Annotated in this window: 683 protein-coding genes, 7 tRNA genes, 1 other RNA gene, 1 pseudogene and 2 riboswitches (2 of these 694 only partly in view); of the genes and pseudogenes, 400 read left to right on the top strand and 292 right to left on the bottom strand. The window is 46.0% G+C overall.

Going from position 1 to position 922,746, the window contains the following annotated elements:
* Positions 1-376, top strand: the 3' portion of a protein-coding gene (locus tag GWR21_RS24825) for a HupE/UreJ family protein (protein ID WP_238430000.1). 215 nt of this gene lie to the left of the window's left edge; only the last 376 of its 591 coding nucleotides appear in the window; the start codon falls outside the window, past its left edge; its stop codon occupies positions 374-376.
* Between the two features lie 44 nt (positions 377-420).
* Positions 421-2,757, top strand: a complete 2,337-nt coding sequence (locus tag GWR21_RS24830; protein ID WP_162334342.1) for a M1 family metallopeptidase — start codon at positions 421-423, stop codon at positions 2,755-2,757.
* A gap of 116 nt (positions 2,758-2,873) precedes the next feature.
* Here GWR21_RS24830 and GWR21_RS24835 read toward each other — a convergent pair whose 3' ends face one another.
* Positions 2,874-3,065, bottom strand: a complete 192-nt coding sequence (locus GWR21_RS24835; RefSeq protein WP_162334344.1) for a hypothetical protein — start codon at positions 3,063-3,065, stop codon at positions 2,874-2,876.
* A 17-nt stretch (positions 3,066-3,082) separates the two neighbouring features.
* The gene (locus tag GWR21_RS24840) at positions 3,083-3,958 is read right to left on the bottom strand and encodes an SPFH domain-containing protein (protein ID WP_162334346.1); all 876 of its coding nucleotides are present in this window, start codon (positions 3,956-3,958) and stop codon (positions 3,083-3,085) included.
* Positions 3,959-4,257: 299 nt separating this feature from the next.
* Here GWR21_RS24840 and GWR21_RS24845 point away from each other — a divergent pair, with 299 nt between their 5' ends.
* Positions 4,258-5,067, top strand: a complete 810-nt coding sequence (locus tag GWR21_RS24845; protein WP_162334347.1) for an alpha/beta hydrolase — start codon at positions 4,258-4,260, stop codon at positions 5,065-5,067.
* A gap of 387 nt (positions 5,068-5,454) precedes the next feature.
* Here the strand turns inward: GWR21_RS24845 and GWR21_RS24850 are convergent, their stop codons facing one another.
* The 7 genes from GWR21_RS24850 to GWR21_RS24880 all read right to left on the bottom strand — a co-directional run bounded on the left by GWR21_RS24850 (position 5,455) and on the right by GWR21_RS24880 (position 18,413).
* Positions 5,455-7,041, bottom strand: a complete 1,587-nt coding sequence (locus GWR21_RS24850) for a SusD/RagB family nutrient-binding outer membrane lipoprotein (RefSeq protein ID WP_162334349.1) — start codon at positions 7,039-7,041, stop codon at positions 5,455-5,457.
* An 11-nt stretch (positions 7,042-7,052) separates the two neighbouring features.
* Entirely contained in the window at positions 7,053-10,172 is a 3,120-nt protein-coding gene (locus GWR21_RS24855; RefSeq protein WP_162334350.1) for a SusC/RagA family TonB-linked outer membrane protein, read from the bottom strand.
* Positions 10,173-10,502: 330 nt separating this feature from the next.
* Positions 10,503-12,089 (bottom strand): SusD/RagB family nutrient-binding outer membrane lipoprotein, encoded by a 1,587-nt coding sequence (locus GWR21_RS24860; protein WP_162334352.1) that lies wholly within the window; start codon positions 12,087-12,089, stop codon positions 10,503-10,505.
* A gap of 13 nt (positions 12,090-12,102) precedes the next feature.
* Positions 12,103-15,567, bottom strand: coding sequence for a SusC/RagA family TonB-linked outer membrane protein (locus tag GWR21_RS24865; protein WP_162334354.1), 3,465 nt, complete (start codon positions 15,565-15,567; stop codon positions 12,103-12,105).
* A gap of 84 nt (positions 15,568-15,651) precedes the next feature.
* Positions 15,652-16,656: a FecR family protein gene (locus GWR21_RS24870; protein WP_162334355.1), complete on the bottom strand. Its 1,005-nt coding sequence runs from the start codon at positions 16,654-16,656 to the stop codon at positions 15,652-15,654.
* Positions 16,657-16,719: 63 nt separating this feature from the next.
* The gene (locus GWR21_RS24875) at positions 16,720-17,286 is read right to left on the bottom strand and encodes an RNA polymerase sigma factor (RefSeq protein WP_162334357.1); all 567 of its coding nucleotides are present in this window, start codon (positions 17,284-17,286) and stop codon (positions 16,720-16,722) included.
* Between the two features lie 251 nt (positions 17,287-17,537).
* Positions 17,538-18,413, bottom strand: coding sequence for an AraC family transcriptional regulator (locus GWR21_RS24880; RefSeq protein WP_162334358.1), 876 nt, complete (start codon positions 18,411-18,413; stop codon positions 17,538-17,540).
* Positions 18,414-18,703: 290 nt separating this feature from the next.
* Here GWR21_RS24880 and GWR21_RS24885 point away from each other — a divergent pair, with 290 nt between their 5' ends.
* The 8 genes from GWR21_RS24885 (at position 18,704) to GWR21_RS24920 (ending at position 34,702) form a co-directional block, all read left to right on the top strand.
* Entirely contained in the window at positions 18,704-19,741 is a 1,038-nt protein-coding gene (locus GWR21_RS24885; protein WP_162334360.1) for a LacI family DNA-binding transcriptional regulator, read from the top strand.
* A gap of 488 nt (positions 19,742-20,229) precedes the next feature.
* Positions 20,230-23,346 (top strand): SusC/RagA family TonB-linked outer membrane protein, encoded by a 3,117-nt coding sequence (locus tag GWR21_RS24890; protein ID WP_162334362.1) that lies wholly within the window; start codon positions 20,230-20,232, stop codon positions 23,344-23,346.
* Between the two features lie 19 nt (positions 23,347-23,365).
* Positions 23,366-25,258: a SusD/RagB family nutrient-binding outer membrane lipoprotein gene (locus GWR21_RS24895; protein WP_162334364.1), complete on the top strand. Its 1,893-nt coding sequence runs from the start codon at positions 23,366-23,368 to the stop codon at positions 25,256-25,258.
* Positions 25,259-25,467: 209 nt separating this feature from the next.
* Entirely contained in the window at positions 25,468-26,043 is a 576-nt protein-coding gene (locus GWR21_RS24900; protein WP_162334365.1) for a redoxin domain-containing protein, read from the top strand.
* A gap of 22 nt (positions 26,044-26,065) precedes the next feature.
* The gene (locus GWR21_RS24905) at positions 26,066-27,391 is read left to right on the top strand and encodes a c-type cytochrome (RefSeq protein WP_238430002.1); all 1,326 of its coding nucleotides are present in this window, start codon (positions 26,066-26,068) and stop codon (positions 27,389-27,391) included.
* Between the two features lie 470 nt (positions 27,392-27,861).
* Positions 27,862-31,170 (top strand): SusC/RagA family TonB-linked outer membrane protein, encoded by a 3,309-nt coding sequence (locus GWR21_RS24910; protein ID WP_162334366.1) that lies wholly within the window; start codon positions 27,862-27,864, stop codon positions 31,168-31,170.
* Between the two features lie 33 nt (positions 31,171-31,203).
* Positions 31,204-32,811, top strand: a complete 1,608-nt coding sequence (locus GWR21_RS24915) for a SusD/RagB family nutrient-binding outer membrane lipoprotein (protein WP_162334367.1) — start codon at positions 31,204-31,206, stop codon at positions 32,809-32,811.
* A 574-nt stretch (positions 32,812-33,385) separates the two neighbouring features.
* Positions 33,386-34,702: a cytochrome c gene (locus GWR21_RS24920; RefSeq protein WP_162334368.1), complete on the top strand. Its 1,317-nt coding sequence runs from the start codon at positions 33,386-33,388 to the stop codon at positions 34,700-34,702.
* Between the two features lie 139 nt (positions 34,703-34,841).
* Here GWR21_RS24920 and mutS read toward each other — a convergent pair whose 3' ends face one another.
* On the bottom strand, positions 34,842-37,448 hold the full coding sequence (gene mutS / locus GWR21_RS24925) for a DNA mismatch repair protein MutS (RefSeq protein WP_162334369.1): 2,607 nt from the start codon (positions 37,446-37,448) through the stop codon (positions 34,842-34,844).
* Positions 37,449-37,610: 162 nt separating this feature from the next.
* Here mutS and GWR21_RS24930 point away from each other — a divergent pair, with 162 nt between their 5' ends.
* Entirely contained in the window at positions 37,611-38,150 is a 540-nt protein-coding gene (locus GWR21_RS24930) for an RNA methyltransferase (RefSeq protein WP_238430004.1), read from the top strand.
* Between the two features lie 46 nt (positions 38,151-38,196).
* Here the strand turns inward: GWR21_RS24930 and GWR21_RS24935 are convergent, their stop codons facing one another.
* Positions 38,197-38,637, bottom strand: a complete 441-nt coding sequence (locus GWR21_RS24935; protein ID WP_162334370.1) for a HEPN domain-containing protein — start codon at positions 38,635-38,637, stop codon at positions 38,197-38,199.
* A complete protein-coding gene (locus tag GWR21_RS24940) occupies positions 38,597-39,064 on the bottom strand; it encodes a hypothetical protein (protein ID WP_162334371.1) in 468 nt (155 codons plus the stop codon). The genes GWR21_RS24935 and GWR21_RS24940 overlap by 41 nt, the downstream gene beginning before the upstream one ends.
* Before the next feature lie 191 nt (positions 39,065-39,255).
* Here GWR21_RS24940 and GWR21_RS24945 point away from each other — a divergent pair, with 191 nt between their 5' ends.
* The 8 genes from GWR21_RS24945 (at position 39,256) to GWR21_RS24980 (ending at position 45,339) form a co-directional block, all read left to right on the top strand.
* The gene (locus tag GWR21_RS24945; protein WP_238430006.1) at positions 39,256-40,194 is read left to right on the top strand and encodes a UbiA-like polyprenyltransferase; all 939 of its coding nucleotides are present in this window, start codon (positions 39,256-39,258) and stop codon (positions 40,192-40,194) included.
* Between the two features lie 9 nt (positions 40,195-40,203).
* Positions 40,204-40,614 (top strand): Holliday junction resolvase RuvX, encoded by a 411-nt coding sequence (gene ruvX, locus GWR21_RS24950; RefSeq protein WP_162334372.1) that lies wholly within the window; start codon positions 40,204-40,206, stop codon positions 40,612-40,614.
* 44 nt (positions 40,615-40,658) lie between these two features.
* Complete coding sequence (gene def, locus GWR21_RS24955) at positions 40,659-41,237, top strand: peptide deformylase (protein WP_162334373.1); 579 nt, start codon at positions 40,659-40,661, stop codon at positions 41,235-41,237.
* Between the two features lie 67 nt (positions 41,238-41,304).
* On the top strand, positions 41,305-41,853 hold the full coding sequence (locus GWR21_RS24960) for an RNA polymerase sigma factor (protein ID WP_162334375.1): 549 nt from the start codon (positions 41,305-41,307) through the stop codon (positions 41,851-41,853).
* A 4-nt stretch (positions 41,854-41,857) separates the two neighbouring features.
* On the top strand, positions 41,858-42,769 hold the full coding sequence (locus tag GWR21_RS24965; RefSeq protein WP_162334377.1) for an anti-sigma factor: 912 nt from the start codon (positions 41,858-41,860) through the stop codon (positions 42,767-42,769).
* Between the two features lie 225 nt (positions 42,770-42,994).
* Positions 42,995-43,546: an RNA polymerase sigma factor gene (locus tag GWR21_RS24970; protein ID WP_162334379.1), complete on the top strand. Its 552-nt coding sequence runs from the start codon at positions 42,995-42,997 to the stop codon at positions 43,544-43,546.
* A 1-nt stretch (position 43,547) separates the two neighbouring features.
* Positions 43,548-44,381, top strand: coding sequence for an anti-sigma factor (locus tag GWR21_RS24975; RefSeq protein WP_162334380.1), 834 nt, complete (start codon positions 43,548-43,550; stop codon positions 44,379-44,381).
* Between the two features lie 25 nt (positions 44,382-44,406).
* Entirely contained in the window at positions 44,407-45,339 is a 933-nt protein-coding gene (locus tag GWR21_RS24980; protein WP_162334382.1) for a hypothetical protein, read from the top strand.
* A gap of 76 nt (positions 45,340-45,415) precedes the next feature.
* Here the strand turns inward: GWR21_RS24980 and GWR21_RS24985 are convergent, their stop codons facing one another.
* Entirely contained in the window at positions 45,416-47,080 is a 1,665-nt protein-coding gene (locus GWR21_RS24985; protein ID WP_238430008.1) for a T9SS type B sorting domain-containing protein, read from the bottom strand.
* 64 nt (positions 47,081-47,144) lie between these two features.
* Positions 47,145-48,215, bottom strand: a complete 1,071-nt coding sequence (locus GWR21_RS24990; protein ID WP_202928990.1) for an RluA family pseudouridine synthase — start codon at positions 48,213-48,215, stop codon at positions 47,145-47,147.
* A 636-nt stretch (positions 48,216-48,851) separates the two neighbouring features.
* On the opposite strand from GWR21_RS24990, the gene lipB reads away from it, so the two are divergent.
* A complete protein-coding gene (gene lipB, locus GWR21_RS24995; RefSeq protein WP_162334386.1) occupies positions 48,852-49,565 on the top strand; it encodes a lipoyl(octanoyl) transferase LipB in 714 nt (237 codons plus the stop codon).
* A 113-nt stretch (positions 49,566-49,678) separates the two neighbouring features.
* On the opposite strand, the gene GWR21_RS25000 is transcribed toward lipB, so the two are convergent.
* From GWR21_RS25000 to GWR21_RS25020, 5 genes are all read right to left on the bottom strand, one after another.
* Entirely contained in the window at positions 49,679-50,500 is an 822-nt protein-coding gene (locus tag GWR21_RS25000) for an oxidoreductase (protein WP_162334388.1), read from the bottom strand.
* A 183-nt stretch (positions 50,501-50,683) separates the two neighbouring features.
* Complete coding sequence (locus GWR21_RS25005; RefSeq protein WP_162334390.1) at positions 50,684-51,454, bottom strand: hypothetical protein; 771 nt, start codon at positions 51,452-51,454, stop codon at positions 50,684-50,686.
* A 198-nt stretch (positions 51,455-51,652) separates the two neighbouring features.
* The gene (locus tag GWR21_RS25010; RefSeq protein ID WP_162334392.1) at positions 51,653-52,570 is read right to left on the bottom strand and encodes a 1-aminocyclopropane-1-carboxylate deaminase/D-cysteine desulfhydrase; all 918 of its coding nucleotides are present in this window, start codon (positions 52,568-52,570) and stop codon (positions 51,653-51,655) included.
* Between the two features lie 234 nt (positions 52,571-52,804).
* Positions 52,805-55,126 (bottom strand): family 20 glycosylhydrolase, encoded by a 2,322-nt coding sequence (locus GWR21_RS25015; RefSeq protein WP_162334394.1) that lies wholly within the window; start codon positions 55,124-55,126, stop codon positions 52,805-52,807.
* 102 nt (positions 55,127-55,228) lie between these two features.
* A complete protein-coding gene (locus tag GWR21_RS25020; protein WP_162334396.1) occupies positions 55,229-56,569 on the bottom strand; it encodes an alpha-L-fucosidase in 1,341 nt (446 codons plus the stop codon).
* A 200-nt stretch (positions 56,570-56,769) separates the two neighbouring features.
* Here GWR21_RS25020 and GWR21_RS25025 point away from each other — a divergent pair, with 200 nt between their 5' ends.
* The 16 genes from GWR21_RS25025 to GWR21_RS25100 all read left to right on the top strand — a co-directional run bounded on the left by GWR21_RS25025 (position 56,770) and on the right by GWR21_RS25100 (position 75,378).
* On the top strand, positions 56,770-57,672 hold the full coding sequence (locus tag GWR21_RS25025; protein WP_162334397.1) for a sugar phosphate nucleotidyltransferase: 903 nt from the start codon (positions 56,770-56,772) through the stop codon (positions 57,670-57,672).
* 405 nt (positions 57,673-58,077) lie between these two features.
* Positions 58,078-58,983 (top strand): branched-chain amino acid transaminase, encoded by a 906-nt coding sequence (locus GWR21_RS25030; protein WP_162334399.1) that lies wholly within the window; start codon positions 58,078-58,080, stop codon positions 58,981-58,983.
* A gap of 409 nt (positions 58,984-59,392) precedes the next feature.
* Entirely contained in the window at positions 59,393-61,072 is a 1,680-nt protein-coding gene (ilvD, locus tag GWR21_RS25035) for a dihydroxy-acid dehydratase (protein WP_162334400.1), read from the top strand.
* Entirely contained in the window at positions 61,038-62,795 is a 1,758-nt protein-coding gene (ilvB, locus tag GWR21_RS25040) for a biosynthetic-type acetolactate synthase large subunit (RefSeq protein WP_317165753.1), read from the top strand. The genes ilvD and ilvB overlap by 35 nt, the downstream gene beginning before the upstream one ends.
* A gap of 38 nt (positions 62,796-62,833) precedes the next feature.
* Positions 62,834-63,424, top strand: coding sequence for an acetolactate synthase small subunit (gene ilvN, locus GWR21_RS25045; RefSeq protein WP_162334402.1), 591 nt, complete (start codon positions 62,834-62,836; stop codon positions 63,422-63,424).
* Positions 63,425-63,462: 38 nt separating this feature from the next.
* On the top strand, positions 63,463-64,506 hold the full coding sequence (gene ilvC, locus GWR21_RS25050; protein WP_162334404.1) for a ketol-acid reductoisomerase: 1,044 nt from the start codon (positions 63,463-63,465) through the stop codon (positions 64,504-64,506).
* A 124-nt stretch (positions 64,507-64,630) separates the two neighbouring features.
* Positions 64,631-65,887 (top strand): threonine ammonia-lyase, encoded by a 1,257-nt coding sequence (gene ilvA / locus GWR21_RS25055; RefSeq protein WP_162334406.1) that lies wholly within the window; start codon positions 64,631-64,633, stop codon positions 65,885-65,887.
* Between the two features lie 119 nt (positions 65,888-66,006).
* Positions 66,007-66,960, top strand: coding sequence for an NADP-dependent oxidoreductase (locus GWR21_RS25060; protein WP_162334408.1), 954 nt, complete (start codon positions 66,007-66,009; stop codon positions 66,958-66,960).
* Positions 66,961-67,090: 130 nt separating this feature from the next.
* Positions 67,091-68,221 (top strand): NAD(P)/FAD-dependent oxidoreductase, encoded by a 1,131-nt coding sequence (locus GWR21_RS25065; protein WP_162334410.1) that lies wholly within the window; start codon positions 67,091-67,093, stop codon positions 68,219-68,221.
* 120 nt (positions 68,222-68,341) lie between these two features.
* Positions 68,342-70,072 (top strand): sodium/sugar symporter, encoded by a 1,731-nt coding sequence (locus tag GWR21_RS25070; protein ID WP_162334412.1) that lies wholly within the window; start codon positions 68,342-68,344, stop codon positions 70,070-70,072.
* A gap of 50 nt (positions 70,073-70,122) precedes the next feature.
* On the top strand, positions 70,123-71,604 hold the full coding sequence (locus tag GWR21_RS25075; RefSeq protein WP_162334413.1) for a xylulokinase: 1,482 nt from the start codon (positions 70,123-70,125) through the stop codon (positions 71,602-71,604).
* A 63-nt stretch (positions 71,605-71,667) separates the two neighbouring features.
* The gene (gene xylA, locus GWR21_RS25080; RefSeq protein WP_162334415.1) at positions 71,668-72,996 is read left to right on the top strand and encodes a xylose isomerase; all 1,329 of its coding nucleotides are present in this window, start codon (positions 71,668-71,670) and stop codon (positions 72,994-72,996) included.
* Positions 72,997-73,194: 198 nt separating this feature from the next.
* Positions 73,195-74,145, top strand: coding sequence for an aldose 1-epimerase (locus GWR21_RS25085; RefSeq protein WP_162334416.1), 951 nt, complete (start codon positions 73,195-73,197; stop codon positions 74,143-74,145).
* Between the two features lie 68 nt (positions 74,146-74,213).
* The gene (locus GWR21_RS25090; protein ID WP_162334418.1) at positions 74,214-74,399 is read left to right on the top strand and encodes a CsbD family protein; all 186 of its coding nucleotides are present in this window, start codon (positions 74,214-74,216) and stop codon (positions 74,397-74,399) included.
* Position 74,400: 1 nt separating this feature from the next.
* Positions 74,401-74,550, top strand: coding sequence for a lmo0937 family membrane protein (locus GWR21_RS25095; RefSeq protein WP_162334420.1), 150 nt, complete (start codon positions 74,401-74,403; stop codon positions 74,548-74,550).
* 108 nt (positions 74,551-74,658) lie between these two features.
* Entirely contained in the window at positions 74,659-75,378 is a 720-nt protein-coding gene (locus GWR21_RS25100) for a carboxypeptidase-like regulatory domain-containing protein (protein WP_162334421.1), read from the top strand.
* Between the two features lie 91 nt (positions 75,379-75,469).
* Here the strand turns inward: GWR21_RS25100 and GWR21_RS25105 are convergent, their stop codons facing one another.
* Both GWR21_RS25105 and GWR21_RS25110 read right to left on the bottom strand, forming a co-directional pair.
* Entirely contained in the window at positions 75,470-76,561 is a 1,092-nt protein-coding gene (locus GWR21_RS25105; protein ID WP_162334423.1) for a S1 family peptidase, read from the bottom strand.
* A 54-nt stretch (positions 76,562-76,615) separates the two neighbouring features.
* Positions 76,616-77,197, bottom strand: coding sequence for an RNA polymerase sigma factor (locus GWR21_RS25110; RefSeq protein ID WP_162334425.1), 582 nt, complete (start codon positions 77,195-77,197; stop codon positions 76,616-76,618).
* Between the two features lie 268 nt (positions 77,198-77,465).
* Between GWR21_RS25110 and GWR21_RS25115 the strand changes: the two genes are divergently transcribed.
* The 8 genes from GWR21_RS25115 to GWR21_RS25150 all read left to right on the top strand — a co-directional run bounded on the left by GWR21_RS25115 (position 77,466) and on the right by GWR21_RS25150 (position 85,687).
* Positions 77,466-77,681, top strand: coding sequence for a hypothetical protein (locus GWR21_RS25115; RefSeq protein ID WP_162334427.1), 216 nt, complete (start codon positions 77,466-77,468; stop codon positions 77,679-77,681).
* 557 nt (positions 77,682-78,238) lie between these two features.
* Positions 78,239-79,063, top strand: a complete 825-nt coding sequence (locus GWR21_RS25120; RefSeq protein ID WP_162334428.1) for a prephenate dehydratase — start codon at positions 78,239-78,241, stop codon at positions 79,061-79,063.
* Positions 79,064-79,096: 33 nt separating this feature from the next.
* Positions 79,097-80,263, top strand: coding sequence for a pyridoxal phosphate-dependent aminotransferase (locus tag GWR21_RS25125; RefSeq protein WP_162334430.1), 1,167 nt, complete (start codon positions 79,097-79,099; stop codon positions 80,261-80,263).
* A 3-nt stretch (positions 80,264-80,266) separates the two neighbouring features.
* The gene (locus GWR21_RS25130) at positions 80,267-81,112 is read left to right on the top strand and encodes a prephenate dehydrogenase (protein WP_162334432.1); all 846 of its coding nucleotides are present in this window, start codon (positions 80,267-80,269) and stop codon (positions 81,110-81,112) included.
* A gap of 81 nt (positions 81,113-81,193) precedes the next feature.
* Positions 81,194-82,285 (top strand): chorismate mutase, encoded by a 1,092-nt coding sequence (locus GWR21_RS25135; protein WP_162334434.1) that lies wholly within the window; start codon positions 81,194-81,196, stop codon positions 82,283-82,285.
* 14 nt (positions 82,286-82,299) lie between these two features.
* On the top strand, positions 82,300-83,325 hold the full coding sequence (gene aroB, locus GWR21_RS25140; protein ID WP_162334436.1) for a 3-dehydroquinate synthase: 1,026 nt from the start codon (positions 82,300-82,302) through the stop codon (positions 83,323-83,325).
* A gap of 11 nt (positions 83,326-83,336) precedes the next feature.
* Entirely contained in the window at positions 83,337-84,617 is a 1,281-nt protein-coding gene (gene aroA, locus GWR21_RS25145; protein ID WP_162334438.1) for a 3-phosphoshikimate 1-carboxyvinyltransferase, read from the top strand.
* 74 nt (positions 84,618-84,691) lie between these two features.
* The gene (locus GWR21_RS25150) at positions 84,692-85,687 is read left to right on the top strand and encodes a chorismate synthase (protein ID WP_162334440.1); all 996 of its coding nucleotides are present in this window, start codon (positions 84,692-84,694) and stop codon (positions 85,685-85,687) included.
* Positions 85,688-85,885: 198 nt separating this feature from the next.
* Here GWR21_RS25150 and GWR21_RS25155 read toward each other — a convergent pair whose 3' ends face one another.
* The 5 genes from GWR21_RS25155 to gcvP form a co-directional block, all read right to left on the bottom strand.
* Entirely contained in the window at positions 85,886-86,608 is a 723-nt protein-coding gene (locus tag GWR21_RS25155) for an FKBP-type peptidyl-prolyl cis-trans isomerase (protein ID WP_238430011.1), read from the bottom strand.
* A gap of 69 nt (positions 86,609-86,677) precedes the next feature.
* Positions 86,678-88,573: a CocE/NonD family hydrolase gene (locus GWR21_RS25160; protein WP_162334442.1), complete on the bottom strand. Its 1,896-nt coding sequence runs from the start codon at positions 88,571-88,573 to the stop codon at positions 86,678-86,680.
* A gap of 26 nt (positions 88,574-88,599) precedes the next feature.
* Positions 88,600-88,950 (bottom strand): MmcQ/YjbR family DNA-binding protein, encoded by a 351-nt coding sequence (locus GWR21_RS25165; RefSeq protein ID WP_162334444.1) that lies wholly within the window; start codon positions 88,948-88,950, stop codon positions 88,600-88,602.
* Between the two features lie 130 nt (positions 88,951-89,080).
* A complete protein-coding gene (locus GWR21_RS25170; RefSeq protein ID WP_162334446.1) occupies positions 89,081-89,599 on the bottom strand; it encodes a hypothetical protein in 519 nt (172 codons plus the stop codon).
* A 331-nt stretch (positions 89,600-89,930) separates the two neighbouring features.
* Entirely contained in the window at positions 89,931-92,801 is a 2,871-nt protein-coding gene (gene gcvP / locus GWR21_RS25175; protein ID WP_162334448.1) for an aminomethyl-transferring glycine dehydrogenase, read from the bottom strand.
* 549 nt (positions 92,802-93,350) lie between these two features.
* Here gcvP and GWR21_RS25180 point away from each other — a divergent pair.
* The gene (locus GWR21_RS25180) at positions 93,351-93,845 is read left to right on the top strand and encodes a YkgJ family cysteine cluster protein (RefSeq protein ID WP_162334450.1); all 495 of its coding nucleotides are present in this window, start codon (positions 93,351-93,353) and stop codon (positions 93,843-93,845) included.
* 4 nt (positions 93,846-93,849) lie between these two features.
* Here the strand turns inward: GWR21_RS25180 and GWR21_RS25185 are convergent, their stop codons facing one another.
* Positions 93,850-95,106 (bottom strand): MFS transporter, encoded by a 1,257-nt coding sequence (locus GWR21_RS25185; protein ID WP_162334452.1) that lies wholly within the window; start codon positions 95,104-95,106, stop codon positions 93,850-93,852.
* Positions 95,107-95,410: 304 nt separating this feature from the next.
* On the opposite strand from GWR21_RS25185, the gene GWR21_RS25190 reads away from it, so the two are divergent.
* Complete coding sequence (locus tag GWR21_RS25190; protein WP_162334454.1) at positions 95,411-97,546, top strand: carboxy terminal-processing peptidase; 2,136 nt, start codon at positions 95,411-95,413, stop codon at positions 97,544-97,546.
* A 99-nt stretch (positions 97,547-97,645) separates the two neighbouring features.
* On the opposite strand, the gene GWR21_RS25195 is transcribed toward GWR21_RS25190, so the two are convergent.
* Entirely contained in the window at positions 97,646-98,533 is an 888-nt protein-coding gene (locus tag GWR21_RS25195) for a transglutaminase-like domain-containing protein (RefSeq protein ID WP_162334456.1), read from the bottom strand.
* Between the two features lie 23 nt (positions 98,534-98,556).
* Positions 98,557-100,911 (bottom strand): type I DNA topoisomerase, encoded by a 2,355-nt coding sequence (topA, locus tag GWR21_RS25200; RefSeq protein WP_162334458.1) that lies wholly within the window; start codon positions 100,909-100,911, stop codon positions 98,557-98,559.
* 289 nt (positions 100,912-101,200) lie between these two features.
* Here topA and GWR21_RS25205 point away from each other — a divergent pair, with 289 nt between their 5' ends.
* From GWR21_RS25205 to GWR21_RS25220, 4 genes are all read left to right on the top strand, one after another.
* The gene (locus GWR21_RS25205) at positions 101,201-101,980 is read left to right on the top strand and encodes a Rossmann-like and DUF2520 domain-containing protein (protein WP_394367279.1); all 780 of its coding nucleotides are present in this window, start codon (positions 101,201-101,203) and stop codon (positions 101,978-101,980) included.
* 135 nt (positions 101,981-102,115) lie between these two features.
* Positions 102,116-102,637: a KdsC family phosphatase gene (locus tag GWR21_RS25210; protein WP_162334462.1), complete on the top strand. Its 522-nt coding sequence runs from the start codon at positions 102,116-102,118 to the stop codon at positions 102,635-102,637.
* A gap of 55 nt (positions 102,638-102,692) precedes the next feature.
* Positions 102,693-103,634, top strand: a complete 942-nt coding sequence (locus GWR21_RS25215) for a geranylgeranylglycerol-phosphate geranylgeranyltransferase (RefSeq protein ID WP_162334464.1) — start codon at positions 102,693-102,695, stop codon at positions 103,632-103,634.
* Complete coding sequence (locus tag GWR21_RS25220; protein WP_162334466.1) at positions 103,634-104,212, top strand: Maf family protein; 579 nt, start codon at positions 103,634-103,636, stop codon at positions 104,210-104,212. Before GWR21_RS25215 ends, GWR21_RS25220 begins: the two co-directional genes overlap by 1 nt.
* Positions 104,213-104,239: 27 nt before the next feature.
* Here GWR21_RS25220 and GWR21_RS25225 read toward each other — a convergent pair whose 3' ends face one another.
* From GWR21_RS25225 to GWR21_RS25235, 3 genes are read right to left on the bottom strand one after another with little or no spacing between them, the layout of a single operon-like run.
* The gene (locus GWR21_RS25225) at positions 104,240-104,605 is read right to left on the bottom strand and encodes an iron chaperone (protein WP_162334468.1); all 366 of its coding nucleotides are present in this window, start codon (positions 104,603-104,605) and stop codon (positions 104,240-104,242) included.
* A 51-nt stretch (positions 104,606-104,656) separates the two neighbouring features.
* The gene (locus tag GWR21_RS25230; RefSeq protein WP_162334470.1) at positions 104,657-106,126 is read right to left on the bottom strand and encodes a TolC family protein; all 1,470 of its coding nucleotides are present in this window, start codon (positions 106,124-106,126) and stop codon (positions 104,657-104,659) included.
* A 30-nt stretch (positions 106,127-106,156) separates the two neighbouring features.
* A complete protein-coding gene (locus GWR21_RS25235) occupies positions 106,157-106,522 on the bottom strand; it encodes a LytR/AlgR family response regulator transcription factor (protein WP_162334472.1) in 366 nt (121 codons plus the stop codon).
* Positions 106,523-106,938: 416 nt separating this feature from the next.
* Here GWR21_RS25235 and GWR21_RS25240 point away from each other — a divergent pair, with 416 nt between their 5' ends.
* The 6 genes from GWR21_RS25240 (at position 106,939) to GWR21_RS25275 (ending at position 118,297) form a co-directional block, all read left to right on the top strand.
* Complete coding sequence (locus GWR21_RS25240) at positions 106,939-108,012, top strand: DUF1573 domain-containing protein (protein WP_162334474.1); 1,074 nt, start codon at positions 106,939-106,941, stop codon at positions 108,010-108,012.
* A 1,070-nt stretch (positions 108,013-109,082) separates the two neighbouring features.
* A complete protein-coding gene (locus tag GWR21_RS25255; protein ID WP_162334480.1) occupies positions 109,083-110,336 on the top strand; it encodes a 6-bladed beta-propeller in 1,254 nt (417 codons plus the stop codon).
* Between the two features lie 2 nt (positions 110,337-110,338).
* Complete coding sequence (locus tag GWR21_RS25260; RefSeq protein WP_162334482.1) at positions 110,339-110,977, top strand: hypothetical protein; 639 nt, start codon at positions 110,339-110,341, stop codon at positions 110,975-110,977.
* A 15-nt stretch (positions 110,978-110,992) separates the two neighbouring features.
* On the top strand, positions 110,993-112,072 hold the full coding sequence (locus tag GWR21_RS25265; protein ID WP_162334484.1) for an efflux RND transporter periplasmic adaptor subunit: 1,080 nt from the start codon (positions 110,993-110,995) through the stop codon (positions 112,070-112,072).
* A 13-nt stretch (positions 112,073-112,085) separates the two neighbouring features.
* Positions 112,086-115,256 (top strand): efflux RND transporter permease subunit, encoded by a 3,171-nt coding sequence (locus tag GWR21_RS25270; RefSeq protein WP_162334486.1) that lies wholly within the window; start codon positions 112,086-112,088, stop codon positions 115,254-115,256.
* A 5-nt stretch (positions 115,257-115,261) separates the two neighbouring features.
* Positions 115,262-118,297, top strand: coding sequence for an efflux RND transporter permease subunit (locus GWR21_RS25275; RefSeq protein WP_162334488.1), 3,036 nt, complete (start codon positions 115,262-115,264; stop codon positions 118,295-118,297).
* A 59-nt stretch (positions 118,298-118,356) separates the two neighbouring features.
* On the opposite strand, the gene GWR21_RS25280 is transcribed toward GWR21_RS25275, so the two are convergent.
* Entirely contained in the window at positions 118,357-119,553 is a 1,197-nt protein-coding gene (locus GWR21_RS25280) for a homoserine dehydrogenase (RefSeq protein ID WP_162334490.1), read from the bottom strand.
* Between the two features lie 109 nt (positions 119,554-119,662).
* On the bottom strand, positions 119,663-120,841 hold the full coding sequence (locus GWR21_RS25285; protein WP_162334492.1) for a trans-sulfuration enzyme family protein: 1,179 nt from the start codon (positions 120,839-120,841) through the stop codon (positions 119,663-119,665).
* Between the two features lie 156 nt (positions 120,842-120,997).
* A riboswitch (SAM riboswitch) is annotated at positions 120,998-121,117 on the bottom strand.
* A gap of 143 nt (positions 121,118-121,260) precedes the next feature.
* Here GWR21_RS25285 and GWR21_RS25290 point away from each other — a divergent pair.
* The 6 genes from GWR21_RS25290 to GWR21_RS25315 all read left to right on the top strand — a co-directional run bounded on the left by GWR21_RS25290 (position 121,261) and on the right by GWR21_RS25315 (position 130,830).
* Entirely contained in the window at positions 121,261-122,763 is a 1,503-nt protein-coding gene (locus GWR21_RS25290; protein ID WP_162334494.1) for a DUF2851 family protein, read from the top strand.
* A gap of 194 nt (positions 122,764-122,957) precedes the next feature.
* The gene (locus tag GWR21_RS25295) at positions 122,958-123,806 is read left to right on the top strand and encodes a hypothetical protein (RefSeq protein ID WP_162334496.1); all 849 of its coding nucleotides are present in this window, start codon (positions 122,958-122,960) and stop codon (positions 123,804-123,806) included.
* Between the two features lie 41 nt (positions 123,807-123,847).
* Positions 123,848-124,762: a lipoyl synthase gene (gene lipA / locus GWR21_RS25300; RefSeq protein ID WP_202928991.1), complete on the top strand. Its 915-nt coding sequence runs from the start codon at positions 123,848-123,850 to the stop codon at positions 124,760-124,762.
* 330 nt (positions 124,763-125,092) lie between these two features.
* Positions 125,093-126,424: a TolC family protein gene (locus GWR21_RS25305; RefSeq protein WP_162334497.1), complete on the top strand. Its 1,332-nt coding sequence runs from the start codon at positions 125,093-125,095 to the stop codon at positions 126,422-126,424.
* A gap of 56 nt (positions 126,425-126,480) precedes the next feature.
* Entirely contained in the window at positions 126,481-127,620 is a 1,140-nt protein-coding gene (locus GWR21_RS25310) for an efflux RND transporter periplasmic adaptor subunit (protein WP_162334498.1), read from the top strand.
* Positions 127,621-127,656: 36 nt separating this feature from the next.
* Entirely contained in the window at positions 127,657-130,830 is a 3,174-nt protein-coding gene (locus tag GWR21_RS25315; protein WP_162334499.1) for an efflux RND transporter permease subunit, read from the top strand.
* A 76-nt stretch (positions 130,831-130,906) separates the two neighbouring features.
* Here GWR21_RS25315 and GWR21_RS25320 read toward each other — a convergent pair whose 3' ends face one another.
* Together GWR21_RS25320 and GWR21_RS25325 are read right to left on the bottom strand one after the other, a co-directional pair.
* The gene (locus GWR21_RS25320; RefSeq protein ID WP_162334500.1) at positions 130,907-131,317 is read right to left on the bottom strand and encodes a hypothetical protein; all 411 of its coding nucleotides are present in this window, start codon (positions 131,315-131,317) and stop codon (positions 130,907-130,909) included.
* A gap of 195 nt (positions 131,318-131,512) precedes the next feature.
* Positions 131,513-134,191 (bottom strand): AsmA family protein, encoded by a 2,679-nt coding sequence (locus GWR21_RS25325; RefSeq protein ID WP_162334501.1) that lies wholly within the window; start codon positions 134,189-134,191, stop codon positions 131,513-131,515.
* A 107-nt stretch (positions 134,192-134,298) separates the two neighbouring features.
* Between GWR21_RS25325 and GWR21_RS25330 the strand changes: the two genes are divergently transcribed.
* Positions 134,299-134,892 carry a TrmH family RNA methyltransferase gene (locus tag GWR21_RS25330; protein ID WP_162334502.1) on the top strand — a complete coding sequence of 198 codons (594 nt, stop codon included), beginning with the start codon at positions 134,299-134,301 and terminating at the stop codon, positions 134,890-134,892.
* 274 nt (positions 134,893-135,166) lie between these two features.
* Here the strand turns inward: GWR21_RS25330 and GWR21_RS25335 are convergent, their stop codons facing one another.
* From GWR21_RS25335 to GWR21_RS25345, 3 genes are all read right to left on the bottom strand, one after another.
* Positions 135,167-136,075, bottom strand: coding sequence for an NmrA family NAD(P)-binding protein (locus GWR21_RS25335; RefSeq protein ID WP_162334503.1), 909 nt, complete (start codon positions 136,073-136,075; stop codon positions 135,167-135,169).
* Between the two features lie 123 nt (positions 136,076-136,198).
* Complete coding sequence (locus tag GWR21_RS25340; RefSeq protein WP_162334504.1) at positions 136,199-138,607, bottom strand: ribonucleoside-diphosphate reductase subunit alpha; 2,409 nt, start codon at positions 138,605-138,607, stop codon at positions 136,199-136,201.
* A gap of 89 nt (positions 138,608-138,696) precedes the next feature.
* Entirely contained in the window at positions 138,697-139,668 is a 972-nt protein-coding gene (locus tag GWR21_RS25345; RefSeq protein WP_162334505.1) for a ribonucleoside-diphosphate reductase small subunit, read from the bottom strand.
* Positions 139,669-140,158: 490 nt separating this feature from the next.
* Here GWR21_RS25345 and GWR21_RS25350 point away from each other — a divergent pair, with 490 nt between their 5' ends.
* The 5 genes from GWR21_RS25350 (at position 140,159) to GWR21_RS25370 (ending at position 144,984) form a co-directional block, all read left to right on the top strand.
* Positions 140,159-140,791 (top strand): ABC transporter ATP-binding protein, encoded by a 633-nt coding sequence (locus GWR21_RS25350; RefSeq protein ID WP_162334506.1) that lies wholly within the window; start codon positions 140,159-140,161, stop codon positions 140,789-140,791.
* A 9-nt stretch (positions 140,792-140,800) separates the two neighbouring features.
* A complete protein-coding gene (locus tag GWR21_RS25355; protein ID WP_162334507.1) occupies positions 140,801-141,907 on the top strand; it encodes a hypothetical protein in 1,107 nt (368 codons plus the stop codon).
* Between the two features lie 92 nt (positions 141,908-141,999).
* Positions 142,000-142,872 (top strand): YegJ family protein, encoded by an 873-nt coding sequence (locus GWR21_RS25360; protein WP_162334508.1) that lies wholly within the window; start codon positions 142,000-142,002, stop codon positions 142,870-142,872.
* A gap of 30 nt (positions 142,873-142,902) precedes the next feature.
* The gene (locus tag GWR21_RS25365) at positions 142,903-143,985 is read left to right on the top strand and encodes a Gfo/Idh/MocA family protein (protein WP_162334509.1); all 1,083 of its coding nucleotides are present in this window, start codon (positions 142,903-142,905) and stop codon (positions 143,983-143,985) included.
* Between the two features lie 138 nt (positions 143,986-144,123).
* The gene (locus tag GWR21_RS25370; protein ID WP_162334510.1) at positions 144,124-144,984 is read left to right on the top strand and encodes an MATE family efflux transporter; all 861 of its coding nucleotides are present in this window, start codon (positions 144,124-144,126) and stop codon (positions 144,982-144,984) included.
* A gap of 4 nt (positions 144,985-144,988) precedes the next feature.
* Here the strand turns inward: GWR21_RS25370 and GWR21_RS25375 are convergent, their stop codons facing one another.
* Complete coding sequence (locus GWR21_RS25375) at positions 144,989-146,542, bottom strand: hypothetical protein (protein WP_162334511.1); 1,554 nt, start codon at positions 146,540-146,542, stop codon at positions 144,989-144,991.
* Positions 146,543-146,759: 217 nt separating this feature from the next.
* Between GWR21_RS25375 and leuC the strand changes: the two genes are divergently transcribed.
* The 5 genes from leuC (at position 146,760) to GWR21_RS25400 (ending at position 152,311) form a co-directional block, all read left to right on the top strand.
* A complete protein-coding gene (gene leuC / locus GWR21_RS25380; RefSeq protein WP_162334512.1) occupies positions 146,760-148,157 on the top strand; it encodes a 3-isopropylmalate dehydratase large subunit in 1,398 nt (465 codons plus the stop codon).
* Between the two features lie 10 nt (positions 148,158-148,167).
* Positions 148,168-148,929, top strand: coding sequence for a class I SAM-dependent methyltransferase (locus GWR21_RS25385; protein WP_162334513.1), 762 nt, complete (start codon positions 148,168-148,170; stop codon positions 148,927-148,929).
* 39 nt (positions 148,930-148,968) lie between these two features.
* Entirely contained in the window at positions 148,969-149,568 is a 600-nt protein-coding gene (gene leuD / locus GWR21_RS25390; RefSeq protein ID WP_162334514.1) for a 3-isopropylmalate dehydratase small subunit, read from the top strand.
* Positions 149,569-149,663: 95 nt separating this feature from the next.
* Positions 149,664-150,743, top strand: coding sequence for a 3-isopropylmalate dehydrogenase (gene leuB, locus GWR21_RS25395; protein WP_162334515.1), 1,080 nt, complete (start codon positions 149,664-149,666; stop codon positions 150,741-150,743).
* 59 nt (positions 150,744-150,802) lie between these two features.
* Entirely contained in the window at positions 150,803-152,311 is a 1,509-nt protein-coding gene (locus tag GWR21_RS25400; protein ID WP_162334516.1) for a 2-isopropylmalate synthase, read from the top strand.
* A 48-nt stretch (positions 152,312-152,359) separates the two neighbouring features.
* Here the strand turns inward: GWR21_RS25400 and GWR21_RS25405 are convergent, their stop codons facing one another.
* A complete protein-coding gene (locus GWR21_RS25405) occupies positions 152,360-153,052 on the bottom strand; it encodes a M15 family metallopeptidase (protein ID WP_162334517.1) in 693 nt (230 codons plus the stop codon).
* 142 nt (positions 153,053-153,194) lie between these two features.
* On the opposite strand from GWR21_RS25405, the gene GWR21_RS25410 reads away from it, so the two are divergent.
* The 7 genes from GWR21_RS25410 to fucP all read left to right on the top strand — a co-directional run bounded on the left by GWR21_RS25410 (position 153,195) and on the right by fucP (position 159,328).
* Entirely contained in the window at positions 153,195-153,977 is a 783-nt protein-coding gene (locus GWR21_RS25410) for an SDR family NAD(P)-dependent oxidoreductase (protein WP_202928992.1), read from the top strand.
* A gap of 91 nt (positions 153,978-154,068) precedes the next feature.
* The gene (locus tag GWR21_RS25415; protein WP_162334518.1) at positions 154,069-154,821 is read left to right on the top strand and encodes a hypothetical protein; all 753 of its coding nucleotides are present in this window, start codon (positions 154,069-154,071) and stop codon (positions 154,819-154,821) included.
* 116 nt (positions 154,822-154,937) lie between these two features.
* Positions 154,938-155,789 carry a fumarylacetoacetate hydrolase family protein gene (locus GWR21_RS25420; RefSeq protein WP_162334519.1) on the top strand — a complete coding sequence of 284 codons (852 nt, stop codon included), beginning with the start codon at positions 154,938-154,940 and terminating at the stop codon, positions 155,787-155,789.
* A gap of 161 nt (positions 155,790-155,950) precedes the next feature.
* Positions 155,951-156,280, top strand: coding sequence for an L-rhamnose mutarotase (locus tag GWR21_RS25425; protein WP_162334520.1), 330 nt, complete (start codon positions 155,951-155,953; stop codon positions 156,278-156,280).
* A 69-nt stretch (positions 156,281-156,349) separates the two neighbouring features.
* On the top strand, positions 156,350-157,177 hold the full coding sequence (locus GWR21_RS25430) for an amidohydrolase family protein (protein ID WP_162334521.1): 828 nt from the start codon (positions 156,350-156,352) through the stop codon (positions 157,175-157,177).
* 36 nt (positions 157,178-157,213) lie between these two features.
* Positions 157,214-157,996 carry an SDR family oxidoreductase gene (locus tag GWR21_RS25435; RefSeq protein WP_162334522.1) on the top strand — a complete coding sequence of 261 codons (783 nt, stop codon included), beginning with the start codon at positions 157,214-157,216 and terminating at the stop codon, positions 157,994-157,996.
* Positions 157,997-158,032: 36 nt separating this feature from the next.
* Positions 158,033-159,328 carry an L-fucose:H+ symporter permease gene (gene fucP / locus GWR21_RS25440; RefSeq protein WP_162334523.1) on the top strand — a complete coding sequence of 432 codons (1,296 nt, stop codon included), beginning with the start codon at positions 158,033-158,035 and terminating at the stop codon, positions 159,326-159,328.
* 51 nt (positions 159,329-159,379) lie between these two features.
* Here the strand turns inward: fucP and GWR21_RS25445 are convergent, their stop codons facing one another.
* The gene (locus GWR21_RS25445; protein ID WP_162334524.1) at positions 159,380-159,958 is read right to left on the bottom strand and encodes an O-methyltransferase; all 579 of its coding nucleotides are present in this window, start codon (positions 159,956-159,958) and stop codon (positions 159,380-159,382) included.
* 62 nt (positions 159,959-160,020) lie between these two features.
* Here GWR21_RS25445 and GWR21_RS25450 point away from each other — a divergent pair, with 62 nt between their 5' ends.
* Together GWR21_RS25450 and GWR21_RS25455 are read left to right on the top strand one after the other, a co-directional pair.
* The gene (locus tag GWR21_RS25450; protein ID WP_162334525.1) at positions 160,021-160,743 is read left to right on the top strand and encodes an MbnP family protein; all 723 of its coding nucleotides are present in this window, start codon (positions 160,021-160,023) and stop codon (positions 160,741-160,743) included.
* A gap of 9 nt (positions 160,744-160,752) precedes the next feature.
* The gene (locus GWR21_RS25455) at positions 160,753-161,811 is read left to right on the top strand and encodes a cytochrome-c peroxidase (protein ID WP_162334526.1); all 1,059 of its coding nucleotides are present in this window, start codon (positions 160,753-160,755) and stop codon (positions 161,809-161,811) included.
* 3 nt (positions 161,812-161,814) lie between these two features.
* On the opposite strand, the gene GWR21_RS25460 is transcribed toward GWR21_RS25455, so the two are convergent.
* Together GWR21_RS25460 and glmS are read right to left on the bottom strand one after the other, a co-directional pair.
* Entirely contained in the window at positions 161,815-164,031 is a 2,217-nt protein-coding gene (locus GWR21_RS25460; protein WP_162334527.1) for a DUF4954 family protein, read from the bottom strand.
* Between the two features lie 21 nt (positions 164,032-164,052).
* Positions 164,053-165,888, bottom strand: a complete 1,836-nt coding sequence (gene glmS, locus GWR21_RS25465) for a glutamine--fructose-6-phosphate transaminase (isomerizing) (protein ID WP_162334528.1) — start codon at positions 165,886-165,888, stop codon at positions 164,053-164,055.
* A 222-nt stretch (positions 165,889-166,110) separates the two neighbouring features.
* On the opposite strand from glmS, the gene GWR21_RS25470 reads away from it, so the two are divergent.
* Positions 166,111-166,644 (top strand): histidine phosphatase family protein, encoded by a 534-nt coding sequence (locus GWR21_RS25470; protein ID WP_162334529.1) that lies wholly within the window; start codon positions 166,111-166,113, stop codon positions 166,642-166,644.
* Between the two features lie 95 nt (positions 166,645-166,739).
* On the opposite strand, the gene mgtE is transcribed toward GWR21_RS25470, so the two are convergent.
* A complete protein-coding gene (mgtE, locus tag GWR21_RS25475) occupies positions 166,740-168,116 on the bottom strand; it encodes a magnesium transporter (RefSeq protein ID WP_162334530.1) in 1,377 nt (458 codons plus the stop codon).
* A 50-nt stretch (positions 168,117-168,166) separates the two neighbouring features.
* Positions 168,167-169,036, bottom strand: coding sequence for a bestrophin family protein (locus tag GWR21_RS25480; protein WP_162334531.1), 870 nt, complete (start codon positions 169,034-169,036; stop codon positions 168,167-168,169).
* 97 nt (positions 169,037-169,133) lie between these two features.
* Between GWR21_RS25480 and GWR21_RS25485 the strand changes: the two genes are divergently transcribed.
* The 5 genes from GWR21_RS25485 to hutI all read left to right on the top strand — a co-directional run bounded on the left by GWR21_RS25485 (position 169,134) and on the right by hutI (position 174,578).
* Positions 169,134-169,523, top strand: coding sequence for an SET domain-containing protein (locus tag GWR21_RS25485; RefSeq protein ID WP_162334532.1), 390 nt, complete (start codon positions 169,134-169,136; stop codon positions 169,521-169,523).
* A 101-nt stretch (positions 169,524-169,624) separates the two neighbouring features.
* Positions 169,625-170,110 carry a MarR family winged helix-turn-helix transcriptional regulator gene (locus GWR21_RS25490; protein ID WP_162334533.1) on the top strand — a complete coding sequence of 162 codons (486 nt, stop codon included), beginning with the start codon at positions 169,625-169,627 and terminating at the stop codon, positions 170,108-170,110.
* A 22-nt stretch (positions 170,111-170,132) separates the two neighbouring features.
* Positions 170,133-171,701 carry a histidine ammonia-lyase gene (gene hutH / locus GWR21_RS25495; protein ID WP_162334534.1) on the top strand — a complete coding sequence of 523 codons (1,569 nt, stop codon included), beginning with the start codon at positions 170,133-170,135 and terminating at the stop codon, positions 171,699-171,701.
* The gene (gene hutU / locus GWR21_RS25500) at positions 171,679-173,343 is read left to right on the top strand and encodes a urocanate hydratase (RefSeq protein ID WP_162334535.1); all 1,665 of its coding nucleotides are present in this window, start codon (positions 171,679-171,681) and stop codon (positions 173,341-173,343) included. The genes hutH and hutU overlap by 23 nt, the downstream gene beginning before the upstream one ends.
* A gap of 2 nt (positions 173,344-173,345) precedes the next feature.
* Positions 173,346-174,578 (top strand): imidazolonepropionase, encoded by a 1,233-nt coding sequence (gene hutI / locus GWR21_RS25505; RefSeq protein WP_162334536.1) that lies wholly within the window; start codon positions 173,346-173,348, stop codon positions 174,576-174,578.
* Positions 174,579-174,666: 88 nt separating this feature from the next.
* Here hutI and GWR21_RS25510 read toward each other — a convergent pair whose 3' ends face one another.
* Positions 174,667-176,913 carry a cellulase family glycosylhydrolase gene (locus GWR21_RS25510; RefSeq protein WP_162334537.1) on the bottom strand — a complete coding sequence of 749 codons (2,247 nt, stop codon included), beginning with the start codon at positions 176,911-176,913 and terminating at the stop codon, positions 174,667-174,669.
* 203 nt (positions 176,914-177,116) lie between these two features.
* Between GWR21_RS25510 and hutG the strand changes: the two genes are divergently transcribed.
* The 3 genes from hutG (at position 177,117) to GWR21_RS25525 (ending at position 179,369) form a co-directional block, all read left to right on the top strand.
* The gene (gene hutG, locus GWR21_RS25515) at positions 177,117-178,118 is read left to right on the top strand and encodes a formimidoylglutamase (protein WP_162334538.1); all 1,002 of its coding nucleotides are present in this window, start codon (positions 177,117-177,119) and stop codon (positions 178,116-178,118) included.
* 128 nt (positions 178,119-178,246) lie between these two features.
* Entirely contained in the window at positions 178,247-178,843 is a 597-nt protein-coding gene (locus tag GWR21_RS25520) for a hypothetical protein (RefSeq protein ID WP_162334539.1), read from the top strand.
* A gap of 154 nt (positions 178,844-178,997) precedes the next feature.
* A complete protein-coding gene (locus GWR21_RS25525) occupies positions 178,998-179,369 on the top strand; it encodes a nuclear transport factor 2 family protein (RefSeq protein ID WP_162334540.1) in 372 nt (123 codons plus the stop codon).
* Between the two features lie 44 nt (positions 179,370-179,413).
* Here GWR21_RS25525 and purU read toward each other — a convergent pair whose 3' ends face one another.
* Positions 179,414-180,277, bottom strand: a complete 864-nt coding sequence (gene purU / locus GWR21_RS25530; RefSeq protein WP_162334541.1) for a formyltetrahydrofolate deformylase — start codon at positions 180,275-180,277, stop codon at positions 179,414-179,416.
* A gap of 67 nt (positions 180,278-180,344) precedes the next feature.
* On the opposite strand from purU, the gene GWR21_RS25535 reads away from it, so the two are divergent.
* Both GWR21_RS25535 and GWR21_RS25540 read left to right on the top strand, forming a co-directional pair.
* Positions 180,345-180,836 carry a metallophosphoesterase family protein gene (locus GWR21_RS25535; RefSeq protein WP_162334542.1) on the top strand — a complete coding sequence of 164 codons (492 nt, stop codon included), beginning with the start codon at positions 180,345-180,347 and terminating at the stop codon, positions 180,834-180,836.
* A 74-nt stretch (positions 180,837-180,910) separates the two neighbouring features.
* Complete coding sequence (locus GWR21_RS25540) at positions 180,911-181,984, top strand: DUF4421 domain-containing protein (protein ID WP_162334543.1); 1,074 nt, start codon at positions 180,911-180,913, stop codon at positions 181,982-181,984.
* A 5-nt stretch (positions 181,985-181,989) separates the two neighbouring features.
* Here the strand turns inward: GWR21_RS25540 and GWR21_RS25545 are convergent, their stop codons facing one another.
* Together GWR21_RS25545 and GWR21_RS25550 are read right to left on the bottom strand one after the other, a co-directional pair.
* Positions 181,990-182,622, bottom strand: a complete 633-nt coding sequence (locus GWR21_RS25545; RefSeq protein WP_162334544.1) for an HD domain-containing protein — start codon at positions 182,620-182,622, stop codon at positions 181,990-181,992.
* Positions 182,623-182,698: 76 nt separating this feature from the next.
* Positions 182,699-184,969: an aconitate hydratase gene (locus GWR21_RS25550; protein WP_162334545.1), complete on the bottom strand. Its 2,271-nt coding sequence runs from the start codon at positions 184,967-184,969 to the stop codon at positions 182,699-182,701.
* 225 nt (positions 184,970-185,194) lie between these two features.
* On the opposite strand from GWR21_RS25550, the gene GWR21_RS25555 reads away from it, so the two are divergent.
* Together GWR21_RS25555 and GWR21_RS25560 are read left to right on the top strand one after the other, a co-directional pair.
* Complete coding sequence (locus GWR21_RS25555; protein WP_162334546.1) at positions 185,195-185,416, top strand: PspC domain-containing protein; 222 nt, start codon at positions 185,195-185,197, stop codon at positions 185,414-185,416.
* Positions 185,417-186,187: 771 nt separating this feature from the next.
* Positions 186,188-186,985, top strand: coding sequence for a DUF4382 domain-containing protein (locus tag GWR21_RS25560; protein ID WP_162334547.1), 798 nt, complete (start codon positions 186,188-186,190; stop codon positions 186,983-186,985).
* 79 nt (positions 186,986-187,064) lie between these two features.
* On the opposite strand, the gene GWR21_RS25565 is transcribed toward GWR21_RS25560, so the two are convergent.
* Complete coding sequence (locus GWR21_RS25565) at positions 187,065-187,469, bottom strand: hypothetical protein (RefSeq protein WP_162334548.1); 405 nt, start codon at positions 187,467-187,469, stop codon at positions 187,065-187,067.
* A gap of 195 nt (positions 187,470-187,664) precedes the next feature.
* Complete coding sequence (gene kdsA / locus GWR21_RS25570) at positions 187,665-188,489, bottom strand: 3-deoxy-8-phosphooctulonate synthase (protein WP_162334549.1); 825 nt, start codon at positions 188,487-188,489, stop codon at positions 187,665-187,667.
* Positions 188,490-188,743: 254 nt separating this feature from the next.
* On the opposite strand from kdsA, the gene GWR21_RS25575 reads away from it, so the two are divergent.
* A complete protein-coding gene (locus tag GWR21_RS25575; protein ID WP_162334550.1) occupies positions 188,744-189,688 on the top strand; it encodes an NAD-dependent epimerase/dehydratase family protein in 945 nt (314 codons plus the stop codon).
* A gap of 91 nt (positions 189,689-189,779) precedes the next feature.
* Here GWR21_RS25575 and GWR21_RS25580 read toward each other — a convergent pair whose 3' ends face one another.
* From GWR21_RS25580 to GWR21_RS25620, 9 genes are all read right to left on the bottom strand, one after another.
* Positions 189,780-191,027 (bottom strand): sulfate adenylyltransferase subunit 1, encoded by a 1,248-nt coding sequence (locus GWR21_RS25580; protein ID WP_162334551.1) that lies wholly within the window; start codon positions 191,025-191,027, stop codon positions 189,780-189,782.
* 112 nt (positions 191,028-191,139) lie between these two features.
* Complete coding sequence (gene cysD, locus GWR21_RS25585) at positions 191,140-192,048, bottom strand: sulfate adenylyltransferase subunit CysD (protein WP_162334552.1); 909 nt, start codon at positions 192,046-192,048, stop codon at positions 191,140-191,142.
* Positions 192,049-192,124: 76 nt separating this feature from the next.
* Positions 192,125-192,808: a phosphoadenylyl-sulfate reductase gene (locus GWR21_RS25590; RefSeq protein WP_162334553.1), complete on the bottom strand. Its 684-nt coding sequence runs from the start codon at positions 192,806-192,808 to the stop codon at positions 192,125-192,127.
* 301 nt (positions 192,809-193,109) lie between these two features.
* On the bottom strand, positions 193,110-193,538 hold the full coding sequence (locus GWR21_RS25595) for an RrF2 family transcriptional regulator (RefSeq protein ID WP_162334554.1): 429 nt from the start codon (positions 193,536-193,538) through the stop codon (positions 193,110-193,112).
* A gap of 57 nt (positions 193,539-193,595) precedes the next feature.
* Positions 193,596-194,312, bottom strand: a complete 717-nt coding sequence (gene dapB, locus GWR21_RS25600) for a 4-hydroxy-tetrahydrodipicolinate reductase (protein WP_162334555.1) — start codon at positions 194,310-194,312, stop codon at positions 193,596-193,598.
* A 25-nt stretch (positions 194,313-194,337) separates the two neighbouring features.
* Positions 194,338-195,036, bottom strand: coding sequence for a DUF5683 domain-containing protein (locus GWR21_RS25605; RefSeq protein ID WP_162334556.1), 699 nt, complete (start codon positions 195,034-195,036; stop codon positions 194,338-194,340).
* On the bottom strand, positions 195,029-195,961 hold the full coding sequence (locus GWR21_RS25610; protein ID WP_162334557.1) for a ParB/RepB/Spo0J family partition protein: 933 nt from the start codon (positions 195,959-195,961) through the stop codon (positions 195,029-195,031). Before GWR21_RS25610 ends, GWR21_RS25605 begins: the two co-directional genes overlap by 8 nt.
* The gene (locus tag GWR21_RS25615) at positions 195,945-196,766 is read right to left on the bottom strand and encodes a ParA family protein (protein WP_162334558.1); all 822 of its coding nucleotides are present in this window, start codon (positions 196,764-196,766) and stop codon (positions 195,945-195,947) included. The genes GWR21_RS25610 and GWR21_RS25615 overlap by 17 nt, the downstream gene beginning before the upstream one ends.
* A 99-nt stretch (positions 196,767-196,865) precedes the next feature.
* Positions 196,866-197,546, bottom strand: a complete 681-nt coding sequence (locus GWR21_RS25620; RefSeq protein WP_162334559.1) for a metal-dependent hydrolase — start codon at positions 197,544-197,546, stop codon at positions 196,866-196,868.
* Between the two features lie 292 nt (positions 197,547-197,838).
* On the opposite strand from GWR21_RS25620, the gene GWR21_RS25625 reads away from it, so the two are divergent.
* The 5 genes from GWR21_RS25625 to porQ all read left to right on the top strand — a co-directional run bounded on the left by GWR21_RS25625 (position 197,839) and on the right by porQ (position 204,766).
* Entirely contained in the window at positions 197,839-199,107 is a 1,269-nt protein-coding gene (locus tag GWR21_RS25625; RefSeq protein ID WP_162334560.1) for a metallophosphoesterase, read from the top strand.
* Between the two features lie 124 nt (positions 199,108-199,231).
* Complete coding sequence (locus tag GWR21_RS25630; RefSeq protein ID WP_162334561.1) at positions 199,232-200,194, top strand: hypothetical protein; 963 nt, start codon at positions 199,232-199,234, stop codon at positions 200,192-200,194.
* Between the two features lie 190 nt (positions 200,195-200,384).
* The gene (locus tag GWR21_RS25635; RefSeq protein ID WP_162334562.1) at positions 200,385-201,002 is read left to right on the top strand and encodes a porin family protein; all 618 of its coding nucleotides are present in this window, start codon (positions 200,385-200,387) and stop codon (positions 201,000-201,002) included.
* A gap of 174 nt (positions 201,003-201,176) precedes the next feature.
* Positions 201,177-203,579 (top strand): endopeptidase La, encoded by a 2,403-nt coding sequence (gene lon, locus GWR21_RS25640; RefSeq protein ID WP_162334563.1) that lies wholly within the window; start codon positions 201,177-201,179, stop codon positions 203,577-203,579.
* Between the two features lie 134 nt (positions 203,580-203,713).
* Positions 203,714-204,766, top strand: a complete 1,053-nt coding sequence (porQ, locus tag GWR21_RS25645; RefSeq protein ID WP_162334564.1) for a type IX secretion system protein PorQ — start codon at positions 203,714-203,716, stop codon at positions 204,764-204,766.
* Between the two features lie 203 nt (positions 204,767-204,969).
* Here the strand turns inward: porQ and GWR21_RS25650 are convergent, their stop codons facing one another.
* Both GWR21_RS25650 and ahcY read right to left on the bottom strand, forming a co-directional pair.
* Entirely contained in the window at positions 204,970-205,707 is a 738-nt protein-coding gene (locus tag GWR21_RS25650) for a pyridoxine 5'-phosphate synthase (protein WP_162334565.1), read from the bottom strand.
* A gap of 121 nt (positions 205,708-205,828) precedes the next feature.
* The gene (ahcY, locus tag GWR21_RS25655; RefSeq protein WP_162334566.1) at positions 205,829-207,157 is read right to left on the bottom strand and encodes an adenosylhomocysteinase; all 1,329 of its coding nucleotides are present in this window, start codon (positions 207,155-207,157) and stop codon (positions 205,829-205,831) included.
* 487 nt (positions 207,158-207,644) lie between these two features.
* Between ahcY and GWR21_RS25660 the strand changes: the two genes are divergently transcribed.
* Both GWR21_RS25660 and GWR21_RS25665 read left to right on the top strand, forming a co-directional pair.
* Complete coding sequence (locus tag GWR21_RS25660) at positions 207,645-213,713, top strand: gliding motility-associated C-terminal domain-containing protein (protein WP_162334567.1); 6,069 nt, start codon at positions 207,645-207,647, stop codon at positions 213,711-213,713.
* Between the two features lie 2 nt (positions 213,714-213,715).
* Positions 213,716-214,627 carry a PorP/SprF family type IX secretion system membrane protein gene (locus GWR21_RS25665; protein ID WP_162334568.1) on the top strand — a complete coding sequence of 304 codons (912 nt, stop codon included), beginning with the start codon at positions 213,716-213,718 and terminating at the stop codon, positions 214,625-214,627.
* A 297-nt stretch (positions 214,628-214,924) separates the two neighbouring features.
* Here the strand turns inward: GWR21_RS25665 and GWR21_RS25670 are convergent, their stop codons facing one another.
* The 6 genes from GWR21_RS25670 to rplU all read right to left on the bottom strand — a co-directional run bounded on the left by GWR21_RS25670 (position 214,925) and on the right by rplU (position 219,140).
* The gene (locus GWR21_RS25670) at positions 214,925-215,419 is read right to left on the bottom strand and encodes a GNAT family N-acetyltransferase (RefSeq protein ID WP_162334569.1); all 495 of its coding nucleotides are present in this window, start codon (positions 215,417-215,419) and stop codon (positions 214,925-214,927) included.
* A gap of 136 nt (positions 215,420-215,555) precedes the next feature.
* Positions 215,556-216,176: a DsbA family protein gene (locus GWR21_RS25675; RefSeq protein ID WP_162334570.1), complete on the bottom strand. Its 621-nt coding sequence runs from the start codon at positions 216,174-216,176 to the stop codon at positions 215,556-215,558.
* Positions 216,177-216,203: 27 nt separating this feature from the next.
* Positions 216,204-217,880 carry a DNA polymerase/3'-5' exonuclease PolX gene (locus tag GWR21_RS25680; protein ID WP_162334571.1) on the bottom strand — a complete coding sequence of 559 codons (1,677 nt, stop codon included), beginning with the start codon at positions 217,878-217,880 and terminating at the stop codon, positions 216,204-216,206.
* Between the two features lie 100 nt (positions 217,881-217,980).
* Positions 217,981-218,454 carry a histone H1-like repetitive region-containing protein gene (locus tag GWR21_RS25685; RefSeq protein WP_162334572.1) on the bottom strand — a complete coding sequence of 158 codons (474 nt, stop codon included), beginning with the start codon at positions 218,452-218,454 and terminating at the stop codon, positions 217,981-217,983.
* 73 nt (positions 218,455-218,527) lie between these two features.
* The gene (gene rpmA / locus GWR21_RS25690) at positions 218,528-218,800 is read right to left on the bottom strand and encodes a 50S ribosomal protein L27 (protein WP_162334573.1); all 273 of its coding nucleotides are present in this window, start codon (positions 218,798-218,800) and stop codon (positions 218,528-218,530) included.
* 37 nt (positions 218,801-218,837) lie between these two features.
* A complete protein-coding gene (rplU, locus tag GWR21_RS25695; protein ID WP_089832519.1) occupies positions 218,838-219,140 on the bottom strand; it encodes a 50S ribosomal protein L21 in 303 nt (100 codons plus the stop codon).
* A 310-nt stretch (positions 219,141-219,450) separates the two neighbouring features.
* Between rplU and GWR21_RS25700 the strand changes: the two genes are divergently transcribed.
* From GWR21_RS25700 to GWR21_RS25720, 5 genes are all read left to right on the top strand, one after another.
* Positions 219,451-220,944: a GH3 auxin-responsive promoter family protein gene (locus GWR21_RS25700; RefSeq protein ID WP_162334574.1), complete on the top strand. Its 1,494-nt coding sequence runs from the start codon at positions 219,451-219,453 to the stop codon at positions 220,942-220,944.
* Between the two features lie 115 nt (positions 220,945-221,059).
* Positions 221,060-222,226, top strand: coding sequence for a 1-deoxy-D-xylulose-5-phosphate reductoisomerase (locus tag GWR21_RS25705; RefSeq protein WP_162334575.1), 1,167 nt, complete (start codon positions 221,060-221,062; stop codon positions 222,224-222,226).
* Positions 222,227-222,325: 99 nt separating this feature from the next.
* A complete protein-coding gene (rseP, locus tag GWR21_RS25710) occupies positions 222,326-223,660 on the top strand; it encodes an RIP metalloprotease RseP (protein WP_162334576.1) in 1,335 nt (444 codons plus the stop codon).
* Between the two features lie 142 nt (positions 223,661-223,802).
* Positions 223,803-224,176, top strand: a transfer-messenger RNA (tmRNA) gene (gene ssrA / locus GWR21_RS25715).
* A gap of 142 nt (positions 224,177-224,318) precedes the next feature.
* On the top strand, positions 224,319-225,221 hold the full coding sequence (locus GWR21_RS25720) for a site-specific integrase (protein WP_162334577.1): 903 nt from the start codon (positions 224,319-224,321) through the stop codon (positions 225,219-225,221).
* Positions 225,222-225,251: 30 nt separating this feature from the next.
* On the opposite strand, the gene tnpC (GWR21_RS25725) is transcribed toward GWR21_RS25720, so the two are convergent.
* From tnpC (GWR21_RS25725) to GWR21_RS25740, 4 genes are all read right to left on the bottom strand, one after another.
* Positions 225,252-226,742 (bottom strand): IS66 family transposase, encoded by a 1,491-nt coding sequence (gene tnpC / locus GWR21_RS25725; RefSeq protein ID WP_162334578.1) that lies wholly within the window; start codon positions 226,740-226,742, stop codon positions 225,252-225,254.
* Between the two features lie 49 nt (positions 226,743-226,791).
* Complete coding sequence (gene tnpB / locus GWR21_RS25730; protein WP_262888468.1) at positions 226,792-227,148, bottom strand: IS66 family insertion sequence element accessory protein TnpB; 357 nt, start codon at positions 227,146-227,148, stop codon at positions 226,792-226,794.
* Positions 227,149-227,481, bottom strand: coding sequence for an IS66 family insertion sequence element accessory protein TnpA (tnpA, locus tag GWR21_RS25735; RefSeq protein WP_162334580.1), 333 nt, complete (start codon positions 227,479-227,481; stop codon positions 227,149-227,151).
* Positions 227,482-227,934: 453 nt separating this feature from the next.
* Positions 227,935-229,656 (bottom strand): FAD/NAD(P)-binding protein, encoded by a 1,722-nt coding sequence (locus GWR21_RS25740; RefSeq protein WP_162334581.1) that lies wholly within the window; start codon positions 229,654-229,656, stop codon positions 227,935-227,937.
* Positions 229,657-230,052: 396 nt separating this feature from the next.
* Between GWR21_RS25740 and GWR21_RS25745 the strand changes: the two genes are divergently transcribed.
* Positions 230,053-231,459 carry a S41 family peptidase gene (locus GWR21_RS25745; RefSeq protein WP_162334582.1) on the top strand — a complete coding sequence of 469 codons (1,407 nt, stop codon included), beginning with the start codon at positions 230,053-230,055 and terminating at the stop codon, positions 231,457-231,459.
* 6 nt (positions 231,460-231,465) lie between these two features.
* Here GWR21_RS25745 and GWR21_RS25750 read toward each other — a convergent pair whose 3' ends face one another.
* The 4 genes from GWR21_RS25750 to GWR21_RS25765 all read right to left on the bottom strand — a co-directional run bounded on the left by GWR21_RS25750 (position 231,466) and on the right by GWR21_RS25765 (position 237,261).
* A complete protein-coding gene (locus tag GWR21_RS25750; RefSeq protein WP_162334583.1) occupies positions 231,466-233,922 on the bottom strand; it encodes a TonB-dependent receptor domain-containing protein in 2,457 nt (818 codons plus the stop codon).
* Positions 233,903-235,252 carry a hypothetical protein gene (locus GWR21_RS25755; protein ID WP_162334584.1) on the bottom strand — a complete coding sequence of 450 codons (1,350 nt, stop codon included), beginning with the start codon at positions 235,250-235,252 and terminating at the stop codon, positions 233,903-233,905. Before GWR21_RS25755 ends, GWR21_RS25750 begins: the two co-directional genes overlap by 20 nt.
* A gap of 50 nt (positions 235,253-235,302) precedes the next feature.
* Entirely contained in the window at positions 235,303-236,610 is a 1,308-nt protein-coding gene (locus GWR21_RS25760; protein ID WP_162334585.1) for a hypothetical protein, read from the bottom strand.
* Positions 236,611-237,105: 495 nt separating this feature from the next.
* Positions 237,106-237,261, bottom strand: coding sequence for a hypothetical protein (locus GWR21_RS25765; protein WP_162334586.1), 156 nt, complete (start codon positions 237,259-237,261; stop codon positions 237,106-237,108).
* A gap of 308 nt (positions 237,262-237,569) precedes the next feature.
* On the opposite strand from GWR21_RS25765, the gene GWR21_RS25770 reads away from it, so the two are divergent.
* From GWR21_RS25770 to GWR21_RS25780, 3 genes are all read left to right on the top strand, one after another.
* A complete protein-coding gene (locus tag GWR21_RS25770; protein ID WP_162334587.1) occupies positions 237,570-239,789 on the top strand; it encodes a peptidase domain-containing ABC transporter in 2,220 nt (739 codons plus the stop codon).
* Positions 239,790-239,805: 16 nt separating this feature from the next.
* Complete coding sequence (locus GWR21_RS25775) at positions 239,806-240,549, top strand: hypothetical protein (RefSeq protein ID WP_162334588.1); 744 nt, start codon at positions 239,806-239,808, stop codon at positions 240,547-240,549.
* A gap of 144 nt (positions 240,550-240,693) precedes the next feature.
* A complete protein-coding gene (locus GWR21_RS25780) occupies positions 240,694-241,191 on the top strand; it encodes a hypothetical protein (RefSeq protein WP_162334589.1) in 498 nt (165 codons plus the stop codon).
* A 411-nt stretch (positions 241,192-241,602) separates the two neighbouring features.
* On the opposite strand, the gene GWR21_RS25785 is transcribed toward GWR21_RS25780, so the two are convergent.
* Positions 241,603-244,392 carry a bifunctional aconitate hydratase 2/2-methylisocitrate dehydratase gene (locus GWR21_RS25785; RefSeq protein ID WP_162334590.1) on the bottom strand — a complete coding sequence of 930 codons (2,790 nt, stop codon included), beginning with the start codon at positions 244,390-244,392 and terminating at the stop codon, positions 241,603-241,605.
* 598 nt (positions 244,393-244,990) lie between these two features.
* Here GWR21_RS25785 and GWR21_RS25790 point away from each other — a divergent pair.
* The 6 genes from GWR21_RS25790 to GWR21_RS25815 all read left to right on the top strand — a co-directional run bounded on the left by GWR21_RS25790 (position 244,991) and on the right by GWR21_RS25815 (position 256,793).
* Positions 244,991-248,125, top strand: coding sequence for a hypothetical protein (locus GWR21_RS25790; protein ID WP_162334591.1), 3,135 nt, complete (start codon positions 244,991-244,993; stop codon positions 248,123-248,125).
* Between the two features lie 9 nt (positions 248,126-248,134).
* On the top strand, positions 248,135-252,523 hold the full coding sequence (locus tag GWR21_RS25795; protein ID WP_162334592.1) for a DUF6443 domain-containing protein: 4,389 nt from the start codon (positions 248,135-248,137) through the stop codon (positions 252,521-252,523).
* 937 nt (positions 252,524-253,460) lie between these two features.
* Complete coding sequence (locus GWR21_RS31730; protein ID WP_394367225.1) at positions 253,461-253,616, top strand: hypothetical protein; 156 nt, start codon at positions 253,461-253,463, stop codon at positions 253,614-253,616.
* Positions 253,613-253,930, top strand: a complete 318-nt coding sequence (locus GWR21_RS31970) for a DUF4221 family protein (RefSeq protein WP_162335811.1) — start codon at positions 253,613-253,615, stop codon at positions 253,928-253,930. The genes GWR21_RS31730 and GWR21_RS31970 overlap by 4 nt, the downstream gene beginning before the upstream one ends.
* A gap of 122 nt (positions 253,931-254,052) precedes the next feature.
* Complete coding sequence (locus GWR21_RS25810; protein ID WP_162334593.1) at positions 254,053-254,511, top strand: hypothetical protein; 459 nt, start codon at positions 254,053-254,055, stop codon at positions 254,509-254,511.
* 119 nt (positions 254,512-254,630) lie between these two features.
* Positions 254,631-256,793: a hypothetical protein gene (locus GWR21_RS25815; RefSeq protein WP_162334594.1), complete on the top strand. Its 2,163-nt coding sequence runs from the start codon at positions 254,631-254,633 to the stop codon at positions 256,791-256,793.
* Positions 256,794-256,920: 127 nt separating this feature from the next.
* Here GWR21_RS25815 and GWR21_RS25820 read toward each other — a convergent pair whose 3' ends face one another.
* The 3 genes from GWR21_RS25820 to GWR21_RS25830 form a co-directional block, all read right to left on the bottom strand.
* Entirely contained in the window at positions 256,921-257,262 is a 342-nt protein-coding gene (locus GWR21_RS25820) for a HopJ type III effector protein (protein ID WP_162334595.1), read from the bottom strand.
* A gap of 178 nt (positions 257,263-257,440) precedes the next feature.
* Positions 257,441-258,409 (bottom strand): DMT family transporter, encoded by a 969-nt coding sequence (locus GWR21_RS25825; RefSeq protein WP_162334596.1) that lies wholly within the window; start codon positions 258,407-258,409, stop codon positions 257,441-257,443.
* Between the two features lie 58 nt (positions 258,410-258,467).
* Entirely contained in the window at positions 258,468-259,346 is an 879-nt protein-coding gene (locus tag GWR21_RS25830; RefSeq protein ID WP_162334597.1) for a helix-turn-helix domain-containing protein, read from the bottom strand.
* Between the two features lie 269 nt (positions 259,347-259,615).
* On the opposite strand from GWR21_RS25830, the gene GWR21_RS25835 reads away from it, so the two are divergent.
* The 4 genes from GWR21_RS25835 to GWR21_RS25850 all read left to right on the top strand — a co-directional run bounded on the left by GWR21_RS25835 (position 259,616) and on the right by GWR21_RS25850 (position 264,169).
* Positions 259,616-260,074 (top strand): hypothetical protein, encoded by a 459-nt coding sequence (locus GWR21_RS25835; protein ID WP_162334598.1) that lies wholly within the window; start codon positions 259,616-259,618, stop codon positions 260,072-260,074.
* A 13-nt stretch (positions 260,075-260,087) separates the two neighbouring features.
* Positions 260,088-261,941, top strand: coding sequence for a tetratricopeptide repeat-containing sensor histidine kinase (locus GWR21_RS25840; RefSeq protein ID WP_162334599.1), 1,854 nt, complete (start codon positions 260,088-260,090; stop codon positions 261,939-261,941).
* Between the two features lie 5 nt (positions 261,942-261,946).
* Positions 261,947-262,579, top strand: a complete 633-nt coding sequence (locus GWR21_RS25845; protein WP_162334600.1) for a response regulator — start codon at positions 261,947-261,949, stop codon at positions 262,577-262,579.
* A 522-nt stretch (positions 262,580-263,101) separates the two neighbouring features.
* Positions 263,102-264,169, top strand: a complete 1,068-nt coding sequence (locus tag GWR21_RS25850; protein ID WP_162334601.1) for a TlpA disulfide reductase family protein — start codon at positions 263,102-263,104, stop codon at positions 264,167-264,169.
* Positions 264,170-264,261: 92 nt separating this feature from the next.
* On the opposite strand, the gene GWR21_RS25855 is transcribed toward GWR21_RS25850, so the two are convergent.
* From GWR21_RS25855 to GWR21_RS25870, 4 genes are all read right to left on the bottom strand, one after another.
* On the bottom strand, positions 264,262-265,023 hold the full coding sequence (locus GWR21_RS25855; RefSeq protein ID WP_162334602.1) for an SDR family NAD(P)-dependent oxidoreductase: 762 nt from the start codon (positions 265,021-265,023) through the stop codon (positions 264,262-264,264).
* Positions 265,024-265,068: 45 nt separating this feature from the next.
* Positions 265,069-266,103, bottom strand: coding sequence for an alpha/beta hydrolase (locus GWR21_RS25860; protein ID WP_162334603.1), 1,035 nt, complete (start codon positions 266,101-266,103; stop codon positions 265,069-265,071).
* A gap of 173 nt (positions 266,104-266,276) precedes the next feature.
* Complete coding sequence (locus GWR21_RS25865) at positions 266,277-267,656, bottom strand: sigma-54-dependent transcriptional regulator (RefSeq protein WP_162334604.1); 1,380 nt, start codon at positions 267,654-267,656, stop codon at positions 266,277-266,279.
* Positions 267,657-267,667: 11 nt separating this feature from the next.
* Positions 267,668-269,908, bottom strand: coding sequence for a tetratricopeptide repeat-containing sensor histidine kinase (locus GWR21_RS25870; RefSeq protein WP_162334605.1), 2,241 nt, complete (start codon positions 269,906-269,908; stop codon positions 267,668-267,670).
* Between the two features lie 283 nt (positions 269,909-270,191).
* Here GWR21_RS25870 and GWR21_RS25875 point away from each other — a divergent pair, with 283 nt between their 5' ends.
* From GWR21_RS25875 to GWR21_RS25900, 6 genes are all read left to right on the top strand, one after another.
* Positions 270,192-270,701 (top strand): hypothetical protein, encoded by a 510-nt coding sequence (locus GWR21_RS25875; protein ID WP_162334606.1) that lies wholly within the window; start codon positions 270,192-270,194, stop codon positions 270,699-270,701.
* A complete protein-coding gene (locus tag GWR21_RS25880) occupies positions 270,682-271,377 on the top strand; it encodes a LytR/AlgR family response regulator transcription factor (protein ID WP_162334607.1) in 696 nt (231 codons plus the stop codon). Before GWR21_RS25875 ends, GWR21_RS25880 begins: the two co-directional genes overlap by 20 nt.
* A gap of 113 nt (positions 271,378-271,490) precedes the next feature.
* Positions 271,491-272,534, top strand: a complete 1,044-nt coding sequence (locus GWR21_RS25885) for an ATP-binding protein (protein ID WP_162334608.1) — start codon at positions 271,491-271,493, stop codon at positions 272,532-272,534.
* A gap of 157 nt (positions 272,535-272,691) precedes the next feature.
* A complete protein-coding gene (locus tag GWR21_RS25890) occupies positions 272,692-273,837 on the top strand; it encodes an efflux RND transporter periplasmic adaptor subunit (RefSeq protein WP_162334609.1) in 1,146 nt (381 codons plus the stop codon).
* A 20-nt stretch (positions 273,838-273,857) separates the two neighbouring features.
* Positions 273,858-276,986 (top strand): efflux RND transporter permease subunit, encoded by a 3,129-nt coding sequence (locus tag GWR21_RS25895; protein ID WP_162334610.1) that lies wholly within the window; start codon positions 273,858-273,860, stop codon positions 276,984-276,986.
* 18 nt (positions 276,987-277,004) lie between these two features.
* Positions 277,005-278,390: a TolC family protein gene (locus GWR21_RS25900; RefSeq protein ID WP_162334611.1), complete on the top strand. Its 1,386-nt coding sequence runs from the start codon at positions 277,005-277,007 to the stop codon at positions 278,388-278,390.
* A 53-nt stretch (positions 278,391-278,443) separates the two neighbouring features.
* Here the strand turns inward: GWR21_RS25900 and GWR21_RS25905 are convergent, their stop codons facing one another.
* The 5 genes from GWR21_RS25905 to GWR21_RS25925 form a co-directional block, all read right to left on the bottom strand.
* The gene (locus tag GWR21_RS25905; RefSeq protein ID WP_162334612.1) at positions 278,444-281,230 is read right to left on the bottom strand and encodes a hypothetical protein; all 2,787 of its coding nucleotides are present in this window, start codon (positions 281,228-281,230) and stop codon (positions 278,444-278,446) included.
* Positions 281,231-281,278: 48 nt separating this feature from the next.
* The gene (locus GWR21_RS25910) at positions 281,279-283,444 is read right to left on the bottom strand and encodes a HEAT repeat domain-containing protein (RefSeq protein ID WP_162334613.1); all 2,166 of its coding nucleotides are present in this window, start codon (positions 283,442-283,444) and stop codon (positions 281,279-281,281) included.
* A gap of 1 nt (position 283,445) precedes the next feature.
* Complete coding sequence (locus tag GWR21_RS25915; protein WP_162334614.1) at positions 283,446-285,071, bottom strand: HEAT repeat domain-containing protein; 1,626 nt, start codon at positions 285,069-285,071, stop codon at positions 283,446-283,448.
* A 40-nt stretch (positions 285,072-285,111) separates the two neighbouring features.
* Positions 285,112-285,306, bottom strand: coding sequence for a hypothetical protein (locus GWR21_RS25920; protein ID WP_162334615.1), 195 nt, complete (start codon positions 285,304-285,306; stop codon positions 285,112-285,114).
* A 223-nt stretch (positions 285,307-285,529) separates the two neighbouring features.
* Positions 285,530-287,968 carry a TonB-dependent receptor gene (locus tag GWR21_RS25925; protein ID WP_162334616.1) on the bottom strand — a complete coding sequence of 813 codons (2,439 nt, stop codon included), beginning with the start codon at positions 287,966-287,968 and terminating at the stop codon, positions 285,530-285,532.
* A 287-nt stretch (positions 287,969-288,255) separates the two neighbouring features.
* On the opposite strand from GWR21_RS25925, the gene GWR21_RS25930 reads away from it, so the two are divergent.
* The 3 genes from GWR21_RS25930 to GWR21_RS25940 all read left to right on the top strand — a co-directional run bounded on the left by GWR21_RS25930 (position 288,256) and on the right by GWR21_RS25940 (position 291,431).
* Complete coding sequence (locus GWR21_RS25930) at positions 288,256-289,491, top strand: exo-beta-N-acetylmuramidase NamZ family protein (protein ID WP_162334617.1); 1,236 nt, start codon at positions 288,256-288,258, stop codon at positions 289,489-289,491.
* 242 nt (positions 289,492-289,733) lie between these two features.
* Positions 289,734-290,849, top strand: a complete 1,116-nt coding sequence (locus tag GWR21_RS25935; protein ID WP_162334618.1) for a DUF4236 domain-containing protein — start codon at positions 289,734-289,736, stop codon at positions 290,847-290,849.
* Between the two features lie 165 nt (positions 290,850-291,014).
* Positions 291,015-291,431: a DUF5763 domain-containing protein gene (locus tag GWR21_RS25940; protein WP_162334619.1), complete on the top strand. Its 417-nt coding sequence runs from the start codon at positions 291,015-291,017 to the stop codon at positions 291,429-291,431.
* A gap of 5 nt (positions 291,432-291,436) precedes the next feature.
* Here the strand turns inward: GWR21_RS25940 and GWR21_RS25945 are convergent, their stop codons facing one another.
* On the bottom strand, positions 291,437-291,787 hold the full coding sequence (locus GWR21_RS25945) for a VOC family protein (protein WP_162334620.1): 351 nt from the start codon (positions 291,785-291,787) through the stop codon (positions 291,437-291,439).
* A 236-nt stretch (positions 291,788-292,023) separates the two neighbouring features.
* On the opposite strand from GWR21_RS25945, the gene GWR21_RS25950 reads away from it, so the two are divergent.
* From GWR21_RS25950 to GWR21_RS25965, 4 genes are all read left to right on the top strand, one after another.
* Positions 292,024-293,124, top strand: a complete 1,101-nt coding sequence (locus GWR21_RS25950; protein WP_162334621.1) for a hypothetical protein — start codon at positions 292,024-292,026, stop codon at positions 293,122-293,124.
* A gap of 446 nt (positions 293,125-293,570) precedes the next feature.
* A complete protein-coding gene (locus GWR21_RS25955) occupies positions 293,571-295,043 on the top strand; it encodes an RICIN domain-containing protein (RefSeq protein ID WP_162334622.1) in 1,473 nt (490 codons plus the stop codon).
* 125 nt (positions 295,044-295,168) lie between these two features.
* Positions 295,169-298,765: a TraB/GumN family protein gene (locus GWR21_RS25960; RefSeq protein ID WP_162334623.1), complete on the top strand. Its 3,597-nt coding sequence runs from the start codon at positions 295,169-295,171 to the stop codon at positions 298,763-298,765.
* A 251-nt stretch (positions 298,766-299,016) separates the two neighbouring features.
* Positions 299,017-300,504 (top strand): serine hydrolase, encoded by a 1,488-nt coding sequence (locus GWR21_RS25965; protein ID WP_162334624.1) that lies wholly within the window; start codon positions 299,017-299,019, stop codon positions 300,502-300,504.
* Between the two features lie 51 nt (positions 300,505-300,555).
* Here GWR21_RS25965 and GWR21_RS25970 read toward each other — a convergent pair whose 3' ends face one another.
* Entirely contained in the window at positions 300,556-300,789 is a 234-nt protein-coding gene (locus tag GWR21_RS25970; RefSeq protein WP_162334625.1) for a hypothetical protein, read from the bottom strand.
* Positions 300,790-300,996: 207 nt separating this feature from the next.
* Here GWR21_RS25970 and GWR21_RS25975 point away from each other — a divergent pair, with 207 nt between their 5' ends.
* Positions 300,997-301,725: an SDR family oxidoreductase gene (locus GWR21_RS25975; protein ID WP_162334626.1), complete on the top strand. Its 729-nt coding sequence runs from the start codon at positions 300,997-300,999 to the stop codon at positions 301,723-301,725.
* Positions 301,726-301,797: 72 nt separating this feature from the next.
* Here GWR21_RS25975 and GWR21_RS25980 read toward each other — a convergent pair whose 3' ends face one another.
* The 4 genes from GWR21_RS25980 to GWR21_RS25995 all read right to left on the bottom strand — a co-directional run bounded on the left by GWR21_RS25980 (position 301,798) and on the right by GWR21_RS25995 (position 304,307).
* Positions 301,798-302,457: a DUF1361 domain-containing protein gene (locus GWR21_RS25980; protein ID WP_162334627.1), complete on the bottom strand. Its 660-nt coding sequence runs from the start codon at positions 302,455-302,457 to the stop codon at positions 301,798-301,800.
* A 183-nt stretch (positions 302,458-302,640) separates the two neighbouring features.
* A complete protein-coding gene (locus GWR21_RS25985; RefSeq protein ID WP_162334628.1) occupies positions 302,641-303,336 on the bottom strand; it encodes a hypothetical protein in 696 nt (231 codons plus the stop codon).
* Between the two features lie 75 nt (positions 303,337-303,411).
* Positions 303,412-303,771 (bottom strand): DUF6717 family protein, encoded by a 360-nt coding sequence (locus GWR21_RS25990; RefSeq protein ID WP_162334629.1) that lies wholly within the window; start codon positions 303,769-303,771, stop codon positions 303,412-303,414.
* A gap of 149 nt (positions 303,772-303,920) precedes the next feature.
* A complete protein-coding gene (locus tag GWR21_RS25995) occupies positions 303,921-304,307 on the bottom strand; it encodes a hypothetical protein (RefSeq protein ID WP_162334630.1) in 387 nt (128 codons plus the stop codon).
* 154 nt (positions 304,308-304,461) lie between these two features.
* On the opposite strand from GWR21_RS25995, the gene GWR21_RS26000 reads away from it, so the two are divergent.
* Both GWR21_RS26000 and GWR21_RS26005 read left to right on the top strand, forming a co-directional pair.
* Positions 304,462-306,444: a tetratricopeptide repeat-containing sensor histidine kinase gene (locus GWR21_RS26000; RefSeq protein WP_162334631.1), complete on the top strand. Its 1,983-nt coding sequence runs from the start codon at positions 304,462-304,464 to the stop codon at positions 306,442-306,444.
* On the top strand, positions 306,434-307,069 hold the full coding sequence (locus GWR21_RS26005; RefSeq protein WP_162334632.1) for a response regulator transcription factor: 636 nt from the start codon (positions 306,434-306,436) through the stop codon (positions 307,067-307,069). Before GWR21_RS26000 ends, GWR21_RS26005 begins: the two co-directional genes overlap by 11 nt.
* Before the next feature lies 1 nt (position 307,070).
* Here the strand turns inward: GWR21_RS26005 and GWR21_RS26010 are convergent, their stop codons facing one another.
* On the bottom strand, positions 307,071-307,658 hold the full coding sequence (locus GWR21_RS26010) for a Zn-dependent protease (RefSeq protein ID WP_162334633.1): 588 nt from the start codon (positions 307,656-307,658) through the stop codon (positions 307,071-307,073).
* Positions 307,642-308,613, bottom strand: coding sequence for an SRPBCC family protein (locus GWR21_RS26015; protein WP_162334634.1), 972 nt, complete (start codon positions 308,611-308,613; stop codon positions 307,642-307,644). The genes GWR21_RS26010 and GWR21_RS26015 overlap by 17 nt, the downstream gene beginning before the upstream one ends.
* A 116-nt stretch (positions 308,614-308,729) precedes the next feature.
* Between GWR21_RS26015 and GWR21_RS26020 the strand changes: the two genes are divergently transcribed.
* The 6 genes from GWR21_RS26020 to GWR21_RS26045 all read left to right on the top strand — a co-directional run bounded on the left by GWR21_RS26020 (position 308,730) and on the right by GWR21_RS26045 (position 315,430).
* Positions 308,730-309,284, top strand: a complete 555-nt coding sequence (locus tag GWR21_RS26020) for an RNA polymerase sigma factor (protein WP_162334635.1) — start codon at positions 308,730-308,732, stop codon at positions 309,282-309,284.
* Positions 309,259-309,897 (top strand): hypothetical protein, encoded by a 639-nt coding sequence (locus GWR21_RS26025; protein ID WP_162334636.1) that lies wholly within the window; start codon positions 309,259-309,261, stop codon positions 309,895-309,897. The genes GWR21_RS26020 and GWR21_RS26025 overlap by 26 nt, the downstream gene beginning before the upstream one ends.
* An 8-nt stretch (positions 309,898-309,905) precedes the next feature.
* A complete protein-coding gene (locus GWR21_RS26030) occupies positions 309,906-311,012 on the top strand; it encodes a hypothetical protein (protein WP_162334637.1) in 1,107 nt (368 codons plus the stop codon).
* Between the two features lie 101 nt (positions 311,013-311,113).
* On the top strand, positions 311,114-311,932 hold the full coding sequence (locus tag GWR21_RS26035) for an AraC family transcriptional regulator (protein WP_162334638.1): 819 nt from the start codon (positions 311,114-311,116) through the stop codon (positions 311,930-311,932).
* A gap of 156 nt (positions 311,933-312,088) precedes the next feature.
* Entirely contained in the window at positions 312,089-314,428 is a 2,340-nt protein-coding gene (locus GWR21_RS26040; RefSeq protein ID WP_162334639.1) for a GAF domain-containing protein, read from the top strand.
* A 141-nt stretch (positions 314,429-314,569) separates the two neighbouring features.
* Entirely contained in the window at positions 314,570-315,430 is an 861-nt protein-coding gene (locus GWR21_RS26045) for a helix-turn-helix domain-containing protein (RefSeq protein WP_162334640.1), read from the top strand.
* 222 nt (positions 315,431-315,652) lie between these two features.
* On the opposite strand, the gene GWR21_RS26050 is transcribed toward GWR21_RS26045, so the two are convergent.
* The 10 genes from GWR21_RS26050 to GWR21_RS26095 all read right to left on the bottom strand — a co-directional run bounded on the left by GWR21_RS26050 (position 315,653) and on the right by GWR21_RS26095 (position 326,013).
* Positions 315,653-316,360 (bottom strand): M17 family peptidase N-terminal domain-containing protein, encoded by a 708-nt coding sequence (locus tag GWR21_RS26050; protein WP_162334641.1) that lies wholly within the window; start codon positions 316,358-316,360, stop codon positions 315,653-315,655.
* 2 nt (positions 316,361-316,362) lie between these two features.
* Complete coding sequence (locus GWR21_RS26055; RefSeq protein ID WP_162334642.1) at positions 316,363-317,745, bottom strand: alginate export family protein; 1,383 nt, start codon at positions 317,743-317,745, stop codon at positions 316,363-316,365.
* Between the two features lie 219 nt (positions 317,746-317,964).
* Positions 317,965-318,441 (bottom strand): Dps family protein, encoded by a 477-nt coding sequence (locus tag GWR21_RS26060; RefSeq protein ID WP_162334643.1) that lies wholly within the window; start codon positions 318,439-318,441, stop codon positions 317,965-317,967.
* A gap of 245 nt (positions 318,442-318,686) precedes the next feature.
* On the bottom strand, positions 318,687-319,745 hold the full coding sequence (locus GWR21_RS26065; RefSeq protein WP_162334644.1) for an aminotransferase-like domain-containing protein: 1,059 nt from the start codon (positions 319,743-319,745) through the stop codon (positions 318,687-318,689).
* 95 nt (positions 319,746-319,840) lie between these two features.
* Positions 319,841-321,007, bottom strand: a complete 1,167-nt coding sequence (locus GWR21_RS26070) for an MFS transporter (protein ID WP_162334645.1) — start codon at positions 321,005-321,007, stop codon at positions 319,841-319,843.
* Between the two features lie 5 nt (positions 321,008-321,012).
* On the bottom strand, positions 321,013-321,696 hold the full coding sequence (locus tag GWR21_RS26075) for an HAD family hydrolase (RefSeq protein WP_162334646.1): 684 nt from the start codon (positions 321,694-321,696) through the stop codon (positions 321,013-321,015).
* A 10-nt stretch (positions 321,697-321,706) separates the two neighbouring features.
* Positions 321,707-322,729, bottom strand: a complete 1,023-nt coding sequence (locus GWR21_RS26080; protein WP_162334647.1) for a zinc-dependent alcohol dehydrogenase — start codon at positions 322,727-322,729, stop codon at positions 321,707-321,709.
* On the bottom strand, positions 322,710-323,972 hold the full coding sequence (locus tag GWR21_RS26085; RefSeq protein ID WP_162334648.1) for an aspartate aminotransferase family protein: 1,263 nt from the start codon (positions 323,970-323,972) through the stop codon (positions 322,710-322,712). Before GWR21_RS26085 ends, GWR21_RS26080 begins: the two co-directional genes overlap by 20 nt.
* 856 nt (positions 323,973-324,828) lie before the next feature.
* Positions 324,829-325,344 (bottom strand): hypothetical protein, encoded by a 516-nt coding sequence (locus GWR21_RS26090; protein WP_162334649.1) that lies wholly within the window; start codon positions 325,342-325,344, stop codon positions 324,829-324,831.
* 159 nt (positions 325,345-325,503) lie between these two features.
* On the bottom strand, positions 325,504-326,013 hold the full coding sequence (locus GWR21_RS26095) for a hypothetical protein (RefSeq protein WP_162334650.1): 510 nt from the start codon (positions 326,011-326,013) through the stop codon (positions 325,504-325,506).
* Positions 326,014-326,175: 162 nt separating this feature from the next.
* On the opposite strand from GWR21_RS26095, the gene GWR21_RS26100 reads away from it, so the two are divergent.
* From GWR21_RS26100 to GWR21_RS26110, 3 genes are read left to right on the top strand one after another with little or no spacing between them, the layout of a single operon-like run.
* The gene (locus GWR21_RS26100) at positions 326,176-326,676 is read left to right on the top strand and encodes a (2Fe-2S)-binding protein (RefSeq protein WP_162334651.1); all 501 of its coding nucleotides are present in this window, start codon (positions 326,176-326,178) and stop codon (positions 326,674-326,676) included.
* Positions 326,673-327,659 carry an FAD binding domain-containing protein gene (locus GWR21_RS26105; protein ID WP_162334652.1) on the top strand — a complete coding sequence of 329 codons (987 nt, stop codon included), beginning with the start codon at positions 326,673-326,675 and terminating at the stop codon, positions 327,657-327,659. The genes GWR21_RS26100 and GWR21_RS26105 overlap by 4 nt, the downstream gene beginning before the upstream one ends.
* A complete protein-coding gene (locus GWR21_RS26110) occupies positions 327,656-329,887 on the top strand; it encodes a xanthine dehydrogenase family protein molybdopterin-binding subunit (RefSeq protein ID WP_162334653.1) in 2,232 nt (743 codons plus the stop codon). Before GWR21_RS26105 ends, GWR21_RS26110 begins: the two co-directional genes overlap by 4 nt.
* A gap of 69 nt (positions 329,888-329,956) precedes the next feature.
* Here the strand turns inward: GWR21_RS26110 and surE are convergent, their stop codons facing one another.
* On the bottom strand, positions 329,957-330,691 hold the full coding sequence (surE, locus tag GWR21_RS26115; protein WP_162334654.1) for a 5'/3'-nucleotidase SurE: 735 nt from the start codon (positions 330,689-330,691) through the stop codon (positions 329,957-329,959).
* Positions 330,692-330,752: 61 nt separating this feature from the next.
* On the opposite strand from surE, the gene GWR21_RS26120 reads away from it, so the two are divergent.
* From GWR21_RS26120 to GWR21_RS26130, 3 genes are all read left to right on the top strand, one after another.
* On the top strand, positions 330,753-331,646 hold the full coding sequence (locus GWR21_RS26120) for a diacylglycerol/lipid kinase family protein (protein ID WP_162334655.1): 894 nt from the start codon (positions 330,753-330,755) through the stop codon (positions 331,644-331,646).
* A gap of 67 nt (positions 331,647-331,713) precedes the next feature.
* Positions 331,714-332,697, top strand: a complete 984-nt coding sequence (locus GWR21_RS26125; protein ID WP_162334656.1) for an ABC transporter ATP-binding protein — start codon at positions 331,714-331,716, stop codon at positions 332,695-332,697.
* Between the two features lie 12 nt (positions 332,698-332,709).
* Positions 332,710-334,287, top strand: coding sequence for a UvrD-helicase domain-containing protein (locus GWR21_RS26130; RefSeq protein ID WP_238430016.1), 1,578 nt, complete (start codon positions 332,710-332,712; stop codon positions 334,285-334,287).
* Here GWR21_RS26130 and GWR21_RS26135 read toward each other — a convergent pair whose 3' ends face one another.
* Positions 334,288-334,710, bottom strand: a complete 423-nt coding sequence (locus GWR21_RS26135; RefSeq protein ID WP_162334657.1) for a response regulator — start codon at positions 334,708-334,710, stop codon at positions 334,288-334,290.
* A 1-nt stretch (position 334,711) separates the two neighbouring features.
* Positions 334,712-336,181, bottom strand: a complete 1,470-nt coding sequence (locus tag GWR21_RS26140) for an ATP-binding protein (RefSeq protein WP_162334658.1) — start codon at positions 336,179-336,181, stop codon at positions 334,712-334,714.
* A 295-nt stretch (positions 336,182-336,476) separates the two neighbouring features.
* Between GWR21_RS26140 and GWR21_RS26145 the strand changes: the two genes are divergently transcribed.
* The 6 genes from GWR21_RS26145 to recB all read left to right on the top strand — a co-directional run bounded on the left by GWR21_RS26145 (position 336,477) and on the right by recB (position 348,877).
* Entirely contained in the window at positions 336,477-337,103 is a 627-nt protein-coding gene (locus tag GWR21_RS26145; RefSeq protein WP_162334659.1) for a (2Fe-2S)-binding protein, read from the top strand.
* A complete protein-coding gene (locus GWR21_RS26150; protein WP_162334660.1) occupies positions 337,100-338,089 on the top strand; it encodes an FAD binding domain-containing protein in 990 nt (329 codons plus the stop codon). The genes GWR21_RS26145 and GWR21_RS26150 overlap by 4 nt, the downstream gene beginning before the upstream one ends.
* Positions 338,090-338,107: 18 nt before the next feature.
* The gene (locus GWR21_RS26155; protein ID WP_162334661.1) at positions 338,108-340,279 is read left to right on the top strand and encodes a xanthine dehydrogenase family protein molybdopterin-binding subunit; all 2,172 of its coding nucleotides are present in this window, start codon (positions 338,108-338,110) and stop codon (positions 340,277-340,279) included.
* 101 nt (positions 340,280-340,380) lie between these two features.
* Complete coding sequence (recD, locus tag GWR21_RS26160; protein ID WP_162334662.1) at positions 340,381-342,186, top strand: exodeoxyribonuclease V subunit alpha; 1,806 nt, start codon at positions 340,381-340,383, stop codon at positions 342,184-342,186.
* Positions 342,187-342,202: 16 nt separating this feature from the next.
* Positions 342,203-345,397: an exodeoxyribonuclease V subunit gamma gene (recC, locus tag GWR21_RS26165; protein WP_162334663.1), complete on the top strand. Its 3,195-nt coding sequence runs from the start codon at positions 342,203-342,205 to the stop codon at positions 345,395-345,397.
* A gap of 15 nt (positions 345,398-345,412) precedes the next feature.
* The gene (gene recB, locus GWR21_RS26170) at positions 345,413-348,877 is read left to right on the top strand and encodes an exodeoxyribonuclease V subunit beta (protein WP_162334664.1); all 3,465 of its coding nucleotides are present in this window, start codon (positions 345,413-345,415) and stop codon (positions 348,875-348,877) included.
* On the opposite strand, the gene GWR21_RS26175 is transcribed toward recB, so the two are convergent.
* Together GWR21_RS26175 and GWR21_RS26180 are read right to left on the bottom strand one after the other, a co-directional pair.
* Positions 348,860-349,765: a DUF6999 family protein gene (locus GWR21_RS26175; protein WP_162334665.1), complete on the bottom strand. Its 906-nt coding sequence runs from the start codon at positions 349,763-349,765 to the stop codon at positions 348,860-348,862. The genes recB and GWR21_RS26175 overlap by 18 nt on opposite strands.
* A 10-nt stretch (positions 349,766-349,775) precedes the next feature.
* On the bottom strand, positions 349,776-351,647 hold the full coding sequence (locus GWR21_RS26180) for a beta-ketoacyl-ACP synthase III (RefSeq protein WP_162334666.1): 1,872 nt from the start codon (positions 351,645-351,647) through the stop codon (positions 349,776-349,778).
* A 258-nt stretch (positions 351,648-351,905) separates the two neighbouring features.
* Here GWR21_RS26180 and GWR21_RS26185 point away from each other — a divergent pair, with 258 nt between their 5' ends.
* The 5 genes from GWR21_RS26185 (at position 351,906) to GWR21_RS26205 (ending at position 358,795) form a co-directional block, all read left to right on the top strand.
* The gene (locus GWR21_RS26185; protein WP_162334667.1) at positions 351,906-354,221 is read left to right on the top strand and encodes a DUF5703 domain-containing protein; all 2,316 of its coding nucleotides are present in this window, start codon (positions 351,906-351,908) and stop codon (positions 354,219-354,221) included.
* A gap of 62 nt (positions 354,222-354,283) precedes the next feature.
* A complete protein-coding gene (locus tag GWR21_RS26190; protein WP_162334668.1) occupies positions 354,284-355,765 on the top strand; it encodes an alpha-amylase in 1,482 nt (493 codons plus the stop codon).
* A gap of 111 nt (positions 355,766-355,876) precedes the next feature.
* Positions 355,877-357,388, top strand: coding sequence for a S10 family peptidase (locus GWR21_RS26195; protein WP_162334669.1), 1,512 nt, complete (start codon positions 355,877-355,879; stop codon positions 357,386-357,388).
* 320 nt (positions 357,389-357,708) lie between these two features.
* Positions 357,709-358,278, top strand: a complete 570-nt coding sequence (locus tag GWR21_RS26200) for a Crp/Fnr family transcriptional regulator (RefSeq protein ID WP_162334670.1) — start codon at positions 357,709-357,711, stop codon at positions 358,276-358,278.
* A 76-nt stretch (positions 358,279-358,354) separates the two neighbouring features.
* The gene (locus GWR21_RS26205; protein WP_162334671.1) at positions 358,355-358,795 is read left to right on the top strand and encodes a carboxymuconolactone decarboxylase family protein; all 441 of its coding nucleotides are present in this window, start codon (positions 358,355-358,357) and stop codon (positions 358,793-358,795) included.
* A gap of 578 nt (positions 358,796-359,373) precedes the next feature.
* On the opposite strand, the gene GWR21_RS26210 is transcribed toward GWR21_RS26205, so the two are convergent.
* Entirely contained in the window at positions 359,374-360,039 is a 666-nt protein-coding gene (locus tag GWR21_RS26210; RefSeq protein ID WP_162334672.1) for a response regulator transcription factor, read from the bottom strand.
* A 1,427-nt stretch (positions 360,040-361,466) separates the two neighbouring features.
* Between GWR21_RS26210 and GWR21_RS26215 the strand changes: the two genes are divergently transcribed.
* The 22 genes from GWR21_RS26215 (at position 361,467) to GWR21_RS26320 (ending at position 408,805) form a co-directional block, all read left to right on the top strand.
* Complete coding sequence (locus GWR21_RS26215; protein ID WP_162334673.1) at positions 361,467-363,173, top strand: T9SS type B sorting domain-containing protein; 1,707 nt, start codon at positions 361,467-361,469, stop codon at positions 363,171-363,173.
* A gap of 26 nt (positions 363,174-363,199) precedes the next feature.
* On the top strand, positions 363,200-364,210 hold the full coding sequence (locus tag GWR21_RS26220) for a PorP/SprF family type IX secretion system membrane protein (protein WP_162334674.1): 1,011 nt from the start codon (positions 363,200-363,202) through the stop codon (positions 364,208-364,210).
* 26 nt (positions 364,211-364,236) lie between these two features.
* A complete protein-coding gene (locus GWR21_RS26225) occupies positions 364,237-366,576 on the top strand; it encodes an OmpA family protein (RefSeq protein WP_162334675.1) in 2,340 nt (779 codons plus the stop codon).
* A 312-nt stretch (positions 366,577-366,888) separates the two neighbouring features.
* Positions 366,889-370,974 carry a glycosyl hydrolase family 18 protein gene (locus GWR21_RS31610; protein WP_162334676.1) on the top strand — a complete coding sequence of 1,362 codons (4,086 nt, stop codon included), beginning with the start codon at positions 366,889-366,891 and terminating at the stop codon, positions 370,972-370,974.
* Positions 370,975-371,159: 185 nt separating this feature from the next.
* On the top strand, positions 371,160-372,575 hold the full coding sequence (locus tag GWR21_RS26235; protein WP_238430018.1) for a T9SS type A sorting domain-containing protein: 1,416 nt from the start codon (positions 371,160-371,162) through the stop codon (positions 372,573-372,575).
* 168 nt (positions 372,576-372,743) lie between these two features.
* Complete coding sequence (locus GWR21_RS26240) at positions 372,744-374,357, top strand: glycosyl hydrolase family 18 protein (protein WP_162334677.1); 1,614 nt, start codon at positions 372,744-372,746, stop codon at positions 374,355-374,357.
* A 79-nt stretch (positions 374,358-374,436) separates the two neighbouring features.
* Positions 374,437-375,606 carry a carbohydrate-binding protein gene (locus tag GWR21_RS26245; protein ID WP_162334678.1) on the top strand — a complete coding sequence of 390 codons (1,170 nt, stop codon included), beginning with the start codon at positions 374,437-374,439 and terminating at the stop codon, positions 375,604-375,606.
* Between the two features lie 39 nt (positions 375,607-375,645).
* Complete coding sequence (locus tag GWR21_RS26250; protein ID WP_162334679.1) at positions 375,646-377,724, top strand: T9SS type A sorting domain-containing protein; 2,079 nt, start codon at positions 375,646-375,648, stop codon at positions 377,722-377,724.
* A 285-nt stretch (positions 377,725-378,009) separates the two neighbouring features.
* On the top strand, positions 378,010-378,594 hold the full coding sequence (locus GWR21_RS26255) for an RNA polymerase sigma factor (protein WP_162334680.1): 585 nt from the start codon (positions 378,010-378,012) through the stop codon (positions 378,592-378,594).
* Positions 378,595-378,801: 207 nt separating this feature from the next.
* A complete protein-coding gene (locus GWR21_RS26260; RefSeq protein ID WP_162334681.1) occupies positions 378,802-379,809 on the top strand; it encodes a FecR family protein in 1,008 nt (335 codons plus the stop codon).
* 294 nt (positions 379,810-380,103) lie between these two features.
* Positions 380,104-383,763, top strand: coding sequence for a SusC/RagA family TonB-linked outer membrane protein (locus tag GWR21_RS26265; RefSeq protein WP_162334682.1), 3,660 nt, complete (start codon positions 380,104-380,106; stop codon positions 383,761-383,763).
* 11 nt (positions 383,764-383,774) lie between these two features.
* The gene (locus tag GWR21_RS26270) at positions 383,775-385,229 is read left to right on the top strand and encodes a RagB/SusD family nutrient uptake outer membrane protein (protein WP_162334683.1); all 1,455 of its coding nucleotides are present in this window, start codon (positions 383,775-383,777) and stop codon (positions 385,227-385,229) included.
* Between the two features lie 29 nt (positions 385,230-385,258).
* Complete coding sequence (locus GWR21_RS26275; RefSeq protein ID WP_162334684.1) at positions 385,259-386,170, top strand: zinc-binding metallopeptidase; 912 nt, start codon at positions 385,259-385,261, stop codon at positions 386,168-386,170.
* 40 nt (positions 386,171-386,210) lie between these two features.
* Positions 386,211-387,494: a DUF4302 domain-containing protein gene (locus GWR21_RS26280; RefSeq protein WP_162334685.1), complete on the top strand. Its 1,284-nt coding sequence runs from the start codon at positions 386,211-386,213 to the stop codon at positions 387,492-387,494.
* Positions 387,495-387,546: 52 nt separating this feature from the next.
* Positions 387,547-396,489, top strand: a complete 8,943-nt coding sequence (locus GWR21_RS26285; protein WP_162334686.1) for a T9SS type B sorting domain-containing protein — start codon at positions 387,547-387,549, stop codon at positions 396,487-396,489.
* Positions 396,490-396,504: 15 nt separating this feature from the next.
* Entirely contained in the window at positions 396,505-400,680 is a 4,176-nt protein-coding gene (locus tag GWR21_RS26290; RefSeq protein ID WP_162334687.1) for a PKD domain-containing protein, read from the top strand.
* A gap of 21 nt (positions 400,681-400,701) precedes the next feature.
* Positions 400,702-401,709, top strand: coding sequence for a PorP/SprF family type IX secretion system membrane protein (locus GWR21_RS26295; protein ID WP_162334688.1), 1,008 nt, complete (start codon positions 400,702-400,704; stop codon positions 401,707-401,709).
* A 38-nt stretch (positions 401,710-401,747) separates the two neighbouring features.
* Positions 401,748-403,541, top strand: coding sequence for an OmpA family protein (locus tag GWR21_RS26300; protein ID WP_162334689.1), 1,794 nt, complete (start codon positions 401,748-401,750; stop codon positions 403,539-403,541).
* A gap of 34 nt (positions 403,542-403,575) precedes the next feature.
* Positions 403,576-404,607: a PorP/SprF family type IX secretion system membrane protein gene (locus GWR21_RS26305; RefSeq protein ID WP_162334690.1), complete on the top strand. Its 1,032-nt coding sequence runs from the start codon at positions 403,576-403,578 to the stop codon at positions 404,605-404,607.
* A 70-nt stretch (positions 404,608-404,677) separates the two neighbouring features.
* Positions 404,678-405,232 carry a hypothetical protein gene (locus tag GWR21_RS26310; RefSeq protein ID WP_162329738.1) on the top strand — a complete coding sequence of 185 codons (555 nt, stop codon included), beginning with the start codon at positions 404,678-404,680 and terminating at the stop codon, positions 405,230-405,232.
* A 108-nt stretch (positions 405,233-405,340) separates the two neighbouring features.
* A complete protein-coding gene (locus GWR21_RS26315; RefSeq protein WP_162334691.1) occupies positions 405,341-405,922 on the top strand; it encodes an RNA polymerase sigma factor in 582 nt (193 codons plus the stop codon).
* A gap of 270 nt (positions 405,923-406,192) precedes the next feature.
* Complete coding sequence (locus GWR21_RS26320; protein WP_162334692.1) at positions 406,193-408,805, top strand: outer membrane beta-barrel protein; 2,613 nt, start codon at positions 406,193-406,195, stop codon at positions 408,803-408,805.
* A 75-nt stretch (positions 408,806-408,880) separates the two neighbouring features.
* On the opposite strand, the gene GWR21_RS26325 is transcribed toward GWR21_RS26320, so the two are convergent.
* A complete protein-coding gene (locus GWR21_RS26325) occupies positions 408,881-409,954 on the bottom strand; it encodes a class I fructose-bisphosphate aldolase (RefSeq protein ID WP_162334693.1) in 1,074 nt (357 codons plus the stop codon).
* 158 nt (positions 409,955-410,112) lie between these two features.
* Entirely contained in the window at positions 410,113-410,349 is a 237-nt protein-coding gene (locus GWR21_RS26330) for a hypothetical protein (protein WP_162334694.1), read from the bottom strand.
* Between the two features lie 52 nt (positions 410,350-410,401).
* On the opposite strand from GWR21_RS26330, the gene GWR21_RS26335 reads away from it, so the two are divergent.
* A complete protein-coding gene (locus tag GWR21_RS26335; RefSeq protein ID WP_162334695.1) occupies positions 410,402-411,220 on the top strand; it encodes a sensor histidine kinase in 819 nt (272 codons plus the stop codon).
* 11 nt (positions 411,221-411,231) lie between these two features.
* Positions 411,232-413,196, top strand: coding sequence for a sigma-54 dependent transcriptional regulator (locus GWR21_RS31615; protein WP_162334696.1), 1,965 nt, complete (start codon positions 411,232-411,234; stop codon positions 413,194-413,196).
* Here the strand turns inward: GWR21_RS31615 and GWR21_RS26345 are convergent.
* The 4 genes from GWR21_RS26345 to GWR21_RS26360 form a co-directional block, all read right to left on the bottom strand.
* The gene (locus GWR21_RS26345; RefSeq protein ID WP_162334697.1) at positions 413,193-415,508 is read right to left on the bottom strand and encodes a tetratricopeptide repeat-containing sensor histidine kinase; all 2,316 of its coding nucleotides are present in this window, start codon (positions 415,506-415,508) and stop codon (positions 413,193-413,195) included. The genes GWR21_RS31615 and GWR21_RS26345 overlap by 4 nt on opposite strands.
* Before the next feature lie 190 nt (positions 415,509-415,698).
* Positions 415,699-416,715, bottom strand: a complete 1,017-nt coding sequence (gene ahr / locus GWR21_RS26350; protein WP_162334698.1) for an NADPH-dependent aldehyde reductase Ahr — start codon at positions 416,713-416,715, stop codon at positions 415,699-415,701.
* A gap of 27 nt (positions 416,716-416,742) precedes the next feature.
* Positions 416,743-417,243 (bottom strand): DinB family protein, encoded by a 501-nt coding sequence (locus tag GWR21_RS26355; protein ID WP_162334699.1) that lies wholly within the window; start codon positions 417,241-417,243, stop codon positions 416,743-416,745.
* Between the two features lie 12 nt (positions 417,244-417,255).
* Positions 417,256-418,098 (bottom strand): oxidoreductase, encoded by an 843-nt coding sequence (locus GWR21_RS26360; protein ID WP_162334700.1) that lies wholly within the window; start codon positions 418,096-418,098, stop codon positions 417,256-417,258.
* Between the two features lie 280 nt (positions 418,099-418,378).
* Between GWR21_RS26360 and GWR21_RS26365 the strand changes: the two genes are divergently transcribed.
* From GWR21_RS26365 to GWR21_RS26385, 5 genes are all read left to right on the top strand, one after another.
* Complete coding sequence (locus tag GWR21_RS26365; protein ID WP_162334701.1) at positions 418,379-419,257, top strand: AraC family transcriptional regulator; 879 nt, start codon at positions 418,379-418,381, stop codon at positions 419,255-419,257.
* Positions 419,258-419,307: 50 nt separating this feature from the next.
* Positions 419,308-420,039 (top strand): hypothetical protein, encoded by a 732-nt coding sequence (locus tag GWR21_RS26370; protein ID WP_162334702.1) that lies wholly within the window; start codon positions 419,308-419,310, stop codon positions 420,037-420,039.
* Between the two features lie 27 nt (positions 420,040-420,066).
* On the top strand, positions 420,067-420,909 hold the full coding sequence (locus GWR21_RS26375) for an alpha/beta fold hydrolase (RefSeq protein WP_162334703.1): 843 nt from the start codon (positions 420,067-420,069) through the stop codon (positions 420,907-420,909).
* A 475-nt stretch (positions 420,910-421,384) separates the two neighbouring features.
* Positions 421,385-421,732 carry a LytTR family DNA-binding domain-containing protein gene (locus GWR21_RS26380; protein ID WP_162334704.1) on the top strand — a complete coding sequence of 116 codons (348 nt, stop codon included), beginning with the start codon at positions 421,385-421,387 and terminating at the stop codon, positions 421,730-421,732.
* A 322-nt stretch (positions 421,733-422,054) separates the two neighbouring features.
* Positions 422,055-422,999: a hypothetical protein gene (locus GWR21_RS26385; protein WP_162334705.1), complete on the top strand. Its 945-nt coding sequence runs from the start codon at positions 422,055-422,057 to the stop codon at positions 422,997-422,999.
* Positions 423,000-423,189: 190 nt separating this feature from the next.
* Here the strand turns inward: GWR21_RS26385 and GWR21_RS26390 are convergent, their stop codons facing one another.
* Both GWR21_RS26390 and prmC read right to left on the bottom strand, forming a co-directional pair.
* Entirely contained in the window at positions 423,190-423,525 is a 336-nt protein-coding gene (locus GWR21_RS26390) for a hypothetical protein (RefSeq protein WP_162334706.1), read from the bottom strand.
* 114 nt (positions 423,526-423,639) lie between these two features.
* The gene (gene prmC / locus GWR21_RS26395; protein WP_162334707.1) at positions 423,640-424,500 is read right to left on the bottom strand and encodes a peptide chain release factor N(5)-glutamine methyltransferase; all 861 of its coding nucleotides are present in this window, start codon (positions 424,498-424,500) and stop codon (positions 423,640-423,642) included.
* A 75-nt stretch (positions 424,501-424,575) separates the two neighbouring features.
* On the opposite strand from prmC, the gene ribD reads away from it, so the two are divergent.
* Genes ribD through GWR21_RS26410 form a run of 3 tightly spaced genes read left to right on the top strand, consistent with a single transcriptional unit; the run spans position 424,576 to position 427,832 of the window.
* Positions 424,576-425,637: a bifunctional diaminohydroxyphosphoribosylaminopyrimidine deaminase/5-amino-6-(5-phosphoribosylamino)uracil reductase RibD gene (gene ribD, locus GWR21_RS26400; RefSeq protein WP_162334708.1), complete on the top strand. Its 1,062-nt coding sequence runs from the start codon at positions 424,576-424,578 to the stop codon at positions 425,635-425,637.
* A gap of 8 nt (positions 425,638-425,645) precedes the next feature.
* A complete protein-coding gene (locus GWR21_RS26405) occupies positions 425,646-427,226 on the top strand; it encodes a hypothetical protein (RefSeq protein WP_162334709.1) in 1,581 nt (526 codons plus the stop codon).
* Positions 427,227-427,229: 3 nt separating this feature from the next.
* Positions 427,230-427,832, top strand: coding sequence for an IMPACT family protein (locus tag GWR21_RS26410; protein WP_162334710.1), 603 nt, complete (start codon positions 427,230-427,232; stop codon positions 427,830-427,832).
* Between the two features lie 101 nt (positions 427,833-427,933).
* Here the strand turns inward: GWR21_RS26410 and GWR21_RS26415 are convergent, their stop codons facing one another.
* Both GWR21_RS26415 and GWR21_RS26420 read right to left on the bottom strand, forming a co-directional pair.
* Positions 427,934-428,824, bottom strand: coding sequence for a 3-hydroxyacyl-CoA dehydrogenase family protein (locus tag GWR21_RS26415; RefSeq protein ID WP_162334711.1), 891 nt, complete (start codon positions 428,822-428,824; stop codon positions 427,934-427,936).
* 39 nt (positions 428,825-428,863) lie between these two features.
* Positions 428,864-429,544, bottom strand: a complete 681-nt coding sequence (locus GWR21_RS26420) for a carboxypeptidase-like regulatory domain-containing protein (RefSeq protein ID WP_238430020.1) — start codon at positions 429,542-429,544, stop codon at positions 428,864-428,866.
* Between the two features lie 168 nt (positions 429,545-429,712).
* Here GWR21_RS26420 and GWR21_RS26425 point away from each other — a divergent pair, with 168 nt between their 5' ends.
* On the top strand, positions 429,713-430,807 hold the full coding sequence (locus tag GWR21_RS26425) for an Mrp/NBP35 family ATP-binding protein (RefSeq protein WP_162334713.1): 1,095 nt from the start codon (positions 429,713-429,715) through the stop codon (positions 430,805-430,807).
* A gap of 79 nt (positions 430,808-430,886) precedes the next feature.
* On the opposite strand, the gene GWR21_RS26430 is transcribed toward GWR21_RS26425, so the two are convergent.
* Together GWR21_RS26430 and GWR21_RS26435 are read right to left on the bottom strand one after the other, a co-directional pair.
* On the bottom strand, positions 430,887-432,242 hold the full coding sequence (locus GWR21_RS26430) for a Gfo/Idh/MocA family protein (protein ID WP_162334714.1): 1,356 nt from the start codon (positions 432,240-432,242) through the stop codon (positions 430,887-430,889).
* Between the two features lie 25 nt (positions 432,243-432,267).
* Complete coding sequence (locus tag GWR21_RS26435; RefSeq protein WP_162334715.1) at positions 432,268-433,128, bottom strand: sugar phosphate isomerase/epimerase family protein; 861 nt, start codon at positions 433,126-433,128, stop codon at positions 432,268-432,270.
* A gap of 350 nt (positions 433,129-433,478) precedes the next feature.
* Here GWR21_RS26435 and pyrF point away from each other — a divergent pair, with 350 nt between their 5' ends.
* The 3 genes from pyrF to GWR21_RS26450 all read left to right on the top strand — a co-directional run bounded on the left by pyrF (position 433,479) and on the right by GWR21_RS26450 (position 436,765).
* Positions 433,479-434,300, top strand: coding sequence for an orotidine-5'-phosphate decarboxylase (gene pyrF, locus GWR21_RS26440; RefSeq protein WP_162334716.1), 822 nt, complete (start codon positions 433,479-433,481; stop codon positions 434,298-434,300).
* Positions 434,301-434,436: 136 nt separating this feature from the next.
* Positions 434,437-435,615: an acyl-CoA dehydrogenase family protein gene (locus GWR21_RS26445; RefSeq protein ID WP_162334717.1), complete on the top strand. Its 1,179-nt coding sequence runs from the start codon at positions 434,437-434,439 to the stop codon at positions 435,613-435,615.
* Positions 435,616-435,730: 115 nt separating this feature from the next.
* Positions 435,731-436,765, top strand: a complete 1,035-nt coding sequence (locus GWR21_RS26450) for an FAD:protein FMN transferase (protein WP_162334718.1) — start codon at positions 435,731-435,733, stop codon at positions 436,763-436,765.
* A gap of 119 nt (positions 436,766-436,884) precedes the next feature.
* On the opposite strand, the gene GWR21_RS26455 is transcribed toward GWR21_RS26450, so the two are convergent.
* The 5 genes from GWR21_RS26455 to GWR21_RS26475 form a co-directional block, all read right to left on the bottom strand.
* Positions 436,885-437,505, bottom strand: a complete 621-nt coding sequence (locus tag GWR21_RS26455) for an outer membrane beta-barrel protein (protein WP_162334719.1) — start codon at positions 437,503-437,505, stop codon at positions 436,885-436,887.
* 22 nt (positions 437,506-437,527) lie between these two features.
* On the bottom strand, positions 437,528-438,160 hold the full coding sequence (locus GWR21_RS26460; protein ID WP_162334720.1) for a DUF4136 domain-containing protein: 633 nt from the start codon (positions 438,158-438,160) through the stop codon (positions 437,528-437,530).
* A 285-nt stretch (positions 438,161-438,445) separates the two neighbouring features.
* Positions 438,446-439,090 (bottom strand): HAD family hydrolase, encoded by a 645-nt coding sequence (locus tag GWR21_RS26465; RefSeq protein ID WP_162334721.1) that lies wholly within the window; start codon positions 439,088-439,090, stop codon positions 438,446-438,448.
* Between the two features lie 71 nt (positions 439,091-439,161).
* Positions 439,162-440,058, bottom strand: coding sequence for a DUF3999 domain-containing protein (locus tag GWR21_RS26470; RefSeq protein ID WP_162334722.1), 897 nt, complete (start codon positions 440,056-440,058; stop codon positions 439,162-439,164).
* Positions 440,036-442,495 carry a DUF2339 domain-containing protein gene (locus tag GWR21_RS26475; protein ID WP_162334723.1) on the bottom strand — a complete coding sequence of 820 codons (2,460 nt, stop codon included), beginning with the start codon at positions 442,493-442,495 and terminating at the stop codon, positions 440,036-440,038. The genes GWR21_RS26470 and GWR21_RS26475 overlap by 23 nt, the downstream gene beginning before the upstream one ends.
* Positions 442,496-442,898: 403 nt before the next feature.
* Between GWR21_RS26475 and modA the strand changes: the two genes are divergently transcribed.
* The 5 genes from modA (at position 442,899) to GWR21_RS26500 (ending at position 449,143) form a co-directional block, all read left to right on the top strand.
* Positions 442,899-443,717, top strand: a complete 819-nt coding sequence (gene modA, locus GWR21_RS26480) for a molybdate ABC transporter substrate-binding protein (protein ID WP_238430022.1) — start codon at positions 442,899-442,901, stop codon at positions 443,715-443,717.
* On the top strand, positions 443,714-444,388 hold the full coding sequence (gene modB / locus GWR21_RS26485) for a molybdate ABC transporter permease subunit (protein WP_162334724.1): 675 nt from the start codon (positions 443,714-443,716) through the stop codon (positions 444,386-444,388). Before modA ends, modB begins: the two co-directional genes overlap by 4 nt.
* A gap of 15 nt (positions 444,389-444,403) precedes the next feature.
* Entirely contained in the window at positions 444,404-445,252 is an 849-nt protein-coding gene (locus GWR21_RS26490; protein ID WP_162334725.1) for an ABC transporter ATP-binding protein, read from the top strand.
* A 194-nt stretch (positions 445,253-445,446) separates the two neighbouring features.
* On the top strand, positions 445,447-448,272 hold the full coding sequence (locus GWR21_RS26495; RefSeq protein WP_162334726.1) for an eCIS core domain-containing protein: 2,826 nt from the start codon (positions 445,447-445,449) through the stop codon (positions 448,270-448,272).
* Positions 448,273-448,501: 229 nt separating this feature from the next.
* Positions 448,502-449,143: an Abi family protein gene (locus tag GWR21_RS26500; RefSeq protein ID WP_202928994.1), complete on the top strand. Its 642-nt coding sequence runs from the start codon at positions 448,502-448,504 to the stop codon at positions 449,141-449,143.
* Between the two features lie 140 nt (positions 449,144-449,283).
* Here GWR21_RS26500 and GWR21_RS26505 read toward each other — a convergent pair.
* Both GWR21_RS26505 and GWR21_RS26510 read right to left on the bottom strand, forming a co-directional pair.
* A tRNA-Leu gene (locus tag GWR21_RS26505) sits at positions 449,284-449,367 on the bottom strand.
* 64 nt (positions 449,368-449,431) lie between these two features.
* Complete coding sequence (locus GWR21_RS26510; RefSeq protein ID WP_162334728.1) at positions 449,432-450,580, bottom strand: sensor histidine kinase; 1,149 nt, start codon at positions 450,578-450,580, stop codon at positions 449,432-449,434.
* A gap of 108 nt (positions 450,581-450,688) precedes the next feature.
* On the opposite strand from GWR21_RS26510, the gene GWR21_RS26515 reads away from it, so the two are divergent.
* Complete coding sequence (locus GWR21_RS26515; RefSeq protein ID WP_238430024.1) at positions 450,689-451,720, top strand: glycosyltransferase family 2 protein; 1,032 nt, start codon at positions 450,689-450,691, stop codon at positions 451,718-451,720.
* A 51-nt stretch (positions 451,721-451,771) separates the two neighbouring features.
* Entirely contained in the window at positions 451,772-451,972 is a 201-nt protein-coding gene (locus tag GWR21_RS26520) for a hypothetical protein (protein WP_162334730.1), read from the top strand.
* Between the two features lie 499 nt (positions 451,973-452,471).
* On the opposite strand, the gene GWR21_RS26525 is transcribed toward GWR21_RS26520, so the two are convergent.
* A tRNA-Gly gene (locus GWR21_RS26525) sits at positions 452,472-452,544 on the bottom strand.
* Positions 452,545-452,681: 137 nt separating this feature from the next.
* Positions 452,682-452,754 (bottom strand) — tRNA-Gly (locus GWR21_RS26530).
* Between the two features lie 616 nt (positions 452,755-453,370).
* Between GWR21_RS26530 and GWR21_RS26535 the strand changes: the two genes are divergently transcribed.
* Positions 453,371-454,909 (top strand): alpha-N-arabinofuranosidase, encoded by a 1,539-nt coding sequence (locus tag GWR21_RS26535; RefSeq protein ID WP_162334731.1) that lies wholly within the window; start codon positions 453,371-453,373, stop codon positions 454,907-454,909.
* A gap of 70 nt (positions 454,910-454,979) precedes the next feature.
* Here GWR21_RS26535 and GWR21_RS26540 read toward each other — a convergent pair whose 3' ends face one another.
* The 8 genes from GWR21_RS26540 to GWR21_RS26575 all read right to left on the bottom strand — a co-directional run bounded on the left by GWR21_RS26540 (position 454,980) and on the right by GWR21_RS26575 (position 468,266).
* On the bottom strand, positions 454,980-455,456 hold the full coding sequence (locus GWR21_RS26540) for a GNAT family N-acetyltransferase (RefSeq protein WP_162334732.1): 477 nt from the start codon (positions 455,454-455,456) through the stop codon (positions 454,980-454,982).
* Between the two features lie 187 nt (positions 455,457-455,643).
* Complete coding sequence (locus GWR21_RS26545) at positions 455,644-458,199, bottom strand: TonB-dependent receptor (protein WP_162334733.1); 2,556 nt, start codon at positions 458,197-458,199, stop codon at positions 455,644-455,646.
* 363 nt (positions 458,200-458,562) lie between these two features.
* Positions 458,563-460,812: a DUF4838 domain-containing protein gene (locus GWR21_RS26550; RefSeq protein ID WP_162334734.1), complete on the bottom strand. Its 2,250-nt coding sequence runs from the start codon at positions 460,810-460,812 to the stop codon at positions 458,563-458,565.
* Between the two features lie 21 nt (positions 460,813-460,833).
* A complete protein-coding gene (locus tag GWR21_RS26555; RefSeq protein ID WP_162334735.1) occupies positions 460,834-463,698 on the bottom strand; it encodes a tetratricopeptide repeat protein in 2,865 nt (954 codons plus the stop codon).
* A 2-nt stretch (positions 463,699-463,700) separates the two neighbouring features.
* Complete coding sequence (locus GWR21_RS26560; protein ID WP_162334736.1) at positions 463,701-465,197, bottom strand: glycosyltransferase family 2 protein; 1,497 nt, start codon at positions 465,195-465,197, stop codon at positions 463,701-463,703.
* A gap of 27 nt (positions 465,198-465,224) precedes the next feature.
* The gene (locus tag GWR21_RS26565) at positions 465,225-466,682 is read right to left on the bottom strand and encodes a glycosyltransferase family 2 protein (RefSeq protein WP_162334737.1); all 1,458 of its coding nucleotides are present in this window, start codon (positions 466,680-466,682) and stop codon (positions 465,225-465,227) included.
* 8 nt (positions 466,683-466,690) lie between these two features.
* A complete protein-coding gene (locus GWR21_RS26570; RefSeq protein ID WP_162334738.1) occupies positions 466,691-467,818 on the bottom strand; it encodes a HEAT repeat domain-containing protein in 1,128 nt (375 codons plus the stop codon).
* 61 nt (positions 467,819-467,879) lie between these two features.
* Complete coding sequence (locus GWR21_RS26575; RefSeq protein ID WP_162334739.1) at positions 467,880-468,266, bottom strand: response regulator; 387 nt, start codon at positions 468,264-468,266, stop codon at positions 467,880-467,882.
* A 546-nt stretch (positions 468,267-468,812) separates the two neighbouring features.
* On the opposite strand from GWR21_RS26575, the gene GWR21_RS26580 reads away from it, so the two are divergent.
* The 5 genes from GWR21_RS26580 to GWR21_RS26600 all read left to right on the top strand — a co-directional run bounded on the left by GWR21_RS26580 (position 468,813) and on the right by GWR21_RS26600 (position 475,087).
* Positions 468,813-472,238 (top strand): response regulator, encoded by a 3,426-nt coding sequence (locus GWR21_RS26580; protein WP_162334740.1) that lies wholly within the window; start codon positions 468,813-468,815, stop codon positions 472,236-472,238.
* 15 nt (positions 472,239-472,253) lie between these two features.
* Positions 472,254-473,075 (top strand): CheR family methyltransferase, encoded by an 822-nt coding sequence (locus GWR21_RS26585; protein WP_162334741.1) that lies wholly within the window; start codon positions 472,254-472,256, stop codon positions 473,073-473,075.
* Positions 473,076-473,100: 25 nt separating this feature from the next.
* Positions 473,101-473,661, top strand: coding sequence for a chemotaxis protein CheB (locus tag GWR21_RS26590; RefSeq protein WP_162334742.1), 561 nt, complete (start codon positions 473,101-473,103; stop codon positions 473,659-473,661).
* Positions 473,662-473,717: 56 nt separating this feature from the next.
* The gene (locus GWR21_RS26595) at positions 473,718-474,803 is read left to right on the top strand and encodes a sensor histidine kinase (RefSeq protein ID WP_162334743.1); all 1,086 of its coding nucleotides are present in this window, start codon (positions 473,718-473,720) and stop codon (positions 474,801-474,803) included.
* Positions 474,804-474,877: 74 nt separating this feature from the next.
* Positions 474,878-475,087: a hypothetical protein gene (locus tag GWR21_RS26600; protein WP_162334744.1), complete on the top strand. Its 210-nt coding sequence runs from the start codon at positions 474,878-474,880 to the stop codon at positions 475,085-475,087.
* A 126-nt stretch (positions 475,088-475,213) separates the two neighbouring features.
* Here GWR21_RS26600 and GWR21_RS26605 read toward each other — a convergent pair whose 3' ends face one another.
* Both GWR21_RS26605 and GWR21_RS26610 read right to left on the bottom strand, forming a co-directional pair.
* Complete coding sequence (locus GWR21_RS26605) at positions 475,214-476,356, bottom strand: FecR family protein (protein WP_162334745.1); 1,143 nt, start codon at positions 476,354-476,356, stop codon at positions 475,214-475,216.
* A 41-nt stretch (positions 476,357-476,397) separates the two neighbouring features.
* Positions 476,398-476,931 (bottom strand): sigma-70 family RNA polymerase sigma factor, encoded by a 534-nt coding sequence (locus tag GWR21_RS26610; RefSeq protein ID WP_162334746.1) that lies wholly within the window; start codon positions 476,929-476,931, stop codon positions 476,398-476,400.
* A 517-nt stretch (positions 476,932-477,448) separates the two neighbouring features.
* Between GWR21_RS26610 and GWR21_RS26615 the strand changes: the two genes are divergently transcribed.
* The 3 genes from GWR21_RS26615 to GWR21_RS26625 are packed head-to-tail and all read left to right on the top strand — an operon-like array spanning position 477,449 to position 483,654.
* Complete coding sequence (locus GWR21_RS26615) at positions 477,449-480,892, top strand: SusC/RagA family TonB-linked outer membrane protein (RefSeq protein WP_162334747.1); 3,444 nt, start codon at positions 477,449-477,451, stop codon at positions 480,890-480,892.
* 18 nt (positions 480,893-480,910) lie between these two features.
* Complete coding sequence (locus tag GWR21_RS26620) at positions 480,911-482,263, top strand: RagB/SusD family nutrient uptake outer membrane protein (RefSeq protein ID WP_162334748.1); 1,353 nt, start codon at positions 480,911-480,913, stop codon at positions 482,261-482,263.
* Positions 482,264-482,268: 5 nt separating this feature from the next.
* A complete protein-coding gene (locus GWR21_RS26625) occupies positions 482,269-483,654 on the top strand; it encodes a TlpA family protein disulfide reductase (protein WP_162334749.1) in 1,386 nt (461 codons plus the stop codon).
* Positions 483,655-484,401: 747 nt separating this feature from the next.
* Here the strand turns inward: GWR21_RS26625 and GWR21_RS26630 are convergent.
* From GWR21_RS26630 to GWR21_RS26640, 3 genes are read right to left on the bottom strand one after another with little or no spacing between them, the layout of a single operon-like run.
* Positions 484,402-485,433 carry a hypothetical protein gene (locus tag GWR21_RS26630; protein ID WP_162334750.1) on the bottom strand — a complete coding sequence of 344 codons (1,032 nt, stop codon included), beginning with the start codon at positions 485,431-485,433 and terminating at the stop codon, positions 484,402-484,404.
* Between the two features lie 8 nt (positions 485,434-485,441).
* Positions 485,442-485,855 carry a MauE/DoxX family redox-associated membrane protein gene (locus GWR21_RS26635; RefSeq protein ID WP_162334751.1) on the bottom strand — a complete coding sequence of 138 codons (414 nt, stop codon included), beginning with the start codon at positions 485,853-485,855 and terminating at the stop codon, positions 485,442-485,444.
* A complete protein-coding gene (locus GWR21_RS26640) occupies positions 485,833-486,051 on the bottom strand; it encodes a helix-turn-helix transcriptional regulator (RefSeq protein ID WP_162334752.1) in 219 nt (72 codons plus the stop codon). Before GWR21_RS26640 ends, GWR21_RS26635 begins: the two co-directional genes overlap by 23 nt.
* Before the next feature lie 206 nt (positions 486,052-486,257).
* On the opposite strand from GWR21_RS26640, the gene GWR21_RS26645 reads away from it, so the two are divergent.
* The 5 genes from GWR21_RS26645 (at position 486,258) to GWR21_RS26665 (ending at position 493,837) form a co-directional block, all read left to right on the top strand.
* On the top strand, positions 486,258-487,523 hold the full coding sequence (locus GWR21_RS26645; RefSeq protein ID WP_162334753.1) for a Gfo/Idh/MocA family oxidoreductase: 1,266 nt from the start codon (positions 486,258-486,260) through the stop codon (positions 487,521-487,523).
* Positions 487,524-487,539: 16 nt separating this feature from the next.
* On the top strand, positions 487,540-488,988 hold the full coding sequence (locus GWR21_RS26650; protein ID WP_162334754.1) for a HEAT repeat domain-containing protein: 1,449 nt from the start codon (positions 487,540-487,542) through the stop codon (positions 488,986-488,988).
* 94 nt (positions 488,989-489,082) lie between these two features.
* Positions 489,083-489,490, top strand: coding sequence for a hypothetical protein (locus tag GWR21_RS26655; protein ID WP_162334755.1), 408 nt, complete (start codon positions 489,083-489,085; stop codon positions 489,488-489,490).
* Positions 489,491-489,899: 409 nt separating this feature from the next.
* Complete coding sequence (locus tag GWR21_RS26660) at positions 489,900-492,527, top strand: glycoside hydrolase family 2 protein (RefSeq protein WP_238430026.1); 2,628 nt, start codon at positions 489,900-489,902, stop codon at positions 492,525-492,527.
* A 566-nt stretch (positions 492,528-493,093) separates the two neighbouring features.
* Positions 493,094-493,837 (top strand): hypothetical protein, encoded by a 744-nt coding sequence (locus GWR21_RS26665; protein WP_162334757.1) that lies wholly within the window; start codon positions 493,094-493,096, stop codon positions 493,835-493,837.
* Between the two features lie 117 nt (positions 493,838-493,954).
* Here the strand turns inward: GWR21_RS26665 and GWR21_RS26670 are convergent, their stop codons facing one another.
* From GWR21_RS26670 to GWR21_RS26720, 11 genes are all read right to left on the bottom strand, one after another.
* On the bottom strand, positions 493,955-495,358 hold the full coding sequence (locus GWR21_RS26670) for an undecaprenyl-phosphate glucose phosphotransferase (RefSeq protein WP_162334758.1): 1,404 nt from the start codon (positions 495,356-495,358) through the stop codon (positions 493,955-493,957).
* 125 nt (positions 495,359-495,483) lie between these two features.
* The gene (locus GWR21_RS26675) at positions 495,484-496,224 is read right to left on the bottom strand and encodes an FkbM family methyltransferase (protein WP_162334759.1); all 741 of its coding nucleotides are present in this window, start codon (positions 496,222-496,224) and stop codon (positions 495,484-495,486) included.
* Positions 496,221-497,324 carry a glycosyltransferase family 4 protein gene (locus GWR21_RS26680; RefSeq protein WP_162334760.1) on the bottom strand — a complete coding sequence of 368 codons (1,104 nt, stop codon included), beginning with the start codon at positions 497,322-497,324 and terminating at the stop codon, positions 496,221-496,223. Before GWR21_RS26680 ends, GWR21_RS26675 begins: the two co-directional genes overlap by 4 nt.
* A 4-nt stretch (positions 497,325-497,328) precedes the next feature.
* Positions 497,329-498,774, bottom strand: a complete 1,446-nt coding sequence (locus GWR21_RS26685; RefSeq protein ID WP_162334761.1) for an O-antigen ligase family protein — start codon at positions 498,772-498,774, stop codon at positions 497,329-497,331.
* A gap of 10 nt (positions 498,775-498,784) precedes the next feature.
* Positions 498,785-499,687 (bottom strand): glycosyltransferase family A protein, encoded by a 903-nt coding sequence (locus GWR21_RS26690; protein WP_162334762.1) that lies wholly within the window; start codon positions 499,685-499,687, stop codon positions 498,785-498,787.
* Positions 499,688-499,693: 6 nt separating this feature from the next.
* Positions 499,694-500,335: a class I SAM-dependent methyltransferase gene (locus GWR21_RS26695; protein WP_162334763.1), complete on the bottom strand. Its 642-nt coding sequence runs from the start codon at positions 500,333-500,335 to the stop codon at positions 499,694-499,696.
* Positions 500,328-501,023 carry an FkbM family methyltransferase gene (locus GWR21_RS26700; protein ID WP_162334764.1) on the bottom strand — a complete coding sequence of 232 codons (696 nt, stop codon included), beginning with the start codon at positions 501,021-501,023 and terminating at the stop codon, positions 500,328-500,330. Before GWR21_RS26700 ends, GWR21_RS26695 begins: the two co-directional genes overlap by 8 nt.
* Positions 501,020-502,369 carry a flippase gene (locus GWR21_RS26705; protein ID WP_162334765.1) on the bottom strand — a complete coding sequence of 450 codons (1,350 nt, stop codon included), beginning with the start codon at positions 502,367-502,369 and terminating at the stop codon, positions 501,020-501,022. Before GWR21_RS26705 ends, GWR21_RS26700 begins: the two co-directional genes overlap by 4 nt.
* A complete protein-coding gene (locus tag GWR21_RS26710) occupies positions 502,362-504,722 on the bottom strand; it encodes a GumC family protein (protein WP_162334766.1) in 2,361 nt (786 codons plus the stop codon). The genes GWR21_RS26705 and GWR21_RS26710 overlap by 8 nt, the downstream gene beginning before the upstream one ends.
* Before the next feature lie 8 nt (positions 504,723-504,730).
* Positions 504,731-505,495 carry a polysaccharide biosynthesis/export family protein gene (locus GWR21_RS26715; RefSeq protein ID WP_162334767.1) on the bottom strand — a complete coding sequence of 255 codons (765 nt, stop codon included), beginning with the start codon at positions 505,493-505,495 and terminating at the stop codon, positions 504,731-504,733.
* Between the two features lie 63 nt (positions 505,496-505,558).
* Entirely contained in the window at positions 505,559-506,797 is a 1,239-nt protein-coding gene (locus GWR21_RS26720; RefSeq protein WP_162334768.1) for an acyltransferase family protein, read from the bottom strand.
* A gap of 331 nt (positions 506,798-507,128) precedes the next feature.
* On the opposite strand from GWR21_RS26720, the gene GWR21_RS26725 reads away from it, so the two are divergent.
* The 8 genes from GWR21_RS26725 (at position 507,129) to GWR21_RS26760 (ending at position 516,112) form a co-directional block, all read left to right on the top strand.
* Positions 507,129-508,025 carry a hypothetical protein gene (locus GWR21_RS26725; RefSeq protein WP_162334769.1) on the top strand — a complete coding sequence of 299 codons (897 nt, stop codon included), beginning with the start codon at positions 507,129-507,131 and terminating at the stop codon, positions 508,023-508,025.
* Between the two features lie 26 nt (positions 508,026-508,051).
* Positions 508,052-508,852 carry an FkbM family methyltransferase gene (locus GWR21_RS26730; protein WP_162334770.1) on the top strand — a complete coding sequence of 267 codons (801 nt, stop codon included), beginning with the start codon at positions 508,052-508,054 and terminating at the stop codon, positions 508,850-508,852.
* 181 nt (positions 508,853-509,033) lie between these two features.
* Complete coding sequence (locus GWR21_RS26735) at positions 509,034-510,455, top strand: RtcB family protein (RefSeq protein ID WP_238430028.1); 1,422 nt, start codon at positions 509,034-509,036, stop codon at positions 510,453-510,455.
* A 74-nt stretch (positions 510,456-510,529) separates the two neighbouring features.
* Positions 510,530-511,495, top strand: a complete 966-nt coding sequence (locus GWR21_RS26740; RefSeq protein ID WP_162334772.1) for an MBL fold metallo-hydrolase — start codon at positions 510,530-510,532, stop codon at positions 511,493-511,495.
* 590 nt (positions 511,496-512,085) lie between these two features.
* Positions 512,086-512,487 (top strand): hypothetical protein, encoded by a 402-nt coding sequence (locus GWR21_RS26745; RefSeq protein WP_162334773.1) that lies wholly within the window; start codon positions 512,086-512,088, stop codon positions 512,485-512,487.
* 71 nt (positions 512,488-512,558) lie between these two features.
* Entirely contained in the window at positions 512,559-513,041 is a 483-nt protein-coding gene (locus GWR21_RS26750) for a DUF3347 domain-containing protein (RefSeq protein ID WP_162334774.1), read from the top strand.
* 26 nt (positions 513,042-513,067) lie between these two features.
* Complete coding sequence (locus GWR21_RS26755) at positions 513,068-515,185, top strand: multicopper oxidase family protein (RefSeq protein WP_162334775.1); 2,118 nt, start codon at positions 513,068-513,070, stop codon at positions 515,183-515,185.
* 357 nt (positions 515,186-515,542) lie between these two features.
* Positions 515,543-516,112, top strand: a complete 570-nt coding sequence (locus GWR21_RS26760; protein ID WP_162334776.1) for a hypothetical protein — start codon at positions 515,543-515,545, stop codon at positions 516,110-516,112.
* A 112-nt stretch (positions 516,113-516,224) separates the two neighbouring features.
* On the opposite strand, the gene GWR21_RS26765 is transcribed toward GWR21_RS26760, so the two are convergent.
* A complete protein-coding gene (locus GWR21_RS26765; protein WP_162334777.1) occupies positions 516,225-517,157 on the bottom strand; it encodes a helix-turn-helix domain-containing protein in 933 nt (310 codons plus the stop codon).
* Positions 517,158-517,262: 105 nt separating this feature from the next.
* On the opposite strand from GWR21_RS26765, the gene GWR21_RS26770 reads away from it, so the two are divergent.
* The 8 genes from GWR21_RS26770 (at position 517,263) to GWR21_RS26805 (ending at position 527,851) form a co-directional block, all read left to right on the top strand.
* On the top strand, positions 517,263-518,108 hold the full coding sequence (locus GWR21_RS26770; RefSeq protein ID WP_162334778.1) for a methylated-DNA--[protein]-cysteine S-methyltransferase: 846 nt from the start codon (positions 517,263-517,265) through the stop codon (positions 518,106-518,108).
* Between the two features lie 490 nt (positions 518,109-518,598).
* A complete protein-coding gene (locus tag GWR21_RS26775) occupies positions 518,599-521,061 on the top strand; it encodes an AAA family ATPase (protein WP_162334779.1) in 2,463 nt (820 codons plus the stop codon).
* Between the two features lie 49 nt (positions 521,062-521,110).
* Complete coding sequence (locus GWR21_RS26780) at positions 521,111-521,557, top strand: hypothetical protein (RefSeq protein WP_162334780.1); 447 nt, start codon at positions 521,111-521,113, stop codon at positions 521,555-521,557.
* Between the two features lie 222 nt (positions 521,558-521,779).
* Complete coding sequence (locus tag GWR21_RS26785; protein ID WP_162334781.1) at positions 521,780-523,156, top strand: DUF5458 family protein; 1,377 nt, start codon at positions 521,780-521,782, stop codon at positions 523,154-523,156.
* A gap of 87 nt (positions 523,157-523,243) precedes the next feature.
* Positions 523,244-524,131, top strand: a complete 888-nt coding sequence (locus tag GWR21_RS26790) for a hypothetical protein (RefSeq protein ID WP_162334782.1) — start codon at positions 523,244-523,246, stop codon at positions 524,129-524,131.
* 11 nt (positions 524,132-524,142) lie between these two features.
* On the top strand, positions 524,143-525,213 hold the full coding sequence (locus GWR21_RS26795) for a lytic transglycosylase domain-containing protein (protein ID WP_162334783.1): 1,071 nt from the start codon (positions 524,143-524,145) through the stop codon (positions 525,211-525,213).
* A 208-nt stretch (positions 525,214-525,421) separates the two neighbouring features.
* Positions 525,422-526,858: an AAA family ATPase gene (locus GWR21_RS26800; RefSeq protein ID WP_162334784.1), complete on the top strand. Its 1,437-nt coding sequence runs from the start codon at positions 525,422-525,424 to the stop codon at positions 526,856-526,858.
* 9 nt (positions 526,859-526,867) lie between these two features.
* Positions 526,868-527,851 carry a hypothetical protein gene (locus GWR21_RS26805; protein WP_162334785.1) on the top strand — a complete coding sequence of 328 codons (984 nt, stop codon included), beginning with the start codon at positions 526,868-526,870 and terminating at the stop codon, positions 527,849-527,851.
* Positions 527,852-528,121: 270 nt separating this feature from the next.
* On the opposite strand, the gene GWR21_RS26810 is transcribed toward GWR21_RS26805, so the two are convergent.
* The 3 genes from GWR21_RS26810 to GWR21_RS26820 are packed head-to-tail and all read right to left on the bottom strand — an operon-like array spanning position 528,122 to position 531,483.
* Entirely contained in the window at positions 528,122-529,954 is a 1,833-nt protein-coding gene (locus GWR21_RS26810; RefSeq protein WP_162334786.1) for a type VI secretion system baseplate subunit TssF, read from the bottom strand.
* Positions 529,955-529,963: 9 nt separating this feature from the next.
* On the bottom strand, positions 529,964-530,395 hold the full coding sequence (locus GWR21_RS26815; RefSeq protein WP_162334787.1) for a GPW/gp25 family protein: 432 nt from the start codon (positions 530,393-530,395) through the stop codon (positions 529,964-529,966).
* A 17-nt stretch (positions 530,396-530,412) separates the two neighbouring features.
* Positions 530,413-531,483, bottom strand: coding sequence for a PKD domain-containing protein (locus tag GWR21_RS26820; protein WP_162334788.1), 1,071 nt, complete (start codon positions 531,481-531,483; stop codon positions 530,413-530,415).
* A gap of 172 nt (positions 531,484-531,655) precedes the next feature.
* Here GWR21_RS26820 and GWR21_RS26825 point away from each other — a divergent pair, with 172 nt between their 5' ends.
* From GWR21_RS26825 to tssD, 5 genes are all read left to right on the top strand, one after another.
* Entirely contained in the window at positions 531,656-532,609 is a 954-nt protein-coding gene (locus GWR21_RS26825) for a type VI secretion system baseplate subunit TssG (RefSeq protein WP_162334789.1), read from the top strand.
* 75 nt (positions 532,610-532,684) lie between these two features.
* Entirely contained in the window at positions 532,685-533,545 is an 861-nt protein-coding gene (locus GWR21_RS26830) for a TssN family type VI secretion system protein (RefSeq protein ID WP_162334790.1), read from the top strand.
* 50 nt (positions 533,546-533,595) lie between these two features.
* On the top strand, positions 533,596-534,771 hold the full coding sequence (locus GWR21_RS26835) for a hypothetical protein (protein ID WP_162334791.1): 1,176 nt from the start codon (positions 533,596-533,598) through the stop codon (positions 534,769-534,771).
* Between the two features lie 22 nt (positions 534,772-534,793).
* The gene (gene tssO, locus GWR21_RS26840) at positions 534,794-535,306 is read left to right on the top strand and encodes a type VI secretion system TssO (protein WP_162334792.1); all 513 of its coding nucleotides are present in this window, start codon (positions 534,794-534,796) and stop codon (positions 535,304-535,306) included.
* Between the two features lie 113 nt (positions 535,307-535,419).
* Positions 535,420-535,806: a type VI secretion system tube protein TssD gene (gene tssD, locus GWR21_RS26845; protein WP_162334793.1), complete on the top strand. Its 387-nt coding sequence runs from the start codon at positions 535,420-535,422 to the stop codon at positions 535,804-535,806.
* A gap of 134 nt (positions 535,807-535,940) precedes the next feature.
* On the opposite strand, the gene GWR21_RS26850 is transcribed toward tssD, so the two are convergent.
* Together GWR21_RS26850 and GWR21_RS26855 are read right to left on the bottom strand one after the other, a co-directional pair.
* Positions 535,941-536,342, bottom strand: a complete 402-nt coding sequence (locus GWR21_RS26850) for a hypothetical protein (RefSeq protein WP_162334794.1) — start codon at positions 536,340-536,342, stop codon at positions 535,941-535,943.
* Between the two features lie 13 nt (positions 536,343-536,355).
* The gene (locus GWR21_RS26855) at positions 536,356-536,889 is read right to left on the bottom strand and encodes a YceI family protein (protein WP_162334795.1); all 534 of its coding nucleotides are present in this window, start codon (positions 536,887-536,889) and stop codon (positions 536,356-536,358) included.
* A 161-nt stretch (positions 536,890-537,050) separates the two neighbouring features.
* On the opposite strand from GWR21_RS26855, the gene GWR21_RS26860 reads away from it, so the two are divergent.
* Positions 537,051-537,497 carry a DoxX family protein gene (locus tag GWR21_RS26860; RefSeq protein ID WP_162334796.1) on the top strand — a complete coding sequence of 149 codons (447 nt, stop codon included), beginning with the start codon at positions 537,051-537,053 and terminating at the stop codon, positions 537,495-537,497.
* Here the strand turns inward: GWR21_RS26860 and GWR21_RS26865 are convergent.
* The 3 genes from GWR21_RS26865 to GWR21_RS26875 are packed head-to-tail and all read right to left on the bottom strand — an operon-like array spanning position 537,490 to position 540,430.
* Positions 537,490-538,065, bottom strand: a complete 576-nt coding sequence (locus GWR21_RS26865; protein WP_162334797.1) for a Crp/Fnr family transcriptional regulator — start codon at positions 538,063-538,065, stop codon at positions 537,490-537,492. The genes GWR21_RS26860 and GWR21_RS26865 overlap by 8 nt on opposite strands.
* 16 nt (positions 538,066-538,081) lie before the next feature.
* Positions 538,082-539,023 carry a type I pantothenate kinase gene (coaA, locus tag GWR21_RS26870; protein WP_162334798.1) on the bottom strand — a complete coding sequence of 314 codons (942 nt, stop codon included), beginning with the start codon at positions 539,021-539,023 and terminating at the stop codon, positions 538,082-538,084.
* A gap of 48 nt (positions 539,024-539,071) precedes the next feature.
* Entirely contained in the window at positions 539,072-540,430 is a 1,359-nt protein-coding gene (locus GWR21_RS26875; RefSeq protein ID WP_162334799.1) for an NAD-dependent succinate-semialdehyde dehydrogenase, read from the bottom strand.
* Positions 540,431-540,810: 380 nt separating this feature from the next.
* Between GWR21_RS26875 and GWR21_RS26880 the strand changes: the two genes are divergently transcribed.
* Both GWR21_RS26880 and GWR21_RS26885 read left to right on the top strand, forming a co-directional pair.
* The gene (locus GWR21_RS26880) at positions 540,811-541,005 is read left to right on the top strand and encodes a hypothetical protein (protein WP_162334800.1); all 195 of its coding nucleotides are present in this window, start codon (positions 540,811-540,813) and stop codon (positions 541,003-541,005) included.
* A gap of 537 nt (positions 541,006-541,542) precedes the next feature.
* Positions 541,543-544,359 carry a TonB-dependent receptor gene (locus tag GWR21_RS26885; RefSeq protein ID WP_162334801.1) on the top strand — a complete coding sequence of 939 codons (2,817 nt, stop codon included), beginning with the start codon at positions 541,543-541,545 and terminating at the stop codon, positions 544,357-544,359.
* Positions 544,360-544,496: 137 nt separating this feature from the next.
* On the opposite strand, the gene pyk is transcribed toward GWR21_RS26885, so the two are convergent.
* Positions 544,497-545,987 (bottom strand): pyruvate kinase, encoded by a 1,491-nt coding sequence (gene pyk / locus GWR21_RS26890; protein WP_202928995.1) that lies wholly within the window; start codon positions 545,985-545,987, stop codon positions 544,497-544,499.
* An 11-nt stretch (positions 545,988-545,998) separates the two neighbouring features.
* Positions 545,999-546,979 (bottom strand): 6-phosphofructokinase, encoded by a 981-nt coding sequence (gene pfkA, locus GWR21_RS26895; RefSeq protein WP_162334802.1) that lies wholly within the window; start codon positions 546,977-546,979, stop codon positions 545,999-546,001.
* Between the two features lie 386 nt (positions 546,980-547,365).
* On the opposite strand from pfkA, the gene GWR21_RS26900 reads away from it, so the two are divergent.
* The gene (locus GWR21_RS26900; RefSeq protein ID WP_238430031.1) at positions 547,366-549,441 is read left to right on the top strand and encodes a prolyl oligopeptidase family serine peptidase; all 2,076 of its coding nucleotides are present in this window, start codon (positions 547,366-547,368) and stop codon (positions 549,439-549,441) included.
* A gap of 246 nt (positions 549,442-549,687) precedes the next feature.
* Entirely contained in the window at positions 549,688-550,581 is an 894-nt protein-coding gene (locus GWR21_RS26905) for an SDR family oxidoreductase (protein WP_162334803.1), read from the top strand.
* 229 nt (positions 550,582-550,810) lie between these two features.
* Here GWR21_RS26905 and GWR21_RS26910 read toward each other — a convergent pair whose 3' ends face one another.
* From GWR21_RS26910 to GWR21_RS26920, 3 genes are all read right to left on the bottom strand, one after another.
* Entirely contained in the window at positions 550,811-551,893 is a 1,083-nt protein-coding gene (locus GWR21_RS26910) for an HU domain-containing protein (RefSeq protein ID WP_262888472.1), read from the bottom strand.
* 188 nt (positions 551,894-552,081) lie between these two features.
* Entirely contained in the window at positions 552,082-553,737 is a 1,656-nt protein-coding gene (locus GWR21_RS26915; RefSeq protein ID WP_162334805.1) for a TonB-dependent receptor, read from the bottom strand.
* A gap of 21 nt (positions 553,738-553,758) precedes the next feature.
* Entirely contained in the window at positions 553,759-556,827 is a 3,069-nt protein-coding gene (locus tag GWR21_RS26920; protein WP_162334806.1) for a tetratricopeptide repeat protein, read from the bottom strand.
* Positions 556,828-557,389: 562 nt separating this feature from the next.
* On the opposite strand from GWR21_RS26920, the gene GWR21_RS26925 reads away from it, so the two are divergent.
* From GWR21_RS26925 to GWR21_RS26940, 4 genes are read left to right on the top strand one after another with little or no spacing between them, the layout of a single operon-like run.
* Positions 557,390-557,803: a DoxX family protein gene (locus GWR21_RS26925; RefSeq protein ID WP_162334807.1), complete on the top strand. Its 414-nt coding sequence runs from the start codon at positions 557,390-557,392 to the stop codon at positions 557,801-557,803.
* 29 nt (positions 557,804-557,832) lie between these two features.
* Complete coding sequence (locus tag GWR21_RS26930) at positions 557,833-558,252, top strand: acyl-CoA thioesterase (protein ID WP_162334808.1); 420 nt, start codon at positions 557,833-557,835, stop codon at positions 558,250-558,252.
* Between the two features lie 3 nt (positions 558,253-558,255).
* Positions 558,256-559,512, top strand: coding sequence for a CinA family nicotinamide mononucleotide deamidase-related protein (locus GWR21_RS26935; protein WP_162334809.1), 1,257 nt, complete (start codon positions 558,256-558,258; stop codon positions 559,510-559,512).
* A gap of 42 nt (positions 559,513-559,554) precedes the next feature.
* Complete coding sequence (locus GWR21_RS26940; protein ID WP_162334810.1) at positions 559,555-560,982, top strand: dihydrolipoamide acetyltransferase family protein; 1,428 nt, start codon at positions 559,555-559,557, stop codon at positions 560,980-560,982.
* 188 nt (positions 560,983-561,170) lie between these two features.
* Here the strand turns inward: GWR21_RS26940 and GWR21_RS26945 are convergent, their stop codons facing one another.
* Positions 561,171-561,500, bottom strand: a complete 330-nt coding sequence (locus GWR21_RS26945; protein WP_072361796.1) for an RNA recognition motif domain-containing protein — start codon at positions 561,498-561,500, stop codon at positions 561,171-561,173.
* Between the two features lie 191 nt (positions 561,501-561,691).
* Here GWR21_RS26945 and GWR21_RS26950 point away from each other — a divergent pair, with 191 nt between their 5' ends.
* Positions 561,692-562,411 (top strand): hypothetical protein, encoded by a 720-nt coding sequence (locus tag GWR21_RS26950; RefSeq protein WP_162334811.1) that lies wholly within the window; start codon positions 561,692-561,694, stop codon positions 562,409-562,411.
* 59 nt (positions 562,412-562,470) lie between these two features.
* Here GWR21_RS26950 and GWR21_RS26955 read toward each other — a convergent pair whose 3' ends face one another.
* The 8 genes from GWR21_RS26955 to GWR21_RS26990 all read right to left on the bottom strand — a co-directional run bounded on the left by GWR21_RS26955 (position 562,471) and on the right by GWR21_RS26990 (position 571,565).
* Positions 562,471-563,085, bottom strand: a complete 615-nt coding sequence (locus tag GWR21_RS26955) for a DUF4230 domain-containing protein (protein WP_162334812.1) — start codon at positions 563,083-563,085, stop codon at positions 562,471-562,473.
* Positions 563,086-563,328: 243 nt separating this feature from the next.
* Positions 563,329-563,916, bottom strand: coding sequence for a cupin domain-containing protein (locus tag GWR21_RS26960; RefSeq protein WP_162334813.1), 588 nt, complete (start codon positions 563,914-563,916; stop codon positions 563,329-563,331).
* Between the two features lie 17 nt (positions 563,917-563,933).
* The gene (locus GWR21_RS26965) at positions 563,934-564,758 is read right to left on the bottom strand and encodes a DUF6597 domain-containing transcriptional factor (protein WP_162334814.1); all 825 of its coding nucleotides are present in this window, start codon (positions 564,756-564,758) and stop codon (positions 563,934-563,936) included.
* A 158-nt stretch (positions 564,759-564,916) separates the two neighbouring features.
* Positions 564,917-567,664 (bottom strand): alpha/beta hydrolase family protein, encoded by a 2,748-nt coding sequence (locus tag GWR21_RS26970; protein WP_238430033.1) that lies wholly within the window; start codon positions 567,662-567,664, stop codon positions 564,917-564,919.
* 59 nt (positions 567,665-567,723) lie between these two features.
* A complete protein-coding gene (locus GWR21_RS26975) occupies positions 567,724-568,605 on the bottom strand; it encodes a DMT family transporter (protein ID WP_162334815.1) in 882 nt (293 codons plus the stop codon).
* Positions 568,606-568,613: 8 nt separating this feature from the next.
* The gene (locus GWR21_RS26980; protein ID WP_162334816.1) at positions 568,614-569,360 is read right to left on the bottom strand and encodes a polyprenol monophosphomannose synthase; all 747 of its coding nucleotides are present in this window, start codon (positions 569,358-569,360) and stop codon (positions 568,614-568,616) included.
* Positions 569,361-569,429: 69 nt separating this feature from the next.
* Entirely contained in the window at positions 569,430-570,203 is a 774-nt protein-coding gene (locus GWR21_RS26985) for a 3'-5' exonuclease (RefSeq protein ID WP_162334817.1), read from the bottom strand.
* A gap of 9 nt (positions 570,204-570,212) precedes the next feature.
* Positions 570,213-571,565 (bottom strand): UDP-N-acetylmuramate--L-alanine ligase, encoded by a 1,353-nt coding sequence (locus tag GWR21_RS26990; protein ID WP_162334818.1) that lies wholly within the window; start codon positions 571,563-571,565, stop codon positions 570,213-570,215.
* A gap of 334 nt (positions 571,566-571,899) precedes the next feature.
* Here GWR21_RS26990 and ytxJ point away from each other — a divergent pair, with 334 nt between their 5' ends.
* From ytxJ to aroQ, 3 genes are all read left to right on the top strand, one after another.
* Entirely contained in the window at positions 571,900-572,229 is a 330-nt protein-coding gene (gene ytxJ, locus GWR21_RS26995; protein ID WP_162334819.1) for a bacillithiol system redox-active protein YtxJ, read from the top strand.
* A gap of 95 nt (positions 572,230-572,324) precedes the next feature.
* Positions 572,325-572,891: a UbiX family flavin prenyltransferase gene (locus GWR21_RS27000; protein WP_162334820.1), complete on the top strand. Its 567-nt coding sequence runs from the start codon at positions 572,325-572,327 to the stop codon at positions 572,889-572,891.
* A gap of 44 nt (positions 572,892-572,935) precedes the next feature.
* Entirely contained in the window at positions 572,936-573,349 is a 414-nt protein-coding gene (gene aroQ, locus GWR21_RS27005) for a type II 3-dehydroquinate dehydratase (RefSeq protein WP_162334821.1), read from the top strand.
* Between the two features lie 141 nt (positions 573,350-573,490).
* On the opposite strand, the gene GWR21_RS27010 is transcribed toward aroQ, so the two are convergent.
* The 4 genes from GWR21_RS27010 to GWR21_RS27025 form a co-directional block, all read right to left on the bottom strand.
* Positions 573,491-574,591: a M42 family metallopeptidase gene (locus GWR21_RS27010; RefSeq protein ID WP_162334822.1), complete on the bottom strand. Its 1,101-nt coding sequence runs from the start codon at positions 574,589-574,591 to the stop codon at positions 573,491-573,493.
* Between the two features lie 43 nt (positions 574,592-574,634).
* Positions 574,635-575,480, bottom strand: coding sequence for a UbiA prenyltransferase family protein (locus tag GWR21_RS27015; RefSeq protein ID WP_162334823.1), 846 nt, complete (start codon positions 575,478-575,480; stop codon positions 574,635-574,637).
* Between the two features lie 88 nt (positions 575,481-575,568).
* The gene (locus GWR21_RS27020) at positions 575,569-577,107 is read right to left on the bottom strand and encodes an acyl-CoA carboxylase subunit beta (RefSeq protein ID WP_162334824.1); all 1,539 of its coding nucleotides are present in this window, start codon (positions 577,105-577,107) and stop codon (positions 575,569-575,571) included.
* Positions 577,108-577,246: 139 nt separating this feature from the next.
* Positions 577,247-577,690 carry a hypothetical protein gene (locus GWR21_RS27025; protein ID WP_162334825.1) on the bottom strand — a complete coding sequence of 148 codons (444 nt, stop codon included), beginning with the start codon at positions 577,688-577,690 and terminating at the stop codon, positions 577,247-577,249.
* Positions 577,691-577,819: 129 nt separating this feature from the next.
* On the opposite strand from GWR21_RS27025, the gene GWR21_RS27030 reads away from it, so the two are divergent.
* Positions 577,820-578,803 (top strand): acyl transferase, encoded by a 984-nt coding sequence (locus GWR21_RS27030; protein WP_162334826.1) that lies wholly within the window; start codon positions 577,820-577,822, stop codon positions 578,801-578,803.
* Positions 578,804-578,807: 4 nt separating this feature from the next.
* On the opposite strand, the gene GWR21_RS27035 is transcribed toward GWR21_RS27030, so the two are convergent.
* Positions 578,808-579,506, bottom strand: coding sequence for a hypothetical protein (locus GWR21_RS27035; RefSeq protein ID WP_162334827.1), 699 nt, complete (start codon positions 579,504-579,506; stop codon positions 578,808-578,810).
* Between the two features lie 368 nt (positions 579,507-579,874).
* Here GWR21_RS27035 and GWR21_RS27040 point away from each other — a divergent pair, with 368 nt between their 5' ends.
* Together GWR21_RS27040 and GWR21_RS27045 are read left to right on the top strand one after the other, a co-directional pair.
* Positions 579,875-580,084, top strand: coding sequence for a hypothetical protein (locus GWR21_RS27040; protein ID WP_162334828.1), 210 nt, complete (start codon positions 579,875-579,877; stop codon positions 580,082-580,084).
* Positions 580,085-580,475: 391 nt separating this feature from the next.
* The gene (locus GWR21_RS27045; RefSeq protein ID WP_162334829.1) at positions 580,476-582,080 is read left to right on the top strand and encodes a T9SS type B sorting domain-containing protein; all 1,605 of its coding nucleotides are present in this window, start codon (positions 580,476-580,478) and stop codon (positions 582,078-582,080) included.
* 401 nt (positions 582,081-582,481) lie between these two features.
* On the opposite strand, the gene GWR21_RS27050 is transcribed toward GWR21_RS27045, so the two are convergent.
* Both GWR21_RS27050 and GWR21_RS27055 read right to left on the bottom strand, forming a co-directional pair.
* Complete coding sequence (locus GWR21_RS27050) at positions 582,482-582,856, bottom strand: response regulator (RefSeq protein WP_162334830.1); 375 nt, start codon at positions 582,854-582,856, stop codon at positions 582,482-582,484.
* Between the two features lie 9 nt (positions 582,857-582,865).
* The gene (locus tag GWR21_RS27055; protein WP_162334831.1) at positions 582,866-583,594 is read right to left on the bottom strand and encodes a sensor histidine kinase; all 729 of its coding nucleotides are present in this window, start codon (positions 583,592-583,594) and stop codon (positions 582,866-582,868) included.
* 439 nt (positions 583,595-584,033) lie between these two features.
* Between GWR21_RS27055 and GWR21_RS27060 the strand changes: the two genes are divergently transcribed.
* The 20 genes from GWR21_RS27060 to GWR21_RS27155 all read left to right on the top strand — a co-directional run bounded on the left by GWR21_RS27060 (position 584,034) and on the right by GWR21_RS27155 (position 607,050).
* Positions 584,034-584,738 carry a response regulator gene (locus tag GWR21_RS27060; protein WP_162334832.1) on the top strand — a complete coding sequence of 235 codons (705 nt, stop codon included), beginning with the start codon at positions 584,034-584,036 and terminating at the stop codon, positions 584,736-584,738.
* 144 nt (positions 584,739-584,882) lie between these two features.
* On the top strand, positions 584,883-585,674 hold the full coding sequence (locus GWR21_RS27065; protein ID WP_162334833.1) for a polysaccharide biosynthesis/export family protein: 792 nt from the start codon (positions 584,883-584,885) through the stop codon (positions 585,672-585,674).
* Positions 585,675-585,724: 50 nt separating this feature from the next.
* Positions 585,725-588,109 carry a GumC family protein gene (locus GWR21_RS27070; RefSeq protein WP_162334834.1) on the top strand — a complete coding sequence of 795 codons (2,385 nt, stop codon included), beginning with the start codon at positions 585,725-585,727 and terminating at the stop codon, positions 588,107-588,109.
* Positions 588,110-588,304: 195 nt separating this feature from the next.
* Positions 588,305-588,865 carry a UpxY family transcription antiterminator gene (locus tag GWR21_RS27075; protein WP_162334835.1) on the top strand — a complete coding sequence of 187 codons (561 nt, stop codon included), beginning with the start codon at positions 588,305-588,307 and terminating at the stop codon, positions 588,863-588,865.
* A gap of 20 nt (positions 588,866-588,885) precedes the next feature.
* Positions 588,886-589,905 (top strand): mannose-1-phosphate guanylyltransferase, encoded by a 1,020-nt coding sequence (locus GWR21_RS27080; RefSeq protein WP_162334836.1) that lies wholly within the window; start codon positions 588,886-588,888, stop codon positions 589,903-589,905.
* Between the two features lie 15 nt (positions 589,906-589,920).
* Positions 589,921-590,862, top strand: a complete 942-nt coding sequence (gene fcl, locus GWR21_RS27085) for a GDP-L-fucose synthase (RefSeq protein ID WP_162334837.1) — start codon at positions 589,921-589,923, stop codon at positions 590,860-590,862.
* A 34-nt stretch (positions 590,863-590,896) separates the two neighbouring features.
* The gene (locus GWR21_RS27090) at positions 590,897-592,243 is read left to right on the top strand and encodes a UDP-glucose dehydrogenase family protein (protein ID WP_162334838.1); all 1,347 of its coding nucleotides are present in this window, start codon (positions 590,897-590,899) and stop codon (positions 592,241-592,243) included.
* A 40-nt stretch (positions 592,244-592,283) separates the two neighbouring features.
* On the top strand, positions 592,284-593,381 hold the full coding sequence (gene gmd, locus GWR21_RS27095) for a GDP-mannose 4,6-dehydratase (RefSeq protein WP_162334839.1): 1,098 nt from the start codon (positions 592,284-592,286) through the stop codon (positions 593,379-593,381).
* Positions 593,382-593,405: 24 nt separating this feature from the next.
* Positions 593,406-594,719 carry an MATE family efflux transporter gene (locus tag GWR21_RS27100; RefSeq protein ID WP_162334840.1) on the top strand — a complete coding sequence of 438 codons (1,314 nt, stop codon included), beginning with the start codon at positions 593,406-593,408 and terminating at the stop codon, positions 594,717-594,719.
* Between the two features lie 12 nt (positions 594,720-594,731).
* Positions 594,732-595,748, top strand: coding sequence for a polysaccharide pyruvyl transferase family protein (locus GWR21_RS27105; RefSeq protein WP_162334841.1), 1,017 nt, complete (start codon positions 594,732-594,734; stop codon positions 595,746-595,748).
* Positions 595,705-596,832: a glycosyltransferase family 4 protein gene (locus tag GWR21_RS27110; protein WP_162334842.1), complete on the top strand. Its 1,128-nt coding sequence runs from the start codon at positions 595,705-595,707 to the stop codon at positions 596,830-596,832. The genes GWR21_RS27105 and GWR21_RS27110 overlap by 44 nt, the downstream gene beginning before the upstream one ends.
* 1 nt (position 596,833) lies before the next feature.
* Entirely contained in the window at positions 596,834-598,063 is a 1,230-nt protein-coding gene (locus GWR21_RS27115; RefSeq protein WP_162334843.1) for a glycosyltransferase family 4 protein, read from the top strand.
* A 65-nt stretch (positions 598,064-598,128) separates the two neighbouring features.
* Complete coding sequence (locus GWR21_RS27120) at positions 598,129-599,526, top strand: hypothetical protein (protein WP_202928996.1); 1,398 nt, start codon at positions 598,129-598,131, stop codon at positions 599,524-599,526.
* Positions 599,527-599,854: 328 nt separating this feature from the next.
* A complete protein-coding gene (locus tag GWR21_RS27125) occupies positions 599,855-601,042 on the top strand; it encodes a glycosyltransferase family 4 protein (RefSeq protein ID WP_162334844.1) in 1,188 nt (395 codons plus the stop codon).
* A 37-nt stretch (positions 601,043-601,079) separates the two neighbouring features.
* On the top strand, positions 601,080-602,210 hold the full coding sequence (locus GWR21_RS27130; protein WP_162334845.1) for an XrtY-associated glycosyltransferase XYAG1: 1,131 nt from the start codon (positions 601,080-601,082) through the stop codon (positions 602,208-602,210).
* Between the two features lie 285 nt (positions 602,211-602,495).
* Complete coding sequence (locus tag GWR21_RS27135; protein ID WP_162334846.1) at positions 602,496-602,957, top strand: VanZ family protein; 462 nt, start codon at positions 602,496-602,498, stop codon at positions 602,955-602,957.
* Between the two features lie 14 nt (positions 602,958-602,971).
* Positions 602,972-603,538 (top strand): WcaF family extracellular polysaccharide biosynthesis acetyltransferase, encoded by a 567-nt coding sequence (locus tag GWR21_RS27140; protein WP_162334847.1) that lies wholly within the window; start codon positions 602,972-602,974, stop codon positions 603,536-603,538.
* Positions 603,539-603,571: 33 nt separating this feature from the next.
* On the top strand, positions 603,572-604,816 hold the full coding sequence (locus GWR21_RS27145; protein ID WP_162334848.1) for a WcaI family glycosyltransferase: 1,245 nt from the start codon (positions 603,572-603,574) through the stop codon (positions 604,814-604,816).
* A 26-nt stretch (positions 604,817-604,842) separates the two neighbouring features.
* Entirely contained in the window at positions 604,843-606,228 is a 1,386-nt protein-coding gene (locus tag GWR21_RS27150; protein ID WP_162334849.1) for an undecaprenyl-phosphate glucose phosphotransferase, read from the top strand.
* 135 nt (positions 606,229-606,363) lie between these two features.
* On the top strand, positions 606,364-607,050 hold the full coding sequence (locus tag GWR21_RS27155) for a histidine kinase (RefSeq protein WP_162334850.1): 687 nt from the start codon (positions 606,364-606,366) through the stop codon (positions 607,048-607,050).
* A gap of 106 nt (positions 607,051-607,156) precedes the next feature.
* On the opposite strand, the gene GWR21_RS27160 is transcribed toward GWR21_RS27155, so the two are convergent.
* The 7 genes from GWR21_RS27160 to nirB form a co-directional block, all read right to left on the bottom strand.
* On the bottom strand, positions 607,157-608,644 hold the full coding sequence (locus GWR21_RS27160) for a malate:quinone oxidoreductase (RefSeq protein WP_162334851.1): 1,488 nt from the start codon (positions 608,642-608,644) through the stop codon (positions 607,157-607,159).
* 159 nt (positions 608,645-608,803) lie between these two features.
* Entirely contained in the window at positions 608,804-610,285 is a 1,482-nt protein-coding gene (locus tag GWR21_RS27165; protein ID WP_162334852.1) for a rubredoxin, read from the bottom strand.
* A gap of 2 nt (positions 610,286-610,287) precedes the next feature.
* Complete coding sequence (locus tag GWR21_RS27170) at positions 610,288-613,842, bottom strand: nitrate reductase (RefSeq protein WP_162334853.1); 3,555 nt, start codon at positions 613,840-613,842, stop codon at positions 610,288-610,290.
* 3 nt (positions 613,843-613,845) lie between these two features.
* The gene (locus GWR21_RS27175; RefSeq protein ID WP_162334854.1) at positions 613,846-615,150 is read right to left on the bottom strand and encodes a NarK family nitrate/nitrite MFS transporter; all 1,305 of its coding nucleotides are present in this window, start codon (positions 615,148-615,150) and stop codon (positions 613,846-613,848) included.
* Between the two features lie 116 nt (positions 615,151-615,266).
* Positions 615,267-616,613: an alginate export family protein gene (locus GWR21_RS27180; protein ID WP_238430037.1), complete on the bottom strand. Its 1,347-nt coding sequence runs from the start codon at positions 616,611-616,613 to the stop codon at positions 615,267-615,269.
* A gap of 53 nt (positions 616,614-616,666) precedes the next feature.
* A complete protein-coding gene (nirD, locus tag GWR21_RS27185; RefSeq protein ID WP_162334855.1) occupies positions 616,667-617,047 on the bottom strand; it encodes a nitrite reductase small subunit NirD in 381 nt (126 codons plus the stop codon).
* 25 nt (positions 617,048-617,072) lie between these two features.
* On the bottom strand, positions 617,073-619,592 hold the full coding sequence (gene nirB, locus GWR21_RS27190) for a nitrite reductase large subunit NirB (RefSeq protein WP_162334856.1): 2,520 nt from the start codon (positions 619,590-619,592) through the stop codon (positions 617,073-617,075).
* 195 nt (positions 619,593-619,787) lie between these two features.
* Between nirB and cobA the strand changes: the two genes are divergently transcribed.
* Positions 619,788-620,546 carry a uroporphyrinogen-III C-methyltransferase gene (gene cobA, locus GWR21_RS27195; protein ID WP_162334857.1) on the top strand — a complete coding sequence of 253 codons (759 nt, stop codon included), beginning with the start codon at positions 619,788-619,790 and terminating at the stop codon, positions 620,544-620,546.
* Positions 620,533-621,225 carry a Crp/Fnr family transcriptional regulator gene (locus tag GWR21_RS27200; protein WP_162334858.1) on the top strand — a complete coding sequence of 231 codons (693 nt, stop codon included), beginning with the start codon at positions 620,533-620,535 and terminating at the stop codon, positions 621,223-621,225. The genes cobA and GWR21_RS27200 overlap by 14 nt, the downstream gene beginning before the upstream one ends.
* Here GWR21_RS27200 and GWR21_RS27205 read toward each other — a convergent pair.
* The 5 genes from GWR21_RS27205 to GWR21_RS27225 form a co-directional block, all read right to left on the bottom strand.
* Positions 621,222-621,845, bottom strand: coding sequence for a response regulator transcription factor (locus tag GWR21_RS27205; RefSeq protein WP_162334859.1), 624 nt, complete (start codon positions 621,843-621,845; stop codon positions 621,222-621,224). The two genes, GWR21_RS27200 and GWR21_RS27205, sit on opposite strands and share 4 nt — an antisense overlap.
* A 21-nt stretch (positions 621,846-621,866) precedes the next feature.
* Positions 621,867-623,840 carry a tetratricopeptide repeat-containing sensor histidine kinase gene (locus GWR21_RS27210; RefSeq protein ID WP_162334860.1) on the bottom strand — a complete coding sequence of 658 codons (1,974 nt, stop codon included), beginning with the start codon at positions 623,838-623,840 and terminating at the stop codon, positions 621,867-621,869.
* Between the two features lie 568 nt (positions 623,841-624,408).
* Positions 624,409-626,592, bottom strand: a complete 2,184-nt coding sequence (locus tag GWR21_RS27215; RefSeq protein ID WP_162334861.1) for a catalase — start codon at positions 626,590-626,592, stop codon at positions 624,409-624,411.
* A 39-nt stretch (positions 626,593-626,631) separates the two neighbouring features.
* Positions 626,632-627,246: a YciE/YciF ferroxidase family protein gene (locus GWR21_RS27220; RefSeq protein ID WP_162334862.1), complete on the bottom strand. Its 615-nt coding sequence runs from the start codon at positions 627,244-627,246 to the stop codon at positions 626,632-626,634.
* 269 nt (positions 627,247-627,515) lie between these two features.
* Positions 627,516-627,944, bottom strand: coding sequence for a DUF983 domain-containing protein (locus tag GWR21_RS27225; protein WP_162334863.1), 429 nt, complete (start codon positions 627,942-627,944; stop codon positions 627,516-627,518).
* Positions 627,945-628,130: 186 nt separating this feature from the next.
* Here GWR21_RS27225 and GWR21_RS27230 point away from each other — a divergent pair, with 186 nt between their 5' ends.
* The gene (locus GWR21_RS27230; RefSeq protein ID WP_162334864.1) at positions 628,131-631,358 is read left to right on the top strand and encodes an AsmA family protein; all 3,228 of its coding nucleotides are present in this window, start codon (positions 628,131-628,133) and stop codon (positions 631,356-631,358) included.
* A gap of 115 nt (positions 631,359-631,473) precedes the next feature.
* Here GWR21_RS27230 and GWR21_RS27235 read toward each other — a convergent pair whose 3' ends face one another.
* From GWR21_RS27235 to GWR21_RS27255, 5 genes are all read right to left on the bottom strand, one after another.
* Entirely contained in the window at positions 631,474-632,043 is a 570-nt protein-coding gene (locus GWR21_RS27235; protein WP_162334865.1) for a hypothetical protein, read from the bottom strand.
* A 214-nt stretch (positions 632,044-632,257) separates the two neighbouring features.
* Positions 632,258-632,575 carry a LytR/AlgR family response regulator transcription factor gene (locus GWR21_RS27240; RefSeq protein ID WP_162334866.1) on the bottom strand — a complete coding sequence of 106 codons (318 nt, stop codon included), beginning with the start codon at positions 632,573-632,575 and terminating at the stop codon, positions 632,258-632,260.
* Between the two features lie 348 nt (positions 632,576-632,923).
* Entirely contained in the window at positions 632,924-633,550 is a 627-nt protein-coding gene (locus tag GWR21_RS27245; protein WP_162334867.1) for a CPBP family intramembrane glutamic endopeptidase, read from the bottom strand.
* A 181-nt stretch (positions 633,551-633,731) separates the two neighbouring features.
* Positions 633,732-634,307 carry a Crp/Fnr family transcriptional regulator gene (locus GWR21_RS27250; RefSeq protein WP_162334868.1) on the bottom strand — a complete coding sequence of 192 codons (576 nt, stop codon included), beginning with the start codon at positions 634,305-634,307 and terminating at the stop codon, positions 633,732-633,734.
* 291 nt (positions 634,308-634,598) lie between these two features.
* On the bottom strand, positions 634,599-635,447 hold the full coding sequence (locus GWR21_RS27255) for a CPBP family intramembrane glutamic endopeptidase (RefSeq protein ID WP_162334869.1): 849 nt from the start codon (positions 635,445-635,447) through the stop codon (positions 634,599-634,601).
* Between the two features lie 214 nt (positions 635,448-635,661).
* On the opposite strand from GWR21_RS27255, the gene GWR21_RS27260 reads away from it, so the two are divergent.
* Positions 635,662-636,141, top strand: a complete 480-nt coding sequence (locus tag GWR21_RS27260; protein WP_162334870.1) for a helix-turn-helix transcriptional regulator — start codon at positions 635,662-635,664, stop codon at positions 636,139-636,141.
* Positions 636,131-636,781, top strand: a complete 651-nt coding sequence (locus GWR21_RS27265; RefSeq protein ID WP_162334871.1) for a nucleotidyl transferase AbiEii/AbiGii toxin family protein — start codon at positions 636,131-636,133, stop codon at positions 636,779-636,781. Before GWR21_RS27260 ends, GWR21_RS27265 begins: the two co-directional genes overlap by 11 nt.
* Before the next feature lie 154 nt (positions 636,782-636,935).
* On the opposite strand, the gene GWR21_RS27270 is transcribed toward GWR21_RS27265, so the two are convergent.
* Genes GWR21_RS27270 through GWR21_RS27285 form a run of 4 tightly spaced genes read right to left on the bottom strand, consistent with a single transcriptional unit; the run spans position 636,936 to position 639,236 of the window.
* Positions 636,936-637,607, bottom strand: a complete 672-nt coding sequence (locus GWR21_RS27270; RefSeq protein ID WP_162334872.1) for a P-loop NTPase family protein — start codon at positions 637,605-637,607, stop codon at positions 636,936-636,938.
* Positions 637,540-638,082, bottom strand: coding sequence for a hypothetical protein (locus GWR21_RS27275; RefSeq protein ID WP_162334873.1), 543 nt, complete (start codon positions 638,080-638,082; stop codon positions 637,540-637,542). The genes GWR21_RS27270 and GWR21_RS27275 overlap by 68 nt, the downstream gene beginning before the upstream one ends.
* A 26-nt stretch (positions 638,083-638,108) precedes the next feature.
* Positions 638,109-638,300, bottom strand: a complete 192-nt coding sequence (locus GWR21_RS27280) for a hypothetical protein (protein WP_162334874.1) — start codon at positions 638,298-638,300, stop codon at positions 638,109-638,111.
* A gap of 27 nt (positions 638,301-638,327) precedes the next feature.
* Positions 638,328-639,236 carry a hypothetical protein gene (locus tag GWR21_RS27285; RefSeq protein ID WP_162334875.1) on the bottom strand — a complete coding sequence of 303 codons (909 nt, stop codon included), beginning with the start codon at positions 639,234-639,236 and terminating at the stop codon, positions 638,328-638,330.
* 575 nt (positions 639,237-639,811) lie between these two features.
* Positions 639,812-640,000: riboswitch (cobalamin riboswitch) on the top strand.
* A gap of 173 nt (positions 640,001-640,173) precedes the next feature.
* On the opposite strand from GWR21_RS27285, the gene GWR21_RS27290 reads away from it, so the two are divergent.
* The 4 genes from GWR21_RS27290 to GWR21_RS27305 are packed head-to-tail and all read left to right on the top strand — an operon-like array spanning position 640,174 to position 645,980.
* Complete coding sequence (locus tag GWR21_RS27290) at positions 640,174-642,381, top strand: TonB-dependent siderophore receptor (RefSeq protein ID WP_162334876.1); 2,208 nt, start codon at positions 640,174-640,176, stop codon at positions 642,379-642,381.
* Between the two features lie 17 nt (positions 642,382-642,398).
* Positions 642,399-643,106, top strand: a complete 708-nt coding sequence (locus tag GWR21_RS27295) for an ABC transporter ATP-binding protein (protein WP_162334877.1) — start codon at positions 642,399-642,401, stop codon at positions 643,104-643,106.
* Positions 643,106-644,497, top strand: a complete 1,392-nt coding sequence (locus GWR21_RS27300; RefSeq protein WP_162334878.1) for an ABC transporter permease subunit — start codon at positions 643,106-643,108, stop codon at positions 644,495-644,497. Before GWR21_RS27295 ends, GWR21_RS27300 begins: the two co-directional genes overlap by 1 nt.
* A 16-nt stretch (positions 644,498-644,513) precedes the next feature.
* The gene (locus tag GWR21_RS27305; RefSeq protein ID WP_162334879.1) at positions 644,514-645,980 is read left to right on the top strand and encodes a DUF3526 domain-containing protein; all 1,467 of its coding nucleotides are present in this window, start codon (positions 644,514-644,516) and stop codon (positions 645,978-645,980) included.
* Positions 645,981-646,144: 164 nt separating this feature from the next.
* Here the strand turns inward: GWR21_RS27305 and GWR21_RS27310 are convergent, their stop codons facing one another.
* Both GWR21_RS27310 and GWR21_RS27315 read right to left on the bottom strand, forming a co-directional pair.
* Positions 646,145-646,330: a hypothetical protein gene (locus GWR21_RS27310; protein ID WP_162334880.1), complete on the bottom strand. Its 186-nt coding sequence runs from the start codon at positions 646,328-646,330 to the stop codon at positions 646,145-646,147.
* Between the two features lie 54 nt (positions 646,331-646,384).
* The gene (locus GWR21_RS27315; RefSeq protein WP_394367232.1) at positions 646,385-646,837 is read right to left on the bottom strand and encodes a DUF6934 family protein; all 453 of its coding nucleotides are present in this window, start codon (positions 646,835-646,837) and stop codon (positions 646,385-646,387) included.
* Positions 646,838-647,252: 415 nt separating this feature from the next.
* Here GWR21_RS27315 and GWR21_RS27320 point away from each other — a divergent pair, with 415 nt between their 5' ends.
* Positions 647,253-647,738: a hypothetical protein gene (locus GWR21_RS27320; protein ID WP_162334882.1), complete on the top strand. Its 486-nt coding sequence runs from the start codon at positions 647,253-647,255 to the stop codon at positions 647,736-647,738.
* A 123-nt stretch (positions 647,739-647,861) separates the two neighbouring features.
* On the opposite strand, the gene GWR21_RS27325 is transcribed toward GWR21_RS27320, so the two are convergent.
* The 3 genes from GWR21_RS27325 to GWR21_RS27335 form a co-directional block, all read right to left on the bottom strand.
* Positions 647,862-650,318 (bottom strand): ABC transporter permease, encoded by a 2,457-nt coding sequence (locus GWR21_RS27325; RefSeq protein ID WP_162334883.1) that lies wholly within the window; start codon positions 650,316-650,318, stop codon positions 647,862-647,864.
* A gap of 292 nt (positions 650,319-650,610) precedes the next feature.
* Positions 650,611-651,321 carry an RloB family protein gene (locus tag GWR21_RS27330; protein ID WP_162334884.1) on the bottom strand — a complete coding sequence of 237 codons (711 nt, stop codon included), beginning with the start codon at positions 651,319-651,321 and terminating at the stop codon, positions 650,611-650,613.
* Positions 651,300-652,640 (bottom strand): AAA family ATPase, encoded by a 1,341-nt coding sequence (locus tag GWR21_RS27335; RefSeq protein ID WP_162334885.1) that lies wholly within the window; start codon positions 652,638-652,640, stop codon positions 651,300-651,302. Before GWR21_RS27335 ends, GWR21_RS27330 begins: the two co-directional genes overlap by 22 nt.
* A 491-nt stretch (positions 652,641-653,131) precedes the next feature.
* Between GWR21_RS27335 and GWR21_RS27340 the strand changes: the two genes are divergently transcribed.
* On the top strand, positions 653,132-653,422 hold the full coding sequence (locus GWR21_RS27340; RefSeq protein WP_162334886.1) for a hypothetical protein: 291 nt from the start codon (positions 653,132-653,134) through the stop codon (positions 653,420-653,422).
* A gap of 39 nt (positions 653,423-653,461) precedes the next feature.
* A complete protein-coding gene (locus tag GWR21_RS27345; RefSeq protein WP_162334887.1) occupies positions 653,462-655,666 on the top strand; it encodes an outer membrane protein assembly factor BamB family protein in 2,205 nt (734 codons plus the stop codon).
* Positions 655,667-655,734: 68 nt separating this feature from the next.
* Here the strand turns inward: GWR21_RS27345 and GWR21_RS27350 are convergent, their stop codons facing one another.
* Complete coding sequence (locus GWR21_RS27350; protein ID WP_162334888.1) at positions 655,735-656,994, bottom strand: hypothetical protein; 1,260 nt, start codon at positions 656,992-656,994, stop codon at positions 655,735-655,737.
* Positions 656,995-657,232: 238 nt separating this feature from the next.
* Between GWR21_RS27350 and GWR21_RS27355 the strand changes: the two genes are divergently transcribed.
* The gene (locus tag GWR21_RS27355; RefSeq protein ID WP_162334889.1) at positions 657,233-658,765 is read left to right on the top strand and encodes an ATP-binding protein; all 1,533 of its coding nucleotides are present in this window, start codon (positions 657,233-657,235) and stop codon (positions 658,763-658,765) included.
* Positions 658,766-658,939: 174 nt separating this feature from the next.
* Here GWR21_RS27355 and GWR21_RS27360 read toward each other — a convergent pair whose 3' ends face one another.
* The gene (locus GWR21_RS27360) at positions 658,940-659,539 is read right to left on the bottom strand and encodes a hypothetical protein (RefSeq protein WP_162334890.1); all 600 of its coding nucleotides are present in this window, start codon (positions 659,537-659,539) and stop codon (positions 658,940-658,942) included.
* Positions 659,540-660,392: 853 nt separating this feature from the next.
* On the opposite strand from GWR21_RS27360, the gene spt reads away from it, so the two are divergent.
* From spt to GWR21_RS27410, 10 genes are read left to right on the top strand one after another with little or no spacing between them, the layout of a single operon-like run.
* Complete coding sequence (gene spt / locus GWR21_RS27365) at positions 660,393-661,598, top strand: serine palmitoyltransferase (RefSeq protein WP_162334891.1); 1,206 nt, start codon at positions 660,393-660,395, stop codon at positions 661,596-661,598.
* A complete protein-coding gene (locus GWR21_RS27370) occupies positions 661,599-662,780 on the top strand; it encodes a hypothetical protein (RefSeq protein ID WP_202928997.1) in 1,182 nt (393 codons plus the stop codon).
* Entirely contained in the window at positions 662,777-663,760 is a 984-nt protein-coding gene (locus tag GWR21_RS27375; protein WP_162334892.1) for an NAD-dependent epimerase/dehydratase family protein, read from the top strand. Before GWR21_RS27370 ends, GWR21_RS27375 begins: the two co-directional genes overlap by 4 nt.
* 32 nt (positions 663,761-663,792) lie before the next feature.
* Positions 663,793-665,118, top strand: coding sequence for an inositol-3-phosphate synthase (locus GWR21_RS27380; RefSeq protein WP_162334893.1), 1,326 nt, complete (start codon positions 663,793-663,795; stop codon positions 665,116-665,118).
* Positions 665,115-665,600: a phosphatidylglycerophosphatase A family protein gene (locus GWR21_RS27385; RefSeq protein WP_162334894.1), complete on the top strand. Its 486-nt coding sequence runs from the start codon at positions 665,115-665,117 to the stop codon at positions 665,598-665,600. The genes GWR21_RS27380 and GWR21_RS27385 overlap by 4 nt, the downstream gene beginning before the upstream one ends.
* On the top strand, positions 665,585-665,986 hold the full coding sequence (locus GWR21_RS27390; RefSeq protein ID WP_162334895.1) for a GtrA family protein: 402 nt from the start codon (positions 665,585-665,587) through the stop codon (positions 665,984-665,986). The genes GWR21_RS27385 and GWR21_RS27390 overlap by 16 nt, the downstream gene beginning before the upstream one ends.
* Positions 665,987-665,996: 10 nt before the next feature.
* Positions 665,997-668,543: a DUF5686 and carboxypeptidase-like regulatory domain-containing protein gene (locus tag GWR21_RS27395; RefSeq protein WP_162334896.1), complete on the top strand. Its 2,547-nt coding sequence runs from the start codon at positions 665,997-665,999 to the stop codon at positions 668,541-668,543.
* 23 nt (positions 668,544-668,566) lie between these two features.
* Positions 668,567-669,835 (top strand): DUF4833 domain-containing protein, encoded by a 1,269-nt coding sequence (locus tag GWR21_RS27400; protein WP_162334897.1) that lies wholly within the window; start codon positions 668,567-668,569, stop codon positions 669,833-669,835.
* A gap of 22 nt (positions 669,836-669,857) precedes the next feature.
* Positions 669,858-670,478 (top strand): sterol desaturase family protein, encoded by a 621-nt coding sequence (locus GWR21_RS27405; RefSeq protein WP_162334898.1) that lies wholly within the window; start codon positions 669,858-669,860, stop codon positions 670,476-670,478.
* A gap of 7 nt (positions 670,479-670,485) precedes the next feature.
* A complete protein-coding gene (locus GWR21_RS27410) occupies positions 670,486-671,436 on the top strand; it encodes a phosphatase PAP2 family protein (protein ID WP_162334899.1) in 951 nt (316 codons plus the stop codon).
* On the opposite strand, the gene GWR21_RS27415 is transcribed toward GWR21_RS27410, so the two are convergent.
* On the bottom strand, positions 671,426-672,640 hold the full coding sequence (locus tag GWR21_RS27415; RefSeq protein WP_162334900.1) for a tetratricopeptide repeat protein: 1,215 nt from the start codon (positions 672,638-672,640) through the stop codon (positions 671,426-671,428). The two genes, GWR21_RS27410 and GWR21_RS27415, sit on opposite strands and share 11 nt — an antisense overlap.
* A gap of 374 nt (positions 672,641-673,014) precedes the next feature.
* Between GWR21_RS27415 and GWR21_RS27420 the strand changes: the two genes are divergently transcribed.
* On the top strand, positions 673,015-673,707 hold the full coding sequence (locus GWR21_RS27420) for a sulfite oxidase-like oxidoreductase (protein ID WP_162334901.1): 693 nt from the start codon (positions 673,015-673,017) through the stop codon (positions 673,705-673,707).
* Between the two features lie 289 nt (positions 673,708-673,996).
* On the opposite strand, the gene GWR21_RS27425 is transcribed toward GWR21_RS27420, so the two are convergent.
* The 3 genes from GWR21_RS27425 to GWR21_RS27435 form a co-directional block, all read right to left on the bottom strand.
* Positions 673,997-675,592: a hypothetical protein gene (locus tag GWR21_RS27425; protein ID WP_162334902.1), complete on the bottom strand. Its 1,596-nt coding sequence runs from the start codon at positions 675,590-675,592 to the stop codon at positions 673,997-673,999.
* Between the two features lie 55 nt (positions 675,593-675,647).
* A complete protein-coding gene (locus GWR21_RS27430) occupies positions 675,648-677,555 on the bottom strand; it encodes an AAA domain-containing protein (protein ID WP_162334903.1) in 1,908 nt (635 codons plus the stop codon).
* A gap of 138 nt (positions 677,556-677,693) precedes the next feature.
* Complete coding sequence (locus tag GWR21_RS27435; RefSeq protein WP_162334904.1) at positions 677,694-678,692, bottom strand: EndoS/ChiA family endoglycosidase; 999 nt, start codon at positions 678,690-678,692, stop codon at positions 677,694-677,696.
* A gap of 522 nt (positions 678,693-679,214) precedes the next feature.
* Here GWR21_RS27435 and GWR21_RS27440 point away from each other — a divergent pair.
* Positions 679,215-680,003, top strand: coding sequence for a phosphatase PAP2 family protein (locus tag GWR21_RS27440; protein WP_162334905.1), 789 nt, complete (start codon positions 679,215-679,217; stop codon positions 680,001-680,003).
* A 399-nt stretch (positions 680,004-680,402) separates the two neighbouring features.
* Here GWR21_RS27440 and GWR21_RS27445 read toward each other — a convergent pair whose 3' ends face one another.
* The 3 genes from GWR21_RS27445 to GWR21_RS27455 form a co-directional block, all read right to left on the bottom strand.
* Positions 680,403-680,936, bottom strand: coding sequence for a hypothetical protein (locus tag GWR21_RS27445; RefSeq protein WP_162334906.1), 534 nt, complete (start codon positions 680,934-680,936; stop codon positions 680,403-680,405).
* A 195-nt stretch (positions 680,937-681,131) separates the two neighbouring features.
* Positions 681,132-682,382, bottom strand: a complete 1,251-nt coding sequence (gene bioA / locus GWR21_RS27450; RefSeq protein ID WP_162334907.1) for an adenosylmethionine--8-amino-7-oxononanoate transaminase — start codon at positions 682,380-682,382, stop codon at positions 681,132-681,134.
* A 34-nt stretch (positions 682,383-682,416) separates the two neighbouring features.
* A complete protein-coding gene (locus tag GWR21_RS27455) occupies positions 682,417-682,797 on the bottom strand; it encodes a VOC family protein (protein WP_162334908.1) in 381 nt (126 codons plus the stop codon).
* Positions 682,798-682,997: 200 nt separating this feature from the next.
* Here GWR21_RS27455 and GWR21_RS27460 point away from each other — a divergent pair, with 200 nt between their 5' ends.
* Complete coding sequence (locus GWR21_RS27460; protein WP_162334909.1) at positions 682,998-684,005, top strand: RNA ligase (ATP); 1,008 nt, start codon at positions 682,998-683,000, stop codon at positions 684,003-684,005.
* A 157-nt stretch (positions 684,006-684,162) separates the two neighbouring features.
* On the opposite strand, the gene GWR21_RS27465 is transcribed toward GWR21_RS27460, so the two are convergent.
* From GWR21_RS27465 to GWR21_RS27475, 3 genes are all read right to left on the bottom strand, one after another.
* On the bottom strand, positions 684,163-684,588 hold the full coding sequence (locus GWR21_RS27465) for a hypothetical protein (RefSeq protein WP_162334910.1): 426 nt from the start codon (positions 684,586-684,588) through the stop codon (positions 684,163-684,165).
* Complete coding sequence (locus GWR21_RS27470; protein ID WP_162334911.1) at positions 684,581-685,228, bottom strand: SatD family protein; 648 nt, start codon at positions 685,226-685,228, stop codon at positions 684,581-684,583. The genes GWR21_RS27465 and GWR21_RS27470 overlap by 8 nt, the downstream gene beginning before the upstream one ends.
* A 140-nt stretch (positions 685,229-685,368) precedes the next feature.
* Positions 685,369-686,100 carry a GntR family transcriptional regulator gene (locus GWR21_RS27475; protein ID WP_202928998.1) on the bottom strand — a complete coding sequence of 244 codons (732 nt, stop codon included), beginning with the start codon at positions 686,098-686,100 and terminating at the stop codon, positions 685,369-685,371.
* 169 nt (positions 686,101-686,269) lie between these two features.
* Here GWR21_RS27475 and GWR21_RS27480 point away from each other — a divergent pair, with 169 nt between their 5' ends.
* From GWR21_RS27480 to GWR21_RS27495, 4 genes are read left to right on the top strand one after another with little or no spacing between them, the layout of a single operon-like run.
* Entirely contained in the window at positions 686,270-689,176 is a 2,907-nt protein-coding gene (locus GWR21_RS27480; RefSeq protein WP_162334912.1) for a glycoside hydrolase family 38 N-terminal domain-containing protein, read from the top strand.
* A gap of 17 nt (positions 689,177-689,193) precedes the next feature.
* The gene (locus tag GWR21_RS27485; protein WP_162334913.1) at positions 689,194-691,044 is read left to right on the top strand and encodes a class I mannose-6-phosphate isomerase; all 1,851 of its coding nucleotides are present in this window, start codon (positions 689,194-689,196) and stop codon (positions 691,042-691,044) included.
* A complete protein-coding gene (locus GWR21_RS27490) occupies positions 691,028-692,341 on the top strand; it encodes an MFS transporter (protein ID WP_162334914.1) in 1,314 nt (437 codons plus the stop codon). The genes GWR21_RS27485 and GWR21_RS27490 overlap by 17 nt, the downstream gene beginning before the upstream one ends.
* Positions 692,338-693,192: an ROK family protein gene (locus tag GWR21_RS27495; protein WP_162334915.1), complete on the top strand. Its 855-nt coding sequence runs from the start codon at positions 692,338-692,340 to the stop codon at positions 693,190-693,192. Before GWR21_RS27490 ends, GWR21_RS27495 begins: the two co-directional genes overlap by 4 nt.
* Here the strand turns inward: GWR21_RS27495 and GWR21_RS27500 are convergent.
* Positions 693,173-693,763, bottom strand: a complete 591-nt coding sequence (locus GWR21_RS27500; RefSeq protein ID WP_162334916.1) for a dihydrofolate reductase family protein — start codon at positions 693,761-693,763, stop codon at positions 693,173-693,175. The genes GWR21_RS27495 and GWR21_RS27500 overlap by 20 nt on opposite strands.
* A 138-nt stretch (positions 693,764-693,901) precedes the next feature.
* Here GWR21_RS27500 and GWR21_RS27505 point away from each other — a divergent pair, with 138 nt between their 5' ends.
* Positions 693,902-694,882 carry a GlxA family transcriptional regulator gene (locus tag GWR21_RS27505; protein WP_162334917.1) on the top strand — a complete coding sequence of 327 codons (981 nt, stop codon included), beginning with the start codon at positions 693,902-693,904 and terminating at the stop codon, positions 694,880-694,882.
* A 1-nt stretch (position 694,883) separates the two neighbouring features.
* Here the strand turns inward: GWR21_RS27505 and poxB are convergent, their stop codons facing one another.
* Entirely contained in the window at positions 694,884-696,608 is a 1,725-nt protein-coding gene (gene poxB / locus GWR21_RS27510; protein WP_162334918.1) for a ubiquinone-dependent pyruvate dehydrogenase, read from the bottom strand.
* Between the two features lie 192 nt (positions 696,609-696,800).
* Here poxB and GWR21_RS27515 point away from each other — a divergent pair, with 192 nt between their 5' ends.
* The 5 genes from GWR21_RS27515 to GWR21_RS27535 all read left to right on the top strand — a co-directional run bounded on the left by GWR21_RS27515 (position 696,801) and on the right by GWR21_RS27535 (position 700,760).
* A complete protein-coding gene (locus tag GWR21_RS27515; RefSeq protein WP_162334919.1) occupies positions 696,801-697,250 on the top strand; it encodes a helix-turn-helix domain-containing protein in 450 nt (149 codons plus the stop codon).
* Between the two features lie 101 nt (positions 697,251-697,351).
* The gene (locus GWR21_RS27520) at positions 697,352-698,110 is read left to right on the top strand and encodes an SDR family NAD(P)-dependent oxidoreductase (RefSeq protein WP_162334920.1); all 759 of its coding nucleotides are present in this window, start codon (positions 697,352-697,354) and stop codon (positions 698,108-698,110) included.
* A 616-nt stretch (positions 698,111-698,726) separates the two neighbouring features.
* Positions 698,727-699,389, top strand: coding sequence for a DUF4272 domain-containing protein (locus GWR21_RS27525; protein WP_162334921.1), 663 nt, complete (start codon positions 698,727-698,729; stop codon positions 699,387-699,389).
* A 97-nt stretch (positions 699,390-699,486) separates the two neighbouring features.
* Complete coding sequence (locus GWR21_RS27530) at positions 699,487-700,356, top strand: alpha/beta hydrolase (RefSeq protein ID WP_162334922.1); 870 nt, start codon at positions 699,487-699,489, stop codon at positions 700,354-700,356.
* A gap of 116 nt (positions 700,357-700,472) precedes the next feature.
* Positions 700,473-700,760: an ArsR/SmtB family transcription factor gene (locus GWR21_RS27535; RefSeq protein WP_162334923.1), complete on the top strand. Its 288-nt coding sequence runs from the start codon at positions 700,473-700,475 to the stop codon at positions 700,758-700,760.
* Positions 700,761-700,911: 151 nt separating this feature from the next.
* On the opposite strand, the gene GWR21_RS27540 is transcribed toward GWR21_RS27535, so the two are convergent.
* Positions 700,912-702,237: an APC family permease gene (locus tag GWR21_RS27540; RefSeq protein ID WP_162334924.1), complete on the bottom strand. Its 1,326-nt coding sequence runs from the start codon at positions 702,235-702,237 to the stop codon at positions 700,912-700,914.
* Between the two features lie 234 nt (positions 702,238-702,471).
* Between GWR21_RS27540 and GWR21_RS27545 the strand changes: the two genes are divergently transcribed.
* The 4 genes from GWR21_RS27545 to GWR21_RS27560 all read left to right on the top strand — a co-directional run bounded on the left by GWR21_RS27545 (position 702,472) and on the right by GWR21_RS27560 (position 709,291).
* Complete coding sequence (locus GWR21_RS27545) at positions 702,472-703,077, top strand: RNA polymerase sigma factor (protein WP_162334925.1); 606 nt, start codon at positions 702,472-702,474, stop codon at positions 703,075-703,077.
* A 215-nt stretch (positions 703,078-703,292) separates the two neighbouring features.
* A complete protein-coding gene (locus GWR21_RS27550; protein ID WP_162334926.1) occupies positions 703,293-704,252 on the top strand; it encodes a FecR family protein in 960 nt (319 codons plus the stop codon).
* A gap of 104 nt (positions 704,253-704,356) precedes the next feature.
* Positions 704,357-707,641 carry a SusC/RagA family TonB-linked outer membrane protein gene (locus GWR21_RS27555; RefSeq protein ID WP_162334927.1) on the top strand — a complete coding sequence of 1,095 codons (3,285 nt, stop codon included), beginning with the start codon at positions 704,357-704,359 and terminating at the stop codon, positions 707,639-707,641.
* Between the two features lie 33 nt (positions 707,642-707,674).
* The gene (locus GWR21_RS27560; RefSeq protein WP_162334928.1) at positions 707,675-709,291 is read left to right on the top strand and encodes a RagB/SusD family nutrient uptake outer membrane protein; all 1,617 of its coding nucleotides are present in this window, start codon (positions 707,675-707,677) and stop codon (positions 709,289-709,291) included.
* Positions 709,292-709,367: 76 nt separating this feature from the next.
* Here GWR21_RS27560 and GWR21_RS27565 read toward each other — a convergent pair whose 3' ends face one another.
* Complete coding sequence (locus GWR21_RS27565; protein ID WP_238430041.1) at positions 709,368-709,838, bottom strand: ankyrin repeat domain-containing protein; 471 nt, start codon at positions 709,836-709,838, stop codon at positions 709,368-709,370.
* Between the two features lie 349 nt (positions 709,839-710,187).
* On the opposite strand from GWR21_RS27565, the gene GWR21_RS27570 reads away from it, so the two are divergent.
* Positions 710,188-711,723 carry a catalase gene (locus tag GWR21_RS27570; protein WP_162334929.1) on the top strand — a complete coding sequence of 512 codons (1,536 nt, stop codon included), beginning with the start codon at positions 710,188-710,190 and terminating at the stop codon, positions 711,721-711,723.
* 71 nt (positions 711,724-711,794) lie between these two features.
* Here the strand turns inward: GWR21_RS27570 and GWR21_RS27575 are convergent, their stop codons facing one another.
* Positions 711,795-712,733 (bottom strand): hydrogen peroxide-inducible genes activator, encoded by a 939-nt coding sequence (locus GWR21_RS27575; RefSeq protein ID WP_162334930.1) that lies wholly within the window; start codon positions 712,731-712,733, stop codon positions 711,795-711,797.
* 116 nt (positions 712,734-712,849) lie between these two features.
* Complete coding sequence (locus GWR21_RS27580; RefSeq protein WP_162334931.1) at positions 712,850-713,317, bottom strand: ankyrin repeat domain-containing protein; 468 nt, start codon at positions 713,315-713,317, stop codon at positions 712,850-712,852.
* Positions 713,318-713,497: 180 nt separating this feature from the next.
* Between GWR21_RS27580 and GWR21_RS27585 the strand changes: the two genes are divergently transcribed.
* The 3 genes from GWR21_RS27585 (at position 713,498) to GWR21_RS27595 (ending at position 713,738) form a co-directional block, all read left to right on the top strand.
* Positions 713,498-713,569, top strand: a tRNA-Asp gene (locus GWR21_RS27585).
* A gap of 10 nt (positions 713,570-713,579) precedes the next feature.
* Positions 713,580-713,650 (top strand) — tRNA-Gln (locus GWR21_RS27590).
* Positions 713,651-713,666: 16 nt separating this feature from the next.
* Positions 713,667-713,738 (top strand) — tRNA-Ser (locus GWR21_RS27595).
* A 299-nt stretch (positions 713,739-714,037) separates the two neighbouring features.
* Here GWR21_RS27595 and GWR21_RS27600 read toward each other — a convergent pair.
* Together GWR21_RS27600 and GWR21_RS27605 are read right to left on the bottom strand one after the other, a co-directional pair.
* The gene (locus GWR21_RS27600; RefSeq protein ID WP_162334932.1) at positions 714,038-715,558 is read right to left on the bottom strand and encodes a hypothetical protein; all 1,521 of its coding nucleotides are present in this window, start codon (positions 715,556-715,558) and stop codon (positions 714,038-714,040) included.
* 197 nt (positions 715,559-715,755) lie between these two features.
* The gene (locus tag GWR21_RS27605) at positions 715,756-716,268 is read right to left on the bottom strand and encodes a DUF3828 domain-containing protein (RefSeq protein WP_162334933.1); all 513 of its coding nucleotides are present in this window, start codon (positions 716,266-716,268) and stop codon (positions 715,756-715,758) included.
* Between the two features lie 370 nt (positions 716,269-716,638).
* On the opposite strand from GWR21_RS27605, the gene GWR21_RS27610 reads away from it, so the two are divergent.
* The 4 genes from GWR21_RS27610 (at position 716,639) to GWR21_RS27625 (ending at position 722,841) form a co-directional block, all read left to right on the top strand.
* Positions 716,639-720,187: an RHS repeat domain-containing protein gene (locus GWR21_RS27610; protein ID WP_162334934.1), complete on the top strand. Its 3,549-nt coding sequence runs from the start codon at positions 716,639-716,641 to the stop codon at positions 720,185-720,187.
* A gap of 256 nt (positions 720,188-720,443) precedes the next feature.
* A complete protein-coding gene (locus GWR21_RS27615; RefSeq protein ID WP_162334935.1) occupies positions 720,444-721,478 on the top strand; it encodes an alpha/beta fold hydrolase in 1,035 nt (344 codons plus the stop codon).
* A gap of 134 nt (positions 721,479-721,612) precedes the next feature.
* Positions 721,613-722,377: a DUF72 domain-containing protein gene (locus GWR21_RS27620; RefSeq protein WP_162334936.1), complete on the top strand. Its 765-nt coding sequence runs from the start codon at positions 721,613-721,615 to the stop codon at positions 722,375-722,377.
* 212 nt (positions 722,378-722,589) lie between these two features.
* Positions 722,590-722,841 carry a hypothetical protein gene (locus GWR21_RS27625; protein WP_162334937.1) on the top strand — a complete coding sequence of 84 codons (252 nt, stop codon included), beginning with the start codon at positions 722,590-722,592 and terminating at the stop codon, positions 722,839-722,841.
* 162 nt (positions 722,842-723,003) lie between these two features.
* Here GWR21_RS27625 and GWR21_RS27630 read toward each other — a convergent pair whose 3' ends face one another.
* The 5 genes from GWR21_RS27630 to GWR21_RS27650 form a co-directional block, all read right to left on the bottom strand.
* Positions 723,004-726,417: a HEAT repeat domain-containing protein gene (locus GWR21_RS27630; RefSeq protein WP_162334938.1), complete on the bottom strand. Its 3,414-nt coding sequence runs from the start codon at positions 726,415-726,417 to the stop codon at positions 723,004-723,006.
* Between the two features lie 713 nt (positions 726,418-727,130).
* Positions 727,131-727,883 carry a transporter gene (locus GWR21_RS27635; RefSeq protein WP_162334939.1) on the bottom strand — a complete coding sequence of 251 codons (753 nt, stop codon included), beginning with the start codon at positions 727,881-727,883 and terminating at the stop codon, positions 727,131-727,133.
* 309 nt (positions 727,884-728,192) lie between these two features.
* Entirely contained in the window at positions 728,193-728,684 is a 492-nt protein-coding gene (locus GWR21_RS27640; protein ID WP_162334940.1) for a hypothetical protein, read from the bottom strand.
* A gap of 11 nt (positions 728,685-728,695) precedes the next feature.
* Positions 728,696-729,850, bottom strand: coding sequence for a zinc-dependent alcohol dehydrogenase (locus GWR21_RS27645; RefSeq protein WP_162334941.1), 1,155 nt, complete (start codon positions 729,848-729,850; stop codon positions 728,696-728,698).
* 177 nt (positions 729,851-730,027) lie between these two features.
* Positions 730,028-731,560: a DEAD/DEAH box helicase gene (locus tag GWR21_RS27650; RefSeq protein WP_162334942.1), complete on the bottom strand. Its 1,533-nt coding sequence runs from the start codon at positions 731,558-731,560 to the stop codon at positions 730,028-730,030.
* A gap of 205 nt (positions 731,561-731,765) precedes the next feature.
* Here GWR21_RS27650 and GWR21_RS27655 point away from each other — a divergent pair, with 205 nt between their 5' ends.
* Positions 731,766-732,674, top strand: coding sequence for an SMP-30/gluconolactonase/LRE family protein (locus GWR21_RS27655; RefSeq protein WP_162334943.1), 909 nt, complete (start codon positions 731,766-731,768; stop codon positions 732,672-732,674).
* An 84-nt stretch (positions 732,675-732,758) separates the two neighbouring features.
* Here the strand turns inward: GWR21_RS27655 and GWR21_RS27660 are convergent, their stop codons facing one another.
* The 4 genes from GWR21_RS27660 to GWR21_RS27675 form a co-directional block, all read right to left on the bottom strand.
* On the bottom strand, positions 732,759-733,715 hold the full coding sequence (locus GWR21_RS27660) for a glycoside hydrolase family 43 protein (protein WP_162334944.1): 957 nt from the start codon (positions 733,713-733,715) through the stop codon (positions 732,759-732,761).
* A gap of 255 nt (positions 733,716-733,970) precedes the next feature.
* Positions 733,971-734,207 carry a VF530 family protein gene (locus GWR21_RS27665; RefSeq protein WP_162334945.1) on the bottom strand — a complete coding sequence of 79 codons (237 nt, stop codon included), beginning with the start codon at positions 734,205-734,207 and terminating at the stop codon, positions 733,971-733,973.
* 155 nt (positions 734,208-734,362) lie between these two features.
* On the bottom strand, positions 734,363-736,678 hold the full coding sequence (locus GWR21_RS27670) for an FdhF/YdeP family oxidoreductase (RefSeq protein ID WP_162334946.1): 2,316 nt from the start codon (positions 736,676-736,678) through the stop codon (positions 734,363-734,365).
* Between the two features lie 284 nt (positions 736,679-736,962).
* Positions 736,963-739,380, bottom strand: coding sequence for an ABC transporter permease (locus GWR21_RS27675; RefSeq protein ID WP_162334947.1), 2,418 nt, complete (start codon positions 739,378-739,380; stop codon positions 736,963-736,965).
* 188 nt (positions 739,381-739,568) lie between these two features.
* On the opposite strand from GWR21_RS27675, the gene GWR21_RS27680 reads away from it, so the two are divergent.
* Complete coding sequence (locus tag GWR21_RS27680) at positions 739,569-740,030, top strand: toxin-antitoxin system YwqK family antitoxin (RefSeq protein WP_162334948.1); 462 nt, start codon at positions 739,569-739,571, stop codon at positions 740,028-740,030.
* Positions 740,031-740,203: 173 nt separating this feature from the next.
* Positions 740,204-741,154 carry a DUF1573 domain-containing protein gene (locus GWR21_RS27685; RefSeq protein ID WP_162334949.1) on the top strand — a complete coding sequence of 317 codons (951 nt, stop codon included), beginning with the start codon at positions 740,204-740,206 and terminating at the stop codon, positions 741,152-741,154.
* Between the two features lie 108 nt (positions 741,155-741,262).
* On the opposite strand, the gene GWR21_RS27690 is transcribed toward GWR21_RS27685, so the two are convergent.
* Both GWR21_RS27690 and GWR21_RS27695 read right to left on the bottom strand, forming a co-directional pair.
* Positions 741,263-742,012 carry a hypothetical protein gene (locus GWR21_RS27690; RefSeq protein ID WP_162334950.1) on the bottom strand — a complete coding sequence of 250 codons (750 nt, stop codon included), beginning with the start codon at positions 742,010-742,012 and terminating at the stop codon, positions 741,263-741,265.
* A gap of 202 nt (positions 742,013-742,214) precedes the next feature.
* Positions 742,215-744,131, bottom strand: coding sequence for an alpha/beta hydrolase-fold protein (locus GWR21_RS27695; protein WP_162334951.1), 1,917 nt, complete (start codon positions 744,129-744,131; stop codon positions 742,215-742,217).
* A 307-nt stretch (positions 744,132-744,438) separates the two neighbouring features.
* Here GWR21_RS27695 and GWR21_RS27700 point away from each other — a divergent pair, with 307 nt between their 5' ends.
* The 7 genes from GWR21_RS27700 to GWR21_RS27730 all read left to right on the top strand — a co-directional run bounded on the left by GWR21_RS27700 (position 744,439) and on the right by GWR21_RS27730 (position 756,656).
* Positions 744,439-745,014 (top strand): RNA polymerase sigma-70 factor, encoded by a 576-nt coding sequence (locus GWR21_RS27700; protein ID WP_162334952.1) that lies wholly within the window; start codon positions 744,439-744,441, stop codon positions 745,012-745,014.
* Positions 745,015-745,114: 100 nt separating this feature from the next.
* The gene (locus GWR21_RS27705; protein ID WP_162334953.1) at positions 745,115-746,251 is read left to right on the top strand and encodes a FecR family protein; all 1,137 of its coding nucleotides are present in this window, start codon (positions 745,115-745,117) and stop codon (positions 746,249-746,251) included.
* A 291-nt stretch (positions 746,252-746,542) separates the two neighbouring features.
* Positions 746,543-749,809 carry a SusC/RagA family TonB-linked outer membrane protein gene (locus GWR21_RS27710; RefSeq protein WP_162334954.1) on the top strand — a complete coding sequence of 1,089 codons (3,267 nt, stop codon included), beginning with the start codon at positions 746,543-746,545 and terminating at the stop codon, positions 749,807-749,809.
* A 20-nt stretch (positions 749,810-749,829) separates the two neighbouring features.
* Positions 749,830-751,446 (top strand): RagB/SusD family nutrient uptake outer membrane protein, encoded by a 1,617-nt coding sequence (locus GWR21_RS27715; protein ID WP_162334955.1) that lies wholly within the window; start codon positions 749,830-749,832, stop codon positions 751,444-751,446.
* 109 nt (positions 751,447-751,555) lie between these two features.
* Entirely contained in the window at positions 751,556-753,742 is a 2,187-nt protein-coding gene (locus tag GWR21_RS27720) for an alpha-N-acetylglucosaminidase (RefSeq protein WP_162334956.1), read from the top strand.
* Positions 753,739-754,878, top strand: coding sequence for an acyltransferase family protein (locus GWR21_RS27725; RefSeq protein WP_162334957.1), 1,140 nt, complete (start codon positions 753,739-753,741; stop codon positions 754,876-754,878). Before GWR21_RS27720 ends, GWR21_RS27725 begins: the two co-directional genes overlap by 4 nt.
* A gap of 128 nt (positions 754,879-755,006) precedes the next feature.
* Positions 755,007-756,656: an alpha-L-fucosidase gene (locus tag GWR21_RS27730; RefSeq protein ID WP_202928999.1), complete on the top strand. Its 1,650-nt coding sequence runs from the start codon at positions 755,007-755,009 to the stop codon at positions 756,654-756,656.
* Positions 756,657-756,889: 233 nt separating this feature from the next.
* On the opposite strand, the gene GWR21_RS27735 is transcribed toward GWR21_RS27730, so the two are convergent.
* The 5 genes from GWR21_RS27735 to GWR21_RS27755 form a co-directional block, all read right to left on the bottom strand.
* Entirely contained in the window at positions 756,890-757,546 is a 657-nt protein-coding gene (locus GWR21_RS27735) for a hypothetical protein (RefSeq protein ID WP_162334958.1), read from the bottom strand.
* Between the two features lie 333 nt (positions 757,547-757,879).
* On the bottom strand, positions 757,880-758,932 hold the full coding sequence (locus GWR21_RS27740) for an ABC transporter permease (protein ID WP_238430044.1): 1,053 nt from the start codon (positions 758,930-758,932) through the stop codon (positions 757,880-757,882).
* Complete coding sequence (locus GWR21_RS27745; protein ID WP_162334959.1) at positions 758,907-759,881, bottom strand: ABC transporter ATP-binding protein; 975 nt, start codon at positions 759,879-759,881, stop codon at positions 758,907-758,909. Before GWR21_RS27745 ends, GWR21_RS27740 begins: the two co-directional genes overlap by 26 nt.
* 45 nt (positions 759,882-759,926) lie before the next feature.
* Positions 759,927-760,637, bottom strand: coding sequence for a COG1470 family protein (locus GWR21_RS27750; protein WP_238430046.1), 711 nt, complete (start codon positions 760,635-760,637; stop codon positions 759,927-759,929).
* A gap of 665 nt (positions 760,638-761,302) precedes the next feature.
* Complete coding sequence (locus GWR21_RS27755) at positions 761,303-761,665, bottom strand: DoxX family protein (RefSeq protein ID WP_162334961.1); 363 nt, start codon at positions 761,663-761,665, stop codon at positions 761,303-761,305.
* Between the two features lie 129 nt (positions 761,666-761,794).
* Between GWR21_RS27755 and GWR21_RS27760 the strand changes: the two genes are divergently transcribed.
* Together GWR21_RS27760 and GWR21_RS27765 are read left to right on the top strand one after the other, a co-directional pair.
* Positions 761,795-762,160, top strand: a complete 366-nt coding sequence (locus GWR21_RS27760; protein ID WP_202929000.1) for a winged helix-turn-helix transcriptional regulator — start codon at positions 761,795-761,797, stop codon at positions 762,158-762,160.
* Positions 762,161-762,498: 338 nt separating this feature from the next.
* Positions 762,499-763,575, top strand: coding sequence for a hypothetical protein (locus GWR21_RS27765; protein WP_162334962.1), 1,077 nt, complete (start codon positions 762,499-762,501; stop codon positions 763,573-763,575).
* Between the two features lie 1,152 nt (positions 763,576-764,727).
* Here GWR21_RS27765 and GWR21_RS27770 read toward each other — a convergent pair.
* Positions 764,728-764,952: pseudogene (locus GWR21_RS27770) on the bottom strand (integrase core domain-containing protein); the annotation flags it as partial.
* Between the two features lie 316 nt (positions 764,953-765,268).
* On the opposite strand from GWR21_RS27770, the gene tnpA (GWR21_RS27775) reads away from it, so the two are divergent.
* The 9 genes from tnpA (GWR21_RS27775) to GWR21_RS27815 all read left to right on the top strand — a co-directional run bounded on the left by tnpA (GWR21_RS27775) (position 765,269) and on the right by GWR21_RS27815 (position 773,157).
* Positions 765,269-765,601, top strand: a complete 333-nt coding sequence (tnpA, locus tag GWR21_RS27775) for an IS66 family insertion sequence element accessory protein TnpA (RefSeq protein ID WP_162334964.1) — start codon at positions 765,269-765,271, stop codon at positions 765,599-765,601.
* On the top strand, positions 765,602-765,958 hold the full coding sequence (tnpB, locus tag GWR21_RS27780; RefSeq protein WP_262888474.1) for an IS66 family insertion sequence element accessory protein TnpB: 357 nt from the start codon (positions 765,602-765,604) through the stop codon (positions 765,956-765,958).
* Between the two features lie 49 nt (positions 765,959-766,007).
* Entirely contained in the window at positions 766,008-766,742 is a 735-nt protein-coding gene (locus GWR21_RS27785) for an IS66 family transposase (RefSeq protein ID WP_162334966.1), read from the top strand.
* A gap of 500 nt (positions 766,743-767,242) precedes the next feature.
* A complete protein-coding gene (gene ltrA / locus GWR21_RS27790) occupies positions 767,243-768,472 on the top strand; it encodes a group II intron reverse transcriptase/maturase (protein WP_162330897.1) in 1,230 nt (409 codons plus the stop codon).
* Between the two features lie 101 nt (positions 768,473-768,573).
* Positions 768,574-769,341 (top strand): IS66 family transposase, encoded by a 768-nt coding sequence (gene tnpC, locus GWR21_RS27795; RefSeq protein WP_162330088.1) that lies wholly within the window; start codon positions 768,574-768,576, stop codon positions 769,339-769,341.
* A gap of 82 nt (positions 769,342-769,423) precedes the next feature.
* The gene (locus GWR21_RS27800) at positions 769,424-770,326 is read left to right on the top strand and encodes a hypothetical protein (protein WP_162334967.1); all 903 of its coding nucleotides are present in this window, start codon (positions 769,424-769,426) and stop codon (positions 770,324-770,326) included.
* A gap of 70 nt (positions 770,327-770,396) precedes the next feature.
* Positions 770,397-770,615 carry a hypothetical protein gene (locus GWR21_RS27805; RefSeq protein ID WP_238430048.1) on the top strand — a complete coding sequence of 73 codons (219 nt, stop codon included), beginning with the start codon at positions 770,397-770,399 and terminating at the stop codon, positions 770,613-770,615.
* A 713-nt stretch (positions 770,616-771,328) separates the two neighbouring features.
* Complete coding sequence (locus tag GWR21_RS27810; protein ID WP_162334969.1) at positions 771,329-772,201, top strand: sce7726 family protein; 873 nt, start codon at positions 771,329-771,331, stop codon at positions 772,199-772,201.
* A gap of 11 nt (positions 772,202-772,212) precedes the next feature.
* Positions 772,213-773,157 (top strand): sce7725 family protein, encoded by a 945-nt coding sequence (locus GWR21_RS27815; protein WP_162334970.1) that lies wholly within the window; start codon positions 772,213-772,215, stop codon positions 773,155-773,157.
* A gap of 497 nt (positions 773,158-773,654) precedes the next feature.
* Here GWR21_RS27815 and tnpC (GWR21_RS27820) read toward each other — a convergent pair whose 3' ends face one another.
* The 3 genes from tnpC (GWR21_RS27820) to tnpA (GWR21_RS27830) are packed head-to-tail and all read right to left on the bottom strand — an operon-like array spanning position 773,655 to position 775,884.
* On the bottom strand, positions 773,655-775,145 hold the full coding sequence (gene tnpC / locus GWR21_RS27820) for an IS66 family transposase (RefSeq protein ID WP_162334971.1): 1,491 nt from the start codon (positions 775,143-775,145) through the stop codon (positions 773,655-773,657).
* A gap of 49 nt (positions 775,146-775,194) precedes the next feature.
* Positions 775,195-775,551: an IS66 family insertion sequence element accessory protein TnpB gene (gene tnpB / locus GWR21_RS27825; protein WP_262888475.1), complete on the bottom strand. Its 357-nt coding sequence runs from the start codon at positions 775,549-775,551 to the stop codon at positions 775,195-775,197.
* Positions 775,552-775,884 (bottom strand): IS66 family insertion sequence element accessory protein TnpA, encoded by a 333-nt coding sequence (tnpA, locus tag GWR21_RS27830; protein WP_162334964.1) that lies wholly within the window; start codon positions 775,882-775,884, stop codon positions 775,552-775,554.
* Positions 775,885-776,223: 339 nt separating this feature from the next.
* On the opposite strand from tnpA (GWR21_RS27830), the gene GWR21_RS27835 reads away from it, so the two are divergent.
* Genes GWR21_RS27835 through GWR21_RS27845 form a run of 3 tightly spaced genes read left to right on the top strand, consistent with a single transcriptional unit; the run spans position 776,224 to position 777,734 of the window.
* Positions 776,224-776,793 carry a hypothetical protein gene (locus GWR21_RS27835; RefSeq protein WP_162334973.1) on the top strand — a complete coding sequence of 190 codons (570 nt, stop codon included), beginning with the start codon at positions 776,224-776,226 and terminating at the stop codon, positions 776,791-776,793.
* Positions 776,790-777,296, top strand: a complete 507-nt coding sequence (locus tag GWR21_RS27840; RefSeq protein WP_162334974.1) for a hypothetical protein — start codon at positions 776,790-776,792, stop codon at positions 777,294-777,296. The genes GWR21_RS27835 and GWR21_RS27840 overlap by 4 nt, the downstream gene beginning before the upstream one ends.
* 18 nt (positions 777,297-777,314) lie before the next feature.
* Positions 777,315-777,734 carry a hypothetical protein gene (locus tag GWR21_RS27845; RefSeq protein WP_162334975.1) on the top strand — a complete coding sequence of 140 codons (420 nt, stop codon included), beginning with the start codon at positions 777,315-777,317 and terminating at the stop codon, positions 777,732-777,734.
* Between the two features lie 114 nt (positions 777,735-777,848).
* Here the strand turns inward: GWR21_RS27845 and GWR21_RS27850 are convergent, their stop codons facing one another.
* Positions 777,849-778,070: a hypothetical protein gene (locus GWR21_RS27850; RefSeq protein WP_162334976.1), complete on the bottom strand. Its 222-nt coding sequence runs from the start codon at positions 778,068-778,070 to the stop codon at positions 777,849-777,851.
* 44 nt (positions 778,071-778,114) lie between these two features.
* Here GWR21_RS27850 and tnpA (GWR21_RS27855) point away from each other — a divergent pair, with 44 nt between their 5' ends.
* The 11 genes from tnpA (GWR21_RS27855) (at position 778,115) to GWR21_RS27905 (ending at position 788,979) form a co-directional block, all read left to right on the top strand.
* Complete coding sequence (gene tnpA, locus GWR21_RS27855; protein WP_162334977.1) at positions 778,115-778,390, top strand: IS66 family insertion sequence element accessory protein TnpA; 276 nt, start codon at positions 778,115-778,117, stop codon at positions 778,388-778,390.
* 71 nt (positions 778,391-778,461) lie between these two features.
* Positions 778,462-778,737: an IS66 family insertion sequence element accessory protein TnpA gene (gene tnpA, locus GWR21_RS27860; RefSeq protein WP_162334977.1), complete on the top strand. Its 276-nt coding sequence runs from the start codon at positions 778,462-778,464 to the stop codon at positions 778,735-778,737.
* 71 nt (positions 778,738-778,808) lie between these two features.
* Positions 778,809-779,141, top strand: a complete 333-nt coding sequence (gene tnpA, locus GWR21_RS27865) for an IS66 family insertion sequence element accessory protein TnpA (protein ID WP_162334964.1) — start codon at positions 778,809-778,811, stop codon at positions 779,139-779,141.
* Positions 779,142-779,498 carry an IS66 family insertion sequence element accessory protein TnpB gene (tnpB, locus tag GWR21_RS27870; protein ID WP_262888474.1) on the top strand — a complete coding sequence of 119 codons (357 nt, stop codon included), beginning with the start codon at positions 779,142-779,144 and terminating at the stop codon, positions 779,496-779,498.
* 49 nt (positions 779,499-779,547) lie between these two features.
* Entirely contained in the window at positions 779,548-780,282 is a 735-nt protein-coding gene (locus tag GWR21_RS27875; protein ID WP_162334978.1) for an IS66 family transposase, read from the top strand.
* Positions 780,283-780,782: 500 nt separating this feature from the next.
* A complete protein-coding gene (gene ltrA, locus GWR21_RS27880) occupies positions 780,783-782,012 on the top strand; it encodes a group II intron reverse transcriptase/maturase (protein WP_162331612.1) in 1,230 nt (409 codons plus the stop codon).
* Positions 782,013-782,113: 101 nt separating this feature from the next.
* Complete coding sequence (tnpC, locus tag GWR21_RS27885; RefSeq protein ID WP_162334979.1) at positions 782,114-782,881, top strand: IS66 family transposase; 768 nt, start codon at positions 782,114-782,116, stop codon at positions 782,879-782,881.
* Between the two features lie 748 nt (positions 782,882-783,629).
* Positions 783,630-783,875 carry a hypothetical protein gene (locus GWR21_RS27890; RefSeq protein WP_162334980.1) on the top strand — a complete coding sequence of 82 codons (246 nt, stop codon included), beginning with the start codon at positions 783,630-783,632 and terminating at the stop codon, positions 783,873-783,875.
* Positions 783,859-784,542, top strand: coding sequence for a hypothetical protein (locus tag GWR21_RS27895; protein WP_162334981.1), 684 nt, complete (start codon positions 783,859-783,861; stop codon positions 784,540-784,542). Before GWR21_RS27890 ends, GWR21_RS27895 begins: the two co-directional genes overlap by 17 nt.
* A gap of 1,397 nt (positions 784,543-785,939) precedes the next feature.
* Entirely contained in the window at positions 785,940-786,980 is a 1,041-nt protein-coding gene (locus tag GWR21_RS27900; protein WP_162334982.1) for a BT4734/BF3469 family protein, read from the top strand.
* Between the two features lie 151 nt (positions 786,981-787,131).
* Complete coding sequence (locus tag GWR21_RS27905; protein WP_162334983.1) at positions 787,132-788,979, top strand: reverse transcriptase/maturase family protein; 1,848 nt, start codon at positions 787,132-787,134, stop codon at positions 788,977-788,979.
* Between the two features lie 116 nt (positions 788,980-789,095).
* Here the strand turns inward: GWR21_RS27905 and GWR21_RS27910 are convergent.
* From GWR21_RS27910 to treZ, 3 genes are all read right to left on the bottom strand, one after another.
* Positions 789,096-789,179: transfer RNA gene (locus tag GWR21_RS27910), tRNA-Leu, on the bottom strand.
* 64 nt (positions 789,180-789,243) lie between these two features.
* Complete coding sequence (treY, locus tag GWR21_RS27915; RefSeq protein WP_162334984.1) at positions 789,244-791,868, bottom strand: malto-oligosyltrehalose synthase; 2,625 nt, start codon at positions 791,866-791,868, stop codon at positions 789,244-789,246.
* The gene (treZ, locus tag GWR21_RS27920; protein ID WP_238430051.1) at positions 791,855-793,741 is read right to left on the bottom strand and encodes a malto-oligosyltrehalose trehalohydrolase; all 1,887 of its coding nucleotides are present in this window, start codon (positions 793,739-793,741) and stop codon (positions 791,855-791,857) included. The genes treY and treZ overlap by 14 nt, the downstream gene beginning before the upstream one ends.
* A gap of 157 nt (positions 793,742-793,898) precedes the next feature.
* On the opposite strand from treZ, the gene GWR21_RS27925 reads away from it, so the two are divergent.
* Positions 793,899-795,716 (top strand): glycoside hydrolase family 13 protein, encoded by a 1,818-nt coding sequence (locus GWR21_RS27925; protein ID WP_162334986.1) that lies wholly within the window; start codon positions 793,899-793,901, stop codon positions 795,714-795,716.
* A 79-nt stretch (positions 795,717-795,795) separates the two neighbouring features.
* On the top strand, positions 795,796-797,931 hold the full coding sequence (glgX, locus tag GWR21_RS27930) for a glycogen debranching protein GlgX (protein ID WP_162334987.1): 2,136 nt from the start codon (positions 795,796-795,798) through the stop codon (positions 797,929-797,931).
* On the opposite strand, the gene GWR21_RS27935 is transcribed toward glgX, so the two are convergent.
* Complete coding sequence (locus GWR21_RS27935) at positions 797,932-798,438, bottom strand: GNAT family N-acetyltransferase (protein ID WP_162334988.1); 507 nt, start codon at positions 798,436-798,438, stop codon at positions 797,932-797,934.
* Positions 798,439-798,500: 62 nt separating this feature from the next.
* On the opposite strand from GWR21_RS27935, the gene GWR21_RS27940 reads away from it, so the two are divergent.
* Positions 798,501-799,007: a YdeI/OmpD-associated family protein gene (locus GWR21_RS27940; RefSeq protein ID WP_162334989.1), complete on the top strand. Its 507-nt coding sequence runs from the start codon at positions 798,501-798,503 to the stop codon at positions 799,005-799,007.
* 28 nt (positions 799,008-799,035) lie between these two features.
* Entirely contained in the window at positions 799,036-799,869 is an 834-nt protein-coding gene (locus GWR21_RS27945; RefSeq protein WP_162334990.1) for a CvfB family protein, read from the top strand.
* Between the two features lie 57 nt (positions 799,870-799,926).
* On the opposite strand, the gene GWR21_RS27950 is transcribed toward GWR21_RS27945, so the two are convergent.
* The 9 genes from GWR21_RS27950 to GWR21_RS27990 form a co-directional block, all read right to left on the bottom strand.
* A complete protein-coding gene (locus GWR21_RS27950; protein ID WP_162334991.1) occupies positions 799,927-800,106 on the bottom strand; it encodes a hypothetical protein in 180 nt (59 codons plus the stop codon).
* Between the two features lie 185 nt (positions 800,107-800,291).
* The gene (locus tag GWR21_RS27955; RefSeq protein ID WP_238430053.1) at positions 800,292-801,410 is read right to left on the bottom strand and encodes an efflux RND transporter periplasmic adaptor subunit; all 1,119 of its coding nucleotides are present in this window, start codon (positions 801,408-801,410) and stop codon (positions 800,292-800,294) included.
* Position 801,411: 1 nt separating this feature from the next.
* Positions 801,412-804,627 (bottom strand): efflux RND transporter permease subunit, encoded by a 3,216-nt coding sequence (locus tag GWR21_RS27960; protein ID WP_162334993.1) that lies wholly within the window; start codon positions 804,625-804,627, stop codon positions 801,412-801,414.
* Positions 804,628-804,631: 4 nt separating this feature from the next.
* A complete protein-coding gene (locus GWR21_RS27965; protein ID WP_162334994.1) occupies positions 804,632-806,032 on the bottom strand; it encodes a TolC family protein in 1,401 nt (466 codons plus the stop codon).
* 30 nt (positions 806,033-806,062) lie between these two features.
* Complete coding sequence (locus tag GWR21_RS27970) at positions 806,063-807,397, bottom strand: sensor histidine kinase (protein WP_162334995.1); 1,335 nt, start codon at positions 807,395-807,397, stop codon at positions 806,063-806,065.
* Positions 807,394-808,077: a response regulator transcription factor gene (locus GWR21_RS27975; protein WP_162334996.1), complete on the bottom strand. Its 684-nt coding sequence runs from the start codon at positions 808,075-808,077 to the stop codon at positions 807,394-807,396. Before GWR21_RS27975 ends, GWR21_RS27970 begins: the two co-directional genes overlap by 4 nt.
* Positions 808,078-808,500: 423 nt before the next feature.
* Positions 808,501-810,459 (bottom strand): gliding motility-associated C-terminal domain-containing protein, encoded by a 1,959-nt coding sequence (locus GWR21_RS27980; protein WP_162334997.1) that lies wholly within the window; start codon positions 810,457-810,459, stop codon positions 808,501-808,503.
* A gap of 33 nt (positions 810,460-810,492) precedes the next feature.
* A complete protein-coding gene (locus GWR21_RS27985) occupies positions 810,493-812,940 on the bottom strand; it encodes a T9SS type B sorting domain-containing protein (protein WP_162334998.1) in 2,448 nt (815 codons plus the stop codon).
* A gap of 261 nt (positions 812,941-813,201) precedes the next feature.
* Positions 813,202-813,501: a protease inhibitor I42 family protein gene (locus tag GWR21_RS27990; RefSeq protein ID WP_162334999.1), complete on the bottom strand. Its 300-nt coding sequence runs from the start codon at positions 813,499-813,501 to the stop codon at positions 813,202-813,204.
* Between the two features lie 152 nt (positions 813,502-813,653).
* On the opposite strand from GWR21_RS27990, the gene GWR21_RS27995 reads away from it, so the two are divergent.
* The 3 genes from GWR21_RS27995 (at position 813,654) to GWR21_RS28005 (ending at position 816,467) form a co-directional block, all read left to right on the top strand.
* Positions 813,654-814,181: a hypothetical protein gene (locus GWR21_RS27995; RefSeq protein WP_162335000.1), complete on the top strand. Its 528-nt coding sequence runs from the start codon at positions 813,654-813,656 to the stop codon at positions 814,179-814,181.
* Between the two features lie 133 nt (positions 814,182-814,314).
* Positions 814,315-815,298, top strand: coding sequence for a DUF2157 domain-containing protein (locus tag GWR21_RS28000; RefSeq protein WP_162335001.1), 984 nt, complete (start codon positions 814,315-814,317; stop codon positions 815,296-815,298).
* Positions 815,295-816,467 (top strand): hypothetical protein, encoded by a 1,173-nt coding sequence (locus GWR21_RS28005; RefSeq protein WP_162335002.1) that lies wholly within the window; start codon positions 815,295-815,297, stop codon positions 816,465-816,467. Before GWR21_RS28000 ends, GWR21_RS28005 begins: the two co-directional genes overlap by 4 nt.
* 746 nt (positions 816,468-817,213) lie before the next feature.
* Here GWR21_RS28005 and GWR21_RS28010 read toward each other — a convergent pair.
* Entirely contained in the window at positions 817,214-818,242 is a 1,029-nt protein-coding gene (locus GWR21_RS28010) for a fatty acid desaturase family protein (RefSeq protein ID WP_162335003.1), read from the bottom strand.
* Between the two features lie 64 nt (positions 818,243-818,306).
* Positions 818,307-819,212: a lysophospholipid acyltransferase family protein gene (locus GWR21_RS28015; protein WP_162335004.1), complete on the bottom strand. Its 906-nt coding sequence runs from the start codon at positions 819,210-819,212 to the stop codon at positions 818,307-818,309.
* A 323-nt stretch (positions 819,213-819,535) separates the two neighbouring features.
* Here GWR21_RS28015 and GWR21_RS28020 point away from each other — a divergent pair, with 323 nt between their 5' ends.
* The 4 genes from GWR21_RS28020 (at position 819,536) to GWR21_RS28035 (ending at position 824,093) form a co-directional block, all read left to right on the top strand.
* A complete protein-coding gene (locus GWR21_RS28020; protein WP_162335005.1) occupies positions 819,536-820,879 on the top strand; it encodes an alpha-L-fucosidase in 1,344 nt (447 codons plus the stop codon).
* Positions 820,880-821,031: 152 nt separating this feature from the next.
* Complete coding sequence (locus GWR21_RS28025) at positions 821,032-821,925, top strand: glycerophosphodiester phosphodiesterase family protein (protein WP_162335006.1); 894 nt, start codon at positions 821,032-821,034, stop codon at positions 821,923-821,925.
* Between the two features lie 332 nt (positions 821,926-822,257).
* Positions 822,258-822,683: a hypothetical protein gene (locus GWR21_RS28030; protein WP_162335007.1), complete on the top strand. Its 426-nt coding sequence runs from the start codon at positions 822,258-822,260 to the stop codon at positions 822,681-822,683.
* A 63-nt stretch (positions 822,684-822,746) separates the two neighbouring features.
* A complete protein-coding gene (locus GWR21_RS28035) occupies positions 822,747-824,093 on the top strand; it encodes a DEAD/DEAH box helicase (RefSeq protein WP_162335008.1) in 1,347 nt (448 codons plus the stop codon).
* A gap of 136 nt (positions 824,094-824,229) precedes the next feature.
* On the opposite strand, the gene GWR21_RS28040 is transcribed toward GWR21_RS28035, so the two are convergent.
* Both GWR21_RS28040 and GWR21_RS28045 read right to left on the bottom strand, forming a co-directional pair.
* Positions 824,230-826,491 carry a sugar-binding domain-containing protein gene (locus GWR21_RS28040; protein WP_162335009.1) on the bottom strand — a complete coding sequence of 754 codons (2,262 nt, stop codon included), beginning with the start codon at positions 826,489-826,491 and terminating at the stop codon, positions 824,230-824,232.
* 132 nt (positions 826,492-826,623) lie between these two features.
* Entirely contained in the window at positions 826,624-827,958 is a 1,335-nt protein-coding gene (locus GWR21_RS28045) for an MBL fold metallo-hydrolase (protein WP_162335010.1), read from the bottom strand.
* Positions 827,959-828,100: 142 nt separating this feature from the next.
* Here GWR21_RS28045 and GWR21_RS28050 point away from each other — a divergent pair, with 142 nt between their 5' ends.
* The 3 genes from GWR21_RS28050 to GWR21_RS28060 all read left to right on the top strand — a co-directional run bounded on the left by GWR21_RS28050 (position 828,101) and on the right by GWR21_RS28060 (position 831,100).
* Positions 828,101-828,631, top strand: a complete 531-nt coding sequence (locus GWR21_RS28050; RefSeq protein ID WP_162335011.1) for an isoprenylcysteine carboxyl methyltransferase family protein — start codon at positions 828,101-828,103, stop codon at positions 828,629-828,631.
* Positions 828,632-828,748: 117 nt separating this feature from the next.
* A complete protein-coding gene (locus tag GWR21_RS28055; RefSeq protein WP_162335012.1) occupies positions 828,749-830,068 on the top strand; it encodes a cytochrome ubiquinol oxidase subunit I in 1,320 nt (439 codons plus the stop codon).
* 12 nt (positions 830,069-830,080) lie between these two features.
* Positions 830,081-831,100, top strand: coding sequence for a cytochrome d ubiquinol oxidase subunit II (locus GWR21_RS28060; protein WP_162335013.1), 1,020 nt, complete (start codon positions 830,081-830,083; stop codon positions 831,098-831,100).
* A gap of 175 nt (positions 831,101-831,275) precedes the next feature.
* Here the strand turns inward: GWR21_RS28060 and GWR21_RS28065 are convergent, their stop codons facing one another.
* A complete protein-coding gene (locus GWR21_RS28065; protein WP_162335014.1) occupies positions 831,276-831,698 on the bottom strand; it encodes an immunity 22 family protein in 423 nt (140 codons plus the stop codon).
* Positions 831,699-832,490: 792 nt separating this feature from the next.
* On the opposite strand from GWR21_RS28065, the gene GWR21_RS28070 reads away from it, so the two are divergent.
* The gene (locus GWR21_RS28070) at positions 832,491-833,885 is read left to right on the top strand and encodes a right-handed parallel beta-helix repeat-containing protein (protein WP_162335015.1); all 1,395 of its coding nucleotides are present in this window, start codon (positions 832,491-832,493) and stop codon (positions 833,883-833,885) included.
* Between the two features lie 96 nt (positions 833,886-833,981).
* On the opposite strand, the gene GWR21_RS28075 is transcribed toward GWR21_RS28070, so the two are convergent.
* The 5 genes from GWR21_RS28075 to GWR21_RS28095 form a co-directional block, all read right to left on the bottom strand.
* Positions 833,982-835,487, bottom strand: a complete 1,506-nt coding sequence (locus GWR21_RS28075; protein WP_238430055.1) for a DNA/RNA non-specific endonuclease — start codon at positions 835,485-835,487, stop codon at positions 833,982-833,984.
* Between the two features lie 388 nt (positions 835,488-835,875).
* Positions 835,876-840,414, bottom strand: coding sequence for a TonB-dependent receptor plug domain-containing protein (locus GWR21_RS28080; protein ID WP_162335016.1), 4,539 nt, complete (start codon positions 840,412-840,414; stop codon positions 835,876-835,878).
* Positions 840,415-840,418: 4 nt separating this feature from the next.
* Complete coding sequence (locus GWR21_RS28085; RefSeq protein ID WP_162335017.1) at positions 840,419-842,956, bottom strand: hypothetical protein; 2,538 nt, start codon at positions 842,954-842,956, stop codon at positions 840,419-840,421.
* Between the two features lie 199 nt (positions 842,957-843,155).
* Positions 843,156-844,715: a c-type cytochrome gene (locus GWR21_RS28090; protein ID WP_162335018.1), complete on the bottom strand. Its 1,560-nt coding sequence runs from the start codon at positions 844,713-844,715 to the stop codon at positions 843,156-843,158.
* An 86-nt stretch (positions 844,716-844,801) separates the two neighbouring features.
* Entirely contained in the window at positions 844,802-845,686 is an 885-nt protein-coding gene (locus tag GWR21_RS28095; RefSeq protein WP_162335019.1) for a DUF4349 domain-containing protein, read from the bottom strand.
* 110 nt (positions 845,687-845,796) lie between these two features.
* Here GWR21_RS28095 and GWR21_RS28100 point away from each other — a divergent pair, with 110 nt between their 5' ends.
* Positions 845,797-846,078 carry a hypothetical protein gene (locus GWR21_RS28100; RefSeq protein ID WP_162335020.1) on the top strand — a complete coding sequence of 94 codons (282 nt, stop codon included), beginning with the start codon at positions 845,797-845,799 and terminating at the stop codon, positions 846,076-846,078.
* On the opposite strand, the gene GWR21_RS28105 is transcribed toward GWR21_RS28100, so the two are convergent.
* Entirely contained in the window at positions 846,079-846,306 is a 228-nt protein-coding gene (locus tag GWR21_RS28105) for a hypothetical protein (RefSeq protein ID WP_162335021.1), read from the bottom strand.
* A 67-nt stretch (positions 846,307-846,373) separates the two neighbouring features.
* Between GWR21_RS28105 and GWR21_RS28110 the strand changes: the two genes are divergently transcribed.
* Positions 846,374-847,456 (top strand): metallophosphoesterase, encoded by a 1,083-nt coding sequence (locus tag GWR21_RS28110; protein ID WP_162335022.1) that lies wholly within the window; start codon positions 846,374-846,376, stop codon positions 847,454-847,456.
* A gap of 81 nt (positions 847,457-847,537) precedes the next feature.
* On the opposite strand, the gene GWR21_RS28115 is transcribed toward GWR21_RS28110, so the two are convergent.
* From GWR21_RS28115 to GWR21_RS28125, 3 genes are all read right to left on the bottom strand, one after another.
* Entirely contained in the window at positions 847,538-848,521 is a 984-nt protein-coding gene (locus GWR21_RS28115; protein WP_162335023.1) for an aldo/keto reductase, read from the bottom strand.
* A gap of 261 nt (positions 848,522-848,782) precedes the next feature.
* The gene (locus tag GWR21_RS28120) at positions 848,783-849,625 is read right to left on the bottom strand and encodes a hypothetical protein (RefSeq protein WP_162335024.1); all 843 of its coding nucleotides are present in this window, start codon (positions 849,623-849,625) and stop codon (positions 848,783-848,785) included.
* A gap of 117 nt (positions 849,626-849,742) precedes the next feature.
* Positions 849,743-850,468, bottom strand: coding sequence for a DUF4197 domain-containing protein (locus tag GWR21_RS28125; protein ID WP_162335025.1), 726 nt, complete (start codon positions 850,466-850,468; stop codon positions 849,743-849,745).
* A 386-nt stretch (positions 850,469-850,854) separates the two neighbouring features.
* On the opposite strand from GWR21_RS28125, the gene GWR21_RS28130 reads away from it, so the two are divergent.
* From GWR21_RS28130 to GWR21_RS28165, 8 genes are all read left to right on the top strand, one after another.
* The gene (locus GWR21_RS28130; RefSeq protein WP_162335026.1) at positions 850,855-851,691 is read left to right on the top strand and encodes a DUF1266 domain-containing protein; all 837 of its coding nucleotides are present in this window, start codon (positions 850,855-850,857) and stop codon (positions 851,689-851,691) included.
* Positions 851,692-852,319: 628 nt separating this feature from the next.
* A complete protein-coding gene (locus tag GWR21_RS28135) occupies positions 852,320-853,495 on the top strand; it encodes an MFS transporter (RefSeq protein ID WP_162335027.1) in 1,176 nt (391 codons plus the stop codon).
* A gap of 323 nt (positions 853,496-853,818) precedes the next feature.
* Positions 853,819-854,355, top strand: coding sequence for an RNA polymerase sigma factor (locus GWR21_RS28140; RefSeq protein WP_162335028.1), 537 nt, complete (start codon positions 853,819-853,821; stop codon positions 854,353-854,355).
* 53 nt (positions 854,356-854,408) lie between these two features.
* Entirely contained in the window at positions 854,409-855,461 is a 1,053-nt protein-coding gene (locus GWR21_RS28145; RefSeq protein ID WP_162335029.1) for a FecR family protein, read from the top strand.
* Between the two features lie 51 nt (positions 855,462-855,512).
* Positions 855,513-858,851 carry a SusC/RagA family TonB-linked outer membrane protein gene (locus GWR21_RS28150; RefSeq protein ID WP_162335030.1) on the top strand — a complete coding sequence of 1,113 codons (3,339 nt, stop codon included), beginning with the start codon at positions 855,513-855,515 and terminating at the stop codon, positions 858,849-858,851.
* 19 nt (positions 858,852-858,870) lie between these two features.
* The gene (locus GWR21_RS28155) at positions 858,871-860,793 is read left to right on the top strand and encodes a RagB/SusD family nutrient uptake outer membrane protein (protein ID WP_162335031.1); all 1,923 of its coding nucleotides are present in this window, start codon (positions 858,871-858,873) and stop codon (positions 860,791-860,793) included.
* Between the two features lie 47 nt (positions 860,794-860,840).
* Entirely contained in the window at positions 860,841-862,280 is a 1,440-nt protein-coding gene (locus GWR21_RS28160) for a pectate lyase family protein (RefSeq protein ID WP_162335032.1), read from the top strand.
* 36 nt (positions 862,281-862,316) lie between these two features.
* Positions 862,317-863,264, top strand: a complete 948-nt coding sequence (locus GWR21_RS28165; protein ID WP_162335033.1) for a pectinesterase family protein — start codon at positions 862,317-862,319, stop codon at positions 863,262-863,264.
* 71 nt (positions 863,265-863,335) lie between these two features.
* Here the strand turns inward: GWR21_RS28165 and GWR21_RS28170 are convergent, their stop codons facing one another.
* A complete protein-coding gene (locus tag GWR21_RS28170) occupies positions 863,336-863,566 on the bottom strand; it encodes a WGR domain-containing protein (RefSeq protein ID WP_162335034.1) in 231 nt (76 codons plus the stop codon).
* Positions 863,567-863,720: 154 nt separating this feature from the next.
* Here GWR21_RS28170 and GWR21_RS28175 point away from each other — a divergent pair, with 154 nt between their 5' ends.
* Positions 863,721-865,622 carry a LuxR C-terminal-related transcriptional regulator gene (locus GWR21_RS28175; protein ID WP_162335035.1) on the top strand — a complete coding sequence of 634 codons (1,902 nt, stop codon included), beginning with the start codon at positions 863,721-863,723 and terminating at the stop codon, positions 865,620-865,622.
* 13 nt (positions 865,623-865,635) lie between these two features.
* On the opposite strand, the gene GWR21_RS28180 is transcribed toward GWR21_RS28175, so the two are convergent.
* Entirely contained in the window at positions 865,636-865,932 is a 297-nt protein-coding gene (locus tag GWR21_RS28180) for a hypothetical protein (protein WP_162335036.1), read from the bottom strand.
* 257 nt (positions 865,933-866,189) lie between these two features.
* Here GWR21_RS28180 and GWR21_RS28185 point away from each other — a divergent pair, with 257 nt between their 5' ends.
* The 14 genes from GWR21_RS28185 to GWR21_RS28250 all read left to right on the top strand — a co-directional run bounded on the left by GWR21_RS28185 (position 866,190) and on the right by GWR21_RS28250 (position 912,798).
* Positions 866,190-866,723: a hypothetical protein gene (locus tag GWR21_RS28185; RefSeq protein WP_162335037.1), complete on the top strand. Its 534-nt coding sequence runs from the start codon at positions 866,190-866,192 to the stop codon at positions 866,721-866,723.
* 273 nt (positions 866,724-866,996) lie between these two features.
* Entirely contained in the window at positions 866,997-867,419 is a 423-nt protein-coding gene (locus GWR21_RS28190) for a hypothetical protein (protein WP_162335038.1), read from the top strand.
* Between the two features lie 820 nt (positions 867,420-868,239).
* The gene (locus GWR21_RS28195) at positions 868,240-869,859 is read left to right on the top strand and encodes an MBL fold metallo-hydrolase (RefSeq protein ID WP_162335039.1); all 1,620 of its coding nucleotides are present in this window, start codon (positions 868,240-868,242) and stop codon (positions 869,857-869,859) included.
* 73 nt (positions 869,860-869,932) lie between these two features.
* Positions 869,933-876,328 (top strand): non-ribosomal peptide synthetase, encoded by a 6,396-nt coding sequence (locus tag GWR21_RS28200; protein ID WP_162335040.1) that lies wholly within the window; start codon positions 869,933-869,935, stop codon positions 876,326-876,328.
* Between the two features lie 34 nt (positions 876,329-876,362).
* Positions 876,363-886,172 carry a non-ribosomal peptide synthetase gene (locus GWR21_RS28205; RefSeq protein WP_162335041.1) on the top strand — a complete coding sequence of 3,270 codons (9,810 nt, stop codon included), beginning with the start codon at positions 876,363-876,365 and terminating at the stop codon, positions 886,170-886,172.
* A 41-nt stretch (positions 886,173-886,213) separates the two neighbouring features.
* Positions 886,214-896,059: a non-ribosomal peptide synthetase gene (locus GWR21_RS28210; protein WP_162335042.1), complete on the top strand. Its 9,846-nt coding sequence runs from the start codon at positions 886,214-886,216 to the stop codon at positions 896,057-896,059.
* Positions 896,060-896,085: 26 nt separating this feature from the next.
* A complete protein-coding gene (locus GWR21_RS28215; RefSeq protein WP_162335043.1) occupies positions 896,086-903,348 on the top strand; it encodes a non-ribosomal peptide synthetase in 7,263 nt (2,420 codons plus the stop codon).
* A gap of 120 nt (positions 903,349-903,468) precedes the next feature.
* Entirely contained in the window at positions 903,469-904,281 is an 813-nt protein-coding gene (locus GWR21_RS28220) for an SDR family oxidoreductase (protein ID WP_162335044.1), read from the top strand.
* Positions 904,282-904,338: 57 nt separating this feature from the next.
* Positions 904,339-905,253, top strand: coding sequence for a helix-turn-helix domain-containing protein (locus tag GWR21_RS28225; protein ID WP_162335045.1), 915 nt, complete (start codon positions 904,339-904,341; stop codon positions 905,251-905,253).
* A gap of 75 nt (positions 905,254-905,328) precedes the next feature.
* The gene (locus GWR21_RS28230; RefSeq protein WP_162335046.1) at positions 905,329-906,357 is read left to right on the top strand and encodes a sensor histidine kinase; all 1,029 of its coding nucleotides are present in this window, start codon (positions 905,329-905,331) and stop codon (positions 906,355-906,357) included.
* Complete coding sequence (locus GWR21_RS28235; protein ID WP_162335047.1) at positions 906,338-907,093, top strand: LytR/AlgR family response regulator transcription factor; 756 nt, start codon at positions 906,338-906,340, stop codon at positions 907,091-907,093. The genes GWR21_RS28230 and GWR21_RS28235 overlap by 20 nt, the downstream gene beginning before the upstream one ends.
* A gap of 166 nt (positions 907,094-907,259) precedes the next feature.
* The gene (locus GWR21_RS28240) at positions 907,260-908,597 is read left to right on the top strand and encodes a TolC family protein (RefSeq protein ID WP_162335048.1); all 1,338 of its coding nucleotides are present in this window, start codon (positions 907,260-907,262) and stop codon (positions 908,595-908,597) included.
* 8 nt (positions 908,598-908,605) lie between these two features.
* A complete protein-coding gene (locus GWR21_RS28245) occupies positions 908,606-909,664 on the top strand; it encodes an efflux RND transporter periplasmic adaptor subunit (protein ID WP_162335049.1) in 1,059 nt (352 codons plus the stop codon).
* Positions 909,665-909,678: 14 nt separating this feature from the next.
* Positions 909,679-912,798, top strand: a complete 3,120-nt coding sequence (locus tag GWR21_RS28250) for an efflux RND transporter permease subunit (protein WP_162335050.1) — start codon at positions 909,679-909,681, stop codon at positions 912,796-912,798.
* Here GWR21_RS28250 and GWR21_RS31735 read toward each other — a convergent pair.
* A complete protein-coding gene (locus GWR21_RS31735; RefSeq protein WP_262888476.1) occupies positions 912,784-912,909 on the bottom strand; it encodes a hypothetical protein in 126 nt (41 codons plus the stop codon). The genes GWR21_RS28250 and GWR21_RS31735 overlap by 15 nt on opposite strands.
* Before the next feature lie 67 nt (positions 912,910-912,976).
* Between GWR21_RS31735 and GWR21_RS28255 the strand changes: the two genes are divergently transcribed.
* Positions 912,977-913,150: a hypothetical protein gene (locus tag GWR21_RS28255; protein WP_162335051.1), complete on the top strand. Its 174-nt coding sequence runs from the start codon at positions 912,977-912,979 to the stop codon at positions 913,148-913,150.
* 548 nt (positions 913,151-913,698) lie between these two features.
* Here the strand turns inward: GWR21_RS28255 and GWR21_RS28260 are convergent.
* The 6 genes in view from GWR21_RS28260 to GWR21_RS28285 are tightly spaced (at most 21 nt apart) and all read right to left on the bottom strand, a layout consistent with a single transcriptional unit that may run on beyond the window.
* Positions 913,699-914,970, bottom strand: a complete 1,272-nt coding sequence (locus tag GWR21_RS28260) for a MutS-related protein (RefSeq protein WP_162335052.1) — start codon at positions 914,968-914,970, stop codon at positions 913,699-913,701.
* A gap of 2 nt (positions 914,971-914,972) precedes the next feature.
* On the bottom strand, positions 914,973-916,301 hold the full coding sequence (locus GWR21_RS28265) for a MutS-related protein (protein WP_162335053.1): 1,329 nt from the start codon (positions 916,299-916,301) through the stop codon (positions 914,973-914,975).
* 5 nt (positions 916,302-916,306) lie between these two features.
* Complete coding sequence (locus GWR21_RS28270) at positions 916,307-918,613, bottom strand: Gldg family protein (RefSeq protein WP_162335054.1); 2,307 nt, start codon at positions 918,611-918,613, stop codon at positions 916,307-916,309.
* A gap of 7 nt (positions 918,614-918,620) precedes the next feature.
* Positions 918,621-919,547, bottom strand: coding sequence for an ABC transporter ATP-binding protein (locus GWR21_RS28275; RefSeq protein ID WP_162335055.1), 927 nt, complete (start codon positions 919,545-919,547; stop codon positions 918,621-918,623).
* Positions 919,548-919,568: 21 nt separating this feature from the next.
* Positions 919,569-921,023 carry a RagB/SusD family nutrient uptake outer membrane protein gene (locus GWR21_RS28280; protein WP_162335056.1) on the bottom strand — a complete coding sequence of 485 codons (1,455 nt, stop codon included), beginning with the start codon at positions 921,021-921,023 and terminating at the stop codon, positions 919,569-919,571.
* 21 nt (positions 921,024-921,044) lie between these two features.
* On the bottom strand, positions 921,045-922,746 hold the end of the coding sequence (locus GWR21_RS28285) for a SusC/RagA family TonB-linked outer membrane protein (protein ID WP_162335057.1). 1,844 nt of this gene lie beyond the right edge of the window; the window shows 1,702 of its 3,546 coding nt (coding positions 1,845-3,546); the start codon falls outside the window, past its right edge; it ends in the stop codon at positions 921,045-921,047.

Below are 922,746 nucleotides of genomic sequence, written 5' to 3' on the forward strand. Positions count from 1 at the left end.
AGAATTTCTGATACCTGTGACTATATTTATCACCGCATTTTCCAATATCATCAGAAAGCAGGCTGTGCCTGGCAAATTACAGCTCAACTACTTTTTTGCAGGCTTCTTCGGACTGATCCATGGAATGGGCTTTTCGGGGTACCTTAAAAGTTTGCTGGGCGCACAGACAAACATTGTCAAACCCTTGCTTGCCTTCAACCTCGGACTGGAATTCGGCCAGATACTGATCGTTACAGGTGTTTTGTTGCTGGCAGGTATTATTGTCAATATCACCCGGGTAAAACGGAGAGACTGGAATATGTTCCTCTCTTCGGCTATTTTTGGGATCGCATTTATGATGGCCGCTGAGCGGTTCAAAGAATTAATGGTTAAGTAAGCAGTATTCAACCAGCTGCGACCTTTGAAATATAGATTTTGTTTATGACTAAAAAATCCTTCAGACTGGCACTCGGCCTTTGCTTCATGACGGCAATGGCACAAGCGCAGAATCCAGGCTCTAATCACGGTAACCGCTTTGAACAGCTGGGTACTATGCTGTCAGATCCGAATATGTACCGTTCTGCTTCCGGCGCTCCCGGACCTAAATACTGGCAGCAGCGGGCGGACTACGACATCACCGCATCATTGGATGATGAACAGCAGAAACTCACCGGTGCAGAGACTGTCACCTACTACAACAACTCTCCTGATCCGCTGAACTACATCTGGTTACAGCTGGATGAAAATGAGCATGACCTGAAAAGCGATAACAACAGCTTTGACGGGAGTAACATGTCAGAGAGAATGAGTATGCGCACTATCAATGGTTTGCTGGGCAATCCGGGTAGCAAGCAGTTCGGTGTGAACATCGTTAAGGTGACCGACGAAAGCGGTAAAGCGCTGCCTTATACGATCAACCAGACCATGATGCGTATTGACCTGCCACAGCTCCTGCAACCGGGGCAGAAGCTCCGTTTCAAGGTAGAATGGTGGTACAATATCTCTGACCGTATGGTACAGGGTGGCCGCGGTGGTTATGAATATTTCCCGGAAGATAAAAACTACCTGTATACCATCACACAATGGTACCCTCGTCTGGCAGTATACTCTGATTTCCAGGGATGGCAGAACAAGCAGTTCACCGGTCGTGGTGAGTTTGCACTGACCTTCGGTAACTTCCATGTAAAGATGGACGTTCCTGCCGATCACGTCGTAGGTGCTACGGGTGAGTGTCAGAACTATAAAGAAGTACTGACAGGCGCACAGTATCAGCGCTGGCAGCAGGCCCAGACAGCGAAACAACCTATTGAGGTAGTAACACTGGATGAGGCGAAGAAATCATTGGCTGGTCATGCTAACGGTCGTAAGACATGGGTATACGACGCGGAAAACGTACGTGACTTTGCCCTGGTCTCTTCCCGCCGTCTGGTATGGGATGCAATGGCTGCGAATGTAGAGGGAAAGAAAGTAATGACGATGTCTTACTATGGTCCTGAAGCATATGCACTGTACAACCGCTATTCTACGAAAGTAGTAGCACACACTGTTAAGACCTATTCCAAACATACGATTCCATATCCTTATCCTGTAGCGATCTCTGTAGAAGCTGCAAATGGTATGGAATATCCGATGATCTGTTTCAACTACGGCCGTGCGGATAAGGATGGTACTTATTCTGAGGCAACCAAAAACGGTATGATCGGCGTGATCATCCACGAAGTAGGTCACAACTTCTTCCCAATGATCGTGAACTCCGACGAGCGCCAGTGGACATGGATGGATGAAGGTCTGAACACGTTCTGTCAGTTCCTTACAGAACAGGAATGGGATGCTAATTTCCCTTCCAACCGTGGACCTGCGTATAAGATCACTGATTACATGAAGATGCCGAAAAATCAGCTGGAGCCTATCATGACAAACTCTGAGAACATTTCACAGTTTGGTCCGAATGCTTATGCGAAGCCGGCTACTGCACTGAACATTCTTCGTGAGACAGTAATGGGAAGAGAGCTGTTTGACTTTGCTTTCCGTGAGTATGCACGCAGATGGGCATTCAAACATCCTACACCGGCAGATTTCTTCCGTACAATGGAAGATGCATCAGCTGTTGATCTGGATTGGTTCTGGCGTGGATGGTTCTTTGGTACAGAACCTGTGGATATTTCCCTTGATAGCGTGAAATGGTTCCGCCTGGATAATAAAGATCCGCAGATCTCCAAAGCAGAAGCGAAAGCAAAATACGATCGTGCGGCTGATCATATCTCCCGTGCACGTAACAAAGCCGCGGGTATGACTTACGAGGTAGATAAGGATACCAGCCTGCAGGACTTCTACAGTAAATGGAACCGCTTTGAAGTGACCGCTGAAGATAAAGAAGGTTATGCAGCTTTCACTGCAGGTCTGACACCTGAGGAAAAGCGTTTGTACGAAAGTAAGAAGAACTTCTACGAACTGACTTTCTCTAACGTCGGTGGACTGGTAATGCCACTGATCGTTGAGTGGACGTTTGCTGACGGTACAAAGGAAACAGATCGTATCTCTGCTTATATCTGGCGTAAAGATGAAAACAGTGTTACGAAAGTATTTGCAAAAGATAAAGAAGTGGTAAGCGTGAAGCTGGATCCATTACGTGAGACAGCCGATATCGATGAGGCAAATAATAGCTGGCCGCGTGTAGCTGCGCCATCCCGCTTTGAACTGTTCCGTCAGGCACAGGGTATCCGTGGTGCATCCACTGGTGGTAATCCTATGCAGAAGGCACAGAAAGCCCAGAAGTAGTCGCTGAAGGATGTAGATTACTTTATATAGCGAAGGCCTGATCTGTTTACAGATCAGGCCTTCTTCGTTTAATATCTGACTGGTGTGTCAACAGGTGGCCGGTCCACAGGGAAGAGCTATGCTTCCTTATCGCCTTTCTTCGGCTTTTCCGGCGCTTTCTTCACAGGGCGCCCTGCTTCTTTCAGTGCACGGTGAATGATCCATTCCAGTTGACCATTGATACTTCTGAACTCATCCGCAGCCCATTTCTCAATTGCATCATATGTTTGGGTATCAATCCTTAGTACAAATGTTTTCTTATCCGCCATACCCATTATTTACCTGGTTATTGATGTAGGGTACCTGTATTTACGACAGGTGAAACTTTAGATTCGCCGCAAAGTACGACTAATAAGTTAGACACCATGGCCGCCTTTCTTTCTTCATCCAGTACGACGATGTCTTTCTGGGAGAGTCTGTCCAGTGCCAGCTCCACCATACCTACTGCACCTTCCACGATCTTCGTACGTGCCGCAACGATGGCAGTAGCCTGCTGACGTTGCAGCATGGCGCCGGCAATTTCAGGCGCATAGGCCAGGTGACTGATACGCGCTTCCAGTACAGTAATGCCAGCGGGTCCGAGACGCTCGTTCAGTTCTTTTTCCAGCATTTCATTCACTTTATCACCACCATCACGCAGGGTGATATCATCAGAAGATTCGATCTCCTCCATTCTGTCATAAGGGTAGCTTACTGCCAGGTGACGTACAGCTGCTTCGCTCTGTACATTTACGTACTGCAGATAGTTATCTACTTCGAATGAGGATTTATAGGTATCCGTTACTCTCCATACCGTTACGGCAGCAATTTCAATAGGGTTCCCCAGTTTGTCGTTCACTTTCAGCTGCTGGCCATTGTGGTTATGTGCTCTCAGGGACAGGTGTGAGGTTTTGTAGAAGGGGTTTACCCACATCAATCCATTCTCTTTTACACTACCGATGTATTTACCAAAGAAGGTCAGTACGCGTGAGTGGTTAGGGTTTACGATGATAATGCCTTTTACGGTGAACAGTGCTGCTATAAAGAAAATGGCAGCCAGGAAGGTTAACCCTCCTCCTCCCGTTTCTGCTGACACAATGAAAAGTGCAATAGCGATAAGGAATTCGGCAACGGCAAGGACGGCAGCCAGATAACCGGAAACAGGTTTAATGATCTTTTCCATAGTGGTGATATTTTGGTATCAATTTGATATCAAAAGTAATCAAATTGAATGAGACTGACAAGTGCGCTTTTTGCTGCCTCCGGAGGTGAAAAACCAGGAGAACGGTGCCTTTTCAGGAGGTGTTTACGTCGTAAGTGATTGATTGTTCAATAGTTGTTTGCATTATTGGATCATTTGTGGCATCAATACCTGGATCTTACCTTCTTAAATAGTAGTCATTTACCAGGCGTGACGGCAATAAGCCTGCATGAATTTGCAGTCATCAGCTAAACATCTTATTTTAAGGCAAAATTCACGATATGAAGTATCTATTAGGCAGTATGTTGCTATTGCTTGGCTTTTTCAGGGCAAACGCCGCACAGGTGGACACAGTAACGATCTTTAGCAAGGCAATGCACAAAAGTCTGAAGTGTGTGGTGATCACTCCGGATAGCCACAAGGATAACCAACAGCAATATCCCGTGGTATATATCCTGCATGGATACAGTGGTAATTATGCAGACTATGTTCGTAAAATACCAGCTATCGCCGCCGTAGCGGACGCTTATCAGATGATACTGGTCTTTCCCGACGGCGGTTACAGCAGCTGGTACCTCGACAGTCCGGTGGACAGTGGTATCCGTTTCGAAACATATGTAGGCACGGAAATACCTGCTTATATAGATGAACATTACCGTACAATGCCATCCCGCGAACACCGTGCTATCACTGGGCTGAGTATGGGCGGTCATGGTGCCTTGTACCTGGCGATCCGTCATCAGGAGACATTTGGCGCTGCAGGCAGCATGAGTGGGGGAGTGGATTTCCGCCCTTTCCCCAATAACTGGGACATTGCGAAGAGACTGGGGACTTTTAAAGAAAATAGTGGCAACTGGGACCAGAACGTTGTTGTAAATCAGTTATCCCGCCTGAAGAATGATTCGCTTTCTATTATTATTGACTGTGGTGTGAAAGACTTCTTTATTGATGTGAACCGTCAGCTGCATCAGCAGATGCTGGAACAGGGTATTTCACACGACTATATTGAGCGCGCCGGCGCTCATACCTGGGATTACTGGAGCAATGCTATCATGTATCAGTTGTTCTATTTCCATCGTTTTTTCAAATAAGGTCATTACCTGGTAGCAGGTAACGGATATTAAATGTGGATAAAGAGCTGTTCGCCGCTGGCGGACGGCTCTTCTAGTTTACCGGGCATGTGTTATCCTGGTTTGATACACCGGGCCGTACTATTTCAGGAAAATGCTATTTAAGCTCCTTTTTCAGGGTAAACCAGCCCTGGACACTCCCAGTGCTGAAAGTTTTTTTACGGGGGAAAAGGGGGCGATTAAGCGGTGCGAATTTGAGATGAAGGGTTCCTGGAGTGAACCTGGCAAGTGAAAAAGGGCCGCAACACCAGTTGTTGCTGTCTGTATAAATGAAAAGCCGGATCTGAAGAGATCCGGCTTGTTATTGCTGCTTTTTTTATAGCGGTATAGATGGCTATACGAGAATTTTTATTGCTTATCCCACCAAACAGGGGTGGTCAAAGCGTTTGTGCCTTGTCTTGTAATGGCTTCCTGGTAATGAGTAGGGTTAGAGGCTGACTCTGTGGATGGATACAGCATTCTGCGTGGTATCTTTCCGCCAGTGGCATTACCTACATAGTTAACGGGAGTGAGTAGCGGATAACCACTTCTGCGCCAGTTAGACCATGTTTCGTACCAGTCGAGCAGGCTTGCTGCCCAGTATTGTGTATTGATCTGATTGTAACCATCAGCGTCAACATATGGATGTGCTGTCAGATAAGTCTGGATATCACCACTGCTGATGGCAGCATTAGCGCTGTATTGTGCCAGTTGCTCCATGGCTGCTTTTACACCATTGTTATAGTGAGTAGCGGCATCTGCACCTACGCTCCAGCCTCTTTTTGCGGCTTCAGCCAGCAAGAGTTCTGTTTGTGCATAAGTCAGCAGGAAGGTTGGCCCATTCAGTTTCAGTAACACATTTTTATTCAATACTGAATATTTCTTCAGATCGCCGGGATAGCCAGGCGCTTTGGTAATATCAGTAGGACTGCTGCTGCCATTGGTGTCATAACCATTCGGCATGCCCAGCTGGTCAGCAGGTACTTCACTGTTGCTGGCCGGAACCACAGCAATGTATTGCAGGCGTGGGTCGTTATTGTTTTTCAGGAAGTCCATGAACGTTTTGCTGATGCTGGCTTCACCTGGCGTATTGATCGCATTCCACTCACCGGAGAGGATATTGCTAACCCTGTTCACCGTAGTTCTGCCGCCTGTTGCATCATGTACGATAAATGCATTTTCCGCATTGGACGTGATCAGGCCACCTGCGTATGCTTTCTCTGCCCATGTCTTTGCGATGGTTGCATCTCTTTTGGTAAGACGCATAGACAGACGGAGCATCAGTGAATAAGCCAGTTTCTTCCAGTTGGTCACAACCTGTGTCGCGCTCTGGGAGCCGCCTTTGTTGTAGATGAGATCACCCTGTCCTGGTACCTGTTTGGTCGCGTCCAGTGCTTTGGCTGCTTCATCCAGTTCTTTCAGCATATCCATGTAGATATCCTGCTGTGCATCATACTTAGGTGTGAAGATGCGATCGCTGTAGCCTTTACCTGCTTCTGAGTAAGGAATGTCTCCATAAATGTCAGTCAGGCGGTGGAAGATCAGCACTTTTGCAATGCGGCTGATGTTGTAGAGGTTTGACTGGAAAGGATTGTCTTTCGTCACTCGTACCACATCTGCGATGTATTTGATCTGATCAGGGTAGGCACGTTCGAAGTATGCGCTGGCCCATCCGTCGTTCTGCTGATACTTGTCTCCTGCATACCAGGTAGCATTAGAAAGTTGTTGCATCATCATGGAGCAGTAGATGATATTTACGCGCCATGTTTCGTAACTGTAGTCGCTGTTACCAGTGAATTCCAGTAGGGCACGCGAGAAGTTAAATTCAGGTACACCACTGGCTTCGCCTGATTTATTCTTGTCTGTATTGATATCTTCGAAGTCCTTTGTACAGGCAGGCGCCAGCAATAAAGCAGGCAGGCACAGTACAAGTATGAGTTTATGCAGAGATTTCATGATTCCGGATTTTAGAATTTAACATTCAGGTTCACACCGAAAGAGCGTGTAGTTGGCAGACCCGCATATTCCAGTCCCTGTGCATTACTGTTGCTGTAGTTGGATTCAGGATCGATGTTGGGTGTAGACTTCTTAATGTAGAACAGGTTACGTCCTACCAGTGAGAGGCTGACACCATTCAGTCTGTTACCCAGTGCTGCTTTAGAGAAATCGTAAGTCAGCGCCAGGGAGCGGAACTTAATGAAGTCTGATTTGTATACCTGCAGCGCAGAAATAGTAGCCAGTCTGTTGTAGTAGTCATCTGCCACGATGGTGGTGGTTTTTGCTTCACCAGTCTCAGTAACACCGGTTACCACCACACCGCCTTCACGTCCTGTTAAGGTTTCTTTGTGCAGACCGTAGCTGTATGCATTGGCATTGGTGCCGGAATAGATCTTACCACCTGATTTGAAGTCAATGAGGAAGCTCAGGTGGAACTTACCGTAAGACAGTTCGTTGGTCCATCCACCGGTATAAGGCGCTACGCCTGTACCATGTGCAATGAGCGCATCTGTACGCTGTGGCACACCGGAAGCATCTACGATCAGGTCACCTTTGTCATTACGTTTGAAATCATAGACCATGATCTGAGAATAAGGTAAGCCTACTACGTGGTTGATGAAGCCGTCTTCCGTACGGGATTCACCACCTTCTACCAGCATGGAGTTCTGTCCTTCCGCCAGTTGAACAACTTTATTTTTGTTGTGCGCAAAGTTGAATACAGTGGTCCAGGAGAATGTAGCTGATCTGACAGGAGTACCACCGATCATCACCTCAATACCTCTGTTCTCCAGTTTACCAACGTTCACCAGTGCACTTGTATAGCCTGATCCGGAAGATACAGTAGCCGTTACGATATCGTTAGATGCCTGTTTGTTATACCAGCTGAAGTCTCCGAATAAACGGTTATCGAACAGTTTTACCTCAGCACCGATCTCCACCTCTTTTACCTTCAGTGGTTTCAGTTCCTTGTTAGGTATTTTACCGTCTATCTCTCCTAACGGAACGCCGTTGACAGTGTTACCGAGTGTACTGTAGTACAGGGCGGTTTTATACTCATCAGCGTCACCACCCACCTGTGCATAACCAGCTCTCAGTTTACCAAAGCTGAGCCATTTGGTTTTGATGCTTTCAGAGAACACATAAGACCCGCTGATGGATGGATAGTTGTAGGCGTTGTTTTTCTTTGGCAGTGTACTACTCCAGTCGTTACGGTCGGTCACTGTCAGGTACAATGTGCTGTTCCATGCCAGTTCAAGCGAGCCGTATACGGATTGCACTTCTTTGTTGTATTGTATAATATTACTGTTCTTGGTAGCAGCAGTAGATGGGTTATATACAAAAGGAAATGCGAAGTTGGAAGCAGTGACATCATTCACTTTATCTGTTTTCTTCAGCAGGTTTGCACCGGCGTTGAAGCTCACACTTAATTTATCAGTGATGTCTTTGTTGATACCGAGTAACGCGTCGATGTTCGTTTCATTGAACTGGCGGTTACGTTCCAGGTCCAGGCTACCATTAGGACGGTAAGCAGTACCGGTAGGTGTGATGGAAGTAGCATTAAAACCGAAGTAGTCATTGGCAACACGCGCCTGTACAAATAACCATGGAACGGGCGTGTAACGCAGGCTGGTTACACCCAGTACGCGGTCTTTCTTTGTGTTGTTCCGGAAGCGGTTCGCTGCGAAGAAAGGGTTTGTACTGAAGATATCACTGCTGTATACCTGTTCTCTGAACTGTCCGTCGTAACCCGGGTCCAGGTAGCTGGCAGCTACGTTGTTCGGCAGGAAGGCGATGGCGTAATTACCGTTACCGGGGGCATCACTCAGGTTAGAGCGGTTGTTAGTGACCTCTTTGGTGTAGATAACGTTTGTTTGTCCGCTGAATTTATCTGACAACTTGTAGTTGAGATCAATATTCACGTTGTCGCGGATATACTCTGTATTAGGGTAGATACCTTTACTGCGCAGGTCTCCCACAGCGACACGGTAGGTTGTTTTGTCGCTACCGCCGGCGATGGAAAGGGTGTTGCTGTAAGTGGTACCTGTTTTATAGAAGTCTTTAACAGGATTGCTTTGTTTAGCGTAAGGGCGTGAAACACCATCAAACATAGGAGTGGAAGAACCATCCAGTTTGCTACCCCAGCTGGACAGGCCGCTGTTGAGCGCAGATTGTTTGTCAGTTGGTTTAGCGCCTTTAATACCCTGACCATATACGTCCTGGAAATCGAAGAAATCATTGGCTTTATCGATGGTCACGTTGCTGTTCAGTTCTACGCGCATCTGACCGGCTTTACCCGATTTGGTGGTAATGAGGATCACACCATTCACACCACGCTGGCCATACAATGCAGATGCCGCAGCACCTTTCAGGATGGTCATATCTTCAATATCATCCGGGTTGATGCTGGAGATACCATCACCCAGGTCACTACCACCCCATTTACCAGCGGAACCAAGGTTTCCGTTATTCATTGGGATACCGTTCACTACATATAGAGGCTGGTTATTACCACTTAGGGAAGAGTTACCTCTGATGGTTACGCGGGAGGAACCACCGGGACCGGTAGAAGGAGGCGCACTGTTAACACCGGCTACGCGGCCTTCCAGTGCATTGGCCACACTGATCTCTCTTGCCTTGGTCATATCCGCACCCTGTACTTTAGATACGGCATAACCATTGCTTCTCGCTTCTTTACGTATACCCAGTGCAGTTACTACTACTTCATTGATATTAGCGACATCTTCGAGGAGGGTGACGTCAATGGATGCCTGTTCACCGGCAGGTATCTCCTGTGTGAGATAACCGATGAATCTGAATACGAGAATGTCTGTCGGGGATTTAACAGAGATAACAAACTTTCCGTCGGGACCTGTGGCAGTACCTGTCGTACTGTTCTTAACCAGTATGTTTACACCTGGGATGGGGTGGCCGTTTTTGTCCTTAACGACACCTCTCACCTGCTTCTGCTGCCTCATGGTGGAGAGGGGCATAGGAGCTGAAAATGCTGTCTGAGTGCCTTCAGTAAGCATCAGGCTAAGCATTACTCCTGCAGTAACGCATGCTTTGTTAAAGCGTAGTTTACGTCTCATAGATACACCTTTTGGTTGATGTGATTTGTTTTAACCCATTGACATAGTAAGGGCGTCTGGATGCGGGATGCATCCATGCATGCTTGTTCCAGAAGCCATCTATACTATTGCTGTGATACTTGTTTACTTCGGTTGATGAACGGCATAACAATTCCTATCGATGCGTTTGCACGCCCGTGAATGTTGTGATCTGATTTTAATTGATGTTAATAGTTACATGTTCATTACGTGATGCGTGGTCTTGTCCCTTTGTGTCTCAAACAAGTATTCCCTGCGCATAAAAAGGTGTCGTGCGGAAATTAAAATGGTACCATGTGCTGTGAAAAAAAATTATTGTTTGTCCCACCACAATCTGGTACCGCCGTTATCATCTCCCTTAAGCTTGCTCACAGCGCGTTTCACGCCGGCGGGATTTGTTGCATATTCAAACTGAATGAAAGGAATGCGGCGAATAAATGAGGCAGAGGAGATCTTGCCGCCGCTGTTATTAATAACAACCGGGAACAATTTTGGATAACCTGTACGCCGAAACTCAGACCAGGCTTCCTGTCCGTCGGGAAATGCAGCGATCCATTTCTGTGTAATGATACGCTCCAGCTTTTCATGTAAGGGTGCGTTGTGTGACCATTTAATCGTACACCTGCTCAGATAGAGACTACCGGCCGTGACATTATTGACAGCATTATAAGGGTCCGTATAGGGTTTGGGCGTGAGCGTGTCATTATTGATATATCCATTATAGGCGCCGGTAAGGTTATATTGTTTGAATGAGGCATAAACACCTTTTTCATAGTTCTCCCCGGCATCACCTGCGCCTTTCCATGAATACAATGCTGCTTCCGCCCGCAGGAACCATGACTCTGCTGCGGTGCAGAGTTGTATGCGCGAGGGCTGCCAGGCCAGTTTTGAAAATCCGGCGTAGATATCTTTACTGGTGATGATAATACCATTCCTGATACCATGATAAATTGAGTCTTTGCTATCCGCAGGAATGAAGTAATAAGGCAGCCGGGGATCACGATAACCACAGAGGAAAGACTCCATAGGCGCTCCCATTCTGATGTCATTCCAGGAATTGCAGATCACGTTCAGTGGGTGCGTAACAGGGGCGATATTAATATTAAAATTATCTTCATTTTCATTGAGCAGCCCATATGTCTGGTTCATCGCCGCTTCTCCTTCCTTTCTTGCCTTTGCCGGATCGGCGTTGGAGATACGTAGTGCCAGGCGCAGGCGTATCGTATTGGCCAGCCTGATCCATTTTATGTAGTCGCCACTATAGGAGAGATCAAACTTTTTAAACCGGCTGTCGGTAGCTGAGGCGGCATATTGACTTAGTGACGTAATAGCAGAATCCAGGTCTTTAAAGAATGCATCATAAGCTTCTTCCTGTGAATCGTAGTCAATACTTCGGTCAGCATTGATCACAGCATAATTTGTGTAAATAATGGGTCCGTATATATCGCTGACCCTGTGCATGGCCAGCACCCGTATGATCTGTGCCCAGGCGTAGAAGTCAGGGTACTTACCTCTGCACTTGTCCATTACAAACCGGCAGTTAGGCATCACGTTGCCGTAGGCAGTCAGCCAGGCATCATCATTCCAGGTATCCAGCAGGTCATAGGTAATGTTGTTACGGTTATCCTGAAAAGGGCTCGGTGTCATCATATACCCGGAGAAGACGTCTCCCATCAGGTTCTGCTGTAGTTGTGTGACGGACACGTCATTGCTGACGTAGATATTCAGCATGGATTGCACGAGCGGGTCGCCTATCAGTCTGAAGTCACCCTGCAATTCATCATCATACACGTCATAGGGGTTGGTATTGATACGTTCAAAGTTGCGCGTACAGGCAACCGGCAGTATCAATAATGATAGCAGTATCATTATTGCCGTAACAGATCTTCCTTTACTCATTCATAAGCTCTTTTTATAGAACCAGTTTAATGTTGGCGCCCATGCTTCGTAAGGCAGATACGCCAAATGCGTCTATTCCCTGCAGTCCGTTACCGCTGCTCATTGAGATCTCCGGATCGAAAGGTGAGTGGATGCTGAAGAAGCAGAGATTCCTGCCGATCAGTCCCACCTGCAGCTTATCGATCCATTTACTCTTTAACGGTAATTTGCAGGTAAGTGACATTTCTCTTAACCTGATGTTTGTGGCATCGTACATGTACATTTCTCCGATGCCTGCCCGCCCGCCTATCGTAGCGTAGTATTTGCGTTCATCATATGTAGTGGTGAGCGGGGTGCCGTTTTCATATATTGCGTTGATAGTTACGCCGCCTGCATCTCTGGCTTTTGCACTGGCCTCACTGACACCATAGGCGTCCAGCACGGAATTGGTCACACTCATGACCTTACCGCCGAAACGCCCATCTATCAGGAAGCTCAATGAAAAACTCCGGTAGGTGAGTGAGTTGTTCCATCCCAGCATAAACCGTGGATTGGGGTTGCCCACCTTTTTAAATACATTGCGTGTTTCAAGATTTCCTCTGCTGTCAATTACATACTGACCTTTCTCATTCCTGTATAATTCCTTATTGGTATAGATATCTCCCCAGGAGCCACCTTCTTTGATAAATGACCCGTACATGTTGGTCATGAAATCAGTCAGGATGTAGTAGTTATCAGGTCCTGCTCCGGGTATGCTGTTATTACTGAGTGTAACGACCTTGTTATTGTTAATGGTGAAGTTGAACGTGCTGCTCCATTTAAAATGCGTGTGTTGTACAGGTACGAGATTCAGTGCAGCTTCCCATCCCTGGTTCTGGATATTGCCGAGATTCAGGTAGTAGAACAGATAGCCGGAACCTGATGGCGCACGTACTTCCATGTACTGCTGATAGTTGTTGTTCTTGTACCAGGTAAGGTCTACACCTATACGGTCCTGCAGGAAGCGTACTTCAGCCCCGGCTTCCAGCGACCGGTTGTCTTCCGGTTTCAGATAGATACCGGGGTAGGGGGCGCGTGTATTGAAATTGACACGGGTTACACCGCCTGTCGTCTGTAACAGAAAGCGCGCAGGGCGGGAGGCATAGGGGGCAATATCATTACCAGCCCTGGCATAGGAAACACGTACTTTGGCAAAGCTTACAGGTGCCGGAAGGGAGAACCACTCGCTTAGTATGGAACTGATGCCAGCAGAATAATAAAAATATCCTTTGGCTTTGATGGGTGTAAATGCGAAGGTGCTGGACCAGTCGTTGCGGCCTGTCAGGTCGAGGAAAAGCCTTTGCTTCCAGTTAAGCTGCGCACTGCCAAAGATGGCCTGTAACTGTTTTTTATCTATACTCTGCTGGGCGTCTAAAGCACTGGGGGAAATATTGGTGACGGAGAAGATGTTGGGTACGATCAGTCCTTCCGCGGCGGTGGGGTTGGTACTGATCAGGGAACGGTCGTGTGCCCTTACATCTGTGATGCTGACACCCAGCATGGTCTGTAGTTTGAACTGGGGCGACAACTGTTTGCTGGCGGTCAGCATCATATCCGCATACAGTTGTGTGTTACGTTCTGTTTCACGGGTAAATCTGCCATTCGGTGGACTTAGCACCTGTTGCGTACCCGCGTGTGCTGACATCTGATAGTGATCATCACTTCTGTCTATATTACCCCTGACCTGTAAAGACAGCCAGTCAGTCAGCCTGTATTTCATCGTCACGGAAAACATGCTGCGATACCTGTTTTCCTTCCGTTGTGTTTTGTATTGTATCCAGTAAGGATTCTGTTGATCGTCCATTCCCGGCCAGTTCAGGTCACTGTGGATGTTCCACCAGTTCTGTAAAGGCAGGTTACGGTTGGTATCAAAGTACTGGTATGTTTTATAGTTGTCGAAGTCGAGTCCGCGGGGAAGGTTGTACAACCCCGTTAATGCGTTGTAGTAAAGGCCGGAGGACGGTCTGTTCAGGATATCCTGAATGAGATAGGAGAAGTTTGCATCGACAAACAGCTTCTTTTTAAGCAGGTGGGCAGTTAAACGAGTATTAAATGTGTGTCGCTGCAGGTGACTGGCCGGCAGTATGCATCTGTTCATGGTATTAGCATACGAGAGGTAGTATTGCGTGTGCTGGGTGCCACCACTGCAGGAGATACCGTTGGTAGAGGTCAGTCCCGTACGGAAGAAGTCTTTCACATGGTTGGGCGCATCTGCTTTACCACCCCAGCTATCAGCAGAGCCGGGCTGCAGGTTATCTTTATCATCTTTATAGGGACGGATGGTTTGTCCGTAGCGGAACTGGAGATCAGGCAACAGCATGGGCGCATCCACCATCAGATCAGAGGAGACATTGATATGGGCCTTACCTGCCAGTCCTTTTTTAGTGGTGATCATGATCACGCCATTAGCCGCCTGACTACCATATAAAGCGGCAGCGGAAGCACTTTTCAGGATGCTGATGCTTTCAATATCGTCGGGATTTATATTAGAGATACCATCACCACCATCCCTGCCACCATTGCCTACAATGCCGGATGATTGTCCCCAGATATCATTGGGTTGTGACGGCGTGAAGTTGGCCATAGGTACACCATCAATGATATACAGCGGCTGGTTCTCACGGGTGGATTTATTTCCCCTGAGTATTACGCGGGCAGAGCCACCTATACCGGAGGCGCTCCTGTTGATCATCACACCGGCAATCTTACCGGAAAGGCTGTTGATCACATTTGCATCTTTCACGGTGGCAATATCTTCACTCATGAGCTGACCGGTAGCGTAGGAGAGTTCCTTATTGCTTTTGGGAATACCCAGGGCAGTCACGACCTGTTCATTAAGGCCCTGTACACTTTCAGTGAGGGTGACATCTATCAGCTGGCGTTCACTGATACAGACCTCCTTATTCAGGAAGCCTACAGAGCGGAAGACCAGTACATCAGAGGGGGCGGCTTTCAGGCTGTAATAGCCTTCATCGTCGGTATGTACACCTTTATGGGAATCCTTGACGAGGATAGTGGCACCAGGCACCGGGCGGCCGTGAGCGTCCTGCACGCGGCCGGCTATCTGGATGTGATCATTGCTGCTGCTGACGGTACTACCATGATCTGTTATTTCAGGCATATCGGCCCATACAATGATCTTGTCACCCTTGATGAGGAAGGAGAGACCCGTGCGTACGGACAGTTTGGTCAGTACATCCTGTACGGGCAGGTCTTTGCAATGCAGGGATATCTTCCTGTGCAGGTCAATAGCTGTTTTGTCGTAGTGGAAATTGAGTCTGCTTTGCATGGAGATATCCGCCATGATCTCAGCAAGGGACTTATCGGCGGCGGTAAGAGTGATACACTGAAGGCAGGGTGTTGATTGTTGGGCACGCAGGGGAGTGATTCCCGTCAATGAGGCCATTAACAGGGAGCTGGCAATAATACATACTTTACAGAAGTATGATTTTCCCCTCATATAGCCCTATTTACGTTTAAATACAAAAGCAGCTTCAGTGATCAAGGATTGTGGGTCCGTTGCCGGACGATTATGCAATCAGCATTATTTATTTTTTAGTAGCACAGTGTCCTTTCCGATGGTATAGGAAAGTGATTCTGTCAGACAAATGGTTTCAATCACATTTGCCAGGGTTTCCTGTTTAAAATTGCCGGTATAGGTCCAGTCTTTCCTGCCGCTTTCATTGATGATCGTTACGCCATATCTGTTTTCAATGGCGATACGTACCTGTTCATAGGAAGCGTCTTTAAAGATGAGGTAACCTTTTTGCCAGCCTATCGTTTCTTCCGCGTTAAAGTTTGTTTTAATGACATGGAGCGAACGGCGGTCAATGCTGGCCTGTTCACTGGGCTGTAAGATAACCGGCGGCTGGGATGTGGTGGTTACTTTTACCTTACCGGTCACGAGTGCGACGGTGATCTGTTGTTCGTGCGGATAGGCACGTACATTGAATGTGGTACCGAGGGCGGTCGTGCTGACGTTGCCTGCGTGTACGGTAAATGCATTTTCAGGTACCGGGGCTGCGTCAAACCAGGCTTCCCCTTCTTCCAGGTAGATATCGCGGGTGTTACCAGTAAAATGCGCTGCGTAACGTATCCTGGTAGCGGCATTGAGCATGATCTTACTGCCGTCTTCTAATATGACCTGTTCCCGGTTACCTTTAGGATTGTTAATGGTGATAAAGCCATCAGCGACGGTACGGGTGCTTTCGATGATCTTTCCTGCCAGCGGCTGTTCAGGCGCGGCAGGATTGGCTGCACGTTGTTTTAACTGAAAGAACCAGGTAGCTGCTGCTACCAGCAGGGTAACGGCGGCGGCCACATAGTACCAGGAACGCGCGATGCTGCGTACCGGGGTGGCAGGTTGTATCTGGCTGATGAGCGTACGGTGTACTGTGGAGAGGTCCTGCCGGATCTCCTGCTCGCTTTTAGGCGACGTATATTGGTCTCCAATGCTGTCGAACCACTGTTCGATGACTACTGTTTCTTCCGGGGTGCATTGGCCTTCGTTATAACGTTCTAATATTTTCCTGATCTGATCTTGCTCCACTGCTTGCAATTTTGAAATGTCCCAATGATAATCTGATGTCGTACCAGAGAGCGATAGGTACCATTACTCTGTAAAAAATGAGTACAGGGCCTGTGATGTGAGTAGAAACAGCACGAGGTCTGTTCTGGCATGATTAGCACGAAGTATCTTAAGGGCTTTGGTTATTTGATTTTTAACGGTTTGCTGTGAAAGTCCGAGTCTGACTGCAATTTGCTCAACTGTCTGATGTTCAATGCGGCTGAGCATGAATATCTCTTTCATACGTTCGGGCAGATGGTTGATGGTCTCAAACACATCCTGCGTACGGGCCTTGCTGTCAACCAGTTCGGCAATGCCGCCGGGTTGTACATCAAAGTGTTCAATCAGTTGCTGGAGATATTTGCGGTAGGTGGAGTTTTTACGGTAGATGTCGATGATCTTGTGTCTGGCAGACTGGTAGAGGTAAGACTTCAGCGATTCGTTAATGCTGATGGAATGGCGTCTTTCCCACAGGGAAGTGTATAGGTCCTGGAGGACGTCTTTACCGGCTTCAGCGCCGTCTATTTTGCTGAGAATGTAGAGGTACAGGGGATGACTATAACGCTCGTAAATAACGTTAAAAGCGTCTACACTGTCTTGTTGAAGCAGCAATAGTAATTCTTGGTCAGTATAATTACTATACATGGAATACAGCAAATAGATTTTGGTTGATAAATGGCTTATTATCAGCGAATAACTCCATTTATGTCGGCATGTTCAGTTATCAGCCGCAAGGAAATTAATACATTTTAATCAATTACCAAACAATTTGCAATACGTTATCCCGGCCATGGTGCTTACCTGGCTGAAGATCAATCAATAGCCTTACTGTTTTTAGCAGTAAGGCTTTATAAGCGTATCTTTTACGCTTCTTTCAGTCTTAGTTCGTTCTTATATTCCTTTGGCGTTTTACCCACAATCTCTTTGAAGAAGCGATTAAAGTTGGACAGATTTTTAAATCCGCAGGAGTAGGCGATTTCCGCGATAGACCAGTCTTCCTCTGTCAGTCGTTTACAGGCGTGCCCGATACGGACTTCATTCAGGAACTGCACAAATGATTTCTTTGTACGGTTCTTAAAGAAGCGGCAGAAGGATTGCGGAGAAAGGTTGGTAATACTGGCTACATCCTGGAGGGAGATCTCTTTCGAGAAATTTCCCATTACGTATTTAAATACCTCATCGATCTTGTGGTTATCTTTTGCATTGAATGCATGTGAGTAACCAGTGCTGGCAAGGTATTGTACGTCTTTGGTCTCTGCTAATATTTTAAGGATGCCAAGCAGGGAAATGATACGTTCCAGCCCTTCTTTTTTCGGCAGGGAGAGGATTTGTTCCTTCAGCAGGTCATAGGTAGGACCCAGTATCTTCATGCCTCTTTGTGCCCTGTGAAACAGATCGGTCAGTGATTTGGTCTCCGGCAGCCCATAGAACTTCTCACCAAAGATGTCTTTGGGAAAGTAGATCACGACTGAACGAGCCTTCAGCTGCTCATTGTTCTTGTGGTAGCTTTCGTCATTGTACCATACGTGTGGAATGTGCGGTCCCAGAAATACCATGTCGCCCACATCAAAACTCTCAATGCTGTCGCCAACGATTCGCTTACCATTGCTTTCCATGACAAATACCAGTTCACATTCCGGATGAAAGTGAAAAGGAGTATTAAAATAAGGATCACATCTCTCAATGATGGTGATCTGATTGTCGGCAAATGCCCCCACTTTTATAAGAATGGGTTTCATGTAATTATAGATTTAAACTTCCCTTGAACCCTTATGATGACTCTCGAAACAGTAGTATAAAACGATCCTGTGGCTATTATGACCCTGTCACAATTCATATGACAGCATTTGAAAATCCCCCTGACAGAACTTTTTCTCAGAAAGTGCCAAATTATCAAATTTTGGTTAAAAAAACATCACATGTTCGTAATAATCACAGGCAAAAAATGGGGATGATAATATTATTTTATTTGGCAATCTGCAGTTAAGAGTCTAATTTTCTAACGAATATCAAACCAAATCTGAATTTCGTGAAAGGAATATCCATTAAAGATATTGCCCAAGAGGCAGGTGTTTCTCCTACAACAGTTTCTTTTGTATTGAATGGTAAAGGAAAGGAAAAAAGAATCAGTGAACAGGTCAGCAAGAGGATCCTGAAGATAGCCGGAAAACTGAAGTATAAGCCCAACCAGCTTGCCAGGGGATTACGCACAGGTAAGACAAAAACGATCGGATTAATGGTAGAGGATATTGCCAACATCTTTTTTGCCAACGTGGCCAAGGTCGTGGAAGACGAAGCAGATAAGTTCGGTTATAAGGTGCTTTTCGGCAGCACGGAAGACAATGAGGAGAAAGCCAAGGGTTTGCTGGAAGTACTGCGCTATCGCCAGGTAGATGGATATATTATTACGCCTACACTCAATCTTGATAAAGAAATTGCCTCGCTCCAGAAGCCGGTAGTGCTGATGGACCGTTATTTTCCCAATATCGCAGATTCCAACTATGTAGTAGTTGATAACTTCCAGGGAGCCTATACTGCTGTAAGCCATCTTGTAGAGCAGGGATATAAGAATATCGGTATCATAACCACCACCTCTGCTCAGATACAGATGCAACAGCGCCTGGACGGCTTTGTAGATGCCCTCCAAAAGCATGGTTTGCCGGCGGGTAAGGAGGTGATCAAACGACTGCCTTTTGACCTGGACCGGGCTGGATTTATCCAGGAGATCACCCTGTACCTGCAAAACAATAAGAACCTGGATGCACTGTTTTTTGCCACTAACTATCTGGGTATCTGTGGAATAGAAAGTATTCGCTCCATCGGGCTGCATATCGGCACAGATATCGGTATGGTAAGCTTTGATGATCATGATATCTTCCGCCTGCATAGCCCGTCTATTACGTGCGTGGCACAGCCGGTAGAAGAAATTGGCCGCCGACTGATACATATGCTGATTGCAGAACTGGAACAAACCACAGAGACACACAATCCACAACACGTAGTACTCTCACTTGAGCTCAGAAAAAGAGAATCTTCCACGCCAGCTGTTCATCATTTAAATGCCTGATCACGGCCTGTATTTAGGGTGCGAACTGATACTATGGTATCAATTACTTGATCATTTTTCAAAAAACAGGGCATTTTAAATAGTATTTTTTACGCTTATTGCATTCAATGGTCTTTTCATGTGATGATTTTACACCTATTGTATGTTATCACGTATGAATATAACACCAACGTGTCATTTCATTGGTGGCGAACTACTGTATTTTTACCGAACTGTAAGCAAACGAGAACTAAAACGTTTTACAACCACTTGTTGAACGAAAAACGAACTATCAACTAGCAATAAATACAATCAACTAGAACATAATAATCCACTATACAATTATTCAGGACTCGGGAAATTTCTAAATAATTAATTAAAAACAAAAAAGGGACAACACGGAAAAACAAACGGGAGCTGCTTAGCCGTATACCCACACGTATACTGGTTTAACTGGTTGCATTGTCATATTTTTTTATATCCACATTCATCATCAATCTATTTGAACTATGAGAAGATTACTGATCTTTTTATCGCTATTCCTATGCGTATACATGAGTGTATCCGCCCAGGATAAACAGGCGGTATCAGGTACTATCAGAGACGCAGAAGGTAATCCACTGCCTGGCATTACGGTCCTCGAGAAAGGCACTAAAAACGGCGCACTTACAGATGCTGCCGGTTCCTTCAGATTTCAGGTCAACCCCAAATCTGTGCTGGTATTTTCCGGAATCGGATTTATCACACAGGAAATAGCTTTAAATGGCAATGGTTCTCTTAATGTGAGCATGGCTGTAGATAACAAGAACCTCGGTGAAGTAGTTGTAACGGCATTGGGTATCAAACGTGAAAAGAAAACACTGGGTTACGCGCTGCAGGAAGTAGGTGGTGAACAACTGGTAGCCGCAAGAGAATCTAACCTGGCTAATGCCTTTACCGGTAAAGTAGCTGGTTTACAGGTATTACGTTCCAGTAACGGTCCTGCTGGTTCCACCAAAATTAACCTGCGTGGTAACAACTCACTGACAGGTACTAACCAGCCCCTGATCGTAGTGGATGGTATTCCACTGGATAACTTCACTGGTGCTACGAACAACGACTACTGGAACCCATCTAAAGACATGGGTAACGGTCTGGCAGATATCAACCCTGATGATATTGAATCTATGTCAGTGCTGAAAGGCCCTTCTGCTGCTGCACTGTACGGTTCCCGTGCTGGTAATGGTGTTATCCTCATTACTACCAAAACAGGTAAAAAACAGAAAGGTGCTGGTATCACCTATACTTCCCAGGTAGGTTTCTCCGAAATCTTCGCAACGCCTGACAGACAAAACACTTTTGCACAGGGTGCTGAAGGTGTTTTCCAACCAGAAGGTACGAGCAGCTGGGGACCAGCTATCGCAGGCCAGAGCGTTACTGACTGGTCTGGTAAACAAGTAAACCTGCAGTCATATGATAACGTGAAGAATTATTTTGACAAAGGGTTTAACTTTAAGAATACGATCTCTTTCCAGCAACAGGTAAGTGAAGGTACTTCCATCTATACTTCCATTACGCACCTGACTGACAAAGGTATTATCCCGGGTGCAAAATTAAATCGTACTAACCTGACTGCCCGTGCAGTATCGCGTTTTGGTGCTAACAAACGCTGGACAAGCGATACCAAGGTTCAGTACATCAATTCAAGAGCAAATAACCGTCCGCAGAATGGTGATAATACCAGCAACGTATTCCGTACGATCTACATGCTGCCTGTAAACATCGATATCAGAGACTTCAGTGCGGCAAAAAGAGACAATGGTAAAATGTTATGGTATGGTTCCGGTAATGCGGTAAACCCATACTGGAGCAAACTGTATGACCTGAATGAAGACATCAGAGATCGTTTCCTGATGACGGGTTCATTAAAATATGACTTTACTTCCTGGCTGAATGCAGAGTTAAAAGCAGGTGCTGATATCTACGGTACTAATGCAGAAGCAAAACGTTACGCAGGTAGCCCTTCTCCTGCAAACGGAAGCTACAGCCGCAGCAAAGAGACTTTCTCTGAGGTGAACTACAGTGCATTGCTCTCTGCCCGTAAAGACAACGTGTTCGGTAAACTGGGTGGTGCGATCACCGCTGGTGGTAACCTCATGAAACAACAGCGTGACCGTCTGGATGCAAGTGTTGGTGAACTGCAGATCCCTGACTTCTTTTTCCTGAACAACGGTAAATCTAATCCAAGCATTACACCGTCTTCTTCTGAAAAGAAAATCAACTCAGTATATGGTACTATCGGTGTAAACTGGGATGCTTACTGGTTTGTAGACGTAACACTGCGTAACGACTGGTCTTCTGCGCTGAGCAAAGCAAACAGATCTTACTTCTATCCGTCTTTCAGTACTTCCCTGATTGTGACTGATATGATCAGCCGCCTGGGTGGTGAAGTGCCTACCTGGATCTCTTATGGTAAAGTACGTGCATCTTATGCACAGGTTGGTAATGACCTCGCACCATACAGCCTGTACAATACCTATGAAGTAAGTAAAGACCCTAACGGTAATACTGTTGTAAAAAGAAAGAACATTCTGTTCGATCCGAACGTAAGAAGTGAGTTGATCAAATCTGCGGAAATTGGTGCTGAACTGAAACTCTTCAACAACCGTCTGAGTGTAGATTTCGCATGGTATAAAACCAACGCTACCCGTCAGCTGATCGACCTGCCAATGGACCCACTGAGTGGCTATTCCAGCAAAAAGATCAACGCGGGCGATATCGAGAACAAGGGTATTGAGCTGATGCTGAATGCACGTGTCGTAGATAATCCAAAAGGTTTATCATGGGACCTGGGTGCTAACTTCTCTAAAAACAAGAACACAGTTAATGAGATCGCACCAGGTATCGAACTGTATTCTTTAGGTGGATTTGACGATGTGCAGATCTATGCTAAAGCTGGTGAGAAATACGGTGAGATCTATGGTACTGCTTTCCAACGCGTAACTGACGCAAATAGCCCTGCTTACGGTAAGATGATCGTGAATGCAAGTGGTTATCCATTAGCAACCGCTGGTAAAGTGAAACTAGGTAATCAGCAGCCAGATGCTATGCTGGGTATCACCAACACCTTCTACTATAAAAACCTGTCACTGGGCTTCCAGGTAGATGGTCGTTTCGGAGGTAAAATGTTCTCTGGATCCCTGTCTGGTTTACAAAGAGCTGGTGCCGCTGCAGAGACAGTTGTAAATGGCAAACGTGATGATATTATCGTGGATGGTGTGATCTTCAACGATGTAACTAAAGCATACGATCAGAACACAGTTGCTGTAAGACCAGAACAATACTGGGCAAATGCACTGAATGGTACTAACGTAGGTATCGTTGAGAACAACCTGTACGATGCATCTAACATCCGTCTGAGAAATCTGAACATCAGCTACAACCTGCCTTCTAAATTCCTTTCAAGAACACTTGTACAGAGAGCCAGTGTAGGTCTCTCCTGTAACAACGTTTGGCTGATCTCCAGTCACATGAAAGGTATAGATCCGGAGTCTGTATATGCAACCAACACAAACGCGATAGGATTTGAAGCGGGTAGCGCACCTACTTCACGCACTTTCCTGTTCAATGTATCTGTTAGTTTCTAATTGCTGAAAAAAAGAATTTATGAAAAGTATAATAAAGAGTGCTTGTATATTAATGGCCGGTAGCATGCTGTTTCAGTCATGTTCCAAATTCGAGGAGATTAATAATGATCCGAATTCCGCAAACGAAAATCAGGTAGAAGTTGAATATGCCATCAATGGTTCCATTACAGGAGCACAGATGAATCCGGATGTGGCAGAACGTTCCTTCGTACTTTACTGGAAGACCGCAGGTCGTCAGCACAGACAGGGCGGTTTATCAAGCGGTGGCTATGATGATGGCTGGACAACAGCATATTACAACCAGGTATCTGGCTGGCTGAATGGTGTAAACCTGGCCGTGCAACTGGCGGAATCAAGAATTGCCAATAACACAGCGAAACCTCATACAAAAAACCTGTTGCAGGTAGCACGTATCTGGAGGGCTTATCTGCTGAGTGAAGCATCTGATAACTTTGGACCAATGCCGATAGAAGGCTTCCAGGGTGTGAATCCTCAGTTTGTGAGTGTTAAGGATGTGTATTATTACGCACTGAAAGAATTAACTGAAGCAGTTGCGGCGATCGATGAGTCTATTGCGAATGCAGATGGACTGAGCAGCTTTGATCCTGCATTTGGTTATAACTACAACAAATGGAAACGTTATGCTAACTCGCTGCGTATGCGTTTGGCAATGCGTTTATCAGAAGTAGATGCACAAAAAGCAAAGACTGAGTTTGAAGCAGCAGCGGCAAGTGGCTTGCTGATCACAGATGCTGATCATACATTTAAAGTACAGGAAAAACCAGGATGGGATGACCTGACGGGTGTCATGAGCCGTGAGTGGAATGCGCAGTTACTGTCTGCCACACTGAACAACCTGTATATTGGTCTGGGAGGCGTTACTTCTGAGCAACTGTTACCAGATTCGCTGCATTCCCATATTAAGCCAGCAAATTATATCGGTCTGAAGTTTGCAGATCATATGGCATCTATGAGTAATGAGCCAACCATTGGATACTGGTTTGATGGTTTACATGCGGTGATCGACCCACGTGCTTACAAAACCTTCATTATTCCTGGTCAGTTCAATAATCCTGATTTCTCTCCGTATCCAACTTATACCAATGATGCGAAAACTGTAAAACGCAACATGGATGGTTATGGTGAGGTAGATGCATCATTTACCTGGAATGCCGCTACAACAGGTGACTGGGGTACAAAAGGAGCGAAAAACTTCCTGTATACTTACCCAGGTACGAACCCTCGTCTGGCACAACGTTTCAGGAACAGCACTTCACAACGTATCTTCTTCGGACCATGGGAAACCTATTTCCTGCTGGCTGAAGGTGCTGTGAGAGGCTGGGCTACACCAGTAGCAGCACAGGCCGCGTACGAAACAGGTATTGCAAAGAGTTTCGAATACTGGGGCGTAACAGATTATCTGTCTGCCTACCTGACTTCCGATTCATACAATAACGCGGGTACTTCTGTAAGATGGACACATACAGCAGAACCAGGTGCGTCTCATACAATGAATTATATTGATGCTTACACCAAGGCGCCAGGTACAGCGAATATCCTGTATCCTTCCAATACCCTGTATAAAGCAGGTGCTGTGAAGAATGACGCGTTGACCAAGATCATCACACAGAAATTCATTGCTCAGGTGCCATGGTTACCACTGGAAGCATGGAATGATCAGCGCAGACTGGGCCTGCCATTCTATGAGAATCCGGCTATTGAGCGTCCGCTGCCAAATCTGCCAGGACTGACGGCGAGCAATTACATGACCAGTGATATTAAGTTCTTCCCACAGCGTATCAGATACCCAAGCAGCCTGGCTAACAGCAATGCGGCCGGTTATGAGCAGGCAGTATCACTCCTCGGAGGAGCAGATGCTGTACTGACACCGCTCTGGTGGGCTAAACACTAAAAATATAATTTAGCACAATAAAAAAGCCTCATGCTCGTTGCATGGGGCTTTTTTATTACATGTTTTAATTGTATCTTGCCCAGACGTGAAAAACTAAGGAATAGTCAACCGGATCATCTTAATTTCTATGGAAGCCTGAGTACCAGTCATACCTACTCTGCATCTTCATTGACGATCTGATGTGCTGTTATGAGAAAACGAAAGTCACTATGCCTAAAAAATTTGTGTGGGTCCTGTTATTTGGGCTGCTATCCTTACAAACCATTACGACACAACTGATAGCCAGCACCGGAGAGAACACAGGCGGAAGATTAAAAGATTATAAGGGAAAGTTGCATACTATAAAGCCGAAGGGAAAAGCAGTGGTCTATCTGTTTCTTTCTCCGGAATGTCCGTTGTGTAAAAACTATGCACCGGTGTTACAGGCATTGCAAAAAAAATATCCTGAGGTGCAGTTCTACGGGATCGTTAGTGGTAAGACATTTACCAGAGCGCTGGTTGGCGAATACGCGAAAGATTATAAGATCACTTTTCCGATACTGATGGATCCTGATAAACAGGTAGCTGAGTATATGAGAGCGACCGTTACACCTGAAGCTTTGCTGATAGGAGAGAACGGAAAGGAATATTACCGCGGCCTGATAGACGACTGGGTAACTGGTTTAGGTACCAAGCGTGCAAAGGCGAGCAGGAAATACCTGGAGCTGGCAATAGAGAACCTGTTGTCCGGAAGTGAGTTGACTTATTCGACACAACCTATTGGTTGTCTTATCAGTAATTATTAATCAATACGCCAATCAGGTGAGTATGCAGTGCAGGGTTGTCATCACATTACTTGTGATATTTTTATGGAGGATACAGGGTGCTTCGGCACAGAAAATAACGTGGAATCAGCACATTGCGCCGATCATTCACGCGAACTGTACACCCTGTCATAAGAAAGGAGATGCAGCACCATTTGAACTGGTGACTTATGATGATGTGGCCAAACGTGCCACGTTTATAAAACAGGTTACCCAAAGCCGGTACATGCCCCCATGGAAAGCGGATAGTCATTATGCCAGTTTTGCCAACGAGAGAAGATTGAAAGATGAGGAGATCGCTATGATCGCTGAATGGGCTGACAATAAAATGCCGAAGGGGAAAGAAGTGGCGGGACAGCCCGAACATTTCCTGGAGGGAACGCACTATCATCGTAAGCCTGATACGGTATTGCAGATGCCGCGTGCGTTTCATATCAAGGGCGACAACAAGGAACGGTTCATTGTATACAAGATACCGTATGAGATGGCGCAGGATATGAATGTGGAAGCAATAGAATTTGTGTCTAATAACCGGAAGGTGATCCATCATGCGAACTATGAGATCGATGCCGTGCCTGATCTGGACATTTACGCAGGAACAGATTATATCAACCTGACAGAAGATGACCGGGAAAAGTACATTCAGTATGTTCCTTTCCGGCAGCACATGATCTATTATGGAGGATGGATACCCGGAGCCACCTGTGAATCCTACCCTAAGAACATTGGCTGGATCCTGCCGAAACGTGGTGTCATCTTGCTCACTTTGCATTATGCACCAGTAGGAAAAGACGAAGATAATATCAGTGGCATTCAGCTGTTTTTCACCAAAACGCCTGTAAAGAGGGAGATCAGAGCAGTGAGTTTCGGATCAGGCGGAGTAGGGCAGAAGGACATTGATCCCTACTTTTATATACCAGCGGATGCAGTAAAAACCTTCCGTTTGAAAGTTACAGTGCCTGAAGATCAATCAATTATGTATGTGTGGCCACATATGCATTATATTGGAAAGACATTTAAGGCGTTTGGCGTTACACCCACCGGAGACACTGTTAAAATGGTATCAGTAACGGACTGGAGTTATAACTGGCAGGAGGTCTACTGGTATTCAAAGTTGTTAAAGTTGCCCAAGGGTACGGTCATCCATATAGAGGCGACATACGACAATACCGCTGCTAACCCGGCTAACCCATCGTCGCCACCACGGCTGATCTACTCCAGTGGAGATATGAAATCGACAGATGAGATGCTGACCTTAGTGATGCTTTATCTTACGTATGAGAAAGAAGACGAAACAATTTCCCTGAAAAATGAAAACATTATGAAATAAGGTGTAATACTATTTTATTATTTCATTGTGTAAAATTCTCGTTTTAACCTGATTGTTAACAGGAACACAAAAATCTGTTAAATCTTTCTTGTTGTTTCTGTTTTTATTTTTTAGCTTGGCATTCGAAAGAAAAATAAGAATATTATTTAATGTGTGAATTTGAGGAAAGCGAGAAAATAAATTAGGGACATGTAGAACAGTGGGAAGTATCAACAATGGAGGTAACTGGAATAAATACACCTATGCCGAATTATTTATCCCAGGTTACCGTTTCGTAAGCTAATCATTGTAAGAAGAAGGAAACTGTGTTAGGCGGTATAACGAATCTGCTTTTTTTATCTCAGCATTGCAAGTAAATTTTTATGAAGGAACATAACAATGTAACCTCTTAATGGGAGAGGTGTATCTATACCTGTGTGTTTCATCTCGGACTAAACAAAACATAATAAACTAAAATCCAAAAGAAAGCTATGCGAAGATCTCTCTTAGTGTGTACATTGCTTTTCTTATGCTGCTGCTTTACTGCGTTGGCACAGACTAAGATAGCGGTGACGGGAACTATCAAAGATGCCAAGGGCACTCCTCTCCCTGGCGTAACCGTTAAAGAAAAGGGCGCTTCCAATGGCGCAATGTCAAATCCGGACGGAAGCTTCAAACTGTCAGTGCCAGGTGAAGCAACGCTGGTGATTTCGTATGTAGGGTTTGTTTCCCAGGAAATTCCAGTTGCAGGTAAAACATCTATCAATGTTACACTGCAGGAAGACAACAAAAACCTGAACGAGGTAGTTGTAACCGCGTTAGGTATTAAAAGAGAAACACGTGCACTCGGTTATGCAGTAAGCACTGTGAGTTCTAAAGATTTAACTCAGACTGCCAGCCCAACCATCGGTTCTGCATTGTATGGTAAAGCTGCAGGTGTGAAGATCGTTACTGCTCCAGGTGGTGCTGGTGGTGCGGTTTCTGTACAGATCAGAGGTGTATCTTCTATCGGTCTGAACACACAGCCACTGTACGTAATTGACGGTGTGCCTATGAGAAACTTCAGCAACCCTGCGCAGAACTCCTTCGGTACCAGCAATGGTCGTATCGATGGTAACGGTGCGAATGACCTCAACCCTGAGGACATCGAGAGCCTGACCATCCTGAAAGGTGCGAGTGCAACTGCACTGTACGGTTCTGAAGCAACCAACGGTGTAGTAGTAATCACTACCAAGAAAGGTACTAAAGGTAAAAACGGTCTGGGTGTAGAAGCTAACTACTCTTACAACCAGGAAAGACTGGCTCAGTCTCCTGATTTCCAGAATGAATATGGTCCTGGTTACAACCCAGCGCTGAACCTGTCTGCTACTGGCGGCCAGAGTGCGGAAGGTTGGTTCACTGAGGCAAATGGTGCTCTTCACCCTTACTATAGAGCTTATGGTCAGTTCGGTGCTAAATTCGACGGCCGTGAGGTTACTTACTGGGATGGTACTAAGAGAAAGTACGAAGCTCAGAAGAACAACTACAGAGATTTCTTCCAGACTGGTTACAACTCCCAGGCTAACGTAGCGATCTCTAACGCAAATGAAAAAGGTAGCTTCCGCTTCTCTTACACCCGTATGGACTATAAGAGCATCATGCCAGGAAGTAATCTGTATAAAAACAACTTCAACTTCAATGGTTCCCTGAAGCTGCACGAGAGAGTTACTTTAGATGTAATCTCTTCTTACAACAACTTCTTCAACCATAACCGTCCAAACGTACTGAACAACGTAACTAACTCTTACGGTGGTTATTTCAGCCGTTTTGATGATATGAACGTGTACAAAACAAGATTCCAGACCAGAGATGGTTACAAATATGTTCTGTACAACAACAACAGCTATGGCCAGGAAGATAAATTCCTGTACAATATCAGAGCTAACCAGCTGATGGACTACTTCTGGGATAACCTGCGTAACAGCTACGACGAGACCCAGAACCGTTTCATCAACAGCGCAAGCCTGAATATTAAAGTGCTGGATAACCTGAACGTTAAAGGTAGAGTAGGTGGTGACTTCACTAACCTGTACGCTGCTGATATGAGACATAACGAGCGTCCTGCCCGTCTTGGTTATTCTGGTATGTATGCTACTGAGAACAGAAACAACAACGTATTCTACGGAGACGTTATGGCTATCTACAATCCTAAGCTGACTAAGGATCTGGATATGACCATTACCGGTGGTTATACTGCACGTAAGACCACTTACAAATATGGTAAAACACAGACACAGGGTGGTCTGGTAAGCGAAAACTGGTTCAGCATGGGTAACTCTGCTCAACAGGTACAGGCTACTTCTACCCGCGCTACTCAGTACGATAACGCTGCTTTCGGTATCCTGAACTTTGCTTATAAAGGATTCCTGTATGTAGAAGGTACTGGTCGTTATGAGTCTACCAACACACTGGCGCCTGAAGTAAACTCTTACTTCTACCCTTCATTCAACGCTGGTTTCGTATTCTCTGATGTAGTTAAGCTGCCTAAATTCTTCAGCTATGCTAAATTAAGAGGTGCGTACGGTTTCGTGGGTAACCACCCGAACCTGTATCAGTCTAACATCCTGTACACTCAGTATGGTGCTGTTTACAACAACAACAACCTGCTGTACCAACAGCCTAATGGTTCTGGCTTCGGTAACAACAAGCTGAAATCTGAGAAAAAGAGAGAAGCTGAGATCGGTCTGGAAACAAGACTGCTGGATAACAAGATCAGCGTAGACCTGAGCTACTATAACAACAAAGTATCTGATCAGATCCTGTACAGATCCCTGGCATTATCTAACGGTGCTTCCAGCCAGCTGGTAAACGCCGGTGATATCGCTAACTACGGTTTTGAAGCTGCGATCAGCGCTACTCCGATCGAAAGCAAAGATTTCCGTTGGACTACCCGCTTCAACTTCGCTATCAACAGAAACAAACTGGTTAGACTGCCTGATGGTCAGACTTTCCTGGATGCAACCAACCTGGATAACGCTTATGTAGTTATTCGTTCAATGGTAGGTGAGTCCCTGGGTAATATCTATATCCACCCACACAACTACGATGCGAAAGGTAACAAGATGGTAGATGAGTACGGTCTGTACACTATCAATACCAACGAATACGTTCAGGCTGGTAGCATTCTGCCTAAACTGGTTGGTGGCTTCTCTAACACCCTGAGCTATAAAAACTTCTCCCTGGACTTCACACTGGATTACCGCTTTGGTGGTAACCTGATCTCTACGCCGACCTATTATATGCTCGGTGCTGGTATGTTCGAGTCTACCCTGCAGTACAGAGATGCAGCACGTGGTGGTCTGTCTTACAACCCAGTTGGAGACGAAGCTTCTCAGGATCCAAGCAAATACACTTACCAACTGGCTGCTAATGGTTCTCGTCATGACGGTATGATCCTGCCAGGTACTAAAGCTGATGGTACGCCAAACGACAGAGTTATCTCTGCTGCTGACTACTATCTGAATAACTACACATGGGGTGGTAACGGCGATTATAGCGCTGCAATCTTCAAAAACAATTACATTAAACTGCGTGAGGTAGCGGTAACTTACAACCTGCCACAGTCTATCTCTGACAAAATGCGTTTCCAGGGCATCCAGGTGTCTCTGATCGGACGTAACCTGCTGTACGTTTACAAATCTCTGCCTTACGGTATCGATCCTGAGGTGGGTGTTGGTTCCAGCTGGTTATCTCAGGGTATCGACAACGGTACTGCTGGTCCTACAAGAAGCTTTGGTGCAAGCATTCGTGCTCGTTTCTAATATGTAATTGTAAAATCGGATAAATAGAAAATAATGAAAAAGATCTTCATAAATATAGCTCTTGTCTGCACGCTCGGTGGCTTATTCAGCTCCTGCGCCAAGAAGATGGAGGAAACATATACTGACCCGGAGAAAATCGTCGATGGTTCCCTGAGCAAACTGCTGTCAGGTATGTATCTGAACAAAAGAATACACCCGTCTTACTACGATTATTATACATTCGTAATGCCTGTACTGGCTAACTACTCTCAGTTAGTAGCGACCGCTCCGGGTAACCAGATGTATTTCACCAACCCATCTTATGTAGATGGTCGCTGGCAGGATTTCTACGCAGGTTCCCGTGCGAACGATGGTGATAACCCGGATTATAACTATAATGGTCCTGGTATCATGAGTAACTACCGTGAGATGCAAACTACTCTGAGTTTAATGTCTGCTGAACAGCAGCAAAGAAACCAGGTGTTTGTGAAAGTTGCGGAGATCCTGGTATTCGATCAGGCTGCCCAAATGGTAGACATGTGGGGTGATATCCCATTCAGCAAATCAAATGGTCTGAACAGCCCTGATCGTACGGCTGCCGACGTTCCTTATGATGATGCGAAAACATTGTACACTAACATCATCGCAAACCTGAAAGCGATCAACACTTTCCTGGATACAGTAAATGTTGAAACTGATGTTAAGAACGAACTGGCTACTGCTGACATTCTGCTGAAAGGTGACCTGGTTGCATGGCAGCGTTACGCAAACTCTCTGCGTCTGCGTCTGTTAATGCGTATCTCTAATGCTGATGAAGCGACCGCAAAAACTGAGGTGACTGCTATGCTGAATGATGCAGCTACCTTCCCGGTTATTGCTTCTAACGATCAGAACGTAACTTTCAAGAACAGCCCTACCCAGGTTAGAAGTGACCTGGTTGAAGTGTTCACTGGTTACCCATACGCTCCTGAATATCTGATCAACACTCTGCAGGAAGCTAACGGCGACCCTCGTTTAAGAGTAATGTGGGATCAGGATGATGTGAACGGTTACAAAGGTTTCCCATGGAACGGTAGTGTTGGTGACTACGATGACCAGCGTCGTTTATACGCTGTATTCGATACTGCTACCTTCACTTACAATGATAACATCCCTGGTGTGATCATGACAGCTTCTGAAGTAAACTTCCTGAAAGCTGAAGCTTTTGAAAGATGGGGTCTTGGTGATGCAGCTGCTGCATACACTAACGGTATCAGACAGTCTATTGAGTTCTACTACGGTATCAACCAGTCTGCTATCAAGAGACAAGGTCAGAACAACTTTAGCCGTGCTGCACTGGCTTCTCCTGCTGCAACTGAAGTAGACGCATTCCTGGCTAAAGCACCTATTGCTTACACCGGTACTACTACACAGAAACTGGAGAAGATCTACACGCAGAAATGGGAACACTTCTTCGTACTGCAAAGCGGTCAGGCTTGGTCTGAGCTGAGAAGAACAGGTTATCCTGCGCTTCAGTTCCCAACTGTAGGTAACTCTGCAGCGCCTAACGCGCCTAAGCGCCTCCTGTATCCAGCTAACGAAAGACTGTACAACCCAATTGAGTACAGTAAAGTTAAAGACAAGGATACCCGTGACAGGCCAGTATTCTGGGATGTTAACTAATCTTAACTTCCTGTAATGATATCCGAATAGGGGCCAGCCTGAGTGCTGGCCCCTATTTATTTTTATAAAGTACCGTTATACTCCTGTACACACATATCTCTCCAAAGACAGTGTGAGGACGGTAATGCGGTCGCCTTTCATGTTATAAAAGAAGGCAGCAGTGGCAGTATCTACCTCGTCACGCTTACCAGAAGTGCAATAACCCTGTTAAATACAACGTCCCCGGCATTTCCTGTTTATCTTGAGCAGACATCATCAGGTACTTGTACATTACATGCACATGTATGCGCTTCTTCCCCCGTACTAATGGCTGGTGTAGTATGAGATCATTATAGCAGTGAAACCTATGGTTGCGATGCTGGTCACGCGAATGGTATAGTGCATGTCGAGTTCTTTGGCGCATGTCAGTTGTACAATATCGTTTTTACCATCGAGCTCTCCGTTTGTGGGGTTTAAACCATTGTTCTGTTAACGGGTTTTCAGGCAGGAAAGAGCATTCCGGCCTGTTTTTACATCCTCTTTTGCAGCTTTTTATATACCTTACAGGTCTTAACTGATTCCTTATCCTGTGAAAATGCTGCACAAAGGTTTTATATCATTTTGTTGCGCCCTTCTGCTGATCCTGCCGGTACGTTATGTGCATGCACAGCAGGTGACCTGGTCCGGGCATATCGCTTCCATTATCCATACAAACTGCACTCCCTGTCATCGCCAGGGTGAAGCCGCTCCCTTTGCACTCGTTACCTATGACGATGTGGCCAAAAGAGCCAATTTTATTAAGCGTGTTACAGAAAGTCGCTACATGCCACCGTGGAAACCTGATCCGCATTACGTGTCTTTCGCCAATGAAAGAAGACTGACAGAGGAAGAAATTAAACTCATCGGGGAATGGGCTGAAAATGGGATGCCTAAAGGTGAGGGAACTGTTAAAGAAATACCACAGCAATATGTACAGGGTACTTCTTATCACCGCGCCCCCGATCTTGTACTCAAAATGAATTCGTCCTATACGCTGAAAGGCGATAACGTAGAACGCTTTATTGTGTATAAACTACCTTTTGAACTGCCTGATTCTATGGCGGTAGAAGCTATTGAATTTACTTCCAATAATCGAAAGGTCATTCATCATGCCAACTATGAGATCGACAATGTGCCTGAAGCAGACTTCCATAATACAGCCGACTATGTGGATAACACAACGTCACAACTGGACTACTATCAACAGTATGTCAGCTATCGTAAAAACATGCAGTATTTCGGAGGATGGATCCCTGGCAGCAGTTACGAATCTTATCCGGAGAATATAGGATGGATGATGCCTAAACGGGGTGTCGTGCTGTTAAGTGTACATTATGCACCAGTAGGGAAAGATGAAGAAGTGATCAGTGGTGTACATTTCTTCTTCCGCAAGAAGCCGGTAAAACGGATCATCAGAGCCACTACATATGGCTCCGGCGGAATAGGAGAGAAGGATATTGATCCATTTTTTTACATCCCGGCGAATGCGGAAAAAAGTTTTAAACTGAGTGTGAAGCTAACAGAAACCCAATCGCTGATGTACGTGTGGCCGCATATGCACCTGCTGGGCAAGGCCTTCAAAGCGTTTGCCGTAACGCCCGATAAAGATACTGTCAAACTTGTCTCTATTCCACAATGGGATTTCAACTGGCAGGAAATATACTGGTTCCCAAAACTGGTAAAACTGCCTAAAGGTACCATCGTTACTATACAGGGTGAGTACGATAATACGGTAAATAACGCCGTCAACCCGTCCTTCCCACCACAACTGGTTTATGGTGCGATGCGTACAAAAGATGAGATGCTGACAATGATCATGATGACGTTGTCATATGAGAAGGGAGATGAGGAACAGGCGTTAAAACGGCCGTAAGGAAATAATTAATAATTTGGGATTATCGTCTGCTATAAGAACAAGGACGTTTCAGTTAATGAAACGTCCTTGTTTATTTATGAAAATTGATGGTTCCCGATACCCTTCAACAATACCGGCTAACCAATTCCTGATTTAATTAAAGCAGGTTCTTTATTTCATTCAGCTTTAACAATGCCTCCACAGGTGTTAATCTGTTAATATCAACTTCTGCAAGCATTTCTCTGATCTCTTTGAACGTATCACTGTGTGCATCGAAGATACTCAGTTGTACTTTCTGCGCAGGACCGGCGATCTCTTTCACATGTTGCTCTAACGGCGCGTCGATATGTTTCTGTTCAAGATGTGACAGTACTTCATTCGCGCGCTGGATCAGCTGTGGTGGCATACCTGCCATACGTGCCACATGAATACCAAAGCTATGACGGCTTCCACCTGGCGCCAGTTTACGCAGGAAGATCACCTTATTACCGGATTCCTTGTTGGTAATATGGAAGTTCTTAATGCGCCCGTGCTTATTTTCCAGTTCATTCAGCTCATGGTAGTGCGTAGCAAAAAGTGTCTTTGGCTTATGTGGCGTCATGTCATGCAGGTATTCCACAATGCTCCACGCAATAGAAATACCATCGTATGTGCTGGTGCCACGGCCGATTTCATCCAGTATTACCAGACTGCGTGGTGTGATATTGTTAATAATACTCGCTGTTTCGTTCATCTCGACCATGAAGGTGGATTCGCCGCCACTCAGGTTGTCGGACGCACCTACACGTGTGAAGATCTTGTCAGTAAGGCCAATCTCTGCAGCTGTGGCAGGTACAAAACTTCCCATATGTGCCATCAGCGTAATGAGCGCTGTCTGTCTCAGTAACGCCGACTTACCACTCATGTTCGGTCCTGTCAGAATGATGATCTGTTGCTGGTCTTTATCCAGCACAATATCATTGGCTACATAGTTTTCTCCTGGTGGCAATCCTCTTTCTATTACAGGGTGTCTGCCTTCACGGATGTCAATATGATAGCCCTCTGTTACATTCGGACGACGGTATTTATACTGTATAGCATTGTTGGAAAAACTTAGTAGGCAATCGAGACGTGCCATCAGCTGTGCATTCTGCTGGATGACCTGGATGTAGGGCTGCAGGGTTTGTAACAGTTCATCGAACAACTGTACTTCCAGCGCAAGGATTTTCTCTTCCGCACCTACTATCTTCTCTTCATACTCCTTCAGCTCCGGTGTAATATAACGTTCCGCATTGGCGAGCGTTTGCTTACGGATCCAGGTATCAGGTACTTTATTCTTGTGTGCATTAGTGACTTCAAGATAGTAACCGAACACGTTGTTGAAAGCGACTTTCAGACTTGGAATGCCGGTTGCGTCAGATTCTGTTTGCTGAATACGCAGCAGGTATTCTTTACCGGAGTGTGCGATCGTGCGGAGGCTGTCCAGTTCCGCATGAATACCATTCTGTATTACACCGCCTTTGCTGACAAGCACAGGGGGTGTTTCTACTATCTGTTCCAGTATTTTACAGAGGATACCTGGACAAGGATCCAGTTTTTCACTGATAGCAGTCAGATACGGATGACCTGTTTTGCTTAGCAGTTGCTGAATACCTTCCACCTGTTGCAATGCTCTGGCAAGCATCATTACTTCACGTGGATTGATCTTGCGCAGAGGTATTTTGGAAACGAGACGTTCGAGATCGCCGGTTTGTTTCAGGTGTTGTACGATAGCTCCGGATAACTCGCTCTCCTTAATGAAGTACTCCGTTATATCCAGTCTTTCGTTGATCTGTTTGATATCACGTAGCGGAAAGACCATCCAGCGTTTCAGCATTCTGGCACCCATGGGCGTAACCGTGGTGTCCAGTGTTTTGAGGAGTGTATGGCCGTTTTCGACACTGCTGCCCAGGAGTTCCAGGTTTCGGATGGTGAAACGGTCCATCCACAGGAAATCATCCTGGTCGATGCGCTGGATATTGGTAATATGCTGGAGGTGCGGATGTTCTGTATCCCGCAGGTAATGCATACAGGCGCCGGCAGCAATGATAGCTTCTGCAAGACCTTCTACACCAAAGCCTTTCAGACTATGGGTATCGAACTGTTTAAGCAGGATCTCTTCCGCGTAGTTGGTCGTGAAGATCCATTCTTCCAGTGTATATGTATAGAATTTGGAACCGAATTGTTCCTTGAAATGTTTCTGTTGCTGACGGGCGAAAATCACTTCCGCAGGTTTGAAGCTCTGCAATAGTTTATCCACATATTCCAGGCTGCCTTGTGCTACAAAAAATTCACCGGTAGAGATGTCAAGGAAGGCCGCGCCGGTCAGGTCTTTTCCGAAGTGTACGGCTGCCAGGAAGTTATTGTTGGCGTTGTCGAGGATCTTGTCATTCACCGCCACACCCGGCGTAACCATTTCTGTCACACCACGTTTAACGATGCCTTTTGCCAGTTTTGGGTCTTCCAGCTGATCACATACTGCCACACGATAACCAGCTTTCACCAGTTTATGCAGGTAAGTATCCAGCGAGTGATGAGGGAAACCTGCCAGGTCCTGTTGTGAGGCAGAGCCATTGGCTCTTTTAGTCAGGACAATACCTAATACTTTGGACGCGATGATTGCATCCTCATTAAAAGTTTCATAAAAATCTCCCACGCGGAACAACAGCACAGCGTCCGGGTAACGCGCCTTAATGGCCTTATGCTGTTGCATGAGCGGGGTTTCTACCGATTTGCTTTTTGCCATTCGGCAAATATATAATAATGTCAGGATGTGCTGAAGTCGAGATGTGCACATCCGGTGGGAGGCGAGTTTACCCGGACTTATCCACATTGCAGGTTGTTTGTTACCAATAATCAGGCTGGCCTGTAGCCGGGAACACTTTACATTTTATCGTATTTTTGCAAAATGCGTAAACTTAGCATGGATGAACTGGGCCGTAAAACGGTTGATCAGTTCAAGGCGGCAGATAAAACTCCTTTGTTACTGATACTGGATAATGTGCGTAGTATGCACAACGTAGGATCGGTGTTCCGGACGGCAGACGGGTTCCTGTTACAGGGCATCGTCTTGTGTGGTTACACACCCGTACCTCCGCACCGTGACATCCAGAAAACAGCTCTTGGCGCTACAGAAACGGTTGAATGGCAATACTTTCCGACTACTGTAGAGGCAGTGAATGCCCTGAAGGAAGCAGGATATACTGTGATGGCGGTGGAACAGGCGGTTGACAGTATCATGTTGGATCAGTTTACGCCCACTACTGATAAACCATTGGCGTTAGTATTTGGTAATGAGGTATCTGGGGTGGATGCAGAAGTGATGAAACTGGTCGAAGGGAGCATAGAGATACCACAGTCAGGCATGAAACATTCTTTAAATATATCTGTGAGTACGGGTATTGTGGTGTGGGATATCTTTTCGAAGCTGAAGAAGCAGTCGATATAGCACGATCCAATAATAGTAGCAGGCCGGTTTAACAGCCTGCTACCGGTTAGGCCCGTTTAGCCACGTTTTGCGAATGACAATGCTGCTGGACTTGCTGTAAATACCGCCTGGCCGTCGTTGAATAGGAACTATCATGGCAGCCAAATTCATATCTAGATTTAAATGACATATCCAGTAGCCTGTCATACGTTTTACCAATTCCTTTACAGTGTTCATACACTAGTTCGGATAAAACCCTGTGTTTGTTGTTGTGTGTTGGAACAATCTCGCAATATTCCTCTACTGTATAAACAGTATGTAACCCTTTTTCCTCTCTGATCTCCAGAGGAAAGATCACCGAACTGACATAATGTAATGCGGAATAAAATGCAGTGTTAACAACCCAGTCAAAAAATTGACTGTCGTGGTGGAGGAAATTACAGGCGGCTTCATTGTGAATTGCCTGATTAAGATGCCATTGCTGCCGATTTTTCAGATGTTGGTTCATAATATTGTTTAAAGCCATCTGATATCATAATATCGATAAGCAGATTCTGTGTTTTGGGAATAAAATGAAAGTATACGAAAAACGTCTTGGTATTGCTACTTTTCCTAAGTTCATATGCTTTTTCATAAGCGAGATCAAGCTGGTCTGAAAGATAGTCGGCTTCATTGATCAGAAATGCAAAATCGAAAGAAGTTATGCTGTTTACTTTTAACATAACTTCTGAACATATACCCAGCGTCTGGAGATAATCCCTGAATTGCTCCGCCAACCCGGTAGCGAGATTAACATTATCAACATATTGACTGATGATCGGTTCCTGGCAGGCCTCATCATCACCAGCGGGAATAAACGCATTTTCTGCTGTTTTCCAGTTTTTAGGTATTGCTATAGCATTCATCTTAGCGTCCGGAATGTAAATGGTCGTCATTGTATAAATATTTGGGAATAACTGATTTATGCGGCAAACTAAAAGAATGTTTTTTTACCTTCCAAAAAATAATCATATGTTGACCAGTATGATTGTGAGCCTGTCCTGATAATACGTTAAAGGCCTATTCTAAGGAAGATATTATCTTTGTAGCAAATTTGTAAATGAGCCCGGCAGTAATGGCCGGAGGAATGGATAGGAAAAGACGTGTCAACAGCTATTCCTGTCATATCTTTGCAAAACTGAAAAAAACAACAGCTATAATGATCGCAACGGTTAATAAATATCTTTCACTGGTTAAATTCAGCCATACCATATTCGCGATGCCTTTCGCACTGACAGGCTTTTTCATTGCTACTACCAAGACTGACGCTACTTTCAGCTGGCAGGTACTGGTAGCAGTCATATTCTGTATGGTTTTTGCCCGTAGTGCAGCGATGGCTTTCAACCGTTATCTGGATGCCGATATCGACAGAAAGAACCCCCGTACCACACAGCGTGAGATACCAAGAGGTGTGATCACAGAGAAGAATGCGCTGATATTTGTGATCGTGAACTGTCTCCTGTTCATGGCCACTACCTGGTTTATCAACCTGCTGTGCTTTTTCCTGTCGCCGGTTGCACTGATAGTCGTGCTGGGGTACAGCTATACTAAAAGATTCACAGCACTTTGTCACCTGGTACTCGGGCTCGGTTTATCACTTGCGCCGGTAGGTGCGTATATGGCCGTGACGGGACATTTCGCAGTACTGCCGGTATTGTTATCTGTACTGGTATTGTGCTGGGTGGCGGGTTTTGATATCATTTATTCGCTGCAGGACGAAGACTTTGACCGTTCTCTGGCTTTAAATTCTATTCCTACCTGGTTAGGTAAAGCGGGCGCACTGCGCTTCTCTGAAGGCTTACATGTGGTAGCAGGACTGCTGGCAGTGCTTATCGGTGTGTATGGACAATTTCACTGGTTATATGCTGCAGGTGCACTGATCTTTATTATCATGCTGGTAACGCAGCATCTGCTGGTTAAGCCTGATGACCTGAGCCGCGTCAATATTGCATTCATGACAACAAATGGTATTGCCAGTGTGGTATTTGCCGTATTTGCCATTGCTGATATGTTCATCATCAGATAAAATCTCACTATGGCACGTATCCTCGCAATTGACTACGGAAAGAAAAGAACAGGGCTGGCAGTAACCGATCCGTTACAGCTGATAGCCACCGGCCTGACTACGGTCGCTACCCACGACCTGATCCCCTATCTCAAAAAATACCTGGTACAGGAACAGGTTGAACTGTTCCTGATCGGAGAGCCGAAGAACCTGGATGGTGGCGCGACAGATGCTACTGCACTGGTGACCGAATGTGTGCGTATCCTGCAGAAGAACTTTCCGCAGGTGCCTGTAAAGAAAGTTGATGAGCGCTTTACATCCAAAATGGCTTTCCAGACAATGATAGACAGTGGCCTTAAAAAGAAGGACCGCCAGAATAAGGCGCTGGTCGACGAGATCAGTGCGACTATCATTCTGCAGGAATATTTGCAGAATAAGTAATTCCTAATTCATCCTTACCTTTGCATTTCTGAAAAAAATATAAAATGATTCTACCTATAGTTGCTTACGGTCATCCGGTATTACGTAAAATGTGTGAAGATATAACCCCTGATTACCCTCAGTTAGAGCAACTGATCGCCAATATGTGGGAAACCATGTATGCTTCCAATGGTGTAGGACTGGCTGCTCCGCAGATCAACAGGCCTATCCGCCTTTTCGTGGTTGATAGTGAACAGATCATCAACAGCCTGGAAGAGGATGAGAAGAAAGACTATCCTGGCGATAATGGTATAAAACAGACATTTATCAATGCACATATAGTAAGCACCGGCGGAGAAGAATGGGCGTACAACGAAGGTTGCCTCAGTATCCCTAAAGTGCGTGAAGACGTGTACCGTCCGGAAACCGTAACCATACGTTATGTAGACGAGCAATTCCAGCCTCAGGAAAAAACCTTCTCCGGCATCACTGCCCGTGTCATCTTCCATGAATACGATCACATCGATGGTAAATTGTTCATCGACCACCTGAAGCCATTAAAGCGCAGGATGATCAAAGGTAAGCTCGAGGATATCTCCAAAGGCAAGATCCGCGTGGATTATAAGATGGTATTTCATAAATAAAATAGGTTAAAATTTTGTAATGTAACAAATCCCGATTATTTTAGTGCCTGCAAACTAATACAATACATTGGGAGCAGCAGTCACATATACAGAATCGGAACTCGTACTTGGCCTTAAAGCCAGGAGTGAGAAACATTTCGGTTATTTATATGATCATTATTCACCAGCATTATATGGTATTGCGCTTAAAGTGCTGAACGATGAGGCAATCGCTGGTGATGTGCTGCAGGAAATCTTTCTCAAGATCTGGCGTGGTATTGATCGTTACGATACCGATAAGGGACGCCTGTTTACCTGGATGGTAAATATCGCCCGTAATACCGCCATTGATACACTCCGCTCAAAGGCCCATAAAATGGGGCAGAAGGTTGCAGAATTAGGGAGCAACGCTCTTGCATCTGACCAGCTGGCTATTTATCCTTCTGTAGATCATCTCGGATTGGTGAAAGTGCTGGAACAGCTCAGCAAGGAACAACGTGTTATTATAGACCTGGCTTATTATAAAGGATGTACGCAGGATGAAATAGCGAAGATATTGGACATCCCTCTGGGAACGGTGAAGACCAGGATGCGTAATGCGATCATACAATTGCGGAATATTTTAAAACAGATCTAAGCAAGTGGATGTTCAACGTTACATATCGTCCGGTATTATCGAAAACCATATTGCGGGATTGCTCTCCGAGCCTGAGTCCCGTGAAGTGGTCAGCGCTATGCAGCAGTATCCGGAAGTAGGTGCTGCAGCTGATGCTGTACAACAGGATATGGAGTACTATATTCAGTTATGGGCCCATAAACCGCCGGCAGGTATCAAACGTCAGCTGATGGAACGTCTCCGCACAGCTGATGTAACCGAAGCTCCTGCTGCTACAGCCGCGCCTGAAACAGTGAAAGAGAAGACTGTTAAAGAAAAAGCAGTCGGCCAAAAAGCGGTTAAAGAAAAAGAAACGTACGACAACCCTTTCCCTGAAGATATTAAAGAAGGTGCCTCACCACTGCGTATATGGCAATACAGTACGGCTGCGGCTGTACTACTGCTGCTGGGAAGTGTGACCATGAACGTCCTTTCCTATGGTGATTCCGTGGGTGCCAGACAGGAAAATGCATCATTGCAGTCTGAACAGGCTGCACTCACTACAGAGAAAGATGCCCTGAAGGAACAGCTGGAATCAGTTCATAAAGAAATGGCCATTATGAAGGACCCTTCTTTCAAATGGACACGCATGCCTGCTGTTGGTAAACATACCGGTATAGTAGCTACGGTCGGTTGGAACCCTCAGTCGAAAGAGACATTCATCCTGGCTCAGGCATTACCGGAACCACCTGCAGATAAGCAATATCAGCTTTGGGCCATCGTTAACGGTAAGCCAATCGATGCCGGCGTTTTTGAACTGGGAGATAAAGCTCACTCCATACAGAAAGTGAAGCCTGTAGACAATGCCCAGGTTTTTGCAGTTACACTCGAAAAGAAAGGGGGGAGTCCTTCCCCGACACTGGACCAGATGTTCGTAGCTGGCAAGGTTTCTGGTTGACCATCCTATTCATTTTACTTCTTTCCTCCAACTATAGCGCTCATTATCAATTATTCCGTAATAATTGCTATCTTTCCTTTATTATTGCATTCCCATTAACCATCTATTAGGATTTATTTGGATTGTAACATCAGGTTGTACCGGTAACAGTGCGTGTACTGTAGCACCTGCAGCTGAATGTAGTGAACACTGTGAAAAGTATTTTTAACAAAATTATTAACTGTTTTGGAATCCGCGTTCACATATACGGAATCTGAGCTGGTGCAGGGGCTGAAAGCCAAAGACCAGAAGGTATTCGGCTACCTGTATGACCGATATTCACCTGCCTTGTACGGGGTAGCACTTAAAGTGCTCAACGACGAAGGCAACGCGAATGATGTATTGCAGGAAGTGTTCCTAAAGATCTGGCGTAACATTGACCGGTACGATGAAAGCAAGGGACGCTTGTTCACCTGGATGCTCAATATTACCCGTAACTCTGCGATAGATACGCTCCGTTCTAAGGCACATAAAATGGATCAGAAAATCCAAGACATTGGGGATGACGTACATTTATATACAGGTAATTTAACTGTACACCCATCCGTTGACCATCTTGGACTTTCAAAGGTTCTTGAGAAACTGACTAAAGAACAACGAATCATCATTGATTTAGCGTACTATAAAGGTTGCACCCAGGAAGAAATATCCAAGGTGCTGGAAATACCTTTGGGTACTGTAAAAACAAGGATGAGAAATGCTATCATCCAATTACGAAACTTGTTAAAATTAGTATAGAGTGGACGCATCACGTTTCATATCGTCCGGGTTGATCGAAGCTTATGTTATAGGCGTAGCCACCTCCAACGAAGTAGAGGAGCTGGAGCGTGGTATGGCACAGTTTCCGGAAGTAAAGGCTGCAGTAGATGACTGCCAGCTTGATATGGAGCAGTACATTACCTTACAGGCTAAAACTCCGCCTGCTTCTGTCAGGGAAAACATTCTCAACATCATCGCTGAAGAAGAAACAGCCCGTGAAAACGGCACCTATGTTGAAGAAACAACTTTCTCCTTTGATCCTCCTGAAAAGAAGCTCGTAAGCAGTGCCTGGCGCTGGCTCGCCGCTGCCATCTTCGTATTACTCATCGGTAGTGCCGCAATGAATTATATATTCTTCGGACAGATCAATGACTACAAAGGACGCTACGAAGCATTGGTCGCTTCGCAAAATACACTCGCATCAGAATCTAATATCTACCGCGCACGCATGGAACAGATGGAGAAATCTATCAACATCTTCAAAGATCCTGCTATAAAAACGGTAAAGATGCCGGGTACCAAACCTTTCCCTACTGCCATGGCTACCGTATTCTGGAACCAGCAGTCGAAGGAAGTGTTCCTCATGGCCAACAATCTCCCGCAACCCGCTGCTGACAAGCAATACCAACTCTGGGCTATCGTAGGTGGCAAACCCGTTGATATGGGTGTGATAGATACCAACGATACCAGCGAACTGCTGCACAAAATGAAATCCATCGACAACGCTGAAGTGTTTGCCATCACCCTCGAAAACAGAGGTGGTAGCGCTGAACCTACACTTGATCAGATGTATGTCGCAGGAAAAGCCAGCTAAACAAGAAAATACATAATTTCGCAACATGCGAAAACTCTGGATCTACACTGTTACACTGCTGTTTTTGCAGCAAACCTATGCGCAGGATACCGCCATCTATAAGGGAATGACCATTAACCTTGATGAAGTGACCGTCGCCGCAAAACGTATAGGCTTTGATGTAAACAGCTTCATTAAAAGAGTAGAAGACGACACTACTTTCTATCGTGCCTTCAAGAATCTTCACCTGCTCGGTTACACTGCGGATAATGATATACGCATCTATGATAAAGGCAGCAACATCCAGGCTTCCCTGAAAAGTCAGACTTTACAGACCATGAAAGGCAGATGCCGGAGTATGCAGGTACTACATCAGGATGTGACCGGCGATTTCTTCGATAAAAAAGGGGCATACAATTACTATACAGCGGAGCTTTATGGCAATCTTTTTTTTACAAAAGGTACTGTCTGTGCAGATGCTACCGGCGAAGAGCCTGAACAGTCCAAAGGCAGTATGGCCCGGCATAAAGCGCAGTTGAAAAAACTCATCTTCAATCCTGGTAAGCCCGTCAGAGGTGTGCCTATCGTTGGCGGAAAAGTAGCCATTTTTGATCCTGAAGTCATGCGCCTGTACAACTTCTCTATTACTTCCCAGGAATATCTTGGTGTATCCTGTTACGTGTTCAGTGCAAAAGCAAGGACCGATCTGAATAGCATGGACAGGGGAGAAATTGTTGTTAATGAACTGATCACCTATTTCAATAAAGAAAATTATGAGATCGTCGGCCGTAAATATTCCCTTTCCTACAAAACAATGGTATTTGATTTTGATGTGAAAATGGATGTGCAGATGACCAAACAGCAGGGATTACTCATACCGGCACTGGTCACTTATGATGGCACCTGGGACGTTCCTTTTAAGAAAAGAGAAACGGCTAGGTTCATCGCAAAGTTTCATACTTTCACTACTCCACAGTAATTAGCAAAAGCATTATAAAAAGAAAAGGACGCACAGTATGCGTCCTTTTCTTTTTATAATGCTTTTGCTGATCGTCTTAGTAAATCACGGTTACGGAGCCAGTCTTCTTCACTTTCTCTCCTGTTGATACTACTTTATAATCCATCACCCATACATAAGAGCCAACCGGTACTCGTCCCTTTGTCCATGTACCTTTCCAGCCTACTTCGGGATCTGTGGTATAATATATCCTTTGTCCCCACCGGTTGAAAATGACTAGCTCAAAATCACTGATCGGACATCGGAATTTCGGTCGGAAATAATCATTAAGTCCATCGGCATTCGGCGTAAAGGCTGTTGGCAGATATACCTGACAACCACATTCCTGAAAGGCAATATCTACCTCATCGATTGATTGCCCGCAGCTGTTATTAGCGACGATGGCATAATGTCCTGCCTGTGTTACCGGGAATATTGGTAAGGATGAACTATCCTGCCATTTATAGGTCGGACCTGCACCATCCGGATGCAGATTATATACTGTGCCCATACACAATAATGTATCTGGTCCCAGGTTAGTACGCAATGTATCTTCAAACAGTACATGGATCGTATCTCTGTCAATACAACGCCCTACTTTGGCTTCCACCCAGTAATAGCCAGACTCTCTTACATAAAAGGTCGCTTGTTTGGAGGTATCCTGCCAGCGGTAGGTCGCCGTTCCGAAATCCGCTTTCAATACCAAAGTCTCTCCCTTACATACCAGTGTATCATTACCCAGATCCAGTTCCCTGTCTGGCTTGTAACGGATCAGGATCGTATCCAGCACTTCACAGGTATTGTTGATCTCTACAAATACCCAGAGGTCCCAGCGGCTTCTGATCGTGGTTGTTTGTGTGGTAGCACGGTTACCCCAGCGGTAGCCGGTGGCGCCATTGGTGTAGGCGTCCAGTGTGATGGATTCTCCCGGACAAAGAACGGTATCCTTACCGAGTGAGAACGGATGTACTGCACCGGTGAAAGCGATGTAGATAGTATCCCGGTACAGGCCACAACCTTTTGCATCAGCTGTTACAATGTACGGTGTGGAGGCCATGGCAGTATCACTGTGTACAATGATATTAGGTGTGATGGCGCCGGTACTCCACAGGTATGTACAGTTCTGGGCGGTAGCATCCAGTTCGATGGTTTCGCCGATACACAGTACCAGGCTGCTATCTCCCAGATCAATTTCAGGAACAGGTGTATAGAAAATATTGACAGAGTCAGGTACCAGGCAACCGTTGATCTTTACTTTGTAGGTGCCCATTGTATCTACCAGGATGCTCGGGTTAGTAGAGCCGTCCTGCCATTCATAGGTGGCGCCCGGTACATCCGGCGCCGTGAGTGTGATCGTGGTACTGTCACAAAGCGTCTGATCGGTAGGACCGAAATCATAGATTACGGGTGCTACGATCGTTAGTGTATTCGTAGAAGTTTGCGGAACGCCGGCACGGTAAGCAATTAATTGCACGGTGTAGTTGCCGACAGTATTATAAAGGTGTGCTCCCTTTATCCGACGGGAAGTATCAGCCGATCCCGAGGCCGGGTCGCCAAAATACCATCGTACAGAATCAATCCCTGCAAGGTCTGCTTCAGCAATCACAAATCTAACACTATCATTCTGGCAGGTCGTCGAGTACGTAAATTGTGTCTGCGCATGGGCTTTAAATGCGCCAAGCGTGGTTATTAAAACCGCGATTAATAGATATAGGCTTCTCATGGAGGGACATGGGTAAGGTGCTAAATTAAAACAAAAAATGATATGTTTTATTTTTTTAATGGAATTACTCCTCGAGCGGTCTGGCACTTACATACCGCTTCCATTTTTCCAGAACTGCTTTAAAATCATCAGGTAATGGACTTTCAAAATGGATAGGTTGGCGGGTACGCGGGTGTATAAAACCGAGTGTTTTCGCGTGCAGGGCATGGCGTGGCATAATCTCGAAGCAGTTTTCGACAAACTGTTTGTATTTGGCAAATACGGTGCCTTTCAGGATACGGTTTCCTCCATAGGTGTCGTCGTTGAACAGGGAGTGCCCGATATGCTGCATATGCACCCTGATCTGGTGTGTACGGCCGGTTTCCAGGCGGCACTCGATGAGTGTCACATAGTTAAAACGTTCCAGTACCTTATAATGTGTGATGGCTTCTTTTCCATATTCACCATCCGGATAGGCGTCCATTATTTTACGGAACCGCTGGTGGCGGCCCACGTGTGCTTCAATTGTTCCTTCGTCTTCCTCAAAGTCACCCCATACCAGGGCCAGATAGCGGCGCTGCACAGTATGGTCGAAGAACTGTTTTGCCAGGTCATTCATCGCCTTGTCCGTTTTGGCGATCACCAGCAATCCACTCGTATTCTTATCGATACGGTGTACCAGTCCGAAACGTGGGATCTCAGGTATCGGTACAGGCTCCGCATTGCGGTCGCCCAGGTACCAGGCCAGTCCGTTAACCAGTGTGCCGGTATAGTTACCACAGCCCGGGTGTACGACCATACCGGGTAACTTGTTGATGATCATGATATCATCATCTTCAAATACGATGTCCAGCGGCATTTCTTCCGGAAGCACAGCCGTATTCTCAGGATTTTTATTGGAAAACACGACGATATGATCGTGTGCCTTTACCTTATAGTTGGATTTAACCGGTTTGTCATTGACGGTGACCATGCCATTATCACAGGCCTGCTGTATTTTGTTACGGGTTGCACCTTCCACCCGGTTCATGAGGAACTTGTCCACACGAAGTGGCTCCTGTCCTTTGTCCGCTATAATATTTACCCGCTCGTACAGCTCCTCGCTGCCTTCGCCGTTCTCCAGTTCATCGTCAATTTCAATCAGTTCTTCCGCCATGAGGATTCAAAATTTTTGCGAAGGTACGAATAACCACCCGCAAGTCCACAGTTTGAGGAAAGGAAGGCGTGCTTCCGGGTATTGAATATGTCATATATAAATAAGTATAAATCATTTCTGTTTTATAATCTGTGAATAAGAGGGCCAGACACGTGAGCTTCTTTGCTGAACGTCGCTAAGCTGTCCACCTGCATTCCTGAATAATACATTGCTGGCAGGATGAATGAAACTACTGGCCAACAGGCTATTGTATACTGTTTCAACATGGCCTGATCGGCTTACTATAAGGATACCTCAAGGTCACTTCAAGGGCACCAAAAGGGCACTTCAATATCCCTGGGATATTGAAGTGCCCTTTTGGTGCCCTTGAAGTGATGTATTAGTATCGGGTTCGTTAGCTTTTCAGACCAGTAGAAAACACCTCTTTCGCCATAGTGATGCACAATGAATACGCAACCAGTAAGCAGCCTGTATTTAACCGCTGTCGGCCGGGCGCTTTTATGCCTGGTTTAGCTTCAGGTGGGTATCGGTGATGCAGATCTTCCCGTGTACTGGTTGTGCGCCATGGCACTTTTACGGCCCCCTGTTGCCCTGGTATCACCGCAAGCTGTAAATCCGTATTTTTGTACCTGCAATATGAACAAGAAGATCCACACGAACGACCTGGGAATCATTGATTATCAGAAGGCCTGGGATTATCAGGAACAGCTTTTACAAGAGAACGTGCGTATTAAGCAGGCATTGGCCAGAGGAGAGATCCAGGCGGGGGAGCAGCAAACGACTAATTACCTGTTATTCTGCGGGCACCCGCATATCTACACCCTCGGTAAAAGCGGTCATCTTGAAAATCTGTTGCTGGACAGTCAGCAGCTGGAAGACAAAGGCATTACTTTCTCAAATACCAACCGCGGAGGCGATATTACCTATCATGGACCTGGTCAGGTGGTAGGCTATCCTATCCTGGACCTGGAAAATTTCTTCACTGATATCGGGAAATACCTGCGTAACCTGGAGGAGGTCATTATACTTACACTGGCAGACTATGGCATCAAAGGTGATCGTTCAGCAGGAGAGACCGGCGTATGGCTGGACCCGCATGATCCTGCCCGCGCACGTAAGATATGTGCAATGGGTGTACGCTGCAGCCGCTGGATCACTATGCATGGCTTTGCCCTGAATGTGAATACAAATCTTGATTACTTCGGGAACATCGTTCCCTGTGGTATTGTGGATAAGAAAGTGGCCTCTATGCATGAGGAGCTGGGCGTAGAAGTGTCTGAAGCGGAGGTAAAAGAAAGATTGAGACATCACTTTGCACAGGTATTTGGCGCCGAGATGATTATGGCCTAAAGGCGGGCCTGTTGCCGTTTTAAAATAAAAGAGGTTGAAGATCAACGGCTAGCTACCTGTCATGACTGTCAGGCAGCTAGCCGGATTTTCAGAAGGAGATGAATGACCGGTTGTTAAAGAATGTTCAGCTGTTGATGCATGATGTCGTCCAGTTCCCGGTCAGAAGCCGTCTTGCGTAATGCTAGTATCTCATCCGCCATAAAACCTGCTGCATATCTTGTTTCGGGTTGTTCAGCTGTAATCGCTGTTGCAATCTGGTCAGCAATGACGGCAGGATCGGCAGAAGAGCTGGTGATATTCCCCCTGATCCCTGCTGCAAACCTGGTCGCCATTTCTTTATACCTCCCATTTCCTGATATATTCATCAGATTATCTGCTGCAATACCAGCCCACTCTGTTTTGATCCCACCGGGTTCAATGACAATCACATCTACGCCAAACTGCCTTACCTCGTTTCTTAAACTGTCACTTAGTCCCTCCAGTGCAAATTTGCTGGCATGGTACCAGGTTCCTAAAGCCATGGCTACTTTACCACCTATTGAAGAGATATTCACGATCTTTCCGTAGTGATGCCATATCATAGATGGTAATACCAGCTGTATCAGTCTGGCCGCGCCGAACAGGTTGACTTCTAACTGATATTTTGCCTCCTGCATGGGCACATCTTCCAGCGCACCATAGGAGCCGAAACCTGCATTATTGATCAGTACATCAATTTTGCCCTCCTTGTTCAGGATATGATTTACGCCGTTCACCATTGACGCCTCATCTGTCACATCCATTTGTAATGTATGGATGCCTTCGGCCTGCAGGTCGCTCATTTTGTCAAGCCTGCGGGAAACGCCATACACTATATTTCCTGCTGCTTTAAGTTGTCTTGCTGTCGCCTTTCCAATACCGGAAGATGCACCCGTGATCAATATTACTTTGCTCATACTATTTGTATTTAGTACGACAAAGATCGATCGCTATCGTTTCTTTCATTTTGTTAAAAAGTCCAATTTGCTTTGTTGAGCATGTCATGTGCTGGCTGGCAGAGAAGGCATCATCCGGAAGTTACAGGCAAAAAAATGACGGCGCTGGTAAACGCCGTCATTACTGTATGTTCAATATGCTTGTTAGTTTCTATAGCTTAATGGGATGTAGAGGTTCCATTTCTCATAAGACTTTCCATCCTGGTAGATCTCAAAGTTGAACCAGCCGGAATGGAGGAAGATCGCTTTTTCCAGGATCAGGAAGGGCTCTTTCACTTCCCGGATCTCGAACAGGAAGGAGCCATCAGGCTCGTAGAACTTTACACTGTATTTTTTATCAGCAGCATCCGGTAGTTTGATATTCACATTGCCATCAGCTGTGGTATAGATATAGTTTGACGGATGCCATACTATCTTTTCCTCTTTTGGTTTTTCTTTCGTTGGACTGGTCGTTGTAGCCACGCCATTGGTGATAGTTACGCCTGCTTCCTTCGCCGCCGCGATCGCATCTTTTACATCGGCCAGCTGTAGCTTCTTACTGTCGTCAATTGTACTGTCAGGCACCGCCAGCATGATCTTCGAGAACATGTAACGACCGTTATTGAACTGAATGAAGATACGGTAGTAGTTGGAGCCCGGGAGTGGCTTCAGATCCTGGTAGCTGATCCTCATATCAGTTGGATTGTTGACAAGTCCGATGGTGCTGAAGTTGAGAACGCTGTCCAGGGAGCGTTGTACACCGATAAACTTTACGTCCCGGAAACCGGATATGAAATCCAGCTGGATCTTACCCGTTTTAATGAGCGCAGAGAACTCAGGCAGAACCGGTGGAGTAGGCTGTATCTGTGCTTTTACTGAAAAAAACGATGCTGTAAAAAAGACTACAAATAAAATAAAACGCGACAACTGCTTCATATATACTAATTCCTATGCTGTATCCATGTCTCCAGTGCCTGTTTTTACAGAAAGCACTGGTTTATCTTCTTAAGTTGGCAAAAGTAATAAATTGCTGGACCTGACTGGTAATCTATACCGTTAAAAAAATCAAAACAAACACATCTTTACCGTTCGTGTGATGCTAAAGCGTGATGAACGTAAATATAAATAAAACTGTTATATAGTGTTTCCCTGTAATCCGCCGGTGTGGATAAGTAACACGTTGCTACCAGCAGGGTACCGGCCATGCTGCACATCTTCTCTGAATCCCATGAGTAGTTTACCGGTGTATACCATGTCCAGCGGCACCCGTGTTTCCGCATAGCATTCTTCCATAAATGATCTTAATGCCGGGGTGACCTTCGCGTAACCACCTCCATGATGCTCATGCCGTAGTTCCCAGTGTGGGTGCGGGCCCGGACGCAGGAGGGAGTTGATCTCGCCGGTCAGATATGCTGCTCCTTTCAGTACTACATAACCTATGACGGTTTGTTGGGGAGTGGCACTATTGATAATGCCTGCGAGGGTTGTACCGGTGCCGACAGCACAGGCAATGTGGCTGAAAGGAATAGCACGTTTATCAACGCCGGAGGGGGGCTGTATATTATCTGTTTGCAGCGCAGCGTTGGCGAGCGGGAGTATTTCCTCGCATCCTTTGGCTCCCAGGGCATTGTTACCGCCTTCAGGTACGATGTACGCATCGGGGTATAGTGACGCCCAGTCTGTAGTGGTTTTATGACGATAGGCTTCCCGGGTGATGAACACCAGTTCCATGCCTTGAGCAGCAGCGTGTTCAAGGGTGTGGCTTAATACCGGTGGACGTTCTCCGCGGATGATACCTGTGCTCGGAAGGTGTAGCAGCTGGCAGGCCGCGGCAGTGGCCGCGATGTGGTTAGAATAAGCGCCTCCGAACGTAAGCAGTCGTGATCTTCCCTGTTGCATTGCGGTGGAGAGGTTGTGTTTGAGTTTAAACCATTTATTGCCTGAGACTTCCGGATGGAGGAGGTCTAGCCGCAGGATGGCGGCGGTGATGGTGGCCGGCAGCCAGGAGGGAGTGATGGACTGAAGGGTGATGTTGTCGTAGTTGAGTTGCATGGTGTGGGCAAAGGTATGACATACCGGGAGAAGTAGTGTTGGGGGGGAGAGGGTGTTGGCTATCAACCGCACAGGTGTGCGTTGTGTACACCTGTGCGGTTGATGAAGGGTAGTTGAGTATGTTGATACATTGTTTGTCAATGTATTATTGACGTATCGGAGAGGCGTAGTTTAGCTGTAATTAATTTGTTTTGACGTGTAATGATTTGTTATCGATGTATTGTTGATGTGTTGTTACTGACCTGTGTAGAGTACTTCGGCAGGGTTGAGTTTTTCCCTGTCTCTGTAAATGCCTGCATCGAGCCAGGCGCCGGTTCCGGTATTGAAGTATTGTACTTTGATACGGTGAAGTCCTTTGCGTAATGGTACGAAGCCACTACGGTCCTGCAGGTCATGTGGGCCGTCATTGTCAACGATGATCTGATCGTCGATGGAGAGGATGGCGCCATCGTCACTGTTGAGATGACATTCGTAGAGATCATCAGCTGGTATTTTTATGAGGCCAGTGAAGGTGATGCCAAATTCCTTTGACGGAACAGGACGAATGTCGATGGCAGGCAAGGTGCCGGTGCTGTCGCCTTTAGCAGGTAGCTGACGGGCGGTGGCAGGAGGCGTTTTTACCAGAGAGAAGTGGATGCCTTTGTTGCCTTGTTTTGTACTGATGGCAGGCAGGAAAGGTTTATGCACATAGGTGGCACTATATACCGGACTAATACGACCATTTGGTAATACAACAATGCATCGTACCGTTGCTGCACTGTCTTCAGGTACATATACCGTAAAGGCCCTTGTTAATGGGTGGCTTCGTACCGTTGGCTGGGTACCATTGAGCGTATAGTAGACCATACTCCCTTTTACCGGAGGCTTGAGATGCACAGTAACAGTAGATGTGGTGACCACTTTACTTTCAAGACCTACAGGTTCGGGAATACGGAAGTTGACACCGGCATAGTCCATACGAGCCAGTTCCAGCGGCAGTTTCTGCAGGAAGCGATCGTAGTTCTTCTTCGCAGGTTGAGCCCAGGCTATTTCTGATAATGCGAGTGCGCGCGGCCATACCATATAGTCAAGCATCGCCTGATCAGGAATGAACTCCGTCCAGATGTTGCCCTGCACACCTTTGATATAGCGTTGTTCCGCAGGAGTCAGAGAAGGAGGTAACGGCTCGTAGTTGTAGGCAGTTTTGAGTGGCAGATAAGCGGCTGCATTCAGTGGTTCTGTAGCAGGCTGACCCTGGGTGTAATCAAAATAGAGATAGGTATTGGGCGACATGATGACGTTGTGTCGCTGCTTCGCTGCTGCGATACCCCCATCTTCGCCACGCCAGCTCATGACAGTGGCATTGGCTGCCAGTCCGCCTTCCAGGATCTCGTCCCATCCAATGATGGTACGGCCTTTACTATTGACAAACTTTTCTATCCGCTGAATAAAATAACTCTGCAAAGCATGTTCATCTTTCAAACCGAGCCTGCGTATCATACGTTGTACTTCTGCGGATTCCTTCCATCTGTCTTTCAGACATTCATCACCACCGATGTGGATATACTGGCTGGGGAAAAGGTCGATCACTTCAGTCAGTACGTCCTGCATGAAGGTGAAGACGGAGTCATTTACCGGATTAAGTACATCTTTGGAAATGCCCCAGGTGGTGCGTACTTCGTAAGGGCCTTTGGTATTGCCGAAGGAAGGGTAGGCGGTAAGGACTGCCTGTGAATGGCCCGGCATTTCTATTTCAGGAATGATCGTGATATGTCTTTCCGCCGCATATTTTACAATATCGCGTACTTCTTCCTGCGTGTAGTAGCCACCGTAAGGTTTACCATCGTAGGTAGTGCTACGGCGGTGATGACCCACAATCGTTTCTTTTCTGACAGATGCAATTTCCTGCAGACGTGGATATTTTTTGATTTCGATACGCCATCCCTGATCATCAGTGAGGTGCCAGTGAAAGCGATTGAATTTATAAAGCACCATCATGTCGATGAACTGTTTGATGGCAGCAGGAGGGAAGAAGTGGCGGCTTACGTCCAGCATCATACCACGGTAAGCAAAGCGTGGGTAGTCCTGGATCTTAACGCCGGGCAGATGGATACTGCCATTATAAGGATCTTGTTTGACAGTGTCAGTTGCAGGTGTAAGGTGTTTATTTACCGGGAACAGTTGTATCAGTGTTTGCAGGCCATAGCATAATCCGGGCGCATCACCCTGGAGGTATACGCGGCCGGTATTTACTTCCAATATATAGCCTTCTGGTTTACCGGTAGATGCTTCTACTATTTTGATGATGGGCTGTGCTGCCTGTTTGCTGGTAGTTGCAGTAGTAGCAGATAGTTTGAAGTGATAGTTGCGCTGCAGGTATTCATTGAGGAAGGCAGCTGTTTTTTCTGCGCCCTTACCACTGTATTGAATGGCGGATTGTTCGTTCACGACAAAGCTGCCAGGCATAGGATTGAGCAGCAGTGGCTCAGGGATGATGGTGATGTCGCCGGTCTTCAGCTGTGCTACTCCGGACAGAAAGCAGCACATGGTGAGCATTGACAGGAATAATGTTTTCATATGCATATTGTTGGTATGGTTATTTACTGGCACTCTTGTCATTCTCTGGTATCTTTTTGCTATGACAACAGCAGCCTGCCGTGTGACAGGCTGCTGTGCATGTTATTCGTTTGTGAGGAAACCGCCTTTACCACGGTAAAGTTTTACTTTTCCGTCCAGCTCCAGTGCCAGTACGGTCATGTACTTATCCTGCGCAGCAGTTGGTACGTCTATGTATACGATTCCGGGTACGGCGCTCCAGGATATCTTACCGACTACTTTATGTGTAAGCGCCTGGTTGTTGCCTACTACACTAACCTTTTTGATATTGTTCACCAGGCCTTTTACCATTACCGGGCCGGTGGTATTACCTGCCAGGAAGAGGTATAAGGTAGTGGAATCTTTTGATAAAGTGGTAGGACCATAGAAGTGTCCTGCCGGAATACCGGCTACAGTGCTGAAGATAGCAGGAGCATGTTTTTTATTCCAGGCACCCAGTTCTTTCAGTACGTTCACTTCTTCAGCAGGAATGGTGCCATCTTCGGCAGGGCCTATATCCAGCAGCATGTTTCCGCCGTTGCTGACAGCATCTGCAAAGATGGTAATGACTTCATAGGGTGTTTTAAAGTTGGTGTCATCCGGATGATAGCCCCAGTTATTATTGATGGTCATACACAGTTCCCACCAGTTATAGTGAGGCCGTGTTACGGGGAAGTTCTGTTCGGGCGTATCGTAGTCACCATATCCCTGCAGGCGTCCATTGATGATGGTATTTGGATTATGATCGGTGAGCATCTTTCTGACCTTTACAGCTTCCCATTCATCGGCACTGTGTTCCCAGTCACCATCGAACCACCAGAGGTCCGGGTTGTACTGCTGCATGACTTCTTTCAGCTGGCCCTGATAGAAGTTAAGGAAGCGCTGCCAGCGGGCAGGATCTTTTTTCGCATCGTAGCGGCTGCTGTCTTTCAGGAACTGTGGATAATCGGCATAGCTCCAGTCAATGAGAGAAAAATAAGCACCGGCTTTAATCCCCTGTTTACGTAATGCCGTATATAAAGGCGTGAGTACATCCCGTTTAGCGGGAGTGCTGTTGGCCATATCCAGTTTGCTTAGTTTGCTGTCCCATAAGGCTACACCGTCATGATGTTTTGTTGTGATAACAGCGTAGTTAGCGCCAGATTCCCTGATAAGGGCGGCCCATTCTTCCGGGTGGTAGTTTTTGGCAGTAAAGCCTTTCAGCTGCTGCATGTAGTCGGCATAGGCAATTTTCCTGTTGTGGAAAGACCATGATTCGTCAACCCCTTTGACTGAATAGATACCCCAGTGGATGAATATGCCGAGTTTCGCATCGGAAAACCATTGCATTTTTTCCCGGATGGCTTCAGGCTGAGTGTGTTGTTGTGCGTTGGCGATCTGTAAAAGTGGTAGCGTGAGAGCTACGGATAAGAGTAAGCGTTTCATTTCTATATTCACATGGATTTATTATATAATGTTTATTAATTCTGCTAAATGGCCCCGGTTGGTACGGGATTTGTTGAATGATGGCCCGTAGGCGTAACATTATCGTAACAAAAAGAAACTGTGAAAATAGTTTTAATCGTTAAATTTAGCGCCTGGAAATATTCATCCGATACATGAAAACACATAAAACAAGTCTATAAATGCAACCAACTTTATTGATCCTTGCTGCCGGTATGGCTAGCCGCTATGGTAGCTTAAAACAGATACAGCAGTTTGGCCCCAGTGGTGAAACAATTGTTGATTACTCCATTTACGATGCTATCCGTGCCGGATTTGGCAAGATAGTGTTCATTATCCGTAAGGATTTTGAAAAAGAATTTAAAGAGATATTTGAACCGAAACTGAAGGGCCGTGTAGCGACGGATTATGTATATCAGGAAATGGATGCATTCCTGGACGGTTATCCGATGCCGGCTGACCGTACCAAGCCATGGGGTACAGCGCATGCGGTATTGTGTGCAAAGAATGCCATCAATGAACCTTTTGCTGTGATCAATGCGGATGATTTTTATGGTCGTGATTCTTTTGAGAAAGCAGCAGCTTTCCTGAAGAACGATGCTAAGCCGGACGTGTATAGCGTAGTGGGTTATCAGCTGAGCAAAACGATCAGTGAGCATGGTTCTGTTTCCCGTGGTGTATGTGCAGCAGATAGCGAGAGCAATCTGGCGGCTATCAACGAAAGGACGAAAGTATATAAAGACGGCGAGCAGATCGTGTATGAAGATGCTGATGGCAGCAAGCATGAGCTGGCGCCTGAAACACCGGTTTCTATGAACTTCTGGGGTTTCCATCCTTCTGTATTTGAGCTGAGCCAGGGTCTGTTCAAAGATTTCCTGGAAAAGAGTGGTGATAAGCCAAAGTCAGAGTTCTTCATTCCTATCGTGGTAGACCATTTCATCCAGAACAAACTGGGCGTAGTGAATGTGATACCTACCGGTGCACAGTGGTTCGGTGTTACTTATAAAGAAGATGCGCCTGGAGTGCAGGAAAGTCTTTCTGCCCTGGTAAGAAGCGGGGAATATCCAGATAACCTCTGGAAATAGCCTCGGATGATTTGTAATAATTTTGCTAATTGTATGGAATTTAGCTAAAGAAACGTTGTTTTATTTAAATATCTTCAAAAAGTGGAGATTTGTTTGCGAAATGACGAAATCTTTTGGATTGTATTGTTTTTTAGTTTAGCGACCAATACATTTGTAGAAGCAAAATTAAATGCGTCCCTCCATGTGGGTAAATAAAGACAACAATAAGATCAATCACATAGTTGCTCAGTTGAACTGGGCTATCACACTAGTCGTGATTGTCGTTGTCATTATTAGCCACCAGTATGGAGGATAGGTAAACGTGTACAATCACTAACGATAGATAAAACGCCTTCCTCCTAATGAGGAAGGCGTTTTTTTGTGCCTGTAATTGACAATCCAAAATCGAATTCTAATATCTGAATTATGTATAGCTATTACAACGAGAACACCATTCTTTACGTTAACGGGGAGTATAAGAAAGCTACCGCGGCCACTACAGACCTGTATGGCCAGTCATTACACTATGGATATGCCGTATTTGAAGGCATACGCGCTTACAAGACAGCTGATGGAACTGTGAAGATTTTTAAAGCCAAAGAACACTTCGACAGATTTAAGCGTTCCTGCGAATTAATACACATGCCGTATCCGTTCGACAACGACGAACTGGTGGCTGCATGCTACAAGGTGCTGGAAATGAACAATATGGAAGAAGCGTACATCCGTCCACTCGCTTTCTGCCCTCCCAACATGACGTTGAAAGCCGCCTCCGAAACACATGTATTGATCTGTGCATGGGAATGGGGGGCTTACCTGGGAGAAAAACTGCTGCGTGTGATGACCTCCTCTTACCAGCGCCCAAATCCAAAAGCATTCAAGATCGAATCAAAGACTGCAGGTCTGTACGTAAACTCAATCCTGGCTTCACAGGAAGCCAAGGAGAACGGTTACGACGAAGCACTGTTGCTGGATATCAACGGCTTTGTAGCTGAAGGTCCTGGTGCTAACCTGTTCTTTGAAAAAGACGGTAAGATCTTTACACCACCTCCAGGCAATATCCTGCCAGGTATTACCCGCGCTACCGTGATCGAACTGTGTCATGAACTGGGTATTCCACTGGAAGAGAAGCTTTTCACAGTTGAAGAACTGAAAACAGCTGACTGCGTATTCTATTGCGGTACTGCTGCTGAAGTTGTAGGATGGGATTCTCTTGACGGCCAGGGTTTTGCCAAGCCTTGGGCGAGCTCTCTGGGTAAACTGTTACAACAGGCTTACAAAGCGAGAGTACTGGAGAAAGAATTCGATCGCGCTGCGGTCACAGTTGCATAAGCAGCTGTTATCAGTATACAGATATTCATGAAAACTCGTGCTGATTCAGGTAGGATTTCCTCTATATGCCATACCTGGAAGTGATACACTATTATTTAAAACTGATAGTATTGTATCCTGCTCAATCAGATAGCTAACAAAGCATCACGCTTTGTACTTACATTATAAAGCGTGATGCTCTCTATATAAACACTTCGTACAGACTTACCATCCTTCCTGTAACAGCCTTTTTTTAATAAGTTGGAATTTGGATTTTTGAAAGTACATTATCCAGTGCCATAGCGGATTTGGCCATGAAATGAAGAGATTTGAATACCGGCTAACGGGTTCGGAATTGGTTTGGAGTTTGGCTTTTATAACTGCTATTTTGTACCTACTTAAATAGCAACCCGGAAATTTTAATAAACAGATGGAATTGAACAAATACAGCAAAACGCTCACTCAGGATCCTACGCAGCCGGCCACACAGGCGCAGCTGTATGCACTTGGTTTAACTGAAGAAGACCTGAAGAAAGCGCAGGTAGGCATTGCCAGTATGGGTTACGACGGTAATCCGTGTAACATGCACCTTAATGACCTCGCTCAGGTGGTCAAGAAAGGGGTCTGGGCTAATAACCTTGTAGGACTCACTTTCCATACTATTGGCGTCAGCGATGGTATGACAAATGGTACTCCTGGTATGCGTTATTCCCTGGTCAGCCGCGATCTGATTGCTGATTCCATCGAAACCGTTGTAGGTGCCCAGTACTATGATGGATTGATCACCGTACCTGGCTGCGATAAGAATATGCCTGGGTCCCTGATAGCAATGGGACGTCTGAACCGTCCTTCTATCATGGTGTATGGTGGCTCTACCGCTCCTGGTAAATACAAAGGAAAAGATCTGAATATTATCTCTGCATTTGAAGCCCTCGGTCAGAAAATCGCCGGTCAGCTGAGCGAAGAAGACTTCAAAGGCATCGTACAACATTCCTGCCCTGGCGCCGGTGCCTGTGGTGGTATGTATACCGCAAATACCATGTCCTCTGCTATTGAGGCATTAGGTATGAGCCTTCCTTACAGCTCTTCCAATCCTGCTTTAAGCAAGGAAAAAAGAGACGAATGCCTGGATGCTGGTAAGTATATCCACATCCTGCTGGAAAAAGATATTAAGCCTTCCGATATCATGACGTATGAAGCATTCGAGAATGCGGCTACCGTTGTGATGGCGCTGGGTGGTAGTACCAACGCTGTACTGCACTTCATAGCTATTGCCAAGGCGATAGGCGTGAAATTCAGACTGGAAGATTTCCAGCGCATCAGTGACAAAACACCGCTGATCGCTGATCTGAAACCAAGTGGTAAATACCTGATGGAAGACCTGCATAACATTGGCGGTGTTCCATTGGTAATGAAATATCTGCTGAAAAAGGGATACCTGCATGGTCACTGTCTGACAGTAACCGGTAAGACCCTGGCAGAAAACCTGGAAAGTGTACCAGACCTGGAATTTGAAGGTCAGGATATCATCGTTCCGGTAGAAAAGCCGATCAAGGCAACTGGTCACATCCAGATGCTTTATGGTAACATCGCAGAACTGGGTTCTGTGGCAAAGATCACCGGTAAAGAAGGCCTTAGCTTCCGTGGCCCTGCACGTGTGTTTGAAGGTGAGTACGAACTCATAGCAGGTATCCAGAATGGCCGTGTGAAAGCGGGCGATGTGGTGGTGATCAGACAGGTAGGTCCGAAAGGAGCACCAGGTATGCCTGAGATGCTGAAACCGACCTCCGCTATCATGGGAGCCGGTCTTGGTAAGAACGTAGCACTGATTACAGATGGCCGTTTCTCTGGTGGTACGCACGGTTTCGTGGTAGGGCATATCACACCGGAAGCGGTGGACGGAGGTGCTATCGGTCTGGTAAAAGACAATGACATTATTGAGATTGACGCCGAAAAGAATACGATCAATGTGGAACTGAGTGCAGAAGAACTGGCAGCCCGCAGGGCACAATGGGTGAAACCCGCATTGAAAGTAACTAACGGTGTATTATATAAATATGCAAAACTCGTTTCTAATGCAACAGAAGGATGTGTTACCGATGAAGCCTGAGCCGGCTGAAAAGCGGGCGGCAGCAACAGCTGCCCCACTTAATATCACTGGTTCCGAGGCAGTGATCCGCTCGCTGATTGCAGAAGGTGTTGAAACCATTTTCGGCTATCCTGGCGGCGCTATTATGCCAATTTATGATGCCCTCTACGATTTTCAGAAAGAAGTACATCACATATTGGTCCGTCACGAACAGGGTGCTACGCATGCTGCACAGGGCTATGCGCGTACCTCCGGTAAAACCGGTGTAGTCTTCGCTACTTCCGGTCCCGGCGCCACAAACCTGGTGACAGGTCTGGCTGACGCTTACATGGACTCTACTCCGATGGTATGTATCACTGGTCAGGTGGCAGCTCACCTGCTGGGTACAGATGCATTCCAGGAGACCGACGTGATCGGTATTACCATGCCTATCACCAAATGGAATATTCAGGTCACACGTCCTGAAGATATTCCGGGTGCTATAGCAAAGGCCTTCTATATCGCTGGTAGCGGCCGTCCGGGTCCGGTACTGGTAGATATCACCAGGAATGCTCAGGTAGCGAAGTTTGATTTTGAGTATAAGAAATGTGACTATATCCGTAGCTACCGCCCTGTTCCGAAACTGGATCCGGAGGCAGTAGCAGCAGCGGCTGAGCTGATCAATAACGCCAGGAGACCATATATTTTCTGCGGTCATGGCGTACTGTTATCAGGTGCAGAAAAAGAGCTGATCCAGCTGGCTGAGAAAGCAGGTATCCCTGTAGCATCTACCTTACTTGGATTGTCTGCTGTACCGGTTGATCATCCGCAGTATGTAGGTTATCTCGGTATGCATGGTAACTACGCGCCGAACATCATGACCAATGAGTGTGATGTATTGATCGCAGTAGGTATGCGTTTCGACGACCGTATCACCGGAGATGTATCACAATATGTGAAACAGGCAAAAGTGATCCATATTGAAATCGATGCTGCTGAGATCAACAAGATCATCAAAGCGGATGTAGCTGTTCATGCAGATGCGAAAACTGCACTGGAAGCATTACTGAAGCTGGTAAAACCTGCGAAGCATGATGAATGGTTACAGGGTTTCCGTGAGGCAGATAAACAGGAAGAAGAAAAAGTATCTAAAAAGGAACTTTATCCTGCTGAAGGTGGTTTGAAGATGGCAGAAGTGGTTCGTCTGATCTCTGAAAGAACAGAAGGTAAGGCGGTACTGGTAACAGACGTAGGCCAGCACCAGATGATCGCTTCCCGTTACTACCGTTTTAAAGATCCGAATACCAACATCACTTCTGGTGGTATGGGTACAATGGGTTTTGCACTGCCGGCAGCGATGGGTGCGAAAGTAGGTACACCAGAAAAAGAAGTGGTAGCAGTGATCGGTGATGGTTGCTTCCAGATGACATTGCAGGAACTGGGGACTATCTATCAGTCTGAAATAGGCGTGAAAATAGTGATCCTGAACAATAACTTCCTGGGTATGGTGCGTCAATGGCAGCAGTTGTTCTTTGACAAACGTTACTCATCCACAGAAATGACCAACCCTGACTTCGTACAGATCGCGAAAGGGTTCTTCATTCCGGGTAAGAAAGTTACTGACCGTGCAGATATCACGGCTGCTGTAGATGAGATGATGTCTCATAAAGGCGCTTATCTGCTGGAAGTAGTTGTGGAGAAAGAAGACAACGTATTCCCAATGGTGCCTTCCGGCCAGCCGATAGCAAATATCAGGCTCGAGTAGCAGGGAGAAAGGAATCAGCAATCATTAACACGAACACTATGCAAAAAGAATATACAGTAACGGTATACACAGAAGACAGGATTGGGATCACCAATCGCATCTGTGTTATCTTCACCCGCCGTGGCATAAACATCACGAGTCTTACTACGGCTGAGACGGAGATCCCAGGCGTATATAAGTTCATCATCACTGTCATTTCCGAAAAGGAGAAACTGGTGAAGATCGTTGGTCAGATAGAAAGGCTGATCGAAATTCACCGCGCATTTGTGCATGAAGAAGATGAAGTAGTGTACCAGGAACTGGCCCTCTACAAGATCTCTACCAAGGCACTGCAGAACGGTAATATCGAGCTGCTGATCCGTGAGAACAATGCACGTATCCTGACAATTACGGAGGATTATTTTGTACTTGAGAAGACCGGTCATCAGCAGGAGCTGATCGATCTGCAGGCGAAACTTGCACCTTATGGTCTGATTGAATATTCGAAGAGTGGACGGGTGGCTATCATTAAATGGAGCCGTCGTTTCCATGATCATCTGAAAGAGCTGGAGCAGCAACGCCCGGACAACCTGAAGCAGGCAACATATTCTGAACACACAGAGGTATCTGCAGAAGAAGAAAGTATCTAGTTTACAACATTTATAAAAAAAACAAACACTATCAAAACATGGCAACCATCAATTTTGGAGGGGTACTGGAAGACGTAGTAACCAGAGAAGAATTCCCAATGGAAAAAGCTAGAGAAGTGCTGAAAGATGAAGTGATAGCTATCATCGGTTACGGCGTACAGGGTCCCGGCCAGGCACTGAACCTGAAAGACAACGGTTTCAATGTTATCATCGGTCAGCGTAAAGATTCTAAAACCTGGGATAAAGCTATCGCTGATGGTTGGGTTCCTGGTCAGACGCTGTTCGAAATCGAAGAAGCTGCACAGAAAGGTACCATCATTCAGTTCCTGTTGAGCGATGCCGGTCAGATCGCGCTGTGGCCTACATTAAAACCACACCTGACTAAAGGTAAAGCATTGTATTTCTCCCATGGTTTTGGTATCACTTATAAAGACCAGACTAATATCATTCCTCCAGCTGACGTAGACGTGATCCTGGTTGCCCCTAAAGGTTCCGGTACATCCCTGCGCAGATTGTTCCTGGCTGGTCAGGGACTGAACTCCAGCTTTGCTATCTATCAGGATGCAACTGGTAAGGCACGTGACCGCGTTATCGCACTGGGTATCGGTGTAGGTTCAGGTTACCTGTTCGAAACTGACTTCCTGAAAGAAGTTACCTCTGACTTAACAGGTGAGCGTGGTACCCTGATGGGTGCTATCCAGGGTATCTTCGCTGCTCAGTACGAAGTACTGCGCAAGAATGGTCACTCTCCATCTGAAGCATTCAACGAAACAGTAGAAGAACTGACCCAGTCGCTGATGCCACTCGTTGCTGAAAACGGTATGGACTGGATGTATGCTAACTGTTCTACTACTGCTCAGCGTGGTGCGCTTGACTGGTGGAAGAAATTCAAAGCTGCAAGCCAGCCAGTATTCGAAGAACTGTACGCAAGTGTTGCTGCAGGTAAAGAAGCTGCACGCTCTATCGCTTCTAACAGTACTCCTGACTATCGTGATAAACTGAACGAAGAACTGAGAGAACTGCGTGAAAGCGAAATGTGGCAGGCTGGTGCTGCTGTAAGAAAGCTGCGCCCAAATAACTAATAATACAATTAGGAATTAGGAGTGAGGGAATGAGGAATTATGATGCAGCGGGAATACGTTCTCCGCTTACATGTAACGCCTCATTCCTAATTCTTAGTTCCTAATTTCTTAACTCCTGATTAAAATGTCCCAGGTATTAACAAGTGTGAACCCGCTCAACATCCTTGATGCTGCGGTTAAGTTAAAGCCTGTGGTGAACCGTACCCCGCTTACCTATAGCGCCACGCTCTCCCGCAGGTACAATGCAGATGTCTATCTTAAGAGAGAAGACATGCAGATTGTAAGGTCTTATAAATTACGCGGGGCATATAACCTGATTAGCAGCCTGGATAAGGAAACGCTATCAAAGGGTGTAACTTGTGCCAGCGCCGGTAACCATGCACAGGGCTTCGCCTACGCATGCCGTCAGCTGGACATTAAAGGCGTGTGTTTCATGCCTATCATTACTCCAAAACAAAAGGTCAACCAGGTGAATATGTTCGGTGGTGATAACATCGAGATCAGACTGGTTGGTGATACGTTTGATGATTGTGCGGCGGAAGCCCAGGCTTTTACCAAAGCGCACAACATGACTTTTATTCCTCCGTTCGATGATGCAAAGATCATTGAAGGGCAGGGTACCGTGGCTGTAGAGGTGCTGGAAGACCAGGCGAAGATTGATTACGTGTTTGTGCCAATCGGTGGTGGCGGACTCGCAGCAGGCTTAGGTACTTATTTCAAGACATATAGTCCCCTTACACAGATCATTGGTGTGGAGCCAGAGGGTGCTCCTTCCATGAGTCGTGCACTGGAGGCAGGTGAGCCTGTTACACTGAACGAGATTGAGCGTTTCGTGGATGGTGCTGCCGTTAAAAGAGTGGGTGCACTGACATTCAGCATCTGCAAAGACGTTCTGGCAAAAATGCAGCTGGTACCGGAAGGGAAGGTTTGCTCAACTATATTAAGACTGTATAATGAAGATGCGATCGTAGTAGAACCTGCGGGCGCACTGTCCATCGCAGCACTGGATTACTACGCAAAGGAAATCGAGGGAAAGAAAGTGGTGTGCGTGGTAAGTGGTAGTAACAATGACATCGATCGTATGCAGGAGATCAAGGAACGGTCATTGTTATATGAAGGTCTGAAACATTACTTCATCATTCGTTTCGTACAGCGTCCGGGCGCATTGAAAGAATTCGTGAACCATGTACTGGGGCCTAACGATGATATTACCCGTTTTGAATTTATTCAGAAACACAATAAGGAAACAGGCCCTGCACTGATAGGCGTGGAGCTGAAGAACAGGGAGGATTACGATATCCTGCTGGCTAATTTCCGCAAATACAATATTCACTTCACGGAACTGAACAAGGACGATAACCTGTTCGGTTACCTGGTGTAAGACGTTCATTATACACACTTTGACAAGGGCATTATGTTTTGGTTATAAAACATGATGCCCTTGTTGCATATGTGACAATTACCGTTTTTATCGCTAATTTGAAGACAAAATCTGCGAGTATGAGTAATTTTATGCAGGCGGCTGTATTACATGCGTTTGGACCGGCCACTGCTTTCAGAATAGAGAAAGTAGCGATACCCCTGCCAGCAGCAGGAGAGGTACTTGTTAAAGTAAAGGCGATTGGCCTGAACCCAGTTGATTTTAAAACCCGTTCGGGAAAAGGATATGCGTCATTTCAGACACTGCCAGCCATATTAGGTTGGGATATAGCCGGAGAGGTAGTCAGTGTAGGTGATGGTGTAAGCAGATTTGTTACAGGCGACCGTATTTTCGGTATGAGTAATTTTCCCAACCCCGGTAACGCATATGCAGAATATGCTGTTGTACACGAAGATGAGTTTGCCATTATTCCTAAAGATATATCATTTGAAGTGGCTGCAGGTACTCCGCTTGCAGGCCTGACCGCCTGGGAAGCCCTGTTTGATCATGCAGGTATTACCTGGGGACAACGTGTACTGATCCAGGCTGCCGCTGGTGGGGTTGGTCATATTGCGGTGCAACTGGCAAAATGGAAGCACTGTTTTGTAGCTGCTACGGCATCCGCAGCTAATCACCCTTTCCTGAAGGAACTGGGAGCAGACCAGTTAATTGATTATAAAACCCAGCAGTTCGAAGAAGTTGTTGACGGGGTAGATGTTGTGTTGGATGGTATGGGTGGAGAAACTGCACTGCGGTCACTGGATATACTGAACCGTGGCGGCGTGCTGGTGTCATTACCCAGTATGTATAAAGATGATCCGGCTGTGATAGCGAAGGCAAAGGAGAAAGGCGTGGAAGTGAAATGGATGTCGGTACGACCATCCGGTGAAAGGATCGAGCAGCTGGCAGCCCTGCTGAGTAATAACCGGTTAAAAGTAGAAATAGATAAGACCTTCCCACTCACTGAAATAGTACAGGCACACCAGCAACTGGAGCTGGGGCATGGAAGGGGTAAAATAGTATTAACAGTATAGCCATATTGGACAAAGGATGTGAGCTTAATTAATGTCAGGTTGACATCTAAAAAAAGAGTACATTTGGAGATACAATACATCGCAGGGTCAGACGTTTGAAGAACAGGTTGTTACGGCCAAATCAGAGCGCATGTTAAGTTACTGGGAGAAACAAAGCCTTTTACAATACGACTATATCATTGCCGGCAGTGGTATAGTAGGGCTCTCTACAGCCATTAGCATAAAGGAAAAACTACCGGCTGCCCGTGTATTGATCCTTGAAAAAGAGATTCTGCCAACAGGTGCGAGCACTAAAAACGCCGGTTTTGCCTGTATCGGAAGTCTTACAGAGCTGCTCTCAGATCTGAAGACCATGCCGCCTGAAGATGTACTGGCCCTTTTACAGATGCGGCGCAATGGACTGCAGTTGTTGCGTAAACGGATCGGGGACGAGTACATGGAATATCAGGAGAATGGTAGTCACGAGCTGATAGGCGTTGAACAGGAACACACCCTTTCGGAAATAGATAAGGTAAACGCTATGCTGCGGCCGTTGCTGGGCGGAGAAGCGTTTACCCTGGTCAGCGACAGATTAGGAAGGTTCCGTTTCAACACGGACTATGTAAAGGCCCTGATCAGCAATAACTTCGAAGGAGAGCTTCATACCGGGAAAATGATGCGGTGTCTGATAGACATCGCCATTGCCAGGGGAGTGGAGATTAAGACAGGTTGTACCGTAAGCCGTTTTGAAGATCTGCAGACAGGCGTTCGTGTAGTAGTGCCCAGGGCCGATGGTGAAGAGATCGGATTCATGGCCCGCAGGGTGGCCATCTGCACAAATGCTTTCGCCAGGGAACTGATGCCCGACGTGGATTTACAGCCAGGCAGAGGACAGGTATTACTAACCAATGTTATTCCTGATCTGCCCTTCCGGGGAGTATTTCATATGGACGAGGGGTATTATTATTTCCGGGAGCTGGATGGCAGAGTGCTGTTTGGCGGTGGCAGAAATCTCGATTTTACAAAAGAGGCCACAACAAGTTTTGATCTGAACCAGGAGATACAGCAGCAATTGGAAAACCGGCTCCGCAACATTATCTTACCGGAGCATTCCTTTATGATAACTGACCGCTGGACCGGAATCATGGCTTTTGGCAAAACCCGCCAGCCGGTGATACGGTTCCATACACGCAACATAGTATCAGGTGTCCGGATGGGCGGTATGGGCGTCGCAATAGGTTCCGCTGTAGGAGAACAACTCTCCTCACTGCTGACTGAATAACAAATGAAAAACAAAAAATATGTCCAACACGTAGTGAAAAATTTTAAACGTAAATTTTACGTTTATTAAAAATGTTGCTATATTGATTCCTAATTTAATTACCACGTACCACGTTTTTTTATGCAAAAGAGCTTACAATTCCTCGATTATGTTGTTTTCTTAGTGTATTTCGTGATTGTTGCCGGTTACGGTCTCTATATCTACCAAAAGAAAAAACGCAAAACGACTGATTCCAAAGACTTCTTCCTGGCGGAGGGTTCTCTTACCTGGTGGGCAATTGGTGCCTCTCTGATCGCTTCCAATATTTCTGCGGAGCAGTTTATCGGGATGGCAGGTTCCGGTTTTAATATAGGTCTGGCTATCTCCACTTATGAGTGGATGGCTGCTGCGACACTGATTATCGTCGCAGTATTCTTCCTGCCGATCTATCTGAAGAATAAGATTTATACCATGCCGCAATTCCTGCTGACAAGGTATAATAAAACGGTAAGTACGATCATGGCCGTCTTCTGGCTGTTACTGTACGTGGTGGTTAACCTTACCTCTATCCTTTATCTGGGTGCGCTGGCAGTAAATACGATATCAGGTATTAACTTCTACCTGTGTATGAGCCTTATCGCGGTATTTGCGATCGTGATCACCCTGGGTGGTATGAAAGTGATCGGTTATACCGACGTAATCCAGGTGTTCTTCCTGATACTGGGTGGTCTGGTAACGACTTACCTGGCGTTAAGCCTGGTGTCTGAGCATTTTGGTGAAACAGGTGTACTGAAAGGCTTCTCCCTGATGACCAAAAATGCAGAAGAGCATTTCCATATGATCCTGAAAAAAGATAACCCGCATTACCTTGACCTTCCGGGTCTCACCGTACTGGTAGGTGGTATGTGGATCGTGAACCTGAACTACTGGGGTTGTAACCAGTATATCACGCAACGTGCACTGGGTGCCGATCTGAAAACAGCCCGTAGCGGTTTGCTGTTCGCAGGTTTTCTGAAACTCCTGATGCCTGTTATCGTGGTATTACCTGGTATCGCAGCTTATGTATTATATAAAGAAGGTGTGTTCTCCTCTGAAATGATGAAAGCAGGTGAACTGAATCCTGATAACGCTTACCCTGTGCTGATGAACCTTCTGCCTGCTGGTATGAAGGGTCTGGCCTTTGCGGCCCTGACTGCAGCAGTAGTAGCTTCCCTCGCTGGTAAGGCAAACAGTATCTCTACTATTTTCTCTCTCGACATTTATAAAGAGATCTTTAACAGATCAGCAGGCGAAAAAGAGATCGTGAATGTAGGTCGTATCGTTGTAATTGTTGCGATGATACTGGCTATTATTATCTCTCCGTTCCTGGGTATTGATAAGAAAGGTGGTTTCCAGTTCATACAGGAATACACCGGCTTTGTATCTCCAGGTATTTTTGCGATGTTCTTACTGGGCTTCTTCTGGAAGAAAACTACCTCAAATGCAGCCTTGTTTGCGATGATCGGTGGTTTTGCTATGTCTATCTTCCTGAAATTCCTGCCTAACTGGACTAATCTCAGCTTCTTGTACGATCTGGGTTTTGCTGTACCTAATCCTGCTAATCTGGATGCAAATAAGAATCCGATCTACGAAATTCCATTCCTCGACCGTATGGGAATCGTATTCGTGGTATGTGTGGTAGGTATGATCATTATTTCTCTGGTGGCTCCCGCTACAAAACATGTTGTAGCCGGCGGTACTGTGGTGGCGACTGAAGGCGAACAGAAAGGTTTGGAAGTAGATCCAACCATGTTCAGAACATCTACAGGTTTTACCGTGATCGCACTGCTGATATGTGGTATCCTGGCTGCGCTGTATACCATTTTCTGGTAGCAGACTATATTGATTGATAAATTAACCATCAAGAAACGAAGAAGCTTGCTATGAGATATACGATTGGATACGACATCGGTTCCTCCTCCGTGAAAGCGGCACTGCTGGATGTTGAAACGGGAAAATGCCTGGCTACAGCCATCAGTCCTGCACAGGAAATGCCTATGCTGGCACCTGTAGCCGGATGGGCAGAACAGGATCCGGAAATGTGGTGGCAGGAAGTACAAAATGCGACGAAAAAACTACAGCAACAGCATCCCTTTGATGGGAATGCTGTTGCTGGTATTGGTATCGCCTACCAGATGCACGGTCTGGTGTGTGTAGACAAAGACCAACAGGTACTGCGTCCTTCTATTATATGGTGTGACAGCCGTGCGGTTGAAATAGGTAATGAGGCCTTCAACAGCCTGGGACATAACTGGTCCCTGCAATATCTGCTGAATTCACCTGGTAACTTCACGGCTTCGAAATTGCGCTGGGTACAGCAGTTCGAGCCTGAGATCTATGAGCGCATTGACAAGATTATGCTGCCGGGCGACTTTATTGCCATGCGTCTGACAGGCGAAGCCGCTACTACGATCTCCGGGCTTTCTGAAGGGATCTTCTGGGATTTCAGCGGCCGTCAGGTTTCACCTGTATTACTGAAGCATTATAATATCGATGAACGCCTGTTGTCAACCATAGTGCCTACATTCGGTCTACAGGGAAAAGTGACTTCAAAGGCTGCTGCCATACTAGGTATCGCTGCCGGCACACCGGTAACCTACCGTGCAGGTGACCAGCCGAACAATGCGTTTTCTCTTAACGTATTGAAACCGGGTGAAGCTGCAACGACTGCGGGTACTTCCGGTGTAGTCTACGCTGTGCATGATCATATAGCTTTTGATGAAGAAAGCCGTGTGAATACATTCGTGCATGTTAATGATACAAAAGAAGCACCCCGCAATGGTGTATTAATGTGTCTTAACGGTACCGGTATCATGAACAGCTGGTTAAGACAGGTAACAGGTAACCTGGATTATAATGAAATGAATATCCTGGCAGCAAAAGCGCCTGCCGGTTCCCGGGGCTTAAACATTTATCCTTTTGGTAATGGAGCAGAACGTATCCTGAGCAATAAGGAAACTGGTGCAGTATTCAACGGGATTAACTTCAATATACACAGTCGTGAACACCTGCTGCGCGCCGCACAGGAAGGTATCGTATTTGCCCTGAAATATGGTATGGATATCATGACCGGAATGGGACTGAACATCCACCGTGTAAGGGCAGGACAGGCTAATATGTTCCTCAGTCCTCTTTTCCGCGAAGTATTTGCCAATACCGCCAATGTAGTGATCGAACTGTATAATACAGACGGGGCACAGGGGGCAGCAAGAGCTGCCGGTATAGGGGCAGGACTTTACAGTGAACAGGATGCATTCCGCGGCATGGAATGCCTGGCTACCATCGAGCCGGATGCCGCTTTACAACAACAGTATGCTGGTATCTACAACCAGTGGCTGGATGGCTTACAGCATATTATAAAGTAACTGCGTTACACGTTGGCAGTTACATGACATATATACACGTATTGGTTCAAAAAAAGAAAGAAAATGAGTATTACTTTAGGGAATCAGGAGTACTTCAAAGGCATTGGTAAAATAGCCTACGAAGGCCCTCAGTCAACAAATCCATTTGCTTATAAATGGTATGACGAGAACAGAAAGATCGGTGGTAAGACCATGAAGGAACTGTTCCGTTTTGCAGTATCCTACTGGCATACCTTCTGCGGCACCGGTGGCGATCCTTTCGGTCCCGGTACCAAAGCTTTTCCATGGTTAACTGCTACGGATGCAGTGCAGAGCGCTAAGGACAAAATGGATGCTGCTTTCGAATTTTTCACGAAACTGGGTGTTCCTTATTACTGCTTCCACGACGTGGACCTGGTAGACGAAGGTGTTTCCATCAGTGAGTACGAAAGCCGTATGCAGCAGATCGTGGAGTATGCAAAAGAAAAACAGAAAGCCAGCGGTGTAAAACTGCTGTGGGGCACTGCGAATGTATTCAGCAATCCGCGTTACATGAATGGTGCATCTACCAATCCTGATTTTTCTGTAGTCGCTTATGCTGGTACACAGGTAAAGAACTCCCTGGATGCAACGATTGCACTGGGTGGTGAGAACTACGTGTTCTGGGGCGGCCGTGAAGGGTATATGACCCTGCTGAATACAAACATGAAGCGTGAACAGGAACACCTGGCCCGCTTCCTGACAATGGCAAAAGATTATGCGCGTAAACAGGGCTTCAAAGGCACTTTCTTTATCGAGCCTAAGCCTTGTGAACCTACTAAACACCAGTACGATTATGATGCTGCAACCGTGATCGGTTTCCTGCGTCACTACGGACTGGATAAAGATTTTAAACTGAACCTGGAAGTGAACCACGCTACGCTGGCGGGACATACCTTCCAGCATGAGTTGCAGGTGGCTGCTGATGCAGATATGCTGGGTAGTATCGATGCTAATCGCGGTGATGCACAGAACGGATGGGATACTGACCAGTTCCCAATGAACCTGAATGATATGGTAGAGTTCATGCTCGTTATCCTGGAAGCCGGTGGTTTCGCTGGTGGTGGTGTAAACTTCGATGCAAAAACACGCCGTAACTCAACTGATCTGGAAGATATCTTCCATGCACATATCGGTGGTATCGATTCATTCGCACGCGCTGCTGTTATCGCAGAGAAAGTGCTGGAACAATCTCCTTACAAGCAGTTCCGTAAAGATCGTTACGCTTCGTTTGACAGCGGTAAGGGTAAAGCATTTGAAGATGGTCAACTGACACTGGAAGATCTGCGCAGTTTCGCCGTAAGTAATGGTGAACCTAAGCTGATCAGCGGTAAACAGGAATGGCTGGAAAACATCATCAACCAGTACATCTGATTGACGCACCTTTGTTGAATTGAAAATAAACGACAGCCCTGCTACATGCAGGGCTGTCGTGTTTATATGACTTCCTGGTCGAAGTAGCCCTAACGCTCCCGTGCGGCAATTACTATTGTGCGACAAAGTTTATGTAAATTACCTCGTGTGACACCTGACGACAGCCAGCGCACCACCATCACAAACTGATCACAACATATGTTTTCAATAGAGAAATTTCATAAAGAAGGGTTTGATATTATTGCGCTCAAAGATGATCTGAGCGATGCACAGGCAGAAATTCTGCCAGCGCACAGCGCTATGTTACATGCCTTCCGTATACCGCATCATAATGATGTGATCAATATTATTGATGGGTATACAAGTTTGCAGGACTATCAGACTAACATGACGGAATACTTTAAAGGCGCGAAGCTGAGTCCATTTGCCTGCCGTATTCCTGGTGGCAGGTATGAATGGGAGGGGAAGGAGTATGTTATCGAAAAGATGATCACGCCAGGCAGCTGTATCCACGGATTGCTGTATAACGTCGCCTTTGAGGTTGTGAGAACATATGCGGATGAGAGGAATGCCCTTGTTACATTGCGTTATCAGTATAAAGGAGAGGACCACGGGTATCCGTTTCCGTATGACTGTGAAGTGGAGTACCGCCTACAGCCGGGTATGCGACTGGAAATAAGTACTACCATTAGTAGTCATGCTGGTTCCCCCATGCCATTGATGGATGGCTGGCACCCCTATTTTACAACAGGTACACCTGTAGATGAACTGGAATTACAGTTTGCTTCGGAACAGATAGTGGAATTTAATGCGCAGCTGATACCAACAGGACAGGTATTACCCTATGACCGGTTCCTGGAATCTTCACCATTGACAGGAATTCCACTGGATAACTCATTCCTGCTGAATTTTAGTCAGCACGCGTCTTCCTGTACACTACGAGATCCGCTAAAGCACCTGGCTATTACTTTTTACCCGGATAGCAGTTATCCGGTGTTACAGTTATATATACCACCACACCGGAACAGCATTGCGATAGAAAACCTGACCGGCGCACCGAATGCATTCAATAATGGTATGGGGCTGATTACCCTGCAACCAGGAGAAACCAGGACATTTACGACAGCGATAGCTGCTGCCGCCTGGTAGTATGGCAGGCTCCCCTTGGCATAGTCTTTGGAACTTTACCAGTATTGTTCACCCAAAAAAGATATGTTATGGATACTTTAGAAATCAAGGGCAAATGGAATGAGCTGAAGGGCAAAATTAAACAACAGTACGCCGATCTTACAGATGATGATTTATTGTATGAAGAAGGTCAGGAAGACCGTCTCATAGGAAAGCTTCAGCAGAAACTGGGTAAATCCCGTGATGAGATTATTAAACTTTTAAAATCTGCATAAGATGGGAAGTCTGTTATATCTGATCGCTATAATACTTATTATCGGCTGGTTGTTGGGCTTCTTTGTTTATTCTGCAACTGGACTGATTCATGTCCTCCTGGTGCTGGCGATCGTAGCCATACTCCTCCAGATCATAAGGGGAGCGAGATGAGTCCGTTTTCATAAAATATTATACAAAAGCCAAAAATCCTCCCATTAACCGGGAGGATTTTTTCGTTATTTTTTTAGGATATTGCCGATAGATTAATTCATCAGCTACATGAAAAGAACCACCATCTGGATATTATTCCTGTGTTGTTGTTGCAGCCTGCTGGTTGTAAAAGCACAGGCACAGGTTACATTGACGGGGACTATTATGGACAAGGAAAATAAGCTTGTCCTTCCTTACGCCAGCGTGACCAATAAGAGTACCGGCCGCCGGGCCTATTCAGATAAGGGCGGTTTTTACCGGATATCTGCCAGTCCCAAGGATGTGATCGTATTTTCCTTTTTGGGGTATAAGTCCGACAGTATTGTGGTGGCCCAGAGCAGTGGGACGGAAACCCGTAACATCTCTCTGGTAGTGGAGGCAACGCAGTTGCGGGGTGTGGAAATTGGTACGCAGTACTCACCCTATCAGGCGGATTCCATTACCCGAAGAGAGCAATTCGGTTATATTCTCGATAAAAGGGATATGCCGCTGGCCGGAGGTAGTACACCTGTAGGGGCTGGTATTGTTTTTAGCCCGTTCACCCGTTATTCACGGAGGGAGAAGCAAAAAAGAGAGTTTAAGAAGATTTTTGCCAAGGCGGAACATGAACATTATGTGGATTCGCGGTTTACGCCGGCATTTGTGAGTAAAGTGACCAGTCTCAAGGGCGACTCATTGCAGTTATTTATGCGGGAGAACTATCCTGACTACAATACACTGCGTACAATGCCTCAGGAGGACCTGATCTACTGGATCACAGATAAGTACAAAGCCTGGATCAAAAAGTAACAGTAGTTACAGCACATACCATAATTAGCAACGGCCACTCTGTCTCCAGAGTGGCCGTTTGCATGCAGAGGCCAATAGAACAAAATATCTTTTAATTATAGACTTTCACCATGTAAACAAACTCTTCCAGTTTCTTCACCTGATCTACGCGGCTGAGTCCTTCAAGTTTATTCTTATGGTTCCATTCTTTTTTAGGCAGTTTCTCTTTAGGCATCTGTTCCAGCAGACGTTTCAGGTGAGCGGATTTTACTGCAAAAGCAATACCGTCTGACGTGGTCTGTTTGCCGGTTACGATACCTACTACATCACCTTTGCTATCCATCAGTGGAGCTCCACTGTTACCGGGGTTAACCGGGATAGATACCTGATAGGCTGCACTGTCTCCATTAAAGCCGGTCTGAGCGCTGATATAGCCTTCGCCATAAACAATCTCATCTCTTGGATAGCCCAGGGTGAAGACTGCTTCGCCGCGTGATGCACGGGCTGGTTTCAGTGAGTAAGGAAGTGGTTGACCTTTAAAAGTAGAGTCAGTGATCTTAAGGATGGCGAGGTCGCTGGAAATATCCTCAAATACACTGGCCGCTTTAAAGGCTTCACCTTTGGTATTTTGTATATATATGGAGTCAGCTCCTGCTACGACATGATAGTTCGTCACTACGTAGCCATTATTGGAGATGGCAAATCCGGTACCACCATAAGTGCCGGGATTGGCCGGAGCTTTCTTTGAACTGTTAATGTCATTAATGAGGGCCGTCTGTGAGCGTTGTATGTGTTTCAGCTCGCGTCTTACATCCTCATATTCCGCTTTGGTTTTTTGTCTGCTGGCCTGTTGCATCAGTGCAATAGTAGACACAGAGGTCAGCAGTGCGATACCTGCTGCTGCAGCCATGTTCAGCACCAGCTTTCTGCTGATGGAGAAGACCTTTTTAGGTGCAGGAGATGCCGAAGGAGCAATATGTACATGATTATTAGCCATACCAGCATGGATCTTATCCATTTTTTCCTGCAAAGCTGACCTGCGTCCGAAGTATTCCAGCTGCTGAATGAGCTGCTGGTGAGCCAGCACCTGCTCATTGACCGCCGGGTCGGACTGGCGAAGCGCTTCGAAGGCAGTTTTTTCCTGCTCGTTCATTTCGCCCTCCAGGTAGCGTTCAATATCACGTATCATTGAAAATTCGTTCATCCCTGTAACCGCTTTTGCGGATCTGTCAAATGGAACACCCGACAGGTCCAAGATTTATATTGTTGATTTATATTGTTCAAAAAATAATTTCTTCAGCCGCATCAGACATTTATACTTCTGGTTCTTGGCATTTTCTGAGTTGGTATAACCAAATTTCTCAGCAATGTCCTGCATAGACATCTTCCGGACATAATAGTCTTCCAGGATGGTTTTACAGGGTTCGCCCATATTACCCATTGCCTTTTCCATGATGGTGAACTGCTGGTCCTTTTCCTCATGTTCGGTAATGTCGCTCGTCTCTTCAGCGGGCAGTACTTCTTCCAGTTCATCCGGAAGCGCCAGTTGCCAGCTTCCTGTCTGTAATTTCTTCAACCATAGATGACGGCACACAGCATACAGATAAGTTTTCAGCTTGCTGTAAAGATCGAATTCTCCTTTTCTCGCCTTCTCATATAATATGATCATTGCCTCCTGGAAAAGATCTTTTGCATCATCCTCAGACCCTTTATACTGTAAAACCATTCTTAATATAGAAGGATAATTCTCCGTATAGATGGTCGCCAGCGCTCTGTCGTCGTTCCTGGTAAGTCCCAGTAGTAATTCCCGATCCCTTTCTATGTTCTGATTATGCTTCACTTATTAATACAATTAAATGGCTTTGGTAACCCAAAGTAGCAGAAAAAATTTCCAAATCCCAAATAAGACAGAACAACTGTCCGTTTCCTGCCGTCCAGACCGGACGCCTTCATATACGTTTTGATGTCTATATATGTAAATGTCCCGGTGGAAGGCGAAAAAACAGATAAAAAGGGCCCGAAAAAAAAATTTTAAAAAAAGTGGGTTACCTTTTTTCAACGCCGGTATAAAGAGTAAATAATATTTCAAAAACCTAAAAAATAGTCAAATGAAAAACGCACTGAAAATTGGATTTTTAGCTTTAGCTCTGGGTGTATTCGCAGCTTCTTGCGGTGGTTCTACTACTCCAGCTGAAGGAGATAGCACTGCTAACGCAACTATCGACACAGCGACTGCTACAGTAGATACTGCAACTGCTACAGTTGATACAGCTACTGCTACAGTTGATTCTTCTAAAGCTGCAGTTGACACAACTAAGAAATAATTGACCTGGTAAGCAATAAAAGGCTTTTATATAACCGCTCCGTTTCTTAACGGGGCGGTTTTTTTTTGTTAAGGGGCCCTGTTTATCTTTGTTTTTGAATAAAATATCTATAAAATAGGTTTTTATTAGAAATAATGTAATTTTTCGCAAAGACGCTTGGAAAATTCAAATCGCGGTGTATTTTTGTCAGGCAATTAAGCGAATATGATACAGCAAACAACCTTTGGTTACTTTTATGGTTTCTATTATTTCTGGTTCCAGAAATAGGGAGGTCGTTTGTAGTACTGAAATATAAAGAAACTAGCAAAAGGCCTCCCGGAACGGGAGGCCTTCTTTTTTTCCGATAATATCCAAATACGCATATGTTACGCCGTTTCAGTCTTTATTTCTTTTACTTTTTCTTTTACTTCTTTTACGTCGTAAAGGCCGGGACTCTTTTGTAATAAATGCACGAATAAATAACTGCAAATAAAAAGGGTCCCGGCTCCGCTGGGGCCCTTTTTCATTTTATACAGTAGTTGCTACAGCAACTACAAATCCAAACCAAACATTAAAAAATGCGTATCGCAATCCAGGGTTTTGAAGGATGTTTTCATCAGATAGCAGCAGAGGCTTATTATGGTAAGGGAATAGACATAGAATGTTGCGCATCCTTTCCGGAGCTCGTTAAGAAAGTAGTTAAACAGAAAGAGGCTGATGCCGGTGTAATGGCCATCGAAAACTCCATCGCCGGAAGTATTCTGCCAAACTACTCGCTGCTGAAAAATTCAGGTCTGCATGTTATCGGTGAAGTATACCTTCATATCAAACAGCACCTGATGGTATTACCAGGCCAAACCCTGGAGGATATACGGGAAGTACATTCTCACCATATGGCGCTGCTCCAGTGCACTGAGTTCCTGGAAAAGCATCCGCATATGAAACTGGTAGAAACAGAAGATACTGCCCTCAGTGCCAAGCACGTAGCACAGAAGAAACTGAAAAGTACCGCAGCCATCGCTGGTAAACTGGCTGCTGAAATATATGGTCTGGATATCATCGCACCGAATATCCATACTATCAAAAATAACTATACCCGCTTCCTGGTTATTTCTCCTAACGGAGTAACACCTGCCCCGGATGCCAATAAAGCTTCCGTATACTTCCAGACATCTCACGATCGCGGAAGCCTGGCAAAGGTGCTGACACAGGTAGCACAGGCTGGGATCAACCTGAGTAAAATACAGTCGTTCCCGATGCCGGCTAAAGAATGGAACTATTACTTCCATGCGGACTTCGAATTTGAGAACCTGAGCCACTTTGAGAAAAGTATCAGCAAAATTCAGCCGCTGACAGAAGATCTGAAAGTATTAGGTATCTATCAGAAAGGAAACACTCACTAATCACATACATCAGGACGCGGAAAACAAAGCACTATGAACTTACAGGTAGCAAAAAGGCTGCAGCAAACGGAAGAATACTACTTCTCCAAGAAGCTCAGGGAAATAGACGAGATGAATAAAACAGGCGCAAAGGTGATCAACCTTGGTATAGGTAGCCCTGATCTGCCGCCTCATCCCTCTGTGATTGCCGCTTTGCATGAATATGCACAGAAGCCTGACACCCATGCATACCAGGGGTACAAAGGTATTCCGGCATTACGTAAAGCAATGGCCGACTGGTACCAGCGCTTCTATGGTGTATCCCTCGAACCTGAAAAGGAAGTGCTGCCGCTCATCGGGTCTAAGGAAGGTATCATGCACATCTGCATGACCTACCTGCAGGAAGGAGACGAAGCATTAGTGCCTAATCCCGGTTACCCTACCTACCGTTCTGCAGTAAACCTGAGTGGTGCTACGGTAGTAGATTATGATCTGGAAGAAAAGAACGGCTGGTTGCCTGATCTTGATGCCCTGGCAAAGAGAGACCTGAGTAAAGTGAAACTGATGTGGGTAAACTATCCGCATATGCCAACCGGCGCCCGCTTCAATGAAGCGTTTGCGCTTAAACTGATCGCATTTGCGAAGGAACATAACATCCTGATCTGTCATGATAATCCTTACAGCTTTATCCTGAACAAACAACCGCAAAGTCTGTTACAGACGCCTGGTGCCAGGGATGTGGTACTGGAACTGAACTCTCTCAGCAAGTCATCCAATATGGCGGGCTGGCGTGTAGGTATGCTGGTAGGCAAACAGGAATGGATCAATGAAGTGCTACGCTTCAAAAGTAATATGGACTCCGGTATGTTCCAGCCGCTGCAGATGGCTGCTGTGAAAGCACTTGAGTTAGGCCCTGAATGGTATGCCGAACTGAATGGTATCTATGAAGGTCGCCGTAAAAAGGTATATGAACTGCTGGAACTGCTGAACTGTTCATTCGATAAAGACCAGGTGGGATTGTTCGTATGGGCAAAGATCCCTGCTGGTGCTAAAGACGGATTTGCTGTAACAGATGAGATCCTGCATAAAGCACAGGTATTCATCACACCGGGTGGTATCTTTGGCAGCAATGGTAACGGCTACATCAGGGTAAGTCTCTGTAAAGATGAGAAAGTATTCGATGAAGTGCTGGATAGGATAAAAACAAAATTTAAGCAGTAAGTCATGGTCGCAACTATAGTAGGAACGGGTTTAATAGGTGGTTCACTGGCTATCAGCATGAAGGAGAAAGGTGTGGTCAACTGGATCATCGGGGTGGACCAGCGTGAAGAGAACCTGCAAAAAGCCCAGGAGCTGAAGATCATCGACGAAGGAGTTTCTTCCATCAAAGATGCGATGCAACGCTCTAAGCTCATCATACTGGCTATACCCGTAGATGCGCTGTTGCAGATACTTCCTTCTGTAATGGATAACGCCGGACCTGAACATGTGATCATGGATGTAGGTTCTACAAAAGAAAAGATTCTGCAACTCGTTGCCGGTCATCCCAACAGAGGTCGCTTCGTGGCTGCCCACCCGATGGCCGGCACGGAATATTCCGGACCGGAAGCTGCTATAAAGAATCTTTTTACACAAAAGACCATGGTACTTTGTGATGTGAAGAACAGTGATGAAGATGCACTGGAAGTTGTTGAAAATATGGTAGACAAATTGCAGATGCGTCTCGTATATATGAATGCAGTAGAACACGACCTGCACACCGCATATATATCACATATCTCTCACATTACTTCTTTCGCACTGGCGTTGACGGTACTGGAGAAAGAAAAGGAGCAGGGCCGCATTTTTGAACTGGCAAGCGGTGGTTTCGAATCTACCGTACGACTGGCAAAAAGCTCTCCCGATATGTGGGTGCCGATCTTCAAGCATAACCGCCATAATGTGCTGGATGTACTGGATGAACACATCAATCAGCTACAGCAGATGAAACAGTTGCTCGAAAATGAAGATTACGAAACATTCTATAAACTGATCCAGAAATCAAATAAGATCAGAAAAATATTAAAATAGCCGATAGTCGGACAAACAAGAAAACAAACAATTCACTAGATTATGGACGACTATCGTCTATGGTCTGCAAAGCGTCAAACGATGGAACAGATTCTCGCAAAAACAAAATTCTCCGATCCGACTTCAGATAAGAAGCCGCTGATCATTTCCGGTCCATGCAGTGCAGAAACCGAAGAACAGGTACTTGATACAGCACTGAGACTGGCTAAAACCGGTAAAGTAGATGTACTGCGTGCTGGTATCTGGAAACCACGTACCCGTCCGGGTTCTTTCGAAGGTATCGGTGTAACTGGTTTACCATGGTTACAGAAAGCGAAAGAACTGACCGGCCTTCCACTGGCTGTAGAAGTAGCAACGGCCAAGCAGGTAGAAGAAGCCCTGGCACATAATGTTGACATCCTGTGGATCGGTGCCCGTACTACTGTGAACCCATTCTCTGTTCAGGAAGTTGCTGACGCGCTGAAAGGTGTGGATACAACCGTATTGATCAAAAACCCTATCAACCCGGACCTCGAACTGTGGATTGGTGCTGTAGAACGTGTACGTAACGCTGGTATTACCAAGATCGGTCTGATCCACCGTGGTTTCTCCAGCTACGGTAACACCGAATACCGTAACGCTCCGATGTGGCACCTGCCGATCGAAATGAAGCGCCGTATGCCTGAACTGCCTATCATCTGTGATCCAAGCCATATAGGTGGTCGTCGCGATATTTTGCAGGACATTGCACAGGAAGCTGTTGACCTGGATTACGATGGTCTGATGCTGGAATCTCACATCGATCCTGATAAGGCATGGAGCGATGCTAAACAGCAGGTTACTCCTGAAAGACTGGCAGAAATTTTGGATGGTATCACCTGGCGCCATGAGCATACCGACAAGAAGGAATTTAACTCTGCACTGGATAAACTCCGTGGTCAGATCAACCAGCTTGATGACGAAATCCTGCTGTTACTCGGTAACCGTATGAAAGTCGCTGAGAAGATCGGTCTGTACAAGAAAGAGAACAATGTGACCATCCTGCAGACGAACCGTTGGAATGAGATCCTGGAGCGTGGTATTGCTAAAGGTGAGAAACTGGGCCTGACAAAAGATTTCATCCTGAAATACTTTGATGCAGTACACCTGGAATCCATCAACAGGCAGAACAGAGTGATGAACGAAGACAAATAGACCCAACACAAAATATGAGAACGTTATCTTACCAGTTCCAGCATAGTAGCACCAAATATTATCTGGGAGAAAGCCTGCTACAGCTGGGCAATTATGCTGATCCTTCCCGTACGGTACTTGTACTGGATGAAAATGTGGACAAACACCACGGGCATAAACTGCCAGGCTGGAAAAAGCTGGTGATCCCGGATGGAGAGGAACATAAAAGCGGTGAAGTCCTCGATCAGATCATCAATGGACTGATCGAACTGGAGGCAGACCGTAAGACAATGCTGATAGGCATCGGCGGCGGTATGACCACTGACCTTACAGGTTATGCAGCCAGCATTTACATGCGTGGAATGCCTGTAGGTTTTGTTCCGACTACCTTGCTGGCTCAGGTGGATGCGTCTATTGGTGGCAAAAACGGTATCAACCATGGTAAACATAAGAACATGCTGGGCACTATCCGGCAGCCTGAGTTCATTCTGTTTGATTACACACTGCCGCTGACAATGCCGGCAGAAGAATGGCACAACGGCTTCGCGGAGATCATCAAGTATGCGTGCATCCTCGATGCCAGCCTGTTCACCTACCTGGAACAGAACCGTGATAAAGCCATGCAGCGTGATGTGGCTGTACTGGAATACCTGGTGGAACGTTCCGTTGAACTGAAAACCAAAGTAGTGCTGGAAGATGAATTTGAAACTGCTTCCCGTCGCTGGCTGAACTTCGGCCATACGCTGGGACACGCTGTGGAAAAGATCGAGAACATTGCGCATGGTAAAGCTGTTGCTATAGGTATGGTAGCAGCTGCCAAGATCTCAGAGAAACTCAAAGGACTGCCCGTTGAAGAAACCAACAGGTTGATCCGTCTCATTAACGATTATCAGTTGCCGGTGACGCTGACTTCCAACAAGGAAGAAGTGTTCAACATCTTCAAGCTGGATAAGAAGCGCGAGAAAGATGCGATTCACTTTGTACTGCTCGAAGAAATAGGAAAGGCGATGACACAGCCTGTTCCTATCACAGAACTGAAGCAATTGCTGGATGAACTTTAAATAAACTAATTATGCAGGTAACAATATCGCCCGGCGCTATCAGTGGTACAGTGACCGCCAATCCTTCCAAAAGTGCTATGCAGCGCGCAGTTGCAGCAGCTTTACTGAGCAACGGGACCAGCATTATCCGTAATCCGGGTCTGAGCAATGACTGTCTCGCAGCATTGGACGTAGCCGGTAAACTGGGTGCTGATATCAAACGTAATGATGATCATATCGCAATAACAAGTAGGGGTATACATCCTGTATCCGGTGAAATCAACTGTGGTGAGTCCGGCCTCGGTATCCGCATGTTCACACCCATCGCAGCACTGTCTGAAAAAGCAATTTCTATCAACGGTCACGGTAGTCTGACTGTCCGTCCGATGAACTTTTTCGAAGAGGTACTGCCTCTGCTGGATGTTAAATGCGTAACCCGCGAAGGTAGACTGCCACTGGATATTCAGGGGCCTTTACATCCAAAAGATATTACTATTGATGGCTCTCTGAGCTCTCAGTTCCTCACTGGCCTGCTGATGGCCTATGGCGCTACTGCAGAGGATGTGACCATCACGGTTAAAGATCTGAAAAGCAAACCCTACATTGCGCTTACGCTGCAACTCATGCAGCAGTTTGGGGTACAGGTGCAGGAGCAGAACTTTGAAAAGTTTCACTTCGGTAAACGCCAGTCTTACAAAGCCAGTGAATACACTGTAGAAGGAGACTGGAGTGGTGCAGCTTTCCTGCTGGTAGCAGCAGCGGTAGCTGGTAAAGCAGAAGTACATCACCTCAATACACAATCCGCACAATCAGATAAAGCTATTCTGGAAGCACTGGAAAAAGCAGGCGCAGGTCTGATGCCCGGTGTATTCACTATGATCGTGGAAAAACAACAACTGCAGGCTTTCGATTTTGACGCGACCGACTGTCCTGATCTGTTTCCTCCACTGGTGGCACTGGCAGCTAACTGTCAGGGCACTACGAAGATCATCGGTGTGAACAGACTGGCCCACAAAGAAAGTGACCGTGGTAAGACACTACAGGAAGAATTTGGTAAAATGGGTATCGTAATAGACCTGCATGGAGATGAAATGCTGGTACATGGCGGTACAGGTATCAAAGGTGCTGTAGTGAGCTCTCACAACGATCACCGTATAGCAATGGCTTGTGCCGTAGCTGCATTGAACGCTGATGCACCTGTAACGATTGAAGATGCCGAAGCCATTAACAAATCATACCCTGAGTTTTACGATCATCTCGCTAAGATCGGTGGTATAGTAACAACGCAGGGTACAGCAAGCCTGACGCATTAATAGCAACAAGACTGCTGGCAGGTAAGTCATCACTGATGCCCTGTCAGCAGTACTGTATAAAATATTCAAACAGCATGAACAGCTTTGGTAGATTATTCCGGGTGAATGTATTTGGCGAATCGCATGGCGCCAGCGTAGGTGTGAATATAGACGGTGTTCCTGCCGGTATTCCGCTTACTCAGGAGGATTTCCTGCCTGACCTGGAACGACGTAAGGCCGGAGCAAAAGGTACGACTCCCCGCAAGGAAGAAGACCTGCCTTTTATTAAGTCCGGTGTATTCAATGATCATACTACCGGTGCTCCTGTCACGATATTATTTGAAAACAACAATACCCGCAGTACCGACTATGAGAAGCTCCGTGAGTTTCCGCGTCCTGGTCATGCGGATTTTGTAGCTACACATAAATTCGGTGGTTTCGAAGATTATCGTGGCGGTGGTCATTTCAGTGGCCGTCTTACCCTGAACCTGGTAGCTGCTGGTGTTATTGCCAAGAAGATCCTGGGTGCTGGTATATCTGTAAAGGCTACGCTGACAGAAGTAGGCGGATTGCCTGATGCAGAGAAAGGGCTGGAAGCTGCTATTGCAGCTAAAGATTCCGTAGGTGGGATTGTGGAATGTGTAGTGGAAGGGCTGCCTATCGGCCTCGGAGAGCCTTTCTTTGATTCAGTGGAATCCACAATTGCCCATGCCGTATTCTCAATCCCTGCTATCAAGGGTATCGAATTCGGTGCTGGCTTCGCTGCGGCAAAAATGAAAGGTGTTGAGCATAACGATGCCATTCTGGATGCAAGCGGAAAGACAGCTACGAATCATGCCGGCGGTGTAGTAGGTGGTATTACCAATGGTAATCCGCTCGTATTCCGCGTAGCGGTAAAGCCAACTTCCAGCACGCCGAAAGAACAGCATACGCTGAACATTAAGAGCGGAGAAGTGGAGAGCTTCAGTGTAAAAGGCCGTCATGACCTGTGTATTGCGCTGCGCGTACCCGTAGTACTGGAAGCAGTGGCCGCTATGGCACTAGCGGATCTTATGCTGCTGGAACACAGGGCTGGCAGGGTCTGGAAATAATCCGGAAGTACGAATTAGGAATTGAGCATCACGGAGACTGCTCTGGAAATAAGATGCCAACTATACTACGATCACATACAAATAAAATGGGCGTTTCAATATTATTGAAACGCCCATTTTATTTGTATGAAATGCCTATTAAATAATGCATGGACTAAGAGCGTCCTGCATTTTCAATTGGTCATTCCCAATTCCTGATTATTTCTCGATCGAGATCAGTTCTACATCAAATACCAGCGCACTGTTAGGGCCGATTTTCGGACCTGCCTGACGCTCACCGTAAGCCAGTTCAGATGGTATGAACAGCTTCCATTTGGAACCTACCGGCATTAACTGTAATGCTTCTGTCCAACCCTTGATAACTCCGCTAACAGGGAAGGAGATCGGCTGACCTCTTTCTACAGAGCTGTCAAATACGGTACCATCGATCAGTGTACCGTGGTAATGAGTTTTTACTTTGTCATTGATGGTTGGTTTAGGACCTGTTCCTTCAGTGATCACCTGGTACTGTAAACCACTTGGCAGCGTTACCACGCCTGGTTTGGTTTTATTTTCGGCCAGGAACTGCTCGCCAGCTACTTTGTTTTTCTGCATTTTTTCAGCTTTTAACTGTTGTAAATATTCGCTTACACTCATATTGCCTTGTTCTTTTGTAATCAAAGGTGTGCCGTTGCTAAGGGCATCTTGCAGCGCTTTGGTCAACGCCTGATTGTTGATGCTGTCCAGTCCCTGCATTTTCAGCATATTACCAAATTCCAGGCCAATAGCATAGCTGATGGTATCCAGTTTGGTCTGCAGTAATGGCGCCGGCGCTTCTACTATCCGGGGTGCTTCGTCTTTTTTAGACTTCTTTTTCTTTTGCGCGTAACCTGGTAAGGTTGCCACGCCCAAAACTCCAAGTAATAGGGCTTTTCTGATCATATAATGGTTTATTGAACTGTACAGATCATCCGGTAGGATATCCACCGGAATTGGTCTGCAAGTTAGTAACTATTTGATTACCGGCAATTCTATATGAGACGGATGCTGTGCATCGTGGTAAATTCTGATGTCCGCCTTACGGAAATCCTTATCGTCGCAGGTATAGATATCGGTAAATACCTGTGGATTCCTGTCTACCAGCGGGAACCAGCTGCTTTGTACCTGTACCATGATCTTATGTCCTTTTTTGAACGTATGTGCAACGTCCGGTATGCTGAAGTTCACATCGGTCGGCGTGTCAGGCTTGAACGGCGCTGGTTTTTCAAAACTGTTACGGTATTTTCCACGCATGATCTCGCCACGTACCAGCATCTGGTAACCGCCCATCGGATATGTGGCAGAATTTAATCTGCGGTGTTCTGAAGGGGCGTCCTGCTCATATCTGAAATCATTCGGGAATACGTCAATCAGCTTCACTACGAAGTCAGCGTCAGTACCGCTGGTGCTTACCACGAGCTTCGCTAACAATGGTCCCGCCAGGGTAACATCTTCTGTCAGTATAACTGATTCAAATACGGCTACATCCGGACGTCTTGCTGCGAAACGCTGATCGTCGGTCATATAGGAGATGGTACGGTTGAAATGCACATCTTCTGTATAAGGTACTGGTTTGGCCGGGTCACTTACATATTCCGTAAAGCTGTTAGTGGTCAGTGGTTTGCTGAAGTCCAGTTTGCCGTTTGCCTGCAGATACAGTGACTTGTTGTGTACGTTTGGCAGTGGCCACTGAGACAGTTTGCGCCACTGGTTTTCACCTGTAAAGAAGATGGTAGCCTCAGCAATGCTGTCGACCCCTTTGCCTTTCAGATAGTAGTTAAAGAATGGTACTTCTATATTCTCCTGATACCATTTGGAGGTAGCACTCCCAAAACGTACGTTGCCCAGGGAGGAACCATCATTGGTCTTGGAAGCCCATTGTCCATGATACCATGGTCCCATTACAATACGGTTGTTAGTCTTCCTGCTCTGCTGTTCGATTGCCTTGTAGGTATTCCAGGCGCCAAAACAGTCTTCCGCATCAAACAGTCCGCCTACTTCCAGCATAGCTGGTTGTACGTTGTTCAGGAACTGCCTTACATTACGTGCTTTCCACCAGTTGTCCAGGTTTGGATGTGCTACCAGGTCTTTCCAGAAAGCGATACTGTCACCCATTAGTTTTGTGAAGTTCTTCACAGCACCGGTACGCAGGTAAAAATCATAGTTATCGGTATTGTGATAATCAAAACCAGTAGGTCCTACTGTGGTAGGCTTTGGCCTCGGCTTGCCAAAACTGGTATAGAAAGAAAAGGCATCTGTGATAAAGAACGCACCATTATGGTGGAAGTCGTCTCCGATGAACCAGTCTGTCACCGGTGCCTGAGGGCTTACTGCCTTCAGTGCCGGGTGACCGCTCAGAGAGGCCATTGTAGAATAAAATCCGGGATACGAGATGCCCAGGATACCCACATTGCCATTGTTACCTTCCAGGTTCTTTACCAGCCAGTCAATGGCATCGTAGGTGTCGCTGGCTTCATCGATATCCTGCTTCCCCTTTTTCTCCGGATTGAAAGGACGCACGTCAACGAAGGTGCCTTCACTCATCCAGCGGCCTCTTACATCCTGCATGATAAAAATGTATCCTTCATGCAGATATGTATCGAAGTGGCTATTCCAGAGCGGCAGGAATTTGTCTTCTCCGTAAGGGGCGCAGGAGTAGGGGGTACGCGACATCAGGATAGGATGCTTCTCTGACTTGTCTTTCGGCATGTAGATAGCGGTAAATAATTTAACGCCATCACGCATCGGAATGTATACCTCTTTTTTGATATAGTTCTCACGCACCCATAGGGAGTCCTGGTTGATTGCTTTCACACAGGAAGTGTGCATGATGAGTGCTGTAATGAACAGCAATAACAATTTTCTCATAAGCGATTTTAACGGTTTATTCTTATCTAAGATAACAGGGCTTCCCTGTCTTTCTTTGGTAGTGACTTTACAACAAGGTCATACGAGTCTTTGATCCACTCATAGATCAGACGGCTGGGGATATTAGCATGCACTTCTACGGTATTCCAGTGTTTCTTATTCATGTGGTAACCAGGTGTCACACCTTCATAGCGCTCGCGTAATTCCACCGCTATTTCAGGATCACACTTCAGATTGATACTTTCGAAGTTATCAAGCTGTGTCAAAGCAAAGATCTTCCCTTTTACTTTATACACCAGTGTCTCTTCACCGAAAGGAAACTCTTCAGTGACGGCTGGCAGTGCCAGACAGTATTCCCGGAATTGTTCAATATTCATGATATGCAGTATCTGTGGTAGAGGTGATCATCAAATATAAAAAAAAGAGGCCAACCTCACAGAGATTGGCCTTGGTATACGATTATTGTTCATTGCTGCACGCAGCAGATATGGCTGGTTAAAGATGAATTCAGAGCTTGTTAATGGCAAGGATCACACGGGAATGACGTCCGTATATGATCTCTACCTGCTGACCCGCCCTGAAGTTGTCCAGACGGCCACGCATCCAGTAGAAGAGGCGCTTTCTTTTCTTCACTCCTTCCTGTTGTACAACAAAGCTCGTCTGCATTTCATTGTTACCCTGGTACACTGACTCAAGCGGCACCTGTATTTGTCCTTTTTCCAGTTTAGTTAAGTCCTTCTTAATAGTGAAGTAGCGTACGTCGGTCACCTTGATCAGGGCGAATATCAATGCCAGAACGAAAGAGCCCAGCCATGCCCAGAACCAGAGGTTTTTGTAAGAGAAAAGGGAGTCATTGATCTCTTCTTCACTGAGTCGTCTACTAAGGAAATAATGAGGTACAAAAGCGGCGAATATCACCAGCAGCAGACCAAACGATATGAATTTTAAAATCTGCCTTTTGTTCTTTTTCAACGCATCCTGAAGAAGAAAGATCTCTTCGATGGTCATAAAAGAGAAGTCCTGCATAAGTATATGGTTTTTCTGATATGTAATATAGATAAAATATTAATGAATTAATAATAATAAGTATAGAGATAGGGAGAAATTTGTATCAGTGGAGGATAAGGGACTGGTTATCAGGAAAAGAATTTTGGGGGTAAATGAGGATAATACTGGCAGAGAGCGCGTTTTCCTGGTAGAATTTTGTAAATAGTGAGTAGACATTGAGTAGGAACAATCGGTATGCAGAGGGTTTTAACGTATAAAAAGAACGGCGATATCTTCCGATACCGCCGTCTATATCCTTCTGGTGTGTTATTTATTCACCAGTGTCTGTTTTCAGTGCTCCAATATTATATTAAGCCTCTGCTTCTGCATAAGCGCTTACTGGCTCACAGGTACAGATCAGGTTACGATCACCATGAGTGTTATTTACGCGGCTGATAGAAGGCCAGAATTTGTTCAGTTTCACGTAGTCCAGTGGATAAGCTGCCTGCTGACGGGTGTATGGACGGGTCCATTCGTCCGCCGTGATAACGAACTGTGTATGCGGTGCATGTTTCAGTACGTTATTCAGTTTATCAGCAGTACCATTTTCTACAGCTGCGATCTCTTCACGGATAGCCAGTAATGCATCACAGAAACGATCCAGTTCATCTTTATCCTCGCTCTCTGTAGGCTCGATCATGATCGTGCCTGGTACAGGGAAGCTCAGGGTAGGAGCGTGGAAACCGTAGTCCATCAGGCGTTTTGCCACATCTTCGGCTTCAACACCGGCAGATGCTTTGAACGGACGCAGGTCAACGATGAATTCGTGTGCGCAGGTACCGTTAACACCATTATACAGGATATCATATGCTTTTTCCAGACGTGCCTTCATGTAGTTAGCATTCAGGATAGCGAACTGGGAAGCCTGTTTCAGCCCATCAAAGCCGAGCAGACGGATATATGCATAGGAGATCAGCAGGATAGAAGCAGAACCGTACGGTGCTGCAGATACTGCGTTTGTCTGTGCTTTTGTATCCAGGTTGACGTGACCAGGCAGGAATGGCGCCAGGTGTTTACCTACGCAAATCGGGCCCATGCCAGGACCACCACCGCCATGAGGAATAGCGAAGGTCTTGTGAAGGTTCAGGTGACAAACGTCAGCACCGATCAGACCAGGAGCGGTCAGACCTACCTGTGCGTTCATGTTTGCACCATCCATATATACCTGACCACCGTTTTCGTGAATAGCGTTACAGATGTCTTTCACACTCTCTTCATACACACCGTATGTAGAAGGGTAAGTGATCATGATACCTGCCAGGTTCTCAGCATACTGAGCTGCTTTCGCTTTCAGGTCGGTTACATCGATATAACCGTTTTCCAGCGCTTTTACTACTACTACCTTGAAGCCAGCCATTACTGCGGAAGCAGGGTTTGTACCGTGTGCAGAGATAGGGATCAGCATCACATTACGGTGACCTTCACCTCTGCTTTCGTGATATGCCTTAATAACCAGCAGACCAGCATATTCGCCCTGTGCACCACTGTTAGGTTGGAGGCTACAAGCATCGAAAGCTGTTACTTTACACAGGTAATCGCTCAGTTCATCAACGATCTGCTGATAACCACCTGTCTGAGATTTAGGTGCGAATGGATGCATTTTGCTCCAGTGGCTCCAGCTCAGCGGGATCATTTCAGTAGCTGCGTTCAGTTTCATGGTACAGCTACCCAGAGAGATCATAGACGTGTTCAGCGACAGATCTTTGTTTTCCAGCATTTTCATGTAACGCATCATCTCAGACTCGCTGTGATGAGTGTTGAACACAGGGTGTACCAGGTAAGAGGAAGTTCTTTCCAGACCAGCAGGTACGCTGGTAGCTTTCAGTTCAGGACTGTCGCTGTTGATGGAACCTGCTTCGAAGATGCCGAGAATATCATTTACGTCCTGGATGGTCACAGTCTCATCGAGAGAGATGATCACGCGGCCAGCTTCAGGGTAAAAGAAGTTAATGCCAATTGCTTCTGCTTTGTTTTTGATAGCAGCACTGTTGCTCACACGTACTTCGATAGTATCGAAGAAGAAGGAAGCACCCAGTTCCAGACCTTTACCTCTCAGTTTCTGCGCCAGTGCGTTGGTCAGGATCGCTACGCGTGTAGCGATATTTTTCAGGCCTTTAGGACCATGATATACAGCGTACATAGCGGCCATGTTAGCCAGCAGTGCCTGTGCGGTACAGATATTGGAAGTAGCTTTCTCACGTTTGATGTGCTGCTCGCGTGTCTGGAGTGCCATACGCAGTGCGCGGCCTCCCTGTGCGTCTATGCTCACACCGATGATACGGCCGGGAATGTTACGTTTGAATTCATCTTTAACAGCGAAGAAAGCAGCGTGTGGTCCACCGAAACCTAATGGAACACCAAAACGCTGTGCAGAACCTAAAGCCGCATCTGCGCCCAGTTCACCAGGCGATGCCAGGAGTGTAAGTGCCAGCAGGTCAGTCGCCATTGCTACATAAGCACCCGCTGCATGTGCTTTCTCAATGAAAGAACGGTAATCTTCCACGCCACCTATGCTATTCGGGTACTGTACCAGTGCACCAAAGTAGGTTTCGTCGATTACAGCAGTATTGTAGTCACCTACTACTACTTCGATGTTCAGCGGAGTAGCACGGGTGTAAATTACGTCTGTCGTTTGTGGGAAAGTGTTCACGTCAACAAAGAACTTAGGACGGGACAGTTTGTCGTGGTCTTTGTTCAGTGCACTGAAGAACATGGCCATTGCCTCAGCAGCGGCAGTTGCTTCATCCAGCAGGGACGCGTTAGCGATAGGCAAACCAGTCAGGTCGCTTACCATAGTCTGGAAGTTCAGGAGGCTTTCCAGACGACCCTGCGCGATTTCCGCCTGGTATGGAGTGTACTGGGTGTACCATCCTGGATTTTCAAACACGTTACGTAAGATCACACTTGGTGTGATGGTATCGTAATAACCCTGTCCGATGTAGTTTCGGAACACCTGATTCTTAAGAGATACTTCTTTCAGATGACGGAGGTAATCACTCTCACTCATCGCCGCAGGCACTGCCAGCGGATGCTGCATACGGATCGCTCCGGGTACTGTTTTGCTCACCAGCTCTTCAAGAGAAGACACCCCAACGGTATCCAGCATGTGTTTAGTCTCAGCTTCATTTGGCCCGATGTGACGGCCAACAAATTCATTCTGTTGTATATCAAAAAGATTCATGATGTAAAGCAGGTATGTTTGAAAAGAATGTGCAAAGCTATATTGATTTTTGACAATGGCCAAACCAGGGCGCTCCCAGCAGAAAATGTGGTGATAAATGTCAGGGAGAAAGCAGGCCCATTGTCATGAAATTGTAATTTGGATGTATCCCTCCCTCCGCCATGATTTGCTGGCCGCTCAGCTTGATTTCATTGTACAGATCGTCATCCTCCATTCAGCACTCGCTCCGGTTAAGCTGCTTAAGGCAACCAATCCCCTGTTAATCAGTACCTGATCTTCATACCAACTCGTCATTATAAGGTCACCAACAGGGCACTTCAAAGGCACTTCAATATCCCTTGGATATCGAAGTGCCCTTGAAGTGCCCTGTTGGTGACCTTTAAGTACCCTTAAAGTACAAAGATCAGGCGCCGTTTAAAAAGGGTTCAGGACAGGGCCAGATGCCACTGAGGAAGGTATCAGGAGGGAACCCGAACATATCAGTAAGCCATGTCCCGCTTTTAGACCGTTACCAACAGCTTTCCGGTAATCCTTTATCTTTGCAGCCAAATGGACGAATTACTTATTAACTGGGAGCAGAAAGCCCAGGAGCAGCAGAAAGCCAACAAACAGTTTCTGCAGAAACTACAGTCAAAGCGGGGAAGGGGTGTAGAGAAGTTATTACCTGATATGCACGATGAGGCTTTCAGTCATGTGGACTGCCTGAAATGTGCCAATTGCTGTAAAACGATCAGCCCGCGCTTTAAAATGCCCGATATTAAACGCATTTCCAAATACCTGGGCATGAAGGAGTCTGCATTTATTGCGCAATACCTGCGTATGGATGAGGATGGCGATTATGTAGTGAAATTCAGTCCGTGTCCTTTCCTGGATGCCGATAACTACTGCAGCATCTACGATGCCCGTCCGGGCGATTGTGAGAATTATCCTTATACAGACAGCTTCGATTTTATCAAGCGACCTAATATCACCTACCTGAACAGCACGATCTGTCCGGCAGTTTATTATGTGCTGGATAAATTAAAGAAAGTCACAAAACTGTAGCTCGTCAGGCTTTAAGATCCAGCTTACGCATGGCCGGAGAGATGATGTAGGTAGTGACCACTACGCCCAGTGTGACACATCCGCCAAATACTACAGAGGGTACCAGACCGATTGCCCGGGCCATAAATCCGCTCTCGAATGCCCCCAGTTCGTTGGAGGAACCGACGAACATGGAACTGACAGCTGCCACCCGCCCGCGCATGTCATCCGGCGTTTTTAACTGCAGGATGGTCTGACGGATAATAACACTGATACCGTCCAGCATTCCGCTGATCAGTAGTGCGAAGAAGGAAAGTATGAAGCTGGTGGAAAGCCCGAATACGATAATACAAACACCGAAACCGAAGACGGCTGCCAGTAGTTTAAGCCCGGGATGATGCACCAGTGGTTTATACGCCAGTACGAACATGGTAGTAAGCGAACCGACAGCGACCGCCGCACGCAGGAACCCGAATTCCAGCGATCCTACATGCAGCACGTCCGTGGCAAAGATAGGCAGCATCGATACTGCACCACCAAACAGCACCGCAAACATATCGAGCGCCATGGCATTCAGCACAACCTTGGTATGCCATACAAAACGCATTCCCTTGGTAAGTCCTTCCAGGAAGCTTTCACCCTGTTCTTTATAGTAGATAGGCTTAGGTTTGATCTTAATAAGGCAGTACAATGGTATCAGAAAGATACCCACCACCAGTAGCATGGACCAGTGTATACCGAGGAAGTAAATGAACAGTCCTCCGAGTGCGGGACCTGCCATTCCGCCGATCTGCCAGGAGCTGCTGCTCCACGTTGAAGCATTGGCATACAGGGTTCTGGGTACGATCAACGCCATGAGTGAGAAGTTGGCAGGACTCAGAAAAGCCCTCGCTATACCACCAAGAAATACCAGCGCATACACCATGTTAAGTACCGATTTAACGGAAATCCCTTCCACTGCCTTATCCCACGTAAGCAGGAACAATCCGGTTCCAATGAGCACATAAGCCAGCACACAGAGTAGCAATAAGCCGCGTTTCTCCCTTTTATCCACAATATGTCCTGCGAAAGGCGCAACAAGTACTGCCGGAATGACTTCCGCCAGACCGATGAGACCGAGCGACCATGGATCATGCGTAAGTGCATTCACTTTCCATTCAACAATGGTGAATTGCATGGCCAGTGCGAAGACCAGCGCAAAACGGATGACGAGGTAATAGTTGAATTCAGGTATGCGTAACGAAGCGTAAGGGTCGTTCTTAATAGTAGCCGGATTATCCACTGTGCAGTTTTTTGTAGCGGGGCAAAAATAGACATTTTGACGGATAGGATGTAGGGCTAAACTGATAAACGGTCAGATAAAATCGGCAGAAGATGCTTATTTTTATAGGTAGAACCCCTCCTGTAGAAGTTGGTCTGGTTTTGGCATCTGTAAAAACGTAAAATGCAGCAACCCGTTAAATGCTAGCTAATTGCATCTCACACTGCATTATACTGTTTCTCAATCTTTTGTTAAAAGCAATTTACCCTTCTGTTTCGATGGGCTATTTTATGTTATATTTGATGACGCTCAATTTTGGATTTCTATGAGAAGAATGAAAGTGATTATACCAGTTGCCCTGCTCTCCATCTCCATGGGGGTTTTAGCATTCAGCAAACTGCATAAAGAAGATCCTCCAGGCAGATACGAGGTGATCATGGGCCTGGTTGGACAAATACTCACTCAGGGACACTACCAGCCTAAGGAAATTAACGATGCCTATTCTAAGGAAGTTTTTGATAAATACCTGAAGAGCCTGGACCCGGAGAAGAAGTTTTTTCTTAAAAGTGATGTCGACGGACTGAAAGCCGTATCTACACATATAGACGACGAATTACAGGGAGCACCACTGGAATGCTTCAATGCCGTAAATACCCTGATCAAACAGCGCGTAACAGAAGCTGCCGCTATCTACCCGGAGATCCTGGCACAGCCTTTTGACTTCTCCAAAGAAGAAAAGGTAACGCTGGACCCTGATAAGGTGGATTATCCGGCTAACGAGGAAGCCCGTAAGGATGCCTGGAGGAAAGTACTGAAATACCGTGTGCTGGAGAAATTTGTGGAACTGCAGGAAAGCCGTGACAAAGCAAAAGACCAGAAAGATAAAGCTGCTGCCGAGAAGCCTAAAACTGATGCTGAACTGGAAGTGGAAGCACGGGCCAAAGTAAAAACAGTGTACGATCGTTATTTCGATCGCCTGAAAAATAAACAGGATGACAATGAACGTTTCAGTATGTTCATTAATGCCATCACTACTACCATGGACCCGCATACTGACTTCTTCCCGCCTGCTGAGAAGCGCGCCTTTGAAGAGCAGATGGCTGGTAAATTCTTCGGTATCGGTGCACAGCTGAAGGAAGAAGACGGTAAGATCAAGATCACCAGCATTGTAACAGGTAGCGCCAGCTGGAAAGATGGTCGCCTGAAAGCAAATGATGCGATCCTGAAAGTAGGACAGGGTGATAAAGAACCTGTTGACGTGACAGGTTATGCGGTGGAAGATGCCGTTAAACTGATCCGCGGTAGCAAAGGTTCCATCGTTAAACTGACTGTGAAAAGTGTAGACGGTACCCAGAAAGTCATCGACATCGTGCGTGACGAAGTGGTACTGGACGATACATTTGCGAAATCCGCCATTATCAACGGTCAGCATAAACTGGGCTATATCTATCTCCCTGAATTCTACGCAGACTTCAACGATAGAAATGGCGCCCGTTGTGCAGAAGACGTAGCTAAAGAGATCACTAAACTGAAAGCAGAGAATGTGGAAGGTATCATCCTTGACCTGCGTTTCAACGGAGGTGGTTCCCTGCAGGACGTGGTACAGATGGCTGGCCTGTTCATTCCGGAAGGTCCTATTGTTCAGGTAAAATCCCGTAGTGGCGATCCGATGATCCTGCGTGACCGTGATAAGAGTGTACAGTATGGTGGCCCGCTGGCTATCATGGTAAATGAATACAGTGCGTCTGCATCTGAGATCATGGCTGCTGCTATGCAGGATTACAAACGTGCGGTGATTATTGGTAGTACTACTTTCGGTAAAGGTACCGTACAGCGTATGCTGAACCTGGACGATTTCTATTCCAATAAAGAGCTGGGTGCGCTGGGCGCTATTAAACTTACCCAGCAGAAGTTCTACCGTGCAAATGGTGGTTCTACCCAGCTGAAAGGCGTGACTTCCGATATCCTGTTGCCTGATCCATATTATGAAGTGGCAGAGCGTAAGGATGATGATGCGCTGGCATGGGATGAGATCCCGAAAGCACCATATAGTGTGTGGATGGAGCCGGTACCGGTAGATGCGCTGAAGAAAAGCAGTGAGAAACGTATCGCTTCCAGCGAAGCATTCAAAATGATGAATGACAACATTGTCACACTGAAGAAAATGGAAAGCCAGGAAGCTTATTCACTGAACCTGCAAACATATAAAGCAGAGCAGAAGACAAACACGAATGCCCTGAAACGTTATGATGCAGTGAATGATAAAGTGAAGGAACTGAACATTGTAAGTCTGAAAACTGACCTCGACAGACTGGCGGGTGATTCTTCCAAACTGGCCCGTAACAAAGACTGGTTAAAATTCAGGCAGAAAGACATCTATCTGGATGAGGCGGTAAATGTAATGAACGATCTGATCGCATTATCTTACCCTAAACTACAGGGTAAACCGGCTAACAAATAATTCATCACGCTTAGTTATAAAATAAAAGAAGGCTCGCATTACACGAGCCTTCTTTTATTTTATAACTAAATGTGATAACTGATATTGTTTGTGCGTGACTTATTCGTCGCCTTTTTTCTCTTCCAGCATTCTGATCAGCATCTTCAGTTCCTCACGACGGTAGCTTTCCTTGTCATCCTGAAAGCACTTGGTAAGTTCTTCCAGCAGGAACTGAATGATGCGTTTATTGGACTGCGGCTGAAAATAATACGGCGTCCTTGGTATAGACATTCTTTTCAGATAGCCTTCCACATCCTGATGAGAATAGATCTGTCCCTGGATAGGATCGATAAAAAAGAGGATACGGACATCATCAGGCTTAGGCATTTCGGTAAAGTCGTAGAACGTATCGAAATAGCCCAGGATGAACTGCCGGGGGATATTCACCGCATATACGGGCAGGTCGAGCATAGCGCAGAGGCTTTGGTATACGATGCCGTTAGTCAGTGGATTACCCTTACGGGATTCAATGACCTGGTTAATGAAGAACTGGTTCTTACGCACATAGGCTACTTCTTCTCCTTTCAGTCCGAAGTAATTATAGATCATGCTGTTAAGCACATTGATCTGTTCCAGTGGCGTGAGATAGTTGTTCAGCTCCAGCCAGATATTCCTTTTTATTCTTTCAATTTCAGTGACGATCTGTGATGGTTGCATATCGGGAAACTGGTAGCGGGCTACCAGGATGGCTCCCTGCAGCAGGTCAGGCGCTTCAGCTTTAGACCATTGCTGCAATGCAATCTGTAAATCATCATAATGCACCCGGTGGATAAGCTGTTCTATTCTTTCCTGGATGGACTCATCCACAGTGTTTTCCCAGAGATTTTCGAGGTTCGGAATAATCTCTTTTCCAAACAGTAAAATCTTGCTGGCAACAGTATCATACACCTCCTGATCAGGATCGTCCAACAGGTGGAATAAAGCGTTTATTTCCTTGGTCTCATGCATAGAATGAATATACAGGTGTCTATTTATTCCGCCTTCTTCTTTTTCGGGGGCGCTTTTTTCTTTGGAGGGTTGGCCTTTACATCTTCGATGATAGCTTTGGCTTCTTCCAGCGTTATGTCCGCGGCGGCGTCAATCTTTTCTTTCGGTATTTTATAATTTCTCAGTCCCTGTTTAATATAAGGTCCGTATGGGCCTTTGAGTATCTGGATCTTTTCTTTTTCGAATACTTTGATGGTACGTTCGTCTTTTGCCGTTCTCTTTTCCACGATCAGAGGCGCTATTTCATCCAGTTCCACTGTATAAGGATCCATTTCCTTTTTCAGGGAATAGAACTTCTTATCGTGAGCGGCGTACGGACCGAATCGACCAATGTTCACCAGTACATCCTGATCTTCAAACTGTCCGAGGTTACGCGGTAGTCTGAAAAGCTCCATTGCTTCCTCTAAAGTAATGGTTTCTATACTTTGAGTGGACTTCATTTTTGCGAACTTCGGCTTCTCTTCATCTTCCGCCTTACCGATCTGGATCATAGGGCCATAGCGTCCCATACGTGCTACGATTGGCTTACCACTTTCGGCATCGATACCGAGCTGGCGTTCACCTTTCACTCTTTCCGCTTTTTCCAGTGTGTTTTCCACATCTTTATGGAAAGGCGTATAGAAGTCGTTCAGCATTTTATTCCAGATCTTCTTACCATGGGCTACCTCATCAAACTCACCTTCGATCTTGGCAGTGAAGCCATAGTCCATTACGGAGCTGAAGTACTGGTTCAGGAAGTCAGTAACGATCATGCCCAGGTCTGTTGGAAACAGTTTGGACTTTTCCGCACCGGTATTTTCACTTTCGGTTACTTTCGTGATCTTATCGGCTTTCAGGCTCAGTATCCGGAAGTCTCTCTTTATACCTTCTTTGTCGCGTTTTTCTACGTATCCACGTTTTTGTACGGTGGTAATGGTAGGTGCGTAGGTAGAAGGGCGACCGATACCCAGTTCTTCCAGCTTCTTTACAAGGCTTGCTTCCGTATAACGGGGAGCAGGGCGGGTAAAGCGTTCTGTAGCCTTCATTTCCTTCAGGTCAAGTGCCTGTTTTACAGCAAGTGGGGGTAAAGAACCATCTGAATCTTCTTCATCGCTTACATCTTCATCATCTTTACCTTCCATATATACCTTCAGGAATCCATCGAATTTCAGTACTTCACCACTGGCAGTCAGTTCGTCGTGGTTGGTGGAGATATCGATCTTAGCGATGGTCTTTTCCAGTTCTGCGTCGCTCATCTGGCTGGCGATCGTACGTTTCCAGATCAGTTCATACAGTTTTTTGGTGTCACTGTCATCAACAGTGGCGTTTTCCATATAGGTAGGACGGATCGCTTCGTGGGCTTCCTGTGCTGATTCGTTCTTATTTTTAAACTTACGGTACTGATGATATTTCTGGCCGTAGTTCGTATTGATAGCGTTCTGAATATCTGCGAGGGCCGTATCTGACAGGTTCACAGAGTCAGTACGCATATAGGTGATGTTACCACTTTCGTAGAGTTTCTGGGCGAGCAGCATTGTTTTGGAAACGCTGTATCCCAGTTTACGGCTGGCCTCCTGCTGGAGTGTAGATGTTGTAAAAGGAGCGGCAGGCGATTTTTTACCTGGTTTTACCTGAATATCTTTCACTGTATAAGCCGCGCCAACACACTGTTGCAGGAACTTTTCGGCATCTTCCGCCGTCTTGAAACGGGTTGGTCCTTCAGCCTTAAAAGTAATATTTTTGCCCTGAAGATCTTTAGCAGTAAAGAAGGCTTCTACCTTAAAAGCACTAACGGCATTAAATGTATTGATCTCACGTTCGCGTTCTACGATCAGTCTCACAGCAACAGATTGCACACGGCCTGCGGATAATGAATTACGCATGCTCATTTTACGCCAGAGCACCGGAGATAATTCAAAACCAACTATTCTGTCTAAAATACGTCTGGCCTGCTGGGCGTTGACCAGGTTCATATCTAATAGGCGGGGCTGTTGTACGGCTCTTTCAATGGCGGGCTTCGTAATTTCGTGGAATACGATACGTTTGGTAACATCCGGGTCCAGACCCAGTACCTCACACAAATGCCAGGATATGGCTTCCCCTTCACGGTCCTCATCCGTTGCTAACCAAACTTCGTCAGTGTCTTTGGCGAGTTTCTTTAATTCCTTAACAATCTTCTCTTTATCCTCAGGTATGGTATACTTCGGTTTAAAGTTGTTGGCGATGTCGATACCCATATCATCCTTTTCCAGATCACGGATGTGACCAAAGCAGGATTTCACCTCGAAGTCTTTGCCCAGTATCTTTTCAATGGTCTTGGCTTTCGCCGGAGACTCAACTATTACTAGATTTTTTGCCATGAATGCCGTCTTTATGAGCTACTAGATACGTAAAATTTCGTATATAAAATACAATTACGAATTTTGCAAGTATATAAAAGTAGGTTGAGAATAAAAAATAAGACTCTTATAATGTATTGTAGATAAATGTAATATTTTTGATAAATTCATTAAAAATGAGGCATTAACAGTTTAATACTTAAATTGCTGGATAACAGCGTAGGTAACAATGGAAAGTAGCCCAGCCATATAAAGATATGAGTGCGATATCACTTCATTTTACTTTCAAAACCGGTACACCATAATATATATTAACCTTAACCGAATGGATATAGTAATTATTGGCGCAGGAAATGTGGCGCATTGTTTTGGTCATTTATTGAAGATACACGGTCACCAGATACTACAGGTGATCAGCCGTAGTAAAGAGCATGCTGTGGAGCTGGCGGAATCGCTGCATTCTACCGGTACCAATGACCTGCTGGATATTAATATGGAGGCGGACGTGTACCTGATGGCGGTAAGTGATTCCGCCATACCGGAACTAAACGATGAACTGAGACTGGGCAAGCGCTTTGTAGTGCATACTGCTGGTGCAGTACCGCTGGATGCTATTAAAAAGATCTCGATCAATACCGGCGTAATGTATCCGTTACAGTCGCTCCGTAAGGAAGTAAAGAATTATCCGCCCATCCCGTTACTGCTGGAAGGCGCTAATGAGGAAGTGATGCGACGATTAAAGGCTGTCGCTCAAAGTGTTAGTCCGGATATAAGGGAAGTGAATTCTGAACAGCGTCTCCAGTTGCATCTGGCGGGGGTGCTGGTGAATAACTTTACTAATCATCTGATAGCCAGGGCTAAACGTTATTGTGAAGCTGCCGGCCTTGATTTTACCCTGCTGCAACCTATTATTAAGGAGACCTTTGACCGGCTCGAGAAGTTTCCGCCAGAGTCAGTACAAACCGGTCCTGCTATCCGTAAGGATGAAATAACGATGTCCCGTCACCGGGCACTCCTCGAAAAAGAAGAGTATCTGAAACTGATCTACCAGGTGATGTCAGACAGTATTTATGACTTTCATAAGAGCTAACGATCGCTGACATCAAAAATCTGTATTACTTTTGGCAATTAGGAATTAGGAATTGGGAATTAAGCATCGAGCTGTTTACAAATGGCTGTCCTCTTAATTCCTGATCCCTGATTTCCAATTCCTAATTATCACATAATGAATATTTTAGCTCTCTTTAAGCCTATTTCCACTTTTGTATTTGATGTTGATGGTGTACTGACAGACGGAACCGTACAGTTATTGCCTAACGGGGAACAGTCGCGCAGGATGCATATCCGGGATGGATATGCCTTACAGCTGGCTGTGAAGAAAGGATACCGTGTGGTGATCATCTCCGGTGGAAGATCAGAGAGTGTGGTGAGTCGTTTACAGGGGCTGGGTATAAAGGACATATATATGGGTGTACTGGACAAGCAGGAGAAGCTGCAGGACTATGCATTTGAAAATGACCTGAAATGGGAGGAGATCCTGTTTATGGGTGACGATATTCCTGACTACCGGCCCATGCAGCTGGTGGGATTGCCGGTATGCCCTGCAGATGCTGCACCGGAAATCAAAGGTATCTGCCGTTATGTATCTCCTGTTAACGGCGGTCACGGTTGTGTACGTGAAGTGATTGAGAAAGTACTGAAACTGAATGACCACTGGATGATGGATGAGGAAGTGGCCAGCCGTTAACAGCTGCGGCCATACTATCTATAACCGGAATTACATTTACCGCAATTATTGAATTATGAAATTGCTGATTGCCTTCCTCAAGCTGATCCGATATCCGAATCTTATTTATATAGCCCTGACACAGTTCCTCCTGCAATATTGTGTGGTAGCACCGGTATTAGCTTATAATGGAGAAACGCCTTCCCTGTCATGGGTATCATTCTGGCTGTTGTCACTATCTACAGTATTGATAGCAGCAGCTGGTAATATTATTAACGACTATTTTGATATCAACATTGATATTATTAACAAGCCGGAGAAGATGGTACTTGATAAGATCATCAACCGCCGCTGGGCAATGGCCTGGCATACCATTTTTAATATGGCGGGTGTATCTATCGGCTTTATAGTGGCCTGGCGTATCGGGGTGATCTATCTCGGATTCACCCAGGTGATCTGTTCACTGATCCTCTGGTTTTACTCTACTTCGTTTAAACGGCAGGTCATGATCGGCAATGTGCTGATCTCCCTGCTGACAGCACTGGCTGTTGTTGTCGTAGGATTTTACGAAAAACAGATCTATGAGAGCTTTGAGGCTATCATGTCACCGATAGGCCGCAAGCTGATACAGGTGATCGGTGTATATGCCCTCTTTGCTTTTATCATCTCTCTCATCCGGGAAATTGTGAAAGACCTGGAAGATATGCTGGGAGATAGCAAAGATGGTTGCCGTACGATCCCTATCGTATGGGGGGTGAATCCCGCGAAACAGATCTGCTATGCACTGATGCTGATATTGCTGGTACTGATCCTGCTGGTACAGATCAGGATCGCCTTTATTGGCTGGTGGCCTGCTATCATTTACCTGGTATTGCTGGTACAGGCGCCTGTATTTTATATTTATGCTTTACTGAGGAAGGCACATCTGCAGGAACATTATCACAAGGTAAGTTCACTTGTGAAATGGCTGATGCTGACCGGAATCTTATCAATGATCTTCTTTAAAATATTACTCTGATGTATACCGGAAAAAGGGTGGTGCTTGCGTCACAATCTCCCCGCAGAAAGCAGTTGCTGGAACAGGCAGGTATTCCCTTTGATGTGAAGGTGGTGGATACTGCCGAGACGTTTCCTGCCGACATGGCTATTCCTGAAGTACCTGTGCATATTGCCCGCCAGAAATCAGTAGCAGTGGCGGCCCTGTGTACAGACGACGATATTGTGATCACGGCGGATACGGTCGTGGTACTGGATGATACGATCATAGGCAAGCCTAAAGACAGGGATGACGCCATTCGTATACTTTCTGCGCTCAGTGGACGTATCCATCGTGTTATTACGGGTGTGGTGATCAGACAGAACGGTCAGGAATCTTCTTTTTCCAAAGAAACAGAGGTTCATTTCAAACCACTGACCCATGAGCAGATCACTTATTATGTGGATGCTTATAAACCCTACGATAAAGCAGGTGCATATGCTATTCAGGAATGGATCGGTGCAGTCGGTATTGATCGTATAAATGGTTGTTTCTACAATGTGATGGGACTGCCGGTAAGTAATGTAGTGGAAGCGCTGGACGCTATCGCCAAAAAATAGTACAGCAGTAAGATGGCTGCAGTCATCTTACTGCTTCTTTTTATTTTCCCGACTTTGTTTAACCCTGTATTTCACGATCCGCGTAATCAGGTCCAGCGGCATTGGCTGGTCCAGCGGAAACTGCACAGACCCTTTTCCCTGCTTATAGACCGATAATTCCTGCTCAAATTCTTCTATGCCCGTTGGTGTAGGATAGAAGCCAATATGGTTTTTAAAGGCTGCAAAATGCACCAGGTTGCCATTCAGTACAAATGTAGGGATGGCATATTTGATATCTTCCGTTGCGTCGGGTGCCGCCTGGTGAATAGTCGCGCGGATTTGCCGGAGGATAGCCTGCACATCTTCGGGGAAGTCAGCAATGTAGGCATCAATATCAGGCGCTGTAGTTTTCATGATAGTGGAGTTTGTATACAAATATAACAAGCCACTGCTACCTGATAAAAACTACCTTCCACTGATGTTTTTATGGGTACTGAAATCATAGAGGGTTATTTTCCGCAACGTGAAATAAAGCAGCCAGTAGGTATGCAGGTTAGTGAGATAGTCGACAGCTGCCCTGTCTTTATCCTGCTGCGCATTGTTGAAGTCCGTATAGCTAAGTCCGCCGGCGGCATATTTTTCTTTGGCAATATTATAACGTTGCTGTGCCAGCTCACTGGCTTCTTTTGATATATTCATCTGTTCTTCCTGCATATTCCATTGCATCACTTTATAGTTAATATCCTGTTCGAAGGCGAGCTGCTCCTGTGTGATGTTATTTAATTCCAGTTCAAGATTGGCTTCAGCCCTCTTCCGGCTCGACCGGTTCACACCCCAGTCTAATAAAGGGATGTTAAATCCGATGCTGACAGCCTGGTTACGGAGGAGGTCATTATAAGCCCTGCCCAGCGAGTTGCCTGTTTGCGTAAGTCCTACATTCGCGCTCATGTTAATAGAGGGGCCCGTCTCTGATCTGACACGGGCAATAGCCTGCTCTGCTTCCAGTTTTCTTCTCTTATGGGAAATGGCGTATTGTCTGTTTTGAGAGGCTTTGGAGATAGCTGTTTGAGGGTCTATTTCGAAGAAGGTAAGTGTGTCGGGTAATAGCAGTTCTGGCGTTGTATTTCGGCTTAAGTTGAGGTATAGTGTGAATTGCTGTTCGGCGTCTTTTAATGCAAGCCGTGAATTAGCCAGCGCTTTACGTGCATTCAGTAAACTCACTTTCGCCTGTAGTACGTCATTCAGTTCTACTGTGCCTATATCGAACCTTGCCTGCGTGATCTTAATGAGTGTATCTATATTCTGGAAGTTTTGTTTATCCAGCTTGACCTGTAACATCGCATTGAGCAGATTGAAATATTTATCGACCGTGTTACACGCGATGTTTTCCATGTTTTCAAGGTATTCTCTTTCTGATTCCTGATAACGCAGTGGTTCTATTTTATTGAACCATTTGTATTCGTTGTAGAAGACATTACGCTGGTAATAACTAAAGGTGAGCGGTACAGCAGTATAGGCCGTATTACTGAATGAACCGAAGTTGTCCAGCCGTTGCAGAGAGGAAGATACAGAAATAGCGCCACCGGTAAGACCTATCTGCTGTGTAAGGTTCAGGTGCGCGTTAGAGCTGGCGACATTCTGTGAGACAAAATCATATTTACCATCTGGCAGGGTGATCATGTTGATCACACGATAGTAATCTGGCAGGCTACCCTGGAGAGATAATTTTGGCAGGAAGCCGGCTTTATAAGCACGGTAGTTCCAGTAAGCTGAATTAATGATATTGTCCGCCTTCTTTTTATCCAGCGAGCTACCAGCGCTGAGAGAAATGGCATTGTGCAGCGAAAGTCTTATCGTTTCCTGACTGCTGGCGGATGAGCAGCAAAGTAGTATGAGCACAAACGGCAGCAGTACATATCTTGAAATGAGATGCATAGGTAAGTGGAATGAAAGGTAAATCTGTTTTCAGATCTCTGTTGTATCGTGTAATGGCGTTGGTAATGTCAGGTCCTGCCGGATCAGTTCCACCAGCTTTTTGACAGACACTGTAAAAGGCAGCTGGTGTTTATCGGTGATGCTGATCTCCTTTTTCTTTTTGTCTATACTGTTGATGAAATTTCTGTTGACGAGAAATGACTGACTTACTCTTATAAATATGGGGTGCTGCACTTCCTTTTCCAGTTTGGATAATGATTTTGAGATAACATAATTACGGCCATCTGTGAGGTATACATGGGTATAATAGTTATCCGATTTGAAAAACAGCACGGCGGCATAGGCCACTACATAGATCTTATCCTGATAAGGGATCAATATTCTCTCGATGGACATTATGGGTTACAGTGTTAATAGTAAAACAGATTTGTTTGTGTGCTTAATGAGATTGGTTGAAATTGCCGTTACGAGCATGTGTGTCTGGTGTACCGAAACTAAAAATTTTAATCAGAGAAAAAAAATGGAAATAAACGCTAAGATTTGGCGGTCGGGTTGCTTTAGGGTTGGAAAATAACAAATTGCGGCGGGATAACGATAAGATCTGTACAGGTTTATACTTTATACAGTGTGCAGACTTTTTTATGAGTACCCGTCTTTTCCTGCATTTAAGTAAAAACAGGAGATCCTGTGAGAATGAGAGTGGATTCCGGAGATAATGACCTGTATTCTTAATTGTGTTTGAATGGACTGAAATGTTTGAGTTTATCAGTTAGTTTTGAGAACATACAACCATTGTAACCTTATACCGCTTTATGAGTACCAAGACACGTTTAACCTGTCCATTATTGTTCGTCATTGTAATGCTGTTTTTTTGTTCCTGTAGTTCAGGCGTGAAATACAGGCGGGGTAGTCTTTCCGAGATCCTTGAACAGGCAAAAGAGGAGAATAAGAAGGTGTTTGTCCTGGTAGCTGATTCTACCTGTCCGCGATGCAAGGCATTTGCTGAATACCTTGATACGCTACCCGGTGTAGCAGATGCCATCAACAAAGACTTTATTCCATATAAAGTTTATCTGAGTGACCCTGAACAAAATGTACTTGCACAGATCTTAAAAGTAAATGCCCTGCCATTTCCCTACTTTCTTGATAGTGATGGAAAGATACTTGCATTCGGATTTCCGAATTCAAAATATTTTAATGTAGGTGATATGGACAGCATTTATATAGACCCGTATAAATTTCAGGAGAGCTTTCAATTGGGGATCTCAATTGAGAAATATAAGGAAATGGTATACTATGCATTGCAGGCCTATCTGGAGGCTGAAAAGATCCCTCAGCAGAAAGGTACATTGCAGCATGCCATGGAGCTGACAAGGAAGTCGCTTGAGAAAGGTGAGTACCTGTATAATTTTTATCAGATGTATAGTTTCAGCAGGAGGATGGGGCTTAATGAGCAGGCAACAGCTTACCAGGTGAAAATCGCACATAATTACACAGGCAGGGACCGCTTTCTATATGGCCCGTTAATGAGAAAGATTGGATTGCCGGATGACGCTTATGCGACCTCTCCAAAAGTAAATTCAGATGAACTGTTTTTTGAAAATGAAGAACTGACGGCCGATAGCGTGTCTGCAGGTAAAGACCTGTATTTTACATTCCGCTTCAAAAATGTCAGCACACATCCTGTAATTATACAACGAGCAGAACATCATTGTGATTGCATACAACTTACATGGCCTGAAATGCCTATTGCCCCATCCGACACCGGTAGTATAACAGGTGTATTTCATACATCTGAAGCAGGCAGTTACGATAAAGACATATTTGTTCATATGAACACCAATGCTTCCTATAAAACGATCCATCTCAAAGGCGTCGTGCTTTAATCAAATCAACCAGTATCTTTTTTTGTTAACATTAAAACCAAGTCTACATGAAAAAGTTGCTTAAACGCATCGTAATTGTTTGCAGCATGCTTGCTGTTGTTTTAGGAAGTATGAGAAGTTCTATTGCTTCAAGCCCCCTTTATGGACAATGTGGTGGTGAAGGCTGGACTGGCTCTACCACCTGCGCTGACGGCGGATACTGTGAAATGGTGAATCAATATTACTCACAATGCCTTCCTGGAGGCGGTTGCCCAGGCAGGTGCTCCGGCGGTGGTTGTGGTGCATCGTCATGTACTATCACAGCTGCTACAATTCCAGGTACCGGTGGCGGTGGTGCATCAAAATCAGTAACAGCCAGCGCCGGCTATTTTGCTTGTTGCTATAGCGATGTAGTAACAATTTATGCCAGGACATACCCCAACAGCTGTTGCCCTTTGTAAGAGATGCTGCACTAGCATTGATCCCGCATAAACCGATCTATATGCGATGTATGTTTCCATTTATTTTTTACCTCAAGATTAAATAGCATGAAAAAGTTAGTTCGACGTTTGGCAGTCATTTGCAGCATGACTGCTATTGTTTTAGGAAGTATGACAAGTTCCATTGCACAGAGCCCTCTTTGGGGACAATGTGGTGGTGAAGGCTGGACTGGTACTACCTTTTGTGTATCTGGTGCCACATGTAATTTCGTAAATCAGTTCTACTCGCAATGTGTCCCTGGCGACGGCGGCGGCGACGGTAGTGGTTGTCCAAGCAGATGTTCCGGCGGCGGTTGCGGTTCAACATCATGTACGATTACGGCTCCCACAATTCCCGGAGTTGGTGGCGGTGGCGCATCCAAATCTGTAACTGCTGGTAGTGGTTACTTCGCTTGCTGTTATAGCACTGGAGTTACATTATATGCAAAGGCTTATCCAAACAGCTGCTGTAACTAATTAAGCATAATCACCGGATGCATACAGGGATGAAGTAATAGGACCGGTATTCCTGGTGATGAGCTGATCATTAACTGACATTGTATGCACCTGCATACAATGTCATCCTTTACTCAAATATACCTATCATAGAAAATGCGTAATGTTTTTATTCTGTTAGCCCTTTCGCTCACTGCCTGCAAGAGTAAGACTTCTACTGATGAGAATAATGGGCCTGTCCGTTACAATGCTACTACAGCTAATGAAAACCTGACAAAGATCAGCGTACCCGTAAGTTCAGGTCAGTTAAAGTTATCGGCTGTTACTGATGGTTACCAGGTCGTACGACCTGACAGTAAAAGTGACCATATGTTTGGAGAGATCAAGCAACTGAATATCACTGCTGATAAGTACATCATCTACGATGATATCTCATCTGCGGTTATGATCTTTGATAAGGACGGGAAGTTCATCAATAAGATAAAAGCAGGCGCTATTGACTCAGCCAATCTGCAATCTATAGATGCTATAGATACCTATAAAGATAAGATCTATGTTAAGAGTGCGACCAGTAATAACTTGTCTGTATTTAACACAGACGGGCAACTATTGAAGCAAAATAAACTGCGCTTCTTCTATAGCAATTTTATGGTACTGAATGATAGAGAGGACATCCTGATGAATACAGATAAGATGATTAACTACATGTATGCCGGTGATACAATGGTGGCTGACTGTGCGAATATGTATGTTTTTACTCCACCAGCGCAACAGTCAATCGCTTCTCAGTCCGGCCTGCTCAATACACCAAAATTACAACGTTATTTCCCTTTCAGTGTAAAGAAGTTTCCTAACGGCTCTTTGCATTTTTATGTGAATAATCCATTCAGCCGTGTTGGAGATGAAGTATATTATAATCTCGTATTCAGTGATACGATCTACACCATCACTGCTCCTGAAGTAGTAAAGCCTAAGTACGTTATTGACTTTGGTGACCATAAGAGTACATTCGATTTGCTGGAAAGGACCGGGGAAGAGATTTCTACCTATTTAAAGAAGCTGCCTGAAGAAGCATGCATGGTATCTAACTTTTTCGAGACACCTTCTTTTATTCACTTCGGTTATGCGTACCATGGACAGTATAATACCGCTATCTATTCCAAGAAAAGCGGGAAGATTATCACCGGGCATTTAGAGAACGATCTCTTTGCACAGGAGCTGATGTTTATTGCTGCCGATGGGGATGAATTTATTGCTACCGTAAAGCCTTATAAAATGAAAGAGCTTGTGGCAAAATCATCCGCAACTACTACAGATCCCAATGCATTGCAGCAATTGGTGAAAATGACGACGGGGATGAGCGATAACGACAATGAGATGATCGTACGTTGTAAATTCAAAGCGTTCTAGTCATGAAAATGAAAATCTTTTCGGGACTGCTTATACTGGCGTTCGCAGGAAATATTATACTGTTCTTTAAGAATAAAAGCAACGCACATAATGTGCCGGGGAATGTGGCCGTCAATAAGGAGCTGGCACAGCTTCAGATGAGTGAAACAAATAACAGAGTATTACAGCAAACGATGCAGCAATTTATGATAGAGCAGTTCACCAATGACGGAGTGCAACTGCCTGATCATATAACATTGACCGGTGGAGAGCAAATAGCTGCAAATAAGTTATTGCCCGCCTGTCATCGGGTGCTGGTCTTCCTGTTTGACAGGAATGCCTGTTCTGCCTGTGTGGAGCATGAACTAACAAATATTGCGGCCTTAAAAGAAGAATTGCACACAGATGAAGTGGTGATCCTGTCATCCTCCTTTCCTACACTCACACAGGCACAGTTATATATAGAGCGGTTTAAGGTGCCGTATAAAGTATATAATATTGCGGATACGCTTGGATTCACCACGGAACACCTGCAACAGCCCTGTTATTTTGTACTGGACGATGCAAAAAAGACATCCCTCTTTTTTATGCCTGACAAGAATAATCCTTCTTTGTCCGATAGTTACCTGCAAATAGTACGTAAACGTTTCTTTCATCATTAACCTTGTGACTGTAGTATGATATTTTGCTGGAGATTGGTTGGGGTAGCCGGACTGTGTGCTTTTGCAGCATGCCAGTCTGCGCCTGCACGTACAGATAATATGGGCCAGGTTTTCGCCGGAAAGGAAGATAGTTTCTTTACTACCCGCGTACAGGTGCGTACCGTAGAGATGAGTGATTTTGAGCAGCAGATCTTCACAAATGGTAAGCTTGAAAGCCTGGAAACGCAGGTTATTAAATTTCCTTTTAATGAAAAGATCAGCCGTATCAATGTAAAGAACGGACAGTATGTGCATAAATCACAGGTAATGGCCGAACTGGACAAAACAGCGGCTTTGCGTAAGCTGGTACGTACGAAAGATGCCTGGGAGCGGGCCATGATTGCGCTGGATGATAAGCTGATCGATTACGGTTACCGGTTGGCGGATACTGCCCGTGTACCACCAGGCATTCTTAAAATGGCGAAGATCAAAAGCAGCTATACAACCTCCTGGCTGGATCTGGAAGAAGTGCGTTATGAAGTAGCGCAGGCTGACATCACAGCGCCGGTGGATGGTGTTGTATCTGGCCTGGAAGCAAAGACCGGTAGTTATGCAGAGACGTATAATATGCAATTCTGTACACTCATCTCTAACAGTAAGATGCTAGTCTCTTTTACCTTACTGGAATCAGATATTGTTTATCTCAAAGAAGGAATGGCAGTAACCGTTAACAGTTATGGAGGAAAGAATAAGATATTAAAGGGACACTTGCATGCTATCAATCCGGTGGTCGATAAAGACGGTATGATTAAGGTACAGGCGATAGTATCAGTACCAGCAGATAACGGTTACCTCAGTGGTATGAATGTGAAGGTCTGTATCCTGAATACTATTCCTACAAAGATCAGTATACCCAAAGAAGCCATTGTACAGAAGCAGAATGGGAAAGTAGTATATACTTTTGAAAATGGAGTGGCTAAGCTTAACTATGTGGAGACCGGGCCGGATAATGAGAAATATATTGTGATCAATACCGGCCTGAAAACAGGGCAACAGATCATTGTCTCTAATCCGGAATTGCTGACCAACGGCGCGGCGGTTATCGTTGACAAATAACAACATGCAGCCTATGAAAGTATCCGATTTCTCAGTGATCGTGTTTTTCTTTGCATTAGCAGTGACTGGTTATTTTCTGTTGCCGCAGTTGCCTGTTAAACTGACACCGGAAAGGACCTCTCATGATATTAGTATTCATTGCAGTTATCCGGGTATGGCTGCCGCTAAAGTAGAACAGGATGTATCGCTGAAACTGGAAGGAGTCATTGCTACATTACCAGAGGTAAAAAACATCCGGACTGTGTCTGAGCCGGGGCAGTGCAATATTTCAGTTACCCTGGATGAGAATGTGAATATCAGAGAAGCCAAATTAGAGATATCTACGCTTATAAGGCAACTGCATAAACTGCTGCCCGAAGGTGCATCTTATCCAATCATTACCGCCGGTGGTAGCAATACAGATGGAAGTAGTGTGATTTTATCCTATACATTTAGCGGTCCGGGTACAGCCAGAGAGCTGGCTACTTATTTTGATAAGCGCATATTGCCTGCGATTAATAGCATTCCCGGTATTAGTAAAGTAGTCATTAGTGGAAGACCGGAGAGGAAGCTGGTTATTCGTTATAGCAGTGAAAAGATTAGCAATCATGGAATGACCAGTGAAACGATCAGTAGGGAGATCAGTAAATATATAGAACGGCAACAACTGGGCAGGGTAACTGAAACCGATGATAACGGCAAGGATCGGCGTGTTTACTTATCCGTGAGTAATTTGGTGGACGGTAATACTATCAGGTGGCAGCAGATTCCTGTCGCTGTGCTGAATGGGCATACCGTCTTGTTAGGAGAGGTTGCAACCGTTGCAATGGAAGATGAGGAAGGACCGGGCACATTAAGAATAAATGCACACCAGGCTATTACGTTCGGCCTTATTAGTGCAGGTTATGCCAATTCGCTGCATGCGGAAGCCGCTTCAGCACAGATCACTGCTATACTTCGAAAGCGACTTCCCGTCGGATATGATCTGATGTTACAGGAGAATAGTGTATCGGTAGTGCGCAATACATTGAAAGAAATGATATGGCGTATATCGGGGATCATGTTGGCAGCCATACTATCAGGTATGCTGCTATTTAAAGGATATAGATATGTATTTGTCCTGCTTTTATCACAGCTATGTATTGTTGGTATATGGAGCGTAATCGCTTATGCACTACATTACACCCTCACGGTACCTTTGATGGTAGGACTGTGCATAGCACTGATCTTTAGTATATATGGAGTCGTCATAAGGATGGTGAACAGCTCATTGGTTCGTTCGGGGGTGTTGTATACACTTGCGGGCATACATCTGATAGTCATCAGTACGTTATTAAGTTTGTTTGTTACCGATGCATTTGTCAGGGCAGATATCTGGGATATTGCGGGTCCCCTGATTACTTATACGTTGGTATCCTTACTGTCAGTATGGTTATTTGTACCAGCACTATGTAATAAGCTTCAGATAACTGTCAGGCGGTGGCGGCGCAGGAGCTATACAGCACCAATACTGAGAGTCCCCTGTTATTTATACCTTTTCTATTCATCCCTATATCGTTGTAAATGGTTGTTAATACCGGGGGGTGTCCTGTTTTTCGGACTCCCCCTATTTTTATTGCCTCAATACATGCAGCCTGGTCAGCCTGGTGCCGGATTGTATAATAAAACCATCGGTACATCAATTTATCGGTATACTATCAGACCTGTTACAGATAAATGGCTCGGAGGTACATTGTCGCAATTTGTGAACCAGCAGATGTCGCCTTTCGCATATCAGCGGAAAGATCAGCGGACCCAATTAGAGATCAGTATCTCTGTTCCTGTGGGTATATCAGACAACCGGCTTGTTGCTGTGTCAGGTGCTTTTGAAAGCTATCTCAGGGATATGCCACAGTTAGAACAGTTCAGCACCAGAATGAAAGGTGATGGGAGTGCGCAGATGCGCATTGTTTTTAAGGATGCATATGCACAAGGCGGTTTTCCCATTTATCTGAAAAGTCGTCTTGAAGAGAAGGCTGCACAAACAGGACTGGCTAGTTTCATTATTACAGGACTGGGCGCTGGATTCAGTAATGTGAAAAGAAATGAGCTGGGTAATTATATGATCGAGGTGGCTGGATATAATTACAGGCAACTGTACGCTATTGCCGCAGATATCAGAAGAAAGTTATTAGAACAGCCACGCGTGAAAAGTGCTGTAGTAAGGAATACTCATAGTAACACGGAGCGTTTGGGAGAAGGCATTTCCTATGAGTTCAGTTTCGGAATGATGGGAAATACTATACTTCGTGATGCTGATATGCAGGCTATTGCAAGACAGAACGGCCATAATAGTAATACAGCACGTACCCTTGTTAGTATTCCTATGGAAGGGCAGCTGGTGCCTGTTGTATTACAGTCGGATAGTAGCACAACAATAGATCTGTGGAGCCTGCTGCATAGTCCCATCTCCAAAGATTCTGCTGCCTGGCTCAGACTATCGGAACAGGGGGGAATCGATACCATCTCAAAATCCTCAGCGATCGTACGTCAGAACCAACAGTATAACCAGGTGGTCCATTACACCTTACTGGGTGATGAACATTTTGGAGAATACTTCCGTGATAATATGATAGCAGATATCAGCGGACATCTTCCTATTGGCTATAAGATAGCTGCCAGTACGTCTATGGAAGCTTTACAGGCAGCACGTCAGTTGTGCGCCGCATTGTTACTGGCAATGGTAGCTGTCTTTATTACAGGTAGTGTTGTGTTGAATGATCTGCGGCAGCCATTGTATATCACGTTGATAGTACTTTTCTCTTTTACGGGAGTATTTATTACAGCCGTATTTTTAGAAGTTACGTTCAATGAATGCGCGATCGCGTTCTTTTTATGTAGCGGCTTTGTGGCCGGGGGGCCATTGCTGATCACAATATTATATAGCGGCTTATTGAAAAGCCATGGTAACAGATGGGCTGTATTATTGTTGTTCATCACATTGCGAAGGACGGCCTTACCGGTTATACTGTCAGCTATTTTCTGTGCAGGCGGCTTTTTGAGTTTCTGGTATTATACCAGTGATACGACCAACTATCTAAAGATGGTATGTGTAGCAGGCAGCATACTGATCGCCCTGCCTGCTTACTTTCTGTTCCTGCCTGTATGCCTGGCAGGTAAGCGCATACATCAGCAATACAATCACCTGCAGCGATATAAAAAATAAGTGTTATGAAGGCCTTGCTCGGCAAACCAGTGTCTGTATTATCAGTATTTATATCGTTATTGTTATTAGGGTTGGTAGCTTCCCGGCATATACCCATATTGCCATTACCTGATGTAGAAATACCTGAAATCTCGGTTTATCTGCATAATAAACAGTTTTCAGCAGTAGAGTTGGAAGAGACGATGACCGGATTGTTGCGTGGTACACTGGGCCAGATGGCCGATGTCAATGAGGTTGAAAGTGAGACAAAGGACGGTGCCGCAGTGATCCATATCAAGTTCAGACATGGCACCGGTATGCATCATGCCTTTATTGATGTCAATGAAAAGATCGATCTTTTTATGTCCAGGTTTCCTGCCAATACTGAACGTCCCCGCGTGGTGAGGGCTAGTCTGACGGATATTCCGGTATTGTTTATCAATATGCAGCTTAAAGGCCAGGGGAATGAGCAGCAGGACGTCGGAGGCCTGGTACGCCTTGGAGAGCTGGCAACAGAGACTATTAAAAAAAGATTGGAACAACTACATGAAGTGGCACTGGTAGACGTGACAGGTGTGGAATATCCCGAAGTAAGGATCATACCAGATACGGCTACTATGATGGCGATCGGTATCCGACCGGAACAGTTCGTTGCAGTGCTGGAGCAACAACATATATCAATGGGTAGTGCATTGGTAAAAGACGGTATCTTTCAATACGTACTCTCATTTTCTTCAGCCGGATTGAATACAGTTGAAGATATACGAAATATAAAGTTCAGCTGGAGAGACAGGATCTATAAAATGGATGATGTAGCAGAGGTCAGCATTCGTCAGAAAGAGCGGGAGGGAGGTTATTTCATAGGAAATGCCGCAGGCATTAATCTGGCCGTTTTTCAGCATGATAAGGCCCGTATCGGCGATCTGAAAGCGGTTGTGAATACAGCTATTGAGCAGTTCAGCAAAGACTATCCACAGGTAGCTTTTACTGTTACAAGAGACCAGACTGCCTTGCTGGATGCTTCCATAAATAACCTGATGCAGGATCTTGTATTTGGTGGGATACTTGCTTATTTTATTCTCTTCTTCTTCATAAGAAACTGGCGTATCCCTATATTGATAGGTGTTACAATCCCTTCAGCGCTGATTATAAGTCTGCTGTTATTTTATATAATCGGCTTGTCTATCAACATCATTTCTCTTTCAGGATTGGTACTTGGATTAGGGCTGATGATAGACAATGCGATTATTGTCATTGACAATATTGTACAAAAATGCATGGACGGTATGCCGTTTGGAAAAGCATGTTTGTATGGCACTGCAGGTATGATCAGGCCTATGATCTCATCAGCGTTTGCAACAGTGTCAGTATTCATTCCACTGATCTTTATGGGAGGAATATCGGGTGCATTGTTTTATGATGAGGCCATTGCTATCACATTAGGTATTGCCGCTTCTTTGCTGATAGCAGTGATACTTTTACCAACATTGTTCATCATGTTTGAACGCAGTATATTAAAAGGTGGACTGATGGAGCAGCGGGTGAGAGAAGATGGTCCATTGACGAAAATATACGAAGCAGGTATCCATTGGGTATTTAAACATAAGCTGATAACAATGTTGCTGGTGCTGGTCGTATTGGGCACTGGATATGGATTGTTGTCGATATTGAGACAGGAACAGTTGCCACAGATCGAGCAGTCAGATCTGATAGTCAACATTGACTGGAATGAGAATATTACATTCGATGAAAATGTGAGCAGGGTACAGGCATTGATTGGAGGGTATCTGAAGACTACAACGCGTATAGAAAGTTATATCGGTGAGCAACAGTTTATTCTGTCCAGGGAAAAAGAGCAGTCACCGGCTGCATGCGGCATCTATCTGATAGGTATGCGTGGGGCTGGACTGGAAAAAGTAAAGGCGGATATTGCACGGCAACTACAGTACAGATATCCACATGCTATTTTTAGTGTAAGAGCCCCGGCTTCCATTTTCGAACAGATCTTTGATGAATCGGCTTATCCACTGGTGGCGCATTTAGCTGCTGCAGAAAATGGCGTCTTTCCTGATCCTGCAATGGCGGGTCAGATATTGCAGGACTGGCGTCGCCGTTTGGGAGATCAGCAGGTCATGCCCGTACCTGTGACGCTGAACAAAGAGCTGATACTTGATACGGAGAAATTGTTACTGTATCATGTAACAGCGGAGAGCATTTACAGGCAGTTAAAATTTATGATAGCAGATAACAGCGTCTTTGATATCAAAAACGGCAACCAGTTCCTGCCTGTTACGATGGGAGGGAATAGCGGAACACTGGATGATATATTGCGCAATGCGACAGTAATGAATGAACAAGGCTTACGATTGCCCGTACGGGAGATGGTTACTATCCGGAACAGGGTGAATTTTAAGATGATAGATGGCGGCAGGGAGGGGAAGTATATCAAGGTTCCGTTGAGTACCAGTGACCCCGAGAGGACGATGGCATTGCTGGCAGATAGTGTGAAAGATAGTGGTATGCAGGTGACGTTTGCAGGTGCTTATTTCGAAAGGCAGGAACTGATAAGGAATATAGGAGTCGTACTATTACTTTCTGTATTACTGCTGTACTTCATCCTGGCTGCACAGTTTGAATCCATGTTACAGCCATTGATTGTACTGGCAGAGTTGCCCATCAGTATTGCAGGCGCATTCATTATGCTCTACGTGTTTAAGTCTTCTGTAAATGTGATGTCACTGATCGGCATTATTGTGATCTGTGGTATTATACTCAATGACTCCATACTTAAAATAGATACCATCAATACGTTGATCAGGAAGCAGGGCATGTCAGTGATCGATGCCATCCATTTGGGCGGTAAAATGAGGCTGCATGCTATTTTAATGACCAGCATGACCACTACTTTATCAGTTGTACCTTTTCTCTTTGGGAATGATCTGGGGAATACATTACAACGGCCGCTGTCATTGACAGTAATAGGAGGGATGCTGTTCGGCACCTTCGTAAGTCTGTTCTTTATTCCACTGATCTATTGGTGGTGTTACCGTACGAAGGCATAAAGAAAGAGGCGCCCGGTGAGTACCAGACGCCTGCAAATATATGGCTGATTAAGTGATGACTAACGTGCGTGATCTTCGCCCAGTACCAACAGGTTGACATCTTTGTTTTTTAACCATGCTGCTCCTTTTAATTTCTGCAGGTTGATCACACCTACCACATAGCTGTAGGTAGATGATTCATATTTTTCAGAGATGTTGTAGAAGTCAGTCAGATGCACCTGTGAGGCATTGCTGTAACGCAGGTAGATTTTCAGCTGTACATCATTGGTAAATGCCGGCTGATTGGACTGTTTGATCTTTTTATATTCGTAACGGTAGTTGTAGAGTAATGCAGAGATGTCGGACAATACAGCGCTACCAGTGGCGGTACCACCGGCACCTTTACCTACAAAGAACTGTTTGTCGGTGAATGCGCTTTCCAGCAATACACCGTTGTATTCATTATAAACATCGTACAGCAGATTATGTTCACGGATGAGGTGAGGTAATACGTACGCGTTTACATGGCCATTCTGTCTGCGACAGTTACCGATCAGTTTGATGGTGCAGTTACGCTGTTTGGCAAACTGGATATCAAAGTCGTTCAGGTGATGGATACCGAAGTTGAACACTTCTTCAGGTTTGACAAAAGTGCCAAAAGCATGCAGTAGCAGAATAACTATCTTGAACTTAGGATCATATCCTTCGATATCGAGGGTCGGATCTGTTTCTGCGAAGCCCTTATCCTGTGCTTGTTGCAGCGCAGTTTCAAAGCTCAGATTATCTTCAAATATTTTGGTGAGGATGTAGTTGGTGGAACCGTTACAGATACCTTCTACAGCATTCAGCAGGTCATTGTCATAGTATTCTTCCAGGTTACGGATAATAGGAATACTTGCACAGCTGGAAGCTTCATAGAGGAAAGGAACTTTGTTCTCTACCTGCAGTTGATATAGCGCAGGCAGGTTTTCAGCGATCATACGTTTGCTGGCGCTTACTACAGCTTTGCCATTACGCAGTGCCGTACTTACTATTTCGAAAGCTGCCTCTGTTTCATTGATCAATTCTACTACAACGTCGATGGTTGGATCGTTGAGAATTTCGTTCTTATCGGTAGTGAAATAACTGGCGTCAATAGGACGTGGTTTGTTGGGGTCTTTAATACATATCTTTTTGATACGGGCATTGATACCTTTTGTTCTGTTGAGTACCTCGTATAACCCTTGTCCCACGACACCAAATCCGAAAATGCCTAAATTGATGATTTTGTTTTCCATGTTCTATACTTAGTGCTTATACTTCCTTTTGTGCAGCTGGTTGATAAAGCATTGCTGCGATATGATGAATAATATAGTTACTGATTGTTTGTCTCTGGCAGGTCCGTTGTTATTGCAGTACGGTCATCTGTTTTCCTGCAGGCAGATTGAGTTTGTCAAGTGCCTGTTTAAGGTCATTGATGAGATCTTCTGCGTCTTCTATTCCTACTGAGAGGCGGATACAGGAGTCAGGTAAGCCGGTTTTCCTGCGGAAATCTTCTGGTATGTTGCGATGAGTCATGGTAGCCGGATGGTCCAGCATGCTTTTGACACCACCGAAGCTTTCAGCGAGTTTGAACAGTTTGGTGGCATTTACAACACGGATGGCGTTTTTGATATTGTCATTTTTCAGAGAGAAGCTGACAAGTGCGCCATATTGCTTTTGTTGCTTACGTGCAATGTGGTGGTTTTTGTGTGTGCTGAGACCCGGATAAAACACTTTATCTATTGCAGGATGGGCAGTGAGCCAGGTGGCGATAGCCATGGCATTGCTGCATTGTTTATCCAGGCGAAGGCTGAGTGTTTCGATGCCTCTGATAGTGAGCCAGGCTTCAAACGGACTGAGTATACTGCCGGAAATATTCTGGTTAAAGCGCAGCTGGTCGGCGAGCGCTTTCGAATTTACGACTACGAGACCGGCAATGACATCTGTATGTCCTGCCAGATACTTTGTAGCACTGTGTATAATAATATCAGCACCCAGTGGCATTGGCTGCTGGAGAAGCGGCGTGCAGAGGGTGTTATCTACTACCAGCAGAATATTGTGCTGCTTTGCTATTTTGCTGATAGATTTAATATCTGATATACGTAATGTAGGGTTGGTTGGAGATTCCAGCCAGATCATTTTTGTATTGGGCGTGATCGCAGCCAGTACTTTATCAGTGTTGCTGGTATCTACGAAATTAGCTTTGATACCGAAGCGTTCAAACATATGCTGGAACATCTGAAAAATACCGCCATAAGTGTCTTCCACAGCCATAATTTCATCACCGCTTTTCAGCAGTTTCATTACAGCGTCAATAGCGGCCATACCACTTGCGAAAGCGAAGCCGGCGTGCCCTTCTTCGAGATTGCAGATCAGGTTTTCGAGTACTTTGCGGGTAGGATTATTGGCACGGGAGAACTCGAAGCCTTTGTTGATCCCCGGAGATTCCTGCACAAAAGTGGAGGTTTGGTAGATGGGAACGGATATGGCGCCCGTTAACTCATCTACAGGGATGCTGTGCAATAATTGAGTCGCTATTTTCAATCTTCAAAGTAATTATACGGTTAGTAAACCCTGGTTGGCATATGCACAATCAGACATTCATTCAGCCAGATAACTACCAGAACGGGCATAAAAAAAGCCCTTCCGTTGTTGGAAGAGCCTTCAAGTATTTTATTACAGTGAATTTCAATCTCTGCCAACTTATCTTCCCTCGGTTATTGTGTAACCGGGGCCGGAATTAGCACCTTTCCCTACGTTTCTGCAGGTTGGTTGCTAAGGCATCGCAGGGCCAAGTCCCTCCGCCTTTCTGGATAAGTCATGTGTAAGAACTGGTTGCAAAGTTAAGGGTACTTTTATCAAATTTCCAAATGGCTCCATTTTAATTTTTTTTCATGTACCTGTTTTTTTATTAATTTGACAGAGATTGTCAGTAGTTTAATTATTCTGTTAACCAACCAATTATGACCATTGTGAATGTTGATCCGTTCATGTCAGAAGAGCTGTTTCAGCATATCTGGCAATTCCGTTTATTTACGCAGTCAGGACTGACCACGCTGGAAGGAGATCCTGTACAGATTGATCACACGGGGCAGTTAAACCGGCATGCGGGACCTGATTTTACCGGTGCACGTATCCGTATTGGCACTACATTATGGGTGGGCAATGTGGAAATGCACCTGAAGACATCTGACTGGTTCAGGCACGGGCATCAGTATAATCTGCAATATCGCAATGTCGTATTGCATGTTGTATTTGAGCATGATATGGAAGGCGTCAGCACACATGGTATTCCTGTGCTGCAGCTACAGCATTGTATTCCCCGGTTATTACTCCAACGTTATAAAGGACTGTGGCAGTCGGCTGCCTATGTGCCCTGTGCCGGGTCAGTACAGGAGGTGTCCTCACTGGTGTGGACCGGTTGGAAGGACCGGTTACTGATTGAGCGGCTGGAGCAAAAGACTGTATTATTCCGATCCTGGTTAGTGCAAACACAATATAACTGGGAAGAAGTATGCTACAGGGCGCTGGCCAGAGGTGCAGGATCGCCTGTGAACGGAGAGGTATTCCTGGCACTGGCACATTCGCTTCCCTATAAACTACTGTTGCGGCATCAACATGACCAGGGGCAGCTGGAGGCTTTGCTGTTCGGACAGGCTGGTATGTTGGGCATGGGGAGGCGGGCAGGAGACGATATACGTCAGGGGGACGTAATAGGAGGTATGCCGCCGGATAAGCGCAGGAATTTAGGTGAAGATGAGGTGGACCTGATGGTGTCAAATGGCTGTTTATCAATCGATAAAGGAGTGTGTGGGAAACAGGTGCTTCCGGGGATCACTGATATAGATACGGGTACCACCAGCCGTGAAAAAAGCAGGATCATCCCGGATGACTATATGGTGTATCTGCAGCGGGAATATGCTTATCTCCGGCATAAATATAAACTCGCCCCGCTTGATGAACAACGCTGGAAATGGTTACGGATGCGACCTGCATCTTTTCCCAGTATGAAAATAGCCGCTATGGCTGCGTTATTGCACCATCAAAGGCGCTTATTCTCTGCCATGCTGGACGCGCCTGATGTGAAACATCTGGAAAGTATGTTATCTGTATCTCCGTCTGATTACTGGAAGACGCATTACCGGTTTGGAAAGCCAGTACGACGAACAAGTATGCCAGGCAGGACTGCAGTACATAATATGTTGATCAATACAGTATTACCGTTATTATACATGTATGGGAAAGAAAAGAAAGATGCAGTCTTTCAGGAGAAGATCATTTCTTTTATGGGACAGTTGCCGGCGGAGGACAATCATGTGATGCGGGCATGGAAGGCCTTGCATATCAATGCCGGATCGGCAGGCGAAACGCAGGCGTTATTGCAGTTGAAACAGGCATATTGTGAGCAAAAAAGATGTCTGCAATGTGCAATAGGAGCAAAGCTGTTAAGGAGTGGAATTGCGTAGGAGCAAATCTCTGTAACCATTTTCTCATCCAGGCGTTATATATACATGGACGTGGGTTTACAAAGAAAAACAAATTTACACATGAAAGAAAAAACGTGTAGGTTTGTAACAGCAGGCATACCAATATAATGTCCCTTGCGTTTATATAGCATAGCCCGGAGGCTATACTCCCTTAACTAAACAAATCTACACAGGTGAAAAGACTATACTTATCCTTGCTTTTAGTGGCCATGGCGGGTGGTTTGTATGCCCAGACTTCCAATACTGATGCTCCTTCAAAAAAGCAGCAGCGGGAAGAACGCAAGTTGAAGCGTATTTCATTGTTTAAACAGCTGGAAGAAGGAGAGAATCTATATCAAAGGGAATTTTCAATGGGTGGCCGTATCAATACGGATGGCTGGGGAGGTTTCTTTGAACTTGGCTGGCGTAAGAGCAGGCAGCAGGTGACCTATTTCCAGTTTGAGTTTGGTGAGAAGAAGAACCCCAAGGAGGATAAGAAGCCAGGCGCTTTAAAAGATATTGATCAGTATGGTTTTATCTATTCAGAGAAGCCATATATATATGGTAAGCAAAATAACTTCTACCAGGCTAAGCTGGGGGTTGGTCAGCAGAGGCTGATCGGCGGTAAGGGCAATAAAAACGGCGTACTGGTGAATGCTATTTATTACGGTGGCCTGTCAGTGGGACTGAAAAAACCTTATTACCTGAATATCGTAGATCCTAATACAGAAAGAGGCATACAGGTGAAATATGGCCAGGATCCTTTATACGATCAGGCTTTTCTGGACAGAGCATCTATTATAGGTGGTGCCGGTTTTGGAAAGGGCTGGGGGGAGGTAAGTGTGGTACCTGGTTTGCATGCTAAAACCGGTCTCCGGTTTGACTGGGCCCGCTTTAATGAAGTGGTGAGTGCCCTGGAAGTAGGCGTTAATGCTGAATATTATATGAAGGATGTTAATATTATGATTGACCAGGACGCCAAGAAATTTTTCTTTAATGCATACATTGCGCTGCAGTTTGGAAAGCGTTGGGACAAGAAATAGTTCAGAAGTATTAAATTTGTGTTTTAAAGAAAGGATCAGAGATGGAAGAAACACCGATCACGACCGCAACGCCTTGCAGCACAGCGCCTGCTGCCCCTAGGACTAAAAAGCCTGACTGGCTGAGGGTTAAGTTGCCAATAGGAGAGAGTTATAAACAGGTACGCAACCTGGTCGATACGCATAAATTACACACTATCTGCGAAAGCGGTAACTGTCCTAATATGGGCGAATGCTGGGGAGCCGGCACTGCGACCTTTATGATACTCGGTAATATCTGCACCCGTAGTTGCGGGTTCTGTGCGGTAGCGACCGGTAGACCGGATGCGGTAGACTGGGATGAACCTCAGCGTGTAGCGGAAGCGATTTACCTGATGAAGGTAAAACATGCTGTTATTACCTCGGTAGACAGAGATGAACTGAAAGATGGTGGTTCCATTATCTGGGCCAATACGATAAAAGCTGTCAGATCACTGAATCCTGAGACAACTATGGAAACATTGATCCCTGATTTTAGAGGACAGTGGGAAAACCTCCAGCGCATCATTGATGTAGCGCCGGAAATCGTGTCTCACAACCTGGAAACAGTGGAGAGAATGACTAAAAAAGTGCGTATCCAGGCAAAATACCATCGTAGCCTGGAAGTTATTCGCCGGTTGAAAGACGGAGGTATGCGTACCAAAAGCGGTATCATGCTGGGTCTCGGCGAAACTAAAGAGGAAGTAATACAGGCCATGCAAGACCTGTATGATAATGGATGTGATGTGGTTACACTCGGACAATACCTTCAACCTACCCCAAAACATTTACCGGTAGTCCGTTTTGTACACCCAGATGAGTTCGCAGAATTGCGTGAAATAGGATATAACATGGGGCTTGATTATGTTGAATCAGGACCATTGGTGAGATCCTCCTACCATGCAGAAAAACATATTCACAGTGGACGTGCCGCAAAATAAATTTAAACTGTTGTTTAAATTTACATCAGTGGTAACATGTTTCTGATTGCGAGTCATTATCTTTGCCCTGCAATCGCGGGAACGAGGTTAGCTACAGCTCCCTATGGGAGCTGATTTGCCGCCTTTTTAGGATGGCAATATCCCAAGATTTGTTTCAACCGTTAACGACCTGAACCTACCTGTTTGCAGTTTGTGCATAATGCTAAACTGTGCCCGTCGGATTTTTGCTGAAGATCACATTAGCATCTGATTGATAACATATATATAAAGGACAATATCGTCGTTGTCCGCCGATTGGTGTAAAGAAGATTCTGATTGTCAAAACCTTTTATGAAAAGAGTATTTTATCTGACCGCCGTACTGGGTGCTATGCTATGTAATGCACCTACCTATGCGCAAAAGGTCTCCGATTCATTGCTTCCTCAGGCTACCCTGCAGGCGTGCATTCAGTATGCACTTAACCATCAGCCCGTTGTAAAACAGGCCCAACTGGATGAAGATATTACTGAATACACCATTAAGGGAAAACTGGCGGATTGGTATCCTCAGATTGGCCTGGATTACAGTCTTACCCATTATCTGAAGATTCCCACTTCCTATTTTAATGGAAACTACGTACAACTGGGAGTAGAGAATAACTCCGCTGCCCTGTTCCAATGGAACCAGAACCTGTTCACCCGCGACTTGCTGTTAGCTGGCAGAACTGCCCGGGATGTGCGTAAGCAGGCGAAACAGAATACAGAAAGCTACCGTATTGATGTTGTGTCAAATGTGACGAAAGCCTATTATGGTATGCTACTGACGCAGCGCCAGATCGATGTACTGGATGAAGATGTGGTACGTCTGGAGCGTAGTTTGAAAGATGCCTATAACCAGTATCAGGGCGGTATCGTGGATAAGACAGATTATAAGCGGGCTACGATCTCCCTGAACAATACCCGGGCACAGAGGAAAACGGCTGCTGAACAACTGATAGCCAACGAAGCGCAGCTTCGTCAGCTGATGGGGTATCCAACCAGGGGCCCGCTGCCACTGGTGTATGACACCGTGCAAATGCAGCAGAACATTCAGTTGGACACAACGATCACTGTAACTTATAATAACAGGATCGAAATGCAGTTGCTTCAGACGCAGAAAACCCTGCTGGATGCACAGCTGAAGTATAACAAATGGAGCTTTATCCCAACAGTATCCGCTTTCGCAAACTATAACTTCAACTACCTGAACCCGGAATTTTCCAAGTTGTATAACAACAACGTACCTAGTTCCCAGGTAGGACTGAAAGTATCTGTGCCTATCTTCCAGGGCTCTAAACGAATCTACAATATCCGTCAGGCGGAACTGCAGATCAAACGGAATGACCTGGATATAGAAAACCTGCATAATCAGATCAATACGGAGTATACACAGGCAATGGCTACCTATAAAGGTAACCTGAACCAGTTTTATGTGATGAAGGAGAATGTGGACCTGGCCCAGGAAGTATACAACCTGATTGAAATGCAGTACCGCGAAGGGGTGAAGACCTATCTTGAGGTGATCACCGCTCAGACAGACCTGCGTTCCGCACAGCTCAACTATTATAATGCAATGTATACTGTACTGTCCAGCAAAGTGGACCTGCAACGTGCATTAGGTACAATATCAACTAACAACTACTAATAAGGTAACTGGTCAGGTCCGTACAATCTGACCATTGAAAGGACAAATATTTTCAGATGAAAACAAAGCAACACATTCTCCTCATTGGCGCTACAAGCTTATTTTACCTGGCTGCCTGTAAAGGCAAGGATCAGAAAACAGCGATGGTAGTGCCTCCGACACCGGTAAGTGTAGTACCTGCAGTTACAGGCGCTGCTATATACTATGATAAGTATCCCGCTACTGTAGTGGCCTTGAACCAGGTGGAACTGCGTGCACAGGTATCAGGATATATTACCGGCATTTTCTTTAAGGAAGGTGAAGTGGTACAGAAGGGAAAACCGCTCTATGAAATAGATCGCCGTAAGTATGAAGCTGCTTATCGCCAGGCAGAAGCAACTATCGCTCAGGCAAAAGCAAATTTGAATAAAGCGCAGAAAGATGCAGACCGTTATCATAAACTGGCTGAACAAGATGCGATCGCCCGTCAGACAGTCGATAACGCTGAAGCTGCACTGGATGTTGCCCGTAGTCAGGTAGCTGCAGGCGAGGCATCATTACTGGCCGCCCGTACAGACCTCGATTATTCTGTTATAAAAGCGCCGTTCACCGGCCGTATCGGTATCTCTCAGGTAAAACTGGGTGCGCAGGTAGGTGCAGGAACGACTTTATTGAATACGATTTCTTCAGAGAACCCGATCGCGGTTGATTTCGTGGTAAACGAAAACGACATTGCCCGTTTCTCTGCTATGCAGGGTAAGGCTGTTGCGCCGGGCGACTCTACTTTCCGTTTGCAACTGCCTAACGGACAGGCATATTCTGAGTCAGGTCGTCTGACAGTTGTTGACCGTGGTGTGGATAACCTGACAGCTACGATCAAAGTACGTATCGAATTCAACAATCCTAAGAATGAACTGAAAGAAGGTATGAGCAGCGTAATGAATGTGCTGAACGATCAGTCAGGAGACCGCGTGATCATCCCTTACAAATCTGTTATTGAACAGATGGGTGAGTTCTTCGTGTTTGTTGCAAAAGATACAGTGGCTGAGCAACGGAAAATCCATCTCGGTCCCCGCCTGAGAGATAAGGTTGTGGTATTGGATGGTGTACAGCAGGGTGAGCTGGTAGTATCAGAAGGTCTGCAGCGTTTACGTGATGGAGGTAAGATCGATACCTCTACCGTGAAGAAAGCACCGCCTGCGGCAGCTAAGAAATAGATAATAGTTTGAGTTTGAATCAATAGAAGAAGAAACATGATTGCAAATACTTTTATTCGCAGACCGGTTACCGCAATAGTTATTTCTGTTGTATTGGTGCTGGTGGGGCTGCTGGCCATGACAAACCTGCCAATCGGCCAGTACCCTGAAATTTCGCCCCCCACTGTTCAGGTGACCGGTACATATATCGGTGCTGATGCGCAGACTGTGGAGCAAACAACAGCCACGCCTGTGGAAGTACAGGTGAACGGTACGCCTGGTATGACCTACATGACCAGTAACAGTACCAATAGTGGTGCAATGAGCTTAACGGTAAACTTTGAGGTAGGTACTGACATCAATATTGCTGCACTGGACGTACAAAACCGTGTAGGTATTGCACAGCCAACCCTGCCTCAGGAAGTTCAGCGTTTGGGTCTGACCGTAAGAAAACGTAATCCCAGCATCCTCATGCTGGTAGCATTATATTCTCCGAAAGGCACGCATGATGTGACTTTCCTGGATAACTATACCAACGTATATATTAAAGACGCCCTGTTGCGTGCAAAAGGTGTGGGTGATATCTTCACCCGTGCGGACGACTTTAGTATGCGTATATGGCTGAAACCTGACAAGCTGGCCCAGATGGGCGTAACGGCTGAGGAAGTGAGAGCTGCTATCACTGAGCAGAACGCGCAGATCTCAGCAGGTACGGTAGGTGCTCCTCCACAGAAAACCGGACAGACGTACGAATACACCATCTTCGTGAAAGGTCGTCTCGTAACGGCAGAAGAATTTGGTAATATCGTTATCAAAACCCGTCCGGACGATGGTGCACTTGTATATCTGAAAGATGTGGCACGTGTACAGCTGGGAAAATTCAGCTACAGCAACAACTCTTATGTAGATGGAAAGAGAGCGTCTTACCTGCTGGTATACCAGGCGCCAGGTAGTAACGCAATCGAAACGGCGGAAGCAGTGACCGAAACAATGGAGCAGCTGAAGAAGACCTTCCCTAAAGACGTGGAATATGTGGTACCATTCGAATCTGTATCTGTGATCGAGGTATCTATTCACGAGGTAGTGGAAACATTACTGGAAGCACTTGTGCTGGTGGTAATCGTGGTATTCCTCTTCCTGCAAAGCTGGAGAGCGACCGTTATTCCCGTACTCGCGATTCCGGTATCCATTATTGCAACGTTCATCTTCTTCATACCACTCGGATTTACCATCAATACACTTACCTTGTTCGGTTTCGTACTGGCGATTGGTATCGTGGTGGATGACGCCATCGTGGTGGTGGAGGCCGTCCAGCATAATATGGACCATGAACAGATGACGCCTAAAGAGGCAACGTATGCTGCGATGAAAGAGATCTCCGGACCAGTTATGGCAATTGCCCTGATCCTAGCAGCAGTATTCGTACCAGTGGGTTTCATCCCTGGTATCGTAGGGCGTCTGTATCAGCAGTTTGCGATCACTATTGCGATCTCCGTACTGATTTCCGCGTTTGTGGCATTGTCACTGACACCGGCATTGTGTACGCTGATTCTCAGACCTATGCACCTGGATAAGAATTCGAAAGGGCTGGATAAATTCTTCTTCAAGTTCAACGTATGGTTTGGACACGTGACCAGCCGTTATTCACTGGGTGTTAAGAAAAGTATCCGTTTCGGTCGTTATGTGATCATACTGCTGATTTGTATTGTGGTGGGCACCCTGTTCTTATTCAAGGGTAAACCGACAGGATTCATTCCAACAGAGGATGATGGTCGTGTGTATATCACTTTTGACCTGCCGGAATCTTCTTCTACAGAGCGTACGATCGGTGTAATGACAGAGATGATGCATACACTTGACAGCGTAAAAGCAATCGGTCACTATGCAGCATTGGGTGGTTTGAACGTAGTAAGTTTCGCAACGAAGTCTAACAGTGGTACTATCTTCTGTCAGCTGAAACCATGGGATCAGCGTAAGGATAAGTCACAACAGATATTTGGAGTTGTAGCAGAACTGCAGGCTAAATTGTCCAGGTTTAAAGAAGCGAATGTAGTGGTAATCCCGCCACCAGCGATTCCTGGTCTGGGATCTACTGCAGGTTTCTCCTTCATTCTTCAGCAGAAGAGTGGTGGTGGCGATATCAAAGAATTTGAGGGTGTATTGCAGAAATTCACCGGAGCTATCAACCAGCGTCCTGAAATAGCACGTGCATTCTCCTTCTTCACAGCACGTACACCAGGCTATCAGCTGGAGATCGACCGCGAGAAAGCAAAGAAAATGGGTGTACAGATATCCTCTATCGCTACCGCGTTACAAACTTACCTGGGTAGTGCCTATGTGAACGACTTTACGGTGTACGGCCGTAACTTCCGTGTGGTAACACAGGCGGATTCTACTTACAGGGGCGATATTAAAGATCTGAATCAATACTTTGTAAAGAATTCAGCTGGTACGATGGTGCCGTTGAGTGCCCTGACATCTTATAAGGTGACAGAAAGTGCGCCAGTGATCTCTCACTATAACCTGTTCCGTTCTGCAGAGATAAACGGTAGCCCGGCTCCCGGTTACAGTAGTGGTGATGCGATCAAGGCCCTGGAAGAAGTGGCTGCGCAGGTATTACCTGAAGGATATGGATATGAGTTCTCCGGTTTGAGCCGTGAGGAGATATTATCCGGATCGAAAACGGTTTACATCTTCGCTCTCTCTATCATATTCGTATTCCTCTTCCTGGCAGCACTGTATGAGAGCTGGTCAGTACCATTCTCAGTACTCCTGGCTGTACCTATTGGGGCATTTGGTGCGATCCTTACCCTGACGTTCCTGCCAAATCTGACGAATAACGTATATGCTCAGATCGGTCTGATCACGTTGATTGGTCTGTCGGCAAAGAACGCGATCCTGATCGTTGAGTTTGCTAAAGAGCGTGTAGATAGAGGTATGGAGCTTGTGACAGCGACAGTAGAGGCAGCTAAGCTGCGTTTACGTCCTATTATTATGACATCCCTGGCGTTCCTGCTGGGTATCCTGCCACTTGTATTGTCCAGCGGAGCGGGTGCAGAATCCCGTAAAACGATGGGTTGGACGGTGTTAGGTGGTATGTTCACTGCCACGTTCCTGGCGATCTTTATTGTACCTGTGCTGTATGTGGTGATTACCCGTCTGGCATACGGTAAAGATAAACTGAAGCAAATGCAGGATAATTACACGTCAATGCAGCATCACGATATATAGACGGAAAACATTGCAATTAAAAAAGGCGTTCGCTATTGCGGACGCCTTTTTCGTTTTATTGAAGTATAATAAGATTTTATTTGCTGAGGGTCATGTAAAAGAAGTAAATGGAAGCCATGAGTGAAACAGCGATCATTACCAGGAGAGAAATTAATAATAATTTCCAGCCTATGTGTACCCGCATTTTATTGGTCGGGGGCTGTATATCTTCATAGTGTACATCTTTTCTGTTGTACCAAAACCCCGTTGCCGGCCTGTCTGTCTCCAATGCAATTTGTTGCATAAGAGACGTTTTCAGGTGTGCAGGTGGTAATGCTGCTTCTTTGAACGACAGTCGTTCAAGACGCCGTTCAACTTCATCTGACTCGGTCTGGATCTCCGGAAACAGGTCCAGGTGAATGCGATACTCGGTTTCTTCTTCCGGAGTAGCAAAACCTAGAAGCACTTTTTCGATATTTCCATCTGATATGTAACGTTCGTAATCCATAGTTACATGTGGGTATTTCTCAAGTTAACACATCCAATATTGCAGGATGGAGAATAAAATAATATGCAGTTCTGCGAAGGTGATAAAAAAGTCAGACAAAAAGTTGTCCAAACTAGTGAAATAAGTAAATACTTATAAAAAAATAAGATAAACCGGTCCAGGGTTGGAAAGTGGCCGGTTTATCTGTTTTATAGCTTAGTTACTTTTCTTTTTGAAAATATTTCCCAGGGTGCTTTTTACCGCTTGTTCTGCCTGTTTGCCAGCATTCTGCAAAGGTTGCGCCTTAGTTCCTGAAGTATCTTTCTGACCCGTGATCTGTTTAGTGATCTGGTCTTTCAGTCCGGCTACTGCCTGGTCTTTAACTGAATTTAAGGAGTCTTTCAGCGCTGCTTTTGTGCTATCTACCCTGTTCTTAACAAGGGCAGTTGCCTGGTCCTTCAGGTTATTAAGTGTACCGGTGGCAGTTTCCTGCAGGTCTGTTTTATAGGTCGGCTTCATGATATTACCACCGAGCAATACATTCAGGTGCACACTGTCGCTGATGTTGACCGGTATACCTTTATTGGTAGCCTGAGAAGCGAGACTGGTGATCAGCGCATCTCCCTGTTTCCCAATGACGCTGCGTGGGAGGGTCATCTGAAGTGTATAGTCCAGCGACTGATCGAAACCATGTGAGCCGCCTACCAGCATACTGATATTGCTTACATTTACTTTGAATGGATTCACTTTTACACGGCCATTTTCAAAAGCAAAATAAGTCTTGATATCTTTCAGAGAGAAGTTTTTCAGCTGGGTAACGTTCAGTGTATTAGCCAGTTGCTCTATTGGAGCAAATTTCTGTAATGCACCCTCGAGTACCAACAGGTTACCGTCACCGGTCAGACTACTCAGCAGTGGCATCATATCCTGCCCCAGTTTACCGGTCAGCTCCAGCTTGGAGTTGATCTTACCACTCAGGAACTTAGCAACCGGCATGAGCGCCTGTACTGTATTGAAGGCATTGAATGTTTGCTGTACGTCCACGTTCTGCACATTATAGGACATATTGATGTCCGGATTGGTCTTACTGTTCTTGGTACTATAACTACCATTTACCTCCATGTTACCCTGTAAGGCGTTAGCCTTGATCTGCTGCATGGAAACAGTTTCGTCTTTCAGTAACAGGTTACCGGAGAGGTTGGACATATCCAGCTTATCATAGTGTACCTGGTCTACCTGTGCCTGTAACGCAAGGTTCAGGTTTGCCGGAACGGCAAAAGGAGCGCTGGCGGTATCGGCTGGTGTTACGGCAGTTGTTGTTTCTGTGGTACCCATCCACTTATCAAGATCCACCTTGTCTGCTTTTACATTTAGTTTACCATCCAGTGGCTGGTTTTTCAGCATGTAGGCCAGCATATTGTTTACTTCGCCATTTGCCTGGAAGTTGGTACCCATGTATTGTCCGTCAAACCTGGAAACGGTTACGTTCTTTGGGTTGAACTGCATAGAAAGGGTATTTACTTTCACGCCGTCAGGGTAGTCTTTGCTGCGGTATAACAGATCGCTGATCAGGATACTGCCGGCAGCATAGAATTTATCATATGCCTGTTTTTCGATTGCGCTCATATTTCCTTTAGCAGAAACATCCGCATCTATCAGACCAGTCAGCGCCGTGCCTTCTTCCAGTTTTACAAACTGGGACACTTTGGACAGGTCCAGTTTACCTTTGGCAGCACCGTCCACGTACATGTCCGAAACAGGTGTTTTTACCAACAGGCGTATATCTAATGGCGTATTGTCCATTTCCGCATGAGCGGCAGGGATGTCTACGACAGTATGGTCAGGAATACCGTCCGGATTATTAACACTCATCTTCACCTGGATGTTTTTCACAGGTTTAGGGAGATCAGGGTATTGGAAGAAGCCGTCTTTCACCGCGAGGTTAAGTCCGAAGGCCGGCATTTCATTGGTGCTGTAATTACCTTTCACATAACCATCAAAAGCGGCAGTACCGGAAGTTTTGATTTTGTCAAAGTCCTGCATGAATATAGCGGGTACCAGGGAGAGGATGTCTTTAAACTGAGTAGAAGGTGCCTTCATGGTCAGATCCATACCATAGGTACTGTCGTTCACCAGTTTGAAAAAGCCCTGGAACGCCAGTTCAAGATTGTTCAGGGTAGCTTTACCTTGCTGGAAGGTGTAGGTGCTGGTTTTATTGTCTACCTGTATATCAGCGTCCATTGTAGTTTTGGTGCGCAGCAGGTAAGGAATAAGGCCATAACGGAAAGTTACACCTTCAGCCTGGGTTTTTGTTTGCAGCGTGAAGAGGTCCTGCGTAAAATCGCCTTTTCCCTGGTGGTCCAGTCCTTCGATGAGCATGCCCATATCGCCCTGTTCATCATCATAGCGGATGGTTGCATCTTCGATACTATACTGTTGCAGGTCCAGTGCAAATTTAGCGGAAGCTGTATCAGCCGGAGTAGTCTGTGCAGTGTCAGGTTTGGTGATCTCCCAGTTAGCCTGACCCTGTTTATTAATAATGGCATGAATGCGGGGAGAAATGACAGCTACGTTGTAGATATCCATTTTATCGCCTTTGATCACGCTCATCAGATTGAGTGCCAGATCGATTTTTTTTACGGCAAACAGGGTGTCTCCTGCAAAAGGAGCTCTGTTTACCACGCTCAGGTCTTCCAGGGCTACTGCCAGTCTGGGAAAGTGTCTTATCAGGCTGATATCCACATCTTTAAAGTCGACATCAGCTACAAGCTGCTTATTCAGCTCTGTTTTGACCAGAGACATGATCTTGCCCTTGAAAAAGTATGGGATAGCAATGGCTGCGATAACCAATACCAGCAAGAAGATTCCTACAAATTTGAGGATTTTTTTGAGCATGTTTTAGATAGATGTTTTTTATTATGTATGAAGGTAGTAAGGAAAAGCGGTATTCAAAAGTATGAATTGAGTTAAATTTGCCAGCGAAAATATATATACAACTGATTATGACGCCTGAACGTAGGGAAAGGTTACTATCTGTGCTAAATAAAAGACAAGCGGGGCTGACGGTGGTCCTGGAAAACGTGTTTGACCCGCACAATATATCCGCAGTAATGCGCACCTGTGATGCTGTGGGCATTCAGGATGTATATGTGTTAAATACGAGGATCGCACGGCATAAGAAATGGGGTGTCAGGAGTTCTTCTGGTGCTTCCAAGTGGATGACGGTTCATCAGTTTACAGATACAGCGACCTGCGTCGCGGCCTTAAGGCAGAAGTATGAAAAGATCTATACTACCCACCTGGCAGCCGATTCAGTGAGCCTCTACGATATTAATTTCACTGGTTCCATCGCCCTGGTATTTGGCAATGAGCAGGAGGGTGTAAGCGATGAGATGAGAGCACTGTGTGATGGGAATTTTATCATTCCGCAGATGGGCGTGATCAAATCGCTCAATATTTCCGTGGCCTGTGCAGTGAGCATTTACGAGGCATTGAGACAAAAAACAATTGCAGGTCATTATGAACAAAAAAGCTTACCGGATGCTCAATTCAATGCATTGCTTGAGCAATGGGGCTTTGAGGAGGATGACATGTAATATCAACGGTTCGTCACCATAGCTATCAGGTATAGCAGGAAAGAAGGCGTCCTGCTATAGAAGCGATTTTTGGCTGTGATCGACAGCACAATATTACCAATCTCTGGTAGACCTACACCACAAATTCGCTTGAGATAGCTTTCTCATACGAAGGTCAGACAGACATTGTCCCGGTCTATCTGCAGCATATTTAACTGGCCATATACAAAACAGGCAGTCCGGTTACCGGACTGCCTGTTTTGTTGCTAAATAGTACGGGAAATTATTAAGCTTTTCAATTCGCTGTATTGACTTGTAGCAGTGAATTGATAAATGTTTTTGCCCCTGTCAGTTTGATATCACTGTATCGGTTATTGTTCAATGGAAATAATGTTGTGCTAAACATACTACGCATATATTGCAGCTGTTGCCAGGCAGGATACAACTCGTTTTCACCTTCCGGATGTGCCGCTCTTTCCCTTTGAATAACAGCCCACAAATCCTCCAGGCTACCCTGCCGTATCAGTTTAAATTCCTGTTCTTTCATCTCACCTGCTAATGCTGCAAGTTCTTTGGGAGAAACCTGAAAGCCTGCAATACGCATAAAACGAGGTGTTGTTGCATCCATCGCAGCCGCAGCCGTAAATGCAGCAACATCATTCATGGTAGTGAAATCTATTCGCTGATTTTCATCTTCCCAGTAACTTATACTATTATTGCTCAGGTCCAGCAGTGGATTGCCATAGGTCAATATCTCCGCAAATGCACCATTCAGTATTGATGTTGCTGCTATAGGTGCTTTTTCAAGCTGTTCGTGGAATTTACGCCTCAGGTCGAAATTACGGTTTTCTCCTGCCGCTTGTTTGGTGAAGTCACTGGAGAAATCAGATGGGATAAAACGGGGAACACCAGCATTTACTGCCGCCTGCAACAAGGCAGACTGTACGTCAACGATAACGTCTTCAAGGCCCTGCAAAGCAGAAATAACACAATCTACATCTTTGCAGGCAAGCGTTAGTTCATTGATATTGGTCAGGTCCGTCTGAATAACGCCAATATCATATTGCTTCAAAGTGCCGATTTTCTCCAAGGGTGTATTAGGACGGATGACGGCACGTACTTCAGCGCCTTCATCCAGTAGTTTATGGATGATCTGTCCGCCCAGGTTGCCCGTTCCGCCTGCTATCAGAATTTTTGCGTTCATACTATTCTTCGTTTGTTTGGCATATACCGCATTATTGATGCCTGTTTTTTTAAAATTTACACATATTAAAAAGGGTAGTCTGTGATGACTACCCTTTCGTTATAATGCTATTTTGTTATTTCATTATGCACTACAGGTGACACAGCCTTCTTCCATCGTACAAACTGCACCCTCAACAAATTCTACTTCATCGAGTTTAGCGTCTACTGTTTTGGTCGCTTTCACCTCCCCGTTTTTCTTTTCCACCATTGGTTCGATCTGCTGTCCGCCTTGTTTTTCAACAGTGAACTGTACGGCCTGAGCCGCTGCTTGTGTACGCAGGTAGTACATACCTGTTTTGAGCCCTTTCTTCCATGCATAGAAGTGCATAGATGTCAGTTTTGCTGCGGACGGAGTATCCACGAAAAGGTTTAGTGACTGAGACTGGCAGATGAAAGCCCCGCGATCGGCTGCCATGTCAATGATAGTACGCTGCTTGATCTCCCATACTGTTTTATACAGATCTTTGATCTGTGAAGGGATTTCAGGGATCTGCTGAATAGAGCCATTGGAAGTAATGATCTTGTTTTTCATATCATTATCCCACAGACCGAGTTCTACCAGATCTTTCAGCAGGTGTTTATTTACTACTACAAACTCACCGCTTAATACGCGACGGGTGTATATATTTGACGTATATGGTTCGAAACATTCGTTATTACCCAGGATCTGAGATGTAGAAGCTGTCGGCATGGGCGCAAGTAACAATGAGTTCCGTACGCCATGCTTTTTGATCTCTTCTTTCAGTGATGCCCAATCCCAGCGTGCGGATGGAGTTACACCCCACATGTCATACTGGAGGATACCTTTTGATACAGGAGAACCTGCATATGTTTCGTAAGCGCCGTCTTTTATTGCCAGGTCCTTAGAGGCTGTTAAGGCAGCAAAGTAGATAGTCTCAAAGATTTCGCTATTCAGTTTTTTCGCTTCTTCGCTTTCAAACGGATAACGCATCAGAATGAACGCATCAGCAAGTCCCTGTACCCCGAGACCGATCGGACGGTGGCGCATGTTACTGTTACGTGCTTCTTCTACGGGGTAGAAGTTATTATCGATGATACGGTTCAGGTTCAGTGCTGCCTGGTAAGTTACTTCATACAGCTTCTCATGATCGAATTTTCCATCAATTACGAAGCGTGGCAACGCCAGTGAAGCAAGGTTACATACAGCTACTTCATTTGCATCAGTATATTCGATGATTTCAGTACACAGATTAGAACTCTTGATGGTACCCAGATTCTGCTGGTTCGATTTACGGTTGGCCGAATCTTTATACAACAGATAAGGATTGCCTGTTTCAATTTGTGCATCCAGAATAGAGAACCACAGGTCTTGTGCTTTTACGGTCTTACGTGCACGGTTTTCTGATTCATATTTTGTATAGAGTTTTTCAAATTCTTCGCCCCAGCATTCATGCAGGCCTGGTGCTTCATGAGGGCAGAAGAGACTCCATTCCCCATTTTCTTCTACGCGCTTCATGAACAGGTCTGGTACCCATAATGCATAGAACAGATCTCTTGCACGCATTTCCTCTTTACCATGGTTCTTACGCAGGTCCAGAAATTCAAAGATATCGGCATGCCATGGTTCCAGGTAAATAGCGAAAGCGCCTTTACGTTTACCACCACCCTGGTCTACATAACGTGCAGTATCGTTAAATACGCGTAGCATAGGGATGATGCCATTGGATGTACCATTAGTGCCACTGATGTAGGAACCTGTAGCACGAATATTGTGAATGCTCAGACCAATACCACCAGCGCTCTGGGAGATCTTCGCGGTTTGTTTTAATGTATCGTATATCCCCTCAATACTATCATCCTGCATGGTTAATAGAAAGCAGCTGGACATCTGAGGTTTAGGTGTGCCGGCATTAAAGAGGGTAGGAGTAGCATGTGTGAACCAGCGTTCGCTCATCAGGTTATACGTCTTGATGGCTGCATCGATATCTTCTTTATGGATACCGACAGATACACGCATGAGCATATGTTGAGGGCGTTCAGCCACCTTACCGTCTATTTTCAGCAGGTAAGAACGCTCCAGTGTTTTGAAACCAAAATAGTCGAAAGCAAAGTCACGATCGTAAATAATGCTGGAGTCAAGGATCTCCGCATTTTTCCTGATAATCTCATACACATCATCAGCTAATAACGGTGCAGGTTTGCCTACTTTTGGATCGACATATTCATACAGTTTTTTCATCGTTTTGGAGAATGATTTCACTGTATTTTTATGGAGATTGCTTACCGCAATACGAGAGGCAAGCAAGGCATAGTCAGGATGTTTTGTAGTAAGCGACGCTGCAGTTTCTGCGGCAAGATTATCCAGTTCGCTGGTGGTTACTCCATCATATAAACCCTGTATCACTTTTTTGGCTACGTCTATGGCATCTACGTACTCAGCATTCAGTCCATAGCACAGCTTTTCAACACGAGCAGTAATCTTGTCAAACTTAACAGCTTCTTTGTGGCCGTCGCGCTTAATTACAAACATGGTTAAATGAATTTAAGAGGTTGAGTAAAGTATTTATGAAAATGTGGTTGTCGGCAAATTCTGCAATAACATGCAATTATTATGCCTTATTAGAAATCTTCGTCCAGACTAAATGTCTGTGTGTCCTTGCCGGACATGACACCCGCTTTCTGATAGTCACCCACCCGTTTTTCGAAGAAGTTTGTCTTACCCTGCAGAGAGATCATCTCCATGAAGTCAAACGGATTTGCTGTATTGTAAATTTTAGCATATCCCAGTTCGCCTAACCAGCGGTCAGCTACGAACTCGATATATTCACTCATCAGTTTACTGTTCATACCGATCAGTGCAACCGGCAGTGCATCTATGATGAATTCTTTTTCGATAGATACTGCGTCACGTATGATGGTGTGTACCTGGTCCTGAGATAATTTGTTTTCCAGCATGCTATACAGCAGACAGGCAAATTCGCAATGCAATCCTTCATCACGGCTGATCAGCTCATTGGAAAAGGTCAGACCTGGCATTAGTCCTCTTTTCTTCAGCCAGAAGATAGAGCAGAAGCTCCCACTGAAGAAAATACCTTCTACTGCAGCAAATGCAACAAGGCGTTCAGCAAAATTGCCGTTTTCAATCCAGCGTAACGCCCATTCTGCTTTTTTTGTCACAGCTGGTACTGTTTCGATCGCATGAAACAACCGGTCTTTTTCTGCCGGATCTTTCACGTATGTATCGATCAGCAATGCATATGTTTCAGAATGGATGTTTTCCATCATGATCTGAAAACCGTAGAAACAACGCGCCTCAGGTAACTGTACCTCGCTCATGAAATTCACGGCGAGATTTTCATTCACAATACCGTCACTTGCGGCAAAAAATGCCAGTACGTGAGTAATGAAATGACGTTCCCCATCATTGAGATTATTCCAGTCCTTCATATCTGCACTTAAATCAATCTCCTCTGCTGTCCAGAAACTAGCCTCATGTTGCTTGTATTTCTCCCATACCTTCGGATAATTGATAGGCAGCAATACAAATCTGTCTTTGTTTTCCTTTAAAAGCAGTTCATTCTCTAAATTCATCGCTCAATAAATTTTATATGGTTAACGTATACAGATAGAAAGGACATGAAGGAGACGTTAACCCCCCGCAATAAATGACTAGTTTGAAACCCTTTCCTAAAACCCTTTGATACGTGAATGTGTTCCGATCGAAATTTCTTGTGCCAGCTCGGTTAGAATTAATCCTTCCCGGCCACCGGGGTGTTCGCTCATATCCCTTGGAGACTTGTTACTCGTATCGTGAACTCTTACAAATGTACACAGGAATAATACCGGTGCACTTTTTAGTTTTTAACAGACTGTGGAAAAAGAAACCGGAAATTATGAAGAGGGTGATGGAGCGTGTGCTTAGCCAGATAAGTGAAAATAAAATTCCCGGATCCGGGAATTTGCTGCGCACGAAATGACTGAGTACTGCCGTGAAACGGGAAAAATTTTGTTAAATCCGCTCTTGTTAACTGTAAGTCAGCTATTTATTCTACATATTTACATTTAAATCATATTTCTCCTTATGGCGTCACATATATTGCATCTTTCCAATATTATAAAGGCATACCATGACACAGTCGTGCTGGATATCCCCAGCCTTGAACTGGATTACGGTGTATATTGGTTGTTGGGAGGAAATGGCGCTGGTAAGACAACGTCCATGAAGGTAATGGCGGGGCTGATCCCTTTCAGGGGAGACATCCTGCTGAATGGAAAGGTGAGTTGCAATAAACAACCGGTACAATACCGTAAGCTGGTCAATTATGCGGAGGCAGAGCCGCTATATCCTGGATTTATTACCGGTAGTGATCTTGTGGCACTGTATGTAAAAACCAAGGGAGAAGGGTACACAGATATACAGAAAATTATTGATTTACTGGGAGTTAGTTCTTTTATCCACCAACCAGTAAGTAGCTATTCTTCCGGCATGCTGAAGAAGGTATCGTTGCTGCTGGCATTTACCGGCAGGTCAAAGGTGATCCTGCTCGATGAGCCACTGATCACGCTTGATACACAGTCACTTCCGTTATTATATGCATTAGTGGAAGAATTCCATCAGCAATATGGCGTTACTTTTTGTATTACATCCCATCAACCGGTCACAGCCGGATCAATACGGTTGGAAGTACAGGGCAAAAACATTGTGAAAATCTAATTATCCACAATGGCATTATCCAAGATATTCACTATGCGTTTTTATGCCAGGAACACAGGCTTTTTCCTGGTACTGTTTTATTTTTTCTTCGGCATTGTTCCGGGTGGACAATTACTTTCCTACCACTATACACTGATTAAAGGCTTTACAGGCAGTCTGGATTTTCTCGCGATCGTCTGTGTCATCTGGTTGCTGTATAATTTGAAGTGTATTGCTTTTATTATTAATGTTCTTTCCACAAAAGAACACACCTTCCTGTATGGTACGCTCGGGATACTCGAAGGCGCCGCTAAATGGCGTACCTGGTTATGGCTGCATGTAACGCTCTACGCGCCTGTGCTGATATATAGTTTGGTCTCAGCCACAATAGCTGTGCGGTTACATGCATATACGGCTGCATTTGTCATCGGACTGTTTAACATAATAATGATAACAGCGCCGTTGTGGTTCTACTCGCATAAGATGGGACATCCAGGCACCGTGTCATTCCTGGCCAGATGGCAGCAATGGTTCAATAAGACTGTCAGGAAACCCATATGGTCCTTCTATGGGTATGAACTGCTTAATAATAATATACGTTCGTTCTTTATTGCCAAAGTAGTTGCTGCTGTTGTGGTGATCATTACCTGCTCGCTAATGGGAGGCAAATATGATGAGCGTTTTCTACTGGTGGGAGGCCTGATCTGTGTGCTGGCCCAAAGCGTACTGGTATACCATCACCAGCGCTTTGATGATCTCTATTTGTCTATGTTACCTCAGCTGCCTATTCCTTTGTGGAAAAGGTATGTGCAGATATGTATATTATACCTGATACTCTTAGCTCCGGAAAGCATCCTGCTGGTATATAAGACATGGCAGTCAGCCACATTAATGCACTGGTTAATGCTGATCCTGACCGGACTCTCGCTCATGACGCTGTTCCGTAGTCTGCTGTACCTGCCCAATATAGACCAGGACAAGTATTTCAGATGGGTACTGATCATTATTGTGATCATCCTGTTTATGGGCCTCGCACGCTGGTATTGGTATGGTATCCTGCTATTGCAGTCGCTCGCCCTGGTGATTTTCTGCTATAGGTATTACCGTTATGAGGCGCCGTTAGAGAAAGTGGATTAAAAGCTCATTATCATAATAAAAATATGGGTATATTCGTCATAGAGCCGCAAAATAGTAAGAAGGAAGACACATATTTTATACAACCATCATCTATGGGTTTCTTATCCAAATTCTTTGGTAAACGTAGCAAAGCTGATTTAGAGAACCCAATGCAGGGGCTGCATATAGCTGAAGACGATGAACGAATGAGCTGGGCCATCGAAAAGGCCATTGCCACTTTGCACTATTTTCAGAATAGCCTGCTGGAGCCGGAACCGGTTCAGCAATATTTTTCCGTAAAAGTATTAATTGACGATGGCGTACATCGTGAACATCTGTGGCTGACATCCCCGAGTTTCGATGATGAAGGTAATCTTTATGGTATAGTTGGTAATAAGCCCGTGTATGTCAATTCTGTAACAATGAACCAGAAAATCGGTATTGATCCGTGTTTTATTTCCGACTGGATGATCATTGAAGATGGCCGCCTGATAGGCGGTTACACTATCCGCGCGGTCCGTGAAGGAAAACCCGTGCACGAGCGGGCAGAATTTGACAGGCAGGTAGGGCTTTACATTGATGAAGGTATTGATTACTTTGTGCATGATTTTTCCACACCGGAAGGAGCCATACTATGTCTTGAGGATGCATATGATGAACATAATATAGAGAAAGCCATCGCTTGTAAGAACTTTATAGAAGAAGCACGATTATTGCTGATGAAAATGAACGATATATATAATGGGAATGATATATTGCTGACCACTGCCGATATTCTACGCACATCGTTCATCAGAAGTCTTGAAAAAGATGGTTTTCCCGTATTCAGTGACCTGCGCCGGGCGTTCCCTTATCGCAAAAAGATCACTGACAGACTGTATCTCATCACAGAAGTCTGCATCTTCCCGGATGGCGGAAAAAGTACGCAGCAGATCTACACCTTTAAAGGTGAAGATGGATGGCGGGTATTAAACGTTATTGAATAAAATTATCCTCAGGTCCAAAGACTCCATGTCATGACAAAGACTTTCACACTGGGACTGCTGCTTTTGCTGGCAGCCGTTACCACTATTGCACAGCAAAAAATATTGAATGTAGGCGTAGCCGGATTATCCCATGACCACGTACATCTGTTGATGCATCAGTGGAAAAAAGGACAGGTAACCATTGCTGGTATCGCGGAACCGGATGCGCAACTCATCGCCCGTTACAAAAAAAGTTATCAGTTGCCCGACTCTCTCTTCTACCCTGACATGGCGGCTTTACTGAAGCATAAGCACCCGGATGCAGTGCTGGCATATAATGCAGTAGCAGACCATATTGATGTTGTGGAAGCCTGCGCTCCTCGGGGTATATCTGTCATGGTGGAAAAGCCATTAGCTACTACTGTTGCGCAGGCAGAACGTATGGCGGCGCTGGCAAAGAAACACAACATCCACCTGCTGACCAACTACGAAACTACCTGGTATAATACCAACCAGTATGTATACGATCTGGTGAAAAAACAGGAGGCGGTAGGGCCGGTGAGAAAAATGGTCGTTCATGACGGACATGAAGGACCGAGAGAAATAGGTTGTAGCGAAGACTTTCTGAAATGGCTGACTGACCCGGTAAAAAACGGGGGCGGCGCGCTGATGGATTTCGGCTGTTATGGTGCTAATCTCATGACCTGGCTGATGGATGGAAAAGCACCTGTGGCAGTTACCGCCGTAGCCCGGCATATCAAACCTGCAGTATATCCCAAAGTAGAAGATGATGCGACCATCCTGCTGGAATATCCGGAAGCCACCGGTATCATTGAGGCATCGTGGAACTGGCCTTTCAGTATCAAAGACTGGGAGGTATTCGGGAAATCAGGTTATCTGCATGCACTGAATCCTACAGATCTTCAACAGCGTAGGAAAAATGAATACCAGCCGGTTAAAGTACCAGAAGCTACCTATACGGATAATATTACATATCTTGCAGCTGTGTTGAATGGCTCCCTGAAACCTGAAAATGATCTTTCTTCGCTGGAAAACAATCTGATCGTCGTACGTATACTGGAAGCAGCACGTACATCGGTTAAAGAAGGCAAAAGAATCGTCCTGAAAAAATAGCATCAGCGCCATCAGCGGACTACCTTATACCGAACAGAAAATACGAACATATGCGCAGCCACATCGTTGCTTACAGGCAACGGTGTGGCTGTCTTGATAATAGACTATCCATCAGTAACACTATTTTAAAAGGAACCTATGTCCAACCAAACCAAGAAAAGCCAGCCGTTAACAGATCGTGGCTGGATCATTACCCTGACCGCACTGTTTGGAATAACAGCTGTCTTCCTGTTCTACCTCATTATTTGTATCTGGCCTTCCGGCTATGTGAGTAGCCAGGACCCCTTCCGCTTATTCGGTGCAGTGTATAAGATCACTGCGGAACACCGTTTCCTGCTCCTGATGATCCTTGGAGGGGCATTAGGTGCCAATGTTCACCTCATTATCTCATTTACCGCCTTTGTTGGCAACCGCATGTTTGTTACCACCTGGATTCCCTGGTATCTTCTCAGACCGGTGATCGGTGCTGGTATGGCTATGTTCTTTTACATGCTGCTGAGAGGTGGGATACTCACTTATAGTCCGCCGGTAGCTCCGGAGTTGCCTGAGCATAACCCGGTAACAGAAAATACTACAGCTGCTGTAACAGAGGGCAACGTCGGCGAAGGCAATGTTAGCGAAGGCAATGTCAGACCAGATTCTCCTGAGCAGGCAGCTACTACACAGGACACCGCCAGGAAATCAGATTGCCCGCCGGTAGCTGGCAGCGGAAATGAGGCAATTCCTGCAGCTACCAGAGACGAGGCTAACCAGTCGAGGGACAGTGTGCCGCTGAACCCATATGGTATGATGGCAATTGCCTGTCTGGTGGGATTGTTCTCAAAAGAAGCTTCTGAGAAACTGGAAGAAGTCTTCAAGACCTTATTCAACGTGAAGGAAAAGGTACAGTACAAAGACCCTCTGCCTGAAGACAGAGATCCAGGCATCCGGGAAAATAACGGAGAAACTACAGGAGCGGATACCGACCTGAACGATCAGAAAACTGAACCGGAGCAATAACCCGTCAGATCCTTTTTTCTTTCCGAACGAATTTCCGGTGTATGATCTCCTGCACCGGAATTCCCTCTATCTTACTTTCCAGCCACGATATAATATCCAGGTACAGGAAGGATCTGCGTTCATACGGGTTCTGTGATAATTGCACCAGCCTTTCTTTCAGATCGGCAAAGGCGCTTCGCAGCGCTTTCGGATGCGCGTAGATATTTCTGCGTAGGAATTTGAGAATTTCCTCCATTACCTGTCCAAGGTCTTTGTTTTTGGCAATGAAGTGGTAAACGGATTTGATCAGGTATTCTACCAGGCTGTAATTTTCCAGTTCATAATGAGCGATCAGGTGTAAGATTCGTGCAAAGCATTGAATATCAGCTCTAAGATTGCCTATCCTGAGCTGAATGATCTTATTCAGGTAGACGATAGCTTTGTTATTATCACCACTACCGAAATACATACAGGCAATCTTGTAGTAGAATAACAGCACACGATGCTGGTCTATTTTAAGCTGATGTTCCGCTATCTCTGCTTCCAGTTGAGGTACCAGTGACAGGCCCTCACGGAAGGTACCTTCCAGGAAAAAGTGGTTGATACGGGCGGTGTATACATATACAAAAGCAGAGGTCTTGGTATTTTCGTTGAAGCTTTCCTGATTTTCTGCTATAAACGTCTCCAGTCTGTCCAGGTCTTTCATGAACTTGTCATGGTTCATGGTATAGAAGTGGGCGGTGAGAAGGTTATGCATTGCCTTTATATAGAGCTCTACGTCTGTACGTTGCAGGGAAGGGTATTCGTCAAAAAGGTTGACCCATTTCTGGGTATACCGGTAAAACATGATGAAGTCCTGGAGGATATAGTAATACCAGCTGTAGGCCTGGTAAAGATGTATCTTCTCATAAAAGCTCATGTCCTTGCTGCAGTCCGGTGGTAGTTCCTTCTCGAAGAAACTGCGTACCATATCGGCATCCCGTTCGTCCCGGGCATGTCCCAGTTTCAGGTAAAGACCATACATACGGAGGGAGAGGGTAGACAGGCGACTGATATTACTGAGCCGCAGTTCGATCTGGCGTGATTCAGCACTGAGTTCGTCCGCCCTGTTTTCCAGGCTGCGGGTAATGTGCCGGCTCTCTATTTGCTTTTCGAACTCGATAATTTCATAGCTTAGCATAACTTCTTCCTGCTCAATAGCTGTCGCTTTAGCTTTGGAGAGGATTCTGAGGCTCTGGGTGTAAAGTCCTTTACTGTATAAAACACGGGCATAATCCAGCTGTTCCCTGAGGTCGATCAGGGGGTCTTTCTGCTTGTACAGCAGTCGGAGACTGGTAAGTAATTGTTTGTACAGGTGAGCTTTTACATTGCTTAGCTGCTGTTTTTTGATAGCGGGTATTTTTTTGAGGATCACCTCTTCATCATACTCCTTTAACTTGTCCAGGGTATTGAATAGCTGAATGAAAAGAACGTCCTCCTTAGTATTATTTTTATTAAAAGCAAGTTGAAAATTCCGCTTTTCGGCTTTTGTGAGTGTTTTAATTAAAATAAAGAGAGCGTCGTGCTGATTGTTGGACATCGTTAATAATATGTTATAATCGACTGACAATCAAAATTATAATTGAAGTCAGGCGTAGTTATATATCGTAATTAAGTCAAATTTAGCTATATGGTAATTAACATTGACCATTAGCTTTGAAGGTACAAACAAACTAGGAAGCACAAAATTATCAATTTCGCTGGTGCCGACGGTCTGATTACTTCAGCCCGGCACACCACAAAATGTAAAATTACGGATGGGAAAAACATTATTTGACAAGATCTGGGATAGCCACGTAGTGGTAAGCAAACCCGGCTTTCCGGATGCAGTATACATCAATACACACTTCATTCACGAAGTGACCAGCCCGCAGGCATTTGATGGCTTGCGCAAAAGAGGCATACCGGTTTTCCGTACTGCTAAAACAAGGGCGACGGCTGACCATAACGTGCCAACCATTGACCAGCATCTGCCAATTAAAGAGGCCCTGAGCCGCAAACAGGTAGAAATGCTGACCACCAACACTTCCGAATTTGGCGTTGAACTGTATGGTCTGGGACATCCTTACCAGGGTATCGTTCACGTGATCGGACCTGAACTGGGTATCACCCTGCCAGGTATGACCATCGTATGTGGAGACAGCCATACCAGCACACACGGTGCATTTGGTGCGATCGCATTTGGTATCGGTACTTCTGAGGTAGAGCAGGTACTGGCTACCCAGTGTATCCTTCAATACCGTCCTAAACGTATGAAGATCGAAGTGAACGGCAAACTGAAAAAGGGCGTTGTTTCCAAAGATATCATCCTCTACATTATTTCCAAGATCTCCGCTTCCGGCGCTACCGGCTATTTTGTGGAATATGCCGGTGAGGCTATCCGCAGCCTGAGCATGGAAGCCCGCATGACCATCTGTAACATGAGTATCGAGATGGGTGCACGTGGAGGTCTGATCGCTCCGGACGAAACTACATTCGAATATATTAAAGGCCGGGAGTTTGCTCCGAAAGGCGCTGACTGGGATAAAGCCCTGGCATACTGGCAAACACTGTATACAGATGCTGACGCAGTATTTGATGAAGTGCTGACATTTGATGCAGCTGACATCGAACCAATGATCACCTACGGTACTAACCCGGGTATGGGTATCGGTGTAACCCAGCATATCCCTTCCCTGGAGCAGCTGGACGACAAGGAAAAACCATCTTTCAAAAAATCCCTGGAATATATGGGACTGGAGCCAGGCAGCGGCCTGCTGGGCAAGAAAGTGGATTATGTGTTCATTGGTAGCTGTACTAACTCCCGCATTGAAGACCTCCGTATGGTGGCCGACTTTGTAAAGGGTAAGAAAAAAGCGGACGATGTAGTAGTATGGATCGTACCGGGTTCCAAACAGGTAGAAGCACAGGCTAAGAAAGAAGGTATAGATAAGATATTTGAAGAAGCTGGTTTTAACTTACGTCAGCCAGGTTGTTCTGCATGTCTGGGTATGAACGAAGATAAAGTACCTGCCGGCATGTATTGTATCTCTACTTCCAACCGTAACTTCGAAGGCCGTCAGGGTCCCAATGCCCGTACCTTCCTGGCTAGCCCGTTGTCTGCAGCTGCAGCAGCGATCACTGGTAAAGTAACCGATGTAAGAGAACTGGTATAATATAACTGAAATGGCCTGGAACGCTGAATTATATAAGGACAAGCACGCTTTTGTGTTCGCATATGGTAATAGCCTGATTGAATGGCTGCAGCCAGTGGCAGGAGAGAACATCCTGGACCTGGGCTGTGGTACCGGTGAACTGACGGCTCAGCTGGCAGAGACCGGTGCAAAGGTGACAGGCATTGATAGTTCGGCTTCCATGATCGGGAATGCACAGGCAAACTTCCCGGGTGTTAATTTCCTGGTAGCCGACGCCACTTCGTTTTCCTTTCCGGATGAACAGTTCGATGCTGTATTTTCCAATGCCACGCTCCACTGGATCCGCCAGCAGGAAAAAGCGCTGGACCGCATCCATCGTCACCTGAAACCGGGAGGACGTTTCGTCCTGGAAATGGGTGGTAAAGGTAATGTGGATGATATTACCGGCGCTTTGGAGAAAGCGATGCAAACCAGGGGCTACACTTATAAACCCTTCTGGTACTTTCCTTCGGTAGGAGAATATACATCCCTGCTGGAAGAATATGGGTTCAGGGTAAACCAGGTACATTATTTTGACCGCGACACCGAACTGGCAGACCCTGAAAATGGTATTGTGGAATGGCTGCAGATGTTCGGCGCACACTTTCTGGACCAGGTACCGGAGCAGGACAGATTACCTATCCTGCAGGAAGCACAGGAGTCTCTCAGGACTACCAACTTCCGCGATGGTAAATGGTACACGAAGTATGTACGCTTGCGGATAAAAGCAGAGAAAATTAAAACAGATCTTTAACTTTAAAATGAAAGACCTTCTCCGGAGGGCTATAATATAATGAGTAAGAATTTTCAACACCTTGTATCCACCGCAGTTCCTATTGCGATTGAAAACATTGATACAGACCAGATCATTCCGGCGCGCTTCCTGAAAGCGACCACAAGGGATGGTTTCGGCGAGAACCTGTTCCGTGACTGGCGTTTTGACACAAACAATGAACCTAAACAGGACTTTATCCTGAACAATCCGATCTATAAAGGTCAGATCCTTGTAGCGGGTAAAAACTTTGGTTGTGGTTCATCCCGTGAGCACGCTGCATGGGCGATCGGTGACTATGGTTTCAAAGTGGTGATCAGCAGCTTTTTTGCTGATATCTTCAAGAACAATGCGCTGAATAACTTCATTCTGCCTATTACTGTTACAGACGAGTTTCTGGACAAAATCTTCAAAGCTATCGAAGCAGATCCTGCTGCGCAGCTGGAAGTAGACCTGGAAAATCAGACATTGAAAATCGCAGCAACAGGGGAAGAAGCGAAATTCGACATCAACCCATACAAGAAAGCCTGCCTCGTTAACGGCTATGACGATATTGACTACCTGTTGAGCCTTCGTAAGGAAATCGAAACCTACGAAGCCAGCCGCGAGTTTAATTTTTAACATTTCACTTCAGTGGTTTAGCTTTACTTTTCATAAGAAAGGTATGCCACCAGGTGTACAGAAGTAAACATCAATTCTAATCAACTTTAAACTAAATGGGCGTAGACAAAAAGATACTGGTAATTCCCGGAGATGGTATAGGACAGGAAGTGACTGCCTGGGGACAGAAAGTACTGCAAACAATTGCTGTAAACTACAAACACAATTTTGTTTTTGAAGAAGGCATAATGGGGCACGTTGCCATCGAAGCTACCGGTACTCCACTGCCTGATGAGACACTGGAAAAAGCCCGCAAAAGCGATGCAATCCTATTCGGTGCGATCGGTCATGCGAAATACGATAATGATCCTACACTGAAGGTGCGTCCTGAACAGGGATTGCTGAAGATCCGCAAGGAGCTGGGCCTCTACGCTAATCTGCGACCTATTAAGTTGTTTGATGAACTGCTGGAAGCTTCCAGCATCAAACCGGAAATACTCCGTGGGGCAGATATCCTGTTCTTCCGTGAGCTGACCGGGGATGTATACTTCGGTGAAAAGAAACGTTCAGAAGATCGTAACACAGCCTCTGACCTCATGATCTATCACCGCTACGAGGTAGAACGTATCGCCCGTAAAGCATACGAAGCCGCACGCAGCCGCCGTAAAAAGCTTTGCTCTGTAGATAAAGCAAACGTACTGGAATCAAGCCGTCTGTGGCGTGAAGTGGTGCAGGAGCTCGCGAAGGAATATTCCGACGTGGAAACTGAACACATGTTCATTGACAACGCAGCTATGCAGCTGGTGAAAGACCCTAAACGTTTTGATGTGGTGCTGACAGCTAACCTGTTTGGCGACATCCTGACTGATGAGGCTTCCCAAATCGCTGGTTCCATGGGTATGCTGGCTTCAGCTTCCGTAGGCGATAGCACCGGTTTCTACGAACCTATTCACGGTTCTGCGCATGATATCGCTGGTAAAGGTATCGCTAATCCTCTGGCGTCTATCCTTTCCGCAGCACTGATGCTGGATATCTCTTTCGGACTGAAAACCGAATCTCTGCGTGTGATCAAAGCTGTTGAAGCTACGCTCAAACAAGGCTACCGCACTATGGATATTGCCAACAAGCATACCGAAAATCACTTTGTGATGGGTACAGATGCAATGGGTGCAAAAGTGCTGGAAAACCTGAGCTGATTATTTTCAACATGATTGCCTGAATAAAGTAAATTCTCCAATAACACAATTAATTTAAGATGAGCGATAAAAATCGTGTATACGTCTTCGATACTACTCTCCGTGATGGTGAACAGGTCCCTGGTTGCCAGCTGACCACTGTCGAAAAAATTGAGGTAGCAAAGGAGCTGGAATTACTGGGAGTAGATGTTATTGAAGCTGGGTTCCCTATATCCAGCCCCGGCGATTTCCAAAGTGTGGTTGAAATATCCAAAGCAGTAAGCGAACCAATCATCTGTGCGCTGACCCGTGCTAACACAATGGATATTGATGCTGCTGCTGAAGCGCTTCGCTTTGCAAAACGTAAACGTATCCATACTGGTATCGGTGCTTCCGATATGCACATCAAATATAAATTCAACAGTACCCGTGAAGACATCCTGAAACGTGCAGTTGATGCCGTGAAGTATGCCCGTAAATACGTGGATGATATTGAATTTTACGCTGAGGACGCAGGTCGCGCTGATAACGAATACCTGGCAAGAATGGTAGAAGCGGTAATCGCTGCCGGTGCTACTGTAGTGAACATTCCTGATACGAATGGTTACTGTCTGCCTGACCAGTATGGCGCGAAGATCAAATACCTGGTAGATAATGTTTCCAATATTGATAAAGCCATCATTTCCGTACACTGTCACAATGACCTGGGTCTGGCTACCGCCAACACGATCGCTGGTGTGATGAACGGCGCACGTCAGGTGGAGTGTACGATCAATGGTATCGGTGAACGTGCCGGTAACACTTCTCTGGAAGAAGTGGCCATGATCCTGAAAACCCATCATGCTATGGGTTATCACACTGGTATCAATTCCAAACGTATCTACGGTATCAGCAACATGGTGGAAACCATGATGCGGATGCCGGTACAGGCGAATAAGGCTATCATCGGACGTAATGCTTTTGCACATAGCTCCGGTATTCACCAGGATGGTGTATTGAAACATCGGGAAAACTATGAGATCCTGAATCCTGAGGATGTAGGTATCCCTTCCAACGCGATTATCCTGACTGCCCGTAGTGGCCGTCACGCACTGAAGCACCACCTGGAGCGTCTGGGGTATAAACTGGATAAAGTGAACCTGGATGAGGTATATCAGCGCTTCCTGATAATGGCAGATCAGAAAAAAGATATTAACGATGCTGACCTGCAGGAACTGATGGGTGATGGTGATGATAAGAACTATGATGATAAAGCGATTAAGGTAACCCTGCTGCAGGTAGTATGTGGAGATCCGCTGCGTCCGATGGCAACGGTGAAACTGAAGATCAACGGTGAAGAGAAAGAAGCCAGCTCCGCAGGTAACGGTCCTGTAGATGCAGCTATCAACGCTATTCACGAGATCATCAAAGACCAGATAGATATTGATGAATTCAATATCCAGTCAATGCGTGGTGGTAGTAAAGATGTAAGTAAAGTTAACATGCGTGTGAAGCACAATGGCCAGTCTTACTATGGCTACGGTTACTCTACTGATATCGTGAACGCCTCTATGCATGCGTATGTAGACGCACTGAATAAGATCTATTAAGCTACGCAGATATGAATGAAAAAGCCCTGTCTTACTGACGGGGCTTTTTTATTTGATACTGCTGAAAGGTATATTCATCAAAGGATACTGTTTGTTGTCCTTCAGATAATAATGCCACCATTCTGTGGCCAGTGGTGTGAAACCGTACTTTTCCATAGTGCTGCGCAGGAGTCTTCTGTTGGCCGCAATGATTGTATCTGATATTGCATAGTCATGATGCGCTTTTTCTGTAAAATCATCAAAACCGGTGGGCATGGCAACTGGCTTTCCTGTATGCAGCTCAATGATGCTCAAATCAACAGCAATACCCCTGTTATGTCCTGAGCCGTTGCGCGGATTCGCGGCATACCGGTCATCAGGCACGATCTCCCACATCTTTTCTGTAATACCATAGGGCCGGTAGGCATCATAAATAATTAATCCCAGTCCCTGTTCATTCAGTTCCATTTGTACTGCCCTCAATGCTTTTGCCGCAGGCAAACGCAGGTATACACCTGCATAAGGGTATAGTATCTGGTGGGTGAAGTTGGCGCTGGTCGCATACCGGACATCTTTACGGATATTAGGTATGTATGTCATGATATCAATCAACGCCTGATTGCTGTCTGCCGATACCAGCTGTTTATAAAGTGCCATTGTATTCACCACAGGCAATCCATATTTATTTGGCGGGATATCCTGTGCATAACCCATCGGAATATTAGTTGTCATCATGACATAAATGCTGAAGATAGCTTGCATGATGGCAGTCTGGTAATTGATTTTCAACTGTTTTTTATTTAAAAATTCCTAAATATGGTAATAAAGTACAAGTTCCTGGTAAAAAAGGATAGTTTTTGCCTCGGTAAAAGGGTTATTTTAGAACCCTTAAATTAAGGAAATTATGAACCTGTTTAGATTAGACAACAAAGTGGCTGTGATCACCGGTGGTGGCAGCGGCATAGGGCAGGCTATCGCGAAGGTATTTGCGGCGCAGGGCGCCAATGTACATATCATTGAGCTGAATGAGGACGGCGGTAAACAAACAGCGGCTGATATTGCGGCTGCGGGCGGCAGTGCACAGGTACATGCCTGCAACGTTGCTCAGCAGGCAGCGGTTGTCAGCACAATGGACAAGATCATTACTGCGGCAGGTCGTATCGACATTCTGGTGAACTGTGCGGGTATTGCACATGTGGGCAAGCTGGAAGGCACTACGGAGGAAGATCTCGACAGGATATATAATGTGAATGTGAAAGGTACATATAACTGTATGTTCGCCGTGATCAAACAAATGAAAGAACAGAAGGGCGGTGTGATCCTGAACGTAGCTTCCATCGCTTCCAGCGTGGGTATTCCGGACAGATTTGCTTACTCTATGAGTAAAGGTGCGGTACTGACCATGACCCTTTCTGTAGCAAAAGATTATATCAATGATGGTATCCGTTGTAACTGCGTGTCTCCGGCCCGCGTACACACACCATTTGTAGATGGTTTCATCGCGAAGAACTATCCTGGTAAAGAACAGGAAATGTTTGAAAAACTGTCTAAAACACAGCCGATCGGCCGTATGGCGAAACCTGATGAGGTAGGTACGCTGGCTTTATTCCTGTGTTCTTCTGAAGCTGGTTTTATCACTGGTTGCGATTACCCGCTGGATGGTGGCTTTATCAAGCTGAATAACTAAGGGATGGTAAAATGCAGCTTACGAATCGCGGATTGGTTATATTCGTAACGCACATTTCTTAGTACTCATTCGTAAATCAATGCATAATTCCATGAAAGCTTGGTCTTTACTACTTATTACAACATTATTCTTTGCCTGTGATCCTTCTCCGAAGAATGCTGCCTCTGCCGATGAAAATGATAAAACGTCTGCAGGAGAAGCATTCAAACCAGCAGAACCTGCAGGGAAATTATCCGTTTCCTTTCCGGTGACTGATACTACCGAAATCAAACTGGTGTTTGAGATGGATGGGAAAACAAAAGAGAAAACATTTGAACTGCCACTGGCAAAAGAGGTGCCTGAAAAAGACCTTTTCCGCCTGGTATGGGACAAGCCGAACAGCTGTTATATTGGTGTGCTGAAACAGAATCGTGATACCCGCTACTATCACGCAAGTGTAGATGAAAAGGGTTATCCGCAGATCTTTCACGTAGGCACGCCTCCGGCTGAAGTATGGCAGTACGCAGAGAATAAGCTGGGACTGGGAAAGATCAGTTCAGCAACCGCTGCACAGATCGTACAATCCTACAAACAGAATTTTCAGTCAGGAAAGATCATTGCTGACTTTATTGTTCAGGTAAAACCAGGTGCTTCCGACGCTGCAGTAGAAATATACGCCGAATTTGGAGGAGCCAACAGAACATTGCCACTGGCAGTGCCAGCAGGTTCCAAAGCGGGACTACTGCTGCAAAAAGGTCGTCCGGAACAATGTTTCGTTGTACTGGAAACAGATGGTAAACTGTCCAACACCTACGAAATCAAGGTAGAAAACGGACGTCTGCAGATCAATACATTAACAAGATAATAAGTCACTGTCCTTATCCGAACGTTTATCTTACGTGCTAAGCAGGATGAACTGACGATCTGGACAGTCCGTGCTCTCCGGAGTACTTTAGAAAATAGAAAAACAGTAATTTTTATATGAAACTGATCAGATTTGGTTTACCGGGTGCAGAGAAACCAGGTATCGTAACAGAAGCAGGTACATTCGATGTAAGTGCATTTGGTGAAGACTTTGGTGAGAAATTCTTTGAGACCGACGGATTACAGCGTCTGGCTGCATGGTGGGAAAAGAACAATGGTAGTTGTCCGCAGGTAACTGAAGGTACCCGTCTGGGCGCTCCGGTGCAGCGTCCTTCCAAAATTATCTGTATTGGTCTGAACTATGCTGACCACGCAAAGGAAACCAACGCACAGATCCCACAGGAGCCGATCGTGTTCTTCAAGAGCACCTCTTCCCTGGTAGGTCCTAATGATGATCTGACTATTCCGCGTAACAGTGAAAAAACTGACTGGGAAGTGGAACTGGCAGTAGTTATCGGTAAAAAAGCCAGCTACGTGGAAGAAAAGGATGCACTGGATTATATCGCAGGTTACGCATTACACAACGACTACAGCGAACGCGCTTTCCAGCTGGAACGTGGTGGTCAGTGGGTAAAAGGTAAGAGCTGTGATACATTTGCGCCACTGGGCCCATGGCTGGTAACCAAAGATGAAATAAAAGATGTGGATAACCTGCGTCTGTGGCTGACCGTAAATGGTAAGACCATGCAGGACGGTACTACCGCCAACCTGATCTTCAAAATACCTTTCCTGGTATCTTATCTGAGCCAGTTTATGACCCTGCTTCCAGGTGATGTGATCTCTACTGGTACACCTGCAGGTGTTGGTCTGGGTATGAATCCACAGGTATACATTAAAGCCGGTGATGTGATAGAACTGGGTATCGATGGCCTGGGTTCCTCTAAGCAGACAGCGGTTGCTTATAAATAGTTAATTAAGCATTAGGAATTAAGCATCAGGAATTGAATAATAAGTGTCAGCATTATTGGTTGACGAATTCAGTTTTACCTATGCTTAATTCCTCATTTCTCTTTTGACTTGTATAGGAATTAATGCCTGGTTCCTAATTCGTAATTCCTAATTGAATGAACATGCGTTATTGCCTCGCGCTTGATCTCGTCAACGATCCCGTGCTGATAGCAGAATACGAAGCCTATCATCGGGAGATATGGCCTGAAATAAAAAAGAGTATCGTTGACAGCGGTATTACCAATATGGAGATCTACCGTGTCTCTGACCGGCTTTTTATGATCATGGAGGTGAACGAAAGTTTCTCTTTTGATGCAAAAGGTGCGGCAGATGCGGCAAATCCAAAAGTACAGGAGTGGGAAAAGCTGATGTGGAAATATCAGCAGGCCCTGCCTGTAGCAAAGCCCGGAGAAAAATGGGTAATGATGGACAAGATCTTTTCTCTACATTAATGTCGGGAGAACGCAGTATGGAAGTATAGCTTTATAGCCACTGATAAGGAAGAAAAACGTTATGAAATAATGATTATAGACGCACACCAGCATTTCTGGCAATACCACCCTGTAAAGGATGCCTGGATCACTGACGATATGAAAGTCATCCAGGAAGATTTCATGCCGCAACACCTGCTGCCTGTGTTACAGGAGAATGGCGTGGATGGTTGTATTGCAGTGCAGGCAGACCAGTCAGAAGCCGAGACACTTTTCCTGCTGGACCTTGCCGGTAAACATGATTTTATCAAAGGGGTAGTGGGATGGATCGATCTCCGAAGTGATCATCTTTCTGACAGACTGGTTCATTTCAGTCAGTATGAAAAACTGAAAGGTTTCAGGCACATTGTGCAGGGTGAGCCGGATCCGGCGTTCATCCTGAGAGAAGATTTCTGCCGTGGTATTCGCGCACTGGCGGCCCATGATTTCACATACGACATTCTTGTATATCCTGTACAGCTGCCGGCAGTGGCCGCATTTGTACAGCAATTTCCTGATCAGCGGCTGGTAATAGATCATATGGCCAAGCCCTATTTCAAAACTGGCGATATCAGTGCATGGGAAACACATATGCGGGCTATCGCTCAGCAACCACATGTATACTGTAAGCTCAGTGGACTAGTCACCGAGGCTGACTGGCAGAAATGGGAAGCATCGCATTTTACGCCTTTTCTGGATGTGGCACTGGAGGCTTTCGGTCCTGAACGCCTGATGTTCGGATCTGACTGGCCGGTATGTAAACTAGCCGCCAGCTATACGGAAGTGAAAGCGATCGTTACCGATTATATCAGCCCCCTTTCTGCATCAGAAAGGGCCGGAATTATGGGCGGAAATGCTGTAAGGTTCTACGGTCTGTAGTGCCTTTGCTTATTTAAAATAATTTAAATCATTGATATGGATCTGGGATTAAAAGATAAAGTGTTTATAGTAACAGGTGGAGCAAAAGGTATTGGCGAGGCGATCTCTAAACTGATCGCAGCTGAAGGCGGTATCACCGTGATCGCTGGCAGAAGTACAGCTGATAATGAAAAGACAGTAGCTGAGATCGTAGCAGCTGGCGGACAGGCAGTAGAGGTGACTGGGGAACTGGGTGAAGCAGAGGCCTGTAAACGCGTGATCGAGTTCACCGCGCAACGTTTCGGACGAATTGATGGTCTGATCAACAATGCCGGAGTAAATGATGGCTGTGGCCTGGAAAGCGGTAGCCCTGAGAAATTCATGGCTTCCCTGCAGAAGAACATCTCTCACTACTATAACCTGGCCCACTACGCACTGCCTTACCTGAAGGAAACAAAAGGTAACATTGTCAATATCGGTTCCAAAGTAGCTGATACCGGTCAGGGCAATACTTCCGGTTATGCAGCTTCCAAAGGTGGTATCAATGCATTGACCCGGGAATGGGCAGTAGAACTGCTGCCTTACGGTATCCGTGTGAATACCGTGATCCCTGCGGAAGTATGGACTCCATTATATGAAACCTGGATCAACTCATTACCGGATCCGGAAGAAAAACTGGCTTCTATCGTTGCGAAGATCCCATACGAAAAACGTATGACCACTTCGGCCGAAATCGCCAGCATGACGGTGTTCCTGTTGTCCGGCGTATCCTCTCATACCACTGGTCAGATCATATACGTGGATGGCGGTTATACACACCTGGACAGATCCATCAGCTAGCTGCCAACAGCAATTTTCATCATATAAATTATACTTATGGCCGGAGCCGCAATGCCCACTTCCACAGTTAAGGCAAACATTGATACAAAAAAGAGTTACCTGTTCCCGTTTATACTGGTAACCAGTTTATTTTTTCTCTGGGCGCTGATCCATAACATGAGCCCTATACTTATTCCACACCTGAAAAAGGCCTGTCAGTTGTCAGATATGCAATCTGCTTTCGTAGATTCTGCTGTCTTCGCAGCCTATTTTCTGATGGCATTGCCGGCAGGTTATGTGATGAAAAAGTTTGGCTATAAGGTAGGTATCATCTTCGGTCTTTGTCTGTATGCCATAGGCGCGTTCCTGTTCATACCGGCTGCCAATGCCCGTGAGTATAGTTTTTTCCTTGGCGCCCTGTTCGTCATTGCTTCAGGTCTTACTTTTCTGGAAACGGCCGCCAACCCTTATGTGTCTGTACTGGGTAGTCCTGAGACATCCACACAGCGCCTGAGTCTCGCCCAATCCTTTAACGGGGTGGGCGCCATGGTTGGACCTATCATAGGAATGAAATTTATATTGACAGGCAGTGAGCTGTCAGAAGCACAGGTGAAAGCCATGTCTCCTGATGCACTGCAGCAATACCTGATCGGTGAAGCCAGCACAGTAAAGGTACCTTACATGGTGATCGGTATTGTGGTGCTACTCATCGCGGCACTGTTTGTAGTAACGAAAATGCCAGAGATCACACAGGCCGATGATGAAGAAATAGACACTACTACCAATACGAAAGGCAGCATCTTCAGACATAGGCATTTGATTGCTGCGGTAGTGGCGATGTTCTTTTATATCGGTGGACAGGTAGGAGTGAACGCCTTCTTTATCCGCTTTGCGAAATTCTCCGCAGGCATCGGCGAGCAGACAGCCGCAGGGATGTTAAGCTATGCTGGTTTTGGATTTATGGCAGGCCGCTTTGTAGGCACTTTCCTCATGCGTAAATTCAGACCGGAAGTGTTGTTGTCTGTCTTTGGTATTGTGAATGTAGTACTCGTGCTGATCGCGATGACAACCAAAGGAGAGCTCGCTGTGTGGAATGTGTTGCTGGTGCCGTTCTTTATGTCCATCATGTTCCCGATCATCTTTTCACTTGGTATCAGGGGCCTCGGTGCGGATACCAAATTTGGTTCCTCCCTGCTGATCATGGCAATTGTTGGAGGTGCTGTTATTCCTCCGCTGATGGGACTGATCTCTGATAACTCAAATATCCAGATGGCCTATATCCTGCCGCTGATCTGCTTCGCAGTGGTAGTATGGTTTGGTACGAAAGGGTATAAGCTGGATAAAGCACATTAAAATAATTATCCGATAGTGAAAAAGGTCCGCCTCACATCAGGCGGACCTTTTTTATTTCTTTACAGCGATTATAATGCCCGATGCCCATACCTGTTTGGTGAGGATCAGGTCTTCCCTGGCCTCCAGGTCCTTAATGAGCTGTGTGGCTTTTTCCTGGTGTCCTTCCGGCCAGTTCGCCTGTGGTAACATGTCGTCCACAATATACAGGCCGCCCTTATTTAGCATCGCCAGCGTCTCGTCCAGCATCAGGTACTTCCCATGCCAGGTATCAGCGAATATGAAATCAAACTTCCGGCGTCTGTTCTCCTTCAGCCATTCTCCTCCATCTGCATGCACCAGTTTTATTCTGCTATCATCTCCCAGGAAACGGGTGGCAATATCCAGGTATTCCTGTGTATTATCCACAGAGATCAGGGTACTTTCCCTGTCCATACCGTCCAGTATCCAGGAAGTGGAGAGGCCGGTGCCGGTGCCTAACTCAAGAAAACTACCATAGGGCTTTCCCGCAGCCAGTGTGCGGAGCAGGGAACAGGTTAATGGTTCAGATGCCATCGTAAAGCCGGATGCGTTCGTGGCGTCAACTATGTACTGATAATGTACAGGGTATTGCTGGAGTATATCCTCTGTCATGAGCTGTTTTATTAATAGGTCTTTCAACCAAGGTAATAAAAAAAATCGCTTACTTTGGGTATATGAAGCGGCTGATACTACTGATCCTCCTGTTTACCTATACGGGCACAACTGCGCAGCAGGTGCAGGTCGAGATCAGTCACGTGGTAGGTGCATTACCTATGCAACTGAAAACCACAACTTACCACAACGCTGCAGGTGATACTTTTAATATCACGTTGTTCAGATACTACCTTAGTAATTTCCTGCTCACCGATGCAACCGGAAAGACAGTGAGTGCGGATAAGGCTTATTTTCTCGTCAGTGAAGATAGTGCCGCGTCAAAACAGCTCTTGTTACAACAATTCCCCGCCGGAAAGTATACGCAATTATCATTCATGATCGGTGTAGATAGTGTACTGAATTTCAGTGGCCCGCAATCCGGATCGCTGGACCCGGTGTATGGTATGTTCTGGACCTGGAACAGTGGTTATATCATGGCGAAGCTGGAAGGTTATTCTCCTTCCTCCCGTCTGCCCAACCATATGATCCAGTTTCATATCGGCGGTTACAGAGCCCCGCACGTTACACAGCGGATGGTGACGCTGCTATTAGCAAAACCACTCGAGATCAGTGCTGGAAATACACCAAAGATCAGGTTACAGGCAGACGCTGCCACCTGGTTTAACGGAGATTATAAGGTTAGCTTCCGGCAGATCCCGGGGTTCATGTCGCCGGGAATGCCGGCTGACAGGATAGCGGATAATTATCAGCATATGTTTACCGTTCAAGCAATAGTCAATTAATCGTAACGTATGAGCCGGAAGGGAATATATCTGCTCGTTGCCTTTTGCCTGTGGTTGTGGATCATGGGTGGAAGCCGTGCTGCGTTGACCGCCCATTCCCCTGTTGTAGACTACTACGAGCTCAAGATCCCGGATAGCCTGCCCCCACCTGTATACGACTTTAAAAAGAACCCGCTCACCAAACAGGGGATAGCCCTCGGCAGACACCTGTTCTACGATCCTAAGCTGTCGCTGGATAGTTCTATCTCCTGCGGATTTTGCCACCAGCAGTTTGCTGCCTTTGGCCATTTTGACCATGCTATCAGTCATGGTGTGCTGGGCAGAACAGGGAACCGGTCTGTACCGACACTATTCAACCTGATCTGGCAGAAGGATTTTATGTGGGATGGTGGCGTGAATCACCTCGATATTCAGCCTTTAACGCCCATTACAGACGAAAATGAGATGGGAATGGACCTTAAGGCGTTAATTGATCGTTTGCAGGGAAATCAGACCTATAAGCAGCTATTCAAGGAGGCCTACGGTTCGGAAGAGGTCACTACTGAACGCATGTTCAAGGCACTATCCCAGTTCATGGCCACCATGATCTCTTTTGAATCAAAATATGATAGCGTCATGCGGAGAGAACCCGGCGTTACTTTTACTGCGGAAGAACAGGGCGGATATCGGACGTTCACTCAGAAATGTGCCAGCTGCCATAAACCACCGTTGTTTACAGATAATACCCTGCGTAATAACGGACTGCCTTATCTGCCTTCCATGAATGACGTTGGCAGAATGCGGATCACGAATAATACGGCCGACTACCTTAAGTTTAAAGTCCCTTCCCTGCGCAATGTGCTGGTCAGTTCACCCTACATGCATGACGGCCGCTTCTTTGATATTTTCCAGGTATTTGATATGTACGATCACGGGCAGGAAAAAGGGAATACCATTGATCCTCTCGTGAAGAACGGTATTCCCCTGAATGAAAAAGAAAAACGTCAGTTATATATGTTCCTGAATACGTTAACGGATAGGAAATTTATCAGTAACAAAGCATTCAGTGAGATACTGATCACAGATTGATCACTACAGTTTCCAGTTCTCGATCACTTCACTTACCATCTTTTTATATGCTACCAGGTCTGCCTGTGTCTGTTGTATGAAGCCATTGTCTTCCAGTTTTCCGATCACCGTTTCCATTTCCGCTTCACTTTCATACGTCATCTGACGGAACGGATTCTGGTAGTCTTTCGCACGGGAGTGACGGATACCTTCTGTCAGGAAAGTTTGCATATGCAGTGACTGTAACAGGCAGTCCTTCAGGAAGGCTGGTGTGAAATCGCGCGCGTTCTTTTCTTCTACATATAACAACGATGCCAGTGCGTGCTGCAGTTTGTCCATCGCATAATGTTCACCAGCTGTTTTGTAGTACGCATGTACTTCAGGCCAGCCGCTGATAGCGCCTGAACGTATGTTACTTTTGAGCTCGGACAGTACTTCGTCTTTCATTAGTTGTCCGCCAACGTTGTGCCAGGGTCCGCGTTCCGCTGTTTCAACGATGCCCCGCAGTGAGGTGAAGTTATGGGTACTATCTGCCTGTATGTAACTAAAGATATTACGTACCGCGTACAGGTTGATCAGCTCTTTGAAGAGCGGATAGGACCTGTGTACTTTTAGCAGCTGCACTTTACGGGAGCTGTTCTCTACGTTCACCGCAAAGATCTGCAGCTTACCTGCTTCTTCCGGATCATGGAGTAGCAGCTCTTTTCCTTTTTCCTGGAAATCGTGTTCCGACAGTGACCCTGTATCCTGCTGGAACTTGGTATACCATGCCTTACCGGTGGCGATCTCCATCAGTGCCATGGCATGGATCATTTCTTCCACGCTGTCAGGCGCCAGGTAATCGTATTCTATCAGCTGTAATTTATCAGTACGTTTATCACGGTCAATGTATTTCCAGGAGTTACGTGCCAGTGCGTACATGTTATGCAGGAACCAGTAGCCGGTCATGATCCGCAGGCAGTTCTGTTGTTCATCATTCAGTATCAGGCTGAATGGGAACGGTACATCCATTTCGTACATGTACGTACCTTTGGCAATCAGCGTAAAGCTGGCAAAGCGGGAGTTATGTTTCAGGCTCACACAGAGTCCGGGCCAGAAACCTCTGCCTGCAATGACCTCCCCATCTGCACCACGGGAGTTATGATTGGAGCCGATCGTGGCCCCGGCAGCCATATTACTCTGTCCCATGATCAGTGCTGCACACAGGAAAGAGTTGTTATGGTGTTGCTCATGTGCCGGAAAGATCAGTGAGTTCAGTACTTCACAGCAGGAGATCGTTGCGTTGTTACCCAGGTAAGAATTGATCAGGCGTGCGCCGTATTTCAACTGTGAATGAGAGGCCATGACAAAACGTACAGCCTTCACACCATAAAATACACGGCAGCCATAACCAACTATACCATTCACCAGTTCACAGCCTTCACCGATCTGACTGGTAGCTTCTGCGGAACTATTGATCGTTACATTTTTGATCTTATTGGCGCCTTTAAGATAGGCATCGGTACCGATGGTGACATCCTTGATGATCTTACAGTTCTTGATCACACTGCGGTCACCTACCATGCCGTAGTAACCACGTTTTTTATCGAACTGTTTTTCAGTGAATGACTTGAATTGTTGTTGCAGGGTGGTATCGTTCCTGTTGCGTGTCCATAGCCATGCATCGCCCGGCAGCATACCATCAAACGGCATTACACTACGTCCGCCGTTTTCGTTACACAGTTCCAGCCAGATGCGCAGCGATTCAGATTCACCTTCCTTAATGATACCATTACCAAATTTAGCGTGATCAGTTGTTGTCATTTCATTGACATTGCAGATGATCACTTCATTGCCGATGATATAGTGAGAGAGATAGTTGACATTATGTATGACCGCATTATCGCCAAAGTCGCAGGAAGAGATCGTACTGTTGTACAATCCCACAGGCAGTCTAAGGTTGTGAAATTCGAGGTAGTACGGCTCCAGTTTGCCGATGCGTACCACACCAAAAAAATGACAGTGTTTTACCAGCTGCGGGCTGAATGCCTCTGCCACAAAGATGTTGTTCCAGTCATCAGAAGTGTTATCATTACGTACCAGTATTTCAATCTCAAGGGCACTGAGTTTACGATAGTTGGTTTGTTGTTTGCCCAGTTGCCGGTTCCGCAGGTAATACTCATCTTTGCCTTCGGGTAAATAAGGACCCGCTACAAAATTGTAGCCTAACTCGGTGAGTGGCTTCTTCTGTATTACATTCATCGAAAATATTGTTGATGTTTACTATTCTACGGTTACTGATTTCGCCAGATTTCTTGGTTTATCCACATCGAACCCTTTCAGTACACCTATATGATATGCAAGCAGCTGCATCGGAATAACAGATACGATCGGTGCTACCAGTTCGTCAGACGCTGGAACTTCAATGATATCATCCGCCATGCCGCGAATGGTCTGATCACCTTCTGTTACTACCGCAATTACTTTTCCTTTTCGTGCTTTAATTTCCTGTATGTTGGAGACAACCTTTTCGTAATAGCTGTCACGTGTAGCGACAAAAACAACAGGTAGGTTTTCATCTACCAGTGCAATCGGACCGTGTTTCATTTCGGCTGCCGGATAACCTTCCGCGTGGATGTAGGATATTTCTTTCAGCTTTAATGCGCCTTCCAGTGCTACCGGGAAGTTATAACCACGTCCGAGGTAAAGGAAGTCACGGGCATCTTTATATTTATCAGCGATCTCTCTGATCTTATCATTTAATTTCAGGGCGGTTGCTACTTTTTCAGGAATAGCATCCAGCTCGTCGATCAGGTGCTGTAAGCGCTGCTGTGTGATGCTGCCTTTTTCCTGTGCGACCCTTAGTCCTATCATACACAGTACTGCGAGTTGGGCAGTGAATGCCTTCGTACTTGCCACACCTATTTCAGGACCAGCATGGGTATAAGCGCCGGCATGTGAGATACGTGCAATAGATGAACCTACTACGTTGCACACGCCAAGGATGATGGCGCCTTTTTCCTTCGCACTTTCAATGGCGACCAGGGTATCTGCAGTTTCGCCGGACTGTGACACTGCAATGATCACGTCACCTTCACCTACCACCGGATTTCGGTAACGAAATTCGGAGGCATATTCTACTTCTACCGGGATGCGGCACAGTTCTTCGATCATATACTCGGCTACCAGTCCTGCGTGCCAGGAAGTGCCACAGGCTACGATGATAATGCGTTTTGCCTGGCTCAGTAGCCTGGCATGTTCGCGTATACCACCCAGCGTGAGGGTGCCACTTTTGGCATCCAGGCGGCCGCGTAAGCTGTCAAACAGTGTTTGTGGCTGTTCAAAGATCTCTTTCAGCATGAAATGATCATATCCACCTTTTTCGATGGCTGCCAGTTCAATATCCAGTTTCTGGATATAAGGTGTTTGACGTTCGTTGGAGATATTTTTGAGGATCAGTTCATCTGCTTTGATAATGGCAATCTCATAGTCATTTACATAGACCACTTCTTTTGTATATTCCACGATAGGAGAGGCATCAGAAGCAAGGAAGTGTTCTCCTTTACCAACACCGATCACCAGCGGACTACCTTTACGGGCTGCGATGAGCGTATCCGGGTTATCCTGGTCAACAAGTACGATCACATAAGCGCCTACTACTCTTTTTAGAGCAATGCGCAGGGCTTCTTCTAGTCCGCATTGATTGCTCTGTTGTATTTCCTCTATGAAATGAATGAGCACTTCTGTGTCTGTATCACTTTTAAACGTATGGCCTTTTTTCAGCAGCTCCTGTTTGAGCATCGCATAGTTTTCAATGATACCATTGTGTATCATCGCCAGTTTACCGTTGCCGGAAGTATGCGGATGGGAGTTACGGTCACTGGGTTCTCCATGGGTGGCCCATCTTGTATGACCAATGGCCACGTGACTGTGTACATCTTTTCCACTAAGGAAGTCTTCCAGCTCGGCCACTTTTCCTTTCTTCTTGTAGACTTTCAGGCCACCGTTCAATAATGCCACGCCGGCGCTATCGTAACCGCGGTATTCTAATCTTTTCAATCCTTTTAATACAATGGGGTAGGCTTCTCGTTGGCCTATATAAGCGACTATTCCGCACATAGATGTTTTTCAGTTTTACATGGATAAAGCGTGCAAATTGTATAAAAAATGTGAAAAACGTATAAAAGATTGCGAATAATGACCCAGAATAAAGAAATGAGCCTCATTCTTTTAAATTGGTAAGTAGTATTACTTATCTGAATGGTGTCCCTCTCTGTTATCAAATTGTATGCCTGCTAAGAAAATTCGTAATTTGTACCCCTTAACCGAACTAGAGGTCCTATGAGATACATCGTAATACTGCTATTATGCTGTCTGGCATGTGAACAACCTCCGCCTGCGAGGCAACCGGTCCCGGTTGCAGAGGACAGCACCTTCCTGACGGGTACTTTTTACCTGGTGCGCCATGCTGAGCAGGTGCCTGGTATTGATTCCGGATTGACAGCAACCGGCAGGCAACAGGCAGGCGCCCTGTACAGAGAGCTGCAGGACTCAGGTATCCAGAAAGTATATTTTGCACGGTATCTCAGTAGTATGCAGACGACTGATTCCATCTGCCAGTATCTGACCCTGGATACTGCGTCGTATGTCGCTGACTCTTCCGGAGAGAATCTGTTATATGAGATCACCCGGCATAACGACTGGGGGAAGAAGCTGCTGGTCGTAGGTAACAGTCGTACGCTGATACCCATCATGCATGCGCTGAAGGCGAAACCAAAGCTGGATTCAATAGGAGGAAACGACTATGGTAGCCTGTTCGTCGTCCGGAAACATAAGGATAGTGTCCGCTGTAAAAGGGTCAACTATCTGGATTAAAAAAACCGGAATGGTAAGGGGAGCTCCCGTTACTATTCCGGTTTTTTCTTTGTATTACTAATTGACAATGAAATGTTAAATAGTAGGTTAGGGGATTAAAGCATAATTCCCTTCATCAGGGTATAGGCCACGGAAAAATAGATCAGTAACCCGGTTACGTCTACCAATGTAGCCACAAATGGGGCCGATGACGTCGCAGGGTCCGCTCCCAGTCTTTTTAAGAGCAGGGGAAGCATCGAACCCGATAAGGTTCCCCACAATACTACACCCACCAATGAGAGCCCAACCGTCATTCCGATTAACGTACCATGCTCACCATAGGTGAAGAATACAGCGTTCCATAGCAGGATACGCATGAACCCGATCAGTCCTAAAACACCTCCCAGCAGCAGTCCTGAAAGGATTTCCCTTTTCATGACCCTCCACCAGTCTGAAAGGGTGATCTCACCCACGGCCATTGCCTGAATGATCAGGGTAGATGCCTGAGAGCCACTGTTTCCCCCGCTTGATATGATCAATGGTACGAAGAGGGCCAGTACAACCGCCTGGGCTATCTCATGCTCATAATACTTCATGGCTGTTGCTGTGAGCATTTCTCCCAGGAATAATATGATCAGCCAGCCTATTCTCTTTTTGACCAGTTTAAGCAGCGGGATCTCGAGGTACGGTTCATCCAGTGCCTCGGTACCACCGATACGCTGTATGTCTTCTGTATGTTCTTCATTGGCGATCCAGAGGATGTCATCAATGGTCACGATACCCAGCAGGATGCCGGTATCATCTACCACAGGCAGTGCCACACGGTTTTCCATACGGAAGGTCTGAATGGCTTCTTCCTGGTCGTCATTGACATGTAAGGCCACGAAACGATCATCCATGAGGGTGTGTACGACGGTATCAGGCGATACCAGCAGGAATTCCCTGATCCGGAAGTCGTCCAGCAGTTTGCCTTTTTCATCTATTACATAGATCACGTCAATGGTCTCACTATCCTTACCATATTCCCGGATGTAGCGTAACACCTGCTTCACTGACCACTCTTCCCGTACGGCTATGTATTCAGGCGTCATCATACGTCCTACACTGGTCTCAGGGTATCCCAGCAGACTAAGGGTGATCTTGCGTTCCTCCGGGTCCAGTAGCTTTAACAGCTCCTTCAGTACATCACTGTGTAACTCTCCCAGGAAGGCGGTACGGTCATCCGCCGGCAGCTCGTTCAGCAGCTCTGCTACTTTGCCGGCAGGTAGTTCCCGGATCACCTCTTCCTGTATATGAAACTCCAGGATCCTGAAAGCTGCGGCAGCACGGCTTATGGACAATTGGCTCATGATCACATTGGCATTTTCCGGCAACTCATGAATGAGTTCGGCAATGTCTGTGATCAGCTGGTCATCCAGGTAGACTTTCAGTTCCGGGAGGTTCTGCTCAGCGACCAGCGTTTCAAATTTTTCCTGTAATGCTTCATTTTCCATATTCCAAATGCTGTCAGTGAGGCGAAATTAAAGAAAGTTGTCTTCCCAGCTTACAATATCTCTGCCACATGCTTGCGGATGTTGGCAGATATCGTATCGGTAGGAAGGTCATTGGCGTCAAATCCGAAAGGGTCTTCTATCTCCTCTGCGATCAGCTCCAGACTCGCCAGTACATAGAAAATGAACACCACTACAGGTATGATGAGATAGTGTAGCGTGAATACATAACCTACAGGCAGGGTCATTACAAAGAAAAAGATGAACTTTTTAATGAAGACACTGTAAGAGAAAGGTATCGGGGTATTCCTGATCCTTTCACAGGCACCCATGATGTCAGTGAATGACAGTAACTCTGTGTTGAGGCTGAGTAACTGTTCCCCGCTGATCTGTCCCTGGCGGTACAATTCGTGTACATGTGCAATGATCTGTGCAGCTATCTGATTAGGTACATGTTTACCTTCCTGTATCTGCATGCCTTCCGTATGCTGAAACTCATCAGGCAGATACAGGTTACGCAGATGGTTCTTCAAACCAAAGGCATAGTTAGGGATCATGATCCTGAAGAACTCACGGGAAGCCGTATTGGAAGCCGGCAGGATAGCATTCAGCTTTATGGCCAGATTGCGGCTGTTGTTCACCAGTGCGCCCCACAGCTTACGTCCTTCCCACCACCGGTCGTACGCTGTATTGGTACGAAACACGAGTAACAGGGAGATCACAAAGCCCAGCAGCGAATGAACTAACGTAACCTGTTTCAGGTCACTGTTTTGGGATAAGTGTAATAACTCCAGCTCCAGAAAGGCTATCAGTGCAGAATAGGCAGACAGGGCTATAAACATCGGATAAAGCTTCCTGACGGTATCCGCTTTATGGATGCGGAAGATAAAGGTAAACCAGGCTTTCGGGTTGTAATCGATCATATTTGGTTGTATACATTTACGCAAACCTAAAAATTTTAACTATGATTTTGATAACTTCCTCCTTTACCTTTATTTTACGCTTCCTTTACATTATATTATGATCAAGCCATATTTATACGTAGACAAGACCAAAGGCAAGGGCCGTGGTGTATTTACCAAAGAAAGAATACCCGCAGGCACCCGCATCGAAACCTCGCCTGTACTTGTTTTGTCTTACGACGATACAGAGATTGTCGATAAAACTAAACTGCACAACTACATCTTTTTATGGGGTGTCAGAGAAACCCGTTCCTGCATTGCGCTTGGTCTGTGTTCCATCTACAACCACTCCTATGAACCTAACTGCGAGTACGAAATGGATTTTGATGCTGAAACAATGAGCATCATTACCCGTAAGGAGATCAAGAAAGGTGAAGAACTGCTCATCAACTATAACGGTGATGTGACCGATTCCTCTCCGGTTTGGTTCGACGTTAAGAAGAAATAGTCGCCGGTCGGGCCGCAGCGCCTTCCCGAAAGAAATAAATAAGGAATTGAGAAATTCCTTATTATTGTATCTAAATATATAAGCACTTATATAATTTACTTATGAGCTTTTACGCTTCACTGGGATACCTGGTTTTTGGCAGCCGTCTCAGGCGGCTAAGTGAATACTTCCTCATGGAAGTGAATAAGGTATACGAGCAGGCTGGTATCGCCTTTGACGCGAGCTGGTTCCCTGTTTTTTACATCCTGTCCCGGCAGCAGAACATTCCGCTCATCGACATTGCTGAACAACTGGAAGTCTCCCACTCCGCTATCAGTCAGCTGGTTACCAACCTGAAAAAGAAAGGTCTCGTCCATACAGCGCCCTGCCCGGATGACGGTCGCCGTCAGCTCGTAATGTTAAGCAAGGAGGGAGACGCACTGTTACAGCAGGTGCAACCCGTATGGGAAGCCATCACTGCTGCCATGGAAACATTAACAGAAGAGAACAAACAAACCAGGCAGCTGCTGGATGCCATCCGGCAGGTGGAAAGCGCTGTACAGGAAACGCCATTGTCCGACAGGATAAAGACTGCTATGAAAAACTGATCACTACTCAATTCAATCAATAATGATACACCAATTCAAGTACGGTATAGATCAGCTCACCGTGGCCAGAGCGCTGGATATAGCTTCCGGAAAGCTGTCCGGCGTACTGGTACCGGAGGTGACTGCACGCATCCGCACCAGCGCTGCCCATGTACAAACGATCGTATCCGCGCATAGCACCGTATATGGTATCAATACCGGCTTCGGCCCTCTTTGTGATACCAAAATATCCGAAGAAGATACCCGCACACTGCAATATAATATCCTCCAGAGCCATAGTGTCGGTGTTGGTCATCCTATTCCTGAAACAGTGGCCCGCGTCATGCTGGTGACCAAAGTACATGCTTTGGCACAGGGGTACTCCGGTGCCGCTCTCTCTACGCTGGAGCGTATCATCTGGCACATCGAAAACAAGGTAACGCCTGTAGTGCCTGAAAAAGGCTCGGTAGGCGCCTCTGGTGACCTGGCGCCCCTATCACATCTTTTCCTGCCGTTAATAGGCCTGGGAGAGGTATTCTATAAAGGTCAGCGGCAACCTGCTGCCGCTGTCTTACAAGCCGAAGGACTGGAGCCGGTTGTGTTGGGCCCGAAAGAAGGTCTTGCACTGATCAACGGTACGCAGTTCATCCTGTCCTTTGCGGTGACTGCCCTGCAACGGATGCATAATGCCCTCGACGCAGCTGATATTATCGGTGCGTTATCCCTGGAAGGACTGATGGGCACTGCCCGCCCGTTTGATCCCCGCCTGCATGCTATCAGGCCTTTCACTGGTAATCAGCTGGTCGCACACCGGTTGAAGACAATGCTGGACAACTCGGGTATCATGGCTGCGCACATAGATTGTGGGCGCGTACAGGACCCGTATTCCCTGCGTTGTATGCCGCAGGTACACGGTGCTTCCCGTACTGCATGGCATCACCTGAGAGAGCTCACGGTGATAGAACTGAATGCGGTAACTGATAACCCGATCATCTTTAGTGCAGATGACACCATCAGTGGTGGTAACTTCCACGGTCAGCCACTGGCCATGCCATTAGACTATGCCACTGTTGCTGCCGCGGAACTGGGTAACATCTCCGATCGTCGCTGCTATATGATGATCGAAGGCCGTTATGGCTTACCTAAATTATTAATTGAAGACGCTGGACTAAACTCCGGCTTTATGATACCTCAGTACACTACTGCCGCTCTGGTGACGGAGAATAAGACGCTCTGTTTCCCGGCCAGTGCAGACAGTGTACCAACTTCCCTCGGTCAGGAAGACCATGTGTCCATGGGGTCTATCAGTGGCCGTAAACTGCACCAGGTAATAGATAACCTTGAGTATATCCTGGCGATCGAGCTGCTGTATGCTGCACAGGCGGTAGATTTCAGACGACCGTTGCGATCAGGTCCGGTACTGGAAGCGGTACACTCTTTCGTACGTCAGACGGTACCATTCGCTGCCAAAGACAGGATCTTTGCGAATGATATCAAACAATTGCATCAGCTCATCGCCAGTCAGTCTATCGTGAATGTGGCTAACGAAGCCGCCCTCAACAATCACTTATCTCTAAACGGTATTTATCATGAACAGTTCGGACTTTATTAAGACATACGCGGCGCACCCGCACTATAAAGCCCCCCGTGGCCCGCAGCTGCATGCCCGCTCCTGGCAAACAGAAGCGCCCCTGCGTATGTTGCTGAATAACCTGGATGAAGAAGTGGCGGAGAACCCGGATGAACTGGTAGTATATGGCGGTATCGGACAGGCAGCACGTAACAAAGAAGCATTACAGAAGATCATTGAAATACTGCTGGAACTGGATGAAGATCATTCGTTGCTGGTACAGTCAGGCAAACCGGTCGGTGTCGTACGCACACATCCGCAGGCGCCACGCGTGATGCTGGCCAATAGTAACCTGGTGCCTAAATGGGCTACCTGGGAACACTTCAATGAACTGCGTGCAAAAGGACTCATGATGTACGGACAGATGACTGCCGGCAGCTGGATCTATATAGGTACACAGGGCATCCTGCAGGGAACTTATGAGACCTTTGTAGCCTGTGGACGGCAGCATTTCAATAGCGACCTGAAAGGAAAGTTGCTCGTCACGGCCGGTATCGGTGGAATGGGCGGGGCACAACCTTTGGCTGCAAGGATGGCTGGTGCGGTGTTCCTCGGCGCAGATGTAGATGAATCACGTATCCGGAAGCGTCTCGCTACCCGTTATATTGACCGCATCACGCATTCCTATGAAGAAGCCATTGCCTGGGCCATGGATGCCAAAGCGAAAGGAGAGGCATTGTCTATCGGCCTGGTAAGCGATGCGGGAGATATGCTGGAACGATTGTTAAAAGATAATATCATTCCTGATATACTGACTGACCAGACGTCCGCACATGATCCTATCAACGGTTATGTGCCAAACGGACTCTCATTGACGGAAGCAGCGGCGCTGCGTAAGAACGATCCGGCTGCGTATAAAACACTTGCATTAAAAAGTATGGCCCGCCACGTCGGCTATATGCTGGCTTTACAGGAGAAGGGAGCGATTACTTTCGACTATGGCAATAACCTCCGTGAGTTTGCCCGGGAAGGTGGCGAGGCCAATGCATATAATTTCCCCGGATTTACACCAGCATATATACGTCCGCTGTTCTGCGAAGGGAAAGGCCCTTTCAGATGGGTGGCATTATCCGGCGATCCGGAAGATATCTATACCACAGACCGTGCACTGATGGAAGCTTTTCCTGAGAATAAAGCACTCACCAACTGGCTGCAGAAAGCACAGCAACAGGTAGCCTTTCAGGGATTGCCTGCACGTATCTGCTGGCTTGGATTAGGAGAAAGAGAGAAGGCAGGACTGATCTTCAATGAACTGGTCAGAACAGGTAAGGTAAAAGCGCCTATAGTAATAGGCCGTGATCACCTGGATTGTGGATCAGTGGCTTCTCCCAACAGGGAAACAGAAGCCATGAGAGATGGTTCTGATGCGGTATCTGACTGGACATTACTGAACCTGATGGCCAATACGGGCGGTGGCGCTACGTGGGTGTCTTTCCATCATGGAGGTGGTGTCGGTATGGGATATTCACAACATGCTGGTATGGTCGTACTGGCAGATGGTACTGACAGAGCGGAAGCCTGTCTGAAACGCGTATTGTTTAATGACCCGGCGCTCGGCATCTTCCGCCATGCAGATGCAGGTTATGAAGAAGCGAAAGAGACTGCCAGAAAATTTAATATCTGATCATGGAACTCATTGGTCCTTTTTCACAGATACTACCACTTGCAGGGCTGCCTTTAAAAGGTGCACTGTCCGATGAACAACTGACTATCATTGAAAATGGCGGCATTGTTACAGATGGTGGAAGAATTGTCACTGTCGGCAATTTTAAGAAACTGCAGCATCAGTACCCGGAATGTGATGTCACACATATCACTGTTCCGGCTGTATTGATGCCGGGCTTTATCGACTGCCATACGCATATCTGTTTTGATGGTTCCCGCAGCCGCGATTATGCCATGCGCATTGCTGGTAAATCTTACCTGGAAATCGCACGTGCAGGCGGTGGCATATGGGATTCTGTCACGAAGACACGCATGGCCGATCTGGAGACACTGGTGATGAATACTGCTGCAAGAGCAAACAGGCATCTGCATGAAGGCGTGACTACGATCGAAGTGAAAAGCGGTTATGGTCTGAATTTGGATGGAGAGCTGAATATGCTCCGTGCCATTCAGGCCGCCAGCAGTCATACCAAAGCAACGCTGGTATCGACCTGCCTGGCTGCACACATGCGTCCGAAAGACTTTGAAGGAACAGAGACAGAATATCTCGACTGGATATTGACATCTTTACTACCGGTGCTTCAAGAAGAGCAACTGGCAAAGCGTGTGGATATCTTCATTGAAGAGACAGCGTTCACACCTGCGCCGGCGAAACATTTCCTGCAACAGGCAGCAGACATGGGATTCGCCGCAACTGTACATGCGGATCAGTTTTCCACCGGTGGTGCGGCAGTAGCAGTAGCTGCCGGTGCACTGTCAGCAGATCATCTGGAAGCCAGTGATGATGGGGCGATTGGGTTACTGGCTGCGGCAGATATTGTCGCCGTAGTATTACCAGGTGCTTCCTTAGGATTAGGGATGCACTATGCACCTGCGAGACGTTTGCTGAATGCGGGTGCGGCTGTAGCGATTGCGAGTGACTGGAACCCTGGTTCTGCGCCTATGGGAGACTTGTTAATGCAGGCAGCGGTGTTAAGTGCAGCAGAGAAGTTATCTGCAGCTGAAGTATTCGCAGGGCTTACCAGTCGCGCAGCGAAAGCATTGGATATTAAAGATGCAGGGCAACTGGCTGCTGGTTTTGTTGCAGATATGCAGGCATATCCATGTGCGGATTATAGGGACATACTGTATTATCAGGGGAAGCTGAAACCGGTGAAGGTGTGGAAAGAAGGAGATACTGTAGTGAAAAATTGATTATTTGAATAATAACAAAAGGAAGGCAGCTCTTTACAAAGAGCTGCCTTCCTTTTGTTATTGCGATTTTAAACGGAGTGTAATTGCTTTACTGCTTCACTACTTTACGCGTGATCGCTTTCTCTCCATACACAAGTTTTAACGTATACACGCCCTTCGGCAACTGTGCACTGCTAAGTGCTGTATTATACTGGCCTGCATCCAGTCTGCCACGTTTCAATACTGCTACCTGCTTACCATTAATATCATACACTGCCAGTAATACATCTGCCGGTTTTTCCAGGAAGAAGCTCACTGTGCTGTTATCTCCAAACGGATTCGGATAGCTGGTCAGTGATGTCTGCAATTTCACCGGCTGTTTTACAGGAGCAGTTACCGCCTGTTTTGCAGCGCTGGCTGTTGACGTGATCACCAGTTGGGGAGCTGTTAATCCTGCTTCTTTTGAACGCCACATGATACGCGGATCTACACCGGTATTGCTCAGTAACGCCAGTGATATACCATTACGTCCTGCTGCTTTCTCTGTTTGTACGTAACTGGTGATATCCCATGAATAATATCTGCCGGTGGAATCTGTTACAGTAGTAGTCGTTAATGCAGCAGTGCCCGCAGCAGGTTTATTGTTCCATGTTAAGGTAGATTCTGACCAGGTTGTATTAGCGACTGCGTATACACCAACAGGGATGTTGGTTACGCGGTTATCTTCAATTTTGCCATACACTCTTAACACAGCGGAACCGATATTACTTACACCACTGACATCAAAACGAAGGAAGGTTTGTCTGTCGTAACCGGTTGTCGTTGTTGAATTGAGCTTACTCATTAATACGGCTGCATCTGTAGTGCCATGTGTGGTGGCGGCATAGTCACCGTTTCTTACATATGCATCCTGTAATGGTGCGAGTGTGGTTTGCTGTGTGGAAGAAGAAGAGATGATCCTTACTTCTGTGAGGCTGTTCCAAGCATTCACGGTATTACCATGTCCTACTATCCTGACATGTTTAGCACTACGTGCAGGGAACGTAAATGATTCCAGCGCATTGGAGGTACCGCTGCTTTGCAGTCCACTGGCGGCTGATGTCCAGCTGGAGCCGTCAGTACTGGTCAGGATATCGAAGTTCGTGCGTCGGGTAGTGCCATTGTAAAAGGCGATATTCACACCGGTAATAACGGTGGTGTTGGACAGACAGAATTGTATCCATTGCCCGTCGCCTTCTGCTGACCAGCGGGTGTTGTAATCATTGTCCTGTACATTGGCGGGTATATTACCATCATTGGCACTGGCTGATACCGGTACACATACATTCCCACCGGGGAAATTATCCGCGGGGTTTAACATACGTTCGCGTATCCAGGCACCGGCAGGTTTGAGCCTGGCCGTCGTCCACGGACCATTGGAACAGGTGCCGCTTATCCATACGGCGCCGGAACGTGGGTCATCGGAGTAGTTCCAGTTGGTCCAGCTAATTTTCTTGCTGGCCATCAGGTCAATGAACTGCTGTGCCATCGCAAAGTCATTAGGACCATCGCCGCTGGCCTCCTGTGTACCGAATTCAGTTACGAATACAGGCAGTTGGTTGGAGGCAGTATTCAGCTGATTCAGGTAAGGTGTACGATGATCCATTGCATAGAAATGGAAAGTGTACATGATGTTGGGGAATTGCAGCGGATTGTTCAGAATATCCTGCAGGGAACCATCACCGGAGAGGCCCATTGTAGACCAGCCATGCGTACCTACGAGTATCACGGCGTCGTTGTCGATAGCGCGTATGTGCGGGATCATCTGATCGGCATAAGTCTTGATCTTCGCCCAGGTAGCCCCCGAGTTAGGCTCATTACAGATATCATAGATGATATTGTTCTTATTCTTGTGTGTGTTGGCGATGGCAGAGAAGAATGTCTTCGCTCTGGCCAGGTTGTAGTTAGGATCGCCGGGAGTCAGCTGGTGCCAGTCCACCAGTGCATACATGCCACGGGCAGTGGCTTCTTCAATGAGGCGGTTCACCTGGTTGGTAAAGCCGGTAGGGTCAGTTTCATATCCGCCTTCCTGTACATACAGGGATATACGGAGTATGTCAGCGCCCCAGTCATATGCCAGTGCATCGAGAGAGGCGGCTGTCAGACAGCTTCCCCAGCCATACCACTGGATACCATGCGTGCTCATGCCTCTGAGCTGGATCGGGTTGCCATACTGGTTGCATAGTTTGGTGCCGATCACCTGTAGTTGGCCATTTTGCTGTACCGGCGTCTGCGCACCGGCATGTGAACTGATACTGAGCAGGCATATTAAGAATGCTGCCAGCCGGAAAGAAAGGGAAGTTCCGTTCTTCTTCATTTGAATAGTCGTTTTGAGGGTGATTAAAAATAAAACTATGTTGATATTGTAATGGTTACATAAGTGGAAATTGATATGGTTACGATATAGGTCTCGGCTACAGGCAATAGGTCGTTCAGTCGCTACAGGTCTTATGCAATCGTTTGCTGCAATATAGGGAAAAACCAGTTACATTTTAATCAACAGTACTAACTTTGTACCCTATGATGCAATCAGATTTTTACAGACCACCTGTAGGGTGGACAGGAAGGATAGATGGTACTGATGAGGAATTACTGCGCTGGCATCAGCGTATTACACCCGTAAACCTGCTGAATGGTTCTTTGCCGGTGTTAAAGCCACATCAGCAGGGACTGGTTTTCCTGGGGTTTTCGAGTGATGAAGGGGTACGCCGTAACAAGGGCCGGGTAGGTGCCGCAGAAGGTCCTGCCGCATTGCGGAAGGCTGCCGCCAATTTCCCTGTACACTTTGACAGTGATCTGCTATTGATCGATGCAGGTGATATCGTCTGTAAAGACGGACAACTGGAAACAGCGCAGCAGTCACTCTCTGATACCGTACTGACTATACGTAAAGCAGGTTATTTACCGGTCTTGCTGGGTGGTGGTCATGAAATCACCTATGGACATGCACAGGGTATTTATCAGCACCTGAGAATGCGTAAGCGTGGTGAGAAACTGGGACTGCTGAATATAGACGCACACTTCGATCTGCGGATGACGGGAGCGGAAGGCCCTACTTCCGGCACCGGTTTCTGGCAACTGGCCCAGGACTGCAAACTGGAAGGTACGCCTTTCTGTTACCTGGCTGTTGGCGTGCAGGCAAACAGCAACACACAGCAGTTGTTCCGTATAGCGGGCGACCTGGATGTACAGTATGTGGATGCGGATGCTTTTCACCTGCAGGATAAAGTGCTTTTACAGGCGGCTATCAGCCAGTTCCTGAGAGATGTGGACCATGTATACCTGACTATAGACCTGGACGTTTTTTCGGCCGCTTTTGCCCCGGGAGTGAGTGCGACAGCCTATAATGGTATCCGTCCTGACGGTCTGTTCCTCGAATGTTACCGCGCCGTATTGCAGAGTGGCAAGCTGGCGGGTATAGATATCGCAGAACTGAACCCTTCCCTGGATGTGGATAACCGTACCGCTAAACTGGGTGCTGCCCTGTTATTTGAAATGATCAGTAATCTGCACTATCACTAGTTGATGAGTGATAGCCAGGTAATAGTGTATCCTCCGCAAAGCAGTGCGTACATCCCGCAAATCTTTCCGGAGGATACTTGTTTTTTGAGTGCCTTTTTTATATTTGATGTACAAAAAACAATATTACCATGAACCTCCTCCCCAAAATAGCTGTCGTTGCAGCTATTATGTTATCCTCCACGCTTGCGGCCGATGCCCAGAAAGTCAGAGTACAGGAAGGCAATCTTTCCGCTATAAAGGGACAAACAGAGATCAACACCGAGTTCACCTATGAGCATGTAAAAGTCGGTGAGTTTGATAATGAAGATGATTATATCAAAAAGAAAACAGACGATTACAACAAGAAAGAAAGTGGCAAAGGCGATACCTGGGCTGCTGCCTGGAAAGCTGACAGAGAAGCGCGCTTCGAACCAAAATTTGAAGAACTGTTTACAGAAAGTGCAGGCATTAAAGCCGGTGCATTCCCTTCCGCAAAATATACACTGATCTTTAAAACAACTTTCATAGAGCCTGGCTTTAACGTAGGTGTAGCGCGTAAGAACGCCTATATCAATGGTGAGGCATGGATTGTGGAGACTGCAGATAAAAGTAAAGTGGTGGCGAAATTATCTGTAGATAAAGCACCCGGCAGAATGGCCTTCGGAATGGACTTTGACACCGGCGCACGTATTACCGAATCGTATGCAACTGCAGGCAGGGGCATCGGTCGTTTTATTAAGAAATAATCACTGCACAAGATATATAAAAATAACACCCCGTCCTCATAAAGGACGGGGTGTTATTTTTATATATCTAACCGTAAATATGACAGCAGAAATAATTGTCCGCCGTACCATGAAGAGATAACTTGCAGTGACACATCATTACAAATAACGTCTTATGGAAATAAAGGAACTCGCTTTGCAACTCGAACATAGCAGGGCAAATGCGCAGGCCACCAACGATGTACAGACATTGTCAGCACTGCTGTCTGAAGACCTGTATTACGGGCATTCAACAGGACAGGGGGATAGCAAGTCTGCTTATCTCAGTAAGGTAACGGCCAGGATCTTTCAATACGAGGAGGTCACACCGCATATAGTGAATGTGTCCACTATCGGAGAGGATGGTTTAATGATACAGGGCACAGTAGCCATCAGGGGGATGATCAATGGTAACTATAAAGACATGCATTCCGCTTACCTGGCTGTGTGGCGCAGGGAAGGAGCGCACTGGCGGATGCTGGGCCATCAGACCGCCCTGATCAGCTAAAGAGCGGTATCCCTGTATGGTCCCGATACAGGGATGCCGGCTGTTTAAAATACGATGGTTTTATTGCCGTGGATGATCACCCTGTCTTCCACATGTGCCACTACACCTCTTATCAGCACCTGCCGTTCTATATCCCTTCCCAGCATCACAAGATCATTCACGGCATGCCGGTGACTCACTCTGGCTACGTCCTGGTCAATGATCGGTCCTTCGTCCAGGTCGTCAGTTACATAGTGAGCGGTAGCACCGATCAGTTTTACGCCGCGTGTATAAGCGTTCTTATATGGATTGGCCCCTGCAAATGCAGGCAGGAATGAATGATGAATATTGATGATCTTTCCGGGGAATGTGCTGACAAACGAAGGAGAGAGGATCTGCATGTAACGCGCCAGTACAATAAAGTCGGCGTTTGCATCCTGTATCAGTTGTATGGCCTGTTTTTCTTTTTCTGCCTTATTATCCGCATCTACCGGCAGATAATGAAAAGGAATACCGAATACTTTTGTCAGTTGTCGCAGGTCTTCATGATTGGAGATCACCAGCGGAATATCCACAGCTAATTCCCCGCTACGCCAGCGCCATAACAACTCCATCAGGCAATGGTCGTAGCGCGACACCATGATGGCCATCTTCTTCCGGTGATTTGTATAATTAATTTTCCAGTCCATCTGCAGCGGTGTTGCTACGGTTTCCTGGAACTGTTTTTCCAGTTCTGCAATGGTAACGGCTGTATTTTCCAGGTGAAATACCATGCGCATAAAAAAGACCCCTTCTTTCGGATCAGTGCTGTGCTGGCTGGCATCAAGAATGTTTGCACCATAGGTAAACAGGAACTGTGACACCCTGGCTACTATACCGGGCCGGTCCGGACAGCAGATCAGTAACCTGCCGGTAATATCGGTCTGCATAAAAATAGGTATATATATTCTCAGTAAAATACTAAATGTTATTTTACTTTTGGCCCAATTTTGACGCATGAAGAAGATAGGTTTGATGTCAGATACCCATAGTTACCTGCATCCGGATGTATTTAAATATTTCGATCAGGTAGATGAGATCTGGCACGCAGGGGACATTGGTAATGTGGAACTGGCGGATAAACTGGAGGCTTTCAAGCCTTTTCGTGCGGTATACGGCAATGTCGATGGCGCGGACCTGCGGGTGCGCTATCCGCTGAACCTGCACTTTGAGCTGGAGCAGGTAAAGGTATTTATGACCCATATTGGGGGATATCCGGGTAAATATGCCCCCGGTGTCAGAGAAGCGCTAAGAGAGCACAAACCTGCGCTATTTATTTGTGGTCATTCTCACATATTAAAAGTAATGCCGGACCCGGCTTATCACTTATTGCATATGAATCCGGGCGCCTGCGGTATACAGGGATGGCATAAGGTCAAAACTTTGTTGCGGTTTGAGTTGTCAGCAGGAAAGATCAGTAACCTCGAGGTGATTGAGCTGCCTAAGTGAGTGAATGACAAAGTATTAATGTTATTTAGAATTATTCGATGATGCTGAAATGGCTAACCTTATTGTTGGGGTGTATGTGTTTTTGTGTAGCTGTTTCTGCACAGGAGGTTTCACTGTTTAAACGGGCTACCAAGTGGCTGGAAACAGAGAATGACTCCAATTACATTGAAGAGCACACAAAAGATATCACTTTCCGGGTATTCGGCTCCCGTAAGTACAACAACTATGATATTGTGGATAACTCTATTGTAGATGGTAGTATTACGGATAATGGCATCGTTAACTCCAGCAATTCGAAAGAAGTACTCTACAGACCCAATACACCCTTCAACGTCGGTGTGGGTTTCAACTACCGCTTCCTTGCTATAAACATCGCTTTCAACCTGCCTGCTATTAATAAAGAAACAGGTGAATATGGCCAGACGAAGATGCTCGACCTGCAGACGCATATCTATACGCGTAAGCTGGTGGTAGACTTTTACGGTCAGATCTATAAAGGCTATTACATCGCCAACACCAGGAAACTGATCAGCGGCGGTCTTGGGACGAATGCAGGTTCCAATAACGTGGAAATGATCCGTCCGGATGCCCGTAACGTCAACATCGGACTGAACGTCCAGTATGTCTTCAATGCGAAGCGTTTTTCCTACAGGGCGGCTTATCTGCAAAATGACTATCAGAAGAAGAGTGCGGGTTCCTTCCTCGTGGGTGGAGAGATCTTTGGTGTGCGCATGAAAGGCGACTCCGGTCTGATCCCTTCGTACATTCAGAAGACGGGCTTCTTTAATGATGAGAACTTTTACCGGACGCGTATCCTCAGCGCAGCTGCTAACGCCGGCTATGCACATACCTTCGTGATCAAACAGCACTGGTTCACCACCCTGTCGCTGAGTGGCAGCCTGGGTGTGAACTACACCGTAATGAACAGGGTTGCCAATACCGATCTGAGGAAAGCAGGACTCCAGTATAACAATAATGTACGTATCTCCTTCGGTTATAATTCCAGCCGGTATTTTGCCGGCATACACTATGTATACCTCACTACACGGAGTCAGTCTCCTGTGCCTGATACCTATCAGACAATGGGAGCGGGCAATTTCCGTATCAGCCTGGCCAGAAGATTTACATTAAAGAAACAGTTGTTCTGATCACGTTATGACAACGATTGTAGTTCGGCCGTGATATTCTGACGGGCGATCGCTTCGCGTTTATCCCTGAACAGGTCAGTTTTGTAGATAGAGGGCAGGTCCAGGAAATGCTGCAATACTTTCTTTCTGCCTGCATGATAGACCTCATCCTCATAAATGCTGTATTCCGCTCTTATTTGCTGTGCATATGCATTGTAGGTATCAGCAGGCGCGCTTAATATGGAAAGGTCAAAATCCAGGAAGTAATCTATGTCTGGATTATTACCGGGGTTCTCATGTGTTTTAGTGGCCCTTATCAGTTGCATAACGCCTTCAATGTCCGCAGCAGGGTAAGTGGTCTGGAAAAGGAACTCTGCGGCAGCCATCGCGCTTCTTTCTTCATTATCAGCCGCTTTTACATCATAGACCGCATCATGGAAGTAAATGGCCAGCAGGAAGTTTTCATTGTCAGCAATGAGGTCGCTATGCTCCAGCAGCAGTTGCAGCAGCGTGTAGACATGATGCAGGGTGTGGTAGTGCCGGTGCGGCTGGCTGTACTGAGCGACGATCTGTTCAAAGCTTTCGTCTATCAGTGACTGCTCTTTGGTATATGGTTCCAGCAGCTGCTGCCAGAGGTTTTGTAAAGTTTCCGTGTACATAAGGTGGCAAAGGTAAAAATAAAAATCCCGCCTGCGGATGCAGACGGGATACTTTATGATTTATAGCGAATGGCTATTATGCTTTTTTAGCGAACTGGGCACGGATCACATTCAGTGCACCACCAGCTTTGAACCACTCGATCTGTTGTTCATTGTAAGTGTGGTTTACCGGAATTTCGTCCTTGCTGCCATCTTTGTGGTTAGCCACAACAGTCAGCTGTTTACCAGGAGCGAAGGTGGTCAGACCAAGGATGTCGAATGTATCGTCTTCCTGGATCTTGTCGTAATCTTCCTTGTTAGCAAAGGTCAGTCCGAGCATACCCTGTTTTTTCAGGTTTGTTTCGTGGATACGGGCGAAAGATTTCACCAGGATAGCACGAACGCCCAGGTGACGTGGTTCCATGGCTGCGTGTTCACGGCTGGAACCTTCACCATAGTTTTCATCACCTACTACCACTGAACCGATATTAGCTGCTTTATAAGCACGCTGTACCACTGGTACACCTGCATATTCGCCGGTCAGCTGGTTCTTAACAGTATCAGTTTTATCATTGAATGCATTCAATGCACCGATCAGCATGTTATTGGAGATGTTATCAAGGTGACCACGGTATTTTAACCATGGACCCGCCATAGAGATGTGGTCAGTGGTACATTTACCTTTTGCCTTGATCAGCAGTTGCAGTCCTTTCAGATCGGTACCTTCCCATGGAGCGAATGGTGCCAGCAGTTGCAGGCGGTCGCTGGTTGGAGATACGATCACCTGTACACTGCTACCATCTGCAGCAGGCGCCTGGTAACCCGGATCATCTACAGCGAAACCTTTGGTTGGCAGTTCAAAACCGGTTGGTTCGTCCAGCATTACTTCCTTACCATCTCTGGTTTTCAGCTTGTCGGTCAGCGGGTTGAAGGTCAGATCGCCGGCGATAGCAAAAGCCGTAACGATCTCAGGAGAGGCCACGAAGGCATGTGTAGCAGCCAGACCATCATTTCTCTTCGCGAAGTTACGGTTGAAGGAAGTGATGATGGAGTTTTTACGGTTAGGATCGTCGATGTGACGGGCCCACTGACCAATACACGGACCGCAGGCATTTGCCAGCACAACACCACCGATCTGGTCGAAGGTGTTCAACAGTCCATCTCTTTCGATGGTGTAACGTACCAGTTCAGAACCTGGGGTGATAGTATATTCTGCTTTTACGTCGAGGTTTTTGTCAACCGCCTGTTTCGCCAGTGAAGCAGCACGGGAGATGTCTTCGTAAGAAGAGTTGGTACAGGAGCCGATCAGGGCTACTTCCAGTTTCTCAGGCCAGTTATTTTCTTTCACAGCCTGTGCAAATTTGGAGATAGGCCATGCCAGATCCGGTGTGAACGGACCATTTACATGCGGCTCCAGTTCGCTCAGGTTGATTTCGATCACCTGGTCGTAGTATTTGGAAGGATCAGCATATACTTCAGCATCCGGGCGCAGGTGTTCTTTTATACCATCAGCCAGTGTAGCGATTTCTGCGCGGCTGGTCGCCTGCAGGTAGCCAGCTATTTTGCTGTCATAGGCGAATACGGAGCAGGTAGCACCTATTTCCGCACCCATGTTACAGATAGTACCTTTACCGGTAGCGCTGAGGTTATCAGCACCTTCACCGAAATATTCAACGATGCAACCCGTACCGCCTTTCACAGTCAGTACGCCTGCAACTTTCAGAATGATATCTTTAGGAGAGGACCAGCCGCTCAGTTTACCCGTCAGCTTGACACCGATCAGTTTAGGCATTTTCAGTTCCCAAGGAAGGCCTGCCATCACGTCAACGGCATCCGCACCACCTACACCGATAGCGAGCATACCTAACCCACCCGCGTTAGGGGTGTGAGAGTCGGTACCGATCATCAGACCGCCCGGAAAAGCATAGTTTTCCAGTACAACCTGGTGAATGATACCCGCACCTGGTTTCCAGAAACCGATGCCATATTTGTTAGAAATTGAAGCCAGGAAGTCGTATACTTCTTTGTTGGTATCCACAGCAGTGGCCAGGTCTTCCGCAGCGCCTGTTTTAGCCTGAATAAGGTGATCACAGTGTACGGTAGAAGGAACAGCTACCTTATCACGACCACAGGTCATGAACTGCAACAGTGCCATCTGTGCAGTAGCGTCCTGCATCGCTACACGATCGGGCGCAAACTCCACATAAGACTTTCCACGCTCGAACGAGTTAGTGGTTGGCGCAAATAAGTGAGCATATAAAATCTTTTCAGAAAGTGTCAGCGGGCGACCCAGCATTTTACGGGTAGCTTCCACCTTACCCGGCAGTGCCGCATACACTTTTTTAATCATTTCGATATCAAACACCATGGAAAAATAATTTAAGACCTTATTAGAAATGCACCGCAAAATTAATTAAATTCAACAAGCTTTTAAAAGATATGTAGGCGGTTGGCTACAAACGATCAACTCATAAAAAGCCCGGCCTGAACGACTGCCACATATGCTGCTAATTCAATGCCAACACACTGCCAGCCGGTTCCCTGACCGGAATTTGGACTTGTTTTTGACCCGGAATTGTAATAAATTTGATATATGAATAGACTTAAAGATTACGTGGAATGGCAGGCCTTCGGGGTTTGTACCGCTATCGGCAATAAGCTGGGTATAGCAACCTCACGTATCCGCCTGTTTTTTATCTATACCTCGTTCCTGACGATGGGTTCCCCAATTATTGTTTACATGATCATGGCTTTCTGGGTGAATATGAAAAATTACATCCTTAACGCCCGCAGAAACCCCCTCAGGTATTTATAGCTTCCATTCACGATTATTCGTTAACCTGCGGCAATTTAAGCAATAGACAAATGCAGCCATCCCCAAGGCATGCTAACGGCATCTTATTCGGTAATTTGTACAACATATTATGATATTTTCCATGGAAAGAGGTATTTTTTCCCCCGCTTGTTCGTCGCTAGTTCGTCGCTAGTTCTACCGTTGTTCGTCCAAACGATCAAAAGAGGCCGATAGGGGGCATTCAGGACGAAATACTTCCTTTGAGTTGATCATTCTGTCGTTTAATACTTCATTTCGTATTGTTCAGGTAAGCTTTCTCTTACGTTTCTCTTACGTCTTAAAACGTAAGAGGAACGTAAGAGAAAGCTTACCTGAACAATACCTGACCGGCACCTAACGAGTGGCGTAGCATATGCTATATCCTATAGATATATAAATGGTTCATTTTTTAAATCCACCCCCGTATTCTGCAGTTCACGTACATGATTGTGCAGTTCGCGTACAAAGGTCAGAAACGACCAGGTGATTGTGCTAATATTGTAACAGCAGACACGGTTAGCGGGTAATTACCAGTGGCAGGAACATTATTCCTGTTGCTTCGCCGGTACCCGGGTCTGCAAAAAAGTTCTTTGTTTATTGAAAAAACTTATATCTCATAACCAATGCTTTCGCATGGTTTTTGTACGCCTGCATGTAGTATGGTGGCTGAAATTCAAAATATATTTAGATTCTTATAATATCTTCGGCCCTGAAATACCGAAAAATTTTAACCAAATACACTATACAATGAGAATGCCTGTATTAAAACAGCTGGCAGCAGGAGCGCTGCTTGTAAGCACCACGTTATTCATCAATGCCTGCTCAAAAGACGACAATCAGGGCAAAGCACGTATACAGGTCGCACTGACCGACGATCCGGGAGATTTTAAGGCCGTTTACATCGATGTACAGGATGTCAATGTCAATTACAATGACAACGACGATAACGGCTGGCAGACATTAGCCGGTTTCAAAAAGGGTCGTTATAATCTGCTCACGCTTGTAAATGACAAAGACACGGTACTGGCTGACGCAGAGATCCTATCTGGTACGATCAAGGAGATCAGACTTGTACTGGGCGATAATAACTGGGTGGTAACTAACGGTGGCGACTCTGTTAAATTACAGACACCCAGCGGACAGTCTTCCGGTGTGAAACTGAAGATCAATATGCCGGTATCTGGTGGTATTCTGTATAAATTGCTGCTTGATTTCGATGTGGCTAAGTCTATACACGAAGCTGGTAATTCGGGTAAATATATCCTGAAGCCAGTGATCAGAACTATACTGGAAGCGCAGGGTGGTAGCATCCAGGGGGTAGTACTGCCGGCAATATTGCCATCATCTGTACTGTTACTGAGTGGTACTGACACGGTTGCCAGCACTTATTCAGGCCTGGGTGGCGGTTATATGCTGAAAGGCGTTGCAGCAGGCACCTATTCCCTGCACTACATCTCTGTAGATCCTACACTGCAACCTGCTGTAAAACAGAATGTAACAGTGGAAACGGGTAAGGTAACCAAGATAGATACACTGACACTGGTACGCTAATCGTACATACAGTGATCGTTAATACAATAAAAAAATCCATCTGCCTGCGGCGGATGGATTTTTTCTTTCGGAGGATATCTTAGTCCAGATGGAAATTTGTCATTGCGTGATAATGGTTCTGTAACTGATTCACAGTGATGGAACCTTTGATCTCCCGGTGTTCATCACGGTAGTCCAGCCTCGTGCCTGGTCCGCCATCGGGAAGTGTATGCAGTTTTACCGAGAAGGGACCGCGTACATAGATTTCGCCCTGGCCATTCACTGACAGGGACTCGTCTTTCTTAAACTTAAGTTTCAGTAACTGTTCTTCATTTAGTGGAATAGAATAGAGGTCTTTCAGTTCATACCAGAATTCCTGTTCTCCGGTTAATACACATACCTGTTTGTCTTCGCGGTTAACTTCCAATACCTGACCTTCCACCGTTTTACCTTCATACTCCACTAAAACTGTATCTCCTGCTTTTACATCATGTAAATTGATCATGGTGAATAAAAATTTTGGGTGTTAGTATTATAGTTATAGTCTGAAAAGAGTTGGTCGTAGTCTTATTCTAAATATAAGAAATAGTCCATAGACTATAGCTATTTTCCTGTATTGTTTTTTGTACAAAACACAGGCCAGCAATCGTCTATGGACTATTCACCAATGATATTAACTATAATACCGCGGATATGTGCATTATCTCACTACCTCACGGATCCTTACCAGGTCTTCCAGTAATCCTTCCAGCAGGTCAAGATGCAGCATATTAGCGCCATCTGACTTCGCACAGGCAGGGTCAGGGTGTGTTTCGATAAACAGACCATCCGCGCCGGTAGCAATAGCTGCTTTAGCGATAGTGCTGATCAGTTTTGGATTACCACCAGTTACGCCGCTGGTCTGGTTGGGCTGTTGCAGGGAGTGTGTACAATCCATGATAACAGGTACACCATGTTCACGCATGATCGGAATATTACGGTAGTCAACGACCAGGTCCTGATAACCGAACGTTGTACCACGCTCTGTTAACCACACTTTTTCGTTACCTGCATTTTTCACTTTTTCAACGGCAAACTTCATCGCCTCACCACTTACAAACTGGCCTTTCTTTACATTCACTACTTTGCCGGTTTCTGCGGCAGCGATCAGGATATCCGTCTGGCGGCAGAGAAATGCGGGTATCTGTAATATATCTACATAGGCAGCGGCCATAGCGGCTTCCGCAGCAGAGTGTATATCCGTTGTGACAGGCAGATCAAATGTTTCCTTTACTTTTTGCAGTAAATCCAGTCCCTCCACATCACCAACACCACTGAAGGAATTGATACTGGTACGGTTAGCCTTACGATAAGACGCCTTAAAAATATATGGAATATTCAGTCTCTTGCAGATCCCTGATACCTTTTCAGCTACATGCATCAGCAGCGCTTCATCCTCTACTACACAGGGGCCGGCGATCAGGAAAAAATTGTCAGGATTGTACTGATCCTTAAAAAGGGATTTCAAATGTGTTGTTGCTGACATGATTTTTGTATTTGAGGTGGCAAAGTTACGCTATTCTAAGGGATTACTTTTCAGTAATGACACGTATCATAATTCAGTAGATTGTCATAGTATTGTAATGTAAAACCATGGAGTGTTCACTGGACGTGCATCTTTCCCGGGAGGTTTCCTGGAATTGTTACCGCATTGTCATGCGCTGAAGCAGGCAGTTCGGAATTATTGCGGAAGCCGTTAATATTACGTTTCAATTAAATAAGCCATTCATTCGAGATAGCATGAAGAAAGATAAAATACTGGTAATCGGTGCCTGCGGGCAGATTGGTGTTGAACTTACACTGGCATTAAGGAAGATGTACGGAGACGCGAATGTGATCGCATCCGACCTTCGTGAAGAACACGAGCTGCTGAAAGGTTCAGGTCCGTATGTGTCACTGGATGTCATGAACAAAGAGATGCTCCACGTACTGGTTATCCGTCACAATATTACGCAGATCTACCTGCTGGCTGCGATCCTTTCTGCTACCGGTGAAAAGAACCCGCTGCTGGCATGGCATATCAACATGGCAAGCCTGCTGAACGTACTGGATATTGCGAAAGAAGAGAATATCGATAAGGTATACTGGCCAAGTTCTATCGCTGTATTCGGACCTAATTCTCCGAAAGAAGAAACGCCTCAGCACACGATCATTGAGCCGACCACCATCTATGGTATCAGCAAATTTGCGGGTGAACGTTGGTGCGAATACTACAACCACCGTTATGGCGTAGATGTACGCAGTCTGCGCTACCCGGGTCTGATCAGCTATAAGTCAGCGCCAGGTGGTGGTACAACTGATTACGCTGTAGAGATCTTCCATGAAGCCCTCGAAGAAAAGAAATATACCTGCTTCCTGAAAGAAGATACCTATCTGCCAATGATGTACATGCCGGATGCGATCCGTGCTACCATTGAGCTGATGGAAGCAGAAAAAGATAAAATAAAGATCCGTTCTTCCTATAACCTCGGCGGTATGAGCTTCTCTCCTAAAGAGATCTCTGCTGAGATCAAAAAGCATATTCCTGAATTTACCATCAGCTATGAACCAGACTATCGTCAGCAGATCGCTGATGGCTGGCCTGCAAGCATGGATGACAGCCTGGCCCGTCAGGACTGGGGATGGAAGCCAGAATTCTCCCTGGAGAATATGACTACGGATATGCTGAAGAACCTGCAGAAATAAGCGGTTATCACATCGAAACAATCACAGTTATTATCTGTATAAAAAAAGGCGAGTGCAACTGCACCCGCCTTTCCTGTATCAGCTAAAAGCGTTATGCTACAAATCCAACTGCAACAGTTGAATTGCTCATTTCATCTATCAGAATAAATGCACCGTTTGCAGGATTGGCCTCATAGCGGTCTGCAAAGATCGGTTGCGCTGTCTTCAGCGTTATTTTACCAATATCGTTCAGTCCCAGCTCTTTCCTGTCTTCCAGGATCGCATTGGAAGTTACATCGATCACATGGATGATCTGCTGTACTTTCGCTTTCACACGGTTGATGCCATGCTGTAACAGATATGTCTTACCTGGCACCAGTTTGGTCTGGTCCATCCAGCATACCTGCGCTGTAATGTCTTTCAGCAATTCAGGCGCATTCTCCGGCTTAGACAGCATGCTGCCACGGCTGGTATCAATTTCATCTTCCAGTGTAATGACGACGCTCTGGCGTGCTTCTGCGGTGGTGAGTTGTGTCTCGAACTGCTCGATTGTTTTGATACGGCTCTTCTGCTGTGAAGGCAGAGAAATGATCTCATCACCCACGTTAAAATGACCACTCACCACTTTACCGGCGAAACCGCGAAAGTCGTGATAGGCTTCTGTTTTCGGACGGATCACAGACTGTACCTTGAAACGTGCAGGGTGGCTGCTGTCTGCATGATCAAAAGTGATCTGCTCCAGGTATTCCAGAAGAGATTCACCGGAGTACCAGCTGATCTTTTCTGAGCGTGTAGCGAGATTTTCTCCATAGAGAGAAGAGATCGGAATGAACTTGATACCCGGCGCCTGGAAAGTAGCGTTGGCCACCAGTTGCTGGAAGTCTTCCACGATCTGATTAAAGCGCGCTTCACTGTATTCTACCAGGTCCATCTTATTTACACACACTACCAGGTACGGAATACGCAGCAGGCAGGCGATGAAGAAGTGGCGGTAGGTTTGCTCGACAATACCTTTACGGGCATCGATCAGTATCAGGGATACCTGTGCGTTGGAGGCACCTGTTACCATGTTACGTGTATACTCGATGTGACCCGGCGTATCAGCGATGATATATTTACGGGAAGGAGTCGAGAAGTAGATATGTGCTACGTCAATCGTAATACCCTGTTCACGTTCAGCGACGAGACCATCTGTCAGCAGGGACAGGTCGGTGAAGTCAAGTCCCTTACGTTTGCTGGCAGCATCCAGTGCTTCCATTTTATCCTGTGGAATGGAATGAGTATCATACAGCAATCTGCCGATCAGGGTGCTTTTACCATCATCTACACTGCCGGAAGTGGTTATACGTAAAACCTCCATGTTCTATTTTTTGATTCGCGGAGCCATGTGATGCTCCGCTATGGTTTTATACTAGTTGATTAATGCGTATTCCTCCTGAGGGAATGAAGCGAGCCGTAACAGGTGGTCTTTATTAAAAGTATCCGGCCTGTTTTCTTTTTTCCATAGCGGCTTCGGAACGTTTATCGTCAATGCGGGCGCCTCTTTCAGATATTTTGGCTTCCAGTATTTCGGAGATGATATCTTCCAGTTTATCCGCTTCGGAGATCACAGCAGCGGTACAGGTCATATCGCCTACTGTACGGAAACGTACTTTTTCACGGAAAGGTGTTTCTTCTGCAGTGGTATTGAGGAATGGAGAGTAGGGCCAGTACATACCGTCTCTCTCAATGATCTCTCTTTCGTGAGAGAAGTAGATGGAAGGAATTTCCAGTTTCTCTCTGCGGATGTAGTTCCATACGTCCAGTTCTGTCCAGTTAGAGATAGGGAATACCCGCACGTTCTCGCCGTGCTGGATTTTACCATTCAGCATATCAAACAGCTCAGGGCGTTGCATTTTAGCGTTCCACTGACCAAATTCATCTCTTACAGAGAAGATCCTTTCTTTTGCACGGGCTTTCTCTTCATCACGACGGGCACCACCGATGCAGGCGTCAAATTTCAGTTCTTCGATAGCATCCAGCAGGGTGACTGTCTGAAGTGCGTTCCTGCTGGCGTATTTACCAGTTTCTTCCTGCACTTTACCCTGATTGATACTATCCTGCACGTATCTTACTCTAAGATCAAGACCCAGTGATTCCACCAGCCAGTCACGGAACTGAATAGTTTCGGGGAAGTTGTGGCCGGTATCTACATGCAGTAAAGGAAAAGGAACTTTACCAGGGTAAAATGCCTTTTGCGCCAGTCGTACGATGGTGATAGAATCCTTACCACCTGAGAACAGGATGGCGGGGCGTTCAAACTGTGCGGCTGTTTCACGTAAAATATAGATGGCCTCGTCTTCCAGTGCCTGCGGAAACTCCCACTGTATTTTATTGGTCATAAGTCTTTTATTTAAATGTCCCTCGGGGACCAGATGAATCAAAATCGGTTACAAAATATAAAACGGAAACGTCACATCAGCCATGCAGGCCGCATTCTTTTTTGGAGATTTCCCACCACCATCTTCCGGCACGGGGATGTTCGCCCGGTTCGATAGCACGTGTACATGGAGCGCATCCGATGGAGATAAAGCCCTTATCATGCAGTTTATTGTAGGGAACGTTCTTTTCTGCCAGGTAGTTGATCATCTCGTCAAAGGTCCAGTTAATAAGCGGATTGTACTTATACAACTGTCTGCTTTCGTCCCACTCAATAGGGTGGAGTGACTGGCGGTTTTCCGATTGTTCAGCGCGCAGTCCGGTGATCCAGACCTTTACACCCTGTAATGCGCGGTTAAGTGGTACTACCTTCCGGATGTTACAGCATTCTTTACGGTTCTCAACGGATTCGTAGAAGCTGTTAGGACCTTTTTCCAGCAGTAGTTTTTCTACTGCAGCCGTTTCCGGAAAATACACCTCAAAAGGTTGCTTATAGCGGGCACGGGTAAGGTCCATCAGGTCATAGGTTTCCTGGAACAAACGTCCTGTATCAAGGGTAAATACCCTGATCGGTAAGTTGGCGCGCCAGATCATGTCGGCAATCACCTGATCTTCCTGTCCAAATGAGGTGGAGAAGGCCACCGCTCCGGGAAATGCTGCTGCCAGATACTGCATGGCAGCAATTGGATCTAACCCTTCCAGTGCTGTACTGATATTATCCATGTGATCTATCTCAATAACCTGACATTCATTCACAGTTGCCTATGAATGTCAGTAATACTTCCTTTATAGCTTGACAACTGTTGATATTTACAAAAATACATAAACTCTATAAAAAAGATAGGGTTTTTTTAAATGGGACGGAGAAGGGCTGTTTCGTGTTGAATATCATGTGGTTATGTGAATTTCGAGAAAGGGGGCTAATGGCTGTAATGGTGTTAGCTCTCCGCAGGGCAGGTAGTAATGGGGATGCTGAAGAATAACAGTTATAAAAAAAGCCGGAGCGTCAACTCCGGCCTTTAAGCTATAATATCGACACATTTCTGGTCAATATATCCTTCAGCGTCTTATGCTCAAGTATTTTCAGCGTCGCATCTCTCACTTTGCCCATCACATCATTCAATCCGCAGACAGCTTCATCCCGGCAATTCTCACACTTTTCATAGTAGTTGAGACTCACGCAGGGAAGGAGGGCGATCGCACCATCCAGCAGACGGATGATCTTTGCGAGCGGAATTTCCTTCGGTGTTTTCAGCAGGTAATAGCCGCCGCCTTTACCTTTCTTACTGCCCAAAATTCCGGCATTCTTCAACTCCAGCAGGATGTTCTCCAGGAATTTGATAGAAATGCTCTTTTCCTGTGCTATTTCAGATATAAGAATGGGCCCTTTATCTGCATTCTCTGCCAGGTGTATGAGTGCGTGAAAAGCGTATTGTGTTTTTTTAGACAACATATCGATTCTCCCAGATGATCTAAGAATAATACTGCAAAGATAACAGCTTTTTAGCTCTTACAGACTCAGGACGTCTTTCATACCGAATACCCCTTTCTTACCCAGGATCCACTCGGCCGCCACAACGGCGCCGGAAGCGAAACCTTCACGGGAGTGAGCCGTATGGGTGATCGTGATATCGTCGATGGCCGACGTATAGGTGATGCTGTGTGTACCGGGGGCCGGGTCAATACGTTTGGACACGATGGACAACTGTTCGGCAGTGCCCTCTTCCTCATTGATCCATTCCTTTTTGCGCAGTACTTTTTCCATCACCTGTTCAGCCAGGGTGATCGCCGTACCACTTGGTGCGTCCTTTTTCTGTGTGTGATGGATCTCTTCCATCTTCACACCATATTGCGGCTGACTGGCCATTAATTCAGCCAGGCGTTTGTTCACTTCAAAGAAGATGTTCACACCTACGCTGAAATTGCTGGCATATAAGAAAGCCTGGTGTTGCTCCAGACACAGCGATTTAACTGTAGAAAGGTGTTCCAGCCAGCCGGTGCTGCCTACTACAACAGGCACATTGGCAGCGAAGCACTTCAGTATATTGTTATAGGCGGTTTCAGGACCGGTGAACTCGATAGCGACATCAGCTTTGCTCAGTTCAGCCTTCTCGAGCAGGTGGGTGCTCTCCTGATCAATACGATGGACGATCTCATGTCCTTTGGCAACGGCGATAGCCTCAATTGCCTTTCCCATTTTTCCGTAACCGATAAGCGCTATTTTCATGATATTCTATTAGTAGAGAGGGAGATTACCACCTGTTTGCAAGGGTCAGGCCCTGGCCAGTACTCTTTTTCTTGCCAATATTCACACGCAAGCTGAGTCCCAGTGCCTGATTATTGATAATGGTCGGGACCACTTTTATACTGAGGTCATCTGACATATTAAAGTCCTTCAGATGGGCAAATACAGTAGCATCCACGATATTGAGGCCATAAGCCAGTACGAATACGAGTACGGAATAGTCTACATATTCCCGGTAGGCGTCCCTCAGTGATTTGAGTGAATTGGGATTCCGGTAAAGGTTCTCGAACTGGTCATGGGTATCGGCATTGCCGTCCATACGGATACGGTAAGCATCGCGGTAGGTACGGTATTTATCCATGTTGAAAATGAACGTACCGGTGGTGATGCCCAGAGCGGCATATACCAGCGGCAGTTTCCAGTACTGGCGGTTGTAGATCTGTCCAAGACCTGGCAGTACTGCTGAATAGAACGCTGCTTTACGCGGGCTATGCAGGCTTTTTGTAATAACAGGTGCGACCGAATCTCTTTTAACATAGAGTTCGGTAGTATCCTGTCGGCTGTCAGGTTGTTGTTTACGAAGATAGGATGCTTTAAGGCTATCCTGTGCCAGCAGATGACCTGGTATACAGACCATTACTGCCATTGCCAGTAAACTGATGCGTATTAAATATAAGGAGAATGTATTCCCGGACTTTTTAGCCACCGTATAAGTCTATTTTTTCTAAGATGCTGTCAAGTTCCTCGTCAGAGTAAAACTCGATGGTCACGCTTCCTTTTCCGTTCTTATTTCTGTCCAGTTTCACCTTTGTTGCAAAATGGCTTGCGAGGTTGTCTTCTATTTTCTGATAGACAGGCGGCAGGGATACCTTGCCGGCAGCCTTTTTAATGTTGTTCTTATCGAGGCCCGTTTTACGTACCAGGTCTTCTGTCTGACGTACAGACAGACTATCCTGAATGATCTCATTGAAAACGTAGAGCTGTTTTTCTACATTTTCCAGGGCGATCAGTGCCCGGGCGTGGCCCATACTAATCTGACCGTTACGCACGGCTACCTGGATATCAGGTGGCAGTTTCAGCAGGCGGATATAGTTGGTGACAGTACTTCTTTCCTTACCCATACGGTCAGCTACCTGTTCCTGGGTGAGTTCGCACTCTTCCATAAGACGTTTGTAGCTGAGGCCGATTTCTATAGCATTCAGATTTTCGCGCTGCAGGTTTTCCAGCAGGGCCAGTTCCAGGAGTTCCTGGTCATTGACCTGACGGACATACGCCGGGATATCTTTGATACCGGCAATCCTGCTGGCACGAAGACGTCTCTCACCTGCTATCAGCTGGTACTTCTTAGGCCCCAGTTTTGATACGGTGATAGGCTGTATAATGTCGTGCAGCGAGATAGACATGCTCAATTCCTGCAGAGCTTTCTCATCAAAGTCCCGGCGCGGCTGTTTTGGATTGATCTCTATCTGGTCAAGCGGAATACGCTCAATACCAGCAGCCTGTGCCACCACCTGTTCGCCAAGCGCACTGGTAGTTTGTTTCAGGTCAGTATCAATATTTTGCAGCAGCGAGCGGATACCTTTCCCCAGCGCCTCTTTCTTATTAGGATTGCCCTTACTCTGATTGCTCATTGTTAATTGCTAAAATTTTATCTTCCAGGTTAATACGTGTGAAGTTATTCTTTTGCAGAATTTCTTTGGCCAGGTTCAGATAGTTGATGGCGCCGGTACTGGCGGCATCATACATAATAACTGATTTACCGAAGCTTGGTGCTTCGCCCAGTTTGGTATTACGGTGGATGATCGTGTTGAACACACTTTCCTCGAAGTGTTGTTTCACTTCGTCTACCACCTGGTTGCTGAGTCGCAGGCGACCATCGTACATGGTCATCAGGATACCCTCGATAGCCAGGTTAGTATTGAGGCGGCTCTGAACGATCTTAATGGTATTTAACAACTTGCCCAGACCTTCCAGCGCGAAGAACTCACACTGTACGGGGATGATCACGGAGTCGGACGCCACGAGTGCGTTCACGGTGATCAGGCCCAGGGAAGGAGAGCAGTCTACTATTACGAAATCATAGTCATCTTTTACTGTCGCTATCACCTGTTTCATCACCTGTTCCCTGTTCGGGTGGTTGATGAGTTCCAGTTCTGCACCTACCAGATCAATATGGGAAGGCAGCACTTTCAGGTTCGGCGTCTCCGATTCCAGGATCACGTCTTTGGCCTGCTTGTCATTTACCATACAGTCATATAAGCTCTGCTGTACGTTACGCAGGTCAAAACCTAAACCAGTGGTACTGTTAGCCTGCGGATCCGCATCTACCAGTAACGTTCTGTATTCCAGTACAGCCAGGCTGCTTGCCAGGTTGATAGCACTGGTAGTTTTCCCTACCCCACCTTTCTGATTAGCTATTGCAATTACTCTTGCCATTGTTGATTAGGTATTTCTTAGGTTTTACTATAGGACAATAAATAAGCATGGTTCAGGCACACCCGCAGGCCCATCGCCATGTAAAAGAATTTGCTTTTGCTAAAGATCAATGCTACTTCCTATTGCCGGCAGTAACAGTTCCAGCCCCGCGGCCGCAAACTGCTGCTGCGTTTTTTCCTTATCTATCTTGATATACCCAAAGGTGTCATAATGAACGCCTATAATGCGTTTGCAATCAATAAACCCTGCGGCCACAATTGCATCATCAGCTCCCATGGTGAAATTATCTCCTATTGGTAAAATTGCAAAATCCAGTTTAGCAAACCCAGGTATGAGCTGCATATCTAAAGTTAGCGCAGTATCTCCTGCAAAATAAAAATTTCCTTCGTCAGTCGTAAAAACGAATCCCATGGGATTGCCTCCGTAAGAACCGTCCGGCATGCCACTGGAATGATGAGCGACCACACATTTCACTGTGCCGAAGTCAAACTGCCATTTACCACCGGTATTCATCGGATGTACCCTTTCCAGCCCCTGTCTACCCGCCCAGCTTGTCAGTTCAAACGCGCCAACAACGGTCGCATTTGTCCGTTTCGCCAGTACAACGAGGTCAGCCACATGATCATCATGCCCATGAGAGCAAAATATATAATCTGCCTCTATTTTATTGATATCCACTGTTTTTGCCAGCTCGTTGTGTGTAATGAACGGGTCAAAAACAATCTTCTTTCCTTTAATCTCCACTCCGAAGCTCGAATGTCCGTAATAGGTAAATTTCATCCTGCAGGTATCTATATGAATTATAGTATATAACTAACCAAGTGTACAAAAGTACAACGAATAGCGTATAATAAGGTCTACCGCTCTATTTATTTATTCACAGCATTTATATAAACAACTTGTTAATTTGTTAAAAATGAGTCATTTACTGCAATTTGTTAAAGTAAATGCAAATTCTACCCCTTATACAATATCCGTTGTCCATGTCCGTCATACCATCATACAGCCTCCGGTACCAAAAAAAATGACAGATGTACCGAAGGTTTTATTTTTGCACGGACAAATAAATCATATGCGCAATCGCTCCGGATTAAACACGATAGTACTATTATTCATACTTCTATTACTGGATATCTATGTTTTTATGGCCGTAAGGGCCATCTTCAGGGGCGCTTCCACGCGGGTCCGCAACATAGTTTTTGGTGCCTACTGGGCGGTGTCCGCGCTGGTACTTATCACGGTTGGCCTGTTGCCCTACCTGAGCTGGCAGGACTGGCCTGCGAATACCCGTTCCTATATCCTGACCGTTATTTTCGGGATTGTCTTTGCGAAGGTGCTGGCAGCTGTGTTCCTCCTGCTGGACGATCTCCGTCGTGGGGTACAATGGATCATCCGCCGTTTCAGTAAGAAGAAAGAGGTCGCTATCCCGGCTAATGCGATCTCCCGTTCCCGCTTCTTCTCGCAGGTAGCCCTGCTGCTGGGAGGTGGTATGTTTGCCACTCTGATGTACGGTTTGTCCAATAAATACAATTACCGGGTGCATAAACTGAAACTGAGCTTTAAGAATCTGCCACCCGCATTCAAAGGACTGCGGATTGTACAGATATCTGATATTCATTCGGGTAGTCTGACCGACCGGGAAGCCGTGATCAAAGGTGTTGAAATGATCAATGCGCAGCAGGCCGACCTGGTACTATTTACCGGCGACCTGGTAAACGACCGCGCTACCGAAATGGATAGTATGATGGATGTCTTCAACAAGATCAAGGCGCCCATGGGAGTATATTCTACCCTGGGTAACCACGACTACGGCGATTATTACGCCTGGCCCGATAAAAATGAGACGACCGGCTACAGCGCCCTGCGTGAACAGAACCTGGAAAGACTGAAGCAGATACATGCTGAAATTGGCTGGAAGCTGCTGATGAACGAACACGTTGTGCTGGAAAGGAACGGTCAGCAGATTGGTTTACTGGGAATTGAGAACTGGAGTGCTATGAGCCGCTTCCCTAAATACGGCGATATGAAGAAGGCACATGCCGATACAGCCCACCTGCCGTTTAAAATACTGATGTCACACGATCCGACCCATTGGGATGCAGAAGTAAGACCTGTATATCCTGATATTGACCTCATGCTGGCTGGCCATACACATGGTATGCAGTTCGGTGTGGAGATCCCTGGTTTCAAATGGAGCCCTGCACGCTTTATCTATAAGGAATGGGCAGGGCTGTATAAAGAAGGGAAGCAGCATCTCTATGTGAACAGGGGCTTCGGCTTTCTGGGCTACCCTGGCCGTGTAGGCATCCTGCCAGAGATCACCGTCATAGAGCTCGCCTGATCACCTTTACTGGTCCCTGTCGGTACTTAGGTAATGATCGCCGACAGGGGCGTAGTTTCCATCGACTATTCCATAGGGCCTATCGACTATTTACCCTATCTTGCAGCTGTAAAATGCCTCATGCATGCGCTGCTGCTTTATATTTATACTGCTGTTATGTAGTCAGGCTGCCATGTGCCAGTCCCTAGCCGAGTTGGAACGACAACTGGATTCTTTGCTTAAAAAGCAGGAAAAGAGTGAGTTGATCGTGGGAGTTGGGTATGGTAATAGTCCCGCCTATGGTAAGAAAACACAGACGTACGAGACGCCTGTCGTGATGAAGCCATTCCTCTCTCCGAATGTTTCCTATTATCATAAGTCGGGGTTATTCGCAAACGTTAGTTCCTATTACCTGTTTCAGGCCATCGGTAAGCCGTGGTTTGAATGGGACTTTTCACTGGGGTATGACTACACCAGGAACCGCAAGTTCCTAACGGGCATATCCTATACACGTTACATCTTCACCGATTCTTCCGATATACCGGTGACGCCTATCAATAACGAGTTGTTCGCATATTTCTATTACCGCGACTGGTGGTTGCAACCAGGGGTAAGCCTGGACCTGGGCTGGGGAAGTGCGGATGAATCAATTGCAGGTGGCCGGTTGAGTCGCACGTTGTCCGGAAAGGACTTCAATGTGGTAGCCGCTGTGCGCCATCCGTTTGTTTTTATCGATGTGCTTAAACATGATGATGCCATTTTGCTGACGCCCTCCGTTGGACTCACCATGGGGACCGCCAATTATTACAGTAACCTGAAATCCTTTCAATATATCTCCCGTTCCCCCAAGCTGCATTCAGAGTGGAATAAGCATCCATGGCGTGATGCCGACGGGCCACCAGTGAATGATCCTGCGAAACAGGCGTTCATGAATGCACAGACTAAAACGGGTTTTGAAATGAGGGCGGTAGACCTTACCGTCAATGCTTCCTATGTCATTGGTAAACTGACCATTTCTCCGTCCTATACCGTTTTCAAACCTTTTCAGGGTGATGATAAAAGTCTGATCGGTTACTTCACCGCAAGACTGGGGCTTACGTTTAAATAATTACACTTCTCCACACGTTATTGAATTTTATATTTATTATTTGCGCATTTCCATGTGTTAATAAAAATAGCACACATTTTGCTATTTGTTGGCTAGGGGTATGCTTTGTGAGGAACGTTATATTATTCGGGACAGAAAAGCCTTTAATTCAAACATATATTATCACCTCTTTTGAAAAAATAATAACTATATGAAAAAACTGTTTCTCGCTATCGCGGTATTAAGTGTGACTGCTGTTTCCACTGTAAATGCACAAACAAGATTCTTAAGATTCGGTATTAAAGGGGGCGCAAACCTGGGGAAACTGGATGGCCAGGGATACAAGGACGGCTTTAATCTCGGTTACCACCTGGGTGGCTTTGCACAGGTAAATCTCTCACAGGCTTTTGGTGTACAGGGTGAATTGATCTTCTCTTCTTCCACTGTAAAAACAACCAACGATTTCAACCAGGTGATCAACCCGGAAAACCTGAACGATCCATCGAACAATGACAAAAAAATTAAGCTGAACTATCTGAGTATTCCGATCCTGGCAAACATTTCCCTGGGTACTCCCCGTGTGAAACTGCAGGTAGGTCCGCAGTTCAGTGCACTGGTTAGCGACAAGAACGTGATCAAAGGTGCGGAAGATGCATTCAAAGGTACTGACGTTTCCGGCGTAGCTGGTCTGTGGTTCCAGCTGCCGATCGTTAATATCAGCGCCCGTTACGTAGTTGGCTTCACTGACGTGAAAGGCATTAACACCGTAACTGATCGTGGTAACTGGAAAAACCAGGCCATCCAGCTGGGTGTAGGTGTGACCTTATAATCAAAAACAGTCAGATCATATTGAAAGTCGTCCGCCAAAGGCGCGACGACTTTTTTAATTTTATCATTTTGGGTTCGTGGCATTATACTTGACAATATACCTATGCTTATAAAAAAGAAAGGAAAAGTGGTCGCAGGCTGACAATTTGACCGCTTTCCTATTTAAACTACGCAGATGAATAAATTCTATTTTGCAAACTCGGAAGAAGAGATGGAGTTCATGCCCATTATACCTTTAAATGAAGAGACTGATGGGCTGGAAGACGAGAACATACCTGATGAACTGGCGTTATTGCCACTTAGAAATACAGTACTTTTTCCTGGTGTAGTATTGCCGATCACTGTTGGCAGAGATAAATCCATAAAGGCAGTGAATGATGCCTATAAGGCAGATAAGCTGATCGGTGTTGTTGCGCAGAAAGATAGTACCGTCGAGGATCCAAACCTCGTTGATCTTACCAATGTCGGCACCGTAGCCCGCATTGTCAAATTAATAAAAATGCCGGATGGTGGCACTACCATCATTATCCAGGGACGTAAACGTTTTAAGATCAGTGAAATAGTAGCGGAAGAACCTTACTTTAAGGCTAAGATCGAACTGCTGCAGGATGAAATCGTTACAGATGATCCTGAGTTTGACGCTTACATCTCCTCTATCAAAGACCTGGCGGGCCAGATCATTCAACTGTCACCCAACCTGCCATCTGAAGCCAGCATCATTTTAAAGAACATTGAAAATGAATCTTTCCTGGTGCACTTTGTGTCTTCAAACCTGAACTGTGACCTGAAAGACAAACAGCAGCTGCTGGAGATCAACAACCTGCGCACCCGTGCGGAATTATTACTGAAACTCCTGCAGGTGGAATTACAGCTTGCAGAACTCAAAAATAAGATCACCAACAAGACCAAGGCCGACCTTGATAAACAGCAACGGGAATACTTCCTGCAGCAACAGCTGAAATCCATCAAGGAAGAACTGGGTGGTGATAGCAACGACCGTGAGGTGAAGGAACTCCAGCGTAAAGCAGAGTCTAAGAAATGGACAGAAGCAGCAGCTGAACTGTTCCGTAAGGGCATTGAGAAGTTGGAGCGTATGCACCCCAGCACACCTGATTATTCAATAGTGTACAATCACCTGGACCTGATGCTGGACCTGCCATGGAAAGAATATACTGAGGACAGTTACGATCTGAAAAAGGCGAAAAAGATCCTGGACAATGACCACTATGGGATGGACAAGATCAAGGAACGTATACTGGAATATTTGGCCGTGCTGAAACTGAAAGGCGACATGAAATCTCCGATCCTGTGTTTCGTTGGCCCTCCGGGTATTGGTAAAACTTCTCTCGGACGTTCCATTGCCAGCGCGATCGGTCGTAAATATGTAAGGCTCAGCCTTGGCGGTCTGCATGACGAAAGTGAGATCAGAGGTCACCGTAAGACTTATATCGGTGCGATGCCGGGCCGTTTATTGCAGTCTATCCGCAAGGTAAAAACCTCCAATCCGGTAATGATCCTGGATGAGATTGACAAGATCGGTAATGACCACCGGGGAGATCCAAGTTCCGCTATGCTGGAAGTGTTGGATCCTGAGCAGAACGGCACATTTTACGACAACTACCTGGAACTGGAATATGACCTGAGTAAGGTGTTGTTCATTGCTACTGCGAATAATATCAATGCAATCAGCCCTGCGCTCCGTGACAGGCTGGAGATTATAGACCTGAGCGGTTATTCCATCGAAGAAAAAGTGGAGATCGCTAAACGTCACCTGGTGCCGAAGCAGAAGGAAGCACATGGCCTTAAGTCATTGAAAATGCGTATCAGCAATGGTACACTGGAGAAGATAGTAGAGAATTACACCCGGGAGAGCGGTGTGCGTGAACTAGACAGACAGCTGGCTTCTATCATGCGTTCCATCGCTAAAGATGTAGCGCTGGAAGAGGAAGTCCCAGATAGCCTGACAGAAGAGCATATCGAAGAGATCCTGGGTAAAGGACGTTATTCCAACGAGATCTATAAAGTAGGTAACCCACCAGGCGTAGCTGTAGGCCTTGCCTGGACATACGTGGGCGGTGACATCCTCTTTATTGAGACCAGCCTGAGTGAAGGAAAAGGAGAACTGCGGCTGACCGGTAACCTGGGGAACGTGATGAAGGAATCTGTTAGTACGGCGCTGAGCTACCTGCAGGCCCATGCAGCAGAATTTAAGATCGATCCTAAGTTATTCACACAGCGTAATGTACACGTACACGTACCTGAAGGTGCGGTGCCAAAAGACGGTCCGAGTGCAGGTATTACCATGCTGACGGCCCTGACTTCGGCCTTTACCGGCAGGAAAGTGAAATCTTACCTGGCTATGACAGGCGAGATCACCCTCCGTGGACAGGTATTGCCTGTAGGTGGTATCAAGGAAAAGATCCTGGCTGCCAAAAGGGCGGGTATCAAGGAAATCATCCTGTGCTGGCAGAATGAGAAAGATATTAAAGAGATCAACCCGGACTATATCAAGGGACTGAAGTTCCATTTTGTAAAAGAAATGAACCAAGTGATCGATATAGCGTTATTAAAGAAGTAACATCTCACTGCCGGTTTTTTTAACAGTTGTGACCGGCAATGGATACTAATGTTGATTGTTTTAAGGGTTTAAGCCGAAGCCATTCTCCAGATGACGGGAATGGCTTCGGTATTTTTTTTAGCTTTATGCCTCCTATGAGGAAGATTATCATTGCGCTATTGTTTGCGCTGCCATACCTATGTTGCCTGATACCTTCTGCCAGTGCCCAGGTGCTGGGCGGCAAAAACGTCTTCTCTTTCCTGGATCTGCCGGTCTCTCCGCACCTTGCCGCATTGGGTAGCGTGAACGTGAGTCTGCAGGATAATGATATTGCCCTGTCTTCATTCAGTCCGGCGTTACTGCGTTCTTCCATGCATCAGCACCTGCAGGTTAATTATACCAATTATCTGGGAGGGGTGAAGTATGGCCATGCGTTATTTGGTTATCACGCAGAAAAGTACCAGACCACTTTCGCCGGGAGTGTACACTATATAGACTATGGTAAGATCACAGCGACAGATGCAACAGGCGCCGCCCAGGGTACTTTCTGGCCCAGGGATATGGCTATTCAGCTGACCGCCTCGCGCCGTTACCTGGAAAGATGGTATTACGGTCTGAGTATACAATACGTGCATTCTTCCTATGAACAATACCGTGCTTCCGGGCTGGCCTTTCATGTAGGCCTGAACTACCAGGACACTGCCCACCACTGGCAGGCAGGACTGGTGTTTCGTAATATGGGCGTTCAGTTGAAGACTTATACCAAAGGCAATCAGGAGCCACTGCCTTTTGATCTGCAGATAGGCATTTCAAAGAAACTGGAAAGTCTGCCGCTTCAGTTTTCTGTTGCCATTCATCATGTGCATCAGTTTGATGTGCGTTATGCGGATCCTGATTTCCAGGAAGGAACCGTTATTTCGGATGGAGATACGGCTATTACGGGAGGAACGGCTGACAAGATATTCAGACATGTTGTGCTGGCTGCGCAATGGGAGATAGGGAGATATATTCAGCTGACCGCGGGGTATAATCATCTGCGCCGGCAGGAGCTGGGATTACCGCAGCAGAAGGGCATGAGTGGTTTTTCGGGAGGGATCGGCATTATCACGAGGAAATTACAGCTTAGGTATGCACGTTCCTGGTATCAGCGCAGCGAAGCATTGAACCAGTTGGGATTGAATTTACCACTGAAGGAATGGCGATATTGATGCAGGGGTAAAATAGTATTGAAAAAGGGGGTATGGGAGCCGTTAGGGCGATAGCGCTTGTTCGTCGCTTCGCCGTCGCTAGTTCGCCGCTTGTTCTTCCGGAGTGCGAATAAAAAAGCCGAATCCTTACTGGTAGCGGATCCGGCTCTCTTTCGTATCATTCAGTATGATACTATCTTAACTATTTTGAGCAGAAATAGCGACTATTCAATTTCTGCCAGTTGTCTCTTATACAGCTGAATAGTATTCTCCAGACCCAGGTATAAAGCATCACATACAAGGGCATGTCCGATAGAAACTTCTTTCAGCTGCGGAATATGCAGTTTGAAGAAGCGCAGGTTGTCGAGGTTCAGGTCATGACCAGCATTCAGGTCGAGGCCTATCGCTGATGCAGCGCGGGCAGTATCTTTATAGGCATTGAACAGCTGCAGGTTCTGCGGCTGGGTGCGTGCATTTTCATACTCTTCCGCATATGGGCCGGTATAGAGTTCTATACGGTCAGCACCAGCAGTTTTAGCTGCTTCTACCTTATCTACTTCGGCATTCAGGAAGATGGATACACGGATACCGGCTGCTTTAAAGGTACTGATCACATCGCGGAGGAAGGATTGGTTAGCAATGGTATCCCAACCGGTGTTGGAAGTGATCGCATCAGGTGGGTCGGGTACGAGGGTCACCTGATGTGGCTTTACGGACAGCACCAGGTCGATAAAGTCTTTGGAAGGATATCCTTCGATATTAAATTCAGTCGTTACCAGCGGTTTCAAGTCTATTACGTCCTGGTAGCGGATATGCCGTTCATCCGGTCTTGGATGTACGGTAATACCGTCAGCGCCGAAGCGCTCGCAATCCTGCGCTACTTTTAGAATATCCGGCATATTGCCACCACGTGCGTTACGCAGGGTGGCAAATTTGTTGATGTTTACGCTTAGCTTCGTCATACTGCAAAATTAGTGGAATTACGTGGATACTCCATGGTGATACACGTGGGTTAATAACTTAAAAGCAATAGCCCGCAACGATACTGTTGCGGGCTATTGCTAATATAAAGAATATATCAGACTAGTATCTGTAGTATTCTGGTTTGAATGGCCCTTCAACAGGGATGTTCAGATAAGCGGACTGTGTCGGAGTCAGGATATCCAGTTCAACACCGATCTTCTTCAGGTGCAGACGGGCAACTTTCTCATCCAGGTGCTTAGGCAGAACGTATACTTTGTTTTCGTATTTGTCTGTGTTCAGCCACAGTTCCAGCTGAGCCAGTGTCTGGTTAGTGAAGGAGTTACTCATCACGAAAGATGGGTGACCAGTAGCGCAACCCAGGTTTACCAGGCGGCCTTCAGCCAGCAGGATGATATCTTTACCATCGATAGTGTATTTATCTACCTGAGGTTTGATCTCAACTTTCGTATTACCGTAGTTTTTGTTCAGCCATGCAACGTCGATCTCGATATCGAAGTGACCGATATTAGATACGATACATTTATCTTTCATCAGTTTGAAGTGCTCACCAGTGATGATGTCGCGGCAACCGGTAGTGGTAACGATGATATCAGCTTCTTTAACAGCGTCGTTCATCTTTTTCACTTCGTAACCTTCCATCGCAGCCTGCAGTGCACAGATTGGATCGATTTCAGTAACGATTACACGGGCACCTGCACCTCTCAGGGATTCAGCAGAACCTTTACCTACGTCACCGAAACCGGCAACTACGGCAACTTTACCAGCGATCATGACGTCAGTTGCACGACGGATAGCATCCACACAGGATTCGCGGCAACCGTATTTGTTATCGAATTTGGATTTGGTAACGGAGTCGTTGATGTTGATAGCAGGGATAGGCAGGGTACCTTTCTCCATACGCTCGTACAGGCGGTGAACACCAGTAGTGGTTTCTTCACTCAGACCTTTCACGTGCTGGATCAGCTCAGGATATTTATCAAATACCATGTTGGTCAGGTCACCACCATCGTCCAGGATCATATTCAGCGGACGATCAGCTGCACCAAAGAACAGGGTTTGTTCGATACACCAGTCAAATTCCTGCTCATTCAGGCCTTTCCAGGCAAATACGGGAACACCGGCAGCAGCAACAGCAGCAGCAGCATGGTCCTGAGTAGAGAAGATGTTGCAGGAGCTCCAGCGTACTTCAGCACCCAGGTGTACCAGGGTTTCGATCAGTACAGCTGTCTGGATAGTCATGTGAAGACATCCGGCAATGCGTGCGCCCTGTAATGGCTTAGTATTACCATATTCTTCTCTCAGAGACATCAGACCTGGCATCTCTGCTTCTGCAAGTTCAATTTCCTTACGTCCCCATTCAGCCAGAGACATATCTTTTACCTTGTACGCAAGGTTAAAGTCGATGTTAGAGTTTGCTACTGTAGACATTCTATCTTGTTTTTTGCAAATCTAGTGTTATTTTATGGGTTTAAACTATGCATTTGTTCTTTTTTTGTATCTGCGAACAGAACACCTGTACTTTTTGTGGGTGTGCAGACAGTTAAAGCCAGGCGTTTAGATGTTGTCACGCCTACCGGGGTAAACTTTACGGGTTTTTCCAGCCGCCTGCCACATTCGCAACCCCCTGATCACTAACAGGTAGCATCGCCTAACGCCGTCTGTCCTTATTATATAATAACAAAACACATAAATTTGTTTGTCTAAGTATAAAAAAACAAATATGTTTGTATTTAATATATATGTATTGTCTTTTGTTTTATTAGATAATACTGCAGGTGGTTCCCGGGGGAGGGACTTGTGAATTGTTTGATGAACTGCCAAAAAAAAAAGGGCATATCATTATCATGCCCCTAGCCATCTTTATTGAGCAATGACTTTTTTAAGTATTTGATGGATATACAACTTTACACGTACTATGTTGAAGCTTCCCAATCCTATGGAGCGTAGCGGTTTTGCTGCGTTAAGTAAAGTGCAGAATGCCCTTTGCAGGATAGTGCTGCCGTTATTATTATTGCTGTTCATTTGCACACAAGCAAATGCACAAACTGTAAGAGCTGTGATCAATCCCACCGGAGGTACGCCTGCGTTAAACGACCTGAAGATCGAGATCCTCAGTGATGGTGGTATTAAAGTCACGCGAAAAGGTCTCTTAGAAAGTTATATAAGAACGGATAGCTCTCAGGGTATGAGAGCTTTTTTAGATTTCAGGAACAGCAACTATCTGGCCAGTGCCAATCTGAAAAGTCCTTCCATCTGTTACATCTCCCCGGTATCTGGTACCGGTGAATACTACGATCCCTATAAGGTACATATCGTTGGTACAATCGTAGACCGGTATAAGAATTATCCTACGGGGCAAACCGGTACGGTGACCATCATCGTGTCTTATGTGAAGAGTACCAACTACTTCTTCATGGACTATGTATTGCACATGCCACAGACCAGTGGATTTACCAAAGCTATGCTGTATCAGTCAGAACAGGTGGTAATGGGTGCTGCCGCAGGCGATGATCCGGATGCAGCCAGTCCATGTGCTTATGGTTTCATGAACGCCGCCGGTACGACTGTCGGTGTATACCGCGATGCCAGCTGCGCCACAACGCCTGAGTCGCCACGTAGCCACGTGTACCGCTCCCTCAGGAAATTCGACTCCTGGGAAGTATCTATACCTGGCCACCGTTTCTATATAAACGATGCCGGTTATTTCCCTTATAATACTGTTGCCGACGGTATGGATGGTAACGGTCGTTCCATGGGCATCATGAAACAGCTTGGTGCTATCTTCCGTGATGGTTCCCTGGACCCTGACCCGATGAACTTTAAAACGTACCGCCTTCTATCTGGTTATGGCACAACCATGACCGAGTTTGATACCATCAAGGCGATGAGTGATACAATTCCGGTTCCCGGTTTTGCCGCTGTAAGTATTAAATTCTCAAATGGTACCCTGTCAGGTAATGAAGGTAATACCGCTGATGGTGAACAACCTGCTCAGGGGCTGACCCTGACCGTATCCGGTGGTAAACTGAATGCGCCTGCCTACGTACTTGTTAAATATGATGCAGCGTACGCATCCAATTATGCGCATCCTGCAATACCAGGTACTGATTTTAACCTGGGACAGGAAGCATTCCTCGTTCCTGCGGGTGACTATACCACACCTAAAACAGTTACAATCCCTAACCTGCGTGTAATAGGAAATGATCAGTTACAATACAGCCGTACACTGCGCCTCAAACTCGTGAGTACATGTACCTCCCTGTTAAGCATTTCCGGTACTTCAGAAGTGGATTATACCATTGTGGATGACGAGCCAAGAACGCTCACCATGAATATTGACAGTACCTCTCTGTATGAGGGTAATACTTCCAAAGCCAGAATTACGCTGCCCATCGGTATTACCTGTCCGGAAGATATCGTGATCAGCTTCTCCCGCGTAGCCGCATCTACTGCCGGTGATACGGATTATGTAGTACCTGCCAATATTATCATCCCGGCTAACCAGACCGGTACGCCGATCTTCAATTTTACCGCTAAAGCGGATAAAGTACTGGAGAACACGGAAAATCTTTCCCTGCGATTCCAGGGTACCATTTTAGGTATCGGTGTTGCCAGCCAGAAAGATATTCAGATCAAGGACAGTACCTTCCTGAATCCTAATTACTCACAGATCATGGCCGACTGCGTATCTCCTGATGCGCCAAGACCCGTGCCTGAAGGATATACCGGTTACCTCGGATTACATCTGCCGCCAGGCGTAAGTACGGAGGTGACTATCAATTTACTGGATGTATATGTTGACTGGGACAATGCTACTGCGGAAGACCAGGTAGACTTTGACCTGAACTATTACTCCGGTATTGAATTTAAGATCACGCCGGGAACAACGGAAGCAAAAATACCGTTCACGGTATTTGCAGATAAGATCATGGAAGGTCCTGTACCTGAGCAGTTCGATCTGCTGTTACTGGCCATCGATGATGTAGGTGCCGGTCGTGTATATAATTATGTGGGCCCTGCTATCACTATTAAAGATGTGGATGCTGACAGCAGCATGAAACTGATCACTACTGTAACACCTGCTACTATCAAAGAAGGTGATGCGGGTGCTTCAGTGACTGTCTCATTCCCGGATGGTATCACTTCTTTATATGATGTGCCGGTAAGTTTCTCAAGAGGTCTTAGTTCAAAAGCAACTGATCTCGACCTGGAAAATCCGTTACCTGCTAACCTGGTGATCAGAGCCGGACAGAACTCCGTAAGCTTCCCTGCAAATGTGAAAGCAAAAACGGATAACGTACTCGAAGCAGATGAAAGTCTCTGGATCGTTACCAAACCAAATGGGTTTACTGTTGACTCATCTATGATCACTATCCAGGACGTAACAGGCGAAATACCTGGTAACAAGGAGATGAAGATCGAACTGGTAACACCTGATGTGAAAGAAGGAAACAATACTGGTATCAAAGTTAGTTTTGCCAATAGTTCACTGACTGCCGAAGTACCGATCTCTGTTACCTTAACACGCGATGCATCTTCTGCTGCGGCAGCAACAGATTTTTCTATTCCGGCAACTATTACATTACCTGCTGGTCTGAGTACGTTTACTGCTGCTGGTGCTTTTGTTGCAGAAGAAGATAAGATACTGGAACTGGACGAAGCGTTTTCTGTTACCGGTGCGGCTACTACCATTGCCGGACTGACAGTATCCGGCTTCACTGGCACTGTGCTTGATGCAACAGGGGATGATCCTCAGAATAAAAAGATCACGGTTACTGCCAGTCATCCTCAAATGGATGAAGGTGGTACCGGTTACAGCTTTACATTCAGTCTTCCGGCCGGCATCACATCTGAACTGCCTATCGTGATCACACCAGCACTGGCTACTGGTTCTACTGCTTCCACAGATGACTATACACTGGCATCCACTTCGCTTACACTGAATGGTACGTCAAGCGCTTCTACCAATGTAACGATCAATACTGATCTGTTGGTTGAAGGTGATGAGATCATGATAATGGGTGCTTCAGTAGCTTCTGCATTGACTGGTCTGCAGGTAGTACCAGCAACAGTTACTATTAAAGATAAAACACAGATCGCTGGTCCGAAAGTGACCGTAGATACGACTACGTTAGTAGAAGGTGGCGCGGGTGCATTTATTACCGTGACAATGCCTTTCGGTGCAATTCCTGCGACGCCGCTGACCGTGAAAGTGACCAGGGGCCTAAGTTCTCCTGCGACAAGCGGTTTCACGGGTGTACCACAGACGATCACCCTGAGTGGTAACTCTGTAACTATCCCGGTACCGGTAGCGGCCAGCGCAGATAACATTTTAGCGGATGATGATAAACTGGTAGTAGTGGTGGAAACAGATGGTTATCCTGCGGATTCCATCACTTTCAATATCGTTGATATGACCATCAACGATCCTGCAAATACCAAGATCTTCTTCACGGCGAATGATCCTGCTCAGGGCAATCGTGTGAAAGAAGGACAGACGTTCACTGTACGTGCAAGTTTTCCTCCGGGCGTAACATCTGCGAAGTCATTGTTTGTGCAGGTAGCGGCTAATGCAAATGCTACTGAGGCAAGCACCAGTGATTACAGCGGATTGCCAACCACCTTCACCATGAACGTTGGTGAGAATACTGCCACCTTTGATATCAAGGCACTGACTGACAATATTATTGAGCAACCGGAACTGGTAAGGTTCTCGGGTAACGTGACGCTCTTGCCGGTAATCGTAGTAGACAGCTTCGACCTTTATATTGATGATGCAACAGCAACTGATCCTTCAAAAGCCGGACTGAAAATTACATTTGATTCTACTGCTATTCACAAGGGCGGTGGCGCAACCAGGGTAACAATTGGATTTGCTGATCCGCTGGTGACCTCTCTGGCGCCGATCACTATCAATGTAGTTCCTGATCCGTCGTCAACTGCAGATATTAATAATTATATCGGTCTGCCTAAAGTGGTTACATTACCCAAAGATAGTAACAAGGTAACATTCTTCTTAAGTGTACCTGACAACTTTGTAGTGGAAGGAAATAAGGTACTCCAGTTCGCAGCCAATGCAACAGGATTTACCGTATTGCCAGTGGCACCATTGCAGATCCTGGAAATAGCCGGTCAGGCATTGACCGTACAGAAAGTAGCTGATGCGGGCGAGCCGTCAACAAATGGTGCTTTCGTGATAAAAATGCCGATTGCTTCTACTACAGATGTTGTAGTGAACTTCCGGTCAGTATACAACAGCGATAATATACAACCGCTGCCTAATGCGGTGATCATTCCTGCTGGCTCTACAGAAATAACTGTTCCGGTTATCATTAAAGACGACGTGAAACTGCAAGGTGATGAAACGCTGAGGGTAACGTTAACCAGTGCAGTGGGTGGTACACCTGCTTCACCGATCAACCTGACCGTGGATATTAGTCCGGCACTGATCCTGGTAAAAGATGATGAAAACGCTACTACCGGTCCTAAAGCAGATGCGCGTAAGATACTCATAGAAAAGATGTCAGATGCAACGCAACCTTCTACAGCGGGTGCCTTCAGAATCCGTTTCCAGGATAGTACACTGGTAGCATCAGATAATGTGAAAGTGGTGTATGGCCTGGCAGGTACGGCTACATCAGTAACGGACTATAACATCTTACCTGGTTATGCCATCATTCCGAAAGGAGAGAGCATGGTCTATGTGAATGTAACACCGGCAGGTATCCGTTATGCAGGACCTGATCTGACGGTACAGTCAACCCTGACACAGGCATCTGCGACCTTACCGAATGTTAACTGGACGTTTGTAGATAATCCGATGGCAACAATGATCATCTACAACCACAATATCGATACACCTACAGTGAACCTGTTTGCATCAACCAGCCAGCTTGTTGAAGGTGATGAAGTAGAGTTCTTTGTAAGATTAAGCCGTGCCATCACAGTGGATGTACCGGTGACTGTTGACATGACCAATGACAGCTACCGTACGCTGACCATCACTGGTGGCGACGTATCTGGCAAGAGTATCACAGTGAATGTGCCTAAGGGATCGAAGGAAGCGAGCTTCAAAGTGAGGGTGAATGATAATCAGCTGAACGATGATGACGGATGGCTGAAAGCAGCAGTGAGAGACTGGAATCTGTTCGGTGTAACACCTGCTTATTACGTAGGTCTGGCAAGTGAGGTAAATAATACTGTCGCTGATAATGATTCTCTGAAAATAACTTTCACCCGGAGTAACTATCCGCTCAAAGTGAAATTTGATACGATCGGACAGCCATTACCATTTACTGTACATTTCAGCCGTCCGAGTTCACGTATGGTGACATTGTACTATGAATTCTATACACCTGCATCAACAGAAGTACCAGCTAATACATTGCTGGCCGAGTCTCCGAAAGATTATGACGGAACCGTTAATCCGATCATGGTTGGTGCGGGAAGAACATCGGTTGATATAGTTGTACCAGTGAACAGTGTGGAGAGAGACAGGATCTTTGGGATGCGACTGCTGAGAGCAACGGTAGCTACCAATCAGAATGTGCCGACACTTGATTCCATATTCGCAGCGACAGGTTTGATACAGATATGTATGGACTGTGATGAGGATAAAGATGGCGTACCTGATTATGTAGAGCGTTTCATTACTGATGGCAGATGGAGAGACAATAACAATGGCGGTGTGCGCGTACACCCTGCGATGTCTCCTAACAATGACGGTCTGGGTAATGAGACACTGATGATCGAAAACATTGACAAGTATCCTGATAATGAAGTAACGATATTCAACCGCTGGGGTGGTACTGTATTTACAACGAAGAACTATAACAACCAGACCAACAACTTTAATGGTAAAGGAAATGCGGGAGGTGCGAAAGGGCAGGATGTGCCGGATGGTTCTTACTTCTTCATTGTACATACGAAGGATGCAAATGGTAACAAACAACGTTACACAGGGTTCATTGTAATAAAACGATAGTGATGATTGCTAAGAAGAAATTTCTTTTAGGTCTGCTGGTGGCTGCTGCATGCTATGTTCCTGCCAGGGCACAACAGAGTCCTATCTACTCACAGTACATGCTGAACGGAGTGGTGATCAATCCGGCTTATGCCAGTACAGACGAGTCAGCGAGTCTGACTGTTGTGGGCCGTAACCAATGGGTGGGAGTAGATGGTGCGCCGAAAACGGCCACGATGACATTCTACACGCCATTGAATGACAGGGGAACCGCTATCGGTTTCTCTGCGATGAGGGAGGCAATTACAGTGCAGACGCGTACAGATTACAATTTACTGGCATCGCAGAGTGTATCATTAAATGAGACAACGAAGCTGTCAATGGGGCTGCAGGCGGGTATGTCACAGTATAAGGAGAACAACAGTGAGCTGATAACAACTGATCCGACTTTTGCTACTAATCAGGCCTACTGGAAAACACAGGTTGGCTTTGGATTTGCATTAATGTCTGAGAACGTCTATATCGGTTTCTCTGCACCGGCGTTCAAGAGTTTTGATCTGGGCAATAGTGTAAATAAAGTGAAGGCGATTTCGCACTACTATCTGCAGGCTGCCTATGCAGCAAGAGTGAATGATGATTTACTGGTGAAACCGTCCATATTGCTGAGACAGGCGATGGGTAGCGGGTTCCAGTATGATATCAACACAAGCGTATTGCTGAAAGAGGTATTGTGGCTGGGCGCTTCCTGGCGATCAGAGAAAACTATTACCGGGTTGGTACAGGTGAGACTGGGGGCTAAGTTCCAGGTAGGTTATTCTTATGATACACCCATGTCATCTAATCTTAAAGGAGCACAAACGGTTTCTCATGAACTGATGTTGAACTGTCGTTTTGGATATAGTGTTGATCATGAGATCTTTCCGCGTATATTCTAGCAATAAGCATATATTACCGAAAACACATACTGATTTATCTTTTTCCCGCATTTTCTATGCGGGAATTTTTTTGCCCTTATATGTCATTGAGAATGAGATAGTAACAGGGTCGTGTTTTTTTCAAAAAAAAGAAGATCTTAAAATCCGTGTTTAAACATTTATCGTAAGTATTTATAGACAGGTGAAGAAGGAAGATGATTTTTTCCGGATACACCTAAAGAATTTTAATTAGAAAAGTTGTGTCTTTTAATGGTTAACTTGGGAAACAGCCTGGTATTTTTACCAGGCTGGATTATTTTATAGCGGTCTTCTCATTACGTAATCACGCATCCAGTAACCGTTTCCGATGTCGGTATCTTTCTCTTTGAAAATGGTAAAGCCTTGTTTCTCATAAAAGAATCTGGCTTTATTATCCTTTTTTACATCCAGTTCCAGGATAGCAGCATTTGCAGCTTTTACTCTTTTCACGACTTCATCCAGTAATAATTTACCTACGCCTTTTCCCTGGTAGTCTCCATGGAGATATATTTTCTGCAACTTGTAAACACCTGCTTCATCAGTAGTGCTGTAAGACGCAAATCCAATTGGACGCTGGTCGTCGTACAACAGCAGGAAGCTGTGTTTTTTTTCTGTGATCTGACTGCTGAGTGCCGCAGTGCTATACATCAGTTCCAGCATATAGTCAATTTGCTCAGGACTGAGGAGGTCCTTATAGGTAGTACGCCATATCTCATCCCTGAGCTGCTGGATAACAGGTATATCGGCTATTGTTGCTGTTTCTATTCTATACATGAGCTATCTAATTAGGAATTATGAAGCAGGAATTGACAGGAGGAATTAAGCATGTTGAGTAGGATGAGGAATAGCATGAAACAGTGCCTGACCACTCCTCTATATACAGACCAACGTAATCTTTAATTCCCATTTGCTAGCTCCTGATCTTTTTTATCACTTCCTGCAATTTATCCAGTGGCGTATAGCCTTTGGCAATCAAAAAGTATTCTTTCCCGTCGTCAAATATTGCCGCAGGAAAGCCCGTAATACCCCATTGTTCAACCTGGTTAAATTCCTGAACAGTATCATATCTGCTGGCATCCTCTTTCATTTTAGCGAGGAACTCATCTACAGGCAACTGGTACTTTGTGATCAGTTCACGGTAGGTAGCGTCTTCATTGAGGCTCTTTCCATCATAGTTGAGTGCGAGCTGCATATCATGGGCAAATGCGAGTGCTTTTTCCGGCAGATATTGTTTGAAGATGGTAAGGGCAATAGCTGGTTTCTCAGAATCCATGATATCATCGGTATGCAGATATTCTTCGAGGAATGGCTCTCCGAATTTTATACCAGTAGTAGCTTCTACCTGTGTATGTGCCTGTTTGATATAGTTGTACATGGCAGCAGCCGGACGACGATTGGCACTGAGGAACATTCCTCCGGAGAGTATTTCAAAATCAACGTTGGGACCTAACTGCTCCCGTAAGGATGTGATAACAGGCGTGAAGCCGTAACACCAGCCACATAGGGCATCGTATATATAGATCAGTTTCATGCGGTAATCTTTAGTTGGTACAGGCAGTTACTTTTTCTTTTTGCTGATGAATGCTTCCAGTTCAGCAGCACTGAAGCTGCTAAGATTGTGTGCAGCGGTGAGGCCACCTTTTCGTGCAGCCAGCGTACCGTAATAGATGTCATGAAAACCATCAGTGCTATGTGCATCCGGATCGATAGACAGCAGTACGTTTTTTTCCAGCGCATATGGAATCCATTCCCAGTCAATGTCGAGTCTGCGGGGATGCGCATTGATCTCAATCACCACATTATGTGTAGCACAGGCATCAATGATCTGCTGGTGATTTACCGGGTAACCGTTACGGCTAAGTAACAAGCGACCTGTCATATGTCCGAGTATGGTAGTATATGGATTCTCTATGGCTTTCAGGAGTCGTGCCATTGCTTTCTCTTCACTCATCTTAAGATTTGAGTGTACAGATGCAATAACGAGATCGAAGGAGGCGAGTATTTCATCCGGATAATCCAGACTACCATCATTGAGGATATCGGCTTCAACGCTTTTGAAAATGCGGAATGGAGCCAGTTGTTTATTCAGTTCATCGATCTCTGCATGTTGTGCCTGTATGCGTTCGATACTGAGGCCGTTGGCATAGAAGGCAGAGCGCGAGTGATCACTGATAACGAGGTATTCAAATCCCTGTTCTTTAGCGGTGATGGCCATTTGCTGAAGTGTATGTTCGCCATCACTCCAGGTGCTGTGGCTATGGATAATGCCCTTGATGTCCTTGTGTGTGATGAGCACAGGCAATTGTTGCTTTTTTGCAAGGTCAATTGCCCGTCCGCCGTTACGGAGGCAGGGCTCTATATAATCCATTCCTGCCAATGTAAATATGGCTGCTTCGGTACTATTCGCAGGAATACTGTTCACATCAAGAGCGGCATTAAAATGCTCAAGGAAGGAGGCAGTGGCAGTGGTGGTAAATAATGTCTTATCAAAACTATCTGCTTCTGCGGGATATATTTTGATGATGATATTTTGTTCGTGTTGCCAGATGAGCGCACCTTCAGTGGTGGCGACAGCAGGCGTAAGTCCCGGCAGCTGTGCCAGTTTTTCCAGCAGGGCAGGAGCGGGGAGGGCAGCTACGAATGTTATTTCATCAATGATGTTTTCATTGCGGCGGAATTGTCCGGTTAATGAAACAGCAGCGGGAGCCAGCATTTGTGTCAGTTGTTTTTCCAGAGACAGGGCGAGGGATTCTACCTGCGCGTAGAGGTAGCGGCCCTGGTTACTGAAATAAAATTCTATGCTTTGTTTAACCGCGTCCTGTGTTTTTTGTCCGAAGCCTTTCAATAGGGTGAGGCGGTTTTCATTACAGGCGTAGAGGAGTTCACCCAGGGATTCCACTTCGAGTTCTTTCCAGATAGTGGCTATTTTTTTAGGTCCCAGGCCTTTGATTTTCATCATTTCCAGGATACCCGGAGGTGTTTTCAGGAGATAGGCTTCGAGGGCGGCAAATTTACCGGTCTGCAGCATTTCCTGAATAGCTTTGCTGATGGAGTCGCCGATGCCTTTTATTTTAGCAATTTCTTCCGGCGGCGTGACCTGCAATTGAATGGGCAGTTTTTCCACTGTAAAGGCGGCGCTGGCGAAGGACTTGGCTTTAAAACTATTATCGCCCTGGATATCCATCAGTTTTGATATCAGGGAGAAATTATCGGCAATAGCGTAATTATCGAGCATAAATTGGATTGAACTGCGAATTTAAAGAGGCTGGGGTACAAATAAAAAAAGATCCTGGCGATAGCCAGGACCTTTTATTTTACAGTATGTAAAGTCGATGTTACAACTCTGGAGCGATTGGCGCTGATGGAGTTGTGTTAGGAGTTTCAGCTGGTTTAGCAGCTTTTTTCCTTGGAGCAGCTTTCTTCTTAGGAGCAGCTTTCTTAACAGCAGCTTTTTTAGGAGCAGCTTTCTTAGCAGCAGCTTTTTTAGGAGCAGCTTTCTTAGCAGCAGCTTTTTTAGGAGCAGCTTTCTTAGCAGCAGCTTTTTTAGGAGCAGCCTTTTTAGGAGCAGCTTTCTTAGCAGCAGCTTTTTTAGGAGCGGCTTTCTTAGCAGCAGCTTTTTTAGGAGCGGCTTTCTTAGCAGCAGCTTTTTTAGGAGCGGCTTTCTTAGCAGCAGCTTTTTTAGGAGCGGCTTTCTTAGCAGCAGCTTTTTTAGGAGCAGCTTTCTTAGCAGCAGCTTTTTTAGGAGCGGCTTTTTTAGCAGCAGCTTTTTTAGGAGCAGCTTTTTTAGCCGCTTTCTTAATTGTTGCCATTGTTTTTTGAATTTTGGGTTAGTAATTAAAATTGGGTATTAGAAAAAACTTTATGGCAAACACTGTTCCAGACTTACGCCTGGGCAGTGGTGTCAAGTGATCTTACGGAAACGATGGTTCTGTTTTCACGTCCTTTTCTGAACTCAACAACTCCATCAGCAACTGCGAAAATGGTAAAATCTCTACCAATTCCTACGTTTGCACCAGGATGATAAACAGTACCGCGCTGACGAACAATAATGTTACCAGATACGGCTGCCTGACCACCAAATATTTTTACTCCCAGCCTTTTGCTTTGAGAATCACGGCCGTTCTTAACGCTACCTTCACCTTTTTTATGTGCCATTTCTTATGTACGGTTTTAAATCTTTATCAAATAAAAATTAAGCGATCTCGTTGATGCGGATCTTCGTAAAGTGTGTACGGTGACCAACTTTCTTTCTGAAACCTTTTCTGCGTTTCATTTTGAAGGCGATTACCTTATCACCCTGAACGTGGCTCAGGATTTCTGCTTTAACCACTGATTTTACATCAGTACCAACGGTCAGCTGGCCGCCATTATCTATTAACAGCACTTCAGAGAACTGCACTTTATCTCCGATATTTCCCTGCAACTGCTGTACAAAGATTTCCTGGTCTTTTTGTACTTTGAATTGCTGACCTGCGATTTTTACAACTGCAAACATAGTTATCCAAAAATAATTTCCTGCAAAAGTAGGATTTGTTTTCTAATTGACAAAGTTTTCTCAGCTTTTTGCTATCTGACCTGAAAACAGGCAGATTCCACTGAGAATACAATTTATATTTTCAAAGATACATACTTTATTTTAATATAGTTGTTTACATTCTTCCGCTACTATATTGATTTCGCTGTAATCCTTGCCGGCAGTGCCGTTGCGCTTATTACTCAATCCCACCCAACTGCCTGTAATATGAGCTTTTATAACAATTTTTATTTTATACATTTGTTCTTTCTCTTATCCTAAAATAAAAGGCATGAAGCTTAAATCACTGCTTGCCAAACCATTTGCTTCCATCGTTTCAAGTAAGATCAGGAAGGAAATGCAACGGGCGGTAGACGACCAGGAAGCCATCCTGGAGGAGTTGATAAAAACAGGCAGGAAAACTGAGTTTGGAAAGGATCATCACTTTGAAAATGTCAATAGTTACAATGATTTCAAACAGGCTGTGCCTGTCAGGGATTATGAGCTGTTCAAGCCATATATCAATAAGATAAAGGATGGCAAACAAAATGTGTTGTGGAAAGGACAGCCGATTTATCTTGCCAAAACTTCAGGCACCACCAGTGGCGTAAAGTATATTCCGATAACTAAAGACTCGGTTTCCAACCACATCGATACCGCCCGTAATGCACTGCTGAACTACATGGCAGAAACAGGCAAGACGGAATTTGCAGATGGTAAACTCATATTCTTATCTGGTTCTCCGGTGCTGGAAAGGGTAGGTGGCATTCCTTATGGACGCCTGAGTGGCATTGTGAATCACCACGTACCGCGATACCTGCGTACCAATCAGTTGCCCAGTTACGAAACCAACTGTATAGAAGACTGGGAAACCAAGCTGGATAAAATAGTTGACGAAACGATCAATGAAGACATGCGTCTGATCAGTGGTATTCCACCATGGATGCAGATGTATTTTGACAGACTGATCGAAAGAAGTGGAAAACCGGTAGGAGAGTTATTCAAGAACCTGGACGTACTGGTATATGGTGGTGTGAACTTTGAGCCGTACCGTGCAAAACTGTTGGCTTCCATTGGTCGTCCTATCAATACTGTAGAGACTTTCCCTGCTTCTGAAGGCTTCTTTGCCTTCCAGGATTCCCAGGATCATAAAGGCTTATTATTAAATACCAACGCTGGTATTTTCTATGAATTTATTCCTGCGAATGAGATCTTCGATCCGAATCCTACCCGTCTGTCACTCCGCGATGTGCAGATAGGTGTGAATTATGCGCTTGTTGTCAGCACGAATGCTGGTCTGTGGGCATATAATATTGGAGATACAGTAAAATTTGTATCTGTCAATCCTTACCGTCTCGTGGTGACCGGACGTATCAAACATTTCATTTCTGCGTTTGGTGAACACGTAATCGGAGAGGAAGTGGAATACAGTCTGATGCGTGCTGCCAGAGAAGAAAATCTGCAGATCACTGAATTTACAGTCGCTCCTATGGTCGCGCCACAGGGGGAACTGCCGTTCCATGAGTGGTTCGTTGAATTTGAGCAACAGCCTGCTGATCTTGCCGCCTTTGCAAGGAAGGTAGATGGCTACATGCAGGAAAAGAACATCTATTATAATGACCTGTTAACCGGAAATATTCTGCAGCCACTGAAAATCAGGACCGTACGCAAAAACGGATTTATTGATTATATGAAATCAGTAGGCAAGCTTGGCGGACAGAACAAAGTGCCTCGTCTGAGCAATGACAGGGCGCTCGTCGACGAACTGAGCAAATTTCTTATATAAATTAAGAATTAATCAATCAGGAATTAGGAATTAAGCAAGCAGGAATACACTGCTCTTAATTCCCAATTCTTAATTCCTAATTCCTAATTGTCTTATTTCCCTTATTATTGCAGCAATGAGTAAGAAGAACATAGCCATCTTTGGCTCCACAGGATCTATTGGCATCCAGGCATTGGAGGTAATTGAAGCTCATCCTGACAAGTTCAGCGTAGAAGTATTGACGGGCGGCACGAATGCCGATCTTTTAATAGAACAGGCGCTGAAGTTTCGTCCGAATGCAGTGGTAATAGCTGATGAAACACAATATCAGAAAGTAAAAGACGTATTATTTGATAAAGGTATCAAGGTATTTGCAGGTGCGAAGGCGATGGTAGAAGTTGCCGCCTGGAGTTCCATTGATATGATGCTGGCTGCTATTATGGGGTTTGCTGGTCTGGCGCCAACACTGGCAGCTATCGAGCAGGGAACACCTATCGCACTGGCCAATAAGGAAACACTTGTAGTAGCGGGTGATATTGTCATGGCTGCTGCAAACAAAAGAAATGTTCCTGTTGTACCGGTAGATTCAGAGCATTCTGCAATTTTCCAATGTTTACTCGGAGAAGACCTGAGAAATGTGGAAAAAGTGATCCTGACCGCTTCAGGAGGACCTTTCCTTGGCAAAAAGCCGAACTTCCTCATCAATGTAAAAAAAGATCATGCGTTACAGCATCCTAACTGGAGAATGGGTGCAAAGATCACGATAGATTGTGCCACCCTGATGAATAAAGGGCTGGAAATGATCGAAGCGCGCTGGCTGTTTAACCTGCCTCCTGAAAAGATCGAGGTAGTGATACATCCACAGTCTATCATTCACTCTATGGTAGAGTTTGTGGATGGATCGCTGAAAGCACAGCTGGGCGTACCCGACATGAAGTTACCTATACAACTGGCATTAGGATTTCCGGAGAGATTAGCCAACGATTTCCCGAAATTCTCATTCAAGAATAATCCTACCCTGACATTCGAACAGCCTGACACCAAGACTTTCCGTAACCTGGCCATTGCCATTGAGGCGATGCATAAGGGAGGAAATGCTGCGTGTGTTATGAATGCTGCTAATGAAGAAGTAGTACATGCCTTCCTAAAGAACAGGATCGGTTTCCTGCAGATGACAGAAGTGATAGAAGAAATCCTGGTGAAGGTACCTTTCGTAGAAAAACCTACCCTGCATGACTACCTGGAAAGCGATCAGGCGGCCAGAGAATATGCAAATTCCATGATCAACGCTATAGTGATTTAATATTACATTAACGCTATACTGCAGTTGAACCGCCTATATTTGCCGGACTATCTATAGATTAATAACATTATATATTTACTGTCAGATTCATCTATCTACATGACCACACAAGAAATATTGGTAAAGGCCGGGCAGTTGATACTGTCACTATCCATTCTGGTCGTACTCCACGAGCTCGGGCACTTTATCCCCGCCAAGCTTTTTAAAGCAAGGGTTGAAAAGTTTTATTTGTTCTTTGATCCCTGGTTTTCCCTGTTCAAGAAGAAAAAAGGAGATACTGAATATGGTATCGGCTGGTTACCCTTAGGCGGATATGTAAAAATATCAGGCATGGTGGATGAGAGTATGGACCGTGAGCAGATGGCCAAGCCACCGCAACCATGGGAATTCCGTTCCAAACCAGCCTGGCAGCGTCTGATCATTATGATCGGTGGTGTTACGGTGAACCTGGTACTGGGCTTTCTGATCTATGCCATGATGCTATGGCACTGGGGAGAAAGTTACCTGCCAACTAAAAACGTGACTTACGGTATTGCTGTCGACTCACTTGCTGGCAGCATTGGTCTCCGTGACGGAGATATGGTATTATCAGTAAATAATGAGCCGGTAGAAAACTTCCGCTCTATTCCTGCTGAGATCATTCTTCGCGAGGCAAAAAGCATCCAGGTGCAGCGTGACGGTCAGCCGGTAGACATTAAAATACCAGAAGGCTTTGTACGTGAAATGATCAAAAGGAAAGGTACACTGATGGATGTACGTATCCCATTCATAGTGGATACCGTATTACCAAAGTCACCCGCCGAAAAAGCTGGTTTCCGTAAAGGAGACAGAACATTGTCGGTGAATGGGGCACCTGCCAGCTATTTCCATGAATTCAGGAAGGAACTGCAGAAATACAAGAGTAAGACTGTTCCTGTTCAGGTATTACGTGAGGGAGATACGATCCAGTTGCTTGCGAATGTAGCTGAGAATGGTACAGTGGGTATGGCACCTGGCAATCCGGAACACGACTTTAAGTTTGCCACCAGAGAATACACGTTAATGGAGGCAATCCCGGCAGGGTTCTCCAAATGTATCAATACCCTGGTAAAATATGTACAGCAGCTGCGTCTGATCTTTGTTTCCAAGGAAGTAAAGGCGAGTGAATCCCTGGGTGGTTTCATCAGCATTGGTAATCTGTTCCCTGCTCATTGGGACTGGATCGCTTTCTGGGAAATGACGGCGCTGTTGTCTATTATCCTGGCATTTATGAATATCCTGCCGATTCCGGCGCTGGATGGTGGTCACGTATTGTTCCTGCTGTATGAGATCATTACGGGCCGTAAGCCAAGCGAGAAGTTCCTGGAATACGCTCAGATAGTCGGGATGGTGATCCTGTTTAGTCTGTTGTTATATGCAAACGGACTGGATATCTGGAGAAGTATCTTTAAGTAATTGGTAATCAGTTATAGTAAGCGGTTCGCCTCAGGCGAACCGCTTTTTTTATGCAGCTAACTGTTGGTGACAGGGGCGTCTGTCAGATTAGTTTGTTGAATTATATAAAATGATGTATCTTTGTTGGCTGAGAAAGCAAACTGGGGTCGCCTGGTTTTGACAGCATAGATCTTTGAAAGTGTAAGCATGTCGTGCGTTGTATAATTAGCACGTAAATCTGAATATACAAACTTCAAATGGCGAATCTAATTACGCCATGGCTGCCTAATCAGCGATTAGCGCACCCATTTTGGCCGCCGCAGTTGCTGTCTGCTAGAACTGCCGCCGCCTAATCAAAACCTTAGCGGAATAGGTACTCATGGTTTCTGTGAGTGGGTACCGAAACTAAACGGATAAGGACCGGGCTGGTTAGTTGCGCCCCTGGCAAGGTCCCGACAAACCAATGCGCAAATAAACATGTAGAAAGCTTTCGGCGGATATGTTTGGACGCGGGTTCGATTCCCGCCGACTCCACTTCAGTTACTTTATTAAGTTTGAAATGGCTCATAATCAATGATTATGAGCCATTTTTATTTATACGTGCCCCATAATTAAGGAGTTAATAAACCCATATTGGTAACCCCAATATCCAATTAATTAACCTTATAACTCCTTAAAAATGAACATATTAAAAACTAAATACAACTTCTGGTTATATAAATCCAAACTAAATAAGAAAGGGCAATCACCTATATACATGAGGATAATTGTTGGCTCATCTAAAACAGAACTCTCAACTGGAATTTTTGTTTCAAGTAAAAATTGGGATGGTAACAGGCAGGTAATACGGGATAGGGAAGAAGATGTTGAAATGTTGAATGAGAAGTTGGAGATATTAAAGAAAAAATTCAAGCAATCTTTTAAGCAGCTTATGGAACTAGAGACTGACTTCACGCCCGAAATGATTAAGAGTAGGATGCTTGGGGAAAACATTGAATTCAAAACGTTACTTCAGCTTTTTACAAGTCATAACGCAAAAATGAAAGAATTGGAAGGGAAGGACTATGCCCCAGCTACATTAAAAAGGTACAATACGACGCTTATACATGTTCAAAATTTTTTAAAACATAAGTTTAATCAATCCGATATATTAATCTCACAATTGAATCTTTCGTTTTTGAATGAATTTGAACACTATTTTAAGGTGGTTAGAGGCTGTAATCATAATTCAGCTGTCAAATACATCAAAAACCTACGTAGAGTGATAAATTCGGCGCTAGACAACCAATATATTTCGACAGACCCTTTCGCTGGCTATAAAAGTAAAATTAAGCCTGTAACAACGGTGTTTTTGACTAAAGATGAATTAAGTAGGATAGAGGGAAAGATTTTTGACATTCCACGATTAGAGAGTGTAAAAAAGATTTTTCTCTTTCAGGTTTATTCTGGCCTATCTTATATAGATTTAAAAAATCTGCAATCTTCTCATATCATTGATTTGCTTGGCCAACAATGGATATTTACTACAAGGACAAAAAGTAAAATACCTGTTCGGGTTCCATTAATTGTAAGTATCCGGTAGACAGCACCTATGTAATGATTTTGGAGAGCGTTACTTTTGCTTCGTGATCCAGATATGAGGTAGGAGCTCTTTGATTCTGTTGATGGGATGGTCGTTAATGACCATTAAAACGTCCTTTAGCCAAAGGCTGGGATTAATGTTATGTAGTTTACAGGTTCCGATCAGGCTGTAGAGCATTGCAATTCGCTTTGCTGATTCATGGCTCCCGGCAAAGAGGTAATTCTTTCGGCCTATAAAAGTCGCTCTTATAGATCTCTCAGCCGCGTTATTATCTGGATGTAGCTTTCCATCATACACGAAGGCACAGAGTTTATCCCAGCGTTTTATACTATAGGCAAGGGCTTTTCCTATCGGGCTTTGTGGAAGTACCTGCTTGTATTGGTCTTCCATCCAGCTTCCTAATTTCTTCAGTATAGGTAAGGAGTGCTTCTGTCTTGAAGCTGCTCGTTTTTCATTGTCGTGATTTAACGCTCTGCTATCGCGTTCAATCTGATAGACGAGCTGTAACTGTTCCAATACATATTCTGCTCTTTCCCGGTCGCTGTAAATAGCGTCAGATAAGTACCTTCTTGCATGAGCAAGACAGTGGATCAATGTTATATTATTGGTATCAACGATGCTATTATATGCAGAGTAAGCGTCTGTTTGCAGCGTACCATAAAAATCTTTCAGCATTTCTGCGGGTCCTTCCCGGCCACGCCCGGGTTGATAATCAAAGACAAGCAGCTTATTAATACTATCCTGATAGAGCCAGTAATACCCCCGATGAGTGCTCCCTTTCTTATCCTTGTCGAGCACTGGTACCGATGTCTCATCAGCCTGCAAATAGTCAGCGTTGAGTACTTCTGTTACCAGCGCTCTGTAAATAGGAGTAATTAACGCAGCTGTCTTAGCAAAACCATCACTCAGCGTTGAGTATGGTAGCTTTATGCCATCTCTTTCCAGACGTTGTTGCTGGCGATGCACGGGGAGATGATCGCAGATCTTCTCAACAACCAGTTGAGCCAGTAAGCCTGGCCCCATCATCGATTTTGCAACTGGTAATGTTGGCAAAGGTCCAACAATAATTTTTGACGACGTCTCATTCGCAGATGGGAGAAGGTACTTGTTACGGATGTAACGGACTACATAAATTTCAGCGGGTTTGTATTCCAGCACTTCAGTTTCAGTGGTGCCAATATGTTTACTACCAGCTGGTATATGGTCTGGATCTATAATTACATCTTCTCTTCGTAAGTGAGATGGTATGGTATGACGGCTATCTCTGGCTTGAGTCGCATCTTGTTTTACAACTTTGACATAAGTCACCTTCTTTGCATCTAACACGTTGCAAACAGCAGCAGATTGTTCTGTTGGAATATCGAGTGCCAGTTGATTCTTATCTGCGGGAATAAATCGCTCCTGGCGAACTCCGAAAATCATCTTCTTGAGCTGATTCAATTCATGCTGCAGCTGCTCAACCTTGTTGATGGCAGACTCATAGAGCTGTTTGTAATCATTATCTTTTGCTGACGTACTCATTGCAATTGCAATGTTATCAAATGGAAATCAATTATTTGTTAGCGCGATGTTAATGATCGGAAGATTGTCGAAAATACCGCCTGCGGTACTGGACTTTATCCATCTGAATGCCTTGCAGAATAAGCATCAATTGTGTAGAAGTAAGCGAGGATTGTACCCCACCTGGTTTAGGAATCTCAAATGTTCCCTTCTCAAGCCGCTTGTAATAAATCGCAAATCCATCTTGCTGCCATTGAAGTAGCTTGATATGTGTAGCTCTGCGGTTAAAGAAAATATAGACATCCCCGGTTAAAGGATCCAAATGCATCTGTTGATTGACAATAGCCGCCAGTTTGTAAAAGCTACTACTTATCATGATTGGCTGAGTATACAGAAAATACCTGCATGAGGACGAGAGTGCCAGCATTTATTTACTGTTTAGTAGCTCTTTTAGCATGTCTGTGTTGACCGCCGAATGAAAAATTATCCTGTTACCTGATAAAGATACCACCTCCGCGAATGGAAGTGCAATATCTGGTATACTCGCCCTAGAAGGTGTGAGCTGAATGAAATGTTTTCGTCTGGGAACTTTTGCAGGAGTGGCAAACTGCTTCCTCCAGTTCTTGAGCATGGAGACCGTGATTCCATGATTATCACAAAACACTTGCATCTTTACGTTTGACTGGCTCCATTGCATCGCGATATTCTTCTTCTCCGATATTGTAAATGAACGTATCGTGGAATTATTGGTTGGTTGCATACAGGGCATATTTAAACAACGCAAACATAAACCCTCAGACTTACATGCCGAAGATGCTGTCTACCGGAACCTTACATATATACTCACCAACACTTCTTTCCTCAGAAAGTAATTTTACAACTGGTCCGGTGATCAGGTTGAACGCATAAAAGTTACGGCCAAACAAGATGAAAACTTGCTATCATCAGTATCACCGAAATACTTGCAGTTTAAGGGCATAACTTTAAAAATGCACTAAAGCCTAATCCCTCTGGGATATGCAGTACCTACTTTAGCTATCGGTTTATATCTTTTTATGTCAGCCATATCCCTCATTTCCTTCGAGGCAATAATGACGATAATATAAAGGGACGTACCGGTGGATTAGCCTTGGGACTTCAATTAATTTCCGCAACTGGTTCACCGATATTTGCTATTCACACACCAAGGATACTACCTGTCTAATATAAATATTTACATATTTTCTTGCAGCAGGCTGCCCATTATCTGAGCGGAAGCTGCCTCGCAGAAATCAAGCCCCGAGTAATCCGGGTTGAAGCCTCCAATAAAAGGCACGGTCATCACATAGATCCGTTCATTGATGGCATTGAATTCATCCAACGCCTGAAATTGATCGTTAATAGCAATTCCGGGGACAGTTAGATAATATTGATCATCTTTGCTTACAGATACATTTACTTGACCCTCGCGTTGAAGCCGCTGTCCTTCAGTTTGATCACGGAATTTGATTTTAGCACGGCTAAATGAATGATTAACAATAAGACTTTGATAGGGGATATCTTCAAAGTTCAGATGTGGTTGCCCGATACAGTCTATAAAAAGGCCAAATCTGTCTTCTTTCGAATGGCCATTCTCATCCAGGTACTTATATATAGCTCCTTCTGATTCTCCTGGCCTTACTTCACTTTTTTCGCCAACGGCTATCATATCTAAACGTCCAGCATTATGAAGTGCAATTAAAGTTTCAGCTGAACTTTGTGGTACAAAAGCAATGACAATGGAGATTAAGGGCATCAGCACTTTTTGTAATCGCAGCGTATCTTCAGCAGAGAAATACTTGGCAGGGTAATTCATGGTGAAACTCAAAACGGCCAGCATTTCTTTCCAGTAGATCGATTCTTTTCTTTTTATTGATTTCTCTGCTTCTTTGTATTCGGCTTTCAAAAGTTCAAAAGGATCCAACCGCTCTCTCAACTCCATCACATACTCCACAAATTCTTCCATTTTAAAGCTCCTGATCGCCTCATAAAATTCAGGATCCTGTCGCCTGATGCCTTCTTTAAAATTTTGTTCAAATACATAGTCTAAAGATAGGAAACCTTCATTGGACGCTCTATTCTCCAGTATCTGTTGTGGAGTTAATATTGTTCCCTTGCCAAGATGTGAATCCTCTAAATGGAAGCGGACTGCAGGTAATAATCCATTACGCGACATCATGGTAATTTTGAAATCCGGGCTATCGGCATTCACATCAAATGTCAGGATACCGTTCTCCTTCCTCGAAAACACACCATTGTGTTTGGCAAGGGTCCGGATCGCGTCAATTGCAGTTAGAGACGCTCCCCTGATAGCAATATGCTGATTGCATTGTTTGGATATCTTTACAGGTGGATAAGGAGAATCGAACCATCCTGGTATTTTACCCTCATATTTTTTAGGCCATAGATGTCCGGTACAAATAATAATTTTATCATGTATGTATTTGGATCCATTAGATAGTACTACGCAAATAGTTCCACTTTTCGGATCATCAATAACATCATTGATAAGACTATTATAATGAATAGTTGTGACTAAACCCTGTTCCCGGGCCTGTTTATGCAAAAGGCTGAACTGGTCGGTCAAATATTGACCAAATAGCAGGCGCGGTAAGACTTTATAATCGTTGAACCGGTTAATATCAATATTATACTTATCTAAACTTGATTTAGGGAGTGTTTTCATCCATTCTGTAACTGACATTGTCAGTTTCGGAATTTCATTTGCAGACACATTTGTGATATGCTCATCCCCGGCTCCGCTGGAACTATAAGGCATGCCACTTCCCAGACAGGGGCCTTTCTCGTAAATTGTTACTGTAAAATGGTTGGCCTGCGATTCGACCAGACGCTTATACATAAAAAGGGCACTTGGCCCCCCACCAAGTATAGCTATAGAGCGTTTTTCCTGTTTCAATTGCTTACTGTTTTTTTCGCTTTGTTTTTTTACTTTAACTATTTAATACTGCCGATTACCAATCAGGTAGACAAAAATGATGCGAGCTTATGAATTAACTGAATCGACCCGTGATCAGGCCATTGCCAGCCATCCAACCGCAGAATACACCCTGTATTCTGCTAACCTGCACAAACTGTGTATATCTTGCGACATGTTTTACGAACAGAGTCGTGGAAAATAGCAGCATAATCTAAAAGAACAGGGATCTGATAACGCTGCATACCGCCTTGCCCAATTTAAATTAATCATTTACCTTTAGAACAAGACCTGACACTAGTATATACATCTAAAACACCAGTTGATATATTGCTATCCTCAAAACGATATACTCTTTTGTTGATCTGTTCTTTTTATATGCAAACAGTCTTCGCACAAAAAAACATCCTATTAAATGACCTCAGTCTCTTCAAAGGTATTTTGGAAAATGCGCATGCAGGACTGTATAAATACCATTCCCGTCAGCAGATAGACAGTATCTTCAACCATTATGCGAGCCAGATCAATGAAGAAACCACTACGCTGGCATATTACAAGTATCTGTCTGCGGTACTCTCATACGTAGGTAGCCTGCATGATGATATCTATCTTCCATCAGATGTCAAAGAGAAACTGGAAGCCGAAAGGACGTTTTTTCCCTATCCTGTGAAGATGATTGACGGCCGGCTACTTGTGAATACAACTGCCGGAGAGATCCCCCTGGGAGCGGAGATCGTTAGTATTAATGGCCGCAGTATCGAACAGATCTTACCCGATCTCTATAAGTATTACACGACGGATGGGGTGAATACTACGGGTAAGCAAATGGGCATTAATGCACGTTTTGGATGGTTCTACCGACTGGAGTACGGAGCAGTCAAGATGTTTGATATTGCATACCGGATCAATGAACAGGCATCTGTACAAACTATCAGACTGTCACCTGTGACCTGGGCAGATGTAATGCTTCTTTACAAAAGCCGTCACTCACTGGCCTTCGATACGACCAATACGAAGACCTATTCCTTTAACATCATAGACGGCCTTAATACAGGCGTCTTAACCATTCCTAGCTTTTCCCTGGGCAATGAGCATTCCGCCAAGCATAAAGCGTATAAGCGCTTCTTAAAACGAACGTTTACTATACTGAGAGAAAAGCATGTCAGCAATCTGATAGTGGATATCCGGCACAACGGTGGTGGATCTGATCCTAATGATCTGCTGACTTTTTCTTACCTGGCTACGAAGCCATTCAGGGAGAATAGTGAAGCATTTACCATCTTCCAGAAGATCCCCTATCGTCAGTATTGTACAGATCCGCGCGCCGACAAACTTGATATACAAAGGAATTTCAGAAAGGAACATAATGTTTTCAACAACGGCAGATATTTTCAGCATCCTAAATATAATCCTGTCTGGCAGGTAAATCCGCTGGCATTTTCAGGAAAGATCTACTTACTGGTGAGTCCTGCTGTTGCCTCCGCGGCATCACTGTTTGCCGCTATGATAAAAAGTGAAGGAGCTGCTACTGTTATTGGTGAAGAGACAATGGGCGGCTATTATGGTCATACCGGGCATAATAAGGTCAATTACCGGCTTCCCGGAACAGGCATTGCGTTCCGTATCTCTGTGGTCGATATTGAGCAGTTTGTTACCCCGAAGGAAAATATTCCTTTTGGTGTGGGTGTGCTTCCTGATATTACTGTCAGACAAACCCTCTCCGGTTTCATGAATAACCATGATACGGTGTTGGATACCACCCTGCGGCTGATTAAGAAGAAATGATATAGTTTAATTCAATCCCTTTATACGTTTCAGCTCGTCCGTATTACTGGTTTTCTCCCTGCTTGTTTTTTTCTTTTGATTCCCAAATTTATAAGTCAGGTCAAAGGAGATGACCCTGCTGTCATTCCGGTTGGTAAACTCCTGATTTAAGTTCCCAATACGATTGATGCCGTTTCTGCGATAAATATAGAAGATGTCACGAGCGGCGACCTTTAAAATGAGTTTCTTGTCAAACCAGCTTTTCCTATATCCCAGATCTACTTTGTAGCGCGAAAGGTTCTTTTTTATGCCATCTAATGTAGGCGAGCGATAGATTCCTGTCAGTAAAAGGGCGCTGTTCCCAGGTAAGGAAAACTCTGTAGTCAGGTTTGTGTTAACATTGATGATATTGTTCTTAAATGCCTGCGTTTGGTAAAAAGAGGAGAACTCTTCATAGAAGATGTCCGCGTTACAGGACAGGTGCCACCAGTCAAAGAGGTCTTTGTCCAGTGACAGGCTTGTTCCCAGGCTGCGATAGCGGTTAAAGTTGCTGATACTTTCCTTTGTGACTTTCGTCGTATCATTCAGATAACTTAGATAGGTAAAGTAGTCTTTGGTATGGCTGTAACTGAAGGATACGAGAAATTCATCATTCAGCGAATATCCCAGTTCCAGCGCATTTGTAAACTCGGGTCTGAGCGATGTATTCCCCTGATAATATGAGTAGGGAGAGTTGTAGAATATAAAAGGATTTAGATCCTCATAAGAAGGTCTGTTTATTCTTCTCCCGTAAGAGAAGTTGATCTGGTGCGATGCTCCCAACTTCCTGCTAATAAAGAAAGAAGGGAAGAACTGAAGGTAATCATTTTTGTTGATGAGGTTTCCGGTGATCAGGTTGCCGGTATTATTTGTTTGCTCAGCTCTCAGACCGGCCTGTATCTCATAGGCACCGATCTTTTTATTTACATTAAAATAGGCAGCGTTGATATACTCGTCATAAATAAAGTGATTGGTCTTTCCAGTGTCTGTATGCCAGGAATCTCCGTATTTGTTATCAAACCGGATATCACTATCGGTTCTTACGATACTTGATTTTAACCCTGCCATAATAGTCATGTCCATTTTGCTTACAGGATGTGTGTAGTCCATTTTTGCACTACCGATTTTAATGGATACCTCACTGTTATTCCTGAGTTGTTCCACCTCTCTTAATAACCCACCATCCTGATCCATATAAGAGTTGCTGAAGAGCGCGTCGGTCGGTGCGGAGAACGTAGAGTAGTCGATATTGGTAGTCAGTTTCCGTCCCTTGTTATTAATGTTGAAGTTATGATGGAGGTTCCAGGAGAGATTGTTGTAATCAGATTGCTCGACGTTATAGACTCTCAGAGAAGAGTCCATTTTGTTCTGAATAAACTTCGTGTTGAAATCTTCTCTGGAATTACTTTTTAATATATCTCCTGACATAGAGATACCGATCAGCTGCTTTTTACCTATTTCATAGTCTAAACCGATGTTGAAATTCTGAGAGGAATTATGCGCTTTGGTATGCCCGGTTTCATCAAATACCAGTTGGTCAATGATGCGTTTACTCGTATATTTTCCAAACCCTGTAGTATTGGATATATTATAATTGCCAAATAGATTGAGCCGGTTGACCTTGTAGTTAAGGATCACACCACCATTATACTTGGGATAAACACCAAAGCCAGCGGAGCCATTGATACTGCCATTGAAACCGTCTACCTGCAACTTCTTGGTAACAATGTTAATAATGCCTGCGCTTCCGGCAGCATCATTCTGTGCAGATGGATTGGTTAGGATCTCTATCCGGGTGACGGCACCCGCCGGGAAATTCTGCAGTATACGCGTCAGGTCGGAAGAAGACAGGCTGCTGGGCCGTCCATTGATCATAATGGTGACACCCTTCTTCCCTTTGATGGAAATAAGGTCATCAGTAACGGAAACGCCAGGCGCAGTCTGTAGCACATCCATGATGGAACCACCTGCTGACGCCGGACTGCTTTCAACGTTTAGCACCAGTTTGTCGACCTTTCGCTCTATAAACTGTTTTTTAGTGACAACGGCAATCTCCTGCAGCGTTGTTACCCTTGTTGCAAGGTAGAGCGTATCTATATTGATATCCGAATTAATAATGGTCACCTTTTGTTGCAATCCCTCATGCATGATGTCTGAAAGCCTGATAATAAAGTGGCCAGTGTCAGCCACCTGGAAACTAAATTTTCCTGTGGAGTCACTGGTGGTACTTTTAATCTTCGTAAGAGGACTGGCATTGTAGAGCTCAATGGATACTGCACTGACCGGTTTTTTACTGGTCTCATCGTATACATGTCCTTTTACCTGAAAGTTTTTATGCTGCGAATACGAAGGCGTGGTTCTTATCAGACCAGCCAGCGTCATCAAAACACTGGTATATACAATTGTTTTTGTTTTGGTGAAACTATTAATCCGGGTCAGATTCATGTGGTGCAACTATGGTTATACTTCTTCGGTTATATAATAATGAGAGAATATACAGCGCTACTTCCTTCGGCATTTCACTGAAGATCTCATGGGCAATATGAGAGATGTCCAGTGCCTCGCCTTCATTTAGTTTATCTACCAGTGCCACGATCTCCGGATGATAGTTGAATTCTATTTTGGAGCCGCGGGCAAAGAGATGTAGTTTTCCTTCTTCTTCAACGTGTCTATAGAGTATCCTGAAAGGATGCAGCAATTGTACGATTTTATTGTCAAGATTCTCATAATTATCTTCGTCGTACGCAAATTCCTGAGTAAGAGATAACGGACAGGTAGACCAACCGGCATTACTGAATAAAGAATACATTAGTTCTTCATATACGGTCTTCAGAAATTCAGGAAACGTTTTCTGTTTCAGCCGCTCATCCATTTTGAGTACTGCGCCGATGTCCTGAAAGCCATGCAGCTCATGCATGCTTTTTTCCGGCATGATAATATTCATATCTTCCATGTCCACATATTGCAGTTTCCAGGAGTCGAAGATATTACTCAGTACACGCCTCCTGGTATGATTGTCAAACCAGAGGGTTACACCAACGGAAAACTCATCAGACTGTCCTATATGGAACTGGTTCCATGGCATAAAATAGATATCACCCCGGTTGAATGGATAGTCCTTTGCATGAGGTAGCAGTTCTTCCAGCGGAACATCTGCTTTCTCTCTGCCATTCAGCAGTTGTTTAAAAAGCCCTTCTTCCCAGTTATACATTATTTTACCACCAGGCCCCAGGTGAAAATGGATCACGTTTGCGCCGGTATGATCCTGATGGATGCCTAACGGTGTCTTGCCATAGTTACCAATGAAAATAGTAGTATGAAGTCCATTCAGCGGAATGCCCATTTTCTTGAGTAATGGACTTGCATAAATAGCGAGTCTTTGCGCAAGCTCGCTCGAGAATTTCTCACCACTGTTAATGATCAGCCCGAATTTTTTATCTTCGAATATACGTTTAGCCCAGTCTTCAAGAGATTCTCCCAGGCCAGGAGGCTGCAGAAAAACTGTGTTTTCCAGTTGTTGCCAGTTCATTTTCTTACCATCCTGGTAGGCCCTGAACCCATATGCATCTGTTTTGAGTTTGCATATCTCACGTATCGCTTTTACGACCATGGTTTCCATCTCACCGCATTCAGTGTCGGACATGACGTCTTTCACCACGGTAGTCGAAGTCAGGTTATTAGATGTTTGCAGGAACTGCTCCCACCAGGCATCATCAATGTTATATTTAGTAGTAATTGTTTGTGCAGAGATCACTTCAGGGATTAAGGTGTCCATTTTAGTTAATTTTTCCAGGTTACAAAATTGATCATCAATTGTGCAGATTATTAATGTAGGATCTGAATGCCTCTTCTGTTATACAACAGTGACAGGAAATAATAGCCGACTTCTTCCGGCCATTCCTTTGCAAGGTCAGCTATGAGATCGTTGCTTAGATAGCTATCACCTGCATTCAGTTTGTCAATGATGTTCAGAAATTCCGGATGATAATTGATTTCAATTTTAGAGGCTCTGCAATAGATGATCAGCTTACTACCGCCTTCTGCCAGTGTATGATGCAGGACAAAAGGTGTTATTTTCTGGATAGTCTTATCTCTTAGGAATTCAAAATCGTTTTCGTCATAGTTTATTTCCTGTTCCAGTGAGAGTGGCCTGGAACGCCAGCCGGCATTGCTGAATAATGCCCTGATGTATTCTTTATATGTATGTTGAAGGAACGCTTCAGTGGTCAGATTTTTAACGTCTTCATCAAAGTTGAAGAGTGCCTCTATCTCACTAAACCCCTGAAGGTTATTGATATCTTTTTCCGGTTTGGTGATGGTGTTATCTTCCTGGTTGATGTATTGACTCATGATAGAGCTCACGAGTTTATCCATCATTTTTTTACGTGGAAGATTATTGAACCATAATGAAACGCCAATAGACAGTTCATCGGAGTATCCGATATGAAATTTGTCCCATGGCATATAATAAATGTCTCCTTTCTTAAAAGGATATGCCGTAGCATGTGGCAGCATTTCCTCTATACCCATATAGTTTTGGGAGCCACCTAGTTTTTTGAATTCTTCCGCTTCCCAGTTATACATAATTTTTCCTCCGGGACCCAGATGAAAGTGAATAACGTTTTCTCCTTTATGGTCCTGATGAATACCTAAAGGAGTATATCCGTAGTTACCTATAAATATTGTGATACACGTACCATTTACGGGCACGCCAATTTTTTCAAGTAAAGGGCTTACATACTTACCGATCATTTCAGCCATCTCCGGCGAAAACTTCTCTCCGTAATTCAATATGATACCAAACTTCATGTCTTTAAATGCTCTGGCTGCCCAGGTTTCAAAGCTTTCTCCCGGTAACGGTGGATACGGATAGACATGCTGCTTCAGATATTCCTCATTCATGCTTTCCGTGCCCTGGTAGAACCTGAAATCATAACTGCTGTTTTGACGATTGCAAATTTCTCTGACAGCACTGAGCGTCATTTCGCTCATTGCTTCACACTCATTTTCCGACAGCACATCGGGAACGACAATCGTTTCTGTAAAGTTTTTACACTTCTCCAGAAAAAGGTCCCACCATTCAGCTGTTATCTTTTGGTCATTGGCTGCAATGACTAGTTTTTCAGTTAACATAACACAATGTTTTTTTAATGCTAGGCAAGCTTAAAGGAGTTGAATGATCTATCAGATCAGAGATATAAAGAAGACAGCTATTGTTAGATGCGCTTCTTTTTCATGGCTGTAATGAATAGTGAAGTGTCCTTCTGATAAGGTGATCGGGATTGTCCTGAATCAGCTGTATGATTGTTTCGGCATTTCATATTTTATTGTCACCTTGCTTTAACATAACAGGCTTACGGTTTGGCAATAGCAGCCGCGTTGCACTGTTTGTGCAGCAGGGTTAAATAAGTAAGTGGAGTAAAAGCATTATATGAAATGCTGCAAATATTTAACTAGTATGTGTCAATGATGCTGGTTCAGGCTGTTGTTGCTTATAGAGGATATAGAGTAATGTTGTTCCCGTAATTTCCTTTTGGGCAATGCTCTTATTGGCCATGAGTAAGCACTTTTAGGATTATCAGAGGGAGTAGGCAGATTGGCGAAAGCCAATCTGCCAGTGTCTTAAGCTTATGCAGCTTGTTTCACTTTTTCTTTTTCTTTTTCTTTTTCTTTCTCAGCTGCAGCTAAGCCACCAACTAATTTTTCTTGCTCCAGTGGAGAAATAACTTTAGCGCCTAAGAAATCTTTTGGATTCATGTTCAAGGATTTTTTCTCTTGGTTCATGAGGTAGAGTTTTGAGGGTAAATAAAATGGTTAACCTTATAAAAATAGGTAAAGGTTTTTATTCAACAAATTTTTTTTTATCGGAGATGGAATGATGTATCCTCTGTAGTGCTTACTGGTAAATAGTTTCAGCCGATAATATTTTACTAACTGTTCCGATGATCTGAAATTTCAACTTTATAATAACTTTATGAATCACTTTATGTACATTTGATAATACCTGTTTTTTGAAGAGACCCGAAGAAGAAATTTAACCCACAATACAGGTTAACCGTTCATACAAGAGACCTTACAAAACATAATCTGAGATGTTATTTAAGCCCACCTATTTCCCATATTATCCGCAGTATGATGCCAAAGACTGCGGCCCTGCGTGTGTCCGGATGATATCAAAGTTTTACGGGAAGGAGTTTTCCATATCTTACTTACGGGAACTTTGTAATATCGGAAAGGAGGGCGTCTCTGTATTAGGCATCAGCAATGCTGCAGATCAACTTGGCTTTAACAGCGTCGCACTAAAGGCCACATTCGCAACACTTGAACATCAGATCCAGGTTCCATTCATTGCACACTGGAAACAAAATCATTTTATAGTTGTATACAAGATCACAAAAAATTATGTCTTTATAGCTGATCCGGATGCCGGCAAACTCAAGCTGAAAAAAGAAGATTTCCTCAGTTCCTGGATCAGCGGAAAGGAAGATGGTGAAGACTTTGGAGTTATCATCGTACTGGAACCTACATCTGCATTTCATGACAGGACTGATGAATCTTCGCAGCCGAGTCACGCGAAAACCGGACTGAGATTCTTATTAAGCCATTTCAGTCAGCATAAAAAAATGCTGATCAATCTCGGAATAGGTGTGATAGTAAGCACGGTGCTGCAGTTAATGTTTCCTTTCCTTACACAAAGTATAGTTGACATTGGCATCGGCAACAGGGATATCAATTATGTATACCTGATACTCTTCGGACAGATAACAATATTTGCCGGAGAGACAGTGATCTCCCTTGTACAAAGCTGGGCACTGTTGTATATAGGCACGCGGGTCAACGTATCTATAATATCAGATTTTCTGAAGAAGCTTATCCGTAAACCGGTGAAATATTTTGATACAAAGATGTCAGGCGACCTGCTGCAGCGTATCGATGATCACAAAAGAATAGAAGAGTTCCTTACAAATGGCACCTTCCGTTTTGTTCTTTCTATCATCAGCTTCTTCGTCTTTACCGGTTTACTTATGTATTACAGCATGATCATCTTCGCTGTATTCATTGGGGGCGGGGCTTTCTTTGTCGGATGGATCTATTATTTCCAGAAGAAGCGAAAGCAACTGGACTATAAGCGCTTTATTGAAATGGCAAACAATAAGGGAAAGCTGGTAGAGATCATCAATGGCATGCAGGAGATAAAGCTGCAGAATGCTGAACGACATAAACGTTGGGAATGGCAATCTATCCAGGCCAGATTGTTCCGTATCAATATAAAATACCTGACCCTTGAACAGTTTCAGCGGGTAGGGGCGCAATCTATTAATACACTCAAGAACATTGCCGCTACGTTCATTTGTACCAGTCTTGTTATCGGTAATAAGATGACACTGGGTGAAATGCTGGCGGTACAATTCATTGTCGGCGAACTGAACGTCCCTCTCGTCAACCTGCTTGAATTTTTAAATGCCTATCAGGATGCGCAGATAAGTATTGAACGTATCGCTGAAATACATCTCTCCGAAGATGCGCCTGCAAAGGCGGCTGGAACCATCGCTGATAATGATGCCTTCAGGGAAAATTCTATTCATATAAAAGACCTCAGTTTCAAGTATGAGGGCACGCACTATTTTAATGTGCTGAGTGGTGTCAACTTCAGCATTCCAAAGGGAAGGGTGACCGCTATTGTTGGATTGAGTGGTAGTGGAAAAACTACGCTCCTTAAACTGCTGCTGAAGTTTTACGAGCCCACCGGTGGGATCATTGCAGTCGGGAACCAGGATCTGGGGCTTGTGGATGAAGATTTCTGGAGAAGCAAATGCGGTGTTGTACTACAAGATGGTTTCATTTTTTCTGACACGATAGCAAAGAATATCGCAGTAGGCTTCGATGAGATCGATAAGAAAAGACTACTGAATGCCGTGAGAATGGCCAACATAAAAGAATTCATTGAGACCCTGCCACTCGGTTATAATACAAAAATCGGAATAGATGGTATGGGCCTGAGCCAGGGCCAGAAACAACGCATCCTTATTGCAAGGGCTATCTACAAGAACCCGCAGTATATCTTTCTTGATGAGGCTACAAATGCCCTTGATGCAAATAATGAGCGCACTATTATAGATAATCTCCAGCAGTTCTTCAAAGATAAGACAGTTGTGGTGGTCGCCCATCGCCTGAGTACCGTAAAAAATGCTGATCAGATCATCGTAATGGAAAAAGGCCGCATCATTGAATCAGGTAACCACAGTGAGCTGATCTCTCTGAAAGGCGCTTATTTCAATCTGGTAAGAAATCAACTGGAACTGGGCGTTTAAACTTAATGTAACTCCTATGGCAATTGAAATGATGGAAGAGAATATCGAAATTAAAGATGGTGCTTCATATGAAGTCCTTGACAGAACTCCGAAATGGCTGATGCGCTGGGGGGTAATGTCTGTTTGTTTGACGCTGTTTGTATTACTGGGACTTGTAGCAATCGTACCTTACCATAGAAGGGTCAATGTTCCTGTACGGATCAGCGGAAGATCTCCTGGCTGGGTGGTTGCGCCGGTAACCGGTAAAGTAGTAAGTAATCGGCTGAAAGGCCGGGAACAGGTCAGCAACGGCGATACAATACTGGTATTGTCTGTGCCTGAGCAGGCCGGCTATACTTATATTACGGCTGCTGAAACAGGATATATCTATTATGTGAATAATGCTCTTTTTGACATTACAAACGTAGTTAAGAACGATACCCTGCTTAAGATCTTGCCGGTATTGAATGATCAGGACAGCCTGATCGCACTCGGCATCGCAGATGAGAAAATGTATAAATTGCTGGCCACCGTTGATAAAAGACCAGAAGTAAAGCTAAGTACTCCCGATGGCAAAAATATTATTATTAAAACGGGTACACTACATTTATCTGAGATACCAAACGCGATAAACGGTCATGTGCTGACTATTGGCGTGAATGGTAATGACCTGAAACAGCTGTCTCCAAATGGAAGGATATACCAGGGCATGGAGAGTAAAGCCACTATTACAATTAAAAGTGGAAGTATGCTGAGATACATGCTCAACCGTGAAAAATGAAGCGGTTGATACGCATACTTGTTAGTTTAACACTAACTACAATTGTCAGTCTGCGAATTACAAAAACTGAAAGGATATCCTGAAATAAACAGTAAACTTGCAGTATATGTATCATGGACTGAACAATAGCACGAAGACGTATTTATGGAGCTCCTTTTAGACATACTCATTCCCTCCGGTGTGAACATTCCTGGTATCTTATTTAAAGTACCCCTATATGAATGGCAGGGTGAAAGTTATGCTCAGGGGCCGCCAGAAGCCAGTTTTGGCACTAATTATAAACTTGTTTATACACAGGTGCATAGTTTTGTGCAACAAAATATTCCTGCCACGTACGCCGCTATTCAGTGGCAGCATGTAAGCGTAAAAGGCCCGGGACTTGATCTATATACCACAAAATTACGGATGGATTTCCCGGATGATGAAGAGCCTGAAGATCCCGAAGAACAAAATTATAAGCTGACTGACCTGCTGCACGCCATGTGTGCAGGCAATAAATGGATTGTTGTCATTGATAACGACGAACCATTTGAAGTAATGCCGGCCGGCAGCCTTTCGCATGTAATTTCGGCCCTGAATGATGTTATAAAGGGAAATATATCAGAAAACGGATTCCTTATATGTGGGGAAGGTAGTGAATGAAGTATACATCAGTTGGCGAGGTGCAGGTAACTCACATACCTGTTATTTAGATTGCACTAAGATATACTTCAAAGCTACAAAGCCACATCGGAAGCAGCTATGGACTAATCCTTGACTCGCAAAACATCTCTCTTAGGTCTGTTCAGTACCTGAAAGCTTAGTAACTAAAGACGGCTTTTGACGCCATTTCGCCCCTTCGTGCCGCGAAACCGACCGTTCGTGCACCTTCATCAGAACTGCGTTAAGTTCCTTGGCAATATTGTGGTATCAATCACTGATCAGCAGGGGGGATCTGGGATACTTTGCCGGTTATTGTGATGAAAATAATAAAAAGATAGTGAGCACCGTTGCAAAATAAAAAAGGCCTCACTGATAGTGAGACCTTTTTTGTATAAATTATCTAAGTGGACCTTAGTATGCAACATTGTCTTTGCTCACCATATTTTTCAGTGGAGGCGCAAATTTAGTCAGATCTATACCGGCTACTGCAGTTTTATACTCTTCCATATTAGGTACTCTTCCGAGGATGGCAGAGAGAACAACTACCGGTGTAGAAGCCAGCAGAGATTCACCTTTTTTACGCTCAGAATCTTCTACAACCCTACCCTGGAACAGACGGGTTGAAGTAGCCAGTACAGTATCTCCTTTCGCTGCTTTTTCCTGGTTACCCATACAAAGGTTACAACCCGGGCGCTCGAGGTACATCATATTCTCATATTCTGTACGTGCAGTAGCTTTCGGCGCATTATCGTTGAATTCAAAGCCAGAGTATTTCTGTAAGATCTCCCAATCTCCCTCTGCCCGCAGTTCATCGATGATATTGTAAGTAGGAGCTGCTACTACCAGTGGCGCATGGAATTCAACCTTACCTTGTTGTTTTTCCAGATTTTTCAGCATCTGAGAAACAATTTTCAGGTCACCTTTGTGTACCATACAGGATCCTACGAAGCCGAGGTCCACTTTTTTATCGCCACCATAGTAGGAAAGCTGACGAATGGTATCGTGCGTGTAACGTTTAGCAACGTCGTCGTTGTTAACATCCGGGTCAGCGATCATTGGTTCAACGATTGCATCCAGATCAACTACCACTTCAGCGTAATACTTAGCATTTTCGTCTGGTGTTAAAGCCGGTTTTTCGCCCGATTTAATTTCGGCAATTCTCTTATCAGCTTTATTGATCAGTCCCTGAAGAACCTGTCTGCTGTTGTCCATGCCCTTGTCGATCATGATCTGGATTCTGCCTTTGGCAATTTCCAGTGATTGGATCAGGGTATCATCTTCGGAAATACAGATAGAAGCTTTTGCTTTCATTTCTGCAGTCCAGTCAGTAAAGGTGAATGCCTGGTCAGAAGGCAGTGTACCGATATGCACTTCAATGACTCTGCCCTGGAAAACGTTTTCACCAGCAAATTTCTGGAGCATCTGTGCTTGTGTAGCATGTACAACATCACGGAAATCCATGTGCTCCTTCATTTGTCCTTTGAAGGTTACTTTCACGGATTCAGGAATCGGCATCGATGCCTCACCTGTAGCCAGCGCCAGCGCAACGGTTCCGGAGTCAGCACCAAATGCAACACCTTTTGACATCCTGGTGTGAGAGTCACCACCTATAATGATGGCCCACTCATCCACTGTGATATCGTTCAATACCTTGTGGATAACGTCTGTCATAGAATGGTATTCACCTTTCGGGTCGCGGGCAGTGATCAATCCAAACTCGTTCATGAACTTCATGAGTTTTGGAATGTTTGCCTGTGCTTTCTTATCCCATACGGAAGCAGTGTGACAACCTGACTGGTAAGCACCGTCAACTATCGGAGAGATCACAGTTGCCGCCATAGATTCCAGTTCCTGAGCAGTCATCAGACCGGTCGTATCCTGAGAACCTACGATATTTACTTCTACACGAACGTCTGAACCTGCGTGAAGTAATTTACCTGGAGTGGTACCAACTGCGTTTTTATTGAAGATCTTCTCTACTGCTGTCAGACCCTGACCTTCGTGAGAGATTTCTTTTGGCTGAGCAAATACAGGTGGAATATCAATGCCAAGCAGCTTAGCCGCTATGGTCTGGATCTTTTTACCGAATACGATAGCATACGATCCGCCAGCTTTGATAAACTCCATTTTCTGAGGCGTCAGTGCCTTGGAAATGTCTATCAGCTCTTTATCGCCATTATAAAGTTTCTTCTTTTTGGTGTTGATTGTCAGCACAGTGCCGGTAGCAACAGAATAAACTTCCTCGAGAATATGTTCGCCTTTGTCATTGCGGACAAGCTTACCATTTTCATCTAATTTTTTCACCCAGTTCTTGAGGTCAATACCGATACCACCCGTAACATCAACAGTCGTAAGGAAAATAGGAGAGATACCGTTTGTACCACCAACGATAGGCGCAATGTTCACAAATGGAACATAAGGACTTGCCTGTTTGCCGGTCCAGAGTGCCACGTTATTTACACCGGACATCCTGGATGAACCCACACCCATCGTACCTTTCTCTGCGATCAGCATCACGCTCTTGTCAGGGTGTTGCGCCTGCAGTGCTTTGATCTCGGCCTGCGCCTGAGGAGTGATCATGCATTTACCATGCAGCTCACGGTCTGATCTGGAGTGCGCCTGGTTACCCGGAGAGAGCAGGTCAGTCGAGATATCACCTTCACCAGCAATAAAAGTTACTACCTTGATTTCTTCAGGTACATCCGGCAGTTTTGTGAAAAACTCAGCCTGTGCGTAACTTTCAATAATTTCTCTTGCAATTGGATTTTCATTTTTGAATGCCTCTTTCAGGCGGTCGGTGTCCGCATCATAAAGGAAAACCTGCGTTTTAAGCACTTTTGCAGCTTCTTTCGCAATAGCGATATCATTACCCAGTGCCAGGTCCAGTAACACTTCAATGGAAGGACCACCCTTCATGTGTGATAATAACTCAAAGGCAAAAGCAGGTGTAATTTCTGCTACTTTAGATGTACCAAGAATGATTTCCTTTAAAAATTTAGCTTTTACACCAGCAGCACTCGTAGTTCCTGGTAACACATTATAAATAAAGAAATTGAGAGAATCTTTCCTGTGCACATTTCCCTCGTCTTTGATCTGCGCAATGATTTCACTCAATAATTCCGCTCCATCAATTGGCTTCGGATGAAGATCTTGACCTCTTCTTTCTTCAATTTCCTTAAGGTATTCGTTATAACGGCTCATACAATGTTCTTTTTGTCTGCTAGTGCGCAAAGGTAATTAATGTCCATAATATTACACAGTGATCTAAATAAGATCCCTCGTAAATGGACTGTTAAAGGCATTTCTTCAATAATTTATCCTCCTTCAGTTAACTGATAAATCAGTTGTCTGTTAATAGTTTATGTGGGAGGAGGTGTGTAAGGGTGCTTTTACCTGATTCCTAAAATCGCTTGTAGACTTTGCAAAAAAGCTTCAATATTAATTAGGGAGTATGTTCATTATTTGTGTAACACTAAAGTGTTATGTTGTTTTTCATTCTATTTATTGACATTTATGGGCAATTCACATTATATATTTCTGACCATATATGGAGATATATTATTATTTATATTTTTTTAATACAAAATTCAGTTTTTACATATGGAAATCAGTTAATCTCAACCATTGTCTATCAGCCAGCTGATAAATTGACATGTTATGAGAAATGTCATGTGTTATGCAATGATCCTTTTGGTAAAATTTACCCAAATACCTTAAGTTTTTACCTCTTGATATAATTGTCAATTACCCTTTACCGTAGTATAATAATCAATTACCCTTTACCTTTTCAAATTTAGCGATGAAGAAATCGTGTTTGGTTGCTGCACTTTGGATATTGCAGAACCTAACGGCTTCGGCGCAAGAAATTACGCCACCTAAAACAACTTTAGGAAATTTTGTTTCTGCGTCTCCCGAAGCTTCAGCAATTGCCCTATATCAAAATTACCCTGTCGATTTTGTATCTGGCGTACCGGATATAAGTATCCCGTTATTTGAAGTACCTACCCGGGTTGGAGTTATACCATTCAAATTAACGTATCATGTTGGTAAATTAAAACCCTCCGAGCAGATAGCAGGACCAGGATGGGGATGGACGTTATCTCCTAATCTTGGAGTATCCAGAGCCGTTAAAGGGGGGATAGATGGTGTCGGGGGCGGTTATCCTGCCAATACCCAATTTGGCCAAAATACGCAGGACTATCTTCTTGGAGCCGCACTTAACGGGTATGATGAACAGCCGGACGACTTCTTTTATTCCCTACTATCAAAAAGTGGCCAGTTTATTTATAATCGTTCTGGCCAGTTTGTACCAGTATCTTATGATGCAGCAAAGGTATCGCATCCGGATAACAACACTTTTATTATCACAGATGATGATGGTACAATCTATAAATTTGGTAAGTATTCAACTGGAAGTCAGACGTTGACAGAGTACTCCGGAAATGGCACACTTACTACGCTTGCAGCATGGAAGGTGACAGAGATCATCCCATATGATAAATCGGATACTATACGTTTTACTTATGGTGTACGCTCCACTTTTACAACACCGTATTACAACATTCAGTGGAAATTAATAGAGTATGTGGATGCGTATGGTCTATCGGGCCATAAAACACCGCATATGTTTTTGAATGTTTTTAATTCATCTTCGGGAGTAAGTTCAGGCCTTAAAGTATTGAGACCTACGTCGGCATCTAAAGGCCCCTATTATCCTTCTGAACCGTTTGATTGGTTGCCATTATTTCAAATCGGAGAGCAGGAATACAAATTCACATTGACAACAGGATCGCCGTCTACACCTAATGTGCAGGCAGCTTGGAGAAATATGGACTATGGAACAGATCAATCACAAGAAGTGACTTTTGATAATGTGGCAGATCAGCTACCATTGAGTGAAATCAGCTTCAAAGGTGGTCGTTTAGCTATGTTTTATTCTGACCAGAAACAATTGTCTTCTATTTTATTGTACTCTGGTAATCAGATAATTAAAAGAGTGAGTCTGTTTCAGCATGCTTTACAACATGACAACGGCGAACAGCCTTATTCCTACTATGATAATCTGAACACGAGATATGGACTTGACTCGGTGAAGATATTAGGAATAGATAATAATAAGCCACTGGTCTATAAAATGGACTATGATGTTAAAAACGGAGAATCCTGTGTTGGCGTTTATTCCAATTACAATACAGATTTCTGGGGATTCCTCAATGATAAACGTGAGTTTATCGTACCACATTTTATGTATTACTCGGAAAGATTTGTATGGCATAGTGCATTGGAAAATCCCAATACGGCCGATACAAGTGGCGCTACGAAGTCCGGAGGTGGCTGGCTCAATATTGGTTCCCAGCAGGAAAAGGAAATGCCCGGTCGTATAGTGCCAGGCATTATCAAACGTCTTTATTATCCTACAGGTGGATATGCAGAGTTTGACTTCGAAAATAATCAGTATGCATCCTCAATGGATTATACTAAAATAATTTATGGTGGAGGATATCGTATAAGACAGATTAAATATGCAACTGGTGATAAAAGAGATTCTATTACCAAGGTGTATAAATACGGTGTGAATGAAGATGGTGTAGGAAAAACTAAATATAAGAACTACACAGCCAACTTTGTTTCTGTACAATACGTAAACTCTACTACAAATGGAAGAGCAGACAACTATCTGCAGAAAATAAGTACGTTCAACTCAAAGCCTTTTCTAGATATGTCTTTTGCATCAGGTGCGGCCGTATTATATCCTAGAGTTACGGAATACGTTGTGAATCCGGGAACGAATCAGACAATAGGAAAAACGGTATATGATTATATTATTGATGCTAAGAATGATATGTGGGTTAATAATACACCGCTACATTCAGATCCAAAAGATGATTGGAAGATAATTTCGATGAAAACAATATCAAAATATCGTTTTCGCAATGGTACTTATAATATCGTGAGCAGGAAAGACCATGAATATACAGATTATTATACTGACACGGTTCCTGCAGCACAGACTTATCTAAGATATTATAATGTTATTCCTGCGAACGGATCTGATATTCTCGCTGGTGATCCACCGCAGGTAGGAGAAAAATTTTCCCGTATCAGTTACAATATTTATTGTGGAGGACATAAGCTTACTGCAATAAAAGATACGTTATTTGATGTAGATGATTCAACTAAATACTTCGCTACTATTAAGAACTTTAATTATGAAAATGTACACCTGTATAAAGACAGTGAATCGCGCAATGATAGTAAGGGCGCTGTAAAAAAGACAACGTTTTACTATGCTCATCAAGTGAACGCCATTCCTGATCTTGTAACAGGACAGTTATCGTTGATCTCATCGCTGGAAGCAGAGAATGTATTAAAGTTGCCAATAGAAAGTAAAGAGTATATAGGAAGCACATTATTACGTACTGTTCAACAGAATTTTGCACAATATCCCAATAATAGGGTATTCCCTTCTGCAGTCTATACATCGACTATGAATAACCCATTGGAAAAGAGGATTGAACAGGTTCTGTATGATATCAATGGTAATGTATTAGAGCAACGGAAGAGCGGGGATATGAGTGAAGTTTTTATTTGGGGATATCTTTCTCAGTATCCTGTGGCAAAAGTAGTTGGCAGCAGTTACGATTCTGTGAAAAAATATATTAGTCAGACTATCCTCGATAACGCACAGAACTATACGGACACGCAAATAAGGGTAGAATTACAGAAGATTCGTACCGGGCTTTCAAATACTTCAGCTAAAGTCACTACCTATACTTATAAGCCTTTGGTCGGGGTTACAAGTGAAACGAATCCCATAGGCATAACCCAATACTATGAGTATGACAATTTTGGCCGTTTGGTGGTAGTCAGAGATCAGGACGGCAACATTCTGAAGCAAATGGATTATCAATATCAAGCCCCCATTACAAAATAGTCGAACCTAATGAAATCTTTATTATACATTAAAAAAACGGTGGGTTGTCTGGTGACTATTATCGCTCCGCTAGTATCTGTAGCGCAAACACCTAATATACCCACAGGAGCTATTAACTCCGCAGTACCGATAGCGCCTCCTGCAGCTTATAGCAATACAACAATAAATTATGTCAGGACATGGATACCTAATTTGCCACTAAAGGATACTGCGGTTGTAGCCGCTACTTCCAGAAGTATACGGGAGGTAAAACAAACGACACAATATTCAGACGGATTGGGGCGGCCTATTCAACAGGTGGCCAAAGGAATAAGTCCGAATGGAAAGGATATGGTTGAAATGTCTTTATATGATCAGTATGGCAGACAACAGTATAGGTATCTTCCTTATGCTCATCAGGCAGCTGGTGATGGTAAATTTAAAATGGATCCTTTTAATACGCAAAATGCCTTTTATAAAAATGGTGTATTAAATCCTGGGGCTGTAGGGGAGAGTATATTTTATGCTAAAGTAGAATATGAAGCTTCACCTCTCGACAGAGAAATAAAGATCTATCCATCTGGTAATAGCTGGGTAACGCGTCCAAAGGAAATGCAGTATAAGATGAATGCTGATAACGACTCGGTAAGAAAATGGACATTAGGCTCCGGTCTACCAGTCAGTACCGGGTATTATTCTGGAGGAGAATTAATTAAGGCAGTTACCATAGATGAACAGGGAAATCAGAAAATTGAATATAAAGATAAAGATGATAAAGTCATTTTGAAGAAGGTTCAAGTGGAAGATGCCCCGGCAAATGGTGCATCTGGATGGCTCTGTACTTACAATATCTACAATGATCTGGGTGATCTGCAGTACGTGATACCTCCATCCGCAGTGGAGGCCATAAAGAGTAACTGGACGATGACCAATGCGGTTGATACCGGATTATGTTTTCGTTATGATTACGATGCTCGACAGCGTATTATTGTGAAACGTATTCCTGGACAGGGACGAGTGTTTATGGTATACGATATTCGTGACAGACTTGTGTTTACACAGGATTCTGTGCAACGAGCAAAGTCGCCCATGGAGTGGATGGTGATGTTTTATGATGACATTAATCGTCCGGTAATGACAGGGATTTATAAAAGTACAACTACGCCGGATGTGTTGCAGAGCAGCCTGAATGCTGCATCCGGATCGCTGACAATTTCTTATGTATCCCCTCCGCAGGAAGATTTGGCTGTATATGAGCATGATGGAAGGGCTTCATATACAGCGACAAACAGTGTACTGATTCTTGATGGTTTTGATTCCGGAACAAATCCTGAATTTGTTGTTGAGATTAATTCCACTACTACGGGTGATACTACAAAGTCGGTAGTAAGCAATCCGTTACCTGGTTTGCAAACATCCGCATTGACACCATTGACCTATACATTTTATGATAATTATAATTATAGCGGTAGACTATCGTTTGTAGGGAGTGATACATTGAAATTGTCTGGAGCTGATACACTGTTTCCTGAGAGAAGACCTGTTTCTTATAATGCTGAGGGGCTTATAACAGGCGTCAGATCAAGGATACTTGGTACAGATAAATGGTTGACCACTACCAACTATTATAATGACAAGGCAAGGCTTGTGCAGATAGTTAGTGAAAACCATATGGGAGGTAAGGATGTTACATCGATGCTTTACAATTTTAAAGGTCTGCCGCTTGCAGTATATCTTCGTCATCAAAATCCGAAAAGTGTTACTCCTCAAATGACAATGTTGACTCGTAAAACATACGATCATGCTGACCGACTGCTGACTATTACCAAGCGGTTGAATGATGATGCTAGCCTGGAGAGGATAATTACATCTGATAGTTATGACGAGTTAGGTAGGTTAGGTCTTAGACGTCTTGGCGTATCTTCCTCCGGCGATATTATCGATACATTGAATTATACGTATAATATTCGCGGCTGGTTGCAAGGCATCAATAAAAGCTATGTAAATAATGATGCTTCCACCTCTAACTGGTTTGGACAGGAACTGAGTTATGATTATGGATTTACGATTAAGCAATACAGCGGTAATACGACTGGCGTTACATGGAAAACCCGCTCAAATAGCCCTAGTGCATATGGTTTCAATTTTGATAAGGCTAATCGTCTGACCGGCGCTTATTTTTCACAGAAAGCAAGTGGAAGCTGGTTACAGGGAGATAAGAACTTTTCTGTGGGTAATCTGACTTATGATGCGAATGGTAACATCAGGACGATGTTGCAAAAAGGGATGGTCGGTACAGTAAGCAAAACAATTGATAGTCTGACATATACTTATCCTTCCAACAGCAACAGATTACTGGCGGTGAAGGATATAGACTCATCTGTAACGAAATCTGCCAGAATAGAAGATTTTATTGATGGCAACACGACAACAAAGGATTATTCATATGATGCCAATGGTAATATGATAGCAGACCTGAATAAAGGGGTTACTTCAATTACTTATAACCATATGAATTTACCATCCCTTATAACAATGGGAAGTAAAGGAACGATCACTTATCAATATGATGCTGCCGGAAATAAACTTTCTAAAGTAGTCGTAGATAACACCAGTGGTTCTCCCAAAACAACAAGGACAGATTATGCTGGGGCGTTTGTTTACAGGCAGGATAGTATTGAGCTGATTAGTCATGAAGAGGGTAGGATCCGTCCATTATATGTAACAGGACAGCCTATTGCATATGTATATGACTATTTTGAGAAAGATTATCTGGGGAACGTTAGAACAATATTGACAGAGCAGACAGATTTCAGTATGTATGCAGCGACGATGGAAATAGATGCTGCAGCAAAAGAGACGGCCTTATTTAGTAATGTAGAAGAAACCCGTGCTGAAAAACCTGTAGGTTATCCACAGGATAATAAATCGTCACAAAATAAATTTGTGGCAAAACTAAGTGCACGAACTGGTGGTAAAAAGATCGGCCCCTCTCTTGTATTGAGAGTAACAGCAGGTGATACTGTCCAGATAAACGCCCAGGCGTTTTATAAATCTCAGGGACCTAAAGATAATGGTCAGACGCCTCCGGTAGAAGATATGCTCATCGGTCTTGTGGAAGCTTTCGGAGGTAATATGAAAACTGAAGGGGTGCATGCCGCAGGTACAGCTAACGCACTACCTTTCAACGCAGATTTCTACAATAATGAATATCAACGTTTGAAGAACAGGAATGCAGAATCTCCCAATAGTGACCGTCCTAAAGCGTATTTGAATTTCGTGTTATTTGATGATGATTTCAAATTAATAGAAGATAACAGCGGCGCCAGACAAGTAAAAGCAACACCAGATGAACTACAGGAGTTAGCCGTGCCCCAAATGGCCATCCCAAAGAGTGGATTTTTGTATATTTATACAAGTAACGAAAGTCAACAGGACGTATACTTTGATAATATCATAGCCGGATTGAACAGTGGACCATTTTTGGAGGAAACACACTACTATCCGTATGGTATGAAAATGGCGGGGATCAGCAGTATAGCGTTGAAAGATGCGAAGTATCCTGAGAACAGATATAAGTACAACTTTGCTGAATTTAATAAGGATCTCGACGTAAACCTTTACGAGTTCCGCAACAGAATGTATGATCCAGCAATTGGCAGATGGCATGGGATTGATAACAGACCCAATGTTGACTATAGTTTGTATACGCCTATGGCCAATAATCCAATAAATCATACGGATATTTTGGGCGATACTACATATAGATTTAATAGTTCAGGAGAATACATTGGAATGTTTGATACAGATCAGCAAGGAATACTGGGACAGATTGGTGATTATCAAACCACAATAAATACTAAAGGGAAAAAGCAGCAAGTATTCATGCCAACCAGTACTTTTCATTTTAATGATGAGCAGATAGATAGAGAGCAGTTGAATGCTCTGCAAAAAGGTAGCTCTGAAATCTTGGTTATCACAGACGAAAACATTAACTATATAATGAAAAAGTCTTGGATTCATTGGAAGCCTTTGGAAGTTAGGTGGGCTTTTGCCTTTGCGGAAAGCCGAGGCAGAATGGATTTTAATGGCAGTTATCTTTTGCAATTGAAGGAGATTTTTTTGACAGGTAGTAGCCAGTCTGCTGCTGCTGCTGATGGGTTAGGTGGATTTGTTATATTCGCTGGACGTCCGTACGTTGCTTATAATCTAAATGATGGTGGTCAATTCCTATGGGGGCACGCTATGCGGAGATTAGGTTTCTCTTATTCGTCTGCAAAATTTGGCTCTCAAGCGAATGAGCTGTTTAGGGATACAAAAGCAGATCAGACGGCGATTTCCACCGGTTTTCATTACCATGTTAAAACGGATAAAAGAGAAGCGGGCGTGTTTGAAACTGTGCCTAGGTCAGGATTTTAAAAAAAAAAAAATACCTATATGGAGAATGAAGAACTTGAAAAGACATTTATTAAATCATGGAACCGTAAACATCTTGTGTACAATCTGTGCCTGATACCTTTGACCTTTGTCATATTATTTATCTCCCAACGGGTTAATCCAGCTTCGGTTAATTTTTTCATGACGCCGTTTGTTATTTTTGACTTTTTAGTCCTTAATTTTTTTTATCGGATATTAGGTGGATGGTGTCTCTATAATTTTAATGTGCGCAACCTCAACGTTAATCGCATTGTTGCCTGGTATACCGTAATAAGCTTACTGATTAATGCGGGGTTAATGACTTACGCAGTCCTAAAGATTAAGTACTGATGGCAAGGATTAATAGTGTAACTGGAGTTAATTGTTTCACATAAACTGGTTTTAAATAACCGTCAAAGCGAATAATAATAAAAGGTGTTTATCTTATGATAACACCTTTTGTTATTAAATATTATTTTATATTTGACAATATAATTAAGAACTATATACACTATATAGTTGTATGCAAAATCTTTCCCCCAATAAAAATTAGCTACTTGTTTTATTAAAATTAGTTACCTATTTTTAATCTGATTTAAGACCCTAAGGAAAGATGAACCCCTTTCCAAGACAGAAATACCATTGATTTTTGACCAGATGTGCTAAAGAGAAGCCCACAACAATTCCACGGAATCCCAGAAGGACACAATATTTGACGGTCACCTTATTTTAATTTACTTATCAGGGGAACTATCTCCTAACGTTTAAAAAAAACAGCAAAGAAAATGTCCTGACATTTAAACTCCATTGATGTATTAAGGATAAAATAATTGAAGTCATTACACACTGTAATGAATAGGTACTTTGTTAGCCGGATACCATCGCACAGCAGTTTAAGTTTACTTCACTCATCGATATCAATAGCAATAAAGTGAACTACGTGCATAAGTATCCTTATGCGATATATGGCCACGGGTTTCTGTGCGACGAACCGATGTTCACCGGTGTATACTATGATGTGATGCCCGACCATAAAAAGATGGTATACAGTTTTCCTGTGTCTCATGACCTCGTGATCTCCGATCTGCCGATCTGAACACGGATAAAGAAACGACGGTATACGGTGGTAGTAACGAAGCGGGCAGTATTACGTCGCTTGATGCAGATAAGTTCAGCAAGAAATCAGCCGCTCCCAATGAATACATTTATCAGAAAGCTTGTACCAGTGATCTATATGGTGGTATTCTCTATGATAAATACCGGAACGTTTATTATCGCTTTCTTAGAAAAGCATTGCCTGAAAAAGGGGTCAGACTCCGCTGGGAGAATAAAAAAGTATCCGTAGTAGTGATGGACGCCGATTTTAAATATTTAGGCGAAACAGAAATAGGTGACCTGAACGAGTTTTAACCTGATAATTTATTTGTAACAAAAGAAGGACTGAACGTGGAGTATGCGTCCCCTAACGATGTGGAAGAGAAGTTCCTGACGTTCAGAATTTTTACATTAAAAGATATTTAAAGCTTGCTATCATGAAACTGAGAATTATTGTATGTTACCTTATGCTGGCTATGATCGCATCATCCTGCGAACAAACCGAAGCAAATAAAGAAGACATGGTCATTGAAGATGGCATAAAAGAGATTAAATTGAAGTCCGAATACGACTGGCTGGTTATTTTACCCGGACTCGGCTGTAGAGGTTGTATTCAGGAAGCGGAAGCCTTTATGCGTGACTATATTGATAAACCGCATATCTTGTTTGTCCTGACCAAAGTGCAGTCCCTGAAGATCCTGGAACAGAAAATAGGAAAAGAGTTACATAGTCGTACAAACGTCTATCTTGATAAACAGGGCTTCTTTGATATCCCGACTAATAACACTATTTATCCCTGCATCGTGCAGCTCGACAAAGGAAAAGCTGTCCAGCACCAGTTTCAATCACCGGAAAACGGACAGGCCTTTCAGCTATTAAAGACACAAATTGAATAAGAAAATATCCACGAATGAATTGTACCATACGAATCTTCTTTATTGTTTGTCTGCTTGGTATTATGATGAAGGCATCTGCTCAACCTCCGCGGGCACTTATAGATAGCTTGGCTCAACGCATGGAAGCTTATACTAAAACGGGCAAAACAAGCGTCTACCTGGCCACTAATAAAGATATTTACATAGCAGGTGAAGATCTATGGTACAATGCTTTCATACTGGATCAGCAAACTTTCGGTCTGGCAGAACAGGATAACATCCTGTACCTGCAACTGACGAAGGAAGGAAGCGATTCCGCTGTCTGGAAAGAAATGTATCCTGTTACGCACGGTATTTCTGCAGGACATGTGTATCTACCACAAACCTTGCTGGACGGAAAATACCTGCTGAAGGCCTATACCGCACATTCCTTTTTTTCCCCACAGCCCTACTTTTATGCTGTAACGCCTGTCCAAATCGTACAGGACCCACGGTCTATAAGGAATAACTGGCAGTTGGGACAAACGAAGCAGCTTAGTCAGGGGGAACAGGTACGCATGACGTTTTATCCGGAAGGAAACAGACTGATAACGGGAATAGAAAATACGGTAGCTTTTAAAGCTGTTAATAAAGACAACGAACCTGTCAGCCTCAGTGCACAACTCTATAAGAATGGAACACCGGTATCAGTAGTGAAGACACAGCATGGTGGTATAGGGATATTTAGGTTTACCCCGGAAGCAGGTGCGTACTATCAGCTACGTTACGAAGGACGTGATGCTAAAATACCACCCGCTATAGAGAACGGTGTCAGCCTTCATCTGCAAAGCAACAGCAATGACAGCCTGCTGTTTAAACTTCGCTCACCTCATGCTAATGCGCAAAATGTATTGTTAAGGGTACAGGTGCGTGGAACGGTACAGGTGATCGCCGCTGGGGTGCTGAAGGATAGTTTGCTGATGAAGATCCCTATTGCAGACCTGCCGCCCGGAGTGGCAGAAGCGACACTGTTTGATGAACAGTTACATGTATTGGCCACCCGCCTGGTATATGTACATCATGATAAGAAACTGTATGTGCGTTTCAGTCAGTTGAAAGAAGCATATGCTCCCAAAGAACAGGTAACCGTTAAGATCAGCACGACAGACGAACAGGGACGACCTGTCCCTGCGGCGCTGAGTCTGCGGGTGTATGACCGCCTGTTTGGTAACCGCAAGAACACCCGTGACGTTGTCAATTATTATCAGTTGTCAACACAACTGTCTGATACACTCTATGATCCCTCTTATTACTTTGATAGTACCCATATTGACAGGAAAGCAGCCATAGACCTACTGTTACTGACGCAGAAGACGGAGCAATATAACCTGGGTGAAGATAGAATGAAAGGAGATCATTTAAAGAAGATGGTATTGGCGGATAGTCTGAAAGGCACAGTAACTGCACTCAGCAGGTCTGCAAAAATGAAGGCGCCTATTTCTCTCATGCTTTTTGACTATAGCAAAAGCATCAATCAGTTAGCAACAACCGATAATGAAGGGATCTTCTATCTCAATGCGGAGAATCTGACTATCGGACAGCGCTTCTTCATTAAATATTTTTCCGAAAAAGAACACGGTATTAATGTAACAGATCCTTTTAAGGCGATCAGCACATGTGAGAGGGAACAGCATCCGGTGAACCTGTTAAGTGAGCGTGGTATTGTAATCGAAGAGCAAGGGGCAGATAGTAACCGTCTTCAATATGGCAATATGTTAAAAGAGGTGATTGTTCAAAGTAAAGGCCGTGGATTCGGTGATCGTTATATGGGATATCTGGATAGCATTGCGCGGTTTGAAGGTAATATGGATTATATAGGTCAGTGCGGCTGGCTGAACTGTCCAGCCTGTGGAAGCGGTACGCGGCCGATTGAAGGCGTGATGTACTCAGAACTGATAGAGCCTAAGAGAAGCCAGATAGGGAGTCATCCATTTTCCTTTGGTGCTAACGATATGAAAAAAGAGCCTTACCACTATCCGAAATACACAGAGGAAGAATTACTGAAGAAATTTAAAATGATTATAACCAGGGGATTTTATCAACATGCTGCATTCTATTCACCGGATTATGTAAAAGAAGATACAATGGTGACCGATACCCGCAATGCACTCTACTGGAACCCACTCATTGTGACTGATCAGCAGGGAGAAGCCACTGTCCGTTTTTTCTGCTCCGATATACGGAGTGGATTTATTGGTGTGGCAGAAGGAGTGAGCGGAGGCGGATATGTAGGTGCTGGTACCTTCACTTTTGGCGTCAGATAAATAGTATGAAGATGCGTGGAAGGACTATTGAGATTTCGATGCCAGGGATAATGGCCAACACTGACAGCCACAGAATAAAAAATAGCGCTACCGTTTTCCAACTGATAGCGCCATTATTTATAACAGATTACTTTGCAGTGAGCGCCTGTCCTTCAAACGCAATACCTGACCAGCCATGCTGCATAAACTGCCTGATGTTCTGATGATCAGTAGCATCTGGTGTATTTAACACCGCCTGATAATGCTCGGCAAATAAATACAGTGTATCTTCTTTGCTCAGGTTATTCAGTTGAGCAAAAGAGAACACCTTCGCACTTCCCTGATTCTGTGTCGCTTCATTATAAGCCTCTCCATTTTTGAAGGCAGTCGGCTGATGCTGATAATAAGTTTCTATATATTCAATCACCTCTTTGAAAGGAAGTGCATTGCTTTTTAATTGCTCAATCAAAGTCGTTACGGGTGCTTGCATGCAGAAAATAATTGTAATTGGAATAAATGTAAGGCCGCTGAACCAGTCACCTGATCACTGCATACCTTATTTAACCGGGCAAAACTAAAACTAAAGTCCCAGCTTTTCAACATCACCTGTCTGATCGTAATTTGTTCGTATTCCCGGATCCCTTGTTTTATTACTGATGATGGAAATATCAGCCTGCCACCACCAGACGCTTACTATGTCTCCATGCATTCCAGAAATGAATACTGATCCCTGATAACACGATCACAAAACCGATCTGCGCATACAATCCGGGAAAATGCGCCCCTTTCAGCACCATTTCACCAATCAGCGTAAAGAAGATCTCAAACACCTGCGTAGCTTCTATCGCTGCCAGCGAAACTGTATTTTTGCTCACGATCTGTGTCGCCTGATAAAAGCCTACTCCCCCAAGAAAGCCGGAGAACAAAGCTGATAGTAAAGAAGATTCGCATTGTGCTAATGACGGCGCTCCGCTTTTCACAAAACCGATCACAGACAATATGATCAGTAAGGGCAGGCACCCGATGCTCATGCCCAGTACACGTTGCAGGGCATTTAAACGAAGCCCTTTATGCTCCAGATCTACCATCAGCTTACGGTTGCCCAGCGGCCATACAATAGCGCCTGCTATCACGGTAAAAAAGCTCAGTATTGTATTGCCCACGGCGTGCAATTGAGACAGTTTTTCGAATTGCATAATGAATACGCCAGAGAGGATTACCACAGAGATGATCAGCGCTCTTTTAGGAATCACCTTTCGCTCATCAGGATAGATCAGTGGTGCGAGCAAGATGCCCGCCAGGATATTGATCTGGAAGGTGGCCGCTACCATCCAGCCGGGTGACCATAACGAGGCTACTGCCAGCAATGTGTATAAACAGCCAAAGCCGATAAGCCCCCATTTGATGAAGATCACTGGTGCCTGTCTCATAGCATGCATGGTACTTTTCAGTTGCCCTGCCAGGAATACCACCAGTCCCAGAATCGGAATAAGAAAGAGACTCCGTAAGGCGGCTGTCCAGGCCCAATATCCACCGGAACCTGATATGAGACTATTGATGATGAAAGTAGAAGAGAGGAAGAGGGAGGCCACAATTCCCCAGACGATAGCCTTTGCGGCATTCTTTTGTGCTGACATACCGCAAAATTAACCGGCTGGTGACTGCCGGTCTGGTACATTTCGGGTAATTTATAGTTTATGTCATTCGGGTATCCCGGAAGGTGGCTGATGTGAGTCCCGTATGTCTTTTAAAGAAACGACCGAAAAAAGCAGGGTCGTTAAAGCCCAGCTCATAACTGATCTCTTTCACCGATTTCATGGATGTCTGTAATAAGATCTTGCTCTCCGTGATCAGTCTTTCCTGCAATAGTTCAAACACCGTGAGATGGGTGGATGATCTGCAGATACTATTCAGCTTTTTGATATCTGTACGTAGGGTGTCAGCATAGAATGCCGCCAGGTGCTCCTGCCGGAAATACTGCTCTATTAACTGTTTCAGCTGATGGAAGAGCGTTCTGTGTGCCAGCGTGGATGGTGGAAGGGGATGCTGTACATTATGCTCATTATTGGCGTGTAACAGTAACAGCGATACATAATGCAACAGAATGTGTACATCCGGATTGATCGCCGTGAGCTCCGTTTGTATCTGTGCAATGATAAAGGTCGCGATACCAGATAACTGTCCATTCAGATCAATATACGGATAAGACGTATAGGCATCCAGTAATCCCTGTCCATCTTCATGCCGGTGGATGTTCACAAATCGTTTGAACAGCTCTTCTCCGAACAATATCAGCCAGCCATCACGATCGAAAGGATGAATGATATGTACCTGTCCCGGATGAATGAAATAAAGACGTTGTGGTCGTATCTCAAACGTTCTGAAGTTGATAGAATGCACGCCCTCACCAGCTGTGACGAGCATCAGCTCATAATGGTCATGACGATGTGGAATAACAGAAAGGTCGTTCAGGTCTTTGTGCAGTCGTACCACACGCAGGTATTCCCCTTCCAGCAGCTGCTGAACCGGCAAATGACGATGATGACTATGAGAGGCGTTATCATTCCCTGACATGACTGAATAACTGTTTACTGAACATTGGACGCGTGCGATCTTACCTGCAAGATAAACAAGGGATCGACGTAGTGCAAATTCCTGCCGGGATAATTCCCGGCAGCAGTAATTAAATAATTATCAGATCTGTTGCATGCTGTACGTAAATGTATTTCAAAGAGACAATAATAGTTATCAGATAATTTGAACAATACGAAGCGATAAGCGTTATACCCTAGCTAATCAAATGACCATTAGAAACATCATCCTTTAAAAAACCACACCAACCAATGGCACATTCAACACATGTTTTTATTCAGGTAGACACGACTCGCCTGATCGCTGCTATGGGCGGCAATCCGCCAACTAATGACCTGGTAAGGGAGTACACCGCTATTTATGACCAGGGCTCAATGGCACTGGGGAGCCCGGTAGAAACCTTCGCTATCCCCGTAACCGCAGACGCAGATGTTTTTTTCACCATCCTGCCGCTTGTGCTGTTCTCCTATCACAAACTGTACTTCACCGACTTTCAGGTGGCCAATACCAACGGTGGTATATCCGTTCCCGATAATATTTCGATCGACGGACATCAGGTAAGCTTCAAACTACCTATCGGCAGTGTGAGCCAGGGTGGTGCACTTAGTTTCTATCTCTCTGCGGTACTGGAATACAAACAGGGTAATGAAACCGTGAAAGTACCGATCGTAATTGATCCGGTACTGAGAGCGAATCAGGGTAACGGTTAATCTGTATGCAACCATGAGACCGGATGTCAGAAGATGTATACAACTGCTATGCTACCTTTTTTGGGGTATCAGTAGTACTGTATCCGCACAGGACCAGGGTAAAGCAGATAGCCTTAAATTGATACTGATCAGCAATGATACCCTGTCGCCGCTTCCCCGGATGAGTACCTTTGCGAAGATTGCCGCTTATTCGTCCTCTCCCAACGAAGTACTGCTCTATGCAGATACGCTATTGAAAATGGCAACTGCACATCGGCATACCAGCTATATTATTGAAGCGCTGCAATCCAAAGGCGTGGCTTACAGGCTGATGGGTAACCTGCAAAAGTCACTGGAAAGCCTTTTCAGTAGTGCCAACCTGGCGATAGAAAAAGGAGAGCACAAACGTCTGACAACCGGTTACCTGGAAATCGCCAACACCTATATCGCCAATAATGACCTGAAGAATGCCCTGCTGTATAATAATAAAGCGGTTAAATTAATCAGGCAGCATGGCAATAAAGAGCAACTCGCCATCAACCTCCTGAACACTGGTTACAGCTATTATTCATTAAATAAACTAGACTCAGCCTTGTTGTTATACAATGAGGCTGAGCCAATTTTTGAAGCGATCGGACTGAAGATCGGTAAGGCCTATGCGGTGGGCAACAAAGCCCTGGTCTACTGGAAACAGGGCTATTACAATGAAGCCAGACAGGGCCTGTTACTCGCCATAGAAATGCTTGATCCGCTAGGTGACCAGTTTGGCATGGCGGACTATCACAATCAGCTGGGTAAGTTGTACGCAGAACAAAACAATATAAAAGAAGCTATTCTTCACACACGCAAGGCTTTCGATATGGCGGAGGCACTCGACCTTAAAGAACAGATGCGGGATGCCTCCCTGCTACTATCCAGGCTGTATCATACGAAGAAAGATTACCCCAGGGCATTCGATTATCAAAGCCGGTATATTGTTTACAAAGACAGCATAGAGAACTCAGGAACGACCAAACAACTGGCGAACCTGCGTACAGAATTTGAGGTCAGCCTGAAAGAAAAAGAAATCGCACTGCTTGAGAAACGCCAGCTGTTAAACAGGATCTACATCGTGATTGCCGGTTTCTTCCTGGTACTGGCAGTCCTGATGTTATTGTATTTCCGTCAGCGTTTCCTGAATGCCCGCCTGATGGCACAGAATGACCGGAAAACGCATGATGAGAAGATCCGGCAACTATTGAATACACAAGAGACCAGGGCGTTGCAGGCGATGGTACAGGGTCAGGAGAATGAACGTAAGCGCCTCGCCCGTGAACTGCATAACCATTTTGGGAGCCTGCTGGCCACCATCAAGGTGAACATGAATGCCATAGATGAAACAGCGATTGCCAACTACAGCACATTATCCCGGCTGATAGACCAGGCCTGTAACGATATACGTAACCTTTCCCACTCACTGAATGTAGGTATTGCCGATAACTTCGGTCTGGTACCTGCGTTAATGGAACTGACCACACATCTCCAACAGGCGAACGGACTGAAAGTGGAATTTTCTGCTGCAATGTGCGCACAACAAATGGGAGCGGAGAATGAGATCATTATATACCGGATCGTACAGGAGTTAGTAAGCAATGTATTGAAACATGCACAAGCTACCCGCTTGTCTATCCTGTTAACCTGTTTCGATGAAGAAAACCTGGTCAATATTATGGTACAGGACAATGGCAAAGGTTTCGATGCGGAGCAGAAAGCCACGTCAGGAATGGGGATCAGCAGTCTGAAAGAAATGATCACTGACCTGCAGGGAGAGATCCGCTTTGACAGTAATCCGGCAAGCGGCACTACAGTTAATATTGACCTGCCTATTACACCGATAACACTCAACTGAGACCTATGATAAATGTACTGATCGTTGATGATCATCATCTCTTTGCAGAAGGAGTGATATCACTCTTTAAACCTGAAGATGGTATTGCCGTTGTCCGGCATACCAGTAACGGGCATGAACTGCCGGAACTGTTGTCAGAAAACGACATAGACGTCATCCTGCTGGATATTGATATGCCTGTATTAAATGGTATTGCCTGTATGGACCTGCTGAAAGATAAAGGATACGATAAACCGGTTGTTATGCTGACCATGCACCAGTCTATGCGACAGATCAAAGCAGCACTTGAAAAAGGTGCACAGGGATATATTCTGAAGGATGCCTCCAAAGCTGAACTCCTACAGGCAATCCTCAATGCCAGCGAACGAAAGAACTATTTTCATCCCAGGATAAATGACCAGGTATTCGATTATTTCAGAGGGATGAATACTACCCACTCCGGATCAACAGCACTATCTGAAAGGGAAAAAGAAATTATCCGGTGCCTGGCGGAAGGAATGAATACAAAGTCTATCTCCGGTACCCTCTATATCAGTGAACATACCGTAAAGACCCACCGAAGGAATATCATGCATAAACTGAATGTAAAGACCTCTGCCGAGCTCATAAAGCTGGCAGTTGACAAGGGCTTTATCTGACCCGTCTGCTGTCCTTTATCCCTTATACATTGCGGCGCATACCCCTATTGGGGTATAGTTAAAAATCATCCTTTCTGTTGATAACGGGAGATGATATATTCTCCAAATTTGTAGTGTCTTTAATGCGCATTTACATAAGACAGGGCGAATCCGAAAAGCCTGAACAGAGTAGGGTCATACCAAAATTTATTCACCACGTCCCAAGTCAGTTCGGACCACGGTCGGCGACGATGAAGCAGATAGCTACTGCTGCATGCGCTGCGGGTTTGAAAAGAGGACAATTAAAAGAAAGTAGCTGCTGGAGCAGTGTTATTGAACAGTCCAAGATGGTTTTTGAGTCAGAGAAATGCTCTTCACTATGAAGAGCGTTTCTTTTTTAATTAGGATTCTTTTTTAATTAGGAATTAGGAATTAGGAATTAGGAATTAGGAATTAGGAATTGGTTAGCCTGACAATCATGTTTATCCTATCCTTTATACACCGGGAAACGAACCAGAATAACTCATCAACCAAAAACCCACCATGCCCAGCCATTTCTCCGGTTTCTTATTATTACTGTGTTGCCTGATAGGACTCAGCAGCCACGCACAGGAACGTTTTACAGTTCGTGGTACTGTTCCTCATTACAACGGGAAAATTTACTTTGACAATGAAGGTCATACGGATACTGTTCTCATAAAGGATAAGAAATTCCTCTATGAGGGTACTATAGACCGTCCGTTCGTGCTATGGTTCAGAATAGACGCGGGTATACCGATAAGTGGAAACACCTTCATCCTGGAACCGGGAGAGACAGTTATTTCCATGGACACCATTATCAGAAGGACAGGAGAAGACACGTGTGAGATCAGCCTGAAATACCAGAAAATGGGGCCTGTCAATAAAGTACTTGTACCTTATGAAAAAAGACTAAAGATCGAAATTCCTAAGATCAGGTTCGCCCCGGAGGAAGAGCAGTTACGTTTTGTGATGAATGATATGCGCACGCTTATCCTGAAAAACAGGCAAAGTCTGGCGCCTTACTATTACATTATAAATACCGGCATTTATCAGGTATTACCAGAAGGGTTGCTGGACTCCGCTTATCGTGATATGCCCGTAGCCTATAAGAACGGTTATTTCGGCCAGCAACTTAAGAGACACCTGGAATATCTGGACCAAACCCGTGTCGGACAGCCGATGAAAGATTTCACACTGACGGATCTTAAGGGAAACACTATCCATATCAGCGACTACAAAGGGAAGTTCGTATTAGTGGATGTCTGGGCTTCCTGGTGTCAACCCTGCAGGGCTGAAATCCCTTTTCTTAAGACCGTTTACGGGAAATACCATGGCCAGCAGTTTGATATACTTGCCCTGTCTATCGATTACGATAGACAACCATGGATAGATGCTGTGCAGAAAGAACAGATCACATGGGCCAACGCCATAGATGCCAGGGGTTTTGATGCGGAGTTGATGCAATACTTCCGCGTAAGCAGTGTGCCGTTCAATATGCTGCTGGATCCCAATGGGATAGTCATTGCGGTCAATCTGCATGGTGAGCGGCTCGCCCAAAAACTGGAAGAGCTGCTTCCCGGTAAAAAATAACAATCCTTATAGATTATAATTTATATACATAAAGAAGCCGTCCGCCTTCACTTATTGGCGGACGGCTTCTTTGTGTATTGTATCCCCTGTCTTTATAAAAACATACCACCTGACGCTTCTATACGCTGTGCAGTGACCCAACGCGCCTGATCTGAACACAGGAAGGCGACAACGCCACCAATGTCGTCAGGTCTGCCGATACGTCCGAGTGCGGTTTGTGAAGAAATAAATTCCGCCGTTCCGGGATGTGAAAGTGCGTCCTTTGTGAAATCCGTCTCTATAATACCAGGTGCCACCATATTGACATTGATCTGCCTTTTTCCGAGTTCTTTTGCCATGTATTTGGTGAGTGTCTCGATCGCTCCTTTCATAGATGCATAGGCCGCATAACCAGGTGTTGTAAAACGGGCTAAGCCTGTTGACGTATTCACGATGCGTCCTCCGTCTTTAATAACAGGTAATAACGCCTGCGTTAAAAGAAATACACCTTTGAAGTGTATGTTATAAAGTGCGTCCAGTTGTTCTTCTGTCGTTTGCTCGAAAGAGGCTGCCCGGTCTATACCGGCATTGTTGATCAGGAAATTGAAGCGGTGAGTTTTCCAGACTTGTTGCAATACTTCGGTGAGCCTTGATCTGAAATCTTCAAACGTCTTCGCTTCGGCAGTATCCAGTTGTAATGCAGCTGCTTTACGGCCCAGTGCCCCTATCTCCCGGACTACATTATCAGCTTCTTCTTTTTTACTTTTATAGGTGATGATCACGTCAATCCCATTCTTCGCCAGTGTAGTGGCTTCATTCTTGCCTAATCCCCGGCTGGCCCCGGTAACCAATGCAATTGGTGTCGTGTGTTCCATATTGATATTTTGTAGTTATTAATAGATGATAATGACGCTGGAATATTATTTAAAGGCTGCATTAATAGCACGTATCGCATCCTGTATCGACTGCTGTACGGCCGGTACCTGGTTAATGCCATTCAGCAAGCCAAAGTCATGTATCATGCCAACGTATCTTACAGTGGTACTATTTACGCCAGCTTCTCTTAGCTTCCTGCCATATGCTTCTCCTTCATCACGTAAAGGATCATTTTCTGCTGTCTGAATAAGGGTGGTAGGCAGTCCTTTCAGTTGTTCAACAGTAGCTGCCAGGGGAACGGCGTAACGGTCTTTCCTGGTAGCCGCATCAGGCGCATACAGGTTCCAGCCGTATTCCATAAAATCTCTTGTCAGGAAGCGGTCATTAGCAAATTCTTTGTAAGAGCTGGTATTGAAATCAGCGCCTACAGCAGGGTAGAGCAATACCTGTATTTTAATCGCGGGGCCATGTTTGTCTTTTGCCATCAGGGCAATGGCAGCCGACATGTTTCCGCCAACGCTGTTACCTGCTACCGCAATACGGCTTACATCTGCATGCAGTTCCTCTCCATGTGATGCTACCCAGTTGAGCGCGGCATAAGCCTGATTGATCTGTGTAGGATAACGGGCTTCAGGTATCAGTGTATAATCAGGGAATACGGCGATAGCGTTTGTACCGACTACCAGGTCACGTACAAAACGTTGATGGTTTTCAAAATTGCCTACCAGCCATACGCCCCCGTGATAGAACATGATAACCGGCAGTTTGCCTGTTGCGCCTTTCGGACGAACAATATGCACGGGTACTGTCACGCCATCCTGTGTGATGGTTTGATGAGAGACCTCCACACCTGAAAGGTCGACGGGTGTTTGATTCTGTAATGCTGTCAATGCATCTGCCGGACCTGTGCCTGGTAATTTGTAAATAGGCGTTTGTCCCTTGCCTGCTGTATTCAGTGCTTTCAGAAAAGTCCTTACCTGCGGATCGATCCGTGGATCAATACTAGCATCGATCTTTTGCGCTGTTGCGGATGCTGTAATACCTAAGAGGGCTGCCGGAATAACATTTTTCATTTTCATGTCGGTTGAGTTTTATGTTGATAACTGTGTTGTTTACGAACAATGACTGGTTGTTGTCATTGCTTTCTTTTGTAAAACTAACCGACATGATACGCGAAGGAAATGGGGAGTCGTTAAACAGGCAGGACCGCTCGTCAGAATCCATATTGATAACGGTCTTTTAGGACTTTACTTTATTCATACCACCTGGGCTTTTTAATGCCCAGCTTTTTCATTCTTGAGTTTAGTGTAGACACATTGATGTTCAGTATTTCGGCAGCACCGTTTTTCCCCGCTACTTTCCATCCACATTTTTCCAGTACCCTGAGAATATGGTTCCGTTCATTTTCTTCCATTGTAAGCGATGTATCCTTGCTATCAGCTGTTTGTGGAAGTGAAACCGAGAGCCGGCTGATCTCCGGACCATCATTCAGTAACACACTACGGAATATGACATTCTGTAGTTCCCGCACATTGCCAGGCCAGCCGTAGTGCATTAACTGCTTCAGCACACTATCAGTAATACCTGTGAAGTGTTTTCCTGCATCCTGTGCGTACCGCTGCATAAAATGTGCTGCCAGCAATGGTATATCTGATGTATGTTCTCTGAGTGCAGGTACGTTCACAGGAAACACGCTCAACCGGTAATACAGGTCCAGCCGGAAACGTGCATGTGCTATTTCATTTTCAAGGTTTCTGTTCGTGGCAGCCAGTATACGGACGTTGATCTTTTTTATATTACCTCCGATTGGTTCTATTTCCCGTTCCTGCAATACGCGCAGGAACTTCACCTGTATGTCAATAGGTAGCTCACCTATTTCATCCAGGAAGATAGTACCGCCGTCTGCCTGCTCAAATTTTCCTGTTCTTTTATCAATAGCACCGGTAAACATACCTCTTTCATGACCGAACAGCTCTGATTCGATCAGCGTAGCAGGAAGTCCGGCACAGTTGACCACCACAAATGGTTTGTTACATCTGTCAGAGAGCTGATGGATCTCTCTGGCCACCAGTTCCTTGCCCGTGCCGCTTTCTCCCTGTATCAATACAGAAATATTGGAACCGGCAGCTGTTCTGATCTGCTCATATAAATGAGCAATGGCTGGACTGTTACCGATCAGAACAGGGGTGTTACAGCCCGTTTTAGACCGGTTGCTATTATTGGCAGTCTTTGATGCTATGTTCCCTGAAAGGGGCTCTTTTTTCTGTTTATGAAGATACCAGGCCACATCCAGCATGATAAGTACGTCTTTCTGGCGGAACGGTTTTACCAGGAAACCATAGGGCTGCGTTCTTTTGGCCTGTTCAAGTATCGTCCTGTTTGAATTAGCCGAAAGATATACAAAGGCAATATTCCGCTGATTAAGCCGCTCCGCCAGGTCAATACCTGTCAAACTCCCCTTCAGCTGAATATCCAGCAGTACCATATCTACCGGCTCTTTATCAATGACCGCCAATGCTTCCTGCACAGACGTTGCGATGTCGCAAACCATGTAGCCGGCACGTAACAGCATCCTTTCCAGCGCATGTGCCTCAATAAACTGGTCTTCTACGATGAGTATCTTTGCTTTCAAATCTCAATAAATTAATAATCTTCAATAACCGGTGCGTGCAGGGGAAACCGTATGCTGATATGCACTCCATTGTCACTTTTTATATCATATGCCGCATTGAGGTCCCTGCAAAGCCCCTGGATAAGTTTAAGTCCGAGGGAATCTGCACGACTGGCGTCTTTGTTAACGGTCATACCAATACCATTATCTGCTATGTTCACTTGTATGTCTTCATCTGTCTGGCTGACGGAAATGCTGATAATGTTATGGGTACTTTCGGGAGGAAAGGCGTATTTGTTGGAGTTGGATACGGCTTCATTGATGATAAGACCTAACGGTATGGCCACTGAAATATCCACTACCAGAGGTGCAATATGCAACTGATAACTTACGCTGGTGTCCATGTCAAAACTGCTTCGCAGGTAACTGACCAGCTCCGGTATATAGGATGAAAGGTCTATGATGTTGGGATTCTCTGCATCATAGAGTTTCTGGTGTATCAGCGACATGGCGTATATTCTGTGCTGACTGTTCTCTATCGCTTTCAATGCATCATCTTTCAGGAACTCTGCCTGCAGGTCCAGCAGACTGATGACCGTATGCAGGTTGTTTTTGACACGGTGATGTACCTCTTTCAGTAGCCACTCTTTTTCACTTAACAGGATCTTTAGTTGTTTATTCTTCTGGTTGATAATGCCGGCCAGTTTGACCTTGTTACGAAATTGTGTGTAATAGATATATGTACTCACCATTAACAGCAATACTGCCAGTATGCTGATATTCCTGATCAGTTCTGCTTTTTGCTGTCTGGCCTGATGTATCTGATCACTCTTTTTCAGCAGGTCGATCTGCTGATTCTTTTTGTCTGTTTCGTATTGCACCGTTAATGACTGGATTTCTTTTACTTTCGTCTGTTGGTAAATTGTCAAATCACATTGTCTGTTGGCATTCAGATAGTGCATGGCAGATTTATAATTGCCTATACCCGAATCCGAGAGATAATGCATGTAGTAGAGGTGGCTTCTCGTCTGTACAGGTGTTGTGCCACCAAGCTGCTTAATGGCACTGTCGAGATAGGGGAGTGCTTTGGAAAAACGGGCGCTTTCGACGTAGAAGAACGCTATCCGGTGATAGGCCTCTTCATTCAGCGCATTGACCTGTTTAGCGGCATTGAACTCTTTGAGGAAATACTGCTCCGCCCTGGTATAATCCTTCAGTTTCAGATAGCAGTCGCCGATGTCGCCTGTCATGGTCTTACGCTCCAGGTAGTTTTGTGGCGGGTACTTTTTGTATTCCGTCAGAAAGAACCGCAGGGCCTCTTTATATTGGCGTTGTCCAATCATTACATGTCCCATCCCCTGTATACAGGCAATCAGTGATCCCTGGTAACCACGATAGATCTTATAATGTTCAAAGGCCTGGCGAAAGTTTTCTACCGACTTTTCCAGTTGACCGGTGTTTCTGAATATCCTTGCCAGACAAAAATACGCATCGCCTGCAGCGGCCGAATCGCCGGTCGTCTTAATGTAGTCCATGGATTGAAGCGCATAGGACAGCGACTGGTCGTATTCTCCCTTTATCCAGTATAAGGTGGACAGACTGAGAAATACATATTGGAGTTTTTTGTTGCCATTGGTCCGCTGTATGTTAATCGCTTCTCTGAAAACCTTTTCCGCCTCATCATATTGGCCTGCAGACAGCAGCAGGTTGCCTTCTGTCAACTTCACATAGATATTGTATTGCAGGTAGCCTGTTTGCTGTATTAAAGCGGCTGCTTCATGAAGGAACGCCGTTGCTTTTTCTCTGTTGAGCACTTCATTGCCTTCTGCTCTTTCCAGGTATTTATAACTTAGCGTGAGTTGTAATCTGATCTTAGTAAGATTGTTCAGTAATGGGAGTAGTTGCGCCGCTTCTTCATACCGGTCACTCAGGATAAGTGCATATCCTTTGAGTAACAGGGCCTCATTATGCTGGTCCTGGCAAAGCTCCCTGCTGCTGATCAGGGCAGCCTGTTCTGCATACTGTATACTGGCGGCTAAATCCCCCGGCCGCCTTATGGGTCTGGAGGCATAGAGATTAGCGAGCGTGAGCAGCAGACCAATACGGGCAGTATCGGCTGACTGACTACTGAGCTTCCGTAAAAGGAGCATCTCACTGTTTGCATTCGCCGGAGCAGGCATCGGATAGAACTGTCCATGTCCGACGAACGGTGTCATCAACAGTATCATTGCCACTCCTGCTATAATCGTTTTTTTACTGATAACATTCAACATAACATACACTAACTGTCTCCCGGTACTTTAAGTACAGAATACCTTCAGATGAAATTTTTCGTAAGGATAGTAAAAATAAATGTCAGAGAAACGTTAATTATATCCGGCACTGTCCTTCATTTTCCAGGGCATTAGAATTATTGAAATATCACTAGTGACGCTCTGCAAATATAGCGAAATATCAATAGTTTAACTGGTAGTATTTATGGTAAATAACTGAAAATTAGCGGGTTGAAATGGTTGGTATGGGAATTGTTTACCGGCGCTCTATAGTTATTCATCTATGCTAAGAAAAAATATACCTGTATATGATGTAGACCATGTTTCTGTATGTAACCAGCAGGATATATGCCTCAGTCGCGTTGCTCCTTACCTGGCCATTCATGCGAATCTGTACCTCGTACATAAGCACACATTTTATCAATTGTTTGTACAGCTGATTGCGGAAAGTGAAATGCGCAGGGAATCCGGTGTGGATGTAATAAATACACAGCTATTACAATTATTTTATACTATCAGTAATATACATCTTTGTTCACAAGACGACATTAAACATAGTCAGCAACATCTGCTGCTGAATCATTTTATAAAACTGATGGAACGGCGTTATAATGAACGCAGATTGCCTGAACCGTATGCTGCGCAACTGGATGTAATGCCCAATCACCTGCATGCCCCTGAAAAATTCAGTAGATATATAATCAACGCGGTACGGCAAGAGCGCCAGTACGCGGATGAAAGAATGCAAATAACCGGCAACTTAAATTTTGTATATGAACTGCCTCATTATTGACGATAACCCGATTGCCCGGGCGACACTGCAACAACTGGCAACTGCTGTTATCGGCCTTCATGTCGTGTGTGAATGCAGCACGGCCATAGATGCCTACAATATTTTACAGGAGAAACAGGTTGATCTGCTCCTGTTGGATATTGAGATGCCAGATATGACAGGTTTAGAACTCACCAGGAACCTTGGTAATAAAGATCTCATCATCATTTTTACCACGGCGAAAAAGGATTATGCTGCAGAAGCATTTGAGCTGAACGTGGCGGACTATCTCGTGAAGCCTGTCACACCTGCCCGCTTTTTGCAAGCCATAGATAAGGCGAAGTCCCTGCTGGAAAGCAGAAAGGAAGAGGTAAAGCTGGTCCATGATGAGTTTATTTTTATACGCGACTCCAATATTGTAAAGCGACTGAAGCTGGATGATATCCTGTATGCCGAAGCCATGGGAGATTATGTGAAATTTCATACCCGGAAGAAGGACTATGTGATCCATGTGACGTTTAAAGCAACAGAGGACCGGTTGCCTGCATCCAGGTTCATGCGGGTGAACAGGTCCTATATTGCAGCCATTGATAAAATAGATACGATGCAGGATGGTGGACTCGTCATCAATGGGAAATTTATTCCTATTACCGAGACATACAAGAAGGCCGTCATTAAAAGGATCAATGTAATGTAGAGAGAATGCTCAGTATGCCACAGACATTTTTATTAACCAACCATAAGACTCCCGGGGAAATGCCGCGTAAGCAGTCCGGCCTTTTTAATGAATATTATCGGCTGATATATATTATGCTTGTTTCGTTTGTCACAGGTGCCTTGTTGCTGATCGCCATCATGTTAATTGGTGAGGTGAAAGATAATGGTGGAATAGCAAAGGTTTACGGTGCGGTGCTGGCAGTACTTATCCTCCTGAGCATTGCCGCCCTCGCAGGATGTATCATCAGACGTCTTAGAAAGCAGCATCGTCTCACCATACAGCAGGATATTTCGGATAGGAAGACCAGGGAAGCAGCTTTCAGTATACGCGGTATGATGCAGTTGATCCAGACACTGTTTGCAGAAAGGGTGAAAAGTAAGGGACTCTCCCTGCAGGTGATCTTCGATCCTATATTGCCGGATACTATGATCGGAGATGCTACGCGCCTTACGCAGATACTGGTCAATCTCATTGGTAATGCACTTAAATATACCGAAAATGGAGAGATCACTGTGATTGTGAATGGTGAACACAGAACAGCAACATCCATCCGCTTGCGTTGCTATATATCTGATACAGGTATTGGTATCAGTAAAGAAAAGTTGCCTTATATCTTTGAACATTTTAAGCAGACGCAGGAGGCGATGCTCCCTGATTACGGTGATCCGGGATTAGGTCTTGCCAATGTGAAAGATCTGGTCATCTTGCAGGATGGAGACATTACCGTGGATAGCGAAGTAGGCAAGGGTACTACCTTTTCTTTCAGTATTCCCTATCATATCGCGGACGAGCCACTATTCCGGTATATTCACCCGGCATACATCAGAGGTGTCAGTAAGGGTGACCGGCAATATGAAAAAACGGTAACAGGGCAATTTATAGCACTCATACCTAAAAGGCTGATTGAATTGCGGGAGGCCTTACAGGCAAACGACCGGCACCAATTGTCGCTTATTGCACAGGATATGAAGACCAGCATGGCGGCGATGGGAGTGACGGGCGTTGTCATCGAATTACTCAATGAAGTGTCAGGTGTACCTTTGAATGAAATGGAAAAGAAGATCGCACTGATAGAAGAGATTTGTACCGCAGCCGTGAGAGAAGCGGTTATGTTTAACGAAACATTGGCAGAATGATCGCAGGAAACTGGTAATAGTTCCCTACGCCCCCGAAACTTTTGTATTCATTACGGGTCATCTTGTTAAAATCCTCGCCCCTGCCGCTTAAGTCAAAATGTATTCAGGATTCCCACCTAGCTTCGTATCAGAATGTTTTATTAAAACAGAGAATACGATGGGAACGTTCAATATCAGACCGCTTTTTATAGTCGTTTTTGTTTTCCTTGCTGCATGTAAAAGCAAGACGTCTTCTTCGGTGAAAACTACCCCGCAAAGTTATCCGGTGATATCGCTGGAACCCCGGAATGCCACTATCTATACCGATTACCCTGCCACTATACAGGGTATTCAGAATGTGGAAATAAGACCTAAGATTGACGGATATGTAGACGGCATTTATGTAGATGAGGGGGCATCCGTACGTAAAGGACAGCTATTATTCCGTATCAGTGCACCGCAATACGAAGAGAACGTACGTACTGCCGAAGCTAATATCAAGATAGCGGTGGCTGATGTCAATGCCGCACAGATGCAGGTCAACAAGGTAGAGCCGCTGGTCAGACAGGATATTATCAGTCACTTCGAACTGGAATCGGCACAATATACACTGGAAGCAAAACGCGCGGCGCTTGCCCAGGCAAAGGCGGCGCTCAACAATGCCCGGACCAATCTGAGTTATACGACCATTAATAGTCCGGTGGATGGTGTGATCGGCATCCTGCCGTATAAGATCGGGAGTCTGATATCCAGTACAACGGCAGAACCATTAACGACCGTTTCCAACATACAAAATATCTACGCCTATTTCTCCATTAACGAAAAACAGGGACTGGACTTTTTCCTGGCTTCCGGTAAGGGTACGATGCAACAGAAGCTGGCGGCATTGCCACCGGTGAAGCTGGTGCTGGCGAATGGGACGATATTTCCGCAGGAAGGTAAAGTGGAAACAGCCAGTGGGTTGATCAATGCGCAGACTGGCGCCGTGAACATGCGGGCGACCTTCTCCAATCCGGATGGCCTCGTACGCAGTGGCAGCAGTGCTGTTGTAAGAATGTCCCAGCAGATAGATACTGCGTTGCTGATCCCGCAGAAGGCGACTTATCAGATACAGGGGAAATTGTTTGCCTATCTCGTAGGTAAGGATGATAAGGTCAATTCTGTAGAAGTGATCACGAGCAACAGCTATCTGGATTATTATGTCGTGACTTCCGGTGTGAAGCGCGGTGACCGGATTGTAGCAGATGGTATCAGCAACCTGCGGGAAGGTTTACAGATCAAACCTGCTGTATACACAGATACGACGTTGAATAAAACAAATTAATAAGCGTGTAATTGTAGTATATGTTACGAAGATTCATTGAAAGGCCGGTATTATCGACGGTGGTTTCCATCATTATCGTCACACTGGGTATACTGGGCATGTCATCATTGCCCATCTCACAGTATCCTGATATTGCACCGCCGACAATTCAGGTACAGGCTTCTTACAGCGGTGCCAATGCCGATGTGGTATTGAAGAGTGTCATCGTGCCGCTGGAACAGCAGATCAATGGCGTCGAGAACATGGACTACATCACTTCTACGGCAGGGAATGACGGTTCCGCTAATATCACTGTCAGCTTTAAGATCGGGAGTGATCCGAATATGGCCGCTGTCAATGTACAGAATGCAGTGTCGAGAGCGACGCCATTATTGCCACAGGAGGTGACAAGAGCAGGTGTGACCGTGCAGAAAAAGCAGACCAGTACTGTGCTCATATTCTCTGTTTACAGCGATAACCCTGCCTATGATCAGAGCTTCATTCAAAGCTATGCTGAGATCAATATTCTGCCGGTTATTAAACGTATACAGGGCGTCGGAGACGCGTCTTCTCCCGGACAGATGACCTATGCGATGCGTATATGGCTCAATTCACAGGCCATGGCGTCTTATGGGCTGGTACCCGCGGATGTCACAGCTGCGCTGGCGGAACAGAATATCCAGGCAGCGCCGGGACAGTTTGGTGAGCGTTCCGGACAGGCCTTTCAATATGTAATACGCTATCCGGGTACGCTGGTATCTCCGCAGCAGTTTGGTGATATCATTATCCGTTCCAATTCCAGGAGCCGGTTGCTACGCCTGAAGGATATTGCGCGTGTGGAATTAGGTGCGCTGAGTTACTTTAATAATACAAGAACGAATGGTTTAAACTCTGTGTCTATCGATGTGGCTCAGGTAGCAGGATCAAACGCAAAGGCAGTGATCACGCAGACCTTACAGGCGATGGATGAAGCAGCTAAGTCATTCCCTGATGGCATTCACTATGTGGTGATGCAGAATATAGATGATTTTCTGACTGCTTCCATCGATAAAGTGCTGCATACATTATTCGAAGCATTCGTACTCGTTTTCCTGGTCGTATTTATATTCCTCCAGGACTTCCGTTCTACGCTGATACCGGCCATCTCTGTGCCGGTCGCTATTATCGGTACCTTCTTCTTCCTGAATGTACTGGGCTTTACGATCAATCTGCTGATTCTCTTTGCATTGATATTAGCCATCGGTATCGTGGTGGATGATGCGATCGTGGTAGTAGAAGCCGTACACGCAAAACTGGACAGCGGGTATCAGTCCGCCAGGCAGGCAAGCACGGATGCATTGGGAGAGATATCCGGTGCGATCATTTCCATTACCCTGGTGATGTCGGCGGTATTTATACCCGTAAGTTTCATCGGAGGATCATCGGGCATCTTTTATAGACAGTTCGGATTAACACTGGCGATTGCGATCATTTTGTCTGCCGTGAATGCGTTGACACTCAGTCCGGCGTTATGTGCCCTCTTCCTGAAACCACATCACGACGGCACAACTAAACATCACCTGCTGTCCCGGTTCTATATTGCTTTCAATGCCTCCTTTGCCCGGATGAGTGAGCGATATGGGCAGGCCATCGGATTTTTTAGTAAGAAGAAATGGATACCCATCACGGTACTCACCTTGTTTGTACTGTTATTGGGTACTTTGGCAGTGAATCTGCCGAAAGGCTTTGTGCCCAATGAAGACCTGGGTTCTATCAGCTGTAATATCAGTCTGCCACCCGATGCCTCGTTAGAAAGAACAGACGCCGTAGCGCGTAAGATAGAAGCCATTGCTAAGACCATCCCCGAAGTGAATAATGTACTGGCGGTAACAGGACGTGGTCCGCTATCGGGCAGTGGGAATAACTACGCGACTGTCATATTACGACTGAAACCCTGGGCGACGCGTAAACGGGACGTACAGGCTATCACTAAAGAACTGTTTGCACGGACAACAGATATTACGGAAGCGGAGATCAAGTTCTTTGCACCGCCTACTATCCAGGGCTTCGGTAACTCGAATGGTTTCTCTTTCCAGTTGCAGGATAAGACAGGTGGTGATATCGCGAAATTCTACAAGGTCAGTAAGGACTTCCTGAGTGCGCTGAATCAACGTCCGGAGATACAGTTTGCCACTACTGCCTTTAATCCGAATTTCCCGCAGTACCTGATGAATGTCAATGTACCCAAGATAAAGGAGGCGGGCCTGAATGTTACGGACATCACGGGTGTCATGCAGGGGTACTTTGGAGGAATATACGCTTCTAATTTCAATGAGTTCGGACAGCAATACCGGGTCATGATACAGGCAGATCCTCAGTTCAGGATGACACCTGAAAGTCTGAACGGTGTGTTCGTGCGTACACCTAACGGTCAGATGGTACCGGTGACAGAGTTTATAACCCTGACACAGGACTATGGTCCGCAGACCATCACCCGTTTCAACCTGTTCACATCTATCAGTGTGAATGGGGCGCCTAATACCGGGTACAGCTCGGGTCAGGCGATCCAGGCTATCAAAGAAGTAGCTGCACAGACACTGCCTGCCGGATATGGATACGAGTATTCCGGTATTATCCGGGAAGAGCTTTCCGGTCAGTCGCAGGCATTGTTCATCTTCCTGCTTTGCCTGGTCTTTGTCTACCTGCTATTGAGCGCGCAGTATGAGAGCTATATCCTGCCGTTATCCATTCTGCTGACGGTCCCTGTCGGTATTGCAGGTGCATTGGCCTTCGCATGGTGTTTTAACATCGCCAATAACATCTACGTACAGATCACGCTGGTCATGCTCATCGGATTACTGGCCAAAAATGCCATTTTAATAGTCGAATACGCGCTTGAAAGGAGAAAGTCAGGTATGAGTATCAGCCAGGCAGCAATGGAGGGTGCAAAAGCCAGATTAAGGCCTATTCTCATGACCTCATTCGCATTTATACTGGGGTTGATCCCTTTAATGCTGGCTTCAGGCGCCGGCGCGAATGGCAATCACTCCATCGGAACCGGGGCAGTAGGTGGCATGCTGACGGGTACCTTGTTCGGACTATTCATCACCCCGACGTTATTTATCATCTTCCAGGGACTACAGGAAAGGATCACCGGACCTGCTGTCAGGCCTGCCGGCGCACATTCATGAAACTAATGCAGTGATATTATGAAACGAAGACTTAATAAATATGGCGGACTGCTGATCGTACTGATGACTGGTATGCTGTCCTGTAAGGTAAGGGAACAATATACTGCTCCATCAACACCTTCAACTGCACTTTTTCGTGACGTATCATCCGCCAGTACGAACAATATAGCCGACCTGCACTGGAAAGAAGTGTTTACTGATACATTGCTGCAACAACTCATTACCACCGGCATCGCTAATAATCCGGACCTGCTGACCGCCTACTCACGCGTCAGGCAATCGCAGGCTTACCTGGCGCAAAGCCGTATGGCCTTTCTACCTTCATTGAATGCAGGGGTGACTGCGACGCTGAATAATGCATCAGACCCGGCTATAGCAGGTAATAACGCAGCTGTTGACAGACATGAATTACTCACCGGTGCCAGCTGGGAAGCTGATATCTGGGGGAAATTGCGTAGCAATAAACGGGCTTCCCTTGCAGCTCTTTTACAGTCGGATGCTAACGCCAGGGCTGTTATGACGGGACTGATCGCTAATATTGCGACGTATTATTATCAGCTGTTAGCGCTGGATAAGCAGTTGTACTACACGCGGGAAAGTGTGCGTAACTGGCAAACGACGGTAAATGTGATGAAAGAACTGAAGAAGTCAGATGTTGTCACGGGTGCGGCTATCGTCCAGAGTGAAGCCAGTAAATATGGGATTGCAGCTACTATACCCGATCTGGAACGCAGTGTCAGGGAAACAGAGAATGCATTGAATCAGTTGCTGGGAAGGGCGCCGGCCGCTATTCCCAGAGCAGAGATAGCGGCGGAACAACCGTTGGCCCTATTGTCAACAGGCGTACCTGCGCAATTACTGTCTAACCGACCGGATGTGCAGGCGGCAGAACAACAGTTCAGGTACTATTTTGAACTGGTGAATGCGGCCCGCGCCTATTTTTATCCGTCACTGACATTATCTGCTTCTGCCGGCTATCTTACTGTTGATAAGCTATGGAGCCCCGGCTCATGGATCAGTAGTATTGTCGGCGGGCTCACACAACCCATCATTGCACAGGGTGCTAATAAGACCAGACTACAAGTAGCACGTGAACAACAGCAACAGGCGCTGATCAATTTTCAGAACGTCCTGCTGACGTCCGGTCGCGAGGTTTCCAATGCCCTCTATGCTTATCAGGCATCTGTAGACAAAGCGAATGTAAGAGATAGTCAGCTGGTGAATTTAGATAAGTCTGTTACATATACACAACAACTGGTACGTTATGGCTTTGCCAATTATACAGAAGTACTGACTGCACAGCAAAGTATGCTGAATGCGCAACTTAGCCAGGTCAATGACCGTTTACAACAACTCACGGCTGTTGTACAGTTATACAAAGCGTTGGGTGGCGGCTGGAAATGAGGCAGCTGAAAGGAGAAAGGCCGCCGTATGCACAGCGGCCTTTCCGGTGGAAGTTATTTTGCCTGCTCTTCGAGTCTGAGCAATGCATTGTTGATATTGCTTAACTGTTCCTTCACTAATCTGGTATGACTGTAATGCGCTACCAGTTCTTTCAGCAGCTGATGCCCCCTATCCATCTCTCCGGATTGTAAGGCTTTCGCTGCCTGCTGATATAACTGCTGCGCAGCATCCTGGTCCGGATCTGCTTTCGGGAAATGCCTGTATTCAAAGATCTCCCATAGTTCGCTTGTCCAGGGCCACTGTTGATGAATGATCTCCTTATTCATCCCTTTCAGGATCTCCGGGAATTTCTTACCGGAAAAATCTGGTTCAAGACGCTGTTGCACCTTGCAGACAGCCACATACACTTCTGCTGCCGCATTGGACAATTCAGGAGGTACCGGACTACCATTCATCGCTCTGACATAATCATTCCACTTTTTCCAGTACACATATACCATCCGGTCACGCAATCCGTTACCGTCCGGCAGGATCCTGATATTATCAGATAATAACCGCAGGAATGTGGCCATGTTGTCCGCATTGCCAAAGACGCTTTTCGCCCAGGTATTGCCTGATTTTCTGAAAAGATGTTCCAGTACTATATATTGCAGGGTGGCTTCCGGTGCATCCCTGGGAGAAGGAGGCGCGGAGAACAGTTGTGTGATAAGTGTGCCCGGTTCCATGGAGAATACCAGTTCAGCTATAGGCCAGTCAGTGTATGCACTGTACCAGCCGCTGTACTCCCAGTCATTCAGCGTGCCATAACGCTTTTTAGCATGAAGCCCTGATATGTTGTGCTGTATATAGCGACGGAAGTTTTCCTGTGTAAATAATACCATCACCCTGTTCCGGTACTCCAGATCAAGGAAGCCTGTGCTTTCCAGGTATTTTCTCACCAGGTAGGTGCCGTCTTTATCAATGGACGTGAGCAGGTAATCAAGACTGATCTGCACCAGTTCAGGCGTAACGAGTTTGCCGGTCTGCATGATATTGAGCAGGCGTTGTAAGATGCCATCTGTCTTTGGCAAACTAAGCAGCATCCTATACAGCGCTAAGACCTCTGCTTTTTTTATCGTCCTGTTCTGCCATGCCTCGTTCAGCATCCGTTCTGCTTCCATGAAGGACTGCATACCATTCTTCTTCAGCAATGTCTGTTTAAAGGCGGGTAGGAAAGCCCCTGTCTGATCACTCTTCTCTGTTTCCGATAATAACCAGTTGGCTTTCGTGAGTGATACGATATAAGGAAGCTCCGCACGTATCGCCGCATCCTGTGCCGCCATCTTACCCAGTTGTTGTACCCACTCGTCCAGCGGCGCCTGTGGATAACTGGCGATATGCCGGTACAGGACATTGATCATGACCGGAGCCAGCTGATGAAGGTCCGTCTCCAGTGTTTTGAGCAGCTTATACGCTTCTGCAACTTCCGTGATATCTTTCGCCTGTTCCAGCATCACACCCAGGCTTTGTTTCAGCTCAGGGGAATCGCTGTAGGAGAAGGTGCGGAGTCTTTCCCTTACCTGCATTTTGATATGTTCAGGGAAGTAAACACCCTCCATGATCTCGCGGAAGAGCTGCAATAGCGATGTTTTATTTTCCGCTGTAACCGGAAACTGTGTTGCTGCTTCCGCCAGCTGTATCTTAAGCCGGTGATCTGTTTCCGCCAATGCCAGTGTGATCAGGGCCGTTTCCGTATCTGCCGACTTCCGGCCTGTATGTATCAGTACATATAGTAACTCGCTGCGTAATACAGTCAGCGGCTCTTTTTTAACCGCTGCCACTAACGCCGGTTCTATCAGGGACTGATGACGGGTAAAGTGCTGATGCAGATAGGGAAGGGTCGCTTCCCGGACATATGGGTTACTGTCATGCAGACCGCTGATCAGCAGGTCCGGGATGTCACTATGTTGTAATAACGTCAGCAGACTGATTTTTAAGCCTGCAGCCGTGCTTTCTGTGAAAAGCCGGGATAACTGTCCGGTAAGTTCCGGATGTGCCGCTAGGCGGTCTTTAATGAGCAAAAGTAATTCCGGCTGGTCGGGCATATGGTGTAGTGCAGCAATGATTCCGGCAAAGAGGGAGGGATCAGTCGTTTTCAGGCCAGACAGAAACTGTATGATAGCCTTCCGTACCAGTTGATCGGTCTCCGTCAGGAACTGCAATGACAGCGTATTGATCACGACAGGAAGAGGCGCCGGCAGTGATGCCAGGAACTCAACTGCTTCCAGACGGGTATGGCTGCTTTCCATTGGTGCAAGAAAGTGCAGGGCCTGTTCCGCAGCCGCCGGTAATGGGAACTGCTTTACCAGTTGTAACAGTCCCGGTTTACATACCGCAGGTGCTACGGGAATGAAAGCACTGATCTTTTGAATCGTGTCCGCTGTTTTATGTACCGTATTGCCCAAACCGAAAATACAGGCCAGTTGTATCCTGGTATCAAAGTCATTGACCAGGGTATCTGCCAGGATCTCCTGCACAGTGTCCACGTGTGCCGCCAGCACTGCCAGCTGCTGCACTGCCTGTAGGCGTAAGGCTCTTTCGGGTTCCAGGCAGGCAAACCAGCAGAAGGTGTCAATATAGGCTGCCCGTTGTGTTAAACGGGTAACCGGAATGGCGCATAACAGGAACAACATTTCCGTCCGTACAGTAACGGAGGCCTCATCCCTGGCCGCAACGGACAGTTTCTCCGCCGCTTCATCTGTTGAAAGAAAAGGCCGGAGACTGTTCAACGCCTCCAGGCGTTCTGCCTCAGGGCGTTCATGAGACAGGAGTATATCGAATAAAGCTAATTCTTCAGGCATCGTGTAAAATTATTGGGTCAGCAAATGAGGTAGCAGGAAGATCAGTCGTCAGTCTGCGAATCCTGGTCCTTCTTCATCGGCAAATCCCGGTTTCTCCGGAACAGCACTCAGCAACATTTTTTCCAGGTCCATACCAGCATTCCGGGTTGCCTCTTTTAGCGCGCGCATGGCATCTGCGTCCTGTTGTACGAATGGACGCTGCACGATCCAGTGCAACAGTTCCGGTACCGGTGACCAGGAGCTGTTGGCAGTCAGATAGCTGATGTAGGGAATGATGCCGGCCGCGGTCTGCTGCCGTTCCAGATGCTGCCGGAATACGGACAGTAACTCATTACCCCAGATAAGCTGATTCAGTTCATCCAGCTGTATGAGATGAATATATCTCCCCCGCTTTTCCAGCAGCGTCCATAGCCCTTCTTTCAGTTCTTCAAATGCCGGATTACTTTTTAGTATGAGTAGATATTGTTTAAACTTTGATTCATTCCCCAGGTCAGTCGTTAGCAACTGGTTCAGCGCATACCGGCTCAGGTTATCATCAATGCCTGATCTCACTGCCAGGAAACGAAGTATTTCCACATCAGATACCCGCTCCTGGTAAAGAGAGGAACTACCTGCCGGATTTAGCGCAGCCCATAGGATACGTCGCGCCATGGCAGGATTATCATCATAGTACATCCACAAATGCGGAAATATTCCGGAGAAGTCATGTTCGACATCTGCTTTATGTAGCCATTGTTCCCAGTTGATATGCTCACCACCCGCCTGTGATATAGCGCTTTCCTGTATGTGGGTGCAGATCTCCCGGATATAACTGTCCTGTTCATGATCTGCCAGCTGGCTGAACACCTGTATCGTGGCAGATGATAGTTCCGGTATAGTACTGATCTTTTTCGCCAGTGTGCGCCGTAGTGATGTGTTGATGCCAGGATGTAACAACACGGGTGCTGCCGCTTCCACCGTAGTAATATTGCTTTTGGTCAGGGGAATGAGCAGGATGCCCCTGATACCGGCTTCTTTGATGTCAGGAGAAGGTGCTTCCAGTGCTTTCAGGTAGAAGCTGTTCAATGCATCACCTGGCGCCACGACTGCTGCAATGGCATTAAGTATGGCTGCACGGCACTCCGCTTTCTGTTCCTGCTCAAACAGTCGAAGGAACTTGTCAAATAAGAAAGGCCTTTGCTGTATCAGCTTGCCGAGTATTTCATAAATACGTACAGCGAGTATCGTCTGAATATTTTGTTCAACCAGTTGCAATAAAGCATTGGAGAGCGCTTCATGCTGTGCGGTATAAGGTGCCAGCAGGTTGATCAGCCCCAGCGCAATACCTGCATCTTTTTCCGTGCGCAGGTTTTCGCAGAGATGTGTGATGATATCGGGCGTTAGCTGGATACTATAGGAGAATATGTGCAGTGCCGCCTTTCTTACACCTGCGTCCGGGTCATTTCTGCCTGATTCCAGCAATACATCCAGGAGTGCAGGATCGTCTATACCGTGAATGGCCAGTAGCTGCATACAACGGATGCAGATCAGCGGTGACCGGTCTGACTGGATCAGTGTAGTAAGGGCTGCTACCGGTACATAGGATCTGTCAAAACAAAAGCGTAATACCATTTCCTTAATGAGGAAAGGCTCTTCCGGTGTCAGTAAGTCACTGATCAGGGCGAGGTCCGCTTCATGCTGTAGTAGCAGTCTGTTGACAAGTACCAGCTTATCCGCCTCATCTACCTTATTCAGTATACTTTTGTAGAAGATAATATCTTCTGCCGAAGCGTCTGCGGGTATCAGTAGCCACGACAGGATCACACGATTCACATCGGCATTATCCTGTTGCTGATAAAAGGAGATCAGGTGTTGCCTGGCCTGTTTGTCAGTAACTGAAAACCTGCCCAGTATGGGCAGAATAATATCCCTGCTTTCATCCTGCCCGAGGGCGGAGATCAGTACGCTGATAAACCGCTCTTTATGCGCTATCTGATGCATACCAGTAGCTGCTAACTGTTGCAGCATATCCGCTTTTAGCTGTGTGTCGGTTGCCGTTTCTATCAGTGAAAGCCATTTTTCTGCGATCGCAGGATCGTTCAGATAGGGGCTGGCAGAAGAGAGTAGCGAATATTTTGTATCTGTATCAGAGAGTGGTACCATATCCAGCATCATGAGAGACTGGGAGGTATTAGCGTTTCTCCTTTCTTTTATCTGTTCAATAATAGTACTCATATCAGGATGTTTTCAGCGTATTGGGTTTAATACCTGCCAGCGCATCTGTAAGAGCATCCTGCTGACTGGCATCCAGTGTTAATTTCAGTAATGCGTCCAGGGCTTTCTGCCGGGACAGCGAGTCTATCATCTCATTCCGTACAACGGATAATAATACATCAAAACGTTGTGTTACGCCAGGGCGCAGATATCCATCCAGGCAAAGTCGTACTAGTTCCCTTTCGGTATCGTATAACAATACATCTTCCAGGGCCGGAACTATCTGTGGATAAAGCTCCGCTACACCTGCCAGTGTACCGGCACAGCTAACCCTGAACGGAGAACCTGGTTCAGTCAGTTCCGCACAGAAGATATCTACCAGTTCAGGATGACGCGCCACGGATAATGCTTTTACCTGGTTAAATAAGATCTCCCGCAGTTGTTCGTCTCTTTCCTTCACAAAGAGCTGTAACAGTGGTGCCAGCACCTGTTCGGTCTTCAGTCTGCCGATCAGCAGTGACAATACTTTTTTACGTTGTGCGGTATTGTTAATTTCTTTGATGCCATTTAGCAGCAATGCGCTGATACTGGCATCTCTGCCTGCATATGGAGCAAGCATATCGACCAGCTGATTGAACTCCTCATCATCAAAAACACCTGGGTGGGCACTGAATGATGCAGCAACCGCATTACGTATTTCAGGTAATCGCATCAATGGTTTGAGCAGCTCCAGCACGGTGATCCTTACACCTTCCGAACGGTCTGAAGCTAGGGTCTCTGCCAGTTGTATAAGTAGTTCGTTACTGAGTTCCGGCATTTCCTTTTGCAGTAACAATGCCTGCTGACGGATGTGTTCATCACTATCTTTCGTAGCTGACCAGTACACCTGTGCCACGATATCGCCGTTCCATGACCTTATGCGTTGCAGGGCTGTCAATGCGTGTGTACGCATGTATGGATCGTTATCTGTACGCAGTACGCGTATCAGCAATGGCGCATAGGCGGTATCGAGCATTTTCGCATCTGCCAGGCGTTTTAATACCCGTATACGTATTGCGCTGTCGTTTTTAACATCCAGGTATGACTGTAAGGCGGTGACGATAGCTGCACCCCACGAAGGACATTTCTCTGCCAGGGAAAGTGCCTGTTGCTGCAATACCGTAGGTGCGTAACGGTTTTTTTCCAGTGCGGCGAGCGCAATGTCTTCTGTAACAGCCGGCAAGGTGGATAAAGCATCCTGTACCGCCAGTTGTTCCTGCTCACTGAGTTGAGTATCTGCTGATAATGTAATAAAGAAGCCAGCCAGGCGACTATCCTGGTGTAGTCCTTCCTGCAGGCGATATAACAATGCAGTACGCACATCACGGTCTTTTTCCTGCTGAAATACATGCAGCAGTGCATCGAAGAAGGCACTCAGCTCTGTAAACCGGGATGTATTCAGTGAAGACAGAAAGAATAGCAGTTTATCGCGGGTTTCTTTGTCCCTGGTTTGTGGTAGCACTTCCAGCAGTGCCGTGGTCACTTCGGGTACATGCAGGTTTTGTGATGCCAGCTGTATGATCTGGGTCTTGATCACCTGTTCCGAGTGTGGGCTGCCCAGCACTTTCCGGATCAGTCCCGGCAGGGAATGTTGAGTCGCATTGTCCATCCTTTTCCAATTAGATATGATTATTAATAAAAGAGTACGATCATACTATCTCTATCGCCTCTATTTTTTCTGTTCTGATAAAACAGCGTTTACCTTCGGCCGTCCTGATCTCCACTATGCCGGGGTGCAGGGTGCTGACAATGCCATGCACCGTGGCGCCTGACAAAAATAAGGTTACGCGCTGTTGTTCGGTATAACTATTTTCCAGTAATTTTTCGAACAGGGTTGTTGACATGACTTCCGGGTTTATGAGGCTACAAAATAAATAGCAAACGTTTACCGGTCAAAAATAACAATTGCATTTTATTTGATCCCCCGAATTTTCTCAAAGGGTTATATTTCCGGCGCATATCTATTTTATTGTCAAACGTAAAATAAAAAAGAAAGGCCCGGGTTCATTATTGAACCCGGGCCTTTCTTTTTATATGTTTTGCCGTTATAATTAGGAGCAGACGGTGTTAGAACCTGAAAGTAGCATTCACAGAAAGACGTCTTGGCATCTGTTTTTCCAGGGTAGTCCAGCCACTGAAATATTCCTTATTGGTCAGGTTATCCAGTTTCACACCCAGGCGATAAGCTTTCGCATTGTAGAACACAGATGCATTCAGTACAGTATAGGAAGGCAGTGTAAATACGCCGGTGGTCAGTCCGTTGGTGATCTTATTGTCGCTGGCGTAGTTACCACCGAGGCCCAGACCAAGACCTTTTACAGCACCCTTAACGAAGCTATAGCTGATCCAGGCATTTGCCATGCTAGCCGGGCCTGCGGAAACAGGTCTTCTGTTTAGGAATTCTTTTTCTATTTCTGTTGACTTGCTGTCATTGTAGCTATAACCTGCTACGATGTTCAGTCCTGGCAGCGGAGTGGCAATTACGTCAAATTCAACACCTTTACTTTTCTGTTTACCATCCTGTATGGTCACGTTATAGGCAGTACCCTCGCGTTCTACAGTGATCTGGCGGGTCATGTTAGATACCAGGATGTCGTAGTAGCTGGCAGTCAGGGCCAGTTTGTGATCGAATGCATCTACTTTCACGCCACCTTCCCACTGGTTAGCCTGCTGTGGTTTGAAGATGTTGGTATATTCAGGCAGTACACGCTGACCCGGTGCTACATTGCTGAAGCCATTCATGTAGTTACCGAATACACTTACTTTATCTTTTAACACCTGGTATACCAGACCGAATTTCGGAGATACAGCCGTCTGACCGTATTTATCAGAAGTGGTATTGGTAGAGAAGTCGGTGTATCCCTTATTTTCGTAGCGGTCAACACGTACACTTACCATAGCGCTGAACGCGTCAGTGATATTCAGTACGTTGGAGATATATGCGCTATATACCTGTGCGCTGTTACCATCCTTAGTAACAGGCTGCCCGGCAAGATTCGCATCTACAGCGGCTTTGTTGATCTGGCCATAACGCGGATCGTCATTGCGGCTTACGTTTACGAAGTCAAACAGTGCATAGGCGCTGTTGTTATTCACTGTGCTCTGATCATTGAAATCCAGACCGAAGATGACGCGGTTACGCATGTTACCGATCCTGAAGTCGCCGATGAAGTTCTGCTGGATATTAGTGGTAGTGGTCGTAGAGTTCTGGTTGTAGGCAAAACGGCTGGCTAATGTATCATTAGCGCCAATGCCAGCCGGACCCATATCCAGGAACATCACGTAAGAGTAATAGCCATCGCTTTTACGGCTGCTTCTCGCCAGTACGGTCTGAGACGTCCAGTTGTTAGAGATCTTATAGGTGGCCTGTCCGTACAGATTTACTGTAGGCGTTTTATGTGTCAGGTCATTGCTGGTGTAAGACCTGTTGAAATCCATGTGTAATTCATCCGGTGTACGTGCGATCAGCGGCCGGTATCTGTTCAGGAACAGCATCATTGGGTTGGTGGCTTCTGCGTTATAAAACTCGGCGTTCACCAGGAAGGATAATTTATCACTTGCCTTGTAGGACAGGCTTGGAGCAAAGAAGAAGGACTTTTTGAAACCAGCGTCCTGGAAGCTGCCCTCATTGTGGTAAGCCGCATTTACACGCAGTAATGCACTTTTATCTTTGTTCAGCGGCGCATTTACATCAGCCGTTACACGACTCAGGCCATATCCACCTGCAGTGTAGCTCACTTCACCACCAAAAGTTTCGTAAGGCTTTTTAGTAACGATGTTCAGCAAACCACCAAAAGAGATATAGCTGCTGCCAAAGAGCGTGCCGGAAGGGCCTTTGATAGACTCGATCCTTTCCACGTTAGCAGGATCAATACCACCATTGGTCAGACCCGGAATGCCATTGATCATAGTGGGCTGTACCGCAAAACCACGCATAGAGAAGTAACCGGCACCGTCAGTAGGACGGCCTGTAGAAGACCACAGTTTGGTTACACCAGGTGTATTTTTAAGTGCATCGTCAAAGTTAGTGATCACCTGTTCCTGCATCAGTTCTTTGGAAACCACGTTATAGACCTGTGGGTTTTCGAGATTTGCCAATGGCAGGCGCGCAACATATTGAGATTCTTTTTTAGCGAACTTGCTGCGACCAGTAGCGACTTCTACTTCCTTCAGCTGAATGTCCGACACAGCAAGCATCACCGTTATTTCCGTTGTGTTATCTGCAGTGACAAGTACCGTTTCTTCTTTGGGTGCATGTCCTACGAGTCTTACCTGTAATGTATAATTGCCCGGTTTTACATTGTTCAGTACAAAAACACCATTTTCATCCGTTAGGGCTGATTTCTTGGTGTTTTTAAGTATTACAGTTACCATCATGGCCGGTTTGCCGTCAGTTGTAGTAACTGTACCTTTAATGAGTCCGTTTCCGTCTTCCGTAGTATGTGCGGAGAGCACACATGGACTAAAAGCCAGTAGCATTAAAAGTAGCGTCTGAAGAAATCTCATATATATACATTGGTTTAGAGGCCCGCAAAGTTGTACCATGATGGGTAGTGGCTGGTTATATATTCGGGAAATCTTTTTACGCTATCGGGAAAAAAATGCACCCATTACTATTAATAGTAATGACTATGTGAAGATAGTATCGATATCTGTTAATTAAAGTGGATGCCGGAGCAGGTATGGGTTTTTTCTCGCATATGATAAGACTGTTGTTTTATCAGCCATCCTGCTGATAGAAGAAGTCGCATTTTGTTACATGAATTTGTAACTTGTTAACGAAACCAGTTCATATGAAGATAGTATTCACCATCACTGCGCTTATCATACTCTTTGCCACGTCAGCATATGCGTCTCTTGATAAGAATATTGAGAAAACTTCCGTCTGTACCGGCGAAGCAGAGCCGATCATTACTGGTGCCGACCAGACTGCGGCCTATCTCCCTTACCTGAAAGGTAAAAGGGTGGCCGTACTGGCCAATCCGACCACGATCATAGGCCATACACACCTGGTGGATAGTCTGCTGAAGAGAGGTGTTCGTATCGTGAAAATATTCGGACCAGAACATGGTTTTCGGGGGAATGCCAGTAATGGGGCGAAAGTAAAAGATGAGAAAGATGCGGCTACCGGTTTGCCAGTCGTGTCATTATATGGTACAAGACGTAAGCCTTCTGCCAGCGATCTGAAAGATGTGGATATTGTCATATTCGACATCCAGGATGTGGGCTGCCGTTTTTATACTTATATCAATGTGCTGAGAGATGTGATGGAGGGTTGTGCTGAGCAGAATAAGGAGCTGATGATATTGGATCGTCCTAACCCGAATGGCTATCTGATAGATGGTCCGGTACTTGATATGCGGCTAAAGTCAGGTATCGGGCAGTTCCCGGTTCCGATAGCACATGGGATGACCATTGCGGAGTTTGCCCAGATGATCAATGGGGAACGCTGGTTGCCCGGCGGCAAGACCTGTCGCCTGAAAATTATCCCGTTGAAGCATTATCAGCATGAGATGGAATATATCCTTCCTGTACCACCTTCTCCTAATCTGAATACACAGCAAAGTATCTTATTATACCCGTCTGTCTGTTTATTTGAAGGAACAGTGATCAGTCAGGGACGGGGAACATATTTTCCGTTCACAGTGTTGGGTAGTCCGGCATTAAAAGGAAAGTTTTCTTTTTCCTTTACGCCGGAGAGTATCCGCGGAATGAGCGAAACACCCCTGCATATGAACAAGGCCTGTTACGGACTGGATCTGAGAAAGTACAATACGGCAAAGTTGCGCAGTGAAGGGCGTATCAATCTCGACTGGATGATTAGTTTATACAAGGCTTATCCGGATAAGGCACATTTCTTTGACAGAACAGTAAGCAATCAGATTGGGAATATTGATATGCTGGCAGGTGTATATGAATTTAGACGGCAGATCATTGCAGGGAAGACGGCGGATGAGATCAGGGCATCGTGGGAGCCGGGGCTGTCTAAGTATAAGGAGATGCGTAAGCAATATCTTTTGTATCCGTAATACGTCATCTTTAATATGAACGAAGGGGCATTGGTTATCCATGCCCCTTCGTTATTTGGGTATTCAGGTAATTAGCAGTTACATTTCGATCTGTCTACATAGATCTTGCAAAATCAGGTTGTTCTTAAAATCAGAAATAGGGGATTTTTCCGGTTTTTGGGTCAGACTGTTTGCCTGTGCGGGCATTTCTTTGATATTTGCTCCGTATATGAAAAACATTTTGATCCCTAAAACATCATTCCATGGCATGGAGCTATAGAAAAAGAATAAAGATTATCCCCGGTGTTCACCTAAATATCAGCCGCAAAGGCATTAGTACAACTATTGGCGTTAAAGGCGCCAGTTTGAATATTGGCCCCGGCGGTACCTACCTGAATACGAGTATCCCCGCATTAGGTATTCGCAACAGACAGCGACTGTCACCGGCAGGTGCTGCACCCCCCGTATATGATACGCCTGAAGTAACTACATTGGAACCGGAGCGCCGGGGCAACATATTCAGTGTGGCACCTAACGAAGTTACCAGCAATGACATGAAGGGTGTTAAGGAAACGATCATTGCTGCGCATCGTCAGAAGAAGGAATTGATGGCTGATCTCGAAAAAGTGAAATCTTCACTTGGTCTATCCCGTATTAAACTGGTATTTTCCTATGTCTTCCTGATAGGCCTTGTTGCGAAGTCTGTCAGACAAAAGATCAGGGAAACTATAACGGCTCAGCAGGAAGCAGTAGAACAGATAAATGAACAGATAGATAACAGCTGTATGCGGATGGACGTGGAATTTGATGCTGATATAAAAGCTAAGTTCGATTCTCTTTCGGAAGCTTTTAAGCTATTGTCCCAGTCAAAGAAGGTCTGGGATGTAACAGCTGCGACCAGCCAGAACAGGGTGGCTGCGAGGTCGGCAGCATCGACACTGGTGATGAAAACAGAAGTAGCTATCGCTATTAAAGATATTCCGGATATTAAGTCGGATGTAAACCCTTTATGGTTAAAAAATGCAAATGGCGCAGACCTGTATTTTTATCCCGGGTTCATTGTCATGTATGATTCACATGACCAGTTTGGTATTATTGGATTGGATGAACTCCAGTTTGACTTCGGTGCTGTTCGTTTTATAGAAGATGGTGTTGTACCTGCGGATAGTAAAGTGATAGACAGGACCTGGGCGAAGGTCAACAAGAATGGGACGCCTGATAAGCGTTTCAAAGGTAATTATCAGATCCCTGTTGTAAGATATGGAAGGATTTCTTTGAAAACGAAACAAGGAATGCACGAAGAATATGAGTTCAGCAACTATGAGGCAACAGAATCATTTGGTCATGCATTATCGAATTATATCCGGTCAGTTAGCTAATCACTATATTGGACCTTATTAGTACGGACAGATATATCAGACATATATCTGTCCTTATGTGAATTTGTGGAAAGCCTATCTTATCCTGCTATGAGCACCATGTATCCCCTCAAGCATATCCCCATGAATACCCCCCCTTACAGAAAAGACCGTCAAACGCGGTGGATGAAAGCAGCCATACTTTTACTAATAGTATGGCTCCTGGTATTATTTCTTCCCGGCACGCATCGCCGGTTGCCGGATGGATATGAAACAACGCATGGAAAGGAATATAGTCCCGACAATCGTGTTCAGTCAACCACTGTCTATAAAACACCTCATGGAAGGAAGTACCATACCGCCGACTGTCATACGGTAAGGAACGTGTCCGAACAGTTGACTGTGACAGCAGCAGAGCAACAGGGACTGGAGCCATGTAAGATCTGTCATCCGGCATCAGTTCATACTGCCTCAGCACCGGCTAACAAAGCGGCGGGAACCGGTGAGACCGTGCGGTGTCAGGGTACGACAAAAAGAGGGACACGCTGCAAACACATGACCAGTATCGCCAACGGTTACTGTTTTCAGCATCAGCCGGAGTAATACAACTATTCTACAAAATGCCAGCATACGCCTGCGATGTCAATAATATTCACTTCTTTGCCATAGGGCTGCTGGATGGGCTTACTGAGCTTAATGCCATATTTCTCCGGCAATTGTTTCTCTGATACCTCTTTCCAGAAAGCATCTGCATTTTCAATTCCTACGGTAAGCATCAGGTTCTCAGCGAATGCCTGGTTGTCAAATTTCTGAAGGATGAATGTGCAGCCGTTGTTCTCAAAGCTCACATAGTCGCCGGAATCCCAGCCGATTTGAAAGCCAAGTTCCTGGAAGAACTGTTTGGAGGCGTTAAAATTTTTGCCGGATGGTACAAATGGTGCCAGAGATTTGAATTGCATAATTATGTACTTTATTGGTGGATAACATCATGTGTTCCCGAAGATAGAACAATACCAAATAATAATGGCTAATAACAATGTACGTGTTATCTTCGGGTGGAATATCCCTGTAATATACCGATATGAAACGCTGTTTCTTTCCTGCTTATCTTGTTAGTAACCGCCTATGTCGGCGAACCCGGGTTAAATACCGCCCGCAGGAGAGCGATCTTCGTATTTTGAATGTACCTGTTAGTATGAAAAAATATACACTCCTTTTTCTCTTTATACTTTTTATCTCTTCCGCCTTTGCGCAACAGCCTGTTACCTTTGATCAAATGGTCAGCCGGATGACAAAACCGTATCACGAAGACACGTTTCCCCGAAAATTTTTTCCCAGAGACGAGAAGTATACGATCAGCCTGAGTGACCAACCACTTCCGCTGGTATTGAAAGATACCATTATCAAAACTCCCGGTAGGTGTGCGCGTTCTATTGCTGGCGCTGTATTGTTTAGAGATAATCTGGTTATTCTGTCTGCATCCGGCCGTTTCACATGTTACCGCCCGGATGATCTGTCCAGGAATGAGGAATTTGAAAAAAAGCTGAATACAAAAATATGGTGTTCTCACCAGATACTAAATAATCAATTGATAGCACAATCTGCAGAACAACCGTTTTATTTTACGGCTGCAAATACCTGGGAGACTTATAAAGCGCCGGCGACAGTAAAAGAAACTACACCTCTTTATGAAGATGAGGATTATTTCTGTTATTCAGAATGTCATGGTGAATGGGGTGGAATGATATATTTCTTTGATAAAAGAACAGGTAGCACCTATTTTACCGGCGCTGGTTGTGCAAGGTCAGTATTGAAGAAGGCAGGTAAGTATTACGTGCTTTCATCTTTGCGACACATGTCTGGTTCCAGTGATCTTGTGGAAATAGCCGATCCCCGGAAACTGTCTGAGTGTGCGTCAGAAATGTCCTATGGAACCATGCGCTGGATGGACAGAAAGGCCGCCGATACGGCAAAACATGCGGTGAGCGTATTTGATGTCTATGGACTGGTGGTGCATGCCATCTTTAGTATAGAAGACCGCTTTATTTCTCTGGGCAGTTGGAGACAGCAAACCTTTCTGTGTGAAATAGATCAGGACATGACCACCATTGTACATCCCTTTTTTAACGAAAGCTTTTCCCCCTATTCTGCCAGTACGAATGGATATGGTGAGATACAACTCGTAAATATATCTACGGGTACCTGGAATGACACATACGTCGCCATTACCCTGATCATAAAAGGGAACAAGATCACCCGTATCACCTGGAACCAGCCATTGTTCGACGGGGAATAGAACTATTGTGGTCAGGGGTGAAAAATAATTTACGTCACTTATCCCCTTATAAAGATTTTGCTGACTCGCCCGGAGTCCTTACATTTAATTGTAAAAATTACAATTAATAATCTGACAGCACTAAATATGCCCGGTGTACCCGCCGGGTGCGCATTGTTCGTCAGTTATTTTATTTTCCTGTTGTACTACTGTCTTCGAATAAAAAAAGTGTTTTGATCTGGTAAATGATCCATTTCCCCGAAGGATATCCTGGTAAAAAGTGTCCAGGGCCGGAAGGGTATAACAAGCGACGAACAAGCGACGAACAAGCGACGGCCAAGCGCTATAGAAACGACGAAAATGCCCGGTGAACAACCCAAGTCTTTTTTGCTGTTGCGTGATGATGCAACAGTATTTCCTAAACAGACGGAATAACCCTCATATTTCATCATTTATAAATTTCACGTATGAAAAGAAAACGCTTGTTGCTTGTATTTGCAACTACACTTTTTGCCTGTCAGAAGGACATGGAAAAGAACCTCGCCAATACCCTGGAGGCTCCCGCTATTGCTGCCGTAGCTGCTGCAGCCTTGCCCTCATCCGATTTTAAAGGCGTGAACTGGGCCGATATGCGGGATAACTTTGCCGACGATGAACTGGTACTTTCCGGTACCACTATCAATGACAACAACGCTACTATCCAGTCGAAAGCCGATTACATCCTGAGTGGTTTTCAAACAGCCGGCGCCAATACCGTACGCCTGCCCGTTAATCCGCCTACCGTATTAAATGCCTGGTGGCAGTCTTACAAAGGGGCGATCGACAAAGCTTCCGCAAAGAATATGAAGGTATTACTGGCCTACTGGGAGGGGGCTTCCTCCCGTAACGGCCTGATAGACAATACTACTACTTTCTGGCAGATGTGGGACACTATAGTGGCGGCCTATGGCGCCAATCCACTGATCTATTTTGAATGTTTTAATGAGCCGCACGGATATAGCGCTACCGATCTGCTGAACCTCTATAACCAATTCGTAACCCGTTACCCCACGATTCCGAAAGGTCGGTTTGTCCTGGACGGTACGGGGTATTCTACCGGTGTAAATACCGTAGGGGCAGATACCCGTTTTGATGGCTGTTTGCTGTCATTTCATGATTATACCTGGTTCGAGGCCAGTAAGACCACGACGGCCGATTGGGAACAGCCTGTAAGATCACTGGCCTATCCCGCCAGAACTATCGTGACAGAGTTCGGTACGGTAATGACCGATGGTACCAATTATACCGGCGCACCCGGCTCTAATGTGAATAATACCTATCTCCAGGGGATGACCAATTCCCTCCGCGAACTGGGTGTGGGTTGCGTGTACTGGCCCGGTCTGCGAACAGGCGATACCTATAGTATGTTCACTGCGAACGGAACTTCTTTATCCACTAACAACAATTCCGGCCTTACGCGGTTAAAGTATGCATGGGGTACCGGAACTATTACCCCTCCTTATGCGTCCTTTACGGCGGGTAGTTATTATAAAGTGATCAATAAAAATAGCAGTAAATCGCTCGAAGTGTATAACCAGTTAACTACCAATGGCGCGGCAATTGACCAGTGGGATTACTGGGCCGGCCTGAACCAGCAATGGCGGTTCAACGCGCAGACAGGCAATTACTTTTCAGTGATCAACCGTAACAGTAGTAAGTCGCTGGATGTGAACGGACAGTCTGCTACCGCCGGTGCCGGCGTCATCCAGTGGGATTACGCTGGTGGTAATAACCAGCAATGGCAGATCATTGATATTGGGTTCGGATATTATAAGATCTTAAACAGGAACAGCGGTATGGCATTGGATGTCAATGGCCAGTCAACCGCCAATGGTGGCAGCATCATTCAATGGAACTGGAACAGCGGTGCCAATCAGCAGTGGCAGATCGCTGCACCCTGATCATTTACTTTATCCATTGATAATGAGAGAGGCCGTGTATCCCTTGTGGATGCGGTCTCTTTTGTTATTATTATATCCTGAATAAAGTACTGTTGACATATAAATACTTTATTATTTTTGTAAATATGTTAGTATGCTACACCTATTTCCGGCGGAGAGCCGCCGGATCATTCCTCCTCACCACATGGCTTGTACTGTTAGCTTTGTTGTCCCCACTGCTTTCACAGGCGCAACATGCGAAAAGGGCTGACTATCAGTTATTGTGGCGGATCGAAGGGTCAGGTATCAATACACCTTCCTACCTGTTCGGTACTATGCACCTCACGGAAAGAAGGGTATTTGAATTCAGTGATTCTGTATTGCTGGCACTACGGAGCGCAGATGCGTTTGCAATGGAAGTAGACATGGATTCCGCTATGGCGTATATGCTCTCTCCGGGAGGTCCTTTGCAGGATACTGTTAACTATATGCGCAGGTTACTAACAGTGGCCGAATACCGTTTTGTGGATAGTTTAGTGAAGAAAAAAGCAGGCGTCAGCATTGACCAGCTAAACCTGAAAAGATTATGGTTCATTGAAAAACTATTACAGGAAGAAGATGCCGTGATCAGTAAAACTGCCGGTGCGGGAGCAAAGGCTGAGAATATCTTCCTGGATGGCTGGTTACACCAGAAAGCCACTTTTATGGGTAAGCCGGTACATAGCCTGGAAAAGCTGAATAATCAGCTCGCTTTTATGAGTGCAGATGTATCGGAGCTGCAGAAAGATATTTTCCTCGAAGAGCTGGGGTATAATGTAGCCCCTGCTGAAAGACCAGGAGACAAAGAACTCTTTAATGCCCGCGTGAAATTCATGGACTCACTGGTGAACCTGTACTACGCAGGTGACCCGGAACAGATACACCGGCTGGTAGATCACGCAGATGCCGGCGAAGGATTGAGCCTGAATAAACGTAACGTTGAAATGGCGGATAATCTGGCTGCACTCATCCGTACAAAAAGTTTTTTTGCGGCAGTAGGTGCTGCCCACCTGGCTGGTGATAAAGGTATGATCGCCCTGCTTCGTGCCAAAGGACTTAGTGTGAACCCTGTAAAGGCTACCTTCACGGGTATTGCGCAGCAGGAGCGCCGGCGATTGGATAGTGTGAAAGGATATACCATGAACAAGATGTCTGACGGATATAGTGTCGTGTTTCCTGGGGTGCCGGTAACCTATCCCATTCCGGGTATGAACAGGAAGATGTATGTGGGTACTAATGACAATGAAGCCTCATTTGCACTGACCATGGACCTGCCGCAACTAGGAAAGGACCAGCAGGAGCTCGGCGATATGATCATTCAGGGTATGGCGGCACAGGGAAAAGCTACTTTACAGAGATCTTATCCTATCGTATACAGAGATATTCCCGGTACAGAGGCCATTATGATGCAGGGTAAGATCCCTTTTTATCTGCGTCTTTTCATGCGTAAGAACAGGGCGTTTGTTTTCATGTATGCAACTGATGCTGCGGATAGTAGTGCAAGGGTGGAGTTCTTTAAATCAGTTCGTTTCTATGATATCGTCAGGGCCACCAGTGTCTACGACTCTCTATACCGCCCCGAACTCGGTTTCTCTGCCATCATGCCTTCCGACGCTAATTATATAAAGGCACATCATGAAGGCGATTCTCGTCCTGTAGAAGCATATACTGCACTCGACGACGGGAATAACATCTCTTACGTCGTACGCGTGGAGAAAATGAAAAGCGGGTACTACAATATAGATGATGCCGCTTCGCTGGTAGGCATCCGTAATGTATTGCTCAGACAGGATACTACTATGCAGCTGATAGACTCCGTTGTAACGAAGCAGGATGGCTATACCCTGTTCCGGTTGAAATATAGCCATCATAGCGGATTTATTTCCCGGCTGCATTTCATATCAAGAGGTAACCTGGCTTACACCCTGCAGTGTACCTACGACGCGCAGCATACAGATAGTAGCTACTGGAAGCGTTTCCTGGAAGACTTCCGCATACTGCCACTGCACGCACAACCTATCAGTGTTGCATTTGAAGCACCAGACAGCAGTTTCACCGTAAAAGGGCCGGATGCTTTCCGTTTGTATAAGTATAATTCCGCATCTGATGATGACAGCAGGATTTACACTGTCATCGATACCGCATCTTTTGCATCCTATATCATATCCGTGACAAGCTATTCACCTTACTACAGCGAGTCACCTGATAGTCTGCTGAAGGGTTTCCTTACCTCCGCAGATAGTACGATCATGATGGTGGCCAATAAAAAGTCGGTGATAGACGGCCGGCCTGTCTATGATGTGGAAATGAAAATGTCTAAGACCAATCAGACGATATACCGGCATGCATTGGTGGCCGGTCATACTATTTACTGCCTGTCGGCCTTTATACCAGATGAAGTGACTCCGGCACGTACTGCACAACAGCTGTTTGCCTCATTCCGTCCGGGGAAGCAGCAACTGGCCGATACACTCAGGCTGGAAAATAATAAAGTGAGATGGCTGATGTCCGACCTGCAAAGCAGCGATACGGCTGTATTCAATCATGCCCTTGGTTATCTATCCGGTTTTGAACCGGATAGTCTCGACAGAAAGATCGTCAAGGAGGCATTGCAACAGCCCTTCCCTAATGATACGAACGGCATTGTGAGAACAAAGTTGCTCATGACGATGGACGATGAAGAGGATGATCTGTTGGTAAGTACCGCAGAAAAGCTCTTTACGGCAATAAAGGATACAACTGTACGGGTATACGTATTAAACTTCCTGTCAAATCTTACTACGGATAGCTCGATCAGGACGTTCATCCGCCTGGCGCCAGCGATCGCGGAAGGGACGCCGGCAGAGAATAATATTTTCACTTATAACCTGGATAATGCGGATCTATACGATAAATACCTGCCAGGTATCATAGCTGCTGCTGAGCAATCCAATACCGTGCTGCAGCATTTTGTTTATCACGCTTACTATGATTCTATCTGGCTGGCGCCCCGTATTACACAAAATGGTCTCGACAAACTGATACCACGCATGATACCCTTGTTTGAACGTCAGCTCAAAGCACTGGACGCTGATAGGGGAGATGAAGCAAGGGAAGAGATAAGTACCTATCGCGTGCTGAGTACAGGAAGCATACTGGCGTCTCCGGATGTGCAGGTGCCAGCTGAGATCTTCAGCAGATTAGTGACAGACTCTCTGATGGCAATACGCGCACTCGGTGCACGTGGACTGATCAATCACGGTGCACGTGTTGATGATAAAGTGCTGAAGAGTATTCTGAATGACTATAATGTTGGCTATGATTTCTTCAGTGACATGGAGAATGATAAGCAACTTCCCAGGCTGAATCACCTGCTAACCCAGGAGCTGGTGGGGCAATTGTTGTTAACCTATTACCTGACGCAGGTATTTGATGAAATCAGTATAACAGACATCGAAGTGGTGACCCGCATAAAAGTACAGGAAGAGAAGAAGCCGGCAGAATGGCTGATCTTATACCGGTACAAAGAGACCGAAAGTGAAGACTGGACATATATCTTCAGCGGTCCGCAGCCGCTTGATACCAAAAAGTTCAATACAGATCCGGACCTGTTCCATACTGTGGAGGATGCTGAAATAGTGAAGAATAAAAAAGCACTGACAGCAGAAGCGATGAAAGCGTATAAAGAATACCTGGAGGAGCAGCACCGCCATGAAGAAGAATAATGGTACGAAATAGATATGTAGCTGCACAACGCCGCCGGTATATTCCGGCGGCGTTGTGTTTTACCAGCTGTTGTTCGTAGGTCTTTTGGTGATCCTTTTAATGAATATGAAGTTGCCCTGCTACTTGAATTTTAATAGAGTAATTTGTTCCGTTAAATGGTAAAAGTATATGCTTGATGTTAAACAGCCGATTGTTATTGCTATATTGTAAACCATAGACACATATCTCTCGTTATCTATAAAATGTTTGTATGGCAATATTCCACCCAACCCGTTATTTCTTCATAAGATGGCTGTCGATCTTTATAGTAGTGTTGTCGGCCGGTAAAAGCATGGGACAGATCACGCCAGCCCGTATCCAGGACATACTGGACACAGAGGTCGCGCATAAAAGAACGCCTGGTATTATCCTCGGTATGATTGATTCTACCGGAAAACGGACTGTCTTCAGTGCGGGTATACAGAGTGAAGTACATCGGGTGAAGCCCGATACCGGCACCATGTACGAGATCGGCTCAGTGACAAAAGTATTTACTTCCCTGATACTGGCAGATATGAGCCTGAGTGGGGAGTTAAACCTGGATGACCCCATTTCAAAGTTTCTGCCGGATTCAGTAAAGGCACCAACATGGAATGGGCAGCCCATTACCTTGCTGAACCTGTCCTGTCATGCTACCGGTGGTTTTCCCCGTATGCCGGATAACTACCGGGGTACTGATGAAGCGAATCCGTTTGCTGACTATACAACCGCCGAATTATTTGATTATATCTCCCGGTTTAAGCTGACGAATGCCCCAGGTTCCCGTTTCAGCTACTCTAACAGTGGTTATGGGTTATTAGGCCATATTCTGGCGCAAACAGCGCATATGAGTTATGAAGATATGGTGAAGGACCGTATCTGTCAGGTGCTGGGGATGCCGAACACCACCATCGTATTAAATGCCGGACAGCAGGCCCGCCTGGCTACGCCGCACAATGAATACGGACGTATGGTGCATAACTGGGAGATGCCGGCCATTGCTGGTACCGGTGCATTACGTGCTAACCTGGCGGATCTGATGACTTTTGCGGAAGCACATTTGTTGCTGAATAAGACAACATTGTCCCGTGCCGTAAAGCTGACACATATTCCCCGTGTATTCAAAGGGAAGACCGAAGGAGATGTAACGATGGGGTGGACGACATTTGAAGAGAAGGGGCATCATTTCCTGTGGAAGGATGGTACGACCGCAGGTTACCGATCACTGGTCCTACTGGACCTGCATAAGAAAATGGGGGTAGTCATCTTGTCTAATTCCCTGAACCCGATCAATGACATCGCCTATCATGTAATAGATGACAGGCAGTATCCTTTACGTCCCTATCAATATAAGTGGGCATTACTCGATACCATCAGCACCACAATTACATCTTCCGGAGTGGATGCCGCTATCAGACTGTACGAACAACTGAAGGTAAACCATGATGCCAGGTTCGTGTTTGAAGAAGCGCAGCTGAACAATATCGGCAATGACCTGCGCCTGGCTGGTAAGATGGAAGACGCGATAAAGATCCATCAGCTGAATAGGAAAGAGTATCCGGCATCAGCTTCGGTATACGAAAGTTTGGGAGAAACTTATAGAAGAAGTGGTCAGCCTGCACAGGCTGTAAAGTACTATGAGCAGTCTCTTGGTATCAATGGAGATAATCCACATCTCGTGTGGATGCTGGGACAATTGAAGAAAGGTGTTCCTTTCTAGATCGTTTTATAAATGCCGGAACATGCTCACATGATCCGGCATTTTTATCCGCTAATCGTTATCCTGCTTTTCAGGATTTCCGCTTTTCTTTTGTTTCTCTTTCACCTCTTCATCACTTTCCCCGAAATTATCATCTCCGAGTTCCTCGAGCTTTTTCATGATAGAAGAAATAGGCCCTTCCATATGTTCCTGCGGTTCAGGTCCCAGTGTTTCAGGATCAGGCTGAATAGCTGCATCTTCATTATTTTTTTTGGGATCTTTGGTTTTTGGATCATTGTTTATCATAACACGATGGGTTTGTTTCATATTTATAGATAATAAAATCATGCCAGGGGGAAGTAAGTAACGAACCGGTCTGCTGCTCCTGTATAATGCATTTGGCTCTTATCAGCAGACTGAAGGTTTGAATTTCGTAAGCAACACTTTGATATTCGTAAGTGACGGCATGAGGAGTCGGAGTACCTTTACAATCAGCAAATAAATACAACAGCAATGACATTAACAGGTAATAAGATCCTCATTACGGGCGGTGCCAGCGGCATCGGTCTGGGTTTGACGGAGCGGTTTCTGCAGGAAGGAAATGAAGTGATTGTGTGTGGCAGAAGGGAGTCCGTATTACAGGAATTACAAGACAAGCACAACGGCGTGATCATAAGAGTGTGCGATCTGTCTTCAGCAGAAGAGAGGATTGCATTGCTTGACTGGGTGAAAGAGGAGCATAGTGACCTGAACGTATTAGTCAATAATGCGGGTATTCAGCAATGGATGAATATTACAGATGCTGACTTTTATCAGCGCGCTAAGGAGGAAATTGCGACAAATGTGGAAGCGCCTGTACATCTGACGGCATTATTCAGCAATCTGCCTTCTTTGAATACAATTATAAACGTCACTTCCGGACTCTCATTCGTACCATTTACCAGGGTGCCGGTTTATAGTGCCACCAAGGCATTCTTCCATTCATTTACGCACTCCAGCCGTTATCTGCTGAAGGGAAAGGGTATTGAAGTGATCGAGATGATCCCGCCTGCATTGAATACAGATCTGGGTGGTAAAGGACTGCATGATGCAGCACCCCCGGTAAGTGATTTTATTGACGCTGTGTTTAAACAGATGGCCGCAGGAGAGACGGAGCTGTCATTTGGCTTTAGTGAGGCCATGGTAAAGGCTGGTCCACAGGAGATCCAGGGTGCATTTAACAGGCTGAATCCAGTGATATAATATTCTACAGCTAAATAATAAGGAAAAGGTATCCGCCGCGGCGAATACCTTTTTTTGTGTGGATAGGATATGTCAGTTAACTATTTTAAGACTGATCGTCTTTGCTTTAAATTGCTTTAAGGTATAATAAACAATGCCGAACATCGCGCCGAAGGAAATAGTAAATGCCCATACTGATAAATGCTCATGCGGCAGGAATACATGACTGGCAATTGTTTGTAATAACGTCTGCGGGTTCGTGACCGTATCCCAGGTATTGAAGCGCAGGTATCGCCCAATATACACGCCATAGCCACATAGAATGAAACTTAATATGATCAGCCGGTTCACCCGTTTTCTCTGCATATGCCCCAACAGGAACTGCTCTACCTGCATCAGCGATACGATCCCCAGTAACAATCCATTCCATGCGCCGGTCGTGACCAGCAGCAGGTCAAACCACTTGGGAACAGGTGGCTTTTCCGTATAATGAAAAATATCGGTGATCAGATAGGCTGCATTGGGGAAGAATGCCAGCCAGCCTGTCAGCAGCAGTAATGCGCCTCCGTTGTATTTATTCCGCCGCAGTAACACATGGCTAAACACAAGCGGTAAGACCGCCAGGAAAGTATTCCATATATAGAATATATAAGTCAGTTCCTTGGTATATGCAATACGTACCACCAGCAGTGTCATAGTAAATGCCACAGCTACCATTAACATTTTTTCCAGAGAAGAGAGATGTCTGATCATAAATATCGCTGACTATTTATATAGGTATATACTACTTGTTAAAGTACTTTGGTTTTCAAAGTATATAGGTAAAAAAAGATGGCCTTTTGGCCAACTTTGAGATACAAAGTAAGATCATTTAAGTGAGATCAGGAAGATGAATTATTTATAAAAGTGTTAAAATTTTCAATCTAGCAGGTAAGATCATTTTTCTGCCAGCGGAGTAAGCCGGAGATCCCCGGGTAGGTAACGTTTGGTACGCACTTCCCCATCTACCATCAGGAAATAGAGATACGTTTTGTCATTCTCATGGTAGCCAATACTAATAATATACCCTGTGCGTTCTGTTTTTACATTCGGCCCGACGATGGTAGTGACCCGTTGTCCGACCTTATACTCAGCTTTTGACTTAGGTTTATCCCTGTTGATCAGCTCCGCGAAATAGCGCACCATCTCCTCGGCATCTCCCAGGATCAGCATCCGTATCACAGCATTGAAGAAATCGTCGCCATACCTGCATGCCAGGCCCGTAGAAATAGTCTTTTCGATCACCAGTTCTTCTTTCGGAGTAAATGTCCCGTCCCAGTAACGATGCTCCACACTAAATACCTGTATGATAGTTTTCCAATCTGGTGTATCTCTCCATCTTATAATCGTTGATTTATCAATCTGAAAGGAATAAAGTGTCTCATCTGTACCATATCTTGGACGCGATAGCTTTTTATAAAAGCTGATCATGGCAGTCAGTTTAATTGGATTGTGCTGTGTCCATCTGATCACCGCACCGAATCCAAGTTGCAGTTCAGCGGTGCAATAGATCCTGTTTTTAGGCTTCCATTGTGGGTTGGGATAAGACAGTATATTATGTCTTTTTGCAAAAAGGGTAATGTGCTGAAACATGGTTCATCAGGTTTTCTACAAGTATAGGATGTTGGTAAAATAGTAAAAGGCTGACACTAAGACCAGCCTTTTACCTTAATTATTGCTTTGGATAACATTTACATAAATCTGTTCCGGCAGGCTGGCAAACACATATTCCGTTACTTCACAAAGCCACATTTCCTGGTTAACAGGTGTTCCTCTGAACGTTTCCATCAGGTAGTTGCCGCCGCCGATAGACTGTTGTAAGTTCTCTATCAGCCTGATGATGTCGGCTCCTTCAAATGGGGCATCACTCATCTCAACCAGGCATTCGTCCGTATACCCACTTACTTTATCCAGCATGGTGTCGGCGCCCAGTACCATTTCGAGTGCCGCAATGTCATCCTGCCACTCCGGTAAGTCAATGTACCATCTGTTTTCAGGCGTTTTGTAAAATCTGAACGTCTTTCTCATATACATAGGTTTTGGGGAGGGGCAAAGATAAGTAATAGTCGCCTACCAATAAAAAAGGCAACATGGAAATGTTGCCTTTTAAGTTTAGGATTACAATACAAAAGATGTTTTACCACTTATGCACAGCGTGGTTCAACTAATAGAAAGACCTAAAATTCATATGAAACAGATGCACTTAAAACTTGTCCGCTGGATGTTCCTTCGTCCTTCATTTCTCCATCTACATATACCTGCAGCTTCAGGGTAGAACTTGCATTCGCTCCTGTAGCACTTACTACGGCCAGGGCTGCATTGGTACCTGCTGGTACATCTATCTCCGGACTTGTCCAGGTTGTACCTGTCAGGCTGGATGCTGTAGTAGTTTTGGAATCATATCCATATACAGCTACACTGATTTCGGAACCTGTACTGGCGATTGCCTTGAAATACACTTTGTGTGAAGAAGATGATGGCTTTGGATCATCGTCTTTAGAGCAACCAATAAAAACCAGTGAAAATAAAAGGGCCAGTAAAGAATAATTTCTCAATAACTTCATAAAAATACGGTTTAGTAGTGCCTACTCTAACATGCAGTTTTCGGCGTATCCTGTCATCGGGCAACAAAGTTAGGTACTGCCGGCAGCGGCGGCAATACCGGGAACCCATGATTTATTTCTACCTGTTTCCAGGTATTTTGTCTATTTTTCGGCCATGATCCGTATATGCACCCTGATTATATTTATCATAACCATAGCCATATCCGTAGACAGTAAAGCCCAGATGTCGCTTGATCAGCAGCGATACTTCGATAGTCTCAATACGATCCTGAAAGGCCCTGGACCGGATAGTCTGAAAGCAAGAGCTTATTATGCCATGGTCATCTACTGGGTTCCCAGAGATACGTCCAAAGCGAAACAGTGTATTGAAGATGGTCGCCGCTTAAGTAAAGGCTCGACCTTCCTCAATGGCGTCGCCTACGCAAATGAAGGGTATCTCTACTACGGTACGGATATTGACAGAAGTGAAGCTGCTTTCAGAAAAGCGGATAGCCTGCTGAGTACTTTCAATAACCAGGACGCCTATCAGATACGGGCAAACGTTGCCATCAACTACGCCGTGATACAGCAAAGACGTGATGACGATCGTGCCTATATCGATATTATGCTGAACAAGGCAATCCCCCTGGCTTCCAAAGCGGGTGACAGCGGTATCCTGGCCTTCCAGTATGTAGGGGTTGGACTGGCGTTCATGAACCTTGAACAATATGATAAAGCAGAGATCTATCTGAACGATGCTATCCGCATCTATAAAGCCATTCATGCATCTGCGCACCGGCTGGTCGCCGCTTATAACAGGGCAGGGGAGAACTACATCTGCCTGAAGAAATATGATGAAGCAAAAAGAACAGTTGATGAAGTAAAACCGCTGCTCGCGCCTTATCCCGAGTCGGAATTATATGCCGGTCACTACATGGTGGAAGGCCTTTACTATCATCATGAGAAAAAATATACGGACGCCATCCGCTGCTTTGATAGAGGGATCGCTGCTGCCAAGGGCCCCAATAAAGTGTATGCCATCCAGGAGTTACAGTTCTATAAGGTCAAATCCCTGTTAGCCGCTAAAATATATGCGCCTGCTAAAGAGATCCTGCTGGAGCTGATGAAGGATGAAGATGTAATGGCACTAAACAGCAGCCGCCTGGAGATCTACGAAGGGCTGGCAGAAAGTTACGCCGGACTGGGAGATATGAAGCCTGCCTATGAATGGCTGAAACAGTCAAGACACCTCAGCGACAGTCTGCATGAAAGCGATGTCGCTAACGATATTAACGCACTGGAAATAAAGTACCAGCGCGCCGAGAGCCAGAAACAGATCATTGCGCTCAAAGGTAAGACCGAACAGGCAGCACTGGCTGCCAGGAACAGCCGGTTATACAGCTGGTTGTTTGCACTCGTCAGCCTGTTCCTGCTCATTGTCGCCACCTTTGCCTTGCTCTACTACCGAAGTAACAGGAAGCTGCTGAAACAGAAGGAGCTGAACCATCAGCAGCAACTAACAGAGATAGAACAGCAACAGCGACTGAAGTTCGGACAGGCCGTATTACAGGGAGAAGAACAGGAACGTCACAGATTGGCACGTGATCTGCATGATGGGCTTGGTGGTATGCTGGCTGCTGTGAAGCTGAACCTGTCCGGACAGCTGTCCGGGGCTGCCGATCAGCGGACGGAATTAGGAAAGATCATCTCACAGGTGGATAGTTCTGTCACTGAGTTACGCCGTATCGCGCATAATATGATGCCGGTCAATCTGTTGAAGTTCGGTTTGGAAACAGCCCTGCGGGATCTGTGTGAATCGATGATGACAGACCAGCTGCATATTGATTTTCAGGCATACGGAATCGGCCACATCTCCGAAGAGAAGCAGATCCACATCTACCGTATCGTGCAGGAAATGTTGTCGAATGCCATCAGACATGCCGATGCCTCAAACATTATCCTGCAATGTAGCCAGGACGGACATATGTTCCTGATCACACTCGAAGATGATGGAAAGGGGTTTGACACAGCGATGAACACAAAAGGAATAGGATTGAGCAATATGAAGAACAGGGTAGGTTTTCTCAATGGTGTCATTGATATCACCTCTGTTATCAATGGCGGAACAACAATAAACATTGAACTGAATGTCGGATAAGAGCGCCTCACTGGCTATTGTAGACGATCACCTGATCGTACTGGAGGGATTGCAGCAACTGCTGCTGGGCGCAGCTGAAATTACAATTGCGGGCTGCTTTACAACAGGTCATTCATTTTTGTCGTTGCTAAAGCAGCAGTCTGTTGACATCGTACTGCTTGATATCAGTCTGCCTGATATCAGTGGTATTGACCTGTGTCTGGAAATAAAGAGACAATCTCCCGCTACTATCGTACTGGCATTAAGCAACCATAGCGAACGCAGTATGGTATTGCAGATGTTGCAGCAGGGCGCTTCCGGTTACCTGCTGAAGAATATTGCAGGCGATGAGCTGATCGTCTGTATACAGGAGGCCCTGCGCGGACAGATCACTTTCAGTCAGGCGGTAAAAGAGATCATGTCCCGGCCGTCAGTGACCGAATTAAAAGGAATACCCCGGCTGACAAGAAGAGAAAAAGAAATACTGCAACTGATCGCCGAAGGTCAAACCACACCGGATATAGCAGCTACACTGCATTTAAGTCCGCTGACTGTTGAAACACATCGTAAAAGCCTGTTGCAGAAGTTTGAAGTGAAGAACGTTGCACTACTCATCAGGACTGCCGTTGAGCACAAGCTATTATAAATTACAGGTCCCAGCCCTTTTTACGCAGGAAAGCGCTGCATCTGGTGCAGAAACCTGTTTCCTCCGCGGTAGGGTCTCCACCTTTGGCATCCCGCATATAACAGGTAGCCACCGGACAATGCGAGAGTCCCATGTTATGTCCCAGTTCATGAATGACAAGTTTAAAAAAATGCTGTTTGTTCTTTAGCCGGTAGCTGGAAATAATACAGGCCTTCCCCGGACAATAGCCCAGTCCCATCACACCATAATCACTAAACATGCCCTTACTGGTACTGATATCCTGCATGGTGATGCCTACATATATTTCATTGGGCTTAGCCATCCGGTTCATCCAGGCGATCAGCGAGTCTGCCCTGTTCCTGTTACGTGGTTCGTAGTAGGTAAATGCCGGCATATCCTGTGCAGGCAGTACTGTCGTCTTAGGATAGATCTTACGGATGCCCTCGTAGGCCTGTCTGATCTGCACATCTTTGACCCTGCCAAGTGGCAGTATTAACACGTGCCTGGTCGCTGTTTCCGACTGACGGGCCACATGCTCACACGCTGTGAGCAGTATACACAGTAACAGCCAGCTATATCTGCCCTTCATGTTCCGCTCTCGTTTTGATGATCTGTAGAATATTGTTCTGGATGTCTTTCATGATCAAGCCTGCCCACCAGCTGGCATAGAAGTTAAAGGACGTGGTGAGTTTAAAATGACTGTACAGGTGTAGTCTGTAGGTATCATTATCGAGCTGCTGTAGTTCATAGGTACCATTGAGCACATCGAAATAATCACCGCCGATCACGACATGTTCGTCCATAGCGGCAGAAGGAATATCAAATGGATTGGCCCTGATAGTGAACGTCATTTTACGTTCATGATCATAGTCAATGACTGTTTCATCAAAGACAAGCCCTTTGTCGAAGATTGCTTTTCTGTAGCCCCCCAGCCCTTCATAGTTCAGTTCTGCTTTTATCGGACGGGGAAAACCGAGTGTCCGGGTTGGCCAGCCCTTATCCTGCTCGGCACTGATCTCACTTACCCTGGTCACATGGCTCCAGATCTGTTCTTTCGAAGCATGAATATCGATGGAGGTATATGCTTTATACCTTCCGGGTATCTGCGCCAGCTGCTGTTCCAGTGGTGATAATATCAATGGCAGTAATACGATCAGAGAGATATGCAGTGTTTTACCATTCTCCCTGTTGATCTTTGTACGTGCGCCAATTATACCACCAAGAGAAGCCGCCAGCATGAACAGCGGGAGCGCCATCAGCCAGCAGGCCAGTCCTTCAATGCTAAATAACAGGGTAATGGCCAGGAAGAGAAATACAGGTATCCAGGGGATGAGAATACAATACCAGTTCTTTTTTACCATTTCGATGCTGGAAAAGTAAATCAGTAACGCGCCCATGGCAAATGGCATAAAGAAAAGGAAGCCAATGGTCATAACACCGAAAAGGCCCCATAGACCATCTATGCCAAATAATAACCGCACAAATAAGGCGAATACAAGGGGGATAAGCATTGCAGGCAATAGCTTCTTCAGTATAGGTGACATTGGTAAGGGATAATTACCGCAAAGATAGATAAAACGACCCCGGCAAATAAATTTATTTGACCAGGCAACCCTTTCTAAGTAAACTGCATTTATAGTAGCATAAACCCGTTATCACCTTGGCGATACCATTATGGATAAAAGAAGCTAAAAAAGGCAGCGCTGCCGCCCAGAAATGCCTGTTTGATGCATTGTCAGACAGGATGCTGATGGTATGCCGCCGGTATGTCAGGAATGAGCAGGATGCAGAGGAGTTGTTACTGGACGGGTTTTACAAATTCTATGCTGCACTACCCGGATTGCAGTACCAGGGAGAAGCAGCCTTATATACCTGGCTGAAAAAGGTCATGATCAATGAGTGTCTGATGTTCCTGCGGAAGAAAAATTCCTTCGTGATCGTCTCCGAAGTGGCGGACACGGTCGTCCTGGAAGAAGATGTACTGAACAGCCTCTCTGCCGCCGAGATCTTCAATCTGGTGATACAGTTGCCCGCCGGTTACAGAACGGTTTTTAACCTGTATGTGATTGAAGGCATGAATCATGGTGAAATAGCCGCCCTGCTGGGCATCTCGGAAGGTACTTCCAAGTCACAGCTGAGCAAGGCGAAATCGTTATTGCAAAAAATGCTTACGCAGCAAAATATTGAATATGTCAAACGAAGAACGCAGCAATAGTCTCATGGACAAACTGGATGGACTGAGCAGTCTGCCGGGAGAAGCGTCTTTCAACAAAGCCGCCGCCTGGGACCGGCTGCAACTCCGGATGGCCCCACAGCCATCGAAGAAAAGAGTGGGATGGTACTGGTGGGCTGCTGCCGCCTGCATCCTGCTGGTAGCACTGTTGCCTTTCCTGCCAAAGGAAAAGGAAACAGCCGTTATACCATCTTTACCACTGACGCAGCAACCCGCTACGGCTACGCCGTCTGTTGTGGCGATACCTGTAAAGAAGGACATCCCGGTGAAGCAAAAGACGATCGCTACCAGCGTGCGTAAGCCGCTCCGCCACCTGGCAGATACGCCTGTCGCCTCTACAGCCGGTGTTGCGTGTACGATAGAGCTGCCATTACCCGGCGCACCTTTAGTGGCTACCGTGCCTCCGGTTGCCACACCCGCTCCCCGTCAGATGCGTGTCGTACACATTAACGATGTCGGTGGTGATGTCATTGGCAATACTTATATCTATCCTGAACATAAACAATTTAAAGTCGCTATCAGCGGGCCGGCAGGCTTTGCCAGTCAGGTTGTAGCTGACCGGTCTTCCAACACGGGTAACCCACCCAAAAACTAGATAACAACATGAAAGGAAAAATGTACTTACTGATGCTCCTGACGGGCATCACCGGGATGCTGCATGCCCAGGAACGACCAGCTTCCAATGAAGACAGGATCTTTGATGTACCGCAACAGGAGATCAACAAACGTTTCCTGATCTCACTGGACAAAGGTGGTAAAATGCAGGTGGAACTAGTGGATATGAAGGACCTCGCACGTATCGGTAATATCGATTCCCTGCTGAGAATATTCCTCAAAGACCTCGCGCCATTAAAAGATTCGCTGACAGATGAACTGTCTGTCAAACGTATCGACTATGTCATGGAGCCTCCTGTGGCCAAGAAGATCCGCTTCCGGCAGTTCAGGCCCGCTGCTACCAGTTACCTCGTACAGCAGGGAGATATCGCCGCATTAAAACTGGAACAGGATACAGTACACTTTATTGGTATGGTGCCAGTGCCGGGAAAGAAGGAAGTACACCGTTTCAGGATCAGCTTTTTTGTGAACCAGCTGCAGGACCTGTCGGTTTATGCGGATGGTCGCCTGCAGGCAAAACTTGTCAGTCTGAGAGACAACGTACACTCCGACTGGGTGAAGGACGATAAGGGTATGATGCATATCCGGAAGGATTATATGATCTCTGCCCGTGTCACCGGTGGCGGTGTAAATGGTCACGGTGATTACCTGTCGTTCAATGGTGCCGTTAATATCCAGAACTATAAAAATTATTTTGTGCCATCCTTCACCCTCGGAGCAACTGCCGTCGTAGGCACAACACTGGGTAGCGGTCGCAGGGTACATGAATTTGGTGCGTACTGGGAGCCTAACTTCTTCTTTGGTAAGGATGCTGCCGGTAAGCTGAAAACCTACCGGAATGACTTTATCACGCTGGTCTATGGTGTCGGCCCCGCTAAGAGAGACCAGGAAAAGAAAGAACCGTACCTCCAGTTTGTGACCTCTGTGAGTTATCTCATACACCGCAGTGGCGACTATATTGAGAAGAATACTTTTCGTGTAGGCATCGGACGTATGTCCTTGTTCGAAGGAAAGACCAAGATAGAACCTGTCATCTATTTCCATGATGCATTCAAAGGTGTGACCCCGGGTATCCGGTTGATACAAAGTTTCTGATAGTGGTCAGTTCAACAGCAGATAGTCAGCAGCTGGTCATTTGACCGGCTGTTTGTCTTCACAGGCTATACAATTAACGGAAATACCCGTAATTTCCGGCTATGCATATCAGGAACCTCACCCAGCAACTGGAGATTGATTATGTAATAAAGGATATCTGGCCCTTGCCACTGCATAAGCATACGCATTTTGAGCTCTTGTACATTATGCGGGGAAGAGGCCAGCATATGATCAATGGCAGTACTTATAACTATGAACAGGGAGACCTTTTCATGCTGGCGCCACAGGATAATCACTTCTTTGTATTCCAGGAACGCAGTGCCATCTGCCTGGTGAAATTTCATGCGGACTTCTTCCGTGATTTTATGCAGGATGATAAGTTCAGGGAACTGTTCACCACATTGTCCTCTCCTTATCGCAAGGTATCATCGCAGGGTAGTAACAAAAAAGATATCATGCCGCTCATGGAACTGATCATCCGGGAGCACCGGAAGGAATCTGCACATCAGCAGATCATTATCAAAAATGCCTTGTCCCTGATCATCGCCCTCACAGCCAAAGACGCGGCCGAACAGCTATCTGCTGCCAAAGATGATAAGATCCAGGCAATCCTTAGTTATATCCATCAGCATATAGCTGACAAACATCTGCTGTCGGTACAGAAAATGGCGGAAACCTTCCATATCAGCAAAAGCTATTTTAACCAGTATTTTAAAAACGCTACTGGCAGTGCCTACAAAAAGTATGTGCAGGAATATGCATTGAAGCTGATCGCTCATCAGTTTGTGAACCGTAACAGGACCCTCACCCAGCTGGCAGAGGAATTTGGTTATAGCGATGAAAGCCACCTGAACAGGGCCTTTAAGGCGTATTTCCATCTCACACCTTCTGCCTTCAGGAAACAACAGCTCACCCTGTGAAAGGTGCCGGTCGATGCCATATCAACTGGCATGTTACTTGAACCAATATAGCTAACGTAAATCAGTAATGACATAAGTGTGCCGCCTGACGATAGCAGTTGCCCGGTTCTAACGTATGTTCATTAAATTTGTAGTAATCCGCCAAAGAATCTGCACATGAAAAAGAACATACTGGACATGTCCGGTACCACGGCCATCCCTTTACAGCTGGACGTGGCTATTTCCTTTAAACCTTTTACTGACTATCTCCGCAGGAGAGTGGCCGGGGAAAGAACCGCCAAGGCTGGTATCTACAGGAATACACTTGAACTGTTTGATAAGTACAATGTACATGATAAGGATATTACCATGGAGAACGTGCATGAATATGCCGAACTCCTGGAGCAGATCTACGTATGCCTGTCACCACCCCTCGCAGAGGAAGCCGAACTGGCATGGGGGATCAGCTTCCCCTTTCAGCCAATCCTGTTTTATGGCACAGAAATGTTGTATCATCTCATGGAAAGCAAGGTGGCTGATCATGAAAAGTATATCATGACCAAAACCCCGGAAGAATTCCATAAGAGCCGGCTGCAGATGATCTATTCCTTTGTGTTGCAACGGTTATATAACTTCCGCATGTCCGTGAAGACAGAACAGTACCATGCGGGCATTAATACTGAAACAGGATTATTACAATATTTCCAGGTACATATCAACACCGACTTTCTGGAGGTTGAACCCGTAGGAGAGCTGCCTGTGCCCGATTTCGGCGAGATCTCCCTTTTGCTCGCAGAAAATGCCGGTCATGAGGCCTTCGAGAAGATCCTGCCGTTATCCGCCTTCCGTTTCAGGGGATTGTGTGTTATATCCGTGTCTGACGTAACGGTACAAAAGGCAGTGGATAATATCGAGAATGTCAGACTGGCCCGTACACCTGATAATGATGAATCCAGTTACCAGCATGTGATTCAGTCACTGAAGACCATTGTTGGTAATAAAAAGATAGAATTTGACCTCTTCCCGCTTGTGAAGATCAATAATGAGCCTGTCTACGGATATAAGAAAGCAGGAACAGGTATCCTGTTTGAAGTGTGGGGCGACAGATTATCTCCGGAGGTGTTCCGTAAGCAGGCTAAAGGGTACTTTTCCAATCCTAACTCCTTCTTCTCCCGCGACCTTTTTGGTCCGAAAGAGATGGAAGTGACCTTTCTGGAACACTTCCGTAAACTGAAGGTCCGCTCACTGGCTTTGCTGCCCGTATTCTACAGCCGGCAACCGGTGGGAGTGCTGGCCATGCATACCTGGGAAGATGAGACGTTCGAAGAATCCACTGTTTCATTGCTCGAGCCGGCATTACCAGCCATTGCCCAGTTGTTTGAGGTCTATATTGATGAGTTTAACCTGGAGATCGAAACGATCATCAAGGAAAAATTTACCTCTATCCAGCCTTCTGTTCAATGGAAGTTCAACGAAGTCGCCTGGCATTATCTGCATAACAGGAAAAAAGGACTGCCCGAGGCGGCTGAGACGATCCAGTTCTGCGGGGTGTACCCACTGTATGGCGCCGTAGATATCCGGAACTCAACCATCGAAAGGAACAAAGCCATCATTACAGACCTGGATAGTCACCTGACCCTGCTCACGAAGACACTACAGTCATTGCAGGCCGACCATCACTCTGTCCTACAGGAAGAAATGATCTATAAATGTGGAAAATGGAGGGAGGTCCTGGGCGTGCAGCAACTGAACGCGAATGATGAGAACCGGCTGGTAACCTTTTTCCGGGAAGAGACCACGCCCTATCTGACACATCTCTCCAAACAGAACGGGAACAGCCTGATATTACAGGAATACCTGGCTGCGCTCGAAAAGTTCAATAGCAATCTGCATGGTAGCAAACATGCACTGGAACTGTCCATGCAGATGATCAATACCGTCGTGAATAACTACTTTGAAGCAGAGAAGGATACCCTTCAGACTTCCTATCCCTGCTATTTTGAAAAGTTCCGTACGGATGGTATAGAATACGATATCTATATCGGACAAGCCTTTGCACCGGACCAGCCGTTCAATCATTTTCACCTGAAGAACCTGCGGTTGTGGCAGTTATCTTCCATGGCTGCCGTGGCTAAACTGACGGCCTCTCTCGTGCCTGACATGCCGGTGCCGTTGCGTACCACACAGCTGATCTTTGTGCATAACCATACCATTGATATCAGTTTCAGGGCGGATGAGCGCAAATTTGATGTGGAAGGCGCCTATAACATCCGGTACCAGATGATCAAAAAGCGGATTGACAAGGTGCGTCTGCGCAATTCCGAAGAAAGACTGACTGCACCTGACAAAATAGTGCTGATCTATTTTGATAATAAGGACATAGAAGACTACCTGCCGTTCATTCACTATCTGCAGGAGAAAGGAACGTTGAATAACGACCTGGAAGAACTGGAACTGGAAGATCTGCAGGGATTAAGCGGGTTAAGAGCGCTGAGAGTAGGGGTAGCGGATTTATGACGTCATAACCGCAGGACCATAAAACTACGATATATCGTAAGTTGTAATGCTGTGGATTTTTTTATAAGTTGTTGTTTTTCATTTGATTATTCACGTGGCATCTCGATTGTCTTATAAGTGGTAATTAAATCTGCCACCTTTATGATCTATAATACTGAGAACACGCAATTGAAATCAAAGATTCAGATCCATGCATTTGAATCAGCAGAAATGATCAATGAGCTATCCGATCAGCAGACTTATAAACCGGAGCATGTCGAGATATTATGGTGTAAATATGGTACCGGCATAGTAGAAGCAGATGGAAAGACGATGCCTGTCGAAGAGAACCAGATCTATTGTTTTCTGCCTGGCCAGCTGCGCAAGTTTCAGCTGGATGGTCCTGTAAGTGGTTATTATATTTCTTTCGCACCAGATTGCCTGTACCTGTCCTATCACCTGAAAGATATGATGTCTTCTTTCGAAGAATCCATTCTGAATATGCAGTTACTCAGCTTCCGGGCGGATGAAGAGATGCAGGAAGAGCTGGAAGAGATCGTGAAGAAGATGCAGCGTGAGTGTGAATGTAATCTCTGGATGCGTTCAGAAGTATTATCAGGACTACTGAATGTATTTATGATCTATTTATCCAGAGAGCTGGGACTGATGGGACAAACACAGGTGCTTTCGAGAGAAGGTGATATAGCCAGGAAATTCATGAAGATGCTGAAACAGCATTTTATTACCCGTAAGAGAGTGTCAGATTATGCAGATGCATTGAGTGTGACCCCTAACTACCTGAATGCAGCAGTAAAGAAAGTAACAGGTTTTACCGTAAGCTATCAGATCCACAAACAGATCATACTGGAAGCAAAACGCCGCATTCTGTATTCAGATAACAGCCTGAAAGAAATTGCCTTTGATCTGGGATTTGATAACCAGGCGCACTTCAGCAAGTTCTTTAAGGCGAAGACAGGCATGAACTATACGAAGTATAAGCATAGCATGGCAGAGATGGTGTGATACGGTAAAGAATCCGGAATTGCCCATGGAAAGAGCTGGCTTTTTTCAGTAATTGCATCACGTAGAAATTAATATAACCTGGCAGAAGATGTTACATCCGCTGCCAGGTTTTTTATTGCCCTGTAGTATAGTTATAGGTTGTGAATACACTACGAATGCAAAAACCAGGAAGCTGTTGTTGCCAACTACTTCCTGGTTCTTGTATGTTAATAAATGGGAAGATTATTTCTGGTAGGCTGCTAATGCTTCTTTTATGGCTTCAGATGAAGGTGCGTAAAAAGCTGGTCCTGATAACAGTGTCAGCTTTACCACTGGTTTGAACGCAGACATTTTTTTCTCTTTCAGATGGATCTGTGTGTTGTAAGCATCCAGTGCTCCTTTCACTACATTTTCGGCCACTTCTTTCGTATTAGAATCGATACCTGCATCTTTGATATCGCTGGCATGTGAATAAGACGTTACTCCGAGTCTCAGTGCTTCTCTCATACCGATAGCCCCAATAGTATACATCACATCTGCGTTGAATTTATTCCTGTCGCCCAGACCGATCAGCAGTACCTGTTTTGCCTTGACAGTGCCGGGAGGAGGGGTGATCAGGATGGTTTCGAATGCATGTCCTGTAAACTTGCCACTCTTCCGCAGCTCAGTGATGATACCATGTAATGATTCATCCAGGTGCAGCATACCATTCAGATTAGCTGGTAATGCAGGCGGATTGGTAATATCTCCTTCCGTATACTCAAATACACACGCGATCTGTAAAGGTGTTTCCTGTCCGGATGGCCCCATTACTTTTACTTCTACGGCTACGCCATTTGCTTTGCCTACTATAGCGGACGTGCCAAGTGCGGGCAGATCCTTTACCTGCGCCTGTACTGCGAATACAAATGAAAGCAGCAGGCCTGTCAGTGTTGTTTTAATTGTTCTCATATCTAAAACTTAAATGATAACTGTGTATTGAAGAAATATGAATTAACAGGAGAAGTGACCAGATGATCGATAAATGCACCGGTCTCAAAATACTGCATACCGCAACTCAGTTTAATGAATTTGCTGAATGCATAGTCTGCGCTCAGCAGATAGGCTGTTCCTATATAACGTTCGTCAGAGCCTGCGCCCGCCACGTTGAAGGAACCACTGGGCCGGTATATACCATCGCCGGTGGAGTAACGCCAGTTAAAAACCACATCCGCCTGCATAGAGAATTTATCACTGAATGTCAGATTACCATACGGATGCAGGTCTATCAGATTCGATGGTCCGATACGCGGATTGAATCCAAAGTAACCTCCTTTTGGATACAGAGGATTGAACGTTTGCAGGTTGCCATCACCGGGCGTTTTATCACCGGAGATATAGTCGTTACGCAGGGCGATCGTGGGCCGGAACCTCGCATGTTCAAACATGTAACCAATATCAATGGCGGTAGTCCATGCATTGATCCTGCCTCCTCCGAAAGTGCCGAACTGGTATGCGGCTTCCAGGTTGTAAATAAAGCCGCCACCATATTTCCAGTAGCGTACTGCGGCAGTATGCCTTGACTCTTCGGCTACACCCTCTTCAAACCGCGCATTGTCTTTACGGTGTCCGAGATAGTAGATGTCGAAATTACCCTGTCCGGGCAGGATGATGTAGGAATAGGCTCCCCACAGGTTCGCCTCCCGGATGGTGTGGTTATCAAACACGCCCGGGTTCACTTCGTCGTCCATCATAAAGAAGGCATCTACGCCAAACCTTGGTGCGTTATACATTACTTTACCACCTGTGAAATATTTACGTACGTTAGTACCTTCCCTTACGGATATCAGTCTGCCGGTGCCGTAGTCCAGTTCCTGTCTGCCGGCCCGTGCTACCAGCTTACGCTGCTTGGCCGTCCAGGTCTTCAGGGTAACGTCCACAAAGAGGTTCTGCACATTTAGTTCGTCTTTGTTCACTGGTGGAGAAGGTACTTTGCTGAAGCTTTCCAGCGCACTGCTCATCTGTGCAAATACCCTGACGTGAGGGCCCAGGTGCAGGTCCGCATGCAGGTTATATCGCTGCATTACCAGGCCGTTATAGTTCATACCATCCTTCTCCCATTCTTCGTGAAAAGATGCGGCATATTCATAGCGGGCTTCCCCCCCGAAGGATAGGTAAAAATGGTCTTTACTAAAGAGGGGTACATATTTGATGTGATTGTACCAGTGGCCGGTGGTATCGTTCCGCAGGTAATAGTAATCCTCATTGAAACGCATCAGTTTAAACTGTTGCGCATACAGGGGGTGTATACCGAGGTACAGAAAAAGTACCAATACGAATGCAAGGTGTTTCTTCATGGTGATGCGTATTCCGCCCCGGAGGAGTGAGCCTGATACGGTGTTTTATTTAATAACAATCTTCCGGCATCAAAGTTATCAGAAAGAGGTAGTTCGCCGGATCGCCAAATCATCGCAATTGATGTACATTTCCATAAACCGGGAAAATAATTAGGGGTAAAAAGAAAATGCCGCAACTATCTTTAGCTGCGGCATCCGTTATATATTGAAGCGTAGGTTTTACTTTTTGTAGTGCGCTCTTAACATCCAGGCCATTTTCTCATGCTCTTCCAGCAGACCGGTGATATAATCGCTGGTACCTGCATCCTTATAAGTATTAGCAAATGGTTCAATATTACCACGGATGAATTCAATGATGCTTTCATGATCGCCAAGCAATTCCTTAATAAAACCGAGGCTGTCATTGTCTCTTTCGCTGTATTCAGTCAGGTGGGTCAGTGACAGGAAGCTTTTTAGCGTCGCAGGTGCATAATGGCCCAGTGTACGGATCCTTTCTGCTACGCTATCCATGATCTCATCCAGTTGATTATACTGTGATTCGAAGAAGAGGTGCATGGAATGAAAATCAGGACCTTCCACGTTCCAGTGTGCATTGCGTGTTTTCGTATAAAGTACAAATTCATCTGCCAGTAATTTGGCCAGCTGGTTAGCTACTGCTTGTCTGTTTGCTTCTGTGATGCCAATATTTGTATTCATATAAAGGTAGTTTTAAATGCTTGTGTAATGCTAAGGTATAACATTCCTGTTGGTTAAAAATGCATCTGTTATAATTAACACATCGTTAGCAGCAATGAATACAAACATAATGTCGCGCAAGGGAATGAAAGGGCTGTAAGGACATGAAAGCAAATGACTGCAATGTTGTAAAACGAAACGTAAAAAGAAAAGGCAGACCTGTTAGTCTGCCTCCGTATATCGTCGTTCACCTTAACGGTGATCACCTACGAGATCATTGTTCTGATCACATCCAGTCCCTGCAGCACTTTATTCATGTCTGCTTCTGCACCCATCGCGATCCTGATGTATTCACCGGTAGTACCGGGAGCCGCAAATGCAGCACCCGCCATTACTTCCACTCCCTTATCCTGCAGATCTTTATATAACTTCATGGAAGTGAAGCCTGCAGGTAATTCCAGCCAGCAGTGAAAGCCATTCTCATGTCCCTGTACATTAAAGCCGGAAAGGAATGCTTTGGTCTGCGTCTGCCGCAGATGACCTTCCGCACGTTTACGGTGTAACAGGTCAGCCAGTTCACCACTGCGTATAACGTTTGTTACAAGCGATGTAAAGAAGGTAGACGGATTACTGGTAGTCAGTTTCGTCGCAGCTGCTATCGCAGCTGTATAACGCTCAGGAGCGACGATATAGGCTACCTTGATATCGGGTGCGATTGGTTTGGATAAGCTGTATATAAACCAACCCAGATCGGGTGCCAGCTGTGCAAAGTTAGCAGGTGGATTTTCTTCCAGGAAACCATAGGCATCATCATCAAGAATGAGCTGTCCGTTTTTTCTGGCTACAGCGATCAGTTCGAGTCTGCGGTCAGTTGGTATCACAATACCCGTCGGGTTATTGATCGTACCCATCACATATACAGCTTTGATATTGTGCCTGGCGGTAGCTGCTTCCAACGCGGAAGGGAGCATACCTTTTTCATCACCTTTACAACCGATCACCTGTACATTCAGTAAACGGGCGATGGCCTGAAAGTTACCATAGGTATACTCATCTACCGCGATCGCCGCTCCCTGTAAACCAGCAGCAATGATAGCCACCATAATAGCCTGATGGCCGGAGGTAACAATAGAGATCTGTTCTTCACTGATAGCGGGTCCTTTACCTGACAGCCAGGTAGCGGCCGTCTTTCGGTCTTCCAGGTTGCCATTGGCAGGCTTGATGGTTAACCACTCATTATAGGTGGAATAGTGCCTTTCAATAATGCGTCTGAAAGCTGTCTGTTGTTCTGCCAGTACCGGGTAGTTGGAACTTAAAGATATCATGTGAAGCGGGTATTTGGAGTGCCAAAAGTAAATAGAAATCAGGAATTGGGAATTAGGCATTTGTCAGCCTCCCGCCAATCCCTGATTCCCAATTCCTAATTATCTCCTGAGATCCGGCCCGCCTGCGATGCCAGCAACATAATTCCCGTGCCGAGTAATGCGATCAGGGCAAATGACCAGCGCAGATCACTGGCTTCTGAGATGAACCCTATTACAGGTGGTCCCAGCAGGAACCCAAAAAAGCCTACGGTGGACACCGCTGCAATCGCTACGCCGGGTGCCATTGTTTTAGACTTGCCCGCCAGCGCCAGTACCAGCGGTACCACAGATGATACGCCTATACCTACCAGCAGAAAGCCGATGGTGGCGGTAACCAGATATGGAAGACAGATCGCAATGATCAGTCCCGTTGTTGTCAGCGATCCACTCAGCTGTAATACACGCTTTGTACCAAGTTTCGTGACAAACCTGTCTGCAACGAAACGACCGCCTGCCATGGTACTCATAAAAGCAATATAGCCGACTGTGGTCAGGTGCTCCGGTGTCTGTACCACTTTCTGAAAATAGATCCCGCTCCAGTCGAACATCGTACCTTCTGTTACCAGGCTTGAAAATGCGATCAGTCCCAGTTTAAGTATACTGCTGTCCGGACGGGCGAATATCGGTGCATCACTGTCAGTTTTTTCATCTTCGGACAAGAGATATTTCCAGGAGAATACGACCAGTAGAAAACAGAGCACACAGATCAGTGAGAAATGATAGTTTACCGGTATATCCTGTGAAACAGCGATCGTACCGATACCGATACCAGCGAAACCTCCTACACTCCACAGACCGTGGAAAGAAGCCATAATGGACCTGCCATATAAAGCTTCAATTCCGACAGCCTGTGTGTTCATGGATATTTCAAAGAGGTTGTTCATGAGACCAAAGAGGAACAACAGGATCACCAACTGCCAGATGCCAGGTGCAAAGCCTATTGCAGACAGCATCACGGGGAATAATAGTCCGGCACTGATCAGTACCTTCCTGCTGCCGTAACGGGTCACCAGCCAGCCTGATACAGGCAGACTCACCATCAGTCCGATAGGTAACGCAAAGAGCACACTGCCCAGTGCGGCATCACTCAGCTGAAAGGTGGCTTTGATATCATGTATCCTGCACGCCCAGCTGGAATAGGTGAGTCCGGCAATAAAGAAAAACACGCTTGCTGCAATGCGGTGCGCCTGTTTAAGGTTCAAATGGACAGTCAGATCTTTCATTGTTGTCAGGAGGTTAATGTCAGCAGACCAATATGTTGCTCGAGTTCGTCATAATCCGCAATTCTGATAATATCAGGAATATGCGCCAGCTTCTTGTTATCAATACCGATAAATTGTATGCCAAGTTGCTGCGTCGCCTGGTAATCCCATTGCCCGTCGCCTACATAGATAATGTCAGCCAGTTCAGGATGGGTGTTATGACGTTTGTTCATCTTACTGATAGTGTTGCCGATGATGTCGCGTCTTGCGAAAGCGTCCTGTGCAAAAGAGGCTGCACTGCATCCTTCTATACTGATATCAGCACATTGCAGTTTGAACAGTGCCGATTGTTTCCAGCCGCCGGTAGCGAGTCCTACCCGCAGTCCATCCTGCTGTGTAAGCCGCCGAATGATCTTTCCTGCTTTAGGTATTTCGCGGAAATAGTGTGCCTGCTTTTCGTAGGCAATTTCCAGCAGGTTACAGAAACAGTCGATGAAGTTTTCTATCTCCGTGACTGTGCAGGGGCGGTTCCTGCGTTCGACCGATAACTGGTGCAGGATGCCTGAGTCCGTGGTGTTCTCATAGTGACCGTAATTGGTATTGAAGTTGGAGAACCCGAATGTTTCAGCGATGGCCTGTGTATAACAAAGATCATCGATCTCCGTCGTATTGGTCAGTGTGCCATCAATATCGAAAATGATGTACTTCATAGTGAAATGTTTAGAATGTAATGACCGATTTCAGGCTGCTAATGTCATTGTTGCGTTGTTGCCTGTCGACATTGCAGCCCAGGTGTAATACAGCTTCCTGGAATTCGTCAATACCATATGACCGCGTGATGATCTTTTCCAGTCCGAGTACCTGGCCATTGATGAGGTCTACGGCATGTTTGAAAGTATCCTGCGAGTCGATGGAGCCGATGATGGAAATACTGCGGTCCGTGATTTCGCGCGGGTTGATCGTCTGCTGATTATTACGCAGACCTATCAACGCAATCTTGCCACCATCGGCAATAGCATCGACTGATTTTTCCAGCATGCTGCCTGTTGTATCAACAATCAGGTCATACTGATGTTTACGAGGTGCAAAATGACCAGACAGGTACCAGCCTGAAGTCAGTATATCATTACTGCTGATCAGGTTTGTCCGGTTAGCGGACGTTTCATAAATAGTACCAGCCTGTATACCGTATTGTTTCAATGCCAGATAGAAGAGTAATCCGATCGGACCTCCGCCAAGTATTGCCACGTTGTAAAAAGGCGAGACAGCCAGTTTCTTAACAGCGGTCAGTACACAGCTGAGGGGCTCAGACATAGCACCCTGTTCGAAAGGCACACCGTCTGCCAGTGGATAGATAAAGCGTTTGGTTGTCTTGAAATATTTCGTGAAAGTGCCATCAATCGAGACGCCGGCTTCCGTGCTCGATTTATAGGAGCAGTGATTACGCAATCCTTTTCTGCAGTTCTCGCAGTAACCACAGTAGTAAGTGGGGTCAATGATCACACGATCGCCGATGTTGCAGTTATCAACACCATTGCCTTTGTCTACCACTACACCAGCAGATTCATGACCGATGATCACTTTTTGCCTGGCGTTGTATTCGCCTGAGATGATGCTGAGGTCTGTACCGCATATACCGGTAGCGCGGATCTCCACAATGACCTCATCCGGCAGCGTGATAGCAGGTTCTTCACGTTCTTCCAGCCGGATGTTCCAGGGGCCGTTATAAACTATAGCTTGCATGGGTAACGGTTTTTACTTGACTGAATATTTTATCCAATCTGCCACAGATCTCTTCTATGTCATCTACGGTAGCAGTGAGCGCAGGTCTTACTTTCACTACGTTGCCAAATCCGTAGCGGGAGCCTCTGAGAATAAGTTTCTGTTCAGTGAGGGCGTTGTCGATGATGCGGTTAGTAAGTTTAACATCCGGTGCACCGTCCTGGTCTACTATTTCAAGACCCCACATATAGCCCATACCTCTGACGTCGCCAATGAAGTGACCATACTTTTCTTTCAGTCTGTTCAACAGCTGACCGAGTACGACGCCATTGTCACGGACGTTTTGCAGGAAACCTTCACGGGATACGATCTCCATGGTTTTCTTCGCGGCGCCGAGTGATAACAGGTTGCCACCTGATGTATAGGAATGTTCCCATTTTTCAAGTACGGCAAATTCAGGTTTGTAGAGGATGGCAGCCGTAGGAATACCGATACCACCCAGTCCTTTTGCGAGTGTGATAATATCAGGTTCCATATCAAAATATTCACTGGCAAACATGTAGCCTGTTCTGCCAATACCTGTCTGTACTTCATCCGAGATCAGGACGATGTTCAGTTCTTCGCAGAGTTTTTTGAGTCTTTCGAAATATCCCGGCGGTGGCACGATATTACCACCATTACCGAGGATGGGCTCCATGATCATGCACGATACGTTGCCGGAGCTCCCGTATTCTACATGGTCGTGGATCGCTTCTATACACATGTATCCGCAATTCGGATATTTGGCAGAGAAGGGGCAGCGGTAGCAGTAAGGCGCCGGTACAGTGGCGTGCTGGCTGTACATGGTATTGGAGAATGATTTCCGTCTGAATGCATTACCGGAAATGTTGGTCGCAAACAGTGTTTGTCCATGATGGGAGAGGGACAAACTGATCACTTCATTTTTACCATTGAACTTGTTGGCGATCTTCACTGCACCTTCATTGGCGGTAGAACCGATAATATCGCGCATCCATCCGTCAGTAATACCTGCGGGTGCATGTTCGAGTATGCTGTCTAATACGTTGGCAGCAAGGTCGCCGGTAAACGAGGAGGAAACATGGATCAGATCTTTTACCTGTTGTTGTAATACCTCGACAACTTCCGGATGACTATATCCGAGTGCGAGATTGAATGTGCCGGATACGGCATCGATATATTCTTCGTCGTGCGACGTGTAAAGGCGTATGCCACTGCCTTTAGTAAACTCTATGTTAGCAGACATGGGGTTTGAGGGTTTTACATGGGAAAACAAAATAGTGGAATGGGCGTAAGATAACGGTCAGATGGACTGAGTTACATAACGAACAAGGGTTTCATGAACTTCCTGCAGGGAATCCGGGTTATACAATGATTTTTAGGACGTGGTAGAAAAACGTTTTACTAACTTCGATATCAAATTGACGATGGAAAAGTAGAATCTATTTAGCAGAATTTATTTTTTTTATTTTATCCGAAACCATTATTTTCTATTAATTGATTATGTTATTTACGCTGTTATCGTGAAAGAGGTGACATGCTGTAATGCTTGCCTGTATTGACTTACGGCGATCAGGTGCATTGTTGTCGCGTCGATATCTCTGACGTATTACTGCATCGTGTTGTTGATAAAAAGGCGAATGCAGGTAATGGTGTGCAGGATGCTTTACTGGTTGTTCTTATATTCGCTTTGAATGTCTTCAGGTAAGCTTTCTCTTCCGTTTCTCCTCCGTTTTAAAACGGAGGAGAAACGGAAGAGAAAGCTTACCTGAACAATACTAAAACAATACTGAACCGGAGATGAACGGATGGCAAAATTGTCCGCTTTTTAGCGGTTTACCAGGTGTTTCATATGCCCACCCCCGCATTTCTGCAGTTCACGTACAGCATTTTGCAGTTCACGTACATTGTCAAAAAAAGAAAAAACTGGTTCCTGTAATTTCGGGTTAATGAATTCGGTATGACAGGCGGGTAGTTAAGGAGGGAGCCGTTGCCTTCTGGTCTTTGTCTGTCAGCTGAAAACGAAAACGGCCATTCCGTGTTGCAGGAACAGCCGTCGTCGCATTATTTTCCATTTCTTTATATAGAACAACACGGTGTTGTTATTCTATCACAGTCACGTGCCCTTTGAAGGAACCACTAATAGTTTTTCCTTTACCGAATTCCAGTGTATACGTGAACGACTGGTACTCCGGGCCTTGAGAAAATGTCAGGCTTCCACCCGTAGGTTTACTGTATATTTCACCAGTACCATCTACTTCGGTGCCTGATTGGTACGTTACATTGTTGTAAAGCAATGCAACATCGAAATTCTTTGTTTTGTCGAACGTCGCCGCATCAGCGGGTAGGTAAGTGTAGGAGCCTTTATTGTCAAGTGTATCCAGGAGGAATTGTACGGTATGTACATTACCTGAAAATGATCCCAGTGGATATTTGTCCGTAAAGGCGATCTCCGTGCCCCCCACCCAGTTCTTCTGAATAGCGTAATCAGTATGAATAAAAAGATCGTTTTGTGTAAATCCGTTTACCGGATCAATATTGTTGTTGTTACCATCAGTGCATCCGGAAAAGGCATAACATAGTATTCCAGCCAATAAGCTATATGCTGATCTAGTCATTTAGTTGTAGGTTTCTGTAGTCTTATACTGATTGTGGTGCAAATATATAAATACTTTTGGATGGATATGCACATCTAAAAGTATAGATTTTACTATAATATAAATATAGCACAAAAGTGTGCAGTAACAGGCAGTGTTTATGCAGGATCGGGCAGTAAATTATTTCACGAGAAATAATACGTCGTTAAACTCGCCTTTCACCGTGGTATTGGTATATTTTAGGTCGTATACCACGCTATAGAAGCCTTCCACTATCCTTATGGTGACGGAACCACCGGTCAGTGAATCCAGTCCTTTGGCCGCATCGGTGAACTCCCCTCTTGCAAAGGGCTGATTGCGGTAAACGGTGGCCGATTCAAAGTTTTTCTTTTTATCGTACCCGGTGGAGTCACTGTTTTTGTAAGTGTAGGTCTGGCCGGAGATGATCGTGTCCAGGTTAATTCCTACTGCGCTTACATCGCCGGAGAAGCCTTCGACGAGCAGGTCCTTATCTGCAAAGGTGATCGAACTACCCTCTGCACCCCACTCCATCAGGTAGCCATAAGGAGTGACTACATCCTGTCCGTCGAGAGAAAAGCTGTTAGCCGGCGCTTCACTGATCGGATCAACTTTACCGCAGGCTGTAAACAATACAATGGCTGCCAGCAGGCAAAAGGCCAATTTTTTCATGTGATAGTGGTTTTATAGGTATAGGTATGCAAATATATCGCTATTTAACATATTAAGAAATACTTGCAGATAATCAGTGGCAGGAGACGATGCCCGATGCCTGCCCATCACTTTCCCGTGGCGCAATCTTTGATCCCGCAAATATGATCAAAACTTATTACTATGGATCAAGTTGCTGTGCCGGTATCGGTTGATCAATCCACACATGCTATTACGCTTACGATCAATAAAATACCGTATGAACTACATGTACGTCCCTGGGTGACACTGTTGGATGCCATTCGTGAGTACGTGGGGCTGACAGGCACCAAGAAGGGCTGCGATCACGGTCAGTGCGGGGCCTGTACGGTACTGGTGAACGGGAAACGCATCAATGCCTGCCTGACGCTGGCAGTGATGAAGAACGGGGCCGAGATCACCACGATCGAAGGGGTGGCCGAAAGCGGGGTACTACATCCTTTGCAACAGGCTTTTATTGACCAGGATGCCTTCCAGTGCGGATACTGCACACCAGGACAGATCTGCTCGGCTATCGGTATGATCAGTGAAGGCAGGGCGAAAACCAGGGAGGATATCCAGGAACTGATGAGTGGAAACCTGTGCCGCTGTGGCGCTTATCCGAATATTGTGGCAGCTGTGCAACAAGTAAATCAGACACTATGAACAACTTCACTTACTCACACGCCACCTGCATAGATAATGCTGTCAGTGAAATGGCTGCACATCAGGAGGCCCGTTTTATAGCCGGTGGCACTAACCTGATCGATCTGATGAAAGAAAATGTGATGCATCCGGACCATCTGATCGATATCAACGGACTTTACCTGAACAGCATAGATTTCCTGGATGACGGACGGCTGTTCCTTGGTGCCCTGGTGACCAACGCGGATACTGCCTGGCATCCGGCAGTAGAGAAATACTACCCGCTGTTGTCTGCTGCGATACTGGCGGGTGCCTCTCCGCAGCTGCGCAATATGGCAACCAACGGTGGTAACCTGATGCAGCGTACCAGGTGTTACTACTTTTATGATACAAGTACTCCATGCAATAAGCGCGAGCCGGGCAGCGGCTGTAGTGCCATCAATGGATATAACCGTATTCATGCTATTCTGGGTACAAGTCAGCAATGTATTGCCGTACATCCCAGTGATATGTGTGTGGCGTTACGGGCGTTGAACGCTGTCATACAGGTACGGGGGCATGAAGGCGAAAGACTGATACGCATGGAAGACTTTCACCGCTTACCTGGCGATACGCCTCAGATAGATAACAACCTCGCCGCAGAAGAGCTGATCACAGGTATCATCCTGCCCCGTGAACAGTTTACACACTATAAATACCTGAAAGTAAGGGACAGGGCGTCCTATGCATTCGCACTGGTATCTGTCGCGGTCTTATTCAGGATGGAGCAGGATCATATCGCGGATGTAAGACTGGCCTTGGGCGGCGTAGCGCACAAGCCATGGCGGAATATGGAAGCGGAGAACTGGCTGAAAGGCAAATCTGCTACGGTTGAGAACTTCGCACACGCAGCAGACATGATCTTACAAGACGCTGTGACATTTGGAACAAATGATTTTAAACCGGCACTGGCAAAGCGTGCGATCATACGTGCCTGCCGTGAGGCCATAAATGGAGAACGATGAGCAATCAGACAACATATATCGGTAAGCCGGTGAACCGGGTAGACGGCTATGCAAAGGTGACCGGTGATGCAAAGTATGCGGCTGATCATGATGCAAAAGGGCTTTGTTATGGTGTGATCGTGTCAGCCGGCATTGCGAAAGGGAAGATCCTGCATATTGATACAGATGCGGCGACGCAGCTGGAAGGTGTGTTTAAGGTGTTCACGCATGAGAATGTATCCGGACTAGCCTGGTTCAACCGTAGTTATAAAGATATGGATGCGCCTCCCGGTAAGCATTTCCGTTATCTGCAAACAGATATTGTTACCTATAGTCAGCAACCGGTAGCGCTCGTGGTAGCCGCGACGTTTGAACTGGCGAGATATGCGGCCACACTGGTGCGGATAACTTATGAGGCGGATGCACACGTGACTAACCTCACAGGCAACCTTGATCAGGCGAGGCCTCCAAAAGGGAAAAAGACCGGCTTTAAGAAGCCCGCCAACAGAGGCAAATTTGAAAAGGCATTTCAGGCGGCGCCTGTGAAAACAACAGCCACCTATTATCACGGTGCAGAGCACCATAATCCGATGGAAATGCATGCCAGCACTGTGTTGTATTACAAAGACGGTAGCATTACTGTATATGATAAAACACAGGGTGTACTCAATACACAGAGTTATATCAAAAGCGTGTTCGGTTTATCCGGTAAGAAAGTAAGAACATTTGCACCCTTTGTTGGTGGCGCGTTCGGTTCCGGACTACGACCGCAGTACCAGCTGTTCATGGCGGTACTGGCAGCGCTGGAGTTAAAAAGATCTGTGAAGGTGATGATGACGAGGCAGCAGATGTTTTCATTCGGTTTCAGACCTATTACACAGCAGACATTAGCCATCGGGGCGATGGAAGATGGCTCGCTCGAAGCCATCAGTCATAGCGCTGTTTCCGGCACCTCCCGGTTTGAAGACTATGTGGAGAACATTGTGAACTGGTCAGGTTCCCTGTACCATTGCCGGAATGTGAAACAATCCTATGAGCTGGTAAGTATGGATACGTTTACGCCGCTGGATATGCGGGCACCCGGTGCTGTAACAGGTATGTTCGGACTGGAATGTGCGATGGATGAACTGTCGTATCAACTGAACATAGACCCGCTGGAGTTGCGGCGTATCAACTATAGTGTGGAAGATGGATCGATGAAGAAGCCCTATTCCAGTAAAGCGCTGATGGATTGTTACGAACAGGCGGCTGCAGCATTCGGTTGGTCAGAACGATCACCGCAACCCAGGTCTATGAAGAACGGACACCTGTTAACAGGATGGGGAATGGCGACCGGTATGTGGGATGCGAATACCGTCCCTGCAAGAGCAAAGGCAGTCTTTACGGCAGATGGCAGACTGACGGTAGGAAGTGCAACGGCAGATATTGGTACTGGTACCTATACGATCATGACACAGATCGCTGCTGAAACACTCGGGCTACCACTCGATCAGGTCACTTTTCAGCTGGGAGATGCGTCATTACCGTTTGCTTACCTGGAAGGAGGCTCTACTACGGCGGCTTCTGTAGGCACAGCGGTGCAGCAGGCATGTGTACAGATCAGGGAACGCCTGTTCTCACTGGCGAAGGACATTCCTGATTCCCCCTTCAGGGAACTGACCATTGAACAGGTGTCTTTTGAAGATGGGAAGCTGTTTATGACAGAGACGCCCGCGAACTTTATTCACCTGAAAGATATTATGACGCTGACCGATACAAATGAAGTGAAGGTAACTTCCACACCGCTGCCGAATATCTTCAAACAGATGAAGTATGCGAAGAACACCCATGCCGCTGTTTTTGCGGAAGTCCAGGTAGATGAGGAACTTGGTGTTGTGAAAGTGACGCGCGTAGTGAGTGCGGTGGCGGCAGGCAGGATATTGAATCCGAAGACCGCCCGTAGTCAGATCATGGGAGGCATCGTCTGGGGCATATCAGGCGCATTGTATGAAGAGAGTGTGCTGGATCATCAGTTTGGCCGCTTTATAAACCATAACTATGCGGAGTACCATATTCCGGTGAACCTGGATATTCACAATATCGAGGTGATCTTCGTGGAAGAAAAAGATGATGTGGTGAATCCGATGGGCATCAAGGGTGTCGGAGAAATAGGCCAGGTAGGGGTGGCTGCTGCTATTGCGAATGCTATCTATCATGCTACGGGAAAAAGGATCAGGGAGCTGCCTATTACACTGGATAAATTGTTATAATGAAAAGGCTGCACGATGCAGCCTTTTCTTGTGTGAGCTATGGAACCTGACCATTATGGCCAGCAGTATTTACAACGTCTGACTGTTCAATGCAGCCTGTAGTTCTTCTTCATTCGTCAGGTCGAGCCGCAGTGGCGTAATTGACACAAAATCATTCTCTACCGCCCACCTGTCTGTACCTTCTTCCGCCGGTTCAAGCGGGGTCACAGTGAACCAGTAATGTTTACGGTTCATAGGGTCAGTACCCGGAACGATCTTCCCATCATATAAACGTACGGATTGCCTGGTCCAGCGGATGCCCTTCGGATGAGGGGGAAAATTGACGTTAAAGAGGCTTAATCCGGGCTTTTCGAGTAGTAGTTCAAGTACCTGTGCCACATATTCCTCAAAAGCTTCAAAATCAGGCTCAGATTTCCCTACCGGCGTACTGAGCGCTATACCCTTTATGCCGAGCAGAACAGCCTGTTTAGCTGCGGCCAGCGTACCGGAATGCCACATACCGTTTCCCAGGTTCGGCCCCATATTGATGCCTGAAAGCACCACATCCGTTTTGGAATACAGATGAGTACCCAGTGCCACGCAGTCAGCCGGAGTGCCATTAACACGATATGCTTCGATGCCTTCAAAATTGATAGGGGAGGTCTTAAAGGATAGTGGCCGGGAATGTGTCACCGCATGTCCCATGGAAGACTGTTCCACATCCGGAGCCACAATGCGTACTTCCCCGAACCGGGCAGCTACTTTGGCCAGTGCCGCAATGCCCGGACTATATATGCCGTCGTCGTTTGTGATAAGTATTCTCATACCAATGCGGCCTCCAAATTCATGCCATTGGGGGTGGTATCTTTTTTGTAATTAATATGTTATGAAAGCGCATTTACTGCACAATCCCAAAGCGGGTGACAAAGATCACTCGGAAAGTGAACTGATGAAAAAGATCAGTGCCCATGGTATAAAATGTATGTATTCCTCCGCAAAAAAGAACTGGTGTAAAGACCTGCAGCCAGATGCAGATTTTGTCATCATTGCAGGCGGAGATGGCACGGTCAGAAAGGTGATACTGGAGTTCCTTACCGGCAGGGCGGGCGACAAAAGATACCCGCTTGCATTATTGCCCATGGGTACTGCGAATAACATCAGCCGCTCCCTGCATATAACAGGCGAAGAGGATGATATTATTGCCTCCTGGCCTAAACACCATATCCAGCAGTTTGATGTGGGGAAGATCGCCGGTTTTCATGAGCAGATGTTCTTCCTGGAAAGCTTTGGATTCGGCATTTTTCCTGTGCTCATGGCGTCCATGAAACAGCTGGAAGAACCGGATGATCCGGAAGAAAAAATAAAGCTTGCGCTGGAAGTATTGCACGATGTCATCGATCATTATCAGGCGCAGGAATGTAAGCTGCAAATTGATGGAGTGGATTATTCCGGTCAGTACCTGATGGCAGAGGTCATGAATATCCGCTCTATCGGGCCAGGGCTGAACCTCAACGGAGACGCCGGTCTGGGTGATGGGGAAATGGAGATCGTCTTACTGGGCGCCGATAAAAGGAAGAGCTTTTCTGCCTACATCAAAGACCGTATCACTTCTTCTTCCCATAAGGATTATGACCTGCCTGTTATCAGGGGAAAGAACGTCCGTATTTCCTGGGGAGATGAACATGCACACATCGATGATGAGCTGATAAAATCAGCGGACGGTAAAAGCTACATTGTCAGCATTTTAAAGCGGGAACTGGAGTTTTTAGTCCCCCGTTAGACGCCTTTACTTGCTTCCTCCCTCTATAAGTGGTAATTTGCAGCTTTTTATGTGATATCAGCTTAATATGAATTTGTTAGAAGTATCGGACGTGCGAAAGCAGGAAGGGGAAGAAGAAGTACTGAAAGGTGTAAGTTTTACACAACAGGCATTCCAGAAAGTAGCGATCGTAGGCGAGTCAGGGTCTGGCAAAAGTACCCTGTTGAAGGTAATAGGCGGTCTGACGCAGTCAGATGGTGGGGAGGTGCGGTTTGAAAACGTGAAAGTGAAAGGACCACTGGAGCGGCTGTTGCCAGGGCAACCGGGTATCGCTTATCTGTCTCAGCACTATGAGCTGCGTAATCACTACCGCATGGAAGAGATCCTGGCCTATGCCAATACACTGACAGATGAAGATGCGGAAAGACTATATAAAGTCTGCCGTATTGATCACCTCATGAAAAGAAAGAATGATCAGTTGTCAGGTGGAGAAAAACAGCGTGTGGCGCTGGCCCGTTTGCTGACCACCGCACCCCGCATGCTGATCCTGGATGAACCTTATTCCAATCTCGATCCTATTCTTAAAAATACGCTGAAAGCGGTGATCCGTGAGATCAGCGAAGACCTGAACATTACCTGTCTGCTCGTCTCTCACGACCCGATAGATACACTCTCCTGGGCAGATGAGATCATTGTCATGAAAGACGGTCAGATCGTTCAGAAAGCCGATCCACAGACGATCTACAACCAGCCTGCCAATGAGTATGTAGCGGCATTGTTCGGCAGCTATAACCTGATCACTGCTGCCAGTGCGGCTGACTTCAGCCAGGTAGCCGGCCTTCCTGTCAATGGTAAAAGCATGTTCATCCGTCCGGAGCGCTTCCGCGTGGTGGAGAAGGGACAGCATGGCTTATCCGGCACCATCAGTGATGTAAGCTTTATGGGCAGCAGTTATGAACTGCAGGTAGCGCTGGCTTCCGGTACCATCACTGTCAGGACCGATAACAGCGGACTCATAAAAGGAGCGCCTGTTTACCTCTCTTTGTCGCCTGCGGATGTGTGGTATGCCTGATAATAGCGGCAGATGACGTACATTAGGGGCATGAAATTGACCCAGGAGCAGGCCGCCATTATCAACAGCAAAGGAGATATCAGGATCATCGCCGTAGCAGGAGCCGGCAAGACGACTACCCTTATTGAATATGCGAAAGCAAGACCGGATAAGAGTATCCTGTATCTTGCGTTCAACAAGACGGTTAAAATAGAGGCGGAGCGGAAGTTTGCAGAAGTGAAACTCAATAATGTGCGTGTGGAAACGGCGCACTCCCTGGCTTATCATTACATTGTCAGAGGCTCTAAGTATACCATCAAGCCTGAGGGCTCCTATAAGATCAACGAGATCGTTGACATCCTGCATCTGCGTGGTCTCAAGGGAAAACATACAGAATCCATCCTCGCTACACATATTAATGCCTACCTTTCCTATTTCTGTAACAGTGCACCACCAAAGGTCTCTGACCTGGATTATGAAGATATCCTGACAGACAGGGAAGCTATACAGTTTGCGACCCGGTACAAGAAAGACATCCTGTATCAGACCCGCCTGTTCCTCGATAAAATGAACAAAGGCGAGATCCCTATCACACACGATTTTTACCTGAAGAAATTCCAGCTGGCCGGGCCGGTACTGCAATATGATGTGATCCTTTTTGATGAGGGCCAGGATGCGTCAGGTGCTATGCTGGAAGTATTCCGTACACAGGCAGGTGTCAAGGTACTGGTAGGCGATAGCCATCAGCAGATCTATGGCTGGCGTTATGCGGTCAATTCACTGGATAAGCTGAACTATCCGATGTATACACTCAGTACCAGCTTCCGTTTTGACCAGGACATTGCTGACCTGGCGTCTTATGTTATCCAATGGAAGAAGTTGTATAGTGCGCCGCTGACAGTGAAGATCATTGGTTTCGGTAAATCACGGAAGTCACAGACCCGGGCAGTAGTGGCCAGAACCAATGCCGGTTTGCTGGTAAAAGCGATCGAATTGCTGATCGAAAAGAAAGAGATCAGGACGATCTATTTTGAAGGCAGGATAGAGAACTATACCTATGCAAATGACGGTGCTTCGATCTATGATATCCTGAACCTTTACAATGGAGAGGTAGGTCGTATCCGCGATACAACCATTGCCAGCATGGGCAGTATGGAAGACCTGGAAGACTACATCAAAACTACAGGTGAAACACAGCTGGGGATGCTCGTGGACGTGGTGAAGAAGTATGGAGCGAAGATCCCGGGGTATATCAAAAAGCTGAAGGACTGTCACCTGGACCATGATGATAAGGAACAGGCAGATATGATCTTCTCTACGGTACATCGCTGTAAGGGCATGGAATACGATGAAGTCACACTGACGAATGACTTTATCACGCACGATAAAGTAGTGAAGCAGGCAGAGAATATAGATAAGGTTAATATCTCCAGGTTGTCAGAAGAGATTAACCTGCTGTACGTAGCCATTACCAGGGCCAAGAGCCATCTCTATATTCCGCAGGAAATACTGACGGGGCAGAAGAAAGCCATCCCGGTGCTGAAGCAAAGAAGAGCCTCCGGAGCAGAGACAAAGGGTGAGAACTATGTGTACGCCGGAGTCAGGAAGTAATTAGTTCTTTTTAAAATTGAGCAGATCTATCATCAGGTTGAAAGCATCCATGGCGGAGGGACTGTTCAGTTTCAGCGGTTTGATGATGTAGCCGGATACACCCAGCTTGTCAGCAGTAGCCTTGTCTGTTTTATCGCCGGAAGTAGTAAGAATGAAACGTTTGATCTGTTTCAGTTCTTCTCTCTGATGCATGTATTGCAATAATTCAAATCCATTTACTTTAGGCATATTGATATCTATCAGCATGACGTCAGGCAGGGCTTCAGTGCCTGTGTTCAGCTGCTCGTCCAGGAGTGCAATGGCCTCTTCGCCATTCCTGGCATTGGTCAGTTTATAAAAGATATTCAGTTTATCAAGTGAACGCTTAATATCTATCACATCCAGCTTATCATCTTCTACCAGTAAAATATTAATCGGTTGCATTTTATTCTTTTGACCAGGTGAATGAAAAGACAGAACCCTTGCCCGGTGCCGAGACCACATTGATATGTTGCTTTTTGGTCTCTAATATTTTTTTGACGATTGCCAATCCAACACCTGTGCTTTCGAAACTATCCCTGTCCTTTAAAGTCTGAAAAATAGTAAAAATCCGCTTGTGATAATGCTTTTCAATTCCATTTCCATTGTCTTCAATGAAAAATTCATAGTGATCTGACCTGTCCTTATAGTAGATTTTTACAGTAGGGCCGGGCTTTTCATTGTGTTTGATGGCATTGCCGATCAGGTTAGAAAAAATCTGAAATAACCAGAGCTTTTCTGCATGCAAAACGGGCAGATCTGCAATTTCTACGTCTACATGGTGACTGTCAGGCAGGTTGTCTATTACTTCTCTGACGAGCATATTGAGTACTACTTCTTCTTTTATGATCTCTTCTTTATCTGCTTTTGCGTAGGATAAGAGACCCTCGATGAGGTTCTCCGCCCGGATGATACGGCCATTGATCAGCTCCATATATTCACTGACCTTCGGCGTTAGTTCATGTTTGTGATCTTCCTCTATCCATGATACCACGTTACTGATACCACGCAACGGCGCCTTCAGGTCATGCGATACAATGTGTGCAAACTGGTCCAGTTCTTCGTTAGATTTCTTCAGCAGGGTAATATTGCGCGAGAGCTCTCTGGTCATGTGATTGAGGGCTTCGCCGAGTGAGCTGAGTTCATCGCTGCCGGTATCGTGAATTGTCACATCATAGTTGCCACCGGCAATGTTATTGGCCAGATCGGTCATTACCTTAATACGCCTGGAGATCTTTAAGGTAACATAGATGATGATGAACAGGCCCAATACAATGGAAGCGGAGGTCAGCATCAGCGATAATATATTAGTGTTGGTAACAGAGGCAGCCAGTTCTTCTTTCCGTTCCTCACGGCGGGTATATTCATAGGCAGAGAACTGTTTGAATTTTTCCTGTAAGGCTGTCTGGATCGCTCTTTCATGGCCGGAGGAGAATTTGTCCTTATATACCATATTGAAGGTATCCAGGTGTAGCCGGCTGATAGAGGCAGATTTCTTGGCTTCTTTCAGCGGGTCGGTATATTCAGCCGTCCATTCTTCATTTAGTTCATTGATCTGATGAAGCATGTTGCGTTGTGCCGTATCCATCTGCATGGCATTCATCTCCTGCAGTATGAGCCCATTCTCAATATTAGCGGTGTCATACGCTTCGACAAAAGATTGTTCTCCCGTGAGCAGGTAGCCCCTGAGACCGTTCACCATCGCCAGTACATTCCGCTGGAACCGGCTGCTGGCACGTACCAGGTTAGTAGAATTGGTAAAATAGTTGTTGTTCTCCGTCACTGCATTCGAGAGACTGAAATTCACGAATGTGGTGATGGAAAACAGGATCAGGACGGAGACGAATCCCAGGAATATATAGTGCGAAATTTTCATTGCAGGCAATGGTAACAAAAAATAAGAGAATAGCCTATATTACTATTCCGGAAAATAGTAAGGAATGTATCAAATATCCGGTATAGTTTTAGTGGCAATGTGTTCTTTGCCAGATTACTTTACCTGTAGTATTTACGCTATGTGTATGCGAACATAACGCTTTTTGTGCTAATCGGTACAATTCAGCCAATTATATAGTGTGTCATTATAGGAACCCATTTGACAACAGCCCCTGGCATAAGCAGACTGTCTAAACGATTGAACAGAAACTGTTAAACTGATAACGAAGCAATATATGGATGACCAACTCAGGAATGATGAGCAGGCCGGCACTTCCCGGCGCTCGTTCCTAAAACAGACCTCTTTAATGACCGCACTGGCGCTGGCGCCCGATGCTGTGATGAAAGCCGCTGAAAAGGGGCTCGACGAACAGATCGCCTCGGCTATTGAGACCATGCCGTTAAATCTCACCATCAATGGTGTAAAGCAAAGTGTCAGGATAGAACCACGTGTTACACTGCTGGACCTGCTACGGGAACGCCTGCAGTTGACCGGTACCAAGAAAGGTTGTGATCATGGGCAATGTGGTGCCTGCACTGTTCATATTGATGGAGAACGCGTGAATGCCTGTCTGACGCTGGCTGTAACCACCGAGGGCCGCTCCGTTACGACTATCGAAGGACTCGCAGATGGCGACAACCTGCATCCGATGCAGGAGGCCTTTCTTGAACATGATGGTTTTCAGTGTGGCTATTGTACACCAGGGCAGATCATGTCCGCCATCTGTTGCATCAGGGAAGGACATGCCAATACACCGGATGAGGTGAGGGAATATATGAGTGGGAATATCTGCCGTTGCGGTGCTTATTCCAATATCGTGGATGCGATCATGGACGTAAAACAGGGAGGGAAAAAGGTATGAAACAGTTCAGTTATGTAAGGGTCACCTCCAGTGCGTCCGCCATAGCCGCTATCTCCAAAGATAAAACAGCGATGTTCCTGGCTGGTGGTACTAACCTCGTTGACCTGATGAAGAGCGGTGTGACCAGCCCGGATCGCCTGGTAGATATTACACGCCTGCCGATGGCCGATATCGCACTGACAAAAACGGGGATACGCATTGGGGCGCTCGCAAAGAATACAGCCGTCGCTGAACATGCAGAAGTGATTAAACATTTTCCGCTGTTATCGCAGGCATTAAAAGCCGGTGCTTCTCCCCAGTTAAGGAATATGGCGACAGTGGGTGGCAACATGATGCAGCGCACGCGGTGTCACTATTTCTATGATACCGCTATGCCATGTAATAAACGTCAGCCTGGTTCGGGGTGTGGCGCTATCGGTGGATTTAACCGTATGCATGCCATCTTTGGTGCAAGCGAACAATGTATCGCTGTACATCCCAGTGATATGTGTGTCGCATTGACTGCACTGGATGCGGTAGTAACTGTGCAGGGACCAAAGGGTGAAAGAAAAATTCCTTTCGGTGATTTCCATCGCTTACCAGGTACCACACCTGAAATTGATAACACTTTACAAAGAGGAGAGCTTATCATGGCTGTGGATATTCCCTATCAGCAGGAATTAACAAAGACGCATTATCTGAAGGTAAGGGACCGTGCGTCATACGCCTTTGCACTGGTGTCAGTTGGTGCGGCATTGTCGGTCAGCAGTAACAATATTACTGATGTACGGCTGGCCATGGGCGGCGTTGCGCATAAGCCCTGGCGCTTGAAGGAAGCGGAAGCCTTTCTTAAGGGAAAGCCGGCTACGGAAGACAATTTCCGCGAGGCAGCCCGCCTCACGATGGCGTCTGCAAAGTCACAGGGAGCCAACGAATTTAAACTGACGCTGGCGCCCAACAGTATTGTGGAAGCACTGAAACTGGCCGTAGCAAACGGTAATAACTAAACGCTAAAAACCCAAAGAATGGGAACAGATAAAAAAAGTGAGCCGCTGAACCGGGTAGACGGCAGAGCGAAGGTCACCGGTAAAGCGAAGTACTTTGCGGAGTTTGATATACCTGGAGTTACCTATTGTGTAATGGTCACAAGCACCATTACCCGCGGTACGATCAACACCATCAATACAAAAAATGCGGAACGCGCACCTGGTGTCCTGGGCATATTCACACACCTGAACATGCCGGTCATACCAGGTTGGGCGGAACCTGGTAATCCTAATGCAAAGCAACCTGCCGGCGGAGAGAAATACCGCATGTTAGGTAGTAATAAAATACTGTTTAACGGTCAGCCTATAGCGCTGGTAATAGCCAATACACTGGAGCGTGCACAATATGCCGCTTCACTGGTTACAGCTACCTACAGCAAGGCAGATCATCAGACTGACCTGTTGAAAAATACACAGAAAGCAGCCATGCCCGGCCGGTTCGGAGATTACTCCCGCGGTGATGATAAAGAGGCATACAAGACAGCCGCTGTTACGATCGCTGCAGATTATACCATCCCCATTGAAGTGCATCAGCCTATGGAATTATCCGGCATCCTGGCTTTCTGGGAAGGAGAGGATAAGCTGACTGTCTATGCCAAGACGCAGGGCGTGAAAGCGACGCAGCGTACTTTGGCGGGTGCATTTAAAATACCGGAAAAGAATGTGCAGGTGCATAGTGAATTTGTAGGCGGTGGATTTGGTATGGGACTGCGTGCCTGGCCACAGGAAGTAGCCGTAGCTGCTGCATCCCGGCAACTGAAAAAGCCGGTTAAGCTGGTCATGACCCGTGAGCAGATGTTCACCCTCGTTGGCCATCGTCCCTACACTATACAGCACATTGGTATGGGCGCAGATAAAGATGGACAGCTACTGGGTATCTATCATGAAGCAACTGGTGAAACCGCCAGCTATGAAGACTTCACGGAAGGGACTGTTGCGATGACCCGGTTTATGTATGCCTGTCCGAATGTAACGACGAAATACCGTATCGTACCGCTGGACAGAGGTGTACCTATCTGGATGCGCGGTCCGGGTGAGGCGACGGGTGCATTTGCACTGGAGTCAGCGATCGATGAAATGGCGTATAAAGTGAATATGGATCCGCTGGCATTCCGGGTGAAGAATTTTACAGAGATTGATCCGGAGAAGAATAAACCATTCTCCAGTAATAACCTGAAAGAAGCGTACCAGCTGGGAAGTGAAAAGATCGGGTGGGATAAGCGTAATCCGGTCCCGGGTGCTACGAAAGAGGGAGAATGGCTGGTCGGCTACGGTATGAGCACCGGCGTATTCGGTGCACACCGTGGAGAATCTGCCTGCCGTGCCCAGTTGAACCCTGATGGTACACTGGTATTACAAAGTGCCACCAGCGATATTGGTCCGGGTACCAGTACCGCCATGGTACAGATCGCACATGAAGTGACCGGTTTGCCGGTGAATAAAATAAAGTTTGAGCTGGGAGATGCATCATTGCCACCTTCCGGGAGCCAGGGCGGTTCCGCAACAGTATCTTCTGTCGGCTCAGCGGTATTTGATGTGTGTACTGCACTGAAGGCGCTGCTGGCGGAAAACGGACTGGCGTTTGAAGCCGCTACCGTACAACCGGTAATAGGCAAGTCAGCAACCCTGAAGCAGGTACTGACAGCACAGAACAAACCGTTCTTCGAAGTGACTAAGTCATCCAAAGGTGGGGCGGAGCAGGAGAAATACTCCATGTATTCGTTCTCGATCCATTTTGCAGAGGTCAGGGTGCATCCCGGTACAGGTGTGGTGCGGGTAAAACGTGTTGTAACCGTAGCTGATTCCGGCAGGATCGTGAGTCCGAAGACGGCTGCCAGTCAGATGATAGGTGGTGTAACGGGCGGTATCGGTATGGCGCTGATGGAAGAAGGGGTGATCGATCACCGCTATGGCCGTCTGGTGAATAATAATCTCGCCGACTACCATGTACCGGTGAGTGCAGACGTGCCACATATCGAGACGATCTTCATCGATAAACCAGACCCATATAGTAATCCGATGGGTTCAAAAGGGATGGGAGAAATTGCGCTGATAGGATTTTCCGCTGCTGTGGCAAATGCGGTGTATCATGCTACCGGAAAGCGTATCCGGGAATTACCGATTACGCCGGATAAAATATTGTCTGCCTGATAGTTTTGTAAGTGGCCCGCCTGACGCGGGCCGCTTTTTTGTATGCAAGCGCACAAATTCGTAATTTCACAGATTGCCTCCGCGACGGAGGCTGACGAGATATGCATACAATCAACGACGTCCACCACCAGTTTGCAGAATACTTTCAGATACCGGCTTTAAAGCCGTACGCTTACCTGCTTTCGAGAAAACTCAGCGAAGGGCATATCTGTCTGCACCTGGACCAGCCTGTGGAATCTGCCAGCGATCTGCCTGCTTTCTGTGAAGGCCTGCCAGTAGGTAGCAAACCGCTGCGTAACATTCCCCTGGTAGGAAAGGATGGCAATACCAGTCAGCCTTTCGTATTGTACCAGGAACGCCTGTATCTGCAAAGATATTTCCGGTATGAGACCACCTTCCTGCAACGTATCTACCAGTTCCTGTCTACGGAGAATGAAGTGATGGCGGAAAGACTACGCCAGCTGGAGGCAAACCGTGGTTTTATCAGCTATTTATTTGAAGGAGGGCCGGCATTCGTAGCAGATGGCGGTGATCCGGTGGACTGGCAACTGAGCGCTGCGGTGACAGGTGTGCTGAATAACTTCACGATCATCACCGGTGGTCCTGGTACTGGTAAAACAACCACGGTAGCAAAGATCCTCGCCATCCTTTATTATCTTGACCCTTCATTGAAGGTAGCGCTGGCTGCGCCAACAGGTAAGGCTGCCGCGCGTATGGCAGAGAGTCTCAGGAATACGCAGCTGCCGGTAGATGCGAGTATCACGGCACAGTTCCAGAGTTTGTCGCCCAGTACTATACATCGGTTGCTCCGCACAAAGAAAGACAGCCCATATTTCGTATATAACGCCGATAATCCACTGAACTATGATGTGGTGATCGTAGACGAATGTTCTATGATCGACGTGGCATTATTCGCTAAACTCCTTGATGCGATCGGTAAAGGCACCAGGCTGATCCTGCTGGGGGATAAAGACCAGCTGGCTTCCGTAGAAGCAGGTAGCCTGTTTGGCGACCTCTGTCAGACACAGGCTGCCCTGAATATGTTCACAGCCGACAGACGGGAACTGATCAACTCATTCATACCCGACGAAAGAAGAAAACTACCGGTAACCCAGGTAAAGGAACAGTATGGTCATCCGTTGTTCCAGCACCTGGTAGAGTTACGTCGTAGTCACCGATTCAGTGGAGATAAGGGGATCGGTAAATTCAGTAAGGCGATCATTGCCAATGATCAGGTAGCGATAGCCACTTTCCTGGAGCCGGGTGCTGATGAACAGGTGATAATAGATCAGACCTATTCCAAAGAATTGTTCGCACGTTTTGTGGATGGATACAGTGCGTTTATCGTAGAAAAGGATATCCGCCGGGCATTGCAGCTGCTGAATGAACTACGTGTACTGGTCGCGATCCGTGAACGTGAAGAAGGATTGTATGCCATCAACAGAAATATAGAAAAGATCCTGCATGATAAACGACTGATCCGTGTGAATGCAGAGTTCTACGAGAACAGACCTATTATCCTTACCCGGAACTATTATGAGCATGGCCTCTTTAACGGAGACACCGGTATCATCCGTGCGGATGAACAGGGTGTACTGATGGCCTGGTTTGAAGATAGTAACGGCGAACTGAAAGCCATCCTGCCAGGATACCTGACGGAGGCTGAAACAGTGTTTGCCATGACTATTCATAAAAGCCAGGGCTCCGAGTTTAAAGAGGTACTGGTCATGCTGCCGAAGGCAAAGGACGTTCCTATTCTGACACGTGAGTTGCTCTATACCGGTGTGACAAGGGCCAAACAGAAGGTATATGTACAGTCATCTGCGGATGTACTGATGCAGACGGCAGCTCGTTTCGTGGAAAGGGCTTCAGGCATCGCACAGCGTTTTGCGGACGATCGCCCCTGACAATTGAATAACACTTATGGCACTATATCTGAGCGTGTCCAATTCCCTGGAGAATCTTTCCCTGGGAATGGCACAGACACTGAAGGCTTCACAGAGCCAGGTGTTTGAACAACATCTCATCGTCACACAGACGGAAGGGATGAACAACTGGCTGAAACTACAACTGGCATCGTACCTCGGTATCGCTGCCAACTGTCGTTTTCTGAAACCAAATGATCTCATTCATCAGATCTATTTCCTGATGGATGGACGTTACTCTGAAATGCTTTCCGGAAGAAATCTCACCTGGCTGTTATATAAACTGCTGGGCGACGATGTATTTCGTGAAACCTATCCTGCCGTAGCTACTTACTATCATACAACTGAACCAGACAGCGACCTGAAAAGAATGGGGCTGGCAGAGAAAACAGCTGACCTTTTTGACCAGTACCAGATCTATCGTCCGGAGATGATAAATGAGTGGAATACGCCACCGGAAGATCCCTTTGCGAAAGTAGAATGGCAGCAATATCTCTGGGGCGAAGCGAAGAAGGTCTCCGGTAATGCACTGCCGGATAAGACCATTGTAGGACGCCACATCCTTGATATGCTCAAGAATCCGGATCAGCAGGCAATGTTGTCAGAACGGATGAACACTGTACACCTGTTCGGTCTCTCCATTATCACCGCTTACCACGTACAGATCTTACATGAATTATCTGCTTTTATAGATATCCATTTTCACATTATCAACCCTTCTCCGGAACTATTCTGGTTTGATGATAAAAGTGAAAAACAACAGGCCCGCTGGCGACAGAAAGGACGGCCTATCCATGAATCAGATGTGGCGGGTAATCCGCTGCTGATGGGATGGGGCCGCGTTGTGCAGGATACCTTCGGACTGTTCTTTAAGTATGATGCGTTCATTAACGCCTACGAAAGTATAGGACTGGTAGAGCCGGTACCTGATACCTTGCTGAACAAGGTGCAGCATGATATCTTCTATAATGCCAACAAGGATGTGCGTAACCCCATCTTCCCGGAAGATGTGGAAGATGGTTCCATCACTATCAACAACTGTTACACCGTAGCCCGTGAAGTAGAGGTACTGTACAATTACCTCGTACACCTGGTCGATAAGAAACGTGAGACCTTATCACCCAGAGATATTGTTGTCATGGTGAGAGATATCGATGTGTATGCACCTTATATCAAAGCTATTTTTAATAACGCACCGTATAAATTCAGGTACACCATCGCCGATGAAAGTTATGCAGACAGTGATAACCTGTTCAACGCCCTGCATGCCATACTGCGACTGAATGAAGATAATTTCAAAGCAGAGGAAGTCTTACAATTACTGGATTCTTCCTATATCCGTAAGCGCTTTAATATCAACAATGTCCCCCTGATCCGTCATGTGGTGGATCAGGCGAATATCCGTTTTGGTATCCATGGTGCAAAAGAAGACGAAACATTCCTGGTGAGCTGGAAATATGGTATCAGACGTATCATGTATGGTATTTGTATGAGTGGCGACCAGGAGTACGGAAAAGGAGAGGACAGCTTCTTCCCGCTCGATGTACTCGAAGGTAGTGAGAGCCTCGAAATCGTACGTTTCTGTCACTTTACAGAGGTGCTTATCTCCGCTATCGAAGAGCGCAGGAAAGATCGAAGTATCAGTGGATGGGTGGAATATATAGAAGGACTGCTGCACAACATGGTGTATGAGCCGGAAGAAGAGGTGGATGAAGATTATAATACCCTCATGCAGCAGTTATCCGATTATAACCTGTTGAATGAGTATATGAGCGATACGGTGGCTTTTGATGTATTCAGCCATAGCTTCCTGCAAACACTGACAGGTACCACACGTACCGGCCTGTTTGTGAATGGTGGTATTACGTTCTGTTCCCTCATCCCGATGCGTAGTATTCCCTTCCGGGTCGTAGCGATGCTGGGACTGGACTATGACAAGTTCCCCCGTCGGGAGCAGCCGGTAGGCTTCAACCTGATGGAGAAAAATAAACAGCGGGGCGATCGTAATGTGAAAGACAACGATAAACACCTGTTCCTGGAAACGGTATTGTCTGCCCGTCAGTACCTGTATATCAGCTACGTCGGACAGAGTGCCAAAGACAACAGCCGTATGCCGCCTTCGGCATTGGTAGATGAACTGCTCGACTATATTGAATCGGGTTGTGAGGAGCCAAAGATGGTGAGGGAGCAGCTGGTGACGCGGCAGCCCTTGCAGGGTTTTAGCCGTAAATATGGACAAGGCAATGAACGCTTATACAGTTATCTGAATACAACAGTAACAGAACGCGCGATCACCCGGGCTGACAAGGCGATGGAGCAGGTAGCCATGGAGGAGATCGATCTCGATGAGTTAGTTCGTTTCTTCAAAAATCCATTCAAAGCGTACTACAACAAAGTGCTGGGCATCTATTACAATGATGAACAGGTATTGCTGAATGAAACAGAGATCTTCCATCTTAATCATCTGCAGCGCTGGAACCTGAAGAATGAGCTGTTGCAGATGGATGCCACGGCGATTGCCAATATGAAGATCAGGTTAGTGAAGACCGGTCGTTTGCCATTGAAGAACATGGCGTATGTGGCTTTGCAGCAGATAGAAGCAGAGGTGCAACCGGTACGTGAGAAGTTCAGGGCCTGTGTGAATGGGGCAGAAGAACGGTCTGTACAGGTCGATCTGGATATAGAAGGAACATTACTGAAAGGAACGATCAGTAATGTATTTGACGAGAAGATGGTACAGGTGTCCTGGTCGCGGAATGAGACGAAATACCTGGTAGAGGCATACATCCGGTACCTCGCTGGTCGTGCCGGCGGTGTGTTACGAGGGATGTATTTTATATCAGGGGTGAATAAGCAGGAAGTGTACGAAGCACTACCTATCGGACAGGAAGAGGCATTTAAACGGTTGTCGGCACTGGTGCAGATCTTCAGAGAAGGGTTTGAGAAGATCACCCCATTCTATCCGGACTTCGATATTAAACCAGCAAAGGTGTCAGAGTTGGATTTTGCCTCGTTTAGCAAGAAGGTGTCTTTGACGCTGAAGAAAACCGAGAGTAATAATCCCGACCCATATATCTACCGCGAATTTGAGAATGGTTTCTTCGAAGACGAAGCCACACTGGAAGTATACAAGACACTTTGTGGTCACCTGCTGATGCCATTGGCAGCGCTACTTCCGGATTATTACAAATAATACTGAGAACAACACATGAACGAACATATCAGCTACCAGGAGTTTAATGCGGCTACCGTCCCACTACAGGAGAGTAACCTGATAGAGGCCAGTGCCGGTACCGGGAAAACATATTCCATTGCCATTCTTGTATTAAGACTGGTGCTGGAAAATGCACTTTCCATTAAGGAGATCCTGATGGTGACCTTCACTAAAGCGGCCGTAGCGGAGCTGGAGGAACGTATCCGTTTGTTCGTGCGTAATGCATATAAAATTACGGAAGGACATGAGACCTATGATGAGAACATCTTCCGGCTGGTAGAAGCTGCGGTACACCGCAACGGACTGGAAACGGTACGGCAGCAACTTCGTGACGCCGTACTCTTTCTGGATGAAACAGCCGTGCTGACCATCCATAGCTTTTGTCAGAAGACACTGAACGAGTTTGCTTTTGAGACCGACCAGCTGTTTGGTGCAGAGATGATCCAGGATACCAAGACACTCATATCGGAGGAAGTACAGAAGTTCTGGCGCCGGTATGTAACTACACTGGACATCCGGCTGCTGGAAAAGATATGGGAACCAAATCTGATGGATGATATTAACAACGCCCTGAATGAACACATGGGAGGCAAACGTTACTACGCCTATCAGCCAGGCAGGAGGTATACGATCAAGCCGAAAGAGCAGGAGGACTGGTTACATCAACTCGATACCCTGGATGAGATCAGGGAGACTGCCGCGCAGAAGGTACTGGAGATGGTTGTCAATGAGAGAGAGAAGATCAGAGAAGCCTGTAAAAGTAATGCAAATGCCAGGAGATATTTGCTGCCTTTGGTAGATGATACCGAGAAGTTCATTGCTACAGTACAGGCCAGACGCAATGAATCAGAGTATATCAGCAAGACAGTACCCGATCTGGTAGAAGTGATGACTGCTGCTGACCTCATAGATGAGCAGCGTAAGGAGATCGTGCAGCAGGTGACCAGCCGGTTGTATTGTTTTGCGATTGAAGAGATAGCGGCGGGCGTGAAAGGTTTTAAGAAGCGTAATAACCTGCTGAGCTATGATGATATGATCACCAATCTCCACAGGGCATTGGTGGAAAAGAATAATCCCAGACTGGAAGAGGTATTACGCGAGAAGTATAAAGCGGTATTCGTAGATGAGTTCCAGGATACGGACAGAATGCAGTATGAGATCTTTGAGAAGGCGTTCGGAAAGGACACCATCCTGTTTTATATTGGCGACCCCAAGCAGAGTATCTACGCCTGGCGTAAGGCAGATATATTTACCTATTTCAAGGCAAGAGAGAGCGTGCAGCAACGGTATAGTATGAACAGGAACTTCCGTTCATCTGCACCGTTCATTGATGCAATGAACCAGTTCTTTCTGCCCGTGGAGCACTTTGATACTTTCTACTTCGAAGGTGAAGCAAAGGCCATTGACTATTTCCGGGTGGAAAGTCCGGAGGATAATACCAAAGGTTTATTGTTCAGAGGGGATGAACCGGATGTGCCGATATCTGTTTTTGATGCGGCCAATAATGAGGAACTAGCCGCAGCTGTCGCTGCACAGGTAGCGATGTTGCTCAGAAGTGGTGAGTATTTTATCGGCGATGAGGATGAACGCCGCCCTGTACGCCCATCAGATATAGGTGTACTGGTGCGTACGGGGAAGCAGGGTAGGGAGATCAAAACCCAACTGGCCAGACAGGGTGTATCAGCCGTAACGGTAGATGATGCCAGGGTACTGCAATCAGAAGAAGCAACGTATCTGTTATACCTGATGGAAGCCATGCTCGCCCCTAACAGGTCTTCCATTAACCGCGCATTGTTATCTCCGTTCACCGGGTTGAAACTGGAATCAGTATTGACCCTGGATGACGAAGTCACGCTGAGCTTATTCGGTAACTATAAGAACAAGTGGCAGCAGGACGGTATTTATACTGCGATGATGGACTTCGTGGCCGACTTCAACATCCGTAATGTGTTGTTGCACACCCATACGGAAAGCGGCGAGCGTATCATCTCTAACCTGTTTCAGCTCACAGAACTGGTCCATCAGATTCAGAACAGGAAGAACCTCTCTATGATGGAACTGGTGTCATGGCTGAAGCGGGGAATCGATGGAATGGCTACCGAAGGAGATGAATACGAGCAACGTATTGAGAGTGATGAAGAGGCGGTGAATATCGTAACGATCCATAAGAGTAAAGGGCTGGAGTATAAGATCGTAATGGCCCCTTATCTTGACTTTATTCCTAAAAAGCAGATCAACTTTTTCAGCTTTCGTGATCCTGATACCGGTGACTATGTCGGCATTGAAAAGAAGCGTATGACGGAGGAACAGTCGAACTCATATGCCCGTCAGACGGAGCAGGAGAACAGGCGTTTGCTGTATGTGGCGATCACCCGCGGTGTGTACAAGTGTTTTATTTTTAGTAACAATGATAAGTATCACAAAGAGTCCACTTTAAAAGAGTTCCTGAAAGTACTGAGACAGGCCGCCATCTCGCCCGGTATCATCCGCTTTGAAGCAGGTTTGCCAGTAGCGCCTGAGCAGCAGCCAGCGGATCATGTATTGCCATTGTCACCGCTGGACCCTCAGACGCCGGTACGGTTTGTACTCAAAGAGCAGAACTGGCGTAAGATGAGTTATACCATGCTGGCGGCTAAGGCAGAGCATAGTTTGCGGGCCAGGCCGTTACAGCAGGAAGATCCATACGAGACTTTTATCTTCCATACATTAAAACGCGGTGCGAAGACAGGTAACCTGCTGCACTTCCTGTTTGAGAATATCAACTTCTCTGATGATGTCAAGTGGGAAAAATGGCTGACGGAAACAATCCGCAGGTTTGTACCCGGGCAACAGGAACTCTATGGACCGATGTTACGGCAACTGCTGGAACATGTGTTACAGACAGATATCACAGTAGATGGCCGTACCTTCCCATTGTCAGCCGTGATCTGGCATAAACGTATTCCCGAGTTTGAGTTTGACTTTCCGGTATCCGCGTTTTACCCGGATATGCTGAATGGTTTGTCAGACGAGCGGACAAGTGTGGTAGTGCGCCGCTTTCATGAGCAGGGTAGCCATGAACTGGAAGGGATCATGAATGGTAAGATGGACCTATTCTTTGAGCATGAAGGCCGGTATTATATTCTGGACTGGAAGTCGAACTACCTGGGAGGCACGCCGGATGATTATACACCAGCTGCTGTAGCTGCAGCCATGAATGAGAATAACTACCATCTGCAATACCTGATCTACACACTGGCTGCTACGAAATACCTGCAAAGCCGGCTGCATAAATTCGATTACGAGAAGCAGTTTGGAGGTGTGATCTACTGTTTTGTGAGGGGCATAAGAAAAGGGCAGTCTACCGGTATATTTACCACTAAACCACCCTTTTCCAAGATACTGCAACTGCAGAATAGTCTATCGCCTGATGTCAGCAAAAAACAACCTCCGCAGAAGGAACTATTTAACTTCGACTAATACCGCCCGTTGCTGCTGCTCCAGTTTCGCCTGTACCAGCAATGCATGCAGTACTTCTGTGGAAAAACCATGCAGTAATAATCTGAAGGCAGCACCTGCCATGGGCAATGGAATCATGGGGTGCTTATTGTTCAACGCAGTTAGTTTCTCCGGGCAGTCCATGATCGTCGCCGCATAGATACCGATCACCTCATCCAGTTGGAGAGAGTTGGTAGCGCGCCAGAAGTCTGCGTCTGTCAGGAAGAACTGGTATACCGGCGTAAAGATCTCAATGGCTGTTCCCAGGTCAATGAAGTTCGTCCAGCCATCCCGGAACTCCTCAATGGGGATCGGTGTAGCAGAGATAGCACTGAAATCAGGCTGTTCCTGTTTAACCACTTTTACACCTTTTTCGTCAATAGCCTTATTCAGGTTAATGATGAAATTATACAGGTTCAGGTCATGCTCCAGAAAGAGGTTATCTCTTACATCGGCCACCTTCACCGGCTTCAGTGGATTCATGGGAATGTTCTCTGCTCCCCTCACATTATCCTTGATAAAGCGCAATACTTCAGAACCCAGGTAAAAATGCCGTAAGATCAGGTAGTTGGCCTCTGGTGTAATAAAATACTTCATGCCCCAGTAAAGGCTCTTATGAAGCATTTTAGGGGCATTGATCAGATTGGGTACAAAGATCTTAAACACCTGCATCAGTACAATGCTGATCCTCGCAAACGCCTTTATAACCGGATAGAGGAATTGTCTGCTCTTTGTAGATGAGTCATACAAAAAGGCGGCCTTCGCATCCGGGTTGAACGGAATACTTTTATCGAGGAACAACGCATGCCAGTGACTGGGATTGCGCGTGTCATGCGGCATCTGCTGATAATACTCCCTGTTATGTAACATATGAATGTCTTTAGAAATTGTCGATTTCTTCCAGTTGCATGCGGTACAGCCTTGCGACCACTTTTGCAGTTTTTACGATCTTCTGTGCCATCTCCTGTGTGAGCAGGTCGGACTGGATCGCGTGCTCAAACCGTTCGAAGTGATTATCATTACTGTCACTGCTTTCATGGTAAATGAAGAAGGATACCTGACCGGCGTTCAGTTGTAATTGCTGCTGAATGGCACGCCCCCATTTACCTGATACCCGGTTGCCCAGTCCTTCGATGATGAACATACCTCCTAACAGATCAAACGGATCCGGCTGACTGGCACGCTGGAACATGTAGGCACTGAGTGCTTCACTGCCGATGTTCTTTTCTCCTGTATACAGGTCTTTTTCATTCCCGCCGCAGTTGATGTAGTTCTTTTCCAGTATCTGATAGTCGCGGTGCTCATCGGACGAGTGCCTGATGAAAGACGACCTGACATGGAAGTAGGGCATGCTCACATTGGATGCCGCCCTGGCTATCCACTGGGAACCGTCTATCACCTGTTGCCGCAGGTTTAATAGCAGGCGTTTGTATTCTTCAATGGTCAACTGACCGTTGAATATCTTTTTAACGATCGGTACCTGTTGCAAAGAACGTTCAAAGTCAAACCATACGCCGGTCAGCTGCCTTACCAGCCATTCCTGTACCGGCTTTTGCTGTGTCCTGATCTCAGGGGCCTTTATCGTGGCGATATCTTCTGCGATACGTCCTGGCGCTGCCGGCGCCACAACACGTAGGAGCATATAACCGGTGATGAAGCGGCCGCTTTCAGGTACCATGCATAATATCTGCTGACCATGCTTCAACTGTCCGCTGCGCAGCAGTTCATCCAGCATGACAAAGATAGACGCTGATCCGACATTCCCTACGCTATAGAGATTCGTGAACCATTGTTCAGATGGAATCACTACACCGCCTTTTTCCAGCAGATCGGTGATCTGTTTCCTGAAATGGTGGGAAGAGTAGTGACATACCAGCCAGTCGATCGCATCGGGTGTTATTTTCTTTTCATCTACCAGTTCGAAGAACCGCTGTATGCCCAGCTTGACGATATTATCCACGAGCTGCATATCCTGCTTCAGGTTGATCGCGCCATCCTTATCAGCAGCGCTCATGCTTTCATAGTCCAGCCATGTTTTGGCAATGCTGCCATCAGCCTGTTTATGCGTGCCCGTATACATACACAGCTCGTACTGGTGTGCATAGGAGCGGAGATCTATCCATTCTATTTCCAGCGATATACCTGTACGGGAAGGAGCAGGTTGTAAGAGCATCGCGCCTGCACCATCACTCAGCATCCAGCGGAGGAAATCTATATCAGCCGGTAGTGTGGCATCTTCGCCAACAAGGGACTGTCCTGCGAAACGGGACGCCTTGAACATCCTGCTGGGCAGTTCAGCCGCACAACATAATGCATTACCTGCATCACCTGCCTGTACATGCATGTAGGCATTCTGTATGGCCATGATGCTGGCCGCACATACACTTTGATGAGAGGCCAGTGTGCAGGTACCGATCCCGCTTTCTCCCTGTACCATACTGGCGAAACCAGGTATAGGCAGATCGCTTTGTGTGGTGGCAGTACTAAGGAAGTCTATATCGGCTTTGCCGGCAGCTGCATTTGCAAGACAATCATCAATAGCATGCGCTGCCATCTGATAGGCCTGATGAGTGGTTTGCTGCTGGGTGTCCAGCGCATAGTAGCGGGACTTTATGCCGTTTTTTCTGAGGAAGATCTCTTTGGTACGGGAAGGCAAACCGTTAATTCTGCCCAGGTAATCTTCCATTTTATCATTGGGAATGGAGCTATTGGGGAGGAATTTTCCGGTAGCCGTAATAAATACTTTATGCATACAACTACTGTTTACGAATACAGGCAGTGGCCTATATCATCCTGTTTTTGATTGAAACGAGTCAGAAATATAGATAAATTATGACTAAACGACGCATCAGCTATGGTATTTTAGCAATTCTGCAACATATCCGGAAGGGGGGATTAGACAATTTATTGCAGCTTCTTATCTGTGGAGTGTTCACCTTTTCTATAGATGAGATGTTATTAATTGTCATGATAACACCTTACTTTTATAACAGTAAAAGTTCCCCGTTCCATGTATAAGATGAAAGACTGGTATATACTGCCCATGGTTTTGTTAGGTTTAATGTTTTGCAGTCAGCAGGTGACGGCACAGCAAACTGTGCCATCCAGGTATGATGTGATCTGGCATACCCAGAGTCAGCACGCTGGTGATGCCATGCCCTGTGGCGGTGGCGATATCGGATTGAACGTATGGGTAGAGCAGGGCGACCTGTTATTTTATGTATCACGTAGTGGCACATTTGACGAGAACAATGCGATGTTGAAACTGGGTAGGGTGAGGATAAAATTATCTTCCGGTCCTATCAGCTCCAGCGGTTTTAAACAACAGCTGCAATTACAACAAGGCTGTATCAGCATAGAGGATGATCAGCATCACATCGACATATGGGTAGATGTATTTAAGCCAGTGATACATGTGGATGTGAAAAGTGCTGCGCCGGAGAAAGTGACAGCAACCTTTGAATCCTGGCGGTACAACGATCACCTGATAACAGATGGTAAAGAAGCCAGGACCAACTCTTATAAGCGCCTGCAGTCATTCCCTGTAACTACCTACAAAGATGAGATCCGGTTTCAGGGCAATGATGTGTTGTTCTGTCACCGTAACCGTTCGGACGTACGGGATGTATTCAGCTACACCGTACATAAGGAAGGAATGGACAGCGTGAAAGACCGCATGTACGATCCGCTGCACAATAATACGTTTGGCGGTATCATGCATGGCGATCATATGATTCCGGCAGGGATTGATTCCGGTACTTATGCTACTACTGCTTTTAAAGGCTGGTCTCTGCAAAGTAAAAAGCCGGTACGGCAGCAACACCTGGTGATCGGTCTGGAAGTAGCACAGGCGAATACTATGCAGCAATGGCAGGATAGCTTATCGCGAACCATGCAGGCAGCCGCAGAGGATATAGCAGGCGCACGTCGTCGTACAGCCGCGTGGTGGACGGCCTTCTGGGACAGGAGTTACATTTACATTGACAGTAAAGATGCTGCTGCTGTTGCTGTGGGACGTAACTATCAGCTGTTCCGGTATATGCTGGGGTGCAATGCCTATAGTAAATGGCCGACAAAGTTTAACGGAGGACTGTTCACTTTTGATCCGCAGTATGTGAGTGAACAGTATAATTTCTCTCCTGATTTCCGTTTATGGGGTGGTGGTACTATGACCGCGCAGAATCAGCGGCTGGTGTATTTCCCTTATCTGAAGAACGGAGATGTTGATATGATGCAGGCGCAGTTTGATTTTTATTTGCGGATAAAGCGGAATGCTGAATTACGTAGTGAAGTGTACTGGCATCATCCGGGTGCCTGTTTTACAGAACAGATAGAGAACTTCGGACTGCCTAACGTGACAGAGTATGAACCGAAACGTCCTGCCGGTGCTGACCCGGGTGTGGAATACAATGCGTGGCTGGAGTATCAGTGGGAAACGGTGTTTGAGTTTTGCCTGATGATGCTGGAAGTAAACAGTTACACCGGTTATATAAATGAAGAGCGGTTGGCGTTTATTGAAAGCTGCCTGACCTTCTATGATGAACATTACCGGTTATTAGCCCGGAAAAGAGGTGTAAAGGAACTGAATGAGAAAGGACAGTACATTCTTTTTCCCACATCATCCGCAGAAACATTTAAGATGGCCTATAACTCCACCACGGTGATTGCGGCGTTGAAAGTCATTACAACGAGGTTGCTGGAGTTGCCGGCATACAGCGATGATACCCTGCGCCGTAAAAAGATCTCGCTGATACAGCAACGGATACCACCGCTGGCCTTTACGTCGTTTGACGGACATACAACCATTGCGCCGGCATTAGCCTGGGAGCGGGTACAGAACTCAGAAGCACCACAGCTGTATCCTGTTTATCCCTGGGGATTGTATGGAGTGGGGAAACCTGATATGGACATAGCGTGCAATACCTGGGAATATGATCCACATGTAGTGAAATACCGTAGCCATATCGGCTGGCGGCAGTATAATATTTTCGCGGCCCGGCTGGGATTGCGTGAACCCGCCGCAGAACTGACCCGGTTAAAACTGGCCAATGGCCCTCATCGCTTCCCGGCCTTCTGGGGACCAGGGTTTGACTGGACACCTGATCATAACTGGGGAGGTGCCGGGATGATCGGATTGCAGGAGATGTTACTTCAGACAGACGGGAAAAAGTTGTATTTGTTGCCCGCCTGGCCGGCAGACTGGAATGCTTCTTTCAAACTGCATGCGCCCAGCAATACCATTGTTGAAGGGAAGGTGGTGAATGGCAGGCCTGTCTCCATCAAAGTAACCCCGGCATCCCGGAAAGACGATCTCATCATCCTTTAAAGGTGGTGGCATGTGGTTTGCATCAGTTTCAGCATCTTTCCCCAAATCACAATGAGCAACATATGAAAAATGGTACGATGATGCAGTTCTTCCACTGGTACTCACCAGAGGATGGCAGTTTATGGAATACAGTGAAGCAGGAAGCGCCGAAACTGGCCGCTATGGGCATTAATGCGATTTGGTTACCGCCAGCGTATAAAGGGGCCGATGGTGTACGCAGCAGAGGCTACGATGTATATGACCTGTATGACCTGGGCGAATTTGATCAGAAAGGAACGGTGCGTACGCGCTATGGTACCCGTGAGGAATATGAAGCGGCCATCAAAGCCATTAAAGATAGCGGTATGCAGGTATATGTGGATGTAGTGGCCAATCACCTGATGGGTGGTGATGAAACAGAAAAGGTAACCGTCAGAAAAGTTGATCCTGAAAACAGGAACGAGTTCATTTCTGAGCCGATGGAAGTAGAAGCCTACACCCGTTTTACCTTTCCCGGACGTAAAGGCGCCCATTCTGATTTCGTATGGGATCACCAGTGCTTTACGGGTATTGATCATGCGGTGAACGTCGAAGAAGACGGCATTTACACTATTCAGAATGAATATGGCGATGGATGGGAGGAGGTGATCGATGATGAGAAAGGCAACTTTGATTACCTGATGGGAGCAGACATAGAATTCCGTAATCCTGCCGTGCGGGAAGAATTCAGAAGATGGGGCGAATGGTATTACAATGCTGTACAGTTTGATGGTTTCCGGCTGGATGCAGTGAAGCATATCACGCCTTCCTTCTTTCACGAATGGCTGGATCAGATGCGTGCGTATACCGGCAGGGAACTGTTCGCAGTAGGTGAATACTGGGCGCCGGGACAGCTGGACCTGTTACTGAAATATATTGAAGCAACAGAAGGAAAAATGTCGTTATTCGACGCTTCCCTGCATCATAATTTCTTTGATGCCTCACTGGCAGGTAAGGAGTATGACCTGACAAAGATCTTTGACGGTTCATTGGTACAGGCCAAACCATTCCTGGCAGTTACGGTGATCGGTAATCATGATACACAGCCATTACAGGCGCTGGAAGCAACAGTAGATTACTGGTTTAAGCCAATTGCCTATGCATTGATCCTGCTGCGCGAACATGGTTATCCTTGTGTGTTTTACCCTGATCTGTATGGTGCGAAATATACCGACAAGAATAAGGAAGGTGAGGATGTTGATATCGAACTGGTACCTGTGGAAGGGCTGGAAATTATGATCCCGGCCCGCGATAAACACGCCTATGGCCAGCAGCGCGATTATTTTGATCATCCTAATTGTATTGGCTGGACAAGGGAGGGAGATGAGGAACACAGTGGTTGTGCGGTGGTTATTTCCAATGGTGATGAAGGCAATAAACACATGGAGATAGGTAAGCGTTACGCAGGTAAGCGTTTTAAAGATATACTGGGCAAAAGGGCAGAAGAGATTGAGGTGGATGAGAATGGATGGGCGGATTTTCTCTGTGCACCAGGATCAGTATCGGTATGGGCGTTGGCAGAATAAGCCAGCGTTTTGCCCGTATTTTAACGGCATTTCTCCTTTTATCCTAAAATAACTGACAGAGAAATGGGCTTGCGCTATATTTACGGCCAAACCATTTATCAATCAGTTTTTATGATCAGCAAAATCTTATTGCCACTGCTGCTGACTGGTGCTGTCCTGACACAGGCAAGTGCCCAGACATCAGAGGCGCAGATGAAACCCTCACCTTCCCGTTTACTGGCGATTGACTCGGCCGTAGTGACCCGGCATGAGGTAACTATCAAGGGGCAGCGTGTTCCTTATACCGCTACTGCCGGCAGTATTCCGGTATGGGATGAGGAAGGAAAGCCACAGGCAGGTGTATTTTATACTTATTACGAAAGAGAGGATGTAAAAGATAAATCGGGCCGCCCGCTGGTGATCTCGTTCAATGGTGGTCCCGGTACGCCGTCCGTATGGATGGAAATAGGGTATACCGGTCCCCGGTTACTGAATATCGATGACGAAGGTTATCCGGTACAGCCATTTGGTATGCGTGACAATCCACATTCCATCCTGGATGTAGCAGATATCGTATATGTAGATCCTGTGAATACCGGCTATTCCCGTCCGGTACACAAAGACATTCCGGGCAGCAGATTTTTCGGTGTGAATGCCGATATCAAATACCTGGCGGAATGGATTAATACCTTCGTTACCCGTAAAGGACGCTGGGCGTCCCCTAAGTTCCTGATCGGTGAAAGCTATGGTACGACCCGTGTATCGGGGCTGGCGCTGGAACTGCAGGAGGCACAGTGGATGTACCTGAATGGTGTGGTACTGGTTTCTCCAACGGAGCTGGGTATTACGAGAAATGGCCCGCTGGACGCGGCGTTGAAACTACCTTATTTCGCGGCTACCGCCTGGTATCATAAGAAGCTGCCGGCAGATCTGCAGCAGAAAGACCTGAATGATGTACTGCCGGAGGTGGAGAACTTCACCATCAATGAACTGATACCTGCGCTGTCAAAGGGCGGTTCTCTGGATGATGCACAGCGTCAGCGCATTGCAACACGCATTGCCCGTTACAGCGGACTGAAAGAAGTAGTCGTACAGGAGAATAACCTGGATGTGTCTACAAATCTGTTCTGGAAGGAACTGCTGCGCGAGCAGGGATATACAGTTGGCCGGCTGGACTCGCGTTACCGGGGAATAGATCGTCAGACGGGAGGCAGCAGCCCTGACTACAACGCCGAACTGACCGCATGGTTACAGGCATTTACGCCGGCGATCCATATTTACCTGAGAGAGGAACTGAACTACAAAACTGACCTGAAGTATAACATGTTCGGTCAGGTGTTCCCGTGGGATAGAAAAGACGATAAGACGGGCGAGAACCTCCGTCAGGCAATTGCCCAGAACCCTTTCCTGCATCTGCTGGTACAATCTGGTTACTATGATGGCGCCTGTGACTATTTCAATGCGAAATACAGCATGTGGCAGCTGGACCCCGGCGGTAAACTGAAGGACCGGTTGAAATGGGAAGGTTACCGTAGCGGACACATGATGTACCTGCGAAAAGATGACCTGGCTTCAGCCAATGAGAATCTCCGTAAGTTCATCCTGGGATCTATACCAGCTAAAGGACAACCGGCAAAATATTAATCGTCTCCTCCTATTAAGGGGCTGTTCACCAGGGGTGGACAGCCCCTTTTGTTTTATACGGATTTGTAACCCTGAAAAAGGCGCCTGATCGGCTTACTATATCGTCACCAACAGGTCACCAGAAGGGCACCTCAAGGGCACTTCAATATCCCCGGGATATCGAAGTGCCCTTGAGGTGCCCTTCTGGTGACCTGTTGGTGGCCTATTGGTAACAGGATCATAACAGCATCAGCAGCAGGAATGTTAGTATGGATGTAATACTTTTTATTGACGAAAAAGGTCTTTTGTAGCAGTCACCTTTCTTTGATGTATTATTGCCTATGCAAAGGCTTATCGCACATATCAGCAGGTTTGTCGAACTGACGGAAGAAGACAGGGAGGTTATTCTTTCTATTATGCAATATCAGCAGGTGAAAAAGAAGGAATATCTGCTCCGGCAGGAGGCAGTGTGTAACGCGAATTACTTTATCCTGAGTGGTTGTTTCCGCCGGTATTATATTGATGAGAAAGGGACGGAGACGACGATCCAGTTTGCGATCGACGACTGGTGGATAACGGATTATGACAGTCTTGAAAGGAGGCAGCCGTCCCAGTACTTTATACAGGCAGTAGAGACCAGTGAAATAGCAGTACTGGATAAAAGGGTGCAGGAAGAATTATTTACAAAAGTGCCTGTGCTGGAGCGCTATTTCCGGCTGGTACTGCAGCGGGCCTATGCCGCGTCTATGCAACGCATTCGTTATATCTATGAATTCACCGGCGAAGAGCGTTACAATCACTTTAGTGGCCTTTTCCCGGAATTTCTCCAACGTATTCCCCAATATATGCTGGCATCCTATCTTGGTTTTACGCCTGAGTTCCTGAGTAAGATCAGGGCTAAGAAAATCTAGTCGCTCTTTTATTGAACTTGTTTAAGTTTTTGCTGTGACAGTTATCACAACTTTGTGTCAACAAAAACACAAAAAGATGCAAAAACGTTTCAATACTCCGGATGTAGCGCCAGAAGGATATAAAGCTTTACTGGCCATGGAAAAATACCTGAGCGGCACGAAGATCCAGCCACTGCATAAGGAACTGATCAAGATCAGGGCGTCCCAGATCAACGGATGTGCTTTCTGTATCGATATGCATACAAAAGATGCGCGTAAGCAGGGAGAAACAGAACAGCGTATCTATGCACTGAATGCATGGAGAGAAACCCCGTTCTTCTCGCGTGAGGAGAGAGCCATCCTGGCGCTGACAGAAGAGGTGACGAGGATAAGCAATCATGTCAGTGATGCGACTTACAGCGAGGCCATTGAAGTGCTGGGAGAGGAGCTGACTGCGCAGGTATTGCTGGCGGCAGTGGCTATTAATTCCTGGAACAGGATAGGGATAGCGACTAATCTGATGCCACCACTGGGTTAATGGGATTTTCCCGGCTGAATTCGGTTATATCTATTCAAATAGCTTCATTGCATCTTTATTTTTCTTTGTAAGAAGGAAAACAGAGATGCGATGAAGCTATATTGTATAGAGCAGGTGGCTGCACTGTTAGCTGGCAGGCATGGGAGTACTATCCGGCGAATGCTTCACCGGTATATACGTTCAGGCAATATTTCGCAGGCATCTTTTCGCCCGGTTTTCTTCACGGCAGTAACCCCCTGATGACCGCCGTCAGGAGAGAAAAGACCTGCTGATCCTGTCAGTCATCATGGGTATATACACTGCATGTTCGCGGGAAAAACAGGGGCCGTTGATCACAGCCGCATTTCTTGTATCCTGTTCATAAAATGCCCGGGATACGCCGGTACAGTTGGAGCACAGGTTATTGCTGAGGGACAGGGGCAAAATAATTAGGAATCAGGAATCAGGAATTGAATGATCATGAGCTGTTCACATATCAATAACCTTCCATTATTCAGGTTAGAAGAAATGTCTTGTAATTGGTAGGAACGTATGGCTAACCAATTCTTCATTCTTAATTCCTACTTCCTAATTATTCTCTACTGCTTTTGCAGTTGTATGATGTTTCTAATCACAAACTCTGTCAGTGCATTCCGTCCGGCGATACCGAGTTTACCGGCAATTCTGTACCGGTGGTTCTCGATGGTACGGATGCTTACATTCAGCTCATCAGCCATTTGCTTGGTACTTTTTCCTTCTGCAATCATTTTAATGATGCGGTTCTCGGCTTTTCCGAGACGGTGGTACAGCGCCTGTTGAGCAGTGGATGAATTGGCCAGGGAAACGGTCCTTGTTTCATCGGGAGTGTGTACATGATTGAATTTTGCGAATCTGCCGAGGCGGGAGCGGATACTAAGCAGGAGGTCTCTTTTGCGGAAAGGCCTTGCGAGGTAGTCATCAGCGCCGAGGTTCATCGCCATACGCATTTCCTGTTTATTATCTTTTATGCTAATAAAGATCAGGGGAATATGGTCAAATCCAGGATCATTTCTTAGAGCCATGATAAAATGGTGTCCGCCTGTTCCTCGCAGGTGGGCGCCACAGATGATAAGGTCAGGTTGTTGTTGCTGACAGATGATGATTCCTTCTTCTTCTGAGGAGGCTGTGTAAATATCATAAGATTGGGTAATCAATAACTGCCGGGTCTGTCTCACAAATACCTGGTCCTCATCTACAAGTAAAATTTTATAGACTGCAGTATTCATCAGAAAAGTGTTTGCAGGTTGATATACGGGTATAATTGTAATGAGTGATTACAATGCCCGTACATGACGTGGGTATTTTTCGCGTATGACATACAGGACGGGCCTCCGGTCACCGGAGAAGAGCTTGTTATAACAACAGAATGGAATGGTCGTGTGCATTTTAATTTGGTTAATATTAAGAAGTTAGCGGTAGATGCGGACACACGACGTGGCATAGTATTTTCGTCTTGCGTCCAGCCTCCATCAGCTGTTTGAACATGGTTTTTCAGGTAGAAGATATGGGAATGGTCTTTCCAGTGGCGTAAATATGTATAGAATAACGGGTGCGATTTCAACTTATGCTCGTCGTCACGGATAAAATAAGCGCTAGTACTCAAAAACGGGTGTGCATATACTTACTGGCTGTGGCCGCTGTGGCTGCTACTCTCAGCATAGGCGGCGACCTTTATATTAGTAAATATAGTGATTTGTCTGAATATGGAGAACCGATGCTATATGACAGTGTGAAATTCCGGTATTTATAGGAATGATGGGAATGGGTGACAAGTGGTGGTAAAGGGGAGGAGAAAATAGTAAGGGACAGCGTGTAGCGGAAAAACATGTTTTTGAGCCGATGTATCGATGAATGTCAATGACTTTTGTTGACTGGCAAACCCTCAATATCTACTATAATATGGTAAAATAATATTACGCAAATAGGCTTTCCCAAAATATGCGTACAAGCAACCAGACAAAAGTTATCCACATTAATAGCTTCTTTTTTGTTATGATTTGTGGATAACCTGGATTTTCGTAGATGCGAAAGTGATAGATATAACGTTCACGTACACCCAGTTTATTGTATAATAGAAAATATATATTTGAATGCGCTGAAGCCCTTTACAGTATGGTAATCTATGGCCTCATATGTTTGTAAAATGGTATGTGATCACTCCCGGAAAATAGCCATTTTTGAGGGTCTGAAACAGTAGTATGATACCAAGTTTCATTTGTAATGTTTTGATTTATAACTGACAAGTCCGGAGGGGTATTGCTCATTAATTTTAAAAAAGATATTGTTTTATCAATAAATATAGATATTTTTATATTCGAATTTACTATATCCCTGACTATCGGATACTAATAAATCATAATCCATAACCAATGAAAATAACCGCCTTATACGAATTGTGGACTGCTCTTACGGCAGTATTTCACAGGCACGACATGCATCCCCGGTTTGCCCGGATATATGTATATAATAATAAGATGTCCGTCGCTAATCGCCGTTTCTAATAGGAGCGAATACATTGGTACAATAGCATTCAAAACTTACTATCTGCAGTAATCCTAAGCCTATGCGCACAAATTGTTACAAATCCGCTCGTTTAAACCTGCTACATTCTTTGCAGCGGCGAGCTGGCCTGGTCCTTACTGATATGAAAAAGATGTCTGATCGTTGCCTGTTCATGCTGCTTTTTGTAGTTGGTATGGCCTGGCTGCCGGCAAAGGCAAACTCTTTGACAGCAGGTGAGACAACTAAGCACAGTATCAAATCAGGTGTGAAGCCGTATACCAAATCGGCTGAGATCTGGATGACCTACTCGTATTCCCCATCCGGTGCAGACCAGTCTGTAACTACCGGCGACAGGATCAACTACAGGATATATATCCGTAACACCGGTGATGAGCCGCTGGTAGGTGTACGTATTGTGGATACCATTCCACTGCATACTACCTTCTTCGGTGCAACCAACGGTGGTGGATTAAATGGTGGTCTCACAAATGGAGTGCTCACCTATAATAATGTAACTGTATCGGTAGGCTCTACTATTTATGTTGACATCGCAGTGGACGTTGATAACACGCTGAATGGTGTTGACTTCATTAATAATACCGGTTATGTCGATCTGGGTGATGGTGCTGGCTTACGTCATACTTTTGGTCCTGCAGCTGATAACAATATTACATCCCCTTTAGGTGCCAACAGAGGCTGGCCTTCTACAAGAACGCCGGTTGATAATGGTATGACTACTGTGGCCTGGATGAGCGCCGGCTATATCGGTAGTGGTCCTGATGGTATCATTCAGTCGGGTGACCCTATTTCATATGTTATTCACATCAGAAATACCGGTGTACAGACACTGACAAACGTACTGGTAACTGACTATGTGCCTGTATATACTAACTTCTACGATTCTGAAGATGGCAATACGCCGGATGCCAATAACCTGATGTCATGGACTATTCCCACACTGGCTCCCGGGCAAACAGTGACCCGTTCCTTCCGTGTAAGGGTAGCCACTGACCTGACAGGTGCAAAGGCGATCGAGAATACTGCTTATGTAAATAACGGTAATGGTAAAGGCGCGATTCCTACCCTGCCTTCACAGTCAAACGATCAGAACCAGCCGGATCTGGGTGGTTTAGGTAAACCATCTACCAGCGTCGCTATCGTGAGTAAAACTTCCTTCGAATCCTGGAAGATCGTGCTGAACTCCAGTGGCGAGACCAGCGTAACTTCCGGTGAGGAACTGTCCTATATTATATATGTACGTAACACAGGTAACGTTACCATCCCTAAACTCCAGGTGAGTGATCCGGTGCCTGATTTCACTACACTGACCACCCTGAACGACGGTGCGGTTTATCTCGAAGGTTCCAACACGGTTGTATGGGCAGTGAATAACCTGGCAGCTGGCGCAGTAGCTACCCTGCACTTCAAGGTGAAAGTAGATCAGATACCAGAAGGTATTGGTAGTATCAACAACACCGCTAGAGTACAGATCGGTGGTAACTCTGACTCCACTTCTAAACCAACTTACCATTGCGATCCGAAAGAAGCAGGTTGTGATAAAGGTACAGTAACAAGTATCAAGACTGTTCCCAAAGCGCAGGGTATGGCGATCACCAACGTCGTGACACCTAACGGAGACGGCAAGAATGAATATTTTTCTGTAAGAGGAATTGATAAATACCCTAACAGTGCACTGTTTATATTTAACCGTTGGGGGGGTGTTGTATACCAGAGTAAAGATTATCAGAACAACTGGAATGCGACGGGACTAAGCGAAGGTACCTACTACTACCGGCTCGAACTGAACAACCCTGCCGGGGTTGAAGTATACAAGGGCTGGGTAATGATTATTAGATAATGAACTGTGATCCTAAAAGTGCAATTATGTACACGACAAAAAAATGGTTTACTGTAGTATTCTTACTTTGCATGGCCGCAGGTTCCCGTGCGCAGCAAAGTGTCCAGTTCAGCCAGTATATTTTTAACGGACTGGCCATCAACCCGGCCTATGCAGGTTACAAAGATGTGCTACACCTGAACGCTTCCTATCGCCAGCAGTGGACAGGTTTTGAAGGTGCACCGCGTACTGGTAGTATCTCACTGGACGGTCCATTGAACAGAGGTAACCAGGATGCGAATGTGGGGCTGGGCGTACAGGCCATGATGGATAATCTGGGACCGCAAAGTGCGATCTCCCTCTATGCTTCCTACGCATATCGTATACGCCTGGATGAAGAAGATACCCGCCGTATCTCCATCGGCGTCGGTGTGGGTGCTACGCAGTATGGAATGAATGGTAAAGACCTGGTTTACTTTGAGAACGGTGACCGTATCATTCCTGATGGATCAGCTAAAGCAACGACTCCGGATGCCCGTGTAGGTATCTATTATTATACTCCTTCCATGTATATCGGTATCTCTGCACTGGATCTCTTTTCCAAGTTCAGTAGCTCTGGTTACAAATGGAGAGGATATACCTACGAAAGTATCCGCAGAAGACAGCATTTATATGTAACAGCAGGTTATATGTTCAGTGTGAACGAAAGTATCTCCCTGAAGCCTTCTGTATTATTCAAAAGTGATTTCGCCGGTCCTGCCGGACTCGATGCCACAATGATGATGCATATAGAAGAACTGCTGTGGGTAGGTGCTTCTTACAGAACCAACCTTTCTGTTTTCAATAAGAAATCTGTCGTGAATAATACAGCGCTTGATAAAGCCAACGCAGTGAGTGCAATTCTCGAGTACTACATCTCGCCTAAATATCGTGTGGGTTATTCCTATGACCACAACATGAATAAACTGTCGGGCATTCAGAGCGGTTCACACGAGATCTCTATCGGCGTATTATTTAATTCAAAACTGTTCAGTACGTCTAATCCGCGCTATTTTTAAATTCTAAAAGATCTTCAAATCTTTATATGCTACGACGTTGTTACGCGATATTATTGTGCGCCACGCTGTCAGTTCCGGTGACATTGTTCGCTCAGGAGCAGAAAAGTGTGAGGGTAAGGGCTGATGAAGCTTTTGAAAGGCAGGAATATGCAATTGCTGCATCTTTATACGGAAGACTCATTTCCAAAAAGAAAACGAAGACTTCCATAGATCTGCTGCAACGTATTGCACTCTGCAACCGTGAGATCGGTCAGTATGATGATGCTGCTTTCTGGTATGAGAAAATGGTAGAACGTCCGGATTGTCCGCCTGTGGCATTTCTGCAATATGGCGAGATACTGAAAAGTGTGGGCAAGTATGTTGAAGCAAAACAACAGATCGTCAAGTTCAAAAGTTCAAAACAGGATAGCATACGTCTCGCAAATGTGATGCTTGCCGGTTGTGACAGTGCTATTGCCTGGAAATCCGGCCGTCTGGACATGGCGATGGAAAACATCAAGGAGCTCAGCTCTTCCGGTTCGGACTATGTGAGCGGTGTGACAAGACAGGGTTTGCTCCTGGTATCCAACGGGTACCGTAAGATGACCATGAACCTGTTACCTGAACGTAATCCGGCGATTGACCCGCGTACCAATCAGCCTTACTACAAAGCGTACATCTTTAAGCAATATTCCCAGGGGGTGGCCAACACATTCGTAGAAGAAGTAGTACCGCAGTTATTAGCCCTGGTGCCTTATCACATCGGCCCTGTATGTTTCAATGCCAGAGAGGACACCATTTACGTTACACTGAACTCCTGGCAGCAGGATATCGCTAACCGCAAGAAACGCGGTCCGGTGAATGGTGAACGTGTGATGATGGTGTTCTGGTCCGTAAAAACAGGTGACGACTGGAGACCGCTGGAGCCGGTAAGAGAGATCAACTCTCCAGGTTTTTCCACTGGTCACGTTGCACTGAGCCGTGATGGCAGGACCATGTACTTTGCTTCCAACAGGAAAGGTGGTCAGGGTAAAATGGATATCTGGTATAGCGAAAAACAGAAGAACGGCAGATGGGGTAAACCCAAGAACTGCGGTCCGGTGATCAATACACCATTTGACGAAGCATTCCCTACCTACAACGAGGATGACATGTTGTACTTCTCCAGTAAAGGGCATCCGGGGCTGGGTGGTTTCGACATCTTCCGCGCAGCAGGTAAAGGTAGTGACTTCCGTCGCCTGCAGAACCTGCGCTTCCCTTTCAACTCCGGTGGTGACGACTTAGGGTTCATCATGAAAGCAAATATGTATGAGGGCTACTTCTCCTCTAACCGTCCTGGTGGTGGTGGTAGCGATGATATCTATCGTTTCATGGATACCCACTTCTCAGAAAGATTTAATAACGACCAGGGTATACAACCTTATAAAGAGATCGAATTGGGGATAAGTCCTAACCCGACCATCCTCGCGGACAATCCAGCAGAACCGAAAACATCAGCACCGGCCACTGCTAAAGCGCCACAGGTTGTTTCTCCAAGACAGCCGGTGACCGCACCGATCAGTTTCCCAAGCAATGATCCGACACCGGCAAATGAAAAAACGGAGAAGGAACCGGTAGTGGTGAATCCAAGACAGCAGGTATCTGCTCCGATCAGCATCCCGTCTACGGTGACCACTACACAGCACCCTGTTGCTGAACCGGTGGTAGCAAAAAATGATCCTGTTGCAGCACCAGTGAAAGAACCGGTATCTGAACCGGAGAAAGAACCAGCTAAAGAACCTGTTAAAACGGGTGCGCCAAGACGTGGACCTAATAAGACCACTCCAGCTAAGACACCTGCGAAAACACCGGTAAAAACAGCACCAGTAGTGGTAGCAGCTCCAGTAGTAGCACCGCCGGTAACAGAAGCTGAGCCTGAAAATCCATATACAGAGCAAACCAAACCTGCCGAACCAGTAGCCGTTACCAAAACGGAAACTAAACCGGAAGCTAAACAGGAAGTAGTAATGGATGAAATGGATAAAGCGATCCAGAACAAAATGGAAACCATGGAGTTCTACTACGACTATAACAGTGCGGTCCTGACCACTAAGTCAAGAAACCTGCTGGATAGGGTAGCGGTAGTACTGAACCAGTATCCTGACTGGAAACTGCAGATCCGTTCCTACACTGACAGCCGTGGTTCTGATGCTTACAACAAAGACCTCTCTGCGCTGCGTTGTTATGCGGTGATCGAATACCTGGTAAGGAAAGGCGTGAATTCCACCCGACTTTACTACGAGAACATCGGTAAAGATCCGAATGATCCATGCGGTAAAGGTGTGCCTTGTACGGATGAACAGTATATGAAGAGTAGACGTACTATGTTGAAAATCATTCACAAATAACCGAATAACACTTACAATAAGGAACGCCCTCCTGGTTTTATACCGGGAGGGCGTTCTGTTTATGGCAAAAAAAAAATACATTTGGGATAGTACCGTACCACGTTAGAAACGACACCTATATAGAGAGTCTGGAATTAGGAACCAGTAGACATTAACCATAATACCTTAAAATACCATTTACCTGTGAAAACCGGTCTTATATCTGCACGTCATTATTCAGAGAGCAAACTGATATCGTAATAAACCTGTGGCCTGGCATATAAAGCAGAAATAAACCAGTACTTCCATATCGTCTCAAAAAAACCGTTATAAATGAAAGTAAATTTTACCTTTCGTAGCGCGTTGCTTTACCATTATGTAAGGCATGCACTCCTGCTATTAGTGCTCCTGCTGGGATTGTATCCCGTTATGGCACAGGTTAGCCCGCAGGTGCCGGCTACCACTAAAAACCACACCAAGCAGGTGATAGGCTATATCACCCAGTGGGATGCCTGGAAGGACGTTGCCGGTATCGTTCCTAAAGGCGGCTATAATCAGCTGAACGTGGATTATTCGCAGTACACTATCCTTAACTTTTCTTTCTTCGGTGTAGCCAAAGATGGTTCCTTACACAGCGGGGACTTTCGTAACAAGAACATCTACCAGGTAGGCGCGGTACAGGAGCCAGGCGCACTGGTAAACGAGGATATCTATAGCAGCTGGGACATGTTCCTGCTTTACGGTGAACTCGATGCGCCCCTGTATTACATCACTGATGGTAGTTATGCCTATACCCTCGGCTACCGTAATGAAGGTAGCGGATGGAAAAACGTCAACACCGGCAAAACCGGTGCATTCCCTTTATCTGTACCCAAACAGGGTGGCGCGCAGGGCGTGCTTGACCTGGCACATTCCAAAGGGGTAAAAGTAATGGCTTCTATCGGTGGATGGAGCATGTGTAAACACTATCCTGAAATGGCAGCAGATGCGACTAAACGCGCAAAATTTGTTGCCGGTTGCGTGGAACTGATCAATATGGGCTTTGATGGTATCGACTTCGACTGGGAGTATCCGAACGATCCGGGTATGAACATTGAAAGATACAGCGCTGCCGATTACACCAACTTCGCAGCACTGGTTGAAGCCGTAAGAGCAGCTATCGGCCCGAATAAACTGATCACAGCTGCATTCGCCGCTTCTCCGGCCAAACTGCAGGGATTTGACTGGGGCCGTCTTAATAATTCCATGAATTATTATAACATGATGACCTACGACTATAACGGCGGTTGGTCTAACAAAGCGGGTCATAATGCCCCCCTGTACGATTATCCGGGTGCTGAATACACTAACTTCTCTATAGATGCTACTGTAAAGGCACTGAGAGCGCTTGGTGTGAATATGTCCAAGGTAAATATCGGTGCGCCTTTCTATGGTCGTGGCGTAGTTACCTCAGGTACGGCTGCGCTGAACGCTGCAACGACAAAGCGCGCTGAAACCGTGCAGCCGGATGGGCCTATCCAGACCTGCGCTGACTACACCAACTGGGCGAAAGACCTGTGGGATGGTACGCCTAACTACAGCTACATCCTGCAGCAGACAGCTTCCGGCTGGACAGAAGGATGGGATGATGTAGCCAAGGTGCCTTACAAAACCAAAGGCAACTACTTCCTGAGCTATGATAACGAACGCTCAGTCGGAGAGAAAGCCAAATACATCAAAGATAATTCCCTGGCAGGTGTGATCATCTGGCAGGTATACGGAGATATGCTGAACATGACCAGCAGTACTGTCGCAAAAGGGAAACTGATCTATTGCCCGAATACGACGTCACCACTGGTGAATAAGATCAATGCCGTTTTTGCGGATGGTACCACACCAGTGAACCAGCCCCCGGTTGTAAGTCTGACAGCTCCTGCTGCGAACGCTGCCTTTACTTCACCCGCCAGCATCACTGTCAGCGCTAATGCCACAGACAGCGATGGTAGTATCAGAAGAGTACAGTTCTATAATGGTACGACCAGTCTGGGTATTGATTCTGTATCTCCCTATAGCATTTCCTGGAGCAACGTTGCTGCCGGTACCTACAGCATCACTGCCGTGGCGACCGATAACAGTGGTGCGACCACTACATCCGCCGCCGTATCAGTAACAGTGAACAATGGAACAAATCCTCCGGTAGATAACGGTAAAGTGATCGTTGGATACTGGCAGAACTGGAACCTCGCGGCAGCTCCCTACATCCGTCTGCGTGATGTGGACAGCCGTTATAATGTGATTGAAGTAGCCTTTGGTACAACAGGCAGTGATTACTCTACTGTGAGCTTCACGCCGGAAGGCACAACCGTTGCCGACTTCAAAGCGGATATTGCCACACTCCAGTCACAGGGCAGGAAAGTACTGCTGTCACTGGGTGGTGAAACCGGCACACTGGTGATCAATACAGCCGCTAACAAGCAGTCATTCATTACAAGTATGAAGAACCTGCTGGATACTTACAACTTCGACGGGTTTGACCTGGATATCGAAGGTGGTATCTCTTTACAGCTGAACAGTGGTGATAACAACTTCATGTCACCTACTACGCCTAAAGTGGTGAACCTGATCGCAGCCGTGAAAGAGATCATTGCCTACCGTAAAGGGCAGGGTAAAAACTGCCTGCTGACCATGGCACCTGAAACATATTATTTACAGACAGCCTATGGTTCTACTTACTCACCGCTTGTGGGTGCGTACCTGCCTATTGTCTACGGTTTACGTAACGAGTTATCCTGGATCCAGCCACAGTTATATAACACCGGTTCTGTAATGGGACTCGATAACAAAGTATACAATTCCACTACCGCTGACTTCATTGTATCTATGACAGAGATGTTGTTACAGGGTTTCCCTGTATCAGGTACCAGTCAGACGTTCCCTGCACTGCGTGAAGACCAGGTAGCTTTTGGTTTGCCTGCTGCGCCTGGTGCTGCCGGTAGTGGTTATACCACGCCTGCTGAGGTGAAGAAAGCGCTGAACTATCTGACCAAAGGACAATCTTATGGTGGTACCTATGTATTGCGTAAAGCAACTGGCTATGCTGGTCTGCGTGGTATCATGACCTGGTCAGTGAACTGGGATAAAGTGAACGGCAGTGAATTTGCTGCTAATTACTATCCCTATTTCTTCGGTACAAATCCTGGTAATCAGTCACCCGTAGTGAGCATCACCTCACCTGCAGCCGGCACTACCTTCACAGCACCTGCAGCTATTACGATCAATGCAAGTGCTTCGGATGCAGATGGCACCATCACGAAGGTTGAGTTCTACAATGGCACTACCAAATTAGGAGAGGATGCTACGTCTCCCTACACTTACAGCTGGACAAACGTAGCGGCCGGTACTTACAGTCTGAAGGCGGTTGCTACTGACAATGGCGGTGCTGTTACAACCTCCGCTGCAGTATCAGTGACAGTGAATGGTACAGGTGGTAATACCTGCGATGGTATTGCTGCGTGGTCAGCTACTATTGCATATACAAACGGGCAGCAGGTAGTATATAACAGTAAGGTGTATACTGCACAGTGGTGGACACAGGGCGATCAGCCCGATACACATAGCGGCGCGGGTCAGGTGTGGGTATATGTACGTGACTGTGGCGGTACCAATCCTGGCAATCAGGCGCCAGCGGTAAGCATTACAGCTCCGGCAGCTGGTACAAGCTTCACTGCCCCTGCTACTGTAACGATCACAGCCAGTGCATCCGATGCAGATGGTACGGTCGCCAAAGTGGAATTCTACAACGGCAGTACGAAACTGGGAGAAGCGACCGCGAGTCCATATACTTATGCCTGGACCAATGTAGCGACCGGTACTTACAGTATAACCGCGAAGGCTACAGATAATGGCGGTGCTGCTACAACGAGTGCAGCGGTGGCCGTACAGGTAGGTAGCGGCAATACAGGTAATTGTGCAGGAGTAGCTACTTATCAGACATATCCTAAAGTGTACAACCAGGGTGATAAAGTGGTCTACAACGGCATCCTGTATGAAAGTCAGTCTAACGGACTGTATAACGTAACACCGGGTACTGCTGACTGGTGGTGGAAGCCGCTGGGGGCCTGTGGGGCGGCAGCAAGAGTAGCAGCCGTGTCTCCGGTACCTGATGCAGTAGCCGACAATGGTAAACTGGTAGTATTCCCTAATCCGCTGACAGGTGCTGTTCTGAAAGTGCAGATCAATGCATTGCAGGGCGAGAAGGTGCTGATCGAGTTATGGAGTACCAGCGGCCAGGCTATTCTGCGCAAACAGGTCACAGCAGGTGCTAAAGGTCCGCAAACGATTGATCTGGATGTGTCTCAGGTACCGTCAGGTAACTGGATACTGAAGACCAGCAATCAGCAGAGTGGCCGTAAAGCTGCTGCGAAAGTAGTTCGCCTGTAAGAATGATCAGGATTTAAGATTAGGAATTAGGAATTGGGAATTTGATTGAGTCACAAATTCTTAATTCCTAATTCCTAATTTCTGATTTTATCGCTGCTTTATATATTATTCAAGCGCTTTTGTTGACGCTAAAATTCCAACGTATGATGAAAAAATTTACACACTCTTGTCTTAAGATCTTTTTTATGACCTGCCTGCTCCTGGCAGGAAGCATCCCTGTCTTTTCGCAGGTGGGGATATATGGTGGCGGGCCCATTTACAAAAACCGTAGTTACTCTATTAACGAACTGAGAAATTCAGGTTATACCGTTGTCGTGGTATGGACCATTCACATTGATGCCAGCGGTAATTTTAACTTCAATGCGGAGTTCCCGCTGATACAGAACGGTACATACATTGGCGCCAGTTCCTATCCGAACTTCGTGGATGATATGGCGAGATTAAAATCAGCGCCTACTACCATTAATAGGTTAGAGTTCTGTCTTAGTGCATGGGGTTCTGCTACTTTTACCAATATTAAAAACCTGATCAATGCACAGGGCACCGGAAGTACCAGTACATTGTACAAGAACTTCCAGGCACTGCGCAATACATTCCCGATGGTAGATGCTATCGGGTTTGACGATGAAAGTGCCTATGATGTCAGCTCAGCGACCGCACTGGCGGTGATGCTGGGTAACCTTGGCTTTAAGGTGAGCCTTGTACCCTATACGAATGCCAGCTACTGGACAAGCGTTGCTACCAATACTAATAACCAGCGGCCCGGTACAGTAGATCGCGTAGACCTGCAATGTTATGCAGGCGGTGCCGGCAATTCTCCCTGCAACTGGAACTTTGGAAGCATACCGGTGTATGCAGGACTGTGGGATGCAGAAAAAACCACCTCACAGGTACAGAGCCAGCTCAATACCTGGAAGAACAGCTGTAATGCGCGTGTTCAGGGTGGGTTTATGTGGTTGTATGACGATATAGATAACAGCCCGCAAACAGCTGCCTATGCGACCGCTATCAGGAATGTGTTTGGCGGTGGTACGTTGAGTACAGCAGCGGTTACGTTTTATCGTGACTGCAATTACGGTGGGCTGGCGATTAGTTTGCCGACAGGTGACTATACCTTATCCCGGTTACAATCCTTCGGCATCCGCAATGACGATATTTCTTCTGTAACGGTCAATAGCGGATATAGCACACGTTTATATCAGAATGACAACTATGGAGGCACCTCACTGGCGCTGACGGCCAGTAACGCATGCCTGGTGGCAGCCGGCTGGAATGACCTGGCCAGTTCACTGATCGTACGTTCCGGCAGTGGCGCAAGAGTAGCAGAAGATCCGTCTGTACAGAAAAGCATTATACCAGTCATACCTATAGCCGGGAACTTCACACTCTATCCAAACCCTGTAGCCAGCGAACTAAGATGGCAGGCTGGCGTTGACCTGACAGGTGCACAGCTGCAGATATTTGATCTTAGTGGAAAGCTGATCAGATCTGCGCGGAATGTTGCTAACAGACTGGATGTATCGGGACTGCATACAGGTGTGTATACCCTGGTGATCCGTAGCAACGGAAGCGTTATCACACGGCAGTTTGTAAAGCAATAGCAATAACCATTTAATACTGATAAATCCTTTTTGCAGGTTCTGCTTTACACTTCTTGTAAAAGAAAGTACTAAGGGAAACACTTCTTTGTCTGGAGGCAATGGGCAGAACTTGCAATCTGAATCGCCGGTGTACGGCCGGTGTATTTTAAATCCCTCAAAACATACAGAATGAAAGCTAAAAATTGGATAAAGGCAGGTCTGCTGTTTGCAGCAGTATTGTTGCTGTCCACACAGACTTTTGCACAGTTTAAGGTAGTCGGCTATATGCCTTCCTGGGCTGGTAGCGTAAGCGCCATCCAGTATAGTAAACTGACGCATATTAACTACGCCTTTGCCTTGCCTACATCCACCGGTGGCCTGCAGCCAATTGAAAACCCGTCCAAGTTGTCCAGCCTTGTGAGCAGCGGTCATGCCAACGGCGTGAAAGTGCTGATCGCTATCGGCGGATGGAATAACGGAGATGACGGTGCATTTGAATCACTGGCGGCCAACGCTACATACCGGACCAATTTTGTGAATACTGTGATGAATTTCGTCAATCAGTATGGTCTGGATGGTGTGGATATGGACTGGGAATACCCCGATGCAGGTGCATCAGCCAACAACTACCTGTTATTGATGCAACAGCTGTCAACAGCGTTGCACAACCAGGGAAAACTGCTCACAGCAGCAGTTGTAGGTACTGGTGGTGCCAGCATACTTAACGGTGTATTTAACGTAGTTGATTTCCTTAACCTCATGGCTTATGACTATAATAATTACGAACACTCCACTTACAACTATGCGTCTCAGTCGCTGACTTACTGGAAGGGCAGAGGGCTGCCTGCATCCAAGGCAGTGTTAGGCGTACCGTTCTATGCGCGTCCTTCCTGGAACAGTTATGCTACATTACTGGCAAACGGAGCAAGTCCAAATTCTGACTACTTCGGCAGTGATTATTATAACGGACTTCCTACCATCAGAAGTAAAACTAACCTGGCATATGATCAGGGAGGTGGAATTATGATGTGGGAGCTTTCACAGGATGCCACCGGTGCGAATTCGTTACTGAGCGCTATCTATCAGGTAAAAGTAGACCGTAGCGGAACGAATCCTCCGGCTACAAGCACCCTCATCCAGGCAGAAAATTATACCTCCATGTCAGGCGTACAGGTAGAAGCAACTACTGACGCAGGCGGTGGCTCAAATGTAGGTTACATTGAGACCGCAGACTGGATGGCTTATGCAAACATCAACTTCCCGACTTCCGGCGCTTATCTGGTAGAATACAGAGTAGCCAGCCAGAGCACGGGAGGTCAGTTGTCACTTGACCTGAACTCTGGCTCTACTGTGCTGGGTTACCTGAACGTGCCGGTGACCGGCGGATGGCAGACCTGGACTACGATCTCACATACGGTAAATGTAACAGCAGGCACTTACTCACTGGGCGTTTACGCACAGTCAGGCGGATGGAATATCAACTGGATCCGCATCACCAAAGTGGCTTCCGCTGCTGCGAGTACAACCGCTGTTGCCAGTGTGAAAGAGCAGTTACCAGCCAACCAGGTAGTTGAAAAAGCCCCATTACTCTTCCCGAATCCTGTAGCAACTTCTCTCAACCTGAGAGGTGACTTCAACCAGCCGGGCGGTATCATTACCATTTATGATCTGAATGGTAAACAGGTACTGAATGCGAAAGGTGGTGTTACCAATATCAGTGTTGATGCACTTCCTGCCGGTACATACCTGTTGGTATATATCAAAGGTGAGAAGAGAGTGACGCAGAAATTCGTGAAAAAATAATCTGACCGGTTGCCTCCGGCAAAGAGTGTTTCCCTTTTTTACATGTTCCCTTTTATTAACCATTTAAACAAAAACCCTTATGATGCGATCATTGAAAATGTCCCTCATGTTAACCGCTGGCCTGGCACTTGGCTCGAGTGTCGCGTCAGCCCAGAACTGGCAGCTGGTCTGGCAGGATGAATTTACCAACAGTATCAGCTCCGACTGGGTATTTGAAACCGGCACCGGTTCCGGTGGCTGGGGAAACAATGAACTGGAGTATTATCGCCGCGAAAATGCGACCATCGAAAATGGTCAGCTGGTCATTACAGCAAAGCAGGAAAGCTTCGGCGGCATGAACTACACTTCCGCTCGTATGAAAACCCAGGGCAAAAAATCATGGACATACGGTAAGATCGAAGCCCGTATAGCCATGCCATCTTTTCAGGGCTCATGGCCCGCATTCTGGATGCTGGGAGATAATATCACTACCGTAGGATGGCCTTCCTGTGGCGAGATCGATATTATGGAACACGTCAATACCGATGCAAACGTGCATGGTACCGTACACTGGACCGGCAGCAATAATGCCTATGCTTCCTATGGCAGCTCCACACCGGTTGCTGTGACCGGCTATCATGTGTACAGCATTGAGTGGGATGCCAATACCATTAAATGGTTCGTAGACGGCGTACAGTTTAACGTCATCAACATTGCCGGCAACGTAGGCGGCACAGAAGAGTTTCACAGGAGTTTCTTTGTCCTGCTGAACTTCGCTATCGGCGGTAACTGGCCGGGCTTTACAGTGAATAACAGCGCGCTCCCCGCAAAAATGTACGTGGACTACGTACGTGTATATCAGAACGCTGGCGGCGGGGGCAATCCATTTTCCACGACTATTCAGGCCGAATCTTATAGCTCTATGTCCGGCGTACAGACAGAGACCACTACTGACGCAGGCGGAGGCTCCAATGTCGGTTACATTGAAACAGGTGACTGGATGGCCTATCCATCAGTGACCATTCCTACTACCGGTACCTACCGGGTCGAATACCGTGTAGCCAGCCAGAGTGGCGGCGGACGTTTATCGCTTGACGTTAATGCAGGCGCAAGCATACTCGGTTACCTGGACATCCCTTCTACAGGCGGATGGCAGAACTGGACAACCGTTTCACACGATGTGACCATTAATGCCGGCACTTATAATTTCGGCATTTTCGCCCAGGCCGGCGGATGGAACATTAACTGGTTCCGTATCACCAAATTGTAAACCATCATCTTTTAACCCACATCTCAAACAGTTTACCCTATGAGCAAAATGCTAAAATATATAGCCGGTACATCAATGGCGTTACTGGCAGCTTCTGTCACTTTTGCACAGCAAAAGGAACCCTATCGTCTTGGTACACCTGCCGGACTCCTGCAGGATATACGTACACAGGCCGCAAAACCGCATGCCCGACTGGTAAGTGCAGCCGAACTGAAAGTAGGTGCCGGCACTGTGCTGACTGGTAAAGTAAATGCACGTCATACAGATGGAAAGAATATGGAGTCAGTGATCGGGGAAATAGAAAATGTTCCCGGTTCCTCTTTTTTCCTGCAGGTAAAGGATGGTGCTGTAACAGGTAACATTATACTGCGTAATGCGAAAAAAGGGTATAAGTATTATACCGACAATACGGGTACTGCTTTCGTAAAAGAAGTAGCACTGGATTCATTATTATGTATTGATTATAATAAGGCACCGGATGAACCAGGAGGAAGGACGGCCAGCGCAGGTGATGTAGCACTGGCCCTGCCTGAACTGCAGAGCCGTCCCGGTGCGAATGGTGTTGTACTGCTGGACTTTGACGGACAGTATGTTTCAGGTACCCTATGGAACAACGGTAATCCTATCAACGCAGCAGCAGCTAACCTTACGGAAGCCCAACAGCTGGAAGTGTGGGAGCTGGTAAGTGAAGACTTCCGTCCGTTTAACCTGAATATCACCAACAGTGAAGCGGTGTACAACAGCTATCCTGCCAACAGGAGAATGCGTTGCATCTTTACGCCCACCAATACGGCGGCTCCGGGAGCAGGTGGTGTAGCGTATATCGGTTCCTTCAACTGGGGAAATGAAACACCTTGCTGGGTATTTAATGGTGGCGTGAAAGGTGCAGGCGATGCAGCTTCCCATGAAGTAGGCCATACCTTCGGTCTGGGCCATGATGGACGTACCAGTCCATCAGAAGGTTACTATGCTGGTCATGGTAGCTGGGCGCCTATTATGGGTGTTGGTTATTATGTGCCGGTTGTACAGTGGAGCAAGGGCGAGTACGCCAGTGCCAACCAGCTGGAAGATGACCTGGCAAAGATTGCCAGCAGTACTTATGGAGTAGGCTACAGAGCAGATGATGCAGGTGGCACGATCGGTTCAGCAGCAGCACTGGCTATAGGCAGTGGTGGTGCTGTGAATACAGCCGGTGTGATCGAGCGTACGGCTGATGTGGATTTCTACAGCTTTACGACCAGTGGCGGTGCGGTGTCACTGAACTTTGCAACACCTACCCGTCATCCAAATCTGGATATCCAGGCTACATTATATAATAGTGGAGGTGGTGTTATCGCAACCAGTAACCCTGCTGGCTTGTCAGCATCCATCAGTGCTTCTGTTGGTGCGGGCACTTTCTATGTAGCGGTTACAGGCGTTGGTGCCGATAATCCGCTGAACACGGGTTATTCTAACTATGGGTCATTAGGTAGTTATGCGATCACAGGAACGATCGGAGCGGCATCAGCGAATGCGGCTACTGTATATAAAGACTGTAACTATGGTGGCTATGCGGTAACGTTATCACCAGGTAGCTATACCTTGTCTCAGTTGCAGGCAAAAGGAGTGATCAATGATGATATTTCTTCCCTGAAAGTGTCCAGTGGTTACGAAGTGATTCTGTATCAGGATGATAACTTCGGTGGCGCTGCCTACGTGTTCAGAGGAGATTTCTCCTGTCTGGTGAACCTGAGTGTGAATGGCGCACCGCTTAACCTGAACGACTGGACATCATCTGTTATTGTACAGCCATCTACAGCGGCAGCTGCGCGTACCACTGGTACTATACAATACATAGAGAAGATCAGCAACGAGGTACCGGCTGAAAGCAAACTGGGTGCTACCCTGAATATATTGCCGAATCCGTTTGTGAATGAAGTAGTGGTGAGAACAACCGCAACTACGAAGGAAGGTTATCTGTATGTAAGCGTATTCTCACTGGATGGTAAAACAGTGTTACCGCTGAAACGTATCGTAAACGGAGAAAGGGTGAATCTGTCAAACGTTAGTACCGGCGTTTACCTGATCAAGATCTTTAACGGTAAAGATACTGAGATAAGGAAGATCATCAAGCAGTAGTGTCATTCCCTCCGGGGATCATTTATGGGCAAAAAACGGGAGTAACACCTAGAAAAGGTGAGGCTTCCGTTTTTTGCCTTTTTTGTTTTCTCCTTTTCTACAGCAGTAAATACATTCGAAATACTTTTAATTTAATTTTTTGTTATAAAATGCTATATAATAAAAAGAATTGTTACTATTTTATAAGTCGAAAAGATGGAGATTAACATTGTAATGAAAACCCGGAGCCATTAAAAATTGCGTATAATTTGTACCCGGAGGGGCGAATTATATAAACGACGTGATATGAATACACAAGATGTCGAGTTAGTAATCAAATTATTGCAAGATGATGTAACAGCCTTTGATGCCCTGTACTGGAAATACCACCAGGCAGTCTACCGGAATATTTTCAAGTTTGTTAAAGAACCCATTGCAACAGAAGATATTTTGCAGGAGGTCTATGCCCGGTTATGGGAAAAGAGGAGAGATATCAATGCTGGTCAGTCCGTTGCTGGCTGGTTATTTGTGATCAGTTTCAACCTATCGGTAGATTTCCTCCGAAAAAAACTACGTGAGCATACGTTTCACAAAGAGTTATACAATCTGAACATCCAGGGAACCGACTGGGAGGATAATCCTGAGGCTTACGAAGAGCAGTACCACCTGCTGGGAGAAGCCATCTCACAGTTGTCGCCCAAGAAGCAAAAGATTGTGACCCTGTGTAAACTTGAAGGTAAAACCTATGATGAAGTAGCAGATGAGCTGAAGATTTCCAGGAATACAGTAAAGGAACATTTGTCTATCGCAATGACCCGTATCAATGAGTACATTCAGAAGAACAAGGAGCACAAATATGTATTGTTGCTGCTGCTGTTCATGAAAAATTAGTTTGTAAACCCTGATAGCAGCCGGTTGCTATAGCTGTAAGTGTCCAACAGCATAACAATCGTATTGTCAGATAATTAAAAACATATAATAAGAAGCAACCAAAATCGCATGAGACACATTATGAATAAGAATATGTAACAAAATTCGTAAACGCACCCACCCACAAGCAGAGGGTCGTCGTATTTAGGTTAAATAATCATTAAAATAGTGCAGAACAGGAAGGAATACCTAAAGCAACTGTTGCAACAAAAAGAGTGGAAACAGGAAGACCGGGATTGGCTGCTGCAGTATTTGAATGAAAACGATCTTACAGATTTACAGGAAGTAGCCGCAGCCGCCTATGACAACGAACTGCAAAGCGCAGACCCTGTACTGGAACGGGAGCATTCAGCACGTATACTTGAGCAGATACATCAGCGCATCAGCGTACCCACGGTACCTGTTGTCAGAAGCATCTGGTCTGTACGCTGGAAAGTAGCAGCTGCCGCCATTATTATCCTGGCTGCCGGAGCAGGCTTCCTGAGCCTGTTCAGAAAACCCGTTAAGCAGCTGTTAGTGACGGCCGAAAAGCAACGGAAGACGGTAACATTACCTGATGGTTCAATGGTCTACCTGGAGCCAGGAACGACTTTACAGTATTCCGGCAACTATGGTAAAGAAGATCGCAATGTGATGCTGACGGGTGAGGCCCTGTTTAATGTACAGAAAGATGATGCACATCCTTTTATTGTAGCATCTTCACTGATCAGTACAAAAGTATTGGGTACTTCTTTTAATATGGAGGTGAGAGGTAACTCAGACGCGAAGGTAGTAGTGCTGACTGGAATGGTACAGGTGGCCGCTCAGGGAGATCATGATCAGGAAGGAAAGAAGCTGATACTGACAGCTAACAAAAGAGCGGTATATAATAAGACGACTCAACTGCTGGAAATGTCCGATGCCACTGATGATGCACGATTCTATTCTCAGAAACAACAAGGACGGTTTGTATACGATGGAGAAGAACTTATAAAAGTAGTAAACGACCTGCAGAGATTTTATAATACGGAGATCAGACTAGACAGAAGGATACAACACTGTGCATTTTATGGAGATGTAAACATTGTGGATGACCTGGAGAAGGCACTCGACTTGATCGCAGTGTCGCTGAACGCCAAAATCGATAAGGATAAAAGTGGAAACGGCTATACAATTGCCGGAGGTAACTGTCAATAAAGACACATCGCCTACAGTTAACCTGACTAACGCCTTAGCATGTACTGAGCATACCAATGTATGCTAGCCAGCTTGTTATTATTATTACGGAGATAAAAATTGCACACAACCAAACTAAATCGCTTTATGACGAATCAGAAAACAACACCTTCCGGTTAACTATACCCTGTAGGGTTAACTCAGTAGAACAAAATTGACCTGCACCGCAGCTGGTGCCCTATTGCACTGATCCGAAAAGGACCGGTAATGGGAATGCTATTTCCCGAACACAACCAAAATCAAATCATAAACGAAATGCTGAAAAAGGCAACCTTATCCCTCCGCCTGATCATGCTTGCACTTATTGTATTGTTATCGCAGACAATCGCAATACCTGCTACAGCTTCAGGAATACAGGATGCGCTCGACAAGAAGATTTCCCTGGAACTGAAAAATGTGTTGCTGAAAGAAGCACTCGACCAGATCGGTAATCTCGCAGACGTCTCTTTCATTTATGCTGGCAACAAACATATCGTTGCCAATAAAGTAGATGTTAAAGCTCACAATGAGAAAGTGAGCGACCTGCTGAATAAGCTGCTGAATCCCCTGTCCCTGTCTTACACGGTCGTATATGACCGTGTGGTGATCCGGCCGGTTGAAAAAAAAATGGACGACCTCTCCGCTCCGGAAAGCAGTCACCAGGTCGCGCCCCGTACCCAGGACATAAAAGGTACAGTCATTTCTCCAAAAAATGAACCGTTACCTGGTGTAGCGATCGTCATTAAAGGAACAACCAGAGGTACAACCACTGATGAGAAGGGGAATTTTCAGCTGAAAGGCGTTCCTGCCGATGCTATACTGATATTTAATTTTACCGGCTATCAGCAGGAAGAGGTAAGTGTGGCTGCCTATAAAAATGGTGTGATCAATCTGCATCTCAAAGAAAAGACCACGAAACTGCAGGAAGTTGTAGTAACTGGTTTCCAGGATATTGATAAAAGCAAATTCACCGGTTCCGCTGCCCGTATCAAAATGGATGACGCCAAAATAGATGGTATGGCCGATGTGAGCCGTATGCTGGAAGGACGTGTGGCAGGGGTGGCTATTCAGAACGTATCCAGCACTTTCGGTACTGCGCCTAAGATCCGTGTACGTGGTGCCACTTCCATCAACGGGGATAACAAACCGTTGTGGGTGGTTGATAACGTGGTGCTCGAAGATGTGGTGAATATCTCGAATGACCAGTTGTCCAGCGGTGATCCTACCACCTTGCTGGGCTCCGCAGTAGCAGGTCTGAACCCGAATGATATTGAAAGCTTCGACATCCTGAAGGATGCCGCAGCAACCGCCCTCTATGGGGCACGTGCGATGAACGGGGTAGTGGTGATCACTACGAAAAAAGGCCGTGCAGATGCAAAACCGATCATCACCTACAGCGGTAACTACAGTACACAGCTGAAGCCTAACTATAGCAATTATAATATCATGAACTCCGCCCAGCAGATGTCAGTACTGGCAGAGCTGGAGCGGAAGGGCATGCTTACTTCTGATATCCTCTCCCGTGGCGATATCGGCGTATACGGTAAGATGTATGAAATGCTGAATGCAGATGATAAGGGCAACTTCCCGCTGGAAAATACCCCGGCTGCAAAACGTAATTTCCTCCTGCGTTACGCCGCTGCCAACACCGACTGGTTCGACATCCTTTTTAAAACCAGCTTTATTCAGGAACACTCCCTGAGTATCTCCAATGGTAATGACAAAGGACAGTCGTACTTCTCTACCAGCTTCTATCATGATAACGGCTGGACCATCGCTGATAAGGTAAGCCGTTACACACTGAATTTCCGCAATAACTACAAGGTATCCGAAAAAGTAAATACCGGCTTCTCAGTACTGGGGTCTGCCCGTCAGCAAAGAGCACCAGGTGCACTGACCCGCACCAGTAACCCCGTAGAAGGGCAATACGACCGCGATTTTGACATTAATCCGTTCAGCTATGCCCTGAATACCAGCCGTACCCTGACAGCCTACGATAAGGACGGAGAACTCGAATATTTCAGAAGGAACTATGCGCCGTTCAATATCATCAATGAATCGGCTAATAACTACCTGAACCTGAGTATGATGGACCTGCGCCTGCAGGGAGATCTGTCCTGGAAAATAGCGAAGAACCTGCGCTATGAGTTTGTTGGTGCGTTACGCTATGTGAAATCTTCCCGTGAACACCAGATCACCGAGAACAGTAATATGGCCAATGCCTACCGTGCTGCTGACAATGCTACTATTGCAGAAAGGAACAAGTTCCTTTACCGTGACCCGTCAAATCCTGACGCATTACCGGTGATCGTCCTGCCTTACGGTGGCTTCTATAACCGTACCGAAGATCAGCTGATCAACTTCGACTTCCGTAACAGCCTTAACTACAACGCCACGATCCATGAGCGTCATGGCATCACTGCCATGATCGGTCAGCAGGTAAAATATGCCGATCGTCAGAACGCCTCCAATACCGGCTACGGTTATCAGTATAACAATGGGGGTGTACCATTCACTGACTACCGTATCCTTAAACAAACGATAGAAAGCAGCTTCCCCTACTATGGTATGAGTAAGGACTATGACCGCTTCGCTGCTTTCTATGCGACTGCTACCTATTCACTGGATGGTAAATACAACCTCACCGGTACCACCCGCTACGATGGTTCAAACAGACTGGGTAGATCCAAAACTGCCCGCTGGTTGCCTACATGGAGCGTATCCGGTTCATGGAACGTCGACAAGGAACAGTTCGTACAGGACCTGGGCTGGGTTGATTACCTGGCGCTGAGAGCCAGCTACGGTCTGACTGCCAGTCTCGGACCTGCTACTAACTCTAATATCGTATTCCAGACAGTTAATAGTAAAAGAACACACCTCGATGAGGTAGAATCTGTGATCAAGATCGCTCACCTGCAGAACGATGACCTGACCTGGGAAAAACTCTACACCACTAATATTGGTCTGGACGGTACCCTCTTCAACAGACGGCTGAACTTTTCCATAGACGCTTACCGTCGTAACAGCTTTGACCTGATAAGCATTATCAAAACCTCCGGTATCGGTGGAGAGACTTTCAAAGCAGCGAACTACGCTGATATGAAATCAAAAGGGATAGAGGTCCTGGTAGGTGGCGACATTATCAAACGCAGGGACTGGGGTTGGAAAACCAGCGTAACATTCGGTTATAATACCAATAAGATCACCAATGCGAAGAACATCCCGAGGATCTTCGACCTGGTAGTAGCAGAAGGAGGTAATAAAGAAGGATATCCTGTAAGAGGTCTCTTCTCACTTGAATATAAAGGACTGGACCCGCATACGGGTGCCCCGCAGTTTGTGAACCAGCATGGTGCTGTCAGCAAAGATGTGTTCCTGCAGGACCTCAACACTTCCCGCCTGGTATACCAGGGACCTGTAGATCCTCCTGTGAATGGTGGTGTGAATAATACCTTCCATTACAAAGGGCTTTCCCTGAACGTATTCGTGACCTATCAGTGGGGTAACAAGATCCGTTTGTATCCTGCCTTCAAAACTGCCTATTCTGACCTCGACGCTATGCCGAAAGAGTTCTATGACCGCTGGATCATGCCGGGTGATGAGAAGGAAACACAGACACCTTCTATCCTCGATGGCCTTGAACAGGTAATGCTGGGTGGTGCTTATCCCTATAATAACTATAACTACTCCACAGCGAGAGTGGCCAAAGGAGATATGATCCGTCTGAAAACCGTGTCACTTACCTGGATGGTGCCTTCCAACGTGTTGAGAAGGACCGCCTTCGGTAACATCTCACTGACTGCGGCGGCTATTAACCCATGGCTGATCTATGCTGATAAGAAGCTGAGAGGACAGGACCCTGAGTTCTTCAATACCGGTGGTGTGGCACAGCCTATACAGAAACAATTTACGTTCTCCTTAAAAGCTGGTTTCTAAACATAATGGTTATGACTAAATTTTTTACAAGAGCAACAGTCATCGGCAGCTGTTTGATAACCATGGCCGGATGTAATAAGTACCTGGATAAATCGCCGGATAGTACGTGGACAGAGCTGGATACGCCTGCAAAGATCTCCCAGCTGCTGGGGACTGCTTATCCGCAGGCGAACTATATCGTTTTCGCAGAAGCCATGAGCGATAACGTGGAAGATAAAGGTGCGGGTGTGAATGACAGAACAAATCTTGATCCCTACTTTTTCAATGATGTCTCTGCCACTGAACAGGACTCTCCTGAATACTACTGGCAGGCTTGTTATACGGCTATCGCTGCAGCTAACAACGCATTGAAGGCGATTGAGCATGCGGCAGACAAAAGCCGTTATACTGCGCAGAAAGGAGAAGCCCTGGTTGCACGGGCATATGCACACTTTATGCTGGTAACATTCTTCTCCAAATTCTATGATGCAGAAACTGCTGCTACCGATCCTGGTATTCCTTATGTAACGGAGCCAGAGACGATCGTCAACAAACAATATGAACGCAAGACCGTAGCGTATACTTATCAGATGATCGAGAAAGACCTGCTGGCAGGCATGACTCTGATCAGCGATGAAAACTATCAGGTGCCCCGGTATCACTTCAATAAGTCCGCTACCTATGCCTTTGCAACCAGGTTCTATCTGTTTAAGAAAGACTACCAGAAGGTACTTGAATATGCTAACCAGACCTTTCCTAACAATGACCTGGCAAGCAATATGCGCCCATGGAACACTACCTACAAAGCACTCAGCCCGGCCGCTATCTGGGATACCTATGCGAAGGCAAGTGAAAAAGCTAATCTGCTGCTGGCAGAAACGCAGTCCTCTTATGGACGTTATGTGGCACAGTACAGATATGGACTGACCTATAACATTCAACAGCAGATCCTGGGAAGTAATGTGACAGAAGGTGCCTTTGCCTATCCTTTGTACTACTATGGTACAAGAGACTATTTCGTACCTAAGCTTACCGAATACTTCGTAAAAGCTTCTGTAAATGCAACGATCGGTGATCCTTATGTAATGGTGCCATTGTTCACTACAGAAGAGGTACTGTTCAACAGGGCAGAAGCAAATGCCTACCTGGGTAATAATACTGCTGTGCTGAATGACCTGAACCTGTTTGCCAGCAAACGTATCACCAATTATAACGTGTCTGCACACCGTATTACACAAACCAAGATCAGGGCGTACTATGGTATCACTGATGTAAGAAGTGGTCTGTTACAGACGATACTCGATTTCAAACGTGCTGAGTTTGTGCAGGAAGGACATCGCTGGTTTGATATTCAGCGCTACAAAGCCACTGTTGTGCACTACACGGATAAAGGTGAAAGAATGGAACTGAAAGCGGATGACAAACGTCGTGTGCTGCAGATACCACAGTCTGCCACTACTTCCGGTATAGCATTGAACCCAAGATAATTTCAACCATTCATACAAGAATCACAGATATGAAATACTTAAAAATATTCTTCTTACTCCTGACAGCTGCCATGTTCGCAGCCTGCGCAAAAGAAGAGGATGATCTCAGTGGTGTGCAAGACATCCCGGGCCTGGGTGGCGATACCTGGGTTCCGGGATCTTTAGATGCCTGGTTGCACGATACGATGACCGTACCGTACAACATCGAAGTAAAATACAAATGGGACCAGTTTGAGTTTGACGTCACCAAAACACTGGTACCTCCAAAGGAAGAGGTGGTAGCTCCTGCCATCCGGGCGATCAAGAAGGTATGGATCGATAACTATATTAAAGAAGCCGGCGAGATCTTCTTCAAGAAATATAGTCCTAAGTTCTTTGTACTCTCTGGTAGTGCCAGCTGGAATGACAACGGTACCATCACACTGGGTACTGCAGAAGGAGGCCGTAAAATAGTCATGTATCTGCTGAATGATTTCCGTACCAAGGAAATGCCCGGATACCAGAAGAGTGACACCGCCAACGTAAAGCAGATCTTTCACGTAATAGAGCATGAGTTTGCACATATCCTTCACCAGACTATCATGTACCCTGTTGAGTTCAAGAAGATCTGTGCAGGATATTATACCGGGAACTGGAACAACATTGCAGACAGTGAAGCCAGAAAAGATGGGTTTGTTACTGCATACGCTATGTCAAATGAAAGTGAAGACTTCGTAGAAATGATCTCTATGATGCTGATAGAAGGAAAGGCCGGTTTTGACAGGATCGTGAACAGCATTCCGGAAGGATTTAGTGTAAATGGTTCCTCCCAGGCACAGGCAAAAGAAAGGCTGAGACAGAAGGAAGCCATTGTGGTAAGCTACTTCAAAGCTTCCTATAATGTTGACTTCTACAGTCTCCAGAGCAATACCCGCAAATCTATTGTACAGCTGCTGTATTAAGCAGGCACTTTTTATCAACCAGGATCAATTACAACTTCTTATGAGAAGAAATATATCGTTATATCTTTTACTGATCATTGCCGTACTGGCTTCCTGTAAGAAGGAGTACGATGATGTATTCGATGAATCACCAGATGACAGGATCAACGAAACGCTGGCTGCTTATAACAAAACACTGATCAGCGCACCTTACGGATGGAAGGCCCTGGTGTATCCTTCTGCTTTACCCAATACGGCTTTTGGCTTTTACTTCAAATTTGACAGCACCAACAGAGTAGAAATGTTTTCAGATTTTGACTCTTTGTCTGCCGTTACCCCCAAGAAAAGCAGCTTCCGCTTAAAATCATTACAACAGCCCTGCCTGTTGTTTGATACCTATTCCTATATCCACGTGCTGTGTGACCCGGATGCCAGCAAGAATGGTGGCTACTATGGAAAGGGATTATACGCTGACTTTGAATTTTCTATAGATGGTGTCCACGGCGATACTATTAACCTTACAGGACGGCTGAATGGCAGTAAAGCCATCTTCGTCAAAGCTACCTCGCAGGAGGCACAGGATTATTACGATAAAAAACGGAACTGGGACTTCAATCAATTTTCCCGGTTCCTTACTTATTTCAAACTGTTGACGGTGGGTGGTAATAAATACGACATCAACGTTGACAGGTTAACCCGTGAGATCAGGCTTACCTGGATTTCTAATAATGGTGTGAAGACTTTTGCAACAAACTATTATTACGATCCTACCGGCATTACGTTTACTACACCTTTCAGAGATGGCGCCTTATCTATTGACGGTTTCTATGATGTGAAGTGGGATGTTTCTCTGCAAAGGCTGACCATGAAAGCCGGCGACAATACGGCGGCTATAACCAGTGCTATCAGACCCCAGGTACTGGATAGACAGGCAGGACAACGCTGGTATAACGCGGCAGCTTCTACGGGTTCTTACTGGGCCTCTCTGTATGGTTTCCATGTAGATGGTGTAGATGATGCGTATGGTGTGACCAAACTGGATGGATATAACTTCATGTTTTACTACCCCTTATTCAGAGACGGCTTAGACTTTTCAGGTATTCTGCCGGATGGACTGGCATATGGCCCTGCATTTAAGCCGGTATTCAATACAAACGGCGCTGTCGTTTTCCAGGATACGCAGTCAGGATGGGGAGATATTCCTGAAAATTCACTTCCAGCCATAAGACAGATCCTTGCGAAATATCTGGAAAGGGAAGGCTTTTATTTCGTGCAGACAGGCGCTAATACCTATGATATGGTCAATGCGAGAGACGCCAGGAGTTGGATCACCTGGGAAAAGTAAGTGCATTCGCCAGCCCATTAATCAACGAACGAAATATTTAAAATAAACAGCCATGAAAAATCAGCCTGTTTCTGTATTATACAAGGCTTCTTTATACCTGGTCATGTTGCTGCTATCTGGTTTGCAGGTTTTTGCCCAGATAGACGTACCGATCGGGTCTAACAGCGGTAGCAGTGCCAATAACGGTTACCCCTGTCCATTGCAGGATTACTACGAAGGATCCCGTGGACAGTTCCTGTACCTCGCCAGCGAGCTGACAGCTGCCGGTATGCAGCCCGGTTATATTAACTCAGTAAAGTTTACTGTTAATAGCTTAAGCGGCACCGGGGTCATTGAAGACTATACCATCAAGATCACGTCTACTGGTGTAGCATCACTGAGTGCCAACAGCTGGGAGCCCTCAGGGGCCACTGTATATGGTCCGGTGAACTATCAGCCTGTTGTTGGTGCCAATACCTTCAATTTCGCTCCTACGTTCTTCTGGAATGGTACAGACAATATCATCGTTGAAATATGCAACGGTGGTGATAGTTATACTGCTAACCCCGCTGTGCCCTGGACAACAGGACTGAGTTTTAATGGTTCGCATCAATACAGGTCAGATAACCAGGGTAACCTTTGTGGTACTAACAATACCGCAGGTTCGGGTGCTATGACCACCCGCCCGGATATTACGTTTAACTATACGCCAGCGGCTGCCTGTACAGGTACGCCGGTGGCGGGTACTGCTGTTTCCTCACAGACAAATATCTGTATGGGTGGTACGTTTAATTTATCGCTCTCCGGCAATACGGCTGCTACAGGACTGACCTATCAGTGGCAGTCTTCTGCTGACAATGTTAACTGGACCAATATCGCCGGCGCTACGACGCCTTTCCTGCCTAACAGGACCCAGACAGTCACTACTTACTATCGTTGTGTGGTAACCTGTACCACCAGCGGTGTTGCTGTTAATTCTACTGCGGCGTCAGTAACCAGTCCGGCACTGATCCGCGGTGTTTTCACCATTAATAAAAACGCCCCTGCCGGTTCCGGCAATTTTACTTCATTTAATGCTGCCTATGATTATATCAAATGTGGTATAGACAGTGCTGTAGTATTTAACGTCGCGGCAGGCAGCGGTCCTTACGACGAACAATTAATTATCACCCCTGTAGGCGGTGCATCCGCTACCAATACCATCACTTTCAATGGTAACGGTCAGACGATCACTTCTCTTTCCACAAACTCGGCCGAGTATGCGGTGATCAAGCTGAATGGGGCAGATTATTTCACTTTTAATGATCTGAAAATAGTACCGAAAGGTACCACTTCTTCGCAGCGTGGATTTGGTGTACAGCTGATCAACGATGCAGACTTCAATACGATCAATAACTGTACAATCACTTTACAGGCAGATAATAGTAATTCAAGTTATGCCGGTATCGTTATCAGTGCTTCCAATACAGACGCTGCCGGTAGAGGCGCTGCTAATTGTGATGACAATACTTTCACCAATAATACGATCACTGGTGGTTACTATGGTATTACCCTGGTGGGTAGTTCATCTGTAGCCAACCAGCGTAATAAAGTGATCGGTAACACCATCACTGAAACTTATTACAGAGGTATTTATGTGCATGGTGCATTTAATGCACTGATCAAAAATAACAATTTCAGCAGGCCAACGCGTACGGGTGTGACCACCTATGCCGCGATCAACCTGTCTGATCTGAGTACAAAGGTCATTATAGATGGTAACAGGATCAGTAATCCGTTTGGTGGTAACACGACCAGTACTTCCGGCTTCTATGGCATCTATCTTGAAAGTGTCGAAGCAATTTCCGGACTGGAAAATGAGGTGATAAATAACCTGGTGTACAACCTCAGTGGTAATGGTAACCTGTACGGTATTTATAACAACAACTCCAGTAACGTACACATCTATCATAACACACTCTCCATGGATGGAACGTCCACTTCTACCGGTAGCTCCTACAAAATTGCAGGTTATATACAGAGTAGTGGTGCGGCAGGTGTTGAATTCATCAATAACATTATTACGCTGACCGCTACTTCCAGTATCCAGCAGTTCGGTGTGTATTATAGTAACGCTTATCCGGTGGGTGATGTGATCTCAGACAGAAATGATATCTATATCGCTACGCCTGCAAGCAATAAATTCACTGGTTATTATACCAGGAACCTGACAGGTTTAAGTGACTGGCAGCAGGCCAGCCAGCAGGACCTGGCATCTTTTGCACTGAATCCATTCTATCAGGATATTGCAACTGGTAATTATGCAGCCAGCAACGCCAGCCTTAATAACAGGGGTAATGTGGTGAATGTAGCTGCGGATATCACCAATGCAGCCCGTAATATCAGCACACCTGACCTCGGTGCGTATGAGTTTACGCCACCACCTTGTACGACACCGCCAACAGGTGGGACTACAAAACTTAGTAAACAGATCGTATGTGCGGGTACACCAGTGATACTGAGCCTGGAAGGTAACTCCATGGGCGATACACAGATATATCAGTGGCAAACGGCTACTGCGCTGGCAGGCCCTTACACTAACATCGGAACAGCTTCTGCCTATGCTGATACAACTATTACAGCTAATGTAACACTGTATTACAGAGCAGCATTAACCTGTGGTACGAATACCAGTTATTCAACCCCGGCACTGCTGACCGTAAATGGCGCTTTGGCACCTAATACTTACACTATCGACAAGAACCAACCTACAGGTGGTCTGAACTTCACCAGCTTTAATGATGCGAAGCAGGCTATGATGTGTGGTATCACTGGTCCGGTAGTATTTAATGTGGTAGCTGGCCGTACCGTATACGAAGAGCAGCTCACACTGGATTCTATCCCCGGTGCTTCTGCTGTGAATACCATCACTTTCAGAGGTAACGGTAACACTATCCACTTCTCCAGCAATGATGCGTCAGAGAAAGCGGTGATCAAACTGCGTAAGGCAGACCATATCACATTTGATAGTCTGAGGATCGACGCAACTGGCACAGGTGATTATGGATGGGGTGTACAACTGTTCAATCATGCTGACAGTAACGTGATCACCAAATGTGAGATCATTACCCAGGCCGATGCAGCCAGCGATCAGTATGCAGGTATCATTATGAGTACATCTGAACAGGATGCGGCTAACTCAGGCAGCAACACATTCAGTGTAAGCAACACCTTCAGCAAAAACAAAATATCCGGTGGCTATTATGGTATCACGCTAATGGGATACTCTAATGCTGGTACTTCCAATAACAAAATTACCGGTAACCAGATCAAAGACTACTTTAGCAAAGGCATACAGTCTTCCTACACTGGTAATACACTCATCGCAGATAATATACTGAGCCGTCCTACCCGTCAGAACGCTGACTGGGCCGTCTATGGCATCTCGCTGAGCAACCGTCACAATAATGCGAAAGTGCTCCGTAATACCATATCTAATGGTGCTCCGGTATTGTCAGCCACCACCTATTATGCCATATCCATCGACAACGTAAATGCAGATGATGGAAAGGCTGATACCGTTGCCAATAACGTGATATATGACATGAGCTTTGATGGTAGCCGTCGTGGTATTTCACTGACATGGTCTACTAATATCATCGCACTGCATAACTCTATCTCTGTCGATAAACAGGGTGGAACACAAAGCTGGTATCAGGCCGTTGGTGGTTATGTGTATTTCTGTAGTAATACCAAGTTTATCAACAATAATATCACGGTAACCAGTACCAGTACAGAAACGAAATATGCCATTTATCTGCAGAACGACGCAGATATCCAGCATAACAACTACTACGTAAAAGCAACAGGTACAGAAAATTATACCGGTTACTTCAATGGGAACAGAAAAACCCTGAATGAGTGGAAAGCTGCCTCCCAGAAGGATACTGCTTCTACTGACTTTGATCCGATCTATGCAGACCTGGCAAATGGTAATCTGCAGCCAGCGTTCTTCAGAATGGATAATACGGGTGTACCACAAGGTATCACTACTGATATTCTTGGCAGATCAAGAAGTACATCCACACCAGATGTAGGTGCTTATGAGATCAGTCTGCCGCTGTGTCAGACACCGATCAATGCAGGTAAGGCTGTAGCATCTCCGAACAGTAACATCTGTATGGGTACCCCGATCACCCTGGATCTGATAGAGAACACAACGGCCGGTCGCCTTACCTATCAGTGGCAGGCTGCCTACTCAGCTGCCGGTCCATGGATCTACATCAGCGACACCGCTTATATCCCCACGTTCAAAACAGAACTGGGTGCTAACAACTATTTCCGTTGTCAGCTGGTATGTAGTGGTACTGATACGGCATGGTCAGAAGTGACATCTGTCAGCATGAACCAGCCGCTGATAAAAGGTGTGTATACCATCAACCCCGCCGGTTCAGGTAGCAGGAACTTCCCTTCCTTCGTGGCCGCAGTTGCTGCAATGGAGTGTGGTATCGCTGGTGAGGTGATCTTCGATGTAGTGCCGGGTACTTATACCGAACAGGTATATATGCACAAAATACCGGGTGCTTCAGACACCAGCCGTGTGACTTTCCGCAGCCAGAATGGTAATCCCGCTTCGGTTATCCTGACCTATGCCGGTACAAGCGCCAGGAATTATGTGCTGAGACTGGATAGTGCCAGCTACATCACTTACAAGAATATCACTATCACTGCCAGCGACGCTGCTAACGGACGTGCGGTAGTATTTGGTGGTACGGCAGTCAGGGACAGTCTGGTGACAAATAAAATAAATGTACCTGTTGCCACTACCGACAATACAGACGTGGTGGGTGTGTTCGCTGAAGACTTCAAAGGTGGTGGTATCGCCATCGTAGGTAATACTATTAAGAACGGTGCCAGCGCTATACACTTCTCCGGTACTTCTACTACGGATGAAGTACGTGGTCTGGTGGTAGACAGTAATACTATCAGTGGTGTATATGCAAGTGGTATAACGTTGAACTATGTAGCGCGTCCTGCTGTATCTAAGAATACGCTGACACTCACGGCGCCACTGGCATCGACGGCATATGGTATTGTACTGAATTCGGGTGATACCGCCTATAAGGTGACCTACAATAATCTCAGTATCACAAATACCACTACATCCATCTGGGCGATCGCATTGCAGGATTGTCGTGGTTCTGCTGCTGCTACCGGCCTTGTGGAAGGTAACAGGGTAATAGCGGTGACCGGTAATACCGGTATGATCTGGGGCCTGGCTAACAGCGGTTCTTCTTACAACACTACGCTGAATAATATCGTAAGTGTGAAAACAACCGGTCCGGTGGCTTATGGTCTGTTCAGTAACGAGGGTAACAATATCAATTATTATAACAACTCCGTATACAATGCATCTACAGCGGTAGGTGTGAATGTAGCGGCCTATTTCTCGCATACGAGTCCTGCGGATGGTAACGTGAAGCTGCGTAATAACATCTTCAGCAATGAAGCTGGTGGTGTTGCCGCGCAATATGTACTGAGCGACTTTATCAACAGTGACTATAATACCTACTACACAACGGGCACAACGCTGATCGACAGAAGTGGTACAGGCGATACTTATGATAACCTGGCTGACTGGATTGCGGATTCTGACCTGGACATCAGCTCTATTGTACATAAGCCTGCATTTGCAAGCATCAGTACACTGGAGCCTGAACTGACCAATCCTGATGTATGGGCTATCCATGGTCGTGGCGTACAGATACCTGGTAACGATCACGATATTAACAGAAAGGCGAGACCGGTTACCCTGACGGCAGGTGTACCTGATATGGGTGCCTATGAGTTCCTGCCAACAGCAACACCTACGGTACTGCAGGCGATTCCGGCTGTACCTGCTCCAGGCATTACACAGCAGTTCGTTTATGGCTCTGATACGGTAGCTAAAATAACCTGGGATCCAAATACTGCTGTTCCGGCCACAATCACGCTGAAACGCTATTCAGGTGTGATGCCACCAAACCTGACACAGGGTACTCCATTCATGTACTTCTATACAGATGTGGACGTAACCGGAGGCAATACTTACAAATTCAATATCGAGCAGTTCTATGTGGATTCATGGCTGGGATATATGGACAGAGAGAAGAATGTTAGACTGGGCAGAACGAACGCTTCCAGTACCTGGGTTGTGAATGACAGCAGCACCGTCGATGTGGCCAGGAATATCCTTGCGGATACCGCACTGCAATACCTGGACAAATTCACTGGTCTGAAAGGTAAACTGATCTTCGACAACGAAGGACCTGTAGGTGCAGATACTTCTAATATCGGTACCCGTTTCTGGGTGGCATATGGTCATGACAGAAGCTTTATTACCGACAATGATCAGAACCTGGCACTGCATTTCGTAGCAGGTGCGACGCCCGCTCGCGTTGTAGTGAAAGTAAATGGTACCGCATGGGGCAGAGACTATCTCGTTCCTGCTAACTCATCCTTCACGACTGACTTTATACCGAAATCCGGTTTGAGTGATGCACGTCTGACGGGTGAAGGGCTGTATCCTTTCGGTATCAGTATAGAAAGCGATGCGCCGATCACCGCATATGCACACCAGTATAACTGGTCTACAGCAGGTGCTACACTGTTAATGCCTGTAGGTACTTACGGATATGAGTACCGTCCGATGACAGCCCGCCAGTATGCAGATGCCAATGCATTCTCCTGGTTCTATATCATCGCAGACAATGACAGTTCTGTAGTAGAGATCACGCCTTCTCAGGCAACTGGTGGCGGACATGCTGCAGGTGTTCCATTCCAGGTAACACTGAACAGAGGTGAAGTGTACCAGGTACTGGGTGCCAGTATGAATGAAGATGAGGGATATGACCTCTCCGGAAGTATCGTTCGTTCCGTACAGAATGAGAGTGGTAAATGTTATCCGGTAGCCGTGTTCTCCGGTAACAGCTTTAGCTCCTTCGAATGTGGTGGTTCCGGTGGACCGGTAGGTGCAGATGGTGATAACGTGGTACAGCAGAACCAGCCGGTACAGTCATGGGGTAAACACTTCCTGGCCGCACCATCTTCGGGTATGACTGATCCTGTACGTCTGATGAATAACATCTATCGTGTACTGGTGAAAGATCCTGCGACTATCGTGAAGAGGAACAATGTACAGTTGCCGCTGACGACACTGATCAATAACAGTTACTATGAGTTCGAAAGCAAGGTAGGTGAGGCGATAGATGCAGATAAACCTGTAACGGTAGCACAGTACTTTGCCAACGATGGTGCATGTGGAAACTCCGCAGGTGGTGACGTCGAAATGGTTTATCTCACACCGGTTGAACAGGGTGTGAAGAAAGCGACCTTCTACCGCAACAACGATGCTGGCATCGACTACAATTTCATCGCGCTGGTTATCCATAAACAAGGTCTGAATTCCCTGCTCATAGATGGCAGCAATACATTCAGCTACTCCTTCAATCATCAGAACAAGCCTGATTATGTAGTCGTGGTAAAACGCTGGAACGCAGCCAATGAGCTGAGCACAGTGAAGAGTGATTCATCCTTCACCGCTATCACTTACGGTTTCGGATATAATGTGAGCTATGCCTACAATGTTGGTATGCAGATCAAAAATCTGAACATACAGCCGGCCTTTGCGAATACAAATAATCAGACAAACAATAGGAATACTTACACCTGTGCGAAGACACCATTCCGTCTCACTGCATTGCTGCCAATGGTGCCGGCAACGCTGACATGGAAACTGAGTGAAGTGGCTAATCTGACGCCAGCGACAGATATCGTATCTGACAATCCGGTGCCTGCTGATACCCTGGTGATAGATGGTCAGACTTACTATCAGTATGAGGTGGCTACAAGCTATACCTTTTCAGTAGCGGGCGATTATGTCATCCCTGTAAAAGTGACCGATCCGGCGATAGAAAGCTGCGACAACAGTATCACTACCTATCTGAAAGTGAAAGTAATGCCGGCTCCGCACGTTGATTTTGCCATCAGCTACAATGGCTGTATTGGTGACGTCGCTGTACTGAATGGCACTGCAACTACAGAAAACAATGCGGTGATCAGCAAATGGAAATGGTTATTCGGTGATGGCACTGATGCCAGCACACGCAACGTGACCAAACAGTATCCTGCCGCAGGTGAATACTATGATACCCTGCAGGTGATCACGAAAGATGGTTGTGTAGGCGATACTGTGAAAAAGACCGTTGTAAATGAACCAACTGCCGCGTTACTTACAACAGATACTTTAAGGATATGTGCACACACAGATGCTTCCTTCGCTGTACTGAATCCTGATCCTGCAGCAGTGTACAACTGGTACAACTCAGCTACAGGTGGTGCTATGATCGGAACAGGTACGACGCTTACCATTAATGATGCAGTAAGTCCTGCTGTGTATTATGTAGAGACGAACAAAGGTGGCTGTGCAGGTATGGTGCGTACACCGGCTACCTTGCTGGTACTGCCGCAACTCGCTACACCGGTGCTGAGAGTCGATTCCATTGGCGTTGATCAGATCCGCTTCACATGGAATGAGATCACCGGGGCAAATGGTTACCTGGTATCAACAGATAATGGTACTACCTGGGTAACACCATCTTCCGGTGGAGAAGGACTGGAACACGTTGTAAGCGGACTGAAACCACAGACATCAGTGACGCTGCTGGTGAAAGCGACAGGTTGTGAAGATAAGGTGTCACAGGCTGTTACCGGCAAGACATTACCAGACGGCATATACATACCATCAGGCTTTACACCGAATGGAGATGGTAAGAATGACACATGGCAGGTATATGGCGCTATCGTAAGAGAAATTCATTTCATGGTATTCAACCAGTGGGGTGAGAAGATATTCGAATCCAATAATCAGAACCTCGGATGGGATGGCAGCTACCAGGGTAAGGCACAGCCTTCCGGTGTATACATCTACATCTGTAAGCTGAGACTGGCAGATGGTACCAGCATAGAAAGAAAAGGTACGCTCAACCTCCTGAGGTAATCTAAAATTGGTTTTATGGAGAAATGGACATTCAGATCAACCCAACAACAATTTGCTTGCTATTGCTCACCGCCTTATGGCGGGAGCAACAGCAGCAGCATGTTGCTCCGCAGCCTTACTGCTGCCTTAATAATCCTGTTAACCTGTCTGCAAACTTATGCACAGGACCTGTCCAACAGAGGTAAGAGCTTCTGGGTTGGATATGGCCACCACCAGTTCATGGAACCCAACAGAGGTAACTCACAGGAAATGGTCCTCTACCTGAGTGCTGAGGAACCTGCCAACGTTACGGTAACAATTGATGGTACCACCTGGTCAAGATCTTATACTATTCCTGCCAATACTGTTATCGCCACAGATCAGATACCTAAGACCGGCGCTTTTGATGCGAGACTTTATTCTGTACCACCTACTTTCGGTGGCACCGGTGGAGAGGGACTGTTCATAAAAAAAGGGATCCATATTGTCAGCGATGTCCCTATTGTTGCCTATGCACACATTTACGGCAGTGCCTCTTCCGGTGCAACGATGCTGATGCCGGAAGAAACATGGGGCTATTACTATGTGTCGCTGAACAGTCAGCAGAGTTATGATTTCGACTGCTTTTCCTGGATGTTTGTTGTTGCAAAAGAGAATAATACGGTAGTAGAGATCACTCCTTCTGTACCTACGCGTAATGGTAAACTGCCAGGTGTTCCATTTACAGTGACCCTGAACAGAGGTGAGATCTATCAGGTGATAGGCGCTCCGTTAGGAGGTAGCGACGGATATGAAATGACAGGTACAAAAGTGAGGTCCGTTGCCAATGCCAATGATACCTGTTTTCCGATAGCTGTATTTTCCGGTAGCAGCCGTACAAGTATCGCCTGTGCTGGCAGCTTTGGTTCCAGTGGCGATAATAACATTCAGCAGGTATTCCCCTCGCAGGCCTGGGGAAAACGTTATCTGACCGCTTCCAGTTCTGCCGATAATACCCCCGGCAGTTTCATGACCAATCCCTATAAGGTGGTGGTGAAAGATCCTACGACGATAGTAAAACGGAATGGTGTACCGCTGACCGGTTTACAGAACAACGCTTTTTATGAGTTTGAAAGTAATACCCCTGATTATATTGAAGCGGACAAACCAATCCTGGTAGCACAGTATATGTCATCTGCAGGTTCCTGTCCCAATACAAATGGCGACGGTGACCCCGAAATGGTGTATCTCAGCCCGGTAGAGCAGTCCATTAAGAAGATCGGATTCTACAGGAATAACCGCGAGGGTATCAATGTGAACTATCTCACAATGATCATTCCTACCGAGGGCACCAAAACGCTGATGATCGATGGCGTTGCTAATGCCTGGAATTACATAATGCCGCATCCTGGTCAACCCGGTTATTCTGTGGTAGTGAAGAGATGGAACGCTACTCAGGCACAATGTACTGTACAGAGTGATTCTGCGTTCACAGCAGTCACCTATGGTTTGGGATCTGTAGAGAGCTACGGTTATAACGCAGGTACGCTCATTAATAACCTGAACGTGATCGGGGTGATCCACAACGAGCACGATACTTCTTCGTTCAAAAATGATTTTACCTGTACACAGACCCCGGTTGAACTGTCAGTGCTACTGGCATATAAGCCTACAGAAATGCAGTGGAATATTAGCAAACTGGGATCGGTTGTTACACCTAACGCAGACGTTACGCAGGTGAATCCTGTACCGGTGGGCGAAGAACTGGTAAATGGTGTGCCTTACTACAAGTATACACTGCCAGGTACCTACCTATTTAGTACTATCGGTAAATATGAAGTGCCAATTATCAATACGCATCCAAGCATTGAGAAATGTGATCATACCGAAGAAGTAAAGATATCTGTAGATGTAAAACGTAAACCTACCGCCTCTTTCGCTACAGAATTTACGGGCTGTGTGCTGGATACTGCTTATTTCAGCGCTGACAGCAGCGGAAGCGGTTACACTATTGACCGCTGGAGATGGACATTCCCGGGCGCTGTACAGGATAGCGGTGCAGTCGTGAAACGTAAGTTCCCGATAGGAACGTATAATGTTCAGCTGAATGTTATTTCCAAAGAAGGATGTCTGGCAGATACGATCATCCCTGTTACTGTGGTTGATAAACCGGTAGCTGATTTTACCACAGCGCCTGCTGCCATCTGCGAGGGAGGTAGCATACAGCTTACTGACCAGTCCACATACGGAGGTACTGCTCCGTTGAAAACCTGGTACTGGAACTTCGGTAATGATACCGTCGTTGCTGTTGATGCCGATACGGCGCAAACAGCTAACTACAGCAGATATGGTACCTATACGATCTCTCATATTGTAAAGCTCAGTGAACTGTGCGTGAGTGATACCGTGACCAAACAGGTGACTGTATATGCCAGGCCGGTACTGGGTTTTGATTATCCGGATACGTGTCTACTGGCAACAGGAGAGGTGCAGTTCACCAGTACATCTACGGTTCCTGACGGACAGGCGATCAGCGCCTATGCATGGGACTTCGGTGATGCAAACGCGACACCCGGTAATCCCAATACAGCTGCCATAGCAGATCCGCTACACAGTTATTCAAAGTATGGCACCTATAGCATCAAATATACTGTTACCACCGCGGAAGGCTGTATGAAGGATACGACTGCACAGGCTGTCTTCAACCTGAAACCCGCATTGACGTTTGGTGCTTCCATACCCGCAGTGTGTGTGAATGATAGATCACCGGTGTCTGTTGCAAAGGCCACTGTTACAAATGGTGTAACAGGTACGGGTATTTACAAGGGACCAGGTGTGTCACCGGCCGGAGCATTCAGTCCGCTGACTGCTGGTGCGGGTACCCATACCATATGGTACGTGTTCACTGCACAGGGTGGATGTACAGATTCTATCTCTGCGACCATCACCGTTCATCCGAAACCACAGCCTGCATTTACTGTCAATGGTAATATCTGTTTAGGGGAAGCGGTGAACTTCGCAGATCAGTCATCGATCACTACAGGTACTATTGCCAGCTGGAAATGGGCCTTCGGAGATGGTAGTAATGAGACCCGCAACGACAATACTGCTTTCACTAAAACATATACTGCGTGGAAGAACTATACTGCAAGACTGGTAGTGGTGAGTGATAACGGCTGTGTGAGTGATACAGTTTCCAGAACGATCGCAGTGCACGCTTTGCCGGTTCCCGACTTTACGTTGCCGACGAAGATCTGTATGCCGGAAGGCGCTGCGCAGTTCACAAATAAGACGACTATTCCTGATATGGCGGCATTGACCTACCAGTGGGCGTTCGGTGATGGTAGTATGTCAACAGATGCTTCTCCGTCGCACAACTATCAGCATGCAGGTAGCTATACCATTTCACTGATCGCCACATCTGTTTATGGCTGTGTGGACACTACTACTAAAGTCCTGAGTGATTTTTACACCAGGCCTATAGCTGATTTCTCTGTATCGCCTGATACATTGTGTCAGGGTACTGACAACGTTTTTACTGACAGAAGTGTGGATGCCAATAACAACATCGTATCATGGGCATGGACTTTCGGTGATGGCAATAGTTCAACAGATCGTAATCCGGTAAAACGTTATACAGAACCAGGAAATTATCCTGTAGAGCTGGTGGTAGCGAATGGTGCAGGTTGCGTATCAGTTCCATTCACCAGCAACGTAGTTGTGTATCTGCAACCGGTAATTGACGCTGGTCCATCCTTTATCGTCAACCAGGGCGCACAGGTAAGGTTTAATCCGACAGCCAATGATTCTACCGTACTCTCATTCCGCTGGACGCCTCCGAATGGTCTCTCCGATCCTACGGTACTGAGACCAGTGCTGAAAGCAATGGAAGACCAGGTATATACACTGACCGCTATAGGAGAAGGTGGTTGTATCGCAACGGATGAAACCTCCGTAAAAGTATTTAAGGCAGTTACTGTACCTAATGCATTCTCTCCGAATGGAGATCAGATCAACGACAGATGGGTGATCACGAATCTGGCGGATTACGCAGAATGTACCGTGGAAATCTTCAATCGTTACGGGCAGCGGGTATACTATTCCGAAGGATATAAGACACCATGGGACGGCACTTATAAAGGCGCATTACTGCCACAGGCCACTTATTATTATGTCATCAGACTGAGAAACGGAACGAATCCATTAACAGGCTATGTAGTCATTTTACAATAACATCTGAAAATATCGACCAAAATGAGAAATATACTATCTATCATCCTGGTATTGCCCTTTCTGATCTTTACAGGGAATACAGCAAAAGCGCAGACTGATCCGCATTTTTCCCAATACTATGTGTATCCGTCATGGCTTAATCCGGCACTGACCGGCGCATTTGATGGCCAGTATCGTATCGGCGCCATCTATCGTAACCAATGGGGAAACATCAGCAATCCATTTACGACGTATGGTGTGGCCGCTGATTTCACAACCAACAAGCAATTCAACTTTGGTGCAAGTGTGCTGAACCAGAAAGCAGGTGACGGTGGGTACAATTACACGACTGCTTACGGAAGCGCCTCTTACACAGGTGTGCGCTTTGGTGCAGAAGGTTATCACCGCCTGGTGTTTGGCTTACAGTTCGGTATGATCCAGCGTAAGTTCGATGCTTCCAAACTGACCTTCGGGGATCAGTGGAACCCGATCACTGGTTACAATCCGGGTACCCCAAGTGCGGATGGCTTCAGCAAGACGACAGCCACCTCATTTGATGCAGGTGCTGGCGTACTGTACTACGATGCTGAACCAGGAAAGAAGTATAACATTTTCGGTGGTTTCTCCGTTGCCCACCTGACCCGTCCGACGGACCAGTTCAGTGCCAATGGTGATGCCCGTTTCCCGATGCGTTTTACAGGTCATGCGGGTGTGAAACTGGCTGTTACAGACGCGATCAGCGTTACGCCTAATATTCTCTACCTGAGACAGGGTAATGCAGAAGAAAAGATGGCGGGTGCCTATGGACAGTTGTTCGTAAATCCTGTTACAGATGTACTGCTGGGTGTAAACTACAGGTTCAAGGACGCGATATCGACACACGCTGGTTTTACTTATAGAAACTTTACACTGGGTGCGAGCTACGATATCAATACCTCGGAACTGAGTAAGATGGCAAGAGGCTCTAACAGTTTCGAAATCTCGCTCACCTTCATTGGCAGAAAACTCTTCAGATCACAGGAAGTAGAGTTTGTTTGTCCGCGTCTCTAATTTGAACCTCATCCGTCAACACGTATCAAAAGAAGAACATGAAACGTATTTTTCTTACAGTAGCAATGTTTTCAGCAATCCACGCCAGCAAAGCACAGGTGGCAGTGGCTTACAATTACCTGAGATCAGCTGATTATTACTACAAGAATGCTGAATATAGCTCTGCTGCTCCCTATTACGAAAAGTATCTGGCTGGTTCCAGAAAGATTGTAAGTGATGCAGCATACAGACCATATAATACACAACAGTCTTCAAAGAAGTCGCTGGCTGCTGTCAGTAGTGAACAGCAGGCTATCTATAAACTGGCAGAAAGTTATCGTCTGCTCCACGATTACAGCAAAGCTGTACCCTGGTATGCGGAAGCTGTTTCATTTGATAAGACAGTTTATCCACTGGCCGGTTATCATTACGCAGTAGCACTTCGTGCATTAGGCAGACACGAACTGGCTGAAAAGGCATTTACCAGCTTCCTGGAAACGTATACAACAGAAGATAACTACCGCGCTACTGCACAGCGTGAATTGGAGAACCTGCGTTTTGTCATTGCTGAAATGGCAAAGCCGGACCTTAATCTTTACAAGGTGGAAAAGGCGTCTTCCGTGATCAATCCGGTAGGTGCGAACTATGCACCGGTATGGTTTAAAGACAATGTACTGGTATTTACCTCTACCAGGCCCGATAAAGATGCGAAAGGACATGCGTTTGTTAACCGCCTGTATAGTGCCAGCTATGCAACGGGGCAGCCAGATACGGTGAGCCAGCTCACGATCGCACAGCCGAAGGATGTTGATCAGGGAGTGATCGCCCTGACACCAGATGGCAATACCCTTTTCCTGACCCGCTGGACAGTAAAGCAGGGCAAGAAAAGTGCAGCCATTTACAGCAGCCAGAGAACAGGTGAGACTTGGAGCGAGCCGGTATTGCTGGATACGGTGTTGAATGTAACGGGTTTTAGCTCTCAGCAGCCTTTTGTAACCCCTGATGGGAAACGCCTGATATACGCTAGTGACAGACCGGGAGGCGTCGGCGGTTTCGATCTCTGGGAGGCTGAACTGAACGGAGAAGGAAAACCGTTTTATACGAAGAACCTGGGGCCGGTGATCAATACGGCCTGGAATGAAGAAGCACCTTACTATCATGCGGCTTCCGGTCTGCTGGTGTTTTCTACAGATGGCCGCGTAGGTATGGGAGGATTCGATTTCTTCTATTCAAAAGATTCTGCAGGTGCATGGTCAGCACCGGTGAATTTTGGTTACCCGGTCAATTCAGTGAAAGACGACATGTACTTCACCAGCAAGGGCAGCAAGGAAAATATTCTTGAGTCAGTATGGCTCTCCTCCGACAGAGATGCCGCCTGCTGCCTGGAGCTGTTCTCACTGACGAAAGTGGTGCCACCACCACCACCGCCACCACCAGCACCAAAGCCAGAACCGACAACAGTAGTAGCGCTGGAGCCACCAGCTACAGACGGTCCTATTGTGCTTGAAAATGTGTACTACGACTTTAATGAATCTTATCTGCAGCCGGCGTCGTTCCCTTCACTGGACAGGCTGGTAGCGATGTTGAAAAAGTATCCGGCTATTGTGATTGAGCTGAGTGCACATACAGATAGCAAAGGATCGAATGATCTGAACGAAAAATTGTCTGACGCCCGTGCGAAGAGCTGTGTGGATTACCTGGTAAGTCAGGGTATTGAAAGCAGCCGTCTGCAGTTCAAAGGTTATGCAGCTAATCGCCCTGTAGCGCCTAATACAAACCCTGACGGTTCTGATAACCCTGAAGGCCGTGCGCGTAACCGCAGAACGGAGTTCAGGATCATCAGCGGCCGGTAGTAAGCTATTGCACACCACTAAAAACACAAAGCTTATGAGAATAAAACCATTGTTACTGCTGTTGCTGATAGTCTTATCGCAGGGCTTACATGCACAACAACAGCCGCACTATACACAGTACATCCTGAATCCTTTCATTATCAACCCCGCAGTGGCTGGTATAGAAAACTACTGGGATGTAAAGGCAAGTCACCGTCATCAGTGGACTGGCCTCAATGGTGCACCGGTGACAACCTATCTCACAGTACATGGTCCACTGCGTAAAAGCGATTATCCTGTTGCCAGTGTAACAGGGTTAACACCTCCGGGAGATAATCCCCGTGGCCGCGCCTACTGGCAGGAATACACCACACCACCCGCACATGCGGGAGTCGGTATGACCGTACTGAATGACAGGACCGGCCCGTTGAACAGGTTCTCAATTAGCGCCACGTATGCGCATCATATTCCGTTGTCATCACGACTGAGCATCAGTGGAGGGATCTCCGCCGGTATGCAGTCCGTATCACTGGATGCCGCCAAATTACAATTCCAGCAACCAGGAGATCCTGTGGTAGGATCCAGTCAGCTGCTGAATAAGTGGAGGCCCGAAGTGAATGCAGGACTACTGTTGTATGGCCCTGACTTTTATGTAGGTGCGGCGGCCCAGAATATCATTCCCCAGGAATTAACCTATGATAATGGTAAAGTAGTGGGTGATTCTATCTACAGGGGAGAGCTGGTGCCGCACCTGTTTTTCTCGGGAGGTTACCGGTTGTGGCTGAGTGAGGATTTCACCATGCTGCCTTCTGTGATGGTCAGGCTGGTTACAGCAGCCCCTGTCAGTTACGACGTGAATGCCAAGTTCATGTACCGTGACCGTATGTGGGTAGGCGGATCTTATCGTGTAAAGGATGGTTTTGCAGCCATGTTGGGTGTAAATATCAGTTCTACTGTAAATATCGGCTATGCTTATGATTACACTACTTCTTCACTGAATGCAGTGAGTAAGGGGACACACGAAATACTGATCGGCTTCCTGATCGGTAACAGATATGGTGATCTGTGTCCACGGAATAATTTCTAATAAGGATGGAATGACGCAAAAATAAATTCTAAACCAAACTCTTAATTCAAACACAAACAAACAATTACTTATGAAACGAATTTCCGGTTATTTCTTTGTCGCAGTTATGTTTTCTTTAATGCTCGGTATGGCTTCCTGCGGAAAAGACGGTGCTGTAGGTCCTGCAGGTCCTGCCGGTGAAAATGGCAGTAAAGGTGACAAAGGAGATAAGGGGGACAAGGGTGATGCTGCAACTTTGATCTATTCTGACTGGTTAGATACAGAATACGCGCTGGATACAACAATCGACGAATTTGCATGGGGCGTGGAAGTGCCTGAGATCACTAAAGACATACTGACAACAGGTGTGGTGAAGGTATTCTTCAATCTGTATATCGCTGACGAACCAGTGGTATCTTCTATTCCTTATATCCAGGGAGACCTCTATATCAGAGAAGTGCTGCAGGAAGGTGCCCTGATTCTTTACAGTAACTATAACGTAAGTACCCAAACTGCCAGCACTGGCGTTAAGCGGTATCAGGTAAGATATGTGATTATTCCGGGTGCAGTTGCGGGCCGTGTGTCCAAAGGCATCAACTGGGGTAACTATGCTGAAGTAAAGGCTTACTTCGGACTGAAGAACTAGTTTACTAATGACCATCTCCATCAAAACCACATGTAAGATGGCTGCTTTGTCCAGAGCGGCCGGTTTTTTAACATCTTTTTTGCCCGGTATTTTAAAAAAAATAATGACATGAAAAGATATTGTGATCTGACAGATGAAGAACTCATAAGATTGTACCAATCCGGCAATGACCGTGCGTTTACGGAGCTTGTACACAGGCATAAGCAACGGATCTTTACAACTATCATGCTGTTGGTAAAAGACAGATGCCTGGCAGAAGATCTATTCCAGGATGTGTTCATCAAAATCATCAACGCCTTCAATGAAGGCCATTACCTTGATAACAGCCGCTTTATAGCATGGGCAGTCAGAATTGCCCACAACAGTTGTATCAGCCATTTTCGTAAAAAAACACCAACTTTTGCCCTTATCTACAGAGATGAAATTTCCAATCAGATATACCAGCAGGTGGAAAGTCAGGAACAACATATCATCACCAAAGAAACGCATGCATCTGTACACATGCTCATCGATCGCCTCCCCGAAGCGCAACGTGAAGCCCTGATATTAAGATATTATGCCGACCTGTCCTTTAAAGAGATCGCACAGATCGTGAATGTCGGTATCAATACCGCATTGGGCAGGGTGCGGTACGCCGTCATGAATATGCGTAAAATGATGGAACGGGAAGTCACTACAGAAGTCGTATAAAAGCCCCATGAGGAGCTTTTATACGACTTTTTTTCCCTTACCGCAGCCAGCGTGCAGTACCCGCTTTTTTTTGCTGGCTATCTCCTCAAAAAATCCTAAATTGATAGGGTAAATCAGCGTAAAGCTGTAGGATACTTTTGCCACTTTACAGGAGACCCGGAGTCATAATTGTTTGTTGTTAGCCGCTTGGTTCAGTTTAACCCGTTAGCCAGTTAGCCCGTAATCAGCAGTATCCATTGTACAGGTCTGAATTGAATTCCATATTTTCTTATGAAGAGGATTTTCCTGCTCATTTGTTTCCTTTGTAGCCTGCAAACCCTGCTGGCACAAACAACATATAATGTGTCGGGTACCATCAAAGACACCACCGGACAAAGTATGATCGGCGCCAATATATGGCTGATTGCAGGGAGGGACACCATGCATACGATCAGCAATGAGACTGGCCGGTTCTTTTTTCAACAGGTACGCCAGCCAATATTTAATCTCCGTGTCACCCTGATCGGGTATGAGACATGGTACAGGGAATTTTCTTTCAAAGAGGCAGGCTCACAGATCGATCTCCCACAGATCGAGCTTTCCATGAAACCCAGTTTACTGAAAGAAATTGTCGTCAAAGGTAAAATGTCTCCCGTTGTGATCAGGGAAGACACGATTGAGTACCGCGCAGACCAGTACCGGCTGCGACAGAATGCCGTTGCCGAAGACCTCCTTAAGCGATTGCCGGGTATGCAGGTAGACATGGAAGGAAACGTGCAGACAATGGGTAAAAAGATCATGAAGGTCCGCATCAACGGAAAGGATTTTATGATCAGTGATATCAAGACACTGACGCGTTTATTGCCGGTAGACATGATCGATAAGGTCCAGCTGATAGACGACTATGGTGACATGGCCCGCGCTACGGGCAGAAAGGTAGGAGAGCCCGAAAAAATACTGAATATTCAGACAAAAGCTGATCTGGACAGGGTATACCAGGCGCAGGCAGTTGCCGGTGGAGGGAATGATAGCCGGTATAATGCCAGCGTACTGGGTAACTATTTCAGTGAAAAACAACAACTCTCTGTCAACGGTAATACCAATAATACGGCTTCTCAGGTGGGTAATACCGTTACTTCTACTGGCAATATTAACTACAGGGGAAACTACTCCAGGGAGTTCTCCACGAACGTTGGTATAACAGGCTCGCGTACCACCAGTAAGGTGGATGGTCTCAGTACCGTTAAAACAGTAACAGATGAGGGTACGCTGACCAGCGTTAACAGTAATATCAGTGACAGCCGTGCAGATGCCTATAATATTAATGTGGGTGCCGAATATAAGCCCCGTGAAGGTGATATGTATAACTTCAACCTGAACTACGCTGATATTACCAATATCAACGGTAATCTGGTCAGCGCTATACAAAGTGGCCTCCAGCGTAAAGACCAGATCACTTCCAGCCTGAATACAAACAAAAGCCCGACGTTGCTGGCCGGTGTCTTCGGATCACACCGTTTCTCAGACCTGGGTCGGGTATTGTCTCTCGGTGTATACGTCAATACAACGAACAGTAATAACCTGCAGGATGGCCTCGACAGCTTACGATATTACAACACAGATGGTACAATAGCGAAAGATTCATTACTGCATCAGCTACTTGAAAAACAGAACGATAACTTTACAGGCAATGCACAGCTCTCCTACGTGGAGCCACTCGACTCGTCTAATAGTATTGAGTTGAAATATGCCATTAACTATAATCGTAGTGATAATACACAGGAAACCCGCTGGATGAACCAGGATGGTAAGATTAACCGTATAGATTCCCTGAGTAATCATTACATCTACAGTCAGGTACAACACCAGCTGGAGTTAAATTACCGGTACGCCAGGCAGAAATGGGACCTGACATTGGGTCTGCGTACGCAGCCATCCAGTCTGATCATGGAAGGTGGCGCTAACAAGACCGTGGTCCGCAATAATAAGTTCGTGCCGGTGTTTCGTATACAATATAAATTACCTAAACAGGCAATGATGAGCCTTTCCTATTCCGGTAATGTACAGTTTCCCGCCTATCAGCAGCTTCAGCCCGTGCCTGACCTGACAAATGCGCAGTTTCCGGTGATCGGTAATCCTGATTTGCGGCCCGCCCTGGGGCATGGCTTCTTCTTCAACTACCGGAAGGCAGGCGAGAATACCCTGTTTCTGCATTTATCGGCAAACCTGACACAGGATAAAGTGGTAACAAATGTCTCACTGGTAAAGGATAGTTTCAATACCGTAAAGCAGGAAACCCGTTTCCTGAACGCTAATGGTGATTATAATTTCCGTTTTATCTATGGATGGTCGCATCGCCTCGCAGAGGGTAAATACAATCTCTTCCTCGACGGTAATCATTCTTATAATAATAATATCCTGTACATGGATAATGTGCGTAAGTCGGGTCAGAACCTGGTGTTAAATCAGTCTGCTAAAATGAATATGCTGCTGGAATGGGTTGAACTGATGGGGGGTGCCGCCTACACTTATAACAGGAACGTCTATGTACTGCAGGAGAACAGTATCACGAACATCAGTACATGGAATTTTTCTTTTTACGGGAAGGTTTATTTTCTGAAAACATTCAATGCCTCCGCCGAATTTTCCAAACAGCTGAACAGTGGATTCAATGGTGCATTAGCAGCTAATCCGGCGATATTGAATGCATCAGTTGAAAAGACTATCCTCAAGAGAAAAGTGACCTGCCGCCTGCAGGGATTTAATTTGCTGGATGAAACATCCAGATTATCACAATACATTAACGGTAATACCGTCACCGAAATACAGAACAGGCTACTGGGCAGATATTTTATGTTCTCCCTTCAGTGTGATCTCCGCTTATTCCAGGGGAACAAGAAATAACTGACATATCAGCTATAGACAGCAGCCGGGTATACATACTCTATACCCGGCTGTTTTATTTTGATGAGCGACAGATCAGGCGACATCTATATCATTGGACAGATACACATCCTGAATAGTGTGCAGCAGGGATACCCCATCTTCAAACGGACGCTGGAATGCTTTCCTTCCCGATATCAGTCCCATACCGCCCGCGCGTTTGTTAATTACAGCCGTTTTTACGGCCTCTTTCAGATCTCCTGCACCGGCAGATGCTCCGCCCGAGTTGATCAATCCTATGCGACCGCTATAGCAGTTTAACACCTGGTAGCGGCAAAGGTCGATTGGATGGTCAGTTGCAAGATCTGTATACATCCTTTCATCCAGCTTACCGTAACTGCTGTTGCCAATGTTCAATGCTTTATAGCCACCGTTGTTTTCAGGCAGTTTCTGTTTGATAATATCAGCCTGTATGGTGACGCCCAGGTGGTTCGCCTGGCCTGTGAGGTCAGCGGCGACATGATAATCCTTGCCACCTGTTTTGAATGCATCATTACGCAGATAGCACCATAGAATGGTGGCCATTCCCAGTGCATGTGCCTCTTCAAATGCGGCAGCTATTTCTGTGATCTGGCGGCGTGCATCCGCAGAACCAAAATAAATCGTCGCACCTACCGCTACTGCGCCCAGGTCCCAGGCGTCTCTGACAGTGCCAAAGAGGATCTGTTCGTAGCTGTTGGGATAGGTCAGTAATTCATTATGATTGATCTTAACAATGAAGGGGATCTTATGCGCATACTTACGTGACATGAGTGCCAGTCCGCCGAAAGTGGTGGCTACGCCGTTACATCCGCCTTCAATAGCCAGTTTTACAATATTCTCCGGGTCAAAATACATAGGGTTGGCAGCGAAGGAGGCACCACCACTATGTTCAATACCCTGGTCAATCGGTAGTATAGACACATAGCCTGTACCCGCCAGCCGCCCGTGATTGTATAACTGGGACAGACTCCTTAAAGTCTGTGGTGTACGGTTGGAAAACACAAAATGCCGGTCGAGAAAATCAGCCGATGGAAGGTGCAACCGTTCTTTTGGTACTTTGGTACATCTGTAAGTAAGCAGGTCCTGGGCTTCGTCGCCTAATATGCTGGTGATCTTTTCGGGAGTCATGTTTTTGCGCTTTTTATTTTTGGGTGAAAGAATATTTAATAATAACGCCTGGCCGATGGTATTTGTTAACTGTGTACAGGTGGGATAGCGATAGGAAGAAAGATCGGGCCAGTTTTGTGCCAGAATAGTAAGCTGTTGAATAACAGTGTATTGCGTTTTTAAATAATGCCAGGCGACGATGTTATTTCGCCGATCAGCGAAATATAACCGATCTCCGATAGTTGTTTTTTGTTTAATTCGCTTATAGTCAGTTTGTTGTGATGCTGGCATTCCAGTTGCGTCTCCTGCCCCGAACTGGTATAAAGTATCGGATATACTGACTGTCCTTTATTAGAGGTTATCAGCTCGCTGAATTTCATGGAAATGAGCGCCCATATGTTGTCAATTGGTAACATTTTTATTTTGAATTATATTCAGGTAACCAATATCTCCGTAAAAAGTCACATCATGATGCAGCCGGGAGCCACGTTAGAACGCAGGGATGTCTATCCCCTGTACACAATAGTATGCCTCGCTGTGCTGTTACTGACAGCAATGATCATCATCGGGCGCTTATGGTGGCAGGGTAAACAGCGTACCACCGAGATGAAGGGACTACGGTGCAAGCTCAATGAGTTTGACCGGTATCTCGGACATATCACCAGAGAAAAGGACTGGCTGATGGAAGAGACGCACCATCGGGTAAAGAATAATCTTCAAATGGCCATCAGTCTGTTGAATACACAATACACTTTCCTGGCGGGTAAAGAAGCACGGCAGGCAGTGCGTAATACCCAGCACAGGATGTTCGCCATTTCGCTGGTATGCCAGAAGCTATACCAGGAAGATGCTTTGTCAACAATAGATATTACCCAGTATATTATCGAACTGCTGGGCTATCTTAAAGATGAATATGAAGTAAACACCGACATCGGTTTCCAGCTGAAAACGGTACCTTTAAAGCTCGATGTTTCAATGGCCATACCGTTCGGACTGATCATGACGGAGGCTCTCAGTAATATACTGAGACACGCTTTCACAGATAAGGGAGGAGATGTGATCATTTCCCTGCAAAGCACGCACTCCAGCCAATATACATTGCTGATCGCTGATAATGGTGTGGGACTGCCGGATAATTTTAATGCTTATGCGGATACTTCGATGGGCCTGATGCTGATGACTGGTCTGAGCAGACAAATGAGAGGTGTCCTGGATATCCGGAACGATAACGGTGTTAGAGTGACACTTGAGTTTGTGAACGATGGCAGATTACCTGATCACAGTTAACTTATACGAGAATGACCATGAAAGAAAATATACTGATCGTAGAGGATGAATTTATTGTAGGGAATGACCTCCGTCTGATGTTGACAAAAGCCGGTTACTCGATCTGCGGTATTGCCGCTTCTGTTGATGAAGCAAAGGCCATTATCGAGAAAAGTAAACCCAGCTGGGTATTACTGGATATCTTTCTGCAGGATGGATCACTGGGTACCGACCTTGCCGGGTATCTCAGACAAAGAGGTATCGGCTTTATATACATCTCTGCCAATACGAACCAGCATATTCTTGAAATCGCCAGAGCCACCCGGCCATATGGTTTCCTCGTGAAACCCTTCCGGGAAAAGGACCTGCTCATCATGCTCGATATCGCACGATATAAACATCAGAATAATCTGCAAATGGCTGTGCAAAGGGAGCAGCTGATGCGGAAACAACTGCAGCATATTATAGATGCTCCTTTTGAACTGGCCGACCGGATAGCCCGTATCCCCGGCGCATTAAACACTTTCGTGCCATTTGATTACTTCAATATCACGATCGCGGGTAAAAGGCCGAATACGCTGGACGAATATAGTTTTCTCCGTTCCGGCTATGAAGAATATCAGCCACTCGAACAGACCGATTTAAGTAAGAGCCTGGGGCTGGAAAGATCTTTGGTACTTCCTGCAAAGATTGAGCTGCTTGAAGAACTGCAGAGCGGGTTTCAGAATGAAGATGATTTCACCCACTGGATAGCCGACAAAGTATGGGAGAAAAAACTGAGTGCACATCTCAGGTTACATGCGAGACTAGCCATCGCAGTTACTTTGCCCGACGGTAGCGCAGCGGTTGTTTCATTTTTCAGCCGTGAGTCAGAGGCGTATACGGAAGAGCAATTGGCACTGCTGGTGAAAATGGAAAATACCATCTGTCAACTGTTGGCTCAGATCCAGCAGAAGCCGGATACCGCCTTCTCCCGTGTAATGGCGAAGAAACGTGCCGAGAGAATTTCTCCAGGTAACGAAGCTCCTTTATTTGAAGGTATAATTGGTCGTAGTCCGGTTTTCCTGCACATATTACAAAGCATCAACATGGTGTCTGCTGCGCCCAGCTCCGTATTAATATTAGGCGAAAGCGGTACTGGTAAAGAACTGATTGCCCGTTGTATCCATAAGCAGTCTCCACGTAAGAACAAACCATTGGTGACGGTGAACTGTGCCGCATTGCCTTCGGAACTGATAGAATCGGAACTGTTCGGTCATGAAAGAGGCGCGTTTACCGGCGCTACGGATAAACGTGCCGGAAAATTTGAGCTGGCCGATGGTGGCACTATCTTCCTGGATGAAATAGGAGAACTGCCCATAGAGTCACAGGTGAAGTTACTCCGCGTATTGCAGGAAAAGGAATTTGAAAGGGTAGGTGGTAGTAAGGTCATTAAGGTCGATGTGAGAGTGATTGCTGCTACCAACAGAAACCTGGATAAAGAAGTAGCGGAGGGGCGTTTCCGGCTGGACCTGTACTATCGTCTGAATGTTTTCCCGGTGGAGTTGCCCCCGCTGAGAGAAAGAAAGGAAGATATTCCCCTGCTGGCACAGCATTTTGTGGATAAGCTGTCTGAGAAACTGGGACGTAGTGTAACTACGATCAGTCCGGAGGCGATGAAGCAGTTGCAGGTGTATGACTGGCCGGGTAATATCCGCGAAATGGAACACCTGATGGAAAGAAGTTTGCTGATGACCAGCGGCTCTGTGCTAAAGCAGATCATATTACCCAGATCAACGGGAGAGAAACCCGTATTGCAGACTTCATCCATAGAAGGGAACAGGATCAAAACCATGGAAGAAATGGAGATCGATCATATACTGCATGTACTGAAAGCCTGTAAAGGGAAGGTATGTGGTACCGGTGGGGCAGCGGAAATACTGGGATTGCCACCAAGTACATTAAATTCCAGGATCAGAAAACTGGGCATCAAAAAAGATTTTCACATCAGGGACTAGATATTTACCTGGTATTCATTGGTAGTACCATTGTCCCGTGTTGATAACAGGTTGATCTTTTGCAGGAAGATATGCATATGCACCCCCTTGTCATTCCTCATTTCGAGTTTTCCACCAAGTTGTTTGGCCAGGCCCTGCATCAGGTTTACCCCCAATGATGTACAGGTGTTGATATCAAAGTCATCGGGTAGTCCTTTGCCATTGTCCCGTACTGTCATCATCAGGGTATGATCATCCGATTGTTTCAGTGATATAAAGATCTTCGGTTCTTCCTGGTCAGTGAAGGCATATTTAATGGCGTTGGTGATCGCCTCATTCAATATCAGCCCCAGTGGTACTGCCTGCGATACGTCCAGTACGGTCCTGTCAACATCTGGCAGGAATGCGATCCTTCCCCTGGTATCAAAACTGTCCTGCAGATATAACACCAGTTCGTAAATGTAATCACGCATATCGATTCCTGAAAGATTAGTGCCCTGATAGAGTTTCTGATGAATGAGTGAAATAGAGTTCATTCTATGCTGACTTTCTTTTATCACACTAAGTGCTACATTGTCTTCCAGGTATACAGACTGTGAGTTAAGCAGACTAATAACGATTTGCAGATTGTTTTTTACCCTGTGGTGGATTTCCTTGAGCAGCCATTCACGTTCGTTGACCAGCTGTTTGAGGGATTCGTTTTGCAGGTTGATGGCTGTTTGTTTTTCCTCCAGCTGTTTATTCGCCTGTTGCTTCAGCCGGTATCTGCTATATCCCACAGCCAGTAACAGTATGACGAGGATGAGAGCGGCTATTAACAGGCTACGGGAGATCGCTTCACTACGCAGGGTTCTTTGCTGGAGCTCATTCTTTTGTTGCAGAGATTGTATATCTTTCGCTTTATTAGCAATATCCAGGTCTTTTTTCTCCGTCTGAAACTGCAACTCCATTTGTGCAATCTGTTTATCATGGTTCCTGTCACCTATTGAGTCGAAGAGTCTTTTATATCGCTGATAATGCTGTATGGCCTGTACATAATTACCGTTGGCAGAATCGGCGAGGAACAGATAGCGTTGTATCGCCCCGAGTTTTCTTAGGTCAGTCGTTTGCTTGCTTAGTTCGTTCAGCCAGGCAACGTGCGGTGCTATTCCAGGAAGATCATGTTTGGCCAGAAACAGGTTAATGGCGGCATACTGGAAGTTAAGAATGTAAGGCTCCGTTGAGTGCGTGTTTCTTACATTCGGCAGCAAACGATTGTAATAATATGCTGATTCGTCATATTCTTTCAGGGAGGTATAGGCTTCCATCATCGTAGTGACAATATGAATGTAGATGGCGGTGTCTTTTACCGGATAGGTGTCCAGTGCGCTTTTGATGATCCTGATCGCTTTGCGTTCCTGCTGCATCCTGATGTTTGACCAGGCGATGTTACTGCTTAAGACCAAAATAGCACTTGTATCATGGTTTCTTTTTGCGATCTGCAATGACTTTTCATAACTTGATACTGATTCAGGCAGTTTATTGAGGGAGTTGTAAATATAACCCAGTCTGTTGTACAACGCCATGGCGGTACCCGTACTATCCTTCGCCTGTTCGGCAAGTCTGACAGCCTGGAGCTGGTAATTGAGCCCTTCTTTCAGTTGCCCGACCTGCACTGACATCTGTCCAAGCAGGCTTAATATATCCTGGATATCTGTTTTATGATGTGCATGATAAATGTCCAGCGCGTCTTTCAGTAATGTCAGGGCTAAGGGGTATTCCGCCTGAAGTCCATATAGGTCTCCCATGAATTTTAGCGCATCGGCCAGTTGAATGGTATTGGGAGCAGTTACCTTTAGTATGTCTACAGCATTCTTATATAATCGTACTTTTTCCGCGATGTCGCTATCGTTGTCGATGGTGTAGTATTGGGACATTTCCATCCAGGCAGCCGCAGCTTCCCGAGAGGCAACGGTGGTGTTTTTAAAGAAGGTAAGTGCTTTCTCTGCGAAGGTTTTTCCTGTCTTCCGGTCTCCTTTTTCCCGGTATATCTGTGCCATTAATGCATAGGCGCCACCTTCTCCCCGGGTAAAACCTGTTTTGTTTGAAAGGTCAAGCGCCTGCCGGCAATATGCCAGGGCTTTATGCATGTCCCCTGTTTCCTCTCCCGGCTTATTGACATAATAGCTGCCGGTTTCCAGTAAACGTATCACCCGGGCGCTATCTGCTTTCGTATCTCCCAGTTGCCGGAGTAATTCTTTCTCTTTATTATCGGCTTGTTGTTGTGTATATCCGGTCATCGTGCATAGCACCAGCATAATAACAGCATAATATCTTGGCAGTATTCCAGGCATGAATATGACATTGTGTAGGAAGATAATGGTAGTCGCCAGCAAACTTAGTCAAAATCATGAAAGAATACGTAAGAAAACAGCTATCCAATGGTAGGGGACGGGATGCTAAACCGTAATAGCCACAATGATTACCATAAATAAGACAATAATGGCCATCCGCCAGAAGACGGATGGCATTGCGCACTCACTCTTATAGATCTACATCTAAAACAACACGGTATGTCGCTTTACCAGACTCCAGGTGTTCAATGGCTTCATTGATCCGGCTCATCGGAAAATGTTCTACCATTGCACGTACATTGTGTCTTGCAGCAAAGCGAAGCATCTTATCAAAAGCGCTCCTGGAGCCCGCAGGAGACGCAGATATAGCTGTCTGCGGGACAAGTAATGATAATACAGATACAGGAATGGATTCAAATGGAATACCTACGAAGTGCAGGCGTCCTTTCGGAGACAGCATGGCAATGATCTTATCCCATTCCAGTGTCACTCCCACCGTAACGATGATCAGGTCAAAATGACCTTTCAGGCTTTCCCACTCTTCAGTATTCCTGCTGGATACTATATGGTCAGCGCCCAGCTTCTTTGCTTCGTCATATTTTGCCGGAGAAGAAGAAAACGCTGTTACTTCCGCACCCCATGCATGAGCGAATTGTACGGCCAGGTGCCCTAATCCGCCTACACCGATCACGGCCACTTTATCTGTCGCCTTTACACCATATTCAAGTAACGGATAAAACACCGTGATACCAGCACAGAACAATGGACCCGCATCCGCTGCATTCAGTCCTTCCGGCACGGGTATTACCCACAACCAATGCGCCTTGATACGATTCGCAAATCCGCCGTGGCTACCCAGTATCGTTGCTTTTAATCTTGTGCATAAATGGGCATCGCCATTCAGACAAGGATCACAGTGTCCGCAGCTTTCCTTGTTCCAGCCTATACCGACTGTCTGTCCGATAGATAGTCCCTTGGTTTTAGCCACATCACCCAGTGCCACGATCCTGCCGGTGATCTCATGACCTGCTACCAATGGATAGGGTAAACCAAATCCTCCCTGGAGCGCAGTAATGTCTGTATGACACAAACCGCAGTTCTCTATAACTATTTCTACTTCTTCCGCTGAAACGGGTGATAATTCGTAGGTAAACGGTTGTAGTTTACCATGTGGCTCCATTTGAGCCCACGCCTGAACAGTTGCCATATGTTGATGTTATTATAAATAGATGTTTTATTCTGCAATGGGAAGTCCCATTTTAATCCAGTCTTCTCTTACCGGTCCATATAATTCAGGTACTGGCAGGTTAAGTATGCGCATGATGATGCCCATCTGACTTCGATGATGAATTTCATGTTGTACGAGCAGGGATAATACATCTCCTCTCTTCCAGTTTTTGCCAAATAGCAATACTGTGTTATCCAGCATGTCATCGTGCCAGCGTTCGTTTACGGCAGTTGTCATGCGTAGATGATAGTCTTTATACAGCTCGGTAATGTGTGACAATGCTGCTGGTGTAGTTTGTCCGGCCAGCTCGTTTGTATCAAATAATCCGGTCTGAAAGCCGATGTCTCCTATCACCTGGGGAATATGAAAGGCCAGTCGCTCCAGCGTGCGTACATTGTCATGTACTCTTATGCTTTTTGTTTCGTCTGTCAGTAGTGAAAATACGCTGAGTGTCTTATGTACTTCGAACTGCCAGTCTTCGATGAATACGTTTATGCTGTAATACATGTCCTGGTATGTTTATTTTCTGTGATCAGTACTGAATGATACTTCCTGCCAGCGTGCAGATTCTTCCAGCATTTTTGCCGCGTTGTTTTTGAGCATTTCCACCGCATCAGTACCCACCGGAAGGTGTAGTGGCGGTTGTGCGGTGTGTGCTATCTGAATAACTACCTGGGCCAGTTTTACCGGATCGCCGGGTTGCTGTCCGTGGAACTGCTCCGGTACATGCCTGACCTGTCCAACGGTTTCATCATAGTCCGCTATCTTATTAGCGCTTTCCTGATAGGAAGCTTTGCCAAGAAAGTCGGTGCTGAATAGTCCGGGAGCTAACGCTGTTACATGTATACCTAATGGTGCTACTTCCTGGGCAAGGCCTTTTGAAATGCCTTCCACGGCAAATTTTGTGGAGCCATATATGCCCCATCCGATAATCGCATCATATCCGAACAGGGATGAGATGTTAATAATGTGACCTGATCTGCGTTGACGCATAGCAGGCAAAACGGCGCGTGTCACATTCAGCAGACCAAATACATTGGTATCATACTGTTTTCTGACTTCTACATCTGACGCTTCTTCAACTCCCGCCAATAAGCCGTAGCCGGCATTGTTGATGAGTACATCAATCTGTCCAAATTTGCCAAGTGCTTCCGCTACGGCAGCTTTTACCTGTGCTTCATTTGTAACGTCCATTGTTACTACTGCCAGTGTATCAGGGTGTCCTAACGCTGTAACCAGTTCTGCAGCGCCTGAACGTACGGTTGCAATGACCTTGTCACCTGCTGCCAGTGCAGCTTTTGTTATTTCCAGACCGAAGCCTTTAGAGGCGCCGGTGATCATTAATGTTTTCTGTGATGCCATGGAGATAATGATTTGAGATAGATGAAGATTCAATACCAGTATCAAAATTAACAGCAGTGTATAACCGGGTCAATGTACAGATAGGCGCGAAAAAGGTATGTATCGCTACAGCTATAAAGAAAGAGCGCGTATCAGCGACGAAAAACAGTGTTATCAGCGAAATATCACTGATCTGGAAAATGGAATTGAATGTAAGTTGTTGATAGCCAATGTTTGGTCCTCCTGGCATATTATTCGGAACCCTGAGGTACAGGTATGGGTATATAAAAATTCAGGAATCATGAACAGGAGACAAACATTTGCGACCGATCTGACGATTGACCTCGCCATCGATAAATACCAGCTGAAGGATTTTTCATTTGCTGTCGATGAAATAGGGGGGGAGGAGCATCAGCACTTTGACAGAACTGCTCATAGTAACAATTACAAGGTGATACTGCTTACGCAGGGCGCTTGCTATTGTGATATAGGATCGGACAGTCTGAAGATAGACACGGGGCATATTGCCGTGATCAGGCCCGGGCAGTTCTGCCGTGTTGTACCTGACGAGATGACCAGCGGTTTTGTTTTATCATTTAGTTATGACTTCCTGCAACTGGCAGCGGGAGCACCTGGTATTATACTCCCTCATCTGCATCCCGGTTTTAATGAACATTACACGATACCTGTTACGCCTGCGGCATTATTGCCTATAGCTGAGATAGCGTTGCAGATATGGGAGGAATATCACTCCTGTTCTGATTTAAGAGATGAGATGATCAGAAGTCTGTTCCGGATCTTTATTCTCTATGTGAGCCGCCTCAATACAGATAGTAATGATATCAATTACGGCAAGTGTTCTCCATTGGTAAGACGTTTTTTTAGTTTGCTGGAGCACTCATTTACGACCATGAAAATGCCGGCTGATTATGCAGATATGCTCGCTGTTACACCAGCTTATCTGAATGAACTGGTGAAGCGAAGTTGCGGGTTCACAACCAGCTACTGTATACAACAACGCATTGTAACAGAAGCAAAACGGCTGATCATGTATACGGAGCTTAGTTTGAAGGAAATTGCTTACCGGATAGGGTTCGAAGATGCGTCTCACTTCAGTAAGTTCTTTAAGAAGTTCACCGGTAAGCGGTATTCAGATTTCCGGCGGCAGGTAGCCGCTTAAAAGGCATCAATAGTTAAACATCTATATATCCTACTCAACAATTATTTTTTATGAAAAATACAAATGAATTACTACAGCTGGTGCTGGATGCCCACGGCGGTATAGCTAAATGGCAGTCTTTACAGCAGATAAAAGCACATGTACGCATAGGTGGTCTGACCTGGACTATTAAAGGGCATGAAGGTGTGCTGAACGATATTCATTTTTCCGGTAAGCTGCATGAACAGCAGGCCAGCTGGGAATCGATCTTCTCACCTGGATGGCGTTCTGCATTTACAGCAGACCGGGTGGCCCTGCTGGATGCTGCGGGTAAGCTGGTAGAAGAGCTGAATGACCCGCGCGCTTCTTTTGCAGGTCATACCATAGAGACGCCTTGGAGCAGACTACAGTTGATCTATTTCTGTAGTTATGCGACATGGAATTATCTGACCACACCATTTAACCTGACGTTACCCGGTTATCAGTTAACGGAGATAGAACCCTGGCAGCAGGATGGCGAAACATGGCGCAGGCTGGAGGTCATATTCCCCGATCATATAGCTACCCATAGCAAACGCCAGCTGTTTTACTTTGATGCCAAGGGACAGCTTAAAAGGCACGATTACTGGCCGGAAGTGTTAGGGGGTTCTTCTGCTACGCAGATCATTAATGGGTACAGGGATTTTGCCGGTATCAAGACTGGAACTGAAAGAAAGATCTATATACTGAATGATGCTGACAACAGCTATCAGTTGGAACCTGTCTTAGTGTCCATTGACGTACTTGATATTCAGTTTTCCTAAGCATTTAACCATAAATACGCACATCATATGAGTATAGTAGTTAATTATCACGCGACTGCTCCCACCCAATATATTGACGTAGATGGAATCCGTTATGCCTATCGCGTACTGGGTGAACCATCGGCCATCCCACTGATCTGTTTTCAGCATTTTACCGGAACGCTGGATAACTGGGACCCCATTATTACCAATGGTCTTGCTGCAAACCGACAGGTCATTATTTTTGACAATAAAGGTGTTGGCAATTCAACAGGTACTACGCCCGATAGTGTTGCTGCTATGACAGCCGATGCGATTGAATTTATAGCGGCATTAGGTATAAAGAAATTTGATATACTGGGCTTCTCTCTTGGTGGGTTCATTGCCCAATATATGGCACATATCCGTCCTGATCTGATCAGAAAGATCATTATCGTCGGGGCAGCACCGCAGGGCGTAAAAGTGCTGCATACATTCCCGGAACTGATTGCAAAAGCCATGCAGCTGACGCCACCTGAAAGATTTCTGTTTATTTTCTTCACGGCATCAGAGGCCAGCCGATCCAAAGGCAGAGCAACGCTGGGCCGTTTGTATGAAAGACAGGCGGACCGCGATGAGGAGACGGTATTACCCGCTGTTCAGGCACAGATGACAGCGATTACCAACTGGGGAAAGGCGCCAGCAGATATTGAGCTGTCTAAGATCACACATCCGGTGATGATCATACAGGGCAGTAATGATGAGATGATGGACAGCCATACGTCCTATGAACTGTTTCAGCAACTGCCTGACGCAGTACTGTCGTTCTATCCCGATGCGGCGCATGGGTCATTTTATCAGTATCCTGAACTGTTTGTTAATCAGGCGGAATACTTCCTGAGCCAATACTAATTTCGCTTTTTACTTAATAAAATAGCTGCCCACTAAATGGAGGGTAGCTATTTTTTTTGTATGACTGATTTTCTCCCGGATGTTTTTTTAGTGAGGTACTGGTTTAGTATTAGTGAGGTAAATTACAGGTAAGTATCCCGTGTTTTGTTGAAGCGGTCATCTTTTAAAGATATGTAAGCGAAAAAAATATTATCATAGTGATCTTGAAATTATTATTTTCCTTAAACTTGTACTCTCATATTAACCCACACGGTAAAATTCTCAAAAATGACCTATTCAGATTTAACACCAAACTTTACTGGTATGAATACCAATTTGTCCTCCCTGTCATTTGCATCCCTGAGAACCATCACTTCCCGTTATTTCGCTAACCTACCGCTATCCCTACTACTATATTCCCTAGCAGGCCTACTACACACCCCCCGCTCTCTCTCTTATTTGCTCTCCTCTTCACTCACCTTTAACAACCTTCAGAATGCCCGGTTATACTGTAGAAAAACCCATATTGCTTCCGCTGAAAGACGGTACTTATAAGCCTGTCAGAATAAATAATATTTTATATGCAGAAGTAGACAAGGCATATATCATTGTACATTATGTAGATGGCAAGAGTGAGCCATTTCCGATTAGCTTGACGAAGTTAGAAGAAACGCTTCCAGCCGACTATTTTTCGCGCACCAGCAGAAACTACATTGCAGCTATCTATAATGTTGACAATGTTGGAAAAGATGCTATTAAAATTGGCGCGGTCACATTACCATTAACAGACAAATACAGGAGACAATTTTTTTCACGCTTCTATTCTTTTATAGGGAAGGATTAGGTTCATGCGCCGATTTCGGGCCTCTAAATGCTATTTTGAGGCCTTCGTAAGATTTTCGGATCGCTGCTTTATTATCGTTTGTAACATTGTATTGTAATTATCTGCGGCCGTTGTGAAACACACAACAGAACGGTATAAGCCGTCGCAGGTAAAGATGCAGTGACTTCATTCTCCTAAGCGAAAGCAGGTACTTTATCTCATATGTAGAACAGGTTGTTTTACGTACCGGGGATGCTGTTGCCTGGCAGGCGAAAAAGGTATGCGGTCACACATCGGGTAAAATTACTGGCTAATCAATTTACAAGTTTTAAACCTGAAAACGATGAACACATTTATGTATTTCGAACAGATCATCAATGTCGAATTAGGAAGACATTTTTCTGCTGGCGACGCACTCAACGAAGAGTTTATTGACGCCGTATTGCATGGAGATAAACGGAACCGCCGTGCATTGAAAACCGAATTTATATTGTTCACTGATGATTTCAGATCAGATCATGAAACGCAGACGGCAGTGAAAACACATCAGGGGAAACTCGTCGCACTCATGGACAAGGTGTTTTCATATATCCCGGATGAACACCGTGCCGATATGGAATTGCCAGAGCAGAAGGACAGTATTTATCTGCTCAAGTATTTGTACCGGGTCCTCCTCTCCGGACTCAATTATATTGAGCATAAATTCGGGCGTTATATCGACAAAGATATCAGCATTCCGATAGGAGAAGTGCTAACATTGTCGAAACGTGCGCGCGAGCAGTTGCCGTTGATCACTGACTCGCCACGCATGCATGCGCTTGATGTATACCTGCGGGAGATTGTGACACGACCCTTGACCCAGTTGGCAGAAGGAGACGCAGCAGATGAGCCGGTCACCTGGAGGAAGAAGGCGTATCTTAAACGGTTGACTGCCCAGTTGAAAGCATTTAATGTTGCGGAAGAAGCAGGTGAAGGACGATCGTTGACCATGGAATTGCATGCCTTGTTACAGCGGATCAATTTTAATCATCCCGCTTATGTAAGCTATATGATCAGCTTATTGGATGATGAGATCAGTGAGCAGAAAAATAATCGTGATAAGTGTACGACGATTATCATGCAGCAGCGAAAGATCAACAAATGTATCGCAGAGAGAACAATTGCATATGACATGTGTCAGATGCCACTCAAAGAGCAGTTGATGGAATGGTTGGGTTATGAGCTGGACTGCTTTGAAAGCCTGATCCGGCTGGATGCTATGAGGAGCGCGTATTCCTGTATGAACTGATAGATCAGCGATTAATAATTAGTGGTTAATAATTGGGAATCATGCATAACAGGCAGGCTATATCCGATAATATACGCTGAATAATTTACCGGATTTTTTCAGTTAGTATCTAGTAAATAAGAACACTCAGAAAGGTCAGACCCGTCTGATTCTCAATTATTAATTGCTAATTATTAGTTTTCCTGGCCTTTTAAGATACTTCTTCCAGCACTTCTTCAAATGTCTTTACAATAGTGACACTCGCGTTGATAGAGCCCAGGATATAACCTTTCTGTTTTAAGAGGTAGGTATCATTTTCGGTGGAAGTGGTCTGATAAATTTTGAAGATAGCCGTCATTTCTTTTTTCAGTACCCCTTTTACATGAGTATTCTGACACATACCTGAACAATATGCCAGTGTGACACATGTTTTTAAAAGTATATTTCTGAATTCTTTACGGTCCTGTTCAGTACGCAGGTACTGTTGTTGTAAAGATTCACGCAGATAACTGAGTATCTTCAGTTGGTAGGTCAGAGACAAGTGCATTGGTTCAGGTTTTACATCCGGTTATGGATAGTATGTTTACCTAGTTGGTTGTGTCTTAGTAGTTGTGTTAACCGGGAGCAAGTGTAATATACGAAGGGGAATGGAAATAGGCAACTATTTCAGCACCCCCTTCACCATTCTATCCTTCCCAAACAGATCCTTTTTAATCTCCACTTCCACATATCCCTGGCTTTCCAGCAAAGCCGCCGTTTCCTTCCCATACGCTTCATTGATCTCAAAGTATAACGCACCGCCTGCACGTAATTTCTCTTTCGCCATCAAACCAATCTCCCGGTAAAACAACAGTGCATCTTCATCTGGAACGAATAATGCCAGAGACGGTTCATACGCCACCACCTGTTCCTGCATATCCGCACTTTCGCGTTGGCAGATGTACGGTGGATTACTGATAATAATGTCAAATACGGGCAGATGTGCCCATGCCTGTTTACTGAGTATATCTATCAGCTCAAACGTTACCTCCAGCTGTTGCAGGGCTGCGTTTTCCTTTGCGGTGGCCAATGCACCTTCGCTGACATCAACTGCCTGTACAGTCGCATGTGGCAGTTCTTTTTTGATCGCAACAGGAATGGCGCCGCTTCCGGTCCCGATGTCCAGTATACGCGGATGAGATAATTGTGCCGCACGTACATCGAGTACTACCCATTCCACCAGCTCTTCTGTTTCCGGACGGGGGATGAGGACGTGTGGGTTGACTTTCAGTTCCATACCATAAAACCAGCTGGTACCGGTCACATATTGCACGGGTTGATGTGTGAGCAGTGCATTAACGGCAGCTGTTAACTGCGTTTCCTGCGCTGCAGTCAGCGCTCTCTCCTTGTATACGATCCTGTCCATTTTCGACAGACCGGTGATATGCTCCATTATGATATGAGCAATGTTACCGGCTTCCCGCTGTCCCTGCAAGGGTTCCAGCGAAGTGACGATATGTGTGAAAGCTGTTTGTATAGTCATAAAAAAGGGTCTTACAGGGAAAATCCCTGCTGAAACGATATTTTTGCACACAAATGTATAATATCAGACGCGATCATGGACAGCTCCTTCGATGAATTTTACATGCAACGGTGCATCCAGCTGGCAAAGCTGGGTGCAGGAAATGTAGCTCCCAATCCTATGGTTGGGGCTGTATTGGTACATGAAGGCCGCATTATTGGTGAAGGATATCACCGGCAGTATGGTTATGCACATGCAGAAGTAAATTGTGTACGTTCCGTTACACCGGAAGACCGGCACCTGATACCGGCAGCCACCATTTATGTGAGCCTGGAACCCTGTGCGCACTATGGTAAAACGCCCCCCTGTGCAGCGTTGATCGTGTCGGAGAAGATCGGGACAGTTGTAATAGGCTGCGTAGACACTTTTTCGAAGGTGGCAGGAAAAGGGATAGAAATACTTAAAAATGCTGGTGTTACTGTCAGAACAGGTGTCCTGGAAAGTGCCTGCCGCGAACTGAACAGTCGGTTTTTCACTTTTCATGAGGAACAACGTCCCTACATCATATTGAAATGGGCGCAGAACAGGGATGGCTATATGGCTGCCGCTAATGGCACGCCTGTGCGCATCTCCAATCATCTGACTGACCGGCTTGTACATCGCTGGCGCAGTGAAGAAATGGGAATATTGGTAGGTACGAATACTGCGGTTGCTGATAATCCGCGATTGAATAACCGTCACTGGACTGGTAAGGACCCGTTGAGGATCGTTATCGACCGTACGTTGAAAACACCGCGTGACTTTCATCTCTGGAAAGGTCCTGCTCATTCATTATTCATCAGCGAACGATCAGCAGCAGAAACGGACACCGTAGCTATTGTGACTGCTGACTTTACACAGCCATTGTTACCACAGCTGATGAAGATCCTGCATGAAAGAAAGATCCTGAGTGTACTGGTAGAAGGTGGTGCACATGTGCTACGTGAATTTATCGCGCATGACCTTTGGGATGAAGCCCGTGTGATTACAGGTCATAATCCGCTGGCACAAGGTGTAAATGCGCCTGTTCTGCCCACTGTTTTATTGAATAATGAACTGATCCTGGAAAGTGATCTTATCCGCTATTACCGTAACAGCAAGAAGGAGAATATAACATGAGATCCCTGATGCGTTCTATATATCTGCTGATAGTATGTTTTTCCTGTATGTTGACGGCCAGCGCGCAAACTGACAAATGGGTGGGTACCTGGTCAATGGAGTATAAACCGTGGCCAACCACCGGGGGGATCAGAATGGAATTACATATTGGTAATCCCGCATACAACGCTTTATATCCTGCACAGATCAAAGTGATCTATCCGCCTTTCTCAGGTGTTTATGAAGTATTGCTGGCAAAGAAGAATGATAATCAGCTGGGGATAGGCCGTAATAAGTTTCCTGTCTCAGAAGCGCCATTCCACCTTGGGGCCTGGATGCTGTATCTCAATGGCACATTGACCTATGAGACAAAAAAGACGCCTGAGCTATCTGTACAGCGTATGTGGATCAACTCTAACGAGTTGTATATGCAGGGGCTTTACTCGGATGATGAAATGTATGCCTACATGAAAGATCTGTTGCGAGAGCTGCTCTCACGTAAAGATATCGCCCTGAAAAAGATGAATAATACCCCATGGCAGCATAGTGACATTCACCGCATGCTTCATCCGGAAGGGGATTCTATATATTTTGGTATCTACGACAAGGTCGATGTATACGACAGCATTGTGCCACTTTCTATCAGAGATGAAGACGCTATTGATAAAGATACCGTCACACTGTTATATAATGGTAAACCTTTGCTGAACAAGGAATATATTACAGAGACAGGTAAGCAGTTTCAGTTACAGCTGGACTCGGGTGTTAATATTGTCACCCTGTTTGCAGATAATTACGGCAGGCTTCCACCCAACACTGGTGCCTTCCGCGTAGCCAGCAGCACCGGACGTTATATCTACGACTTCACTGATCGTGCAAACCGTTATGCTACTTTCCTGGTAGCACAACTGAACCACATTCCCCGGAAAACCGTTAAAGATAGTGTAGTCAGTAAGACCACTTTGAACACTGTCAAGACCGGGCAGCCGCAGGGCGGGAATATACCAGCCCAGTCCCGTCAGACAGCCGTTAATACCACCAATACACCAGCTGCTGTAATTCAGTCGCCATCCGACAGATCGTCACAACCTGACAATACGGAGGATAACGACGAATCAGAGCAGCAGCACACCGCTATCGCCCGACTCAGAAACAAAGCCGCTCTCCAGGCGGCTATAGATACTGTCAAGCCGGTATTATTGCGGGCCATAGATGACAGACGTATTAAAGAGCGCAGGAACAGTTTGCTGGAAAAGAAGTTTGTAGTAGAGGAAGACATCATCCTGCTGGAACTTTGGGATGATGCTGCCGAAGACGGAGACAGCATTTCTATCCGCCTGAATGGACAGGAGGTAGTAACAGGCTTTCCCGTAAAAAAGAAACGGCAGCATATCAAAGTGACACTTCAGGAAGGGGAGAACAGGTTGATCATGGTAGCAGATAACCTGGGCGCTATTGCTCCCAATACAGCCGTATTACGCATTGTGGCAGGAGCTTTGCGCAAGTCTTTGAGCATTAAGACGAACATGAAGCAAAACAATATGCTGCTGATCGTATATGAGCCAAAGCCTGCACCAACCGGAAAAAAGAAGAGATCCGGTAAAAACTAACGCATGGAAGTTTACTATACAATAGAGAAAACTGCAATGGCAGAATTTAAGGACAGGGGCAGTAAGTTCCTGGCCTATGCCTGGCCGGTGAAAACGGCTGATCAGGTGAAGGAATGCCTGCAGGAGATTAAGAAAGAACATCCGAAGGCAACGCATCACTGCTTTGCCTATCGCCTGGGGACCGACGGACTACAATACCGTGCAAATGATGATGGAGAACCTTCAGGTACCGCAGGTAAACCTATCCTGGGACAAATAGACAGCAAACAGCTTACAGACGTGCTGGTCGTGGTGGTTCGTTACTTCGGTGGCACACTGCTGGGCGCACCCGGTCTGATAAATGCATATAAGGTATCCACCTCTATGGTGCTGCAACTGATCCCTGCCGTACAGAAGAATGTAGAAACCAAATATCATCTCAGTTTTGACTATACTATTCTGAATGATGTAATGACCATCATCAAACAACAGAACTGCACCGTTTATTCACAGGAATTACAGCTCTTTTGTGCTATGGACATCGGTATTCCCAAAGCTGTGCAGGAGCTGACGGTACTGAAGCTGGGAGATATCAGGGGATTAGAGATGAAGGAGATAAAGAAGTAGTCACAATTAAGTATAGCGCAACCTCTTCCCACCAGCCTAACATTCACCCGACAAAAAAAGGCGCCTCATTACTGAAGCGCCCTTACATATCATCACGACAATTAGCTGCTAAATCTTCCACTCACTACCAACTCCTTACTTCCCTTCTCATATTTATAAAAGCCTTCCCCGGTCTTCGCCCCGAGATACCCCGCCGTCACCATATTTACGAGTAGCGGACACGGTGCATACTTCGGATTTCCAAACCCATCCTGCAACACCCGCATAATAGACAAACACACATCCAGCCCGATAAAATCAGCCAGCTGCAACGGTCCCATAGGATGTGCCATGCCCAGCTTCATCACCGTATCAATTTCAGCAACACCTGCGACGCCCTCATACAACGTATAAATGGCTTCATTGATCATAGGCATTAAGATACGATTGGCAACGAACCCGGGATAATCATTCACCACACAAGGAACCTTCCCCAGCTGTTCAGACAGCGCGACAATCACAGCTGTCACCGCCTTATCTGTCGCATACCCATTGATGATCTCCACCAGTTTCATCACTGGTACCGGATTCATAAAATGCATACCGATCACCTTATCTGGTCTTTGCGTCACCGCGGCAATCTTCGTAATGGAAATAGAAGAAGTATTCGTGGCCAGAATAGCCCCGGCTGGCGCGTGTTGATCCAGTTCCCGGAATATCTTCAGCTTCAGGTCTGTGTTTTCAGTAGCAGCCTCCACTACCAGATCCGCTGATCTTACACCGTTAGGAATATCGGTGCAGGTGGTGATCTGCTGCAACGTTTGCTGTCTGATCTCTTCTGTGATAGTACCTTTCGTCAGTTGCCTTTCAAGGTTTTTGTCAATTGTTTGCAATGCTTTTTCAAGCGCGGGGGCGGAAACATCAATGAGGTTTACTTTAAAACCGTTCTGTGCAAATACGTGTGCAATACCATTTCCCATGGTACCTGCCCCGATGACAGCAATTTGTTGCATGGTGTATTGATTTAAAGAGATGGTACTTAGCCAGGGGCGTTAATAACCGTAGTCGGTGCCGCCGTAGCTATAGTTGTTATTATTCTGTTTTTTGAAGTCACCCCGTTTCCAGGCCTGAATAAACTGTGCCCAGGCCATCGGGTTGAGGATGTTTTGTGGAGGGACCTGACCCGCATAATACAGCGACTGAGCCTGTTTGTTCAGGTACATACTGGTTGCTTCACGGGCATCAGGTGGGGTATAACGGGAAAGTGCGCGCATACGGGCATTTTCCGTATTCTTACGGGCCAGCTCGTACTGGTCATCCGGAATATCATTACTCACAAACGCTTTATCAAATTCTTCCCTTGTAGGGTAAGGTTTGATAATGGTGATAGGCAGATACGTGGTATCATCCACCAATAGTTGTATCATGGAATAATTATTCCCGGGTAAATTCACCGGGATCCTATAGTCTTTCTTTTTAAAACCTACAGCACTGAATGTCAGTGTATCTCCTTTAAATGCAACAATGGAAAATACCCCCTGACTGTTAGAGATCGTACCACGGCGCTGCCCTTTTACCAGGATACTCACAGCAGGTACCGCCCGGAGACTGTCCGCCGTCATGGTAATACCTGATATCTGGATAATGCTGTCTTTAAACTGAGATAGCTGGGCCTTCACCAGGAAGGGAAGGAACAGAAAGGATAACAGTATGTAGGTACATTTTTTATTCATGCCGCCTCTAAGATAAATTATTTGTTTTAAAACGTTGGCCATAGGATTGTGTTCCAGTCAATATAGATGATGAATGGAAGGGACATTGACAAAAACTATGACAGCAGGGACAAATTAACTCTCAATTGGGTTAACTTTGCACTCTGGAATTAAAATTAACAACTATTTATGATCACTACGGAGCAGATATTGAAGGCTTTGAGCAATGTGGAAGAGCCTGATCTGGGGAAGGACCTGGTAACACTGAATATGGTGAAAGACATTGAGATTGATGGTAATAAGGTGACCTTTACCGTTGTCCTCACGACCCCTGCCTGCCCGCTGAAAGATCTGATCAGGAATGCCTGTGTGAATGCAATTCACCACCTTGTAAGCAAGGAGGCGGTAGTTCAAGTAAATATGACGGCTAACGTAAACTCCAACAGGAAAGATGGCAGAAGTATATTACCTAACGTGAAAAATATCATCGTAGTCGCTTCCGGTAAAGGAGGTGTAGGTAAATCTACTGTGGCAACTAACCTGGCCCTGGCCCTGTCTGAAGGCGGCGCCAAGGTAGGACTCATGGATGCAGATATTTACGGCCCGTCCTTACCGATTATGTTCGGTATTCGCGGAGAACGCCCCATGATGGAGAGTGTAGAAGGAAAAGGCATGATAGTCCCACTGGAGAAACACGGTATAAAACTGATGTCCATCGGGTCACTGATAGATGAAAAGCAGGCAGTTGTATGGCGCGGCCCGATGGCGAGCAGCGCATTAAAACAGTTCCTCACGGATGTGAACTGGGGAGAGCTGGATTACCTGGTAATTGATACGCCTCCGGGCACAGGTGATATTCACCTGACACTGGTGCAGACTGTACCGGTTACCGGCGTCGTAATGGTGACCACTCCACAGGATGTGGCCCTGGCAGATGCTAAAAAGGGAATCGCATTCTTTACCGGACAGGTCAATGTACCGATCCTGGGGCTGATTGAGAATATGGCCTATTTCACACCAGCCGAATTACCCAATAACAAGTATTACATCTTCGGTCAGGAGGGTGGTAAACGTCTGGCAGAACAGCTGGAAATGCCATTCCTGGGTCAGATACCACTGGTGCAGAGCATCCGCGAAGGTGGTGATGAAGGCGTACCAGCAATGGTGGGTCCGGATAATCCGACTAAACTGGCGTTTATGGGAGTGGCGAGCATCGTTGCCCGTAACATTGCCATGAGAAATGCGAACGTTGCGCCTACAAAGATCGTAGAGGTGTTTGTGTAAGCAGCATGTTATTACATAAGAAAAGCCATCGCGCCTTCGGCGGATGGCTTTTTTCGTTTTTATAGCGCATCTGATACCACTACATAATAAATGGTTTACCTCCAACCATTACCTCCTGGGTTTTCTCGTCGAAAGTCGCTTTCATACCAGTACGGTAAGCCGCATTGGCCATGATCAGCGCAATGGAGTGAGAGTAGGCCGCTTCTATAGGTGCATTGGCCGGTTTGCGGTCACGTACGGACTGCATCCAGTTACGCATGTGCGCGTTGGTCAGCGGATCGCCTCCCATATTGGCGCCGGTAGCCGCTTTGGTCTCATTGGTGGTCAGGGTCATTTCCGGCAACAGGTTCGCATGCATTCCCATTTCCTGTGCTTCTCTTTCTGACAGACCGCCCGTAGGAGTGATCTTATTCTTATCGATGTCAATCGTACCGCCGTTGGAATAGTACATCTCCTTGGTACCGCCGGCGGAATTGGAGAAACGGGAACTGTAGGCTACCTGGAAGCCGGTGGACGGATCATTCTGCGGACCGTAATCAAATACCGCAGTAACGGTATCCGCATTGGTACGGCCGTCTTTCCACATATAGATACCGCCGTTGGCCACCGCACTACGAGGGTGCTGCAGACCGGTAAACCAGTGTACGGTATCGATCTGGTGAGTCATCCATTGACCGAAAATACCGGAGGAATAAGGCCAGAAAAGACGGTATTCCAGGTATTTACGCGGATCCCAGTTGTCTTTCGGACGACCGGCCAGGAAACGTTGCCAGTCCACATCTTCCTGACGGATATCTTTCACCAGGCCTGGCCTGCGCCAGCGGCCGGGCTGATTCACATTCCAGGTCATTTCCACCATGGTGATCGGGCCGAATTTGCCTTCCTTGATGAAATTATTTGCAGCATGATAACTATCGCCACTGCGACGTTGTGTACCTACCTGGAAGATCTTTCCGGAATCTTTGACTGCTTTCAGCGCTTTACGGGCATCGTCCATCGTTTCTGCGAATGGTTTTTCGCAGTAAACATCCATCTTATTGCCTACAGCCTCTATTGTATGAAAGGCATGCTGGAAGTCGGCCGTTGCAACGATCACTGCATCCAGGTCTTTCATTTTATATAATTCGTCATTATTGACGCAGGCTTTCACCTCATGTCCGGCTTTCTTTTCCAGGAACGCCTTACCTTCCTCACGCCGCCGGTTCCAGATATCAGATACCGCGATCATGTCGAAATTCAGTTCTTTATGATTGGAAAAGAAGCAGGGTAACAATGTTTGCCTTGCACGGTCAGAAAAGCCTACCAATCCTACGTTGACCCTGTCATTGGCACCCATGATACGGGCATAACTGCTGGCAGGCAGTCCCATTGCGCTGAGCGTAACGCCTGCGGTGGTAAGCATGGAGTTTTTCAGGAATTCACGACGTGATTTCATGCTGTTTTGTATTTAAGAGTGTTGATTATTTACTGTAAGCGGTCCTGATCTGTTGCTGCATGTAATCCAGCGTAGGTTTACCCTGCTCCTTCATATTATCCCAGCGACATTCCAGGGAGATCCGGCCTGTATACCCGATACTGCCCAACGCCGCTATATAGGGCGCTACATCGTCACCGGTCGATCCGGGGGCGGTACGCTTTTCCCTTTCGGCGATATGACAGTGAACCAGGTTTTTACGTGCTTTTTTCAGCATGTCCGGCGATTCATATTCCTTCAGCATATGATAGATATCGGCCGTCAGTTTGAAGTTCGGATGATTAACAGCTGTCACCACTGCATTGGCTTCTGCCAGTGTGGTCACGAAATTGGTCTCGGTGGTGTTCAGATTCTCAATGGCGATCACCACATCATATTTTTTAGCTACTACCGCCATTTTACGGCATAAATCCACAAACTCGAGCGTAGCGGAGTCTTTACTATAATTATCTGGTAACTTACGGGCATTGCCACTGCCCAGTACGATCAGTTTGATACCGGCCGTTTTCGCCCTGGCCATGACACTTTGCACATATTCCAGTACCTGCCGCTCTTTCACGTCCGGGCCAGTCAGCCTGATATCCGACGGAAAGAAGCTGTTGCACGTTTGCACAGGGCATTGTAATTTTTTGAGCTGGGCCAGCTGCAGCCGGAAAGTGTCTTCCGGAATGGCGGGAGAGAGCAGTTTCTGTACGCTTTCCTCTATATAAACATAGCCGGAAGCATGTAATAAGCTATCATTCGTTCGGGAACTACAAACGCCTACCCGGGGATGACCGGCTTGTGCATTCGATTGCAAAGCATGTAGGAAGATGGCAAAAAATAGCAGCAGTGAATAGTTTTTCATAACAACTTTTTCATAAACGGGTGGGTAAAAGTTAGGAACAATATTTTATAAATCCAAAAGGTCACCGGAAAGGAAGATATAATTTCCGGTCTATCTGCCTGAAAAACACGCAGATTAATAACCTGTGTTTGTTCGTCGCTAGTTCGTCGCTAGTTCGTCGCTTGTAGCTCCACTGTCCATTGGAACATTGCAGGTACTATTACTGCATGTCATCACCAGGGTGGAAAGGTTTCGGAGAGATTTCCCTATATTTATAATAGTCCGGGATGCGTATTTCATATTAGCTAATATTACTTTTCAAACGGCATTGCTTAAGTTTTACTTAACTTTGCGCCCCAAATCAATCATTTATGAACAGACAGGAACTGGTGAATCTGATTAAAGAGAAGCAATCTTATCTCTGTGTGGGATTAGATACAGATCTTCAAAAGATCCCCCGCCATCTACTTTCACATCCAGACCCCGTATTTGCTTTTAACAAGGCTATCATTGATGCCACAAAGGACCTTTGTGTGTCCTACAAGATCAATACCGCCTTCTATGAGTGTATGGGTATCCGTGGCTGGGAAAGCCTTCAACGTACGGTGGAATATATCCCTTCCGGGCTGTTTACCATTGCCGATGCCAAACGTGGAGACATAGGCAATACCTCCACACAATACGCCAAGACATTCTTTGAGACATACAACTTCGACGCTGTTACCGTAGCTCCTTATATGGGCCGTGACAGTGTACAGCCTTTCCTTTCTTTCAGTGAGAAATGGACCATCATGCTGGGACTTACTTCCAACGAAGGTAGCGAGGATTTCCAGTTACAGCGGTCCGGTGATGAATACCTCTACGAAAAGGTACTGAAAGCCGGGATGAGCTGGGGAACGCCTGAAAACCTGATGTTTGTGGTAGGTGCTACCCGGACTTCCCAGTTGGGTGCCATCCGTAAACTGGTGCCAGACCATTTCTTCCTGGTTCCAGGTGTAGGTGCCCAGGGTGGCAGTCTGCAGGAAATTTCCGCCCAGGCAATGAACAAGGATTGTGGTCTGCTGGTAAACTCCAGCCGCGGGATTATCTACGCCGGCAACGGAGAAGATTTTGCCCAGGATGCCCGCAATGCCGCTCAGGAACTGCAAAAGGAAATGGCAGAACATCTCGCCGCTCACAAGACCTTCGCTTAACTGACAGCTCAGCTGTAACCAGCTGGATATCGCAGTCCATAGTCAGCCGTTATATTCCTTACCGGAATGTTCGCAGACTATGGACTTTTTTTGTCCATGAATCATTAAATTGAGACAGACTAAAAACGTGTTCCACATGCTTAAAGACCTGTTTCAATCCCCCGATTATTTCCACGTGGATGACTTGTTAACCGAAGAACATCTCATGGTACGCGACGCTGTAAGGCAATGGGTAAAGAAAGATATATCCCCCATTATAGAAGATGCCTGTCAGTCAGCAACTTTTCCTGCTCACATTATCAAAGGTTTAGGTGAACTGGGCTGTTTCGGCCCCACGATCCCGCAGGAGTATGGCGGCGGCGGGATGGATCATATCGCCTACGGACTGATGATGCAGGAACTGGAAAGAGGGGATAGCGGGATCAGGTCTACGGCCTCAGTACAGGGTTCTCTGGTCATGTACCCTATCTTCACTTTTGGTAGTGAAGCACAAAAACGTAAATATTTACCTAAACTGGCTACCGGTGAATGGATGGGCTGTTTCGGATTAACAGAACCCGACCATGGTTCCGACCCCGGCAGTATGATCACGCATTTTAAAGATGCCGGTGATCACGTAATACTCAACGGTGCTAAAATGTGGATATCCAACGCACCTTTCGCACAGATCGCTGTGGTATGGGCCAAAGATGAAGAAGGGAAGATCCGCGGACTCATTGTGGAACGCGGTATGGAAGGGTTTACCACGCCGGAGACCAAAGGAAAATGGAGCCTGCGGGCCAGCGCTACCGGTGAACTGGTATTCGACAATGTCAAAGTGCCTAAGGAAAATATATTCCCTGACACCAAAGGACTGAAAGGGCCGCTTAGCTGCCTGTCTTCCGCCCGGTACGGCATCGCCTGGGGGGTGATAGGTGCGGCCATGGATTGTTACGATACTGCCCTCCGTTACGCCAAAGAACGGATACAGTTTGGTAAGCCTATCGCCGGCTTTCAGCTGACGCAAAAGAAGCTGTCAGAAATGATCACCGAGATCACAAAGGCACAACTCATGAACTGGCGTCTGGGCGTCCTGAAAAACGAAGGCAAGGCCACCCCGGCTCAAATATCTATGGCGAAACGCAATTCCTGTGACATCGCCACCCGTATTGCCAGAGATGCCCGCCAGATAATGGGAGGAGCCGGCATTACCGGGGAATATTCTATTATGCGCCACATGATGAATCTCGAAAGCGTGATCACTTATGAAGGCACACATGAAATACATCTCCTCATCACCGGACAGGATATCACGGGATTAGATGCCTTTCATTGATAATAACCGCAATGTTAATTAGAATTGGAAATTAGGCATCAGGAATTAACGCGGAGATTAAATTATGTTTTGATCGCCGCGCTAATTCTTAATTCGTAATGCCTAATTTTAAAAGATGAATAAGATGACCGGCAGACGGGCTTTTGCAGGATGGAGCATCCTGTTATGTATTAGTGTAGGTTGGCATTCCAGGGTGTCCGCACAAAAACTGGTGGAAGTCAGCGGACAGGCACAGGGCACCTACTTTATTGTAAAGTATGTCTCGAACGATACTACTTCTCTGCGTCCGCAGATAGATTCCCTGTTCGGAGTGATTGATCATTCCCTGTCACTTTACAAACCAGGCTCCCTGATCAATCAGTTCAATGAGGGAAATGAAGTACAGATGGACGAACATATGGCCTATGTCATCAAGCGTTCCCTGGAAATCAGTAAAAGTACTAACGGTGCTTTTGATATCACAGTAAAGCCATTGGTAGACGCCTGGGGGTTCGGTGTACATAAACCTGCCGCACAACATGTACCCGGTCCCGATACCCTGAAACGTATACTGCGGTATGTAGGTTCGAAATATCTGCAGGTACACGGACAAACACTCGTGAAACGGAAGAAGGACGTCCAGATCGATTGTAATGGCATTGCCCAGGGATATACAACAGATGTCATTGCCCGTTTTCTGCAACAAAAGGGTATCACTGATTATCTCGTGGATGTAGGTGGTGAATTGGCGGGCAGCGGTAAAAATCATCGTGGGAAGATATGGACCGTAGGTATTGAAACGCCCGCTGCCATTGAGTCACCTTATCCTGCACAGGCCCTGCTGGAACTGAATAATAAAGCTATTACCACCAGCGGTAATTATCGTCGGTTCTTTGAACAGGGAGGTACCCGTTTTACACATAGTATCAACCCGTCTACCGGGCAAGCCCTGCATAGTAATATCATTGCGGTAACGGTCATGGCGAAAGATGCGGTTACAGCTGATGGGTATGATAATGCACTGATATTAATGGGGGTGGAAAAGGGACTGGATTTTATCAGGAAACATCCGGAATACGGGCTGGACGCCTACTTCATTTACAAAAATAAAAAGGGAGAAATCACTACAGCTTTTTCTGCTGGCTATAGTAAGATCGTGCTGACCAGGTAAAGGCATTGGTAACAAATGACCTGACAATACAAAGTGTCTTCTACAAAAGTAAAGCCGCCTCAATGGTCGATTGAAGCGGCTTTCTCCTGAAACATGGTTCTTATAGTATACAGTTATACTTAGTTGATGTGAAATCTCAGTCCCACATTGGCCTGTACCACATTATAACTTGTAATCTCCTGCTGTTTATATGGCGAGTAGCTATACTGCACACTGGCGTTAAACAATAACGGAGAGCCTTTACCGAAAGGAATATTCACCCCTACTTCAGGCGAAGCGGCAAACTGCCAGCTGTTATCCCTGTCGGTGAACTGACCATAGTATTTATTATACAGCATATTCACCGTACCTAATCCCAGACCTACATAAGGAATGATCGCCTTATCAGGTTTTGTCAGCTGATATTGTACAGTGGCCAGTATTGGTGTCACCTGTAACGTGCGTGTCTGCACAGCGGAGATATCAGACCCTTTGTCAGAATAGACTGCTCTTGGCAGCCGCTGATAAAATTCCTGGAATCCGCTTCTGATACCAATGGCCAGCTGGTCATTCAGCTGATATTGTAAGCCGGCTCGCCATCCGCGGAAGCTGGTTTTGTTTGTATAATCTTTCAGCGAACCCAAAGGCTGTGCAATGGAGTAATCCACATTGACAGATAAGGGAGAACGTACCTGCGAAAATGCACTTTGTACGCCCAGAGAGGCTACCATCAGCAATATCCAAAGCTTTATACTTTTCATCTCAGTCTCTTTTTAAGTGAATTTATTGGTTGTTGGCTTTCAGATAGGTGGACTGTGCAAATACAGCGGACACCATACTGTCAACATTATTAATATTCCATACACCACTACCACGCAGCATCGCGTTCCATACCGCTACCAGCTGGTTGTTACGTGGGTTTTTCAGGTCTACCACGTCAATGGATACCGCCCGTTCCTGCTGATACACCTGGTAATAGGATGGCCAGTAATAGCCATAACCCGGATATCCCCAATAAAAAGGATCATAATAACCACCTATGCCTGTCCAGTAACCCGGATCGTAATAGATGGCACTGTATGTATTGTCTATGCGTGTGAGGTTAACCGCCAGATCAGGCTTTGCCGCCCGCTCCACACGCGTATAACCGCGCGCTTCCAGTGAAGCCGCCACATCTGCGATCAGTTTCTTGTCGTAGTCGGTCAGGGCACGTCGCTCATTAGTATTAGTAGCCACTGCCACCGAGTCGACAATGCTGAACGTTTTATAGGATGAGAAATTTACGCTGTCGTCGTAGTTTGTTACATAGATCCTGGATTCTTCTTCTGTCATATCTTTCAGCGGATCCTTACTACAACTGCTGAATGACATTGTTACACCTAATGCGGCGCACATTACTAACATGACTCTTTTCATATTCACGGGTTTTATTTTGTTGTTCTCTCAGTAGGTAACGGGAAGAAATGAGAACGTCTGCTATTGTTAACAATATATCAGGAAGTATGCCAACCGCTGTTCTTTCACGGGTGCGTCAGCATATATCCGTTTAACGTATTTGAACTATGGATGTTACATGAAGTTTATCTGCGAAATGTTAAGGTATTCCTAAAATGAGAGACAATACTGCTGGCAGGGAAGGGCTAATAACAGCAAGGCCCGCATGAAGCGGGCCTTGCTGTGAAATATGCTATGGATAGTGAGTTAAGAGTGCACGGCTGCACCATATACGGCCATCTCTTCCAGTGTCTTTCTTAAAGCTGCCGCAGAGGTAAAATGGATGCCATCAATACCACAGGCAGAAGCACCATGAATATTACGGGCATTATCATCTATAAACAGGGTGGAATCTGCCTCAAGCTGATAACGGTCCAGCAGCAGATGATAAAAAGCTGCATCCGGTTTACGGATCTTTTCCCTTCCTGACACAACAATACCATCAAACCACTGCAGGAAAGGGTACGTCACCAATGCCAGCGGAAAAGTTTCATTAGACCAGTTCGTCAGGGCGTATATTTTATATTGATTGCTTTCTTTCAGTTCCCGGAGGATGTCTACGGTCTCTTCTATAGGTCCACCTAACATTTCCTTCCACCGGCCATAAAAAGCCCTTATTTCGGCCTCAAATTGCGGATGCTGGGTGATAAGCAGTTCGGTGCCGTCCTGCAGACTTCTACCTGCATCCTGCTCTTCATTCCAGGCGGAAGTACAGATGTTGGACAGAAAAAAGTCCGTTTCCGCTGCTGTAGCAAATACCTTGTCATAGAGATAACGGGGATTCCAGTCGATCAGCACAGCGCCCAGATCAAACACCAGATTGGAATATTGTTTAGTTACAGCAGTCTTCATATGGATAAAGATAATGGTTTTTATAAATTACGGAAAAATATAAAATGTTACAATGATGCGGAAATAAACAGCTACCTTTTTTCCTGCATGTCTTTCAGTAACCTGATGGTAAGCAACAGGATGAGTATCGTAATGCCAATAATACTGATCCAGATCCAGCCTTTGTTCTTAAACCAGGTAGGCTGGTCTGTAGTGGCAGGTGTTGGCTGTGCTGGTATAACGGCCGGATCAGCAGTAATATTGCCTGCCACCAGCGTCGGAACACTGGCAGGCACCTTACCGGCAAAATGAGAAAGATCGTACCTGGGCGCCTTCAGGTCCGGATCACCGGTTTTTAATACATAGTGTCTACCCTTTTCCAGCCAGGCCGTCAGGTAATACGTATCCTGCCACGCAATGGTGGAGGTAATATCCAGCGGCTGATTATCCTCATCCAGTACCACCAGGAAAAAGGTCGTGCCCTTTATTGACTGCCGGAGTGTGATACTGTTAATACTATCTGAAGAAAATCTGAATTTGTTCTCCCTCGATTCAAAATTTGTATGCAGGTCGCTGGCCCAGTCAGTCGTTATGTAGGCCTGTCTGAAATAATAGCCCGGTGTGGCTACCTCAAATTTTAACCCCTTCAGCAAACACGCTTCGCGGAACTGCAACTGTAATACGGAATAGCCGGCAGGTGCGTCTTTTACCCTGCTGATAGCAGGAACGGGCAGCCACTCATGTCCGGCCTCTTTATTCAGAATGTACGACACTACATTCCCCTGATCATAGATACGGATATCTCTCAGGTCAGTACCATGGCTTTTAGCAATGAGATCAGTGGTAAGCGGTATCTTATAGAAACCCGAATCCGGTGTTACCGGTAGTGCCGCCTGCCACTGAAAATGCTGTGCGCTGACGGTACTGACCGCCATCGTCAGCAGCCATGTGAATATATACAGGCACTTAACTATTCTTTGGTTGTTCATCTGTCAGTAATAGTTTTTTCAGACGCTGGTACATAAATGAAATCACCAGCAATAAAATACCCAGGGAAATAAATGCAGCGATCTTACCACCTTCCGACAGATTACGCAAATCGAACACAAAAAGTTTCAGTAACGTAACCGCAAAAAGTGAGATCGAAATAATACGCACCTGTCTGGACTGCCACCTGAATCCCAGGTATATCAGTACAAACGCAAAAGCACCCCACAGGATGGTATATCCTGTACGCTGACTGGTATTGAGCAGCTTATCCTTCCCTATTTCAGGTTGGTATAGGCTGAGTGCCACAATATGATCAAGGGTGGCGCTCAATATAAACAACATGGCAAATGTTGCACTCCATTGGAAAATATGTATGCCCTCTTTTTTTTCGCTGGTTTTTATGGTCAGATATGTCTGGTACAAAGTGATCAGTGCAGTCGCTGTCAGCACAAATGACAGCAGCAAATACCCTAACGGCGCACTATGCGCTAAATATGCGGTCCTGATGTTGATGATCACCTCATTGTAGTATACATAGACCAGCACTGAGATGCCTGCCAGGAACAAACTGCCTGTCCGCAGTGGAAACGCCTCTTTTCTGCTGCTGTAAAGTATGTAACACGCAAACAGGTAATTATAAATACCTGTCGTAACAGCGATAATAGCTGGCCAGTAATAACCTGACTGATAGTATAGCTCCAGTATGCCCACTATATATACAAGCAGTAACAGAAAAATCTCCAGCCCAAATCTGATACCTGATACCCTGATCTCTCCCAATACAATTCTATCTGTCTCCTTTTTCAACAGCTGTCTGATGATCGCTGATGCTGCAATACTAACTGCACCGGTGATAAATCCTTTGTTCAGCAATGGCCACATATGCCCGATATTTTCGATACTGCCTACGCCATAGATCTGTGCCCAGTCCATCATAAGACTGATAAACATCAGTGCAAATACAACGGTGGCAGCATATCCCAGTAATTTGATCTGTGAGCGCTGGAAGAGCCAGAGCAGCAACACTGATTCCGCTGCCCAGAATAAGGTGATATGATTTCCTTCCAGTTGTACCGGTGCTGCCAGACTTAAAAAACTCAGTGTAAGACCGATCAGCAGATAGATCAGGTTCTTATCCGCATGTCTGTTACGATACAATGAATAAGCGAAGATAAAATTGAATCCTGCGATGCAGGCAGTGAACAATCCCTGGAACAGGCCGGCTTTAAGATGTGCCAGTATCACCATGCCGGCTGCATAATACAGGAATGTATTGCTCAGCAGGATCAGGATCTCGCCTGCATTGAAATTCACCCGCTGTCTGAGATTGTTGATCACATTCATCCCGAAGAATACAATGTAAAACAGCGTCGCAAAGATCAGCGCTGTTACATAAGGCACCGGCCTGCTGGTCTCATGGGCAATGCTCATCGATAACCAGCTGCCAAACAGTATAACGGTGGCTGCATAGGAAATGATGTTGACCACATTCCATTTTTTATAGTATGCCAGTATGAGCATACCTACATTCAGGATCAGTATATAGGTAAATAACACAGCTGCATTACCTGCACCTGTACTGACAAGCAGGGGAGAAGAGAAGCCACCTAAAATAGCAAGGACGGCCAGTTCCTTCCTGTCATAACTCAGTGACAGTACAATGGTAAATGCCGTGATGAGTATCATCATAATAAACGCCAGCGTCTGACTGATCAGATGATACTGCTGAAAAGCGATTGTGATACTGAAATACAATATGGCGACACCACCACCTACCAGTACCGAACTGAAGGCGTTGAATGTTTTACGAAGGCGGTGTGCAATGCCTATCAGGATGCCGCCACACAGGATACCAATGAAGGTACGGCCGGTTTCATTGATCCAATCCTTGTCAATTGCGTACTTCAGGAAGAAACCAATACCGATCACCAGTATCGCAATACCGATCTTATTGAACAGGTTTTCACCGATGAATTTCTCGAGGTCAGGATTCTTCTCCCAGAACGAAGGTGACGGTTCCGCCGGTTGTACCGGTGTAAATGCCGCAGCGCGGTGTTCCTCCACGGGTGCCGTTTCAACCGGTGCTGGTACGGAAGAAATGGTGGTTTCCTCCACGGGATCTGCTTCCACTGGCGTTGCCGTTACCGGTGGTGTTACAGGTGGCGGAGGTGGCGGTGGAACAGATGGTGGTGCCGGTGTATCGACGATCTGTGGCGGTGTATAATGAAACAGTTCAGGCCTGCTGTCGGGTTGCCTGTTCCATCTTTGCGGTGTGGTGCTGGACGCTTCCTGTGGTGGTCGGTTAAGCGATTCCTGCTGTCTGATCAGCGTGTTTATTTTATGATCAAGTTCGAGCATTTTACTCTTGATGGAGTTGTTCGAATTAATGACCACTATCAGGATGACGATCAGCAGGATGATGACTAGTGCCTCCATAAATGATATAGGTAGTTTGGGGGTTATTACTATGAATATAACCCAATATTGTTAAAAAGCCCCGTATTCAGTCGAACACGAGGCTATATCAACATTGCAACTGAGTACAGTGATTAATGCAACTGATTTCAGGTACAGCACCGGCAGATATGCTCTTTTAGTTCGTTTGCGGGATACGGATAGTATCCGGACAAAGGAGGGAACTGACCTGTAACTAATGAACATACACCAGCCGAAAGGTGTCCTTACTTTCCGGTTATTAACAAATATATTGTATTTTTTAATATAAAAGAAGCCTTTTACAGATAGTTTTATAACATATTATTGGGGAACGTACCTTCTTTCAGGATGGATGCGCCATCCCTGAACAGATGTGCTCTTACCGTTATTAATATCATTAAATTTGTCAGATAAAGCAGGCCGGCAGGCTTTACTGGCTTATTGGATCATCAGAAAGAAAGAGACCATGAAGAGATTGTTTTTTATTTTGGCAATGATACTGGCTGTACTACAGTCACCGGCGCAGTCCAGGCTGACAGTAGCGGTAGCTGCCAATATGCAGTATACCATCAAAGCACTGATAGCTGCCTACAACAAAACGGACAAAACCCGGATAGATGTAGTGATAGGGGCATCCGGCGCCCTGACGCAACAGATCATGCACGGCGCCCCGTTTGATATTTTTGTATCGGCAGATAAGGACTTTCCGCAGAAGCTGGCAGCGGCTAATTTTACGTTAGAGCCCCCAAAAGTATATGCACAGGGAATATTGGTGCTCTGGAGTGCAAAACCGGGGATCCACCCCGCAGGGGACCTTAAAATGCTATTGGCGCCCGGTATCAGAAGTATTGCCATCGCCAATCCTACAACAGCGCCTTATGGCAGTGCGGCGGAAGAGATCCTCAAAAAGTACAGATTGTATGATAAAATAGCGGCTAAGCTGGTAAAAGGAGAAAGTATTACCCAGACCAGCCAGTTTATTGCTACGCAGAATGCAGATATCGGATTCACCGCAAAAGCCATCGTGATCGCTGCCGAAATGAAAGGGAAAGGGGCCTGGGTAGCGCTGAACAGCAAAGACTATACGCCCATTGAACAGTCGGCGGCCCTGTTGAAATATGCGGGTGGGCATGATGCCGCCGCTGCCCGCAGGTTTTATAACTTCCTGTATTCCGCCGCCGCGAAAGCAATTTATCAACAGTTTGGATATATCGTGAAATGATAGCACTCTCGCCCATCTGGCTTACGCTAAAGCTGGCACTGAACACTACACTGATACTATTTGTCATAGCCATACCGCTGGCTCACTGGCTGTCCGGTAAAAGATCGGTATTCCGGCTGATCGTGGAAGCGATCGTCAGTATGCCGCTGGTATTACCTCCAACCGTGATCGGGTTTTATTTGTTGCTGGCATTTAGTCCGGCGCATTTTTTTGGTAACTGGCTGGAACAGGTATTTAACATACGACTGGTTTTCTCCTACGGAGGATTATTGATCGCTTCCGTTATCTACAGTTTACCTTTTATGGTACACCCGGTACAGTCGGGGTTATCATCACTGCCGCCAAGTCTGAAAGAGGCCGCCTATTCACTGGGGAAATCCCGATGGCAAACCTTACTAAAGGTCTTGTTACCCAATATTAAGCCTTCCTTACTGACCGGCATTGTCCTGACATTTGCACATACCGTGGGGGAATTCGGGGTAGTACTGATGATCGGAGGCAATATTCCGGATAAGACGCGCACTGCATCTATTGCCATCTATGATGAAGTAGATGCCTTCAATTACCACGACGCGAATATCTACGCCGGTATATTACTCGTACTGTCTTTCGTGATCCTGCTGATACTGTATTCCTACAACCGTAAATCCCGGCAGTCAACATTTTATTAATCTTATAGCAAGGGTATGATCGATTTCGCTTTACAGAAGACTTTACATACAGCAGAAGGAGAGATGCCCTTCGATGTCAGTGCGCACATCCGTAAGGGACAATTTGTGAGTTTGTATGGCGTGTCCGGCGCTGGTAAGACCTCTGTGTTACGCATGCTGGCCGGATTGATGAAGCCTGACCATGGTTATGTACGTGTAGATGGTCAGCTTTGGTACAATGGTGTTGAAAACTATCAGCTGCCAATACAACAAAGAAGTATCGGTTTCGTGTTTCAGGACTATGCATTGTTTCCCAATATGAATGTGCAGGAGAACATCGCTTTTGCCTTGCGTAGGAATGAATCCAGGGAGATCGTCGAAGAACTGCTTGAATTAACCGGGTTGAAAAATCTGGCGAACAGAAAAATACAAACACTCTCCGGTGGACAGCAGCAGCGGGTTGCACTGGCCCGCGCAATCGCCAAAAAACCTGTACTGTTACTGCTGGATGAACCGTTGTCAGCGGTGGATAGTGGCATGCGTGCACAATTACAGGAAACTTTGCTGCAGGTACACAAGCGCTTTCGCTTAACGACCATCCTGGTAAGTCATAATGCGGATGAGATCATCCGCCTGTCTGATGTGGTGATCTATCTGGAAGGTGGAAAGTTCCGGCAGCAAACGACGCCGGCGGCATTCTTCCTGAGCGGGCGTGAGACTTCCGGGATAACCGGAAAAGTAGTATCAACAGAAGCAGATGGCAGCGTATTGGTACAGGTGGAAGGTGGCATGCTAAGATTACCGTCACCCGGAGAGACTTTATTTGTCAACGATAAGGTAGATGTTTCCTGTAACGTGAACACTTATCATCTGAAGCGGTTATAGTAGCTCTACGTTTATATGTCGCTTAACTACTGTTACATTTTTACAGACCGTACAATACCCTGTTATGTGATGTACATGCTGTTGCCGTCGTGCGTCTGTATGGTCCACACTGACTTATCTTATTAAGCGGCTTATTTACCTCTATGCTTCGCTGAATTTTATCTTTATATTCGTATCTCAAGATCATCAGCCCAATGTCTGCATCTCTCAAACTATCCCAGCAAACTCCTGCCTCCCAAGCCAACGCTCATGCAGTTGGACAGTCCGGTGTTAGTCATCCCTCCGTTACCCCATTACAGGCTAAAGGGAAGGCTTCAGAGGAAGATCATCTGACGGACGATACGTTGCCTGACCCATTTCAGTTGAAAGCCAATAATACCGGTTTGCCAGATCAGCTGAAGTCTGGTGTGGAGCATCTTTCCGGCTTTTCACTGGATGATGTAAAAGTGCATTACAACTCTGACAAACCGGCCCAGTTGCAGGCACTGGCTTATGCACAGGGTAGTGATATACACCTGGCGCCCGGACAGGAGCAACACCTGCCGCATGAGGCCTGGCATGTTGTGCAGCAGAAACAGGGGAGGGTACAGGCAACTACGCAGCTGAAAACCGGAGAGCCACTGAATGACAATGCGGGGTTGGAGAGCGAGGCTGACCGGATGGGGGAACAGGCAATGCGTACTTCATTTGCGGATAAAGCAATGCAGTTGCGTCAGGTGCCGGTCGCAGGCGCTATACTGCCTGTGCAACGTGTGGTTACGCAGATATTGCCGGGAGAAGAAGATGGCCGTATTAAAGATATTGTTATTGTCGGCCGGCCGGACAAGGCATTTTCCAGTACAGCCGGTGATCACGCGACAGCTTTTACTGCTATACAGGTGGGAATCGAAAACAAGCTGAGAGGTAAAACGGTGCGGGAAGCTTCTGAAGTCATGTCAGGACTGGTCAGTGATCTGAATGCACTTCCGGGGATGAGGTTTGTCCAGCACTTAAAAGATTATGAGCAGGAACGGTTTATGGAGAAAAAGAGTGAACTGAGTTATTGGGTGGAATACTTCCGTAACTGGCGTCAGAAGAACAACTGGCGAAAAAGGATGCTAACCGGGGCTTATCCAGAATACACCAACTCCCTGATCGCTCCGCCAAAAATACAGGATGATGTGGATGATATCAGCATCCTGCCTGATGAGATCAATGGAAGTCTGGTGGGCGCTTTGCAAAACTATGTAGATGCATACCTTGAATTGAGGGAGCTGGTGCCGCTATCTACGATCAACACAAAGAGTATCAGCGAGGCGCTTGCGGGTAAAGGGAAAGGTGAAACCGCACGCTTGCTCGAGGTGTTTGAAGGAGATGAGAAGATAAAGCCCGACACAAAACTGATAGGAAGTCAGCTGAATGCACTTGAAACAACTATTCTCGGACTTTTTGATGCAAGGGCGGCGGCTTTAACGATCTTATACCAGAACGGCACCGTTGCACCAGGCGTGACCAGTGAGTCCGTCTATTGGCAGGATGTCAATCTGACTTGGGCATTTATTCGCCAGCATATAAATACGCTGTGGTCGTTTTACCCTAAAACCATGCAGCTGATATCTGATGCAAAGCATCTCGCGAAAATTGAGGCGATCATGAAGGAGAGGATTGAAGCTAAAATAATAGAGACAAAGAAACTGCAGCAGGAAGGAGGACCGAAACAAAAGAACCCGAGGGGAAAGAACAGTCGTCTGAAAAAATACCAGGCAGCGTCCATCGATGTGGAAGATAATATGATCGTGAATGTACGTTTCGGTGGCCGGCCCAAATCTCCGTTCTCTCAGACGATGGGGGCACACACAACTGCCTGGATCGTTATAACAGACCGTATCTGGACGGGCCTGGTGGGACTAACCGTAGAACAGGCGGCGGCGGAGTTGCTGAACCTGGGTAATGAAGCGAGAGGGCTTTTATTGCAATTTGCCAGTGAAATGAAAATGGACGTAAAACAGGCATATGCTGTAAATGTGGCTATCAATTCATTGATACAGGCGGAGACACCATTGAAGAAAATTAAGCAGGACGCCGAAAACCCATTCTTTTTCTTTCAGCAAAATACTGATGTTTCTCCACTTTCTTCCTGGCAGAAGGTGTTATACCTGCAGGAAGGTATTACCGCCATTCTGGAACTTACAAATCTGAGCCCTGGCGCAACGTTGTATGTGGGCCGAACAACAGGAGATGGTGAAGGAACCCACCGGGGTGTGCTGTTAAAATTTATGGATGATCCGCAAAGTGTATCCAAAGAGGAAGTAGCGATGGCTATCAATGGCCTGCATGATCACAAGAGATTGGATCAGCACCTTAGCACGATAGGTAAGTCGCTGAAGAAAATGTCCAAAGAGGACACGGAACAATATCAGGAGTATCTTGATCTGTTCCAGGAGTATATCGAAGAGTTTGAAGATTATCAGGATGAAGAAATAGACCCTCAGGATGATCAGGAAGAGATATTGAAACTATTGCAGGAACATCATCATGAGTGGATTGGTAAGGCATATCCGGGCGCATTGGAATATGCGGGACTGAAAGATGAAGAAGAGGAAATGGAGTTAGTCACACATCAGATGCCACAAAATTTCTGGGCAGATGAGGGTGTCGATATTCCAACAGTAATTTCGGTAGCTGACTTTCTGAGAGATGCCCAATATGATCTCGGAGGAAGACAGGTACTGGTCGTTAGTGGTAAAGACTGGACCTGTTATATTCGTTGTGTGCTATATCATTTTAATGCAATAAATAAGTATGGAGAGGTGATGGCATTGATAGACAAGCATAAGATCAATGTCTCCAACGGGGTACAGCTGCAGACAGCTGACGAGGACCGGATCAGGAATATTATTCACTTTGTCATTGGCCAGGAGTTCTATATTGAAGCGACGGCGGTGACGATGCAGGCTGTTAATCTGGCCAGGTCCGCTACCCGGACAGGCACCAGGGTATCGGTGTTATTCACGGGAGCGCATTTTAGTTTGTTACAATAGCGGAAGGGGGATGAACACGTTAACTTAAAAGAAGTACAGAATGTAACTTCAAGTAGGTAGAAGGATATTGAAAAATTTATATTTGATAGGCGTTAAAAACGAAACCCGATAGCTTGAATTTCTTCAGGGGCTACCGGGAATAAGATTTTACAAATTTAAATTAAATTCGTAAAAAAACAAATTACAGGTGCGCTATTCTGATTTTGAAAGTATCATATCTATACACAGAATGAGTCGTTATCTTAACGCTTGTGGAGGAGATACTAAAAAGGCAATGACTTTATATAGGAGAAACCTGCAACTATCTCAAGAGCTTTTTACAGTGATAAGTTGTTTCGAAATTGCACTTAGAAATGCAATAGACCGTAGTTGTTCTGCGTCCTACGGTGCTAATTGGCTTAGAGATGCGGCTCACAATGGAGGAATGTTTGATGCACGAAATACTGCTTTTACAAAGAATAGTATTTTAGATGCAGTTCGGAAATTGGGGGGTCGATATGCACATAATAAACTTGTCGCCGAGCTGGGGTTTGGATTTTGGCGTTATATGTTTGCCCCACACCAGTTTACAGCAACCGGCAGAATTTTGCTAAGAATTTTTCCTGCAAAACCGACTAGTACTCCTGCTATTCAATATAACCATACATATATTTTCAACGAATTGGCGAAGATAAACGACATCCGGAATAGAATAGCTCATCATGAGCCAATATGTTTTATTCCTGGTACACCCATAAAGGATACCCGCTATGTAAGGCAACATTACACCCTTATATTGCAGTTATTTAATTGGATGGTTGTTGATGAGCGTGCATTACTTTATGGATTGGATCATATTAATACCGTATGCAACCAGATTGATAGCCTGTAGTTTGTAGGGAGTTTTTTTACTTTAATAAAGCAGGAGGTGATATTCGTTAATAACCCTGGATACCTGAATATACACGGTTACTAGGCCTCTAAAAGAAAACGGAGAAAAATTACTTAGTATAAGCAATTTTTCTCCGTTTGTGCGGAAGAGGAGATTCGAACTCCCAAGCCCTTTCAGGCACTACCACCTCAAAGTAGCGCGTCTACCAATTTCGCCACCTCCGCAGCTCTGAAGTGGTGCAAAATTAATCGGTTTTTTATAACGAACAAATTTAATTAGTGATTAACATCATTTTCTTAGTAAAATTCTGAAGGTCGTTCCCTTGTTAAGCTCCGACCAGCGTACAGTTAGCCGTCCTTTATGGTATTCCTCAATAATTCTTTTTGCCAGTGAAAGTCCCAGTCCCCAACCCCTTTTTTTGGTGCTGAAGCCCGGTCTGAACACTTTTTCGAAGTTCCCTTTCGGGATGCCCTTACCACTGTCCGTGATGTCGATGACTATATTCGCCGGTTGATTTTCTATATACACATCGATTGTACCTTTTCCTTCCATGGCATCGAGCGCGTTCTTCAGCAGATTTTCAATGACCCAGTCAAATAAAGAAGGCGATATCATGCCCGGAATTTCCCTTTCCTGGCAATGCATGGTCAGTATCACTTTCTGTGGAGACCGCTTCCGGATATAACCTACCATAGATTCCACCTGGCTAACCACATTGTGCTCTTCCAGCTGGGGCACGCTGCCTATTTTGGAGAAACGTTCCGTGATGAGTTTGAGCCTGTCTACGTCTTTACGCAGTTCAGTAGCGACCAGGTCGTTGGCTTCATTATCCTTCAGGATCTCTATCCATGCTTCAATGGAAGACAAAGGGGTACCCAGCTGGTGGGCCGTCTCCTTGGCCATACCTACCCATAGTAAGTTCTGGGTGGCGCGGTTGGAGGTGGACAAGGCTACCAGTACGATGCTGATGAACAGTGCCACGACGATCAGCTGGATGTACGGGTAATAGCGTACCTGTTTGAGAATGAGGGAGTCTCCGTAATAGATGTAGTTATAGAGGTTGTTTTTAGCATCTATTTCCATGATGAAAGGAGGGTGCTGGTTCTTGAAAGTAGCCAGTTCCTCTTCCATATATCTGGGGTTCCCTGCAAGCTTTGTGGTGTCCAGGTTTCGGGAGTCGATGATATGTCCGTTCTCATTGGTGATAATAACGGGAATGCTGGTATTATTTGTAATGATCTCTACGGCCAGATTGAGATTGGCTTCATCAGATGCCTGCAGCAATTCCCGGTTGGCAGCTACCCATGTCGCTACCTTCTTGGTTTCTTCCTCTTCCAGTTTCCCTGCGATGCTGCTGACATACCAGATAGTACCTACGATGATGATCACCGCGGTAGATACCAGTACAAACTTCCAGCCTATAACCTGTTTAAACATACTTAGCATCTAAATTAAGTATAATGTCCAATAAGTGTAGTGGAGTCAGAATCTATTATAATTTGTTGCATATTTGTAAGGCAAAATTTATTATTCACGCGTAAAAGAGTGCTTTTGTCGGTATTACCATCGGTAGCTGTTGTTATATTGAACTGGAATGGACGTAGTTTTCTGGAAAAGTTTCTGCCTTCGGTATGCAGGTCCACTTATGGGAATCTGCAGCTGATCGTGGCAGATAATGCCTCGACAGATGATAGTGTGGCATTTGTGCGTGAGCACTTTCCGCAGGTCGGCATTATACAGAACCCAACGAATGACGGTTTTGCAGGAGGCTATAACACCGCTCTGCAACATGTTAAAGCTGATATATATGTTTTACTCAACCAGGACGTGGAGGTAGAACCCGGCTGGATTGAACCGGTTGTCGCCCAGATGATGCGCGACCATCATGTAGCTGCCTGTCAGCCAAAACTGCGTTTCTATCATAATAAGGGAGAATTTGAGTACGCCGGTGCGGCGGGAGGGTGGATGGACATCCTGGGATACACTTTCTGCCGTGGCAGGATCTTATACACTACAGAAATGGACGAAGGGCAGTATAACGATGCGCAGGACATTTTCTGGGCCACCGGCGCCGCATTATTCATCCGTTCTGCCTGTTTCCATGAAGTAGGCGGTTTTGACGCTGATTTCTTCGCCCATATGGAAGAAGTGGACCTCTGCTGGCGGTTGAAGCGGGCAGGGTACCGCATCTGCTATTGCCCCGATTCGATTGTCTACCACGTAGGAGGAGGCAGTTTGCCACAGGGTAACCCCCGTAAACTATACCTGAACTTCAGGAATAACCTGATGATGCTGTGGAAAAACCTGCACCCGACCGACCGGTGGATCGTCTTGTCCCAGCGTTTCTTCCTGGATGTCCTGGCTGGGGTGAAGAGCCTGGTGGCAGGTAAACCCGCAGATATGAAGGCGATCTATAAGGCCTACAAGGACTATCTCCGGTGGCGGAGGAACTATAAATTGTCGTCCGACAGGCTGCCACAAAAGCGGCTGGTTGAGCTGACGGGGGTTTTTCATGGCATAATGATCTGGCGTTATTACTTCCTGAACCGGAAGACTTTCAGGACACTGGAAAAATAACTTGCAATATTATTTGACATGATGTAAGTTTGCAATGCGAAATAAATAGCTATGGAACACAATACTGTTGAAAATAAGAATGACTTTACCGGTAGCTGGGTATCATCATCCCGTTTCCTGTTTTATGTGACAATTTTCTGCCTGTTATCATTTGTATTAGGCGGATGTTATAACCTGTTCAAACATCGCTATAAAGGTAAACCTGAAGTAGCTGTACCGGAAAACACCCTGTACAATCCGAAATATAAATAAGTAGCTTAATTATATTGGTAAAAGCCCCCTGATCAATCCGGTCCGGGGGCTTTTTATTTTCTTTTTCCCCAGATTGCCAGCCGGCAGTTCTCCCTTCCTGCCGTCGGCCCGGTACCATTATCCGCCCTTACAGTGCAATATTAGCCCAATTATTTCCTGCTTATCAGAGAAAGGTGACGAAACCGGAAACCATGGTGACAAAACCGGAAATCGTGGTGACGAAAATTCCAGGCGCCTGTTTCGGGTATTTTCCGCTGTGTTTAGATTCGCTCTGGTATTGATTAGGTAGGCTTTCTCTTCCGTTTCTCCTACGTCTTAAAACGTAAGAGAAACGTAAGAGAAAGCCTACCTAATCAATACTAAGTAAAGGGTATACCCAGTCAAAGTAGATATTATTGCCGGAATGGAGGGTAGGGGCATTATTCCTGGTTTATCGGAATAAGGTCAGTTAGGGGCATAAAAAAAGTCCTGATGTATAACACCAGGACTTTTAAAGATGAGCGGAAGACCGGGCTCGAACCGGCCACCCCGACCTTGGCAAGGTCGTGCTCTACCAAATGAGCTACTTCCGCAGGTAAAAGAATCAGTTTGTGTAGAAAATATCTACATTCACCAATCTTTATGTTAAGAACTTTCTGATCTTTCCTGCTATCTCAGCAGCTGGATCTTTTACTGAATAAGTACTGATAATTATCTGCACTTAACGATGAGCGGAAGACCGGGCTCGAACCGGCCACCCCGACCTTGGCAAGGTCGTGCTCTACCAAATGAGCTACTTCCGCAGGTGATAAGTATCAATTTTGTGTAGTAAAGAACTACTAAAACCGATCGCTTAATAAAGAACTTTTTGTCGTCCGCTCGCGTTGTTTGCGATTGGGATTGCAAATGTACGATAATGTTTGAAATCACAAAATATTTGTTCATTTTTTTCAAAAAAAATGTGAGCTGTTCTGATAAGGATATTGGTGCAGATGGCAGGTGTGATCCTGTGTAGCCCTTTGTATGAAAGGCTTTGTCAGCGGATGTATGACGATGTCATAGATCCGCTATGAACTGAAAATTTGTTACACTTTTATATGCCATTGGCAGAAAAATGTCAATGCTTTGCCTGATGGATCGGCTTATTAACCGTTGCAATAAATATGGCGTCACATGCCCCCGGAAACGTTTGATGAAGTCAACCGGTCTGCCGGAAACAGTACCTGCCCGCCTGCATGAAATATTAGCATCCACAGCTAATAAATACGCCCTTGTATGGTTATCAGCAATCAGGTCGCAGTCTGTATCCCATACAGAAATAAATAGTTGTATGATTGACATTTATTTTCTCTATATTAGCAACCATTCCACGTCTTCACAACATATACGTTATAGTAAAAAGTATATAAATTCTAAATTATGAAGCATAAACTGTCCTTCCTGTTATTGCTCTTGTGGGCTTTCTCCACAAACGCACAGCACACTGCCAGCCTGGTCATTCAACCTAAATCTGATCACACGATCAGCCGTCATATTTACGGGCATTTTTCTGAACATCTTGGTCGTTGCATTTACGACGGTTTCTGGGTAGATCCTTCTCTCAATGTTCAGAAAAAAGACCGTATCCGCCTGGATGTGGTAGAGGCACTGAAAAAGATCCGTATACCCAACCTGCGCTGGCCCGGTGGTTGCTTCGCAGATGAATATCACTGGCGTGATGGTATTGGTCCGCGCGACCAGCGTCCTAAAATGGTCAATACCAACTGGGGCGGTGTAACAGAAGATAACAGCTTCGGTACCCATGAATTTCTTGAACTCTGCGAACTGCTGGATTGTGAACCATATGTATCCGCAAATGTGGGTAGCGGTACCGTAGAAGAAATGGCGAAATGGGTAGAGTATCTGAACTTTGATGATGTCAGCCCGATGACCGCCATCCGTAAACAGAATGGTCATGAAAAACCCTGGAAGGTAAGCTTCTGGGGCGTTGGTAATGAAAGCTGGGGCTGCGGTGGTAATATGACTGCTGCCTACTATGCAGATCAGTACAAAAGATACGCTACCTACGCTCGTAACTACCCTGGTGCACCATTGAAGAAGATCGTCAGCGGTGCCAGTGATTACGATTTTAACTGGACGGAAACTGTCATGAAAAATATTCCGCTCCACCAGATGTGGGGGGTGAGCCTGCATTATTACACTGTGCCCAAGACCTGGAACGATAAAGGATCTGCTACTGACTTCACAGAGAAGGAATATTTCACCACCATGAAGAAATGCCTCGCTATGGACTCACTGGTGATCAAACATGCCGCTATCATGGATAAGTATGATCCTAAAAAACGTGTGGGCCTGGTTGTAGACGAATGGGGTATCTGGACCAACGTTGAACCTGGTACTAACCCCGGCTTCCTGTATCAGCAGAATAGTCTGCGTGATGCACTGATCGCCGGCAGCACACTGAATATCTTCAACAACCACAGCGACCGTGTGAAAATGGCGGAACTGGCGCAGACCATCAACGTACTGCAGGCGCTCATCCTGACCGACAAGGAAAAGATGCTGCTAACGCCTACCTATCATATTTTTGATCTGTATAAAGTACATCACGATGCGCAATACCTGCCCATACAACTGAACAGTCCTGCATATACTTCCGGTAGTGAATCCATCCCTGCTGTGAATGTATCTGCCTCCCTCGATTCTACCGGTGCGGTACATATCTCCCTGGTTAATCTGAACCCGACGCAGAAGATCACTGTATCTACGAGCCTGCAGGAAGTGAAATGGAAAACGGTTACAGGGCAGATCCTGACTTCCGCGAAAGTAACGGATGTGAATTCTTTCGAACAGCCAAATAAGATACACATTGAAGCGTTCAAAGGTGCGAAGAAACAGGGTGACCAGCTGGTAGCCGAACTGCCTCCTGCATCTGTTGTCGTGCTGGAACTGAAATAGCCCCGCGTAATTACTAAGTACAATAACAAAGCGTTGGTACCTGTTGAGACCGGGTGCCAACGTCTTTTTTTTATACGCCTGTCTGCGTTGTACTTTTTAATACCATATCATACCTGTGCAGCCCCGCTGTATAGTAATCGTTTGTTATTTTGACCGTCACAAATCCGAATCTTTCGAAAAACCCGGCAGAATATTGTGTTGTATCTATCAGTATTTCATAGTTCCCGCATATGCTTTGGATCTCGCAAATGCGATGAAGCAATAATTGTTCACCCAGCCCTTTCCTGTGATGATCTTTATGTATTAACCCCCACGCCAGCGTAAACTGTCCTTTGGTGCTCATCGAACAGAAACCGCCGCTTCCGGTTACTTTTCCATCATACATCAGCACATAGTAGTAAGTATCACGATCTTTGTTTACTACGGTATCCAGGAAGCGCTCAAAATCGCTGACTTCTCCGGCAGTAAAGAAATAGGGTACGTTGCTGATAAAGGCGTTTACACAAGCTTCCCTGTCTGCCGCTTCATATTTTCTTATTATTTCCATGGATGAGTGAGATGAGATTGACCAGTGTAATTTACCGGATTTATACAGGTGAAAAAAGCGGCAGGGAATATATGAGTGGGCCATTGCCGAAGCGATGTATAAATAAAAAGAGCGTGGGGGGGCTACGACAACGGGGCCGTATCATGTGTAATGATACGACCCCGTTATATGTGACTATGTTACTTCCTTACTGATGATAAGAATAACGTATCGTCACACCGTATGTTCCCGGATCCCCCAGCACTGCTGCATAGTGTCCGGCATTACCCGCTGCCGGTAACAGTTGTTCAAAGTAATCTTTATTGAACAGGTTGCGTCCCCATACGAACAGGGTCAGGCCATTCAGTGCGCGGAATCCGGCTCTTGCATTAAACAGGGTATATCCGTCCACATTCAGGTATTTGGAAGGGGAGGGGCTGGAGGAGAATGAAGAGCGGAAATATGCGTCCGCACCTACAAAGAAACGCGCATTCTGTCCCAGGATGATACCGGGATTTGAAACGATTTCTCCCCCCAGTGAACCGGCCCACTTGGAAATACCGGGTAACTGCCCCCCGGAAATGTCCTTAAAGGCGGAGGAGCCACCCGTTTCCTCCAGGGGAACCGGCGCGTTTTTAAAGGAAACATACTTGCCATCTGTGTAAGCCAGGGAGCCATACAGAGAAACGGCACTGTGTATCCTGATGCTGGCATCCAGTTCTACTCCCTGTACGCGCACTTTCTCCGCATTCGCCAGGTAACCACGGTTTACGCCCACTTCTGCTGTCTGTACCTGTGTCTGATAATCCTTTATATCAGTTCTATGGTATACGATATTGGCCGTAGCATTTTTGCCAGGAGACGTTTTCACACCTATTTCGAAGTGCTTTACTGATTCAGGATTGATCCTGGCCAGTTCTGTCATCACCTTACCGCTGGAAGTGGGAAGACCACCCAGGTTCACACCAATAGGTTTATAGCTGGTAGAATAGGTGGCGAATGCATTGATCGCTTTTGTGGGCTGGTAAGCCAGGGTCAGTTGCCCGGATACATTACTTTCATCTACATCGGCATTGAACGTCTGATTGGTATACACAATGTTCTTCAACGCTATCAGCGCAGGATCGTCTGTCTGTAGGCCGCCATAGGTCTGTCTGTCGTAGTCTACCTTTTTCTTATCGTAGTTATAACGCAGACCTGGTAACACATGTATCTGATCAGTAATGGCCCAGTCCAGTTGTCCGAATACAGCGCCTCCAAATGTTTTCAGTCTGGAAGTGGTCCTGATACCATATCCGTCAAACAGTCCCGGTGTGGCCCATAGCTCACTTGTTGTACTTTGCGAGAAACGCCATTGTGCATTACCTGATTCTTCTACATGGTAAGGATCAGTTTTCAGGTCCTGCCATATTCCAAATACCCCTATCACACCACTCAGTCTGGACGTCAGATCACCAGCGTAACGTACTTCCTGTGTCCACTGCTTATGTTTGGAAGTAGCCTGGGATAACTGTAGTACCGCCAGACCAGTGAAGTCCCTGTCATTGGAGGGATCCCAGTTCCAGTAACGCCATGCAGTAGTAGACGTCAGGGTACCATTGCCGATCTTTGCATCCACATTCAGTGATACACCACCCAGTTCATTACCCGAACGCCATGAGGTGTTATGGTCCACCAGCCGGTCGAAAGGATGCTCACTTGGCAATTTATAATTCAGGTCAGCAATGATCTGGTTGAACTGACGGTAAGCCGGTCTTAACGTTGGCGCTACGCCTGCCACCACCTGCGCATATCCCTCGGGATGCTGTTCTGAATTGTCCGCAGTTAGCGTGATCTTTATCTTATCTGATGGTGTGTATAACAATTGTCCGCGCAGTCCCAGGTTGTTGAGGTCATTAATATATTTCTGTGATACGGTGTTGTAGATCGTACCGTCGCGTTGTGTACCGGAGAAGGATACACGTGCAGCAAATTTCTTGCTGAGTGGCCCGGAAACAGCGGCTTTTGCCTGGATGTAACCGTAGTTACCATAGCTTACTTCAAAGTTGGCTTCCGGTGTGAAGCCTGGAGCACGTGTGGTGATGTTGAACGCCCCGGCAGTCGTGTTCTTTCCGAAGAGCGTTCCCTGTGGCCCGCGTAGTACTTCTACCTGTTCTATATCGATAAAGTCAAGTGTAGTAGCTGCCGGACGCGCATAATACACACCGTCTACATAAAATCCTACACCGGGATCTATACCATCATTGGTCAAACCAAAAGTAGAACCCATTCCGCGGATGTTGAGCGTCGTATTACGTGGATTAGAAGAATACAACTGTACTGTAGGCACCAGCTCTTTCAGCCGGTTGACATTGAATGCACCTACATCTGCCACCAGTGAGCCACTCACTACAGATATGGGAATAGGTACTGCCTGTGCTGTTTCTATACGGCGACGGGAAGAGATCACCACTTCCGACAGACTGTTATCGCTCGTCAGCGTAATATCGAGTGGGGCGGAAGGACGTGCCGTCAGCTTTACTTCTTCCAGCTTATAACCCAGGGAACTGATTAACAACGTAAATGGAAATGCCTTACGTAGCGGAATGCTGAACCGGCCACTGGTATCGGCAACGGCGTGTACATTGGTCCCTTTAATGACAACTGTGGCCCCTACAACGGATGTCCCCTCACCATTTTTTATCACGCCAACAACAGCATCCTGGGAGAATGCTGTGATGACCGTTAACAACATTGGCATAAGGAGTAATAATAATTTTCGCATAATGTAAGATATTAGTTGATAGAAATTCAAATGTGTTGTTGGGTAAAGACACGCCGGTAACCGAGCATACAGGTAGTGACTGTGCTATAGACTTACAGGATGTATTTTATTGATCCGCGGAATTGACAAGCTGGTGGCTCATGTCAATGATCGGTGTGTAGCCAGCTACAAGCTACCCATTGATATATGTATGCCTGGTGCCCGCGGAACTAGCATGCTGGTGGCTCATGTTAGTGATAAGCAACAGGATGAATACTAATAGTCTAGTAGATTTGTAGACAAATATATAAATAGGAATGGAACAATGAAAATTTTCTAGGGAAATCTTTCAGGCGAAAGGGCTTTTGTGTGGATAATGAACGCTTACAGCACATATATTTCATCGCAGCAGATCGCGGCTTTTTTGCTGACTGGCGCGGTTCTCCATGCCGGCACCTGTGGTAGGCAGCGGCCTGTAACTCTTATATACCGTGCTTTTACGGCAGGTACCGGAAAACGGTAGTGATGGATAATGACATTGTAATCTTCTTCTGAAAGCGGAGAGGACGGCTGTTTTCCGGCAGGGATGAAATTGATGCCATCTACCGAAGTTTCCACGGTAATGTCAGCGGGGGAAAAGATATAATGACGGGCATCCTGCAGAAAGTTCATGTTAACCTCGTTCACCGGCTTTTCAGTGCCCATATCAATAGTAGCTACCAGGTCCTTTCCATAGATGAAGAGCCAGTTGATACTAAAGTCTTTATCTCCCTGCAATCCATCTGTGAGGGTTGCCTCCTTTTTAGCCGGATAGTCTTCCGCCCATGGATAGAGTAAGCTGACTTTTGCCCTGAACGCCAGACTGCTGATCCATTTGCGGGCAAAGATACTGTCCCATTCCTGCTGATAGGCATCTATCGTACTGCCGCCTTCGGAAAGTTCCTTTACGCCGGCCAGCTTACATTGCGCAGCAAATCTTTTTACGCGTTCCGGCCAGCGGGGATTGACAATAAAACTATTCCCTTCGGGAATAAGGTAACCGAATTTGTCTGTCCCGAAAAAACGGGACTGCTGTAACACAGTATACTCCAGCGGCAGGCGCGCATGATACACTCTTGTCAGCAGGGTATTGTTGCCTTCCACCGCTTTTTCTGCCTTATCCAGCAGACCAGAATACTGGTCTATTGCCTCAGGTGACAGGTAGTTCTTATAGTTATTTACCGGATTTCCATAGATATCCAGCTGTGTTTTGGTATTGCGTAGCTGAGTGGTCAGCACCTGCAGGTATTGCCCTATAAAAGGCCCTGCGGGGCCATAATAGCCGTTCAGAAAATCATTGGTGATCTCTTCTGTAGACAGGCCCGGATTCCACAGTAATTTAGCCTGCAAATAACTATTATAGGCGGCCATATCGCCATAGGTATCTCCGCTTCCCTGTGAAAACACTCCCTTTACTTTATGTGCGGCCAGGTATTCCAGGTTGGGCTGCTCATTATTATAATCAGGAAAAGGCGCCAGGTAATTAGTGAACTGGGTGGTATAATCCCACAGGAAGATATTATCCGTGATAGCGCCCCATCCCTCCAGGTCTTTTCTGAAAGCAGCCGCAGATGGTATCGTGCTCAGTGGTTCCTGTCTGTTGGCATCAATGCTGCTCAGCATGATAAATACATTCTTTGCCGGTTTAGTCTTCACCGGCGGGTGTGCTGTATACTGATAGGCTAGTGTCGTAAACTGTTGTTCCGGAAAGGCCGCCGCAATACGGTTAATGAAACGCACTAATGGGCCCTGCGGACCGCCTTCTTCTGCATTCGCCTTACTGCATTGGTCACAGGTACAGAATCCGCCGCCATCTTCCGGCGCAATGGACCAGTACAGTGCATCTGGATTATCGGCTATCGCTTTACGGAAATAAGCGACCATCTCATTATATACGCCTTCATTACTGAGACAAAGCTGGCTCGCCTGCCGTTTCCCATTTACCAGTGCGTAGTATTCAGGGTGTGTGGCGAAATAATCTTTAGGAGGTAATATCTTAAAAAACGAATGTCCCCAGATACCCCAGAGATCTTCAAAACGATGTAACTTATGCCATTCCAGGTATTCGTTATCGAAAGCGGCAGGATAATAGGTCTCCCGGTATAGGAAGACCGGTGCCTGCCTGTCCATCAGTTGCTGCGGCAGATCAAGATTTTTGGAAGCAGCAATGCTGACAGGTGCGTCTGCATATTTCCGGCAGCCGAAATAGTTTTCCAGTAAGGTATAAATACCATATATCACCCCTTTACCACTACCACCTTTGATGTATACATCCCGTTTATCAGTAGCTATAAAAAAGCTTTCTCCTTTTAATTTCTCTGCATTCAGTGCATCGGCGTGCGCTGTGTTACCAATGAATATACCCGCCTGGTCGTGATAGTTTTTCTCAGCAATGATCTGCAATGATGCGCCGCAGATACGTTGCAGATACTCCTGTAACAGCTTCGCTGCTTTTGTTTCATTCTTTGCTGCTTCATCCGGCAGGACGATCACATAACTGGACCTGCCACCGGCTACCAGGTTAATATTCCCTTTGGTAGACTGACAACTGTTATATGTCAGTAAAGTCATCATAAGCAGTAAGCCGTGCATCATCCTGAACATGAATAAAAGTGATTAGAATTTACGTTGCAGGGTTATATAGATATCATACTGGTTCTGAAATACGGTGCTGGAGATCTTCTGATTGATCCAGGTACCATAGATACCAGCAGTGGTACGGTATTTAAATGTTTTCTGATAACCTGCTCCCACACTGCGGGTCAATAACCCTGCCAGTTTAGGGAACTGTATCAGGCGGCTACGGTCATCAGGAGAGGTACCCAGGCCCGCGATGAATGCGATATAGTCCTGCTGCCGGTTCATGTAGTACCGGGTGGTCAGGTTGTAGGAAGTATAGAACTCCGGCGAGTCGCTGATGAAATAAGCCCTGAAGTTCACCCAGAAATCTTTCCAGGTCTTCGCTATTGACGCTACACCAGATATACTGTTTGAGCTGTCAGCATTCAGGTAACGTACACCCAGTTCCCCTTCGATATCATGTTTGAAGGTTTTGAAAATGGAATAACCCAGCCGCATTTTCGGGAACACCACTTCGTTAGAGTACGTGGCCAGCGCATAGGAGTATAATGTACGGTTGTGTGTATAATATAGTTCCGCTTCTCCCTGTAATCCTGTACCCTGTTCACGGCCGGCATAGTTCAGACGACCTGCATAGGAACCCCGTTTGAAGAAGTGACGGTACTCCAGTGTAGCAATGTTATATTTCGTATCCTGGTAGTCGTAGCTGGAATGCAGGAAGTACATACCAAACTGGTTCTTCATGGTCTTGCTGTGAAGGTAGTCTGCGTAGTCAACATTCACCGGATTGCCATTCAGTTTTACTACTGAATCGGCCGCCAGTGCTGCTTCGGCATATTGTTTTTTATTCTCCAGTGTAAGCGCCCGTTTCTGCAGGAAGGATTCGTTATTGGGATAATAACGGAGGCCCTGGTTCGCATATACCAGCGCACTGTCATATGACTGTTTACCATTCAGCAGATTGATACTGTATAATAGTGCGAGAGAATCTTTCCGGTTGATGTTCAGTACCTGCCTGTATAATGCCAGTGCGCTGTCTGGTGCATTATTCCGCTGATAGGTATTACCGGCAGCGATGAGTCCGTCGGTATAGGCGGTCCTGTATCTGATCGTGTATGGATAACGCTGCATCAGTTGATAGGCAATCGCATTGGCCTCATCATAGCGTTTCAGTTGTGTTAGGACGCCTGCTTTTTTGAGGAGCAGTTCTTTATCCCCCGGATGATATTTCAAGGCCTGATCTGCATAATACAGGGCGCTGTCCGGTTGTTCTACCGCCGTTTCCATATTGATCAGGTAATTGAGTGCGTCCAGGTTGTCGGGAGCCTGTGCAAGTACTGCCCGGAATTCACCTGCTGCCATGTCATATTCTTCTGCCTGCATCAGCTTACGGCCGGCAGTGAGGCGGAGGTCGATGATATTGGCATTATACCGGGCATCTCCGGGATGCTGCTTTAACAGCTGCGCAGCTATGTCCGCTGCTTCATCATACTGCCCGGTTTCAGCCAGGACACTTGATTTTTTCAGCAGGAACCGGCTGTTATCAGGATAGATAGCCAGTGCCTTGTCCAGTGTTTCCAATGCATGGATATAGTCTTTCTGATTGATATAGCTGTTGGCCATCAGATCGAGGGCGGTGGTATCACGCGGACTTGCCTGCAATACTTTATCAAATTCCGCCATGGCCAGGTCGTATTGCTGTTGGGACAGATAATCGCGGCCACTGGCTAGTTTAAGACTGATATAATGTGCTTTCCTGTCGTCAGTCGCATAGTTGTACCGTAATTTTTCAGCCAGCAGTGCAGCTTCTGTGAACTTGCGGTCACTTTCGAGTACATCCAGCTTTAAGGCCAGCAGGCGCTGGTCATTAGGACTGGTCTTCAGTCCGCGGTTGATCCAGGCAAGTGCCTCTCTGTATGCACCACGTGACATACTTAGTCCGATGACCTTATCCAGTGCTTCGCGGTTGCCCGGATTCTTTTCCAATACACCCTGATACAGGAGGTAGGGATCTGTATTGGAATACCATGCACCTGCTTCCATGCGCAGGGCAGTTTCCATGCTTCGCGCCTTGGCATCTGACGGCCAGCGTTTTAATATCTGTTGTAACTGATCGATGGCGCCGGCATAATCATGCATGTCCTGGAGTAAGCCCAGTTTACGCATCATCAGATCATAGGAATCAGGACTGGCAGCCAGTTCTGTATTCACCAGTTCAAGGGCGCGGGTGTAACTGCCGCTTTTCATGGTCATACTGTTGAGTGCTGTCCTGGCTTCTTCATTGTTGGGATCGAGGAGCATGGCTCTCTGGTAGTTTTCCTGCGCCAGGAGGGTATTGTTACGCTGCTGATAGTAATGTCCTGCCAGCAGGTAATGGCCGGTGTAGGCCCTTTGCACGGTCGTGTCTCCGGCGTATTTGTCCAGCAGGGAGTTGGCATAGTTACCACCCTGAAAGAAACGTTCGGAGGCATCCAGTATACTCAGCTTTTTCAGCATGAGTTCCTTGTCCTGCGGAAACTCATAGAGACCTTCATCTACGTAACATTCCGCCTCTTCATATCTTTTGGCGCCCATTTCAATATTGGTGGCATAAAGATATGCATCCTTGTATCGCGGCGCTTTGACGATAACATCTCTTACATGTTTTCTGGCCAGGTCATTATTGCCCGTCAGCATATACAATCTTCCGAGCAGGAGCTGCTGGTCAACAAAGTCCGGCCTTTTCTGCAGAGCTTCCTTTGACAGCTGAATAGCTTTCTGATAGTGATTCAGTTTTGTTTCCTTCACCGCTTCATTATACAGTTCGTCAGCATCTTTCCCTTTATTAAAAAGCTGCGCGTGGACCTGTAACGAACAACAGAGTACCGTACCGGATAGTATATATTTAAAAAGAGACATCATGATTAAGTATTTGCTGGTTTCTTCTGCCCGAATCCCTGGCGCTGCATATTACCCCAGGTATGTTTTTTACCCGTGATGAAGTTAAAATAACCACGGAGGGCAAAGAATACGATCAGCGGATGGTAAATGAAAGGTTCGATAAAGGCCATCAGTGCAAGGCCTATCACTTCCCGCCACGTCTTATAGTGTTTGTAGGTGATCTGGTCCCACAATACAGCCAGTGTAGTGATCATGACGGAATAAAAGTATACGAAAGCCAGTAGTATCAGGGCATTGTGCCAGTTGATATTGCCGGTAATGATCTGGTAGATATAATACAGTATACCGGTGAACTCAATGATAGGCGCCAGGAATTCGAAGAAGAGATTGTAGGGCAACACGATCATGCCGAGCTTGCGGTAACGCGGATTGAAGATCACTTTACGGTGTATGGTGATAATCTCTGCCAGGCCACGTCCCCAGCGCGTACGCTGCCGGCTGAATACCTTCATATTGGGAGGGCCTTCTGTCCAGCATTGTGTGGTGGGAATGTACCGGATGGCATATTTCAGTTTGTTATCGATCATGTAGGTACACATACGTGTAACAATGTCCATGTCTTCGGCAAAGGACTTGCTGTCATAGCCACCGGCCTTGATTGCGATCTCTTTGTCAAACAGTCCCAATCCACCGGATACGTTGGGTACACAGTTGATGACACTCCATCCCATTTTACCCAATACATAGGCACGCAGGTATTCCATTTCCTGGAAGCGGGGGAGCCATTTTTCAGGAGGACGTACACGGGTGATCACACCTTCATCGATCTCACAGGAGTTGGCAATACGCAGTGTCGCACCGGTAGCAATAACGCGTACACTGTCTTCCTGTACGTGTATATATCCACATTCCGGACAAGGTTCACCGACTTCTTTGATCTTATTGTGTTCCTCATCCATGAACGGTTTTATCATGCGCAGCAGGGTATCTTTCTCAATGATACAGTCTACGTCCGTACAAAGGAAATAGTCGTAAGCAGCGGCATTGATGCCCGCATTGGAGGCATCGGCTTTACTCTTACCGTTCACTTTGTCGATAACAACGAGTTTATCGTAAGCCGTGTTGGTGGATTTAAACAGTCGCTTTACAGGCTGCGACTTGATACGTTCATTATAGGCAAAGTCAACTTCCTGCAGCTGAAATTCGTTGATGAGTTTTTGCAGTGTATCATCAGTACTGCCATCGTTCACGATGATCACTTCGAAACGGGGATAGTTCAGGGTGAGCAGTGAGCGTACGTTGGAGATGATGGTAACGCCTTCATTAAATGCAGGCGCAATGACAGATATGCCCGGTGCCAGTGGCGACTGCAGCATTTTTGTGTAATCTACATAGCTGTTCTTACGCTGGAACCTGATGATACCCCGGAGTGAGAGTATGGCCAGTAGCGCGTACATGAACAACATGGTACATCCATACACAAATACAAAGCCTTCGTAAAAATTTCTAAACAATTCCACTGTATCGTTCTTGGATTTTTATTATGATTATTTGGCAGTGACAGTAGCCGCCGCCCGTTGTGTAGTCTGGAACCCGCGTCGCTGCATATTGCCCCAGGTGCTCTTCTTACCCGTCAGGAAATAGAAATAGCCGCGTAATGCGAATATGACGATGAGCGGGTGATATAGGAAGAACTCCATGAAAGGCGTCATACAAAGGAATGCCACTTCCCTCCAGGTTTTATAGTACCTGAAAGTCAGCTGGTCCCACAGGATGGCGATGGTCGTTATCATCACGGAATACGTATACACGAATACCAGCAGCAGGAGCGCCGTAGGCCAGTTGATGAGCCCCAGGCACGTCATTACTATATAGTAGATGATACCAGTAAATTCAATGATCGGCGCCAGCAGTTCAAAGAAGAAGTTATATGGGAAGATGATCAGTCCCATTTTGCCGTAGCGTGGATTGAGGAACATGCCGAAGTGCGCATACATGAGTTGCGCGAGACCCCTGGCCCAGCGGGTACGCTGCCGGTTGAAGATGCGGACAGAGGAGGGTGCTTCTGTCCAGCACAGGGTCTTAGGTATGTAGCGGATGGCGTAATCGATCTTATTGTCCTGTGCATAGCGGCACATACGCGTCATCAGCTCCATATCTTCGCCAAAGGAACTATGGTCATATCCACCGGAACGGATAGCAATTTCCTTATCAAAAAGTCCCAGACCACCAGATACGTTAGGTACACAGTTAAGCAGGCTCCAGCCCATTTTACCCAGCACGAAAGCACGGATATATTCTACTTCCTGGAAGCGGGGAAGTAGCTGAGCTGGCGGACGCATGCGGGTCATCACACCCTGGTCAAATTCACAGGAGTTCGCAATACGGAGGGTCGCCCCGGTAGCGATGACGCGTCTTTTTTCCTCCTGCATGACCGGCTTGATCAGTTCCAGCAGGGTGTTTTTATCAAGGATACAGTCTACATCCGTACAAACGAAATGGTTGTAGAGTGCAGCATTGATACCTGCATTAACCGCATCCGCCTTACTCTTACCATTCACTTTGTCAATGACCATGAGTTTGGCGTAGGCCGGGTTGGTGGATTTAAAGAATTGTTTGACCGGTCTGGTCTGTATTTTAGCATTGTAGGCGAAGTCAACAGGCACCAGTTCAAACTCATCGATCATTTGCTGCAGACTGTTATCCGTGCTGCCATCGTTGATGATGATGATCTCGTACTTTGGATAGTTTAGTGTCAGCAGGGAGCGTACGTTGAAGATGATGGTTAACCCCTCATTGAAGGCCGGAGCCAGTACGGTAATACCGGGCGCGAGCGGAGAGCTTAACAGAATGTTCTCCTGGTGAAATTTATCTTTCCTGGCATATGCCCGCACAGCGATCATCGAAAATACCGCTAACAGCGCGTAGGTGACCAGCAGTATAGTACCGTAGATGAAAACAGTGGTTTCATAAAATCGCCCTATGGTTTCCCAGATATTCTCCATCTCCGCAGTTAGAATTTAATTAACGGATTCATGCTATGTTTGAGGATCAGCTTATTCTCGGTGGTAGCCGTGTCTATCAGTTCCTGGATCAGGCCTTTGGCCGCCCATTGATTTTTGATCAGTGATTTCGCTGCGTGTTTACGTACATCAAAATCGGTGGCGTGCAGGAATTCCTGGCGAAGGAAATCTACATGACGGCCACTATTGATACGTCCGATCGCTTTGAGGATCTCCAGGCGGCAGTTCAGCGGCTGACTGTTATACATATGCAGCAGCTTTTCTTCGACGTCTTCGATCTTCAGTTTGCCCAGGCAGTTGATCGCATCCGCGCGCAGGTAGTGGTCTTTGGTATCCAGCAGTTTTACAACAGCAGGTACAGCACTGAGCTGGTTATAGTGAACAACCAGTTTCAGGCAGAAGGATACGATACTTTTGTTGGAAGAGTAGGTGATCCATTGCGCGAAATTGGGGATAGCAATATGTTCCGTCGTAGAGATGATCTTGAATAGTTCCACCTGGTCCCACATCAGCAGGGGCTCAGTTACGACATCAAAGAACTTGAAGGGTTCGTTCTTACTGAGTTTGATATAGGCATGACGGGCGGCGGCACGTAGCTCACGGTTACGGCTATTGGTGAGCGGCAGAATGGTTACGTCCGCAATAGACATATTCATATTGCTGAGTTCAGCCAGGGCCTGCACTTTTTTATCCCATTTACGGGACTTCATTTTCCGGAGGGAGTCTTTGTCCAGTTCGAGCTGTATGTAGAGATTTCTGAGCTGTTCGCCCATGGAGCCTCTGACGTTATTACGGTATTCTATGAGTCTGTCTATAAGTGCTTCGCGGGCCCATCTTTTTTCAAATACGGGTAACCGGAAGACTTCTATCGGGAGCGCCACCTGATCGGCAGGAACATTACTGGCCAGCTCGTCATTCAGGAGGATGTGCTCCATGAGGAGATTGTCAATAATGGGATGGAGGCTGGCGAGCTTCTTATCATGCCTGTGTGCCTTGTACCTGCCGGTAAGGATCGACAGGTAGGCGATTACCGTAAAGGAGACCGCAACAACAATGAAAATAATGGCAATCTGAATGTTCAGGGATGCACCCCTGAAATCATAAAGGCTGTATTCCATATAGGACTGGTTAGTGTATTAAAGGCTTTAACAAAGGATGCGGATATAGTGCTGCCAGCTGTTATTTGGTGCTATACTGCATGATCAGTCTTTTCACGCGGATCAGCAATTCGCCGGGAATAACAGGTTTTTTCAGAAAATCATCTGCGCCGAGTTTAAAACCTTCCAGGATGATCTCTTCGTTCCCTGCATTAGAAACAATGATCACCGGTATTGGTTTACCTTCTTTTCTGCTTTTTACCTTACTGAGTATTTCAAAGCCATTGGCATATGGCATCATAATATCTGTAATGATCAGATCATAGTTGTATTGGGTATCTTCCAGACGCTGAAATGCTTCTTTGCCATTGGTTACGTGATCAATCTTGTATTCTTCCTTGTGAAGGATCCTTTCCATGATCTTAGGCATTACTTCGTCATCTTCTACGAGCAGTATTCTGTTACTCATAATTGGCTTTTTGTATATGAATGAGCTGGCGGAAACATGCTCCTTCAGCATTGTTCAAAGTATTCAGGTGTATAAGTATGTTGCTGAAAGTGTAGAGCTGTAATCTGTCATTTACAGAGGCATATTCTTTCATCTATCTCAACGGTATAATCCTATATATACTGAAAATCACACTTCAGGGATTTGCCGGAACGAGAAAAATAACAGTACTATTTACATTGTAAATAATTATAACCTATTGTAGCAAATGAATGTATCAGTTGTAATATTCAGGTAGCAAAGTTACGTGCAGTAATGTAAATGTAAGCCATATTAAGGTTACAAATATATATAGGATTGAGGCTGGCAGATCAGCTCGTGTGACGGAAACCGTTTTTGAGCTGACTCATGAGCGAATGAACAGATCCTTGTGTTCGCTATGTTAATCTTAGCTGTTCAGCGATAATTATTATCGGTCATAATAGCGATGTATATGGCCAGCGAAGTGACTATTCCCCTATATTTGTCTGGTCGTATTGTCATCATCCTATTTGTACACTTACTGATATGAAGAATACCTTAAAACTTCGCCTGTATATAGGTTTTGCCCTTGCCCTTTTTTTTGTTACTGCCGGAGGTATATTCTCATATGTCACCTTTACGCACCAGCGGACGGAGGGGAAATGGGTGGAGCATTCCTATGAGGTTATTACAGCTGCGCAGCGGCTCAACCGTTATATCTATGAGCTGGAGGCCGCAAGTACGGCTTACCGGACGACCCGCGTCAGCAAATTTATGGAGCCTTATGCCCAGACGGGGCCCAAGCTACTACCATTGGCGCAGGACCTGCGGAAGCTGGTGGCCGATAATGTGGTACAATATCGCCGGGCTGGTAAGCTTGAGAATAACGTGATCGCATTAATGAACTATTGGCAGGGACTGCGCGAGGATACAGTGAACATCTTTAAGGACCCACTCACGTCCATAGAAGAACAAAGGAAGTATGTTGATACTGTCCATAACCAGATTATCGAGATTATCGCAGAGGAAAGGGGGTTATTGATCAATCGGACAGCTTCCAACGAGTCATCTGTGGGGCGTGCCATCACTATGCTTATAATAAATACTGTGTTCATTTTGCTCATCGCAGCCACCCTTATGATCGTCTCGTTCCGGGAGCTGTCCAGCAGGATGAAGATCCAGCAGGAATTGCGGAGGCGTTTAAAAGATGTGGAAGACCTGAACAGGGAGACAACAGAAAAGAACTGGCTGCTAACAGGGTTATCCCATATTAATGAGAGTCTGAGCGGGGATATGGAGACGCGCGTACTGGCAGCCCGCTGTCTGGAGGTAATGGTGGAATACCTGAAAATACCGGCAGGGGCCTACTATTCATTTGAGGAGAACGAGAAAGTACTAAAGCTATGTTCCGGTGTTGCATTGCCGGCAGGCGCTAAAAAGGAATACGCATTACAGGAGGGGATTACCGGATATGCCGCTACCAAACGGGAGATTACGGTGATAGAACGGGTACCTGCCAGTTACTGGAAAATAGAAACGATCGGCGGGGATGCGCAGCCAGGGGCGATCATCTGTTTGCCGCTCTGGCATAACGATGACCTGGTAGGAGTAATGGAGCTGGTGACATTCGGGGATCTTTATCCGGGAACACTGGAGTTGCTAAAGACCACTGCCAATGCGATCGCCGTAGCGATCAATGCTGCGGAGGCAAGGGGCAGGGTATTGCAGTTGCTCGGAAGAGTGCAGGAACAGAAAGAAGTACTCGAAGCGCAGCAGGAAGAGCTGCGGCAGTCCAACGAAGAGCTTACCCGTCAGTCAGAGATATTACAGGCATCAGAAGAAGAGTTACGCGTGCAGGAAGAAGAGCTGCGTCAGATCAATGATGAGATGACAGTGCAGAACAAAGCGTTGGAGATGGCGCGTCAGGAACTGTCACTGAAGGCAGAGGAGCTGGAGCAAAGCAGCAGGTATAAGTCTGAGTTCCTGGCAAATATGTCGCATGAACTGCGTACACCACTGAACAGTGTACTGATACTGGCACGGTTACTGGAAGAAAATAAAGACCGTAATCTTAACAATAAGCAGGTAGAATATGCCGGCATTATTCATAAGTCCGGCTCTGATCTGCTGAAGCTGATCAATGACATCCTCGACCTGTCGAAGATTGAGGCTGGTAAAGTCGAAATGCAGATAGAGCCGGTATCTGTACAGCAGATGGTAAATGACCTGGAGCAGCTGTTCCATGTAGTGGCGGAGGAGAAGAATATACGTTTCACTACGGAGATAGCGCCGGAAGTACCGGAAATGATCCGTACGGACCGTCAGCGCCTGGAACAGGTGATCAAGAATTTATTATCGAATGCATTCAAATTTACCCCCAGAGCTGGTAGTATACAGTTACAGTGGATGGTAAAGGCGGATGGATTACATATCGCAGTCAGTGATACGGGAACGGGGATACCAGTGGAAAAGCAGCAGCTGATCTTTGAAGCATTCCGTCAGGCAGATGGCTCTACCAGCCGGAAGTACGGCGGTACAGGACTGGGGCTGTCCATCAGTAAGGAGCTGATGAAAAGACTGGGAGGAGAGATCAGACTGGAAAGCACGGAAGGGCGGGGTAGTACTTTCACGATCGTGATAGCGATAGAGGGAACGTCCAGACCTGTGCAGACAGCCGTACCCAAAGTGGCAGAAAAGCCCATGCAGGCTGTTGAACAGGCAGTAGTACCGATACCTGTGGCCGCGACAATGCCGCCGGTGGCGGAATCGCCGAGCGTACCGGATGATCGTGACAGCCTGACCAAACAGGACAAGCTGGTATTGATCATAGAAGATGATGTAAACTTTGCTACTATATTACGCGACTTTGCAAGAGAGAAAGGATATAAGACGATTGTGGCCCTGAATGGGAACGATGGATTGTTCTTTGCCCGTAAATATCTGCCGGCAGCCATCCTGCTGGATATGACCTTACCGCTGATAGACGGGAACAGTATCCTGAAGATACTGAAGAGCCATGAGGACCTGAAGCATATACTCGTCCATGTAATAACGGCAGGAGAAATATCGCTGCAGGTGCGTGACAAGATAGAGGGATATACGCAGAAGCCACTGCAGGTGACGGATATGGAGTCGGTTTTTGCAGGCATCAGTGATCAGTTGCAGTCCAGGTTCAAAAAGGTGCTGGTCGTATCAGACGGCGTGTTGCTGAATCATCCGTCGTTACAGTCCATGAGCGATGAACGGCAGTTGCAGACGCAGTATCATCATGTAAGGACACAGGAGGAAGCGGAGAAGGAGTTGCAGCATAAGAGTTATGATGCGGTAATATTGGATGCCGGGAGCCAGATGGGGGATAATGTGAATAATTTGCACATGTTCAGGCAGCTGGCAGCCAACAAAGGAATGCCTATCATTGTATATCTTGACCATGATATATCGGAAGCGGATGAACTCCAATTGAAGAAAGACGCAGCGGCTATTGTACGGAATTCCACGTTCTCTACAGACAGGCTGATGGATGAGCTGGAACTGTTCATGTATAAGTTGCAGGAGACGCCTTCACAGCAGCACCAGGAAGTACTGGCCTCTGAGCACTCACTAGCGGGGCAGAAGATATTACTGGCGGATGATGACATGCGAAATGTGTTTTCTCTGAGCGCTTTGCTGGGAGAGCAGGGGATCGATGTGGTGACGGCCGCAGACGGCAAGGAAGCACTGGAAAAACTGGAAGAGCATAGAGATATACGCCTTGTACTAATGGACATCATGATGCCGGAGATGGATGGTTATGAAGCGATGCGCAGGATCAGGGCTAATGTGCGTTATAAGACCTTACCGGTGATAGCGCTGACGGCGAAGGCGATGGCAGGAGACCGGGAAAAATGTATTGCAGCAGGGGCGTCTGATTATATCGCCAAACCTATAGACAGTAGTAAACTTTTATCTTTAATGCGTGTGTGGATGGTGTAAATCTTATTGTTTGTTATGAAAGAGGATATCTCAAATGCAGATTTCCTGGATATCATCAGCATTGTTAAGTTACAATACGGATATGATTTCACCGGCTATGCACCGGCTTCCATCAGGCGGCGCTTATTCCGTTTCATGAGCCATATGCGGCTGACCTCCGTTTTTGAACTGAAGCACAGGTTGGTCAATGATCAGGATTTCTTTGCGCGGTTGGTACAGTACATTACGGTAAATGTCACAGAGATGTTCAGGGACCCTCAGTTCTATAGGACATTGCGTGAGCAGGTATTACCTAAACTGGCCGCCTACCCCAATATTAAAATATGGCATGCCGGTTGTTCTACCGGAGAGGAGGTGTTTTCCATGGCGATACTCCTGCATGAAGCCGGACTGTTAAGCCGGACGAAGATCTACGCTACTGATCTGAACCCGGCGAACCTGGACAAAGCCGTTACAGGTATTCTGCCATTGGATAACATGAAAGACTTTACACAGAATTATATACAGTCAGGCGGCCTGGCGGATTTTTCTAATTACTATACGGCCAGGTATGACAATGTGCTGATCAAGAAGGAGCTCAGAAAGCAGATCATTTTCTTTCAGCATAATCTGGTAACAGATAAGGTATTCAATGAATTTCAGCTGATCTGTTGCCGTAACGTGTTTATTTATTTCAACAGGGAATTGCAGAATAGCGTATTACAGTTGTTCTATGACAGTTTATCTCCACGGGGGTATCTGGCGATGGGCATAAAGGAGACGATGCGTTTTGCAGATATTCACCGGAAGTTTGAAGTTGTACATGCGCATCATAAAATATACCGGCGTAAGGAGTAGCCGTTTATAAGACCCATTAGAGAATATGAACAACGGATTTGATGTTATTGTTATAGGAGGTTCTGCAGGCAGCCTGTTGGTGCTGACTGAGATCCTTGACGCTATACCCTATCATCTGGCACCGCCTGTTGTGATCGTGTTACACCGTCTCCGGAATGTGCAGAGTGAAATGGGACGGTTATTATCTACGACCAGGCAGATCATAGAGCCGGAGGACAAGGAGCCGGTGCGTGAACATTGTATGTATCTTGCTCCGCAGAACTACCATCTGCTGGTAGAGGCGGACAGGACTTTTATGCTTGATTATTCGGAGCTGGTGAATTACAGCCGTCCTTCTATTGATATGACCTTTAGTAGTATTGCTGATGTGTATGGTGCGGGGACTTTAGGTATCTTGCTGAGCGGCGCTAACAAGGATGGGGCCGAGGGGCTTTGTCAGATCATAGCAGCCGGGGGAACAGGTATTGTGCAGGATCCGCAGACAGCTGCTTTCAGTGCGATGCCGCAGTCTGCTATTGACATGTGTGCAGGCGTGCAGGTAATGTCAGTAGCAGATATTAAGAAATTTATAATCGGTGAAACGTAAACGCGGGAACCTCCGTATATACGATCAAAATAGCCGTTAAAAGAATTAAAGAAGAGATGACTAAGAAATTTACTATTCTGCTGGTCGATGACCGGATGGAGAACCTACTATCACTTGAACAAATGCTGTTAGCCGATAACCGGGCATTTTTACAGGCTACTTCCGGCAACGAGGCATTAAAGCAGGTGTTGAAGCACGATGACATTGGGTTAGTCATGCTGGACGTACAGATGCCGGATATGGATGGGTTTGAGGTAGCCAGGCTACTGAAAGCGAACCCTAAAACGAGAGATATTTCTATCATTTTCGTGACAGCCATTAATAAGGACGAGTATTATGTATTGAAGGGATTTGAGAAGGGTGCGGTAGATTACCTGTCTAAGCCATTGGATATTAATGTTACCCGTGCGAAGGTGGACGTTTTCGAACGACTGTATTTTTATCAGCATGAATTGAAGCAGGCCGTAAGAGACAGGGAGCTGATCAACGGTCAGCTGGAGCGGTTTATGCATGTGGTAGCACATGATCTGAAGTCGCCTTTATCGGGTATTACAGGTCTTTTATTACTGATGCAGGAGGAAGAGGAGATCAGTCAGTCTGCTTTCCTGAGTGAGTATACCAGTATGGCGATCAATGCAACATCTCAGTTGTCGGACATGATCTCATCTATCCTGGATTACAGCAGGGACCATCAGTTCCGGCATAAGGAGGAGGATGTGGATGTGAACGAGCTGCTACAGCAGCTGATAAAGTTGTTATTCCCGCCGGCGAAGGTAGATATCAAGGTGCAGGATCGGCTACCGGTTATACATACCAGCAGGCAGAAGTTGCAGCAGGTATTTCAGAATTTGCTGAGTAATGCCATTAAGTACAATGATAAGGAGAAGACGGAGATTGAGATTGGAGGAAAATCTGATGGCGATTTCTACGAATTTTATGTCAAAGACAACGGTCCGGGAATAGAGGAAAAGGACAATGAGCGCATCTTCAAGCTGTTTGAGAAAGTGGACAATGATGACACGAAAGGCACTGGCGTTGGGCTTAACATATTGAAACTGCTGGTAGAAACGCAGGGCGGGAAGGTCTGGGTAGAGTCAAAGTTTGGGGAGGGGAGCAGCTTTCACTTTCAATGGCGGAGATAAAAAAAGCGCTCAGGTAACGAAAAAAAATCATAAATTAAATGTTGAATGATAGGAATAGCCCATTCAATATGTGTATGATAGATTTTTATTTAAATTCAGACAGGAACAATGAACAGACGTCCGCCGGTAATGAAGAGGAAATAGTACATACCGGGTCAGGAGGAGCATTTGATGAAACGGAATCCGCTACTGATGAGGCAGAGTGGGAACTGACAGATGAACAACTGGACGAGCGGTTAGAGAATACGGAGAAGGCCGCGAATAAGAAAAGACCAGCTTATTAAGTGATATACTTTCGTTTACGACAGGACAAAAAAAACCGGCACTAAAGGAATAAAGTACCGGTATCTCATTTTGCATTGTTCGTAAACGAAGTTTATAGTATCGGGCGGTATTGCTGCCGCGGGGTACTATTGAATATGTATAGTATCATTATTGTAGTAATAATCTGCAACACGGATCACTTTCAGCATCTTCAGGAATGGTCCGATCCCTTCGGCTTTAGTCAATTGCCCGGTGAAAGTCTTATCTGCAACGCCAGGATTGTCAGGAACTATTTTGACATCGTACAATCTTTCCAGTATGGGAATGATGTCTCTCAGAGGGGTTTCGTTGAACGAATATTTCCCTTCGAGCCATGAAAGTACGTTGTTTTTATCAAATGGGCGCGTATTGATGCCGTTTTGACTAGTATAATCTGCCTGAACACCTGGTTTGAGTACTACTTCCTGTTTACCAGCTGATACTTTTACGGCACCCTGAACAAGGGAAACTGCTGCGTTATCAGCGTGGTAGGCATTGACATTGAATTCGGTACCCAGTACCTGTATGGTAGCTGCCGGAGTGTGTACTGTAAATGGTTGTCCGGCTGCTGTGGCTACTTTAACGTATGCCTCTCCGGTAAGGCTGATCTCGCGTGCGTCGCCATTGAATCCAAAGGGGAATGTGAGGGTACTCCCTGCATTCATATGGATTTCGGAGCCATCGGCGAGTTTGACAGCGTAGGCTTTACCGTGGGGTACGACCAGTTTATTTAGTCCGCTGTTATTCCTGTCGGCATTGAAAGTCAGTGTGTTATTATTGATATTGAGTGTGACTTTCTCATCTTCTGTGTTGTAATGTGTTTCATTGCCGGAGAGATCGAATATCTCACCATTCTCGAGCTGAAGGTAGACACTTTTTAACGGAACATCCTTATGATGGCCGGCCAGGACTTTAGAGGGATGGTTGGTTTTTGAGACAAAGTATATCATAAATGCTCCCAGGCCTGCGACTGCGGCAGCGGCAAGCAGCAGTTTTCTGAGCGGGAACGGTTTGGTTTTATAATACTCCCTTCTTTCCATCACACCTTGCATGATATCATTGGCGGACATGCTTTCAAAGTCTTTCCTGCGCTGTTCGTTGTTCTGGAAGAAATCCTGTAGATTTTTCCAGACGTCTGCCACGGAAGGGTCTTTTTTGATCAAAGCGTCAACTTCGGCTTCCTGGTTCCTATCCAGGCTGCCTGTAAGCTTCATCAGTAATAACTCGTATATGTCGTTGCTTTCGCTCATGCATTCTCAATGTGACAATACCAGTAAAAAAACTTTAGTGCTTACAGGATCTTTTTTAATTTTTCCTGTAATTTCTTACAGGCTGTATGGATGTGCACATTCACTGTATTGATGGACAAGCCCATATCGAGGGCGACTTCTTTTCTTTTTTTACCTTCAATATATACCTGCGTAAAGATATTGGAGGACTGGAGCGGCAATGTTTGGATGGCCGCTGATATGGAACGTTTCAGTTCTTCTCTTTCCAGTCCGCTTTCTGCCTTGGTCACAAAATCCTGAAAGAAGGACCATGCATTTTTCTTATTCTCTTCGGAGTCTTTTGTTTTGATATGCCTGTAGCATTTGTATCGAAGAGATTGGAACAGGTAGGACCGTACGTTCGTTTGTACGTTAGCGAGGGAGCGTTTCTCCCATATTTCAATAATGAGTTCCTGCACCATGTCTTTTGCTTCCTGACTATCGTTTAATAATCTGTAAGCTTCGGCCCAGAGAGCCTTTGCATGGTTTTGGAATATAGCTTCGTATGTGACATTATCGTCTGCCGTATGCAGATCGTTAGTATTCGCATGACGCATTATATAATCCCTTTACTATTTACGAATTTGATGCTGATCCCCCGGATTTTGTTTAAAAAGCGGGGCGAAAGTACTAAAGACATAGATGTTATTTTGAAATTAACTTATGGGTACTCATGTTAATAGTTTGTAAATGTTATGCAGATATAAGTACGTTAACAATGCTTCGGTGCTCTAATCGTTTGTCTTTTAATTCTTTGGGTAGTTCTGGTAATCGTGGATGTCTTTTATTGAGATTGTTATGGCACTGAGTATATATACGTGAAAGCAGGTCGTTTGGTTTTACCGTTTCAAAAAAAAATGAAGATACCGCTAAAGCTGTTTTGGATAAATTGACACTATAGTTTAACAACTGTTACTATGTAAAGTATAATAAGAAGTAGCCAAAGCACTTGTGAAGTAAACGATCCAGGATTTTATTGACCACTAATTTTCAGCAATTATGTATCACCGTTGTTTGGACTGTATATTATGCAGCCTCGGGGTCATTGTTTTATTTATTATTCCTATCCATCGGGTGCAATCCCAGGACAAAAGCAGCCAGCAGCAGGTTTCCCTGCAATATGACAATATCAGACTTGTTGATCTTTTCAATATCATTTCGCGTCAGACAGGGTATACTTTCTTCTACAATAATCAGTCTGTTAATGATCAGGTCAAAGTAAACATACACCAGGACAATATTACGCTTGAACAGGTATTGGAAAGGGTGTTGGGAACCCGCGGCTATGGATGGGAACTGATTTCCGGAAGAATAGGCGTATTTAAAAAGGAGCAGGCAGAGAAGTCGGAGAAAAAAGAACATAAGGATGATCTGCATACTTTTAGTGGTATCATCAGTATGCCGGATGGAACGCCACTGCCCGGCGCCAGCATCAGTGTGGTGAACGGCGCTGCTATCACGAGGACGAATGAGTCGGGATTGTTCTCATTTCAGGTAGCTGCGAAGGATACGGTGATCAGGATCAGTTATACAGGGTTTAAAACAGAGGAGGTCAATGTGAGAACCGGTGCGGCATTGCATGTTACATTACAACCACTGGTAACAGATCTGGCTCTAGTAGCCGTGAGAAGCACCGGTTATCAGAAGATCCCACGGGAAAGGGCAACCGGCTCTTTTGCACAGGTGAGCAATGAATTACTGAACCGCCGGACAGGGCCTACCATACTTGAAAGACTGGAAGGAGTGGCCAACGGTGTTATGTTTCCCAATAAGGATATTCCTCCCTATTCTAATGAAGCATATGTCTCAGTACGTGGCAGAAGCACTATCCTTGCTAATGCACAGCCGTTGATCGTCGTTGACAATTTTCCTTACGTTGGTGATATCAATCTCCTGAACCCTAATGACGTGGATAATATCACCATATTAAAAGATGCTGCCGCTGCATCGATATGGGGCGCGTTTTCGGGAAATGGCGTAATCGTGATCACAACGAAGAAAGGGAAATTGCGTCAGCCTTTTAAAGTACAGGCGAATATGAATCTCACCGTCGGCGCCAAACCTGATCTGTATTATAATAAGGCCTTCCTTCCTTCACCTGCATTTATTGATGTAGAGAAATACCTTTTTGATAAGGGATTTTATGATGATGATCTCACAAATAATTACAGTTATCCAGTTGTTTCTCCGGTAGTAGAGCTGCTGGATAAAAAGAGGAATGGCGTGATATCCGCCGCAGATGCAGATGCACAGATCAATCAGCTGAAGCAGTTTGATGTCAGGAAAGACTATGAGAAATATTTGTACAGGAATAGTGTGAATCAGCAATATGCGGTAAATATGAGTGCCGGCGGAGAGCATAGTGGGTATATGTTGTCTGTCGGATATGACAGGAACCTCAGTAATAAAGTAGGTGCAGCAACGGATAGGTTTACGATTAGCAATTATAGCACGTTTAATTTCTGGGACAGGGCGGAGTTGTCGACAGGTGTGTCGTTTGTGATGAATAAGTATGATGTGGGGTATTATGATGCATTAATACCTAATGGAGGAAAGAGTGCTTATTATCCCTATGCACGTCTGGCAGACGAGCAAGGGAAGGCGCTGGATGTACAAAAAGATTTCAGGTATAGTTTTATCAGTAATCTCCGTGAGGAAGGATTGCTGGACTGGACTTACCGGCCATTGGATGAGGTGAGATTTGCGGATAACATACAACGAAGCTATCATATCCGGTTAAATCCGGGATTGAAAGTACGGATAATTAAAGGGTTGGATGCAGAATTAAGGTATCAGTTTGAAAAGCAGTTGTCGAGAAAGGAAGAGTATTATAGTATACAGACATATGCCACGCGTAATATGATCAATCTTTTCACGCAGGTGGTGGATGGAGTGGTGACCCATCCGGTGCCGGTAGGAGGCATCCTGCAGAAGAATAACGGTGAGGTGACTGGTAATAACTATAGAGCGCAGCTGAATTTTAACAGGGATTTTGGGCTCCGGCATTCGGTGTCGGCTTTAGCAGGACTGGAACAGCGCGAGATTGTAACTGAAAGTAGCGATCAGATATTATATGGATATAGCAAGAATACCAAAACGTATAGTTCCGCATTGGATTATTCAAGATATTATGACGCATACATGTATCTGGGACCAGGTGGATACATAGCACCATCAGGGCCGCTCAGTCGTTATAATAATGAATATATCTCTTACTATGGAAATGCTGCTTATACATTAAACGGGAAGTATATTTTGTCTGGCAGTGCCAGAATGGATCAGAGTAATATATGGGGCGTAAATTTTAATCAGAAAGGTGTGCCTTTATGGTCAGCTGGAGTGAGCTGGGACTTGTCCAGGGAGCAATTTTATAAATGGAATTTATTTCCACTATTGAAACTACGTGCAACATATGGCTATAATGGTAACCTTGACCCTACTTTGTTTGGTAAATTCGTTGTAAGTTATTTGCAGAATAATACCCAGGTTGGTCTTCCCGCGGCCACTATTGTAAGCTATCCTAATCCGAATTTGAGATGGGAGCGGTCCGCAATGTTAAATACCGGAATTGATTTTGAAGTCAGAAATGGCATGTTACATGGTAGCATTGAATATTATAGAAAAAAAGGAACTGATCTCATTGGAGAACAGCTGATGCCGTTACAGTCAGGAGTAGGAATTATGAAGCTTAATTCTGCTGATATGAAGGGTGGGGGAGTTGATGTTGTGCTGACTACTGTCAATATGAACCGGCAGTTGGGCTGGGTGACAGATTTTCTTTTCAGTTATAACTGGGATAGAATTACCTCATATAAATTTGCTGTTCCTTTATATACGCTCCCAGGTACTGCGGATGGCACGGGATCAAGATTATTCCCAAATATTGGCAGACCTGTCTATGGTGTTTATAGTTATAGATGGGCTGGTCTTTCTGCTGAAAATGGAGATCCGACAGGCTACCTCGATGGGAAAATAAGTGATGAGTATGATAAAATACTGGCAAGTAACACTGATATTATTTATAATGGTCCTGCGCGGCCAGTAATATTTGGAGCTCTGCGTAATACTGTTTCGTTCAAAGGTATTACACTATCACTGAATGTGACTTATAAAATGGGATATTATTTCAGGCGTTCGGGAATATCTTATAGTAGTCTTTTTTATAACTGGGTTGGTCATCAGGAACTATTCTCCCGCTGGCAACAGCCCGGCGATGAGAAAAGAACGAATGTGCCATCAATGATTTATCCGGTCAATGCCAGCAGAGATAGATTTTATGAATATTCTGAAGCACGTGTTGAAAAAGGAGATCATATACGTTTGCAGGATGTGCGCATTGCTTATTCGCTTAATTCAGCACGGATGAAAAAAGCGGGGACGGCAGATATCCAATTATATTTATATGCCAACAATCTAGGGCTGATCTGGAAGGCAAATAACGCTGGACTTGATCCGGATTTTGTGGTCGGGTATACTGCTCCCCGCACTGTGGCTATTGGTTGCAAGGTAGAATTCTAAAGCTTTAAGTATAACAATATGCGCAATCACATATTTCGCCTGTTAATCGGTATTTTGTTAAGTGGATGTACGGAGAAGCTGGATGTAAAACCAGATGAGTCCCAACTTATACCAGAGAGTATTGCAGATTTTCAGGCGCTGTTAGATAATGTAGAATATGTAAATTATAATATGCCGTCGTATAGTGAAGCGGGTGCAGATAATTATTATATAACAGCGGTGCGTTTTAATGCTCTTCCAACAAATGGATTAAGAGAGGGCTATGTTTGGGGGGATCATGTTTTTCCGCAAGGAGATTTTGTTGCTGACTGGTCACAAACTTATTCCCTGGTGACCTTTAGCAATCTGGTATTGGAAGGTATCAACGGGATATCTGAAGGCAGAGAGACAGCTGCTTATAGAAACCTGCGTGGTAGTGCATTGTTTATAAGGAGTCTGTCATTTTATGGACTTGCGGGTTTGTTTTGTAAAACGTATGATAGTCTGACAGCAGCAGTGGATTTAGGGGTGCCTTTGAGAACCACATCGGATATAAACACCATTTTTAAAAGGGCGAGTCTGAAGGAAACTTATGATTTACTTTTACATGATCTCAAAATGGCCATACATGATCTGCCACTAACAACTACTTATAAAACAAGGCCATCAAAAGTGGCAGCGTATGGGCTTTTGTCCAGAATATACCTTAGCCTGAGAGACTATGATAATGCGTTAAAATACGCCGATAGTGCGTTACTTATTGACAATCATTTATTGGATTACAATACCCTTGATGGAACTTCTGCCTTTCCGTTTCCTGCTTTTAATGAGGAAGTACTATTACATCATGCGATGATTTCCAGCCCATTGATCAGAATTAACAGCAGTATGGTTGATACTACGTTGCTAGCGGAATATGAGGAATACGATCTGCGGAAAACGCTGTTTTTCAGGCCCCTGGCAGGAGGGGGTACACTGTTCAGGGGTACCTATACAGGAGCCGTGGAGTTTTTTTCGGGAATTGCGGTTGATGAAATTTACCTTAATAGAGCCGAATGTTTTGCAAGAAAAGGTGACATTACCAATGCCATGAAAGATTTGAATACATTATTAGTAACGAGATGGAAGACAGGAACCTATGTGAATAAGACTGCGCAGGACCCGGAGGACGCATTGCGCCAGGTGCTGGCAGAAAGAAGAAAAGAGCTACTATTCAGAGGGCTGCGATTCTCGGATTTACGCCGTTTGAATAGAGAACCCCGCTTTGCGAAAACACTTATTCGTACAGTTAATGGTAGAGTATATCAATTACCTCCCGGAGACCCGAGGTATGTATATCTAATTCCCGATGATGAGATACAAATCAGCGGAATACAACAAAATATCAGATAAAGAAGATGTTCAGATATGTTTTGTTTTTATCATTTTTTTTTGTGTCCTCCTTGCTGCTGGCGCAGGATAGGGAAACTTTTCATGGGGCGAAGACCGCATTTCGTCCATTAAGTATTGGTGATACGGTACCTGACTTCAGGCTGTATCATTTGCTAAATTACCAGCAGAAAGAGGTTACTCTTGCTACATTCAGAGGTAAAGCGATTATTATTGATTTCTGGGCTACATTTTGTCAGCCGTGTATTGCCCATTTTCCGGAATTGCAGTCTATTCAGGCCCGATACCAACAGGACTTGCAGATTATTACCGTAACTAATGATAGTCTGAATAAGGTTATAAAATTGTTTGATAATATTCGTTATCAGGGACTAAAGCTGATAACTGTGACAAATGGCGGTGATCAGCTCAATGATAGCTTATTTTATGCCTTTGCACATCAGTACATCCCGCATTATATCTGGATTGATAAAGCAGGTGCTGTTAAGGCTATTACCGGCAAAGAGTCATTGACCGATGGCAATGTAGCAACACTCATTAACGGGGGAGATTTTTTAAATGCCAGTGCCCGGAAGAAGGATACTATGATACGTGAGCATCCTGCGATGTTTGCTTATCAGGAAACAGGCATTGCAGAGAAAATGATGCTGAATGATTCAATATCCGGATTGTTAGCGTATTCGATGTTAACCGGCTATAATCGAAACTACGCTCCCAGTTCTGCAATTGATTGTTTCGGTATATATGCGGAAAGACGGATGCGTCTTTGGAATTTACCATTAAGCACTATGTTGCGTTTTGCATACGGAAAAATAAGTACAGATCCGAGGGAACAGGAATTAATATCCATGCCCAGAACCTTTTTTAATGTCAGAGATCCCGATATTCTCCGGAAGTTAACAGTCAATTTTGAAGCGCCTCCTGATAGTACGGAAGACATGTATTGCTATGATCTGATTATTGCTGGTAAGGGAATACGTCTGTTACAGGAGAGAATGAAAAAAGATCTATATAGCTATTTTGGTGTTAAGGCCGTTCCGGTTAGGAAAAAAGTTGCCTGTTATGTGCTGGAGATAAAAGACAGCATGCTAATTAAAACAAAAGGTGGAGACGCTGCGAAAGATGGTAACATATATTATCTGAAATTAAAAAACATGCCCTTCAGCAAATTGGTAGATCATATAAGATCTTACAACGAAGGGAGTAAGTCCGGTTTTTATCGAGGTATTGAGTCTGGCATTATCGAAGATCATACCGGTTTTTCTTCACCAATAGATATAAGCATTTCAGCCAGAATGAATGACATTCCGGCATTAAAAGTGGCTTTGGAGAAATATGGCATCAATTTACGAGAATCTGAACAAATGGTAGAAACGTATTTGTTTGAAAATTGAGCCGATACAATATTATTTGAGACCGTAGATTGTCACCATAGAAGTGGCATTTCGTCTTATATTCACAATTTTGCCGCTTTGTGTTTGAGTAACATATTGAGTGTTACTGCCGGCAGAAATGTAACAGCACGACACCGCAGGGGTGTATGGACACTCTGAGTTTATATTAGCTCCAGTTGCCGTCGGTACTGTTGTACACAGATCAAGCCAGTTTGCTTTCGCGCTTGTAGCATAGGCACCCATAGTGCTAAATAGGACAACTACCAAAGTTGGATTCAGTTTAGTATATTTCATTTGTAGCCAGAATTTTTAGCATGCTTGTGCAGCATTCAATTTTCGGATATTAATATTTAGCGGATTTAGCCATTCGGACATCAGTTCATGCCAATCGGGCACTCTCAACTGCGCTGATTGAAAAAAGGATATTGTGTGAAATATATGGTTGACATGTGTTGCGTCTTCTCGCTGCTAAAATACAAAGGCACGTTGCTTTGGGGGGGTAGGTAGGAAAGGTTTTATTTGTCCATATTAGTCCGTACGTAAGAAAGCCTGCAGATGTCTGCAGGCTTCGTCATTTCATCTCTTATCAAAAGTCACTTCTTATACCAAATATTGCAGTGGGTGAACCTGGGTGCCTTCGGATGGTCACATTACTTCCGTCCTGCAATTGTTTTACATATTGCGAACTATTACCCGGGGCAATGCAGCAACATGTGAGTATTTATTTAAAGTGGAAAACATATCCGTCTACGGTATTTCATAGATGGCAATCCTGTCCTTATAGGTGACTATTAATCGTTGACCTGTTACCCTGAATGAACTCAGCTTTTTCGAGTTACCCAATGGCACATAAAAGCTCTCCAGGTATTTCCCTGTGTTAGTGTCGTACACATCGATCACCGTTTCCCGCTGCTCGGCTAGGATCGTTTCGTTATCTGCTGTTATCAGACTATTCACATACAACCGGCCTTCATACACGTGGCTCAGGTAATTAATCAGCATCCGGTCGCCTTTGGGTTTATATAAAACATCATCACTTCCGGTTTTTGTATGAGAGATATATTGTCCATGGTTTTGTGTGAAGGTGTCAACGGTATGTGCATTTGGTAAAGTGTGTAGTGCTGTGTCAAATATGGTGATATTATTGCTGAACTGATGGACATACAGGCAGCGTGCATGTGGCTGGTCATATAACAAACTACCGGAAGCAGACAGGTCATGCTCCGTTAAAAAGCTATCTGTTTGATACGTGCCGGTATAGCTGTTCAACAGGCAGAACGCCTGATCAATGTTATCACCTGTGAAGTATTTCAATATAAAAATGGAGTCATTCACCCGCACGGCATTGGTAAAATTGCCGGGTGTTGGAATGATCGTTTGCTGTTTCTGTGATATATTATATTTAAGAATAGACGCCATGTTATATCCATATAGCAATACATCCGGATAATGCACTGACATGCTAAATCCACCTGCTAACTGCTGACTGATGCTATCCACTGGTAGCGGGATAGTACCAAGGTGATGCAGGCCTGTATCCGCATAAGTGACGAACGCAGGATTATCGCTATGGAAGTAAATCAGGCTATCACTGTTGCCAGCCACGAATAGCTTATGTGGTACAACTGCGGCGTGGAGTAGTCTTACTTTGTTGTTACTGAATTTCCGGGTAAATCCATGTTTTGTTTCCATTGTTTTTCTGGAGCTGAGTACAAGTATGGACATAGCGCCAGCTGTTAGTACTGTTAGGAGCAGCACTACATATAGTCTGTTCTTCATCGGAATTATTATTTTTTATGTAGCGGTAACAAAAAAATTCCTGCCAGCGATATTAAGGTGAATACAATGTTGAAGATGAAATGCTGGTCCCAGTTCATCTGCGAGAGGAGCCCTCCACAGGAACACGGCACGAAATAACTATAATGCAGTATTGCATAGATATAGATCGTAAATGCCAGCATCATGGCGAAAGAGAGATAGAGACCTGTCAGCCGGGTGCCAGGTATGACAAGCAAGGCGGCAATCGCCAGCTCAGATAAGGGCAGGAGCCAGACAATGACATTAGCATAAGCTGTCACAAAAGGAGATTGTCCCAGCTGGTGCTGAAACGTGTCATACTGTAGTAATTTACTGATCGCTGCATAGGTGAATAGCGCCACCAGGAGTATGGCGGGCAGCTCAGGAAAGAGTTTGCGTGTCATAACGGTTACTGATATTGTTTTGAATGAGTTTCCAGGGATTGATGATGTCGCGCTGTCCGGATAGTTTCAGGCAACAGGCAAAGTGTTTACGGAATTCGCGGGTAAAGCTGGACAGATTGCAGTAGCCAGCTTCCTGTAAAACCACGTGCAAGGTGCTGACCCTTTCGGGCAGCAGGATGTTTATAAGAGACGGCATGAGTTGTGTGTTAACGGTGAACGGCTTTCAGGGATGATGTCTTTTAAGGATTAATACGGGTCAAATAAAGGCTAACGTATGGTCTGTCTGACCCTAAACGAATATAGCGCATTTTTACTTTAAAATGATCGCCCGCTTATCACAGAAAGACACACTTGCAAAATCATTTTTATATCTTGCCCCCGTGTAATGAATTTTGACCATACATGGAGCAGAAAAACAGTCAATCCAGGAGAACATTCCTCCGGAATGGTATCGGAGCGGTGGCCGCATTTACCATCGTACCCCGTCACGTACTGGGACGGGGATACCTGGCACCCAGTGATCAGCTAACAAAAGGTGTGATCGGCACGGGGGAGATGGGGAAAGGGCATTTCGGATATGCGGGTACACGGGTAGTCGCCATCTGTGATGTAGACAAGCTGCATCTTCAGCAGGCCCGGGAGATGCTGGGAGGAGGCGTAAAGGCGTTCAGTGACTATCGGGAACTGATCCGGTTGCCTGAAGTCGATATTGTACACATTGCCACCCCACCTCACTGGCATGGTATCATGGCTGTAGAAGCCGCCCGTGCTGGTAAGGATATCTGGTGTGAGAAGCCGATGACGCGTACTATCGGTGAAGGGAAACGCGTACAGGAGGCTGTGCAACAGTTTGGAAGTATGTTCCGTCTGAACACATGGTTCAGGTTCGAAGACAACTTTTACGGGATGAATACACCCGTTAAGCCGATAAAGAAACTTGTTAACAGCGGATTACTCGGATGGCCACTCACGGTAACACTGAGTACACATACCGGCTTTGACTGGAAACAACACTGGATAGGAAAAACAAATCTGCCGGCAGTGCCGGTTCCTGCAGAACTGGATTACGATCGCTGGTTAGGGCCGGCTCCTTATAAACCGTATCATCCTCACCGCGTACACCAAAGCTTTAGAGGGTATTGGGATTATGATGGCGGTGGCCTGGGGGATATGGGGCAGCATTATCTCGATCCTGTGCAATATATTCTCGGGAAAGATGATACCAGTCCTGTATCAGTTGAAATCGACGCACCACAGCAACATCCTGATGCCGTAGGCACCTGGAGAAAGATCATTTATACCTATAGGGACGGTTGCAGGATCATCCTGGATGCCGAAGGAAAAGATGAAAAAGCAGCTTTCCTGGAAGGTCCATCCGGTAAATTGTATCCGGGATTCCGTTCAGATATTCCTGATCTTGCAAAGAAGCTGGCAGGATATCCCGATCCACCTCCGCAGGTGACAGATTTCATGCTTACGGTTAAAGAGCGCCGGAAATTTGCATTGAATGAAGTGAATGGTCACCGTTCCTGTACATTGGTAAATATGGGAAAGATCGCGCTGCAACTGGGCCGTTCACTGGAATTTGATCCTGATAGACAACGGTTCCTTTATGACGATGGTGCCAATAACCTGATCGATCCGCCTGCCCGTGCATCCTGGGCATAACAGATAAGCATTTCCTATGAAGAAAAATATTTTATGCATATTACTTCTACTGAGCTGTAGTACCTTATACGCACAGCAAACACCACGTCCCTACGCAGCGAGGATCGCACGTATACTAAAACGCTTACCAGCAGTTACTCAGCAGGCACAGGATAGTTGCATGCAACAGATAGCTGGATTAGGTATCAACGGACTGGTGGAAATGGCGACCATGTTACAACCTGCCGGTAAAGGAGATAATACTACACTTCAGTATGCACTGACAGGGTATGCTACTTACGTCTCTGCAGCTGCAAGAGATTCACTTCGCTATAAAGCAATAAGGTCCTGGGGAAAGGCGTTGAAGCTAACCACCGATCCCGCTAACAAGATCTTTCTCATAGAACAGCTGCAGCTATTCGGTGATAATACCGCTGTGCCGTTATTAAAGCCTTATCTGCTCAATGAACGTTATTGTGATGCTGCTATCCGTACATTGTCACAGATCAAAACATCTGCCTCTGTGGTAGCTATGGAAATGGCATTAGACAAAGCTAAAGGTAATAGTGAGATCGGGCTGATAAGAGCATTGGGTGAGCTGCGTTACCTGGCGGCAGAGCAGGGCATTACCCTGCGCACGCGATCAGAAGATCCTGTATTAAAAAGGACCGCTTTATTTGCACTGGCGAATATCGCTACGGAATCAAGCGAGCCGGTGCTGGCAGCAGCAGCAGAAAAGGCCGGCTTTGGTTACGATGTAACAGGTGGAACCGCTGCGTATCTCCTGTTTGTATCTAACCTGGGTCATAACTGGCCTACAGCGCCTGCTGTGACAGCAGCTAACAATATACTCAGGAGATGCAAGGGAGATAGTCTGGTTCATGTTCGTATTGCAGCATTGAAGGTAATCGTAGATATAATGGGCGATAATGCAGTGAATACGCTGACACTGGCTGCCGATAATAACAATGCAACCTACAGCGCTGCTGCACTGGCTATGGCAGCAGGAAGTATGAATGCCGCTAATACAGAGATCTGGGTACAAAAAGCTGAACGCGCTGCAGGAGGTACGAAAGCAAATATTCTCCGGATGCTGGCAGAGAGTGGACAGCGTGCTGCTACACCGCTATTGATCAAAGCATTAAAAGACACTGATCCGCATATCCGGATGACAGCGATCCAGGCGGCCGCACAGATGCAGAGTACCGAGATGCTCAGTCCATTACTGGTCGCTATGAGAACGGCAGACAGTACCGAAGTGTCAGCTATTGGCAATACCTTACTTCATATCAGAAGCCGGGATGTACCTGGTTATGTTGCAGTTGCCTTACAACATGCGCCACCTTATGCACAGGTTACATTACTGCATGTACTGGCAGAGAAGAAGGCGGCAGATAAGGCGCGTTTTATCAGTTTGCTGTTAAATAGCCGGGACGAGACGGTGGTGGCCGCAGCGAAAGCTACGCTGGAGGCCGTTAAAGAATAAAGCGGGTTTTATGGCATCTTATTTGTTACTGATGAGATAACTGAAACCTGTTTATCATATCAATCTATATTATATCACTATCAATAGCTCTATCATGAAATCACTGTTGCTGCTGCCCATGCTTATGTTGGCACTTGTATTTTCCAGTTGCACAAAAGAGAATATTACCCAGGAAGTAGTCATACCCAATAAAACTATTCAGTATGAAGTTAAATCCAATGCATGGCAATATGATGCAGGTTCAAAGACCTATTTCTCATCATTGCCTGTTCCGGAAATAGACGACTATGCAAATCAGAACAGTGGTATCCTGGTATATATCTCTTCTGACAAAGTAACCTGGGAAGCAATTCCTGACGTATTTAACGGTTCCACCTTTGTGTACACTTACAAAACTGGTAATATTTACCTGGAAGTGCAAGGCGCTGATGGAAGTACCATTGATCCTCCTTCATCCACCGTGTTTGTAAAAGTGGTGATCGTAGAAGCAGATCCAATATAATGTAACGATTATTAATTGCCATATGAAAGGGTGGAAGGTGATCATGTCACTTTTCACCTTTTTTCTTTCTGACCAGTAACCTGGGGGTAAGTACTTTACTCGCGGAAACCCAGGCAGTTATTGCACCACCCCACTGTACCTTTGCAATAGTAATTACGTTGTCTGACAGCGTAGTATACAGTTGTAGGTTTAAACAGTGCTGGTTTAGTCTTATACCGGCAATTTTTTTTAACTTCCCCAGGTAATAGTGAATTCACCAAAGATGGTGGATTCTTGATTTTTGTGCCTTCCGCTTACCGTCTATCCATTATTAGTATAGCCGCATTTTGATTTTGAGCTGTCAACGTATATTTTTGTTTTATCAGTGAATGGGGGCATTTTTCTGCCTATAAAACTTTTCATGCACATTATGGTTCGGAAATTACTGAATGCAACAGGTCTCTTATTAGCACCTTTTTTACCGTTGGCTGCACAAAGCCAATATGAATTAAACAGTGGCTGGCAATGTAACAATATTGCCAAAGTCACTGTGAAGGGAGAAGCGCTTTCTGCGCCTTCTTACAAGCTTTCAGGCTGGATGCCGGCTACTGTACCTGGTACAGTGCTGACTACGCTGCTGAATAATAAGCTTGTTCCTGATCCTTTTTATGGAATGAATAATGAGCGTATCCCGGACATCTATACTACCGGCAAAGATCATTATACCTATTGGTTCGTAAAGGATTTCACAGAGCAGAAGCCATCTGCCGACGGACAGGTATGGCTGCACTTCAGAGGCGTGAATGATGGTTGTGACATCTATGTTAACGGACATCGCCTGAATGCTAACACCCACTTCGGCACCTACCTCAGACATTCTTATAATATCACCCAATGGCTGGCGAAAGATGGTAAGAACCGTCTGGCTGTCGTGGTATATCCTCCTGCTATCGTCGGTAATCCCAATGGTGGCCAGGGTGGTGACGGTACTATCGCAAAGAATGTAGGACCTCAGTATACCGCTGGCTGGGACTGGATCCAGCCAATGCGTGACCGTAACACCGGTATCTGGGACAAGGTAACGATCGAGAAGACCGGAGCCGTACATATTAAAGACCCACAGGTAATTACCAAAGTACCTGGTGTAAGAATGCCGGAAGGTGCGCAGGCGCCAGCTATCGTTATGGTAAAGGCGACCCTGGAAAATGCGACCGGAAAAAGTGTAGAAGGTACCCTCCGTTACAAACTGGCAGGTAATACCATTTCCCGGAAAGTAACCCTGGCTGCAAACGGAACGACCACTGTACAGTTACCTGACCTGGAACTGAAAGAGCCTAAGTTATGGTGGCCAAGTGGCTATGGTCCGCAGCAGTTGTATAACCTGCAACTGGAATTCGCAGAGAACAGTGGCGTGGATGATGTGGAAGAGGTGAGTTTTGGTGTAAGAGAGATCCAGACCTACTGGAACTCCCATACTAACAGCCGTGAGGTAGCTGTGAATGGTCAGAAGATCTTCATCAAGGGGGGGAACTGGATCACTTCAGATGCCATGTTCCGCTTCAGCAAGGAGCGTTATGATGCAGAAGTACGCTTCCACAGAGACATGAACCTTAACCTGATCCGTATCTGGGGAGGTAGTCTGACGGAACGACCAGAGTTTTATGACGCCTGTGACAAATATGGTATGCTGGTATTCCAGGACTTCTGGATGTCAGGCGACTGTAACGGCAGGTGGGTAGACCCATTAAAAAAAGAAGACCAGTGGACACGTCGTCGCTATCCTGATGATCATAACCTCTTCATTGAGTCAGTAGCTGATCAGATCAAGATGCTGCGTAACTATGCCTCCCTGGCTTTCTGGTGTGGCGGTAACGAAATCACTCCTCCGGTAGATATCCTGGCAGCAATTAAAGATTCCCTGCTGCCTTCTCTGGATAACACCCGTTTCTTCTTCCATTACTCCAACACAGACAGCATGTCTTACAATATGTTAGGTGGAAACGGAGATGGTCCATATAACATTCAGCCAATGTCTGTATTCTGGAATGAAAGGACTTTCCCTTTCAACTCTGAAGTAGGGTCCGTAGGTGTGGGCGATTATGAATCCCTTGAAAGATTTATTCCGGCTGCCAATATGAAGGCACCTGAAAACAAGAAAGATGGAGTAGACTCTGTATGGGACTATCATAAGTATATTCCTTATTTTGATCATCTTGACGCATATGGTAAACCTAAAGATGTAAAAGACTTCGCTAACAAGGCTCAGCTGGTGAACTATGACCAGTACCGTGCCCTGATGGAAGGTTTCAGCGCACATATGTGGGATTGGTATACAGGAGTGATCATCTGGAAAACACAGAATCCATGGACGGCCCTGCGTGGTCAGATGTATGACTATTACCTGGATCCTAATGCCTGTCTGTATGGTAACCGCGTAGGAGGTGCACCACTGCATGTGATGTGTAACCCTACTGATGGTAATATTTTCACTGTGAATAATACCTTTAAATATCACACTGACGTTATGCTCCAGCTGACTGCTTATGATATGGAAGGTAAAGGCAAGCAACTCACCCAGGTATTTACTGAAATCAGCCCTAAAACTGTGCAGAAATACCTTTCTGTTAAGAATGGTCTCGATAAACTGGGTGCGAAGGAAGGCGTTTTCCTGTCTGTACGTTTGCTGGATAAAGACCAGAAAGTGATAGATGATAACCTGTACTGGTTCCCGGACAGTACCGGCAATTACTCTGGTTTGCAGAAAATGAAGGCTGCCAAAGTACAGATCGTTGCACAAAAAGCTGCCAATGATAGCATTACAGTAAAGATCAGCAATCCTGCCAATGGCCCGATCGCGTTCTTTAACCGTGTATCACTGGTAGACAGCAAAACAAAGAAACGTATCCTGCCGGTATTCTATAATGACAACTATGTGTCTGTTTTACCAGGCGAAGAGAAACTGGTGACTATCAGTGGTGACGCTATCAGTAAAAATGGTAACGCTGTTGTCACCGTTTCAGGATGGAATCTGACCGAACAAACTATCAACATCAAATAGATAGAGATAACAACTTTTTGGAATTTTAAGGGGTCGGAAGCACATTCCGGCCCCTTTTCATTTCTCCCTGAAAATGGCGATTTTTGGCATTTTGGGGTAAAAAGTACCCTTCTACCTAGGAAAAATGAAAATTTTTTTATAGGTATTTCGGGGCCTTGTAAGTAATTGTAAATGATCGGATTAATAGGGGGTAAAACACGCGCTGAGGATACAGTCTTACCGTAGTATTAATATAAAAAAATATTAATAAATAAACTATTTACTATATTTATTACTCGGTTTTAGACCTTTTCATGTATTTATGCCAACAAAGAGATTGTCGTATTTGTCTGATTTAATCAGTTTTTCCCTCAACAGGAGAATCAGATACAGACCGGTCAGTGTCAGGTGGCCTGGTAATGGTGTAGCAATACTGAATAAAATATAACACGAAAAAAGAGTCAGCGAATAATATCTATATCCCTTTATCCTGTAACCGTATGATGTTATTTAAACGGAATCTGATTTCGAAATATTGTCTTAAAGATCATAGTAATATTATTAAAGGTTTTGATGAATCTTCAGCAATGCGGCATAAATATATATTATTAGCATTCGTTATCGGTATTTCAGGGTTGCTTGTCGCCTGTGGTGGTGGCAGCGGTGGTACTAAAGCCGTGTGTGACCTCGGCCTTAAACCTAAAATTACCTCCAACGCACCGCTGGGTATGAATGATACCCTAAGGTTATCTGTTTTCGGTATTGATGAGCCCAAGACGTATACCTGGGAAGGTCCCGGTGGATATGTTTCTCATGAAAGGGCTCCTGTCATTCCTAATCCTGGCAAAGGTGCACAAACTTATAAACTGAGTGTTGTGACCAATGGCGGATGTACCTATACTGCCACTTCAGACAACATCGTCGTGACTGGTCCCTGGAATCCCTGTGGACTGGATAGTAACGTCATGAAGATCGTGAAGGCGACCACCTTATCTTTCAACGTGATCGAAGGACGTGTAGATAATTCTAACTTCCTCATCAGAGCAGAAAGTAAGAATCTGGCAGTTGTTGATTTCCAGTTTGAAGGTAATCAGCCTCCGAAAGAAGGTTATTATACGATACAGGTAAATGATGGTGTGATAGGTGCCAACAAAGTAAGAGTGGTGGCATCTGTAAGCACATTGCAACCGTTCACTGCTTCTTCAGGAACTGTGTATGTGGCCATCAATGGTACGACCACTATGATCAGTTTCTGTGGACTGAACTTTACGTCAACCAACACGGGTGTGACTTCTACCACAGGTGGCGCCAACGTTATCTGGACGCCCTGATAACATCGTCCATCTTAGACATTACGCTGTTTATAGCAAAATATGCAAGCGCATATCTCTGGGTTTTACCGGTGATATGCGCTTGGTTTTTATAGCTGTTTAGACCTGTTTCCTGGTTTAATAGGCGTTTTTATCCCCTTTGATCATGTTCATCAAAGTCTGAAAGATGATCTGGCAGTCCAGCCAGAAGCTGTAATTCTCGATATACCAGATGTCCAGGTCAACACGCTTCTGCATCTGTCCGGAGAAACGCGTTTCCCCTCTGCAGCCATTTACCTGTGCCCAGCCTGTAATGCCTGGTTTTACCATTTGCCGTAACATGTAATGCTGTACAGTTTCCCTGGCTTCCACATGCAGAGGCGTGGCATGGGGACGTGGTCCGACAAAAGACATTTCGCCCATCAGTACATTGATACATTGTGGTAATTCATCGAGATTGGTCTTCCGTAAAAAACGTCCTATCGGTGTGACCCTGTCATCGTCGCGGGTGGCCTGCATGAATTTTCCATTGCCGTCTACTTCCGAAGCCTGTACCTTCATGGACCGGAATTTATAACAGGTGATCTTTTTGTTTTTCAATCCCCATCTTTCCTGTTTAAAGAATACAGGTCCTTTGGAGGAAATTTTGATTAGTATGGCTATGAGTAAAAAAAGCCAGCTGAATGCAATCATAATACAAAGCGTAAAGCAGATATCGAATGCCCGCTTTAGTCGCTGATGTCCGGCATCATCGAGGGCAATAGACCGGAGGTTGACCATCGGGATATTGCCAAGCAGGTTCATGCTTGTAGTAGGTGTATAATACTGGGGCACGTCGGAAATAAGCTTTACTCTTTTGGCGGCTCTTTCACTTGTCACAATGATATGTTCCGTTTGTTCTCTTGCCGATTCCGGTAAGGCTACGATCACATCATCAATCTCATTGGTTTCCAGTATACTGGTCAGTTCTGAGATCTTTCCAAGGTAGTGCCCATTGATCTGCGCATTTGTATCGTCGTCTACAAACCCCACACAGTTGTAGCCAAAGTGATTATTGGCGGTGATCGTCTGATAGAAGTTCATGCCTGTTTGTCCCGTTCCTACGATCAGCACATTTTTCGGATTGATATGATGAGACCTCCAGCGTAATGTTAGTTTCTTAACTATATACTTGGTTGTAATAATACCCGCGAATATGTACGCTCCATATAGTAATGTGAAAGTACGGGGATAGGGGTATGATCTAAAAAAGTAAAAGAACAGAAAAGAGAATACGCAAACATGCAGCAATACATTTTTCAGTATTGCAACAAATTCGAAGGAATAAGAGGACGTCTTCCTGTAGTCGTCGTACAGCCGCAGGGAGGTACCTGTAACCGTCCATATGCCGAGACTAATGAGCAGCAGGAGGATATTAAAGTTTGATAGAAATACATCACCTTTCCCGGCAATATATTGTCTGGTTAACAAAAACGCGGCCGTCAGTACAATATAATCAATTGTTTGTCTTAGGAACTGAATAGCATGAATACGTCGTTTCATATCGATGGACTTTTATACGATTGCATAATAGAATATGGGGTACAGCTATGAAATAACGTGCTCTTAATGTTCTACCTGGGATTAATAATTATGACTCGAACAATAGGGGTCTGTAGTGTTTACGTTTAAGTATTTCTCTTTTTATACAGCAGGTCCATCTGCAATATCTGCAGATCATCTGTTTGCAGAAAACCGACTGGTGCAATAAATTCAAAGCCGAGTTCTTTCACGTAATTGTGCATTTCATCAAACAGTGGTTCTCCATCATACATCTGTACAAATGAGGTCTCGAACAAGAGGTAGTCTATATGCTCCAGACTATGCACTGCTCCCTTCAGTACTTCTTTTTCAAATCCCTGTACATCCAGTTTCAGCAGCACCGGATGGGTGACAGGAATCTCGGGTAGCAGATCATCCATACACTTTACCGGTACCCTGATCTGGTCAGCTTCAGCTGTCTGGGGTAACAGTTGTTGCTGCAGCGAAGATACATGCAGTGCAGAGCTGGCATGTGAATAATGGTTCGCATAGAATTCCAGCACACCACTTGTGCTGCCCAGGGCAAAGTTGTAGGTATGTATGCGTGGAATGTGCCGCGTGTTCTGCTGCAGCGTGGTATACACTTCCGGTATCGGCTCAAAGGAATGGATGCCCGCACGCGGATAAAAGTGTTTTGCAGAAAGTGCAAATTGCCCCCTGTTAGCACCTACGTCCAGGATCGTATTCACTTCCGGAATGTAGTGTTTGCAATTGTGCAGCAATTGTGTGGACGCAATAGACACTCCTTTTTTCAGGAGTGATGTTAATCCTCTGCCGGATTGTAAAAAGACTTTAGCAGCGTCTGCTAGTTTGAAGATAAGGTTCATGATGCAAATTTGTTGTTCCAGCAATCTTTATAAAAACGTATTGTTTCTCTGACACTCTTTTCCCAGGTGAACAGGCTTGACTGTGCTATCCCGGCTTGTATGATCTGATCCCGGAAGCTGGGCTCTTCCAGTTGCAGTATTTGTTCTGCGAATGCCCGTGCGGTTATTTCAGTGGTCAGCAGTCCTGCATTTCCGACTACCTCAGGCATGGAAGTACAGTTGGTAGTGACCACCGGGCAGCCTGCTTTCATCGCTTCTCCGGGAGGAAATCCGAATCCTTCGTAACAGGAAGGGTAGAGCAGACACCAGGCATAATTGTACAGTATATTCAGATCAGCGGGTTTTACATTTTCAACAATGATGTAACGTCCGTGGAGTTTATTTTCAATCAGCTGTTGTTCTTTTTTGTCCCAGGGCCCTCCGCCGGCAACGACCAGTTTATATGCCGGAGGCAATAAAGCAATTGTGTCCAGTGCTGTTCTGAAGTTTTTATAGTTATCCCGTCCTCCCACATATAATATATATGGACAGTTGATAGCTGCTGGCAGGATAGGAATTCCTGCGGCCTTTTTATCAAATGGATAGAATGTGTCAGCAAGGCCGTGATATACTACCCGTAGTTTTGCCGGATTTGTCTCCGGATAAAAATGTAATAGCTCTTTTCTTGTGCTATCTGATATACAGATAATGCCATCCGCGCGTTTTATGCCGTAGGCTTTCTGTTGCGTGTTCGCCAGGCCTCTCGGAAAACGCGTCGCTATCTTCCGCTCATGTGCAAAGTCATGTACTGTCAGGATGTTGAGCACATTCTTCTGCGGGGACACACGCAGATAACCTGCATGAAATATAGCACTGTGTGGCAGTGTATATTGTAACGGCAGGTAACGCAGGTATTTTGGTGGGATCCAGCTTTCGCGTATGCAGGTATGTTGCTGATAATTCAGTTGCTGTTCGAATATATTAGAAGGGTTCAGCCCTGCATTCAGAAAATTAACAGGCATGCCGGCATTACACATTCCCTGCAGCAACTCATACCAGTACACCGATACGCCGCCTGCTTTTTGAATGGTAAATACGATATTGTCCAGAAAGATCTGCATAAGCCTAATAAGAATGTTTCAGTTGATATATTACCGGGTCTGGTGATGCCGATCCATCAGCGTCATGCGCACAGAGCAATGCCGTTATAATGAGAAACAGATCGATCTGACTAAAGAAAAAACATACCCATATGAAAGCAAAGTAACTGCTCTGGAAAACGGAGATATTCTTTCTCGTGTAGGTAAGGATCGAAAAGAATATGATCAGGGAGAATATGCCAAATTCAGCCAGTATATAAAACCACCGCATATTCAGGTTATGCCCGCCTACACCATTCAACCTGCTTTCATAATTCATCTGCCCGAAGAAATACTGTGCAGGAATGAATGTACTGTTACCCGCCCCATATCCTGTTAGTAAAAGATATGGCTGGTCCCGCAGGAAATCCACCACAGGTAACTCCATATCACGTTGCAGGGGCATGCCCATCACGACGTTATCTTTTTGCCATATTTCATTGTCATACCGGTATACAGAACGTTTGAACACCAGTTGGTATATGGCATTGTTCTGATTCTTTGCATACAACTTGATAAAGTAGTTTTTTGATTCGTTGACAATAAGGAACAAGCTGATGATGATACCCAGTGTACTAACTATTTTTAATCTCGTAGACTGCATGCGCCCTACTAACAGGAAGGTGATACCTGCTGAAAGCATATTGATCCAGAATGTTTGTGAGACCGTCAGTAGTCCCATCAGTATACTGAGCACCGCCATTTTATATTCCTTGCTCCTCACAAAAAGAGGAATGGACACAGAGAGAAAGGCACTGAACACTTTAGGTTCTCCGAAGAGCGCCTGCACACGCATGCTGAATACAGAGGTAGAAGACTCCAGCATGTAGCGATGCTGCATCCCCAGTATCTCTCCCAGACTATCATTATGTATCAGGAACTGACAGATGATCTGCAGACCGGCTATTACAAAAGAGAACTTAGCGATCTTCTTCATTACGCCCGTGTAATACTCAAAGGATAGCTGTTCTTTATCCTGTAATAACTTAGCGCCTATGGCAAACAGCGGGAGGTACGTTTTAATATAGAAATAAACAGGACGCATGTAGAAAGCCGACTGCTTTCCGGGAGGATAATAGAACGGATCTTTATACAGCTGTACAATGAAGAATATGATAAAACTCGATATCGCCGGTAATACCAGTAATAAAAGGTATCTCCGGTGAATATAGATCTGTCCCCTGATCAGGTAGTGTAGTTGTTCAATTGTAAACGCCACACTCACAAAGAAGGTGGCTGTAAATGTAGGACCTATCTTCAGCATGGTATATGCCTCTGTGGAAAAAGCATACAATAGTGTTTCCAGTGCAGTAATACGCCCCTTATAGTGCAGATGCAGCAGCATACCGGCAATGAGAACCGGCATGGTTTCCTTGAAAACCTCCACATATGGATTGCTGCTGACAAGTAAATTATAGATACTGTTATCCATTACTGGAATTTTAGGATATGCGTTTGTACAAATTGTATAACAGCGGATTACTTTTTACTATCTTCCTGACCATATGAAATAGATAACTACTCCTGAATACGGTATCCAGGGTATAGGCATCAGCCTCACTGTCCGGAGTCAGTGTATCCGGATGTATGATGTGAGAAATACTGCCATATACCATTTTTTTGAACCAGGCAGGTTCATTTTTGGTATGTGTTGCTTCTTTGCCATAGCCGATATTCCGGATGATATTGGTATTCGGCGTAATAGCAAGTCCCTTGTTGAACAGTACCGACAGAAACCATTGTGTATCCCATGTATCCATTCGTTCTTCAAAAAAAGCATCCAGCTCCCTTTCAAACTGCGGAGGCAGGTCTTCTCTCGACGCATGCCTGTATCGCTGCAGGGAGACATCGTAGTACTGCCAGGCTCTTCTCCAGGTTGCCCATCCCCAGATATGTGCATAGCGGGAATAATAGTAGGATGCATTTCCCCTGATGATGCCTGCCTGGTAGTTGCTTCCTCCGATGTGCATTACCTGGTCGTTATGACGGTGATGTTCCAGTAGTGTTGTACAGAAATGATAGAAGGTAGGGTCCGGCAAACAGTCATCCTCCAGAATGATACCTTCTTCTACCTGTGAAAAGAACCAGTTGATCCCACTGCTCACTGCTTTAGCACAACCCATATTCTGTTCTCTGAACAAGGTGCTTACTTCGCATGGCCAGTCTATATAGTTCAACACAGTCTCTCTTGTTTCCTGACAAAGCGCGGCGTCTCCTGGTTTGAGAGGACGTGGGCCATCAGCTGCGATAAACAATCGTGCAGGTTGCTGCATACGTATACTTTCGAGTATACGCATGGTCTGCGCAGGACGGTTAAAAATGAGTAACAGAACAGGTGTATCCAATGCACTTTATTTTATAGCTTCCAATGCAACTGCGTTTTCAAATCTTGAAGCTTCTTCCACCAACCGGAACATATCATCCGGACAGTCATTGAACCGGCATGTTCTGACCTGCCTGAACCCTGCCTGTTGTAAGATGCTGGTGAGTGAAGGGGTGTCCCACATGTACAAGTGTTCTCTGTTGCCAAGTGTCGTCTGTATGATGCCTTTGATACCACGTAGTCTTTGTTTTTTACCCAGCATCGTTTTCTCGAGGAACTTTGTATTAGCTTCTCTATCCTGATTGGACAGGTCCTGTACATATTCTCTGGCAGCGCTTTCCAGGTCCGGTACTACGCAACGGAAGTAACCGCCTGGTTTCAGGATACGGTAGGTGTTCCGTACAGCCAGTACACAATCTTCATATGCCAGATGTTCCAGTACATGAGAACAGTATACACCATCACAGGTATCTGCGGCTGTACCCGGCAGGTCTTTCAGAATGTCACCGAGTAGTACATCATCGGGAAAGGTCACATGCATCCTGTTCTTTAGCAGTCCGCCGATCAGTGGCAACTGCTGTATACGCAATGTGGGCGATGCATCGTAGTTTCTCCAGCCTTTGGGTGCTGAAAACGGACCACAACCATATTGGACATATAACTTACTCATGACTCATATTTTTAAAGAAGTAGGTATAATAGGTTTTTGCAAAAATGGCGTACCCTGCCTGCTCCATAAATTGACCCAGCTCACAGTTCTGCATATCTGACAACAGGAAAGGGTTGGATTCTACCAGGATATAGGTTGGTCTGTATTTCTCCCAGTTGTTAGAGCGTAATACGTCCATGTCCAGTCCTTCTGCATCGATGGTGAGAAAGTCTATCGGCTTGTTTGCCGGCAGATAATGATCGAGTATATCTGCCAGTGGCCATGTTTCTATTTTCTTTTCCCGTATTACCTGATATTTGGGGTCCTGTGTATATTCATCGATCTTATCCTGAGAGAAGGTATTCAGTGCAGGTTCATTGAAAATGTGATACGTGAGGTGTTGCCTGGTAGCCGAAACACCCATTTCCAGATTCACATCCCGTGGACGGTATTTATCGAACAGTGCCTTTGAACCAGGCATGGGATCGATATTGATACCTGTCCAGTTCATTTTATAGAACAGGTAAGTGTTGGACACACGGAACGGGTGATGTGCGCCCACATCCACGTATACGCCATTGGTCTTGTTATCGAAAATCCTTTTCAGAATAAGATCTTCTCCTTCAGAACTATAAGCCGGCGCCAGATAACGGATCTGCGGGGCAACTTTTGATGCCAGGGTCGCTATTATTTTTTTTACGCTCGTCATTTCGTCAGATACTTTTCACGGATTACTGTTAGAAAATTGTCAGCAAAGATTTTAAAGGCGTCGAACATATATCTGGCATCTGCAATGGCTTCCGCCGGGTATAGCATCTTTTGTATGATAGAGAAGAGCCTGCCTGTTTTGTCCAGTGCTACCAGTGTTGAGCAAACGGCCATATAGGACGCTACTGTGGCAATGGCGGCCCCTACGCCTCCCATGGATGGGATCAGCAGTATGTTGATCACAATGTTGACGATCAGTCCTGCAAAGCTGGCGTATAGATTGATCTTGTAAGCCCCTTCGATCAATTGGTACTGCATCAGGGCTGTACAGAGGAACACGGGTATATTCGCCCAGATGTGAATAGCCAGTATCACACCTGACTTCGGGTATTGTACACCATACAGCAACTGCGTCACTGGTGTGGCAATGAATGCCATCATCAGGGCGATCAGGGTACTGGTCCAGAAGGACAGCCGTAACCATCTTTCTATGGCCTGGACATATGCATCCATGTCAGTCTGTTTTTTGCTGATCAGACCAGGTAATAGTGCCGTTGCCAGCACCGTAGGTAATGCGTACCATAACTCGGATATCCTTGCGGCAGCGGCGTATTCTCCCAATTGTGCAGATGTGCCGAATGTATCCAGTAACAGCTGATCTGCTTTGAGATAAAGTAGTATCAGCAAGCCGGTAAACGTCAGAGGCCAGCTATGCAACAGCAGGTATTTGATTTCTGCAACATTAATAGCCGTCAGCAGCTGTTTGCCGCCCTTACGCAGATAGTTGATCAGTATAATAGAATAGGTCAGCAGCAGCTCAATGACCGTTAGCCAGAGAAACTGTATGAGTGTGCCATTCAGGTATACGAAAGCAATTTTTATGAAACAGAAGACAACAAACAGGACCATTTTGGGAATGATCACCTGTTGTACTTCATTTCTTGCCTGATAGTAATAGTCGAATACGTCGAAGCTCTGCAGTATCACAATCAGTCCCGTGATCAGTGTACAATAGATGTATACCGGAGAATAGCTTTTTGTTGCATATACGATCGCTGCACAGATCAGGTAGCATACCATTGCTCCGGCCAGACGTATCGCCAGGGTGGAGGCCACGATATTGTTTTCTCTCTCAGGAGACGACACTATTTCCTTGACAACGACCTTGTCCAGCCCGAATACGGCCAGGCTTCCCACAATAGTCGTCAATGCAAGGGCATAGTTCCATATACCAAATGCTTCAGGACCGACCTGGCGTGCTATCATCGCTGTTGTGATCAGGCCAATGAATAGCCTGGCCAGTTTGTCCGCCAGCAACCAGCCGCTATTTGTGAATATCTTATGCAATGCGTTGTCTCATTTTTTTAGCAAGAGATGACCATACCTTCGTTTTATCCGCATTCTCTGAATAAGAATAATGATCGTAGTAATAATATGGATAGAAGGAGTCCTGTTCGATACCATTGAAGATGACACCCGATTTACGGAAAAAGCTCTCCCTGATCGTCTCAGCCACTGCTGTCATCTTTGATTTTAAAGTGAAATTGTAGCGTACCATAAAGAGCGTACAGTCTACATAAGGTGCAAGACTCTTCGCATCCGACACAATACCGATCGGCGCTGTGTCAATCAGGATATAATCGTAACGCTGCTTCAGTATTTCCAGTAACTGTCGCATGCGGTTACTCTCAATCAGCTCCACCGGATTCGGAGGGATAGGGCCGGAAGAGATCATATCCAGATGATCAGTACCAGGTACTTTTTTGATCACTTCTTCCAGTGTTTTACTTTCCACGAGATAGCTTGTGATCCCTACCTGGTTGTCTAGTCCCAGAGACCTGGATAGCTTTGGTTTACGCAGGTCCAGCTCCAGCAGGATGGCCTTCTTGCCGTTCACGGTGAGGGCATTTCCGAGATGTGCTGTCATGAATGTCTTCCCTTCACCGGAAATGCTGGAAGTGATCATAATGGTGGCTGTACTATGGTGTTCATTCAGCAGAAAGCGCAGATTCGTACGCAGATTGAATATCTGTTCCAGTAATACCGACCGGTTATGTAGGGAAAGGTTTTTCTGTCCTTCCTCATCCTGGTAGATCTCAGCCATGACCGGTCTGCCGAATGCCTGTTCTATTTCTGCTTTATCCAGTACCTTATTGTTCAGGAAATATTTGATATAGATGTACACGGTACATAGCACCAGTGCAGCAGCCAGGAAGCTGACAAACACCAGCGTCTTTTTAGGTGATTCCGGTTTGCCAGGAATAAATGCCGGCGCCAGTACCTTATTATCTGTTACGTTACTGGCATAAGACACCGCAGCTTCCTCTTTCTTTTTTAACAGGTGCAGATAAAGGTTTTCTTTCACGCTCTGCTGTCTTTTCAGGTTAATGTATTCCCGCTCATATGCAGGGATATTTGCAATCTTTGCCTGAATCTGATTGACCTTCGCCTGCATCTGATTTTGCGCTACGCCGGCATTCCGTTTATAACCAGAAATGTAGTTTTTGATCGTGTTACGTGCATCAGCGATCTGTGCATCTGTGTTCTGTAAGATCATACTGCCGGGTTGCAGGGAGAGGGAAAGCCTTTTCTTTTCTCTTAGCAGCTCTTCATACCGGTTGATCATACCCGTCAGTGCCTGATCGACATTACCAAGAACAGGTGCAAACGGATAGTCAGTACCCGGATCATTGATATAGGACTCTACCTGATCGAATACTGATAACTGCATATTGGCATCGTTCAGTTTGAGGTCTGCGTCTTTCACCTGTTCCAGGGCCAGTTTGGAGCTGCCTTCTATGTCAGTGATGCCCCGTTGTACTTTGAACCGTTCTTCCTGTTTTTCCAGGAAACCCAGTTCATCTTTTAACGAGTCGATACGTACCGTCAGAAAGCGGATAGTCTTGAGTGCCACCCTGTTTTTATCGTCTAGTGTATATTCGTTGTAGGCATCTAATAATGCATTCAGGAAGTTGGCTGTGCGGGCAGCAATGCGGTCTTCATAACTCACCATGACAACTGTTGCATCCCGGTTAACCAGCGCCGTGCCGATATCTTCTATTTTTTTGTAAGCGAGTTGTTCTACAGAATCTACCTGTATGCGGTAGGTCTCATTCTCCGCACCAGGTATACCAGGATCGTAGGAGATGCTGAAACGGTCTTTACTTACCTGGAACGGATCGCCGGGATGTACAACGAACGCAATGTCCTCATCATTTGGATTGTCCACCCATTTGACAGTTAGCAAACCCTTTTCAGACGTAACATCAAACTTATAGTTACCCACTCGTCCGCTGTCACCCAGGAAATTCAGTCTCAGCGGGTTCCGGTCATAGATCTCTTCCTTACGTAGTGTCGCTTTGGTGAAATAGCGTACGTTAAACCGGTTTTCCCGGATCACTTTTTCAATAAGAATAGGTGACTTCAGTACTTCCATTTCATTTTCGATGTTCTTGCCATTGTTGAAAAGAGAAAGAGATTTAAGGAGATCACCTTCTTCGCCATTCTTCTTTTCATCTTTCAGATATAATTTGGCGGAAGACATATATCTGGGCTTGGCATATTTCAGATAGCTGAGTGCACCGGCGGTGGCGATCAGTATTACAATGAGGTACAACGGCCAGTGGAACAGCAGTTTCTTGAACAGGTCGCCCAGATCGATCAATGCGCTTTTATTATTATTCTCTTTATTGCGATTCATTTGATGTATCATTTAACGGAAACGATGACGATGGTGGTAATAAGCGAAAGAATGCCTATGGCTGCCGGTAAAAGCTGTACCAGTTTCGATGTGCCGAAAAGTTTGTTAGAGCCGGGCTTTACGTAGATGACGTCGTTGTTGTTGAGATAGTAGTAGGGCGAAGCCAGTGTTTTACCATCATTCAGGTTAAGAGAAACATATTGTTTTTCTCCGTTGATCTCACGTATGACCATAATGTCGTTGCGGATGGCGGTCGTATTCATATCGCCGGCCATACTCAGCGCATCCAGGATGGACGCTCTTTCTCCCGGTACCCTGTATGAACCCGGACGGGCGACATCGCCCAATACCGAGACCCTGAAATTGGTGATACGTGTAGATACATATGGGTTCCTGATCGTTTTGTTCAGTTCCTGTGTGACGATGTCATTGATCTCTGATGTGGTTTTTTCCCGCACGTAGACTTTTCCTATCAGCGGCAGATTGATAAATCCGGCGCTGTCTACGATATATCCCGGGTCCATACCATTACTTGTTAATGGAGAAGAACTGACAGCTGTCGGATTCAGGATAAGTGAAATGTCTTTGTCGATCGTGGTAATGGTGATTTGTAAGATGTCTCCTGGTTGTACTTTGAGAGATTGTAATCTGTTGGCCGCTTCTGTTCCGTTGATTTTTTCAAGGTCATTGAAATAGGTGATTTTTTTGGTGTTGACACAGCCAGCAAGTAAGACCGAGGCAATAACTAACAGTAAATGGATTCTAGCTATCATAATCGATTTTGATTAATAAAAACAAAGTTGATGACAGTTGTAAGATGCTATTGGCAATATGTATTACGTGGTAATCTGATTGTTGATCGTGGTAATGGGAACTGGCGCCGGCTTTTTAAGGAGCCGCTTTCTGAACAGTTCCTGGACGGGGAGCTCGAAGTAATAATGAGTAAGTATACTTAGTGGAATCAATACAGCATAGAACGTAAGTAATGTCAGCGTGGAATGAAATACCTCCCGGCTCAGTCCGAGTATATCTGCCATGATAAAGAAGGTCACCATCAGCGGGAAATGAAGCAGGTATAATGCGTAACTGGCATTTCCCAGTACAAGGGCCCATTTGATCTTCAGGCTGCCTCTGGTAGTTTCTGTCAGTGCCAGTGTTAGTATGGTAACAGGAGAGATGATGGTACGGAAGAATGTATTGCGTGACAGGTTGAACAATGCTGTGTGAAAGGTTTCATCCTTACCGGCCAGCAGCTTTTTCATAACCAGCATGGAGAACTCCCTGATGTAGGAGAACGCATATTCTGAAATCACCACCACCCACAACAGTACAGCTGTGATCGTAACGATCGTTGTAACCTGGCGAACGTTCTTCCTGGTTGTCATCCAGGCGTACAGGTAATAAGTAAGTCCGCCGAGGAAAAAGGAATAGATACCCTGTCCGATCATAGAATAGAAATATTGTATAATAGCCCCTGCTACCACAATACCTATGAGTAGTGCCTTATTGCGATGCAGTTTCTTCCATGCTATCAGGAAGAACAGCAGGTACAATAACAGCTCCACGGACACTGACCAGGAAGGACCATTAAAGCCGTTTAGTGCAGGTGTCTTTTCAAATCCCCAGCTATGAATGACCAGCAGATTAAGTACGAAGTGGTAGGTGTCATTGTTCTGGATGATAAAAGTATGTCCGTTCATACTGAACATGACGTACTGTATCAATACCAGAGAGATCAGAGTCACAACATGAACAGGATATAATCTCGTTAGTCTGTAACAGATGAAGTTATTAAAAGGTGTTTTCCTGTCTGCGATCTTATCGGAATAAAACCAGAAAAAAATAAATCCGGATAATAGAAAGAAGAGGTCCACGGCAAAGAATGCGTGGTGATAAAAAATTGATAGGTATGGAAATAATGGAAGGCCCAGTTCCTCGAGAGGTTTGGTTTGCAGTGTCTGGTCCTTGTAGAAATAGAACTGCCAGTGACACAGGACGACAATGAGCGCAGCAAAGCCTCTAATGGCATCCAGGCTGAAAAAGTATCTGGGAGACGAGGTATTGTTAGGAATCATGGAATGGCTATCAGATAGAACAATAAAATACCGTATAGCGGTTGGGGCACCACTATATGCAAGAGAGAATTTTGCAGATTTTATTGATTACGCATTCGCAGACTGAAGCAAGTTAAGTCAAAAATATCATATGCACAAAATTGCAAAAAAAAGATAAGCAGCCGGAACGACGCCCTCTCATAGTGACTATGCGCAGAAGAGATGCTAAAGTGAACATGTTAGAAATAGTTGCAAAATGAACAATATTTATATTATTTCTGTATTTATCAGTTGACATATTTTCGGAGATCGCTCCATTCACTTAACACATACCATGTTTTTAATGAAACGAATGAAGAAATTGGTTAATGTCTTACACCATTTTTTGTATACGACCAGGAAAGCCCAGCAAACAGATCTCTTATTGTTAGGAACCATGTTAGCCCGCCAGAACAGAGACCTGCCGGTACTTGATAATATCGCAGCTGCTGAATTCAAAGTGTTTTCCCAAACGGGTGATGATGGTATCATTCAATATCTAATTAATAAAGTACGCATCAATGAAACGTCTTTCGTTGAGTTTGGTGTTGAGAACTATGTTGAATCCAATACCCGTTTCCTGCTGAAGTATAATAACTGGTCTGGTGTTGTTATAGACGGATCGGAAAAGAGTATACGATATATTGAGTCAGATGATATTTACTACCAGCATGAGCTGAAAGCAGTCAGGGCGTTTATCACCAGAGACAATATCAATGAACTGATCGGTTCGCAGGGACTGAATGGAGAGATCGGTTTGCTTTCGGTTGATATAGATGGCAACGACTACTGGGTGTGGAAAGCGATCAGTGTAGTTGACCCCGTTATTGTAGTGGCGGAATATAATAGTGTGTTTGGTATTGAGCGAGCGATTACTGTACCTTATCAACCCGACTTTGTAAGGGAACATGCCCATTTCAGTCACCTGTATTTTGGCGCCTCTCTGAAAGCGCTGTGTACGCTGGCGGAAGAGAAAGGTTATGCATTCGTAGGATCCAATTCTATAGGTAATAATGCTTATTTTGTGAAGAAAGAACGTCTGGGTCCACTGAAAGTGCTGACGCCTGAAGAAGGTTATGTATATTCCCGTTTTCGTGAGAGCCGCGATAAAAAAGGTAACCTCAACTACCTGTCTGGTCATGAAAGGTACGAATGCATCAAAGGTATGCCTGTATACAATGTGGTAACAGGTATTACAGAACAACTATAACTTAACTCCACCCAAACAATCAACCAATGAATTTGTTCACAGACACCCTAAGGAAAGTCTATGTCTTCGTCTTTGCACGTAAAGCATTGTATTCTTTTAACTTGCTGCTATATAAATTAAGTATGCGCGGGCTTGGTATTATGAATCATGAAAATGATGATATCAGTGGTGAAAATGCTTTTGTAAAATTTATGCTGAATACCGGCAGATTTAACTCAGGCGTCATCCTTGACGTCGGGGCTAACATAGGTGGCTACTCCGTGATGCTGCGCAATAAAAAAGTATCCTTGCCTATTTATGCATTTGAACCTCATCCGGTAGCTTACAATAAACTGGAGGAAGCAGCGGGTATGCATCACTTCATTCCTGTGCAGAAAGGAGCAGGGGAAACGGCGCTGACCACCTACATCTACGACTATGTGGAGAACAAAGGGTCTGAACATGCGAGCATGTATAAAGAAGTGATTGCTGATTTCCGTAAGAGTGAAGTAGAGGAGATTCCTATTGACCTTACGACTATAGATGAGTTTATAGAAGATAACAGGCTCGCCAGGATAGCGCTCCTGAAAGTAGATACAGAGGGGAATGAGCTGAATGTGCTTAAAGGGGCGAGAAAGGCGATAGCGGATGGAATTATTAATGTGGTGCAGATAGAGTTTAATGAGATGAATGTGATATCGAGGACGTTCTTCAAGGATATTATTGATATACTGCCAGGGTATGATTTTTATAGGTTGTTACCTGACGGGCTGAAGGCGTTGGGCGAGTATAATGTGGCGGCGTTTGAGATTTTTGCGTTTCAGAATATAGTAGCTATAAGACGTTAGCTTACATCGCATTTTGTCACGGCAAAAATATCCTGGTTTATTAACACTGCTTTAAATTGTTGATAAATATATAGTTAGCTTCTGTGTGAGTCAGTTTGATAAAGTTATTTTTACCTGCGCAAAAAAACTGCGCATATAGTCCTGAATATTGCTGTATCATTATAAACTATAACACATGCATATGAACAGGATTAACGGTAACGACCTTTTAACGATCGGTTTTAATCAGGGTAAAATACTGGGCCTTGCATTAGAAGTACTTGAAAAAAACTACCAGGATACGGACCGTGAGACAGTCTTAACCATAATGAAAAATGTAGCGGAGAAACCAGAACTTTATCTCGACCATGAAATATTAGAAGATCTCGCTACTAAGATCATCGAAGACGCCAATGCGCCGAAAGATGATACTATCTCTCTGAATGAGACCGCCATGCCATTCAACATCTACGGACAGGAACATATAGACGAAGGCGCAGTACGCCAGATGGATACCGCCATGCGCTTACCTGTGACTGTCGCCGGTGCTTTAATGCCTGATGCCCACCAGGGTTATGGCCTGCCTATCGGGGGCGTGCTTGCAGCAAAGAATGCGGTGATCCCCTACGGTGTGGGTGTGGATATCGGATGTCGTATGGCGCTTTCTGTCTTCGATATTCCGGAGAGCCATTTTGTGAACAATGCTGATATCTATAAAAGAGAGCTGATCGATCATACACGTTTTGGTGCAGGACATGGCTTCGTGAGACACCAACGTGCCGAACACGCAGTATTGGAACGCAATGAATTTAACATGACCCAGTTCATTAAAACGCTGCAGGATAAAGCCTGGTCACAGCTCGGTACTTCCGGTGGAGGTAACCACTTCGTGGAATGGGGGATCATTGAGTTTGCGGAACGCGACGAGGTGCTGAATATTCCGGCGGGAAGATATGTAGCGTTGTTGTCTCATTCCGGTTCCCGCGGACTGGGCGCCACAATTGCAGGACATTATACCCGGCTGGCAAAAGACATCTGTAAACTGCCGAAAGAGGCCTCTAATCTTGCCTACCTGGATATGAACAGCAGCGAAGGACAGGAATACTGGCTGGCCATGAACCTGGCAGGCGACTACGCTTCTGCCTGTCATGAGATCATACATAACAAACTGACAAAAGCGATCGGCGGTCAGCTGCTGGCCAGAGTGGAAAACCACCACAACTTTGCCTGGAAGGAAACCTGGAATGGGGAAGACGTGATCGTACACCGTAAAGGTGCAACACCTGCTGGTAAAGGCGTAATGGGCATCATCCCAGGTTCTATGACGGCTCCGGGTTTCCTGGTGCGCGGTAAAGGACTGGAAGATGCTATTAACTCTGCCTCTCATGGCGCTGGCCGTCAGATGAGCCGTACACAGGCCATTAAAAGCATTTCTCACCAGGAGATGGACGCCATCCTGAAAGCAAATGGGGTGACACTGATCGGCGCCGGTCGTGATGAAGCACCGATGGCTTACAAGGACATTAATATGGTAATGGACGCCCAGAAAAAGCTGGTAGATGTGGTAGCGAAGTTCTCTCCGAAGATGGTGAGAATGGCAGATGATGGAAGTAAAGAAGACTAATAACAGCTGTGCCTGTTGGACTCAGCATGAGTTTTGAGATATAGTAGACAGTGTTCATGTTAATTCCATCAAATATGAAAAAGCAACAAGCACTGGTTAAAATCAAGGCATGCGCCGAACATGAGTGGTTTTATGTAGCACCGGGTGTATGGGGACTGCGCGACAGGATCGTAAACGTCTATTTCATACATGACCCCTCTACCAACCACTGGATACTGGTAGATACCGGTATGCGCGGCGCTGCTGCAAGGATCAAAAGAGTCGCAAGAGAATTGTTCTGGCCACAGGCCACCCCAGCCGCTATAGTATTGACACATGGTCATTTTGATCATATTGGCGCGGTAATGCAACTGGCTGATGAATGGGATGTACCCGTGTACGCCCATTATCTGGAAGCTCCCTATCTGACAGGACGTTCTTCCTATCCGCCTCCTGACCCGACAGCAGGCGGCGGATTATTTACCTGGCTTTCCTTTTTGTTTCCCAAAGGCCCCATTGATCTCGGCGGACGGTTACTTTTATTACCCGAACAGGGGAATATCCCCGGACTGGATGAATGGAAGTATATTCATACGCCCGGACATGCACCCGGTCATGTAAGTCTGTACAGGGAACAGGATGGTGTGCTCATCGCAGGAGATGCTTTTGTTACCACCCGTCAGGAGTCATTGACGTCAGTATGGAGGCAGGAACGCAGATTGAGTGGTCCTCCCCGTTATTTTACATATGACTGGGCACTGGCCGAAAGATCTGTTCAGTCCCTGGCCGCCTTACAACCGTCCATTGTAGCTACCGGTCACGGTCATCCGATGGAAGGGGAAGCCCTGGCCGCCCTCCAGGACCTGGCTAATAACTTCCAGGAGGAAGCCGTCCCACGCCATGGCCGCTATACCGGCGATCCGGCCGTAGCTGGTATTAGTGGGGTAGAGTATGTGCCGGCTACCAATAGTAAAAAGACTATATTAAAGGCAGTCGCCGTAGTAGCCCTGCTCGGTATAGGTGCACTGCTCGCCAGCGAAGTAAAGAAGCGATATAGTTAATAATAACTGGTTGAACATATAAGAGAATAGCTCCCGCCAGAGACGGGAGCTATTTCTTTTTTAAGGATGGGGTTCGGCTCATGGCCTGTTGAAAGAGAAACGATTACACCTGTGATTATATGATAAGTTTGCTATAATTGATATAATATTTATATTAGTCGGACAATTAGTGAACTGCTCCTCCTTATTCCACTTTACAAGTTCCGCCCCATAAAACACAGGGCGAAACCTGCGAAAGTGAAATTCCTGTCCGATGAGTAAGCAAGTTACTATAACATAATTAGTTAAGTAAGCGTAATACTGCGGAACATACTGCGTAGAACTACGGATATTTCTAAACAGTTATAACCCGTAACCGCCGCCCGCGTTCCTCGATAAATGACTACAACAGCACCCTCCAAAATGACCAGAATCAAACAGCTTATCGCGCAAAACAGGGAATACAGTGAAGCCGCACAGGCTCTCCTCATTATGGCAATGATATTGCTCGCAGCTTCTCTTCTGAAAAGCTAGCCGGAGCGATAAATTATATAACATCTGCCCGAAATTATATAACGGACCTTCCTTACACAGGACCTACCTTTGTAAGCATGAAGTCTAAGATGTCAATATCATTCCGGGCGCTGTTTCTGCTGACCGTATTCCTCCTGAATACGGCTACAGGATTTGCCTGTGCATTGACATCTGGACTGTTGACCAGTGATTCTCCTCACAGCCACCTCAAACCGGTTGCCCGTCACACACATCACTTACCTGAAAGGTCTGCTCATCATTGCTGTGGTGGTGACATGGTCACATTTGCCCTGCTGGATAAAACAAAGTCAGCAGGCGACGATCATACCTGGGTTCCTTTGCCCGTTATACTGCTTCCCGTCAGGTGGCTAACGGCGCCACCCGCATCATGGTCTGTTGTGCCTCATAGATACGTAAGTTTACATCAGTATCCGCCACCCACAGATATTCGTATCGCTATTCAGTCTTTTCTGATTTGATGTCGTGTGAATAAATAACCTGCTGCTGTAAGGCAGCAACGCTTTATTGCTCCATACTAAAATCAAATACAATGAAAAGTCCTATCATAGCTACTACCATATTACTTGCTACTTTCTCCGCGCAAGCGGCTAATCCGGCTTTGTCTAAATTGCTGTCCATTTATTTCGATGTAAAGAATGCACTGGTGAACAGTGATGCCGCTACAGCAAATACCAGGGCCGCCGAATTTGTAAAGGCGGTCAGCACGATCGATATGCCCTCGCTGTCCGCCGAAGAACGTGCTGCATTTATGCCTTTGCAGGATAAGCTGATTTCAGATGCCAATGCGATTGCCGGTACCACAGACGTGAAAGTGCAACGTGAAAAATTCAAATCTCTCTCCGATCACATCTTCACGCTCGCTAAAGCGGTTAAATTATCAGATGCACCGGTATACCAGCAATACTGCCCCATGCAGAAAAGCTACTGGCTCAGTAATGAAGCCGCAGTTAAAAATCCTTATTATGGTAAGCAAATGCTTACCTGTGGAAAAGTGACAGAAACGTTGAAATAAACAGCTGTAAACTATAACAGAATTATATGAAACGTTTACTGTTTACAGTAATGATCTTACTGTCGTATGCGGCTGCTTTCTCCCAGGCCCCCCGTACGGTGCGTTACGACCTGTATGTCAGTGATTCCATGATCCACCGTGATGGAAAGATGCTGCATGCAATGGTCATCAACGGCGGCATTCCCGCGCCTGTACTCACCTTTACAGAAGGTGATACTGCCGAGATCTATGTGCATAACAAGATGAATATGGAGACGTCCATTCACTGGCATGGACTTATTTTACCTAACCGGTATGATGGGGTGTCCTATCTGACTACAGCTCCTGTCAAAGCCGGAGAAACACATCTGTATAAATTTCCGCTTGTGCAGAATGGTACCTATTGGTACCATTCTCATACCATGTTCCAGGAACAGAGCGGCATGTATGGCGCTTTTATTATCAGAAAAAGAAAGGCGGCTCCGGAAAAAGAACATACGTTGCTGCTCAGCGACTGGACGAATGAGCGCCCCCACCAGGTGGACAGATCATTGCATACAGCCACTGACTGGTACGCGGTCAGAAAGAATAGCGTACAGAGTTATGCAGAAGCGATTAAAGCAGGACATTTCTCCACCAAGGTGACCAACGAATGGAAACGTATGCTGGCAATGGATGTCAGCGATGTATACTATGATCAGCTGCTGGCTAATGGTAAACCGGTGGACGTGCAGCCACAATTTAAGGCAGGTGATAAAGTCAGACTGCGTGTTGTCAATGGTAGCTCTTCTACTTATTTCTGGCTTACCTATGCCGGTGGAAAGATCACAGTCGTAGCCAATGATGGTATGGACGTAGTGCCTGTAACAGTGGATCGCCTCATTGTTGGTGTAGCGGAAACATATGATGTGCTGGTGGATGTTCCCTCCGACAGTAGTTATCAGTTCCTGGCCACGTCAGAAGACCGTACCCGCAGTACATCCGTGTTCTTAGGTGATGGTCCGCAGAAAAAGGCAGCTCCGCTACCGCGTCTTAAATACTTTGAAGGTATGAAGATGATGAATGGTATGATGAAGATGAATGGTCAGATGGATGCTATGGATATGGAAATGAGTTTACAGCAGATGGATATGAATGCCGTCATGTATGAAGAAGATCCCGGTGTGACCCTGAACTATGCGATGTTAAGATCACCCGTGGAAACAACCTTGCCCCCCGGACCGGTTAAGGAACTGCATTTTAATCTGACAGGTAATATGAACCGGTACGTCTGGACCATCAACAACAAAACAGTCTCTGAGTCAGATAAGATCCTGATTAAAAAAGGAGAGAATGTGCGTATCATTCTATACAATGGTACCATGATGCGCCACCCGATGCACCTGCATGGTCATTTCTTTCGTGTGCTGAATGAGAACGGCGCGTATTCACCGTTGAAGAACACGCTGGATATAATGCCGATGGAGACAGATACCATCGAGTTTGCGGCAACAGAAAGCGGTGACTGGTTTTTTCATTGTCACATACTCTATCATATGATGAGTGGTATGGGACGCATTTTCAGTTATGAAAATTCTCCTGCTAATCCCGAAATTCCTGATCCGCAGAAAGCTATTCGTAAGATCTATGCGGATGACCGTAAGATACATACAGCCGCAAGGATAGGTCTGGAAAGTAACAGCAGTGACGGTGAACTCACCTTTGCCAATACCCGTTACCGGTTACAAACAGAATGGCGTGTAGGCTATAATGCTGCAGATGGATATGAAACGGAAAGTCACTTCGGCCGTTATTTCGGACAGACGCAATGGCTGTTCCCTTATGTCGGATGGGATTTTCGTTACCGGCGTATGGATGGACCGGAGAAGAATGTATTTGGTCAGGTGAGTACGAAGAATCGTCGTAGCGTATTACACGCAGGCATCGAGTATACCTTACCAATGCTTGTAATCGCAGATGCTTCTGTTGATACGGATGGAAGGGTGCGCGTGCAGTTAAGCAGGGAAGATGTACCGCTGACAAGAAGACTGCGTTTTAATTTTATGGCTAATACAGACAAAGAATATATGGCCGGCTTCAGATATATTCTCACAAAATATATTGCTATTTCTGCACATTACGACAGCGACCTGGGTGTGGGAGCGGGTTTCACGATCACTTACTGATCCACAGTATACCTGTTTACAGATGTAGTACTTAAAAAAATAAACGGGTGTATGATTACACCCGTTACTACCTAAACCTACAACTGTTTATTACTGTAATTATATAGTTCTTTTTTTGTGGCACAAATGTAACACCTCAAAAGGGTATATGAAAAACCAATTTCCCGGTTTAATAAACCAATTTTTCCGGGCGTCCGGAACGAAATTTCATAATCGGAGAAATTGGCTAATTTATCCGTAAAATTGGCATTGACCAGTAGCGAATCCCGGCCTACTTTTGTGTCATCAGATTTATACAGCAGCTGCGATATAAAAGAAGAACAAAAGATTAACAGAAAAAGATTAAAACGAAAGACGATGAAAAAGTTTATTACGAATGGCGTTGCTACATTAGCATTATTATTAGCAGTTACAGTTGGCGTTAAGGCACAAGAGAAAGGCAAAAGTGAAGCACAGCGACCAGCATTTTCTTTGAGTGTTGGACCTGAAGCAGGCATACCGGTAGGAAGTTTCAATGACTATTATAAATGGTCTTTAGGCGGTTCCGTACAGGCAGATTATGCGATCCTCGGTAAGACATTATATGTAAACCTGAATACCGGTTTTACAAATGTTTTTGCAGATGATATTCCTGGTGTGGATGATGTTCAATGGATTCCCGTGAAAGCTGGTTTAAAGTATTATCCGTTCCAGCGCAATAATCTGTATGTACAGGGCCAGGCTGGTGTGAATTTTATCACCAATGGTCCGGTAGGCAACAAAACTGCATCCTTTACCTACACCCCACAGATCGGTTATCTGATCCCACTGGGCAAAGGTAACTATCTCGATGCAGCCGTTAAATACGATGGAAATTCAAGATTCGTTGATGGTGGCGGACGCGCTGACATACTTGCTGTCAGAGTAGCTTACACCTTCGGCTTATAATAAAGTACAATTTGCATAGGACATAATTGTTTAAGGGGTTTATAATCAAATGAAATAGGGCCTTTCGTCTGAAAGGCCCTAACTATTTTATACAAGACAAAAGTAAAGAAGATCAGGCTACTGATAATTTCTTAAAGTCAGACGGATTTTCATCCGCAAACTTTTTAAAGAACCTGCTGAAATGTGAGCTGGTATCAAAGTTCAGCTGATCAGAGATTTCCTTCACGCTCAGGGTCGAAGTGGTCAGCAGTAATTTCGCTTCAAGATATAACCGGCTGTGAATAATCTGCAAGGCGTTCTTGCCGGTTTCCTGTTTAACGATCTCGCTCAGATGCTTCGCAGAGATATGCAGCATGTCAGCATATTCCTGTACCGTTCTTTTATAAAGAAAATGCTCTTCCACCATATCACGAAAGTTGATGAAAGTAGCATACTGTCTCGTTAATTGATGATTCGGTCTGCTCTCCTGGCATTTTTCAAATGCGCGGTTCACCTCATACAGTAACTCTACCACCTGCAACCGTACTATCTGCAGGAAGAAGGGACTACCTTCCCGGTATTCGCGGTCTATTCTTTCGAATAATTGTTTTGTCTTCTGGAAATGTGGTTCTGACAGTGTGTATACCGGCGCACAGGAAGGATTCAGATCAATCAGCGGGTCAAGCGCGCTTTGTTTGATAAAGCTATCCGTGACAAACTCCTTCTGGAACATGACCATATATAGCAACAGGTCGTCTGATGCATTGTCAAAAGAAGTAGTATGTTTAGGCGATACGATGTGTAGTGATTTAGGTCCTACATCAAAAGTGAAGGAGCCGATCGTTTTCTGGCAGGTGCCACGTATGCAGAGAATAATGGCATAGTGATCGGTCCTGATAGGTGGACCGCTCTTTACGCTTCCCTCATTGCTCAGTACTGCAAAATTATTTGGGTGAAGCAGCTCATCATACTTATCCATCCCGAAGCTTTGTGTCACCTTTTTGTCAAGCGACAAATAGTAGCGTATCGTGGACGGAATATCGAATATTGGCAGGTTCGTGTTCATAATCAGGACGCAAAATTACGGTAAAAATTATGGAATGAACTCCGCAAGAACCGGGTTTATGTGTTAAACCTGAATGTCTACTTTTGTATTGTAAATGAAATAGATATGATTTCACAGGAACTGACTAATTATGAGCGGATCGCCAGGGCCATTGATTATCTGAAGGCAAACTTCAAAAGGCAGCCCTCCCTGGAGGAAGTAGCGGAGAATGTATACCTTAGTCCCTATCATTTTCAGCGCATGTTTACCGAGTGGGCAGGGGTAAGTCCCAAGAAATTTACCCAGTACCTGAGCGTGGAGTATGCCAAGGGACTCTTAAAAGAGAAGCAGGCCTCCCTTTTTGATACAGCATTGGAAACCGGATTGTCAGGAACAGGCCGGTTACATGACCTTTTTATGAAAATAGAGGGTATGACGCCCGGGGAGTATAAAAATGGAGGTGAGGCCCTTTCCATCAATTACAGCTTCGCAGAAAGCCCCTTTGGCCCGCTTATACTTGCTGCCACTCCAAAGGGACTGTGTTACCTGGCGTTCGGGGAAGACCGGGATCTCGCCTTCCGGCAATTGCAGGAGCAGTTCCCGAATGCCCGTTATCAGCAGCTGCTGGACATGATACAGCAGAATGCGTTGTATTTCTTCACCCAGGACTGGAGTACCCTGGAAAATGTCAAACTGCACCTCAAAGGTACGTCCTTTCAGCTGAAAGTCTGGGAGGCACTGTTGCAGATCCCCATGGGTGACCTGTCTACCTATGGTAAAGTGGCCGCTGCGGCGCAGGCTGACCGGGCTTATCAGGCCGTAGGTACCGCTATAGGGAATAATCCCGTCGCTTTCCTGATACCTTGTCACCGGGTGATCCGGTCCAATGGCGAACTAGGGGAATATCACTGGGGCAGTACCCGGAAAATGGCCATTATTGGCTGGGAGGCGGCCCGGCATGACCGTTCCTGAGAGGCCGCTTGGCCGTCGCTAGTTCGTCGCTTGTTCTACCCTTGTTCGTCCAGACTATCAAAAACCCCCTATAGGGGGCATTCAGGACAAAACCCGTTGTCAGCATCCGTCATTTTGCAGCTAATGGGTTATTTGTCCCATTAAACCCATACCGCACCTTCATTACACCCTTAATTCCCCCTTAATGAAGGGGACATATAAAGGTAATCCGGGTATTATAACCTTATAACGGATTTTCGGACAATTACTAACGCAAAAACGCTCACTTCCCCGACTTTTTTATCACCATTCCCTGTTATACCTGTATACCCCATGACTTACAAATGGCGGATTATTATAATCCCTTTTTTCGTGTGCGTAATGAATATTTCATATACATTTTAGCAGTATCTTTATTACAATTAATAAAAACCCGATATTACATTTGCGTAACAGAACCATGTAATATTTAACCCTTTAACAGTTCACTGAAAAACCTTGGAACGCCCAAATGACCCTGACTACATATACCATATATGCTCCTGAGGTGCAATCTGCTATTCGTATTGCGCAAGCCCTTGCAAAAGAACACCATCATGCACATTATACACCTGCCCATCTGCTACTGGCATGCCTGCACAAAGAGGTAGGGCTGACGCCGCAGTTGCAGGCCATGGATATAGACACCTATTATCTTGAAGAATGGGGAGAAGTAAGGCTGGATAGTGTTCCAAAAGCGGGACGTACGCCAGAAATACCGGAGGCAGATGAATATGCCGCCAATATTCTGCAGGAAGCCGATGCAGTAAGACTCGAATATGATCTGGACGCCGCGGATGCCTGGTGTGTACTGGTCGCATTAAGTACGCCTGGTGTCGGGTTCTCATTTGAACAGCTGAAGACATTTCCTTTGCAGCGGGCACAGTTGCTCACGCATTTCAATAAGAAAGAAACTAATGGCACAACGCCCCGCACGACGGTAGTCACCGGGAAAAGTGTTGCGCAGAAATATATCTATAAGCTCACCGATCCGCAGCGACTGCAAACAAAACATCCGCTGGCGGGGCGTGATGCAGAGGTGCGTACCATGATGGAAATACTGACGCGTAAAGGGCGGTCCAGTATACTTATTACCGGAGAGGGTGGTGTGGGAAAAACATCCCTGGCGGATGCACTGGCAATGGCTATCGTGAATAAGCAGGCGCCTTTGCAGTTGCAGCAGACCGATATCTATGCATTAGACTATGGTGCATTCATTGCAGGTGCTGCATATAAGAATGAGCTGGAAGACAGATTACAGCAGATCATTGCGCAACTGCAGGATGCCGGCCGGCATGTACTGTTCATAGACAATCTCCATACATTGCTGGATAAACAACCTGGTTCTGCCGGCGGGATTGGCAATGTGATCAAAGCAGCCATGAACAAAGGCGATATCATGCTCATTGCTACCAGCACGCCCGAAGGTTTTCGTAAACTGATAGAACCTGATGGCCTGTTACGTCATTGCTTTGAAGTGATCCAGCTGGCTGAACCGGATGAGACCACTGCTGCCCGCATGATACAGGCGGTCATGCCTGATTATGAGGGTTACTACAACCTGAAAATAGCACCGGAAGTCATCAGCGAAGCGATCAGGTTATCGCGTCGCTATCTGAAGGAACGTAGTTTGCCTGACAGCGCTGTGAATCTCTTAGACCGCACACTGGCAGCCATCCGTACTACACAGGATACCGGAAAGATCGTACTAGAGGATCTGAAAATAAAGCTGGCAGCCGCAGGCGATAACAGGGAAGAACTCCTGTGGTGGTACCAGCAATGTATGCAGCGTTTCAGCGCCCTGGTAACGACCAGACTACAGCTTGAACAAGACGTCTATAAAACAGAAGATATTAGTGTACTGAAGGAGATCCTGCACGATATTGTCGCGCAACTGGAACCGCTGATAGCCACACAGCACACCGCAATGACCGGTATTGACCTGGCTACGATGATCGCTGAAAGTACGGGTATTCCGCTGGGTAAGATACAGTCGGGAGAACGGGAACGGCTGGTGAATATGGACGTCGAATTGAGGAAGAGAGTAGTAGGGCAGGACCATGCCCTCAAAACCGTCGCGGAGGCGATCCTGGAATCGCGCTCCGGTCTCAGTCGTCCGGGCCAGCCAATAGGCTCATTTTTCTTCCTGGGGCCGACAGGTACCGGGAAAACGGAGCTGGCGAAATCTTTGGCAGACTTCTTGTTCCAGGATGAACGGAGCATGATCAGATTTGACATGTCCGAATTTAAAGAAGAACACTCGGCGGCATTACTATATGGCGCTCCGCCGGGCTACGTGGGATATGAAGAAGGGGGCCTGCTGGTTAACAAGATCCGCCAGCAACCCTATTCCGTTGTTTTGTTTGACGAAATAGAAAAAGCGCATCCATCAGTATTTGATATTTTCCTGCAGATAATGGACGAAGGTAAATTGCATGACCGCCTGGGTAAGACCGGCGATTTTTCAAATGCCCTGGTCCTCTTTACCTCCAATATCGGGAGTGATGTGATAGCCCAGTCATTCAGACAGGGTATTATTCCCGCCTCACAACAGCTGATGGAGATCATGTCCAGGCATTTCAGGCCCGAGTTCCTGGGCAGGCTCACAGAGATCGTACCCTTTGGCCCTATTCAGCAGGAGAATGTAGTGAAGATATTTGATATTCATCTGAAGCATCTGTTGCAGTTATTAGCCCAGCAACAGATCACCCTGGACGTTTCTGTCGCCGCAAGAGAACAGCTGGCGGCAGAGGGATATTCGCCGTTATATGGCGCCCGTCCATTGAAAGAAGTGATCCGGAGCAGACTCAGAAAGCCCTTGTCACGTATGATCATAGAAGGAAGTCTGCTACCCCACATGACCGTTAAACTGGATGTTGACGCGCAGGGTATGCTGCAATGGCAAACCAGTGCGCAGGAAGATCGGACGAAATAGCGTAAGACCATAGACCATAGAACATTTATTGTTGTAAAAACCAATTGATATGAATGACAATTACGGGATTGGCGGTAATGAGGTGAAACTCGACGCCAATGAAGCCATTGTTGAGATCTCTCATAACCGGACCCTGTTTGCTGAAAAGTTGACCCAGCAAACGCCAGTAAAACCGGAAATCGTGCAGGGACTTACCACTGTAGAAGGAGTATTTGAACATTACAAACCTGCTGTGAACATGCTCTTCCATGATGCAGAAGGACGTACCGTTCCGGAGAACCTGGAATTTCACAACCTCGGTGATTTTGGAGTGAAAGGCATCACCGCACAGAGTCCTTTCCTGAATAATCTTGCTACTGAACAGGAACAGTACCTGAAGATCATGAAGCACCTCAAAACAAATAAAGTGCTGAAAGCCGCTCTTGCTGATCCAGCTGCCCGGCAGTCATTGCTGGAGTCTATCCGGTCGCTGGTGGCAGATCTGAATAATAAGTGAAAGTAGCGTGAAGTGTGTTAACGATCATACTTCTACTGCTTCTTCATATAAGCGAATTAGTATTGTTTGAATTAAGTATAGTAATGAGCTGATCATATTTTTGTCCTGCATTCTCATTCCGATAGCAGGTCAATCTTATGATGATGGATAGCTGAATCGCTGCTAACTGGCACTTAATTCTCAATTCCCGATTCTTCATTCCTAATTCCTAATTACATCAAAATGTCTGATCTACAGAAACAGCAGGAGCAGCAAGAGCAGCTGCAAAATGCCCCCGCACAACAGACGGCTGCTTCGCTGCAGGAGAATATAGATATACTCGCTAAATATGGTGGATTTGATCTGCTGGAAGGCGCTATTGAAGGCGTACAGAACCTTAACCCCGATCGTAAGGCCCGCCGTAACATCTTCCTGACAGAAAGTACCAAAAAAGGGGAGCGTGAAAAACTGAAGAAAACACTTGAACTCTGGGAGAAAGTCCTCACGGAAGCTCAGGATCTGCCTGATATGGTCAGTTATTGTACTGAACATTCGGAACAGGCCGAAAGAGTGCTGAATAATAACCTGAGTGAGGCGGTGGAAGCGACGCGTGAACTGGAACAATCCTACCGGAATGTGGCGCTGTTCTTTAAGAATACGGAGTCTGATAAGGTGAAGAATGTTGCTTTTATCAACGTGGAACTTGACCAGCTGAAAGACCTGGACAACACCCGTTTTATTGATCATATTCATCAGGAAATCGTCAGCGCATACGATCGTCTGGACCTGCGTGATAACTATAGTCTGCTGGTAATACCTGGTTATCTCGGTTCTAATAAAGTATTAGAGAAATGGGCAAAGATCGCTTATGAAAATAAGGTGATGCTGGTGACTGACTTTTCTCATCTCGATGCGCCAGATGATGTACTGGAGATGTTTGAACTGGCTAATCTTACTGGTGGTGAAATACATCGTTCCAATGTGATCATGACGTGTAACTGGCTGGTAGGCCGGGGCAAGTTTGATGAGATCAACGAGCAGGATCATCTGTACGTTCCTCCGTCCGGCGCGCTGGCTGGCAAGATCTATAAAACACTGATGTCACAGGTCACTGCCGGTAAGAAATTCGGTGGTATGAATGAAGTGGACGGTGTGAAATTTGAACTGAAGAAAAGTGAAATTGCCAGTCTGGAGAAAATGGGTCTTATCCCAATGGTGAAAGAATATGGCAAGGTGATGGCCTTCAGTGCAAAGACCTTGTTCAACGGCGATAACATCGGTTTACAGACTTACTCCGTCGTACGTGTATTTGACTACGTGACCAAGGTGCTGATGGACTTCCTGAACCGTCGCGCCTTCGAGAACTTCAATGCCAACACCCGTAAAGACCTGATGAAGCAGATCATCCGCTTCCTGGATAGCATCACCGGTCCGGATAAACTGATAGAAGACTTTAACGTCCGCAGGTTCGAACAGGATCCTGTACAGAAAGATCGTATCCACCTCAATATTCACCTGAAACCGTACTTTCCTGCCAAGAACTTCCTGATCAAAATGGAAGGTCATAAGGGAGAGGATGCGACTGACTGGGATACTGAATATGAGCAGGATAAATCCTGATATTAAAACAAGTGAGCTGCCGGTCCATTGAACGTCAGCTCACTGTTTTCATCACATAAAAAATTCAAGAAAGGAAAAGATTATCAGATGAAGTATGTCTTAACAGGCGCCTTCTGTTTTTTATTGACCTGGTGTACGGCACTGGGGCAATCTCAGACAGATAGCATTATTACAACGAAAGGCGCTGTCACCCTTATTACCTGTGGATCAGCAATTACTACTTTCCAGATCGGAGATGGCAAGAACGCTGACTATGATTACCGCATTGTAGATGGTAATGTGGTATTTATCCGGCCAATAGTGTCCAATCCCAGAGCGACTAATCTCGTGATCCGTGAAGGAGATAATATCCATTACCTGATACTGGCATTCAGGGACAAGGCAGAACTGACCAGGCTGAAATACACACTATCTTCCGGCAGTTCCGTCAGGAGTACAGGAGGGCAGCCTGTCAGTGCCGGTAACACGACCGGATCTGCTGCGTCAGCAGGAGGAAGTGATGGGAATGATCCGGAAGAAAGCGAATACACGGCTGCCGCAGCTGGTATCGATACGGTGACGGTGGGTAGTATTGCAGAAGACTTTCGTAAACAGCGCAGGGGCGGTCATCAGTATGAAACCACAGCCGATGGCATTACCATCAGCTTCTCTCAGGCTATGAGCCTTAACAATCTGGCCTACTGGGGTTTTCATATCAGGAATCGTTCCGGCGAACCATTTATTGTCGGTAAAGTGACATTGATGCACAAGACAAAAGCCGATACTGCTGCTCTTTTCACCATGCCGGTATTATACCGGAAAGGCGCAGGTGCTATTGCCGGTAAAGCGGATGAGTCACTGGTATATATCACTGCCGTACGTAACTTCAAAAAGGGCGATGAGATCATCATCGTGATGTACAACAAGGCTAATCAGAACCAGGTGGTATTATACACGCCGGCGAGTGCCTTGCCGAAATACATGATCAGTAAATAACACGTGCCATCGTGCGTACCCGTTTTAACATATTGTTTACCTGTTGTCTTTGTATCCTTACATTGACAGCCACTGCGCAGCAGGTGAACTTCTGCGGAGAGATGGTGCCGATGGAGCGGGACTTTGTCTCCTACAAGCTGATGGACGTCATCAAGGGGCACCTGAAGTACCGCAATTTCCTGCCGGTACTGAAGGCAAAAACAGATCTCTATTTTCCGATGATCGTTCCCATCCTGCATCAGTATAATATACCTGAAGACTTTAAATATCTTCCTGTAGTGGAGAGTGGCTTTACAAATGCCACCTCTGCTGTGGGGGCACAGGGCGTGTGGCAGTTCATGCCTGCAACAGCGGCTGCCATGGGGCTTGAAGTGAGATATGACAATGATGAACGTAACCATCTGTTAAAATCAACACATGCCGCCTGCCGTTACCTGCAGCAGTTGTATCGTCAGCTGCATTCATGGACACTGGCGGCGGCCGCCTACAACGCCGGAGCCGGTAATATCTCACGTAATATGAAGAAGCAGGGTAGTAGCGATTATTATCAGCTGGTGCTGAATAATGAAACTGCCCAGTACATTTACAAGATCATTGCGATCAAGCAGCTGTTTGAAAGTCCTGAAATCTATATTCCGGGATTTGGTTACAATGTATTCAATAAGTCTACAGCGAATATGTCAGTATTTTCCACGCCTTCCCCGGGTATCCGTCCGCCTGAGATACCCAAAACACCCGAACCGGCAGCCAGGGATTTTAAGTCAATCCGTATTACGGTCGATACCAAACCGGGACGTAGGGCGCCTGTTACTGCATCGGTATTTGCTGCACGGTTACAGCGGAATAAGTCATTTGAGGACGGACAGCTGGTGAGCGTTTTGTTACTGGATGATCTGCAGGCCAACGGGGTGTATATACGCAGGAATACGCAGTTGTCGGGGAGAGGATGGATGGTGAGTGACCGGATCTATGTAGACCTGGGTTTTGGCAATACGATCACGTTGTGCGATGCGGGAGGGAAGAAGGGGGTGCCAGCGGCGGCATTGAAGGAAGGGGAGGACGTACGGTTGATGAAGATTTAGTCCCCGAGTATTTTAAATATAAGCGTATAAATACCGATCAGCTTTGTTTTAGAGTCCTTCTGAATTGCTTATCTTAGTCCGGGTTTCACATTTTTTATTCACTCATATAAATGGGTATCTTTGCACCTATGGGAGCATCCCATTGAGTGAAATATAATCCGTTTCAGGCAGATGCCGGGAACGATCACTTTGCCCTGGGGGAGTTAATATGAAAATAAAGGCTTTAGAATTAGAGAACTTTCGTTGTTTTGATAGCTTCGCTATCAACTTCTCTGACCAGTTTAACATTCATGCTATTATAGCTGAAAACATGGTCGGAAAGTCTGCGTTAATGCATGCTTTAAAGTTGACTGCCAATACATATACATCTGGTTTAAGAACGGAAACGCAGATCAGAAAAGAAGACCATCGTGTGATTGGTAATAATCCCATGTCTGATATCACCAGCAATGTTTCTATTAAAGCAGAAGCGCTGATAACAGATGCTGAAGGAAGGCAGGTGTTAAGTAGCTGGCGGAAATATAAGGAGAAGCCAGTCGGTGGATATACAAAATTACAGATCTTATCAGGAATAGACCCTAAAAAGCAAAGTGTAAAGACGTACGATTCATCGCAACAGGAAGGCGGGGCAATTCTTCCTTTATTTAGCTTTATAGGCACTGAGTACATTCACGTAGAATCTTCAGAGACACTCAACTGGGAGATAAATGGCAAGAGCATAGATGCTTACAAGGATTGTTTCGAAGATAAGTCGATCAAAAAGTATCTGTTTAATTGGTTAAAGAAAATTGATAATATTATCATCGAGTCTAACCACAAGAAGATTATTTTTGAAGCCTATCAGGATATACCGTTAAAAGCCTTACAGGCATTTCAGCAGGCAGTAATTTCTGTGTTGCCTGATATTATAGCTATAGAGTGGTCAAATGATGCGAAGCAACCTATTGTTAAGCTGTGTAATGGAGACATTAGGCTGTTTGATATGTTAAGTGATGGATACCGTTATCTGATAACACTTGCCGGAGAACTCGCTACCCGCTCTTTCCTCTTAAATAAACGGCAGGATGATATCCTGAATAAAATTTATGGTGTTGTAATTATTGATGAATTTGGGATACACCTTCATCCGGCATTGCAGAATGACTCGCTCATCCGCTTAGGTAAGACATTCCCAAATGTTCAGTTTATCATTACTACACATTCTCCCCTTATACTCAATGGATTAAAAAAGGAGCAGGTGCATGTGCTGTCGATTGATAGTAATGGCAAACGTATATCAGCTAATCCGGATGAAGATGTGATAGGTATGGGGGCAGACCAGATCATTACCAAGATATTTGGATTGTCCACGACCTTGGATAAGGAATATTTAAAACTAAGCGAAGAATATAAGCAGCTATTCAGCAAAAAGGAGGCAGGTCAGCTAAGTAAGGAGGAAGAAGAGTCCTTTAAAGAATTGTCAGGCAAACTAGCTTATTACCGGTTAGATCCGCAACATAAAGTCGGAGAGGAAGATACACTTACCACACTTGTGAAGGAGCAACTGGGAAAACAGGAAGTTAACAATCTTACTGCTGGCGAGGCTGAAGAATTGAATAAAACAGTAGGAGACATTATTGATAAAATATTTAATAAGAAATCCTGATCCTGCAGTATGAACTTTATTCCTTTTCCACAAGAAAGACAGGATCAGCATGTTGATCTGGTAAGCTGGCGGGCAAAAGTAAATAAGCGCGCAGGGGACTGGAGGGATCTGAAGGTCTATGTGGCTGACAGTTGCAGGTTAAAGGCTGGTATACATCCCATTACAAAATGTTGGTATAGTGAATTGCATCAGGGCGATAACTATGCTTTAGATGTTGAACATGTAAGACCCAAAAACGCGGCAGAGCCCTTATCAGATAAGGACAGACGGGATGTTGAAAGATTACTCGGTCAGGAATTATTACAGGACGTAGCGCCAGGTTTCAATTATAACTGGTTAGAATTTGAATACAGGAATTACCGCATTGTTACGGCGCTTACCAACAGAGGAGGGGCAAAACACATCTATTTTCCAATTTTTAGTGGTACAAACAGGCTTTCCGCTGGATCTTTTCCATGGACACAGGAGGAATACCCAATATTTTTAGATCCAGTAAACAGGCATGATGCTAACCAGCTATTAGTTAAGCCCAATGGTGAAATTATTCCAAAAGCTCCGCAGACGGCACTAACACAAGATGATGTCAATGATTTACCTGCCACCTGGCAAAGTGATGCATTCAATTACATCAGGGCCATAGTGACTATAAAAATGTATCGTTTGAATGAAACAGTCTTTATACAAGGGAGAAAGGAGATTTACGATGCGGTAAGAGACGAGTTGGAAAATTTGTTATATGCTATTAATGCTGGAAGGAACCCTGAAAATCAAAAATTAAAGCCTATTATCGAAAAAACAATAGTAAAGTTATCTAATTACATAATGCCTTCTGCACAATTTTCATTAGCAGCAAGATGTTCAATGATTGACTATGTGCCGGATGCACAATTTGGACAAGAAACGATACAGATATTCAACACAGCCGTTAGAAGAATTTTGGATGAGGTGGACACATTGGTTAATAATGCAATAATTGACTGGACAAAGCCGTGACTGAGATTCGGGCCACCTTACATCTGTCGGTTTAATATCAAGATAAACGGCCGTACCGTTCTCAGCATGTTGCAAACAGTATTTTCAGCCGGTTGCCATACGAGATATATCGCTATATCTACATACCTACTCCCACGCTTGACAACGCCCCATCGACATCAAACCAAATGGGTGACAGCACGGTTTACAACATGCTGAAAAAGCAGGTCTATTATCCGCAGAAACTTAGCTTTCCGGAAAAGGCAACACAACGGATCGCAAACTAGCACGTCACATCAGCACCTCATTCATAAATATCCTATACGGATAATTATTCGCAGACCGCTCTTTCAGTTGCGACAACAGCTCATCTTTCAGATAAACGAGATTCAGCGAAGCATACGCCGTTGTAGGCTGAGACATTGTCAGCCTGATATCCAGTGTACGGCTATATCCTTCAGCACTGCCGGGAAGCACAGATACCCCTTTGGCGACAGTCACGTTACGTAACTCATTGCCAACAACATACCGGCAGAGCGATTTAATGTCTTCAGGCGTAACAATGCGATCGCGGCTAAGCAGATGATAACGGTAAAGATTTACTTTCTCGTCAATGCTGAGACGGTCCTTACCACCCTGTGTGTTGGAAAGAAGGGTAATGGAACCGGGTTGCAGCTGTACACTGCCATATTCCTGCAAGCGGCTTCCCATACGGATGTTATTGGCCACACTACCATTGGTGGTAAAGAATTCGATGAAGAGGAAATCTGCTTCTTCACGCGGCTTCACCATGAGATAGGGGATGTTCCCTCTGTTGGTGCTGGGTTGCAGTTGTTCTTCCAGGGAGGCGATCAGCTGGTGTAATTCACGGATGCGGTTTGCTACATAGTCATTGCGTACCTCTTCGAAGAGGGAGCTTTCATCACGTATGACTTCAATCAGGTAGGCAATGATCTCTTTTGCTTCGCGGGAATCAAACCTGCCGATACCGCTGCTGCGGACTACGAGTTCCCCTTCCTGCATTTCTCCTGCCGTGGTGAAGTTACGGACGTGGTAGTCCATGCCACCGGCATCGTATACACGTTTTACATCGAAATAGATATCGGATGTATGCAGTGGCATGATGTTCAGGTAGCGGTTCAGGCGTTGCGACTGTTCATGGATGCGTTTATTGACAACAGGGAAGCAGTTGATATTGCAGAACAGGTCATCAAGCAGGGTATGCCGGATTGTTTCAGGGAACTCTACCCTGATCCAGTGTACGGTGGATTGTAACCGGGAGAAGTTAGGCCCGAATACTTCCAGCAGCGCCTCGGGAACGACCGGTTGTAACGGCAATGATGCAGGTTCACTGATAGTGAGGAAGTGCTGACGGAAGCGCTGTAATATCTGCTGACCATAGCGGGTATTCGTATCGAAGGCTGGCCGCATGATGTTATCGACATCTTCAGCAGCCGCGTCACGGCTCTGACAGTAACCACTTTTGATCTTCAGTTCAGTATTGCCGAGATAAAAGCGGGCCAGCGGGAGATAGTAGTAGAACATCTCCTGCTGATGAACGTTCCGTAGGTCAAAGAAGAAGGACATTTCTTCCAGGGAGGAGGGATTGCCTTCCAGGTGCAGCCCTATCCACAGGTGATTAGGCGGGGTATGCGCTGCCAGCTGTCCTTGCAGCACCTGTTCCTTGAACCAGTGATCGCGGGTTTCAAAAAGTTTATTGCCGATGGCAGTATATTTTACCTGTCCGCGGAAGAGGCGATGCCTCGTCAGCGGCATAAAGAAAAGGTCTTTCGAATTGAAGCCGTTCCGCATGGTGTAGAACAGCTGATGATCGGCATGGATGCTGGTTACAGGCTCGTTGCTGGAGGCGTGCAATACGCCATATGCCGGCTGGCTGCTGGTGATCGGTTCCGGCATCATGATCTGTGCGAGACGTTCTACCAGGCGGGCGTGAGAAACATCTACCTCGCCGGAGATCTTTTCCAGTTCACTGGAACAGGCTTCCAGCAGTAACTGCACGATGGGGTCAAAGGAAGATTCCACTTCCGCGTCGGGGTAGCCCCATAGTCTGGCAGCGGTTTTGAGCATCCGGTCTTTTATCCGTTCTTTTTGTTCTCTGGGCATGACGTAGCTTTAATCGTATGACAGCGGACTTACATAAAAGAAGCTGCTGTACTGGAATGGCGTTTTATTACGGGTTAACGTACCGGTGATGTTCACCCGGATCTTTTTTTTCACTTTTTTGGCGGTGGCGCCGTTGAGTTCTTCCTGGCTCACCACCGCTACGACCCTGATCTGGGAGAGGCGCTGCTCATAACGGGAGATGGCCGATTTAACGGATTGTTCCACCTGTTCCTTCACTTCATTGTTGGAAGCGCGGATGTCAAAGTCGGACTCCCATATCCGGCAGCCGTACTGCGGATCATCTTTGTTTTCGCCGAGTACGGTGGTGATGAGCAGTTGTATATGCTGGGCCACGGACTCTTCCAGGTTACAGTCCGGAAGGTCCTTTTTCTGCAGGATGCGGGAAAAGTCCAGTGGCAGTTTATAATATTGGTTCTTCATATCAGCAGTGTAAATGGTTAGAATATACCAAGGAACTTCCTGTCATACCTGACGCGGATCTCTTTCACACAACCGTTCTGGTCCTTGATGAGGTTCACCAGCTCTATTTTAAAACGTTTCTTTCCCCGGATGCGGGAACAGAAATGTGCAAAAGTATCCGTGTCCTTATCGTTCAGCAGCACACGGGCGCCCATGTTATCGCAGAGGTAGGCAGAGAAGTCAGCAGCATTTTTCTGCTTGTCCACCACCTGTGTCAGGAAGAACTTAAACTCATCGTCTGAAATAGCGGGTATTTTAGGCTTTTCCGGCACCGGAGTAGCCCCGGCTGATGACTCACTGGGTTTGGGCTCTTCAGGGAAAGGAATGGGCTCAAAATGGTCATTAACGGGACGCTGGGGCGCACCTGCAAAGACGGTGATACGTTTGGTGACCATTTTGCTACTGTCGCCATTGACAATAAGTGACAGGATACGCTCACCAGGAGAACCAAAGGTATACTTGACAGCGTTACCTGTATGTGTTTCCGCATTTGGCTGAAGCAGCTGCCAGGACCATTGTCTGGCGCCGGGTGTATGATTAGTGTAGGTCGCGGGGCGGCCCACAAATACTTCTTCCGGACCTTCTATCAGCGGATAGATATCTCCACCGGTATCAGGTGCTCTTTCAGGCGGTGCATTGATGATGATCACCTCCTGGTGCCATTCACATTTACCACGGCGGAGGGTTACCATATAGTTGCCGGCCTTACTGAAAGCATGATATACCTGCACGCCCGGAGCGGCAGCGGTTGAATCATCAAAATCCCACGATACACCGGCAATGCCGCCGCCTTTCAGGTCGGCTCTGAAAGTGATCACCTCACCGGTTGTAAATGAGCTTGTTTTGCCTGCATGCTGCTGGCTGGCTAATACAATGGCTGCGTCTGTACAGGTCTCTTTATTTGAAGCCTGAAATGCCAGTAGAACAATACTGATCGCCAGCAGGGACAAAAATGTATACAATACCATCGGGTCAATATGGCTTGTAATTTTGCTGAAGGGTGTGTACGAGGTTACTTTTCGCTCATTCTGGGACTTGCGGGGGGTCATGGGTTTTTCAATTTATGCAATTTTAAATATTTTTTTACATAAATGACTAAACAACCTACATTCGTAGTTCAATTTTTTGTTAATTGCTGTGTCGGTTGAAAGCCTGAAAATAATAACGAGAAAAAGACCCTGATTAATATAGAATATACGAAAAACCTAAATTAACCCGTTGATGGTAAATAATGCCCAAAAAGCCGCTGTGCTCGAAGAAGTCATTGATCATATCCGCCGTCTTCATTATGATGTACGTGCTGAAGTAGTTGTGGGTGAACTACTGGATAATCATGTGCAGGAGTCAGAAGTGGCGGTACAAATGCAGAATGTTTTCACAAGAGCTTTCAATAAAGATATCTTAGATGCGCAATTAGATGATTCACAGCCATATCATCCTTTCATCAGCCTGGTGCTCTCCCGCGACGGACTGTACGATCGCCTGCCGGAAGGCCTCTTTCACGCCTTTTCTCCCCAGAAACAGCAGGAAGTCAGTGAGATGGTCGCTACCTATAAAAAGCATCAGCAGGAAGAAGCGGAGGCACGTAAATTCTTTCGTCCGCTGGAACATGAATTTTTCCTGCAAAGGGTATTCCTGGAGCAACGTGAAAAGCATTTGTTGTTTGAAGCTTTAGGCAAAGATGCTGACGAGCTGTTCCGCACCTTCTGGGCGATCCCCGAAGGGTTACCCAAAGAACCTGTAAATAAACTGATCCGCTTACTCCCATATGTTCATCGGGTCGCAGGCAATCTGTCACTGGTACAGCTGTACCTGCAGGCTATACTCGTAGAACACGTACATATAACATGTGAAAACGGACCTGTTGCGGTATCTTCAGGTGAACAGACCGGCCTGGGAGAATGCAGGCTCGGCGTGGATACGATGACAGGAAGTCTTTTTTATACCGATATGCCAAGAGTCATTGTGAAGATAGGCCCGTTGCAACAGCGCAGGGTATACGATTTCCTCGCCTGGCAGCCTTATGGCAGGTTGCTCGAAACCTGTCTGGGGTTTTTATTACCGGCTGATGTGGAAACTGAAATTTTACTGGAACCACATCCGGATGAAAAACAGGTAGTTGTAAACGATAGCCGGCAGAAAGAAGGATTGATGGGATATAATTTTTTCCTGTAGCCTTAAATGGAACTATTTTTGCATGTAATGTAGGCGCTGTAGGCTGTTTTAACCCTTTCCCCAATTGGAAAACTTATGATACTCAAAGCGAAAATTTATCTTGTACTGGCCGCGTTGCTGGCCGTCGGCTCTCTGATAGTGGGCTTGCTGAGCCGCTATATTAAAAACTTTACCCTATATAAAAAAAAGGCCCTGTGGTACCTGTTCCTCCTAACGGTCGTGTTTGCAGTGATCAGCTCTATTCCTTTCCTGTTCACTCACCAGAACCTGGTCACACAATACCTGTTTTACCAGGTATGGTTCCTGGGACTTGGTATCGCACACTGTCATATCATGTATACCCGCTTCTGGGCGAATGAACGTACACTGAGCTCCGAACTGGCGTTTATCCTCGCCATCTATCTTTTCGGTGGAGTAGGCTTTATGCTGGTACAGTTCCTCTTCACAAAAGGAGACTTCCTGTATTATCCCATGCTGACCTGCTTCCTCGCATTCGCATTGCCCACTTTTGTATACAAGACGTTTGAAAAGATGATGGCTATTCCTGCAAAAGTGCATAAATGGTGGCAGTATCCTGCCTATCATGATCAGCCTGAAGTGAATGAAGATGATATGCGTGACCTGATCGTCGTTGGCTTTGAACTGGAGAAGGGTAGTAAAGACCTGGACCGTACTTATTTCAGGGCGCGTACGCCTATCAAAATGGATCTCGGAGACCTGTTCTATCACTTCGTGAATGACTATAACGACCGTTACCCTAACACACCGATAGATGTACTCGACCCTAACGGACAACCCTATGGATGGGTATTCCATCTGAAGTCAAGATGGATGGGGATAGCCCGTACGCTTGATCCGGAGAAACCGGTATTTATGAATGGTATGCAGGAAAATAGTGTGATTATCTGTAACAGGATTATACTGCATAATAACTGATCCCCTCACACAAGTACATAAACAATCATTTTTTACCAAACGATCATCCCATGGCAGAGCCGCTCAAATATTTTCCCGTCAACTGGGTGGATGGAATGAAGATTAAAAAGCAGCATTTTATCGAAACAGAGAATGCAATGCTTGATCAGATCCGGGATGCTATCTCCAGCAGTTTGCATGCGCAGAACTATGGACTATTGCCGGCTAAAGCAGAAAGTAAGGAATCACTCCGTTGCTGGTTCGTCACCGACAATCAGCATCAGTGGCGTATCAAACTTACAGAATGCCGTGCCGTCACTCCCGGTGGTGCCCGCATAGAGATACCCGAACATACCGTACACTCTCTCAAGTATGCAACTACTTTTCCTGAAGTAGCATACCGGTGGGACCCACAGCATACAGAAGCTGCCTATTACATCCTGATACAGGTTAATCCGTTTGACCGCCAGCCCAGCGGAGAGCCATTGCTGCACGAAGATCCGCCACGTCTTCCATATGCCACGCCTGAATATACTCTTTTCATTCAGCCCGCATCTCAATTGCCACAGGGGCAACTGGGCAGTTATCAGATGATACTGGGACGTATCAACGTAGCAGATGGTCGTCCGCAAATGGACGATGATTACATTCCACCTACCAGCATTGTCGCCGCGCATCCCGCACTCAATGATCTGTACCATGAACTTGACCAGTTTCTGGGTTTGCTGGAGCTGCACGGCATACAGATCGTGCAGAAAATTTACGGGAGGAATCAAAACAATGATCTGGCACAGGTAGTCCTGTATATCACCGAAAGACTGGTGCAGTACCTGGGCACACGTATCTCTCAGTTCCGCTGGTTGGGACTATATCAGTCGCCGGCAGCCATGCTGGAAGTAGTGGCAGGACTGTCGCGCACCATGAAAAATGCGATTGACCTGCGTGCACATACCGGTAAGGAAGAACTGCTGAATTATTTGTCCGAATGGTGTGAGCTGAGACAGGGAGAACTCGAAACACTGATGGTGAACTGTTCCAACATCCGGTATAAACACACAGATGTAAGAGAGTGTCTGCAACCAATGATACCATTCGTAAGAGCGATCAGTAAACTGTTTGAAAGTCTTAGCAGACTGGATTACATCGGCAGCAAAACTGATAAGGGCATCTTTGTGAAAGAAGAATCAGCAGAAGATGCAGAATACCTGCGTAAACATAAAACCAAAAGATGGTTTTTTACCGATTGATTGATCTATAACACTATAATACATGCGCGTACTAAACAAACAGGAAAGAACAGCTGCATTCCTTTGGTTCCTTCTCTTCTTTATTGTTACAGTAGGACTGTTCGTACTGGCTATATTTTTCAATTTCCAGGTACCTGCCAGAGAGAATGCAGACCTACGTAAGCAACTGGTGTCCTTCCGCCAGGAACAGGCATTCCAGAGCGATTTTCTGCAACGGATGGAGAAGGTCAGGAACAACCTCGATTCTATTAATCTGCCTAACCAGAATGCCAACTATATGGACCAGGTAGTAGCACAGGATCTGGTGACAATGAGGAACAGTATTCCGAAGGAATCAGTGACACATTATGGACTCTATAATAACATCATTCAGAACCTGCTTTCTATTCAACAGGGAAAGCAACAAATGAGAGGTTTACAAAATGCACAACAAACGATCGCTGAGCTGAAAGAGAAGATCGCCGATCTCAACCGGGAACTGGAAACAGCGCGTAACGAGCTCGATTATAACAGACAGATTATGAGATCAAGATGAGTTAAATTTTTGGTCGTATTAAAGGATTAATTTAAATTTGGAAGATAAATTTTTAAATAAATAAATAGCTCATTTTTGTTAATTCTTTATTGCAAACCTTAAACATTTAACCCATGTCCTTCAAATCAGTGTTTGAAGTAGCTGGCAAAAAATTAGTGGTAAAACACTGCAGCTACGACCTCACCCAAGAAGTAGATGCTACCGGTCGCCCATCAGCTATCACACGTGGTGGCCGCATCCGTTTAAGCGTTGAATCAACCGGAGAAACTGACCTCTTCGAATGGATGGTAAACAATTTCGAAAGAAAAGACGGTACCGTTACATTCTACAAAAGAGATTCTGATGCTCAGTTGAAACAACTGTCCTTCAAAGAAGGTTATTTGGTAAAGTTTGAAGAGTCTTTTGACGCTGATGACAAGAATCCAATGACTATTACATTCACCATTTCTGCCCGTGAATTGCATATGGGCAACGCTGTTCATGCCAATGAATGGGTATGATGATGGTATAATTTGTTAACTTAACGTAATTGTACCAAGGCCCCTGCGAAAGCAGGGGCTTTTTGGTTTTTATACCGTGCGGCGGGGCGTTGATCATCAGTCGGTGTATTGCCCGGGCATTGTCCGTTAAAGCATCAACGGTCCTGCTGCCCCGGCTTTATTCCCGCTTTCAATACAAACCACATCATTGCCGGAAACAACTGCATGGGTACTACCAGACCTGGGAACAACTCAGGCTGCGCCATATCCAGCGGAAGACTGACCATAAAAGGTATGACCATACTCAGCATCGTTATAACGGTTAACAATACTCCGGATAAAAACGCCCTCTCTTTTTTGAATAAGCGATGTACCGTATAGCTAAGTAACGCGATCAGCATCCCTGCAAATATGCAGGCGCTGAATATACTCAGCGGAGATACCAGCGCATTAAAATTAACACCCAGTGTAGTGGTGTATAACCAGTAATAAAAAAAGGCAGCAAGTCCTGAAAGGATGCCTGCTGCCAGTCCGGTGAAATAATATCTTTTAAACATGCAATGACAATGCTTATTGAGTAACAGGAACAGTGACCTGCAGTTTGAATACATCATCTACTCTGCCTCCCGCTTCACCTATACCAAAGTCTACACGGTTCACGTCAAAGTTGCCGGTGAAAGTACCTCCATTGCCATTCTTTGCGAAAGTGAACGGAATGGTGAATGGCTTTTTTACGCCATGTATTTCCAGTTCACCTTGTGCATCATATCCGGTAGCTGTTTTGGTTACTTTGGACGAAGTAAAATGAATAACAGGATATTTCGATGCGTCGAACCATTTACTGCCTTTTGCATGTGTGTTTTTTAAACCATTACCGGTATTGATCGAACTGACAGGGATCGTTACATCAAACTTTGCGGCGGGTAGATTATGTTCATCAAACACCACCTGACCTTTCAGCTCTTTGAAAATACCGGTAGCGCCGGAGCCGGAAAATTTAATGGAATAGCCGTCTGCGATCTTCCAGCTTTGGGAAACCACAAAAGTAAAAGCAGAAGCAAATAGTACTACTGCAAATGCGATGGGATAGCGTGCTCTTTTCATTGTATGTTCATTGGATAAATGAATGGATCAAATGTAATCTGATAATTTGTTGACTGCAAAAAGGATACCTATAAATTAATGTTAATAAGTCTGCCTAAAAGCTAACATATGTTAGTTCGGCTGGCCGTCTTTTCGGCCAACTTTGTACCAAAAGTAAGACAATGGCATTTTTATCCGGACTGTTATCCATCGCTTTATTATCGCTCCTGGCGGGCCACCTGTTCCATTTCTCCTGGTTACAGCAATGGCAGCATGATGCCCGGGTGGCAGCGGCGGTGATGTTTGTACTGATAGGGATCATGCACCTGGTCACCCCGAAAAAACTGACCTATATGATAGAAGGCTGGCTGCCCTATGCCTTACAACTGGTGCTGATCAGCGGGATATTGGAGATCATACTGGGGATCGGGCTGTTAGTAGAGAACATACGGGTGTACGCAGCCTGGGGGCTGATCATACTGCTGGTAGCTATGTTTCCGGCGAATATTTACGTCGCCATCAAAGCGTTACCTGCGCCTGGCGGATTACCGGCAAAGCCCTGGTATACCTGGAGCCGGCTGGCCTTCCAGCCTGTATATATCGCCTGGGTGTGGTGGTGTGTCAGGTAAGCTCCTTCCTGATCCTGCTGAGGCTCTCAGGTGCGATGCCCAGGTAAGAGGCAATGTATTTGACAGGGATCTGCTGCACGACCTGCGGATACTCTTCCAGCAACTGTATATATCGTTCCTTGGCAGTATATTGAAGAAGGGCTAACTCCCGCCGGTATTTACGCAGGTACTGGTATTCTGCCAGCAGGCGGCCGGTCCTTTCTGCGGTATGACTCCGCTGATAGAGTTCCTGCAGGTCTGTATAATAGAAAGCAAAGCCTTTTACAGGCGTTATAGCCTGTAGAGAGACCGCTGAAGGATGCTGTGTAATGAAAGAGGCATAAGCGGTCGAAAACTGGCCTGGAAATGCGAAATCGAGGCATACTTCCCTGTCCTGATGCACGGTGAATACCCGGACGATCCCCTCACTGATAAAATAGATCGCCGAAGATACCCTGCCTGCATGGGTTAAAAAAGAGCCGTTACTGAACACCACTGGTTGCAGTAACGGCTCAAATAAATGCCAGTTATCTCCGGAATGCCTGTCAAGCTGTGACAATACTTCTTTTACCTGGAGGATATCGGGCATGCGTCCATATTTTTGATCAGATCCTTCTGAGTTTTAATGACTGTACGAAGTGATGACCGCCTTTTTCCAGTATCAGACTGGCCCGGAAACGGGTCGGCAGAATATTCAGCTCCAGATTGGGCCGGTTGATCTCATTCCAGATATTGGTCGCTATCACTTCTGACTCTTTATCAGACAGATGTGCGTACCGGTGGAAATAAGATTCGGGATTCCGGAACGCGGTCTGCCGCAGTGACTTGAACCGGTCAATATACCATTGCTGCAGATCCTCCATTTCAGCATCCACAAAGATGGAGAAATCGAAGAAGTCGGATACGAAGATGGTCGGCTCCTTCTGCTGCTGCCTCGGTCTTACCTGCAACACATTCACTCCTTCGACAATTACGATATCAGGAGATTCGATCCATTTCAGTTCATTGGGAAGAATATCATATTCCAGATGACTGTACACCGGAGCGGAGACCCTTTCCTTCGCCGATTTTACATTTGCCAGGAACTGTATCAGCCGGCGGATATCATAACTTTCAGGGAATCCCTTTCTGTTCATGATCCCTTTCTGTTCCAGCACCTTATTTGGATAAAGGAAACCATCCGTGGTGACCAGGTCTACTTTAGGGTGGTTAGGCCATGCGGATAACAGGCGCTGCAATACGCGGGCGGTGGTGCTCTTACCCACGGCTACACTACCGGCAATGCCAATAATGAAGGGAACTTTCAGGAACTGGCTGCCCAGAAAACTGTTCGTCGCTGCGTGTAAGCGCTGTGCTCCGCTAACATACAAATTCAGCAACCGGGAAAGGGGGACATAGATCTGGGTGATTTCTTCCATGGTCAGCGGTTCGTTTAACCCCTGTAAGGTCTCGAAATCATTCAATAGGTGTAACATAGGATCGTCACTCCTTTTTGCCCATTCTTCCCTGCTGATAGTAATATAGGGAGCATAATTATTCCTCGTCATGCAGATTTTGTTGCCTGTTTACTTGTTGAACCTGTCTGTTTCAGGCTGCTAAGCTATGTAAACCGTTTTAACATTCAAAAATTCATGTGTGCCTTCGAGGGAGAGTTCTCTTCCGTAACCGGACAGTTTCACGCCACCAAATGGCAGCCGGGCATCGGAATGGACCATTGCATTCACGAAAACATTCCCGCTGTCTATCAGCCGGGCCAGGTTTTCTGCCTTATCAAGATCGGTCGTCCAGAGGGAAGCACCCAGTCCAAACGGGGTCTGATTGGCCAGTTCAATGGCGTGCTCCGCATGCTGTGCCTTGATGATCACCGCCAGCGGACCAAACGTTTCCTCATCAAAGGCTGTCATCCCTTTCTTCACACCAGTCAGCAGGGTAGGAGCAAAATTAGCGGCTTCCTGTTGGCCGCCGACTGCCAGCTGTGCCCCCTGACTGATCGTTTGCTGCAGCTGTGTGGCCAGTTCGCCGGCCAGGTCAGGACGGGCCATGGGCCCCATGTCTGTCGCAGGATCAAAAGGATCGCCCTGTTTCATCTGGCGTAACAGCTGACTGACCTTATCTGTAAAATCACCTGCAACTGATCCTTCCACGATCCAGCGTTTGGCAGCGATACAGGATTGTCCCGCATTCTGCATACGTGCTCTCACTGCCACCTTCGCGGCTTCTTCCAGGTTAGCATCTTTCAGCACAATGAAGGGGTCACTGCCTCCCAGTTCCAGGACGGATTTCTTAATATATTTTCCAGCCAGTGCTCCTACGCTCATGCCGGCAGCTGTGCTTCCTGTCAGCGTGACACCTTGTACACGGCTGTCAGCGATCACAGGTTCGATATGGCCGGAACTGACCAGTAATGCCTGGAAAGCGCCTGCAGGAAAGCCCGCCTGACGGAACAGGTCTTCAATGGCCAATGCGCAGCCACTGACATTGCTGGCGTGTTTCAGCAGACCGGTATTGCCGGCCAGCAGATTGGGAATAGCGAAACGGAAAACCTGCCAGTAAGGAAAGTTCCATGGCATGATGGCCAGAATAATCCCTTTCGGTTCATATGATACATAGCTTTGCTGTGCATCACTGGCGATAATGCGTGGTTGCAGCATACCAGCGATGTTGTTAACATAGTATTCTGCGGATGTGGCACATTTCAGTACTTCCGCTTTTGCTTCTTTCAGTGTCTTACCCATTTCGCGGGTAATGATCGCCGCATGGTGGTCTACATTCGTCTTCAGCAGCCGGACCAGTTCCAGCATCCAGTCGCACCGTTCCTGTAGGCTCGTCTGTGCCAGATGACGGTACGCCTGATGGCCGCTGGTCAGTCTTTGTTCAATGTCGGCACCCGTATGAGCCGCATATTCTGCTATTGTTTCCTGGTTGTATGGATTGATACTTTGAAAGGTGCTCATAAATATAATTTACACGATAAAAAGAGGGAAGAATCAGGAATCAGGAATTGACATCATTCATGCCTGAAAATGTTATTATTGTCTGACCAGGATTTCAGCGCTGGATGATCTGTCAGTCCTGCAATATTGATGGCTAACTAATACCTGATTCCTCCTTGTAAATGTAAGATTTCTGCACTACCCGGGGCAATACAACAGGGATGGATGGTGAAAAAGTTGTGGATGAGAGATTAACGGAACAACTCATCTCCGCAGCTAAAATATTTGTAGAAAGCGGTATTCAGTGCTGCGTATTCTTTTGAAACCGGTGAGCCAGGCAATACTATCATTCGCCATATCATGTATGGTTAACAGTTGGTGGCCAACTCCATGCGGTACATGTGAATAAAACTACTGACGGAAATACCGTTCAGCTGGCGGAATTCCTGTTAAAGAAAGTTATCCGTCATATTGCACTGCTGACGAAGGTGTTTCACTGTAATCGTTTTGTGAATATTCAGCCTGATATATTCTTTTACGCAGTCGAGCGTGATAACTGCTGGTCGGTCAGCTCTATCCCGGTGGGCGCCGCATGAAGTAGTGAGTGTTATATGGATAATCGTATCTGGTGGTAAGGAATAACGGACATGACCCTTTTAGCTGCATCTGCCGGCTACAATTGTTGATAATCAGCAATGACCGGTTAACATGTTATGCTGCAACACGCGTGGAATAACAATTATTTAATAACGATCACAATGACATGACATAGTTACTACGCTGCTGAGGATGTTGTTTCTGTTATGCATAAAGTTATCTTTTTGTTTTTGCTAAATAGTTAATAGGTCGTTAATGATCGCTGATGCATAGGTGCTGTTAGCTGGATATGTGTATCACAAGATCAAAATATTGATTTATAGGGGGATCGGTTAAACAAGTGTTAATGAATAAGTGTTTTATTATGTGATATGCCGACCTATGTCAAATAGCAGGAATGTGTATGTTATAACATGTAGGTACACACTACTGGAGTAGAATGAGCGCGTTTTAGCTATATGCCTGAAATAGGTTATATTTAACAATAACCCAAATTTTAGTATTATATGATGTCAACCAGGACTCTAAATCGAATCGTGCTTGTATTATTATGCCTCTATGTACCAATAGCAGCCGCATATGCCCAGAAACAGCGAATAACGGGTAAAGTGACGGATGCCACGACTGGCGTACCGCTCGAAGGTATTACGGTACGGGTGAAATTATCCGGCACTGGTACGCTGACCGTAAAAGACGGTAGTTATGCCATTGAAGCAAAGTCGGACGATGTGCTGGAACTTAGCGCTATCGGTTTTAAACCGCTGACTGTGCCTGTTAACGGCCGTAGTGTGGTAGATGTTCAGCTCAATTCTACCGTATCTGAACTAACACAGGTGGTGCTGGTCGGTACCCGCTCAGGCGGCCGTGCCAGGATTGAGACACCAGTGCCTGTAGACGTGATCTCTATGAGTCAGACTGCCTATCCAACGGCAAAAATGGACCTGACCGCCCTGCTGAACGTCTCTGCACCTTCCTTTAATTATAACAAACAAAGTGGCAGTGACGGTGCTGACCAGATCGACCTGGCTACCCTGCGTGGTCTGGGGCCTGATCAGACGCTGGTGCTGGTGAACGGCAAACGCCGCCATCAGACCGCCTTCATCGCCGTATATGGCACCCGTGGACGTGGTAACTCCGGTACGGACCTGAATGCGATACCGGAAGCGGCTATTGACCGGGTGGAAATACTCCGTGACGGGGCTTCCGCTCAATACGGTTCTGATGCCATTGCCGGGGTGATCAACATCATCCTGAAAAAAGAGGTCAACCATCTTTATGTTAACGCAGGTTATGCCGGCTACTATGATCATAAGTATAATACCCACTTTGGCAAGGACCTGAACCAGTATAAGAGTGGTGGCGCCATAGATGGTAATGCCGTCAATGTAGGCCTGAGCTATGGTGTTCCCCTGGGCAAGAATGGCGGTTTTCTCAACTTCTCAGGCAACTTCGTAAAGCAGGGTAAAACATACCGTCAGGTACTGGATACCAACCTGGCTAATAAAGATGCCTTACCCATCAATGTGGTAAGAAGATCTTACGGCGATGCCTCTAAAACCACGGGTGGTGGTATGGTAAACCTGGAACTGCCTTTCGCCGACGGAAAGACCACTTTCTACGCTTTCGGCGGATATAACTATAAGTTTTCAGATGCATACGCCTACAGCCGCCACTTTAATGGCAATAACCCGAACTCCAGCGGACACCCGGACCGTTTCCCTACGGACGCTAACGGTAACCTGATCTTCTATCCGGATATCATGTACCCGGTTACTTCCCCCGGCGGAGCCGCCAACGATACGGTGTTTGATCCGCATATTCAGAACAGGATCAGAGACTGGTCAGCAGCTGCTGGTATCAAAGGTGAGTTTGGCGGTGGCTGGACATGGGACCTGAGTAATACTGTCGGCCGGAACGATTTCCATTTCTACGGCGATAAGACATTCAATGCTTCCATGGGCGCCAATACCCCGACACATTTTGATGATGGTGGTTTCTCCTTCCTGCAGAACACCGCTAACCTGACAGTGGGTAAAGAATTTGCTGGCGTGGCACACGGCCTGCACCTGGCATTGGGCGCTGAATACCGCTATGAGAACTATAAGATCTATGCCGGTGAAGAAGCTTCCTACAGAAACTATGATCCTACGTTCTTTAAAGCGACCGGTGCACAGGGCTTCCCTGGCTATCGTCCGAGTGACGAAGTAGATGCCAACCGCTCCAACATAGCCGGCTTTGTAGATGCAGAGCTGGACGTAACTGATAAATGGCTGATCGGCGCAGCAGTACGCGCGGAGAACTACAGCGATTTCGGGTTTACGAGCAACTATAAATTTGCTACCCGTTATAAGGTAACCTCCAACTTTAACGTAAGAGGTTCTGTGAGCACGGGCTTCCGTGCGCCTTCCCTGCAACAGATCAACTTCAGTTCCCAGTATACTAACGTACAGGGAGGAACTATCACAGAAGTAAAGATTGCGCCTAACAGCAATAGCATTACCCGCGCAGCCGGCATCCCTGATCTGAAACAGGAGAAGTCAGTGAATGCGAGTCTGGGTTTCACCTGGAAGCCCATCAGTTCATTATCAGTAACGGTGGATGGTTACCTGGTAAAAGTGAAAGACAGGATCGTATTGTCCGGTCAGTTCAGTGCTTCAGATACAACACTTTCTCCTGAGTTGTATCAGACGTTGAATGATCTGCGCATCGATAATGCACAATTCTTCGCCAATGCGGTAAATACGACCAATAAAGGGGTCGATATCGTTATTGACTATAACAAGCGCTGGGCGAATCAGCGTTTCAGGGCGTTATTAGCGGCTAACTTCCAGGATATGAAGATCGATAAGATCAATGTGCCCGAGAAGCTGAATGACTCCTATCTGCACAGGAAATCCTTCTTCAGCGACCGTGAAGAACGCTTCGTACTGGCATCAGCACCTCCGGTGAAGATCGGTCTGAACCTGGACTATGGTATCAACAAGTTCGGTGTAAGTGCCCATGTCACTTACTTCGGTAAGGTAGAACTGTATGGCTACGGCTGGAGCGGCGACCTGGCAGGATCGGGTATTAATCCTGTTGTAGGACTGGACAGCGATCCTGACAAACTGGTGCCTGAGCTGTTCAAATATAAAGGTAAAGCGGTGACTGACCTGGCCGTGAGCTATAAATTCACCAAACAACTCAACTGGTTCATCGGGGCTGACAATATCTTCAATGTACACCCTGACCTGGGTGTTGTGGAAGGCGCAAGGTTATCTGCCTATGACAGTGAGAGCGGCGGCGCATGGGATGCGGTACAGATGGGCTTTAATGGTATCCGTCTGTTTACAAGGTTTGTACTGACGCTGTAGAAAGAGAGCAGGATTAGTGGTCTGAAATCTTCGTTAAACAATAACAATATTTTCAGACATGCATTATATCAATTCCTAAATAAAAAAGCGAAGGCTGCCCTTATAAAAGGCAGCCTTCGCTTTTTATTCGCTTTTTCTTATTCCGCAACAGTCGAAATCTTGATCGTGTTGGTTGGCAGGTGCTCTTTTACAGGCGTGCTACCAGTATTTACCACCACATCACCTGGTTTTACGAAACCTCTTTCTTTCAGGATATCGATCTGGTCAGAGATGATCTCGTCCAGGCTCTCTTCACCATCATAGTAGAAGGCGCGTACACCCCAGCTCAGACTCAGCTGGTTTACCAGTGTTTTTTCTTTGGTGTAGATGAACAGTGGAGAACGTGGGCGGTAGCTGCTCAGCATAAAGCCGGTGTAGCCGCTCTGTGTCATACCGATCAGTGCATCTGCGTCCAGGTCTTCCGCCATTTTACAAGCGTTGTAGCACAGGGCATCGCTCAGGAAGGTCGGAGAGTGACGGTGAGGGATCAGGTTACGGTTATAGATAATGTCTTCTTTTTCTACCTCGTCGATGATCTTTCTCATGGTCTGGATCACCAGCTCAGGGAACTGACCAGTTGCAGTTTCACCGCTCAGCATCACGGCGTCAGCACCTTCCAGTACAGCGTTAGCTACGTCGGTGATTTCGCTACGGTTAGGACGGGTACGGTCGATCATGCTTTCCATCATCTGTGTAGCCACGATTACAGGCTTAGCACGGTGGATACATTTACGGATGATATCTTTCTGGATCATCGGGATCTGCTCAACAGGCAGTTCCACACCCAGGTCACCACGGGCGATCATTACGCCATCGCTTTCCCAGATGATTTCCTTCAGGTTAGCAATTGCCTCAGGTTTTTCGATCTTGGAGATCACCTTCATTTTGGAATTGCGCTCTTTCAGGCGTTTGCGGATCAGGTGGAGGTCATCTACGTGCCTTACGAAGGACAGGGCAACCCAGTCACAATCGTTGTCGATGATGAATTCCAGGTCTATCACGTCTTTTTCAGTCAGTGCCGGCAGAGACACTTTGGTATCTGGCAGGTTGAAGCCTTTTTTGGAAGACAGTACACCTGGCAGGGATACTTCCGCTTTGATTTCGCCATCAGCGGTGATTTCCCTTACTATGGTTTCGATTTTACCGTCGTCCAGCAGGATCTTCTGGCCTGGTTTAACGTCTTTGTGCAGGTCTGCGTAGGAAACATAGATCTTCTTTGCATTACCTACCACTTTCTCATTTACGAAGGTCAGGATCTGACCGGTTACCAGTGGTAATGCGTTGTTTTCGATTTCACCAACACGCAGTTTAGGTCCTTGCAGGTCAGCCAGGATGGCTACATTGTAAGGTTCAGTTTTGTTGATCTGACGGATATACTGGATGATACGCAGTTTATCTTCGTGAGAACCATGCGAGAAGTTCAGACGGAACACGTTAACGCCAGCGCGAACGAGTGCTAATAATCCTTCATAAGTATCGCAGGCCGGGCCAACGGTTGCTACAATTTTCGTTTTGTGCAGGGAATGTGCACGGGAAGCTTCATGATCCATCTGTTTATGTACGTATTTTGATAAATCTTTTGTACTCATAGCTCTATTTTTTAACTCGCAAGTATTTTGACCATCTTTAACCACTCCGGATCGAGGTGTTCTTTAGCCTTGATAGCCTGCTCCAGCGGTGTATATTGGATTTTGTTGTTTACAATACCTACCATCACATTTGAAGTACCGTTCAACAGTGCTTCTACTGCAGCATACCCCATACGGCTGGCCAGGATACGGTCCTGACAGGTAGGAGAGCCACCGCGCTGAATGTGTCCGAGGATGGTTACGCGCGTATCCAGCTGAGGACAGCTGGTTTTTACCATACGGGCTACTTCTTCAGCACCACCCGCAATGGAACCTTCCGCTACTACGATAATATTTACCAGTTTTCTGCGGCGTTCGTTTGTCTGGAGGTCTTCGATGATGTCCTGAACATCGATCAGGTGCTCCGGAGTCATGATGTGCTCAGCACCAGTAGAAATACCACTGTGCAGGGCAATATAACCTGCATCACGTCCCATAACCTCTATAACAAATAAACGGTCGTGCGCGTCAGCGGTATCGCGAATCTTGTCGATCGCATCTACAGCTGTGTTCACTGCCGTGTCAAAACCAATCGTGAAATCAGTACCCGCAATATCCTTGTCAATAGTACCAGGCAAGCCGATGCATGGAATATCAAACTCCTTGCTCATCTTGTAAGCACCATTGAAAGAGCCGTCGCCTCCAATAACTACAATACCGTCAATGTTGTGTTTCTTGAGGTTTTCATAGGCTTGTGCTCTACCTTCAGCTTCATAAAATTCCTTGCAACGGGCAGTCTTTAATATAGTACCCCCGCGCTGAATAATATTAGCGACAGACTTGGACTCCAAGGGAAATATCTCGTTCTTCAGCATTCCCCTGTAGCCATACATAACACCATACACATTTAACTGATGGTAAATTCCGGTTCTTACGACTGCACGAACAGCGGCATTCATGCCCGGCGCATCGCCACCGGAAGTAAGGACTGCGATGTTAGAAACTTTTTTCATAGTTATGTTTATTTCCCTCTCTACTTTTTTATGTTGGATTCAGGGAATCCTGACTTTTTTTTAAGCTTCCTCCTGCCCTTATATACCCCGAACGTGTGATATTGCATTCTCCATTTCCAGTCTCCTCCAGTACGTTTTTTCCTGAAAATCACGCTGCTTATGCATAAATTGCCAGGAAAATATCTAAGTGGCGCACAAAAATAACATTTTGCGTATTCTTTCTAATAGTATTCTGATGAATTACACGAAATTTTCATTTTTAATTAACTAACGTGTCAAAATTTTTAAAAAATATACATAGATATAATTTAAATACAAACCTGTAAATGATGCAAATGAAAACAAGTCAACCTTCAAAATCTATCTTTACCTTATTGTATTTACTCATGATAACAGGACCCGCAATGGCACAACAGTCAGGAATTACTTATCCGAACACTAATAAAACGGATGTTACAGACAATTATCACGGTACTTCCATCGCCGATCCGTACCGTTGGCTCGAAGATGATAACAGCGCCGAAACCAAAGAATGGGTAAAGGCCGAGAACGCTGTCACTTTCGACTACCTTAACAAGATCCCCTTCCATGGTGCTGTCAAAAAAAGACTGGAGGAACTGTGGAACTACCCGAAGATTGGCGCCCCCTTCAAAAAAGGCGGCTATTATTATTTCTTCAGGAATGACGGTCTCCAGAACCAGTCAGTTCTCTACCGCCAGAAAACACTGAACAGCACCCCCGAGGTATTCATCGATCCCAACAAGTTCTCCGCAGCTGGTACCGTAGCCCTGGGAGGCATCTCTTTTTCAAAAGACGCCAAATATGTTACCTACCAGATCGCCAAGGCAGGTTCCGACTGGCAACAGGCCTTTGTCATGGAGGTGGAAAGCAAACAACTGCTGAAAGATTCTATCGACTGGATCAAGTTCAGCGGTATCTCCTGGCGTAAGGACGGTTTCTATTACAGCCGTTATGACAAACCAACAGAAGAGAACAAGCTATCCAAAAAGAACGAATTTCACAAGGTATATTACCATAAACTGGGTACTTCCCAGGACCAGGATGAGCTGATCTTCGTCGATAAAGAGCACCCGCTGCGTAACTGCGGGGTACAGGTGACAGAAGACGAACGTTTCCTGATCCTGCACCAGAGCGAAGGTACTTCCGGTAACCAGCTGTTCTACCGGGATCTCCAGGATGCTTCCCAGAAGGACTTCCATCTGCTGGTAAAAGGCTTTGAGTTTGAGCCTTCTGTAATAGATAACAATGGCGATAAGCTGTTGTTGCACACCAACGAAGGCGCTCCTAACTATAAAGTGGAGGAGATCGACCCTAAAAACCCTTCCAGCCGTAAAGTGATCATTCCTGAACAGCAGGAAGTCCTGCAATCTGTAGGTACCGGTGGCAAGCGGCTGTTCGCCTCTTACCTCAAAGATGCTGCTTCCCGCGTAGCACAGTATACCTACGATGGTAAACTGGACTGGCAGATCGCATTGCCGGGTATAGGCACCGCCAGCGGTTTCGGCGGAGAGACCGATACGAGGGAATTCTTCTATTCCTACACATCTTTCGTTAACCCGGTCACTATCTATAAATACGATATCGCTACCGGAAAATCGACCCTGCACGCTAAGACCGAGGTGAAATTCCGCCAGGAGGACTACGAAACCAAACAGGTGTTCTTTACCAGCAAAGACGGTACCCGTGTACCGATCTTCCTTTCCTATAAAAAAGGTATTAAAAAGGATGGTAAGAACCCGGTGTTACTGTATGGTTACGGCGGATTCAATATCCCTATGACACCAGGCTTCAGTGTATCCAATCTGTTCTTCATGGAACAGGGGGGCATCTATGCGGTGGTTTGTCTCAGAGGAGGCAGCGAGTATGGTGAAGCCTGGCACAAGGCCGGTATGCTTGATAAAAAGCAGAATGTATTTGATGACTTTATCGGTGCAGCTGAATACCTGATCAGAGAACAATACACCAGTTCCTCCAAACTGGCTATCCGTGGCGGTTCTAATGGTGGATTACTGGTAGGGGCCTGTATGACCCAGCGTCCGGACCTGTTCAAGGTAGCGCTGCCGGCTGTAGGTGTAATGGATATGCTGCGTTTCCAGAACTTTACCATCGGATGGGCATGGGTAACTGAGTATGGTTCCAGCGTTAAACCTGAGCAATTCAACTACCTGATCAAATATTCACCACTGCATAACCTGAAGGCAGGTACGCAATATCCGGCTACGCTGGTCACTACTGCCGATCATGATGACCGTGTAGTGCCGGCACACTCCTTCAAGTTTGCCGCAGCCCTGCAGGCCGCAAACGCAGGCACTAACCCTACGCTTATACGTATCGAGACCCAGGCCGGCCACGGTGCGGGTAAACCTACCTCCAAACTGATAGAAGAAGCAGCGGATGTATGGTCATTCACCATGTATAACCTGGGTATGAGCTTTAAATAAGGCTTTTACAAGATAAAGGAAAAGGGCTGTCCCGTCTTCGGCGGACAGCCCTTTTCTATTCAAACCTGCCGGAAAGAACAGGCAACTTTGTATCTTTAAGGGGGTAGTTAATCGTATGGCCGTTCCATCTGAAAATTCCACGCTGCCAGCATGATGGTGACGGAATGAATAGATTCCTCCAGTCACATCGTAATTGGTAATTCGTATATGAAACTGAAATCGTAATTTTAGTAAAAGGCATAGATCATGAAGGTATTAATCACAGGAAGCAACGGATTATTGGGCCAGCACCTTATCCCAGTTTTTTTGGAGGATGGCCGGTATCAGGTAATAGCCAGCGGAAGAGGACCTAACCGTCTGCCGCAACAAAAAGGATATACCTATGAAGCGACTAACCTGCGGGATGCTACCAGCGTGAAGCATCTCCTGGACAAGCACCAGCCGGATATACTGATCCATGCTGCTGCCATGACACAGGTAGACGACTGCGAACGTAACAAAGATCTCTGCTGGGACACTAACGTAGCCGCCACCCGTTACCTGCTCAGGGCTGCCGAACAGCACAACACCTTCTTCATTTTTCTGTCTACCGACTTTGTATTTGACGGTTTGCAGGGACCCTATGCAGAAGATGCGGCGGTGAATCCTATCAGCTACTATGGCTCCAGTAAAGCTGCTGCAGAAAGTATGGTACGCGGCAGCAAGCTACCCTGGGCGATCATACGTACCGTGCTGGTATATGGTGTCGCAGCCGACTCCAAACGCAGTAACATTATCACCTGGGTGAAAAACAACCTGGAACAGGGCAAAAAGCTCAAGGTCGTGGATGACCAGTGGCGTACCCCAACCCTTGTACAGGACCTCGCCGCAGGATGTAAACTGGTGGCAGATAAAAAAGCAACCGGCACTTTCCACATCTCCGGTAATGAAACGCTGACCCCTTATCAGATGGCTGTACAAACAGCCAGTTATTTTAAACTGAACACACAGCTTCTTGAAAAAGTCGATGCCAAAAGCTTCACTCAACCTGCCAAACGCCCCGCTAAAACAGGTTTTGTTATAGACAAGGCCGTGAAAGAGCTGGGTTTTGCTCCCCACAGTTTTGAAGAAGGACTGGAAATCGTAGCAAAAGAGATTTAATGTATTTGTAGCTCCGTTTCCCGGATTAAGCTGACGTTGTTATTGCGCAGAGAGTGGCGAATGCCGGTCTCAGGGAGAAGTATGCCTGATAATAATTAATAATTAGTAATGCATTGCCATCATTGAAAGCTGCGTAGGAGGCTTCGCAGGGAAAGTGTATTGTGTAGGCCTCTGATGTGCTGACAGTTATAAAAAACGCCCGGCAGTTAACTACTGCCGGGCGTTTATATTAAAAAGGTATTATTTCTGGATTTATTAAAATAATGACATCCATCGTTGGCTTGTATTTTTTGGAGATGGAATCCTTCATTTGCGTCGTATCGGCAGCTGGCGTATTAAATATCTCACTGATCAGAAAGGTAGAATCGGGTCTTGCAACCACTTCTACAGGCTGCTTCCAGGCTCTTCGCGTATGATACATCTTTTCTGCCGCTTTCCTTGTTTTATACACACTGAAAGCAACTGCATATTTCAATGTTTGAGGTGTCGCTGCCACCGCTGACTGGGCGACGCTACCCTCTGTCGCCGGACTTGCAGCCGGTACCTGTTCCACAGGAGGAGGCGTCGGGTTGACCGCACTTTCAGCCCTTGTGATCTGCGGCCGGTTCTTATTCACAGAATACCATACCACACCTGCTGCCACAACACAGGCCACCGGAATGGCGACCCACAACCAGCGTAACCTGGAAGGGATCTCCTGCGCATATCCGTCATATTCGTAGTCATTACCGGCCGACGTCGGTGTGGCCGGCGTCGTCGTCACTGTTGGCGTAACAGCCGCTGGTGCTGCAGCAGGGGAAGACGAGGGCGCAGCAGCTGATGAAGACGATGACGGAGATGCCGTCAGGTGGTCTACGACCTGCTTATTCACCATTTCCTTGGTACCTACAGTCACTTTATGACTCACGTCCTGCCGGATCACCGGACTTACATGTAATACATCACGTGTCAGCGCCGGCGGTTCCTGTTCAAAGGAGATCCTGCCAACCGCGTTTGCATGCAACACACCTACGCCCGGTATCTCCAGCCGCTGACTCGTTTTCAGCGTCTTCCTGAGATCTTCCAGGTACTTTTCCATCTTCAGCTGTGCTACCGCAGGCACCAGGTGCTCTTTCTGCGAAATCCAGTCCAGCAGCCCTCCGTCATTAGTCAGTGTTTCCTCAAACGTAATGATCTCTCCGGGGGGTAGAATTGTCTTGCTGGTAACATCGTAGCGGGCGGGGGTATGTGTGAGCTTAAACACGCCTAATTGGGGCAGACAGCAGATATGCTGTCTGAACAAAATTTCCTGTATGTATTGCTGTAGTACCACGTAGATATTCCTGTTAATATAAAATGACTCAGAAGAAATCGGAATTAGGAGTTAAGAATCAGGAATTATATTTCTGGACCGATTAAATCTGTCAGACAGTTGATATGAAAAGCATTTGTAATGACTTCAGGCATTTACATGTCAATTCCTAATCCCTAATTCTTAATTCTTTCTGCAATTTTACGACATTAAAATTTAACCATCACACCACCTACTACATTCACCCCGTAAGTAGGGTATCCGTACCAGCGCTGGTATTTAGAATTAAACAGGTTGTTCGCATTTATCCAGAGGTTGAAATTTTTACCGATGTCATAATTGGCGCCCGCACTGAGGTCCCATTTGCCTTTGGTCTTGTCGAAATCCTGCGTGGCAAATACCTGGTAGTAGGTGCCGCCCAGGTAGTACAGGTTCGCATTCAGGTGCAGGTTTTTAAGCAGGGTGTACTGTGCATAGGCGTTTGCCTGGAAAGGGATCAGGCCCCATGGCTTGATCTCAGTTTTCTGCTTGTTGTAGTTAAACCAGTCAAAAGCCAGTCGCAACTGGAATTTCTCTTCCTGGATATACCCTATTTCTGCATGCAGATTGAATGCTTTCAGCTCCTCTTCATTCTTTGTATAGAAGGTTTTACCATCAATACTGTCGTTGATGAACAGGGGCATGTTATGCCAGGTGATCGCTGCAAATTTGGTGTTGTAGTTAAAGTGACTGCCAATAGAACCTTTGATACCGGTGTATTTCTCTTCCACCCTGGTATTCAGGATTCCTTCGTCATAGCTGCCAATGAACGGATTCTGGTTAGCCAGGTTACGGTAGCTGTTCTTATTGATATAAGAGATCCATCCACTGCTCAGGATCACTTTTTTATAGATGATATGTGACTCGTTCACGATGTCCGGCAGCAGGTAGAACTTGCTGTTGGTCCAGGTCGGATTCACACCTGCATGGAGCATAAAGCGTGGTTTCACGATCTCCAGTGCCGGGTGGATAGCCACCACATTATTGTTGAACTGTTTCTGATCATCCTGTTTGAAGGAAGACAGGTCAAAGACGCCTTCCGCCTTCAGGTGGATGTCTTCAAACAGCTGTTTGGATACAGGTATATTGAAGATAGCAGTGGGTTCCCTGCGTTTATAGGAATCACTGAAGTAAATAAATTTGGCTGTAGGTTCAAATTTGAACGCCCAGTCATTCAGTGTCCTGTTCTTTGCGCCTACCTGAGCTGTGAACTGGCTGAATGCCTGTTTTACCTCATTTTTTTCAAATTCCAGCTGCGCATGATCGTAGCCATAGTAATGTATCTGGTTCCGGTCATAGCCAATGCTGCCACTGAGTTCCCACAGTGGGGTGAAGTAAGCGCCTGACCCCAGGATATTCAGCGCACTGTAATCCTGGTTTTTGATAGGACCTTTAGAGGAGGTATAATTAAGATAGAGTCCTGCATTATATTTCTCCTGGCGTCCGGTACCGAAGCCCGCCTGTATCAGTGGCGTACTCAGGTTACCATAACCTGCCTTAATGAAGTTGTTCTGCAAACGGCTCAGCGAATCCTTACCCAAAGCCAGTGGCTTCAGGGGAATAGGCTGGTACATGAAGTAAAGGTTCAGCCCGGGCACCTGGTATTGCAGGGTAGGACGGGTTGTGTCAAACCCTGGCAGGGATGCCGTCAGGTTCAGCTTTGCCGCATCCCGCAGTTTAGGGCGGTAATTGGAAATAATGTCAATGGTTTCTTCTTTGAGTTCCTCTTTTACTTTTTGTGCATATGCCTGTTGCTGCGTCAGGATACCTGCACTGCAACCTGCTACTGCCAGAAACCGGTGAATATATTTGATATAAGCGTTCATGCTAACTTAGTTCGGAATTATTTACTTGGATTTAATTTTAGAGGCAGCCTTTTCGTCTGCTTCTGCTTTGGCCAGTTTGTCTTTCGCTTCCTGTTTCAGTTCTGCGATCTGACAGTTCTCAGCGATACTCTGGAAGGTAGCTTTTGCATTGAAATAGTCTTTCTGACGGGAATAAACATCTCCCAGCAGAATATATGCTTTCGCTACCCAGTATTCGTAACCAGGAGTATTCTTGATCACTTCAAAGCCTGCTTTTTCTGCACCTGCCAGGTCGTTCTTCTGTAACAGGCAGTAAGCCAGATTGTAGCGTGCTTCCGCACCGATCTCTGATTTTGTCAGGCCTGCTGCTATCTTATATTCTTTGATCGCTTCATCATAATTCCCACCTTCCTGTTCGGCACGACCCAGGTAGGCATGACCGATGATCTGGTCATCTGTACTGATATTACTGCTGGACAGGAGGATCTCCGCGTAGCTGTTCACTTCATCCCAGTGTTTCAGCTGGTAGTTACTGCGCAGTAAACCGCGTGTGGCAGCAAAGGTGTTTTCCTTGGTGGTAGAAAGATCCTGCAACTGCAGATAGTAAGTGCGGGACTTCTCATAATTCTTCACCTGGTAGTAGTTAATATTCGCCGCCTGTAACGCTGCACGTTCTGCATACAGACTGTTATTTTTAGTCAGTACAAATTCGTAACCTGGTAAGGCACCTGCATAATCTTTGTTATTATAGGTACATTCTGATTTGTAGAAGTTAGCCGGTAATACAAATGCACCATTCGGGAATTTCTGCAGGTAGCTGTTGAAGGCTACGATTGCTCCTGCACAGTCGCCATTACTGAATTTCGTTTCAGCAGCAGCATAGCTCAGGGAGTCTTCTGCAGATGCGCTGATGTTTTGTCCGGATGCTTTCAGCAATGCGATGTAGGCGTCCGTTTTACCCTGACTTACATAGATGTCTTTTACAGCAGTTAAGGCTGCCTGTGCTTCCGGAGAGTTTGGATATTTCTCTATCACCTGGCGGTAATAGGAGATCGCCTTATCATCATTGTCACTGTTGAAATAACACAGACCCAGTTTCAGCAATGCACGGGGTGCATTCGGACCGTTAGGCTGTTTCTGTAATACCGTTTCCAGGTAAGGGATGGCTTCTTTATATTTCTCATCAGCGAGATATGTATTCGCAATTTCCAGGTCTGCATCATTACCAAAGCCGGAGCTCGGGAATTTATTGCCCAGCTGCTTCAGCAGGGCCACTTTCTCATTCACCTTACCCTGAATACCCAGAATGATCGCTTTCTGATAGGTGGCATAGTCTGAACCTGGCAGATTATTGCTGATGATCCTGTCATACAGGGCCATAGCTTTCGGATAGTCTTTCAGCATATAATAACAGTCAGCACTACGGAGGGCCGCATCTGTAGTGATACGTGCCGCATTCGGTCCGGTAGTGCGCTGTGCTGCTTCGAAGTGTTGCAGGGCACGGGTATAGTCTTCTTTTTTCAGCAGACTGTAACCCATGTTGTAGCTGGCTGTCTGGGCGTTTGCTTCACCGGAAGCAGGTACCGCACCAGTCAGATACGTGTTCAGGTAACGGATCGCGTCATCGGTTCTGTTCTGGCGCATAGAGATCTCTGCTTTCCAGAAGTTGGCCAGTTGCACGAGGTTCTTGTCATATGGATTCCTGATAGCCACATCCAGGAGGCGGTTCGCTTCTGCCAGTTGCTGGTCATTGATCAGTTCTGTCGCACGGCCGTACGCCACTTTCTGATATGCTTTGAGCACGGCAGGTGTTTTCTCCGGCATCGCCTCAATGATGGTCAATGCATCATTGAAGTTGTTGGTATTAGCAAAGAGGTTCACCAATATCTCGCGGGCTTCTTTGTTATAAGCGGAGCGCGGGTAGGCGCTGATAAAGCTGGTCAGCTCTGTGATAGCGGCATCCTGGTAACCCAGTTCATAAGACAGTTTACCATAGTTAAAGCGGGAGATCTCCTGTTGCTGTGGATTGGCACTGTTACGGGCACAGAATGCAAATGCGTTACGCGCGTTGGCTTTCTGATTGGTACGCAGATAACAGTCTCCCAGCAGGTACATGGAGTTTTGACCCAGGGAGTCTTTTTCACTGCTCAGTTGTTTGAAACCGTTGATGGCTTTACTGAAGTTGCCGGTCTGGTAATAGCTGTAAGATAGCTGGTAGATATCTTCTTTCCTTACTTCGTCAGCATTATCATGGAATTCCTGCAGATAAGGCAATGCCTTCTGGTACTCCTTTCTTTCGAAATAAGCCTGACCCAGTAACTGTTTCAGTTCAGCTTCGTAGTACAGTCCACCTTTTTTAACAAGCGGTTCCGCATAACTGATCAACTGGTCTTTTTTATTCTGGAAGTAATAGATCTCAGCGATATAATAAGGTACAATTGTGCTGTATTTAGGATCGTTCACAACGCGCTGAAAGCTGGTAAGTGCGTCGTTATACTGGCGGTTGTAGTAGGAGATGAAACCGTAGTAGTAGTTTGCCGGCATATAGTATTTACCGGGAACTTCCCTGATAGAGCCGAAGAGTGGCTGTGCTTTTTTGAAGTCTTTTACATTGAAATAGCAGTAGGCCAGTTCGAATTTGGCTTCCGCAATTTCGCTGTTGGAAAGGTTTTCAATATTGGCTTTTTCATACAGGGGAATAGCCTCTTTCAGCTTATTCTGATGGAAGTAGTACTTCGCCAGCTGATAGCTGAGCAGCTGCTCCCGGGCGTTGTTGTTGTAGTTGGCGAGGAACTCCAGCGCCAGCTTTTCTCCGTTGGCCTGACCCAGTTTGAGGGCGCAGACAGTATAATAATATTGGGCGTCAGTCTTGACAAGACTGCGGTTAGTCTCCTGGAAATAGGGGATGTTATCGATCGTTTGACGGAACAATTGCATTGCCACGGCGTATTTTTCCTGCTGGAAAAGTTGCTGGGCATCTTTGAAAACTTTATCCGGCTCTGTGTATACGCGGGTCTGCTGTGCTTTCGCCACAGGGCCAGCCAGTATACAGAAGGAAGCCAGGAATAAGTACCAATGTCCGGAAACAAGAAACTTTCTTAAGAATTGCATGCTTTTAACCTGTTATAACTGAAATTATGCGTTTAAAACGGACCCTGCACAGAAATTATTTTCTGGTCAGGATCAATAAAGTATTTGTTTGAGGGAGACAAAACAGCAACAAATATAGCTATTGGATTTAATTAAGCTATACGCCGTCTGTCTTAGAAGGCGGGAACCGGCCGGCCGGCACCCTGATACGCGGAACCTGTCTCTGGTACTGTTTGCCCTGGTCCTGAATTAAGGTGTTGACTTGCAAGAATTAAACCAACTTACTAATAACGGTATACCCCCCTGAAATAATTGCCTGCGTCAATAATGTTTTTTTGAAGATAATGATTGTTGGCCTGTTATTCTCATGTCTCCGGCGGATAGTTGCTCCCTGCCGCAGGAACGCTGTTAGGAATGGATGGTCTGTATCACCTGACATTAACAGCCTTTTAATTGTTTATTATTAATCATATTTTTGGCGGATGCTATAAACCTGAACTGAAACAGATTATCTAACACGCCTGCTGATGCCTTTGCCGGTAAGCAAGGGTAAGCAATAATCGCAGGAAAAAACCAAATCTTTATGAGTAAACTCTTTACTTCGCGTGTAAACACCGGCGCCGTTAACTTTGCCATGCTGATATTGCGGGTAGTTTCCGGGGCAATGATGTTCACGCACGGATGGGCGAAACTGAATTCCTTTTCTGCAAAAAAGGCTAGCTTCCCTGATCCGCTTCACCTCGGACACGCCGTATCACTGTCGCTGACAGTTTTTGCGGAAGCCCTGTGTGCGGCATTGATCGTGGTGGGATTACTGACACGGCTGGCCGCTGTTCCGCTTGTGATCTGTATGGGAGTAGTGGTGTTTATGGTAAAGAAAGGAGCGCCACTGAATGAAAATGAAATGGGTATACTGTTCCTGGCTGCTTTTACAGCCATATTATTTGCCGGTCCGGGTAAATACAGTCTGGATCACGTGTTTGGAAAAGGGAAATAGCATCCGGGCATCATCAGAAAGAATAAATTATGTTTATACAGACTACAGAGATTCGCGTACGTTATGGCGAAACAGACCAGATGGGATACCTTTACTATGGTAATTATGCACTTTACTACGAAGTGGGACGTGCGGAAGCCATCCGGACACTGGGTTTTACATACGCAGAACTGGAGAAACAAGGCATCATCATGCCCGTAGCGGAACTCAATTCGAAGTACCTTCGCCCGGCTTACTATGATGATCTTATAACAGTGAAGACTATATTGAAGGAATTGCCGGTCGATCATAAGATCAGATTCCATTCAGAATTATATAACCAGAAAGGTGAGCTGCTCAATGTAGGCGTAACCACCCTGGTATTCCTGCATGCAGACACCAGACAACGTTACGGCATGCCTCCGGTAATGATGGAGTGCCTGGCGCCTTTTTTTGAAAAAAGCCTCTAAATCATGTCAATACAAGCGGATAAGGTAACAGTAAGCATCATCACCATCGGCGATGAACTGCTGATAGGACAAACGATAGATACCAATTCAGCCTGGATGGCGCAACAGCTGAATGCCATGGGGATATGGGTGCACCGCCGTGTAGCCATAGGAGATGTGAAAGAAGCTATCCTGGATGCATTGGATAAAGAAGGCGCCGTGTCCGATATCGTGTTGATCACGGGCGGACTGGGGCCTACTGCCGATGACATCACCAAACCTACTTTATGCGAGTACTTTGGCGGCACGCTTGTAAGAGATGAGATCACCTATCAGCAGGTGATGGCCTTTTTTGAAAGCCGTGGCTTACCAGCCCTTAAACGGAATGAAGACCAGGCACTGGTTCCGGATGTAGCCACCGTATTGCACAATACCAGGGGTACCGCTCCTGGCATGTGGTTTGAAAAGGATGGCAAGGTATATGTTTCTATGCCAGGTGTGCCCCTGGAAATGAAAGGCCTGATGACCGATCATGTCCTGCCGCGCCTCCAGGAATACTTCCGGTTACCGGCAGTGGTGCACCAGACATTGCTGACTTCCGGTATGGGAGAATCTTTCGTGGCAGAGCGGCTGGTACATTTTGAAGCCGCTTTACCTCCGCATATCAAACTGGCATATCTGCCTTCCCATGGTCTGCTAAAATTACGGCTGACCGCTTCCGGATCTGATAAGATCTCCACGGCTGCCGCCCTGTCTATCTATTTCCACCAGCTGAAAGAGATACTGGCAGATATTACAGTATACGATGAGGACCTGACCATGGGAGAGGTGCTGGGCCGTACCCTGCATGCAAAGGGCAGGACAGTAGGCACCGCCGAAAGCTGTACCGGCGGGTATATAGCGCATAGCATTACACTGGTGCCGGGTAGTTCCGCCTGGTATAAAGGTGGCATCGTGAGCTATGCCAATGAGATAAAGAGCGCATTGCTGGATGTCAAACCCAATACCCTCCAGGCGAACGGTGCTGTCAGTGAAGCCGTTGTGCGGGAAATGGCCAGAGGGGCACTCGAACAGTTACAGACTGATTATATTATAGCGGTGTCGGGTATTATGGGACCAGACGGAGGTACGCCTGAAAAGCCCGTAGGCACCGTATGGATCGCAGTTGGTAGTGCGAAGGAACTGGTGACAATGAAGTACCAGTTGCGTTTCGACCGCCTGACTAACATACAGATGACAACAACTTATGCGATGAATGAATTGAGGAAGTTGATAGTATAAACCTTACTTTTGTTTCCGTACCAAAAAGCTAAACACAATTTTATGGCCATTGTAGAACTGGTAATGCCCAAAATGGGGGAAAGTATTATGGAAGCCACCATATTACGCTGGCATAAGAAGCCGGGAGATCAGGTAAAATCTGATGAGACCGTGCTTGAAATTGCCACTGATAAGGTGGACAGTGAAGTACCTTCTATTGCTGATGGGGTGATTACCGAGATACTCTACGCAGAAAATGACGTGGTACCTGTAGGTACTGTCATTGCACGTATCAACACTACTGCTGATGCCGGCTTCGCAACAACTGCACCGGTAGCTCCTGCGGTTGCACAAACGGCTCCTGCCGCTACACCGGTAGAAGCACCTGTTGCCACGCCTGAACCGGCAAGCGCTCCTTACGAAGCACAATTCGTGACCAGCGGTGCCCGTTTCTATTCTCCACTGGTGCTGACGATCGCACAACAGGAAGGCATCAGTTTCGCCGAATTGGAAAAAATACCAGGTACCGGTAATGAAGGCCGTGTTACCAAGAAAGATATGCTGAGCTTCCTCGAAGCGAAGAACAAAGGACTGGTGCCCTCAGCTGCACCCGTTCCACAGGAAGCACCTGCAGCACAACCGGTTAGCCAGCCCGTTGCCACTGCTACACCAACTGCTGCGCCAACTGCTACGCCGGCACCCACCAACGGTGTTTCTGCCACTCCGGCTCCACAGCCGGTACAGGCTACACAAGCGCCGATCAGCATGGGCAGCTACACGGGTACTTTTGAAATTATCGAAATGGACCGTATGCGTAAACTGATCGCAGAACATATGGTCCGTAGTAAACATACTTCTCCGCACGTTACCAGCTTCGCAGAAGCGGATGTAACCAACATGGTAAAATGGCGTGATCAGATTAAAAAGGATTTTGAGAAAAGAGAAGGTGAGAAGATCACGTTCACTCCACTCTTTATCGAAGCAGTGGTGAGATGTATCAAGAAATATCCGTTGCTTAACAGCTCTCTGGATGGTGACAAGATCATAATGAAAAGGGATATCAATGTCGGTATGGCAACTGCTTTACCGTCCGGTAACCTGATCGTTCCGGTGATCCGTAATGCTGATATGCTGAATCTGGTAGGTCTTACCCGTCAGGTAAATCATCTTGCGAATGCTGCGCGTAATAATCGCCTGAAACCAGATGATACTCAGGGGGGTACGATCACACTGACCAACGTTGGCAGCTTCGGTAGTCTTGCGGGAACGCCTATCATTAACCAGCCGCAGGTAGCGATCCTCGCGGTGGGTGCGATCAAGAAACGCCCGGTGGTGATCGAGACCGTTCATGGCGATACTATTGCTATCCGTCATATGATGTACCTATCTATGTCTTATGATCACCGTATTATTGACGGTGCGTTGGGTTCTACTTTCCTGAGCGCTGTGGCACAGGAGTTGGAGAATTTCAATCCGGAGAGAGAATATTAATAGTTAGTTTGGATAATATTGATAAGAGGTCGTTCAGCTATAAGCGAACGGCCTCTTTTTTTGCTGTTAACTATATAAGAGGTCGAAACTACGATCAGCCCCCGAAAACAGCAGGGTATAAAAATAAAAAGAGCTCCTGTAAGGAGCTCTCTTCAATTTCTTGACCGTGATAAGCTTGGCCAACAGAATTAATAACGACCACGGCCGCCGCCGCCGCCGTATCCGCCGCCACCGCGGTTTCCACCAAATCCACCACCTCTTGAGTTATTATTCGGTTGTTTAGGTCTTGCTTCGTTAACCATCAATTGTTTGCCTTCGATTTCAGTACCGTTCAAACTATCCATAGCCTTGCTTCCCTCTTCCTGGTTGGGCATTTCCACGAATCCGAAACCGCGTGAACGGCCAGTCTCGTGGTCCTTGATAATTTTAGCAGAAGTAACCTCGCCAAATTCGCTGAATATCTGGTGAAGGTCTGCATCGTTCAACCTGTAGTGCAGGTTGGCTACGTAAATGTTCATGACTAAAAAATTAAAAAAATGAAAAATAATATTGAAGATAAAGAAATAAGTTCAATAATAACATCGCGCCCAGAAATAATTTAATAAACAAAACATACTGGTAACACTTACCAGAATTACTACTTACATTTTATGGATTCCTGCAGCTTTTTTTGTAAATTAATAGTAAAATCCCATTAAATTAAATTCGTATGAGTAGCCTGAGCGAGACGTGGTTTGCGGACGGTTATATCGACTTTGAGCAGAAAAAGTATACTTTATTAGCCTATCTGCAGCAAATAACCCGCTATTTCAATCAAAACAAGCTGTATCCGCAGCTGTCTGACATTATTTTCCATTATAATAACCTGGTGGCTTTCAAGGATAACAAGCAATTTCTGCAACAACAGTTCCCTAAACGCCTGACAGCGATCAACATGGAGCGTCTGCAATTATTGTATGAACAGATCGTTGCCGATGATGAACTCATGCAGGAGCTGGAAACTATTATCCAGTACGCTATTCATAAAATGAACGGCGCTATCCGCGAAGGCACTGAGATCTATGAGTTTGTGGAAGATAGTCTGAGTATTTCTCCTGTCGGACTCATCCCGCTGGATACCCAGGAAGGTTATCTGATGCTGTGTGATGGCAGCTTCAGAGAAGTTGTGGTGTACGAATACCGGTTGAGCATCTTCGAACGGCATGATGAAAAATACAGAGGGATCCATACCCATTACCTGGATACTTTTACCAAAGACCTCGTTCATACCTGTGAACACATTAAAACAACGCTGATCCGCAAGTACAAAAAACTGCCGAATCCGGCGGTATACCGCGTTGATACAAATCTCGTGTTCCCGGTAAATGAGACGTTGCTGCCAATCGCCAAACGCTCACTGGTAAAATACATCGCCACAAATGCGGCTTAGGTGGCCCATGTGCAAAGCCCCGGTTGTTATAGCAAAATGCCATAACAACCGGTATATGACTAGTTCAATAATACGGGTGCACTGCTTCCAAAGATGACTTCTACTTCGTGATCCTGTAAGAATGGCTGGTAGTATTGACGGATGATCTTCGTCAGTTTTTCCTTTGACTGATTTATGTACAATTGATTGTTTTCCAGCTGTGCACGTGAGGTCTGATACAGTTTCTTCTGCACATCTGTATACGTCTCGTCATCCTGTGTCAGGAACCAGCCTTTCCGGTTGGACGTTTCCATTTTATCTACCTTCAGTTCATAACTCAGCAGTTTGGGCTGAGGGATATTGACAGTGATCTTCTTGTCAGATACCGTTACCTTAAAGTTTTTGTCATCTGCATTGATGCCATATTTCGCCAGGTAAGGAACGGACACCCAGATCGTATTTTCCAGGAATGCCTTTTTCAGATTGGTCGTCCATTCACCATCATCTGTTACATTACTGCGTTTGATAGACGCGTTTCCCTGTACTTCCAGACTAGCCAGCTCCGAGATTTCCCTTACGATCAGACTGTTGGAGAGGATATTCTGATTCACACTTTTGCTGCCAAACTGTTTACCCAGCCAGAAAAGAAGGATAGCCACAGCGATAATAAAAACGAAACGAAAAAATCTTTTCATAACGCAAAGCGATAGTTACTGCGGACGATCATCTGTACAGACGAAAGCCCAGGTGACAATGTTTTGTTAGTAATAATGTATACAATGGTCTGCAAACAGCAGGCCACTGGCCGGACAACGTTCCGGCAGGATGTTGTGTCTTCTTATTATAAGTTGTAACTCATACAGTAATACCCCGACGATAACAGCGAATATAATATTTATGCCGGATAGTCCCTACTGATTGCTGTTCACCGGACTATATCAGCTGTGTACCAATGAGGCAATCAGCTCCGCATGCTGAGGATATACGGCCCCCAGTCCGTCTTTCGTGGCCAGTTCAAAATCAGCGAAGTCAAACCCCGGCGCTACTGTACAGCCAACAAGTGCAAACCCACCCGGTATTGTTACCCTTGACGCAAACCAGTGTCCGGCTTTGATGACCAGCTGCGGTTGCTCGCCGTCTTCAATATTAAGTCCCAGTTTATGTACTGTCAGCACGCCCGCAGGATCTATATCATAAATGGCCAGTGCATGTCCATCATAAAAATGCCACATCTCATCTGCCGCAATACGATGGAAGGCAGAGAATTCACCATGCTCGAGCAAGAAATAGATCCCGGTAGATGCCTGCCGGTCTCCTTTCATGGCAGGAGGTAATTCACTTTGCCTGAATTGCCAGGAAGAACGGTAGGTCTCGCGGAAAGCACCTCCTTCCACATGTGATTGTAAGTTGAGATGTTCGCGCCAGTAGGACGCAGGGTGTCTTGGGTTGTACATATCACAAAAGAAAGAAAATAGCACGAAATGAAAAAGCCGTCCTGTAAACAGGGCGGCTCTCTTATTTTTCATTTTTAGTCAGCGTCTGTTTATGCTACGGCTACAGGTCTTGCTACCGGCATTTGCGCGATCGCAGTCTCCTGATTCAGTATCGGCGGCTCTCCTTTAAAGAAAAGGAAGTCCTGTGTGAATAAAGCCTGGCTATAGTAATCGTTGTTCGTGATAAACGTCTGCCACTCTTCTACATTCATTTGCTGCATATGACGCATCGCATCTCTGAAACGCAGCATTCTTGCAAATAACTGCGGAGTTAAACCAATCACTTCCATAAACTTCCGCTCCATGGTATGACGGGAAACTTTGAATTTCTTCGTCAACCATTCAATATTCGTATACCCCTGTGTGCTGATAATGTAATCTGCAATTTCATCCACCTGTTTCAGGTTGTGCGGGTGTGTGCACATCATGTTGGTGAAGGCGTCATCCAATACCGCATCCAGGGTCGTAATGTCATTGTGTGCCGCCAGCTTGCCTGTCAGCTTAGACCAGCATTCGCGGTCCTGCTTCAGTAAGTCACGGTAATAATTGTTGAATGAGGACATGTCAAGTCCTGCCAGTTTATAACAGCCATATGCATTCAGCTGTACCACCGTCATTTTCACAGGGCCCTTTACCATAATCTGATGATGACAGGTAAAATGTCCCACTATCGATGCCTGTGGTAATGTAAAAGATGCATGCAGCGTAGGCTGGAAGATCACTTCCCCTTCTTCGAGGAACACCATGTACAGGTCTCCCAGAGAAAAAAGGTTCTGCGGCAGATTGATCAGTCCCGGATTCGCGCTTTGTAAATGATAATACTGCTTAACATAGGGTGCCAGCGAAGTTGCCGGTTGGTAGATACGGAAATTCATAGGAACACGTATAAGGTTATCAGATAATCAAAACATCCACAATGTCGGCTAGGTCTTCAATTTCAATACAAACATAACAGTTTGAAGGTATATAAAAAAAATTAATTTGATTAGGTTGAATAACAGTTGATTGCGTCAGAGAAATTGGGGATGGAAACCTACCATCCCCAGTTTCGGCCTTTCTCCGTCGCAGGTATACCCACCTGCATCCACTCCGGTGCTGGTGCGTTTTTCAGGAAATGGTCGAAAAACTGCTGCTCGCGACGCTGAATATCTTTTCTGTTCTGACGCTGTACCAGGTTATGGGCTTCATTGTTATAATTCAGCATCCATACTGGTTTACCCAGTCTGCGCAAACCGGTGAACAGTTCAATACCCTGATACCAGGGTACTGCACCATCTGCATCATTACTCATAATTGCCAGTGGTGTCGTGACTTTCGGTAAATGGAACAACGGAGAGTTTTCAATATATAGCTCCGGCTTTTCCCATAGCGTAGCGCCGATGCGGCTTTGTGAACGTTCGTACTGGAACTGACGGTTCATGCCACTCTCCCAGCGGATACCGCCATAGGCACTGGTCATATTCGCCACCGGCGCACCTGCCCACGCTGCCTTAAATAAAGAAGTTTGGGTGATGAGATACGCCACCTGGTAGCCGCCCCAGCTCTGTCCCTGTATACCCATGTTCAGACTATCTGCCCACGGATGCGCCGCTAAGGCTCTTGCACCACTCACGACATAGTCGTACGCTCCCTGACCCGGATGACCATTTTCATAGCTGATATCCGGCGCCAGTACCAGATAGCCACGGCTTACGAAGAACGAAATATTTAAACGCGATGGGGTAGGAGCTGGTGGTATATAATTATACAGTCCTTCTGATAATTTCTCATAGAAATATAACAGTACCGGGTATTTCTTCGTGCTGTCAAAATCAGCCGGTTTATACAGGATGCCCTCTGCAGGCTTACCATTGTAAGCGGTCCATTTAAACAGTTCTGCTGTTCCCCAGTTATATTCCTGTTGCTGCGGATTGATATGACTGATCTGCTCCGCATTATTCAGGGAAGTACCAGTGTACACGTCCGGCGATAATACATAACTGGCTTTGGTGAACAGGTAGTTATCTGCGTTTTCTGCCTTTACAGGGTCACCAAAAGTATAGGGGCCCATTACTACCAGTGTAGGTTTTACAGGCGCTTTTTTGAATGTGCTCGCTGTTGTATAGAAGCCATTCTCTTTCGTCGTTTCGTTGAACGTTTCCAGTAACAGTGTCTGTCCTGGTGTGAAGAAACGCTCTTCTTTATTCAACTGTACATAACGGAAACGTAATTTCTGCTCGCGGCCGTATCCTGCGGTTAACAGCTGTGGTGCTGCCTTTCCGGAAGGATCCACCTGCCAGATGTCATAGCGGTCGTAGATGTAAACTGCCCTGTCGCCTTCCAGCCAGCCTGCTATGCCGTATGGGCTGGGTTGATCGGGATGATCATCATCTTCTTCAGATAATGACACCGGTATTTTCGCCGTGATATTACGGGTAATGCCAGTAGCCGTTTCATAAGCATACCATTGTTTTTCCTTCAGGTTATACCAGGTGATATAATTGCCTTTCGGAGAAATACGGCTGATGCTATCTATATTGGTCTGCAATAGTTTCCTGTTCCCATTTTCCATATGCACGAGGTAAGACGTCTTCAGCGTATTACCTGTCCACTGTGCGGATACACGCTGTCCCTTATCTGTATACCCTACTGCATACGGACTGTTACCACGATCGGCCACAGTGACATACTCCATGTCTTTATCTGCCAGCTGCAGGATCTTTTCAGAACCGGTATAGTATACCGCCTGATAGCTTCTCTTTAGTTCTCTGTCGAGGTTTTTCAGCTGCATTGGTTGCAGATAGTCGTCCAGATAGTTCCAGACGTCTACTTTCGCTACTTCGAAATCTACAATATTCGTATCTCTTGCTGGCTGGATCGGTGCGGTACCAAAGAACAGCCGTTCTCCATTTTCGCTGAACCATGCCTTGCCATCCGGGCTTACGGACCAGTTATCAGGGAAGGCTTTCGTCGTCCTGTCTGCAATGATCTTTGCAGTATCCTGTCCGGTACGATAATAATACAGCGAATAAAAATGCTGTAATGCTTTTACGCTGTCGCGTGAGCTGCACCATGCCAGCTGTGTACCTTTCTCATCAAAGGTGAACTGTTTTCGCTGCGCTGTACCACGACTGAGGGTATCTTTCTTGCCGTTTGTTATCTGCCATAGCAGGACTGCTCCGCGGGATAGCGAATCTTTTTTGTCAGCCACGATCTCTGCTAAAAGGTGATTACCGGGTTTGCTGATCTGATAATCCTGGACATTACGGATGGTATCGGCCGATTGTTTATGCAGATAGTGGATCACCAGGTTACCGCTGGTCGTATCTGCCTGTGGTTTTTCTTTCAGATAAACCAATACGCCACTGCCTTTTTCAGGGGTTTTGAATGACCTTACAGCAGGTACTTTATAGATATTATCATTGCCTAATGTCACGATACCCATGGAGTCTTTGGGCATTTCTGACGGCTTTTTCTTTTTGATCTTCGCCTGCCTCGTCACCGCAAAAGGTGTCTTGATAGCGAATATCGCATAGCGGCTGTCTTCGGTGATAATGGGATTTGCACCGCGTGGTACTTCCAGACTTTTTTTCGTTTTGTTATTGTAGATAACCAGGGTGGCATCGCCTTCCTGTGGTGTGACAGTATACACGGTCCATTGTCCGTTATTACTGATCATCTTACTACCAATGCTCTGCCAGCCATCGTACACGGAATGATCCAGTGGCTTTTTAGCTGGCTGCTGTGCATAGGTTAGCAGGGACAGGCCGGAAAAAGCGGCCATACACATGAGTTGCTTCATGTGGCCAAAATAAAAAAATGTGACTGATTACGTGAAGATTTCCTGATAGACGGTCAAAATCAGGCATGAGCATGCTTCATCGTGCGCGCTACCCTGTTCATCTGCAATGCAACTGATAAAATGATGCAGGCCAGTCCTATATAGAACGCCGATTTCAGTTCACGGTTCTCATGAAAAAGAATAAAGGCGATGATAATACTGTATACCGGCTCCAGGTTAAAGGAGAGGTTCACAGTGAACGGCGATATCTTGGTCAGGGCATTCATCAGCAGCATATACATGCATACGGTACAGGCCCAGGCCAGTATCAGCAGGTAGCTGATGTCACTGAGTGATGGCAGTTCCAGTGGCTGCGGGAAGAAATACAGGTAACCCGGCAACAGGAGGGTGAGTCCCATAAAACCCACCGCCAGTTCATAGAACGTGATAGTGGGTGTATCGTATTTAACGATCAGGCGTTTATTGAAGATGGTGAACAGTGCGGCAAACATCGCTGAGATAATACCCAGTATGATAGCGGTTCTGTAGTTGGTATCAAAGTGGAAGATCAGGAAGATGCCCAGGAGGGTGATACCGCTGAGCAGCAGTTCTGTCTTATCCAGTTTGCCCTTGTTGATCAGTGGATCGAACAGGGCGGTGAAGAGGCTGGTGAGGGCAAAACAGACCACTGCTATAGAGACATTGGAGTACTTGATACTGGCGTAGAAAAATAGCCAGTGCAGTACGACCACCATGCCGGTCAGGCCGATCGGAACGATCTGTTTAAAAGATAGTTTGGTGAGCATACCCTTCCAGCGGAAGAGTATATACAATGTGATAATGGTAAATAATAGTCTGTACCATACCAGCATGCCCTCATTCAGGGTAATTAATTTACCCAATATACCCGTAAAACCTGCCAGAAAAACTGACAGGTGTAATTGCATTAGTGCTTTTTTCATTAATCCGCTTATTCGCTATTTCTTACGCGTCTTTCATACTTGCGGAACAGGCTCTCCCATTGAATTTTGAGTACCCCCAGTATTCCTTCTTTCACGATACCCTTACTCATTTTGGAATATCCTTCTTTACGGTCTTTGAAAGTGATAGGTACTTCTTTTATTTTAAAGCCCAGCTTCCACGCCGTGAATTTCATTTCTATCTGAAAGGCATAACCTACGAACCGGATGGCATCCAGATTAATCGCCTCCAATACTTGTCTTTTGTAGCACACAAAGCCGGCAGTAGCGTCTTTTACCCTGAGCCAGGTCACAAAACGTACATATACAGACGCGCCGTAGGAGAGTACAGCTCTGTCCCATGGCCAGTTTTCAGTTTTACCGCCTTTTACATAGCGGGAACCTACTGATACATCCGCACCTTGTTTGGAACAGGCATCGTACAGCCTGTTTAGGTCGGTTGGATTATGGGAGAAGTCAGCGTCCATTTCGAAAATGTACTGATATCCCTTTTCCAGTGCCCATTTGAAACCGAAGATATAGGCAGTGCCTAATCCCTGTTTACCACTTCTTTCTACCAGGAATAATTCGCCGGAGTGGGACTGCTGCAAATTCCTTACAATATTACCGGTGCCATCGGGCGAACCGTCGTCCACGATCAGTATATGAAAGTTTTGTCGCAGGGCAAAAACCGCGTCAATGATGTTACGGATATTATCCTTCTCATTGTACGTGGGAATTATGACGAGCTTTTCCAATCTAGCAAATTGTTGTTTAGGAGTGCGAAATTAGTGCAAACGCCAGATAAAGTACGGTTTTTACAAATATTAAATCTTTTTTAACATCATACTGTGATAAATCTCTGTGAGTTTCTGCTTCGTATTCAGCGGAAAATCAGCTTTCATCATCCAGTCATAATATTGAGGCTCAATTTTCAGCACGTCTCTTACCGCACGGCCTTTGTATTTACCAAAATTGAACATTTCCACCCCATTCTGCATGACCATTCTTCTCGCAAAGTCCACGTAATCATCTTCTTTGGTAAATTCTGCCAGTGGTGTCACTTCCGCCTGCAGCTGCTCATAACGGCTCAGCTGCGCTTCCAGGATCTCGTAGGTAGCGAGTGCATCTGCTTCTGCGCTGTGTGCGTTCACGAGGTCTTTATCGCAATAGAACTTGTAAGCTGCACTGAGTGTACGTTTTTCCATCAGGTGGAATATTTTCTGTACGTCAATGAATTTACGGTCCTTTACATCAAACTCCAGTCCTGTACGCAGGAACTCTTCTACCAGCAGGGGTATATCAAAACGGTTGGAATTATAACCGGCCAGGTCACAGTTGTCCATGTACTGACGCAGTTCATTCGCACATTGTTTGAAAGTCGGTGCATCCTTCACATCGTCATCGCTGATACCATGAATAGCAGTAGAGGAAGGAGGAATAGGCATGCCAGGGTTGATTCTTTTCACCTTGGACTGTACAGTCTTATCAGGGAACACCTTAACAATAGCAATTTCGATAATACGGTCCGTAGCCACATTGGTACCGGTCGTCTCCAGATCAATTACGGCCAGTGGCCTTTTAAGTTGCAAAGAGGGCATGACTAATTTTTATATATACTTTTTCAGCGAATTTACGTCCAATCCTTCATAATCACCTGAACTCATCATCAGGAGGTTCGCATCCTGATATTCCTGTTTGTCCAGGAATGCGGTCAGGTGTTCCCTGCTGGTGAATATATTCAGGTCCGGGCGGCCAAAGCCCTGTGCTACCACATCAGCTTCCAGTGGTGGCATGCGTTTGATCTCCAGTGCATGTTTGCTGTAAAAGACCACGGCTACATCCGCTTTGTCCATACAGCCCTGGTACTGCACCATGAACTCCGCATTCAGACTACTGTAGGTATGCAGCTCCAGCACCCCGATCAGCTTCCGGTTCGGATACTGGTCGCGCAGCGCGCTGATGGTCGCCTTTACTTTAGAAGGAGCATGGGCAAAGTCACGGTAGATGGCACAATGATCGTTCTTACCTACCAGCTCCAGCCTTTTAGCCGCGCCTTTGAAGGTAGCGATCGCTTTCAGGAATGTTTCATCACTGATACCCAGTTCATTACAAACGAGGCGGGCCGCATGCATGTTCAGCAGATTATGATCGCCGAATACTTCCAGCGCTGATTGCTGATCGCCAAACGTAACGGTTGTTACGCCATTGTCGATCACATGTGGCGGAATATCATAAGGTACCAGTTTCAGGTGAAGCCCTTCAGCCTGCACCAGTTTAACCAGTTCCGGATCGGTATTGTTGTAAATGAGCGTGCTGCCGGCTTTCATCGTGCGGAGGAAAATGGCGAACTGCTCCAGGTAGTTCTCGAAGGTGGGGAACACATTGATATGATCCCAGGCTATACCGGTCAGTACCGCCACGTGTGGATGCAGGAAATGGAACTTGGGCCGCTTTTCAATGATGGAGGCCGGATATTCATCGCCTTCACAAACGATCACAGGGGCATCTGTAATGTTTACAGACTGCGCAAATCCTGCCAGGCGGGCACCCACCAGGTAGTCGAATGCCTGACCTGCCTGCTGCAGCACGTGCATGATCATCGCTGTAGTCGTCGTTTTACCATGACTGCCGCCAACGACCACTCTCTTCTTCTCCAGACTTTCCTGGTATATATACTCAGGGAAAGAATAGATCTTCAGTCCCAGTTCTTTTGCTTTGAGCAGCTCGGGATTGTCTGCGCGGGCATGCATACCCAGGATAACAGCGTCCAGATCAGCCGTGATACGGCTTTCATCCCAACCCATAGATGCCGGTAATATGCCGGCCTGCGCCAGATTGCCCTTTGCAGGCTCATATATCTCGTCATCACTGCCAGTTACCTGGTAACCTTTGATTTTCAGTGCGATAGCTAACTGGTGCATCACACTGCCACCCACGGCGATAAAATGTACTTTTGCCATATAATTTTAGCCAGATACCTGCGTTTTATCTTTATATTTATATGTCTAAGGGAAAAAGGAATGATATTATAGACAAATTCTTTAATATAAATTTTATATTTGCAAAGTAACGTCAAAAATTGGCGATTAAAAAAGTGATATCACCATTCCCTATGAAATTTCATTATTCAACTAAACATCCCTTTATGCAAGTATCTTATCTGAAAGTTTTGGGCGGCGCGTGCCTTTTCTTTATCTTTGCGGCTTTCTTAACTTCTTGTGCATCACAGAATAAGTTGGGTTGTCCGATGAAAATTAGTAAAGTGGCGCACGGGGCAAACGTGAAGGATTGTTAATGAACTGGATAGCACTTACGACTGAGCATCAGTTATCAGAAATAAAAGAATCTTCAGTAACCAGACCGGTAGTTATCTTCAAACACAGTACGCGTTGTTCGATCAGTGCAATGGCGAAAGCCAGGCTGGAGAAAGCTGCTGCTCCGGAAACAATTGACTTTTATTATCTCGATCTCATCAAATTCAGAGACATTTCAAACAGGATCGCAGCAGATTTTAACGTTGAACATGAATCACCGCAAATACTGCTCATCCGCAACGGGGAATGCGTTTACGATGAAAGCCATAGCGGTATCACTATGGACGATATTGTGGATAAGTCTAACTAAGGCAGCATTTTTCGCTATTTATCCAAAGAATTTAGTACCGGCCTTATGGCCGGTATTTTTTTTGACCTAGCTTTGTATCCTATTAAGCTGAGAGAATGAAACATCGTATAGTTGTAGCGGTTACGGGTGCCAGCGGAGCCATCTACGCCAGGCAGTTACTGAATAAATTGCAGGCGGCTTCCGCACAGACGGACCAGGTAGCACTGGTGCTGACCAATAATGCCCGTACCGTATGGCAAACAGAGCTGGGTACAGACGACTACAAACAATTACCTTTTAAGACGTATTCACAACAGGACTTCCATGCGCCCTTCGCCTCAGGCTCCGGCAGGTTCGATACCATGATCATCTGCCCCTGCTCCATGGGCACCCTGGGCCGCATCGCCACCGGTATCTCCAATGACCTGATCACCCGGGCAGCAGACGTTGTCCTGAAAGAAAGAAGAAAACTGATCTGCGTAGTAAGGGAAACCCCCTATAACCTGATGCATATTAAAAATATGATGACGGTGACGGAGGCTGGCGGCATTATCTGCCCTGCCACTCCTTCCTTTTACAGTGTGCCTAAAAGCATAGAAGAGGTGGCGGCTACCGTCGTGGACCGTGTACTGGACCTTGCAGGCATCGAACAACAAACCTTCCGCTGGGGAGGCGATCAGTAATAATATTCACTATCACCAGACACCTCATTTGAATCGCCAATTATATGCAGATAGCCATCATTAACGGACCTAATTTAAATCTCCTGGGAAAACGGGAGCCGGGTATCTATGGAAATGAGTCTTTCGAATCTTATTTCGAAAAACTGAAAGCACAATACCCTAACGTACAGCTGACCTATTTCCAGAGCAATATCGAAGGGGAAATGATCAACCATCTGCATGAAATAGGCTTCTCCTTTGATGGTATCCTGCTGAATGCCGGCGGATACACCCACACCTCCGTGGCACTGCGCGATGCCATCTCCGCTATCAAAACACCGGTACTGGAGGTGCATATCAGTAACATCCACGCCAGAGAAGAGTTCCGCCATAAAAGTATGATCGCACCGGTGTGTGTCGGTAGCATCTGCGGACTGGGAATGAAGGGATATGCGCTGGGGATAGGATATTTTCTTTAGCATCAGGAATTGGAGATCAGGATTAGGAATGTTGCTACAATGATCTCCCATGAATAAAGAGCGCTCATGATTTAACTATCATGAGCGCTCCTGCTTTTATGTAAGTCTGTTATCAGAAAAAATTCCTGATCCCTAATTAACTCACAGGTATTTAAAATTCGTTTTCGGCGTAATGTTCAGCAGCGTCTGATAGATCAGCTGAATAGTGTTCTCAATGTCATCACGTTTGATCATCTCTACCGTCGTATGCATATAACGTAGTGGAATGCTGATCAGTGCTGATGGTGTGCCATCATTAGAATAAGCAAAAGCATCCGTATCGGTACCTGTGCTGCGGCTTACAGCATGACGCTGGAACGGAATATCGTTCTTCTCTGCTGTCCTGATGATCAGATCGCGCAGGATGTTGTGTACCGCCGGACCATATGTGATGCTTGGACCTGATCCGCAACGGATCTCACCTTCAATATTCTTGTTGATCATTGGTGTAGTGGTATCGTGCGTTACGTCCGTAATGATCGCTACATCGGCTTTGATACGTTTAGCGATCATCTCTGCACCACGTAGCCCTACTTCTTCCTGTACCGCGTTTACGATGTACAATCCGAAAGGCAGGGATTGTTTCTTCTCTTTCAGCATACGTGCTACTTCGGCAATCATGAAACCACCGATACGGTTATCCAGTGCACGACAGATAAAGTAGTCGTAGTTCAGCTCTTCAAAGCCATCTTCAAACGTTACCACGCAACCTACATGGATACCCAGGTCTTCCACTTCTTTCCGGTTACGGGCGCCGCAATCCAGGAAGATGTTCTCTACCTTCGGCTGCGGATCTTTTCCCTCCGTACTGCGTAAGCGGGTGTGAATAGCAGGCCAGCCAAACACAGCTTTTACGATGCCTTTTTCTGTATGGATATTTACGCGTTTGGATGGAGCGATCTGCTGATCGGAACCACCATTACGGATAACATATATCAGACCTTCAGGTGAAATGTAATTCACAAACCAGGAGATCTCATCAGCATGCGCTTCAATCACCACTTTAAACGGCGCCTTCGGATTGATGACACCGACTGCCGACCCGTACGCGTCCACAAAATGCTCATCAATATATGGCTGCAGATAGTTCAGCCACATTTTCTGTCCTTCTTTCTCAAATCCGGTTGGAGATGGATTGTTGAGGTAATTCCGGAGGAACGTTAGCGCCTCTTTACTGAGTATGGATTTTTGCTTTTTGGCCATTACTGTAATGTTAATTGTGCTGCAAAAGTAAGTGTTTGGCTGCTTACAGCAAGCCAGGTATTGTCAGAATGAAATGAAGCAGCGAAGAGAGCATCACCATCCCGTCTACAACAAAGTAATAGAAATGATCAGAGCGGTCTTTCAGCGCATATCGTGTAATCAGTGCGGTAATCACCACTGGTGCCAGGAGTATCCCTGTCAGCAGCCAGTTATCGATAGGATAGAGTGCTAATGCAAAGATGGCGGAGAATGCCAGGGAAGCAATATATAATTTTTTGAGATTACGCGTACTCAGCCAGGTGATCAGTGACCGGATACCTTCCTTTTTGTCAGACTCGAGGTCCCTGTAATCAAAAAGGATACACAGGGCATATACGAGGAAGAAGCGGTGCAGGGCAAACCACAGCACATTGTGCGAATAAGGCTGTTGTTCTATCAACAGCGGCAATACGGTAGTTACATAGATCCATACGCTTGTCAGAAAAATAGTCTTTCCAACAGCGATCTTCCGCAGCCATACAAATATCCGCTGTGGCAGTTTAGGTGCAGAATAGAGAAAGGTCAGCACGGCTGCGCCTCCCATAGGCAACCAGTGTTCCCTCAGCAGCCAGAAGCCATACAATGCCCCGATACCACTGATGGCTACCAGTGATAACTGCAGCGTCTTGTGCCTTGCTCCCCATAGGATGCGTTCAGATGTAGAATAGTCTGCCGGAGTGAGATACCAGTGAAAGTTATAGCTGCACATGGTTGCGCAGAACACGAAAGCGTAGTAGGTGTAATTGATCTGCTCAATATGTAAAAGTGCATTTGTCTGCCATATCATCACTATGGCAATACAACCCACATAGATGGAAGAAAAAAGGATAAAATTGAACAAACCACGCATGGCCCAAGATAATTAGGAATTAGGAATTCGAACGCGAAGATCGGTGTAGAAATTTTAATTCCTAATTCCTAATTCCCTTATTCCTGATTTACAAAGGAATGTTGCCGTGCTTTTTCCTGGGCAGGGTCACTACCTTATTTTCCAGCATTGCATAACCCTTAATAAGTTTAATACGTGTCTGATCGGGGATGATCACTTCATCTATATACCCTTTTTCTGCAGCCAGATAAGGGTTGGCAAAGCGTTCCGTGTACTCGGCTACCAGTTCGTTCATACGGGCTTCCGGATCTGGTGCTGCGTCAATCTCTTTCTTGTAGATGATCTCTACGGCTCCTTTAGGCCCCATTACGGCTATTTCTGCCTGAGGAAAAGCGAAGTTGAGATCGGCGCCGATATGTTTGGAGTTCATCACACAATAGGCCCCGCCATAGGCTTTACGGGTGGTAACGGTGATCTTGGGTACTGTTGCCTCACTTAATGCAAACAGGAGCTTGGCGCCATTGGTGATAATGCCGTTCCATTCCTGGTCAGTGCCTGGCAGGAAGCCGGGTACATCTACCAGTACCAGCAATGGTATATTAAAGGCATCGCAGAAGCGGGTAAAGCGGGCGCCCTTCACAGATGCATGGATGTCGAGTACGCCGGCAAGATGGGCAGGCTGATTGGCAACTATACCAATACTCCTGCCTGCAATACGGGCAAAACCTACGATGATATTCTCTGCAAAATCTTTATGTACTTCCAGGAAGCTGTCTGTATCTGTCAGTTCACTGATCACTTCTTTCATGTCATACGGCTGATTGGAGCTGTCAGGAATGATCGTATTCAGCACCGGCCGCACTTCATCTTTACCCTCGTAAGGATAAACAGGGGCATCCTCTTCACAGTTCTGTGGCATATAGCTCAGCAACTGCCGGATATTACGGATACACTCCACTTCATTGCTGCAGGCGAAGTGTGTCACCCCGCTTTTTACCGCATGGGTATGTGCCCCGCCCAGTTCTTCGGAAGTCACTTCTTCGTGTGTTACGGTCTTCACCACGTTAGGACCGGTCACGAACATATAGGATGTCTCTTCGACCATCAATATGAAGTCTGTGATAGCAGGGGAGTATACCGCCCCGCCCGCACAGGGGCCCATTACGGCAGAGATCTGTGGGATGACGCCGGAGGCCCGGGTATTGCGATAGAAAATATCTGCATAACCACCCAGGCTAACCACTCCTTCCTGGATACGGGCGCCACCGCTGTCATTGAGTCCGATGACCGGCGCACCGTTCTGCATGGCGAGGTCCATGATCTTACAGATCTTACGTGCATGCGGTTCAGAGAGGCTACCGCCATAGACGGTAAAGTCCTGTGAGAAAACATATACAAGTCTGCCATTCACCGTACCATACCCGGTGACCACCCCATCTCCGGGAAACTGTTCCTGGTCGGTGGTCATCCCACGGTTACGGTTATGCACAAACATATCAAATTCTTCAAAGGAGCCTTCGTCGAGTAGAAGTTGTAGTCTTTCCCTTGCGGTCAGTTTGCCTTTTTTGTGCTGAGATGCAATACGGGCTTCGCCGCCACCAACGATGGCTGTAGCGATCTTGTTCTGGAGTTCGTGGAATTTGTCCATAAAACAAATATAAATGAATTAGGAATTAGGAGTTAAGAAATAGGAATTGAGCTGATATTAAAGGCTCAATTCCTGTTTCCTAATTCCCAATTCCTATTATCTTAAGATCTTATTATCTTAATATCTTAATATCTCACTATTACTCATACAGCACCTCTATCTTCGGCGTCACCAGTGTATCACTAATGTTCCCTGCATTATCCGTAATAAACACCAGGTAATGCAGACTGTCTTTCGGAATAGGCGTGTCGCCTGTCTGCGGGAAATCTGTTCCTATCAGGTGAAGAATGACTTCGGCGGTCAGATTAGTACCCTTGTGCGCTTCCACACCCGGCATATCGCGGGATTCAAAAGCGGTATCAAGCGGTTTGGTATCGTAAATGGGGGCAAAATTGAATGTATTTTCAATGTCCCCGTCCCCGTCCTTTACCTGGAAACGGACATCCATCCCGAAGGAAGAAATCACAGGGGAGGAGGAGTATGAAAGGAATGTCAGCATCGGTTTGGTGCCTATCGAATCCTTCCCGCAACCACCGCAGATGGCTGCCAGTGCAAACAGGGATAAAACGAGTGTTTTCTTCATATAACAAACGTACATTATTTTTTTAAGTATAGCTAATGCCTGTCGGACGAGCGGCACCACTGTGTTATAACGTAAAATGTCGTTTGATTGTTACGTATACCCTAAATTTGTGCGTTCAAAGTAAGCGACATGAGTGGCATTAATACGGCAGCACTATTTACATTGCAGGAGCAGGACACCGAAGCGGCGGCCCTGGAACTGTTTCATTACCAGTACAGGGAGAACGACATTTACCGGGCCTATACTAACGCCCTGCGCCGGAAGCCCTCGGACATCCGCTCACTACTGGATATTCCCTTCCTTCCTATACAATTCTTTAAAACACATACAGTTACCTGCGGTGCCTTCGAGCCGGAACTGATCTTCGAAAGCAGCGGTACCACTCAGACCATCAACAGCCGCCACCTGGTAAAGGAAGCTGCTATATATGAGCAAAGCTTTCTGGCCGGTTTTGAGCGTTTTTACGGTCCGGTATCCGACTATGTCGTGGTCGGACTGCTCCCGTCCTACCTGGAAAGAAAACATTCCTCCCTCGTTTATATGGTGCAGGACATGGTGAAAAGAAGCGGCCATGCTGCCAGCGGTTTTTACCTGTATGAGCATGATAAACTGGCGGCCCACCTCCGGGAACTCGAAGCCAGCGGACAAAAAACACTGTTAATTGGTGTGACGTTCGGATTACTGGATTTTGCCGAGAACTATCAGCTGGAACTGAACCATACGATCGTAATGGAAACCGGGGGCATGAAAGGCCGCCGGGAAGAATGGACCCGTCAGCAGGTACACGCCTACCTGAAAGAAAGACTGGGCTGTAAGCACATCCATGCGGAATACGGAATGACGGAACTGCTGTCGCAGGCCTATTCCTATGGTGATGGTATCTTCACCACACCACCGTGGATGAAGTTGCTCGTCCGCGATGAAAGTGATCCGTTTGAGCTGTCTGCTGCTAACGCATCCGGTGTGATCAATGTGGTTGACCTGGCGAATGTTCATTCCTGCGCATTCATTGCCACCGAAGATATTGGTAAAATACGTCCGGACGGAAGTTTTGAAGTGCTGGGGCGCCTGGATAATTCAGCCCTGAGAGGTTGCAGTCTCATGGTGAGCTAGGCACTTATAAACGTGCCTGCTCCAGTAACTGTTCCAGCTGCTCAGGATGTTGACTCATGGCAGTCAGTTCGGACATATAAGGGAAACTACGATGGTCCATACCGAATTTGCCCATCAGGTAGGAGTCCAGCGCATCCGTATGCTGCGGCTGTTCGAGAAAACTGCGCAGAAAATACAGGAAATGCTGCCGTTCTTTTTCTATGATCAGTGTAATGGCGATCTTTTCTTTTAGCGGGTCCTGCGGTACTTTCCGGAACAGGTGTAGTAACTGTCTGAACTGCTCTTCCGTTAGTGCTTCATAGTGCACAGGCAGAAAATCAAAGCAAAAAAACTCTACTGCAAAGTCGTCCATAATACCAGCGCTGAGCTGGTCTTCCGCTATTGTATACCAGGTGGCCCAGTCGAGCAGTTCCTGCACGCTGATGTCGCCACGGAGTAATGCTTCCAGGTGATGGATGAGACCATTTCTGGTAGGAACGGTACCTGAAGTGTGTTGCATGCTGTCCACGATATCTGCATAAAAGGCATCATTCATCTGATGCGCAGCGGCTGTTAAAAACCGGCTGACCTCATTATACCGCGCAGGAGGAAGAAGATCTGCTGTTTCAGCAAGAATTTCGGGCTTAGTTTTATGGCCCTGAAGATATGCTTTGATCAGAGATATAAAATAGGTGGAGGCGATATAAGGCACCTTATCCTTCATACTTACAGGTTTTGTCTTTAAGTCTCTTGAATAGCGCTATGTGCTGCATTTGGCAAAAATTGATAGGGATAGTTGGCATTGGATCTATATCTGAAAGTTACCACTAAAATCCGGGAAAACCAGCGCAATATTAGAAAAGGGAATGTATTGCGCTGGAAATTCAATCATCTCCGATGTATTTCCCATAGAAATGGCAACGACAGATATGACAGTGGAGGATGACCGCAGTAGCATATAATTGCCTGTCATCATGATGTGCCATCACCGTTCCGGTTACCTGCACTTACCTCATCCGTTCCTGCTGGCATGGTTTTGGGGCCGTAATGTATAGAGTACACGTCATTTTTAAACCATAAAAATTTACAGTTATGGCAGTAAGAGACAGATCGATCGGTAGTACCGGCCTGGAACAGGGAGGCCCTAATTTAGGGAACGATTATAGCCGCGATATTACCCGTGAAAAAACAGCAGACGATACCCTGAAAGTGGTCATACCCAAAGATAAAAATAAGGAAGAACCGTCTGACAAGAATAAAGAAGAGAACGAATCCGAAAAAGACACGCACAGTAACAGATGACAATGGGTTAAACTATATACAGCTTGTTCCAAATTCAGATATAGTTTAAGCAATAGAAAAGTAATCATCTGTACTCATAGAAGGCATAGGTTTTCCTATGCCTTTTCACTTGCGGTAGAGATCGCTACTACATTGAGTACTAATTGAATAAAGGAGTTAAATTTTATAAAAAGTCTTATATTATATTAAAACATATTGTATCTTTAGACTACTGGGAATGCAAACTCAAAGCAAGCCATTAATTTAATTAACGGAGGATGCTCCATATCCTCCTCACCATACCTGTGAATTAAATCAGACTACTAGCTGGGCGCTTTTTCCATGTCCATTGGAATTGCTAATCACAAGAACAAGACGAAGATTTATTGACCGTGTTCTAACTAATATTCCTATGATTTTAACTAACCAAGCCGGCCACACCCGGCTAATGGGAAAACCATGTTGTTATCTCACGTATCCCGCTATCCGGATATGTGTACTATGTACGATCCTGTTGTTGAGCTGTCTGTTGAATGTAGCATCTGCACAGCATCTTACTTTGCGAAATTCCTCTCTGGAGGGAAAACCCGGTATCAAAGTAGCACCCACAGGCTGGCGTGTTGCGGCCAATACACCAGATGTACTACCGGGCGTAATGGGCGTGTTTAAAATAGCCAATGCAGGGAACACTTTTGTGGGCCTGCAGGCCGGACCTGTATACCGTGAAGGTATCGAACAGGAACTGACTGAACCATTGACAGCAGACAGGACATACAGCATGTCCTTCGATCTTGCTTTCAATGAAATGTACGGCCACAAACACTGCTATGGCAACCTGGCTATCTTCGGTGGCGGCGCTCCCGGCGATACCGCCGAACGACTATGGACATCCGGTAGTTTTACTGACACGACCTGGCACCGGTGGAATGCCATATTCACCCCTAAACAAACACATAAATACATTTCATTTTATGCCTACCCGGCCGAGAACTGCCCTATCAGCGGTTACGGCGTACTGGTGTTTATGGACAACCTGTCTACTATCAGACAGATCCTGCGTACGCAGCTGACAGCTACTACTTCCTGTAAGAACACGAGTACCGGTACCGTGCAGGTAAAAGTAAGCGGAGGTGCGGAGCCTTATACGTACCTGTGGACGCCGGGCAACTATACAACACCTGAAGTATCCGGCCTGCCTGCGGGTCAGTATAACGTGACTGTTACGGCTGCGAATGGTGTCACCTCCAAAGGTGCGATCACGGTTGCTGCATCTGACCTGGCAGCCGATACAAATGTGACGATATCCAGGTGTGCCGGTGATAACGAAAATGAAATTGCACTTAACATCACCGGCGGTTTACCACCCTATGAGCTGACGATGAACGGTGTACTAACGGAAACGACTACATTTAAAAATGTACGGCCGGGAAATTATGTGTTCGTGTTGAGAGATCAGCAGGTATGTGCGGATACTTTCAACGTGATGATCAAAGAACCTGCGCCTCTTTTTATACAACAGGTGACTCCGGAAAACTGTAGCTGTATTGAAGTCAATGACGGCAGCATTAAATGGGATGTAGCAGGAGGCACCCGTCCGTATCAGTACCGCGTGAATGGAGATACCTGGCAGCCCGATAGTATACAACGTAATCTGAAAGCAGGTAGTTACCACTATGAAGTAGCAGATGCGAATGGTTGTATAGATGGCGGACATACCGTTATCTCGTCTCCTCATCAGAACTGCTTCGTGATGATGCCTTCTGCATTTAGCCCTAACGGTGATGGAAATAATGATCTGTTCCGTCCCAGGGTATACGATGCGATCACTCACTACAAACTAACCGTCTATAACCGGTGGGGTAGCCTTGTTTTTCAGACCAACGACCCCAAGATAGGGTGGGACGGATATTGCCGTGGTGTACCGCAAACCCCGCAGGCGTTTATCTATGTCTGTACTTTTGTTACCAGTAAGGGTGACCAGCGGGAATATACCGGCTCACTGGTGCTGGTAAAGTGATAAAAAGCATACGAATCCTATATCCAACCGTTTTCGTTTTTCAGCAGCGGGTGCGGTCAGCTTCACCATCAACCAGAATGCCCCTCTTTTTTCAGGCAAAGGTGACGAAACCCATTAACGTGGTGACAAAACCGGTTTTTAGGGTGACGAAATTTTTTTTGACAACTATCCGCACTTATTTTCGGATATTCTGATGTAAGCTTTTAGTATTCATCAGGTAAGCTTTCTCTTACGTTTCTCTTACGTTTTAAAACGTAAGAGAAACGTAAGAGAAAGCTTACCTGATGAATAACTGTCTTAATACAGAAAAACTTTACAGTTCTATTGTGGAAGATCAGGATTGACTTTACAGGTACACTAGTCGTTAGCTGGTCTTGCACGAACAACAGTACATTGCCGCCTTACCCTTTCCCGGCTAACGCCCGCTTTATTTCTTCATGGAGATGTGCAAATACGAATGGCTTTGAAAGATATCCTGCGGCGCCTTTCTGCATAATTGCATCTATTTCAGCTTCCTGGTTTTTGGCGCTGGCGATCAGCACCGGGATATGACAAAGGTCAGTATGTTCCCGGAATTTGTCCAGCAGTTCATATCCGTTCAATACGGGCATATATATGTCACTGATAACCAGGTCGGGGAGGTGTCTGATGGCCATGGAAAGACCTTCTTCTCCGTTGCTGGCAGTGTAAACGGTATAGTCGTGTAGTTCGAGCAGACTTTTAAGCGTGTCCAGAAGTCCGGCTCTGTCTTCAATCAAAAGAATACTGGTGTTCATGCGAAAATTTTACTGACAGGTATCAGGATACCTGAAGGCAAGTGTAAAAACCGTGCCCTTATCCGGGTGGCTGCTCACGGAGATCTCTCCATCGTTGGCTTTTGCGAATGTTTTCACGATGCTTAATCCCAGTCCGGTACCCGGAATGCCATTCGTATTACTACCCCGGAAATAAGGCTGGAAAAGGTGTGGAAGGTCTTCTGCCGGTATACCGATGCCATCATCCGTAATGGTGATAACAGCCGCATTGTCCTGGTAGTCCAGGTGAACGGCCGGAGACGCCTTTCTGGAATACTTGAAGGCATTGCTGATCAGGTTAGAGAGGATGCGTTCTACCTGCACGCTGCTGATACACAGTTTACGGGGCGTGCCGGTGATGGTGAGCAGGAGTTCCCGCGACTCGTCCGGCAGGTTGCGATACTGCTCTTTTAAGGGAAGCAGCAGGTCGGCGAGGTCGGTCATCTCCTTATGGCTGGTGATGTTTCCTGAGAGTATATTATTGACTGTCAGCATCTCATCGACCATGCTATTCAACGAAAAGATTTCGGAAGTGATCCTGGAGAGTTGTTTCTCGTAGAATGCATTCATGTGCTGGTCTTTCTGCAGCTTCAGTGAAAGCAGATCGACGACAGACGTAATGGTGGCCAGTGGCGTCTTAAACTCGTGTGCAGCGATAGCGATGACATTACTGGCATTGGTGACAAGTTCACTGTCCCCGGAGCGGTTAGTGGAGTCCATTGTTCTATACTTTTAATGATTGCCGGCGTCTAAATTTATAGGATAATAAGCTCAACAATATGTAGATAATCTCCACATATGCGGAGTACACAGTTTTTCAACAGTTAAGCGGCAAATTACTCAATAAAGGGATAATTATGCACCGGTCTGACTGAGTATTTAATTTAAAAACGTATTTTCACCAAAGCAGTGACACGTATTGTGAATATCGAGAAAAGTTAACCGAAAGATCATATATAAAAAAATCCAATAGATTAATAATTAGACTATTAGAAAAGGACGTAAATCAACCTCAATCTTTATATAGCTCGTTCTCAACGAGTTGCAAATTACCTTTATAAATTCTCGTTTTTGGAATTATTTTTGCAAGACCAAGCCATATTTATATGCCATATTTTTTTATTGAATCAATTATAAACCTTGCTAACTTTTTACCCCTATGATCAATATTGGAATTATAGAAGATAATTATTTCCAGTTGAACAATTACAAGGAGTTTTTAGAAGATTTTCAGGAGTGTAAGGTGGTATTTGCTTGTAAGTCGATGGAGGAGTTCAGAGCCCTTCCATTTAAGGAGACAGAGGTGAATGTAATACTACTGGATATTTCATTGCCAGGGGAATCAGGCATACAGGGTATGCAGGAACTGAAGCGTATTTACCCCGAGGCAAAACTCATCGTCTTGTCAGGTCACGATGGGAAACATTACGTAATTGAGTCGATCCGTCAGGGTGCGAGTGGTTATATAATTAAGACCAGCCGCTTAATGGAGATCTACCATTCAATTATGGATGCCGTAAGTGAGGGAGGTACACTGTCTCCCAAAGCTGCTCATTTGCTGATCAACTATATCGCCAAGGACCCCCTGGAGGATATAAAACATAAGCTTACAAAAAGGGAATATGAGCTTCTTACGTTACTAAAAGAAGGTTACTCATATAAGGAGATGGCAGAGAAGCTTTTTGTGACAGTCTTCACCGTGAACCAACACCTGAAGAAAATTTATCAAAAACTTAATGTTGCCACCAAATCAGAACTAATTTCAAAAATCTGGTCAAATAGTTTGTATTCTTTCTTTTTAATTACGAATTCTTGGATTTTTTTTCGAATGCTTTCATTTGAGAATGTGATCCCTTTCATATAAAAAATGCTACTTGATTCAGTAGGCACGTTTGTGTCATAAGTGCGTTTTTTACTTTATTTAGTAGTAGTGATCACGATAGGTATAAACTAATATTGTATCACGGAAAGCGCGGAAGAAAAACCTTTAAATATTCAAAACGGTAAGATGATTCTAAAGAAGGATTATTTACGTTATATCTTTGTTGTTCCGGTCCTTATCTGCTGTTTCTTTTTTACATCATGTGTCAATACACGGAAGTCAGTTTATTTTAACAATCTTCCTGATACTGTTATTGCTCCCGTAAAAGGAAATTTTGAGCCGGTAGTCCACAAAAATGACGTATTGCAAATTGTTGTTAGTAGTATGAACCCCGAGGATGCTATTGTATTTAACACCCCAAGTGTTACAAACACTTCAATCGCAGGTAGTGGCAATCAGGCAACGGGTTATCTGGTAAGTCAGGACGGATATATTGAATATCCGGTGCTTGGAAAAGTCAAAGCAGAAGGATTGACTAAAGAGCAGTTGACAACTTATATACGCGATGAATTAAATAACCGCAAACTCATGAAGGATCCGGTAGTTACCATCCGGTTCCTCAACTACAGGGTCACCGTGATCGGTGAAGTCGCACACCCTTCGGTAGTCACAGTGAATAGTGAAAAGATCACCATTCTCGAAGCATTAGGACTGGCCGGTGATATTACCGTCTATGGTAAAAGAGAGAACATTATGCTGATCAGGGAAGTCAATGGTGAAAAGACTATCAAAAGACTAAATCTGAATAGTTCAGAAGTGTTGTCATCTCCTTATTATTATTTGCAGTCTAACGACGTAGTATATGTCGAACCAAATAAATCAAAAGTAGCTGTAGCAACTGGCAGCAGGACAACTATTCCGATCATCATCAGCACGTTGTCTTTAATTGTACTTGCGATTGACAGATTAGGCAACTAACAGAGCTGATGTTATTCCAATAATTCATCCTACAAATTGTGTTGAGAGCCATGCAACAGAAAGTAATCAATACGCGCGCAAAACGAGAGGAACATACAGGCCTCCTTGAAATGATCAGGCATAAATATCAGCCTTACTGGCCTTTATTTGTGATTGCGTCAATTATTTCTTTCTCAATCGCATATGTTTATCTGAGATATGCAACCCCACTGTATAAAATATCATCTTCTCTGTTGATCAAAGAAGATACACGCCCCGTTGAGAGCTCTATCATCGAAATGATGGACCCGCTCGGCAGAGGTAAGAAAGTAGATAACGAGATCGAAATATTAAAGTCAAGAACCATAGCGAAAACTGTTGTAAGAAATCTGAACCTCTACGGTGAAGTATTCGAAAAAGGCAGGATCCGCGATATCTCCATGTATAAAACAGGACCGGTACAGTTTGAGTTTCTTGATCCGGACCTGATCGATCCTAATGAAGGTACTATCGTTCCGCTGAAATATGATTATGCAGGAAAGAAAGTTTCCCTCGATGATCAGACCTACCCGCTGAATGATACGGTTCATACCAAATGGGGCCGGATGATCATCAAGCCGGTGCCAGGATACAATCCAAATGGTGAACATGGTGAAGGTTACTACCTGAAAGTATCCGGTGACAGAGCCCTGGCCGGCGTTTTCCTGAGCAATCTGAAAATTGCGCCTGCTACCAAAACTGCAAATGTACTCAGACTGGAATACGTTGACGCCGTGCCTAAAAGGGGGATGGACATGCTCAACGAACTGATGAAGGCATACGATGCTGCATCTATTGATGATAAGAATAAAACAGCCTCTAAAACGATGGCTTTCGTGGAAGAGCGACTGCGTATCATCACTGCGGAACTCAGCCAGGTAGAAGGAAAGATCCAGGAGTATAAAACCAATGAAGGGATCGTTGATATCAGCGAACAAAGTAAATTATTCCTGAACGCTGTACAGGATAATGACGTTCGCCTCAGCGAAGCCGATATGCAATTGTCCTCTCTTTCTGCCGTGCAGGAATATGTAAAAGGAAAGGGCGCCGGTGATAACCTGGTACCTGCTACTTTGGGCATTGCTGATCCGACCTTACTCGGACTCGTTAGCAAACTGCAGGATTCTGAACTCCAGCTGGAAAGGCTGAGAAAGACCACTGGTGAGAACAGTCCGCTGATAGCCAGTCTGACCGCACAGATCGAAAAACTCAGACCTGCGATCCTGGATAACATCAGCAGCTTACGCGCTAACCTCGAAGCATCGAGAGCGAAACTCGCCGGTCAGAACGGCCGTTTCATGAGTATGCTGAAAGGTGTACCCAGCAAGGAAAAAACATTGCTGGAAGTAAGCAGACAACAACAGATCAAAAACAACATCTATACTTTCCTGCTGGAAAAACGTGAAGAGACCCAGCTGCAATATGCGGCTGCTATCTCCGACAGCCGTATCATTGACCTGGCAGAGGCAGAAAGCTTCCCTTTCAGTCCGAAGAAGTCAATGGTGATGGCACTGGCACTCATCGCAGGTATTGCAGTAGTAGCCGGCTTCATCGCAGTGAAAGATCTGATGAACCATAAAGTAATGTTCCGGTCAGATATCGAAAAAGGTACTTCTGCACCGATCATCGCTGAGATCATGTTCGACAAAAGCGGCGCTATCGCTATCACAGAAGGTAAGCGTACACCGGTTGCTGAACAGTTCAGGGCTTTACGTACCAGCTTATCTTACATAGGTATTAACGGCGATAACAAGACCATCCTCGTCACTTCCTCTATTTCCGGTGAGGGTAAGAGCTTCGTTGCGGTGAATCTCGCACTGAGCCTCTCCCTGACTAAAAAGAAAGTGGTGCTGCTGGAGTTTGACCTGAGAAAACCTAAGGTGAGCAAGATCCTCAATGTACCGCACCATCCGGGTATCAGTAATTACCTGGTAGGTCACTCGTCACTGAGCGATATCCTCAAGCAGCCAATTGAGAACAATGAATATATGTACCTGCTTTCTGCAGGGGTGATACCACCGAATCCGACAGAGCTGATATTGAATGGCAGATTAGAACATCTGCTGGCTAACCTCAGAGCATCGTTTGACTATGTGATCATTGACTCCGCTCCGGTAGGTCCTGTTACTGATGCACGCCTGCTCGCTCCATTCGCTGATGCAACACTGTATGTAGTACGTCATGACAGAACGCCTAAGTTTAACCTCAAAATGGTTGAAGACCTGTATGAACAAGGAGATCTTGGAAAATTGAACATCGTGTTCAATGGTCTGAAGATGCGTGGCGCACCTGGTTATGCATACGGCTATGGCGGCGGTTACGGTTATGGTAACGGACAGGGATATGGGTATGGTTACACCGAAGAAACCAAAAATGGCACTGTGAAGAAGGGTCGGTTTACAAAGATTTTCAAGTAAAAAGAACAGTGGCATTACGGTAAGCTGATTATCGTAATGCCTTGAGATACATACTTTTTGAAAAATGCTCATGTGACTGAGGAGGCGAAGCTATGCCAAATTCTCTTCCTCTTCTTTTCCCGCCTTTATTGATTCCACCTTATCAACTTATTATTTCTATTTAATCATGCTTTATTAACTTTTAAACCCACTGAAATGGAACAGAAGACACACACCTGGTATGCAGTCTATACTAAACCCAGATGGGAGAAAAAAGTGGCGGATGCGCTGGTTCGGAAACAAATCGAAACATACTGTCCGCTAAACAGAGTAACACATCAGTGGAGCGATCGTAAAAAGATCGTTGAAGAACCTCTCTTCAAATCGTATGTGTTTGTCCGCATTCCTGAGGACAAAAAAACGCTCGTACGCGAAACAAGCGGTATCGTGAATTTCGTGTACTGGTTAGGTAAGCCTGCCAGTATTCCTGAGCATGAAATTGACCTCATCAAACGTTTCCTGCGTGAATACCAGGACGTGGAAGTGGAACGTTTCCCCATACAGGAAGACGATCTGATACGCATCACTGCCGGACCGCTCATGCATCAGCATGGCAGGGTGGTGGAAGCCAGCAAGAATACAGTGAAAGCTGTATTGTACAGCATGGGCTTCTCCCTCATCGCTACTGTGAAGACCAGCGATCTGATGCTGATGAATAACAACAACACAAAAGAATACGCTGGTTCCGCGAAAGTAGGTGTCAGCAGTGCTATCTAAAATATCAACCCTAAACATTTATGCTACACGTATTATTATGTGGAGGGTCAGGAACCCGTCTCTGGCCACTATCAAATAAACAGACGCCGAAACAACTGCTGCCGTTATTTGACGGACAGAGTTTATTGCAATTAACATGGGTGCGCAATAACAGCTTCTGTGATAGTGTCATAGCGGTAGTGAATGAGCAACAGGCCGACATTGTGAATAAGCAGCTGCAGGAAGCAGGTGCCACCAATATCCAGATGCTGGCTGAACCTGTAGGTCGTAACACGGCTGCAGCCATCGCGCTGGCGGCATTCTCCGCGTCTCCTGAAACTATCCTGCTTATCACACCTGCTGATCACCTTATTGGTACGCCTGATCTGTATGCTGAAACCATACAGAAAGCTGCTGCATTAGCTGCTGAAGGACACCTGGTGACCATCGGTCTGAAACCTGCTTATCCTGAAACAGGATACGGTTATATTCAGCATGCCGGTTATGATGTCGTTCGCTTTACGGAAAAGCCAAACGCTGTTACTGCTGAAGCAATGCTGCAAAGTGGTGATTACCTCTGGAACAGCGGTATCTTCTGCGGCAAAGCAGGCGTACTGTTACAACAGCTGCTGGAATATGCACCAGAAATTTATGCGGCTGCTTCCGAAGCAGCGGCCATCTGGAAAGAAACCGGCGTGATACCACTGGCGGCTATGGAAGCTATTCCTTCTGATAGTATCGACTACGCTGTACTGGAAAAAAGTAATATCGTGAAGGTGGTACCAAGTGCCATGCAATGGAGTGATGTAGGTGGTTACGAAGCACTGGCAGAAGCACTCGCGAGTCACTACCGTTACAGCAACCATCAGGCAGTATTCATTGAAAGTGATCCCGTGAACAGCATGGTGATCGGAAAAGATAAACTGGTCGCATTGGTAGGCGTGGAAAACGTAGTGGTGGTAAATACCCCCGAAGCCCTGCTGATATTACAGAAAGGAAAAGGACAGGAAATAAAACAACTGCATCAGTGGGTGAAGGAGAACAGGCCTGAACTGCTGTAAACAATAGACAACCGTATGCAACTTAACGATAAAATATATGTAGCCGGTCACCGTGGAATGGTGGGTGGCGCTATCAGCAGAAGATTACAGACACTGGGTTATAATAACCTGGTGACAAGAACTTCCGCAGAGCTGGATCTGCGCTCTCAGGCTGCTGTGAATGAATTCTTCGCGACAGAAAAGCCGGAATATGTATTCCTGGCTGCCGCAAAAGTAGGCGGTATTCATGCTAACAATACCTATCGTGCAGAATTCCTGTATGATAATCTCATCATGGAAGCTAACATCATCCATGCTGCACACCAGAACGGTGTGAAAAAACTCATGTTCCTCGGCAGCTCCTGCATCTATCCTAAAATGGCGCCACAGCCACTGCGGGAAGATAGTCTGCTGACCGGATTACTAGAGCCAACCAACGAACCTTACGCCATTGCCAAAATAGCTGGTATCAAATTATGCGAAGCATACCGCGACCAGTACGGCGCTAACTTTATCAGTGTAATGCCTACTAACCTGTATGGCATCGGTGATAACTACCATCCCGAAAATTCACATGTACTGCCGGCACTGATCCGTCGCTTTCATGAAGCAAAGGAGAACAATGCGCCTGAAGTTACTGTATGGGGAAGTGGTACACCGAAACGTGAGTTCCTGTATGCAGACGACCTGGCTGCTGCCTGCGTTTATCTGATGCTGCATTACGATGGAAAAGAACTGGTGAACATCGGAACAGGTGAAGACCTTACTATCCGTGAACTGGCAGAGACTGTCAAAGAAGTAGTGGGCTATACAGGTGCGCTCGTTTTTGATGCGACTAAACCTGACGGGACGCCCCGTAAGCTCATGGATGTTTCCAAGCTTAATAACCTGGGCTGGAAACACAGCGTAGAACTGAAAGAAGGCCTTCAACTGGCCTATGCCGACTTTTTGCAGAAAAAACAGATGGTCACATTGTAATAAAATTGTTTAACCGCGTCTCAACAGTTATTAAATGAAAGCAATCGTAATTGGAACCGGATATGTAGGGCTCGTTACCGGTGCCTGTCTCGCAGAAGTAGGTACACAGGTAGTTTGTGTAGATGTGAATGCCGAGAAGATCAATAACCTCCAGAATGGTATCTTACCTATTTATGAACCGGGTCTCGAAGAGATCGTTACCCGTAACTATAACAACGGCCGCCTGTCCTTCAGTACGAATCTGGCTGAAGTGATCCCTGGCGCCGATATCGCCTTCATCGCGGTAGGTACCCCTCCCGGTGAAGATGGTAGCGCTGACCTGCAATATGTACTGCAGGTAGCAAAAGAGATCGGTACACATATGACCGATTACCTGGTGGTCGTTACCAAGAGCACTGTACCTGTTGGTACTGCTGTGAAAGTGAACAGAGAGATCAAACAGGCTATGCTGGACAGAGGCGCACTGCTCGACTACGACGTGGCGTCTAATCCTGAGTTCCTCAAGGAAGGTGCTGCTGTACAGGACTTCCTGAAGCCTGACCGTATCGTTTGTGGCGTGAACACTGACCGCGCAAAAGAAGTACTGGAGCGCCTGTATCATCCATTCCTGCTGAACGGTCGTCCGATCATCTTTATGGACATCGCTTCTGCTGAGATGACAAAGTATGCGGCTAACGCAATGCTGGCTACAAAGATCTCCTTCATCAATGATATCGCTAACCTCTGCGAACTGGTAGGTGCTGATGTGAACAAAGTGCGTAAAGGTATCGGTAGTGATGCGAGGATCGGTAACAGCTTTATCTATCCTGGTATCGGTTATGGCGGTTCCTGCTTCCCGAAAGATGTGAAGGCACTGGTACGTACCGGTATGGAATATGGCCACGGCTTACGTATCCTGGAAGCGGTAGAAGCTGTGAATAATGATCAGAAGAAAGTACTGTTCCACAAGATCAGCAAACACTTCGATGGTATGCTGAAAGACAAGACCTTCGCTGTATGGGGACTTTCCTTCAAGCCAGGTACCGACGATATGCGCGAGGCATCCAGCCTGGTGCTGATCGAGGCCCTGCTGGAAGCAGGTGCGAAAGTACGCGTGTTTGACCCGGTAGCAGCGCATGAAGCGAAAAAGACACTGGGTGAAAGCGTCACCTGGGCAACCGACCTGTATGATGCGGCTGAAGGCGCTGACGCCGTCCTGCTGGTGACTGAGTGGAACGAATTCCGCCTGCCGGACTGGACCCGTATTAAACAAATTGTGAAAACCCCTGTTGTATTTGACGGCAGGAACATATATGACAACACATATCTTGAGAAAAACGGTTTTATCTGTTACAGCATTGGTATATCCCAGCCGGCAGTGAGCGTACTCTCCAGAAGTTAATTACATTATTCCCCCACTTATCTTAATTAAACAAAATAGTATGAAAGTTGCTTTAATCACTGGTGTAAATGGACAAGACGGCGCGTACCTGGCTGAGCTGCTGCTTGAAAAAGGATATATGGTGCATGGCGTAAAACGTCGCGCGTCACTGCTGAACACAGATAGGATCGACCATTTATATCAGGACCCTCATAGTGAAAACGTACGCTTCAGACTGCACTACGGCGATATGACCGATAGTACTAACCTGATCCGTATCATTCAGGAAACGCAACCTGACGAGATCTATAATCTCGCTGCTATGAGCCATGTGAAAGTAAGTTTTGATACACCTGAATATACTGCAAATGCAGATGGTATAGGTACACTGCGCATACTGGAAGCACTGCGCATCTTGAAACTGGAAAAGAAAACAAGGGTATACCAGGCAAGTACTTCCGAGCTGTATGGTCTGGTACAGGAAGTTCCTCAGAGAGAGACCACTCCTTTCTACCCTCGTAGCCCATATGCAGTAGCTAAATTATATGCTTACTGGATCACCGTTAACTACAGGGAAGCATATGGTATGTTTGCCTGCAACGGTATCCTGTTCAACCATGAAAGTCCGCTGCGTGGTGAAACTTTCGTCACCCGTAAGATCACCCGCGCTGTAGCAGCGATCGCACTGGGCCTGCAGGACAAGCTGTACCTGGGTAACCTGGATGCACGCCGTGACTGGGGACACGCGAAAGATTATGTAGAAGCAATGTGGAGAATTCTCCAGCAGGATACACCGGAAGACTATGTGATCGCAACAGGTATCACGACACCGGTACGTGATTTTGTACGTATGGCATTCGCTGAACTGGGCATCGAACTGAAATTCGAAGGTACCGGTGTAGATGAAGTAGCTTACGTAAGCGCTTGTAATAATGAAGAGTATACGCTGCCTATCGGTAAGCAGGTACTGGCAGTTGATCCGGCTTACTTCCGTCCTACAGAAGTGGAACTGCTGATCGGCGATCCTACCAAATCCAAGACTAAATTAGGTTGGGAACCTAAATACGATCTGCAGGAACTGGTGAGTGAAATGGTAACATGCGACGTGGAATTATTCAGAAAAGACAGTAAAACTCAGTGGGAACAATTGGCAGGATAAGAGCTTGCTTTGCCGGAATCTGTTATGCGCGTAAAAGTTTTTAATCAGTTATCAAGTAATCCTAAGTACAACAAAACACTGCAATGGGTAAAACTGCTCACCGTGACCGGGTTTGCCCAGGTGTTTGTACAGGTGGTCAGTTTGCTGAGTGGCATCCTGGTGATCCGCCTGCTGAGTGTTGAAGAATATGCCTTGTACACACTGGCGAATACCATGCTGGGTACAATGACAGTACTTGCCGACGGTGGTATTTCCACCGGTGTGATGTCACAGGGAAGCCAGGTATGGCAGGACCGTGATAAATTAGGCACTGTACTTGCTACAGGGATGGACCTTCGCCGCAAGTTTGCGGTAGGTAGTTTGCTGGTGTCTATACCGGTGCTGCTTTATCTGATGCAGCATCACGGGGCCAGCTGGCTGATGTCCATCCTGATCGTGTTGTCGCTGATCCTGTCTTTCTTCATGGCACTGTCAGGCACACTGTTGCAGATAGCGCCCAAGCTGAGACAGGATATTACGCCGCTGCAAAAGAATCAGGTGATTATGAATATTGGCAGACTGGCATTGCTGTGTCTGACCATTTTCATTTTTCCGTTTGCCTTTATAGCATTACTGGCAGCAGGGTTGCCACAGATTTGGGGGAACCTTAACCTGCGGAAGATCTCTGCAGGATATGCAGACTGGCATAAGAAACCGGATCCACAGATCAGGCAGAATATCATGAAGATGGTGAAAAGATTGCTGCCAATGGCGATCTACACCTGCTTCTCCGGACAGATCACGATCTGGCTCATTTCCATCTTCGGTACCACGGCGGGCGTCGCTTCCCTTGGTGCACTGGACAGATTATCAATGGCCCTCAGTTTTATTACGATCGTCTTTGGTACCGTGGTTTTACCCAGGTTTTCCAGACTGCCGAATAACAAGGGCCTGCTGATGAAACGGTTTATGCAGATTGAAGCCGGATTGCTGGCCATGAGCGTCTGTATCATTTTTACAGCCTGGTTGTTTTCCGCGCAGATATTAAAAGTGCTGGGTCCTAACTATTCTCATCTGACAAATGAAGTGGTATTAAAGATCACGATCAGCTGTCTGGGGATCATTGCCACCTCGACTTTTTCTCTCTTTACCAGCAGAAGCTGGGCCATTAATCCGTTCATTTCAATTCCGGTGAGTATTGCATCGATCGCCATAGGGGTGGCATTTATTGATATCTCCTCTCTGGGCGGTGTACTCCGCATGAACATTATGATACAGCTGATACAGGTAGCGATGAACGTATCGTATAGCCTGATCAAGATCAGCAGAACAAATAACTCTTTACCCACTGAACAATAACAAAGAAATTATATGACATATTACTATCAGGTAGAAGGCTTACTTCGGAACAATATCGGAGACGTACTTCAGGGAATGGTTGCAAAAGACCTTTTGCCTGAAGGCGCAAGGGTAGCTGACAGGGAAGCGATCGCTGACCTGGCTGGCAGAGATAGTGGTGTACTGGTAGCAAATGGCTGGTACATGCACTCTTTTGCGAAGTTTCCTCCACCAGATAATATTACGCCGGTATATGCCGCTGTACACATTGCGAACTCCGCACTGCTGTCAAGCGAACATGTAAGAGAGCATTTCAAAAAGCACGCGCCGATCGGCTGCCGTGATACGAAGACTTTACAGCTGATGCTGGGCTGGGGTATTCCTGCCTACTATTCCAGCTGCCTGACCATCACTGCCAAACCACGTGGTCCTATCAACAGCAAACCTGATGGGGAAGTACTGCTGGTAGATAACGTAGACCATCCGGTACCGGATGATGTAGTGGCCAAACTGGAAAAAGTACTGGGCAGGAAGATGGTGAGAGTATCACACGATCCACCGGATACATCCGGCGATATCGAGGCTTATGCAAAAGTATCTGAGCAGCACATGAACAGTTTGCTGGCACGCTACTGCAATGCTTCCCTGATCCTGACCACCAAGATACACTGTGCGCTGCCATGCCTGGGTATGGGTGCGAACGTAAAGCTGATCCATCCGAATCCTGCTGATCCGCGCCTGGCGACGGTAGCAGAATTTATCGATATTATTTCCTATAAGGATATCCTCAGCAAAGAGGATGCAGGTCTCAACGATTCTCCAGTTAACAAGGAAGCACTGGCTAAAAGAAAACAGTTCCTGCTGCAGCTGATAGCTGACTCTGTAAAAGAGGGCGCCAATGCAGTACAGGTATCAGGAAAAGCGCGTTACCGCCTGATCAGAATGAAAGCTGCCCTGATGGCTAAGCTGTACCGCACGAGCGTTGTACTGTCTTACCGTATGGGATTTGCAAAAGAAAAGATCCAGAGAGTATATGGCGCAGGGTTCTGATAAAAAGAAACGTATACTGGTATACGCTACCCAGTTAATGGAAACCGGAGGTATAGAAAGTCATCTGCTGGAATTTTGCCGGCAGATGGCTGCTAACGGAACAGAGATCGACCTGGTCGTATTGAATGCTGCCACGACACCTGACACCGAAGCTTATTACAGGAGTATCTGCAGAAGGGTATATTTTGGTAAACACGGCCGCTCCTATAAAAGGATGCTGTGGATGCTGCAAACCGGTGCTAGATTACGCACCTCCCGTAAGTACGATGCCGTTTATACCAACGGACAGGGAGAGAGTATCTGGCTATTATCGCGTATGCTGCCAGGGTATGATAAATGGGTACACCATCATCACACTTCCGGCGATGCAAAGGACCAGGCTACCTGGGGAGAGAAGTATAAAAAAACGTTACATACTGCCAATACGATCGTTGCCTGTTCTGTCAGGAATGCCGGTGATATGAAAAGTGTGCTGCACCGGCAGATCGATGTAGTACCGTGTTTCTCAAGAAATGTGGAGGTAACGTTCGCGGAGAATCCTACAGGTAAACTCCGCTTCGGCTACTACGGAAGGCTCATTGCAGAAAAAGGTGTGGACCAGATCTGTAAAATGAGTGAAGATGCAGATCTGAAGGATATAGAGTTTCATCTGTGGGGAGAAGGTAAGCACTATCCGGCGACCTATTTCGATAAATATCCGAATGTACATTATCACGGCACCTTTGCCGGTGAGGAAGGCTTAAAAAGTGCGATCGCCCGACTCGATGCCTATCTGTTGTTGTCCACGCATCCGGAAGGACTGCCTATCAGTTTGCTGGAAGCGATGAGCGCAGGGCTTCCCTGGCTCGCCACTGACAGAGGTGGTATTCCTGATATTGCCTGTGATCCGCTTTCAACCAGGGTCATTCCGGCAACAGCTGATTATAATGAAGCCAAAAACGCTGTTATGGCGTTTGCAAAAGATATCAGAAACGGCTTAGTTACAAAGACGTCCCAGAAGGACCTATATGCGAACAGGTTCTCAGCCGTGGCCTTGCGAACAGCCTGGAGTAATATACTTGGACTTCAAAAGCACCAGAACTAAAATGGTTATTATTTCCCATCCTACAGGTAATGCCAACGTCAGGGCTGCGGTAGCAGGACTGGCCGACGCTGGCGTGCTGGCTGAATTTCATACAGCCATTGCAAGTTTCCCCGGATCCACGTTTGGACGCCTAGCGGGTTTTGGCCCGTTATCAGAAATTAAGCGTCGTAGTTACGAACCGCGTTTACAGCCTTATACGCATCTTTATCCCTGGTATGAACTGGGACGCCTCGCGGCTACCAAAGCAGGCGTAAAAAGCCTGATAAGGTATGAAAAAGGCATGTTCTCAGTAGACTCCGTCTATCATGCGATGGATAAACGGGTAGCCGGCAGATTGAAAAGTGTGGCGGATAAAGTGGACGCGGTATATGGTTATGAAGATGGCGCTATGCTGGCCTTCAGAGAAGCCGGTCGCCTGGGCCTGAAACGCCTCTATGACCTGCCTATCGGTTACTGGCGCGCCTCCCAACGCCTGCTCGGAGACGAAGCAGAGCGCTGGCCGGCATGGAAGAACTCTATAGTGAGTCTGACCGCTTCCCAGAAAAAACTGGACAGGAAAGACGAAGAACTGAAACTGGCTGACAGGATTTTTGTAGCCAGCAGCTTCACTGCCTCAACTTTGAAAGATTACCCCGGTGAACTGTCGCAGATAGACGTGATCCCCTACGGATTTCCTGCTGTGAATGATTCCCGGGACTACCATAAATTATCCGGTCGCCCGCTGAAGATCCTCTTTGTAGGTGGTCTGTCCCAGCGCAAAGGCATCGCCGAACTGTTCGCTGCGGCTGATAGACTGGGCAATGCCGTACAACTGACCATCGTTGGTAAAAAGATGTGCGATAACTGTCCGGTGCTGGATAAAGAACTGGCGAAACATAAATATATCCCAAGTCTGGCGCACGCCGATATCCTGAAACTGATGAGAGAGCAGGATGTATTCATCTTCCCTTCATTGTTCGAAGGATTCGGACTGGTCATCACCGAGGCAATGTCCCAGGGCACGCCGGTGATCACAACAGAACGTACCGCCGGCCCGGACCTGATCACGCACGGAAAGAACGGATGGCTCACAGAAGCTGGTTCTACCGATGCATTATACAATGCCATAGCAGCATTGCTGAACAATCCCGACAGCGTCGCTGAAGCTGGTCTGGCCGCGATGGAAAAAGCGCGTAGCCGGCCCTGGGCAGTGTACGGACAGGAACTGGCAGCAGCTGTCTCTAAAGTTTAATTACAGGATCTTGCAAGTGTGTGAAAATGATGAATCAGTATCCAAATAAAGTATCAGCGGACCGCATGGCCGAACTCGCGTCCATGCGTTACCAGCAGATCATGACCAGAAGCTCCGAAAAGTTGATGCTGCGGCTGAAACAGGGCATCTGGCTGTATCTGCTGCTGTTATTGTTTGAAGGTGCTTTACGTAAGTGGTTCCTGACACCACTGGCTACGCCGTTACTGATCATTCGTGACCCGGTGGCACTGTGGCTGATCGTGGTATGCTGGCAGCGCAAGCTGTTCATACCCTCGTATGCCTTTACGCTGATGACGATCATTGGGGTGCTTGGGTTGATCTTTGCGGTCACGGTAGGGCACGGGAATCCTTTTGTCGCCATCTTCGGTGCACGCATATTACTGATCCACTTCCCGATGATATTCGTTATCCAGAGCCTTTTCACACGCAAGGATGTGATACAGATCGGGAAGTTCATGCTGGTCGTCTCCATCCCCATGATGGTACTGATCGCGTTACAGTTTTATAGTCCGCAGAGTGCCTGGGTGAACAGAGGGGTAGGCGGTGATGAAGCAGGAGCGGGTTTCAGTGGTGCGATGGGATATTTCCGTCCGCCAGGCACGTTCTCTTTCACCAACGGTACGACGTTGTTCTTTAGTTTGTTGGGGCCTTATGTGCTCTACTTCTGGTTGAACCCCGAAGGTGTGAAAAAATGGGTGCTGATGGGGGCCACGATGGCATTACTGGTAGCGATACCATTGTCCATCAGCCGTGCCTTGCTCTTCCAGACACTGATCGGCGTGATGTTCTGCATGTTCGCCGGTTCCAGCAATCCTAAATTTGCAGGTAAACTGTTCGGTGCGCTCTTCGGACTGGTCGTACTGATCGCCATATTGAGCCAGACCTCTATCGTAGGGGGCGCTATAGAAGTATTCCTCGCACGTTTCGATAATGCCAACGAAAGCGAAGGTGGTGTGGAAGGTGTATTTATAGATCGTTTCCTCGGTGGACTCCTCGGTGCATTCACCACTACCTCTGCATTGCCTTTATGGGGCTATGGCATCGGTATGGGAACGAACGTAGGGTCGATGCTGCTGACAGGTGGGGTAACCTTCCTGATCGCAGAAGGAGAGTGGGGAAGAACGATCGGGGAACTGGGACCTATTCTTGGCCTGGGCGTTGTATTCATCCGGATCGGTATGTCCATTAATATGGGGTATCTGTCTTTTATCAGATTAAGACGTACCGGCGACATGCTCGCATGGATGCTGGTGAGTGACTGCTTCCTGTTGCTGGCACAGGGGCAATGGGGACAGCCAACAGCACTTGGATTCTCTGTGTTTGTAAGCGGACTGGTATTCGCTTCTTTACGTGATGATGAAGTGGAAGAAACAGATGAAGTGCAGGATGAAGATACCGCACATCTGCCACCCCGGGAGGTAGTAATGCGCTACAAAAACTAATATTGATGACATCAGTTATGTACGTGCCGGGACGCACGTCATAAGATAGATAACACGATGCTGCTTTTGAACGATCATCACTATGAATACCCTGATGGGAATTGTAAAAATGATGCCGGTAATGGCGTTCGTAAACGGATCGTTGCAGCAGGCCATTCGCCAGTAAGAAGCTTTCCTCCGGCCTGATAATTGTATAAGCGGGAGTGTTTACTATCTGCTCAACAGCTTTGAAGAATGAAGCGCACATGTACGCTCACATACCGATGTGAGTGAACGTCAGCGGAGAACTGGCAATGATATAACCGAACAGGAAAAATTACAGACTAGTATGCACATTGTTTTAGTAGGGAATTATCGCAAGGACAAACAGGAAAGTATGGAGCGATTTGCCCTGATGATGGAAACCGGATTCAACAACGCCGGCCATACTGTGGAAATCTGGCGACCTACTGTATTCTTTGGAAATTTTTTTAAAGCAACAAACGGAGGTATTGCCAAATGGTTCGGCTACGTCGACAAATGGATACTGTTCCCTTTGGTGCTTAGAATGAAAAAGCTTTCCAGATCTAAAGAAACGTTGTACCATGTATGTGATCATTCCAATTCATTTTATGTAACACATCTGCCGGAAGACAGGACAAGCATCACCTGTCATGATGTACTGGCTATCAGAGGCGGACTGGGACATGAAGATGCTTATGCCCCCGCATCCGGCTTCGGGAAATATATGCAGCGCTGGATATTATCCAATCTGCTGAAAGCAAAAAAGATCGCTTGTGTGTCTCAGCTGACATTAGACCAGCTCACAGAACTGGCTGCCGCCAAGGGCAAACGCCCGGCTCACTGGCGAGTGATACACAACGGTTTCAATGCGGACTTTAGCCCTGTTGGCAGGGAAGAGGCGAGAGCACTGCTGAAGGGAACAGGTGTGAACATTGACGAACCATACATCTTTCATGTGGGGTCACGTCAGTTGCGTAAGAACCGGAAGATGCTGATCGATATGGTGCACGCACTGGGTGATCAGTATAAAGGCAAGATCGTATACGCAGGCTTTGATGTAGAACCAGCCCTGTATGAACATGCAGAGAAACTGGGACTGAAAGACAGGGTGATTGCCGTACCGAAGCCACCACATGAAATACTCAGCGCTTTATATAGCTGCAGCTACGCCTTTATCTTTCCTTCATTATCAGAAGGATTTGGCTGGCCGGTCATAGAAGCACAGGCATGTGGAACGCCTGTGATCGCAAGCAGTACGGCCCCTATGCCGGAAGTGAGTGGAGGCGCTGCATTACATGCAGATCCGCAGAAGCCGGAAGAATTTGCAGCAGCCTTACTGAAACTTGCCGACGTTGCTACAAGAGAAGAACTGGTTAAAAGGGGACACCTCAACGTCACTCACTTTACACCCGCCATCATGATGAAAGCCTATCACCAGATGCTGGGCATTCCCGAAGATGGCATCACACAGGGGATACATGAACATAACAGGTCTGTAGTCTTACCACAATAACTGAATAATCACCTAATCAATAGAAAAGAGAACTTCGATGAATATTCTTCATGTCATCCCTACTTATAAGCCGGCTTATATCTACGGTGGCCCTATTTACTCAAGCTCTGCCCTGTGTGAACAACTGGTGGCCGACGGACATACGGTGACCGTACTGACGACAACTGCAAACGGGGAGGTGGAACTGAACGTACCGCCGGGAGTAGAACAGGACGTGGATGGTGTAAAGACGTTGTATTTTAAACGTGTCACAAAAGACAATACCAACTTCTCGCCCGATCTGGTTAAATACCTGTATAAGAATATTAAAAAGTATGATGCTGTACATATCCATTCCTGGTGGAACCTGGTAGCGATCTTCACCGTACTGATATGTTATGTGAAAAGAGTGAGACCGGTGTTCTCCCCAAGAGGAATGCTCTGCCAGTACATCCTGGAAACAAACCATCCTTTTCAGAAGAAGATCATTCAGGCGGTGATCGGTAACAGGCTGCTGCCGAAGGTGAAGTTCCATGCGACTTCTACGATGGAAGTGAATGAGATTAAAGAGATGTACCCTTCTTCCCAGGTAGAGGAAATATTCAATTTCGTCACCGTTCCGGACATGCCTGCTGTCGCTAAGCCAGCTATCGGAGAGAAGATCAGGTTCCTTTTCATGAGCCGTATCGATCCGAAGAAAGGACTGGAGCTGCTGTTTAAAGGACTGAGCATGGTGAACTTCCCTTATGAGCTCACGGTGGCCGGCCCTTTCAAAGAGGAATACGTGGAGCAGTTAAAAGCACTGACCCGCGAGTATAACATCGATCAGCATGTGAACTGGGTAGGTCCTGTATATGGTGATGCCAAGTTCAAACTGCTGCGCGAGCACGATGTCATGGTGCTGACCTCCTACAATGAGAATTTTGCCAATATCGTGATTGAATCACTCGCAATGGGTACGCCGGTGCTGATCAGTAACATGGTCGGACTGAGTGCCTACATCGCCAACAATGATCTGGGATGGATCTCTACGATTGATCCGCAGAACATTAAGGAGACACTGGAAAAAACATACGCGGAGCGCGACAGGTTACCTGAGTTGTCACTGCGTGCGCCGGTATTGATGAAGAAGGATTTTGACAGGAAGCGCCTGGTAAACAAATACCTCGATCTATACCGGGCAAATTAACGACGTGTTCAGACAATGATACGTGCCCGATGGATGAACTGATAGCCGGGATCAGCAATAAGCTGCCGCAAACAAAAAGCACGACTACGTGGTTTATTATCAGGCGTCGGGTGATTTTGACGGGCAGGTAGATCAGGAGCGGCGGTTTTATCCGCAGTGTCTTATACGCGTCTGGCGTAGCTGCGGGTAAGGGCAACGGACAGAGACTGATCTGCGGGGCTGGCAATGTGTTCTGGTAGACGCTGAGATGTATGAATTAAAACGTAATAAGGGATTTTAGAAAGGATGATAGTAAGAGCAAAGAGAAGTACTGTAATAGTTGCACTGGTAATTTATTTAATTGCAGTAGTGTATGTGGTGTTCCTGGAACCGACAAGGGGCGCAGGTGAGCATACTGCCCCACCCAGATGGATACCTGTCAAGAGTACGATCGACTTTATCATTGAGGCGGGACAATCAATACACTATTACAGGTACTGGGCATTCTTCCTGTTGAACCTTCTGGGAAATATTATCATGTTTATGCCGTTCGGAGGCCTGATAGCTGCATTATCGGGTGGCAATGCCAACAAATTCAGAGTTATCACAACTGCATTCATTTTCAGCCTGAGTATTGAACTGCTGCAGCTCGTACTGAACATCGGGGTATTTGACGCTGATGATGTGCTGCTGAATACTTTGGGCGCCTGGCTGGGACTTGTATGGTACCACAGCCTGGTTAAAAAAAATGTGGTCCTTATCTATTAAAATTTCTATTGGAAATGAACAATTTTTATTTGTCACAGGTCCGCCTGAAGGACTTTGATGCTTCTGAAGGCTTAGACCGCGGAGCGGGCAAATTCAAGGAAGCCTGCTGGTATATGGTGAAAATGCTGTTTTTCCTGACAGCCTTTCCTGTGCCTTCTGGTCTGAAAGCAAGACTGCTGCGCCTCTTCGGAGCGAAGGTAGGCAGTGGCGTGGTGATCAAGCCAAGAGTGAACATCCACTTCCCCTGGAAACTGGAAGTCGGTAACGATGTATGGCTGGGTGAAGAAGCCTATCTGCTGAACTTTGAACAAATGGTAGTAGGCAACAACGTCTGCATTTCACAACGCGCATTCCTGTGTGGAGGTAATCATAACTACAGACATCCGGCGATGCCTTACCGTAATGCACCGATCGTACTGATGGACGGTTGCTGGGTAGGCGCCTGTGTGTTTATTGGCCCCGGCGTGACGATAGGGACAGATACAGTCATCACAGCAGGATCGGTAGTGACCGCCAGTGTAACACAGAATGGTATATTCAAAGGCAACCCACTGACCTTTGTATCAGAGAGATGGAAATAACCCAACAACAAAACAAGAAATCTATATAGCGGTATGTCCAAGCGATTATTACTGATTGGAGGTAACTTCTCACCCGAACCAACCGGAATAGGCAAATACAATGGTGAAATGATCAAATGGCTGGCAGCCGGAGGATATGATTGCACCGTAATAACCAGTTATCCCTATTATCCGGAATGGAAGGTGCAGCCTCCATACGACAAGAACAAGAACTGGTATAAGAAGGAAGTGATTGAAAGCAACGGACAGGGAGGAAAGATCACGGTATACCGTTGTCCGCAATACGTACCTGAGAAGCCAACAGGTAAGACCCGTATCATGCTGGACTTTTCATTCGCGGTATCTGCCTTTCTTAAAATACTGCAGTTATTGCCCCGTAAGAAATTTGATGTAGTCATTACTGTAGTGCCGCCTTTTCACTTAGGCTTACTGGCCGTACTATACAAGAAGTTCAGAGGCGCGAAGTTCTTCTATCATATACAGGACATGCAGATAGAAGCAGCACGTGACCTCAATATGATCAAATCTCCCAAGCTGATAAAAATGCTGTTCGGACTGGAACGGTATATATTTAAGAACGCAGACATGGTCAGCAGTATTTCTGATGGCATGATGCGCAGGATCCAGGAGAAAGCAGGGAAAGATATATTCTTCTTCCCGAACTGGGTAGATGTAAGTTTGTTCCATCCTATTGAAGATCGTAACCGGTTAAAGACGGAGTATGGATTTAACAGCAATGACAAGATCGTGCTCTATTCAGGCGCAATAGGCGAGAAGCAGGGACTGGAAGCTATTCTGAAAACAGCAGATACGCTGCGGGAAAATAAACAGCTGAAATTCCTCATCTGCGGATCGGGGCCTTATAAGGAGAAGCTGAAGGCAGATGCGGAAGCAATGGGACTTACCAACGTCATCTTCTTCCCGCTGCAACCATTTGAAAAGTTCAACCAGTTCCTCAATATGGCAGATGTACACCTGGTGATACAGAAAGGAAATGCCAGCGACCTGGTGATGCCTTCCAAGCTGACAACCATCCTGGCTGTGGGCGGACTGGCACTCATCACCGCCAACGAAGGTACCAGTCTGCACGACCTGGTGAAGAAACACAACATGGGTGTGCTGGTAAAAGCAGAAGATCAGGACGCACTTACAGACGGTGTTATCAGAGCGATGCAGGACAATGCCCCTGAAATAGCCATGAACGGCCGTATATACGCAGAGAACTATCTGTCCGTAGGCAAGATCATGTCAAGATTTGAAGAAGCCGTAGTCAATTAATTAACACTACTGAACCGTACTTTATTATGTTAGACCGTTATCTCAAAATATGTAGTATCCAGATACTTGTGCTGGATTTCATATGCCTCAATGCCTTCTTTTTCTTTACGCTTTACTGGATGCAGTCATACGGTATACCCGTAAGCGTGAATAAAGATACCTTCCTGCTTGCAACGAACGTTTCCTGGGTTGTTGCATTGTATACCACCGGTATCTACTTCATGAGCCAGCAGATGTCCGTTGAGCGCATCACCAAGAAGCTGCTGCAGAGTATTATGTTGTACCTGCTGCTGATGCTGGTATTTGTGTTCCTGACCAAGGAAGCTTTTAACAGGATATTCATTCTTTCATACTGTACGCTGTTTATCCTGCTGGTACTGATGGACAGACTGTTCTTCTATATGCTGACCAACTACATCATCCATCGTAAGGAGATCGAGCGTAAGGTGGTGATAGTCGGATATAATGATCTGTCTAAGCAGCTGGTGGATAACCTGACAGGCCGTAAGAGCAACCTGCGTTTTGAAGGTTATTTCGAAGATTATCAGAATGTACATGAGCTGTCGCTGCATCCGGTGATCGGCAATCTGCGTGATTGTATCCCCTATGCACAGTCTAATGGTATCAAGGAGATCTATTCAACGTTATCGCCCGAGCAGTTCCCATATCTGTATACGTTAGCACATGAAGCAGAGCGTCATTTTATCCGCTTCCGTTTTGTGCCGGACTTCAGGATGTTTGTAAACCGCCGGATGCACGTCGACTATCTGGATAATATTCCGATCATTTCTTTGCGGTCAGAGCCATTGGATGATGTGGCGAATCGCCTGAGGAAACGTATTTTCGATATTATGTTCAGCGGTGCAGTGATGTTGTTTATCCTTAGCTGGCTCATTCCGTTACTGGCATTGCTGGTGAAGCTGGAATCTAGAGGACCGGTGTTTTTTATACAGCACCGTACCGGACGTAACAATGAGACGTTCCGTTGTCTGAAATTCAGAAGTATGTATGTGAATAACGAAGCCAACTCAAAACAGGCTACCAGGAATGACCGTCGTTTCACGAGAGTAGGTCGTATACTGCGTAAGACAAACCTGGATGAGATGCCGCAGTTCCTGAACGTATTTCTCGGCGATATGTCTATCGTAGGTCCTCGTCCGCACATGCTGAAACATACAGAAGAGTATTCTGCTATCATTCAGAAATATATGATCCGTCACTTCCTGAAACCTGGTATTACAGGATGGGCCCAGGTGAATGGTTATCGTGGAGAGATCACGGATGAATTACATCTGCGTAAACGTATTGAGCATGATATCTGGTACATGGAAAACTGGTCGGTGTGGCTGGATCTGCGTATCATATTTCTTACTGTATTCAACACCGTGAAGGGAGATAAAAACGCTTTTTAACAAATTTTATAGCATATTTTACTCGTATTAGTAAGAATGTTAATAGAAAAGAAAGCGCGTTAAGTGTTAATTTTACACTCCGGTAGTAGTCAGGGGACGCCGGAGTCAATCAGGGAGGCCTGTAAACAACGTTACATGAAAAGTTCTGTGTCAGCACAAAATTTCCTTGATGACAGCCGGTTGACAGAAGATATCTTTCACGAATTGAAGTCTATTGTAGCAAGCATTCTTTCAAGCGTAGAACTGATAGTTTTATATGACGGGAAAGCGATGGGAAGCAAGATCACCCGTCAGGCGGAATCAATCAAATCGCAGGTAATAGAACTGGATTTTCAATTACAGAATATCAGGACTATACAATACATGCTGACGAAGACGTTTCAGCTAAAGCGAAAGACGACGAATGTGTTATTCTTCCTGGGCCAACTTATACGTGAAGAACCATATCACCAGTTGTTGTCACCTGCTGTTGAAATACAATCTGCCAAAATACCCGTTGAAGCCAACATAGATGAGCCGGTAATGCGACAGTTGATCCTGAATCTGTTTTTTTGGATGAACAGGCATTCACCCACCCATCAGCTCCCGAAGATGGTATTTAGTTTTGAGCCGGGTTATTTTCAGATCAAAGGATCTTTTTATACAAACTATATCTTTTCAGCTCCATTGAAATCAACGGAGAAGGGAGATACAGAAATAATACACCAGCCGGTATGTCAGATGATGTCCTATTTCGCCGCCTTACACGACGGTACATTTGAGATAGTGGCGGAGCCGGAGAAAAATGTGGAGGTGCTGGTGAAAATCCCCTGCAGGTCTTAAGTACTGCAGGCACAAACAAGTCTCTTAGAAACAATAAGATAAGGTTAAAACAAAAGGGGATATTTCCATATCCCCTATTTTTTTTATTACCAGTATGTAAAGTTCCTTAGCTCTTCAGTTTCAGTACCGCATTAGACCAGTCTCTTACCTGCTCAAGCAGTGTCGGGTTGTCCGCCAGTTTCTGACCATAGGAAGGGATCATTTCTTTCAGCTTATTATTCCAGGCTGGTGTCGCCAGCAGCTTAGGGAAACAACGCTCTAACAGCTCCAGCATAATTGACACCGCAGTGGACGCACCCGGGGAAGCACCGAGCAGTGCTGCGATAGAACCATCGGCTGCACTTACTACCTCTGTACCAAATTCCAGGATACCACCATGCTCCTCATCTTTCTTAATTACCTGCACACGCTGTCCGGCTACTTCCAGTTCCCAGTCTTCCATTTTGGCTTCAGGCAGGAATGCCTGTAATGCTTCCAGTCTTTCTTCCGGCGACTGACGTACCTGATCGATCAGGTATTTGGTCAGCGGGAGGTTGTCCATACCGGCCGCCAGCATAGGGCGGATATTACTGAATTTAATAGATCGTGGGAGATCCAGCCAGGAACCTTTCTTCAGGAACTTGGTGGAGAAGCCTGCGTAAGGGCCAAATAACAGGGCCTTCTTGCCATCTATCATACGGGTATCCAGGTGGGGTACGGACATTGGAGGTGCGCCTACAGATGCTTTACCATATACCTTTGCCGCGTGTTTTTCAATGACAGCGGGGTTTTTACACACCAGCCACTGACCACTTACAGGGAAGCCACCAAAGCCTTTACCTTCAGGAATATCTGATTTCTCCAGTAATGGCAGTGAGCCACCACCAGCACCGATGAATACAAATCTTGTGTGTAATTCTCTTTTCTTGCCAGTCTCCAGGTTCTTCACTTTCAGGTGCCATCTGCCATCAGCCTCTTGTTTTAAACCACGTACTTCATGATTCAGATGCAGATGTACACCATTTTGTTGTTGCAGGTAGGCAATGAGCGCGCGGGTCAGTGCTCCGAAGTTGATGTCAGTGCCTGCGTCCATGCGGGTAGCCGCTACTTTTTCAGCAGGATCGCGTCCTTCCATCACCAATGGGATCCATTTCTTCAGTACTTCCGCATCTTCGGAGTACTGCATACCCTTGAATAAGTTATTGCTTTCCAGCGATTGCTGGCGTTTCTTGAGGTATTCTACGTTCTTTTCGCCCCATACAAAGCTCATGTGAGGGATGCTCTGTATAAATGTCTCCGGGGACTTGACACAACCCTGTTGTACGAGGAAAGCCCAGAATTCCTTGGATACTTCAAAGGATTCAGCGATCTTGATCGCTTTACCGATCTCAATGGAACCATTGGATTTTTCAGGTGTATAGTTTAGTTCGCAGAAGGCGGAATGCCCTGTTCCTGCGTTATTCCATGCATCCGAACTTTCTCCTGCAATGATATCCAGTCTTTCGAATATCTCAATGGTCAGTTCCGGTTGTAATTCTTTCAACAGTACGCCAAGCGTTGCACTCATTATGCCCGCACCGATTAGAACGATGTCAGGCGCCGATTTAGGAGACATATTATCTTTATTTACGCGATTTGCACCGCAAAAATAGTACTAAAAACATTAGTTGTATAACGTTTTACTTGTTGCATAGTGTCTTTTTATGATAATATCCCCGCAATTTTCACTGTAAACACCTGCTGTCGTGCATATGCGAAAAATGTAAATATAATGTTAATGCTGCTCACCGGCCAGCCATCCGAGAGATGTTGCAGGCACTGTGGCAAAGCTGTCCCGCTCCGCATCACACAATGAGCAGTGATAATCTGGCGGTAATGCATCAAATGCTGTCCCCGGCATTACGTCCTGCTCAGGATCACCGATATGCTCATCATACACCGTCAGGCAGCGTGTACACTGATGTACGAACTTCTCTACGGGAGACACGACCGTAACGGTCTGCTGGCCAGCCACATAGTTCACCAGCGGATCTGCTACGGCACTGTTCTCATAAAATTCCCTGCATAAGGACGTGATATAGGGCCCCAGATGTTCTTTGGCTACTCCTGTGCGGTACGGCAATAAAGTGCCGGAATTGGGGTTAAAATCCTGTGTATAGAGGATGTCATACCGGTGGTGTCCTTTCAGACGGCTTTTGTATTTGTCTTCCTGCTTGCTGATCACGATGGAACCGAAGCAGTTATTACCCGGATTGATCCGGATACTGAAACACAAACCATATGTTCTGACATCTGCATTATCAAAATGCCGGATGATATGTCTTTTAATGATCAGCGCATCTTCACTGTTGTCTTCCACATGCCAGTTCAGTTCATTCGCCGCGTGCCTTACGTTAATGCCGTATTTGCCCAGGATATAGTCCCACAGTCTTCTGTGCTCCGGTGCTATATTTTTGACAATGAGCGATTTCCAGGAAGTTGCGTATAGTTGTCCGGTCCTGGTCTCCAGGCAGATGTTACACAGGTTACGCAGAAATTCCACCGGAAACTCTTCATCACGCCGGTAGATACCCAGCCAGTAATGATTCTCATGCCGGTTAAATCCTTCGTAATAAGGCAGGTGGAAGGCCGGTAATTCCAGCTCGGTGGTCACCGGTTTACAGGTATACTCAAGCTGTGTCTTCACCGCCGCATACAGGGCCTCCGTCGTAATATCGGGTGTGGCAGCCAGTATTGCTTCGATACACTGACTCACCTGTGCGATGTTGTTCGTGTAGATCAGATCAGGCCAGGCAAAGAGCCGGCTGCTTTTTGGAAAGCGGATGAACAGGTACCAGTAATGGGCCGCACCTGCTGCTATCCAGTTGATATGGCCCGAAAAGAAAGGCGTGAACGTCTGCCGGCTATCACAGATGTTCACTTTCAGTGCGGGCGGAAAGTCGAAGAGTGCGAACACGTCTTTATAGATACCCTCGGTCAGCCATCCGTCACTAATGAAAATACCGGCTCCGGGATAGGAGCTGGCGATGTTCGGTGCGGCGCCGTACGCATGAATAGCGATCTGCTCTCGCGCACAACCGGCTTCAAACTGTTCATAATATTTACCGGGTACCTCTATCAGCAACTGCTGCCGTAATCCAAACCGTACCTGTGCTACCCTGGCCGCTGTGGCTATATCCAGTATTGTCAGCAGCTGACCGGGAGAAATAATTCCCCCGGTAAAGTTAATGCTCACGGTCTGTGTATATCTGCTCATGTTTAAACTGCTTGCATGATAAGTACTGTTCCTTCTTTTTTCTCCGCCGGCACCTCCCTTTCCAGGATCGCTTTGATCTCCGGCCGGCAACTGCCGCAGCCCATCCCTGCACCTGACGACTGACAAACACTTTCCAGCGTCTGACAGCCTTCTCTTATTTTCTCGCAGATGTTACCTTCTCCTACGCTCCCGCAACTGCATACCAGCTTACCGATCACCGGCGCGGCCTTTTTGCCCGAGCGCAGTAGTTCCAGTCTTTTTTCTGATAATTCTATCCTGTTGGCGATCAGGTCCCTGAACTCCAGGAATTCTGACTTGTCACCTATCAGTATCGCACCTACGAGCCTGTCATTGTGAATGACGCACTTCTTGTAGTAACGTTTTGATTTGTCAATGAACACCACTTCCTCATATGCCGGATCATCCGGGGTTTCTATCATCCCCAGTGAACAAAGATCTGTACCATGCATCTTGAGGATGTTCATGAACAGCGAGCCCTGATAATATCCGGTGAGGTCACCTGCCAAATGTCCTGCGACAATAGCGGCCTGTTGCTCCGCTGCTGCTGTGATGCCATACAGCGTACCGTTGAACTCAGCGATCTCTCCGATAGCATAGATGCTTGGATCGCTGGTCATCAGGTATTCATTGACCACTACACCTCTCTTGCACACCAGGGAGCAGGCCCTGGCCAGTTCGATGTTAGGAACAGTACCTATCGACATGACTACCGCCTGACAGGCTACCTGCCTGCCGCTTTTCAGGCGTACGCCATCCAGGTGATGCAGTCCGGTGAACCGTTCTATCTCATCGTTATATAAAATTTCAATTCCTCTGTCCGTCAGCTCTTCATATAACAGCTGGCTGCCCAGGGCATCCAGCTGTCTGTCCATCAGCTTAGAGGTACGTTGTAATACAGCGACCTCTATATCCATTTCTCTTAGTGAAGCAGCTAATTCAATACCCAGCAGTCCGCCGCCTACAATGATCACTTTCCCCTGTGCCGGATCAATATGCCGTACGAAGGCATCTGCGTCCCTGCGGTTACGCATGGTGAAGATGCCCTGCAGCGGCGGTGTGTCCTTCAGCGTTGCTGCCCGACTGCCCATACCCAGTATCAGGATGTCATATTCGTGCACATGGCCGTTACTGTCAGTTACTGTTTTATGTTCCCTGTCTATCTTATCAATGCTCACACCCCGGTGTAATGTGATGTCCAGCTTATCTTCCTCGTCGTCCGTCATCTTGACCAGCTGTTCCCATTGCTGCGTCCCACTGATATAGTCAGGTAACATCACCCTGTTATAAAAAGGCTGATCTTCTTTACTGAATACCGTAATAGGATCCGTGGTATTCAGTGCTCTGTATGATTTTGCAAAGCCACAGGCGCCTGCACCTGCACCAATGATGATGATGCGCTGTAGTGGTTTGCTGTAAGGTTTAACCTGTACAGTGGTGTACTTCAGGTCCGGTTGTTTGGAGATCTTATCCACCAGCCTGTTAGTGAGATTGTTTGCCCGGCTGAGATCATTGTCCAGTATCTTGCCCCAGTGCATTGGCAGGAATACCACGCCTTTTTTGATAAGGGTACTCAGTTGCGCTTTGACGCGTACCACACCATTCGCACTGAAGATCTCAACAATATCCGCTTCCCGGATATGCCGTTCCCGGGCGTCGTCAGGATGTATTTCCAGCAGCGGTGCCGGAATATGTTGTTTCAGCTTACTGACCTTCCCGGTTTTGCTCATCGTATGCCATTGGTCGCGGATACGGCCGGTGGTAAGGATCAGCGGGAATTCCGGATCAGGTGCAGCGGACCGGTTATCGTCCGGAAAAGAATGTATGATTGCTTTGGTGGATGATGTATAGAACCGGTGGTCAGTGAATAATCTGGGTGTCCCTGCTCCGGTGGCGCCGGCAGGGTAGGGCCATTGTAAGGATCTTTTTTCTTTCAGCAGGTCATAGCTGACACCGCTGACATCGATATGGGTACCTGCTGTCAGTCGCGTATGTTCCGCATAGATGTCAGCCGGACGCTCATAATCAAATCCCGTGAATCCCATTTTCTTCGCGAAACGGCAAATGATCTCTGCATCGGGGAGGGCTTCTCCTGGTGCTTCATTGACCCGTTGCAGATAGGTGATACGTCTTTCTGCATTGGTCATGGTACCCTCTTTTTCTGTCCATGCGGCGGCTGGTAGCACGACGTCGGCATATTTTAAGGTCTCTGGTTTATCAGAGATCTCCTGCACTACGACAAACTTCGCTTTCCGGAGTGCAGCTTCCGCCATGCGTGCGTCCGGTAAACTTACCAGCGGATTGGTACACATGATCCAGATGGCTTTGAGTCGGCCATCATTCAGTGCCTCGAACATTTCAGTGGCGGTCAGTCCTGGTTTGTCGGAAAGTTGTGTACCTCCCCAGAAGGCTTCCACTTCTTTCCGGTGTGCCGGATTGTCCAGTACACGGTGAGCAGGCAGCATGTTTGATAGTCCGCCTACTTCTCTGCCGCCCATGGCATTGGGCTGGCCGGTCAGTGAGAAGGGCCCGCAACCTGGTTTGCCGATCTTGCCGGTAATGAGATTGAGATTGATCAGGCTGAGGTTCTTATGCACACCTACGGCGCTCTGGTTCAGGCCCATGGTCCACATCGTCATGAATCCGCGTGCGTTGCCCAGCATCGCTGCCGCTTCATAGATCAGCTCTTCAGCGATACCGCAGATCGCAGCAGCACTGCTGATGCTGCGTTCCATGACGGTATCACGGTATTTGATAAAGCCTTCGGTATGTTGCTGAATGAACTGATGATCGATATGACCAGCTTCTATCAGTACTCTGCCGATAGCATGATGCAATACGATGTCCGTACCTGGCATCAGCTGCAGGTGTACGTCTGCGATGGCGCAGCTTTGTGTAACGCGCGGATCGCTGACGATGATCTTTAGTGCGGGGTTCTTCTCTTTGGCGGCTTCTATCCTGCGCCATAATATAGGATGGCACCAGGCTGGATTAGCGCCGGCTACAAAGATGCAATCGGTCAGCTCTATATCGTCATACGATCCTGGTACACTATCTTCACCGAGTGAGAGTTTGTAGGCAGCTACGGCGCTGCTCATACACAACCGGGAGTTGGTATCTATGTTATTACTGCCAATAAATCCCTTGATCAGTTTATTCACCACATAATATTCTTCCGTCAGGCATTGTCCTGAAGCGTAGAAGGCGACGGAGTCCGGGCCATATTGTTCGATCATTTGTCTGAATACAGCTGCGGTCCGCTCAAGTGCCTGGTCCCAGGAAACACGCTGCCTTGGCAGGTGCCGGTGGTAGCGCATTTCCGGGTAATAAAGCCTGTCTGATGTGTCCATCACCGTGTAATGCAGGTTCATGCCTTTAGAGCAAAGCATGCCCTTGTTCACCGGGTGATCTTTATCTCCTTCCACGCTGATCTTTCCCTGCCTGTCCCTGTGTACGACAATACCGCATCCGACGCCGCAATAGCAGCAGGTGCTCCGGTAACTGCCCGCAGGAAGTTGATGTTGATGATTGCCTGTCATGGGTTATTCTGCAAATGCTACCTGACCGGCGTTGGCCGTAGTCGTTTCAGTAGCCGGTTTTTTGATAAATCTGGTCAGCAGTACGATGATGGATACCGCGATCACGATATACCCGATGTAGGAGAATGCTTCTACGTAGGTGATCGTGGAGGACTTAAAGAGGAAGCCGAACAGCATACCTCCCAGGTTACCACCTGCACCTACAATGCCGCTTACCAGTCCGACGTTCTTTTCGTTAACGAATGGTACAATACCATAGGTGGCGCCATTGGCCATCTTCAGGAATAATGCAAAGCTCAGCATGGAGATGATAGCCATGACCAGCGAGCCTGCCTGTGCGAAGAACAGCAGTCCGATACCTTCCAGTAAGAGTACAAAAGCCAGCAGCAGACCTTTACCACGCATGCCTGATCTTGCACCTACCTTGTCCGATATGATACCGCCCAGTGCCCGGGCGAAGATGTTCATAAAGCCGAAGATGCCCGCCCAGAAGCCCGCACTGCTTTGTGACAGATGGAAGGTATCCACGAAGTGTAAAGAAGCGACATTGTCGAAAGTGATCTCCATGCCGAAGCACATGCCGTATGCCAATGTCAGTGCCCAGATGCGCCAGTCGGCCAGGATGGTCCAGTCAGTTTTTGATTTTCCTTTATCCAGGTTGCGGTTGATCTCATCGAAGTTACCGGCCGGTGTATCTTTTGTGAATTTATAGTACAGCCATGCTACGATCAGCATCATTACGCCGGGTACGATCATCGCAAAGCGCCATGCTTCCTGTTTTGTATAGCCGAAGCCTACGATGGCGGCAAAGATCAGTGGCATGACCATGTTGGTCACACCGCCACCCAGGTTACCCCATCCACCGGTAATAGCATTGGCAGTGCCTTTGATATTAGCGGCGAACATCATGGAGGTATGGAACTGTGTCACCACGAATGATGCGCCGATCACGCCTATTGCCAGGCGGAAGAGCAGGAACGTTGTGTAGTCGTGTGAGAGTCCTACGAGGAATACAGGTAACGAGCCAACGATGAGTAACCGGATGGCCGTTTTACGAGGTCCCCATATATCACAGAGCTTACCGATGATCAGTCGTGCGATGATCGTGCTGGATACAGATGCAATAATGATATTACCTACCTGTGCTTTGCTCAGTCCGAGATCTTCTCTGATAGTCGGCATGAGTGGTGCGAGGCCAAACCATCCGAAGAAGCATACGAAAAACATCAGCCACGTGGTGTGAAAGGAACGCATGTGGATGCTGTCCAGTGAAAAGAGCGGTAGTTTATTGAGAGGTTGCGTGTTCATAATTGATAATTGGGAATTAAGAATCAGGAAGCAGGCATTAGAATCAGGAGCCGGAAAGGGAGAACCAGTAATATGCTAAGAAGGCTACCCAATTCCTCGTTCTTAATTGCTAATGCCTAATTTTTAAATAATGTTGCTGTCTTCAGGCTGATCATCACATACGCCCAGTTGCTGTTACTTTGCGCATTCATTACATTCTTCACACCAGCTGATGTAAGGGAGGCAGTATTCCAGAAATGGCTGTACCCTGCTTCAAAGCCGATCACTTTCGTGAGCGTGTAGTTAGCGACGAGATCTGCTTCCGTACCGAATTTCCTGCCGGTATTTTCCGGGAGGTCGCTGGCACTGTAAAACTGGTGGAGATCTGCGGTGAGCTGGAACTTCATGCCTGGCTTATATCTTGTTTTCAGGTAATAGTCCTGCAATCCTCTGTTACCGGAACTTCCGGCCACATAGAAGTAGTCCATATATCCCCAGAACTTATGCGGCGTACCATACAGCGGATCGAATGTGTGACTGGTACCATCACCGCCAATACCGCCGGTAGTATAATCAGCGCCAAGGCCAGCGCTGAATGTGCTACTCAGCTGGTATTGAAATGCGGCAGATAGCAGCCCTGCACTGAGTTTTTGTGCACTGGCATTTTTTCCGAACTGGTAGTACCCTGCGGCGGTCAGGGTGAGTTTATCAACGGTGTTATTATAATATAGTCCGGTTGTCATGCGTGTATACACGCCTTTATCCCAGATCTTGACACCTGTACTGTCGGGATGGAATTTTGAGAACTGATCAGAGAGGAAGAGGAAGGAGAGGTGTCCTTTCCCTAGTTTCCTGGCAGCATACAGGTATTCCAGACTCTTGTACATGGCTCCGCCATTGGTGTTGGCGGGGTAGTTACCCGGAGGGGTAGGGTTGTACACAGTGCCTGCTGCGTTCTCCCTGTTCTGGTTGAAAGCGGCGCCAGCATGTAATGTATACGGGCCACTTTCATACTTTATCAGGAGGGCATCATGTCTTCTGCCTTGTTGCAGCCATTCCAGGTTACCCAGTAAACGGCTGTCGTCATATACAATTTCCTGTCGTCCTGCTTTCAGGTTCAGGCTTTTATTTTTTACCATGGTATCCAGCAGCATGATCTCTGCCCAGGCTTCATGAACAAGTAGTCCGTTATTATCCTGTGTCGTTGTCCTGTTAATGGTGGAAGCGTCCTGTCCCCAGACACGAACGTCCTGAATAGTAGCACCCAGTTTGAAGCGATAACCGCTAAAGCCTGCTGACAGGCGGGTACGTTGTGACGTGAAGAAGGCTGGAGATGCGCCTTTGGGCAGGGGGGCCGCCTGTCCGTCACGAAGCTCCGACCGCGTTCGGAGCCATGCGCCCACTGTAAACTGTGCCCGTACAGCGGGGCGAAAGAAGAGCATGCATAGCAGGCAGCAAATGCCTGCTGAGAATAGTTGTTTCATGCAGTCTGGTTGATAATGTGAGCAATAGAGTATTCCCGCCCTCTCTGCTGTTATTATGCTTCCTGCATGATCCCTATGTAGACCTGGTCACCCTCGACTTTTACAGGGTACGTGGTCAGGGAACATTCTGTGTCGTCTGACAGACAACGTCCGTCTTCTAATGAAAAGGTTTTCTTATGAAAAGGGCAGGCCACTTTCGGCTCGCCGTTGTGAGTGCCTGTCATGCCACGACTGAGCGCCATCTGCTGGCGATGCGGGCACAGGTTCTGCGTAGCGTACCAGGCATCGCGGCGTGCAAAGCGGAACAACGCGATCTGTACATCGTCATATTTTACGCATACGCCGCCGTTATTGGGAACGTCGTTTACATTACAGGCATAAAACCATTCAATAGCTGTACTTGTGCTTGTGTTTGTGCTAATGGCGATCGACATAAGTTATGGATTGGTGGTGATGTAATTACTTCCATTCGGCAGCTTTCTTCTGCTCTCTCATTGAATCAAACTTAACGGTTGGATCTTTCGTGCCGGGTGCATTGACAAAGTGGCTGAAGCGTTTGCGTAACTCAGGGTTTTCAACGACTTCTTTCCATTCGCATTTATATCTGTCCACGAGTGACTGCATTTCCTGTTCCAGTTCAGCAGCAATACCCAGGCTATCATTGATCACTACATTCTTCAGATAGGTGATACCACCTTCCAGTTTATTCAGCCAGGTAGCTGTACGTGTCAACGGATCTGCGGTTTTGATGTAGAACATCAGGAAACGGTCTATATAACGGATACAGGTTTCACTATCGAGATCAGCTGCCAGTAGAATGGCATGTTGCGGTTTCGAGCCGCCGTTACCGCATACATACAGGTTCCAGCCTTTCTCTGTAGCGATGATGCCAAAGTCTTTGGACTGCGCTTCCGCACATTCACGGATACACCCTGATACGGCTGACTTCAGCTTGTGTGGCGCACGTAAGCCACGATAGCGTTCTTCTATCTGTATGGCGAAGCTGACACTGTCGTGCAGACCGAAACGGCACCAGGTAGAACCTACACAGCTCTTTACTGTACGCAATGCTTTACCGTAGGCATGGCCACTTTCAAAGCCGGCATCGATCAGCTCTTCCCATATATTCGGGAGATCGTCCAGGTGTGCGCCAAACAGGTCGATGCGCTGACCGCCGGTGATCTTGGTATACAGGTTATACTTTAAGGCCACCTGCGCGATCACCAGCAGTTTGGCCGGTGTGATCTCTCCTCCGGGGATACGGGGTACTACAGAATAAGTACCACCCTTCTGTATATTTGCCAGGAAGCGGTCATTGGAATCCTGCACGGCGTCATTCCCTTTTTCCAGGATCATGTCATTCCAGAGGCTGGCCATGATGGAGGCAATCACCGGTTTACATACTTCACAACCATCACCCGCGCCGTAGTGGTCGAGTGCTTCATCGAACGAGCGTACATTTTTGATACGGATCAGGTCATAGAGTTCCTGGCGGGAGTAGGCAAAGTGTTCACACAGCACATTGCGGATGTATTTGCCCTGGGCTTTCATCGTACCTGTGATCAGGTCTTTTACCATCGGGCCGCAACCGCCGCAGCAGGTGGCTGCCTTTGTACATTTCTTTATGGAGTCGAACGTTTCATTGCCCGCTTCTACAGCAGCGCAGATATCGCCTTTGGTGATACTTTCACAACTACAGATCACGGCATCATCAGGCAGCCCCATTACACCGGGACCGGCTTCCTGGCTGCCACCGCGGGCGCCGAGTAAAACGTCTTCCGGATCAGGAGGCAGGATGACTTTGTTCTTGGCTGTTTGCAACAGCATATTATAGGCATCCGCATCACCGATCAGGATACCGCCCAGGAGGTACTTACCATCACTGGAGATACTGATACGTTTGTACACCCCTTTCATGGTGTCTTCAAACACGATGCTGCGGCTGGTCTCGGCAGATACGAACGGATCGCCAAAGCTGGCCACGTCTATACCGATCAGTTTCAGCTTGGTGCTCATGTCGAAACCGGTAAAGGTTTTTTCAGCAGCAGTATGCGCAGCCAGGCGGTTAGTGATGTGTGTGGCGACAACTTCCGCCATTTCGTAGCCAGGTGCTACGAGTCCGTAGACCATACCGTTGTAAAGGGCACATTCACCGATCGCATAAATGTCAGGGTCAGTGGTCTGTAACAGGTCATTGACCACGATACCCCCCCGGTGACCGGTATCCAGTCCGCTCAGTTTTGCCAGTTCGTCTCTTGGTTTAATACCGGCAGAGATCACCAGCATATCAGCATCCAGGTGTGTGTCGTCGGCGAAACGCAGTCCTGTCATGGTATCATCACCCAGTATTTCACTGGTGTTCTTATTGATATGTATGGCTAAGCCGAGCTGATTTAACTGCTGCTCCAGGATGCGGGAGCCGTTCTCATCGATCTGGCGCGGCATCAGTCTGGGTGCGAATTCGATGACATGTGTATCTGTAATACCCAGGTCCAGCATGGCTTTGGCAGCTTCCAGTCCGAGCAGGCCACCACCAATCACCACCCCTCTTTTGGCTTTGGGCGCATAGTCGCGCATCAGTTCCAGGTCTTCTATGGTGCGGTAAATGAACACACCTTTTTTGTCCACACCAGGAATGGGCGGTACGAAGGCCGACGATCCTGTTGCTATGACGAGGTAGTCGTAAGCTGCTGTGATGCCTCTGTAGGAGTGAACCGTCTTTGTAGTACGGTCTATCTGTTGCACAGGATCACCCAGGTGGAGGGTAATATTATTGGCGGCGTACCAGTCAGCGGAAGCCATTAACAGGTCATCCGCTGTCTTGCCGGCAAAAAATTCGCTTAAGTGAACACGGTCATACGCCGGACGGGGTTCTTCTCCGAAAACTACGATCTCAGCTGTGTCTTTTGATATTTTGGAGATTATTTTCTCACAAAATTTGTAGCTGACCATGCCATTGCCTATAATTACAATTTTCATTGGCGAAGAATTGAGTTGATAAAATGAGAAACGGCTTTATATTATAAAATGTATAATATGATAACTTATTTCCTAATCGAGTGATAAAAATTGCCGTTTTTTATGATCTGCATCATGAAATTAACAATAAGAGTTCTATTTTTATAGTGATTCTTATGATTTGTCTTATATAAATTTATTTATAATATATTCTATATGGCTTTTTTATCTTTGGTAGGTGCGGGACCAGGTGACCCGGAACTGATTACCCTGAAGGCTATCAATGTTCTTCGTCAGGCAGACGTGATCTTATATGATGCGCTCGTAAATGAGTCATTGTTATCATATGCCAAACCAGGTGCTGTGATCCGTTTTGTGGGAAAACGATATGGTTGTCATTCGCTTTCCCAGCAGGAAATCAATCACCTGATAGTAGAATATGCCCAGTCTCATGGTCATGTCGTAAGACTAAAAGGTGGGGACTCATTTGTATTTGGCCGGGCCACAGAGGAAATTGCCGCTGCCAGAGGCGCCGGTATCCAGGTACAGGTCATTCCCGGTATCTCCAGTGCACTGGCTGCCCCGGCTGGCCAGATGATACCTCTGACATCCCGTGGGGTAACGGAAAGTTTCTGGGTAACAACCGGTACAACACTGACGGGCGAGATCTCCGCTGACATCGATCTGGCTGCCCGTTCTACGGCTACTGTCATAATATTAATGGCAATGAGCAAGCTCGAAGCAATTATGGATATATTTGCAGGATACGGAAAAAGCAGTTTGCCGGTAGCCATTATTCAGAATAGTACTACTGACAGGGAAAAGGTGGTTACAGGCACTGTGAAAGACATAGTATTTAAGGCACAACATGCCGGCATGTCCAATCCGGCAGTAATAGTGGTAGGGAAAGTGGTGGAGCTGAAGGACATGGCTGGTACGGTGCAGCAATTAATTGACAGGAATGAAGAGAGATAAACAAGGTTGCGACCTGCAATCCTGTATGTTATGCAATTTGTGTATATCCGCCTGGAAACCGGCTATAGCAGCACACCGACAGAATTTTACCGTAAAGAAAGGCCAACTGCTCTTTCGTGAAGGCGAGCCTGTGAATGGCATCTACTTTATCAATACCGGTAAGGTAAAGGTCCATAAGCACTGGGGCGAAGGAAAGGAACTCATCGTTCGTTTTGCCAGAGAAGGGGATATCGTCGGGCACAGGGGAGTAGGCAGTGAAATGGTTTATCCCGTATCCGCCACGACGCTTGAAACAGTGAACGTTTGTTTTATTGACCTGGCTTTTTTCCAGGCTACATTAAAAGTCAACCATGATTTCCTGCACGCATTAATGATGTTCTATGCCAGCGAATTACAGGAATCAGAAAAGAATATGCGCAACCTCGTGCATATGCCGGTGAGAGGACGTATCGCTCACGCACTGCTGTCACTGCTGAACAAGTTTGGTACGAACGAAGAAGGGAACATTAATATGACACTAAGCCGGCAGGACCTCGCCTCCTACACAGGTACTACCTATGAAACGGCTTTCCGCATCATGAGTGACCTGATACAGGACAATATTATTGCTATCTCCGGCAAGAGCATTGCCGTCAAAGATCCTGCGCGACTCGCACTGGTAGAACAGGAAGCTGGTTAAAGCAACTTGTACTCCGATGCCAGCTTCACAACCGAGGTCGTATTGTTTACACCGAATTTCTCCATCAGGTTCTTACGATGGCTTTCCACCGTATGGGTGCTGATGAACAACTGATCCGCGATCTGCATCGTGGTGAGACCTTTACCGATCAGCTGTAATATTTCTTTCTCCCTGCGTGTAATGCGCGGGATCGCTTTCAGCAATTCCATGTCTGCATTTTTCAACGCTTCTTTCGTATTGCTGCACAGGTACTCTTCTCCATCCATAATGGCATAGATGGCCCTGATGATCTCATTACCCAGCGCATTTTTCTGTACATAACCGCTGGCGCCGTTCTGTAACATGCTGTGAATAACAGTTTGTTCATCATGGGTGCTCAGTGCGATGATCTTGACATCCTCATATTTTTTCTTCACTTCTCCGCAAAGTGTAACACCACTGATATCGGGCAGGTTCACATCCATCAGGATCACATCGGGCTGCGCCTTTTCAAGTGCTGTTAATGTACTTTTACCGTCTCCGTAAGCCCCGCACACTTCTATACCTGCATCAGTACGCAGGATATTTTTTAATCCTTCCACCATAATCGGGTGATCTTCTACCACTGCTACCTTGATCATAATTGTCAAAATTGTATTTTACTAGTTCAGGGATGTTGCACATTCAATTGTGATCGCTGTTCCGGTACCCGGCTCAGACTGTATATCTATTTTACCACCGAGAAATTCCACTCTCGCCTCGATGTTAGCCAGTCCGGCGCCTTTCAGTTTGTTGCCGGCTGCCGCATCAAATCCTTTTCCATCATCTTCTACGGTCAGGAATAACGTGTTATCCGTTTGCTGCAGTAACACCAGTATCTGGGTACCACCCGCATGTTTGATGGCATTATTTACCAGCTCCTGCATGATGCGGTACAGTACTACCTGACGGGTATGTTCCATATCGGCTACCTGGAAGTTGAATACCTGACAAACAATATTGTTGGCGCCGTTTTTTTTCAGTCCCCTGCAATACTCCACTGTAGCTTCTCCCAATCCGTATTTGATCAGTATCTCCGGCATCATACTACGCGCTATACGGCGCAGTTCATCCATGGCGCCATCCAGGCGCTGTAAACTATTCTGTATCAGCGTCTGCCGGTGTACGGTGGTCTGGGATGGGGTAACGGTAGACAGCTCCAGTTTGATACCTGATAGCAATCCCCCGAGACCATCGTGCAGGTCACGCGCCAGGCGGGTACGCTCTTTCTCCTGGCCTTCCAGCATCGCAGAGAGTAAGGATATTTTATGTTCCTGACGGATCCTTTCTACTTCAAATTCATGCAGCTTTCGCTGTTGTTCCAGCAGCTTACGGCCATTCCTGTAGAACAGGTAGCTCAGTGCTGCTACGACAAGCAGGGAGAGCATGATCACGACCATCAGGGAGATCAGTAGGCGGTTCCGCTGCAAAGCAAACTCCTGGCGTTCATTCTCATGCTGTAACTGCATGATGCGGTTTTCTTTTTCGGACGACTGGAAAGTTGCTTCCAGTTCGTGGATCTTCTCCGTAACCTGCTGCTCTTTCAGACTATCTGCCAGTATAATATACTGCCGCAGGTATTTATAGGCATCGTCCGGGTAGTGTTGTTTGAAGGACAGCTCTGCCATCAGATCCAGCGCACGTAAGCGGAATGGGAAGTCCATCAGGGTATACGACAGTTTCCCATATTCATCCATCAGTACCCTGGCACGATCATACTGTCCCTGTTTTTCAAACAGACGGGCGAGTGAGTACAGGTTATTACAGATGGCTTTATTATAGCTGGTGCGGCGGGCAATGGATAAGCCATTGGAAAACATGGTTGCGGCATGGTTATACATCTGGTGTTTAACATCCAGGCGGCCCTGCAGGTGATAATAATCTGCCCATATATTAATTGAGTCGACGCCGGTCCTGTCCAGTTTTTCTTTCGCACTTGCCAGTTGCGTTTCCATTTTCTGCAGGCTATCCAGGTGGTACATGGAGTTGGCCAGACGCAGGTGCCTGCTGGCAATCAGGTGGCAATAGGGAGCCGGATCCGGATAAGTGGCCAGACTCTTATAATAATAAGTGATCGCCGTTTTGAACTGAGACTTATTAAAGAAGATATCACCCAGGCTCTCGTAGGTATTATTAAGTTCCGGAACGGCATTCATCTTTTCCAGCAGGGGGATGGTCTGCAGGTATTCTTCCGTCTGCAACTGTGTTTCTCCTTTATTGCCGAGTACCTGTCCCAGGCTCATTTTCGTGTTGGCCAGCATCATGCGGCCCTCCCGGCTGGTATCTTTGAGCAGGTGCTCCCTGGCTGTCAACAGGTGTTTTTCCGCTTCGTTATAATTATATATAGCGTTATACCAGGTGCCTATGGCGAGATAGGTCTTTGCTATACCGAGTTTATTATTGTTTTTTTCTTCCAGTTGTAAGGCCTGCTGAAAATACTTCAATGCCTGTACACTATCCCGGATAGGCGATTTCCGGGCCAGTCTTATATACAGATCAGCGTCGGCAGCAGGACTTTTACTATTCTCATTATTACGGTGCTGGGCATATAACCCCACCGTTATACAGCATAGGACGATAAGTATAGGTATTCTCATGGACATGAATCAGAGTGGAAATATATAATTATTTGAGATACATCTTATTGATATTTTTTTTCTGATATGACAATATTATGATACGCTCAGGGATAAAACCCCTGTTTTCCGGGATTTCTTTTACCTGAACTGGTGATTACTTTTGCATTGTGATTATGAAACGCCCTTGAGGAGAAATGATCGTTACAGGTATAGCTGCTTTAAATTGTCGTAGTGAGTTGTTCAGAAACAATGAATTACGTGAGACAGCCCTTCTGCACCGGGATCCATCAGGAAGCTTCACATATTACAAACAGGAGAATGACAGTGCGCTACAGGTAAGTAGCAGGCAGCGTGATAAAATGGGGATATTTCCTGGCTCCGGACGGTAAGACGTCCATAAGTTTAAGTCTCTTATAGTATCAACATAGTATCGTAACCATTTTTTGCGACACCCCAGATTGTATTTTTGTTGAAGAACCTAACTATATCCTTATGAAAACCTAACGAACCTAACTATATTTTTATTCAAGAACCTGGATGAGAGGCAGCGGGTGTGTGGACCCGCTGCCGACCAACTCACCTAAGATCAGGCAGGTACTCTGCGTGGTTTCTCTCTTTCCCAGAAACGGTGTTGACCAATAGCCGTTATAAATATCTCCGATAGCTTCATTACATCATCCTGCACAACAACGCCTTCCATCATTGCGGATTCTTCGGAAAGGTCTTCCGGCAGCTTATTCGCAAAATAGGTCGCTTCCAGTACCTGTCTTGCGTCCGCATGAGCCGCTATTGCTTTACAATGCCGGTACGCTTCATTCAGGAAATGAACGGCGTCTGCATCTGCCTCCAGGGTAGCCGCACTGGTCACACCAGCTGGTACATATAACGCATCATAGAAAACAGAAGCGGCGGTAAGGAAACTTTTATGTACTGCGATCACTGACTTATCTGCTGCCACTATCTCGCCCAGATGTGGCGCTACTATTTCAACAATAGCACCCGCTGCTTCCAGTGCGCTTTTTACAGCTGCTACAGAAGCAGCGTCTACACCGTCGGCTGCCAGGAAGGCGATCTTGCGGGTGGCAATACTTCCCTTCACGGTATTGGCCATACTCAGTGCCAGCGAGATATCTGGTACCGGTTCCTGCGGAGGAAGCGGTTCGTAGTCATGTGTAGGATCGGCCGGTACGCCTTTATTGATCGGCTTTTCCGGTTCTGCAGGTACTTCCAGTCCCAGACCATAGGCCACCTGAGCGGCCAGGTCTCTGTCTACCTGTGTTAATATGCCTATCATCCGCTGCCTGATGGCGATGGTATCTACCTTACCCAGCTCAAAGCGTAAGGCATCTACTATATGCTGTTTCTCTGGTGTGGACTGACTATTATAGAATAATGCTGCCTGTGTAAAATGGTCGAAGAAGCTGCGGCTTCTTTCCCTGATCTTCCTGGCATCAATCTTTTCTGTGTAGGAGCGGAAGCCGCCTTCAGCGACGGTACTCTGCACAGGGTAGTTACCTCCCAGCGAATTCGGGCTGTAGCTGGTACGTCCCCGGTTGATGGTCTGCCGCATATAGCCATCCCGCTGATTATTATGTACCGGTATGATAGGCCGGTTGATCGGTATCTCCTGGAAGTTAGGTCCACCAAGACGGATCAGCTGTGTATCTGTATAGGAGAACAGGCGTCCCTGTAGCAGCGGGTCATTGGTAAAATCAATACCCGGCACCACATGGCCGATGTGGAAGGCCACCTGCTCTGTCTCCGCAAAGAAATTATCCGGATTCCTGTTCAGTGTCATTTTACCGATACGTTGCACCGGCACCAGTTCCTCCGGGATGATCTTAGTCGAGTCCAGCAGGTCAAAGTCAAACTTGTGTTCATCTGCCTCCGGCACGATCTGCACACCCAGTTCCCACTCCGGATAATTACCGCTCTCTATGGCTTCCCACAGGTCGCGCCTATGGAAGTCGGGATCTTTACCGGAAATCTTCTGTGCTTCGTCCCAGGCCACGGAGTGTACACCCAGTAAAGGCTTCCAGTGGAATTTAACAAAGCAGGACTCTTCATTCGCATTTACAAACCGGAAGGTATGTACACCGAATCCTTCCATCATCCGGTAACTGCGTGGGATGGCGCGGTCGCTCATCAGCCACATGATCATGTGTGTAGATTCCGGCATCAGCGAGATGAAATCCCAGAAGGTGTCATGGGCAGACGCAGCCTGTGGTATCTCGTTGTGTGGTTCTGGCTTTACTGCATGGACGAGGTCCGGAAATTTGACAGCGTCCTGTATAAAAAAGACAGGCATATTATTACCAACAAGGTCGAAGATGCCCTCTTCTGTATAGAATTTTACAGCAAATCCACGTACGTCGCGGGCCAGGTCTGTTGAACCCCGGGAGCCGGCTACGGTTGAAAAGCGAACAAAGACGGGTGTCTCTCTGGAGGTATCTGTGAGGAAGCCTGCTTTGGTGTATTTTTCCTGTGATTCATATACTTTGAATACGCCATGTGCGCCTGATCCGCGGGCATGTACAACGCGCTCAGGAATACGCTCATGGTCGAAGTGCGTCATCTTTTCACGGAAGATGAAGTCTTCCATCAGGGTCGCGCCGCGTTCACCGGCTTTGAGTGAGTTATGGTCGTCATTGATCCTGACGCCGGTATTGGTGTTAATATATTCACCATTGCTATCTTCTGTATTCGGGGCCAGTTCTGCTATTTTTTTATTTTCTTCGGACAGTTTGGAGGTCGTTTTTTTACCAGGCATGGTGTTAACTTTATAATGTCAGATAATCGGGTAACTGGTTTATGCTTCGCTGGCTGCTTCGCTGTTGATCGTGCTCTCTGCAATTTCTGTCAGCAGTACATCAGTTTCCTTTTCTTCAGCCAGGGTCTGTTCGAGTAAGGAAGCTACTTCTGTCAGGCCAAGCGTTTTTGCCAGCTGGGCCAGTCCGCCATAGGAAGCGATCTCATAATGTTCTACTTTCTGCGCTGCCAGGATCAGGCCTACATCTCTTGTGTTGCTGCCAGGCATTGTATCTGCAATAATAGATTCTCCTTCCAGCACAATGCCTTCGATCGCGGCACATTTCTTCCCTCTTACCGGTTTGCCAAGGATGGTAAATACCTGCTCCAGCCGGCTGATATGCGTTGCCGTAATATTCAGGTGGTCCTGGAAAGCGCCCTGCAGTACCGGAGACGTTGCTGCCTTGATCATTTTAGGCAGGGCAACGGTTATATGGTTCTCTGCCCAGTAAATGTCTTTCAGTTCTTCGCAGAAGAAGTCTTTTAATGAGCTTTCGTCTACCAGGGCTGTACCAGACTTAACTGCTGCGTTTTCCTGCGCGGTTTTAGTTGTATCTGTCACATCAGATGCCGTTACAACGGTTGTCTTTGCTGCTGTTGATGAAGTCTTTGACATAATAAGGATTTTATTATTGTCATGCTAACTCCATACCGCAACTGAGGATGGACGGAATTGCCGCATTGACGAGCGGTCACGTCCCGGCAAGATGACCGGGATATGGATGGCTACGTAGGAGGAATTACACAGTATGTATACATTTGGAAATAAATGGGATAACAACAAAAGTTGCGTGTTGCAACGTAGAAAGGACTTAAAAACAACAGCGTAGGAAGCACCCTCCCTGAAAGGGGTCCTACACTGCATTAAAATAAGCTGTTATATATCTAAACGCCTGACGGTCTGGGTTCCTTGTAATTCGGTCTGTACCTTACAAAGAATGCCAGCCATATCGTCCGGGACACCCGCATAATAGGCGGTTGCAGTAATACCAGCAGAACGCCGTTAATGCCCAGCCACCAGAACATCCGGTTGTCATAAAGAGAGAAACCAATGATCACCCACCATGCAATGAACGTCGCTACGCTGAACGCTACGGTCAGGGCATAACTAACATAACCGGTACCGTAATAGAATCCGATCTCGCGTTCAAAATCCTCTCCGCACACCGGACAATGATCGTTCATTTCCGTAAAGTGCTTAAGGTTATATGCATTGTTTGATTTGAAAATTTTTCCTCTGCGACAGGCAGGACAACTATTTGTCAGGATACTGCCCAGCAGGTTAGGCTTTTTTTCGGTTTTCACTGCGCACATAAAAAAAGATTTATGATCCAAAGGTACCATAAAGCGCCTCATCAGCTGTGGTACCATTTGCCGTAATTATGGTATTTTTTACTGATTCGTCATGATAATAAGGGGCTACATATAAAATATTTTTATTTTATAGGGGTGCTATCTATTTTTGCCGTCATAATCACTTAAGACAAGTCTCAACACACCATGACTGGCAAGACGCGAAAGAGGGTCCTCCGTATCGTATTGATACCTATTGCTATCCTGTTAATACTGGCCGGTATTGCTGTCGGCGTACTCTATTCCCAACAGCAACGCCTGATTAACCTGGCAATCAAAGAATTAAATAAGCAGCTTCCTGGTGAGCTGGTGATCGGAGGCAGTACCATTTCTCCTTTCCAGAATTTCCCCTACATCTCTATCGGCCTCAAGGACATTAAGTTCTTTGCCACTAAACAAAAGACTGGCAGACCTATGTACCAGGTGGAAAAACTGTACGTTGGCTTCAGTCTGCCGGACATTCTGCGCCAGAAATACAATGTCAAAGTGATCTTCCTGAAAAAAGGCCACCTTGACATCGTCCGTGATAATAATGGTAACCTGAACATCGTCGAAGCCAACAGGATCCAGCAGGATACTATTTCTACTGCCGCAGCAGAATCCGCTGCCCTGGACCTGGATATCAAAAAGATCGTGCTGCGTGACCTGGATATTGACTTTACCGACCGGCCAAGCGGACAGCATATCCATACCAAAATTGATAAGATAAAGACCGCGTTCCGTGCTGATGGTAAGCAGCTCTTTGCTGACTTTACCGGGGGTATGATTGCCGACTATACCACGCCGGCGGATACTTCACTGTTCCGGAACAAACACCTGAACGCTGATTTTACCGTTACCTATGACCAGACACGGGATTTCGTGACCCTCTCTAAAGGCAACCTGAAACTGGAAGATTTTAGCTTCAGCGTCTCCGGTACCGCCGATCTGAAAAATGGGAATAATGTCGACTTCAAAATAAAGGGTGATAAACCGGATATCGGGCAACTCGTATCTTTCGCCCCTCCCTCCGTCGCCGAACAGCTGAAACTATTCAAATATGACGGACGACTGTACTTTGACGGTATTGTCAAGGGCAGGCTTTCCGGTGAACAGATGCCTTTGATCCAGGTAAAATTCGGCTGTGAAAATGGCTGGCTGCTGAACGCGAAATCTGAGAAAAGGGTAGACTCTCTCGGCTTTAAAGGGTATTACACCAATGGCGCTGAGCATTCAATGAAAACCTCAGAGCTGCACCTTACCAATATGAGCGCTATTCCGGAGAAAGGCATCTTTAAGGGTAACTTCGTCATGAAGAACTTTGACGATCCTAAAATGGTCATGCAGATCAATTCTGAACTGGAACTGGAGTTCATCGGCGCATTCCTCGGTATTCCCGATCTGCAGCGTATCACGGGCCATATCAGTATGAAAATGGACTTCAATGAGCTGGTGGATATGACCCTGCCCGAAACGTCCATGGGTAAACTGAAAGAAGGGATCCAGAGCGAACTGAAAGTAAGCGATCTGACTTTCCGTATTCCCAACTATCCACATATCATCCATAACCTGAATCTCCATGCTGACATGAAGAACGGTTATGTGAAACTCGATACCCTGTCTTTCTACTTCGGTAACTCTGACTTCGCGATGAACGGCTCCCTGAGCGATCTGCCTGCCTTATTCCATAAGCAGGAAAAGCCCGTACAGGTAACGTTTAATGCACGCAGCAAACGTATGATCATGAAAGAACTCCTTTCATATGATACGGCTGTTGCCAGAAAAGCAAAAGAGGAGATCTATAATTTCAATATCGGACTGGCACTCGAAACTTCTGTAAAAGAACTGCAACATCCGAATCCCTTGCCAAGAGGTAAGTTCAAACTGGAGAAACTGTACGCCAGCTTTAAGGAATATCCACATGCATTCCATGATTTCGGAGCTGAGCTGAATATCAATGATACCGCCCTGCTGTTAAGGAATTTTGGTGGTATGATCGATAGCAGCGATATTCTTTTCAGCGGCCGTGTGGTTAACTACAAGCTGTGGTTTGACAAGGTGATGAAGGGCAGGACACAGGTAGCATTCGACCTGAAATCCAAACGTCTGGCGATGAGGGATGTGCTGGGTCCGATCAGTAGTAAATACGTCTCCAAAGACTATCATAAAGAAGTGGCTGCCGGCCTCTGGCTGCGCGCGAAAGCAGACCTGCGCTATGACTCTGTGTTCAGATTTGCCAAGGTGAAACTCGCCAACGTGTCCGGTGAACTCAAAGAACATAAGATCAAGGTCGATAGTATCAGGGGAACGATAAAAGTGGGTGCAGATAAATTCCTGCGACTTGACACCCTTACAGGACGTATCGGTAAGACCGACTTTGACATCAGCATGCGCTTATACATGGGGAAGGATACGGTAAAACGTAAGAAGGAGAACTTCCTGCAGTTCACTTCTCATAACCTCGACCTTGACCAGCTGACCAATTATAAACTCACGGCTAATGAAGATGAAGAAACTGTTGTTGCTGCACCAGCCGTAACCCGTACCGTAGTGAAAGATTCTGCGCACGCCAGCAGCTTTAATATCTTTAATATTCCTTTCATTGATTTCAGGGCAACTGTAAATATCGGCAGGATCAAATATCACCGCCTGTGGTTAAGGAATGTTGTGTCGAATGTGCGTATGCAAACCAACCAGCACCTGTATCTCGATACTTTAGGTATGGGCATTGCTGATGGGCAGATCGGCATGAGAGGCCATTTTAATGGTACCGATCCTAAAAAGATCTACTTCCGCAGCAGGATCAGAGCATTTGACGTAGACCTGGAAAAACTGATGCTGAAACTGGATCACTTTGGACAGGACTATGTGATCAACAAAAACCTGAAAGGCCGTCTGAACGGACAGATCAGAAGTCGTATACAGTTGCATCCGGACCTGACGCCTATTATTGACAATTGTGAAGCGGAGCTGGATGTGGCCATCCACAATGGCAGCCTGGTGAACTTTGCACCGATGCAGGCCATGTCATCTTACTTTAAGGATAAGAACCTGAACATCGTTCGTTTCGATACTTTACGAAACAAGCTGTCCCTGAAAAATGGGGTGCTGCATATTCCGAACATGAATATCAACTCCTCCCTGGGCTTCATGGAGATCTCCGGAAAGCAGAACCTGGATATGACGATGGAATACTATATGCGTATCCCCATGAAGATGGTGACCACTGTCGGTTTTCAGTCCCTTTTCGGGCGTAAAAAAGAGGAAGTGGATCCTGATCAGGTAGATGCGATAGAATACCGTGATAAGGATAAAAAGATCCGGTTCATGAATATCAAGGTGACAGGTACACCAGATAATTTTAAGGTCGGATTGGGGAAAGCAAAGAAAGTGTAACTTATCAGCAACGATAAAGAAAAGCCGTTCACCGAAATCAGGGTGAACGGCTTTTTTATTATCAGCTATGGTTTAATACAGCACCCGGCGTATAGCCAGGGTGCTGTAGCAGAGATCAGGCAACAACCGTTTCCTTCTCTGTGCTGTTACCGGGATGGTCCGTTGCCGTTACAACGATCCGCGTGCCGGGTAATGCAGCATTTGCTGCAGTGACAGTGTAGATGCACAGGCGTACGTCCGTCTGATGTGGTACTGCTTCGCCACTCTCCAGCTCTTCGCCGGCAGCCGATAAAATGGCTACCGAAACAGTTTTCGGAGGAATCACGTCCCGGGCTTTGATGGCGATGACGTTACCAACGGTGCCTTTATAACCGCTGATGTTAATCTCATGGATCACGGGTGACGTCGCCGCATCTCTGAATGCAGCATTGTAGGCCGTCTGCCCTCCTTTGGCCGCTCGTTGATATTGGGCTTTCAGCTGAGGGTCTTTCATGGCATACTGCGCATATAATACCGCATCAGTGAATCTGTCCTGGACGGCCAGTTGCTCGTCTGTAGGCTTTCCGGTTCTTGCACCAGGGTTTTTGCCAATGACTGTCTTGTTCTTTTTTACGCGGAAGTTCATCTTCTTCGCGATGGTTCCGGAGGAACCTTCCATAAATGGGTTATCTTTTACGTATGCCATTTGGTTAAAATTTTTTAGTCAAACAATGATGTTGTCCATCATGATCCGGTTGAAACAGAAGGCGCCTCTCTTCTGCTTCAGGCGCAGCACCGTTGATCGCGATTGACAATACAATGTTACTAAGGATATCGACCTGGTTTCGCACAAAGGTGACAAGACCGGAAAACGTGGTGACAAAACCGGAAAACGTGGTGACAAGAATTTTACAGGTCTTTTAATAAAGGATAAAATGGCTGAAAAAGGTCTCCCTGTACTCTTCACTGAGTGGTAGTTCTACACCTGTATTCATCTTTACATCTTTGCCTACACTTTCAATATGTGCAGTGGCTACTATAAAATTTCTGTGTATACGCAGGAATTTACCTGCTGGAAGGTCGTTCATGAATTTTTTCAAACTGCATTTTATACGTTTACTACGGTTGTTGATCAGCTTCAGCTCGACGTAATTTTCTAATACAGCTACATAAATGATATCACTGGTGTTAACTTTTACACGAATACCATTTACATATATCAGGAAGGGTTTTTCCATGAATACATTTAAATGTCCGATAATAAGAATGGATTGTAGTGATTGCAGATGTGCAAAAAAGCACACAGGCTATGTAAGTGTCATAGCACCTGTAGTAGTAGGGAGTGGCGTGATAGGAGGTATCTGGAGTTGACAAGGTTAACAGGAACGATCACCTGACAGATCGCTAATCTTACATCAGTCATTCAGTCTGCATTTCGTTAAAAATGGGGTGTGTGTTGTTTGTTTTTTCATTGTATAAATATACGAAAAATAATAGCCTGATAGTCATTGTGCAGCCCGTTTTTATCAAATAGAACGGCAGGTGGCAATGGCGCCACCTACCGTTTTCAGTTTGTTTTTTATTGATCAAATTGCCTTTGCTGAAAGGAGGAACAACGCACCAATAATTATTACATCCTGGATAAAGTGAATGGTCCAGGCCCAGAAGAACCCCCTGGTTTCATATACCGATTTGGCCAGCACAAGTCCTAAGATACCTGCCATTACCGCGCCCATGATGCCGCTTGGCATCCCGGCTATATGCGGAAGTCCAAAAAGTACCGCTGAAATAACGAAAATAGTCAGCGGCGAAAGGAGATCTGTCAGTGGTGATACAATGCCCATCCTGTAAATCATTTCTTCGGCAAATGAGTTCGTCAGTGCGAATAATAAGATCCAGCCTATTCCACCTGGCAGTTGCCGGTATTCCACATCCGCATTTTTTAGTTGAAACAACATGAAAGCTCCTGTGGCCAGACTGATGACGAGTGCCAGCGAGCAGCCTGTTTTAAGCCAGTTGTCGCCTGCTTTAATGCCGAATAGTTTCATTTCTTCGGATGGCGCGCGAAGATCACCTGGCTTGAAAAAAATGGTAAAGGCCTTTCTGTTCAGCAGGTAAGTCGTTGTTAATGATAATAAGGTAATGGCCAGCAGACTGAGTTGGTAATTTATCTGAAAGTTTACATAGGGATTCCTGGTAACCGACAGGAGCATGGTTTTTTTAAGGTACGTTGATGAAATGAAAATCATTGCTGTGTAAACAATTACCAGCATGATGGGAACTGCTACTTTAAATGTTACTTTTCCTGACATGACGATCTGTACTGATGTTAATTCAATACAAAGATATCTGCTGCCTGGCCCGCAAAACATATCCTATGATAAGAAATATAGCCTACATTATTTTTTTCCTTATTCTGCTGAAGCTCTCCGGCGTGATACCCAGGTAGGAGGCAATATACTTGTTGGGCGTTCTCTGAATGACATCCGGTTGTTTATCGAGCATTTCAATGTAGCGTTGCTCGGCGGTTTTTGACAGCAGATTTAGTTGCTGCGTTTGTTTATGAATGAACAGACTTTCAGCTGCCATCTGGCAGATCAATCTACCGTATTCGGTTTTAGCAAGTTCGCTGAAATGATGCCGGCTTATGCTGAAAAGTGTACATGGTTCGAAACATATCACTTCAAGGTCGGTTACCTCATGCGTCAGAAACGAGAGGTAGTCCCCAAAGAACTCCCCATCATAGCAAAGGTCAATGCATAAATAATTGTTGTTTTGATACAACATGATGCCTCCTGAACCTTTCAGCATAAAGTAAAAATATTTTTCCTTTTCGCCATGTTTTTTGAGGATCTGATTCTTTCGGGTTTGTATAACGTCCCCGTGCATGGCAAATGTTTCCCAAACATGTAACGGTGCGTTAAAGTAAATGTCAAAGGCTTCTTTAAATATTGTTGCTAAATTGTTCATTGATGGAGTGATGCAGTCAGGTTTTGGTTCAGATCAGTGAATGAATGTAACGCTGATATCACATGTAATGTACGGCAACAGAAAATGTTGCAGGTCCTACTGGATGATTTCTTTGGAAAGCTTAATGTCTCCTGGTGGGCAAAAATGACTAAGACATCTACTGACACCGCATTAAGGGATATCCAGGATCTGGTTACGAAAAATGTCCTTGAACAGGAGGGCAGCGGAAAAAACACAGGTTACAGGCTTAAGAATAATGGATCTTAATTGCCTGGTCTCTTTTTTGCCTCTTCAATGTGGATGTTGAGAGAGATTTGACGGCCCCTTTTTCTGAATCAATAAACACCCTGCAGCGAAGATCACCGCAGAAATAGCAAACCATAATATATAAACCGGTATGCTGAATTCTGCAAAAATATGATCTGCATCCGGCAAGTAAAACGTCATCAATACCGACGTCCCATTCACCGTAGCATGAATAATGATTCCTGGCAATACCGACCGTGTCTTATAAAACACCCATCCTAAGAATATACCGATCGCCAATGCGGGAATGGCCTGCCAGGGGTTCAGATGTATGGCGCCAAAAAAGATCGCTGAGATGCCGATGGCATTATCAGGGGAGTAATTTTTCAGCAGACCCTTCAGCAATATTCCCCGGCATAAAACCTCCTCCAGGATTGGTGCTGCAACCACGATTGTCAGTATTGAAAAAACATCTGGTTTAACCAGATCATTAAAAAATTCCTCTACAGCTTCCGGCATTGGCACGAGCAGCGACAATCCTTCTACCCATACGCACAACGCCAGTGTACTGATAATTAATACCGGTGTAAGCCAGATCATCTTCCAGCCGGTTCCGCGTGTGACTGATCGCGGTTGCTGCTGAGGGCGCGCGTTTGTTGCATATTTTATGATGAGTAACAGCGACACGCTATAGCTTAACAGGTTGACCAGCGATTTCAATAAGGGCGTCACCAGGTCATGAAGAAAAGTTACTATCACATAAGTAACCAGACTTACCATGATCATGTAAAAGATCGAGACGAAAAATAGTTTTACAGCAAATCTCAGATCGATGGTATTGTTGTCCTGATCTTTAGGAGAATTATCAAAGTTGTCGTTGTAGTGGTCGGTCATGTTGGATGTTGTAAGAAGACTTAGGGATGGGTAATAGTATCATGAGGTATCCACACTCCATCCCTCACCCGAATGATGTATGGAAATTTGTCACCTCTTCCAAACTATGTAATGGTTTGATTTTTAATAATTTGATATATTTTTCTTATATAGCAGGATACAATATCCGACTGCATAAATGCCGAAAATAAGCAAAATTGTTTATTTTTATACGATGAACGAGGAACTTTCCATACTAAAAGGCATACATCCCGGAATCATACTGGAAAGGGAACTTCGAAAAAGAAATTTTTCAAAAGCTCAGTTTGCCCTTTCGATTGGTGAATATCCACAGACGCTGGGAGCTATTACGAAGGGTAAAAGAAATATGAATACAGCTCTGGCATTGAAAATTGAGCAGGCGCTTGATATGGAAGAGGGCTATTTCATGATTTTGCAGGTATTCTTCGAAATAAAAATGGAAAAACTCAAACAGCATTCAAATAATTCCTCCGATCATCCTAAATTAAGGAGACTATTATTCTGGGATACCAGAATGGAGAAAATTGACTGGCAAAAGCAAAAGAGAGCAGTTATTCAAAGAGTATTTGAAAGGGGCAATGATCAGGAAAAACAAGAGGTCATTCGTTTTTATGGTAATACTGTAGTTGAGAATATATTAAAATATAAAAGTATCCCCAATAATGACACCTAAATTACACTGGAACACTGTTTCTCCATTGTTGAAATCTATTCTCCTGCAGTTAATGAACTGCGATTTATTTGAACAATTCCGGCTCGTAGGAGGGACCGCACTTAGTCTTCAGATAGGGCATCGCTTATCGATAGATATTGACTTGTTTAGTGATGCGCCATATGGCTCCTTGGATTTTGATTCAATCGACAAGTATCTGCGCAATACATATGCTTATGTTACAGATCCCGGGCCTGGCCCAGTGGCTTTTGGAAGGTCATATTTTGTTGGTAATTGCGAAGAGGATGCTGTTAAGCTTGATCTATATTATACCGATAATTTTATTCAGCCACTTTTAGCCGTGGACAACATCCGGATGGCCACCATAGAAGAAATAATTGCTATGAAATTAGATATAGTGCAACGTGGTGGACGCAAAAAAGATTTTTGGGATTTGCATGAAATGATAGAAACCTATTCACCAGTGCAAATGATTGCTCTTCATCAACAGCGCTACCCATATAATCACGATGAGGCAGTTATTAAAGCGAATTTCTCAAATTTCGAAAACGCGGATGACGATTTCGAACCTGTTTGTTTGCGTGGGAAATATTGGGAGGTCGTTAAGCTGGATATCATGGAATATATCAGAAGAAATTGATCCGGTCACACCCTGAGATATAAGTGTCATTTTTTGATGTAAAATGGACTTACCATGTACTGGAAATACGCCCCTGCATGACTACAAGGGCTTCTCCTGTTTCAAAGAACAGAAGTATAGCCTTAACCCCGCGAGATATGTTTTTCACAATTCCTCACCTCCGCTTATCGCGCGACTCCGGATGAAACGCTATCAGATTAAACATCTCCCGCATCCTGCTCCGCATCTCCTCCCCATACATCGCTGCCAGCTCTGTTGCATTCAGCTTCGTAATAACATGTGTCACCATCTCATGAGAATGCATCAGATTATACCTCGTAAACAGTATCTGCCCCATCAGGTTGATCTTATTACCCCAGAAGTTGACAATACTTTCCTGTCCCACATCATCAAAGCAATAAGCCACCGGCATTTTACGGTAGGGATTGAACGCACGTTTACTGTATTTCAGGATGACATCACTCCCCAGCTCATTGAACTCCAGGGTTACGTCAACCGATGATTTAAGATACGGACGGTGATCCGGCAGGCACAGGTGTGAAATGATACGCATCAAAGCCGTCTTTCCACAGCCTATAGGCCCGGTCAGTAAAAGCCCTTTCTTCAGATCAATGTTCTCTTTTTCAGCCACTTCTTCATCGTGCAGGAAGTAGGCGATCAGCTTTGTAACCACAGGTCTGTCGATGTCAGCTATTGCATAGTCTTTACCGTAAAGACTTCTTCCTTTTTCCCCGATCTTTTCGAGGAGATGTATATAATCAAAACGGCTCATCGTAACATTTGTCCTTGTCTGTGGATAATCCGTTGTTTGTTGTGTTATGTGCATGATTATTTTTTTGCAATGAGGGAATGTAGGCGATCCATTTACCAGCGGCAGCTTTCCAGTTAACAATAGGTTGTCCGCTTAATGTCCAGCCTATTGCTTCATAATGAAGATAAAAGTTATCAGCTTCCTGTACCTCCTGACCTGCTGCCAGAAAATACGCGCGCACTTCTTCGGGTGCCGGTACCATTATTTCCTTATTCTCTTTTATACTGACAAGCTGCGTGCGCGTAGTTTGACGCCCGTTTTTATATAAGTTTAACTGTTTATTATTATAAGAGGGATGCATATCTGCACCTGTATGATGTGCAGTAACACACGCCGTATCATGTGCATTTTCTGTCGTCATAGGAGGTGCAGTTATGCCTGCCACAGGAGGTGCTTTTTTACCCAACGGAAGTATCCTGATCACACTGGAGGCAAATGGTGCTGCCGGTGGTTTGTAGATGATCAACCCACAGTCATGTAGTTGCTTCATACATTTGATATACGTTCTGTTAGCACCTATTTTAGAGATCCTGTCCACAAAACGCCGTCTATTGTCAGGAATACAGGAAAACGTTGCAGGTTCCATAAATGAAATAATGCAATATACAGGCTGATATCAGCAGGACGTAGTCGCTCATGTTCATGTACAAGTGTGTAAAAGGCATTCATGTGATGGACGTAATTGATGTTAAGATGGGAATTGTTCATAAGTTCTGATTTGATGGATGATGAATGTTAATTACCGGCTGTTTCAAGTTGCATCAGCTGCCTGATGTAATATATTTCCCATTTGAACCAGTTATCCAGGTGGATCTTCAGTGGCTGCTGATCTGCCATGAATGATATGCCATCTTCTACCAGCAGGTGCGCCGTTCTTTTTCGTTGGGTTATCAGCCAGATATACTGTTCTCTGATATTACTGTTTGCATAGGTTGCTGCGAATTGTGTGGTCAGATAGCCAATATATTCCTTACAGTTGAAATCAATACATTGCAGCCGGTCATGCAGTTGCTTTTCGTCGCCATTTTCATCTCTCACAAACCTGACCAGCTCACGGGCAAGTCTGGCTGTGTAATGCCGGCGATTGTAGGTCAGTGGTGCATCAGGCGCCGGCAGGATAGCCTCTTCCAATGGTGCAAGAACGATCTGCTGCAGACGGCTGTCAAGAGACCGGAAGAGTGGCGAGATCTTTACAGTGACCAGCGCATCTATGACCTGGATGCTGTGCAGATGCTTACTGTAAGCGGGTAATCTGTATTCACGATCCATATACCGCGGGAAATTCGCTTCCATGTAGACGAACAGATCATACAATACCTTGTGCAGATATTTAAACGTGTTGCCTGTTTCGTCACCAGGACTATAATTGTGCATCCATTCGCTTTCTCCGTCAGGCAACCATTGTATCAGTTTATCAGTCAGCGCTACAATATCATATTGTGTTGACCTGATGGCGATTCGTATTGCTTCTTCATTCGGTGCACTTTTGACGGTTGATAAGAGTTGCATATCCAGGTTGGCACGTTTCCATGCACCGGGCGTGATGATCCTGTTAATAAAGTGGTTACTGAGCACATTCGTTTTGTGCAATTGTTTTGGAATGTCCTCATTGATGAGGAAAGCAAGATGGGAGAAATTGTACATGTTGTAAATTTTAGATAAAAGAATAGTTGTTAATACCCGCCAGGTCGTATATATGCACAGGCTATTATGCACACGACTACGCGCGTAAAAAGTTATAGTTAGGGTGTAATTAAATTGTTGATTTGTGGGCTAACGGGTGTCCTGGGGAATTATAGTAGGACTGGTAGGGCTAGTAGTAGTAGTAGGGGTAGTAGGGCTAGTAGGTATAGAGCGGAGGAAAGGGCTGACAGAGAGAGGGAAAGGACAGACAGACATGGAGACGTGCGCAAACCTGAGAGATCAGGTAAAGGCAACGCTGCGGACAGATTGAGACGTAATCTTGTGTGCATGTTTGTTAAATTACAATTTGTGAAATCAGTTTTAATACGTGATATGAATTTAAAACAGTTTGCGAATACAGAGATCATTTTTAGAATATTTATTTCAGAATAATATGATCATTTTGCTGGGGCAGATAGCCACGTGTAGCGCGATTCCGGCGATTCACTGCATCGTATTCCGCAGCGAAATGGTGATTCTTCGCTATTATTCTTCTAAAAAGGACTAACTTCGCCGCCGCAAGTTCTTTTCTATACACATCATCAAATAGCAGAGGTGTCCGCTTTACGCGGAATTAAAAGGGAATTGTGTGTAAATCACAAGCTGTCCCGCAACTGTAAGTAACTTCCAGGTTTTACCCTCGTTGTCCACTGTTCGCTGCCAGCGGATGGGAAGGACGGTAAAATGTTACAAGTCAGGAGACCTGCCTTTACTGTATTGACAATGCTTTCGTGGAATGAAGCAGTTGTTAAGCTGATATGCATAACCTGATAAGCCGGTCATTTCCTATAGATCCGGCCATTTTTGCATATGCCTGTATGACGACTTATTTCCTCCATTCTGCATTGTAGTGTAACAACGACATCAATATCACTATTACCTTAGTCATTCACCTGCAATGAAGTTTTTTATTACTACTGCTTTCGTATCCCTCTGCTGCTGTATGGCAAATGCACAAACAGCCACAGAAGGTAACTTTCACGATTCACTCAGCTACCGGGGTACACCCGGCACGCCTGGATACGTTCGGGATACAGGGCGGATGCTGAATACGGTAAATGTTTTGTCCAGGTACTATAAGCAATACAGCCTGCATACTGTATCCAGTGCCTTACGCCTGCAAACGCCGCTCCTCAACCTTTCCCAGCATATACAGGAGATAGGACCGGAGATCATCCGCGATCAGGCCAGCCTGAATATGACGGAAGGTATCTCCCGTAATGTCAGCGGTGTGATCAGACAGGAAGTCTCTAACAACCTCGGGCCCTATATGTTCATGCGCGGTGGACAGATCTCTTCGCTGCGCAATGGTATTGACCTGACGCCGATCTACAGAGGGCCGGTTCCGGAAGATGTAGCCATCATTGACAGAGTAGAATTTATCAAAGGTCCTTCGCTGTTCATGAGTAACATAGGCGACCCTGCGGGCACATTTAATGTAATGACTAAACAGCCCACCGGCAGAACAAGGCAGTCTGCCGATGTGATGCTCGGCAGTTGGGACCTGTATAGAGTAGCCGCTGATCTGGAGGGTACGCTGACAAAGAACAAAAAGCTGCTGTATCGCCTGAACACAATGGGTATGCGTAGCAACTCCTTCGTGAAGTACGATTTTAACAAACGCTTCCTCGTAGCGCCTGTACTAAAATACAGCATCAGTGACCGCACTTCCGTTACTGCTGAATATACCTTCCAGCAATTCAGGTATGGCCTGATGAGCCCTATCGTCATGACGCCTGATGGCTTTGGTACGTTGCCGGACGACTTTACGATCACCGCGAAAGATCTCCCGCCTTATCGTGTGTCAGATCACACTGCGTTTCTCACTTTCTCACACGCATTTAATGACAACTGGACATTCACCGCCAGAGGTGCATTGATGCAGAATAACAAAGAGGGTATTTATATGTGGGTAACTGGTGTGAATAATGCTGATCCGCATGTATTACTGCGTAACCCGAAGTATGATCTCGATAAAACACAGGTGTTCTCGCAACAGGCATTTGTGAACGGCACCTTCCATACCGGTCGTTTCAAACATCAGTTGCTCGCCGGTGTGGATATGAATCAGAAGAGATTTACAGCGGACAGCTACGTGTCCTACGATACCTACAAAGACGCCACCGGTGCGACGCAGCTGACCTATTACCCGCTGGATATCACTCACCCTGATTATAACGAACAGGTGCCCGTATACCATACTCCCGGTGGGGTGCATAATGGAAATACCCACCAGAAAATAGCTTATTACTCTTTGTATGCACTCGACGAAGTATCGATGTTCAGTAACAAATTGAGAATAACAGTAGGTGGCAGATTTACAGGTATCACTACGGATAACAACGTCTCCAATGTAATAACCACATCATCTGATAAAGTGTTCACACCCCGTATAGGGATCAGTTATAGCGTGCTGCCGTCGTTCACCATATATGGACTGCACGACAGGACCATCGTGCCACAGGCTGGTATCATCAGGACAGGGGAAGCTGTCAGGCCGCTTAAAGGAGAGAACTATGAACTAGGTATCAAGAAGAACTGGATGGATGGGAAATGGAACACCACACTGGCGGTATATAATATTCGCCGCGCTGGTATCATGTCCGCCGATCCTGAAAACAACCAGTATAAGATCCAGGTGGGAGAGACCCGCTCAAAAGGTATTGACGTAGATATCGTTGGTGCACTGACCACCTGCCTGAATGTAGTGATAAACTATGCCTACAACGATTCGAAGATCACACATGATGTGAACAAGCTCCTTGAAGGTACGCCGACACCTATGTATGTGAAACACGTGCAGAATACATGGCTGAATTATCAGCTGCCTGTAGCGGGCTATCACATTGTTTCCTTCTCCCTTGGCTATCAGTACCAGGGCGGACGTGGCGAAAGATACGCTACCGCTACACAGCATAAAACGCCTGACTTCTTCCGGGTAGATGCTGGTCTGGGATGGAAGTACAAACATATCAGGGTGAACCTGCTGGTGAATAATCTGCTTAACAGGGATCTCATCGCCACGCCCTGGTACAGGAACGGTCTCTATTACTGGGTACCGCAGGCATCTGCCAATGGTCGTCTTTCCCTTGGATACAACTTCTAAAACATCAACAACCTTATATGCTGATCGCAGAGAACTTAACGAAACAATATGGCGAGCATATTGCCCTCGATAAACTTAATCTGGAAATTAAAACAGGTGAGGTATATTGTTTGCTGGGCTCTAATGGCGCCGGTAAATCAACGACTATTAATATCTTCCTCGGCTTCATACCTGCTACTGCCGGCAGGGCGATTATTGACGGACAGGAAGTCTCCGTGAATAATGCCGCTACCCGGAATCTGGTGGCCTATATTCCGGAGATCGTCAACCTTTATCCTACACTAAGTGGTATGGAGAATCTTGAATATTTCAGCGGACTATCTGGTTTCAGTTATTCAAGAAAGGAGCTGGAAACATACATGCAAACGGCAGGCTTGCAAAGTAACGCTTTAGATAAGCGCGTATCCTCCTATTCGAAGGGCATGCGTCAGAAAGTAGGCATCGCCATTGCGCTGGTGAAGAAGGCCAGGGCCCTATTCCTGGATGAACCCACTTCGGGTCTTGATCCGCATGCCAGCAATGAATTTTCCCAGATCATCACCCGCCTGAGTGAACAGGGCGTATCTACACTGATGGCTACGCATGATCTGCTGATGGCAAAGAATCTCGGTAACCGTATTGGTATCATGCACAAAGGTAAATTACGACATGAGATGAATGCTGCTGCTGTTTCTCATGCGGAGCTCACCAGGTTGTATATTGACGTTGTTAAAGAAGAGATCTGATGATAGCACACATTGTTAGAAAAGAACTCAGAGAGATCTTCCGGACATCAAAAATGACCTGGATGATGGGCGGACTCCTGGTATTGATCGCGCTTTCCCTCTACAATGGCTACTCCTACTATGTGTCTCACAGCCAGATGCTGAAGGAATCGCAGGAGGTGACCTATAAACAGTTTATCAGCCAGGGGAATAAAAACCCGCACCTGGGCGCTCATTTTGGCTTCTATGCCTATAAGCCGACTGCCGGCCTGGCGATGATCGACAACGGGATCGAAGACTATACAGGTAACTCTTTTTACCTGGAACCACATAAAAGAGGGATCATCAAATTCAAAGAGGTAACAGATGCTACCAGTCTGAAAAGTTTCGGCTTCCTGAACATTGCCTATCTTATTCAGTTCATTTTCCCGTTGTTCATCTTCCTCATCTGTCATAATATCTTTTCCAAAGAGTGGGAGAATGGTACGATCAAGATGCTGCTGAGTTCCCGTGCAACAAAGCGCGATATCTATATCGGTAAACTGATCGCCTGTTTATGTGTGGTGTTTGCCATTATTGCCATCATTGCAGTTACGGCGTTCATGCTGTTGCTGAAGAGCGATGCGGATCTGGGAGCTGTTATCTATAATTACCTGATATATGTATCAGGGTTGATCGTGTTTTCTGCCATCCTCACAAGTGTGGCCGTTTCGGTATCTCTTATTACCAGAAGTTCGACGTTGTCGCTGGTGGTGTTGTCCGGATGCTGGCTCGCCGGCGTATTCCTGATTCCACGTCTCGCGGCAGAGATCTCAAAGAAAGTACATCCTTCTATCACCTCTATTGAATTCGAAGCTGATACCTTTAATAAAATGCAATATGGCGTAGACGGAGAAGGTACCAAAGACTATAGAAGAGAGCTGCTGCTACGCAGGACGCTACAACAGTATCACGTGGATAGCATACAACAGTTGCCGGTCTTTTTCATTCCCATCACGATCGAATACTTTGAAGAATCTGACGGTAAGGTGATGGACAGGGCCTACGGTGCTATTGAACAAAATCAGGCGCAGCAGGATGCATTGGTAAGGTCGTTGTCACTTTTTTCCCCGTTCCTTGCATTCCGCGATTTCTCCATGCATATGACAGCTACCGACATGGATACGCATAATGACTTTGCACAGAAAGCAGAAGAGCACAGAAGGAGGATAGGAGTGATGGTAGATGATTTCTATCAGAAGAACACCGAAGCGACCAATGCCTTCTGGAAGACAGTGCCGCAGTTCAGATACGAGCCCCCTGATACATTCCGGCGGCTGGCAGCATCCATCGAAGCGATCGGAGTGTTGTTGTGCTGGGTGGTGGGTACAATCGTACTGATGATTTTTTCATATCGTAGGATGAAGATCTGACGAATAACTGACCGTAATGATGAATAAGAACATGCTGCGTATAATTGCGAAGCACGAAATAAAACTACTGCTTAGGAACAAGGTGCTGGTATATCTGTTTACAATTATATTTTTTATGCTGCTGTCTGCGCTGTGGATCGGCAGTAGTATGCATAAAAAACAGTTAAGCACGATTGATAAGGTACATGCCTATAACAAAGAGATCACGGATAGTCTGGTGACACGGATAAAAAGGATTGAGGCGAATAATATGGTCTATCCGGGTTTTATCTGGGATGATCCGACCTTTGCCTATAACACCGCCAGGAATGAAGGGCCGCAATATGCGATAAAGGAGCCGTTCCCGCTACAGGCGATCTCCATCGGGCAAAGTGATCTGCAGCCCTTCTACTACAAGGTATACATCAATAAGAAACAGTACCTGACCTATGATGGTGAAATTGCCAACAGCTTCCTGCAGTTCATCGGCAACTTTGATTTCGCTTTTGTTGTGATCTATCTTTTCCCATTGCTGATCATCGTGTTCACCTATAATGTGCTGTCTGCTGAAAAGGAGCAGGGTACCTGGGTATTACTGAAGACGAGCAATCAGTCGCTGGCCAGGTTAATCGCTTTCCGCATTGCTATCCGGTACATATTGTTTATGCTGTTTTTCTGGCTGCTGGTGACTACCGTCCTGGTCGCCTTGCTGGGGGGCGCTTTCCTGTCGACGGTCAACTGGTGGTGGACGGTCACCTACGTATCGTTGTACTTCGCCTTTTGGTTTGGACTGTCGCTGTTTGTGAACAGTTTTTCCCTGTCCTCCACCGTGAATGCCATGACGCTGATCTTCATCTGGCTGTTTACCGGCATAATAGTGCCTAATATCCTCCAGATCGGCCTGAATAAGGTCTACCCGATACCTAGCCGCATTTCGATGGTGAACGAGGAAAGAAAGGCTTTAAACAGCTATTTTGAAAAAGATGGACAGGAGCTGACGAAGGAGGTGTTTAATAATCCGCGGACCATGATCCGCCAGGCGTCTGTTGTGACCCCGGGCATGGTATACGGTTATGGCGTGATCGTGTATAAAAGCCAGGAGATCAAAGATGCCGCAGCAGAAGTAGCGGAGCGTAAGCTATATGGGCAGATAGCACGGCAACAGGATGCTATCCGTCAGTTGCAGTTGCTCAGTCCTGCACTTACGCTGCAGGAACAGCTGGCTGCTTTTGCCGGTACACACTGGCATCAGTTCAATCAGTTCAGTATTGCAGTGGATACGTTCAGAAAGGAAACGCAGCGCTTTTATTTTCCGAAGATGGCATCCGAGCAAACCTATAGAACATTTACTGTAGAAGATGCCGCCAGGATTCCCCGTTTTAAACAGCAGGTATACGCAGGGTTTGACTGGCTCAATGTGTACATTCCTGTTTTCGCTTATGCAGGTATTACGGGGCTGATGATCGTGTTTGGTTACCGGCGGCTGTTGCATGTCATTAAATAGGATGCCGGATGACGGGGCAGGTAGGAATTATTGGTACAATAGTCTCCCATGAATAAAGAGCGGTCATGATAATTAGCATCATGAGCGCTCTTATTTTTATACAAGCTGTTATTAGAACGAATTCCTAATTCCTGTAAATGGCTTTTAGAGCCAGTTATAAAGATCTAGCCGTTGTTAAATTTTCGTTTTAACTTTTTTGGTAAACCAACACGACTGAGAAGCTTCTTTGCTGCAATTGCTTTTTTTTCAAAAAATGGATGCCCTTCGAATGAAGGCAATGCGGGATCTACGGTAATAAATGGCTTAGTACCGACCTCTTGAAAAATATCCCGTTTGGTTTTGCGTAACATAATACAAATTTAGTCTTTTTCTCTCAAATTATGAATGGTGCAAGAGCTTGGTAATCAGTCGTTTTTCTTCCTTAATCCCAGAAATGCTTGGTAATTCTTACTTCTTTTGAAAGATTCCCAGGATTCATCCGGAAGTAAACCATAGACATCAAATATGGGTGTTATTCGTTCAAGGTGCTTATTTATATTCATTTGGTAAAGACGTGTTCTTGCCTTATTGGTACCTTCAATTGAGATCATTGCCTCTGGAAATATGTTGGTAAAGTCATAAATAATTGACCCTATGGTGCCCATAATGACATCAACATCTTTATTGTCACTGATAGCAGTGTCGGAGATATCCCCTGTCGTAATATCTAGATTTCCGAATCCAAAATTGTAGACATCTTTTCCGATTGGATCAAACCTTGCAATTTTCTGTATCGCTCCATTAGGTCCGTTACTAATAAAATAGTAAGCCATAAATGTCTTATCTGTAGAATAATGGTATTTGTCAAGCCCGAGCATGCAGATGATGTGTCAATTGAAATGTTGGATAACGTAATATTGAAATAGATATCTTGGCAGACATTCTCTTTCTTGCTTGTCAGATCAGATCCTTCTACGTGAAATTTATCGCTTTTCGCCGTTTTAACAATCCGGAGATTTAGATTTTTCTATCGTTTAGTATTCTGTGCTATTATTTCACGCTACTGATGTGGACAGAGCAGTGCAAAGTTTAATTACACATTTTAAAATTAAGTTAATGATCAGTTAAGAAAAGTAAAAAAGATCATCATTAAATAACTTCTATACGGAGCTGTATAAGCCATTGCTTATGCTAATCCATAATTTTTCAACTGACAAATAAAAATAGCTGCTGCATTGGTAATGAATACGACAGAATGAAAGTAAATTACGCATCAATCGTAAACCATCTATCATGCAGCCAATTCCGTCTACAGCAGCAATTCTTGCTTACAAGGTATTAAACCGTCCAACTGAGCGGGCGTGGATTGATTGGGCATACGATATGTTGGTGGCGGGTTTTGATACTGAAGATTTGGTGATCCTGGCCGGTATGCAAGACCCACTTAACTACTTTGAAATGGCTATCCTAACTGATAGGGTGCTGAGTCAACTAAGTTTTGAATATACGAATAGGAATGTCGTGATACGAAATTATGCGGCCTATCTTGCTAAGCTGGGTTTGACAGGTGAGAGGAAGCCATTTTCTGTATTAGATGAGCTTAAGGATATTCATATCGAACTCGGCCTTGACAGCCCACTGGCGTATTTCTATGAATTGTACTATGCAAAAGAGGACTTACAATACAGCGAAGACCAACGGTATATAGAGGGAGTTGACCGGTCAAATATAGATCAGACAATTACAAATTATTTCCGGGAATGCGCCGGCCTGCCATGATCGTATTGTCACATTTATTTAGTCCAGGTATGTCCAGTACGAAGATCGATGGAGCTATAAAGACGGAAGACAGCACCTGTGCTGTCTTCCGTCTTTACACATGCCTTGATCAGGACGAGTACTTTACTCCGTCCTCAGACTCTTCACAGGGTTTGTCAACGCTGCCTTTATAATCTGGAAACCAAGCGCCAGCGATGCAACAGCAAATATAATGATACCATTCACTACAAATATCCAGTAACTGATACTAGTTTGATACGCAAACTGTTCTAACCACTTATGCATGGCCAGCCAGGCAATGGGGACGGCAATGATGAATGCAAAGAGAATGAGTTGCATGAAGTCTTTAGAGATCAGCACCACGATCTGGGTGACAGTAGCACCCAGTATTTTACGCACGCCAATTTCTTTGGTACGCTGCCGGATTGTATAGACAGCCAGGCCCAGGAGACCAAGGCAACTAATACATATGGCAGCTCCGGTAGCCCAGAACAGCAGACTAAGCACCTGCTGCTCGCTTTGGTAAAAGCCTGCTATTTCCTCATCCAGAAAGGTATAAGAGAAATCTTCCTTGGGATACACTTCTTTCCATGCTTTTTCCATTTTGGCAAAAGCTGCTTTCCATGAGGTACCTGCTTCCTGCTGGGGATAAAGGGCGATATTAAAAGTGTGTGCCATAGCCGGCCAGTTGCTGATGATCAGCGGTTTGATATGTTCCCGTAGGGAGGTCTGGTGAAAGTTTGCAATGACGCCAACAATTGGCACTGACCTTTCGCCATCCCATTTTATAAATTTACCTATTGCCTGCTGTGGTGTGGTAAACCCCAGTATCTGCGCATATCTTTCATTAATGAGCAAGCCGTTGATGCTATCGCCGGCACCGATGTTCTGCCCTGCGAGCAACCGCAGGTCATATAGTCTGAGGTAGCCGGTATCCGCTATTTTAACTTCAACATCTGTCTCAATTTCGTTTTTGCCATCGTTATATTGCATGGTGCTGGACCAGCTACCATTGGAAGATGGTGGTGCAAAACTCAGACTGGTCATCGAAATTTCTGGGATTGTTCTCAGCTTGTTCTGCAATACCTTCATTTTCCTTGTATCGTTTTCGTTAGCATTGGTGCTGAAATAAACGATCGCATTCTTTTTAAATCCCAGATCTTTGTGTAATGAATAGTGAATCTGTTTACTGACCAGGATGGTGCCCAGAATGAATACCTGTGCAATGACGAATTGTGATATAGTCAGCGTTTTGCGCATCCATGCATTACGCGTTTTATGGGTGCTGGAATAGCCGGGGTTCTTTATGATCTGAGAAGGGCTGTAAGCCGATAAAACAAGCGCCGGATAAAAGCCTGCCAGTAAGGTTACCAATAGTATGAGTAAGATCAGAAATACTATTACTCCCGGTTGCAGTACCGCACTAAGATGCAGTCCTTCGGGAATGAAACCGGCGAAGGCCCTTAAAATCAGTGGTAGTAGTATCAGGGATAGAATTGTTGCCACCAATGTAAGCATCAATGTCTCGCCCAGGAATTGAACGATCAGCTGTTTCTGAGAACTTCCTATAGCTTTCCGCACGCCTATTTCTTTTGTCCTTTGCGAAGACTGTGCGGTAGTGAGATTGATAAAATTAATGCAACCCAGGCATAGTAAGAAAATGGCAATCGCTAACAGACTATATAATACCCGTTTGTTAGCAACCGGTTGATCAAACGCACCGTAGTCGCTGTCAAAATGAATGTCGGCGAGCGGTTGTAGCCTGTAGGAAGTTTGATGATTATTCCCCGGCTCCGGTTTGTTGTATTTTTGATATATGCTGTTGATCTCTTTTTCCACATGTCCGGGTTGAACACCGGAAGAAAGTTTTACAAAAAGTTGTGATGCGCCGTTGGTGCTACCCCATTGATCCCAGTCTGCCGGCATCAGCCGCTGACTGCGGAGAGTGCTATGTGATATAAATGTTGTAAAGATTAGATCGGTATTTTCTTTAACGTCTTCTACAATGCCGGTAACAGTAGTTTGTATGGTGTCGTTGAAAGATAATTGTTTACCGATTATTTCGGGGGCGCTAAGTCCTGGAAAGTAAAGTTGCGCGCTGGACGCTGTTAGTACAGTCTGATAAGGCTGTAGAAGCGATGTGGTGGGTGTACCCACTATCCAGTGATATTTAAAAAGATTGAAATAGTCTGCGTCAGCGTAAACGATATTATTTTGTTTTTTGAAGATCTTTGATCTGCCGGTGGTCTCGTCTATGACAGTCACATTCGTATTGTCATTCCATGTGCGGAAGGCGGCCACATTATCAAGACCTGTAAGGTCATTCTTTACCGCCTTACCCAGAGGGGAAGCAACACCGCCGTTATGATAGTCAACTCCTGAAAATACGAAATCGGTCACCACCCTGTAGATCCGGTCTCGATCCTTTTCAGATTTATTGAAAGCGAAATGATAGGTCACCAGCAGGTAGATCACTAATGATGCGCTGATACCAATAGCAAGACCTGATATATTTATGGCAGCAAATGCTTTATTATTACAGATAGATCTCCAGGTGATGACTACGTAGCTTTTGAACATAAGGCGTGTATGTGTTTAATCAGAAGATAGCGAAGAGAATGCCATGCTTTAGGTGTTTGATAACCAATGTTATGTGTGCTTGCTGTCGTTCGGTTTAGCACAGTAGGTGTTCATTTTCGGCCATGAGCAATGACTGCAAAGGTCGATTATGCAATTCACAACTGGGTTACTGATCAGTTAATGCAGTTGAAAGACTTTATTGGATAAGCACCTGTTATTATACTATTGTACTTTTTTCAATTGACAGAAGAGATATGACTTTTTCTCTAGTCATCGCATCATCAAATGGGCCTTACTTCAGATCATATGAATACCAGTCTATCAATTCCCGTAACCGCTTCACTAATATATGAACAGTCGTACTGGGGTTAGCCTCAATAGGTTTTTTCCCTTTATGACCATCCAGAAGTTGTGCCGCACGCCTGATAGCATGTACCTCACTGCCTATTGCAAGAATACTATCTATGATATTGCTCTTGCCATGTTTATAAATGAAATGCTCAAATTGATGATGCTGTTTAATTTGTTGTTCCAGCAATTTATAGATCTCTTTTCTTGGAATAGCGACATCGTGTGTAATATCGATCAGATGCAATAATAACCAGAGCTCGAAGACCTCATTGCTGAAAGCGATACACATTTTTTCTTTTTCAGCCAATTTCCATGCTTCATTGAAACTGTCTAAGGTGGTATCGTTATTACCTTCATCATCTTTGTCAAAGACGATCCACACTTCATCAACAGATTTCCCTATTTCTGCATGTATTTTTTCCCTTTCCAATATTGCAGTTTCTACAATCCCTTTCGGTTTTTTACCTGTACCAATCTCTCTTAGGTAGACGGTGTTTGCAGGAAATTGTGCCTTTATCTTTCTGAAATAGTAAGGCTCAGTATTCTGGTCTTCACAAACAATAAGGATAAACTTATCATATCTTCTTGGCCTGAATGGACGTTTATCCTCGTTTTGTGTAGTTTTGTTTTTTATTTTTCCTCTTTTGGCCATTTTGTATCTCGAATGAATTTTCGGAAATTACCTAATATAGGAATTGCACCATAACGTCCCTCAAAATACCTTTTTTCTTTATCGGTATCAGGACGTTCTTTTTCCGATTTAAATTCTCCGTCCTTTTCTTCAAAGTGTACAAAGTCAGAAAGAGAATAGATTTCTGTACTTTCCCACTTATTTTTTTCAGAAAAATAAATCTGATCTCTTCTTAGTTTGGAATAACTCAATAAGTTCGTATCATGCGTAGCAAAAATTAGTTGGGCTCCGTTCGGATTGGATGTCTGATCAAGGAACAGATCAATCGTATTCAGTGTCATGATAGGATGCATCGCTGCTTCTATTTCGTCGATGATCAGCACACCTCCTTTAGATAATGCCCAGAGAATTGGTCCGCTAAGTTTAAACGCCTTTTGCGATCCGGCTGATTCTCTTTCATAAAAGTCCCAGATGTGTACGTTTGCGGTTGCTTGTCCGTCATTGTCATATAAGTTGTGAACCGCATTGACTTTGTACGTTTGCTGTCCCTGCAGCTGATTGATCAGTTCTTTTCTCAATGCCTCTGGCATGTTAGCTGGAAGTTCTGCTTCATCAAAGTCACGGGTCGCAATCTGAATGTCGAGAATACCAAGATTGAGCGATTTAATGTAGTCCTGTATTTTAATACTATAGGCTGAAGTGTTATGAAGCGCTACTGTACGTATATCATCGTCGGTACTCAATCCGTCGATCATATGTAAATATTTAAACCATTGCATTATTTTTTTGGGTTCTTCAAGATTAAGTGTGTCGCTTATAGATAGAAATAATGCATTCGGCCGCGTTGCCTCTATCGCCGCATCAATCACTTTTTTTGATCCTTTAAGACTGGTACTGACATCTATAGTATCGCCTTCTCTCTCAAAGATGTATACCTCCCGTCCTGCCGATTTCCGGAATAACCATTCTTTGTTTACTTCATATTCAGAAAACTCAAGGCCATAGCGATAACGGATGCCGTCAATAATGAAAGTAGCCTCTAATCGGGTTGGCTTATTTTCATAGCCGGCACGTAAAACGAAAGGATCATAAGGTAACTTCGCTGTTGAAGACATGCCGGCAGATGTATGTACCAGTCTGTCAAGTAAGCTGATAGCTCTGAGCAGATTAGACTTACCACTTGCGTTAGGTCCATAAAGCGCGATCGCGTTTAATGCCTGGTATTTTCCTTTTGTAATGATGTTCTGCAAATGATCTTTCTGATTCGTGGCAGGAATCAGGCTAATTTCTTGTTCAGCACCGATAGACCTATAGTTCGATATTTTAAATGCTATCAACATGGCGTTTTGGGAGGGTTTTCTACGAAAATAAGCAAGTTCGGTGTTATTTTATGATTGAAGGCGATTTTTTTTGGACCTGTTGAATTGTAAAAAACTATTGTAACGGCTGACTTCGTTTCTCGGAGAGCAGGTTATAACTAGCGTCGATCGCATTACAGACTGATCATCCACTCACTCATATCCGTTGAGGTAAGCTTTCACCTCCGTTTCTCCTCCGTTTTAAAACGGAGGAGAAACGGAGGTGAAAGCTTACCTCAACGAATACAAACCATTACCAAACCGGCCCTGTGCACTTGCGTCCAATATCCGGCGTTATTCAATACCCCAATGCTATTTCTGCCCTAATTGCGTGTATATCAATACGTTATCTGTATTTTCCTTGTTGATAGTGGATTTTGAACTGAACTATTTGTTAATCAATTATTTAAGACGATGGATTTGCGTAAATTCCGCATCTCCTAATCTGTTAAATTTGTATAAAACCTACAATTATGGCAAGAACAAAAAACGCTTTGTTAACAGGTATGAAGGTCCTCAAAAGTCCCGCTACCAGAAAATTAATGGTCAAGAAAATAAAAGGCCGCAGCTACGTCGGCAAACCACCCGATATGAGCCATGTTGTTTTATCTCCCGCGCAACTGGAGTCAAATGATAGATTTGCAGAAGCGGTGCAATTTGCAAGGGGTATTATCAGTGATCCTGTGAAGAAGGATGCCTATAAGAAACGTCGCGGCAGCAGTGTGTACCACAGCGCGATCAGAGATTACATGGAGCAGTACTAGTACATGAATAATTCCACGTTTACCACATTGAAACACACTATGAGCTATTTGTCCGACGTGTTTTCCCGCAGCTATGTTTACCTGTTTTTACTAGCCATCATTTTCACCTCCTGCCACCGGGGAGATTATAACTATGCTGAATGGCAGGTATACGGCGGTACAAAAAATGCGCGACACTATTCCGCCCTCAAAGAGATCAATACGGCTAATGTCAGCAAGCTTACTGTCGCATGGACCTATCATACCGGCGACGCTGATACGGCATTGCACACACAGATCCAGTGTAACCCGATTGTAATAGACGGAACACTCTACGGCACCAGCCCTAAAATGAAATTATTTGCGCTGGATGCCGGAACAGGAAAGCAGCAATGGCTTTTTGATCCAGCTGTTGCGATTAAGGTGGATACAGCCGCAGGTACAGATCCAGCTGCGCTATTTTCCAACACCGGCCGCGGCGTCACTTACTGGACAGACGGTAAGAACGACAAACGAATTTTTTATACAGCAGCGCACTACCTGTTATGTATAAACGCAACTGATGGAAGGCCTGTAGGAAGTTTTGGTAACGACGGGCATGTTGATCTGCATGACGGATTAGGTGCTGATAGGAAGGACCGTTTTATCACTTCCAATACACCTGGTATCATCTACAAAGATCTGCTGATCGTCGGTTCACGTGTGGCAGAGGACGCAACTGCTGCTCCCGGGCATATCCGTGCATATGACGTGCGCACAGGAAAGATCCGCTGGACATTTCATACCATCCCGCAGCCGGGAGAATTTGGGTATGAATCCCTGGAAGATAAGGATGCATGGAAGCACCTTGGCGGCGCAAACTGTTGGGCGGGAATGAGCCTGGATGAAAAAACAGGTACCGTGTTTGTACCAACGGGTGCTATTGCCGCGGACTTCTATGGTGGCAGCAGACTGGGAGATGGCCTGTTCGGCAACTGTATCCTTGCATTGGATGCGGCTACAGGCAAACGGATCTGGCATTTCCAGACGGTGCACCATGACCTGTGGGACAGAGACCCACCTTCTGCGCCTGTGCTGGTGAGCATTAAGAAAGATGGTAAGGACATAGACGCCCTCGCACAAACCACTAAAGCCGGATTTATCTTTCTATTAGACAGAACCACCGGAAAACCGATCTATCCCGTTGAGGAAAGACCGGTACCTGCCACATCGGATTTAGCCGGTGAGCAACCTTCTCCCACGCAACCAGTACCCACCTGGCCGAAGCCGTTTGTACGACAGGTACTCACGGAAAAAGACCTGAACGACCTCGTACCTGATAGTGAATATATAGCGCTGAAAAGACGACTCGCAGGTTTGAAAACAGGCGATATCTTTACGCCGCCCTCCAGACAGGGAACCGTGATCTTTCCCGGATTTGACGGAGGCGCAGAGTGGGGCGGACCTGCCTATGATCCGGCTTCAGATATACTCTATGTGAACGCCAGCGAAATGCCGTGGATCCTGACTATGATAGCGGTAAAAGACAAGGCTGCACATAAAGAAGATTATCTGGAAGCAGGTAAGCGCTTGTACAGGCAGAATTGTATGTCCTGCCACGGCCCGGAGAGAAAAGGAGGCGGCAATTATCCGTCATTATTATCCGTCAATAAAAAATACAGTGATGCAACTTTCCATCAGCTGCTATCAGCAGGGCGCGGCATGATGCCGGCTTTCAACCGGTTGACCGAACAGGAGCAACACGCGATAGCCGCATTCATCCTCGAACAGAAAGACCAGCACGCAAAGCCATTTGTTGCTTCATCTTCAGAAGACGATCGTTATCTGCATCTGCCATATACCAACACAGGCTATCACAAGTTCCTCACCAGGGAAGGCTATCCGGCAGTGAAGCCACCGTGGGGTACGTTAACAGCGATTGATCTGAATACCGGAGCGGTTGTGTGGAAAGATACGTTAGGCGATTACCCGGAGTTTAAAGCTAAAGGCATACATACAGGTACGGAAAATTATGGCGGTCCTGTAGTGACGGCCGGCGGACTGCTCTTCATCGCTGCCACCAAAGACAGTAAGATAAGAGCTTTCGATAAAAAGACCGGCGTATTACTATGGGAAGCTGACCTGCCGGCATCAGGGTTTGCGACGCCTGCGGTGTATCAGAAGGACGGAAAGGAATATGTCGTTATCGCATGTGGCGGCGGCAAACTGAAAACTACTTCCGGCGATGCTTATGTTGCTTTTGCACTACCATCTCAGAAGAAATAAACAGCGGCCCGGTAAAACAGCAAAGGCTTCCCACACAGGAAAGCCTTTGTATGCTGAAAAATAGCTGATTAATTTCTTGTTCTTCCGGCTCTGCCTTCACCACGGCCACCACCATTACTATTCCCGCCGTTCCTGCCACCAGGTGTACCATTTCTGCCGCCACCGGAATTGTTGTTACCCCGGGAAGGTGTGTAGCCATTATTGCCACGTGGATTATAGTTATCCCTGCCGGAATAGGATTCCCTGGTACCCGGACGCGGACTGTAATTGTTCCGGTTGTCCGACCAGTTACCCCTTGGCGAATTATCCCTGTAACCATTACGGTTGTCATATGGACGGCCATTGTTATTATAGCCGTTGTAATTGCCACGTGGACCATTGTTGTTATTGTACCTGCCGCCTGGATACCTGTCAGGATAATGTCCGCGGTCGGCCCTTCTGGAGCGGTAGTCAGACACGATCACACGGTTGCGGTTATAGACGATACCGGAGTAGGTCCTTGCGGGATAGTACATTACACGTGCAGGTGGTATTCTGCGTATAGGCGCATATGCATATCCATACCGGTAGTGATGACATACCGGGCGATAAGCGTAGACCGGCATCGGGCGCCATGGTCTCCACCATACCGGAGGGTTCACCCAGGTCCATGGAGACGTCCATACCATGTAGGAAGGCGCATACACCCGGCGTACACAAGGCCAGAACCATACGTTGACAATCACACGGGCAGGCGCGAATACCGGCATATCGAAACCTGCTGAAGGACCATGTGCGCGGGTGTTGGGTTCGTAGAAATACGAGTTCCTTTCCGCATCATCCGGCGCTGCATTATCAGTGACTTCTACCGGTTCAGAGATAGTTGTTTCACCATAGATATCTTCATCACCTGCAATCTGGATCACAGCCGTATTCTCACCTGTTTTCTCCAGTTCGATCACCGCTATATCCTGACTTTCCTGGTTGGATACAAGGGCCTGTATGATGAATACCTGTACCTGGTCCTTTCTTTTATTGATGACACGCAGGTAGTCGATGTTGCCATCGCCATTCAGGTCCAGGTTATTGACCTTATTGTTTTGAGTATTGAGCAGCTTTTCAAATTCTTCCGGAGAATTCGCCTGTTTGAAGAGGGAAAGCGCTCCCTGCAGACTAAAATTATCGCCTGGTAGTCCGGTAGAATCCTGATCAGAAGGCGACCAGCTGTCGTCATCCCATTCGTCGGATTGCTCCTGTAATGGTTGTCTGGAATACGATTCCTGTGCATGGCTGGCAAGTGCAGCCGACAGGCAAATGAGCAGTGCAGGTAGGGAGTGGCTGATCTTCATGGTGGTGATGTTAGTGGTATAGCTGATATGTAAACATAAATAAATGTACAAATACTTTAATGCAATATGTATGCCGGAGATTAAAATCTTGCTGGCAACGCTAAAATGGGTGGGTATTTCCCGTTGAATTATTGGATGGACTGGCTGGATGTAGAGATGCATAGCCGGCGATGGTTCTGATTTAAAGCGTGTAGCCGGGCTTCGCTATAGATTGCATCAATTATTTTATCTTTGATTTATGAGAAAATATCCAATTGGCTTACAGGATTTTGGTAAAATCAGAAGAGAGGGGTATCTGTATATCGACAAAACTCAATTAGTTCATAAATTGATCGAATCTGGTAGTAACTATTTTCTGAGTCGGCCGAGGCGTTTTGGTAAATCTCTGTTATTATCCATTATTAAGGAAATTTTCAAAGGCAGTAAGGACCTGTTTGAAGGTTTATGGATCCACGATCAATGGAATTGGGAGCAGAAGCATCCGGTGATCCATCTGAGGCTAAGCCAGATTGATTATAAGAATCATGGGTTGGAGATAGCCCTTAGCCGCGAACTTGATTTTTTAGCCAAAGAGTTTGAAGTCGAACTGATTGAAGATAGCCTTGCTTTGAAATTCAGGGAGTTGATCAGAGAAGTGGCGAACAGAAAAGGACAGGTAGTGATCCTGATCGACGAATATGATAAGCCAATCACAGACTATCTTGACGATCTGAATAAAGCATTGGAAAACCGGTCGGTATTTAAAAGTTTCTATTCAGTATTAAAAGATGCTGATGAGTATATCCGTTTGTTATTGCTTACTGGTGTAAGTAAGTTTGCCAAGGTGAGTATCTTCTCAGATCTCAATAACTTATACGACATCTCCCTTGATCCCCACTATGCTACATTAGTCGGCATCACACAGGAAGAGCTAGAGTCTAATTTTAAGGATGAAATAGCTGTTCATCAGCGAAGCCAGCCTGATATCTTGTCAAAATTAAAAGAATGGTATAACGGATATTCATGGGATGGTAACAGTAGTGTATATAATCCATTCTCATTATTGGGTTTTATGAAATCGGGGCGGATCCAGAATTTTTGGTTTCAGACGGGTACGCCAACCTGGCTAGTGAATCTGATGAAAGATAACCATGAGTTTAAACTGGACAATGTACGAATGGGAGAGAATGAGTTAAGTAGTTTCAATGTGGAGCATTTAACTTCATTACCCGTTTTGTTCCAGACCGGATATCTGACCATTAAGCATTATGATGAGGAATCAGGACTATATGAGCTTGGCTATCCCAACAGGGAGGTAGAAGTAAGTCTGACAGATGCATTGCTGAGTGCCTACCGGAATATATTTCCAGGCAGCGGCTCAATGGCGGTGACATATGATCTGGGAAAGGCGCTGAAGGAGAATAATATGCCACAAATGTTTAAGGTGCTGGATGCGCTTATTTCTACCATACCTTACGATCATTGGAAAGCTGAAAGCGAATCTATTTTTCATATCATCGTGCATCTTTCTTTTAAGCGTTTGGGTTTTGATCTACAAAGCGAGGTACACAGTGCGACAGGCAGATGTGATGCATTGATTCTCACTCAGCAATATATCTATGCTATCGAATTGAAACTCAACGGAAATGCGCAGGCAGCACTTGATCAGATCCTTGAGAAGGGGTATTTACGCCCTTACGGATCAGATGCCAGGAAAAAAATAGCTATCGGTATTAATTTTTCTTCGGAGAAACGGGCTGTTGAAGATTTTTTAGTCAGGGAAGTGGAATAATATCAGTGTTCCTGTCCTCAGATGGCGTAAGGGCCCGACAGTAAATTTTTAATATAAGGCTGCAAAAGGCACCAGATCGTAAGAGCTGGTGCCTTTTACGTAACAGGTGCCGCTATGTCCGGCAACTGGCTGGCTCATTACGGCCATGCAGTTGAGGTAGGTACCGGACGCGGCTTATATATATTGTTTGGACTTTATTGACGGTATGATCACATACACCACCAGCCAGATGAACGCAAAGACGAACGCTGTTACCACCAGGAATGTCTGCATCTCCCAGTGTAGGATATAAGCGATGCCTGCATGGAGCAGGGCGAACTGTACGATAAACCCGCTTATCTGCCGGGTTTTATTGGCGATGCCTCCCAGGCTATGGAGCAGGAGGAGGGGGAGGTAGATATAACCTACCAGGGCGCCTCCGGTCATGATAACGATCGTCCGGAAGGGGAGATGTTCTTCCCGCATATAGATACCTGCCAGGAGTACAGCTACGGCAAAGAGCAGTAACCGGTTCAGGAACAGGGGGGTAAGGAATGACGGATAACTGTCGTAGCTTTCTTTATGTTGCCTGATCTCCAGCAGACCTTTTCTTTCCCAGTCTCTGCAGGCGGTACGGAAGGCGGTGTCAAAGTCTACACCCTGCTTCATATACATTTCAACGGTAAGGGCGATATGGTCGGCTATTTCCTGTCGGAGGCCAGGATCATTGATGGAGTTGGCTTTCAGGTAGTCTATGATCATATCGAACTGTTGTTTTGTAAAGCGTGGTGTCATGAGGTTGACGGTTTAAAGTCTAAGATCTGGTTCAGTGAATTAAGGAACGAGCTTAACCACTGCATTTTTGATGCCGGAATTTGTTTTCCGGCGGTTATTATATAATAATATTTTCGCTGGTGTTTACCAATGTGGATGATTTCAGTGCTCAGGACGCCTGTAGCTGCCCGTCTGTGGAGGGTTGTATAGGTCAGTAGGTTCAGCATCATCATCCCGGTTGTCCCCTTCAGTAATTCCTTCGAGTACATATATAGTAGACGCTGGTAAAGGCTGATGGTTTAATTACCTTGTATTACGAGGTATAAGATAAACAAATTATTCTTTATATGAAAGTTAAATATATTGATTACTAATATTTTGACAAAAATGCTGAGCCGGTCATAATAAAGATGCTGAAATTAGCCTTTTGTTGTATATATGTAATATTTTGGTGTGATTCCCCACGATTTTTGCTTTTTAATTGAAATTTTTTCCTAATTTGGTGCCGTCATTCCGGTTCATCCGTATGAATTATGCTGTATGAATCAGCCTTAAACCACAACTAGTACACTGTTAGACCGCCGCTATCACCTATTGTTAGTTACAACCCGTAGCTAAAGAGATATTAGTTTAAACCGCAACTCGCATACTGTTATAAATTACGAAACCTTCGTATGATGGTATTCGTAACTTGACATAATTATTAGACACTGCTTGTTTGCGGGGGACTGATCAACTTACCGTCGTAAAATTCACTGCAAATTTTTTAGTGTTCAATATATAAATTTGGATCTGAAAACGTTTTCAGAACAATAATCTTATACTTTCGCATTAGAAAGTACAAGATTATACAACAGCTTAAGAGATATATCAGATGAGCAAATTGTTACGTGCAAAGGAAGCCTCATTGGCCAGAGTTCACACTACTAAGGAAAAAGGGATCTACCCTTATTTTAGACCGATCTCTTCTTCTCAGGACACTGAGGTGGATATTGACGGTAAGAAAGTGTTAATGTTCGGATCAAATTCCTACCTGGGTCTTACAAATCATCCCATGGTAAAAGAGGCGGCCAAACGTGCCATAGACAAATATGGTACGGGATGTGCAGGGTCCAGATTCCTGAATGGTACTCTTGACCTCCATCTGGAGTTAGAACGGCGCCTGGCGGAATACGTAGGCAAAGAAGCCGCTCTTGTATTCAGTACAGGATTTCTGGCAAACCAGGGCGCATTATCGAGCCTGACCGGCCGTAATGATTACATTATCCTTGATGAACTGGATCATGCGTCTATTATTGATGGTAGCCGTCTGTCCTTTTCCAAGGTGATCAAGTACCGCCATAATAATATGGAGGACCTGGAGGCCAAATTGTCTGCCCTGCCGCAATCATCCGTACGTCTGATCGTGGTGGACGGTGTGTTCAGCATGGAAGGCGATATCGCCAAACTGCCTGAGATCGTAGCCCTGGCTGATACCTATGGCGCGAATATCATGGTGGATGATGCGCATGGACTGGGCGTGGTAGGTCTGAATGGCGCTGGTACAGCTGCTCACTTCAACCTGACCGACAAAGTTGATGTCATCATGGGTACTTTTAGTAAGTCTTTTGCGTCTCTTGGTGGATTCATCGCGGGTGACGGAGAAGTGATCGAGTACCTGAAGCACGCGGCACGTTCCCTGATCTTCAGTGCGAGCATGACCCCGGCAGCCGCAGCAAGCGTACTGGCTACCCTGGATATTATCCAGCAGGAACCTGAACACATTCAGCGCCTGTGGGATAACACCAACTATGCCCGTAACCTGCTGAAAGAAGCTGGTTTCGATACTGGTCACGTATCTGAAACACCGGTTATTCCGATCTATATCAGGAATGAAGAACAGGTGTTCCGTATCACACGTATGCTGCAGGACCAGGGTGTATTCGTAAATCCGGTAGTGCCTCCGGCTGTACAGCCAGATGCTACTTTGATCCGTTTCTCGCTGATGTCAACACATACATTTGCGCAGATAGACACCGCGATCGATAAACTGACGGAGGTGTTTACACAGGCGGGTATACCCTTAAAGCAAAAAATATAAATGGAAACTTTGCAGACCTCTCAGCAGACGGTACATGCTCCGGTGTCAGGTAGCAGCCCGGCAGTGACGGTTATACCCGTTACCACCAAAAAGCAGCTGGCACAGTTTATTGATTTTCCACATGATCTTTACAAGGATGATAAGAATTACGTTCCTGAGCTGTTCATCGCTCAGCGTGATCTGCTGAGTCCCGGGAAGCATCCCTTTTATGAACACTCCAGCCTGCAGGCATTCCTTGCCTTTAAGGGGAACAGGATTGTAGGGAGGATTGCAGCCATAGATAATACAAATCACAACGCTTTTAATAAAAAGAACGACGGCTTCTTCGGCTTCTTTGAATCTATCAATGACCACGAAGTAAGTCAGGCTTTGTTTCAGACGGCTACTGCGTGGCTGAAGGAACGTAAGCTGAGCACCATGATCGGCCCTGTGAATTTTTCTACCAATGAGACCTGTGGTCTGCTGATAGAAGGATTTGACGGTCCGCCGGTAGTCATGATGCCCTATAATCCTCCATACTACAGCAAACTGATTGAAGGAGCAGGTTTACATGAAAATGTATCCCTGCTCGCTTATAAGATCATTCCGCAGTACATGAACGATCGTCCTTACAGGATCATGGAAGTACTGCAGGAAAGGTTGGCAAGACGTAACATCACTTTCCGTAAAGTGAACGTCAGGAACTTTGACGAGGAAGTGAAAAAGATACACGCGATCTATAACAGCGCATGGGATAAAAACCTCGGCTTCGTACCAATGACCGCAAAGGAATTTGAGTACCTCGCCAAGGACCTGAAACTGATACTGGACCCCGACTTCTGTATCATCGCTGAAGAAGCAGGAAAGGCAATAGGTTTCGCCCTCGCTATTCCTGATCTGAATCAGATCCTGATCAAGATAAAAAGAGGCCGCCTGTTACCAACCGGCATATTCAAGTTACTGCTGGGTAAAAAGAAGATCAACGCAGTGAGAGTGCTCACGCTTGGTGTACTGGAACCTTACCGTAAACTGGGTATCGACGGCTGTTTATACGGTGAACTCATGAAAACGGGCCGTGAGAAGAATGTGGCGTATGGGGAAGGCTCATGGATTCTGGAGACAAATGAAATGATGAATGCAGCGATGTTAAGCATCAATGCAGATCCGTACAGAAAATACAGGATTTACGAAAAAGAGATATGAAACCTCGCGTACTGATAACAGGTGCCAGCGGTTTTGTGGGATTTCATCTGGTGGAGGCAGCCTTGAATGCAGGAATGGAAGTGTATGCGGCAGTTCGTGCATCAAGTAATGTCTCCCACCTGAACCATTTACAGGTAAATTATGTTTATCCTGATTTCGGTAGTAAGGAATCGCTGACAGCAATAATGAAAGAACACCGGTTTGATTATATCATTCATGGTGCAGGAATAACAAAAGCAAGGTCTTTAGACGAATATAACAGGGTAAATGCAGGGTATACCCAAAACCTGGCGTTGGCCGTCAGAGAAGCAGGCATACCCCTCAAGAAGTTTTTATTTATCAGCAGCCTGGCCGCCGTAGGCCCCATCGCATATGAAGCCAGCTGGCCTGTACCGGACAAGGTAACGCCCCAACCGGTTACCAGCTATGGAAAGAGCAAATTACTGGCTGAAGAATACCTGGGTGCTATTTCGGATGTACCCTGGGTTATATTAAGGCCCACCGCAGTTTACGGGCCAAGAGAGAGAGACCTTTTCGTATTGTTCAAAACATTCAGACGGGGTTTGGAACCTTATATGGGCACTGGTGCCCAGTGGCTGAGTTTTGTGTATGTGAAAGATCTCGCCGCAGCAGCAATGCTCGCGCTCGAAGCACCGGTGACAGGCGTCGCCTATAACATTTCGGACGGAAACAGTTATGACCGTTATGAACTGGCCAGCATTATTAAAGATTACCTGAAGCTGCGCACAATCCGGATCCATCTGCCTCTGCCTGTTATTAAGATCGTAGCCGCTATTTCAGAAAAGGTGAGTCGTGGCGCTCCCCTCCTGAACAAAGATAAACTCAACGAACTGACAGCGGCAAACTGGAATTGTAACATAGATAGACTCAAAAGGGAACTGGGCTATCGCCCTGTATACGATCTCAGAAAAGGTATGCAGGAGACGTTGGACTGGTACGCAGCGAATAAGTGGTTTTAGATTAAAACAGAAAATAAAGTCTAACAATTGTTATGAAACATCAAATTAAAGAAGCAAAAGGTAAGCTCGGTGTTTTGATGCCTGGCCTTGGCGCGGTGGCCACAACTTTCATCGCCGGGGTCGAAGCAGTTAAGAAAGGATTAGCTATGCCAATCGGCTCTGTAGCCCAGATGGGACACATCCGCTTAGGCAAAAGAACGGACAACAGGAACCCCCTCATTAAAGACTTCGTTCCGCTGGCAAGTCTTAATGACCTGGTATTTGGTGGCTGGGATGTATACGAAGACAACGTATACACAGCAGCTGTAAAAGCAGAAGTGCTGGACAGATTCCAGCTGGAAGCGATCAGACCTCAACTGGAATCTATTGTTCCAATGAAGGCCGCTTTCGATAAAAACTTTGTTAAAAACCTTGATGGCACGCACGTTAAGGATTATAACACCCGTTATGACCTCGCGCAGGCCGTAATTGAAGATATTAAAAATTTCCAGAAAGAAAAAGGCTGTGACCGTGTTGTAATGGTATGGTGCGGCTCTACCGAGATCTTCCACGAAGTAGCAGATGTACACCAGTCCCTCGCTGCTTTCGAACAAGGTCTGAAAGATAACGACCCGCGTATCGCGCCAAGCATGATCTATGCTTATGCAGCACTGACCCTGGGCGTTCCTTTCGCAAACGGTGCGCCTAACCTGACCTGCGACATCCCTGCGATGATCGAACTGGCTAAAAAGACCAGGACCCCGATCGCAGGTAAAGATTTCAAAACAGGCCAGACCCTGATGAAGACAATCCTGGCTCCTGGTTTGACCGCCCGCGCACTGGGTATGGAAGGCTGGTTCTCTACCAACATCCTGGGTAACCGTGATGGCTGGGTACTGGACGACCCGGATAACTTCAAAACCAAAGAAGTGTCTAAACTGGGTGTACTGGAAGACATCCTGCTGCCGGAAGAAAATCCTGAACTGTATGGTGACATGTACCACAAGATCAGGATCAACTATTATCCTCCGCGCAAGGACAATAAAGAAAGCTGGGATAACATTGACATCGTCGGCTGGATGGGTTATAAAATGCAGATCAAGATCAACTTCCTCTGCCGTGACTCTATCCTCGCTGCGCCAATCGTACTGGACCTCGCATTATTCATGGACTTCGCTAAACGCGCAGGCATGAGCGGTATACAGGAATGGCTGTCATTCTATCTCAAATCTCCGCAAACAGCTCCGGGGCTGCGTCCTGAGCATGACATCTTCAAACAGCTCATCAAACTGCAGAACACACTGCGTTACCTGATGGGTGAAGATCTGATCACGCACCTCGGTCTGGATTATTATGAAGATATTTTAAACGAAGGATGATCCGGATTCACAAATTATACGCTACCAGCCTGGGTATAGGCTACATCGGTAAAGGTGGGGGAACAGTCGCTGCGGCTGTGACTGCCCTTTGCTGGTACCTTGCACTGGCTGGTAGTGCAACTCAAATTGCAGGTTTATGGCCGCTGGTATTTACCATCGTGGTCACCCTGCTCGGCGTTTGGTCCGGCAACGAAGTAGAACCATACTGGGGCAAAGATGATAAGAAAGTAGTGATAGATGAAGTGTCCGGTATGTGTGTCAGTCTGCTGTTTTTGCCAGTCACCCCTTTTTACGTACTGGCCGGACTCGTATTATTCAGGTTCTTCGATATCCGTAAGCCATTAATGATACGCCGCACGGAACAAATGAACGGTGGCTGGGGGGTTATGATGGATGATGTGGTAGCAGGAATTTATACAAACCTGTTACTACAGATCGTATATCACAGTAGTAACGTCTGGACAGGATGGTTAAATTTTTAAAGGCCCAGGCCTCCTCACTGATAGCAACCGGGGTTGACTACATCGTTGTACTGATGTTGTCCTCCTTCGCCGGAGCATGGTCCGCCGATAAGAATATGTACGGCGCCTTCGCTGGTGGTGTTGCTAATTTCCTGATCAACAGGCAGTGGGTCTTTAACAGGGAGAAAGGAGCAATAGGAGGGCAGGCATTTCGCTATGGTATCACCTGGGTGGGCAATATGCTGCTAAATACAGCAGGAATTTGGTTGATACTGCATTTTACAGGATGGCACGGTGCTGAAACGAAAGAGGAGATCGTGCGGCTTTCCATGGTAAAATTGTCAGTTTCGCTGCTGGTTGGTTTTACTTACAGTTATATAATGCAGAAGCGATTCGTATTTAAATGATGTTAGTTAGATGAATGGTAGTAAAAATATTAGTTTAGGTCTTTTGTTATTGCTTACGCTTGGCTTTAGTTCAGTATTTGCACAGACAACGACAGTAAAGGGACTGGTTACAGATAAATCAGGCACCCCGATGCCATTTGTAAGCGTGTTTGTGCCCGGTACGTCTTTCGGTATCTCGACGGATGCCGCAGGTCGCTACGAATTACAGTTTGCCAGCCCAAAAGATAGTATCCGCTATTCCCTGATGGGATATAAAGCGGTTACCATACGCATACAAAATGGAAAAGAGCAGACAAGGAACATCGTGCTTGAAAGTAGTGCCAAAACACTCAACGAGTTCGTTGTAAAGCGTAAGAAAGAAAGGTACCGTAACAAGGATAACCCGGCTGTAGAGTTGATCCGACTGGTCATTGATAATAAATCAAAGAACAGGATGGACCACTATGACTACGCCAATTATAACCAGTACGAGAAACTGGAATTTGCACTCAGCAATCTCTCTGAGAAAGTGCAGAACAGCCGGTTCACCCGTAAGTATAAATTCGTTTTCGAGAACCAAGATACCACTAAAATGGCGGGCCGCTCACTGCTCCCCATGTACCTGGAAGAAAAACTCGCTGACGTATACTTCCGGAAGGACCCTGAAAAGAAGAAAACAATCATCAAAGCCGATAAAAAGGTCAGCTTTGAGAACTATATTGATAACCGTGGTCTGAGTGCTTATCTGAACCATATCTACCAGAACGTAGATATCTATGATAACAACATGATGTTGTTCACCAACCAGTTCCTCAGCCCGATCGCCAACGCCGGCCCGACCTTCTACCGGTACTATATCGCAGATACGATCGTGACGGCCGACAGCTCCAAACTGATCGTGCTGGAATTCTATCCGAGAAACAAGATGGACAGGTTGCTGGAAGGTAAACTGTACATCACCCTGGACGGTAACTACGCCATCCAGAAAGCGGATATGACGGCAAACAAGGAGATCAACCTGAACTTCATACGTGATTTCCACCTGTACATGGACTTTGAAAAGTCAGCTGACGGACGGTATTTCATGAACAAGAACACCCTGATGGCAGACTTTGGTCTGTTTAAGGGCAGCAGTGGCCTGTATGGTGAGCGTACCGTCTCCATCAGGAATATGGAGATCAACAGACCCATGCCGTCAACTTTCTACGAGGGCAGCTCTATTGTGGAAGATGAGAACCAGGTGCAGCAACCAGACAGTTTCTGGATGGCTAACAGGCATGATCCACTGACTGCTGCCGAATCAAAGGTATACCAGAACATCGACAGCCTGCAGAACATGAAGTCCTTCAAGCGTACGATGGATATCCTTACCCTGCTGCTGGCAGGATGGAAGTCGGTAGGACCTAAATTTGAGATCGGCCCGGTAAATACGTTCTATAACTTCAATCCGGTGGAAGGTTTCCGTCTGCGTCTGGGTGGAAGGACCACACCTAAATTCAATAAGAGTCTTTACCTGGAAGGCTACACCGCCTACGGTTTCAAAGACCAGAAATTCAAATACTACTTCGGAGGCTCCTACGCCTTTAACCATAAGTCTATTTACGACTGGCCGGTACGCGCCCTGAAAGCAAGTTACCAGCACGATACCAAGATCCCTGGTCAGGAGCTGCAGTTCGTACAGGAAGATAACTTCCTGTTGTCCTTCAAACGTGGTAATAACGACAAATGGCTGTACAACGACATTTACCGGTTGTATTACCTCCATGAGTTTACCAACCACTCTTCTTTCCAGCTGGGTTTCAAACACTGGGCGCAGACACCGGCAGGCACGCTGTCTTACTATAAAGGCACCAATATCGCTGACAGTGTAAAGAAGATCACCACGGCCGAATTCTCACTGGAATTCCGCTGGGCGCCACACGAAGAGTTCTACCAGGGTAAGAACTTCAGGATTCCCATCCCTAATAAATATCCTATTTTTACATTCAGAGCCATCGCAGGTGTAAAAGGACTGGCCAACAGTGGGTATAACTACCAGAACATTTCCCTGAATATTTACAAGATGGTCTACCTTTCGCAGCTGGGGTATAGTGAAGTGGTGGTAGAAGGTGGCATGATTTTCGGAAAAGTGCCTTATCCGTTGCTGACGATCCATAGAGCGAACCAGTCATATGCTTATCAGCTGCAATCGTATAACCTGATGAACTTCCTGGAGTTCGTGAGTGACCGTTACGCAGGCATCAACATTGACCATAACTTTAATGGTTTTATTTTCAATAAGATACCTTTGCTTCGCCGGTTGAAATTACGTGAGGTAGCAGCTGTGAAGGTATTGTATGGTGGCCTGAGCAGGCAGAATGATCCAAGACAGGATCCTTCGAAGATACAGTTCTCTAATTATGCGGACGGAACACCGATCACCTATACACTGGGCCGTGAGCCATATGTGGAAGGTAGTGTTGGTGTCGGCAATATATTCAAATTACTCAGGCTTGACCTGGTAAAGAGGTTTACTTATCTGGACAATCCTCTCATTTCCAACTGGGGTATCAGAGGAAGGGTCAGATTTGATTTTTAATTGATGTTTTCAAATCGTAAGTCATGGCAAAACGATTCAGAGATAAGCTACAGCAGGCAATTTATGTAGTGATCAATCCTTTCGTGAAAGGGCTGATCAAAATGGGCCTGACACCTAATGCTGTCACACTCATAGGCTTCCTGCTCAATATTGGTGTGGTGGTGATTTTTGTGACAGGAGTGGAAGAAGGGAACAGGGGAGACCTGTCATATGTAGGATGGGCCGGTGGCCTGATCCTTTTTGCGGGATTGTTTGATATGCTGGACGGCCAGGTGGCCCGTCTGGGAAACATGGGTTCCCGCTTTGGTGCACTGTTCGATTCCGTACTGGACCGTTACAGTGAAATGGTACTGTTCCTCGGTATCTGTTACTACCTGATCGGACATCATTATTTCCTGAGCTCTATATTCGCGTTCATCGCGCTCATCGGTTCTATGATGGTGAGTTATACAAGAGCCCGTGCAGAAGGCCTGGGTATCGAGTGTAAAGGCGGGTTAATGCAGCGCCCGGAAAGGATCATCATCATTTCTGTGTCCGCCATCGCCTGTGGTATCACTTCCCATTTTATTGGCGGTGATTATAAACTATATGTTCCGGGTATCCCGTTCCATGTATTCGAGACGATCTCCATCTTCACCTTCCCGCTGTTCATCATGGCCATCATGACAAATATTACAGCGGTAGGCCGTATACTGGATGCAAAGAAGGCGATCGACAAACAGGACCAGGTGACCCGTGTGATCAGAAGTGCGACCACTACGCCCGTGATCGCCCTGCTGCTGATGGTACTGCCTGCTATGGCCATGGCCGCTCCGCAGGGAAAAGAACCCGTATTTCCGGTACCTACAGGTATCCCGAATATGATGTTCTACATGCAGCGTACGCCGAACGCCAACACCATCGTTTATGACCTGAATATCAGGAAGGATGGTTCCCTGGATGAATCCGATCCGGTGAACATTTACTGGATCAGGTACACAGAGAACAGTGAAAAGAAGGGATTAAACTATATACAACGTAAATTTGCATACGGTCTAAAGATAAAGCAACTGTCTAAAGACAAATACGAACTGCGTTCAGTAGCCTATGACAAAAAGAAGCTATACCTGATGAAATCTGCGCAGGGGGAATATCACATCTACACACAGATCGGTACTGTGATGGCCCAGCTGAACAGAATATATCTTCAGATCGAAGGAGGAACGTTCTGGTTCCCGAATGTTGTTTATATTGAAATGAAAGGGATCGATCCCGCGACTGGTAAAGAGATCAAAGAGCAATTCAAGCCCTAGTTGATTGTTAAATTCACGACGAATGAGTAATAAGAATTACGTTTCCAACTCTCCTGAGTCTGTTCCTATGTTCAAGAGCGGACTGCTGGAAAAATTATCCAAAGTTCATTTCAGCGTTCCGCTGTTTTTATACATTCCTGTTATTGCCTGGTGCTGCTGGATGGCCCTGGCTGAAGTAAAGTCCGGTTTTCTTATCTGGGCATTGACCGTTTTAGCCGGTCTCTTTGTATGGTCATTTGTAGAGTACGTCATGCATCGTTTTGTATTCCATTTTGTACCTGCTTCCAAATGGGGCCTGAGACTGCACTTTATCTTCCATGGTGTACACCATGATTATCCGAATGATGCGCTGCGCCTGGTACTGCCACCATCCGTGAGCATTCCGCTGGCAACAGGCTTTTATTTTCTGTTTAAGAGTTTTATACCTGAAGTATATTTCTACGGTTTTTTCGCAGGCTTTATTGCCGGATATCTTTTCTATGATATCTCCCATTATGCCCTGCACCATTTCAATTTCAAAGCCAGATTCTGGAAGAAGTTAAAGAAACACCACATGATGCATCACTATGCCGATGCTAACAGGGGATATGGCGTAAGCTCTTCCTTCTGGGATAAAATCTTCAGGTCTGATTTTCAAAAGTGAGATTAAGATGGACGCACCTGTTCCTGCCGGATCAGCCACTAACCTGTTTGATAAGCGGCACCTGCTGATCACTACCTGTGTCAGCATTGCTTATCTGCTGCTGTCCGCGTGGCTGGTTGGCTTTAAGACGGATCAGCTATGGCTGATGGCGATTTTTAATGGCTGTTATTACGCTTCCCGGCCTACCCGCCGGTTTATATTAGGCTTCTCGATCTTTATTTTCTACTGGATCGTGTTTGACTACATGAAGGCATTCCCCAACTATCTGACGGGACCTGTTCACATACAGGATATTTACGAGACCGAAAAGGCATGGTTTGGTACCATGGTGAACGGTGTGAGAATGACGCCTAATGAATACTGGCTGCATAATACCCATGAATGGCTGGATGTACTGACTGGGGCGTTCTACCTGTGCTGGGTGCCGGTACCGCTGGCATTTGCGGCATATCTTTTCTATACCGACAGGTTACAGTTTATCCATTTCGCACTGACATTCATTCTGGTGAACTGGGTAGGGTATATTGTATATTATACCTTTCCTGCGGCGCCACCATGGTATGTACAGGTACACGGATTTGATTTCATTGCCAATACCGCCAGTAATGCTGCCGGATTGTTACGATTTGATACAGCGCTGAATGTGAATGTGTTCGGATCATTGTATGCGAAAGGGTCGAATGTATTCGCGGCCATGCCTTCCCTGCATTCTGCCTATCCGCTGATCGTGTTCTTCTATGCAAGAAAGACGACCAACCTGTTCTTTACAACTATATTTGGTGTGATCGCACTGGGTATCTGGTTTGCCGCTGTTTATACCAGCCATCACTATGTGCTGGATGTATTGGCAGGCATTACCTGTGCTGCTGTTGGTATCGGTTTATACAGACTGGTGCTGATGAAAAGTGTCGCATATAACGAAAGGATCACAAAATTCTATACGACTATCACGAAGTAGTTTTCTGATGTCCGAGGCGCTGCAGTAACTCTTCCACTTCATTACCATAATTACGTTTGAAGTGGAAGCGTTGCGCCTTGTAAAGCATTTCCCTGGCCGTCTCCTCATCCTGATCCTTCAGGGCTAATAATGCCAGGTTCCTGTACGCATAGGCATTCCCTTTATTGATCTGTAATGATTTGTCTATCAGTTCTCTGGCTGCTGCCGGGAAACCGAGATGCATCAGTACATAGCCTTTGTTGTTATAGGCATAGGCACATTCCACGTCATACGCGATGGCCTGATCAAAATAAGAGATCGCTTCCACGTACAACTCCAGTTTGATACATTCAAACCCAAGACTGTTCAGTAGTTCGGAAGAACCCGGATTCAGCGACAAGGCATGTGCATACAGCTGATGCGCCCACTCATGATTGCCCATTTCACTGTAGCAATGCGCTAATTCAGCCAGTACCCCGGTGTGATGCGGATGCTTCTTGTGTACCTTTTCATAGAAAGGTAATGCCTTCTGAAAATTACGTTCCACCCTCCAGGTTACACCTGATAACCAGAGTGCATTTACATGATCAGGTTGCATTTGCAGTACCAGCTGACACAGCATGCGGCACTTATGAATATCATTGTATTGTAACAGCGTTTGTGCGTCCCTGAAGTAGCGTTCCACGGCCACCTTCTTCTGCCGCGCCCCATAGAACAACTGTATGAGCGGGTGAAATAAAGTGATGTAGGTCGTCTTGATCTTAGGGCTCCGGAAAGGAACGTCGGCTTTACTCTTTCTTAATAAAAGGATCTGTTCGAGGTAAGTCTCGAAGATGATACCCAGTGACTTAAACTTATACTGGCAGCGGTTCTCAATACTCAGTAACGAGAGGATGATATGCTGCGGATGCAGTTGTTCATCTCCCAGTTTCTTCTGATAATAGGTCGCATTTTCCAGCATCCTTTCCGCTTCTGTCATAATGGGTACTTTGGGCTTATTTCCTGTGGGGACAGGGGCGCCCGGGCGTTGCTCCCAGTCCAGTGCGTGTAGCCACTGGACCATCTTCTCTCTGTCGGCTGTTTCTATTGCAATATCGTTGGCATATGAGTCCAGGATACCCAGCAATATCATCTGGCTATCTATGTAATAAAGCTTCCTCTCCAGGCTGAAACTCCTGGCATAGGCAAATGCTGTCTTTAGTTCATAGGAGGAAGTCAATAACATCAGCAAGGGTTGAGTACAGTATCAAATTTATGTTATTTATAGCTATCCACCAGCTGTCGAACCACCATAATCCAATGCGCTGGCAGAACAGCCCGGCAGCTCGCCTGTACGGATATCACAAAAACTGCTCCACTGTAAAACAAGTTTACTTGTTTTCACTGCAATTGAATTGTAACTGAAAGGGTTATCGCTGGCAGTTTTCGGAAGGGACATTTTGTTATGCAGACAGGCACCTTTCAGGACGGGTATTTTTTCCTCGGTATTTTCTACGGTTAGCTATTCAGGGACTTGCTGTCTGGTGATCATGTTACTGTTCAGGCGGATAATTTGATATTCATATCTACTGGTTTTTTAATAATTCCTACCTTCATAGTATGGAAGAATCAGAAAAGCTCAGAAGGGTAGTAGAAGCCCGTATGAAACTCAAGGCCCGCTTTGAGGACAAAATGAGCCAGACCCCGTCCATGGCGGATGATAAGCCAATGGGCAGTGGCCGGCCTAATCGCCATGGAATGCCGGTGGTGCCGGTCGGACAGGTACTGACCCGTAAGTGGCCGGTACTGGACCTGGGTATAGAACCGGAGATCTCCCATGAAGAATGGCGCCTGACGATAGACGGGGCTGTTGAACATCCTGTCGAGCTGACCTGGGACGAGTTCATGGCGTTGCCGCAGACGGAAGATACTTCCGACTTTCACTGTGTAACTACCTGGTCTAAACTGGACATGAACTGGAAAGGTGTACGCCTGCTGGACCTGGCGGCGCTGGCACAGCCGAAGGAGAATGCCACGCACATCCTGTGTTACGGATATGACGATTATACCACCAACGTATCGCTGGAGGAAGCCCTGAAGCCGGATGTATTACTGGCACACACGGTAGAAGGCGCGCCGCTGCCCAGAGAGCATGGTGGGCCGGTAAGGATGATCACACCACAGCTGTATGCCTGGAAAGGGTCTAAATGGATCCGCAGGATCGAATTTCTGACGCAGAATAAACTGGGCTTCTGGGAAGAACGGGGATATTCTGATACGGCTTATCCGTGGAGGAACGACCGTTATAGCTGATACTACCTGAATGAATAACAAAAAGGCTCCACCCGGTAAGGTGGAGCCTTTTTTATAGCCGGCAAAACGCCGGAATATTTGAATTGTACCAGTAATGCTTTGTTATGTACAAGTCTGGTGACCGGACAGTTCGTAAATTTGCTATTGTAAAAGCGCCTGACAGTAACGCGCCTTCCATATTGTTACACACCCCCTGTCGTGATAAGACAGTAACTTATGTTACATACAGTGTAATGTAAACAGTTGTAGGTTTAGTAGTGGCTGGAGTATTCCTGCTTTAGCCTTTTTTTTATTCTTCCGGTGTCAGCCACACGATCCTTGCGTTCCTGTTCCGGCCATTGACTTCCAGCTTTAATGTCACATACAGTTTTTGTTCATCGTTGTAATCAGCGATGTTGAAAACGGACAGCGCATTCGTCTCTTCTTTTTTCAGCTGACCAAAGAACGGCTTACGTTCAGGTACAGCACTATCCATTGGAAACAGGTACGCCTGTCCGCTGTATGGAGAGGAGAGCTGCGCAATGGTACCATTCTTCGGACTGGCGTTCTGCGCCAGATCGTTCATCAGCACATAGGATTTATAACCGGTGCTCAGGTAGGCAAATGAGCGATACTGGTCACCCATGATAAACTGTTGTGCAGAGTGTTTCCGGTGTGCCAGGTAGAAAGAGTGGTAGGCGGTGTTCTTCAGGTATTGTTTTTTAGGGATGAAGTTTGTTGACAGTAATTCACCATTGACATCAAAATTACTGACAGCCACATTGTTCAGCTGGTAGTAGGTATACGCCTGTGCATTCAGCGGTGTGTGTTTTTCAGTGATCAGTTCTTCGTAGATAATGGAAAAACCGCCATCCTGATGGATCATCAGGTCCTGTGGTAAACCGGTATATGCTTCTTTGTTATTATAGAGCTTTTTTTTCTCCGTATCTGCAGCCTTTGGATAGATATCAAGGAACTGGTCTGTTTTGCCCGTAAAAGGGTCGATAATGGCCAGGAAACCACTATAAGGCTGAGGGTCGGTATCTTCGGTATGAGAAGTACCCAGCAGCATGAGTTTATTAGTGATCGGATTATACCTGACGATGGCACTGTCCGGAATACGGTTATCCGGCATTTCCAGGAGTTCCGCTTTCATTTTTCTGGCATCTTTGGGAAGTGTCAGCAGTACAAGTTGTCCTTCCCGGTCGCTGGTAGCGATCTGGTTATAGGCAAAGCCAAGGATACAGACCCTGTCATCGGCGATAACGGCCATATCCAGGTAGTTAAGGGATGCATACTTGTAGGGAGGCTGATAGAATGCCCTGCCTGTTTCCTGATGGCGCCCATTGTAAAGGACCACTTCCATCTGGTTCTTATCGGCAAATTCATTTTTATCCCGGCGGATAAAGACAGCATAGCTATCACTGTGAGGGTCTTTTGTCACGTCAAAGGAGTTCACCGGGTCGAACTCCGGTATCCAGCGTACATCCATGAAGCGGTACTTGTCGGCTTCCGCGATCTTTTCTTCTCTTTCGAGATTGCCGGTCGTACCGTCAAATACCAGTCTGTAAAGGTAGGGGGTCCTGTCTTCTATTTCGCTGACCATGATCACAATAGAACCTTCTGTTTCAAAGATGGCGTTGACGCGTGCGCCCTTCAGTTTCTCGAATACAGGGTCATGGTGTTTGTTCACTGCCAGTTTGTGCTGTGCGTCATAGAAGGTCAGATTGATACCGCTTCTGTTACTCAGCCTTACAACCACGGTATTCCCGTTCTTTAGTTGCAGGAGTTTCGCAAAGCCGGATTCAGGCTCCTTAAATAAAGGGGTTTCTGCGACAGTTTTAAACTGCGCAAAGGCAAAAGCCTGCAGGAGTGTAAACAGACAGAATAGCGTGCTCGTTTTCATAGGTTCAATGTTGTAGGATATGATTTCTTAGTGCTAAGGTATCAAATATATGCATTTAATTTTCCATAAATTCCCATGCGCTCTGGTAGGCGTTTTGCTGCTCTGCATAAGCGATAAACCCAGCATAGAAAGGCAATTGGGAGAGTGTGGCGCTGTCACCTATGATCACCAGCTTCTTTCGTGCCCTTGTCATCGCTACATTCATACGTCTGATGTCTGACAGGAACCCGATCTTGTTATCGTTATTACTTCTGGTCATACTGATATAGACGATGTCTCTTTCCTGCCCCTGGAAACTATCGATCGTATTGACTGATATCTTATCGCCATATGGCTGGAGTTCAGGTACGGACAGCAGTTGTTCCTTGAGGATGTGTATCTGTTGTTTGTAAGGCGAGATGATAGCAATGGAAGGGAAGTGTTGTGGCTGATAGTGGGTATGCAGGCCGGTGACGAACTGTCTCAGGTGTTTGAAGAGGAACGCCGCTTCTTCCGGATTGGTGGTACTGGTACCTTCTGTTTTTTCATCGAATCCGCAACCCGCTGTGTCGACGAATGACAATGGCATATCATCCTGGAAGAGCGTATGTGCCGCTACTGATGCATGTGCCCTGAGTTTATCTTCATAGAAAACAGCGGAAGAATAGCCCATGATCATTTCATGCATACGGTATTGTTCTTCCAGCAGTACCACTGCTTCCGGATGCCGGGCAGTACATTTTTCCAGCAATGTCGTGCTTAGTCCTTTCCTGGCTGCTTCTTCTGATTTTACGGTAGGTGACAGCTGACAGTGATCGCCGGCCAGGATGACCTTCTGTGCCTTGAGGATAGGGATCCAGCAGGCCGGTTCCAGTGCCTGTCCTGCTTCATCGATAACGATGGTGTGGTATTTCAGGTGACGCACGGTATAGTGATTGGCGCCCACCAGCGTGGCAGTGATCACCTGGGCTTTTGCTACCAGGTCATCCATGATATATTGTTCGGTGTTCTCGACCTGTTTCATGATGTTGCGGGCTTCATCAAACAGTGCTTTCCGCTGATCGCGTTCTGCCTTACCAAAATTACGTTTGTATTTATGCGCCATATCCCGGAACTCATTCGCCTGCTTTTTCAGTCGTTTGATCTCCTTCATGCTGTTGTGCTCAGCCATGCGGGCATCCAGCGTAAGGGAAGACAGTTTCTCGGACACACGGGCAGGGTTGCCGACGCGGAGAACGTTCAGTCCTTCGTCAGAGAGCTTTTCGCTGAGCAGGTCCACAGCAGTATTACTGGGTGCTACAACCAGGATCTGCTGATGGTCCTGTTTGATCAGGGCTTTAATAGCCTGTACGAGTGTGGTTGTTTTACCGGTACCGGGAGGGCCGTGTACAATGGCCAGCTCATTGGCAGCCAGTATTCTGTTCACCGCCGCCTGCTGCGATTCATTCAGTCGGGGAATGGTGATGGGAGGGAGGTTATCCTGAAAAGTGGGTGATTTTTCTCCGGTGAGGATCCTGATCAGGTGATCGTTCCCGCCCTTGTCTGCGATCGCATCCGCCTGTTTGAGTGCACTTTGCATCTCATCATAGCTGTTGTCATCAAACAGTACGTCTATGCCCAGTTTCCCGTTGCTGGCCCACTCAGGCAGTTCATCTGTGCGTAGGGTGATTTTCAGTCTGTTACCGCCCTGGTAGGTGATCGTACCTTCTACCCGGTCAGTTTTTGGATCATGGTTTGAAAAAAGGACTGCTGAGACGCCAAAGCGTAGCTGGTGTACAATATCCTGGTGGGTAGTGCGCTCTACTTCAACGGTAAGATAGTCGCCGCGGCTCATTTCAGAGCCCCTGATGGCGATAGGGTACCAACTGAGTCCATTCGCCCTGCGTTCGGCTACAGAGGTGGATGCGGCCATCTCCTGGTATGCTTTTCTGTCATCTTCCCGCTCAATCTTCAGTAACTCAAGCAGCTTTTTAAAATAATCCATGGCGCAAAGGTACGGCAATAATGTGTCCGGGCGGCGGCGGTGCATGTGTAAATTGGTCTGGTTGCACTGAAGATGAGATGTGGCATTACCTGCATGACGACCAAAGGCCGCACGCGGTAAGCGCACGGCCTTTACCTGTCAGGGTTGCTTTAATCTGCTGATAATGTTCGTCGTATAACTGACATCCTTCGTAATATTCCCGCTCTGATCTTTGTTATGATAACTACACCCGAATATAAACTCCATCATACCACTTCCAGCAAAGGACGTTCTTAGTGTATCTGCTATTTTTAACTCCTCGCCGGCAGGCGTCTGCTGACCGGCAGTGATCGCGCAACCGGCCCCTACACCGATCAGTACGTTCTGCGGATGACCGATAGCATCGCTATATGATTTGATAATACTTCTCACCTGTGCGGCTTTATTCCAGTAGGACATCGTCTGTACATAATCCAGGTATTGCCTGGAACGTTTGATCTGCGCAGCGTTATAGCTATTGTAATCCACTACTGATAAGATCCTGCCGGTATTAGACGCGGGGCCAGCATACTTACTCAATGCAATGATGCCACTGTCTATTACGGCAGATCTGCCAGTGCTATATTCCAGGTCGAGGTCTACACCATCCAGTTTCCATAAAGTGAGTGAGTCATTTACAACTTTCGCCATAGAGTCAGCCGCTGCTTTAGACAATTTCACCAACGACCCTGCGAAGGAAGTCGCCACGATCCGGATGCCCCGTTGCTGTAATGCATGTGCTTTGGTCAGTACATCATTCCATTCATTCTGGCCAGATACGCCTCTGTGTTCAAATTCCCATCCACCTTCCGGGGTTCTGCCGATCCCGAGTGTGAAGATATTCACAACGTCCACACCGTCGGGCATGGCATCCAGCGGACCAACACCGGACCGGTCATAGCAGCAGCCTCCCCAGTATACTACCATTACCGGACGTTTGGTCAGTGGTTTACCATAGAAGGGAGAGGTTTCTTCATGATGTGCGGTGTCTTCACCCGGACCCGGGTCAGGCTGCCGGGGAGTATGATCTTTCTTACAGGAATGGGCAATGGTCAGTAAGGCGCCTGCACAGGCGAACAGTAACGTGTACTTGAATAGCGATCGCAATCTGGTTTTCATGTGTGTAACCGGGTCGTTTTAAACGTTTTAAAATGGAATTGGTCGTCAGCAAAAGACGACATAGACAAGCCATTCCCGTGTACCAGGAAGTGTTGATAAATGAAGCAGGATGTGCGGGAAGGAGCGTATGAAGTGGCTGCTGACAGCAATACTAAACGCAGGAAAGAAGATATTCGTATAAGTCAGTATACCTCCACCAATCATTTACCTGACATGATATAGACTGACGCACACAGCTACACTGAACATTTCCAGACTGGTACGGGGGGCATAGGGGTTATTGCGCGCCTACCGCTTCTTTATTTCTTACCATAAAAAAAATTATATAGTTGAAATTATAATAATATTTTATATATTGAAGAAAAATAGGGAATTAAATCCGTCTGATGGCCGTTTCTTTCGTTTGTCTTCAGATTTGGTCCCTAGATTTACCTATGACTAACCGGCTTGTTATGATGATGTCCTATACCACACAGTAACACCGTTAAAATTTTATTGCGTACCTACAACTTGTTTAGATCTATGTTCAAAAAAGTCTTCAGCTTTTTGCTGCCCGCTATTGTCCTATACACACAACATTCCACTGCACAGGACCAGTCATCCCTCATCTTACCGACAGATTCCGTAGACGTCTATATACAGCCACCTTCCAAACATTTAGACGGCCGTTTATTGGCCATTCCGGTGACCTTTATCGCCTATGGTGCCGCTTCGCTGAAGCTGGGAGATCTCAAGAAGGTCAATAGCCATATAAACCAGGAGATCTTCCTGGAAAGCCGGCATAAGCCACTGCATTTTGACAACTATTTACAATATGGACCCGCGGCAATGGTGTATGGTCTGAACCTCGTGGGTATAAAGGGAAAGCATAACTTCATCGACCGGACGATGATCTATGGTATTTCCAATGCTATCCTGGGTGCGACGGTTATGACAACAAAGAAGTTCACGCGTGAGTGGAGACCGGATGGTTCCAATCAGATGTCCTTTCCTTCCGGACATACAGCTACAGCATTTGCGGCCGCAGAGTTCATGAGAAGAGAATACCAGGATGTATCTGTATGGTATGGTGTGGCAGGTTATGCGATGGCTGCTACCACGGGATACATGCGTATGTATAATAACAGGCACTGGTTCGGTGATGTAGTGGCAGGCGCCGGTGTGGGCATTCTGTCTACCGACCTGGCTTACTTCCTTTATCCGAAGATGAAAAGCATCTTCACCGGTAAAAAAGACAACGGTGAAACCCTCGTGACACCTACTTACCAGAACGGTGCCGTGGGATTGTGCCTGGTGCATTCATTCAGATAATCAGCGGGTGTCTGTTGCTTTCACCAGCAGATGATTACAACATATAAAACAGACAGGAGAAGGGTGTATCAAAACGTACTTTTGATACACCCTTCTCCTGTTTATCAATATATAACGCCGTTAATCTTATCGTGATATCCCCGGATTCGGGGATAGGTAGCCCGCTTTTTTCTACTGACCTTCGCAGCCCGTCAACCAAAACGGCAATATCTACATCTAAATCGGAATCGTTCGGCATCGGGATGATGCCTGGATGGTACATTACCGTCCTGCTGTATTACAAAAGGGGCTGTATCATAAAGTACGATACAGCCCCTTTTTATCCGGATACCTGAGAAATATTTTTTTTAATTGATTCTCAGGGTATTCTTTTTTTGATACAACCTCTTCTCATCCTGATCACTTGTTCACTTCAGGCATCGGTCCTGTAAAAGTCCCTGTTATCACTGCATCTGAATAGTCCAGAATATACTTCAGGCTATAGGTATTATCAGATGATTTCTTCACGGTTACACTACCGGAGCGTAGTTCTGACAGTTGTGTACCCGTACCACTTACGAAAGTTCCATTCTGAAAATCAACATCCAGCCCTGTAGGAGCTACGCTGAAGTGCTTTGTTTTGTCATAAGCAGCATCTTCTTTAGACATGTACTTGTATGTCTGTCCATCCACGAAAGTCTCAATCTCCATCAGTACGCCGGTGATCTTACCAGTGAAAGCAGGATCATTGATATTTACAGAAGATACGACGAACGTACCTCCTTCTGTGATCGGATTCCAGTTTGCACGGAAGCCGAAACGCGTGTCTATTGGGTCTCCGCTGTTGATATTGAAACCATTTACAGCGATGGGATCGGTAATGTTCTTTTCATTTTTACTACATGCGGAAAATAATGTGACAGCAATAGCTGCGAGAAAGAGTACTCTTTTCATGGACTTGTCTTGTTGTTTAAAAGATTTCAGGTTTAAAGTATATGGTACATGTTCATTCGCACAGACACTCATATCAGATACAGTTGTCAGATCGGGACACATGGATATAAACGCATGGGTCTGAGTGTGTTTTGTGGCGGCAACAATAATGCCAGATAAATAGAGGAGCATTAGATGTGCTTTCTTTCTCATAAGCTATGGTAGCTGCGCGATCCACTGTTTCATGACCGACAGGATAGTCAGTAGTTCCTCCTCACTGATGATATATGGAGGCATCAGGTAGAGCACATTGCCTATAGGACGCAGCCAGACCCCCTTATTTTGGGAGAATGGTTTAAACCCTGCAAGACACTCCGCGTTTTTCATTTCAATCGCCCCAATCGCCCCTAAAGTCCTTTTTTGTATCACTGCCGGTGATGTGATCGTGTCGAACTGCTCCCGGATGATACGCTGTATGTTCGCTACCTTGTCCAGGTAATGCGCCGATTCTATGAGGTCAATGCTTTGAAGGGCGACCATGCAGGCCAGTGGATTGGCCATAAAGGTAGGTCCATGCATCAGTGCTTTTTCATAATTGTCTCCCAGGAAACTATCGAAGACGGCGGTTGTCGCCAGCGTGGCTGCATGCCCCATATAGCCGGCTGTCAGGGCCTTGCCCACGATCATAATATCAGGCGTAACTCCCGCATGTTCTGCAGCAAACAGTTTGCCGGTGCGTCCGAAGCCGGTAGCTACTTCGTCAAATATAAAAAGCACGTTATACCGGGTACATAATTCCCTGGCTATTTTCAGATAAAGAGGAGAGTAGATGTTAAACCCGCCTGCACATTGCACAACAGGTTCTACAATAAATGCCGCGATATGTTCATGTTCCTGTTGTAACAGCGCCTCAAGTATATCAGCCGCTTTTTGTACTGTGGCGATATCTGCATCAAATCCACCTTCCGGTATATCCAATACAAATCCGCGTTGCAATACAGCTGCGAAAGCCCGGGTGAAGTCTGAATCGTCGCTCACTTCCATGGCCTTGAAGGTATCGCCGTGATAGCCGTTCCGGAGCGAGATGATCTTATGCTTACCCGTATACCCCAGGTTCCGCCAGTGCTGGATACTCATTTTGAGCGCTACTTCCACACCAATGGAACCACTGTCGGAGAAGAACACATGGTTCAGACCTTCCGGTGAAATACGGACCAGCGTAGCTGCCAGCTCCAGTGCCGGACGGTGGGTCATGCCGCCCAGCATAACATGGGCGAATTTATTCACCTGTGATATCAGTGCGTTATTCAGTACAGGATGGTTATAGCCATGTATGACCGCCCACCAGGAGGAGATACCATCGATCAGTGAACGGCCATCTTCCAGGTGCATCATTACCCCTTCTCCTGCGATCATCTTGGGCAGCTCGCCGGCCTGTCTCATTTGTGTATACGGATACCACAGCATAAACTTAAAAATTGCCGCGAATATAGTATATCTGTCAGCCTTTTTCCGTCTGTAGTACAGATAAGATGTTGCCCGCCGGATCTTCGAACCAGGCGATCAGGGGCCAGCCGTTTCTGCAGATACCCCTTTCGTCGGTTTTGATCGGCTCATTATATTGCAGAAAACGGACGCCTCTGGCGGTGAGACCGTCTACTGCCTCTTCGATATTTTTTACTGGAAAATTCAGCATGGTATAGCTGGCCGGCATGTGATTATCCTTTGCATAGATAATGATTTGCCCGCCACCGTTAATATTCAGCTGTAACATACCGTCCATATCTTCCACATCAAGTCCTAAGGTCTCTCCATAGAACTTCTTTGCTTTGGCGATATCGTTGACAGAGAATCCACTGAATGCTTTGGTATGTTTGAACATGGTGTCTTGTTTTGGTGATACCTACTGATACCGGCATCAATAAGCGGGCCGGATCAGGTGTCAAATAACTGTGACGAATGGTGATAATTTTACAGATGTTTGAAAAGTTGTATATTTGCGCCCTCATCTCTATACCTGGCAACAGATGAAACGAACAACATTTTGTAACCCTGAAAACTTCACAACTCAGTATTAGTACAATGGAAAGGAAATTAGTGTCTCCGGTTGTTATTGATGATGTACAACCTATTGAAGGAGCAGACCTGATAGAAGTAGCCACCGTAAAAGGCTGGAAACTTGTCATAAAAAAAGGTGAATTTAAGATCGGTGATCACGCGGTGTATTGCGAGATCGACTCATTCCTGCCGGTAAAGGAGGAATTTGAATTTCTGCGGAAGAGCTCTTTCCGTAGAATGGGAGAACAGGAGGGCTTCAGACTGAAGACCATGAGAATGAGAGGACAGATCTCTCAGGGATTGCTGCTGCCCATCCATCTGCTGGAAGGCTACACTTACCAGCTGGGTGAGGACGTATCTGCACGTCTTGGCGTTATTAAATACGAACCACCAATGCCTGCGGCACTGGGCGGTATTGCCAAAGGACTGTTCCCTTCATTTATCCCTAAAACGGATGAAGAAAGGATCCAGAACCTGAGTGCTGACTATGAGAAATTCAAACAGCATACGTTCTATGTAACGGAAAAACTGGACGGCTCTTCTGTCACTTACTACCTCAATGAAGGTAGTTTCGGCGTCTGTTCCCGTAACCTCGACCTGGAAGAATCGGAGGAGAACAGTTTCTGGAAAGTAGCGGGTAAGGAAGACATCGCTGCTAAACTGGCTGCTCTCGGTAAGAATATCGCCATTCAGGGTGAACTGATAGGAGAAGGTGTGCAGGGTAACCCTTATGGTTTACGCGGACAAACCGTGAGGTTCTTCAACGCATTCAATATAGACGAGTACAGGTACTTTGAACTGGAGGAATTTACAGCGTTGATCACTTCGCTGGGATTACAGACTGTGCCTATCCTCGAGCTGAACTATACACTGCCAGCATCACTGGATGAATTGCTGACGATCGCTGATGGCGCGTCGGTGTTAAGTCCGCAGGGCAAGCTGGTAGAGCGGGAAGGTCTCGTGATCCGGTCAACCGACAGAAAGATCTCGTTCAAGGTTATTTCGAATAAGTTCCTGCTGAACGAAAGATAAGTTTAAAAGGGTCTGCCATCGGCGGACTAAATTGTAAAAAGTATCAGGCCGGATTTATTCCGGCCTTTCATTTAAATATACTATCTGTCTATGTGTTTCTGAGTTGTTTTTTCCATTCAACCATCTTTTCCTAAAATGATCCTGGTTTTGTCTTTCATTACTGACCACATATTTTTTTAAATAACCAAAGCTCAGGAAAGTTGCTATAAGCATACCAATAACTAATTGCAACTAATACTGAAGTTAAATTACCCAGTAGATAGTAGTCGTTATATTTGTTATCTGCATCTGTTAGGGTCATCTGTTTTTCTTCAGTGCCTACAGATGCTTGTTCGACTTTTTTTGTTTCGTCATGTTTCAACCTGGTAGCTAGTTTCAATGCACTAAATAACGTCAGTGCATGTGGAAGATTATTAATCAGGCATATTGCCAGGAACATTCGTTCGAAAAAGCCTTTAAAGATTGATTTCCAATCGATTCCTTTTACCTCTTTGTAGTAAATTTGAGAAATCGCCGCAAATGCGAATGCGAGTATAATCTCCGAAGCAATTAAAAGAATTATTAATGTTATAGTTTTACACATGTTGATGGTTTCCTATGTATTGAATAACTTTTTTTAATGAAATGTATTCATTGATTTTGATCGTTTTTTCTCGTCTCCATATTAAAGAGCGGTCCTTCTCTAATTTTTCAGCTACTAATTTGTAATCTTTTAATTTAAGGAATTGGGTTATCAACTCGAAATCCTTTTCTAATTTCCAGTCATCTACAATTGACTGATATATATTGAAAATATTATTTAATGCAGCTGATTGTTGTTCATTTTGTATGCTAAAATGAAATCTGCTATTTGAACTTTTGTCATTGGTAAGCATTTGCCTTGCTTCTGTCAGACCTGCACCCAGCATCTCATATGCTATATTATTATTGATTGGAGTATCTATCTCGCCTTCAACCAATACATATCTAAGTTTCATTTGTACATGTTGCTCAATAATTTGTTCTTCTAATGCAATTATGAGCTCCAATGTGGCATTTAAATCTATTGCGATTCCCTGGAATTCGTCTCCTAGCGTAATTGTTAATGGGGATAATATTTTTCTTTGGTATACATGGTTTATCGTATGGACAATTTTTTTGAAATCGCGCATCAGTTTATCTTGCTTAGTAGCTCGGCTTCCGATAATATCGGCCATCAAAATAAAATAACGCTTCTTCTTCATTGCTATTGCACTTTTACTGCAATTTATGTATTTATTGCATTATTCATGCAATTTTATTTCGTGTTGCTGTTTTTATGCAATAAATTTACACTATGCTGCACATCTGTATTGAGATGGAGCAGCCCCATTGGCTATGTAAACTATCTTCTGCTTTCCACGGTGTAAATAAAGCTGTCTGATTTATAATACCCCATGTTCTGTTCCATCGGTTTATCATCCTGATCATATACAAAGCGCTTACGGAACAGTATCGGACTACCCGGATCAATCTCCAGTTTACCCGCTATGAAATTGTCCGCAGCCTTCGCACTGATCTCCTCTTTGGACAAGGTAGCGATGACGTTGTAATCCTGTTCCAGTATCTCATATAAGGGACGTTTGAAGTCCTCCTCACCGGTGAGCCCGATGCTGGGGTGAAAGTAAGATACAAAGTAGACAAACGGACCTTCCGGTTGTCCTCTCAGTCGCTCCAGTTTTAGTATTTTCTGTTCCGGTTTTATATCAAAAAAATGGATCAGTTCTTCATGTGGTTTCACCCAGCTGATATGTAGTTCAAAGTTCCTGATGGGGATGCCTCTGGCAGCCATCTCCTGGGAGAAGCTTTTCCAGTTCATAGATTTCGAACTGACTGTTTTCTCAGAGACTTTAGTACCGATACCTTTCTTACGCACCAGCAATCCTTCGTACACCAGTTTATTCAGCGCCTGGCGCAGGGTGGTACGGGAGATCTGCAGTTGTTTGGATAACTCTACTTCGTTTGGCAGGAATTTCCCGCTGCGGAACTGCGGGTCTTCGATCATTTTCCTCAATAGTTCCTCCGCCTGAATATGCAGTGGCACACTGCTGTTATGGTCAATAGAAAGATGCATCATACAGGCCGAAAATATCAAAAGTAACAGACTATGCCCAGAAATAGGGGAAAATAAATTTGCTTTCTATGAACAATGTTTTATATGTTTGTACATATGTATGGTCTTTAAGTGCCTTGTTTACAAGGGTGATAGCTGAAATGAATAACTAAAAGGATAATAATTGAGGTATATGTATATACATATTGTAAAAGGCTTACAACGTATCTGCCTGATTACCTGTAGCCTGGTAATATGGGGACACCATCATTCCGCCATAGCACAGCAAAAGGGTCCAGCCTTTACTTCTATTGAACTACAACCTACTGTGGCCTACCTGCATTACCAGGGGCGTAGTGCCAGAATGGTGAGGATGGTATTTCACAGCGGAAATAGCTATGCGCCTGCGACGGCCTACATCCACTTTAACGGCTTATCTGATAGCATATCCGTAGCATCCTCACCCGCAGGACTGCAGGTATTTGAACTGCCTTTGCCGGGTGCGCCTGTACAGAAGGATACGGAACTGTATGTCAGACTGCGTACCGGTGGACGGGATTATACTGCCCGCTGTATGGTTAGTCCGGCGAAAGAATGGAAAGTATACCTGCTGCCACACTCGCACGTAGATATCGGTTATACCAATGTGCAGGAAAAGGTCATGCGCCTGCATATGAACAATATTGATGAAGCCATTAAGATCGCCGCCCGCACACAGAACTATCCCGCGGAGGCCCGTTACAAATGGAATACAGAGGCTTTCTGGGTGGTAGATCACTATCTGGCTGAAGCAGATGCTGCGAAGAAAAAAGCTTTCTGGGAGGCCGTGAAAAAAGGATGGATCAATATTGATGGCGCTTACGCGAATATCAATACCAGTGTGACCGATTCCCGTCAACTGATGCAGATGTTCCATACAGCTGTGAAGACAGCCAAAGAACAAGGTATTGACATCACTACGATGTTCCAGGGTGATGTGCCGGGGGCTTCCTGGGGACTGGCCAGTCAGGCGGCCATTACGGGTATCCGGTACTTCTGGGGCGCCCCCAATGCGGATGACCGTATCGGACGCTCTCCTGGCTGGAGAGATCGTCCATTTTACTGGCAGTCGCCGGGTCGGCAGAAAATGCTCTACTGGCAAAGTGAACCTTATTCTATCGGTTATCGCCTGAAAGGCAGCAAAATACCTAATTTCTTTACCGTAGAAGATCCGGTGCCCTATTATACCGGCCATCCCTCCGCTAATTTCCTGAACCCTTATCTGTTTGAATACCTCGCAGGACTGTCCCAAAAGCAATTCCCCTACAACATGACCATCATGACATGGGCGATGAGCGACAATGCGCCTATTGATCCGGAGTTACCTGAGGCCGTAAAGGAATGGAATGAGAAGTTTGCTTCTCCGAAACTGATCATCACTTCTGTAAAGCAGTTCTTTACCGATTTCGAAAGCGCTTATAAAGATAGTATACCAGTGGTATCTGGCGACTATACTGAGTTCTGGACAGATGGTATCGGCTCGGCAGCGAAAGAGACCGGCTATAACAGAAATGCATCAGAGACGCTGCAACAGGCAGATGCGGTATGGGCACTACTTGGAAAAGCTCCGTACCCTGCACGTGAGACAGACACGATCTGGAATAATATCCTCTTATTCAATGAACATACCTGGGGCGCTTATAACAGCATCTCCAATCCGGAAGACCCTAAAGCAATTGCACAATGGTCATATAAACAATCCTTCGCACTGAAGGGGCGTGCGCAATCCGCAGCAATGCTGGAACGTGCCACCGGCGGAGAGATAATCGCTAACGCCATTGATGTGTATAATACCATTGGTGATATACGTACGGAATTAGTGATCGTTCCTGCTGCCCGTAGTCAAGCAGGTGATCTTGTAAAAGACGTCGATGGCAGGCGTGTGCCTTCCCAGCGTCTCAGCACCGGCGAACTGGCTATACTGGCCAAAGATATAGCGCCTTACAGCAAGCAGCGTTTTACCATACACGCAGGGAAGGCGTATACCAATACAAGGTCAGTTGTTACCAATACGACACTCAGCAACGAACTATATCATATCACGCTGGATGCAAAGACAGGTAATATCACCGGTTTGACGCGTAACGGGATAGCGCATAATCTGGCTGATTCCACAGGACTCAACCGCTATTCCTATCTGCCAGGCGATTCACTGGCGAAGATACAATATGCAGGGCCTGCGACATTGACAGTAAAAGAGAACGGACCACTGGTGGTGAGTGTGAACGTGCGCACCATTGCTCCCGGTACCAATGCATTAACCAGTGAGATCAGACTGGTCGCTGGTGTGGACCGCATTGAAGTGATCAATACGATCGATAAAAAAGCCATTACAGCGAAAGAAGGTGTACACTTCGCTTTTCCTTTCAATGTGCCCGCTGCACAAGTGCGATACAACATTCCGTGGGGTAGTGTACAGGCTGAAGCTGATCAGCTGAAGTATGCTAACAGGAACTGGTATACGGTGCAGCGATGGGTGGACGTATCAGGGAGTGATTATGGTGTTACCTGGTCTACGCCGGATGCCCCGCTGTTTGAACTTGGTACGCAGACTTCCGCCGATATGGTGGGCGGATTGCACGATCCTGCACAGTGGGCCACTTTCACAGAACAACGTCCGGCCATCTATTCCTGGGTGATGAATAATCTCTGGCATACCAACTTCCGGCATGCGCAGGAGGGACTGGCCACATGCCGTTATTATCTGACTGTACACCGTGCTTATGATGCGTATGCCGTGAATCAGACAGGTATGGCGAATCATCGTCCACTGATAGCGGTGCCTGCTACTGGCAGCGCGACAGCGTCATTACCATTCACTGCACAGTCAACAACAGTATTGATAGAAAGTATTAAGCCTGCGGCTGATGGGAAAGGTGTGATAGTATGGCTGGTCAATACAGCGGCGGATGAGGGAAAGATCACGCTGCAGGCGAAAGATAAGACCCGGCGGTTACAGGTGACTGCAACGAACATGCTGGAGGAAACCGGACAACAATTAACTAATATCGTCACTCTGCCAGCGAAAGGTATTTTGATGTTAAGAGTGGAAAATAAATAACAGTAACAGAATTGATCATGTTAAATGCGCAGAAACATACGCCGCTTTTGAATAGTGAAGTGACCGGTAACTGGCGGAATGCCGGACAGCCCCTGCTGCCTTTACATCCGCCGGCGGCGCCGCAGGGATATAATATTTATCCCGCCCATACTTTAGGTAAAGGTAAGATCCACAGTGGTTATACCACGTTGGCTGACTGGATAATGACCCATCAGCAGGTACGGATAGACGGGTATACCGGTATCTTCTGGGAAGAGCTGCGGTCATCGCTGACGGCATTGTTCGCAGAAAAGGGGGTACGGGTAAAATGGCACCTGATGCAGGCAGCAATGAAAGATGAAGCCCTCACTAATGAACTGGTGGCTCCTTTCACTGGTGAGCATGGCGCGGTATGGGGTACACGTACCAGCCTGCAGTTGCCCGATTTCTTTGATGCCGCAACACTGACTGCTATACAGCCTGACCCTGCATATGACCTGAACATCATCATAGGAACAGGTGCGGCGCTGACAGCTCCTGGCACACCACTGATCTACCTGGACATACCTAAGAATGAACTGCAATACCGCATGCGTGCCGGTGCTGCGAATAACCTGGGTAGTCATACGCAGGATAAGCCGGCCGAAATGTATAAGCGTGCCTACTTTGTAGACTGGGTAGTGCTGAATGATCATAAACAGGCCATAGCCGCTGACATCAGTGTATTCGCAGACACACAATGGGGGAATACCCTGACCTGGATAAAAGCGGAGGATCTGGTAGCAGGTATACGGCACATCAGCCAGGATACTTTCCGGGTAAGGCCCTGGTTTGAAGCAGGCGCCTGGGGTGGACAATGGATGAAGGAGCATATTGCCGGTCTGCCACAGGAAGAGATTAACCTGGCCTGGTCATTTGAAATGATCGTTCCGGAGAACGGGGTGTTGTTTGAGAGTGATGATACGTTATTTGAAATACCTTTTGAATGGCTGATGTATCTGCAACACCGGGCTATTCTGGGTAAGCATGCGGACATCTTCCGGTATGAGTTTCCTATCCGGTTTGACTTCCTGGATACATTTGATGGAGGAAATCTGTCCATTCAGTGTCATCCGTCTATGGACTACATCCGGAAGGAATTCGGAGAAACCTTTACACAGGATGAGACCTATTATATCCTTGACTGTAAAGAGAATGCTGGTGTGTATCTGGGATTTACGGAAAATATAGACGCCGGTGAATTAAAGGTGGTACTGGAGAACAGTCAGCTGGAAAGTAAGCCGGTGAATATCACGGACTATGTACAGCTGCATCCTGCGAAAAAGCATGACCTGTTCCTGATACCTAACGGAACGGTGCATAGTGCGGGTGCTGATAACCTTGTACTGGAGATCAGTGCGACCCCTTATATTTTTACCTTCAAGATGTATGACTGGGTGCGTCCGGGACTGGATGGTAAGCCAAGACCGATCAATATTGACCATGCATTCAACAATCTTGACTTCAGCAGGAAGGGAGACGTGGTAGCGAAAGAGCTGATCTCGTCACCGTTTAAGGCAAGAGAAGGCAGTGACTGGCAGTTATGGCAACTACCTACACATTCGCAGCATTTTTATGAAATACAGCGGGTAGAAATGGAAACTACTGTATCTTTTGAGACGAATGGCCGTTGTATGATCTTAATGCTGGTGGAGGGAACGGCCGTAGCGGTGACGACAGCCAACGGAGCAGAAACATTGTATCAATATGCAGAGACGTTTGTCATACCAGCTGCGGCAACACATTTTACACTTGTTAATAAAGGTCCGGAGAAAGCGAAAGTTGTAATGGCTTTCCTCAAAGAAGACCATCCTGTATTCAGCACGATCCGTTATGAGAAAACAATCTAACTTACTTTTACTGACTACGATAGTGGCTTCCCTGGGAGGCTTCCTGTTCGGGTTTGATATGGCGGTGGTATCGGGTATCCTGCCTTTTGTGCGAGCACAATACACATTGTCTGCCTTCCAGGAAGGATGGTTTGTATCCTCTGCACTGGCAGGCTGTATTGTCGGTGTGATCATTGCCGGTAATCTCAGTGACCGGCTGGGAAGAAAAAAGCTGTTGTATATGGCAGCGTCTCTTTTTCTGCTGGCAGCACTGGGGTGTGCCTTCTTTTCTGCTCTTTCCTGGGTCATTGCGGCCCGTATTGGCGGAGGGGTGGCTGTGGGTATTGCCTCGAGCATTGTGCCGCTGTATCTGTCTGAAATAGCGCCGGACGATAAAAGGGGGCGCCTGGTCACCTATTATCAGCTGGCGGTGACCATCGGGATACTGGTAGCGTATTGCAGTAATGCGAAGTTACTGTCTTACGCGGAAGCACATCAGCAGGCGCACAGTGGCAGTATTTTTCATTTCCTGTTTGTGACGGAGGTATGGAGAGGTATGTTCGGCATCGGTATGTTGCCTGCGGCATTGTTCCTCTTTGGGTTGATGTGGGTGCCGGAGAGTCCGCGGTGGCTGTTGCAGAAAGGGAAGGCGGTTAAGAAAGAAGGGTATGGCCCGCTGTTTGTGCCTGCTATGCGCAGGGCCCTATTACTGGGTATATTACTGCCGTTGTTTTCACAGTTCAGCGGTATCAATGCCATCATTTATTACGGACCGTCTATTCTCAATAGTGCGGGTATTACCCTGAGTAATTCCTTCGTCAGCCAGATCATATTTGGAGCGGCCAATGTGTTCTTTACCATCTTTGCTATCTGGAAAGTGGATAGTCTGGGGAGAAGACCATTATACCTCTGGGGAACAGCCGGTGCTGCCATCAGTCTGATCCTGACAGGCATCTGCTTTTATCAGAATATGGCCACGGGAATTCCTTTATTATTAGCTGTTTTATCCTTCCTGGCATTCTTTGCATTTTCTATCGGTCCGCTGAAATTCGTGATCGCTGCCGAGATCTTCCCTGACAGCATACGTGCGAAGGCGTTATCTTTAAGCATCATGGTAATGTGGGTGTCGGATACGATCGTGGGACAGCTGACACCTGTGCTGTTGCGGAGCCTCGGCACAGCACAGACCTTCTGGTTCTTTGGTGTATGCTGTGCCGGCGCGTTTATAGCCGTATACCGCTTATTACCGGAAACGAAAGGACAGTCCTTTGAAGAGATCGAACAGTATTGGAAAAATTCAGTGAAACAGCGTGTATGACAACGGGAATAGTTTTAAGTGCCGACATCGGAGGTTCGCATATAACGACTGCATTGGTGGATATGGAAAGCCGGGTAATATTGCCCGGTACCCGGCACCGTACGCATATAGATGCTCATGGCAGTGTCGATGATATTATGGAAGGATGGACTGCCGTGATGCAGCAAACGATGCACATGGGAGACAATGTACAACAGATAGGCATTGCGATGCCCGGGCCGTTTGACTATGAAGAAGGGATTAGTCTGATAAAGGGACTGCATAAATACGAAGCGCTCTACGGATTGAATGTAAAAGAAATGCTGGCGGACAGGCTGCAGGTCAGCAAGGCCGGTATCCGGTTCACTAATGATGCGTCCTGCTTTTTGCAGGGTGAGCTCTTTGCCGGTGCGGCGAAAGGTGAACGGCAGGCGCTGGGGCTGACCCTGGGTACCGGCTTCGGATCATCCATCGCAGAAGATGGTATGGCGCTGGAAGGCACTTTCTGGAAAACACCTTTCAGGGAGACAATGGCGGAGGAGTATTTCTCTACCCGCTGGTTCCTGCGGCGATATGAGGCATTATCCGGAGAAAAGATGACCAGCGTACGTGAAATGGCTGGTCGTGCACAGCAACCGGGATATGCAAGGACGGTATTCGAAGAGTTTGGGAGTAACCTGGGGCAATTCCTGCTGGAACAACAGCCATTGCCTTCACTGATCATACTGGGAGGGAACATTGCGCAGTCATTTGCGTTGTTTGGTACACCCTTGCAGGCGCAGCTTCCGCAGGCAAGATTTATGGTATCCTCCCAGGGAGAAGACGGGATTTTGCTGGGAGCCGCGGGGAAGTTTATGATTCCTGGTCCTTAATATCCCGTTCCTGGTTCACTTTGTAATACAATAGCACTACACCACTCCGGAACGTTCGTGTCCTGACAAACTGCAGGTGAACATTTTCTTCCATGTTTCTGAACATAGGTACGCCCTGCTGGATAAACACCGGATGTACCCATATATGGAACTCATCGATGAGGCCCTGCCGGATAAATGACTGCACAATACTACTGCTGCCATAGATGATCATATCTTTTCCGGGGGACTGTTTCATCTTCAGCACCTCTTCACTGATATTGGTTCTTACTAACCGGGTATTCTGCCAGGAGATAGTTTGCAGGGTATGGGAGAAGACGATCTTGGTATGATTGTTCATCATATCTGCATATTCCCCTTCTACGCCGGTGAATGATCTAACAGGCCAATAGCCGGCCATTTTCTCATAACTACGTCTTCCGAGCAGGATGGTGTCCATCTTCCCCAGCTGATCGCAGATATAAAGCGACATTTCCTCTGTCCAGAGAGGGAAATGCCAGTCCAGCTCTCCATCAGCACCAGCCATGAAACCGTCGAGGGTCACATTCATAGATACGATTATCTTTCTCATTGGGTCAGCGTTGCTCAGCATCAAAGGTACTGCCGGAGGATAGGTTGGACAGGGCGTGTTCCGGACTTGTGAGAGGGTTGTTTCTGACATACAAATTTCCTTATTTTTGTTGAGCAACCTGTTTAAACCAAATTCCAGATGAAACACATTTCTATCTTAGTGCCTGACGAGGCCGTATTGGGTACTATCTCAGATACGCGTTACATGTTTACTACGCTTAATGAGTTCCTGGAGTCTGACGGTAAGTCTCCTATGTTTAAAGTGCAACTTGTGGGACTGACACCGGAGGTAAGGTTAAATCAGGGGCTTTTTGCCATTCATCCTGATGTCCTGATCGGAGACATCGAAGAGACAGATCTTATCATTATACCCCCACTGAGTGGCGATCTGAAAGCTACCCTTGAGCGCAACAAGGCATTCATTCCCTGGATCATCGATCATTATCATAATGGCGCAGAAGTGGCGAGTTTGTGTATTGGTTCCTTTATGCTGGCCGCTACAGGATTGCTGAATGGTAAAGAGTGTTCCAGTCACTGGGCATCAGCAGGAGAGTTCCGCGATATGTTCCCGGAAGTGCACCTCATTGATGGCAGGATCATTACAGAGGAACAGGGATTGTACTCCAGCGGAGGGGCTACTTCGTACTGGAATCTGCTGTTACATCTTGTAGAGAAACTGACGGATCGTGCACTCACCATCCGGATAGCGAAACTGTTCGCACTGGAAATAGACAGGAAGACACAGTCTCCTTTTGTCATGTTTAACGGACAAAAGCGACATGAAGACGAGCCTATAAAAAAAGCCCAGGAGTTCATCGAGTGTAACCTCACAGAAAAGATCTCTGTAGATGATCTGGCGTCAAGGTTTGCCATAGGCAGAAGGCACTTCGACCGTCGCTTTAAAAAGGCGACCAACAATACACCCGCTGAATACATTCAACGGGTGAAGATTGAGGCCGCCAAAAAGTGGCTGGAAAACAGCCATAAGAATGTCAATGAAGTCATGTATGAAGTAGGCTACAACGACACCAAGTCTTTTCGGACAGTGTTCAAAAAGATCACGGGATTGTCGCCTATCGATTACAGGAACAAATACAATAAGGAAGCGGTAGTGGCCTGACCTAGTCCAGGAAGTTGGAAGTCAGTGTATCCCATACCTCCTTCCCATTACCGTTAAATACCTGTTTCAGCGCATACATACCGAACCCTTTCGCCTGGGAGAACTCGATCTTGGGTGGCATGACCAGGACAGAAGGATTCACTACTGCATCTATCAGTACCGGACCGTCGTGCGTGAAGGCTTTTTCCAGTGCTTCTCTCACATTACCCGGGTTTTCTACCCGGATGCCTTTCATACCGATGGCTTCCGCCATCCGTGCGAAGTCAGGATTCTTCAGGTCTGTACCGTAAGGCGGCAGACCCGCCACTTTCATTTCCATCGCAACAAAGCCCAGTGAGCTGTTGTTAAAGACGACGATCTTTACCGGCAGGTTATATTGTACGATAGTGAGGATGTCTCCCATCATCATGGAAAATCCGCCATCACCAGACAGGGAAATCACCTGTCTTCCCGGATATGTGAGCTGGGCACCGATTGCCTGCGGCATGGCGCTGGCCATTGATCCATGATTGAATGAACCCAGCAGGCGTTGCTCCTTTTTCATACGCAGGTAACGGGCCGCCCAGACGGTTGGTTCTCCTACGTCGGCAGTGAAGATGGCGTCAGGATCAGCCAGCTCGTTGATGAGATGGGTCAGGTACTCCGGATGGATAGGCTTCGCATCTGCTTTACCAATAGCATGCTTTTCCAGTGACTCCCGGCTGTTGCGGTAATGGGCGACACATTTGTCCAGGAAGGAACGGTCATGACGCTGTTGTAAAAAAGGTAGCAGGCAGTGCAATGTATCCTGCACATCTCCTACCAGTCCCATCGCAATATTGCATCGTCTGCCGAGACGTTCCGCACGGATATCTACCTGTACGATCTTCGCCCTGGAAGGGTACCAGTCTTTGTATGGGAAGTCAGTACCCAGCATGATCACCAGATCACTGTGCTCCATGGCATGATAGCCGGAAGAGAAGCCGATCAGTCCCGTCATACCTACGTCATACGGATTATCATATTCTACAAACTCTTTTCCTCTTAAAGCGTGTACCATTGGTGAGTAGATCCTGTCTCCAAGGGCGATCAGTTCATCATGTGCACCCGCGCAGCCTCGTCCGCAAAGCAGTGTGACCTTCTCCGACTGATTGATCAGATCGGCCAGCTTTTGCAGTTCTGCGTCAGAAGGGCGGATAGAGGGACGGCTGACCAGCAGGGAGTGTTCCAGTCCGTTATCTTCCACATGCTGCATCGCTACATCGCCAGAGAGGGCAATGACGGCTACACCACCCAGTCCGATGGCGTGCTGCATGGCAGACTGCAAGACGCGGGGCATCTGCCTGGCGGAGGCCACGGTTTCACAATAATGGCTGCATTCGCGGAAAAGCGATTCCGGCCTGGTTTCCTGGAAATAGGAAGTCCCGATCTCTGTACTCGGTATCTGTGCGGCAATAGCGAGTACAGGTGCCATGCTGCGGTGGGCATCGTATAATCCGTTGATCAGGTGCATGTTGCCCGGTCCGCAGCTACCCGCGCAGACAGCGAGTTTTCCGGTAAGCTGTGCTTCGGCACCTGCGGCGAAGGCAGCTGCTTCTTCATGCCTGTAATGGATCCATTCTATTTTCTTACTTTGGCGGATCTCGTCAGTGATACTGTTGAGAGAGTCGCCTACTACGCCGTGTACTTTGGTGACACCGGCGGCTATCAGTTGTTCTACTATTTGAGCGGCAATCGTCCTGGGCATAAACAAGGTGTTTTATTCTAAATTTAGTTGTTAAAATCAAGGTGTTAGAGGGTAGGGACTCATTTACACTGAAACCGGCAAGAAGAACGATAATCAGGACAAAGAACAGTCCTGTTCGCTGCTAAAAAACTGAACCTGTCACCATTTTTTCTACCGGGGAAAGTGTAAACTTGCGCATTAAATAGTTAATCAATGATCACAGTCCTGCCAGCGCCGTCCGGAAACAATATCCTGTTAACGGGTGTTTCAAAAGAACAAATGGAAAAGATCAAACTGCCTAAGAAATATATCGGCCGTAAGGAGGAGATATTCCAGGGCTATATGCAGCTGATAGATCAGCATCTGGCTGATGTGCTGTCTGGTAAGGTGGAGAAGATGTTTGAACTGAGAGACTTTGCAGCGGCACTCTTCATTCATCCCACACACCTCAGCAATGTTATCAAAGAACATACCGGCTATCATCCCTGCTACTTCTATGAGGAAAAGCTACTGAAACTGGCGAAGGAGCTGTTGCTGGACAACCGGTACAGTATCGCTGACGTCGCAGCGCTGCTCACATACGATCCGTCTAATTTTACCAAATGGTTCAAGTCATTTGAACAGATCACCCCTACGCAGTTTAGGCGCATGCATGCCGCCTAAGCGATCAGAATACTGAAGTTGCTACCATTTTTACTGAACCTGTTACCATAATCAGGTGGGGCGGAAGGCTGAATTTTGTACTGTCATCAAACAGTATAAAAATGAAAACAAAGAAGATAGCACTGGTAACAGGCGGTAGCCGCGGATTAGGTAAGAATGCGGTGATAGAACTGGCAAAAGATGGGCATCATGTCGTGTTCACCTATCATAGTAAAAAAGAAGAGGCGGCGGCAGTAGTCGCTGCTGTGGAGGCGTACAACGTATCTGCTGTTGCGTTGCAGCTGGATGTGGCAGACAGTAAGTCATTTGCAGCCTTCAGAACAAACCTGCAACAGGTGTTAAAGGATCGATGGAACGCGACACATATTGATTTCCTGGTGAACAATGCCGGTATTGACCGCTATTCTCAATTCCCCGATACCACAGAAGAAGACTTCGATGCCCTGATGAATGCACACTTCAAGGGAACTTATTTTCTCACACAGACATTACTGGATATACTGGCAGACGGTGGCCGTATCGTGAATTTCTCTACTGGTCTGGCGAGATTCGTGACACCAGGTTATGCCGCTTATGCTTCTATGAAAGCAGCAGTCTATAATCTCACGAAATATCTTGCGAAGGAATTAGGCAAAAGGGGGATCACTGCGAATGTGGTGGCACCCGGTCCGATAGAAACGGATTTCACCAGGCATGCTTTTGAGATACCGGGCGTGAAGGACCATCTGGTAGGGCAAACAGCATTGGGCCGTATGGGCGTACCGGATGATATTGGCGGGATTGTCGCATTCCTGTGCAGTGAGCGGGCCAGATGGATCACAGCGCAGTGTATAGAAGCGTCGGGAGGGCTGTTCCTATAGTTGACAGTAAAATAGAAAAGCGGTGCGCCATAGGTGTACGGCTTTTCTGTTTCATCATACCGGACAGAGACTGCCGGCCTTTCCAGGCGCCCTGGTGGGCGATGGGACCGTTGACTGGCAGGTTTTGCCGACCGGATCAAAATGGGAGCGGACGTGTTTCTGACACCTGGGGTGTCGACGATCCTGACCATACTTGTGGTAAGTGACCAGGTGATCAGGGCATCGCTGACCAATCAGGCGAAAAGTTTAAAGACAGCGTGAAAGCAGTATAACATGTATATGTGATGGAGAGCGTTATACGGAGATATTATGATAAAATATAGCTGGATAGGAATACCCAGCCGTCATATCTCACGTTATGAAGAGACATGCTTCCGCATGTCTATCAGACCCACAAGATAGTGCCCCATATTGTAAAAAGCTATTAAGGACTTGTTAAAATCCGGCCCTCTTCCGGAATATTGCGGGAAACTGATCATGTGTACTTTGAGAGAAGACTACCATTTTCGTTGTAAACAGGGCTGCATTATTCACACGATCAGATATCGGCATAAATTGTATATTTATGGCGTAATATCCTGTGAAATAATTATATAGTAGAAGTCCAATCATATAAATGCTAGCAACACGAATTACCAAAATTGAGGAAAGACTCGCACAACATGGCATCAATAATTACCGGATCGCTCATCCCGAATACCTGAATTTTGATCACCAATTATTTGCGACACCAAGAGAAGTAGGGGCCAGAGTAATGATCCTGCTTGCGATAGCCTACACGATACAGGACAGCTCGAAGAAATTCGGGATTGTCAACTGGCTGAAGAATGAAGATATCTGGTCACAGGTAAGTGACAAGGAAGCTGCCTATCTCTGTAATAATACCGCGACGGAAGATGTGATCATGGAACTGTCCTGGAGGATAGAGTCCGCCTATATACTGGCCTGGACGCTGGGGCTGGTGCAGGACAGGCCTGTGCCGGGACTGGAAACCAGCGCTGCGCAGATCAGTGAACTGGTGACCCGTTTGCCGGCATTGGGCGACAAACTGGAAGGCTTCCTCAACAGTGTGTATTTCCGTAGTACAGAAGATATCTATGATGAAAACATCTTTTATGAGATGACCACCACCCATTACAGAGATACCCTGTTCACCGGCCATAAAAGCAAGGCCGATGTACACGTACCTGCGTCTTTTGAACGCCACCTGGCCCTGAACTGGCTGAGGCGCTTCATGAATATTCGTGACTGGGACGCAACGGATACCTCTACCATGTAATCTTCCATATCAGGAAACAGCATAATGCCGGATGCCGTTTTTGTATTGTAAAAATACGGCCTGTAAAGCCTATCTTGTAAGTAAACCAGAATTACTTATGCTACGCAGGTCCGTTTTACTGACATTGCTTTGTCTGATGTCAGTCTCCACGCTTATGGCCCAGGATACCGCCAAAACTTTCTATTTATGGCCCAATGGTGCTCCCGGATATGAAAACCGCAGGAATGAGCCAGAAGTGGCTAAAGATTACTATGTCAGGAATATTCATTATCCTTCCGTCACTATCTACCTGCCACCAAAGGAAAAGGCGACGGGTGCAGCCGTGGTGATCTGCCCTGGCGGCGGTTTCCGGTTGCTGGTGTATAACTCAGAAGGAGTGGCGCCTGCCCGTTTCCTGAACAGTATAGGTGTAGCAGCGATCATTCTGAAGTACCGTCTATTCCGCGAGGAAAACTCTCCGTATACCCTGGAAAAAGAGATCCGCCAGGATGCCTACCGCGCGATGCGTTTTGTGCGCAGCCATGCAGGTGACTGGAACATTGACACCAACCGGGTGGGCATATGGGGCTTTTCTGCCGGTGGGGAAGTGGTATCACAGGTAGCATACGGTCCCGGGTATGGTGATCCTGCTGCGAAGGACCCAATAGACCGCCAGAATGGTAAACCAGATTTTCAGATACTAGTCTATCCCGGTCCGCTCGGTATACCTGATAAAGTACCTGCCGATGCCCCCAGGGCCTTCCTGATCGCTGCCAATGAGGATGAATGCTGTTCCGTGCCGGTGGTTAGTCTCCTGGAGAGATACCGGCAGGCAAAGGTACCTGTAGAGGCACATATCTTCGCTCATGGCAACCACGCTTTTAATATGGGCTACCGGTCGGATCTGCAGTCTATCAAAGCCTGGCCACAGCTGCTGACCAACTGGATGGCGGATAGCCATATCCTGACGCCGGCCCCGGCTAAATAACAGCTGCTCCTGCACCTTGGCCATATGGAATAACATTGTTACTTATGACATTTAAATGACGTGACACTGAATTGTCATCTAAGTGCCATCTGGCAGGAATCGATAAATTTGCGATAATGAATAAGAAAGCAGACATTAAAAGGATCGAGAGAATTTCCAAAGCATTAGGTGACCCATACCGCATTAAAATTGTGGAAGCTATCCGGAGAGAGCAGGACTGGACACAATGTACTGTGTTACTGGAAATGCTGGACCTGGCCCAATCTACAGTATCCCATCATATCAAGCAACTGGTGGATGCGGACCTGCTGATCGCTGAGAAAGAGGGGCGTAATGCCAAATACAAATTAAACAGGGAGGTGTTCGCCGAATATATCAACTACCTGTCTGTATTCACCCTGTAGGGTGATATTCAGTAAAGCTCTTCGTAGCTTTTTTTTACCGTTTATATATCGAAATTCCTGAATGCTTCTGCTGTTGAAATAACCATGCTATGCAAGTGAACCATTTACCGGACAATGTTGTCTGGAATGCGTTACAAACGATGCGCCTGTTTTACAGGCTGTTATGTTGCCATCTCGATTTAATAATATACACCACCACACCTGCAGCCGTTACCGTCAGACCTGCCAGCATCAGATAAGGCCCGGTAGAATAGAAGATACACGCCCATATCAGCACCGCCAGTATCACTGGTACCGGATACAAAGGCATATGCCATTTGAAGAAACTACGTCCCTTTATCTTGCTTAGTATGATCAAACCGATCGCCTGACTGATAAACTGTATAAGGATACGCATCGCCAGAATCGCATCGATCACTTCCTGTATTTTAAACAGCAGACTGAATACAAATGCAATGCCTCCTAAAAATAATAATGATACATAAGGGAAGTTCTTGGTCGGATGTAAACGTGCAAATATTTTAAAGAAAGCACCGTCTTTGGCTGCCGCATAGGGAATACGGCTATATCCAAGTGTAGCGGAGAAAACAGAAGCAAACGCCACCCATAATATCAGCACGGTGATGATCCTGGCGGCGGTACTGCCTGCCAGTACTTCAATAAACTCACTCACCACGAAGCGGCTGTTCATGATCGTCTCCATTGGGAGTACGGAAGCGACGCTGATATTCATACACAGGTACAGGATAGTAATGCCGGCAATGGAGATCAGCATGCTACGCGGAATATTCTTTTCCGGCCGGGTGATCTCTCCGCCCAGGTGACATACATTATAATACCCCAGATAGCTATATACTGTTTTCACACTGGCATGACCCAGCGCGGCGACAAATGCATAGTTCAGCTCCAGTCCATCATTGACATGCCTCACCGGCTCCAGGAAGTTGCCATGAGCAATACCGCCGCCAATGATACAGGCCATTGTCACGAGTACGCCCATCCATAATAATACACTGATGCGCCCGATGGTTTCAATATTGCGGTATAACAGGAATACGATCAGTAATACCATACCACCGCTCACCGCTTTGGCGCCCCAGTAGCTGAGAGGAAGTATGTATTCTGTATAGTGGGCAAAACCGATAGCAGCAGAGGCAATGACCAGGGGCGCCTGGATCATGGTTTGCCATACGAAGAGGAAACTCATCAGCTTCCCTGTCCGCGGACCAAACCCCTGCTTCAGGAAGTTGTAACTACCACCAGCCAGCGGGAATGTAGCCCCCAGCTCACTCCATATCATCGCATCGATAAATGATAGGACAGCACCGGCTACCCAGGCATACAGGAAACCTGGCCCCAACATGATCTTAGCTACAGTGCTTAATACTATAAATGGGCCAATGCCCACCATATCCGTCATATTAATAGCAGTCGCCTGTAAAAGGCTGATGCGCCGGGAAAGTTCTGGTTGCTTCATTTGTATAGTAAAAATAGATATTTTGCCCGCTTATCCCGAAATATTTATTGAAGAATTTCAATGTTTCCAGTGGAGCCCCCTGTTAGCACGGGTAACAGCTATGCATAACTGTTATCAAAAGGAATAGGATAACAGTGTTAAACCCTTATTCGTGCATCCGTACTAATTAATATCACGCGTTAATAATTTATTAACGTACATCCAGCGACCGGATATATATTTTTACGCCCCGAAATGAGGCCATCAGATACTGTAGATAATTTATCATTGTTCTCTGCCGCAAAAGGAGAAGATACAAGCGCATTTAAAATCCTTTACCAGCGTTACTGGAAGAAGCTTTATATCAGCGCCTGTAAACGTGTGGATGCTGATGATGCCAAGGATATCGTACAGGATGTTATGTTGTCGCTATGGAGAAGAAAGCATGAAATTCAGATAGACAGTAACGAAGACCTGAGCCGCTACCTGTATTCCGCCCTGAGATACCGTATCATCTCCTATTACGCATTCAGTAGCGCCACTGTACAGATCCCTGAATGGTTCGATCAGCCTGTACACGCTTCTTTTGAAGATGCTTTCGATGTAATCAAACTAAAGCATCTCATCGACGGTGAAGTAGACCGTATGCCCGAACGTATGCAACAGATCTACCAGTTAAGCAGGGAAGAAGACCTGTCCGTAACTGATATCGCCTCCCAGCTGAACCTCTCCGAACAGACTGTCCGCAACCAGCTGTCGCTCGCTATGAAAAGACTCCGCGTCTTTCTGCGCGATCATCACCAGAGTGACCTCGTGATCTGCTCGATACTGATGATCGACGTGTTTACGGCTATTAAATAATCAGGAATTTCCTTTATTCATGACCTTACGACTGGCGAATGTTACCTCATTTGCCAGCTACTCACCGCTATTAATGTATCTGTACAACAGTATCAGCGTCACGCTAACCCTTTCCTGATGCCCTATTCCTGATTCGCATTCATCACTTAACATACAGTTAACATAGGAACCCGGTATGAAATCGTGTTTTCATGATGTAGTAGTATAGTAATGATATGAAATACCTGAAAATAAAACGCCTGTTCAGGAAATATCTGTCTGACAAGACGGCTCCTGAAGAGGGACAACTGGTGGAACAGTGGTATGATAAACTCGACAAACGGGCACCCATACAACTTTCCGCAGCTGAAGAACAAGCACTGGAAGAAGAAATGTGGAAGCGGATCGAGCCTATGCTATCGGCGCCACAGCGTTCCGTATCCAGATTATATACCTATATCAGTGTAGCTGCCAGTATTGCTGTATTAGTGTTAGCGGGCGTTCTCTACCAGAAACGTAATAAGGCCGTGGAACAAAAAACGGCTGATGTCAGTGAGCTTTTCCAGGATTATTACACCCGTACCGGCGAACGGAAGCAGCTGAGACTACAGGATGGTAGCGTGATCGCCATGAACAGCGGATCGCATATTCGGGTGTACCCCGATTTTAGTAAAGACCGCCGCGTCGATCTGACTGACGGCGAAGCCTATTTCGATGTACAGCATGATCCTGCACACCCGTTCATTATCCGTGCCGGTAAAGTTACTACACATGTCCTGGGTACTGCCTTCAATATAAGGGCATATAAGGAACTGAACGAAATATCTGTGGCTGTAACCGCCGGTAAAGTGCAGGTTGCTGATACCCTGCATACAATCGGTGTATTGGAAAAACAGCAAAAGCTGGTATTTGATCAGCAGCGGGAAACATTCGCTATCCAACACTTTACGGAAGATGTAGCTGGCTGGAAAAGCGGAAAGCTCATCATCAGAAATGTGTCATTCGAAGAAATGGCATTGCTCTTAGAAAAGAATTACGGCATCACACTCACCACTTCCAATGCCGGCATACGTAAGAAGAAATTCACTGCAAGTATTCCTTCTTCCCTGTCCGCAACAGAAGCCGTAGAGATCATCGCATCTATTTTTAAACTTAAAATGAAACAGGGAGGAGACACTATCGAACTATACCGCTGACGCTTAGCCAGACAAAGAAGGCTTTGCTGCAACAAAGCCTTCGGAAACAGCCGCTGCAACGGCTTCTGCTCATTATTTTCTCAAATTAAAAAGCCATACAATGTATGAAAAAAAAGGGACAGTCCAGTAATAAGAAGAAAGATTTTATCATCAAAGCTATGAGATTAACATTTCTTTCCATGACTATTCTGCTTACTACTTCCCTGATGCTTTCTGCCAATGCCGGGAGAGGTCAGGAACTGAGTAAGAGAATTTCAGTGAACATCCGAAAAGGATCACTGGAAAAAGCGTTAAAGCAAATGGAAACACAGTTGAACCTGAACTTTGCCTATGATCAGCAAATGGTTCAGCGTTATCAGACTGACGAACACAATTTCCAGGATCAGCGCCTGGATGGTGTGCTCACACTATTATTTGACGAGAAAGACCTTTCCTTCCGTGAAGTGAATGGTGTGATCGTGATCAATGCAGTCAGAAAAGAACGTATTGTAAAACAGGCACAGGGCAAAATTCAGGGTAAGGTAGTAGATGAACAGGGTGCCCCACTGCCCGGTGCCACGATTAAGATAGTTGGCGGTACGCAACACGCCATCAGTGATGCGGACGGTAACTTCTCCGTGTCCCTCGAACCTGGTGTATATACACTTGAAGTAAGCTTTATCTCATTTAAAGCGCAGCGTGTACAGAACATCGTCGTAAAAACCGATGCTCCTGCTATGTTAACCGTTCGTATGAAAGCAGATATGGGATCCCTGGGTGAAGTGGTCGTAGTAGGTTACGGTACCCAGAAACGTAGTGAAGTCACCTCCGCTGTGTCTACTGTAAAAGCAGACAACTTTAACAAAGGGGGTATCAGGTCTACCATGGAACTGATCCAGGGCAAGGTACCTGGTCTGAACATCACCAAAACACAGGGAAATAACCCGAATGCGGGTGCTTCTATCCAGCTGAGAGGTGTTACCTCACTGAGTGGTACAACTGCGCCCCTGATCGTTATTGATGGTATTCCGGGCGGTAATCTTGATCTGTTGCAGCCAGATGATATCGAGTCATTCAGTATACTGAAAGACGGTTCTGCTGCGGCTATCTATGGTACCAGAGGTAACGCAGGTGTTATCCTCATCACCACCAGGAAAGGTACTGCCGGTGATCCACGCTATGAGTATAACAATTATTTTCAGCGCGACTACACTGACAAAAAGCCCGACTTCCTGTCTGCTGAACAGTTCCGTCAGAAGATCTCAGCAGGTATTATCTCTCCCACATCAGACCTGGGTGGATCTACCAACATGTACAATGAACTGATCAATAAGAATAACCTGAGCCAGTACCATAACCTGTCTGCTTCCGGTGGTAGCGAGAAGTCCAACTACAGGGCCTCTCTTTACTACAACGATTTTCAGGGTATTGCTCAGCAGAATGGCAGAAAACAGGCCGGTGGCAGATTGAACATCAACCAGAAGGGACTGAATAACAAACTGACCATGCAGGTCAACATGGTGGCCAATTTTAACAAGGCGAACCTCCTGGGTGGCGATGCCGGTTTCTTTGAACAGGCGGTGGCCTGGAATCCGACTGCGCCGATCCACAAAGCTGATGGCTCCTTCTATGAGATCAATGAATATTTTAATCCTGCCGGCCGCCTGGCTAATCGCCTGAATCAGCGCGACCAGCAGACTTTCGCAGGTGATGCAAGATTCTCGCTCGCGATCACAAAAGACCTGTCTGCATCCGTATTCGGTTCCTATCAGCGTGATAACTTCAATGATCGCTACTACCGTTCCATGTATGACTTTGAACAGCGTCCGGGTACTTCCTGGCAGGGTATGGGTTATGCCAGCAAGGGTAATGAGCTGAACTGGACAAAGACGCTCGACCCGACCCTCAACTATGAGCATAACTGGGGCGTACATTCACTGTCTGCTATCGCAGGATATAGTTATCAGTACAGTACCAGGGAAACTTTCAGTGCCAATAATAATGGTTTCACTACTGATGCATTCCTGGACTGGAACCTCGGCGCTGGTAGTGCCACCAATAACACGGCATTACCCCGTCCCGGCATGGGCAGCTTCAAGGAAGATAACATCCTGATCGCATTCTTTGGTCGTCTTAACTATTCCTATAAGAATAAATACTACGCACAGGTCATTATGCGTAGAGAAGGTTCTTCCCGCTTTGGGGCCAATAATAAGTGGGGTAACTTCCCCGCTGCATCCCTGGGCTGGACTATCACAGAAGAACCTTTCATGGATGATATATCCTTTGTTGATAACCTCAAGCTGCGTGTGGGGTATGGTGTAACGGGTAACCAGGGTATTCCGAATTACCGTTCCCTGATCACGCTGGGTACCGGTGGCGTCTATCCGCAGAATGGTATCTACCTGCAGACTTACGGCGCTTCCCGTAACCCTAATCCCAACCTGCGCTGGGAAAAGAAACTGGAATGGAACTTTGGTCTCGACTATACTATCCTCAATAACCGTATCAGAGGTTCCATCGATGTTTACTCCCGTGAAACCCGCGACCTGCTCTATAACTACGCAGCACAACAGCCGGCCTTCGTCCGTGACGGATTGTATACCAACGTTGGTACTATCAAAAACCATGGTATCGAAATCCTGATCAGCGGTACGCCGGTGAATGGAAAAGACTTCCAATGGAATGTGGACCTGACGGCTAACTCCCAGTTCAACAAACTCTCTAAACTGTCTAATCAGCAGTTTAAAGCTACCTACCTGACCTTTGCTGATATCCCTAATCCCGGTGCGATGGGCCCTGCTATCCGCCTGGAAGAAGGTGGTGCGGTAGGTAACTTCTATGGTAAACGTTTTGCCGGATTTACAGAAGATGGTAAATGGTTGTTCTACAAAGCAGATGGCACCAAAGCACGCGCTTCTGAGATCAATGAGAACGACAGGACCATCATCGGTAACGGTGTGCCTAAATATAATGTGGGTCTGAACCAGACCTTCCGCTATAAGAACTTCGATCTGACCATGCTGTTCAGAGGTAAGTTCGGTTTTGATATACTGAACCTGCAGGAGATCTTCTTTGGTAACAAAAAATACCTGCCTAATAACATTTTCAACAGCGCCTTCGATAGACATGCGCAGCTGAACGACGATCCTCAGTACTCTGATTACTACATCGAGAAAGGCGACTTCGTGAAACTGGATAACCTTACACTCGGCTACAACGTGAAGGTGACATCTCCTTATGTGCGTAATGTAAGAGTGTTCGTGTCCGGCCGTAACCTGCTGACCTTTACCGGTTATAAAGGTCTGGACCCGGAACTGGAAGATACCGGCTTCACTACCGGTGTAGACACAAGAGGTTTCTATCCGAGAACACGTTCCTGGACGATCGGTCTGAACGTTGGATTCTAAGTAATAAGAGGTATTCACAACAAAAGGTAACAAATGAACTATCTGAAAAAGTTAATATACTGCTGCGGCATCGGCTTACTGTTAGCGCAGGATTTCGGTTGTACGAAACTGGATGAAACAATATACAGCGAGGTCTATAAAGAAAACTTCTATAAAAGCAGAACAGAAGTACTGCAGGCTGCCCTGCGTCCAATGACGCATATGCAGTCATGGATCGCTCCTATCCGTGGAGATGGCTACTACTATCATGCAGAAATGAGTTCCGACCAGGTGGCATGGCCACAGAAAGGCCGTCATGCATATGATAATGGTGACCACATGAGACAACACTATCACACCTGGACAACCAATGAAGGCAGGATGCGTAATGCATGGGTAGGTATGTGGACTGGTGTGGGGTATTGTAATGCGGCGATCGAAGACCTTGCATTACTGGATTACACCAAGCTCGGTATGCAACAGGCGGAAATGACCGCTATACTTGCCGAACTCCATGTACTCAGAGCATTCCACTATATTAAACTAATGGACCTCTGGGGTAATATCCCGGTGGTGACACAGGTAGGTAAACCGGCTAACCCACCTACACAGCCAAGAAAGGAAGTATTTAACTTCATCAGAGCAGAACTGGAAAAATATGTACCGCAATTGCTGCCTTACAGCCAGGAACTGGTAGGACGTATCGGTCAGACCGGCGGTTATGCGATGCTGGCGGAAGTATATCTGAATGCCGAGAAATGGTCCGGAACGCCGATGTGGGATGAATGTATCGCTGCCTGCGATAAGATCCTCAGTGGTGATGCGGGTGGCCTGGGTGGTAAGCCAAGACTGGCGCCTAACCTGACAGAGACCTTTGCGAATACCAACAGGACTGCTCCTGAAGCGTTATTTCAGTATGCCTATAGCAACAAAGGTGGTTTCGTATGGGACTGGATCCCTTTATTCGGCTTCAGCAACATGAGCGCTGCACTGGATGTAGGATATGCGGGTAACAATGGTTATGTCGTGATCCCTTCCTTCTACGACACCTATGCTGAGAATGACCTGCGCAAGAAAGAATGGTTCCTGTTCGGTCCCCAGTATAAATACAATACAACTGATCCGATCCTTGGCACTGAAGAATACAATGGTAAGCCACTGGTATATGTCAACTACATCAGAAGAGCCAGTGAGAACAAAACCGAAAGCACCATGGCTACCGGTGAAGAGAACAGCGGCGCACGTTTTAATAAGTATAAAACAGGTCGCCTGAGTGATCCTAACTACCGGGAGAATCATTTCATGATCTACCGGCTGACGGAGATCTATTTTGATAAGGCAGAAGCGCTGATGCGTAAGAACAGGAACGTAGCGACACAGGAAGCGGTAGACCTGATCAACGCCAGTCGTAAGCGCGCGTTCACAGATGCTGACTGGGCAACTGCTGCATATACTGTAGCGACGTTGACGATGGATGAGTTCCTGGCAGAGAAAGGACGCGAATTTGTATTTGAAGGCAGACGCAGGACAGATATTATTCGTTTTGGCAGATTTAATACCGGTGCCTGGTGGGATCACACTGCTACAAACAATGTCAATAAAGAGATCTATCCTATCCCAAGCACGCAGATCGCAAACAATACGAATCTGAAACAGAATGATGGGTATTGATCCGCGTGATCAGCTTTTTTAATAGCATGAATGTTTCGATGAAAAAGGCCGCGCCATTCCTGGTGCGGCCCTCTTGTTATCTGCTGACGTTCATGGCTAATTTCTTCCTTGACAGCATCCTTGAAAATAAGCCTGCTACCATTTTTATTTTCATGCTGAATTTTTTCTTCAGCGGATTGGCGCCATTATCCATTAGTAGCGCTACGATGTTACTATGTCCGAATGTAGCTGCATAGGTCAGTGCCGTCGCACCGTTGTCTGTTTCTGTACTGACAGATGCGCCTTTTTTGAGTAATAGTTTTACGACGTCAGTATGCCCTTTGAAACAGGCACCCATTAAAGCAGTATGTCCCAGGTTATCTTTGGCTTCTAACTCTGCACCCGCCTTCAGCAGGAAGGCTACCGCTTCACTGTGATTGTAATATGCCGCCATGATGAGGGGGGTAGAACCTCTGTCATCTCTGGCATGCAGTGCTCCATTAGCTACACATTCTTTCAGCAGTGAAACGTTGTTCGTCCTTGCTGCTTCGAATATATCTGTCATCATAAATGATCTTTTACTGTAATGAATGGTTTGCAATATTATCCATTGTCAACATAGGAAAAGCACATATAGTTTAATATCATGGTCAATAGATTTTGTCTATCTGAAATGATATTTTCATCATTGTATTTTATGGGTTATCTATCCTGTACAGAAACAATTTATCTTTACCGGCAAGATAACTGTAGTTACAATATTGATGTAATACTACAAATCTCATTCCTACCTGGTGACCAGCTCAATGCCTGTCTGATAGACATAATTTATAGGTGATCTTATTTGTTTATTCCCTTCTCTGCATGTGCGGACAGGAATACTTTTGTCAAAAATATTAGACGAAAAAATAAACCTTATGAGTCAAGATCAGCAAGCAAAGAATAACGGACAGGCAGGAGCCAGCCAGGTAGCCCACCACCTCACTACCCGTCAGGGACAGCCGGTACACAATAACCAGAGCATGCGTACACTGGGTAACAGAGGACCCGCTGTAATGGAAAACTATCAGTTCCTGGAAAAGATAGCACATTTCGACAGGGAGCGTGTACCTGAGAGGGTCGTTCATGCGCGTGGCGCCGGTGCACATGGTGTGTTTGAAGCATATGGTACAGTAGGGAAGGAGCCAGCCTCCACATATACACGTGCGAAGTTATTCCAGGAGAAAGGGAAACAGACGCCGGTGTTTGTTCGCTTCTCAACTGTTATTCATGGCGGACATTCCCCGGAGACGCTAAGAGATCCCAGAGGATTTGCAGTGAAGTTTTATACAGAAGATGGTAACTGGGATCTGGTAGGTAATAACCTTAAAATATTTTTCATTCGTGATGCGATCAAGTTTCCTGATTTCATCCATGCGCTGAAACCAGATCCTGTGCATAACAGGCAGGATGGTGGTCGTGTGATGGACTTTTTCAGTAACTCACCTGAGGTAATGCATATGATCACCTGGTTGTTTTCGCCATGGGGTATACCGGCTAACTACCGTCAGATGCAGGGATCAGGTGTAAATACGTTTAAATGGGTGAATAAGGCCGGAGAAGCAGTGTTGGTAAAGTATCACTGGGAGCCGCTTGCTGGTGTAAAGAACCTTACACAGAAGGAAGCAGAGGCGATACAGGCGAAGAATTTCAATCATGCGACCGAAGACCTGTATACTGCCATTGAAGCGGGTAATTACCCACAGTGGGAATTATTTGTACAGATTATGAGCGATGATGAACACCCCGAGCTTGATTTTGATCCATTGGATGATACCAAAATATGGCCCGCAGAACAGTTTCCATGGTTGCCGGTAGGTAAAATGACGCTGAACCGTAATCCGGAAAACTACTTTGCGGAAGTGGAGCAATCCGCTTTTGGCCCGGGCGTCATAGTAGACGGACTGGAGTTCTCCGATGATAAGATGCTGATCGGACGTACTTTCTCTTATTCAGATACACAACGGTACCGCGTGGGTACGAACTATTTACAGTTGCCGGTCAACGCGGCAAAGACACATGTAGGAACGAATCAGCGTGATGGCAACATGACGTATAAATTAGATGTACCGGCAGGAGTAAATCCACATGTGAATTACGAGCCATCCAGCCTGAATGGTCTGAGGGAAGTGCCGCAAACAACAGTCGTGTATGAGCCTACCTATGCGGCAGCAAAGATCGTACGTCAAAGCATTGACCGGACTAACAACTATCAGCAGGCAGGAGAACGTTATCGCTCATTTGAAGAGTGGGAGAAGGAGGAACTGATCAGTAACCTGGCAGATACATTGAAAGCAGCGCAACCGGCTATACAACAGCGTATGGTGGAGCACTTCTATCAGTGTGATGAAGATTATGGACGCAGAATCGAAGAAAAGCTGAAGGAAGTGAAGGAAGCGGGAGTAATTGCGTAGAGGAGTGTAGATAATTGAAGAAGCCTTCCACCGGAATGATGGAAGGCTTTTTCAATTATGCTGAACGAACCTTAGTATGCTTCTATCAGTTCCTTTCTGTTCTTACTTTTCAGGCGGGCGGGTACGATACCGGTGATCTCTGTTTTCAGCGCTTCTATCATCCGTCTTTTTACAAAGTTCTTCATAGTGACCATGCCGATCTCCCTTGCCGGTTCAGGTGAGTGAAAGTACCTTAGTTTTTGCTGTTGTTCTGCACTGAGGTCATTGAGTGCCAGTTCCGGCAGGATAGTGGCGCCATTGTTTTCATCCACCATCCGCTTTAAGGTCTCAATACTGCCGGTGTTATATTCATAATGTTGTGAGCCGCGGGTCGTTTTTCTATGCTGACAGATGTTCAGTACCTGATCTCTCATGCAGTGACCATCATTAAGAATCCAGAGTTCCTCCACATTGATATCTTCCGGTTTGAGCTTTTTCTTTCTGGCCAGCTGGCTTTCATCAGATACATATGCCACAAAGTTCTCGTAGAATAACGGTGTTTCTTTCAGTTGCGCATCATGTAAAGGAGTGGATACAATACCACAGTCTATCAGTCCCAGTTTAAGTTGCTGCATGATCTGTTCTGTATTCTGCTCCCATACCACTAATTTAACAGCCGGGTATTGCTCGATGAACCTGGTAATGATCTTCGGAACGATGTAGGGGGCCACCGTCGGGATGATACCGATTTTCAGTTCGCCGGATAATTCTTTATTTCTGTCGGACACCAGGTCCTGTATTTTCTGATATTCTGCGAGGAGCGTACGTGCCTGCGCAATGATCTCTATGCCTAGTTCAGTGGGTGTGACCGGCGATTTGCTGCGATTGAATATTTTGACACCCAGTGCATCTTCCAGTTTCTGGATCTGCATGCTTAACGTCGGCTGGGTAACAAAGCAGTTTTTGGCAGCAAGATTAAAGCTCCGGTAGGTATCTACCGCAACAATGTATTCAAATTGTACGATGGTCATGGTTTGTTATTATTTATTTGCCGAACGTGCTGTACGGCAAAGCATAGTTCACTGTTGCCTGTCGCAGGGTCCATGTAGAAAGCTGTAAAAGCCTTGTCAATATATATATCCGTTCCTTATTGCTGAACCGCCGCAACAAGCGCTTCATACCCGGCCGGATTTTCCTGTAGCAAAGCATAGTCAATAGGATTCCTGCCGAATTTATCTTTCTTCAGCGGGGATGCACCATGACTTAGTAATAGTTCGATAATATCATTTCGACCGAATGTAGCGGCAAAGGTCAATGCAGTGGCGCCATTGCCATTCTCTGTATCTACATGAGCGCCATGTTCCAGTAATATCCTTGCAATGTCAGTGTATCCTTTAAAGCATACGCCCATGAGCGCCGTGTTTCCCATAGCATCCTGTATCTCAGTGGCTGCACCAGCTTCCAGCAGTGCTGTAACAGCAGCTGTATGGTTATAATACGCGGCAATGATGAGTGGAGTAGCGCCACGGGCATCTCTGGCGTTGATCTGTTCACTGTTGAGATAGCCTTCGAGGGCCGCGATATTGTTGGTCCTGGCTGCTTCAAATATATCCATGGTCTGATGGTTTTGTAGCAATATTAGATAAAGCAGGGTAATTATGCGTAGTCATCGAATAATATCATGGGCCATAGATGAAATTTATAGGATGATGGTTGTTTAATAGCTGGGGTCTATTAATTTGGAATTATACATTTAGATCATATGAATGTTTATATTATATTTGCGCCGTGTAGCAGAGATGGGGTCGATCTGGACAGACGCCTCCCTGTCACGGAGGAAGAGCAGGTTCGAGTCCTGCCTTCTCTCTACACATTATGAGGGGTAGTTTAACTGGAAAAACGCCGGCCGCTGCAAGCCGGAAATTTAGGTTCGAATCCTTCCCCTTTGCAGGTAAGATCTTATGGAAGGAGTAGTTAAAATGGAAGAATACTGACCTGCTAGTTCAGAGATGTAGGTTCGATGCCTACCTCCTTCCGCAGTTATTTTGGCAGATAGGCATCCAATCTTTTGCAGGTGGTCATGATATTGAACGAATAGTTTAACAGGAAGAACGCCGCACTATTTCGTCAGGGATACGGGTTTAAGGCCCCTTCCAACATCAAACCCGACTTCTTGAGAATAGTCTCAAAAGGTCGGGTTTCATTTTTATGTGACGTGCCCGTTAGCAGCACCACCCCGGTGCGACATGGCGCATCGGGATGGTGCTGACAGGAAGTAATGTAAAACGTTCACCGGTCAAAAGCATTGTGACAGGAATAGTTTTAAGGGAACGGGCTATAGTTTCATCCAAACTAATCTGCTGCCGGTATGTTTACCCTGCTCTTCAGCTTTTACCACTACATAAAGTTGTTTATCTGCACTGTAATCACAAGCTTTGAACACACCACGGTTATGATCGCCGTTTTCAGCTGGTTTGTCAAAAAGATAGTCGACTGCAGGTACTTCTTTTGTGCCGCTTAATTTATAGTAGAAGGCATCGTTTTTCTCTAATGATTTTATTTCGCGTAATTTTTCTCCTGTCTGTCCTCTTTCTACATTGTCGGGATTGTCATTCAGGAACAGGTAATTTTTACCATTTGCACTAAGGTAATTAAATGCATCCATTGCGGAGGGTTCTTTATAAGCCAGTTCAAAATACTCATTTGCGTTCTGGAAAAAAATCGACCTTAACGTATTGTCGCGACGCTGAAATCTTGGAATACGGTAATGTTGTACTATTTCCATATCCTTCTCAGATAAGACTTTTACATCATAGTCTTTCATCTCGAATTTTTTTAACGTATGTATGTTCGTAATAGTTATACTTTCAAACACGGCGGTAAATGTGCCGTCCTCATTTGCAAAAAGGTCCTGTGGTGCTCCTGATTCCTTGTATTTAGCAAGCAGATTGCTTTTAGCTATCCTGCCGATAGGGTCAACTACTGTGGTTGAATAGCCTTCTCGTGTATCCATGGTCAGCAACATCAATTTTTTTGATGCCGGATTATATTTCGCGATTGAGGCATTCGCCGGTTTTCTTGTGGTTCCCAGCTTATCCATCGTCAGCACTGTATCTCCGGCTATTAATTGACCAAATATTAATTCACATTCTTTTCCTCCTGATGCGGCAGTATTATAGCCATATGCCAATATACCAAGTTTATCCTTTTCGAAAGGTGCAAGGCCCAGGAATTCCATATACTTGTATTTCTCTTCCGGAGATTTATAAAATGCGTGGCTAAGCTCTTTATTGTCAGTGCCGTAGATAGAAACAGCAATTCGCTTATTCCTGTCAGCGTGAAAACTGTTTACGGATACTACTGCATAGCCATTCCCCTCGGGCATTGCTTGTGAGAAGAAATCGGGTTCCGGTACACCTACTGCTACTCCCATATGCTTGAAGTAGGAAACTTTTTCCAGCTGACTTATTACTGAGTCCTCTTTTAGGGCGCCGTTTTTACCATCAAACACCAGGCGTTTTAATACAACCTGGTGCTCCAGTATCGTACTGACTAAAGCTGTTATGTCGCCATTCGTATCATAAAGGCCCTTGACCTTAAAGGCACTCTCTTTACCAACAGGAGGAGGTAGTTGTTTGCTGGAAGATAGCTTGAATTTTGGACTGTAGATATTAACAGTCATCTCTTTTTTGTTGATGCCCAGATAAAAAGTACAACCATTTTTCATCAGTAATACTCTTTGAATGGTGGTACGCTTATCATTCTCTAAAAACGGGCTCTGTGCTTTCATCTTGATCTGCGCGTGAGACATGAGGCATAGCAGCAGGAATACAGGCATTACGAACAAATATTTCATAGTTGGGTATATTTTTGAGACAGCAAATATATATATTGTAGTGGATGCTAACAGCGATGTATCGATATATAATAGAAAAGAGGGTGTATCAGGTATTATGATACACCCTCTTTTTATTCAGGTACCCGATCGAACCAGGTGGTCATGCAGGCGTCGGATGACGTTCGTTTACTTTGATACACCTTTTGTATCTTTCGCTAAAGCACATCACCTATTTTGTACGTACTTCCTTCCTTCACTAACTGGTACCGTATCGTAATCTTAGTACTGTCATCAGCCCAGCGGTACGACGCTTCATAAATATCTTTTTCTTTTGGCACTTTTACGATCCGCAATGTCTCCATCATATGCCCGTCTGTATCCTGTGCATTAATAAACGGATCTGCATCGATGTAACCACTGTCCAGATCAGCCCTTAGTCTTTCCAGTAATTTTTTGGTACAGTATTGTTGTTTGATCCCGTCCAGCACTTCTTCTGAATAATTTTGTTCTTTTTCCAGTTCAGCGTCATACTTTGAATAGAACTCCTGCAGCATCCTGATATTCTGTGCTTCGATGTCCTGATCATTGGCGGAGCCCTGTTCCGTTGGGCAACAGGCATCTGTTGTACCCGCACTTGCTGTTTCCGTTTTGTTACCGGTATCACAGCTCACAAAGCTGATGAAAAAGAATGAAATGACTGATAGTGAGAATCTGATCGTTGCTTTCATAATGTCTTCTTTTGGTGGCGTATAAAATCCATTTCTGATATCACTGTGCCGGTACAACGTCTCTTGGGAACAGTGATCCGGATCAGTGATAAGTGGCTGCAATATTATATAGTTTTCGTTGAAAATAGATGTTAAAAATATGAGCCGTGTGACAGTAAAGCGGATAGCACAGGGGGAAAAAGTTTTATTTTGCTGTGAATAAAAAAATCCACTAAATTTACTTCACAGCATGCAACTGTAGTTATCCCGTATTTGCATCTTCTTTCAATAGATCCCGGTTTCACTTACATATTTTATATCGCTGTTTATCCATGCCAATTGGGTAAATAGGGCGTCATTTTCCATAAACAACGTTCATAACTATACTTAGATGAAAAACAACAGATTGTTAACCACAATGATCATTATCAGGCTCATTTTCTCAGGCGGAAAGATAACATACGGGCAACAGGGAAAGATACCTGATCCTTTTGCTAAATTGTCGGCACCGTCGCCGGCTACTGCCGCGTTGGTGAAGTTTACTGATATACCCGTCAGTGGCTTTACCGGTACACCTGATATCAATATACCCCTGTATGAGATCAGTACTGCTTTTGTCAGGTTACCTGTCACACTTTCTTATCATGCATCCGGTATAACGGTGGAGCAGGAAGCGACCAACGTCGGTCTGGGATGGGCATTGAATGCAGGAGGTGTACTGTCAAGAACAGTTGTGGGAAAGGTAGATAACGGTACCTGGCAAACAGATAGAATGAACAGGCAGTCCTCCTTTGACATCAGCAATCCGGTTGACTTCCGGCAGGCCCCTTTGTTACTGGATAATACGATTGATGGTGTACCGGATCTATACATGTATAACTTCGCCGGATATAGCGGTAAATTCATTATCGCGGACCAGCTCAGACAATTGCCGCTTACAAATACGCGCATTACAAAGATCAGCGAAAATGAGTTTCACATCATAACGCCCGATGGCAATAAGTACATATTTAGTGCGCCGGAAGTCAGTCGTAACAGATCAGAAAATTCGGCGTCTTTTAATATAGTGGCATGGTACCTGACGAAGATCCTTTCTGCGGATCGTACGGACTCTGTGTTGTTTTCCTACGCTGATACACGTTATGTCAGTGGCGGTGGCGTAAGTTTTACCAGGGAGTTTTATAAAGGTGCCTCAGGCGACTGGAATGGACCTGCTGAATCTGCACAAAGTAGTTTTGAGAACCTGATCAATGGGAAACAGCTGGTAAGGATCGACTTCAGGCAGGGAAGCGTGACATTTAATATTTCCTGGAATACAAGGGAGGATCTTGCCGTGATGGATAACGGTGCCGTGCCACTGGTCAGTTCAATGGTCGTGAAGAATAATGCAGGTACCATATTGCGAACAGTTAATTTCCGTTACGGCTATTTTACAAATGGTGCTCCCGGTGCAGATAATAAACGGTTGCAGTTATCCGCCGTCTATATACATGGTGGCAATAGTACGGATACCTTACAGGCGCAACGTTATCATCTCGGTTATAACAATATGCCATTGCCGGCGAAAAGCTCCCTCTCTCAGGATCACTGGGGCTATTATAACGGCGCGGAAAACACAACGCTCATCCCTTCCTATACGAATTGTGTGAACGGCCCCACGCCGCCTGATTGTTACAGTTGTGCGGGACAGCCAGGTACATTGAATTTCCCGGGTGCTGACAGAAATACGAAAGGTGCCTATGCATCTGCGGGTATGCTGGAGCGCATCACTTATCCTACCGGCGGGTATGCCGCTTTTGAATGGGAGCCGCATGAGGTAGCCGATTATGAAGCACCTGTTATCAGTTACCGCAATGAGCGTATAGGATCTACCTATGTGGCAGCTAATACTACATTGTTTGTAAAAGATAGTTCTACGGATTTTTACGTCGATCCGGTGTTGCATCCCGGTGGTCTTTGTGCGCGTATTGATGGTATAATGGCTGTTCCGGGTAGTGCGGCAACTGATGATGCGCTGATCGATCATGCAGGAGGTAGTATCACACTCTACAAACGCACAGGGCGTGTGGCCGTGGCCAGCTATTCATTTTCCTGGTCACCTGCCGGTGCTTATAACTGGTCTTCCAATGTGAAACTGGAAGCGGGGCAACGATATTTCCTGCTGACCACTGTCCGCCATGCCGGGTTTTCTGTAAGGGCGAATATGAGTGCGAATGTTCGCGTAACAGCGAATACTGGTAAGAATAAAATAGTAGGTGGCTGTCGGCTGAAAAGAACGGTATTATATGATCCTGTTGCGGAGCTGTCTATGGTGAAAACCTACAATTACCGCCATCCTTCAGATACCGCATTGTCCAGTGGCACCATACGCCGCCCACCGCTATATGTAAAGAACGTTCAGCGTTTTGAACAACAGGGGAAGGGCTGCGATTATTTTGAACGGAGCGGTATCCGGTTATCTTCTAACAGTATTGCCAGCCTCGGAGCAGGTAGTCATGTCGGCTATACGTATGTCAGAGAATCTATCGGAGAGGGAGGTGCGAATGGCTATATTATTTACAATTATGAGAACCGTTTATTTAATAATGAATTCAATCCCGGTTGGAGAAGCGGCTACCTCATAGCCAAAACAATATACAATGCGCAGGGCAGTCCGGTGAACAGGGAGCGTAATGTCTATAGCACAGATAGCAGAGGGGATACCTCATTTATGGCCAGCACGGTCGATTATTATGTGAAACACCCCTGTGCCAATGTGCTTACATATGATCGTGCATATCCTGCTTATGCCAGCGGCAAGGACTGGATCTTTCCTTCCGAGTGGTTTCACCTGGACTCCACCATTACAGATAACTATGACATAGATGTTCCGTCGCGTGTTTTGACGACAGCTATGGCATTGATCTATGACAATGTGCGGCATTTACAGGTGACTAAAACCATAGAGAAAAATGCCGCCGGTTTGGACGTGATCACCTCTTTCCGTTATCCGCTTGACTATGTACTTCCTGCGGGGACATTAACCGCCGAAGCGCAGGCGATCAGAGACATGCAGACAGCTAACATCCATGCATTGACAGAGACCTATAAACAACAGCGTACTGCGTCGGGCGTATTACAGTTACAGGGTGCCACCTATCAGTCCTACCGGTCAGTGGCGTCGGCTGCCGGGCCGGTCATACTGCAGGATAAACAATATACAGGTACTGTAACGGTCCCTGCTGCCCCCTTTGCTCCCTCTGCAGTAGCAGGTACTGGTATTACAAAGAGCGCTGTCTACTACCTGAGATCAGCCGTGAATAAGTATGACGCCTGCAACAATATCAGTGAGATCGAAAAGGAAGGGGGAGAGGTGAGTGCCTATATCTGGGATCATAAGGGTACTTACCTGGTCGCTGCGTTTAATAATGCCAGACTGGCTGATGTTGCCTATACGGGGTTCGAAGGGGATAATAAAGGTAACTGGAGATATGCTGGCATGCATACGTCGGATGCTACTGCCGTAACAGGCAGGAATAGTTATCAGCTGACAGCCGGAGCCATCACCAGCAATGCTTTAACAGCCAGTATGACGTACACATTGTCTTACTGGCTGAAAAGTACGACGCCGCTTTTTGTTGCGGGAACGGTATCCGGCTATCCGCTGAAAGGCACAACCCTAAGGGGTTGGACATATTTTGAGCATAAGCTGACAGGGATAACGGTTGTAACACTTAGCGGTAATAGCCAGATAGATGAATTGCGGTTATATCCGGCCGGGGGATCGGTGACTACCTGGTCATACGATCCACTGACAGGCGTTACGGGGAGCTGTAGTGAAAGTAATATGATCACCCGGTATAGTTATGATCAGGAAGGCAGACTGAATGTGATAAGGGATCAGGACGGGAATATACTGCAACAGACGGAGTACAGGTATCAGGCACCGGTCGGACAGTGATAGGGGCTTTAAAAGGTATATCATATGAAGGGAACTATTCACTGATGAAGATGCCGGAACGTTATTCGCCAACACGGCGGATCACTTTTTCAGTTTTCCCCTGAAGGTTCCCCCGGCCTGTTGTCTCATTCACGGACAATCCTGTCCGGTTTACGGTATTCATGATTGATGCAGAACAAGGGTTGATATAGCTTTGTTGTGTTGTCGGGAAAATGAGCAGCATGACTATTACCAAACTAAATCAACTGAAAATATTATGAACAACAGCACAAGCGTAAGCACTAACCGCCTTTTAGTCACTATCCTGGTCCTCATCGCATTTGTACTGGGAAATAAAGTAACAGTAAAAGCACAGGGCGCAGCCACTGGTGCTGCAATCACCACTACCGCATTCGATCATATCAGACAGATCAAAGCAGGGGTACTGGATGTCGGATATGTAGAAGCTGGTCCTGCCGACGGTGAGCCGGTGATCCTGTTGCATGGCTGGCCTTATGACATCTATAGCTATAAGGACGTCTCTCAGATATTGGCAGCAAAAGGTTTCCGGGTATTGATCCCCTACCTGCGTGGTTATGGTACCACCCGTTTCCTATCCGCAGCAACACCGCGTAACGGACAACAATCCGTAGTAGCAGTCGATATCATCAATTTCATGGATGCCCTGCACATTAAGAAAGCTGTTGTAGGCGGGTTCGACTGGGGAGCACGTACCGCCGATATCATAGCGGCACTATGGCCTGAACGTGTAAAAGGCCTGGTATCCGTAAGTGGTTACCTGATCGGTAGTCAGCAGGGTAACAAAGCACCGCTGCCGCCTAAAGCAGAGCTTAACTGGTGGTATCAGTTCTACTTCGCTACCGAACGTGGCCGTGAAGGATATAAAGAGAACACGCTTGCATTCAATAAACTGATCTGGCAGACTGCTTCCCCAAAATGGAATTTCAGTGATGCCACTTATCATCAGTCTGCAACCGCATTTGATAATCCCGATCATGTACAGATCGTTATTGATAATTACCGCTGGAGACTGGGACTGGCCAAAGGAGAAGCAAAATACGACGAACTGGAAAAGAAACTGGCTACAGCACCTGCGATCACCGTACCAAGTGTGACCCTCGAAGGAGACGCCAATGGTGCACCACATCCTGATCCGGCTAACTATGCCGCTAAGTTCACTGGCAGGTATGCCCACCATACTATCGGTGGCGGAGTTGGACACAATTTACCGCAGGAAGCACCACAGGCATTCGCAGATGCGATCATCGAAGTGAATAATTTTTCTAAATAGGCGGGGGGATTACAACAGACAGGAGGTCTGCTCATCAGAGCGGGCCTCTTTTGCTTACTGCAGATATCCCTCCCGTAAATTCTCCCGCTGGCGTAATATTTGGACCCTGCATACTTAAATATAAGTGTTCAGATATGGATGTGATTGATCAGTTTTATGCAGGTACCAGCGGACTGGTATTACCCGTGCCCAATAAACAGGCGTACCCTCCTGCCTATAAGGACAAAAGCAGACTTACCTTCTATGCGTCCCTGTTTAATAGTCTGGAGGTGAACAGTTCGTTTTATAAGATTCCGATGGCCGGTACGACCAGGCGGTGGGCAACGGAAGTGCCGGAGGGATTTGCCTTTACCTTCAAATTATTCAGGGGAATTACGCATAACAAGGGCCTTGATTTCGACCCCGCGGTGGTGACACAATTCATGCAGGTCATTGATCAGGTGGGCGACAGGAAAGGGGCATTACTGATCCAGTTCCCGGCCAGTATTGTATTCGACAGTTTCGGGCAACTGGAGCGGCTGCTGGATGTTATCCGGCAATGTGATCCGGATGCCTCCTGGGATATATGCATTGAATACCGGCATCCATCCTGGTATGAAAGCGAGACGTTCGAGTTGCTGGCGGATTACAACGCCGCCATGGTCCTCCATGACATGCCTAAAAGTACGCCACCAGACATTAGGTCTTCTGTGCGCTTTGCCTACCTGCGGTTTCACGGACCAGCCGGTGATTATAAGGGTGGTTATCCCGATAAGGTCTTACAACAGTATACCAACAGGATCCATGGATGGTTAGATGAAGGGAAGCGGGTCTATACCTATTTCAATAACACGGCCGGAGACGCGCTCCCTAATCTCGAAACACTCCGCAGACAGGTGAACGGTATAGCCACCAAATGAAAAGAGACGGCCAGTGGCAGTCTCCAAGCCAAGGTCAACAGGGGTGTTGTTTTTCATGAGTAACTGAATAATAGGTGAAGGGAATATTCAGCTGCAAGTTAATGTATTCTCTTAATCATGCAACAGCGCGGTTAATCCTATCTGTTCCTGCATTATTTGCATTACATTTAGGTAGGTTTAAAAATATCCATTGATCTGTTAAGACTATACTTATGAATGTCATTCCTCTGACACTGCTGCAGGCTGCCATGCTTGGCGGTATCCTGATATTGCCGATGATAATGATCGCCTTACTTTGTATTTTCCTGTATAACTTTCTGCACAGGATCTTTAGTAAAAAGATCTCCGATCCTGATGACCTGGACCGCACCGTTATCTGGCTGAAAAGTATCATGATACCCGGCATACTGGGTGGTGCATTGATGTACTGGTACTGGAATATGCTGATGCAGATCAGGTTTTAATTAAATTATATCCCACCGGGGAACATGCCCGTGTATCCCGGCAGGAGGTATTATTTACTGCCTGCAAGCTGTCATTTTCCCTGTAAGGGCAAAACAAAACAGGCTTTCCCCGCAGAGAAAGCCTGTTCATACATCCGCCAGGCGGATCAGGTATTTGAAATATTAATTGTCTGTTTTCTGTTCTGCCAGGAAGCTCACCACATCCCTGATCTCTTTTTTTGAAAGTAACAGTTTCATGTCTGGCATGCTCGACTGCGCGTATTTCTTGTTGGTGATCTGATCAGCCGGAATGGTACGTTCTGTCTGTCCTTCTTTGATGGTCAGACTTGACTTAGTCTCTCCCTGGAGTATCCCTGTCACTTTCTTTCCATCCTTCAGGTCCAGCGTTACCATACCAAATCCGGGTGCCAGCCGTGCACTCGGAGAGATGAGCGCCTGTAAGATCTGTTCTCTTGTAATACGGCTGGCTACACCATTTAACCGTGGGCCCGCATTGCCGCCTTTGTCGTCATATGAGTGGCAGCGCATACACTGTGAGTTCTGGTTATCGAAGAAAATGTGTCTGCCGCGTCCTGGATCACCCCCCTGCAGGCAACTATTATAAGAAGCCATCAGGTCGTCCGGCGACATTTTGCTGTTCACAGCCTTGTATTGAGCGATCAGCGTAGCGGAACGACTACTATCGATCGCTTCACCCAGTTCAAGATAGATATCCGGATCAAGTTTACCGGTAGACATTTTGGTTAATAGTTCACCGAGCGGTTTTTCCGTATACTGCGCAGGCAGTTTACCTAATGTGAGCAAAGCGGCCTGTTTCTCTTCGGCGGTCTTGTTGGCGATCACACCCATCAGCAGGTTAACCATGACACCTTCAGAGATGTGTAGTTTCCCCAGCATATCCAGACCGGCCACGCGCACTGTTTTTTCTCTGTCGCTCAGGGCCAGGGTGATGCCCTGTTCCACACCAGCATCCTGAAGGTCTACAAGTGCTCTCAGAGAGGCCACACGCATGTCAGCGTCTTTATCTGCTTTCACACCTGCGAGCAGGGCTGCGCCAGCTTGTTTGATCTGCAGTTTGGCAATTGCTTTTGCTGCACTGATACGTACCGGCAATTCCTTATCCTTCAGCAGGGCGATCAGCGGAGAGGTAGAGAGGCTTACCGCAGGCGCCGCATTCCTTTTTATTTCACCCCGCAGTCGGCCATCTACACGGTCAAGTACCGATGGTTTTGCCCATACACTTAACGCGTCGATGGCTTCCGCACGCATCGCTGCCGGACTACCGGTTTGCTGTGCATAGGTGACCAGGTTATGCAATGCGCTGTCCGTCCCGAGTCGCAGGTTGGCGTTGATCGCACGACGGATCAGGGCTTCGTTTTTAAAGCTGGTGGTGACGAGCAGATTCGCTAACGCAGGCAACGCATCTTTCACCGACAGGTCATCGTTGATGGCGCGGGCTGCTTCTGTTGCTACGAATTCGTCTTTATCATTTACAAATGCAGCCAGTCCCGGGTGACTCATTCTTCTGAGCGCCACAACTGCTGCAATGCGCAGTGCGCGGGAAGGACTGTTGGCCAGCGCTACCAGGGGGGCCGGCTGACCGATACGGGAGAGTGCTAATGCACCGGCATGACGCTGATAGGCATCTACATCATTATTCGCTTCGAGGAAGGCGATGAGTGGTTGCACCGCCGGCGCGTAGGCTATTCTGCCCAGTGCTTCTGCCGCAAAGAAACGTGCACGGCTGGCAGTATCTTTTAATATAGGTACCAGTGCAGGACCGGCTTCTTTATAACGGATGTCGCCCAGCCATTTTGCTGCCTGTGCACGGATCTCAGGATCACTGTCCTGCAGCAATGGCAGTAGTACTTTCGCGTATTTTTTATCCTGACGGGCCAGCTGACTTAATCCCCAGATGGCGTGTACTCTTGCCAGCTGATGATCAGTTTGTTTCAGCGCCTGTTCAAACAGGGGGACTCCTTTGTCTTTACGTTTTACCAGTTCGAACTGTGCCTTCATACGTACACGCATATCCGGATTGCTGAGAAGTGCGGCCAGGTCATCTTCCTTACGTGAACTGAAGTCGGCTGCCAGCAGCGCTTTGGTATTTTTACGCTCCGCGGATGCAGCACCAGTTTTATCATCCAGTTTCCAGATACGACCGTAGTTGTGTGTGCCCCAGCCGTCGATCCAGTCTGCTACATACAGGGCGCCATCGGGACCAAAGTCGATACCGGTAGCCAGTATGCCGCCGAGTACTTTTTTATGTTCACCCAATTCGAAGGAAGCACCTTTCGGGTTGAGCTTAAAGGCGTGTACACCAGAGTTGGAAGGGTTACCTACGAATTCTGCTACGAAGAAGGTGTTCTTGTAGGCAGGGCCTAAAGCCGTACCCGGATTATAAACGAAACCGGCAGGGCCACTTACGAAGTTGCTGATGCAGGGTGTGATGTAAGCCGCCTGTCCTTCGAAGCGGGGCAGGTACATTTTTTCGTCCATCCAAACTTTGTAGGTGTTGTTATCAGGATCGTTGTATTTACCGTATTGCCAGTTAGCGCGCCATCCCTGGTCACTACCATTCACGAGATATACGAGACGTTCTTTTTCACCCGGGTGGTCACCGTCATTGTCTTCACTGATAATGTTACCATATTCATCAAAGGCAAATTCATGTGTGTTTCTGATACCGTGGGCAAAGATCTCAAAGTCGCTGCCATCGGGATTGGAGCGGGCCAGCACACCGCTGTTGGGGAATGACCATTCTTTCCCGTCAGGACCTTTGCCGTTAAAGCCGATATCGCCTATCTGCCAGTAGATACGGCCATCAGGACCCATTTCCACACCGGACATCCCGTGGCCGCTAAAGCCGACGTGTACCGCGTATCCATGGGAGATAGAAGTCTTTTCGTCAGCAATGCCGTCATGGTTTTTATCCCTGAGACGCCACAGGTCGGGGGCTACGGCGAAATAGAGATCATCGCCATCGCTCAGTACACCGCCACCTACGTCGGTCACTTCATCGTGAAAGTCATTTACGACTAATTGTGCCTGATCGGCCACACCATCACCGGAGACATCATCCAGCCGGTATACCAGTTCTTTTTCTATGGTAAGATCGCGCCAGTCGTGAGAGCCGTCATGGTTCAGGTCTTCCAGCCACTCGTTCTTCTTACTGTTTTCAGGAGACAGCTCTTTATGCAGGAATGCGCGGCGGTCTTCTACCGTTTGCAGACTGATCGATGGGATCTCCCAGTCCCGGTGTCCGCGTATGTCAAACTCAGAATGCTTCTGCCGGTCTGTGGTGGTGTAATAGATCCTTCCCTGATCGTCTACATCGATGGCGACAGGAGAGACCACGAGAGAGTCGATACCCCACAGTGTGAGCGACAGCCCTTCAGCCAGTTCAGGTTTCACGATAGTGCCAATAGAGTCTGCCAGATGGGCTGTCAGCGTAGCGTCCATTCTTTTGATCTGTTTGTCCGCCGGGCCACTGTCCTGTTTACAGGCAGGCAGGCAAGCCACAGAAAAGAGCAGTGATGCCAGAATTGGATCTTTTAAAGCATGCAGTTTTTTCATATGAGGAAGCAAATAATTGTCGTTTGTACACGGTTGTGTTATGACCGATTAAGATAGGGTAAAAAAAATGCAGAAGTGAATAATTTTTTTGGGCGGACATGTGGTGGTAATGGGTGGTATGCAGGCAGGGGAATGGAAGCGGATCTGTTCATTGTAAAATAGGGGATGGGTCCACAATGGACGTTGAGGCAGTTGTTGTGCTGTGATGGGAGTAGGTTTAGGCGTAAATTATTTATATTCAATTTTTTGTGTGATGTTTGGCCATGCGTGTCACAGCAATGATGTATGTTATTTCCGTTGAGTGCAGGATGAGTGGTAGTTCAATCGGGTGTTTGTGTGTTATTGTTCAGGTAAGCTTCAGGTAAGCTTTCTCCTCCGTTTCTCCTCCGTCTTTAAACGGAGGAGAAACGGAGGAGAAAGCTTACCTGAACAGTACACGATCGATGCTGCACACAAGGTAGGCTGACCTTGAAATAACCCACTGCTACCGCAATGCCTCCCTGAATTTTCTGGGCTGAAATTGCGTATTTCCCGCAGGTTTTTTTTCCTTTTTCCGGTGTAGATTTGTGATATGATCAGTGAGGGATCAGCACTATTTTCTGCATAAAGCGCCCCTATGCAGATGATGGTTTTCCAGGGTAGGCATACACGGGTACACATACAAAGATGGCAACGATTGTATGACAGACAGCGACGCCGCCAGGGATCAATGATCAATGGATCCTGAATGCGAGTCCGGCGTTACCGAAGTAATTACTTTCTGTAGTAAAGAGAGTATGACCGAATGCCAGATGTACCAGCCAGTCGGCTGACAGGTGATATAAGAACCCACCGTCGGCATTATGAACTGGTGATTCTCCGGCAGCAAACTGTCCAAAGTATTCACCAAAGACGGATAGATGATCTGTTAGTTCATATTTTACATCTCCACTCAGCTGCCAGCCCCACTGCTTTTCAAATGCTTCCTGTTTATAGGAGGCGTTAGCGGCAACAGTGAGTTTATCGAACGCTTTCTCGAGCACGAGCACAAATAGTGGCGACCAGTAGCCATAGTTCCCTTTTTTCGAGGTAATTGGAATGTGCAGATAAGAGATGAGCGATATGTCAGGTAAGCTTTTTTTGTCTTTCAGCAATGCGATCTTCGTGCTTAACGCCAGCGGATACTGCCCCTGTGTTGTTTCGGAGATAAAGAGATCCCGTTCTTTGCCCTGTTCGACCAATAGTCTGGCCTCGACGTTTTTGAGCAATCCATATCGCAGTAACGAAGAGGATATCAGGGCTGTTTGCCCGGAGCTGAATTTATTGTAGTAGAATTCTGTCTCAAGCTGGAGACTTTTGGGGTCAATAACAGTGGCGCCATCTGTCTGGTCAGGACGGTCTGTATTGATCTTCTCCTGCCCGTTGGCAGTCATCGCATATACGCAGAAGAAGGCTGTCAGCACAGTTAGTATGCGCCTGTTGGTCATAAGTAGTAAATAATTAGTCATTGATAATTGGCTGTAAACGGGAGTTTATTATACAATAAGGCTGCCAACTATATGCCGGTGATCAGCTGGAAATTATTTAATACTGTTTAGTGATCAATAGATGACTGCTGTGTAACAGGCTATATATTTCCTGGTATGGCCGGACAACCAGTGCAATAGCTGTCAAACCATACCAGGCACGAAGATATATGCAACGTAATCGGGTATACTCTTATTGGGGTGTTCACTATGTAGTGATTTACCTGTAGTGATCTTTAGATCAGCAAACGCCGGCATCGGATAACTATTTTACCGGCTCTTTGATCTGGCACTTTTATACAGCATTACCACAGCTGTTGTGGCCAATGCTGTTAGTGCGATTTTTTTTATCAATCCGGCACGATTGTATTTCCAGGCTGCTTTCCAGCCTTTCTCTGCAAAGATGTTGGGTACATGTCCCTTTTTGAGATCATCGATAATACCTTCCACCACGTTTACACGGTCGGCCAGTAACAAGGGGAGCCAGTGGCCATAGCTGGATTCACTGTGTTTAAAGGCATACCGGCGGATATTGCCACTTAGTCCTTCAGGTGGGCAGGACGTACCGAAAACAGCTGAAACGCCCGGACGTTCATTGGAATGAAGTATCTCAACGGTAACCGGTTGCTGCGGAGGGCGTTCCCAGTTGGTCCGCTGATGGTCATCGCCGGTATATTTCTTTATGGGGTATGTGGGCTCATTTTCAGGATCCGCATCTACGCCCCAACCTTTGATATGTGCAAATTTTTTCTCTAAGTCCATAGTAAGCATATTTATTGTCTTGCAGACGGTGGAATAAGAATTGGTTTAATACAATTATCCAGTTTGGCAGAGAACATATGGTAGGCATCTGCTACCTCTTCAAGAGGGATACGATGTGAGATGATCGCTTTCGGGTCAATATAACCTGACCTGATATGCTCTATCAATCGCGGCAGCAGCCGTTTAACGGACGCCTGATTGGCGCGTATAGTAATACCTTTGTTGACTACATTGCCAATAGGGATCAGGTTATCGGTAGGACCATACACACCCACAATAGAGACGATGCCACCTTTCTTTACGGAATTGATCGCCCAGTGTAATGCAGTGGCAGAGCCAGCCTGTAACATCATCTTTCTGCCGGTGATGGTTTGCATGGCATTACCGGCAGCATCTCCGCCTACCGCGTCTATACAAACGTCGGCACCAAACCAGTCCGTTGTTTTCTTCAGGAATAACACAGGATCTTCCATGGAGCGGAAGTTGTATGCCTCACATTGCGCATAGTTACGGGCGAAGTCGAGTCTGTATTCAAGATGGTCGATAATGATCACCCTACCAGCGCCAAATAGCCAGGCGCATTTAGCAGCCATGATACCAACAGGCCCTGCGCCGAACACAACGACGGTATCCCCTTTTTTGATGCCGCCCATTTCGGCCGCCTGGTAGCCTGTCGGGACTACATCAGTGAGCAATACTGCGTCATCAGGGTGCATATCTTCCGGTATCACGACCGGGCCTACATCCGCGTACGGAACGCGCACATATTCCGCCTGTCCGCCATCGAAGCCACCGGCAGTATGTGAATATCCATAGATGCCTCCCACAGCAGTTGCCTCAGGATTTGATTCATGGCAATTGCCAAAAAGCTCCTGTTTACAGAAGGCGCATTTGCCGCAGGCGATGTTGAAAGGCACCAGGACTTTATCTCCTGTTTTCAGCTTTTGTACACCAGATCCAACGGTTTCGACAATGCCGATAAATTCATGGCCAAAGGTTGATCCGACGCGGGTATCCGGCACGAGTCCGTGATACAGGTGAAGGTCAGATCCGCAAATGCATGAGCGTAATACGCGGACAATTGCATCTTCCGGATGGAGTATTTCCGGTTCAGGTTTCTGTTCAGCACGGACCCTGAAAGGGCCTCTGTAGTTCATAGCGAGCATAAGCGACGTTTAACATTAATAAACTATAATGGGCAGTCTGCTAGAGACCATGCACTATAGCAAGGGAGCCGAAAAACGTGCCGGGTTACAATGCTGGTAAGTCATGCTCGTACGGAGGTGAATATGAGGTTTTAAGTCACAGCAGCATTTTATAGCTGTTTATCTTCAGCCACATCATTATGCAGCTTTGCGTCTGCTCTTTCTGGCCATATTTCTTTGCATTATTTTCTGAATAAGTGTTTTGAGCCTGGATTTATAGTCGGATACCAGCCATTCAGTATAGTTCTTTGTCACTTTTCCCAGGCATTTGCCGTATTGTTTTACGCGCCATTGTATTTCCTGGTCCAGTTTATCAGCCAGTTCCATCGCATGTGCAATAGAGTCACTGTTCTCGATGCACATCACGACGTGTTGCCTGATAGCGTCCCTAATAACGGTGGCAGGTTTCAGGCCGGCATCCAGTGCCTGCTGCCAGGCTTCCTGCACATCAAATGAGAACTGTAATGTGTTGGGAAAGTCGGAGCGGAGGTCGGCCGATATGACATGTGCCTCACGGGTTGACTGCTGATGGACGTATGCCATGAATGCTTCCGGTCTGTCGAATATCAGTTGCCAGTCTACGGGTGCCTGCCATTCTCCGAAACGTTCAACATTATTACCCAGATCGATGATGTTGAAGGTCTTTTTCTTTGGCAGGCTTCTGGAGCCCCTTCCGATCATCTGATGGTATAATGTCAGTGAAGTCGTGGCACGGTTCAGGATCACCGCCTGGATGGATGGCTCATCAAAGCCCGTGGTCAGGATAGATACAGACGTGAGAATGGCGCCTTTGGTCTTCTTAAACCATCTGAGAATGTCTTCGCGTTCCGCGGCAGTTTGCCGGTTGTCGAGATGTCTGACAGGATAGCCTGCATCTTCAAATAGTTTGCAGACATTCCTTGAGGTAAATATCCCGTTGTTGAAGATCAGCGTCTTTTTATTTTTTGCGTGTGTTTCATATGCATGTAACAGCAATTCGAGCATTGCTCTGGAAGAATATAACTCGTCGGAACTGCTGATGGTAAAGTCACCATAAATACCCGTCTTCAATGAGTTTAGTTCCACATCATACCGCCAGGTGACAGGTCGTGCGAGATACCCCTGGCTGATCAGGTTGCCGATGCTTTCGCCAATCACCAGTTCCTGATAGCTCTTCTTCATGGGTAGGTCGGCATCCGAACTTAAAGGGGTCGCAGTGACACCGATAACGATGGCGTCAGGAAATTTATGCAGCAGCTTCTGAAAAGCATTATGGTGTGCCTCATCAATAATCACCAGACCGATCTGTGAAGGGTCGAACAGGCCGTCTTTAAGGCGGTTACGCAGTGTTTCCACCATGGCAACATAGCTGTCATAGTTATCTTTCTTCCGGACCTGTTTGACACTGCTATTGATCACCCTGGTTTTGATACCAGCTTTCTTCAGCGTGGCAGCTGTCTGGTCACATAATTCAACACGGTGCGTAAGTACAATCGCCTTACGGTGATGACAGGTGACATACCATTTAGCTATTTCAGAGAAAATAACGGTTTTTCCTCCGCCGGTAGGCAGCTGGTAAAGGATCCTGTTGCCTTTAGGGGCATTCGTTACCTTTTCAAATAGTATATTAAGGTCGCGTTCCTGGTAGGGGTATAAGCCGGAGGGCTTAGGCGCTTTCACTTCGCTTCTCATAAATGATCTTCTGTTAGTTGTATGCTTAATGACTGCTCTTCCCACAATATGTGGAGACAGATGATACCATGAAGTATATCAAACCTGGGGCCAATGGGTTGATCCGGGTGATAGGGCTGATGGAAGTTTAACAGGGTTTTGGGAAGTGATAGTGCCGGTATTTCGTAATCTGGAGGACAGTTACTAACTTTCTCAAAATAAGCGTATGAGCAGGATCCACGTTATTGTGTTAATTAATTTCATTGCAGCCGCTACCGGAGTAAGCGTATCTGCACAGCAGACAAATCTTCCGGCAGTAGTGGCGCCGGGTGCTGAGTTGAAGAAGGTGTCCGGAACATTTGCTTTCTCAGAAGGGCCCGCAGTTAATAAGCGGGGGGATATTTACTTCACCGACCAGCCGAATGATAAAATATGGAAGTATGACAGGGCAGGTCATTTATCCTTGTTCATGGATAAGACAGGTCGTTCCAACGGGTTGTATTTTGACAGACAGGGGAACCTGATCGCATGCGCAGATGAGAAGAATGAACTATGGTCTATCGGTCCGGGGAAGAAGGTAACGGTGTTACTCAGTGAGTACGAGGGAAAACACCTGAATGGTCCTAATGACCTGTGGATTGATCCGAAGGGAGGTATTTACTTTACAGACCCTTACTATCAACGTGATTACTGGGAGCGTAAGCAGCCGGAGATCCCGGGTCAGAAGGTGTATTATCTGCCTAAAGGCGCCAGCAGGCCGGTGATAGTAGAAGATAGTGTGGTGAAGCCGAATGGTATTGTAGGCACACCAGATGGAAAGTACCTGTATGTTGCCGATATACAGGCGAATAAGACCTATCGGTATGCGATTGGAGCAGATGGTCGCCTGACGGATCGCCAGGAGTTTGTGCCACAGGGCTCTGATGGGATGACACTGGATAACGAGGGGAATCTGTATATCACAGGACGTGGAGTGACGGTATATGACCAGACGGGAAAAAAGTTAGGAAATATACCGGTATCTGCAAACTGGACGGGTAATGTGTGTTTTGGCGGCAAAAAAAGGAACATGCTGTTCATTACCGCTTCGGAAGCCGTATATACCCTGCAGATGAGGGTAAAGGGTGTGGAGTGACCGGATAAGATTATATTGTTCAGCGTATAAGCAGCGATGCCGGAGACTTTCTCCGGCGTCGCTGTTTAATTGACAGAGAGGCGGCTATTTTACCTTCAGCCACCGGAACGAGGTCTTATCTGCCACCAGGAGAGAAGGACCGGATTTCGAGCGTTTAAATGCCAGTTTCAGCATACCCGTTACCCGGGGAGATACCTTCTCCTGATCATGGTGTGTATGTAATACATAATACATCTGTTGTTTCCTATCAGTAAAGACGTCCCCATGGCCACTGCCGTTATACCCGATGGTATGCCTGCTGATGATCGGGTTGCCTTCATACTTTGTCCAGGGGCCTGCAGGCGATGGGGCAGTAGCATAACCTACAGCGTAATCCTTGTTCCGGAAATCATTCGCAGAATAAATAAGGTAGTAGTTATTTTCATACTTCAGTACCGTAGGCCCCTCCGTGACCGGCCAGTCCGATCCGGCAGTATTCTCCCATCCGGCAGTACCGGATATACATTCTTTTTCCGTACCGGGAATGATATCAGAGAGGTCGGGCTTCATTTCCACGACGAAGATCCGGTTACCGTTCTGTAATCTGACATGGTAGAGGTAAACTTTTCCATCGTCATCGAAGAAGAGGAAGGGATCGATCTGCTTGCCCGTACCGCTGAGCGCAAAGAGGCTATCCTGTTTGAAAGGCCCCGCCGGACTCGTCGCCCTGGCAATAGCGATGTGCTCGTCAGCAGTATACGCCATGTAGTATCGGCCATTGCGGGCAATGACCTGCGGGGCCCAGAAGCCACCGGCTCCGAAGGCCTCGCCACGTCTCAGTGCAAGGGTATCCGTGGTGCCCTTTACAGGTGCCCAGGTGGCCAGGTTATCTGATGTATATACAGGAAAACCTTTATTACTGCCGGTGCCGTAGAGATAGAACTTTCCTTTATCAGCGAAGATCGTTGGATCAGCCAGGAAGATAGCGGGTTGCTGGGCCAGGCCATTGGATATGATGCCGGTCACCAGTAACGCGCTGAAGAAAGATATTTTATTGACCATGCCTGTTAAGATAAGGATCCGGACCCGGATTTCCAGAGAATAATACAAACAGGTACGGGTATCCGCTGGCTACTTCGGATTTGACATTATGCAGGACGGGGGATCGGTGCCGTTTATATGTCACTGATCTTCTTTATAGTGTTTGTTAGTTGTATGTTCGCCCACAATTATTAATAGTAGCTGTGCGTATCTAAACTAACTGAAAACGCCCCCTGAGTTCAGGAGGCGTTTTTTATTTATTTTCCGGATCGTGCGTTATTTCAGTTTACCTGTGCGTAAGGCGTATTTGTAGAAGTCTTCTACTTTGGTCCTTGCCCAGGGCGTTTTACGCAGGAACTTCAGGCTGGACTGTATGGAAGGATCACTGATAAAGCAGTTGATCCTGATCTGGTAGCCCAGCTCTTCCCATCCGAAGCTTTCTACCAGGTGTGTGATGATCTTTTCGAGCGTAAGGCCGTGTAAAGGGTCTTTTGATGTATTCCCTGTTTCCATATTCATGCAGTTTGCTCAGCAAAGATACGGGACTTACACCGTTCCCGCTACTGTTTATATTTTCCTGAAGCCTCGATACCATCTAAATGAACAAGGTGTACCAATGACTGATACACCTTTCTTTAATAGTTGATTTATTGATGATATTCCTTGTTTTAAACTTCCTGATGTCTTCTGATCTTGATGACCACCCGTTTTGATGCCGGCATATTACTTTCGTCTACCGTATTATTGATAGAGACAAGCACATTCGTCTCGGGGAAATAGGTGACGGTATCCTTTTCCGGTATACTGTAAGGCACTACCAGGAACAGTCGGGCCACCCGTTCAATACCATCATCATAATTGAAAAGATCTACTTTATCGCCCTCTGCGAAGCCTGCCTTTTCCATATCAACAGGATTCATGAATATGACACGGCGCTCATTCCTGATGCCCCTGTACCGGTCTTCAAGCCCATAGATCGTTGTGTTGAACTGATCGTGCGTGCGTGTGGTCGCCATGGCATATTCGTCTGCCGCAAGCTGGTTGAGCGGTACACCTGTTACTGAAAAGGCGGCACGTGTATCGGAAATACTACTTTTAAATTTGCCTTCTCTGGGGCCATTGGGAAGATAGAACCCGCTGCGTTGCCTGACTTTCGTGTTGTAATCTTCAAACCCGGGAATACAGGCCGCGATGGCATCTCTTACGGCGTCGTAGCTGTTTTCAAACAGGTCCCAGTTCACCACCGAGCGGTCTCCCAGTGTGGCTTTTGCCATTCTGCATACAATGTGTGTTTCATTGAGCAACTGATCGGATACTGGTTTCAGCATCCCTTTGGATGATTGTACAACGCCCATAGAGTTCTCGGTACTGATGAACTGATGTACGCCGTTGACCATGTCAATATCACTACGGGATAATGCAGGCAGGATCAATGCTTCTTCGCCATGTACCAGGTGGCCGCGGTTTAATTTGGTAGATACCTGTACACTCAGTTTCAGTTTTCTCATGGCAGCTGCTGTGAAGGTAGTATCTGGTGTAGCTGACAGGAAATTGCCGCCCATCCCGAAGAACACCTTTACCTTGCCTTCGTGCATGGCCTTTATCGTTTTCACTACATCATATCCATGTTCACGCGGCGGATTAAATCCAAATACTTTCTGCAGCCGGTCCAGCTGTTCCTGACGAGGTTTTTCCATGATCATCATGGTACGGTTTCCCTGTACGTTACTATGCCCGCGGACAGGACAAACACCGCCTCCCCTGATGCCGATACTTCCTTTTAATAACAACAGGTTGACGATCTCCTTTAGCATATCCACACCGTTCTTCTGTTGCGTCAGTCCCATTCCCCAGCACACGATGATGCGTTTCTTGTCACGCAAAATATCTGCTGCTGCCTGTATATCCGCTACCGGTACAGCGGCGGATGCGGCCAGTTCATGTAACTGATAGGTGCTGAGCTGCTGAATGAACGCCTGATAACCGACAGTATTTTCATTGATAAAATCGTGATTAAATACCTGTCCGGGGGCCCTCTGTTCTGCTTCATACAAGAGTAGTTCAATAGCCTTCAGTAAGGCCATATCTCCATTGATCTTCACCTGCAGGAACAGGTCGGCCAGCTTAACCCCGTGTCCGATAACACCATTGAACTGTTGTGGATTCCGGAACCCCATCAATCCCGCTTCCGGCAACGGATTGATAGCAATGACCTTTGCACCGTTGCGCTTCCCTTTTTCAAGGGCACTCATCATGCGTGGCGCATTTGTGCCGGGATTATGACCTATGATGACAATAACATCCGTATCATAAAAGTCATCAAGTGTGACAGATCCTTTTCCCAGTCCGATCACATCGGCCAGGGCAACACCTGAAGTCTCATGACACATATTGGAGCAGTCGGGCATGTTGTTCGTACCAAATTCTCTGACAAATAACTGATATACAAAAGACGCCTCGTTGCTGGTACGTCCGGAGGTATAGAACGCCGCTTCATCAGGAGAATCAAGCGCATTCAGATGTTGTCCGATCTTATTAAAGGCATCCTGCCAGCTGATCGGCTGATAATGCGTTCCGCCTTTGGGCATGTACATCGGTTCTGCGAGCCGGCCTTTCTTTCCAATTTCATAGTCTGTCAGACTGGCCAGATCAGCTACTGCATTTTCTGCGAAGAATTCGGCTGTCAGCTTTTTTCCTGTCGCTTCTTCCGCCAGTGCCTTGGCGCCATTCTCACAGTATTCCCCTATCGGAGAACGTTCATCATCCGGGTCAGGCCATGCACAGCTGGGACAGTCAAATCCGCCCCGCTGGTTCATCTTTAGTAATGCTTTCATGCCCCTGAAGGCGATACGCTCTTCCTGCAGATCACTGAGCGCTGCTAATACAGCCGGAATACCGGCAGCCCAGTGTTTGGCAGGCTTCAGTTCAAGTTTTAACAGCTTTACAGGATTCTCGGCTGATGGCGTTTTCTGTTCCTCTTTCATGATGTACGATGATTAACTAACAAACAGTGCGATGAGTAAGTTGGTTCGTTGGATGATACCTGGGTACACTTCCATTGATGGAAGTTAAAATGAATGGAGGTATTATTTGATGGAGGGAGAAGGAAAACGATGAATTGGCTAACAAATACCAAAAAAAATACAACTCATTTACTGCAGCGTAAAGAGGGGAATATGTTTAGCAGGAAGGCAAGAAAACTGCAACACACCCAAGGGCAGAGAAGCTGACTTTGGTGTGTTGCAGTTTTACAGGTGTGCAGGTGGTGTTATTCTGATCTTAATGCTTTTACTGGATTCATGAGTGCCGCTTTGACTGCCAGCAGGCTGACCGTCAGCAGTGCGGTCATGACGCTCAATACCCCTGCGATACCGATCATCCACCATTGTATGGCTACCCGGTAGGCAAAGCCCTGCAACCATTCCTGCATAGCCCACCATATTGCCGGTGTGGCGATGAGAATGGCTATTAGTACGAGTTTTACAAAATCAGAGGAAAGCAAAGTAACGATATTGGTGACAGAGGCGCCCATTACCTTTCGTACGCCGATCTCTTTTACCCGCTGTTCGGTGGTGTAGGTCGCCAATCCGAATAGTCCCAGGCAGGCGATCAGGATCGTCAGGGCGGCAAAGGCTGCGAACAGTTCTCCGAAGCGGGCGTCCTGTTTGTACTGTTTGTTGAACGACTGGTCCAGGAAGCTATAGAGGAACGGGCGATGTGGTACGAGGGTACGCCATCTCTGTTCGAGTGCTTTTAAAGTCTGGGATAGATGATCTGTCTTTATACGGAGCGATAGCTTATTCAGTGACTGATAAGGCGCCATTCTCATGGCTAGTGGCTCCACTTTTTTGTGCAGGGACTGATAATTAAAATCTTTTACCACACCAATGACGGTTCCTTTGCGTCCCCATTGTTCAAAACGTTTACCGACGATCTCCTGAGGATCTGAATAGCCATATTGTTTCATGGCCGCTTCATTGATCAGGAGAGATCCTTCCGCATCAACAGGGAAGTTGCGGGAGTACGGCCTTCCAGCTGCCATTTTTATTTCATATACCGGGATGAAATCGTAGTCAATCTCGTACATGGCAGGTGTTTCACTTTTCATGTCACCACTACGGGACTCAATATGAGTGGTGCCATTCGGGTAGAAATCGCCTGGTACGGCCCTGGACGCGGAGATGGACTGTACCGCAGGGTTTTCGGCCAGTGCGGCTTTGATGGCTTCTACTGATTCATTCACTTTCTGGTCGCCACCATAGTCGATCACCAGCATCTGATCCTGACGGAAGCCCAGTGTATGCGACCGCATATGCCGGAGCTGAGAATAAACGATCATGGTACCTGCGATCAGTGCAACAGATAAACTGAACTGCACCACTACCAATCCCTTACGTAGGGCGACGCCTTTGTTGGACGAACGGAACTGACCTTTCAGTACTTCTACAGGCCTGAACCGTGATAATACCCAGGCCGGATAGGTGCCGGCCAGCAATCCTAAGAGGAAGGGCATGATAGCAAGTATAGGTGTGATCTTCCAGGACAGAAGCAATTTATAGTTAAGAGGCTTACCCGATATTTCACTGATAAATGGCAGGGCGATAGTCGTAAGTATTACGGACAGCAATACAGCTGCGAATGAGATCAGGATGGACTCTGTGAGGAACTGGTATATCAGGCCCCGCTGATAGGCGCCTACAGCCTTTCTTACACCAACTTCCCGTGCCCTTTCCATGGAGCGGGCAGTAGAGAGGTTTACGAAATTGATGCAGGCAATGAGCAGGATGAAGATGCCGATCATTGAAAAGATGTACACGTTCGACAGACTACCCGTAGGACCTGGCTGTCGCTGGGCTTTTGAGTGCAGGTATGCGGCTGATAAAGGCTCAAAAGCGATGGTGTAAAGATCATTATTGTTCTTCGGGTAATGACGGGATACATAGTCGGGAATCTTGGCCGCCAGCGTTTTAATATTTGTGTGAGGAGCCAGCAGGAAATAAGTATAGAAGTCAATGTATCCCCATTCATTAAAGATCTCGGGACGCCATTTTATGAAGGTGGTCATGGAGACCAGTGCCTGGAAGGTAAGATGTGAATTGGCAGGTACGTCTTCGATCATACCCGTTACGGTGAAGGCCTCCTGGTTTTCTACGCGCAGTGTTTTTCCAACGGGGTTCTGATCGCCAAAATATTTCCGGGCCAGACTTTGTGTCAGCACGATGCTGTTAGGGGCAACGAGGGCCTGTTTCGGATTGCCGGCCAGCATCTTCCAGCTGAATACGTCAAAGACAGTTGAGTCGGTGAATACCATCCCTTCTTCCTGGAAGTGTTTGTCACCGTGCTCCAGCAGGAAGGTATTGGGGCTGGTGAACTGCACTATTTTCTCTATCTGCGGAAAGTCGGCCGCCAGGGCAGGAGCAGTCGGCGCATTTCCCCATACCTGGTATTCTTCAGGGGAGGGGGCGACGTTCCTGTCGGCATTCTTAGCATTCCGGTAGGCATGTGTCACCCGGTAGATCCGGTCAAACCGGGTATTGTACCGGTCATATGACAGCTCATCCTGCACATACATCATGATCAGGATACAACAGGTGATGCCAATTGCCAGCCCGGTGATGTTGATGGCCGAATAGGCCTTCTTCCGGGACAGGTTCCGCCAGGCAATTTTAAGATAGTTCTTTAACATAATGGTTGTTGGTATTATAGTGGCAATCTTAATGTAATCTGTAGGAACAAAAAGATTGCCATTCGTCTATAATGGCTCCTGTGGCTGTCTTCCCTTTTTCTGGCGGATGGAAGTGTCCAGATACGGACATTCATTCCGGCCGGAAATGGACAGCTGGAATAGCGAAAGTTATTGATAATAGCGGATATATGCGACCTCCGTATTACACGCCACTTCAAACGATGTATCGGGGCCCACTTGCGGAAGGGCGGGAATTAATGACGGGCGTCTGGACGTATTATTACCCCTCGGGTAGCATTTATGCGCAGGGGGAATACGGGATAGGTGCGTTTATGGATTGTCAGTCAGGAGGGCCTGCGAGGACCTACTATAATTATAAGATAGGTCCGTGGACATATTGGTATGAGAACGGAAAATTACTGACCAGAGGAAACTATGTTCCCGGCAGGGCTACATGGAGGAATTCCTGTGGAACTGATACGGTGTTACAGTCGGCGGTGAATCATTCATGGAAGTTCTATGATAGTACGGGTAATGACATGCCGGAGGTAGACAGGAGTATCATCGACAAGATCAATACCCGCCATGAAGGCACGCTTTATTTATATATACTAAGAGCGCCGGAGTTATCAGCCGGGACACGGGAGTAGTGGAGATTCTCCCCGTTGATGTGCTGTTTGTGCAGGATTCGCTTCAGCGTCTCTCTGGCCGGTAGCCTTTCGATGCAGGCGATTGATCGTCCTGAGTCGCCTTAATGACGTTTTCATCTTATTCAGTTATCTTCGTGACCGAAACCAATATCCCATTACCTTAATTTATTCCTGTGTTAACGAATCGACGTAACCCTTATGCCTTATTATTAGCGTTACTAAGTATTGTGGCCGGCTTATCTGGCTGCTACAATGTAGATACAACCCGGGGCGAGCCCTTTGATATTGATCCGGTTGCGACTGTTAGGAACAGCGAAGGGGTGATGCAACTATTATCGGAGTGTATAGCATCAGACAGCACATTCGTATTAAGGATCAAAAATGATTATCCTGTGAAAGGGAGAAGTATCCAGCTATTGAAGATCCGTGAAATTACAGATAACTATCCTCCGACAAACGATATCATTATTCTCGCTGATGAGCTGCCTGAGAATGCCAAAAATCAAAATTTGTATTATCTCGCCAAGAAAATGAGAGTTTTTAAAATTGCGGATAGCCTTTTGCCGGAGACGATTGAAGAACGTGAGTGTGCCTATGTTTTCTATCTTGACAAAAAGCTGCATGCCAGTAATGTTTATTTACCGGACTCTATGGATGGCGATAAAACATATAATTACTTCAAGCGCCTGGCAATTGCGATGAACCGTGAGCCAACACATATTCCGCGGCCGTTTTACAGAGGTAAAGGTACTACCATTGGAAGAAGCAGGTCATCTACATTGTCATTTTCATCTTCCTCTTTTTCTTCGGGAACAAGTATCTATCAACAGGGACAATCCGTTAATGTAGGCAGCAGGCGCGTGAATAAGGGTTATTATGAGGACTTTTATTTCAAAAATACCGGCAGCGACCCTGTGACGATCTATGATGTGAAGAATAGCTGGAACCGCCTTGGTTGCAAGGTTGAAGTACCCAATGAGGTCATCATGCCTGGATCGGAGGGAAGGATAAGGGTATACTATAAATTGAACGGAAGTGGGTCTTTTAATAACGAGGTAAAGGTGTATACGAATCAGAACGGCAGTTATCAAACGTTGAATATATCCGGAACGGCAACAAGATAGTGGACGTTATGGTAGTTTAAGCGGCAGTTAATGTTTTAATTTTCTTCCTATAAAAAAGTGCCCCCGACAAGTCACTGACTTGTCGGGGGCATGGCCAATTGATCTCTTTTAATGATTCCATTCCAACCCCGCTACCTGGAAGGTAAATACTCTTGCTAATTCACTTCCTTCCGTACCGATTTCCAATAGTATTTTCTTTGATGTTTTTAACATCGTAATGAACTCCTTAGACGAATTAATGTAGAATCCGTTCGCGCTGCCACTGTCTACTGCGTTAGACCTGACATTGAACCTTATGGGTTCGTTATTGTCAAAACGTATTCTGACAGTGTTGAAGTTTACATCTAATAGATGGGTAGAAGACAGGATCTCAACTGTAGTATTCTTATTGGTATTATGTTTAAGATGTATGAACAAAAAGCCGGTGTTGGACACCCATTCCGGTCCTGATTCGTTAGTGGTCGTGGTCGTAGTGGTCGCTTCAAATTTTTTACGATCAGTTGTGTTTTTTGTTTGAAACCATGGCTTTTTCTCTTTGATCGTTGTTTTTGTAGTGGTAGTGGATGTTGACTGATCCTTCCAGTAGCCGCCTGTAGTTATTCTTTCGTCAGAATAAAGGTCGGCGGCATAGTAAGCAATGGTAGACGTCATCCGGTCTTCATGATTATAATACTTCCATTTAGAGGAATCGGCTGGCTGAGTAGCGACCGCTAATGGTTTAGCCTGCTGGTCTTTACTGGATGCGTGGTGGCTGCGTGTTTTGCCTTTTTTAAAGTGATCGTTGCATTTGGAAATGCCGCCTATCACGAAAAAAAAGATTCCAATGGAAATCCAGATCTTTTTGGCATTTGTTGACATAGATGTAGGGATATCAATTTAATAGGAGGCTAATGTATGGTTTATATATTAAAAAATACTTATGTAGTTGTTGATTTTGCAAAAAATGGGGGTTAGTCCCCCGCGGCGGCATATTGCCTGCGTATCGCTGCGGGGGACGTTGAGCAATGCTCAGTGTTTTTATGTCTGTATACCATTTTTTTCAGTCCTGCGTAGCGTGCTATTATTTGAATAATAGCTGTGCAAACTTGTAAAGGTTGTTACGCCAGACAGGCCATGTGTGGCCGCCAGGGTATTCACTGTAGCTATACTTAATCTTCATTTCATCAAACCTGGCCAGCATATTCTGACAGTTGTTATAGGCGATGTCTTCTTTGCCGCCCATAGCGATCCAGAATTGTTTCAGATTACCATTTATTTTATCTGCTGACTGCTTCATGAAAGCATATTGTTGTTCTGCAGCCGGCTGTTTGCCACCAAACCAACCAGAACTGAACACACCCAGATAGGCGAATTGGTCCGTGTTATTAATACCTGCATAAAGGGTTTGTATACCACCCATGGACAGGCCGGCCAGTGCCCGGTTTCCAGGGGTTGCTGCCACACGGAAATTCTTTTCAATATAAGGGACGACGACGCGCATTAGTTCGTTCTCAAAATTCCGCAATGATTGCTCATTAAAGCTTCCTGTCGAGACATTACCATCCATCATCACTATCAGCATTGGTTTAGCTTGTCCGGCAGCAATGAGATTGTCGATAATCAGGTCGGTCTTACCCTGTGCACTCCATCCCCGTTCGTCTTCGCCGCCACCATGTAACAGGTACAGCACAGGATATTGCTGATCTGTTGCACTGTCATAGCCAGGAGGCGTGTATACCAGACAACGACGCCAGGAGTTAGTGACAGAGGAGAAGTAACGTTTAATGCGTACATCACCATGAGGTACATCTTTGGTGGCATAAAATGAGCCATCTGCAAAAGGGATTTCAATGCCGGCGGCCATACGGCCCATGCCGAAAAAAGTTTCGCTGGCCGGATCAGCTACGGCGACACCGTCTATCAGGAGCGAATAATAATGAAAGCCTTCGCCAACAGAGTCGGTCGTGCCAGTCCAATATCCGGCAGTGTCCTTTACCAGGTCATATTTTTTAACAAGATCAATCTGCACCCTTTGTGCCTGTGGCGCTTTCAAACGGAATACGACGCGGTTATCGGGAAGTATCTGGGGATACGCGGCATTGCGTACATTGGTGGCGGCGGGAGTACCGAGGACGGTATATTTCGCAAAAGCAGCCGGATCAACAGGTTTGAAGAGCAACTGAGAGAACATGTAGAGACCGTTTTTCCAGACGTTGAAGTCATGTCCACCCGGCTCTATATAGTAAACATGTGGCACCTTGTTTTCATACAGGTAGTCATGTGTACGTTTACTGAAGCTGATCAGATTATCATTATCACCGCAGGAGATCCAAAGTAATCTGAGCTGCTTTTTGGCCGTTTCAGGATCCGGCACCAGCAATTCGGGCTTACGGGTGTTCGGCGCCGACGAAAAACCACCTACCCAGGCAAATTTGTCAGGATTACCCAATCCAAAGTTAAGCGATTGGCCGCCGCCCATAGATAAACCGGCAATGGCACGATGCTCTCTGTCAGTAAACACGGGGAATTGCTTTTCAATAAAAGGAATAAGGTCCTGCAGTAAGTCCTGTTCAAAAGTAGCGAACGCCTGGATTTTATCAGGCGCCATAATATTTCCTGTCGCCCGGTCGTCTTTCATCGCTCTTCCATTGGGCATAACGACGATCATGGGTGCTAATTTGCCGTCAGCATACAGGTTATCCAGGATCACCTGGGGAGTGCCACCACGTAGCCACTCTTTTTCATCTCCACCAATACCATGCAGGAGATACAAAACAGGATATCTGGTTTTCTTTGAATAACCAGGGGGTGTGTATACCACAGCTTTACGCCTGGTACCAACAGTTTTGGAAGCGTACACGATGGTGTCAATCTTTCCGTGGGTAATATCATTGCGCAATACGTCAAAACCCTGAGGTGCATGGTTAACAGGTGTCTGGGCATGCCCGGTCATATGTGGCATACATAACGTGGCAATGGCAAGGATCAGCCTTTTCATAGTCATTACAGATTTGTTTTTAACATTTTAGTATTTCGTAACCGTGGATGTGCATAAACAATGGCGGGGTTATTCCTGTTAATCAGCAATAGCGGTCTGTTTTCTGAATGAACCCTGGATGTTTAAACAGGATGCTTACAGGTAAAGTCATATCTTCTCTGGTATTATTTCCAATCATCCTTCCTGAAAAAACTTTAAATGTGAATATAACACTTAATTTTCAGGGTGCATGAATAGACATGATAAAACAATAAGGAATATTGTTATCAATATCTTTAGTACATTTATGTAAGTTACGTATCTGTAAATGCGAAGGGACTTAGATATCGTTACATGCCAGAACAGTGATGAGGAACTGTTGCAGCAATTGCAACTGAATCATAATGCTGTTGCATTCAGTATCCTTTATGAGCGTTACTGGGAGAAACTGGTCACTATCGCCTATATTCGTCTTAAATCTTCAATGGATGCACAGGAGGTCGTACAGGATCTGTTCCTGGATCTCTGGAAGAGATCTGAAAATATTCAGCTAAAGTATTCGTTTAATACATATATATGTGGTGCCCTCAAGTATAAGATCATTACTTTCCTTGCAAGGCGTAAAAATGAAGCCGAGCGGCAATCAAGGCTGGAACTTCCGGAGATTGATCGCAGTACGGAGCAATGGCTTAGTTACCAGCAACTGAGAGACGAACTGGAAAGCTCGATACAATCCCTGCCTGAGAAATGCCGGCTCGTGTTTAAGCTGAGCCGGGAAAAGGGATTAACTGAAAGAGAAATAGCGGCAACGCTTAATATATCTATGAAGACCGTTGAATCCCACATGAGTAAAGCGCTAAGGACCCTGCGCGCATCCCTCAGATATCTCCACATTTTTTTCTGATCCGGCTTATTGATCTTACAGACTTCTGCTTAAAAAAATTTTTCTCCTGGACTAAGGGTGGCTGATCAGTTGCTGAGACTATATATAAAACAGCCTTATAATGCCTGATCTGACTCCTGAACAAATATCCCTCCTGGCGGACAAATTACTGAAAGGCACTATTAGTGAAGAGGAGAAAGTATTGTTTGAAAACTGGTATAATACGTTTCCGGAAGAAGACGTCCGGTGGAATGATGAAAGTGTGCATGCTGCCGCTGAACTGAAGCGCAGGATCTACCGTCGTGTCAAGGGAGATAGCATCATTACAGGGAAGTGGTATTGGGCGGCGGCTGTTATTACCTTATTGATTGCCGGAGGGGCGTATTATCATTATAACACACAGAAGGGCAGGGAACAGTTACTGGCAAAATCAGGATCTGTATCCGGCGGGACTATTGTGCCAGGAACCAATAAGGCTACGTTAGTGATGGCGAATGGTAATACCATTACTCTTAATGATGAAGAAAACGGGGTATTAGCACAGCAGGGAAATACAAAAATTATCAAACTGAATAGTGGACAACTGGCGTTTCAGCAGGGACAAGGTAAGGATGCTGGTAGCGTGGCATCCTTGAATACGCTTTCCACACCACGTGGTGGCCAGTATCAGATCACGCTTCCGGATGGAACGACGGTATGGCTGAATGCGGCCAGCAAGCTGGTTTTCCCCACTGCGTTTACCGGAAAGGACCGGGTGGTAAAACTGACCGGAGAGGCTTATTTCGAAGTAGCCGCTAATGAACATCAGCCTTTTATTGTTGTGGCCAATGAGATGGAAGTAAGCGTTTTGGGCACGCATTTTAATGTGAAAGCATATGGCGACGAGTCTTTTGCCAAAACTACACTATTGGAGGGGAAGGTGAAAGTTGCCGTTAACAATAAGGATGTATTACTCAAACCCGGCCAGCAGGCGAAAATGAATAATGCCGGAGCAATGAATGTAATAGCAGTGAATGTAGACGATGTCGTGGCCTGGAAGAATGGAACATTCAGCTTTGATGATGTAACTATTGCAGAAGTGCTGCAACAGCTCGCCCGCTGGTATGATGTGGAGATCGTTTATCCTGATGGCGTGCCAAACGGGCTTTTCCGTGGTGAAATAGATAAAAAGTCAGATATAGCTACTGTGCTGAAAATATTAGAGGTAAGCGGTGTAAAGTTTACTGTAGAAGGCCACAAGATACTGGTGCGGCCGTAGTATGTAATAATAGTCAACCAAAATAATAAAATGCCACATTTATGAAGAACGTACCACCATGAAGTATGTGCCCGTAATCCTGTTGAAACAGGGGCGATTGAGCCCGCCCCTGTAAAGTCCGGGTTCTGCGGCTGACAAAAGTCCAACGAAGATCAATTATCATTCACACCCAAACACTGCAAATCTATGCAATTGCATGATGATGTAAAAGCCATGCCTGTAAAATGGCTTTATTTAAAGAAAGTGAGCATTGAAAAGTTATGCTCTATACCACGAAAAACACTCCTTGTTATGAAAATGATTGTCTTGTTGCTAACAATAGCCTGTTTGCAGGTGAATGCTACGGGATATGCGCAAAAACTAAGTTTGTCGCTAAAGGACAGGCCGCTGGAAGATGTCCTGCGCGAAATTAAAGTGAAGACGGGTTATAAGTTCTTCTACAAACTGGACATGCTGGACAATGCTAAGAGAGTAACCATCCGCATAGACAATGCAGACCTGTCCAATGTGCTGGATATCATCTTTAAGGAACAACCATTTACCTACCAGATCGTAGATAAGACCATCATTATCAAACCCAGGTTACATACCTTGTTACCCGAAGGGGAGGTCCGTCCGGACATGACTATAACTGGTAAGGTCACCGATGATAAGGGTAGTCCTTTGCCGGGTGTATCTGTTCAGGTGAAGGGTACATCTAAAGGTACGCAGACCAATTCCCTGGGTGAATACCAGTTAACCGGAATAGATCCGGATGCCATACTGGTATTCAGTTATCTCGGCTACCAGGTACAGGAGATGCCGGTTAAGAGCCGTAGCAATATCACAGTTGCACTGGTCTCTTCCTCGATCGGTCTGGGTGATGTTGTCGTAGTAGGGTATGGTAAACAATCCAGAAAGAACCTGATCAGTGCTGTGAACACGGTGAAGGCCGAAGAACTGAATAAGGGGGCGATTACGGACGTTGGACAACTTTTACAGGGTAAAGTGCCCGGATTAAACATATCTGCCAGTGGAGACCCTAATGCGGTGGCTACAGTGGTATTGCGCGGAGCGTCTACACTGAACAGTTCCCAGGGGCCGTTTTATGTGATCGATGGTGTGCCAGGGGTCGACATATCCGCTATTGCGCCTGATGATATTGCTTCCATCGATGTATTGAAAGATGCGGCAGCTACAGCAATATATGGTAACCGGGCTGCCAATGGCGTAATCATGGTCACCACTAAAAAAGGCAGGAAGGGCGAGTCCCGCGTGTCTTATAATGGCTACGTAGGACTGGAAAAGGTGTCAAATAAGCTGGATATGATGGATGCTGCTGAGCTGAGAGAATTCCTGAGCAGAAATGGTCAGTCTTTCGCTCCTACAGATGATAAGAATGCCAATACGGACTGGCAGAGCGCGATCCAGCGTAAGCAGGCCGTCTCTCATAGTCATAATATATCTTTCAGTGGTGGCGGAGATCACGGTACGTATGCCGCCAGTCTGAGTTACATAAAAAAAGAAGGAATTCTGCTGAACAGTGATCTTGAACGAGTGGTAGCACGTTTAAGTGCGGAACAATATGCCCTGAATGACAAGGTGAAATTTGCACTGAATGTGACAAATTCAAACAGTAGCGCGAATGACATTCCCTACCGTAACGTAGTATTGCTTCAGTCCGCCCTGCATCTGCCGGTATCGCCTGTGAAAAATCCGGATGGCAGCTACTTTGAAAACTTCAATACACAAGGGTATTACAATCCGGTAGCGATGATCGATAATAGCCAGATGAATACTAAATACAATAACCTTGTAGGAAGTTTTAATACCCAGGTCAAACTGCCTTTCGGGTTTGTCTATGACCTTAACCTGTCTTATATCGGCTTTACTTCAACACATGGAGAGTACTATAATAAATACTTTACCACTAACTATAACAGCATGTACGATAATCCTAATCCCGGATTAGGATTTCACAGTCAGCAAACCTTCGGAGCGAACGGACAGGCGACCAGGAGTGTATACCAGAATACCAGCAAGATCCTTGAAACATTCCTGACCTGGAACCGGACATTTGGTTTGCACAATATCAGTGCGGTATTAGGCTATTCATGGCAGAATAACAAGATAGGGGAGGGCTTTCAGGTAACGACCAGTAATTTCCCGGTTGATAATATCGGGTATTCCAATCTGGCACTGAGTAACCCATATGCTATATCCGGTTTTCAGATTGGACTGGGCACTGACGGTGTATTTCAGGAGAACCGGCTGATATCTAATTTTGCGCGTCTGAATTATGGATTTAATGATAAATACCTGTTGCAGGCTTCGTTAAGAAGAGATGGCAGCTCCGTGTTCGGAGCGAACCATCAATGGGGATATTTCCCTTCTGTCGGACTGGCATGGAGGATCAGCCAGGAGCAGTTCATGAAGCATCAGTCAGCATTTACTGATCTGAAACTGCGAGCGAGTTATGGTATAACAGGTAATGCTTCAGGTTTTAATGCCTTTACCGCAAGGTTTATCTCCGGTACACAGGGAATCTTCTATTATAACGGAGCTGCTGTATCTGCAAGTGGGCCAATTCAGGCAGCTAACCCTGATCTGAAATGGGAGAAAACAAGTACAGCCAATATAGGAGTGGATTTCGCCATTCTCAAAGGGAAACTGAGTGGTTCGATCGATCTGTATGATAAGAAAACCACCGGTATGATCTATTCTTACAGGGTCGATCCGATCCTGGTACCTACCGGTACTATTGTGGCCAATGGTGGCAGTATGAGCAACAGAGGTATAGAATTGAGCCTGAATGCGGCCATAGTAGAGAACAAGACCTTTGGCTGGAACACTGGTATTAACTTCGCGCATAACAGGAATGAGATCACCAGTCTGACCAATCCGCTTTTCTCCGGCGGAGACTCTATACTGCTTGCCTTTCCTGAGGGTGCCGGCCAGTCCAGCCACTCCCTGGAAATACTGAAACAGGGTAAGCCACTGGGACAATTCTTTTCACCAATATATGCAGGCAAAGATGCCAATGGCGTGTCACAGTTCGTAGCGGCAGATGGAAAGCCCACTACTACACCTATTATAGGCGCGGATTATCATTATATCGGTAACTCTCAGCCCAAATTATTAATGGGCTGGTCAAACAGCTTTCGTTATAAGAACTTCGACCTCAATATTTTCCTGAGAGGTGTGTTTGGGAATAAAATCTTCAATGCAACGAGGGCTGATCTTTTCCGGCCGAACACTGCCCAGTATACCAATATCCTGAAAGAGGCGGCTAATGAAAGTGTGGCGGATTATAACGCTTACCTGTATTCTACCCGTTTCGTGGAAAGCGGTACTTACGTGAGATTCGACAATGCCACCCTGGCGTATAACTTCAGGAACCTGCATCCTTACATTAAAAGTATAAGACTATATGTGACGGCTAACAATCTTTTTGTTATTACCGGTTACAAGGGTGTGGATCCTGAAGTCAATCAGGGTGGTATAGCACCTGGTGTGGATTACAATAACTTTTATCCTAAGACGAGGACTTTTATGTTGGGTGTTAACGTGTCATTCTAACAGCATCTAAAAAACAGTGTATGAAAAAGTTAATCAGCTATATATTCATTTCCTTTTTGTTGTGTGTTTTCAGTGCATGTTACAAACTGGAAGTTCCTATTACATCCGCACTTACACCAGACGTTTTTCCTACAGACAGTACACAGTTTATCGCGGCATCAGGCCCCGCGTATGTTGCTTTACGGGGAAATATCGGTGTGGAATATTTTTTTATGCAAACATTGACAACAGATGAGGGGATCTTTCCTGCAAGAGGTGGTAACTGGTTCAACGGAGCGGAGTTTCAGCAATATCATTATCACACATGGACGAAAGATCATGCGGGTGTCAACGGCAACTGGGTATGGTTCTCCACTATTATTGGTACTGTGAACCAGTCTTTGGCTATCCTTGGACAAAATATACCGGAAGGTTCCAGTAAGAAGACTACGCTGGCAGAACTGCGGATGGTGCGTGCAATCGCCTATTATCTTATGATGGATAATTACGGTAATGTACCCATTGATACAGTAAGCGGAGATTTTTCGGCAAAGCCCAATGTTCCCCGGGCACAGGTTTTTACTTTTGTAGAAAATGAAATTAAGTCCTGTCTGCCTGATCTGAGTGCGGTCAGTGGCGTATCAACTTATGGAAGGGCCAACAAATGGACGGCATATGCCTTATTGGCGAAGCTTTACCTGAATGCGGAGATATATACCGGTACGCAGCGAAATGATGATTGCATTGCAGCCTGCGATAATGTGATAAAGTCGGGTCTATATTCACTGGAGCCAGCCAATACCTATCTGCAGATGTTCTATCCTGATAACGGTCCGCAGATGAAGGAGTTTATTTTTGCGATACCCTTTGATCCTGCGTGGTCAAATACTTTCCCATTCAGATCGCAGAACCTGCATGCACGTTACGATGTACCGCGTGGACTGGCAGCTACTAAATTTAAACTGCCGTTTACACCAGATGGCGCCATCAGCACACTGCCTTCATTCTATGCTAACTTCGATGATCCGAATGATGTGCGCAACCGTCAGTGGCTGACCGGACCCCAGTTCCTGGCCGATGGGGTTACGCCGGCTACTGTTACTACAACGAAAAAGGGATATGATCAGTTCTATACAGGTGCAGATGGCGCGGCTCCCTATACTTATCAGATAGATATCAAACCTGAAGTGGTGTTAAGACAGGATGTCAATTCATTTGATGCCGGTAATGATGAAATAGCGTGGAATATGGGATACCGGAATATCAAGTTCTATCCGGATGCAACATCGCTGAACAGGAACCAGAAGAATGATATTCCGTTGTTGCGTTACTCCGATGTACTGTTGATGAAGGCGGAGGCTATTTTACGCGGCGGCAGTGCTACGATGGGGCAGACAGCGCTTTCGCTGGTGAACGAGTTAAGGTCACAGCGCACGACATCTGCTGCACTTACTGCGATCACACTGGAAGGAATATATGCGGAAAGGTGCAGGGAGCTGGTATGGGAATCCTGGCATAGGAATGATATGATCCGCTTTGGTAAATATGAAAGCAAGTGGGGATTCAAGACAGATGCTGATGTGAATCGTCGTATTTTCCCTATTCCTACATCTGCGTTGCAGCTTAATCCGGCACTGAAGCAAAATCCAGGGTACTAGTAACGATCACTTATTGATGCTTCCCGTGTATCTGCTATATACGGGAAGCATATTGCCAGCCACGCATTGAATGTTACCATGCCACGTCGAAGGAATCAATAATATTATTATGAAGAAATTGTTTTGTTTGGTTTTTATCTTTTTAACCAGTTATGCCTATGGGCAGCTGCATACCACGGCTGCATATGACCTCATAAGAAGAGTAGTGCCGGCACATCAGCAACAGTTCGTTGTACAGCCTTTACAGCAACAGGAAGACAAAGACGTTTTTGAAGTAGAAAGCAAAAATGGAAAGATCATTTTGAGGGGGAATAATGGTGTGGCGATTGCAGCAGCGCTTTATTATTATCTGGAGGAGTATTGCCATTGTCAGATCACCTGGAATGGGACTAATCTGAAGTTGCCTGCTACATTGCCTGTAGTCGACGGGAAGGTGAGGCATACAACACCATATACCTATCGTTACTACCTGAACTATTGTACTTTCAACTATAGCATGGCATGGTGGGACTGGACGCGTTGGGAGAAGGAGATTGACTGGATGGCATTACATGGCATTAATATGCCCCTTGCGATCACAGGAGAGGAATATACCTGGTACCTGGTGTATAAAGAGCTGGGATTTACCGATGAGGAGCTCGCAGGCTTTTTTAGCGGGCCAGCTTACACCGCCTGGTTCTGGATGGGTAATTTAGATGGATGGGGAGGTCCGCTACCCATGTCGTGGATAAAGTCTCATAGGGACTTACAGGTGAAGATATTGCAACGCCAGCGGGCTTTGGGAATGAAACCGGTATTGCCTGCATTTACCGGACATGTACCGCCTGCTTTTAAGAAAAGATTTCCTGAGGCGAAGTTAAAGGCAACTAACTGGAAAAATGGTTTCGCGGATACCTATATCCTTGATGCCGAAGATCCACTGTTTGCGCAGATAGGAAAGAAGTTCCTCGAAGTACAGACCCGGTTGTATGGTACTGACCACCTATATTCTGCTGATACCTTTAATGAGAATGAACCGCCATCAAATGATTCTCTGTTTTTGTCACAGCTGAGCGCCAGAATATACGATGGTATGCGGCAGGCAGATACGGCTGCAATATGGGTGATGCAGGGATGGCTATTTTATAGTGATCGTAAGTTCTGGGGCGCACCGCAGATAGCGGCGTTGCTCAATGCGGTACCCGACGATAAGATGATCCTGCTGGATTTAGCTGCGGAAATAGAGCCTGTCTGGAAGCGGACCGCCTCATTTTATGGTAAACCATGGATATGGAATATGCTGAATAACTTCGGTGGAAACGTCAATCTTTTTGGGCGTATGGACGGGGTAGCCGCCGGACCGGCGTTGGCATTAAAAGATACTGCTTCCGGGCGTCTGCGGGGTATTGGTTTAACAATGGAAGCGATTGAGCAAAATCCCGTGATGTATGAGTTGATGATGCAGCATACCTGGCAGTCCGATCCGATAATCATTCATGAGTGGCTGGAAAAATATGTTCTGAACAGGTATGGTACTAAAGACACCAGTCTTGTCCGGGCATGGGACATACTGCGACGGACGGTGTATAATGGTCAGCTTATCAGGGATGGAGCTGAGTCTATCGTAACGGGCAGGCCGACCCTGGATTCTACCACCGAATGGACCCGCACCAAATTAAACTATAACCGGAATGAACTGTTGCCTGCATGGGATCTTTTTATTGCAGCGGCTGGAAATGGCGCGAAGGCAGATGGGTTCCAATATGACCTGGTAGATATTACAAGGCAGGTATTGGCTAATTATGCCCATCCTTTGCAGCAGATGTGGGTGAAGGCATATAATGAAAAGGATAGCGCCGCCTTTCAGCTGTACAGTAAGCAGTTTATTACTTTGATCTATGACATGGACCGGCTGCTGGCTACGAGAAAGGATTTCATGCTTGGTCCATGGTTATCTTCCGCCAATAAGTGGGGGACGAATGAAAAAGAGAAAGCGTTGTATGAACGAAATGCGCGTGACCTCATTACATTATGGGGAGATGCGAACAGTCCGTTACACGAATATTCCAACAGACAGTGGAGCGGTTTGCTTAACGACTTTTATGCACAGAGATGGATACAGTTCTTGGATATGTTGCAATTATCCCTGAGGGCAGGAGCGCCGGCTGATTTCAATGGATTTGAAGCGCGAATAAAGCAATGGGAGTGGCAGTGGGTGAACAGGCGGAATAAATTTACTGATATACCAGTTGGAAATAGTATTGCCATAGCGATGGAGATGTATAAATTATATCGTCCTAAATATGCCCAGCGATGAGTAAACAGACTGGAGGAAGATTGGTATCACTTGACGCATTACGGGGCTTTGATATGTTCTGGATCATGAGTGGTGAGCATATTATTCATGAGTTGGCAAAGGCTACGAACTGGCCGGTATTCCGGGTCATGTCGGCGCAACTGCATCATACGGTATGGAATGGTTTCACCTTCTATGATATGATATTTCCGCTGTTCCTGTTTATTTCGGGTATATCAATGCCTTATTCCATGCAGAAGAAGGTGCAATTGGCAGGTGTCGGTGAAGCTTTCGAATTGCCCTGGAAAGATAAAAAGGCATTGTATCTCTCCATGTTGCGGAGGACCCTCCTGCTGATCATACTTGGATGTATTGTGAATGGCTTACTGGCTTTCAGGGGGTATGAGCAGACCCGGTTTGCCAGCGTATTGGGACGTATCGGTCTCGCCTGGTTCTTTGCCGGCCTGATATATTTAAATAATGATGTACGGAAGCAGCTATGTTATCTGGTGGCGATACTGTCAGGATACTGGGCGATGATGGAATTTATTCCCGTACCAGGTTATGGCGCGGGTGTACTGACAATGGAGGGATCTTTTGAGTCTTATGTTGACAGGCTATTACTTCCGGGTAAGTTACATGATGGCATACACGATCCGGAAGGTATCATGTCCACTATCCCGGCTGTGGGAACAGCGCTGATGGGTATATTGACCGGCACATTTCTCCGGGATGGGAAGTTCAGTATGCGGGAGAAAGCCTGCTTTCTTTTCGCTGCCGGGATTGGTTTCGTCTTACTCGGCTTGTTATGGGACACGGTTTTCCCAATAAACAAGCGCTTATGGACAAGCTCTTTTGTTGTATATACAGCAGGGTGGAGTCTGCTGCTATTATCTATCTTCTATTGGGTTATAGATGTTGCAGGATTTCAGCGTTGGGCCTTTCTATTTATTATAATCGGTACAAATTCCATACTTATTTATATGTGTGCGGAGGGACTGGTGAACTTTAAGTATACTGCCGACTATATTTTTGGAGGGGCGATCCGGCACCTGCCTTTGTTATGGCAACCGGTATTGGCTGCGATGTCGGTTACTTTTGTGCAATTAATATTATTGTATATTTTGTATAGGAATAAGCTCTTTCTGAAAATATAGCGGGAGGGTTATGCGTCGTCTGCCCGGCAGCGTGTTAGGACGAGATCGTGTTTAGATTTCCACGAAGGAGCATTAGCTGTATTACAGGTGGACGAATTGACATTGTTTTCATAATAAAATATTTCACGTTGAACAGAAGAACGCTTTTAAAACAACTTGGTCTGGCTATTCCGGCAGCCATGATAAACATGGAGCTTCGCGCTTCGGATGCTACATTGGGTTATCCGGAGGAAATGATGACAGGGCCTTTTAAACCCACCTGGCCATCTTTGCAACAGTACGCTACTCCTGACTGGTTTCGTAACGCCAAATTTGGGATATGGGCGCACTGGGGACCTCAGTGTCAGCCGGAAAACGGTGATTGGTATGCCAGGGAAATGTATATGGAAGGTAATCATCATTACAATTTCCATCTGAAGAAATATGGTCATCCGTCCGTCTTCGGATTCAAAGATGTGATCAACGAATGGAAGGCGGAGCTATGGGATCCGGAGTCGCTGCTGTCATTGTACAAGGATGCTGGCGCGAAATATTTTGTAGCCCTTGCTAATCACCATGACAATCTGGACCTCTATCAGAGTAAATATCAGCCGGCATGGAATAGTGTAAAGGTCGGACCTAGGAAAGACGTGATCGGTGGATGGGCGAAAGCTGCAAGAAAACAGGATATACGTTTCGGTGTGAGCGTGCATGCTGCTCATACCTGGAGTTGGATGGAAACCGCACAGCGCGCAGATAAAACGGGCCCATTTGCCGGTGTACCCTACGATGGAAAGGTAACCAGGAAGGATGGGAAAGGAAAATGGTGGGATGGGATGGACCCGCAGGACTTGTATGCCCAGAATCATCCGCTGAGTGAAAATAGTTATGATGACGGAATGATCCATCGTCAATGGAACTGGGGCAATGGGGTAACTCCTCCTTCAAAAGCGTACTGCGATAAATTCCTTAACCGCACGATCGATCTGATTAACCGTTATGATCCGGATCTGCTGTATTTTGACGACACCGCTCTTCCGCTGTGGCCCGCCAGTGATGCAGGGCTGAAGATAGCAGCACACTATTATAATCGTAGTATACAGCAGAAAGGAGCATTGGATGTTGTGATCAATGGTAAAATCCTGGATGAGCAGCAACGGAAATGCATGGTGTGGGATATAGAACGTGGCCAAAGCAATAACAGTGAACCCCTGCCGTGGCAGACATGCACCTGCATTGGGGCGTGGCATTATGACCGCGGCATCTATGACAGGCATGGATATAAAAGCGCAGGAACAGTTGTTCAGACGCTGGTAGATGTTGTTAGTAAAAATGGCAATCTGCTGTTGAGTATTCCAGTCAGAGGTAATGGTACTATCGATGAAGATGAAAGAATGATCGTAGAAGAAATAGGCCGCTGGATGAAGGCAAATGGCGAAAGTATTTTTGATACGAGGCCCTGGAAGATATTCGGTGAGGGGCCGGCTATGGAGCAGTCAGCACCGCTTAGTGCACAGGGATTTAACGAAGGGAAAGGAAAGGAATTTACGGAGCAGGATATTAGATTTGTGGTGAAGGGAAATGTCTTGTACGCAACCGCAATGCGCTGGCCGGAGAATGGTAAGCTGACTATAAAATCGTTGGCAGCTGGTAATGAGTTGTATGCGAGGGAGATCAGCAAAGTGACTTTAGTGGCGTCGGATAGTGTGTTGTCGTTTAAGAGGACGGAGAATGGGTTGGAGGTTGAATTGCCGGAGAGAAAGGAGTTTGGATATGCTGTTGCATTGAGGATTGTTTGATTCATAGTGATTGGGAGATGGCGTGGATGGAGGTGTGTTATATAGCAGGAAGATGGTACAGATGTCGTGTTAAAACCCGATCATTGTGATCGAAGATAACATGAGGACGCCAGTACGAAGTAGGTTCTTACATCGTTTATGGTGTTTGCCGGGAGATAAAAGCAGGTATAATAACGTATGTGGATAGGGTGTTCCTAATCCTTCAATGATAATGGCGTACCGAAGATATGGTGTTAGTTGACCAGGATTTGGGATGTATATTGTATGATGAAACTTTTGAGGAAGTCGTCAATGGTTTCTTCTTCCATTTGTTCCTGTTGTAACAGGGATGTTTTGAGTCGTTGGTATTCATCTGTTTTCTTAAAGGCCAGGAATTGTTTGCTTTTAAACGCTTCGTATTGGCTGGCGCTGAGGTTTTTATCTTTTTTCACATCTCCTTTGTTTATTTCCAACAGGATGTAGTGTTCATAGGTGGATCCGTATCCCATATGCACATAGTTGACAAGTTTGCCATAAGGGATGACCAATAAGCCTGTCTGCCAGTCGACTTTGATATGCGTTTGTCCGGGGAAAACCTGTTCCATGACACTTTGGAATTTTGTATCGTATCTACCTTTACTGGTAGTGTCTCTCACTTCGATCTCTATATCCTTAAGGTAAAGACTTCCATTGCTTACTTCGAACGTCGCAACGTATCCACGCCATAGTGCTGTGGATCCGATGCCTCCGCGGGGACGTTTATCTGGGTGACTGGTAAAGTAACTTTCCATGGGATTACTATGCATATCATATTCCTTCCCCTTGTAGATGATCTTATCCGGATATTGGGCGGTGGCGAAAACGGTGACCTTTAAAAAGAGTGTCAGTAGCAAAGTGAGTAATAGTTTCATTTATTCTTTTTTTATGAGATGCAAATTACGCCTGGATTCCATAAATGTAATTTCCGTCGATTAATAAGTGTTTAGAAGATTGGTTGATCTTTTGACCGTAAAATGATGATTGAGGCAATAAAAGGTAGTACATGCAAATAAAGTCGTAGTGGCTTCAATTTTGTTTGGTAAACAGGATGTAAATTTAAAATGGCCCTGTAAATCAATTTATTACAGGGCCTTTGCTTGCCAATTGCCGGAATAATTGAACCACTTAATTGTGGTATTGCTAAGTTAAGCCATGAAGGCTGGGTTCATTCCGGAAGGATTCATTGAAAATTATCTGTTAAGAAGTTAGCTTCTGATCTCACGCCGCATGAACAGGTAGTAGGTCCATGCAAAGCAGACGGTAGTAGCTGCAAGTAGCCCGCTTACCTGAGGCCATATAATCATTAGACTTTCTCTAAACGGCAGGGGTGCAGGTACAGCACCTGCCATTTCTTCCATAGTTACCGGACCCAGGCTGCGAACGGAAGGTATGAGTAAGGTAGTAGTGGCATCTGTGTAAAGCTGACCAGGTGCTATTCTCAATAGGTTCAAGATCATATTTTCATACCAGATGAGCTGCTCCGACGGTAGTATCTCAGGATTTGCCGGCAGAATGGCCCTTACTAACAGTTTAATAAGGAGCTGGTAAAATACGGTGAGGAAGATCCATATTCCAATGGCTGTTAGAGCTGCTGTTGCAGCCTGCCTGAAGCGCACAGACAGATGGATGGAAAGCGCCAGCCAGAAAGCAACATATAAGATGCTGAAGGCGGTGAAAGCGAAAATTCTCAGGGCTTCCTGTGGTTCCATTCGCACACCGGTGAAGAATAATCCTCCTCCTACCATTAGCAATATCAGCGACGTAAAGAAGACGGTGACAACCAGGCCAGCGCTTACAAACTTAGAAAGCAGAAGGTTGTCCCGATATACGGGTTGTGCCATGATCCTGGCGAGCGTACCACTGCTCTGTTCTCTATTCACTGCATCAAAGCCAAGACTAATACCGAGTAGCGGTCCCAGGAAGCTGATAAACACATGAAAGGGCGGCACTACTTTGTCAGTAGCGGTAAGCAGCTTTAAATAGAGAAAAGTGTGATCAGGGTCGCTCAGATTGCCGGTGGCAGCTCCAATGTTAGAAAGCGATACGTACATGGCGGTTACGAATGTAAGCACGATGAGCGACATCAGAACGATCAGGCGCCAGCTACGTATGTGGTCTGCAATCTCCTTACTTACCATTATGCTGAACGGAGAAGGCGTTTGCCGGACGGTAGGCCTGTTACTGCTCCCTTTGTTTGTAAGAGACAGTCCAGTGAAGGAAACTGGCGGACGTTTAATGAGTTGTAGTTTCAGCTGCATTGTTTTCAAAATATTTTTGATAGATGTCATCTAAACTATAGTCTTTTTTGTGTACGCCGGTAATATCACATCCGTTTTCAACCAGCAGGCGGACGATGGCAGGTGTGATATCATGGGTGCAGGTAAAGACAAGATCTTTGTCTTGCACGTTCACTTCTTTCACGGCATCCAGTCCTGAAAAGATCGCCATGTGTGGCCATGGTTGCGGGACCGGAGCCGTCAGGGTTACTGTAGTCGTATGGCCACCCTCGTTCAGCATACTGCCTGAAAGGGTATTGATATTACCTTCTACTTCCAGTTTACCATTTACGAAGATTCCAACACGATCACATACCTGCTGTACATGGTGCAGATGATGAGAGGAGATCAATACGGTAATTCCCCGTTGTCTGCTGAGCTGCTTGATCAGTATCAGAAATTCCCTGACACCTGTTGGATCGATACCTAGTGTAGGTTCGTCGAGAATGATTACTGCAGGGTCTTTGATTAGCACATCTGCCAGCCCCAGTCTTTGTTTCATGCCCCGGGAAAATGTGGAAGTCTTTTTATCAGCATCGCCTGCAAGACCTACCAACGCCAATGTTTCCATGCACTTCTTCCTGATTTCATGTTCTGGCAAACCATTCAAACGGGCGATGTATAGCAGGTTTTCGAGGGCGGTCATGTTATCGTAGAATCCAACACTGTCTGGCATATAACCTACGCTGCGTTTGACGGCGATAGGTGAGCGGGTCGCATTATATCCGCACACGTGAACGGTACCCGCCGTAGGTTCTGTAAGGCCCAGCATCATGAGAATGGTAGTGGTTTTACCAGCCCCATTTGGCCCTAACAGACCGAAGATCTCGCCTTTGTAGATGGTGAGATCCAGGTCGTCCACTGCTTTTTTCTTCCCATAGCATTTCGTCAACCCTTTCAGTTGTATGACAGGATCATTTATCTGTAACATGATATGTTTTGTTGTTATGGAAACGTATGTTTGATGGAGATGCTGTTACCTCCTACCGTACTTGCGGATGAGATACCAGACAATGCCAATGGCCACTAAAATAATGAGGATGCCAAGCCATCCCGCAAGCAGGGACGTTTTTACTGTGATACGGAAAGCAGCCTGCGCGTTGCTTTCCTGGCTCTTTACGTTGAAGGTAATAGCATAGTCACCGGCAATGGTTTTGTCGGGCACACTTATTTTGGCTATCACTTCCTGTGAGGCATCCGGGTTCAGTTGCTGGAGCTTTGCAGGCTCAAACGTGCATGTCCACTGCGGAGGAAGCTGTGCGGAGTGCTCGAGTTCTTTCAGGGGTAGCGTACCGGTATTTTTCACTGTAAGGTGGATCTCCTGGTGTGCACCGGCAGTGACTTCATCACTCAGGCGGCCGGTAGGTGTTGTAAGCGTGACAGCGTAATTGCCTTTTACAACGGCCTCAAGCTCTAATTGTAGTGTATCATGGCTGGATACCGCGTGGACCGGAATTTTATACTTGCCCGGTTTTACGTTTGGTGAAGGATTCACTTCTACGGATAGCTCTTCAGACTTGGCGCCTGTTAAATTGAGTGCGGTGACCGGCATCCCCTGGACACGGAAGCCTACCATCCAGCCGGCGGGAACCGCTGCTGAGAGTTGATAGACTAAGGGCGTAGTGCCGGGATTACGTAGGGTGGCATTATAACGGAACGTTTCATTGGCCGCAGCCTCGATGTTCATAAGCCTTACGGTGAAATTGTCAGTAGACTGCGGAGGAGAAGGTACTTTTTCCGCTTTTACAAGTGTGTGCGCTGCGAAAAAAACGATGCATAAACAATAGGAAAAGCGCCTCTTAAAAGATCTGGGCGAACGGGTAAATAGTAATTCTGTTAACATGATCCAATAACTAAAATTTATTAATGATAGTTTTCAAAAAATGTCAGTTTAGCGTTGTTACCAGTATGATTCGTAGGAACGGGCGGCAATTTAAAAACTGAGATGAAAATTTAGAACTGTTAAAAAAATTTTAACAACTTTTTAAGGTCCACTGTTGGGGATGATAGTTCCGGCGGTTTCGTTTATGGCCTGCTGGTGTATACCTGGCCGGGATGGTAGTTACTTCTATCTGATACACAGGCACCATTCAACTCCACCCATGCTGGGGATTTTTATAAATAAGAAGATCCGTTCTTCTGAATCTTTTACCTTGTCAAATAGTGTAAAATGATGGTATCATGTCAATGGTGCAAGTAGTGCTTGCACCATTGATATGGAGGTGCTGGTATGTTGGTTATCAATTGATAGTGGCTGTTGAAATTCTGGATAGGCCTCTGCAAAAGCTCTCATGTTAGATTTTGAGAGGAAAGTCCCTTTATATCAGAGAAGCGGCGATTACTGCAGGCGGTTTATTTTGCATAGTTTATTTTTCTAAAATAATAATAGGATACGCATAGTATTGCAAACGGAATCAGCGGTGCCATACCTTTTGCAGCACCATCAGCGAGCCAGTGTCCCAGGCTTGCAGAAAGCAGTAATATTCCAAAAGCGACATAAGCCCATTCTTTAAACATACTGGGTATAGCAGGGATGAGGATAATTATTGCACCCACGATCTTACAGATGTCTAATTCAAGATTGAAATAAGCAGGGAAGCCAAGTCTGTGTATGGATTCGATTAAGTATGCCCGCGGAGCAAAATAGGATGGAAGTACAATCAACGCGATTCCAATAATTGTAATGATCCAATAAATTCTTTTTTCTTTCTGCATGGTTTAAATATTACAACACAAAATTATTTGACATAGCTTTACAATTGTTATCTGTTACCTTTTGGAAACTGGTTTCCTCTATGAAATCAAGTAGCTATTGATAAAGCGATTACAGTAATTTTGAATTATATGAATGCAAAAAAGCCAGCTCCGCAAGTACCTGATTGTAAAGAGCAATTAATTGCAATAAAGGATACTATGATCTTGTTATCGGGGAAATGGAAAATTCAGATTATTGGATGGCTCCTGCTATATGGTAAGGTGCGTTTTATGGATATGCTGCGTGGGATAGAAGGTATTGCTGCCAAAATGCTCTCTAAAGAGTTGCAGGAACTTGAGCAAAATGAAATAGTGTCCCGAACTGTGATGAATACGAAGCCGACAACTGTGGAATACGCGCTAACGGAACATGGTAAGACTTTGAGCGGGGTAATTGACGCTATTTCAGCTTGGGGAGTTACGCATCGAAAATTTCTGTTTAAAAAAGAAAGCTAATTAGGTCACTGGAGGCTTTTTCTTTTCGTGTGCCCATTAGGGGTAAGTTTACGAGCCGTTTAATTCATATTATCAATAAATTAGGTTGCTAAAAGTGCTGCAGACATTGACCAAAGGCCTGAACGATTGTATCAAGCTGAAATGGAAATGTTTTGAAGAGAAAGACAAATAAGCGTGTTGGGGGGCAGAAGCTTATGATTAGCAGGGCTTTATCTTAAGAATGTCCAACAGAACATCTTATGGCGAGACATGTATTGATTGTGTTGCCTGAGTTTTGTTTTGAGTGTAGGAAGGAATAGTGAATATCGCAGGCTTAGACGACTATAAAAAGCAAACGGTTGGAGAACATCTCGGACCTTTCCGCTTTTGTGCCCGGTACGGTGGAACAATCCCAATTTCCCGACAGAATTAAAAGAAACACAAAAATGATACTGCAGGATTTAATAAGTCTGATAGGAGTAAAAAGTACGGACCCAAGGATTGCACAGCTATTTGAGCAGAATAATCTGGGTAAACCGCCTAAAACAATCACATCTAATCAGGGGCAAAAAGCATTCAAAGACAAGCAGCAGCTGATAGACTACACTTTCAAATTTGATATCACCAATGACAGTTACTACCCACCTGTAAGTGTCAGGAATGAGGATTACAAATTTGACAACTACCTGAGTAATATGGTAGTGTTTTCCAAACCAGCACGTGGGAAAAAAGAATTCGTTGATCCTAAACCGATAAGCTTTTGGGACGGTTTCATAAACCCAGGGAGTTCTTTAGAGGAATGTCTTGCATATTTTGACAATCAATCAAGAAGTACTCGCAGCAGTACAATTTTTGAAAAGTCATTGAATGATATAGCGGAAATAAAAGTGTGGTTTGCAAACGATGAAAAAGAGGTGACGACTATTGAAATAAGGATTATCGAAGATACTGAGATCTTTGCTCATAGCTATTTCAATCCCGCAAACAAGTTTAACACTGTCCCGCAAGCTTATTCCTTATTGGTAAAATGGTTATTTGACAATAAGTACCTGAATCTTTCAGAAGAAACATATAGCCAGGAATTAAGTCTTGATCACACAGATATTCTGGCCTTTGTAAAGACTCACCTGAAAAGTCATATATGGGATACACAGATCAAGGACATCCCTTACCTGCGATCATTTTTATTTGAAATTGCTTCGAATTCTTCTATTAAAAATAAGGATGGAGAGGAAATAAACTTTTATATAAAAAATCTATACGTCAGAACAGCTGGTAAATGGGAGGAACATCAGAAAATTTATGACACAGACATCTTAGGTTTAGAGGATTTTGAAAATACTATCTTTCTGGATGCTACAAAATCCATTCAGTTTTTAGATACGTTGACTGAGCACTTTGCTTTGTTTGCTCAGCTGACTGAAATAAATAAATAGTTTGTCAGCAACAGGATATAACAAGAAGGAGCTATCTCAAAAGTAAATTGGGATAGCTCCTTTTTTTGTATGGAGTTTTTTCAAATAAAAGGCTGATTCTCCCTCTGGTAAGTAAAGGAAATATTACATTTTATCATTACTGCACATTAATCGTAAAATAGCCCCAATCTGCACTCGTGCAGTCTTTGCCTGAACAATTACTTCTAAACGTCGATACCTTCACGTGTCGATGCCGGATCTCGATATTTCTCGATACTGGGAATTGACATGACCTGGCTGTAAAGAACTGCGTTTTTTCTTTTTTGTTAGGATAGATTGAACAAGCCTTTGACATTTTGGTCAGCATTTCATCTAGTTTAAGATATTTGAATAATATTTATGTTCGGTATTATTCATTTCCTTTGTCGCCCAAAACATGTATCTATAGGATATGCTTTGCGCCAATCTTCTATAATGCCTTCTAGGTATCTTATTCGTACAGATCATGGAGTCGTCAATTGGAACTGAGAAGAAGAGTATTTCATGAGGTCCGATTGTAAATACCGATGTATTTGGATTCTCTATATTACAAAAAATATCATAATTATTGGTTTCCCAATTTTTTCCAAATAAATGCTGTTTATAAACGGAAAATAGAAAACTGTTACCATCTGAATTATTCTTAATTTCCAGACCAATACTGTCCTTTGATAAATAGCATGCATTGATTACTATGGGATTCTGAGCTGGAAGCTTAGAGGAAAATATACTCAATAAGAGAATCGAAAATATCTTAACCATTATTTTATCTTTTTAGTTCCACCATTGGTTTTATGTTGAGGACTCATACACTTAGAATTTTACTTCGGGTGAATAAATATTACAAATTGGGTACAGTTCCCAAGAATGGCTTGAAAATTTTAATAGACACAAGTGGTCATCGTCCCAATTGTTAAAATTATATAATTTCACAACTGGTATTATCAGTTAGAACTATGCTTTGAGATATGATACATACTGCCCGGTCAATCGTACCGGGAGCAAATGATCTCGTCCTAGTTTGGCGGTCCCCAGTCTTAGGACCGATAATCGTTCTTTTTAAGCTTTTAAGTGTTAAATGATTTACTGGGCTTTGCCCAGTGAATCATTTAATACAAGCCCCCCGGCAGGGGATTATGCGGCTTTCGCCATATATACTTCTATTGGAGTTGAATAATCCAATGATTGATGTAGGCGGGCACGATTATAAAAATTAAAATATCCTGTCAGTCCTTGATAGAGTGAAAGACCATCTTCGTGTACGTTCAGGTAAATGTGTTCATATTTAACACTCCTCCACAGTCGTTCGATCCATACATTATCCAACGCCCGACCTTTCCCGTCCATGCTTATTTTTATTTCATGTACAAAGGATCAATGCGAACGATTGTCTTGGCCCTGCGATACTAAATTTTGATCTTGTTACTTATATGCTTCAATGGGAGGATAGGGAGGATATTAAAGGTAAAATAGAGGGTATTGCTAATGTGATCGTAAAATTTGATGAAACGGGTATACGTTTTATGGATGAATTCCGGCAAATGCGGCCAGATTATATAGAAAAATTGGTGGTATGGCTGGTAAGAAGAGGTCCGAATTTGTAAGGTTCCGGTAGACAGCATCTTCGGCATGTAAGTCTGAGGGTTTATGTTTGCGTTGTTTAAATATGCCCTGTATGCAACCAACCAATAATTCCACGATACGTTCATTTACAATATCGGAGAAGAAGAATATCGCGATGCAATGGAGCCAGTCAAACGTAAAGATGCAAGTGTTTTGTGATAATCATGGAATCACGGTCTCCATGCTCAAGAACTGGAGGAAGCAGTTTGCCACTCCTGCAAAAGTTCCCAGACGAAAACATTTCATTCAGCTCACACCTTCTAAGGCGAGTATACCAGATATTGCACTTCCATTCGCGGAGGTGGTATCTTTATCAGGTAACAGGATAATTTTTCATTCGGCGGTCAACACAGACATGCTAAAAGAGCTACTAAACAGTAAATAAATGCTGGCACTCTCGTCCTCATGCCGGTATTTTCTGTATACTCAGCCAATCATGATAAGTAGTAGCTTTTACAAACTGGCGGCTATTGTCAATCAACAGATGCATTTGGATCCTTTAACCGGGGATGTCTATATTTTCTTTAACCGCAGAGCTACACATATCAAGCTACTTCAATGGCAGCAAGATGGATTTGCGATTTATTACAAGCGGCTTGAGAAGGGAACATTTGAGATTCCTAAACCAGGTGGGGTACAACCCTCGCTTACTTCTACACAATTGATGCTTATTCTGCAAGGCATTCAGATGGATAAAGTCCAGTACCGCAGGCGGTATTTTCGACAATCTTCCGATCATTAACATCGCGCTAACAAATAATTGATTTCCATTTGATAACATTGCAATTGCAATGAGTACGTCAGCAAAAGATAATGATTACAAACAGCTCTATGAGTCTGCCATCAACAAGGTTGAGCAGCTGCAGCATGAATTGAATCAGCTCAAGAAGATGATTTTCGGAGTTCGCCAGGAGCGATTTATTCCCGCAGATAAGAATCAACTGGCACTCGATATTCCAACAGAACAATCTGCTGTTGTTTGCAACGTGTTAGATGCAAAGAAGGTGACTTATGTCAAAGTTGTAAAACAAGATGCGACTCAAGGGAGAGATAGCCGTCATACCATACCATCTCACTTACGAAGAGAAGATGTAATTATAGATCCAGACCATATACCAGCTGGTAGTAAACATATTGGCACCACTGAAACTGAAGTGCTGGAATACAAACCCGCTGAAATTTATGTAGTCCGTTACATCCGTAACAAGTACCTTCTCCCATCTGCGGATGAGACGTCGTCAAAAATTATTGTTGGACCTTTGCCAACATTACCAGTTACAAAATCGATGATGGGGCCAGGCTTACTGGCTCAACTGGTTGTTGAGAAGATCTGCGATCATCTCCCCGTGCATCGCCAGCAACAACGTCTGGAAAGAGATGGCATAAAGCTACCATACTCAACGCTGAGTGATGGTTTTGCTAAGACAGCTGCGTTAATTACTCCTATTTACAGAGCGCTGGTAACAGAAGTACTCAACGCTGACTATTTGCAGGCTGATGAGACAGTGTGCCTTGAAGTAACATGAAAAGTTACATGCTGTTAGATTGATGGTGGCAGGCCCACCGTAAGGGATGACAGGCATACCTTACAAACCACCCTATGATGCTTTGGACGAAAGGAAAAGGTGTTGAGCGATAGGGGAAAAGGCAGAATTAATCTGTCAGGTAAGATTTAGTGAGCTGAACGAAAGTGAACTGCCATAGTAAAGTATCGATATCGCACTTATTCTGTCGAAAGCAGGTAACAGTTTCTTACCTACAAATTAAGTTTAGCGACAGTAACCTGGTGTTGGCTAGATGACAGGCGGTACATAGGTAGCAGGACACTAAATCAGGCGATTTAATGGAACAAGGGAATTTGTACAGGAGTGCAAAGGGAACAATTCAAGCGGAGACACCGCAAGGTTAAATACCAATATCCTGTACAGAGGCGGACTAAGTCGTAGTACTATTGAAGCTGCTGTAATGGCTGTGGAGGGAAGGGCTTAGCCAGATTAGTTTTATAAAACCAACAACAGTAAAATGGATGATTGATTATTATGAAACAAAGCAACATCCGGTGACCAAGAAAATGGTACTGGATGCTTACAAGAAAGTAAAGGAAAATAATGCAAGTGGTGGAATCGACGGAGAAAGTATAGAAGATTTTTCGATTGATGCGTCAAAGAATCTATACCGGATTTGGAACAGAATGACATCTGGATGTTATTACCCGCCAGTTGTGAAAAGCGTTGAAATTCCAAAGAAATCTGGCGGTGTGCGTATTCTTGGCATACCTACAATATCAGATCGCATAGCTCAACAGGTTGTGAAAAATTATCTTGAACCTATCGTGGAAGGCAGCTTCCATGAGGATAGTTATGGATATCGTCCCGGTAAGAATGCACATCAGGCCTTGGAGAAAGCCACTGCACGGTGTGGTTATTATAGTTGGGTGGTTGATATTGATATTCGAGCGTTTTTTGATAGTATAGATCACGAACTGTTGTTGAAGGCAATCGAGTGGTATACAAAAGAGAAATGGATTCTAATGTATATTAAGCGATGGCTTAAGGCTGGAATTATGTGTAACGGAGAAGTTAGACGTGGGGAAAAGGGCACTCCTCAGGGAGGAGTAATAAGCCCGCTACTAGCTAACATCTTCCTTCACTTTGTATTTGATAAATGGATGGAAAAGAATCACTCAAACATGCCTTTTGAACGGTATTGTGACGATGCAATTATACACTGTACGACAGAAAAACAGGCAAATTTCATCAAAGGTGCAATTACCAGGAGGATGATAGATTGTCGGTTGATGCTGAATGAGGAAAAGACGCGTATAGTTTACTGCAAAAATCATATACATACTGAAGCACATCGAAGTGTAAGCTTTGACTTTCTGGGTTATACTTTTCGACCATTAGGCAGACCAACTAAGAATGGCTGGAAACTTATGTATTTTCCGTGTATGAGTGACTCGTCTAAAAAAGCAGTTAGGCAAAAAGTGAGAGAGGTAGTAAGAAGACGTTTCCAAGGCACGATTTTGAACATCGCAAGGATACTAAACCCTAAAATCAGGGGATGGTATCAGTATTATTGTGTATACTCAAAGTGGACAACACATGGATTGTGGTACTGGCTAAATCTAAAATTGGTAAGATGGATAATGGAAAATAGAAAGCTTGGAAAGGGACGGGCGCATAGATGGCTTGTAAGAGTCTACGAAACCAATCCCCGATTATTTGAACACTGGTCATTTATTCGCCCATATTAATTGTATTGCTAATCTGGAAGCGCCGTGTGATGGGAGACTATCACGCACGGTGCTGTGAGAGGCTTGGGCTGAAATGCCCTTGCCTACTCGACTCGGTACCAGTGCTCGACAAGGATAAGAAAGGGAGCACTCATCGGGGGTATTACTGGCTCTATCAGGATAATATTAACAAGCTGCTTGTCTTTGATTATCAACCCGGGCGTGGCCGGGAAGGACCCGCAGAAATGCTGAAAGATTTTTATGGTACGCTGCAAACAGACGCTTACTCTGCATATAATAGCATCGTTGACACCAATAATATAACATTGATCCACTGTCTTGCTCATGCAAGAAGGTACTTCTCTGACGCTATTTACAGCGACCGAGAAAGAGCAGAATATGTATTGGAACAGTTACAGCTCGTCTATCAGATTGAACGCGATAGCAGGGCGTTAAATCACGACAATGAAAAACGAGCAGCTTCAAGACAGAAGCACTCCTTACCTATACTGAAGAAATTAGGAAGCTGGATGGAAGACCAATACAAGCAGGTACTTCCACAAAGCCCGATAGGAAAAGCCCTTGCCTATAGTATAAAACGCTGGGATAAACTCTGTGCCTTCGTGTATGATGGAAAGCTACATCCAGATAATAACGCGGCTGAGAGATCTATAAGAGCGACTGTTATAGGCCGAAAGAATTACCTCTTTGCCGGGAGCCATGAATCAGCAAAGCGAATTGCAATGCTCTACAGCCTGATCGGAACCTGTAAACTACATAACATTAATCCCAGCCTTTGGCTAAAGGACGTTTTAACGGTCATTAACGACCATCCTATCAACAGAATCAAAGAGCTCCTACCTCATATCTGGATCACGAAGCAAAAGTAACGCTCTCCAAAGTCATTAAATAGGTGCTGTCTACCGGATACTTACTGTATATAAACATCATTCGTATGAATTAAACCCTGCTATGATTGATTATATGCTAGATAGGTTTGAAAACGTGGCTGATCTAAAAGAATTTAATCGTGCCCAGTTGACTAATATTTTGAAAATGGCCCATTCTCCATTGTGTTTATATGTGCAAAGTGATAGAGAAGATTATTTGGTCAAGAGTTTTATCCCATTGGAAGATCATGATCAGGAGGATACTAATACGATGGTAGTTGTGTTGAGTGATAATACGGTAAGTGATGGGACAAAGATGAGGGTGATAGAACGAGTAAGTTTTAAAGTATCTGATCTAAGATTGTTGCCAGTACAATATTATCATTTGTTATTGGCGAATGCAAGATTTATACCTAGTTGGAGGAATATTATACGGTATTATCAGACAACAAGTAATTATTCAGTTGATGAGCAGTTGATGGTTTATATTGAGAGTGTGCATAAGGAGTTGTTTAATACGCCATTGCCAACAGGATTGGATCAGGAGGATGGGAAAGACTTGGATAATATTATAAGCTCGCTGCTGATGGGTAAGGTGCTTAAAAATGAGAGCAAGTTGGAGTTAATAGGCAGTGGCTTGGTTGAACGAAAGCTATTTATCAATGATTTTAGTGGAATGAGTGTGTCGTTAGTACATCATTTATTGCGTCATCTTGCAATAGAAAGGGTTACTTTATCTGCGTTGATCAAAGATAGCTTTATGGGGTTTGTGGAATTGACTAATATTTATTGGGATGAACTTTTACCATTATTAGAGCAATTGCCGCTTGAAGAAAGACATTATTATACTTTGTTACAGGCAAGTTGGATAACGCCAGATCGGAAGCAGGCAATATTGGACCGGGTATCGCGGGAAGTGATGTTGGGGCTTATTAAGAGGGGGGTATCACATACCGGTAGGCGCTATCCAGGAATCAGGTTTTGAATATACTGATGAAGATATATTAGCGATATTAAAAGGGGATAGGAAGCCAGCTGCAGATACTTTGGTGGGATTGATACTGGGATATGCAGATCGGTTCAGTGAGGAGACGTTGGTGGAGTTGTTAATGGCATTGGGTGGACCATTTGCAAAAATTGCGAAAAAGCAGGGGAAGGAAGTAGATAATGCTCCTTGGATGCCTGAGGTACTGAAGGTGTTGAGTGAAGTGGGAGAACTGGTTGAGCGTTTTACGACTAAGACAAAGATCATTGAAGTAAAATATATTGAGTAACTCTGCTTTATCAAATTATAGTTGTTTACATATTTTAGTCGAAACTTTAAGATTGCCTATTTCTCCCATGAATTATGCATTTTTAGATGAGGTATATAGTCCCATAAGAAAGAAGATTAATACCGTAGTGCTAAAAGCTTTAAACCCTTGTATTGGTAAGAATATAATTGATGAATAATGTCTACGGAATAGTTATATTCAAATCGGTATTATAATTAGCGTTTATTATAGCAAAACAGGAATCGAACTATTTTTAGTTGAGAATTAAATAGTTGCGTAGGTAAGAAAATTATAAAAAATGCAAAAGCCGCTCTTAGAGCGGCTTTTGCATTTTCTGTGCCCAGTAGTGGAACGTTTTCGAACCAAATAATATTGATAATAAACAACTTGAGATGTAAATAAGCGTTGCTGACTGACATCAATTTTGTCAAGTACTTCGTTTACTACCCGCATGGGGTGGTTACTCGCTACCATTTCATTTAAATCCGGAGGCAATAGCATCGCCTGGTGTTGGAACCCCTTGGGGTTCCAGTGGAGAAGCAAAAAGAAAACGCTGAAGATAAACTCCGACCTTTAGTGCCCAGTAGCTTTGAAACCCAATTACATTGATTATTGACAAGTTGATAATTTCATCCTCTTTTGGAGTTTGTTACATATCTTTTTATCATTATAAACATTTTCTCTATCTTGCAAAGATTAATCATCCGAACTTAATGGTTAAACACATTGAAGTAAAGTACCCATCACTACTTGCAAATTTATTTTCACCATCTTTTACTCAAAAGATGATAAAAGGTACTCATGTTCCTTATTTAACACATGTGCTTAATCAGACCGGATTTAAATCTTTGTTAAGGTCTGGTCTCACTGTTAAATCGGTTCTTCCCAAAATATTTTATTATTTGAACGACCATTATCGATGTGAATATATTTATAAATCTGCTATACTCAACGAAGTTCTATTAAAAAATTATACCCTTCAGGAAGCATCCTATTTCACAGAATTTAGATCCTTTAATGCAAAGGCAGATATTGTTATTTTAAACGGAACTTCAATTGTCTATGAAGTCAAGTCCGATATAGACCGTCTTGACAGATTAATTTCTCAAACATCGGCATATCAAAAAATATTTGACAAAGTAATCATTACATCAAATAAAGAAAACATTACTAAAATTGAAAAAATAGTAGCCCCTAATATTGGTATAACGATGCTAAATACTGATCTGACTGTTGATACATTCCGAGAAGCGAAATCAAACTTAGATATTTTAGACAAAGATCTTATATTTGATAGCCTCAGAAGATCAGAGTACTTATCCATTATTGAAAAGGCATTTGGGCAAACTCCGAAAGTTCCAGGAACGATTATTCATGCTACCTGTAAAAAGATTTTTCAGCAGCTTTCAAATATTGAAGCTCATTCCTACTTTATTAATACTCTCAAACAGAGGCGCATTTCGAGAGATCAAATCAACTTAGTAAATAATGCACATAAAGCATTAAAAAATCTATTAATAGAAAAAAAACTTTCTGATAATGACTGCAAATTAGTTAAATTGGGGTTAGAGCAAAAAATCAACTAAACCCCGTTATTATGTATTTTCCCTACCTCAGGGCTAAGCAATATGACTTGGCAGCTATCTTTGAAGTCAAAGATAGTACATACAAAAACAAATCAGTAATCCCAGTTATTGAACCTGTAACTAAGATTGTAGAAAAACATTATAAGAGGATTTTGGAGAAAGGGATTCACTTCATTCTTGTTACAAATCCTATGGTCGGAGATTTGGCATCTGTTTCTTTTAGCAAAACAATTATTGATTCTTTAGTTACAAATGTATTTAAAGATTATGAAAATTATACTTTAGGCTTTATCATACAACCCGACACATCTTTAGCTGATGTTAAAACTTTTATTACTAGATTCCCGAACAATGAGCATGCTTTTATACATTTTCATAAATTCAATGACGCAACGAAACTCGCTGAAATAATTTCGGCAGATAAAAACAACAAATACAACATATTTATTGATGGAAATATTGGTGTCGACTATGTTGAAGAATTTTCTTCAAGCAAGGCTCCTGATATTCTAATCAGTGATGGGTTCAAAAAAAGAAGCAAAAATGAGGCATATCCTGAAGAAGATTTTTTCTATGATTTGCATAACAGATATGCTATAGACCTGAACTATAACGGCTTTGGGGACTTTACTATAATTGGTGCCCAGTTTAGCAAAGGGGGAGGGCCAGCGTATGTTGTCGCAATACACTTAACAGATAAAGACAAGCACAATAACCTTGTTGTTAAACATTTCAAGTCCGACATATTAAGTCCTCCTAGTTCAGTTGACCCAGGCGGTAAATTTAATCAAGCATTAAAGAGATTGAAAAAGCATCTGGATGCTACATCACATTTGAATACTTCTGGTGTTGATGAATATAAAGATTTACATACAACAGGACATTACCCTGGACTGGGTATTGTTAAAAAGATCTCAATCAAACACCATATTGAATTCATTCACTCATTTCTATAACTAATCTGTAGACTAATTACTGTCTGTCCATAGGTAAGCATTTCAATGATAAGCTTTTTCTTTTCAGACTTATTAAACTCTATGCTTGATCGTAATCCCCAAGAATTCAACTTGATCGCTGATTTTTTCAGAAAGCAAATTTCGAACCACCGAACCAAATATTATACTTGAGCTGATAACCAGGCCCAGGGCGGGCTCAGACGACTATAAAAAGCAAAAGGTCGGAGATAACTCCGACCTTTCCGCTTTTGTGCCCAGTAGCGGTAGGTTTTCGAACCAATTGAGGCTGATTATTAGTAAATTTTCATGAGTCTAGTTGCTGTATGTAGCTCTAACTCTACAAGGGATATAACTTGTTATAGGTCAATTAATGTGTTACTTCTTCTTACTGTGACTGTCAATTGCTAGGTAACAATTGTGTCATAGGAAACAATTTAGATTATTAGAAAGCGGTAAGTATCCGGTAGACAGCACCTATTTAATGACTTTGGAGAGCGTTACTTTTGCTTCGTGATCCAGATATGAGGTAGGAGCTCTTTGATTCTGTTGATAGGATGGTCGTTAATGACCGTTAAAACGTCCTTTAGCCAAAGGCTGGGATTAATGTTATGTAGTTTACAGGTTCCGATCAGGCTGTAGAGCATTGCAATTCGCTTTGCTGATTCGTGGCTCCCGGCAAAGAGGTAATTCTTTCGGCCTATAACAGTCGCTCTTATAGATCTCTCAGCCGCGTTATTATCTGGATGTAGCTTTCCATCATACACGAAGGCACAGAGTTTATCCCAGCGTTTTATACTATAGGCAAGGGCTTTTCCTATCGGGCTTTGTGGAAGTACCTGCTTGTATTGGTCTTCCATCCAGCTTCCTAATTTCTTCAGTATAGGTAAGGAGTGCTTCTGTCTTGAAGCTGCTCGTTTTTCATTGTCGTGATTTAACGCCCTGCTATCGCGTTCAATCTGATAGACGAGCTGTAACTGTTCCAATACATATTCTGCTCTTTCTCGGTCGCTGTAAATAGCGTCAGAGAAGTACCTTCTTGCATGAGCAAGACAGTGGATCAATGTTATATTATTGGTATCAACAATGCTATTATATGCAGAGTAAGCGTCTGTTTGCAGCGTACCATAAAAATCTTTCAGCATTTCTGCGGGTCCTTCTCGGCCACGCCCGGGTTGATAATCAAAGACAAGCAGCTTGTTAATACTATCCTGATAGAGCCAGTAATACCCCCGATGAGTACTCCCTTTCTTATCCTTGTCGAGCACTGGTACCGATGTCTCATCAGCCTGCAAATAGTCAGCGTTGAGTACTTCTGTTACCAGCGCTCTGTAAATAGGAGTAATTAACGCAGCTGTCTTAGCAAAACCATCACTCAGCGTTGAGTATGGTAGCTTTATGCCATCTCTTTCCAGACGTTGTTGCTGGCGATGCACGGGGAGATGATCGCAGATCTTCTCAACAACCAGTTGAGCCAGTAAGCCTGGCCCCATCATCGATTTTGCAACTGGTAATGTTGGCAAAGTTCCAACAATGATTTTTGACGACGTCTCATCCGCAGATGGGAGAAGGTACTTGTTACGGATGTAACGCACTACATAAATTTCGGCGGGTTTGTATTCCAGCACTTCAGTTTCAGTGGTGCCAATATGTTTACTACCAGCTGGTATATGGTCTGGATCTATAATTACATCTTCTCTTCGTAAGTGAGATGGTATGGTATGACGGCTATCTCTCCCTTGAGTCGCATCTTGTTTTACAACTTTCACATAAGTCACCTTCTTTGCATTTAACACGTTGCAAACAGCAGCAGATTGTTCTGTTGGAATATCGAGTGCCAGTTGATTCTTATCTGCGGGAATAAATCGCTCCTGGCGAACTCCGAAAATCATCTTCTTGAGCTGATTCAATTCATGCTGCAGCTGCTCAACCTTGTTGATGGCAGACTCATAGAGCTGTTTGTAATCATTATCTTCTGCTGACGTACTCATTGCAATTGCAATGTTATCACATGTAAATCAATTATTTGTTAGCGCGATGTTAATGATCGGCAGATTGTCGAAAATACCGCCTGCGGTACTGGACTTTATCAATCTGAATGCCTTGCAGAATAAGCATCAATTGTGTAGAAGTAAGCGAGGGTTGTACCCCACCTGGTTTAGGAATCTCAAATGTTCCCTTCTCAAGCCGCTTGTAATAAATCGCAAATCCATCTTGCTGCCATTGAAGTAGCTTGATATGTGTAGCTCTGCGGTTAAAGAAAATATAGACATCCCCGGTTAAAGGATCCAAATGCATCTGTTGATTGACAATAGCCGCCAGTTTGTAAAAGCTACTACTTATCATGATTGGCTGAGTATACAGAAAATACCTGCATGAGGACGAGAGTGCCAGCATTTATTTACTGTTTAGTAGCTCTTTTAGCATGTCTGTGTTGACCGCCGAATGAAAAATTATCCTGTTACCTGATAAAGATACCACCTCCGCGAATGGAAGTGCAATATCTGGTATACTCGCCTTAGAAGGTGTGAGCTGAATGAAATGTTTTCGTCTGGGAACTTTTGCAGGAGTGGCAAACTGCTTCCTCCAGTTCTTGAGCATGGAGACCGTGATTCCATGATTATCACAAAACACTTGCATCTTTACGTTTGACTGGCTCCATTGCATCGCGATATTCTTCTTCTCCGATATTGTAAATGAACGTATCGTGGAATTATTGGTTGGTTGCATACAGGGCATATTTAAACAACGCAAACATAAACCCTCAGACTTACATGCCGAAGATGCTGTCTACCGGAACCTTACAGAAAGCGACCGAGCGAAATTTTTAGATGGTTAAAGCATTATATACTACGTTTAGATAGCAGTCTCTTCACCGCTCATTATTACTATCCTATATAAACTAGGAAGTCAGGTTGGACAACTAGATAAGGCTAATATTTCAATCTTTACGTTGCGACATTTAATTGGCTTATATTTAATTCATGCGTATATTTGGTCAAACGTTAGACAATATACATTTAGTTCCTTACTCAAATAACTGTAATACATATCTATATAATAAAAAAAATGAAGATAACAGTCTTAAATGCCGTCCTCGTTGGCAATTGGAATTATAAGGTTTTCAATGCAAAGTGGGTCGAGACAAACTTATTCTCATACAAAGGAAATCAGCCAATAAATGGTCTTGTAAATTTGGACGATATGGAATTCGGATATGAGTATGATGATTTAGTTTTAATTGTTAAGACTGCTGCTATTGAATTAAGGCTAAAAGATCCTAATAATTTAGATAATATTGAACGCATTGCTGAAGTATCAAATAAGATACAGTCTTTATTGTCTCATACTCCCATAAAAGGAATAGGTTTTAATATCAAGTATTTACTTGACGGAAATGATGATAGTGATTTCATAAAGATAATGAAGACCAAAGGATTTGCCCTTTCTGATTTAGAATTGTCGCAAATTCGACTATCAAAAAAATCAGAAGTGCATAGCACAAACATCACATTTGAATATCTTAATGGAGCTATAAAATCAATCGCATTTAATTTCCATTATCCCAAGCCAATAATTTTTGATAACACAGTTATCGCAAATCATTTAAAATTTGCTGAATTAAAATTGAGATCATGAGCAACGAGATTATAAACTATGAAGAACACACTAGCTTTATCAATCAAACAATTGATCTTGAGGATCGATTAGCGCCAAATGATTTTCTGAAAGTCAAGTTGTCGGACTCTACTGAGAGCAATTTTGTGGAGTTTCAACTACCAAAACAAAGCGTTGATCTTTATTTCAAAACTCTGGAAATCGAAAAAAGTATAAATGCTTTAAAGCATGTTTACGCAATTACTGCAATCAAAAACTTATTAAAGAAGAATCATTTCTTACAGTTAAATCTTGATTACTCAAACAAATTAATAAATGAAGAAGAATTCGAGCGAGAAATTGATGATAATCCAGATAGATTTATAATTGAAATGACATCAAATGATAGTGTTTTGGATTTGTATGTTATCAGTGAGTTGATTGAGAAAATTGGGAATCAATTCACAATTGATGAGGTTTCTGAACTGTTTTCGATTGATACAGAATCTTTACACAGAGTAATTAGCAAATTGATAAGCCGATAATATACTAAAAGACAGAAAATGCCTCATATTACTATAGGTAGTTCCATTGAATGTCTAGGAGCGGAAATACACTCAAGAAAATTTGTCCCTAAAATCGTTGTTAACATTCCAAATGTAGGACGATGTTATAAGTATTCTGGTGATCGCAATAGTGACGCGGTAATTACGAAAGAACTACATCCCAAGGTCCCAAAATATAGTACGAATTCGGCCTTAAGCTTAAGTGAGTCAATTGCCGGTGAAGGTATATTTATTTTAGTTAATTCTGTTAAGCAATTATTAATTAAAGTATCACCATATACACATAGACACAAAGCTCAATATTGTTCCACAAATGTTTTTACCTATGCAGAAATTACCAAGCCATTTCCCAATATTGGAGAAATAATAAATTCGAAGCTGCTGCAAAATCCCAATTCAGGATTGTTGGATATATAATTGTATGTTTATTATACTGTAGCTTTAAGACTACAAGATGTAATCTCAAAGCTACTACATGACGGATCATACCCCAATTTCTGATAGGCATTTCCGATCTTCAACCCTGGTTATTTATACAGGATCTGTTGGCTTAAATGGTTCGATTTTAACAGTGCCAAATTTTGGGAGAGTTGGCGCAACCTCAGCGAACTTATAAGTATACTGATCTGTCAACTTTCTTAGTAAGGTTTCCCATGCACCAGGTATTGATAGATCAACGATATCGTTTCCTTTAAGCCCAAAAGGAACAATATTCGGTGAACGTAAGGTTCCGGTAGACAGCATCTTCGGCATGTAAGTCTGAGGGTTTATGTTTGCGTTGTTTAAATATGCCCTGTATGCAACCAACCAATAATTCCACGATACGTTCATTTACAATATCGGAGAAGAAGAATATCGCGATGCAATGGAGCCAGTCAAACGTAAAGATGCAAGTGTTTTGTGATAATCATGGAATCACGGTCTCCATGCTCAAGAACTGGAGGAAGCAGTTTGCCACTCCTGCAAAAGTTCCCAGACGAAAACATTTCATTCAGCTCACACCTTCTAAGGCGAGTATACCAGATATTGCACTTCCATTCGCGGAGGTGGTATCTTTATCAGGTAACAGGTAAGGTTCCGGTAGACAGCATCTTCGGCATGTAAGTCTGAGGGTTTATGTTTGCGTTGTTTAAATATGCCCTGTATGCAACCAACCAATAATTCCACGATACGTTCATTTACAATATCGGAGAAGAAGAATATCGCGATGCAATGGAGCCAGTCAAACGTAAAGATGCAAGTGTTTTGTGATAATCATGGAATCACGGTCTCCATGCTCAAGAACTGGAGGAAGCAGTTTGCCACTCCTGCAAAAGTTCCCAGACGAAAACATTTCATTCAGCTCACACCTTCTAAGGCGAGTATACCAGATATTGCACTTCCATTCGCGGAGGTGGTATCTTTATCAGGTAACAGGTAAGGTTCCGGTAGACAGCATCTTCGGCATGTAAGTCTGAGGGTTTATGTTTGCGTTGTTTAAATATGCCCTGTATGCAACCAACCAATAATTCCACGATACGTTCATTTACAATATCGGAGAAGAAGAATATCGCGATGCAATGGAGCCAGTCAAACGTAAAGATGCAAGTGTTTTGTGATAATCATGGAATCACGGTCTCCATGCTCAAGAACTGGAGGAAGCAGTTTGCCACTCCTGCAAAAGTTCCCAGACGAAAACATTTCATTCAGCTGACACCTTCTAAGGCGAGTATACCAGATATTGCACTTCCATTCGCGGAGGTGGTATCTTTATCAGGTAACAGGATAATTTTTCATTCGGCGGTCAACACAGACATGCTAAAAGAGCTACTAAACAGTAAATAAATGCTGGCACTCTCGTCCTCATGCAGGTATTTTCTGTATACTCAGCCAATCATGATAAGTAGTAGCTTTTACAAACTGGCGGCTATTGTCAATCAACAGATGCATTTGGATCCTTTAACCGGGGATGTCTATATTTTCTTTAACCGCAGAGCTACACATATCAAGCTACTTCAATGGCAGCAAGATGGATTTGCGATTTATTACAAGCGGCTTGAGAAGGGAACATTTGAGATTCCTAAACCAGGTGGGGTACAACCCTCGCTTACTTCTACACAATTGATGCTTATTCTGCAAGGCATTCAGATGGATAAAGTCCAGTACCGCAGGCGGTATTTTCGACAATCTTCCGATCATTAACATCGCGCTAACAAATAATTGATTTCCATTTGATAACATTGCAATTGCAATGAGTACGTCAGCAAAAGATAATGATTACAAACAGCTCTATGAGTCTGCCATCAACAAGGTTGAGCAGCTGCAGCATGAATTGAATCAGCTCAAGAAGATGATTTTCGGAGTTCGCCAGGAGCGATTTATTCCCGCAGATAAGAATCAACTGGCACTCGATATTCCAACAGAACAATCTGCTGTTGTTTGCAACGTGTTAGATGCAAAGAAGGTGACTTATGTCAAAGTTGTAAAACAAGATGCGACTCAAGGGAGAGATAGCCGTCATACCATACCATCTCACTTACGAAGAGAAGATGTAATTATAGATCCAGACCATATACCAGCTGGTAGTAAACATATTGGCACCACTGAAACTGAAGTGCTGGAATACAAACCCGCCGAAATTTATGTAGTCCGTTACATCCGTAACAAGTACCTTCTCCCATCTGCGGATGAGACGTCGTCAAAAATTATTGTTGGACCTTTGCCAACATTACCAGTTGCAAAATCGATGATGGGGCCAGGCTTACTGGCTCAACTGGTTGTTGAGAAGATCTGCGATCATCTCCCCGTGCATCGCCAGCAACAACGTCTGGAAAGAGATGGTATAAAGCTACCATACTCAACGCTGAGTGATGGTTTTGCTAAGACAGCTGCGTTAATTACTCCTATTTACAGAGCGCTGGTAACAGAAGTACTCAACGCTGACTATTTGCAGGCTGATGAGACAGTGTGCCTTGAAGTAACATGAAAAGTTACATGCTGTTAGATTGATGGTGGCAGGCCCACCGTAAGGGATGACAGGCATACCTTACAAACCACCCTATGATGCTTTGGACGAAAGGAAAAGGTGTTGAGCGATAGGGGAAAAGGCAGAATTAATCTGTCAGGTAAGATTTAGTGAGCTGAACGAAAGTGAACTGCCATAGTAAAGTATCGATATCGCACTTATTCTGTCGAAAGCAGGTAACAGTTTCTTACCTACAAATTAAGTTTAGCGACAGTAACCTGGTGTTGGCTAGATGACAGGCGGTACATAGGTAGCAGGACACTAAATCAGGCGATTTAATGGAACAAGGGAATTTGTACAGGAGTGCAAAGGGAACAATTCAAGCGGAGACACCGCAAGGTTAAATACCAATATCCTGTACAGAGGCGGACTAAGTCGTAGTACTATTGAAGCTGCTGTAATGGCTGTGGAGGGAAGGGCTTAGCCAGATTAGTTTTATAAAACCAACAACAGTAAAATGGATGATTGATTATTATGAAACAAAGCAACATCCGGTGACCAAGAAAATGGTACTGGATGCTTACAAGAAAGTAAAGGAAAATAATGCAAGTGGTGGAATCGACGGAGAAAGTATAGAAGATTTTTCGATTGATGCGTCAAAGAATCTATACCGGATTTGGAACAGAATGACATCTGGATGTTATTACCCGCCAGTTGTGAAAAGCGTTGAAATTCCAAAGAAATCTGGCGGTGTGCGTATTCTTGGCATACCTACAATATCAGATCGCATAGCTCAACAGGTTGTGAAAAATTATCTTGAACCTATCGTGGAAGGCAGCTTCCATGAGGATAGTTATGGATATCGTCCCGGTAAGAATGCACATCAGGCCTTGGAGAAAGCCACTGCACGGTGTGGTTATTATAGTTGGGTGGTTGATATTGATATTCGAGCGTTTTTTGATAGTATAGATCACGAACTGTTGTTGAAGGCAATCGAGTGGTATACAAAAGAGAAATGGATTCTAATGTATATTAAGCGATGGCTTAAGGCTGGAATTATGTGTAACGGAGAAGTTAGACGTGGGGAAAAGGGCACTCCTCAGGGAGGAGTAATAAGCCCGCTACTAGCTAACATCTTCCTTCACTTTGTATTTGATAAATGGATGGAAAAGAATCACTCAAACATGCCTTTTGAACGGTATTGTGACGATGCAATTATACACTGTACGACAGAAAAACAGGCAAATTTCATCAAAGGTGCAATTACCAGGAGGATGATAGATTGTCGGTTGATGCTGAATGAGGAAAAGACGCGTATAGTTTACTGCAAAAATCATATACATACTGAAGCACATCGAAGTGTAAGATTTGACTTTCTGGGTTATACTTTTCGACCATTAGGCAGACCAACTAAGAATGGCTGGAAACTTATGTATTTTCCGTGTATGAGTGACTCGTCTAAAAAAGCAGTTAGGCAAAAAGTGAGAGAGGTAGTAAGAAGACGTTTCCAAGGCACGATTTTGAACATCGCAAGGATACTAAACCCTAAAATCAGGGGATGGTATCAGTATTATTGTGTATACTCAAAGTGGACAACACATGGATTGTGGTACTGGCTAAATCTAAAATTGGTAAGATGGATAATGGAAAATAGAAAGCTTGGAAAGGGACGGGCGCATAGATGGCTTGTAAGAGTCTACGAAACCAATCCCCGATTATTTGAACACTGGTCATTTATTCGCCCATATTAATTGTATTGCTAATCTGGAAGCGCCGTGTGATGGGAGACTATCACGCACGGTGCTGTGAGAGGCTTGGGCTGAAATGCCCTTGCCTACTCGACTCGGTACCAGTGCTCGACAAGGATAAGAAAGGGAGCACTCATCGGGGGTATTATTGGCTCTATCAGGATAGTATTAACAAGCTGCTTGTCTTTGATTATCAACCCGGGCGTGGCCGGGAAGGACCCGCAGAAATGCTGAAAGATTTTTATGGTACGCTGCAAACAGACGCTTACTCCGCATATAATAGCATTGTTGATACCAATAATATAACATTGATCCACTGTCTTGCTCATGCAAGAAGGTACTTTTCTGACGCTATTTATAGCGACCGGGAAAGAGCAGAATATGTATTGGAACAGTTACAGCTCGTCTATCAGATTGAACGCGATAGCCGGGCGTTAAATCACGACAATGAAAAACGAGCAGCTTCAAGACAGAAGCACTCCTTACCTATACTGAAGGAATTAGGAAGCTGGATGGAAGACCAATACAAGCAGGTACTTCCACAAAGCCCGATAGGAAAAGCCCTTGCCTATAGTATAAAACGCTGGGATAAACTCTGTGCCTTCGTGTATGATGGAAAGCTACATCCAGATAATAACGCGGCTGAGAGATCTATAAGAGCGACTGTTATAGGCCGAAAGAATTACCTCTTTGCCGGGAGCCATGAATCAGCAAAGCGAATTGCAATGCTCTACAGCCTGATCGGAACCTGTAAACTACATAACATTAATCCCAGCCTTTGGCTAAAGGACGTTTTAATGGTCATTAACGACCATCCCATCAACAGAATCAAAGAGCTCCTACCTCATATCTGGATCACGAAGCAAAAGTAACGCTCTCCAAAATCATTACATAGGTGCTGTCTACCGGATACTTACCTTTTCTTAGTCTCATATTTATTGTTCCAAGGTTCCAATAATTTTATGCCTCCATGGCTTAATAATATTCGTATCTGCATATTCCTCGTCTGGAGAACTTTTTAATAATGACTTATCGATGTCAATTATCTTTTCATTTATCCATTAAACCGAAATGATTTAAGTCAGATGGAATGACGTTGTTAAACTCACCGGAATTTTTTAACACATTGGTATCACGAGGCGGATCCAATAAATCATACCCAAAAAAATCCATGATCCGTAATCTTAATTGGCTTGCAGTAAGCATTAGGATTGATGCTTACTGCAAGCCAAGTTAAAAATTCACTAAGTTGAATATTATTGAGGATAAAATCCAATGAGGTGAAGAAAACGTTTCATAGCAGCCATTCAATACGGTATAATTCCAAAGATCTTTGGAATTACGATTACTTTCTACTACACTTCATTTAACCTCTGAGCAACAGATGCCAATTCCGTAAACTGTGGTAGTCTGGCTGGCTAATTAACATATGTAATCCAAGCGTCCGCATCTTGTCTGCAATCATAAAATACAAACTACTTGGTATTTTCTATTGATAGTATCCTTTATATTTTGCGTAGAAGGCCCGATAAGTGATGAACATGAAATCAGTGAGTATCTGTTGTAGTATAACAGGACACTTAAATTTTAAATATAATATAATAATCAACTTATTAATTTATGGAAAAAAATACTTGGATTGATGTTGAAAGGGAATACGAATATCGAAATGAAGAATGGATCGAAGTAAAAAGAAAATCCATTAGAAATCAAGGTTTATCAACTAAGGTGAAAGATATATGGGAGTTAATATTCAAGTTTTTTGCCGCGATTGCAATATTTACTCCATTTATCATTATTACTGTCCAAAATAGGAGTGAAATTAAGCTGCAAAAAAAAAAATGCGTTGATGGAATTATCGTCTGATATTATATCTACATTAGAATTGTTCAAAAGAACAGCAACATACGATTCCCTTGTAAATTCGGCTAACAATACTACATTGTCTGTAATTTATCCGTCTAAAATCGCTGTATATGGTACCAAAGAAATTTACGATGCTTACATTTTAGCTAAGTCAAGCTTAGGAGTTGTACTTTATTTGCGAAAATTAATGGTTGAAAGCGAAGATATTTTATCACAGATAAGATATTTGAATAATTTTGCAGATTACGTGAGACATGAGATAGATACCGTTTATTTGATCTCAAATTCAAAAATATTAAAAGACTCCACGTATTTGAAGAAGCTAATATATAAACTTGACGAGAATCTTTCTTTTGCATTAGGCACCTGTAACAATATTAGGAGGCATGCGTCAAATGATTCAAGTAAATTTAGTTATCGTCTGATGTCTCGAATATCGGATGGAGAAAAAATATTTCAGAGAATAGAGATATCAAGTGATAATTTGTGGGATAGTATGTTTATTGAATCCCAATTACGTGGGAAGAAACTGATATCAATTAATATGCGGACGACTGAACTTAATAGTTGGATGTCGTCTTTGTCGAAATTCGAACTTTTATCCGAAGAGGCTTATAAAGTTAAAATTGGTCTTTTGCAGGAAACAATCCTTAAGGAGTTAAAATAGAGATCATAACCAAGATGAGACAACATCATTGATAACACGTATTGTCGAGTGACGAAAGCGCGTTTAATCCTATTTTAAATTGAAGAAGTTGTGATTTAATCTGACATTCATTTATCAACTGTGCAAATTTGTGAACTTGATTTGTTATCACGGCTTATCGAACCTGTTTTGAATTGAGTATGAATTATTTGTGGAACTGAGTAAGATAGGTAAAAATGCGAAATCCGCTATCAGAGCGGATTTCGCATTTTTTGTGCCCAGTAGTGGATTATTCTCGAACCAATTGGTTCTGATTATTAGTAAGTTATGAGTAGTTGGGTTACCGTACCCATAGTTGTAATCTCATTCTTGTTGATAATATATTTGAATTTTTATATGGATATTATTCTCCGTTTGCCGTTCGACATCCTCAATAAGCAGTAAGTCTCTTATTAGATATTTGGGAATAGATCTAGGCATCTATGGGATTAGCAATTATGTATAGAGCATACAACTCACTATTTGTTTTGTTCTTTGCGGATCAGTATGTCAATCGTTTATAGGCATTTGCTATTTACAATGTTATTTTTTTTGCCTTACTGCAACCTATAGTATCAACTAATGGAGTTTCGATGGCTCCTATATTAAAATAGTCATTAATGTCAATTTTTAAAGAATGGTGCCAGATACAGAAAGAGGAGAGGGGAAATCATGGCAGCCTGCTTAAATCCGTTTTCTGCAATATCATCAGCTATACGAGCTAAATCGTCATAATGAGATCGAACGGTCTCTATAAACCGAGCCTCTACTTTCTCTCTGCTCCCTGGAAGCTTTGAGAAACTGTAAAGGGGGCTATCGATATTCTAGATGCAACCGCAGATTTTAATAATACTGAGGAAATGAGAGCGTGGTTGAAAACGATATAGTAGAAAAGCTGAGTCTCAAAGTGGACTGGCCTACAGTTGGAACCGCACGGATTTGGAGGGCGCTTAAACAAGAAATGTTTACAGAAAAGGTAGCTGTATGGGAAAGGAAATAATTAAGGAGGAAAAATTAATGACCAACGATAAAAATTCTATTAAGGAAGGGTAATATCGTATAGAGATAACAAAGGATGAAAGCACATTGCTACTGTCACATAATTTTAAGCAGGTGGTAAAATTAGAGGGAGATTTACTTAACGGTAAAAATGATTAATTAATATGGGAATTGAGAAAACTGGAAAGCCACTTATTTTCACCAGATATGGACCGAAATATTAGGCTGTTTACTTTCGCTTAATTGTGAATGGTTTTATTATTAATTAGTTTATGAGCCTCTAATCCCGAAATAAAGGAAGTAATCTTTGTAAAATTCGAATGCAGGTTTATTTATTTGTCGATAACCTCACAACATTGTAACAATACATGGAGAACGTTATGAATTTACAACGTATTTTAGAACGAAAGGTGTCATTTCAATCTAAAATATGGGGTCCAATAGATAGAGAACTTTCAATTTCTGAAATCCTTACAGATATAAAAAGCGACAAATATCGTGACCAAGTCGAGAAATTAAGGATTCATTTGGAAGGTGGAGACATAGATGGATATAATATTCATAAAAAAACGTTACCATCTGTTACATTTTGTGCAACATTTCAAGATAAAAGGAAAAGGGAATTCTTAAAGGAGTACAATAATATCATTGTAATTGACATAGATAAGTTAAATGAGGAAGAGTTTTTAAGAGCAAAAAATGTCTTGTATTCGGATAAGTATGTATTTACATATTGGGAATCACCCTCTCAGAAAGGATTAAAGGGGCTAATCGCACTCTCTTATACTTTCAATATTGAAAATAGTAAAGTAGATGAAATTCATAGAAGCTCTTTTCAAAAGATTTCAACTTATTTTTTTGATACTTATCAAATACAACTAGATGAAAGTGGCAGTGATACCACAAGGTTATGCTTTTTATCTTTTGATCCTAATATTTGTTTAAAGAATTCAATACAGGCATTTGAGATTAATGAAAATGAAATGCTTATTAATAGACGGAAATTAACAACACAAAAGAGCGAAAGAGCTGTCCTCAAAACTAATAAGGACGTATTATTTAATCCCCTGAATAAAAATAGCCAAACAAACAGAAGAATAATTCAATCAATAATACGCTATTTAAGGAATAGAAATTTAAGTATTACTGCTTCATATGAGGAGTGGTATAGAGTTGCTTTTTCCATTGCAGATTCTTTTACATATGATATAGGTAGAAAATACTACTTGTCGCTTTGTAAGCTTGATGGTCACAGATTTGACGAAATAGGCAGTGTAAACATGCTTGAATACTGCTATAAAAACTTGTCCGGCCAAATACATTTTAGCACAATTTTACATTTCGCGGCGCTAAAGGGCTATAAAGATCAATCCAAGAAGAATGGGGTTCCGAAGACGGCTGCTAGCAATAGCACGTCGTAAGTTTCAGCCTTGTTAACGGTCATTCGCACAGAGAATGGTAAGCTTTACATTCTTGACTATAGGCTTTAAAGAAAGTGTGACGACTTTTTGTCAGTATTATGGTATGACGAGTAATCTATTACTCTGTTTCACAGGAACCCCATCTTTTCTAATGCAGCAATTTGAAGAATTATTTAAAGATTACGACATCATTAGTTATATATGCCGTGTAAGGGCAAAACTTGCTAAGCAGCGTAACAAGAAGCATACACTTCACATTCTTACCAGCAATGAAAATTATAACTATCACACCCAGCAAGCGAATCTGCAATCAAAATATGAAAAGGATTTATTGAACCTTTTAAATTCCATATTGCCTCCCAGGAGAAAATGGAAGAAGCTAGGGGAGAAATCTCGGCTCAAGATGAAAAAGAATGGACCAAGACAGAAGCTGAGTACCGTCGACAAGAATTTGTATTCGCTCATTAAAACAGTGAAATACTATCGTTTGAAGGAGCCTAAAGAGACTTTCATAGTTAAGTTAGATGAATTTGTAAAGGATATACAACAAGCTATCCGCACCGGAAATTATTCGGTTAGTAAGCCTACGATTTATCCGAAGGCCAAAGATAAAAAGAGACTTCATGAATTGAAAGGTGATGAAAGAAATACTTGTCGTCCATTGTCATTATTTCATCTGAAAGATAGGCTAATATTGAGTTTTGCAAATAACTACCTTACTCGTTTATTCGATAAATATTTTGATGAATGCTCTTTGGCATTTAGGGCGATACCTCATCAGGTAGTTAATCATCACACCGCAATTAGGAAGATAATTGAATACAAAAAACAACATACCGACACGCCTCTTTGGGTCGCAGAGTGTGATATGAAAAAATTTTATGATTCGGTGAATCACAAATTAATATTAGAGCAGTTTGATAAACTATTAGAAATAGCTCAGCGGGAAAAAATGCATTTAAAATTTGACATTTGCAGGAAAATATTTGTCTCCTATTTGGATTGCTATAGCTTTAATCACGATGTATTTCCTAGAAATGACGATTTGGATTATTGGAAAGAATTCAATATCCCTCAAGGCGAATATGGTTGGATTGAAAATGAAATAAAGCAGCTTGGATTTTATGACGATGTAATAGAAGAAAGAATCGGTATCCCGCAAGGCGGTGCACTTTCCGGTCTTATTGCAAATATAGTATTAAATATTGCCGACAATATAATGGTTAATAATTTTAAGGACTTGTTTTACATAAGGTTCTGCGACGATATGATAATTATGCATCCTGATAGGGATGTATGCGAAAGGGGTATGCAGTTATACAAGCAAACATTAGAAGAAGTAAAGCTGGCACCGCATGAGGTGTCTTCATGTTTGATTGGAGAACCTAAAAAGGGAAAAAAATATATGGCTGGCAAGTCATTAAAGCCTTTTTGGAAAGGAAAATCGAAAGGGCCATACAAATGGGATAGCGTTGAAAATGAAGGTTTCCCCTGGATAGGATTTGTTGGTTACGAAATGCATTACGATGGTGCAATTAGAGTACGTAAAAATTCGTTAGAGAAAGAACTGAAAAAGCAAAAAGAGATATTTCAGAAAACGATGGGTGCTATTGGAAATGGTCAAAGAGTTAGCCGTGGAACTATTGCAGAATCTGTCATTAGGAGGTTAATTGGGATGTCCGTAGGCAGAGTAGAACTTTGGAATTATGCAACTATAGTTCACGAAATGTGTTGGAAAAATGGATTTCAGGAATTGACTGCTAACAGTCATTCGATTAAACAGATTAAAAGATTAGATAGAGGTCGTAGCAAAGTATATTATGATTTGATTAAGGAATGCGGTAATCCTATTTTACAAAGACAGGGTAAAAGGAATATTAGTTTTGAAAAAAGGCAGATTATCTTATACAACAAACCATTTAGCTACTATTATCATGTAATCGAAAGAGCCAGTACACATGTCGATACGAAGCCAAAAGATGATTCGGACGATAAATAGAATAGGGAGGTAGAAGGTCCCCAAGTTTTCAACTTGATCCATAGCGAGGCCTAGAGCGGACCTAAAAGCCGATAAAAAGCAAAAGGTCGGAGACTTCTCCGACCTTTCCGCTTTTGTGCCCAGAACTGGATTCGAACCAGCACACCCTTGCGAGCGCTGCGACCTGAACACAGTGCGTCTACCAATTTCGCCATCTGGGCATCTTTGATTTCCGTGTCAGGGAGTGCAAATGTATAATCTTTTTTTAAACCAACAAATTTTTTTTCAAATCCCACTTTTCAACAGCCCCAGCGGGAACATTTTAAACACATCATTGACCAGCAATTGCCCGCCACTATTCACCGTCTCCCCGGTGAAGATATTCTTCCACGTCCCCGGAGCACCCGCAGGTAACAATACCGCCCCATCTGCAGGAACATCTCCTGGAAGAGGTATTACTACAACAATCCATTCCTGGCGATGCACTCTTGCATAGGCAATGATCCTGTCATTATTGGTTTGCAGGGGCAGGTAATCACCATCAAGGAAGATATCCGGGTGGGACCGGCGGAAGGTTAATGCCTTCCAGGTGACGAACATTTTCTCTAACCCGGTGGAACGATTGGAAGCGAGATAGGCAAAAAAGCCAGGCTCTTTTTCTTTAGCGATGATGGTATCGAGACACTGTTTCCGGAGAGGGTAGTCTACCGGACGACGGTTATCAGGATCAACATAGCTATAATCCCAGAGCTCACATCCCTGGTAGATGTCAGGAATGCCCGGGGCAGTGATTTTTATCAGCGCCTGGGAGAGTGAGGCGGAGAATGCATGTTGATTGATGGTGCCAACCAGCTCATGGGTGGCAGACAGGAAACTATCGTCTGTCAGCAGGCGCTGGATGAGTGCTGTTGCATTGTTTTCATAAGCCTCATCTGGTGCGGCCCATGTAGTATTTACTTTCGCTTCCCGCAGGGCTTTGATGATATACTGTTGTAAACGTTCGGTGAATGCAGCAGTCACCTGGCCATCCGGAGGAAATCCCGCGATAATGGACTGATAAATGAAATACACGTCATTGGCAGTGAGACTGCTTGAATAGGTTTCCCTCCATGCCGCAACCTGCTTCTTCCATACCCCCGGTAGGAGAGACAGCATATTCAGGCGTATACGACCATCTTCTCCGCGTTTCGTATCATGAGTGGCTGTTGTATTCAGTGAGGCCGGTGTATGCTGCTGACGGGCCGCTAAACGCTGATGGAAGGTATTGACAGAAAAGTCGCCTATCGACGGACTATCACCTACCTCATTATGAGAAAGCAATGCATTGTACACATAGAAGGTCGTATCCTCTACGCCTTTCGCTGTTACAGGACCGGTAAACTGCATCAGGCGTTGCAGGAATAACAGCCTGTTCTGTGCCCGTTCCTGATCCGGGATCTCTTCCCACAGTGCTTCCAGTAGGCCGATAGCCGCTTCCGCCTGCCGGTTCACGGCACGTATCCGGGTGAAGGTAGTATGGATGATCTCCTGCGCATAGTCGTCAGGCGGGAATTGGGACGGGTAGAGGCGGTATATCGGCAGGCAAACAACAAACAGCCCGATAGCTTCTTTTAAAAGCTCCCGGTCCGTGCGCGCATCGGCCAGTTTTAGCGTGTAACAGTAACGTACCAGGTTCTCCCATTCACCCCCCATGTATCGTTCCAATATCAGCCTTTTCTTCTCATCGACGATATCCTGATAGGCCGGGCTCTCAGGTACCAGTTCCTGATACCAGGCTGCCAGCTGGTTTTCCCCCTCCTTATTGGTCAGCAGGTGATTCGTAAAAGAAAGGAACTCATAACCACTGGTGCCCTGTAATGCCCAGTCGGAAGGGATACTTTCCTCACTCTCCAGTATCTTTTCCGCAATGAGATAACAATTGCTGCCAAACAATATCCTTAGCCGCTGTATATAGGTCGCCGGATCACGTAGTCCGTCTATATGATCAATACGCAATCCCTGTATCAGTCCCTCACGGTACAAACCATGCAGGAAGGTATGGTATTCATCAAACACAGCGGGCGACTCCATCCGCAGTGTAATAAGTTCATTAACGGTAAAGAAACGGCGGTAGTTGATCTGCGTGTCAGCTTCCTGCCAGCTGCACAGATAATAATACTGTTGCTGCATCAGCTGTAATAATAATGCCTTGTCTTCACTGATCTTCGCCGCTACGCCTTCCAGGACGGGCCGATTCGCAGCTGCATACAGTTCCTTTTTCACCTGGTCCCATTCTTTCAGCGCGATCCCTTTGGTACCTTGCTGATATAGATCATTAAACAACCTGCTTACCGGCAACGCATCACTGTCAATCAACATCGTTTGCAATACATCGTACGCGGCGATCGATAATGGAAACAGCTGCTCAAAATAACTGATGGCAAGTCCTTTCTCTGTATACACCAGTTTAATTTCGCCATCAGCAATACATGCTTCCAGTGATTTTCCCAGGAAAGGTGTCATCAGCCGGCCAGCCAGTTCAGGGGATGGATGCTGCCAGTCTATATCAAAATATTCGTAGTAGGGAGATAACGGTCCCCGCTCCATGACGTCATATAAGCGGTGATTGCTCATGTGAAATGCCATATGATTCGGTACGATGTCCTGCAACCAGGTCATGCCTTTTTCCTGCAACAGTTTTCTGATCTCCCGTAACTGCTCCAGTGTGCCAATAGCAGGATTGATCTGATGCGGTTCTGTTACATCATAACCATGCATACTTCCGGGCGATGCCGTGAAAATGGGCGCAGCATAGATCGTTGAAATGCCCAATTGATGCAGGTAGTCCAGTATCTCTTTCAGGTCATTAAAAGTAAAGCCCGCATGCAGCTGCAAACGGTAAGTAGCGGACGGTGGATTAAACGATTTCATATACGATAGCTGAGAATGGTTGTAAAGAGATAGCAGAAGAGGTAGTAGCTTCGTCTGGTGCCAGTGTGCCCGGACCATGCCAGATGGCTGCCGAAGAGTCAAACTTCTTCTGTAATGTGCCTGGTCCCGTGTATTGATAGGGTACTACATGATCACTGAAGTTGAATAAGATAAGCAGCCTGTCATCACCACCGGAACGCTCAACAAGTAATAGTTGCTCTTCCGCCTGCGGGATCAGCACTTTCACACTGTCTCTGGTGGTATTTCGCATGGCTTGCCTTGTTCTGCGAAAGGCGATCAGAAAACGATAGAGTTCTATCAATGCAGCACCTGTCTCCGTCTGTGTCTCCCAGCTTAGTGTAGAATTATCAAAAGTCGTTATCTCCTGTGGCTCGGGTACTTCTCCTTCCCAGGCAAAAGATGCAAACTCTTCTCTGCGTCCATTGGTAACCGCTGCAATCAGGTCTTTATCACTATGGCTGGTGAAAAACTGGAAAGGCTTTGTCTCTCCATATTCCTCTCCCATAAATAGTAAAGGTATATGTGGTGATAATAGCACAGTTGCTGCTGCCAGCTTTTGTGCCTCGAAGGAAACCTGCGTCGTCAGTCTGTCTCCCAGCATCCTGTTGCCGATCTGATCATGGTTCTGTGCAAATACAACAAACTGATGATAGGGGAGATCTCCTGGTGATGCACCAAAATGCCTTTTACGCACATCAGAGTAGGCGCCGGTGAAAACGTAAGAGTCCTGAAAGGATTTGGCCAGCGGTGTTAGTCCGCCGAAATCTGCATAGTAACCATTCACTTCTCCTGTCAGCAGACTATGCAGCGCGTGATGAAATTCATCTACCCACTGACCATGCATCCCATAGCCTCCTTTTTCCCGCGGCATAATATATCTTGGACTATTCAGATCAATCTCAGCTATCAGGAATTTCTTACGGCCCGACGTTGCCTGCAATGCGTCCACCAGCTCAGACAGTTCTGCTGTAAAATGATTGGCGCCGCAATCCCAGATCGCATGCACAGCATCCATCCTTAATCCGTCGATATGGAATTCGTCCAGCCACATGAGTGCATTTTGGATAAAGTATGCACGCACAGCATCACACCAGGCATCGTCAAAATTTAATGCCGGGCCCCAGGGTGTTTTATACTTATCCGTAAACCACGGACCATATTGAGAGAAATAATTACCTTCTGGTCCCAGGTGATTGTATATCACATCCAGGATCACAGCAATGCCATGTTGATGTGCGGCGTTGACCAGTGCCTTTAATCCATTAACACCTCCATAGGAGTTTTGTACAGCAAACGGATAAACACCGTCATATCCCCAGTTCCTGTCGCCAGGAAATTGTCCTACCGGCAGGATCTCAATCGCCGTAATACCCAGCGAGCGCAGGTGATCCAGCTTGTCAATAACACCCTGGAAATTATGCGTCCCGGAAAAAGTACCGGTATGTAATTCATAGATGATCAGTTCGGACATATCAAGCCCCGTCCAGCTATCGTCCGTCCACTCAAAATTGCTGTCTACCACTGCTGATGGACCATGCACTCCTTCCGGCTGGTACCTGGATGCAGGGTCAGGTAATGTGACCTCCTCGTCTAAGACATATTTGTACTGTGTTCCTGAAGAGAGCCCTTCTACACTTGTGTGCCAGTAACCCTTATCATCTGGCTGCATAGGGTGGATCTGCGGCTGCGGTGCTATGATTGATAATGAGACCTGCTTTCGGAAGGGTGCCCAGACGCTGAATTTACATGTACTATCGGACTGTATAGCAGCCCCTGCAAAAGGATAAATATTTGCCAAAGTATTTTTTAACGTGAGAAGTGAAAATAATATGCCAGTGATGTGTGCCGCCATGCCGCTGTCCCGTTAACGGGTAATGTAGAAATTGTGCGGCACTATTTCTACAGTATGCCCGGGAAAAAGTTCGTTTTACCGGTTGATACCCAGCAGATTGAAGAGTGCAGGGTTTTTGCTTGGAATAATGACATTAACCCGAAATGTATAGCTATCTATGTCAAATCATATAGTCAGGGACAAGAACTGGTGGAAAGAATCGATTATCTATCAGATATATCCATGGAGCTTTAAAGACAGTAACGGAGACGGTATTGGTGACCTGCAGGGAATCATATCCAAACTCGACTATATCAGCAGCCTGGGTATAGACATGGTATGGCTGAATCCAATATATACTTCCCCCAACGATGACAATGGATACGATATCAGCGATTTCTATGATATCATGAAGGAGGTGGGTACAATGGCTGATTTTGACGCATTGCTGAAAGGTCTCCATGACAGAAAGATCCGGTTGATGATGGATATAGTGGTTAACCATACCAGTGATGAGCATCCCTGGTTCCAGGAGGCTAAGCAGTCCAGAGATAACCCTTATTATAATTATTATCACTGGTGGCCTGCCGAAAAAGGTAAGCCTCCTTACCGGTACAGTCATTTCGACGCTACTGGTAGCGCATGGACATATAATAAAGCAACAGACTCCTACTACCTGCATTATTTCTCTGAAAAAATGCCGGACCTCAACTGGGAAAATCCGGAAACACGGAAAGCGATCTATGCGATCATGAATTTCTGGTTTGACAAAGGTGTTGACGGCTTCAGAATGGATGCTATTTGTTACATCTCCAAAGATACCAGCTGGCCCGATGTGGAGCAACTCGTAAAAGAGAAATATCATGATGACTGGGCCGGCTACTACGCACATGGTCCGCATCTCCATGAATATTTGCAGGAGATGCATCGCGAGACGCTGGACAGACCTGATGTCACGACGCTCGCAGAAGCATCAGGTATTACCCGGCAGGAAGCTCCCGATTTTGTAAAGGAAGACCGCAAAGAGCTGCACATGCTTTATCATTTTGAGGGCGTGCAGCTGGGCTTTGCTAAAGAAGGGTATAAAAGACTCGATCCGAAAGGACTGGATCTTCCTGCGCTGAAACAGTTGTATACCGGATGGGACGAGATCTTCGCAAAGGATGGCTGGGGTACAATATATCTCGGTAATCATGATCAGCCACGTATGGTTACCCGCTGGGGAAGTGATGAGGAACAATACCGGGAGATCTCTTCTAAAATGCTGATCACTTTCCTGCTTACCATGCGCGCGACGCCTATTTTCTATTATGGTGATGAACTGGGAATGACCAATATCCGCTTCGAAAAGATAGAGGACTACCGGGATATTGAGACCATCAATATGTATAAATATATCGAGAGTAAAGGTGGTGATCTGGCGCATTTCCTGAGAGATGCCGCTATCACAGGAAGAGATAACGGACGTACGCCGTTCCAATGGGATGAATCGCCTAATGCCGGTTTCACTACCGGCAAGCCCTGGCTCAAGATCAATGAGAATTACAAATTCATCAATGCCGCTCAGCAGGATAAAGATGAACGATCTGTATTGCAGTATTTCCGGCAACTTGTACTGTTACGCAAACATAAGCCGGTATTGATATATGGTCAATACGAACTGCTGGATGCCGATCATCCGCAGGTATACACTTATACCCGCACACTGGATGAAGAGAAACTCCTGATCGTTCTCAACTTTTCAAAAGAAGAAGTGTTGTATAAATTACCTTTCGTGCTTGATGTTGGTACTGAACCACTGGTAAATAATATGCTGTCCTTCAAGATCGAAAACGATACAGTTACGCTTTCTCCTTACCAGGCACTGATCTTTGGACCACTGCCGACTGACCTGCCGCCCTTACAGGACGAGGAACAGGCGTTTGCCGAAACCATTCCGGCGGACAAAATAAAAGAAGAAAACTCAAGCCTCGAATCCAATGAGCTTGCTGTCTGAAGTAATTATTAAATAAACATACTCCATGCTTTCCCTTCCTCATTGAGGGAAGGGAAAGTGGGAGGCCAATCGTCGTATTATGAATAACCACACTGTAGTATATCCTGGAAGCCCATATCCACTCGGAGCCACATGGGATGGCAAAGGTGTTAATTTCGCACTGTATGCAGATAATGCGACCGGCGTAGAACTCTGTCTCTTTAACACAACTGCTGATGAAGTAGAAGCGGCTAAGATCAAGATCAGGGAACGCTCTCACCAGGTATGGCATTGTTATATCCCCGATTTGAAACCAGGACAATTATATGGCTTCCGCGTACATGGTCCTTATGAACCTCAGAACGGACACCGCTTCAACGCAAAAAAATTATTAATAGATCCATACGCCAAAGCAATCGCCGGTACGATCAACTGGAGCGATGCCCTGTTTAGCTATAAAATGGGAGACCCCGAAGAAGACCTGAGTTTCAGCGATGTGGATAGTGTGCCCTTCATTCCGAAATGTGTCGTGATTGATCAGTCATTCGACTGGGAAGGAGACCGCGCTCCCAGGATTGCCTACAATGAAAGCATTATCTACGAGACGCATGTCAAAGGGTTCACCAAACTTCATCCTGAAATTCCCGAAGAGATCAGGGGAACGTATGCTGGTATGGCACACCCGGTGACTATCAACTATCTGAAGGAACTGGGTATCACGGCAGTGGAGCTCATGCCTGTCCACCATTTTGTAGCTGACCGTCACCTGGTAGACAGAGGACTAACCAACTACTGGGGCTATAATACCATCGGCTTCTTTGCACCGGATGCCCGCTATGCTGCCAGTGGTGTGCTGGGTGAACAGGTAAGTGAATTCAAGCATCTGGTGAAAACGCTGCATAAGGCAGGGATCGAGGTGATCCTGGATGTGGTGTATAATCATACTGGTGAAGGCAACCACATGGGGCCTACTTTATCTTTCCGGGGAATAGACAATGCATCTTATTATCGACTCACGGAAGATAAACGCTATTACATGGATTATACCGGTACCGGTAATACCCTGAACGCTTATCTGCCCAATGTACTCCGACTGATGATGGACAGTCTGCGCTACTGGATACAGGACATGCATGTAGACGGCTTCCGCTTCGATCTCGCATCTACACTTGCCCGCGAACTGCATGAAGTCAACACCCTAAGTGCCTTTTTCGATATCATCTATCAGGACCCTGTTATCTCCCAGGTAAAGCTGATCGCGGAGCCCTGGGACATTGGCGAGGGCGGCTATCAGGTAGGTAAATTTCCTCCCGGATGGGCGGAGTGGAACGGAAAGTACCGCGACTGTATCCGGGACTACTGGCGGGGAGCGGATAGCATGTTAGGTGAATTTGCCGAACGATTTACCGGTAGCTCTGATCTCTATAAGAATGACTACCGTAGTCCGACGGCTAGTATCAACTTCGTAACAGCACACGACGGATTTACCTTACATGATCTGGTTTCCTACAACGATAAACATAATGAGGCGAACCTCGATGACAACAGGGACGGAGAAGACCATAACCGCTCCTGGAACTGTGGCGCGGAAGGCCCTACTGATGATGAAGTCGTGCTGGCATTGAGACGTCGCCAGCAACGTAATTTCTTTGCAACCTTATTATTGTCCCAGGGCGTGCCGATGATAGTAGCAGGGGATGAGCAGGGTCGCACCCAACAGGGAAACAATAACTGTTACTGCCAGGATAATGAAATGTCCTGGGTACACTGGGAGCATGTAGATCAGGACCTGATGCAATTCACCCGCCAGCTGATCGCATTGAGGAAGGCACATCCTGCCTTCTGTCGCAGAAGATGGTTCCAGGGCCAACCCATTAAGGGCATAGGACTGGAGGATATCGCCTGGTTCCTTCCCGACGGTTCCGAGATGTCCGATGAACACTGGAGTCATGACTTTGCCAAATCCATGGCGGTATTCTTCAACGGAAAAGGGTTGCACGCCAGTGGCCCGCAAGGTGAGCAGATAGTGGATGACAATTTTTATATCATCTTCAATGCCCATTATGAACCACTGGAATTTTGCCTTCCGGCACAGAAGTATGGACATACCTGGACGAAGATCATTGATACCTGTGATATGCAGGTCCAGACTGGAAGTGAAGAATATAAGGCGGAACAGAAGATCAATGTGGATGCGCGCTCAGTCGTGGTGCTCAGCCATAAGCTGATGCATTAGTTATTGGTTGATAAAATACATGAATTGTGCTGGACTGCCGGGTAATTGTATCATCCTCTCATGATGCAGGCCGATCTTGTTCAACAGCGCAATAGCGTGTACATTCTTTTGGGTGGTGATCGCTGCTACCCGGGGTAATTTCAATGTAGTAAGGGCATACTCCTTTACTGCATTGGCTGCCTCATACGCATACCCTTTGCCGGTATAGTCAGGCAGAAAGGCAAACCCGATATCCACATCATCCAGCCCATCCCGCTTAATTAATCCCGTCATGCCAATAGGTGTTTTATCTTCTTTCAGCGCAATCAGGTATAGTCCGAACCCATACTGGTCATAACTTGCCTGTGGTCCGTTGATGATGTAGTTACGGGCATCATGCAGCCCTCTGATGTTCCTGTCACCAATATAGGTAAGCCAGGTAGGCGAATTGAGCAAACGGTATACAAAAGGTGCGTCGTCAATGGTAAACCGGCGAATGTCCAGTCGGGCTGTTTCACAAATAAGCATAGTACTTTTTCTTAAGTTCTTTAAATTGACAGCTATTAAGTAAGTTAGCAAAAAAAAGCAAGATGGTTAAGTACACCACAACCATATTGAAGTTTGAGAAGCAGGGGAAAAAGACTGGTTGGACATATATCGTTATACCTGAAGATATCGCACAGGAGCTAAAGCCGGGTAATAAAAAGACTTTCCGCGTAAAGGGAAAGCTCGATAAATATGCCATCGAAGCGCTGGCGCTGTTGCCGATGGGAGATGGTTCCTTTATCCTGCCATTGAATGCGGACATCCGCAAAGGGATCGCTAAAAGGGTAGGTGCACAGCTGAATGTACAGCTACAGGAAGATGATAACCCGGATCCCGTGACATCTCCGGAATTTATGGAATGCCTGCAGGATGAGCCGGAAGCCCTGGCGTTCTTCAACACGCTGACCAAAGGTCATCAAAACTATTTCCTCAAATGGATAGAGAGTGCTAAAACTGCACCTACCAAGGCGAAACGTATCGCTCAGTCCATTACCGGACTGGCCCGTAAACACGATTATGGCACGATGATCCGATCAAATAAAGGAAAGTAGTACCTTCGCGGCAAAATAAAGTGATTACATGTATAAAGTAGGTGAATACAACCTTTTACGGGTAAAGAAGGAAAGCGAATACGGCCTGTTCCTTGATGGCGGAGACCAGGAGATCCTGATGCCCAAACGTTTCGTACCTGCCGGCGCCCAAAAGGGAGATGAACTCAGCGTATTCATTTACCACGATTCTGAAAACAGGCTGACCGCTACCAACCAGGAGCCTTATGGCATAGTGGGTGATATTGTGAACCTGAAAGCTACCGGGGTGACAGAACAAGGCGCATTCCTCGACTGGGGACTGATGAAAGACCTGTTTGTTCCTGCGTCTAAACAGATCAGCAAAATGCATCCTGGCCAGGATTACCTCGTAAAGATCTACCTGGATGAACTGACAAACAGGGTAGCCGCTACAGAGAAAATAGACCCTTATCTGAGCAACGAAAACCTGACTGTAAAGGAAATGGATGTTGTTGACATGATCATATACCGTCGTTCGGAAATTGGTTTCATTGTTATCATCAACAATCTGCATACCGGTGTATTGCATTACAGCGAAGTATTCGGTACATTGGATATAGGCGACAAACTCAAAGGATTTGTTAAATCCATTAAAGGGGATAAGATCGACGTTGTCGTTGGTAAACCTGGTTATGAACGTGTGGAAAGTGAAGCTGATAAGATCCTGCGACTGCTGAAAGAAAATGATGGGTATCTGCCTTATCACGATAAATCAGATCCCGAAGAGATCTATGAATTCTTCAGCATGAGTAAAAAGACCTTTAAGATGACAACAGGTGCTTTGTATAAACAGCGAAAGATCGTCTTCACTCAGACCGGTATTAAACTGGTAGAGGAAGAATAAAACAAAACAGCGGGGATGCAATGGCATCCCCGCTGTTTTGTTTTATAGCAAGTTTTATTATTGATTTGCTTTACTTAGTGGAATAACCCCATGTTGTTCGGCATAAATAAGAATATCCTCACTCTCAGATAAGTCAACATAATTAACAAATCCCGAACTTTTCAATTGCACCCACATGTCATGTTGCTTGGGAAAGACATCTTTTGAAGGTTCCTGTGATATAACGAAGTCTTTCATGGGAACCTTTTTTTCTTTGAACACGGGTAACGTATCCGGCGGCGTCTATATGCTGTTGGTAACAAACGGGAAAAAATATTACACGAAAAAGATTGTCATACAGTAACGACCAGCTCCCTGTAAATATGTAAAAAGGCTGCCCACCAATCTGGTGGACAGCCTTTTGCGGTAGATCTCATCCTTACTTACTTGCCAATTTTTACGTGCTTCAGTTCAGCGCCTTCTCTTATTTCTTCGTTTGCGCTAGCCAGAATGGTGTCGCCTTCGTTGAGATTTCCATAGATTTCCACTTTGCCATCTGCATCGCGACCGGTTTGTACCTGCACTCTTTCAGCTTTGCCATTTGTCACCCTGATCACAAATACATTTAAAGTAGAATTAACCACTGCTGCTTTCGGTACAATGAATGTACTGTCAGCCGCATCCATCGGAATATTCACTTCTGCGATCATGCCCGGCAGCAGTTTCTTATCATTGTTGATCACATCCATTTCAATACGCTGGGAACGCAGACGCGTGTCCAGTGCACCGGACAGACGATTCACCTTCGCGGTAAAGCTCTTACCGGTAAATGCCTTTACATTGAACTTCACTTCGCTGTTATTAGACAGGTAACTGGTGTAGGCTTCCGGAACGGAGATCACAAGACGCAGTTTCTTTTGCTCCTGTAGGGAAAATAAAGGGTATTCAGAGCCTTTTCCGCTTGGGCCGACATAGGCGCCCACGCTTACGTTTTTCGCGCTTATAACGCCTGCAAATGGCGCTCTGATCTCCAGGTAGTTCCTGTTGTCAGCGATCTCCCGGTAAGCTGCCTTACCGGACTCCCACTGTGCCAGGTCCGATTTCATGCGTGCCTGTGCAATGTCCAGGTCGTTTTTAGATACGGTGCCTGGTGTCAGACTGGTATTATACAAGCGGTCGTAGTTGGCTTTGCTGGCCAGGTATACCGCTTCCTGCGATTTGATCCTGGATTCTGCACCAGCCAGCTGTGAGCTGATCTCCGGTGCTTCCATCGTAGCCAGCAGCTGCCCCTGACTTACCTCTGACCCTACGTCCACATGCAGCTTCTTGATGAAACTATTCACCTTCGCATAGATGTCTACATTCTGGTAAGCGATCAGCTCACCAGGTATTTGCAGGGAAGAGGTCAGCTTACCCTTCTGCAGTGATATGGCCGCTACAGCTGCTTCTTCCTGTGTGTTTTCTCCTTTCTTTGCTGATTTACCTTCTGTATGACCGCAGCTGCTGAAAAGTAGTGTGGCAGGTAAACTTATTGTGATAGCGAGTGCTTTAAGACTGTTCATATTATTCGTGTAAGGATGGTACATAGTTTTTACTTTCTTTATCTTCCGGATCAAGTGATACGGACTGGGTCGTTGTCTTACCCTGTGCCCACGCAAATACCAGTGGCAGTATGAAGAGCGTACTGAAGGTAGATGCGATCAGGCCACCGATCACCGCACGTCCGAGCGGAGATGTCTGGTCGCCGGACTCTCCAAGGCCACTCGCCATTGGTATCATACCCGCTACCATCGCAAGGCTGGTCATCAGGATCGGACGGAGACGCAAACCTACCGCTTCTTTTGCGGAAAGCAGCGCATCACCGTTGCCCAGTCGTAACTGTTCTGCATTCGTGATCAGTAACACCGCATTCGAAATAGATACCCCCACCGACATGATGATACCCATGTAAGACTGCAGGTTCAGTGTTGATCCGGTGATCACCAGTAAGGTCAGTGATCCGATCAGTACTGCCGGCACGGATGCCAGTACTACCGCTGATACTTTGAATGACTGGAAGTTCGCCGCCAGCATCAGGAAGATCACGACGATCGCCACCAACAAACCTGACTGCAGACTGTCCAGCGTGTCGGTCAGTGTAGAGCTGAGACCGATCAGTTCTACGTTCAGACCACGTGGCAGTTCGCCAATGGCGTTGATGGCTGCCTGTACATCCGTAGACGCTGTACCCAGGTCGATGTTGTTGGTGTTCGCAGTTACCGACAGACTTGGAATAGCCCCCAGGTTATCTGCTTCACCATATGTTGTATCCGGAACGATGGTCGCGACATCGCCTAATACCGGTCTGCTGGAATTCTTCAGCAACGGGATCTCCGCAATGGACTGAATATCCGTCATTTTGTTCTCCGGCACCTGTACCTGTACACTGTAACTCAGATTCGATTTCTCATCGATCCAGATATTCTTTTCTGTGTAACGGGAAGAGGAAGTGGAGGCGGTCAGTGAACGGGATATATCACTTACATCCACTCCCAGCTGTGCGGCACGTACACGGTCAATGTTCACACGCAGGGACGGATATTTCGTAGACTGTCCCAGCTGAACATCTCTCAGGTAAGGGATCTCTTTCAGTTTGGCTATCAGTTTTTTCGCATACTGCTCGTTCTGTTGCTTGTTCCTGCCAGTAAACCTCACCTCTATCGGGGTGGGTGAACCCTGGCTCAGGATCTTATCGGTCAACTCGATCGGCTCAAAAGACGGCTTCACACCTGGCAGTTCCTGCTGCATCGCATCCCTGATCTTGTCTTTCAGCTCGTCCATATTCACCTTATATTCTTCTTCCAGTGCCACCTGGATCACCGCTTCCTGCGGACCCGGCATGAACAGGTAGATAGGGCTGATGGAGAACTGTCCCGGGTGCTGACCTACATAAGCTGAAGAGATAGACACATGCTCAGGACCAACGATCTTTTTGATCGCCTCGATCGTTTTGATGGTGATCTCTTCTGTCTTCTCTGCCCGGGTACCTTCCGGCGCCCGCAAACGCAGCTGGAACTGACTGCCATTGCCACGTGGTAATACGTCACGACCAATGCTGTTGAGCAGGAGCACTACCAGACCGATACCTCCGATCAGGTAAATGCTTACGATCACCCTGCGTGCCGGCATCATCCTGTTCATAAAGCGCATGAACCGGTTACGTACTTTTTCGAACATGGAGACCTTACCGTCATTATTGAAGTCTGCTCTTTCTACCAGCTCTTTTTTATCATGATGTGATACTGCTTCTCCGGCTTTATGTCCATGGTCTTTCATCAGCCAGTTGGCCATGATAGGTACGAAGGTCTGTGCCAGGAAGTAAGAGATGATCATCGCAAAACCAATGGCCAGTGCCAGTGGCAGGAACAGCGAGCCTGGAATACCTCCCATAGTGAATGCGGGTGCAAATACCGCGAGGATACAGAAGAGGATCAGCAGTTTAGGGAAAGCGATCTCCTTACACGCATCCCAGATGGCGAGTCCCTTCGGCTTACCCATATCCAGGTGCTGGTGTATGTTTTCTATCGTTACCGTACTCTCATCCACAAGGATACCGATCGCCAGTGCCAGACCACTCAGGGTCATGATGTTGATGGTTTGCCCCGCCAGCTTCAGGCAAAGCACGGCCGCAATAATGGACGTCGGAATGGTCAGGATCACGATCAGTGCGCCTCTCGGGTCACCGAGGAATAACAGTACCATCAGACCTGTCAGGATCGCACCAATAGCTCCTTCACTGATCAGACTCTTCACCGCATTGATCACATATACCGACTGGTCAAATTCATATGTCAGTTTCACATCCTCCGGCAGCAGCGACTGGAATTTCGGTAATGCTGCTTTCAGTTTCTGTACCACTTCCCAGGTGGAAGCATCACCGGATTTTGCTACGGACAGATATACGGAACGGCGTCCGTTCACCAGTGCATAACCGGCGGTTACATCCGCACCATCTTCTACAGTGGCGACATCGCGGAGATAGAGGTTCTGTACACCACCTTTGAAAAGTGGGATATTTTCAAAGTCTTTTACCGTTCTGATAGCCGTATTGGCAGGAGTGATATAGTTCACATCGCCGATACGCAAGTTACCGGAAGGAGACGTCTGGTTATTGATACGCAGTGCCTCTACCAGCTGGTCAGGCGTCATATTGTGAGAACGCAGCAGCTCAGGGTCGGCCTTGATCACTACAGTACGTAGGTTACCACCGAAAGGAGGAGCCGATACCAGACCAGGGATCTGTGTAAAGGAGGCACGTACATACGTGTTGGCCAGGTCAAGCAGTTCGTTATTACCGCGTTTCTCGCTACTCAGTACCAGCTGACCTACAGGCAGGGTAGAGGCGTCGAAACGTATAATGAACGGCGGCTGCGAGCCCGGTGGGAAGATAGCCTGGATACGGTTACAGAAAGCGCTTAGCTCTGCCTGCGCCTGTGCCATGTTCGTACCGGGATAGAAACTCACCTTGATGAGGGTCAGGCCCTGTATATTCTTTGTTTCAATGGCCTTGATACCATTTACATAGAGCAATATGTTGATGTACTGTTTACCAAAGTATGCTTCCATCTGGGTAGGGGTGTATCCTCCGAAAGGGTGCGCGATGTACATCACCGGCAGGTCCAGTTTCGGGAAGATGTCAACCTTGATCGTTCTTACGGCACCTATACCGAAGAAGAAGAGGGCAGCCACTATTACCAGTATGGATATTGGTTTGCGTAATGCTGTTCTTATCAGGTTCATTTAATTAGAATTCATTGATGAATAGAGAAAAATTGCCACTCGCCGCTGCTTTCAGCAATAGTGCCTGCCATACGTTGGTATAGGCAATATCACGGTCGGTTTCTGCACGGTTCAGTGTATAGAATACCTGTGTAACATCTACAATGGTATTCAGACCGTTCCTGTAGAGCACTGTCCGCTGGTTATACGCTTCACTCGCTGCGCTTACCTGGATAGGTGCTTCTGCGTAGTTGTCCAGCGCATACCTGATCCTGCTGTCTGATAATGATAGCTGTGCTGTCAGTTGCTGGCGGGCCAGTTCATATTCATCCTGTAAGCCTTTGGAGATGAATTTCTGCGAGGCGGTCTGGTGTTTTACTCTCAGTGGAGAGGTAATGTTCCAGGTAACGCCTACTCCCAGCAGATAGTTGGTACGGTTCGGCTTTACACCATCCCAGTAGCCTTTCGAGTAAGCTGTCTGGTCGGTGATGTAGTCAGCATTAAAACCGGAACCTCTTGTCTGTACGGCACTGAATACAGAAAATGCCGGGAAGTTCAGTGTATGTATATATCTGGCCTGTTCATCACTCAGCCTGATACGGTTTTCGTAGTACTTCAGCAGAGGGTGTCCCTGTACACCCACGTTCACACTATCGGAAAGTGCGGATGGTATACGGGTAATAAATACAGTATCAAGTGTAAAGGTGGTAGGTGGAACACCCATGAGTTGCGCCAGCTGATTGGCGTACGTCTGCTCGGCATCTTTCGCCTTCGTGTAGGAGATCTTTGCATTGGATACCTCTGCATTGGCCAGGGTAGAGTCTACTCCGGGTATCAGGCCATTCAGAGCTCTTGTCACTACGACAGCGCGGAATGTATCTGCACGCTCCAGGTTATTTGCCCATGACCTGGTCAGACGCTGTGCCGCCAGCAGGTTCAGGTAAGCGCCCGCTACTCTTACGGAGTGCTGGAACTGTTCCTGTTCCCAGTCAGCCTGGTCTCTCGCTACAGCTGCCTGTGCCGTTTTGATCCTTTCCCTTGCTCTGCCGAAGGCAAAGAAATCCCAGTTGATGTTGGCGAGGTAAAGTCCGCCAAAAGCTGCATTCCAGTTCTGTGACGGCAGCGTAGGTCCTGAAGAGGCCACCCCTAATCCGTTCAGACCATAAGACGGACCAAACTGCCCGTTGACAGTACCATAATCCTGTTGGGCGGACAGGTTCAGGTTAGGTAAATATTCCCGCTTCGCCTGTGTAGCGGTGGCTTTTGACGCGTTCAGATAGTTGGCTTTCGCCTTGACGGTACCGTAGTTGGCCAGCGCGGTCTGTACTGCGTCTTTTAACGTCAGTACCTGCTGTGCGTGTAGTGCCTCCATAGACCCGTGCCATAACAGCAGGAAGAGCACTACCGCGATTCTTTTTGTTTGCATGATAATACTTAAACATTAAGACCATGAACCTTACAGCTGCTTTTCGGGAAGAAGTGTGCTGTTTTCTTCCTTCTGCTGCCTTACGTTCTCTGTTGATTCCTCGAAAATTATTTGCATGATATGCCACCCTTCGGTGTAGTCATACTGAATGTTGAAATGATTGACGTCGCAGATCTGTTTGACAATGGCCAGACCTATACCAATTGAATCACTGTTCCTGCTTCCTTTTTTGAAACGCCGGAACAGTTGTCCGGTAGGCACTTCCGGCGGCATGCCCGTATTACTGATCACCAGTTGCGACCTGTTGAGCTGTACACTGATCTTACCTCCCTGCACGTTGTGTCTGATGGCATTGCTCAGCAGATTGCCAAGCAGGATATCCGTCAGCGCGGGATGTAGCTGTACCTCCACGCCTGTAGAGATGTGCGTATCCAGTGCAATGAATTTCATATCCATCAATTCGGAAAATGTCTGCAGCGCATCTGTTACCAGCTGTGACATAGAGATGGGCTGCCGGGTGGCAAACTCGTTGTTTTCAAGTCTGGCCAGCAATGTCAGTGAGCTGTTGATCCGGGATAACTTATCAATCTCGTTCTGCATATCTCCGATCAGGGGAACAATGCTGCCCTCTTCTTTACCCTGGAGATAAGATTCTGTCAGCAGTTCCAGTTTGTTGCGTAACACTGCCAGCGGTGTCTGTAGCTCGTGTGACGCATTTTCTGTAAACTCTTTCAGTGAGCGGTAATCATCCAGCGCTTTATCTGTCATCGTACTCAGGAAACAGTTCAACGTATTCAGCTCCGCAGCGTTGGCTTTCGGCAGCTGCAGCGATTTTTTGTCCTTGAGATTGAAGGCGCGCACTTTCTTCAGCGTCTGATGGAAAGGCGCCAGTATAAGCCTTGATACAAAGCGGGCGGACAATACCGTCAATGTCAGCAGGATCGCAAAGATCCAGATGAAAGAACTTAAGAGGCCCTGTAATATCTCATTCGCCTTGGTGATGTAGTTATAAGACGAAATACTGTAATAGTGGCCGTTAATATTGTAGAAAGAGGTGACCGTCAGCCGGCACTCTCTATGCTGTAACATGGTGTTATAAAAGGTGTATTCACGTACATTGTACTTATCCACCGGAATCTCATTCTGCAGCTGTGTGATCTCTACTGGCCTGCCGCGCATGTAGGTATCCGGCGATACACCATTCCGCATCTGCTTCGCCATCTGGTCATTATTGACCTTCAGCCGGTTGATCTCCGCCTGATCTATTCCGGACTTCACCTTGTGGTAAGCGATCACAAATCCTACCAGCATCGCTGTCAGCGTGATGCAGATGTACCAGAGTGTGAATTTGTTGATCAGCTTCATGATGCAGCAGTATTAAATTTGTACCCTAATCCGTACACCGTGTTAATATAGTCAGTGCCAGCAGCGGCGTGGATCTTCTTCCGGAGATTCTTTACATGCTGGTATACAAAGTCAAAGTTGGCCAGGTTGTCGGTATAATCGCCCCATAGATGCGCAGCGATCGACTGACGGGATAATACCCTGTTCTTATTGACAAGAAAGTATAACAGCAGATCAAATTCCTTGGGTGTCACATCCAGCATGATCTCGTTCACAGACGCTTCCAGCGTATCGGTATTCAGCATGATCTCATTGAACGTAACAATATTGCTGCCCTGTAATTTTTTCCTTCTGAATATGGCTCTCAGGCGTGCATGCAGTTCGGATAGATGAAATGGTTTCGTGAGATAATCGTCCGCCCCTTCTTCCAGTCCGGTTATTTTATCATCCAGCGAGTTTTTTGCTGAGATGATCAGTACACAACTATCCATTTTCTCCTGGTGCATGAACTGAAGCAGCTCCAGGCCGTTGCCATCAGGCAATGTAATATCCAGCAGGACACAGTCATATTGAAACGTCGTCAGCTTATCATACGCCTCTTTACTGGTATGGCTCACTTCACACAGGTAACCCTCTTTTTCAAGAAAGCTACTGATGCTGCCGGCCAGTTCCATATTATCTTCAACGAGCAGAACTTTCATATAAGCTGCATAATTCGTTTTAAAATTTGAAGTAATCTTGAAGCAATACCTTTCTACACTTATAAAAAAAGAACCACTGGTCATACGTGGTTCTTTTTTCTACTGTCTTGTTGTCCGTTGAGTACCTGAAAATTCCATTGTAAAATTGGCAAGAATCCGGTTCTTTTTATTGTTCCATTCAAATGAATAGTTGTAAAATTCAAAGTTTTTTAAGAACGGTGGCGGAATGGGGGTACAGCTGTCTGTAGTAGGTATTATGTAATTGGTAGTCAATAGTATGTGGTGTTTTTGGTTTGTTTTCTCACACATTCATGTGAGCACTATTTAATTCACTGGTTGTAGTTGTCAAAGAAGTGTAACATAAAAAAGGGGCTGCCCGCACATGGCGGACAACCCCGGGAATAAAACGGGTCTGTTGCAGGTTTATCGTAACAAATTGATGGCTCCTTTTTTAACTACTTGTGTTTTGTCATTCATAGTGATCCTGATGGTATAGGTATACACACCCGAAGGCTGCAGCTTACCGTTATAGGTACCATTCCAGCCAGTCAGCTGATTCGTCTGATAGATCAGTTCTCCCCATTGATTGAATATTTTCATATCAATAGCTGAGATGCTGGTACCCTCCGGTTTGAAATAGTCATTCTTGCCATCTGCATTTGGCGTGAAGGCATTTGGAATGAAGATCTCACCCGGTTTAGGTTTAGCACTGGCCAGCCCCGGCAGACTGTTCTGACAAGCCTGAGGGCCGAGTGCGATGACCTTTATATTGATAGATGTTTGTGTGGTAATGCCGGTTACAACGTGTGTTGTGCCCATATTGCCGCTGCTCGGTGCTGCATAGGGACTGCCATCCACAGATACAATATATCCTGTTGCGCCTGGTACAGGGTCCCAGTTGAAGGTCACACCTGTACTCGTGATGGTACCGGCTTTTACAACAGGCGTAACCGCCCTGTCATAAGTGGTAACCGTCACCGGTGTTCTGTCGCTGGCGCAGGGGCCGTTGACTGCTTCTACATACCAGGTGGTCGTTGTACCTACCGGTGGCGTAACAAACGTATCTCCATTGCCTTCTACGCTACCGCCCGATGGGAAGGTATACCAGTTGTAGGTGAATGGTGTTGTCGCATTGGTGATCTTCAGGGTAATGGTGCTGTCCGGACAGATCGTCTGTGCAGTGATCAGTGGCGCCGCTGGTTTGGTAGTAACAGTGATCCTGATACTATCTATAACCTGACATCCATTCTCGTCAATACCCACCAGTTTAAAAGTAGTAGTGGTGTCAGGGGTAACGGTAAAGCTGGAATCTGTTCTGCTGCCTGGTTCCCAGGTATATGACTGCATACGGCCACCGGTAGGGATCGCCCAGAGTTTAGTGGCTGTACCGGTACAAAGATCACCTGGTTTAGCCAGTGCCTTCAGTAATATCATGGACTCTTCACTTACATCTGCTGTGAAATCCGACGGACATCCATTTGCGTCCGTAACGGTCACTGTATACGAGCCTGCAGGCAGGTCCGTAGCGGTTTCCGTCGCCTGTACCGGCGTGGTGTTCCACACATAGCTGAGGGGGAATGCACCGCCTGTAGCCGCAACAGATACACTGCCATCGCTATTGCCACAGGTAGCCTTTACCACGTCAGTAGTGGCTACAATAGGCTCAAACGCCTGACCGGATACTGCCAGGAAGACCGCCCTGGAAGAATTGGTAAAGTCGCCGCTCTGCACATAATTGATGGTCACAGAGGCAATGTCTTTTGCCTGCAGGTCACAGGGAGGAGCTATATCAATACAATAGATACGTGGATCGTTGGAGCTGAGGCCTTCTACACTGTAGGGCCCCGCCGGCTGCCTTTTGATACGGCCGTAGCTGTCGAACACGGGGTTGATCCCGCCGAACCAGTCCAGGATGCTGGAAGTGTCCGGAACGGAACTCGTGCCATCGGTATAGTTGAAGGTAATAGAAACCGTACTTGTCTGCTCCGTAGAGTAGCACAGGAAACTGATCTTGCTGTAGGCGCCGGGCGTAACAAACGTCAGGGTATCAATGCCGGTGGTATTAGCGACATTCCCGTTCTTTGAAAGATAGAGTACGTTGTTGCCTGTATAATCGGCCATCTGGTAGGTACGTAACCCCGTTGTAAAAAGACCATCATTGGGAATACCCGCCTGCAGACCATTAAGCGCTGCGAAGTCAAAGGTATAGAGGATCTTTTGCTGGATGTCAAGTCCTGTAGTGGTGACAGCCTGGGCATCCAGGCCGGCTTCCGCCACGCCATCATTGTTGAAACCCGTTACGGCTATAGGCGTATAGGTTTGTGCGTATAACCTGCAGGCACAGATGACCAGCATGGAGGCAACAATAAGAACACGTTTCATTCAATTGTATTTTTGGTTGATACTAAATTTTATTTACCGTAGCAGCGCGACCCATCCTGTGTAGGGCTTTTCGCCTGCTGTTGTTTTGATGACATAATAGTAGGTGCCTTCCGGAAGTAGCTGTCCCTTCCTGGTACCATCCCATGCGATGTAACCAATGCCGGTGAAGACGAGCTGTCCCCAGCGGTTGTAGATCTCTGTTGTCGCCTGTGGTCTTGCCTTCAGACCATCTATACTCCATCTGTCGTTGACGCCGTCTCCGTTAGGGCTAAATACATTCGGAATATCCAGTACAAGGTCCGGCGTTACAATGTACCAGGCGTGGCTGATACTGTCGGTACAGCCTATTTCATTCGCTGCGTAGAGGGTGACCCGATAGCTGCCGGGCAGCTGGTATTTGTGTTGCGCGTCTTCTGTATTGGCTGTGTTGCCATCTCCAAAATCCCAGGTGTAGTTTGTTGCAGATTGTGAGCGGTTATTGAACGTAAACGAACCGTTCTTAAACTCAACAGGTACATTCTCGCCCGGTGCGGCACTGAAGTCTGCTACCGGCGGTTCCTGTATATTGATGTAAGCTGTTTTTGTAATGGTGCTGGAACACATACCTTCCGCAGTGGCTGTTAACGATACCGTATATGTACCTGGTGCAGTGAAATGCGCCACGGGGTCTTCTTCACTGATCACCGGACCATATCCCAAAGACCATTGATAGGCATCTGCACCCTGCGTCTGATTGGCAAAGCTGATCGCCGCAGGTGCACAGGCATTGGTGATATCTGCCGTGAATGCCGGTATTGGTAACGGTATAGCCGTGATGGCTGCCGGGGTTGCGGTATCGGCGCATACACCATCCTGTATGGATAATGTGACGATAGCACTCCGCTGATAACGGACAGTATATGGCCCGTACCCGCTGCCACGCTGTACTGTGCCGCCCCCGAAGTCCCAGGTAGGAACAGCCGCAGGACCGTTGTTACCGGTAAAAGTGATGATAGTAGACCCTCCTGCACACACTGGTGTGTTGCTGACTGTGAATGTGGCCAGCGGCGGTTGTGATACCGTGATATCGTGCGTAATGACAGCTGATGTACAGCCGTCTTCCGTTACCTGCAACTGTACCGGATAGTGTCCTGTAGCATTGAACTGTATGGCGTATGGTCCTGCACCGGTACCATTTTGTATAGTGGCGCCAGCAAAGTTGTGCCAGTTGTAAACGGCATTGGCGGCTGCTGTACCAGAGAAGGTGATCACATTCCCTGTTCCCAGGCAGACACTCGCCGGTTGAATGGTGAAGTCAGCGACAGGTGCAGGTTTAACCGCAACTTCGACTGTATCGGTGATGGTACATCCGAAGGCATCCTGTGCGGAGACAACATAGTAAGTGGTGTCGGCAGGTGTAACGGTTGTCGTGCTGCCGGTATAGGTGCCTGGAGTCCATGAATAGTCGCTGACGGCCGCTCCGCTGGCAGTAACAGACAGGGTAGCGGTCTCACCTGCGCAAATGGCTGCCGGGGTAGCGGTAGCCGTCAGCGTGGCCATTGACAACGTTGCTACAGTATCTCTTACTGTGGTGACGCAGTTATTCGCATCTGTAATGGTCAGTATATAATTCCCACCTGGTAATCCGGTAGCGTTGGGCGTTGTTTGTACAGGTGTCGTATTCCAGGAGTAGGAGAGAGGGGGCGTACCGCCGGAAGTAGCGACAGTAATACTGCCACTGGCGCCACCACAGGTAGCGTCAGTAGCTGTCGTGCTGACGGTGAGCGGAGAGAATACTACACCGGACAGCCCTACGATCAGTGCCCTGGAACTGATGTTAGGCCCCTGTATATAAACAAAGGAAACGGAACTCACCAGTTTCGACTGATCCGCACAGGGGATGTTAAAATCAAAAGCATACATGCGCGGATTGCCCGGTAATCCATCAACGGTAGGCGACGTAGTGGTGCGTGTCAGGCGGCCCATCCCGTTAAAAATAAAGGGGGTACCATAGAACCAGTCCGTGATCTGGAGCGTACCGGCATTGGCCGACGTACCATCCGTGTAATGCAGCGTAGCGATCACTGTACTGTTATCTTCCGTACCGAATGCCAGTATACTCAGTTGACTGTACATAGCTGGCGTAGCGAGTGTCAGCGTGCCTGCCGCCAGTGTGTTCGGTACATTGCCATTGGCAGAAAGATATAAGCCGTTCGCAGCAGTATAGGGGCTCATCTGGTAGGCACGGTTGCCACTGATGAAAAGACCGGAATTGATAATACCGCCGTCAAGACCATTGGCCGCAGCGAAATTCTGGGTATATAAGATATGATTGCTGGCATCTATCACCGTAGAGGTCACAGCTACCGCATTGGTACCCGCTTCCGCCACAATATCTGCGTTGTAACCTGTAACGGGTATCGGTGTAAAAGTTTGTGCATACACTAACTGCGTGCCGGTATAAATGAACAATAATAGGGTAATTGTAAAGATGCGCTTCATGAACGGTCGTTAGATTTCGGTCAATAAATTGGCAGGGTATCGGCATACGGCCATGCACAATAACGGAAGCCTCTGAAGGAAGCATCCGACAGCAACAGTTAACTTATCACCAGTAAATACTTGGGGAAGAAAAAAAAGGGGGGTAGAGAGAATATATATTTTTTATTTCAATAATTAAAACAGGTAAGGGATAGACTGTTTTTACAGCTATCGGGGTCTGAAGATGGTAGGTTTTAAGTAGAATGATTCCAAAAAACCGGATCAGATGACAGTTATTTCAAATCTTCTGGCATTAATAGCAGCCCCTTCTTTCTCCCATACCCGGCGTTGCTCAAAGATAATGGTCGTCGTTCCGGGCGCCTTTCCCTGAATAACAAAAGCTTCTTCATTGCTGATGCCCACTTCCTGGCGGATCTTGTCCCCGGTATAATCGTATGGCCTGATTTCAGCACATTCCGTATTGCTGATCTGGAAGAACCATTGAAAGCCAGCGGAGCCCAGACCCGGAAGGATGACAGGCAGAGATGTTCCGGTTTTAATTTCTTTAGCCTCGCTTTCCATTTGATTATATTTTGATAAAAATGCGAATATTAGTACTCCTATCTGCCGGCAATCTTCGGGCCAGAGATAGTTAGGAGACCTTCATACCAGGGTCGTTATTTCATTTAACATGGAACGATAATTGCTACCTTACGCCGTCTAAAAACGCCAACATGAAAATGAAACACATGATGTACCTGTTTATCCTGGGAGCTTTCCTTGGTTTCACAGCTTGTACAACTGCTACCCCGGAAAATTATTTTGATCGTGCAGTGTTGAACACGAATATGTTCAATGACTTCGCCAGTGAACGTTTTACGAAAGAACTGATCGCCCAGAATGTAAAGCATGAAGGTATACCTGTTACACCCAGGGCCGCAGAAACGATTGTCGACAACAAAGCGAAATACATTGAGAAAGCATTGAAAGATATAAAGGCGCTGAAGCAGACCGATGAGACAAAAGAGATGCTGCAGACGTCTATTGCCTTGCATGAAATGGTATTGCCCGTTTATCAGAATGAATATATGGCGCTGGCTAAATTATGTGACAGTGGTGCTCCAAACGATGATGTCTCAGCGCTGGCGCTTGAAATAGAAAATAAGTATGCCGCGAAGTTTGAAGAACTGTTTATCAAACTGACTAATCTTGGAAAGGCATATGCCAAAGCAAATAACATCAATGTGACCTGGGGTAACTAAGTCCGTTAGTATCACTGCAAAGCTGCCGGTAGAACGAAAGTCCTGCCGGCAGCTTTTTTTATTATCGTCCTCTAACGTATATACTTGCTGATATGAATTTTTTGTTATACTTTCCCCGGTCATTTAGAATGCTATGGACCACAAATTGTTTGAACAACTTCAAAAAGAAGGCATTATCTCTGCCGAATCCGCAGAAAAGGTACGGGTCATATCAGCCAACAGGCTGTTTTCTGTACACTGGGAACTCAAAACGATCCTATACCTGGGGGTGCTGTTACTAAGCGGCGGATTAGGTATACTTGTTTACAAGAATATAGATACGATCGGCCATCAGGCTATTCTGGCGGCGATCGCGCTCGGGTGCATGGGCTGTTTTTATTATGCCTACCGGCATAAACTACCCTTCTCCAGAGAAAAAGTACCCGCGCCCAATACCCTGTTTGACTACATCCTGCTATTGGGTTGCCTGCTGCTGATCACCTTTATCACGTATCTGCAGGTACAGTATACCGTCTTCGGCACCCGATATGGAATGGCTACTTTTATTCCGATGATCGTGTTGTTTTGTACGGCCTATTACTTTGATCACCTGGGGGTGTTAAGTATGGCTATCACCAACCTAGCCGCCTGGATGGGCGTATCTGTTACACCTTTGCACTTATTAAGCCAGAATGATTTCAGCAGCTTCCCGCTGATCTACAGTGGTATGTTATTAGGCGTACTCTTAATAGCCGCGGCATGGCTAAGTGATCACAAACATTTCAAGGCGCATTTTGCTTTTACCTACAGCAACTTTGGTGTACATGTCTTTATGATTGCCACACTGGCAGCGATGATCGCTACGCTTAGATATGGATATGCACTGTGGTTCCTTTTGCTGGCGGGAGCAGGGGCGTTCTTCATGCAGCAGGCGATGAAAAAACAGTCTTTTTACTTCGTGTTTATTGTTACGCTCTATGTTTATATCGGTCTGAGCTTGCTGATTGTCCGCTGGATGTCCGAAGTCGTAGACGATACTATCGGCGCATTGTTTGCCGGATTCCTGTACTTCGTTACGTCCGGTATTTCCTTTATTGTTTTACTGGTAAAGATGAACAAAAAACTGAAGAAAGCATGATCTCCTATAACACTACTGCATTAGATAACAGGCATATACAGGATGAGGCGGAAAGCGCCAGAGACAAGGCCTGCATCACGCCGGAAGAACTGGCTGCTATTAAAGAAGCCTATCCGTCAGATCTTTATTCGCCGAATATGTACATCCGTTTCGGCATCTTTATACTCACGCTTATTATTGTCTTGTTCTCGTTCGGTATCCTTTGCCTGACCCAGATAGACAATGGTTCTGAAACCGGCTTTGGTGTGATCTGCCTGTTCTGTGGCATCGTCACCTATGTGATAGGTGAAGTGATGGTGAAGGAGAAACGTCATTATAAGTCAGGTGCTGATGCCGCCCTGATATGGTCTTCCGGAGGATTTATACTGTCTGGGTTCATGATCATCACAGAAGTTGAGGCACATCCATTAGTGTATTGTTTACTCACGCTCTTGCTCGCCAGCTGGTTTGTATTACGCTTCGCGGACGTGAGCATGACCATTGTGATGCATGGCGCACTATTAGCATCGATATTCTCATTACTGATCGATACAGGTACTGCCGGTAAGGTCATTATTCCTTTTGCTGTGATGATCGTTTCTCTGGCAGTGTATCTGCTGGCACTGAAGTTATCACGTACGCATGCCTGCCGGCATTATACAAACTGCCTGGACATGTGGCAATGCCTCGCGCTGCTGACACTGTACGCCGGTGGTAACTATTTTATCGTTAGAGAACTGAGTATAGAGATGTTCAATCTCGACTTACAGCCCGGACAGGATATCGCAGGTGGCTGGATCTTCTGGGTACTAACCATCGCCCTTCCATTGGTGTATATCGGCCTGGGTATCCGGAAGAAGAACAGGATCCTGATCGGTATCGGATTAATCCTCATAGCTGCAATGGTATACACTATCCGTTACTATCACAGTATTGCACCGCTGGAAGTAGCGATGACGCTGGGTGGTATCGGTATGATCGCCGTGGCTTATGGATTGATCCGTTATCTCAAAGTGGCCCGTCATGGGTTTACTGCCGATTCTTCTGATGAGCGTCATACAATGGAAGCTGTACAGATAGAATCACTGATCATCGCACAGACAATGAGTCAGGCGGCAACGCCTCCTGCTGACCAGTATAATTTTGGCGGTGGTACCGGTGGTGGTGGTGGTGCATCCGGAGAATACTAGTAACAGCTGAATAATATAAAAGGCGACCGTTTCCCTTTCGGAACGGTCGCTTTGCATTTGTGGGCTTTGTGGTGTACTATCAGACGGTGAAACGGAAATAGGTTTTTTTGGGGGTTAAGCGATGAATACAAAGGTATACAGGCAAAAAGTAAGATCGTGGGTAGAAAGTACCTGAAAATGATGCGTAGTTATACCTGATCCCGGGGAAGGGAGGAATAGTGCATAGGAAGTCAGCAAAGAGGACTGGCGGATCAGTTGTGGGCAATGGTCAGGCGGGTTGTCATTGTTAAGGTATCCGGGAAGCTAACGGGATGAGTCTGTGATGAGGATGATACAGGCTACATGTTGTGCTGATATCCATACAAACAGGGTATTTATAGGTTACCAAAAGGGCACTTCAAGGGCACCTCAATATCCCCGGGATATTGAAGTGCCCTTGAAGTGCCCTTTTGGTAACAGGTAGGTAAGCCGATCAGGAGGGGATTCCGTGCCCGGCAGATAGGTAATAGGTAAAAAGGGCTACCCGCACAAGCAGATAGCCCTTTTATAGTAATATGGAATGGAAAATGAATGTTTTGCGATGCAGGCGTAGCGTTGTTTGTCCTGTATACCCCTATCGGCCGCTTTTGATGGTTTGGAGCAACAAGCGACGAACAAGCGACGAACTAGCGACGGCGAAGCGCCCACCGGAAAGATGCCATTACTCCCTGGCGGACAGGTTTCCTGTTATCCGTTAGCGCTGGTCATTATGCCGCAGGAACCTGGCTGCGGTTAGCCGGTTGTAATGCGTAACGCAGGTTTTTTCCTTCCTGGACGGTGATCATTTTGTTGATCTCCGGGTTCCAGATCTTCAGTCTCAGGCAGGCAATGATCGCCTTTGGAGACAGGGACGTGGTTTTTGCTTTCTGTAACTCAGGAATGCCGGCCATTGCTTCCGGAAGACGGTAGAATGGGATACGGGCATTCAGGTGGTGGATATGATGGTAGCCGATATTGCCAGTCACCCAGTTCCAGAAGGGACTCATCAGCATGTAGCTGGAAGAAGCCATAGCCGCATTGTCATGGCACCAGCCTTCCTTATCCCTGAAAGTAACACCGGGGAAATTGTGCTGTGCATAGAACAGGTAAGCGCCGATCGCACAGGCGATGAAGAACGGCACAATCATTATCAGTAACAGACTTAACCAGCCCATGTAGATATACAGGAGGGCGCCTGCTGTAAAATGCAGTACGAGCGCGAGCAGTGAGTCCATATGACGGGAGGGGCTGCTCATAAAGGATTTTACACTCATCCCCACCATGAACATGCTGATATAACCGAACAGAATGGTTACCGGATGACGTGCTGCAAGGTAAGCTCTTCGCTCAGCAGGAGTAGACTCCATGAATTTCTGCTGTGTCATGATCGGGAACGATCCTATACTGGCAGTAAACAGTTTGGAGTTGTGCGCATGATGGTAGTCATGTGAACGCTTCCAGATGCTGGCAGGTGCGAGTATAAAGATGCCGAATGCGCTGAACAGCAGATTAGCGGCTTTGGACTGATAGAGGATCGTGTGGTGCTGGAAATCGTGATAGATCACGAACATGCGGACTATGACGAGGCCGGCCATGATGCTGCACGGAATACGTAACAGCAGAAAAGGCAAAAAAGCGATACCTGCAAAGAGACCCATCAGGATCGCAGCGGTAGAGAGGGTGTAATACCAGCTTTTCCACTTCGTTTCTTTTGCATAGGCCTTCGTTGCCAGGATTAATTGTTTTCCAGTTAGCATTGGTTGTGTTGTAATGTATAGTTCTTATTATTCTTTCGTTGTAGGTCTGACTTCGTGCCATCATTTATATGGCTGACGCCGTAACGGCTGCTTCTTTAACGGGTACCGGACGTTTGTGTTTCCAGCGTCTGTGGCTCCACAGCCAGTATTCCGGATGAGCGCAGATATCCTGCTCCAGCGCCTTTGTATGTGCTGCTGTGATCTCTCCATCCTTCGTGGCAGACGGCTGGTCAAAGAGGGTACGGGCAGATATCTCGTAGTAGCCGCGTTTCACACGCTGTACCCGAACATATACTACCGGATAGTTCATTTTACGGGCGATCTTCTCAGTTCCCTGGAATACGGGAGTATCCTGGTTGAGGAAGTCGGTCCAGTAGGCGCTGGTAGGAGCGGGCGTCTGATCAGCAATAAATGCAGTGGCGTCCAGTTCACTTTTGTGCGCTACCATATCGCGGAAGGTATCTTTCATTGCAATCAGACCGGTACCAAAGCGGGTACGCATGCGGTACATCAGTCCGTTGAAGTATTTATTGGTAAGCGGGTGATACACCACATACAGGTGATGTTTACCCTGCAGACTGAACGTATTGCCTGCCCATTCCCAGTTACCATAGTGTCCCATTACGATCATGATGCTGCTGTTTTCAGCTGCATAACGGTCAAATAAAGCCTGCGCTTCCGGCGTCAGTTTACAGCGTTTGATAGCTGTTTCCCGGGAAATAGTCAGTGTTTTGAACGTTTCCAGTAACAGATCGCAGAAATAGCGGTAAAAGCGGCGGCGGATCTGCTCGATCTCCTGAGGAGACTTATCCGGGAAGGCGTTTTGCAGGTTCTGCAACACTACCTTCTTGCGGTATCCGATTACGTAGTACAATAGTACAAACATAATATCACAGAGTCCATAAAATACCGGGAACGGCAATAGGGAGATCAGATAGATAAACGGAAGTAGGATATAATACGTCAGCATTGGCTCAAAAATACGATTAAATATACAATATAAGAGAATGTAATTTAGTGTGATATGTTAAAGTTTTTAATTCCTAAATATCTGTTAAATTATTACTTAGCAGCTCGCTGATGCTTAAAATACAGCGAATGACCACACTGATTGTTCTGATTATCAGGCACCTTCGGTAGTTGTCGGATTTTACCTGTTATTGATAGTGAATTAACGGTGAGTTTACCTGATACCCCTATGGTAGCGGTGCTTACTATTTTACCCCGGAAAGGAGGCTTGCACTTGCTGACATTTCTGTGTATTATTATCATTCAGCCAAAAGTGAACAAATTATGTTGAGAAGAATCTTTCTGGCAGCCTCCTGCCTTGTCGTGTGTGTGTATGCAAGCGCACAGAAAACAGCGAATGACCCTGCGAAGGAAAAGTGGTTCATGGACCTTGGTTTAGGCATGTTCATCCACTGGAGTGTAGACGTACAGGTGGGGGCAGTGATCAGCCATTCTATGGCGGGCGCTTCTGATCAATACCTCGAACGTTTTACCACAGAACTGCCCAAAACGTTCAATCCGCGTAAGTTCAATCCGGATGACTGGGCTGTGCTGGCTAAACTGGCTGGTATGAAGTATGTGGTCTTTACAGCGAAGCACCATGCAGGGTTCTGTATGTGGGATACCAAAACTACACCGTTCAATATCATGAATACGCCTTTTAAGAAGGATGCGACCCGGGCCATTTTTGATGCCTTCCGGAAGCAGGGTATTGCGATCGGGGTGTACTTTTCTCCGGAAGACTTTTACTATCTCTATAAGCATAAAGTGCCGATAGGCAGAATGCAGTTGCCACAACATTTCCCGGAAAAGAACCCGGGGCTGATGGCTTATGATAAATCCCAGCTGAAAGAATTACTGACCAATTACGGTAAGATCGATTTTATATTTTTTGATGGTCCTGCGGAAGGACTGAAGGAATATGCCTGGGAGCTGCAGCCGGATATTGTCGTGACTCGCGGACAAATGAACACGCCTGAGCAGGAATTGCCCGATAGCGTTATGCCGGGGCCATGGGAAGCCTGTTTTACCATGGGAACAGACTGGCAGTATAAACCGACCAACGATCCTCAGAAATCCGGTACGGAGATGATCAATATGCTGATAGAAACCCGTGCGAAAGGAGGCAACCTCTTACTCAACGTGGGCCCCAAACCCGATGGAGAGATCCAGATAGAGCAGGAAGCACTGCTGCGTGAACTGGCACTCTGGAACCTTGCCAATGAAGAGTCGGTGCATGGCGTGAGGCCCTGGCATATAGCGCGTGAAGGCAATGTATGGTTCACGCGTGGGAAAGATTCCAGTACCGTGTACGCCTTTGTGCCGGGTGGGAAGGAATGGAAATACGGTGAACGTAAGGAGCTGGTGCTGCGTACACTGGAAGGCACCCCACAAACAAAAGTCTCAATACTGGGTTACGCCAGCGAGCTGGTGGAGTATAAAGAGGGGTTTGATGCAGGCATCTATTCACAGTCTACACCAGTAGGATTACTCATCAGCGCTGTCAACGGACAACGTTTCTATACGGATAGGAAATGGCCGAATCCCGTGGTGATCAGGATTGAAAATGTGAAGTACCGTCCGCTGATCAATAGCTATAAGCAAAGTACCCTGGATGGTGCAAAGTAGGCGTTATTACACCTGGAAGCAGGTACGAAATGCCTTGGGGATAATTATTCCGCGATAACAGTAAACTACCCGCGTTATACATTCTCTTAACAGTAAGATAATTTTAATTTTCTTCTTTAAAGTATCAACTTGCCGCATATAATATGATGCAGATGAAACGTACTTTTCTTATACCATTAGCCGCTGTGCTATTTACAGCAAATGTCCATGCACAACAAAAGACAGAAGTGCAGGCCCACCGGGGTGGCCGGGGATTAATGCCTGAAAACACGATTCCTGCTATGTTGCATGCGATTGATCTGGGTGTACGGACACTGGAACTCGATTGCGTGATCTCTTCCGATAAAAAGGTAGTAGTGTCGCATGATGTGTTCATGTCTGCTGAGTTTATCAGGAAACCCGATGGTACAGATATCAGGAAAGAAGAAGAAAAACAATATGCGCTATATACCATGACGTATGACAGTATCAGGAAATTTGACGCAGGGTCAAAGCCACACGCGAAATTTCCTGAACAGGTAAAGATGAAGACATACAAACCGTTGCTGTCCGAGCTGATAGATAGTGTGGAGGCCTATGTGAAAAAACATCATCTCAAACCGGTGAACTATAATATCGAGACGAAGTGCTCGCCGGAAGGAGATGATAAATTTCATCCCAGGCCGGAGGTGTTTGCAGGCATGGTGATGGAGGTAATTAAGAAAAAGAAGATCGCCGACAGGGTAACGATTCAGTCGTTTGATGTACGTACGCTGCAGGTCATTCATAAGACAGATCCCGGACAGGTGCTGGCGTACCTGGTCATGAACAGGGATAACCTGGGTACTAATTTGCAGCAGCTGGGATTTACGCCAGCTATTTACAGTCCTTATTATCTGATGGTAACACCGGAACTGGTGAAGGAAGCACATGGAAAGAAAATAAAAGTTTTACCATGGACGGTGAATGAACCCGCGGATATGCAGAAAATGATGTCGATGGATGTGGATGGTATTATTACCGACTATCCTGACCGGCTGATAAAAATAACAGGGCGCTATCAATAATTAAACGATAAAGGGGCGGTAAAGCCCCTTTTTTTATTAGTGGTACGTGGCGCAGTCCAGCGCGTATTGGGTTCCCGTCGACATTGCTCCGTGGCCGGGCATTACCGGACTTAAATATCTGATTTTCATTAACAACGTTGTTTTTTAAACGGAAACGGGCTATAAAAGATAGAAAAATCGGGATAAGTTCTGCATAACTAAAGGATAGCTGGTATAAACATATATATTGTTAGTTTTATATATTTGTGCCAAATATTTCCTTGATGGCATTCCGCGGGTTTCTTCCTTACATCGGTGTTGTAGTGGGGTTTGGCATAATTTACTGGTTAACAATGATGATCCCGAACAACGTACTTTATCTGGGTTTCAAGAGTAGTCTGCTGGAGGCGGACCGGAAAGTCATATACCAGGAGCGGATCTTTACCTACGGGCTCAGTATCACCCTGCTGATGATCAATACTGCGGAGCTCTTGTCTTCCAGGGAGGACCGCTACTGGCTGCGGATCGCCAAATCACTCATGACGATAGTCTTCACATATACAGCAGGTGCGTTTATATTTTTGCTGATGGATACGCAGGAATATAATATGTACCTCTATGCGCGGGACATCCCGGCAGGCAGCTTCAGTTGCATCACCATCCTGATGACAGCTGTTTTACTGCTGGTGCTGCAGCTGCTGAGTTCCCGCCTGCGTGCCATGGCCGATGCTGCTTGTTTAGCGTCCTACTTCCCTTCCTGGCTTCGATTTGACAGATAATGCCCTCCTGGTAATGAATGTGCGGGATTAGCAGTACCTTTGCCGTTCATTTTTATCAGTATTATGACTTTTGACGATTTAAATCTGAGCAGACCTTTATTGAATGCATTGGGTGATCTGGGATATACAACACCTACGGTCATACAGCAAAAGGTATTCTCAGTAGTGATGTCCGGGCAGGACGTATGCGGCATTGCCCAGACTGGTACGGGAAAGACTTTCGCCTATCTGTTGCCTTGTCTGCGACAGTTTAAATTTACCAAAGAACGTTTTCCGCAGTTGCTCATCATCGTGCCTACCCGTGAGCTGGTAGTGCAGGTGGTAGATGCTATCAAACAACTGACTCCGTACATGAGTGTGGAGGTAGCTGGTTTCTATGGTGGTGTGAATATGAATCCGCAGATGGAGATCGCTGCCGGCAAACTGGATGTGGTGGTAGCCACCCCGGGCCGCCTGGTGGATATTGTACTCAGCGGTACACTGAAACTCAAGGCGATCAAGCGGATCGTAATCGATGAGATGGATGAAATGCTGAACCTGGGTTTTCGTCCGCAGGTAGAGCGTATCCTTGACCTGTTACCCGTAAGAAGACAGAACCTCCTTTTCTCAGCAACGATCACCGAGGAAGTGGAGAAACTGATGGAAACACACTTTAACCTCCCGGTTACGGTGGAAGCCGCACCGGCAGGTACACCACTGAAGAACATCAGCCAGACTGTGTACGAACTGCCAAACTTCCATACGAAGGTCAATCTGCTGGAATTGTTGCTGGCTAAAGACAGTACTATGAATAAGGTGCTGGTCTTTGTAGCAACGAAAGAAATGGCGAACGACCTGTATGAACAACTGGAAGCAAAGTTTCCGGAGCAGGCAAACGTTATCCACTCTAATAAAGCCCAGAATCACCGTTTCAACACAGTTAATAAATTCAAGGACGGTACTTACCGGTTCATTATTGCTACTGATATCATCGCCAGAGGTCTTGATATCTCAGATGTATCTCATGTGATCAGCTTTGATACGCCTGAGTCTCCGGAAAGCTACATGCACCGTATCGGTAGGACCGGTCGTGCCGATAAGCAGGGGCATTCTATCCTCTTTACCAAACTGCCATGGGAGCAGGAAAACAGGGAGAGGATAGAAGAACTGATGAATTATCAGATCCCGGTGATGCCGTTACCGGAAGAGCTGGAGATCTCTGATGTACTGACAGAAGATGAGAAGCCACAGGTGAAGATGAAGAACTTCCTTATTAAACTGCCAACCAGGGAAGAAGCCGGTCCTGCCTTCCACGAGAAACTGGCCAAGAATAAGAAGGTGAACGTGAGGGTGTCCCACGCCGACAAAATGAAAAAGAAATATGGTAAGCCCAAGACAAGAGGGGCGAAGCCGAAGAGAAAGAGAAAGTAAGTATCAGGGATTATAACAGGCTGACTATTTCCGTAAAAAGGATCTGTCTATAAATAACAAGCGTTGTTTCATTTAAATGGAACAACGCTTGTTATTTATGGAATGACATGTCGTATCTCTGATTCCCAATTCCTGATTAATTCGGCCATGTATGTTGATCCTGCTGCATTTTATTCATGATCGACTGATAACCAGCCTGTTCTTCCACTGGTGCCAGCATGACAGCTTTATCTATCCATTTTAATGCCTCCTCTTTATTGCCCAGTTTATATAACAGGTTGGCATACACACTCATGGTAAAGGAATTCCTTTCCATATCTACCGCTTTTTCCATCCATTTCAGGGCCTGGTTTAACAGGGCAACATCACTGGTGCCCTCAAATACTTTTCTGGCCATACCGGCTATTTTAGCGGGAGAGAAACTGCTGCCTCCATGAGAGAGGTAGTCAGTTAAGGTGTCCGCCAGTATTTTATAGTTACGGGTCTTTTTCACTTCCGCATCCATTTCCAGCAACGCCAGGAATTGCCTGCGGTGCGGGTCGGGTATGGAGCTGGTATCCGCATTTTTCAGTACCAGGCTGGGTAACAGTACCTTACTCCATTCCTGGGGGGTGAACGGGGCATGGATCTGGCGTAATATTTCCATGGGCACTTTGATGACTTCCCGGTCATAGGTGATCAGGCCATTTTCTTCTATTTCCACATCAAAAGGTTCTGTATAGATGGATCCCGACTGGCCATCCCTTTCGTATTGGTGCAGCTTTTTCACCATGGAAGCGTATTTATCGGTCATCTCGGAAGGGGTGATCTTGACATAGCCCCAGCCGGCAGCAGCATTCCACTGGTGCCCCCTGACAGGTACGCCTACGCCGCCCCATTCGCCCAGTACACGCGCTTTGCCCGGTACAGCAGGTGCAATGCCCGGACCAGGGTAGTCATGTATGTCAGCGAGATCACTGCCCGGCCATTTGTTGACAACCGTCGGCGCCCCCTCTTTATCATAGTTTTCACCGGTATGCCCGTTGATCAGCCGGGTTGGGTCTTTTTTATGGAACCAATCTGTCAGCCGGGGCTGATCATAACTATACCATCCCTCATTGAATAACACCCAGCAAATAATAGAGGGGTGATTATATAATTGTTTCACATTGGCCTCATTCTCTTTCTCGAAGGCAGTTTTTGCATCAGGTTCCAGACTGGCACAGGTGACCATATCCTGCCATACCAGCATACCCATTTTATCGGCATAGTAATACCATCTGTCAGGTTCTATTTTGATGTGTTTCCGGATGGTGTTAAATCCCATGCTTTTGATGGCCGCAATATCAAATCGTAATGCTTCATCGGTAGGGGCGGTGTAGAGGCCATCCGGCCAGAACCCCTGATCCAGTACGCCGAGATTATAGGTGTATTTGTTATTGAGAAAAATGCGTTCCTGACCGGCATTGTCCTTTTTGATCTGGATCTTCCGCATCCCGAAGTAGGAGGTGACCTCGTCTTTTACATGGTTGTTCTTGACCAGTTTGATGGACAGATCGTATAGATAGGGATTCTCCGGCGTCCAGAGGCGTGCATCAGGCAGTGGCAGTTTCAGGGTGCGGTTGGCAGGGCCTTTTATGGCGCCGCTCATCTTTCCCGCTGCACTGGCTTCAGCTTCTATGGTAAATTTAGTATCGCCGGAAGTGTGTACGGTGAGCGAGAGATAACCGCCATCTGTATCTGGTGTGATGACCAGGTCAGTGATGTAGGTAGCCGGGACTGTTTCCAGCCATACCGTTTGCCATATACCGGTAGTGGCCGTGTAGCGGATGCCCTTAGGTGCGAGTACCTGTTTGCCATGTGGATTTGGGCCCTGGTCTGTTGGGTCATATACATCGACCAGTAGTTCGTTATCGCCTTCCTGCAGCAGTGCGGTAATATCAAAAGAGAAGTGCTGATAACCGCCGGTATGCTGACCAGCCTCTTTTCCATTGACATATACCTTTGTTTGCCAGTCGACCGCTCCAAAGTGAAGCAGGACGTGTTCTCCCTCTTTGATATCGGGTCTGGCAAAGCTGCGTTTGTACCAGAGCCTCTGGGAGGGTAATACTGGTTTTTTGACGCCGGACAGGGCCGATTCTACCGCAAACGGCACCAGGATGTTACCGTCGAAAGTGGTTGGCGTAGTGGCTTCTTTGGCGGTGATGGCGTATTGCCAGAGGCCATTGAGATTGACCCATTGCTGACGGGCCATCTGTGGACGTGGATATTCGGGTAATACGTTTTCAGGGGTGACGTTTTTTGCCCAGCGGGTCTGTATGGCCACAGGCTGCATCTGCCAGGAAGACTGGCTGTAGCTGTCGGCAGCAAAGGCTGTACACAGTGCTGACAGCAGGAGGGTTTTTGCAGAAGGTTTCATTATAAAGTGCAGGTGGTTTAAGTCCGGCAATATAACTGTCCGTCCGGCAATGTCGCAGCAGCGGAGTTATTATACATCCGGTATGATCAATATTCCGTCGTTGCACTATAGGCGGAATAGTAACATGCGAGTTTAAAACTCACTGATATGTTCTCCGATATCGGTGATGGCCAGGTTATCAGGCAGGGCGGCTTCCAGTATACTGCTGGCAGCTGCACTGCGATAACCGCCCGCACAATGAACGGCGATTGGTTTGTCCAGTGGTATTTCCCGGAGGCGGAACCGTAATGCTGGTAACGGGATGTTGATGGCATGGCTGAAGATCTGCTTTTTTTCTACTTCTGGCGTATTACGTACATCGATGATAGTATAGTCCTGGAGGTGTTCGCGGAAATACTTGACGTCAAACGGGGTTTGCTTTTCGCTGCCGGCATGCATGACAAGCCCTGCTTTGATGAAAGGTTCATACCCTATAGCGGCTGTCCGGATCATCGCTTCCTGTAGGGTTTCAGGTGTAGCTGCCTGCAGGTAAAACATGTCACCGGGAGGAATGATGGCGCCCAGCCAGGTTTCAAATTTTCCATCCAGCATGATGTTAAACGAGCCGGGGAGATGACCGGCTTTAAAGAGGGCGGCATCTCTGGTGTCAATAGTGATTTCATCAGGAATAAAAGATGCGTCGGGGTAGATGATATTGATCGCAGCCAGGGTCTTTTCTAAGGCAGGTGCACCCAGGAGATTGAGTGCTACATCATATGGAAAATACTGGGGTATGAATGGCTGGTCGCTGAGCAGTGTTTCAATGAAGTCTTCTTCACTCATGGGCTGGAGGGACCAGTTGGATTGTTTTTCTTCCCCGATGGTGGACTGACTGGCATCGCGGAGGTCTTTACCGCATAGTGTACCGGCGCCATGAGCAGGATATACGATCACATTATCAACCAGGGGCAGCAGTTTATTCCGCAGGGAGTGGTACATCTTTACCGCCAGGTCTTTTTTTAGTGCCTGTTGGTTGCCATTGCCCTCCCGTAGGTCCGGACGGCCACAATCACCAATAAAAAGCGTGTCGCCGGTGAAGACTGCGAGGTCATTGCCCTTGTAGTTGAGTACGACAGAGATGCTGTCCGGAGAATGTCCGGGCGTATTGATCGCACGGAGCGTCATATCAGTGAGATCAATAGATTGTCCTTCGTCAAAGGGCAGGTGTTGATAGGCAGCAGCTGCATGTGCGGAGCAATAGATATCCGCACCGGTCGTTAGCCTTAATTCCAGGTGACTGCTGACAAAATCAGCATGCGGATGTGTTTCTATGATCGCCGTGATCTTCGCATAATTCGCCGCCGCAAAGTCGAGATAAGGCTGCGGGTTACGGGCTGGGTCAATCAGTATGACAACAGCTGCTTCAGCATGCAGTATGGCATAGGAATAATGAGAGAGCGGTTTATCTTCAAACTGTTTCACTTTCATGTAACTGGTTTTAAGTATCAACGAAGATGGTGGCCGTAGCAGGAACTCCCGGGGTCTTAGTACAAATATTGATCCGGGATGGAGGGCTTTCCAGTAATTGTACGATAAATAAGCATATTTTAGAAGCCACAACGACAACTCAATGAACACCATTATCACCACCATCTTTTTCCTCGCCGTTATTGCACGGTTCTGCAGTCTGGCTATTTCAGGTACCAATGAGCGTAAACTAAAGAAAATGGGCGCCATAGAGTATGGTAAAAAGAATTCTATGTTCCTTGTACTGGCACATACCCTGTACTACGTCGGCGCGGTGACAGAAGGGGCGCTTAGAGGCGCCTTTTTCTATGACACAGTCAGCTACACCGGTATGGCTATTTTTGTCATATCTATTATCATGCTGTACTATGTGATCTATTCGATCCGGCATGTATGGACGGTGAAACTGATCATTGCTCCGGTAGCACACCACAGGATCAACAAGTCGCCATTATTCCGCCTGGTCAAACATCCTAATTATTATCTGAACATAATCCCTGAGCTGATAGGGTATGCCCTTTTCTTTCATGCCTGGGTAACATTGATCGCTGGACTGCTGCTTTACCTGATCCCCCTGGTGAACAGGATAAAGGAAGAGGAGAAGATCATGAAATCATCGTTTACGGATTACTAAATTGAACAGGCTTTAAGTAACACTTAAAGCCTTTTTTATAGTCATTTTTTCTCAGATGATATTTGTCATAGTCGCCTGTCGGGTATTTAGTAGCTTTGAGGCGTAAATCGGGTTTGCATGAATGATTTTATGGCTGCCAGGTCGCAAATGGCGCTGTCTTTGGGCTTTCATATCGTATTTTCCTGTATTGGTATGGTGATGCCCTTTTTTATGGCGGTTGCGCACTTTTACTGGCTAAAAACAAATGATGTTGTATACAGGAATATTACCAAAGCCTGGAGTAAAGGAGTCGCCATCTTCTTTGCAACAGGAGCGGTATCAGGAACCGTGTTATCTTTTGAATTGGGATTGTTATGGCCGGAGTTTATGAAACACGCGGGGCCGATCTTCGGAATGCCTTTTTCCCTGGAAGGAACCGCCTTTTTCATCGAGGCGATCGCGTTGGGTTTCTTTTTGTATGGATGGGGCAGGTTCAACCGGTGGTTTCATTGGTTTACCGGTGTGGTAGTAGGTGTCAGCGGGTTAGTATCTGGTATACTGGTTGTGGCAGCGAATGCATGGATGAATAGTCCGGCGGGATTTGATTATGTGAATGGTCAGTATTTGAATATAGATCCGATCAGGGCGATGTTTAACGATGCGTGGTTCTCACAGGCATTGCATATGTGTATAGCGGCATTTTCGGCAACTGGCTTTGCCGTGGCAGGTATCCATGCACTGATGATCCTGAAGAAAAAGAACATCCGTTTTCATACGCAGTCGTTCCGGATCGCGGCTGTATTTGCCTGTGTGGCCGCCTTACTGCAACCGCTGAGTGGAGATATTTCTGCGAAGGACGTAGCGAAGCGGCAACCGGCAAAACTGGCAGCGATGGAGGCACATTATCATACGGAAGCGGCAGCGCCACTGATATTAGGGGGTATTCCCGATAGCGAAGCGAAGGAAGTAAAGTTTGCGATCAAGTTGCCCGGTATGCTGAGTTTTATGGTGCATAGTAATTTTCAGACACCGGTTGACGGACTGGATAAAATACCAGAAGAGGATCAGCCCCCCGTGGCTGTTACACACTATGCCTTTCAGGTGATGGTGGGACTAGGGATGGTAATGCTGCTGATAGCTGTATGCTATTTTATAGCCATTTGGAGAAAGCGGCAGTGGATGCAGCGGACCTGGTTCCTGCGGGCATTCGTACTGGCTACGCCGATGGGCTTTATTGCGGTGGAGGCGGGATGGACAGTGACAGAGGTAGGACGTCAGCCATGGATCATTAATGGTATCATGCGTACGGCCGACGCCGTGACACCGATGCCGGGTATTGCCTATTCTTTTTACATCTTTACAGCCGTGTACATATCGCTTTCCGTGATCGTTACTTTTCTGTTGTACAGGCAGATCAGGATGGTTGATAAGTTATATGATGTTTCACCGGCAGTTTAAAATTTCAGTAGCATGATTTATGTAGTGATCGCATATTTATGGGCAGCTATTCTGCTGTATATTTTATTGGGAGGCGCTGACTTTGGAGCGGGTATCATTGAGCTGTTCACTTCTGCAAAAAATAAACAATATACACGTACAACGATGTATCAGGCTATCGGGCCGGTATGGGAGGCCAATCACATGTGGCTGATCATTGCTATTGTGGTGCTGTTTGTAGGATTTCCGCAGATCTATACAACAGTATCCACCCATCTTCACATACCGCTGGTGATCATGTTGTTTGGTATCATTGCGCGGGGTACAGCATTTACCTTCCGTAACTATGACGCGGTGGTGGATAATATGCAGAAGGTCTATAACAAGATCTTTGTGTATTCAAGTTTTGTGACACCTTTCTTTCTGGGGGTGATCGCTGCCAGTGCTGTATCAGGCAAAATAGACCCCGGAGCGTCCGATTTTCTGTCAGCTTATGTATTTAGCTGGCTAAACTGGTTTTCAGTAACTGTCGGCTTCTTTACCGTGGCTATCTGCGGGTATCTGGCAGCTATATTCATTATCGGGGAGACCAGGGATGATGCCAGCAGAAAACGGTTTATACGGAAGGCAAAGCAGATGAATGGAGCAGCAGTCGTATTTGGTGGGCTGGTATTCCTGTCAGCAAAGGCAGAAGCCATTCCTTTGGATAGGTGGTTGTTTGATAACGTCGTAGGTATTGTATCACTGGTAGCAGCCGTGTTGTCACTGATATTGTTATGGTATCTGTTATTACAGAAGGGAAAGGTGCTGATCATCCGTGTACTGGCTGGGTTTCAGGTAACGATGATCCTGCTGGCGATTACATTGCGGCATTATCCGAATATTGTGATCCTGAAGGGAGGACAGTACCTGTCACTGATGGAGCATGCGGGTCAGGAGAAGACGATCTATTCACTGGCGATGGCATTGCTGCTTGGAAGTATTTTTATCTTGCCGGCACTTTTTTATCTGATCTATAGTTTTCAGAAGAATAAAGGAGAGTGGGAGCATTAGGTAATCAGGATTAGAATTGAATGCAGCAGAGGATGGTGTGAATGAGATGGTAATAGTGAAGTAGTGATTGAATATATAAAAACGTGGCGCATCATTACTTGATGCGCCCCGTTGATTTATTGAAGAAAATAAGTATCCTGATTCCCCATTTCCCATTCTGATTCCTACACTTCCTCTACTGGTTTTCGATCTCAAATTTTACCGTACCAATGAAACTAAATGGCAACTGTCGCCAGGGACTATTGGCCAGCGTGAATACATGTTCGTTGATGGCCCCGTATCTGTCCTGTTTACCATACAGGAAGATGATGGTGTTATGATCATATAGCGTATCATGACTGATCATTGTTGAGAGATCGTTTTTAAAGTATTCACTAAAGGAAAAGCCATTAATAATCTCTTCTGGTCTCATTCCATTTGTGAATGAGGTATGTTCCAGGAAGTCGCTGTCAAAGTGTTGCAGACCAACGGCATGGCCGAAGCCTGACTGGCTGTTGCCATCTTCATCGTACCTGACTTCAAGGTAATTTCGCAGTTCTTTCTCATGGTTAAAATTTGCCAGCCAAACCGCAACAACATACTGTGCTTTCGTCATCATATAAAGTTGTTTTGCTGAATAAATGAGGCATGTAAAATCCTTGGTCTTTTATATGCCTGATATATATGGTAGTGCTTGCAAAAACGGTTCCAGATGTGTTAGCTATTGATTATGATGCATTTGTGTTGTGTTTGGTCACGTTGTGTTATATCCTGAAAGGGGTAGTTAATAGCATTACCGTGGTAGTAAAAGCAATAAAATCATATACGAAACGAGGCAGATAACACCGCATAAGGATATAAATGTAATGTAGTGAAACCTATGGCAGGGACCGGATACATAGAATGTTATTATGTATTATTTATTTTGGTATATATACTTTTCCGTTAGTAACATTACGCATAAGATACCCTTATTTCTGTCCCAAAATTGCTTTTTTTACATATGTTCTTTTCCGTTATGAAACGACTCGTCCGTTTTCTGCCGGGTCCGGTTAATTTTAAAAATAATTAACACATTATAACTTTTTATGTATATTTAATTTGTATATTAGATACTGATATTCTGCTGTTTGGAGCGAAAAAAAACTTTTATTCCAAGCATAATATTTTACCTTAGCTCCCGTTTTGGAGAGGGTACTTTTAAACGATTTTTGAAAAACTTTTAAAAAAAAGGGGGTATTGTTATCAGTCGAAGCATATTGCAGAGAAAAAAAGCCAATATTTAGAGTAAAACATTTTAGCCAACAACATTAAAGGGGAATTTAATATTTAAAAACCATATCGCTTGAGCCGCTTGCAGGGGAAAATGCAAGGATGGCGGCTTGCATGACCATAACATTATAGAAGAACCATGAAATTCAGACATGACTACCGCAGGCACATGATTATTGCCGCAACAGCACTTGCAACATTTATCGTAGGATGTAAAAAAGAAGCAGACGAAAGTATCGATAAGACCATCGAGAACTCAGAGACTAGTGTCACCACGACAGGCAGGACATTTACATTAGGCCCGGACGCAAACGGGATATTGACCATAGACAACAAGAACGGCACTTATAAAGCTGGGGACATTATTAACCTGAAAGGAACTTTTAAATCTGTTGTGATCTCTAATATGAGTGGTACTGCTGCTGCTCCTATTAAAATTCAGAACGCCTCTGGTACTATTGTGAATGTGGGTAATCCATCCTGGAGTGGCGGCGGCTATCCGGCTGCGCTTCAGTTCTCAAATTGCCATTACATCAAGCTGGGTAGCCCGAATGGTAAAGCGTATTTCCTCGTTAACGGTTCTACTTCCGCTGCGAGAGAAGCATATTTCAACATTCACCTGGGTAACCATACAGACAATTTCGAAGTGTACAACCTGACCATCAACAACGGTGGTACTGGTATCGTAGCTAAAACCGAGCCTACAAGTGCAGACTTATCTTCTCAGTGGCCTAACTCTCAGATGTACAATCTGTCTATTCACGGTATTACCATCAATAACACCAGAAATGAGGCAATGTATATCGGTCATACCGCTACTTACTGGGACCTGACTTCAGGTATTCCTTATTATGGTAACACTTCCGGTATGACTGCTGGTCACAAGTATGTACAGCCAATCAAATGGTACAATGTAAAGATCTACAGCAACGTCGTATCTAACAGTGGTCTGGACGGTATTCAGACTTCTGCGATCGATAAACTGGAAGTTTATTCTAACACTGTGACCAACTGGGCAACGCAGAAGAACTCAGCACACAACGGTGGTATCCTGATCGGTGGCCGTACTACAAACACCAATACACACGACAATATCGTTCGTAACGGTTGGGGTGAACTGTATCAGTTTTACGGTTCAGGTACTGTACACATCGTTAAAAACAACCTGTTTGCTGATAACCAAGGTGATGGTGTGAGCATGAGAGGGGCAGGTGGTGCAGCTGTAACGTTTACTAACAATACTGTTGCAAACGTAAAAGGTAACACACTGCGTATCAATGGTTACAGCGGTCAGACTGGCAGGAACGTGATCAACAGCAACGTGTTCATTGCTCCTTTGAATGGTACAGGTACTATCTATCCTAAGTACTATATCTACCTGGAAAATGGTGCCGTAGCTACCGAAGGAACGGGTTCACTGGCGAATTATAAATTCCCGACTGTATCTTCTGCCGGTACAACTTCATCTAACTTTTATCAGATCACTAATACGACACTGACTGGCGGACTGAAAGTCGGCTATATCAAGCTGTAATTAGTAATAGAAATTAATATGCAGGAATTACGAATCGGATGAATATATTGTTGCTGTGGCAGTATATCTCCTGATTCGTAATTCCTGCTCTTATTTTTACTCGTTATCTATTCTGGCTTCTATTACCTGCTGTACGCTGGTTGGTAAGCTGGATAACAGATCATAGCCGGTAGCGGCTTCAATGGCATCTACACTGGTACGGTACTTTTTCCAGTCAGGGCTGATGCTGTTGATATTCGGTGTGTTGACTGCGATCACACGGGTCGCACTCGTGATACGTTTGATATCATCATTACCATCAGGGATCACTACGATCACTTTCCATACATGCGATGGCACTGTTACACGGCCATTATCCAGTGTTTTAGTCACGCCACCATTGCTTCCTGTACCGCCTATACCATAGCTTCCCATTATTATATACACTTCATTGCCCGCATTCACCAATGAACGGATGTATACTTCCATATTGTTCCAGGTTTTCTGGTTATTGGAAGGCGCCTGAGGGATCATGTTTGTCATCAGGAAGGTAGCGGCATTTGCTGCTGTAGAAGAGGTCCTGTCGCCCGACGGACAATTATGTCCTCTGTCAAATCCACTGCTCGCATAACTTGCTGCATTTACCTGGTACCAGCCCGCAGGCAGTGCGGCGTTAGGTCTGAATTCATCTCTCCGTGGTGTGCTGCCAATATCAGCCTTGTTCAGATGCCAGGAAACCCAGTTAGGGGTGCCTTTAGCATTGTTATAGGAGATGCTGTAATAGGTCTCATTCATCAGGTAATTGGTTGGGGAACTGGTGCTGGCTACTGCTCCACTTGGATTGCCCATCAGCAGGTGACTATTATCTCCGGTACTACCTTTTGTACCACCAGTATTTCCTTTGCCGGGCGCATGGTGGCCAGTAGTTGTTTCATCTGTTTTATTACCGCCTGGTTTATCGCCATTCGTATTACCTGGTTCGGTAGTGCCGCCGGTAACGCCAGATGTATTGATAATGATGTTGTCAATATTAAGACGGTTAGTGCCTCCGCCGATTTTGCGGATAGACAGACGTACTGTACCACTTACATTCAGCGTGAATACAGCGGTCTGCAGCGTGTTGGAAGAGCTGGTGACCATACCACCTGCCTGTTTGTAGGTCTTACCATTATTGACCGAATACCACAACTGCCAGGTGCTGCTACCATCTGAGCCGTATGTACCATGGGAAATACTCACCGTGCCTGCTCCATTGGCATTGAAGTTCATTGTCAGGGATCCGATATTGCGGATACGGGCTGCGGCTGAACCGGTCTTTGCGTCAGCGGGTAAATTACCTATCAGGGCGTCGTCAAATGTCCAGCTACCGCTGCTCAGGGTCACGTCTGCTGCTGCGTAAGACGTCTTACCGCCGGTTTCAAAGTTCTCTGACAGACTGGTTGCTCCCGCAGGTGTAGATGTGGCTACATTTTCAGATGCCGGATCGGTGACTGAAGAAGCAGTTGCTTTGGTACGGCAGGCAATAAAAGCTGATGCGGTTACTAAAACAAGTAGTGTTGTGGCGAGGGGTTTCATAAAACTGGCTCTGGTCGGCTTAGAGCCTGGCAATAGGTCTAAAATCATGTGATACGTGCGTATTAGTTTTTAACAAAATAATATTAGTGCTGTTGGCGCTAAAACAGTTTATCTGGATGACTCCGCAAAGAAAATATTGTTGCAACTAAAATTTTTTCTGCTGCGGTTGAAGCCGGCTGCAAACTTATATAATCTTCCTATATATGTAATGAAAATAGAAGAACATGAAATGGTTATTCTTTTCAGTTAGTCTCCTTTATGACTGCTGTTAGTCTTATAGACATAGTGATTTAATGAAGTCAGTAGCACGCAAATGTATGTATGAAATGGTCGCAAAAATACCTGGCAATGTTAAGAACAACAAACTACTGTAAAAAATGAGCGGCCGCCCGTTGAAACGGGCAGCCGCATTGCCATCAATTGCATACAACAGTAATTATTCTATAGTAATTGCTGTACCAGATATCCAGTGTTTGAATTCCGGCGTATAATATAAGTACACAGTACTTGCTTTTCCTTTGTAATTGCCGCCTATTTCTGCTTTCAGGTCAAAGTTGACCGTCTTTGTTTCTCCCGGTGCAAATCCCATCCAGTACAACACCAGGTAGTTGTCGAATATTTCATAGTATGCGATCTTCTCCTGTTCCAGGATCTCTTTCAACTGCCATGGCTGTACGGTAAGCCCTGCCGGAATACCCACTTTCGCAATGCTCATCGGCTGAAGGATATCTTTGGTGTTCGTAACTTTTACCTGCATCCGGACTGTTTCACCCACCCTGGTACTCGAGTCCGAAAGACTGGTGGATATTTTTAATTCTGCCTGAGGATCGGTAGGGGGAAGGGATGTATAGTAGGCCAGTTCCAGCTGATAAGGCGCATTGATGTTTTCGTCTTTATATCTGATAGAAAAGACGTTGTTACCATCCCTGATGTTATCAACTGCTGATTGTGGCTGACTACCTAGGAAGACGGTTTTGTTATTTACTTTGATCTCCATCTGGGAGGCAGCTATTTTATCTCCTATTATTTTCTGATATTCGACTATTGCCTGTAATGCGAGTACTGTAGCCTGTGTAGAGCCATAGCCGTAATACTTTTTCTCCTTCATGATGCCTGTTATCAGGTCGGCAATGGCCCCCATATCAGGCGTTTGCTCCTTCATCAGGGCCAGGGCATATAGAGCAATGGTCTCTACACGCAGAGAAGTGTTTCTTGAGTTTGTTACACTTGTTGCTGATTGCAGTTTCGCCTGTTTAGCTGCTGATAATAACTGGTTAAAGTCATTCAGCTGACCCATATGATGAGCAGCGAGTGCCATCATGGATGACAGGTAAGCATCCTTGCTTTCCATGGCCTGTTTGACAGCGGTGTTATATTCTTTCTGTATCTCTGTCTTCACACCCGCTGCTGTCAAAGCATAAACAATGTAGCAACCGGCAATGTGATCCGGAACAGATGCAAAAGCGTCCAGGCCCTGTTTATGGATCTGAAAGTTACCTTTGCCATCGCGACGGCTGAGCAGGAACTTCTTCGTACGCGCCAGCATCTGTTTGTCTACATGGAGGAATTCGCTCATAGCTGTAAATTCCAGTAAGCCATAGGCTGTCAATGCTTCATGCGGTGGCGTACGACCAAACCATTCGAAGCCGTTTTGTGCTGTCTCAAAGCCTATCAGCCGCTTGTAGCCCGCTTTAAGATAGTCCATGGCCTTATTCTCTACTGTCAGATTACGGTTCCCGGAATTACGCAGGAACCTGAGAATATAGATGTTGGGATAGGTGGTGGATGATGTTTGTTCAAAACAACCATATGGCTCTCTAAGCATGGATTCGATATCGCTTAGTAACCGGTCTTCTATTTTATTAAAGACCTTTAGCTCGGTCGCCAGGGTGCCTTCCATCATATGATCAACTGTAAACTTTGTCTCGGAGGATTTGTTGCCTGATAGTGTCGTGATAACAGGAAATCCATTGCTGACTATTTTTACCGGAAGGGAAATAAATTCTCTGCGTTTATCTGCTGTAACGATGAATTCGAAATTGCCCTTTACAGCAGATTTAGCTTTTACTGTGATCAGGACCTGTACTGAACTGTCGGCCGGAACACTTACTGAATCAGGATGAGGCTCCTGCGTAACATTATAAGGTAGCAGTGCCAGGACTTTCGCAGTGACCGCCTTTTCAGTATTATTCCTGATGACAAGCGGAATGCGTACCACATCTCCCGTTGTCATATAAGGTGGTATTTTAGCATCTACCATTAATGGAGACTTCACCGAATAGGTCTTTTCACTTCTGCCCAGTTTGCCGTTATACCCAATACCCTCAGCTATTGCACGAAATGTTGTGTTAGCATCAGAGTTGTAAAACTCCACAGTGGCATCTCCTTTATTATCAGTCTGTACCACCGGATTCCAGTAAATAGTTTCTCTGAAATCATCCCTCACCTGGGTCTCAGGAGAAAGATATTTTGGTGCATAGAAACCTTTTGTAACGGTATACCTGTCCTGTTTAAGCTGAATCGCTTTTGATGTATAATAGTAAGTCGGCTCTAAATTAATAATGGTAGATGGATAGTTCTCTTTCCTGGAAGTGATCAGTATGACGCCGTTTGCGCCCTGGCTACCGTAGAGTGCCGTTGCTGAGGCATCTTTTAGAATGGTAATAGAAACAATGTCCGCAGGATTGATCGCATCAGATAACTTGTCAACAGGAATACCGTCCAGTAGTATCAGCGGCTGATTGCTGTTTGAAATGGATTGTGATCCTCTGATATGAAACTCGTCGCTGTTGTAGAGCTGATTAGTCTTAATTTCGAGGCCGGCTACTCTTCCATACAACATGTTGCTTACGTTCGTAACAATTTCCTGACTGTTCACGGTCGTAACTGCACCCGCCAGTTGTTGTTTTCTTTGCGTACCATACCCGATCACTACTACTTCTTCCAGCTTTCTATCTGCATCTTTGGCCCACTCCATAACATCCTGTTTGGGTATATCCAGTGCGAAGAATCCGTTCAATCCTTTGTCAATGTTCTTATTTACGTCAGCCATTAGCGGCGCTGGCAGACGATCATCAGCAAACGGATCTTTTAGTTTTTTTGCTGGTGTGGGAATGTATTCAGCTCCCTGCATCACTCCCCTGATATAGACATGTTCTTTTTTATTTACTGAGCGGGCCATAATATAATAGTTGGCCGCTGGTGTTATATCGGTAAAGAAGAACTTGCCGTCTTCTCCTGTTTCCTGTTTAATGATCTTGCTGGCTGCTGTATTGTTTTTGTCGAAGCTACGGATGAGATATACAGTTGACTTAACCGGCTTGTCATTGATGTCGGCTATCACACCGCTGAGTATATTACTTAGATCAGCTCCGAATTTGGGCTGTCCGGTTCTTTCCACATGATCGATATAGTCAAAATACCGATAGCCATGTGTTAGCATCACCAGGTCGAGTGATGATGCCGCTGCTTTTTTGTCTTGCCTGAAATAGAACTGTGGTTCTTCTATCTTTCCATGCAGCTCTGAGCTCATGAGTAGCCAGGAGAGAATATGGTCCTGCTTATCATCTGCCAGTGACCATAATTTGTCATCTATCACAGTGAGTGAGAAATTTGATGCAACAGGCTGTCCCGTTTCGTCAACTGTTTTCAGGTGTAGTGTTACTTTTTCTCTGGGCTGGTATCTCTCTTTATCAGTAGTGATCTTTACATTCAGTATCCTGTCGGCATGCAGGAATACGATCCTTTCCGCCAGTGGAATACGTGTTGCTGTAGTAATGGTAAATCTGGCGATGCCGGTGGGGAATGTAGCCGGATCTATTTCTACCACCTGTGTACCTTTTTGCAAAGAGAGTTCCTTGTAATAATGCACATCGTTTTTACTTTGGGCTACCAGTCTGATGTCAATATCCCGGGTGGTCGTAATACTCACCTGCAGCAGCTTTTCCTTGCGTCTGATATGCATCACCAGTCCCTGTCTGGAAACGGCTGGCAGATCAAAATGCTGCACTACACCGGCTGGTTTAAGCAATACTGCCCTGTAACTTCTTCCTTCCTGCGGGGTAAACGCTACCTGTCCCATGCCATCATGTGTACTTTCAAAAGAGGTGATAGTATTATTCAGCTCATCCTTTATCAGACCCTTTACATCCGCTGGTTTCCCAAATTCATTGATCGCCTTGAATGCAACGTTAGCAGGAATGCCCGCGATAAATGTTCCACCTTCCGGCATGAATTGCAGGTCAATTTTATTCACTATGATTGGAATGCTTCTGGATATGGCTTCCGTATATCCATCAACATTAACGGTGACATTCAATAAACCGTCGCTGGAATTTAAGTCAGCCGGCAATTTGAAACGGATAGCTGCCTTGCCACGGCTATCTGTTCTAACGGCATCCGTTATAATGGTTTGCCCCTGTATCGAAACAGTGTATTTCGCGCTGTATCCCGGAATCGGGCGATCCCCCAGGTCGCGGATAGCATAGGCAGCAGTCACTTCATCACCGGGGCCATAACCTTTTTCAGGAAACTCGAGTTTCATGAGTACCCTCGGAGCAAGTACGCTTTGTACAGTGATCTCTTTTGTGAACCACGTATTCTCTTTTTCATTCTGCATCCAGTTAGAATAAGCCCTGATCTTATACATACCGCCGGGCACTTCTTCGCCGAACTGAAAACTGCCTTCAGCGTATCCATCTTCTATATGATAGTTCTGTTTCTCAACGATACTTCCTGACGGACCAATGATCTCTACATACACTACGTTACTCAGTACAGAGATGAAGTTGTTTTTTGCGTTCACCAGGTATATCTTAAAGAAAAGTTCTTCACCTGGTTTAAAGAATACGTGATTCGTCTGTATATATATCTTCTCTTTGTTTTGAGCGTAGTCTGCAAGTTGCCCTTTACTGCTGCCACAAAGGAGTAGCAGTATCAGCATGAGTAGCTGAAATCCTTTTATATTATTCTTCATCGTCTTAGAATTGATAGGTAACATTAAATCCGAAGGTCTTTACAGCAGGAAGGTTGAAGTAGTCCAGTCCCGTGGTATTGGGTTGATCGTATAGTAATTGTCCCGGATCTGCGCCTTTGTACGGAGACCATAAAAGGATGTTCTGTACATAGGTCGCCAGATAGAAGAGTTGATGGCTTTTTTTGAGATTTATTCTATAGGTGATGTTGAATGTATTCAATCTGATGTAATCGGTGCGCCGGATATATTCTTCTGCAATACCGGTCAGGCCATTCCTGGTCCAGCGGTTAGACGTTACAGGCTTTGCCGGATCATAGAATACAACAGGTATATCATTCACATGTCCATCCTGTTTTACACCCTGGAATACATAACCTGTTGTATTCCTTTCTGCGCCTGTCGTTGCCGAACGGCCATAGTAATCCAGCGCCGCCTGTGTTCCATTCCATGCCTGACCACCTTTTTTCCACTCCAGGTTGGTTTGTACAGAGAATTTTTTCCAGAAGATGGTATTGCTGGCTTTTATGACAAAATCAGGAATGGTATTACCTATTACTTTTGGTGACTGATCTGCCAATGGAAACCCATCGTCTCCGATAACAATATTGCCGGCTGCATCTCTTTTGTATGCATTTCCCACTATCACGCCCAGGGGTTGCCCTTCTACCAATGTCTTGTATACACTGCTGAAGCCCGCAATAGGCGTATAATTATATCCATCACGCACTTTGGTGACATCTGTACGGTATTTGAAGAACGACAGGGTGGTGTTTGTATTTATATTTCTGCTGATGGACTTATTATAAAGATGTATAGACAGTTCCAGCCCCTTCGTTGTCATATCAGCCATGTTCTTCAGCTGTAACTGACCATTTTCATATATAGGGAGCACATCGTTGCTGATATTTTTAGTATAAAAATTACCATCCAGATAGATGTTTTGGTAGGAAAGGCTGAGTTTACCGTTCCATTCCTTCGCCTGTATGGGAGACAGCTGGCTGTATCCGTTGACTTCCGTTACCGGTCTGTAGTTGAATAGCTGGCCGGGTGTATACTGTAGCAGATTGGTATAGGTAAGCGATTTATTGATTTGCAGTTCACTATTGACAACGTGATAGGAAGATGACAGATCCAGTACGAGATCACCTGGAAGATCATCAAATCGGAAGCCAAGGTCCAGTGCAGGCAGGAGGAAACTATTCCTGCTGCAGGTATTGGAGATATAGGCTTTATTACCCGTGTTCAGTTTGATGGTGATGCCCCTTGCTGTGTAGGTGCTGGCCATATTCAGGAACAGGTCTTGTGAGGTACGCTGATAGTTGTAGGTTTTGTTTTCCGGCAGATAAGCAATGCGTGTATTGGCATTGCCATAAATATGATGCAGCTGGGCTTTTGTTTTAAAATGATTGTTGTTGTATTCTATCTCCCTGACTACATTGGACTGGATCATATACAGCCGGTCACGTTTATTTCTGTCAGTATACATGCCTGCATTCCATCCGGAGGTACCGGGCCTGAATTGTTCGATATTATTTTCCTGTTTATCATTCAGTGACTGTATCATACCTGCCTGCCATTTCCTTGTCTGCAGGGATAAGGTGAGTGCGGCATTATGTTCGTGTTCTTTATATCCGTTATCGTTATCTCTGAGCAGGAACCAGGGATTATCGGCCTCTGCGCTATAACTCCGTTGTCCTTCGCCTAAGGTTACCTGTTGCTGATTGTCGAATGTGGCTGGCGTAAGCAGGGCGTTCTGATACGCTCTGTTCAGTATGCCGTTTCGGTTGCCGGTAGTTCGGATCTCCTGGCTGAACATGTAGGTTCCCTTTACGGTCAGCCATTTGATATTTGTGCTGATATCGCTGCTCAGACTGTTAGAGGAGCCTTTGTTTTCCCGGATGATGAACTGTTTGTCTTCGCGTGCCAGCTTCAGATTAAATGTCCAGGTACGGTGACCATATCGGTGCAGTGCTGACTGGATTTTCATTTGATGTGAATGAGACAGCGCCGGACGGAAGATATCTTCTGTGTATATATTCGCTGCTTTGCCATTTCCCTGGCCGGATGGGACCAGTTTTCCGTATTGATCATAGGGATAGGGATTACCGTCAAATTCAAGTGAGCTCACTGCCGGGCCGTAGCTGAATAATTCTCCTGTTTCGGGTCCTCTCCATTGCAGTGAACCATTATCTGACCTGCCCTGTGCATAGGTTTCCTGCAAGCGGGGCATTCTGTTATGGGTCTGTAACTCAATGGTGCCACTATAGGAGCCTGATAGGGTTATATAACGGCTTAAAGACGGTGATATCTGTATTTCATCACCAGTGGTCTTCAGTCTCCTTATAGCTACGTTAGGCGAGAATTGTCCTTTGAGTGTGTAGGTTGTATTTCTCGCATTCGCGACAGAATCCACAGGATCAATGCCACCCCTCAGTTTTCTGATCTGTTGCTGATAGTCCTTCGATACGACATGATCTACCCGGGTCTTTACCTGGGCAGTCAGTAGGGTTGGGAAAAAGAGAAGGAGTATAGTGTATTTCAAGGTATCAGATTTTAGGTTACATAAATATAGATTTATTCTCCTGGTTGATATGCTGACTGTATGATGCACCAATTTTTCTGATTCCATAAAATAGATCAGAAAAATTATAAGATGTTGATTCTGATATGGTTGATAAAAAACTAACCCGGCACAGATGCTTTCTGGCCGGGTCTTCTTGTTGTATAGGGATAGATGGAATTTATTTTCTAACAGCAGCGGAGTCAGTTGCCGTCGTGCAATTACAAAGTGCTACCTGGTCTCTCACCCGGTCAGCCTCTATGGCGATTCGTTTTTGTTCGGCAGTTAGCTGCAGCTTGTTAATTTTTAATGTAAGATCTGGTAGTCTCAATCTTTTAATTTCTTCATAGATCGTTTTTTCATCTGAAGGCTGGATCGCTATATCAATTATCTGCTTCTCTTCAATAATAAAACGTTTCGAACCAAAATATAGCTGCGCTTTACCGGTATTTTCTGCAAAAGAGACCACAAAGGCTTCTGCTCCCAATGGAAGTGATATTTCGCCGTCGTTTTTGTAGAATCCGTAGGTCTTCCCGTCTTTTTGCAGTCCACCCTGGAGCACAACCTTTTCAGCCGGGATCAGCAGGAATACGGCGACGTTCTGGTCTTTCATCTCATTGACAGTTACGGAAAGGTGGCAGGGGCTGAAGCCTGGCAGGTCCTTCGTCAGGACATCTATATTATACCATCCCGGCGCATTGATAGTGAAATTATAATATACACCAGTTTTCCGTTCGGGTATTACCTGATCTGGTGCTGGCTGAAGGGGGGTGAAGATAATTTCGTCTCCACTTACAACAGATGGGAGAGAAATCCCGGTCTGGCTGAAGGAATTCACAACCGTAAATTCCTGACCTTCTCTTGCGCCAGTCAGATCAGCTGCCAGTTGTACGACCGTTTTATAATAAGCACAGCTGTCCGGGTCAAATGCATGTTGATTACTGTCTTTATATTCCGGATGTTTTTGCGATTCATCGTCAATGTATGCAAACAATGCGTCCATATCATCTTTGGTAAAAGAAATGAAATTTGGCATTACCTGTTTGTTAAATGCATAGAAAAGATTCGCCGCATAACAATGTCCGCTTGCAATCATTTGTGAGCTGTTCGATATAAATGCATAAACGGTGGTAGTATCATATTTCCATCTTTCCATTACATTCGCCAGTGCAGGTCCGGTAACCTGTCTGGTCACGTTGTGACAGGACATACAGTTCTGTTCAAATAATGCCTTGCCATAGATCTTCTTCTTTGCATTTTCCTTTTCCTGTTCCTGGACTGGCAGTGGTTTGGGGTCTTTCCAGTCAATACCTGACGCTTTTACTTCACCCTTGTAGAGCTGCATGCCGTCTACTATTTTGCGTGCCGGTATCTTTACTTTTACCGGCTGATTGAAGCTGAGTTTACTGTTATCGGCTGTATTGATGTAGATCATCCCACCACTACTGAGCGGCTCTCCATTACTTTGCGTGCGTAATCCTGCAGCCAGTATTTGTTCGGGAGTAAGTGCCTCCTTTACTTCCAGTTTAGCGATCTTACTGCCGTCAATATGTAACGCGTTTGCGGGAATCGTTAAGATAGTTCCATCATTGAGTGTTACAGTCGTATCTCTCTCTGTATTGATCTCCAATAGCTGAGAAGGGAGTTGAGATGCGTTCAGAAATGTGGGTACAACAGGTAGGGTGTTACAGCCTGCTAACAGGAATAGCAGACCGCAACAGGTACGGGACATCTTGTTCATAATAGCAGTTTACGGGAATGTAAATTATGGCAGGCCTACCATAGAGAATATGACAGAAATCATGTTCCGTCAAAAGAGCGAAATGATTACAAGGTAGTCAGTTTTTTGCGGAGTACTTTACGGAGCCCTTTGTGGTAGAAATAAAATCCAAGTGCCAGTAACAGGAGGTAAGGCCAGCAGGCGATCAGCAATATAAACAATGCGCCGATGCTTTCCAGTCCTGTGCGTAATGCCATCCGGATCTGTGTGCCGAATCCGGTGCGGGTGATCCTTTCAGGATTAACGATGACCTGCTGGTCAGCCATTTGCGGCTGGAATACCTGTACTGTGAATGTGGCGTAATGTACATCATCCAGGATAGCCATGTTCGCAATTTTTCTGTCAGTTTCTGTCACGTGTTTCTCATCCCTGTAAGCGTCTGCTTCGACTGTGTTGGTAAAAGGAGTCGGCTTTACCGCTGGTGATTTCGGGCCATCATTCTTCATGGAGTTTGATAGATAACTAAGTGTCTTGTCTTCGTCTTTTAACGTCCTGAACTCAATGAACGTAGCCATTGACGTTAATGTGTGTACAACTGAGTCGAGATGTGCAGCTGGTACCCGTAATGTCATTGTTGCTACTGGTGTATACAGCTGTATACGCCTTAATGAATCGGTAGCATACGGCACATCTTTAACAGTAACCTCGTAGTTCTGCATGTTACTCTCTGCTATTATACCATCTACACCTGCTACTACGTGTTCCAGCGCGGATACCGTGTTGAAAACGTTGCTGACGCGGCATCTTACATCTGCAGTACGTACTCTTTTACGTGATGGGGAGTTTAGAGAAGTGATGTCATTGGAAAACGTTGTGGAATCTGCAACAGCTATGGTTGTTGTATCTGCAGCTTCGCTGTAAGAGCTGGTGCCGGCCGAGCATGAGATGGCCAGGAGCGCCATAGGCGCCATGTAACATAGGGAAAAACGCATAAAGTTGTTATTTACTTTTTATACCATGAACCCGCAAAAGGTAACCCTTTAAAGAAATGTTAAAGAACTGGAACTTTTTTTGTGAGGAATAAAAGAGTTAAATTAATAGTATGGTAAGAGTATATTTTAATCCAGATTATACGTTGGGCTTTCCGCTCACCGGCGACGAGGTGAAAATTGAAAATCTGCAGCATATAGCAGATGTAGATGTTGCAGATGTGCGGGAAGCGTATGAGATATGCCAGAATACGGATCAGCCATGGACAGCCAGGGAGGAGGTTACTCCGAATACTGCTGTGGCGGAAGGTACCCGGTCTGTTGCTCCGGGGGACGTATTGGAACTGGATGGAGAGTGGTTCCTGGTAGGACCTGCGGATTTTCAACGTATATGATTACATGGTAGCCAGCTCTATTAACTCACCGATCTCCTTTGCTCTTGGAGTCGCCTGCTCGCCTTCATACCAGTTCTCATTACCTTCACTGTCCGTCTTTACAGAGATATTCAGATGCCCTTCGTCTCCGGCAATATAAACCAAAAAAGAACGCTCCGTTCCCGTGTCTTCCACATCAACCTGTGTGTTCTCTCCGTTATAGTTGATATAAATAGTTTTACGTTGCATACATGTGGATTTTAACTTAACTTCCTGAAATATTGTGCCAGACCATTAAGCAATCTTAGCTTTTATTATGAAGAAATTACTGCGTAACCTCATTATGCGACTATCCCGGCGTTTCTCTTCCAAGCCTGATCAGAAACTGGTATTTGAATCCCTTACGCAACTCTATAAACAGATAGAAAGTGGTAAAACGGATAAGGGACTTGTGCTGACTTACGATTACGAAAAAGCCTCCATCATTATTTTCTCCGATCAGCATAAAGGCGGCAGAGATGGATCGGATGATTTTATGCTGGCAGAGACTTCCTATCTGACTGCATTGCGTTATTACTATGATAAAGGGTTTACCCTGATCAATCTCGGCGACTGTGAGGAACTGTGGGAAAGTAAGCCATCCGTTGTCATAGAGAAGAACCGGTCCGCACTGCTGGAGGAGGCATTGTTCCTTCAGCAGCAACGTTACTATCGCATATTCGGGAATCATGACCTGGAATGGGCCTACCAGATACCAAGAGACCAGTTTCTGAAACCGTTATTTGGTAAGGAGCTGAAGGTATATGAGGGGCTTGCCCTGAAGATGAAATATAAGGATGCCGATGAAACCATATTCCTGGCACATGGACACCAGGGGGATAAGCGTGCCGACGGTAATGCTTTCAGTAAATGGTTCGTCGCTGCTATATGGACGCCGGTGCAACGCTGGCTGAACATACGTCTGGATAATGTATCTGATAGTTTTGATCTTGTAGATAGACATAACGTCATGATGTATGAATGGAGCCAGCAGTACAGGAAGATGCTGCTGATATCAGGGCACACCCATAGGCCGGTTTTTGCTTCTATGGACCATATCGACAGACTAACAAAACAGCTGGAGAAGGCAATGCAGCAGGGAGACCAGGAACGGATAACAGCTATTCAGACCGCATTGGATAAACGAAAGTCAGCGTATGCTGGAAAGGAGTTTGTGAAGACGATGGTCAGCCCCAGTTATTTTAATACCGGCTGCTGTTGCTTCAGTGATGGCGATATCACAGGAATTGAGATCACTGAAGGTGTGATCCGTCTGGTGAAATGGGAGCTGGAAGGAAGGAATGTGAATAGATTAGTGCTGGAAGAAGCGCAACTGGACTATGTTTTTGATCAATTGTAATAAGCAGGAATCAGGAATTTTTGGTGAATATAGCTCTTCCAGTTATCGAAACAGACCAGCCAGTTCCTGATTCCTGATTTTTCATGATCTGTCCACCATCTTCGCCTGCGCCTCCCCATACCTTTCTCCGGTATCAGGGTACCTGGCCAGCAATGCGTCAATTTCTTTTTTATCAGTCTCCGACAAAATAATCTCTACCGAGGCCGCATTTTCTTCCAGGTATTTCCTGCGTTTGGTACCAGGGATAGGTATCAGGTGTTCATCCTGATTCAGTACCCATGCCAGGGCCAGTTGTGCAGCGGTACAGTTTTTATCAGCCGCCAGTGCTGCAAATGCTGCTGCCAGTGACTGATTGTTGTCTGCATGGGCCGTTTGATACCGGGGAAGGGAGCGTCTGAAGTCGTTTTCCTTCAGTGCAGAGAGATCAAGTGTATTGGTCACCAGTCCACGCGCCAGTGGACTGAAAGGGACGAAAGTAATTTTCAGTTCGTTGCACACAGGCAAGATCTCTTTTTCTACGTCTCTTGTCAGTAGCGAATATTCACTTTGTAAGGCGGAAATAGGATGCACTGCATGTGCTTTCCTGATGGAGTTGACACTTGCTTCTGACAATCCGAGGTAACGCACTTTACCTTCTTTCACCAGGTCCGCCATTGCACCTACTGTTTCTTCAATAGGCACATTCGGATCGACACGATGTACATAATACAGGTCAATAACATCTGTCTGTAATCTCCTGAGACTATCTGTCACTGCTTTCCTCATATACGCAGGTGAACCGTCAAAGCCGCCGGCTTTGTCTCCTGTGAATGTGAATCCAAACTTTGTCGCCAGGAATATTTTATCCCGGTTAGGCTTTAATACTTTTGCGACCAGTTCCTCATTTTTTCCATTGGCGTAGATATCTGCAGTATCCCAGAAGGTAACGCCCAGTTCAATAGCACGTTCCAGTGTAGCCATCGATTCTATATCATTCGCTTCTCCATAAGCATGGTTCATGCCCATACACCCCAGTCCTATGGCAGGGAGGGAGATATCCGTATTACCCAGTTTCCTGTATTTCATGAGATCGGTGTTTGTTTGTGTGGGTCCTTCAATACGTATACTAATATACAAAGATCAGGACTTAGTTACGGTCATGATTCCTAATCTCCCTGCTGTTTTTTTGAATAGCGTGTTTCAGTTTACCGGAATTATAGTTCCTGCTTATTGCGTAACAGGATGTATTCCTGCGTATGACGATGACGGTTATAGTACCTGAAACACGCAGATGGAACCATTCAGTCATTGATCGATCCCTATACAATTAGATCATCAAACTCCGGCTCATAACTGAATATGTATATGGTCGTCATGCCTTACCGCACCACACCCGTGAAAACGGATCTTATCACTGTCCAGGCCCAGCCGTGTCCGTAGATGCGGTTCAATGTACACTTTGTGTATCTCCGCATGAGCAGTGATAGTGCTCATCAGCTCCTTCATTCTCATACTATCAAACACATAATGTTGTTTATGCTGCTGCGGAACGATCTGACGCAGGGCATCATAGCATTTATACCCCTGTTCCCTGCAGCGGGCAGCTGTATTCAGCTCTCCCGGTCGTGGTTCTTCGCAAACGCCATATCCGATAATGGATGGCGCATTGTCAGATGGCGCACCACTGGTCTTATCCAGGTATAGAAAAGCCAGGTCCAGCTTTTTGCCATCATTGTGACTCAGATGCGGCAACATCGGATAACTGTTAAAGAAAGGAAATCCGCCATCCAGGTAGTTAACCGTTGTCTCCGGGTGCTGTCTCCCCATTTTATCGGCGATCTCCAGCACGGCTTGTTTTAATGCCGGTCTAACATAGTGTCTGTTCATCAGACAGGTAGCCAGTCGTAACGGCTGCAGATGGCTGGTACGGAATAGGGGTAGTGGTACCTTACCAAAAGGTTTTGCAAGTAACGGAATGACTGCCAGGGTACTGACAACATAGATCAACAGAAAGATTCCCAGTTTCGCCAGCGGCTGTAATACAGGCTGGCTGACCTTACGCATGATCAGCGGATGGGTACGGCGGGATAGCAGGTATATTATACCACCTACCTGTGTAAATACAGTCAGGAGAATGAATACGACAACGTGTGACAGTATCCGGGTAAAGCGGAGCGCTTGTTGAATCATAGTGTGTGACAGCTGGCATTACCAGCAGCTGGGATTTAGGGATAAGGACGTAAAATAATAAAAAAGATGGTCCCGCCTGAACTGACGGGACCACCTTGCTATATAAATTTAGAAAACTTACTGCTGCGTTGCCTGCGCGCTGCCGAATACAGTCTTCAGCAGGTCCGTTACACGCGCGGCAGGGTCCTGCCTGATCTTCTGTTCTTCCGCCGCTACTTCCTGGAAGATGCCGGAAATGGCCTTCTCTGTTACATACGCTGTCAGGTCTGTATTCACCGGCGTAGAGGAAAATTTATTATACACGGTGAACAGGTCAGTCCAGTATTTGGTCGCATCTACTTTTTTCAGCGCTTCACTGATAACAGGTTTGAAAGCTGCTGTCAGGGATGCTGTCGTCTTATCCTTGAAATAGTTGGTAGCAGCATTGTTACCGCCTTTCAGGATTCCCAGCGCATCTGTGATCGTCATCTGTTTGATGGCGTTTATGAAAATAGGAGAGGCAGATTTTGCAGCTTCTTCTGCACCGCGGTTCAGGGAGAGGATGGCTTTATCCACAACACTACCCATACCCAGGTTACGTAAGGTGCTTTCAACCTTCTGTGCTTCTGGTGGCAGCAGGATTTTCAGGGCTGCATTGGCGAAAAAGCCATTAGCAGCAGACAGCTTGTTCGCGCTGTTCTGCGTCCCGATAGTCAATGCTTCCTTCAGACCGGCTGCGATCTGTGTAGAGCTTAGCTGCCCATAGGAAGGCAGGTTATTCAGTATCTGTTGTGAGGTCTCACAACCAGTAGTAGGTAAAATAAGTGCGGCAGCAATAATACATGCAAAAAAGCCTCTTTTCATAATAGATTGTGTTACATTCTTAAATGTTGGTGCGCAAAGATAATTCTCTTTTCCATTCCTTTTTTTCGCTGTTTTCCGGTAACTTTTGTTGCTATAGTCAAGTTATTGCAGGTAAATATTGTGCCAACCGCAGAATAGCAGTCCCAGCCACAGCCGGATACTTTTACAAAAAAACGTGATATTGGGTCCGGGAGCCGGAGGGAAGTGAGGAATATTCAGCGTAAAAATGCGATATTGCAGGGAGTATGAAAGACGTCAAAGCCTGAAAGGCAGATCATTATGCAGGCATATCGTACCTTTTTTTAGTCAGGAGAGAAAAACAGCTTTTAGTAAACTATCAACGCGTCCCCCTTATATACCAGGACGCCGTATTTAACAGATTCCACATGAAAACGTTTATTATCATCGGAGTAGTCGCCGCCGTTTACATTGTATTTGTCATCATAAAATTAATGAAGCTCAACAGCCGTGCGAAGGAAATCGCGACCAAGGCTATGAAGGAGCGTGAGCTGCTGAAGAAAGAGGATGAGGAGCCACTCCTGAGTGAAGATGGTACCTTGTCACTGCATGACAGGCAATATATTGCCTGTGGTGCTAACCAGATCTACCTCCGGGGGGAAAGACTGGATACACTGGAGACGGGCAGCGACCAGGACGAGATCAGGCATATGCTGAGAAAAGACTGGCATATTAATTCCCGCGACAAGTTGCTGAACACCATCGACTGGCTGGCCACCAGTGGTCACCGTGTATATTTCAAGCCCATCTGGCAGATCCTTACCACACTGCCAGTGAGAGATCGCGCTGAAGCCCTCGGCAAGCTGCAACAGCAATTCGCTGCTAAAGGTGATGATGCTTCGATAGAACAGTATGCAGTTAATATCTCTGAATGTTATAAACACCTCCGCGAAATATCCGACTGCTTCGAAGGAAAGAAATGCAAGCTGGATGCCCTCACCTGGGATCTGGGACGCGCCATTAACCTTTGCCGCTGGGGATACGATGCCGGTTTCCTGTCAAGGGAGGAAGCGATGCGTAACATCCGCAAGTTCGGCTGGGAGCTATTGCATAACTACACCAGCTGGGCGAACCTGGGTGAGAACTATCTGATCGGCTTCGCCATGTGGAGCGGGGATATTGAACAACTCGACGAACTGTATGGCGGGCATTGTGATCTGCTGTCTGAAGATAGCAGCCCATGGGTACTGTTGGAAAGTAAATGATCCATTGCAGCTATAAAAAGAGTTTCAGGCATATCAGCGATAGCTGGTATGCCTTTTTTCGTCTCTCTGCCTGTCAGGACGAATAAATCCGCTCCCGGCTACTCTCCTGAATATATAGCGCCGTTAGTTGATCCTTGCCTCCCTGATCACCTAAAGGGCATACAGGTATTACTCCCGGCTCTCTACACAGGGATTACCAGGTATAATCGGCGATAGTTACAAAGTCATGTACTGGTAAGGTATAAGTATTAATGAGGTAAGCTTTCACTTACGTTTCTCCTACGTTTTAAAACGTAAGAGAAACGTAAGTGAAAGCTTACCTCATTAATACCAAATTCAATGTATACTCGCTACTATTGTGTTGTAGTTGCGATCAGCGGTGTTTGAGGACCTGGAGGGGTATATAGCCGGCGATCATAAAATTCCGGTTGAAACCGTATCTTTGTGATACCCCTTTATAAATTCCCTCTCTGCATGCCTTATAATAGCCAGGGCGACGCAGATCACTTCATCAACAGTACCATGGTTACTCATTCATTTAATAGCCGGAATAGCTGTTGTACTATTATTAATTTGCAGACTGAATGGTGATGTTGTCATCAGTACACTTAAAAATTTTAAACAGGAAATGAAGAAGAGCTTATTCCCGCTGATGCTCGGGGGACTGGGGATTGGTACAACAGAATTTGTCATGATGGGCCTGTTGCCAGATATTGCTTCGAATATGCACATCACAATACCGGAAGCAGGACATATGATCTCCGCCTATGCGCTGGGTGTCGTAATAGGTGCACCCTTACTGGTGATGATCAGCGGTAGCTATCCTCCAAAGAAGATCCTGATGGCACTGATGATCGTGTTTACGGCATTTAACAGTTTATCTGCTTTCGCGCCTACACCTGCTACTTTGCTGATGGCCCGCTTTTTCTCCGGACTGCCACATGGTGCATTCTTCGGTGTAGGATCGGTAGTGGCTAGCCGACTGGCTGATAAAGGCAAACAGGCACAGGCCATTTCGATGATGTTTGCCGGACTGACTATCGCCAACCTTTTATTCGTACCGCTGGGTACCTGGGTAGGACACCATTTTATATGGCGGTATACATTCGGTATTGTGGCAGTGATCGGACTGGTCACGATACTGTTCATTAAATTATGGTTACCTGTCCTGCCTGTAGAGGCACCCGATGATAACCGTTCCCGGTTCACCCTGTTCAAAAGCACAGAGACCTGGCTCATCGTGCTGATCACTGCGATCGGTACCGGCGGATTGTTCGCCTGGATCAGTTATATCGCACCGCTGATGACGAACATCTCCCACTTCAATGAAGACAATGTATCAAGTATCATGGTGCTGGCCGGCTTTGGGATGGTGGTAGGTAACTTTATAGGTGGAAAGATGGCGGATAGGTTTGACCCTGCGAAGACATGTGCAGGTCTGCTGATTGCCATGGCCATCACCTTGCTGTGTATCTATTTCTTCTCTGGTAATCAGGTAGTGTCATTACTGCTCACATTCATTGCCGGTGCCCTTTCGATCGCCCTGGCGGCTCCCATCCAGATACTGATGATTGAAACAGCGAAAGGTGCAGAGATGCTGGGCGCTGCTGTGACACAGGCTGCATTTAATATCGGCAACTCCCTGGGTGCCTTTTTCGGTGGATTGCCGCTGACCATAGGCATGGGATATAATGCCCCTGTACTGGTAGGCACATTAATGGCTATGGGAGGCGTAATTTTCGCCTATGTGCTGATCAGGAGACAAGGGGAGGGTGCAATGGCTACACAGCCTGTAAACGGCTAAAAAGAGGGTGTGAATGATTTGTCCGCTATCATTCCCTGCCCTGCATCGCCAATGGGCATCTTTCCGGTATAAAACGGAAAGATGCTGCAATTACGGCAATACTGCTATTTTCGGGCTATATGTATTTTTATGGGAATGTACACTCGCCTGTATCAGCGCGAAGTAGACTGATTTTCGTTCGGGAACGATTGCGTAGTTTTTTCTATTGAAATGATAATTAATCCGTAAATATGCTGACTGTTGTTATACAATAGCCGCGCAATGCTGCGCACGACGCATATCTGTCAATACACAGTATTTCCACGAGAAAAAAAGCAAACGTTATGATTGGCGCAATTAAGAAGGGGGACCACTTTGCGTACGAGCAGGTCTTCTTACAGCTTCGCAGCCGACTTTACGGATTCTTCTTACGAAAAACGCATTGCCACGAAGATGCCAGGGACCTGGTGCAGATCACCTTCCTGAAACTCTGGCAGTATCGCCACACATTAGATGAAGCAAATTCTACAGAGCAGCATGTATTCAGTATTTCAAGGACCGTTTTTATCGACTATCTGCGCAAACGACAAAGTGTTGTCAAATGGCAACAGCATACCGTGAGTGAAAAGGTCTGTTATATCCCTGAGGACTTTGACCTGCGTAAGAAATTATACCATGTGCTGGATGCAATGCCCGGCATGCGCAGAAAGGTATTTGAACTGCACCGGTTCTATGGGCTTTCCTATGCTGAAATAGCCGCTCATCTATCTATTACGGTTAAATCAGTGGACAATCATGTAACGAAAGCGATGCGGTTGATCCGAAAGACCGTATTGATCAATCTCTTATTACAGTTCCCCTTCTTTTCAGATTTTTTTTGACAGCACCGGAGGTATTATAGCCTTTGCCGCGTATTAACATATAAGGACTTTCTATGGATATCAACGATGACATGATCCGGAGGTTCTTTGACCAGGAGTGTGATGAAGCGGAGGCGCGGGTGGTGGCCGACTGGTTAAAGGTGCATCCCCATGTAGCAGATCAATATTATAAAGAGAGCGACTGGTGCAGCGAGACTGGTGAACAGTTGCCTGCTGCCGGTTGGGATGCTATGTGGAAGGCTGTGACGGATAAAATACGGAGAAGATATATCATCACCCGGGTAGCTTACGGACTGGCAATCTGTTTCTGTATCACGGCTGTATATATCGGCCTGTCTGATCATAGTGGTCCGGTCGCCGAAGTACAGTATGCACAGGTGCAGCAAGTGACTGACAGCTTCGTATGCAGCAATGACAGCGATAGCTCGCTGCAGTATACACTGGATGATGGTACGCTTGTGCGTTTGCAACCACATAGCTTGTTGCGTTTGAGTCACCGGCAATGGCGTACTGTCCGCGAGGTACTGGTAGAAGGAGAGGCGGTATTTCATGTGGCGGGAGAGCAGGGACGGCCCTTTATTGTTTATTGCGATAACCTCTCGGTACAGGCCCTCGGAACGATATTCTCCGTAAAGAAACATCATCACGACAGAGACGTAAAAGTCAGATTATATGAAGGGAAGGTAGTAGTGAAACCTGTAGCACGTGATGGCCAGTTATTACCTCACTTCACCAGATACCTTCAGCCGGGACAGGAGCTGGTTATTCCGTTAAATACCTATAGACCTATGCAGCAGTATTTCCTGCAGGGACAGAAAGGGACGGATCTTATCAGTAACAGAAAAAAGAATAGCACACCGGACATAAGGCCTACAGGTTGGTACGAGTTTACGAGTCAGCCACTCGCCGATGTATTTACCACATTGGAAATACTGCATGGGGTGCATATTCATTATAATAAATCCACGTTGGAAAACTTGTTTTTTATCGGCAGATTCGAGCCGGATGAATCCATAGAGGACGTCCTGGGAACGATTGCCCTGTTGAACAATCTGAGCGTAACAAAGCGATCCGACAACAACTATTATGTAAAAGCAAAGGGATGACCACGTAACCCGAAAGCCAAATTTATTTCTTAAACCAGATCTACTTACAGTATGACAAGATTGATTGTCAGCATTTGTGCTGCACTTATGCTTTGTTGCGTCCAGCCATCGCAGGTAACGGCCCAGGATAGCTATGGGACGGTGAAAGGACTAGTGAGAGATGAAGACGGTACGCCTTTACCGGGAGTGACAGTGACGGCTGTCAACAGTAAAACAGCATTTAAGACAGGTGTACAGACGGACACCGCTGGTGTGTTTGTATTCTCCCGGTTGCCCGCTGGTGTATCGTACCGCTTTACATTCAGCAGTATAGGTTTCGCTACGCAACATATCGAAGGGCATGTGGTAGGAGCAGGGGCGACTACCTCACTGGTCGCTAAACTGGTTGCTGAGTCATCCCGGTTGAATGACGTGGTGATTGTCGGATACCAGGCCTTCCGTAGAGGTGATCTGCTCGCCGCATCTTCCGGCGTAACGGCAAAAGAGCTGAAAACAAATCCGCTGAATAATGCAGCAGAAGTACTGCAGGGACGACTGGCCGGTGTGCAGATCACCATGTCAGAAGGAGCACCCGGTGCGGAGCCTGTGATCAATATACGCGGACGCGGCTCTATCACCCAAAGCAGCGAGCCGCTGTACGTGGTAGATGGCATCCCGATGGACAATGCATTGAATGTCCTGAACCCGCAGGATATTGAATCTATCAACGTACTAAAAGATGCTGCGTCTACCGCGATCTATGGTTCGAGGGGTGCAAACGGGGTAGTCGTGATCACTACAAAGGGCGGACGTAATACGGGCGGACGCACACTTGTAGCGTACAATACGTTTTATGGTATCCAGCAGCTGGCCCGTAAAATAGATATGATGAATGCACGTGACTTTGTGAATTATCAGTATGAAAGAGCATGGTGGAGAGGTGATACGGCCGGTGTTATTAAACGATATATCCGTGTGCCGGACAACTATGATACCATTGCTGCGTTTGGTGAGGGCTTTGACTGGCAGGAGAGGACAATGGGGGATAATGCCTTGCAGTATTCTCATAATGTGAGCGTGACAGGTGGTAATGAGCATACTTCCTACAATCTCAGTCTGACGGCTGTTAAACAGGAAGGTATCCTGATCAACTCCAGCCTGGACCGGAAGAACCTGAATTTTCGTATAGACCATAAGGCCAACAAACGTTTTCGCTTTGGTTTCAATACCCGCTATACCCGCCAGCTGATCCTCGGCGCAGGTACTTCTGATGCAGGTGGTGCTGGCGCCAACAGGTTGCGGCAGTATACCCGGTACAAGCCCGTTATACTGCCCGGAGAAGAAGATGACTCCTATGACCCGACCCTTGACCTGAATAACGCCGGTAACGGTTTTAATATCCTGAACCCTTTGCTGCTGGCAGATGCGGAAGTCAGGAAACGGTATATCAATCAGCTGAACCTGAATGCTAATTTTTCCGTTGCACTGGTGAAGAATGTGAGCTTCCGTTCTCAGCTGGCTTTCAATCTAACGAATACAAACAACAGGTCCTTCGATGATACGCTCACGAACAATGCGAAGAGTAACAATAAGCAGCCGGTGGTTGTACTGGGTGACAACCAGGTGAGTCAGCTGGTGAACTCCAACGTATTATCGTACACAAATACCGCCCTGTTTAAGACGAAGCATAGCCTGAATGTCTTGCTGGGACAGGAGACACAGCAGACGACGACCAACGCAAATAATCAGACGATCCGCTATTTTCCTATCGGCATCACTGCTGATCGTGCTTTTAATAACCTGCAACTGGCAGCGGCGTCTACGACCGCTTATCCGCAACAGCAGCCATCCAGCTCCCAGGTACCGGTTACACTGGCGTCGTTCTTTGCGACGGTCGACTATAACTACGCACAAAAGTATTATGCGAAAGTTACCATGCGTGCGGATGGGTCTTCACTATTCGGTGAAGAGAATAAATGGGGATACTTCCCTTCCGGTGTCGTATCCTGGCGGGTGAGCGGGGAGCCTTTCTTTAAGAGTAAGTGGGTGGATGATCTCAGACTGCGGCTTTCCTATGGTATTGCCGGGAATAACCGTATTACACCGTTTTCTTACCGTACACAGTATATTAGTCCGTCGAATGGTGGATATGGGTTGAATGGGGTCTTGAATGGCGTTTATAATCCTTCTAACCTGGGGAATGATAAACTGAAATGGGAATCGCAGATCGCTCGTAACCTCGGGGTTGATCTGACTGCCTTCCATAACAGGGTGAGTCTGACAGCGGACGTATACTACAACAGTTCTAAAAACCTGCTCCTGAACCAGGCTATTCCATCTTCTACCGGTTATACCGCACAGTTCCAGAATATCGGTGCTACCAGTAATAAAGGACTGGAGTTACAATTGTCGGCAGATATTATCCGCAGGCAATCCTTCAGTTATTCCGCCAGTTTTAATATTTCCTTCAATAAGAACCGGATCACGAGTCTGGGAGGCAATAACATCATCCTGCGTAATTCAGGCTGGTTCAGTGGAAATAACTTCCCGGCTGATTATATCCTGAAGGTAGGGGAGGAAGTGGGTACAATGTACGGATATATCAATGATGGATTTTATACACCGGCGGATTTCACCACGACGCCTTATGCGAATGCTAATTATCCGGGACTGACTACGCAGTATATACTGAAGAAGGATGTCGCTTCCAATGCAGGTATCCTGGCAGATGCATTGCAACCCGGCTCTCCGAAGTTCAGGGATCTGAACGGAGATGGTGTGATCGATGCGGATCATGACAGGACGATCATAGGCCGCTCTCAGCCCAAGTGCTATGGTGGGTTTAATCAGACGCTCACCTTCAGGAACTTCGACCTGAACATCTTCGTGAACTTCGTATCCGGCCATAAAGTATTTAATGCCAACAAGCTGGAATATGGCAGTGCTTATGGTAGTGAGGTCAACCTCCTGCGTGCTGCGAATGACCGGTGGAAAATGATCGATGAAAAAGGTCAGCTGATACAACGGGCAGTGAGCAGTGGTGGTAATAATATCATTGTTGGGGTTGATTCCCTTACACTGAGTAACATCAACCGGAATGCAGGACTATGGTTCCCGTCTACAAGCGTGAACGGTTTCTATTCACAGCGCTATGCAGTGGAGAATGGTTCCTACATCCGGATTAATAATATCACACTGGGATATAATCTTCCGAAAGAGTTGTTGCGTCGCATTGGCATGAATAATATCCGTGTCTATCTGACGGCAAATAATGTCGCGACGATCACCGGTTATACCGGTTATGATCCTGATGCAAATACAAGGAGAGCTGACCCTACTACGGCAGGTGTGGATTACGCGGCTTATCCAAGGGCCAGGACCTATGTAATGGGACTGAATGTCAATTTTTAATTATCCCAAAGTTTATTATATGAATAGCATAAAGACGAACCGGATTTTTATCGTTATACTGATGGTGATCATGATTATCACTGGAGGTTGCAGCAAATTCCTGGAACCGGAAGCGGTATCCTCATTCGACACGGAGTACATCTTTGATAATGTACAGAATGCCCGGAAGGCCTTGCTGGGCGCATATATGTCTTTCTCCGGCGACTATGGATATGGTATTCGTATCAGCGGTTACTGGCCGTATGATGCTGATGAGATACAGAAAGGCACGAATCCGAATACTAATGACGAAGGGCAGTTGCTGGCAAAGTACCTGGGTATTCCTTCCAACCTGCAGATCACGAATCCGTTTAACCAGATGTACCAGGGTATTGAACGTGCGAACCTGTGTATTTATAATATACCGAAGATGCAGCAGTACGTTAATGGTTCTCCACAGGAACAGGCGCAGCTGAAAAGGATGCATGGAGAAGCGCTGATCCTGCGTGCGCAGTACTATTACGAAATATGCCGGAACTTCGGTGATGTACCCGCCCAATGGCAGCCATCTCAATATGAGCCGGATCTGTATAAACCACGTACCAGCAGGGATACGATCTATGATCATCTGTTGAAAGACCTGCTGGAGGCACAGCACCTGATGCCATGGCGTATGGAAGTGATGGGTATCGGCGACCCGGTCGACCAGCGTTTTACCAAAGGAACTGCCAAGGCCTTACGTGCGAAGATCGCCTTGACAAGAGGTGGATATTCACTGTCTGTATCTCAGCAGACGATGGTGCGGCCGGCGGATTATCTTACATATTATAAGATAGCCCGGGATGAATGTGCTGAACTGATCGCAAACCCGGCGCAGCATACCCTGATGGCGTCTTATAAAAGTTTGTTTAAGGACTACCTGCTCGCGCATAATTTAAATGATCCGGCCGGCGAATTTATCATGGTGGCATCTATGGCGTTTGGTACCAACTCCGACAGTAAACTCGGCATTCAGACCGGCACCCGTGTGAATGGGGTAGGAGGTGGTAACCTGAGCATATTACCTACGTACTTTTATATGTTTGACTCTACGGATGTGAGGAGAGATATTACCTGTGTGCCTTATGAGATCACCTTTGATACGATCAAAACAGGTCATGCGATCAATGCGATCAATGATGGGAAGTTCAGAAAGGAATGGGTGACAAATCCCGGCTATGTTTTCAGTGCGGGTAACTCCGCTACTTCCAGCAGGCCTGCTATTAACAACAGTTTGCAGAACATGCAGCTAAGCTGGCCGCTGATCAGGTTTGCAGATGTGCTGCTCTGGTTTGCAGAAGCTGACAATGAATTGAATAATGGTCCCACGGCTGCTGCGATAGCGGCGGTAAGTCAGGTGAATAAACGCGGTCATGGCGGCGGATATACAGAAACACCACCCGTGATCCCTACGGATAAAGCTGGATTCTTTAAATTCCTGGTGAAGGAGCGTTTGCTGGAATTTGGTGGCGAAGGGATCCGAAAATATGACCTGCTTCGCTGGAACCTGCTGGCTACAGCTATTCAGGAGACACGTGCACGTTTACAGGCATGGGCCAATGCCACAGATGCCTTGCACCCTGCTTTTCCCCTTTACAGCTACATGGAAGACGGACCCGCCTATGCACGTGATCCTGCTCAGTTTCCCAGTTACCTGTATTACATGAAGACGCCGCCGAGGTCGAATATAGATGACTTCAATCCTTTTCTGTATTCTTTCTATAAACCAGGACCCGTTGAATCAGCACCTGCCGGTCTGGTAAGGGTAGCCTGGTGGCTGGGCGGCACGACCGTGCCGGCTGCACAGACATTTACAAATGCTTTTGCCAGCGGGTTTACACCTAATAAAAGTGAGCTGATGCCACTGCCGCAGACGCAGCGTGATGTGAATCCGAATCTGAGTCCGCAAAACCCGGGATATTGACGCAATTATTCGTAATTGCTATTATTTATGATAAACAAACATTGTCAATGAAAACGCCATTCACCCTTTTCAGCCTTTTACTATTCACCTTGTCTCTTTCTGCTCAGCAATCCGCTTTTCCAGGTGCGGAGGGCGCCGGTATGTATGCATCCGGAGGGAGGGGAACACCAGATACGGCCACAAGTGTAATGGAAGTTACCAATCTATCGGATGATGGACAGCCGGGTAGTTTGCGGTATGCACTGACAGCGAATGCAGCTTACCGGACAGTGGTGTTTCGGGTCTCAGGAACCATCCATCTCACATCCGCATTGAGAATAAAGGCGAATACGACTATCGCCGGACAAACAGCGCCAGGGGCGGGGATATGTGTGGCCGACTACCCGGTGAGTATTAGTGGGGATAATGTGATCGTACGGTATATGCGTTTCCGCTTGGGGGACAGGTATCAGAAGAAGACATCTGCAAACGGTGATCCGGTAGATGGCAGTGGCGGTGATGATGCCTTCGGTGGATTAGGTCGTAGTAATATTATTGTTGATCATGTGTCTGCCAGCTGGAGCACAGACGAGGCCCTGACGATCTACCGGGGAGATAACCTGACCATCCAATGGTGTGTGATATCTGAGCCACTGAATTATTCCTATCACTTCGAAGCGGGAGATACAGCGTATGAAAAGCATGGCTATGGAGGCATCTGGGGCGCTAAGCATGGCAGTATGCATCACAACCTGATCGCCCATTGTCGCAACAGGAACCCGCGTTTTGCAGGCGTGAGTACATATACACCTGATACACCGGGTACAGAGAATGTGGATTTCCGTAACAATGTCATCTATAACTGGGGGATCAATACGGTGTATGGAGGAGAAGGTGGAAATTATAACGTGGTGAATAACTATTATAAATATGGACCTAATACCGGAAGCGGTGTCAGGTACCGGATCTGTAATCCGGGTATGAGCACTGCTGCCGGTTTTGGCAAATGGTATGTGAGTGGCAACTATGTAGATGGTTCTCCTGCTAATACCGCCAATAACTGGAGTGGCGTAAGTGCGGCCGATACAACGCAGGTAAAAGCAGTGACGCCTTTTGATATTGGTTATGCTGTAGCAACAGAAGCACCCGCGGATGCATTTACGGCGGTGTTACAAAAAGCAGGTTGCTCCCTGCCGCAACGCGATACACTTGACCAGCGCATAACAGACAACGTACGTAACCGTACCGGCCGTATCATTGATGTACAGGGGGGCTACCCGCATGGTACAGCCTATGAGCAGACGGTCAATGCATGGCCTTCTTTATGCTCAGTACCTGCTCCGGCAGACAGTGACCATGATGGTATGCCGGATGCTTATGAGACCGCTAATGGATTGGATGCGGTGAATGCAGCAGACAGAAATGGATATTCTGCGAATGGATACACGAACCTGGAAAATTATCTGAATAGTTTAACACATGACGGTAACCGTGCGACGAAACACTGAACGCCGTCCCTTTAACAGAATAGAACCACATAGCACATGCAAAGGAAATGTTTGAGATTACTGTTGATGTTATTATCACCAGTTTTGTTTTGCCAGGCGGCGAAGATCGTTGTGGCGAAAGACGGTACCGGAGATTATACAACTGTGCAGGCAGCTATCAATGCCGTGGCAGATAACAGCTTTGATACGACGCTGATCTTTATCAGGAATGGCACCTATAAGGAGAAACTGGTACTGCCAGCTACCAAATGTAATGTACATTTTCTGGGAGAAAGTCTGCAGGACGTTATCCTGACTTACGATGATCATGCTTCAAAGAAAGACAGTGCGGGGAATAATATAGGGACATCCGGTTCTTCCAGTTGCTTTATCTATGGGGAAGGCTTCCGGGCAGAGAATATTACGTTTGAGAATAGTGCCGGTCCGGTAGGACAGGCAGTGGCTGTTAGAGTAACAGGTGACAGGGCCGTATTTATTAATTGTCGCTTCCTGGGGTTTCAGGATACGTTATATACCCATGGGGCGGATAGCAGGCAGTACTATTATAAGTGTTATATAGAGGGTACGGTGGACTTTATCTTTGGAGCTGCGACCGTTTTGTTTGATAGCTGTACGCTATATGGCAAAAAGGGAGGTTACTACACAGCTGCTTCGACACCTGAGGGGAAGGCGTTCGGATATGTGTTTATGCATTGCAGGGTGGTGGGTGATGCACCGGCAGGGGCCTTCTATCTCGGGCGGCCCTGGAGACCCTGGGCGAAGACCGCCTTTATCGGCTGCGAACTATCCGGGACGGTCATTCCCGCGGGCTGGAATAACTGGGGCAAAACTGACAATGAACACTCGGCATATTATGCGGAGTACAATAATACCGGGGAGGGTGCCGCGGGTCCCGGCCGCGTAGGCTGGGCACATCAGTTGACGGCCACCGAAGCAGCTGCCTACACAAAGTCTGCAATACTTTCCGGTTGGATACCAGAATAGGATAAGAGGAAAATGTACACACTGTACATTTTCCTTTTTGCCATATGATCGTCCCCGTTATAATACCTTATCTATAATCTATAGTCATCTCCTAATCTGAAGAAAAAAGCGCTGTCTTCTTTTTTCTCTTCTATCAGTCGTTCGTATTCCTGTACGGCTGTATTCGTGTCTGTGAACACTTTCTCATTCGTAGTTCCGTCTGTGCCTTTTTGTCCGTATCGTGTTCTGACGATCTTATTCTCCAGCGTGATCTCATAAAAACAGATCATCTGTTCCTCCCTGTATTCAAAATATTGCGTCATTACCCCTCTGATTTTTGTTTGCTTATTTTATATTTATGCGTGCTTATTTGTCCCAAAATTAATTATCGTGAACAGCGAAACTGAAAATCTGGTATCTACAAATGATCTACAAGCGTCGGTGAATACCAGCTACAAAACCTTTACGTGAGTTAATATGTTGCACATTATCAATAAGATAGCCATATCTGTTATAGGAGTGATTTTTTCTGTGGGAGTTTGTGTTGGTAACACACCAGCCGATGCGCTCCGCGCTGCACTAAAGCAAAAAAACCTGACACCTGCGCAAAGAGTGGCCACACTGAGCCAGCTCGCAAGGGCTATTTCTATTACAGAAACCAGTAATGCGATCAATGTAGGAATGCAGGCAGTGGCACTCAGCCGTACATTACAGGATGCACAATATACATCGATGGCTTATGCCATATTGGCGCCTATATATCTCCAGCAGGATGATCTTTCCAAGGCTGCACAGGTAGTGGACAGTGCATTATGGTATGCAGGGAAGACGGAAAGCAGGCTTGCAAAAGGGATGGCCTGGTACAGGAAAGGCTGGATGGAAAATATTAAGGGTAAGCCACAGGAGGCACTGATAAGTGCCCAGCAGGCACTTAGATACCTGGAAAAGACGGACGCGTTTAATTACCAGTCAGCAGTTTATTATGTGATGGCCAGTATCTATGCGAACCTGTATGATAGTCCGCTACATAAAAAGTACGCATTGTTATGTCTGGAATCAGCACGAAAGGATAAAGATGATGATAACCTGCTACTGGCTTATCAGACATTGGGTACCTACTGGCAGTATTATTATATGGAGCATAAAGAGGATAAGGCGGCCCTTGACTCTGCATTCTTTTATAACAGGGTCGCATTAAATACATTCCTGGCGCACAGGGATCAGGTCATTTATCATAGTACAGTAGCCATCATTGCGCTGAACACCGCCGATCTCTATGCGCAGCATTATCCGCCTTCCTACCGGGATAGCGTTTTTCGTTATCTTGATCTGGCGAAGCAGATAGGAGAGGAAACGCATCACCTGGAAGTGATCTCTAATTACTACGGAATGAAAAGCGACTATCAGGCAGCGGCAGGTAACTATGATGATGCGGCAGCACTTCTGCAAAAGGGGTTAGCGGTGGTCAATGAGGACAGTCTCCCCAATCTGGCTACAAAGATCCAGTTTATGGCAGCATTGTCCGATCTGTCAGAGAAACGTGGTAATTATAAAGAAGCATTGTTATATCAAAGGCAGTATGCCAGCCTATACGCGGACCTTTACAGCCAGGAGAAGCTTAACCTGACCAAAGAGCTGGAGGCGAAGTACCAGGCAGAGAAGAGTGCTACTGCCCTGCATACTTTACAGCAGACGGCTGATCTGCACAGGCGACTGGGATATTTGTACATCGGGTTGGGCGTCGCGTCGGTGACAGCTGCTATTTTCTTATTCCGTTCCCTGCGCTTCCGGCTCCGGCTGGCAGAGAAAGAAAAAGCAGATGCCGCTTTGCAGGCTCAGCTCAGGCAACAGGAGAACCGGCAACTGGCCATGGAGAAACAGGAGGCGGAATTGCAGGCACGATTGAAAGAAGAGGAGGCCCTGCGTCTGATAGCAGAACAGCAGCTCCTCCAGGAGAGACAGGAACGTCTTCAGAAGGAACTGCTGGCTGGTACTTTACAGGTTGAGCAAAAGGCTGAACTGTTGCAAACATTACAGAAAAAGATCGCAGAGAACAGAAATGACAGATCTGTCCTGTCGCAACTGGACCTGATCATCAGTCATGATAAGAAACTGGATGCCTATTATGCTGACAGTAAAGCCGACTTTAAAAATATCAACCCGGATTTCTTTGAGAAACTAAAAGACAACTCTGGGAACCTGTTGTCCAGACTGGACCTGAAACATTGCGCCTATATCTACCTGGGGCTTACTAATAAGGAAGTCTCCCAGAAGCTGGGCATCGCTCCCAAAAGCATACTGATGTCGCGTTACCGGATCAAACAGAAGCTAAAACTTGGAAAAGAACAGGAGCTGGATGAATATATCAGGTCGTTGTAGCTGCTGTAACGGTTCACGCAGTGGCTGCCTGTTGTAGTCTCTGTCCGAGTTCTCTACCTAAAGGAGTGAGAGAATAAAGCTTCATGGGAGTGCCATCCGGATTTGTGTATTCATGGCTGGAATACGTCAGATAGCCATCCCTTCCTGCCAATGTCAGGAAATGATCAAAGAGATTGACAGCATCTACATTTGTGGCAGCTTCCTCTTCAGTGAAATAGAAACCTTTTACTTCCTGGTAGGGTGCGGGGTTATAACCTTTTCTTGTCCAGAATTCCAGGACAATGTCGTTGGGATTAACAAAGAACTTCATTTAAATACACGTTTTATTCGCTTTATAAACGTAGCATGAAGGCTAATATTGTTCCAGGTCACAGGAGAATTTTTTATTGCTGTGTATTGAAGGAAATGACGGTACCGCCATAGGTGGAATATAAACTAACGGAGTCAGGAAAGCGGCTGATCCCGGTTATGGATGCACTTGTGTGAATGGGGAGATGCTTACGGGAAAGAGAGGAAATAGAATATATTAGGCAGATGACTTACATTTATGCGCTAATTTAAATAGCTATGTCTGAAACACAACTGGATAACGTTACAGCAAACATCATACAGTTTATCAGATCTATTGGTATACCTGTTGCTTTTCAACCCATCACGGCTGATATGTTCGTGCCTGGCATCTTAATATCTAAAGGCACTATCATAGTAGATACAGATCAGTTACTTTATCCCGGCGACCTGTTGCACGAAGCAGGGCATATTGCAGTGGCCATGCCAGCAGACAGGCTACTGATGCATGGTAATGTAGGTGCAATGAATGACAAGAATAAGGCTGATGGTGAGGAGATGATGGCTATTGCCTGGAGTTACGCAGCATGCGTTCATCTGAATATGGATCCTGCGGTTGTGTTTCATCGTGCGGGTTATCAGGGATCATCGGACTGGTATATCGAGCAATATACTGCTGGTAATATGTTATATGTACCGGTATTGCAATGGGCCGGTTTCTGCTATGACGCACAGCAGGCAAAGGTGAATGATACTAAACCTTTTCCTCATATGCTACGGTGGATGAGAGAAGCGGACGTCTCAGTGCAGTAAGACTTCCGGAATATTTTTATGTCAGATCAGGTCCTGCAATGGAGGGTGGTGCCATGCATAGGCTGGAAGAGGTGAAAGTATCAGGTGATTCCTGTGGCAGATGATGCGGCATCTCAGCCGGAGCCCGCTGCAACGGTAAAACCGATAGTGAAATCTCAGGGATAATGCTGCCCGATCGCTTTCCCTTAATAAATAATATATCACGCAATATATATAGTTGGTCAAATGAACGTGTTTCTTACTTGCCGGATTTGTGGGAACAGAATTACCAAATTGCTGAAGGAAAAAGTGTTACTGCCGGACACGGTTGAAAATATTAATGAGCCATTGCTTGCCATGGAACAATATAGTATAGATGCAAACGGGGATTTTTATATAAATATTGGAGATAAGCATCATCTGACTTATCATAACGACCGTAGCAGACTAACTGGTTGCTGTGGTCCCTCCCGAGACGGCCTCTCTAATCTTGTATGCGTCTGTCGTGCGGAGATAGGGCGGGAGGTAAGTGACTGCCTGGACCCCCATTTTATAATACTCCATCATACCGGTGTATTGTTAAAAGAAGACCAGGACGGTTTGCTGGAAGAAATATTACGCCTGCCTGTACCCGATAACGAACGACAGGCACTTGAAATGCTCATCCAATATAGGCAGATAACAGCATTAAAACAGCAGCTGGCCCGATTAACCTGACAGTTTAGTCCTTTATCGCATATATCGATACCTGCTGCGATATTCGTGCTGCCGGAAAGCAGGGAAATTAAGCTTGATCAATTGATCACCACATCAGTAATAATTATATCACCTACTTCGTTATACGCACTCTTTTAAATATATCGTGACGATTGCAGTGATGCGTTGATGCTAACCAGTTACCCGGTTAAAATGTATAACCGTTTCCGGTAATAAGTATGCATATTTTCCTGTCAATATCAGTGCGATTTGGGTCGTAATGATGCATATTCTGCATTCTCGTTGCAGCGGCGTAAAATGTCCGCAGGAATATTTAACGCAGCATCCTGATTTTTTCACACAGCCTGTAATTCCTTTGAAACGCTTTATTGAAGCAGGTTTCAGACTGCGGTGAATATTTGCATTGCTTTCCGTGATGCTACGATTTGCAGTGGACGTAGTGATTTTTGTTTTTGATTATTCAAATCATAAATACTAATTTAGCGAACACTTAATCGAAATCGTGACATTGATAAACCTATATGTAAAGAACTACTTTCACCACCGCTCATGAACTTTGCATTAAGTTGTTTGGATGAAGACCCGTGTTAACAGAAGAGATTGATGTTTGTTATGATTAACTAGCTATGTTGGACCCGTTAAATAAAAATTAAGTACACAGGCCACTACTAAAGAGTGTCCCTCAACTCAAATGAAACAACAAAACTAAATAGCACATATAAATTGTGATCACGCTGTTGCATTGACGTATGTATACCCATTGTGCCTGGGAAAAGGAATCCTTTGTCTTTAAAAAAATACCGTATAAAATCCACTTTTTATGCAGGAACAATTGTATTATCTCCGCCCGAATGTAGTAATGGAACCCCTGGTGGACAACTGGTACGCATGGAGCCACCTGATATCTCCGGCGACTGCCGCCATGAATATTGTAGGAAGACACATGACGATCATGGAGTCTTATATGATGGCGCCTAACATTCATGCTGAAGCTGTGTTAAATCCTAACCTGCGGGGAGGTCCGTTTATGGATATTCCCGTGGAACGTGTTGGTGAAGTGAAAGCTATCTATCAGCAAACTGTCGACAAGCAGGCGCCACTGATAGAGCTGGCCAAAGCCATCAAGGAACTGGATAAACTCCTGCACACAGAAGCAAAGGGATATGTAATGGAGCCTTTGTATGAAAAGGTGCCTGAACTGTTAAAAGGCTATGTGGAGCTCTATTATGACCGCCACAATCATCCGGGATTCCGTTTCTTTGAGGCATTGCTCTATAATAGTCCCTATTATAACAAGGACTCCCAGAGTGTAGCCCTGTGGGTAACGGATAATGATCACCGCCCATTCGTACTCAGTACACCACGTATTGGTGAGCCCAATGTACTGCAACTACAGATCCCGTTTGATCATGCCGGGCTGGATGAACTGGCGAAGATGAAACGTACGCCGCAAACGTTGTCGTACATTAAAGAACTGCTCAGTATCTCTCCTGAAGATGCGGTATTGTTTGAAACATTCTTTACACAGGAAGCACCTGAACGCTATGAGCCCTACACCGGAGATAAGATCCGTATGCGCTATTTTGGCCACGCCTGCATCCTGGTAGAAACAAAGGATATCAGCATACTGGTTGATCCGCTGATCAGCTACTACGGTTATCATTCTGATGTAGATCATTTTTCAGATCTGCACCTGCCTGACGTGATCGATTATGTACTGATCACGCATAATCACCAGGACCATATCCTTTTTGAGACGTTACTGCCTTTGCGCCATAAGATCAAACATATTATTGTTCCTCACACCAACAGTGGCAAACTCGAAGATCCGGACCTGAAGCTGATGTTCAATAATATCGGCTTCAATAATGTAATCTCTATCGATGAGATGGAGACGGTTAAATTCTCTGATGCCACCATCACTGGTATTCCTTTCACCGGAGAGCACAGCGACATGAATATCATCACCAAGTCCTGTTACTTTGTGCAGATAGGTGAGTTCCGGCTGGTGTTCCTGGCAGACTCCCGTATCCTCGAATCGTCATTATATAAACACATCCAGCGTATTACCGGAGATCCGGATGTAATGTTCCTGGGCATGGAGTGCGACGGTGCACCGATGTCCTGGTTATATGGCCCATTGCTGACTAAAAAGCTGTCGCGTGAACAGGACAATAGCAGAAGGCTATCCGGTTCTGACTGTGACAAGGGAATGTCGCTGGTAAACATTTTCAATCCGAAGGAAGTCTATGTATATGCTATGGGACAGGAGCCCTGGGTAGAGTTTATCAGTAGCATCAAGTACACCGACGAGTCTAATCCCATTGTTCAGTCTAATCGACTCATCCAGCTTTGCCATGAGAAAGGTATCACTGCCGAAAGACTCTTTGGTGAAAAGGAATTGCTGTATGACAAACAACTGTCAGCAGTAGTTGCCTGATTTCGTTTCCTCCATATTTACTGCGGCTTAAATGAATTGATTTTTTCTATAAAATTTCAATAAAGGGAAGCTTATGTCTTCACACATCATACCCCTGCATCCGGTTCAACGTGATATTTTCCTGGATCAGGCCATCGATCCGCAGCGCCCTAATTACAATGTGTTGGCTTATATCAGTATAACAGGACAACTGGACATGGACCTGTTCCGCCGGATACTGAATAATGCCGCTGATGTATTTGATATATTCCGTATGCGCTTCAATTTAGATGACGAGGTACCGGTTGCCTATCTCACGATGAGAGGTGATATACCGGAATTACCTTTGATAGATTGCAGTGGTGAGGCGGATCCCGTGGCTGCTGCCAGACAATGGATGCAGGGCAGTGCAGATCGTTCATTTAAGGTAGACCAGGACAATGTTTTGTTTGAACACGCATTGTTACGGTTATCAGACGAGGCATACTACTACTTTTTCAAAGTACATCATCTCATATTTGATGGCTATTGCTGGCGTATCTGGGCAAAATACCTGTCGGGTAGCTACAGGGCCGCCCGACTGGACGACGGGGTGATACCCGCTTTTGAAGCACCTTCCTATATAACAGCGGTTGCAGATGCAGCCGCTGCTTATCAGTCTGCAACATATGGCCAGCATGCTGAATACTGGCACAAAATGATCGCAGAAGATCCTGCCGGACTTTTACAACGCTATTATGCCAGGCCGGAACCCGGAGTACCAGAGAGCGGCAGTTATGTACTGAAGCTGACATCTGCACAACGTGATATGCTGGAGCAGCTGGCTACTACACTGAACGTCCGGTTGCCGCATCTTACGATTGCTGCTGTGCTGATCTATCTGGCCTCGGCAACGGGTAAGAACGAACTGGTCTTGGGAACGCCTGCGCATAAAAGAAAAGGTGCCGTACAGCGAAATACTATGGGCCACTTTACGGGTATTGTTCCTTTCAAAGGCAGCTACTCGCCCGACCTGCAGCTGGACGATTTTATACGATCAATAGCCATTGCACAGAAGGCAGACTATGCACACGTTGACTACCTCATCGGGGACCTGGCCCGGCATCTCCGGCATGACACGTTTGCTGGTCCGCTACTGGATGTGATCGTCAATTATGTGCTGCTTGATCTTGACCTGGATTTCGGTGAAGGTATACAGGCTGACTTTGACGTATTATTCAGTCGGTACCAGGTTGAACCGCTTCGTATGATCTGGTGGGATTATACAGAGAAACAATCATTGGAACTGCGTTTCGATTTCAGATATGAATATTTTACGCAGGAAGAAATAACATTACTGGGCGCTCGTATACTTTTTATCCTGGAACAGTTTCCCGATAAGCTGGAACAGCCGGTTGGGCAGGTAACGATCTTGCCGCCGGCAGAACGTGGGCAGCTGGATATGATCACCAAAGTAAGGGTAGATAACTACCCCGCTTATAAGACAGTGGGAGAAGTATTCACTGAACAGGCGGCGGCTACACCAGCTGCCACTGCTTTATTGTTCAATGATACTGCGCTGAGTTATGAAGGACTGGAGGCCGAATCTAACCGGCTGGCGTCTTATCTTTTACAAACAGGCGTAACAGCAGACAGTATGATACCCGTTTGCCTGGACAGATCTGCTGATCTGATCATCACACTACTGGGTATTCTGAAAGCAGGGGCCGCATTCGTGCCAGTTGATCCGCGGTATCCACAGCAACGTATACAGCAGATGTTGTCAGAGACCGCATATACAATTGCGATCACCAGCGCAGAATACCGCGCGTTATTCGATAATGGCAAACAGGTAGTAACATTAGAGGCTTTACAGCCAATACTGGGCTTACTACCGGCGGTGGCTGTTCCGGTGCGTGCGACAGCTGATAGTCTGGCATATGTCATGTATACGTCAGGTTCGACAGGGCGGCCCAAAGGGGTAATGGTGACACATCGTAATATTGTGAGCCTGGCAGTAGGCAGTGGTTTCCTTAACTGGTCGCCGGCAGATGTATTGTTGTCAACCGGCTCCCCTTCCTTTGATGCTTCTACGATAGAATACTGGGGTACCTTGCTCAATGGAGCGACACTGGTATTGGCTGATGAAGACAGATTGCTGGACAGCGTACAGCTGAAGGAAACGATCATGGACCGTGGTGTTACACTGATGTGGTTCACTGCTGGCTGGCTGAATCAGCTGATCGATACTGATATCAGCATCTTTGCGCATTTAAGAACAGTTATGGCCGGCGGAGAGAAGTTGTCAGAACTGCACATCAGCCGGCTGCGTGATACTTATCCCGATCTGCGAATTATCAATGGTTATGGTCCCACGGAGAATACTACGTTCTCACTGACCCATGCCATACAACATATCGCCACAGGACAGTCCATTCCCATAGGTTATCCATTGTGCAATCGTACGGCATATGTGCTGAACGACCGGTTGGAGCAACAGCCAATTGGTGTGCCCGGGGAATTGTATGTCGGTGGTGCCGGTTTATCGAGGGGGTACCTGGGACAGCCGGAACTAACTGCTGCACGTTTTGTGCTACATCCCGTAACTGGTGAGAGACTCTACCGTACTGGTGATCTGGCGCGTGTGCTGCCTGACGGAAGCATGGCGTACCTGGGTCGTACTGATGATCAGGTGAAGCTGCGCGGCTTCCGTATAGAACCGGCAGAAATAGAAAGTGTACTACAGGAGAGCGGCTATGTAAGCCGCGGGGTAGTGGTTGTTCGCGGAGAAGGTAGCGGCAGACAGCTACTGGCATACATTGTGCCTGCATCCGGTTATGAGGAGCCTGTACTGTTAGCTTATTTACGGAGCCGTCTGCCGGATTACATGGTGCCTTCCATCATGATAACACTGGACGCCTTACCATTGACCAATAATGGTAAAGTTGATAAACATGCATTGCCTGATCCGGAAGCTACACAGCTGCATACAGCAGGATATGCAGCGCCACGGGATGCGATAGAGGCCCGCCTGGCAGATATCTGGCAGGAGGTATTGCAGGTGGACCGGATTGGTATTCATGATGACTTCTTCCGACTGGGAGGAGATTCTATCCGTGCGATTGGTGTGATCAGTCAGTTGCGGAAGCAGTTTAGTGAGAATATCCGTTTGTATGATCTATATCAGGCAGGTAGCATCGCTGCACTGAGTGAGCTGATAAAGACGTTACAACCGGTATCAACGGAGGCTGTTCATCTGAAAACACTTATTCAGGCCGAAGTCGCTGAGCTGAAAGATAAGCTATGCAAAGAACTGGACGATACCACGAATATTGAAGATGTCTATCCCATGAGCGATATCCAGAGCGGTATGATCTACTCATCGCTGTGGCAGTCCGATAAAAGTGTCTATCATGACCAGATCACCTTCCGGATCACGGATGATCCTGATAAAGATATTTTATCACAGGCATTAGGTATGCTGGTGCGTAAACACGCCATTCTGCGCACCGTCTTCGATCAGCATCCGTTATACGGCGGGTTGCAGATCGTCTATAAGGAGGTGACTTTCGACATAGCCGATATAATGCTGCCTCACATCGGCAAAGCACATGAGCAACAGGCGATACAGACATTCATGGCCGATGAGCGTAAGACCGGGTTTGAGCTGAACAATACCCTGCTGTGGAAAGTGGCGCTTCTGCACATGCAGCGATCCTGCTGGCTGGTATTTCAGTTCCACCATGCCATGCTCGACGGATGGAGCCTGGCGACGCTCACCACGGAACTGAATACCCTGTATGTCACTTTACGGGCTACCCCGGATTTGCCAGATTTGCGGCCCTTAAAGGCCACTTATAGGGATTTTGTGCTGGAGGGTATAGCGGAGAAGCGTCATGCGGAAAATCAGGCGTTCTGGCGCCGTGAATTGGATAACTACCGGCGCCTGGATATTTTCAATGAGGAAACTGTCTCGCTCCAGCTGGTAAGATCATTTGATAGCGTTGTTTTCGACAGGCTCCGGCAGCAGGCAGCAACTGACCAGCTATCCCTGAAGGGACTGTTCCTGGGGGCTATGTTATACGTGCTGGGAATGCTGACCTACGAAGAAGATGTGACAATAGGCGTCGTAACGAATAACAGGCCCCTGCTGGATGACGGAGATAAGGTACTCGGATGTTTCCTGAACACGGTTCCTTTCCGTCAGCAGGAAAGTAAAAAGGCGCAGACCTGGATCAGCTACTTTCAGCAGGTAGAGCAACAGCTGGTACGGCTGAAAGAGCGGGAACGCATCTCACTCTCTGCTATCACTGAACTGACAGGTGAATCTGTGAGTGGCGGCAATCCTTTCTTTGATGTGTTATTCAACTTCGTCAATTTCCATATATACGATTATCTGCAGGATGGACTATTCCGGCAGGGCCATATAGCCGCCGGAGATGAAGAAGCCCCGATGTCTACCATCCATGAATTAACCAATACTTTCCTGGATTTCTGTATTAGTACGACTGGAAATAACCTCCTGCTCATCTGTAAGATGAACAGGACACTGAAATCAGGTAAGTCGCTCGGTGACCTCGCAGATTACTACGAGGCAGTCATCACGCAATACCTCGATCATGGACATGCACCAATAGACCGGGAAGCGGTATATCCGGCTACAGAAAAGAAAACGCTTCGCCTTTTTAATAGTCAACCAGACATCATACCAGTAACCGGAACGCTGGCAGCCGCTTTCGAAAAGCAGGTTGCCGCGACCCCGGATGCTACAGCGCTGATCTTTGAAGATGTCAAATTAAGTTACCGTGAACTTGATGAGCAGGCAGGCCGTCTGGCTGCCTGGTTATCAGCGAACGGCATCAGGCGGCAGTCCCTGGTACCGTTGTGCCTCGACAGGTCGCCGGAGACGGTCATGTGTATACTGGCTGTACTGAAAACAGGCAGCGCCTATGTACCCCTTGATCCTGCTCATCCTGCCGAACGTATTGCCTATATCCTGAAAGATATTCAGGCGACTGTTATAGTCGCCAACGGGGTACATACCAGTAAACTGCAAGCAGCAGGTGCGTCAGCTGTGCTGACAATAGAGGATGGCATGTCATATTTGCCGATGAAGACAGTCCCTCTTGTCAGCGCTGATGCTACAGCAGATACACCGGCATATGTCATCTACACTTCCGGCTCTACCGGACAACCTAAAGGCGTACTGGCTGCACATGGACCGGTACTTAGCCTGATCAGACACCAAAGCAGTCAATACGGTATTACGGCTGCAGACCGCATACTGTTATCTGCAAACTATTGTTTCGACCCATCTGTAGAACAACTGTTCTTCGCCTTGCTCAATGGTGCTGCCGTCGTACTATGCAAGGAAGAAGTGATCCGCGATATACAGCTGCTTGAGCAACTCCTGCACCGCCAGCAGATCACTCACCTGGAGGCAACACCCAGTCTGATCGAACACCTGACACCGGGTGTTTACAGCGGGTTGAAAAGGGTGATCAGTGGTGGTGAGGTATGTAAGAAAGAGCTGGCAGCCAGATGGTGCGGACTACTGGACTTTTACAATATTTATGGACCTACCGAAACGACTGTCTCTGCTGCTATCTACCGTTGCGATCCGGCTGCTATCAGCCAGATGGAAACAGTGCCGATAGGTCGTCCGTTGCCGCATGTCAGCATTTATATACTGGACGTAAAAGGTCAGCCCGTGCCGGTAGGTGTGGCCGGTGAAATATATATCGGCGGAGCGGGGGTTACGAAGGGATACCTGAACCGGCAGGAGCTGACCGATAGTGTATTCCTGCCCGATCAATTCAGTCATACCCCTGGTGCAAGGATGTATAGAACCGGTGACCTGGGAAAGTGGTTGCCTGATGGTAATATTGAATACATTGCCCGCATAGATACACAGTTGAAACTGCATGGCTACCGTATCGAACTGGATGAGATTGTCCAGGTACTACTTAATAGCAGCTGGATAAACCAGGCAGTCGTGACTGATAACAAAGATGCCGCAGGCGTAACAAGAATATGCGCTTATGTGGTACTCAAAGCGGCTGTTGATCAAGAGACACTTCGTACATATCTCTCTGCTCATTTACCTGCCTACATGGTCCCTGCTGTGATCAGTATACTGGACACACTGCCTTTAACACCGAATGGTAAGATTGACAAAGCTGCGCTGAAAGCGATGCCTATCGTTGCGGATGTCTCTGCGGAATACCAGGCGCCACAGTCCGAAACTGAAAAACAGCTCTGTGAGGTATGGCAGCAATTGCTGGGGGTGGAACGTGTGGGTATCCTGAATGATTTCTTTGAATTAGGTGGTCATTCACTACTTGCCATGCGCATGAATGCCTATATTAAACGTACACTCGGTCTCAGTATACCTGTGAAGGTATTGTTTCAATGCAGAAACATCGCCAGACTGGCCGCATACATCGAACTAGTGCACACGACGACGGTAGCCCGGAATGATAAAACCCCTGCCAGGATCATAGAGATATAACCCGCTCCACACACACACTGTAAAATACGTAATCATGAATATTGATTTCAGTAAAGCTATACATGTACTTAGCAAAGCAAAGAAGCAGGGGATGGAACTATTCCTGGACGACAGGAAACTGAAGCTGAAGACAAATGATGATATTGAGATAGACCCCCAGTTACTCGAAGAGATCAGGCAACATAGAGAAGAGATCATAGATTTTTTGCACAATGACCCTGGACATACAACTGTTACATTGCCTCCTATAGATCCTGCTGCCCGCGCAGGGGTGGAACAGCTGCCGTTATCTTTCGGACAGGAAGCGCTATGGCTGGTTGATCAGCTGGAAGGCAGTACACAATACCATATGCCCTCTCTTTACCGTATTAACGGCAAGCTGGATGCGACCAGACTGGAAGAGACCTTTCGTTTTATTATCAGACGGCATGAGATACTACGTACGGTCATTCGTCAGGATGCCGGCGCACCGTATCAATATATCATGGATGAAACTGGGTGGCAACTTGAATGGCCCGATGCCACGGCTATCGATCCGAGTGATACACAGTTCACCGCACTGCAGTCCACCTGGTTTGCACGTCCATTCGACCTGTCAGCCGATTATATGCTGCGTGCCGCACTGGTAAAATTGGAAGAGGACCACCATTTGCTACTCATCAATACACACCATATTGCTGCGGACGGATGGTCTGTTTCGATACTGATCAATGAACTCCGGTCAGTTTATACAGGACTGATCAGTGATCAGCCGGTATTGTTGCCTGCTCTTCGTATTCAATATGCTGACTATGCCCTGTGGCAACGTAACCTGGTGGCTTCCGGCCTACTGGAAGAACAGACGGTGTACTGGAAGGAACAACTGGAAAAGGTAACCCCTTTATCACTCCCATATGATTTTATACGCCCTGCCGTACAGCGTACACGGGGGGCATTGGCCACCTATCAGGTAGATGCGGCATTGACCACCCGTATCCGGCAGTTGTCACAAACGGAACAGGCGAGTATGTTTATGACGTTGTTATCAGCGTTGAAGGTGTTGCTTTTCCGCTATAGTGGTAGTACTGACATCTGTTTGGGAACAGTGATCGCGGCAAGATCGGAGCAGGAACAGGAAGCGATGATCGGATTCTTTGCCAATACACTCGCCCTGCGTAGTACGTTCAATGCCGGGATGTCTTTCCGCACGTTGTTGCATCAGGTAAAAGAAATGACACTGGCCGGTTATGAACGCCAGGATCTTCCTTTTGAAAAAGTCGTGGAGTTATCAGGAGCCCAGCACGACCGCGGGCGCCATCCCTTGTATGACATCATCTTCACGATGCAGAATGCACCTGAAATTCCGGTATTATCTCTGGGAGATGCACGCTTAACGGTAATACCACATCAGCATACCACCAGTCAGTTCGATCTGAATATGACGGCGCTGGAGAAAGGAGCGCACATTGAGATCAATGTTGAATATTGTACGGATCTTTTCCTGCCCGCGAGTATCGATCACTTCATTGAACAATATATGACGTTACTGAATTCAGCAGTGACGAATCCCGGCTTACCGCTGGAACAGCTGTCTCTCAGAAAAGAAAGCGGGCTGACATCCTTCCCGAAAGCGAACGTGCTATACCCGGCAGATAAGACGGTGGGAGAGCTATTCAGTGAACAGGCAGCGTCCACGCCCGGTGCCGCTGCACTGTTATTTGAAGATATTGCATTGAGCTATGAAGAGCTGGACGCGGAGTCAAACCGGCTGGCCACCTATCTCGTGCAGATAGGTATAACACCGGAAAGTTTAGTGCCGGTGTGCCTGGACCGGTGTGCCGACCTGATCGTGACCCTGTTAGGTGTTCTGAAAGCAGGAGCAGCTTTTTTACCACTCGATCCCCGTTATCCACAGCAACGCATTGAGCAGATGCTATCAGAGACAGCTTACAAGGTGGCTATCACGAATAGTGAGTATCGTGAATTGTTTAATAGCGAGGCGCAGGTATTAACCCTGGAAGCATTACAGCCATTATTAGGGTTGTTGCCGTCAACAGCTTTGCCTGTCCGGGTGACAGCAGATAGTCTGGCATATGTGATGTACACTTCCGGCTCTACCGGTCGTCCAAAAGGGGTGATGGTCACGCATAGGAATATTGTGAGTCTGGCGCTTGGCAGTGGCTTCCTCGACTGGTCCGTAAAAGATGTATTACTGTCCACAGGTTCTCCTTCCTTTGATGCGTCTACGATAGAATACTGGGGTAGTTTACTGAATGGTGCTACACTGGTATTGGCGGATGAAAGCAGGTTGCTGGACGTTGCGCAGCTGAAGGAAGAGATCATTGATCGTGGTGTCACACGTATGTGGTTCACTGCTGGCTGGCTGAACCAGCTCATTGACACAGATATCACCATCTTCGGTCATCTGAGGACCGTGATAGCAGGCGGTGAAAAGTTATCCGACAACCATATCAGCCGCTTACGTGCCGAATATCCTGCTTTAACAATTATCAATGGTTATGGTCCTACAGAGAATACCACTTTCTCATTGACTTATGCTATAAAGGAAATTACAGCAGGGCAATCTATTCCGATAGGTTATCCGCTGTCCAACCGTACTGCCTATGTACTGGATAGCCGCCTGGAACAGCTACCTGTGGGCATACCTGGTGAGCTGTATGTGGGTGGTGCAGGTCTTTCAAGGGGATATCTTGGTCAGCCGGAACTGACCGCCGCACGATTCCTTATCCACCCTGTTACTGGTGAACGTTTATATCGCACAGGTGATCTGGCACGTCTTCTACCGGATAAAAGCATTGCTTATCTGGGACGTACTGACGATCAGGTGAAGTTGCGTGGATTCCGGATAGAGCCAGGTGAGATAGAAAGTGTGTTACAGGAGAGTGGCTATGTGAACAGGAGTGTTGTCGTGCTCCACGGAGATGACAGTAACAGGCGTTTGCTGGCCTATGTGGTGCCTGGTAGAGGTTATGAGGAATCTGTATTACTATCCTATCTGGAAGAAAGGCTGCCTGATTATATGGTGCCGTCGGCCATCATCACCCTGGAGGCGTTACCCCTGACCAGCAATGGAAAGATAGATAAAAGGGCATTACCCGACCCAGCTGCCACGCAATTACCGGCAGAAGCCTATGTAGCACCGAGGAATACCATGGAAGCACAGCTGGTATACATCTGGCAGGAAGCACTACAGGTAGACCGGATCGGCATCCATGATGATTTCTTCCGCCTGGGAGGTGATTCTATTATCGCGATAGGCGTGATCAGCAGGATCCGGCAGGTGTTCAATCGTGCTGTACGATTGTACGATCTGTATCAGCAGCCATCGATAGATAAGCTGGCAGCGTTACTGGCACAATCAGCAGTGATTGCCCCGGTTGAAAGTGAGGTACATCGTACGGTCAGGGCGGAGCTGACGGAGCTGAAAGAACGTTTGTTATCCATGTTGACAGACAGGGATAATATTGCTGATATCTATCCGATGAGCGATATACAGGGCGGTATGGTATCGGCTTCCCTGTTGAATCCTGAGCTGGCTGTATATCATGATCAGTTTGCCCATTCATTTGTAAAGGACCTGGACATTCCTGTATTTGAGCGGGCCTTTGCATTAATGATAGAAAAGTATGAGATCTTCCGTACCAGCTTCAACCTGGATATACACGCTGAAGGTGTACAGATCTTACATCATGAAGTGCCGGTGGATTTTCCCCGGCTGGATTGGTCTGATCTGGATGGTCAACATGCCAAGGAAAAGCTCGCGCATTTCCTGGAACAGCAAAGACAGCATCCGGTCGATGTGAAGCACCCGCCGTTGTGGAGAGGGACATTAATTGCACTGGCCGACCGTTACATCTTCGTGTTTGAGTTCCATCATGCCATGATAGACGGATGGAGTATGGCTTCTTTTAATACAGAACTGAATAATCTGTATGTAAAGCTGAAATCTGGTGCATCTGTTACCACCCTGCACGCATTAAAGAGCACTTACCGCGACTTTATCATTGAGAGTCTGGCAGAGAAAAGGAATAGTCAGCAGGACCTTTTCTGGAAAGAGGAGCTGCATGAATATAAACGACTGGATATCTTTACCCAGGACCCTGACGATCAGCACCTGGCCAGGGTCTATGATGTGTCATTCCTGGAACAGTTAAAGGAAAGATCGCAGCGGGATGGGATATCACTGAAAAGTGTGTTCCTGGGCGCCTACCTGTATATGTTGGGTATCCTGACCCATGAAGATGAACTGACCACTGGTATCGTCACGAATAACCGCCCGCTGATCCCTGATGGAGAGCGTATGCTGGGATGCTTCCTGAATTCAATACCGCTGCGCATCACTAAGAGCCCAATCAATACTACCTGGAAACAATGGTTTGCTACGGTGGAAGAAAAGCTGGTAGCGATGAAACAGTACGACCGCACGTCATTGTTTGAGATCAGGAAGATAACGGGTGATTCTTTTGCGGAAGAAAATGCCTTCTTTGATACATTGTTCAACTTTGTGAACTTCCATGTATACACCAGACTGGAAGGCGGTTTATTCCTGTCGGATATCTCATCCGTACACCAGGATGATACCGTGGATAGCGGATTTGAGTCCACTAATACCTACCTGAACTGCGCCGCCAGTATTACCAATGATGTTATGATCATCACCTATTCGCTGCGTAAGCAGCTGAAGTGTGGTGCTTCACTGGAAGAGTTGCATAGTTGGTTGCATGCAGTGCTGGAGTGTTACCTGTATCACTATGAAGAGCCTATTGAGCGTGATAGTGTACTGTCGGCAGTACCCGCACGTATTGCACAGGTAAAAGAAGCAGTATTGGCTTACCCTGCCGACAAAACAGTAGGGGAGATGTTCTCCCGGCAGGCAATGTCAACACCAGATGCGACGGCGTTGTCATGTGAAGATACAACCCTGAGTTATGCAGAACTGGATGCCTGGTCGAACAGGCTGGCTGCTTACCTGGTGCAGCTGGGGGTGGGTGCTGAAAGTCTGATACCGGTGTGCATAGACCGGTCTGCAGACCTGATCGTTACTCTGCTGGGTATTCTGAAAGCCGGTGCTGCCTTTGTGCCAATAGACCCGCGTTATCCACAGCAACGTATACAACAGATGTTATCGGAAACCGATTGTACGATCGCTATCGTGCATAGTGAATACCGCGGATTCTTCAATAACACGGTGCAGGTATTAACACTGGAGGCGTTACAACCGTTATTAGGATTATTGCCCGCTGCTCCTGTTGCTGTGCCTGTAACAGCAGATAGTCTGGCATATGTGATGTATACCTCTGGTTCCACTGGTCGTCCTAAAGGGGTGATGGTCACACACCGGAATATTGTGAGTCTGGCGTTAGGCAGTGGCTTCCTGGACTGGTCAGCAGGTGATGTGTTATTGTCTACCGGTTCTCCTTCTTTTGACGCTTCTACCATAGAGTACTGGGGCACATTGCTGAATGGCGCTACGCTTGTATTGGCAGCTGAAGATAAATTACTGGACAGCAGCCAGCTGAAAGAAACGATCATTGACCATGGCGTGACACGTATGTGGTTCACCGCGGGTTGGTTACATCAGTTAGTCGATACTGATATCAGTATCTTCGGCAGTTTACAAACGGTCATGGCGGGAGGTGAGAAATTATCGGCAACGCATATCAGCCGTTTACGCGCCGCCTATCCTGATCTAACCATTATCAATGGTTACGGTCCTACAGAGAATACGACTTTCTCATTGACCTATTGTATAAAAGAATTGACATCCGGACAGTCTGTTCCGATAGGTTATCCACTGTCGAATCGTACGGCTTATGTACTGGATAACCGGTTACAGGCATTACCTGTTGGCGTACCCGGTGAATTGTATGTCGGAGGTGCGGGGTTGTCGCGCGGTTACCTGGGTCAGCCGGAGCTGACTGCAGCCCGTTTTATTATCCACCCGGTGAGTGGAGAACGTTTGTACCGCACGGGAGATCTGGCGCGTGTATTACCGGATGGGAGTATCGGGTACCTGGGCCGTACAGATGACCAGGTAAAGCTGCGTGGCTTCCGTATAGAGCTGGGAGAGATAGAGCAGGTCTTACAGGAGAGCGGAATGGTGAATCACGGCGTTGTTATTGTCCAGGGGGAAGACAGTACAAAACGTTTGTTAGCTTATATCGTACCGGCGGATGGTTACGATGAAACATCCTTATTATCTTATCTCGGTAGTCGTTTACCTGACTACATGATACCTGCTGCGATCATCACACTGGATGCATTGCCTTTGACGAATAACGGCAAGGTGGATAAACGGGCGTTGCCTGATCCTGACAGGGAGGCGGGATTATCAGCAGGCTACATGGCGCCACGTAATACAACAGAAGCGCAGATAGCAGCTATATGGCAGGAGGTATTACAGCTGGACCGTGTCAGCATCAATGATGACTTCTTCCGGCTGGGTGGAGACTCTATTACCGCTATCGGTGTGATCAGCCGGCTGCGTCATGCATTTGGGGATCACATCAAATTATATGATCTGTACAGGTCAGGAACATTGGCGCAACTGGCTATACTCATAGAGGAGCGCCCTGTCGATGTTGTAGCAGATAATGGAAAGAAAGCGGTAGCTGATACATTGTCCGCTATGCGAACAACGCTTTTGTCAGCCCTACCCAATGCGGCTGTTATTGAAGATATCTTTCCAATCAGTGATATACAGAATGGGATGATATATGCCTCGTTGTTGAATCCCGACAGATCCATCTATCATGATCAGTTTGCCTACATGCTGCCGTTGGATCTTGATATCGACAGACTGACAAAAGCGTTCTCACTGCTGGTGCAGCAGAATGGTATATTGAGAACAGCCTTTGATATGAATATCCATGAGGAGGGAATGCAGGTGGTATACAAAGAAATACCTGTTGTATTTAATCAGCTTGATTATGCACATCTGCCGGCTGATGCAGCAGCCATCGCTATACAACGCTACCTGCTGGAGGAACGGGGCCGCCCTTTCAAAGTGACGGCAGCCCCGCTATGGAGAGGGACGATCGTGAAAATGTCTGACCGGCATGTATTGCTCTTCCAGTTTCATCATGTGCTGCTGGATGGCTGGAGTGCAGCCACACTCAATACCGCATTGGGCAATATATACGAGCAACTGAAAATATCACCGGGACTTACGTTACCATCATTAAAAGCCTCTTATAAAGATTATGTGATCGAAAGTTTATCGGAGAAGCAGGCCAATCACAGTGCCGCTTTCTGGAAACAGGCAATGGAAGGTTATAAGCGGTTGGATATTTTCACTACGACAGATGATGAGCAGCGTATCGTCATGCATTACGATGCCGCATTTTTTGATGCGCTGAAAGAACACGTTACTATAGATAATCTGTCTCTCAAAGGTGTATTCCTTGGCGCCTTCCTGTATGTATTTGGCATGCTGACATATGAAGATGAGGTAACCATTGGTATTGTCACGAATAACCGGCCACTGGTAGAAGACGGAGATAAAATACTGGGTTGTTTTCTTAATGCCCTGCCTTTCCGTTTCTCTACCGAAAGCAAAGCAATTACCTGGAGGCAATGGTTTAATAATGTGGAACAGCAGTTGCTGACCATCAGGCAACATGAGCGTGTATCACTGGTCGAGATCACACAGTTGAATGAGGAACAGGCACAACAGGAGAATCCATTCTTTGATGTATTGTTCAATTTCATCAATTTCCACGTCTTTGAAGGACTTGATGCAGAACTGCTGTCAATGAACATAGGTGATCATAACGATGAAGCACTGGTGTTTAACCATGAGACTTCCAATACTTTCCTGGATTGCTCCGTAGATATCACTGGTAATAAATTATCGGTTATCTACACGATCAGGAAACAGTTGCGCTCAGGAAAAACACCCGCCGAACTGCATGCTTATTTTGATGCCGTATTACAGGCATATCTTAACAAGTCAGATGAACTGATCAGCAGAGAGGCGATCATTCCTGCCGCCGAACTGGATGCTATGGCTGCCCTGGCAAATGCCACTACTGAGCTATTACCCGCTGTTAAAACAATAACGACCGCTTTTGAAGAACAGGTCCGGAAAGATCCGCAGGCAATAGCACTGGCATTCGGAGAACAGTTGTTCACCTATCAGGAACTGGATGCCGCCGCAAGTAATATCAGCGCATATCTGCGTGCCAACGGCGTAGGAAAGGGAAGCCTGGTGCCACTATACCTGGAGCGCTCTCCCACGCTGATCACAGGCATCCTGGGTATATTAAAGGCAGGCGCTGCCTATATGCCACTGGATCCGGCTTATCCCGCTGACAGACTGAATACCATGCTGGCAGAATCTGATAGTGACGTACTGCTTACTATTACCGGGCTACAGGAGAAACTGTTATCATGGATACCGGCGCTCGTCCGGCCTGTATTCCTGGATGCGATTCCTGTGAACACGCAGCCCGGAAGCGGTGGCGCAGAGACATCTCCGGATGAGCTGGCGTATGTGATGTATACCTCCGGCTCTACGGGGCATCCCAAAGGTGTCATGATCTCCCATCACAACGTGGTGAGCCTGGCGAAGGACAGTCACTTTACTACTTTCTCGCCCGACGATGTGCTGCTGTCTACCGGTTCTCCTTCTTTCGATGCTACTACTATTGAATACTGGTGTACACTGTTGAATGGTGGGTGCCTGGTACTTTGTCCTGAGCACCATTTAATGGATACGCAGCTGCTGGCAGATACGATACGCACACACCGTATTACAAAAATGTGGTTCACTTCCAGCTGGCTGAATCAGCTGGTAGAAGAAGATATTGAGTTGTTCCGGAGCCTGCGTACAGTAATGGCAGGAGGAGAACGATTATCCCCACGGCACATTGCCCGTTTAAGGCAGGCATACCCGCAACTGGAGATCATCAATGGATACGGACCGACAGAGAATACTGCTTTCTCACTTACCTATATATTAGCTACAACTGCGCCGGAAGGAGACATCCCTATCGGCAGACCGCTACAGCAACGTACCGCCTGGGTACTGGATAAGCAACAGCAATTGCTTCCACTGGGTGTGGCCGGAGAACTATGTGTCGGTGGTGCGGGTTTGTCCAAAGGCTACCTGCATCGTCCGGAACTGACGGCTGCCCGGTTTATCAGCCATCCGCTGAACAATCATATAACGCTTTACCGTACGGGCGACCTGACCAGGTGGCTTCCGGATGGTAACATGGCATACCTGGACCGTGCCGATGAGCAGGTGAAGATAAGAGGCTACCGTATTGAACCCGGTGAAATAGAACAGGTACTTCTTCGGCACGAGGGGGTAAAACAGGCGATTGTAGTGATGCAACAGGATGCACATGGTAATAAACAGTTACTGGCCTACATCGTCCCTGAGAGCAGACTGGATACGCAGGTATTGCAGTCCTACCTGCAGTCGAAATTGCCCGCTGTAATGGTGCCTTCACAACTCATTACGCTGGAAAGGATCCCGTTGACAGCAAATGGTAAGCTGGATCGAAAAGCATTACCCGAACTGACGGATGAGTCCTGCGATAAGAAAACTTTTGTTCTACCTGCAACCGGAACAGAAAAACAGTTGTCTGCTATCTGGTGTTCGTTGTTAGGCAGAACGCAGATCAGTATCCAGGATGATTTCTTCGAACTGGGCGGCCACTCATTGCTGGCAATGCGGCTTAACATGCATATCAAAAAGGAACTGGGCGTTAATGTGCCTATAAAACGGCTGTTTCTTTACAGGACGATCGAAGAACTGGCTGTTTACCTCGATGAACTTATCGCACGGGATACAGACACCGGTATGGAAAACGCTACACAGGTATTTGAAATATAAACGCCGCACCTGGCATATTACTCCTCCAAAAAATAACCGTCATGAATACATCTTCAAAGAAGGCGATCAATATCCTTAAGAAGGCCAGAACGAACGGCGTATTTGTTTTCATAGAAAATGACAAACTGAAAATAAGGGCAAATGAGCAGGTGCAGATAGACGATGTGTTACTGGATGAGATCCGGCAGCATAAAACGGAACTGATGCATTTACTCCGTCATGATCTTGACAGGGGAGAGGAAGTCCTGCCACACATTCATCCCGTAGACCGTAGGGAAGTAACGCGCCTGCCACTGTCTTTCGGGCAGGAGGGGCTGTGGCTGATCGACCAGCTGGATGGAAGTGCACATTATCATATTGAAGCATTGTTTGCAGTGAAGGGTGAACTGGCGGTCGCAAAGCTGGAAGCAGCGTTCCGTTACATTGTTAATCGTCATGAAATATTACGTACCGTCATCCGGCAGGATGCCGGTGCGCCCTATCAGTATATACTGGACGGGAATAACTGGCACCTGGAAGTCGCTGACTATACGGCTGAAGCAATTGTATCGGATGAGTTGTTAGCCGCCTGGTTCTCCCGCCCATTTGACCTGTCAGCAGACTATATGTTGCGTGCGGGTCTGTTTAAACTGGAGGAACGGCGGCATTTGCTGCTGATCAACATGCATCATATTGCTGCGGATGGATGGGCCATATCTGTACTGGTGAATGAACTGAGCGCTATTTATGCAGCAATGATCAGTGATAAGGCGGTCCTTTTACCCGCACTGCGCATACAGTATGCTGACTATGCTGCCTGGCAACGGCAGCTGGTGCATACCGGCATACTGGATAAACAGTTGCGCTACTGGGAGCAACAGCTGCATGGCATCACACGGTTTTCTCTTCCTTATGATTTCATCCGTCCTGCTGTACAAAGCACGCGTGGCGCCCTGGCCAAATATGAGATAGGCGCATCTTTAAGTGCGGCGCTTCATCGCTTGTCGCAGGAGGAACACGTAACGCTGTTCATGACGCTGCTTGCGGCATGGAAGGTGCTCATGTATCGTTACAGTGGTGCGACAGATATTTGTGTAGGAACAGTGATCGCAGGTCGCTCACAGCAGGAGCAGGAAGCCATGATCGGTTTCTTCGCGAATACCCTGGCATTGCGCAGTGAGGTACGCGGCGCTATTGCTTTCCGCTCGCTGTTACATCAGCTGAAGGATACGACCTTATCCGCATATGAACACCAGGACCTTCCTTTTGAGAAGGTGGTAGAGGTCGCAGGAGAACAGCGGGACCGTGGTCATCATCCCCTATATGATGTCATTTTCACGATGCAGAATATGCCTGAGATTCCAGCGTTGCTATTGGGAAATGCAACGTTATCTGCCGTGTCCCGGCAACATACCACCAGCCAGTTCGACCTGAACATCACAGTAGTGGAAAAGAGCGGGCAACTGGAAGTGAATGTTGAATATTGTACCGACCTGTTTTTATCCGCGAGTATAGACCGCCTGTTCAAACACTACATCTCCCTACTGGAAAGTGTAGTTGCTGCACCGGCGACGCTGATAGACGATCTGTCCATAATAAGTGAACAGGAACGCATTACCCTGGAGACAATGACTGTGCCACCCGTTGTCGCTTATCCCGCAGATCATTCAGTAGGTGCAGTGTTCAGTCAGCAGGCGCTTACAACGCCCGACGCCACTGCATTGTTATGCGATGATACTGTGCTGAGCTATGAAGCGCTGGATGCGGAGTCTAACCGGTTAGCCGCTTATCTTGTGCAACTGGGTGTGGCCCCCGAAAGCCTGGTAGCTGTTTGTATAGACCGCTCGGCGGACCTGATCATTACATTACTGGGCATACTGAAAGCCGGTGCCGCTTTTGTGCCAATCGACCCCCGTTATCCGCAGCAACGTATCACACAGATGTTGTCGGAAACAGCTTATACAATAGCGATCACGAATAGTGAATACCGGGACCTGTTCCATCATGATGCGCAGATATTAACACTGGAAGCTTTACAACCAATCCTTGGCCTGCTGCCGGCTACGCCTTTACCTGCCCGTGCGACGGCGGACAGTCTCGCCTATGTGATGTATACTTCCGGTTCTACCGGACGCCCCAAGGGGGTGATGGTCACCCATCGGAATATTGTGAGTCTGGCATTGGGTAGCGGCTTCCTGGACTGGTCAGCAGACGAGGTGTTGCTGTCAACGGGATCCCCGTCCTTTGATGCGTCTACCATAGAATACTGGGGTACCTTGCTGAATGGCGCTACGCTGGTGCTGGCGAGTGAAGAAAAATTGCTGGACAGTGCAAGGCTAAAAGAAGAGATCTCGACGCGTCATGTTACCCGGATGTGGTTCACCGCTGGTTGGCTACACCAGTTAATAGATACCGATATCAGCATCTTCGGTAGCTTGCAGACAGTGATGGCGGGTGGGGAGAAATTATCAGAAACGCATATCGGTCGTTTGCGTGCAGCGTATCCTGCGTTAACCATTATTAATGGTTATGGTCCTACGGAAAATACAACGTTCTCATTAACGTATGCCATACCCGATATTATACCAGGTCAGCCTGTTCCGATCGGTTATCCATTGTCTAATCGTATAGCATATGTGCTGGACAGTCGTTTGCAGCAGTTACCGGTAGGTGTACCTGGTGAGCTGTACGTGGGTGGGGCAGGTCTGTCCAGGGGCTATCTGGGACAGCCAGAGCTAACGGCAGAACGTTTTGTCATACATCCTGTTACTGGTGAAAGGCTCTACCGTACCGGAGACCTGGCACGTTTGCTTCCGGATGGTAGTATGGCCTACCTGGGACGTACGGATGATCAGGTGAAGCTGCGTGGGTTCCGTATAGAACTGGGGGAGATAGAAAGTGTGTTGCAGGAAAGTGGTTATGTCAGCAGGAGTGTTGTTGTACTCCGTGGAGCAGAAAGTACCCGGCGTTTACTGGCATATATAGTGCCTGAAGCAGGTTATGCAGAAGCTGCCTTATTATCCTATCTGGAAGAACGACTGCCTGATTATATGATCCCTTCGGCAGTCATCACCCTGGACGTGTTACCACTGACCAGCAATGGTAAGGTAGATAAACGGGCGTTGCCTGATCCGGAAGCCGCTCAGTTATCTGCAGCAGGATATGTGGCTCCAAAGAATGCTACGGAAACACAGCTGGTCACTATCTGGCAGGAAGCATTACATGTAGAACGTATCGGAGTGCATGATGATTTCTTCCGCCTGGGTGGTGACTCTATCATAGCAATAGGTGTGATCAGTAAGATCAGGGAGGTGTTCAATCGCGCTGTACGGTTATATGACCTGTATCAGCAGCCGTCTGTCAGTAAACTGGCTGTAGTGCTTGAACAGACCGCAGTTATTGCACCTGTCGAAAGTGAGCAGCATATAGCTGTTAAAGCTGAAGTATCCGCTCTTAAAGAGAATATACTGTCCATGCTGACGGACACTGGTAATATCGCTGATATCTATCCCATGAGTGATATTCAGGGCGGCATGGTGTCAGCCTCCCTGCTGAACCCTGAACTGGCCATGTACCATGATCAGTTTGCCTACGTGTTCCCGGCTGACCTCAACATACCTGTACTGGAAAAAGCATTTTCCTTACTGATAGAGAAATATGAAATATTCCGGACCAGCTTTAATTTATACTTACATACTGAAGGGCTACAGTTCTTACACAAACATATTCCTGTCAGATTCACGCAACTGGACTGGACAGACATCAGTGCAGTGAATGCTGCTGACCGCCTGGCTGCCTATCTCAGGGAACAACGACTCCATCCGTTTGATGTGGAACAGGCTCCTTTATGGAGAGGTACGCTTATTCAACTGTCAGATCAATACGTATTCGTATTTGAATTTCATCATGCGATGATAGATGGATGGAGCATGGCTTCCTTCAATACAGAACTGAATAACCTGTACGCCACATTGCTGACTGCACCCGCGCCGGCAGCATTACCTACCCTTAAAAGCAGCTACCGTGACTTTATCATTGAAAGCCTGGTGGAGAAGCGTAGTGCCCTCCATAAAGATTTCTGGCAATCTGAAATGTCCGGCTATCAGCGACTGGATATCTTTACTACAGCAGATACTGACGAACGGGTCACTAAAGTATATGATGCCGCATTCCTGAACATGCTGAAGGAAAAGGCACAGAAAGATGGCATCAGTGTGAAGAGCGTGTTCCTGGGGGCCTATGTCTATGTACTCGGCATGCTGACCCATGAGCCGGAACTTACGACGGGTATAGTGACCAATACCCGTCCTTTAATACCGGATGGAGAACGGATGCTGGGTTGTTTCCTGAACTCGGTACCGCTGCGTATACAGAAACAACATACAGATGGTACCTGGAAAGCTTGGTTCACAGCCATAGAACAGCGACTCGTCGTACTCAAAGAACATGACCGGACGTCATTGTATGAAATCGTGAAAGCATCCGGTGCTTCCTTCTCGGAAGAAAATGCCTTCTTTGATACGCTGTTCAACTTCGTGAATTTCCATGTGTATAATAACCTGGATGACGGTCATGTCGAAAAAGGATTGCTGGCAGCCGGCATCGACGCACTATATGAGGGGAAGCAAACCCTGAACACGGGATTTGAATCTACCAATACATTCCTGAACTGTGCGGTGAGTCTTACAGGAGGCGTATTGGCTGTTTCATACGTATTACGTAAGCAACTGAAGAGTACTGTTACGCTGCATGAATTTCATAGCTGGTTCCAGGCAATACTCGAGAAGTATTTATACCACTATGACGACGTCGCTGACCGCAATGCTATACTGGAGGTAACGCCGGCGCGTGTTCCGCTGATATGCAATCGTACTATTCCTTATCCGGCTGATAAGTCAGTGGGGGAACTATTCAGTGAACAGGCTAGCGTTCATCCTGCTGTTGCGGCGTTGTCATTTGAAGATACCATCCTGAGTTATGCAGAACTGGATGCCTGGTCGAACAGGCTGGCTGCTTACCTGGTACAGCTGGGGGTGGGTGCTGAAAGTCTGATACCGGTGTGTATAGACCGGTCTGCAGACCTGATCATTACTTTGCTGGGTATTCTGAAAGCCGGCGCTGCCTTTGTTCCAATAGACCCTCGTTATCCACAACAGCGTATAGAACAGATGTTATCGGAGACCGAATGTACGATCGCTATTGTGCATAGTGAATACCGCGGATTCTTCAATAACACGGTGCAGGTATTAACGCTGGAAGCTTTACAACCTTTATTAGGATTATTGCCTGCTGCTCCTGTTGCTGTGCCTGTAACGGCAGATAGTCTGGCATATGTGATGTATACCTCCGGTTCCACCGGTCGTCCTAAAGGGGTGATGGTCACACACCGGAATATTGTGAGTCTGGCGTTAGGCAGTGGCTTCCTGGACTGGTCAGCAGATGATGTGTTATTGTCTACCGGTTCTCCTTCTTTTGACGCTTCTACAATAGAGTACTGGGGCACATTGCTGAATGGCGCTACGCTTGTATTGGCAGCTGAAGATAAATTACTGGACAGCAGCCAGCTGAAAGAAACGATCATTGACCATGGCGTGACACGTATGTGGTTCACCGCGGGTTGGTTACATCAGTTAGTCGATACTGATATCAGCATTTTCAGTCGTTTACAAACGGTCATGGCGGGAGGTGAGAAATTATCGGCAACGCATATCAGCCGTTTACGCGCCGCCTATCCTGATCTAACCATTATCAATGGTTACGGTCCTACAGAGAATACGACTTTCTCATTGACCTATTGTATAAAAGAATTGACAGCCGGACAGTCTGTTCCGATAGGTTATCCGCTGTCGAATCGTACGGCTTATATACTGGATAACCGGTTACAGACATTACCTGTTGGCGTACCCGGTGAATTGTATGTCGGAGGTGCGGGGTTGTCGCGCGGTTACCTGGGTCAGCCGGAGCTGACTGCAGCCCGTTTTATTATCCACCCGGTGAGTGGAGAACGTTTGTACCGCACGGGAGACCTGGCGCGTGTATTACCGGATGGGAGTATCGGGTACCTGGGCCGTACAGATGATCAGGTGAAGCTGCGTGGCTTCCGTATAGAGCTGGGAGAGATAGAGCAGGTCTTACAGGAGAGCGGAATGGTGAATCACGGCATTGTTATTCTCCAGGGAGAAGACAGTACAAAACGTTTGTTAGCTTATATCGTACCGGCGGATGGTTACGATGAAACATCCTTATTATCCTATCTCGGCACTCGTTTACCTGACTACATGATACCTGCTGCGATCATCACACTGGATGCATTGCCTTTAACGAATAACGGCAAGGTGGATAAACGGGCGTTGCCTGATCCCGGTAGCGAATGTCAGCAAAGAGATACATATGTAGCGCCGCGTAATGAAATGGAACAGGCATTGGCCGACCTCTGGAAACAGGCACTGAACGTAGCGCGTGTTGGTATTTATGATGATTTTTTCCAGCTGGGTGGTGATTCTATCCGCGCAATTGGTATTGTGAGCAGTCTGCGTAAACACTTTGACAGCCGGATAAAACTATATGACCTGTATAGTCCGGGCCATATCGCCGGCTTAAGTGCATTGATCAGCGATTTGCGGTCGCAGGATGATGATGGGGAAGACGGCCTGCGTAACGAGGTAAAGACTGAAATGGCCGCATTACTGCAACATGCCTTAGCGGTCTTGCCCGACAGTCATCACATCGAAGATGTATATCCTATGAGTGATATACAGAGCGGGATGATATACGCATCATTATTAAACCCCGGGAAGGGCGTCTATCATGATCAGTTTATTTACCCGTTCGCTATCGACACACAGCCCGCATTGCTGACACAGGCCTTCATGCAGCTCGTACAACGGCATAGCATCCTGAGAACAGCGTTTAACCTGGATATTAATGAGGAGGGCGTACAGGTGGTGTATAAAAGCATTCCTGTACATATTACCCAACTGGACTGGTCCGCTACTGATCGGGTACATGCCGGTGAACAGCTGCAGGCATACCTGGCTGCTGAAAGAGCGAAGCCCTTTGATGTGACAAAAGCGCCGCTATGGAGATGTACACTGATCCGGTCCAGGGATCAGTACAGCTTCGTGCTTCAGTTCCATCATGCGCTGCTGGACGGCTGGAGTGTAGCCAGTCTGAATACGGAATTCAATAATAACTACCTGGCGCTGCTCCGTGACAATAATATGAAAGCATTGCCGCCATTAAAGGCATCATACAAAGACTTCGTTATTGACAGCCTGGTGGAGAAGAAACGTACTGCGGGTGATCTCTTCTGGCGGCAGGAAATGGATGGGTACAAACGACTGGACATCTTCACAAAAGAAGTGGTGGACGAACGTTTTGTGCGGACACATCCTGCTGAGTACCTTGAACAGCTGAAGCAGAAAGCCACTACAGATAAAATATCGCTGAAGGCACTGTTCCTCGCTGCACAATTATATGCGCTGGGTATGATCACTGCTGAAGAGGAGATCACAGTTGGTGTTGTGACGAACAATCGTCCGCCTATTGAAGATGGTGATAAAATACTCGGCTGTTTCCTGAATACCATCCCTTTCCGTTACTATACGAGAGAAGAGGGACTGACCTGGAAAGACTGGTTTGAAAATGTGGCGGGTGAACTCCTGCGTTTACAGGAACACGAGCGTACGCCGCTTTCCGAAATAGCCAGGCAGACGGGCGAGCCGGGACATGACCGGAATCCCTTCTTCGATGTGATTATCAACTTTATTAACTTTCACGTCTATGACGGATTGCAGGATGCGATCTTCGATAAAGGTACAGCTACCTATGAAGAAGCATCACAGCTGGACAATGGAAATGAAACAACAAACACTTTCCTCGATTGCACGGTGAGTGTCACCGGTGGGGTCCTGAATGTGATCTATTCACTACGCAGGGCGTGGTATGCGGATATATCTCTCGAACGTATACATACTTATTTTACGGCTGTTCTCGACGCCTATCTGTATCAGTATGAAATGCGGGTGAACAGGTTGTATGTACTCGGTGAAAAAGAAACCAATACCTTACTGCACCAGTTCAATCCGGGGCCTGTAGTTTATCCGGCGCACCTGACCCTCACCACGCTGTTTGAAGAACACGTTTTCTGGACACCTACAGCGCCTGCACTGAGAGATAATGACACCGTGCTTACTTATAGTGAACTGAATCAGCAGGCGGATCAGGTAGCAGGCTGGTTACAGGAGCAGGGAATAAAGGCAAACGCACTGGTTGGTATCTGCACCGGCCGTACCAAAGAACTGATCATCGGTATACTGGGTGTGCTCAAAGCAGGAGGCGCCTACCTGCCGCTTGATCCGAACTATCCGCAGGGACGTTTGGACTATATGCTCAAAGATGCTGGTGCCAGGATAGTACTTGTCACCGCTGAAACTGAGGAGGCCATAGGTGGACTATTGCAGGACGCACATACGCTCCAACGCCTTGATGCCCCGGATATATGGGAAACAATGCCGGCAGACTGGCCCGTGGTGGCAGCAGCACAACCGGATGACCTGGCCTATGTGATGTATACTTCCGGATCAACCGGTCAGCCGAAAGGTGTTGCGATCACTCATAAGAATATTATCAGCCTGATACGCGGTGGCAACTTTGCTGGCTTCGGACCTTTTGACAGCATGCTTTCCACCGGTTCTCCATCCTTTGATGCCTGTACGCTCGAATACTGGGCCATGTTACTGAACGGCGGACAACTCGTTCTCGCGCCGGAACATGAACTACTTGACAGCAACATCCTGAAGCATAAAATAGCTGCCCTGGGCATCACAAAAATGTGGATATCCGCCGGTTGGTTACATCAGCTGATAGAAACCGATATTCAGCTGTTAAGACCGCTGAAGATGCTCTTCACCGGTGGTGAAAAAGTATCCTCCAGGCATATTAATCAGTTAAGAAAGGCACTGCCTGACCTGGAGGTGTTCAACGCTTATGGGCCTACGGAAAATTCAGTGATTTCCCTGTCAAGCCACCTTGTTAAGAAACACTATGACGGTGATCTGCCTATCGGGAAGCCTTTAGCCAACCGTACCGCCTATGTACTCGATAAACTGCAACGCCTCCTGCCAGTCGGTATACCCGGCGAGTTATGTGTAGGTGGTGATGGATTGGGACAGGGTTATATCAATAAACCTGCACTGACGGCAGAAAAGTTCATCCTGCATACAGTCGGAACTGATACGCCTGTGCGCCTTTATCGTACTGGTGATCTGGTCCGCTGGCGCAAAGACGGACAGATGGACTTCCTCGGTCGTGGCGATGACCAGGTGAAGATCCGCGGATACCGTATTGAACCTGGTGAGATAGAATGGCACATTGCTAATACGCCGTTTGTATCCCAGGCTGTGGTGCTGGTAAAAGGAGAAGGTAACGCCAGACAACTGGTGGCCTACGTCATTCCTACGGCAGCATACAATAAAGTGGCTTTATTGACACAGCTGCAACAGCATTTGCCTCCGCATATGGTGCCATCTGTTATTGTCCCGCTGGAGAAATGGCCCCTCACGTCAAATATGAAGATCGATAAACTGGCCTTACCCGATGCAGCCATCGCTGCGCCACAAAAAGAATATGTAGCGCCACGCACCCAACAGGAACTTTTACTGGCTAACATCTGGGAACAGTTGCTCGGTGTATCACAGATCAGTGTACATGACGACTTCTTTGAACTGGGCGGACATTCCCTGATACTGATGCGCGTGAATGCAAGGATCAAAAAAGATCTCGGACTGGATGTGCCGGTGAAACGTCTCTTTGAATTCCGCACCGTTGCCATGCTGGCATCCTATCTGGATGTACTCGCTCCTGTTAAACAGACAGCTGTAGCTGACTATGATGTGTTTGAACTTTAATTAACCTGTTTCTAATATTGAATACCATGCAGACGGATTTCAGTAAGGCGATCAATGTATTGAGTAACGCCAGGAAAAGCGGGGTAGAAGTATACCTGGAAGAGAACAAGATCAAAGTAAAGGTAAAAAAGGATGTGCTGATCGATCAGTCATTGATGGCTGAGATCAGACAGTATAAAGAAGAGATCAGTGACTTTCTGAAATATGACCTGGAGGACAGACGTTCCGTAAACACCGCTATTCAGCGATCTCCGGTGTTACCCGGAGAAAGGATTCCGCTTTCATACGGACAGGAAGCACTTTGGATCATTGATCAGCTGGATGGTAGCAAACAATACCAGATATTGATCCCGTTGCGGCTAAAAGGAGTACCTGATAAAGATGCCCTGGAGGATGCCCTGCGGGAAATTGTGAACCGGCACGAAGTATTACGCACCGTGATACGCCAGGAGAGTAGTTCGCCTTTTCAGTCTGTAATACAGGCTGATGACTGGCGAATGGTCCTGCAGGCGGCGCCCGAACTGGCTGACAGTCCTGCCGCCCTGCAGGACAAGATCCAGCGGATCTTTAATGAACCTTACGATCTTTCGGCAGACTATATGCTGAAGGCGCATTTGTTAAGTCTTGCGGAGGATGATCATGTACTGGTGCTCTCTATGCACCATATTGCTGCGGATGGATGGTCGCTCTCGGTGATTGTGCGTGAACTGGCGGAGTTATATGACGCCCGTATCCATCAACGATTTTCTTCCTTATCGCCCTTGCCGATACAATATGCAGACTTTGCCATCTGGCAACGCCAGCAACAGGCCAATGGTCACTGGCAACAAAAGACCAGCTTCTGGAAAAATTATTTACAGGATGTCACCCGCCTGGAGCTGCCGCTCGATTTTAAGCGACCGCCCGTACAAAGTAGTAACGGGCGTATTGCATGGTTTGACATCAACCGGGAGCTGGCGGCAGGATTATCTGCATTATCCTATGAACAGCATACCACCCTGTTCATGACAATGCTGGCAGCATTCAATGTACTATTGCACCGCTATACAGGACAGACCGATATCAGTGTCGGTACGGCTATCGCAGGCAGGACATCCAGCGAACTGGAATCGCTCATCGGATTTTTTGCAAATACGATCGTACTCAGGAATGACCTGCAGGGCAATCCGGAATTTCTGACATTGCTGGCCCAGGTAAAGAAAAATACTCTTAATGCCTATGGGCACCAGGACCTGCCATTTGAAAAGATCGTAGAAGCGGCCGGACAACAACATGACCGTAGTGGTAACCCGCTGGTGCAGGTACTGTTCAACGTGCAGAATATGCCGGAAGTACCTGCATTGAAGCTGGGAGACCTGTTGTTGACAATGGAGCAAATGGAGCGTGATACCGCCCAGTTTGACCTGAACATTTCCGTGGTGGCAAAACAGGATGGTTTGATGATCAGTGTGGAATACTGTACGGACTTATTCCTTCCGGAGAGTATTGAGCAGCTGTTCCGGCATTATATCATCCTGTTGGCAGACATTGTGAAGCGCCCGGCAGTACGCATAGATGAATTATCCCTCTTAAACCAGGAAGAACAACGCAAACTGCAGAGATGGAATATGCAACCTGCGCTGACATATCCTTCGGAGAAAACAGTAGGGGAATTGTTCAGTGAGCAGGCGCTTACCAACCATGCGGCAGCGGCTTTGTTATATGAAGATACTGTACTTAGTTATGAAGAACTGGAAGCTGCCTCTAATCAGCTGGCAACTTACCTGGTACAATCAGGCGTCGCACCGGAAAGCCTGATACCGGTGTGTATAGACCGTTCTGCTGACCTGATCATTACCTTACTCGGGATACTGAAAGCAGGTGCCGCCTTTGTACCATTAGATCCCCGTTATCCGCAGCAACGTATTGCGCAGATGTTGTCGGAGACAAATTATACAGTAGCCATCACCAGTAGTGAATACCGTGAACTGTTTGATAGTGATGCACAGATCCTGACGCTGGAAGCATCGCAGCCTATACTGGGATTAATGCCATCAACACCGCTACCTGTTCGTGTAACGGCAGATAGTCTGGCATATGTGATGTATACTTCCGGCTCTACCGGTCGCCCTAAAGGAGTAATGGTCACCCACCGGAATATTGTGAGTCTGGCGGTAGGCAGTGGTTTCCTGGACTGGTCAGCAGATGATGTGTTATTGTCTACCGGTTCTCCTTCTTTTGATGCGTCCACCATTGAATACTGGGGTACCCTGCTGAACGGTGTCACACTTGTATTGGCGCATGAAGAGAGACTACTGGACAGTGTGCAGCTGAAAGAAGAAATTATTGCGCGCCGTGTTACCCGTATGTGGTTTACGGCCGGCTGGCTGCATCAGCTGATCGATATGGATATCAGCATCTTCGGAAGCCTGAAGACGGTAATGGCAGGTGGCGAGAAGTTGTCAGAGACACATATCAGTCGTTTGCGTGCTGCCTATCCTGATCTGAAGATCATCAACGGATATGGGCCTACAGAGAATACCACGTTCTCATTAACCTATACTGTACCCGGTGCCATAGCCGGTCAGCCCATTCCGATAGGTTATCCATTATCAAACCGTACGGCCTATGTATTGAACAACAGGCTGGAACAACAGCCTGTAGGGGTGCCCGGTGAGCTATATGTTGGTGGGGCAGGTTTATCCAAAGGGTATCTTGGTCAGCCGGAGCTGACAGCAGCGCGTTTTATCACACACCCTGCTACAGGTGAACGACTGTACCGTACGGGAGATCTGGCGCGTCTTTTATCCAATGGTAGTATCGCCTATCTTGGCCGTACGGACGACCAGGTGAAGCTACGGGGTTTCCGTATAGAGCTGGGTGAGATAGAGGGTGTCTTACAGGAGAGTGGTTATTGCAGCCGGGCTGTGGTCGTAGTGAGAGGAGACGGTAGTAACAGACGCCTGGTAGCCTATGTCGTACCCACACCTGGTTATGAGGAGTCCGTGTTGTTATCCTATCTGGAAGCGCGTTTACCGGGCTATATGATCCCGTCAGCATTGATCACAATGGAAGTACTACCATTGACTAAGAACGGGAAGGTAGATAAACAGGCGTTACCAGATCCGGAGGAAGGGCAGTTACATGCAAAAGGATATGTCGCTCCACGTGATGCAACGGAGGTACAGGTGGCCGGTATCTGGCAGGAAGCCTTGCAGGTGGACCGGGTGGGGGTGCATGACGATTTCTTCCGGCTGGGAGGCGATTCTATTATAGCGATCGGGGTTGTCAGCCGGCTAAGACAGTTGTTGAACAGGAATGTACGGCTGTATGACCTGTATCAGCTGCCGACAGTAGCGCAGTTGTCCGCTGCATTGCCTGCTATGCCGTTCCTGCCGGAAGAAGGAGATGCCATGCATCAGCAGGTAGAAAGGGAGCTTGCTGCATTAAGAGAGGAGATACTGGCACATCGTGATGATGCAGCTGATATTGCGGATATCTATCCCATGAGTGATATACAGAGTGGTATGGTATATGCGTCATTGCTGCATCCGGGCGAGGGTATTTATCATGATCAGTTTGCACATGTATTGCCTGCCGATCTGAATACTGCGTTGTTCGAGAAGGCGTTTGGATTACTGGTGGAGAAACATACCATATTACGTACGGCCTTTGATATGCATGCGCATAGGAATGGTGTGCAGATCGTGTATCAGCAGTTGCCGGTCAACTTCATGCACATAGATAAGCATGAGCTGACCATTCATAGTGCCGCCCCCTTTGTACAGGCGTACCTGGAACAACAGCGCAGGCATCCTGTTGATGTGGCGCGTGGACCATTATGGAGAGGCACACTGATCCGCTTGTCCGACTGGTATATTTTTGTGTTTGAGTTTCATCATGCGATGCTGGATGGATGGAGTGTGGCACACCTCAATACAGAACTGAACAATATTTATTTGCGGTTAAAGGCCAATGAAGAGGTTTCTGACCTGTTAACGCCTTTGAAATGTACCTACCGGCATTTCATCGTAGACAGCCTGGTGGAAAAGCGCTCGGGCGCACATACGCGCTTCTGGCAACAGCAGATGGATGGCTATAGGAGATTGCAGCTTTTCTCAGCAGTGCCGGAGCAACGCAAGTACATACATACATATGACGCTGACTACTGGCGCCAGCTCAAACAACGGTGCGATGAGGACAAGCTGTCTGTAAAATCACTGTTCCTCGGTGCCTTTCTTTTCCTCACAGGCATGCTGACACATGAAGATGAAATGACTATCGGTCTGACCACGAATTGTCGTCCGGTACGGGAAGATGGCGACCGGCTGTTGGGTTGTTTCCTGAACACTGTTCCTTTTCGTGTAAGTAAAGCAGCAAAAGATACCTCCTGGAAACATTATTTCCATGGAATAGAAGAAAAACTGAAGGCAATCAAGGAAAATGAGAACCTGACATTGCCTGAGATAGCCCGTGTAAATAATGAACTGTCTACGGATGAAAATCCTTTCTTTGACATACTCTTCAACTTCACTAACTTTTACATTTACGATACGATCTCTCCCGGACTATTCACCGCCGGACATGCTGCTGAAACAGCTGCCGGTCCCGGCCCGGGAAATGACAGGACCAATACTTACCTCGACTTTGATGTGAGTATTACAGGGAATGTACTGACCGTTATTTACTCTCAGAACCGGCAACTACTGTCTGGTAAGACATTGGAAGAGCTGCATACCTGGCTGGATGCAATACTGGATTGTTACCTGCATCACTATAACGATACGGTGGATGTCAGCAAGGTCTTGTCTCCGGCGGCAGTCACTGATCTGTTGATCGCGCTTAATCAAACAAACGCTGATTATGACCGCTCCGCTACACTGGTAAGCCTGTTTGAGGCGCAGGCTGCACGGACGCCTATGGCTGTTGCTGCCATAGATGATAACAGACAGCTTACGTACGAAGACTTAGATCAACAGGCCGGTAAGGTGGCCCGGTACCTCCGGGAGAAGGGCGTCAGCAGGGAAATGTGTGTACCTCTATACGCAGGTCGTTCGGTGATGACAGTGGTCGGTATTTTAGGCATATTGAAAGCGGGAGCTGCCTATGTACCTGTTGATCCTGATGCGCCGGCAGAGCGGGTGAAAGGGATACTGAAGGAGACAGGTGCCGTGTTAATGTTGCATACGGATAAGGACCAGGAAGTTGCTTCGCTGGCAGCAGATTGTAAAGTCATCGATGTCGCTACCGCCATTACGGTCAGTACATTACAGCAGTCGGCTTCTCCGGAGATCAATGCCACTGACCTCGCGTATGTTATTTATACCTCCGGCTCAACGGGAGCGCCTAAAGGTGTCATGGTGGAACATTGTTCTGTAGTGAACATGCTGACCGACCGTAAACGTACCTTTGCTATCAACGGGAATGATCGTGTGCTCATTGCGGCCTCCTTTACATTTGACGCCTCGGTGGAACAACTCTTTCTTGCACTGACCAGCGGTGCCGCTGTGTTTGTTCCGAAAAAAGAAGCCTTGCTTGATCCGCATACTTTTCATCACTTGTTGTCCGCACAACAGATCACACATCTGGATATCACTCCCGGACTGCTGAAGAACATCCTGCCATTGCCGGAAGAACATTATCTCCGGACAATCGTGGCCGGTGGTGAAGAATGTCCTGTATGGCTCCCCGCACAGCTCCCGTCAGGCATTACCCTTTACAATGAATATGGACCTACTGAAACCACAGTGGTAGCTGTTGCCTATGAATGTCCGAAAGGCGAAGTTGCACACAAGCGTATCCCGGTTGGCCGTCCCATTGCAAATACCCGTTTATTGATAGTAGATCGTAAAGGTCACCTGTTACCGCGTGGTATTCCGGGTGAGTTATGTATCGGTGGCGCAGGTGTGAGCCGGGGGTATCTTAATCAGCAGGCATTAACTGAAGAGCGCTTTGTGCGGGTGAAATATGGAGAGCTGTATGAAGGGGTCGTCTATCATACCGGCGATCTGGTGAGATGGCTGCCTGATGGTAATATCGATTTCATGGGCAGGATAGATGAGCAGGTGAAGATCAGGGGATATCGTGTAGAGCCAGGCGAAATTGAACAGGTGTTATTACAGAGCGGCCTGGTACAGCAGGCGGTGATACAGGTGACCGGTGAAGCGGCAGGAAAGCGCTTAATAGCATATGTCTCTGGTGTAGCGCATACCAGCAGTGTACAGATAACAGACTACCTGTCACAGCGCCTGCCCGATTACATGGTGCCGTCAGCAATAGTAGTGTTGGAAACAATGCCACTGACTACGAATGGTAAGATAGACCGCCGGGCATTGCAGGCCCCGGAACAGCTATCGGCCGTACAGTATGACCCGCCACAGACGCCTTTGCAAGAGCAGCTGTGTGCCTTATTCGGTGCAGTACTGGATCTTCCTGCAGATAAGATCAGTATCCGGGATGATTTCTTCCGGATAGGTGGTAATAGTATCCAGGCCATGCAGCTGCTTAACAGGATCAACCGGCAGTTTGATGCGCGGCTCAGGGTACTGGATGTGTACCTGGCAAAGACGGTTGCCCGGCTGGCTGTGGCTATTACAGAGAAGAAGACACAGCAGCATATAGTCAAACTGAACAGTGCGGAGCATAAACCACCCCTCTTCATGATCCATTCCGGCAGGGGCGGGGCGGAAGTATATACCTCACTGGCGGAGCAGCTCCATACGGATTATACCTGTTACGGAGTTGAGCCTTACAATAAATACCATCAGCCGCCATTGTTGCAGCTGAATTCACTCGCCGCTCAGTATTTGCAATATATAGACGCATTACAGCCTCCGGAATACGTTTTCGCCGGATGGTCGCTCGGCGGACAGATAGCGCTTGAAATCGCCTGTATACTCGAAGCAAGGGGTGTTAATAACATCCGGGTCCTGCTGCTGGACACCGTGCTCCCTGATGGAGATGAGCAGCTGGCCGGACTGACCAGTGCCCTGGTGAATGTCAGTGAGCTGCCGGATACCTATGACGCTGGCGTACTACAGCTGGGAAAGCAGCCACTTTCTGCAAAGCTGTACCATACCAGGGTGACCCTGCTGAAAGCGATGCAAAAGCCGGATTATCTGCTGTCCGATCCTTACGCGCCGGCACATGCATTGTCCGATCATATTATTGCATTACCGGATAATAACGTGGGCCAGGTGATAGCCGATCCCGCAAACCTCAGCGTAATAGTAGCCGCGCATCTGCATCACGATAATATTTTAAGTGATGAAGCCTGTATCATTGACCTGTTACGGCGGATACACCAATAATATGAACAGCGCAGTGCCCCCGGTACTGCGCTGTTGTACCAAACCGGATACAACAAATACCAACCTGGCTACACCCGCCCCTTACATACCTGCCATCTTTGCAGTATAAAATATGTAAAGATGAAAACAATACTGATCACCGGCGCTTCCTCCGGACTGGGTAAGACGACCGCAAAACTATTCTCCTCCAAAGGCTGGCGGGTTATCGCTACAATGCGTCGTCCGGAGCAGGAAACGGAGCTGCACCAGTTACCTCATATCCTGGTGAAAGCACTCGACGTAACCGATGCGGCACAGACCGAAGCCCTGATCACTGATGTGATGCGCCAATACGATGTGGATGTCGTACTTAACAATGCCGGCTACGGACTGATTGGCCCCCTTGAAACCGTTACAGACGAACAGCTCTCCCGTCAGTTTGAGACCAATGTACTGGGTGTTATCCGCCTTACCCGTGCCTGTATACCCTATTTCAGAGAAAAGAGACGCGGATTGTTCATTACCACTACCTCTATCGCCGGACTGATTGGCCTGCCGTTAACTGCTATTTATTGTGCCACCAAGTGGGCGATTGAAGGCTGGACAGAAGGTATGGCCTTTGAACTCAACCAACTGGGTATAGGTATCAAGACCGTAGCCCCCGGGGGTATAAAAACGGATTTTGCGGGTCGTTCCCTGGATACCACGATACATCCTGCCTACAATGACATGCAGGAAAAGCTGTATGGTGGTTTCGATCCTGAGACATTTACCCCTGCTGAGATCATTGCTGCAACTGTCTATGAAGCAGCAACTGACGGGAAGGACCAGCTGCGTTATATAGCGGGCGAAGATGCTAAAGCCTCGTATGCCCGCCGACTAGCCATCGGTAATGAAGCCTTTCAAAAAGAGATCGCCCAGCTTTATTTTGGTAGCCTCAGCAAACCCGCCTGATATTCCTGCTAAAAGTGAGGGCAAAGCAATTCCCTCACTTTTAAATAAATTCGCACTATGGAACAGAAAAAGTCTCCACATATCTTCCATTCCGTATCTGAGCTGCACAGCGCTTTAGGGCTTCCTGCACCACAGCACCCGTTGCTGAGCATTGCTGATTATGCACAGATCACGGCGGATGTAACCGCATTATCCAAAGGACTGGTACTGAATTTCTATAAGATCTCCTTCAAGTTCAACTTTAAGGGAAGGTTCAAATATGGTCAGCAGTACTATGACTTTGATGAAGGGGGATTAAGCTTTTCTGCGCCTATGCAGGTCATCTCCGCTGCAGAGGAAGAAGCAGATTACAGCGGATTGACCTTACTGATCCATCCTGATTTCCTCCGGAACTATCCCATCGCAAAAACCATCCGGAACTATGGCTTCTTTGATTATGCGGTCAATGAAGCACTCTTCTTATCTGAACAGGAAAAAGCGGTCATTACAGGCATTTTTGAAAGCATACAACGGGAACTGCAATCTTCTATAGACCACTTCAGCCAGGATATTATCATCTCCCAGATAGAGCAACTACTCAACTACAGCAACCGTTTCTATAACCGGCAGTTTATCACCAGGAAGGCGGCCCATAACGACCATCTTGCCGCTTTAGATCAGTTGCTGAATGATTATTTCAATAACAACACCGCCCTGTTTAACGGTATGCCGGGCGTAGAGATGATTGCCGGTCAACTCGGTGTATCCCAGCGGTACCTCAGTGATATGCTGCGTTCCCTGGTGGGATTAAATACCCAGCAATATCTGCAAACCTGGATGATCAGCAAGGCGAAGGAACTATTAAGCACCACTTCCCTGACAATCGGCGAGATCGCGTATCAGCTTGGTTTTGAATATCCGCAATCCTTTAATAAGTTCTTCAGGAAACAGACTGCCCAGTCGCCCCGGGACTTCCGTAATTCCTTTAATTAAGTCATTTCATCTCCGAAAATGTACATTTCACACCATTTGCCGGCGGTTCGCCGCTCCTAATGTGTACATTTGCATATGTTTAAGTCATACCACTTAAAATGGTGTTTTATCCTCATCGGCATACTCGTGGGAGGTACGATCCTAGGGAGGTCAGGGGAAGTGAGGTCCTGGAGTGCCAGTCAGATAATCGGACATATTATATCTGTTACATTCCTTATACTCTCCTGCTGGCTGGTACATTGTTTTTTCAGAAACGCCAGATTACCGTTACCCAATAAGATCAGGATTGTACTAAGTATGGCTACAGGTACACTGGTTGCACTGACCATCATTTATTACTATGACCTGTATGTGCCCTCCAGGTTTTTGCCACCCCGTGATATTCAGGTAGATGAGAGCTTCGACTATTTTTTAAGAAGATTTGTTGCGGGTTTTTTTGTTAACATGATCTGTTATATCGTGTTTAACATCATCTATACGAATAACATACTACAGAAGACGCAGCTGGAATATGAACAGCTGAAACAGGCGCACCTGCGTGCGCAGTTAATATCCCTGCAACAGCAGATCAGTCCTCACTTTCTTTTCAACTCACTGAGCACATTAAAGAACATGGCCGGAGAACCGGATACAAAGAAGTTCGTTGTGCAGCTCGCCCATGTTTACCGCTACCTGTTGAATTACAATGAACATCATGTGACCGCTCTTTCTGAAGAACTGTCGTTCATTCATTCGTATCTATACATCCTTCATCAGCGGTTTGAGACGGCTTTAAATGTAAGGATCGACATCCCTGACCGCTACCTCAGCCGCCTCATTCCGCCGCTGTCATTGCAGCTGCTCGTGGAAAATGCCATTAAACACAATGTATTATCTCCGGAAGCGCCATTGAATATCTATATTTCCGTCAATAGTCAAAATGAACTGGAGGTAGCTAATACCTACCGGCCGAAAAAAACAACAGAAGAGAGCACCGGACTGGGATTACAAAATATTAAAGACAGGTATCAGCTGCTCTTTAACAGTGAAGTCAGCGTAAATAATACACCGGAAACATTTACAGTCAGTTTACCTTTAATCCGCAATGAACGTAATCATAATTGAAGACGAACGCCGGACAGCCAATGAATTGAAGTCAATGCTGGAAAACGTCGATCCTGAGATCGATGTGACGGCTATCCTGCCTTCCGTGGCGACGGCTATCACCTGGTTCAGGGAAAACCCTGCGCCCGATCTTATCTTTTCGGATATTCAGTTAGGCGATGGACTGAGCTTCGATATCTTCAAGGAAGTGCAGATCAATGCGCCCATCATTTTTTCTACGGCCTTTGACCAGTATGCGATCAATGCGTTCGAATCAAACAGTATCGACTACCTGCTGAAACCTATTGATGAAAGTATGCTGGAGCGTAGTCTGCAGAAGTACGACCGTGTCCGGGAACACTTCTCCGCCGGTGCCTACGCTACTAGTTTAAATAAGGCTGTCAGCCAGTTAGATAACTACAAACAGTCCATTCTAATTCACTACCGGGAAAAGATCGTTCCCGTGAAAGTCGCTAATATTTCATTCGTATATACTTCGGGTGGTGTTGTAAGACTCTACAGTACCGAAGGACCTGAATACACAGTACAGTACACCATCGAACAACTGGAAGAAATGCTGAACCCACAGTTTTTCTTCAAAGCGAACCGTCAGTTTATCATCAACAGGAACGTTGTACAGGATATTGAACACTACTTCAATCGCAGACTCGTTGTCAAAACTACCTGTAAGACACCCGATAAGATCATTATCAGCCGCCTGAAAGCACAGGATTTTCTCCGCTGGATGGAGCAGTGAGTTCCCTCTCTGGCATTTCGTTTGTGTTTTTGATCATTTCATCACCCCATATGTCTCTCTCATAGTAATAAAGGGAAAGAGGATAACGGGATCATCTAGCTTTGCTGGCAATTACTGACTGGCCGCCTCTTATAGCGGCCGGACAGGGCTTTATGCAGTTTAATATATGAGTAAAAGACTATTAATTACGGCACTTACGTTACTACCATCCTGGCTATTCGGGCAATCGGTCTGGACACTACGTAGCTGCATCGAGTACGGTATAAAGAACAACCGTAACAGTGTGATCTACGACAACGAAAAGAAAGCAGCTGACGCGCAGGCGAAGGAAGCGCTCGCCGCCTATCTGCCCGCTGTCAGCCTGAATGGTACCCTGGACGACAACCTGAAAGTACAGCAAACAGTCATCCCGGCAGGGGTGTTCGGCCCTGAGGATATCCGTGTCGCATTCACTAAGAAGTTCAATACCAATGGGTCGGCGCAGCTGGATCAGACCATTTACGATCAGTCCCTGATCATCGGCCTGAAAGCCAATAAGTTCAATAAGCAACAGGCAGCGCTTAACCAGAGAAAGAGCGAAGAGACGATCATCTACAACATCACCAATGCGTATTACCAGATCTTCATTTACAGGGAGCAACTCGGTATGCTGAGGACCAATCTGGAGAAATACCAGCAGCAGATGAACGTTACCTCACAGCGTGTAAATAAGGGGACAACCCTGCAAAAGGAACTGGACAAGGTAACTGTTGACTATAACAATACGATGTCTCAGATCGTGGTGTCAGAAAGTAATATCACGCTCTCGGAGAACCAGCTGAAGTATGAAATGGGATATCCTATCAAAGATCCGTTGACCGTAGATAGTGCCGCCGTAGCAGGCAATCTGCATGTAGTGGCACCGGCACTGGCGGAAAATAATATCTTTTCGGCCCACACCCGTACAGACTATCAGTTGTCACAGGTCAACGCCGCACTCCTGGATATCGACCAGCGACGTATCAAAGCAGGGATCTATCCACGTCTGACTGCCTACGCACGTTATGGTGCTGTTGGTTTTGGTGATAATCTGGGGCAGTCCTTCTCTACCATGAGCAGCTACGCCGCTGTCGGATTGAAACTCAGCTTCCCTTTACTGGATTTCTTTAAGCGGAATGCCCAGTACACCCAGGCAAAATACAAACAGCTGAATGCCGTGGAACAGCTGAAACTGGATGAAGGTAAATATCAGCTGGAATATGAGAACGCCAAAACGAAGTTGCTGAAGGAACAAAGTAACGTCGAGAATAATAAACGAAATATAGATCTCGCGAAGTCTGTATTTGATGTGACCAACCTGCAGTACGAAAAAGGTACAACAGATATGACCGACTGGATCAATGCACAGAATTCAGTAAAGGAAGCGCAGAACAACTATCTCAATTCACTTTATAACCTCATTCTCGCCAGACTTGAACTGGAGAAGACAGCAGGTACCTTAAAGACTTTTTATACCGCTTTATAAATCAGCACATGAAGGCCAGATATATTACCATCATTATTGTCATAGCGATCGTTGGACTGATCGTTTTTAAACTCGCTGCGAATAAGCGAAAACTGAATGAAAAGAATACACCGGCGCCCGTTGCCGCAGTACGTATTCCTGTAAAGGTGGCGAAAGTGACCGAACAGCTGTTTGAGATCAGCATACTCAAAACAGGTAACCTGGCGCCATTTAAAGAAGCCAAAGCAGTGGCCATGTCAGGTGGCACCTTGCTGAAAGTCAACTTTGAGCTGGGTGATAAAGTAAAACAGGGACAGGTCCTCGCGGTGACTGATACCCGTCTCGCGCAACTGGAATTACAGAAGGCAGAGACCAATGTAATGAAGCTGCGTAATGACCTGAACGTGTACACTGAGTTGCTCGCCGGAAAAGCTGCGACACAGGAAAAGGTGAATGAGATCAGACAGAACTATGAAAATGCAGTGAACCAGGTACAGCAGGCGAAGAAGAATGTGGCAGATGCCGCTATCCTCGCGCCTACCAGTGGTGTGATCGCTTCCAAAAAAGTAGAACAGGGCATGTTCGTGAATGCGGGTACAGAACTGGCTTCTATTGTCAATCTGTCGCGTGCAAAGGTGCAGGTGAACCTGACGGAAGCAGAGGTATATAAAGTGAAAGAAGGCCAACAGGTGAAGATCACCACAGATGTATATCCGGGTAAAACATTCAATGGTGCTATCAGCTTTATCAGTCCGCAGGCGGATGACGCGCATAACTACCTGGTAGAGATCCTCATTGGCAACGAAGAAGATGCACTGCTCAGGTCCGGTACTTTTGTGTATGTTGATTTCTCCAGAAAAACAGAACAACAGGTACTGGTGATCCCAAGAGATGCACTGACAGAAAGTGTGAAAGATGCTTCCGTATACGTTTTGCAGGATAGCATTGTACGTCAGCGTACGATACAGACCGGCGCCGATGTGAACGGAATGGTACAGGTGCTCAGTGGCCTGAAAGCAGGTGAGCAGGTGGTGACATCTGGTCAGATTAATTTAAAGGATGGTAGCACTGTCAGTGTCTCCAAATAAAAATATGCTCGCTTATGTCAATAGCAGAAGTTGCCGTAAAACGGCCTTTACTGATCATTGTGATATTTACGGTGCTTATTCTCTTTGGGATGATAAGCTACAAGAAATTAAACTATAATCTCCTTCCGAAAATTGAAGTACCTACCGTTACCGTAAGTACGGTATATCCCGGTGCTTCTGCTTCCGAAGTAGAATCGTCCGTTACTAAAAAACTCGAAGATGTATTTGCGTCTATAGAAGGGCTGGATAAGATCAACTCTACTTCACAGGAAGGCGTTTCACAGATCATTATCTCTTTCAAGAGTGGAACAGATATAGATGAAGCACAATCGAACGTACAACGTAAGGCAGATCAGGCGTTGAATGATCTGCCCGATGATGCGGACCGCCCCCTGGTGAACAAGGTTAACCTGGAAGAAGTACCGGTGATACGTGCTGGTGTGACGTCTAATATGACGCCCGCCAGTCTCTATGAGTTTGTTGATAAACAACTGCGTCCCGTATTACAGAACGTGGCTGGCGTCGGCCAGGTGAACATCATCGGTGGTGATGAAAGACAGATCCAGATCAATGTTGATCAGCGCAAATTATTTGCCTACGGATTAAGCATCTCGGATGTGTCGAATGCGGTGAATAATGCAAACCAGTCTTTTCCGGCGGGTAGTATTGAAACAAGAGACCAGCAGTTCACCATCCAGTACGATGCGAATGTAACCTCTGTACAGCAGCTGAGTGACCTGATCATCAGACAGCAGCCTGGCAAGGGGAGTATTTATCTGAGAGATGTCGCTGAAGTAGTGGATGCGACTGCAAAGGCTACTGCGATCAACCATATTAATGGATTACCTTCTATCGGTATCCAGATCATCAAACAGTCTGACGCGAATGCGGTGAATGTGAGCAAGCAGGTAAAAGCCGCCTTCGAAAATATCGAACAGCAGTACAAAAATAACGCACTGAAGTTTACTATTTCTACGGACCAGTCCACCTATACCCTCCGCTCCGCTGATGCTGTGATGGAAGACCTGGTGCTGGCAGTAGTGATCGTAGGTGTGGTGATGCTGGCCTTTCTGCATAGTTTCAGAAGCTCCATGTTCGTGATGGTGGCCCTGCCATCCTCCATGATCCCGACATTCATTGCAATGTACCTGCTGGGATTCTCGCTGAACCTGATGACGCTGATGGCATTGTCACTGGTAGTAGGTATCCTGGTGGATGACTCTATCGTGGTACTGGAGAATATTTACCGGCACCTGGAAATGGGGTCGGACAGAAGGACTGCTGCACTGGAAGGGCGTAATGAGATCGGCTTCACAGCTATGGCCATCACGTTAGTGGATGTGGTGGTATTCCTGCCACTGGCCATGTCAGGCGGTATTATCGGCGCGATCCTGAAGGAGTTCTCTTTAGTTGTGGTATTCTCTACATTGATGAGTCTTTTTGTATCATTCACGGTAACGCCGATGTTGGCTAGCCGTTTCGGCAGACTGGAACATATGGATCCGAAGAGCTGGTGGGGCAAGGCGAACCTGGGTTTTGAAAGCCTCATTGACAGGTTAAAGGAGAACTATGCCCACATGCTGCAGGTGATGTTAGGTAAGAAGCGCTGGTTGTTATCAGGTGTCATTGTATTGATCATCGGTTCTGTTATGCTGATCGCAAAAGGATTTATCGGTGCTGCCTTTATTCCTTCCGGTGACCAGGGAGAACTGAACATCAACCTGGAACTGAATCCATCTGCAAATATCTACCAGACGAATATGCTCACGCAGGAAGTGGAACAGCTTATCATGAAGCGTCCTGAGGTAGATAAAGTCTTTTCCAGTATCGGTTTTGTAAGTGGAAGTGTGGCTGGTACCAGCAATAATGCGAATCGCGCGGAACTGGCGGTGACGCTGAAAGATGCCAAAGAGAGAAGCATGACTGCCGAGCAGTTTGGTATCATGATGCAGCGCGAACTGGCAGCGGCGGTACCAGGTGTGAAGGTAACGGCTTCTCCGACCTCTATCTCCGGTAATGCCAATGCAGCCCCCATCCAGATCGCCATTAAAGGTGTGGATCTGAAGGCAGTACGTTCGGTGGCAGAGCAATACATGAAACAGGTGATGAGTGTGCCGGGAACACAATTTGTGCAATTGTCTGTAAAAGATCCGAAACAGCAGATAGAAGTAAAGCTGGACAGAGAGAAAATGACCTTGCTGGGTTTAAATGCCAGCCAGGTGGGCGGCGCACTACAGAATGCATTCAGTGGGAATGATAAAAGTAAGTTCAAACAGGGAGGTAACGAATACGACATCCTGGTGAGCCTTGACAGGTACGACCGGTCTAACATCAATGATGTAAGGAACCTGACCTTCTCCAATAACAACGGGGAGCGTTTTATCCTAAGTCAGTTTGCCGATGTAAGAGAAACGATGGGAGAGAGTGTGCTGGAAAGAAGTGACCGCATGAACTCTATCAACGTGAATGCGAACGTGGCTGGCCGGCCGACAGGTACAGTAGCGGAAGACATCAAAAAGAAAGTCGCGTCGATTCAGTTGCCACAGGGTGTCACCGTGGAATACCTGGGTGATGTAAAGAACCAGGGAGATGCATTTGAGAGTCTGGGACTGGCATTGATCACAGCGATCCTGCTGGTGTACCTGATCATGGTGGCGTTGTATGAGAGTGTGATCTATCCATTCGTGGTGTTATTCTCTATACCAGTCGCACTGATCGGTGCGTTGCTGGCACTTGCCTTATCCATGGAAACATTGAACATCTTCTCCATCATTGGGGTGATCATGTTGCTGGGTTTGGTGTCAAAGAATGCGATCCTGATCGTCGATTTTACCAATCAGCTGAAAGAAGAAGGACGTCCGGTGAGAGAGGCGTTAATTGAAGCCGGTAAGGAACGTTTGCGACCTATCCTGATGACAACACTGGCGATGATCCTGGGGATGCTGCCTATCGCACTCGCTACAGGCGCAGGTTCAGAGATCAAAAATGGTATGGCCTGGGTGATCATCGGCGGGCTGACCAGCTCTATGATCCTGACCTTATTCGTAGTGCCGGCGATGTACCTGATCATTGAGAAATGGAAGAACCGTTTCCAGAAAAAGAGCCCTCCTGAAGCAAAGTTAAGTACTACCTGATCCATCTCCGGATGACAGATAAACAGCAGCTGAAGCGGTATGACGACTGTCTTCAGCTGCTTTGATCCATTCCTTTACCATAACATTGAAATGCATATCTGATGAAGTCATCTCTGTACTTCAGTTTTTTCGCGCTTTTGATTTCACAGCAATCGAGGACCTTAAAACTGGTCCGGGCATGGAGTTTCGTGTGAATAAGCTACTGATGATAGGTGTGAACGCAGGTGTACTGACACCAGTGCTTTCCCGGCAGTTTAAACGGAATACTTCCTCTGATAAATATTTTCTTTCCAACAGGATCAGTACAATTCCCTATGGGAATGTAACGATATTGTTACTGCCATTCCTGTAGACAACTGAGATGGCTTATTCTTCCGGCTTATGATATGGTCAGTTTATCCGGCATTATGTACAGTTCAGTTGATTTATTTCTGTCGGATAGGATAAACGAATAATATTTGCAGCTCACTTAAGTTATAAAAGACGTATACAGTATTACAATAAAGTGTGACAGTTGTAGGTTTGAACAAACCGGCTCAATCCTGAGCCGGTTTTATTTTTTTATAGATTCAGGGTATAGTCAGATACTAGTATTGTATTCGTTATGGTAAGCTTTCTCCTCCGTTTCTCCTCCGTTTTAAAACGGAGGAGAAACGGAGGAGAAAGCTTACTTAGTGAATACAATATCCCATCCGGGCCGAACGACATGGCCCGCAGAACGGCCCGTAAAATTTTCGTCACCACGAATCCCGGTTTTGTCACCCTGTTTTCGGGTTCTGTCACCTTTGTCTGAAAGCGTGGGCATATTATGGGTAATATTGGGCCATGACGCGACCGGTATAGATAACGTAGTGGCAGTCACAGGAAGCCCGCAGGCGTGTATAGTTGTAAATACGCCTGTCAGCTTTCCAGCAGCTCAAGTATCTGCTCATTTTCAATGATGGTCATGCCATGCCGGTCACTGGTAATACCTTCCGTCAGCCGATAGGTATACCTGGGTTTTGCACCGTCCAGTAAAGTTGGCAGGTAAGTAAACTGCAGATTGGCATGCGTCTGTAATGCCTGCCCTACTTCGATAATATGTGTAGAGATCAGGAAGAAGCAGTTGCTATAGCGTGCGAATGCGGTTGTTACAGCCAGTGTGGCATCATAGGCATCTTTTACGTTAGTGCCTTTGAACAGTTCATCAAAGATCACAACCAGATTTTTGCCACTGCTCACTTCCGTTGCGACCTGTTTAACCCGCAGTACTTCCGCATAGAAATGACTGTATCCCATATTCAGGTTATCAGGCACATTGATAGAAGAATACAGGCCGTCACGGACAGAGAACTCCATGTTGGCAGCAGCTACCGGGAACCCCATGTGGCCCAGGTACAGTGCGATGCCGAATGATTTCATCAGTGTCGATTTTCCGGCCATGTTAGCGCCTGTAAGGAAGATGACATTGGAGCGGCTGTCCAGTGAGATCGCATTGGCAATACCGGCATCTAATGCAGGGTGGCGTAGTCCCGTGGTATGAAATATATTACGCGAAGCGGGTAGTGCCGTTGCGTAGTGAAATCCACGCTGGCGGGCCACATCACTGACCGCGATGTATACATCCAGCTGGTAAATGCCCTGTAGTAGTTGTTCCATCTGCGCCGACAGGCGGTGTCGCAGCTGGCGGTCGTAATAGGCGATTGTCCACACAGAAAGTTCTTTGACATTACTGAGCCAGGTAAGATCCGATAATACCTGGCGCCATAGTGCAGCTTCTTCATAGTTATTCAACTGTTGGAGGAAGCTTTTGAAAGTACGTAGTAGATGGAGGGTAGCCATTAGTCCTTTGCGTAGCTGTTCATATTCTTCATCATGAAGGAATGCATTCAGCCGTTTTCTGAGGATGGATGGAAGGCCGGCTGCCCCACTCATGGTCAGGTAGTTTTCTGCTGCCTGTACATCACTGCTACTGAAGGGGAATGTTAACCGCTGTTCCTGGAAGTACCGGAAGGTCGCACTGCGATGGTTGATCGCATCCGGATCAGTAAGGGGCTGCTGGAACATTTGTTCCAGCAGTCGTTCCCCTCCGGTGGTTTTGATTCTACTAAAAAGTTGATAAATGGAATTCGGTTTGAATTTACCAGTCAGGTTCAGGTCTTCCAGTGTCTGCTTATCAGCTTTAAAACTCATACTTATTTCGTTTTAGTCAGGCCTGCCTCCAGCATGTCAAGAATGCCTTCATTGCTGATGATGATCATCCCATGCCTGTCGTTTGTAATACCATGCTCCAGTGTATAGGTGTATACCGGTTTGTGACCGTCCATACGGGTGGGGAGATATACAAAATGTACGTTGCTGCATTGCTGTCGCAACACATCGCCCGCCTCAATAATATGGGTAGAGATGACAAAGATGCTGTTATGCTTCCGGGCAAAGCGGCTGGTGATCGCAATGGTCGCCTCATAGGCATCTTTCACATTTGTACCTCTGAACAGTTCATCAAACACAATGAACAGCCGCTTCCCCTGACTTAACTCCTGTGCGATCTTCTTTACCCGCAGTACTTCCGCATAGAAGTGACTGGCGCCCATGCCCAGGTTGTCCGGCAGGTTGATCGTTGTATAGATACCATCCAGCACGGAGAACTCCATTTTAGCTGCTGCTACCGGAAAGCCCATATGAGCGAGGAACAGCGCGATACCCAGCGATTTCATAAAAGTGGACTTGCCCGCCATGTTCGCTCCGGTCAGAAAGATGACATTGTTCTGCTCCGTGATATGAATGGTATTGGCAATTGCTTTCGGTAGTAATGGATGATATACGCCTTCGACTATTGCCCGGCAGCCACTGTCAGATATGGCCTGTGGGAATACGAAGCCACGTTCAGCTGCTACTTTGGCTACAGAAAGGTAGACGTCCAGATAATAGAGGTAATGTAACAGTTGCTGTATCAGTTCCCGGTGACGGAAACGCAGTATCACATCATAGGCCGCGATCGTGGCGTGTGATAGCTTGCCCTGTTGGGCCAGCACCGGAGCGAACGCCGGTGCTGCAAGGAGAGAGGCCAGGATATTCCTTTCCTGCTCATAGGCAATGCCGCCTGCTTTACTATCGATAAATACCCGGACACTTTGTAAAAGGGTGACCAGTGATTGCACACCTTTATAGACCATCTGAGTATTACCATCTGAGACGATCATGCCTGCCAGTTTTTTACTGACAGACTGCTCGTCGGCAGATAACTTCGTCCGCTCGTCCGTATTGCCGATATAAGGCTCTATTGCATCAAAGAGCGGTGCCGCAAATGGGTAGACAGTTCCTGCTGCCGCAAAATGCTGAATGATATTGCTGCGCCGGTTGATGCTGATATGATCTGATAGCGGATGCCGGAACATTTCTTCCAGTATGAGCGCACCCCCGTGGGTCACTGTACGGTTGAAAATGTTATACACCGCGTCTCCGCCATACCGGCCAAAGATGTGCAGGTCATCCAGTGTTTGCTTATCTGTAGTGAACAGCATAGTGGTTATTTCCTTTTACGTCTGATGAGCAGAATGGTGGCGAATGCCACGAGTATACCCGGTAATACCCACAGATAAAATATCCTGAGGATGCGCACCTTGTCGATCGTTACGGTGACACGGGTGTCCTTTGCAGCAGGACGATAGGTGTCGATGGGAAATTCTCCGTTACTCAGCCAGCTGAACAGGCCCGTATTGAAATAGAAATTGGCTGTTTGGATGTTGAAGCGTCCAAGTTCGGCGTTGCTGAGGAAATCGGCATCACCGGCCACGATGATACGTTGTTCCCTGTTGCCTACGTTACGGGTCAGTGCCACAACTGTTGGTACCGCCATCTTTTTATCGCCTGCGGCAGGATCGTAGTGTACTACGGCAGAATCAGCTACCAGCTTATCCTTCTTGATCCAGCTCCTGTCTGCTGCTGTCATTAATAACGGCTGTACTTTGAACAGACTGTCCGAATAGACGATGCCTGTCGCTCCCGGCATGGAAATAGCAATACTGTCCTTATAGTTCTTCGCCAGGGCTTTAGACAAGTTAGCAGCGGTGGCCGTCATCAGCGGCAGCGCCACATCAGGCGTCATGTCTGCACTGGGTTGTACGATCGTTCCCTCCATCAGTTGTACGCCCAGTTGTGCTAAAAGCGGATTTAATACGCCCTGTTTGCCAGGTTCCCCGGTTATCAGCAGGTTACCACCCTTGTCAATGTAATTCCTGATCCGTGTAAGTACTGCCGGCGAGAGTGCTGTTTTAGGATCGGCGATCACCAGTGTAGAGATGTTATCAGGAGCATCCTGCTCTTCGAGCGACAGGGTATCGACATCGAAGCCCTGGTTAACCAGCGCATAACGGAAGCCGTTCTTATAGGTCAGCGTATTGTACTCACGGTCACCTGTTTTATGAATGCTTCGCTCGAGGTTGCCGCTCAGGAAGGCTATTTTCGGGATCTTAGCCTGTAGCAGTCTTTTAAAGGCAGCTGCTACCTCTGCTTCACCCGGCCACTGTGACTGGTCGTCAAATACGCGCAGTAAAGTTGTTTTGCCTTTATACTTCAGCTGCATCACATAGCGGTTCTGTTCCGGACGCAGGTCAATGACCTTTCTCATTTCAGCAGGCGATTTGAAATCTGCGATCTTCAGGTCCATACCCTTTGCACGCTGTGTGGCTACATCCTGGAGGTCTTTGCCAGGATAGAAGCGCATGATATTGGGATTGTCGAGAATACTGTCATAATACTGGACGTAGTTCAGTTCAATGTTATCTTTGAAACGCATGTAAGGCTCCCACCTGGCCAGGTCCATGTTACGTCCATCTTCTGATCCGAAGTAATAGTATTGCCCCAGCAGGTTGTTGTAGGCGGTGACCTCAAGAGGGGCATCACCCAGCTCTTTGATGATCTGCCGGGAGTTGGGTGTGAGTGTTCTGGATTTATTCGCAGTAGCATCCAGGTAGGCCACCAGCGAAGGACGTGAGGTGACGTAGCCGATCACCAGTGCAGATAACACGATAGCCGCATACCTGCCGAATCTTACAATCGCTGGTTTTGATTCCCGTCCCGCCTTTAGTTTGTAGATACTCAGCCCCAGGAATATATAAATGATCACCAGGAAGTAGATCACATCTTTGCTGGTGATCAAACCTGCCATCATTTTTTCGGTACGTCCGCTCAATGAAAGGAAATAGGTGAGGTCCCGTACAAATGGAATGTTTTGCCAAACCGTGCCGATATAGCTTAATACGCCTACCATAATGAAGGTACAGACAGCCGCTACGATCTGGTAAGAGGTCAGGCAGGACATGAACAGGCCGATCGCGGAATAGGCGCATAGCAGCAGGTAAAAGCCGAATGACGCTGACAGCAGTATGCCGGCATCTGCATGCAAGATGTGCAGCAGACCATCGGTGATGAAGATACCCAGTATGGCAATCATCAGCAGATTATATACCATCATGGCCAGGAATTTACCAAAGATGATCTCTCTTACCTTCACAGGGGAGGAGTATAGTAATTTGATCGTACCGTTATTGACTTCCCTGCTGATCAATCCCATTGTCAATAGCGGGATGTAGAGATATAATGTCTGCATCACCACATTGAATACGCCGCCTTTGGAAGCAAATATCCTGTCGGTGACGCGCGTCATATATTCCAGTCCCATTCCGCCCATTTCCTGCGTACGCGCATTGCTGTCCAATCCGTTTATATATGCCATACCGCATTGTACCAGGAAAGCGATCAGTAAAAACCATGCTATCGGGGAATAGAACAGGGTACGTAATTCTGTTTTCGCAATTCTGAAAACCGTCTTCATGAATCTCTTATTGTGATGATTGATTGGATAATTGTTTAAATACTTCGTCGAGCGCTGTTTTATCGAGCGTGATCTCTCTCAACCTCCAGCCCTGTTGTATGCTGGCTGCGATCAGGTGTTCCGTAATTTCCTGGTCGCCATTGAAGTGGACACGTACCTGTCTTTCCGTCAGGAAATCTGTTTTGGTCACACCTGGTATCGCCATGAGTGCTTCAGCAGCGGGAGGGTTCTCCATATGCATCAGTACACTATGTGGCTCGATATAGTTGTTGAACGCGTCCATGCTGTCTGCAAATACGATCCTGCCGTTATCGATCATCTTGATCTCTTTACATAGCAGCTGTACTTCCGACAGAATATGTGACGAGAAGATCACGGCGCGGTCTCTGGCGATGTCTTTGATCAGCGCTCTTACTTCAATGATCTGGTTAGGATCAAGACCGTTCGTAGGTTCATCCAGCACCACCAGTGAAGGCCGGTGTATAATCGCCTGGGCGATACCTACACGCTGCCGGTAGCCACCGGAGAGATTACTTATCAGGCGCTGGCTATAATGTGCAATGCCACAACGTTCTTTCGCTTCCTTCAATGCCGGCTGTATCTTTTCTTTTGGCATCAGGCGAAGGCCTGCGCAATAGATGAGATATTCATCTACTGTGAGGTCCATATACAGGGGCGGGGTCTGTGGCAGAAAACCAATTTCCTGTTTTGCCAGTTCCGGGTTCTCCCGCATATTGATACCATTCACGTATACATTGCCTTCTGTCTGGTTCAGTACACCACACAGAATATTCATTGTAGTAGATTTGCCTGCACCATTAGACCCCAGTAAACCCACGATTCCGGTCTGACTGATCTCCATATTGATGTCACGGATTGCCCATGAGCTGGTGTAGCGATGTGATAAGTGCTCCAGCTTTACAATACTGTTCATTGATTATTTTTTTGTGTTGGATTAAGGATTATTTGGCATACCCGGATTGTTGTTCATCAATGCCGGTGGCAGTTGTAATACCAGCCGGTTGGGTTGATTAAGTGTATAGGTGGTAAAGGTGCCGTCTTCGTTATAAAGCGTATGCGTAAATACCTGTCCGGCAAATAGCGGATCTACCGATTGCCTGCGCATATCAAACCAGCGGTAACCTTCTGCGGCAAACTCACGGATACGTTCTTCGAAAATGAAACGTATCAGGGCAGCCTGGTTGCCCGACGTAACGGCAGGTATACCGGCATCTGCTACAGGCATACGGTGCTCGCGCAGGGTCTGTACGTCTGCTGTGGCTCCCGGGAGGTCGTTCAGCCGCGCTTTGCACTCTGCCCTTAACAGATAGAGTTCGGGCAGCTGTAATCCGATCCTGGACCACTGTACACCATACTTGCGCAGGCGGCCACCAGGATTGGGCGACTGATCAGGGTTCCTGTCTGTATACAGCTGCAGACGCAGGTCAGACGGCTTAAACAGTGCGGCAGCCCACGGTGCCAGTACCAGGCCGTTATTACCCAGCTGGTTACCGTTAAAAGGCCCGTTGTAGAAGATCTTTGATACAACTGCTTCCGTCAGGTCGTTCAGGTTGTTACCGGCGCCCTGTGAAGGACCGATCATCACATCTAACGGAAGGAATGAGCCGTTTGCGCCAAGTGTCTGGTTGTAATCATATAAATGCGTATCGCCGTTTGCCAGGTCCGCAAAGGCGGCGTTGAACAACGGCAGGGCTTCATTGTTCCTGCCCATGAACAGGTATACTTTCGCCAGGAGGCCTTCGGCTGCCGGTTTAGACATACGCGTCTGTATAGTGGGTGTCACCGGTAGGTCGGCAATGGCAGCAGTGAGGTCGCTGATCATAAAGTCGTATACTTCCTGTACAGAAGCGCGTGTGAAGATCTTCACGTTCACATCTGCCTGCACTATGATCGGGAACCCGGGATCTGTAGCGGCTGTAGCAGCTACATATGGTTTGCCGTAATAGTTGATGAACTGAAAGTAGGTCCAGGCACGTGTCGCCAGCGCCTGTGCGCGGATGGACCTTTTCTGTTCATCTGTTCCCCCGCTGGCGTCCATCACTTCATTGATGATCTTGTTCAGCGAATAGATCTGCGGCAGCCAGATGGTCAGCGCCCACGGTGAGGGGTCCTGTTGCAGGTAAATGACATCCTGCCACTGGAACAGTTTGGCCATCTGCGGACTGCCCTGGTTGAAATACGTTGCTTCTGCTGCCACGTCATCTTCCATCAGTACCGGTTCCTGCCATCCACCGGAATATGATTGTATATAGTATGCCGGATCGTTCATCAGTTTATCATAGTCGTCCGTCGTGACTGCTATCTGTGAGCCCAGCGGCACTACTTCCAGGAAACTCTTTTTACAGGCAACAAGGGACATCATTATCGTGATATAAATAATCTTTCTCATCCTTCTCCGTTTAAAAGTGAATTAAAGTGTAACCTGCATGCCGAGGTTGTACTGGTGTTTGTAGAGTGCGCCCGGATAGCCGGTTTCAGGATCGATACGCTCGCTGTTGGCTGTCCAGATCAGGAAATTGGTTGTTTGTGCATAGATGTTCAGCCGCTGTATTTTCAGGAAACGTAGCGCCGCCGGCTGTAACTCGTAGGCAAGCGTAATGTCCCTTATCTTGAGATAGGAGGCACTGATCACATTGAGATCAGCAGATGTGTAATACCCAATATCCCTGCGCATATAGCTAACACCCATATTGGAGACGTAGGACGGTATGTTGGTCCTGTTTTCATCACCCGCCTGCTTCCAGCGATCAGCAAAACTAGCCATCAGATTATTGCCGCTGAGAGAAGTGGTACCCGGCATTCTGCCGGTAAAGAAGTAATTGACGTTCTTACGCATAACAGCACCTATGTTACCGACCATATTCACCGTCAGGGAGATGCCCTTATAGTCGAAGCGGTTAGTGAGGCCACCGTTGAATGGCGATTGGGTGGTACCCTGGTATACAATATCTTCCGGTTTGGCGATGTTCGGTTCTTTGGAGACCGATTTATCCGCCAGCCTGATCTGCGGGTCACCCATGTTGTCCAGTCCCGCGTACTGATAAGCGAACAGCGGTTTGGAATTGTAACCTATCCAGTAAGGAGCGTTCAACTTATAGCTGGCCGTATTGAAGAACGGGCTTGGCGCCGCATAGGAGACCAGTTTATTATAGTTATAGCTGAAGACGAAATTGGTAGACCAGGCCCAGTCCTGCTTTCTGATATTCGTTGTTCGCAGGGCTATCTCTATGCCTCTGTTCACCAGCTTACCGACGTTGCCTGTTTGCGATTCGTAGCCGGTAAACGGATTTAAGGGTACCTTACCCAGCAGGTCTGTCGTCGTCTTGCTGTAGGCATCCAGTGTGCCGGAGATGCGGTTCTCCAGTACAGAGAAATCTATACCGATATTGGTGGTCTGTGTACGTTCCCAGGTCAGTTTTCTGTTGGCTGGCTGGCCGAGCGCCAGCGCATCTCCTGCGATGCCACCGCTTTGGGACTGGGGTTCCGCGATCAGGATATCATACAGGGATGCAGCACCTACATACGGAGAGTTACCGGTAATACCATAGGTACCTCTCAGCGCCAGAGTATTGATCCAGCTGACATCCTGCATAAATCCTTCATTGCGCACCTGCCATTTACCCCCCAGGCTCCATACAGGTTTATTCTGTACAGAAATGTCACTACCAAACTGGTTGCTGTGATCTCTGCGCCAGCTGGCGTCCAGACTGTACTTATGATTGAAGGTATAACTGGCCAGGGCGAACAGGGAGGTAAAACGTGACAGGGTTTTGAATACCTGGTAGGGTGATGTACGAAAGAAGCCAAAGCCCGTTACCGTGCCAAATACCCCTCTGCTAAGCGTACTGTAATCCAGCAGCGGATAAGTACCCAATGCTTCGTCATATCCCAGGATGCTGGTTGTATTGCGGAGAGAAGAAGCTTCCTGTGCTTCCTGGCCGGCCTGTATGGTCAGTATGTCCTTTCCTGAGCGTGGAGCAGCAGTATATAACAGCTGGTTGCGCACGGTCCAGTTACGCTGATCTGTATTAGAGGAAACATACAGGCTGTTATTCACCGGCAGATAGTACGTCGGTGTGGAAGCCGGAGACGGAGCGACCGTAAAGGACAGC

Source organism: Chitinophaga agri, from assembly GCF_010093065.1.
Taxonomy (GTDB): Bacteria; Bacteroidota; Bacteroidia; order Chitinophagales; family Chitinophagaceae; genus Chitinophaga; species Chitinophaga agri.

What these genes read in the sequence shown, in the direction of transcription:
- GWR21_RS24830 (WP_162334342.1), top strand. Translation starts at nt 421, where the DNA reads ATGACTAAAAAATCCTTCAGACTGGCACTCGGCCTTTGCTTCATGACG.
- GWR21_RS24835 (WP_162334344.1), bottom strand. Translation starts at nt 3,065, where the DNA reads ATGGCGGATAAGAAAACATTTGTACTAAGGATTGATACCCAAACATAT.
- GWR21_RS24840 (WP_162334346.1), bottom strand. Translation starts at nt 3,958, where the DNA reads ATGGAAAAGATCATTAAACCTGTTTCCGGTTATCTGGCTGCCGTCCTT.
- GWR21_RS24845 (WP_162334347.1), top strand. Translation starts at nt 4,258, where the DNA reads ATGAAGTATCTATTAGGCAGTATGTTGCTATTGCTTGGCTTTTTCAGG.
- GWR21_RS24850 (WP_162334349.1), bottom strand. Translation starts at nt 7,041, where the DNA reads ATGAAATCTCTGCATAAACTCATACTTGTACTGTGCCTGCCTGCTTTA.
- GWR21_RS24855 (WP_162334350.1), bottom strand. Translation starts at nt 10,172, where the DNA reads ATGAGACGTAAACTACGCTTTAACAAAGCATGCGTTACTGCAGGAGTA.
- GWR21_RS24860 (WP_162334352.1), bottom strand. Translation starts at nt 12,089, where the DNA reads ATGAGTAAAGGAAGATCTGTTACGGCAATAATGATACTGCTATCATTA.
- GWR21_RS24865 (WP_162334354.1), bottom strand. Translation starts at nt 15,567, where the DNA reads ATGAGGGGAAAATCATACTTCTGTAAAGTATGTATTATTGCCAGCTCC.
- GWR21_RS24880 (WP_162334358.1), bottom strand. Translation starts at nt 18,413, where the DNA reads ATGAAACCCATTCTTATAAAAGTGGGGGCATTTGCCGACAATCAGATC.
- GWR21_RS24890 (WP_162334362.1), top strand. Translation starts at nt 20,230, where the DNA reads ATGAGAAGATTACTGATCTTTTTATCGCTATTCCTATGCGTATACATG.
- GWR21_RS24895 (WP_162334364.1), top strand. Translation starts at nt 23,366, where the DNA reads ATGAAAAGTATAATAAAGAGTGCTTGTATATTAATGGCCGGTAGCATG.
- GWR21_RS24900 (WP_162334365.1), top strand. Translation starts at nt 25,468, where the DNA reads ATGCCTAAAAAATTTGTGTGGGTCCTGTTATTTGGGCTGCTATCCTTA.
- GWR21_RS24905 (WP_238430002.1), top strand. Translation starts at nt 26,066, where the DNA reads ATGCAGTGCAGGGTTGTCATCACATTACTTGTGATATTTTTATGGAGG.
- GWR21_RS24910 (WP_162334366.1), top strand. Translation starts at nt 27,862, where the DNA reads ATGCGAAGATCTCTCTTAGTGTGTACATTGCTTTTCTTATGCTGCTGC.
- GWR21_RS24915 (WP_162334367.1), top strand. Translation starts at nt 31,204, where the DNA reads ATGAAAAAGATCTTCATAAATATAGCTCTTGTCTGCACGCTCGGTGGC.
- GWR21_RS24920 (WP_162334368.1), top strand. Translation starts at nt 33,386, where the DNA reads ATGCTGCACAAAGGTTTTATATCATTTTGTTGCGCCCTTCTGCTGATC.
- mutS (WP_162334369.1), bottom strand. Translation starts at nt 37,448, where the DNA reads ATGGCAAAAAGCAAATCGGTAGAAACCCCGCTCATGCAACAGCATAAG.
- GWR21_RS24930 (WP_238430004.1), top strand. Translation starts at nt 37,611, where the DNA reads ATGCGTAAACTTAGCATGGATGAACTGGGCCGTAAAACGGTTGATCAG.
- GWR21_RS24935 (WP_162334370.1), bottom strand. Translation starts at nt 38,637, where the DNA reads ATGAACCAACATCTGAAAAATCGGCAGCAATGGCATCTTAATCAGGCA.
- GWR21_RS24940 (WP_162334371.1), bottom strand. Translation starts at nt 39,064, where the DNA reads ATGACGACCATTTACATTCCGGACGCTAAGATGAATGCTATAGCAATA.
- GWR21_RS24945 (WP_238430006.1), top strand. Translation starts at nt 39,256, where the DNA reads ATGGATAGGAAAAGACGTGTCAACAGCTATTCCTGTCATATCTTTGCA.
- ruvX (WP_162334372.1), top strand. Translation starts at nt 40,204, where the DNA reads ATGGCACGTATCCTCGCAATTGACTACGGAAAGAAAAGAACAGGGCTG.
- def (WP_162334373.1), top strand. Translation starts at nt 40,659, where the DNA reads ATGATTCTACCTATAGTTGCTTACGGTCATCCGGTATTACGTAAAATG.
- GWR21_RS24980 (WP_162334382.1), top strand. Translation starts at nt 44,407, where the DNA reads ATGCGAAAACTCTGGATCTACACTGTTACACTGCTGTTTTTGCAGCAA.
- GWR21_RS24985 (WP_238430008.1), bottom strand. Translation starts at nt 47,080, where the DNA reads ATGAGAAGCCTATATCTATTAATCGCGGTTTTAATAACCACGCTTGGC.
- GWR21_RS24990 (WP_202928990.1), bottom strand. Translation starts at nt 48,215, where the DNA reads ATGGCGGAAGAACTGATTGAAATTGACGATGAACTGGAGAACGGCGAA.
- lipB (WP_162334386.1), top strand. Translation starts at nt 48,852, where the DNA reads ATGAACAAGAAGATCCACACGAACGACCTGGGAATCATTGATTATCAG.
- GWR21_RS25000 (WP_162334388.1), bottom strand. Translation starts at nt 50,500, where the DNA reads ATGAGCAAAGTAATATTGATCACGGGTGCATCTTCCGGTATTGGAAAG.
- GWR21_RS25005 (WP_162334390.1), bottom strand. Translation starts at nt 51,454, where the DNA reads ATGAAGCAGTTGTCGCGTTTTATTTTATTTGTAGTCTTTTTTACAGCA.
- GWR21_RS25010 (WP_162334392.1), bottom strand. Translation starts at nt 52,570, where the DNA reads ATGCAACTCAACTACGACAACATCACCCTTCAGTCCATCACTCCCTCC.
- GWR21_RS25015 (WP_162334394.1), bottom strand. Translation starts at nt 55,126, where the DNA reads ATGAAAACATTATTCCTGTCAATGCTCACCATGTGCTGCTTTCTGTCC.
- GWR21_RS25020 (WP_162334396.1), bottom strand. Translation starts at nt 56,569, where the DNA reads ATGAAACGCTTACTCTTATCCGTAGCTCTCACGCTACCACTTTTACAG.
- GWR21_RS25025 (WP_162334397.1), top strand. Translation starts at nt 56,770, where the DNA reads ATGCAACCAACTTTATTGATCCTTGCTGCCGGTATGGCTAGCCGCTAT.
- GWR21_RS25030 (WP_162334399.1), top strand. Translation starts at nt 58,078, where the DNA reads ATGTATAGCTATTACAACGAGAACACCATTCTTTACGTTAACGGGGAG.
- ilvD (WP_162334400.1), top strand. Translation starts at nt 59,393, where the DNA reads ATGGAATTGAACAAATACAGCAAAACGCTCACTCAGGATCCTACGCAG.
- ilvB (WP_317165753.1), top strand. Translation starts at nt 61,038, where the DNA reads ATGCAACAGAAGGATGTGTTACCGATGAAGCCTGAGCCGGCTGAAAAG.
- ilvN (WP_162334402.1), top strand. Translation starts at nt 62,834, where the DNA reads ATGCAAAAAGAATATACAGTAACGGTATACACAGAAGACAGGATTGGG.
- ilvC (WP_162334404.1), top strand. Translation starts at nt 63,463, where the DNA reads ATGGCAACCATCAATTTTGGAGGGGTACTGGAAGACGTAGTAACCAGA.
- ilvA (WP_162334406.1), top strand. Translation starts at nt 64,631, where the DNA reads ATGTCCCAGGTATTAACAAGTGTGAACCCGCTCAACATCCTTGATGCT.
- GWR21_RS25060 (WP_162334408.1), top strand. Translation starts at nt 66,007, where the DNA reads ATGAGTAATTTTATGCAGGCGGCTGTATTACATGCGTTTGGACCGGCC.
- GWR21_RS25065 (WP_162334410.1), top strand. Translation starts at nt 67,091, where the DNA reads ATGTTAAGTTACTGGGAGAAACAAAGCCTTTTACAATACGACTATATC.
- GWR21_RS25070 (WP_162334412.1), top strand. Translation starts at nt 68,342, where the DNA reads ATGCAAAAGAGCTTACAATTCCTCGATTATGTTGTTTTCTTAGTGTAT.
- GWR21_RS25075 (WP_162334413.1), top strand. Translation starts at nt 70,123, where the DNA reads ATGAGATATACGATTGGATACGACATCGGTTCCTCCTCCGTGAAAGCG.
- xylA (WP_162334415.1), top strand. Translation starts at nt 71,668, where the DNA reads ATGAGTATTACTTTAGGGAATCAGGAGTACTTCAAAGGCATTGGTAAA.
- GWR21_RS25085 (WP_162334416.1), top strand. Translation starts at nt 73,195, where the DNA reads ATGTTTTCAATAGAGAAATTTCATAAAGAAGGGTTTGATATTATTGCG.
- GWR21_RS25090 (WP_162334418.1), top strand. Translation starts at nt 74,214, where the DNA reads ATGGATACTTTAGAAATCAAGGGCAAATGGAATGAGCTGAAGGGCAAA.
- GWR21_RS25095 (WP_162334420.1), top strand. Translation starts at nt 74,401, where the DNA reads ATGGGAAGTCTGTTATATCTGATCGCTATAATACTTATTATCGGCTGG.
- GWR21_RS25100 (WP_162334421.1), top strand. Translation starts at nt 74,659, where the DNA reads ATGAAAAGAACCACCATCTGGATATTATTCCTGTGTTGTTGTTGCAGC.
- GWR21_RS25105 (WP_162334423.1), bottom strand. Translation starts at nt 76,561, where the DNA reads ATGAACGAATTTTCAATGATACGTGATATTGAACGCTACCTGGAGGGC.
- GWR21_RS25115 (WP_162334427.1), top strand. Translation starts at nt 77,466, where the DNA reads ATGAAAAACGCACTGAAAATTGGATTTTTAGCTTTAGCTCTGGGTGTA.
- GWR21_RS25120 (WP_162334428.1), top strand. Translation starts at nt 78,239, where the DNA reads ATGCGTATCGCAATCCAGGGTTTTGAAGGATGTTTTCATCAGATAGCA.
- GWR21_RS25125 (WP_162334430.1), top strand. Translation starts at nt 79,097, where the DNA reads ATGAACTTACAGGTAGCAAAAAGGCTGCAGCAAACGGAAGAATACTAC.
- GWR21_RS25130 (WP_162334432.1), top strand. Translation starts at nt 80,267, where the DNA reads ATGGTCGCAACTATAGTAGGAACGGGTTTAATAGGTGGTTCACTGGCT.
- GWR21_RS25135 (WP_162334434.1), top strand. Translation starts at nt 81,194, where the DNA reads ATGGAACAGATTCTCGCAAAAACAAAATTCTCCGATCCGACTTCAGAT.
- aroB (WP_162334436.1), top strand. Translation starts at nt 82,300, where the DNA reads ATGAGAACGTTATCTTACCAGTTCCAGCATAGTAGCACCAAATATTAT.
- aroA (WP_162334438.1), top strand. Translation starts at nt 83,337, where the DNA reads ATGCAGGTAACAATATCGCCCGGCGCTATCAGTGGTACAGTGACCGCC.
- GWR21_RS25150 (WP_162334440.1), top strand. Translation starts at nt 84,692, where the DNA reads ATGAACAGCTTTGGTAGATTATTCCGGGTGAATGTATTTGGCGAATCG.
- GWR21_RS25155 (WP_238430011.1), bottom strand. Translation starts at nt 86,608, where the DNA reads ATGATCAGAAAAGCCCTATTACTTGGAGTTTTGGGCGTGGCAACCTTA.
- GWR21_RS25160 (WP_162334442.1), bottom strand. Translation starts at nt 88,573, where the DNA reads ATGAGAAAATTGTTATTGCTGTTCATTACAGCACTCATCATGCACACT.
- GWR21_RS25165 (WP_162334444.1), bottom strand. Translation starts at nt 88,950, where the DNA reads ATGAATATTGAACAATTCCGGGAATACTGTCTGGCACTGCCAGCCGTC.
- GWR21_RS25170 (WP_162334446.1), bottom strand. Translation starts at nt 89,599, where the DNA reads ATGCAGGACTTCTCTTTTATGACCATCGAAGAGATCTTTCTTCTTCAG.
- gcvP (WP_162334448.1), bottom strand. Translation starts at nt 92,801, where the DNA reads ATGAATCTTTTTGATATACAACAGAATGAATTTGTTGGCCGTCACATC.
- GWR21_RS25180 (WP_162334450.1), top strand. Translation starts at nt 93,351, where the DNA reads ATGGACGAATTACTTATTAACTGGGAGCAGAAAGCCCAGGAGCAGCAG.
- GWR21_RS25190 (WP_162334454.1), top strand. Translation starts at nt 95,411, where the DNA reads ATGAGAAGAATGAAAGTGATTATACCAGTTGCCCTGCTCTCCATCTCC.
- GWR21_RS25195 (WP_162334456.1), bottom strand. Translation starts at nt 98,533, where the DNA reads ATGCATGAGACCAAGGAAATAAACGCTTTATTCCACCTGTTGGACGAT.
- topA (WP_162334458.1), bottom strand. Translation starts at nt 100,911, where the DNA reads ATGGCAAAAAATCTAGTAATAGTTGAGTCTCCGGCGAAAGCCAAGACC.
- GWR21_RS25210 (WP_162334462.1), top strand. Translation starts at nt 102,116, where the DNA reads ATGAATATTTTAGCTCTCTTTAAGCCTATTTCCACTTTTGTATTTGAT.
- GWR21_RS25215 (WP_162334464.1), top strand. Translation starts at nt 102,693, where the DNA reads ATGAAATTGCTGATTGCCTTCCTCAAGCTGATCCGATATCCGAATCTT.
- GWR21_RS25220 (WP_162334466.1), top strand. Translation starts at nt 103,634, where the DNA reads ATGTATACCGGAAAAAGGGTGGTGCTTGCGTCACAATCTCCCCGCAGA.
- GWR21_RS25225 (WP_162334468.1), bottom strand. Translation starts at nt 104,605, where the DNA reads ATGAAAACTACAGCGCCTGATATTGATGCCTACATTGCTGACTTCCCC.
- GWR21_RS25230 (WP_162334470.1), bottom strand. Translation starts at nt 106,126, where the DNA reads ATGCATCTCATTTCAAGATATGTACTGCTGCCGTTTGTGCTCATACTA.
- GWR21_RS25235 (WP_162334472.1), bottom strand. Translation starts at nt 106,522, where the DNA reads ATGTCCATCGAGAGAATATTGATCCCTTATCAGGATAAGATCTATGTA.
- GWR21_RS25240 (WP_162334474.1), top strand. Translation starts at nt 106,939, where the DNA reads ATGAGTACCAAGACACGTTTAACCTGTCCATTATTGTTCGTCATTGTA.
- GWR21_RS25255 (WP_162334480.1), top strand. Translation starts at nt 109,083, where the DNA reads ATGCGTAATGTTTTTATTCTGTTAGCCCTTTCGCTCACTGCCTGCAAG.
- GWR21_RS25260 (WP_162334482.1), top strand. Translation starts at nt 110,339, where the DNA reads ATGAAAATGAAAATCTTTTCGGGACTGCTTATACTGGCGTTCGCAGGA.
- GWR21_RS25265 (WP_162334484.1), top strand. Translation starts at nt 110,993, where the DNA reads ATGATATTTTGCTGGAGATTGGTTGGGGTAGCCGGACTGTGTGCTTTT.
- GWR21_RS25270 (WP_162334486.1), top strand. Translation starts at nt 112,086, where the DNA reads ATGAAAGTATCCGATTTCTCAGTGATCGTGTTTTTCTTTGCATTAGCA.
- GWR21_RS25275 (WP_162334488.1), top strand. Translation starts at nt 115,262, where the DNA reads ATGAAGGCCTTGCTCGGCAAACCAGTGTCTGTATTATCAGTATTTATA.
- GWR21_RS25280 (WP_162334490.1), bottom strand. Translation starts at nt 119,553, where the DNA reads ATGGAAAACAAAATCATCAATTTAGGCATTTTCGGATTTGGTGTCGTG.
- GWR21_RS25290 (WP_162334494.1), top strand. Translation starts at nt 121,261, where the DNA reads ATGACCATTGTGAATGTTGATCCGTTCATGTCAGAAGAGCTGTTTCAG.
- lipA (WP_202928991.1), top strand. Translation starts at nt 123,848, where the DNA reads ATGGAAGAAACACCGATCACGACCGCAACGCCTTGCAGCACAGCGCCT.
- GWR21_RS25305 (WP_162334497.1), top strand. Translation starts at nt 125,093, where the DNA reads ATGAAAAGAGTATTTTATCTGACCGCCGTACTGGGTGCTATGCTATGT.
- GWR21_RS25310 (WP_162334498.1), top strand. Translation starts at nt 126,481, where the DNA reads ATGAAAACAAAGCAACACATTCTCCTCATTGGCGCTACAAGCTTATTT.
- GWR21_RS25315 (WP_162334499.1), top strand. Translation starts at nt 127,657, where the DNA reads ATGATTGCAAATACTTTTATTCGCAGACCGGTTACCGCAATAGTTATT.
- GWR21_RS25320 (WP_162334500.1), bottom strand. Translation starts at nt 131,317, where the DNA reads ATGGATTACGAACGTTACATATCAGATGGAAATATCGAAAAAGTGCTT.
- GWR21_RS25325 (WP_162334501.1), bottom strand. Translation starts at nt 134,191, where the DNA reads ATGCTCAAAAAAATCCTCAAATTTGTAGGAATCTTCTTGCTGGTATTG.
- GWR21_RS25330 (WP_162334502.1), top strand. Translation starts at nt 134,299, where the DNA reads ATGACGCCTGAACGTAGGGAAAGGTTACTATCTGTGCTAAATAAAAGA.
- GWR21_RS25335 (WP_162334503.1), bottom strand. Translation starts at nt 136,075, where the DNA reads ATGAACGCAAAAATTCTGATAGCAGGCGGAACGGGCAACCTGGGCGGA.
- GWR21_RS25340 (WP_162334504.1), bottom strand. Translation starts at nt 138,607, where the DNA reads ATGTTTGTAATTAAGCGCGACGGCCACAAAGAAGCTGTTAAGTTTGAC.
- GWR21_RS25345 (WP_162334505.1), bottom strand. Translation starts at nt 139,668, where the DNA reads ATGAATTTAGAGAATGAACTGCTTTTAAAGGAAAACAAAGACAGATTT.
- GWR21_RS25350 (WP_162334506.1), top strand. Translation starts at nt 140,159, where the DNA reads ATGGCGTCACATATATTGCATCTTTCCAATATTATAAAGGCATACCAT.
- GWR21_RS25355 (WP_162334507.1), top strand. Translation starts at nt 140,801, where the DNA reads ATGGCATTATCCAAGATATTCACTATGCGTTTTTATGCCAGGAACACA.
- GWR21_RS25360 (WP_162334508.1), top strand. Translation starts at nt 142,000, where the DNA reads ATGGGTTTCTTATCCAAATTCTTTGGTAAACGTAGCAAAGCTGATTTA.
- GWR21_RS25365 (WP_162334509.1), top strand. Translation starts at nt 142,903, where the DNA reads ATGACAAAGACTTTCACACTGGGACTGCTGCTTTTGCTGGCAGCCGTT.
- GWR21_RS25370 (WP_162334510.1), top strand. Translation starts at nt 144,124, where the DNA reads ATGTCCAACCAAACCAAGAAAAGCCAGCCGTTAACAGATCGTGGCTGG.
- GWR21_RS25375 (WP_162334511.1), bottom strand. Translation starts at nt 146,542, where the DNA reads ATGTCCAACAATCAGCACGACGCTCTCTTTATTTTAATTAAAACACTC.
- leuC (WP_162334512.1), top strand. Translation starts at nt 146,760, where the DNA reads ATGGGAAAAACATTATTTGACAAGATCTGGGATAGCCACGTAGTGGTA.
- GWR21_RS25385 (WP_162334513.1), top strand. Translation starts at nt 148,168, where the DNA reads ATGGCCTGGAACGCTGAATTATATAAGGACAAGCACGCTTTTGTGTTC.
- leuD (WP_162334514.1), top strand. Translation starts at nt 148,969, where the DNA reads ATGAGTAAGAATTTTCAACACCTTGTATCCACCGCAGTTCCTATTGCG.
- leuB (WP_162334515.1), top strand. Translation starts at nt 149,664, where the DNA reads ATGGGCGTAGACAAAAAGATACTGGTAATTCCCGGAGATGGTATAGGA.
- GWR21_RS25400 (WP_162334516.1), top strand. Translation starts at nt 150,803, where the DNA reads ATGAGCGATAAAAATCGTGTATACGTCTTCGATACTACTCTCCGTGAT.
- GWR21_RS25405 (WP_162334517.1), bottom strand. Translation starts at nt 153,052, where the DNA reads ATGCAAGCTATCTTCAGCATTTATGTCATGATGACAACTAATATTCCG.
- GWR21_RS25410 (WP_202928992.1), top strand. Translation starts at nt 153,195, where the DNA reads ATGAACCTGTTTAGATTAGACAACAAAGTGGCTGTGATCACCGGTGGT.
- GWR21_RS25415 (WP_162334518.1), top strand. Translation starts at nt 154,069, where the DNA reads ATGAAAGCTTGGTCTTTACTACTTATTACAACATTATTCTTTGCCTGT.
- GWR21_RS25420 (WP_162334519.1), top strand. Translation starts at nt 154,938, where the DNA reads ATGAAACTGATCAGATTTGGTTTACCGGGTGCAGAGAAACCAGGTATC.
- GWR21_RS25425 (WP_162334520.1), top strand. Translation starts at nt 155,951, where the DNA reads ATGCGTTATTGCCTCGCGCTTGATCTCGTCAACGATCCCGTGCTGATA.
- GWR21_RS25430 (WP_162334521.1), top strand. Translation starts at nt 156,350, where the DNA reads ATGATTATAGACGCACACCAGCATTTCTGGCAATACCACCCTGTAAAG.
- GWR21_RS25435 (WP_162334522.1), top strand. Translation starts at nt 157,214, where the DNA reads ATGGATCTGGGATTAAAAGATAAAGTGTTTATAGTAACAGGTGGAGCA.
- fucP (WP_162334523.1), top strand. Translation starts at nt 158,033, where the DNA reads ATGGCCGGAGCCGCAATGCCCACTTCCACAGTTAAGGCAAACATTGAT.
- GWR21_RS25445 (WP_162334524.1), bottom strand. Translation starts at nt 159,958, where the DNA reads ATGACAGAGGATATACTCCAGCAATACCCTGTACATTATCAGTACATA.
- GWR21_RS25450 (WP_162334525.1), top strand. Translation starts at nt 160,021, where the DNA reads ATGAAGCGGCTGATACTACTGATCCTCCTGTTTACCTATACGGGCACA.
- GWR21_RS25455 (WP_162334526.1), top strand. Translation starts at nt 160,753, where the DNA reads ATGAGCCGGAAGGGAATATATCTGCTCGTTGCCTTTTGCCTGTGGTTG.
- GWR21_RS25460 (WP_162334527.1), bottom strand. Translation starts at nt 164,031, where the DNA reads ATGAATGTAATACAGAAGAAGCCACTCACCGAGTTAGGCTACAATTTT.
- glmS (WP_162334528.1), bottom strand. Translation starts at nt 165,888, where the DNA reads ATGTGCGGAATAGTCGCTTATATAGGCCAACGAGAAGCCTACCCCATT.
- GWR21_RS25470 (WP_162334529.1), top strand. Translation starts at nt 166,111, where the DNA reads ATGAGATACATCGTAATACTGCTATTATGCTGTCTGGCATGTGAACAA.
- mgtE (WP_162334530.1), bottom strand. Translation starts at nt 168,116, where the DNA reads ATGGAAAATGAAGCATTACAGGAAAAATTTGAAACGCTGGTCGCTGAG.
- GWR21_RS25480 (WP_162334531.1), bottom strand. Translation starts at nt 169,036, where the DNA reads ATGATCGATTACAACCCGAAAGCCTGGTTTACCTTTATCTTCCGCATC.
- GWR21_RS25485 (WP_162334532.1), top strand. Translation starts at nt 169,134, where the DNA reads ATGATCAAGCCATATTTATACGTAGACAAGACCAAAGGCAAGGGCCGT.
- GWR21_RS25490 (WP_162334533.1), top strand. Translation starts at nt 169,625, where the DNA reads ATGAGCTTTTACGCTTCACTGGGATACCTGGTTTTTGGCAGCCGTCTC.
- hutH (WP_162334534.1), top strand. Translation starts at nt 170,133, where the DNA reads ATGATACACCAATTCAAGTACGGTATAGATCAGCTCACCGTGGCCAGA.
- hutU (WP_162334535.1), top strand. Translation starts at nt 171,679, where the DNA reads ATGAACAGTTCGGACTTTATTAAGACATACGCGGCGCACCCGCACTAT.
- hutI (WP_162334536.1), top strand. Translation starts at nt 173,346, where the DNA reads ATGGAACTCATTGGTCCTTTTTCACAGATACTACCACTTGCAGGGCTG.
- GWR21_RS25510 (WP_162334537.1), bottom strand. Translation starts at nt 176,913, where the DNA reads ATGAAGAAGAACGGAACTTCCCTTTCTTTCCGGCTGGCAGCATTCTTA.
- hutG (WP_162334538.1), top strand. Translation starts at nt 177,117, where the DNA reads ATGATGCAATCAGATTTTTACAGACCACCTGTAGGGTGGACAGGAAGG.
- GWR21_RS25520 (WP_162334539.1), top strand. Translation starts at nt 178,247, where the DNA reads ATGAACCTCCTCCCCAAAATAGCTGTCGTTGCAGCTATTATGTTATCC.
- GWR21_RS25525 (WP_162334540.1), top strand. Translation starts at nt 178,998, where the DNA reads ATGGAAATAAAGGAACTCGCTTTGCAACTCGAACATAGCAGGGCAAAT.
- purU (WP_162334541.1), bottom strand. Translation starts at nt 180,277, where the DNA reads ATGCAGACCGATATTACCGGCAGGTTACTGATCTGCTGTCCGGACCGG.
- GWR21_RS25535 (WP_162334542.1), top strand. Translation starts at nt 180,345, where the DNA reads ATGAAGAAGATAGGTTTGATGTCAGATACCCATAGTTACCTGCATCCG.
- GWR21_RS25540 (WP_162334543.1), top strand. Translation starts at nt 180,911, where the DNA reads ATGTGTTTTTGTGTAGCTGTTTCTGCACAGGAGGTTTCACTGTTTAAA.
- GWR21_RS25545 (WP_162334544.1), bottom strand. Translation starts at nt 182,622, where the DNA reads ATGTACACGGAAACTTTACAAAACCTCTGGCAGCAGCTGCTGGAACCA.
- GWR21_RS25550 (WP_162334545.1), bottom strand. Translation starts at nt 184,969, where the DNA reads ATGGTGTTTGATATCGAAATGATTAAAAAAGTGTATGCGGCACTGCCG.
- GWR21_RS25555 (WP_162334546.1), top strand. Translation starts at nt 185,195, where the DNA reads ATGAATAGACTTAAAGATTACGTGGAATGGCAGGCCTTCGGGGTTTGT.
- GWR21_RS25560 (WP_162334547.1), top strand. Translation starts at nt 186,188, where the DNA reads ATGCCTGTATTAAAACAGCTGGCAGCAGGAGCGCTGCTTGTAAGCACC.
- GWR21_RS25565 (WP_162334548.1), bottom strand. Translation starts at nt 187,469, where the DNA reads ATGATCAATTTACATGATGTAAAAGCAGGAGATACAGTTTTAGTGGAG.
- kdsA (WP_162334549.1), bottom strand. Translation starts at nt 188,489, where the DNA reads ATGTCAGCAACAACACATTTGAAATCCCTTTTTAAGGATCAGTACAAT.
- GWR21_RS25575 (WP_162334550.1), top strand. Translation starts at nt 188,744, where the DNA reads ATGAAGAAAGATAAAATACTGGTAATCGGTGCCTGCGGGCAGATTGGT.
- GWR21_RS25580 (WP_162334551.1), bottom strand. Translation starts at nt 191,027, where the DNA reads ATGGAGGTTTTACGTATAACCACTTCCGGCAGTGTAGATGATGGTAAA.
- cysD (WP_162334552.1), bottom strand. Translation starts at nt 192,048, where the DNA reads ATGACCAATAAAATACAGTGGGAGTTTCCGCAGGCACTGGAAGACGAG.
- GWR21_RS25590 (WP_162334553.1), bottom strand. Translation starts at nt 192,808, where the DNA reads ATGGATAATATCAGTACAGCACTGGAAGGGTTAGATCCAATTGCTGCC.
- GWR21_RS25595 (WP_162334554.1), bottom strand. Translation starts at nt 193,538, where the DNA reads ATGTTGTCTAAAAAAACACAATACGCTTTTCACGCACTCATACACCTG.
- dapB (WP_162334555.1), bottom strand. Translation starts at nt 194,312, where the DNA reads ATGAAAATAGCGCTTATCGGTTACGGAAAAATGGGAAAGGCAATTGAG.
- GWR21_RS25610 (WP_162334557.1), bottom strand. Translation starts at nt 195,961, where the DNA reads ATGAGCAATCAGAGTAAGGGCAATCCTAATAAGAAAGAGGCGCTGGGG.
- GWR21_RS25615 (WP_162334558.1), bottom strand. Translation starts at nt 196,766, where the DNA reads ATGGCAAGAGTAATTGCAATAGCTAATCAGAAAGGTGGGGTAGGGAAA.
- GWR21_RS25620 (WP_162334559.1), bottom strand. Translation starts at nt 197,546, where the DNA reads ATGAAATTTACCTATTACGGACATTCGAGCTTCGGAGTGGAGATTAAA.
- GWR21_RS25625 (WP_162334560.1), top strand. Translation starts at nt 197,839, where the DNA reads ATGCGCAATCGCTCCGGATTAAACACGATAGTACTATTATTCATACTT.
- GWR21_RS25630 (WP_162334561.1), top strand. Translation starts at nt 199,232, where the DNA reads ATGCGCTGCTGCTTTATATTTATACTGCTGTTATGTAGTCAGGCTGCC.
- GWR21_RS25635 (WP_162334562.1), top strand. Translation starts at nt 200,385, where the DNA reads ATGAAAAAACTGTTTCTCGCTATCGCGGTATTAAGTGTGACTGCTGTT.
- lon (WP_162334563.1), top strand. Translation starts at nt 201,177, where the DNA reads ATGAATAAATTCTATTTTGCAAACTCGGAAGAAGAGATGGAGTTCATG.
- porQ (WP_162334564.1), top strand. Translation starts at nt 203,714, where the DNA reads ATGAGGAAGATTATCATTGCGCTATTGTTTGCGCTGCCATACCTATGT.
- GWR21_RS25650 (WP_162334565.1), bottom strand. Translation starts at nt 205,707, where the DNA reads ATGACGAAGCTAAGCGTAAACATCAACAAATTTGCCACCCTGCGTAAC.
- ahcY (WP_162334566.1), bottom strand. Translation starts at nt 207,157, where the DNA reads ATGTCTACAGTAGCAAACTCTAACATCGACTTTAACCTTGCGTACAAG.
- GWR21_RS25660 (WP_162334567.1), top strand. Translation starts at nt 207,645, where the DNA reads ATGTTGAAGCTTCCCAATCCTATGGAGCGTAGCGGTTTTGCTGCGTTA.
- GWR21_RS25665 (WP_162334568.1), top strand. Translation starts at nt 213,716, where the DNA reads ATGATTGCTAAGAAGAAATTTCTTTTAGGTCTGCTGGTGGCTGCTGCA.
- GWR21_RS25670 (WP_162334569.1), bottom strand. Translation starts at nt 215,419, where the DNA reads ATGTATAGAATAGAAACAGCAACAATAGCCGATATACCTGTTATCCAG.
- GWR21_RS25675 (WP_162334570.1), bottom strand. Translation starts at nt 216,176, where the DNA reads ATGAAACTGATCTATATATACGATGCCCTATGTGGCTGGTGTTACGGC.
- GWR21_RS25680 (WP_162334571.1), bottom strand. Translation starts at nt 217,880, where the DNA reads ATGCTCGATAATTACGCTATTGCCGATAATTTCTCCCTGATATCAAAA.
- GWR21_RS25685 (WP_162334572.1), bottom strand. Translation starts at nt 218,454, where the DNA reads ATGGCAACAATTAAGAAAGCGGCTAAAAAAGCTGCTCCTAAAAAAGCT.
- rpmA (WP_162334573.1), bottom strand. Translation starts at nt 218,800, where the DNA reads ATGGCACATAAAAAAGGTGAAGGTAGCGTTAAGAACGGCCGTGATTCT.
- rplU (WP_089832519.1), bottom strand. Translation starts at nt 219,140, where the DNA reads ATGTTTGCAGTTGTAAAAATCGCAGGTCAGCAATTCAAAGTACAAAAA.
- GWR21_RS25700 (WP_162334574.1), top strand. Translation starts at nt 219,451, where the DNA reads ATGAAGCTTAAATCACTGCTTGCCAAACCATTTGCTTCCATCGTTTCA.
- GWR21_RS25705 (WP_162334575.1), top strand. Translation starts at nt 221,060, where the DNA reads ATGAGTAAGAAGAACATAGCCATCTTTGGCTCCACAGGATCTATTGGC.
- rseP (WP_162334576.1), top strand. Translation starts at nt 222,326, where the DNA reads ATGACCACACAAGAAATATTGGTAAAGGCCGGGCAGTTGATACTGTCA.
- GWR21_RS25720 (WP_162334577.1), top strand. Translation starts at nt 224,319, where the DNA reads ATGAACATATTAAAAACTAAATACAACTTCTGGTTATATAAATCCAAA.
- tnpC (WP_162334578.1), bottom strand. Translation starts at nt 226,742, where the DNA reads ATGAGTACGTCAGCAAAAGATAATGATTACAAACAGCTCTATGAGTCT.
- tnpB (WP_262888468.1), bottom strand. Translation starts at nt 227,148, where the DNA reads ATGCTGGCACTCTCGTCCTCATGCAGGTATTTTCTGTATACTCAGCCA.
- tnpA (WP_162334580.1), bottom strand. Translation starts at nt 227,481, where the DNA reads ATGCAACCAACCAATAATTCCACGATACGTTCATTTACAATATCGGAG.
- GWR21_RS25745 (WP_162334582.1), top strand. Translation starts at nt 230,053, where the DNA reads ATGCAAACAGTCTTCGCACAAAAAAACATCCTATTAAATGACCTCAGT.
- GWR21_RS25750 (WP_162334583.1), bottom strand. Translation starts at nt 233,922, where the DNA reads ATGAATCTGACCCGGATTAATAGTTTCACCAAAACAAAAACAATTGTA.
- GWR21_RS25755 (WP_162334584.1), bottom strand. Translation starts at nt 235,252, where the DNA reads ATGGACACCTTAATCCCTGAAGTGATCTCTGCACAAACAATTACTACT.
- GWR21_RS25760 (WP_162334585.1), bottom strand. Translation starts at nt 236,610, where the DNA reads ATGTTAACTGAAAAACTAGTCATTGCAGCCAATGACCAAAAGATAACA.
- GWR21_RS25765 (WP_162334586.1), bottom strand. Translation starts at nt 237,261, where the DNA reads ATGAACCAAGAGAAAAAATCCTTGAACATGAATCCAAAAGATTTCTTA.
- GWR21_RS25770 (WP_162334587.1), top strand. Translation starts at nt 237,570, where the DNA reads ATGTTATTTAAGCCCACCTATTTCCCATATTATCCGCAGTATGATGCC.
- GWR21_RS25775 (WP_162334588.1), top strand. Translation starts at nt 239,806, where the DNA reads ATGGCAATTGAAATGATGGAAGAGAATATCGAAATTAAAGATGGTGCT.
- GWR21_RS25780 (WP_162334589.1), top strand. Translation starts at nt 240,694, where the DNA reads ATGGAGCTCCTTTTAGACATACTCATTCCCTCCGGTGTGAACATTCCT.
- GWR21_RS25785 (WP_162334590.1), bottom strand. Translation starts at nt 244,392, where the DNA reads ATGAGCCGTTATAACGAATACCTTAAGGAAATTGAAGAAAGAAGAGGT.
- GWR21_RS25790 (WP_162334591.1), top strand. Translation starts at nt 244,991, where the DNA reads ATGAAGAAATCGTGTTTGGTTGCTGCACTTTGGATATTGCAGAACCTA.
- GWR21_RS25795 (WP_162334592.1), top strand. Translation starts at nt 248,135, where the DNA reads ATGAAATCTTTATTATACATTAAAAAAACGGTGGGTTGTCTGGTGACT.
- GWR21_RS25810 (WP_162334593.1), top strand. Translation starts at nt 254,053, where the DNA reads ATGAAACTGAGAATTATTGTATGTTACCTTATGCTGGCTATGATCGCA.
- GWR21_RS25815 (WP_162334594.1), top strand. Translation starts at nt 254,631, where the DNA reads ATGGAAGCTTATACTAAAACGGGCAAAACAAGCGTCTACCTGGCCACT.
- GWR21_RS25820 (WP_162334595.1), bottom strand. Translation starts at nt 257,262, where the DNA reads ATGCAAGCACCCGTAACGACTTTGATTGAGCAATTAAAAAGCAATGCA.
- GWR21_RS25825 (WP_162334596.1), bottom strand. Translation starts at nt 258,409, where the DNA reads ATGTCAGCACAAAAGAATGCCGCAAAGGCTATCGTCTGGGGAATTGTG.
- GWR21_RS25830 (WP_162334597.1), bottom strand. Translation starts at nt 259,346, where the DNA reads ATGTCAGGGAATGATAACGCCTCTCATAGTCATCATCGTCATTTGCCG.
- GWR21_RS25835 (WP_162334598.1), top strand. Translation starts at nt 259,616, where the DNA reads ATGGCACATTCAACACATGTTTTTATTCAGGTAGACACGACTCGCCTG.
- GWR21_RS25840 (WP_162334599.1), top strand. Translation starts at nt 260,088, where the DNA reads ATGAGACCGGATGTCAGAAGATGTATACAACTGCTATGCTACCTTTTT.
- GWR21_RS25845 (WP_162334600.1), top strand. Translation starts at nt 261,947, where the DNA reads ATGATAAATGTACTGATCGTTGATGATCATCATCTCTTTGCAGAAGGA.
- GWR21_RS25850 (WP_162334601.1), top strand. Translation starts at nt 263,102, where the DNA reads ATGCCCAGCCATTTCTCCGGTTTCTTATTATTACTGTGTTGCCTGATA.
- GWR21_RS25855 (WP_162334602.1), bottom strand. Translation starts at nt 265,023, where the DNA reads ATGGAACACACGACACCAATTGCATTGGTTACCGGGGCCAGCCGGGGA.
- GWR21_RS25860 (WP_162334603.1), bottom strand. Translation starts at nt 266,103, where the DNA reads ATGAAAATGAAAAATGTTATTCCGGCAGCCCTCTTAGGTATTACAGCA.
- GWR21_RS25870 (WP_162334605.1), bottom strand. Translation starts at nt 269,908, where the DNA reads ATGTTGAATGTTATCAGTAAAAAAACGATTATAGCAGGAGTGGCAATG.
- GWR21_RS25875 (WP_162334606.1), top strand. Translation starts at nt 270,192, where the DNA reads ATGCTAAGAAAAAATATACCTGTATATGATGTAGACCATGTTTCTGTA.
- GWR21_RS25880 (WP_162334607.1), top strand. Translation starts at nt 270,682, where the DNA reads ATGAACTGCCTCATTATTGACGATAACCCGATTGCCCGGGCGACACTG.
- GWR21_RS25885 (WP_162334608.1), top strand. Translation starts at nt 271,491, where the DNA reads ATGCTTGTTTCGTTTGTCACAGGTGCCTTGTTGCTGATCGCCATCATG.
- GWR21_RS25890 (WP_162334609.1), top strand. Translation starts at nt 272,692, where the DNA reads ATGGGAACGTTCAATATCAGACCGCTTTTTATAGTCGTTTTTGTTTTC.
- GWR21_RS25895 (WP_162334610.1), top strand. Translation starts at nt 273,858, where the DNA reads ATGTTACGAAGATTCATTGAAAGGCCGGTATTATCGACGGTGGTTTCC.
- GWR21_RS25900 (WP_162334611.1), top strand. Translation starts at nt 277,005, where the DNA reads ATGAAACGAAGACTTAATAAATATGGCGGACTGCTGATCGTACTGATG.
- GWR21_RS25905 (WP_162334612.1), bottom strand. Translation starts at nt 281,230, where the DNA reads ATGCCTGAAGAATTAGCTTTATTCGATATACTCCTGTCTCATGAACGC.
- GWR21_RS25910 (WP_162334613.1), bottom strand. Translation starts at nt 283,444, where the DNA reads ATGAGTACTATTATTGAACAGATAAAAGAAAGGAGAAACGCTAATACC.
- GWR21_RS25915 (WP_162334614.1), bottom strand. Translation starts at nt 285,071, where the DNA reads ATGGACAATGCGACTCAACATTCCCTGCCGGGACTGATCCGGAAAGTG.
- GWR21_RS25920 (WP_162334615.1), bottom strand. Translation starts at nt 285,306, where the DNA reads ATGTCAACAACCCTGTTCGAAAAATTACTGGAAAATAGTTATACCGAA.
- GWR21_RS25925 (WP_162334616.1), bottom strand. Translation starts at nt 287,968, where the DNA reads ATGAGATTTCTTCAGACGCTACTTTTAATGCTACTGGCTTTTAGTCCA.
- GWR21_RS25930 (WP_162334617.1), top strand. Translation starts at nt 288,256, where the DNA reads ATGAAGATAGTATTCACCATCACTGCGCTTATCATACTCTTTGCCACG.
- GWR21_RS25935 (WP_162334618.1), top strand. Translation starts at nt 289,734, where the DNA reads ATGGCATGGAGCTATAGAAAAAGAATAAAGATTATCCCCGGTGTTCAC.
- GWR21_RS25940 (WP_162334619.1), top strand. Translation starts at nt 291,015, where the DNA reads ATGAAAGCAGCCATACTTTTACTAATAGTATGGCTCCTGGTATTATTT.
- GWR21_RS25945 (WP_162334620.1), bottom strand. Translation starts at nt 291,787, where the DNA reads ATGCAATTCAAATCTCTGGCACCATTTGTACCATCCGGCAAAAATTTT.
- GWR21_RS25950 (WP_162334621.1), top strand. Translation starts at nt 292,024, where the DNA reads ATGAAAAAATATACACTCCTTTTTCTCTTTATACTTTTTATCTCTTCC.
- GWR21_RS25955 (WP_162334622.1), top strand. Translation starts at nt 293,571, where the DNA reads ATGAAAAGAAAACGCTTGTTGCTTGTATTTGCAACTACACTTTTTGCC.
- GWR21_RS25960 (WP_162334623.1), top strand. Translation starts at nt 295,169, where the DNA reads ATGTTAGTATGCTACACCTATTTCCGGCGGAGAGCCGCCGGATCATTC.
- GWR21_RS25965 (WP_162334624.1), top strand. Translation starts at nt 299,017, where the DNA reads ATGGCAATATTCCACCCAACCCGTTATTTCTTCATAAGATGGCTGTCG.
- GWR21_RS25970 (WP_162334625.1), bottom strand. Translation starts at nt 300,789, where the DNA reads ATGATAAACAATGATCCAAAAACCAAAGATCCCAAAAAAAATAATGAA.
- GWR21_RS25975 (WP_162334626.1), top strand. Translation starts at nt 300,997, where the DNA reads ATGACATTAACAGGTAATAAGATCCTCATTACGGGCGGTGCCAGCGGC.
- GWR21_RS25980 (WP_162334627.1), bottom strand. Translation starts at nt 302,457, where the DNA reads ATGATCAGACATCTCTCTTCTCTGGAAAAAATGTTAATGGTAGCTGTG.
- GWR21_RS25985 (WP_162334628.1), bottom strand. Translation starts at nt 303,336, where the DNA reads ATGTTTCAGCACATTACCCTTTTTGCAAAAAGACATAATATACTGTCT.
- GWR21_RS25990 (WP_162334629.1), bottom strand. Translation starts at nt 303,771, where the DNA reads ATGAGAAAGACGTTCAGATTTTACAAAACGCCTGAAAACAGATGGTAC.
- GWR21_RS25995 (WP_162334630.1), bottom strand. Translation starts at nt 304,307, where the DNA reads ATGAAGTTATTGAGAAATTATTCTTTACTGGCCCTTTTATTTTCACTG.
- GWR21_RS26000 (WP_162334631.1), top strand. Translation starts at nt 304,462, where the DNA reads ATGATCCGTATATGCACCCTGATTATATTTATCATAACCATAGCCATA.
- GWR21_RS26005 (WP_162334632.1), top strand. Translation starts at nt 306,434, where the DNA reads ATGTCGGATAAGAGCGCCTCACTGGCTATTGTAGACGATCACCTGATC.
- GWR21_RS26010 (WP_162334633.1), bottom strand. Translation starts at nt 307,658, where the DNA reads ATGAAGGGCAGATATAGCTGGCTGTTACTGTGTATACTGCTCACAGCG.
- GWR21_RS26015 (WP_162334634.1), bottom strand. Translation starts at nt 308,613, where the DNA reads ATGTCACCTATACTGAAGAAGCTATTGCCTGCAATGCTTATCCCCCTT.
- GWR21_RS26025 (WP_162334636.1), top strand. Translation starts at nt 309,259, where the DNA reads ATGTCAAACGAAGAACGCAGCAATAGTCTCATGGACAAACTGGATGGA.
- GWR21_RS26030 (WP_162334637.1), top strand. Translation starts at nt 309,906, where the DNA reads ATGAAAGGAAAAATGTACTTACTGATGCTCCTGACGGGCATCACCGGG.
- GWR21_RS26035 (WP_162334638.1), top strand. Translation starts at nt 311,114, where the DNA reads ATGCATATCAGGAACCTCACCCAGCAACTGGAGATTGATTATGTAATA.
- GWR21_RS26040 (WP_162334639.1), top strand. Translation starts at nt 312,089, where the DNA reads ATGAAAAAGAACATACTGGACATGTCCGGTACCACGGCCATCCCTTTA.
- GWR21_RS26045 (WP_162334640.1), top strand. Translation starts at nt 314,570, where the DNA reads ATGATCTATAATACTGAGAACACGCAATTGAAATCAAAGATTCAGATC.
- GWR21_RS26050 (WP_162334641.1), bottom strand. Translation starts at nt 316,360, where the DNA reads ATGAGAACAATTAAAACAACACTGACAGGCCTGCTGCTTTCATTTGTA.
- GWR21_RS26055 (WP_162334642.1), bottom strand. Translation starts at nt 317,745, where the DNA reads ATGAAGAAACACCTTGCATTCGTATTGGTACTTTTTCTGTACCTCGGT.
- GWR21_RS26060 (WP_162334643.1), bottom strand. Translation starts at nt 318,441, where the DNA reads ATGAATACAAATATTGGCATCACAGAAGCAAACAGACAAGCAGTAGCT.
- GWR21_RS26065 (WP_162334644.1), bottom strand. Translation starts at nt 319,745, where the DNA reads ATGATATCTTTAAGTTCCAACTACCCGGTACTGGCAGAACAACAGACA.
- GWR21_RS26070 (WP_162334645.1), bottom strand. Translation starts at nt 321,007, where the DNA reads ATGAAAGATCTGACTGTCCATTTGAACCTTAAACAGGCGCACCGCATT.
- GWR21_RS26075 (WP_162334646.1), bottom strand. Translation starts at nt 321,696, where the DNA reads ATGAAGTACATCATTTTCGATATTGATGGCACACTGACCAATACGACG.
- GWR21_RS26080 (WP_162334647.1), bottom strand. Translation starts at nt 322,729, where the DNA reads ATGCAAGCTATAGTTTATAACGGCCCCTGGAACATCCGGCTGGAAGAA.
- GWR21_RS26085 (WP_162334648.1), bottom strand. Translation starts at nt 323,972, where the DNA reads ATGTCTGCTAACATAGAGTTTACTAAAGGCAGTGGCATACGCCTTTAC.
- GWR21_RS26090 (WP_162334649.1), bottom strand. Translation starts at nt 325,344, where the DNA reads ATGACTAGATCAGCATATAGCTTATTGGCTGGAATACTATGTTATGCC.
- GWR21_RS26095 (WP_162334650.1), bottom strand. Translation starts at nt 326,013, where the DNA reads ATGAAAAAATTGGCCTTTTGCCTGCTGGCAGCCATTGTATTGTTTACA.
- GWR21_RS26100 (WP_162334651.1), top strand. Translation starts at nt 326,176, where the DNA reads ATGGATCAAGTTGCTGTGCCGGTATCGGTTGATCAATCCACACATGCT.
- GWR21_RS26105 (WP_162334652.1), top strand. Translation starts at nt 326,673, where the DNA reads ATGAACAACTTCACTTACTCACACGCCACCTGCATAGATAATGCTGTC.
- GWR21_RS26110 (WP_162334653.1), top strand. Translation starts at nt 327,656, where the DNA reads ATGAGCAATCAGACAACATATATCGGTAAGCCGGTGAACCGGGTAGAC.
- surE (WP_162334654.1), bottom strand. Translation starts at nt 330,691, where the DNA reads ATGAGAATACTTATCACAAACGACGACGGCATATATAGTCCGGGCATT.
- GWR21_RS26120 (WP_162334655.1), top strand. Translation starts at nt 330,753, where the DNA reads ATGAAAGCGCATTTACTGCACAATCCCAAAGCGGGTGACAAAGATCAC.
- GWR21_RS26125 (WP_162334656.1), top strand. Translation starts at nt 331,714, where the DNA reads ATGAATTTGTTAGAAGTATCGGACGTGCGAAAGCAGGAAGGGGAAGAA.
- GWR21_RS26130 (WP_238430016.1), top strand. Translation starts at nt 332,710, where the DNA reads ATGACGTACATTAGGGGCATGAAATTGACCCAGGAGCAGGCCGCCATT.
- GWR21_RS26135 (WP_162334657.1), bottom strand. Translation starts at nt 334,710, where the DNA reads ATGCAACCGATTAATATTTTACTGGTAGAAGATGATAAGCTGGATGTG.
- GWR21_RS26140 (WP_162334658.1), bottom strand. Translation starts at nt 336,181, where the DNA reads ATGAAAATTTCGCACTATATATTCCTGGGATTCGTCTCCGTCCTGATC.
- GWR21_RS26145 (WP_162334659.1), top strand. Translation starts at nt 336,477, where the DNA reads ATGGATGACCAACTCAGGAATGATGAGCAGGCCGGCACTTCCCGGCGC.
- GWR21_RS26150 (WP_162334660.1), top strand. Translation starts at nt 337,100, where the DNA reads ATGAAACAGTTCAGTTATGTAAGGGTCACCTCCAGTGCGTCCGCCATA.
- GWR21_RS26155 (WP_162334661.1), top strand. Translation starts at nt 338,108, where the DNA reads ATGGGAACAGATAAAAAAAGTGAGCCGCTGAACCGGGTAGACGGCAGA.
- recD (WP_162334662.1), top strand. Translation starts at nt 340,381, where the DNA reads ATGCATACAATCAACGACGTCCACCACCAGTTTGCAGAATACTTTCAG.
- recC (WP_162334663.1), top strand. Translation starts at nt 342,203, where the DNA reads ATGGCACTATATCTGAGCGTGTCCAATTCCCTGGAGAATCTTTCCCTG.
- recB (WP_162334664.1), top strand. Translation starts at nt 345,413, where the DNA reads ATGAACGAACATATCAGCTACCAGGAGTTTAATGCGGCTACCGTCCCA.
- GWR21_RS26175 (WP_162334665.1), bottom strand. Translation starts at nt 349,765, where the DNA reads ATGTTACATAACAGGGAGTATTATCAGCAGATGCCGCATGACACGCGC.
- GWR21_RS26180 (WP_162334666.1), bottom strand. Translation starts at nt 351,647, where the DNA reads ATGCATAAAGTATTTATTACGGCTACCGGAAAATTCCTCCCCAATAGC.
- GWR21_RS26185 (WP_162334667.1), top strand. Translation starts at nt 351,906, where the DNA reads ATGTATAAGATGAAAGACTGGTATATACTGCCCATGGTTTTGTTAGGT.
- GWR21_RS26190 (WP_162334668.1), top strand. Translation starts at nt 354,284, where the DNA reads ATGAAAAATGGTACGATGATGCAGTTCTTCCACTGGTACTCACCAGAG.
- GWR21_RS26195 (WP_162334669.1), top strand. Translation starts at nt 355,877, where the DNA reads ATGATCAGCAAAATCTTATTGCCACTGCTGCTGACTGGTGCTGTCCTG.
- GWR21_RS26200 (WP_162334670.1), top strand. Translation starts at nt 357,709, where the DNA reads ATGCAAAGGCTTATCGCACATATCAGCAGGTTTGTCGAACTGACGGAA.
- GWR21_RS26205 (WP_162334671.1), top strand. Translation starts at nt 358,355, where the DNA reads ATGCAAAAACGTTTCAATACTCCGGATGTAGCGCCAGAAGGATATAAA.
- GWR21_RS26210 (WP_162334672.1), bottom strand. Translation starts at nt 360,039, where the DNA reads ATGAATACTGCAGTCTATAAAATTTTACTTGTAGATGAGGACCAGGTA.
- GWR21_RS26215 (WP_162334673.1), top strand. Translation starts at nt 361,467, where the DNA reads ATGTCTGATCGTTGCCTGTTCATGCTGCTTTTTGTAGTTGGTATGGCC.
- GWR21_RS26220 (WP_162334674.1), top strand. Translation starts at nt 363,200, where the DNA reads ATGTACACGACAAAAAAATGGTTTACTGTAGTATTCTTACTTTGCATG.
- GWR21_RS26225 (WP_162334675.1), top strand. Translation starts at nt 364,237, where the DNA reads ATGCTACGACGTTGTTACGCGATATTATTGTGCGCCACGCTGTCAGTT.
- GWR21_RS31610 (WP_162334676.1), top strand. Translation starts at nt 366,889, where the DNA reads ATGAAAGTAAATTTTACCTTTCGTAGCGCGTTGCTTTACCATTATGTA.
- GWR21_RS26235 (WP_238430018.1), top strand. Translation starts at nt 371,160, where the DNA reads ATGACCTGCCTGCTCCTGGCAGGAAGCATCCCTGTCTTTTCGCAGGTG.
- GWR21_RS26240 (WP_162334677.1), top strand. Translation starts at nt 372,744, where the DNA reads ATGAAAGCTAAAAATTGGATAAAGGCAGGTCTGCTGTTTGCAGCAGTA.
- GWR21_RS26245 (WP_162334678.1), top strand. Translation starts at nt 374,437, where the DNA reads ATGATGCGATCATTGAAAATGTCCCTCATGTTAACCGCTGGCCTGGCA.
- GWR21_RS26250 (WP_162334679.1), top strand. Translation starts at nt 375,646, where the DNA reads ATGAGCAAAATGCTAAAATATATAGCCGGTACATCAATGGCGTTACTG.
- GWR21_RS26255 (WP_162334680.1), top strand. Translation starts at nt 378,010, where the DNA reads ATGAATACACAAGATGTCGAGTTAGTAATCAAATTATTGCAAGATGAT.
- GWR21_RS26265 (WP_162334682.1), top strand. Translation starts at nt 380,104, where the DNA reads ATGCTGAAAAAGGCAACCTTATCCCTCCGCCTGATCATGCTTGCACTT.
- GWR21_RS26270 (WP_162334683.1), top strand. Translation starts at nt 383,775, where the DNA reads ATGACTAAATTTTTTACAAGAGCAACAGTCATCGGCAGCTGTTTGATA.
- GWR21_RS26275 (WP_162334684.1), top strand. Translation starts at nt 385,259, where the DNA reads ATGAAATACTTAAAAATATTCTTCTTACTCCTGACAGCTGCCATGTTC.
- GWR21_RS26280 (WP_162334685.1), top strand. Translation starts at nt 386,211, where the DNA reads ATGAGAAGAAATATATCGTTATATCTTTTACTGATCATTGCCGTACTG.
- GWR21_RS26285 (WP_162334686.1), top strand. Translation starts at nt 387,547, where the DNA reads ATGAAAAATCAGCCTGTTTCTGTATTATACAAGGCTTCTTTATACCTG.
- GWR21_RS26290 (WP_162334687.1), top strand. Translation starts at nt 396,505, where the DNA reads ATGGAGAAATGGACATTCAGATCAACCCAACAACAATTTGCTTGCTAT.
- GWR21_RS26295 (WP_162334688.1), top strand. Translation starts at nt 400,702, where the DNA reads ATGAGAAATATACTATCTATCATCCTGGTATTGCCCTTTCTGATCTTT.
- GWR21_RS26300 (WP_162334689.1), top strand. Translation starts at nt 401,748, where the DNA reads ATGAAACGTATTTTTCTTACAGTAGCAATGTTTTCAGCAATCCACGCC.
- GWR21_RS26305 (WP_162334690.1), top strand. Translation starts at nt 403,576, where the DNA reads ATGAGAATAAAACCATTGTTACTGCTGTTGCTGATAGTCTTATCGCAG.
- GWR21_RS26310 (WP_162329738.1), top strand. Translation starts at nt 404,678, where the DNA reads ATGAAACGAATTTCCGGTTATTTCTTTGTCGCAGTTATGTTTTCTTTA.
- GWR21_RS26315 (WP_162334691.1), top strand. Translation starts at nt 405,341, where the DNA reads ATGAAAAGATATTGTGATCTGACAGATGAAGAACTCATAAGATTGTAC.
- GWR21_RS26320 (WP_162334692.1), top strand. Translation starts at nt 406,193, where the DNA reads ATGAAGAGGATTTTCCTGCTCATTTGTTTCCTTTGTAGCCTGCAAACC.
- GWR21_RS26325 (WP_162334693.1), bottom strand. Translation starts at nt 409,954, where the DNA reads ATGACTCCCGAAAAGATCACCAGCATATTAGGCGACGAAGCCCAGGAC.
- GWR21_RS26330 (WP_162334694.1), bottom strand. Translation starts at nt 410,349, where the DNA reads ATGTTACCAATTGACAACATATGGGCGCTCATTTCCATGAAATTCAGC.
- GWR21_RS26335 (WP_162334695.1), top strand. Translation starts at nt 410,402, where the DNA reads ATGATGCAGCCGGGAGCCACGTTAGAACGCAGGGATGTCTATCCCCTG.
- GWR21_RS31615 (WP_162334696.1), top strand. Translation starts at nt 411,232, where the DNA reads ATGACCATGAAAGAAAATATACTGATCGTAGAGGATGAATTTATTGTA.
- GWR21_RS26345 (WP_162334697.1), bottom strand. Translation starts at nt 415,508, where the DNA reads ATGCCTGGAATACTGCCAAGATATTATGCTGTTATTATGCTGGTGCTA.
- ahr (WP_162334698.1), bottom strand. Translation starts at nt 416,715, where the DNA reads ATGGCAACTGTTCAGGCGTGGGCTCAAATGGAGCCACATGGTAAACTA.
- GWR21_RS26355 (WP_162334699.1), bottom strand. Translation starts at nt 417,243, where the DNA reads ATGTATTACAGCATAAACGTATTCATCGAAGACTGGCAGTTCGAAGTA.
- GWR21_RS26360 (WP_162334700.1), bottom strand. Translation starts at nt 418,098, where the DNA reads ATGGCATCACAGAAAACATTAATGATCACCGGCGCCTCTAAAGGCTTC.
- GWR21_RS26365 (WP_162334701.1), top strand. Translation starts at nt 418,379, where the DNA reads ATGAACAGGAGACAAACATTTGCGACCGATCTGACGATTGACCTCGCC.
- GWR21_RS26370 (WP_162334702.1), top strand. Translation starts at nt 419,308, where the DNA reads ATGAAAAATACAAATGAATTACTACAGCTGGTGCTGGATGCCCACGGC.
- GWR21_RS26375 (WP_162334703.1), top strand. Translation starts at nt 420,067, where the DNA reads ATGAGTATAGTAGTTAATTATCACGCGACTGCTCCCACCCAATATATT.
- GWR21_RS26380 (WP_162334704.1), top strand. Translation starts at nt 421,385, where the DNA reads ATGCCCGGTTATACTGTAGAAAAACCCATATTGCTTCCGCTGAAAGAC.
- GWR21_RS26385 (WP_162334705.1), top strand. Translation starts at nt 422,055, where the DNA reads ATGAACACATTTATGTATTTCGAACAGATCATCAATGTCGAATTAGGA.
- GWR21_RS26390 (WP_162334706.1), bottom strand. Translation starts at nt 423,525, where the DNA reads ATGCACTTGTCTCTGACCTACCAACTGAAGATACTCAGTTATCTGCGT.
- prmC (WP_162334707.1), bottom strand. Translation starts at nt 424,500, where the DNA reads ATGACTATACAAACAGCTTTCACACATATCGTCACTTCGCTGGAACCC.
- ribD (WP_162334708.1), top strand. Translation starts at nt 424,576, where the DNA reads ATGGACAGCTCCTTCGATGAATTTTACATGCAACGGTGCATCCAGCTG.
- GWR21_RS26405 (WP_162334709.1), top strand. Translation starts at nt 425,646, where the DNA reads ATGCGTTCTATATATCTGCTGATAGTATGTTTTTCCTGTATGTTGACG.
- GWR21_RS26410 (WP_162334710.1), top strand. Translation starts at nt 427,230, where the DNA reads ATGGAAGTTTACTATACAATAGAGAAAACTGCAATGGCAGAATTTAAG.
- GWR21_RS26415 (WP_162334711.1), bottom strand. Translation starts at nt 428,824, where the DNA reads ATGCAACAAATTGCTGTCATCGGGGCAGGTACCATGGGAAATGGTATT.
- GWR21_RS26420 (WP_238430020.1), bottom strand. Translation starts at nt 429,544, where the DNA reads ATGAATAAAAAATGTACCTACATACTGTTATCCTTTCTGTTCCTTCCC.
- GWR21_RS26425 (WP_162334713.1), top strand. Translation starts at nt 429,713, where the DNA reads ATGATCACTACGGAGCAGATATTGAAGGCTTTGAGCAATGTGGAAGAG.
- GWR21_RS26430 (WP_162334714.1), bottom strand. Translation starts at nt 432,242, where the DNA reads ATGAAATCACGTCGTGAATTCCTGAAAAACTCCATGCTTACCACCGCA.
- GWR21_RS26435 (WP_162334715.1), bottom strand. Translation starts at nt 433,128, where the DNA reads ATGAAAAACTATTCACTGCTGCTATTTTTTGCCATCTTCCTACATGCT.
- pyrF (WP_162334716.1), top strand. Translation starts at nt 433,479, where the DNA reads ATGAACAGACAGGAACTGGTGAATCTGATTAAAGAGAAGCAATCTTAT.
- GWR21_RS26445 (WP_162334717.1), top strand. Translation starts at nt 434,437, where the DNA reads ATGCTTAAAGACCTGTTTCAATCCCCCGATTATTTCCACGTGGATGAC.
- GWR21_RS26450 (WP_162334718.1), top strand. Translation starts at nt 435,731, where the DNA reads ATGAATAAGATGACCGGCAGACGGGCTTTTGCAGGATGGAGCATCCTG.
- GWR21_RS26455 (WP_162334719.1), bottom strand. Translation starts at nt 437,505, where the DNA reads ATGAAAAGTATAAAGCTTTGGATATTGCTGATGGTAGCCTCTCTGGGC.
- GWR21_RS26460 (WP_162334720.1), bottom strand. Translation starts at nt 438,160, where the DNA reads ATGAAAAGAGTCATGTTAGTAATGTGCGCCGCATTAGGTGTAACAATG.
- GWR21_RS26465 (WP_162334721.1), bottom strand. Translation starts at nt 439,090, where the DNA reads ATGAAGACTGCTGTAACTAAACAATATTCCAATCTGGTGTTTGATCTG.
- GWR21_RS26470 (WP_162334722.1), bottom strand. Translation starts at nt 440,058, where the DNA reads ATGAACAACCAAAGAATAGTTAAGTGCCTGTATATATTCACATGGCTG.
- GWR21_RS26475 (WP_162334723.1), bottom strand. Translation starts at nt 442,495, where the DNA reads ATGGAGGCACTAGTCATCATCCTGCTGATCGTCATCCTGATAGTGGTC.
- modB (WP_162334724.1), top strand. Translation starts at nt 443,714, where the DNA reads ATGATAGCACTCTCGCCCATCTGGCTTACGCTAAAGCTGGCACTGAAC.
- GWR21_RS26490 (WP_162334725.1), top strand. Translation starts at nt 444,404, where the DNA reads ATGATCGATTTCGCTTTACAGAAGACTTTACATACAGCAGAAGGAGAG.
- GWR21_RS26495 (WP_162334726.1), top strand. Translation starts at nt 445,447, where the DNA reads ATGTCTGCATCTCTCAAACTATCCCAGCAAACTCCTGCCTCCCAAGCC.
- GWR21_RS26500 (WP_202928994.1), top strand. Translation starts at nt 448,502, where the DNA reads ATGAGTCGTTATCTTAACGCTTGTGGAGGAGATACTAAAAAGGCAATG.
- GWR21_RS26510 (WP_162334728.1), bottom strand. Translation starts at nt 450,580, where the DNA reads ATGTTTAAACAGGTTATAGGCTGGAAGTTTGTACTGGTATCTACCGCG.
- GWR21_RS26520 (WP_162334730.1), top strand. Translation starts at nt 451,772, where the DNA reads ATGGAACACAATACTGTTGAAAATAAGAATGACTTTACCGGTAGCTGG.
- GWR21_RS26535 (WP_162334731.1), top strand. Translation starts at nt 453,371, where the DNA reads ATGAAGCATAAACTGTCCTTCCTGTTATTGCTCTTGTGGGCTTTCTCC.
- GWR21_RS26540 (WP_162334732.1), bottom strand. Translation starts at nt 455,456, where the DNA reads ATGGAAATAATAAGAAAATATGAAGCGGCAGACAGGGAAGCTTGTGTA.
- GWR21_RS26545 (WP_162334733.1), bottom strand. Translation starts at nt 458,199, where the DNA reads ATGCGAAAATTATTATTACTCCTTATGCCAATGTTGTTAACGGTCATC.
- GWR21_RS26550 (WP_162334734.1), bottom strand. Translation starts at nt 460,812, where the DNA reads ATGATGCACGGCTTACTGCTTATGATGACTTTACTGACATATAACAGT.
- GWR21_RS26555 (WP_162334735.1), bottom strand. Translation starts at nt 463,698, where the DNA reads ATGATGTCTCTTTTTAAATATATACTATCCGGTACGGTACTCTGTTGT.
- GWR21_RS26565 (WP_162334737.1), bottom strand. Translation starts at nt 466,682, where the DNA reads ATGGAGAATATCTGGGAAACCATAGGGCGATTTTATGAAACCACTGTT.
- GWR21_RS26570 (WP_162334738.1), bottom strand. Translation starts at nt 467,818, where the DNA reads ATGGAATACAGCCTTTATGATTTCAGGGGTGCATCCCTGAACATTCAG.
- GWR21_RS26575 (WP_162334739.1), bottom strand. Translation starts at nt 468,266, where the DNA reads ATGAGTAACAGAATACTGCTCGTAGAAGATGACGAAGTAATGCCTAAG.
- GWR21_RS26580 (WP_162334740.1), top strand. Translation starts at nt 468,813, where the DNA reads ATGAAGAATACCTTAAAACTTCGCCTGTATATAGGTTTTGCCCTTGCC.
- GWR21_RS26585 (WP_162334741.1), top strand. Translation starts at nt 472,254, where the DNA reads ATGAAAGAGGATATCTCAAATGCAGATTTCCTGGATATCATCAGCATT.
- GWR21_RS26590 (WP_162334742.1), top strand. Translation starts at nt 473,101, where the DNA reads ATGAACAACGGATTTGATGTTATTGTTATAGGAGGTTCTGCAGGCAGC.
- GWR21_RS26595 (WP_162334743.1), top strand. Translation starts at nt 473,718, where the DNA reads ATGACTAAGAAATTTACTATTCTGCTGGTCGATGACCGGATGGAGAAC.
- GWR21_RS26600 (WP_162334744.1), top strand. Translation starts at nt 474,878, where the DNA reads ATGATAGATTTTTATTTAAATTCAGACAGGAACAATGAACAGACGTCC.
- GWR21_RS26605 (WP_162334745.1), bottom strand. Translation starts at nt 476,356, where the DNA reads ATGAGCGAAAGCAACGACATATACGAGTTATTACTGATGAAGCTTACA.
- GWR21_RS26610 (WP_162334746.1), bottom strand. Translation starts at nt 476,931, where the DNA reads ATGCGTCATGCGAATACTAACGATCTGCATACGGCAGACGATAATGTC.
- GWR21_RS26620 (WP_162334748.1), top strand. Translation starts at nt 480,911, where the DNA reads ATGCGCAATCACATATTTCGCCTGTTAATCGGTATTTTGTTAAGTGGA.
- GWR21_RS26625 (WP_162334749.1), top strand. Translation starts at nt 482,269, where the DNA reads ATGTTCAGATATGTTTTGTTTTTATCATTTTTTTTTGTGTCCTCCTTG.
- GWR21_RS26630 (WP_162334750.1), bottom strand. Translation starts at nt 485,433, where the DNA reads ATGAAGAACAGACTATATGTAGTGCTGCTCCTAACAGTACTAACAGCT.
- GWR21_RS26635 (WP_162334751.1), bottom strand. Translation starts at nt 485,855, where the DNA reads ATGACACGCAAACTCTTTCCTGAGCTGCCCGCCATACTCCTGGTGGCG.
- GWR21_RS26640 (WP_162334752.1), bottom strand. Translation starts at nt 486,051, where the DNA reads ATGCCGTCTCTTATAAACATCCTGCTGCCCGAAAGGGTCAGCACCTTG.
- GWR21_RS26645 (WP_162334753.1), top strand. Translation starts at nt 486,258, where the DNA reads ATGGAGCAGAAAAACAGTCAATCCAGGAGAACATTCCTCCGGAATGGT.
- GWR21_RS26650 (WP_162334754.1), top strand. Translation starts at nt 487,540, where the DNA reads ATGAAGAAAAATATTTTATGCATATTACTTCTACTGAGCTGTAGTACC.
- GWR21_RS26655 (WP_162334755.1), top strand. Translation starts at nt 489,083, where the DNA reads ATGAAATCACTGTTGCTGCTGCCCATGCTTATGTTGGCACTTGTATTT.
- GWR21_RS26660 (WP_238430026.1), top strand. Translation starts at nt 489,900, where the DNA reads ATGGTTCGGAAATTACTGAATGCAACAGGTCTCTTATTAGCACCTTTT.
- GWR21_RS26665 (WP_162334757.1), top strand. Translation starts at nt 493,094, where the DNA reads ATGCGGCATAAATATATATTATTAGCATTCGTTATCGGTATTTCAGGG.
- GWR21_RS26670 (WP_162334758.1), bottom strand. Translation starts at nt 495,358, where the DNA reads ATGAAACGACGTATTCATGCTATTCAGTTCCTAAGACAAACAATTGAT.
- GWR21_RS26675 (WP_162334759.1), bottom strand. Translation starts at nt 496,224, where the DNA reads ATGAACCTTATCTTCAAACTAGCAGACGCTGCTAAAGTCTTTTTACAA.
- GWR21_RS26680 (WP_162334760.1), bottom strand. Translation starts at nt 497,324, where the DNA reads ATGCAGATCTTTCTGGACAATATCGTATTTACCATTCAAAAAGCAGGC.
- GWR21_RS26685 (WP_162334761.1), bottom strand. Translation starts at nt 498,774, where the DNA reads ATGGATAACAGTATCTATAATTTACTTGTCAGCAGCAATCCATATGTG.
- GWR21_RS26695 (WP_162334763.1), bottom strand. Translation starts at nt 500,335, where the DNA reads ATGAGTAAGTTATATGTCCAATATGGTTGTGGTCCGTTTTCAGCACCC.
- GWR21_RS26700 (WP_162334764.1), bottom strand. Translation starts at nt 501,023, where the DNA reads ATGACGAGCGTAAAAAAAATAATAGCGACCCTGGCATCAAAAGTTGCC.
- GWR21_RS26710 (WP_162334766.1), bottom strand. Translation starts at nt 504,722, where the DNA reads ATGAATCGCAATAAAGAGAATAATAATAAAAGCGCATTGATCGATCTG.
- GWR21_RS26715 (WP_162334767.1), bottom strand. Translation starts at nt 505,495, where the DNA reads ATGATAGCTAGAATCCATTTACTGTTAGTTATTGCCTCGGTCTTACTT.
- GWR21_RS26720 (WP_162334768.1), bottom strand. Translation starts at nt 506,797, where the DNA reads ATGATTCCTAACAATACCTCGTCTCCCAGATACTTTTTCAGCCTGGAT.
- GWR21_RS26725 (WP_162334769.1), top strand. Translation starts at nt 507,129, where the DNA reads ATGAAGAAATTGGTTAATGTCTTACACCATTTTTTGTATACGACCAGG.
- GWR21_RS26730 (WP_162334770.1), top strand. Translation starts at nt 508,052, where the DNA reads ATGAATTTGTTCACAGACACCCTAAGGAAAGTCTATGTCTTCGTCTTT.
- GWR21_RS26735 (WP_238430028.1), top strand. Translation starts at nt 509,034, where the DNA reads ATGAACAGGATTAACGGTAACGACCTTTTAACGATCGGTTTTAATCAG.
- GWR21_RS26740 (WP_162334772.1), top strand. Translation starts at nt 510,530, where the DNA reads ATGAAAAAGCAACAAGCACTGGTTAAAATCAAGGCATGCGCCGAACAT.
- GWR21_RS26745 (WP_162334773.1), top strand. Translation starts at nt 512,086, where the DNA reads ATGAAGTCTAAGATGTCAATATCATTCCGGGCGCTGTTTCTGCTGACC.
- GWR21_RS26750 (WP_162334774.1), top strand. Translation starts at nt 512,559, where the DNA reads ATGAAAAGTCCTATCATAGCTACTACCATATTACTTGCTACTTTCTCC.
- GWR21_RS26755 (WP_162334775.1), top strand. Translation starts at nt 513,068, where the DNA reads ATGAAACGTTTACTGTTTACAGTAATGATCTTACTGTCGTATGCGGCT.
- GWR21_RS26760 (WP_162334776.1), top strand. Translation starts at nt 515,543, where the DNA reads ATGAAAAAGTTTATTACGAATGGCGTTGCTACATTAGCATTATTATTA.
- GWR21_RS26765 (WP_162334777.1), bottom strand. Translation starts at nt 517,157, where the DNA reads ATGAACACGAACCTGCCAATATTCGATATTCCGTCCACGATACGCTAC.
- GWR21_RS26770 (WP_162334778.1), top strand. Translation starts at nt 517,263, where the DNA reads ATGATTTCACAGGAACTGACTAATTATGAGCGGATCGCCAGGGCCATT.
- GWR21_RS26775 (WP_162334779.1), top strand. Translation starts at nt 518,599, where the DNA reads ATGACCCTGACTACATATACCATATATGCTCCTGAGGTGCAATCTGCT.
- GWR21_RS26780 (WP_162334780.1), top strand. Translation starts at nt 521,111, where the DNA reads ATGAATGACAATTACGGGATTGGCGGTAATGAGGTGAAACTCGACGCC.
- GWR21_RS26785 (WP_162334781.1), top strand. Translation starts at nt 521,780, where the DNA reads ATGTCTGATCTACAGAAACAGCAGGAGCAGCAAGAGCAGCTGCAAAAT.
- GWR21_RS26790 (WP_162334782.1), top strand. Translation starts at nt 523,244, where the DNA reads ATGAAGTATGTCTTAACAGGCGCCTTCTGTTTTTTATTGACCTGGTGT.
- GWR21_RS26800 (WP_162334784.1), top strand. Translation starts at nt 525,422, where the DNA reads ATGAAAATAAAGGCTTTAGAATTAGAGAACTTTCGTTGTTTTGATAGC.
- GWR21_RS26805 (WP_162334785.1), top strand. Translation starts at nt 526,868, where the DNA reads ATGAACTTTATTCCTTTTCCACAAGAAAGACAGGATCAGCATGTTGAT.
- GWR21_RS26810 (WP_162334786.1), bottom strand. Translation starts at nt 529,954, where the DNA reads ATGCCCAGAGAACAAAAAGAACGGATAAAAGACCGGATGCTCAAAACC.
- GWR21_RS26815 (WP_162334787.1), bottom strand. Translation starts at nt 530,395, where the DNA reads ATGAAGAACCAATATTATAAACTGCCACTGGACTTTTCCCGCATCCTG.
- GWR21_RS26820 (WP_162334788.1), bottom strand. Translation starts at nt 531,483, where the DNA reads ATGACCCCCCGCAAGTCCCAGAATGAGCGAAAAGTAACCTCGTACACA.
- GWR21_RS26825 (WP_162334789.1), top strand. Translation starts at nt 531,656, where the DNA reads ATGGTAAATAATGCCCAAAAAGCCGCTGTGCTCGAAGAAGTCATTGAT.
- GWR21_RS26830 (WP_162334790.1), top strand. Translation starts at nt 532,685, where the DNA reads ATGATACTCAAAGCGAAAATTTATCTTGTACTGGCCGCGTTGCTGGCC.
- GWR21_RS26835 (WP_162334791.1), top strand. Translation starts at nt 533,596, where the DNA reads ATGGCAGAGCCGCTCAAATATTTTCCCGTCAACTGGGTGGATGGAATG.
- tssO (WP_162334792.1), top strand. Translation starts at nt 534,794, where the DNA reads ATGCGCGTACTAAACAAACAGGAAAGAACAGCTGCATTCCTTTGGTTC.
- tssD (WP_162334793.1), top strand. Translation starts at nt 535,420, where the DNA reads ATGTCCTTCAAATCAGTGTTTGAAGTAGCTGGCAAAAAATTAGTGGTA.
- GWR21_RS26850 (WP_162334794.1), bottom strand. Translation starts at nt 536,342, where the DNA reads ATGTTTAAAAGATATTATTTCACCGGACTGGCAGCAGGCATCCTTTCA.
- GWR21_RS26855 (WP_162334795.1), bottom strand. Translation starts at nt 536,889, where the DNA reads ATGAAAAGAGCACGCTATCCCATCGCATTTGCAGTAGTACTATTTGCT.
- GWR21_RS26860 (WP_162334796.1), top strand. Translation starts at nt 537,051, where the DNA reads ATGGCATTTTTATCCGGACTGTTATCCATCGCTTTATTATCGCTCCTG.
- GWR21_RS26865 (WP_162334797.1), bottom strand. Translation starts at nt 538,065, where the DNA reads ATGCCCGATATCCTCCAGGTAAAAGAAGTATTGTCACAGCTTGACAGG.
- coaA (WP_162334798.1), bottom strand. Translation starts at nt 539,023, where the DNA reads ATGACGAGGAATAATTATGCTCCCTATATTACTATCAGCAGGGAAGAA.
- GWR21_RS26875 (WP_162334799.1), bottom strand. Translation starts at nt 540,430, where the DNA reads ATGAGCACCTTTCAAAGTATCAATCCATACAACCAGGAAACAATAGCA.
- pyk (WP_202928995.1), bottom strand. Translation starts at nt 545,987, where the DNA reads ATGAGTACAAAAGATTTATCAAAATACGTACATAAACAGATGGATCAT.
- pfkA (WP_162334802.1), bottom strand. Translation starts at nt 546,979, where the DNA reads ATGAAAAAAGTTTCTAACATCGCAGTCCTTACTTCCGGTGGCGATGCG.
- GWR21_RS26900 (WP_238430031.1), top strand. Translation starts at nt 547,366, where the DNA reads ATGATAACAGGACCCGCAATGGCACAACAGTCAGGAATTACTTATCCG.
- GWR21_RS26905 (WP_162334803.1), top strand. Translation starts at nt 549,688, where the DNA reads ATGAAGGTATTAATCACAGGAAGCAACGGATTATTGGGCCAGCACCTT.
- GWR21_RS26915 (WP_162334805.1), bottom strand. Translation starts at nt 553,737, where the DNA reads ATGAACGCTTATATCAAATATATTCACCGGTTTCTGGCAGTAGCAGGT.
- GWR21_RS26920 (WP_162334806.1), bottom strand. Translation starts at nt 556,827, where the DNA reads ATGCAATTCTTAAGAAAGTTTCTTGTTTCCGGACATTGGTACTTATTC.
- GWR21_RS26925 (WP_162334807.1), top strand. Translation starts at nt 557,390, where the DNA reads ATGAGTAAACTCTTTACTTCGCGTGTAAACACCGGCGCCGTTAACTTT.
- GWR21_RS26930 (WP_162334808.1), top strand. Translation starts at nt 557,833, where the DNA reads ATGTTTATACAGACTACAGAGATTCGCGTACGTTATGGCGAAACAGAC.
- GWR21_RS26935 (WP_162334809.1), top strand. Translation starts at nt 558,256, where the DNA reads ATGTCAATACAAGCGGATAAGGTAACAGTAAGCATCATCACCATCGGC.
- GWR21_RS26940 (WP_162334810.1), top strand. Translation starts at nt 559,555, where the DNA reads ATGGCCATTGTAGAACTGGTAATGCCCAAAATGGGGGAAAGTATTATG.
- GWR21_RS26945 (WP_072361796.1), bottom strand. Translation starts at nt 561,500, where the DNA reads ATGAACATTTACGTAGCCAACCTGCACTACAGGTTGAACGATGCAGAC.
- GWR21_RS26950 (WP_162334811.1), top strand. Translation starts at nt 561,692, where the DNA reads ATGAGTAGCCTGAGCGAGACGTGGTTTGCGGACGGTTATATCGACTTT.
- GWR21_RS26955 (WP_162334812.1), bottom strand. Translation starts at nt 563,085, where the DNA reads ATGAAAAGATTTTTTCGTTTCGTTTTTATTATCGCTGTGGCTATCCTT.
- GWR21_RS26960 (WP_162334813.1), bottom strand. Translation starts at nt 563,916, where the DNA reads ATGAAAAATAAGAGAGCCGCCCTGTTTACAGGACGGCTTTTTCATTTC.
- GWR21_RS26965 (WP_162334814.1), bottom strand. Translation starts at nt 564,758, where the DNA reads ATGAATTTCCGTATCTACCAACCGGCAACTTCGCTGGCACCCTATGTT.
- GWR21_RS26970 (WP_238430033.1), bottom strand. Translation starts at nt 567,664, where the DNA reads ATGAAGCAACTCATGTGTATGGCCGCTTTTTCCGGCCTGTCCCTGCTA.
- GWR21_RS26975 (WP_162334815.1), bottom strand. Translation starts at nt 568,605, where the DNA reads ATGAAAAAAGCACTAATGCAATTACACCTGTCAGTTTTTCTGGCAGGT.
- GWR21_RS26985 (WP_162334817.1), bottom strand. Translation starts at nt 570,203, where the DNA reads ATGCCCTCTTTGCAACTTAAAAGGCCACTGGCCGTAATTGATCTGGAG.
- GWR21_RS26990 (WP_162334818.1), bottom strand. Translation starts at nt 571,565, where the DNA reads ATGGCAAAAGTACATTTTATCGCCGTGGGTGGCAGTGTGATGCACCAG.
- ytxJ (WP_162334819.1), top strand. Translation starts at nt 571,900, where the DNA reads ATGAACTGGATAGCACTTACGACTGAGCATCAGTTATCAGAAATAAAA.
- GWR21_RS27000 (WP_162334820.1), top strand. Translation starts at nt 572,325, where the DNA reads ATGAAACATCGTATAGTTGTAGCGGTTACGGGTGCCAGCGGAGCCATC.
- aroQ (WP_162334821.1), top strand. Translation starts at nt 572,936, where the DNA reads ATGCAGATAGCCATCATTAACGGACCTAATTTAAATCTCCTGGGAAAA.
- GWR21_RS27010 (WP_162334822.1), bottom strand. Translation starts at nt 574,591, where the DNA reads ATGGCCAAAAAGCAAAAATCCATACTCAGTAAAGAGGCGCTAACGTTC.
- GWR21_RS27015 (WP_162334823.1), bottom strand. Translation starts at nt 575,480, where the DNA reads ATGCGTGGTTTGTTCAATTTTATCCTTTTTTCTTCCATCTATGTGGGT.
- GWR21_RS27020 (WP_162334824.1), bottom strand. Translation starts at nt 577,107, where the DNA reads ATGGACAAATTCCACGAACTCCAGAACAAGATCGCTACAGCCATCGTT.
- GWR21_RS27025 (WP_162334825.1), bottom strand. Translation starts at nt 577,690, where the DNA reads ATGAAGAAAACACTCGTTTTATCCCTGTTTGCACTGGCAGCCATCTGC.
- GWR21_RS27030 (WP_162334826.1), top strand. Translation starts at nt 577,820, where the DNA reads ATGAGTGGCATTAATACGGCAGCACTATTTACATTGCAGGAGCAGGAC.
- GWR21_RS27035 (WP_162334827.1), bottom strand. Translation starts at nt 579,506, where the DNA reads ATGAAGGATAAGGTGCCTTATATCGCCTCCACCTATTTTATATCTCTG.
- GWR21_RS27040 (WP_162334828.1), top strand. Translation starts at nt 579,875, where the DNA reads ATGGCAGTAAGAGACAGATCGATCGGTAGTACCGGCCTGGAACAGGGA.
- GWR21_RS27045 (WP_162334829.1), top strand. Translation starts at nt 580,476, where the DNA reads ATGATTTTAACTAACCAAGCCGGCCACACCCGGCTAATGGGAAAACCA.
- GWR21_RS27050 (WP_162334830.1), bottom strand. Translation starts at nt 582,856, where the DNA reads ATGAACACCAGTATTCTTTTGATTGAAGACAGAGCCGGACTTCTGGAC.
- GWR21_RS27055 (WP_162334831.1), bottom strand. Translation starts at nt 583,594, where the DNA reads ATGGACTCCACTAACCGCTCCGGGGACAGTGAACTTGTCACCAATGCC.
- GWR21_RS27060 (WP_162334832.1), top strand. Translation starts at nt 584,034, where the DNA reads ATGATCAATATTGGAATTATAGAAGATAATTATTTCCAGTTGAACAAT.
- GWR21_RS27065 (WP_162334833.1), top strand. Translation starts at nt 584,883, where the DNA reads ATGATTCTAAAGAAGGATTATTTACGTTATATCTTTGTTGTTCCGGTC.
- GWR21_RS27070 (WP_162334834.1), top strand. Translation starts at nt 585,725, where the DNA reads ATGCAACAGAAAGTAATCAATACGCGCGCAAAACGAGAGGAACATACA.
- GWR21_RS27075 (WP_162334835.1), top strand. Translation starts at nt 588,305, where the DNA reads ATGGAACAGAAGACACACACCTGGTATGCAGTCTATACTAAACCCAGA.
- GWR21_RS27080 (WP_162334836.1), top strand. Translation starts at nt 588,886, where the DNA reads ATGCTACACGTATTATTATGTGGAGGGTCAGGAACCCGTCTCTGGCCA.
- fcl (WP_162334837.1), top strand. Translation starts at nt 589,921, where the DNA reads ATGCAACTTAACGATAAAATATATGTAGCCGGTCACCGTGGAATGGTG.
- GWR21_RS27090 (WP_162334838.1), top strand. Translation starts at nt 590,897, where the DNA reads ATGAAAGCAATCGTAATTGGAACCGGATATGTAGGGCTCGTTACCGGT.
- gmd (WP_162334839.1), top strand. Translation starts at nt 592,284, where the DNA reads ATGAAAGTTGCTTTAATCACTGGTGTAAATGGACAAGACGGCGCGTAC.
- GWR21_RS27100 (WP_162334840.1), top strand. Translation starts at nt 593,406, where the DNA reads ATGCGCGTAAAAGTTTTTAATCAGTTATCAAGTAATCCTAAGTACAAC.
- GWR21_RS27105 (WP_162334841.1), top strand. Translation starts at nt 594,732, where the DNA reads ATGACATATTACTATCAGGTAGAAGGCTTACTTCGGAACAATATCGGA.
- GWR21_RS27115 (WP_162334843.1), top strand. Translation starts at nt 596,834, where the DNA reads ATGGTTATTATTTCCCATCCTACAGGTAATGCCAACGTCAGGGCTGCG.
- GWR21_RS27120 (WP_202928996.1), top strand. Translation starts at nt 598,129, where the DNA reads ATGGCCGAACTCGCGTCCATGCGTTACCAGCAGATCATGACCAGAAGC.
- GWR21_RS27125 (WP_162334844.1), top strand. Translation starts at nt 599,855, where the DNA reads ATGCACATTGTTTTAGTAGGGAATTATCGCAAGGACAAACAGGAAAGT.
- GWR21_RS27130 (WP_162334845.1), top strand. Translation starts at nt 601,080, where the DNA reads ATGAATATTCTTCATGTCATCCCTACTTATAAGCCGGCTTATATCTAC.
- GWR21_RS27135 (WP_162334846.1), top strand. Translation starts at nt 602,496, where the DNA reads ATGATAGTAAGAGCAAAGAGAAGTACTGTAATAGTTGCACTGGTAATT.
- GWR21_RS27140 (WP_162334847.1), top strand. Translation starts at nt 602,972, where the DNA reads ATGAACAATTTTTATTTGTCACAGGTCCGCCTGAAGGACTTTGATGCT.
- GWR21_RS27145 (WP_162334848.1), top strand. Translation starts at nt 603,572, where the DNA reads ATGTCCAAGCGATTATTACTGATTGGAGGTAACTTCTCACCCGAACCA.
- GWR21_RS27150 (WP_162334849.1), top strand. Translation starts at nt 604,843, where the DNA reads ATGTTAGACCGTTATCTCAAAATATGTAGTATCCAGATACTTGTGCTG.
- GWR21_RS27155 (WP_162334850.1), top strand. Translation starts at nt 606,364, where the DNA reads ATGAAAAGTTCTGTGTCAGCACAAAATTTCCTTGATGACAGCCGGTTG.
- GWR21_RS27160 (WP_162334851.1), bottom strand. Translation starts at nt 608,644, where the DNA reads ATGTCTCCTAAATCGGCGCCTGACATCGTTCTAATCGGTGCGGGCATA.
- GWR21_RS27165 (WP_162334852.1), bottom strand. Translation starts at nt 610,285, where the DNA reads ATGAGCAGATATACACAGACCGTGAGCATTAACTTTACCGGGGGAATT.
- GWR21_RS27170 (WP_162334853.1), bottom strand. Translation starts at nt 613,842, where the DNA reads ATGACAGGCAATCATCAACATCAACTTCCTGCGGGCAGTTACCGGAGC.
- GWR21_RS27175 (WP_162334854.1), bottom strand. Translation starts at nt 615,150, where the DNA reads ATGAACACGCAACCTCTCAATAAACTACCGCTCTTTTCACTGGACAGC.
- GWR21_RS27180 (WP_238430037.1), bottom strand. Translation starts at nt 616,613, where the DNA reads ATGAAACAACTATTCTCAGCAGGCATTTGCTGCCTGCTATGCATGCTC.
- nirD (WP_162334855.1), bottom strand. Translation starts at nt 617,047, where the DNA reads ATGTCGATCGCCATTAGCACAAACACAAGCACAAGTACAGCTATTGAA.
- nirB (WP_162334856.1), bottom strand. Translation starts at nt 619,592, where the DNA reads ATGAAAATTGTAATTATAGGCAATGGCATGGTCAGCTACAAATTTTGT.
- cobA (WP_162334857.1), top strand. Translation starts at nt 619,788, where the DNA reads ATGGCTTTTTTATCTTTGGTAGGTGCGGGACCAGGTGACCCGGAACTG.
- GWR21_RS27200 (WP_162334858.1), top strand. Translation starts at nt 620,533, where the DNA reads ATGAAGAGAGATAAACAAGGTTGCGACCTGCAATCCTGTATGTTATGC.
- GWR21_RS27205 (WP_162334859.1), bottom strand. Translation starts at nt 621,845, where the DNA reads ATGATCAAGGTAGCAGTGGTAGAAGATCACCCGATTATGGTGGAAGGA.
- GWR21_RS27210 (WP_162334860.1), bottom strand. Translation starts at nt 623,840, where the DNA reads ATGAGAATACCTATACTTATCGTCCTATGCTGTATAACGGTGGGGTTA.
- GWR21_RS27215 (WP_162334861.1), bottom strand. Translation starts at nt 626,592, where the DNA reads ATGCCTGGTAAAAAAACGACCTCCAAACTGTCCGAAGAAAATAAAAAA.
- GWR21_RS27220 (WP_162334862.1), bottom strand. Translation starts at nt 627,246, where the DNA reads ATGTCAAAGACTTCATCAACAGCAGCAAAGACAACCGTTGTAACGGCA.
- GWR21_RS27225 (WP_162334863.1), bottom strand. Translation starts at nt 627,944, where the DNA reads ATGTGCGCAGTGAAAACCGAAAAAAAGCCTAACCTGCTGGGCAGTATC.
- GWR21_RS27230 (WP_162334864.1), top strand. Translation starts at nt 628,131, where the DNA reads ATGACTGGCAAGACGCGAAAGAGGGTCCTCCGTATCGTATTGATACCT.
- GWR21_RS27235 (WP_162334865.1), bottom strand. Translation starts at nt 632,043, where the DNA reads ATGGCATACGTAAAAGATAACCCATTTATGGAAGGTTCCTCCGGAACC.
- GWR21_RS27240 (WP_162334866.1), bottom strand. Translation starts at nt 632,575, where the DNA reads ATGGAAAAACCCTTCCTGATATATGTAAATGGTATTCGTGTAAAAGTT.
- GWR21_RS27245 (WP_162334867.1), bottom strand. Translation starts at nt 633,550, where the DNA reads ATGCTCCTGTCGGTTACCAGGAATCCCTATGTAAACTTTCAGATAAAT.
- GWR21_RS27250 (WP_162334868.1), bottom strand. Translation starts at nt 634,307, where the DNA reads ATGAACAATTTAGCAACAATATTTAAAGAAGCCTTTGACATTTACTTT.
- GWR21_RS27255 (WP_162334869.1), bottom strand. Translation starts at nt 635,447, where the DNA reads ATGACCGACCACTACAACGACAACTTTGATAATTCTCCTAAAGATCAG.
- GWR21_RS27260 (WP_162334870.1), top strand. Translation starts at nt 635,662, where the DNA reads ATGAACGAGGAACTTTCCATACTAAAAGGCATACATCCCGGAATCATA.
- GWR21_RS27265 (WP_162334871.1), top strand. Translation starts at nt 636,131, where the DNA reads ATGACACCTAAATTACACTGGAACACTGTTTCTCCATTGTTGAAATCT.
- GWR21_RS27270 (WP_162334872.1), bottom strand. Translation starts at nt 637,607, where the DNA reads ATGCACATAACACAACAAACAACGGATTATCCACAGACAAGGACAAAT.
- GWR21_RS27275 (WP_162334873.1), bottom strand. Translation starts at nt 638,082, where the DNA reads ATGAAGCAACTACATGACTGTGGGTTGATCATCTACAAACCACCGGCA.
- GWR21_RS27280 (WP_162334874.1), bottom strand. Translation starts at nt 638,300, where the DNA reads ATGAACAATTCCCATCTTAACATCAATTACGTCCATCACATGAATGCC.
- GWR21_RS27285 (WP_162334875.1), bottom strand. Translation starts at nt 639,236, where the DNA reads ATGTACAATTTCTCCCATCTTGCTTTCCTCATCAATGAGGACATTCCA.
- GWR21_RS27290 (WP_162334876.1), top strand. Translation starts at nt 640,174, where the DNA reads ATGAAGTTTTTTATTACTACTGCTTTCGTATCCCTCTGCTGCTGTATG.
- GWR21_RS27295 (WP_162334877.1), top strand. Translation starts at nt 642,399, where the DNA reads ATGCTGATCGCAGAGAACTTAACGAAACAATATGGCGAGCATATTGCC.
- GWR21_RS27300 (WP_162334878.1), top strand. Translation starts at nt 643,106, where the DNA reads ATGATAGCACACATTGTTAGAAAAGAACTCAGAGAGATCTTCCGGACA.
- GWR21_RS27305 (WP_162334879.1), top strand. Translation starts at nt 644,514, where the DNA reads ATGATGAATAAGAACATGCTGCGTATAATTGCGAAGCACGAAATAAAA.
- GWR21_RS27310 (WP_162334880.1), bottom strand. Translation starts at nt 646,330, where the DNA reads ATGTTACGCAAAACCAAACGGGATATTTTTCAAGAGGTCGGTACTAAG.
- GWR21_RS27315 (WP_394367232.1), bottom strand. Translation starts at nt 646,837, where the DNA reads ATGCTCGGGCTTGACAAATACCATTATTCTACAGATAAGACATTTATG.
- GWR21_RS27320 (WP_162334882.1), top strand. Translation starts at nt 647,253, where the DNA reads ATGCAGCCAATTCCGTCTACAGCAGCAATTCTTGCTTACAAGGTATTA.
- GWR21_RS27325 (WP_162334883.1), bottom strand. Translation starts at nt 650,318, where the DNA reads ATGTTCAAAAGCTACGTAGTCATCACCTGGAGATCTATCTGTAATAAT.
- GWR21_RS27330 (WP_162334884.1), bottom strand. Translation starts at nt 651,321, where the DNA reads ATGGCCAAAAGAGGAAAAATAAAAAACAAAACTACACAAAACGAGGAT.
- GWR21_RS27335 (WP_162334885.1), bottom strand. Translation starts at nt 652,640, where the DNA reads ATGTTGATAGCATTTAAAATATCGAACTATAGGTCTATCGGTGCTGAA.
- GWR21_RS27340 (WP_162334886.1), top strand. Translation starts at nt 653,132, where the DNA reads ATGGCAAGAACAAAAAACGCTTTGTTAACAGGTATGAAGGTCCTCAAA.
- GWR21_RS27345 (WP_162334887.1), top strand. Translation starts at nt 653,462, where the DNA reads ATGAGCTATTTGTCCGACGTGTTTTCCCGCAGCTATGTTTACCTGTTT.
- GWR21_RS27350 (WP_162334888.1), bottom strand. Translation starts at nt 656,994, where the DNA reads ATGAAGATCAGCCACTCCCTACCTGCACTGCTCATTTGCCTGTCGGCT.
- GWR21_RS27355 (WP_162334889.1), top strand. Translation starts at nt 657,233, where the DNA reads ATGAGAAAATATCCAATTGGCTTACAGGATTTTGGTAAAATCAGAAGA.
- GWR21_RS27360 (WP_162334890.1), bottom strand. Translation starts at nt 659,539, where the DNA reads ATGACACCACGCTTTACAAAACAACAGTTCGATATGATCATAGACTAC.
- spt (WP_162334891.1), top strand. Translation starts at nt 660,393, where the DNA reads ATGAGCAAATTGTTACGTGCAAAGGAAGCCTCATTGGCCAGAGTTCAC.
- GWR21_RS27370 (WP_202928997.1), top strand. Translation starts at nt 661,599, where the DNA reads ATGGAAACTTTGCAGACCTCTCAGCAGACGGTACATGCTCCGGTGTCA.
- GWR21_RS27375 (WP_162334892.1), top strand. Translation starts at nt 662,777, where the DNA reads ATGAAACCTCGCGTACTGATAACAGGTGCCAGCGGTTTTGTGGGATTT.
- GWR21_RS27380 (WP_162334893.1), top strand. Translation starts at nt 663,793, where the DNA reads ATGAAACATCAAATTAAAGAAGCAAAAGGTAAGCTCGGTGTTTTGATG.
- GWR21_RS27385 (WP_162334894.1), top strand. Translation starts at nt 665,115, where the DNA reads ATGATCCGGATTCACAAATTATACGCTACCAGCCTGGGTATAGGCTAC.
- GWR21_RS27390 (WP_162334895.1), top strand. Translation starts at nt 665,585, where the DNA reads ATGGTTAAATTTTTAAAGGCCCAGGCCTCCTCACTGATAGCAACCGGG.
- GWR21_RS27395 (WP_162334896.1), top strand. Translation starts at nt 665,997, where the DNA reads ATGAATGGTAGTAAAAATATTAGTTTAGGTCTTTTGTTATTGCTTACG.
- GWR21_RS27400 (WP_162334897.1), top strand. Translation starts at nt 668,567, where the DNA reads ATGGCAAAACGATTCAGAGATAAGCTACAGCAGGCAATTTATGTAGTG.
- GWR21_RS27405 (WP_162334898.1), top strand. Translation starts at nt 669,858, where the DNA reads ATGAGTAATAAGAATTACGTTTCCAACTCTCCTGAGTCTGTTCCTATG.
- GWR21_RS27410 (WP_162334899.1), top strand. Translation starts at nt 670,486, where the DNA reads ATGGACGCACCTGTTCCTGCCGGATCAGCCACTAACCTGTTTGATAAG.
- GWR21_RS27415 (WP_162334900.1), bottom strand. Translation starts at nt 672,640, where the DNA reads ATGTTATTGACTTCCTCCTATGAACTAAAGACAGCATTTGCCTATGCC.
- GWR21_RS27420 (WP_162334901.1), top strand. Translation starts at nt 673,015, where the DNA reads ATGGAAGAATCAGAAAAGCTCAGAAGGGTAGTAGAAGCCCGTATGAAA.
- GWR21_RS27425 (WP_162334902.1), bottom strand. Translation starts at nt 675,592, where the DNA reads ATGAAAACGAGCACGCTATTCTGTCTGTTTACACTCCTGCAGGCTTTT.
- GWR21_RS27430 (WP_162334903.1), bottom strand. Translation starts at nt 677,555, where the DNA reads ATGGATTATTTTAAAAAGCTGCTTGAGTTACTGAAGATTGAGCGGGAA.
- GWR21_RS27435 (WP_162334904.1), bottom strand. Translation starts at nt 678,692, where the DNA reads ATGAAAACCAGATTGCGATCGCTATTCAAGTACACGTTACTGTTCGCC.
- GWR21_RS27440 (WP_162334905.1), top strand. Translation starts at nt 679,215, where the DNA reads ATGTTCAAAAAAGTCTTCAGCTTTTTGCTGCCCGCTATTGTCCTATAC.
- GWR21_RS27445 (WP_162334906.1), bottom strand. Translation starts at nt 680,936, where the DNA reads ATGAAAAGAGTACTCTTTCTCGCAGCTATTGCTGTCACATTATTTTCC.
- bioA (WP_162334907.1), bottom strand. Translation starts at nt 682,382, where the DNA reads ATGCTGTGGTATCCGTATACACAAATGAGACAGGCCGGCGAGCTGCCC.
- GWR21_RS27455 (WP_162334908.1), bottom strand. Translation starts at nt 682,797, where the DNA reads ATGTTCAAACATACCAAAGCATTCAGTGGATTCTCTGTCAACGATATC.
- GWR21_RS27460 (WP_162334909.1), top strand. Translation starts at nt 682,998, where the DNA reads ATGGAAAGGAAATTAGTGTCTCCGGTTGTTATTGATGATGTACAACCT.
- GWR21_RS27465 (WP_162334910.1), bottom strand. Translation starts at nt 684,588, where the DNA reads ATGTGTAAAACTATAACATTAATAATTCTTTTAATTGCTTCGGAGATT.
- GWR21_RS27470 (WP_162334911.1), bottom strand. Translation starts at nt 685,228, where the DNA reads ATGAAGAAGAAGCGTTATTTTATTTTGATGGCCGATATTATCGGAAGC.
- GWR21_RS27475 (WP_202928998.1), bottom strand. Translation starts at nt 686,100, where the DNA reads ATGATGCATCTTTCTATTGACCATAACAGCAGTGTGCCACTGCATATT.
- GWR21_RS27480 (WP_162334912.1), top strand. Translation starts at nt 686,270, where the DNA reads ATGTATATACATATTGTAAAAGGCTTACAACGTATCTGCCTGATTACC.
- GWR21_RS27485 (WP_162334913.1), top strand. Translation starts at nt 689,194, where the DNA reads ATGTTAAATGCGCAGAAACATACGCCGCTTTTGAATAGTGAAGTGACC.
- GWR21_RS27490 (WP_162334914.1), top strand. Translation starts at nt 691,028, where the DNA reads ATGAGAAAACAATCTAACTTACTTTTACTGACTACGATAGTGGCTTCC.
- GWR21_RS27495 (WP_162334915.1), top strand. Translation starts at nt 692,338, where the DNA reads ATGACAACGGGAATAGTTTTAAGTGCCGACATCGGAGGTTCGCATATA.
- GWR21_RS27500 (WP_162334916.1), bottom strand. Translation starts at nt 693,763, where the DNA reads ATGAGAAAGATAATCGTATCTATGAATGTGACCCTCGACGGTTTCATG.
- GWR21_RS27505 (WP_162334917.1), top strand. Translation starts at nt 693,902, where the DNA reads ATGAAACACATTTCTATCTTAGTGCCTGACGAGGCCGTATTGGGTACT.
- poxB (WP_162334918.1), bottom strand. Translation starts at nt 696,608, where the DNA reads ATGCCCAGGACGATTGCCGCTCAAATAGTAGAACAACTGATAGCCGCC.
- GWR21_RS27515 (WP_162334919.1), top strand. Translation starts at nt 696,801, where the DNA reads ATGATCACAGTCCTGCCAGCGCCGTCCGGAAACAATATCCTGTTAACG.
- GWR21_RS27520 (WP_162334920.1), top strand. Translation starts at nt 697,352, where the DNA reads ATGAAAACAAAGAAGATAGCACTGGTAACAGGCGGTAGCCGCGGATTA.
- GWR21_RS27525 (WP_162334921.1), top strand. Translation starts at nt 698,727, where the DNA reads ATGCTAGCAACACGAATTACCAAAATTGAGGAAAGACTCGCACAACAT.
- GWR21_RS27530 (WP_162334922.1), top strand. Translation starts at nt 699,487, where the DNA reads ATGCTACGCAGGTCCGTTTTACTGACATTGCTTTGTCTGATGTCAGTC.
- GWR21_RS27535 (WP_162334923.1), top strand. Translation starts at nt 700,473, where the DNA reads ATGAATAAGAAAGCAGACATTAAAAGGATCGAGAGAATTTCCAAAGCA.
- GWR21_RS27540 (WP_162334924.1), bottom strand. Translation starts at nt 702,237, where the DNA reads ATGAAGCAACCAGAACTTTCCCGGCGCATCAGCCTTTTACAGGCGACT.
- GWR21_RS27545 (WP_162334925.1), top strand. Translation starts at nt 702,472, where the DNA reads ATGAGGCCATCAGATACTGTAGATAATTTATCATTGTTCTCTGCCGCA.
- GWR21_RS27550 (WP_162334926.1), top strand. Translation starts at nt 703,293, where the DNA reads ATGAAATACCTGAAAATAAAACGCCTGTTCAGGAAATATCTGTCTGAC.
- GWR21_RS27555 (WP_162334927.1), top strand. Translation starts at nt 704,357, where the DNA reads ATGAAAAAAAAGGGACAGTCCAGTAATAAGAAGAAAGATTTTATCATC.
- GWR21_RS27560 (WP_162334928.1), top strand. Translation starts at nt 707,675, where the DNA reads ATGAACTATCTGAAAAAGTTAATATACTGCTGCGGCATCGGCTTACTG.
- GWR21_RS27565 (WP_238430041.1), bottom strand. Translation starts at nt 709,838, where the DNA reads ATGATGACAGATATATTCGAAGCAGCAAGGACGAACAACGTTTCACTG.
- GWR21_RS27570 (WP_162334929.1), top strand. Translation starts at nt 710,188, where the DNA reads ATGAGTCAAGATCAGCAAGCAAAGAATAACGGACAGGCAGGAGCCAGC.
- GWR21_RS27575 (WP_162334930.1), bottom strand. Translation starts at nt 712,733, where the DNA reads ATGACCATCGTACAATTTGAATACATTGTTGCGGTAGATACCTACCGG.
- GWR21_RS27580 (WP_162334931.1), bottom strand. Translation starts at nt 713,317, where the DNA reads ATGGATATATTTGAAGCAGCCAGGACCAACAATATCGCGGCCCTCGAA.
- GWR21_RS27600 (WP_162334932.1), bottom strand. Translation starts at nt 715,558, where the DNA reads ATGAAATATTTGTTCGTAATGCCTGTATTCCTGCTGCTATGCCTCATG.
- GWR21_RS27605 (WP_162334933.1), bottom strand. Translation starts at nt 716,268, where the DNA reads ATGAAAGCAACGATCAGATTCTCACTATCAGTCATTTCATTCTTTTTC.
- GWR21_RS27610 (WP_162334934.1), top strand. Translation starts at nt 716,639, where the DNA reads ATGAAAAACAACAGATTGTTAACCACAATGATCATTATCAGGCTCATT.
- GWR21_RS27615 (WP_162334935.1), top strand. Translation starts at nt 720,444, where the DNA reads ATGAACAACAGCACAAGCGTAAGCACTAACCGCCTTTTAGTCACTATC.
- GWR21_RS27620 (WP_162334936.1), top strand. Translation starts at nt 721,613, where the DNA reads ATGGATGTGATTGATCAGTTTTATGCAGGTACCAGCGGACTGGTATTA.
- GWR21_RS27625 (WP_162334937.1), top strand. Translation starts at nt 722,590, where the DNA reads ATGAATGTCATTCCTCTGACACTGCTGCAGGCTGCCATGCTTGGCGGT.
- GWR21_RS27630 (WP_162334938.1), bottom strand. Translation starts at nt 726,417, where the DNA reads ATGAAAAAACTGCATGCTTTAAAAGATCCAATTCTGGCATCACTGCTC.
- GWR21_RS27635 (WP_162334939.1), bottom strand. Translation starts at nt 727,883, where the DNA reads ATGACCAACAGGCGCATACTAACTGTGCTGACAGCCTTCTTCTGCGTA.
- GWR21_RS27640 (WP_162334940.1), bottom strand. Translation starts at nt 728,684, where the DNA reads ATGGACTTAGAGAAAAAATTTGCACATATCAAAGGTTGGGGCGTAGAT.
- GWR21_RS27645 (WP_162334941.1), bottom strand. Translation starts at nt 729,850, where the DNA reads ATGCTCGCTATGAACTACAGAGGCCCTTTCAGGGTCCGTGCTGAACAG.
- GWR21_RS27650 (WP_162334942.1), bottom strand. Translation starts at nt 731,560, where the DNA reads ATGAGAAGCGAAGTGAAAGCGCCTAAGCCCTCCGGCTTATACCCCTAC.
- GWR21_RS27655 (WP_162334943.1), top strand. Translation starts at nt 731,766, where the DNA reads ATGAGCAGGATCCACGTTATTGTGTTAATTAATTTCATTGCAGCCGCT.
- GWR21_RS27660 (WP_162334944.1), bottom strand. Translation starts at nt 733,715, where the DNA reads ATGGTCAATAAAATATCTTTCTTCAGCGCGTTACTGGTGACCGGCATC.
- GWR21_RS27665 (WP_162334945.1), bottom strand. Translation starts at nt 734,207, where the DNA reads ATGGAAACAGGGAATACATCAAAAGACCCTTTACACGGCCTTACGCTC.
- GWR21_RS27670 (WP_162334946.1), bottom strand. Translation starts at nt 736,678, where the DNA reads ATGAAAGAGGAACAGAAAACGCCATCAGCCGAGAATCCTGTAAAGCTG.
- GWR21_RS27675 (WP_162334947.1), bottom strand. Translation starts at nt 739,380, where the DNA reads ATGTTAAAGAACTATCTTAAAATTGCCTGGCGGAACCTGTCCCGGAAG.
- GWR21_RS27680 (WP_162334948.1), top strand. Translation starts at nt 739,569, where the DNA reads ATGCGACCTCCGTATTACACGCCACTTCAAACGATGTATCGGGGCCCA.
- GWR21_RS27690 (WP_162334950.1), bottom strand. Translation starts at nt 742,012, where the DNA reads ATGTCAACAAATGCCAAAAAGATCTGGATTTCCATTGGAATCTTTTTT.
- GWR21_RS27695 (WP_162334951.1), bottom strand. Translation starts at nt 744,131, where the DNA reads ATGAAAAGGCTGATCCTTGCCATTGCCACGTTATGTATGCCACATATG.
- GWR21_RS27700 (WP_162334952.1), top strand. Translation starts at nt 744,439, where the DNA reads ATGCGAAGGGACTTAGATATCGTTACATGCCAGAACAGTGATGAGGAA.
- GWR21_RS27705 (WP_162334953.1), top strand. Translation starts at nt 745,115, where the DNA reads ATGCCTGATCTGACTCCTGAACAAATATCCCTCCTGGCGGACAAATTA.
- GWR21_RS27710 (WP_162334954.1), top strand. Translation starts at nt 746,543, where the DNA reads ATGAAAATGATTGTCTTGTTGCTAACAATAGCCTGTTTGCAGGTGAAT.
- GWR21_RS27715 (WP_162334955.1), top strand. Translation starts at nt 749,830, where the DNA reads ATGAAAAAGTTAATCAGCTATATATTCATTTCCTTTTTGTTGTGTGTT.
- GWR21_RS27720 (WP_162334956.1), top strand. Translation starts at nt 751,556, where the DNA reads ATGAAGAAATTGTTTTGTTTGGTTTTTATCTTTTTAACCAGTTATGCC.
- GWR21_RS27725 (WP_162334957.1), top strand. Translation starts at nt 753,739, where the DNA reads ATGAGTAAACAGACTGGAGGAAGATTGGTATCACTTGACGCATTACGG.
- GWR21_RS27735 (WP_162334958.1), bottom strand. Translation starts at nt 757,546, where the DNA reads ATGAAACTATTACTCACTTTGCTACTGACACTCTTTTTAAAGGTCACC.
- GWR21_RS27740 (WP_238430044.1), bottom strand. Translation starts at nt 758,932, where the DNA reads ATGCAGCTGAAACTACAACTCATTAAACGTCCGCCAGTTTCCTTCACT.
- GWR21_RS27745 (WP_162334959.1), bottom strand. Translation starts at nt 759,881, where the DNA reads ATGTTACAGATAAATGATCCTGTCATACAACTGAAAGGGTTGACGAAA.
- GWR21_RS27750 (WP_238430046.1), bottom strand. Translation starts at nt 760,637, where the DNA reads ATGAACATCGAGGCTGCGGCCAATGAAACGTTCCGTTATAATGCCACC.
- GWR21_RS27755 (WP_162334961.1), bottom strand. Translation starts at nt 761,665, where the DNA reads ATGCAGAAAGAAAAAAGAATTTATTGGATCATTACAATTATTGGAATC.
- GWR21_RS27760 (WP_202929000.1), top strand. Translation starts at nt 761,795, where the DNA reads ATGAATGCAAAAAAGCCAGCTCCGCAAGTACCTGATTGTAAAGAGCAA.
- tnpA (WP_162334964.1), top strand. Translation starts at nt 765,269, where the DNA reads ATGCAACCAACCAATAATTCCACGATACGTTCATTTACAATATCGGAG.
- tnpB (WP_262888474.1), top strand. Translation starts at nt 765,602, where the DNA reads ATGCTGGCACTCTCGTCCTCATGCCGGTATTTTCTGTATACTCAGCCA.
- GWR21_RS27785 (WP_162334966.1), top strand. Translation starts at nt 766,008, where the DNA reads ATGAGTACGTCAGCAAAAGATAATGATTACAAACAGCTCTATGAGTCT.
- ltrA (WP_162330897.1), top strand. Translation starts at nt 767,243, where the DNA reads ATGATTGATTATTATGAAACAAAGCAACATCCGGTGACCAAGAAAATG.
- GWR21_RS27800 (WP_162334967.1), top strand. Translation starts at nt 769,424, where the DNA reads ATGATTGATTATATGCTAGATAGGTTTGAAAACGTGGCTGATCTAAAA.
- GWR21_RS27810 (WP_162334969.1), top strand. Translation starts at nt 771,329, where the DNA reads ATGGTTAAACACATTGAAGTAAAGTACCCATCACTACTTGCAAATTTA.
- GWR21_RS27815 (WP_162334970.1), top strand. Translation starts at nt 772,213, where the DNA reads ATGTATTTTCCCTACCTCAGGGCTAAGCAATATGACTTGGCAGCTATC.
- tnpC (WP_162334971.1), bottom strand. Translation starts at nt 775,145, where the DNA reads ATGAGTACGTCAGCAGAAGATAATGATTACAAACAGCTCTATGAGTCT.
- tnpB (WP_262888475.1), bottom strand. Translation starts at nt 775,551, where the DNA reads ATGCTGGCACTCTCGTCCTCATGCAGGTATTTTCTGTATACTCAGCCA.
- tnpA (WP_162334964.1), bottom strand. Translation starts at nt 775,884, where the DNA reads ATGCAACCAACCAATAATTCCACGATACGTTCATTTACAATATCGGAG.
- GWR21_RS27835 (WP_162334973.1), top strand. Translation starts at nt 776,224, where the DNA reads ATGAAGATAACAGTCTTAAATGCCGTCCTCGTTGGCAATTGGAATTAT.
- GWR21_RS27840 (WP_162334974.1), top strand. Translation starts at nt 776,790, where the DNA reads ATGAGCAACGAGATTATAAACTATGAAGAACACACTAGCTTTATCAAT.
- GWR21_RS27845 (WP_162334975.1), top strand. Translation starts at nt 777,315, where the DNA reads ATGCCTCATATTACTATAGGTAGTTCCATTGAATGTCTAGGAGCGGAA.
- GWR21_RS27850 (WP_162334976.1), bottom strand. Translation starts at nt 778,070, where the DNA reads ATGCCGAAGATGCTGTCTACCGGAACCTTACGTTCACCGAATATTGTT.
- tnpA (WP_162334977.1), top strand. Translation starts at nt 778,115, where the DNA reads ATGCAACCAACCAATAATTCCACGATACGTTCATTTACAATATCGGAG.
- tnpA (WP_162334977.1), top strand. Translation starts at nt 778,462, where the DNA reads ATGCAACCAACCAATAATTCCACGATACGTTCATTTACAATATCGGAG.
- tnpA (WP_162334964.1), top strand. Translation starts at nt 778,809, where the DNA reads ATGCAACCAACCAATAATTCCACGATACGTTCATTTACAATATCGGAG.
- tnpB (WP_262888474.1), top strand. Translation starts at nt 779,142, where the DNA reads ATGCTGGCACTCTCGTCCTCATGCAGGTATTTTCTGTATACTCAGCCA.
- GWR21_RS27875 (WP_162334978.1), top strand. Translation starts at nt 779,548, where the DNA reads ATGAGTACGTCAGCAAAAGATAATGATTACAAACAGCTCTATGAGTCT.
- ltrA (WP_162331612.1), top strand. Translation starts at nt 780,783, where the DNA reads ATGATTGATTATTATGAAACAAAGCAACATCCGGTGACCAAGAAAATG.
- GWR21_RS27890 (WP_162334980.1), top strand. Translation starts at nt 783,630, where the DNA reads ATGGAAAAAAATACTTGGATTGATGTTGAAAGGGAATACGAATATCGA.
- GWR21_RS27895 (WP_162334981.1), top strand. Translation starts at nt 783,859, where the DNA reads ATGGAATTATCGTCTGATATTATATCTACATTAGAATTGTTCAAAAGA.
- GWR21_RS27900 (WP_162334982.1), top strand. Translation starts at nt 785,940, where the DNA reads ATGAATTTACAACGTATTTTAGAACGAAAGGTGTCATTTCAATCTAAA.
- GWR21_RS27905 (WP_162334983.1), top strand. Translation starts at nt 787,132, where the DNA reads ATGCAGCAATTTGAAGAATTATTTAAAGATTACGACATCATTAGTTAT.
- treY (WP_162334984.1), bottom strand. Translation starts at nt 791,868, where the DNA reads ATGAAATCGTTTAATCCACCGTCCGCTACTTACCGTTTGCAGCTGCAT.
- treZ (WP_238430051.1), bottom strand. Translation starts at nt 793,741, where the DNA reads ATGGCGGCACACATCACTGGCATATTATTTTCACTTCTCACGTTAAAA.
- GWR21_RS27925 (WP_162334986.1), top strand. Translation starts at nt 793,899, where the DNA reads ATGTCAAATCATATAGTCAGGGACAAGAACTGGTGGAAAGAATCGATT.
- glgX (WP_162334987.1), top strand. Translation starts at nt 795,796, where the DNA reads ATGAATAACCACACTGTAGTATATCCTGGAAGCCCATATCCACTCGGA.
- GWR21_RS27935 (WP_162334988.1), bottom strand. Translation starts at nt 798,438, where the DNA reads ATGCTTATTTGTGAAACAGCCCGACTGGACATTCGCCGGTTTACCATT.
- GWR21_RS27940 (WP_162334989.1), top strand. Translation starts at nt 798,501, where the DNA reads ATGGTTAAGTACACCACAACCATATTGAAGTTTGAGAAGCAGGGGAAA.
- GWR21_RS27945 (WP_162334990.1), top strand. Translation starts at nt 799,036, where the DNA reads ATGTATAAAGTAGGTGAATACAACCTTTTACGGGTAAAGAAGGAAAGC.
- GWR21_RS27950 (WP_162334991.1), bottom strand. Translation starts at nt 800,106, where the DNA reads ATGAAAGACTTCGTTATATCACAGGAACCTTCAAAAGATGTCTTTCCC.
- GWR21_RS27955 (WP_238430053.1), bottom strand. Translation starts at nt 801,410, where the DNA reads ATGAACAGTCTTAAAGCACTCGCTATCACAATAAGTTTACCTGCCACA.
- GWR21_RS27960 (WP_162334993.1), bottom strand. Translation starts at nt 804,627, where the DNA reads ATGAACCTGATAAGAACAGCATTACGCAAACCAATATCCATACTGGTA.
- GWR21_RS27965 (WP_162334994.1), bottom strand. Translation starts at nt 806,032, where the DNA reads ATGCAAACAAAAAGAATCGCGGTAGTGCTCTTCCTGCTGTTATGGCAC.
- GWR21_RS27970 (WP_162334995.1), bottom strand. Translation starts at nt 807,397, where the DNA reads ATGAAGCTGATCAACAAATTCACACTCTGGTACATCTGCATCACGCTG.
- GWR21_RS27975 (WP_162334996.1), bottom strand. Translation starts at nt 808,077, where the DNA reads ATGAAAGTTCTGCTCGTTGAAGATAATATGGAACTGGCCGGCAGCATC.
- GWR21_RS27980 (WP_162334997.1), bottom strand. Translation starts at nt 810,459, where the DNA reads ATGAAACGTGTTCTTATTGTTGCCTCCATGCTGGTCATCTGTGCCTGC.
- GWR21_RS27985 (WP_162334998.1), bottom strand. Translation starts at nt 812,940, where the DNA reads ATGAAGCGCATCTTTACAATTACCCTATTATTGTTCATTTATACCGGC.
- GWR21_RS27990 (WP_162334999.1), bottom strand. Translation starts at nt 813,501, where the DNA reads ATGGAAAGCGAGGCTAAAGAAATTAAAACCGGAACATCTCTGCCTGTC.
- GWR21_RS27995 (WP_162335000.1), top strand. Translation starts at nt 813,654, where the DNA reads ATGAAAATGAAACACATGATGTACCTGTTTATCCTGGGAGCTTTCCTT.
- GWR21_RS28000 (WP_162335001.1), top strand. Translation starts at nt 814,315, where the DNA reads ATGGACCACAAATTGTTTGAACAACTTCAAAAAGAAGGCATTATCTCT.
- GWR21_RS28005 (WP_162335002.1), top strand. Translation starts at nt 815,295, where the DNA reads ATGATCTCCTATAACACTACTGCATTAGATAACAGGCATATACAGGAT.
- GWR21_RS28010 (WP_162335003.1), bottom strand. Translation starts at nt 818,242, where the DNA reads ATGCTAACTGGAAAACAATTAATCCTGGCAACGAAGGCCTATGCAAAA.
- GWR21_RS28015 (WP_162335004.1), bottom strand. Translation starts at nt 819,212, where the DNA reads ATGCTGACGTATTATATCCTACTTCCGTTTATCTATCTGATCTCCCTA.
- GWR21_RS28020 (WP_162335005.1), top strand. Translation starts at nt 819,536, where the DNA reads ATGTTGAGAAGAATCTTTCTGGCAGCCTCCTGCCTTGTCGTGTGTGTG.
- GWR21_RS28025 (WP_162335006.1), top strand. Translation starts at nt 821,032, where the DNA reads ATGAAACGTACTTTTCTTATACCATTAGCCGCTGTGCTATTTACAGCA.
- GWR21_RS28030 (WP_162335007.1), top strand. Translation starts at nt 822,258, where the DNA reads ATGATGATCCCGAACAACGTACTTTATCTGGGTTTCAAGAGTAGTCTG.
- GWR21_RS28035 (WP_162335008.1), top strand. Translation starts at nt 822,747, where the DNA reads ATGACTTTTGACGATTTAAATCTGAGCAGACCTTTATTGAATGCATTG.
- GWR21_RS28040 (WP_162335009.1), bottom strand. Translation starts at nt 826,491, where the DNA reads ATGAAACCTTCTGCAAAAACCCTCCTGCTGTCAGCACTGTGTACAGCC.
- GWR21_RS28045 (WP_162335010.1), bottom strand. Translation starts at nt 827,958, where the DNA reads ATGAAAGTGAAACAGTTTGAAGATAAACCGCTCTCTCATTATTCCTAT.
- GWR21_RS28050 (WP_162335011.1), top strand. Translation starts at nt 828,101, where the DNA reads ATGAACACCATTATCACCACCATCTTTTTCCTCGCCGTTATTGCACGG.
- GWR21_RS28055 (WP_162335012.1), top strand. Translation starts at nt 828,749, where the DNA reads ATGAATGATTTTATGGCTGCCAGGTCGCAAATGGCGCTGTCTTTGGGC.
- GWR21_RS28060 (WP_162335013.1), top strand. Translation starts at nt 830,081, where the DNA reads ATGATTTATGTAGTGATCGCATATTTATGGGCAGCTATTCTGCTGTAT.
- GWR21_RS28065 (WP_162335014.1), bottom strand. Translation starts at nt 831,698, where the DNA reads ATGATGACGAAAGCACAGTATGTTGTTGCGGTTTGGCTGGCAAATTTT.
- GWR21_RS28070 (WP_162335015.1), top strand. Translation starts at nt 832,491, where the DNA reads ATGAAATTCAGACATGACTACCGCAGGCACATGATTATTGCCGCAACA.
- GWR21_RS28075 (WP_238430055.1), bottom strand. Translation starts at nt 835,487, where the DNA reads ATGATTTTAGACCTATTGCCAGGCTCTAAGCCGACCAGAGCCAGTTTT.
- GWR21_RS28080 (WP_162335016.1), bottom strand. Translation starts at nt 840,414, where the DNA reads ATGAAGAATAATATAAAAGGATTTCAGCTACTCATGCTGATACTGCTA.
- GWR21_RS28090 (WP_162335018.1), bottom strand. Translation starts at nt 844,715, where the DNA reads ATGAACAAGATGTCCCGTACCTGTTGCGGTCTGCTATTCCTGTTAGCA.
- GWR21_RS28095 (WP_162335019.1), bottom strand. Translation starts at nt 845,686, where the DNA reads ATGCGTTTTTCCCTATGTTACATGGCGCCTATGGCGCTCCTGGCCATC.
- GWR21_RS28100 (WP_162335020.1), top strand. Translation starts at nt 845,797, where the DNA reads ATGGTAAGAGTATATTTTAATCCAGATTATACGTTGGGCTTTCCGCTC.
- GWR21_RS28105 (WP_162335021.1), bottom strand. Translation starts at nt 846,306, where the DNA reads ATGCAACGTAAAACTATTTATATCAACTATAACGGAGAGAACACACAG.
- GWR21_RS28110 (WP_162335022.1), top strand. Translation starts at nt 846,374, where the DNA reads ATGAAGAAATTACTGCGTAACCTCATTATGCGACTATCCCGGCGTTTC.
- GWR21_RS28115 (WP_162335023.1), bottom strand. Translation starts at nt 848,521, where the DNA reads ATGAAATACAGGAAACTGGGTAATACGGATATCTCCCTCCCTGCCATA.
- GWR21_RS28120 (WP_162335024.1), bottom strand. Translation starts at nt 849,625, where the DNA reads ATGATTCAACAAGCGCTCCGCTTTACCCGGATACTGTCACACGTTGTC.
- GWR21_RS28125 (WP_162335025.1), bottom strand. Translation starts at nt 850,468, where the DNA reads ATGAAAAGAGGCTTTTTTGCATGTATTATTGCTGCCGCACTTATTTTA.
- GWR21_RS28130 (WP_162335026.1), top strand. Translation starts at nt 850,855, where the DNA reads ATGAAAACGTTTATTATCATCGGAGTAGTCGCCGCCGTTTACATTGTA.
- GWR21_RS28135 (WP_162335027.1), top strand. Translation starts at nt 852,320, where the DNA reads ATGAAGAAGAGCTTATTCCCGCTGATGCTCGGGGGACTGGGGATTGGT.
- GWR21_RS28140 (WP_162335028.1), top strand. Translation starts at nt 853,819, where the DNA reads ATGATTGGCGCAATTAAGAAGGGGGACCACTTTGCGTACGAGCAGGTC.
- GWR21_RS28145 (WP_162335029.1), top strand. Translation starts at nt 854,409, where the DNA reads ATGGATATCAACGATGACATGATCCGGAGGTTCTTTGACCAGGAGTGT.
- GWR21_RS28150 (WP_162335030.1), top strand. Translation starts at nt 855,513, where the DNA reads ATGACAAGATTGATTGTCAGCATTTGTGCTGCACTTATGCTTTGTTGC.
- GWR21_RS28155 (WP_162335031.1), top strand. Translation starts at nt 858,871, where the DNA reads ATGAATAGCATAAAGACGAACCGGATTTTTATCGTTATACTGATGGTG.
- GWR21_RS28160 (WP_162335032.1), top strand. Translation starts at nt 860,841, where the DNA reads ATGAAAACGCCATTCACCCTTTTCAGCCTTTTACTATTCACCTTGTCT.
- GWR21_RS28165 (WP_162335033.1), top strand. Translation starts at nt 862,317, where the DNA reads ATGCAAAGGAAATGTTTGAGATTACTGTTGATGTTATTATCACCAGTT.
- GWR21_RS28170 (WP_162335034.1), bottom strand. Translation starts at nt 863,566, where the DNA reads ATGACGCAATATTTTGAATACAGGGAGGAACAGATGATCTGTTTTTAT.
- GWR21_RS28175 (WP_162335035.1), top strand. Translation starts at nt 863,721, where the DNA reads ATGTTGCACATTATCAATAAGATAGCCATATCTGTTATAGGAGTGATT.
- GWR21_RS28180 (WP_162335036.1), bottom strand. Translation starts at nt 865,932, where the DNA reads ATGAAGTTCTTTGTTAATCCCAACGACATTGTCCTGGAATTCTGGACA.
- GWR21_RS28185 (WP_162335037.1), top strand. Translation starts at nt 866,190, where the DNA reads ATGTCTGAAACACAACTGGATAACGTTACAGCAAACATCATACAGTTT.
- GWR21_RS28195 (WP_162335039.1), top strand. Translation starts at nt 868,240, where the DNA reads ATGCAGGAACAATTGTATTATCTCCGCCCGAATGTAGTAATGGAACCC.
- GWR21_RS28200 (WP_162335040.1), top strand. Translation starts at nt 869,933, where the DNA reads ATGTCTTCACACATCATACCCCTGCATCCGGTTCAACGTGATATTTTC.
- GWR21_RS28205 (WP_162335041.1), top strand. Translation starts at nt 876,363, where the DNA reads ATGAATATTGATTTCAGTAAAGCTATACATGTACTTAGCAAAGCAAAG.
- GWR21_RS28210 (WP_162335042.1), top strand. Translation starts at nt 886,214, where the DNA reads ATGAATACATCTTCAAAGAAGGCGATCAATATCCTTAAGAAGGCCAGA.
- GWR21_RS28215 (WP_162335043.1), top strand. Translation starts at nt 896,086, where the DNA reads ATGCAGACGGATTTCAGTAAGGCGATCAATGTATTGAGTAACGCCAGG.
- GWR21_RS28220 (WP_162335044.1), top strand. Translation starts at nt 903,469, where the DNA reads ATGAAAACAATACTGATCACCGGCGCTTCCTCCGGACTGGGTAAGACG.
- GWR21_RS28225 (WP_162335045.1), top strand. Translation starts at nt 904,339, where the DNA reads ATGGAACAGAAAAAGTCTCCACATATCTTCCATTCCGTATCTGAGCTG.
- GWR21_RS28230 (WP_162335046.1), top strand. Translation starts at nt 905,329, where the DNA reads ATGTTTAAGTCATACCACTTAAAATGGTGTTTTATCCTCATCGGCATA.
- GWR21_RS28235 (WP_162335047.1), top strand. Translation starts at nt 906,338, where the DNA reads ATGAACGTAATCATAATTGAAGACGAACGCCGGACAGCCAATGAATTG.
- GWR21_RS28240 (WP_162335048.1), top strand. Translation starts at nt 907,260, where the DNA reads ATGAGTAAAAGACTATTAATTACGGCACTTACGTTACTACCATCCTGG.
- GWR21_RS28245 (WP_162335049.1), top strand. Translation starts at nt 908,606, where the DNA reads ATGAAGGCCAGATATATTACCATCATTATTGTCATAGCGATCGTTGGA.
- GWR21_RS28250 (WP_162335050.1), top strand. Translation starts at nt 909,679, where the DNA reads ATGTCAATAGCAGAAGTTGCCGTAAAACGGCCTTTACTGATCATTGTG.
- GWR21_RS31735 (WP_262888476.1), bottom strand. Translation starts at nt 912,909, where the DNA reads ATGACTTCATCAGATATGCATTTCAATGTTATGGTAAAGGAATGGATC.
- GWR21_RS28255 (WP_162335051.1), top strand. Translation starts at nt 912,977, where the DNA reads ATGGAGTTTCGTGTGAATAAGCTACTGATGATAGGTGTGAACGCAGGT.
- GWR21_RS28260 (WP_162335052.1), bottom strand. Translation starts at nt 914,970, where the DNA reads ATGAGTTTTAAAGCTGATAAGCAGACACTGGAAGACCTGAACCTGACT.
- GWR21_RS28265 (WP_162335053.1), bottom strand. Translation starts at nt 916,301, where the DNA reads ATGCTGTTCACTACAGATAAGCAAACACTGGATGACCTGCACATCTTT.
- GWR21_RS28270 (WP_162335054.1), bottom strand. Translation starts at nt 918,613, where the DNA reads ATGAAGACGGTTTTCAGAATTGCGAAAACAGAATTACGTACCCTGTTC.
- GWR21_RS28275 (WP_162335055.1), bottom strand. Translation starts at nt 919,547, where the DNA reads ATGAACAGTATTGTAAAGCTGGAGCACTTATCACATCGCTACACCAGC.
- GWR21_RS28280 (WP_162335056.1), bottom strand. Translation starts at nt 921,023, where the DNA reads ATGAGAAAGATTATTTATATCACGATAATGATGTCCCTTGTTGCCTGT.